Annotated in this window: 777 protein-coding genes, 2 tRNA genes, 8 pseudogenes and 2 riboswitches (2 of these 789 only partly in view); of the genes and pseudogenes, 335 read left to right on the top strand and 452 right to left on the bottom strand. The window is 72.8% G+C overall.

Annotated elements, in window-relative coordinates; translation table 11 throughout:
• The 13 genes from HZZ00_RS24405 to HZZ00_RS24465 all read right to left on the bottom strand — a co-directional run.
• Positions 1-675 carry the 5' portion of an MFS transporter gene (locus HZZ00_RS24405; RefSeq protein WP_180328470.1) on the bottom strand. Its footprint begins 636 nt before the window's first position, so 675 of the gene's 1,311 nt are visible here — the first part of the coding sequence; it begins with the start codon at positions 673-675; the stop codon falls past the left edge of the window.
• Positions 676-745: 70 nt separating this feature from the next.
• A complete protein-coding gene (locus HZZ00_RS24410) occupies positions 746-1,105 on the bottom strand; it encodes an MmcQ/YjbR family DNA-binding protein (protein ID WP_180328471.1) in 360 nt (119 codons plus the stop codon).
• Positions 1,106-1,165: 60 nt separating this feature from the next.
• Complete coding sequence (locus HZZ00_RS24415) at positions 1,166-2,071, bottom strand: LysR family transcriptional regulator (RefSeq protein WP_180328472.1); 906 nt, start codon at positions 2,069-2,071, stop codon at positions 1,166-1,168.
• A 30-nt stretch (positions 2,072-2,101) separates the two neighbouring features.
• Entirely contained in the window at positions 2,102-3,295 is a 1,194-nt protein-coding gene (locus HZZ00_RS24420; protein WP_180328473.1) for a glycine C-acetyltransferase, read from the bottom strand.
• Positions 3,296-3,324: 29 nt separating this feature from the next.
• Complete coding sequence (gene tdh / locus HZZ00_RS24425) at positions 3,325-4,353, bottom strand: L-threonine 3-dehydrogenase (protein WP_180328474.1); 1,029 nt, start codon at positions 4,351-4,353, stop codon at positions 3,325-3,327.
• 178 nt (positions 4,354-4,531) lie between these two features.
• On the bottom strand, positions 4,532-5,107 hold the full coding sequence (locus HZZ00_RS24430; RefSeq protein ID WP_180328475.1) for a GAF domain-containing protein: 576 nt from the start codon (positions 5,105-5,107) through the stop codon (positions 4,532-4,534).
• Positions 5,108-5,170: 63 nt separating this feature from the next.
• Positions 5,171-5,773 carry an ATP/GTP-binding protein gene (locus tag HZZ00_RS24435; RefSeq protein ID WP_180328476.1) on the bottom strand — a complete coding sequence of 201 codons (603 nt, stop codon included), beginning with the start codon at positions 5,771-5,773 and terminating at the stop codon, positions 5,171-5,173.
• Positions 5,751-6,122, bottom strand: a complete 372-nt coding sequence (locus tag HZZ00_RS24440; RefSeq protein ID WP_180328477.1) for a DUF742 domain-containing protein — start codon at positions 6,120-6,122, stop codon at positions 5,751-5,753. The genes HZZ00_RS24435 and HZZ00_RS24440 overlap by 23 nt, the downstream gene beginning before the upstream one ends.
• Positions 6,123-6,124: 2 nt before the next feature.
• A complete protein-coding gene (locus HZZ00_RS24445) occupies positions 6,125-6,559 on the bottom strand; it encodes a roadblock/LC7 domain-containing protein (RefSeq protein WP_074994520.1) in 435 nt (144 codons plus the stop codon).
• A gap of 63 nt (positions 6,560-6,622) precedes the next feature.
• Entirely contained in the window at positions 6,623-8,440 is a 1,818-nt protein-coding gene (locus HZZ00_RS24450; RefSeq protein ID WP_257585234.1) for a sensor histidine kinase KdpD, read from the bottom strand.
• 359 nt (positions 8,441-8,799) lie between these two features.
• Positions 8,800-9,966, bottom strand: coding sequence for an MBL fold metallo-hydrolase (locus HZZ00_RS24455; protein ID WP_180328478.1), 1,167 nt, complete (start codon positions 9,964-9,966; stop codon positions 8,800-8,802).
• Positions 9,967-10,271: 305 nt separating this feature from the next.
• Positions 10,272-11,057 carry an SGNH/GDSL hydrolase family protein gene (locus tag HZZ00_RS24460; RefSeq protein ID WP_180333684.1) on the bottom strand — a complete coding sequence of 262 codons (786 nt, stop codon included), beginning with the start codon at positions 11,055-11,057 and terminating at the stop codon, positions 10,272-10,274.
• A gap of 160 nt (positions 11,058-11,217) precedes the next feature.
• Positions 11,218-13,296, bottom strand: a complete 2,079-nt coding sequence (locus HZZ00_RS24465) for an alpha-galactosidase (RefSeq protein ID WP_180328479.1) — start codon at positions 13,294-13,296, stop codon at positions 11,218-11,220.
• A 171-nt stretch (positions 13,297-13,467) separates the two neighbouring features.
• On the opposite strand from HZZ00_RS24465, the gene HZZ00_RS24470 reads away from it, so the two are divergent.
• The gene (locus HZZ00_RS24470) at positions 13,468-14,265 is read left to right on the top strand and encodes a tyrosine-protein phosphatase (RefSeq protein ID WP_180328480.1); all 798 of its coding nucleotides are present in this window, start codon (positions 13,468-13,470) and stop codon (positions 14,263-14,265) included.
• A gap of 20 nt (positions 14,266-14,285) precedes the next feature.
• Here the strand turns inward: HZZ00_RS24470 and HZZ00_RS24475 are convergent, their stop codons facing one another.
• The 20 genes from HZZ00_RS24475 to HZZ00_RS24565 all read right to left on the bottom strand — a co-directional run bounded on the left by HZZ00_RS24475 (position 14,286) and on the right by HZZ00_RS24565 (position 35,382).
• Positions 14,286-14,408 carry a DUF6126 family protein gene (locus HZZ00_RS24475; protein ID WP_070029575.1) on the bottom strand — a complete coding sequence of 41 codons (123 nt, stop codon included), beginning with the start codon at positions 14,406-14,408 and terminating at the stop codon, positions 14,286-14,288.
• The gene (locus HZZ00_RS24480) at positions 14,405-15,031 is read right to left on the bottom strand and encodes a helix-turn-helix domain-containing protein (RefSeq protein WP_070029574.1); all 627 of its coding nucleotides are present in this window, start codon (positions 15,029-15,031) and stop codon (positions 14,405-14,407) included. Before HZZ00_RS24480 ends, HZZ00_RS24475 begins: the two co-directional genes overlap by 4 nt.
• 164 nt (positions 15,032-15,195) lie before the next feature.
• Complete coding sequence (locus tag HZZ00_RS24485) at positions 15,196-16,581, bottom strand: aspartate aminotransferase family protein (RefSeq protein ID WP_070029573.1); 1,386 nt, start codon at positions 16,579-16,581, stop codon at positions 15,196-15,198.
• Positions 16,578-18,476 carry a 1-deoxy-D-xylulose-5-phosphate synthase gene (gene dxs / locus HZZ00_RS24490; protein WP_180328481.1) on the bottom strand — a complete coding sequence of 633 codons (1,899 nt, stop codon included), beginning with the start codon at positions 18,474-18,476 and terminating at the stop codon, positions 16,578-16,580. Before dxs (HZZ00_RS24490) ends, HZZ00_RS24485 begins: the two co-directional genes overlap by 4 nt.
• 38 nt (positions 18,477-18,514) lie before the next feature.
• Positions 18,515-19,630 carry a flavodoxin-dependent (E)-4-hydroxy-3-methylbut-2-enyl-diphosphate synthase gene (gene ispG / locus HZZ00_RS24495; protein WP_180328482.1) on the bottom strand — a complete coding sequence of 372 codons (1,116 nt, stop codon included), beginning with the start codon at positions 19,628-19,630 and terminating at the stop codon, positions 18,515-18,517.
• Between the two features lie 4 nt (positions 19,631-19,634).
• A complete protein-coding gene (gene hpnH, locus HZZ00_RS24500) occupies positions 19,635-20,657 on the bottom strand; it encodes an adenosyl-hopene transferase HpnH (protein WP_180328483.1) in 1,023 nt (340 codons plus the stop codon).
• Positions 20,658-20,662: 5 nt separating this feature from the next.
• Positions 20,663-21,304 carry a 1-hydroxy-2-methyl-2-butenyl 4-diphosphate reductase gene (locus HZZ00_RS24505; RefSeq protein WP_180328484.1) on the bottom strand — a complete coding sequence of 214 codons (642 nt, stop codon included), beginning with the start codon at positions 21,302-21,304 and terminating at the stop codon, positions 20,663-20,665.
• 1 nt (position 21,305) lies between these two features.
• Positions 21,306-23,378 (bottom strand): squalene--hopene cyclase, encoded by a 2,073-nt coding sequence (shc, locus tag HZZ00_RS24510; RefSeq protein ID WP_257585244.1) that lies wholly within the window; start codon positions 23,376-23,378, stop codon positions 21,306-21,308.
• 117 nt (positions 23,379-23,495) lie between these two features.
• Positions 23,496-24,626: a polyprenyl synthetase family protein gene (locus HZZ00_RS24515; RefSeq protein WP_180328485.1), complete on the bottom strand. Its 1,131-nt coding sequence runs from the start codon at positions 24,624-24,626 to the stop codon at positions 23,496-23,498.
• Entirely contained in the window at positions 24,626-26,050 is a 1,425-nt protein-coding gene (hpnE, locus tag HZZ00_RS24520) for a hydroxysqualene dehydroxylase HpnE (protein ID WP_180328486.1), read from the bottom strand. The genes HZZ00_RS24515 and hpnE overlap by 1 nt, the downstream gene beginning before the upstream one ends.
• Complete coding sequence (locus HZZ00_RS39270; RefSeq protein WP_374028480.1) at positions 26,047-26,175, bottom strand: DUF6380 family protein; 129 nt, start codon at positions 26,173-26,175, stop codon at positions 26,047-26,049. Before HZZ00_RS39270 ends, hpnE begins: the two co-directional genes overlap by 4 nt.
• A complete protein-coding gene (hpnD, locus tag HZZ00_RS24525) occupies positions 26,175-27,137 on the bottom strand; it encodes a presqualene diphosphate synthase HpnD (RefSeq protein ID WP_180328487.1) in 963 nt (320 codons plus the stop codon). Before hpnD ends, HZZ00_RS39270 begins: the two co-directional genes overlap by 1 nt.
• On the bottom strand, positions 27,134-28,030 hold the full coding sequence (gene hpnC / locus HZZ00_RS24530; RefSeq protein ID WP_180328488.1) for a squalene synthase HpnC: 897 nt from the start codon (positions 28,028-28,030) through the stop codon (positions 27,134-27,136). The genes hpnD and hpnC overlap by 4 nt, the downstream gene beginning before the upstream one ends.
• Before the next feature lie 359 nt (positions 28,031-28,389).
• Entirely contained in the window at positions 28,390-29,172 is a 783-nt protein-coding gene (locus tag HZZ00_RS24535; protein WP_180328489.1) for an ABC transporter ATP-binding protein, read from the bottom strand.
• The gene (locus HZZ00_RS24540) at positions 29,165-30,094 is read right to left on the bottom strand and encodes an ABC transporter permease (RefSeq protein ID WP_180328490.1); all 930 of its coding nucleotides are present in this window, start codon (positions 30,092-30,094) and stop codon (positions 29,165-29,167) included. The genes HZZ00_RS24535 and HZZ00_RS24540 overlap by 8 nt, the downstream gene beginning before the upstream one ends.
• A gap of 55 nt (positions 30,095-30,149) precedes the next feature.
• On the bottom strand, positions 30,150-30,995 hold the full coding sequence (locus tag HZZ00_RS24545; protein WP_180333685.1) for a glycosyltransferase family 2 protein: 846 nt from the start codon (positions 30,993-30,995) through the stop codon (positions 30,150-30,152).
• A gap of 32 nt (positions 30,996-31,027) precedes the next feature.
• On the bottom strand, positions 31,028-31,807 hold the full coding sequence (locus HZZ00_RS24550) for a CDP-alcohol phosphatidyltransferase family protein (protein ID WP_074996282.1): 780 nt from the start codon (positions 31,805-31,807) through the stop codon (positions 31,028-31,030).
• Positions 31,785-32,846, bottom strand: coding sequence for an iron-containing alcohol dehydrogenase family protein (locus tag HZZ00_RS24555; protein WP_180328491.1), 1,062 nt, complete (start codon positions 32,844-32,846; stop codon positions 31,785-31,787). The genes HZZ00_RS24550 and HZZ00_RS24555 overlap by 23 nt, the downstream gene beginning before the upstream one ends.
• Complete coding sequence (locus tag HZZ00_RS24560; protein WP_070029559.1) at positions 32,834-33,586, bottom strand: sugar phosphate nucleotidyltransferase; 753 nt, start codon at positions 33,584-33,586, stop codon at positions 32,834-32,836. Before HZZ00_RS24560 ends, HZZ00_RS24555 begins: the two co-directional genes overlap by 13 nt.
• The gene (locus HZZ00_RS24565; RefSeq protein WP_180328492.1) at positions 33,583-35,382 is read right to left on the bottom strand and encodes a DUF5941 domain-containing protein; all 1,800 of its coding nucleotides are present in this window, start codon (positions 35,380-35,382) and stop codon (positions 33,583-33,585) included. The genes HZZ00_RS24560 and HZZ00_RS24565 overlap by 4 nt, the downstream gene beginning before the upstream one ends.
• Before the next feature lie 797 nt (positions 35,383-36,179).
• Between HZZ00_RS24565 and galE the strand changes: the two genes are divergently transcribed.
• From galE to idi, 3 genes are all read left to right on the top strand, one after another.
• Positions 36,180-37,151 (top strand): UDP-glucose 4-epimerase GalE, encoded by a 972-nt coding sequence (gene galE, locus HZZ00_RS24570; RefSeq protein ID WP_180328493.1) that lies wholly within the window; start codon positions 36,180-36,182, stop codon positions 37,149-37,151.
• Positions 37,152-37,284: 133 nt separating this feature from the next.
• On the top strand, positions 37,285-38,226 hold the full coding sequence (locus HZZ00_RS24575) for a cation diffusion facilitator family transporter (protein WP_180328494.1): 942 nt from the start codon (positions 37,285-37,287) through the stop codon (positions 38,224-38,226).
• Between the two features lie 215 nt (positions 38,227-38,441).
• The gene (idi, locus tag HZZ00_RS24580) at positions 38,442-39,035 is read left to right on the top strand and encodes an isopentenyl-diphosphate Delta-isomerase (protein WP_180328495.1); all 594 of its coding nucleotides are present in this window, start codon (positions 38,442-38,444) and stop codon (positions 39,033-39,035) included.
• Positions 39,036-39,079: 44 nt separating this feature from the next.
• Here idi and HZZ00_RS24585 read toward each other — a convergent pair whose 3' ends face one another.
• A complete protein-coding gene (locus HZZ00_RS24585; RefSeq protein ID WP_180333686.1) occupies positions 39,080-39,562 on the bottom strand; it encodes an ATP-binding protein in 483 nt (160 codons plus the stop codon).
• A 147-nt stretch (positions 39,563-39,709) separates the two neighbouring features.
• Positions 39,710-40,291, bottom strand: a complete 582-nt coding sequence (locus HZZ00_RS24590) for an HdeD family acid-resistance protein (RefSeq protein ID WP_180328496.1) — start codon at positions 40,289-40,291, stop codon at positions 39,710-39,712.
• A gap of 120 nt (positions 40,292-40,411) precedes the next feature.
• Between HZZ00_RS24590 and HZZ00_RS24595 the strand changes: the two genes are divergently transcribed.
• The 4 genes from HZZ00_RS24595 (at position 40,412) to HZZ00_RS24610 (ending at position 44,897) form a co-directional block, all read left to right on the top strand.
• Positions 40,412-41,161: an enoyl-CoA hydratase/isomerase family protein gene (locus HZZ00_RS24595; protein WP_180328497.1), complete on the top strand. Its 750-nt coding sequence runs from the start codon at positions 40,412-40,414 to the stop codon at positions 41,159-41,161.
• Positions 41,162-41,187: 26 nt separating this feature from the next.
• The gene (locus tag HZZ00_RS24600) at positions 41,188-41,730 is read left to right on the top strand and encodes a kinase (protein WP_180328498.1); all 543 of its coding nucleotides are present in this window, start codon (positions 41,188-41,190) and stop codon (positions 41,728-41,730) included.
• Positions 41,731-41,991: 261 nt separating this feature from the next.
• Complete coding sequence (locus HZZ00_RS24605) at positions 41,992-42,342, top strand: hypothetical protein (protein WP_180328499.1); 351 nt, start codon at positions 41,992-41,994, stop codon at positions 42,340-42,342.
• A 158-nt stretch (positions 42,343-42,500) separates the two neighbouring features.
• Positions 42,501-44,897, top strand: a complete 2,397-nt coding sequence (locus HZZ00_RS24610) for a Tex family protein (protein ID WP_180328500.1) — start codon at positions 42,501-42,503, stop codon at positions 44,895-44,897.
• A 140-nt stretch (positions 44,898-45,037) separates the two neighbouring features.
• Here the strand turns inward: HZZ00_RS24610 and HZZ00_RS24615 are convergent, their stop codons facing one another.
• Positions 45,038-46,678 (bottom strand): ABC-F family ATP-binding cassette domain-containing protein, encoded by a 1,641-nt coding sequence (locus HZZ00_RS24615; RefSeq protein ID WP_180328501.1) that lies wholly within the window; start codon positions 46,676-46,678, stop codon positions 45,038-45,040.
• A gap of 182 nt (positions 46,679-46,860) precedes the next feature.
• Here HZZ00_RS24615 and HZZ00_RS24620 point away from each other — a divergent pair, with 182 nt between their 5' ends.
• Positions 46,861-47,778: an FAD-dependent oxidoreductase gene (locus HZZ00_RS24620; RefSeq protein ID WP_257585997.1), complete on the top strand. Its 918-nt coding sequence runs from the start codon at positions 46,861-46,863 to the stop codon at positions 47,776-47,778.
• Positions 47,779-47,836: 58 nt separating this feature from the next.
• Here HZZ00_RS24620 and HZZ00_RS24625 read toward each other — a convergent pair whose 3' ends face one another.
• Entirely contained in the window at positions 47,837-49,807 is a 1,971-nt protein-coding gene (locus HZZ00_RS24625) for a Xaa-Pro dipeptidyl-peptidase (protein ID WP_180328503.1), read from the bottom strand.
• A 186-nt stretch (positions 49,808-49,993) separates the two neighbouring features.
• Between HZZ00_RS24625 and HZZ00_RS24630 the strand changes: the two genes are divergently transcribed.
• Complete coding sequence (locus tag HZZ00_RS24630) at positions 49,994-51,490, top strand: M1 family metallopeptidase (RefSeq protein ID WP_180328504.1); 1,497 nt, start codon at positions 49,994-49,996, stop codon at positions 51,488-51,490.
• 76 nt (positions 51,491-51,566) lie between these two features.
• Here HZZ00_RS24630 and HZZ00_RS24635 read toward each other — a convergent pair whose 3' ends face one another.
• Genes HZZ00_RS24635 through HZZ00_RS38790 form a run of 5 tightly spaced genes read right to left on the bottom strand, consistent with a single transcriptional unit; the run spans position 51,567 to position 59,364 of the window.
• Positions 51,567-53,111 carry an MFS transporter gene (locus HZZ00_RS24635; RefSeq protein ID WP_180328505.1) on the bottom strand — a complete coding sequence of 515 codons (1,545 nt, stop codon included), beginning with the start codon at positions 53,109-53,111 and terminating at the stop codon, positions 51,567-51,569.
• Between the two features lie 49 nt (positions 53,112-53,160).
• Entirely contained in the window at positions 53,161-53,523 is a 363-nt protein-coding gene (gene nirD / locus HZZ00_RS24640) for a nitrite reductase small subunit NirD (protein ID WP_180328506.1), read from the bottom strand.
• Entirely contained in the window at positions 53,523-56,051 is a 2,529-nt protein-coding gene (nirB, locus tag HZZ00_RS24645) for a nitrite reductase large subunit NirB (RefSeq protein ID WP_180328507.1), read from the bottom strand. Before nirB ends, nirD begins: the two co-directional genes overlap by 1 nt.
• On the bottom strand, positions 56,051-57,268 hold the full coding sequence (locus HZZ00_RS38785; RefSeq protein WP_180328508.1) for an NAD(P)/FAD-dependent oxidoreductase: 1,218 nt from the start codon (positions 57,266-57,268) through the stop codon (positions 56,051-56,053). Before HZZ00_RS38785 ends, nirB begins: the two co-directional genes overlap by 1 nt.
• Positions 57,265-59,364, bottom strand: coding sequence for a molybdopterin oxidoreductase family protein (locus HZZ00_RS38790; RefSeq protein ID WP_180328509.1), 2,100 nt, complete (start codon positions 59,362-59,364; stop codon positions 57,265-57,267). The genes HZZ00_RS38785 and HZZ00_RS38790 overlap by 4 nt, the downstream gene beginning before the upstream one ends.
• A 190-nt stretch (positions 59,365-59,554) precedes the next feature.
• Between HZZ00_RS38790 and HZZ00_RS24660 the strand changes: the two genes are divergently transcribed.
• Positions 59,555-60,703, top strand: a complete 1,149-nt coding sequence (locus tag HZZ00_RS24660) for a uroporphyrinogen-III synthase (protein WP_180328510.1) — start codon at positions 59,555-59,557, stop codon at positions 60,701-60,703.
• Positions 60,700-61,461: a sirohydrochlorin chelatase gene (locus tag HZZ00_RS24665; RefSeq protein WP_180328511.1), complete on the top strand. Its 762-nt coding sequence runs from the start codon at positions 60,700-60,702 to the stop codon at positions 61,459-61,461. Before HZZ00_RS24660 ends, HZZ00_RS24665 begins: the two co-directional genes overlap by 4 nt.
• A 30-nt stretch (positions 61,462-61,491) precedes the next feature.
• On the opposite strand, the gene HZZ00_RS24670 is transcribed toward HZZ00_RS24665, so the two are convergent.
• Both HZZ00_RS24670 and HZZ00_RS24675 read right to left on the bottom strand, forming a co-directional pair.
• Positions 61,492-62,013, bottom strand: coding sequence for a macro domain-containing protein (locus tag HZZ00_RS24670; protein ID WP_180328512.1), 522 nt, complete (start codon positions 62,011-62,013; stop codon positions 61,492-61,494).
• A gap of 42 nt (positions 62,014-62,055) precedes the next feature.
• Positions 62,056-63,522 carry an amino acid permease gene (locus HZZ00_RS24675; protein ID WP_180328513.1) on the bottom strand — a complete coding sequence of 489 codons (1,467 nt, stop codon included), beginning with the start codon at positions 63,520-63,522 and terminating at the stop codon, positions 62,056-62,058.
• Between the two features lie 313 nt (positions 63,523-63,835).
• Here HZZ00_RS24675 and HZZ00_RS24680 point away from each other — a divergent pair, with 313 nt between their 5' ends.
• A complete protein-coding gene (locus HZZ00_RS24680) occupies positions 63,836-64,546 on the top strand; it encodes a MerR family transcriptional regulator (RefSeq protein ID WP_180328514.1) in 711 nt (236 codons plus the stop codon).
• Between the two features lie 54 nt (positions 64,547-64,600).
• Here HZZ00_RS24680 and HZZ00_RS24685 read toward each other — a convergent pair whose 3' ends face one another.
• The 3 genes from HZZ00_RS24685 to HZZ00_RS24695 are packed head-to-tail and all read right to left on the bottom strand — an operon-like array spanning position 64,601 to position 69,251.
• Entirely contained in the window at positions 64,601-66,790 is a 2,190-nt protein-coding gene (locus HZZ00_RS24685) for a 3-hydroxyacyl-CoA dehydrogenase NAD-binding domain-containing protein (RefSeq protein ID WP_180328515.1), read from the bottom strand.
• A 41-nt stretch (positions 66,791-66,831) separates the two neighbouring features.
• Positions 66,832-68,046, bottom strand: coding sequence for an acetyl-CoA C-acetyltransferase (locus HZZ00_RS24690; protein ID WP_180328516.1), 1,215 nt, complete (start codon positions 68,044-68,046; stop codon positions 66,832-66,834).
• Positions 68,043-69,251, bottom strand: coding sequence for a CaiB/BaiF CoA-transferase family protein (locus tag HZZ00_RS24695; RefSeq protein ID WP_180328517.1), 1,209 nt, complete (start codon positions 69,249-69,251; stop codon positions 68,043-68,045). The genes HZZ00_RS24690 and HZZ00_RS24695 overlap by 4 nt, the downstream gene beginning before the upstream one ends.
• A 196-nt stretch (positions 69,252-69,447) precedes the next feature.
• On the opposite strand from HZZ00_RS24695, the pseudogene HZZ00_RS24700 reads away from it, so the two are divergent.
• Positions 69,448-70,626, top strand: a pseudogene (locus HZZ00_RS24700) (trans-acting enoyl reductase family protein).
• A gap of 151 nt (positions 70,627-70,777) precedes the next feature.
• Positions 70,778-70,966: a hypothetical protein gene (locus HZZ00_RS24705; RefSeq protein ID WP_180328518.1), complete on the top strand. Its 189-nt coding sequence runs from the start codon at positions 70,778-70,780 to the stop codon at positions 70,964-70,966.
• Here HZZ00_RS24705 and HZZ00_RS24710 read toward each other — a convergent pair.
• Positions 70,930-71,664 (bottom strand): endonuclease V, encoded by a 735-nt coding sequence (locus HZZ00_RS24710; protein ID WP_180328519.1) that lies wholly within the window; start codon positions 71,662-71,664, stop codon positions 70,930-70,932. The genes HZZ00_RS24705 and HZZ00_RS24710 overlap by 37 nt on opposite strands.
• A gap of 56 nt (positions 71,665-71,720) precedes the next feature.
• Here HZZ00_RS24710 and HZZ00_RS24715 point away from each other — a divergent pair, with 56 nt between their 5' ends.
• A complete protein-coding gene (locus HZZ00_RS24715; protein WP_070029532.1) occupies positions 71,721-72,017 on the top strand; it encodes a YciI family protein in 297 nt (98 codons plus the stop codon).
• A 23-nt stretch (positions 72,018-72,040) separates the two neighbouring features.
• On the opposite strand, the gene HZZ00_RS24720 is transcribed toward HZZ00_RS24715, so the two are convergent.
• Both HZZ00_RS24720 and HZZ00_RS24725 read right to left on the bottom strand, forming a co-directional pair.
• Positions 72,041-72,379, bottom strand: coding sequence for a plasmid stabilization protein (locus tag HZZ00_RS24720; RefSeq protein ID WP_146467289.1), 339 nt, complete (start codon positions 72,377-72,379; stop codon positions 72,041-72,043).
• Positions 72,380-72,436: 57 nt separating this feature from the next.
• Positions 72,437-73,543, bottom strand: coding sequence for an oxidoreductase (locus HZZ00_RS24725; protein ID WP_180328520.1), 1,107 nt, complete (start codon positions 73,541-73,543; stop codon positions 72,437-72,439).
• Between the two features lie 216 nt (positions 73,544-73,759).
• On the opposite strand from HZZ00_RS24725, the gene HZZ00_RS24730 reads away from it, so the two are divergent.
• The 4 genes from HZZ00_RS24730 to HZZ00_RS24745 all read left to right on the top strand — a co-directional run bounded on the left by HZZ00_RS24730 (position 73,760) and on the right by HZZ00_RS24745 (position 78,341).
• Positions 73,760-74,176 (top strand): SsgA family sporulation/cell division regulator, encoded by a 417-nt coding sequence (locus HZZ00_RS24730; RefSeq protein ID WP_180328521.1) that lies wholly within the window; start codon positions 73,760-73,762, stop codon positions 74,174-74,176.
• A 306-nt stretch (positions 74,177-74,482) separates the two neighbouring features.
• Entirely contained in the window at positions 74,483-76,099 is a 1,617-nt protein-coding gene (locus tag HZZ00_RS24735; protein WP_180328522.1) for an ABC-F family ATP-binding cassette domain-containing protein, read from the top strand.
• Positions 76,100-76,361: 262 nt separating this feature from the next.
• On the top strand, positions 76,362-77,138 hold the full coding sequence (gene ddaH, locus HZZ00_RS24740; protein WP_180328523.1) for a dimethylargininase: 777 nt from the start codon (positions 76,362-76,364) through the stop codon (positions 77,136-77,138).
• Positions 77,139-77,363: 225 nt separating this feature from the next.
• On the top strand, positions 77,364-78,341 hold the full coding sequence (locus HZZ00_RS24745; RefSeq protein WP_180328524.1) for an acyl-ACP desaturase: 978 nt from the start codon (positions 77,364-77,366) through the stop codon (positions 78,339-78,341).
• Between the two features lie 130 nt (positions 78,342-78,471).
• On the opposite strand, the gene HZZ00_RS24750 is transcribed toward HZZ00_RS24745, so the two are convergent.
• On the bottom strand, positions 78,472-78,717 hold the full coding sequence (locus HZZ00_RS24750; protein WP_070029525.1) for a WhiB family transcriptional regulator: 246 nt from the start codon (positions 78,715-78,717) through the stop codon (positions 78,472-78,474).
• A gap of 265 nt (positions 78,718-78,982) precedes the next feature.
• Here HZZ00_RS24750 and HZZ00_RS24755 point away from each other — a divergent pair, with 265 nt between their 5' ends.
• Positions 78,983-79,762, top strand: a complete 780-nt coding sequence (locus tag HZZ00_RS24755) for a VOC family protein (RefSeq protein WP_180328525.1) — start codon at positions 78,983-78,985, stop codon at positions 79,760-79,762.
• 7 nt (positions 79,763-79,769) lie between these two features.
• Here the strand turns inward: HZZ00_RS24755 and HZZ00_RS24760 are convergent, their stop codons facing one another.
• Both HZZ00_RS24760 and ligD read right to left on the bottom strand, forming a co-directional pair.
• On the bottom strand, positions 79,770-80,888 hold the full coding sequence (locus tag HZZ00_RS24760; RefSeq protein ID WP_374028481.1) for a LacI family DNA-binding transcriptional regulator: 1,119 nt from the start codon (positions 80,886-80,888) through the stop codon (positions 79,770-79,772).
• A 72-nt stretch (positions 80,889-80,960) separates the two neighbouring features.
• Positions 80,961-81,977 (bottom strand): non-homologous end-joining DNA ligase, encoded by a 1,017-nt coding sequence (gene ligD / locus HZZ00_RS24765; protein WP_180328527.1) that lies wholly within the window; start codon positions 81,975-81,977, stop codon positions 80,961-80,963.
• 74 nt (positions 81,978-82,051) lie between these two features.
• On the opposite strand from ligD, the gene HZZ00_RS24770 reads away from it, so the two are divergent.
• Positions 82,052-83,122 carry an ATP-dependent DNA ligase gene (locus HZZ00_RS24770; RefSeq protein WP_180328528.1) on the top strand — a complete coding sequence of 357 codons (1,071 nt, stop codon included), beginning with the start codon at positions 82,052-82,054 and terminating at the stop codon, positions 83,120-83,122.
• 1 nt (position 83,123) lies between these two features.
• On the opposite strand, the gene HZZ00_RS24775 is transcribed toward HZZ00_RS24770, so the two are convergent.
• The 3 genes from HZZ00_RS24775 to HZZ00_RS24785 all read right to left on the bottom strand — a co-directional run bounded on the left by HZZ00_RS24775 (position 83,124) and on the right by HZZ00_RS24785 (position 87,577).
• The gene (locus HZZ00_RS24775) at positions 83,124-84,314 is read right to left on the bottom strand and encodes a zinc-dependent alcohol dehydrogenase (protein ID WP_180328529.1); all 1,191 of its coding nucleotides are present in this window, start codon (positions 84,312-84,314) and stop codon (positions 83,124-83,126) included.
• 441 nt (positions 84,315-84,755) lie between these two features.
• Complete coding sequence (locus HZZ00_RS24780) at positions 84,756-84,908, bottom strand: hypothetical protein (RefSeq protein WP_180328530.1); 153 nt, start codon at positions 84,906-84,908, stop codon at positions 84,756-84,758.
• Positions 84,905-87,577: an AAA family ATPase gene (locus HZZ00_RS24785; RefSeq protein WP_180328531.1), complete on the bottom strand. Its 2,673-nt coding sequence runs from the start codon at positions 87,575-87,577 to the stop codon at positions 84,905-84,907. Before HZZ00_RS24785 ends, HZZ00_RS24780 begins: the two co-directional genes overlap by 4 nt.
• Before the next feature lie 688 nt (positions 87,578-88,265).
• Between HZZ00_RS24785 and HZZ00_RS24790 the strand changes: the two genes are divergently transcribed.
• Together HZZ00_RS24790 and HZZ00_RS24795 are read left to right on the top strand one after the other, a co-directional pair.
• Complete coding sequence (locus HZZ00_RS24790; RefSeq protein WP_180328532.1) at positions 88,266-89,294, top strand: hypothetical protein; 1,029 nt, start codon at positions 88,266-88,268, stop codon at positions 89,292-89,294.
• Between the two features lie 170 nt (positions 89,295-89,464).
• Complete coding sequence (locus HZZ00_RS24795) at positions 89,465-90,670, top strand: DUF2510 domain-containing protein (RefSeq protein WP_180328533.1); 1,206 nt, start codon at positions 89,465-89,467, stop codon at positions 90,668-90,670.
• Between the two features lie 142 nt (positions 90,671-90,812).
• On the opposite strand, the gene HZZ00_RS24800 is transcribed toward HZZ00_RS24795, so the two are convergent.
• The gene (locus HZZ00_RS24800) at positions 90,813-91,427 is read right to left on the bottom strand and encodes a TetR/AcrR family transcriptional regulator (protein ID WP_180328534.1); all 615 of its coding nucleotides are present in this window, start codon (positions 91,425-91,427) and stop codon (positions 90,813-90,815) included.
• 229 nt (positions 91,428-91,656) lie between these two features.
• Between HZZ00_RS24800 and HZZ00_RS24805 the strand changes: the two genes are divergently transcribed.
• A complete protein-coding gene (locus HZZ00_RS24805) occupies positions 91,657-92,457 on the top strand; it encodes a phosphatase PAP2 family protein (RefSeq protein ID WP_180328535.1) in 801 nt (266 codons plus the stop codon).
• Positions 92,454-93,443 carry a hypothetical protein gene (locus HZZ00_RS24810; RefSeq protein WP_180328536.1) on the top strand — a complete coding sequence of 330 codons (990 nt, stop codon included), beginning with the start codon at positions 92,454-92,456 and terminating at the stop codon, positions 93,441-93,443. The genes HZZ00_RS24805 and HZZ00_RS24810 overlap by 4 nt, the downstream gene beginning before the upstream one ends.
• 87 nt (positions 93,444-93,530) lie before the next feature.
• Here HZZ00_RS24810 and HZZ00_RS24815 read toward each other — a convergent pair whose 3' ends face one another.
• The 3 genes from HZZ00_RS24815 to HZZ00_RS24825 form a co-directional block, all read right to left on the bottom strand.
• A complete protein-coding gene (locus HZZ00_RS24815) occupies positions 93,531-94,379 on the bottom strand; it encodes a phospholipid scramblase-related protein (protein WP_180328537.1) in 849 nt (282 codons plus the stop codon).
• Between the two features lie 66 nt (positions 94,380-94,445).
• Complete coding sequence (locus HZZ00_RS24820; protein ID WP_180328538.1) at positions 94,446-96,494, bottom strand: phosphocholine-specific phospholipase C; 2,049 nt, start codon at positions 96,492-96,494, stop codon at positions 94,446-94,448.
• Positions 96,495-96,638: 144 nt separating this feature from the next.
• The gene (locus tag HZZ00_RS24825; protein WP_180328539.1) at positions 96,639-97,310 is read right to left on the bottom strand and encodes a hypothetical protein; all 672 of its coding nucleotides are present in this window, start codon (positions 97,308-97,310) and stop codon (positions 96,639-96,641) included.
• Positions 97,311-97,567: 257 nt separating this feature from the next.
• Here HZZ00_RS24825 and HZZ00_RS24830 point away from each other — a divergent pair, with 257 nt between their 5' ends.
• On the top strand, positions 97,568-98,224 hold the full coding sequence (locus tag HZZ00_RS24830; RefSeq protein ID WP_180328540.1) for a helix-turn-helix transcriptional regulator: 657 nt from the start codon (positions 97,568-97,570) through the stop codon (positions 98,222-98,224).
• Between the two features lie 150 nt (positions 98,225-98,374).
• Positions 98,375-98,605 (top strand): hypothetical protein, encoded by a 231-nt coding sequence (locus tag HZZ00_RS24835; RefSeq protein WP_180328541.1) that lies wholly within the window; start codon positions 98,375-98,377, stop codon positions 98,603-98,605.
• Positions 98,606-98,698: 93 nt separating this feature from the next.
• Here the strand turns inward: HZZ00_RS24835 and HZZ00_RS24840 are convergent, their stop codons facing one another.
• The 3 genes from HZZ00_RS24840 to HZZ00_RS24850 all read right to left on the bottom strand — a co-directional run bounded on the left by HZZ00_RS24840 (position 98,699) and on the right by HZZ00_RS24850 (position 101,649).
• Positions 98,699-99,379 (bottom strand): 4'-phosphopantetheinyl transferase, encoded by a 681-nt coding sequence (locus tag HZZ00_RS24840; RefSeq protein ID WP_180328542.1) that lies wholly within the window; start codon positions 99,377-99,379, stop codon positions 98,699-98,701.
• Positions 99,327-100,229, bottom strand: coding sequence for a metallophosphoesterase (locus HZZ00_RS24845; protein ID WP_180328543.1), 903 nt, complete (start codon positions 100,227-100,229; stop codon positions 99,327-99,329). Before HZZ00_RS24845 ends, HZZ00_RS24840 begins: the two co-directional genes overlap by 53 nt.
• An 82-nt stretch (positions 100,230-100,311) precedes the next feature.
• A complete protein-coding gene (locus HZZ00_RS24850; protein ID WP_180328544.1) occupies positions 100,312-101,649 on the bottom strand; it encodes a 6-phospho-beta-glucosidase in 1,338 nt (445 codons plus the stop codon).
• Positions 101,650-101,862: 213 nt separating this feature from the next.
• On the opposite strand from HZZ00_RS24850, the gene HZZ00_RS24855 reads away from it, so the two are divergent.
• Positions 101,863-102,705 carry a hypothetical protein gene (locus HZZ00_RS24855; protein WP_180328545.1) on the top strand — a complete coding sequence of 281 codons (843 nt, stop codon included), beginning with the start codon at positions 101,863-101,865 and terminating at the stop codon, positions 102,703-102,705.
• Positions 102,706-102,947: 242 nt separating this feature from the next.
• Positions 102,948-104,354, top strand: a complete 1,407-nt coding sequence (locus tag HZZ00_RS24860; protein WP_180328546.1) for a glycoside hydrolase family 16 protein — start codon at positions 102,948-102,950, stop codon at positions 104,352-104,354.
• A 154-nt stretch (positions 104,355-104,508) separates the two neighbouring features.
• On the opposite strand, the gene HZZ00_RS24865 is transcribed toward HZZ00_RS24860, so the two are convergent.
• Entirely contained in the window at positions 104,509-105,402 is an 894-nt protein-coding gene (locus HZZ00_RS24865; RefSeq protein ID WP_180328547.1) for an AraC family transcriptional regulator, read from the bottom strand.
• A 146-nt stretch (positions 105,403-105,548) separates the two neighbouring features.
• Between HZZ00_RS24865 and tkt the strand changes: the two genes are divergently transcribed.
• The 8 genes from tkt (at position 105,549) to HZZ00_RS24905 (ending at position 115,226) form a co-directional block, all read left to right on the top strand.
• Entirely contained in the window at positions 105,549-107,624 is a 2,076-nt protein-coding gene (gene tkt / locus HZZ00_RS24870) for a transketolase (RefSeq protein WP_070029499.1), read from the top strand.
• 19 nt (positions 107,625-107,643) lie between these two features.
• Positions 107,644-108,789 (top strand): transaldolase, encoded by a 1,146-nt coding sequence (gene tal, locus HZZ00_RS24875; RefSeq protein WP_180328548.1) that lies wholly within the window; start codon positions 107,644-107,646, stop codon positions 108,787-108,789.
• Positions 108,786-110,372 carry a glucose-6-phosphate dehydrogenase gene (zwf, locus tag HZZ00_RS24880; protein WP_180328549.1) on the top strand — a complete coding sequence of 529 codons (1,587 nt, stop codon included), beginning with the start codon at positions 108,786-108,788 and terminating at the stop codon, positions 110,370-110,372. Before tal ends, zwf begins: the two co-directional genes overlap by 4 nt.
• On the top strand, positions 110,369-111,295 hold the full coding sequence (opcA, locus tag HZZ00_RS24885; RefSeq protein ID WP_074994419.1) for a glucose-6-phosphate dehydrogenase assembly protein OpcA: 927 nt from the start codon (positions 110,369-110,371) through the stop codon (positions 111,293-111,295). Before zwf ends, opcA begins: the two co-directional genes overlap by 4 nt.
• A 1-nt stretch (position 111,296) precedes the next feature.
• The gene (gene pgi / locus HZZ00_RS24890; RefSeq protein WP_180328550.1) at positions 111,297-112,943 is read left to right on the top strand and encodes a glucose-6-phosphate isomerase; all 1,647 of its coding nucleotides are present in this window, start codon (positions 111,297-111,299) and stop codon (positions 112,941-112,943) included.
• A gap of 7 nt (positions 112,944-112,950) precedes the next feature.
• On the top strand, positions 112,951-113,829 hold the full coding sequence (gene gnd, locus HZZ00_RS24895; protein WP_180328551.1) for a phosphogluconate dehydrogenase (NAD(+)-dependent, decarboxylating): 879 nt from the start codon (positions 112,951-112,953) through the stop codon (positions 113,827-113,829).
• A 2-nt stretch (positions 113,830-113,831) separates the two neighbouring features.
• Positions 113,832-114,425 carry a histidine phosphatase family protein gene (locus HZZ00_RS24900; protein WP_180328552.1) on the top strand — a complete coding sequence of 198 codons (594 nt, stop codon included), beginning with the start codon at positions 113,832-113,834 and terminating at the stop codon, positions 114,423-114,425.
• Positions 114,426-114,560: 135 nt separating this feature from the next.
• Entirely contained in the window at positions 114,561-115,226 is a 666-nt protein-coding gene (locus HZZ00_RS24905; protein ID WP_180328553.1) for a TetR/AcrR family transcriptional regulator, read from the top strand.
• Between the two features lie 14 nt (positions 115,227-115,240).
• Here HZZ00_RS24905 and HZZ00_RS24910 read toward each other — a convergent pair whose 3' ends face one another.
• A complete protein-coding gene (locus tag HZZ00_RS24910) occupies positions 115,241-115,837 on the bottom strand; it encodes a TetR/AcrR family transcriptional regulator (RefSeq protein ID WP_180333687.1) in 597 nt (198 codons plus the stop codon).
• Between the two features lie 138 nt (positions 115,838-115,975).
• Here HZZ00_RS24910 and HZZ00_RS24915 point away from each other — a divergent pair, with 138 nt between their 5' ends.
• Positions 115,976-116,866, top strand: coding sequence for an NAD(P)-dependent oxidoreductase (locus HZZ00_RS24915; RefSeq protein ID WP_180328554.1), 891 nt, complete (start codon positions 115,976-115,978; stop codon positions 116,864-116,866).
• Between the two features lie 38 nt (positions 116,867-116,904).
• Here the strand turns inward: HZZ00_RS24915 and HZZ00_RS24920 are convergent, their stop codons facing one another.
• From HZZ00_RS24920 to HZZ00_RS24930, 3 genes are all read right to left on the bottom strand, one after another.
• Positions 116,905-117,342, bottom strand: a complete 438-nt coding sequence (locus HZZ00_RS24920; RefSeq protein WP_180328555.1) for a TIGR03618 family F420-dependent PPOX class oxidoreductase — start codon at positions 117,340-117,342, stop codon at positions 116,905-116,907.
• 131 nt (positions 117,343-117,473) lie between these two features.
• Positions 117,474-118,181, bottom strand: coding sequence for a YcnI family protein (locus HZZ00_RS24925; RefSeq protein ID WP_180328556.1), 708 nt, complete (start codon positions 118,179-118,181; stop codon positions 117,474-117,476).
• A 38-nt stretch (positions 118,182-118,219) separates the two neighbouring features.
• The gene (locus tag HZZ00_RS24930; protein WP_180328557.1) at positions 118,220-118,795 is read right to left on the bottom strand and encodes a hypothetical protein; all 576 of its coding nucleotides are present in this window, start codon (positions 118,793-118,795) and stop codon (positions 118,220-118,222) included.
• A 413-nt stretch (positions 118,796-119,208) separates the two neighbouring features.
• Here HZZ00_RS24930 and HZZ00_RS24935 point away from each other — a divergent pair, with 413 nt between their 5' ends.
• A complete protein-coding gene (locus tag HZZ00_RS24935; RefSeq protein WP_306856114.1) occupies positions 119,209-119,937 on the top strand; it encodes a serine hydrolase in 729 nt (242 codons plus the stop codon).
• 212 nt (positions 119,938-120,149) lie between these two features.
• Here the strand turns inward: HZZ00_RS24935 and HZZ00_RS24940 are convergent.
• Positions 120,150-120,677 (bottom strand): annotated as a pseudogene (locus HZZ00_RS24940) (family 1 glycosylhydrolase); the annotation flags it as partial.
• Positions 120,678-120,915: 238 nt separating this feature from the next.
• Here HZZ00_RS24940 and HZZ00_RS38795 point away from each other — a divergent pair.
• From HZZ00_RS38795 to metC, 8 genes are all read left to right on the top strand, one after another.
• Complete coding sequence (locus HZZ00_RS38795) at positions 120,916-121,359, top strand: ASCH domain-containing protein (protein WP_257585265.1); 444 nt, start codon at positions 120,916-120,918, stop codon at positions 121,357-121,359.
• 147 nt (positions 121,360-121,506) lie between these two features.
• The gene (locus tag HZZ00_RS38130) at positions 121,507-123,363 is read left to right on the top strand and encodes a DUF4157 domain-containing protein (RefSeq protein WP_219013927.1); all 1,857 of its coding nucleotides are present in this window, start codon (positions 121,507-121,509) and stop codon (positions 123,361-123,363) included.
• A 442-nt stretch (positions 123,364-123,805) separates the two neighbouring features.
• Positions 123,806-125,026 (top strand): ATP-grasp domain-containing protein, encoded by a 1,221-nt coding sequence (locus HZZ00_RS24955; RefSeq protein WP_257585267.1) that lies wholly within the window; start codon positions 123,806-123,808, stop codon positions 125,024-125,026.
• Positions 125,027-125,147: 121 nt separating this feature from the next.
• Positions 125,148-126,389, top strand: a complete 1,242-nt coding sequence (locus HZZ00_RS24960; RefSeq protein WP_180328560.1) for a radical SAM protein — start codon at positions 125,148-125,150, stop codon at positions 126,387-126,389.
• Positions 126,390-126,408: 19 nt separating this feature from the next.
• Complete coding sequence (locus HZZ00_RS24965; protein ID WP_180328561.1) at positions 126,409-127,629, top strand: acetyl-CoA carboxylase biotin carboxylase subunit family protein; 1,221 nt, start codon at positions 126,409-126,411, stop codon at positions 127,627-127,629.
• On the top strand, positions 127,626-128,498 hold the full coding sequence (locus HZZ00_RS24970) for a sulfurtransferase (protein WP_180328562.1): 873 nt from the start codon (positions 127,626-127,628) through the stop codon (positions 128,496-128,498). The genes HZZ00_RS24965 and HZZ00_RS24970 overlap by 4 nt, the downstream gene beginning before the upstream one ends.
• A complete protein-coding gene (locus HZZ00_RS24975) occupies positions 128,495-129,757 on the top strand; it encodes an MFS transporter (RefSeq protein ID WP_180328563.1) in 1,263 nt (420 codons plus the stop codon). The genes HZZ00_RS24970 and HZZ00_RS24975 overlap by 4 nt, the downstream gene beginning before the upstream one ends.
• Positions 129,754-130,998, top strand: coding sequence for a cystathionine beta-lyase (metC, locus tag HZZ00_RS24980; protein WP_180328564.1), 1,245 nt, complete (start codon positions 129,754-129,756; stop codon positions 130,996-130,998). The genes HZZ00_RS24975 and metC overlap by 4 nt, the downstream gene beginning before the upstream one ends.
• Here metC and HZZ00_RS24985 read toward each other — a convergent pair.
• Positions 130,955-132,373, bottom strand: coding sequence for a cytosine permease (locus HZZ00_RS24985; protein ID WP_180328565.1), 1,419 nt, complete (start codon positions 132,371-132,373; stop codon positions 130,955-130,957). The genes metC and HZZ00_RS24985 overlap by 44 nt on opposite strands.
• Before the next feature lie 134 nt (positions 132,374-132,507).
• Positions 132,508-133,509: a YafY family protein gene (locus HZZ00_RS24990; RefSeq protein WP_180328566.1), complete on the bottom strand. Its 1,002-nt coding sequence runs from the start codon at positions 133,507-133,509 to the stop codon at positions 132,508-132,510.
• Positions 133,510-133,598: 89 nt separating this feature from the next.
• Between HZZ00_RS24990 and HZZ00_RS24995 the strand changes: the two genes are divergently transcribed.
• The 7 genes from HZZ00_RS24995 (at position 133,599) to acs (ending at position 141,134) form a co-directional block, all read left to right on the top strand.
• Complete coding sequence (locus HZZ00_RS24995) at positions 133,599-133,997, top strand: VOC family protein (RefSeq protein WP_180328567.1); 399 nt, start codon at positions 133,599-133,601, stop codon at positions 133,995-133,997.
• A gap of 132 nt (positions 133,998-134,129) precedes the next feature.
• Entirely contained in the window at positions 134,130-135,353 is a 1,224-nt protein-coding gene (locus tag HZZ00_RS25000) for a sensor histidine kinase (protein WP_180328568.1), read from the top strand.
• 140 nt (positions 135,354-135,493) lie between these two features.
• Complete coding sequence (locus tag HZZ00_RS25005; RefSeq protein ID WP_180328569.1) at positions 135,494-136,306, top strand: LytTR family DNA-binding domain-containing protein; 813 nt, start codon at positions 135,494-135,496, stop codon at positions 136,304-136,306.
• A complete protein-coding gene (locus HZZ00_RS25010; protein WP_070021966.1) occupies positions 136,299-136,673 on the top strand; it encodes a hypothetical protein in 375 nt (124 codons plus the stop codon). Before HZZ00_RS25005 ends, HZZ00_RS25010 begins: the two co-directional genes overlap by 8 nt.
• Before the next feature lie 67 nt (positions 136,674-136,740).
• Positions 136,741-138,243: a cation acetate symporter gene (locus HZZ00_RS25015; protein ID WP_180333689.1), complete on the top strand. Its 1,503-nt coding sequence runs from the start codon at positions 136,741-136,743 to the stop codon at positions 138,241-138,243.
• Between the two features lie 259 nt (positions 138,244-138,502).
• The gene (locus HZZ00_RS25020; protein WP_180328570.1) at positions 138,503-139,135 is read left to right on the top strand and encodes an acetate uptake transporter; all 633 of its coding nucleotides are present in this window, start codon (positions 138,503-138,505) and stop codon (positions 139,133-139,135) included.
• A 43-nt stretch (positions 139,136-139,178) separates the two neighbouring features.
• Positions 139,179-141,134, top strand: coding sequence for an acetate--CoA ligase (gene acs / locus HZZ00_RS25025; protein WP_180328571.1), 1,956 nt, complete (start codon positions 139,179-139,181; stop codon positions 141,132-141,134).
• A 7-nt stretch (positions 141,135-141,141) separates the two neighbouring features.
• On the opposite strand, the gene HZZ00_RS25030 is transcribed toward acs, so the two are convergent.
• Positions 141,142-142,605 carry a M1 family metallopeptidase gene (locus HZZ00_RS25030; RefSeq protein WP_306856116.1) on the bottom strand — a complete coding sequence of 488 codons (1,464 nt, stop codon included), beginning with the start codon at positions 142,603-142,605 and terminating at the stop codon, positions 141,142-141,144.
• 122 nt (positions 142,606-142,727) lie between these two features.
• The gene (locus HZZ00_RS25035) at positions 142,728-143,453 is read right to left on the bottom strand and encodes a restriction endonuclease (RefSeq protein WP_257585275.1); all 726 of its coding nucleotides are present in this window, start codon (positions 143,451-143,453) and stop codon (positions 142,728-142,730) included.
• Between the two features lie 285 nt (positions 143,454-143,738).
• Positions 143,739-143,879, top strand: a riboswitch (SAM riboswitch).
• A 195-nt stretch (positions 143,880-144,074) separates the two neighbouring features.
• Here HZZ00_RS25035 and HZZ00_RS25040 point away from each other — a divergent pair.
• Both HZZ00_RS25040 and HZZ00_RS25045 read left to right on the top strand, forming a co-directional pair.
• Positions 144,075-144,788: pseudogene (locus HZZ00_RS25040) on the top strand (IclR family transcriptional regulator); the annotation flags it as partial.
• An 89-nt stretch (positions 144,789-144,877) separates the two neighbouring features.
• Positions 144,878-145,540 carry a 2'-5' RNA ligase family protein gene (locus HZZ00_RS25045; RefSeq protein WP_180328574.1) on the top strand — a complete coding sequence of 221 codons (663 nt, stop codon included), beginning with the start codon at positions 144,878-144,880 and terminating at the stop codon, positions 145,538-145,540.
• A gap of 243 nt (positions 145,541-145,783) precedes the next feature.
• Here the strand turns inward: HZZ00_RS25045 and HZZ00_RS25050 are convergent, their stop codons facing one another.
• The 3 genes from HZZ00_RS25050 to HZZ00_RS25060 are packed head-to-tail and all read right to left on the bottom strand — an operon-like array spanning position 145,784 to position 149,427.
• The gene (locus HZZ00_RS25050) at positions 145,784-146,653 is read right to left on the bottom strand and encodes a copper homeostasis protein CutC (protein ID WP_180328575.1); all 870 of its coding nucleotides are present in this window, start codon (positions 146,651-146,653) and stop codon (positions 145,784-145,786) included.
• The gene (locus tag HZZ00_RS25055; RefSeq protein WP_180328576.1) at positions 146,650-148,173 is read right to left on the bottom strand and encodes a M81 family metallopeptidase; all 1,524 of its coding nucleotides are present in this window, start codon (positions 148,171-148,173) and stop codon (positions 146,650-146,652) included. Before HZZ00_RS25055 ends, HZZ00_RS25050 begins: the two co-directional genes overlap by 4 nt.
• A 24-nt stretch (positions 148,174-148,197) precedes the next feature.
• Complete coding sequence (locus tag HZZ00_RS25060; RefSeq protein ID WP_070022361.1) at positions 148,198-149,427, bottom strand: ROK family protein; 1,230 nt, start codon at positions 149,425-149,427, stop codon at positions 148,198-148,200.
• Between the two features lie 311 nt (positions 149,428-149,738).
• On the opposite strand from HZZ00_RS25060, the gene HZZ00_RS25065 reads away from it, so the two are divergent.
• The 8 genes from HZZ00_RS25065 (at position 149,739) to HZZ00_RS25100 (ending at position 158,585) form a co-directional block, all read left to right on the top strand.
• On the top strand, positions 149,739-151,556 hold the full coding sequence (locus HZZ00_RS25065; protein ID WP_180328577.1) for a peptide ABC transporter substrate-binding protein: 1,818 nt from the start codon (positions 149,739-149,741) through the stop codon (positions 151,554-151,556).
• Positions 151,557-151,606: 50 nt separating this feature from the next.
• Positions 151,607-152,566: an ABC transporter permease gene (locus HZZ00_RS25070; protein ID WP_180328578.1), complete on the top strand. Its 960-nt coding sequence runs from the start codon at positions 151,607-151,609 to the stop codon at positions 152,564-152,566.
• Positions 152,563-153,462 carry an ABC transporter permease gene (locus HZZ00_RS25075; RefSeq protein ID WP_180328579.1) on the top strand — a complete coding sequence of 300 codons (900 nt, stop codon included), beginning with the start codon at positions 152,563-152,565 and terminating at the stop codon, positions 153,460-153,462. Before HZZ00_RS25070 ends, HZZ00_RS25075 begins: the two co-directional genes overlap by 4 nt.
• Complete coding sequence (locus HZZ00_RS25080; protein ID WP_180328580.1) at positions 153,459-155,186, top strand: ABC transporter ATP-binding protein; 1,728 nt, start codon at positions 153,459-153,461, stop codon at positions 155,184-155,186. The genes HZZ00_RS25075 and HZZ00_RS25080 overlap by 4 nt, the downstream gene beginning before the upstream one ends.
• The gene (locus HZZ00_RS25085; protein ID WP_180328581.1) at positions 155,183-156,151 is read left to right on the top strand and encodes an ROK family protein; all 969 of its coding nucleotides are present in this window, start codon (positions 155,183-155,185) and stop codon (positions 156,149-156,151) included. Before HZZ00_RS25080 ends, HZZ00_RS25085 begins: the two co-directional genes overlap by 4 nt.
• 61 nt (positions 156,152-156,212) lie before the next feature.
• Positions 156,213-156,935 carry a maleylpyruvate isomerase family mycothiol-dependent enzyme gene (locus tag HZZ00_RS25090; protein WP_180328582.1) on the top strand — a complete coding sequence of 241 codons (723 nt, stop codon included), beginning with the start codon at positions 156,213-156,215 and terminating at the stop codon, positions 156,933-156,935.
• A gap of 33 nt (positions 156,936-156,968) precedes the next feature.
• Positions 156,969-157,115, top strand: coding sequence for a hypothetical protein (locus HZZ00_RS25095; protein ID WP_180328583.1), 147 nt, complete (start codon positions 156,969-156,971; stop codon positions 157,113-157,115).
• 243 nt (positions 157,116-157,358) lie between these two features.
• Positions 157,359-158,585: a cytochrome P450 gene (locus tag HZZ00_RS25100; protein ID WP_180328584.1), complete on the top strand. Its 1,227-nt coding sequence runs from the start codon at positions 157,359-157,361 to the stop codon at positions 158,583-158,585.
• A 251-nt stretch (positions 158,586-158,836) separates the two neighbouring features.
• On the opposite strand, the gene HZZ00_RS25105 is transcribed toward HZZ00_RS25100, so the two are convergent.
• From HZZ00_RS25105 to HZZ00_RS25135, 7 genes are all read right to left on the bottom strand, one after another.
• Positions 158,837-160,093: a cytochrome P450 gene (locus HZZ00_RS25105; protein ID WP_180328585.1), complete on the bottom strand. Its 1,257-nt coding sequence runs from the start codon at positions 160,091-160,093 to the stop codon at positions 158,837-158,839.
• Positions 160,090-160,707, bottom strand: coding sequence for an ATP/GTP-binding protein (locus HZZ00_RS25110; RefSeq protein WP_180328586.1), 618 nt, complete (start codon positions 160,705-160,707; stop codon positions 160,090-160,092). The genes HZZ00_RS25105 and HZZ00_RS25110 overlap by 4 nt, the downstream gene beginning before the upstream one ends.
• Positions 160,688-161,044 (bottom strand): DUF742 domain-containing protein, encoded by a 357-nt coding sequence (locus HZZ00_RS25115; protein ID WP_070022374.1) that lies wholly within the window; start codon positions 161,042-161,044, stop codon positions 160,688-160,690. Before HZZ00_RS25115 ends, HZZ00_RS25110 begins: the two co-directional genes overlap by 20 nt.
• A complete protein-coding gene (locus HZZ00_RS25120; protein WP_070022375.1) occupies positions 161,041-161,499 on the bottom strand; it encodes a roadblock/LC7 domain-containing protein in 459 nt (152 codons plus the stop codon). Before HZZ00_RS25120 ends, HZZ00_RS25115 begins: the two co-directional genes overlap by 4 nt.
• Positions 161,500-161,581: 82 nt before the next feature.
• Positions 161,582-163,399 (bottom strand): ATP-binding protein, encoded by a 1,818-nt coding sequence (locus tag HZZ00_RS25125; protein ID WP_180328587.1) that lies wholly within the window; start codon positions 163,397-163,399, stop codon positions 161,582-161,584.
• A 684-nt stretch (positions 163,400-164,083) separates the two neighbouring features.
• Positions 164,084-164,171 (bottom strand) — tRNA-Leu (locus tag HZZ00_RS25130).
• A 156-nt stretch (positions 164,172-164,327) separates the two neighbouring features.
• Positions 164,328-165,275: a beta-ketoacyl-ACP synthase III gene (locus tag HZZ00_RS25135; RefSeq protein WP_180333691.1), complete on the bottom strand. Its 948-nt coding sequence runs from the start codon at positions 165,273-165,275 to the stop codon at positions 164,328-164,330.
• Between the two features lie 302 nt (positions 165,276-165,577).
• Here HZZ00_RS25135 and fdhD point away from each other — a divergent pair, with 302 nt between their 5' ends.
• Positions 165,578-166,426, top strand: a complete 849-nt coding sequence (fdhD, locus tag HZZ00_RS25140; protein ID WP_180328588.1) for a formate dehydrogenase accessory sulfurtransferase FdhD — start codon at positions 165,578-165,580, stop codon at positions 166,424-166,426.
• A 182-nt stretch (positions 166,427-166,608) separates the two neighbouring features.
• Here fdhD and HZZ00_RS25145 read toward each other — a convergent pair whose 3' ends face one another.
• Entirely contained in the window at positions 166,609-167,046 is a 438-nt protein-coding gene (locus HZZ00_RS25145; RefSeq protein WP_180328589.1) for a MarR family winged helix-turn-helix transcriptional regulator, read from the bottom strand.
• Positions 167,047-167,180: 134 nt separating this feature from the next.
• On the opposite strand from HZZ00_RS25145, the gene HZZ00_RS25150 reads away from it, so the two are divergent.
• The gene (locus HZZ00_RS25150) at positions 167,181-168,098 is read left to right on the top strand and encodes a zinc-binding dehydrogenase (RefSeq protein ID WP_180328590.1); all 918 of its coding nucleotides are present in this window, start codon (positions 167,181-167,183) and stop codon (positions 168,096-168,098) included.
• Between the two features lie 47 nt (positions 168,099-168,145).
• On the opposite strand, the gene HZZ00_RS25155 is transcribed toward HZZ00_RS25150, so the two are convergent.
• Positions 168,146-169,162 carry a bile acid:sodium symporter family protein gene (locus tag HZZ00_RS25155; protein ID WP_180333692.1) on the bottom strand — a complete coding sequence of 339 codons (1,017 nt, stop codon included), beginning with the start codon at positions 169,160-169,162 and terminating at the stop codon, positions 168,146-168,148.
• Between the two features lie 167 nt (positions 169,163-169,329).
• Here HZZ00_RS25155 and HZZ00_RS25160 point away from each other — a divergent pair, with 167 nt between their 5' ends.
• The 3 genes from HZZ00_RS25160 to HZZ00_RS25170 all read left to right on the top strand — a co-directional run bounded on the left by HZZ00_RS25160 (position 169,330) and on the right by HZZ00_RS25170 (position 173,323).
• Positions 169,330-170,199, top strand: coding sequence for a LysR substrate-binding domain-containing protein (locus HZZ00_RS25160; RefSeq protein WP_180328591.1), 870 nt, complete (start codon positions 169,330-169,332; stop codon positions 170,197-170,199).
• A 371-nt stretch (positions 170,200-170,570) separates the two neighbouring features.
• Complete coding sequence (locus tag HZZ00_RS25165) at positions 170,571-172,397, top strand: long-chain fatty acid--CoA ligase (RefSeq protein WP_180328592.1); 1,827 nt, start codon at positions 170,571-170,573, stop codon at positions 172,395-172,397.
• 89 nt (positions 172,398-172,486) lie between these two features.
• A complete protein-coding gene (locus tag HZZ00_RS25170) occupies positions 172,487-173,323 on the top strand; it encodes an aldo/keto reductase (protein ID WP_306856117.1) in 837 nt (278 codons plus the stop codon).
• Positions 173,324-173,396: 73 nt separating this feature from the next.
• Here HZZ00_RS25170 and HZZ00_RS25175 read toward each other — a convergent pair whose 3' ends face one another.
• The gene (locus HZZ00_RS25175; RefSeq protein ID WP_180328593.1) at positions 173,397-174,008 is read right to left on the bottom strand and encodes a hypothetical protein; all 612 of its coding nucleotides are present in this window, start codon (positions 174,006-174,008) and stop codon (positions 173,397-173,399) included.
• A 210-nt stretch (positions 174,009-174,218) separates the two neighbouring features.
• Between HZZ00_RS25175 and HZZ00_RS25180 the strand changes: the two genes are divergently transcribed.
• Positions 174,219-174,914, top strand: coding sequence for a glycoside hydrolase family 75 protein (locus HZZ00_RS25180; RefSeq protein ID WP_180328594.1), 696 nt, complete (start codon positions 174,219-174,221; stop codon positions 174,912-174,914).
• A gap of 13 nt (positions 174,915-174,927) precedes the next feature.
• Here the strand turns inward: HZZ00_RS25180 and HZZ00_RS25185 are convergent, their stop codons facing one another.
• Together HZZ00_RS25185 and HZZ00_RS25190 are read right to left on the bottom strand one after the other, a co-directional pair.
• Positions 174,928-175,629, bottom strand: coding sequence for an SDR family oxidoreductase (locus HZZ00_RS25185; RefSeq protein WP_180328595.1), 702 nt, complete (start codon positions 175,627-175,629; stop codon positions 174,928-174,930).
• Positions 175,630-175,737: 108 nt separating this feature from the next.
• Entirely contained in the window at positions 175,738-176,652 is a 915-nt protein-coding gene (locus tag HZZ00_RS25190) for a trans-aconitate 2-methyltransferase (protein ID WP_180328596.1), read from the bottom strand.
• A 150-nt stretch (positions 176,653-176,802) separates the two neighbouring features.
• Between HZZ00_RS25190 and HZZ00_RS25195 the strand changes: the two genes are divergently transcribed.
• Positions 176,803-177,567, top strand: coding sequence for a phytanoyl-CoA dioxygenase family protein (locus HZZ00_RS25195; RefSeq protein WP_180328597.1), 765 nt, complete (start codon positions 176,803-176,805; stop codon positions 177,565-177,567).
• A gap of 25 nt (positions 177,568-177,592) precedes the next feature.
• Here HZZ00_RS25195 and HZZ00_RS25200 read toward each other — a convergent pair whose 3' ends face one another.
• The 6 genes from HZZ00_RS25200 to HZZ00_RS25225 form a co-directional block, all read right to left on the bottom strand.
• Positions 177,593-178,225: a potassium-transporting ATPase subunit C gene (locus HZZ00_RS25200; protein ID WP_180328598.1), complete on the bottom strand. Its 633-nt coding sequence runs from the start codon at positions 178,223-178,225 to the stop codon at positions 177,593-177,595.
• Positions 178,226-178,230: 5 nt separating this feature from the next.
• A complete protein-coding gene (kdpB, locus tag HZZ00_RS25205) occupies positions 178,231-180,357 on the bottom strand; it encodes a potassium-transporting ATPase subunit KdpB (protein WP_374028482.1) in 2,127 nt (708 codons plus the stop codon).
• The gene (gene kdpA / locus HZZ00_RS25210) at positions 180,357-182,018 is read right to left on the bottom strand and encodes a potassium-transporting ATPase subunit KdpA (RefSeq protein ID WP_180328599.1); all 1,662 of its coding nucleotides are present in this window, start codon (positions 182,016-182,018) and stop codon (positions 180,357-180,359) included. The genes kdpB and kdpA overlap by 1 nt, the downstream gene beginning before the upstream one ends.
• Before the next feature lie 8 nt (positions 182,019-182,026).
• Complete coding sequence (kdpF, locus tag HZZ00_RS25215) at positions 182,027-182,116, bottom strand: K(+)-transporting ATPase subunit F (RefSeq protein WP_133888732.1); 90 nt, start codon at positions 182,114-182,116, stop codon at positions 182,027-182,029.
• 242 nt (positions 182,117-182,358) lie between these two features.
• Positions 182,359-183,108, bottom strand: coding sequence for a class I SAM-dependent methyltransferase (locus HZZ00_RS25220; RefSeq protein WP_180328600.1), 750 nt, complete (start codon positions 183,106-183,108; stop codon positions 182,359-182,361).
• 5 nt (positions 183,109-183,113) lie between these two features.
• Positions 183,114-183,419, bottom strand: a complete 306-nt coding sequence (locus tag HZZ00_RS25225) for a 4a-hydroxytetrahydrobiopterin dehydratase (RefSeq protein ID WP_180328601.1) — start codon at positions 183,417-183,419, stop codon at positions 183,114-183,116.
• Positions 183,420-183,547: 128 nt separating this feature from the next.
• Here HZZ00_RS25225 and HZZ00_RS25230 point away from each other — a divergent pair, with 128 nt between their 5' ends.
• Positions 183,548-184,375, top strand: a complete 828-nt coding sequence (locus tag HZZ00_RS25230; RefSeq protein ID WP_180328602.1) for a helix-turn-helix domain-containing protein — start codon at positions 183,548-183,550, stop codon at positions 184,373-184,375.
• A 99-nt stretch (positions 184,376-184,474) separates the two neighbouring features.
• Positions 184,475-185,338: a helix-turn-helix transcriptional regulator gene (locus HZZ00_RS25235; RefSeq protein ID WP_180328603.1), complete on the top strand. Its 864-nt coding sequence runs from the start codon at positions 184,475-184,477 to the stop codon at positions 185,336-185,338.
• Positions 185,339-185,413: 75 nt separating this feature from the next.
• On the opposite strand, the gene HZZ00_RS25240 is transcribed toward HZZ00_RS25235, so the two are convergent.
• From HZZ00_RS25240 to HZZ00_RS25250, 3 genes are all read right to left on the bottom strand, one after another.
• Positions 185,414-185,839: an OsmC family protein gene (locus tag HZZ00_RS25240; protein ID WP_180328604.1), complete on the bottom strand. Its 426-nt coding sequence runs from the start codon at positions 185,837-185,839 to the stop codon at positions 185,414-185,416.
• 111 nt (positions 185,840-185,950) lie between these two features.
• Positions 185,951-188,089 (bottom strand): alkaline phosphatase family protein, encoded by a 2,139-nt coding sequence (locus HZZ00_RS25245; RefSeq protein ID WP_257585298.1) that lies wholly within the window; start codon positions 188,087-188,089, stop codon positions 185,951-185,953.
• Between the two features lie 132 nt (positions 188,090-188,221).
• Positions 188,222-188,653, bottom strand: a complete 432-nt coding sequence (locus HZZ00_RS25250) for a hypothetical protein (protein ID WP_070023485.1) — start codon at positions 188,651-188,653, stop codon at positions 188,222-188,224.
• 85 nt (positions 188,654-188,738) lie between these two features.
• Here HZZ00_RS25250 and HZZ00_RS25255 point away from each other — a divergent pair, with 85 nt between their 5' ends.
• A complete protein-coding gene (locus HZZ00_RS25255) occupies positions 188,739-189,512 on the top strand; it encodes an MBL fold metallo-hydrolase (RefSeq protein ID WP_180328606.1) in 774 nt (257 codons plus the stop codon).
• Positions 189,509-190,141 carry a DedA family protein gene (locus HZZ00_RS25260; RefSeq protein WP_070023486.1) on the top strand — a complete coding sequence of 211 codons (633 nt, stop codon included), beginning with the start codon at positions 189,509-189,511 and terminating at the stop codon, positions 190,139-190,141. Before HZZ00_RS25255 ends, HZZ00_RS25260 begins: the two co-directional genes overlap by 4 nt.
• A 54-nt stretch (positions 190,142-190,195) precedes the next feature.
• On the opposite strand, the gene HZZ00_RS25265 is transcribed toward HZZ00_RS25260, so the two are convergent.
• The 3 genes from HZZ00_RS25265 to HZZ00_RS25275 form a co-directional block, all read right to left on the bottom strand.
• Positions 190,196-191,293, bottom strand: coding sequence for an MBL fold metallo-hydrolase (locus HZZ00_RS25265; protein WP_180328607.1), 1,098 nt, complete (start codon positions 191,291-191,293; stop codon positions 190,196-190,198).
• Entirely contained in the window at positions 191,290-192,546 is a 1,257-nt protein-coding gene (locus tag HZZ00_RS25270) for an aminotransferase class I/II-fold pyridoxal phosphate-dependent enzyme (RefSeq protein WP_180328608.1), read from the bottom strand. Before HZZ00_RS25270 ends, HZZ00_RS25265 begins: the two co-directional genes overlap by 4 nt.
• Before the next feature lie 191 nt (positions 192,547-192,737).
• Entirely contained in the window at positions 192,738-193,523 is a 786-nt protein-coding gene (locus tag HZZ00_RS25275) for a hypothetical protein (RefSeq protein ID WP_180328609.1), read from the bottom strand.
• A gap of 308 nt (positions 193,524-193,831) precedes the next feature.
• On the opposite strand from HZZ00_RS25275, the gene HZZ00_RS25280 reads away from it, so the two are divergent.
• From HZZ00_RS25280 to HZZ00_RS25295, 4 genes are all read left to right on the top strand, one after another.
• Positions 193,832-195,628, top strand: a complete 1,797-nt coding sequence (locus HZZ00_RS25280) for a thiamine pyrophosphate-requiring protein (RefSeq protein WP_180328610.1) — start codon at positions 193,832-193,834, stop codon at positions 195,626-195,628.
• 90 nt (positions 195,629-195,718) lie between these two features.
• Entirely contained in the window at positions 195,719-196,096 is a 378-nt protein-coding gene (locus HZZ00_RS25285) for a DUF2795 domain-containing protein (RefSeq protein ID WP_180328611.1), read from the top strand.
• Positions 196,093-196,803, top strand: coding sequence for a diguanylate cyclase (locus HZZ00_RS25290; RefSeq protein ID WP_257585301.1), 711 nt, complete (start codon positions 196,093-196,095; stop codon positions 196,801-196,803). The genes HZZ00_RS25285 and HZZ00_RS25290 overlap by 4 nt, the downstream gene beginning before the upstream one ends.
• Positions 196,752-197,294, top strand: a complete 543-nt coding sequence (locus HZZ00_RS25295; RefSeq protein WP_070023493.1) for a type 1 glutamine amidotransferase domain-containing protein — start codon at positions 196,752-196,754, stop codon at positions 197,292-197,294. Before HZZ00_RS25290 ends, HZZ00_RS25295 begins: the two co-directional genes overlap by 52 nt.
• A 106-nt stretch (positions 197,295-197,400) precedes the next feature.
• Here HZZ00_RS25295 and HZZ00_RS25300 read toward each other — a convergent pair whose 3' ends face one another.
• Positions 197,401-197,688 (bottom strand): DUF6158 family protein, encoded by a 288-nt coding sequence (locus HZZ00_RS25300; protein ID WP_070023494.1) that lies wholly within the window; start codon positions 197,686-197,688, stop codon positions 197,401-197,403.
• Between the two features lie 57 nt (positions 197,689-197,745).
• Between HZZ00_RS25300 and HZZ00_RS25305 the strand changes: the two genes are divergently transcribed.
• On the top strand, positions 197,746-198,861 hold the full coding sequence (locus tag HZZ00_RS25305) for a Vms1/Ankzf1 family peptidyl-tRNA hydrolase (RefSeq protein WP_180328612.1): 1,116 nt from the start codon (positions 197,746-197,748) through the stop codon (positions 198,859-198,861).
• Between the two features lie 99 nt (positions 198,862-198,960).
• Here HZZ00_RS25305 and HZZ00_RS25310 read toward each other — a convergent pair whose 3' ends face one another.
• Positions 198,961-200,580 (bottom strand): ABC-F family ATP-binding cassette domain-containing protein, encoded by a 1,620-nt coding sequence (locus HZZ00_RS25310; protein ID WP_074994298.1) that lies wholly within the window; start codon positions 200,578-200,580, stop codon positions 198,961-198,963.
• A gap of 60 nt (positions 200,581-200,640) precedes the next feature.
• Positions 200,641-201,297, bottom strand: coding sequence for a histidine phosphatase family protein (locus HZZ00_RS25315; RefSeq protein WP_180328613.1), 657 nt, complete (start codon positions 201,295-201,297; stop codon positions 200,641-200,643).
• A 146-nt stretch (positions 201,298-201,443) separates the two neighbouring features.
• Between HZZ00_RS25315 and HZZ00_RS25320 the strand changes: the two genes are divergently transcribed.
• Positions 201,444-202,922, top strand: a complete 1,479-nt coding sequence (locus HZZ00_RS25320) for a bifunctional phosphatase PAP2/diacylglycerol kinase family protein (protein WP_180333695.1) — start codon at positions 201,444-201,446, stop codon at positions 202,920-202,922.
• 90 nt (positions 202,923-203,012) lie between these two features.
• Positions 203,013-203,858, top strand: a complete 846-nt coding sequence (locus tag HZZ00_RS25325; RefSeq protein ID WP_180328614.1) for a class I SAM-dependent methyltransferase — start codon at positions 203,013-203,015, stop codon at positions 203,856-203,858.
• Between the two features lie 6 nt (positions 203,859-203,864).
• On the opposite strand, the gene HZZ00_RS25330 is transcribed toward HZZ00_RS25325, so the two are convergent.
• From HZZ00_RS25330 to HZZ00_RS25385, 12 genes are all read right to left on the bottom strand, one after another.
• The gene (locus tag HZZ00_RS25330; RefSeq protein WP_074994290.1) at positions 203,865-204,146 is read right to left on the bottom strand and encodes a gas vesicle protein K; all 282 of its coding nucleotides are present in this window, start codon (positions 204,144-204,146) and stop codon (positions 203,865-203,867) included.
• Entirely contained in the window at positions 204,143-204,343 is a 201-nt protein-coding gene (locus HZZ00_RS25335) for a gas vesicle protein (protein ID WP_180328615.1), read from the bottom strand. The genes HZZ00_RS25330 and HZZ00_RS25335 overlap by 4 nt, the downstream gene beginning before the upstream one ends.
• The gene (locus HZZ00_RS25340; protein WP_180328616.1) at positions 204,340-205,155 is read right to left on the bottom strand and encodes a GvpL/GvpF family gas vesicle protein; all 816 of its coding nucleotides are present in this window, start codon (positions 205,153-205,155) and stop codon (positions 204,340-204,342) included. Before HZZ00_RS25340 ends, HZZ00_RS25335 begins: the two co-directional genes overlap by 4 nt.
• Entirely contained in the window at positions 205,152-205,499 is a 348-nt protein-coding gene (locus tag HZZ00_RS25345; RefSeq protein ID WP_180328617.1) for a gas vesicle protein, read from the bottom strand. The genes HZZ00_RS25340 and HZZ00_RS25345 overlap by 4 nt, the downstream gene beginning before the upstream one ends.
• Entirely contained in the window at positions 205,496-206,716 is a 1,221-nt protein-coding gene (locus HZZ00_RS25350; RefSeq protein WP_180328618.1) for an SRPBCC family protein, read from the bottom strand. The genes HZZ00_RS25345 and HZZ00_RS25350 overlap by 4 nt, the downstream gene beginning before the upstream one ends.
• Complete coding sequence (locus tag HZZ00_RS25355; RefSeq protein WP_180328619.1) at positions 206,713-207,351, bottom strand: DNA primase; 639 nt, start codon at positions 207,349-207,351, stop codon at positions 206,713-206,715. The genes HZZ00_RS25350 and HZZ00_RS25355 overlap by 4 nt, the downstream gene beginning before the upstream one ends.
• Positions 207,348-207,611 carry a gas vesicle protein GvpG gene (locus HZZ00_RS25360; RefSeq protein WP_070023513.1) on the bottom strand — a complete coding sequence of 88 codons (264 nt, stop codon included), beginning with the start codon at positions 207,609-207,611 and terminating at the stop codon, positions 207,348-207,350. The genes HZZ00_RS25355 and HZZ00_RS25360 overlap by 4 nt, the downstream gene beginning before the upstream one ends.
• Positions 207,612-207,646: 35 nt before the next feature.
• Complete coding sequence (locus tag HZZ00_RS25365) at positions 207,647-208,405, bottom strand: GvpL/GvpF family gas vesicle protein (RefSeq protein ID WP_180328620.1); 759 nt, start codon at positions 208,403-208,405, stop codon at positions 207,647-207,649.
• On the bottom strand, positions 208,402-208,812 hold the full coding sequence (locus HZZ00_RS25370) for a gas vesicle structural protein GvpA (protein ID WP_180328621.1): 411 nt from the start codon (positions 208,810-208,812) through the stop codon (positions 208,402-208,404). Before HZZ00_RS25370 ends, HZZ00_RS25365 begins: the two co-directional genes overlap by 4 nt.
• Before the next feature lie 69 nt (positions 208,813-208,881).
• Entirely contained in the window at positions 208,882-209,346 is a 465-nt protein-coding gene (locus tag HZZ00_RS25375) for a gas vesicle protein (protein WP_180328622.1), read from the bottom strand.
• A 79-nt stretch (positions 209,347-209,425) separates the two neighbouring features.
• The gene (locus HZZ00_RS25380) at positions 209,426-211,273 is read right to left on the bottom strand and encodes a transketolase (protein ID WP_180328623.1); all 1,848 of its coding nucleotides are present in this window, start codon (positions 211,271-211,273) and stop codon (positions 209,426-209,428) included.
• A 50-nt stretch (positions 211,274-211,323) separates the two neighbouring features.
• Positions 211,324-211,920 carry a hypothetical protein gene (locus tag HZZ00_RS25385; protein WP_180328624.1) on the bottom strand — a complete coding sequence of 199 codons (597 nt, stop codon included), beginning with the start codon at positions 211,918-211,920 and terminating at the stop codon, positions 211,324-211,326.
• Between the two features lie 181 nt (positions 211,921-212,101).
• Between HZZ00_RS25385 and HZZ00_RS25390 the strand changes: the two genes are divergently transcribed.
• A complete protein-coding gene (locus tag HZZ00_RS25390; RefSeq protein WP_180328625.1) occupies positions 212,102-213,061 on the top strand; it encodes an LLM class F420-dependent oxidoreductase in 960 nt (319 codons plus the stop codon).
• 12 nt (positions 213,062-213,073) lie between these two features.
• Here the strand turns inward: HZZ00_RS25390 and HZZ00_RS25395 are convergent, their stop codons facing one another.
• A complete protein-coding gene (locus HZZ00_RS25395; protein WP_180328626.1) occupies positions 213,074-213,526 on the bottom strand; it encodes a phage holin family protein in 453 nt (150 codons plus the stop codon).
• A gap of 81 nt (positions 213,527-213,607) precedes the next feature.
• On the opposite strand from HZZ00_RS25395, the gene HZZ00_RS25400 reads away from it, so the two are divergent.
• On the top strand, positions 213,608-213,955 hold the full coding sequence (locus tag HZZ00_RS25400) for a VOC family protein (RefSeq protein WP_070023535.1): 348 nt from the start codon (positions 213,608-213,610) through the stop codon (positions 213,953-213,955).
• Positions 213,956-213,957: 2 nt separating this feature from the next.
• Here the strand turns inward: HZZ00_RS25400 and HZZ00_RS25405 are convergent, their stop codons facing one another.
• From HZZ00_RS25405 to HZZ00_RS25430, 6 genes are all read right to left on the bottom strand, one after another.
• Complete coding sequence (locus tag HZZ00_RS25405; protein WP_180328627.1) at positions 213,958-215,949, bottom strand: DUF5107 domain-containing protein; 1,992 nt, start codon at positions 215,947-215,949, stop codon at positions 213,958-213,960.
• Positions 215,950-215,989: 40 nt separating this feature from the next.
• Positions 215,990-216,574, bottom strand: a complete 585-nt coding sequence (locus HZZ00_RS25410; protein WP_180328628.1) for a GNAT family N-acetyltransferase — start codon at positions 216,572-216,574, stop codon at positions 215,990-215,992.
• 61 nt (positions 216,575-216,635) lie between these two features.
• Entirely contained in the window at positions 216,636-217,559 is a 924-nt protein-coding gene (locus HZZ00_RS25415) for an LD-carboxypeptidase (RefSeq protein ID WP_180328629.1), read from the bottom strand.
• On the bottom strand, positions 217,556-219,508 hold the full coding sequence (locus HZZ00_RS25420) for a prolyl oligopeptidase family serine peptidase (RefSeq protein WP_374028483.1): 1,953 nt from the start codon (positions 219,506-219,508) through the stop codon (positions 217,556-217,558). The genes HZZ00_RS25415 and HZZ00_RS25420 overlap by 4 nt, the downstream gene beginning before the upstream one ends.
• Positions 219,509-219,524: 16 nt before the next feature.
• Positions 219,525-220,829, bottom strand: coding sequence for a M20/M25/M40 family metallo-hydrolase (locus tag HZZ00_RS25425; RefSeq protein WP_180328631.1), 1,305 nt, complete (start codon positions 220,827-220,829; stop codon positions 219,525-219,527).
• A complete protein-coding gene (locus HZZ00_RS25430) occupies positions 220,822-221,655 on the bottom strand; it encodes a M55 family metallopeptidase (RefSeq protein ID WP_180328632.1) in 834 nt (277 codons plus the stop codon). Before HZZ00_RS25430 ends, HZZ00_RS25425 begins: the two co-directional genes overlap by 8 nt.
• A gap of 465 nt (positions 221,656-222,120) precedes the next feature.
• Between HZZ00_RS25430 and HZZ00_RS25435 the strand changes: the two genes are divergently transcribed.
• The gene (locus tag HZZ00_RS25435) at positions 222,121-223,179 is read left to right on the top strand and encodes a glycoside hydrolase family 11 protein (protein WP_180328633.1); all 1,059 of its coding nucleotides are present in this window, start codon (positions 222,121-222,123) and stop codon (positions 223,177-223,179) included.
• Positions 223,180-223,335: 156 nt separating this feature from the next.
• Here HZZ00_RS25435 and HZZ00_RS25440 read toward each other — a convergent pair whose 3' ends face one another.
• From HZZ00_RS25440 to HZZ00_RS25455, 4 genes are all read right to left on the bottom strand, one after another.
• The gene (locus HZZ00_RS25440; RefSeq protein ID WP_180328634.1) at positions 223,336-224,055 is read right to left on the bottom strand and encodes a methyltransferase domain-containing protein; all 720 of its coding nucleotides are present in this window, start codon (positions 224,053-224,055) and stop codon (positions 223,336-223,338) included.
• A gap of 95 nt (positions 224,056-224,150) precedes the next feature.
• Entirely contained in the window at positions 224,151-226,682 is a 2,532-nt protein-coding gene (locus HZZ00_RS25445) for a SpoIIE family protein phosphatase (protein ID WP_180328635.1), read from the bottom strand.
• 151 nt (positions 226,683-226,833) lie between these two features.
• On the bottom strand, positions 226,834-229,263 hold the full coding sequence (locus HZZ00_RS25450; RefSeq protein ID WP_374028484.1) for an MFS transporter: 2,430 nt from the start codon (positions 229,261-229,263) through the stop codon (positions 226,834-226,836).
• 184 nt (positions 229,264-229,447) lie between these two features.
• The gene (locus HZZ00_RS25455) at positions 229,448-229,891 is read right to left on the bottom strand and encodes an SRPBCC family protein (RefSeq protein WP_070022769.1); all 444 of its coding nucleotides are present in this window, start codon (positions 229,889-229,891) and stop codon (positions 229,448-229,450) included.
• A 160-nt stretch (positions 229,892-230,051) separates the two neighbouring features.
• On the opposite strand from HZZ00_RS25455, the pseudogene HZZ00_RS25460 reads away from it, so the two are divergent.
• Positions 230,052-230,174, top strand: a pseudogene (locus tag HZZ00_RS25460) (radical SAM protein); the annotation flags it as partial.
• A 578-nt stretch (positions 230,175-230,752) separates the two neighbouring features.
• Positions 230,753-231,628 (top strand): SDR family oxidoreductase, encoded by an 876-nt coding sequence (locus HZZ00_RS25465; protein ID WP_180328636.1) that lies wholly within the window; start codon positions 230,753-230,755, stop codon positions 231,626-231,628.
• A gap of 86 nt (positions 231,629-231,714) precedes the next feature.
• Here HZZ00_RS25465 and HZZ00_RS25470 read toward each other — a convergent pair whose 3' ends face one another.
• The 3 genes from HZZ00_RS25470 to HZZ00_RS25480 form a co-directional block, all read right to left on the bottom strand.
• A complete protein-coding gene (locus HZZ00_RS25470) occupies positions 231,715-232,680 on the bottom strand; it encodes an alpha/beta hydrolase (protein ID WP_180328637.1) in 966 nt (321 codons plus the stop codon).
• 120 nt (positions 232,681-232,800) lie between these two features.
• The gene (locus HZZ00_RS25475) at positions 232,801-233,643 is read right to left on the bottom strand and encodes an SDR family oxidoreductase (protein ID WP_180328638.1); all 843 of its coding nucleotides are present in this window, start codon (positions 233,641-233,643) and stop codon (positions 232,801-232,803) included.
• Positions 233,644-234,120: 477 nt separating this feature from the next.
• Entirely contained in the window at positions 234,121-234,756 is a 636-nt protein-coding gene (locus tag HZZ00_RS25480) for a TetR family transcriptional regulator (RefSeq protein WP_180328639.1), read from the bottom strand.
• 99 nt (positions 234,757-234,855) lie between these two features.
• Here HZZ00_RS25480 and HZZ00_RS25485 point away from each other — a divergent pair, with 99 nt between their 5' ends.
• Positions 234,856-235,647, top strand: coding sequence for an SDR family NAD(P)-dependent oxidoreductase (locus tag HZZ00_RS25485; RefSeq protein WP_180328640.1), 792 nt, complete (start codon positions 234,856-234,858; stop codon positions 235,645-235,647).
• Positions 235,648-235,704: 57 nt separating this feature from the next.
• Here HZZ00_RS25485 and HZZ00_RS25490 read toward each other — a convergent pair whose 3' ends face one another.
• Complete coding sequence (locus HZZ00_RS25490; RefSeq protein WP_180328641.1) at positions 235,705-236,889, bottom strand: aromatic acid exporter family protein; 1,185 nt, start codon at positions 236,887-236,889, stop codon at positions 235,705-235,707.
• Between the two features lie 129 nt (positions 236,890-237,018).
• Positions 237,019-237,639 (bottom strand): TetR-like C-terminal domain-containing protein, encoded by a 621-nt coding sequence (locus tag HZZ00_RS25495; protein WP_180328642.1) that lies wholly within the window; start codon positions 237,637-237,639, stop codon positions 237,019-237,021.
• A gap of 236 nt (positions 237,640-237,875) precedes the next feature.
• Between HZZ00_RS25495 and HZZ00_RS25500 the strand changes: the two genes are divergently transcribed.
• Positions 237,876-238,433 carry a TetR/AcrR family transcriptional regulator gene (locus HZZ00_RS25500; RefSeq protein ID WP_257586003.1) on the top strand — a complete coding sequence of 186 codons (558 nt, stop codon included), beginning with the start codon at positions 237,876-237,878 and terminating at the stop codon, positions 238,431-238,433.
• 159 nt (positions 238,434-238,592) lie between these two features.
• On the top strand, positions 238,593-240,788 hold the full coding sequence (locus HZZ00_RS25505) for an MMPL family transporter (RefSeq protein ID WP_180328644.1): 2,196 nt from the start codon (positions 238,593-238,595) through the stop codon (positions 240,786-240,788).
• A gap of 972 nt (positions 240,789-241,760) precedes the next feature.
• Here the strand turns inward: HZZ00_RS25505 and HZZ00_RS25510 are convergent.
• The 3 genes from HZZ00_RS25510 to HZZ00_RS25520 all read right to left on the bottom strand — a co-directional run bounded on the left by HZZ00_RS25510 (position 241,761) and on the right by HZZ00_RS25520 (position 244,893).
• Positions 241,761-242,813 carry a 2,3-butanediol dehydrogenase gene (locus tag HZZ00_RS25510; RefSeq protein WP_180328645.1) on the bottom strand — a complete coding sequence of 351 codons (1,053 nt, stop codon included), beginning with the start codon at positions 242,811-242,813 and terminating at the stop codon, positions 241,761-241,763.
• 329 nt (positions 242,814-243,142) lie between these two features.
• On the bottom strand, positions 243,143-243,904 hold the full coding sequence (locus HZZ00_RS25515) for a 3-hydroxyacyl-CoA dehydrogenase (RefSeq protein ID WP_180333697.1): 762 nt from the start codon (positions 243,902-243,904) through the stop codon (positions 243,143-243,145).
• Positions 243,905-243,921: 17 nt separating this feature from the next.
• Entirely contained in the window at positions 243,922-244,893 is a 972-nt protein-coding gene (locus HZZ00_RS25520) for a nitronate monooxygenase family protein (protein WP_180328646.1), read from the bottom strand.
• 183 nt (positions 244,894-245,076) lie between these two features.
• On the opposite strand from HZZ00_RS25520, the gene HZZ00_RS25525 reads away from it, so the two are divergent.
• The 3 genes from HZZ00_RS25525 (at position 245,077) to HZZ00_RS25535 (ending at position 248,402) form a co-directional block, all read left to right on the top strand.
• Entirely contained in the window at positions 245,077-246,255 is a 1,179-nt protein-coding gene (locus HZZ00_RS25525; RefSeq protein ID WP_180328647.1) for a thiolase family protein, read from the top strand.
• Positions 246,256-246,508: 253 nt separating this feature from the next.
• Complete coding sequence (locus HZZ00_RS25530; RefSeq protein WP_180328648.1) at positions 246,509-247,603, top strand: CaiB/BaiF CoA-transferase family protein; 1,095 nt, start codon at positions 246,509-246,511, stop codon at positions 247,601-247,603.
• Between the two features lie 13 nt (positions 247,604-247,616).
• Positions 247,617-248,402: an enoyl-CoA hydratase-related protein gene (locus tag HZZ00_RS25535; RefSeq protein WP_180328649.1), complete on the top strand. Its 786-nt coding sequence runs from the start codon at positions 247,617-247,619 to the stop codon at positions 248,400-248,402.
• Between the two features lie 65 nt (positions 248,403-248,467).
• Here the strand turns inward: HZZ00_RS25535 and HZZ00_RS25540 are convergent, their stop codons facing one another.
• The 3 genes from HZZ00_RS25540 to HZZ00_RS25550 all read right to left on the bottom strand — a co-directional run bounded on the left by HZZ00_RS25540 (position 248,468) and on the right by HZZ00_RS25550 (position 251,458).
• Entirely contained in the window at positions 248,468-248,836 is a 369-nt protein-coding gene (locus tag HZZ00_RS25540) for a putative quinol monooxygenase (protein WP_219013929.1), read from the bottom strand.
• Between the two features lie 227 nt (positions 248,837-249,063).
• Positions 249,064-250,257 carry an acyl-CoA dehydrogenase family protein gene (locus HZZ00_RS25545; RefSeq protein ID WP_180328650.1) on the bottom strand — a complete coding sequence of 398 codons (1,194 nt, stop codon included), beginning with the start codon at positions 250,255-250,257 and terminating at the stop codon, positions 249,064-249,066.
• The gene (locus tag HZZ00_RS25550) at positions 250,250-251,458 is read right to left on the bottom strand and encodes an acyl-CoA dehydrogenase family protein (protein ID WP_180328651.1); all 1,209 of its coding nucleotides are present in this window, start codon (positions 251,456-251,458) and stop codon (positions 250,250-250,252) included. The genes HZZ00_RS25545 and HZZ00_RS25550 overlap by 8 nt, the downstream gene beginning before the upstream one ends.
• A 268-nt stretch (positions 251,459-251,726) precedes the next feature.
• On the opposite strand from HZZ00_RS25550, the gene HZZ00_RS25555 reads away from it, so the two are divergent.
• On the top strand, positions 251,727-252,413 hold the full coding sequence (locus HZZ00_RS25555; protein WP_257585309.1) for a TetR/AcrR family transcriptional regulator: 687 nt from the start codon (positions 251,727-251,729) through the stop codon (positions 252,411-252,413).
• 110 nt (positions 252,414-252,523) lie between these two features.
• Here the strand turns inward: HZZ00_RS25555 and HZZ00_RS25560 are convergent, their stop codons facing one another.
• Both HZZ00_RS25560 and HZZ00_RS25565 read right to left on the bottom strand, forming a co-directional pair.
• Complete coding sequence (locus HZZ00_RS25560; protein WP_180328652.1) at positions 252,524-253,030, bottom strand: hypothetical protein; 507 nt, start codon at positions 253,028-253,030, stop codon at positions 252,524-252,526.
• A gap of 170 nt (positions 253,031-253,200) precedes the next feature.
• Positions 253,201-254,193 (bottom strand): oxidoreductase, encoded by a 993-nt coding sequence (locus HZZ00_RS25565; protein WP_180328653.1) that lies wholly within the window; start codon positions 254,191-254,193, stop codon positions 253,201-253,203.
• 458 nt (positions 254,194-254,651) lie between these two features.
• Here HZZ00_RS25565 and HZZ00_RS25570 point away from each other — a divergent pair, with 458 nt between their 5' ends.
• Complete coding sequence (locus HZZ00_RS25570) at positions 254,652-255,140, top strand: flavin reductase family protein (protein WP_257585312.1); 489 nt, start codon at positions 254,652-254,654, stop codon at positions 255,138-255,140.
• A gap of 293 nt (positions 255,141-255,433) precedes the next feature.
• On the opposite strand, the gene HZZ00_RS25575 is transcribed toward HZZ00_RS25570, so the two are convergent.
• From HZZ00_RS25575 to HZZ00_RS25585, 3 genes are all read right to left on the bottom strand, one after another.
• Positions 255,434-255,967 (bottom strand): hypothetical protein, encoded by a 534-nt coding sequence (locus tag HZZ00_RS25575; RefSeq protein WP_219013937.1) that lies wholly within the window; start codon positions 255,965-255,967, stop codon positions 255,434-255,436.
• Between the two features lie 782 nt (positions 255,968-256,749).
• Entirely contained in the window at positions 256,750-257,517 is a 768-nt protein-coding gene (locus HZZ00_RS25580; RefSeq protein ID WP_257585315.1) for an SDR family NAD(P)-dependent oxidoreductase, read from the bottom strand.
• Between the two features lie 126 nt (positions 257,518-257,643).
• Positions 257,644-257,982 (bottom strand): NIPSNAP family protein, encoded by a 339-nt coding sequence (locus HZZ00_RS25585; RefSeq protein ID WP_180328656.1) that lies wholly within the window; start codon positions 257,980-257,982, stop codon positions 257,644-257,646.
• 378 nt (positions 257,983-258,360) lie between these two features.
• Here HZZ00_RS25585 and HZZ00_RS25590 point away from each other — a divergent pair, with 378 nt between their 5' ends.
• The 9 genes from HZZ00_RS25590 to HZZ00_RS25630 all read left to right on the top strand — a co-directional run bounded on the left by HZZ00_RS25590 (position 258,361) and on the right by HZZ00_RS25630 (position 269,117).
• Positions 258,361-258,930, top strand: a complete 570-nt coding sequence (locus HZZ00_RS25590; protein WP_257586004.1) for a TetR/AcrR family transcriptional regulator — start codon at positions 258,361-258,363, stop codon at positions 258,928-258,930.
• 722 nt (positions 258,931-259,652) lie between these two features.
• The gene (locus HZZ00_RS25595) at positions 259,653-260,069 is read left to right on the top strand and encodes a VOC family protein (protein ID WP_180328658.1); all 417 of its coding nucleotides are present in this window, start codon (positions 259,653-259,655) and stop codon (positions 260,067-260,069) included.
• 179 nt (positions 260,070-260,248) lie between these two features.
• Positions 260,249-261,409 carry an amidohydrolase family protein gene (locus HZZ00_RS25600; RefSeq protein ID WP_219013939.1) on the top strand — a complete coding sequence of 387 codons (1,161 nt, stop codon included), beginning with the start codon at positions 260,249-260,251 and terminating at the stop codon, positions 261,407-261,409.
• Positions 261,394-262,350: an LLM class F420-dependent oxidoreductase gene (locus tag HZZ00_RS25605; protein WP_180328660.1), complete on the top strand. Its 957-nt coding sequence runs from the start codon at positions 261,394-261,396 to the stop codon at positions 262,348-262,350. Before HZZ00_RS25600 ends, HZZ00_RS25605 begins: the two co-directional genes overlap by 16 nt.
• 14 nt (positions 262,351-262,364) lie before the next feature.
• Positions 262,365-264,059 carry a thiamine pyrophosphate-requiring protein gene (locus HZZ00_RS25610; RefSeq protein ID WP_180328661.1) on the top strand — a complete coding sequence of 565 codons (1,695 nt, stop codon included), beginning with the start codon at positions 262,365-262,367 and terminating at the stop codon, positions 264,057-264,059.
• 87 nt (positions 264,060-264,146) lie between these two features.
• Entirely contained in the window at positions 264,147-265,817 is a 1,671-nt protein-coding gene (locus HZZ00_RS25615; protein ID WP_180328662.1) for an AMP-binding protein, read from the top strand.
• Positions 265,814-267,316, top strand: coding sequence for an aldehyde dehydrogenase family protein (locus HZZ00_RS25620; RefSeq protein ID WP_180328663.1), 1,503 nt, complete (start codon positions 265,814-265,816; stop codon positions 267,314-267,316). Before HZZ00_RS25615 ends, HZZ00_RS25620 begins: the two co-directional genes overlap by 4 nt.
• On the top strand, positions 267,313-268,173 hold the full coding sequence (locus HZZ00_RS25625; RefSeq protein WP_180328664.1) for an enoyl-CoA hydratase: 861 nt from the start codon (positions 267,313-267,315) through the stop codon (positions 268,171-268,173). The genes HZZ00_RS25620 and HZZ00_RS25625 overlap by 4 nt, the downstream gene beginning before the upstream one ends.
• Positions 268,170-269,117, top strand: coding sequence for an enoyl-CoA hydratase-related protein (locus tag HZZ00_RS25630; protein ID WP_257585320.1), 948 nt, complete (start codon positions 268,170-268,172; stop codon positions 269,115-269,117). The genes HZZ00_RS25625 and HZZ00_RS25630 overlap by 4 nt, the downstream gene beginning before the upstream one ends.
• A gap of 75 nt (positions 269,118-269,192) precedes the next feature.
• Here HZZ00_RS25630 and HZZ00_RS25635 read toward each other — a convergent pair whose 3' ends face one another.
• The 5 genes from HZZ00_RS25635 to HZZ00_RS25655 form a co-directional block, all read right to left on the bottom strand.
• Positions 269,193-269,447, bottom strand: a complete 255-nt coding sequence (locus HZZ00_RS25635) for a DUF6059 family protein (protein ID WP_180328665.1) — start codon at positions 269,445-269,447, stop codon at positions 269,193-269,195.
• Positions 269,448-269,553: 106 nt separating this feature from the next.
• Positions 269,554-270,726 (bottom strand): thiolase family protein, encoded by a 1,173-nt coding sequence (locus tag HZZ00_RS25640; protein WP_180328666.1) that lies wholly within the window; start codon positions 270,724-270,726, stop codon positions 269,554-269,556.
• Between the two features lie 41 nt (positions 270,727-270,767).
• Positions 270,768-271,925: an acyl-CoA dehydrogenase family protein gene (locus HZZ00_RS25645; protein ID WP_180328667.1), complete on the bottom strand. Its 1,158-nt coding sequence runs from the start codon at positions 271,923-271,925 to the stop codon at positions 270,768-270,770.
• Between the two features lie 105 nt (positions 271,926-272,030).
• Positions 272,031-272,798, bottom strand: coding sequence for a crotonase/enoyl-CoA hydratase family protein (locus HZZ00_RS25650; RefSeq protein WP_180328668.1), 768 nt, complete (start codon positions 272,796-272,798; stop codon positions 272,031-272,033).
• 356 nt (positions 272,799-273,154) lie between these two features.
• Positions 273,155-273,955 carry an SDR family NAD(P)-dependent oxidoreductase gene (locus tag HZZ00_RS25655; protein ID WP_180328669.1) on the bottom strand — a complete coding sequence of 267 codons (801 nt, stop codon included), beginning with the start codon at positions 273,953-273,955 and terminating at the stop codon, positions 273,155-273,157.
• An 89-nt stretch (positions 273,956-274,044) separates the two neighbouring features.
• Between HZZ00_RS25655 and HZZ00_RS25660 the strand changes: the two genes are divergently transcribed.
• A complete protein-coding gene (locus HZZ00_RS25660; protein WP_180328670.1) occupies positions 274,045-274,896 on the top strand; it encodes a helix-turn-helix transcriptional regulator in 852 nt (283 codons plus the stop codon).
• A gap of 217 nt (positions 274,897-275,113) precedes the next feature.
• Here HZZ00_RS25660 and HZZ00_RS25665 read toward each other — a convergent pair whose 3' ends face one another.
• Both HZZ00_RS25665 and HZZ00_RS25670 read right to left on the bottom strand, forming a co-directional pair.
• Positions 275,114-275,896: a hypothetical protein gene (locus HZZ00_RS25665; RefSeq protein ID WP_180328671.1), complete on the bottom strand. Its 783-nt coding sequence runs from the start codon at positions 275,894-275,896 to the stop codon at positions 275,114-275,116.
• A 308-nt stretch (positions 275,897-276,204) separates the two neighbouring features.
• A complete protein-coding gene (locus tag HZZ00_RS25670) occupies positions 276,205-276,762 on the bottom strand; it encodes a hypothetical protein (RefSeq protein ID WP_180328672.1) in 558 nt (185 codons plus the stop codon).
• Between the two features lie 378 nt (positions 276,763-277,140).
• On the opposite strand from HZZ00_RS25670, the gene HZZ00_RS25675 reads away from it, so the two are divergent.
• The 7 genes and pseudogenes from HZZ00_RS25675 to HZZ00_RS25700 all read left to right on the top strand — a co-directional run bounded on the left by HZZ00_RS25675 (position 277,141) and on the right by HZZ00_RS25700 (position 282,197).
• A complete protein-coding gene (locus HZZ00_RS25675; RefSeq protein ID WP_180328673.1) occupies positions 277,141-277,431 on the top strand; it encodes a hypothetical protein in 291 nt (96 codons plus the stop codon).
• Positions 277,432-277,617: 186 nt separating this feature from the next.
• Complete coding sequence (locus tag HZZ00_RS25680) at positions 277,618-278,016, top strand: SsgA family sporulation/cell division regulator (protein ID WP_180328674.1); 399 nt, start codon at positions 277,618-277,620, stop codon at positions 278,014-278,016.
• Positions 278,017-278,063: 47 nt separating this feature from the next.
• Positions 278,064-278,346 (top strand): annotated as a pseudogene (locus HZZ00_RS39275) (radical SAM protein); the annotation flags it as partial.
• Between the two features lie 147 nt (positions 278,347-278,493).
• Positions 278,494-280,047 (top strand): alpha/beta hydrolase, encoded by a 1,554-nt coding sequence (locus tag HZZ00_RS25685; RefSeq protein WP_180328675.1) that lies wholly within the window; start codon positions 278,494-278,496, stop codon positions 280,045-280,047.
• 67 nt (positions 280,048-280,114) lie between these two features.
• On the top strand, positions 280,115-280,519 hold the full coding sequence (locus HZZ00_RS25690; protein ID WP_180328676.1) for a RidA family protein: 405 nt from the start codon (positions 280,115-280,117) through the stop codon (positions 280,517-280,519).
• Between the two features lie 53 nt (positions 280,520-280,572).
• Positions 280,573-281,559, top strand: coding sequence for a YihY/virulence factor BrkB family protein (locus tag HZZ00_RS25695; protein WP_180328677.1), 987 nt, complete (start codon positions 280,573-280,575; stop codon positions 281,557-281,559).
• A gap of 161 nt (positions 281,560-281,720) precedes the next feature.
• Positions 281,721-282,197, top strand: a complete 477-nt coding sequence (locus HZZ00_RS25700; protein WP_180328678.1) for a hypothetical protein — start codon at positions 281,721-281,723, stop codon at positions 282,195-282,197.
• 9 nt (positions 282,198-282,206) lie between these two features.
• On the opposite strand, the gene HZZ00_RS25705 is transcribed toward HZZ00_RS25700, so the two are convergent.
• Positions 282,207-282,791 carry an adenylosuccinate lyase gene (locus HZZ00_RS25705; RefSeq protein ID WP_070022775.1) on the bottom strand — a complete coding sequence of 195 codons (585 nt, stop codon included), beginning with the start codon at positions 282,789-282,791 and terminating at the stop codon, positions 282,207-282,209.
• Positions 282,792-283,186: 395 nt separating this feature from the next.
• Between HZZ00_RS25705 and HZZ00_RS25710 the strand changes: the two genes are divergently transcribed.
• From HZZ00_RS25710 to HZZ00_RS25740, 7 genes are all read left to right on the top strand, one after another.
• Positions 283,187-284,992 (top strand): 3-hydroxyacyl-CoA dehydrogenase family protein, encoded by a 1,806-nt coding sequence (locus tag HZZ00_RS25710; RefSeq protein ID WP_180328679.1) that lies wholly within the window; start codon positions 283,187-283,189, stop codon positions 284,990-284,992.
• Positions 284,993-285,137: 145 nt separating this feature from the next.
• Entirely contained in the window at positions 285,138-285,956 is an 819-nt protein-coding gene (locus tag HZZ00_RS25715; protein ID WP_180328680.1) for a TetR family transcriptional regulator, read from the top strand.
• A 421-nt stretch (positions 285,957-286,377) separates the two neighbouring features.
• The gene (ccrA, locus tag HZZ00_RS25720) at positions 286,378-287,715 is read left to right on the top strand and encodes a crotonyl-CoA carboxylase/reductase (RefSeq protein WP_180333702.1); all 1,338 of its coding nucleotides are present in this window, start codon (positions 286,378-286,380) and stop codon (positions 287,713-287,715) included.
• A 9-nt stretch (positions 287,716-287,724) separates the two neighbouring features.
• The gene (locus HZZ00_RS25725) at positions 287,725-289,773 is read left to right on the top strand and encodes a protein meaA (protein ID WP_180328681.1); all 2,049 of its coding nucleotides are present in this window, start codon (positions 287,725-287,727) and stop codon (positions 289,771-289,773) included.
• Positions 289,770-290,735: a CoA ester lyase gene (locus HZZ00_RS25730; RefSeq protein ID WP_180328682.1), complete on the top strand. Its 966-nt coding sequence runs from the start codon at positions 289,770-289,772 to the stop codon at positions 290,733-290,735. Before HZZ00_RS25725 ends, HZZ00_RS25730 begins: the two co-directional genes overlap by 4 nt.
• A gap of 5 nt (positions 290,736-290,740) precedes the next feature.
• Positions 290,741-291,253: a MaoC family dehydratase gene (locus HZZ00_RS25735; protein ID WP_180328683.1), complete on the top strand. Its 513-nt coding sequence runs from the start codon at positions 290,741-290,743 to the stop codon at positions 291,251-291,253.
• A 3-nt stretch (positions 291,254-291,256) separates the two neighbouring features.
• Complete coding sequence (locus HZZ00_RS25740; RefSeq protein WP_180328684.1) at positions 291,257-292,462, top strand: acyl-CoA dehydrogenase family protein; 1,206 nt, start codon at positions 291,257-291,259, stop codon at positions 292,460-292,462.
• 36 nt (positions 292,463-292,498) lie between these two features.
• Here HZZ00_RS25740 and HZZ00_RS38800 read toward each other — a convergent pair whose 3' ends face one another.
• Complete coding sequence (locus tag HZZ00_RS38800; RefSeq protein WP_257585326.1) at positions 292,499-292,624, bottom strand: hypothetical protein; 126 nt, start codon at positions 292,622-292,624, stop codon at positions 292,499-292,501.
• An 18-nt stretch (positions 292,625-292,642) separates the two neighbouring features.
• Here HZZ00_RS38800 and HZZ00_RS25745 point away from each other — a divergent pair, with 18 nt between their 5' ends.
• Positions 292,643-293,299, top strand: a complete 657-nt coding sequence (locus HZZ00_RS25745) for a phosphatidylserine decarboxylase (protein WP_071828612.1) — start codon at positions 292,643-292,645, stop codon at positions 293,297-293,299.
• A gap of 22 nt (positions 293,300-293,321) precedes the next feature.
• Positions 293,322-294,140 carry a CDP-diacylglycerol--serine O-phosphatidyltransferase gene (pssA, locus tag HZZ00_RS25750; RefSeq protein WP_146466266.1) on the top strand — a complete coding sequence of 273 codons (819 nt, stop codon included), beginning with the start codon at positions 293,322-293,324 and terminating at the stop codon, positions 294,138-294,140.
• A gap of 92 nt (positions 294,141-294,232) precedes the next feature.
• Here the strand turns inward: pssA and HZZ00_RS25755 are convergent, their stop codons facing one another.
• Entirely contained in the window at positions 294,233-295,369 is a 1,137-nt protein-coding gene (locus HZZ00_RS25755; RefSeq protein ID WP_180333703.1) for a glycerate kinase, read from the bottom strand.
• 153 nt (positions 295,370-295,522) lie between these two features.
• On the opposite strand from HZZ00_RS25755, the gene HZZ00_RS25760 reads away from it, so the two are divergent.
• Genes HZZ00_RS25760 through HZZ00_RS25770 form a run of 3 tightly spaced genes read left to right on the top strand, consistent with a single transcriptional unit; the run spans position 295,523 to position 297,909 of the window.
• Positions 295,523-296,626: an ADP-ribosylglycohydrolase family protein gene (locus HZZ00_RS25760; protein WP_180328685.1), complete on the top strand. Its 1,104-nt coding sequence runs from the start codon at positions 295,523-295,525 to the stop codon at positions 296,624-296,626.
• The gene (locus tag HZZ00_RS25765; protein ID WP_180328686.1) at positions 296,623-297,120 is read left to right on the top strand and encodes an NUDIX hydrolase; all 498 of its coding nucleotides are present in this window, start codon (positions 296,623-296,625) and stop codon (positions 297,118-297,120) included. Before HZZ00_RS25760 ends, HZZ00_RS25765 begins: the two co-directional genes overlap by 4 nt.
• Before the next feature lie 57 nt (positions 297,121-297,177).
• The gene (locus HZZ00_RS25770; RefSeq protein WP_180328687.1) at positions 297,178-297,909 is read left to right on the top strand and encodes a Sir2 family NAD-dependent protein deacetylase; all 732 of its coding nucleotides are present in this window, start codon (positions 297,178-297,180) and stop codon (positions 297,907-297,909) included.
• A gap of 15 nt (positions 297,910-297,924) precedes the next feature.
• On the opposite strand, the gene HZZ00_RS25775 is transcribed toward HZZ00_RS25770, so the two are convergent.
• From HZZ00_RS25775 to HZZ00_RS25825, 11 genes are all read right to left on the bottom strand, one after another.
• A complete protein-coding gene (locus HZZ00_RS25775; RefSeq protein ID WP_180328688.1) occupies positions 297,925-298,419 on the bottom strand; it encodes a methylated-DNA--[protein]-cysteine S-methyltransferase in 495 nt (164 codons plus the stop codon).
• A gap of 12 nt (positions 298,420-298,431) precedes the next feature.
• The gene (locus HZZ00_RS25780; protein WP_180328689.1) at positions 298,432-299,919 is read right to left on the bottom strand and encodes an AlkA N-terminal domain-containing protein; all 1,488 of its coding nucleotides are present in this window, start codon (positions 299,917-299,919) and stop codon (positions 298,432-298,434) included.
• A 77-nt stretch (positions 299,920-299,996) separates the two neighbouring features.
• Positions 299,997-300,866, bottom strand: coding sequence for a methylenetetrahydrofolate reductase (locus HZZ00_RS25785; protein WP_180328690.1), 870 nt, complete (start codon positions 300,864-300,866; stop codon positions 299,997-299,999).
• A 182-nt stretch (positions 300,867-301,048) separates the two neighbouring features.
• A complete protein-coding gene (locus HZZ00_RS25790; RefSeq protein ID WP_257585329.1) occupies positions 301,049-301,885 on the bottom strand; it encodes an enoyl-CoA hydratase/isomerase family protein in 837 nt (278 codons plus the stop codon).
• Between the two features lie 5 nt (positions 301,886-301,890).
• Positions 301,891-303,162, bottom strand: coding sequence for a cytochrome P450 (locus HZZ00_RS25795; RefSeq protein WP_180328692.1), 1,272 nt, complete (start codon positions 303,160-303,162; stop codon positions 301,891-301,893).
• A gap of 70 nt (positions 303,163-303,232) precedes the next feature.
• The gene (locus HZZ00_RS25800; protein ID WP_180328693.1) at positions 303,233-304,588 is read right to left on the bottom strand and encodes a cytochrome P450; all 1,356 of its coding nucleotides are present in this window, start codon (positions 304,586-304,588) and stop codon (positions 303,233-303,235) included.
• A gap of 13 nt (positions 304,589-304,601) precedes the next feature.
• Positions 304,602-305,162: an ATP/GTP-binding protein gene (locus HZZ00_RS25805; protein WP_070022794.1), complete on the bottom strand. Its 561-nt coding sequence runs from the start codon at positions 305,160-305,162 to the stop codon at positions 304,602-304,604.
• A gap of 3 nt (positions 305,163-305,165) precedes the next feature.
• Positions 305,166-305,549: a DUF742 domain-containing protein gene (locus HZZ00_RS25810; RefSeq protein ID WP_070022795.1), complete on the bottom strand. Its 384-nt coding sequence runs from the start codon at positions 305,547-305,549 to the stop codon at positions 305,166-305,168.
• A complete protein-coding gene (locus tag HZZ00_RS25815) occupies positions 305,546-306,388 on the bottom strand; it encodes a roadblock/LC7 domain-containing protein (protein ID WP_257585331.1) in 843 nt (280 codons plus the stop codon). Before HZZ00_RS25815 ends, HZZ00_RS25810 begins: the two co-directional genes overlap by 4 nt.
• Positions 306,385-307,569 carry an ATP-binding protein gene (locus HZZ00_RS25820; protein ID WP_180328694.1) on the bottom strand — a complete coding sequence of 395 codons (1,185 nt, stop codon included), beginning with the start codon at positions 307,567-307,569 and terminating at the stop codon, positions 306,385-306,387. The genes HZZ00_RS25815 and HZZ00_RS25820 overlap by 4 nt, the downstream gene beginning before the upstream one ends.
• A gap of 407 nt (positions 307,570-307,976) precedes the next feature.
• Positions 307,977-308,429, bottom strand: coding sequence for a MarR family winged helix-turn-helix transcriptional regulator (locus HZZ00_RS25825; RefSeq protein ID WP_070022797.1), 453 nt, complete (start codon positions 308,427-308,429; stop codon positions 307,977-307,979).
• Positions 308,430-308,552: 123 nt separating this feature from the next.
• On the opposite strand from HZZ00_RS25825, the gene HZZ00_RS25830 reads away from it, so the two are divergent.
• Positions 308,553-310,010 (top strand): MFS transporter, encoded by a 1,458-nt coding sequence (locus tag HZZ00_RS25830; protein ID WP_180328695.1) that lies wholly within the window; start codon positions 308,553-308,555, stop codon positions 310,008-310,010.
• A gap of 24 nt (positions 310,011-310,034) precedes the next feature.
• Here HZZ00_RS25830 and HZZ00_RS25835 read toward each other — a convergent pair whose 3' ends face one another.
• The 5 genes from HZZ00_RS25835 to HZZ00_RS25855 all read right to left on the bottom strand — a co-directional run bounded on the left by HZZ00_RS25835 (position 310,035) and on the right by HZZ00_RS25855 (position 315,601).
• A complete protein-coding gene (locus tag HZZ00_RS25835) occupies positions 310,035-310,559 on the bottom strand; it encodes an O-acetyl-ADP-ribose deacetylase (protein ID WP_180328696.1) in 525 nt (174 codons plus the stop codon).
• Positions 310,556-311,974, bottom strand: a complete 1,419-nt coding sequence (locus tag HZZ00_RS25840; RefSeq protein WP_180328697.1) for an NAD(P)/FAD-dependent oxidoreductase — start codon at positions 311,972-311,974, stop codon at positions 310,556-310,558. Before HZZ00_RS25840 ends, HZZ00_RS25835 begins: the two co-directional genes overlap by 4 nt.
• A gap of 136 nt (positions 311,975-312,110) precedes the next feature.
• Positions 312,111-312,959 (bottom strand): inositol monophosphatase family protein, encoded by an 849-nt coding sequence (locus HZZ00_RS25845; RefSeq protein ID WP_180328698.1) that lies wholly within the window; start codon positions 312,957-312,959, stop codon positions 312,111-312,113.
• An 82-nt stretch (positions 312,960-313,041) separates the two neighbouring features.
• Positions 313,042-314,892, bottom strand: a complete 1,851-nt coding sequence (locus HZZ00_RS25850) for a gamma-glutamyltransferase family protein (protein WP_180328699.1) — start codon at positions 314,890-314,892, stop codon at positions 313,042-313,044.
• 235 nt (positions 314,893-315,127) lie between these two features.
• Positions 315,128-315,601 (bottom strand): MarR family winged helix-turn-helix transcriptional regulator, encoded by a 474-nt coding sequence (locus HZZ00_RS25855; protein WP_180328700.1) that lies wholly within the window; start codon positions 315,599-315,601, stop codon positions 315,128-315,130.
• A 57-nt stretch (positions 315,602-315,658) separates the two neighbouring features.
• Here HZZ00_RS25855 and HZZ00_RS25860 point away from each other — a divergent pair, with 57 nt between their 5' ends.
• From HZZ00_RS25860 to HZZ00_RS25890, 7 genes are all read left to right on the top strand, one after another.
• Positions 315,659-316,492 (top strand): alpha/beta fold hydrolase, encoded by an 834-nt coding sequence (locus HZZ00_RS25860; protein WP_180328701.1) that lies wholly within the window; start codon positions 315,659-315,661, stop codon positions 316,490-316,492.
• A 182-nt stretch (positions 316,493-316,674) separates the two neighbouring features.
• The gene (locus HZZ00_RS25865) at positions 316,675-317,739 is read left to right on the top strand and encodes a biotin/lipoate A/B protein ligase family protein (protein WP_180328702.1); all 1,065 of its coding nucleotides are present in this window, start codon (positions 316,675-316,677) and stop codon (positions 317,737-317,739) included.
• Positions 317,740-317,965: 226 nt separating this feature from the next.
• The gene (locus HZZ00_RS38805; RefSeq protein WP_257585335.1) at positions 317,966-318,442 is read left to right on the top strand and encodes an SAV_915 family protein; all 477 of its coding nucleotides are present in this window, start codon (positions 317,966-317,968) and stop codon (positions 318,440-318,442) included.
• Complete coding sequence (locus tag HZZ00_RS25875; RefSeq protein WP_180328703.1) at positions 318,439-318,741, top strand: DUF6317 family protein; 303 nt, start codon at positions 318,439-318,441, stop codon at positions 318,739-318,741. The genes HZZ00_RS38805 and HZZ00_RS25875 overlap by 4 nt, the downstream gene beginning before the upstream one ends.
• On the top strand, positions 318,741-320,039 hold the full coding sequence (locus tag HZZ00_RS25880) for a WXG100 family type VII secretion target (RefSeq protein ID WP_180328704.1): 1,299 nt from the start codon (positions 318,741-318,743) through the stop codon (positions 320,037-320,039). Before HZZ00_RS25875 ends, HZZ00_RS25880 begins: the two co-directional genes overlap by 1 nt.
• Entirely contained in the window at positions 320,017-320,556 is a 540-nt protein-coding gene (locus HZZ00_RS25885; RefSeq protein ID WP_180328705.1) for a hypothetical protein, read from the top strand. The genes HZZ00_RS25880 and HZZ00_RS25885 overlap by 23 nt, the downstream gene beginning before the upstream one ends.
• A gap of 155 nt (positions 320,557-320,711) precedes the next feature.
• A complete protein-coding gene (locus tag HZZ00_RS25890; RefSeq protein WP_180328706.1) occupies positions 320,712-321,380 on the top strand; it encodes a hypothetical protein in 669 nt (222 codons plus the stop codon).
• Between the two features lie 31 nt (positions 321,381-321,411).
• On the opposite strand, the gene HZZ00_RS25895 is transcribed toward HZZ00_RS25890, so the two are convergent.
• The 8 genes from HZZ00_RS25895 to HZZ00_RS25930 form a co-directional block, all read right to left on the bottom strand.
• Positions 321,412-322,941, bottom strand: a complete 1,530-nt coding sequence (locus tag HZZ00_RS25895) for an NCS1 family nucleobase:cation symporter-1 (RefSeq protein ID WP_180328707.1) — start codon at positions 322,939-322,941, stop codon at positions 321,412-321,414.
• A gap of 151 nt (positions 322,942-323,092) precedes the next feature.
• Positions 323,093-324,115 carry a TIGR03842 family LLM class F420-dependent oxidoreductase gene (locus HZZ00_RS25900; RefSeq protein ID WP_180328708.1) on the bottom strand — a complete coding sequence of 341 codons (1,023 nt, stop codon included), beginning with the start codon at positions 324,113-324,115 and terminating at the stop codon, positions 323,093-323,095.
• An 11-nt stretch (positions 324,116-324,126) separates the two neighbouring features.
• The gene (gene hydA, locus HZZ00_RS25905) at positions 324,127-325,530 is read right to left on the bottom strand and encodes a dihydropyrimidinase (RefSeq protein ID WP_180328709.1); all 1,404 of its coding nucleotides are present in this window, start codon (positions 325,528-325,530) and stop codon (positions 324,127-324,129) included.
• Between the two features lie 27 nt (positions 325,531-325,557).
• Complete coding sequence (locus HZZ00_RS25910; protein ID WP_180328710.1) at positions 325,558-326,400, bottom strand: nitrilase-related carbon-nitrogen hydrolase; 843 nt, start codon at positions 326,398-326,400, stop codon at positions 325,558-325,560.
• A 155-nt stretch (positions 326,401-326,555) separates the two neighbouring features.
• Positions 326,556-328,133, bottom strand: coding sequence for a PucR family transcriptional regulator (locus tag HZZ00_RS25915; protein ID WP_180328711.1), 1,578 nt, complete (start codon positions 328,131-328,133; stop codon positions 326,556-326,558).
• 47 nt (positions 328,134-328,180) lie between these two features.
• On the bottom strand, positions 328,181-329,431 hold the full coding sequence (locus tag HZZ00_RS25920) for an aspartate aminotransferase family protein (RefSeq protein ID WP_180333706.1): 1,251 nt from the start codon (positions 329,429-329,431) through the stop codon (positions 328,181-328,183).
• 29 nt (positions 329,432-329,460) lie between these two features.
• Positions 329,461-330,303, bottom strand: a complete 843-nt coding sequence (locus tag HZZ00_RS25925; RefSeq protein ID WP_070022821.1) for a nitrilase-related carbon-nitrogen hydrolase — start codon at positions 330,301-330,303, stop codon at positions 329,461-329,463.
• 159 nt (positions 330,304-330,462) lie between these two features.
• Positions 330,463-330,714, bottom strand: a complete 252-nt coding sequence (locus HZZ00_RS25930) for a helix-turn-helix domain-containing protein (RefSeq protein WP_180328712.1) — start codon at positions 330,712-330,714, stop codon at positions 330,463-330,465.
• A gap of 365 nt (positions 330,715-331,079) precedes the next feature.
• On the opposite strand from HZZ00_RS25930, the gene HZZ00_RS25935 reads away from it, so the two are divergent.
• Positions 331,080-333,653 (top strand): ATP-dependent Clp protease ATP-binding subunit, encoded by a 2,574-nt coding sequence (locus tag HZZ00_RS25935; RefSeq protein ID WP_180328713.1) that lies wholly within the window; start codon positions 331,080-331,082, stop codon positions 333,651-333,653.
• 49 nt (positions 333,654-333,702) lie between these two features.
• On the opposite strand, the gene ggt is transcribed toward HZZ00_RS25935, so the two are convergent.
• A complete protein-coding gene (gene ggt / locus HZZ00_RS25940; RefSeq protein ID WP_180328714.1) occupies positions 333,703-335,505 on the bottom strand; it encodes a gamma-glutamyltransferase in 1,803 nt (600 codons plus the stop codon).
• 142 nt (positions 335,506-335,647) lie between these two features.
• On the opposite strand from ggt, the gene HZZ00_RS25945 reads away from it, so the two are divergent.
• Positions 335,648-336,388, top strand: coding sequence for a hypothetical protein (locus HZZ00_RS25945; protein ID WP_180328715.1), 741 nt, complete (start codon positions 335,648-335,650; stop codon positions 336,386-336,388).
• Positions 336,389-337,002: 614 nt separating this feature from the next.
• Here HZZ00_RS25945 and HZZ00_RS25950 read toward each other — a convergent pair.
• The 5 genes from HZZ00_RS25950 to HZZ00_RS25970 form a co-directional block, all read right to left on the bottom strand.
• Positions 337,003-337,422, bottom strand: a complete 420-nt coding sequence (locus tag HZZ00_RS25950; protein ID WP_180328716.1) for a DUF6278 family protein — start codon at positions 337,420-337,422, stop codon at positions 337,003-337,005.
• 15 nt (positions 337,423-337,437) lie between these two features.
• Complete coding sequence (locus HZZ00_RS25955; RefSeq protein WP_180328717.1) at positions 337,438-338,217, bottom strand: exodeoxyribonuclease III; 780 nt, start codon at positions 338,215-338,217, stop codon at positions 337,438-337,440.
• 41 nt (positions 338,218-338,258) lie between these two features.
• Positions 338,259-338,894, bottom strand: coding sequence for an MBL fold metallo-hydrolase (locus tag HZZ00_RS25960; protein WP_180328718.1), 636 nt, complete (start codon positions 338,892-338,894; stop codon positions 338,259-338,261).
• A gap of 70 nt (positions 338,895-338,964) precedes the next feature.
• Entirely contained in the window at positions 338,965-340,260 is a 1,296-nt protein-coding gene (locus HZZ00_RS25965; RefSeq protein WP_180328719.1) for an alpha/beta fold hydrolase, read from the bottom strand.
• Between the two features lie 74 nt (positions 340,261-340,334).
• Positions 340,335-341,942, bottom strand: a complete 1,608-nt coding sequence (locus HZZ00_RS25970; RefSeq protein ID WP_180328720.1) for an SDR family oxidoreductase — start codon at positions 341,940-341,942, stop codon at positions 340,335-340,337.
• A gap of 615 nt (positions 341,943-342,557) precedes the next feature.
• Here HZZ00_RS25970 and HZZ00_RS25975 point away from each other — a divergent pair.
• Complete coding sequence (locus HZZ00_RS25975) at positions 342,558-343,781, top strand: MFS transporter (RefSeq protein ID WP_180328721.1); 1,224 nt, start codon at positions 342,558-342,560, stop codon at positions 343,779-343,781.
• A 52-nt stretch (positions 343,782-343,833) separates the two neighbouring features.
• Here HZZ00_RS25975 and glgX (HZZ00_RS25980) read toward each other — a convergent pair whose 3' ends face one another.
• Positions 343,834-345,948: a glycogen debranching protein GlgX gene (gene glgX / locus HZZ00_RS25980; protein WP_374028564.1), complete on the bottom strand. Its 2,115-nt coding sequence runs from the start codon at positions 345,946-345,948 to the stop codon at positions 343,834-343,836.
• A gap of 575 nt (positions 345,949-346,523) precedes the next feature.
• Between glgX (HZZ00_RS25980) and HZZ00_RS25985 the strand changes: the two genes are divergently transcribed.
• Positions 346,524-347,849 carry a polyprenyl synthetase family protein gene (locus HZZ00_RS25985; protein WP_180328723.1) on the top strand — a complete coding sequence of 442 codons (1,326 nt, stop codon included), beginning with the start codon at positions 346,524-346,526 and terminating at the stop codon, positions 347,847-347,849.
• A 265-nt stretch (positions 347,850-348,114) separates the two neighbouring features.
• Here the strand turns inward: HZZ00_RS25985 and HZZ00_RS25990 are convergent, their stop codons facing one another.
• Entirely contained in the window at positions 348,115-348,330 is a 216-nt protein-coding gene (locus HZZ00_RS25990; protein ID WP_180328724.1) for a hypothetical protein, read from the bottom strand.
• Positions 348,331-348,816: 486 nt separating this feature from the next.
• Between HZZ00_RS25990 and HZZ00_RS25995 the strand changes: the two genes are divergently transcribed.
• Positions 348,817-350,190 (top strand): deoxyribodipyrimidine photo-lyase, encoded by a 1,374-nt coding sequence (locus HZZ00_RS25995; RefSeq protein ID WP_180328725.1) that lies wholly within the window; start codon positions 348,817-348,819, stop codon positions 350,188-350,190.
• Between the two features lie 353 nt (positions 350,191-350,543).
• Here the strand turns inward: HZZ00_RS25995 and HZZ00_RS26000 are convergent, their stop codons facing one another.
• From HZZ00_RS26000 to HZZ00_RS26010, 3 genes are all read right to left on the bottom strand, one after another.
• Positions 350,544-354,404, bottom strand: coding sequence for a tetratricopeptide repeat protein (locus tag HZZ00_RS26000; protein WP_180328726.1), 3,861 nt, complete (start codon positions 354,402-354,404; stop codon positions 350,544-350,546).
• Positions 354,405-354,445: 41 nt separating this feature from the next.
• Positions 354,446-354,778, bottom strand: a complete 333-nt coding sequence (locus tag HZZ00_RS26005; RefSeq protein ID WP_180328727.1) for a trypco2 family protein — start codon at positions 354,776-354,778, stop codon at positions 354,446-354,448.
• A 558-nt stretch (positions 354,779-355,336) separates the two neighbouring features.
• On the bottom strand, positions 355,337-357,739 hold the full coding sequence (locus tag HZZ00_RS26010) for a M4 family metallopeptidase (RefSeq protein WP_180328728.1): 2,403 nt from the start codon (positions 357,737-357,739) through the stop codon (positions 355,337-355,339).
• Positions 357,740-357,895: 156 nt separating this feature from the next.
• Between HZZ00_RS26010 and HZZ00_RS26015 the strand changes: the two genes are divergently transcribed.
• Positions 357,896-358,855 (top strand): LysR family transcriptional regulator, encoded by a 960-nt coding sequence (locus HZZ00_RS26015; protein ID WP_180328729.1) that lies wholly within the window; start codon positions 357,896-357,898, stop codon positions 358,853-358,855.
• Between the two features lie 48 nt (positions 358,856-358,903).
• Here the strand turns inward: HZZ00_RS26015 and HZZ00_RS26020 are convergent, their stop codons facing one another.
• Complete coding sequence (locus HZZ00_RS26020) at positions 358,904-359,482, bottom strand: Dps family protein (RefSeq protein ID WP_180328730.1); 579 nt, start codon at positions 359,480-359,482, stop codon at positions 358,904-358,906.
• 215 nt (positions 359,483-359,697) lie between these two features.
• A complete protein-coding gene (locus HZZ00_RS26025) occupies positions 359,698-360,666 on the bottom strand; it encodes an alpha/beta hydrolase (protein ID WP_180328731.1) in 969 nt (322 codons plus the stop codon).
• A 342-nt stretch (positions 360,667-361,008) separates the two neighbouring features.
• On the opposite strand from HZZ00_RS26025, the gene HZZ00_RS26030 reads away from it, so the two are divergent.
• The 5 genes from HZZ00_RS26030 (at position 361,009) to HZZ00_RS26050 (ending at position 366,620) form a co-directional block, all read left to right on the top strand.
• Positions 361,009-362,898 (top strand): amidohydrolase, encoded by a 1,890-nt coding sequence (locus HZZ00_RS26030; protein ID WP_180328732.1) that lies wholly within the window; start codon positions 361,009-361,011, stop codon positions 362,896-362,898.
• 100 nt (positions 362,899-362,998) lie between these two features.
• Complete coding sequence (locus tag HZZ00_RS26035; protein WP_180328733.1) at positions 362,999-363,661, top strand: hydrolase; 663 nt, start codon at positions 362,999-363,001, stop codon at positions 363,659-363,661.
• A gap of 49 nt (positions 363,662-363,710) precedes the next feature.
• A complete protein-coding gene (locus tag HZZ00_RS26040; protein WP_180328734.1) occupies positions 363,711-364,217 on the top strand; it encodes a DoxX family protein in 507 nt (168 codons plus the stop codon).
• A 4-nt stretch (positions 364,218-364,221) separates the two neighbouring features.
• Positions 364,222-364,959 carry a YoaK family protein gene (locus HZZ00_RS26045; protein ID WP_180328735.1) on the top strand — a complete coding sequence of 246 codons (738 nt, stop codon included), beginning with the start codon at positions 364,222-364,224 and terminating at the stop codon, positions 364,957-364,959.
• On the top strand, positions 364,956-366,620 hold the full coding sequence (locus HZZ00_RS26050) for an MFS transporter (protein WP_257585341.1): 1,665 nt from the start codon (positions 364,956-364,958) through the stop codon (positions 366,618-366,620). Before HZZ00_RS26045 ends, HZZ00_RS26050 begins: the two co-directional genes overlap by 4 nt.
• A 105-nt stretch (positions 366,621-366,725) precedes the next feature.
• Here HZZ00_RS26050 and HZZ00_RS26055 read toward each other — a convergent pair whose 3' ends face one another.
• From HZZ00_RS26055 to HZZ00_RS26065, 3 genes are read right to left on the bottom strand one after another with little or no spacing between them, the layout of a single operon-like run.
• A complete protein-coding gene (locus HZZ00_RS26055; RefSeq protein ID WP_180328736.1) occupies positions 366,726-366,998 on the bottom strand; it encodes a WhiB family transcriptional regulator in 273 nt (90 codons plus the stop codon).
• A 27-nt stretch (positions 366,999-367,025) separates the two neighbouring features.
• Complete coding sequence (locus HZZ00_RS26060) at positions 367,026-367,679, bottom strand: FMN reductase (RefSeq protein WP_180328737.1); 654 nt, start codon at positions 367,677-367,679, stop codon at positions 367,026-367,028.
• A complete protein-coding gene (locus HZZ00_RS26065) occupies positions 367,676-368,809 on the bottom strand; it encodes an LLM class flavin-dependent oxidoreductase (protein WP_180328738.1) in 1,134 nt (377 codons plus the stop codon). The genes HZZ00_RS26060 and HZZ00_RS26065 overlap by 4 nt, the downstream gene beginning before the upstream one ends.
• Before the next feature lie 349 nt (positions 368,810-369,158).
• Here HZZ00_RS26065 and HZZ00_RS26070 point away from each other — a divergent pair, with 349 nt between their 5' ends.
• The 7 genes from HZZ00_RS26070 (at position 369,159) to HZZ00_RS26100 (ending at position 374,736) form a co-directional block, all read left to right on the top strand.
• On the top strand, positions 369,159-369,593 hold the full coding sequence (locus HZZ00_RS26070; RefSeq protein ID WP_180328739.1) for a universal stress protein: 435 nt from the start codon (positions 369,159-369,161) through the stop codon (positions 369,591-369,593).
• Positions 369,594-369,808: 215 nt separating this feature from the next.
• Entirely contained in the window at positions 369,809-371,551 is a 1,743-nt protein-coding gene (locus tag HZZ00_RS26075; RefSeq protein ID WP_180328740.1) for a pyruvate dehydrogenase, read from the top strand.
• 194 nt (positions 371,552-371,745) lie between these two features.
• The gene (locus HZZ00_RS26080) at positions 371,746-372,471 is read left to right on the top strand and encodes an alpha/beta fold hydrolase (protein ID WP_180328741.1); all 726 of its coding nucleotides are present in this window, start codon (positions 371,746-371,748) and stop codon (positions 372,469-372,471) included.
• A gap of 70 nt (positions 372,472-372,541) precedes the next feature.
• A complete protein-coding gene (locus HZZ00_RS26085; protein ID WP_180328742.1) occupies positions 372,542-373,396 on the top strand; it encodes an alpha/beta fold hydrolase in 855 nt (284 codons plus the stop codon).
• A gap of 26 nt (positions 373,397-373,422) precedes the next feature.
• Positions 373,423-373,575 (top strand): hypothetical protein, encoded by a 153-nt coding sequence (locus HZZ00_RS26090; protein ID WP_180328743.1) that lies wholly within the window; start codon positions 373,423-373,425, stop codon positions 373,573-373,575.
• On the top strand, positions 373,572-374,225 hold the full coding sequence (locus HZZ00_RS26095; RefSeq protein ID WP_180328744.1) for a DUF4232 domain-containing protein: 654 nt from the start codon (positions 373,572-373,574) through the stop codon (positions 374,223-374,225). The genes HZZ00_RS26090 and HZZ00_RS26095 overlap by 4 nt, the downstream gene beginning before the upstream one ends.
• Positions 374,226-374,280: 55 nt before the next feature.
• On the top strand, positions 374,281-374,736 hold the full coding sequence (locus HZZ00_RS26100; protein ID WP_180328745.1) for a DUF5709 domain-containing protein: 456 nt from the start codon (positions 374,281-374,283) through the stop codon (positions 374,734-374,736).
• Between the two features lie 39 nt (positions 374,737-374,775).
• Here HZZ00_RS26100 and HZZ00_RS26105 read toward each other — a convergent pair whose 3' ends face one another.
• The 3 genes from HZZ00_RS26105 to HZZ00_RS26115 form a co-directional block, all read right to left on the bottom strand.
• Complete coding sequence (locus HZZ00_RS26105; RefSeq protein WP_374028565.1) at positions 374,776-375,132, bottom strand: phosphotyrosine protein phosphatase; 357 nt, start codon at positions 375,130-375,132, stop codon at positions 374,776-374,778.
• A 52-nt stretch (positions 375,133-375,184) separates the two neighbouring features.
• Positions 375,185-376,213 (bottom strand): ACR3 family arsenite efflux transporter, encoded by a 1,029-nt coding sequence (arsB, locus tag HZZ00_RS26110; RefSeq protein ID WP_257586007.1) that lies wholly within the window; start codon positions 376,211-376,213, stop codon positions 375,185-375,187.
• 80 nt (positions 376,214-376,293) lie between these two features.
• Positions 376,294-376,692: a helix-turn-helix transcriptional regulator gene (locus tag HZZ00_RS26115; protein ID WP_180328748.1), complete on the bottom strand. Its 399-nt coding sequence runs from the start codon at positions 376,690-376,692 to the stop codon at positions 376,294-376,296.
• Positions 376,693-376,803: 111 nt separating this feature from the next.
• On the opposite strand from HZZ00_RS26115, the gene arsM reads away from it, so the two are divergent.
• The gene (arsM, locus tag HZZ00_RS26120) at positions 376,804-377,580 is read left to right on the top strand and encodes an arsenite methyltransferase (protein WP_180328749.1); all 777 of its coding nucleotides are present in this window, start codon (positions 376,804-376,806) and stop codon (positions 377,578-377,580) included.
• Between the two features lie 21 nt (positions 377,581-377,601).
• Here arsM and HZZ00_RS26125 read toward each other — a convergent pair whose 3' ends face one another.
• The 6 genes from HZZ00_RS26125 to HZZ00_RS26150 form a co-directional block, all read right to left on the bottom strand.
• Positions 377,602-379,917, bottom strand: coding sequence for a heavy metal translocating P-type ATPase (locus HZZ00_RS26125; protein ID WP_257585345.1), 2,316 nt, complete (start codon positions 379,915-379,917; stop codon positions 377,602-377,604).
• 106 nt (positions 379,918-380,023) lie between these two features.
• Positions 380,024-380,872, bottom strand: coding sequence for a polysaccharide deacetylase family protein (locus tag HZZ00_RS26130; protein WP_257585346.1), 849 nt, complete (start codon positions 380,870-380,872; stop codon positions 380,024-380,026).
• A 394-nt stretch (positions 380,873-381,266) separates the two neighbouring features.
• Complete coding sequence (locus HZZ00_RS26135; protein WP_180328751.1) at positions 381,267-381,554, bottom strand: metal-sensitive transcriptional regulator; 288 nt, start codon at positions 381,552-381,554, stop codon at positions 381,267-381,269.
• A 122-nt stretch (positions 381,555-381,676) separates the two neighbouring features.
• Positions 381,677-382,252, bottom strand: coding sequence for a rhodanese-like domain-containing protein (locus tag HZZ00_RS26140; RefSeq protein ID WP_180328752.1), 576 nt, complete (start codon positions 382,250-382,252; stop codon positions 381,677-381,679).
• 92 nt (positions 382,253-382,344) lie between these two features.
• The gene (locus tag HZZ00_RS26145) at positions 382,345-383,088 is read right to left on the bottom strand and encodes a sulfite exporter TauE/SafE family protein (RefSeq protein ID WP_180328753.1); all 744 of its coding nucleotides are present in this window, start codon (positions 383,086-383,088) and stop codon (positions 382,345-382,347) included.
• A complete protein-coding gene (locus HZZ00_RS26150; RefSeq protein WP_180328754.1) occupies positions 383,085-383,450 on the bottom strand; it encodes a rhodanese-like domain-containing protein in 366 nt (121 codons plus the stop codon). The genes HZZ00_RS26145 and HZZ00_RS26150 overlap by 4 nt, the downstream gene beginning before the upstream one ends.
• Before the next feature lie 523 nt (positions 383,451-383,973).
• On the opposite strand from HZZ00_RS26150, the gene HZZ00_RS26155 reads away from it, so the two are divergent.
• From HZZ00_RS26155 to HZZ00_RS26170, 4 genes are all read left to right on the top strand, one after another.
• The gene (locus tag HZZ00_RS26155; RefSeq protein WP_180328755.1) at positions 383,974-385,347 is read left to right on the top strand and encodes an MBL fold metallo-hydrolase; all 1,374 of its coding nucleotides are present in this window, start codon (positions 383,974-383,976) and stop codon (positions 385,345-385,347) included.
• 347 nt (positions 385,348-385,694) lie between these two features.
• The gene (locus HZZ00_RS26160; protein WP_180328756.1) at positions 385,695-387,011 is read left to right on the top strand and encodes an MFS transporter; all 1,317 of its coding nucleotides are present in this window, start codon (positions 385,695-385,697) and stop codon (positions 387,009-387,011) included.
• A gap of 277 nt (positions 387,012-387,288) precedes the next feature.
• Positions 387,289-387,684, top strand: coding sequence for a DUF6234 family protein (locus HZZ00_RS26165; protein ID WP_257585351.1), 396 nt, complete (start codon positions 387,289-387,291; stop codon positions 387,682-387,684).
• Positions 387,685-388,087: 403 nt separating this feature from the next.
• Positions 388,088-388,588 (top strand): transglycosylase SLT domain-containing protein, encoded by a 501-nt coding sequence (locus tag HZZ00_RS26170; RefSeq protein WP_180333709.1) that lies wholly within the window; start codon positions 388,088-388,090, stop codon positions 388,586-388,588.
• A gap of 92 nt (positions 388,589-388,680) precedes the next feature.
• Here the strand turns inward: HZZ00_RS26170 and HZZ00_RS26175 are convergent, their stop codons facing one another.
• The 8 genes from HZZ00_RS26175 to HZZ00_RS26210 form a co-directional block, all read right to left on the bottom strand.
• Complete coding sequence (locus HZZ00_RS26175) at positions 388,681-390,831, bottom strand: SWIM zinc finger family protein (RefSeq protein ID WP_180328758.1); 2,151 nt, start codon at positions 390,829-390,831, stop codon at positions 388,681-388,683.
• Positions 390,828-393,665 carry a DEAD/DEAH box helicase gene (locus HZZ00_RS26180; protein ID WP_180328759.1) on the bottom strand — a complete coding sequence of 946 codons (2,838 nt, stop codon included), beginning with the start codon at positions 393,663-393,665 and terminating at the stop codon, positions 390,828-390,830. The genes HZZ00_RS26175 and HZZ00_RS26180 overlap by 4 nt, the downstream gene beginning before the upstream one ends.
• 97 nt (positions 393,666-393,762) lie before the next feature.
• Positions 393,763-394,344, bottom strand: a complete 582-nt coding sequence (locus tag HZZ00_RS26185; protein ID WP_180328760.1) for a sugar kinase — start codon at positions 394,342-394,344, stop codon at positions 393,763-393,765.
• Complete coding sequence (locus HZZ00_RS26190; RefSeq protein ID WP_070025645.1) at positions 394,341-395,486, bottom strand: ROK family glucokinase; 1,146 nt, start codon at positions 395,484-395,486, stop codon at positions 394,341-394,343. Before HZZ00_RS26190 ends, HZZ00_RS26185 begins: the two co-directional genes overlap by 4 nt.
• 107 nt (positions 395,487-395,593) lie before the next feature.
• Positions 395,594-396,385, bottom strand: coding sequence for an ATP-binding cassette domain-containing protein (locus HZZ00_RS26195; RefSeq protein WP_180328761.1), 792 nt, complete (start codon positions 396,383-396,385; stop codon positions 395,594-395,596).
• Positions 396,382-397,437 (bottom strand): ABC transporter permease, encoded by a 1,056-nt coding sequence (locus HZZ00_RS26200; RefSeq protein WP_070025643.1) that lies wholly within the window; start codon positions 397,435-397,437, stop codon positions 396,382-396,384. Before HZZ00_RS26200 ends, HZZ00_RS26195 begins: the two co-directional genes overlap by 4 nt.
• Complete coding sequence (locus HZZ00_RS26205; protein WP_180328762.1) at positions 397,434-398,438, bottom strand: sugar ABC transporter substrate-binding protein; 1,005 nt, start codon at positions 398,436-398,438, stop codon at positions 397,434-397,436. The genes HZZ00_RS26200 and HZZ00_RS26205 overlap by 4 nt, the downstream gene beginning before the upstream one ends.
• A 213-nt stretch (positions 398,439-398,651) precedes the next feature.
• A complete protein-coding gene (locus HZZ00_RS26210; RefSeq protein WP_180333710.1) occupies positions 398,652-399,401 on the bottom strand; it encodes a GntR family transcriptional regulator in 750 nt (249 codons plus the stop codon).
• Positions 399,402-399,519: 118 nt separating this feature from the next.
• Between HZZ00_RS26210 and HZZ00_RS26215 the strand changes: the two genes are divergently transcribed.
• A complete protein-coding gene (locus HZZ00_RS26215) occupies positions 399,520-400,524 on the top strand; it encodes a Gfo/Idh/MocA family oxidoreductase (protein ID WP_180328763.1) in 1,005 nt (334 codons plus the stop codon).
• A gap of 58 nt (positions 400,525-400,582) precedes the next feature.
• On the opposite strand, the gene HZZ00_RS26220 is transcribed toward HZZ00_RS26215, so the two are convergent.
• The 3 genes from HZZ00_RS26220 to HZZ00_RS26230 all read right to left on the bottom strand — a co-directional run bounded on the left by HZZ00_RS26220 (position 400,583) and on the right by HZZ00_RS26230 (position 403,371).
• Positions 400,583-401,773, bottom strand: a complete 1,191-nt coding sequence (locus tag HZZ00_RS26220) for a cytochrome P450 (protein WP_180328764.1) — start codon at positions 401,771-401,773, stop codon at positions 400,583-400,585.
• A 173-nt stretch (positions 401,774-401,946) separates the two neighbouring features.
• Positions 401,947-402,381, bottom strand: a complete 435-nt coding sequence (locus tag HZZ00_RS26225; protein WP_180328765.1) for a ribonuclease domain-containing protein — start codon at positions 402,379-402,381, stop codon at positions 401,947-401,949.
• Positions 402,382-402,555: 174 nt separating this feature from the next.
• Positions 402,556-403,371: an AIM24 family protein gene (locus HZZ00_RS26230; protein ID WP_180328766.1), complete on the bottom strand. Its 816-nt coding sequence runs from the start codon at positions 403,369-403,371 to the stop codon at positions 402,556-402,558.
• 217 nt (positions 403,372-403,588) lie between these two features.
• Here HZZ00_RS26230 and HZZ00_RS26235 point away from each other — a divergent pair, with 217 nt between their 5' ends.
• On the top strand, positions 403,589-404,791 hold the full coding sequence (locus HZZ00_RS26235) for a hypothetical protein (protein ID WP_257585354.1): 1,203 nt from the start codon (positions 403,589-403,591) through the stop codon (positions 404,789-404,791).
• Positions 404,792-404,808: 17 nt separating this feature from the next.
• Here the strand turns inward: HZZ00_RS26235 and HZZ00_RS26240 are convergent, their stop codons facing one another.
• From HZZ00_RS26240 to allB, 3 genes are all read right to left on the bottom strand, one after another.
• Positions 404,809-406,137 (bottom strand): globin domain-containing protein, encoded by a 1,329-nt coding sequence (locus HZZ00_RS26240; RefSeq protein WP_257585356.1) that lies wholly within the window; start codon positions 406,135-406,137, stop codon positions 404,809-404,811.
• 406 nt (positions 406,138-406,543) lie between these two features.
• Positions 406,544-407,659, bottom strand: a complete 1,116-nt coding sequence (gene alc, locus HZZ00_RS26245; protein ID WP_180328767.1) for an allantoicase — start codon at positions 407,657-407,659, stop codon at positions 406,544-406,546.
• Between the two features lie 49 nt (positions 407,660-407,708).
• Positions 407,709-409,049: an allantoinase AllB gene (gene allB, locus HZZ00_RS26250; protein WP_180328768.1), complete on the bottom strand. Its 1,341-nt coding sequence runs from the start codon at positions 409,047-409,049 to the stop codon at positions 407,709-407,711.
• A gap of 271 nt (positions 409,050-409,320) precedes the next feature.
• On the opposite strand from allB, the gene HZZ00_RS26255 reads away from it, so the two are divergent.
• Complete coding sequence (locus HZZ00_RS26255) at positions 409,321-410,115, top strand: IclR family transcriptional regulator (protein WP_180328769.1); 795 nt, start codon at positions 409,321-409,323, stop codon at positions 410,113-410,115.
• Positions 410,116-410,240: 125 nt separating this feature from the next.
• Here HZZ00_RS26255 and HZZ00_RS26260 read toward each other — a convergent pair.
• Positions 410,241-410,528: pseudogene (locus HZZ00_RS26260) on the bottom strand (DUF5955 family protein); the annotation flags it as partial.
• Positions 410,529-410,674: 146 nt separating this feature from the next.
• Here HZZ00_RS26260 and HZZ00_RS26265 point away from each other — a divergent pair.
• Together HZZ00_RS26265 and aceB are read left to right on the top strand one after the other, a co-directional pair.
• Positions 410,675-411,292 (top strand): NTP transferase domain-containing protein, encoded by a 618-nt coding sequence (locus tag HZZ00_RS26265; RefSeq protein WP_180328770.1) that lies wholly within the window; start codon positions 410,675-410,677, stop codon positions 411,290-411,292.
• A gap of 184 nt (positions 411,293-411,476) precedes the next feature.
• Positions 411,477-413,102: a malate synthase A gene (aceB, locus tag HZZ00_RS26270; RefSeq protein ID WP_180328771.1), complete on the top strand. Its 1,626-nt coding sequence runs from the start codon at positions 411,477-411,479 to the stop codon at positions 413,100-413,102.
• Between the two features lie 120 nt (positions 413,103-413,222).
• Here the strand turns inward: aceB and HZZ00_RS26275 are convergent, their stop codons facing one another.
• The gene (locus HZZ00_RS26275) at positions 413,223-414,137 is read right to left on the bottom strand and encodes a HipA family kinase (RefSeq protein ID WP_180328772.1); all 915 of its coding nucleotides are present in this window, start codon (positions 414,135-414,137) and stop codon (positions 413,223-413,225) included.
• Between the two features lie 507 nt (positions 414,138-414,644).
• Between HZZ00_RS26275 and HZZ00_RS26280 the strand changes: the two genes are divergently transcribed.
• Complete coding sequence (locus tag HZZ00_RS26280; RefSeq protein WP_180328773.1) at positions 414,645-415,493, top strand: CAP domain-containing protein; 849 nt, start codon at positions 414,645-414,647, stop codon at positions 415,491-415,493.
• A 20-nt stretch (positions 415,494-415,513) separates the two neighbouring features.
• On the opposite strand, the gene HZZ00_RS26285 is transcribed toward HZZ00_RS26280, so the two are convergent.
• Positions 415,514-417,022, bottom strand: a complete 1,509-nt coding sequence (locus HZZ00_RS26285; protein ID WP_180328774.1) for an IucA/IucC family protein — start codon at positions 417,020-417,022, stop codon at positions 415,514-415,516.
• 143 nt (positions 417,023-417,165) lie between these two features.
• Here HZZ00_RS26285 and HZZ00_RS26290 point away from each other — a divergent pair, with 143 nt between their 5' ends.
• Genes HZZ00_RS26290 through HZZ00_RS26300 form a run of 3 tightly spaced genes read left to right on the top strand, consistent with a single transcriptional unit; the run spans position 417,166 to position 420,821 of the window.
• Entirely contained in the window at positions 417,166-418,758 is a 1,593-nt protein-coding gene (locus tag HZZ00_RS26290) for an IucA/IucC family protein (protein WP_374028566.1), read from the top strand.
• Between the two features lie 9 nt (positions 418,759-418,767).
• Positions 418,768-420,030, top strand: coding sequence for a VWA domain-containing protein (locus tag HZZ00_RS26295; protein ID WP_180328775.1), 1,263 nt, complete (start codon positions 418,768-418,770; stop codon positions 420,028-420,030).
• Complete coding sequence (locus HZZ00_RS26300) at positions 420,030-420,821, top strand: hypothetical protein (protein ID WP_180328776.1); 792 nt, start codon at positions 420,030-420,032, stop codon at positions 420,819-420,821. The genes HZZ00_RS26295 and HZZ00_RS26300 overlap by 1 nt, the downstream gene beginning before the upstream one ends.
• Before the next feature lie 48 nt (positions 420,822-420,869).
• Here HZZ00_RS26300 and HZZ00_RS26305 read toward each other — a convergent pair whose 3' ends face one another.
• Positions 420,870-421,505: a helix-turn-helix domain-containing protein gene (locus tag HZZ00_RS26305; RefSeq protein WP_180328777.1), complete on the bottom strand. Its 636-nt coding sequence runs from the start codon at positions 421,503-421,505 to the stop codon at positions 420,870-420,872.
• Positions 421,506-421,586: 81 nt separating this feature from the next.
• Here HZZ00_RS26305 and HZZ00_RS26310 point away from each other — a divergent pair, with 81 nt between their 5' ends.
• Positions 421,587-422,795 carry a pyridoxal phosphate-dependent aminotransferase gene (locus HZZ00_RS26310; protein ID WP_070025626.1) on the top strand — a complete coding sequence of 403 codons (1,209 nt, stop codon included), beginning with the start codon at positions 421,587-421,589 and terminating at the stop codon, positions 422,793-422,795.
• Here the strand turns inward: HZZ00_RS26310 and HZZ00_RS26315 are convergent.
• Entirely contained in the window at positions 422,783-423,277 is a 495-nt protein-coding gene (locus tag HZZ00_RS26315) for a GNAT family N-acetyltransferase (protein ID WP_180328778.1), read from the bottom strand. The two genes, HZZ00_RS26310 and HZZ00_RS26315, sit on opposite strands and share 13 nt — an antisense overlap.
• Before the next feature lie 206 nt (positions 423,278-423,483).
• Here HZZ00_RS26315 and HZZ00_RS26320 point away from each other — a divergent pair, with 206 nt between their 5' ends.
• From HZZ00_RS26320 to HZZ00_RS26330, 3 genes are all read left to right on the top strand, one after another.
• Positions 423,484-424,080: a histidine phosphatase family protein gene (locus HZZ00_RS26320; protein WP_180328779.1), complete on the top strand. Its 597-nt coding sequence runs from the start codon at positions 423,484-423,486 to the stop codon at positions 424,078-424,080.
• An 85-nt stretch (positions 424,081-424,165) separates the two neighbouring features.
• Entirely contained in the window at positions 424,166-424,795 is a 630-nt protein-coding gene (locus tag HZZ00_RS26325; RefSeq protein ID WP_180328780.1) for a hypothetical protein, read from the top strand.
• Between the two features lie 77 nt (positions 424,796-424,872).
• Positions 424,873-425,295, top strand: coding sequence for a thioesterase family protein (locus HZZ00_RS26330; protein WP_180328781.1), 423 nt, complete (start codon positions 424,873-424,875; stop codon positions 425,293-425,295).
• Positions 425,296-425,347: 52 nt separating this feature from the next.
• Here the strand turns inward: HZZ00_RS26330 and HZZ00_RS26335 are convergent, their stop codons facing one another.
• From HZZ00_RS26335 to HZZ00_RS26365, 7 genes are all read right to left on the bottom strand, one after another.
• The gene (locus tag HZZ00_RS26335; RefSeq protein WP_180333714.1) at positions 425,348-426,673 is read right to left on the bottom strand and encodes a nucleobase:cation symporter-2 family protein; all 1,326 of its coding nucleotides are present in this window, start codon (positions 426,671-426,673) and stop codon (positions 425,348-425,350) included.
• A gap of 285 nt (positions 426,674-426,958) precedes the next feature.
• Entirely contained in the window at positions 426,959-428,338 is a 1,380-nt protein-coding gene (locus HZZ00_RS26340) for an 8-oxoguanine deaminase (protein ID WP_180328782.1), read from the bottom strand.
• Between the two features lie 125 nt (positions 428,339-428,463).
• Positions 428,464-429,411: a factor-independent urate hydroxylase gene (pucL, locus tag HZZ00_RS26345; RefSeq protein WP_180328783.1), complete on the bottom strand. Its 948-nt coding sequence runs from the start codon at positions 429,409-429,411 to the stop codon at positions 428,464-428,466.
• A gap of 4 nt (positions 429,412-429,415) precedes the next feature.
• On the bottom strand, positions 429,416-429,823 hold the full coding sequence (gene uraH / locus HZZ00_RS26350) for a hydroxyisourate hydrolase (RefSeq protein WP_180328784.1): 408 nt from the start codon (positions 429,821-429,823) through the stop codon (positions 429,416-429,418).
• A gap of 3 nt (positions 429,824-429,826) precedes the next feature.
• Positions 429,827-430,339 (bottom strand): 2-oxo-4-hydroxy-4-carboxy-5-ureidoimidazoline decarboxylase, encoded by a 513-nt coding sequence (gene uraD, locus HZZ00_RS26355; RefSeq protein ID WP_180328785.1) that lies wholly within the window; start codon positions 430,337-430,339, stop codon positions 429,827-429,829.
• A gap of 127 nt (positions 430,340-430,466) precedes the next feature.
• Positions 430,467-430,829 (bottom strand): helix-turn-helix domain-containing protein, encoded by a 363-nt coding sequence (locus HZZ00_RS26360; protein WP_180328786.1) that lies wholly within the window; start codon positions 430,827-430,829, stop codon positions 430,467-430,469.
• Positions 430,826-431,089, bottom strand: coding sequence for a hypothetical protein (locus HZZ00_RS26365; protein ID WP_070025688.1), 264 nt, complete (start codon positions 431,087-431,089; stop codon positions 430,826-430,828). The genes HZZ00_RS26360 and HZZ00_RS26365 overlap by 4 nt, the downstream gene beginning before the upstream one ends.
• Before the next feature lie 158 nt (positions 431,090-431,247).
• Here HZZ00_RS26365 and HZZ00_RS26370 point away from each other — a divergent pair, with 158 nt between their 5' ends.
• The 3 genes from HZZ00_RS26370 to HZZ00_RS26380 all read left to right on the top strand — a co-directional run bounded on the left by HZZ00_RS26370 (position 431,248) and on the right by HZZ00_RS26380 (position 434,732).
• Complete coding sequence (locus HZZ00_RS26370) at positions 431,248-432,105, top strand: TIM barrel protein (protein WP_180328787.1); 858 nt, start codon at positions 431,248-431,250, stop codon at positions 432,103-432,105.
• Between the two features lie 42 nt (positions 432,106-432,147).
• Entirely contained in the window at positions 432,148-433,062 is a 915-nt protein-coding gene (locus tag HZZ00_RS26375; RefSeq protein WP_180328788.1) for a 2-hydroxy-3-oxopropionate reductase, read from the top strand.
• Between the two features lie 206 nt (positions 433,063-433,268).
• Positions 433,269-434,732 (top strand): catalase, encoded by a 1,464-nt coding sequence (locus HZZ00_RS26380; protein WP_180328789.1) that lies wholly within the window; start codon positions 433,269-433,271, stop codon positions 434,730-434,732.
• Between the two features lie 310 nt (positions 434,733-435,042).
• Here the strand turns inward: HZZ00_RS26380 and HZZ00_RS26385 are convergent, their stop codons facing one another.
• Positions 435,043-436,242: a Shedu anti-phage system protein SduA domain-containing protein gene (locus tag HZZ00_RS26385; protein ID WP_180333715.1), complete on the bottom strand. Its 1,200-nt coding sequence runs from the start codon at positions 436,240-436,242 to the stop codon at positions 435,043-435,045.
• A 96-nt stretch (positions 436,243-436,338) separates the two neighbouring features.
• Here HZZ00_RS26385 and HZZ00_RS26390 point away from each other — a divergent pair, with 96 nt between their 5' ends.
• Positions 436,339-436,572: a hypothetical protein gene (locus HZZ00_RS26390; RefSeq protein WP_180328790.1), complete on the top strand. Its 234-nt coding sequence runs from the start codon at positions 436,339-436,341 to the stop codon at positions 436,570-436,572.
• Between the two features lie 63 nt (positions 436,573-436,635).
• On the opposite strand, the gene gcl is transcribed toward HZZ00_RS26390, so the two are convergent.
• Positions 436,636-438,423, bottom strand: coding sequence for a glyoxylate carboligase (gene gcl / locus HZZ00_RS26395; RefSeq protein WP_180328791.1), 1,788 nt, complete (start codon positions 438,421-438,423; stop codon positions 436,636-436,638).
• Between the two features lie 264 nt (positions 438,424-438,687).
• Here gcl and HZZ00_RS26400 point away from each other — a divergent pair, with 264 nt between their 5' ends.
• Positions 438,688-439,413 (top strand): hypothetical protein, encoded by a 726-nt coding sequence (locus tag HZZ00_RS26400; protein ID WP_180328792.1) that lies wholly within the window; start codon positions 438,688-438,690, stop codon positions 439,411-439,413.
• Positions 439,414-439,446: 33 nt separating this feature from the next.
• Here HZZ00_RS26400 and HZZ00_RS26405 read toward each other — a convergent pair whose 3' ends face one another.
• Complete coding sequence (locus HZZ00_RS26405; protein ID WP_257585367.1) at positions 439,447-441,060, bottom strand: AMP-binding protein; 1,614 nt, start codon at positions 441,058-441,060, stop codon at positions 439,447-439,449.
• Positions 441,057-442,730, bottom strand: coding sequence for an AMP-binding protein (locus tag HZZ00_RS26410; protein ID WP_180328793.1), 1,674 nt, complete (start codon positions 442,728-442,730; stop codon positions 441,057-441,059). The genes HZZ00_RS26405 and HZZ00_RS26410 overlap by 4 nt, the downstream gene beginning before the upstream one ends.
• A 151-nt stretch (positions 442,731-442,881) precedes the next feature.
• Here HZZ00_RS26410 and HZZ00_RS26415 point away from each other — a divergent pair, with 151 nt between their 5' ends.
• The 3 genes from HZZ00_RS26415 (at position 442,882) to HZZ00_RS26425 (ending at position 447,698) form a co-directional block, all read left to right on the top strand.
• Positions 442,882-443,730, top strand: coding sequence for a response regulator transcription factor (locus tag HZZ00_RS26415; RefSeq protein WP_257585369.1), 849 nt, complete (start codon positions 442,882-442,884; stop codon positions 443,728-443,730).
• A 153-nt stretch (positions 443,731-443,883) separates the two neighbouring features.
• Positions 443,884-446,703, top strand: coding sequence for an AAA family ATPase (locus tag HZZ00_RS26420; RefSeq protein ID WP_180328794.1), 2,820 nt, complete (start codon positions 443,884-443,886; stop codon positions 446,701-446,703).
• A gap of 203 nt (positions 446,704-446,906) precedes the next feature.
• Positions 446,907-447,698, top strand: a complete 792-nt coding sequence (locus HZZ00_RS26425; protein ID WP_180328795.1) for a trypsin-like serine protease — start codon at positions 446,907-446,909, stop codon at positions 447,696-447,698.
• A gap of 110 nt (positions 447,699-447,808) precedes the next feature.
• On the opposite strand, the gene dmpI is transcribed toward HZZ00_RS26425, so the two are convergent.
• On the bottom strand, positions 447,809-447,991 hold the full coding sequence (gene dmpI, locus HZZ00_RS26430; protein WP_070025604.1) for a 4-oxalocrotonate tautomerase DmpI: 183 nt from the start codon (positions 447,989-447,991) through the stop codon (positions 447,809-447,811).
• Positions 447,992-448,099: 108 nt separating this feature from the next.
• The gene (locus HZZ00_RS26435; protein WP_180328796.1) at positions 448,100-448,966 is read right to left on the bottom strand and encodes a LysR substrate-binding domain-containing protein; all 867 of its coding nucleotides are present in this window, start codon (positions 448,964-448,966) and stop codon (positions 448,100-448,102) included.
• Positions 448,967-449,057: 91 nt separating this feature from the next.
• Between HZZ00_RS26435 and HZZ00_RS26440 the strand changes: the two genes are divergently transcribed.
• Entirely contained in the window at positions 449,058-449,888 is an 831-nt protein-coding gene (locus HZZ00_RS26440; RefSeq protein ID WP_180328797.1) for a patatin-like phospholipase family protein, read from the top strand.
• Positions 449,889-449,948: 60 nt separating this feature from the next.
• Here the strand turns inward: HZZ00_RS26440 and HZZ00_RS26445 are convergent, their stop codons facing one another.
• The 5 genes from HZZ00_RS26445 to HZZ00_RS26465 are packed head-to-tail and all read right to left on the bottom strand — an operon-like array spanning position 449,949 to position 458,472.
• Positions 449,949-451,241: an extracellular solute-binding protein gene (locus HZZ00_RS26445; protein ID WP_180328798.1), complete on the bottom strand. Its 1,293-nt coding sequence runs from the start codon at positions 451,239-451,241 to the stop codon at positions 449,949-449,951.
• Positions 451,238-452,455 carry a hypothetical protein gene (locus HZZ00_RS26450; RefSeq protein WP_306856119.1) on the bottom strand — a complete coding sequence of 406 codons (1,218 nt, stop codon included), beginning with the start codon at positions 452,453-452,455 and terminating at the stop codon, positions 451,238-451,240. The genes HZZ00_RS26445 and HZZ00_RS26450 overlap by 4 nt, the downstream gene beginning before the upstream one ends.
• Positions 452,452-453,945 carry a vWA domain-containing protein gene (locus HZZ00_RS26455; RefSeq protein WP_180328799.1) on the bottom strand — a complete coding sequence of 498 codons (1,494 nt, stop codon included), beginning with the start codon at positions 453,943-453,945 and terminating at the stop codon, positions 452,452-452,454. The genes HZZ00_RS26450 and HZZ00_RS26455 overlap by 4 nt, the downstream gene beginning before the upstream one ends.
• A gap of 31 nt (positions 453,946-453,976) precedes the next feature.
• Positions 453,977-456,232 (bottom strand): tetratricopeptide repeat protein, encoded by a 2,256-nt coding sequence (locus HZZ00_RS26460; protein ID WP_180328800.1) that lies wholly within the window; start codon positions 456,230-456,232, stop codon positions 453,977-453,979.
• A complete protein-coding gene (locus HZZ00_RS26465; RefSeq protein WP_257585378.1) occupies positions 456,229-458,472 on the bottom strand; it encodes a serine protease in 2,244 nt (747 codons plus the stop codon). Before HZZ00_RS26465 ends, HZZ00_RS26460 begins: the two co-directional genes overlap by 4 nt.
• A 167-nt stretch (positions 458,473-458,639) precedes the next feature.
• Here HZZ00_RS26465 and HZZ00_RS26470 point away from each other — a divergent pair, with 167 nt between their 5' ends.
• A complete protein-coding gene (locus HZZ00_RS26470; RefSeq protein WP_180333718.1) occupies positions 458,640-459,416 on the top strand; it encodes a polysaccharide deacetylase family protein in 777 nt (258 codons plus the stop codon).
• 87 nt (positions 459,417-459,503) lie between these two features.
• On the top strand, positions 459,504-459,944 hold the full coding sequence (locus HZZ00_RS26475; RefSeq protein WP_180328801.1) for an SRPBCC family protein: 441 nt from the start codon (positions 459,504-459,506) through the stop codon (positions 459,942-459,944).
• Positions 459,945-459,967: 23 nt separating this feature from the next.
• Here the strand turns inward: HZZ00_RS26475 and HZZ00_RS26480 are convergent, their stop codons facing one another.
• From HZZ00_RS26480 to HZZ00_RS26505, 6 genes are all read right to left on the bottom strand, one after another.
• A complete protein-coding gene (locus tag HZZ00_RS26480) occupies positions 459,968-460,612 on the bottom strand; it encodes a LysE family translocator (RefSeq protein WP_180328802.1) in 645 nt (214 codons plus the stop codon).
• Between the two features lie 56 nt (positions 460,613-460,668).
• Positions 460,669-461,811, bottom strand: a complete 1,143-nt coding sequence (locus HZZ00_RS26485; RefSeq protein WP_180328803.1) for an XdhC/CoxI family protein — start codon at positions 461,809-461,811, stop codon at positions 460,669-460,671.
• Positions 461,812-461,867: 56 nt separating this feature from the next.
• Positions 461,868-463,325, bottom strand: coding sequence for an NCS2 family permease (locus tag HZZ00_RS26490; RefSeq protein ID WP_180328804.1), 1,458 nt, complete (start codon positions 463,323-463,325; stop codon positions 461,868-461,870).
• A gap of 189 nt (positions 463,326-463,514) precedes the next feature.
• Positions 463,515-465,899, bottom strand: coding sequence for a xanthine dehydrogenase family protein molybdopterin-binding subunit (locus HZZ00_RS26495; RefSeq protein WP_180328805.1), 2,385 nt, complete (start codon positions 465,897-465,899; stop codon positions 463,515-463,517).
• A gap of 2 nt (positions 465,900-465,901) precedes the next feature.
• Positions 465,902-466,474 (bottom strand): (2Fe-2S)-binding protein, encoded by a 573-nt coding sequence (locus HZZ00_RS26500; protein ID WP_180328806.1) that lies wholly within the window; start codon positions 466,472-466,474, stop codon positions 465,902-465,904.
• Positions 466,474-467,367 carry a xanthine dehydrogenase family protein subunit M gene (locus tag HZZ00_RS26505; protein WP_180328807.1) on the bottom strand — a complete coding sequence of 298 codons (894 nt, stop codon included), beginning with the start codon at positions 467,365-467,367 and terminating at the stop codon, positions 466,474-466,476. The genes HZZ00_RS26500 and HZZ00_RS26505 overlap by 1 nt, the downstream gene beginning before the upstream one ends.
• Before the next feature lie 364 nt (positions 467,368-467,731).
• On the opposite strand from HZZ00_RS26505, the gene HZZ00_RS26510 reads away from it, so the two are divergent.
• The 3 genes from HZZ00_RS26510 (at position 467,732) to HZZ00_RS26520 (ending at position 470,952) form a co-directional block, all read left to right on the top strand.
• Positions 467,732-469,414, top strand: a complete 1,683-nt coding sequence (locus HZZ00_RS26510; RefSeq protein ID WP_180328808.1) for a PucR family transcriptional regulator ligand-binding domain-containing protein — start codon at positions 467,732-467,734, stop codon at positions 469,412-469,414.
• Between the two features lie 164 nt (positions 469,415-469,578).
• Positions 469,579-470,346 carry a hypothetical protein gene (locus tag HZZ00_RS26515; RefSeq protein WP_074994022.1) on the top strand — a complete coding sequence of 256 codons (768 nt, stop codon included), beginning with the start codon at positions 469,579-469,581 and terminating at the stop codon, positions 470,344-470,346.
• A gap of 96 nt (positions 470,347-470,442) precedes the next feature.
• A complete protein-coding gene (locus HZZ00_RS26520; RefSeq protein ID WP_180328809.1) occupies positions 470,443-470,952 on the top strand; it encodes a DUF2231 domain-containing protein in 510 nt (169 codons plus the stop codon).
• Positions 470,953-471,046: 94 nt separating this feature from the next.
• Here the strand turns inward: HZZ00_RS26520 and HZZ00_RS26525 are convergent, their stop codons facing one another.
• The gene (locus HZZ00_RS26525) at positions 471,047-471,856 is read right to left on the bottom strand and encodes a GntR family transcriptional regulator (RefSeq protein ID WP_180328810.1); all 810 of its coding nucleotides are present in this window, start codon (positions 471,854-471,856) and stop codon (positions 471,047-471,049) included.
• Positions 471,857-472,401: 545 nt separating this feature from the next.
• Between HZZ00_RS26525 and HZZ00_RS26530 the strand changes: the two genes are divergently transcribed.
• A complete protein-coding gene (locus HZZ00_RS26530) occupies positions 472,402-473,445 on the top strand; it encodes a DUF2637 domain-containing protein (RefSeq protein WP_070025587.1) in 1,044 nt (347 codons plus the stop codon).
• 76 nt (positions 473,446-473,521) lie between these two features.
• On the opposite strand, the gene HZZ00_RS26535 is transcribed toward HZZ00_RS26530, so the two are convergent.
• The 3 genes from HZZ00_RS26535 to HZZ00_RS26545 all read right to left on the bottom strand — a co-directional run bounded on the left by HZZ00_RS26535 (position 473,522) and on the right by HZZ00_RS26545 (position 477,948).
• Positions 473,522-473,896: an ATP-binding protein gene (locus HZZ00_RS26535; protein WP_180333719.1), complete on the bottom strand. Its 375-nt coding sequence runs from the start codon at positions 473,894-473,896 to the stop codon at positions 473,522-473,524.
• Between the two features lie 1,334 nt (positions 473,897-475,230).
• Positions 475,231-476,973: a pyruvate dehydrogenase gene (locus tag HZZ00_RS26540; protein ID WP_074994016.1), complete on the bottom strand. Its 1,743-nt coding sequence runs from the start codon at positions 476,971-476,973 to the stop codon at positions 475,231-475,233.
• Positions 476,974-477,045: 72 nt separating this feature from the next.
• Positions 477,046-477,948 carry a protein phosphatase 2C domain-containing protein gene (locus tag HZZ00_RS26545; RefSeq protein WP_374028485.1) on the bottom strand — a complete coding sequence of 301 codons (903 nt, stop codon included), beginning with the start codon at positions 477,946-477,948 and terminating at the stop codon, positions 477,046-477,048.
• A gap of 743 nt (positions 477,949-478,691) precedes the next feature.
• Here HZZ00_RS26545 and HZZ00_RS26550 point away from each other — a divergent pair.
• Entirely contained in the window at positions 478,692-479,678 is a 987-nt protein-coding gene (locus tag HZZ00_RS26550) for a LuxR family transcriptional regulator (protein ID WP_180328811.1), read from the top strand.
• Positions 479,679-479,739: 61 nt separating this feature from the next.
• Here HZZ00_RS26550 and HZZ00_RS26555 read toward each other — a convergent pair whose 3' ends face one another.
• Positions 479,740-480,957: an SGNH/GDSL hydrolase family protein gene (locus tag HZZ00_RS26555; RefSeq protein ID WP_180333721.1), complete on the bottom strand. Its 1,218-nt coding sequence runs from the start codon at positions 480,955-480,957 to the stop codon at positions 479,740-479,742.
• Positions 480,958-481,077: 120 nt separating this feature from the next.
• Positions 481,078-482,061, bottom strand: coding sequence for an alpha/beta fold hydrolase (locus HZZ00_RS26560; RefSeq protein ID WP_374028486.1), 984 nt, complete (start codon positions 482,059-482,061; stop codon positions 481,078-481,080).
• Between the two features lie 133 nt (positions 482,062-482,194).
• Here HZZ00_RS26560 and HZZ00_RS26565 point away from each other — a divergent pair, with 133 nt between their 5' ends.
• Entirely contained in the window at positions 482,195-482,800 is a 606-nt protein-coding gene (locus HZZ00_RS26565; RefSeq protein ID WP_180328813.1) for a TetR/AcrR family transcriptional regulator, read from the top strand.
• Between the two features lie 163 nt (positions 482,801-482,963).
• On the opposite strand, the gene HZZ00_RS26570 is transcribed toward HZZ00_RS26565, so the two are convergent.
• The 7 genes from HZZ00_RS26570 to HZZ00_RS26600 all read right to left on the bottom strand — a co-directional run bounded on the left by HZZ00_RS26570 (position 482,964) and on the right by HZZ00_RS26600 (position 493,374).
• Positions 482,964-483,455, bottom strand: coding sequence for a methylated-DNA--[protein]-cysteine S-methyltransferase (locus HZZ00_RS26570; RefSeq protein WP_180328814.1), 492 nt, complete (start codon positions 483,453-483,455; stop codon positions 482,964-482,966).
• A complete protein-coding gene (locus HZZ00_RS26575; protein ID WP_180328815.1) occupies positions 483,452-484,852 on the bottom strand; it encodes a DNA-3-methyladenine glycosylase 2 family protein in 1,401 nt (466 codons plus the stop codon). Before HZZ00_RS26575 ends, HZZ00_RS26570 begins: the two co-directional genes overlap by 4 nt.
• Before the next feature lie 79 nt (positions 484,853-484,931).
• On the bottom strand, positions 484,932-487,613 hold the full coding sequence (locus tag HZZ00_RS26580; RefSeq protein WP_257586009.1) for a SpoIIE family protein phosphatase/ATP-binding protein: 2,682 nt from the start codon (positions 487,611-487,613) through the stop codon (positions 484,932-484,934).
• Positions 487,614-487,804: 191 nt separating this feature from the next.
• Positions 487,805-488,899, bottom strand: a complete 1,095-nt coding sequence (gene rsgA, locus HZZ00_RS26585; RefSeq protein WP_180328817.1) for a ribosome small subunit-dependent GTPase A — start codon at positions 488,897-488,899, stop codon at positions 487,805-487,807.
• Positions 488,900-489,167: 268 nt separating this feature from the next.
• On the bottom strand, positions 489,168-490,727 hold the full coding sequence (locus HZZ00_RS26590) for a cellulose-binding domain-containing protein (RefSeq protein WP_180328818.1): 1,560 nt from the start codon (positions 490,725-490,727) through the stop codon (positions 489,168-489,170).
• Between the two features lie 160 nt (positions 490,728-490,887).
• Positions 490,888-492,207, bottom strand: coding sequence for a radical SAM protein (locus tag HZZ00_RS26595; protein ID WP_180328819.1), 1,320 nt, complete (start codon positions 492,205-492,207; stop codon positions 490,888-490,890).
• Positions 492,208-492,366: 159 nt separating this feature from the next.
• The gene (locus HZZ00_RS26600; protein WP_180328820.1) at positions 492,367-493,374 is read right to left on the bottom strand and encodes a hydroxyacid dehydrogenase; all 1,008 of its coding nucleotides are present in this window, start codon (positions 493,372-493,374) and stop codon (positions 492,367-492,369) included.
• Positions 493,375-493,481: 107 nt separating this feature from the next.
• Here HZZ00_RS26600 and HZZ00_RS26605 point away from each other — a divergent pair, with 107 nt between their 5' ends.
• The 3 genes from HZZ00_RS26605 to HZZ00_RS26615 all read left to right on the top strand — a co-directional run bounded on the left by HZZ00_RS26605 (position 493,482) and on the right by HZZ00_RS26615 (position 498,497).
• A complete protein-coding gene (locus tag HZZ00_RS26605) occupies positions 493,482-494,726 on the top strand; it encodes an FAD-binding protein (RefSeq protein ID WP_180328821.1) in 1,245 nt (414 codons plus the stop codon).
• A gap of 53 nt (positions 494,727-494,779) precedes the next feature.
• Positions 494,780-497,650 carry a glycoside hydrolase family 2 TIM barrel-domain containing protein gene (locus HZZ00_RS26610; protein WP_180328822.1) on the top strand — a complete coding sequence of 957 codons (2,871 nt, stop codon included), beginning with the start codon at positions 494,780-494,782 and terminating at the stop codon, positions 497,648-497,650.
• Between the two features lie 112 nt (positions 497,651-497,762).
• Positions 497,763-498,497 (top strand): alpha/beta fold hydrolase, encoded by a 735-nt coding sequence (locus HZZ00_RS26615; RefSeq protein ID WP_180328823.1) that lies wholly within the window; start codon positions 497,763-497,765, stop codon positions 498,495-498,497.
• 50 nt (positions 498,498-498,547) lie between these two features.
• Here the strand turns inward: HZZ00_RS26615 and HZZ00_RS26620 are convergent, their stop codons facing one another.
• Entirely contained in the window at positions 498,548-498,853 is a 306-nt protein-coding gene (locus tag HZZ00_RS26620) for a helix-turn-helix transcriptional regulator (protein WP_180328824.1), read from the bottom strand.
• A gap of 65 nt (positions 498,854-498,918) precedes the next feature.
• Between HZZ00_RS26620 and map the strand changes: the two genes are divergently transcribed.
• Complete coding sequence (map, locus tag HZZ00_RS26625; protein ID WP_180328825.1) at positions 498,919-499,701, top strand: type I methionyl aminopeptidase; 783 nt, start codon at positions 498,919-498,921, stop codon at positions 499,699-499,701.
• Positions 499,702-499,790: 89 nt separating this feature from the next.
• The gene (mmuM, locus tag HZZ00_RS26630) at positions 499,791-500,726 is read left to right on the top strand and encodes a homocysteine S-methyltransferase (RefSeq protein ID WP_180328826.1); all 936 of its coding nucleotides are present in this window, start codon (positions 499,791-499,793) and stop codon (positions 500,724-500,726) included.
• Positions 500,727-500,966: 240 nt separating this feature from the next.
• Here mmuM and HZZ00_RS26635 read toward each other — a convergent pair whose 3' ends face one another.
• The 4 genes from HZZ00_RS26635 to HZZ00_RS26650 form a co-directional block, all read right to left on the bottom strand.
• Positions 500,967-502,535 (bottom strand): carboxylesterase/lipase family protein, encoded by a 1,569-nt coding sequence (locus tag HZZ00_RS26635; protein WP_180328827.1) that lies wholly within the window; start codon positions 502,533-502,535, stop codon positions 500,967-500,969.
• A gap of 228 nt (positions 502,536-502,763) precedes the next feature.
• On the bottom strand, positions 502,764-503,027 hold the full coding sequence (locus tag HZZ00_RS26640; RefSeq protein WP_180328828.1) for a hypothetical protein: 264 nt from the start codon (positions 503,025-503,027) through the stop codon (positions 502,764-502,766).
• Entirely contained in the window at positions 503,024-503,887 is an 864-nt protein-coding gene (locus HZZ00_RS26645) for an oxaloacetate decarboxylase (RefSeq protein ID WP_180328829.1), read from the bottom strand. The genes HZZ00_RS26640 and HZZ00_RS26645 overlap by 4 nt, the downstream gene beginning before the upstream one ends.
• Before the next feature lie 195 nt (positions 503,888-504,082).
• Complete coding sequence (locus HZZ00_RS26650; RefSeq protein WP_180328830.1) at positions 504,083-504,736, bottom strand: ThuA domain-containing protein; 654 nt, start codon at positions 504,734-504,736, stop codon at positions 504,083-504,085.
• 107 nt (positions 504,737-504,843) lie between these two features.
• Here HZZ00_RS26650 and HZZ00_RS26655 point away from each other — a divergent pair, with 107 nt between their 5' ends.
• On the top strand, positions 504,844-505,473 hold the full coding sequence (locus HZZ00_RS26655; protein WP_180328831.1) for a VOC family protein: 630 nt from the start codon (positions 504,844-504,846) through the stop codon (positions 505,471-505,473).
• Between the two features lie 133 nt (positions 505,474-505,606).
• A complete protein-coding gene (locus tag HZZ00_RS26660) occupies positions 505,607-506,008 on the top strand; it encodes a VOC family protein (protein ID WP_180328832.1) in 402 nt (133 codons plus the stop codon).
• On the opposite strand, the gene HZZ00_RS26665 is transcribed toward HZZ00_RS26660, so the two are convergent.
• A complete protein-coding gene (locus tag HZZ00_RS26665; protein ID WP_180328833.1) occupies positions 505,991-506,674 on the bottom strand; it encodes a helix-turn-helix domain-containing protein in 684 nt (227 codons plus the stop codon). The genes HZZ00_RS26660 and HZZ00_RS26665 overlap by 18 nt on opposite strands.
• 39 nt (positions 506,675-506,713) lie before the next feature.
• On the bottom strand, positions 506,714-507,964 hold the full coding sequence (locus tag HZZ00_RS26670) for a YihY/virulence factor BrkB family protein (RefSeq protein ID WP_180328834.1): 1,251 nt from the start codon (positions 507,962-507,964) through the stop codon (positions 506,714-506,716).
• Positions 507,965-508,129: 165 nt separating this feature from the next.
• Here HZZ00_RS26670 and HZZ00_RS26675 point away from each other — a divergent pair, with 165 nt between their 5' ends.
• The 15 genes from HZZ00_RS26675 (at position 508,130) to HZZ00_RS26745 (ending at position 523,255) form a co-directional block, all read left to right on the top strand.
• The gene (locus HZZ00_RS26675; protein ID WP_180328835.1) at positions 508,130-509,767 is read left to right on the top strand and encodes an acyl-CoA dehydrogenase family protein; all 1,638 of its coding nucleotides are present in this window, start codon (positions 508,130-508,132) and stop codon (positions 509,765-509,767) included.
• A 343-nt stretch (positions 509,768-510,110) separates the two neighbouring features.
• Positions 510,111-511,406: a helix-turn-helix domain-containing protein gene (locus HZZ00_RS26680; RefSeq protein WP_180333722.1), complete on the top strand. Its 1,296-nt coding sequence runs from the start codon at positions 510,111-510,113 to the stop codon at positions 511,404-511,406.
• 209 nt (positions 511,407-511,615) lie between these two features.
• Complete coding sequence (locus HZZ00_RS26685; RefSeq protein ID WP_180328836.1) at positions 511,616-512,953, top strand: hypothetical protein; 1,338 nt, start codon at positions 511,616-511,618, stop codon at positions 512,951-512,953.
• A gap of 167 nt (positions 512,954-513,120) precedes the next feature.
• On the top strand, positions 513,121-513,693 hold the full coding sequence (locus tag HZZ00_RS26690; protein WP_180328837.1) for a GNAT family N-acetyltransferase: 573 nt from the start codon (positions 513,121-513,123) through the stop codon (positions 513,691-513,693).
• 127 nt (positions 513,694-513,820) lie between these two features.
• Positions 513,821-513,904 carry a putative leader peptide gene (locus HZZ00_RS39280; protein WP_310739661.1) on the top strand — a complete coding sequence of 28 codons (84 nt, stop codon included), beginning with the start codon at positions 513,821-513,823 and terminating at the stop codon, positions 513,902-513,904.
• 147 nt (positions 513,905-514,051) lie between these two features.
• Positions 514,052-515,749, top strand: coding sequence for a nitrite/sulfite reductase (locus tag HZZ00_RS26695; RefSeq protein ID WP_180328838.1), 1,698 nt, complete (start codon positions 514,052-514,054; stop codon positions 515,747-515,749).
• Complete coding sequence (locus tag HZZ00_RS26700; RefSeq protein WP_070025559.1) at positions 515,746-515,928, top strand: hypothetical protein; 183 nt, start codon at positions 515,746-515,748, stop codon at positions 515,926-515,928. The genes HZZ00_RS26695 and HZZ00_RS26700 overlap by 4 nt, the downstream gene beginning before the upstream one ends.
• A complete protein-coding gene (locus tag HZZ00_RS26705) occupies positions 515,925-516,635 on the top strand; it encodes a phosphoadenylyl-sulfate reductase (protein ID WP_180328839.1) in 711 nt (236 codons plus the stop codon). Before HZZ00_RS26700 ends, HZZ00_RS26705 begins: the two co-directional genes overlap by 4 nt.
• Before the next feature lie 38 nt (positions 516,636-516,673).
• On the top strand, positions 516,674-517,210 hold the full coding sequence (gene cysC / locus HZZ00_RS26710) for an adenylyl-sulfate kinase (protein ID WP_070025557.1): 537 nt from the start codon (positions 516,674-516,676) through the stop codon (positions 517,208-517,210).
• A complete protein-coding gene (cysD, locus tag HZZ00_RS26715; protein WP_180328840.1) occupies positions 517,207-518,142 on the top strand; it encodes a sulfate adenylyltransferase subunit CysD in 936 nt (311 codons plus the stop codon). Before cysC ends, cysD begins: the two co-directional genes overlap by 4 nt.
• Positions 518,143-518,144: 2 nt before the next feature.
• Positions 518,145-519,479: a sulfate adenylyltransferase subunit 1 gene (locus HZZ00_RS26720; RefSeq protein ID WP_180328841.1), complete on the top strand. Its 1,335-nt coding sequence runs from the start codon at positions 518,145-518,147 to the stop codon at positions 519,477-519,479.
• Positions 519,480-519,702: 223 nt separating this feature from the next.
• Complete coding sequence (locus HZZ00_RS26730) at positions 519,703-520,812, top strand: aliphatic sulfonate ABC transporter substrate-binding protein (RefSeq protein WP_180328842.1); 1,110 nt, start codon at positions 519,703-519,705, stop codon at positions 520,810-520,812.
• Between the two features lie 34 nt (positions 520,813-520,846).
• A complete protein-coding gene (locus HZZ00_RS26735; protein WP_180328843.1) occupies positions 520,847-521,626 on the top strand; it encodes an ABC transporter ATP-binding protein in 780 nt (259 codons plus the stop codon).
• Positions 521,613-522,512, top strand: coding sequence for an ABC transporter permease (locus tag HZZ00_RS26740; protein ID WP_180328844.1), 900 nt, complete (start codon positions 521,613-521,615; stop codon positions 522,510-522,512). Before HZZ00_RS26735 ends, HZZ00_RS26740 begins: the two co-directional genes overlap by 14 nt.
• 5 nt (positions 522,513-522,517) lie before the next feature.
• A complete protein-coding gene (locus HZZ00_RS26745; protein ID WP_180328845.1) occupies positions 522,518-523,255 on the top strand; it encodes a sirohydrochlorin chelatase in 738 nt (245 codons plus the stop codon).
• A gap of 37 nt (positions 523,256-523,292) precedes the next feature.
• Here the strand turns inward: HZZ00_RS26745 and HZZ00_RS26750 are convergent, their stop codons facing one another.
• The 3 genes from HZZ00_RS26750 to HZZ00_RS26760 form a co-directional block, all read right to left on the bottom strand.
• Positions 523,293-523,616 (bottom strand): hypothetical protein, encoded by a 324-nt coding sequence (locus HZZ00_RS26750; RefSeq protein ID WP_180328846.1) that lies wholly within the window; start codon positions 523,614-523,616, stop codon positions 523,293-523,295.
• A 469-nt stretch (positions 523,617-524,085) separates the two neighbouring features.
• Positions 524,086-525,102 (bottom strand): ketopantoate reductase family protein, encoded by a 1,017-nt coding sequence (locus tag HZZ00_RS26755; RefSeq protein WP_180328847.1) that lies wholly within the window; start codon positions 525,100-525,102, stop codon positions 524,086-524,088.
• Positions 525,103-525,123: 21 nt separating this feature from the next.
• On the bottom strand, positions 525,124-525,615 hold the full coding sequence (locus tag HZZ00_RS26760) for a DUF1697 domain-containing protein (RefSeq protein WP_257586010.1): 492 nt from the start codon (positions 525,613-525,615) through the stop codon (positions 525,124-525,126).
• A gap of 351 nt (positions 525,616-525,966) precedes the next feature.
• Here HZZ00_RS26760 and HZZ00_RS26765 point away from each other — a divergent pair, with 351 nt between their 5' ends.
• Entirely contained in the window at positions 525,967-526,830 is an 864-nt protein-coding gene (locus tag HZZ00_RS26765) for a phosphotransferase enzyme family protein (RefSeq protein ID WP_180328849.1), read from the top strand.
• A gap of 43 nt (positions 526,831-526,873) precedes the next feature.
• Here HZZ00_RS26765 and HZZ00_RS26770 read toward each other — a convergent pair whose 3' ends face one another.
• Together HZZ00_RS26770 and HZZ00_RS26775 are read right to left on the bottom strand one after the other, a co-directional pair.
• Positions 526,874-527,596: a 3'-5' exonuclease gene (locus HZZ00_RS26770; protein ID WP_180328850.1), complete on the bottom strand. Its 723-nt coding sequence runs from the start codon at positions 527,594-527,596 to the stop codon at positions 526,874-526,876.
• A 102-nt stretch (positions 527,597-527,698) separates the two neighbouring features.
• Complete coding sequence (locus HZZ00_RS26775) at positions 527,699-528,937, bottom strand: SAV2148 family HEPN domain-containing protein (protein WP_180333723.1); 1,239 nt, start codon at positions 528,935-528,937, stop codon at positions 527,699-527,701.
• Between the two features lie 400 nt (positions 528,938-529,337).
• On the opposite strand from HZZ00_RS26775, the gene glgX (HZZ00_RS26780) reads away from it, so the two are divergent.
• The 3 genes from glgX (HZZ00_RS26780) (at position 529,338) to HZZ00_RS26790 (ending at position 534,667) form a co-directional block, all read left to right on the top strand.
• Positions 529,338-531,446: a glycogen debranching protein GlgX gene (glgX, locus tag HZZ00_RS26780; RefSeq protein ID WP_180328851.1), complete on the top strand. Its 2,109-nt coding sequence runs from the start codon at positions 529,338-529,340 to the stop codon at positions 531,444-531,446.
• 75 nt (positions 531,447-531,521) lie between these two features.
• Complete coding sequence (treY, locus tag HZZ00_RS26785) at positions 531,522-533,891, top strand: malto-oligosyltrehalose synthase (protein WP_257585399.1); 2,370 nt, start codon at positions 531,522-531,524, stop codon at positions 533,889-533,891.
• Positions 533,892-533,983: 92 nt separating this feature from the next.
• The gene (locus tag HZZ00_RS26790) at positions 533,984-534,667 is read left to right on the top strand and encodes a maleylpyruvate isomerase family mycothiol-dependent enzyme (protein WP_180328852.1); all 684 of its coding nucleotides are present in this window, start codon (positions 533,984-533,986) and stop codon (positions 534,665-534,667) included.
• Positions 534,668-534,802: 135 nt separating this feature from the next.
• On the opposite strand, the gene HZZ00_RS26795 is transcribed toward HZZ00_RS26790, so the two are convergent.
• The gene (locus HZZ00_RS26795) at positions 534,803-535,717 is read right to left on the bottom strand and encodes a LysR family transcriptional regulator (protein ID WP_180328853.1); all 915 of its coding nucleotides are present in this window, start codon (positions 535,715-535,717) and stop codon (positions 534,803-534,805) included.
• Positions 535,718-535,811: 94 nt separating this feature from the next.
• On the opposite strand from HZZ00_RS26795, the gene lpdA reads away from it, so the two are divergent.
• On the top strand, positions 535,812-537,251 hold the full coding sequence (gene lpdA, locus HZZ00_RS26800; RefSeq protein WP_180333725.1) for a dihydrolipoyl dehydrogenase: 1,440 nt from the start codon (positions 535,812-535,814) through the stop codon (positions 537,249-537,251).
• A gap of 125 nt (positions 537,252-537,376) precedes the next feature.
• The gene (locus HZZ00_RS26805; RefSeq protein WP_180328854.1) at positions 537,377-538,630 is read left to right on the top strand and encodes a M14 family zinc carboxypeptidase; all 1,254 of its coding nucleotides are present in this window, start codon (positions 537,377-537,379) and stop codon (positions 538,628-538,630) included.
• Positions 538,631-538,638: 8 nt separating this feature from the next.
• On the opposite strand, the gene HZZ00_RS26810 is transcribed toward HZZ00_RS26805, so the two are convergent.
• Together HZZ00_RS26810 and HZZ00_RS26815 are read right to left on the bottom strand one after the other, a co-directional pair.
• On the bottom strand, positions 538,639-539,046 hold the full coding sequence (locus tag HZZ00_RS26810; protein ID WP_180328855.1) for an SSI family serine proteinase inhibitor: 408 nt from the start codon (positions 539,044-539,046) through the stop codon (positions 538,639-538,641).
• Between the two features lie 84 nt (positions 539,047-539,130).
• Positions 539,131-539,700, bottom strand: coding sequence for a DUF1707 and FHA domain-containing protein (locus HZZ00_RS26815; protein WP_180328856.1), 570 nt, complete (start codon positions 539,698-539,700; stop codon positions 539,131-539,133).
• Between the two features lie 201 nt (positions 539,701-539,901).
• Between HZZ00_RS26815 and treZ the strand changes: the two genes are divergently transcribed.
• Positions 539,902-541,647 carry a malto-oligosyltrehalose trehalohydrolase gene (treZ, locus tag HZZ00_RS26820; RefSeq protein WP_180328857.1) on the top strand — a complete coding sequence of 582 codons (1,746 nt, stop codon included), beginning with the start codon at positions 539,902-539,904 and terminating at the stop codon, positions 541,645-541,647.
• A 318-nt stretch (positions 541,648-541,965) separates the two neighbouring features.
• Here treZ and HZZ00_RS38815 read toward each other — a convergent pair whose 3' ends face one another.
• The 5 genes from HZZ00_RS38815 to cyc2 all read right to left on the bottom strand — a co-directional run bounded on the left by HZZ00_RS38815 (position 541,966) and on the right by cyc2 (position 549,962).
• Positions 541,966-543,204, bottom strand: coding sequence for a hypothetical protein (locus HZZ00_RS38815; protein WP_257585403.1), 1,239 nt, complete (start codon positions 543,202-543,204; stop codon positions 541,966-541,968).
• A gap of 222 nt (positions 543,205-543,426) precedes the next feature.
• Positions 543,427-544,371, bottom strand: a complete 945-nt coding sequence (locus HZZ00_RS26830; RefSeq protein WP_180328858.1) for a phosphotransferase family protein — start codon at positions 544,369-544,371, stop codon at positions 543,427-543,429.
• 65 nt (positions 544,372-544,436) lie between these two features.
• The gene (locus HZZ00_RS26835) at positions 544,437-545,564 is read right to left on the bottom strand and encodes an aminopeptidase P family protein (RefSeq protein ID WP_180328859.1); all 1,128 of its coding nucleotides are present in this window, start codon (positions 545,562-545,564) and stop codon (positions 544,437-544,439) included.
• 232 nt (positions 545,565-545,796) lie between these two features.
• Complete coding sequence (gene phsA / locus HZZ00_RS26840; RefSeq protein WP_180328860.1) at positions 545,797-547,680, bottom strand: O-aminophenol oxidase PhsA; 1,884 nt, start codon at positions 547,678-547,680, stop codon at positions 545,797-545,799.
• 119 nt (positions 547,681-547,799) lie between these two features.
• Positions 547,800-549,962 carry a germacradienol/geosmin synthase Cyc2 gene (gene cyc2, locus HZZ00_RS26845; protein WP_180328861.1) on the bottom strand — a complete coding sequence of 721 codons (2,163 nt, stop codon included), beginning with the start codon at positions 549,960-549,962 and terminating at the stop codon, positions 547,800-547,802.
• Positions 549,963-550,095: 133 nt separating this feature from the next.
• Between cyc2 and HZZ00_RS26850 the strand changes: the two genes are divergently transcribed.
• Together HZZ00_RS26850 and HZZ00_RS26855 are read left to right on the top strand one after the other, a co-directional pair.
• Complete coding sequence (locus HZZ00_RS26850) at positions 550,096-550,905, top strand: alpha/beta fold hydrolase (protein ID WP_180328862.1); 810 nt, start codon at positions 550,096-550,098, stop codon at positions 550,903-550,905.
• On the top strand, positions 550,902-552,182 hold the full coding sequence (locus HZZ00_RS26855; protein WP_180328863.1) for a cytochrome P450: 1,281 nt from the start codon (positions 550,902-550,904) through the stop codon (positions 552,180-552,182). The genes HZZ00_RS26850 and HZZ00_RS26855 overlap by 4 nt, the downstream gene beginning before the upstream one ends.
• Here the strand turns inward: HZZ00_RS26855 and HZZ00_RS26860 are convergent.
• From HZZ00_RS26860 to HZZ00_RS26870, 3 genes are all read right to left on the bottom strand, one after another.
• Positions 552,175-553,350, bottom strand: coding sequence for a damage-control phosphatase ARMT1 family protein (locus HZZ00_RS26860; protein ID WP_180328864.1), 1,176 nt, complete (start codon positions 553,348-553,350; stop codon positions 552,175-552,177). The two genes, HZZ00_RS26855 and HZZ00_RS26860, sit on opposite strands and share 8 nt — an antisense overlap.
• Positions 553,351-553,372: 22 nt before the next feature.
• Complete coding sequence (locus tag HZZ00_RS26865) at positions 553,373-554,017, bottom strand: ScbR family autoregulator-binding transcription factor (RefSeq protein ID WP_070025529.1); 645 nt, start codon at positions 554,015-554,017, stop codon at positions 553,373-553,375.
• A 317-nt stretch (positions 554,018-554,334) separates the two neighbouring features.
• On the bottom strand, positions 554,335-554,985 hold the full coding sequence (locus tag HZZ00_RS26870; RefSeq protein WP_180328865.1) for a Tat pathway signal sequence domain protein: 651 nt from the start codon (positions 554,983-554,985) through the stop codon (positions 554,335-554,337).
• 818 nt (positions 554,986-555,803) lie between these two features.
• On the opposite strand from HZZ00_RS26870, the gene HZZ00_RS26875 reads away from it, so the two are divergent.
• From HZZ00_RS26875 to HZZ00_RS26885, 3 genes are all read left to right on the top strand, one after another.
• A complete protein-coding gene (locus HZZ00_RS26875; RefSeq protein ID WP_180333726.1) occupies positions 555,804-556,499 on the top strand; it encodes a DUF6230 family protein in 696 nt (231 codons plus the stop codon).
• A 5-nt stretch (positions 556,500-556,504) separates the two neighbouring features.
• Positions 556,505-556,945, top strand: a complete 441-nt coding sequence (locus HZZ00_RS26880) for a DUF6114 domain-containing protein (RefSeq protein WP_180328866.1) — start codon at positions 556,505-556,507, stop codon at positions 556,943-556,945.
• A gap of 100 nt (positions 556,946-557,045) precedes the next feature.
• Positions 557,046-557,501 (top strand): tellurite resistance TerB family protein, encoded by a 456-nt coding sequence (locus HZZ00_RS26885; protein ID WP_070025525.1) that lies wholly within the window; start codon positions 557,046-557,048, stop codon positions 557,499-557,501.
• 65 nt (positions 557,502-557,566) lie between these two features.
• Here HZZ00_RS26885 and HZZ00_RS26890 read toward each other — a convergent pair whose 3' ends face one another.
• From HZZ00_RS26890 to HZZ00_RS26905, 4 genes are all read right to left on the bottom strand, one after another.
• On the bottom strand, positions 557,567-558,493 hold the full coding sequence (locus HZZ00_RS26890; RefSeq protein WP_180333727.1) for an ABC transporter substrate-binding protein: 927 nt from the start codon (positions 558,491-558,493) through the stop codon (positions 557,567-557,569).
• Between the two features lie 160 nt (positions 558,494-558,653).
• Positions 558,654-559,322, bottom strand: a complete 669-nt coding sequence (locus HZZ00_RS26895; protein WP_180328867.1) for an ABC transporter permease — start codon at positions 559,320-559,322, stop codon at positions 558,654-558,656.
• Positions 559,319-559,972, bottom strand: coding sequence for an ABC transporter permease (locus HZZ00_RS26900; protein WP_070025523.1), 654 nt, complete (start codon positions 559,970-559,972; stop codon positions 559,319-559,321). Before HZZ00_RS26900 ends, HZZ00_RS26895 begins: the two co-directional genes overlap by 4 nt.
• On the bottom strand, positions 559,969-561,087 hold the full coding sequence (locus HZZ00_RS26905) for an ABC transporter ATP-binding protein (protein ID WP_180328868.1): 1,119 nt from the start codon (positions 561,085-561,087) through the stop codon (positions 559,969-559,971). The genes HZZ00_RS26900 and HZZ00_RS26905 overlap by 4 nt, the downstream gene beginning before the upstream one ends.
• A 324-nt stretch (positions 561,088-561,411) precedes the next feature.
• Here HZZ00_RS26905 and HZZ00_RS38820 point away from each other — a divergent pair, with 324 nt between their 5' ends.
• Positions 561,412-561,540 (top strand): hypothetical protein, encoded by a 129-nt coding sequence (locus tag HZZ00_RS38820; RefSeq protein WP_257585407.1) that lies wholly within the window; start codon positions 561,412-561,414, stop codon positions 561,538-561,540.
• Positions 561,541-561,553: 13 nt separating this feature from the next.
• On the opposite strand, the gene msrB is transcribed toward HZZ00_RS38820, so the two are convergent.
• From msrB to HZZ00_RS26925, 4 genes are all read right to left on the bottom strand, one after another.
• A complete protein-coding gene (gene msrB / locus HZZ00_RS26910) occupies positions 561,554-561,961 on the bottom strand; it encodes a peptide-methionine (R)-S-oxide reductase MsrB (protein WP_180328869.1) in 408 nt (135 codons plus the stop codon).
• A 13-nt stretch (positions 561,962-561,974) separates the two neighbouring features.
• Positions 561,975-563,366, bottom strand: coding sequence for a UDP-N-acetylmuramate--L-alanine ligase (gene murC / locus HZZ00_RS26915; RefSeq protein WP_180328870.1), 1,392 nt, complete (start codon positions 563,364-563,366; stop codon positions 561,975-561,977).
• Positions 563,367-563,468: 102 nt separating this feature from the next.
• Positions 563,469-563,942, bottom strand: a complete 474-nt coding sequence (locus HZZ00_RS26920) for an indole-3-glycerol phosphate synthase (protein WP_180328871.1) — start codon at positions 563,940-563,942, stop codon at positions 563,469-563,471.
• 131 nt (positions 563,943-564,073) lie between these two features.
• On the bottom strand, positions 564,074-564,877 hold the full coding sequence (locus HZZ00_RS26925) for a pyrimidine reductase family protein (protein ID WP_180328872.1): 804 nt from the start codon (positions 564,875-564,877) through the stop codon (positions 564,074-564,076).
• A 37-nt stretch (positions 564,878-564,914) separates the two neighbouring features.
• Here HZZ00_RS26925 and zapE point away from each other — a divergent pair, with 37 nt between their 5' ends.
• From zapE to HZZ00_RS26945, 4 genes are all read left to right on the top strand, one after another.
• Positions 564,915-566,018, top strand: a complete 1,104-nt coding sequence (gene zapE, locus HZZ00_RS26930; protein ID WP_180328873.1) for a cell division protein ZapE — start codon at positions 564,915-564,917, stop codon at positions 566,016-566,018.
• A 138-nt stretch (positions 566,019-566,156) separates the two neighbouring features.
• Positions 566,157-566,735 carry a carbonic anhydrase gene (locus HZZ00_RS26935; RefSeq protein WP_180328874.1) on the top strand — a complete coding sequence of 193 codons (579 nt, stop codon included), beginning with the start codon at positions 566,157-566,159 and terminating at the stop codon, positions 566,733-566,735.
• Positions 566,736-566,800: 65 nt separating this feature from the next.
• Positions 566,801-567,865, top strand: a complete 1,065-nt coding sequence (locus HZZ00_RS26940; RefSeq protein ID WP_257585408.1) for an SPFH domain-containing protein — start codon at positions 566,801-566,803, stop codon at positions 567,863-567,865.
• A gap of 9 nt (positions 567,866-567,874) precedes the next feature.
• Positions 567,875-568,528, top strand: a complete 654-nt coding sequence (locus HZZ00_RS26945) for a maleylpyruvate isomerase N-terminal domain-containing protein (RefSeq protein ID WP_180328875.1) — start codon at positions 567,875-567,877, stop codon at positions 568,526-568,528.
• Between the two features lie 67 nt (positions 568,529-568,595).
• On the opposite strand, the gene HZZ00_RS26950 is transcribed toward HZZ00_RS26945, so the two are convergent.
• Positions 568,596-569,189, bottom strand: coding sequence for a TetR/AcrR family transcriptional regulator (locus HZZ00_RS26950; protein WP_180328876.1), 594 nt, complete (start codon positions 569,187-569,189; stop codon positions 568,596-568,598).
• 102 nt (positions 569,190-569,291) lie between these two features.
• On the opposite strand from HZZ00_RS26950, the gene HZZ00_RS26955 reads away from it, so the two are divergent.
• The 5 genes from HZZ00_RS26955 (at position 569,292) to HZZ00_RS26975 (ending at position 573,885) form a co-directional block, all read left to right on the top strand.
• Positions 569,292-569,981 carry a nitroreductase gene (locus HZZ00_RS26955; protein WP_180328877.1) on the top strand — a complete coding sequence of 230 codons (690 nt, stop codon included), beginning with the start codon at positions 569,292-569,294 and terminating at the stop codon, positions 569,979-569,981.
• 207 nt (positions 569,982-570,188) lie between these two features.
• A complete protein-coding gene (locus tag HZZ00_RS26960; protein ID WP_257586011.1) occupies positions 570,189-570,461 on the top strand; it encodes a YbhB/YbcL family Raf kinase inhibitor-like protein in 273 nt (90 codons plus the stop codon).
• A gap of 71 nt (positions 570,462-570,532) precedes the next feature.
• On the top strand, positions 570,533-571,384 hold the full coding sequence (locus HZZ00_RS26965) for a PPK2 family polyphosphate kinase (RefSeq protein ID WP_180328878.1): 852 nt from the start codon (positions 570,533-570,535) through the stop codon (positions 571,382-571,384).
• A gap of 30 nt (positions 571,385-571,414) precedes the next feature.
• Positions 571,415-572,944 (top strand): FAD-dependent oxidoreductase, encoded by a 1,530-nt coding sequence (locus tag HZZ00_RS26970; protein ID WP_180328879.1) that lies wholly within the window; start codon positions 571,415-571,417, stop codon positions 572,942-572,944.
• A 77-nt stretch (positions 572,945-573,021) separates the two neighbouring features.
• The gene (locus tag HZZ00_RS26975; protein WP_180328880.1) at positions 573,022-573,885 is read left to right on the top strand and encodes a polysaccharide deacetylase family protein; all 864 of its coding nucleotides are present in this window, start codon (positions 573,022-573,024) and stop codon (positions 573,883-573,885) included.
• Positions 573,886-573,891: 6 nt separating this feature from the next.
• Here the strand turns inward: HZZ00_RS26975 and HZZ00_RS26980 are convergent, their stop codons facing one another.
• Positions 573,892-574,563 (bottom strand): ABC transporter, encoded by a 672-nt coding sequence (locus HZZ00_RS26980; RefSeq protein WP_180328881.1) that lies wholly within the window; start codon positions 574,561-574,563, stop codon positions 573,892-573,894.
• Positions 574,560-575,429 (bottom strand): ATP-binding cassette domain-containing protein, encoded by an 870-nt coding sequence (locus HZZ00_RS26985; protein ID WP_180328882.1) that lies wholly within the window; start codon positions 575,427-575,429, stop codon positions 574,560-574,562. Before HZZ00_RS26985 ends, HZZ00_RS26980 begins: the two co-directional genes overlap by 4 nt.
• Positions 575,430-575,529: 100 nt before the next feature.
• On the opposite strand from HZZ00_RS26985, the gene HZZ00_RS26990 reads away from it, so the two are divergent.
• From HZZ00_RS26990 to HZZ00_RS27005, 4 genes are all read left to right on the top strand, one after another.
• The gene (locus HZZ00_RS26990; protein WP_180328883.1) at positions 575,530-576,213 is read left to right on the top strand and encodes a peptidyl-tRNA hydrolase; all 684 of its coding nucleotides are present in this window, start codon (positions 575,530-575,532) and stop codon (positions 576,211-576,213) included.
• Positions 576,214-576,343: 130 nt separating this feature from the next.
• Entirely contained in the window at positions 576,344-577,690 is a 1,347-nt protein-coding gene (locus HZZ00_RS26995) for a DUF692 domain-containing protein (protein ID WP_180328884.1), read from the top strand.
• Between the two features lie 44 nt (positions 577,691-577,734).
• A complete protein-coding gene (locus HZZ00_RS27000) occupies positions 577,735-578,514 on the top strand; it encodes a TIGR04222 domain-containing membrane protein (RefSeq protein WP_180328885.1) in 780 nt (259 codons plus the stop codon).
• A gap of 109 nt (positions 578,515-578,623) precedes the next feature.
• Positions 578,624-580,213 (top strand): alpha/beta hydrolase, encoded by a 1,590-nt coding sequence (locus HZZ00_RS27005; protein WP_180328886.1) that lies wholly within the window; start codon positions 578,624-578,626, stop codon positions 580,211-580,213.
• Positions 580,214-580,237: 24 nt separating this feature from the next.
• Here the strand turns inward: HZZ00_RS27005 and hemQ are convergent, their stop codons facing one another.
• Together hemQ and hemG are read right to left on the bottom strand one after the other, a co-directional pair.
• Positions 580,238-580,969 carry a hydrogen peroxide-dependent heme synthase gene (gene hemQ / locus HZZ00_RS27010; RefSeq protein WP_074993884.1) on the bottom strand — a complete coding sequence of 244 codons (732 nt, stop codon included), beginning with the start codon at positions 580,967-580,969 and terminating at the stop codon, positions 580,238-580,240.
• Positions 580,970-580,973: 4 nt separating this feature from the next.
• A complete protein-coding gene (gene hemG / locus HZZ00_RS27015) occupies positions 580,974-582,428 on the bottom strand; it encodes a protoporphyrinogen oxidase (protein WP_180328887.1) in 1,455 nt (484 codons plus the stop codon).
• Between the two features lie 92 nt (positions 582,429-582,520).
• Here hemG and HZZ00_RS27020 point away from each other — a divergent pair, with 92 nt between their 5' ends.
• The 4 genes from HZZ00_RS27020 (at position 582,521) to HZZ00_RS27035 (ending at position 587,380) form a co-directional block, all read left to right on the top strand.
• A complete protein-coding gene (locus tag HZZ00_RS27020) occupies positions 582,521-583,906 on the top strand; it encodes an FAD-dependent oxidoreductase (protein WP_180328888.1) in 1,386 nt (461 codons plus the stop codon).
• 52 nt (positions 583,907-583,958) lie between these two features.
• Positions 583,959-584,783: a rhomboid family intramembrane serine protease gene (locus tag HZZ00_RS27025; RefSeq protein WP_180328889.1), complete on the top strand. Its 825-nt coding sequence runs from the start codon at positions 583,959-583,961 to the stop codon at positions 584,781-584,783.
• Positions 584,784-585,161: 378 nt separating this feature from the next.
• The gene (locus HZZ00_RS27030) at positions 585,162-586,223 is read left to right on the top strand and encodes a helix-turn-helix domain-containing protein (protein ID WP_257586012.1); all 1,062 of its coding nucleotides are present in this window, start codon (positions 585,162-585,164) and stop codon (positions 586,221-586,223) included.
• Between the two features lie 155 nt (positions 586,224-586,378).
• On the top strand, positions 586,379-587,380 hold the full coding sequence (locus tag HZZ00_RS27035; protein ID WP_180328891.1) for an alpha/beta hydrolase: 1,002 nt from the start codon (positions 586,379-586,381) through the stop codon (positions 587,378-587,380).
• Between the two features lie 74 nt (positions 587,381-587,454).
• Here HZZ00_RS27035 and HZZ00_RS27040 read toward each other — a convergent pair whose 3' ends face one another.
• The 6 genes from HZZ00_RS27040 to hemE form a co-directional block, all read right to left on the bottom strand.
• Positions 587,455-587,895 carry an SsgA family sporulation/cell division regulator gene (locus HZZ00_RS27040; protein ID WP_180328892.1) on the bottom strand — a complete coding sequence of 147 codons (441 nt, stop codon included), beginning with the start codon at positions 587,893-587,895 and terminating at the stop codon, positions 587,455-587,457.
• A gap of 163 nt (positions 587,896-588,058) precedes the next feature.
• The gene (locus HZZ00_RS27045) at positions 588,059-590,326 is read right to left on the bottom strand and encodes a helix-turn-helix domain-containing protein (protein WP_257585409.1); all 2,268 of its coding nucleotides are present in this window, start codon (positions 590,324-590,326) and stop codon (positions 588,059-588,061) included.
• Positions 590,327-590,653: 327 nt separating this feature from the next.
• Positions 590,654-591,844 carry a low temperature requirement protein A gene (locus HZZ00_RS27050; protein WP_257585410.1) on the bottom strand — a complete coding sequence of 397 codons (1,191 nt, stop codon included), beginning with the start codon at positions 591,842-591,844 and terminating at the stop codon, positions 590,654-590,656.
• A complete protein-coding gene (locus HZZ00_RS27055) occupies positions 591,841-592,677 on the bottom strand; it encodes an alpha/beta fold hydrolase (protein WP_180328893.1) in 837 nt (278 codons plus the stop codon). The genes HZZ00_RS27050 and HZZ00_RS27055 overlap by 4 nt, the downstream gene beginning before the upstream one ends.
• 40 nt (positions 592,678-592,717) lie before the next feature.
• Complete coding sequence (locus HZZ00_RS27060; protein WP_180328894.1) at positions 592,718-593,053, bottom strand: GNAT family N-acetyltransferase; 336 nt, start codon at positions 593,051-593,053, stop codon at positions 592,718-592,720.
• A 256-nt stretch (positions 593,054-593,309) separates the two neighbouring features.
• Positions 593,310-594,377 (bottom strand): uroporphyrinogen decarboxylase, encoded by a 1,068-nt coding sequence (hemE, locus tag HZZ00_RS27065; RefSeq protein WP_180328895.1) that lies wholly within the window; start codon positions 594,375-594,377, stop codon positions 593,310-593,312.
• A 110-nt stretch (positions 594,378-594,487) separates the two neighbouring features.
• Between hemE and HZZ00_RS27070 the strand changes: the two genes are divergently transcribed.
• The 5 genes from HZZ00_RS27070 to HZZ00_RS27090 all read left to right on the top strand — a co-directional run bounded on the left by HZZ00_RS27070 (position 594,488) and on the right by HZZ00_RS27090 (position 601,106).
• The gene (locus tag HZZ00_RS27070) at positions 594,488-595,165 is read left to right on the top strand and encodes a DUF3000 domain-containing protein (protein ID WP_180328896.1); all 678 of its coding nucleotides are present in this window, start codon (positions 594,488-594,490) and stop codon (positions 595,163-595,165) included.
• A gap of 282 nt (positions 595,166-595,447) precedes the next feature.
• The gene (locus tag HZZ00_RS27075; RefSeq protein ID WP_030777669.1) at positions 595,448-596,107 is read left to right on the top strand and encodes a response regulator transcription factor; all 660 of its coding nucleotides are present in this window, start codon (positions 595,448-595,450) and stop codon (positions 596,105-596,107) included.
• Positions 596,108-596,261: 154 nt separating this feature from the next.
• Complete coding sequence (locus tag HZZ00_RS27080; RefSeq protein WP_180328897.1) at positions 596,262-597,548, top strand: ribonuclease D; 1,287 nt, start codon at positions 596,262-596,264, stop codon at positions 597,546-597,548.
• 214 nt (positions 597,549-597,762) lie between these two features.
• Positions 597,763-598,980, top strand: coding sequence for an acetyl-CoA C-acyltransferase (locus tag HZZ00_RS27085; RefSeq protein ID WP_074993867.1), 1,218 nt, complete (start codon positions 597,763-597,765; stop codon positions 598,978-598,980).
• Positions 598,977-601,106 carry a 3-hydroxyacyl-CoA dehydrogenase NAD-binding domain-containing protein gene (locus tag HZZ00_RS27090; protein WP_180328898.1) on the top strand — a complete coding sequence of 710 codons (2,130 nt, stop codon included), beginning with the start codon at positions 598,977-598,979 and terminating at the stop codon, positions 601,104-601,106. Before HZZ00_RS27085 ends, HZZ00_RS27090 begins: the two co-directional genes overlap by 4 nt.
• A gap of 91 nt (positions 601,107-601,197) precedes the next feature.
• Here the strand turns inward: HZZ00_RS27090 and HZZ00_RS27095 are convergent, their stop codons facing one another.
• Positions 601,198-602,214 (bottom strand): hypothetical protein, encoded by a 1,017-nt coding sequence (locus HZZ00_RS27095; protein ID WP_180328899.1) that lies wholly within the window; start codon positions 602,212-602,214, stop codon positions 601,198-601,200.
• Between the two features lie 56 nt (positions 602,215-602,270).
• Between HZZ00_RS27095 and HZZ00_RS27100 the strand changes: the two genes are divergently transcribed.
• Complete coding sequence (locus HZZ00_RS27100; RefSeq protein WP_180328900.1) at positions 602,271-602,678, top strand: NTP pyrophosphohydrolase; 408 nt, start codon at positions 602,271-602,273, stop codon at positions 602,676-602,678.
• Positions 602,679-602,697: 19 nt separating this feature from the next.
• Here the strand turns inward: HZZ00_RS27100 and HZZ00_RS27105 are convergent, their stop codons facing one another.
• The 9 genes from HZZ00_RS27105 to ngcE all read right to left on the bottom strand — a co-directional run bounded on the left by HZZ00_RS27105 (position 602,698) and on the right by ngcE (position 614,688).
• Positions 602,698-604,206 carry an amino acid permease gene (locus HZZ00_RS27105; protein WP_180328901.1) on the bottom strand — a complete coding sequence of 503 codons (1,509 nt, stop codon included), beginning with the start codon at positions 604,204-604,206 and terminating at the stop codon, positions 602,698-602,700.
• 152 nt (positions 604,207-604,358) lie between these two features.
• Complete coding sequence (gene dxs / locus HZZ00_RS27110; protein ID WP_180328902.1) at positions 604,359-606,287, bottom strand: 1-deoxy-D-xylulose-5-phosphate synthase; 1,929 nt, start codon at positions 606,285-606,287, stop codon at positions 604,359-604,361.
• Between the two features lie 133 nt (positions 606,288-606,420).
• Positions 606,421-607,728, bottom strand: coding sequence for a sugar ABC transporter permease (locus tag HZZ00_RS27115; protein WP_180328903.1), 1,308 nt, complete (start codon positions 607,726-607,728; stop codon positions 606,421-606,423).
• Complete coding sequence (locus HZZ00_RS27120; protein ID WP_180328904.1) at positions 607,725-608,516, bottom strand: ATP-binding cassette domain-containing protein; 792 nt, start codon at positions 608,514-608,516, stop codon at positions 607,725-607,727. The genes HZZ00_RS27115 and HZZ00_RS27120 overlap by 4 nt, the downstream gene beginning before the upstream one ends.
• Positions 608,517-608,714: 198 nt before the next feature.
• Complete coding sequence (locus tag HZZ00_RS27125) at positions 608,715-609,812, bottom strand: substrate-binding domain-containing protein (RefSeq protein ID WP_180333734.1); 1,098 nt, start codon at positions 609,810-609,812, stop codon at positions 608,715-608,717.
• 134 nt (positions 609,813-609,946) lie between these two features.
• The gene (locus tag HZZ00_RS27130; RefSeq protein WP_070025478.1) at positions 609,947-611,158 is read right to left on the bottom strand and encodes an ROK family transcriptional regulator; all 1,212 of its coding nucleotides are present in this window, start codon (positions 611,156-611,158) and stop codon (positions 609,947-609,949) included.
• Positions 611,159-611,358: 200 nt separating this feature from the next.
• The gene (locus HZZ00_RS27135) at positions 611,359-612,282 is read right to left on the bottom strand and encodes a carbohydrate ABC transporter permease (protein WP_180328905.1); all 924 of its coding nucleotides are present in this window, start codon (positions 612,280-612,282) and stop codon (positions 611,359-611,361) included.
• A gap of 4 nt (positions 612,283-612,286) precedes the next feature.
• Positions 612,287-613,213 carry a carbohydrate ABC transporter permease gene (locus HZZ00_RS27140; RefSeq protein WP_180328906.1) on the bottom strand — a complete coding sequence of 309 codons (927 nt, stop codon included), beginning with the start codon at positions 613,211-613,213 and terminating at the stop codon, positions 612,287-612,289.
• A 29-nt stretch (positions 613,214-613,242) separates the two neighbouring features.
• Positions 613,243-614,688 (bottom strand): N-acetylglucosamine/diacetylchitobiose ABC transporter substrate-binding protein, encoded by a 1,446-nt coding sequence (gene ngcE / locus HZZ00_RS27145; RefSeq protein ID WP_180328907.1) that lies wholly within the window; start codon positions 614,686-614,688, stop codon positions 613,243-613,245.
• Between the two features lie 380 nt (positions 614,689-615,068).
• Here ngcE and HZZ00_RS27150 point away from each other — a divergent pair, with 380 nt between their 5' ends.
• The gene (locus HZZ00_RS27150; RefSeq protein ID WP_180328908.1) at positions 615,069-618,872 is read left to right on the top strand and encodes a GH92 family glycosyl hydrolase; all 3,804 of its coding nucleotides are present in this window, start codon (positions 615,069-615,071) and stop codon (positions 618,870-618,872) included.
• 154 nt (positions 618,873-619,026) lie between these two features.
• Here the strand turns inward: HZZ00_RS27150 and HZZ00_RS27155 are convergent, their stop codons facing one another.
• The 3 genes from HZZ00_RS27155 to HZZ00_RS27165 are packed head-to-tail and all read right to left on the bottom strand — an operon-like array spanning position 619,027 to position 622,003.
• Complete coding sequence (locus HZZ00_RS27155; RefSeq protein WP_180328909.1) at positions 619,027-619,665, bottom strand: LUD domain-containing protein; 639 nt, start codon at positions 619,663-619,665, stop codon at positions 619,027-619,029.
• Complete coding sequence (locus HZZ00_RS27160; RefSeq protein ID WP_180328910.1) at positions 619,662-621,230, bottom strand: LutB/LldF family L-lactate oxidation iron-sulfur protein; 1,569 nt, start codon at positions 621,228-621,230, stop codon at positions 619,662-619,664. Before HZZ00_RS27160 ends, HZZ00_RS27155 begins: the two co-directional genes overlap by 4 nt.
• A complete protein-coding gene (locus tag HZZ00_RS27165) occupies positions 621,227-622,003 on the bottom strand; it encodes a (Fe-S)-binding protein (RefSeq protein WP_180328911.1) in 777 nt (258 codons plus the stop codon). The genes HZZ00_RS27160 and HZZ00_RS27165 overlap by 4 nt, the downstream gene beginning before the upstream one ends.
• Positions 622,004-622,284: 281 nt before the next feature.
• Here HZZ00_RS27165 and HZZ00_RS27170 point away from each other — a divergent pair, with 281 nt between their 5' ends.
• Positions 622,285-623,955: an L-lactate permease gene (locus tag HZZ00_RS27170; protein ID WP_180328912.1), complete on the top strand. Its 1,671-nt coding sequence runs from the start codon at positions 622,285-622,287 to the stop codon at positions 623,953-623,955.
• 52 nt (positions 623,956-624,007) lie between these two features.
• On the opposite strand, the gene HZZ00_RS27175 is transcribed toward HZZ00_RS27170, so the two are convergent.
• On the bottom strand, positions 624,008-624,733 hold the full coding sequence (locus HZZ00_RS27175) for a FadR/GntR family transcriptional regulator (RefSeq protein ID WP_180328913.1): 726 nt from the start codon (positions 624,731-624,733) through the stop codon (positions 624,008-624,010).
• 176 nt (positions 624,734-624,909) lie between these two features.
• On the opposite strand from HZZ00_RS27175, the gene HZZ00_RS27180 reads away from it, so the two are divergent.
• The gene (locus HZZ00_RS27180) at positions 624,910-627,645 is read left to right on the top strand and encodes a SpoIIE family protein phosphatase/ATP-binding protein (protein ID WP_180328914.1); all 2,736 of its coding nucleotides are present in this window, start codon (positions 624,910-624,912) and stop codon (positions 627,643-627,645) included.
• A gap of 66 nt (positions 627,646-627,711) precedes the next feature.
• Here the strand turns inward: HZZ00_RS27180 and acnA are convergent, their stop codons facing one another.
• Entirely contained in the window at positions 627,712-630,429 is a 2,718-nt protein-coding gene (acnA, locus tag HZZ00_RS27185) for an aconitate hydratase AcnA (protein ID WP_306856123.1), read from the bottom strand.
• 278 nt (positions 630,430-630,707) lie between these two features.
• Between acnA and HZZ00_RS27190 the strand changes: the two genes are divergently transcribed.
• A complete protein-coding gene (locus tag HZZ00_RS27190; RefSeq protein WP_180328916.1) occupies positions 630,708-631,637 on the top strand; it encodes a DUF4232 domain-containing protein in 930 nt (309 codons plus the stop codon).
• 22 nt (positions 631,638-631,659) lie between these two features.
• On the opposite strand, the gene HZZ00_RS27195 is transcribed toward HZZ00_RS27190, so the two are convergent.
• A complete protein-coding gene (locus HZZ00_RS27195; RefSeq protein WP_257585411.1) occupies positions 631,660-632,133 on the bottom strand; it encodes a rhodanese-like domain-containing protein in 474 nt (157 codons plus the stop codon).
• A gap of 143 nt (positions 632,134-632,276) precedes the next feature.
• On the opposite strand from HZZ00_RS27195, the gene HZZ00_RS27200 reads away from it, so the two are divergent.
• On the top strand, positions 632,277-632,723 hold the full coding sequence (locus HZZ00_RS27200; RefSeq protein WP_180328918.1) for an Lrp/AsnC family transcriptional regulator: 447 nt from the start codon (positions 632,277-632,279) through the stop codon (positions 632,721-632,723).
• Between the two features lie 136 nt (positions 632,724-632,859).
• Positions 632,860-634,389 carry a UDP-N-acetylglucosamine 1-carboxyvinyltransferase gene (locus HZZ00_RS27205; RefSeq protein ID WP_180328919.1) on the top strand — a complete coding sequence of 510 codons (1,530 nt, stop codon included), beginning with the start codon at positions 632,860-632,862 and terminating at the stop codon, positions 634,387-634,389.
• 174 nt (positions 634,390-634,563) lie between these two features.
• On the opposite strand, the gene HZZ00_RS27210 is transcribed toward HZZ00_RS27205, so the two are convergent.
• Together HZZ00_RS27210 and HZZ00_RS27215 are read right to left on the bottom strand one after the other, a co-directional pair.
• A complete protein-coding gene (locus tag HZZ00_RS27210; RefSeq protein ID WP_180328920.1) occupies positions 634,564-635,439 on the bottom strand; it encodes a hypothetical protein in 876 nt (291 codons plus the stop codon).
• A gap of 316 nt (positions 635,440-635,755) precedes the next feature.
• Positions 635,756-636,376 carry a TetR/AcrR family transcriptional regulator gene (locus HZZ00_RS27215; RefSeq protein ID WP_180328921.1) on the bottom strand — a complete coding sequence of 207 codons (621 nt, stop codon included), beginning with the start codon at positions 636,374-636,376 and terminating at the stop codon, positions 635,756-635,758.
• Positions 636,377-636,500: 124 nt separating this feature from the next.
• Between HZZ00_RS27215 and HZZ00_RS27220 the strand changes: the two genes are divergently transcribed.
• On the top strand, positions 636,501-637,991 hold the full coding sequence (locus HZZ00_RS27220) for an amidase (RefSeq protein WP_180328922.1): 1,491 nt from the start codon (positions 636,501-636,503) through the stop codon (positions 637,989-637,991).
• Here the strand turns inward: HZZ00_RS27220 and HZZ00_RS27225 are convergent.
• The 11 genes from HZZ00_RS27225 to HZZ00_RS27275 form a co-directional block, all read right to left on the bottom strand.
• Positions 637,946-638,491, bottom strand: a complete 546-nt coding sequence (locus HZZ00_RS27225) for a DUF4234 domain-containing protein (protein ID WP_180328923.1) — start codon at positions 638,489-638,491, stop codon at positions 637,946-637,948. The genes HZZ00_RS27220 and HZZ00_RS27225 overlap by 46 nt on opposite strands.
• A 37-nt stretch (positions 638,492-638,528) precedes the next feature.
• Positions 638,529-639,530, bottom strand: a complete 1,002-nt coding sequence (locus tag HZZ00_RS27230; RefSeq protein WP_257585412.1) for a phosphotransferase — start codon at positions 639,528-639,530, stop codon at positions 638,529-638,531.
• Positions 639,531-639,612: 82 nt separating this feature from the next.
• Positions 639,613-640,788, bottom strand: coding sequence for an MFS transporter (locus HZZ00_RS27235; RefSeq protein ID WP_180328924.1), 1,176 nt, complete (start codon positions 640,786-640,788; stop codon positions 639,613-639,615).
• A complete protein-coding gene (locus tag HZZ00_RS27240) occupies positions 640,788-641,321 on the bottom strand; it encodes a GNAT family N-acetyltransferase (RefSeq protein WP_180328925.1) in 534 nt (177 codons plus the stop codon). The genes HZZ00_RS27235 and HZZ00_RS27240 overlap by 1 nt, the downstream gene beginning before the upstream one ends.
• A 1-nt stretch (position 641,322) precedes the next feature.
• Positions 641,323-642,585 carry a type III PLP-dependent enzyme gene (locus tag HZZ00_RS27245; RefSeq protein ID WP_180328926.1) on the bottom strand — a complete coding sequence of 421 codons (1,263 nt, stop codon included), beginning with the start codon at positions 642,583-642,585 and terminating at the stop codon, positions 641,323-641,325.
• A complete protein-coding gene (locus HZZ00_RS27250) occupies positions 642,582-643,865 on the bottom strand; it encodes a DUF6271 family protein (RefSeq protein WP_180328927.1) in 1,284 nt (427 codons plus the stop codon). Before HZZ00_RS27250 ends, HZZ00_RS27245 begins: the two co-directional genes overlap by 4 nt.
• Positions 643,862-644,893, bottom strand: a complete 1,032-nt coding sequence (locus HZZ00_RS27255) for a phytanoyl-CoA dioxygenase family protein (protein ID WP_180328928.1) — start codon at positions 644,891-644,893, stop codon at positions 643,862-643,864. The genes HZZ00_RS27250 and HZZ00_RS27255 overlap by 4 nt, the downstream gene beginning before the upstream one ends.
• Before the next feature lie 271 nt (positions 644,894-645,164).
• Positions 645,165-646,676 (bottom strand): glycoside hydrolase family 3 protein, encoded by a 1,512-nt coding sequence (locus HZZ00_RS27260; RefSeq protein ID WP_180328929.1) that lies wholly within the window; start codon positions 646,674-646,676, stop codon positions 645,165-645,167.
• 7 nt (positions 646,677-646,683) lie between these two features.
• Positions 646,684-647,514 (bottom strand): carbohydrate ABC transporter permease, encoded by an 831-nt coding sequence (locus HZZ00_RS27265; protein WP_070025452.1) that lies wholly within the window; start codon positions 647,512-647,514, stop codon positions 646,684-646,686.
• Positions 647,511-648,509 (bottom strand): carbohydrate ABC transporter permease, encoded by a 999-nt coding sequence (locus HZZ00_RS27270; protein WP_180328930.1) that lies wholly within the window; start codon positions 648,507-648,509, stop codon positions 647,511-647,513. The genes HZZ00_RS27265 and HZZ00_RS27270 overlap by 4 nt, the downstream gene beginning before the upstream one ends.
• Positions 648,510-648,621: 112 nt before the next feature.
• Complete coding sequence (locus tag HZZ00_RS27275) at positions 648,622-649,899, bottom strand: extracellular solute-binding protein (RefSeq protein WP_070025450.1); 1,278 nt, start codon at positions 649,897-649,899, stop codon at positions 648,622-648,624.
• Positions 649,900-650,224: 325 nt separating this feature from the next.
• On the opposite strand from HZZ00_RS27275, the gene HZZ00_RS27280 reads away from it, so the two are divergent.
• Positions 650,225-651,010, top strand: coding sequence for a GntR family transcriptional regulator (locus HZZ00_RS27280; protein ID WP_180328931.1), 786 nt, complete (start codon positions 650,225-650,227; stop codon positions 651,008-651,010).
• Positions 651,011-651,158: 148 nt separating this feature from the next.
• On the opposite strand, the gene HZZ00_RS27285 is transcribed toward HZZ00_RS27280, so the two are convergent.
• The 13 genes from HZZ00_RS27285 to HZZ00_RS27345 all read right to left on the bottom strand — a co-directional run bounded on the left by HZZ00_RS27285 (position 651,159) and on the right by HZZ00_RS27345 (position 671,053).
• Complete coding sequence (locus HZZ00_RS27285; RefSeq protein ID WP_180328932.1) at positions 651,159-652,727, bottom strand: MmgE/PrpD family protein; 1,569 nt, start codon at positions 652,725-652,727, stop codon at positions 651,159-651,161.
• A gap of 85 nt (positions 652,728-652,812) precedes the next feature.
• Entirely contained in the window at positions 652,813-653,181 is a 369-nt protein-coding gene (locus tag HZZ00_RS27290) for a nuclear transport factor 2 family protein (protein WP_070025448.1), read from the bottom strand.
• Between the two features lie 51 nt (positions 653,182-653,232).
• Positions 653,233-654,183, bottom strand: a complete 951-nt coding sequence (locus tag HZZ00_RS27295; protein ID WP_180328933.1) for a diacylglycerol kinase family protein — start codon at positions 654,181-654,183, stop codon at positions 653,233-653,235.
• Positions 654,184-654,388: 205 nt separating this feature from the next.
• Positions 654,389-655,219, bottom strand: coding sequence for an alpha/beta fold hydrolase (locus tag HZZ00_RS27300; RefSeq protein WP_180328934.1), 831 nt, complete (start codon positions 655,217-655,219; stop codon positions 654,389-654,391).
• A gap of 69 nt (positions 655,220-655,288) precedes the next feature.
• Positions 655,289-656,755, bottom strand: coding sequence for an MFS transporter (locus tag HZZ00_RS27305; RefSeq protein ID WP_180328935.1), 1,467 nt, complete (start codon positions 656,753-656,755; stop codon positions 655,289-655,291).
• 50 nt (positions 656,756-656,805) lie between these two features.
• Complete coding sequence (locus HZZ00_RS27310; RefSeq protein ID WP_180328936.1) at positions 656,806-658,014, bottom strand: cytochrome P450; 1,209 nt, start codon at positions 658,012-658,014, stop codon at positions 656,806-656,808.
• A gap of 596 nt (positions 658,015-658,610) precedes the next feature.
• Complete coding sequence (locus HZZ00_RS27315) at positions 658,611-659,771, bottom strand: cytochrome P450 (protein ID WP_257585414.1); 1,161 nt, start codon at positions 659,769-659,771, stop codon at positions 658,611-658,613.
• A 191-nt stretch (positions 659,772-659,962) separates the two neighbouring features.
• Positions 659,963-661,441 (bottom strand): MFS transporter, encoded by a 1,479-nt coding sequence (locus HZZ00_RS27320; RefSeq protein WP_180328938.1) that lies wholly within the window; start codon positions 661,439-661,441, stop codon positions 659,963-659,965.
• Positions 661,442-661,596: 155 nt separating this feature from the next.
• A complete protein-coding gene (locus HZZ00_RS27325) occupies positions 661,597-662,364 on the bottom strand; it encodes a thioesterase II family protein (protein WP_180333738.1) in 768 nt (255 codons plus the stop codon).
• 29 nt (positions 662,365-662,393) lie between these two features.
• Entirely contained in the window at positions 662,394-663,392 is a 999-nt protein-coding gene (locus tag HZZ00_RS27330) for an LLM class flavin-dependent oxidoreductase (protein ID WP_070025441.1), read from the bottom strand.
• Between the two features lie 37 nt (positions 663,393-663,429).
• Positions 663,430-665,031, bottom strand: a complete 1,602-nt coding sequence (locus HZZ00_RS27335) for a long-chain-fatty-acid--CoA ligase (RefSeq protein ID WP_180328939.1) — start codon at positions 665,029-665,031, stop codon at positions 663,430-663,432.
• A 23-nt stretch (positions 665,032-665,054) separates the two neighbouring features.
• Positions 665,055-670,742, bottom strand: a complete 5,688-nt coding sequence (locus tag HZZ00_RS27340; protein ID WP_180328940.1) for a type I polyketide synthase — start codon at positions 670,740-670,742, stop codon at positions 665,055-665,057.
• 11 nt (positions 670,743-670,753) lie between these two features.
• Positions 670,754-671,053 (bottom strand): acyl carrier protein, encoded by a 300-nt coding sequence (locus HZZ00_RS27345; RefSeq protein ID WP_180328941.1) that lies wholly within the window; start codon positions 671,051-671,053, stop codon positions 670,754-670,756.
• Positions 671,054-671,205: 152 nt separating this feature from the next.
• On the opposite strand from HZZ00_RS27345, the gene HZZ00_RS27350 reads away from it, so the two are divergent.
• The 12 genes from HZZ00_RS27350 (at position 671,206) to serS (ending at position 683,247) form a co-directional block, all read left to right on the top strand.
• Positions 671,206-672,837, top strand: a complete 1,632-nt coding sequence (locus HZZ00_RS27350) for an aldehyde dehydrogenase (protein ID WP_180328942.1) — start codon at positions 671,206-671,208, stop codon at positions 672,835-672,837.
• Between the two features lie 27 nt (positions 672,838-672,864).
• On the top strand, positions 672,865-674,007 hold the full coding sequence (locus HZZ00_RS27355) for an acyl-CoA dehydrogenase family protein (protein ID WP_180328943.1): 1,143 nt from the start codon (positions 672,865-672,867) through the stop codon (positions 674,005-674,007).
• 45 nt (positions 674,008-674,052) lie between these two features.
• The gene (locus tag HZZ00_RS27360) at positions 674,053-675,348 is read left to right on the top strand and encodes an aspartate aminotransferase family protein (protein WP_070025435.1); all 1,296 of its coding nucleotides are present in this window, start codon (positions 674,053-674,055) and stop codon (positions 675,346-675,348) included.
• 2 nt (positions 675,349-675,350) lie between these two features.
• Positions 675,351-675,833, top strand: a complete 483-nt coding sequence (locus tag HZZ00_RS27365) for a type II toxin-antitoxin system RatA family toxin (protein WP_180328944.1) — start codon at positions 675,351-675,353, stop codon at positions 675,831-675,833.
• Between the two features lie 20 nt (positions 675,834-675,853).
• Positions 675,854-676,387 carry a hypothetical protein gene (locus HZZ00_RS27370; RefSeq protein ID WP_070025433.1) on the top strand — a complete coding sequence of 178 codons (534 nt, stop codon included), beginning with the start codon at positions 675,854-675,856 and terminating at the stop codon, positions 676,385-676,387.
• Complete coding sequence (locus HZZ00_RS27375; RefSeq protein ID WP_070025432.1) at positions 676,384-676,932, top strand: flavin reductase family protein; 549 nt, start codon at positions 676,384-676,386, stop codon at positions 676,930-676,932. Before HZZ00_RS27370 ends, HZZ00_RS27375 begins: the two co-directional genes overlap by 4 nt.
• On the top strand, positions 676,929-677,909 hold the full coding sequence (locus HZZ00_RS27380; RefSeq protein ID WP_180328945.1) for a VlmB-like protein: 981 nt from the start codon (positions 676,929-676,931) through the stop codon (positions 677,907-677,909). Before HZZ00_RS27375 ends, HZZ00_RS27380 begins: the two co-directional genes overlap by 4 nt.
• A complete protein-coding gene (locus tag HZZ00_RS27385; protein WP_180328946.1) occupies positions 677,906-678,913 on the top strand; it encodes a beta-ketoacyl-ACP synthase III in 1,008 nt (335 codons plus the stop codon). The genes HZZ00_RS27380 and HZZ00_RS27385 overlap by 4 nt, the downstream gene beginning before the upstream one ends.
• A gap of 35 nt (positions 678,914-678,948) precedes the next feature.
• Positions 678,949-679,179, top strand: coding sequence for a phosphopantetheine-binding protein (locus HZZ00_RS27390; RefSeq protein WP_031089523.1), 231 nt, complete (start codon positions 678,949-678,951; stop codon positions 679,177-679,179).
• Positions 679,179-680,399 carry a beta-ketoacyl synthase gene (locus tag HZZ00_RS27395; protein ID WP_180328947.1) on the top strand — a complete coding sequence of 407 codons (1,221 nt, stop codon included), beginning with the start codon at positions 679,179-679,181 and terminating at the stop codon, positions 680,397-680,399. Before HZZ00_RS27390 ends, HZZ00_RS27395 begins: the two co-directional genes overlap by 1 nt.
• 105 nt (positions 680,400-680,504) lie before the next feature.
• A complete protein-coding gene (locus HZZ00_RS27400; RefSeq protein ID WP_180328948.1) occupies positions 680,505-681,986 on the top strand; it encodes an APC family permease in 1,482 nt (493 codons plus the stop codon).
• On the top strand, positions 681,970-683,247 hold the full coding sequence (gene serS / locus HZZ00_RS27405; RefSeq protein ID WP_180328949.1) for a serine--tRNA ligase: 1,278 nt from the start codon (positions 681,970-681,972) through the stop codon (positions 683,245-683,247). The genes HZZ00_RS27400 and serS overlap by 17 nt, the downstream gene beginning before the upstream one ends.
• A gap of 56 nt (positions 683,248-683,303) precedes the next feature.
• Here serS and fabI read toward each other — a convergent pair whose 3' ends face one another.
• From fabI to HZZ00_RS27435, 6 genes are all read right to left on the bottom strand, one after another.
• Positions 683,304-684,071: an enoyl-ACP reductase FabI gene (gene fabI / locus HZZ00_RS27410; protein WP_070025426.1), complete on the bottom strand. Its 768-nt coding sequence runs from the start codon at positions 684,069-684,071 to the stop codon at positions 683,304-683,306.
• Positions 684,068-684,394 (bottom strand): ferredoxin, encoded by a 327-nt coding sequence (gene fdxA, locus HZZ00_RS27415; RefSeq protein ID WP_070025425.1) that lies wholly within the window; start codon positions 684,392-684,394, stop codon positions 684,068-684,070. The genes fabI and fdxA overlap by 4 nt, the downstream gene beginning before the upstream one ends.
• A 28-nt stretch (positions 684,395-684,422) precedes the next feature.
• Positions 684,423-685,790 (bottom strand): MFS transporter, encoded by a 1,368-nt coding sequence (locus HZZ00_RS27420; protein WP_180328950.1) that lies wholly within the window; start codon positions 685,788-685,790, stop codon positions 684,423-684,425.
• A 144-nt stretch (positions 685,791-685,934) separates the two neighbouring features.
• Complete coding sequence (locus HZZ00_RS27425; RefSeq protein ID WP_180328951.1) at positions 685,935-687,035, bottom strand: acyl-CoA desaturase; 1,101 nt, start codon at positions 687,033-687,035, stop codon at positions 685,935-685,937.
• Positions 687,036-687,320: 285 nt separating this feature from the next.
• Entirely contained in the window at positions 687,321-687,470 is a 150-nt protein-coding gene (locus HZZ00_RS27430; protein WP_167381442.1) for a hypothetical protein, read from the bottom strand.
• Between the two features lie 29 nt (positions 687,471-687,499).
• Entirely contained in the window at positions 687,500-688,507 is a 1,008-nt protein-coding gene (locus HZZ00_RS27435; RefSeq protein WP_180328952.1) for a DUF2156 domain-containing protein, read from the bottom strand.
• A gap of 176 nt (positions 688,508-688,683) precedes the next feature.
• Between HZZ00_RS27435 and HZZ00_RS27440 the strand changes: the two genes are divergently transcribed.
• The 5 genes from HZZ00_RS27440 to HZZ00_RS27460 all read left to right on the top strand — a co-directional run bounded on the left by HZZ00_RS27440 (position 688,684) and on the right by HZZ00_RS27460 (position 692,803).
• Positions 688,684-688,778, top strand: a tRNA-OTHER gene (locus tag HZZ00_RS27440).
• 279 nt (positions 688,779-689,057) lie between these two features.
• A complete protein-coding gene (locus HZZ00_RS27445; RefSeq protein WP_070025421.1) occupies positions 689,058-689,852 on the top strand; it encodes an AfsR/SARP family transcriptional regulator in 795 nt (264 codons plus the stop codon).
• 129 nt (positions 689,853-689,981) lie between these two features.
• Positions 689,982-691,526 (top strand): acyl-CoA carboxylase subunit beta, encoded by a 1,545-nt coding sequence (locus HZZ00_RS27450; protein WP_180328953.1) that lies wholly within the window; start codon positions 689,982-689,984, stop codon positions 691,524-691,526.
• Positions 691,527-691,538: 12 nt separating this feature from the next.
• Positions 691,539-691,730, top strand: a complete 192-nt coding sequence (locus HZZ00_RS27455) for an acyl-CoA carboxylase epsilon subunit (RefSeq protein ID WP_070021964.1) — start codon at positions 691,539-691,541, stop codon at positions 691,728-691,730.
• Positions 691,731-691,840: 110 nt separating this feature from the next.
• Positions 691,841-692,803, top strand: coding sequence for an IS481 family transposase (locus tag HZZ00_RS27460; RefSeq protein WP_180328954.1), 963 nt, complete (start codon positions 691,841-691,843; stop codon positions 692,801-692,803).
• Positions 692,804-693,124: 321 nt separating this feature from the next.
• Here HZZ00_RS27460 and HZZ00_RS27465 read toward each other — a convergent pair whose 3' ends face one another.
• From HZZ00_RS27465 to HZZ00_RS27475, 3 genes are all read right to left on the bottom strand, one after another.
• Positions 693,125-693,550, bottom strand: a complete 426-nt coding sequence (locus HZZ00_RS27465; protein WP_180328955.1) for a DUF6299 family protein — start codon at positions 693,548-693,550, stop codon at positions 693,125-693,127.
• A gap of 103 nt (positions 693,551-693,653) precedes the next feature.
• Positions 693,654-694,070, bottom strand: coding sequence for a RidA family protein (locus HZZ00_RS27470; RefSeq protein WP_180328956.1), 417 nt, complete (start codon positions 694,068-694,070; stop codon positions 693,654-693,656).
• Positions 694,067-695,200, bottom strand: a complete 1,134-nt coding sequence (locus HZZ00_RS27475) for an acyl-CoA dehydrogenase family protein (protein WP_180328957.1) — start codon at positions 695,198-695,200, stop codon at positions 694,067-694,069. The genes HZZ00_RS27470 and HZZ00_RS27475 overlap by 4 nt, the downstream gene beginning before the upstream one ends.
• Positions 695,201-695,355: 155 nt before the next feature.
• Between HZZ00_RS27475 and HZZ00_RS27480 the strand changes: the two genes are divergently transcribed.
• The 3 genes and pseudogenes from HZZ00_RS27480 to HZZ00_RS38830 all read left to right on the top strand — a co-directional run.
• Positions 695,356-696,948 (top strand): AMP-binding protein, encoded by a 1,593-nt coding sequence (locus HZZ00_RS27480; protein WP_180328958.1) that lies wholly within the window; start codon positions 695,356-695,358, stop codon positions 696,946-696,948.
• Between the two features lie 15 nt (positions 696,949-696,963).
• Positions 696,964-697,782 carry a PaaX family transcriptional regulator C-terminal domain-containing protein gene (locus tag HZZ00_RS27485; protein ID WP_180328959.1) on the top strand — a complete coding sequence of 273 codons (819 nt, stop codon included), beginning with the start codon at positions 696,964-696,966 and terminating at the stop codon, positions 697,780-697,782.
• Between the two features lie 196 nt (positions 697,783-697,978).
• Positions 697,979-698,143, top strand: a pseudogene (locus HZZ00_RS38830) (ferritin-like domain-containing protein); the annotation flags it as partial.
• A 25-nt stretch (positions 698,144-698,168) separates the two neighbouring features.
• On the opposite strand, the gene HZZ00_RS27490 reads toward HZZ00_RS38830, so the two are convergent.
• Positions 698,169-700,463, bottom strand: coding sequence for a bifunctional salicylyl-CoA 5-hydroxylase/oxidoreductase (locus HZZ00_RS27490; RefSeq protein ID WP_180328960.1), 2,295 nt, complete (start codon positions 700,461-700,463; stop codon positions 698,169-698,171).
• A 6-nt stretch (positions 700,464-700,469) separates the two neighbouring features.
• Complete coding sequence (locus HZZ00_RS27495; RefSeq protein WP_146463334.1) at positions 700,470-701,297, bottom strand: enoyl-CoA hydratase family protein; 828 nt, start codon at positions 701,295-701,297, stop codon at positions 700,470-700,472.
• Between the two features lie 293 nt (positions 701,298-701,590).
• Here HZZ00_RS27495 and HZZ00_RS27500 point away from each other — a divergent pair, with 293 nt between their 5' ends.
• The gene (locus HZZ00_RS27500; protein WP_180328961.1) at positions 701,591-702,043 is read left to right on the top strand and encodes an ATP-binding protein; all 453 of its coding nucleotides are present in this window, start codon (positions 701,591-701,593) and stop codon (positions 702,041-702,043) included.
• On the opposite strand, the gene HZZ00_RS27505 is transcribed toward HZZ00_RS27500, so the two are convergent.
• From HZZ00_RS27505 to HZZ00_RS27515, 3 genes are all read right to left on the bottom strand, one after another.
• Entirely contained in the window at positions 702,003-703,448 is a 1,446-nt protein-coding gene (locus HZZ00_RS27505) for an amino acid permease (RefSeq protein WP_180328962.1), read from the bottom strand. The genes HZZ00_RS27500 and HZZ00_RS27505 overlap by 41 nt on opposite strands.
• Before the next feature lie 121 nt (positions 703,449-703,569).
• Positions 703,570-704,580, bottom strand: a complete 1,011-nt coding sequence (gene argF / locus HZZ00_RS27510) for an ornithine carbamoyltransferase (RefSeq protein WP_180328963.1) — start codon at positions 704,578-704,580, stop codon at positions 703,570-703,572.
• Between the two features lie 131 nt (positions 704,581-704,711).
• Positions 704,712-705,935: an arginine deiminase gene (locus HZZ00_RS27515; RefSeq protein ID WP_180328964.1), complete on the bottom strand. Its 1,224-nt coding sequence runs from the start codon at positions 705,933-705,935 to the stop codon at positions 704,712-704,714.
• A 209-nt stretch (positions 705,936-706,144) separates the two neighbouring features.
• Here HZZ00_RS27515 and HZZ00_RS27520 point away from each other — a divergent pair, with 209 nt between their 5' ends.
• Positions 706,145-706,744: a DUF6058 family natural product biosynthesis protein gene (locus HZZ00_RS27520; RefSeq protein WP_180328965.1), complete on the top strand. Its 600-nt coding sequence runs from the start codon at positions 706,145-706,147 to the stop codon at positions 706,742-706,744.
• 43 nt (positions 706,745-706,787) lie between these two features.
• Here HZZ00_RS27520 and HZZ00_RS27525 read toward each other — a convergent pair whose 3' ends face one another.
• Positions 706,788-709,328, bottom strand: coding sequence for a polynucleotide kinase-phosphatase (locus HZZ00_RS27525; RefSeq protein ID WP_180328966.1), 2,541 nt, complete (start codon positions 709,326-709,328; stop codon positions 706,788-706,790).
• Positions 709,325-710,788, bottom strand: a complete 1,464-nt coding sequence (locus HZZ00_RS27530) for a 3' terminal RNA ribose 2'-O-methyltransferase Hen1 (protein ID WP_180328967.1) — start codon at positions 710,786-710,788, stop codon at positions 709,325-709,327. The genes HZZ00_RS27525 and HZZ00_RS27530 overlap by 4 nt, the downstream gene beginning before the upstream one ends.
• A gap of 104 nt (positions 710,789-710,892) precedes the next feature.
• On the opposite strand from HZZ00_RS27530, the gene HZZ00_RS27535 reads away from it, so the two are divergent.
• Positions 710,893-711,816: an LLM class F420-dependent oxidoreductase gene (locus HZZ00_RS27535; protein ID WP_180328968.1), complete on the top strand. Its 924-nt coding sequence runs from the start codon at positions 710,893-710,895 to the stop codon at positions 711,814-711,816.
• A 27-nt stretch (positions 711,817-711,843) separates the two neighbouring features.
• Here the strand turns inward: HZZ00_RS27535 and HZZ00_RS27540 are convergent, their stop codons facing one another.
• From HZZ00_RS27540 to HZZ00_RS27560, 5 genes are all read right to left on the bottom strand, one after another.
• Complete coding sequence (locus HZZ00_RS27540; RefSeq protein ID WP_180328969.1) at positions 711,844-712,491, bottom strand: nuclear transport factor 2 family protein; 648 nt, start codon at positions 712,489-712,491, stop codon at positions 711,844-711,846.
• A gap of 258 nt (positions 712,492-712,749) precedes the next feature.
• Positions 712,750-713,250 carry a DUF6099 family protein gene (locus HZZ00_RS27545; RefSeq protein ID WP_180328970.1) on the bottom strand — a complete coding sequence of 167 codons (501 nt, stop codon included), beginning with the start codon at positions 713,248-713,250 and terminating at the stop codon, positions 712,750-712,752.
• Positions 713,251-713,462: 212 nt separating this feature from the next.
• Entirely contained in the window at positions 713,463-713,816 is a 354-nt protein-coding gene (locus tag HZZ00_RS27550; RefSeq protein WP_180328971.1) for a nucleotide pyrophosphohydrolase, read from the bottom strand.
• A complete protein-coding gene (locus HZZ00_RS27555) occupies positions 713,813-715,015 on the bottom strand; it encodes an AAA family ATPase (protein WP_180328972.1) in 1,203 nt (400 codons plus the stop codon). Before HZZ00_RS27555 ends, HZZ00_RS27550 begins: the two co-directional genes overlap by 4 nt.
• A 183-nt stretch (positions 715,016-715,198) precedes the next feature.
• Positions 715,199-715,606: a cell division protein SepF gene (locus HZZ00_RS27560; protein ID WP_180328973.1), complete on the bottom strand. Its 408-nt coding sequence runs from the start codon at positions 715,604-715,606 to the stop codon at positions 715,199-715,201.
• A gap of 194 nt (positions 715,607-715,800) precedes the next feature.
• Between HZZ00_RS27560 and HZZ00_RS27565 the strand changes: the two genes are divergently transcribed.
• The 4 genes from HZZ00_RS27565 to meaB all read left to right on the top strand — a co-directional run bounded on the left by HZZ00_RS27565 (position 715,801) and on the right by meaB (position 722,841).
• Positions 715,801-717,564 carry a hypothetical protein gene (locus HZZ00_RS27565; protein WP_374028487.1) on the top strand — a complete coding sequence of 588 codons (1,764 nt, stop codon included), beginning with the start codon at positions 715,801-715,803 and terminating at the stop codon, positions 717,562-717,564.
• A gap of 297 nt (positions 717,565-717,861) precedes the next feature.
• Positions 717,862-719,661, top strand: a complete 1,800-nt coding sequence (locus tag HZZ00_RS27570; RefSeq protein ID WP_180328974.1) for a methylmalonyl-CoA mutase family protein — start codon at positions 717,862-717,864, stop codon at positions 719,659-719,661.
• Complete coding sequence (scpA, locus tag HZZ00_RS27575; RefSeq protein ID WP_180328975.1) at positions 719,661-721,835, top strand: methylmalonyl-CoA mutase; 2,175 nt, start codon at positions 719,661-719,663, stop codon at positions 721,833-721,835. Before HZZ00_RS27570 ends, scpA begins: the two co-directional genes overlap by 1 nt.
• 7 nt (positions 721,836-721,842) lie before the next feature.
• A complete protein-coding gene (gene meaB / locus HZZ00_RS27580) occupies positions 721,843-722,841 on the top strand; it encodes a methylmalonyl Co-A mutase-associated GTPase MeaB (protein WP_180328976.1) in 999 nt (332 codons plus the stop codon).
• Here the strand turns inward: meaB and HZZ00_RS27585 are convergent.
• On the bottom strand, positions 722,834-723,523 hold the full coding sequence (locus tag HZZ00_RS27585) for a GAF and ANTAR domain-containing protein (RefSeq protein ID WP_180328977.1): 690 nt from the start codon (positions 723,521-723,523) through the stop codon (positions 722,834-722,836). The two genes, meaB and HZZ00_RS27585, sit on opposite strands and share 8 nt — an antisense overlap.
• Positions 723,524-723,912: 389 nt before the next feature.
• On the opposite strand from HZZ00_RS27585, the gene HZZ00_RS27590 reads away from it, so the two are divergent.
• Both HZZ00_RS27590 and HZZ00_RS27595 read left to right on the top strand, forming a co-directional pair.
• Entirely contained in the window at positions 723,913-725,247 is a 1,335-nt protein-coding gene (locus HZZ00_RS27590; RefSeq protein WP_257585416.1) for a PP2C family protein-serine/threonine phosphatase, read from the top strand.
• 88 nt (positions 725,248-725,335) lie between these two features.
• On the top strand, positions 725,336-726,385 hold the full coding sequence (locus HZZ00_RS27595) for an MASE1 domain-containing protein (protein WP_180328978.1): 1,050 nt from the start codon (positions 725,336-725,338) through the stop codon (positions 726,383-726,385).
• 127 nt (positions 726,386-726,512) lie between these two features.
• Here HZZ00_RS27595 and HZZ00_RS27600 read toward each other — a convergent pair whose 3' ends face one another.
• On the bottom strand, positions 726,513-727,454 hold the full coding sequence (locus HZZ00_RS27600; protein WP_180328979.1) for an amidohydrolase family protein: 942 nt from the start codon (positions 727,452-727,454) through the stop codon (positions 726,513-726,515).
• 58 nt (positions 727,455-727,512) lie between these two features.
• Between HZZ00_RS27600 and HZZ00_RS27605 the strand changes: the two genes are divergently transcribed.
• The 4 genes from HZZ00_RS27605 to HZZ00_RS27620 all read left to right on the top strand — a co-directional run bounded on the left by HZZ00_RS27605 (position 727,513) and on the right by HZZ00_RS27620 (position 731,623).
• Entirely contained in the window at positions 727,513-728,004 is a 492-nt protein-coding gene (locus tag HZZ00_RS27605) for a MarR family winged helix-turn-helix transcriptional regulator (protein ID WP_180328980.1), read from the top strand.
• Between the two features lie 41 nt (positions 728,005-728,045).
• Positions 728,046-728,816: a maleylpyruvate isomerase N-terminal domain-containing protein gene (locus tag HZZ00_RS27610; protein WP_219013942.1), complete on the top strand. Its 771-nt coding sequence runs from the start codon at positions 728,046-728,048 to the stop codon at positions 728,814-728,816.
• Between the two features lie 50 nt (positions 728,817-728,866).
• Positions 728,867-729,532: a hypothetical protein gene (locus HZZ00_RS27615; protein WP_180328981.1), complete on the top strand. Its 666-nt coding sequence runs from the start codon at positions 728,867-728,869 to the stop codon at positions 729,530-729,532.
• Positions 729,533-729,622: 90 nt separating this feature from the next.
• Positions 729,623-731,623 (top strand): PE-PGRS family protein, encoded by a 2,001-nt coding sequence (locus tag HZZ00_RS27620; RefSeq protein ID WP_180328982.1) that lies wholly within the window; start codon positions 729,623-729,625, stop codon positions 731,621-731,623.
• A 118-nt stretch (positions 731,624-731,741) separates the two neighbouring features.
• Here HZZ00_RS27620 and HZZ00_RS27625 read toward each other — a convergent pair whose 3' ends face one another.
• The 3 genes from HZZ00_RS27625 to HZZ00_RS27635 all read right to left on the bottom strand — a co-directional run bounded on the left by HZZ00_RS27625 (position 731,742) and on the right by HZZ00_RS27635 (position 735,296).
• Positions 731,742-733,028 (bottom strand): cation:proton antiporter, encoded by a 1,287-nt coding sequence (locus HZZ00_RS27625; RefSeq protein ID WP_180328983.1) that lies wholly within the window; start codon positions 733,026-733,028, stop codon positions 731,742-731,744.
• Complete coding sequence (locus HZZ00_RS27630; RefSeq protein ID WP_180328984.1) at positions 733,015-733,608, bottom strand: flavin reductase family protein; 594 nt, start codon at positions 733,606-733,608, stop codon at positions 733,015-733,017. Before HZZ00_RS27630 ends, HZZ00_RS27625 begins: the two co-directional genes overlap by 14 nt.
• 83 nt (positions 733,609-733,691) lie before the next feature.
• Positions 733,692-735,296, bottom strand: a complete 1,605-nt coding sequence (locus HZZ00_RS27635) for a tryptophan halogenase family protein (RefSeq protein WP_180328985.1) — start codon at positions 735,294-735,296, stop codon at positions 733,692-733,694.
• Between the two features lie 291 nt (positions 735,297-735,587).
• Here HZZ00_RS27635 and sbnA point away from each other — a divergent pair, with 291 nt between their 5' ends.
• The 19 genes from sbnA to HZZ00_RS27730 all read left to right on the top strand — a co-directional run bounded on the left by sbnA (position 735,588) and on the right by HZZ00_RS27730 (position 781,731).
• On the top strand, positions 735,588-736,706 hold the full coding sequence (gene sbnA / locus HZZ00_RS27640) for a 2,3-diaminopropionate biosynthesis protein SbnA (protein ID WP_180328986.1): 1,119 nt from the start codon (positions 735,588-735,590) through the stop codon (positions 736,704-736,706).
• Positions 736,700-737,713: a 2,3-diaminopropionate biosynthesis protein SbnB gene (sbnB, locus tag HZZ00_RS27645; protein ID WP_180328987.1), complete on the top strand. Its 1,014-nt coding sequence runs from the start codon at positions 736,700-736,702 to the stop codon at positions 737,711-737,713. Before sbnA ends, sbnB begins: the two co-directional genes overlap by 7 nt.
• Positions 737,714-737,800: 87 nt before the next feature.
• Positions 737,801-738,508, top strand: a complete 708-nt coding sequence (locus tag HZZ00_RS27650; RefSeq protein ID WP_180328988.1) for a DUF4097 family beta strand repeat-containing protein — start codon at positions 737,801-737,803, stop codon at positions 738,506-738,508.
• A 40-nt stretch (positions 738,509-738,548) separates the two neighbouring features.
• A complete protein-coding gene (locus HZZ00_RS27655; RefSeq protein WP_180328989.1) occupies positions 738,549-741,059 on the top strand; it encodes an FtsX-like permease family protein in 2,511 nt (836 codons plus the stop codon).
• A gap of 246 nt (positions 741,060-741,305) precedes the next feature.
• Entirely contained in the window at positions 741,306-741,575 is a 270-nt protein-coding gene (locus tag HZZ00_RS27660; RefSeq protein WP_180328990.1) for an acyl carrier protein, read from the top strand.
• A gap of 44 nt (positions 741,576-741,619) precedes the next feature.
• Positions 741,620-742,834: a beta-ketoacyl synthase gene (locus HZZ00_RS27665; protein ID WP_180333742.1), complete on the top strand. Its 1,215-nt coding sequence runs from the start codon at positions 741,620-741,622 to the stop codon at positions 742,832-742,834.
• Positions 742,831-743,931, top strand: a complete 1,101-nt coding sequence (locus tag HZZ00_RS27670) for a beta-ketoacyl synthase N-terminal-like domain-containing protein (protein ID WP_180328991.1) — start codon at positions 742,831-742,833, stop codon at positions 743,929-743,931. Before HZZ00_RS27665 ends, HZZ00_RS27670 begins: the two co-directional genes overlap by 4 nt.
• A gap of 34 nt (positions 743,932-743,965) precedes the next feature.
• Positions 743,966-744,715, top strand: coding sequence for a 3-oxoacyl-[acyl-carrier-protein] reductase (fabG, locus tag HZZ00_RS27675; protein WP_180328992.1), 750 nt, complete (start codon positions 743,966-743,968; stop codon positions 744,713-744,715).
• The gene (locus tag HZZ00_RS27680; protein WP_180328993.1) at positions 744,712-746,079 is read left to right on the top strand and encodes a condensation domain-containing protein; all 1,368 of its coding nucleotides are present in this window, start codon (positions 744,712-744,714) and stop codon (positions 746,077-746,079) included. The genes fabG and HZZ00_RS27680 overlap by 4 nt, the downstream gene beginning before the upstream one ends.
• Before the next feature lie 125 nt (positions 746,080-746,204).
• On the top strand, positions 746,205-747,248 hold the full coding sequence (locus HZZ00_RS27685) for a MupA/Atu3671 family FMN-dependent luciferase-like monooxygenase (protein ID WP_180328994.1): 1,044 nt from the start codon (positions 746,205-746,207) through the stop codon (positions 747,246-747,248).
• A 119-nt stretch (positions 747,249-747,367) separates the two neighbouring features.
• Positions 747,368-747,604 (top strand): MbtH family NRPS accessory protein, encoded by a 237-nt coding sequence (locus HZZ00_RS27690; protein WP_070021915.1) that lies wholly within the window; start codon positions 747,368-747,370, stop codon positions 747,602-747,604.
• A 204-nt stretch (positions 747,605-747,808) separates the two neighbouring features.
• Entirely contained in the window at positions 747,809-752,821 is a 5,013-nt protein-coding gene (locus HZZ00_RS27695) for a non-ribosomal peptide synthetase (RefSeq protein WP_180328995.1), read from the top strand.
• Positions 752,818-776,313, top strand: coding sequence for a non-ribosomal peptide synthase/polyketide synthase (locus HZZ00_RS27700; RefSeq protein WP_180328996.1), 23,496 nt, complete (start codon positions 752,818-752,820; stop codon positions 776,311-776,313). The genes HZZ00_RS27695 and HZZ00_RS27700 overlap by 4 nt, the downstream gene beginning before the upstream one ends.
• A 77-nt stretch (positions 776,314-776,390) precedes the next feature.
• Positions 776,391-777,362 carry an ornithine carbamoyltransferase gene (locus HZZ00_RS27705; protein ID WP_180328997.1) on the top strand — a complete coding sequence of 324 codons (972 nt, stop codon included), beginning with the start codon at positions 776,391-776,393 and terminating at the stop codon, positions 777,360-777,362.
• On the top strand, positions 777,359-778,672 hold the full coding sequence (locus HZZ00_RS27710; RefSeq protein ID WP_180328998.1) for an MFS transporter: 1,314 nt from the start codon (positions 777,359-777,361) through the stop codon (positions 778,670-778,672). Before HZZ00_RS27705 ends, HZZ00_RS27710 begins: the two co-directional genes overlap by 4 nt.
• Before the next feature lie 40 nt (positions 778,673-778,712).
• Positions 778,713-779,654, top strand: a complete 942-nt coding sequence (locus tag HZZ00_RS27715; RefSeq protein WP_257585417.1) for a TauD/TfdA family dioxygenase — start codon at positions 778,713-778,715, stop codon at positions 779,652-779,654.
• A gap of 36 nt (positions 779,655-779,690) precedes the next feature.
• The gene (locus HZZ00_RS27720) at positions 779,691-780,476 is read left to right on the top strand and encodes a thioesterase II family protein (protein ID WP_180329000.1); all 786 of its coding nucleotides are present in this window, start codon (positions 779,691-779,693) and stop codon (positions 780,474-780,476) included.
• An 11-nt stretch (positions 780,477-780,487) separates the two neighbouring features.
• Entirely contained in the window at positions 780,488-781,252 is a 765-nt protein-coding gene (locus HZZ00_RS27725) for a 4'-phosphopantetheinyl transferase superfamily protein (RefSeq protein WP_180329001.1), read from the top strand.
• Positions 781,249-781,731: a hypothetical protein gene (locus tag HZZ00_RS27730; RefSeq protein WP_180329002.1), complete on the top strand. Its 483-nt coding sequence runs from the start codon at positions 781,249-781,251 to the stop codon at positions 781,729-781,731. Before HZZ00_RS27725 ends, HZZ00_RS27730 begins: the two co-directional genes overlap by 4 nt.
• A 10-nt stretch (positions 781,732-781,741) precedes the next feature.
• On the opposite strand, the gene HZZ00_RS27735 is transcribed toward HZZ00_RS27730, so the two are convergent.
• Entirely contained in the window at positions 781,742-783,586 is a 1,845-nt protein-coding gene (locus HZZ00_RS27735; protein WP_180329003.1) for a transcriptional regulator, read from the bottom strand.
• A 268-nt stretch (positions 783,587-783,854) separates the two neighbouring features.
• On the opposite strand from HZZ00_RS27735, the gene HZZ00_RS27740 reads away from it, so the two are divergent.
• Entirely contained in the window at positions 783,855-784,568 is a 714-nt protein-coding gene (locus HZZ00_RS27740) for an ABC transporter ATP-binding protein (RefSeq protein WP_107409350.1), read from the top strand.
• Positions 784,569-784,712: 144 nt separating this feature from the next.
• Positions 784,713-784,931, top strand: a complete 219-nt coding sequence (locus HZZ00_RS27745; RefSeq protein WP_180329004.1) for a hypothetical protein — start codon at positions 784,713-784,715, stop codon at positions 784,929-784,931.
• Positions 784,932-785,031: 100 nt separating this feature from the next.
• Here the strand turns inward: HZZ00_RS27745 and HZZ00_RS27750 are convergent, their stop codons facing one another.
• The 3 genes from HZZ00_RS27750 to HZZ00_RS27760 form a co-directional block, all read right to left on the bottom strand.
• The gene (locus HZZ00_RS27750) at positions 785,032-788,034 is read right to left on the bottom strand and encodes an AfsR/SARP family transcriptional regulator (protein ID WP_180329005.1); all 3,003 of its coding nucleotides are present in this window, start codon (positions 788,032-788,034) and stop codon (positions 785,032-785,034) included.
• Between the two features lie 392 nt (positions 788,035-788,426).
• Positions 788,427-789,071 (bottom strand): response regulator transcription factor, encoded by a 645-nt coding sequence (locus HZZ00_RS27755; protein WP_180329006.1) that lies wholly within the window; start codon positions 789,069-789,071, stop codon positions 788,427-788,429.
• A complete protein-coding gene (locus HZZ00_RS27760; RefSeq protein ID WP_180329007.1) occupies positions 789,059-790,267 on the bottom strand; it encodes a sensor histidine kinase in 1,209 nt (402 codons plus the stop codon). Before HZZ00_RS27760 ends, HZZ00_RS27755 begins: the two co-directional genes overlap by 13 nt.
• A 280-nt stretch (positions 790,268-790,547) precedes the next feature.
• Here HZZ00_RS27760 and HZZ00_RS27765 point away from each other — a divergent pair, with 280 nt between their 5' ends.
• Positions 790,548-790,940: a hypothetical protein gene (locus tag HZZ00_RS27765; protein WP_180329008.1), complete on the top strand. Its 393-nt coding sequence runs from the start codon at positions 790,548-790,550 to the stop codon at positions 790,938-790,940.
• 289 nt (positions 790,941-791,229) lie between these two features.
• Here the strand turns inward: HZZ00_RS27765 and HZZ00_RS27770 are convergent, their stop codons facing one another.
• The 4 genes from HZZ00_RS27770 to HZZ00_RS27785 are packed head-to-tail and all read right to left on the bottom strand — an operon-like array spanning position 791,230 to position 795,148.
• Positions 791,230-792,504: an FAD-dependent oxidoreductase gene (locus tag HZZ00_RS27770; RefSeq protein ID WP_306856127.1), complete on the bottom strand. Its 1,275-nt coding sequence runs from the start codon at positions 792,502-792,504 to the stop codon at positions 791,230-791,232.
• 12 nt (positions 792,505-792,516) lie between these two features.
• Positions 792,517-793,152, bottom strand: a complete 636-nt coding sequence (locus HZZ00_RS27775; RefSeq protein WP_180329009.1) for a maleylpyruvate isomerase family mycothiol-dependent enzyme — start codon at positions 793,150-793,152, stop codon at positions 792,517-792,519.
• The gene (locus HZZ00_RS27780) at positions 793,149-793,976 is read right to left on the bottom strand and encodes a fumarylacetoacetate hydrolase family protein (protein WP_180329010.1); all 828 of its coding nucleotides are present in this window, start codon (positions 793,974-793,976) and stop codon (positions 793,149-793,151) included. The genes HZZ00_RS27775 and HZZ00_RS27780 overlap by 4 nt, the downstream gene beginning before the upstream one ends.
• 2 nt (positions 793,977-793,978) lie before the next feature.
• Positions 793,979-795,148 (bottom strand): cupin domain-containing protein, encoded by a 1,170-nt coding sequence (locus tag HZZ00_RS27785; RefSeq protein ID WP_180329011.1) that lies wholly within the window; start codon positions 795,146-795,148, stop codon positions 793,979-793,981.
• 71 nt (positions 795,149-795,219) lie between these two features.
• On the opposite strand from HZZ00_RS27785, the gene HZZ00_RS27790 reads away from it, so the two are divergent.
• The gene (locus HZZ00_RS27790; protein ID WP_180329012.1) at positions 795,220-795,996 is read left to right on the top strand and encodes an IclR family transcriptional regulator; all 777 of its coding nucleotides are present in this window, start codon (positions 795,220-795,222) and stop codon (positions 795,994-795,996) included.
• 90 nt (positions 795,997-796,086) lie between these two features.
• On the opposite strand, the gene HZZ00_RS27795 is transcribed toward HZZ00_RS27790, so the two are convergent.
• Together HZZ00_RS27795 and HZZ00_RS27800 are read right to left on the bottom strand one after the other, a co-directional pair.
• Positions 796,087-797,307, bottom strand: a complete 1,221-nt coding sequence (locus HZZ00_RS27795) for an acetyl-CoA carboxylase biotin carboxylase subunit family protein (RefSeq protein ID WP_180329013.1) — start codon at positions 797,305-797,307, stop codon at positions 796,087-796,089.
• 65 nt (positions 797,308-797,372) lie between these two features.
• Positions 797,373-798,743 (bottom strand): MFS transporter, encoded by a 1,371-nt coding sequence (locus HZZ00_RS27800; protein WP_306856129.1) that lies wholly within the window; start codon positions 798,741-798,743, stop codon positions 797,373-797,375.
• Between the two features lie 58 nt (positions 798,744-798,801).
• Here HZZ00_RS27800 and HZZ00_RS27805 point away from each other — a divergent pair, with 58 nt between their 5' ends.
• Entirely contained in the window at positions 798,802-799,701 is a 900-nt protein-coding gene (locus HZZ00_RS27805; RefSeq protein WP_180329015.1) for a phytanoyl-CoA dioxygenase family protein, read from the top strand.
• Positions 799,702-799,772: 71 nt separating this feature from the next.
• Here HZZ00_RS27805 and HZZ00_RS27810 read toward each other — a convergent pair whose 3' ends face one another.
• The 7 genes from HZZ00_RS27810 to HZZ00_RS27840 are packed head-to-tail and all read right to left on the bottom strand — an operon-like array spanning position 799,773 to position 807,127.
• Positions 799,773-800,891 (bottom strand): hypothetical protein, encoded by a 1,119-nt coding sequence (locus HZZ00_RS27810; protein ID WP_180329016.1) that lies wholly within the window; start codon positions 800,889-800,891, stop codon positions 799,773-799,775.
• 49 nt (positions 800,892-800,940) lie between these two features.
• Entirely contained in the window at positions 800,941-802,116 is a 1,176-nt protein-coding gene (locus HZZ00_RS27815; RefSeq protein ID WP_180329017.1) for a GNAT family N-acetyltransferase, read from the bottom strand.
• Positions 802,117-802,166: 50 nt separating this feature from the next.
• A complete protein-coding gene (locus HZZ00_RS27820; protein WP_180329018.1) occupies positions 802,167-802,718 on the bottom strand; it encodes a hypothetical protein in 552 nt (183 codons plus the stop codon).
• Positions 802,715-803,527, bottom strand: a complete 813-nt coding sequence (locus HZZ00_RS27825) for an HAD family hydrolase (protein ID WP_180329019.1) — start codon at positions 803,525-803,527, stop codon at positions 802,715-802,717. Before HZZ00_RS27825 ends, HZZ00_RS27820 begins: the two co-directional genes overlap by 4 nt.
• On the bottom strand, positions 803,524-804,219 hold the full coding sequence (locus tag HZZ00_RS27830; protein ID WP_180329020.1) for a hypothetical protein: 696 nt from the start codon (positions 804,217-804,219) through the stop codon (positions 803,524-803,526). Before HZZ00_RS27830 ends, HZZ00_RS27825 begins: the two co-directional genes overlap by 4 nt.
• A gap of 23 nt (positions 804,220-804,242) precedes the next feature.
• A complete protein-coding gene (locus HZZ00_RS27835) occupies positions 804,243-806,108 on the bottom strand; it encodes a radical SAM protein (protein WP_180329021.1) in 1,866 nt (621 codons plus the stop codon).
• Positions 806,109-806,134: 26 nt separating this feature from the next.
• Positions 806,135-807,127, bottom strand: a complete 993-nt coding sequence (locus HZZ00_RS27840; protein WP_180329022.1) for a thymidylate synthase — start codon at positions 807,125-807,127, stop codon at positions 806,135-806,137.
• Between the two features lie 366 nt (positions 807,128-807,493).
• Between HZZ00_RS27840 and HZZ00_RS27845 the strand changes: the two genes are divergently transcribed.
• From HZZ00_RS27845 to HZZ00_RS27860, 4 genes are read left to right on the top strand one after another with little or no spacing between them, the layout of a single operon-like run.
• The gene (locus tag HZZ00_RS27845; RefSeq protein ID WP_180329023.1) at positions 807,494-808,234 is read left to right on the top strand and encodes a hypothetical protein; all 741 of its coding nucleotides are present in this window, start codon (positions 807,494-807,496) and stop codon (positions 808,232-808,234) included.
• Positions 808,231-809,016, top strand: coding sequence for an energy-coupling factor transporter transmembrane protein EcfT (locus tag HZZ00_RS27850; protein WP_180329024.1), 786 nt, complete (start codon positions 808,231-808,233; stop codon positions 809,014-809,016). Before HZZ00_RS27845 ends, HZZ00_RS27850 begins: the two co-directional genes overlap by 4 nt.
• A complete protein-coding gene (locus HZZ00_RS27855; RefSeq protein ID WP_180329025.1) occupies positions 809,013-809,882 on the top strand; it encodes an energy-coupling factor ABC transporter ATP-binding protein in 870 nt (289 codons plus the stop codon). The genes HZZ00_RS27850 and HZZ00_RS27855 overlap by 4 nt, the downstream gene beginning before the upstream one ends.
• Positions 809,879-810,712 (top strand): energy-coupling factor ABC transporter ATP-binding protein, encoded by an 834-nt coding sequence (locus HZZ00_RS27860; protein WP_180329026.1) that lies wholly within the window; start codon positions 809,879-809,881, stop codon positions 810,710-810,712. The genes HZZ00_RS27855 and HZZ00_RS27860 overlap by 4 nt, the downstream gene beginning before the upstream one ends.
• A 50-nt stretch (positions 810,713-810,762) precedes the next feature.
• On the opposite strand, the gene HZZ00_RS27865 is transcribed toward HZZ00_RS27860, so the two are convergent.
• From HZZ00_RS27865 to HZZ00_RS27890, 6 genes are all read right to left on the bottom strand, one after another.
• Complete coding sequence (locus HZZ00_RS27865) at positions 810,763-813,171, bottom strand: ricin-type beta-trefoil lectin domain protein (RefSeq protein ID WP_180329027.1); 2,409 nt, start codon at positions 813,169-813,171, stop codon at positions 810,763-810,765.
• 307 nt (positions 813,172-813,478) lie between these two features.
• Entirely contained in the window at positions 813,479-815,062 is a 1,584-nt protein-coding gene (locus tag HZZ00_RS27870) for a ricin-type beta-trefoil lectin domain protein (RefSeq protein WP_180329028.1), read from the bottom strand.
• A gap of 1,109 nt (positions 815,063-816,171) precedes the next feature.
• Complete coding sequence (locus tag HZZ00_RS27875; protein ID WP_180329029.1) at positions 816,172-818,913, bottom strand: pPIWI_RE module domain-containing protein; 2,742 nt, start codon at positions 818,911-818,913, stop codon at positions 816,172-816,174.
• 31 nt (positions 818,914-818,944) lie between these two features.
• The gene (locus HZZ00_RS27880) at positions 818,945-822,454 is read right to left on the bottom strand and encodes a hypothetical protein (RefSeq protein WP_180329030.1); all 3,510 of its coding nucleotides are present in this window, start codon (positions 822,452-822,454) and stop codon (positions 818,945-818,947) included.
• The gene (locus HZZ00_RS27885) at positions 822,447-823,592 is read right to left on the bottom strand and encodes a hypothetical protein (protein ID WP_180329031.1); all 1,146 of its coding nucleotides are present in this window, start codon (positions 823,590-823,592) and stop codon (positions 822,447-822,449) included. The genes HZZ00_RS27880 and HZZ00_RS27885 overlap by 8 nt, the downstream gene beginning before the upstream one ends.
• A complete protein-coding gene (locus tag HZZ00_RS27890; protein WP_257585418.1) occupies positions 823,589-824,860 on the bottom strand; it encodes a PD-(D/E)XK nuclease family protein in 1,272 nt (423 codons plus the stop codon). The genes HZZ00_RS27885 and HZZ00_RS27890 overlap by 4 nt, the downstream gene beginning before the upstream one ends.
• 330 nt (positions 824,861-825,190) lie before the next feature.
• Here HZZ00_RS27890 and HZZ00_RS27895 point away from each other — a divergent pair, with 330 nt between their 5' ends.
• Positions 825,191-826,093, top strand: a complete 903-nt coding sequence (locus HZZ00_RS27895) for a serine/threonine-protein kinase (protein WP_180329033.1) — start codon at positions 825,191-825,193, stop codon at positions 826,091-826,093.
• Between the two features lie 30 nt (positions 826,094-826,123).
• On the opposite strand, the gene HZZ00_RS27900 is transcribed toward HZZ00_RS27895, so the two are convergent.
• Complete coding sequence (locus tag HZZ00_RS27900; protein ID WP_219013945.1) at positions 826,124-828,871, bottom strand: tetratricopeptide repeat protein; 2,748 nt, start codon at positions 828,869-828,871, stop codon at positions 826,124-826,126.
• Positions 828,872-829,134: 263 nt separating this feature from the next.
• Here HZZ00_RS27900 and HZZ00_RS27905 point away from each other — a divergent pair, with 263 nt between their 5' ends.
• From HZZ00_RS27905 to HZZ00_RS27915, 3 genes are all read left to right on the top strand, one after another.
• Positions 829,135-829,293, top strand: coding sequence for a hypothetical protein (locus HZZ00_RS27905; RefSeq protein ID WP_180329035.1), 159 nt, complete (start codon positions 829,135-829,137; stop codon positions 829,291-829,293).
• Positions 829,294-829,672: 379 nt separating this feature from the next.
• Complete coding sequence (locus HZZ00_RS27910) at positions 829,673-830,362, top strand: hypothetical protein (RefSeq protein WP_180329036.1); 690 nt, start codon at positions 829,673-829,675, stop codon at positions 830,360-830,362.
• 35 nt (positions 830,363-830,397) lie between these two features.
• Positions 830,398-830,640 (top strand): helix-turn-helix domain-containing protein, encoded by a 243-nt coding sequence (locus HZZ00_RS27915; RefSeq protein ID WP_180333745.1) that lies wholly within the window; start codon positions 830,398-830,400, stop codon positions 830,638-830,640.
• 646 nt (positions 830,641-831,286) lie between these two features.
• Here HZZ00_RS27915 and HZZ00_RS27920 read toward each other — a convergent pair.
• The 4 genes from HZZ00_RS27920 to HZZ00_RS27935 form a co-directional block, all read right to left on the bottom strand.
• On the bottom strand, positions 831,287-831,679 hold the full coding sequence (locus HZZ00_RS27920; protein ID WP_180329037.1) for a type II toxin-antitoxin system death-on-curing family toxin: 393 nt from the start codon (positions 831,677-831,679) through the stop codon (positions 831,287-831,289).
• Positions 831,676-831,870, bottom strand: a complete 195-nt coding sequence (locus HZZ00_RS27925; RefSeq protein WP_180329038.1) for a ribbon-helix-helix protein, CopG family — start codon at positions 831,868-831,870, stop codon at positions 831,676-831,678. Before HZZ00_RS27925 ends, HZZ00_RS27920 begins: the two co-directional genes overlap by 4 nt.
• Before the next feature lie 240 nt (positions 831,871-832,110).
• Positions 832,111-833,439, bottom strand: a complete 1,329-nt coding sequence (locus HZZ00_RS27930) for a class I SAM-dependent RNA methyltransferase (RefSeq protein WP_180329039.1) — start codon at positions 833,437-833,439, stop codon at positions 832,111-832,113.
• 144 nt (positions 833,440-833,583) lie between these two features.
• Positions 833,584-835,632: an APC family permease gene (locus HZZ00_RS27935; RefSeq protein ID WP_180329040.1), complete on the bottom strand. Its 2,049-nt coding sequence runs from the start codon at positions 835,630-835,632 to the stop codon at positions 833,584-833,586.
• A gap of 424 nt (positions 835,633-836,056) precedes the next feature.
• Between HZZ00_RS27935 and HZZ00_RS27940 the strand changes: the two genes are divergently transcribed.
• The gene (locus HZZ00_RS27940; RefSeq protein ID WP_180329041.1) at positions 836,057-836,728 is read left to right on the top strand and encodes a TrkA family potassium uptake protein; all 672 of its coding nucleotides are present in this window, start codon (positions 836,057-836,059) and stop codon (positions 836,726-836,728) included.
• Positions 836,728-837,402 carry a TrkA family potassium uptake protein gene (locus HZZ00_RS27945; RefSeq protein ID WP_070022965.1) on the top strand — a complete coding sequence of 225 codons (675 nt, stop codon included), beginning with the start codon at positions 836,728-836,730 and terminating at the stop codon, positions 837,400-837,402. Before HZZ00_RS27940 ends, HZZ00_RS27945 begins: the two co-directional genes overlap by 1 nt.
• 170 nt (positions 837,403-837,572) lie before the next feature.
• Here the strand turns inward: HZZ00_RS27945 and HZZ00_RS27950 are convergent, their stop codons facing one another.
• The 8 genes from HZZ00_RS27950 to HZZ00_RS27985 form a co-directional block, all read right to left on the bottom strand.
• Positions 837,573-838,355, bottom strand: coding sequence for a DUF3159 domain-containing protein (locus HZZ00_RS27950; RefSeq protein WP_180329042.1), 783 nt, complete (start codon positions 838,353-838,355; stop codon positions 837,573-837,575).
• Between the two features lie 3 nt (positions 838,356-838,358).
• Complete coding sequence (locus HZZ00_RS27955) at positions 838,359-838,757, bottom strand: OB-fold nucleic acid binding domain-containing protein (RefSeq protein WP_071828767.1); 399 nt, start codon at positions 838,755-838,757, stop codon at positions 838,359-838,361.
• Positions 838,758-838,823: 66 nt separating this feature from the next.
• Positions 838,824-839,543, bottom strand: coding sequence for a response regulator (locus tag HZZ00_RS27960; RefSeq protein ID WP_180329043.1), 720 nt, complete (start codon positions 839,541-839,543; stop codon positions 838,824-838,826).
• The gene (locus HZZ00_RS27965) at positions 839,540-842,134 is read right to left on the bottom strand and encodes a sensor histidine kinase KdpD (protein WP_180329044.1); all 2,595 of its coding nucleotides are present in this window, start codon (positions 842,132-842,134) and stop codon (positions 839,540-839,542) included. The genes HZZ00_RS27960 and HZZ00_RS27965 overlap by 4 nt, the downstream gene beginning before the upstream one ends.
• A 126-nt stretch (positions 842,135-842,260) precedes the next feature.
• A complete protein-coding gene (locus tag HZZ00_RS27970) occupies positions 842,261-842,965 on the bottom strand; it encodes an ABC transporter ATP-binding protein (protein WP_180329045.1) in 705 nt (234 codons plus the stop codon).
• Positions 842,966-843,125: 160 nt separating this feature from the next.
• Positions 843,126-843,890: a DUF3710 domain-containing protein gene (locus HZZ00_RS27975; protein ID WP_070022971.1), complete on the bottom strand. Its 765-nt coding sequence runs from the start codon at positions 843,888-843,890 to the stop codon at positions 843,126-843,128.
• A gap of 1 nt (position 843,891) precedes the next feature.
• Positions 843,892-844,452, bottom strand: coding sequence for a dUTP diphosphatase (dut, locus tag HZZ00_RS27980; protein WP_070022972.1), 561 nt, complete (start codon positions 844,450-844,452; stop codon positions 843,892-843,894).
• Positions 844,449-845,033, bottom strand: a complete 585-nt coding sequence (locus HZZ00_RS27985; RefSeq protein WP_180329046.1) for a PaaI family thioesterase — start codon at positions 845,031-845,033, stop codon at positions 844,449-844,451. Before HZZ00_RS27985 ends, dut begins: the two co-directional genes overlap by 4 nt.
• A 113-nt stretch (positions 845,034-845,146) precedes the next feature.
• Here HZZ00_RS27985 and HZZ00_RS27990 point away from each other — a divergent pair, with 113 nt between their 5' ends.
• Positions 845,147-845,635: a DUF3093 domain-containing protein gene (locus HZZ00_RS27990; RefSeq protein ID WP_070022974.1), complete on the top strand. Its 489-nt coding sequence runs from the start codon at positions 845,147-845,149 to the stop codon at positions 845,633-845,635.
• A gap of 15 nt (positions 845,636-845,650) precedes the next feature.
• On the opposite strand, the gene HZZ00_RS27995 is transcribed toward HZZ00_RS27990, so the two are convergent.
• From HZZ00_RS27995 to HZZ00_RS28010, 4 genes are all read right to left on the bottom strand, one after another.
• Positions 845,651-846,565, bottom strand: coding sequence for a hypothetical protein (locus HZZ00_RS27995; RefSeq protein WP_180329047.1), 915 nt, complete (start codon positions 846,563-846,565; stop codon positions 845,651-845,653).
• Between the two features lie 13 nt (positions 846,566-846,578).
• The gene (locus HZZ00_RS28000) at positions 846,579-846,875 is read right to left on the bottom strand and encodes a DUF4193 domain-containing protein (protein WP_037654155.1); all 297 of its coding nucleotides are present in this window, start codon (positions 846,873-846,875) and stop codon (positions 846,579-846,581) included.
• Between the two features lie 402 nt (positions 846,876-847,277).
• Positions 847,278-848,525: a HAMP domain-containing sensor histidine kinase gene (locus tag HZZ00_RS28005; protein WP_070022976.1), complete on the bottom strand. Its 1,248-nt coding sequence runs from the start codon at positions 848,523-848,525 to the stop codon at positions 847,278-847,280.
• A gap of 6 nt (positions 848,526-848,531) precedes the next feature.
• Positions 848,532-849,185: a response regulator transcription factor gene (locus HZZ00_RS28010; RefSeq protein ID WP_130438183.1), complete on the bottom strand. Its 654-nt coding sequence runs from the start codon at positions 849,183-849,185 to the stop codon at positions 848,532-848,534.
• 413 nt (positions 849,186-849,598) lie between these two features.
• On the opposite strand from HZZ00_RS28010, the gene HZZ00_RS28015 reads away from it, so the two are divergent.
• On the top strand, positions 849,599-849,772 hold the full coding sequence (locus HZZ00_RS28015) for a hypothetical protein (protein ID WP_167381439.1): 174 nt from the start codon (positions 849,599-849,601) through the stop codon (positions 849,770-849,772).
• A gap of 88 nt (positions 849,773-849,860) precedes the next feature.
• Here HZZ00_RS28015 and HZZ00_RS28020 read toward each other — a convergent pair whose 3' ends face one another.
• Both HZZ00_RS28020 and HZZ00_RS28025 read right to left on the bottom strand, forming a co-directional pair.
• Positions 849,861-850,676, bottom strand: a complete 816-nt coding sequence (locus HZZ00_RS28020; protein ID WP_180329048.1) for an inositol monophosphatase family protein — start codon at positions 850,674-850,676, stop codon at positions 849,861-849,863.
• An 8-nt stretch (positions 850,677-850,684) separates the two neighbouring features.
• Positions 850,685-851,812 (bottom strand): ferrochelatase, encoded by a 1,128-nt coding sequence (locus tag HZZ00_RS28025; protein WP_180329049.1) that lies wholly within the window; start codon positions 851,810-851,812, stop codon positions 850,685-850,687.
• A 171-nt stretch (positions 851,813-851,983) separates the two neighbouring features.
• Here HZZ00_RS28025 and HZZ00_RS28030 point away from each other — a divergent pair, with 171 nt between their 5' ends.
• Positions 851,984-853,234 (top strand): MFS transporter, encoded by a 1,251-nt coding sequence (locus HZZ00_RS28030; protein WP_180329050.1) that lies wholly within the window; start codon positions 851,984-851,986, stop codon positions 853,232-853,234.
• Positions 853,182-854,513, top strand: coding sequence for a D-arabinono-1,4-lactone oxidase (locus tag HZZ00_RS28035; RefSeq protein ID WP_180329051.1), 1,332 nt, complete (start codon positions 853,182-853,184; stop codon positions 854,511-854,513). Before HZZ00_RS28030 ends, HZZ00_RS28035 begins: the two co-directional genes overlap by 53 nt.
• Here HZZ00_RS28035 and HZZ00_RS28040 read toward each other — a convergent pair.
• Complete coding sequence (locus HZZ00_RS28040; protein ID WP_180329052.1) at positions 854,437-855,186, bottom strand: hypothetical protein; 750 nt, start codon at positions 855,184-855,186, stop codon at positions 854,437-854,439. The genes HZZ00_RS28035 and HZZ00_RS28040 overlap by 77 nt on opposite strands.
• 480 nt (positions 855,187-855,666) lie before the next feature.
• Here HZZ00_RS28040 and sepH point away from each other — a divergent pair, with 480 nt between their 5' ends.
• The gene (sepH, locus tag HZZ00_RS28045) at positions 855,667-856,710 is read left to right on the top strand and encodes a septation protein SepH (protein WP_070022982.1); all 1,044 of its coding nucleotides are present in this window, start codon (positions 855,667-855,669) and stop codon (positions 856,708-856,710) included.
• A gap of 62 nt (positions 856,711-856,772) precedes the next feature.
• Here the strand turns inward: sepH and HZZ00_RS28050 are convergent, their stop codons facing one another.
• Entirely contained in the window at positions 856,773-857,624 is an 852-nt protein-coding gene (locus HZZ00_RS28050; protein ID WP_180329053.1) for a sulfurtransferase, read from the bottom strand.
• A 333-nt stretch (positions 857,625-857,957) separates the two neighbouring features.
• On the opposite strand from HZZ00_RS28050, the gene HZZ00_RS28055 reads away from it, so the two are divergent.
• Positions 857,958-858,749, top strand: a complete 792-nt coding sequence (locus HZZ00_RS28055; protein ID WP_180329054.1) for a VOC family protein — start codon at positions 857,958-857,960, stop codon at positions 858,747-858,749.
• Between the two features lie 78 nt (positions 858,750-858,827).
• Here the strand turns inward: HZZ00_RS28055 and HZZ00_RS28060 are convergent, their stop codons facing one another.
• The 4 genes from HZZ00_RS28060 to HZZ00_RS28075 all read right to left on the bottom strand — a co-directional run bounded on the left by HZZ00_RS28060 (position 858,828) and on the right by HZZ00_RS28075 (position 864,396).
• Positions 858,828-859,478, bottom strand: coding sequence for a thymidine kinase (locus tag HZZ00_RS28060; protein WP_070022985.1), 651 nt, complete (start codon positions 859,476-859,478; stop codon positions 858,828-858,830).
• Positions 859,479-859,524: 46 nt separating this feature from the next.
• The gene (locus HZZ00_RS28065) at positions 859,525-860,715 is read right to left on the bottom strand and encodes an alkaline phosphatase family protein (RefSeq protein WP_180329055.1); all 1,191 of its coding nucleotides are present in this window, start codon (positions 860,713-860,715) and stop codon (positions 859,525-859,527) included.
• Complete coding sequence (locus HZZ00_RS28070; RefSeq protein ID WP_180329056.1) at positions 860,715-861,311, bottom strand: DUF5998 family protein; 597 nt, start codon at positions 861,309-861,311, stop codon at positions 860,715-860,717. The genes HZZ00_RS28065 and HZZ00_RS28070 overlap by 1 nt, the downstream gene beginning before the upstream one ends.
• Positions 861,312-861,564: 253 nt before the next feature.
• Positions 861,565-864,396 carry a bifunctional GNAT family N-acetyltransferase/acetate--CoA ligase family protein gene (locus HZZ00_RS28075; RefSeq protein WP_180329057.1) on the bottom strand — a complete coding sequence of 944 codons (2,832 nt, stop codon included), beginning with the start codon at positions 864,394-864,396 and terminating at the stop codon, positions 861,565-861,567.
• Between the two features lie 178 nt (positions 864,397-864,574).
• On the opposite strand from HZZ00_RS28075, the gene HZZ00_RS28080 reads away from it, so the two are divergent.
• A complete protein-coding gene (locus tag HZZ00_RS28080) occupies positions 864,575-864,856 on the top strand; it encodes an HPr family phosphocarrier protein (protein ID WP_180329058.1) in 282 nt (93 codons plus the stop codon).
• A 344-nt stretch (positions 864,857-865,200) separates the two neighbouring features.
• Here HZZ00_RS28080 and HZZ00_RS28085 read toward each other — a convergent pair whose 3' ends face one another.
• The 4 genes from HZZ00_RS28085 to HZZ00_RS28100 all read right to left on the bottom strand — a co-directional run bounded on the left by HZZ00_RS28085 (position 865,201) and on the right by HZZ00_RS28100 (position 870,038).
• Entirely contained in the window at positions 865,201-865,887 is a 687-nt protein-coding gene (locus HZZ00_RS28085) for a GntR family transcriptional regulator (protein WP_180329059.1), read from the bottom strand.
• Between the two features lie 238 nt (positions 865,888-866,125).
• Positions 866,126-866,869 (bottom strand): M23 family metallopeptidase, encoded by a 744-nt coding sequence (locus tag HZZ00_RS28090; protein WP_180329060.1) that lies wholly within the window; start codon positions 866,867-866,869, stop codon positions 866,126-866,128.
• Between the two features lie 12 nt (positions 866,870-866,881).
• Positions 866,882-867,044: riboswitch (cyclic di-AMP (ydaO/yuaA leader) on the bottom strand.
• Positions 867,045-867,255: 211 nt separating this feature from the next.
• Entirely contained in the window at positions 867,256-868,626 is a 1,371-nt protein-coding gene (locus HZZ00_RS28095; protein ID WP_180333746.1) for a pitrilysin family protein, read from the bottom strand.
• A 17-nt stretch (positions 868,627-868,643) separates the two neighbouring features.
• Positions 868,644-870,038: a pitrilysin family protein gene (locus tag HZZ00_RS28100; protein ID WP_180329061.1), complete on the bottom strand. Its 1,395-nt coding sequence runs from the start codon at positions 870,036-870,038 to the stop codon at positions 868,644-868,646.
• Between the two features lie 443 nt (positions 870,039-870,481).
• Here HZZ00_RS28100 and HZZ00_RS28105 point away from each other — a divergent pair, with 443 nt between their 5' ends.
• Positions 870,482-872,941 carry a DNA topoisomerase (ATP-hydrolyzing) subunit A gene (locus HZZ00_RS28105; protein ID WP_180329062.1) on the top strand — a complete coding sequence of 820 codons (2,460 nt, stop codon included), beginning with the start codon at positions 870,482-870,484 and terminating at the stop codon, positions 872,939-872,941.
• A gap of 17 nt (positions 872,942-872,958) precedes the next feature.
• Here HZZ00_RS28105 and HZZ00_RS28110 read toward each other — a convergent pair whose 3' ends face one another.
• The gene (locus tag HZZ00_RS28110; protein ID WP_180329063.1) at positions 872,959-874,047 is read right to left on the bottom strand and encodes a GTP-binding protein; all 1,089 of its coding nucleotides are present in this window, start codon (positions 874,045-874,047) and stop codon (positions 872,959-872,961) included.
• Positions 874,048-874,112: 65 nt separating this feature from the next.
• The gene (locus HZZ00_RS28115; RefSeq protein WP_180329064.1) at positions 874,113-875,276 is read right to left on the bottom strand and encodes a citrate synthase/methylcitrate synthase; all 1,164 of its coding nucleotides are present in this window, start codon (positions 875,274-875,276) and stop codon (positions 874,113-874,115) included.
• A gap of 123 nt (positions 875,277-875,399) precedes the next feature.
• Between HZZ00_RS28115 and HZZ00_RS28120 the strand changes: the two genes are divergently transcribed.
• The 3 genes from HZZ00_RS28120 to HZZ00_RS28130 all read left to right on the top strand — a co-directional run bounded on the left by HZZ00_RS28120 (position 875,400) and on the right by HZZ00_RS28130 (position 879,381).
• The gene (locus tag HZZ00_RS28120) at positions 875,400-876,662 is read left to right on the top strand and encodes a citrate synthase (protein ID WP_180329065.1); all 1,263 of its coding nucleotides are present in this window, start codon (positions 875,400-875,402) and stop codon (positions 876,660-876,662) included.
• 96 nt (positions 876,663-876,758) lie between these two features.
• Positions 876,759-877,700 (top strand): sucrase ferredoxin, encoded by a 942-nt coding sequence (locus tag HZZ00_RS28125; protein ID WP_180329066.1) that lies wholly within the window; start codon positions 876,759-876,761, stop codon positions 877,698-877,700.
• Between the two features lie 34 nt (positions 877,701-877,734).
• Positions 877,735-879,381, top strand: coding sequence for a sensor histidine kinase (locus HZZ00_RS28130; protein ID WP_180329067.1), 1,647 nt, complete (start codon positions 877,735-877,737; stop codon positions 879,379-879,381).
• A gap of 46 nt (positions 879,382-879,427) precedes the next feature.
• On the opposite strand, the gene HZZ00_RS28135 is transcribed toward HZZ00_RS28130, so the two are convergent.
• The 3 genes from HZZ00_RS28135 to HZZ00_RS28145 form a co-directional block, all read right to left on the bottom strand.
• Positions 879,428-880,483: an ABC transporter substrate-binding protein gene (locus tag HZZ00_RS28135; RefSeq protein WP_180329068.1), complete on the bottom strand. Its 1,056-nt coding sequence runs from the start codon at positions 880,481-880,483 to the stop codon at positions 879,428-879,430.
• A gap of 70 nt (positions 880,484-880,553) precedes the next feature.
• On the bottom strand, positions 880,554-881,417 hold the full coding sequence (locus HZZ00_RS28140) for an ABC transporter permease (RefSeq protein WP_180329069.1): 864 nt from the start codon (positions 881,415-881,417) through the stop codon (positions 880,554-880,556).
• Positions 881,407-882,222, bottom strand: coding sequence for an ABC transporter ATP-binding protein (locus HZZ00_RS28145; protein ID WP_180329070.1), 816 nt, complete (start codon positions 882,220-882,222; stop codon positions 881,407-881,409). The genes HZZ00_RS28140 and HZZ00_RS28145 overlap by 11 nt, the downstream gene beginning before the upstream one ends.
• A 158-nt stretch (positions 882,223-882,380) precedes the next feature.
• On the opposite strand from HZZ00_RS28145, the gene HZZ00_RS28150 reads away from it, so the two are divergent.
• Positions 882,381-883,061, top strand: coding sequence for a response regulator (locus HZZ00_RS28150; RefSeq protein ID WP_180329071.1), 681 nt, complete (start codon positions 882,381-882,383; stop codon positions 883,059-883,061).
• 333 nt (positions 883,062-883,394) lie between these two features.
• Positions 883,395-884,357, top strand: coding sequence for an IS481 family transposase (locus tag HZZ00_RS28155; RefSeq protein WP_180328369.1), 963 nt, complete (start codon positions 883,395-883,397; stop codon positions 884,355-884,357).
• Here HZZ00_RS28155 and HZZ00_RS28160 read toward each other — a convergent pair.
• From HZZ00_RS28160 to HZZ00_RS28185, 6 genes and pseudogenes are all read right to left on the bottom strand, one after another.
• On the bottom strand, positions 884,354-885,946 hold the full coding sequence (locus tag HZZ00_RS28160) for a cation acetate symporter (RefSeq protein WP_180329072.1): 1,593 nt from the start codon (positions 885,944-885,946) through the stop codon (positions 884,354-884,356). The genes HZZ00_RS28155 and HZZ00_RS28160 overlap by 4 nt on opposite strands.
• On the bottom strand, positions 885,943-886,494 hold the full coding sequence (locus HZZ00_RS28165; protein WP_180329073.1) for a DUF485 domain-containing protein: 552 nt from the start codon (positions 886,492-886,494) through the stop codon (positions 885,943-885,945). The genes HZZ00_RS28160 and HZZ00_RS28165 overlap by 4 nt, the downstream gene beginning before the upstream one ends.
• 69 nt (positions 886,495-886,563) lie before the next feature.
• Entirely contained in the window at positions 886,564-887,256 is a 693-nt protein-coding gene (locus tag HZZ00_RS28170; protein ID WP_180329074.1) for a response regulator transcription factor, read from the bottom strand.
• The gene (locus tag HZZ00_RS28175) at positions 887,253-888,404 is read right to left on the bottom strand and encodes a sensor histidine kinase (protein WP_180329075.1); all 1,152 of its coding nucleotides are present in this window, start codon (positions 888,402-888,404) and stop codon (positions 887,253-887,255) included. The genes HZZ00_RS28170 and HZZ00_RS28175 overlap by 4 nt, the downstream gene beginning before the upstream one ends.
• The gene (locus tag HZZ00_RS28180) at positions 888,401-888,955 is read right to left on the bottom strand and encodes a CcdC protein domain-containing protein (protein WP_180329076.1); all 555 of its coding nucleotides are present in this window, start codon (positions 888,953-888,955) and stop codon (positions 888,401-888,403) included. The genes HZZ00_RS28175 and HZZ00_RS28180 overlap by 4 nt, the downstream gene beginning before the upstream one ends.
• A 415-nt stretch (positions 888,956-889,370) precedes the next feature.
• Positions 889,371-891,410: pseudogene (locus HZZ00_RS28185) on the bottom strand (type IIA DNA topoisomerase subunit B); the annotation flags it as partial.
• A gap of 441 nt (positions 891,411-891,851) precedes the next feature.
• Between HZZ00_RS28185 and HZZ00_RS28190 the strand changes: the two are divergent.
• The gene (locus HZZ00_RS28190) at positions 891,852-892,082 is read left to right on the top strand and encodes a hypothetical protein (protein WP_146463514.1); all 231 of its coding nucleotides are present in this window, start codon (positions 891,852-891,854) and stop codon (positions 892,080-892,082) included.
• Positions 892,083-892,181: 99 nt separating this feature from the next.
• Here HZZ00_RS28190 and HZZ00_RS28195 read toward each other — a convergent pair whose 3' ends face one another.
• The 8 genes from HZZ00_RS28195 to HZZ00_RS28235 all read right to left on the bottom strand — a co-directional run bounded on the left by HZZ00_RS28195 (position 892,182) and on the right by HZZ00_RS28235 (position 903,812).
• A complete protein-coding gene (locus tag HZZ00_RS28195) occupies positions 892,182-893,075 on the bottom strand; it encodes a serine protease (RefSeq protein WP_180329077.1) in 894 nt (297 codons plus the stop codon).
• Between the two features lie 119 nt (positions 893,076-893,194).
• On the bottom strand, positions 893,195-894,727 hold the full coding sequence (locus HZZ00_RS28200) for an RNA polymerase sigma factor (RefSeq protein WP_257585424.1): 1,533 nt from the start codon (positions 894,725-894,727) through the stop codon (positions 893,195-893,197).
• A gap of 436 nt (positions 894,728-895,163) precedes the next feature.
• Positions 895,164-896,051: a FadR/GntR family transcriptional regulator gene (locus tag HZZ00_RS28210; RefSeq protein ID WP_180329079.1), complete on the bottom strand. Its 888-nt coding sequence runs from the start codon at positions 896,049-896,051 to the stop codon at positions 895,164-895,166.
• Between the two features lie 166 nt (positions 896,052-896,217).
• Entirely contained in the window at positions 896,218-898,440 is a 2,223-nt protein-coding gene (locus HZZ00_RS28215) for an ATP-binding cassette domain-containing protein (RefSeq protein WP_180329080.1), read from the bottom strand.
• A gap of 141 nt (positions 898,441-898,581) precedes the next feature.
• Positions 898,582-899,340, bottom strand: coding sequence for an NUDIX domain-containing protein (locus HZZ00_RS28220; RefSeq protein WP_180329081.1), 759 nt, complete (start codon positions 899,338-899,340; stop codon positions 898,582-898,584).
• Positions 899,341-899,459: 119 nt separating this feature from the next.
• A complete protein-coding gene (locus HZZ00_RS28225; RefSeq protein ID WP_180329082.1) occupies positions 899,460-901,052 on the bottom strand; it encodes a DUF4192 domain-containing protein in 1,593 nt (530 codons plus the stop codon).
• A 121-nt stretch (positions 901,053-901,173) separates the two neighbouring features.
• The gene (locus HZZ00_RS38840) at positions 901,174-901,449 is read right to left on the bottom strand and encodes an antibiotic biosynthesis monooxygenase (RefSeq protein WP_257585425.1); all 276 of its coding nucleotides are present in this window, start codon (positions 901,447-901,449) and stop codon (positions 901,174-901,176) included.
• Positions 901,450-901,652: 203 nt separating this feature from the next.
• The gene (locus HZZ00_RS28235) at positions 901,653-903,812 is read right to left on the bottom strand and encodes a RecQ family ATP-dependent DNA helicase (RefSeq protein WP_180329083.1); all 2,160 of its coding nucleotides are present in this window, start codon (positions 903,810-903,812) and stop codon (positions 901,653-901,655) included.
• 395 nt (positions 903,813-904,207) lie between these two features.
• Here HZZ00_RS28235 and HZZ00_RS28240 point away from each other — a divergent pair, with 395 nt between their 5' ends.
• Positions 904,208-904,822: a hypothetical protein gene (locus tag HZZ00_RS28240; protein ID WP_180329084.1), complete on the top strand. Its 615-nt coding sequence runs from the start codon at positions 904,208-904,210 to the stop codon at positions 904,820-904,822.
• Between the two features lie 588 nt (positions 904,823-905,410).
• On the opposite strand, the gene HZZ00_RS28245 is transcribed toward HZZ00_RS28240, so the two are convergent.
• The 14 genes from HZZ00_RS28245 to HZZ00_RS28310 all read right to left on the bottom strand — a co-directional run bounded on the left by HZZ00_RS28245 (position 905,411) and on the right by HZZ00_RS28310 (position 921,221).
• On the bottom strand, positions 905,411-906,040 hold the full coding sequence (locus tag HZZ00_RS28245) for a hypothetical protein (RefSeq protein WP_180329085.1): 630 nt from the start codon (positions 906,038-906,040) through the stop codon (positions 905,411-905,413).
• A gap of 68 nt (positions 906,041-906,108) precedes the next feature.
• Positions 906,109-906,810 (bottom strand): ribonuclease HII, encoded by a 702-nt coding sequence (locus tag HZZ00_RS28250; protein WP_180329086.1) that lies wholly within the window; start codon positions 906,808-906,810, stop codon positions 906,109-906,111.
• 268 nt (positions 906,811-907,078) lie between these two features.
• Positions 907,079-907,696 carry a pyridoxamine 5'-phosphate oxidase family protein gene (locus HZZ00_RS28255; RefSeq protein WP_180329087.1) on the bottom strand — a complete coding sequence of 206 codons (618 nt, stop codon included), beginning with the start codon at positions 907,694-907,696 and terminating at the stop codon, positions 907,079-907,081.
• Positions 907,697-907,741: 45 nt separating this feature from the next.
• A complete protein-coding gene (locus HZZ00_RS28260) occupies positions 907,742-908,719 on the bottom strand; it encodes a quinone oxidoreductase (RefSeq protein ID WP_180329088.1) in 978 nt (325 codons plus the stop codon).
• 101 nt (positions 908,720-908,820) lie between these two features.
• Positions 908,821-910,251 carry an MFS transporter gene (locus tag HZZ00_RS28265; protein ID WP_180329089.1) on the bottom strand — a complete coding sequence of 477 codons (1,431 nt, stop codon included), beginning with the start codon at positions 910,249-910,251 and terminating at the stop codon, positions 908,821-908,823.
• A gap of 154 nt (positions 910,252-910,405) precedes the next feature.
• A complete protein-coding gene (locus tag HZZ00_RS28270) occupies positions 910,406-910,972 on the bottom strand; it encodes a TetR/AcrR family transcriptional regulator (RefSeq protein WP_257585426.1) in 567 nt (188 codons plus the stop codon).
• Positions 910,973-911,064: 92 nt separating this feature from the next.
• Positions 911,065-912,576 carry a class I adenylate-forming enzyme family protein gene (locus HZZ00_RS28275; RefSeq protein WP_180329091.1) on the bottom strand — a complete coding sequence of 504 codons (1,512 nt, stop codon included), beginning with the start codon at positions 912,574-912,576 and terminating at the stop codon, positions 911,065-911,067.
• Positions 912,577-912,595: 19 nt separating this feature from the next.
• On the bottom strand, positions 912,596-914,566 hold the full coding sequence (locus tag HZZ00_RS28280) for an FAD/NAD(P)-binding domain-containing protein (RefSeq protein ID WP_180329092.1): 1,971 nt from the start codon (positions 914,564-914,566) through the stop codon (positions 912,596-912,598).
• 31 nt (positions 914,567-914,597) lie between these two features.
• Positions 914,598-915,644, bottom strand: a complete 1,047-nt coding sequence (locus HZZ00_RS28285; RefSeq protein WP_180329093.1) for a 2-oxoacid:ferredoxin oxidoreductase subunit beta — start codon at positions 915,642-915,644, stop codon at positions 914,598-914,600.
• Positions 915,637-917,535: a 2-oxoacid:acceptor oxidoreductase subunit alpha gene (locus HZZ00_RS28290; protein ID WP_374028567.1), complete on the bottom strand. Its 1,899-nt coding sequence runs from the start codon at positions 917,533-917,535 to the stop codon at positions 915,637-915,639. The genes HZZ00_RS28285 and HZZ00_RS28290 overlap by 8 nt, the downstream gene beginning before the upstream one ends.
• A gap of 2 nt (positions 917,536-917,537) precedes the next feature.
• Positions 917,538-918,965 (bottom strand): methylaspartate mutase, encoded by a 1,428-nt coding sequence (locus HZZ00_RS28295; RefSeq protein WP_180329095.1) that lies wholly within the window; start codon positions 918,963-918,965, stop codon positions 917,538-917,540.
• Positions 918,962-919,396, bottom strand: a complete 435-nt coding sequence (locus HZZ00_RS28300) for a cobalamin-dependent protein (protein WP_070025973.1) — start codon at positions 919,394-919,396, stop codon at positions 918,962-918,964. Before HZZ00_RS28300 ends, HZZ00_RS28295 begins: the two co-directional genes overlap by 4 nt.
• Before the next feature lie 57 nt (positions 919,397-919,453).
• Entirely contained in the window at positions 919,454-920,674 is a 1,221-nt protein-coding gene (locus HZZ00_RS28305; RefSeq protein ID WP_257585428.1) for a stearoyl-CoA 9-desaturase, read from the bottom strand.
• 217 nt (positions 920,675-920,891) lie between these two features.
• Positions 920,892-921,221 carry a helix-turn-helix transcriptional regulator gene (locus HZZ00_RS28310; protein ID WP_180329096.1) on the bottom strand — a complete coding sequence of 110 codons (330 nt, stop codon included), beginning with the start codon at positions 921,219-921,221 and terminating at the stop codon, positions 920,892-920,894.
• A 375-nt stretch (positions 921,222-921,596) separates the two neighbouring features.
• Between HZZ00_RS28310 and HZZ00_RS28315 the strand changes: the two genes are divergently transcribed.
• Positions 921,597-922,746: the 5' portion of a type I polyketide synthase gene (locus HZZ00_RS28315; protein WP_180329097.1), read on the top strand. The gene runs 2,822 nt beyond the window's last position; only the first 1,150 of its 3,972 coding nucleotides appear in the window; it begins with the start codon at positions 921,597-921,599; its stop codon lies beyond the right edge, outside the window.

Raw genomic sequence — 922,746 nt, forward strand, 5'->3', positions numbered from 1 at the left:
GCGCATGCCGCGGCCGGTCGCGGCGAGCGCGTCCGGGGACAGCGGGGGCAGCCGGAGCAGCAGCAGGCACAGGGCGCTGATGGCGTACGTCCCGGCATGCGCGGCGAACACGCCGCCGGGCGAGGCGAAGCCGACGAGGAGTCCCGCGACGGCCGGGCCGGCGAGCTGGGCGACGGACTCGGCGATCCGGATCGCGCCGTTGGCGCCTTGGACGTCGGCGGACAGCCGGGGCACCGTGCTGGCCACGCCGGGCTGGAAGACGGCGCTGGCCACGCCGTTGACGAAGCCGATGGCGCAGAGCTGCCACAGCAGCACATGGCCGGTGAGGAACATGACCGCGGCGAGGGACTGGGTGACCACCCGCACCAGATCGGCGCCGATCATCAGCCGGCGGGTGCTGAACCGGTCGGCGATCACCCCGCCGAAGACGACGAGGCCGGCGAAGGACGCGGTCGACGCCGCCATGGCGAGCCCCACCGCTCCGGCGCCGTAGCCGTGTTCGAGCAGGCCGGCGGCGAGCGCCACGGGCAGCATCGTGTCCCCGAGGCGGGCGGCGGCCCGGGCGGCGAAGAAGAGGCCGAAGTCCCGCGACCAGACGGAGCCCGCGCCGGTGCGGAGGCCGGCTTCCGTCCCAGCCGACGTGCGTGCGCGCCGTCGTGAGCGCGTTCCCGTCATCCCGGCTCCCTCCCCGTGTCGGTCCGCGCGGGATCATGCCACGGCGCCGGCCGCCGCGCCCACCGGTATTTCAAGGGGTGGGCGGCAGGCCCAACTCCGGGTGGGCGTCCAGGAGTCGGGGCGGGGCGGCCTGGCGCCAGGAGTCGGTGAGAATGTCCCGCAGTTCGGCCTCGTCCTCCAGGGCCGCGAGCCGCGCCCTGATCCAGGCGAACTGCGCCTCGTGCCCGGCGATCCAGAACTTCTCCGGCTCCGCCAGCACCAGTTCGTCCCGCTCCTCCTTGGGGCAGCGCACGGCGACGGACGTCTCGTCCTCGGGCAGGGTCGCGAACATCTTCCCGCCGACCCGGAACGTGGGCATGTGCCACGCGGTCTTCTCCGAGGTGTCCGGCAGGGACAGGGCGATACGGCGTACATCAGCTGCGTCCGGCATGCTCCGCACCGTAGCTCCCGCCACTGACAGCCGGGCGGCTCGTCCGCCGGGTCCGGTGCGTCAGGAGCCGTCCGCCGCCCGGCCCAGCGCCTCCAGCACCGGCCGGATCAGCGGATGTCCCTCCGCGCCCCGGCGCACTGCGGCGAAGACCCGGCGGGTGGGGGCCACACCGTCGACCGGGCGGACGATCACGTCGGTGAGGTCCATGCCGCGCAGGGCGGAGCGGGGCACGAGGGCCACGCCCGCGTCGGCCGAGGCGAGGGCGACGACGGCGCGGAAGTCGTCGGAGGAGTGTTCGAGCCGGGGCTGGAAGCCGGCACTCTCGCAGGCCAGGACGACCACGTCGTGGCAGGGGTTGCCGGGGTAGGGCCCGATCCAAGGGTCCTTGGCCAGTTCGGCGAGGGGCACCTCGGCGGCGTCCGCGAGGCGGTGGCCGACGGGCACGACGGCGTCGAACGGCTCGGCGTACAGCGGGACATGGGTGAGACGGGGGTCGTCGGCGGGCGGTGCGCCCCGGTACTCGACGGCCACCGCCACGTCCACCTGCCGGTCCAGGACCATCGGCAGGCTGGCGTCCCCCTCGGCGTCCTGGACCCGGATGCGTATGCCCGGCGCGGTCCGGGCGAGCCGGGCCACGGCGGGCGCCACCACCTGGGCGATGCCGGTGGCGAAGGCGGCCACGGTGACCGTGCCGGCCGCGCCCGAGCCGTAGGCCGCCAGCTCGGCCTCGGCGCGCTCCAGCTGGGCGAGGACCGCGTTGGTGTGGCTGAGCAGGATCTCGCCGGCCGGGGTGAGCCGTACGCCCTTGGCGCTCCGCTCGACCAGCCGGTGGCCGGTCTCCTGCTCCAGGGCGGTGAGCTGCTGGGAGACGGCCGAGGGGGTGAGGTAGAGCGCGGCGGCCGCCGCGGTGACCGTGCGGTGGTCGGCCACCGCACGGAGGATGTGGAGCCGCCGTGCCTCGATCATGCCTCGATTATCGCAAGGCGTAGGCCCTGGTCAGGCCCCCAGCTCGGCGCGCGCCGCGATGAACGCGTCGACCGCGCGGTTGACGTCGTCCGTGGAGTGCGCGGCGGACAGCTGCACCCGGATGCGGGCCTGGCCCTGCGGGACGACCGGGTAGGAGAACCCGATCACGTACACGCCCCGCTCCAGCAGCAGCTCGGCCATGCGGCCCGCCTTCGCCGCGTCGCCGATCATCACCGGCGCGATGGCGTGGTCGCCGGGGAGGACGTCGAAGCCCTCCTCGGTCATCCGGGAGCGGAACAGCGCGGTGTTCTCGGCCAGCCGCACCCGCAGGTCGTCGGCCGACTCCAGCAGGTCCAGGACCTTCAGGGAGGCCGCCGCGATCACCGGGGCGAGGGTGTTGGAGAACAGGTAGGGGCGCGAGCGCTGGCGCAGCAGGGCGACGATCTCGGCGCGGGCGGCGACGTAGCCGCCGGAGGCGCCGCCGAGGGCCTTGCCGAGGGTGCCGGTGATGATGTCGACGCGGTCCATCACGCCGTGCAGCTCGGGGGTGCCGCGGCCGGTCGGGCCGACGAAGCCTACGGCGTGCGAGTCGTCGACCATGACCATCGCGTCGTAGCGGTCGGCGAGGTCGCAGATCTCGCGCAGCGGGGCGACGTAGCCGTCCATGGAGAACACGCCGTCGGTGACGATCAGCCGGCGGCGCGCGCCGGACGCCTCCTTGAGCTTCGCCTCCAGGTCGGCGAGGTCGCGGTTGGCGTAGCGGAAGCGGCGGGCCTTGGACAGGCGGATGCCGTCGATGATGGAGGCGTGGTTGAGGGCGTCGGAGATCACCGCGTCCTCCTCGCCGAGGAGGGTCTCGAAGACACCGCCGTTGGCGTCGAAGCAGGAGGAGTAGAGGATCGTGTCCTCCTGGCCGAGGAAGGCGGCGAGGCGCGCCTCCAGCTCCTTGTGCACCTCCTGGGTGCCGCAGATGAAGCGGACGGAGGCCATGCCGTAGCCCCAGCGGTCCAGGGCCTCGTGGGCGGCGGCGATCACCTCGGGGTGGTCGGCCAGGCCCAGGTAGTTGTTGGCGCAGAAGTTGAGGACCTCGCCGGGGCGGCCGCCGGCGGTGACCTCGACGGTCGCGGACTGCGGGGTGCCGATGACCCGTTCGGGCTTGTGCAGGCCGGCGGCGCGGATCTCGTCGAGGGTGGCGCGCAGGTCGTCGCGGACGGTGTCGAACATGACTGAAGCTCCTAGGAAAAGCAGGTGACTTACGCGGTCCAGTCCAGGATGACCTTGCCGCCCTTGCCGCTCGCGGCGTCCGCGAAGGCCGCCTCGAAGTCGCGGTGGCCGTAGCGCCCGGTGATCACGGGGGCGAGGTCGAGGCCGCCCTCCAGCAGCACCGACATCGCGTACCAGGTCTCGAACATCTCCCGGCCGTAGATGCCCTTGATGGTGATCATGGAGGTGACGATCCGGGCCCAGTCGACCGGGAACTCCTGCGCGGGCAGGCCGAGCATGGCGATCCGGCCGCCGTGCGTCATGTTGGCGATCATGTCGCGCATGGCCTCGGGACGGCCGGACATCTCCAGGCCGATGTCGAAGCCCTCGCGCAGCCCCAGCTCCCGCTGCCCGTCGGCGATCGTGGCCGTGGAGACGTTCAGGGCGAGGGACGCGCCGATCTTGCGGGCCAGTTCCAGGCGCTCCTCGCTGACGTCGGTGACGACGACGTTGCGGGCGCCCGCGTGCCGGGCGACGGCGGCGGCCATCAGGCCGATCGGCCCGGCGCCGGTGATCAGGACGTCCTCGCCGACCAGCGGGAAGGACAGCGCGGTGTGCACGGCGTTGCCGAACGGGTCGAAGATCGCGGCGACGTCCAGGTCGACCGGGACGCGGTGCACCCAGACGTTGGTCGCGGGCAGCGCGACGTACTCGGCGAACGCGCCGTCGCGGCCGACGCCGAGGCCGACGGTGGCCCGGCACAGATGACGGCGCCCGGCCAGGCAGTTGCGGCACTTGCCGCACACCAGATGGCCCTCGCCGCTGACCCGGTCGCCGACCTGGACCTCGGTGACGTCCCGGCCGGTCTCCACGACCTCGCCGACGAACTCGTGCCCGACCACCAGCGGGGTGCTGATCGCCTGCTGCGCCCAGCCGTCCCAGGCCCTGATGTGCAGGTCGGTGCCGCAGATGCCGGTCCGCAGGACCTTGATCAGCACATCCCCCGGCCCGATCTCGGGCTCCGGGACGTCCGTCAGCCAGAGCCCGGGCTCCGCCTTCTCCTTGACCAGCGCCTTCACGCGTGCGGCTCCTGTGGGTGAGGTCCCGGACGCGGGCATGCCGAAGGCGCCCGCACCGGGTCAGAGGGGTGGAATCACCCTGCAATCTGCCGTATGCGCGGGCCGGGGTCCATCGAGCTTTTCTTAACCGCCGCCTCAGCTTTCCTTCACGCCTCACCGGCCACGGCGACGGGGGGCGTCAGAGGGGCAGTCCGTCCCGCGCGCCGCGTTCGATGCGGGTGACGAGGTCGGCGGCCAGCGCCTTGATGGTCTCCAGGCCCTCCCGGCCCCAGGCGCGCGGCGCGACGTCGGCGGCGCACACGGTGCCGAGCGCCATGCCGGTGCCGTCGAGGAGCGGGGCGCCGAGGTAGGAGCGGATGCCGTACTCGTCCACGACCGGGTTGCCCGCGAACCGCGGGTAGCCGCGGACGTCCTCCAGGACCAGGGCCTTGCGGCGGACCACCACGTGGGGGCAGAAGCCGTGGTCGCGGGGGAGCGTGCGGTCGCACTCCGGTCCGCCGCCGGCCGCCCGCGGCACGGGGGCGGTGGCCGGGACGCTGAGGCCGGCGAAGAACTGCCGTCTTTCGCCGATGAAGTTGACCACGGCGTAGGGCGCGCCGGCGAGTCGGGCGAGGTGGTCCGCGAAGGCGTCCAGCGCGGCGTCGGGGCGCTGCCCGATGCCGAGCCGGCGCAGCCGCTGGACACGGGCGGGGGCCTCCCGGTCCTCGGGGGTGAGCAGCAGACCGCGGACCGGCCGGGGCGGCTCGTAGCTCATGGCCGGGCTCCGTGGCGGTGGTGGTGCCTCATCTGGGCGAACTCCGTGGGCGGTCGGGCCGGATCACCGGTGCCCGGCGCCGTGACGCGGCGCGGTCTCCGGGGCGTGGGCGAGCAGATGGCGTACGAGGGTGAGCAGGGTCTGCACCCCGGAGCTGGAGATCCGGGCGTCGCAGCGCACGACGGGGACCTCCGGGGGGAGGTCGATGGCGGCGCGCACCTCCTCGGCGTCGTAGCGGTGGGAGCCGTCGAACTCGTTGAGGGCGACGATGAAGCCGAGCCCGCGTTCCTCGAAGAAGTCAACGGCGGCGAAGCAGTCCTGGAGGCGGCGGGTGTCGGCGAGGACCACCGCGCCGAGCGCGCCCTCGGACAGTTCGTCCCACATGAACCAGAACCGCTCCTGCCCCGGGGTGCCGAACAGGTACAGCACATGGTCCGGATCGAGGCTGATCCGGCCGAAGTCCATGGCGACCGTGGTCTCCGTCTTGTTCTCGATGCCGTCGAGGCTGTCCGTGTCGGCGCCGACCGTGGTGAGCAGCTCCTCGGTGCTCAGCGGAGCGATGTCGCTGACCGCGCCCACGAAGGTGGTCTTGCCGACCCCGAACCCGCCCGCCACGAGGATCTTGAGCGCGGTGGGGAACGGGTCAGAGCTGTCGTCGTAGTCCATCGAGCACTGCCTCCAGCAGGGACCGGTCGGTGGGAGTGTGGTGGAACGCGGGCGGCTTGGTGGTCAGCACCCCGTGGTCGATCAGGTCGGCCAGCAGGACCTTGGTGACCACGGCGGGCAGTCTCAGGTGCGCGGCGGCCTCGGCGACGGAGACGGGCGCCCGGCACAGGTCGAGCGCCTGGGCGTACTCGGGGCCGAGGTAGCCGAGCGGGGTGACCCCGGTGGCCATCACCTGCGACATCAGGTCGAGTGCGACGCTGGGCTCGGTGCGGCCGTCGCTGACCGTGAAGGGGCGCACCAGCCGGCCGGCTTCGTCGTCCAGCCAGGGCCCGTCGCCGGCCGCGGCCACGCTCAATGCCTCGGCGCCGTGGGGTCGTCGGCGTGCTGCCGGGGGGCGGTGACCAGATAGGGGCGGACGCTCTTGACCAGCATCGCCATCTCGTAGCCGAGCACGGCGGCGTCGGCTTCGCGGCCCGCCAGCACGGCGAGGCAGGTGCCGGAGCCCGCGGTGGTGACGAACAGCAGGGTCGAGTCGAGTTCGACGACGACCTGCCGTACCTCGCCGCCGTCGCCGAACCGGACGCCCGCGCTGCGGCCGAGGGAGTACAGGCCGGAGGCGAGGGCGGCCATGTGGTCGGCGCTGTCGGGGTCGAGTCCGTGCACGGACTTCACCAGCCCGTCGCAGGACAGGAGCACGGCGCTGGTGGTGTGCGGTACGCGCTGCACGAGGCCGCTGAGCAGCCAGTCGAGGTCGGATGCGTGGGCGGTCGGCGCATCGCTGGCCATGGTGGATCGACTCCTTGGGGTGTGTAGGGCGGTCTGCGGGAGCGCTGCGTCGGGCCGGTGCGGTCAGCCCGCCGGCGCGTCTCCCTGGGCGGGGCCGGTGCCACGGTCGGATATCGGCCCTGTCCGGTACGCGTGCCGGGGTTCCGTGTGGCCGCCGGGGACGCGCACGGGTTCGGTGGGCTGGAGGGGGGTCGGCTGGGCGTGCCCCGGGTGCGGCCGCTCGGTGTCCGGGCGCCGCTGGGCGGCTTCGGCGAGTCCGATGCCGCGCTGGAAGGCGGCCATCAGGCCGGGGTCGTGGCCCACGTCCCCCGCGCCGTCCTGGCGGGGTGCGGGACCGCCGCGCAGCTGGGGTACGAGGTGTTCCTGGGCGCGGCGGCGCGGAAGCCGGGGCTTGGGCATGGTGCCGCGCACGGTGTCGCCGCGCGGGGTGGGCGGGACGCCCGCGTGTTCCTCGACCACCGCGCGGTGCCGGTCCGCGATCCCGGGCACGGCGTCGGCGGGGGTGGGCCGCTCCCGGTGGGTGCCGCGCACGGGCAGCGGGGGCGGGTCGCCGTGCTCGTGCGCTTCCGCCTCGACGGCCGGGGCCGGGGTGGTCCGCACGGGCGGCGGGGGGACGGCGGCGGCCGGTGACAAGGGCGGCGCGGGGACGGCGGCTGCCGCCGGGGTCTCGGCCGGCGGGGCGCCGAGCAGCGCCTCGGGTACGACGAGTACGGCCTGGACCCCGCCGTAGATGTTGCCCTGGAGCCGTACGCCGATGCCGTGCCGGCGGGCGAGCTGGGAGACGACGTAGAGGCCGATGCGGCCGTCGGCCAGCAGGCTGGCGACGTTGACCTGGTCGGGGTCGGCGAGCAGCGCGTTCATCCGGTTCTGTGCGCCGACGGGCATGCCGAGTCCGCGGTCCTCGACCTCGACGGCGAGCCCGGAGGTGACGCGGCCCGCGCGCAGCAGCACCTGGGTCTGGGGGGCGGAGAACACCGTGGCGTTCTCGATGAGTTCGGCGAGCAGGTGGATGACGTCGGCGACGGCGTGGCCGCGCAGTTCGCCGTCGATCGGGGGCACCAGCTTGACCCGGGAGTACTGCTCGACCTCGGCGATGGCGGAGCGCAGCACCTCGGTCATGTCCACCGGATTGCTCCACTGGCGCCGGGAGACGGCACCGCCGAGCACGGCGAGGTTCTCGGCGTGCCGCCGGATCCGGGTGGCCAGGTGGTCCACGTGGAAGAGGCCCTTGAGCAGCTCGGGGTCCTCGATCTCGTGTTCCAGCTCGTCCAGGATGGAGATCTCCCGGTGCACCAGGGACTGGAGGCGGCGCGCGAGATTGACGAAGACTTCCAGCTTCTGCTCGTTGCCCGTGTGGCTGGACAGCTGGGCGGCGCTCACCACGGCGGTGACGGCGGCGGCGTGCGCGCGGGCCAGGTCGGCGGCGAGCAGTTCGAAGCCGTCGGCGTCCGGGGGCGGTCCGCGGTGCGGTGCGGGCGGCGGCGGGGTCCGGCCCTGGCGCAGGGCGTCGACGAGTTCGCGCAGGTCGGCCTCGCCGCGGGCGGCGGTGCGGCGCAGTGCGTCCAGACGGCCGGCGACGGAGCGGGCGGCGCGGTCGGCGGCCACGGCGGCCACCAGGACGCCGGCGACGGCCACGGTGACCGCGCCGCCGAGCACGGCCCACAGGACGGGTCCGGTGCGTGCGCCGGCGGTGCGGACGGTGAACAGGACGGCGGCGGTGGCGCCGAGGGCGACCGCGAGCGGCGGCAGCACGGCGAGCCGCATGAGCTGCGGCCGTATGTGCGTCTCGGGCGGTGCGGGAGCGGGTCGGGCGACCGGTCGCCCGTGCCGGCCGCCCTCCCGGCGGTCGGCGCGGGCGGCCGGTGCGCGGAGGTGAGACATCTGCGTCCTCGTACGGGTCCGTCGGGCTTGGTTCGGACACTCACCGTAGTCGCCTGCGCATCATGTGCGGTGGGCAGTTGACAAAGTCACCCGCGGAGCGTCCCGCTCTGGTATGAGGGCCCGTACGAAAGACCGATGACCCGGCCGGACGCAGCTCGGCCGGGTCGAAAAAGATCGATAAAGCCCGATCAAAAGCGGTCGGAAGGAGCGGGCGCGGCCCGGAAGGTCCTCGTCCGGTCCAGACCGCCGCCACCACCCGCCTCGCGGTGGTCCCCCTCCGCACACCGGTCGGTCGGACGCATATCCCCTCCCCCGAATGTCACCGAGAGTATTCCCCTTGGCCTGCGGTCCGTTCGCCGTCAGCCGCGCTTCGGCGGCTCGGCGACGAGCGCGCCGACCGGCCCCCAGGTCCGGCGGAGCTCCCCGGACACGCCCCGCCACCAGGCCTCGGCCGGCAGCTTGCCGTCGGGCTCGAAGGGCTCGCCCGGCCGGGGCAGGGCCACCGCCTGGCCGACCTCCTCGGCCGCCTCCTTGGTCCACTCCCCCGGCTCCGCCCACGGGTGCGGGGCGAGGTTGAAGGTGCCCCAGTGGATCGGCAGGAGGACGCCGTGCGGGGCGCCGCCCTGCAGGTCCAGGTGGGCGCGCACGCCCTCGTCCGGGCGCATGTGGATGTCGGCCCAGAACTCGCTGTACGCGCCGATCTGGATCATCGTGGCGTCGAACGGGCCGTGGACGGCGCCGATGTCCTCGAACCCCCCGAAGTAGCCGGTGTCGCCGCTGTGGTAGACGCGGTGTTCCTCGCCCGCGACGACCCAGGACGCCCAGAGGGTGTGCTGGGTGTTGCGCAGGGCGCGGCCGCAGAAGTGGCGGGCCGGGGTGGCGGTGAGGGTGAGCCCGCCGACACGGGTGGACTCGTGCCAGTCCAGCTCGCGCAGCCGGTCCGGGGAGACGCCCCAGTGTTCGAGGTGGGCGCCGACGCCGAGCGGCACGGCGAAGAGGGTGTCGGTGCCGGCCAGCGCCTTGATGGTGGGCAGGTCGAGGTGGTCGTAGTGGTCGTGGGAGATCACCACCACGTCGACCTCGCCGAGGGCCGCCAACGGCAGCGGCACGGGGTGCAGCCGCTTGGGCCCGGCGAAGGGGAACGGTGAGCAGCGCTCGCCCCACACCGGGTCGAACAGCACCCGGTGCCCGTCGATCTCGGCCAGCACGCTGGAGTGGCCCATCCAGGTCAGGCGCAGCCCGCCGGCGGGCGGCCTGGCCAGGTCGGCGAAGGTCGTGGGGTACACCGGGACGGTGCCTCTGGGGGCGCGCAGCGGCCGGGTCTCCTTGTCGAAGAAGACCTTCGCGAAGTCCAGCGCGGAGCCGGAGGGCCGGGTGCGGGCGGTGCCGCCGGGGTTCTGGAAGACGCCGTCCTTGAAGTGCGGCGAGCGGCGGATGCGGGCCAGGCGCTCGCCGCCCGGGTCCGCGCCGAAGGCCGCCGGGCGCGGCACACGGAGCCCTGGGGCCGAGAAACGCTGACCGGTCACGTGACCTCCCGGTGGAGTGGTGGGTCCTTCATTATGGTCGGCCCCTCCGACAGCTCCCTGGCCCGGCGCTGCCGAACGGCGGCTCGGCGCGCCGCAGGGTGTCCATGCCACCGGACCCGGGCTCAACCCACGGATGAACAGCACGACTTCGGGCGCCGACGCCCATGTCCCGGCCGCCGGGCGCGGGCGCGGGAACGGGCCGACACCGCGCCGGTGCGCGGACCGGTCCCGAGCCGGCCGCACGCGCCCGAGCCGAAGCCCGCGCCCCGCCGCGAGGAGTGCGAGGCGGGGCGGTACCGGGGCGATCAGGCCACGGCGGCGATGCGCATCCTGATGTCGGCCGGGGACAGGGTGCCCTTCGCCGTCACATGGTCGCCGGAGGACTCGCCGCGCAGACGGCGGCCGATCCACGGGACGAGGTGCTCGCGGGCCCAGTGGACGTCGTCGCGGCGGACCTCCAGGGTGCCCCGGGGCGGCAGCGGCGGCCACGGCTGCTCCGGGTCGGCCGGGATCTCCAGGCCGAGCACCTGGCCGGCGCGCAGCGCGACCCGGGTGTGCCCCTCGGGCGAGAGGTGCAGCCGGTCGCTGTCCCACGCCCGGCGGTCCTGCACGGACCGCAGCGACCACAGGTCGAGCACGGGACAGCCGTACCGGTCGGCGATGGCCCGGACGTGCCCGTTGTACATGGCGATCTTGCCGCGCAGGTGCTTGAGCAGGGGGACGCCCCGGGTGTCGAAGCCGGTCGTCACCATGACCGTGCCCGCGGCGGCGGCCAGCTGGGCCACGGCCCGCTCGAAGCGCTCGGCGACCTCGTCCGGGTCGGTGCCGGGCCGGATGATGTCGTTGCCGCCCGCGCAGAAGGAGACCAGGTCCGGGGCGAGTTCGACGGCCTGCGGGACCTGGTCGGCGACAATCTGGTCCAGCAGCTTCCCGCGCACGGCGAGATTGGTGTACTTGAAGTCGCCCTCGGCGCGCCGGTCGGCGAGCAGGACCGCGAAGCGGTCGGCCCAGCCCACGAACGACCCGTCGGGGCCGGGGTCGCCGACGCCCTCGGTGAAGCTGTCCCCCACCGCCACGTACGACCCGATCACTGATCTGTTGTCATTCTTCGAATCGTCTGCCACGTCGGACCATGATTCACCTTGGGGTGTGACTTACGCGACCGTAGGAAGGGGTTGACGAGCGGTGACATGAGCCACTCTCAAAAATTCGCCGATCCAGGAATACGCCCGCTGCCAGGGCTGTTGCCGCTCAGATACGCCGCAGCCTGAGCACCGTCGCGTCCAGGTCGCCGGTCAGCCCGGTGCGCAGCCCGTGGTGCAGCAGGACCGCTCCCCGGTGCACCTCCCCCGTCTCCGGGCACGCGTACGACGCCGCCGGGTCGAGGCCGCGCAGCCGCAGTGCCGGCGCGGGTTCGCCGTAGCGCTGCGCCTGGAGCCAGGCGAGGACCACGGTCTCGTCCCCCAGCAGGTACTGCACCGCGCAGAGCCCGCCGGTCGGGGGCCGCAGCCGGTACAGGTCGCCGCGCTGGACCAGCGGGCGGATCTCCTTGTACAGGGCCACCCACCGCCGGGCCTCGGCGAGTTCCTCCTCGGTCCACCGGCCGAGGTCGCCGCCGATGCCGAGGACGCCCGCCATGGCGCTGACGAACCGGAACCGCAGGCTGCTGACGCGGCCGTTGAGCTGGGTGTTCGGGCTGTCGGTGACCCAGGCGGCCATGACCCGGGCGGGATGGAGCTGGCCGAAGCCGTACTGGATGGCGAGCCGGTCCAGCGGGTCGGTGTTGTCGGAGGTCCACACCTGGTCGGTGCGGCCCAGCACCCCGAGGTCGATCCGCCCGCCGCCGCCCGAGCAGGACTCGAAGGCGACGCCGCGGTGGGCGGCGCGCAGCCGGTCCAGCAGGCCGTAGAAAGCGTGCACGTGGTCCGTCCACAGCCGCTGCGGATACGGCTCCCCGGGCCAGCCGGCGTCGGTGAAGCAGCGGTTGAAGTCCCACTTCACGAAGTCGATCGGGGCGCTGGAGAGCAGCGCGTCGAGCCGCTGCTCCACGTACTCCCGGACGTCCTCGCGGGCGAGGTTGAGGACCAGCTGGTTGCGGAACTCCGTCCGGGTGCGGCCGGGTTGGTACTGGACCCAGTCGGGGTGCGCCCGGTACAGCTCGCTGTCCGGGTTGACCATCTCCGGTTCGACCCAGATGCCGAACCCCATGCCGAGGGCGTGCACCTGTTCGGCGAGGGGCCGCAGGCCGTGCGGGAAGCGGTCGGGGTTGGGGGTCCAGTCGCCGAGCCCGGCGCGGTCGCTGGTGCGGGCTCCGAACCAGCCGTCGTCCACCACGAAGAGTTCCACGCCGAGCGCGGCGGCCCGGCGGGCGAGGGCGGACTGCTGCCGCTCGGAGATGTCGAAGGCCGTCGCCTCCCAGGAGTTGAAGAGCACCGGCCGGTCCCGCTCGGCGTCCGGGACGACGTGCGCCCGCTGGTAGGCGTGCCAGGCGCGGCTCGCCCCGCCGAAGCCGCCGTCGCTGTAGAGCCCCGCGAAGACCGGGGTGGTGTACGACTCCCCGGGCGCGAGCCGCCTGAGCCCCGAGTCGTCGTGTCCGGCGCCGCCGGTGATCTGCACGCGGGCGTCGGGGAGTTGGGCGACGGCGATGCGCCAGGAGCCGGACCAGCCGAGCGCGCAGCCGTAGACCTCGCCGTGTTCCTCGGTGGCGTCGGTGTCGAGCGCGACCCACGGCAGGTGCTGGTGGCCGGTGTGGCCGCGGCGGCTGCCGATGACGTACTCGCCGTAGGTGAGGGGGGCGGTGGTGAGCCGGGACTCGGCGGCCCAGCGGCCGTGCAGCCGGGACAGCCGCCAGCCCTCGCGGTCGGGCAGGGTCCAGGTGGCCGCGTCGGCGCGCAGCAGTTCCACCGGTTGCGGCCCCTCGTTGTCCAGGGTGACCCGGCGTTCCAGCACGTCGCCGCGCATCCGGTAGTGCAGGGTGATCGCGAGCCCGTCGTCCGCGAAGCGCAGCCGCAGCCCGTCCCCCTCGCCCGAGGTGTCGTACGACACGAAGCGCCACTCGGTGCCGCGCCGCTCGGCGGTGCGCACGGACAGGGCCGGGCGCACGAAGCGCGGTCCGCCCTCGACCGGGTACTCCTCACGGCCGTCGAGCGGTGACTCGAAGGGCCGGTATCCGGGCAGCGGGCGCGCGGCGAGGGCCTCGGCGTCCGCGAGGGTGATCCGCGGCCCCCAGTGCAGGTGCACCAGTTCGTGCGCGGCGGTGAGGTGCAGTGCGTAGCCGCTGGTGGGGCCCGACAGCAGCCAGGTACGGCCGTCTTCCGAGATGTCCGTCATCAAGACCTCACCGCCGCCGACGGAACCGGACAAGTACGCGCATCATGGCCCCGTCCGTCCCTCCCGGCAATGCCCTGTGGACAACTCATTGCCCCGGGAAATCAATGCCGTATGGTCGTCGCAGCGCCCGCCGCGAGCCGTGACGGCGGGAACCGATCGGGAGGAGCCCCCGTGACGCAGCAGGTCCCGTCGACCGAGCCGGAGCTGGCCGGTGTGCGCAATTTCCGTGATGTCGGCGGGCTGCCGACCGTGGACGGACGCCGGGTGCGGCAGGGTGTGCTGTACCGCAGCGGGCACCTGGCGCACGCCACCGCCGAGGACGCGGCCTTCCTCGCCTCGCTGGGCCTGCACACGATCTTCGACTTCCGCAACGCGGCCGACCAGAAGCTGGAGGGCCCGGACGTCGCGCTGCCCGGCGTGCGCAATGTGAACCTGCCGCTGAGCGACCCGGCGGACGGCGCGGAGTTCTGGAAGATGGTCCGCGACGGCGATCTGGACCAGCTGCGCGCGATCCTGGACGACGGCAAGGGCGCGGCCAGGATGGTGGCCTCGTACCGGTCGATCGTCAAGGAGCGCACCGGCGAGCACTCCCGGGTGCTGCACGCGATCGCCGAGGACAGCGTGCCCGCGCTGCTGCACTGCGCGGCCGGCAAGGACCGCGCGGGTGTCTCCATAGCGGTGACGCTGCTCGCGGTGGGCGTGGAGCGCGACGCGATCGTGGCGGACTACCTGGAGTCCAACGCCAAGCACCGCCGTTACAAGGTGCGCCGCAGCGGCAGCGCCGAGACGGCGTACACGCCCGAGGTGATGGAGCTCCTCAGCCCGCTCTTCGACGCCCGCGCCGAGTACCTGTCGGCCGCCTTCGACAGCATCGAGGAGACCTGGGGCGGCGTGGACGCCTATCTGGAGCGGGGCCTGCGGCTCACCCCGGCGACGCGGGAGCGGCTGCGGGCGCGCTTGATCGACTGACACACCCGGACGAGAGGCCCTCAGCCCTTGCCCCCGACCGCGAACAGCAGGTAGAGGAACGCGGCCAGGACGTGTCCGAGGGCGATGTAGATGATCAGACGGATCCACAGGGACCGGGGGAACTTGGTCTCGAGGTCGCTCATGGCAGCTCTCCGTTCAAGTGCCCCAGGCACAAGGCGGTCGTGGGGCTCTGCAGCAGGGTGTGGACGAACAGCAGCTCCACGCCGTCCGGGTCCTCGGCGGCGAGGCGATGCGGGGTGAGCGAGTCGAAATGGGCGCTGTCGCCGGGGGCGAGCAGGTGCGTGGCGTCGCCGAGGCGCAGCCTCAGCCGTCCCTTGAGGACGTAGAGCCATTCCTCGCCGGGGTGGACGCGCACGATGTCGCCCTGTGTGCCGTACGGCGCGTGCACCCGCAGGGCCTGCATGCCGCGGCCGGGGGCGCCGGCCTGGAAATAGGTCCAGCCGGCGGCGCGTGTCGGGTCCATGTCGGCGGCCCGGACGATCGCGTTCTGGTCGGCCACCCGCTCGCCGAGGAGTTCGGAGACCGTCGTACCGTAGATGCGGGCGAGCGCGAGCAGCATCGGCAGCGAGGGCTGCCGCTGCCCGGTCTCCAGCCGGGACAGATGCGCCGGCGAGAGTCCGGCGTCCCGGGCTGCGGCCTCCAGGGTGAGACCGGCCCGACGGCGCAGTGCGCGCAGTTGCGGTGCGACGGCGGGCAGATCGTCGCCCTGGCCCGCCGCCGGCGACGCGGCATCTGAGGCGTTCATGCCTCCATTCAGCCCCACCCTTGCCTGTGGGGCAAATTTATTGCCTGTGAGGCAAAAGCAGGCCCGCCGACGGGTCGGCAGGATGTGGCCGGCCGCCACCGGACCCACTCTCGGCGCGGCCGGGTTCCTCTACCCCTTCCTCCTGCTGAGCCCGGGCTGAGCGGTCACCGGTTGGCGACGGCCTGCTTGATCAGGGTCTTGCCGAAGTCCCACATCAGGCCGCCGCCGCTGTGGGCGTCGTCCATGACCGCGGTGAAAGCGTCGACGAACCGGTCCACGTCGGCCTCGTTCAGGACCAGCGGCGGGATCAGCTTGATCACTTCGAGGTGATCACCGGAGACCTGGGTGAGGATCCGGTGCCGCTGGAGCAGCGGCACGACGACCATCTGTGCGAACAGGCCCTTGCGCGCGGCCTGGAGCATCGCCCAGCGGCTGCGCAGCTTCAGCGAGGACGGCTTGCCGAACTCGATGCCGATCATCAGGCCCCGGCCGCGGACGTCGGCGAGCAGCTCGTACTTGTCGATCAGCTCGGTGAGGCGGGACTTGAGCAGCTCGCCCGTGGTGCGCACGTTCGCGACGATCTGCTCCTGCTCCATCACCGACAGCACGGCGAGCCCGCACGCCATCGCCTGCGCGTTGGAACCGAAGCTTGCCGAGTGGACCAGGACGCGGTCCATGGAGGAGTAGACCTTCTTGAAGACCCAGTCCTTGCCGAGGGTCGCGCCGACCGGTACGTAGCCGCCGGACAGTGCCTTGGCGACGCACACCAGGTCGGGCTCCACGCCGTCCTCGTGCTGGTAGGCGTAGAAGTCGCCGGTGCGGCCGAGACCGGTCTGCACCTCGTCGGCGATCAGCAGCGCCTTGTGCTTGTGCAGCAACTCCTGCGCGGCGCGGAGATAACCGGGCGGGGCCTCGTGCACGCCCTTGCCCTGGATCGGCTCCACGATCAGCGCGGCCACGTCGCCCTTCTTCAACTCCCGTGCCAGGGCGTCGAGATCACCGAGGGGTACGGCGGTGTCGGGCAGCAGCGGGGCGAAGCCGTCGCGGAAGCCCGTCTCGCCGTTGACGGACAGCGAGCCGGTGGTCAGTCCGTGGAAGGCGTGGTCGCAGTACAGGACGCGCGGCCTGCCGGTGGCGTAGCGGGCGAACTTCAGGGCCGTCTCGACCGCCTCGGTGCCGCTGTTGCCGAAGAACACCCGGTCCAGGTGCGGGGTGTGGGCGAGCAGCCGCTCGGCGAGGAGCCCGGGCAGCGGCTGGCAGTCGAACCGGGTGAGGTCGGCGAGGTCCAGGTCGAGGACGTCGTGCAGGGCCTTGCGGACGACCGGGTGGTGCCGGCCGAGGCCCATCACCCCGAAGCCGGCGAGCATGTCCAGGTAGTCGTTGCCCTCGGCGTCGAAGAAGTGGGCGCCCTCGGCGCGCTCGTAGACCTTGTCGAAGCCGATGGTGTGCAGCATGCGCGGCAGCTGCGGGTTGAGGTACCGGCTGTGCAGCTCGTATCGCTCGGCTCCGCGCTCGGCGAGCAGGGCGCCGAGGTCGAACTCCGTGGTCATTCACTCTCCTTGACGGTGCCGTCGATGTCCTTGACGGCCAGGCTCGCTGAAATGCGTCCGGCGATCTCCACCGGGGTGAGGCCGATGTCGGCCAGTACCTCGCTGCGCTTGGCGTGCGCCAGGAACTGGTCCGGGATGCCGAACTGCCGTACCGGTACGTCCACTCCGGCATCCGCGAGGGCCTGTGCCACGGCCGAACCGACGCCGGAGGCGCGGCTGTTGTCCTCCACCACGGCCACCAGGCGGTGCTCGGCGGCGAGTCGGGGAAGTGCGGGGTCGACGGGTTTGACCCACCTCGGGTCCACCACCGTGCTCGATGTGCCGCCCGACGCGAGGAGTTCCGCGGCCCCGAGGCACACCTGCGCCATCACGCCGACGGCGACCAGGAGCACCTTCGGCCGCTCGCCGCGGTGCAGCACGTCCATGTCGCCGACCCGGTCGACCGCCGGGATGTCCGGGCCGACGGACTCCTTGGGGAAGCGCAGCACGGTGGGCGCGTCGTCCACCGCGACCGCCTCGCGCAGCTGGGCGCGCAGCTGCGCGGCGTCGCGCGGGGCGGCGATCCGCAGGCCGGGCACCACCTGGAGGATCGACATGTCCCACATGCCGTTGTGGGAGGCGCCGTCGGGGCCGGTGACGCCGGCCCGGTCGAGCACGAAGGTGACCCCGCAGCGGTGCAGGGCGACGTCCATCAGCACTTGGTCGAAGGCGCGGTTGAGAAAGGTGGCGTAGAGGGCCACGACGGGGTGCAGCCCGGCCGTGGCCAGCCCGGCGGCGGAGGCCACCGCGTGCTGTTCGGCGATGCCCACGTCCCACACCCGGTCCGGGAAGCGCTCGGCGAAGGCACCGAGGCCGACCGGGTGCAGCATGGCGGCGGTGAGCGCGACGAGGTCCTCCCGCTCCTCTCCGAGCCGGACGATCTCCTCGCCGAACACCGAGGTCCAGGACGGCCCGGCGGAGGTGCCGAGTGGCTCGCAGGTCAGCGGGTCCATCACGCCGATCGCGTGGAAGCGGTCCAACTCGTCGGCGAGCGCGGGCTCGTAGCCGCGGCCCTTCTCGGTCAGGCAGTGCACCAGCACGGGGCCGTGGAAGCGCTTGGCGCGGCGCAGCGCGGACTCGACGGCCCCGGTGTCGTGCCCGTCGACCGGCCCGACGTACTTCAGGCCCAGGTCCTCGAAGAGCCCCTGCGGGGCGAAGGCGTCCTTGAAGCCCTTCTTCGCGCCGTGCAGGGACTCGTAGAGGGTGCCGCCGACGACCGGGGTCCGCTGGAGCATCTCCTTGCCCCAGGCCAGCACCTTCTCGTAGCCGTCGGTGGTGCGCAGGGTGGCGAGGTGGTCGGCGAGCCCGCCGATGGTGGGCGCGTAGGAGCGCGCGTTGTCGTTGACGACAATGATCAGCGGGCGGTCCGGGGCGTCCGCGATGTTGTTCAGCGCCTCCCAGGCCATGCCTCCGGTCAGCGCGCCGTCCCCGACGACCGCGACCACATGGCCCCGCTCCCCCTTCACCTGGCGGGCCTTGGCGAGGCCGTCGGCCCAGCCGAGCGCGGCGGAGGCGTGGCTGCTCTCGATGACGTCGTGCTCGGACTCCTCGCGCGAGGGGTAACCGGACAGTCCGCCCTTGCCGCGCAGCTTGGAGAAGTCCTGACGTCCGGTCAGGAGTTTGTGGACATAGGTCTGGTGGCCGGTGTCCCACAGGATCCGGTCGACCGGCGACTCGAAGACCCGGTGCAGCGCGATGGTGAGTTCCACCACCCCCAGGTTGGGCCCGAGATGACCGCCGGTCCGTGCCACCGCGTGCACCAGGAACTCGCGTATCTCCTCGGCCAGTACCCCGAGTTGCTCCCCGGACAGCGCCCTCAGGTCCCGCGGTTGCCGGATCGTCTCCAGAATCGTCACGTTCGTGGCCCCCTCTTGCTCTGTGCTTGTGCGTGGCCTCACTTCGTCTGCTCGGCGAGCCGCTGTGCCTCCTCGATCAGGGTCTCGACGATCTTTGACTCGGGCACGGTCCTGACGACCTCGCCCTTGACGAAAATCTGCCCCTTTCCGTTGCCTGAGGCAACTCCTAGGTCTGCTTCACGGGCCTCGCCCGGCCCGTTGACCACACAGCCCATCACCGCGACGCGCAGCGGCACTTCGAGGCCGTCCAGGCCGGCCGTGACCTCGTCGGCGAGCCGGTAGACGTCCACCTGGGCACGGCCGCAGGACGGGCAGGAGACGATCTCCAGGCGGCGTTGGCGCAGATTCAGGGACTCCAGGATCTGGATGCCTACCTTGACCTCCTCGGCCGGGGGCGCGGACAGCGACACGCGGATGGTGTCGCCGATGCCCTCCGCGAGCAACGCCCCGAACGCCACGGCCGACTTGATGGTGCCCTGGAAGGCAGGGCCGGCCTCCGTGACACCCAGGTGCAGCGGATAGTCGCACCGCGCGGCGAGCTGCCGGTAGGCCTCGATCATCACGACCGGGTCGTTGTGCTTGACGGAGATCTTGATGTCGCGGAAGTCGTGCTCCTCGAAGAGGGACGCCTCCCACAGCGCGGACTCGACCAGCGCCTCCGGCGTGGCCTTGCCGTACTTCTGGAGCAGGCGCTTGTCCAGGGAGCCGGCGTTCACACCGATGCGGATCGGGGTGCCGTGGTCCTTGGCGGCCTGGGCGATCTCCTTGACCTGGTCGTCGAACTTCTTGATGTTGCCCGGGTTGACGCGGACCGCGGCGCAGCCGGCCTCGATGGCGGCGAAGACGTACTTGGGCTGGAAGTGGATGTCCGCGATCACCGGGATCTGCGACTTGCGCGCGATGACCGCCAGGGCGTCCGCGTCGTCCTGCGTGGGGCAGGCGACCCGGACGATCTGGCAGCCGGACGCGGTCAGTTCGGCGATCTGCTGGAGGGTGGCGCCGACGTCGGACGTACGGGTCGTCGTCATCGACTGCACCGACACGGGGGCTCCGCCCCCGACCGCCACCGGCCCGACCTGGATCCGCCGCGACTGCCGCCGCGGGGCCAGGGACCGGGCCGGTACCTCGGGGACTCCCAAGGGAACGGCGGTCATCGGGTCACTCCCGGTTTCCGGAGACCGTCTCGCGCAGGGCCCGCAGCGACTCCGTGAGGGAGCCCATGGTGGCGAGCACGGCCGTGGGCTCGTAGCCGCAGTGCGCCATGCAGTTGTCGCAGCGCGGGTCCTTGCCGCGGCCGTACTTGTCCCAGTCGGTGTCCTCCACCAGCTCGCGGTACGTCGGCACGTACCCGTCGCTCATCAGGTAGCAGGGGCGCTGCCAGCCGAAGAGCGAGTAGTTCGGGATCGCCCACGCGGTGCACGGGAAGTCGACCTTGCCCTCCAGGAAGTCCAGGAAGAGCGGCGAGTGGTTGAGCCGCCACTTCCTGCGGTTGCCGCCGGAGAACGCCTTCCGGAACAGCTCGCGGGTCTGCTCGACGCCCAGGAAGTGCTCCTGGTCCGGGGCCTTCTCGTAGGCATAGGCGGGCGAGATCATCATCTCGTCCACCTTCAGGTCGTCGTTGAGGTAATCGAGCACCTCGACGATGGTCTGCGGGGTGTCGGTGTTGAAGAAGGTGGAGTTGGTGGTCACCCGGAAGCCGCGCCGCTTGGCCTCCTTGATGGCGGCGACCGCCTCGTCGAACACACCCTCCTTCGCCACCGACTCGTCGTGCCGCTCGCGCAGCCCGTCGATGTGCACCGTGAAGGCGAAGTACGGCGAGGGCTTGAACTTGTCCATCTTCTTGCGCAGCAGCATCGCGTTGGTGCAGAGGAAGACGTACTTCCGCCTGGCCACCAACTGCCGCACGATCTCGTCGATCTGAGGGTGCATCAGGGGCTCGCCGCCCGCGATGGAGACCATCGGAGCACCCGATTCCAGCACCGCGCCCACCGCCTGGGCGACCGGCATGCGCTGCTTGAGCACACCGGCGGGGTGCTGGATCTTGCCGCAGCCCTCGCACTTCAGGTTGCAGGCGAAGAGCGGTTCCAGCTCGACAATGAGCGGAAACTTGTCCCGCTTGCGGAGCTTCTGTTCAGCCAGGTATGTAGCGACCTTGATGGACTGGCGCAACGGCATGGCCATCTGGCTCACCTCCGGGGGAGCAGCAAAGAACGGTGCCATTCGAAAAATGCGGGAAGTACGGAACGAAGAACGCGGAAGGCTGATATTCCACCGCGGACCGTACCGATCCGGACGAGTTCGTGTTCGGGAGCGTCCACGACCACCCGGACCGCCGCGACCGGGCGCTCGCCCGCGCGCACGGCGCTGAGCAGCGTGGCCGCGGATTCCATGTCGACCGCGATCGCGCCGGTCGCGCGCAGGGCGGACCGTTCGGGACCGCGGACGACATGGTCGGAGCCGGTGAGCGGGCCGGTGTGCACCGTGCGGCCGGGCAGCAACCGCGCGAGCTCCTTGACCAGCAGTTCGGTGCCGGCGCACGGGACGGTCCCGTGCGGGTCCCGGGTCTCCTCGGCGACCACCAGGTCGCCGGGGTGCATGCCGGGGGCCAGCCCGGCGCAGAAACCGGTGGCCACCACGGCGGCACCGGCGAGCGCGGGCTGGGACAGCTGCCGGGTGAGGGACCGCTGAGCCGCCCGCGGCCCCATCCCCGTGCGCACGAACGTGACCGGCCCGCCGGCCCCGCTGCGATCGCCCGAGCGCAGGGCGAGGTGCTCGATGCCGAGCGCGCAGGCGATCAGCAGCGGAACCGGTGCGGGCTGGACGTTCACATCAGCTCCCCTTGGCCTCGGAGAGCGACGACCCGGCCGGTTCGGCCTGCTCGGGCCGCCCGACCCTGGGCCGGGCGGCCTTGGCGAGCAGCTGCCGCTCGAAGGGGTCGCCGTGCAGATAGCGGCCGAGGGCGGTGAGCGGGAAGACCTGGCGGTACAGGTGGTAGTTGATGGAGAAGTCCCAGGGGAAGCCGGTACCGGTGAAGTACGGCTCGTCCCAGGTGCCGTCCTCGCGCTGGTTGTCCGCCAGCCACTTGACGCCCCGCTCCACGGCCTCGGAGCCCTTCTCCCCCGCCGCGAGCAGCGCCATCAGCGCCCACCCGGTCTGCGAGGGCGTGGAGGCGCCCCGGCCGCACCATTCCCGGGCGTGCTTGTAGGAACGCAGGTCCTCGCCCCAGCCGCCGTCGTCGTTCTGCACCGACTCCAGCCAGGCCACCGCCCGCCGGATCGCCGGGTGCGAGCCGGGCAGTCCGGCCGCGGTGAGCGCGGGGACCACCGAGCCGGTGCCGTAGATGTAGTTGACGCCCCAGCGGCCGAACCAGGCGCCGTTCTCCTCCTGTTCGGCGAGCAGCCAGGCGATGCCGCGCCGGGTGCGCGGGTCGTCGGCCAGGCCCTCGGCGGCCAGCATCTCCACCACGTGCGCGGTGACGTCCGCGGAGGGCGGGTCGATGACCTCGCCGAAGTCGCAGAACGGCAACCGGTTGGGGAACGGGCTGGTGTTGTCGACGTCGAAGGCGCCCCACGCGCCGTTGCGCGACTGCATGCCGAGGTTCCAGCGCACCGCGCGGCCGATGGACCGGTCCACCCGCTCGGGGTCGTGGTGGCGGACCCGGCGCAGCGCGAGGGAGACCTCGGCGGTGTCGTCGATGTCCGGGTAGTTGTCGTTGTGGAACTCGAACGCCCAGCCGCCCGGCGGAAGTTGGGGGCGGCGTACGGCCCAGTCGCCGGGCCGGACGATCTCCTCACCGAGCAGCCAGTCGGCCGCCTTCACCAGTTGCGGGTGGTCGGCGGGCAGTCCGGCGTCGACCAGCGCGATGGTGGCGAGGCAGGTGTCCCACACCGGGGACTGGCACGCCTCGATCATCCGCGCGCCGTCCTCGCGCCACACGGCGAACCGGTCCAGCGAGGCCAGTCCCTCGCGCAGCACCGGGTGTTCGAGGTCGTAGCCGAGCAGGTGCAGGGCGATGATCGAGTACACGGCCGGGGGCTGGATGCCGCCCCAGCAGCCGTCGTTCTCCTGCCGCTCGATGATCCAGCGGGCGGCGGCGTTCATCGCGGCCTTGCGCACCCGGCGCGGAACCACCTTGCGCAGCTGCTGGAGCTTCTTGTCCAGGCGCTGGAAGGCGCCGTCCCAACTGGCCAGCGGCGCGACGGGCTTGGCCGGGTTGGGGTCGGCCGGGTCGGTGTGCAGCTCGTCCAGGGCGAAGGGCGCCGGGCGCACCGGACGCTTGGCCGAGACGATGGTGAGCGGCACGATCGTCTGCCGGGCCCAGCAGCCGAAGTCGTAGATGTTCAGCGGCATCCACTTCGGGAACCAGATCAGCTCCGGCGGCATCTCCGGCAGGTCTTCCCACTTCCACCAGCCGAACAGGGCCAGCCAGGTCCGGGTGAAGACCCGGGAGGCGGCGATGCCGCCGCGCTCACGGATCCAGGCGGAGGCCTTGGCCATGTGCGGGGCCTCGGGCGTGTCGCCGGCCAGGCGCAGGGCGACGTACGCCTCGATCGTGGTGGACAGTTCGCCGGGGCCGCCGTAGAAGGTGGCCCAGGTGCCGTCCTCGCGCTGCTCGCCGCGGATGAACTTCGCGGCGGCCTGCGTGGTCTTCTCGTCCTGGATGCCCAGGAACTGGCGGAGCAGGAGGTCCTCGGCGTCCATGGTGACGTTGGTCTCCAGGTCGCCCTTCCACCAGCCTTCGGCGTCCTGCTTGGCGAGCAGGTGGTCGGTGGCGCGCCGGGCGGCGCGAGCGGCGGCTTCCGGTACCCCGGCCGCCTCGGGGGTCGTGAGGGTGGCGTGGCTGGCCGCGGCAGCGCGGGACGGCAAGGTGGCCCCGGTGCTTCCGTCGGTCGTCGCTGTCATGGCTTCCCCTTCGTGCAGTCGTGCGAGTCGTGCTGCTGTGGGTCCGCCGTCGGCCGGTGTGCGGGTGTTCCGCGACACCGGCCGGCGACTACGCGAGGCTTGTTCGGCCGATAGTGATCATCTCTTTCGTACGACGACGAAGTCGGCGAGGGCCGTGAAGGCGGCCCGTACCCGGTCCGGCATGCCGACCGCGTCGAGGGCGCTGATGGCGATGGTGTGCTGACGGCGCGCTTCCTCGGCCGTCCATTCGCGGCCGCCCGCCTCCTCGATGAGGGCGGCGCGGGCCGCGAACTCCTCCTCGGAGAAGTTCTCGAAATCGCTGCTCTTGGCGTCCGCGGCGAGGATCTCGCCGAGCCGCTCGGAGGCGGGGCCGCCGGCCGCGAGGGCGGCCACCACCGGCAGCGACTTCTTGCGCTGGCGCAGATCGCTCCAGGTCTGCTTGCCGGTGGCGTCCGGGTCGCCCCAGATGCCGAGCAGGTCGTCCACGGCCTGGAAGGCGAGGCCGAGGTGGTAGCCGTAGCGCTCCAGCGCGTCGGCCGTGGCGTCGTCGGCGCCGCCGAGCACGGCGCCGATGGAGGAGGCGCAGGCGAGCAGCGCGCCGGTCTTGTTGCCCTCCATCTCCAGGCACTCCTCGACGCTGACGCGGTCGCGGTGCTCGTAGGAGATGTCCTGCGCCTGACCGTCGATCAGGGCGCGGGTGGCGGAGGTGAGCCGGCGGGTGGCGCGGCCGGCCTCGACCGTGCCGAGCTCCAGCAGGACCTCATTGGCCAGGGCGAACAGCGCGTCGCCGACCAGGATGGCCTGGGCGGGGCCGTGCACCTTCCAGACGGTGTCGCGGTGCCGGCGCTGCTCGTCGCCGTCCATCAGGTCGTCGTGCAGCAGCGAGAAGTTGTGGACGAGTTCGACGGCCACGGCGCCGGGCACGCCGGCCTCGGGCGCGGCGCCGGTGACCTCGGCGGAGAGCACGGCGAGCGCGGGGCGCACGGCCTTGCCGCCGTCCCCGGCGGCCGGGTTGCCGGCGGCGTCGATCCAGCCGAAGTGGTAGGCGGCGACGGTGTCCATGGGAGGAGCCAGGCGGTCGACGGCCGCACGCAGGACCGGTGTGGCCAGGGTCCGGCCGCGCTCCAGCAGCGCGGTGACGTCCACCGCGGTCTCCGTCGAGGCCGGGGGCACAGTGGGCACAGTCTCTCCTCTTGTTGCGGTACCGAAGGTGCGGGGGCGGCCTGCCGCCGGCGGTTGATGGGCCATCAGGCCGCCTCCTCGAAGGCGAACAGGCGGCTCGGGCGGGGCCGTCCCAGGGCGCTCAGCGCGGCGTCGGCGGCGCTCACCCCACTGCGGACCGCACTCTCCATGGTCGCGGGCCACCCGGTGGCGGTCCACGCTCCGGCCAGGTACAGGCCGGGGGCCTTGGTGCGGGCGCCGGGCCGCAGCCTGCCGACGCCGGGGGCGGGCGCGAACGTGGCCGTGCGCTCCCGGGTCACGAAGAAGTCCTTCGGCACGGCGCCGCGCGTGCCCGGAATGAGCCTTTCCAACTCCGGGAGGTAGCGCCTGCGCAGCTCGGCGACCGGGAGATCGATGTCGTCCTGCGCGGCCGACTGGGACAGCGCGAGGTACTGGCCCGAGCGCAGCCCGGAGGCGTGGGTGCGGTCGAAGACCCACTGCACGCGGGTGCCGAGGGCGGCGAAGAAGGGCCGCGCGAGCACCTTGCGGTCGTAGACGACGTGCACGTTGAGGATCGGCGCGGTGCCGATGCCGAGTAGTCGCTCGGGGGCGTCGAGGGCGCCGGGCGGCAGCAGCGCGTGCGCCTCGCGCTGCGGCACGGCGAGGACGACCGCGTCGGATTCCAGGCGCTCACCGGGAACCTCCACGCGCCAGCCACCGTTCTCCATGGCAGAGACGGAGGTGACGCGTGAACGGACCTCGGTACGCACGCCCGCGGAGTCGAGCGCCTTGCGGGCCAGCCGGTCGTGCAGTTCGCCCAGCGGCACATGGGCCCAGCCGATGTCGGCCGCGCCCGGGTCGGACAGCAGACCGGTCTTGAACACCATCGCGGCGAGCCCCAGTGAGGCGTCGCCCGCGACCGCGTTGAGGGTGGCGACCCCGACCAGGTCCCACAGGGCCTCGATGGCACGCGCCGACTGGCCGTGGGCGGCCAGCCAGCTGCCGAAGTCCTGGGAGTCCAGGTCCGGATCGGCCGGGTCGAGTCCCTTCAGCGCGAGCGCGGCCCGCCCGACCGCGGCGCGCTCGGCGAGCGAGAGGTGCGGATAGGCGGCCAGGCTGCGCCCCAGGTGGAGGGGGACGGGCAGCGGGTCGCGCCGCAGCCGGCCGAGCCGTCTGCCCTCGGGTTTGGCGAGGTCCACGACGGGCACGTCCAGGCGGTCCTGCAGCGGTGCCAGCTCCGCTCCCCCGATCCGGTCGAGGAACCAGCGGTAGGCGGTGCAGCAGCGCAGGTACACGTGCTGGCCGTTGTCGACGGTCAGTTCGCCGCGCTGGAAGGAGAAGGCGAGGCCGCCCAGCCTGGGCCTGCCTTCGAGCAGGGTGACGCGGACGCCCGCGTCGGCCAGGGCGAGCGCCGCGGTGACACCGGCGAGGCCGCCGCCGACCACGACGGCGCTGCGGGCTGCCCGTCCGCCGTCGTCCGGGGTGGGCGCGGTGGGTGCGCCGTCGTTCATGGTGCGTCCTTCCGTGCGTGCCGAACGTGCTGGTTGAACGGTGCACGTGCGGTCGTCGCAGTCAGTGACGCCACGCCGTGGCGCGGGGTTGCCTGCGGGATGTCCCCTGGTTCGGTGAGGTCCATCAGGCGCGCCTCCTGACGGGCCGGCCGGAGCCGTGGCGGGTGACATGCCGTGTGTCGAGGCCGGACAGACCGCGCACGGCGACGTAGGCCTTCTCGTGCCCGGGCAGCGAGACCCGGCCGCGCAGCACGGCCTCCGGGTCGCGCGCGATGCGGTCGAGCAGCCGGCGGTAGATGCCGGCCATGGCGGCCACGCAGGCACCGCTGCGCCGGTCGAGCATGGGCAGCAGCTGGTAGCCCTCGGCGAACAGGGCGCGGGCCCGCCGCACCTCGAAGTGGACCAGGCCGGCGAAGTCCGAGCCCTCCGGGGGCGTCGGCCGGTCGAACCCGGCCGAGCAGCCGAACTTGGCCAGGTCGTCGGCGGGCAGATAGGTGCGGCCGCCCAGGGCGTCCTCGCGCACGTCGCGGAGGATGTTGGTGAGCTGGAGCGCGAGACCGAGCGTGTCGGCGTACTCGGGGGCGCGCTCGGCGCCGCGGGCACCCGGTTCGGTGCCGAACACGCCGAGCGAGAGGCGGCCGATGGCACCGGCGACACAGCGGCAGTAGACCTTGAGGTCGTCCCAGGTCTCGTAGGTCTCCCCGCGCACGTCCATCTGGACGCCGTCGATCAGTTCGTCCAGGCCGCCGAGCGGGATCGGGAAGGCGCTCGCGGCGTGGGCGAGGGCGACCGCCACCGGGTCGGTGTCGTCCTCCGCGACGTCGCCCTCGCGGACCCGGGCGAGCAGGGCGCGGGTCTCGCCGAGCCGCGCCAGCTTCACCTCGTCGGCAAGGTCGCCGTCGCCGATGTCGTCCACCCGCCGGGACAGCGCGTACAGCGCCGACATGGCGCGCCGCTTCGGTGTGGGCAGCAGCCGGATGCCGTACGCGAAGTTGCGGGCCTGCTGTCCGGTCACCGTCTCGCAGTAGCGGTAGGCGGCGAGTACTGGTGCGGACACGTGCGACGGAGACTCCACGGTCCGGATCACCCCTCTCCTCGCAGAATCAAGCCCGTCTCACGCAGCAACTGGACCTTGCCTGGCTTGGGCGGGCCGGGAAGTACGTCGTATTCGGCGGCGGTGATCGCGTGGATCGCCGCCTTCCCCCCCGCCACGAACCCTGCGAGCAGCAGCTTCAACCTGCCGTGGACGCTACCCACCAGGGGGGCGCCTTCATTCAGCAGATCGCGGGCGCGTTGCGCTTCGTATGCAACCAGGGCGCGCACCGATGCGCCCGCGGTTTTCGCGGACAGGTCCGTTTCGCTGACGTGGAAGCGCCTCATGTCCTCGGCCGGAAGGTAGATCCGGTCGCGGCCGAGGTCCTCGGCCACGTCCTGGAGGTGTTCCACGATCTGCAACGCGGTGCAGATCGCGTCGGACAGACGGATCCGCTCGGGGGTCGAGGTGCCGGTGACGGCGAGGACGAGGCGGCCGACGGGGTTGGCGGAGAGTTCGCAGTAGGCGAGGAGGTCGTCGTAGGTCTCGTAGCGGGTGACGAGCTGGTCCTGGCGGTTGGCGGCGATCAGCCCGAGGAACGGCTCGGGGGTGAGCGCGCGCCGGCGTACGACGGGCTGCAGCCGGCGCAGCAGGGGGTGGCGCGGAGTGGCGTCGAAGACGCGGCGCAGATCGGCCTCGAAGGCGTCGAGCAGCACCAGGCGGTCCTCGGCCTCCGTGGCCGACACGCCGAGCAGACGGGCGTCGGCGCCGCCGGGGGCGAGGTCACCGTCGCCGATGTCGTCCACCAGACGGGCGAAGCCGTAGACCGCCATGAGGTCGTCGCGCCAGTCGCGGGGGAGGAAGAAGGGGGCCACGGGGAAGTTCTCGCTCGCGGCCTTGTCGAGGGTGGCGCGCTCCGGGTCCGGCGCCGTCGTGGTGGCCGTCATCGGGCGCTGCCCGCGGCGGGGACGGCACATGCTGCGTTGAGCTGGGGAGTTTCCGTAGCCATTGCCGTCACATCTCCCGTTCTACACTGCCGACCCAATACACACTATTTCGGACACGCCGCCCGGCAATTCGCAGGGTTCACCGACGCGAGGCGTCGCGCGTTATCCCCCCACTTGCCGCTTTCCGGCGCCGGTACAGCTTACGTTGTACAACGCATCGAGCTTCGGGGGGGTGTCCCGCAGATCACAACAACACACCGATTGGCTTCAAGATTCCTGACGGGCACCGGAGTTGACACTTCCTTTGCAGACGCGGGGCCCCGCCGGGAGGTTGCCGACGGGGCCTTGGCCGAAACGGGTCACTTGCCGGTGAACTTCTCGTACTCCTTGAGAACCTCTTCGGTCGGCCCGTCCATGCGCAGCTCACCACGTTCCAGCCACAGGACGCGATTGCAGGTGTCACGGATGGACTTGTTGTTGTGGCTGACCAGAAACACCGTGCCGGCCTCCTTGCGCAGTTCACGGATGCGTTCTTCGGAACGCTTCTGGAACTTGCGGTCACCGGTGGCCAGCGCCTCGTCGATCATGAGGACGTCGTGGTCCTTGGCGGCGGCGATGGAAAAACGCAGCCGGGCGGCCATTCCGGAGGAGTAGGTACGCATCGGCAGGGTGATGAAGTCGCCCTTCTCGTTGATGCCCGAGAAGTCCACGATCTCCTGATAGCGCTCCTTGATCTGCTCCCGCGACATGCCCATGGCGAGGCCGCCCAGGATCACATTGCGCTCACCGGTCAGATCGTTCATCAGGGCCGCGTTCACGCCCAGCAGGGAGGGCTGGCCGTCGGTGTAGACCTTGCCCTTCTCGGCGGGCAGCAGGCCCGCGATGGCGCGCAGCAGGGTGGACTTGCCGGAGCCGTTGGAGCCGATCAGGCCGATGGCCTCGCCGCGGTAGGCGACGAAGGAGACCCCGCGCACGGCGTGCACCTTGCGCACGCCGCGCTCCTCGCCCCGCTTGAGGATGCGGCTCAGGGCCGCCGTCGCGCTGCCCTTGCCGGTCTTCGCGCCGTTGACCCGGTAGACGATGTGCAGGTCGTCGGCGATGACCGTCGGGCGCCGGTCCTCTGCGGTGTTCTGCTCAGCCACGGCCGTACCGCTCCTCCGCCTTCCAGAAGTACACGAAACCGCCCGCGAAGATCACCACAGCCCAGAACCCGGCGATGGCCCATACGTGCGGCGGCAGGTTCGAGGCGTCGTAGCCGTCGATCAGCGCGAAGCGCATCAGGTCCATGTAGACCGCGGCCGGGTTGACCTGGAGCAACCGGACCGCCAGCTCCGAGCGGCCCTCCATCATCTTGCTGATGGAGAACATCACGCCCGAGGCGTACATCCAGGTGCGCAGCACGAACGGCATCAGCTGGGCCATGTCCGGCGTCTTGGCGCCCAGCCGGGCCACGATCAGCGCGAGCCCGCTGTTGAACAGGAACTGCAGCAGCAGCACCGGCACGATCAGCAGCCAGGACGGGCCGGGGTAGCTGCCGAAGCCGATCGCCACGATGAACAGCACGATCATCGAGAAGAGCAGCTGCTGGAGCTGCTGGAGCGAGAAGGAGATCGGCAGCGAGGCGCGCGGGAAGTGCAGGGCGCGCACGAGCCCGAGGTTCCCGGAGATGGCCCGGACGCCCGACATCACCGAGCTCTGCGTGAAGGTGAACACGAACACGCCGGTGACCAGGAACGGGATGTACACGTCGGAGGACATGCCCCGGCTGGCGTGCAGGATGACGCCGAAGATGAAGTAGTACACGGCCGCGTTCAGCAGCGGGGTGGCGACCTGCCACAGCTGGCCCAGCTTCGCCTGGCTGTACTGCGCCGTCAGCTTCGCCTGGGAGAAGGCGAGGATGAAGTGGCGCCGGCTCCACAGCCGGCGGACGTACTCCGCCAGCGAGGGGCGGGCGCCGCTGACGGCGAGACCGTACTTGGCGGCCAGCTCGGCCGGCGTCAGCCCCGCGTCGGGCGACGGTATCGCGCTCACCGCGACACCGCCGTCATGCGTAGTGTGACTCACGAGTAAGAACCCGGACTCTCTCGGTAAGAAGCTTGCTGTTCAGGTAAGAAGCTTCTCAGATGACCGGGGGCCGGCCCAGCCGGGTGAGCCGCCAGACCGTGCGCCAGCGCATCGGGCGCCGCGGACCGCAGGACGCGGTCCAGCCCTCCTTGAAGCCGCCGAACCAGGCCCGCAGGGCCTCCCGGGAGGGACGGCGGGCCAGGGTGAGCAGCAGCCAGACGCCGAGGTAGACGGGGACGAGCAGGGCCGGGAGGTTGCGCCGGGCGAGCCAGACGCGGTTGCGGGCCACCATGCGGTGGTAGACGGCGTGCCGCGAGGGCGCGGTCGTCGGGTGGTACAGCACCATGTCGGAGCGGTAGTCGATCAGCCAGCCGGCGTCCAGCGCCCGCCAGGCGAGATCGGTCTCCTCGTGCGCGTAGAAGAACTCGGCCGGCAGCCCGCCGACCTCCTCGAAGACCTTGGTGCGCACCGCGTTGGCGCCACCCAGGAAGGTGGTGACGCGCGAGGAGCGCATCGGGTCGGAGGCGCGCAGCCGCGGCACGTGGCGGCGCTGCGTCGTCCCGGTCTCCGGGTCGGCGATGCGGAAGCTGATGATGCCCAGTCCGGGGTCGGCGGCGAAGGCCTCGCGGCACAGCTCGGCGGTGTCCTGCCGGGCGAGCAGTCCGTCGTCGTCCAGGAAGAGCAGGATGTCGACGTCGCGGCCGCCGGGCCCGAAGGCCTCTATGCCGACGTTGCGGCCGCCCGGGATGCCCAGGTTCTCCGGCAGCTCGACGGTGCGGACGCCCTCGGGGACGTCGGGCACCGGCGAGCCGTTGCCGACGACGACCACCTCGACCGGGTCGCCGTGCTGCCCCGCGACCGAGTCGAGCAGGGCGCGCAGCTCCGCGGGCCGGTTGCCCATGGTGATGATGACGGCGCCGACCTTCACGGCGCTCACTTCAGCCTGCTGGAGGCGAGGATGGACACCAGGTGCAGCAGGGTCTGGAGCATCGCGATGCCCGCGAGGACCGCGGTGCCGAGCCGGGTGAAGAACAGGTCGCCGTGGATCTGGTCGGCGATGGCGAGGACCACGATCAGCAGCGAGGCCTCGATGCCGAGGATCAGCCGGTGGAACTTCAGCGCGGAGGCGGCGCGGCGGGCCAGCGCCATCCCGGAGGAGCGCGGCTCGGCCGCGGACTCCTGCACCGGCGGCCTGCCGGTCTGGTGCCGGGCGACGCCGACCAGGTCGGTCTCCGCCTTGATGAGGATCGCGCCGAGCGCGGCCAGGGTGCCGAGGAAGGCCCACAGCCAGTCGATGCGGCCGCTGCCGAACAGGTCGGCGGCCCGCAGCCCGAGGCCGACCAGCACGGCCGCGTCGGTCAGATAGGCGCCGACGCGGTCCAGGTAGACCCCGCCGAGCGAGTACTGCTTCTTCCAGCGGGCGATCTCGCCGTCGACGCAGTCCAGCAGCAGGTACAGCTGGGTGGCGACCACGCCGAGCACGGCGCCCGGGATCCCCGGCACCAGCAGGGCCGGGGCCGCGAGCACACCGCAGACGGTCATCAGGTACGTGAGCTGGTTGGGCGTGACCTTGGTGTTCACCAGGTAGCGGTCGATGCGCAGGGACACCTCGCGCATGTAGAGGCGTCCCGCCCAATGCTCACCGCTGCGCCGGTCCTTCACCCCGGCGGGGTGGACGACCGGACGGAGTTCAGCTACCGATGGCCTTGACATAGTCGGCGTAGATGTCCTTGATCTGGTTCGGCTTGAGGTCGAGGTGTTCGAGGATGGTGTAGCGGCCCGGCCGGGTCTCGGGGGCGAACTCCACGGCGCGGACGAACTCGTCCACCGTGAATCCGATCTCCTCCGGCAGTACCGGGAGCCCGTGCCGGCGCAGCACCCCGGCCGTGTGCGCGGCCTCCTCGTGGGACCCGCGCAGATACATGGCGAAGGCCGCGCCGAGCCCGCACTGCTCGCCGTGGGCGGCGGCCCGCTTGGGGAACAGCAGGTCGAAGGCGTGGTTGATCTCGTGGCAGGAGCCGGAGGACGGGCGGGAGTCGCCGGAGATCGACATCGAGATGCCGCTGAGGACGAGCGCCTCGGCGAGCACCTGGAGGAAATCGTTGTCCCCGATGCCGCCGGGGTGGCGCAGCACCGCCTCGCCCGCCTGGCGGGCCATGGCCGCGGCGAGGCCGTCGATCTTCTCGCCGTTGACGCGGTGGGACAGCTCCCAGTCCGCGATCGCGTTGACGTTGGAGATGGCGTCGCCGATGCCGGCCCGGACGAAGCGGGCCGGGGCCTCGCGGATCACGTCCAGGTCGATGACGACCGCGATCGGGTTCGGCACACCGTAGGAGCCGCGTCCCGCGTCGTTGTCGAGGGTGGCGACCGGTGAGCACAGGCCGTCGTGCGCGAGGTTGGTCGGGACGGCGACCAGCGGCAGGCCGATACGGGCCGCGGCGAACTTGGCGCAGTCGATGATCTTTCCGCCGCCGAGCCCGACCACCGCGTCGTAGTGGCCGGACTTCATCTCGCCCGCGAGGCGCACCGCGTCGTCCAGGGTGCCGCCGCCGACCTCGTACCAGGTGGCACCCGGCAGCGAGGGGGCGATGCGCTCACGCAGCCGGGCGCCGGAGCCGCCGCTGACGGCGACGGCGAGCCGGCCCGACTGGGAGATGCGCTCGTCCGCGAGGACACCGCCCAGGTCGTCCAGCGCGCCCGGGCGGATGTCGACGACGACCGGGGAGGGAATCAGCCGGGTCAGTAGCGGCACGCGATCTCCCGTCCCCTGGCCAGGTCGTCGTGGTTGTCGATCTCGACCCAGTCGACCTCGCCGATCGGCGCGACGTCGATCCGGAAGCCGCGGTCGACCAGTTCCTGGTAGCCGTGCTCGTAGAACTGCTGCGGGTCGGTCTCCCAGACCGTCTTCAGCGCGTCGGCCAGTTCGGCGGCGGCGTCGCCCTCGATGAGGGTGACGCCGATGTACTCGCCGGTCGCCTCGGCCGGGTCCATCAGCTTGGTGATCTTCGTCATGCCCTTCGCGGGGTCGACGACGACCTTCATCTCCTCGTCCGCCAGGGACTTCACGGTGTCCAGCGCGAGGATGATCCGCTTGCCGTCGCCGCGTGCGGCGAGCAGGGTCTTCTCGACGGAGACCGGGTGCACGGTGTCGCCGTTGGCGAGGATCACGCCGTCCTTGAGGGCGTCACGGCCGCACCACAGGGAGTAGGCGTTGTTCCACTCCTCGGCCTTGTCGTTGTCGATGAGGGTGAGCTTGAGGCCGTACTTGGCCTCCAGGGCGGCCTTGCGCTCGTAGACGGCTTCCTTGCGGTAGCCGACGATGACCGCGACCTCGGTCAGGCCGATCTCGGCGAAGTTGCCGAGGGTGAGGTCGAGAACCGTGGGCTCGCCCTCTATGCCCGCGGGCCCCACCGGCACCAGCGCCTTGGGCAGGGTGTCCGTGTAGGGGCGCAGACGCCGTCCGGCGCCGGCCGCCAGCACGAGGCCGATCATGCGGGTTCTCCTTCGTCGTGTACGGCGGGCGCCCCTGCGGACACCCAGAAGCGGATGCTCTCCAGGAGCACCACCAGGGCGACGACCACGGCGAGGACCGTGAGCGCGACCTTGAACTGCGCGCCGGTGAGCACCGCGGCCAGGGCGGCGACGAGCAGGGTCCGCCCGTCGTGCCCCCCTATGGAGCGCACCAGCCAGGCCGGGGGCGCTCCCGCGTTGCCACGGATCCGGTACACCGTGTCGTAGTGATGGTAGGCGACCGCCGCCACCAGCCCGAAAGCCGCGGGAAGAGCCCCGTTCACCCCCGCTTTGCCCGCGAGGGCGAGGACGGTGCCGTACTCGGCGGCCCGGAAGAACGGGGGGACCAGCCAGTCGAGGGCGCCCTTGAGCGGGCGGGCGACGGCGAGGACCGAGGTGAGGACGTAGACCAGGGCGCCGACCACCGGCAGCGCCGAGCCGAAGCCGGAGAAGGCCGCGCAGGCGACGACCGCGGCGCCGCCGAGGAGGGCGACGGCGGGCACGGCGAGTCCGGGCAGGCCCCCGCGGACAACGCGCCCGACCGCCTCGGCGAGCGGGCCGGAGTCGGCCAGGTCCGCCAGCGCCAGGGCGGCGCGGTCGGTGCGGCGCGCCCTGCGGGTCAGGGAGCGCAGCACGCGGCCGGCGGTGGTGTACGCGGCGGCGAAGGCGCAGCCGACGAGCAGCACGTAGAAGGTGATCCGGGGCGTGGTGGCCGCCGTCAGGACCGCTATCATCGCCCACCGCTCGCCGATCGGGAGCACGATCATCCGGCGCACCCAGACCGTCCAGCCGACGCTGTCCAGCTTGTCGGAGAGGGCGGCGGTGGGGCTGGTGTTGGCGGTGGCGTCGTGGTTGGCCTCGTTGAACGAGAAGTCGACCACGTGCCGGCAGGTCTGCAGGACCATCGCGCCGAGGGCGAGGGCCCACACGTCGTCGCCGCCGCGGGCGGCGCCGAGCGCGAGGCCGGCGTAGTAGGCGTACTCCTTGGCCCGGTCGAAGGTGGCGTCGAGCCAGGCGCCGAGGGTGGAGTACTTCAGGGCGTAGCGGGCGAGCTGGCCGTCGGTGCAGTCCAGCACGAAGGAGGCGATCAGCAGCACGCCGGCGGCTATGAATCCGCCGCGGGTGCCGGTGGCCGCGCAGCCGGCCGCGATCAGCGCGGTGAGCAGCGAGGCGGTGGTGACCTGGTTCGGGGTCAGCCCGCGGCGGGCGCACCAGCGGGCGATGTAGCGCGAGTACGGGCTGATGAAGTGCGTGGTGAAGAAGCCGTCGCGGGACTTCACGGCCGACTTCAGGCGTACGGCCTCGTCGTCCACGGCGGCGACCGACTGCCGGGCCTCGTTGCGGGCCTGCGGGTCGGTGGGTACGACGGCGACGAGGCTGCCCAGCTCGGGGCGGTGGACCTCGCTGCCGTCGGCGTCCAGTTCGGCGACGACGCGGTCGGCGATGCTGTCGACGGCGACCGCGGTGCCGCCGCCGGAGGAGGTGTCACGGGCCACGGCCCGGGTCAGCGCCTGGCGGGCGGCCGGCTGCGCGGTGACGGCGCCGGGGACGGCGGCGAGCGGGAAGCGGGGGTCGGTGAGGCCGAGGCGCAGGGCGTGCAGATGGCCGACGAAGCGGGCGTCGACCAGGGCCACGCGGTCGCCCGCGGGAGCGGCGGCGAGGAGGGTCTCCGCCTCGGCGGTGCTCGCTGCCATCCGGACCTCGAAGCCGAGGGACCGCAGATCGCTCTCCAGCGGCGATCCGGGAACCGGCTGACCGGTGACGATGGCGGTCGGCAACCGAACTCACTCCCTGGGTGCCGGCGCGTCGGCGCCGGTCGTGTGCGTGGCGGGCCGCCCCCTGCCTGCGGCACCCGGGCGGCATGTCGGCAGAGGGTATCGGATGGTCCTGGGCCCGTGTTCACCGGCCGTTCACGACCCGTCCCGCGCCCGCTGCCCCGCCCTTTGCCGCGATCATCATGGGCGATCCGCCCCCCGCCCCACAAACCGCCGACGCAGACCCGGGCATCCGGGACAGCGGCGGCGACGAGCGGTGCCCTCCCGATCGCCGACCGCGACGACCGCCGCGGGCGGCGCCGGGGCGGGCGGGGTCCGGGCTCGGTGGGCGGGGCAGGGGCAGGGGGCTCGGCGCGGGCGCGTCGGGGCGGGTGGGGTCCGGGGGGGCGGGCCAGGGGCAGGGGGCTTGGCGCGGGCGCGTCGGGGCGGGGCGGAGGACGCGGGTCCGTCGTGGCGGCTCCGGAGACGAGCCGGCCGGCCGCTCCTGCGCAACGGGGCCCGGCACGCCGCCGAGCCCATCGCCCGGCGCCCCCCGAACCGAGCCACCCAGCCGACCCGGCCCGAGGACCGACCGCACACCACACCCGACCGGGCTCCGGGCGCACGCGCCCTCGACGGAAGCCCACCACGCTCCACCGGTCATCCCCGGCCCCGGCGCACGCGCCGCGCGCCGTCCTCCCAGCGGGCGCCGCGACCGCCCCCGGGGCCCGGCGCGGAAGCCCACCGGCCCGACGACCACCACGTGCGCAGGGGGCACCGCGCGAGGACCGGTCCGGCGCGCCCCCATAGGGTGGGGAGCCATGACGTGGCTGATCACCGGTGGGGCCGGATTTATCGGGGCGCATGTGGCGCGGAGCATGGCCGGGGCCGGGGAGGAGGTCGTCGTGCTCGACGACCTGTCGGCCGCCGTGCCCGAGCGGCTGCCCGCCGGCGTGCCGCTCGTCGAGGGGTCGACGCTGGACGGCGCGCGGCTGCGGGAGGTCTTCGCGCGGTACGGGGTGACCGGCGTCGTCCATCTCGCGGCGCGCAAGCAGGTCGCCGAGTCGGTGGCCGACCCGACCCGGTACTACCGGGAGAACGTGGGCGGCCTGGCGACGCTGCTCGACGTGATGGCCGAGGCGGGCGTCGAGCGGCTGGTGTTCTCCTCCTCCGCCGCCGTGTACGGCAACCCGGACGTGGACCTGATCACCGAGGACACCCCCTGCGCGCCGGTCAACCCGTACGGCGAGACCAAACTGGCCGGCGAGTGGCTGGTGCGCGCGGCGGGGCGAGCGCACGGGATCTCCACCGTTTGCCTGCGGTACTTCAACGTGGCGGGCGCCGCCGCGCCGGAACTCGCGGACACCGGTGTGTTCAACATCGTGCCGATGGTCTTCGACCGGCTCACCCGCGACGAGGCACCGCGGATCTTCGGCGACGACTACCCCACCCCGGACGGCACCTGCGTGCGGGACTACATCCACGTGGCCGACCTCGCCGAGGCGCACCTGGCGGCGGCGCGGCGGCTCGCCGAGGGCAGGCCGCACGGCGATCTGACGCTGAACATCGGCCGGGGCGAGGGCGTCTCGGTGCGGGAACTGATCACCGTCATCGGGGAGGTGACCGGCGACCGCCGCGCACCCGTCGTGGAGGCGCGCCGGCCGGGCGACGCGCCGCGTGCCGTCGGCTCGGTCGAGCGTGCCGCCCGGGAGCTGGGCTGGCGCGCCCGGCGCGATGTGCGCGAGATGGTGCGCTCGGCCTGGGAGGGCTGGCAGCTGCACCACCGCAGGTAGCCGCAACGCCCTGACCAGCGGATCGTTTCCGCAGGTCAGGGCACATGACAACGGTGTTCAGTACCGCGTTGCCCCATACCCCCCGCCCGTAGTTCACTGGGCCTTCGGACGGACGCGGAAGGACGGTTTTGTCATGGGGGCTGGGCACGATCACGGGCACGCGCACACGCATGCGCCGCCCACGGGTACGGCCGCGGCCGCCTACCGGGGCAGACTGCGGATCGCCCTGGGCATCACCCTGACGATCATGGTGGTGGAGATCGCCGGCGGGCTCCTCGCGGACTCCCTCGCGCTGATCGCGGACGCCGCCCACATGGCGACCGACGCGGTGGGCCTCGGGATGGCGCTGCTGGCGATCCACTTCGCCAACCGCCCGGCGAGCACCAACCGCACCTTCGGCTACGCCCGTGCCGAGATCCTCGCCGCCCTGGCGAACTGTCTGCTGCTGCTCGGCGTCGGCGGCTACGTCCTGTACGAGGCGGTCCAGCGGTTCGTCACGCCCGCGGACACCCGCGGCGGCCTGATGATCGTGTTCGGTCTGATCGGCCTGGTCGCCAACTCGGTCTCGCTCACCCTGCTGATGCGCGGCCAGCAGGAGAGCCTGAACGTGCGCGGCGCCTTCCTGGAGGTGGCCGCGGACGCGCTGGGCTCGGTGGCGGTGATGATCTCGGCCGCGGTGATCCTGCTCACAGGCTTCCAGGCCGCCGACCCGATCGCCTCCCTCGCCATCGGGCTGATGATCGTACCGAGGACGCTCAAGCTGCTGCGGGAGACGCTGGACGTGCTGCTGGAGGCCGCCCCGAAGAACGTCGACATGGCTCAGGTGCGGGCGCACATCCTGGCGCTGGACGGCGTGGAGGACGTCCACGACCTGCACGCCTGGACGATCACCTCGGGCATGCCGGTCCTGTCCGCGCACGTCGTGGTCAGCTCGGAGGCGCTCAACGCTATCGGGCACGAGAAGATGCTGCACGAACTCCAGGGCTGCGTCGGCACCCACTTCGACGTCGAGCACTGCACCTTCCAGCTGGAGCCGGGCGGGCACGCGGAGCACGAGGCCAGGCTCTGCCACTGAGCCGCCGGCGGGCCCGGCGGGCGCCCGTCACCAAGGCCGCTCATGCGTTCGAAGGCACCCCGACGGTTCCCCCGGACGGGCTCAGGGCACGATGATCTACCGGTCCCCGTTCCGGCGCCGTGCACCCGCGCTGACATGCGAGTGGGCGGGAAGTGCCGGGAGTGCCGGATTCGTACGGCAGACTTGGGGTGCGAAGACCGAGGCGAAGGATGGGTATGCCGATCACACCTGCCACCGCGACGCACAGCTCGTCGAACGGCACCGCACAGGCGATCTTGCTGGAACTCGTCGACGAGAAGGGCGTGACGATCGGTACGGAGGAGAAGCTCGCGGCCCATCAGCCACCGGGACTTCTGCACCGCGCGTTCTCGGTGTTCCTCTTCGACGAGCAGGGCAGGCTGCTGCTCCAGCAGCGGGCGCTCGGCAAGTACCACTCCCCCGGCGTGTGGTCCAACACCTGCTGCGGGCACCCCTACCCCGGCGAGTCGCCGTTCGCGGCGGCGGCCCGGCGCACGTACGAGGAGCTGGGCGTGTCCCCCTCGCTGCTGGCCGAGGCAGGCACCGTGCGCTACAACCACCCGGACCCGGCGTCGGGCCTGGTGGAGCAGGAGTACAACCACCTGTTCGTCGGCCTGGTGCAGACGCCGCCCGCGGCGGACCCGGAGGAGGTCGCCGCGACCGTCTTCGTGACGGCGGACGAGCTGGCGCAGCGGCACGCCCGGGACACGTTCTCGGCCTGGTTCATGACGGTGCTGGACGCGGCCCGTCCGGCGATCAGAGAGCTGACGGGCCCCGCGGCGGGCTGGTGAACCCATGAGACACGGGCCCGCGCCGCATGGTGCGGGCCCGGCCCTCAGCGCACGGGCTTGAGCGGCAGCGCGGCCCAGATCACCTTGCCGCCGCTCGCCGTGTGCTCCACCTCCACCACCCCGCCGGCCTCCCGTGCCACCTCGCGCACCAGGAGCAGCCCCCGGCCGCCGGTCCGCGCGTGGTCGGCCTCCAGGGCCGTCGGACGGTAGGGGTGGTTGTCCTCCACGGACACCCGCACCCACTCGGCGCCGACGGCGACCTCCACGGCCAGCGTCGGCGAGAGCAGCGCGGCGTGCTTCACCGCGTTCGTGACCAGCTCGGAGACGATCAGCAGCAGTCCGTGCGCCAGGTCGTCGGAGACCGGCACGCCCTGGCGCAGCAGCAAGTCCCGTACGGCGTGCCGGGCCTGCGGGACCGAGGCGTCCACCGTGGCCGCGGTGAACCGCCAGACGCCCTCGTAGGGCAGTGGGTGGGGCGCGGCGCCCCCCGTTGGGCCCGGGTCGTCCCCGCGCCCGTGGTTGTCCATCGTCCGGTCGCCACCCTCGCGCTCGATTGTCACCACACGTCGAGTGTTGGTAATGACCGGCCTCGCCCTGCGGACCTGACCGCAAGTCACCGGGTATCGAGCGCTTTCTGACCGAGTGCGTATGACAACGTCACGTGTCGGACCGGTTCAGACCCTCCGCTGCTCGCTGACCAGGCCGACGATACGACGGCCGCCGTAACCGGTGGCGATGAGCCCGAGGCCGTCGAAGAGCAGGGACAGGGAGAAGAAGGCGCCGATGACGTACTGGCTGCTGCTCGGCCAGTGGCCGAGGACGAGGACCCCGAGCAGCAGGTCGAAGGCGCCGAGCAGCAGGGTCCAGCCGAACTGGGGGCCGCGCACCACCATGCTGCCGACCATCCGGAAGAGGCCGGCGGAGAGGAACAGCAGGGCGGCGAACATGGTGAGCGCGTCGGCGGCCGCGTGGGGCACCCGGACGACGACGACGCCCGCCGCGATGTTCAGGGCGGCGACGATGACGCCGAGCCAGAAGAAGCTGGTGCCGCGGGCCTGGACCGCGTGCAACAGGCCGACGATCCCGCCGATCAGCAGCAGCCAGCCGAACAGCAGCATCGAGGTGAGCGTGGCGACGCCGGTGTAGACGAGCCCGACGAGTCCGCCGAGGACGAGGACCACGCCGAGCACCGCGAGCAGCCCGAACCCCTGGCGCATCGCCGCCACCCTGTCCTTGGGCTCGCGCGCCCTGGCCATCGCCGCCTCCTCGCCGGGCCCCGCCACGGGGACACTCTCCGCTTCCGCCGGCACCCTCCCCCTGTGTCCCCCTCCGAGGCGGTGTCGTAACCGGGTGAACGGGCGGATAGCATCCGGCGCATGGAGCCCCAGCTGTGCCACCAGGTCACCGACTCCGTCGCCACGGTCGTCATCAGCAACCCGGCCAAGCGCAACGCCATGACGGCCGGCATGTGGCGGTCCCTGCCACCGCTGCTGGAGGCATTCGCCCGCGATACCGGCGTCCGGGCCCTGGTGCTGACCGGTGAGGGCCGGACCTTCTGCGCGGGCGCGGACATCTCCACCCTGAAGGGCTCGTCCGATCCGGCGCAGGGGCTCGCGGCGGCGGCGGAGGAGGCGCTGGCCGCGTTCCCGAAGCCGACGGTCGCAGCGGTGCGCGGGCACTGCGTGGGCGGCGGCGTGCAGCTCGCCGCGGCCTGTGACCTCCGACTGGCCGAGGACGGCGCCCTGTTCGGAGTGCCCCCGGCGCGGCTCGGCATCGTCTACGCCTCGTCCGCGACCCGCCGGCTGGTGTCGCTGGTCGGCCCGGCCACCACCAAGTACCTGCTGTTCACCGCCGAGTTGATCGACAGCGAACGCGCGCTGCGCACCGGCCTGGTGGACGAGGTGCTGCCCGAGGGCGAACTCGACAAGCGGGTGGCCGAGCTGACCCGCACCCTCGTCTCGCGGTCCCAACTCACCCAGGCCGCCGCGAAGGAGTTCGCCGACGGCCGCACCGACCGGGACGCCCACTGGGCGGAGCAGGCGCGCCGCAGTGGCGATACCGCGGAGGGCGTGGCCGCCTTTCTGGAGCGCCGCACGCCCGCCTTCACCTGGACCCCGCCCGCCTGACGCGCCGCCGCCGATAACCTGGCGGCGTGCGGGTGGGGAGCGAACGGACGCGGCTGATCGTGCTGCGCGGCAACAGCGCCTCGGGCAAGTCGTCGGTCGCGGCCGGGCTGCGGGAGCGGTTCGGGCGGGGCCTCGCGCTGGTCGGGCAGGACAATCTGCGCCGTACCGTGCTGCGCGAGCGGGACCGGCCGGGTGCGGCGAACATCGGTCTGATCGAGCTGACCGCCCGCTACGCCCTGGACGCCGGGTACCACGTCGTCGTGGAGGGCATCCTGTACGCCGGGCACTACGGCCCGATGCTCGCCCGGCTGCGCGCCGACCACCGCGGGTCCACGTACGGCTACTACCTGGACGTGCCCCTCGCCGAGACGCTGGCCCGCCATGCGACCAAGCCGATCGCGGACGAAGTCGACGAGGCGCTCCTGCGGAAGTGGTACCGGTCGCTGGATCTGCTGCCCGGCGGCGGGGAGACGGTCATCGGGGCGGACAGCGGCCTGTCCGAGACCGTGGCGCGGATCCTGGCCGAGACCGGCCTCGCGGACCTTCCGCCGCCGCCGCTGGACATCTGACGGACCGTACCGGCACGCCCGTGCGGCGCAGCGGCCGTTACTCACTTTCGGGTGAGGGCGTGGGGGCGAAACCGCCTGATTCCGCAGCAAGACGGGTTTTCACGGCATAAATGGTTGCTACAGGCGACTGTCACAGATGTCTCTCGTATCCGTCATGGCGCCCGCGCGTCCCGCGTCGGCGCCGGGGCGCGGCCCGCAGGGTGTGGGTGTGCGGCCGACCGGTCGCCACGCGCACCACACATCCTTGTGAAGGGGTACCTCGTGTCCGTTCTTGTCTCCGTCCGCAGACTGACCGCAGCCGGTGTACTGACCGCCGCCCTGGTGGGCGCGGCGGCGCTGCCGGCCGTCGCCGCGGACCGGCCGTCGGCCCGTCCGCTCCAGGCGGTCTCCGCCGGCGACGCGCGGCACGGCTTCCCGGGGCCGGACGCCCGGTGGGGCCACCGCCATGACGACGACCGGTGGGGCCACCGCCGGTACGACGACCGCTGGGGCCACCGCCGGTACGACGACCGCTGGGGCCACCGCCGGTACGACGACCGGCGCCACGGCCACCACGACGGCTGGGACGGCCGTCGCGACGACCGCGACCACCGCCGGGGCCACTGGCACTGAGCCACGGCTCGCCGTCGGCGCCGGGGCCGGGCAGGAAGCTTCCTGCCCGGCCCCGCCATGTGCCACGGCGGCCCGCCACGCGCCGCCCTGATCCCCGGTCGCCGGTGTCACCTGCCACAATTGCCGCGCAACCTCAGTGGAGAAGGCGGTACGGGATCGTGACGACACCCGGGTCCATCGAAGCAGGATCCATCGAAGGCAGGATCGCCGAGGAACTCGGCGTACGGGAGCGGCAGGTGAAGGCCGCGGTGGAACTGCTCGACGGCGGTTCGACCGTGCCCTTCATCGCCCGCTACCGCAAGGAAGCGACCGAGATGCTCGACGACGCGCAGCTGCGCACGATCGAGGAGCGGCTGCGCTATCTGCGGGAGCTGGAGGACCGGCGGACCGCGATCCTGGAGTCGGTGCGCGAGCAGGGCAAGCTCACCGAGGAGCTGGAGGCCCGCATCCGCGGGGCCGAGACCAAGGCGCGCCTTGAGGACGTCTACCTCCCGTACAAGCCCAAGCGGCGCACCAAGGCGCAGATCGCGCGCGAGGCGGGCCTGGAGCCGCTGGCCGACGGCCTGCTGAGCGACCCGTCGGTGGAACCTACGGCGGCCGCCGCCGCGTTCGTGGACGCGGACAAGGGCGTCGCCGATCCGCAGGCGGCCCTGGAGGGCGCGCGGGCGATCCTCACCGAGCGGTTCTCGGAGGACGCCGACCTGATCGGCGAGCTGCGCGAGCGCATGTGGGTGCGCGGGCGCCTCGCCGCGAAGGTGCGCGAGGGCAAGGAGGAGGCGGGCGCCAAGTTCGCCGACTACTTCGACTTCGCCGAGCCGTTCACCGAGCTGCCCTCGCACCGCGTGCTGGCGATGCTGCGCGGTGAGAAGGAGGAGGTGCTGGACCTCGTCCTGGAACCGGAGGAGCCCACCGACGGCCCGTCGTCGTACGAGGGGATCGTCGCGCACCGGTTCGGGATCGCCGACCGGGGCCGCCCGGCCGACAAGTGGCTCAAGGACACCGTCCGCTGGGCCTGGCGCACCCGCATCCTGGTGCACCTCGGCATCGACCTGCGGCTGCGGCTGCGCACGGCCGCCGAGGACGAGGCGGTGAACGTGTTCGCGGCCAACCTGCGCGACCTGCTGCTCGCGGCCCCGGCCGGCACCCGCGCCACCCTCGGCCTGGACCCCGGTTTCCGCACGGGCGTGAAGGTCGCCGTGGTCGACGCGACCGGCAAGGTCGTCGCCACGGACGTGATCCACCCGCACGTGCCGGCCAACCGGTGGGACGAGGCGCTCGCCAAGCTGGCGCGGCTCGCCGAGCGGCACGCGGTCGAGCTGGTCGCGATCGGCAACGGCACGGCGTCCCGCGAGACCGACCGGCTCGCCGCCGAACTCATCGCCAAGCACCCGGAGTTGAAGCTCACCAAGGTGATGGTGTCGGAGGCCGGGGCGTCGGTGTACTCGGCGTCGGCGTACGCCTCCCAGGAGCTGCCGGACATGGACGTGTCGCTGCGCGGCGCGGTCTCCATCGCCCGGCGCCTCCAGGACCCGCTGGCCGAACTGGTGAAGATCGACCCGAAGTCCATCGGCGTCGGCCAGTACCAGCACGACCTGTCCGAGGTGAAGCTGTCCCGCTCGCTGGACGCGGTGGTCGAGGACTGTGTGAACGGCGTCGGCGTGGACGTCAACACCGCCTCCGTGCCGCTGCTGTCGCGGGTGTCGGGCATCTCGGCCGCTCTCGCGGAGAACATCGTCGCGCACCGCGACGCCAACGGTCCCTTCACCTCCCGCGGGGAGCTGAAGAAGGTGGCGCGGCTCGGTCCGAAGGCGTACGAGCAGTGCGCGGGCTTCCTGCGCATCCGCGGCGGCGTCGACCCGCTGGACGCCTCCAGCGTGCACCCGGAGGCGTACCCGGTGGTGCGGCGCATGGTGAAGACCACGGGCCAGGAGGTGGCCTCCCTCATCGGCAACACGGGCGTGCTGCGCTCGCTGCGGCCGGCCGACTTCGTGGACGACACCTTCGGTCTGCCGACCGTCACCGACATCCTCAAGGAGCTGGAGAAGCCGGGCCGCGACCCGCGGCCGGCCTTCAAGACGGCCACCTTCAAGGAGGGCGTGGAGAAGATCTCCGACCTGTCCTCCGGGATGGTGCTGGAGGGCGTGGTGACGAACGTGGCGGCCTTCGGCGCGTTCGTGGACGTCGGCGTCCACCAGGACGGTCTGGTGCATGTGTCGGCGATGTCCAAGACGTTCGTCAAGGACCCGCGGGACGTGGTGAAGCCGGGTGACATCGTCAAGGTGAAGGTCCTCGACGTGGACATCCCGCGCAAGCGGATCGGGCTCAGCCTGCGCCTGGACGACGAGGCGGCGCCGCAGCAGGGTCGCGGCGGCAGCGACCGGCGCCAGCGCGGCGGTGCCCGGCCGCCCCAGCAGCGGCAGGGCGGCCAGACCGACCAGGGCCGGCGGCAGGGCCGCGGCGGCGACCGCGGCGGCCGTCCCGCGCAGGCCCCCGCCAACAGCGCCATGGCCGACGCGCTGCGCCGCGCGGGCCTGCTGGACCCGAAGCAGCGCTGACCCGCCCAGCACGCGAGGGGCCGGAAGCCCGTACGGGCTTCCGGCCCCGCTTCGTGTCTTCGGCCCCACCGGGGAACGGCTGGGGCGGACTTTTCCACCGGCCACCTGATCCGGCGCGCCGGCACTCCCCGGGGCCGGCGTCAGCGCTCGGTCACCTTGCCCGCCGCGACCTCCCAGCGCCGGGTCACCCGGACCGCGTCCAGCATGCGGCGGTCGTGGGTGACCAGCAGGAGGGTGCCCGAGTAGGAGTCGAGGGCGGACTCCAGCTGTTCGATGGCGGGCAGGTCGAGGTGGTTGGTGGGCTCGTCCAGCACGAGGAGGTTGACGCCCCGGCCCTGGAGCAGGGCGAGGGCGGCGCGGGTGCGCTCGCCCGGGGAGAGGGTCGCGGCCGGGCGCAGCACGTGCTCCGACTTGAGGCCGAACTTGGCGAGCAGGGTGCGCACCTCCACCGGCTCGGTGTCCGGGACGGCCGCGCAGAACGCGTCGAGCAGGGCCTCGGGTCCGTGGAAGAGGCCCCGGGCCTGGTCGACCTCGCCGACGAGCACGCCCGAGCCGAGGGCCGCGTGCCCGCGGTCCAGCGGGACCCGCCCGAGCAGGGCGCCCAGCAGGGTCGACTTGCCGGCGCCGTTGGCCCCGGTGACCGCGATCCGGTCGGCCCAGTCGATCTGCAGGGAGACCGGCCCGAAGGTGAAGTCGCCGCGCCGGACCTCGGCGTCCCGCAGCGTCGCCACCACGGCGCCCGAACGCGAGGCGGCGGCGATCTCCATGCGCAGCTCCCACTCCTTGCGCGGCTCCTCGACCACCTCCAGGCGCTCGATCATCCGCTGGGTCTGCCGGGCCTTGGCGGCCTGCTTCTCGCTGGCCTCGCTGCGGAACTTGCGGCCGATCTTGTCGTTGTCGTTGCCGGCCTTGCGGCGGGCGTTCTTGACCCCCTTGTCCATCCAGGTCCGCTGCATCTGCGCCCGGTCCTGGAGGGCGGCCCTCTTGTCGGCGTACTCCTCGTACTCCTCACGGGCGTGCCGACGGCCCACCTCGCGCTCCTCCAGGTAGGCCTCGTAGCCGCCGCCGTAGAGGTTGATCTGCCGCTGGGCCAGGTCGAGTTCGAGGACCTTGGTGACCGTCCGGGTGAGGAACTCGCGGTCATGGCTGACCACGACGGTGCCCGCGCGCAGCCCGGCGACGAACCGCTCCAGACGTTCGAGACCGTCGAGGTCGAGGTCGTTGGTCGGCTCGTCCAGCAGGAAGACGTCGTAGCGGGAGAGCAGGAGGGAGGCGAGGCCGGCGCGGGCCGCCTGGCCGCCGGAGAGCGAGGTCATGGGCTGGTCGAGGTCGACGGCGAGGCCGAGGGAGTCGGCGACCTCCTCCGCCCGTTCCTCCAGGTCGGCGCCGCCGAGCCCGAGCCAGCGCTCCAGGCTCGCCGCGTAGGCGTCGTCCGCGCCGGGCGCGCCGTCCACCAGTGCCTGGGTGGCCTCGTCCATCACCCGCTGGGCCTCGGCGACGCCGGTGCGCCGGGCCAGGAACTCCCGCACGGTCTCCCCCGGCCTGCGCTCGGGCTCCTGCGGCAGGTGGCCGACGGTGGCGGCGGGCGGGGACAGCCGTAGTTCGCCCTGCTCGGGCGGGACGAGTCCGGCGAGCATCCGCAGCAGCGTGGACTTGCCCGCGCCGTTGGCACCGACCAGCCCGATCACGTCCCCGGGCGCCACGACGAGGTCGAGCCCGGAGAAGAGGGAGCGGTCGCCGTGCCCGGCGGCGAGATTCTTGGCGACGAGGGTGGCAGTCATCAGGAGGCAGATCCTAGTGCGCCGGGCGCCCACCGCTCAGCCCGGTTTCCCGCGCGTCCGCCGGTGCCGGGTGCCTGTGAGTATCCCCACGTCAGCGGATGTGCGCCGGGCTCTGCCGGGAACGCGCGGGCGGGGCCTATGGTCCAGGCGTGGACAGTGTGAACAGCAGGTCGGGTGACGAGGTGATCGTGGTCGGCGGCGGGGTCGTCGGACTGACCACGGCCGTGGTGCTGGCGGAGGCCGGGCGGCGGGTAAGGGTCTGGGCGCGCGAGGCGGCCGAGGAGACCACGTCGGCGGTCGCCGGCGGGCTGTGGTGGCCGTACCGCATCGAACCGGAACGGCTGGTCGGCGCCTGGGCACTGGAGACCCTCGCGGTGTACGAGGAGCTGGCGGCGCGGCCCGCGGAGACGGGCGTACGGCTGGTCGACGGCGTGCACCAGGGCGCGCGCCTGGACGAACTGGGCGACTGGGCGGGCCGGGTGCCGGGCCTGCGGGCGGTGCCGGAGGGACTGGCCGCGCGGCTGCCGGTGATCGACATGCCGACGCACCTGGCGTGGCTGCGGGACCGGCTCGTGCGGGCGGGCGGCACGGTGGAGGTCCGTGCGGCGACCCGGCTCGCCGAGGTGCCCGCCGACGTGGTGGTCAACTGTTCGGGCCTCGGAGCGCGCGCGCTGGTGCCCGATCCCGGAGTGCGGCCGGTGCGGGGACAGCTGGTGCTGGTGGAGAACCCCGGGATCACCACGTACTACACCTCGGTCGACCATTCCTCGCCGGTCGCCGCGTACTTCATCCCGCAGCCCTACGGGCTGATCCTCGGCGGTACGGCGCAGGAGGACGACTGGTCCACGGAGCCCGACCCGGCCACGGCGGCGGAGATCGTCGCCCGGTGCGCGCGGGTGCGGCCGGAGATCGCGGGGGCGCGGGTCCTGGCCCACCGGGTGGGGCTGCGGCCGTACCGGGACGCGGTGCGGCTGGAGCGGGAGGAGCTGCCCGGCGGGCGGACGGTGGTGCACTCGTACGGCCATGGCGGCGCGGGGGTGACGGTGGCCTGGGGCTGTGCCCGGGAGGCCGCCGGTCTGGTGCCGGCCGCGGCCGCCTGAACCGAGCGGGCGCGGGGCCGCATGGCCGATGCGGTCCCGCGCCCGTGGAGCGGTGCGGTCAGTCGGCCGGGAGGCGGTCGGCCGGGCCCGGTGCGCGCAGCCCCTTCAGCGGTGCCGGTGCGGGGGTCGCCGCCGCGCCGGACGTGGCCCGGGCGAAGGCCTGTGCCCCGCCCACCAGCGGCAGCCGGGCGGCGGTGCCGGACAGCCGGACCGTGATCGTCGGCCGGGTGGCCGGTGGGTCGATGAGGTCGCGGTCCGTGCCGGCGACGATCAGGGCGAGCCGGTGGCCCTTGGGGATCACGTGGTCGGTGGCGGCCAGCGAGAGGGTCATGGTGTAGGGCTTGCCCGGGGTGAGCGGGACGCCCTTGGCGAGCGAGGCGTGGTGGCCGAGGTCCGCCCAGCCGCGGCTGAACACCGTGTAGTCGACGTCGGCCGTCTTCGCCGCGGTCTCCAGGTAGCAGGCGCTGTCCCCGGCCGTGCTCTCCCCCCAGCAGGTGCGGTTCTTCAGCGTGGTGATGCCCTCGTCGGCGTCGGAGTAGTCACGGATGGTGTCGGGGCCGACGTCCACCAGGACCGCGGACAGATGGGCCGAGGCGGTGGACGCGGTGGCGGTGACCGTGACCTGGGAGGAGCCGGACAGACGCAGGTCGCGGGTGAGCGGCGCCGTGAGGAAGCCGGCCTTCTGCGGGGTGGTCTCGCCGATGTGCGCGGCCCAGTCGGTCTCGCTCAGCCGCGGGTCGTCGGTGAAGGTCTCGGTGCCGGTGGCCGGGCGCGTGCCGAGGGTGCCGACGCCGGGGAGGGGGCCGGGGGCCGGTCGCAGGGTGGTGGCGCGGGTGCCGGCGGGCGGCCAGGTCGCGGAGGTGACCCACTGGTCGGGGTGGCGTTCGATGTCGGCCATCGGCTCGCGGTCGATGCCGTTGCGGTAGCCGAGGAGTTCGTGGTCGAACCAGCGGTGCAGGGTGTCCACCCAGGCGCCGCGCCGGTAGTCGAACGGGTCGACGTGGCCGGTCTGGGAGAGCCACAGCTTGCGCTTGACGCCGTGGGCCGCCAGCGCGTCCCACCACTGGCCGAAGTGCTTGGTGCGCACGTTGAGGTCCTGCATGCCCTGGACCACGAACACGCTGGCGCGCACCTCGGCCGCGTCCTTGACGTAGTCCCGCTCGGTCCACAGCGGGGTCCAGTCGCCGCTGCGCGGGCTGTCGTCGGCGAGCCTCTCGTGCTCGGCCGCGCAGTGCGCCCGCGCCGCGTCGCTCTCGACGTAGCCGGCGAGGTCGTCGGGGCCGCCGTCGTAGAGCGGGGCGCCCTGGGCGAAGTAGTAGTCGTACCAGGAGGAGATGGCGCTGATCGGCACGATGGTCCGCAGCCCCTGGACGCCGGTGGCGGCGACGCCGTTGGCGACGGTGCCGTCCCAGCTCTTGCCGATCATGCCGGTCCTGCCGTTCGACCAGGTCGCCCTGACGGTCCGGGTGCCGGTGCGGCTGGTGTACGCCGTGGCGCGGCCGCCCAGCCAGTCGATCACGGCCTTCGCGGACCGGACGTCCGACCGGCCGCCGACGTCGACGCAGCCGTCGGACCGGTTGGTGCCGGCGAGGTCGACGCCGATCACGGCGTAGCCGCGGGGCACGAAGTAGTTGTCGTAGAACAGCGGCATCCCGACGATGTCGCCGTCGGCGTCGTACGTCTTGACCTGGCTCTCGTTGCCGCGCCCGCAGCAGGAGTAGTACGGGCTGGCGTCCATGATGACGGGCACCTTGCGGCCCGCGCGGGCGGGTTCGGCGGGGCGGACGATGTCGACGGCGACCCGGTCGGTGCGGCCGTCGCCGTCCCCGTCGAGGCCCGTGTCCACCCACACGGACTCGCGGACGGCGTGGGCGTAGGAGTAGACGGGCTCGCTCTCGCGGGACGGCGCGGCCTGGGCGGCGGCCGGGGTGAGGAACGCGGCCAGGAGGGCGGCGACGGCCGCCGCGACGCACGCTCGCCGGAGCGTGAGCCGTGGGCGGGGGCGCCCGCGGGCAGGTGTGTTCGGCATGCGCGGACGGTACTCCCGCCAACTCCCGCGCAGAAGGGGGAATTGCGGTATCCGGGTGGCGCGTTGCGGCCGAATGGCGATCGTGTGACAGCGGGGACCATGGACAGGCCGGGGAGCACCGGGCCTGAATAGGCTCCGGACAGTGTTCCCCGAACGGACTTGCAGTCCCGACGACTTGGAGCTGACGTGCACCGCAGAATCATCGCGCCGGGCGCACTGGCGGCGGCCTCCCTCCTGCTGGCGATCCCGGCATCGGCCGCGAGCTACTCCCCCGGCGCACCGGGCATCGGCGACCCCTACTACCCGTACTACGGCAACGGCGGCTACGACGTCTCGCACTACGACCTGAGGCTGCGCTACCAGCCGAAGACGGACGAGTTGCAGGGCACCGCGACGATCCTGGCGCGGACCACCCAGGATCTGTCCAGCTTCGACCTGGACTTCCTGCTGGACGTGAGCGAGGTGCGGGTCAACGGCGCCGAGGCGGCGTTCCGCCACGCCGAGCAGCACGAACTGGTGGTCACGCCGCGGACCCCGCTGGCGAAGGGCACGCCGGTCACGGTCGTGGTCCGCTACAGCGGGGTGCCGTCGACGAAGAGCGCCTACGGCTTCGACACCTGGCACCGCACGCCGGACGGAGCGGTCGCGGCGGACGAGCCCGAGGCCGCCTGGTGGTGGTTCCCGAGCAACGACCATCCGAGCGACAAGGCGACCTACGACGTCTCGGTGGCCGTGCCGGACGGCACCCAGGCCATCTCCAACGGCACGCTGCAGTCGACCCGTTCGGAGCGGGGCTGGACCCGCTACAGCTGGCGGCAGAACAAGCCGCAGGCGACCTATCTGGCCACCCTGGCGATCGGCAGGTTCGACATCACCACCGGCACCTCCGAGCGGGGGGTGCCGGTCCTCAACGCGTACAGCAGGGATCTCGGCGACAACGACGGGGCCGCGCGGGCGAGCGTGGAGCGCACCGGGGAGATCGTCGACTGGCTGAGCGACCACTTCGGGCCGTATCCGTTCGCCTCGGCGGGCGGCTACGTCCCGAACACCACCACCGGGTACGCGCTGGAGACCCAGACGCGGGTCTTCTACAGCCCCAAGCAGTTCGCGAAGGGCACCAACACCTCGGTGGTGGTGCACGAACTGGCCCACCAGTGGTACGGCGACGACGTGTCGGTCAAGGACTGGAAGGACATCTGGCTCAACGAGGGCTTCGCGACCTACGCGCAGTGGCTGTGGTCGGAGCACGAGGGCGAGGGCACGGCGCAGGAGCTCGCCGACTACGTGTACGCCTCGCACCCGGCCGACGACCCCTTCTGGACGGTGGCACCGGGTGATCCGGGCGCGGACGACCAGTTCGACGACGCGGTCTACGACCGGGGTGCGGCGGCCATCCAGGCACTGCGCGACGAGGTCGGCGACACCGCCTTCTTCCGCATCCTGAAGGGCTGGCCGCAGAGCCACGCCTACGGCAACGCCTCGGTGGCCGACTTCGAGAGGTACGCCGAACATGTCTCGGGCAAGCCGCTGGCGGGCCTCTTCGACACATGGCTGTACCAGCGGTCGAAGCCGGCGGCGGGCGCGGCCCGCTCCTTCGCGGCGGCCGGCACGGCGGGCGAGGCGGTGCCGCGGCCGAAGTCGTGGACGAAGATCGAGGCGGCGCACGGGGGGCACGGCCGCTGATCCCCGCGGTCGCGTCCCGGTCCCGCGGGCGGGCGGGTCCGGGACGGCCGTGCCGCCCCCGCCCGCCCGCGGGAGGTCACGGCCGCACCGCGCGGGTTCCGGCGCGCAGGCCGGCGGGCGACTCGCGCGGGGGCGGCGACGCGGCGGTGCCCGTCGCGCCCCGCGGCTCCGGCAGCCACACGGTCAGCAGGGCCATCGCCGCCGTGCACACCGCGACGGCGAGGAACAGGAGGCGCACGTCGCCCCCGGTGAAGACGAACACCGAGGTCAGCACGATGCCGCCGACGTTGCCGTACGCGCCCACCAGTCCGGCGATCTGGCCGCCGGAACGGCGGTTGACCAGCGGGACCATCGCGTAGACGGCGCCGTTGCCGCCCTGGATGAAGACCGACGCCAGCGCGACCAGCGCGACGCCCGTCCACAGCCCCCAGCCGCCGGTCATCCGGGAGAGTACGGCGAAGACGGCGACGGCGCCGGTGAGCAGGATCCGCAGGGCCGTCCGCCGCTGCGCGAGCGCGTCCGACAGCAGCCCGCCCGCGGGGCGTGTGACCAGGTTGGTGCAGGCGAAGGCGCTGCCCGCGGCGGCCGCGGCCGCGACGCCGAGGCCGAAGGTGTCGGCGAAGTAGGCGGGGAGCAGGGAGACCATCGCCAGCTCGGTGCCGAAGGTCACGAAGTACGCCAGCGCCAGCAGCGCGACCAGCCGGAAGGGGTAGCGCTCGGCGGGCGGATGGGCGTCGGCGAGCGCCGGTCGGTTCACCGACAGGGTGCGCGCCGCCTGCGCCGCGTAACCGGCCACCAGTACGGCGACGACGGCGACGAACCCGGACCGGGGCAGCACTCCGGCGTCGTACACGCGGTAGGCGACGAGCCCGAGCACGGCGAGCGGCGGCAGTTGCACCACCAGCAGCCCGAACACCGCCCGGCGGCTGGTCACCTCCAGGGCGCCCTGGCGGCGCGGCCGGTGGTACGCGGAGCCCTCGGGGGTGTCGCGTACGGCGAAGAGGTAGACGACGCCGTAGAGCGCGCTGAGCACGCCGACGGTCGCGATGCCCCAGCGCCAGCCGCCGGTGTGTCCGGCGAGGAGGACGGAGAGGCCGGGCAGGACGAGGGAGGCCGCGGCCGAGCCGAAGTTGCCCCAGCCGCCGTAGAAGCCCTCGGCGGTGCCGATCTCCTCGGCGGAGAACCACTCGGCGACCATGCGGATGCCGACCACGAACCCGGCGCCGACGACACCGAGCAGCAGCCGGCTGAGGACCAGCACGGGGAAGCTCGACGCGGTCGCGAAGACCGTGTTGGGGACGGCGGCGAAGATGAGGACGGCCGCGAACACCCGGCGGGGGCCGAAGCGGTCCAGGAGCATGCCCACGCCGATCCGGGCGGGCACGGTCAGCGCCAGGTTGCACAGCGAAAGCGTCAGCAACTGGCCTTTGTCCAGGTGTAGTTCGTCGCCGATCTGGCGGGCGAAGGGTGCCATGTCGAACCAGACGAGGAAGGTGAGGAAGAACGCCAGCGTGGTCAGGTGCAGGATCCGGTGGCGGCCGCGGAGGGACGCCAGCGCGCCGAGCCGGCGGAACGCCGCGGCGAACGAGGGCGGCGCGGTGGGTGGAGGGGACGAGGGCATGGTGGACTCCCGCGGGAACGGTGGAGGGCGGACGCCGGGCGGTGTGGGGTCAGCGGGCGGCGGGCGGGGCGACCCGCACCGGCCAGACCAGCAGCCGCGCCGGGGTGCCGTCGGGCGCGGTCTCCTCGTCCAGGCACGACCCGGTGCGCAGGTCGAAGGCCTGCTTGTACATGGGTGAGAAGACCACCGGCACCTCGCCGCGGCTGCCGGTGATGCCACGGGAAAGGACGTAGGCGTCGCTGAAGGGGTCGTAGTTCTGGACGGCGTAGAGCCCGCCCTCCCGGTCCCGGAAGAGCGCGATCTGCTCACCGTGCAGGAGGACGGCCACACCGCGGCCGGGGAGCAGGTCGCCGTACCGGCAGACGGTGTGCCAGGCGCCGTCGTGGGCGAGCTGGATCTCGGCGGTGTGCATCAGACGCGCACCTCCAGGCGCGGCCCGGCGACGGTGACCGGGCGGATCTGGCCGCGCTCGGCGGTGAAGCGCACGGCGGGGTCGGGGACGCCGGGGGCGTTGACGAAGGAGACGAAGCGGCGCAGCCGGTCGGGGTCGGCGAGGGTGGCGGCCCATTCGTCCTCGTACGCCGCCGTGTGGCGCCGCATCAGGTCGTCCAGGTCGTCGCAGATGCCGAGGGAGTCGTTCATGAGGACGTCCCGCAGGTGGTCCAGGCCGCCGTCGAGCCGCGCCACCCAGGGGGCGGTGCGCTCCAGCCGGTCGGCGGTGCGGATGTAGAACATCAGGAAGCGGTCGATGGTGCGGATCAGCGTGGGGCGGTCCAGGCCGGTGGCGAGCAGGTCGGCGTGGCGCGGGGTCATGCCGCCGTTGCCGCCGACGTAGAGGTTCCAGCCCTCGGCGGTGGCGATCACCCCGAAGTCCTTGCTCTGCGCCTCGGCGCACTCGCGGGCGCAGCCGGAGACGGCCGCCTTGATCTTGTGCGGGGAGCGCAGGCCGCGGTAGCGCAGCTCCAGTTCGATGGCGAGGCCGACGGAGTCCTGCACGCCGTAGCGGCACCAGGTCTCCCCCACGCACGACTTCACGGTGCGCAGCGCCTTGCCGTAGGCGTGGCCCGACTCGAAGCCCGCGTCGACCAGACGGCGCCAGATGCGCGGCAGGTCGTCGACGCGGGCGCCGAACATGTCGATGCGCTGACCACCGGTGATCTTGGTGTAGAGGCCGAAGTCGCGGGCGATCTCGCCGATGGTGATCAGCCCTTCGGGGGTGATCTCGCCGCCCGGGACGCGGGGCACCACCGAATACGAGCCGCCGCGCTGGAGGTTGGCGAGGAAGTGGTCGTTGGTGTCCTGGAGCGCGGCCTGTTCGCCGTCGAGGATGTGGCCGCCGGCCAGGCCGGCGAGGATCGAGGCGACCACCGGCTTGCAGATCTGGCAGCCCTCGCCGGTGCCGTGCTCGTCGATCAGCCGGGAGAATGTGGTGATCCCCTTGACCCGGATGATCTCGTACAGCTCGGCGCGGGTGTGGGTGAAGTGCTCGCACAGGCCGCGCGAGGTGGCGACGCCGCGGGCGGCCAGTTCGTCGCCGACGATGGTGCCGAGCAGCTTCTCGCAACTGCCGCAGCCGGTACCGGCCTTGGTGCACTTCTTCACCTCGGGCACCGAGGCGTGGCCGTCGGCGACGGCCCGGCGGATCGCGGCCTTGCTGACGTTGTGGCAGGAGCAGACGATCGCCTCGTCGGGCAGCGGGGCCGGGCCCGCGCCGGCCTGCGCGGGCAGCAGCAGCCGCTCGGGCGGCACGGCGAGCGGGGCGCCCGCCAGCAGCGGGCGCAGGGTGGCGTAGTCGTCGGTGTCGCCGACCAGGACGCCGCCGATGAGCCGCCCGTCGGCGCCGACGACCAGCTTCTTGTAGACGCCGGCCCGGCTGTTGGCGTACACCACGTCGAGGGCGCCGTCGGTGGTGCCGTGCGCGTCGCCGAAGCTGGCGACGTCCACGCCGAGCAGCTTCAGCTTGGTCGAGGTGTCACCACCGCCGAACTCGCCTTCCCCTTCGGTGATCTGGCGGGCGGCGGCCTCGGCCATGGCGTAGCCCGGGGCGACCAGCCCGTAGACCCGGCCGTCGGCGGCCTGGGCGCATTCCCCGATGGCCCAGATGTGCGGGTCCTCGGTGCGGCAGGCGGTGTCCACGACGATGCCGCCGCGGGCGCCGACCGGCAGACCGCACGCCCGCGCGAGCTGGTCACGGGGGCGCACTCCGGCGGAGAAGACGACCAGGTCGACGTCGAGTTCGGTGCCGTCGGACAGCACCATCGAGCGGACCCGGCCGTCGGGGCCCGCGGTGATCGCCTCGGTGCCGGCGCCGGTGTGGACGGTGACGCCCAGCTCCTCGATCTTGCGGCGCAGCAGCTGGCCGCCGGCCTCGTCGACCTGGAGCGCCATCAGCCGCGGGGCGAACTCCACGACGTGGGTGTCGAGCCCCGCCGCGCGCAGCGCCCCGGCCGCCTCCAGGCCGAGCAGCCCGCCGCCGACCACCGCGCCGGTCCGGGCCCGCGCCGCCTCCGCCTTGATCACGGCGAGGTCGTCGAGGGTGCGGTAGACGTGGCAGCCGCCCGCGTCGTGGCCGGGCACCGGCGGTACGAAGGGGTAGGAGCCGGTGGCGAGCACCAGGGCGTCGTAGCGGATGGTGCGCCCGGCCGCCGTGGTGAGCGTGCGGCGCTCCCGGTCGACGGCGGTGGCCGGTTCGCCGAGGCGCAGGTCGATCCCGTGCTCGGTGAGGAACTCCGGCGGGCACATGGACAGTTCGTCCTCGGTCGTGCCGGAGAACCAGGAGGTGAGGTGGACCCGGTCGTAGGCGGGACGTGTCTCCTCGGCGAGGACGGTCACCCGCCAGCCGGGGCGGGGCTGTTCGAAGAACGCCTCAAGGAAGCGCTGGCCGACCATGCCGTGGCCGACGAGGACCAGGTCGCGCAGGGGTGCGGTCGGGGAGTGCATCACGCGGCTCCTTCTTTGGTGAGCAGGTGGAGCGGGTCGTCGGGGAGCGCTTCGTCGCACTCGTAGGCACGGGTGAGGTCACCGACCGTCGCGAGGTCGCCGAGGAGGATGCCGCCGACGAGCCGGTCGCCGCGCAGCACGAGCTTCTTGTACGAGCCGTACGGTCCTCGGGTGGCGTCGGCGATGCGCAGCACGTCGGTGCCGGCCGCGTCGCCGGTCTCGCCGAACGCCGCGTACTCCAGCGGGCCCGCGGTCAGCCGGACCAGTGGCCGGGAGCCGCCGTAGCCGGTGTCCGGACCGGCACCGCTGAGCCGCGCGGCGAGGACGTCGGCCTGGTCCCAGGCGGGACCGGCGAGGCCGTGCGTGACCCCGGCGTGCTCGGCGCAGTCGCCGATCGCGAAGACGTGCGGGGCGGACGCGGCGAGCCGGTCGTCCACCACGACGCCGCCCCGGACCGTGATCCCGGCGGCGTGCGCGAGCCCGGTGCGGGGGCGCACCCCGCAGGCGAGGACCACCAGGTCGGCGTCGAGCAGGTAACCGGTGGCGAGGCGGACGCCGGTGACCCGGGTGTCGCCGTCGAGGGCGCGGGCCCGGTTGCCGGGGTAGGTGTGCACGCCCAGCTCTTCGAGGGCCCGGCGCAGCGCGTCGCCCGCTCCCTCGTCGAGGTGGCGCTCGATCAGGTGGGGGGCCTGGTGGACGATCTCGGTGGGCAGGCCGAGCGCGGCGAGCGCCCGTGCGGCGCTCACCCCGAGGACCCCGCCGCCGATCACCACCGCGCGGCGGGCGCGCGCCGCGTCCTCGGCGAGCCGTGCGCAGTCGGCGAGGCTCCGGAAGGCGTGGACCCCGGCCTTCAGTCCGCCGTCGGCGGTGCGCAGGCCCCGGATCGGCGGCAGCACCGGGTTGGCGCCGGTCGCGAAGACCAGCTCGTCCCAGCCGGCCTCCGCGCCGCCCGCCAGCGTCAGCGTCCGCGACCGCACGTCCACCGCGACGACCTCGCGCCCGGTGCGCACGGTGACCTGGGGCGCGCCGCACGGCAACCCGACGGCGGCGGCGTCGAGGCGGCCGGTGAGCACATCGGCGAGGAGGGTGCGGTTGTAAGGGCGGTGCGGTTCGGCGCCGTACAGCGTCACGCCGTCGCCGCGGCCCCGCTCGACGAGCTGCTGTGCCAGCCGGGCCGCCGCCATCCCGGCGCCCACGACGGCGATCCGCCCGCTCACCGGGCGGCCTCGGCGCGCTCCACCCGCACCGCGCACACCTTGAACTCCGGCATCCGCGACACCGGGTCGAGGGCGGGGTGCGTGAGGGAGTTGGCGCGTCCGGGCCCCGGCCAGTGGAAGGGCACGAAGACCGTGTCGGGGCGGATGTCCGGGGTGACGCGCGCCGGTGCGGTGGCCCGGCCGCGGCGGGTGGTCAGGACGAGCGGGTCGCCGTCGGTGACGCCGAGCCGCTCGGCGAGGCGGGGGTGCAGCTCCACGAACGGCCCGGGAGCGGCCCGCTCCAGCTCCGGCACCCGCCGGGTCTGCGCGCCGCTCTGGTACTGGGCGAGCACCCGGCCGGTGGTCAGCCGCAGCGGATAGTCCGCGTCCGGCTCCTCCGCGGCCGGCCGGTGCGAGACGGCCGCGAACCGGGCCCGTCCGTCGGGCGTGGCGAAGCGGTCGAGGAACGGCCGCGGCGTGCCGGGGTGGTCCTCGGCCGGGCACGGCCAGAAGACGCCGTCCTCCTCGCGGACCCGTTCGTAGGTGATGCCCGCGTAGTCGGCGGGGCCGCCCGCCGAGGCGGCGCGCAGTTCGTCGAAGACCTCCCGCGGATCGTCGGAGAAGCCGCGCCGCACCCCGAGCCGGGCGGCCAGCTCGCGCAGCACCTGCAGGTCGGTGCGGACACCCTCGGGCGGGGCCAGCGCCGCCTCGCGCAGCAGCACCCGGCCCTCCAGGTTGGTCACCGTGCCGGTCTCCTCCGCCCACTGGGCGACCGGCAGGACGACATCGGCCAGTTCGGCGGTCTCCGACAGCACCACGTCGCTCACCGCGAGGAAGTCCAGCTGCCCCAGCCGGGTGGTGACGTGCGCCGCGTTGGGTGCCGAGACCACCGGGTTGGAGCCCATCAGCAGCAGGGCGCGCACCCCGCCGGACTGCCCGAGGCCGTCGAGCAGCTCGTAGGCCGAGCGGCCGGGGCCGGGCAGGGTGTCCGGGTCGACGCCCCACACGGCGGCGACATGGGCGCGGGCGGCGGGGTCGGTGAGGGACCGGTAGCCGGGCAGCTGGTCGGACTTCTGGCCGTGCTCCCGGCCGCCCTGGCCGTTGCCCTGGCCGGTGAGGCAGCCGAACCCGGAGCCGGGGCGGCCCGCCTTGCCGGTGGCGAGGCACAGATTGATCCAGGCGGCCACGGTGTCGGTGCCCTTGCTGTGCTGCTCGGCCCCGCGCGCGGTGAGCACGACCCCGGTGGCCGCCCGCGCGAACTGGCCGGCCACCTCGCGCAGCACCGGCACCGGGACGCCGGTCAGCCGCTCGACCCGCTCCGGCCAGTGCGCCATGGCGGCCGCCCTCGCCTCCTCGAACCCGGTGGTGCGGTCGGCGATGAACGCCTCGTCGCACAGGCCGTCGGCGATCACCAGGTGCAGCAGGCCGAGCGCGAGCGCCAGATCGGTGCCGGGCACCGGCTGCACGTGCAGGTCGGCGAGTTCGGCGGTGCGGGTGCGGCGCGGGTCGACGACGATCAGCCGGCCGCCGTTCTCGCGCAGCTCGCGCAGCCGGCGGACGGCCGGCGGCATCGTCTCGGCCGGGTTGCCGCCGACCAGCAGCACGCATTCGGCGCGGGCGACGTCGGCGAGCGGGAAGGGCAGGCCGCGGTCGAGGCCGAAGGCGTGTCGGAGCGCGGCGGCCGCCGAGGACATGCAGAACCGGCCGTTGTAGTCGATGTTCGCGGTGCGCAGCACCACGCGGGCGAACTTGCCCAGCAGATACGCCTTCTCGTTGGTGAGCCCGCCCCCGCCGAACACTCCTGCGGCGTCCCGCCCGTAGCGCCGCCCGGCGTCCGCGAGCCCCGCGGCCACCCGGTCGAGCGCCTCCGCCCAGGACGCCTCGCGCAGCACGCCGCCGTCGCGCACCAGCGGTGCCGTCAGCCGTGCGCCGGGGGCGAGCAGCCGGGCCGCGGTGCGCCCCTTGCCGCACAGCGCGCCCTGGTTGACCGGGAAGTCCGGCCGCTCCAGCACCTCCACCGGGGTGCCGTCCGGCCCGTCGGTGCGCGCCAGCCGCATGCCGCACTGCAAGGCGCAGTACGGGCAGTGGGTGTCCACGGCCGTGGTGGTCGTCGTCATGCCGTGAGCGTCGCCGGGGGGCGTTTCGCGACCGGGTCGGCCGTGTTGCGCCCGGGGTACGGCTGTCTCACAGCGCCGGCGGTACGGGGTGACGTCCCCGACATCTTCCGTAACCTGCGCGGACGCCCGCTTACGCCGCCGTGACATGCGGGCAACCGGCTCGCAACGCGGCCGGTCGATGTTGAAGGGCATGGCAACGGGCACCGGCACAGACACCACGGCGGCACGGCGGGGCGGTCCGCTGACCGGCTTCACGGTCGGGGTGACCGCCACGCGCCGCCGCGAGGAGCTCACGGCACTGCTGGAGCGGCGCGGCGCCCGGGTGGTCGAGGCGCCCATGATGCGCCTGGTCCCGCTCGGCGACGACACCGCGCTGCGCGAGGCCACCGAACGCTGTCTCGCCGGGCCGCTCGACTACGTCGTCGCCACCACCGGGGTGGGCTGGCGCTGCTGGATGAGCGCCGCCGACGGCTGGGGCACCGGCGCGCGGCTCGCCGCCGCCTGCCGCGCGGCGGTGGTGCTCACCCGCGGTCCCAAGGCGACCGGTGCGGTGCGGGCGAGCGGGCTGGACGAGGCGTTCTCGCCGCGTTCGGAGGCCAACGACGAACTGCTCTCCTGGCTGCTCGCCCGCCCGCTGGCGGGCCGCCGGATCGCGGTGCAGGAGCACGGGGTGCCGCTGGACGGCTTCGCCGCCGCGCTGCGCGAACGCGGCGCCGAGGTGATCGCGGTGCCGGTCTACCGCTGGGGGCCGCCGGACGACCCGGAGGCGGTGCGCCGCCTGGTCGAGCTGACCGTCCGGCGCGAGCTGCACGCCCTGTCCTTCACCAGTGCCCAGGCGATCGAGGCGCTGCTGGTGGGCGCGGACGGCTTCGACCGGCGCGCCGAGGTGCTCGCCGCCCTGCGCGAGGACGTGCTGGCGGTGTGTGTGGGGCCGGTGTGCGCGCGGCCGCTGCTGGAACTGGGCATCGAGCCGGTCTGCCCGGAGCGCGGCCGGCTCGGCGCGCTGGTGCGCACCCTCGCCGAGGCGCTGCCGGCCAGGATGCGCAGGGAGCTGGTGTACGAGGGGCGGCGGGTGGTGCTCCAGGGCAGCGCGGTGCTCGCCGACGACATGCAGGTCACGCTGCCGCCGGTGCTCGCCGCGGTGCTGCGGGCCCTCGCCGACCGGCCGGGCCACGTGCTCAGCCGCGCCGAGCTGCTGCGCCGCGCCTGGCTGGCGGACCGCGCCGACGAACACGCCGTGGAGGCCGCGATCGCCCGGCTGCGCGCCGCCCTCGGCCCCCACTCCGCGCTGATACGCACGGTGCCCAAGCGCGGCTACCGACTGGCGGTGACGGCATGAACGGGACACCGGAGCGGGCGCGGAGGCACCTCGGGGAAGGCCCCGTCCTCGTCGCCGTGGGGCACGGCAGCAGGGGCCCGCAGCACGAACGGACGATCGGAGGGCTCGTCGACGCCGTGCGGCGCGCACGGCCCGGGCTGCGCGTCGAAACGGGCTGGCTCGACCTGGTGCGGCCGCCGCTCGCGGAGGTGCTGGCGGGGCTCGACGCCCCGGCGGTCCTGGTGCCGCTGCTGCTCGGCGGGGGTTACCACGTACGCGTCGACATCCCCGCGGTGCTCGCGGCCGCGCCGGGCGTGCGGGCCCGGGTGGCACGCCCCCTCGGGCCCCACCCGCTGCTCGCCGAGGCCCTGGGCGACCGGCTGGCGGAGGCGGGCTGGACTTCGGGCGGCGCCGTGGTGCTGGCCGCGGCCGGGTCGACCGACCCGGGCGCCAACGCGGACACCGCGCGGATGGCCCGGCTGCTGGCGCGGCGGCTCGGCTCCCCGGTGGTGCCGTCGTACCTGTGCGCCGGAGCGCCGACCCCCGCCGAGGCGGTGGCCGAACTGCGGCGGCGCGGCCACGACAGGGTGGCGGTGGCCCGCTATCTGCTGGCGCCCGGCTTCTTCGGCGGCCGGGCCGCCGCGGCGGGCGGCTGCATCACCTCACCGCCGCTCGGCGCGCACGAGTCGGTCGCGCGGCTGGTACTGCGCCGCTACGACGACGCGGTACGCGAGGTCGTGGCGCCCACGCCGGCGACCGGGCGGCCGGTTCCGCGCTGAGGCGGCCTCGGGCGGGGCACACCGCGGCCGTCACCCGCCGACGCGGGCGGGGCCGCCGGCCGCGTTCCCGGCGTGGTCCCCGAGGTCGTACACGGTGACCGCTATGCCCCGGGCCACCAGCCGCCTCGTGACCAGCGGTTCGACGCGGGACCAGGTGCCACCGGCCAGACCGCAGCCGATGCGGGGCATGTGCACGGACGCACCAAGTTCGAGGGCGCGGTCGGCGAGGCAGGTGAGGGCGGTGTCGATCGCCTCGTAGCGCACCGGAACGCCCTTGACGCTGGTCCTGGTGCCACGCTGGCCGACCATGTTGGCCACCCAGGTGCGCGGGCCGACGGGGACGAGCTGGACCGCGCCCAGCCCGAAGTCGTTGTGCGCGCGGTCGCGGTGCCAGGCGCGGTAGGCCTGCTCGGGCTCCGGCCAGCGGCGGGAGAGGGCGAGGACGAAGCCCTTGCCCCAGCCGCCGACGTCGTTGCAGACATGGGCGACGATCTTCGGGCCCCTGCCCCGCGGGGTGGTGGCGTCGCCCCGGACGAAAGTGATCTCCGGCATGACGCCACCGTAGGGGCGGCCACTGACAGTGGCGCCGGGCCGCTACCGCACCGGCGCGGAGGGTTCCTGGTCCGCACCGGCGGTCACCCGGCGGCGGACGCCGAACCAGCCGGCGACCAGCATGACGGCGATCACCGGGATGAGCAGCAGGGTCTTGCGGCCGACCTCGTGGTCGTCCCACATCATGCCGAGGCAGACCAGCAGGAAGGCGATGGTGGCGATCTCGGTGACCGGGGAGAACTTCAGCTGGAAGTGCGGCCGGGTCACCAGGCCCGCGCGGGCCCGGCGGACGAAGATCGCGTGGCAGATCATGATGATCACCCACGTGCTGATGATGCCGAGCGAGGCGACGTTCAGCACGATCTCGAAGGCCTGGCTGGGCACCAGGTAGTTCAGGCCGACGCCGAGCACGCAGATGCCGCAGGTCAGCAGGATGCCGCCGTAGGGCACCTGGCTGCGGCTCATCACACGGGTGAACTTGGGCGCGGAGCCCGCCATCGCCATGGAGCGCAGGATGCGGCCGGTGGAGTACAGGCCCGAGTTCAGCGAGGACATGGCGGCGGTGAGCACCACCAGGTTCATCACGTCGCCGGCCGCCGGGACGCCGATCTTGGACAGGACCGTCACGAAGGGGCTCTGGTCGGCGGAGTACACCGAGCCCGGCAGCAGCAGGGCGAGGAGGACGACCGAGCCGACGTAGAACAGGCCGACACGCCACATGATCGAGTTCACGGCGCGCGGGACGACCTTCTCCGGCTGCTCGGTCTCACCGGCGGCGACGCCGACCAGCTCCAGCGCGGCGTACGCGAAGATCACGCCCTGCATGACGAGGACCACCGGCATCATGCCGTGCGGGAAGATCCCGCCGTGGTCGCTGATCATGCTCAGGCCGGGGGTGTAGCCGTCGACGTGGTGCTGGGTGGCCAGCAGGAAGATGCCGATGAACATGAAGCCCACCAGGGTGGCGACCTTGATGATCGCGAACCAGAACTCCATCTCGCCGAAGATCTTCACCGAGATCAGGTTCACGGTGAGCACCACCGCGAGCGCGATCAGCGCCAGCACCCACTGCGGGATGGGCGTGAAGAAGCTCCAGTAGTGCGTGTACAGCGCGATGGCGGTGATGTCGGCGATGCCGGTGGTCGACCAGTTCAGGAAGTACATCCAGCCGGCGACGTAGGCGCCCTTCTCGCCGAGGAACTCGCGCGCGTAGCTCACGAAGGAGCCGGAGGAGGGCCGGTACAGGACCAGCTCGCCCAGGGCGCGCACGACGAAGAAGGCGAAGATGCCGCAGACCAGATAGGCCAGGGCGAGTGCCGGGCCCGCGTTGTGCAGACGGCCTCCGGCGCCGAGGAAGAGCCCCGTGCCGATGGCGCCGCCGATGGCGATCATGTTGACGTGGCGGGCCTTGAGGTCCTTGCTGTAACCGGCGTCGCCCGCGTCCGAGGGCGTCTGGGCCGCCCCGGTATGGGCGGCGGCCTGTGCCGAATCCACGGCGTCCTTGCTCACGGGTGGTACCACTTCCTGGTGCGCCCGGACCGCGAGGGTCCGGGGGTCGTGCAGGGCTTGGCCCGCACCACCCCGATGAGTCGCGGTACAGACCAAGCCAGCAGCTTCGCAGACGGTTCCCGCATTTGGCGGTGATCCAAGTCACAGAGCGTTACTTCTCACACGATCCGCCCAGCGTCCACATGATGTTCACCACACCGTACACACGGACAAGGTGACCGGGTTCCGGGGCGCGCGCCGGTCCGGCGCGGCCGGCCGCCGGTCGTCGGCCGACGGGTTTCACAGCACTGGTGTGACAGCGATACTGCTGCGCATGACGACCGATGCCGGGGAGATGAGCCTCACCGTCGACGAGCTGGCCGCACGGGCGGGGGTGACGGTGCGCACCGTGCGCTTCTACGGGAGCAAGGGACTGCTGCCGCCGCCGGAGATCGGACCGCGCCGGGTGGGGCGGTACGGGGCCGGGCACGTGGCGCGGCTGGCGCTCATCGAGGAGTTGCAGCGCCAGGGGATGACGCTGGCGGCGATCGATCGGTACCTGCGGCAGCTGCCGTCCGACCTGTCCCCGCACGACCTGGCGATTCACCGGGCGGTGGTCGCGTCCTGGGCACCGGACGCCGTGGAGACGCTCTCCCTCGCCGAGCTGGAGCGGCGGGCGGGGCGGGCGCTGTCCGAGCGGGACATGGAGCGCCTGGGGGCGCTGGGCGTCCTCGCGGCGGACGACGAGACGGAGGCCTTCCGCGTCGACTCCGGCCTGCTGCGGCTCGGGCTGGAACTGCTGGACGTGCCGCTGTCGCAGGAGGCGATCCTCGCGGCGCGCAGGGTGCTGACGGAGCACTCGCGCGCCGCGGCCCGTGAACTCGCCCGGCTCTTCCGCGGCGAGGTGGCCGAGCGGGACACCCGCGATGTGCGGGACCTGTCGGCTCACATGCACCCGCTGGTGGTGCAGGCGCTGCTGACGACCTTCCAGCGCACGCTGCGCGAGGAACTGAGCGAGTGGATCAAGGGCTCGGGAGCGGGCTGAGCCCGTGACGCGCTCGCCCCGCTCCCTGGTCCGGCCTGATCCGGACGGAAGACCCTAGTCCGCGAAGCGCTCGCCCCGCTCCGCCTTCTCGACCAGCAGCGCGGGCGGGGTGAAGCGGTCGCCGTAGCGCTCGGCGAGTTCGCGGGCGCGGGCCACGAAGGCGGGCAGGCCGACGTCTCCCCCGGCGCCGCCGTCGTAGCCGTTGATGTACTGGAGCACCCCGCCGGTCCAGCCGGGGAAGCCGATGCCGAGGATGGAGCCGATGTTGGCGTCGGCCACGGAGGTCAGCACCCCCTCCTCCAGCAGGCGCACGGAGTCCAGCGCCTCGGCGAAGAGCATGCGCTCCTGCATGTCCCGGAACGGGATCTCGTGCCCGGGCCGGGTGAAGTGCTCGCGCAGGCCCGGCCAGAGCCCGGCGCGCCTGCCGTCCTCGGTGTAGTCGTAGAACCCGGCGCCGCCGCTGCGGCCGGGGCGCCCGAACTCGTCGATCATGCGGTCGATGACGGCCTCGGCCGGGTGCGCGACCCAGGTGCCGCCGGCCTCCTCGACGGCCCGCTTGGTCTCGCTGCGGATCCTGCGCGGCAGGGTGAGGGTCAGCTCGTCCATCAGGGAGAGGACCTTGGCCGGGTAGCCGGCCTGGGCGGCGGCCTGTTCCACGGAGGCGGGCTCGATGCCCTCGCCGACCATGGCGACGCCCTCGTTGATGAAGTGGCCGATCACCCGGGAGGTGAAGAAGCCGCGCGAGTCGTTGACGACGATCGGGGTCTTGCTGATCTGCCGGACGAGGTCGAAGGCGCGGGCGAGGGCCTCGTCGCCGGTGCGCTCGCCCTTGATGATCTCGACGAGCGGCATCTTGTCGACCGGCGAGAAGAAGTGCAGCCCGATGAAGTCGGCCTGGCGCTGCACGCCCTCGGCGAGGGTGGTGATGGGCAGCGTGGAGGTGTTGGAGCACAGGAGCGCGTCGGGCGCCACGACCGACTCGATCTCCTGGAAGACCTTGTGCTTGAGCGCGGTGTCCTCGAAGACCGCCTCGATCACCGCGTCGCAGCCCGCGAGGTCGGCGGCGTCGCCGGTGGGGGTGATCCGGGCGAGCAGCGCGTCCGCCTTCTCCTGGCTGGTGCGGCCCTTGGCGACGGCCTTGGCGCACAGCTTCTCGGAGTAGCCCTTGCCCTTGAGCGCGGCCTCCAGGGAGACGTCCTTGAGGACGACCTCGATCCCCGCTCGGGCGCAGGAGTAGGCGATGCCGGCGCCCATCATGCCCGCGCCGAGCACCGCGACCTTGCGGACCTGGCGGGGCTCGACGCCCTTGGGCCGGTTGGCGCCGGAGTTGACCGCCTGGAGGTCGAAGAAGAACGCCTGGATCATGTTCTTGGCGGTCTGCCCGGTGACCAGCTCGGTGAAGTAGCGGGTCTCGATGGTGCTCGCGGTCTCGAAGTCGACCTGGGCGCCCTCGACGGCCGCGGCCATGATGCTGCGCGGCGCCGGGTAGGGGGCGCCGCCCGTCTGCTTGCGCAGGTTGGCCGGGAAGGCGGGCAGGTTGGCGGCGAACTTCGGGTTGGCCGGCGTGCCGCCCGGGATCCGGTGGCCGGGAACGTCCCAGGGCTGCCGGGACTCGGGGTGGGCGTCGATGAAGGCGCGGGCCTTGGCCAGCATCTCCTCACGGGTCTCGGCCACCTCGTGGACCAGGCCGTTCTCCAGGGCGCGCCGCGGGTTGTACTGGGTGCCCTGGAGCAGCACCTTCAGCAGCGCGTCGGTGATGCCCATCAGGCGCACGGTGCGGGTGACGCCGCCGCCCGCGGGCAGCAGGCCGAGGGTGACCTCGGGCAGGCCGATCCTGGAGCCGGGGGCGTCCAGCGCGATGCGGTGGTGGGAGGCGAGCGCGATCTCGTAACCGCCGCCCAGGGCCGCGCCGTTGATGGCGGCGACGACCGGCTTGCCGAGGGTCTCGATACGGCGCAGCGCGGTCTTGATCTCGGTCGCGGCGTCGAAGACGTCCTGGGCGTCCCGCGGACCGGCCTTGATCATGTCCTTGAGGTCGCCGCCGGCGAAGAAGGTCTTCTTGGCGGAGGTGTAGACGATGCCCCGGATGGAGTCCTTCTCGGCCTCCGCGCGTGCGGCGATTGCCGTGATGGAGGCCCGGAAGGCCTGGTTCATGGTGTTCGCGGACTGGTCGGGGTCGTCCAGGACCAGGGTCACGACACCGGTGTCGTCCTGCTCCCAGCGGATGGTGGTGCTCTCGGTCATGTGAGTCGTCTCCGTTGAAGTGGCTTGATTCCGCGGGGAGTTCAGATGCGCTCGATGATGGTGGCGATGCCCATGCCGCCGCCCACGCACAGGGTGGCGAGGCCGTAGCGCTTGTCCTGGCGCTCCAGTTCGTCCACGAGGGTGCCGAGGATCATGGCGCCGGTCGCGCCGAGCGGGTGGCCCAGCGCGATGGCGCCGCCGTTGACGTTGACCTTGTCCAGCGAGATGCCCATGTCCTTGACGAAGCGCAGCACGACGGCGGCGAACGCCTCGTTGATCTCGACCAGGTCGATGTCGTCGATGGTCAGGCCCGCCTTGGCGAGGGCCTTGCGGGTGGCGGGGGCCGGGCCGGTGAGCATGATGGTGGGCTCGGAGCCGGAGACGGCGGCGGAGACGATCCGGGCGCGCGGGGTGAGGCCGTAGCGCTCGCCGACCTGCTTGGAGCCGATCGCGACCAGCGAGGCGCCGTCCACGATGCCCGAGGAGTTGCCCGCGTGGTGGACGTGGTCGATCTTCTCCACCCAGTGGTACTTCTGGAGCGCCACGGCGTCGAAGCCGCCGAGTTCGCCGATGTCCGCGAAGGACGGCTTGAGCCCCGCGAGGGAGTCGGCGGTGGTGCCGGGGCGCGGGTGCTCGTCGTGGTCGAGGACGACCAGTCCGGCGCGGTCCTTGACGGGGACGACCGAGCGCGCGAAGCGGCCCTCCTTCCAGGCGGTGGCGGCACGCTCCTGGGACAGGGCCGCGTACTCGTCCACGTCCCGCCGGCTGAAGCCCTCGATGGTGGCGATCAGGTCGGCGCCGATGCCCTGGGGCACGAAGTTGACGGCCAGGTTGGTCATCGGGTCGTTGAACCAGGCGCCGCCGTCGGAGGCCATCGGCACCCGGGACATGGACTCCACGCCGCCCGCGAGGACCAGGTCCTCCCAGCCGGAGCGGACCTTGGCGGCGGCCAGGTTGACGGCTTCGAGACCCGAGGCGCAGAAGCGGTTCTCCTGGACGCCCGCCACGGTGTCCGGCAGCCCGGCGGCGATGGCGGCGATCCGGGCGATGTCGGAGCCCTGGTCGCCGACCGGGCCGACGACGCCGAGCACGATGTCGTCGACGGCGGCCGGGTCCAGGCCCGGGAAGCGGTCGCGGATCTCGTGGATGAGGCCGACGACCAGGTCGATGGGCTTGGTGCCGTGCAGGGCGCCGTTCGCCTTGCCGCGGCCGCGCGGGGTGCGGATCGCGTCGTACACGTACGCTTCGGTGCTCACTGGTGTGCCTTTCGGGAGGGTCGGCCGAGCGGGGTTCGGTGGTCGTCGGGTCGGTGGGCCCGGTCGGCGGCCGGGGCGGGCCCCTCGCCGTCGGCGAGTGCGGGTACGTCCCAGTCGCGGGCCACCGCCTCGGTGTCGGCGCCGGGCAGCGCCGGGCCGGTGCGGACGGCGGCGGGGGTGACCGAGAAGCGGGGGGCGGGGGCCGGCTGGGTGAGGCCCGCGTGCTCGGTGAAGGTGCCGCGGGCGGCGAGGTGCGGGTGGTGCGGGGCCTCGCGCAGCGAGAGTACGGGGGCCACGCAGGCGTCGGTGCCCTCGAAGACGGCGGTCCACTGCGCGCGGGTGCGGGTGCGGAAGCGGTCGGCGATCCGGGCGCGCAGTTCGTCCCAGCGGCTGAGGTCGCCGCGCGCGTCCAGCAGGTCCGCCAGGTCCAGCAGGCGCAGGAACTGCTCGGAGAACCGGTCCTCCAGGGCGCCGACGGCCATGTGTCCGCCATCGGCGGTCTCGTAGGTGCCGTAGTAGGGGCAGCCGCCGTCGAGGAGGTTGGCGCCGCGCCGGTCCTGCCAGGCGCCGGCGGAGAGCATGCCGTGGATCATCGCGGACAGGTGGGCGGTGCCGTCCACGATGGCGGCGTCCACGACCTGGCCGGTGCCGGTGGCGCGCGCGTGGTGCAGCGCGGCGAGGACGCCGACGACCAGGTAGAGCGAGCCGCCCGCGTAGTCGCCGAGGAGGTTGGCGGGCACGGCCGGGGGTTCGCCGGGGCGGCCGATCAGACCGAGGGCGCCGGTCACGGCGATGTACGACACGTCGTGGCCCGCGCGCTCGGCGAGGGGGCCGTCCTGGCCCCAGCCGGTCATCCGGCCGTACACCAGGCGGGGGTTGCGGGCGTGGCACTCGGCCGGGCCGACCCCGAGGCGTTCGGCGACGCCCGGGCGGTAGCCCTCGACCAGGACGTCGGCGCGCTCGGCGAGGTCCAGGACGCGGGCGGCACCGTCCGGGGACTTGAGGTCGACCACCACCGAGCGCTTGTTGCGGTTGGTGACGTCGTGGGCGGGGTCGATGCCGAGGCCGGGGCCGCCGGGGCGGTCCACGCGGACCACGTCGGCGCCGAGGTCGGCCAGCAGCATGGCGGCGAACGGGCCCGGCCCGATGCCGGCCAGTTCCACCACGCGCACGCCGTGGAGCGGGCCCCGCGCTGCGGTGCTCATGCCGTCCCCCAAGTGTGTGACACAACTGATGTAACACCGGTGATGCTAGGAACGCGTTCCATCCGGCACAAGACCTGAACGAGCAAGCGCTTAGCCAAGTGCCCGTCCGACCGGGTCACCCGGTCCGGGGAGCGCGCGGATCTCACGCTAGCCTCGGCCGCCGACGGCGGCGCGGGCTGCACGACCAAGGGGTGGCATGAACGGACTGCACGGCACGGAACGTACCTATGACCTGGTGCTCTACGGTGCCACCGGCTTCGTCGGCGCCCTGACCGCGCGGTACCTGGCCGCGCACGCGCCGAAGGAGCTGCGCTGGGCGGTGGCCGGCCGCGACGAGGCCAGGCTGCGGCGGCTGCGCGAGGAGCTGCCCGGCGGCGCGGACATCGGTGTGCTGCGCGCCGACGCGTCCGATCCGGCGGCCGTGCGCGAGCTGGCCGGGCGGGCGCGGGTGGTGGCCACGACCGTGGGCCCCTATCTGCGGTACGGCGAGGAACTGGTGGCCGCCTGCGCGGACGCCGGGACCGACTACCTGGACCTCACCGGCGAGCCGGAGTTCGTGGACCTGATGTACGTACGGCACGACGCCCGCGCGCGGGAGACCGGCGCGCGTCTGGTGCACGCCTGCGGCTTCGACTCCGTACCCCATGACCTCGGCGCGTACTTCACGGTGCGGCAACTGCCCGAGGGTGTGCCGCTGCGGGTGGACGGCTATGTGACGGCCGACGCGGCCTTCTCCGGCGGCACCCTGGCCTCGGCGCTCGACCAGCTCGCGCGGGGACGGCAGCTGCTCGCCGCCGCGCGCGAACGGGCCCGGCACGAGCCCCGGTTGCCCGGACGCCGGGTGAGCGCGCCGGTCGGAGCGCCGCGGTTCGCCCCGGAGGTCGGCGCGTGGGCGGTACCGCTGCCCACCGTCGACCCGCGGATCGTGGGCCGTTCGGCACGGGCCCTGGAGCGCTAGGGCCCCGACTTCCGCTACCGGCACTTCGCCGCCGTCCGGCATCTGCCGGTCGCCCTCGGCGGGGTCGCCGCCGTCGGCGCGCTCGCGGCGGCCTCCCAGCTTCCGCCCGCCCGCCGCTGGTTGTCGAACCGGCTCCGGCCGGGCGAGGGGCCGAGCGCGCGGAAGCGGGCGAAGAGCTGGTTCAGGGTGCGGTTCGTCGGCGAGGGCGGCGGGCGCCGCGTGCTCACCGAGGTGGCGGGCGGCGACCCCGGCTACGACGAGACCGCCAAGATGTTCGCCGAGGCGGCGCTGTGCCTCGCCCTCGACGACCTCCCGCCGACGTCCGGCCAGGTGACCACGGCGCAGGCGATGGGCGACGCGCTCACCGGGCGGCTGCGGGCCGCGGGGATCGGGTTCCGGGTGGTGGCGCGGCGGTAGCCGGCCGGCCCGCCCGGCACCTCTCCCCCGGTTTGAGACTTCCGACCCGTCCGCGGCCTGCACTCCGCGCCAGTCGCCGCCAAAGTCTCAACGGGCACGTCAGTGAGACGATTGAGTCCCAAGCCGGTGAACCCAAGGAGGCGTAAAAACGTTGAAGTTCGTGCTCGAAGTGACCGTGGACGAGGACGCCCCGGCGCCGGAGCGGGCCGCCGAGCTGGGGCGGATCCTGCGCTACTGGGGCGGCAATCTGCACCACTACGCGCTGGAGCCGGGCGACGGCTCGGCCGTGTACGACTCCGGGTATCAGGAGGTCGGCACCTGGCGGGTCACGGCCTCCTGAGCGGCCGGACGGGCCGTCGCCTCCCGCAGGGCCCGGCGGCACAGGGCGTCGGCGCGCCGGGTGGTCTCCGGGAGACGGAAGGCCGGGGTGAGGGCCAGGGTGTGCGCCACCGCGTTGTCCAGGCTCACCCGGTGGCCGACCGAGACGAAGACCGGCTTGACGCCGTCCCGGGTGCGCAGGGCCCGGCCGACCTCCTCGGCGCCGGCGAGCAGCGGCGCGGAGCTGCCCCGGGCGGCGGCGGGATCCTCGTAGGTGAAGGTGAACGGGTTCTTGGCGACGCCGATGGTGGGCAGACCGGTGAGCACGCCGAGGTGGCTCGCCAGGCCGAAGCGGCGTGGATGGGCCAGTCCGTAGCCGTCGCACACCACCAGTCCGGGCGGGCACGGCAGGGAGTCGAGGGCGGCCAGCACCGTGGGGATCTCCCGGAAGGCGAGCAGTCCGGGCACATAGGGGAAGGACACCGGGCCGACGGCGGTGGCCTCGGCCACCACCTCCAGACTGGCGGCGTCCAGGACGACGGCCGCCGCAGCGACCAGGTCGCGCTCGTCGTCGTAGGCCACGTCGACCCCGGTCACCCGGCCGGTGCCGGGCGGCGGCCCCGGCTCGTCGAGCACCACCCGGTCCCGCAGCTCGTCCTGGACCGCGCGGGCCTCCTCCTCGGTCGCCGGCCGGCCCGCCGGTATGCCTGGGGTCGTCATGACGGCCGACTCTAGCGCCTGTCAACGGGGGCGGCCGGCGGGGTAGGCTCGCGATCATGTTCGTACTGGAACTGACCTACACCAAGCCCCTCGACGCCGTGGACGCCCTGCTCGCCGAGCACGTGGCGTGGCTGGAGGAGCAGTACGAGAAGGGCGTCTTCCTGGCCTCGGGCCGCAAGGAGCCGCGCGACGGCGGGGTGATCCTGGCCGTGGCCGAGGACCGCGCCCGCGTCGAGGAGGTGGTGGCGAGCGACCCGTTCACCCTGGGCGGCGTGTGCACCTACCGGGTCACCGAGTTCATCGCCACCAAGACCGCTCCGGAACTGGCCCGGTACCGGCAGACCCTGGGCTGAGCCGCCCTTCCCGGCTCCCGGCGTCAGCCCTTCTTGGACTTCAGCGCGCGTTGCAGCTCGTCCTTGTTCATGTGCGAGCGGCCCTCGATGCCGCGCTGCCTGGCCTCGTTGTACAGCTGGTCGCGGGTCGGGCCGTGCGAGCCGACCCGGTTGCCCGACCGCTGGCCGCCGCGCCTGCTGGACGACATGTCCTGCGTCGACGTGCGGCTGGCGGTCTTCGACTCGCCGGCGCGGGCGCGTTCCTTGTTGACGGTCCGTGCGGCGATCTCCTTCGCGCGTCCCTCGCTCTCGCCCCGGTCCTGCGCGCTCTCCTTGATGTGCTCGTACTGGCGTTCGCGCTTGGGGCTGGAACCGGCTGGCATGATCGCTCCTTTCCGCTGTGACGCCGACACGAGTACCCGGCTCGCGGTGCGCCTACCTCACCGTTCCAGCCGGGCCACCCTGCCCTGCTCGCCGGCAGCCCAGCAGCCGAGGTCGGGGGTGCAGGAGACGGTGTCGTACGAGCCGGTGTCGATGGTGCGCCAGGTCCGGCCGCCGTCGGTGGTCAGATCGGTGCCGGTGGGGCCGACGGCGAGCGCGGCCGAGCGGCTGTGCGGGAGCCAGGCGACCGCGGAGCGGTAGCCGGGCGGGGGCGTGGCGGCGGGCTGCCAGCTGCGGCCGCCGTCGGCGGTGACGGCGGCGGCGCGGGGCGAGGGCTGGTCCGCGCGGTAGTCGCCGCCGACCGCGAGGCCGTGCGCGCGGTCGCGGAACGCGAGGGCGAAGACGCCGCGGGCCGGATCGCCGGCCGGCACCGGAGTGTCGGCGGCGGTCCAGGTCAGGCCCCGGTCGGCGGAGTGCAGGACGCGGGCGCGGGCGCCGCCGCCGGTGGCCGCCCAGGCGTCCCTGGTGCCGGAGGTGACCAGGCACTGCCCGCTCGCCGCGAAGCCCGCCTCGCCGTCCAGGGCGGGCGGCATGCCGGACGCGGGCAGCAGCCGCCAGGAGCGGCCGCCGTCGTCGGTGGCGAGGACGCGGAACCTGCCGTCCACCGGGTCGCCCAGCGCCAGGCCGTGGCGGCGGTCGAAGAAGGCGAGGCAGTCGTAGAACGCGCTCGGGTCGGTGTTGCGGAAGGACTCGGTCCAGGTCGCCCCGCCGTCGTCGGTGCGGTACACCCGGGACGCCTCGCCCTCACCGGCGGCCAGCACCACCGCGTGCCGGGCGTCGAACGCCTCGACGTCCCGGAACTCCAGGCCGGCCGCGCCGGGCGGGGAGACGTCACGCCAGGTCGCGCCGCCGTTCCGGGTGAGCAGGACGGTGCCCGCGGTGCCGGCCAGCCAGGCGGTGCGCCGGTCCACGGCCGCGAGGCCCCGGAAGCGCACCCGCGGGGTGCCGGGATCCTTCGCCGCCCAGTGCACGCCCTGCCGTCCCGGCTGTCCGAGCGCCTGCGCCGAGGGGACGGTCAGCGCGGCGAGCGCCGCCCCGCACGCGACCCCCGCCGCCACCAGCCTGCCCGTGCGTCGCGTCCGTCCCGTGCCCCGCGTGCTCCCCATGCGCCTCATGGCGGGCGAAGCTAGCCGACCGCCGGGGCGCCGTCCAGGGGCCAACTGCCGCGCGCCGTACGGCGGCAGTGTCCCGCCCGCCGCGTGCATGAACGCGGTGACCGAGGTCACTCGTAAGCCAGGTGCACGCCCCGGCCGATTCCGTCGTCTCATCCAGTGCCGGGTGTCACACCAGACGCAGTCCAGCCGTCACGAGGGAGCAAGGCGTTGTCCACCGTCATCGAGCAGCTCGTAGAGGCCCGTCTCGTCGCCGCCGCACCGCGCATGCCGAACATTCCCGCCACGCTGCGCTACGACCGCGGCGACCCGTTCGCCGTGCGGATGACCTTCCCGGCCCCGGCCACCCTGGAGGGGGTCGAAGTGTGCTGGACCTTCGCCCGCGAACTGCTCGCCGCCGGGCTGGAGGGCCCGGAGGGGCACGGGGACGTACGGGTGCGGCCGTACGGCTACGACCGCGTGGTCCTGGAGTTCCACGCCCCGGAGGGCACCGCGGTCATCCATGTCCGCGCGGCCGAGATACGCCGCTTCCTGGAGGCCGCCGACGCACTGGTACCGGCCGGCCTCGAACACCTCCAGCTCGACCTGGACGGCGCTCTGGCGGACCTGATGCGGGACAGCCGGTAGCGGGGAGCGGCCCGCCGTGGGGTGCGGTCGGCCGTGTCACCCGTAAATCCCGTTGACCGCCGTCCGGCCTGCTCCTACCGTTTACCTCGGTTCTGTTGCCGTCGATCGGAGAAGGACGTTGCTCGTCTGAGGTTCGGAGACACCGCGTCGCACCGGTGAGGTGTGCGTGGCGTACGACCCTCGGCGTTCGAGCCGTCCTCCGGCACAGGGCCTTTTCTTCTGCACGGCCTCCGGATGGTCCCTCGGTTCCGCCTCGCGGTGTCCCCACACGCGCCCACCGAACCGCGACCACCCCGCGAGGCATCCATGTCATCTTCCCTCACCTGCACGTCCCTCTCCTTCGCCTGGCCCGACGGCACCACCGTGTTCGACGGGCTCGACCTCGCCTTCGGCCCCGGCAGGACCGGGCTCGTCGGTGCCAACGGAACCGGCAAGTCGACCCTGCTGAAGCTGCTGACCGGTGAACTCGTCCCGGCCGACGGCACCGTCAAGGTCCAGGGCGAGATCGGCCACCTGCCGCAGAACGTCACCCTGGACACCGCCCTCCGTGTCGACCAGGTCCTCGGCATCGCCGAGCGCCGGGCCGCGCTGCACGCCATCGAGGCGGGCGACGTGACCGAGGAGCACTTCGAGACCGTCGGCGACGACTGGGACGTGGAGGAGCGCGCCCTGGTCACCCTCGGCGAACTCGGCCTCGGCCACATCGGGCTGGACCGCACCGTCGGCGAGGTGTCCGGCGGCGAGTCGGTGCTGCTGCGGCTGGCCGCGCTGCTGCTGCGCCGCCCGGACGTGCTGCTCCTGGACGAACCCACCAACAACCTCGACCTCTACGCGCGCCGCCGCCTCCACCAGGCCGTCACCGCCTGGCCCGGGGTACTGGTCGTGGTCAGCCACGACCGCGAACTCCTCGACCTGGTCGACCAGATCGCGGAGCTGCGCGCCGGAGAGGTCGCCTGGTACGGCGGCAACTTCTCGGCGTACGAGCAGGCGCTGGCCGTGGAACAGGATGCGGCCGAACGGATGATGCGGGTCGCCGAGGCCGACGTGCGCAGACAGAAACGCGAACTGGTCGACGCGCAGGTCAAGTTGGCCCGGCGCAAGCGGTACGGGCAGAAGATGTGGGAGTCGAAGCGCGAGCCGAAGATCGTGATGGGGGCCCGCAAGCGCGCGGCCCAGGAGTCGGCGGGCAAGCACCGCATCATGCACGAGGAACGGCTCGCCGAGGCCCGCGAGCGCCTGGACGAGGCGGCGGACGCGGTGCGGGACGACGACGAGATCCGCGTCGAGCTGCCGTACACCGCCGTACCGCCCGGCCGGCAGGTGCTCACCCTGGAGGGACTGGAGACGGCGTACGGCGCGCGGGTCGAGGGGGTCCTCGATCTGCGCGGCCCGGAGCGGATCGCGCTGGTCGGCCGCAACGGCTCCGGGAAGACCACACTGCTGCGGACGGTCGCCGGGGAGCTGGCACCGGTGGCCGGCACGGCGACGGCGCACGTACCGCTGCGGTTCCTGCCCCAGCGGCTGGACGTGCTGGACGACGAGCTGACGGTCGTCCAGAACGTGGCCCGGTTCGCGCCGGACGCCACCAACAACCGGATCCGCGCGCGGCTGGCCCGGTTCCTGTTCCGGGGCGCGCGCGCCGACCAGCGGGCGGGCACGCTGTCCGGCGGCGAGCGCTTCCGGGCCGCGTTGGCCGCGCTGATGCTCGCCGAACCGGCGCCCCAGCTGCTCCTGCTGGACGAACCGACCAACAACCTCGACCTGGCGAGCGCCCGGCAGCTGACCTCCGCCCTGGAGTCGTACGAGGGCGCGCTGCTGGTGGCCAGCCACGACCTGCCGTTCCTGGAGTCGATCGGCATCACCCGGTGGCTGCTGATGGAGGACGGACGGCTGAGGGAGGTGGAACCGGAAGAGGTCGGATAGAGCCGGACCGGGCGCTCGGCGGCCCGTGCCATCCCCCGGCGCCGGAGGCCGGCTGCCGAGCGTCACCGGCCCGCGGGGCGGCACGCCCCCCGGACCAGCGGTCCCGACGGCCGAAGCGGCGGCCGTCGGGGCCGCGGGCCACGGGCGGGGGACGCGCTGCCTCGGCAGCGGTTTTGTGCTGGGCCCGGCGGGCTGCATGATGGCGGATCGGCGCCGGACGAACCTGGCGCAGGCACCGTGTTCCCGACCGGAAAGGCCCGTCGTGCCCAGCAAGAAGGCCCTCGTTCGCCGTCCCGGCCCCCGTCTGGCCGACGGACTGGTCACGCACGTCGAGCGGGAGCCGGTCGACGTCGCGCGGGCCGTCGAGCAGTGGGAGGCGTACGTCGGAACGCTGCGGGCGCACGGCTGGGAGACCATCGAGGTCGAACCGGCCGACGACTGCCCGGACTCGGTGTTCGTGGAGGACACCGTCGTCGTCTTCCGCAACGTGGCGCTGATCACCCGGCCCGGCGCCGCCGCCCGGCGCCCGGAGACCGCCGGGGTGGAGGAGGCGGTGGCCCGCCTCGGCTGCTCGGTGAACTGGATATGGGAGCCGGCCACCCTGGACGGCGGCGATGTCCTGAAGGTCGGCGACACGCTCTACGTGGGCCGCAGCGGACGCACCGACGCGGCCGGGGTGCAGCAGCTGCGGGCCGTGTTCGAGCCGTTGGGCGCCCGGGTGGTGGCCGTGCCGGTGAGCAAGGTGCTGCATCTGAAGTCGGCCGTGACCGCGCTGCCGGACGGCACGGTGCTCGGACACATCCCGAGGGTGGACCGGCCCTCGCTCTTTCCCGGGTTCCTCTCGGTTCCCGAGGAGGCCGGCGCGCAGGTGGTGCTGCTCGGCGGGCACAAGCTGCTGATGGCGGCGAGCGCCCCGAGGACCGCCGAGCTGCTGACCGATCTCGGCCACGAGGTGGTGACGGTGGACATCGGTGAGTTCGAGAAGCTGGAGGGCTCGGTGACCTGCCTCTCCGTGCGCCTGCGCGAGCTGTACGCCTGACCGGGTGACACCTTCCCGCCGACGGCCCCGGGACCGGCGCGTCCCGGGGCCGTTCCGCATCCCTGACGGTGTGTCGTCCCCGCTGGTCCGGGCGCTTTTACGGCGGCTTAACCTACGGTTTCGTAACCTACGGTCTCGTAGCTTACGATCACGTAGGTTTTCCGGCACCGCTCGCCGGTACCCGTGTTCGCACTCTCCTTCGTTCGGCGTCCCCCTGGAGTTCCCGTGACCATTGCCTCTCCCCACCTCGGCAGCCCGACCGCCTGGACCGACGCCCGGCTGTTGTACGCGCTGGAGGAAGTGGTGGAAAGGGAGTTGAACCGGCATCTGCGGGCCGCGAAGGACTGGATGCCGCACGAGTACGTGCCCTGGGGCGACGGGCGCAACTTCCCGGCCTTCTTCGAGGACGGCGAGGCGTGGGCGAAGGACCAGTCCAAGGTGACGGACATCGGCCGCACCGCCCTGGTGGTCAACCTGCTGACCGAGGACAACCTGCCCAGCTACCACCACGAGATCGCCAGCCTCTTCGGCCGCGACGGCGCCTGGGGCACCTGGGTGCACCGGTGGACGGCGGAGGAGGGCCGGCACGGCATCGTGATGCGGGACTACCTGCTCGCCTCCCGCGCGGTGGACCCGGATCAGCTGGAGCGCTTCCGCATGGCGCACATGAGCGAGGGCTTCGAGTCCGACAACGGGCACTCGATGCTGCACTCGATCGCCTATGTCGCCTTCCAGGAGCTGGCCACCCGGATCTCGCACCGCAACGCCGGCCACCAGTCCGGTGACCCGGTGTGCGACCGCATGCTCTCCCGGATCGCAACCGACGAGAACCTGCACATGGTGTTCTACCGCAATCTGCTCCAGGCGGCGTTCGAGCTCGCGCCCGACCCGACCATGCAGGCGGTGCGGGACGTGGTCGTCGGCTTCCGGATGCCCGGACACGGCATCCCCGGCTTCGAGCGGGCCGCCGCGCAGATGGCGATCGGCGAGGTCTACAACCTGCGCATCCACCACGACGACGTACTCCAGCCGGTGCTGCGCTACCTGAAGGTGATGCAGCTCGACGGCCTCGGTCCGCAGGGGCGCCAGGCCCAGGAGGAACTCGGTCTGTTCATGGGCGGCCTGGACGAGGAGGCCGGCCGCTTCGACGAGAAGCTGGCGGCGCGCAAGGCACGGATGGCGGGGCGGGCCGGGGGGCGCTGACGGCACGGAGCGCGCGCGGCGCGGCGTTGACCTCGGGGCGCTGACCGCGCGGGGCATGCGGCGCGGACGGCACGGACCTGGTCGGCGGGGCGGGCCGCCGGGGGGTGAGGGCGGTCCGCTGCGGGGGGGGTCAGCCCGAGGTGCGGCGCAGGGCGAGGCGCTCCTTCTCGGACAGACCGCCCCAGACGCCGAAGCGTTCGTCGTTGGTCAGCGCGTAGTCCAGGCAGGCCGAGCGCAGGTCGCACATCCCGCAGATGCGCTTCGCCTCGCGCACCGAGCTGCCCGGCTCGGGAAAGAAGAAGTCCGGGCCGGTCTGCGCGCACAGGGCCTGCGCCTGCCAGGTCTCGTCGGCCGGAGTGATCGTGTCGAAGTGCATGGCCAGGATCGTGCCCCGCGGCGAAAAACGTTCGATCAACGCGCGCTCAACGCGGTCGTCGGGGCCTCCGGCCGACCCGATGATGCTCCCCGGTGCCCGGCGGGCGCACGGCGGCGCGCGGAAACATCGAAAACTCTGGGAACAGGCCCGGTCACCCGAGGTGAGGGCGGGCCGTGCGGCGGCCGGCGGTGTTCCGGCGGCGGTCGCCGGTGGGCGGTGCCAGACTCGGCAGTGCAGCGGACGGCACCCCTTCGAGGAGGGCTCCATGCTCACCACCGATTTCGTCGATGGCGCCCCGAACTGGCTCGACATCGGCGCGCCCGACATCGACGGCGCGTGCTCCTTCTACGGCGGTCTGTTCGGCTGGCGGTTCCGGTCGGCGGGGCCGGACGCCGGCGGTTACGGCTTCTTCCAGCTGGACGGGCGGACCGTCGCCGGCGGCATGCAGACCGAGCCCGGCCAGGGCCCGCCGTCCTGGACGCTGTACTTCCGCAGCGAGGACGCGCGGGCCACCGCGCAGGCTGCCCAACAGGCCCATGGCAGGGTGCTGTTCGGTCCGGTCGACGTGCTGGGCCAGGGACACATGGCGGTCCTCTCCGACCAGGCGGGCGCGACGTTCGGGATCTGGCAGCCCGGCGAGACCAGCGGGGTGGACGTGGCGAACGTGTTGGGCGCGCTGTGCTGGGCCGAGCTGCACACCCCGGACATCGCGGCGGCGGCCGCCTTCTACCGCCGCGTCCTCGGCCTGGAGACCTCCGGCGTGCCGTTCCCGGGCGGTACCTACACCTGCGTCAACCCGGACGGCGCCGGGGAGGACGCGATGTTCGGCGGGATGGTGCCGCTGGCCCGGCCGGAGGACGAGCCCTACTGGCTGCCGTACTTCGAGGTCGAGGACGCGGACGCCGTCGCGGCCGGGGCGCTGCGGCTCGGCGGGACGCTCGTGGTGCCGCCGGCCACGATCGAACGGGTGGGCCGCATGGCGACGCTCGCCGATCCGTACGGGGCGCGGTTCGCGGTGATCAAGAGCGCCGGAACGCGGGAGTGAACGCCGGTCAGGCGGACGCGCGTCGTATCAGCGTGGTCGGCAGGATCACGCCGGACGGCGGGGCGTCCGGCCGCCCGCCGTCGGTGCCGTCCGCGTCGGCTCGGGCGTCGGCGTCACCGCAGGCTCCCCCGGTGGCGGTCCGGGCGGCGGCGCCGTCCAGCAGCAGCCGGGCCATCAGCCGGCCCATCCGCTCGATGTCCTGACGGACGGTGGTCAGCGGCGGGTCGGACTCCTCGGCGAGCGGCAGCATGTCGTCGAAGCCGACCACGGCCACGTCCTGCGGTACCCGCAGGCCCCGCTCCCGCAGGACGCGCAGGGCGCCCAGCGCGGTCAGGTCGTTCGCGGCGAACACGGCGTCCACGTCGGGGCGGCGGGCGAGGAGTTCCCGCATGGCCCGTTCCCCGCCGGCCGGGGTGAAGTCGCTCTCCACGACCAGCGCGGGATCGGCCCCGCCCGCCGTCTCGGCCATGACGTCGCGGTAGCCGTCGAGCCGGTCCACCGCCGAGGTCTGGTCCAGGGCGCCGGTGAGGTGCGCGATCCGGGTGCGGCCGAGGGCGGCGAGATGGCGTACGGCGGACCGGGCGCCGCCCCGGTTGTCGCAGTCCACGTACACCGCCGTACCGGTGCCGTCCCGCCAGCCGGGCCGGCCGCCGAACACGGTCGGCACCCCGGCGTCGTGGATCAGCCGGGGCAGCGGGTCGTCCAGGTGCAGCGAGAAGACCAGCGCCCCGTCGACATGGCCCCCGGCGAGGTACCGGGCCACTCGCGTGTGGTCGTCGCGGCCCTCGGTGAGCAGCAGCACCAACTGGTTGTCGCACGCGGTCAGTTCCTTGCTGATGCCGCGCAGCTGGAGGGCGAAGAAGGGGTCGGTGAAGACGCGGGTCTCGGGTTCGGCGATGACGACCGCGACGGCGTCGTGCCGTTTGGTGACGAGGCTGCGCGCCGCCTGGTTGGGGACGTAGCCCAGCTCCTCGACGGCCCGCCGGACCCGCTCGGCGAGCGGTTCGCGGACGCCGGACCCGCCGTTGACCACCCGCGACACGGTGGCCCTGGACACCCCGGCCCGCGCGGCCACGGCCTCCAGCGTGGGACGCGACACTGCGTCGGACACAGGGGGACTCCTCATCGGCCGGCTGCCGACCAGGATAACGAGGGCCGCCGTGCCGGTGGTCGACGGGGCCGTACCGGTGCGGCACCGTCAGGACGGCTCCCGGCGGGCCCGGCTCGGCTGGACGCGTTTGGGCTCGCCGGGCATCTTCGGGTACTCCGGCGGATACGGCAGGTCGCCGAGACCGTGGTCGTGCTCGTCACGGCGGGCCAGCTCCAGTAACGCGTCCAGCGAATGGGCCCGTTCCTCCATGCCGGCGTGCACGTCCCCGAGTTCCCCGAACCGGGCCGGCATGGTGGCGAGATCGAAGTCGTCGGGGTGCACGGAGTCGATCTCGTCCCAGCGCAGCGGTGCGGAGACCGTGGCCTGCGGGCGGGGCCGTACCGAGTAGGCGGAGGCGATGGTGCGGTCGCGGGCGGTCTGGTTGTAGTCGAGGAAGATGCGCTTGCCACGCTCCTCCTTCCACCACTTGATGGTGACCTGCTCGGGCATCCGCCGTTCCATCTCCCGGCCGACGGCGATCGCGGCACGCCGCACCTGGGTGAAGGTCCAGCGCGGTTCGATGGGCACGAAGACGTGCAGGCCCCGGCCGCCGGAGGTCTTGGGCCAGCCGCGCAGCCCGCCGAACTCGTCGAGGACCGCGCGCAGTTCATGGGCGGCGCGGACGGCGTCGGCGAAGTCGGTGCCCGGCTGCGGGTCCAGGTCGATGCGCAGTTCGTCGGGGTGGTCGACGTCGCCGGCCCGCACCGGCCAGGGGTGGAAGGTGAGGGTGCCGTACTGGGCGGCCCACACCACCGCGGCCTGTTCGGTGGGGCACATCTCGTCGGCGCTGCGGCCGCTCGGGAAGGTGATGTGCGCAGTGGGGATCCAGTCGGGCATGCTCTTGGGCGCGCGCTTCTGGAAGAACCACTCGCCCCCGATGCCGTCCGGGTGGCGTTCCAGGGTGGTGGGGCGATCGCGCAGGGCGCGCAGGATGCCGGGGCCGACCGCGATGTAGTAGCGCGCCAGGTCCAGCTTGGTGAATCCCCGCTCCGGGAAGAACACCTTGTCCGGGCTGGACAGCCGTACGGTCCGCCCGGCCACCTCCAGTTCCACCGCATCAGCCATGCGGCCACCGTAGGCGCCCCCCGCGCGGCTCGCACACCGGGCGCACACGGGCGTGCGCGCGCAGAATCGGAGCCATGGAGCTGCCCGTCATGCCGCCCGTGAAGCCGATGCTCGCCAAGCCGGTGGCGAGGATCCCGCCGGGCATGCACTACGAGGCCAAGTGGGACGGGTTCCGCTCCATCGTCTTCCGCGACGGCGCCGAGGTCGAGCTGGGCAGCCGCACCGGCAAGACGCTGACCAGGTACTTCCCCGAGCTGGTCGAGGCGCTGCGGGAGCGGTTGCCACTCCGGTGCGTGCTCGACGGGGAGATCGTGATCGCGCGCGGGGGGCGGCTGGACTTCGACGCGCTGACCGAGCGGATCCACCCGGCCGCCTCCCGGGTGCGGATGCTCGCGGAGAAGACCCCGGCCTCGTTCGTCGCCTTCGATCTGCTGGCGCTGGGCGACCGGTCCCTGCTCGACGTGCCGCTCACCGACCGCCGGGCCCTGCTGGAGGAGGCTTTCGCCCAAGTCGCCGCGCCGGTGCACCTGGCGCCCGCGACCACGGACCTCGCGGTGGCCGGGCAGTGGTTCGAGCGGTTCGAGGGGGCCGGTCTCGACGGGATCGTGGCCAAGCCGCTCGACCTGCGCTACCGGCAGGACGAACGGGCCATGTTCAAGATCAAGCACGAGCGGACGGCGGACGTCGTGGTGGCCGGCTACCGCCTCCACAAGAGCGGCCCGGTGGTGGGCTCGCTGCTGCTGGGCCTGTACGACGACCGGGGCCGGCTCCAGCACGTGGGCGTGTCGGCGGCCTTCCCCATGAAGCGGCGCGCGGAACTGGTCGAGGAGCTGGCGCCGCTGCGGATGGACGACGTCGCCGGGCACCCGTGGGCGGCCTGGTCCGAGGAGGCCGCCCACGAGACCGCCCGGCTGCCCGGGGCGCCGAGCCGCTGGTCCGGGAAGAAGGACCTGTCCTGGGTGCCGCTGCGCCCGGAGCGGGTGGCCGAGGTCGCCTACGACCACATGGAGAACGGGCAGCGCTTCCGGCACACCGCCCGTTTCCGCCGCTGGCGACCCGACCGCGCCCCCGAGAGCTGTACCTACGCCCAGTTGGAGGAGCCGGTGCGGTACGACCTCGGGGAGATCCTCGGCTCGAAGGGATGAGCTACGGCTTCATGAGGACCTTGATCGCGCCGTCCTCCTTGCGCTGGAACATCTCGTAGGCGTGCGGCGCCTCGGACAGCGGCACCCGGTGCGTGGCGAAGTCCTCGACGCCGAGCGGGTCCTCGTCGGTGAGGTACGGCATGATCTGGTCGCTCCAGCGGCGCACGTTGGCCTGCCCCATGCGCAGCTGGATCTGCTTGTCGAACAGGGTGAGCAGCGGCATCGGGTCGGCCATGCCGCCGTAGACGCCGCTGAGCGAGATGGTGCCGCCGCGCCGTACCAGGTCGATGGCCATGTAGAGGGCGCCGAGCCGGTCGATGCTGAAGCGTTCGGCGAAGGGCGCGGAGATCTTGCGCGGCAGGAGGGCGGTGGCCTGCTGGGCGAGCTTCGCGGCGGCGCTGCCGTGCGCCTCGGTGCCGACGGCGTCGATCACCGCGTCCGGGCCCCGGCCGCCCGTCGCCTCCTGGATCGCGTGGATCAGCGTCTTCTCGTCGTCGAAGGCCCTGAGGTCGTACGTCTTCACGCCCCGCCGGTTCGCCCGCGCGAGCCGTTCGGGCACCAGGTCGATGCCGAAGACCTGTTCCGCGCCGCGCGCCAGGGCGATCCGGCAGCTCATGTCGCCGATCGGGCCGAGGCCGAGGACCGCGACGCTGCCGCCGGGCGGGACGGACGCGTACTCGACGGCCTGCCAGGCGGTGGGCAGCACGTCGGAGAGGTAGACGAAGCGGTCGTCCGGCGGGCCCTCGGGCACCTTCATCGGACCGAACTGCGCCTGCGGCACCCGCAGGTACTCGGCCTGGGCGCCCGGCACCGCGCCGTACAGGCGGGTGTAGCCGAACAGGGCGGCGCCCATGCCCTCGCCGGTGACCTGGGTGGTCTCGCACTGGGTCGGCAGCCCGGTGTCGCACATGAAGCAGTGCCCGCAGGCGATCTGGAACGGCACCACGACGCGGTCGCCGGGCCGCAGGTTCGTCACCTCCGAGCCCACCTCCTCCACGATGCCCATGGGCTCGTGGCCGAGGATGTCGCCCGGCGTCATGAACGGGGTGAGCACTTCGTACAGATGCAGGTCCGAGCCGCACAACCCGCTGGAGGTGACGCGGATGACGGCGTCCGTGGGTTCCTCGATCCTCGGGTCGGGCACGTCCTCCACCCGCACGTCCCGCTTGCCCTGCCAGGTGACTGCCTTCATGAGGTCGCGCTCCCTTGGGTCGCATCGGTACGCACCGATGTATCCGTTTTGCGGTGGCCCCCGGGTACCCGTGGGTCACCGCGCCGAACCTCCTGGTGGGCGCGGTGCGGGTGCGTGGCGGGGTGCGGCCGGGTGGGACCGGCGTGCGAGCCGCCGACCGCCACCACCCCGGGCGGCTCCCCGCTCGCGGTGAAGATCGACGATGTGCCGCCGGGGGCGCGCCCGCGGACCGGGCTGGAGGCGGCCACCGTGGTGCACGCGGAGCAGGTCGGGAGGCCCTGGGCGCGCCGGGCGAAGGAAGAGGTCGTACGGCGCCGCGCGGGTGCCGTCCCGGTACGTCACCGTCCGCGGCACCGCGTACCACGACGTCCTCGGCGACCCCACCCCCTGCCCACGGGCCGTCGGCACCGGGAAGCCGGAGGTGCCGCGCGGCGGACGCTCCTACGCCGCCACCTGGTCACGGCCGGCGGCGAGCGGCGGTACGACGTTCACCGGGGCGGACGGCGCACCGCCGGACGTCGCCGAGGGGCGGGTGCGGCTGGTGTCCGCGCGGGCGCGCTGCACGCCGTGGGGCCTGCGCCCGTCATCCGTCACCCGAGCCCTCCCGCCGCCAGCGCCTCGCTCGCCTGCGCCACCAGCCCGTCGGCCCCGCAGGAGCGGGCGAGGTCGAGGCCGCGGCGCAGATCGGCGGCGGAGCGGGCGAGGATGCCGTGTTCGATGCGGGCGGCCGCGTGTTCGTACTGAGAGGGCGAGGCCTCCAGGTAGGTGACGGCGCGAGCGGCCAGCTGGGCCGCCCGGCAGCCGGTTTCGAGGGCGGCCGCGCAGCGCAGGGCCTCGCCGATGGCGGTGTCGGTGCCGAACCGCTCGGCCTGCCGGCGGGCGTCGGCGGCGAGCCGGGCGGCGCGGCCCGGGTCCTGTCCGGCGAGGGCCTTGGCGAGGTCGATCGACCACGGTGCGAGCACGGGGTTGTGGCCGCCCCGGGAGACGGCGGTCTTCTCGGCTGCCTCCAGCTCGTTGATCCCCTCCTCGGTGCGGCCGACGGCGAGGAGCAGCCGGCCGCGCACACAGCGCACGTCCGGCAGGACGATGGTGGAGGGGTAGGGCGGGGCGAAGCCGTACTGCTCGGCGACCGACCAGGCCTCCGCCACCCGGCCGCGGGCGAGCAGGGTGTCGACCAGTCCGCAGGTGGCCGACCAGTGCAACGGCAGACGGCGGCCGACGCGTTCGGCGAGCACGAGGGCCTCGCGCAGATGCTCCTCGGCGTCCTTGAGGCGGCCCTGTCTGCGGTAGGCGAGCCCCAGATAGGCGTTGGCCAGGGAGAGGTGGCCGCCGTGCCAGCCGGCGCCGGTGTAGACGCGCAGCGCCTCGGCGAAGAGGCTTTCGGCGCGGTCGAGCCGGTCGGTGTAGACGTAGGCGCTGCCGAGCATCATCAGCAGCTCGATGCCCCATTCCCGGTCGGTCCAGCCGAGTCCGGGCGCGAGCCGGCCGTTGACGAGGGCCCGGTCGCACAGTTCGAGGATCTCGGCGGCGCTCTCGCCGTGGGTCATGGCGTCGAAGCCGCGCAGGATCAGCAGGGCGCGCTCGGTATTGTCGCGGCCGGTGCAGGTGCCGGCGAGTTCGGCGAGGCTGCGGGAGCGGGCCGGGGCGACGGTCTCGCCGTGGATGCCCTCCCACATGTACTGGAAGGCCTGCAACCGCATGCGGACCGGGCCCGCCTCGTGCCGGGCGGCCTCGGCCTCGATGGTGCGGACGGCCTCTTCGAGCTGGTCGTTGTGGAGCAGGGCCTGGGACAGCCGGACCACGGCGTCGACGCGGTCGCGGCCGTCGAGTCCGCGCATGCCGAGGGCGCTGCGCAGATGGCCGATGGTGACGGCGGGCGCGGTGAGCAGCGTGGCGCAGCCCAGTTCGTACAGGACGTGGGCGTGGATCTCGGGCCGGGGCGGTTCCTGAAGGGCGCGTTCGAGGCAACGGCGGGCCGCGTCGGGCGCGCCGACGGCGAGGTGTTCGCGGGCGGCCTCGCGGAGCTGTTCGACCAGTTCCTCGTCGTCGTCCGGGTGGACCTCCAGGAGGTGCCGGGCCGCCTCGGCGGCGCCGCGGCCCATCTCGGTGACGATGTCGGCGGCGGCGCCGTGCATGGCGGTGCACACGGCCGGCGGGATGGAGTCGTAGACGGCGGAGGCGATCAGCGGGTGCACGAACTCCAGGTCGCCGCCGCGGTGTTCGCCCGCCGGGTCGGGAACGGTGAGGATGCGGGCCGCGCACAGCAGGTCGGCGCAGTGCCGGGCGGTGTCCTCGCCCATGGTGGCGAGGCGGGCGACCGACTCCAGGGTGATGCCGGTGCCGAGGATCGCGGCGGCCCAGGCGAACTGGGTGGCTTCCAGGCCGAGTTCCTTGATCCGGTCGACCAGTCCGCCGCCGCGCCCGGCGTGGTTCAGGGCGCGCAGTTCGGCGGCGCGCGCCTCCACCGGCGGCAGTTCGCTGTCCTGGACCTTGGCGAGGAGTTCGACGGTGTCGTAGGGGTTGCCCGCGGTGACGGCCCAGACCTCTCGGCAGAACGCGTCGTCGGCGTGCCGGCCGAGGGTGGCGCGGGTGAGTCCGGCCGCGGCGTCCGGGGTGAGGGCGCGCAGGTTGGTGACGGAGCGGCCCGCGGCGGCGACCGTGTCGAGGTGGCGGGCGCTGTCCCCGCGGACCTCGCCGGGCCTGCGGGCGACCACCACGAGGACGGACAGGTCGTCGAGGCGTTCGGCGAACGCGGCGAGCCAGCGCAGGGTCTCCTGGTCGGCCCAGTGCGCGTCGTCGATGAGCAGCACGAGCGGGTATTCGCGGCGGGCGAGCCGGCGCACGGCGGCGACGAGGCCGTCGCACACGTACTGCGGATCGGCGCTCTCCTCCTGCGGTTCGGTTATGCCGAGGGCGGGCCCTGCGATGTCGTACCAGTCGCCGAGGTACTCGCGGGCCTCCTCGGGCAGCAGGGACAGCAGGGCGGGTTGCAGTAACTGCCGTACGACGTTGAAGGGTACGGATCTCAGGGTCTCGGCGCCGCGGGCGTACCACACGGTGCACTTGCGGCTCTCGGCGATGCGGCGGGTCTCGGCCAGCAGCGCGGTCTTGCCGAGCCCCGCCTCGCCGCGGAAGACCAGCAGGCTGCCCGCGGATTCCCGGTCGGCGCGCAGCTCGTCGATGGCCCGTGCGACGGTGGCGAGCTCCGCCTCCCGCTCCCACAGGGAAGCCGCGGCGGCCGCCGACGGCCGTCCCTCCGTCATCCCGTTACCTCCCCAGGTCGCCCGAATGACGTACAGACCCCGAGCGTAGCCGTCCGGTGGGACATGTGGTGGCGGCTCGGGGCAGCTGTTGCCCCGCCGGGTGAAAGTGCGGGCGCGCAGGCGACGCGGGTCCGCTCCGAACAGGGTCGTCGGCGGACGGGGCGTCAACAGTGACCGGGACCGGACGGATTCCGGACAATCGCGCGCCGGGTCGGGGGCCCGGGGTGCGGGCCGTGGCGGCGGGGCCGGTGGGCAGCTTTGTCGAGTGGTACGCGTTCGCCGTCCACGGCTTCCTTGGCGACCGCGCTCGCCGAGCGTTTCCCCACCGCGGCGGGCGGCGGCGCGGCCGAGGGACCGGTGCGCACGTACGGCCGAGCGTGCCGGGCTCGGCGAGACCGGGCCGGGGCGGCCCAGGCGTCGTCGGGCAAGGCGTAGTGGAACCGGACGGCGTGCTGACGCCCCGCGTGTTCCCTCAGTTCGGCCGGCATGACGCCATGCTGCCAGTCGGCGGGGTGCACTCCTGCTCCCGACCTGTCCACGAGGCGGTCCGAGGAGGACGGCGCCATCGGCGAGGGGGCAGCGATCGGGTTCAAACGGCTGATCACCGTCCGGGCTTGACTCTGACGCTGCTGGAGGCTTGACGATCGCGCCGTAGGCGACACGCGGATTCTCATCGGAGGCGCAGGACATGCGAGGCAAGGGCATCCACTACGACACCGGCACCTTCCCCAACGGCGATACCTCCCGTCCCCTCTTCGACCCTGACGTCGTCGCGCGGGACATGCGGATCATCGCCGAAGATCTGCACTGCACCGCGATCCGTGTCACGGGCGGCGACCCGGACCGGATCGAGACCACCGCGCGGCATGCGGCCGCCGCCGGGCTGGAGGTCTGGTTCTCGCCCTTCCCCTGCGAGATGACCGACGAACAGATGCTGCCGTACTTCGCCGACTGCGCCGAACGAGCCGAACGCCTGCGCCGTGACGGCGCCGACGTCGTCCTTGTCACCGGCTGCGAACTGAGCCTGTTCGCCCGCGGCTACCTGCCCGGCGACACCTTCGACGAGCGCATCCCGGTCCTGGCCGGCCCCGATCGCGAAGCCGCGCTGCGGCCCGTCCCCGACAAGGTCAACGCCTTCCTCGGCGACGTCGTCCGCACCGTGCGCCCTCTCTTCGCCGGCCCGGTCAGCTACGCCTCGTGCCCCCTGGACGGCGTGGACTGGAGCCCGTTCGACATCGTCGGCCTGGATGCCTTCCGGAGTCTGCGCAACGCCGCCACCTACCGCGACGACCTGCGCAAGGAGTTCACCCACGGCAAGCCGGTGGCCATCATGGAAGTCGGCTGCTGCACCTTCCGCGGGGCGGGCGACTACGGCGGCTCGGGCTGGTACGTGGCCATGGAACCGGACGGTGTCACCCCCAAGCCGCACCTGGTGCGTGACGAGAGCGAGCAGGTCCGCTATCTGGACGAGCTCATGCCCGTGTTCGAGGACGAAGGCGTCGACTCCGTCTTCTGGTTCAGCTTCGCCGGCTACGGCACTCCCCACCGTCTGTCCGGACCCGACCCCGACCTCGCCTCCTACGGCATCGTCAAGATCCTCGACGAGCACAGCGGCTACCCCGCGGACGCGCGTACGTACCCGGGCATGCCCTGGGAACCCAAGGAGGCGTTCCACGCCCTGGCGAACCACTACCAGGCCCGCGAGCAGCACGGCTGAAGGCCGGAAGAGACGCTCCGGCCGCATTGGCCGACAAGAAGCCGGGGCACCTCCTGTCATGGTGTGCGGCGCCGTCGGCCGAAGATTTCATGGGCGAAATATCCCGAGTCGATCGGATTGGCGGCAGATCCTCTCATCCCACTTTCACCGTTGCCTCATACGGTGGGCCCATGACGCAGGTGACTCCTCCCGGGTGGTACTCCGACCCCGGGCAGACGCAGGACGGTCCGCCCACCGAGCGCTGGTGGGACGGCGCGGCCTGGACGGACCGGATCCGCCCCGCCGGCACGGCCGCCACGTGGGGTCCCCCGGCCGCGACGCCGACGGCGGGCGGGCCCGGGGCGGTTTCGGACCAGGCGGCTCCCGCGGGTCCGGCGTCGCCGGCCGGTGAGGCCCCGGACGTCGACGCGGCTCCGGGGTCCACGCCGCAGGCGCCCGCCGGCCAGGCGCCTCAGGCGTTCCCCGGCGCGCCCGTGCCGCCCGCCGGCCCGGCCTACGGTTCCCCCTCCGTTCCGCAGCCTTCGCAGGGCGCCCCCGCCTACCAGGGCTATCCGCCCTACTCCGGTTACCCCGCCTACCCGGCCCCGCCGCCGCCTCCCGCCCGGCGGGGGCTGCGGACCGGGATAGCCGTCGCGGCGGCGGTCGTGGTGCTGGCCAGCATCGGGGTCGGCGTGTACGCGCTGACGAACGACGGCGGCGGTGACCGCGCGAGTTCCCAGCACCATCCGGTGGGCGGTCCGGAGGACGGACCGGGAGGCTCCGGCGGTTCGGGCGGCGGCCAGGACGGGCCCGGCGGACCCGGTGACGACCAGCCGTCGCCGGGACACTCCCCCGCGCCCAGGATCAAGGGCGGCGGTACGGTGCCGGACGCGATCGACGGCATCAGCCTGCCGGTGCCGAAGGGCTGGACCGGGGAGACGATCAGCGTCGGCGCGCAGGTGACCTCGGACGACTCCTACAAGTGCCCGGGCAACAGCTCCGACACCTGCACGGCGGGCGGTGCCTACACCGCGCCCGCCGTGGCGCTGGGCACCGAGGGGAACACCCCGGAGGAGGTCGCGAAGGCGGACATCGCGGCCAACGCGAAGGAGTCGTACGGCGGCGCCAGCTACGGCGGCATCACCTCGCACCGGGTGCTGGCCTCCCAGGCGGTCACGGTGGCCGGGCAGAAGGGCTATCTGGTGCGCTGGAAGGCCGTCACCAGCAAGGGCGCCGACGGCCTGGTCGAGTCGGTCGCCTTCCCCTCGCCGAACGACGCCCGGCAGATGGTGGTCGTGCGCTTCGGCATCGACGTCGGCCAGGACGATTCGGTCATCGACGAGATCCTCAAGGGGATCACGGTCTCCTCCGGCGGCGGGAGCGGCCAGAGCGTCTGACGCCCCGAAGCGGTCGGCCGGGCGGGCTCCCCCTCCGCTCAAGGGGAAACCCGCCCGGCCGGGGGGTGCGCGCCGCCCCCGTCCCCACGGTGCGGCGCGGACAGGCCGCCGTTCAGTCATCCCGTGAACGGCGGCCTGGGTCTCAGTTCAGTCCGAGTGCGGGCAGCACGGTGGCCTCCACGAACCGGACGAGGTACTCGGCGTCGGCGTACTGTCCGCTGAGCACCGGACGGATGCGCAGCACGCCGAACATCATGGCGGGGACGAACTCCAGCGCGGGATGGTCCGCGCGGATCTCACCGCGCGCCACGCCCCGGTCGATCATCTGCTGGATCGAGGCGATCTCCGGGTACACCAGCGCCTCGCGCAGCGCCTGCGCCAGTTCGTGGTCCTGGGAGACGGCGGGCCCGAGGGCCTGGAGCAGCTTGGTGTCCTTGCGGGACCAGTCACCTGCAGCCCGCGCGGTCTGGCGCAGGTCCTCGGCGAGCGATCCGGTGTCGATGCCGGCGAAGCGCACCCGCCGGTTGGCGCGCAGCGCGGCGGCCACGAACTGGGGCTTGTTGCGCCACTGCCGGTAGAGCGTGGACTTGCTGCACCGGGTGCTGGCGGCGACGCCCTCCATGGTGACGGACTCGTAGCCGCACTCGCGGATCTGTTCCAGCACGGCGTCGAAGAACTCCCGCTCACGCTCCGGCGTGATCTTGGAGCGGCGCGAGGCGACGACCGACTCCGGTCCCTCCGCGGCCTGCGACGTCATGCGCTGCTTCCCCTCACTCGTGTCGGGCGCTGCGATGCCCGGTTTCCAGTGTGTCGCACTTCAATCGATACGCAAGTGTACCGGTACTCCATCGTATCGGTACACTTCCGTATCGGTACATCAGCGTATCGGTACGGAGGCGTACCGGACGTTCGCGCACCGTACCGCGGGGAGTCGCCGCAGGCGGCTCGCCACGACAGACAACGACCGTCAGTGAAGGGGCCGGGGGATGACCGCGCTCACCGAGCCTGCCGAGGCAGAAACGGAGTCCGACGCAGCCGCGCGTCCGGGACTCATACGCGAGTTCCTGCTCGTCGCCGGGCTCTTCCTCGTCTACAAGCTCGGCCGGCAGCTGGCCACCGGCCACACCGCCGCCGCCTTCCACAACGCCCACCGCGTCTGGGGCGTCGAGCGGACCCTGCACCTGCCCCACGAGACCGCCGTGCAGTCGGTGCTGCTGGACCGGGGCACCCTGGTCCACCTGGCCAACACCTACTACGCGACCGTCCACTTCCCGGCCACGGTCGCCTTCCTGGTCTGGCTCTACGTCAAGCGGCCCGCGCACTACGTCTGGGCCCGCCGGGTCCTCGCCGTGGTCACCGCGGCCGCCCTGGTATTGCCCTTCACGTTTCCGCTGGCCCCGCCGCGCATGCTGACCGGCACCGGTCTGGTGGACACCGCCCGGATCTACGGTCCCTCCGTGTACGGCCCGCCGGCCGACGACCACCTGTCCAACCAATTCGCCGCGATGCCCTCGCTGCACTTCGGCTGGGCGCTGATGGTGGCGATCGGACTGATCGCGGCCACCCGCTCGCGCTGGCGCTGGCTGTGGCTGCTGCACCCGCTGCTGACCCTGCTGGTGATCGTGGGCACGGCCAACCACTACTGGCTGGACGCGCTCGCCGCGACCGCCATGCTGGGCGTCGCCCTCGCGCTGATCCACCCGCCGCGGCGGACCACCACCATGGCGGGCCGCGGCACCGGCCCGCTCGTCCCGCGCCAACGGGTCCTGGCGGGAGCGGGCCGATGAGCGCCGCCGCGACAGCCGCCGTGGCGCTGTCCCTGGTCTCGGCCGTGGCGTACGCGCTCGCCGCCGTCGCCCAGGAACGGCTCGCCGCCCGCAGCGCGGGCTCCGGACTGCTCCGGCTGCTGGGCACCGGCGCGTGGTGGTCCGCGGTGGGCCTGAACGCGGGTGCCGCCCTGCTGCACGTCGTCGCCCTCAAGTACGGTCCGCTGACCGTGGTGCAGCCGCTCGGCGCGCTCACCCTGGTCGCGGCCGTGCCGCTCGGCGCACGGGCGGCCGGGCGGCGGGTCAGCGCGGTGGAGTGGCGCGGTACGGCGCTGACGCTGGCCGGTCTCGGCGCGCTGCTGGTCACCGCCTCGGGTCCGGCGCCCTCCCGGGTGCTCAGCCTGCCGGCGGCACTCGCCGTCGCCGGTGCGACGGCCGCGCTGGTCGGCGCCCTGTCCTGGCCCGGCGCCCGGCCCGGGCTGCGGCACGCCACCGCGTCCGGCCTCGCCTCGGGCGTCGCCTCCGCACTGACCCAGACCGTGACCGTCGCGGCCACCGACCGCTCGGGACCGGTGCTGAGCACCGAGGTGATCGTGGTGGCGGTGCTCGTCGCGGCGTTCGCCGTCGGCGGGCTGCTGCTGTCGCAGACCGCCTACCGCGGCGGGCTCGGCGCCCCGCTGGCCGTGGTCACCCTGGCCAATCCGGTGGCCGCCGCGCTGATCGGGCTCACCCTGCTCGGACAGGGCCTCGCGGGCGGCGCCGCCGGCGTGCTGCTGGCGCTGGCCGGGGCGGGGCTGGCCGCCCGGGGCGTGGTGCTGCTCACCCGGGCCACCCCCGAGCGGACGGCGGACCCGGACCATCCGGTGGCCGCGGTACTCGCGCTGGAGCCGGACACGGCGGCGGCCGAACCGGCCCTGCGCAGACGGCCGCCCGCACAGCGGGAACGGCCGGGACGGCGGCGGCAGCCGGACCAACCGGAACAGCCGGGGCACCTCACCGCCCTGTGAACGACCGCGCACACGTCGGCGGCCGGTGCTCGCGCACCGGCCGCCGTGACCGTGTTCGGTGTCGCGCGCTCCCCGTACGGGTCGCGCTCAGTTCCAGCCCCGCGAGTCCTGCTTGAGCGCGGTGTCGACGGTCAGGGCCGTCGCCACCACCAGGCTCAGCAGCGGCTCGGGCAACTGGTAGTGGATCTGCAGGACGTAGTTGTCCGCGGTGGTGAACAGCGTCTTGGCGAGGCCTTCCCAGGTCTTGGTGATCCGGGCCACCTCGTTGTCCGCGTGGTCGACGATCGCGAAGTTCCACGCGCGCCAGTTCTCCGCCTTGATCGCGCCGACCTGCCGGCCGTCCGCGTTCATCGCGAAGTTGATCTTCCCGATCATGTTCTGCTGGACGATCTCACCGACCGGCGAGCCGTCCGGCCGGGTCACGATCACCCGGGACTTGAAGAACTTCGCGGGCCGGGTCAGCACCAGCTGGGGCTGGCCGTGGGCGTCGCGGATCTCCAGCTTGTGGGTCATGAACTGGTCGAGGCTGGAGACGAAGCGCAGGATCTTCTTCAGCACGCCCTGACCGATCTCGGTGACCGAGCCGATCTCCCGGCCGTGCTGGTCCATGACCTTGTACTCGTTGGTCACCTCGATCAGCTTGGCCTTCTGGTTCACCACCAGCACGGGCTCGGTGAACAGGGTGCCGCCGCCGGCGGCGTTCGACACGACCCCGGCCTGCTGCTGCACCTGGCGCTGCACCCGGGGGTCGGCGGCCTGCTGCTGCGGGAACTGGGCGGCGGCCTGCTGCGGTACGGCCTGCTGGCCCTGCGGCGCCTGCTGCGCCTGGTTGTTCGTGTGCTCGGTCCACTGCGTGCCGTCCCAGTAGCGGAGCGTCTGGGGCGCCCCGTGCGGGTCCGGGTACCAGCCGGCGGGAGTGTTCGATTGCGTGGTCACCGGGGCACACTACCCTGATGTGACCGGTACCTGACCAGCCCGCACGGAGCGGTGTTCATCGCCCGTTCACCGCGTCGCGATGGCCGGGTCGCTGACGCCGGGCCGCCCGTTCTCGACGTGACCGGCGAAGCCGCGCACGAACGCCGGGTCGTCCGCCGAGGTCACTGTCAGGTCGTACCAGCGGTGACCGCGGGCGAGGTCCACGGTGTGCCGCACGGTGGCGCCCGGCCGCACGGTCACCGCCGCCGGGGCGCCGCCGTAGCCGTCGGTGATCCGCAGCCGGGCCGCGCCGGAGCCCTGGTTGGTGAGGACCAGTTCGACGCGCTCGCCGGTGTACCGTGCGGTCGCCTCCGGGCCCGCGCTCCTGTTGCGGCCCTTGAAGACGCGCAGGAAGCCGTTGGGGCCGTGCACGGCGAGGTCGTAGACGCCGCCCGAGTAGGCCGAGTCCCAGGTGTCGGACAGGGTCTTGCCGGCCTCGGTGGTGTAGGTCCAGGGGCCGTCGCCGCGGTTGCCGGAGGTGACGAGGAAGACCGCGCCCGCGTGCGCGCCCGAGGCGAAGGTGAGGGTGAACGTGCCGGCCCCGGTGTCCGCCGAACCGTCCACCACGGGGGCGTACTTCAGCGGGCGGGTGGGCCTGCTGCCGCGCTCCTGGCGGGGCAGCGAGGGGTTCGCGGGCGGCTTGGGCACGTAGTCGGGGTGCCGGTCCGTGTCCGGCGGCCGGTAGCCGGCCGTGGACGGCAGCCGGACGGCCCCGGCGTCCTTGCGGGAGAAGTCGAAGGCGCTGGTGAGGTCGCCGCACACGGCGCGCCGCCAGGGCGAGATGTTGGGCTCGCGCACCCCGAAGCGGCGCTCGATGAAGCGGATGATCGAGGTGTGGTCGAACGTCTCGGAGCAGACGTAACCGCCCTTGCTCCAGGGCGATACGACGATCATCGGGACCCGCTGGCCGAGCCCGTAGGGGCCGGCCGCGTACCCGGCGCCGCCCTGGTACACGTCGAGCGAGGTGTCCACCGTGGACTTGCCCTGCGCCCCGGAGGCGGCCGGGAAGGGCGGCAGCACGTGGTCGAAGAAGCCGTCGTTCTCGTCGTAGGTGAGGAACAGCGCCGTCTTCCCCCACACCTCGGGGTTCGAGGTGAGCGCGTCCAGCACCTGGGAGACGTACCAGGCGCCGTAGTTGGCGGGCCAGTTGGGGTGCTCGGTGAAGGCCTCGGGCGCCACGATCCAGGAGACCTGCGGGAGCTTGCCGGCCCGCACGTCCGCCCTGAGCCGGTCGAAGAAGCCCTCGCCCTGCCGGGCGTCGGTCCCGGTGCGGGCCTTGTCGTACAGCGGATCGCCGGGCCGGGCGTCGCGGTACTGGTCGAAGTAGAGCAGGGAGTTGTCGCCGTAGTTGCCCCGGTAGGCGTCCTCGATCCAGCCCCAGCCGCCGTTCGCGTCCAGGCCGTCGCCGATGTCCTGGTAGATCTTCCAGGAGATCCCGGCCTTCTCCAGGCGCTCGGGGTACGTGGTCCAGCCGTAGCCCTTCTCGTCGTTGCCGAGCACCGGGCCGCCGCCTTGGCCGTCGTTGCCGACGTACCCGGTCCACATGTAGTAGCGGTTGGGGTCGGTGGAGCCCATGAACGAGCAGTGGTAGGCGTCGCAGACGGTGAAGGCGTCCGCGAGGGCGTAGTGGAACGGGATGTCCTCGCGGGTCAGGTGCGCCATGGTGGTGGTGCCCTTGGCCGGAACCCACTTGTCGTACTTACCGCCGTTGAAGGCGGCGTGGGTGTCGGGCCAGCCGTGCGGCAGGTCCTGGATGAAGGCGAGCCCCAGGTCGTCCGCGTCCGGGTGGAAGGGCAGGACGTCCTTGGTGCCGTCGGACTGCTGCCAGACCGAACGGCCCTGCTGGCTCACCGCCCGCGGGTCCCCGAAGCCCCGCACCCCCCTGAGCGAACCGAAGTAGTGATCGAAGGAACGGTTCTCCTGCATCAGGACGACGATGTGCTCGACATCCTCCAGGGACCCGGTGCGGTGGTGGGCGGGCAGGGCGGCCGCGCGCTGGATGCTGCTGGACAGCGCGGTGAACGCCGTGGTGGCGCCCGCTATCTGGAGGAAGCGCCGCCGGTTGACTTGGGGCATGGGTGTGGGGGTCCTCTCGTCCTGACGTCTGGCGTCGCGCAGAGCGAAGGTGCGCGGAGCGAGTGTTCCAAGAGCGGCGAACGTCAGGGAAGGGTGGGGTGACACCGAGGTGAAAGTCCCGCGGCCGTGTGCCGCCGGCGGCCGTCAGTTCCCGGGCGGCGGGACCACCGTCAGATGCGCGGGGGTGGCACGGGACCTGCGCGGGCGGCGCACCGGGGCGGGGGCCCGGCGACTGTCCCGCGGTACCAGCGTCAGCCTGCGGAAGCCCAGTTCGCTCAGGGTCTGCGGGGTCTCCTCCACGATGCGGCACTCGGTGGGGCCCCGGCGCGGATCGGGGTGGAAGAGGAGCCGTACGGCCCCGTCGAGCCGGGTCCCGCGCTCGCCGACCGCCCGGATCCAGTGCGGCAGCCCCTGCCGGTAGGCCGCCTCCATGAGCGGGTCCTGGGCGATGTCCCGCCGCACGGCCTGGAGTTCGGGATCGTGGCCGTACGCCTCCATGGCGCCCTTGAGCTGCGCGAGCATCGGCAGGCACCAGCCCGCCTCGTGGTCGCCGAGGACGCGCCCGGCGTCCGGGTGGAAGAGCACGAACCGCAGGAAGTTGTCCTCCGGCATGGCGGTGGGATGCGGGCGCATTCCGCCGAAGAGCACGCCGAAGGCGGCGTTGGCCAGCACGACGTCCCAGCGGTGGTCCACCACCAGGGACGGGAACGTGACGGTGTCCAGCAGTGCGCCGTAGTCCTGTAGGTAGGTCTGGGTCTCGGAGGTCTCGGGGACGGGCCGCGGCGCCGGCCGCTTCCCTCCTGCCTGATGTGCCATCGGGAGGTCACCCCTCTTGCCTCTGCGGCCTTCACGCGGCGATGCGATCCTGCTTCCCCACGAGAGGTGATGTCAACTATCGTGGCATTCCACGCCGGTTGACGGCTGAAATTCGCCACAGTTGTGGCGACACCTGGATGTGGGTTCGGGGCACCGGCTAATCTCCGGGAGGTTCACGGCGATCGCCGGACCCGGTACCGAGCATGCGGGATGCACGGACGCACCTGTTGCCCTTGAGAGACGTAGGAGTTCTGTCGGTGACGGATGGCTACGAGGATCCGGGCGCCGCGGCGACCGCCCAGCTGCCGGCCGTCGTCGCCCGCGTCACCGCGCTCGCCGAGCGGCTCGGGGTGGCCCAGGCCGAGGTCTTCGACGTCGCGCGGCTCTCGGTCGCCTGCGGGGTGCCGGAGCCGGTGGTCAAGGCCCTGCTCAGCGGCCGCCCGGCCGGCGAACCCGACGTCCAGGCGCGGTTCCTCCAGCGCCTGGGCCTGCTGCGGCGCACCCGGCTGAAGCCCAACGGCCGCAGATACACCCAGCAGGAGATCGCCGACGGCGCGGGCATGTCCCGGCAGCAGGCCGGCGCCCTGATCAACGGCGACCGGCGGCCCACCATGGAGCACTGCGACGCGTTGCAGCGGTTCTTCCGGGTGCACGCCGGTTTCCTGACCGCGGAGGACCCGGAGGCGCTGGCGGGCGCGTTGCAGCGCACCGAGCAGGAGCTGCTGCAGAAGCTGGCCGACCGGGAGCGGGCCGCGGCCGAGGCCGCCCAGGATCCGCTGGAGCGGCTGCTGCAGGACCACGGGGTGCGCGGAATCGCCTGGCGGGCCGCGCAGTTGCCCACCGACCAGCACCGGGACAAGGTCGCGGAATGGCTGGACATGCTGCTGGAGAGCGTGAAGCGGCCCGATTCCTGACGGGCACTCGGGCACTCGGGCGGGGCGCAGGGTGCGCTTTCGCCCCATTGTCAGTGGTGGACGGCAAGCTGGTCGAGTGCGCCGTACGACCCGCGGCGCGCGGCGCCGCAGGGCGCGTGACCGTGACGCCTATCCGGGGAGAGCCGACCGATGCCCACCGCCGTACTGACCGACCACGAGCGCACCGCCGTCCAGGCCTATCTGCGGCTGCTGCACACGGTGCGCGCCGCCTTCGACGGACCGCCCGAGGGGGCGCCGCCCGCCGTCGTGCCGCCCGGCGTGCTCGCCGAGGCGGAGACGGCCCTCGCGGGGGCCGGTCTCGCGGGCAACGAGGCGGAGTTCTTCCGGCTGCTCAGCGAGTGGTGTCCGCCGGCCTCCTGAGGACCGCCCGCCCGGCCGTCGTCGGCACCCGGCCACGGCGACGACGGCCGGGGCGCCTCAGGCGTGAGCACGGCGACGGCGGCCGGGCGGCCCTCAGGCGTGGGGCACGACGACCGTGGTGGCCACGAGGTGGTCGCGCACGGTCCAGCGGCCGTCGAACACCTGGAGCCGGCGGTCGCCCACCCGGGGCCCGGGGACGAGGAGTTCGGCGTACAGGGTGCCGTGCGATGCGCCGTCCGCGGCCGGGGTCAGGGTGATGTCCGCCTCGGAGAAGTCCAGCCATTCACGGGTGAGCGGGAACCATGCCTTGTACACCGACTCCTTGGCGCTGAACAGGATGCGGTCCCAGTGCACGGCCGGCCGTCGCCCGGCGAGCCGTTCCAGGCGGGCCGTCTCGGCGGGCAGGAAGACGGAGGGTCCCACGCCCTCCGGCAGCGGTCCGTGCGGTTCGGCGTCGATGCCGAGGGAGGCCAGGTCGGTGGCGCGGACCAGCGCGGCGGCGCAGTAGCCGTCGCAGTGCGTCATGCTGCCGACGATGCCGGCCGGCCACTGCGGGGCGCCGCGCTCGCCGCTGACCACGGGCCGCGCCGGGATGCCGAGCTTCTCCATGGCGCGCCGGGCGCAGCCGCGCACGGCGGCGAACTCGCGGCGCCGCTTGGCCACGGCGCGGGCGACGAGCACCGCCTCCTCCGGGTAGAGGGGGGCCTCCCACAGCGGGTCGTCACGGTGCGCCTCCACGGCCACGACCGACTCCGGGAGCAGCTCCTCGATCACCGGTCTCGTCCTCCATCGGCAGGATGCGGCGCGGTTTTCCCGGGGCCGTCGGGCGCTTGCGCCATTCACGGGGGTAGCCCACGGAGACCTCGGTGAAGCGGACTCCGTCGTGCCAGGTGGTGCGGGGGATGTGCAGATGGCCGTAGACCATGGTGGCGACGCGGAAGCGTCGGTGCCAGTCGGCGGTCAGGGTGGTGCCGCACCACATGGCGAACTCGGGGTGCCACAGCACCTCGGTGGGGTGCCGGTCCAGGGGGTAGTGGTTGGCCAGCACGGTCGGCAGGCCGGCCGGCAGCGCGGCGAGTCTCTCCTCGGTCCGCGCGACCCGGTCCCGGCACCACGCCTCCCGGGTCGGGTACGGGTCCGGGTGCAGCAGGTACTCGTCGTTGCAGACGATGCCGGTGGACTCCGCGTAGGCCAGGCCCTCGGCCTTGGTGGCGCAGCCGGCGGGCAGGAAGGAGTAGTCGTAGCCGAGGAACAACGGGGCGACCACGGCCGGGCCGCCGGCGCCGTGCCACACCGGGTAGGGGTCCTCGGGGGTGACGACGCCGAGTTCCCGGCAGACGTCGACCAGGTGCTCGTAGCGGGCGACACCGCGCAGGGTCACGGTGTCCTTCGGGTGGGTCCACAGGTCGTGGTTGCCGGGCGCCCACAGCACCTTGCGGAAGCGGCCGGCGAGAGTGGCGAGGGTCCAGCGGATGTCCTCGACGGTCTCGGCGATGTCGCCCGCGACGATCAGCCAGTCCTCCTCGCCGCCCCGCAACTCCTCGACCAAGCGGCGGTTCTCCGGGTAGGAGATGTGCAGATCACTGATGGCCAGCAACTGACCGGGACCGGCCGTCGGCTCCACCCCGTGTCCCCTTCCGATCAGCGAGTCGTCCGCTCCACAAGAACACAATTGCGGGCGGCGTTCAAGGGCCCCCCGCCCGCGCCTACCTGAGGTAGGCGAGTCCCGGATGGGCGGCGATGTAGCCGTCCGCGAGCCGGCGGGCCACGTTCACGGAGTCGACCAGGGGGTGCAGGGCGAAGGCCTTGACCGCCGTGGCCCGGGAGGCGGACTCGGCGGCGGCGAGGACCTCCCGTTCCACCGCCTTGACCGCGCAGACCAGGCCCGTCGCATGGGCGGGCAGCGGGGCGGCGGCCAGCGGGTGGGCGCCGCCCGAGTCCACCAGACAGGGCACCTCGACGACGGCGTCGGCGTCGAGGGCGGACAAGGTGCCGTCGTTGCGGACGTTGAGGATCAGGGTGGTGCGTTCGTCGCGGGCGATGGCCCGCATCAGGGCGAGGGCCACCTTCTCGTAGCCGCCGGAGAGGTCCTCCTCCTCGCGCTCGCCCGCGCCCGCGCTCTCGCGGTTCTCGGCCATGTACGTCGCCTCGCGCTCGGCGCGGGTGCGGTCCCACGCCGCCAGCGCGGAGACGTCCGGGCGCCCGGCGGCTTCGTAGAAGCGGGCCTGCTGGTCGCGCAGGAAGGCGCCCCGGGTCCGCTCGGTCTCCTGGTACGCGCCCACGGTCTCGCGGTTGAAGTAGTAGTAGTGCAGGTACTCGTTGGGGATCGCGCCCAGCGAGCGCAGCCAGTCGGGGCCGAAGAGCCTGCCCTCCTCGAAGGAGCCGAGCAGCGCGGGATCGGCCAGCAGCCGCGGGAGCTGGTCGCGCCCGCCGACGCGCAGCCCGCGCACCCAGCCGAGGTGGTTGAGGCCGACGTAGTCCACGAAGGCCTCGCGCGGATCGGCGCCGAGGACGCGGGCGATGCGGCGGCCGAGGCCGACCGGCGAGTCGCAGATGCCGATGACGCGCCCGCCCAGGTGCCGGGACATGGCCTCGGTGACCAGCCCCGCCGGATTGGTGAAGTTGATGACCCAGGCGTCGGGCGCGAGCCGGGCCACCCGGCGGGCGATGTCGTCGGCGACGGGCACCGTGCGCAGGCCGTAGGCGATGCCGCCCGCACCGACCGTCTCCTGGCCGAGGACGCCCTCGGCGAGCGCGATCCGCTCGTCGGCCGCCCGCCCCTCCAGGCCGCCGACCCGGATCGCGGAGAAGACGAAGTCGGCGCCGCGCAGCGCCTCGTCGAGGTCGGTGGTGACGGTCACCCGGGGCGCGTCGGGGATGCCGGCGGCCTGTTCCTGAAGTACCCGGGAGACCGCGTGCAGCCGACGGTCGTCCAGGTCGTGCAGGACGACCTCGGTGACCCGCCCCTCGCCACGGTCGGTCAGCAGCGCGCCGTGGACCAGCGGGACGCGGAACCCGCCACCGCCCAGAATCGTCAGCCTCACGTCCTACGCACCTCTTTCGAGTCCGCCACGCCTGTCTCGTGCTGTCCCATGATCCCCGCCCGTGGGCCGTCCGCGCACGCCCCGCCCGGCGGGGCCGGCCTCCGCACGGCGAGGACGGCCGGAACCGGAGCGTCGATCACGCCCCCGCAACCCGCCGGACACCGATCCGTGGTTGCATGCGAACCCCGACTCCACCGAGGTGACAGGAGCCCGATGAAGCGTCAGATCGCCGCGCTCACCGCACTGGTGGGCGCGCTCGTGTGTGCCGCCCCCAGCGCGTCGGCGTCCGAGCCGGCCCAGTGGGTCGCGGCCGGGACGTCGTACACCGACACCCTGGGCGGCGGCCAGGGACTCGCGAGCCGCGCCGACGGCTCGCTGCTGCACCGCGGGTTGCTGGACATCCCGCTGGACCTGCGGACCAAGGGCTGGAACCACGTGGGCGACCCGGACATCGCGCGCGGCTACGTCTTCGACGCCTACCAGGGTGCCGACACGGCCACCTCGAAGATGTACGCGGTGACCACCCCGGAGGGGAAGCGGTACGACTACGTCCATCCACTGGATCCGGGCGAGAAGGTGAACAACTCCTTCGCCGCGGTCTCGCCCGACGGGCAGTGGCTGGTGTCCGGCGAGTGGGGCGACCAGGACCGGCTCCAGGTGTTCCCGGCGCCGCTGCTCAACCCGGCGACCCCGCGCACCGGGGGCACGCTGGCGCAGGCCGGGCCGATCGGCCTGGACAAGCCGGTGCGGGACATCCAGGGCTGTGACTTCGTGAGCGCCACCCGCCTGGTGTGCGCGTCCGACGACGCCTCGGGGCAGTTGTTCCCGCAGAGCAGACCGCTGCTCCAGGTCGATCTGCCGCACCCCCTGGACGGCAAGCCGGTCACCGGCCGGGTGAGCAGCCTGTTCGCGCTGCCCCAGCGGAGCGTGTGCACGGGCACGTTCGAGGCGGAGGGCGTCGACTACGACCCGGCCGCCGGCACCCTGCGCGCCGAGGTGGTGCAGCCCGGCGTGTGCGCGGTGGCGACGACCGTGTACGCGTACCGGCTCGGGTAGGGGTCGCGGTCCCGGTGGCGGCGCCCGGCCCGGCGCCGCCATCCGCCACCGGTACACCGCACGGCGCCGGGTACGGGGTCCGCCAGGCAAGGGCTCACCCCCTTCATTACCTGAACTCGCCCGCGTGCATCGGACTTTCCGTGTTTCAAGCCTTGACGGCCGCGGGGCCGGGGAGCACATTTGGCGGCGTCGTGAGAGCGCTCTCAGCTCACCTCACCCCACGCTCCCCGAGAGGCCTCCCCATGAGTGAATCCTCCGGCACCCCCAGACCCCGCACCCGCTCCCTGCGCCGCGCCCTGGTCGCCGCGCTCGCCACGTTCGGGCTGGCCGCGGCGCTCGCCACCACCGCCGGCGCGCCCGCGGACGCCTCCGCCCCGGCGCCGCCCTCCGGCTGGTCGCAGGTCTTCCTCGACGACTTCGACGGCGCGGCGGGCTCCGGCGTGAACACGGCCAACTGGCAGTACGACACCGGGACCTCGTACCCGGGCGGAGCCGCCAACTGGGGCACCGGCGAGGTCGAGTCGATGACGTCCGGCACGAACAACGTCTCCCTGGACGGCAACGGCGACCTGCTCATCACGCCCCGCCGCGACGCCTCCGGCAACTGGACGTCCGGCCGGATCGAGACCACCCGCACCGACTTCCAGCCCCCGGCGGGCGGCAAGCTGCGCGTGTCGGCGCGGATCCAGATGCCGAACGTGACCGGTGACGCGGCGGCCGGGTACTGGCCCGCGTTCTGGATGCTGGGCGCGCCCTTCCGCGGCAACTACTGGAACTGGCCCGGCATCGGCGAGCTGGACATCATGGAGAACGTCCAGGGTCTGAACAAGACCTGGGCCACCATGCACTGCGGCACCGGTTCGGGCGGCCCCTGCAACGAGACCACCGGGCTCGGCAACTCGACCGCGTGCCCGAACAGCACCTGCCAGTCGGGCTTCCACACGTACACCATGGAGTGGGACCGCTCGGTGAGCCCGGAGGCGATCCGCTTCTCCGTGGACGGCACCGTCTACCAGACGGTCACGGCCGCCCAGATGGACGCGACGACCTGGGCCAACGCCACGAACCACGGCTTCTTCGTCATCCTGAACGTGGCGATGGGCGGCGGCTTCCCGGGTGCCTTCGGCGGCGGTCCCACCAGCGCCACGGAGCCCGGTCACCCGATGGTCGTCGACTATGTGCAGGTGCTCCAGTCGTCCGGCGGCGGTGGCACCACTCCCCCGCCGCCGTCCGGCAACCGGGACGCGTACAGCCCGGTCCAGGCGGAGTCGTACGACGGCCAGTCCGGCGTCTCGGCGGAGGCCACCACGGACACCGGCGGCGGCCAGGACATCGGCAGCCTCGCGAACGGCGACTGGGCGCTGTACAAGGGCGTGAACTTCGGCTCGACGGCGGCCACCCAGTTCTACGGCCGGGTGGCGAGCGGCGCGGGCGCCGGGGTGAGCGGTCTGGTGGAGGTACGGCTGGACAACCGCGCCAACGCGCCGATCGGGAGCTTCGCGGTGGGCGACACCGGCGGCTGGCAGTCCTGGCGGACGATCCCGGCCAACATCGGCCCGGTCACCGGCACGCACGACGTGTACCTCACGTTCACCAGCGGCCAGCCGGCCGACTTCGTGAACGTCAACTGGTTCGACTTCGGCCACTGAGCCGACCGCCGTACGGAAGCGGGGCGGGCGCCGGGAGGATCCGGTGCCCGCCCCGGTGCGTCCGGGCGGGGCACGCCGGACGCGCCGGGGGCGCCCCGGCGGCCGCGCGCGGTCCGCGGGCACACCGCCCGGGCGGTCCCCGGCCCTCGGCGCGCTACCGCAGTTCCGCCCGGAAGGCAGCCGGCGTGCGGCCGGTGTGCAGTTGGAAGAACTTGGAGAAGTTGGCCGCGTCGGGGAAGCCGACGGCCACGCCGACCCGTCCTATCGGCAACTCCGTGTGGGCGAGCAGGCGCTGGGCCTCCAGGACGACACGCCGGTCGATGAAGCCCTTGGGGGTCTGCCCGGTGGCGGCGCGGACGGCGCGCACCAGGGTGCGGCGCGAGTAACCGAGGGCGTCGGCGTAGGCGCTGACGCTGTGGTTGGTGGCGAAGCCCTGTTCGACCGCGTCCCGGAACCGGGTGAAGGTGCTGTCCGACTGCTGCCGGGAGCCGGACGCCGAGCTGGCGGCGAGATGGGCGAGGCGCAGCAGGAACGCGGTCAGGGAGTGCCGCAGGACGGCCGTGTGCAGGCTGAGCGGGAGCGTCGCGGTGTCCTCGTACTCGCGGCGCAGCTGGTCCAGGGCCGCGCGCAGCGCGCCGAGCTGCGCCGCGTCGGGGTGCAGCAGCGGCGGGAGGTCGTAGCGGTACAGGCCGGTGGCCTCCACGATGGCGCGCGGCAGGAAGCCGGGCTGCATGGTGAGCACGGTTCCGCGGTACACGCACTCCCGGGAGAAGCGGTGGACCTGTCCGGGGCGGATCCACAGCAGGTCGCCTGCGTTCGCCTCGTACTCGGTGAAGTCCACCATGTGGCGTACGGGGCCGTCGGTGAAGAGCAGGACCACATGGAAGTCGATGCGGTGGACGCGGTCGAGCGGGGCGTCGGCGTGCCAGGTGTGACCGGCGCCCATGGGACCGACCTGCATGCCGACACCCCCGACGGCCAGCTCGGTCGGGAAGGGGAAGGTCCGGATGCCGTCGGCGCCGCTCACTTCGGGCGTTGTGTCAGCCATGTCCTTTTCGCGCCGTCCCTGCTGTTCGATCACTGTCCCAGATTCACCACAGAGTGACACACCCCGCCCTTCCGTCGAAAAAGTCAGACTTTTAAGTTTGAACACATCCGGTCAGCCCTTCCGTACTGAATGAGGACTTCTTGAAGATGAGCACGCAGACTTCCGGCGGCTTCGAGTGGACCGACCTCGACCGGCGCGCCGTGGACACGGCCCGTCTGCTGGCGGCCGACGCGGTGCAGAAGGTCGGCAACGGTCACCCCGGCACCGCGATGAGCCTGGCGCCTGCCGCGTACACGATCTTTCAGAAGGTGATGCGACACGACCCCGCGGACCCGGAGTGGACCGGCCGTGACCGGTTCGTCCTCTCCCCCGGTCACACCTCGCTGACCCTCTACACCCAGCTCTTCCTGTCCGGTTACGAGCTGGAGCTGGACGACCTCAAGGCGTTCCGCACGAAGGGCTCCCGCACTCCGGGCCACCCCGAGTACGGGCACACGGCCGGTGTGGAGACCACCACCGGTCCGCTCGGCCAGGGTGTGGCCAACGCGGTGGGCATGGCGATGGCCGCCCGCTACGAGCGCGGCCTGTTCGACCCGGAGGCGCCCGCGGGCACCTCCCCCTTCGACCACACCATCTGGGCGATCGTCTCCGACGGCGACCTGGAGGAGGGCGTCTCCTCCGAGGCCTCCTCGCTCGCCGGCCACCAGAAGCTCGGCAACCTGGTCTTCCTCTACGACGACAACCACATCTCCATCGAGGGCGACACCGAGACCGCGTTCTCCGAGGACGTGCTGAAGCGGTACGAGGCCTACGGCTGGCACACCCAGCGCATCGAGCCCACCGCCGACGGCGACGTGGACGTGCCCGCCCTGTACGCGGCGCTGAAGGCCGCGCAGGAGGAGACCGAGCGGCCCTCGATCATCGCGATGCGCACGATCATCGCCTGGCCCGCCCCGAACGCGCGCAACACCGAGGCCTCCCACGGCTCGGCGCTCGGCGAGGAGGAGATCGCGGCCACCAAGCGCCTCCTCGGCTTCGACCCCGAGCAGACCTTCCAGGTCGACGACGAGGTCCTGAAGCACACCCGGCGGGCCCTGGACCGGGGCGCCGAGGCGCACGCCGCCTGGGACAAGCGGATCGCCGAGTGGCGCACCGCCCGGCCGGAGCAGGCCGAGCTGTTCGACCGGATCAGCCGGGGCGAGCTGCCCGAGGGCTGGGAGGACGCCCTGCCGGTCTTCGAGGAGGGCAAGTCGGTCGCCACCCGTGCCGCCTCCGGCAAGGTCCTCCAGGCGCTCGGCCCGGTGCTGCCGGAGCTGTGGGGCGGCTCCGCCGACCTCGCCGGCTCCAACAACACCACGATCGACAAGACCAGCTCCTTCCTGCCGGCGGGCAACCCGCTGCCGGGCGCCGACCCGTACGGCCGAACCGTGCACTTCGGCATCCGCGAGTTCTCCATGGCCGCGGAGATGAACGGCATCGCCCTGCACGGCAACACCCGGATCTACGGCGGCACCTTCCTGGTCTTCTCCGACTACATGCGCAACGCCGTGCGCATGTCGGCGCTGATGCAGCTGCCCGTGACGTACGTGTGGACGCACGACTCCATCGGCCTCGGCGAAGACGGCCCGACCCACCAGCCGGTCGAGCACCTGGCCTCGCTGCGCGCCATCCCCGGCCTGAACGTCGTCCGCCCGGCGGACGCCAACGAGACCGCGATCGCCTGGGCCGAGATCCTGAAGAGGCACGCCACCAGCCCCGCCCCGCACGGGCTCGCGCTCACCCGCCAGGGCGTGCCGGTGTACGCGCCGAACGAGGACGCGGCCAAGGGCGGCTATGTGCTGCGCGAGTCCTCGACGGAGGTCCCGGAGGTGATCATCATCGCGACGGGCTCCGAGGTGCAGCTCGCCGTGGCCGCGCGGGAGCGGCTGGAGGCCGAGGGGATCGGCACCCGGGTGGTCTCGATGCCGTCCGTGGAGTGGTTCGAGGAGCAGCCGCGCGCCTACCGCGAGCGGGTGCTGCCGCCGGCCGTGAAGGCCCGGGTCGCGGTCGAGGCCGGGATCGGACTGACCTGGTACCGGTACGTCGGCGACGCGGGGCGGATCGTCTCGCTGGAGCACTTCGGTGCCTCCGCCGACGCCAAGACGCTGTTCGCCGAGTTCGGCTTCACCCCTGAGAACGTCGCCGCGGCGGCCCGCGAGTCGCTCGCCGCCGCGCGCGCCTGACACCGACGCAGACAGAAAGATGAGAACCGTGACCGAAGCAATCGCGACCCCGGGAGCCCTCAAGCGCCTTGCCGACGAGGGTGTGTCCATCTGGCTGGACGACCTGTCCCGCAAGCGGATCACCTCGGGCAGCCTCGCCGCGCTGGTGGCGAGCGGCAGCGCCGTCGGTGTCACCACCAACCCGTCGATCTTCCAGGCGGCCATCGGCTCCGGCGAGGGCTACGAGGAGCAGCTCACCGACCTGGCGGTGCGCGGGGTGACCGTCGACGAGGCGGTGCGGATGATGACGACCGCCGACGTGCGGGACGCCGCCGACATACTGGACTCCGTGTACCGGGCGACGGACGGCCGCGACGGCCGGGTCTCCATCGAGGTCGACCCCCGTCTCGCCCACGACACCAAGGCGACCGTCGCCGAGGCCAAGCAGCTGGCCTGGCTGGTGAACCGCCCCAACGTGATGATCAAGATCCCGGCGACCAAGGCGGGCCTGCCCGCGATCACCGAGGTCGTCGGGCTCGGCATCAGCGTCAACGTCACGCTGATCTTCTCGCTGGAGCGCTACCGCGAGGTCATGGCCGCCTACCTGGCCGGCCTGGAGAAGGCCCGTGAGCGCGGCATCGACCTGTCGACGATCCACTCGGTGGCCTCGTTCTTCGTCTCCCGTGTGGACTCCGAGATCGACAAGCGGCTGACCGCACTCGGCACCGAGGAGGCCCTCGGCCTCAAGGGCCGCGCGGCCCTGGCCAACGCCCGGCTGGCCTACGAGGCCTACGAGGAGGTCTTCTCCTCGGACCGCTGGCTGGCGCTGTCCGGCGACAAGGCGAACAAGCAGCGCCCGCTGTGGGCGTCCACCGGTGTGAAGGATCCCGCGTACAAGGACACCCTGTACGTGGACGAACTCGTCGCGCCGGGCACGGTCAACACCATGCCGGAGGCCACCTTGAACGCCGTCGCCGACCACGGCGAGATCACCGGCGACACGGTGACCGGCGGCTACGCGCAGGCCCGCGCCGACCTTGACGCGGTCGAGCGGCTCGGCATCTCGTACGACGAGGTCGTCCAGCAGCTGGAGGACGAGGGCGTCGCCAAGTTCGAGTCGGCCTGGCAGGACCTGCTGGACGCGGTGGCGAAGTCCTTGCAGAACAAGGGAGTTGACGCGCGATGACCGACAAGCAGAGCGCCGCCGCGGCGCCCGAGGAGGTGCGGGTGCCCGTCGCCCCGGCCGCCGACTGGGTGAACCCGCTGCGGGACACCCGGGACCGCCGCCTCCCGCGCATCGCGGGCCCGTCGGGCCTGGTCATCTTCGGGGTGACCGGCGACCTGTCCCGCAAGAAGCTGATGCCGGCCGTGTACGACCTGGCCAACCGCGGCCTGCTGCCGCCGGGCTTCTCCCTGGTGGGCTTCGCCCGCCGGGACTGGGAGGACCAGGACTTCGCACAGGTCGTGCACGACGCGGTGCGCGAGCACTCGCGCACCCCGTTCCGCGAGGAGGTGTGGCAGCAGCTCGCCGAGGGCATGCGGTTCATCCCCGGCGACTTCGACGACGACACCGCCTTCAAGCAGCTCAAGGACGCCGTGGAGGAGCTGGACGCCTCCCGCGGCACCGGCGGCAACTTCGCGTTCTACCTCTCGGTGCCGCCGAAGTTCTTCCCGAAGGTCGTGCAGCAGCTGAAGAAGCACGGCCTGGCCAGCCCGCCCGAGGGATCCTGGCGGCGCGCGGTCATCGAGAAGCCGTTCGGCCACGACCTGGCCAGCGCCCGCGAGCTGAACGCGCTCGTGCACGACGTGTTCGAGCCGGACCAGGTGTTCCGGATCGACCACTACCTCGGCAAGGAGACCGTCCAGAACATCCTGGCGCTGCGCTTCGCCAACCAGATGTACGAGCCGATCTGGAACCGCAGTTACGTCGACCACGTGCAGATCACGATGGCCGAGGACATCGGCATCGGCGGCCGGGCCGGCTACTACGACGGCATCGGCGCCGCCCGTGACGTCATCCAGAACCACCTGCTCCAGCTGCTGGCGCTCACCGCCATGGAGGAGCCCATCGCGTTCGACGCGGAGGCGCTGCTCACCGAGAAGCTGAAGGTGCTCAAGTCGGTGCGGCTCCTGGAGGACCTGGGCAAGCACACCGTGCGGGCGCAGTACGCGAGCGGCTGGCAGGGCGGCGAGAAGGTCGTCGGCTACCTGGAGGAGGAGGGCATCGACCCCAAGTCGAAGACCGACACCTTCGCGGCGATCAAGCTCGGCATCGACAACCGCCGCTGGGCGGGCGTCCCCTTCTACCTGCGCACCGGCAAGCGCCTGGGCCGCCGGGTGACGGAGATCGCCGTCGTCTTCCAGCGGGCCCCGCACTCCCCCTTCGACACCACGGCCACGGAGGAGCTGGGCCAGAACGCGATCGTGATCCGCGTCCAGCCGGACGAGGGCATGACGGTCCGCTTCGGCTCCAAGGTGCCCGGCACCTCGATGGAGATCCGGGACGTGTCGATGGACTTCGCCTACGGCGAGTCGTTCACCGAGTCCAGCCCCGAGGCGTACGAGCGGCTCATCCTGGACGTGCTCCTGGGCGACGCCAACCTGTTCCCGCGCCACCAGGAAGTGGAAGAGTCCTGGAAGATCCTCGACCCGATCGAGGAGTACTGGGCGGCGCACGGCCGTCCGGCACAGTACGCGTCGGGCAGCTGGGGACCGAGGGAAGCCGACGAGATGCTCGCACGAGACGGACGGAGCTGGCGCAGGCCATGAAGATCGACCTGACCGACACCACGGCAAGCAAGATCAACAAGGCGCTGGTGCAGGGCCGCCGCGCCATCGGCACCCCGGCCGTGGGCATGGTCCTGACGATGGTCATCGTCACGGACGAGGAGAACGCCTACGACTCGATGCGGGCGGCCGAGGAGGCCTCGCACGAGCACCCCTCGCGCACCCTGGTCGTCATCAAGCGGCACGCCCGCACCCTGCGCGACCGCACCCACTCGCGGCTGGACGCCGAGGTCCGGGTCGGCTCGGAGGCCGGCACCGGCGAGACGGTGGTGCTGCGCACCTACGGCGACGTGTCCGACCACGCCGACTCGGTGGTGCTGCCGCTGCTGCTGCCGGACGCCCCGGTGGTCGTGTGGTGGCCGGTGGACGCCCCCGACACGCCGTCCAAGGACCCGCTCGGCGCGCTCGCCCAGCGCCGGATCACCGATCTGTACGCGGTGGACCGGCCGATGGAGGTCCTGGAGACCCGCGCCCGCAACTACGCGCCCGGCGACACCGACCTCGCCTGGACCCGCCTCACGCTGTGGCGGTCGATGCTGGCCGCCGCCCTGGACCAGGCTCGGGTGCAGGTGACGTCGGCGGCCGTGGAGGCCGAGGCGGACAACCCGAGCGCCGAGCTGCTGGCCCGCTGGCTGGAGGCGCGGCTGGGGGTGTCCGTGGACCGCGTGGTCACCGAGGGCCCCGTGGTCACCGCCGTACGGCTGGGCACCCGCGAGGGCGAGATCGTCCTGGACCGCCCCGAGGGCCCGCTGGCGACGCTCACCCTGCCGGGTCAGCCGCCGCGCACCCTCGCGCTGAAGGTCCGCTCCACCTCCGAACTCATCGCCGAGGAGCTGCGCCGCCTCGACGCCGACGAGATGTACGCCATCGCCCTCACGGGCGAGGCCGCCAAGGAGAACGCCTGAGATGGCCGACGTCCGTAATTCCGACCTCATCCACCGGCCCGAGTGGACGGCGCTCGCCGACCACCGCGCCAAGGGTCAGCCGCACCTGCGCGACCTGTTCGCGTCGGACCCCGGCCGCGCCGAGCGGTACGTGGTCCGGGTCGGCGACCTGCACATCGACTACAGCAAGCACCTGATCACGGACGAGACCCTGGCCCTGCTCCAGGACCTCGCCTCCGCCACCGGGGTGTTCGCGCTGCGCGACGCCATGTTCCGGGGCGAGAAGATCAACATCACCGAGGGCCGGGCGGTGCTGCACACCGCGCTGCGCGCCCCGCGGGACGCGGTGATCGAGGTCGACGGCGAGAACGTGGTGCCCAAGGTGCACGCGGTGCTCGACAAGATGGCCGACTTCGCCGAGCGGGTCCGCTCCGGCGCCTGGACCGGGCACACCGGCAGGCGCATCAGGAACGTGGTCAACATCGGCATCGGCGGCTCCGACCTCGGCCCCGCCATGGCCTACGAGGCGCTGCGCCCGTACACCGCGCGGGAGTTGACGTTCCGGTTCGTGTCCAACGTGGACGGCGCCGACCTGCACGAGGCGACCCGCGACCTGGACCCGGCGGAGACCCTGTTCATCGTCGCGTCCAAGACCTTCACCACGATCGAGACGATCACCAACGCCACCTCGGCCCGCTCCTGGCTGCTGAGGGCCTTCGACGGCGACCAGAAGGCGGTCGCGAAGCACTTCGTGGCGCTGTCCACCAACGCGGGCAAGGTCACCGAGTTCGGCATCGACCCGGACAACATGTTCGAGTTCTGGGACTGGGTCGGCGGCCGCTACTCGTACGACTCCGCGATCGGCCTCTCCCTGATGATCGCCATCGGACCGGACCGGTTCCGGGAGATGCTGGACGGCTTCCACCTGGTCGACGAGCACTTCCGCACCGCGCCCCCGGAGGCCAACGCCCCGCTGCTGCTCGGCCTGCTGGGCATCTGGTACGGCAACTTCCACGACGCCCAGTCGCACGCGGTACTGCCGTACAGCCACTACCTGTCCAAGTTCACCGCCTACCTCCAGCAGCTGGACATGGAGTCCAACGGCAAGTCGGTGCAGCGCGACGGCAACCCGGTGGAGTGGCAGACCGGGCCGGTGGTGTGGGGCACTCCCGGCACCAACGGGCAGCACGCGTACTACCAGTTGATCCACCAGGGCACCAAGCTGATCCCGGCCGACTTCATCGGCTTCGCCCGCCCCGTCGGCGACCTGAGCGGCGAACTGGAGGCGCAGCACGACCTGTTGATGGCCAACTTCTTCGCCCAGACGCAGGCGCTCGCCTTCGGCAAGAGCGCCGAGGAGGTCCGCGCGGAGGGCGTGCCCGAGGAGCAGGTGGCGCACCGCACCTTCCGCGGCGACCACCCGACGACCACGATCCTCGGCACGGAGCTGACGCCGTCCGTGCTCGGCCAGCTGATCGCCCTCTACGAGCACAAGGTGTTCGTGCAGGGCGCGGTGTGGGACATCGACTCCTTCGACCAGTGGGGCGTGGAGCTGGGCAAGGTCCTCGCCAAGCGCGTCGAACCCGCCCTCACCGAGGGCGCCGAGGTCCCCGGCCTCGACCCGTCCACCACGGCCCTGGTCGCGGCCTACCGTTCTCTCAGGAAGTGAACTGATCATGCAGCTCGGTCTCATCGGTCTCGGCAAGATGGGCGGCAACATGCGCGAGCGGATCCGCCGCGCCGGCCACACCGTCATCGGCTACGACCGCAATCCCGAAGTCTCCGACGTCAAGAGCCTCGAAGAACTGGTCGAGAAGCTGGAGGCGCCGCGCACGGTCTGGGTGATGGTCCCGGCCGGCACCGCCACCCAGGGCGTCATCGACGAGCTCAAGGACCTGCTGTCCGAGGGCGACACGGTGGTGGACGGCGGCAACTCCCGCTGGACGGACGACGAGAAGCACGCCGCCGAACTCGGTGTCAAGGGCATCGGCTTCGTGGACGCGGGCGTCTCCGGCGGTGTGTGGGGCCTGCAGAACGGCTACGCGCTCATGGTCGGCGGCGACAAGGAGCACGTCGACCGGCTGCGGCCGATCTTCGACGCGCTCAAGCCCGAGGGCCCGTACGGCTATGTGCACGCGGGCCGCGTCGGCGCCGGGCACTTCTCCAAGATGGTCCACAACGGCATCGAGTACGCCATGATGCAGGCGTACGCCGAGGGCTGGGAGCTGCTGGAGAAGGTCAAGTCGGTGGACAACGTCCGCGAGGTCTTCCGCTCCTGGCAGGAGGGCACCGTCATCCGCTCCTGGCTGCTCGACCTCGCGGTCAACGCGCTGGACGAGGACGAGCACCTGGACAAGCTGCGCGGTTACGCGGAGGACTCCGGCGAGGGCCGCTGGACCGTCGAGGCGGCCATCGACAACGCGGTGCCGCTCCCGGCGATCACCGCCTCGCTGTTCGCCCGGTTCGCCTCCCGGCAGGACGACTCGCCGCAGATGAAGATGATCGCCGCGCTGCGCAACCAGTTCGGCGGCCACGCGGTCGAGAAGAAGGGCTGACCGTGGCGGACCTCTTGCTGGTCCGCCACGGGGAGACGGAGTGGAGCAGGTCGGGACAGCACACCAGCTTCACCGACCTGCCCCTGACGGACCACGGCGAGGAACAGGCCAAGTCCCTCGCCCCGCTCCTGTCCGGCCGGACCTACGCCCTGGCCCTGGCCAGCCCGCTCGCCCGTGCGCTGCGCACCGCCGAACTCGCCGGTGTCACCGGGGTCGTGCCCGACCCCGACCTGCACGAGTGGGACTACGGCGGCTACGAGGGCATCACCACCCCCGACATCCACCGGACCCGCCCCGACTGGGACCTGTGGACCGACGGGGTGCCGCCCGGACCCGAGGGGCATCCGGGCGAGTCGCCGGCCGAGATCGGTGCCCGCGCCGACCGGGTGCTGGCCCGTGTCGACGCAGCGCTCGCCGAGGACGCCGGTGATGTGGTGCTGGTCGCCCACGCCCACTTCCTGCGGGTGCTGACGGCCCGTCGGCTGGGCCTGCCGCCCGCCGAGGGCCGGCTGTTCCAGCTGGCCACCGGCACGGTGAGCCGGCTGTCCACGGAACACGGGCGCCCGGTGATCGCCGAGTGGAACCGGCGGCCGTAACACCGGACGCGACGCGGCCCGGGTCACTGCGTGTGGCCCGGGCCGCGGCATACGCTCCGCCGTGGCGGCGTCCTAGAATCACCGGGCAGCAAGCGAGCGCACCACCACGGCGCGTCAAGGCCGAAGGAACACCCCATGACCAGCGTCGAAGAACCGTCACGAGCCGACGGGCGGGGGCGTGACGCCGCCCGCACCAGGGCCGAGATACTCGACGTGGCCACACAGGAGTTCGCCCGGGCCGGTTACGACGGCGCGCGCGTCGACGAGATCGCCGCCCGTACCCGCACCACCAAGCGGATGATCTACTACTACTTCGGCGGCAAGGAGCAGTTGTTCACGGCGGTGCTGGAACGGGCCTACGGCGCGCTCCGCGAGGCCGAGGGGCGACTGGACGTGAGCCACCTGGACCCGGTCGCGGGAATCCGCCGCCTGGCCGGACTGGTCTTCGATCACCATGAACAACACCCGGACTACCTGCGCCTGTTGAGCGGCGACAACGGCCAGGCAGCCGAACACATCGCCGCCGTCGGCGCGTTGGGCGCGATCGGCTCCCCGGCGCTCGGCGCGCTGCGCCGCGTCCTGGCCGCCGGGCAGGAGTCGGGGGTGTTCAGGACGGACGTGGACGCGGCGGACGTGCACGCGGTGATCAGCTCGTTCTGCTTCTTCCGGGGCGTGAACGGGCGTACGTTCGGTGCCCTGTTCGGCCGGGACCTCGTGGACCCGGCCCGGCGCGCGCACTACCGGACCATGCTCGGGGACATGGTGGTCGCCTACCTCACGGCCGGCCGGTCCGCCGCCTGAAGGTCCGGCGTGGCTCAGGCGGGCCGGGCCACGGCGGCGTCGAGCAGCGGGCCGAGTTCCCGCACCACCGTGGTCAGGGGCCGTACGTCCTGTTCGGCGCGGGCCAGCAGGATCGCGCCCTCCAGGGTGCTGATCATCAGTGTGGCCAGGGCCGCGGCGCGGTCGGCGGGCACGCCCATCCGGGCCAGGACCTCGGCGAGCGGGGTGCGCCAGGTGGTGAACGCGGCGGCCACCGCCTCGCGGGTGCTGTCGCCCAGGGAGGCACAGTCGACGGTGGCCGCGGCGACCGGGCAGCCCGCGGCGAACCCGTCGCGCTCGTACTCGTCGGTCCACTGCGCGACCATCGCCGCGAACAGGGCGCTCGGCAGCGGCTCGGCCAGCCCTTCGACGAAGCGGGCGATCCGCTTGCCCGCGTACCGCCCGGCCCAGCCGACGGCCTCGCCCACCAGCTGTTCCTTGCCGCCCGGGAAGTAGTGCTGGAGGGAGCCGCGCGGCGCCCCGGCGTGCGCCGCGACCTCGCGCATCCCGGTCGCCTTCACCCCGTCGCGCCGGATGAGCTGCGCCGCGCTGAACACCATCCGCTCGCGCGGGCCGCGCTGCCGCTCGCCCATCACCGGCCTCCGTTCCTCGCCTCGTCCCGCCGTGCCCGCGGTGACCGCCCGGCCCGGGGACAACTCTATGACCGGCGTCATAGCGGCCGCTACTATGACCACTGTCATACTCGGCTCGCGGTGCGAAGGGCGGCCCCCGTGCACGTCGGTTTCCTCGGTCTCGGAGTGATGGGCGGGCCCATGGCCCTGCGCCTGGCGGCGGCCGGCACGCCGCTGGTGGTGTGGAACCGCACCCCGCACCGCACGGAGCCGCTGCGCGCGGCCGGTGCCGAGGTCGCCCGCGACCCCGGTGAGGTGTTCGCGCGGACGCGGGTGGTGCTGCTGATGCTGGCCGACGAGGCGGCCGTCGACGCGGTCCTCGGCCGCGGCACCCCGGAGCTGGCCGCGCGGGTCGCCGGACGCACCGTCGTCCACATGGGCACGACCTCTGCCGAGTACTCCCGTGCCCTGGAGGCCGAGATCCGCGCGGCCGGCGGCCGCTACGTCGAGGCGCCCGTCTCGGGCTCCCGGGTCCCCGCGGAACAGGGGCGGCTGGTCGCCATGCTCGCCGGCGAGCCGGCCGCCGTGGAGACGGTGCGGCCGCTGCTCGCGCCGATGTGTCACGAGACGTTCGTGTGCGGCGCGGCACCGGGCGCGCTGCTGATGAAGCTGTCGGTCAATCTGTTCCTGATCACCCTGGTGACCGGGCTGACCGAGGCGTTCCACTTCGCCGAACGGCAGGGGCTGGACCCCCGCCTGTTCCTGGACGTGCTGGACGCCGGCCCCATGGCGAGCGCCGTCTCCCGGATGAAGGCGCCCAAGCTGCGCGAGCGGGACTTCGGCGTGCAGGCCGCCGCGCTCGACGTCCTGAAGAACAACCGGCTGGTCGCCGAGGCCGCCCGCGCGGCCGGGCTGGCCTCCCCGCTCCTCGACGTCTGCCACGCCCTCTTCCGGGAGACCGTGGCGCAGGGGCACGGCGGCGAGGACATGGTTGCCGTGCTGCGGGCGATCGAGGCGCGCACCGAACGGGCGTCCGGCCACGTCGCCTGAGCCGGGCGCCCGGTGGCGGGCCGGGCCATCGGCCGCGGTCAGCGCCTGGGAACGCCGTACGCCCGCTCGACGCGCAGCCGCACCACCAGGCGGCGGTCGCGGACCATCGATGCGCGGAAGTCGTCCCAGTCCGGGTGCTCGCCGAGCACCTCGCGGTAGACCCGGACCAGCTCCTCCACGGTGTCGTCGTGGAGGTCCCGGGCGACCGGGGACAGCTCGGCCGTGCCCTCGGCGACGGTGTACGCCCAGCGGTCGGCGCTGGTGACGTGGTACGAGGCGCGGGGGTCGCGGCGCAGATTTCGCGTCTTGGCGCGGTCGTCGGTGACGGAGATCCGGATGATCCGCTCGTCGGGGTCGTAGGCGTGGACGACATTGGACAGCTGGGGGCGGCCGTCGCGCCGGAGGGTGACCAGTACGCCGCCGTGCCCTTCGGTGAGGAGCGGGAGCAGCGCGTCCTGCGTGGGGTCCTGGGTCATGCGCGGGTCAACGACGGGCGGCGGCGGTCGCATTCCCGGTTCCGCTTCGACGGTGCCCGCCGCCCGCCGCGGTTCACCCTTCCGGGTCACCGTCGGCGAGCGGCGGGTTCGTCCCGCCGAGGGGCCCGCGGTCACGACCGCTCCGGCCTCCGTCCGCGGACCAGCGCGAACGCGGCGGCGGCCAGGCCCAGGACACCGGTGACCAGGCCCGCGACGCCGAGTCCGCGGGCGGTGGAGTCGCTCGCGCCGGCCGCCTCGGCGGTGGCGGCGGCCGGCGCCGCGGCGGGTGAGGCGTCGTCGGCGGTGAGCTTCAGGACCGGGGCGGGGTTGTCCGGCTCGTCGTCGCCCGAGGAGGGCTGCTCGATCCAGCGGACCACCTTGCCGTCCGAGTACGTCTGCAACGTCTTGAAGACCAACTGCCCTGCGTCCTCGGGCAGTTGACCGAAGGCGACGTTGAAGTCCGCGTACTGCCCGGCGGCGATCGTGCCGCCGCTGAAGGTGATCTCGGAGGCGGCCTCGGTGACCGTGCCGTCGTCGGTCTTGACCGGCGTCTTCAGCTTGGTGGTGGTCACCTTGGCGGTCCAGCCGTCCTGCGGGTGGACCAGGACGCCGAGGACGGGGTGGTCGGTGGGCAGGAAGATCTGGACCTTGGTGGTGGAGGCGTTGTCCTCCTCGTTGGGCACGCGGAAGGTGAGCACGCCGTCGGTGGCGCCCTTGGCGTAACTCTCCGGGTGGACGGTGACGTGGGCGGACGCGGCACCGGCGGCGAGCAGCACCGTGGCGGTGGCGAGCGCGGCGACGGTCGCGGCGCGGCGCGGGGTGATGCGTGGTGCGGACATGGTGAACCGATCTCCGTACGGGTGAGGAAGGTGAGGGGTCAGGGCGGGTACGGGATCGGGGCGGGCGGCCCGCGCCGGGTGACCGCGTGCCGCAGCGGGGCCCGGCGGCAGGGGCCCGCACCGGTGGTCACGCGCGGCACCGGTCCGGCGGGAGCGGGCAGCGGGGTGGGCCGCCACCAGGCGACCAGGACGGGAACGAGTTCGGCGGTACGGCGCAGCAGCGACCACAGCGCGGCCTCGCCCCGCCGCAGCCACCAGGAGGCGGCGAGCGCGGCGAGCAGATGGGCGACGGTGGCGTGGGCCAGCGGATGCGCGGGTTCCGCCATGCCGGGCATGGCGGGCATGGCGGGCATGGCGGAGCCGGTCCGGGCCGCGCCGAAGCCCGCGTGCAGTCCGGCCTGGGTGAGCAGCATGACCGCGCCGATGCCGGGCCCGGACCGCTCCCGCCCGCCCAGCGCCCAGCCGAGCGCGAACACCGCGAGGAATCCGGCAGCGTCGCAGCGCGGCGACGGCATTCCGCCCATGGCCAGCCCGTGCCCCGCGGCGGCGAGCAGCACGCACACCGCGGCGAATACCGCGGCCCGCAGTCCTCTCACCGCCGGGGATGCGCTCACACCGTGGGATCCTGCCACGCCACCGACCGGCCCGCGCCGGTTCCGTGGCGTTCAGGGGTCACCCGAACGCCCACCGGCAGGCGGCGTTCGGCCACCAGCAGTCGAATCGTCAGAGCGACAACAAACCGAACTCTTACGCGATTATTATCGCGCCCGTGCCCGCGAACCCACCTCGCCATCGCCGCCAGTCCCGCAGGGAGCAGCGGCGGCGCCGCAAGGCCCGGAGACGCCGCCTGATATGGGCGGTGACCACGGCCGTCGTCCTGTCCGGCGCCGTCACCGTGTACGCCGCCGCCCGCCCCCACTCCGGCACGCCCGGTGCACGGGCGGACCCCAAGGCCCCACGGGGCGCTTCCTCCTCTCCTTCCGCTGCCCCTTCCCCTTCCGCTTCCGCCTCGCCGGTTCCGGAGCCGATGAGCCTCGAAACCGCGCTCGCGCCGGTCACGGACCTCTTCGGCGACAACGAGATGTCCGTGGCCGTGCAGGACACCGCCAGCGGCAGGTGGGCCGCGTTCGGGGACGACTCCTTCGACACGGCCAGCATCGTCAAGGTGGACATCCTTGCCACGCTCCTCCTCCAAGCGCAGGACGCCGGCCGCACGTTGACCGCCCAGGAGCGCGTCTACGCGGCGAAGATGATCGAGAACAGCGACAACGACTCGACGAGCGCGCTGTGGACCGAGATCGGGAGCGCGGAGGGACTCGACGCGGCCAACGCACGTCTCGGCCTGACCGAGACGCAGGGCGGTGACGGGACCGTGTGGGGCGTCACACAGACCACCGCGCAGGACCAGGTCCGGCTGCTGCAGAACGTCTTCGGCGACACGTCGCCGCTCAGCTCCGCGTCGCGCGCGTACATCCGGGACCTGATGAGTCATGTCGCCGTCGACCAGGCATGGGGCGTGTCCGCGGCGGCGGACGGCGACAGCCCGACCGCCCTCAAGAACGGCTGGCTCCAGCGCAGCCAGACCCGCACATGGGACGTGAACAGCATCGGCCGGATAGAGAAGGACGGCCGTGTCTATCTGCTGGCCGTGCTGCTGAACGGTTGCAGCACCGAGGAGGTCGGCATCACGTTGGTGGAGCAGGCGGCGGTCCACGCGGTGACGGCCTTCGCCGACTCCCTGGCCGGCTCCGGTTGACCGGGCCGGGCGGCCGGCGCGGGGAGCGGGGCCCTCGGGCGCCCGCTCCCGGTGGCACCGGCGCCCGGCTCAGGCGGCGTCGCCGCGCGGTTCCCCGTGGGCGCGGACGATCTCCGTGTGGCGGTGACCGCTGTTCTTGATGGTGAGGCCCAGCCGGTCCAGGGGCGCCGCGATCGTCTCCAGAGCGCCGGGCTTCAGCGGGAGTTACGCCGGGCCACGTCCTCGGGGCGGTCGGTGGCCGGGCGCAGGGTGGGGAGGTTGTTGACGATGCCGACCCGGGCGCCGGGGGCGGCGGCGCGGACGGCCTCGGTGGCGAGGCCGTGGCCGAGGAGCAGATGGCAGGAGGCGCGGACGGCGGCGGTCAGATCGGTCCAGCCGGGCGCCATCGTGCCCTCGTAGTGGCCGATCCAGGCCGAGCAGGAGGGCTCGTTGAGCGTCGTCCACAGCGTGACCCGGTCGCCGAGGCGGGCGGCGACCGCGGACGCGTAGTCGGCGAAGGCCAGGGCGGTGTCCCGTTCCGGCCAGCCGCCGCGGTCCTGGAGCACCTGCGGCAGGTCCCAGTGCTAGAGGGTGACGGACGGGGTGATGCCCGCCGCGAGCAGGTCGTCCACCAACTCGTCGTAGGAGGCCGGCCCCTTGGGGTTGACCGGGCCGGTGCCGCCGGGCACGACGCGCGGCCAGGCGGCGGAGAGCCGGTAGGCGTTGACGCCGAGGCGGCGCATCAGGGCGATGGTCCCGCGACGGCTCGTATCTGTGCCAGACGGGCCAGGGTTACGACGGCCCGACCGGTCTCGGCACCCCGAACGGGACCGGGGCCTTCAGCAAGTAGCCGGTGCCGCCGCGCAGTTCTGCCGGGCCGCCGTCCGCGCCCCTGCCGGGGTCGGGCGGGCCGGCCGCGTCGGAACGCACCGACTCGGACAGGCCAACTCACCCGTAAAGGAAGTGAGTTCGCCGATCCGTGTCGGGTACGCTCGGCCCGTGATACCCGACCACCTCCCCACGCTGGCCCTCGCCTTCCCCGGCCCGGAGCGCGACCGCGGGGTCGAGGCCATCATCAGCGGCCGCAAGACCGCGATGACGGCGCTGGCCGAGATCCTGGAGCGCGCGGGCGAGCCCGTTCCCGAGACGGGCACCCGGTACGCGGTGCTCGACTCGGACGACCGGCCGGCCGTCGTGATCGAACTGACCGAGGTCCGGGTGATCCCCTTCGGCGAGGTGGACGACCGGTTCGCCCGGGACGAGGGCCGCGGATACGCGGACGCCGCGGAGTGGGCCGCCGCCCACCGGGACTTCTTCGCCGGCGAGACCATGACCGAACTGCTCGGCTACACCCCTTCGGTGGACGACGACGCGCTGGTCGTCGCCGAACGCTTCCGCGTCGTCGATCCGGAGACCGACGGCGCCGCCGCCGGGCCACACTGACCAGGCTCCGCCGAACTCCACCCGGTTTTCCGCCCGTTGCCCTCGCCAGGCACCTGTTCTGCCCCGCTTCCTGCCCGTTCTCCCCTACCCGGCGGGCGGCCGGCGCCGTACACCGGAACGGAGGATCTCGCCGTGGTGAGGAGCGACGTGCGCGGACACCGTAAGCGACACGAGGAAAGCGCGGGCGCCGAGCCCGCCACGGCGCGCACGGCGGACGCCCGGCGCCCCGGTCCGGGCGCCCCGTTGCGGCCCGACGCACTGCCCGCCCTGCAACGGCTGATCGGCAACGCCGCGGTCGGCGAGCTGCTGAGCCGGGCCGGGCCCGAGCATGCCGACCCGCAGGCACAGCGGTCCGCGTCGGTGCGCCGGGCGCTGCGCTCCCCCGGCCGCCCGCTGGACGACCCGGTCCGCACCGACATGGAGGCCAGGCTGGGCGCCGACTTCTCCGACGTCCGGGTGCACACCGACCGGGCGGCGCACGAGTCCGCCGCCGCGGTCGCCGCCGAGGCCTACACCTCCGGCTCCCACATCGTGTTCCGGCGCGGCCGCTACGACACCGCGTCCGACGCGGGGCGGGAGGTGCTCGTCCATGAGCTGACGCATGTCGTGCAGCAGCGGCGCGGTCCGGTCGCCGGGTCGGACACCGGCGCCGGACTGGCGCTCAGCGATCCGTCGGACCGGTTCGAGCGCGAGGCGGAACGGGTCGCGGCCGGCGCCCCGGCCGGCGCCCCGGCTCCGGCGCCGGCCGGGCGACCGGTTGCCGGACTGCCCGTCGCCCGCCTGATCTCGGTCGAGGAATTCCGGCGGCGCACCGCCGTGGGCCGCTTCGAGAAGCGCGGCTCTTCCATCGCGGCGGTCGAGCGGGAACTCGCGGCCTATCACCAACTGCCGCAGGACGGTTACGGCGCCCGGTCCAGGCAACTGGAGAAAATCAGGGCCGCCGCCGAGGAGTACGCCAGGAACTCGAAATCGAAAAGGCACCAGGCGGAGGTCGATTCCCTGGTCGCGGAAAGCCACGCGGAATCCAACGACATCCGGCTGGACGCGGTCATCGAGGAGATCATCGAGCAGGTACGCGCCCACCAGGAGATCTGCCGGCAACTGGAGGAGGCCAGGAACACGGCGGACAAACCGGCCCAGGCACGCCTGCTGCTGGCCGCGCAGGACACCGTCCTCGGGCGCATCCAGGAGACCGGCGCGGCCGTGGACAGCGATCTGTCCCTCACCAACGCCCGGCTCGCGGACTGGGTGAACGGCGTGGTCAGGGATCTGCCGGAGGACGAGAGGCGCAGGCTGGTCGAGGACGATCTGGACCGCCTGGACGCCATCCGGCAGGACCCCGGCGCCCCGCGGATCACCCGGGACCTGCTGGGCGATCTGCTGGCGCACCGCGGCATCGTCGGCTTCACGACCGGGATGCCGGGTACGTCCCTCTCCCCCGTGGGATCCGCCGAGAAGTACTCCATGAGGCACGCCGTGTACCAGGGACAGGGCACGACCGAACGGCTCGGTTCGCTCGCCCACGAACTCACCCATGTGGACGCGGGCGAAAGCTATGCGAATACCCCGATCCTGCTGCTCCTCCGGCGCGGGCTCGGCGACGACGAGATCCGCCGGCTGGCCGAGGAACGGAATGCGGAGATCGATTTCCTGAAAAACCTGCTGGAACAGGACGGGGGGACGCTGACCGCCGCCCAGAGCGAACTCTTCGGGGCGAAGCTCGACTACGCGAGCGACCAGCGGAAGGGGGTCGCCCGTTACGCCGCGAGCTTCAAGTCGCACGGGAAGATCGACGAACCCACCTATCAGTACCTGATGCACGTCGAGCAGCTCACCGGTAAGAGGAGTTCCGTGCTCGTGGAGTACGACACGGTGATCACCCAGCTGCTCGTCTACCTGCACCGCTGGGGAGTGGCCCACGACCACCCGCTGTACGCCGAGGTGGCCCGGCTGGCCGCGCGGCTGCGGTCCGACCGGGCGGACGCCGCGACCCCCGGGCGGTAGCGCCCCGCCACCCCGCGCCCGGGGTCCGGAAGGACCTCGCCGTCCGTGCCCGCACGGCCCCGGGACCGCTCAGGCCTCGCCGGAAACGGACCGCTCTCCCCGGATCGTCGTCACACGTCACCCGGGTCCGGCGTTTGTCCGAAATCCGCCGACGATCCGGACGTCGTGCTGGGGTTTTGTGAACGGAGTGTGTCGTAGTGGCCTGAAAGATGGCCGGAATGACATGCCGAGGGGCGCCCGCGCGCAGGCCGACGCCGGGCGTCGACCGGCCGTACAACTCGTGAAGCGTCCCTTGTGGAGACGGGCCGATGCCAGGTCAGGCCCTCGGTCGGGCGCGATTGTCACTGTGCGTGACCCTGTTGACATCCTCAGAGCACGCTTGCGATTGTCTTGCTCGCCGCGTCGGCCGAAGGAGCGATCGGCGCGGAACGGGGGAGGAAAAGTGGACGCAGTGAACGCGGACGGCCCGGACGAGGACTGTCCGGGGAACACGGACGACGTCTCCACTCTGGTGATCGTCGGCGCCAACCCGACCGTGGCGAGGGCGGCGGCGTCCCTGCCCGGCGAACTGGTCCACGTACAGCTGCCCGGCGCTCCCGCCCTCGACCCGGGCACCCGGGTGCTGACGGCCGACTTCCGGGACCTGCCCGCCTTCCTGACCTTCACCGACGAGGTGCTGCGCCCCCTGCGACCCACCGCCGTCGTCTCGCTCACCGAGTTCGGCCTGGAGCCGGCCGCGCTGGCCGCCCGCCTGCTCGGTGTCACCGGAGTCGATCCGGCCGTCGTGCACGCCACCCGCGACAAACTCGCCATGCGGCGCATCCTGGAGCGCGAGGCACCGCATCTGAACCCGGCCTTCGCCGCCGGCGACGACACGGCGGCGGTGGACCGGCTGTTCGCCGTCCACGGCCGGGCCGTGGCCAAGCCGGTCGACGGGGTGGGCAGCACCTCCATCGCCCTGGTGGAGAGCGCCGACGCGCTCCCGGCGGAGCGCCGCACGGCCGCCACCTTGTTCGAACAGTTCGCCGAGGGGCGGGAGTTCAGCGTCGAGGCCCTCTCCGAGAGCGGGCGGCACACCGTCATCGGCATCGCCGAGAAGGGCACCGCGGACGGTTTCGTCGAGGTCAGCCATATGATGCCGCCGCCCTCCCTGGACCCGCGCCGCCAGGAGCTGGTCGCCCGGGCGGTCGGCGAACTGCTCGACGCCCTCGGGCTCACCGACGGCCCCAGCCACACCGAGGTCATGGTCGACGGCGACAAGGTCGTCGTGATCGAGACCCACACCCGGCTCGGCGGCGACGGCATCGCGGACCTGGTCCAGCTCACCACCGGGGTCGAGTGGCGGCGCGCCGCCCTCGGCTGGGCGATCGGCGCCGGGGTCCGGCGGGGCCCCGCCACGGCCGCCGCGGCCGCCACCGTCTTCCTCACCGCCCCGCCCGGACGCGTGACGGCCGTCGCGCCGCCGCCCGCCCTCACGCGGGGGCGGGTGCACGCCTGGGACCTCACCGTCCGGCCCGGGGACGAGGTGCGCCCGCTGCGCTCTTCCGCCGACCGGCTGGGCATGGCCGTCCTGACCGCGGCCGGCACCGACGCCTGCGCGGCGGCCGTCGCGGAACTCACCGCCCGCCCGGTGGTCACCACCGCGCCCGCGCCTCGTCTCTGACGCGGAGCCGCACCGCGGCGCCCCGTCCCTCCCCGCAACTCCCCTTCCGCCCTTCCTTCCTGTCTCTTTGTCTCTGTCTCTTTGTCTCCTTCCAGACGACAAACACCGCATCGGGGGCCACATGTCCGTCCAGAACGCTCCGATTTCCTATGACTTCCACGGCGATGTCCCGTTCTCCACGCCCTTCAAGGACATAGAGCCCGACGACATCCACATCTACCTCGACCTCGACACCAAGGTCGGCAAGAACACCTGCGGCCAGAAGTGCGCGCACTGCTGGTTCGTCAACTACGAGAAGGTGTACGACAAGTCCTTCGCCATGGAGGAGGGCCCCCGCATCCTGGCGGGCCTGCGGTCGCACGGGTACCACGTCTACCCGCGCTACGTGGACAGCTTCGCCTACGACGGCGAGTTCATGAACCTCTACGGCCCGGCCAACAACCGCGAGTTCCGGCAGGAGCTGGACCACACGCCGACCGCGACCATGGAGAAGGGCGACGCCTGGACCAGCGGCCGTCCGCTGCTCGCCGACAACTGGCGGGAACTCCTCGACCGGGCGGTGGAGAACGGCTACGGCACCATCTCCATCACCTACCACGGCGTGATCGACGAGAACCTCCGGGTCACGGACCACAAGACGTACCCCATCAAGGGCGTCTTCTCGGGCGCGGACACCGAGGAGGTGCTGCGCCGGATCGCCGAGTACAACGAGGGCGTCGCCCCCGAGGACGCCTTCCGCGTCAACATCGGTGTCACCATCGGCCGGCACAACCACGGCCGCACCTCCCTGGAGCGCTACGCCCACTACTTCAACAAGCTGGGCGTGGCCACCGTCCGGTTCAACAACTTCACCGACCACGGCAACCGCCACCCCGAACTGCGCCTGAGCCGCGAGGAGGTCGAGCAGGCCTACCGGGACTTCAAGTGGCTGCACGAGACGATTCCGCTCGGCTTCCAGCTCGGCGTCAGCGAGGACTTCGGCACCTTCGGGATCAAGGCGATGGGCTTCCCCGGCCACGTCGGCTGGTGCCGGGCCGGCCGTCAGCTCTTCGCCGCCATTCCCGCGCAGGAGGAGGTGCTCTCGGAGGGACCCGAGGGCCGCCGCGAGAAGATCGGCGACATCGTCGGCTGCGTCAACACCTTCGAGCCGCACCTCGGCATCCTGACCCGCACCGTCACCAGCGACGCCACCACGTACGACGTGGAGTTCGACCACGAGGGGATCGAGGCGTTCACCGCCAAGCGGCTCGCCGGCACGTACAAGGACGGCTGCTTCGCCACCGAGCTGTCCGAGGAACTCGGCCTGATCTCCCGGGTCCCGGAGCGGCGCCGGCTGCCGCTGCTCACCGACTCCGCGTCCTGAACCGAGAGAAAGACCCGCCATGCGTCACATCCTCGTCTTCGCCAAGACGCCCTACGCCAAGACCCCGTACGACCAGTGGCTGGCCGGCTCGGGGATCGTCCCGGTCATCGTGACCGCCCGGGAGTACGCGCAGGGCTACTCCCACCTCCCGCACGTGCACGCCTTCGACGCGTACGACACCAACCAGCTGGTCGAGAAGACCGCGCTGCGGCTGGCCCGCGAGTTCGCGGTCGAGGCGGTCTTCGCCCGCGCCGAGGCCGACGTCGTGCGCGCGGCCCAGCTGCGGGAGCTGCTCGGACTGCCGGGCCAGCACACCGCGAGCGCGCTGGCCTTCCGCGACAAGGTGGTGATGAAGGACCACCTCGCGGGCGGCCCCGTCGACGTCCCGGCCTACCGCCGGCTCGACTCGGCCTACACCGCCCTCGACTTCGTCGCCGAGCACGGCTACCCGGTCGTGATCAAGCCGGTGTCCGAGTCGGGCTCGCTGGGCGCGGCGATCATCCGCGACGAGGCGGAACTGGACGCCTACCTGGCGAACCCCTGGCGGGGGACCAGCGAGATCGAGGTGTTCGTACCGGGGCAGATGTACCACGTGGACGGGCTGGTGGCCGGCGGGGAGGTCGTCTTCGTCCATCCCTTCCGCTACCTCAACGACTGCCTGTCCTTCCGGAACAACGACTGGGTGGCCAACCTGCCGCTCACCCGTGAGGACCCGCTGTACGACCGGCTGGTCAAGGCGGCACGGGCGGTGCTGGCCGAGCTGCCGACGCCGCCCCGGACCGCCTTCCACGCCGAGTTCTGGATCACGCCGGACGACCGGCTGGTCTTCTGTGAGATCGCCAGCCGTACCGGTGGCGGCATGATCAGCGCGATGGTCCGGCACGCCTTCGGGATCGACCTGGACAAGGAGTGGCTGTACGCCGAGTGCGGTCTGCCCTCGACGCTGGGCACCCCGGAGTACCGGCCCGCCGGGGCCCTGTGCATCCCGCCGCGGAACGGGGTGCTGGAGCAGTTGCCCACCGCGACGGCCGAGCAGCCCGGGTGCGTCCGCGAGGTGATGCTCACCGGGAGCGTCGGCCAGGAGTTCCACGGCGGGGTGAAGTCCGGCTTGTTCCTGGCCGGTTACGTGGTCGACGGGGACAGCGAGGAGGATGTGGCTGCCAATCTCGAACATGTGGCGGGCTGGTTCTCCGACAACTCCCGGTGGCGGCCCGCCGAGTCCTGCGGAGGTACCGCGTGAGCGCCACAACGCCCCCTGAGCACACCACCGTCGAGCCGGCCGGGCCGCTCGTGGACGCCGACTGGGTGGCCGGGCGGCTCGGGGAGGGCCTGGTCCTCTTCGACGCCTCGGTCGGCGCCCGCCGGGGCGCCGCCGCGCGCATCCCCGGGGCCCGCCCCTTCGACCTCGACGGGGACCTGTCCGACCACACCAGCGCGGTGCCGCACACCATGCCCGGCGCCGCCGAGTTCACCGAGGCGCTGCGCACGCTCGGGCTGCACGACACCGACACGGTCGTCGTCTACGACGCCCAGGGCATCTACTCCAGCGCCCGCGCCTGGTGGATGCTGCGCGCCATGGGCTTCGACCGGGTCGCCGTGCTGGACGGCGGTCTGCCCGCCTGGACCTCGGCCGGCCACCCGGTCGAGGCCGAGCCCGCCGCGTACGACGGCCCGCGCGGCACGTTCACCGCCCGGCCCCGGGCCGGCCTGATCGTGGACGCCGACACCGTCGCCGCCGCCCTCGCCGACCCGCGTGCCGCGGTGCTCGACGCGCGCACCCGGGAACGTTACGCGGGCACCGCCCCCGAGCCCCGCCCGGGCCTGCGCGGCGGCCACATGCCCGGCTCGGCCAGCCTGCCCTTCGGCGAACTCCAGCACGACGGCGGCGTGATGCGTCCGGCGCAGGAGCTGCGTACGGCGTTCAAGGCGGCGGCCGGGGACCGGGAGCGGCTGTACTTCAGCTGCGGCTCGGGGGTCACGGCCTGCGTCCTCGCGCTCGGCGCCACCCTGGCGGGCTACCGCGAACTCGCCGTGTACGACGGTTCGTGGAGCGAGTGGGGCCTGCCCTCGCAGCGCCCGGTGGCCACCGGCGGGAGCGATTCACCGTGAGCGGGGGGCGCGTCCGCGGCGGACTGGCCGCGAAGTACCGGACGTTCACCGCGCTGCCGGCCGCGCTCAAGGCCCTGATCGTGCTGTCGTTCGTCGTCGCGCTGGGCAGTTACATGGTCACCCCGTTCATCGGGGTGCTCATGGTCGAGGCCGTCCACCTGGACGTCCGGGTGGCCGGGGTGCTGGTGGCGGTGGCCACCTTCATCCAGTTCGGCGGCAGCATCCTGGGCGGCGCGGTCGTGGACCGGCTCGGGCTCAAGCGGACCATGGTGTTCGCGCTGACCCTGCGCACGGCCGGACTGGTGCTGCTCGGGGTGGCCGTCAAGGTGCCCTGGGTGGCGTACCCGGCCGTGGTCCTCGTGGCCGGCGGTCCGGCGCTGTACCTCCCGGCGAACAAGGCGTACATCGTCACCAGCGTCTCCGACGAACTTCGCCCGCTGTTCCTCGGGGTGAGCAGCGCCGCGCTCAACGCCGGCATGGGGCTCGGTCCGTTGCTGGCCGCGCTGCTGGTCGACGCCGACCCGATGGCGCTGCTCATCGGTCTGGCCGGGCTCTTCGCGCTGATCACCGTGGCCCACCAGGTCACCCTGAAGCCGGTCGAGCGCCGGCCCGCCGCGGCGCCGGGGACGTCCGGGGCGGAGGGGCCCGCCGGGAAGTGGGCGGCGCTGCGCGGGGCGTTGCGCCCGGTGCTGTTCACCGCGCTCGCCTACTACCTGTACTTCTTCTTCCAGAGCTTCATCGGCCTGTACGCGGCCGGGGTGTCCGACATCCAGGCGCTGGGCTGGGTGATGCTGCTCAACTGCGCCATGGTGGTGGTGCTCCAGCCGGTGCTGGCCGAGCGTATCGCGCGGGCCGACTACCGGCTGCTGATGGCCGGTTCGTTCGCGGTGATGGCGGCCGGCATGGCGGTCATGGCGCTCGGCGGCACCCCGGCCCTGCTGGCCGGCACCGCGCTGTTCACCATGGGCGAGATCTTCCTCTTCCTGCGCTGTGACCTGGAGCTGGTCGAACTCCTGCCCCGCAGCGCGGCGTTCGCCTTCGGCGTGCAGCGGCTCACGGGCGGCGTCGGCGGGCTCCTGGCCGGTGTCGTCGGCGGTTTCGTCTTCGCCCACTACAGGTCCGGCGGACACCTGGGCGGGTTCTGGCTGGTGGTGGCGGCGCAGTGCGCGGTCGCGGCGCTGCTCGCCCTGGCGCTGGGCCGCGACCGGCGGCCGGCGGCCGCCGAACCGCCGCTGCCCGAACCGGCGGTGGGCCGGTGAACGAGCCCGTCGACACGCCGCAGACCCGGTACGTGCACGCCGGTTCGGACCCGCGCCGGCAGGGCGGCTACGTCAACCCGCCCGTGCACCACGCCTCCACGGTCCTCTACCGGGACGTGGCCGAGATGGACGCCTCCCAGGCCGACCCGCTCAAACGGGGCGGCCCGGTCTACGGCCGGTTCGGCACGCCCACCAGCCGGGCCTTCGAGGAGGCGCTGACCGAGCTGGAGGGCGGCCACGCCACGGTGGTGACCTGCTCCGGCCTCTCCGCGATCACGACGACGATCCTCGCCTACGTCCAGGCCGGCGACCACATCCTGGTCAGCGACTCGGTGTACCTGCCGACCCGGAGGTTCTGCGACTCGCTCGCGGCGCTGGGTGTGGAGACCGAGTACTACGAACCGACCGCGGACGGCGCCGCCGTCGCCCGGCTGATCCGCCCGCGGACGAGGTTGCTGTACTTCGAGTCCCCGGGCTCCACCACCTTCGAGGTGCAGGACATCCCGGCGATCACCGCCGTCTGCCGGGCGCACGGGGTGACCACGATCGCCGACAACACCTGGGCCACACCGGCCTTCCACCGCCCGCTGGCCCTGGGCGCGGGCGTGGACGCGGTGGTGCACTCCGCGACCAAGTACCTGACGGGGCACGCGGACAGCATCCTCGGCGCCGTCGTCTGCACCGAGGAGAGTTACCCGCTCGTCCGGGGCGCGGCGATGCGGCTCGGCCAGTGCGCGGGGGCCGACGACGCCTATCTGGGCCTGCGCGGGCTGCGCACCCTCGACGTGCGCCTGGCCCGCCACCAGGAACAGGGCCTGGAACTGGCACGCTGGCTCGCCGGGCAGGAGGGCGTCGCGGCGGTCCTGCACCCGGGGCTGCCCGGGGACCCCGGCCACGAACTGTGGCGCCGGGACTTCACCGGTGCGGCCGGCCTGTTCGGGGTGGAGCTCGACCCGGGCTTCGGCAAACCGGACATCGACGCGATGCTGGACCGGCTCCGCCTGTTCGGCCTCGGCCACAGCTACGGCGGTTACGAGAGCCTGATCGTGCCCGCCGACCCCGTCTCCCACCGGCTGCCCGGCACATGGGCGGGTCGGGGGCCCCTGATCCGGGTGCACGTCGGCTTCGAGGCCCTGGCCGATCTGAAGCAGGACCTGAGGGCGGGCTTCGAGGTGTTGCTGCGGGGGCGGGCCGGGATCAGGAGACGGGGGTCTGCGCCTTCGTCCCCGGCTCGGCGGTGAGGATCATGCGGTCCGGGACGTGAGCGGTGTCCCGGTGGGCCGCGAGCCAGTAGAGGAGTGCCGGGACCGCCAGGCCGACGATCCACGAGATGTCCGTGCCGCCGAGGTGCTTCACCAGCGGGCCGGTGTAGAAGCTCGTGGCCAGGAAGGGGAGTTGGACCAGGAGGCCGACGCCGTAGACGACGAGGGCGCGGACGCGCCAGGCGCCGTAGCGGCCATGCGGATCGCTCAGCGCGGGCAGGTCGTAGCGCTCCTTGGCGATCAGGTAGTAGTCCACCAGGTTGATCGCCGACCAGGGGGTGAAGGCCGTGAGCAGGAAGAGCAGGAAGTCCTTGAAGGAGTTCAGGAAGCTGTCCTTGCCCAGGAGGGCGATCACGGTGCCCGCGATCATGATCCCGGCGATGTAGGCGGCGCGCACCCGCGGGGAGATCGTGCGCTGGGTGCGGAAGCCGCCGATCCCGGTCACCAACGACATGAAGCCGCCGTAGGTGTTGAGCACATTGACCGTCAGCTTGCCGAGGGCGATGACGAAGTACAGGAACGAGGCCATCAGGCCGGCGCCGCCCAGCCCGACGACGTAGCCGACCTGGTTGTCCACGAAGGCGCTGCCCGCGGTGGCCGCCGCGAGAGCGCCGAAGGTCATGGACCACTGGGAGCCGAGCGCGGTGCCGCCGAGGGTCCACCAGAAGGTGGCGCGGGCGGAGGTGGCGCGGGGCAGGTAGCGCGAGTAGTCGGCGACGTACGGCCCGAAGGCCAGTTGCCAGGAGGCGGAGAGCGAGACGGCGAGCAGGAACAGCGGCAGGTGGAAGGAGCGGTCGGCCAGCAGGCCGGTCAGGTCGGCGCGCCCCAGCAGGCGGATGCCGAGGTAGACGAAGGCGAGCGCGCACACGATGCTGGCGACCCGGCCCAGGGTGTGGATGAGCCGGTAGCCGACGATCGTGGTGACCGCGGTGACCAGGGCGAAGATCACGATGCCGGTGGTGTCGCCGAGGTGGGTGAGCCGGCCGACGGCCTCGCCGGCCAGCACGCTGCCGCTGGCGAAGAAGCCGACGTACATGACGATGACCAGCACCAGCGGGACGACGGCGCCCCGGACGCCGAACTGGGCCCGGCTGGAGATCATCTGCGGCAGGCCGAGGCGGGGTCCCTGCGCCGAGTGCAGGGCCATGACGGCGCCGCCGAGCAGGTTGCCGAGCAGCAGGCCGATGACCGACCAGAAGGCGCCGCCGCCGAAGACGACGGCGAGTGCCCCGGTCACGACCGCGGTGATCTGGAGATTGGCACCCAGCCAGAGGGTGAACTGGCTGAAGGCACTGCCGTGCCGTTCGGCGTCGGGAACCACATCGATCGAGCGTTGTTCGACCACGTTTGTCATACGTATGCCCTCTTCCGCAGTTCCCTCACCGGCCTGCATATGTCTATGCAGGATGAGAGTGAATGAATGAGAGGTCAATACTCTGGCGCGAAATAGTTGGTGCGGGCCCACGGCAGGTGGCCGCGGCCGGCCCCTCACGCTTCGTGCGGTCCGCGGCGGGCGCAGTCCGCGAGGCGCGCGGCGAAGTCGGCGACCAGGGCGCGGAGTTCGTCCGGGCGCTCGATGACGAACGGGCGATCGAGCGAGGCGAGCACGGCGGGCAGCCAGTCGAGGCGCTCCACCCGCATGTCGACGCGGGACCAGGGCCCGGGCTCCGTGACGTCGCCGCCCTCCGGCGGCAGTTCCGCCACGATCGCGACACCGGCGGGCAGCCGGGCCCGGACGTCCTCGGCGGCCCCCTGGACCCGCACCGTCACCTCGTGCCGGTACGGAGCCGTGGCGAGACCCCGCAGGACCCGCTGCGCGGGGTCGGGACCGGCCGGCGGCTCGAACGAGCCGGGCAGGGTGCGCACGCCCAGCATCCGGTCCAGCCGGAACATGCGGTCCTCCCCCGCCGTGCGGTCCTCGCCGGTCACGTACCACCTGCCCGCGTGGGCGACGAGCCCGTAGGGGTGCAGCGTGCGCTCGCTGTGCCGGCCGTCCGCGGCGACGTACCGGATGGAGACCGGCCGGCGATGGTGCACGGCGTCGGCGAGCGGGAGCAGGACGGCGCTCTCCGGGGCCGCCGGGGCGCCGGGCGCGTCGGTGAACGCGAGGGAGCCGAGTACGGCGTCGATCCGGTGGCGCAGCCGCTCGGGCAGCACCCGTCTGATCTTGGCCGTCGCGGTCTCGCTCGCGGCGGCGGTGGCGGGCGTCAGACCGGACCGCCGGCCGGCGACCAGGCCAAGCAGTACGGCGAGCGCCTCGTCGTCGCTCAGCATCAGCGGGGGCATGCGGTAGCCGGGGGCCAGCCGGTAGCCGCCGTACCGGCCGCGCACCGACTCGACGGGGATGTCCAGGTCGACGAGGTGATCGACGTACCGGCGCACCGTGCGCTCGTCGACGCCGAGCCGGCCGGCGAGTTCGGCGACGGTCCGCAGACCGCCGGACTGCAGCAGCTCCAGCAGGGTGAGGACGCGCGCGATGGGCCGGGACATACCGACAAGTCTGCCCCGGATACCGGGCGGGTTCCGCCCGGTATCCGCCCTAGCGTGGGGCCGCAAGCACCACCTTCCTGGGAGATTCCATGAACTTCACCTCGATCCGTGTCATCACCGGCGACGTCGCCCGCCTGGTCGGGTTCTACGAGCGCGCCACCGGAGCACGGGCGGACTGGTCCACGGACGACTTCGCCGAGATCAGGACCGCGTCGGCCACCCTCGCGGTCGCCGGCGCCCGGACCGTGCCCCTGTTCGCGCCCGGCGCCGCCCGTCCCGCGGACAACCACAGCGTGATCATCGAGTTCATGGTCGACGACGTGGACCGCGTGCACCGGGACCTGGCCGATCTCGTGCCGGACTTCGTCCAGGAGCCCACCACCATGCCCTGGGGCAACCGCTCCCTGCTGCTGCGGGACCCCGACGGCAACCTCGTCAACTTCTTCACCCCCGTCACGCCGGCCGCCATCGCCAGGTTCGCCCGCTGACACGAGCGGGAGCGCCACGCCTTCGGCCGCCGGGCGTGGCGGCCCCGGGCCCCGGCCGCCGCCGCACCCCCGCGAGCGTCCCCGGCACGGGGCGGCTGCCTCGCCCGGCACGAGAGGGCTACCTTGGCCGGCATGGCAGACATATTCCGGCGCCCCGGCCGGCTGCGTCGGCACGCCGGCTTCGACGGGCGCGCCGGGCAGGCGGCCTTCGAGGCGCTGCACCGCGCGTCCCTCGCGGCGCCGGCCCTGCGCGGTGGGCTGACCGAGACGTCGGCGGGTGCGGCCGCCCGGCATCTGCGCGAGTTGCTGGGCGTCCCGGGGCTCGCCCTCACCGACACCGAGCGGCTGCTGGCCTGGGACGGCGGCGGCAAGCACCATGGCGCGGGCGCGGCGGAGCTGGCGCGGGAGGTGCTGGCCGGCGGCGGCAGCGCGGTGCTGAAGGCGGACCGGGTGTGGTGCGGCGAGCTGCGCTGTGAGCTGCGCGAGGCCGTCGTCGCGCCGCTGGTGGTGGAGGACCGGGTCGAGGGCGCGCTGCTGGCCTACGCCCCGGGCGTGTCGGCCGGCCTGGTCCGCGCCGCCGGCGAGGTGGCGCGCTGGACCTCCGGTCAGCTGGAACTCGCGGAGATGCACCGTTCCCGCACCCGGCTGGTGGAGGCGGAACTGCGGGCGCTGCGCGCGCAGATCTCGCCGCACTTCTCGTGCAACGCGCTGACCGCGATCGCCTCGCTGGTGCGCACCGATCCGCAGCGGGCCCGTGAACTGCTGCTGGACTTCGCCGACTTCACCCGCTACTCGTTCCGGCGGCACGGTGAATTCACCACGCTGGCCGAGGAGTTCCGCTCGATCGGCCAGTACCTGGTGCTGGAGCAGGCGCGGTTCGGCGACCGGTTGCGCATCGACGTCCAAGCGGCCGTGGAGGTGCTGCCGGTGGCCGTGCCGTTCCTGTGCGTACAGCCGCTGGTCGAGAACGCGGTGCGGCACGGTTTCGAGGGCAGCACCGGGCCGGGGCGGATCACGGTCCTCGCGTGGGACGTCGGCGCCGAGGCGCACATCACGGTCGAGGACGACGGGGCCGGCATGGACCCCGAGAAGCTGCGCCGCATCCTGGTCTCGGGCGGCACGGCCGCGCCGGGCGGCGCCGGTCCGGGCGGGGGCGGCTCGGGCGGGGTGGGCCTGTGCAATGTCGACGCCAGGCTGCGGCGGGTGTACGGCGACGCCTACGGGCTGGTGGTCGAGACCGCGCCCGGCGCGGGCACCAAAGTGCGGTTGCGGGTGCCCAAGTACCGTGCGGGGGTGACGGCTCCGCCGGCCGCGGAGGGAGGGCAGCCGTCCTGGCCGCGCGAAGCGCACGGCTGAGCGGGACCACCCCGCCCGGCCGTCCTGCCGAGCGGCCCGCCGGTCGGCAGGACGCTGACCGGAATTCTCCTCCCGCGTGTGGCCAATCCCACACCCCTGAAGAGATTGACCAGCTATTTGAGCGCTGCTCATATGTGCGCATGCTGCGCATCCTGGTGGTCGACGACGAGCCACACGCCCGCGACGAGCTGGTCTACCTGCTCGGACTCCACCAGGGCGTCGGCCCCGTCGAGTGCACCGCGGACGGGCCTTCGGCCCTGCTCGCCCTGGACCGCGCACTGGCCCACCGGCACCCCGTGGACGCGGTCTTCCTCGACATCCGCATGCCCGGTCTGGACGGGCTGGAGGTGGCCCGGGTGCTGTCCCGCTTCGCCGAGCCGCCGCCGGTCGTGTTCGTCACCGCGTACGACGACTTCGCGGTGCCCGCCTTCGAGGTGCGCGCCCTCGACTACCTGCTCAAACCCGTCCGCGCCGAACGGCTCGCGGAGACCGTCCGGCGGATCGCCGAGCGGCGGGCACAGGCTCCCGCCGCCGCGGAACCGGCCCCCGCGCCCCCAGCCGCGCCCGGGCCGCCCGCGGAGCCGCCCGCCGACGACGAGACGATCCCCGTGGAGATCTCCGGGGTGACACGCTTCGTGCAGCGCTCGGAGGTACGGCACGTGGAAGCGTGCGGCGACTACGTGCGCCTGCACCTCGCCTCCGGCAGCTGCCTGCTGCGGGCGCCGCTGTCCAGCCTGGAGGAGCAGTGGCAGGACGCGGGGTTCGTGCGGGTGCACCGCCGCCACCTCGTCGCCACCGGCCACATCGAGGAACTGCTCGCCGACTCGGGACGGTTGTCGGTACGGGTGGCCGGGACCGTGCTCCCGGTCAGCCGCCGCAGCAGCCGTCGCCTGCGCGAACTGATGCTGCCCGCGGCCGGCCTCCCGCGCGGCGGACGGGCCGCCCATGGGTGACCCGTCCCGGCGCGTGAGCGTCACCCACCCCCGCACCCGTGCCGCCCGGCCCGGCCGACGGGACGCCGCGGTGCGCGACGTGCACGAACAGACCCCGCTCGGCGAGGTGTACATGAAGGCGCTGATGCGCACCCAGCTCCGGCTGGGCCTGCTGGTCTGCGCCGCGGTCTGCCTGCCGCTGGCCGCCCTGCCGCTGCTGCTCGGGCACGTCCCGGTGCCGCACTGGGCGCGGCCGTGGGGCGCCGGGCTGCCCTGGCTGGTCCTGGGACCGCCCGTCTACGCGCTGCTGGTGGCGGCCGGGATCTGCTACGTCCGCCGGGCCGAGCGCAACGAACACGACTTCGACGAACACGTCCGCCGCTCGTGAGCGCGCACCGGTGAACGCGCCGGCGAACCTGATCGCCGTCCTGCTCGTCGTCGCCGTGACGGTGGGCATGGGCGGCTACGGCCTGCGCTCCCGGTCCACCCCGGACTTCTACGTCGCCTCGCGCACCGTCTCGCCGCTGCGCAACGCCGCCGCCGTGAGCGGCGAGTACCTGTCGGCCGCCTCGTACCTGGGCATCGCCGGGCTGCTGGCGACGTACGGAAGCACGATGCTCTGGTACGGCATCGGATACACGGCCGGCTATCTGGTGCTGCTGGTGTTGGTGGCCGCGCCCCTGCGCCGCTCGGGGGCCTACACCGTCTCCGACTTCGCCGAGGCGCGCCTCGGCTCGATGGCGGTGCGCCGGACGGCCACCGTGTTCGTCGTCCTCATCGGGCTGCTCTACCAGGTGCCCCAGCTGGTGGGCGCGGGGCTCGCGCTGCACACGGCCCTCGGCGCGCCCGCCTGGTCGGGCACCGTGCTGGTGACCGCGGTGGTGCTGGTGAGCGTGATCACCGGGGGCATGCGCAGCGTCACCCTCGTCCAGTCCGTCCAGTACTGGCTGAAACTGACCGCGCTCGCCGTTCCGGCCCTGGTCCTGCTGCTCGTCTGGCGCGGAGCCTGGCATCCGGCCGGCAGCCCGGCGCCCCTGCCCGCGGCGCACCCGGCGACCGGGCACGGCGGCGGCCAGGGGCTCTACGGCGTCTACTCGCTGATGGTGGCCACCTTTCTCGGGACGATGGGGCTGCCGCACGTCACCGCCCGCTTCTACACCAACCCCGACGGCCGCGCGGCCCGCCGTACGACGGTGGGCGTCCTGTGCCTGCTGAGCGTCTTCTACCTGCTGCCCGAGGTGTACGGCGGGCTCGGCCGGCTCTACGCGCCGGACCTGGCCGCGGCGGGCCGGGCGGACACCGAGGTGCTGCGGCTGCCCGCCCTCCTGGTGCCGGGCACCACCGGCCGGCTGCTGGCGGCGCTGGTCGTCGCGGGCGCCTTCGCCGCGTTCCTGTCGACCTGTTCCGGGCTGGCCCTGTCCGTGACCGCGGTGCTGTCGCAGGACCTGTTCGGCGGGGACGTACGGGGATTCCGCCGGGCCGCCGCGCCGGCCGTCCTGGTGCCCTGTGCCATCGCGCTGCTGCTGTCGGGCAACGGCATGTCCGTCGCCCACGAAGTGGGCCTGATCTTCTCGGTGGCCGCCTCGACGTTCTGTCCGCTGCTGGTGCTGGGCATCTGGTGGCGGCGGCTGACCGCGGCCGGAGCCGTCGCCGGGATGCTGGTCGGCGGCGGGCTGTCCGCGGCGGCCCTCACCCTCACGCTGCTGGGGGCCGGCGGACCCGGCTGGGCGGGGGCCCTGCTCGCCGAGCCCGCCGCCTGGAGCGTTCCGGCGGCGTTCCTGACCATGGTCGGCGTCTCCCTGCTCACGCCCGGCAGGGTGCCCGCGGCGGCCTCCGTGATGCTGGCCCGGCTGCACCTGCCGGAGGTGCTGGCGGCGGGCCCGGCCGACCGCTCGGCCTCGGCCGGCGACCGTTCGTCTCCCGGCGCCGTCCGTTCGTCGCTCGACGGCCACCACTGATCGACAAGTCACGTACGAAGGCTCCCCGGCGGGGCGGGTGTGCCGCACAGTAACCGACCAGGGAAAGGCACCGGCAAGGGACGGCCGGCCGCGCTCCCCGACCGGGCACGGCAGCCGGGCCCGCCCCGTCCGTCCGCGCCCTCGCGCCGCGGACCGACCCCCGCGGCCCGGCCCGCACGCCCGCGTGCCGTCGAGTCCACGCCCGCACCGCCTCGCTCCGGACCCGCGTTTGAGCCTCCTTCGACCCAAGGACCGCACCATGACCGACACCCAGACGCCCGGCACCGACGAGCGGACCCCGGCGAGCCCCGCGGTTCCGCGGCCGCAGATCGCCGACCCCGGCCCCCTGGGCCTGGCGGCCTTCGCCCTCACCACCTTCGTGCTCTCCGTCTTCAACGCCGGCCTGATCGAGGACGGCGCCCTGGAGGCCGTGGTGCTGCCGCTCGCCCTCTGCTACGGCGGGATCGCGCAAGTGCTCGCCGGGATGTGGGAGTTCCGCAGGAACAACACCTTCGGTGCCGTGGCCTTCACCTCCTACGGCAGTTTCTGGCTCTCCTTCGCGGCCTACGTGCGGTTCGTCGTTCCGAAGCTGCCGGCGGCCCACGCCCACCAGGCCACCGGCCTGTTCCTGCTGGCCTGGGCCGTCTTCACCCTCTACATGACCGTCGTCGCGACCCGGATCAACGGTGTCCTGCTCGCCGTGTTCACGGTGCTGTCGCTGACCTTCGTCCTGCTCGCCGCCGGGGAGCTGGGGCAGAGCACGGGCGTCTCGCACGCGGGCGGCTGGGCGGGGCTGCTCACCGCGGTACTGGCCTGGTACGGCTCGTTCGCCGGCGTGGCCAACGCCACCTGGAAGGACAAGTCCCTGCCCACCTGGCCGCTCGCGGGCTGAGTCCGCCACCACCGCACGACCGACCGACGACGACGGAGTCCCCATGAGTGAGATGAGCCTGGCCAACCTGCTGAAGGAGGAGCGCAGGTTCGCGCCTCCCGCCGACCTGGCAGCCCATGCCAATGTCACGGCGGAGGCGTATGAGCAGGCCAGGGCTGACAGGCTCGGGTTCTGGGCCGCGCAGGCCGGCCGGCTGACCTGGGCCAAGGAGCCGACCGAGACGCTGGACTGGTCGAACCCCCCGTTCGCGAAGTGGTTCAAGGACGGCGCGCTGAACGTCGCCTACAACTGTGTGGACCGGCATGTGGAGGCCGGGCACGGTGACCGTGTCGCCATCCACTTCGAGGGCGAGCCCGGTGACAGCCGCGCCATCACCTATGCCGAGCTGAAGGACGAGGTGTCCCGCGCGGCCAACGCCCTGCTCGAACTCGGTGTCCGCGAGGGCGACCGGGTCGCCATCTACATGCCGATGATCCCCGAGACCGCGATCGCGATGCTGGCCTCGGCGCGTATCGGCGCCGCCCACTCGGTCGTCTTCGGCGGCTTCTCCGCCGACGCGCTCGCCACCCGCATCCAGGACGCGGACGCCAAGGTCGTCATCACCGCCGACGGCGGCTACCGGCGCGGCAAGCCCTCCGCGCTCAAGCCCGCGGTGGACGAGGCGGTCGCGAAGGCCGGCAACGTCGAGCATGTCCTGGTGGTGCGCCGTACCGGTCAGGACGTCGCCTGGGACGAGGCGCGGGACGTGTGGTGGCACGACCTGGTTGGCCGCCAGTCCGCGCAGCACACGCCGCAGGCGTTCGAGGCCGAGCATCCGCTGTTCATCCTGTACACCTCGGGTACGACGGGCAGGCCCAAGGGCATCCTGCACACCTCCGGTGGCTATCTCACCCAGGTCGCCTACACCCACTGGGCGGTGTTCGACCTCAAGGCGGAGACGGACGTCTACTGGTGCACCGCCGACGTCGGCTGGGTCACCGGCCACTCCTACATCGTCTACGGGCCCCTCGCCAACGGCGCCACCCAGGTCATGTACGAGGGCACCCCGGACACCCCGCACCAGGGCCGCTTCTGGGAGATCGTCCAGAAGTACAAGGTGTCCATCCTCTACACCGCGCCCACCGCGATCCGCACCTTCATGAAGTGGGGCGACGACATCCCCGCCCGGTTCGACCTCAGCAGCCTGCGCGTCCTGGGCTCGGTCGGCGAGCCGATCAACCCCGAGGCCTGGGTCTGGTACCGCAAGCACATCGGCCACGACCGCACCCCCGTCGTGGACACCTGGTGGCAGACCGAGACCGGCGCCATGATGATCTCCCCCCTGCCCGGAGTCACCGAGGCCAAGCCCGGCTCCGCCCAGCGCCCGCTGCCCGGCATCAGCGCCACCGTCGTCGACGACGAAGCCAACGAAGTCCCCGACGGCGGCGGCGGCTACCTCGTCCTCACCGAACCCTGGCCCTCCATGCTCCGCACCATCTGGGGCGACGACCAGCGGTTCAAGGACACCTACTGGTCCCGCTTCGAAGGCAAGTACTTCGCCGGCGACGGCGCGAAGAAGGACGAGGACGGCGACATCTGGCTCCTCGGCCGCGTCGACGACGTGATGCTCGTCTCCGGACACAACATCTCCACCACCGAAGTCGAATCCGCGCTGGTCTCCCACCCCGCCGTCGCCGAAGCCGCCGTCGTCGGCGCCGCCGACGAAACCACCGGCCAGGCCATCGTCGCCTTCGTCATCCTGCGCGGCACCGCCTCCGAAACCACCGAACTGACCGGCACCCTCCGCGACCACGTCGGCGCCACCCTCGGCCCCATCGCCAAACCCAAGCGCATCCTGCCCGTCGCTGAACTCCCCAAGACCCGCTCCGGCAAGATCATGCGCCGCCTCCTGCGCGACGTCGCCGAAAACCGCCAGCTCGGCGACGTCACCACCCTCACCGACTCCAGCGTCATGGACCTCATCCAGTCCAAACTCCCGGCCTCGTCCAGCGAGGACTGAGGACCGGTCAGCTCTCGTCCGGCCTGCCCTCTTCCCGGAGCCAGGTGGTGAAGAGGGCGGTCAGGTCCTTCCCGGAGATCTTCTCGCACAGGGCGATGAACTGGGCGGTGTCCGCGTTCCCGTGGCGGTGCCGCTCGGTCCAGGTCCGCAGGATGGAGAAGAACGCCGCGTCGCCCACCGCCTCGCGCACCTTGTGCAGCGTCATGGCGCCCCGGCCGTACACGGGCGGTGCGGACACCTCGCTCGCGCCGGGGGGACTCGCCGGCGGGAAGTCCCAGATGCCCTCGCTTTCGGGGTGCGTGCCGTCGTAGAAGGAGGCGAAGGTCTGCCCGGCCGTCCTGCCGCCCCGGTCCTCCTGCCAGAGCCATTCCGCGTAGGTGGCGAACCCCTCGTTGAGCCACATGTCCTTCCACTCGCGCGGGGTGACGGAGTCGCCGAACCACTGGTGGGCCAGCTCGTGCACCACCAGCGTCTCGTCGGGAGCGGAGTCGAAGTACGGCTTCGTCTGGGTCTCCAGGGCGTAGCCGAGGCCGGGGAGGTGGTCGACGACGGCGCCCGTGGAGGAGAACGGGTACGGCCCGAAGCGTTCGCTCGCCCAGTCGACGACCTCCGGCACCAACTCCTCGATCCGCTCTGCGGCTCGGGCTTCGTCGGGGTCCACGGCGAGGTAGACGGGCAGCCCGTCGGGCGTCCGGGTCCTGGTGATGTCGAAGGTGCCGACGGCGACGGTCGCGAGGTAGCTCGCCATGGGCTCCTCGGTACGCCAGTGGCGTACGACCCGGTCCCCCCGGTCCTCCTCGGCCACCAACTCCCCGTTGGCCACCACGTCGTACGGGTCGCCGTCGGCGTCCCGTGGCACGGCGACCGTGATATCGTAGGTGGCCTTGTCGGACGGGTGGTGGTTGCCCGGGAACCAGGTCGTGGACCCGGTCGGCTCGCCGAGGGCCGTTGCGCCGTCGTCGGTCTCCACCCAGCCCTCCACCGCCCCCTCGTCGTCCTCGACGGTGCGGGGCACGCCTTCGTACTCGATCGCGGTGCGGAAGGTCCGCCCCTTCTCGATCGGCTCGTCCGGCGTCAGCGTCAACTCGGCCCCGTCGCGCGCGACATGGGCCGACGCGCCGTCGACCGTGGCGCCGCGCACCTTCATCCCGTCGAAGTCGAGATCGAAGCGGGACAGGCCCTTGGTGGCGCGCGCGGTGATCACGGCCGAGCCCTTCAGGCGGTTGGTCTCGGGGACGTAGTCGAGGTCCAGGTCGTAGTGGGTGACGTCGTAACCGCCGTTGCCCAGTGCCGGGAAGAGCGCGTCGCCCACGCCGGCGGAGCCCGCCGTGCCCGCGGTCGCGTGCCCACCGCAAGCGGTGCCCGCCAGGACCAGAAGCGTCGCGAGGACCACATGGCGCGCGGCCCGCGACCGCGCGGCCCCTCGACCACCGAAGGGGGCGCGTGTCCTGCCCTTCACCGCGTCAACCAACAGACCCGCACCGTCTGTCGGTGTCTCTCCGCCCCGTGCGAGCCACCCCGGTCTCGACCACATGCCCTCCCCTTTTGCGTCACCTTACCTTCGCTTCGCGATCACGGCCGTGGGCGCTCCGCTCAGGAGCGGGCGGTCGGCCTGCGGGGCGGCGGGAGCGCCCGGAGGAGTTCCCACAAGGGGCGCGAGCCGGCGGCCCACGCCCCGAGGGTGTGGCGGTCGACCACGTGGAGGCGCTGCTGCCGGGCGAACGCGACGGCCGGTGCGGTGACCCGGCCGTTCGTCACGATCACGGCGACGTCGGCGCCGTGGACCGGGCGGGCGGTGCCATTGAGGACCTGAAGGTCCGGTGTGCCCACGGCGGACCCGGCCAGGCCGGCACGGCGGTGCTTGCACTGGATCACCCAGCGCCGCCCGTAGGGGTCGGTGGCCTTCACATCGGCACCGAGGTCCCCGCCACCGCCGACGCGGGCCGCGTCCGGACAGCCGTCGCGCCGCATCAGGTCGCGCACCGCTTCCTCGAACCGGGAGTGGTGCAGCGCGTCCAGCCGGGCCAGCCCGTAACGCAGGCCCCGGGCCCGGACCGCTTCCCACCGCGCGCTCCGCCGCTTCAGCTGGAGCCGGGCGCCGAGGCCCAGCACCGCGAGCAGGCCGACGAGGACCAGGACCCACCAGTGGGCCGACAGCCAGTGGACGACGGCCACCACCAGGGCGACGGTGAGCACCGCGGCGGCGAGGAGGCCGATCGGCCGGTCGTCCGCACGCTGCCGCCGCCTTCCGGACCGGCGGGCGCGCCGCCGCACCACCCGCCCGGCCGGCGCCCGCCCCTTGCGGGTGCGGGGGCTCACCGGCCCGTCCGCGCGACGCCGCCCTCGGACCGCCCCACCGCGAGCGGCACCAACACCTCGCCGGTCAGCACCAGTCCAGCCCTCCCCCACCACCGGCCCGCACGCCACGGGGCGGCAGCGGGCCGCCCCGGCCTCCTTGTGTACCCGGGCCCCGGTGGTCCGGCAGACGGGTTGCCGGTCGATTGGCACGAACCCGATCGGACCTGGCCGAATACCAGGCCCGGGGCGCGGGCGCCGAGGACTCCCCCGGACCGGCGAGCCGGGGCGTCTTGTAAAGTTGCTCGCGAATCATCCAGAGGGGTGGAGGGACCGGCCCTACGAAGCCCCGGCAACTTCCCGGTCGAGTCGGCGTGCGACACGCGCGCCACCGAGCGGGATCAGTGCCAACTCCGGCCTGTCGCCAACGCGGCGCGGGAAAGATGAGGAGACACGGTGCTCTCTGTGCTGTCCGACGCCCGGGCGCTTCCCGCCCCGGCCCCTCTGTGTACCCGTCTCGTGTCCGGCGCAGGCGATCGGCCGATCCTTCCGGCCTGCCCCCGCTGACCTCACCGCTCCTCACCCGGGAGCCCCCGTGAGCGCGACCCCGCCGCGCTCGCGGATCCGAGACTGGAGTACCCATTCATGGAGAAGACGAGCGGCGTAGGCGTGCTCGACAGAGTCGCCCTGATCCTCGGTGCCTTGGAGGCCGGACCCGCCACGCTGGCCGGACTGGTCACGACCACCGGACTGACGCGCCCCACCGTCCACCGGCTCGCGGTCGCGCTCGAACGCCTCCGCCTGGTCACCCGGGACGCGGCGGGCCGGTTCACCCTCGGCCCCCGGCTCTCGGAACTGTCGGCCGCCGCAGGCGAGGACCACCTGCTGACCGCCGCGGGCCCGGTCCTCGCCCGGCTGCGCGACGCCACCGGCGAGAGCGCCCAGCTCTACCGCAGGCAGGGTGACGAGCGCATCTGCGTGGCCGCCGTCGAGCGTCTCGCCGGCTTGCGCGACACCGTTCCCGTCGGGGTCGCCCTGCCCATGCGGACCGGCTCCGCCGCCCAGGTCCTGCTCGCCTGGGAGGAGCCCGAGCGCCTCTACCGCGGCCTCCGGGGGGCCCGCTTCACCGCCACCACCCTCAGCGGCGTACGGCGTCGCGGCTGGGCCCAGTCCGTCGGCGACCGCGAGCCCGACGTGGCCTCCGTCTCCGCACCCGTGCGCGGCCCGTCCGGCCAGGTGGTGGCCGCCGTCTCGGTCTCCGGCCCGGTCCGGCGCCTCACCCGCCACCCCGGCGCCCACCTCTCGCGGACCGTCGTCGAGGCGGCCGCCCGCCTCACCGAGGCCCTTCGCCGCCCCGGGTCCCCCGAGCGGCGCCCCGCGACGACCTGCGCCGGGAGCATGGCGGGCGGCACCCTGGAGCAGGGGGTGCTCGCGGGCGAGGAGGCGTGATGCGTACGGACGGCGAGGCGGGCGGGGGCCGGGCGCGGGCCGCGCCCGTCGGCGTCCTCGACGTGTCCCCGACGGCCCGCACGGCGGTGGCGTGGATCCCGCCCGCCCAGCTGTGGCCGCCGCTCCAGGACGTCCGCCGGGAACACGATCCGCAGATCCACCGCTGGCCGCCGCACGTCAACGTGCTCTTCGGCTTCGTCCCGGAGACCGGCTTCGAGCGGGCCGCCCCGCTGCTCGCCGCGGCGGCGGCCGAGGTGCCGGTCTTCACCGCGCGGCTGGCGGGGGTGCGCGCCTTCCGGCACCGGGCGTACTCCACAGTGTGGCTCGACCCGGCAGCGGCGGGCGCGGCACCGTGGGCGGACCTGCACCGCGCACTGCGGCAGCGGTTCCCGCGCTGCCGGGGTCCGGCCGCGGAGTTCACCCCGCACCTGTCCCTGGGCCGGACCCGGAACCCGCGGCGGGTCGCCACCGACTGCGCCGCCCGGCTCCCCGCCATGACGGCGACGGTCTGGGAACTGGTCCTGCTCGCGCGCGGCGGGCAGGGACCGATGCGGCCACGGGCCACGGTCGCCCTGGGCAGCGGCGAGATCCGGTGGCTGCCCGGCCGCGAGGAGGCGGGCCCGGAGGACACGGCATGGCTCGCCGAGATCACCGAACGGTGAGGGCGGAGCGACTCAGGGGAGGGACCACGGCGGAGGCCCTGATCGGGCCCCGTCACGACGAGACACGGCGGCTCCTCGCCACGGTGCCCGAACCGCGCCCCCACCGGGCAGCAACCGACCGGAACGGACGGCTGAGCCGCCGTCGGCCACGCCGAACGGACACCCAGCCGATGACAGCGGGGAACCCGTGACCGGGAGCGTCCGCTCGACACGCACGCCCCCCCACCGAGCAGTGAACTTCCGTCAGCGAAGCGCCGGTTGGCCGCTCCCGCCGGACGCCGCCGGGTGCCCGTCCGCGGTGTCCAGCGCCCGCCGGGCCTCGGCCACCACCTCCGCGTCGGTGACGAAGTGGGTGTCGTCGGCGGCGGAGGCGCCCGAGACCCCGAGGGGTGTCCAGGCGCCGCCGCGCCGGGGCCGGGCCCTGGTCTTGGCGGACAGGTGCACGGCGGCCACCCCCGCGGCCACCAGGGCGGGGATGTCGGCGGTGCGCACACCGCCGCCCGCCATCACCTGCACACCGGGAGCGGCGGCGACCATGTCGGCGAGGGTGGCCAGCCCCGCCGGCGCGGTGGCCGCGCCGCCGGAGCTGAGCACCCGGGTGATCCCGAGCGCGGGGAGCGCGGCCGCGACGGCGACCGGGTCCGCGGACTGGTCGATCGCACGGTGCAGGGTGATCTCCACCGAGCGTCCCCGGCTCCGTGCGGCGTCACGGGCGGCATCGGCCAGCCGGGTGACGGCCTCGGTGTCCAGGGCGCCCTCGGCGGTCAGCGCGCCGACGACCACGCCGGCGGCGCCGGACGCGACGACCGAGCGCACCTCGGCGACCATCAGGGCGATCTCCTCGGCGTCGTACGCGAAGTCGCCGGGCCGGCACCGCACCAGGGCGTGCGTCGGCACCCCGGCGGCCGCGACCGACTCCACCGCGGCCGCCGACGGGGTCAGGCCGCCCAGTTCCAGTCCGGTGCACAGTTCGACCCGGTCCGCTCCGTGGTCGCGGGCGGTGCGGGCGCCGGCCGGGGAGGTGACGGCGATCTCCAGGGCGACGCGCGGCGTACCGGTGCCGGGCGGCGGACCGGACCGGGCATGGTGGGGGGCGGCTGCGCGGCCCGTCACTCGTCGTCCCCGGTGAGCGGCCGGTCGGAGGCCGGAATGATCCGGGCCGTCAGGTCCGGGTCGGCCATGTCGCGGTCGAAGGGGAACATGGGCCGGCGGATGCGGTGGTGGCCGAGCCGTACCAGGTCCTGGTCGACGCCTCCCGGGGTGAGGGCCATCTTCCACGCCGCGGCCATGTCGAACAGCTCCGGCTCCAGGTAGCCGATCTTCACGATGACGACGTCGGCGGAGCGCGGGTCGAGGTCGAGGTCGGTGAAGTCGTGTTCGTGGTGGTACGGCTTGCGCAGCCGGGTGAGGATCGCGTACACGCTGCCGACGCGGATCACGACCTCGGTCTCGGCGTCGCGGTCGCCGTGCCGGATGGCGTGCACCACTCCGGTGAGGGTGACGGGACCGGCGTGCCGGTCGTCCACCTCGGCCCCGGCGGTGACGGTGACGGTGGCGCCCACGCCGGTGGCGACGGCGGTGTCGACGGCGGCGGGGCCGGGCACCGAGGCGTACAGGACGGTCGGTCCGTCGTCCTTCTGGAACTCCGGGCGCTCCAGCAGCCGGGTCAGGCCCCAGGTGACGTCACCGGCGCCGCCCGCGGTGGGGTTGTCGCCGGTGTCGCTGATGAAGTACGGCCGGTGGTCCGAGCGCAGGGCCTCGTCGAGGAGGCCGTCGAAGGTCCCGGTCGGGGCGACGAAGTCGAAGTCGTGGCGGGCCTCCCAGAAGCCCCGGGCGAGGCGTTCGGCACCGGCCGACACCGCCTCCCGGTCGGGGCCGGTCACCACGACGGCCGCGCGGTTGCGGGGAGCGTCGGCCCAGGCGTAGCCGACCCATATCGCCGCGTCGGTGACCCCGTCCATGGCCTCGACCTCGTCGACCGCCGCGTACACGCTCCTGGCGGGCTCGATGCGGGTGGAGGTCTGTTCTCCGGCCAGCAGCACCGGGACCGGCACCCACGCCTTCACCGGGCGGGGGCCGCCTGCGGCGAGCAGGTCGACCAGGTTGCGCACCGCGCGCTCCTTGGTCTCCAGGTGGTCCTCGTGCGGGGCCATCCGGTAGCAGGTGATGAGGTCGCTGCGGTGGGCGAGTTCACGGGAGACGTTGCCGTGCAGGTCCATCGAGGTGGAGACGATCACGTCGGGGCCGACGGTCGCGCGGATGCGTTCCAGCAGGACGGCCTCGGGATCCTCGACGCCCTCCACGCTCATCGCGCCGTGGATGTCGTACCAGAGGCCGTCGAGCCGGGGCAGGGCGGCGAGCCGGCCGACGAGTTCGTCGGTGAGCGCGGACCAGGCGGCGGCGGTGACCATGCCGCCCGGCAGCGACTTGCCCACCAGGGCACCGTGCCAGTCGGCGGCCTCGCGCAGCTCCTCGCCGGGGGCGAGGAAGGGGTAACGGCCGAGCACCTCGGCGCCCCGCGAGGGATGGAAGGCGGGGGCCTCGGTGCGGGCCGGGGAGAACGTGGACGACTCGATGCCGAGCCCGGCGATGGCGATGACCGGGCGGGCGGCGGCGGTTCGGGATTCCGACATGGCTCCTCGTAGGGGTGGGGTGCGTCAGCGGGTGCGGGGCGGGCGGCCTGGGCGTGCGGCACCGGACCCGGTGCCGCCGAAGTCGCGTACGGCGTGGGCCATGCCCTGTTGCAGGGCGAACTGTCCGGCGCCGACGACTCCGGCGTCCGCGCCCAGGCGGGCCCGCTCGATGGTGAGGTGCTCGGTGACCAGCGGGTGGCAGCTCTCGTACAGCTGGCTGCGGACCGCGGCGACGAACGGTTCGAGGGTGGAGAGGATGCCGCCGAGGTAGACGGCGTCCGGGTTGAAGAAGTTGACGTTGGCGGCGAGGACCTGCCCGAGGTGCTCCCCGGCCCGGCGGACCGCGCCGGTGGCCTCGGGGTCGGCGTCGACCGCGAGGCGTACGACGTCCTCGATGCTGCCGACGTCGGCGCCGCGTTCCCGCAGGATGCGCACCAGGGCGGCACCGGAGGCCACGGTCTCCAGGCAGCCGGTCTTGCCGCAGGAGCAGGGGATGTCGGCGGCGCCGTCGATCCGGATGTGGGTGATGTCGCCGGCGGCGCCGGTCGCGCCCCGGTAGAGGCGGCCGTCGACGATGACGCCGGCGCCGATCGCCGAGCCCATCTTCACCATGATCGACTGCCGGTGTTCGGCGGGCCGCACCGTGTGCTCGCCCATCGCCATGCAGTTGGCGTCGTTGTCGACCGCGCTCGGCACGCCGAAACGGTCCTCCAGCCAGGCGGCGACCGGGAAGCGGTTCCACCCGGGCATCCGCGACGGCAGTACGACGGCTCCCGACTCGATGTCGACGGGACCCGGCAGGGACAGGCCGACGGCACGCAGCCGGTGGCGTCCGCGCTCCTCGGCCAGCGCCTCCAGGGCTTCGGCGAGCCGGGGCAGCGCCTCCTCGGGGCCGTCGGCGATGACGAACGGAACGGTGGAGACCTCGCCCAGCCGACCGCCGGGCAGCACCACGCCGATCCGGGCGTGCCGGCCGCCGAGGTCGGCAGCGACGGCGAACTCGTCGGTGCCGCCGAGCCGCAGCACCTTGCGGGGGCGCCCGCCGGTGGACGACTGGGTGCCTTCCTCGGCGATCAGGCCGCGCTCGACCAGTTGCCCCACGGCGACGGAGATGGTCGAGGGGGCGGCGCCGAGCAGAGCGGCGAGTTCCGCGCGCGACGACGCCTGGCCCGAGGCCACGAGTTCCAGGACCCGGACGGCGAGGGGGGAAGCCCCTTTCGCGGACTGGCGGTTCCGGGCACTTATTTCAGTCATGTACGAAGTAACTTCCGCAACAGTTGGTGTGACGCAGACAGTACGCCCGCACAGGGCGGACGGGAACCTTTTCCCGGGTGTCATTGCCGCGACGAACAGCTCGGCAAATACGGTCAAAGGCTGTGCTTTCGGGGCCCTGAGAAGCCTTCGGGGAGTTATGTCGGGCCCGCAGAAACTTAGTTGTTACTAATTCGTGTTTGTTTGTTCGGCGCGTGGGTCGTTGACTGTCCACCACGCGGCGCCGCTCCCCCCGGCGCCCGCCCCGGCCTGCGCCGGGACACATCACGGGTTTTTTCAATCCGAGGAGAATCATGTTTCTTGCTCGTACGGCGACCGGCCGCCGCTGGGCCCTCGTCGCGGGCGCCGCCCTCACGTCCGGCGCCCTGCTCACCGGTTGTTCCGGGGGCGGAACCTCGTCGTCCGGCGGAAACTCCAGCGACACCATCAACTACGCGCTCCCGGCGAACTTCACGCCGAACTGGATCCTCCCGGTCGGCACGGCCGCGCACCTCAACACCAACAACTCCTCCATATCCCAGGTCCTCTGGGAGCCGCTGATCGCCTACGACGGCTCCACCGGCCAGGTCGGCTGGAACAAGGACAACTCCCTCGCCACCGCCGCGGACTTCGGCAAGGACAGCAAGAGCGTCACGATCACCCTCGGCAACCGGCACTGGAGCGACGGAAAGCCGATCACCTCGCGCGACGTCGAGTTCTGGTACAACCTGGTCAAGGCGAACAAGGCCGACTGGGCAAGCTACAGTCCGGGCAAGGCGCCGGACAACTGGACCTCGCTGAAGATCGTCGACGACACGCACCTCACGATCACGTTCGACCGGGCGTACAACCAACAGTGGATGCTCGCCAACGAGTTGAGCATGATCCGTGTGATGCCGCAGCACGTCTGGGACAAGGCCGGCGACTCCGGTGCCGTCTCCGACCTGGACCGCACCCCCGCCGGCGCCAAGCGGGTCTGGACGTACCTCAACAACGCCGCCAAGAACATCTCCGGTTACGCCACCGACCCGCTCTGGAAGACGGTCAGCGGTCCCTACACCCTCAAGTCCTTCTCCACCGCGGGCAGGGTCGAGCTGACCGCCAACGCCAAGTACGACGGCGGCGGCAAGGCCAACATCAAGAACGTCAACCTGCTGCCGTTCACCACGACCGACGCCGAGGAGAACGCGCTGCGGGCCGGCACGGTCGACTACGGCTACATCAACGCCACCGACCTCGGCCAGGAGGCCTCCTTCAAGTCGCGGGGCTACACGGTCAAGCCGTGGGCGGGCTGGGCGATCACCTACATGCCCTACAACTTCCACAACCCGGCCATGGGAGCCGTCTTCAAGCAGTTGTACGCCCGCCAGGCGATCCAGATGTCGGTCGACCAGACCAGCCTCTCCAAGGTGGTCTTCAACGGCACCGCGGTCCCCACCTACGGCCCGATCCCCCAGGGGCAGGCCTCGGACTTCGTCTCCCCGAAGCAGAAGGACAACCCGTACCCGTTCGACACCGCCAAGGCCAGGCAGCTGCTGACCTCGCACGGCTGGACCGAGCGGAACGGCACCATGGTGTGCGACGACGCCGGCGGTGGCAGCGACCAGTGCGGCCCGGGCGTCGCCAAGGGCACCAGGTTCGAGATGCAGGTGCTGTCCCAGTCCGGTTCGACCGTGACCGACAACATGATGAGCGCGCTGCAGTCCTCCTTCGCGAAGACCGGCATCAAGTTCACCATCAAGACCGCCCCGGTCAACTCCGTCCTCTCGCAGGCCGGCCAGTGCACCTCCGGCCAGTCGGGCTGCGCGTGGCAGCTGTCCTTCTTCGGCACCGCGGGCAGCTGGTACTTCCCGGCGTACCCGAGCGGTGACGCGCTCTTCCAGACCGGCGGCGGCTCCAACTTCGGCAGCTACTCCAACCCGGCGGTGGACAAGCTGATCACGGAGACCACCACCTCCGACTCCACCGCCGCGGTCCAGAAGTACAGCGCCGCGCTGGCCGAGGACCTGCCGGTGGTGTGGCTGCCGGAGCCCGACTACCAGGTCTCCGTGGTCAGGGACGGCCTGGGCGGGTTCGCCCAGGACTCGCTCGCCAACTTCCACCCCGCCATGTGGAAGTGGACGAACAAGTGAGCCCGTCCGGCGAGCCCGCGCACACCTGAGCCGAAGCGACCGGAAAACACATGAGTACTCCCTCGTACCTGATCAGACGCGTCCTCCAGGCCGTCGCGGTGATCCTCATCGTGACGATCGTGGTCTTCGGTCTGCTGCACGCCCTGCCCGGGGGGCCCGCCCGCGGCATCCTCGGCCCGCAGGCCACGGCCCAGCAGATCGCCCGGTTCAACCATGAACAGGGCCTCGACAAGCCCCTGCCCGTGCAGTACCTCTACTACCTGAACCAGCTCCTGCACGGCGACCTCGGCACCTCCTACACGCTGAACGCGCCGGTCGCCCGGCTCATCGGGGAGCGGCTGCCCAAGACCCTGGTCCTCACCGTGCTGTCGGCCGTCATCGGCCTGCTCCTGGCGATCCCGCTGGGCATGTGGCAGGCCGTGCGGCGCAACAAGCCGGTGGACTACGTCATCACCACGCTGAGCTTCGTCGCCTACTCCACGCCCGTGTACTTCCTCGGGCTGATCCTGGTGCTGCTGTTCAGCCAGGTGCTGCCGTGGTTCCCGTCCCAGGCGCCGCAGGGGGACACGCTCGCCCAGGTGTTCTCCGACCCGCAGGCCCTCGTGCTGCCGGTGGTCGCCGGCGCCGCCTCCATGGTCGCCGTGTTCAGCCGCTACATGCGCGCCGCCACCCTGGAGAACCTCTCCGAGGACTACGTCAGGACGGCGCGGGCCGGCGGCTCCCGCTCCCGCGCCATCCTGCGGCGGCACGTCTTCCGCAACTCCCTGACCCCGGTGGTCGCCATGCTCGGCTACTACGTGCCGGTGCTCTTCGGCGGTGCGCTGGTGGTGGAGCAGCTCTTCAACTACCCCGGCATGGGGCTGCTGTTCTGGACCGCCGCGCAGGCCTCGGACTACCCGGTGCTGCTGGGCTGCGTGCTGGTCATCGCCATCGCCACCGTGGTCGGCACACTGCTCGCCGACATCGTCCAGCGGATCATCGATCCCCGAGTGAAGGCAGGCCGGTCATGAGCGCCGTCGTCCAGCCGGCCGAGACGTCCGGCACGGCCGGCACCCCCCGTGACACCTCGGGCGCCCGGCTCGCCGTCCGGCGCTTCCTGCGCAACAGGCTCGCCGTCGCCGGACTCTGCGTCGTGGCCTTCTTCGTCCTGTTCTGCTTCGTGGGCCCGCTGGTGTACTCCACGGACCAGACCCACACCGCGCTCCAGCAGGTCAACCTCTCCCCGAGCGGCGCACACTGGCTCGGCACCGACGCCGTCGGCCACGACGAACTGGGCCGGCTCATGTACGGCGGCAAGGTGTCGCTGATCGTCGGTCTCGCCGCGGGTGTCCTGGCCACCGTCATCGGCACCCTGTGGGGTGCGGCCGCGGGGTACGCGGGCGGCTGGATCGACGCGGTGATGATGCGGGTCGTGGACGCGGGCATCGCCATCCCCGCCCTGTTCATCCTGCTGGTGGTCTCCGCCATCACCACGCCCGGCCTCGGCGGCCTGATCCTCATCCTGGGCCTGGTGTCGTGGCTGGTGCCGTCCCGGCTGATCCGGGCCGAGACGCTGACCCTGAAGAACCGCGACTACGTGCTGACCCTGCGGGCCATCGGGGGGACCCACGCCCGCGCGATCCTTCGGCACATCCTGCCCAACTCCGTGTCGACCATCATCGTCGCCGCGACCTTCCAGATCGCCGACGCCATCCTCCTCGTCGCCTACGTCTCCTACCTGGGCCTCGGCGTGCAGCCGCCGGCCACCGACTGGGGCGGCATGCTCTCGGCGGGACTCACCGCCGCCTACTCCGGCTACTGGTGGCTCATCGTGCCGCCCGGCCTCGCCATCATCCTGGTGGTGTGGGCGTTCAACGCGATCGGAGACGGGCTCCGTGACGCATTCGACGTGAGGGGACGCGGATGACCGCCACCCAGGCCCGTGCCGCCGCGACGGCCGAGCCGATTCTCGAACTCGACGACCTGGGTGTCGTCTTCACCACCGAGTCCGCCCAGGTGCCCGCCGTACGGGGCGTGTCCCTGCACGTCCGTCCCGGCGAGACCCTCGCTCTGGTCGGCGAGTCGGGCTCCGGCAAGTCCACCGTCGCGCTGGCCGCGATGGGGCTGCTGGCCGGCAACGCGCGGGTCACCGGCCGGGCCGTGATCGACGGCACCGACATCGTCGCCGCCGACGAGGCCGGGCTCGCCGCGCTGCGCGGCCGGACCGTCTCCATGGTGTTCCAGGAACCGGCCACCGCGCTCGACCCGCTCACCCGGATCGGCAAGCAGATCGCCGAGGTGATCCGCAACCACCGCGAGGTCTCCGCCAAGGACGCCGCCGCCGAGGCCGTCGACCTGCTGCGCAGGGTCGGCATCCCCGAGCCGGAGAAGCGTGCGGCCGCCTATCCCTTCCAGCTCTCCGGCGGGCAGCGGCAGCGGGTGGTCATCGCCATGGCGATCGCCAACGACCCCGCGCTGCTGATCGCGGACGAGCCGACCACCGCGCTCGACGTCACCGTGCAGGCCGAGATCCTCGACCTGCTGCGCAGGCTCGCCGCCGAGACCGGCACCGGCGTCCTGCTCGTCACCCACAACATGGGTGTGGTCGCGGACTTCGCGGACCGGGTCGCCGTGATGTACCACGGCGAGATCGTGGAGACCGGCCCGGTCGAGGACGTCCTGCTGCGCCCGGCGCACGACTACACCCGGCGGCTGCTGGCCGCCGTGCCCCGGCTGTCGGTCGCCGAGGCCGGCCGGCCCGCTCCGGCCCGCGAGCCCGCCCCGGACGGCGGCTCCGACAGCACGGCCGGTGCGCCCGTCGTCGAACTCCGCGGCATCTCCGTCGTGTTCGGCCGCGGCAAGCGCGCGGTGCGCGCTCTCGACGACGTCTCGCTCACCGTCCGCCCCGGCGAAACCCTGGGCCTGGTGGGCGAGTCGGGCTCCGGCAAGTCCACCGCGGCGCGCGTCGCGCTCGGCCTGATCCCGCCGACGTCCGGCACCGTCTCCCTGTTCGGCGCCGACCTCGCCCGTACCCGCGCCCGCGCCCGCCGGGCGCTGCGCGCCGGCATAGGCGTGGTCCTCCAGGACCCGGTCGCCTCGCTCGACGCCAGGATGACGGTCGGCGAGTGCGTCGCCGAGCCGCTGCGGGTGCACCGCCGCGAGCTGTCCGCGCAGGACCGGCGCGACCGTGTGCGGGCCGTGCTCGACCGGGTGCGGCTGCCCCGCGACGTCGTCCGCCGCGCCCCCGGCGAACTGTCCGGTGGCCAGCGCCAGCGGGTCAGCCTGGCCCGCGCCCTGGTGCTCGAACCCCGGCTGCTGGTCGCGGACGAGCCCACCAGCGCGCTCGACGTGAGCGTGCAGGAGTCCGTGCTGGAGGTCATCAGCGAACTCCAGGACGAACTCGGCTTCGCCTGCCTGTTCGTCTCCCACGACCTCGCCGTCGTCCAGCACTTCGCCCGCCGGGTCGCCGTCATGCGGGCCGGGCGGATCGAGGAACAGGGGCCCACCGGCGAGACGCTGCTGCACCCGGAGACCGACTACACCCGCCGGCTGCTGGCCGCCGTCCCGGTGCCCGACCCGGTGGTGCAACGCGGCCGCAGAGCCGAACGCCTGGCCACCCTGGCGGCCGGACGCACGGAGGGCGAGGCGTGAGCGCGCACGACCGGACGCTGTTCGCCGGCGTGGACATCGGCGGGACCACCACCCAGGTGGTGCTCTGCGACGACGGCCTCACCGTGCTGGACCGGGCCGAGACGACCACCCCGGCGGCCCGCGGCGGACAGGCCATGGTCGACGCCGCGCTCGGCGCGCTGGCGCCGCTGCTGCGCCGCGTCCCCGGCCGGCTGGCCGGCGCCGGCGTCGGCGCGGCCGGGGTGGTGGACTCCGCAGCGGGCCGCATCCTGGTGGCCAGCGACTCCTTCCGCGGCTGGGCGGGCTTCCCGGTCGGCGCGGCCGTCGCGGACGCCCTGGGCGTACCGGCGTACCTCGACAACGACGTCAACGCCTTCCTGCGCGGGGAGGTGTCCGCGGGCGCGGTCCGGGGCGAACGGGACGTGCTCGGCATCGCGCTGGGCACGGGCGTCGGCGGCGCCGTCTGGACGGGCGGCCGGCTGTTCGCCGGACCGCACGGCGCGGCCGGCGAGATCGGGCACATCCCCGGCTTCGGCGACCTGGCGTGCACCTGCGGAGGGCGCGGCCATCTGGAGACCCTGGCCTCCGGCCGCTCCATCGCCGCGCGGTACGCCGACCGCACCGGCCACCGCCTCACCGCGCGGGAGGTCGCCGACGCGGCCGCGCACGGCGACGAGGACGCCCTCGCGGTGTACCGCGCGGCGGGCGCCGGGCTCGCCCGCGCGGTCGTCATGACGGCGGGCCTCGTCGACATCACCACGGTGGTGATCGGCGGCGGCGTCAGCCGCGCCTGGCACCTCCTCGAACCGGCCGTCCTCGCCCGGCTCGCCGAGGAACCCCCGGTCAGCGGTCACCCCGTCCGCCTGGTCCGGGCGGGGCTCGGCACGGACGCCGTACCGGTGGGCGCCGCCGCCCTCGCCCGCATGGGCACGACCTCCGCCGAGGACGCGCGCCCCGCCGTCTCCGCAGCGGTGCGCGAGCCCTGACGTTCCGGGCGCCGCGGCCGGGGAACACGGGAGGTGACGCGTCGTCACCGATGGGAGAGCCGTGCCCGCCGACAGCCCCGCCTCGCTGCTGCCCCTGCTGCACACATCCGTCGACCGGTTGCTCGCGACCGCGGCCGTGCTGTCGGACGCGGAGGTGCGGGCGCCGTCGCTGCTGCCCGGCTGGACGCGTGGCCACGTCCTCACCCATCTGGCCCGCAGCGCCGACTCCCGCGGCCGGCTGCTCGCCTCCGCGCGCGGGGGCGCCGACCTGCCGCAGTACGCCGACGAAGCCCAGCGGGCGCGGGAGATCGAGGAGGGCGCCGGCCGGCCCGCCGCCGCCCTCCTCGACGACATGGACACCGCGCTGCACCGTTTCCTCGCCGCGGCCGGTGACCACCCGGAGGATGCCTGGGAGGTGCCGGTGCGCTGGCTCGGCGGCGGCCTCCGGCCGGTGCGCGGGGTCGTCGGGAGCATGCTGCGCGAGGTCGAGGTCCACCACACCGACCTGGCGACCGGTCACGGCCCGGACCGCTGGCCCGCCCTGCTGGTCGCCCGCGAGCTGGAGACGACCGTGCGGCGTCTGCGCGACGACCCCGGCGCCCCGCCCATGACACTGGTCGCCGACGAGGACCGGATCCCACGGGAGACCGGAGCCGGACCGGGGCCACGGGTGACGGGTCCGGCGGCGGATCTGCTCGGCTGGCTCACCGGGCGGGCCGACGGCCGGGCACTGACCGTCGAACCGCCCGGCCACCTGCCGGCTCCACCGGTCTGGCGCAGCTGACCGGGCCCGCCCGCCACCCGGGACGAGCGGTTCGTGGCGGACGTCCTCACCACCGAGCAGCGGACCGCCGTCGTGCACGAACGGTCCCCACTGGCCGACGCCCGGCCCTCCGGGGTGCGCGTCGCGGACCTCGCCGAGCTGCCGCCGGGACAGCAGCCACCTCGCGGTGCGTGCCGGTGACGACAACCCGGAGGTGCGATCTTCCGGGCACTCACGGCGGCTCTCGCGAAGGACCTGGGCCCCGCCGCCAACTCCCCGCCACACGGTTCCGGTTGACGAGCGGAGTCCCGGCACGACCGTCCGGCCGAGGACGGTTGCCGATTCCGCAATACCCTCAACGACCCTGGCGCACAGGGCTTCTTCGGTTGATCATGGTTCAACCACCGTGTGCCATAAGCCAGTCACTGATCTTGAGGGAGCCCCATGCCCACCGCGCAGGTGCCCGACATCCTCTCGCCCGAATTCGCCGCGGACCCCTACTCGGCGTACCGCCTGATGCGCGATGCCGCGCCCCTCATATGGCACGAACCGACGCGGAGTTACATCGTCTCGCGCTACGAGGACGTCGAGCACGTCTTCAAGGACAGGAACGGCGAGTTCACCACCGACAACTACGACTGGCAGATCGAGCCCGTGCACGGCAGGACGATCCTCCAGCTCAGCGGCCGTGAACACGCCGTACGCCGCGCCCTCGTCGCCCCCGCCTTCCGCGGCGCCGACCTCCAGGAGAAGTTCCTCCCCGTCATCGAGCGCAACTCGCGCGAACTGATCGACGCCTTCCGGGACTCCGGCTCCGCCGACCTGGTCAACGACTACGCCACCCGCTTCCCGGTCAACGTGATCGCCGACATGCTGGGCCTCGACAAGGCGGACCACGCACGCTTCCACCGCTGGTACACGTCCGTCATCGCCTTCCTCGGCAACCTCTCGGGCGACCCCGAGGTGGCCGCGGCGGGCGAGCGGACCCGCGTCGAGTTCGCCGAGTACATGCTGCCGATCATCCGGGAACGCCGCGACAGCCTGGGCGACGACCTGCTGTCGACGCTGTGCACCGCCGAGGTCGACGGTGTGCGGATGAGCGACGAGGACATCAAGGCGTTCTGCAGCCTGCTGCTCGCGGCCGGCGGCGAGACCACCGACAAGGCGATCGCCAGCATCTTCGCGAACCTGCTCCGCCACCCCGACCAGCTCGCGGCCGTCCGCGCGGACCGCGACCTGATCCCGCGGGCCTTCGCCGAGACCCTGCGGTACACCCCGCCCGTCCACATGATCATGCGGCAGTCCGCGACCGAGGTGAAGCTCAGCGGCGGCACCATACCCGCCGGCGTGACCGTCACCTGCCTGATAGGCGCCGCCAACCGGGACGAGAGCCGCTACCGCGAGCCCGACCGCTTCGACATCTTCCGCGACGACCTGACCGCCACCACCGCCTTCTCCGCCGCCGCCGACCACCTCGCCTTCGCGCTCGGCCGGCACTTCTGCGTCGGCGCGCTGCTCGCCAAGGCGGAGGTCGAGATCGGCGTCGGCCAACTGCTCGACGCCATGCCCGACATGCGCCTCGCGGACGGCTTCAACCCGGTCGAGGAAGGCGTCTTCACCCGTGGGCCGCAGCGCCTGCCCGTGCGGTTCACGCCCGTGACGGCCGCCTGACCGGCACCACCGCCGAGGTGAACGGGCCCCGCCCAGGGGCCCGTGCGCCCTCGCCGCCACGCCACCGGGAGCCGGGGCGCCCGCCCCACCGGCCACCGGGCATACGTCCTCCCGGCTCGTCGGGCTTCCACCCCCACCGGCCACCGGGCACGCGCCCTCCCGGTTGTCGGGATTCCACCCCCACCGGCCACCGAACGTCCGCCCTCCCGGCTCGTCGGGCATCGCCCCTACCGGGTCGCCGGGCACCGGCCCTACTGCACGACCGGCGTGAACCGCACCGGCAGCGCGGTCAGTCCCCGCATCCAGATAGACGGACGCCAGGTCAGCGTCTCCGGCTCGACCGCCAGCACCAGGTCCGGCAGCCGCTCCAGCAGCGTCTCCACGGCCGTCCGCGCCATCACGTCCGCCAGCAGCGGCGCCGGATAGGGGCAGCGGTGCTCGCCGTTGCTGAACGACAGGTGCGCGGCGTTCTCCGCGCCCACGTGCGCGTCGGGCCAGATCTGCGGATCGGTGTTGGCCGCGGCCAGCCCCAGTACCAGGCAGTCGCCCGCCCGGATCTGCCGCCCGCCCAGCTGGGTGTCCCGGACGGCCCAGCGCCCGATGAAGTTCTGCGTCGGCGTGTCCAGCCACAGCGCCTCGTTGAGCGCCTCGCCCACGCTGAGCCTGCCGCCCGACACGTTCACCGCGAACCGCTCGTCCGTCAGCAGCAGCCGCAGCGTGTTGCAGATCCAGTTGGCGGTCGGCTGCTGCGCCGCGGCGATCACCGAGATCAGGTCCTGGACGATCTCCTCGTCCGTCAGACCCGCCGGATGCAGCAGCATGCGCGAGGTGACGTCCGGGCCCGGGTTCTCCCGCTTGTCCTTCACCAGCTGCCGCAGCCGCTCGCCCACGCGCCCGTACGCCGCCACCGGGTCGTCGCCCTCCGCCGCGTCGAGCGAGATCCTCAGGTCCTCGACGAGCCGCTGGGTGTCCTCGCCGGAGGTCGGCATCCCGCACATCTGCACCACGGCCCGCATCGGCAGGGCGTGCGCGTATCCGGACATCAGCTCGGCCTGACCGCTGCCCGCGAAGGCGGCGATGAGCCGGTCGGCGATCAGCTGGCAGTTGCGCGCCAGTTCGAACTGGTCGACGCCCTCCAGTGCCTGGGTGATCACCCCGGCCCGCCGCCGGTGCTCGTCGCCCTCGGTGAACAGCACCGACGGCTGGTAGCCGACGTACGGCAGCAGCGGCCAGTCCGCCGGGATGTTCTCCCACTGGTTCCAGCGCCGGGAGTCCCGTGCGAACAGCTCGTCGTGGCTGGTCACGTACGTGACCTCGGAGTAGCCGAGCACCAGCCAGGCCGGGATGTCGCCGTCGAGCAGCACCGGCGCGACCGGGCCGTGCTCACGGCGCAGCGCCCGGTACATCTGCGCCGGCGTCTGCTGGTACTCAAGCCCGGCCAGGCGCACCGCGTCGGTGTGGACGGGGCAGCCCGGCGGAGCCTGGTGCGCGGAAGAGGGCTCGGTCACGGTGTCGCCTCCTGAGCCATCGCCAGTTCGTACAGGTGGTCCACGAGGGTGATCAGCACGTCCTTGCCGGACTGCCGGACCCGCGCGTCGCAGTCGACCATCGGCACCTTCTCGGACAGCGCGAGCGCCTGGCGGATCTCCTCCAGGGAGTACCGGTGGGTGTCGTCGTCGAACCGGTTGACGGCCACCACGAACGGCGTCTTGTGGTGCTCCAGCCGGTCTATCGCATACCAGGAGTCGTTCATCCGGCGCGTGTCCACGAGCACCACGGCGCCCAGCGTCCCGGAGAACAGCCTGTCCCACAGGAACCAGAAGCGCTCCTGGCCGGGCGCGCCGAACAGGTACAGCACCATGCGCTCGTTGAGGCTGATCCGGCCGAAGTCGAACGCCACGGTCGTGGTGGTCTTCGTCGCGACCGCGCTGGTCTCGTCGAGGCCGACGCCGGCCTGCGTCATCACCTCCTCGGTGTTCAGCGGCCGGATCTCGCTCACCGAGCGGACCAGGGTCGTCTTGCCGACACCGAAACCGCCCACGATGACGATCTTCAGTCCGGTCTCCGCCGCGTCGGCCAGTGGCGTGCGGCGGGAGGGCAGCTCAGAGGTTGCGGAGCCCATGGAGCACCTCCTTGAGAAGGGCGGAGTCGGGAAGCGAGGCGACGGACTGCGCCGCGCGCGGCCGGCGGGCGGTGATGCGGCCGGTGTCGAGCAGGTCCCCGAGCAGGATGCGCACCACCGTGATGGGCAGTTTCAGCTCCGCGGCGATCTCGACGACGGCCGTGGGGTGCTCGCACAGCTCCAGGATCCGGGCGTGCTCCGACTGCATGCCCGCCGTGGGCCGGCACTCGCTGACGATCAGGGTGACCAGGTCGAAGGAGTCGTCGGCGCGGCTCCGGCCGGCCGTGACCGTGTAGAGCCGGTCGGGGTCACCGGTGTCCACGGGCTTGCGCATCACGACGCGGCACTCCCGGGGAAGGGCTCCCTGGGCTCGGCGCGCAGGTGCTCGCCGATCTGCTCCACCAGCTCCGTCATCTGGTGGCCCACCACGCCCGGGTCGGCGTCCTCCTCGGCGAGGACCGCCAGGTGCGCTCCCTCGCCGGCCTCCACGATGAACAGCAGGCCGCCGTGGAACTCGGTCATGGACTGCCGGACGCCGCCGGTGCCGTCGCCGAACTCCACGGACGCACCGTGGGCCAGTGCCTGGATGCCGGAGCAGATCGCCGCCAGCTGGTCGGCCTGGTCGAGCGTCAGGTGTTCGGTCCAGCAGAGCTTCAGGCCGTCCCGGGACAGGGCCAGGGCGTGCCGGGTGCCGGGGGTGCGCTCCAGGAGATTCTGGAGGAGCCAGGTGAGGCTGTTGTCGGTGGTCTGCATGGTGGGTGGTGGGACGGTGGTACCCGGCTGACCGGTCACCGGCCCGTTCCTCCAATCTCATGAACTCGGGCGGGAAGCGGGCGCCGGCGCCCTCGGCGCCGTACGGGGAAGGGGGCGGCGGCTACGGGGCGGACGGCGGCTCGGACTCGGACCGGGCGTCCGGCCCGGCGGCGCCCGCGGACCGGCGCCCGCGGTGGAAGGCGCCGAACCGCGCGCCGGCGTCGCGCGCCGGGCGCCGCTCCGGGCGGTGCGCGTCCGCCGTCCCGGACCCGGGCCCGGACGCGGCCCCGGGCCCCGCGTCGGACGCCGACCTGCGCTGCTCGCGCTCCCGCTCCGCCTCGGCCATGGTGCGGCCGGGCGCGCGCACGGGCAGGCCGTTCGGCGTCGAGCCGGCGGCGTGCGCGGGCCGCCCCCGCTCGGGCGGCTCCGGCCGGACGGCGGGCCGCTCCTGGACGCCGGGACGCGCGAGGGGCTCGGGCGCCGGGGCCGGGGCGGGCTCGGGTGTCCGCGCCGGGGCGGGCGCGGGGACGGGGCCCGGCGTGGGCACGGTCCCGGCGGCGGCGCGGCCGACGGTCCCGCGCGACACCGCGTCGCGCTGCTGGGCGATCAGTTGCGGGGGCAGCAGGACGACGACGCCGGTGCCGCCGCGCGACGAGGGGCGGTAGTTGACGCTGATGCCGTACTTCACCGCGAGCCGTCCGACCACGGCGAGGCCGAGCCGGGTGCCCTGCAGCGAGGCGAGGTCGGTCATGCGGCCGGACACCGCCTCCTCGGCGCGGCGCATGGCCGCGTCGGCCATCTTCAGACCGCTGTCCTCGATGGTGACGACCAGTCCGGCGCTGCGGTCCTCGACATAGACGTGCACCTCGTCGATGGGCGGGGAGAAGTTCGCCGCGTTGTCCATCAGCTCGGCGAGGAGGTGCATGACACCCTCGGCGGCGAAGCCGGAGATCGCGGCGGTGGTGGAGCAGTGCAGGCGCACCCGCTGGTAGGCGGCGATCCGGCCGACGGCGCCGCGCAGGATGCTCTCCATCACGATCGGCTTGTTCCAGGCGCGGCTGGAACGGCCGCCCATGAGCAGCGCGAGCCGGTCGGTCATCAGGCCGAGCTGCGAGGTGCTGTGGTCCAGTTTCAGCAGGTCGCCGAAGACCTCCTCGCCGTGTCGTTCCTGCATCTCCCGCAGGTCGGCGAGCATGCTGACGGACTTGGCCTGGACGCGGCTGAGCGCCTTGGCGGAGGCGGCCTGCGCCGCGGCGGCGCGCCGCTCGCTGCGGGCGAGTTCGCGTACGAAGGACTCGGTCGGGGTGCGGACCATCGGCAGCCGCGGCAGGTCCAGTTCGGCGAGCACCGTGTCGGCGGACGCGCCCTCGCGCAGCCCCGCGACGGCGGCGGGCAGGGTCTCCCGCGTCACCCGCTCCAGCGCGGCGAACGCCTCGTTCAGCTCGTCCCTCGCCTGCCGGCGCTCGCCGTCCAGGGCGGCCGCGTGCCGCACGCGCTCCTCGACGGATTCGGCGAACACGTAGGCGATCCGGCCCAGTTGCGGATCGGACGGCTGGGCGACACCGCCCAGCGCGTCGGCCGCGCTCATGCCGTCGCGCAGACGGTCGGCCACGGCGGGCAGCGTCACGTTGGCCAGATGCGCGGTCTCCGCCGACAACTGCGCCGCCTGCGCCTTGAGACGGCCGGCCTCGGAGCCGTGCGCGGCGGCCGTGTGCCGGGCCCGCCGGACGAGCCGGTGGCCGACGAGGACGGCCACGGCCAGGCACACCCAGGCGACCGCCACCACGGTCAGCGCCCAGGGGCCGGCCCCGGACGGCGCGAGGGCGACGGCCACGCCACCGGCCGCGGCGCCGAGCACCAGCACGGCCAAGGGCACGGCCGCCGAGGTGCGCGGCGCCTTCGTCGGCCGTTGCTGACTGAGTGGTGCAGGCAGTGACATTCCGCGGTCCCTCGGTCCATGGGATCAGGAGAAACGGGCAGCCGACGCACGGCAGCCGCGGGCCGGAAAGGGGGGCGCCAAGAGGACGACGATCTTCCGACCGGGTACCTGCTCATGCTAGCCACACTGGCGCGCGAGAAAATCTGACTGGCAGCGTAGTCGGCCGTCAACCACAGTTCGTCGTGAACCGATCGACCGAACGCCCTTGTGTGATAGGGGACTTGTTTGATCCGTCAGCCTGCCGACTTACAGGGGTGAGGCCGGGCGTTGGCCTGACATGACGTCAAATCACCACCAAGCAGACCTCGCTCACGGAACCGACCCCGACGGTCGGCGTCACTTTCCAGCCAACTGCGCGCTCCCGGCTGTGATGCCGGGGCCACCTCCCAGGACATCCTTCCTCGGGGAAAGGGTGGACGCGTCCGGACCGGAGCCGAGGGCGGCGACCGACCGCCGGGGTTACGTCCACGACCCTCAGGGAGCCCGCGGCGGCCACGCCGGCGAGCACCGGTAGCCGGTGCTACGCGGCGCGGAGGACGTGTGCGGCGGATCCCATACCGTCCAGATTCCGCGACCGCGGTGTGCCGCGCGAGGGAGACCGCTCCCCGGCGGGCACGCTGGCCACCGGTCGGCCGGATCACAACCCTGGAAAGCAGAAGACCCCTGATCAACAGGGGTCTCAGCTGGTGTCCGAGGGGGGACTTGAACCCCCACGCCCGATAAAGGGCACTAGCACCTCAAGCTAGCGCGTCTGCCATTCCGCCACCCGGACTAGGTGTCTGCCGCCTTGCGAGGGGCTTCCCTCGCGGCGACACGGACAACAATACCAAGGTTTCGGAGTGGGTTTCACCTGCGTATTCGGCCCACGGCGGGCAGGTCGGCGGGTGGGTACGGAACGCGAGAGGGTGCGCACCGAGAGTCAGGCGCCTCACGGGCAGCGGACGACCTGGCCGGCGTACGACAGGTTGCCGCCGAAGCCGAAGAGCAGTACCGGGTCCCCGCTCACCAGCGCGCCCTGCTCGACGAGCTTGGAGAAGGCGAGGGGGATGCTGGCGGCGGAGGTGTTGCCGGACTCGGTGACGTCGCGGGCGATCACCGCGTTGACGGCGCCCAGTTTCTCGGCGAGCGGTTCGATGATGCGCAGGTTGGCCTGGTGGAGGACGACGCCGGCGAGGTCCTCGGGGGCGATCCCGGCCCGCTCGCAGGTGCGGCGGGCGATGGCGGGCAGCTGGGTGGTGGCCCAGCGGTAGACGCTCTGCCCCTCCTGCGCGAACCGCGGCGGCGTCCCCTCGATCCGCACCATGTGGCCCATCTCGGGCACCGATCCCCACAGCACCGGGGCGATCCCCGGCTCCTCGTCCGGCGCGCACGCCTCCACGACCGCGGCTCCGGCCCCGTCGCCGACGAGGACGCAGGTGCTGCGGTCGGTCCAGTCGGTGACGTCGGACATCTTCTCGGCGCCGATCACCAGGGCGCGGGTGGCGGCGCCGGCGCGGACGGCGTGGTCGGCGGTGGCCAGGGCGTGGGTGAACCCGGCGCACACCACGTTGACGTCCATGGCGGCGGGGCTCGGGATGCCGAGCCGGGCGGCGACCCGGGCCGCGGTGTTCGGGGACCGTTCGATCGCGGTGGAGGTGGCGACCAGCACCAGGTCGACGTCGGCGGGGGCGAGTCCGGCGGCGGCGAGGGCCTTGGCGGCGGCGTGCGTCGCGAGCTCGTCCACCGGCTCGTCGGGGCCGGCGATGTGGCGGGTGCGGATGCCCACCCGGGTGCGGATCCACGCGTCGTCGGTGTCGACCATGCCGGCCAGGTCGTCGTTGGTGAGCACCCTGGCGGGCTGGTAGTGGCCGATGGCGGCGATGCGCGAGCCGTGCATGACGGGGTCCCCCTCGTTGCCGTGGGTAGCGGGAGTCACAGTCTGTCCAGTGACTCGCGGGTACAACGGCATGTGAAGCCACAGGAATCGGGCAGGTGATTTGTCGGCTCCGCGCAGCTCCACGGGGTCCGGGCGGGGGTTGCGGTGCACGGATCGCGCGGTGGCCCCGGGCATGGTCCTCCATGTGCAGGACAATGAGATCGTGAAGGCCGCCTCGCCCCGCCGGCGTGGTGGCCACGGCTGTCACCGCAGGAAGGGCCGTTTCGGCCGTCGGCACACAGAGAACCGGGACTGATCAGGACATGGGACGAGTCACGGACCGACGCAAGGTACTCCGCATCCGGGACGGAGCGGTCTCCACGCGGCCGGACACGCTCGTCGCCGAGGAACCCCTGGAGATCCGGCTGAACGGCAAGCCGCTCGCGATCACCATGCGCACTCCCGGCGACGACTTCGCGCTGGCGGCGGGCTTCCTGGTGAGCGAGGGCGTCCTGGCTTCCGCGTCCGATCTGCTGAACATCGTCTACTGTGCGGGCGCGACCGCGGACGGTTCGAACACCTACAACGTGGTCGACGTGAAGACCGCGCCGGGCGTCGCCCTCCCCGACTTCGGTCTGGAGCGGAACGTCTACACCTCCTCCTCGTGCGGTCTGTGCGGCAAGGCCAGCCTGGACGCGGTCCGTACGACCACCCGCTGGCCGATCGCCGACAGCCCCCGCCTCCGTGTCACCACCGAGCTGCTGGCCGAGCTGCCCGAACGGCTGCGGGCGGCTCAGCGGGTGTTCGACCGGACCGGGGGGCTGCACGCCGCCGCCCTGTTCACCGAGGACGGCGAGCTCCTGGACGTCAAGGAGGACGTGGGCCGGCACAACGCGGTCGACAAGCTGGTGGGGCGGGCGCTGCAGAGCGGCGAGCTGCCGCTGTCCCGGACGGTGCTGCTGGTCTCCGGGCGGGCCTCGTTCGAGCTGGCGCAGAAGGCGGTGATGGCCGGGGTACCGGTGCTGGCCGCCGTGTCCGCGCCGTCCTCACTGGCGGTGGACCTGGCCGCGGAGACCGGGCTGACGCTCGTCGGTTTCCTGCGCGGCAGCTCGATGAACGTGTACGCGGGCGAGGACCGGATCGCCCTGCCGCAGGGTGCCGTGCACGGCTGATCGTCCGGCCCGCACCGATCAGCTCCCTCAGCCGCGCCCGTGCGCCCCGAGCGCGTTGTCGGCGACCAGCGGCGAGCGACGGTTCCGTGCCCACGCCGGCAGCACCGGCTCGCCGGTGCTCATGGACCGGGGCACGACGCTGGTCCGCGGGTCTGCCGATGTCGTCCGCCGGCCCCGCCCGGTCACTGGTCCGTGCCGGAGATCCGGGTCAGCAGGTCCATGAAGCGGTCGCGTTCGGCCGCGGTCAGCGGGGCGAGCAGTTCGTCGTTGGCTGCGCGGGCGGCGTGTTCGCAGCGCGCGAGGAGCCGGTCGCCCCGGTCGGTGAGGGAGACGGCGTTCTTGCGGCGGTCGCGGGCGTCGGGGGCGCGGACGACGAGACCGGAGTCCTGTAGGTCGTTGAGGATGCCGACGAGGTCCTTGGGGTCGAGGGCGATGCCCCGGGCGAGGTCGGCCTGGGCGACGGGCGCGAGGTCGCGGACGGCGGAGAGCACCACGTGATGCCACATCTTCAGGCCCTCCGCGGCGAGGGCGTCGGCGACCAGGGCGCGGCCCCGGGCGGCGGCGCGGCCGAGGAGCCAGCTGGGCAGGGAACGGATCGCGGTCAGGGGTGCTTCGGCCATGACGGGGAGCCTATCCGAGAAATCGTTGGACCTCCCCATGAATTCCTGTCTATCGTTGGGATCCCCAATGACTTCGTGGGTGTTTCCCACGACCGATCCCGCCGGGCCGTCCGGCTGTGGAGGTGGAGGTGGCGATGCGTCGCGTCCGGTACGAGGTGCGCGGTGGCCCGCTGTTCCTGGAGGAGACCCGCGTCCCCGAGCCCGGCCCCGGGCAGCTGCTGGTGCGCTGCGCGGCGATCGGGGTCACCCTGCCGGTCGTCCGCAAGGTCCGCGAGGCCGCCGAGCCGATCGCGCTGGGCGGCGAGGTGGCGGGCGAGGTGGTGGCGACCGGCCCGGGGGTGACCCGCTTCCGGAGCGGCGACCTGGTGACCGGACTGTGCTTCGGCCATGGGTACGCCGACTACGCGGTGCTCCAGGAGCCCATGGCCTCGCCGGTGCCGGAGGGCGCCGGCGCGGTGGACGCGGTGGCGCTGGTGCGCAGCGGTCTGGTGGCCCTCGGCGCCCTCGCGTCGGCGCGTCCGGCGCCGGGTGAGTCGGTGCTGGTGACGGCGGCGGCGAGCGGGGTGGGGCACCTCGCGGTGCAGTTGGCGCGGGCGCGGGGCGCGGGGCGGGTGGTGGGGGCCGTGTCGGATCGGGGGAAGGCGGAGTTCGTGCGCTCCCTGGGCGCGGACGACTGCATACGGTATTCCGACGACGGTTGGGGGGACCCCGTCGACTGTGTGGTGGATGCGGTCGGCGGTGATCTGCTCACCCCCGCCCTCGCCGCCCTCGCCCCGCACGGCCGGCTGGTCGCCTACAGCTCGGGCGGCGGCACGCTGCGGGCCTACGACCTGCTGGTGGGGGCCAAGTCGGTGATCGGTTTCCAGATGGCGCTGATCGCGCGCGGCCGGCCCGAGCTGTACGAGGAATGGCGCCGTGAGCTGTGGCGGCTGTTCCACGAGGGCGCCGTCCGGCCCGTCGTCCACGCCCGGTTCCCTCTGGAGGAGGCGGCGCGCGCGCACGCGGTGATCGAGTCGAGGGCCAACCTCGGCAAGGTCGTCCTGTGCCCGTGAGCACGGCTGGTGCGTCGCGCCTCAGGCTCCGGCAGCCGTCACCGCCGTCACCGAAGGACCCTGGCCTGTGACCGCCCCTCGGCCGTGTGCGCGGCCGACCCGTCGGCGCCGGCGTCCCCGTCCGGCAGGTCGTGGGCGCGGCGCTTGGCGATGACCGCGCACACCATCAGCTGCATCTGGTGGAAGAGCATCAGCGGGAGCACGGCCAGGGAGGCGTGGGCGCCGAAGAGAACGCTCGCCATGGGCAGGCCGGAGGCGAGGGACTTCTTGGACCCGGCGAACTGGATGGCGATCCGGTCTCCCCGGCCGAAGCCGAGCGCCCTGGCGCCGTACCAGGTCAGCACCAGCATGACGGCGAGCAGGGCGGCCTCCACGAGGAGGAGCGCGCCGAGCCGGGCCGGACTGACCTGGTGCCAGATGCCCTGGACCATGCCCTCGCTGAACGCGGCGTAGACGACCAGCAGGATGGAGCCGCGGTCGACCAGTCCGAGGACCTTCTTGTGCCGGGCGACGAAGGGGCCGATCCAGCGCCGCAGCACCTGCCCGGCGACGAACGGCACCAGCAGTTGCAGCACGATGTCGACCAGGGAGTGCGCGGAGAACCCGCCGCCGCTGTTGCCCAGCAGTCCGGCCGCCAGCAGGGGGGTGAGGACGATGCCGACCAGGGAGGAGAAGGATCCGGCGCAGATCGCGGCGGGCACGTTGCCGCGTGCGATGGAGGTGAAGGCGATGGACGACTGGATGGTGGACGGCACCAGGGTCAGGAACAGCAGCCCCTGGTAGAGCGGCTGGGTGAGCAGCACCGGCACGGCCGCGCGCGCGGCGAGGCCGAGCAGCGGGAAGACCACGAAGGTGCAGGCGAGCACGGTGACGTGGAGTCGCCAGTGGCGCAGTCCGTCGAGCGCCTCCCGGGTGGACAGGCGGGCCCCGTAGAGGAAGAACAGGAAGGCGATCGCGGCGGTCGACGCTCCCGAGGCCACGGTGGCGCCGGTGCCCCGTGCCGGGAACAGCGCGGCGAGACCCACCGTGCCGAGCAACAGCACGATGTACGGGTCGATCGGCATCCAGCTCGGCCAGCGCAGGCGTGTCACGGTGCTCCGATGGGTGTGCGACGGCGTTCCGGTCCGGGCCCGGGGGCCCCTCTCATGATCCCCTCCCCCAGCTCGATCGGGAATCCCGCATACCACTCTCACTGTCATCACGAAGCGCGATAACGGCATACCCTTGTGGTGTGTACGACCCGACACAGCTGCGGACCTTCCTCGCCGTCGCCCAGACGCTGAGCTTCACCCAGGCCGCCCGGCGGCTGGGGCTGCGCCAGTCCACGGTGAGCCAGCAGGTGCGCCGGCTGGAGGACGCGGCCGGGCGCCCGCTGTTCTCCCGGGACACCCATTCCGTGGAGCTGACCGAGGACGGCGAGGCGATGCTCGGTTTCGCACGCCGGATCCTGGAGGTGCACGAGCAGGCGACGGCGTTCTTCACCGGGACCCGGGTGCGCGGGCGGCTGCGGTTCGGCGCGTCGGAGGACTTCGTGCTGACCCGGCTGCCGGAGATCCTGGAGGGCTTCCGCTACGACCACCCGGAGGTCGACCTGGAGCTGACCGTGGAGCTGTCCGGGACCCTGCACGAGCAGCTGGCCGCCGGAAAGCTGGACCTGGTGCTGGCCAAACGGCGCCCGGAGGACCCGCGCGGAGCGCTGGTGTGGCGCGACGACCTGGTGTGGATCGGTGCCGAGCGGCTGCGCCTGGACGCCGACCGGCCGGTCCCGCTGATCGTGTATCCGCCGCCCGGCATCACCCGGGCCCGGGCCCTGGAGGCGCTCGACCGGCAGGGCCGCGGCTGGCGGATCGTCTGCACCAGCGGCAGCCTCAACGGGCTGATCGCCGCGGCCCGCGCGGGGCTCGGGGTGATGGCGCACTCGCGCCGGCTGATCCCGCCGGGGCTGTTCCGGCTGCCCGAGCGTTCGGGGCTGCCGGAGCTGGGCAAGGTCGACTTCGTCCTGGTCCACGGTCACCGCAGGACCGGCGCCCAGGAGGCGGCGGACGCCCTCGCGGCGGCCGTCCTGGCGGGCGGGGAGCGGCTGCGGCGCCCCGGGGGCTGACCCGACCCGCGCCCTGCGGCGCTTTCACCGGGACACGCCCCCGCGCCGCGGCCTCGGGGCCCGAGAGCGGCGGCCGGCCCCATGCCGTCCGCATCCCCCGCACGGCGGGTGCATGGCCGTAATCGCTCTGTACGGAGCCGTAACCGGCGCGTACAGATTCGGTGGAGATTACGCCCCCGAAACTTACTGACCCGTCAGTATCGTGTCCGGCCCTTCCCCATGTGCGCGCATTTCGGGGACACCGGTCGGGCGGAAGGTGCGCTTTGCTCGGTTTCCGCCCCCCTCCCCTGCGGTCGGGGTGTGAGGTAGCTTTCACGGCGCTGTGCCGAGCATCACGGCGCGACCAGGCAGCGAGGATCGGGGAGCGAGGATTGCGCGAGTTCACGAACCCGCCTCTCACGTCGGCACCGCCGGTGGGCGGTCTGGCCGATGTCGTCTTCGAACACGCCCTGACGGACCCGAGCCGGGTCGCCCTCGGCCGCAAGGACACCGCCGGGCAGTGGCGCGATGTGACCGCCGCCGAGTTCCGTGACGAGGTCCTCGCCCTGGCCAAGGGGCTGCTGGCGAGCGGGATCCGGTTCGGCGAGCGGGTCGCGATCATGTCCCGCACCCGCTACGAGTGGACCCTCTTCGACTTCGCCCTGTGGACGATCGGCGCCCAGGTGGTGCCCGTCTACCCCACCTCCTCGGCCGAGCAGTGCTTCTGGATGCTCTACGACGCCGAGGTGACGGCGGCGGTCGTGGAGCACGAGGACCACGCGATGACCATCGCCACGGTGATCGGCCGGCTGCCCCGGCTGCGGCAGCTGTGGCAACTGGACGCGGGCTGTGTGCAGGAGCTGTACGACGCCGGGGCGCACCTCGACGACGAGGTGGTGCACCGGCACCGGCAGGCGGTCACCCCGGAGTCGGTGGCCACCGTGATCTACACATCGGGCACGACGGGCCGCCCCAAGGGCTGCGTGCTCTCGCACGGGAACTTCATGTTCGAGGCGGACAACGTGGTGGGGCGCTGGGAGTCGGTGTTCCACTCCAAGCGCGGGGACGAGGCCTCCACGCTGCTGTTCCTGCCGCTCGCGCATGTCTTCGGGCGCATGGTGGAGGTCGCCACGATCCGCGGCCGGGTCCGCCTCGGCCACCAGCCGCAGCTGAACGCCGCCGCGCTGCTGCCCGATCTCCAGGCCTTCAGGCCGACGTTCATCCTGGCGGTGCCCTACATCTTCGAGAAGGTGTTCAACGCCTCCCGCCGCAAGGCGGAGAAGGAGGGCAAGGCGGGACCGTTCGAGAAGGCCGTCGATGTCGCGGTGCGGTACGCGGAGGCCGTCGAGGCGAAGGCGTGGGGCGTGGGGCCGGGCCCGACGGCGGGGCTGCGGATGCAGCACCAGCTGTTCGACAAGCTGGTGTACGCGAAGGTCCGGGCCGCGATGGGCGGCCGTATACGGAACGCGATGTCCGGTGGCTCCGGGATGGACCGCCGGCTGGGGCTGTTCTTCGCCGGTGCCGGCGTGCAGATCTACGAGGGGTACGGCCTGACGGAGTCGACCGCCGCGGCGACCGCGAACCCGCCCGAGCGCACCCGGTACGGCACCGTCGGCCAGGCGATCCCCGGCGTGACCGTGCACATCGCGGACGACGGGGAGGTGTGGCTGCACGGCGGCAACGTCTTCCAGGGCTACCTCAACAACCCGAAGGCCACCGACGAGTCGCTGCACGACGGCTGGCTGGCCACCGGCGACCTGGGCTCCCTGGACGACGACGGCTATCTGACGATCACCGGCCGCAAGAAGGAGATCCTGGTGACCTCCGGCGGCAAGAGCGTCTCGCCCGGGGTGCTGGAGGAGCGGGTCCGCGACCATCCGCTGATCAGCCAGTGCATCGTGGTCGGCAACGACCGCCCCTACATCGCCGCCCTGGTCACCCTCGACCACGAGGCCGTCGAACACTGGCTCCAGATGCGCAACAAGCCGCTGATGGCGCCCGCGCAGCTGGTGCGCGACCCTGACCTGGAGACCGAGGTGCGGCGCGCGGTGGTCGCCGCCAACACCCTGGTCTCGCAGGCCGAGTCGATCCGCACCTTCCGGATACTGGCGCAGCCGTTCACCGAGGAGCACGGCCTGCTGACGCCGTCGCTGAAACTGAAGCGCAAGGCGATCGAGAAGGCGTACGAACGCGAGGTCGAAGCGCTGTACAGAACGTGACGGCGGGGCGCGGGTCAGGAATGCCCGTCGGCGTGTGATCGTTGAGGACAGGAGTACCACTCGTCGACAAGCGAAGGATCAACGAGCTCGTGAGCAGCAAGGTCCCCCCGATCACCCTCAACAACGGCGTCGAGATGCCCCAGCTGGGGTTCGGCGTGTGGCAGGTGCAGGACGACGAGGCCGAGCGGGCCGTCGCCACCGCACTGGAGGCCGGGTACCGCAGCATCGACACCGCCGCGGCCTACGGCAACGAAGAAGGCACCGGCCGGGCCATCGCGGCCTCCGGTCTGCCCCGCGAGGACGTCTTCGTCACCACCAAGCTCTGGAACAGCGACCAGGGGTACGACGCCACGCTGCGCGCCTTCGACGCGTCGCTCACCAAGCTGGGACTCGACTACGTCGACCTGTACCTGATCCACTGGCCGCTGCCCGCCAGGGACATCTACGTCGACACCTACAAGGCGCTCGAAAAGCTGTACGCCGACGGCCGGGCCCGTGCCATCGGCGTGTCCAACTTCCTTCCCGAGCACCTGCGTCGGCTGACCGGCGAGACCTCCGTCATCCCGGCGGTCAACCAGATCGAGCTGCACCCCCATCTGCAGCAGCACGCGGCGCGGGAGTACCACGCCGAGCTGGGCATCGCGACCGAGGCGTGGTCGCCGCTCGGCCAGGGCAAGGGGCTGCTCGAGGTGCCGGCGATCGTGGCGATCGGGCAGAAGCACAACCGCACTCCGGCCCAGGTGGTACTGCGCTGGCACATCCAGCAGGGCACCATCGTGATCCCGAAGTCCGTGACGCCGTCGCGGATCAGGGAGAACATCGACGTGTTCGACTTCAGGCTGGACGACGAGGACCTGGCGGCGATCGGCGCGCTCAACGAGGACCGGCGGATCGGTCCCGACCCGGCCACGTTCGACATGGCGTGACGCCCGCCCGAGCCGGCCGCACACCGGGACGCCCGGTGCCGCGGCCGGCTCGCGCCGTGTCCGGACGGTGCGTTCAGACGGTGTGGGCGTCGGCGTGGACGACGTCGAACTCCTCCAGGGCGACCACCGAGACATGGGCCTTGGCGGCGCCCTCGTGGCGGACGGCTGCCTGGGCCGCGCGGGAGGCCGCCAGGGCGTGGCGGTCGGTGAAGAGGGTGCCCGCGAGGCCGCGGCCGCGCTCGCGGTCCAGGAGGAGGGCCGTGCGGGCCAGGCCGGGCACGTTCTCCAGATGGGGCAGCGCCGTCGTGTGGAAGGTGTCGGCGAGCAGGTCCGCGTCCCTGGGGTCGAATTCCAGCCGCGCGACGCGCAGTGCGCCGCCGACGACGGGCCGCGGCAGGGCGTGGTAGACGGCGGCCCAGTAGTGCTCGACCGCCACGGAGGCCGCGAACGGCTCCAGCAGCGCGGGACGGCGCTCGCGCATCACCTCGTCGCTGTTGGCCTGCGCCTCCTCGGACTCCCACCAGCTGAGCGTGAGCAGTTTGCCCAGCTCCCGGTCGACGAAGACGCCCGCGCCCCGGTAGCCGGGCCGTTCCTCCAGCAGATCGCGGCCCCGGCTGTTCAGGGCGCGCAGGGCCGAGTCCAGCCGGGCCGGGTCACCGGTCGCGTACACGGTGCGAACGAACATGACGCCTCGCCTCCCGGGTGCGGATACCGCCGACGCGCTGTCGGACGGCTGCCGATCCGTCCGGTTCCTCCAGTCTTGCCATCGGCGCAAACCGCCGCAATACGCACGGATTTCGGGAGTTCGCAACCCCAGGGTTGACGCGAGCATGGCAGCTACGCCACGGTGGTGCCGCCCGGTAAGGAAACTTTCCTAACAGAAGGGTCCCCCACAGTGCGTCTTCGAACACTGACCCTCGCCATGGCCTCCGGGGCCGCCCTGCTCGCCGCCGGCCTCATGCCCGCGGACGCGCTCGCCACTCCCGCCCCGAAGACCGCCCAGGAGGGCTCGGTCAGCGCGGCCGACCTGCTCGCCAAGGTGAAGTCCTGCTCGCAGATATCCAACGGCAAGTACAAGACCGACGACGAGACCTCGGCCACGGTCCCCGTGTGCGGCAAGAACGGCGCGGTGTTCTGGAAGGCCGACATGGACATCGACTGCGACGGCCAGCGCACCACCAACTGCAACGAGGACCGCGACCCCTGGTTCCAGGACGACACCGCCTTCCACCAGTCGGACGGCAAGCCGCTGAAGTCCGAGTCGCTGCCCTACGTGGTGGTGCCCAGCACCAGCAGCATCTGGAACTACTCCGACGCCGGGATCAAGGGCGGCGGCGTGGTCGCGGTGATCTACGGCAACAAGGTGGAGTACGCCGTCGTCGGCGACACCGGCCCCAAGAACATCATCGGCGAGGCGTCGTACGCCACCGCCAAGGCGCTGGGCATCGACCCCGACCCGGCGACCGGCGGCGCGGACTCGGGCGTGACCTACATCCTGTTCAAGAACTCCAAGGTCTCCCCCATCGAGAGCCACAGCGCCGCCGTCTCCCTCGGCGACCAGCTGGCCAAGCAGTTCCTCGCCGACAACTGACCTCGGTCGTCCGTCAGTTGGGCTGGCCCAGCGGGCGTACGACCACGGTGTTGACGTCGACCCCGGCCGGCTGCCGGATCGCCCAGACGACGGAGTCGGCGATCTGCTCGGCGGTCAGGAGGTGCCCCGGGGGCAGGCTGCCATAGCCGTCCCAGAAGGGGGTCTCCACCCGGCCGGGGGCGACCAGTGTCACCCCGATGCCGAACTCCGTCACCTGACGCCGGGTGTTCTCCGCGAGGCCGGTGACCGCCCACTTGGTCGCCCCGTACAGGTTGCCGGGCGTGTTCACGAACCCGGCGACGCTGCCGATGAGCACGATCCGGCCCCGGGTCTCCTTCAGCGCGTCGACCGAGGCGCGGATCAGCAGGGCCGGACCGAGGACGTTGGTGAGGACCATCTCGGCCCAGCCTGCCGGGTCGCCCTCGGCCACGGAGTCGTGGGTGGCGAAGCCGGCGTTGGCGACGACCGTGTCCAGCCGGCCGTATGCCTTGAGCGTACGGTCGACCGCGTTCTGTATGTCGTCGTACGACGACGCGTCGCCGACGATCGTCCGCAGTCCTTCCGGATTCCCCAGACCGTCCGCGAAGTCCCGCAGCCGCCGCTCCGTGCGGCCCGTGACCGTGACCCGGTGTCCCGCGTCCAGCAACTGCCGGGCCACGGCCGCGCCGATGCCGCTGCCTCCGCCGGTGATGAGCGCGACCGGAGAGTCGTTCATGGTTCCCCCTTGGTTTCGGCGCACCTGCGCCGGCACCCGTGTGCCTGGTGCGTGCCGGGGAGTCCATCACTTGGAGCACTCTCGAAGTCAAGCGCCGGCCACGCGGCTTCAGGCGGGTCGTACCGCCGTGTACACCGTGTGCGCCGACAGCACGAAGACGTCCGGCCGCTGGTGGACGCTCGCGGGGTCGGCGGGATCCAGCAGACGGTCCAGGGTGTCGCGGTCCTCGGTGGTCAGCGCGTCGGCGAAGCCCTCGCGCAGCCGGCCGAGGGAGGCGGCGACGTAGGCGCGGGCCTGGTCGGTGGCCGGGGCGGGCAGGTCCAGCAGGAAGCTGCGGGTCCCGGAGTGCCGCAGGCCCGCCGCGGTCAGCAGCGCGGGCCACTCCTCGATCTCGGCTACGGAGCCCGGCAGTTCGGCGCGCATCCGGGCGAACCACTCCTCCTCCAGCGCGTCGAGCCGCGCTCCGAGACCCGGGCGGCCGATGCCGATGTCCCGGGGCAGGAAGCGGGAGGGCAGGCCGCCTTCGAGGAGGGCCAGGGTGCCGCCGGGGGCGAGCCGGCGGGCGAACGCGGTCAGCGCGGCCCGCTGGTCGCCGAGGTGGTGCAGGCTGCGGCTCGCCCACAGCAGACCGGCCGGCCGCTCCAGCTTCTCCAGCACCTCGGGGAGTTCGCCGGCGAGGGTGTCGAAGCGGTCGCCGAAGCCCTGGCGGGCGGCGCGGGCGCGGGCGCGGTCCAGCAGCGGGGCGGTGCCGTCCACGGCGACGACCCTGGCGCCGGGGAAGGTCCGGGCGAACAGGCAGGACAGCACTCCGGGTCCGCTGCCCGCGTCCACGATCAGCCCCGGCTCGGGGACCTCGCCGGCGAGCCAGCCGAGGGCCTGCTCGTACAGCGGGCCGAACAGCTCCGCCTGGGCCTCCAGCAGGGGGGCCATCTCGTTCCAGTCGATGTCCGTGCCGTGGCCGTGGCTGTGCCCATGGCCGTGCCCGTGGCCGTGCTGGGTGCTGTGCTGGTGGTCGTGCGCCATGGTGGTCAGCCTCTCTTCCGGGTGCCGTAAGAGTGCGACGGCACACCGCGCGGGTGCCACTTCCGTTGCCGACACGGCAAAATCCGCGGCGCTCGATCCCCCGCCGGAAAACCGGATGCCCGACCGCCCGCCTTCGCCCAGGATGACCGCATGGACAACGACATGGTGGAGCGGTTCCTCGCCGACGGTTTCGTGAAGATCGAGGGCGCGGTGCCACCCCGGGTCGCCGAGGACTGCGCCCGGCTGCTGTGGCGGGAGACGGGGTACGACCCGCAGGACCCCGCCAGTTGGAAGGAGCCGGTGGTGCGGATCGGCGGCATGGCGCAGGGGCCGTTCGCGGCCGCCGCCAACTCCCCCGTCCTGCACGAGGCGTTCGACCTGCTGGTGGGAGAGCGGCGCTGGGTGCCCCGGTATTCGCTGGGCACGTTCCCGCTGCGCTTCCCGCACCCCGAGGACCCGGGCGACGCCGGCTGGCACATCGAGGGAAGCTATCTGCCCGAGGGCGCGACCTGGTATCACACCAATCTGCGCTCCAGGGACCGGGCGTTGCTGATGCTGTTCCTGTTCAGCGAGGTGACGAGCGAGGACGCCCCGACCCGTATCCGGGTCGGCTCGCATCTGGACGTACCGCCGCTGCTGGAGCCGTACGGCGAGGCCGGGGTGTCGGGGCTGGACATCGCGCCGGCGCTGGTCGAGGCGAGTGCGCACCGGCCGCTCGCCCTGGCCACCGGGCGGCCCGGCGACGTCTACCTGTGCCATCCCTTCCTGGTGCACGCGGCGCAGCCGCACCGCGGCACCCGGCCGCGTTTCATGGCGCAGCCGCCGCTGGATCCGGCGGTGCCGTACGAGCTGGACCGGCCGGACGGGGCGTACTCGCCGGTGGAGACGGCGATCCGCCGGGGGCTGGGCCGCTGACCCGTCCCCCGGCGGTGCCGTCGCCTCAGCCCTTGGCGACGAGGTTCCGCAGGGCGGTGTTGAGCTCCAGGACGTTCACCCGGGGTTCGCCGATGAAGCCGAGGGTGCGGCCGGTGGTGTGCTCCTCGACCAGCTTGCCGACCTCGGCCACCGGCAGCCCGTTGCGGGCGGCGACCCGGTGGACCTGGAGGGCGGCGTAGGCCGGGGAGATGTCGGGGTCGAGACCGGAGCCGGAGGAGGTGACGGCGTCGGCGGGGACCTGGGAGGGCCGCACGGTGTAGCCGGGCACGGAGTTGTCCTTGACGATCTTCGCCTTGGCGGCCTTGACCGCCCGGACGAGTTCGGGGTTGTCGGCGGCCAGGTTGGTCGCTCCCGAGACCTCCAGCCTGTACCGCGTGTTGAGGGAGTTGCTGCCGAGACCGCCGGCCGGGCGGGGCTGGAAGTACTCCGGGCCGTAGCCCTGCTGGCCGATGAGTGAGGAGCCGACGACCTTGCCGTGCGAGCGGATCTCGGAGCCGTTGGCCTGATGGGGGAAGAGCCCCTGGGCGACCCCGGTGACGGCCAGCGGGTAGACCACGCCGGTGAGCACGGTGAGGACGATCAGGGCGCGCAGGCCCGCGGTGAGCAGACGGGCGGTGTTCGCGGGGGAGTTGGTCATGTCCTTCACCCGATCCCGGGGATCAGCGAGATGAGCAGGTCGATGATTTTGATGCCGAGGAACGGGGCGACCAGGCCGCCGATGCCGTAGACGGCGAGGTTGCGGCGCAGCATCCGGTCCGCGCCCATCGGCCGGTACCGCACGCCCCGCAGGGACAGCGGCACCAGCGCGACGATGATCAGCGCGTTGAAGATGACGGCCGACAGGATCGCGGAGCTCGGCGAGGACAGCCGCATGATGTTGAGCCTGTCCAGGCCCGGGTAGACGGCGGCGAACAGCGCCGGAATGATCGCGAAGTACTTGGCGACGTCGTTGGCGATGGAGAACGTCGTCAACGCGCCCCGAGTGATGAGGAGTTGCTTGCCGATCTCGACGATCTCGATCAGTTTGGTCGGGTTGGAGTCGAGGTCGACCATGTTGCCGGCCTCCTTGGCGGCCGACGTGCCCGTGTTCATCGCCACGCCGACGTCCGCCTGCGCGAGGGCCGGGGCGTCGTTGGTGCCGTCGCCGGTCATCGCGACCAGCTTGCCGCCCGCCTGCTCCCGCTTGATGAGGGCCATCTTGTCCTCGGGGGTGGCCTCGGCGAGGAAGTCGTCCACGCCCGCCTCCCGCGCGATCGCCTTCGCGGTCAGCGGGTTGTCGCCGGTGATCATCACCGTCTTGATGCCCATGCGGCGCAGTTCCTCGAACCGCTCCCGCATGCCTTCCTTGACGACGTCCTTGAGGTGGATGACGCCGAGGACGCGGGCGCCGTGTTCGTCGTGGACGGCGACGAGCAGCGGGGTGCCGCCGGCCTCGGAGATCCGGTCGGCGATCCGGTCGGCGCCGGCGCCGGCGTCGCCGCCCCGCTCCTTCACCCAGGCGATGACCGAGGCGGCGGCGCCCTTGCGGACCCTGCGGCCGTCGACGTCCACACCGGACATCCGGGTCTGGGCGGTGAAAGCGATCCACTCGGCGTTCGCGAGTTCGCCCCGGTGGCGTTCGCGCAGCCCGTACCGCTCCTTCGCCAGCGCGACGACGGAGCGGCCCTCGGGCGTCTCGTCGGCGAGGGAGGACAGCTGGGCGGCGTCGGCGACCTCGGCCTCGGTGGCGCCCTCGACCGGCACGAACTCGGCGGCCCGGCGGTTGCCGAGGGTGATGGTGCCGGTCTTGTCGAGCAGCAGGGTGGAGACGTCGCCCGCCGCCTCGACCGCGCGGCCCGACATGGCGAGCACATTGCGCTGGACGAGCCGGTCCATGCCGGCGATGCCGATCGCGGAGAGCAGCGCGCCGATCGTGGTCGGGATCAGGCAGACCAGCAGGGCCACCAGGACCACCAGGGTCAGATGGGTGCCCGCGTGGTCGGCGAACGGCGGCAGGGTGGCGCAGGCCAGCAGGAAGACGACGGTCAGCGAGGCCAGCAGGATGTTGAGGGCGATCTCGTTGGGGGTCTTCTGCCGGGCCGCGCCCTCGACCAGGCGGATCATGCGGTCGATGAAGGTGTCGCCGGGCTTGGTGGTGATCCGTACGACGATCCGGTCGGACAGCACCTTGGTGCCGCCGGTGACGGCGCTGCGGTCGCCGCCGGACTCGCGGATGACCGGCGCGGACTCGCCGGTGATCGCCGACTCGTCCACCGAGGCGACACCCTCGACGACATCGCCGTCACCGGGGATGATGTCGCCGGCCTCGCAGACCACCAGGTCGCCGATGACCAGCGCGGTGCCCGGTATTCGTTCCTCGGCCCGGCCGGTGAGCCGGCGGGCGACGGTGTCGGTCTTCGCCTTGCGCAGCGTGTCGGCCTGGGCCTTGCCGCGGCCCTCGGCGACCGCCTCCGCGAGGTTGGCGAAGACGACCGTCAGCCACAGCCAGGCGCTGATGGTCCAGCCGAACCAGTCGCCCGGGTCGGTGCAGGAGAAGACGGTGGTCAGGACCGATCCGATCCAGACCACGAACATCACGGGGGACTTGACCATCACCCGGGGGTCGAGCTTGCGCAGCGCCTGGGGCAGGGACGTGACCAGCTGCCCGGGATCGAAGAGACCGGCCCCGACACGGCTCTTCTCGGGCCGGTGCCCGGTGGGCGCGTCCTGGTGGGGCGCGAGGGTGGAAGTGGACATCGCGTCCTCGTGGCTTTCCGTTCGGGTGGTCATCACGCAAGCCCTTCGGCGAGCGGTCCCAGCGCGAGGGCCGGGAAGTACGTGAGACCGGTGATGATCAGGATCGCGCCGACCAACAGACCGGTGAACAACGGCTTTTCGGTCCGCAGGGTGCCCGCCGTGACCGGTACCGGCCGCTGCCCGGCGAGCGAGCCGGCCAGCGCCAGCACGAACACCATCGGCACGAAGCGGCCCAGCAGCATCGCCAGTCCGGTCATGGTGTTGAACCAGTCGGTGTCGGCGTTCAGACCGGCGAAGGCCGAACCGTTGTTGTTCGCCGCGGAGGTGAAGGCGTACAGCACCTCGGAGAAGCCGTGCGCGCCGGGGTTGAGCGCGGAGTCCGGCGGGGTCGGCAGCGCCATCGACGCGGCGGTGAAGACCAGCACGAGCGCCGGGGTGACCAGGATGTAGCAGGCGGCGAGTTTCATCTCGCGGGCGCCGATCTTCTTGCCCAGGTACTCGGGGGTGCGGCCGACCATGAGACCGGCGATGAAGACCGCGATCACCGCCATGACGAGGATGCCGTACAGGCCGGAGCCGACTCCGCCGGGCGATATCTCGCCCAGCATCATGCCGAGCATGGTGATGCCCCCGCCGAGGCCGGTGAAGGAGGAGTGGAAGGAGTCCACCGCGCCGGTCGAGGTCAGCGTCGTGGCCACCGCGAAGATCGAGGAGCCGCCGATGCCGAAGCGGACCTCCTTGCCCTCCATGGCGCCGCCCGCCGCCTGGAGCGCCGGACCGTGGTGGGCGAACTCGGTCGCCATCATCAGCGCGGTGAACCCGAGCCAGATGGTGCCCATGGTGGCGAGGATGGCGTAGCCCTGGCGTGCCGAGCCGGTCAGCACACCGAAGGTGCGGGTCAGGCAGAACGGGATGACCAGGATCAGGAAGATCTCGAAGAGGTTGGTGAAGGGCGTGGGGTTCTCGAAGGGGTGGGCGGAGTTGGCGTTGAAGTAGCCGCCGCCGTTGGTGCCCAGTTCCTTGATGGCTTCCTGGGAGGCGACCGCGCCGCCGTTCCACTGCTGCGAGCCGCCCATGAACTGGCCGACCTCGTGGATGCCGGAGAAGTTCTGGATCGCGCCGCACGCGACCAGGACCACCGCGGCGGCGGCGGCGATCGGCAGGAGGACGCGCAGGGTGCCGCGCACCAGGTCGGACCAGAAGTTGCCGAGTTCACCGGTGCGGGAGCGGGTGAAGCCGCGTACGAGCGCCATCGCGACGGCCATGCCGACGGCGGCGGAGACGAAGTTCTGCACGGCCAGACCGGCGGTCTGCACGACGTGCCCCATCGTCTGCTCGCCTGAGTACGACTGCCAGTTGGTGTTGGTCACGAACGAGATTGCCGTGTTGAACGACTGCGCCGGGCTCACCGAGGCGAAGCCCGGCGAGCCGGGCAGGAAGCCTTGGAGGCGCTGGAGGAGGTAGAGGAACAGGACGCTCACGGCCGAGAAGGCGAGAAGCGCCCGCAGATACGCGGGCCAGGTCATCTCGGCGTCCGGGTCGGCTCCGATGCCTCTGTAGAGCCACCGCTCCACCCGCAGGTGCCGGCGGGAGGAGTAGACCCGGGCCATGTAGGTGCCCAGGGGGACGTAGACGAGTGCGAGAGCGCCCACGAGGGCGAGTGTCTGGAGCACGCCTGCCGGTACGGGACCCATATGCCGTCTCAGAACCTCTCCGGGTGGATCAGGGCGAGGACGAGATAGCCCAGGAGGGCGACGGCCACGACCAGGCCGACGATGTTCTCGGCGGTCACAGCTTCGTCACCCCCCTGGCGACGAGGACCACGAGCGCGAAGGCCGCGACCATGGTGACGACGAAGGCCAGATCGGCCATCGTGAACTCCTGGGATGAGTCTCGGAACTGCGGACGCTACGAGGAAACCTCTCCCCTGGCCGGATCCGGACCCCGTTGACGGCCCTCTTACGGCGGCGCGGCTCGCCTTGACGTGTCTCTTACGGCGGCCGGGCGACGCACCGGCCGAAAAAGGTGATCTGGTCAGTCCACGACCGGTTTGCGGAAGGCGCACAGGGTGAAGAGCGGGTCCGGGCGGGGCCGGTCCTGGTCCGGGAGCCCGGCGAGACGGGCGGCGTAGCACTCGGTGCGGGGGTCGTCGGGGGGCAGCCGGGTGAACCAGCCGCGGCGCAGGTCGGCGATGGCGCCGCGGGGACTGCGGCCCTGGCCGACGCCCCGGAAGACGGCCCGGCCCGCGGGGGTGAGCCCGTGCCGGGCGGCGTACGCGGTGACCTTGCCCGCGGCGTCCTCGGCGGGCCGTACCGGGCGGTCGGCGAGTACGGCGTCGATGTCGCTGCCCACGTCGTGGGCGGCGGCTTTGTCGACGGTGGTGACGTACATCCCGCCGGGCCGCAGGACGCGGGCGCACTCGGCGACGATGGCGCGCACGTCGCCGGGGTCGTCCGGCAGGTGCAGCAGCCAGATGCTGGTGACGGCGTCGAAGGTGGCGGCGGGGAACGGCAGCCGTCGGCTGTCGGCGCGGACGACCTTGCCGGGCAGGCGGGCGGTGGCCATCCGGGTCATGGCGGGGGCGAGGTCCGCGCCGGTCACCCGGAGCGCGGGGCGGCCCGCGGCGATCTCGCGGGTGACGATGCCGGTGCCGCAGGCGAGGTCGAGGAGGCGGCGGGGACCGTCGGGTATGAGACCGAGGACGGCGGCCGCGGCGGCTTGGGCACGGGCCTCGCCGCCGCGGGAGGCGTCGTAGGCGTCGGCTTCCTTGTCGTAATCGAGCACGGCCCTCAGTGTGCGCCGTGGCCCGGGGCGATGTCCTCCACCTTGCGGGCGAGCGTGAAGTCCTTCTCGGTGAGGGCTCCGCCGGCGCTGTGGGTGGTGACGGCGAGGGCGACGCTGTGGTAGCCGAGGGTGAGGTCGGAGTGGTGGTCCAGCTCGTCCTGGATGCGGGCGATGTGGACGACCAGGGCGGCCGCGGCGAAGTGCGAGGCGAGCCGGTAGGTGCGGGTGAGCCGGCCGCCGTCCGCGGACCAGCCGGGGAGTTCGGCGAGCCGCTCCTCGATCTCCTTCTGCGACAGCGGTTCGACGGCCATGGTGCGGTCTCCCTTCGGGAAGGCACGGGACGGAATCCAGCCTGCCACGCACGGCCCCGGGTCACCCGGGCGACGCGGCCGCGCACGGCCGGTCGTTGTGGTGACCGCTTCTCGTTTAGGGTCGGGGCATGACCATGGTCGCCGCCGAAGCCTCCGTGTCCACCGCCGTCGACGGCAAGGGGGTGGGACAGCTGCTGCGCGCCTGGCGGGAGCGGCGCCGTCTCTCCCAGCTGGAGCTGGCCCTGCGGGCGGACTCCTCCGCCCGGCACATCTCCTTCGTGGAGACCGGCCGGTCCCGGCCCAGCGAGGAGATGGTGCTGCGGCTCGCCGAGCACCTGGACGTGCCGGTGCGGGAGCGCAACGCGCTGCTGCTGGCCGCCGGTTACGCCCCGCGCTATCCGGAGACGCCGTTGGACGATCCCGCGCTGGACGCGCTGCGCGACGGGATGGAGCGGCTCATCCAGGGCTACGAGCCGTATCCGGCGCTGGTGGTGGACGCCGGGTACACCGTCGTCGCCGCCAACCGGGGCATCGCGATGCTGCTCGACGGGGTGCCCGAGAAGTTGCTGCGGCCGGCGCCGAACGCGATGCGGCTGACCCTGCACCCCGAGGGCCTCGCGCCGCGGATCAGGAACCTGCGGGAGTGGCGCGGGCATCTGCTGGCCCAGATGGAACGCCAGCTCGCCCTGCACCGGTCGGACCAACTCCGCGCGCTGTACGAGGAGGTGACGGCGTATCCGGTGCCCGAGGACGCGCCGGGCGAGGAACCGGACGAGCCGGTGCCGTACTTCGCGCTGCCGATGCGGATCGAGCACGAGGGCCGCGTCCTGTCCTTCGTGTCCTCCATCTCCACCTTCAACACCCCGATGGACATCACCGTCGCCGAACTGGCCATCGAGACGTTCCTGCCCGCGGACGCCGCCACCACCAAGTACCTGCACACGCTCGTGGGTTGACCATGCTGTGATCCTTTCGTGCGGTCGATCTGCTGTGCGATCCGGTCCCGCGTGACAGACTGCTGCGCGCGTAAGGCGGCGCACAGGGGAGGGCGTGGCGTGAGTGAGCGGCGGGCTGCGCCCACCGTGGGCCAGGTGGTGCTCGGCAAGCGGTTGCAGGTCCTGCGGGAGGCCGCGGGGCTCGGCCGCGAGGAGGCCGCCCGGGTGCTGCGGGTGGCGGCGGCGACGGTACGGCGCATGGAGACGGCCGAAGTCGCCCTGAAGATCCCGTACTTGCAGGTGCTGCTGGACACCTACGGGGTGCCGCGGGAGGAAGCGGCCGCGTTCGTGCGGCTGGCCGAGGAGGCCAACCAGCCGGGCTGGTGGCAGCGGTTCCACGATGTGCTGCCGGACTGGTTCAGCCTGTACGTCAGCCTGGAGGGCGCCGCCCGCATCATCCGCTCCTACGAGCCGCACTTCGTGCCCGGTCTGCTCCAGACGGAGGCGTACGCGCGGGCGGTGCTGGAGGCGGGGACGATCGGGCAGACCGAGCCGCACGCCATCGAGCGGCATGTGTCGCTGCGGATGGAGCGGCAGCGGCTGCTGGAGCGCGAGAATCCCCCGCATCTGTGGGTGGTCATGGACGAGACGGTGTTCAGGCGCCCGGTGAGCGTCTCCCCCGATGTGCTGCGCGACCAGCTGGACCGGCTGCTGGAGTACGCCGGACGGGACGGGATCACGCTCCAGATCGCCGAGTTCGCGGCGGGCCCGCATCCGGGGACGTACGCGCCGTTCACGCTGTTCCGGTTCGCCGAGCCGGAGTTGCCGGACATGGTGTTCACCGAGTACCTGACCGGCGCCCTGTACCTGGACTCGCGCCAGGAGGTCGCCGCGCACCTGGAGGTGCTGGACCACATGACGGCCCGGGCCGCCTCGGCGCGGCGCACACGGGAGATCCTGCGGGAGTACCGCGCCCGGCTGTGAGGGCCGGCGGCGTGCGGCCCGGGGGGCGCCGGTGCCGCGCCCCGGAGCGGGGCGCGGCACCGAGGTCCCGGCGGATCAGGCGAGTTCCGCGGTGAGGGTGATGGTCGTGCCGGCGAGGGCCTGGCTGACCGGGCAGTTCTTCTTGGCGTCCTCGGCGGCCGACTGGAAGCCCTGCGCGTCCAGGCCGGGCACCTCGCCGCGCACGGTGAGGTGGATGCCGGTGATGCCCTCGCCGGGCTGGAAGGTGACGTCGGCCTTGGTCTCCAGCCGGGTGGGCGGGGTGCCGGCGCCGGCCAGGCCGTGGGAGAGGGCCATGGAGAAGCAGCTGGAGTGGGCGGCGGCGATCAGTTCTTCGGGGCTGGTCTTGCCGTTGGCCTGCTCGGCGCGCGACGGCCAGGACACCGGCTGCTCGCCGATGCCCGAGGAGTCGAAGGTGACGACGCCCTTGCCCTCAAGAAGGTTGCCTTCCCAGACGGTGTGCGCGGTGCGCGTGGTAGCCACGATGGTTCCTTTCACGAGGGATCGCTCCCGTTGCCGGGTGTCCGTGGTCCCTATCCGATCACATCCGGGCGGCGGACGCGGGGGGTTGGGCGGTGGCACGGCCACGCGTCGTCAGGCCGCCCGTTCGTCCCGCGCGTCCTCGTCGGGTACGGCGGTGAGCGGGACCTCGGGGCCGGACAGCTCACCGAGCCAGCGGCGCAGCACGTGGTGCACCTGCTCGGCGCCGGTCAGCCGCTCCCCGTCCGGGGCCGGCGCGGACAGGTCCACCGGCGAGAGCAGGAACGGGCGGGACTGCGCTCCGCCGAGCCCGCCGTGGGAGCCGATCTGCTCCTCGAAGGCGAGGACCTCGCCGTCGGCGGGATCGTATGCCGAATTCACCATGATGTCGGCGGTGTGCGGGAACGCGTGGGTACGGCGTACCGCCTCGACGGCTCCGGGGCCGAACCGCTCCAGCGGCCCCGGGTCGCGGTCGAGACGGGCCAGCGGGATCTCGGTGCCGTGCGGGCCCAGCACCACGCCGCCGTGTTCCGCGCTGGCCACCAGCAGGAAGCCGATGCCGGGGTGGTTGGCGAGGGTGGTGAGCAGGGCGGGGTGACGGGCGTCGATCTCCTCCTTGGTCATGCGGTGGCGCACGTCGGGGAAGGAGATCAGCCCCAGGTTGCCGGAGGCCAGCACGACGGGCTCGCTGTGCCGGGCGGGCCGGTGCTGCTCTCCCCCCTCCTCCACGGGCCGGTGCAGGGCGGCCCGCACGGCGGCCCGGGCCTCGGCGCCGCTGTGGGTGCGCTCGGCCCGGCGCGGCACGTGCAGCCCGCAGCCGGCCCGTACGAGGTCGGCGAGGGTGAGTCCGTAGCGGGACCGGAAGGTCTCGCCGGGGCTCTGCCCGTGGTCGGACAGGACGACGATGCGGTACGGGCGCGGGGCGTGGTCGGCGACCCGTTCGAGCAGGGCGAGGCAGCGGTCGAGACGCCTGAGGACCTTCTCGGCGTCCCGGCTGTGCGGGCCGGAGTGGTGGGCCACCTCGTCGTAGGCGACGAGGTCGGCGTAGACGGCGGTGCGTCCCGCGAGCATGTCGCCCATCACCGCGGCGACCACGACGTCCCGCTCGACCACGGTCGCGAAGGCGCGGACCAGGGGGTAGAGGCCGCCGCGGGAGACCCTGGGGCGCTGCTTCCGCAGCCGGGCGCGGGTGGACTCGCCGATCTCGCGGACCACCTCGGCGATGAAGGAGAGGGCGGTGCGGACGGCGTTGGCCGGGTCGGAGAAGTAGGCGAAGTAGCCGGCGCGGGAGCGGTTCTCCCGGCCGCGGCGGCGGGCCGCGATGGACAGGACGAGGGCCTGTTCCCCGGCGCCGCCGCTGAAGAGGTTGCCGCGGCTGGCGCCGTCCTCGGTGAGCAGCCCGCCGTCGCCCGTGTGCGCCACGGCACGCCGCTGGAGCTCGGCGGCGCTGGTCGGCCGGTTGCACACCATCACCTCGCCGCGGTCCTTCTCGTACCAGCGGAAGGCGGGCACGTCGAAGGTGCTGCCGTGGAGGATGCCGAGTTGGCTGGCGCCGGTCTGGCTGGACCAGTCGGTGTGCCAGGGGGTAAGGCGGTGGGTGGGCCGTGGACCGTCGGCGGTCGGCAGGAGGTCGGCCGGGTCGGGGGGTGACCCGTCACCCCCCGCCAGCCACCGCCCCACCGTGGGCATCACCCCCCTGCCCACCGCCTCCCTGAGCACGTCGTGTCCCACCCCGTCGAGCTGGAGGAACACCAGCCCGGGCGTCACGGGGCACGGCGGATCGGTTCTGCGCCTGTGGCGGCGCGTGGCGAGGCGGTGCAGACGGCGCCGGTACGCCTCGTCGTCGCGCACGGCGAGGGCACCACCGGTGGCCGAGGCGACGGCGGACATCACGGCGGCCACGATCACCGCGGTCTCCGGCGCGGCCGCGCCCCGCGCGGAGGGGTTGAGGCGCAGGGCGACCAGCAGCAGGGAGCCGTTGAGGAAGAAGACCAGCAGGCCGAGGACGAGGGCCGGGACGAGCAGCAGCAGCCGGACCAGCAGGGGCCACACCACGGCGGACAGGATGCCGAACGCGCCGGCGCCGCACGCGGCGGTGAGGGCGATCCGGGTGGCGCTGTCGCCGTCGGCGGACTGGAGCCGGAAGTCGGGCAGCACCAGCGCCAGGAGGAGCATGGTGAGGGTGGAGACGGCCCACACGGCGACGCTGCGCCCGATCTGACTGGCGATCCGCCGCCACCGTACGCCCCGCACTGCCGCGCTTCCTCCGTTCCGGCCCTCCCCCACCCTGCGGCGCGGGATCCTGCGCCCGGTTCGCTGGGGCGACCGGGCCGGCATCCACCTTGTCATACCGGTCGGGAACGGCCCGGACGGGTCACCGCGTGGTCACCGTCCGTCGTAGCCGGCGGTCGGCATGGACAGCCGACGGTGCACACGGGCCTTCATCTGCGCGTCGTACGACGGCTCGGCCCGGCCCACGGTCACCACGCGCACACCGCGCCGCGCGCACTCGGCGGTGAACTCCTCCACGGAGGACAGGGCCCGGCGCAGCACCCGCAGGCTGGGGGCGACGAACACGTCCACGCCGGGGCGCACGCCGTCCCACAGGGCGCGGTGGTCGAAGCGGAGCCCGCCGACGAGGAGTTCCCGGGCGACGACGTAACCGTGTTCGGCGGCCCAGCGGGCGCACATGGCGTGCTGGGTGCGGGAGTCGACCAGGAAGGGGTCGTCGTCGAGCTCCTCCAGGGGGGTCAGGCTGGCGATGGCGATGACCCGTGACGGTGTGCGCGCGCCGAAGGCGCCCCGCGGCTGTCCCATGGCGTCCCCCCTCACCTCCGGTTTTCGCCGCCGACCCTACTCCTGCACGTAGGCTTCGGGGAGTCGCGCGAAGGAGGCGAAGAAGGTGCCGGTGGAGATCACCTGGTGGGGTCATGCCACCTGCACGGTGGAGGATTCGAACATACGGGTGCTCACCGATCCCCTGTTCGCCCGTCGTCTGGCGCACCTGCGGCGCAGGCGCGGCGCGCTGCCGTCCGAGGAGGCGCGGCGCGCGGATCTGGTACTCGTCTCCCACCTGCACGCCGACCATCTGCATCTGCCCTCGCTGGCCGCGCTCGCCCCGGGCACGCGCCTGCTCGTGCCCCGGGGCGCGCGTCGCGCGGTACCGGGCGTGCGCCGGTTGCGGCACCTGCGCATCACCGAGGTCGCTCCGGGCGACGGGATACGGGTCGGGGAACTGCTGGTGCGGGTGGTGCCGGCGCTGCACGACGGGCGGCGGCTGCCGGTGGGGCCGCACCGTTCGCCCGCGCTGGGCTACGTGCTGGAGGGCGAGGCGCGGACCTACTTCGCCGGGGACACCGGGCTGTTCGACGCGATGGCCGAGCGGGTGGGTCCGGTGGACGTGGCGCTGCTGCCGGTGGGCGGCTGGGGGCCGTACCTCGGCGAGGGGCACCTGGACGCGGGGCGGGCGGCCCAGGCGCTGGCCCGGCTGGCACCGCGGGCGGCGGTCCCGGTGCACTACGGGACGTACTGGCCGATCGGTCTGGACGCGGTGCGGCCGCACGAGTTCCACGCGCCGGGCGACGAGTTCGTCCGGCTGGCCGGCGGGGCCGCGCCGGACGTGGCGGTGCACAAGCTGGGGCACGGGGAGAGCGCCCGGCTGGAGGTCGCGCGGTGACGTGGCTTCCCCCGGCCGCGGCGCTGGCCGCGGCCGCGCCCTCGGTCGTGCCGCCGGAGTCCACGCAGCAGGCCATCGGGTATCCGTCGCTGTTCCTGCTGGTGCTGATCGGCGCGCTGGTGCCGGTCGTGCCGACGGGGGCGCTGGTGAGTTCGGCGGCGGTGGTGGCGTTCCACCAGACGGCGCCGTTCGCGCTGGCGCTGGTCTTCGGTACGGCGTCGCTGGCGGCGTTCCTCGGGGACGCTGCGCTGTACTGGCTGGGCAGGCGAGGGATGCGGTCGCGGGGCGGCTCGCGGTGGCTGGAGGCGATACGGTCGCGGGCGCCGGAGGAGCGGCTGGCGCAGGCGCGGGGGAAGCTGGCGGAGCACGGGGTGGCGGTGCTGGTGCTGTCCCGGCTGGTGCCCGCCGGGCGTATTCCGGTGATGCTGGCGTGTCTGATGGCGGACTGGCCGGTGCGCCGGTTCGTGCGGGGCAATGTGGCCGCGTGTCTGGCGTGGGCGGCGACGTACCAGGTGATCGGCATCCTGGGGGGTTCGCTGTTTCCGGAGCCCTGGGAGGGCGTGGTGGTGGCGGTGGCGCTGACCGTCGTGATCAGCGCGGTGCCGGGGGTCGTGCGCCGGTTCCGGTGAGGTCTTCGCGTACGGGACCGTGGTGACCGGTCGCGGACTCGCCGAGCAGGCGCGTCAGTCCAGCGTTCTGGAAGCGCCCACCGGCAGGTCCCACAGGTCCGCCCGGTCGAGTCCCGCCTTCTCCCAGGCCGTGCGCACCCGGGTGAGCGGCTCCAGCACCGGTTCCGCCGAGAGGACGAAGGTGGCCCAGTGCATGGGGGCCATGCGGCGGGCGCCGAGGTCGAGGGTGGCCTGGACGGCCTCCTCGGGGTCGCAGTGGACGTCGCTGAGCCACCAGCGGGGGTCGTAGGCGCCGATGGGCATGAGGGCGAGGTCGATGCCCGGGTAGCGGCGGCCGATGCGGGAGAACCAGTGGCCGTAGCCGGTGTCGCCCGCGAAGTAGACGCGCCGGCCGCCCGGCACGGTGAGGACCCAGCCGCCCCAGAGGCTGTGGCAGGTGTCGGTCAGGGTGCGCTTGGACCAGTGGTGGGCCGGCACGAAGTCGAAGCGGACCCCGGCGAGTTCGGCGCCCTCCCACCAGTCCAGCTCGGTGACGCAAGTGAACTCGCGGCGCCGGAACCAGCGGCCGAGCCCGGCGGGTACGAACACCGGTGTGTCGCGCGGGAGTCGGCGCAGGGTGGGAGCGTCCAGGTGGTCGTAGTGGTTGTGGCTGATGACGACGGCGTCGACCCGGGGCAGGTCGTCCCAGGGCACGCCGACGGGGGTGACGCGGGCCGGGGTGCCGAGGATGCGGCGGGACCAGACCGGGTCGGTGAGCACGGTCAGACCGCCCGCCTGGACGATCCAGCTGGCGTGGCCCGCCCAGGTGACGGCGAGGGTGCCGGCGTCCACGCGGGGCAGCGGCGCGGGCTCGTACGGGAGCCGGGGGATGTCGGCGAGTCCCTCCGGGCCGGGGCGCACGGCGCCCTCGCGGGCGAAGCGGGCGAGGGCCTTGAGCCCGGGCAGGGGCGCGGTGAGCCGGTCGTGGAACGTGCGCGGCCACACCCGGGGTTCGGCCAGCGGGCGGGGCTCGGCCAGCGGCGGGAAGGGGGGCGCGCCGAGGGTGGCCGGGGCGGGCGCCGGGGCCGGGCCGACCGCCGTGGGTGTCGTGGGAGCCGTCGCGGGGTCGGGGGCGGTCGGGGGCGTTCCGGGCTCGTGCGTCTGCTGCGTCATCGAGGAGGCTCCCATCGCTGAGCGTCGTCGCGGAGATCGTCGAAGACCGATTTCAGGGTGATCAACGAGCTGTGCGTCTGCGGCAGTTCTTCGGGTGCGGGAGCGGTGAGGCACTCCGTGCGCTCCTGCGCGGAGCCGCCCAGCAGGGGCGCGGTGGCCAGCCGTACGCGCAGGGCCGCGAGGTCGTCGCCGAAGCGGTGGCCGCCGGGCGCGGGCATGCCGAGCCGGGCGGTGAGCAGTTCCTCCAACTCCTGCGCGTCGCCGACGCCTTGGGCGGCGAGGGGTTCGCGCAGCGGGGCGAGGTCGGCGTAGAGGTGGCGGCCGGCCGCCGGGGGGCGGGCGAGCGCGCCGGCCGCGGTGACCGTGGCGTGCGCGGCGGCGGCCAGGCGGGCGTGCAGCCGTACGGTCGCCGCGCGGCGTTCGGTGACCGGCGGGGGTTCGTCCATGGCGTAGCAGGCGGCCGCGGCGACGGGGGCGGCGAGGCGGGCGCCGAGCGCGGTGAGGATGTCGAGGACGCGCGCGTGCAGGCGTCGTCCGTCGTCGGTGGCGGGGAAGCGGGCGACGGCGGCGGGCCAGCCGGGCGGCAGCAGGGCGCCGGCCAGGTCGGTGACGACGACGACCCGGTCCGGCCACATCTCGGCGGGGCTGAGCAGGACGGTGCCGTGCGTGTCGTGCACGGTGTCGCGCCAGGTCTCGTCGCTGACCAGGTACAGGCCCTCGGTGGTGGCGGCCTCGACGGTCTCGTGCAGCAGTTCGGGCGGGGCGACGGTGCCGGTGGGGTCGTCGGCGACGGACAGCACCAGCAGTCTGGGGTCGCCGCCCTCGGCGCGTACCCGGCGGACGGTCTCCAGCAGCGCGTACGGGTCGGGGACGCCGCCGCTCTCGGCGGGCGTCGGCACGTGGAAGACGGGCCGGCCGAGGACCCGGGCGTAGGGGGCCCACCAGGCGGCGCACGGACGCGGGACGAGGATGTCGGCGCCGTCCTTGGCGAGCGCGGCGGTGAGGGCGAGGAGCAGGGCGGGAGCGCCGGGTCCGGCGGCGATCCGGTCCGGGCCGCAGGGCAGGGCGCGGCGGGTCCAGTAGCCGCAGGCCGACTCCAGCAGGGCGGGGGCGCCGCCGACGGGCTGGGCGTCTGCGCGGCCCGCCGCGGCGGCGACCACGGCGGCCAGTTCGGGGAGTACGGGCAGTCCGTCGCCGGGCGGCGGCGGGCCGTAGCGGACCGGGCCGTGGCCCTCGGGGTCCGTCCGCCGCATGTCCGCCTCCGCGCAGTCCTGGTGCCGTCTGCCGTGCCGTCCCGGGGTGCCGCCCGGTGCGTGTCCCGGCCGTGCCGGACGATGCCCGAGGGGTGTCGATCGGTGGGTGGGTCTGTTGGGTCGGGTGGTGTCCTCCGGTTGGTGTGTACCCGCTGGACGGACGTCCATGGGCCGGACGGGAGTTGTGCGGATCACACGTCGGCGGGCCGGGCTCCCCGACCGGTGCGGACGCGTCCGTGGACGCGGTAGCCGGCGCCCGCGCAGCCGGCGGCGATCAGGACGCCGCCGGCGACCAGCGTGGGGACGGATGCGCCGAAGCTGCCGCCCGTGCCCGCGGCCACGCCGTGCCGCGTCCCGGCCGGGACGCAGTCGTCGCCGCCCTCGTCGCCTCCGCCTGCGCGGGGTTCGCGGCAGGAGTCCTCGTCGTCCGGGCAGCCGCCGCGGGCGCACTCGCGGTCGTCGTCACCGCAGGCGCCGTCGCCGGCCCCTGCCCTGCTCCCCTCCCCGCCCCCCGCGCACTGCCGTTCGTCGTCGGCGCACTGCTGTCCCGCCCGGCACCCGTCCTGCCCGTCGCAGTCCTCCCCCGCCCGGCACCGGCTGCCGGTCCCGGTGCACGACGTGCCCTGCGCGCAACCCTGTTGCGTGTCGCCGCAGGACTTCCCGTCGGCGCAGGCGCGCGTGTCGCCACAGGGCTTGGCCGGGGTGCCGCTCGGGCGGGAGGTGGGCCCGGGGACGCGGTCCGCGCCGTCGCCGGCGGCCGGGGCGGGGCCCGCCTGGGGTGGCCGGGTGGTGCCCGGCATCCGGGGGACCTGGCCGGTTATGGGGGCGCAGTCGGCCGGCCCGGTGCCGGCGGTGGGCGCGGCGGGGGCGGCGGACCCGGTGCCGGGGCTGGGGGCCGCGGCGCCGGCGGGCCCGGCCAGGGCGAGCGCGGCGCCGGCGAAGAGGGCGACGGACAGGGCGCGGGCGGTGCGGCGCATGACAAGGGCTCCTCGGCGGACGGGCGGGCTGACGGTCGTACGGGCGGGGCGCCGGTACGGCAGTCGGCTGGGGCGGTGCACGGCGGCGCCCGCGGCTGCGGGGCCGTGCCCCTCGCAGTCATCACAGCCCGCCCCGGCGCCCGGCGCGCGCGGCCGGGCCCCATTCGCGGGACACGGGCGGCCGGCCGGGTGACGGGAGCGGACCGGCGGGGGTCCCCGGGCCGAAGGAGGTTTTCCGGCCTCCGCACAGGTCACTCGACAGGAACTGACCGGATCGTCCGCTTCGTACCCCATCGGGGAGGTCCTTCATGAGCACGAAGGTGTCCGACCACGTCCTGGAACGTCTGCGCGCCTGGGGTGTGGACCAGGTCTTCGGCTACCCGGGCGACGGCATCAACGGACTGCTCGCCGCCTGGGGCCGCGCCGAGGACAAGCCGCGGTTCATCCAGTCCCGGCACGAGGAGATGTCCGCGTTCGAGGCGGTCGGGTACGCGAAGTTCAGCGGCCGCCTCGGGGTGTGCGCGGCGACCTCCGGACCGGGTGCGATCCACCTGCTGAACGGCCTGTACGACGCGAAGCTCGACCATGTGCCGGTGCTGGCGATCGTCGGGCAGACCGACCGGACCGCGATGGGCGGCTCCTATCAGCAGGAGGTCGACCTGCACACGCTGTACAAGGACGTCGCCTCGGAGTTCGTGGAGACGGTGACGGTCCCCGAGCAGCTGCCGAACGTGCTCGACCGGGCGATCCGAACGGCGTACGCCCGGCGCTGCCCGACCGCGCTGATCATCCCCGGTGACGTGCAGGAGCTGGACTACTCGCCACCGACGCACGCGTTCAAGATGGTGCCTTCCAGCCTCGGCGCGAGCGAGTGGACGGCGACCCCGTCGGACGACGCGGTGCGCCGGGCCGCGGACGTGCTGAACGCCGGCGACAAGGTGGCGATCCTGGTCGGCCAGGGCGCCGCCGGCGCGGTCGCCGAGGTGCGGGAGGTCGCCGAGCTGCTCGGTGCGGGCGTCGCCAAGGCGCTGCTCGGCAAGGACGTGCTCAGCGACGACCTGCCGTACGTCACCGGGCCGATCGGGCTGCTCGGCAGCAGGCCCTCGTACGAGCTGATGCGGGACTGCGACACGCTGCTGACCATCGGGTCGTCGTTCCCGTACACCCAGTTCATGCCGGAGTTCGGCAAGGCGCGCGCGGTGCAGATCGATCTCGATCCGCACATGATCGGTATGCGGTATCCCTACGAGGTGAACCTGGTCGGCGACGCCAAGGCGACGTTGCAGCGGCTGATCCCGCTGCTGAAGACCGACCGGGGCGGCCGGGAGTGGCAGGACACGATCCGCGCCAACGTGCGGCGCTGGCACGAGACGATGGAGCGGCGCGCCGGACTCGCGGCGGACCCGATCAACCCCGAGTACGTGGCCCGGGCCCTCGACCCGCTGCTGCCGGACAACACGATCCTCACCTCCGACTCGGGTTCGGTGGCCAACTGGTACGCCCGGCACATCACCATGCGGCCGGGCATGCGCGGCTCGCTGTCCGGGACGCTCGCGACGATGGGGCCGGGGGTGCCGTACGCGATCGGGGCGAAGTTCGCGCATCCGGACCGTCCGGTGGTCGCGCTGGTCGGGGACGGCGCGATGCAGATGAACGGGCTGGCGGAGATGATCACCGCGGCGAAGTACCGGGACCGCTGGTCGGACCCCCGGCTGGTGGTCGCGGTGTGGAACAACCAGGACCTGAACCAGGTGACGTGGGAGATGCGGGCCATGGAGGGCGCGCCGTCCTTCCTGCCGTCGCAGGAGATCCCGGACGTGCAGTACGCGGCGTTCGCGCGCACGCTGGGCCTGGAGGGCATCCGGGTGGAGAAGCCGGACGCCGTCGAGGCGGGCTGGCGGGCGGCCCTGGAGGCGGACCGGCCGTGCGTGATCGAGTTCCTGACCGATCCCGCCGTACCGCCGATCCCGCCGCACGCCAGCTGGGAGCAGATGCAGTCCACGGCGACGGCGATCCTCAAGGGCGACGCGGACCGGGGGTCGATGGTCAAGCAGGGGCTGAAGGCGAAGATGCAGGAGTTCCTGCCGGGCCGGAGCAAGCAGTAGACACCGGGCGCGGTCCACGCGGAGCGGGCCCGGTGTCGGTGGGGCCGCACCGGGTACGCGGGTGCGGACGATCTACCCCTGGAGGGAGACATGCAGCGAGGCAGTGACCGGCTGAACGTCCACCGGGACGACGAGATGAAGCACGAGCTGAAGGGGCTGCTGAGGTCAGGGCACCCGACGCGGGTCGAGGAGTGGAACGACCCGGAGCCGGCCGCCGACGACGACCCGGAGGTCACGGGCGGCCCGGTGGGCGGCCTGGGCTCCCCGGCCTCCCTGGAGCGGGTGCGGCTGGAGCTGGCCCGCAGCCTGGGCCGCTCGGCCTTCCCGGCGCGGGCGGGCGAGCTGGCCTCGGCACTGCGCCGGGACAACGCCCCGGACCCGCTGGTGGAAGCGGTGGCGGAGCTGCCGCGCGGCGAGCGGTTCCGCAATGTGCAGCAGCTGGCCGAGGCTCTGGCCGGCGGCGAATGAGGCGGGGCCAGGCGGCGGAGATCGCACGGGGCGCCACGGTGGACGTCGGTGACGTCACCACCCGGTTCCTGCTGTACGGGCTGCTGCCCGGCTGGTTCGCGCCGGGGCTCGCCGACTGGGCGATGCACCGGCGCACCCGTATCGAGGACACGGCGGGGACCAAGGAGTCCCTGATCCACTCGTTGATGATGGCGGAGGTCGGCGTGCCCATCGCGCTGACCCTGCGCTACGAGGTCAATCCGCTGCTGCTGACCGTGCAGCTGGGCGCGGCCGCGGTGCACGAGGCGACCGCCCTGTGGGACGTGCGCACGGCGGTCGACAGCGACCGCGAGGTCACACCGCTGGAGCAGCACATCCACAGCTTTCTGGAGTCGCTGCCCTTCGGCGCCCTGGTGTCGCTGATGTGTCTGCACTCCGATCAGGTGAAGTCGCTGCTGCGCGGCGGACGCGGCGATCCGGACGCCTGGCGTCCGCTGCCGCGCCGGCGCCCGCTGTCGGCGGGCTACCTGGCGGGCGTCGGCCTCGCGATCGGCGTCTGTGTACTGCTGCCGTACGGCGAGGAACTGCTGCGCTGCCGCCGTGCGGACAGGACGAGGAAGCGGCGCTCCCGGGCCGTCGAGGACGCCCGGGGTGCCGGGAAAGGAATACGAGGATCATGCGTATCGCGTTTCTGGTGGCGCCCGAGGGCGTCGAGCAGGTCGAGCTGACCGAGCCGTGGAAGGCCGCGAAGGACGCCGGGCACGAGCCGGTGCTGGTGTCGACCGAGGCAGGGAAGGTTCAGGGGTTCAACCATCTCGACAAGGCGGACACCTTCGACGTGGACGAGGTGGTCGGCGAGACCTCCGCAAACTCGTTCGGGGGGCTGGTGCTGCCGGGCGGGGTGGCCAACCCGGACTTCCTGCGGCTGGACGAGAAGGCCGTGGCGTTCGTGAAGGACTTCTTCGACCAGGGGCGCCCGGTCGCGGCGATCTGCCACGCGCCGTGGACGCTGGTGGAGGCGGACGTCGTACGGGGCCGGGTGCTGACCTCGTGGCCGAGTCTGAAGACGGACATCCGCAACGCGGGCGGCACCTGGGTGGACGAGCAGGTCAAGATCTGCGACCACGGATCCAACCAGCTGGTGACCAGCCGTAAGCCGGACGATCTGGAGGCGTTCTGCAACGCCTTCCTGCATGTGTTCGCCGGAGAGGCCGGCTGAGGCGTACGGAGCGGCCGCAGGCGGTCGCAGACCGAAAGGGCCGGCCCGGCGGGCCGGCCCTTTCCCGTGCGTTCCCGTTCCCGTGCGTCCCCGTGCGCGGACCGGCTCAGGTGCCGGGCGGTCCCGGGGTCACCGACTCGCCGCAGTGGCGGTCCCGGGCCCCCTCACGGGTGCGGCCCGCGCTCACCAGACGGCGCGGGTTGCGGCGCAGATACTCGCCCTCCAGCTGCGCCATGCGCTCGTTGTGGGCCCGCAGCGCGTCGTTGGAGCCGTACAGGAGGGCGTCGTGACGCGTGCGGTGGATCGTCTCCAGCTCCTTCATGAGCTGCTGGTCGTCCAGTCGGCTGGGGTCGACTCCGGTCATCGTGGTGCCCCGCTCGTCGTGTCCGTTCATGGGGTCCGGGTACCCGCCGGGCGTGAACTGCCCCCAAGCGGTTTCCGGGAGGAATCCATGGAGCTCGCGTTCCTGAGTCCACTGTACGAACATCCGGGGCACTGGGCCTCCGCGTACGTCGACCTGTCCCGGCAGGACGAGGACACGGACCGCCGGCGGCATCTGACGGGCCAGGCGGTGGCACGGCGGCTGCGCGAGCAGGGCGCCGACGAGGCCACCTGCCGGGCGGTGTACGAGGCCGTGGAGGACCTGCGCCGCTCGTCGGAGCCGTACGGGCGGGCGCTGTTCGCCCGGGACGGCGAGGTGGTCCTGCAGGTGCCGCTGACCGAGGGCCCGCCGGACGGCCTGGTGCACTGGGGCTCACTGCCGCGGGTGACCCCGCTGCTGGATCTCGCCGGGGAGGACCCGCTGTCGCTGGTGGCGTACGTCGACCGCACCGGCGCCGACTTCGAGCTGCGCAGCGCGCTGCGGCACGAGGAGGCCGGGGAGGTGGCGGGCCGGCAGTGGCCGGTGCACCGGTCGAAGGCGGCCGACTGGTCCGAGCGGCACTTCCAGCTGAAGGTGGAGAACACCTGGGAGCACAACGCGCGCGAGGTCGCCGGGGCGCTGGCCGACTGCCAGGCCGAGACGGGCGCCGATCTGCTGATCCTGTGCGGCGAGGAACGGGAGTGCCGCGCGGTGCGCGAGCAGTTGCCGCGGCGACTGGCGGACCGGGTGGTGCACGCCGCGCACGGGCGGGGCAGCCGGCTGCTGGACCGCGAGGTGGCGGAGATCCGCGCCGAGCACGTACGGGACCGGGTGCTGGCGGAGGTGGAGCGGTTCCGGGCGGCGCGCACGCCCGACGAGGAACGGCGGGCGGCGGCCGTCGAGGGCGTGCCGCGGCTGATCGAGGCGGCGCGCGAGCACCGGATGGCGGAGCTGCTGATCCGGCCGGAGGCCCCCGACACGCACCGCGAGGTGTGGATCGGCGAGGACCCCGACCAACTCGCCGCCCGCCGGACCGAGTTGCGCAACCTGGGCGAACAGGACTCCTGGCCGGCCCGTGCGGACGACGCGCTGGTGCGCGCGGCCGTGGTGACGGACGCGCCGGTGCTGTCGCTGGCCCCGGTGGCGGAGGAGACCGGCGACGAGATCGCGGCGGGCGGTCTGGGCGCGTTGCTGCGCTGGAAGTGAGCGCGGCGGCCGGCCCTGGGAGCGGGACGGGTACCTGATGGGCGGGACCGGCCGGTCCCGTCCCGTTCGAGCCCCGGCCGACCGACCCGGCGAGCCTGCCTACCGCGCCCGCTCCACCCTCCGTTCGTCCCACACCGGTTCCTGGGTCTCGCGCACGCGGCCGTCGCTGCCGAAGACGAGGAAGCGGTCGAAGGAGCGGGCGAACCAGCGGTCGTGGGTGACGGCGAGGACCGTGCCGTCGAAGGCCTCCAAGCCCTCCTGGAGGGCCTCGGCGGACTCCAGGTCCAGGTTGTCGGTGGGCTCGTCCAGCAACAGGGCGGTGACGCCCGCCAGTTCGAGCAGCAGGATCTGGAAGCGGGCCTGCTGGCCGCCGGAGAGGCGGTCGAAGGTCTGCTCGGCCTGCTGGGTCAGTTCGTAGCGGCGCAGCCGCGACATGGCCCGCCCCTGGTCCTGGGCGTGCTCCTGCCAGAGGATGTCCAGCAGGGTGCGGCCCTGGAGTTCCGGGTGGGCGTGGGTCTGCGCGAAGTGGCCGGGCACCACGCGGGCGCCGAGCTTCCACTCCCCCGTGTGCGCGACGTCCTGGCCGGCCAGCAGCCGCAGGAAGTGCGACTTGCCGGAGCCGTTGGAGCCGAGGACGGCGACCCGTTCGCCGTAGAAGACCTCCAGGTCGAAGGGGTTCATCAGCCCGGTCAGCTCAAGACCGGTGCAGGTGACGGCCCTTACTCCGGTGCGGCCGCCCTTCAGCCGCATGCTGATGTCCTGCTCGCGCGGCGGCTCCGGGGGCGGCCCGGCCTCCTCGAACTTGCGCAGCCGGGTCTGCGCGGCGGCGTAGCGAGACGCCATCTCGTGGCTGACGGAGGCCGCCTGACGGAGGTTCAGCACGAGCTTCTTCAGCTGTGCGTGCTTCTCGTCCCAGCGGCGGCGCAGCTCCTCGAACCGGGCGAAGCGTTCGCGGCGGGCCTCGTGGTAGGTGCCGAAACCGCCGCCGTGCACCCAGGCGTCGGCGCCGGCCGGTCCCGGCTCCACAGAGACGATCTTCTCGGCGGCGCGGGCGAGGAGTTCGCGGTCGTGGGAGACGAACAGCACCGTCTTGCGGGTCTCCTTGAGCTGCTGCTCCAGCCAGCGCTTGCCGGGCACGTCGAGGTAGTTGTCCGGCTCGTCCAGCAGCAGCACCTCGTCGGTGCCGCGCAGCAGCGCCTCCAGCACGAGACGTTTCTGCTCGCCGCCGGAGAGGGTGCGCACCTGCCGCCACTGGGCCCGCTCGTAGGGCACTCCGAGCGCGGCGGTGGTGCACATGTCCCACAGGGTCTCGGCCTCGTAGCCGCGCACCTCGGCCCAGTCGGCCAGCGCCTGCGCGTAGGCGAGCTGGGCTGCCTCGTCGTCCACGGTCATGACGGCGTGCTCGGCCTCGTCCACCGCCTTCGCCGCCTCGCGGATGCGGGGCGGCGCGACGGAGACCAGCAGGTCCCGCACGGTCGTCTCGTCACGCACGGAGCCGACGAACTGGCGCATCACGCCGAGCCCGCCGCTGACCGTGACGGTCCCGCCGTGCGGCTTCAGCTCGCCGGAGATCAGCCGCAGCAGCGTGGTCTTGCCGGCGCCGTTCGGGCCGACCAGCGCGACGGCCGCGCCCTCGCCGACCCGGAAGGAGACATCGCCGAGCAGCGTCCTCCCGTCGGGGAGGTGGTACTCGAGGTGCGCGACTTCCAGATGTCCCATGGGGCGGCATTCTCCGGGCCCGGGGCCGGTGGCGGCAAACCGTTATCGGACCGCCCGTCCTCACCCGGTGGGGTCGAGGGGTTCGCCGGTGGGTCCGGGGGCGCCCGGCGGCCGCAGGGTGGTGGACTCCCAGGCCAGGGCGTGCCAGCCGCCGGCCGGGCTGCCCTCCAGGGTGATCATGCCGGTGTTGGCCAGCGGGCGGGCGGCGGCGAAGTCGATGTCGACGTTGACGGCGCGGGCGGCGGTCCACACGCGGATGGCGGCGCCATGGCTGATCATCGCCACGGTGCCGGCGCCGCTGCGGTACGCCTCCTCGATCACGGCGTCGTACCGGGCCAGCGCCTCCACGCCGCTCTCCCCGCCGGGGACCCGCAGCGCGGTGTGCCCGGCCGACCAGGCGAACGCGGTGCGCATGTAGGGCGCGGCCGCCGGCGCGTCGCCGGGCAGCATCTCCAGGTCGCCGGCGGACAGCTCGCGGATGCCGTCGCGGACGGTCACCGGCAGTCCCCGGGCGACGGCCAGCGGGGCGGCGGTCAGCCGGGTGCGGATCAGCGGCGAGGCGTAGAGGGCGTCGATGTCCTCGGCGGCCAGCACCCGGGGCAGGGCGGCGGCCTGTGCGGCGCCGAGCGGGGTGAGCCCGGGCCCCGGTGCGGCGGTGTCCAGCAGGTGGCGCACGTTGGAGAGGGTCTGGCCGTGGCGGATCAGGAGCAGGCGCATCCGGGCGTTCTCCTTGCGGCGTCCCGGCGGTGTCCTCGCGGAACGGGGCGCGCCGTCGGCGAACGGTGGTACGGAAAGCACTGCGGTACAGAAAACCGGCACTTCAGGGTAACCGCAGCCGTATGAGCCCGGACATGGACCAGAAGATGACCCCGGATGTGGACCTGACGTCCGCGAAGAACGCCCTGCGCCCGCTGCTGACCGCCGACGCGCGGCTGTTCGAGCGGGCCGCCCGATGGCGCTGGCCGGGGGCCGAGCGGGTGCTCCCCAGGCTGAGCCGCAGCGCCAACCACGGGGTGCTGTGGGGCGCGGTGGCCGTCGCGCTGGCCGCGAGCCGCACGCCCCGGGCCCGGCGGGCCGCCGTGCGGGGCCTGGCCTCGCTGGCCGTGGCCTCCGCGACCGTGAACACCCTCGGCAAGCGCTCGGTGCGCCGGGCCCGGCCGGTGCTGGACCCGGTGCCGCTGGGGCGCAGGCTGAGGCGGCAGCCGGTCACCACCTCCTTTCCGTCGGGGCACGCGGCCTCGGCGGCCGCCTTCGCCACCGGGGTGGCCCTGGAGTCCCCCGCGTGGGGCGCGGCGGTGGCGCCGCTGGCGTTCTCGGTGGCCGCGTCCCGGGTGTACACCGGGGTGCACTTCCCGAGCGACGTGCTGGCCGGCGCGGCTCTCGGCGCGGGCGCCGCCTTCCTGGTCAGACGCCTCGTGCCGGCCCGCGCGGCGACGGTGCCCACCGCCCGGCCGCGCGCCGAGGTGCCGGCGCTGCCGGAGGGCGAGGGGCTGGTGATGGTCGTCAACCAGGGCTCGGGCACCGCGGAACGGGTGCGCGGGCTGCGGGGCGCGCTGCCGCGGGCGGAGATCGTCGAGTGCGCCCCCGCGGAGACCGCGGACGCGCTCGCCAAGGCGGCGGTGCGGGCGCGGGTGCTCGGGGTGTGCGGCGGCGACGGCACGGTGAACGCGGCCGCCGGGGTCGCCCTGCGCCACGGTCTGCCGCTGGCGGTGATGCCGGGCGGCACCCTGAACCACTTCGCCCACGACCTGGGCGTGGAGGACGAGCGCGCCCTGGCCCGCGCGGTGCGGCGGGGCGAGGCGGTCCGGGTGGACGCCGGCCGGTTCGTCACCGACGGCACCGAGGGTCTGTTCCTCAACACGCTGAGCCTCGGCGCCTACCCGGAGCTGGTGCGCGCCCGCGACGCCTGGTCGCACCGGATCGGTGCCTGGCCGGCCGGGCTGCTGGGCGCGCTGCGGGTGCTGCGCGCGGGCCGGCACCCGCTGGAGATGGAGGTCGGCGGTGCGCGGCGGCCGCTGTGGCTGCTGTTCGTCGGCAACGGCGTCTACCACCGCATGGGGCTCGCGCCGGGCCGCCGTACCGATCTGGCGGACGGGCTGCTGGACGTGCGGGTGGTGCACGGCAGCGGCCGGGCCGCGCTGCGCCTGCTCGCGGCGGCCGCCGCCGGCCCGCTCACCCGCTCGCCCGCCCATGCCGCCGTCCAGGTGAACCGGCTGCGGCTGACCGGGCTCGCGCCGGGCACGCCGCTGGCGTACGACGGGGAGGTCACGGAGGCCTCGGGAACGGTGACGGTGGAGAAGCTTCCGGAGGCGCTGACGGTCTACCGTCCGCTCGCTTTCTGACGCTCGGTCAGTCCATATGGCAAAACGGGGGTCTCAACATTCGGCATGCGCGCGTACCGTGATCCGCACAGCCGAAGAAGGAGAGCAGTCATGCCGAAGGCCCAGGAGACCGCCGTCTACACGCATGGGCACCACGAGTCGGTGCTGCGGTCGCACACCTGGCGGACCGCCGCCAACTCCGCGGGCTATCTGCTCGGCTCCCTCAAGCCGCACATGCGGATCCTGGACATCGGCTGCGGTCCCGGCACCATCACCGCGGACCTGGCCGAGCTGGTCCCCGACGGCCGGGTCACGGGTGTCGACCAGGCGCCGGGCGTGCTGGAGCAGGCCCGGCGGACGGCCGCCGCGCGCGGCCTGGACAACGTCGACTTCGCGGTCGCCGACGTGCACGCCCTGGACTACCCGGACGACACCTTCTGCGTGGTCCACGCCCACCAGGTGCTCCAGCACGTGGGCGACCCGGTACGGGCGCTGCGCGAGATGCGGCGGGTGACTCGGCCGGGCGGGTTCATCGCGGTGCGCGACGCGGACTACGCGGCGATGACCTGGTACCCGGCGGTGCCGGGTCTGGACGACTGGCTGGAACTGTACGAGCGGGTGGCCCGCGCCAACGGCGGCGAGCCGGACGCCGGGCGCCGGCTGGTCTCCTGGGCGCGGGCCGCGGGCCTGCGGGACATCACCGCGACCTCCGGCACCTGGACCTTCGCCACCGCGGAGGAGCGGGCCTGGTGGAGCGGGCTGTGGGCGGACCGCACGCTCGCCTCCGCCTACGCCGAACAGGCGGTCGGGGGCGGCCACGCCGCCCCCGACCGGCTGCGGGCGGTGTCCGAGGCCTGGCGGGAGTGGGGGCGGCAGGAGGACGGCTGGTTCGCGGTGCTGCACGGGGAGATCCTGTGCCGCAAGGAGCGCGCGGAGGACGGCGCCGACGGGAACTGAGACGGCTCAGTCGCGGGGCAGCAGGGGGCCGAGCGGTCCGAGGTCCAGGTTCAGGTCCTCGGGCCGCAGGCCGTAGCGGTCCCGCAGCTCGGCCATCCGGTCCTCCAGCAGCATCAGCGTCAGGCCGATCCGCTCCTCCTGCTCCTCGGTGAGATCACCGGTGTCGAAGCGCCGTACGGCCTGCCGTTCCATCAGCTGGCGCAGCAGCTCCACCACCGTGAGAACGAGTTTCACCAGGTCGCGCTCGACCGTGTCGGGTTCGAGGTCGAGCCGTTTGGGGGCGGTCACCGCGGCCTCCCGCCGGGCAGTTCGAAGGGTGAGGGCACGGTCTCGTTGACCGAGCTGATCAGCGCGTTCAGATCGATGCGGACCAGGTCCACGTCGGCGATGCGCAGCGTGACGTCACCGGCGATGACGACGCCGCCCGCCAGCAGCCGGTCCAGCAGATCGACCAGCGCGATCTCCCGGCGTTCCACGACGGTCACCGCGCCTCCCCCGCCGTCACGCCACCGCCGGCCTCGCGGGTGCTCTCCTCGCTGAACCCGCTGAACGAGTACGCGGCCCAGGGGCCGGTCAGCTCCACCCGCAGCCCGGCCGCCTCGTCCTTCGTGCGGTCCACCAGTTCCACGAACTCCTCGGAGCGGTCGCGGGGCACCAGATAGGCCGCGTTGAGCACATTGGTGCCCCGCGCGCCGGACAGCGCCGCGTTCTGCGGGGGGTGCAGCCGGCAGTCCTCGGCGTGCGCGCACAGCCGCTCGTGCAGGGACTGGGCGAACGCCTCGGCGGCCTGGAGTCCCTCCTCGTGGGCCCGGGTGTCCGCACGGCGGCGGCGCAGGTAGTCCCGGCCGCTCATGGGCTTGTCGGCCGAGGCGGCGGGCGCCGCGGCCTCGGCCGCAGGGGGCTCGGTGAACACCTTGACGCCCCACTCCACCCGGCCCTCCAGCCGGTCCAGGGCGCGCAGGAAGTCGGCCTCGCGCGCCTCGATCATCATGCGCACCGCGCTGTCGTCCCGGAAGACGGTGGCGAGGCGCAGCGGCAGCGGAGTGGTGACCGTGGTGAGCGCGTCGATCACGCCCTGGTGGGCGCGGGCGGTCGCGGCCAGCCAGTCCAGGTCCTCCAGGTGCGCCTTGAGCGCCTCCTCGGCGAAGTCGGCCTCGGGGACCGTACTGACGACCGCGGTCAGCCCGTGGTGCTGCAACAGGGCCGGCGGGGCCCCGCCGACGCCCGTCAGCTGGGCCTGCAGGGGCGCCCCGAGGGGGCGGCAGACGGCGTAGACGTAGCGCAGCCCGGTCGTCATGGCGCCTCCTTCCGCGTGCGGTCCGGCTCCAGTTCCTCCAGCCGGGCCAGCCGCTCTCTCAGCTCGGCGTTCTCCCGTGCCAGCTCGTCCCGGCGGGCCCGGGACGAGAGGGCCGGGTCGGTCTCCCACCAGTCGATCCCCATCTCCTTGGCCTTGTCCACCGAAGCGACGATGAGCCGCAGCTTCACCGTGAGCAGTTCGATGTCGAGCAGGTTGATCCGGATGTCCCCGGCGATGACCACGCCCTTGTCGAGGACGCGTTCGAGGATGTCGGCGAGGTTCGCCCCCGAGCTGTGCCCGTAGGGTTCGGCGAAGCCACCGGACCTCGGTGCGGGCGTCGTCATCGACGGCCCCCGCGCTCCGCGTACTCGGGTTCCTCTTCCTCGTAGTCGTCCTCGTACTCTTCGTCCTCGTCACCCTCGTCGGCTTCGGGTTCCTCCTCCTCGTCCTCGTACGGGCCCTCCTCCTCGTCCTCGTACTCCTCGGACTCGTCGGCGTCCTCGGGCTCCTCCGGCTCGTCGGACTCCTCGGGCTCGTCGGACTCCTCGGATTCCTCGGGCTCGTCGGACTCCTCGGGTTCCTCCTCCTGGTCCTCGGGCTCACCCGTGTCCTCCTCGGACCCGGACTCCTCCGGCTCCTCGGACTCGGGTTCCTCGGACTCCTGGGACTCCTCCTCCGCCACCGCGTCCTCGTGGCTGCGGACGACCTCGCCGTCGCGTATCTCCCCGCGCCAGCCGTCCTCCGCCTCCGCCTTGAGCGTGATGAAGCGGGCGAAGTGCTTCAGGTCGAGCCTGGCCCGGCGGCCCTGGGCGCGCCACAGGTTGCCCGTCTTCTCGAAGAAACCGCTGGGGTAGTACTCCATGACCAGCAGGATCCGGGTCAGGTTGTCGCCGAGGGCGTGGAAGGTGATCACACCCTTGGTGCTGCCCTTGGCGCCCTCGGAGGTCCACTGGATGCGCTGGTCGGGGACCTGCTCGGTGGTGGTGGCCTTCCAGCTGCGGCTGGACAGGAAGATCTTCGCCTGCCAGTCGGTCTTGGTGTCGTCGGCGCGGGAGACGCTCTTGACGCCCTTGGCCCAGTTGGAGAAGTCCTGGAACTGGGTCCACTGGTCGTAGGCGGTGCGCAGGGGCACGCCCACGTCGATGAACTCCATGATCACGGTGGGCTTGCTGCCACTGCCCCGCTTGCCGCCCTTCTTGCCGCCGCCGCCGAGGCTCTTGAACGCCTCGGTCACGCTGTCCTTGGCTCGGGAGGTGCCCAGTTCCAGCGCGGTGCGCAGCGGGCCCTTGCCCTCGGCGAGCTTGCGGCCGCCGTCCAGCGCGAGCTTGGCGAAGCCCGGGCTGTTGCCCTCGGCGATGTCGTTCAGCTTGCCCGTGGTCTCGCCCAGCTTGCGGCCGAGGCCGCTGAGCAGCCGCTCGGCCTGGGCGGCCAGGTACTCCTGCGCCTCCGACTTCAGCCGGTCGGCGGCCTCACTGTGGGCGAGGTCCGTCAGGGGGTTGCCGCCCGCGGCGTCCTTGGCCCGCCCCGCGGCCGAGCTCGCGGATCCCAGGGTCTCGGTCATCGTTCATCGCCGCCCTTCGCGGACCCGGCGCTGCGGGAGCCGGCCGGCTTCTTCGCGGTCGTCTCGCGGCGCGCGCCGGTCTTCTTGGCGGCCGTCTTCTTGGCCGCCGTCTTCTTCGCCGGGCCCGTGCGCTGCTCCGAGCCCGTCTTCCTGGCCGGTGCCTTCTTGGCGGCCGGCTTCTTGGCCTGGGACTTCCCGGCGCTCTGCTCCTCCTGCGGCTCGCGGTCCCCGTCGTCCTCGCGCTCCTCGCCGTCGCTCCGGTCCGCGCGGTCCTCGCCGTCCTCGCCGTTCTCCGGCTCCTCCTCCGAGCCGGTCTCCGACGAGTCCGGTCCGCCCCGCATCTGGGCGGTACGGTCGTGCAGGCGGTCGGCGAGGCTGCTCAGCTGGCGTTCGACCATCGCCCCGGAGGCCGCCTTGCCGACGCCGCGCAGTTCCTGGCGCAGCTGGTCGCCGATCTCCTTGAACTGCGGGTTGTCGCTCAGCTGCCGACGGGCCAGCTCGGCGAGCGCGCCCGGGCCGAGGTTGAGCTTCTTGCCCGCGACCAGCGAGCCGACCGCGAGCGCCATCTTCAGCTTCCTGGTGCGTCCCAGGAGGTATCCGGCCCCTACGGCGAGGCCCAGTGTCGTCCGGTTCATCGTCCCGTTCCGTTGCCTGTGGTGTCGCCGGGGCCCTGTGTGGCCTCCAGCCGGTCGAGCAGTTCGTCCTCGCGCCGGTCGAACTCCTCCTCGGTGATCTCGCCCGCCGTCAACTGCTCTTCCAGACGGGCGAGTTCGGCCCGTACGGTGGCGGGGTCGTAATAGATACGTTCCGCCTCGCGGAGCACCTGGTTGATCGCCCACCCGCTGCCGCGCACCGGCGCGAAGGGCAGCAGCAGCACTTCCTTGATCAGTCCCATGGACTCCTCCTTCCGGCCGGGCCGTCCGCCATGCGTCAGGGAGCCGCGGCGGTGACGTCCGCCGGCTCGGCGGGTCCCGGTTCGACGAAGCTGTACGGGGGCAACGGGCCGTTGAGCCGCAGTTCCAGGTGGGGGTGGTCGGCGCGGACGCGGTCCACGGTCTCCAGGAAGTCCCCGGCGCCGTCGCGGGCCACCAGGAACGAGAGGTTGAGCAGCCAGCCGGTGGACTGCGGTCCTGCGCTGACCGCGGCGGCGGCCGGCTCCAGCAGGCGCCGCACCTCGGCCGCGTCCTCCGCCTCGCGCGCCTTGACGGCGCTTGCGACCATCTCCCCGAGGCGGATCTTGTCGTCGTAGCTGCCGCCGCCCGCCTTGCGGTTGGCCTCGGCGAGGGCGCGCAGCTCGGACTGCTCGGCCATCACCAGGTGCAGCACGGCCTCCTCGACGTGATTGGCCTTGACGTTGTACTCGACCTTGCCGTCCAGGGCCGCGAGGCGTTCGCGGTAGTGGTCGGCGCGTTCGTCGAGAACCTGGATGACGGTGTCGTCGTCGGGGGCGACGTTGCCGAAGCGCATGGGCAGCACACAGCCGGCCGCGCCGGCCTCGGCGAGCACGGTCTGGTGTGCCAGCAGGTCCCTGCGCTTGGGGCGCAGCCCCTCGGGGGCGTCGCTGACCACGGCGGCCAGGTCACCCTGGGTGAGGATCCGCACGGGCCGGGCCGGCTCGCCCACGCCGGTCAACCCCTCGGGAAGCGCCGGGTGCGAACGGGCGGTGATCCCGTAGACGTACGTGCTCACTCCTGCTCCTCCTTGCGGCGGGCCGGGGCCTTGCGCCGGGGCCGGGCCTCGCCCTCGTCTCGGGCCTGCTTGAAGGCGTCGGATATGGTCTCCGCGGCACCGGAGAGCGCGCCCTTGGACTTGCCGCGCGCACCGGATTCGGTGACCTGACCGACCACGTCGGGCAGGCCGGGGCTCTTGTTCGGGCCGGATTCGAGATCGAGGCGGTTGCACGCCTCGGCGAAGCGCAGATACGTGTCCACGCTCGCCACGACGACCCTGACGTCGATCTTCAGGATCTCGATGCCGACCAGGGAGACACGCACGAAGGCGTCGATCACCAGGCCGCGGTCGAGAACCAGCTCAAGGACGTCGTAGAGTCCGCTGCTGCCTCCGCCGCCGGACTGCTGTGCCGGGACTACGGTCATGCCGGCCGTTCCTCCTCCTGAATAGCTGTGATTGGCTCGTGTGCGGGTCGGGTGCCGGGGCCGGTCGGCCTAGCGGCCGGCCCGCGGATCGGCTCTGCCGCGCTCGTAGCGGCGGACCCTGCGATAGCCGGTGAGCTGCCCTTCCGGGTCGAGTTCGACCTGGTAGCCGCCCATCAGGCTCATGGTGTCCGGCACGCGGGACAGCTCCAGCACCTCCACCTCCAGCGACCAGCCGTCCTCGGTCTGCTCGAAGGAGGAGACCGACTCCGGCACCAGCCCGGTCAGCTCGGCGAGCTGTGCGCGGGCCTGGCGCAGTACCTCCATGGGGGTGGGGCTCCGGTCGCCGCCCTTGCGGGATGTCCCGGAACCCTCCCGGGAATCCCCCTTCTTCCTGTGGCGCGTTTCCTGCTCGGTCTCCTCGGATTCCGGCTCGGTCTCCTCGGGTTCCTCTTCGATTTCCGCTTCTTCCTCTTCGGGCTCTTGCGGGATTTCCTGTGAATTCCGTGTTCGCGATGTGCGATGTGTGTTCGACATGGCCACCTCTTCCTGCGGGTGGCCGCTCAATCCCAGGCCAAACCTTCACGCCCGTGCGGGCACCGCGACCGCGTCCGGCTCACCGCACGACGGCCTCCTCCACCAGCAGCTTCGCCGCCGCGGCGATGCCCAGGGCGTCGATGCCGGCGGCGTGCAGCTGCTCGTCCGGGGCGGCCGAGCCCGGCATCGTGCGCACTCCGAGCCGGACCAGCCGGGGAACCGGCCGGCCGTCGCCGAACGCCTCCGCCACCGCGTCCCCGAGACCGCCCTCGGGGTGGTGGTCCTCGACGGTGAGCAGACAGCCGGTGTCCTCGGCGGCCCGGCGCAGCGTCTCGGCGTCGACCGGCTTGACCGAGTAGAGATCGATCACCCGGACCGCGATGCCGCCCTCGGCGAGCCGGTCGGCGGCCGCCAGCGCCTCGGGCACGGTGACCCCGGCGGCGACGATCGTCAGCCGGTCCTCCTCCGAGGAACGCAACGTCTTGCTGCCGCCCACCGGAAACTCCTCGTCGGGGCCGTAGAGCACCGGCGTCTTGCCGCGCGAGGTGCGCAGATAGCGGATGCCGTCGAGACCGGCCATGGCGGCGACCAGCCGGGCGGTCTGGTTGGCGTCGCACGGGTAGAGCACCGTGGAGCCGTAGACGGAGCGGAACATCGCGAGGTCCTCCAGGCCCATCTGGGAGGGCCCGTCCTGCCCGATGGCGACCCCGGCGTGCGAGCCGACCAGGTTGATCCCGGAGCCGCTGATGGACGCCATCCGCACGAAGTCGTGGGCGCGGGTGAGGAAGGCGGCGAAGGTCGCGGCGAACGGCACCCAGCCCCGCGCGGCCATCCCGACGGCCGAGGCGACCAGTTGCTGCTCGGCGATGTAGCACTCGAAGAAGCGCTCGGGGTGAGCCTTGGCGAACTCCTCGGTGCGGGTGGAGTCGCCGACCTCGCCGTCCAGGGCGACGACGTCGCCGCGGGCGGTGCCGAGCGCGGCGAGGGCGGCGCCGAAGGCGTCCCGTGTGGCCACCTCGTCCCCCTCGTCGTAGCGCGGGAGCCGGATCGCCTCGGTGGTGCGGTCGTGCAGCGCCGCGGCGGCCGGCGGCTCGTTGACGCGGATGTGCAGGTCCCGGCGGCCGCCGAGTTCGGCGATGGCCTCGTCGGCGTCGGGCAGCGGCTTGCCGTGCTGGCCCTCCCGGTCCTCCACGGCGGCCACCCCCTTGCCCTTGAGGGTGCGGGCGAGGATCACGGTGGGCTGTCCGTCGGTGGACAGCGCCTCCCCGTACGCCCGGTCGATCGCGTCGGGGTCATGGCCGTCGATCTCGATGGTGTGCCAGCCGAATGCCTGGAACCGGCGGGCGTAGGCGTCCAGGTCGTGGCCGTGCCGGGTGGGACCGCGCTGCCCGAGCCGGTTGACGTCCACGATCACCTTGAGGTTGTCCAGCTCCTCGAACCCGGCGTGCTCGGCGGCCTCCCACACCGAGCCCTCCGCCAGTTCGCTGTCCCCGCACAGCACCCACACCCGGTAACCGGTGCGGTCCAGGCGCTTGCCGGCGAGGGCGATGCCGACGCCGACCGGCAGGCCCTGGCCGAGGGAGCCGGTGGCGGTCTCCACCCAGGGCAGCCTGCGGGGCGTCGGATGGCCTTCGAGGCGGCTGCCGAGCTTGCGGAAGGTGACCAGCTCGCCGTTCTCGATGGCGCCGGCCGCCTTGTACGCGGCGTACAGCAGCGGCGAGGCGTGCCCCTTGGACAGCACGAAGCGGTCGTTGGCGGGGTGCTCGGGGCGCTCGAAGTCGTAGCGCAGATGGTGCGCGAGCAGGACGGCCACCAGGTCGGCGGCGGACATCGAGGACGTCGGATGCCCGGAACCGGCCGCGGCGGCGGCCCGTACGCTGTCGACGCGCAACTGCTGTCCGAGTTCTGCGAGTTCGGCGGTGTCCATGGTTCTCCTAGCACGAAGTGGTGGGTGAGTCCCGGCGGGCGGGCCCGGGTTCACCGGGCCGGGGCGCCGGGCGGCTCGCGCGGCGGTCGCGGCGAGGCCCGGTTCGGCGGGGCGGCCCGGGACCGGACGGGCCCGAACCGCCCGCCCTGGCGGGGCAGTACGGTGCCCGGCGGCCGGTCGGCGGCCACCGCAGGCGGTCGCCCGGCAAGGCGAGCAGGTGGCGGGCGCGGGCGCCCGCGCCGGCCACCGGTCCGGACAGCGGGACGCCCGACCGGGCAGGCGGCGGTCCGGGCGCCGCCGGGATCGACGGCGAAGCCCGGCTCCCGGTGGCGGTACGGGCGGCGGCGCCGACCGAGGCCGGGCGCGTCCCGTCCGGCGAGCCGGCCCCGCCGCCAGGCGTGCCGGGCGGTCGTTGCAATGAGCGCGCCGGGCTCCCCCACGCCGGGAACGGCGGCCGCGGCCCCGCTCACGACCACCTCGGGCCGACCGGGCAGCGGGACGGCGACCCTGCGGGCCTCCACGATCCCGGCGGCGACCTGGGGCGGCAGGGGCGGGTACGGGAAGTGGTCGGCGGGGTTCGGCGGGGTGATCCCGGCCCGGTACCCGCCGAGACCGGCCCCGACGATCACCACGCGCGGTCGACTCACGGTTGTGCCTCCGGCGGTGCGGCTCGTCCGAGGTGTTCCGCGTATCCGGGGGCATCGCAACGAAACGCTCGCGTGGCCCGCCCGTGCGCGGGGCCGGTCCCGGCGGGCGTTTCGCGGCGGTGCGTCCGGTTACCCGGGGGCGAGCCAGTCACACCCGGTTCCCGCACGCGGAGGTGCGTCCATGCCCGAATACGGTTATTTCCTGGCGAGCGAGGAGCACGGGCCGGCGGCTCTCGTCGAGCAGGCCCGGATGGCCGAGCAGGCCGGGTTCCGGGCACTGTGGATCTCCGACCACTACCACCCGTGGAACGACGCGCAGGGCCAGAGCCCCTTCGTCTGGTCGGTGATCGGGGCCCTGTCACAGGCGGTTTCGCTGCCGATCGAGACGGCGGTGACCTGCCCGACCGTGCGGATGCACCCGGCGGTGACCGCGCACGCCGCCGCGACCAGCGCGGTGATGACCGGCGGCCGCTTCCGGCTGGGCCTGGGCACCGGCGAGGCGCTCAACGAGCACATCCTCGGCGACCGCTGGCCCCCGGTGCACGTCCGCCTGGAGATGCTGGAGGAGGCGGTGCAGGTGATGCGCCGGCTGTTCACCGGCGAGGAGGTCAACCACCACGGCACGCACTACACCGTGGAGAACGCCCGCCTCTACACCGTCCCGGACGAGCCCGTGCCCATCGACATCTCCGGGTTCGGCCCCAAGGCGATCTCGCTCGCCTCCCGGGTGGGCGACGGCTACATCACGATGATGCCGAAGGACGAGATGGTCACCGCCTACCGCAAGGGCGGCGGCGGGGCCGGGCTCGTCAGCGGCGGCACGAAGGTCTGTTACGGCGCCGACCGCGACGAGTGCGTCCGCACCGTGCACCGGCTCTGGTACAACGAGCTGCTGCCCGGCGAGATGGGCCAGGTGCTGCCCTCCCCGCGCCACTTCGAGCAGCTGCACGAGCTGGTCACCGAGGACATGGTCCGGGAGAACGTCGTCTGCGGCGACGACCCCGACGACCACGTCACGGCGCTGCGGGCCTTCGCCGACGCCGGTTTCGACCGGGTGTACGTCAACCAGATCGGCCCGGACCAGCGCGGCTTCTTCGACTTCTACCGGACGAAGGTGCTGCCGAGGCTGGCCGAGGGCTGACGCCCCGCGCCGTCAGTGGCCGCGCGGGACGTCTTCCTCCGCGGCCATGTCGGCCGGGGTGCGGGGCGGATCGTGCGGCATCGGCGGATACGGGAGGCCGAGGCCGCCCGGCGGGCTGACCGGCGGGGTGCCGCCGACCACGCGGTGCGGCGCGTGCGGACCCCGGTGGGAACGGGCGGCGGCGCGCAGCGCGCAGGCTGCCGCGGCCAGCAGCGCCGCGGTGATCAGCGCGGCCGCCCAGCCGGGCAGGCCGATGGCCAGGGCCAGGCCGACGGCGAGGGCCACGGCGCCGCCCGCGTACAGCGCGGTGGCGCCCGAGGCGGCGTAGAGCGTCGCGGTGCGGCGCTGCTTGCGGGTCTGCTCGCGCAGTTCCTCGCGCACCGTCACGCGCGCCACCTGAGCCAGCTCCTCGACCAGCTCCCTGTCGAGATGTTCCAGATGATCCAAAGGCTGTGAACGGTTCATGCCACGCGAGTACCCTGAGCGCACGGCGGGTAACTCCAGGGGACCTGCGCGCCGGCGGCGGTCCCAACTAGGCTCGGCCGCATGGAGATTATGGGCGCCTCGCTGCGCATCTGCGTGGCCGACATCGAGACCGCGATCCCCTTCTACGAGCGTCTGGCCGGCGGCACGGCACAGCGTTTCGAACGCGGTGGGGTCCAGGTCGCCGCGATCGGCTCCTTCCTGTTGATGAGCGGTCCCGAGGCGGAGCTGGAGATCCTGCGCAAGGTGAAGGCGACCATCGCCGTCAAGGACGTGGGCGAGGCCCACCAGGTGCTCACCGGTCTCGGCGCCAGGATCCTGGTGGAGCCGGTGCCGACGCCGGCGGGCCGCAATCTGCTGGCGATGCACCCCGACGGCTCGATCTTCGAGTACGTGGACCAGCGCGGCTGACCTCAGGCCGGGTCCGGACCCATCCTGAAGTCGTAGTGGCCGGGCAGGGGTTCGTCGGTGAGCTCGGCCCACACCCGGCCGAGCACGTCCTCGCCCTCCCTGAGGTCCGCGATCTCGAAGTCCGCGTCGAAGACGGCCCGGGCCTCGGCCCCGCGCCCCTCGGCGAGCAGCAGTTCGGCCTCCAGCAGCCGGAAGCGTCCGCGCCGGCGGACGACGGGCGGCAGGCGCTCCCAGACGGCGCGGGCGTCCGCCGTCCGCCGGGCGGCGAGCAGCGCCTGGAGGCTCTCGCGGCCGAGCGCCGCCCGGGCGGCGGTCCAGGTCTCGCCGTCGGCGTCCGGGACGCCCGCGCCCGGGAGTTCGCGGCGCAGGTGGTCGCACAGGTCGTCGAAGGCGGCGGCGTACCGGTCGGCGGCCCGTTCGTGGTGGCCGTCCTCCTGGTCGGCGACGGCCAGGCAGCGCAGCAGCGGCCAGCGGGCGACGGCGCCGGGCAGGGCCCGTTCCCAGCTGCGGACGGCCTGGGCGCGGTCGCCCGCGTGCCACTGGGCGACGCCGAGGTGGTACTCGGTGTGCGGGGCGGCGGGCGCGGACTCCAGCAGGTCCCGCCAGTGCGGGGCGACGAGGGTCTCGCCGGGCGGCTCCGCCCGGCGCGGCGCGGGCAGCGCGCCGGTGCGCAGCAGGTCCCGCCAGGGCTCCTGGGCCTCGCCGAGGGTGGACTCGGGGAAGGGGGTGCCGGGCAACTTCCGGTTCCCGCACAGCACTTCGAGTGCGCCCCAGCCGGAGCCGGTGGCCAGGAGTTCGCCGGGTTCGGCGTCGGCGTGCGCCCGCCAGGCCGCGTACGCCGCCTCGACGCGGGCCCGGGGCAGGGCCGTCTCCAGCCGCTGCGCCGCACCCCGGACGGCCTCGTCCCACTCCCCCTCGGCCGGGGCGTCCAGCGGGCCGTACGCCTCCAGCCAGGACACCTCGCTCCCGGCGTCCAGCGGGACGTGTTCCAGCTGGGTGCGGGCGAGGCCGGCCTGGATCTCGCAGTAGCCGCCGGTGCCTGGTTCGGTAAGCCACCGCTGCCAGCGGCGCCCGCCGGGCCCGCTGCCCCAGACGAACAGCTTGCGGCCGCGCAGCGCGTCGGTGGAGGTCTGCACCAGCCCGTGCCCGTCCGCGCCGACGGCGGCGATCCAGCGGCGCCGGCCGTCGGGTACCTCGTAGAAGTAGTCGGCGGCGTGGCGCCCGGCGAGGGGGCGGCTGCGGTCGGCGCCCTCGTACGACGGCACGGGCACCCGGCGCAGTCGGCGCTCGTGACCGAAGTGCCATGCCTCGTCGGCCGGGACGAGGATCCGTACCTCCTCGGGCACGGCGGTGTTGGACCACCAGTAGGTGGGCACCGGGCGGTCGTGCGGGTTGCGGACCCGGACGCCGACGTACAGGAAGTCGGAGCCGTCCGGCAGCCACAGGTCGACCTGGAAGGGCAGGTCGCGCAGCCGCTCCCACTCCCACAGGCGCAGCATCCGCCCGCCGTCCGGGGCGGGCACGGGAGCGGCGTGCAGGGGGGCGCAGGACAGGGTGGTGTGGCCGGTGGCTCCGATGTTCCATTCGATGCCGCCGGAGAACCAGGCGCCGTTGAGGGCGAAGTTCGCGGGCTGGAACACCGGGTTGCGGTAGAGGAGTTCGCGTCCGGTGGGCAGGTGGAGCAGGGAGGCGACGCGGCCGCCGAGGCCGGGCAGGACGGTGGCGCGCAGCCGGTCGTTCTCGATCACCAGGGCGTCCAGGCGGCGGGGTTCGCGGGTTCTGCCGTAGCCGTCGCGCACGCGGACCGGGAGCAGGTCGCGCAGTGGGGCGTGGCCGAGCTGGTGCGCCATGTCCCGGGGCATCCCGCTCGGTTCGCGGCCGTCGACGCGGTGGACCTCGTCGAGGGGGCGCAACGGGGGCAGCGGGTTGTCGGGGCCCGGCTCGGCCGCGGGCAGGGTCAGTACCGCACGTCGGATCCTCGTCACGAGGGCCATGGAACCCGGCGTTCGGTGACTCGGCCAGGGGAGCTGACGGTCAGGATTGCGCAAAGGGCGTGGTCGGCGCGGGGCGGCCGGTGGTGGGCATCTCGGCGGTGAGCGCCCAGCGTTCGTGGTCCCGCCAGTCCCCGTCGATGTAGATCATCTTCGGGGAGAAGCCCTCCAGCCGGAACCCGGCGCCCCGGGCGAGGGCGAGGGAGGCGGTGTTGCCCGGCTGGGCGTTGATCTCCAGCCGGTGCAGCCCGAGCGGACCGAACGCGTGGCCGATCACCAGGGCCAGGCCCTCGCGCATCAGGCCGCGCCCGGCGGCGTGCGCGAACGCGCCGTAGCCGAGGGCGCCGCACTGGAAGCCGCCCCGCACGATGTTGTTGATGTTGATGAACCCGGCGATGTCCCCGCCGTCCTTCTCGCACACCAGGAACCCGGCCTTCGACGGGTCCTCGATCAGCCGGCCGGCGTACTGCGCGTACGCCTCCTCGCCGTCCGGCGGGAACAGCCACGGACGGTGCAGGTCCTTGCTCTCGCGGGCGCGGGCGGTGAACTCGGGGCCGTCCCCGAGGGTGAAGTGACGGATGCCCACGCGGGGGCCTTCGGCGAGATAGCGGGACGAGGTGTGCGGCATCCGGCCAGCCTACGACGCGTCCGCGCCTTCTCGCGCGCACGGCCCCGCGCGGGTGTCCGGGTCAGCTGAGCGCGGGTTCCTCCAGGGTCAAGGTCGCGGTGTCCGCGTCCAGTTCGGCCGGGACGCCGAGGGGCAGCGTGAGCGCGCCCTCGCAGTGCCCGAACCCCATCTCCTCGACGACCGGCACCCCGAGTCCGCCGAGCCGGTCGGCGAGGACCGCGCGTACCTCCTCGTACGGGCCGCAGCTCTCCCAGGACCCGAGCCCGATCCCGGCGACGCCGTCGAGCCAGCCGGAGCGCAGCAGCTGGGTGACCAACCGGTCGATGCGGTACGGCGCCTCGGTCACGTCCTCGATCATGAGCAGTCCGCCGCGCGCGCCGCCGTGGGCGAACGGGGTGCCGAGGTCGGCGGCGAGCCCGCCGAGATAGCCGCCGAGGGTCACCCCGCGGGCCCGGCCGGGCACCAGCGCCGCTCCGGCCGTGGCGATCGTCCGTACCGTCTCCGGCGCGAAGAGGGTGGCCTTCAGGTGTTCCTGCGTCCGGGCGTTCTTGACGAAGTCGATCCCGGCGGCGACCGGCCCGTACAGGGTGACCAGGCCGAGCCGGGTGGCGAACGCCTGGTGGAGATGGGTGACGTCGCTGAAGCCGACGAACACCTTCGGCCCGGCCGCCGCCATCGCGTCCCAGTCGACCAGGTCGGCCATGCGCTGGGCGCCGTAGCCGCCGCGGGCGCACAGCACCGCGGCGACGGACGGGTCGCACCAGGCGCGTTGCAGGTCCGCGGCCCGGTCGGCGTCGCTGCCCGCGAGGTAACCCAGCGTTGCGTGACGGTCCAGGACATGGGGCATGACGACCGGGTCGAGGTCCCAGCCGCGCAGCACGTCCAGCCCCGCCTGGAGGCGTTCCTCGGGCACCGGTCCGCTGGACGCGACGACGGCCACCCTGGCGCCGGGGGCGAGTCGCGGTGGTCGCACGAGCGCTCTCACGTGTGCAGCTCCAGTCGGGGTACGTCGGGTACGTCCAGCTTGAACACCTGGGCGTACAGGGACAGTTCGGCTTCCAGGGCGCGGATCATGGTGTCGGACCGGCGGAATCCGTGGCCCTCCCCCTCGAAGGTGAGGTAGGCGTGCGGGACGCCCTGGCCCTGGACGCGGGCGAGGAGTTCCTCGCACTGGGCGGGCGGGCAGATCACGTCGTCCAGCCCTTGGAGCAGCAGGAAGGGCGCGGTGAGCCGGTCGGCGTGGGTGACCGGGGAGCGCTCGGTGTAGCGGGTGGGCACCTCGGTGAACGAGCCGATCAGGTACTCCAGGTAGCGCGACTCGAAGTCGTGGGTGCCACCGGAGGCCCAGGCGGTCAGGTCCAGGACCGGGTAGATGACGGTGCCGCAGGCGTAGACGTCGGTGGTGGCCAGCGAGGCCGCGGTGGTCCAGCCGCCGGCGCTGCCGCCGCGGATCGCGAGCCGGGCGGGGTCGGCGGTGCCCTCCTCGGCGAGGGCGCGGGCGACGGCCGCGCAGTCCTCGACGTCGACCACGCCCCACTGCTCGCGCAGCCGCTCGCGGTAGGCGCGCCCGTACCCGGTGGAGCCGCCGTAGTTGACCTCGGCGACGCCGATGCCGCGGGAGGTGAAGTAGGCGATCTCCAGGTCGAGGACGAGCGGCACCCTGCTGGTGGGCCCGCCGTGCGCCCAGATCACGTAGGGCGGCAGCTCGCCGTCGGGCGCGGCGTGCCCGGGGTGGTGCGGCGGGTAGACGTGCGCGTGCACCTCGCGGCCGTCGGGGCCGGTGAAGACGCGGATCTGCGGCTCGGGGTAGTAGGCGGGGTCCACGGGGTCGCGGTGCCGCGCGCCGAGGGCGCGGGCCCGGCCGGTGGTGGTGTCCAGCTCGACCACCTCGTACGCGGTACGCGGGCTGGCGCCGACGGCGACGATCCGGCTGCCGTGCGCGGCGAGGGTGCCGGCGAACTCTGTCCAGGGCCCGGCGGCGTCGACGATCTCGCCGGATTCGGGATCCAGGATGCCGAGTACGGTCGACCCCTTGCCGTGGACGACCGCGATCAGCCCGTTGTCGAGCGGCGCGAACCAGCGCAGGCCCAGCTGCCACAGCGGGCCGCCGAACTCCTCCTCGCGGGGGCAGAGGGGGTTGCCGTCGCGGTAGAGGTTCCACCAGCCGCTGCGGTCGCTCGTGTACAGGATCCTGCCGTCCGTGGACCATTCCACCTGCGCGATGGCCTCGTCCGGGCCGCCCGCGACGGTACGCGCCTCGCGCAGGGTGCCGTCCTCGCCGACCTCCGCCACCCGCAGCTCGGTGCCCTCCCACGGCATCCGCGGGTGGTCCCAGGCGAGCCAGGCGGCGTGCCGGCCGTCCGGCGACAGCCGGGGCCCGGTGACGAACCGGTGGCCGTCGCCGGTGAGTTCGCGCACCGCGGCGCGGTCCTCGGCGGCCGAGCCGTCCAGCGGTACGGCGGCCAGGACACGTCGGACGTCGCCGGGCTCCTCGCCGGTGAACTCCTCCAGCACGCACCACACTTCGCCGCGCGCGAGGTCGATGTGCGGCTCGGCCCAGCGCAGTCCCCCGCCGACCGGCGAGAGGGGGGTGAGCGGGCGGGGGGTGCCGCCGGGCTCGTACCGGTAGAGTCGCTGGTCGGCGAAGTGGGTGAACACCACCAGGGGCGTGCCCTCCCCGGCGACGGCGGTCCAGGGCCGGCCGCCGTACTCGATGACGCGGGTGCGCACGTTCCACGGCGGCGGCAGCAGTGACTCCTCGCGGCCGTCCGCGCGGCGCCGTATCAGGGCGCGCCGGCCGCCCTCGCCGGGGCGGGGCTCGGTCCACCAGGTCTCCTCGCCGACGATTCCCACCCAGTCGGGCCGGCCGTCATGGGCGGCGGCGAGCGCGGCGTCGATGGGCGACGGCCAGGTGCCGTACGGCGTCTTCATCATGTCCTCCCCCATTTCGTCAGGCCGTGCGCAGGAAGCGGTCCAGGACACTGACGCCGAAGTGCAGCGCCTCGACGGGCACGCGTTCGTCCACGCCGTGGAACAGCGCCTGGTAGTCGAAGCCTTCGGGCAGTTTCAGCGGCGCGAAGCCGTAACCGGTGATGCCGAGCCGGGAGAACTGCTTGGCGTCGGTGCCGCCGGACATGCAGTACGGCACGACATGCCCCTCGGGCGCGAACTCCCGTACCGCGTCCCGCATCAGGCCGAACAGCCGCGCGTCCACCGGGGCTTCGAGGGCGACCTCGTGGTGGGCGAACTCCCAGGCGACGTCCGGGCCGGTGAGCCGGTCGAGGGTGGCGGTGAACTCCTCCTCGCCGCCCGGCAGATAGCGTCCGTCCACGTGGGCGACGGCCTCGCCGGGGATGACGTTCAGCTTGTAACCGGCGTCCAGCATCGTCGGGTTGGCACTGTTGCGGACGGTCGCCTCGACCAGCTTGGCCGCCGGGCCCAGCTTCTCCAGCAGCCGGTCGACGTCGCGGAAGTCGGGCTCGATGCCGTAGAGGGCGGCCAGTTCGGTGAGGGCCGCGCGCACCGTCGGGGTGAGCCGCAGCGGCCACTGGTGCTCGCCGATGCGGGTGACGGCGGCGGCCAGCCGGGTCACCGCGTTCTCCTTGTTGACCTTGGAGCCGTGTCCGGCGCGCCCGCGGGCGGTCAGCTTGAGCCAGCCGGTGCCGCGCTCCCCCGCCGCGATCGGGTAGATCTGCCGCCCGGCGCCGTCGTGGAAGGTGAAGGCCCCGGACTCGCTGATGCCCTCGGTACAGCCCTCGAACAGTTCCGGGTGGGCGTCGGCGAGGAACCCGGAGCCGTCCTCGGCACTGGCCTCCTCGTCGGCGGTGAACGCGATGACGAGGTCCCGGCGGGGCCGTACGCCCTGGCGGGCCCAGGAACGGACGACGGCGAGGATCATCGCGTCCATGTTCTTCATGTCGACGGCGCCCCGCCCCCACACGACCCCGTCCCGGACCTCTCCGGAGAACGGGTGCACGCTCCAGTCGGCGGCCTCGGCGGGGACCACGTCGAGGTGACCGTGGACCAGCAGGGCGTCGGCGGACGGGTCGGTGCCCGCGATCCGGGCGACCACGTTGGTGCGGCCCGGGGTGCGTTCCAGGAGTCGCGGTTCCAGGCCGGCGCCGGCCAGCCGCTCGGCCGCGTACTCGGCGGCGGGCCGCTCCCGGCAGTCCCCGCCGCCCCGGTTGGTGGTGTCGATCCGGATCAGCCCGGAGGTGAACTCCACGACCTCGTCGAGGGCCTGCGGGTCAGCCATACTGCTCCTCCACGGCGGCGGAGGCGATCGTGGTGACCGCCTTGAACGTGCGGATGCCCTCGTACATGGTGGCGCTGGTGTAGACCACCTTGCGTTCACCGGCGCGCGCGACGCCCGGCACGACGGTCGCGGCCATCGCCAGGTGCTCGGCGTCGAACTCCACGGCGATGGTGAACGGCCCGGCCTCGACAGGCTCGTGGCGCACGGCGAGCCGCGCGGCCTCCTTGGCGGCGGCGCGGATGTCGGCGGCGGTGCGGGCCGGGGTGCGGCAGACGGCCGCGTACCGTGACACATGGTCCTTGACCGCGACCTTCAGCGCCTCGGGCGCATAGCCGAGCGCGTCCTCGCAGGCCACGTCGTCGCCGGTGACGAGGACGACGGGGACGCCGTACTCGGCGACGACATGCGCGTTGAGCAGGCCCTCGCTGGCACGGACGTCGTTGACCCAGACGCCGGTGATCTGGTTGGCGAGGAAGGTGTGGGCGAGGACGCCCTCCATGCCGGCGCCGGCGTGGTAGCCGACGAAGGCGATGCCGTCGACATCGCCGTGCTGGACGCCCTCCACCATGGACAGCGCCTTGTGCCGTCCGGTGAGCATCTCGACCCGCTCGTCGAGCCGTTCGAGCAGCAGGTTGCGCATGGTCCAATGGGCCTCGTTGACGAGCACCTGGTCGGCGCCGCCGTCGAAGAAGCCCTCGACGGCGGCGTTCACGTCCGAGGTGAACATCGTCCGGCACCGCTCCCACTGCGGCGTCCCCGGCAGCACATCGGCCGGCCAGGTCACGCCCGTGGCCCCCTCCATGTCGGCACTGATGAGGATCTTCATGCTGCGCCACGTTACGCGCCGGAGGGGAAAGTTCCTACGAGCCGGAGGAAGGTCGGAGCCGATCGCCTCCCGCGCGGCGCGGACCGTGCCCCTTTTCGAAATTTTCGATGGCACATGTACTCAGCAGTCGTTCAAATGCCTAAAACTTCGACCGGTCTCGGGAGATCACGTGATCGCCACACCGAAACGGCACTCTGACCAGCAGGTTCGATTTTGCCGGTGAAATCACCGAACAGAAAGATTTCGAAACTTCTACCGAAACTGTTGACACCCACCGGCCGCCGTCCAGACTGTTCGGCATCGCCGGTGCCCGCCGTCGGCGGTCCGGGCCGCACGCCGGTCCGGTTCCCGGCACAGCGCCCGGCGGCCGTACGTGTCATGACCCTGTCACTGCTCAGGCGGTGACGGCCCGGGGACCTGACGCACAGCAGGCCCTCCACACCCGCACAGGGAGGAAACACCCCCATGAGTACGCTGATCCACGGGATGCGCCGCAGACGCGGCCTCGTGGCTGTCGTCCGAGGGCTCGTCGCCGCCGCGGCGGCGGCCGTGCTCGCCTTCGCGCTGCCCGGCGCCGCGCAGGCCGACACGACCATCACCTCGAACAGCACCGGTACCAACAACGGCTACTTCTACTCGTTCTGGGAGCAGTCCAGCGGGGCCACGATGACCCTGGGGTCGGGCAGCAACTACAGCCTGACCTGGAACTCGGCCGCGCAGAACGTCGTCGCCGGCACCGGCTGGAACCCGGGCAACAGCAACACCGTCTCGTACTCGGGCACGTGGAACTGCAACGGCAACTGCTACCTGTCGCTGTACGGCTGGACCACCAACCCGCTGATCGAGTGGTACATCGTCGACAACTACGGCAACTACAACCCCAGTTCGGGCGCCACCAAGCTGGGCTCGGTCAGCAGTGACGGCAGCACGTACGACCTGTACAAGACGACCCGCGTCAACGCGCCGTCCATCGAGGGCACCGCGACGTTCGACCAGTACTGGGCGGTCCGCCAGGCCAAGCGCACCGGCGGCACCATCACCGTCTCGAACATCTTCAACGCCTGGAAGAACCTCGGCCTCAACCTCGGCACCCCGAACTACGAGATCCTGGCCACCGAGGGCTACCAGAGCAGCGGCAGCTCCAACATCACCGTCACCAGCGGCGGCAGCAGCGGCGGTGGCGGCGGCACCACCCCGCCTCCCAGCGGCGGCGGCAGCGGCAGCGCCTGCTCCGCGACCTTCACCAACTCCTCCGACTGGGGCTCCGGCTTCACCGGCTCGGTGGCGGTCAAGAACACCGGCTCCTCCAGCATCAACGGCTGGACCGTCAAGCTGACGTTCCCCGGCAACCAGACGGTCACCAGCCTCTGGAACGGCAGCTACACCCAGTCCGGCAACACGGTCACCGTGACGAACGCGAGCAACAACGGCTCGCTGGCCGCCGGCGCCGGCACCTCCTTCGGGTTCAACGCCGGCTACTCGGGCGGCAACGGCGCTCCGACGGTGTCCTGCACCGCCGGCTGAACCGGCCCCGACCGACCGGCCACCGCCGCGACCTCGCCGCGGTGGCCGGCCTCGCCCGACAGGAGGGCGCGGGCGGGCGACGTACGCCTCGGCACCGTCGCCGGCCCCGCACCCCGCACCCCGCTCCCTGATCCGGCCTGATCCAAACGAAAGACCCTAGCTGCCCGCGAGCACGAACCAGCGGGCCGGCAGGTCGATCCGGGTGCCGTCGGTGAGGTGTTCGGTCTGCGGGAGGACGGTGTCGCCCTCCGCGAGGACGGTCATGCCCGCCTCGGCGAGCAGCCGCGGGATCTCGGCGTCGTCGGCGTCGGCCGGCTTGAGCCGGTGGTGGAAGACCCGCTGGAGCTTGGGCGGCGGGCCGGAGGGCTCGGCCGCGGCGCGGCCCAGGACCTCGCGCGAGGCCGAGGTCAGCTCGACGACGAAGGCGCGGCCCTCACTGCCGATGAGCGTGGCGACGGCGGCGGCGACCGCGGGACGCGCGGCGGGCTCGCTCTGGTGGATGACGGCCCGCATGTAGACGTTGGTGTCGCCGAGCCGGTCGTGCAGGGCCTTGACCGCGTCGCTGTCGGTCAGGTCGAGCTGCTCGAACTCCACGGGCGCGTCCCCCGCGGCGCGCCGGGCGTGTGCCACGGCGGCGTGCGACAGATCGACGCCCACGGCACGGGCGAACCGGGTGGCGAGATAACGGGTCTGCGTACCGTTGCCGCAGCCCAGGTCGACTATGGTGCGCGCCGGGTCCGCGTGCGGCAGGAGCAGCGCGCTGTGCGGCTCGGCGGTCAGCGAGGGGTCCGAGTCCCAGATCGCCTCTCCGGGAGCGTCGGAGGTCTCACTCCAGTAACTCTCCCAGTTGTCACGGTAGTTGTCCGAAACGTTCATGCGCTTCTCCCACGATCGGTTGCGTGATCGGGATATCGCGCGGAGCGGGCCACGGGCAAGGGCCCGGTGGCCGCCTTCACCGGACGTACCGGCGTTCAACGGCTCCCCGTGACCGCCTGTTCGAACCAGACCGTCTTGCGGTGCCCGGTGGCGCTGGCGCCCCACTCGCGGGCCAGCCTGCTGACCACGCGCAGTCCGCGGCCCGACTCGTCGAGGGGGCCCGCGGCGATCATGTCGGGCAGGTCGGGGGCGTCGTCGGTGACCTCGAACAGCAGCGCGTCGGTGCGCACCACCTTCAGCCCGACGCGACCGCCCTCCGCGTGCCGTACGGCATTGGTGACCACCTCGCTCACCAGCAGCTCGGCGGTCTCCACGGCCTCCGGCAGACCCCAGGCGCGCAGCTGCTCGCGGACCAGCCGGCGGGCCCGGCCGACCTCGCGGGGCTCCGCCTCCAGCCGCCACTCGGCGACATGGCCGGCGGGGATGCCGTTGAGGCGGGCCATGAGCAGGGCGACGTCGTCCTTGCGGCCGCCGCGGGTGTTGAGGGCGCGGATGATGGTGTCGCAGGCGTCGTCCATGGAGGCCGCGGGGTGCGCGGCGGACTCGCAGAGCGCGGCGAGGCCCTCGCCGATGTCCGAGCCGCGCACCTCGACCAGGCCGTCGGTGCACAGCACCAGCCGGTCCCCTGGCGACACCCGCACCCGGGCGGCCTCGAAGGGGACGCCGCCGACGCCGATGGGCGCGCCGGTGGGCAGGTCGAGGAGTTCGCTGCTGCCGTCCTCGGCCCGGACCAGCACCGGCGGGATGTGTCCCGCGTTGGCGAGGGTGACCTCGCCGCGGATCGGGTCGTAGACCGCGTACAGACAGGTGGCGAGGTAGTTGTCGCCGAGCCGGCGGGCCAGGTCGTCCAGGTTGCGCAGGAGCTGGGCGGGCGGGGTCTGCATCGCGGCCATGGTCTGCACGGCGGTGCGCAACTGGCCCATCATGGCAGCCGAGTTGAGGCCGTGCCCCATGACGTCGCCGACGACGAGGGCGGTGCGGGAACCGGGCAGTTTGACGGTGTCGAACCAGTCGCCGCCGATCCGGCCGAGCCGGGTGCCGGGCAGATAGCGGGTGGCGACGTCGCAGCCGGCCGTCCTCGGGGCGACCTGCGGGAGCATGCTGTCCTGGAGGGTGTCGGCGACGTTCTCCTGGTAGGTGTACATGCGCGCGTTGTCGAGGACGAGGCCGGCCCGGGCGGCCAGTTCGGCGCCGGTGGTGCGGTCCATGTCGTCGAAGGCGGGACGGTCGGGGCGGCGGATCAGCACCATGAAGCCGAGCACGACATTGCGCGCCTTGAGCGGCACGATCAGCAGGGAGCGGCCGTTGATCAGCGGGCGCAGATCGCGCTTCTCGAACTGGCCGGAGATGCGGTCGCCCATCTCGTCGGTGACCCGGGGGATGAGGACCGGTTCGCCGGTGACCATGCACTGGTAGAACGGGGTGTGTTCGGGGAAGGCGAAGGCCTCGCCGACCGGCACGGTGTCGTCCCAGCGGCCGGGTTCGTCGTTGTGCTCGACCCAGACGCGGAACATCACGGTGCTGGCGTCGGGCGGGCCGTCCGGGAAGCCCTCGCCCGCGAGGACGGCGGCGCGCAGATGGGTGCCGGCGAAGTCGGCGAACCGGGGCACGGCGGCACTGGTGACCTCGCGGATGGTCTCGCCGAGGTCGAGGGAGGAGCCGATGCGGGAGCTGACCTCGTTGAGGAATTCGAGGCGTTCGCGGACGGCGGCGTATTCGAGGTCCTGCTCGGCGCCGGGCGGTACGGCGGGCACGGGGGCGGTGCGCTGGCGCGGTACGAGGGTTTCGGCGGCGTCGGCGGGGACGCGGCCGGGGCGCCGGGGCACGCCCCAGTACGGGGTCACCGGGACCCGCTCGCACTGGCTGAACTCCAGCACGGGATAACCGAGTTCGAGCATCTGGGAGACGATGCGGCCGCTGGTCCCCGGGCCCATGTTGGGCAGGATCTCCGGCAGCCGCCGTTCGAGTTCGTCGAAGGCGGGCAGTTCGGTGTGGCGGGCGAAGCCGGGCGCGACGCGTTCGGCGGTCTCGTCGTCGTGGCCGCGCTCCTCGCGCAGCCGGGTGGCGTCGGCGGCGAGCACCAGCAGCCGGGCGGGGCCGGGGCCGATCAGCGGGTAGGCCCACCACAGCACGTCGAGCCGCTCGCCGTCCGCCCGGTCCTCGTCGTCCGGTGTCCGCCGGGGCGGGGCGAGGCGGGCGCGGCCGGCGGTGGCGTAGGAGGTCCCACCGCCGAGGGAGACCTCCAGGTCGGGACCGAGCTCGTCGTCGGGCGAAGGGCCGTACGCGGCGGCGCCGTTCGGCTCGCCGTCGGACGCCGCCGGGCAGGCGTCCGGCGTGGAGCCGCCCTGGAGGTGGTCGGGCAGGGCCCCGGTGACCGGCAGCAGATCAGCCGCGGGGCGGCCCACGGCGTCCTGCCGGCCCACGCCGAACAACCGCCGTGCCCCACTGCTCCAGTGGGACACCAGGCCGTCACGGTCGACGACGATCACCGCAAGCGGAATCCGGCCCGCAGCGGTGTCGCCGGCGCCGCGCCCGGGAGCTGTGTCCCGCTCGCTGCCACGGTCCATGGCCCAGGCCCCTTCTCCCCACGGCTTTCGCAAACGATCTGTGCCGCCGGCCACTACGGTACGGCGGCGGCCGGTGGCGATGTGTGGCAATCCGGGAATTGGTTTACCTGATCGCATCGGCCCCCGCCCCGGTGCCACCGCGGGCGCCGCCTCAGTCCTCGTGTCCCAGCTGGAGATCCCGTTCCGTGCGGCCACCACCCGCGACCTGCAAGACCGTGGCGACCGGCGGGTAACCCGCGGCGATCACCGTGTACTCGCCGGAGGACAGGTCCACGAACCGGAAGGCGCCGTCCGGTCCGGTGGTGAGGGTGTCCACCACATTGCCCGCGGCATCCAGAAGGGTGACCCGGGCGTCCTCCACGGGCCGTCCCCCGGTCGCCCGCACGACGCCGCGCAGCACGGCGCCGCCGGCGAGCTCGACGTCCTGCCGGGTCTCCCGGGCGGCCTGCACGCTGACCGGGAGCGCGGCCGGGCGGAAGGCGGGGGCGCTGGCGGCGAGGGTGTACTCCCCCGCGACCAACTCGGTGATGACATAGCCCCCTTCGCGGCCGCTGCGGGTGGTGGCGACCACCTCGCCGTGCACATTGGTGAGGGTGACGGTGGCGTCCCGCACCGGGCTGCCGTCGGCGGTGAGCACACTGCCGGCGAGGCGTCCGGCGCCGCCGAGGACGACGTCGAGTTCGACGGGGCGTTCGCCGACGGTGACCGAGACGGCCTGCGGCTGGTGCCCCCCGGCGGCGGCGATCAGGACGTACGACCCGGAGCCGGGCGTGCTCAGCGCGTACCGCCCGTCGTCGCCGCTCGCGCCCCGGCCGATCTGCTGTCCGGTGACGTCGATGAGGGTGAGCGCCGCGCGGGGCACCACGGTGCCGTCGGGGTGCTGCACGGTGCCGCACACCGGGATTCCGGCGGCGTACGGGGAACGCGCCTGCGGGATGTGGGGGTTGGGGCCCTGGGGGTCGGTTTCGGCGGTGTGGTGGGACACCAGTGGTTTCTCCTTGAGGAAGAAGGCGGCGAGGAGACCGAGGACGAGCACCGGGACGAGGTACAGGAAGACCCGGGGCATGGCGTCGGCGTAGGCGCGGACGTAGGCGTCGCGCAGCGCCGGGGGCAGGGCGTGCACGAGCTGCGGGGTGAGGGACTCGGGGTCGGGCAGCCGGGCGCCGGCGCCCGGGGGCAGCTCCCTGCGCAGCGCGTCGGCGAGCCGGTTGGCGAACAGGGTGCCGAAGACGGCGGCGCCGACGCTGCCGCCGATCTGCCGGAAGTAGTTGTTGGCGCTGGTCGCGGTGCCGAGGTCGGCGGGCCGCACCGAGTTCTGCACGGCGAGGACCAGAACGGGCATCACCAGGCCGATGCCGGCGCCGAGTACGGCCATCCAGAGGCTGTAGTGCAGCCGGGGCGTCCCGGCGTCGAGGCGGGACAGCAGCCACATCCCGGCCACGGAGACGGCGCCGCCGAGCACCGGGTAGATCCGGTAGCGGCCGGTGTGGCTGATGAGCTGACCGGAGAGCAGGGACGTCGCGACGATGCCCGCGGTCATGGGCAGCATCAGCAGTCCTGAGCCGGTGGCGCTGGCCCCGTCGACCATCTGGAGGAAGGTGGGCAGATAGCTGGCGGCGCCGAACAGCCCTACGCCGATGACGGCGCCGACCAGGCCGGTGACGTTGAAGACGGAGTCACGGAACAGCCGGAGCGGGATGAGGGGTTCGACGGCGAAGTGCTCGACGACGAGGAAGAGCACGACGGTGGCGAGCGCCCCCGCGCCGAGGACGAGGATCTGCCGCGAGCCCCACGCGTACTCGGTACCGCCCCAACTGGTCAGCAGCACCAGGCAGGTGGAGGCGGCGGCGAGCAGCAGGGCGCCCAACACGTCGAAGCGGCCGCGGACTTCGGGCTTGGGGAGTTTGAGCACGACGGCGACGACGGCGAGGGTGACCAGGCCGAAGGGCACGTTGACGTAGAAGCACCAGCGCCAGGAGAGGTGGTCGGTGAAGTAGCCGCCGAGCAGGGGTCCGGCGACCGAGGCGAGGCCGAAGGCGGCGCCGATCAGGCCCATGTAGCGGCCACGCTGCCGGGGCGGCACGATGTCGGCGATGATCGCCTGGACGCCGATCATCAGGCCGCCGGCGCCGACGCCCTGGAGGGCGCGGAAGGCGATCAGCTGGTCCATGCTCTGCGCGCGTCCGGCGAGCGCGGAGCCGACGACGAAGACGGCGATGGCGAACTGGAAGACGCCTTTGCGGCCGACGAGGTCGCCGAGCTTGCCGTACAGCGGCAGGCCGATGGTGGAGGTGAGCAGGTAGGCGGTGATCGCCCAGGACATCCGGTCCAGGCCGTGCAGTTCGCCGACCACCTTGGGCAGGGCGGTGGCCACGATCATCTGGTCGAGGGCGGCCAGCAGCATCGCCAGCATCAGCCCGAGGACGACCAGCCGCACCCGGCGCGGGCTGAGCGGGCCGGCCGGCGGCGGGGCCGCGGGGCCGGCCGCCGGGGGCTCCTCCCGCACCTCCTCGGCCGGTTCCTTCCGGGCATCCGGGAGCAGCACGAGCGTGTCGTGATCCACCAGAGTCGTCCCGCCCACGTTCCGCTCCCCTCGCGCCACCTTCGCGGCTGTCGTACCCGTGCAATTTCTCGCGCGAGGCGACAACTACGAACAACCGTGGTGGGTTACGGGGCGGTTCCCGGTGGGCGCCAGTTCCACTCGAACCGGTGAAGGGAAGCCCCGCGAAGGCGCACAACTCCCCTTCGCGGGGCGGGGTTTGGTGCTACTTCTCGACCTCGGTGGCGAGCCGGGCGAGCACGGCGTCGTAGATGCGGCCGAGCCCCTTGGGGGCGAAGGTGCGCTCGAAGAAGCCGCCGATGCCGCCGGCGCCCTGCCAGGTGGTGGTGACGACGACGCGGGCCCTGCCCTCGCCGGCGGGGGTGACGCGCCAGGTGGTGACCATGGACGAGTTGCGGTCCTTCTCGACCAGCTCGCCGTCGGTGGGCTCGGTGACCTCCAGCAGGCAGTCGCGTACCCGCTTGCTGGTGGCCTGGAGCTTCCAGTGGACGAGGGTGCCCTCACCGTCGCCGCCCTCGCGCACCTCGTACTCGCTGAACTGCTCGGGCAGCAGCTTGCGCCGCGTGCCGCGGTAGTCGGCGAGGGCGTCGAGCACCTTCTCCGCGTCCGCCGCGACGACCCGCTCCGTAGTGGCCTCGACCTGCGCCATTGCGTTCCTCCAGGACCTGATTGCTCGGGGTTGGGAAAAGCCAACCACTCCGGCGCCCGGCCCCCCAAATCGGGGGCCGCGATCGGGGGTCGCGGCCCGCCCGGCGCCTCGCTCCGCACGATCACGGGAACGTATGTTCTATTGTGTGGGCGAGTGCCACCGAGGAGGCGTCATGCGCGAGGTCCGGGCGCGCTCGGTGCTCAACCGGGTGCCGGGCGCCTCGCGGATGCCGTTCGAATGGACGGTGAACCCCTACCGGGGCTGCTCCCACGCGTGCGTGTACTTCACGGCATGACCCTAGTGAGCCCGGGAGGGCCGATGCTCAGCACTGCGAACGCGGACAAGGCCTGGAAAGGCATGACGAGGTCGTTCCCGACCCCGGAGGCGCCAGGCCGGCATGCCGCCCCGAGCAAGACGGAGAGGACGGCTTACGCCGTGCTGCTGCATGGACCGGCTACGCACCCAGGCGGCGCCGACGCGAGTCAATGGCTGCTGCTGCGCGACCGCACAGCGAAGCGCCTGTAACCGACGCCGGCAGCGGTCACACTTCCGGAACACGTCAGTCGCCCAGGACCAGTCGGCGCCCCGGGCAACCCGGCGCAGCGAGCGCGGCCTCCGCCGGAGGCGAACCGGACAAGCTCGGCAGCCACGCCGAAGCGACGTGCGGACCCGTCCGGAACGGGTGAATTGGAGAAGATGTCCGGCCCGGCGGACCGACGTCATACTCGGCAAAACGCGCGAACGGCGGGTGAGATGGCCGGTTTCAGCCGCGCTCGGCGGTTTCGCGTCCTCGGCTGCAGGAGCACGGTGGGGTCAGTGTGCCGGACGAGACAGGCGGCGTGGAACACCGGAGGAGACAGCATGAACTGGCCTGCAGGCGAAGCGGCGTTCGTCACCGGCGCGGCCTCAGGAATCGGCCTCGGTATCAGCCGGGCCCTCGTCGCCGCAGGCGCGAAGGTCGCCCTCGCCGACATCGACGGCGAGCGCCTGGCCGACGCGGCCAGGGAACTGACCGACGCCGGTGGCACGGTGACGACCGTAAAAATCGACGTCAGCGACGCCGACAGTTGGCAGACGGCGGCCGACAGCGCCGAGGCGGCCATCGGGCCCATCTCGATCCTGGTCAACAACGCCGGTGTCAACGGCGGCGGCACGGTCGAGCAGACGCCGCTCAAGGTATGGCGTTGGGTGCAGTCCATCAACACCGACGGCCCCTACCTCGGCACGTCCACCTTCCTGCCCCGCTTCAAGCAGCGCGGCGGACGCGCCCACATCCTGAACACGGCGTCCATGGCCGGCCTCGTCCCCATGGCGAACGTGGCCCCGTACGTCACCTCCAAGTTCGCCTGCGTCGGCTTCTCCCTGGCACTGCGCGAGGACCTCAAGGGCACGGACGTCTCCGTCTCCGTGCTCACGCCCGGCTCGGTCGCGACCCGGCTCGGCAGCACCGCCCCCGAGGCCGAGGCGAAGCTGCTTGGCCGCGAGGTGGCCAAGCACATCGTCGAGGCCAACAGCGCGATGCTGGCGCAGGGCGCCGACCCGGACCGCGTCGGCGAGCAGGTCGTCGACGCGCTGCGCGACCGCCAGTTCCTCATCGTCACCCACCGCGACTTCGAACCGCTCGTCACCCGTCTGCACCGTGAGATCGAGCGGACGTTCCACGACTTCGACGACCGCCACGGCCAGGACCCGGCCGCCCGCATGATGCTCGCGGGCGGAAACCCCGCCACGTCCTGACCCCGTCCCCGTGTGCCCCCGCCGTCCAGACCGGCGGGGGCACATGGCACCTCGTCAAGTCTCCGGCCGCCTGAGACAGGGGCGGCTCAGCTGTCCAGTATGCGTGCTACCCAAGCGTTGCGTGCGCTGACGGCGGCCTGCGCGATCGCGGTGTGCGGTGCGACCATGTCGAATCCGTGGAAGCCGCCGGGCCAGACGTGCAGTTCCGCCTGGCCGCCGTCCCGCCACAGGGCTGCCGCGAAGGCGACGTCCTCGTCCCTGAAGACCTCGGCGGAGCCGACTTCGATGTAGGCGGGCGGGAGCCCGGACAGGTCCTCGGCCCGCGCGGGCGCCGCGTAGATGGAGACGTCCTCGGTTCCGCGGCGGTCGCCGAGGAGGGCGGTCCAGCCCATGAGGTTGCTGCCGCGGTCCCACAGGCCGATGCCGTCGAACTGGGCCGAGGAGGCGGTCCGGTCCCGGTCGTCGAGCATCGGATACATGAGGACCTGGCCGGCCAGGGCCGGTCCCTTCCGGTCGCGGGCGAGCAGGGCGGTGCCCGCGGCGAGTCCGCCGCCCGCGCTGGGGCCGGCGATGATCAGCCGGTCCGGGTCGATGCCGAGCTCGTGTGCGTGCTCGGCCGTCCACTTCAGTCCGGCGTAGCAGTCCTCGACCGGGTAGGGGTCCGGGTGTTCGGGGGCGAGCCGGTACTCGACGGTGACCAGGACGGCGTCGTGCTCCAGCACCCAGGGGACGCACTGGGCGAGGGCCGCGAACCGGTTGCCCGTGACCATCCCGCCGCCGTGCGTGTTGTAGATCCCCGGTCCGGTCCCCTGGTGGTCGCGCCGGGCGATCACGGAGACCGTGATGTCATCTCCCCTGAACCCTGGGATGGTGACGTCGCGCCTGGTCAGCCCTTCGGCTGCGAGCTGTTCATCCGTTGTGTCCGCCAGGTCGGCCTCGCGTAGCCGCGGGATCATCTCGGCGGTCATGGTCGGAGGGAATTGGTCGGCCAGCGCGGCGAGCACGGCCTCCAGCTCCGGGTCGTACGGGGGTCGGGGAGGGCGCACCGGCATGGTGTCCCCTTTCTCTGGACTTTCTCTGGAGCCGCGTGCGTGCGGCTGGGAATCGTGGAATGGCTCGGGTCGTGACGGGGTCTGCGGGTCGGGCACCCGGACGGGGACCCGACCGCGGGATCAGCGGGCGGCTTCCGGTCGCAGCACCTTGTCCACCGGGTCGACGCCACCGAGGATCATCCGCACGGACGGATCGGGGCCGTGCCGGTCGTCCGTCTCCCGGAGGGCCTGCTCGATCTCGCGGTGCAACTCCGTGACGATCGGCGCGAAGTCGGGGTGGGTCGGAATGAAGAACCGCCCGGCCTCCATCGCCTCGACCACCTGCTCGCCGACACGGTCCGGGTCCGCGCCGGCCGGGTGCTCGCTCGTCGTCCCGGCCGCGGTCATTCCGGTGGCCACGGTGCCCGGGCACAGAACGGAGACACGGACGCCGGTGTCCCTCAGCTCCTCGCGCAGTGCCAGGGACAGGCCGACACTGGCGAACTTCGAAGCGGAGTACGCTCCCACCCCCGGCACCGGTATCAGACCGCCCATCGACGCGGTGTTGAGAATGTGCGCACGGCCGCCCCGCTCCAGGAACCGGGGCAGGAAGACCGACGTCCCGAGGAACTGGCCGTCGACGTTCACCCTGAAGTGGCGGCGCCAGTTCTCGAACGTCGTCTCGGTCAATGGCGCGGCGCTGATGACGCCGGCGTTGTTGACGAGGATCGAGACCGGCCCGAGGGCGGCCTCGGCGCGGTCGGCGGCGTCGGTCCAGCGGTCCTCGGCGCTGACGTCGAGCCCGATCGCGACCGCCGACCCACCCGCGGCACCGAGTTCCGCGGCGGCCGCCGCGAGCTTGTCCCCGTCCAGGTCGACGAGAGCGACCTTGGCACCGCGGGCGACGAGTGCCCGCGCGATGCCCAGGCCGATACCCGAGGCCGCTCCGGTCACGAAGGCGGATTCTCCACTGGGCCAAGTCATGGTGGCTCCCAACTGCGAGGGGGTAGTGCGCGTACCGGGCCACTGTCGCCGCCTGCGGTCGGCCGGCGACACCGCCGACCGCGGCGGATCTCGTGCGGTCCACCCGCCGAGCGCGCGCCTGCCGGGAACAGGACCGGTCGCAGGCGTAGGCAGAGGCGCCGCCCAGGCAGGACGACGGCGATCACGGTGACGAAACGGGGCGCCAGGTCGCGGGCACGTGAGCCACGGAGCGCCAGGCCACCCCCGATGGAGCGTGGCGCGCGTCGCCCGCCCGACGTCGGCCTCTACGTCTTGCGTGTGCGCCGGATGCCGGCGCCGAAGGCCGCGAAGGGGCACGCGGGCACCAACCGAAGAGGCGGACGGGCGGCAGGAAGCCGACGGCGAAGAAGACGGTGCCGCTGCCGCACACCTGGGCTCCTGCCCGGCCTGCGTCTGGGACAGCGAGTCTTCGAGCCGGCCTGGCTCGAAGGAGAGACCTCAGCCGCCCGACTGCCCGGTCCGAGGTTCCCGCGTCATCGCGCCGGAGGCCGCGGCGAGCGCGCGGGCGGCTTCGATCACTGTCTCGCGGCGGCGGGCCAGCGCGGCCCGGTCGGTCTCCTCGTCCAGGACGATGCGGCACATCCTGGGCACCGCGAAGTTCCAGGAGATCAATCCCATGATGGTGAACAGCAGGTCCTGCGCGGCGCGCAGGCGCGCGTTCTCTGGAAGACGGCGCATCATCCCACCGTCGACGAGCTCTTGGACCTTTTCCCGGAACTGGGCACGGCGTTCCGGCTCGCACTCGTCGAGCTGGTCACCGACGTCCAGGGCCTCCCACAGCAGCAGTCTGAGCATCTGCGGATGCTCCTGATACAGGTCGAAGAGCTCCCCGACCGACTCGGCCACCGCGTCCGGTTTGATCACGACGGAGGAGCAGGCCTCCTCGAGTTTCGCCTGCAGGACGCGGGCGAAGAGCTTCTCCTTGTTCCCGTAGTAGAGGTAGATGGCCTGCTTGTTGGCCTTCGCGGCCGTCGCGATCCGATCGATCCGGGCCCCCGCGAGGCCGTGCTCGGCGAACTCGGCAGTGGCGGCGGCGAAGATCCGCCGTCTGGTGTCGTCACTGTCGTATGCCATGGCACCAATTAAACCATCCGGTTGACTGCGGGTTCGTCGGCGTGACAGCCTCGCCCTTCGAAACCAACTGGTTTATTTACTTCATCGAAAGGCGACCCCATGAGCACCGCGGCCCCCATCCCCCTCAGCTCGCCGCTGCCGGATTCCCTCTCCGGCACGACCACCATCGTGGTCGGCGGAACCTCAGGCATCGGCCTGGCGGTGGGCGTAGCGCTTCGCTCGGTCGGCGGCCGCGTCGTGCTGGTCGGCCGTGACCCCGATCGCCTGCGGGACGCCGTCGCCCACGTGCGGAGCACGGCCCCGAGCGAAGACCCCGACGCCGTTCTGGGCGTGGCCGGCGACGGCGCGGACGAGCAGGTCCTCATCGAGGCTTTCGACAAGGCGAAGCACGTCGACCACGTGGTCGTCACCGCGGGCGGCACCAGCGGCATGGGCCTCCTGACCGACGTATCCACCGAGGAACTCCGTTCGGCCTTCGAGGCCCGCGTCCCCGCCGCCTTCACCGCCGCCCGTGTCGCATCGACCAGGCTTCCGGCCGGCGGCTCACTGACGTTCAGCTCGGGAACCGTCGTGGTCAAGCCCTTCCCCGGAGCCGCCGCCGGACTGGCGGCCGCCGGCGCGGTGGAGGCCCTCACCAAGGCTGTCGGCGTGGAACTCGCCCCCGCACGGATTCGCGTGAACTGCATCCGCTTCGGCCGGACCGACACCCCGCTCCTGCGCTCGACGCCGCAGCTGGATACCGACGAGGCGGTCGCCGCCGCCGGAGCCTCGTGGCCCCTGGGCCGCTTCGGCACCGCAGAGGAGGGCGCTGCCGGAGTGCTCTTCGCCATGGCCAACAACTACATGACCGGCCAGATCGTCACCATCGACGGCGGCGAAACCATGGCCTGAGGCCGGGCAGCGCCGTGAACGCCCGCACTCGTGCGAAGTGGCGCGGGCGCTGATGGACTACTTGATGTGCGTCCGGTGCCGGCAGGCCGTGCAGTGCAGCACCGCGCGGGGCGTGGCGTGGTGGATGCGTGCGCCGACGTAGTCCAGGTCGGCGAGCAGCCGCTCCACGTCCGTCATGAGCGAGCCGTAGACGTGCCACGCGCCTGGTTTGGTGAGAGTTCCCCGGGCGATCAGACCGGTCATGGTCTCGTGCCAGGCCTGGGCGCGGTCGATCGCCGCGCTCAGCCGCTCGCGAGGGTCTGTGCGGTCGCCCTCCGTGAGCAGGTCGTCGACCAGTTCCTGGACCGCCGCCCCCGCCAGTCGCAGGGTCTCGGCATAGCGGTCCAGGAACTGCTGCCCCAGACGGCGGTCGGGCTGGTGGTCGTAGGCGCTGTCGGCGAGGGTTCGCGCGATTCCGCGTGCCTGGAGCGACACCCCGCGCAGAGCCCTGAACAGTTCCCCGTAGGTCACGACACCGCGCTGCCCGTGCGTGACGCAGCGCGCGTTCCAGCGCAGGCTCTCGTCGGCCTGGCGTACCTGTTCCTGGGCGAACGTCAGATGCTTTTCGAGTTGGCGCCCCCGGTGCAGCCAGGCGTGGGCCCTGGAGTGCAGTTGCCCCTGCTCCAGGCCGGCACCCATGTCGTGCAGCAGTTCCCCGACGGCGTGGGCGAGGGCCTTCACGGCGGAGTCGGACTCGTCCACGTGCAGCGGGGGCAGCACCAGTGCGTTGACTGCGATGCCGGCGACCGCGCCGAGCAGTGTCTGGAGCGCGGGGGAGACCAGGCCGCCCATCGGACTGCCCGCCATCGCAGCCAGCGCGATCACCGCGGTGGAGGCCACCTGCAGTCGTCCGTCGGACGACGTGCGGCGGGGGGCCGCCATGACGGTGAGCAGAGCGATGACCGCGATGGCGCCTGCGGTCGCTCCCAGCAACCGGACGGTCGTCAGGGCGAGGAACAGGCCGATGACCTTCGACGCGACGCTCTGCAGGGCGGTGGTGACCGAGCGGTACACCGTAGACGCGTTGACCATGAGCAGGGCTGTGGCGACCGCCACGTAGGCGCGTCCGTCGGGAGCCGCCGGGCCCGCGACGGTCCAGGCGAGCAGCGCCGCGGTCAGCGCCTTGAACCCGTAGACCAACTGGCGGGGCCGCCGTCGACGGAACCTGCCGAGGAGGCGTTGTGCCCGCCTGACCGCGGGCACTGGCAGACGACCGGGCAAGGTAGTTGAAACTTGCACAAGAAGAGGATTGCACTCAATGTTCGGTTTTGCCGGGTGAGGGCCGGTGACATCCATCACCGCCGGGCCGCGGCACGACGCCCTGGGGGTCGCTCAGTCTGATCCCGCCCCGGTCTCCGTGCTCAGCCCATGGAGGAAGAGGTCCAGGAAACGGTCACGGACGGCGTGCGGGTTCACGCCACGGAGGCGGGCGATGTGCGTGCCGAACGCGGCGATCGACGCCGTGAAGGCCTCTGCGGCCACGGAGCAGTCAATGCCGGGGCGGACTTCGCCGCGACGTTGGGCGTCGCGGAGGACGTCCTCGATGACGGCCAGCGGCTGGTCGATGCAGTCACGCTGGAACGACGCGTAGAGCTCGGGGTGGTCGGGGAACTCGAAACTGCATCGAGCCGCGATCAGCCAGCGGGGACTGTCGAGATGCTCGGCCACGGCGTCGTAGAGGAGCCGCATGTCCTCTTCGAGGCTGCCCGTGCGCGGCGGATGGAGTCGCACGGAGAGAGTGGACAGGCCGGCCAGGATGAGGTCGTCACGCTCGGGCCAACGGGAGTACAGGGTCCGTTTGGCGACCTTGGCCCGGGCGGCGACGGAGTTGATGCGGAAGCCGGCGATGCCGGTTTCGGCGAGTTCGCCCACGACCGCGTGGAGGATGCGTTCGTCCGCGCCCGGGTCGCGGGGCCGCCCGGGTTTCGCCGTGGCCGGTGACGTGTCTGCCATGTGAGTCCTTCCAGCTCTGCTCGCGATCCAGTTTCTCAGGCGGCCGAAGTCGACCGCGGGCCCGCACCCGCCCGTGACCCGTTTCACTACCGAAACGGTTTCGTATTTATGATTCCCTGCGATAGCGTCCCGTACGAAACAGTTCCGTTCCGAAGGAGGCCCCCATGGCGACGGCCCCCGAGCACAGCCCGTCGGCGGCGCCGGCGCGTCCGGGTCGCGCGGGGCACCGCAGCCGCATGACGCCCGAGCGTGAGGCAGAGCTGTTCAGGACTGTGCTCGACCTACTGCGCGAGGCCGGCTACGAGGCCCTGACCATGGACGCCGTCGCCGCCCGGGCCCAGTGCAGCAAAGCCACCCTCTACCGCCAGTGGGCCGGCAAGCCGGAACTGGTCGCCGTCGCGCTGCGCCATCAGCAGCCCGCCACCGTCGCCGGCATCGACACCGGATCCCTGCGCGGGGACTTCCGGGCGATGGCGGCGCAGATGGACGACCGGCAGATGGTGCAGGACGCCGCCCTCATGCGCGGTCTCTTCCAGGCCGTACACACCCATCCCGACCTTCTGCAGGCACTACGCGGCCTTCTCGTCGACCCGGAGCTGACCGGGCTCGACGCGCTGCTCACGCGGGCGGTCGAACGAGGTGAGATCGCCGCAGACTCACCGGCCCTCACGTACGTTCCGCACATGCTTGTCGGCGCCCTGATCGCCCGCCAGCTGATCGAGGACAGACCTGCCGACCGAGCCTTCATGAGCCATTACATCGACGCCGTGATCCTCCCGGCCCTCGGCGCCTGACCGGCCGCACAGCGCCGCACGGCACAACACCGCACGGCACAGCGCCGTACGGCCCCACAGTCCCCTCTCTCTGCCTACCTGACGTGCGCCGCTCTCATCGTCGGGCCCGCTCCCCCACCCCTTTTGCACATCCTCGACCTGACTGGGAGTCAGTTCTCCGTGGCCACATTCCTGTACAAAGTAGGACGGTTCTCCTTCCGTCGCCGACGACTCGTCGCCTTCTTGTGGGTGGCGTTGCTCGCCGTCGTCGGTGTCGGCGCGGCCAGTGCCGACACGACCGGGAACAACAGTTTCTCCATCCCGGGTACCGAGGCGCAGAAGGCGTTCGACCTTCTGGGCAAGCGGTTCCCGGAGATGCACGCGGACGGCGCCCAGGCGAGCGTCGTCTTCCGTGCCCCGGCCGGTGAGAAGATCACCGCCGCGGACAACAAGAAGACCGTCGAGAGGGCCGTGAAGGAACTCGGCGACGGCAACAAGCAGGTCGTGCGGGTCGTCGATCCGTTCACCGCAGGCGCCGTCAGCAAAGACGGCACCACGGCTTACGTAGTGGCCTCCTACGGCGTGCAGTCCAACGAGATGTCCGCCCTGTCCAAGGACACGCTCCACAAGGTCCTCGACGAGGGCCGGCATGCCGGCCTGACGGTCGAGGCGGGCGGCACCGCCATGGCGGCGCTGCCGGAGGCGGGATCCGCTGAGATCATCGGCATCGTGCTGGCCGCGGTGGTTCTCGTGATCACCTTCGGCTCCCTGGTCGCCGCCGGGCTGCCCCTGCTCACGGCGGTCATCGGCGTCGGCATCGGGGTCGGCTCGATCATGGCGCTCACCGAGACCCTCGACTTGTCCAGCACCACTCCCACCCTCGCCTCGATGATCGGTCTCGCGGTCGGCATCGACTACGCGCTGTTCATCGTCTCCCGCTACCGGGGCGAACTGGCGGAGAAGCGCGAGCCCGAGGAGGCGGCGGGCCGCGCGGTCGGCACAGCGGGCTCCGCGGTGGTCTTCGCCGGCCTGACCGTGGTGATCGCGCTGGCGGGGCTGGCCGTCGTCGACATTCCCGCCCTCACCAAGATGGGTCTGGCCGCGGCCGGCACCGTCGCCGTCGCCGTGGTCATCGCACTCACCCTGGTCCCGGCTCTGCTCGGCTTCGCCGGCAAGCGCGCCCTCGGCCGCAAGGCCCGGACGAACAGCGCGCAGGCCGCCGCACCGTCGGGCAAGGCGAACATGGGCGCGCGCTGGGCACACTTCGTCCTCCGCAGGCCGGTCGCCTGCCTGCTCACCGGTGTGATCGCCCTCGGTGTGCTCGCCGTTCCCGCCGCGAGCCTGAAGATGGGCCTGCCCGGCGACGGCGACCAGCCGGCCGGCACCACCCAGCGCAAGGCCTACGACATGCTCGCCGAGAGCTTCGGCCCCGGCGTCAACGGGCCCCTGCTCGTGACGGTCGACGCGCAGGCCGGAGGTGGTGACATCAGGTCCGAGGCCGCCGCGGTGCGCAAGACCGTCGTCGGCCTGGACAACGTCGCGGCCGTCACCCCGGCCACCTACGACCGCGCGGGCAAGACCGCCATCCTGACGGTCGTTCCCACCACCGCGCCCGACAGCGGCAAGACCGAGGACCTCCTCACCGACATCCGTGCCCACACCGGCGGCAACGTCATGGTCACCGGCACGACGGCCATGAAGGTCGACGTGTCGCAGAAGCTGAACGACGCGCTCGCCCCGTACTTGGGACTCGTCGTCGGCCTCGCCTTCCTGCTGCTGATCCTGGTGTTCCGCTCGCTCCTGGTCCCCCTCAAGGCGGCCCTCGGCTTCCTGCTGTCGGTGCTGGCCGCCCTCGGCGCCGTCGTCGCGGTCTTCCAGTGGGGCTGGGCCGCCGACCTGCTCGGCGTCGAGCAGACGGGCCCGATCATGAGCATGATGCCGATCTTCATGGTCGGCGTCGTCTTCGGTCTTGCGATGGATTACGAGGTCTTCCTCGTCACCCGCATGCGTGAGGCCCACATCCACGGTGAGGACCCGCGGCAGGCGATCGTCACCGGCTTCCGGCACGGGGCCCGGGTCGTCACCGCCGCTGCGGTCATCATGGTCAGCGTCTTCGCCGGGTTCATCGGGTCCACGGACGCCATGGTCAAGATGGTTGGCTTCGGTCTCGCGTTCGCGGTCTTCGTCGATGCCTTCATCGTCCGCATGACCATCGTCCCCGCCGTGCTCGCCCTGCTCGGCAAGCATGCCTGGTGGCTACCGAAGGGGCTCGACAAGGTGGTGCCGAACGTGGACGTGGAAGGCGAAGGCCTGACCGAGTACCTCGACGCCGCGCCCCGGCGTGCGGACGCGGAACGCGCGCCGAGCCGCGTCTGACGCGCTCGCCCTCTGAAACTCCGGGGACGCCGGTGGCAGTGGAGCGATGCGCGTCCCCGGACATCGCACCGGACCGTGGGGACGGGAACGGTGCGGTGGCGCCGTGCCCGGCAGCGATCGACATGAGCGGCGATCGCCGGCCGGGCACGGTCTGCCATGCCGGTCCGGCGAGTTCACGGGTGTGCGGTGAGTGTCCTTGGCCCAGCCGGTGGCAGGGGCCGGTGTCCCACCGACCATGGGGCGGCTCAACCGGGCGACTCGTCGGCCGGCCACGGGGCGCCTTCCAGGGCTCGCCCCGCCGACGGGAGTTCGCCGGACCGGTGCTGCGGCTCGACGCCGTGTTCGGCCGGGCGAAGCGATCCGCTTGGAATCCGCCGCGCTGGACGCGGAGTTCGGCCTGGGCGCCGGCGTGCCAGAGGGCAGTCGCATATGCGCCGTCCTCGCCCCGGAAGACTTGGGCCGAGCCGCGGTCGATGAATGCGGACGGCGGACCGGTGGGGTCGGTCGCGCGGGCGCGGTGTAAAGGGCCGGCCCCCGGCGATCGCGTGCCAGGAGCGCCGTGCCGGCGGCAGGGCCGCGGCGGGTGATCACCGAGACGGTGTTCTGCCCGTCCCGGGGTTGGTGACGACATGCCGCGTCAGACCCGCGGCCACGAGCGCCTCCTCGGTGAACCTCCGCGGGTGCTGCGCATACCGGGGACCATTTCCACGGTCAGGGTCGGAGGGATCCGGTCCCCGGACACCACGAGCACAGCCTCGGGCTCCGGGTCGAACGGCGGTCGGGACTCCTTCACCCGCGCCGCGTGGTCGCGGCCTCGGTTCGATCACCCTGCGGCAGGGCCGTGAGAGGACCACTGGACGTCGCGGTATCCGCGGACGCCCCTCCCCCGTTCGCGCGCGAAGCCTGCCGACACGCCAAGGTCCGGCACCGACGGCCCCGCAGGGCCGCCCGTACCGGACCGTTGGAATGCGTTCAGCCGACCTTGATGAGGATCTTCCCGCCGACACCGCCACGCAGTGAATGGATGGCGTCCAAAATGCCCTCCAACGGCAGCTCCTGCACCCAGCCGGTGGTGTCGTAGAACCCGTCGGCCATGGCCGCGATGACCTCGTCGAACTCCGCGGGCCGGTATCCGACCGCGCCGACGATCTCCGTCTCGCGCATCATGAGCTGTGTGGGCTGGAGCTGCGTCGGGTGCTCGTGCAGCGCGGGCACCACCAGTCGGCCGCCGGGCGCGAGGCCCGCCAGAGCAGAGGTGAACGCCGGACCCGCACCCGCGGCGTCCACCGCGACGTCCACTCCGTCGCCGTCGGTGAGCGAGGCGACGGCGGCCGCGAGGTCCTCGTTCACCGGGTCGATGACATGTGCGCCGAGGCCGGACATGAGGGCACGGCGGTCCGCGCTCGGCTCGGACACCAGCACCTTCTCCACTCCCCGTGCCTTGAGCGCGAACCAGGAGCCGATGCCGATCGGGCCGGCGCCCGCGATGAGCGCCGTGCCACCCGGCTCGACCCCGCTGCGCGAGACGGCGTGCCAGGCCACCGCCATCGGCTCGACGAGCGCACCCATCCGCAGATCCACGCTCTCCGGCAGCACGTGCAGCTTGGACGCGTCGACGGTGACGTATTCCGCCAGGCCGCCGCCGGTGAGGTTTGCTCCAAGACTGGCCATCAGCGGACAGGAGAAGAACAGGCCCTTCCGGCATGCCGCACACTTGCCGCAGGAGACCGCGAGCGGGTAGACGGCGCCGCGATCGCCGACCTTCACGTCTTCCACGCCCTCACCGACCTCGACGACGGTGCCGGAGAACTCGTGGCCGAGGATCTGCGGCAAAGTGGCACCGGTGAGAGGATGCGGCTTGTCCAGGCCGAACGGCAGCGACTCGGGATAGAAGTAGAAGTGGAGATCCGACCCGCAGATGCCGGCGTAGGCGTTGCGCAGCTTCACCTCTCCGGGGCCCGGAGTGGGCTCCGGCACCTCCTCGATGCGGAGGTCCTCCTTGCCGTAAATGCGTGCTGCCTTCATTCTTCTACTCCTTTCCTAAGAGGACCGGGGTCACTGGTCACCGTTCCCGGGCCGGCCCGCACCCCTCGTCATGCGCCGAGAAGGCGTGCCGTCCAGGAATCGTGAGCGGTCCTCCCACACCCGCGTACAGCGCGGGTGAAGTTGCGGTGCGGACATGAGACGTCGGACTGCTGACCGTGTCCGCACCGTGGGGCGGTTGCGTTGTCCGTCTGTCATGGTCCCGTGCGCCGATGTCTGGGAACCACCGCCGGACGCGGCTGAATAGCGAGATCCCACCCGCCGTTCGCGCGGCCCGGCACGCATGTCGCCGACGTCCCGGGCCAACACGCCTAGCGCGGTGCCATGCGGATGGCGCCGTCCAGGCGGATGGTCTCGCCGTTGAGCATCGGGTTCTCCACGATGTGCCGAGCGAGGGCCGCGTACTCCTTCGGCTGGCCGAGCCGGGAGGGGTGGGGTACCTGCGCGCCGAGCGAGGCGATGGCGTCCTCGGGCAGCGTTCCGAACAGCGGGGTCTCGAACAGGCCGGGTGCGATGGTCAGCACCCGGATCTTCAGGCTCGCGAGGTCGCGGGCGATGGGCAGGGTCATGCCGACGATGCCGCCCTTGGACGCAGAGTAGGCCGCCTGCCCGACCTGGCCGTCGAACGCCGCTACGGAGGCGGTGTTGATGACGACGCCGCGCTCCTCTCCGACTGGCTCGTTCTTCGCCATGGACGCGGCGGCCAGGCGGATCACGTTGAACGTACCGATCAGGTTCACGCTGACGACCCTGGCGAACTGGTCGAGCGGGAAGGGGCCTCGCTTGCCGACGGTCTTGACCGCGTTGCCGATGCCCGCGCAGTTCACGACGATCCGCAGCGGGCCCAGCTTCTCCGCCGCCTCGACGGCCGCCGCCACGGCCGACTCGCTGGTGACGTCCGCCGGGACGAAGACCACGCCCTCGCGCAGTTCCTTGGCGACGGCCTCGCCGTCGGAGGTGGGCAGGTCGACGATGACGACCTTGGCGCCCTGGCCGTGCAGTTCCCGTACGGTCGCGAGGCCGAGGCCGGAGGCGCCGCCGGTGACCAGGGCGACCGCGTTGCTGATACCGATGTCCATATGTCCTTCTCCTAGGCGAGAACGCCGGCGAGCCGGCCGCTGATGAGGTCGTGTGCTTCGGTCACGATGCGGTCGATGAGTTCGCGGACCGTCGGGATGTCATGGACCAGTCCCTGGGCCATGCCGGCGGTCCAGGTCCCGAGGTCGAGGTCGCCGGTCTCGAAGACCCTGCGGCCGCGCACGCCCGCCACGAGTTCCCGGACGTCCGAGAAGTCGCCGCCGTCGCCCAGGATGCGCACGACCTGCTCGCTGACCGCGTTGCGCGCCACGCGGGAGGTGTTGCGCAGCTGACGGAAGATCAGTTCCGTGTCACGCTCGGTGGCTTCGACCAGGCGCCGCTTGACGTTGTCGTGCACAGGCGCCTCGGCGGTGGCGAGGAACCGGGTGCCCATGTTGATGCCGTCGGCACCGAGCGCGAGGGCCGCCACCAGACCGCGGGCGTCGGCGAACCCACCGGACGCGATCATCGGGATGGTGATCTTCTCGGCGGCCGCCGGGATCAGAACCAGGCCGGGTATGTCGTCCTCACCGGGGTGCCCCGCGCACTCGAAGCCGTCGATGGAGATCCCGTCCACGCCCAGCTCTTGCGCCTTGACCGCGTGCCGGACGCTGGTGCACTTGTGCAGCACCTTGACCCCGGCGGCGCGGAACGCGGGCAGATGCTCGGCGGGGTTGAACCCCGCGGTCTCCACCACCGGCACGCCCGACTCGATGATGGCGTCCCGGTACGCGGCGTACGGCGGCGGGTTGATCGACGGCAGGATCGTGAGGTTCACCCCGAAGGGGCTGTCGGTCAGCTCCCGGCAGCGGGCGATCTCCTTGACCAGATCCTCGGGGGTGGGCTGGGTGAGCGCGGTGAGGAAGCCGAGCCCGCCGGCGTCAGCCACGGCGGCCACCAACTCGGCGCGGCCGACCCACTGCATCCCGCCCTGGACGATCGGGTGTCTCACCCCGAACACGTCGCAGAAGCGCGTACGCACCATGGCAGAGGTCCCTTCCTAGGCGTGCATCGGCTTCCGACCGTAGCAGCATCTATCGATCGATATATAAAGTCCGTGAGAGACATCTCCCTACGCTTCTCGACCTTGACAGAGCGTCTAGATAGATCGATCGTTATGCGAATTGCGTCGGCGGCACCCGCCGCCCTGTTCCAGGGAGGACACGGCATGACCAGCGCCGTCATCGTGGACGCCATTCGCACTCCGTCCGGGAGGGGCAAGCCCGGCGGCCGGCTCTCCGGACTCCATCCGGCCGCCCTGCTCTCGCACACCCTCGCGGCGCTCGTCGAGCGCACGGGCATCGATCCCGCTCTCGTGGACGACGTCATCGGCGGCTGTGTCGGGCAGGTGGGCGAGCAGGCCGCGAACATCACGCGCAGCGCGGTGCTCGGCGCCGGTTTCCCCAAGCACGTCCCGGCCACGACCGTCGACCGGCAGTGCGGCTCCAGCCAGCAGGCGGCGCACTTCGCCGCGCAGGGCGTCCTGGCCGGCGCCTACGACATCGCCATCGCGTGCGGCGTCGAGTCGATGAGCCGGGTCCCCATGGGCAGCGCGGCGCTCGACCGGGACCCGTTCGGGCCCGCTGTCGCCGCCCGCTATCCGGAGGGACTGGTCGGTCAGGGCATCTCCGCGGAACTGATCGCCGCGCGCTGGAAGTTGGACCGCGAGACGCTGGATGCGTACTCCGTCCGCTCGCATGCCCGCGCCGCGGCCGCCGCCGCCTCGGGCGCGTTCGCCTCCGAGATCGTCCCTGTCGCAACGCAGGACGGGGTGTTCGCCGCGGACGAGACGGTGCGGCCGACGACCAGCGCCGAGACGCTGGCCACGCTGCGGCCCTCGTTCCGCGACGACGAACTGGCGGCCCGTTTCCCGGAGATCGACTGGCGGATCACACCAGGCAACTCCTCACCGCTGACGGACGGCGCGTCCGCCGTCCTCATCATGAGCGAGGAGAAGGCAAGCGCCCTCGGCCTCGAACCGATCGCCCGGTTCCACACCTTCGCCGTCACCGGCAGCGACCCGCTGCTGATGCTGACCGGCGTGGTCCGTGCAACCCGTCTCGCGCTCGGACGCTCGGGCCTGTCCCTCGACGCGATCGACGCGTACGAGGTGAACGAGGCCTTCGCGCCGGTCCCGCTGCTGTGGCAGCAGGAGTTCGACGCCGACCCCGAGCGGCTCAACCCGCGCGGCGGCGCCATCGCGCTCGGCCACCCACTGGGCGCATCCGGCACCCGGCTGCTGACGACGCTGGTGCACTACCTGCGGGCCACCGGCGGCCGCTACGGCCTGCAGACGATGTGCGAGGGCGGCGGCATGGCCAACGCCACCGTCGTCGAACGCCTCTAGGGTCTTTCGTTTGGATCAGGCCGGATCAGGGAGCGGGGTCTGGTGCGTGCAGATGCAAGGCGGAGGAGGGAGTCAACGCGATGGGGGTGCCCCCGCGCGAGCGAAGCCGAGCGTGGGGGAGTTGGCGACCGACGACAACGCCGCAGATGTGCGTGCCAGACCCCGCGAGCCCGGCATGATCCAGACGAGAGGCCCTAGCCCGCCGGGCCCGTACGAGAAGGCCCGCTCCCCTACGACACGAAGGGTCCCGGACATGACTGGGCCGCTGAACGGACTGCGCGTCGTGGAACTCGCCGGCATCGGCCCGGGTCCGCACGCCGCGATGATGCTCGCCGACCTCGGGGCCGACGTCGTACGCGTCGAACGGCCCCGGGGCACCCTCGATGTGACCGATGGCAGGCCGGACCACGTGCTGCGCGGGCGCCGGTCCGTCGCCGCCGACCTCAAAACGGACGAGGGCCGCGCTCTGGTGCTGCGCCTGGCGTCCGCGGCCGACGTACTGATCGAGGGGTTCCGGCCCGGCACCGTGGAACGCCTCGGGGTCGGCCCGGACGACTGCCACCGGGTCAACCCCCGGCTCGTGTACGGGCGGATGACCGGCTGGGGCCAGCACGGGCCGCTGGCCGAGCGCGCCGGGCACGACATCAACTACATCGGCCTGACCGGCGCCCTGCACGCCATCGGGCGCGCCGGGCAACGTCCGGTGCCCCCGCTGAACGTGCTCGGGGACTTCGGCGGCGGTTCGATGTTCCTGGTCACGGGCGTCCTCGCGGCACTGTGGGAGCGGGAGCGCTCGGGGCTCGGCCAGGTCGTCGACGCCGCGATGGTGGACGGCACCAGCTCGCTGCTGCAACTGATCTGGTCCATGCGCGGGCAGGGCACGTGGTCGGACGAGCGCGGTGCCAACCTGCTCGACGGCGGCGCCCCCTTCTACGACACCTATCTGTGCGAGGACGGCGGTTGTGTCGCCGTCGGCGCGATCGAGCCGCAGTTCTACCGCGCCCTGCTCGACGGCCTCGGGCTCGACGCGGCCGCGCTGCCCGTGCAGTGGGACCGTGCCGGATGGCCCCGGCTGCGAGCCCGCCTCACCGAGGCCTTCCTCACCCGACCGCGGGACGCGTGGGCCGAGGCGTTCGCCGGCACCGACGCATGCGTCACCCCGGTCCTGCGGTTCGGTGAAGCCCCGCACCACCCCCATCTGGCCGCCCGCGCGACCCTCGTCGAGGTCGACGGGGTGCGGCAGGCGGCACCGGCACCGCGGTTCTCGCGGACCGCCCCCGAACTGCCCTCGCCCCCGCCGGAGCCCGGCGCGGACACCCAGGCCGTACTCGCCGACTGGAACGTCTGAAAAGAGGACACGGATGACTGCCCCGATCCTGATCCGGCACACCGGGTCCACCCTGCGGATCACCCTCGACCGGCCAGAGCGGCTGAACGCCGTCACCACCGAACTGCTCACCCTCGCCACCGACGCCGTCGAGGCGGCCGGAAAGGACCCCGCCGTCCGCGTCATCGTCCTCACCGGCAGCGGCAGGGCGTTCTGCGCGGGCGCCGACCTCACCGATGGCGGGAGCGGCACCGACGACGTCGCGAAGCCGTCCACCGCCACCATCGACGCCGCCAACCGGCTCATCCGCGCCCTCCGTGCCGCCCCCAAGCCCGTCCTCGCGGCCGTCAACGGCCCGGCGGTCGGCGTGGGTTGTTCGCTCGCGCTCGCCGCCGACCTCGCCGTCGCCCGCGAGTCGGCGTACTTCCTGCTCGCCTTCGCCAACGTCGGTCTCATGCCCGACGGCGGCGCGACCGCGCTGGTCCCCGCGGCGATCGGCCGGGCCCGCGCAGCCCGGATGGCGCTGCTCGCCGAGCGGGTACCCGCTCCGCAGGCCGCCGAGTGGGGCCTGATCAGCCACTGCGTGCCGGACGCCGACTTCGACACCGAAGTGCAGCGGTTGACCGCGCGGCTGTCGCAGGGGCCCACGGTGGCCTACGCGCTGACCAAGCAGGCCTTCGACGCGACGACGCTCCCCCGCCTCGAAGAGGCGCTGGCCGCCGAACGCGCGGGCCAGACGCGTCTGTTCGACACCGCCGACTGCGCGGAGGGCATCGCCGCGTTCCGGGCCAAGCGCTCGCCGGTCTTCTCCGGGGAGTGACCGAGCGCGGTGAGCGCCGCCTTCTCGCGGGAGAAGGCGGCGCTCACGCATGTGGCAGGGGCTCGCTACTTGCCCGCCAGGAACGCGTACAGGGCGGCCCCGCCGGAGCCGACGGCCTCGCGCGCCTGCGGGGACAGGTCGCCGAAGACCTGTAGGTCGAGGCCGCCGCCGAGCGCGGCAAGCGGGCCGAGCAGCGGACCGACGTTCACCAGATGCGCGAGCAGCCCCTCGCAGTCGCCGTACCGCTCCTTGACGACGCACCGCGTGCGGTCCTCGCTCAGGTACCAGTCGTACTGGAGCGTCCCCGGCTCGCCGCGCACCACCGCGATGGCCTCGTCGGCGTGCTTCTTGAACGCCTCCAGATTCTCCTTGAGGATGTTCGGGAACGTGGCGCTGACGGTGATCTCGCCCATGGTGTCCTCACGCTCTCTCATCGTTGGCTCGGCTTCACGGACTCGGCCCGCCGGCGCCCTCCGCCCGGTGGCGTGCCCGGCAGGGATTGGGTGACGGGGCCTGCGGCCCTGGCGGCGCAGCCCGGTGATGGTCGGGTCGGCTTCGTCGTCGGTGAACGAGCGGTCCCCGCGTTCCCACTACGGGTCGCGGGGAAGGTCGTTCCGGGCTTCGGCTTCAGGCAGGTCACGGCGGTGGCCAGGAGGCGTCTTCACCCCGCGGCGACGGGGATCTCGTACGCGGGTGCCACGTAGTCGAGCACCGACTCGGCGACACGGGACAGGTGTTCCTCCGCGCCGCCCAGGAGTGCGGCGTCGGTGTAGGCGCGCTTGAAGTACAGGTGCGTGCGGTGCTCCCAGGTGAAGCCGATGCCGCCGTGCACCTGGACGGCGTCCGCCGCGATGCCGGTGTACGCCTCCGAGCAGGTCGCCTGTGCGATGGAGGCCGCGAGCGCCGGGTCGTCGGTGCCGTCCTGGAGGGCCCAGGCGCCGTGGTAGGCGGCGGAGCGGGCGTGTTCCAGTGTGACGAGCATGTCGGCGAGCCGGTGCTTGACCGCCTGGAACGAGCCGATGGGCCGGCCGAACTGGAGCCGTTCCCTGGCGTAGGCGACGCTGTGGTCGAGCAACCGCTGAGCGCCGCCCACCTGTTCGGCGGCGAGCAGCACCGAGCCGACCCGCAGCGCGTGCTCGCAGACGCGGGGCGCCTCCTGCGGGCCTGCGAGCAGGCGGGCCGGGGCGTCGGTGAATCGGAGCGTGGCCTGCGGCCGGGTGAGGTCCATCGTGGACAGCGGGACGCGCTGCACTGCGGGGTGCGTGGCCTCGACGACGTACAGGGACACCCCGTCCGGGCCTGTCGCGGCGACGAGCAGGTCGTCCGCCGCGCCGGCGTCGACGACGCGCTCGACGGCGCCCGTGACGGTCCAGCTGTCGCCCGAGCCGGCGGCGCGGACGGTGACGGCGTCGGCGGCGAAGCTCCCGGCGCGGCAGGGGACGGCGAAGGCGGCGGTCCTGGCCCCTTGGATCAGCGGGCCCAGCGTCTGCTGACGCAGCGGCGAGGGCGGCGCGGCGACAAGCGCGGGGATCGAGAGCGCGAGGGTGCCGAAGACGGGCCCGCAGAACAGGGCGGCGCCCAACTCCTCGACGGCGACGGCCGTGTCGACCGTGCCGCCGTCGGAGCCGCCGAGCTCCTGCGGCACCCCGAGCCCGAGCACGCCCAGTTCGGAGCCGAGCCTCGCCCACACCTTCGGGTCGTACGCGGGCGTGGACTCCATCAGTCGCCGGACGGTGGCCTCGTCGGAGTGCTCGGCACAGAACCGGCGCAGCGCCGTGCGCAGTTCACGCTGCTCGGGGGTGAACGAGAACTCGCCGCTGCGCGCGGTGTTCTCGTCGACGGTGTTGTCAGCCACGGGGCACCTCACGCCAGGGAAGTCGGGAGTCGGTTCGCGGTTCGCCGGGCAGGCCGAGGACGCGTTCGCCGAGGATGTTGCGCAGCACCTCGGAGGTGCCGCCCTCGATGGTGTTGGCCCGGGAGCGCAGGAAGCGCTGCTGGACGGGCCCGAGGTCGTCGTAGTCGTCGCGCATCGTGTAGTCGCCGTAGAGGGTGCCCTCGGGGCCGAGCAGGTCGATGCAGAACTCGTAGACCTGCTTGTTCAGTTCGGCTCCCACAAGCTTGCCGATCGAGCTCTCGGGGCCAGGGCCGCTGACGGTGGCGCCGACGGCGGCGCGTTCCGCGGTGAGCCGCTGCGCCTCGGCACGCAGCCAGAGCCGGGCGAGCCGGTCACGGCGGACGGGGGTGTGCAGGTCCGGGCGGCTCGCCCAAAGCGCGACGGCGTCGGCGATCGTGCCGAGGCCGCGGCGAGTGCCGCCGGAGCCGATGGAGCTGCGCTCGTTCATGAGCGTGGTCATGGCGACCCGCCAGCCGTCGCCGACCTCGCCGAGCCGGTGGGCGTCGGGGACGCGTACGTCGCTCAGGTAGACCTCGTTGAACTCGGCCTGGCCGGTCATCTGCCGCAGCGGGCGGACCTCGATGCCCTCGGCGCGCATGTCGACGACGAAGTAGCTGAGCCCCTTGTGCTTGGGCACGTCCGGGTCGGTACGGGCGATCAGGAGGGCCCAACGGGCGTGGTGGGCGAGGGTCGTCCACACCTTCTGCCCGTTCACGACCCACTCGTCACCGTCGCGAACCGCCGAGGTGGCGAGTCCGGCGAGGTCGGAGCCCGCGCCGGGCTCGGAGAACAGCTGGCACCAGATGTGCTCGTTGCTCGCGAGCGGGCGCAGCCACGCGCGGGCGAGTTCCGGGGTCTGCGCGTGTTCCCGTACGGTCGGCGCGGCCATGCCGAAGCCGACGGGGTTGAGGCTGAAGGGGGCGGGGGCGCCCGCTTCGTGGAGGATCCGGTCGGCCACGCCCTGCAGGCCGCGCGAGAGGCCGAGCCCGCCGAGCCCTTCGGGGAAGTGCACCCAGGTCAGGCCCGCGTCGTACCAGGCGCTGAGGAACTGCGTCAGGGGGACCGAGCGGGGGTCGTGTTCGCGCACGACCTCGCGTGCGGCGTCCGCCACCCGTGCCGCGTCGGTGTCCGTGCCGGTGGCGATTTGTTCGGTGCGAGGCATCCCAGTCCTTCGGCGTGCGCGACGCCGCCCGCCCTGGACCGTCGTGCGGTGCGGCCGGGGGCGCCGTGATGGGCAGGGGCTAAGGGGCCGCGGCAAAGGGCCCACGGCTGTATATCGATCGATCTATATCGGACGTTAGGGGGGCGTCACCTGCGGTGTCAACGGCCGCGCCGCCCCGCCCGGGGTCGTCCGGCGGGCCGGCGCCGGTTGTAGTCTTCCCGGGCGGTACTGAGCGCCGCGCACACCGGCAGGCTTCGAAGGAGAGCGAGTGGCACGTCAGACAGGCGGCGCCAAGCAGTCCGACAGGACGCCGCGTACGGACACGGGGCTCGGCTTCGAACAGGACCCGGACACGGCCTGGCACGAGTACGGGGAACTGAAGCTGTCACCGTTCCTCGAAGCGGCGCTGGAGGAATTCGGCGCCCACGGCTACCACGGCGGCTCGGTACGGGCCATCGCCAACCGCGTCGGCGTGACGCTGCCGACGCTCTACTACCACCACGCCAGCAAGCAGGACCTGCTCGTCACACTCCTGATGGGCTCCATGCACGACGTGCTGGGGCGCTGCCGACGCGCCGAGGAGGCAGCCGGCGACCGCCCCGAGGACCGCCTGGCGAACGTCGTGGAGTGCATCACCCTGTACATGGCGCACCGGCGGCGGCTCGCGTTCCTCGACGGGGAGATCCGCAGCCTGGAGCCCGACAACCGGGAGCGCTACCGCGCGCTGCGCGAGGAGTTGTCCGTGGCACTGCGCCGGATCGTCCAGGACGGCATCGACGACGGCGTGTTCACGACCCCCTACCCGAAGGAGAGCGCACGGGCCGTGCTGTCCATGTGCCAGGCCGTGGCCGTCTGGTACCGCTCGGACGGTCCGCTCACCGAGGCCGAGGTCGCCCGCCGCTACGTGACGCTGGCCCTGGACACCGTCGCGTTCCGCCGCCCTGGGGCGCCGTAGCCCGTGACGCGCGACGCCCGGCCGGCAGGTCCCGGCCGGGCGTCGCGCATGGGGGCGGTGCGTCTGCGGGTCCGCGCCGCGCCCACCGGCCCCGTCACCCTTACTCAGGGTCAGTGGTTCCGGTTGGCGGCGTGCTCCCGCGCCCGGTCGAGACGCGGCACGGGCGGCGGGGTCTTGTCCGCGAGCCTGGAGACCCCGGGGACGGCGGCGAAGTCGTCGCCGAGTACGCCCTCCATGGCCTTGGTGTAGGCGTCGTCCATGTACATCCGCTCGCCCAGGATGCGGTTCCCCTCGAAGACGATGACCGTCATGTACCGGCCGGTCCGCCGCCCCTCGGGAGTGTCGAAGTACACGTAGGCCTCGCGGCACAGGGTGGTCTCGTTCACCGCGTGCACCCGCTTGTCCGCCCAGAGGTTCATCTTCTCACCGGCCACCAACAGCCGCTCGTACGCGGCGCGTACCGCGGTCTGGCCCTCGATGTACCAGCCGAGGGTGGGGAGTTCGTAGACGGGGTTCTCGACCAGCGTCGCCATCGTGCGGTCGATGTCCATCTCGAACTCGGCCATCTCGTGCTCGGCGAGCAGCTCTTCCATCTGTCGCAGAGAGAACGTTTCCATCGGCTCATCCATTCTGCTGTGGTGTGCGGGGCTCTTGCGGTAGTGCCTTGCGGGCCTTGCGCTGATGGATCTCCGACTCCGGTACGCGCCGCCGCCGTCCCGAGCAGGGCAGGGGTGCCGGTGTTCGCCGGGGTCGCGGCCGAAGGTGCGACCCGGGCGCGAGATCCGTTCTAGAGCCGTACGATCGTGCGGCCCCTGACGGCGCCGGCGAGGAGGTCGGCGGCGACCGCCGGGACCCCGTCGAGACCGACCTCGCGCGAGATGCTCTCGGCCAGGTACTTCGGCTTGAGGTCGGTGCTCAGACGCTGCCAGATCGCGGCGCGTACGTCCGGCGGGCACATGACGGAGTCGATGCCCAGGAGGTTGACGCCGCGCAGGATGAAGGGGAGCACCGTGGTGGGGAGGGCCGCACCTCCGGTGAGGCCGCAGTTCGCGACCGAGCCGCGGTAGCGCGTGGTGCGCAGCAGGTAGGCGAGGGTGTCACCGCCGACCGGATCGACGGCCCCGGCCCACAACTCGCCCTCCAGCGGCGTCTCGCTCTGCGCGGAGACCTCGTCCCGGCCGAGGATCTCGGTGGCGCCCAGTTCCTTGAGGTAGCCGTGCTCGGACGTCTTGCCGGTCGAGGCGGTGACCTCGTAGCCGAGGCCGGCGAGCATGTTCACCGCCGTGCTGCCCACGCCGCCGGTGGCGCCCGTCACGAGTACGCGGCCGTCGCCCGGCTTCAGCCCGTTCTCCTCCAGCCGCTGAATCGCGAGCGCCGCCGTGAAGCCGGCCGTCCCGAGAGCCATCGCTTCCTTCAGCGTCAGGCCCGAGGGCAGCGGTTCCAGCCAGTCGCCGGGGAGGCGGGCGTACTCGGCGAAGCCGCCGAAGTGATCGGTGCCAAGGCCCCGGCCGATCGCCACGACCTCCTGGCCGGCCGTGAAGCGCGGGTCGCTCGACTCCGTCACCGTCCCGGCCAGGTCGATACCCGGCACCATCGGATACGCGGTCACCACCGGACTCTCCGGCAGGAGGGCGAGGCCGTCCTTGTAGTTGACGCTGGAATACCGCACCCGGACGGTGACCTCGCCCGCGGGCAGGTCGGCGAGCGTGAACTGCCGTACCCCGGCACTGAATCCGGCATCACTCTTGTCGACGACGAAGGCGTTGAAGGAATCGGACATGAACGCTCCTGGATCGGACCTCCGACAGGGGCGCCGGGGTCACCGAAAGCTCTAATAGATTGATCTATCATGAGAGAATAGGGACGCCCTTACACCCCGTCAACCGGCGGGGCCCTTCAGGCGTCCCGCACCCTCCGCGGATATCGCCGAGCCCGCCCAGCCGGGTCGACGAAGGAAAGGCCGCCGGCGGACAGTCGGTTGACGACCCGGCGGACACGCGCCTACGATCCGCTGAATCGATCGATCTATCCTTTGGTGGTTCGCCGCGCTCTCCCGGCCCCGCCCGCGGCCCCCGAAGCCGGGTCACACCCTGGACCGCACCGCCTCTCGCCTGCCCCGGTGCGCGCGACCCGGCCCGGCGGGCGACGCCCGGGCGGGGCATCCATGACGCCGGCATCCGACGACAGGTGAGTGCCGCACCCTCAATCTCACGAAAGGTCCACCGGATAATGATCGCGTTGGAACCGATAGTCGCCGATCCCGGCCTGCTGCGCCGGGCGTTCGGGTGCTTCCCGTCCGGGGTCGCCGCGGTGTGCTCGATGACCGACGACGAACCGGTCGGCATGGCCGTCAGCTCGTTCACCTCGGTGTCGATCGAGCCTCCGCTGGTCTCGGTGTGCTTCCAGGAGTCATCGGCCACGTGGCCGAAGCTGCGCGACCGGCTCAGGCTGGGGATCAGCGTGTTGGCGGAGGGCCACGACGAAATCTGCATGAACCTCTCCCGGAAGTCCGGCGACCGCTTCACCGACATCGCCTGGGATCGCACACCCACGGGCGCGGTGTTCCTGCACGGCGCCACGGCCTGGCTGGACTGCTCCCTGTACACCGAGGTCTCGGCGGGCGACCACACCGTCGCACTGCTGGAGATCCATGGCCTGCGGGCGGACCCCGAGGCCTCGCCGCTCGTCTTCCACGGCAGCCGGTTCCGCCGCCTGGCCGCACTCTGACCGCTCCGCGACGACGACCACCGCACCGACGAGCAGGCTTCGCCGGTGCGGTGGTTCGGCACGCGGTCCCGCCATCACGGCCTCGTCGCACGAACCCACGGCCTGCCTGTGGCAGGTCACGCGCAACGCCCGGCCGGGGCTTCCCGGCCGGGCGTTTTGCAGGGACAGAAAGGGCCAGGCGCTGGAACCGCGCCCAGTTGTCCTTGTCGGATCAGCGCTACGGTCTTGGCCACGGGAGGCCATCATCAAGCGTGCCCGCGGCGGTATCCGCCGACCCCTCGGGGATCACCTGCCTACTTGGGGGCGTTGATGGTGATTCCGCGAGAAGCGGCCACCCGGTACGCGTCGTGCTTCTCGATGAGTGGCGCCGAATCGCCGATCTTCGAAACTCCCGGCAAGTCCCCGAAGTCATCACCGAGATGTTCGGCCATCATCTCCGCGAACACGGGGTCCATGTACATCCGCTCGCCGGCGATCAGCTTCAGCTCGGGGTCGAATTCCATGACCACCATGTACAGGCCGGTAACCCGTTCGCCCTTGCGGTTGTCGAACGTCACGTGCGCCTCGCGGATCAGGTGGTTCTTGGCCACGGCGTGAACCCGCCTTTCGGCGGCGACATTTCGCGACGTGACGTACGACAGAATACGCTCGTACGTCGCGCGAACTGCGGCCGTCCCGTCGACCGCCCACCCGAGTCCGGCGAGTTCGTAATGCGGGTTCGGGGCCAGCGTGGCCATCGTGGCGTCAACATCCTGCTCCAGCTCAGCAACCTCGTGAGCAAGCAGGATCGCTTCCATCTCTTTCTTGGTCAGTTCCTTCGAGTCCACGGCTCTTCCATTCTGTTGCAGAGTTGGGGCGAGGCCATTTCTTGGATTCGGTCTTCGGGACAGGAACGCCGGCACTGGGACGCACGTGACATCGAGGCCGCCGTCCCGGCGTACGACCCCTGCATCACGTCTCGACCGCGCTACAGACGAGCGAGCGTCCTGCCCCTGACGGCGACCGAAAGGACGTCAGCGGTGACCGTCGGCATGTCGTCCAGCCTGACCTCGTGAGAGACGCAGCCAGTCGCCGGACAAGGGGGCGTACCCGGCGAAGCCGCCGGAGCGATCGGGGCCAAGGCCCCGGCTGAGCTGCCGCACGCCGGCGGTGAACCCGGCATCACTCTTGTTCACCAAGAAGGCGCTGGAGGAATCGGACATCCACGCTCCCGGATCAGACGCCTCAGCAGGTGAACGCCGCGGCCACCGAGTTAGTTGATAGATTGATCTAGTGGTGAGCGTAGAGGCGCCTCTCCCTACGCGTCAACAGGTGCGGGACCGTCAAAAAAGCGTGGAACCACCCTGCTCAACGCTGCCGTTGTGGCGCCCCGCAGTGACCAAGGGCGTGCGCCCGGCGGAGCGGTGCACTGCGGCACGAGGGCCTGGCCGCCCCCGTCGGAGCCTCCCGTACCGGAGCGGAAGGCACAATGGCGCGCGGACGGTGCGGGGTGACGCCCACACCGCCCGCGCACCGGCCCGGACCGGCCGCGGTGCACCATCGCGGCCCCCGTCCGGGCGCCCTGCCGAGGCGGGCCGCGCACCCGGCGCCCCGACGGGCAGTCTCATGGTCAGAAGATGGAGTACGCGCCGTCGACCACAATCTCGTCACCGGTGTGGAAGCCGCCGACACCACCGGCCAGATACACCGCGAGCCGTGCGAAGTCCTCGGGGGTGCCCCAACGGCGCAGCGGCATACGTTTCATGACGTTCCGTTCGAAGGCCGGGTTGCTGCGCTCCGAGGCGATCAGCGGTGTCTCGGTCCAGCCGGCGACGATCGAGTGCGCGGTGATGCCGTAACGGGCCAGCTCGACGGCGCACCCCTTGATCATGGCGGTCAGGCCGGACTTGCTCGCCGCGTACGCCTGATTGCGGGGTGCCGCGTGGATCGTCGAAACGCTGGAGGTGCCGACGAGGACTCCCCCGCCGCCGCGCTCCACCATGTGCCGGGACGCGGCGCGCAGGGTGAGGAACGCGCCTTCCAGGTTCACTCGGGTGATCTTCCGGAACGTTTCGATGCCGGTGTCGACGAAGGGCGTGCCCGAGCCGTTGACGCCGGCGTTCGCGAAGCAGGAGTCGACCCTGCCGAAGTGCTCGACCGTCCGCGCGAAGGCCGCCGTCACGGCGTCCTCGTCGCCGACGTCGCAGCGAATGGCCCGTACGCGGGTGCCGTGCTTGGACAGTTCCCGCGCAGCGGCCTCGTTGCGCTCGGCGTTGGTGCCCCAGATGCAGACGTCGGCGCCGCTCTGCGCGAGGCCGTGGGCCATGCCGAGTCCGATTCCGGAGTTGCCCCCGGTGACCAGCGCTACGTGTCCGGTGAGATCGAATAGCGAAGTCAAGGCTGTCCTCCGGAGCGCCCCGGCCGGGCCGGGAGAGTGTCGGGTGCGGCCGGGCGCCCGGCCGGGGTGTCGCATGGGCGGGCGCCCCGTGGAACACGGTTCGGGTGAGACGGATCCGGGTGGGGCTCAGCGCAGCCCGGAGAAGTCCGTCGGGTCGAGGAACATCGACGTGGCGCTGGCGGTGACCTGCTCGCCGTCGGCGCGGGCGGCGGCCCACTCCGGGTCAGCCCAGAAGCTCGCCCACGACTCGGCGGCGGCCTCCCTGCTGGTGTGCGCCACGATGTAGACGAGGGACTCGGTGGGCTTGCCGTCGTCGTCGGACGCCACCCAGAAGCCGATGTTCGTCATGCCGTGCTTCTCGAACAGCGGGGCGGCGTGCTCACGGAACCGGCTCAGCAGCGCGTCGAGCTTGCCCGGTACGGCGACGTAGGTGCGGAGCTCGAAGACACGGGCATCAGAAGTCATTAGATCAATCTATCCAATCAGGTCGATCGTCTCCACCGGGGAGTCGAGACGACGGCTTGCCGCCTGAGGCATTCCCGCCCACGCCGATGGCTCGGCGCCCTGGGCGTCCCGCGTGCGACGCCGCGGACGCGCGGGCGGGCGAGGAGAGGTCGAGGCGTGGCCAGGTCAGGCCGGGGACGGGTGTCCCGGGTCGGCCCGACCGTCCGTTCCCGCGCAAGGGGGCCGGCCGCGACCCGGTGAGAGCGATGTCCGATGCCGGGGGCGAGACCACCGTCCGAATGGACACCTCACCCCACGACAGAGCAATCTAGCGGGTACGCTAGGGGCATGTCTCCCACCACGTCAACCGTTGAACAACCCGGTACACGAGTCCGCTTGGTGGAGTCCGCGTCGATGCTGTTCAGCCGGCACGGCTATGCGGCGACCGGCGTCAAGGCGGTGCTCGCCGCGGCCCAGGCTCCTTACGGCTCGCTCTACCACTTCTTCCCCGGCGGCAAGCAGCAGCTGGGCGTCGCCGCGATCGAGCACGGCGGTGAGCGCTACCGGGCACTGTTCGAGTCGGCGTACCCGCCGGGCACCGACGTCGTCGAGGCCACCCTGACGTCGTTCGCCAACGCGGCCGAGCTGCTGGAGTCGACCGACTACGCCGACGCGTGCCCCATCGCGACCATCGCGCTGGAGGTCGCCAGCAGCGACGAGCCCATGCGGGAGGCCGCGGCGAGCGCGTTCGGGTCGTGGCTGGAGGTCTTCGAGCGGAGTTTCGTCGCGGCCGGAATGTCGCCGGAGCGCGCTTCCGAGGTTGCCGTCGAATCGTTCTGCCTGCTGGAAGGGGCGGTGCTGCTGTCTCGGACGCGGCGGTCGCCCGAGCCGCTTCGCATCGCCGGACGGGCCGCGGCGAACTCCGTGGCGGCGGCGCTGGCCGCTGAGCAGAACGACACGACCGACTGACCTCACCGTTTCTCACACCGGGGGCGCTGCGCCGGGCGGGGCCGGTTCGGGGGCGCGCACCTTTCCGCGCGGAGGCCCGTGACTCCGGGTGCCATACCCCGCGAGCGCCCCCGGACGCGACACCCCCTTCAGTCGGCCGAGCCGTCCGCGCCTCTCGTCGCGGCCGTGCGGTCCCCGCACCCCCGGGGTGGTTGTTCGGCTGACGGCCGGCGGGGCTTCTCGCGCGGTTTCCCGCGCCCCTGAGGGCCGCGGCTGCGCCGACCCTCCCTTCCAGGGCTGCGATTCACGCGCCCTCCCGTGAAGCGCGCGCTGCCCACGGTTCCCCCGGTGGAGGCGACGCGCACAGTGCGCCCCGACGGGCGCGGGGAACTACGCGGCCAGCCATGACATGCCCCGCAGGCGGGGAAGACGCCCGCCGGCACGCGGAGCCCTCCATGCCCCGCGCTCTGAAACCCCCACCGCTCCAACCGGCGGGAGACACCCGCCCTTTGACATCCCCCGTCACGCCAAGAGCGCCCCGCGTCGCACGCGGTGTTCCGCCACCAAGACGGCGGAAACTCGATAGAGCAATCTAGTCGCACGAGGGTTGACGCACCGGAAACACGCCCCTAACGTAACCGCTAGATCGATCAATCTAGCCACCGACGAGCGACACCGGTGGGCCCGTGCTCACGGAGGGGCGAATCATGCGTATCCAACGCGTTGGACACGTGGTTTTGAAGATGCGAGACCTGGAGGCGGCCAAGAAGTTCTACTGCGGCGTCCTCGGCATGAAGATCTCCTCGGAGTCCCCGCAGGCGATCTTCTTCCGGTTCGGCGACTACCACCACGACATCGGCGTGTTCAAGGTGACCGAGGAGGCGGAGCCGCCGAAGGAGGACCAGGTCGGCCTGCTGCACTTCGCGCTGGTGGTCGAGAGCCAGGACGCCCTGATCGAGATGTACAAGCACCTGAAGGGGCTGGACATCACCGTCGAGGCCGCGTTCGACCACGGCATGACCCGCAGCCTGTACATCTTCGACCCCGAGGGCAACGCCATCGAGATCTACTGCGAGGTCCCGGAGTACGACTGGCGGACGAACGACGACTTCGTCGGCTACCTGAAGCCCATCGACATCGAGTCGCTCGCCGCCTCCTAGCACCCTGCCGAGCGCACACCCCCCGGTGAGAGCGTCGCCGCGACACCCAGGGGTGGCCGCCGTGCCCGCGTACCGGAGCGTGCCGCGCTCCGCCCCAGCCCCCGATCCAGCCAGTCCTCGCAGCCAATACCCCGGAGGTAGCGATGAAGCTGCTTGCACATGACATCGATAGCCACGAGATGATCCCAGGTCATCTGCTGGAAGAGGCGTTCGGCGACGCCGGACGCATCATGGGCAAGCTCTTCGAGGCCGCGGACCGGCTGCGCCCCGACCCGTCCGCGACCAACATGCACCAGCCGGCCATCTCCGGGGACACCAAGGACGTCGACCCCGCGGACATCTGGAAGGTCAAGGGCCCCACGGCGCCCAGCGCCATCGACCTGAGCCGACGCGTCGAGGTCCTCGACGTGATGGGCATCGACCGCCAACTCGTCTTCCCCACCACGGCGATAGCCGCCCTGATGGTCGGCGGCATGACCGACCTCGGCTACGAACAGCGGTGGGGCGGCGACGTATCGATGCTGGAGGGCATGTCGCGGCCGGAGTTCTCGAAGAAGTTCCTCCAGGCGTACAACGACTGGGCGATCAAGAACGCGTCGCTCGCCGGCGGCCGTATCCGCTCCGTCGGCATGGTCCCGACGAGTCAGAACGCCGACGAGATGATCGCGACGGCGGAGCGCCTGGTCAACGCCGGTGTCCGCGCGGTCTACCTGCAGGCCGACGAGCCGCCGGGCGGTGCCTCGCCGGCGCACACCGGGCTCGACCCGATGTGGCGCCTGTTCGAGTCCAACGACGTCGCGGTGACGCTCCACATCGGCACCGAGTTCTTCTTCATCGACCCGCGCTGGTCCCTGGCCGACGCGTTCCAGGAGCTCTTCCAGTCACCCGAGATCCCGAACACGACGATCCAGATGTTCTCCACCGTCCACATGGCCGTCGACAACTACCTCTCGACGCTGGTCCTGGGCGGCGTGTTCGAGCGCTTCCCGCGGCTGCGGCTCGGCCTCCTGGAGGTCGGCGCCCACTGGATCGCGCCCGCCGCGCAGCGCATGGACATGTACGTCGACGTGTTCCCCGGCTCGTTCGCCGCGCGCCTGCCCATGAAGCCGTCGGAGTACATCGCGCGCAACGTGCGGATCTCGCCGTTCAACTTCGAGCCCATCGACCGCTACATCCAGAACGACCCGTCGCTCGTCGACATCTACTGTTACTCAACGGACTACCCGCACGTCGAGGGCACCAAGGACTCGATGGCGAACATGCTGGCCAAGGTCAAGCCCCTGGGCGAGGACGTCACGGAGAAGTTCTTCCGCACCAACGCCGAGTGGCTGCTGCCGTGACGGCTGCCGCCAAGGCCCCGCGCCTCGGCCCGCTCGGCATCTGGTCGTTCCAGCTCGATCCGCAGCCGATGGCCCGTGCCCGGGATGCCGCGGCCGAGCTGGACGACCTCGGGTTCGGCGCGCTGTGGGTGCCGGAGGCCGTCGCACGCGAGCCGTTCGCCAACGCCGCGCTCCTGTTGCAGGCCACCACCCGGATGACGGTGGCCACGGGCATCGCCAGCCTGCACGCCCGTACGGCGATGACGATGAACGCGGGCTGGCGCACCCTCAGCGAGGCATTCCCCGGGCGGTTCCTGCTCGGGGTGGGCGTCAGCCACCAGTCGATGGTCGAGGGCAACCACAACGCCACGTACGGGACCAAGCCGTACAGCACGATGATCGACTACCTCGACAGGATGGACGCCGGTACCTTCTTCGGGGCGCCGGCGCCCGTCGCCCCCCAGCGGGTGCTCGCGGCGCTCGGACCGCGGATGCTGCGGCTGGCCGCCGAGCGCGGCGCGGGCGCGCACACGTACTTCGTGCCCGTCGAGCACACCACCGTGGCGCGTGCGGCGCTCGGTGAGGGCGCGCTGCTCGCGCCCGAGCAGACCGTCGTCTTCGAGACCGACCCGGGCGTGGCACGCCGGGTGGCCCGCCGGTTCATGAAGAGGTACCTGGAACTGCCGAACTACACCGGCAATCTGCGCCGCCTCGGCTGGGGCGAGGAGGATCTGGGCGGCGGGGGCAGCGACCGGCTCGTCGACGCGCTCGTCGCCTGGGGCTCCCTCGACGAGATCGCGGCCCGGGTGCAGGCGCATCTCGACGCCGGTGCCGACCACGTGTGCGTACAGGTGCAGACCGAAGACCCGCGGGACTCGCCGATGGCGCAGTGGCGCGAACTCGCCTCGATCATCCCCTCGCTGCGCACCCGCCGAGCGGCGTCACCTCCGTCCACGCACTGAACAGAAGGACTTCCATGCCGCAGACCGCTGCCACCCGCTTTCTCGCCGCGCTCGCCGAGCTCGGTATCGAGTCGTTCTTCGTCAACGCCGGGACCGACTTCGCACCGATCGTCGAGGCCTATGCCGTCAACAAGGAGAACGGCGGCCCGAAGCTGCCGAGGCCGATCCTGTGCGCACACGAGAACCTCGCCGGCGGCATGGCCCACGGCGCCGCCCTCGTCTCGGGACGGCCTCAGGCGCTGATGCTCCATGTGAACGTCGGTACGGGCAACGCGGTGTGCTCCGTGGCGAACGCGGCCCGCGACCGGGTGCCGCTGCTGGTCACCGCAGGCCGCTCGCCGATCCTGGAGGCCGGCGCGACCGGCGCACGTGACCTGCCGATCCACTGGTCGCAGGAGATGTTCGACCAGGCCGGCATGGTCCGCGAGTTCGTCAAGTGGGACTACGAGCTGCGCGACCCGCGCCATGTCGACCTCGTCGTCGACCGCGCGGTCGGCGTCGCCACCTCCCACCCGCGCGGGCCCGTGTATCTGTCGCTGCCCCGTGAGGTGCTCGCCGAGGAGGCGCAGGCGCCCGAGCGGTCACAGCCGCGCACGCCGGTGCCGGCGTCGGTGCAGCCGGACCCGGACGCGGTGGCGACGCTCGCCGACCGGCTGGCCGCGGCCTCGTTCCCGGTGATCGTGACGACCGCATCCGGCGCCGAGCCGGAGTCGGTCGCGCTCCTCGGCGACTGCGCGAGCAGGTTCGCGCTCGGTGTCGCCGACCCGTGGGCCCGCTATCTGAACATCCCCGCGGACCACCCCAACCGCGTGGGCTCCGATGTGGCGGCCGTGTTCGCGAAGGCGGACGTGGTGGTGTTCGTGGAGTGCGACGTGCCCTGGATCCAGGCCCAGGTGACGCCGTCGGACGACTGCTTCATCGCGCAGGTCGGGGTCGATCCGCTGTTCTCGACGTACCCGCTGCGCACGCACCGCTCGGACCTCAACATCAGCGCGACGCCGACCGCTTTCTTCACCAGTCTGACCGAGGCTCTTCAGGCCCGCGAGGGCGGTATCGACGCGGGCCGGAGCGAACGCGTCCGGACGGTCGCCGCCGCGAGCCGGGACGCGATCCAGACGCTGCGCCGAGAGGAGACCGAGCGCGACGCCGACGCCCCGATCACCAAGAACGCCATCTCCGCGGCCCTCGGTGACCTGCTCCAGGACGACGACATCGTCTTCAACGAGTACGTGTCGACGCCGGATCTGCTGCACCGTACCGAGCCCGGCTCCTACTACTTCCTGCCCGCTTCCGGCGGTCTGGGGTGGGGGCTGCCCGCGGCGCTCGGCGCCAAGCACGCGGCGCCGGAGCGCACGGTGATCGCGACGCTCGGCGACGGCGCCTACATGTTCGCCAACCCGGCGGCCTGCCACCACGCTTCGGCCAAGCACGAGCTGCCGGTGCTGACGGTCGTCGCCAACAACACCAACTGGTGGGCGGTCGACGCGGCGACGTACCTCGTCTACCCCGAGGGCCGCGCGGTCGCCACCGCCGAGGACCGCTTCTCCGACCTGTCGCCCTCGCCCGACCTCGCGTCGTACTGCACGGCGTCGGGCGGACACGGCGTGACGGTGCGTCACCGCGACGAGCTGGCGGGCGCGTTGAAGGAGGCCCTGCGGGTCGTCCGCGAGGAAGGACGTCAGGCGCTCGTCGACGTCCGCTGCGTATGACCGTACGCCGCACGGCCGCCGTCCCGCTCCCCTGGGGCCAGGACGGCCGGCTCTCGATCCGTTCATCCGCGTCACGATGGAGATCTGATGCGATATAACCACGCCGAGCTGTTCGCGGGCGTCGCTGCGGCGGCTGCCGAGCGCGACTGCATCGTGTCGAAGGGGCAGCGGCTCACCTACGGCGACGTCGCGGCGCGCGTCAACCGCCTGGCGAACCTGCTGCTCTCGCACGGCATCACCGTCCACCGGCCCCGCACCGAGCTTCAGCCGTGGGAATCGGGCCAGGACCATGTCGCGCTCTACCTGTACAACGGCAACGAGTACCTGGAAGGCATGCTGGGCGCGGCGACCGCCCGCGCGGCCTCCCTGAACGTCAACTACCGTTACGTCGAGGCCGAACTGGCCTATCTCCTCGACGACGCGGCGCCCCGCGCGATCGTCTACCACGCCCGTTTCGCGCCGACGCTCGCCGCGGTCCTGCGCTCGTTGGAGCAGCCGCCGAGGCTGCTGCTCCAGGTGGCGGACGCCTCGGGCAACGCGCTGCTCCCCGGCGCCCTCGACTACGAGGAGGCCCTGGCCGGCTCCAGTCCCGTACCGCCGTCGACGACGCCGGACCCCGACGACCTGTACATCCTCTACACGGGCGGCACGACCGGGATGCCGAAGGCGACGCTGTGGTCGCAGGCGAGCCTGCTGGACAGTGCGGTGACCGCGTTCCTGCCCGAGGGCATGACGGAGGCGAAGTCCCTGGCCGAGGGCGTCGCCGTGGCCCTCGCGAGTGAGCCTCGGGTGGTACTGCCGCTGCCCCCGCTGATGCACGGCGCCGCCCAGTGGCTCGCGCTGTCCGGCATCCTGACCGGCGGCACGGTCGTCTTCCCCGACACGGTGGACCGTCTCGACGCGGCCACGGTGTGGGAGGTGATCGACCGGGAGGGCGTACGGGTCGTGAACCTCGTCGGCAACTCGTTCGCGACGCCGCTGTGCGACGAGTTCGAGCGCGGCGGCCATCACGGACGTTCCCTGCAACTGGTCGGCGTGGGCGGCGCGGTCACCAGCGCGCCCGTCAAGGACCGCATCCTGCGACTGCTGCCGCACGTCGCCATCGCGGACGTCGCGGGCTCCTCGGAGACCGGTTCCCAGCTGTCCAACATCAGCACCAGCGCCCAGCCCGCGACCTCCGGAATCTTCACGCCGGCCGCCGGCACCTGCGTGGTCGACGAGGACCGCACCCGCATCCTGAAACCCGGTGACCCCGAGACGGGGTGGCTCGCCCGGCACACCGCGATCCCGTTCGGCTACCTCGGTGACCGGGAGAAGACCGAGCGGGCCTTCCCGACGATCGAGGGGTATCGCGTGGCGCTGCCCGGCGACCGGGCGCGGCACCGGGCCGACGGCGACATCGAGCTCCTCGGCCGTGACTCGGTGACCATCAACTCCGGCGGCGAGAAGATCTTCGCCGAGGAGGTCGAGGACGCGCTGATCTCCCACCCGGCCGTCCGCGACGTCATCGTCGTGGGACGGCCGAGCGAACGATGGGGGCACGAGGTCGTCGCCGTCGTCGAGCTGCTGCCCGGCCACGAGCCGAGCGACGCGGAACTGCTCGCCGACGCCGGGCAGCGCCTGGCCCGGTACAAGCTCCCGAAGGCCATCGTCCGCGTGGACGCGGTGTTCCGGGGTCCCGCGGGCAAGGCCGACTACCGGTGGGCCCGCGAGGTCGCCGCCCAGCAACCGTCCGCACAGATGGAGCCGAGCATATGAGCCTGACCACCGAATCGACCGCCGACGTCACGCCGGCGCGGCTGCGCCGCCTGCTGGGCGCCCAGCGGGCGGCCCAGGCCGCGGATCCGGTGCCCGACGCCGCGACCCGGCGTGACCGCATCGATCGGTTCGTCGCCGCCGTACTGGAACACGGCTCCGAGCTCGTCGAGGCGCTCGACGCCGACTTCGGAGGCCGGCCGGCCACCATCTCCTGGGAGCTGGACATCCTGGGCGGCCTGGAGGCCATCACCCACACCCGGGAGCACATCGAGGAGTGGATGGCCCCGACCGAGGTGCCCGCGGCCCTCGGCGGTGTCATCCCGACCACCGTCGAACGCCGTCCCAAAGGCGTCGTCGGCGTGATCGGCCCGTGGAACTTCCCGGTGGTCCTGGTCTTCGTACCGACCGTCGAGGCGCTCGCCGCGGGCAACCGCGTGATGATCAAGTTCTCGGACATGACGCCGCGTACCGGGGAGGTGTTCGCCCGTGCGGTGGCCTCCCGGATGAGCCCCGAGGAGGTGGTCGTCGTGGGCGGCGGGCTGCCGACGGCCTCCGCCTTCTGCGAACTGCGCCTGGACCACATCTTCTTCACCGGCTCGCCCAGGGTCGGGCGGCTCGTCGCGGCGGCGGCGGGCAAGAACCTCGTGCCCGTCACGCTCGAACTCGGCGGCAAGAACCCGGTGATCGTGGGTCCGGACGCGGACATCGCCGACGCCGCGACCAGGATCGCCGCCGCCCGGCTCGTCAACAACGGCCAGGTGTGCCTGTGCCCCGACTACGTCTTCGTGCCCGCGTCGGCGCGGGACGCCTTCGTCGACGCCTACCGCCAGGCGGTCCTCGGCTACTTCCCGACGTTCGCCGACAACCCCGACGTGGTGGCGATCGTCAACGACGCCAACTACGCGCGGGTCACCGGCCTCATCGACGACGCACGCGTCAAGGGCGCGACGGACGTGGTGATCGTGCCGCGGGAGGAGCGTGACCGGCTGCCCGACCCGAAGACGCGCCGGATACCGCCGACGCTGCTGTTGGACGTCCCGGCCGGCGCCGCGATCCACGACGAGGAGATCTTCGGCCCGGTGCTGGTGGTGCACACCTACACCGACGTCGACGAGGCGATCTCCTACACGGCCGCGGGCGAACACCCGCTGGCCTCCTACTGGTACGGCGGCGACACCGAGGAGTTCCGGCGGTTCCTGCGCGCCACCACGTCCGGTTCCGTCTCGCGCAACGACTTCGCGCTGGCCTACATGAACCACGCTGCGCCGTTCGGCGGAGTGGGCATGAGCGGGTCCGGCGCCTATCACGGGCGTGCCGGGTTCGACACGTTCTCGCACCAACGTCCCATCGCGCAGAGCGACTTGGAGACGCCGATCGCACCCGGGTTTGTGCCACCGCTGCCACCCGAGCGGGTCGAGGGCGTCGTCGCGGCCGCTGCCGCCGCCACCGCCGCGGCCACCGCCCGCGTCGGCCGGGCGGAAGGGCAGGGCCGTTCGTGAGCGGGTTCGAGACGATCCTGTACGAGCGTCCGGCCGACAAGGTCGCCCGGATCGTGCTCGACCGGGCCGAGGCACGGAACGCGCAGAACACGCGCATGCTGTACGAGCTCAACGACGCGTTCGACCGCGCCGCGCAGGACGACTCGGTCAGCGTGATCGTCCTGGCGGCGAACGGACCGCACTTCTCCGCCGGGCACGACCTGCGCGACCAGGACGGGCCGGCCGTGCTGGCCGAGCACCGCAAGGTGGGCACCTGGTGCGGCTTCGGCTGCGCCGGGGCCGAGGCCCGGATGGCGATGGAGAAGGAGATGTACATCGGCCTGTCCGAGCGGTGGCGCAACCTGCCGAAGCCGACGATCGCGGCGGTACAGGGCAAGGTCATCGCGGGTGGGCTCATGCTCGTGTGGCCGTGCGATCTGATCGTGGCCGCCGAGGACGCGCTGTTCCAGGACAACACCGTCTCGATGGGCGTGGCGGGCGCCGAGTTCTTCAACCATCCCTTCGAGGTCGGTGTCCGCAAGGCGAAGGAGATGCTGTTCACCTCCGACTTCCTGACGGCACAGGAGACCCATCGCCTCGGCATGGTCAACCACGTCGTGCCGTCCGGCGAACTGGAGTCGTTCACACTGGAATTGGCGTCACGCATCGCGCGCAAGCCGCTGTTCGCGCTGAAGTTGGCGAAGGAGTCCGTCAACGCGGCCCAGGACAGCCAGGGCCGGGTGCAGGCGATGCAGACCTCGTTCGCGTACCACCAGCTGTGCCACAGTCACAACCAGCAGGTCCACGGATTGCCGATCGACCCGGGGTTCCTGGAGAAGACGTTCGGGACGACGGCGAAGACAGGGGCACAGGCGTGAGCGAGGAGACGGCCACCGCACTCCGGAAGAAGGGCCGGCAGGCGGACAAGGCCCGGACCGCGGTGCCCACCAGCGAGATCCGCTACGAGGTCGCCGACGGCGTCGCGACGATCACGTTGAACCGGCCCGACCGGCTCAACGCGTTCACGCCGACGATGGCCTGCGAGCTGATCGCCGCGTTCGACGAGGTGGACGCCGACGACGAGGTACGTGTCGTCGTCCTGACCGGCGAAGGCCGCGGCTTCTGCGCGGGCGCCGACCTCGCCGAGGGCGCGGACACCTTCAACGCGGGCACCGGCAGCCTCGTCGGGTACGAGGCTGCCGGCACGATCGACGGCGTGCCGCGTGACAGCGGCGGAACGGTGTCGCTGCGCATCGCCGCGTGCCTCAAGCCGGTGATCGTCGCCTACAACGGCCCCGCGGTCGGTGTCGGCGTGACGATGACGCTGCCCGCCGACATCAGGATCGCGGCGCGGTCGGCGAAGTTCGGGTTCGTCTTCGTGCGGCGCGGGCTGGTGCCTGAGGCGGCGTCGGCGTGGTTCCTGCCGCGTGTGGTGGGGATCGCGCAGGCCATGGAGTGGACCGCGACGGGGCGTGTGTTCGGCGCCGACGAAGCGCGGTCCGGTGGACTGGTCTCCCGGGTCGTGGCCGACGGGGAGGTCGTCGCCGCGGCCCGGGAGATCGCCCGGGAGATCGTGGAGAACACCTCCGGGGTGTCGGTGGCGGCCTCGCGGCACCTGATGTGGGGCATGCTCGGCTCGCTCACGCCGTGGGACGCGCACCGCCACGACTCGAAGGCGATCGTCGAACTCGGGCGCGGCCCGGACGCCGCCGAGGGGGTCTCCGCGTTCCTCGACAAGCGTCCGGCACGGTTTCCGGCACGGGTGAGCGAGGGGTTCCCGGTGTCGGTGCCGCGATGGCCGGTACGCCCGGACGCGTACTGAGTCACCGCGAGGGGAGCGCGAGCCGGCCGCACCGGGGCGCGCTCCCCGCTTTCCTGCCCCGGCCCGCTCGGCCGCTCACGCCAAGTTGCCCAGTTGTTCCCACAGTTGGCGCTCCTCGTCCGTCACCGGCAGCTCCGGCGCCAGCCGTTCGGGGTGCCCGGCCGGCGGCCCGCTCGGTTCCTGGGCAGGCGACGGCCCGGCCGCGGGCGGGACGGCCACCCCACCGATGTACGCGCCCCAGCACCAGGCGACGGCGCCCAACGAGACGGGCGACGGGAACAGCCACGCCCACCAGGATCTTCCTCCGCGCCCGCGTCCACGTCGTCGCATGACGGCTCCTCTCTCCACGACGACACGGCTTCGTTCCTCCGCCGACAAGGGCCCGCGCCGCCACGGCGCGGGCCCCAGGCCGTACGGCCGTCGGCGGGAGAGCGGCTTACAGGAGTTCCAGGATGGTGGCGTTGGCCATGCCGCCGCCCTCGCACATGGACTGCAGGCCGTAGCGGATGCCGTTGTCCTTCATGTGGTGCACGAGCGTCGTCATGAGACGCGCGCCCGACGCGCCCAGCGGATGGCCGAGGGCCATGGCGCCGCCGTTGGGGTTGAGCCGCCCGTAGTCGGCGCCGGTCCGCTGCAGCCAGGCCAGCGAGACGGAAGCGAACGCCTCGTTGATCTCATACGCGCCGATGTCGTCGATCGTGAGACCCGCGCGCCGGAGCACCTTCGCGGTCGCCGGGATCGGGGCCTTGAGCATGGTGATCGGGTCGGCGCCGGTGACGACACCCGTGTGGAAGCGCGCGATGGGCGTCCAGCCGTTGCGTGCGGCGATCTCGCTGGTGGTGAGCAGCAGCGCGGCAGAGCCGTCGGAGATCTGCGAGGCGTTGCCCGCCGAGATGACGCCGTCCGCCTTGAACGGTGTCTTCAGTCTGGCGAGGGCCTCCAGGGTCCCTCCGGTGCGGATGCCCTCGTCGGTGTCGAACACCCGGGAACCGCCGTCGGCGCCGGTGACCGTCACGGGGACGATCTGGCCCTTGAAGCGTCCCTCTTCGGCGGCGGCGGCCGCGCGGGCGTGCGAGTCGAGGGCGTGCTGGTCGAGTACGGCGCGGCCGAGGCCGAACTCCTCGGCGATCATCTCGGCGCCGATGCCCTGGTTGAACACATGGCCGTCGTAACGCTCGGCGACCCGCTCGCCATACGGCTGTCCGTACTGCCCGTCCAGGAAGCTCGCCCCCATGGGCACGCGGGACATCGACTCGACGCCCCCGGCGATGGCGATGTCGTACTGCCCGGCGATGATCCCGGCCGCGACCTGATGCACCGCCTGCTGGGACGAGCCGCACTGCCGGTCGATCGTGAGGCCCGGCACGTGCTCGGGCCAGCCGGCGGCGAGCACGGCGTAACGGCCGATGCCCGCGGCCTGCTCGCCGACGGCCGTGACACAGCCCCAGACGACGTCGTCGACGGTGGCGGGGTCGAGGTGGTTGCGCTCCTGGAGCGCCCTGAGCACGATGGCCGACAGATCGGCCGGGTGGATGCCGGACAGCGCGCCGCCCGGCTTGCCCTTGCCGACCGGGGTGCGGACCGCGTCGACGATGACTGCATCTCGCATCGGTGTTCTCCTGAGAGCGTGGGTGTCCTTGGGGGGTGCGGTCACAGGCCGATCGACTTGGCGATGATGGTCTTCATGACCTCGCTGGTGCCGCCGTAGATGCGGGTGACGCGGGTATCGGCGTAGAGGCGGGCGACGGGGTACTCGGTGATGTAGCCGTAACCGCCGTGCAGCTGGAGGCACTTGTCGATGACGCGGCCCGCGACCTCCGTGCAGAACAGCTTGGCCTTCGCCGCGTCGACGGCCGACAGGTCACCGGTCTCGTGCAGTTCGACGGCTCGGTCGACCATGATCTGCGCGGCCTCCACCTCGGTCGCGCACTCGGCCAGCACGAACTTCGTGTTCTGGAAGGCCGCCACCGGCTTCTCGAAGACGGTGCGCTCCTTGACGTACTCGGTGGCCAGTCGCACGGCCGCCTGGGCGCTGGCGACACAGGACACGGCGATGCTCAGTCGCTCCTGTGCGAGGTTGTGCGAGAGATAGCTGAAGGCTGCGCCCTCCTCGCCGAGCAGGTTCTCGACGGGGACCTTGACGTCGGTGAACGACAACTCGGCCGTGTCGGACGTCTGCAGGCCGATCTTGTCCAGCTTGCGCCCGACGGCGTACCCCTCGGACGCGGCGTCGACGCCGATGATCGACAGACCGGCGCGTCGATCGTCCGGCGTCGCCGGCGACGTGCGCGCGACCACGAGGACGAGGTCGGCGAGGACACCGCCGGTGATGAAGGTCTTGGCTCCGTTGAGGACGTAGTGCGTGCCGTCCTGCGACAGGGTGGCACGGGTCTGGATGTTGGCGAGGTCGGAGCCGGTGCCGGGCTCGGTCATGGCGATGGCGGTCATGATCTCGCCGGTCGCCATGCCGGGCAGCCAGCGCCGCTTCTGCTCCTCGTTGGCGTACTCCAGGATGTACGGCAGCACGACGTCGGTGTGCACGGTCGCGGCGCCGAAGGAGACGCCCGCGCCCTGCACCTCCTCCATCACGACGGCCGAGTACTTGTATCCGGTCCGGCCGGCGCCGCCGTACTCCTCGGGGACGTTGACGCCGAGGACGCCGATCTCGCCGAGGCTGCGGTAGAAGTCGCGCGGCGCGTGCCCGGCCGCGTTCCACTCGTCATGGACAGGCACGACCTCCTTCTCGATGAACTTCCGCAGCAACCGGCGGTACTCTTCGTGATCCTCGTGATAAATCGTGCGCTCCACCGCGGCCTCTTCTCTTCGTGGGGCGGTTCATGGGCATCGGACGGTCCTGACGGACATCGGTCGTCGCGGCTTTCCGGCGCAGGCGTCCCGCGACCGCCGGCCGGCTCAGCGGCCGGTCCAGCGCGGCGGGCGCTTTTCGGCGAACGCCAGCGGGCCTTCCTGCGCATCGGCGGAGGCGAAGACGGGCGCGGTCACCTCGTTCATCCGCTGCCACACGGTCTCCGGATCCCAGCCCGCGGCCTCCGCGACGACCTGCTTGCTCACCCGTACGGCGAGCGGCCCGTTCGCGGCGATCTCCCCGGCGAGCACGAGCGCCTGCTGGAGCGCCCGGCCGGGTTTGGCGAGCCGGTTGACCAGCCCGTACGCGTGGGCACGCCCGGCGTCCAGAAAGCCGCCGGTCAGGGCGAGTTCCATGGCGACGGCGTACGGGATGCGCTGCGGCAGCCGCAACAGCCCGCCCGCCGCCGCCACGAGGCCCCGCTTGACCTCGGGGATGCCGAACTCGGCATCCTCCGCCGCCACGACGAGGTCGCAGGCGAGCGCGATCTCACAACCGCCCGCGAGCGCGTACCCCTCGACGGCCGCGATCACCGGCTTGCGCGGCGGCGCCTGGGTGATTCCGGCCAGGCCGCGCCCCTCCAGCACGGGCGACTCCCCCCGCAGGAACGCCTTCAGATCCATCCCGGAGCAGAAGGTGCCGCCCGCGCCCGTGAGGATGCCGACCGCCTGATCACCGCGGCTGTCCAACTCGTCGAGCGCCTGAGCGACGCCCTCGGAGAGCGCGCGGTCGAGAGCGTTGCGAGCCGTCGGGCGGTTCATCGTGATGACCGTGACCCCGTCGTCCCGGAACTCCGCCAGCACTTCGCCTGCCATGATCACACCCCTGTCTAGAACGTTCTATACACCAGTTCTACTGGTTGGCGACCGCGCTGTCTACCCGGTCAGGGGGCACGCGACGGACACCACACGTCTCACGGCGTTACGCGAAGTCGGCGCGGGGTGGGGAGAGTTCGGGCGTCACGTGCGGCACAGGGCGGCGGGAATGCGGGGCAGCGAGTGCGGCTCGGGGTGGAAAGAGATCGGTACGGCGTGCGGGCGCCGGGCGCGGGCGTGAAAGCGGCCCAGGCCGACGACGACCGGCTTCGTCGAGTCGGCCCGGGCCGAGTGACAGGGGGCGCGGGGGCCTGCCGCGGTTCAGCTGCTCAGCACCCGGCGCACGGGCGCCGGGCTCACGCTCCCATACCGCCGTCGACCCGCAGGATCGTCCCGGTGACATAGGACGCGCGGTCGCTCAGCAACCAGGCGGCCGCCTCGGCGACTTCGTCGGGGACACCGGCCCGCCGCAGCGGGGTGCGCTCCTTCAGCTGGTCGAGCAGGCCGGGGTTGGCGGCCTCGTTCTGGCGGACCATCTCGGTCAGGGTGGTGCCAGGCGCGACGGCGTTGACGCGGATGCCCTCGGGGCCGTACGCGACCGCCGCCGACTCGGTGAGGCTGTTCACCGCCCGCTTCATGGCCGCGTAGGCAGGCAGTTCGGGCGTGGCCTGGAAGCTGGTGAGGCTGGAGTTGTTGACGATGGCGCCGCGCCCGGCCGAAGCCCGCATGGCTTCGACCTCGGCGGCCATAGCCACCCACTGCCCCTTGAGGTCGACGGCATAGACCTCGTCGAGATCGGCCTCGCTCATCGCCTCCAACGGGCCGGGCGCGCCGGTGATCGCGCCGTTGTTGAAGGCGACGTCGAGGCGGCCGTACAGCTCCACGGCGCATTCGACAGCGGCGCGGACAGAGGACGGGTCGGCGAGGTCGCACACGACGTGGTCCGCGGTGCCGCCCGCCGCCCGGATGTCCTCGGCGACGGTCTCCAACTCGGTGCGCGTGCGGGCCGCGAGCAGCACGCGGGCGCCCTCACGGGCGAACAGTCGTGCGGCGGCGGCGCCGATGCCCCGCCCGGCGCCGGTGACGAAGGCGACCTTGCCGGCGAGCAGCCCGGCGGTGGTCGGCGTGGATGTGTCGGTGATCTGTGCGTCATGCATGGCGGCGAGTCTGCGGGCGGCCGCCAACGCCAGCCAGGTACAAGCGGTACCTGGCTGGGCGTCGCGGCGGTCCGCGCACACTGAAGGGCATGGACAGACGAGAGTTGGCCGGCTTCCTGCGCAGCAGGCGCGAGCGGATCACCCCCGCCGACGTCGGCCTGCCTGCCGGGCGCCGCCGTCGCACTCCGGGGCTGCGTCGCGAGGAAGTGGCGCAGCTGGCGTACATCTCGACGGAGTACTACACGCGTCTTGAGCAGGCCCGTGCCCCCCATCCCTCGCGTGCCGTCCTCGCGGGTCTGGCGCGTGCGCTGCGCCTGTCGGACGTCGAGCGGGAACATCTGCATCACCTGGCGGGCACACCGCCGGGCCCCTCGCCGGGTCCGCCGCGCGAGGTGCGGCAGAGCATCCTCGACCTGCTGGGTCGGCTGCCGCTGGCGGCGGGGATCGTCCTGTCGGCGACGTGCGAGGTCATCGCCTGGAACGAGCTGGCCGCCGCTCTCATGGAGGACTTCTCGGCCCTGCCGCGCCGCGACCGCAATCTGATCCGCCGCGCGTTCCTGCCGACCGACCCGCGTCAGCGGCAGTGGTGCGGTCTGTCCGACTCGGACGCCATCGCGCGCAGCGCGGCCCAGCAACTGCGGGCCACCGCGGCCCGCTACCCCGACGATCCCGAGGTGTCCGCCCTGGTGGACGAACTCATGCACTCCAGCCCGGAGTTCGCGCGCGTATGGGCCACCCATGACGTGCGTCCACAGGCGGCGCCGCGCACGACGATCGAGCATCCCGTGGTCGGCCGGCTCACCGTGGACTGCGACATTCTCGACATCGCCGACCGGGACCAGCGGGTCGTGATCTACACCGCCGAGCCGGGCTCCCGGTCGCAGGAGGCGCTGCGGCTGCTGTCCGTGATCGGCACGCAGCGCATGGACGTACCCGGCTGACCGCCGCGACGGCCTGCACAGCGTCCGCGTGCCCCCGGCATCCCACATACGCTGGGGGCACGCGGACGCATGGGCGGGGTGCGCGTGAAGGACGTTCGCGCCGAGGCGGGTCTGACGGAGTGCTCTTTCTACGAGTGTTTCAGCGACCTGGACGCGACGCGGTGCTGACGGTCACGACTGTTTCTCCGACCGCTCTGCCGGTACGTCAGGCGGGCCTTCAGCGATCCCGTCCTTGTCCGTCGGCCACGTCGGCGACGGGGGCCACGACCTTCTGGTACTGCTTCACCTTCTCGCCCTCCCTCCCGATCGCCTTCATCAAGAGGTAGTCACATGCGAGGGACCAGGTCCCGACGGCGGCTGCCACCAGCCAGAACGTGATGAAGCCATCCCACGCGAACGGGCCCTTCTCCGCGAAGGGGAACGCCCCGACGACGTTGGGGAGGATGACGACGACAGTGCCGATGGTGAGCCAGCCGAACCAACGTGGAAAGACCATGGGAACACTCTTGTCGCGGAAGACGGCGATCGCGACGACAAGGAGCCAGAGAATGTAAGGCGGCCACGTGTAGTAGTACAAGAACCAGGAGATGTCGTTCAGGCTCAGGGTGATCTGGGGGTTGATTTCACCGGCACGGAACGCGGTCACCGCATACATCAGGCACATCATCTCGACGACCATCACGTTGATGGCGGCGAGGAGGATCGATGCGATGGTGAGGACGGGGTACCGGCGGGACTCCATTCGCCAGATCCACATGCTGATGACGGCCATCCACAAACCCCAGAGGGCGAAGGCGATCATCGCCACCACAAGGCCGGTCTGCACGAGGTTGGGATGCCGCTCGTATATGTGGACGATGTGATTCGCGCTCCATTTGGCGTTGTGCGCGGGGAAAATCACACGTGCGAGGGCCAGACCGACGAACATCAGCGGCGTGGAAACGAAACCGGCGCAGACAAACCAGCGTTGCGTCCTGGCGTTCAGTTCGTCAGGCTTCACAGATCCACTCATCCGACGGCACCCTCCGAGCAGACAATAGATAGATCGGTCTAGCGACCATCTCACCCTGTGCTGCTTCTTGTGAAGATGCCTGCAGCAGACTTCTCGGCAGGCTGGTCGGTCGGATTCGTGGGCACGGCTCCGTCGACATGCCCTGATCACCACCGGTCCCATCCAAATATCCGGTGGTGGTTCCCGCGCCGATTCCCCATTTCAGGCGCGGGAGTATCGATCCGCAGCGGGCGAGGCGGCGCCGTCGGCCGCCTCCGTCCACTGCCCGGACGCGTCAGGCGCACCCGGATGATGCGTCAGGAACGCCCAGAGCCGTGGCCGTTGTGGCCATGGGCGCGGCCATCGTTCCCGCGGCCGCCGGCTTCCTCCCCGAGGCGAAAGTGGGTCTCGTCGCGGTGGGTGCGGACGTGACGGACATGGGTGTCCGCCGTGTTCCACCGGCCTGCGCTACGGCCGTCCCAACGGTGATAGCGGCCCTCGTGCTCCCGGATCCGGTAGCGGTGCCCGTCATCGCCACGGACCCACAAGATCCGGTCGCCGCGCTCGTACCGGGACTCGCCGCCGTTGCGGCGATCGTCATCGCTGTAGCGACGCCCCAGGTGACGGAAGTCGCCGTCACGGCGATCCCGGGAGTCATGACCGCGGTCGCCGTAGCGACCCGAGTCCCCGCCCCGGTGTCCGCCTCCGCTTTCAAGGGTGTTGGCGTACCGCGCGGAGTGGGACACGAGGGCAGCCGGTTCGCTGCTCTTCATGGTCGCCGCCGAGGCAGAACCCCCTGCGGCGAGGAGTCCGGTCGCCGCAACCGCCACGGAGGCAGCCGCGACAACCGCGCGGCGCACAATCCTGTAACTCATGTTTTCTCTCCTCCTTGAGCACCCTGCGACCTGCTGGGACGAGTCGCAGTGGCCGCCTTGGATCAGGCACTGGTGACACTACGCCTTTTTGGTTGAACGATGAACTACATGGGGTGTGAGGTGTGCCATGCCAGTAAATGTCCGACATGAGGAACGCTTCAGCAGAGGGATGCGCGATCCCCGAACTACCGCCGGACTCGGCGAGACGCCGCGGATGATCCACCGCCGCTCGACCCGCCGACGATCACGTGGCGGACCTCACGGACAAAGTGATTCACCATTCAACAACCTGGGGCTACTGTCACAGGTGCCCTTGGGGGACATTGCATCCGTGAGGTCATTTATCGACGTCATGGACGTGAACAAGGAGAAGAAATCATGGGCAAGAGGATCGTGCGCCCGCTCGTCGGCGTAATCATCTCGGCCACCGCGGCGGCCGGCATTCTCACTGCAGGCGGTCCTGCCTCGGCGATGACGGATGCCTCCAGCGCGCGCCACTTCGCAGCCGCGTCTGCCGCCCGAACGGCCGACGACCCCGCCGACGTCCGTCGCCATTGGGTACGGGACCAGCTCCGCTGGGCCGGCCATCACGGATACACCGTCACCGCCCTTGAGCCCCACAGCCTTTCGGACCGTCGAGGAACCCGCCGCACACCCCTCGGCGGGTGACGCGGTCCGAGTCACTTCATCGTCCATGCGGACCGGAGTGCCCGCCCGGGGGACGGCCGCCCCACGCAGCAGGGGCGGTCAGAGAACTGGCGATCACCCCCGCACTATCCGAAACCGGGCCGCACAACCCCGCCCGCACGGCCCGCCCACTGCACAGACAGCGCCATGATCACTTGCGTAGACCACATGCTGGACATGGAACTCGTGTCGCCCCTGGGTACACGGCTTCCCGTATCGACTCACCTGCTCTACAGGGCACAAGATCCCCTCGTCGTGGAATTCCTTTTTCACGAACCTGCCCAAAGTCCGATCTCCTGGGTTATCTCACGTGAACTACTCGCCCGGGGCACGCTGGCACCCAGCGGGCAGGGCGACGTACGGGTGTGGCCGACCGGGACCGGAGCGCACGCGTCGCTGCACATCCTGCTGGCCCCGCCGGGTGGCTCCGCCCACTTCATTGCCTCACTTCCGGCTCTGAAAGACTGGCTGCTCCGCACCTACGAATTGCTGCCGGCGACCCGGGAGACCCAGGCACTGGACCTCGACGGCCGCCTCGACCGGTTCCTGAAGGGCCTCCTGCCCTGAAACCACGGGCCCCGAGTGCTTCCGCCCGTCCACCCCGCGGCACATCGCACACCAGGCCCGGCAACTCGCCGTGCCGCGTCTGCGGCCGGGGGCGCGAGTGGTTCACGGCCCGGCTGGGCGAGCACCACCCACGCCTGGTGCGCCGCTACGAGCGGAAGTATGTGGGCGGGTCCTGCGCGCCCACCTGGTACCAGCGCCGGATCACCCGTCAGGTGCACGAACCGGCGCGGGAGTACGGCGTCGGGCCCCACCCGCGCGGGCGCGGCCCGCCGGATCCGTCCGGCCGGACCCGCGCCGCGGCACGAGCCGGCCCAGCCGACCCTCATGTGAGCGCCCCGCGGGAGCGTTCGAGGGCTTCGCGCGGGCAATAGGGTCAACTATCGGCGCGGGACGTTCTCCAGGGTCCCCGCTCCGGGACGATGCGGCCAAAGCCGCGATCCTCGCGGTACGCCCGACCTCTCCGTCCCGGGAGGACCCATGAGAAGACGCGCAGCCGTGCTGTGCGCGGCCGCCGCCGTGCTGGCGGGCTCCGTCACCGGCGTGCCCGCGCGGGCCGCCGCGCCCGCGCAGCTCGCCTGGAAGAAGTGCGGCACCGGCGACTACCCGACGCTCCAGTGCGCCTCGCTCCAGGTGCCGCTGGACCACGCGGACCCGGACGGCCGGCGGATCACGCTCGCGCTGTCCCGCGTGCCGCACACCGCCAAGACCTCCGAGGGCCCCCTGCTGGTCAACCCCGGCGGCCCCGGCGGCAGCGGGCTCACGCTCGCCGGGTTCGTGGCCTCGGCGCTGCCCAGGGACGTGGCGGCGCGCTACGACGTCGTCGGCTTCGACCCGCGCGGGGTCGGCCACAGCAGCCCGGCCCTGGACTGCGCGCCCGGCCACTTCGATCCGGTGCGCCCCGACAGCGTGCCCGCCACGCCCGCGCTGGAGCAGGCGAACCTGGAGCGCGCCCGGTCCTTCGCCGCCGACTGCTCCCGGCGGTACGCCGATGTGCTGCCGTACATGGACACGGTCAGCGCCGCGCAGGACATGGACGCCATCCGCGCGGCCCTCGGCGCGTCCCGCCTGAGCTACTTCGGCTACTCGTACGGCACCTATCTGGGCGCGGTCTACGCCAAGCTGCACCCCGAGCGGATCCGCAGGCTGGTGCTGGACTCGATCGTGGACCCGACCGGTGTCTGGTACGACGACAACATCGGCCAGGAACACGCCTTCGACGACCGGCACCGGGCGCTGATGGCCTGGATCGCCAAGTACGACGCGACGTACCGGCTCGGCAAGGACCCCGCGAAGGTCGAGGCGCGGTGGTACGCGATGCGGGCCGCGCTGGCGAAGCGGCCGGCCGGCGGCCGGGTGGGCGCCGCCGAACTGGAGGACACGTTCATCCCGGGCGGCTACTACGACGGCTACTGGCCCCACCTCGCCGAGGCGTTCGCGGCCTATGTGCACGACAAGGACACCGGGCCGCTGGTGGAGGCGTACGACGACCTCGCCGGTGTGGACGGCTCCGGCGACAACGGTTACAGCGTCTACACGGCCGTGCAGTGCGGGGACACCGCCTGGCCGCACGACTGGGCACGCTGGCGCCGGGACGCCCGGGCGGTGTACGCGAAGTCGCCCTTCATGGCGTGGAACAACACCTGGTACAACGCGCCGTGCGCGTTCTGGCCGACCGTCCGCACGGGGCGCCCGGACGTCGCCAACACCCGGCTGCCGTCCTCGCTGCTGTTCCAGGCGACGGAGGACGCGGCCACCCCGTACGCCGGGGGTGTCGCGGCCCACCGGCTGCTGGCGGGTTCCAGCCTGGTGGTCGAGCAGGGCGGCGGCAACCACGGCATCACGCTGAGCGGCAACGCCTGCCTGGACCGCTATCTGTCGGCGTACCTGGCCGACGGCACGGTGCCGCGCGGCAGCGGCACGGCCGACGCGGTGTGCGCCAGGTCCCCGGAGCCTGAGCCGCCGGCGGCGAAGGCGGCCTCGACGTCCTCGCGCGGCTCGACCCTGCACGACCTGCTGGGCTTCCGCCGCTGACCGCCACCGACAGCGCCCCGGCCCCCGGGCCCGGGGCGCTGTCGGTGGCGTGGTCCATCATGGGCGCATGACCGAACGGATCACCGCCCCCGCCGGCGTCGCACCCGCCACGCAGTACAGCCATGTCGTCTCGGCGACCGGCCGGCTCGTCGCCGTCTCCGGCCAGTTGGCCCTGGACGAGGACGGCGCCCTGGTGGGCCCCGGCGACCCCGCGGCCCAGGCCCGCCAGGTGTTCGAGAACCTCCGGCGCTGCCTGGCCGCGGCGGGGGCCGGGTTCGAGCACGTGGTGAAGCTGACGTACTTCGTCACCGACATGGCCCACATGCCGCAGATCCGTGCGGCCCGCGCCGCGCACATACCCGACGACCGGCTGCCGGCCGCCTCGGCCGTGCGGGTGGCGGGGCTGGTGGCCCCGGAGTTCCTGATGGAGATCGAGGCCCTGGCGGTGGTGCCGGAACCCGCCGACGGATGATGCGGCCGCCGCCGGCCCGCTGTCGACCGGGTGCCGCGGGGTACCCGGCGGCCATGAACGAACCTCACCTTCCGGGGCAAACGGAACAGCAAGGCGGTGCGCCGCGGGCGCCGAAGCCCGCGTGGGGGGCGGTGTTCAAGGGCAGCCTGCGGGAGTTCCAGAAGGACCAGCTGACCGACCGGGCCGCGGCACTGACCTACTACGGCATGCTCGCCCTGTTCCCGGCGCTGCTGGTGCTGGTGTCCCTGCTGGGGATCACCGGCCGCTCGACCACCGACCGGCTGCTGGCCGACGTCGGACAGCTGGCGCCCGGCTCGGCGCGGGACGTGCTGACCCGGTCCGTGGAGCAGTTGCAGAACAGTGCCGGTACGGGCTCGGTCCTGGCCGTGGTGGGCATCGTCGTCGCGCTGTGGTCGGCGTCCGGGTACGTGGCGGCCTTCATCCGCGCCGCGAACGCCGTCTACGACATGCCGGAGGGGCGTCCGGTGTGGCGACTGCTGCCGGTGCGGGTCGGGGTCACGGCGGTGCTGCTGGTGCTGGCCGTGCTCAGCGCGGTCATCGTCGTCTTCAGCGGCCCGCTGGCCCGGCGCACCGGACAGGCGCTCGGCATCGGGGACACGGCGCTGACCGCGTGGTCGATCGCCAAGTGGCCGGTGCTGGTGATCCTGGTCGTCGTGATGATCGCGATCCTGTACTGGGCGTGCCCCAACGCCAAGGTCAGGGGCTTTCGGTGGATCACTCCGGGCAGCGTGCTGGCCCTGGTGATCTGGATGGCCGCCTCCGCGGGTTTCGCGGTCTACGTGGCGAACTTCGCGTCGTACAACAAGACATACGGCACCATGGCGGGCATCGTCGTCTTCCTGGTGTGGCTGTGGATCAGCAATCTGGCGCTCCTGCTGGGCCTGGAGTTCGACGCGGAGACCGTGCGGCAGCGGGCCGTCGCCGGCGGCGGTCACCCCGTCCGCGGCAGGCCCGTGGTCGAGCCGCGCTCCACCACCACGTGGGACGAGCAGGACGTACGCCGGACGAGGGACGTCTGACCGCTCCGGTGCGCCGGGCACGCGGGGCCCGCGCGCCCATGTGCTCCCACTGCCCCTTGCCCGCTCCCCCGGGTGCCTGTCAGCCTCGGCTCGGGCGACTGCGGCGACGGTGTGTCAGTGATCGGTGACACCCCGCAGTCGGCGGCAAGAGGGGCACAGGTATGACCAACAAGTACGGGAACCTCATGGCCGCGATGGCCGGCGTGGCGGTGCTGGCCACCGCGTCGGTGGCGACCGCGACGGCCGCCCAGGAGGCACGGCCGGCGCGGGCCGCGGCCTCGTGCGGGACCAGCATCGACCCCAACACCCGCATCCCGGCCGGACGCCGGCACACGGGGCCCACGGTGCGCATCGGCGGCGCCACGGTCCAGGTGCGCTACGGCAACGCGAAGACCGGAGCGCCGTACTACGTCTGGGCGGTGATCTCCGGGGCGCGCGGCGGGGACACGGTCTCGCTGGAGTGGGACGTCGACCACGGGTCCTGGGCGGACTTCGGCGTGTGCTCGGGGACCGTGCACACGGGCGGCAAGCAGAACACCCGCGCGGTCAAGTACGTGCACGGCAGGGGCTGGCATCTGGAGGCACAGGCCTGCGGCCGGCACGCGGGGCGCCGGCTGTGCACCGCGTACTGGCCCTGACCGCGCCGGTCAGCCGGCCGGCTCCTCCTGCGGGAGCCGGGCCAGTGCGTGTACCGCCGCCTCCGCGAGGGCGGGGTGGGCGAGGGCCTCGGTCAGGACGCGCCGGGCGCGTCCGTCACCGAGGGCTCCGAGGCCCTCCACACAGGCGAGGGCGACCCGCCGGTAGGGGTCGTGCGGGCGCAGCCGCCGCTCCAGGGTGGTGATCAGGGCGGGCACGGACTCGGGGGCGCGCAGGGCGACAAGGAGCCGTACCGGGTGCAGGGCGTAGGCGACGCGGAGTTCGTTGGTGGCGAGGGCGGCGGCCGCGCGGGCCGTGCGCGGGTCGCCGAGCCGGGCTAGGGCGTGTGCGGCGGCGGCGCAGCGCGGCGGGTCACGGTGGTTGAGCAGCAGCACCAGGGACTCGAAGGCGCGCCGGTCGCCGGCCCGGCCGAGCCGGAACGCGGCCAACTCGCGCGCCCACAGCGGCTGTCCGGGCGCGGTGAGCACCTCCGCCAGCTCGTCCGGGTCCCCGGTGGCGAGCAGCCGGTCGAAGGCGGCCGTGCCGCCCGACTCCTGCCGTAAGCGTTCCGTGAGCGATCGCGACTCTTCGTCCACGCCCTCAGCGTAGGCGTCTTGAGGGGGCCGCGGGAGGCACCCGGCACAAAGTCCCCCGCAGGGGGTGGCGCGCTCGTTACCCACCGGTTAAGCTCATTCGAGCGAGCAACCCTCTCGCACCCGCTGGCGACGGTCTGGTGACGCGGCCGTCGCGGCATCGGTCGGTTCGGTACCCGTGTGCGCTCTGTGCGCCAAGTACCGCAAGTACGACCCGGCTTCGGGACAGGGCCGGTCGGAAACACCGCCGCCGCCGGGCGCCTCGAACGCCCGCCGGTACAGCACCGGGCGTGTGCGCTCGATGGCCCGGCAACACCCGCACTCCTTTCCGCACCGTGGTGCGCCCCCGGCGCACCCGGCGCGTTCCTCGCCGTCACCCTCATTTCTGGAGTCCCGCGATGGCCACTCCCCTGTCCCACACCCCTCCGTCCGCGCTCACGAAGATCGCCGTCGTCGGCCTCGGCACCATGGGCACCGGCATCACCGAGGTCCTGGTGAAGGCCGGCCGCGAGGTGGTCGGCATCGACGTCGACGAGGCCCAGGCCGCTCGGGCGCTGGCCGCCCTGGAGGCCTCCACCGCCCGCGCGGTGGAGCGCGGCCGGCTCACCGGGGCCGAGCGCGCCGACGCGCTGGCCCGGGTGCGCGTCACCACCGACCTGACCGCCGCGGCCGACGCCGACCTGGTGATCGAGGTGGCCCCGGAGTCGTACGAGATCAAGCACCAGATCTTCCGCGAACTGGACGGCATCGTCCGCCCGGAGACCATCCTCGCCACCGGCACCAACGCGCTGTCCGTGACCCGGCTGGCCGCCGACTCGGCCCGTCCCGAGCGCGTGCTCGGGCTGCACTTCTTCAACCCGGCCCCCGCGATGAAGCTGGTGGAGATCGTCTCCTCGGTGCTGACCGCGCCGCAGGTCGTCGCCGCCGTCACGGACCTCGCCCTCGAACTGGGCAAGGAGCCGGTCGCGGTCGGCGACCGGCCCGGCTTCGTCGCGGACGGGCTGCTGTTCGGCTACCTCAACCAGGCGGCCGCGATGTACGAGGCCCGCTACGCCTCCCGGGAGGACATCGACGCGGCGATGCGGCTGGGCTGCGGCCTGCCGATGGGCCCGCTCGCGCTGCTCGACCTGATCGGCGTGGACACCGCGCGGACCGTCCTGGAGGCCATGTACGCCGAGTCCCACGACCGGCTGCACGCCCCGGCCCCGATCCTCAAGCAGCTCAGCGAGGCGGGCCTGACCGGCCGCAAGTCCGGGCGCGGCTTCTACACCTACGAGGCGCCGGGCAGCGCCACCGTGGTGCCGGACGCGCTGACCCCGGCGGCCGACGGCACCCGCGCCGAGGGCCGCGAGGTCCGCTCGGTCGGCGTCGCCGGTTCCGGCACCATGGCCTCCGGCATCGCCGAGGTGTTCGCCAAGGCGGGCTACGGCGTCGTCCTGGCCGCGCGCAGCGAGGAGAAGGCCCAGGCGGCCAAGGCCCGGATCGGCAAGTCGCTGGCCCGGTCGGTGGACAAGGGCCGGCTGACCGCCGAGGCCGCCGCCGAGACCCTGGACCTGATCACCCCGGCCGGCTCCTACGACGCCTTCGCGGACGTCGACCTGGCCGTCGAGGCCATCGCCGAGGACCTGGAGGTCAAGCGGCAGCTGTTCCAGACCCTGGACAAGGTCTGCAAGCCCGGAGCGGTGCTCGCCACCACGACCTCCTCGCTGCCCGTCGTCGCCTGCGCCCGCGCCACCTCGCGCCCGCAGGACGTGATCGGCATGCACTTCTTCAACCCGGCCCCGGCCATGAAGCTGGTCGAGGTGGTGCGGACGGTGCTGACCGCCGACGACGTGCACGCCACCGTCCGCGAGGTCTGCGCGAAGATCCGCAAGCACCCGGTGGACTGCGGCGACCGGGCCGGGTTCATCGTCAACGCGCTGCTGTTCCCGTATCTGAACAACGCGATCAAGATGGTGCAGGAGCACTACGCGTCGCTGGACGACATCGACGCGGCCATGCGGCTGGGCGGCGGCTACCCGATGGGTCCGTTCGAACTGCTCGACGTGGTCGGCCTGGACGTCTCGCTGGCCATCGAGAAGGTGCTGCACCGCGAGTTCCGGGACCCCGGGCTCGCCCCGGCCCCGCTCCTGGAGCACCTGGTGGCCGCCGGCTGCCTGGGCCGCAAGACGGGCCGCGGCTTCCGCGAGTATGCCCGCCGCTGACGGCGCCGGCGACGGCCCTCGTGCGCGGACGGACTGGGGCGGGCTGCTCGATCCCCGCACGGGGTGCCCGCCCGGTCCGCCGGGACCGCAGGTGGGATACGGGACCGCGGCGCACCGCACCGGGTCCATGCAGTACGTTCGGGTCATGTCCCAGCCCGCCAAGTCCTCACGTACACCAGCTACGCCCGATGCGCCGGAGAGTGCCGCAGGCAGCCGCGCCGCCGCCCAGCGGCTCAAGATGCGCCGGGAACTGGCGGCCGCAGCGATGGAGCTGTTCGCGACCAAGGGGTACGAGGCCACCACCGTCGACGAGATCGCGGCGGCGGCAGGCGTCGCCCGCCGCACCTTCTTCCGCCACTTCCGCTCCAAGGAAGAGGCGATCTTCCCGGACCACGACGACACCCTGGTCCGCGCCGAGGCGGTGCTCAACGCCGCCCCGGCGCACGAGCACCCGCTCGACACGGTGTGCCGTGGCATCAAGGAAGTCATGCGGATGTACGCGGCGCAGCCGGAGATCTCGGTGGCCCGCTACCGGCTGACCCGCGAGGTGCCCACCCTGCGCGAGGCCGAGATCGCCTCGGTGGCCCGCTACGAGCGCCTGTTCACCCGCTACCTGCTCGGCCACTTCGACGAGCGCGCGCACGCCGACGACGCCAACGACGACCCGCTGCTGGCCGAGGTCGCCGCCTCCGCGGTCGTCACCGCCCACAACCACGTGCTGCGGCGCTGGCTGCGGGCGGACGGCCGGGGCGATGTGGAGGCGCAGCTGGACCACGCCTTCGCGATCGTCCGCCGGACCTTCGGCACCGGCATCGGCGCGGGGCGCGGCACGACCGCCCGGCCGGCCGCGAGCGCCCCGGCGGCCGTCTCGGCGCACGGCGAGGTGCTGGTCACCGTCGCCCGCACCGACGCCCCGCTGGACGAGGTCATGCGCACCATCGAGGAGGCGCTGAAGGAGCGCTGAGCCCGCTCCCCCGCTGTGATGACGGCCACCCTTCGGGGTGGCCGTTTTGGCATGTCAGAGCACCTTTTCCGGCGGATTTCCGAGGCCGTTCGATCGATCATCGCTCATTTGTTACGTAAAGATTTCATCTGAGAGGAAGTTCTGGCACTCAGTGCCTTGTCACCTGTCACGCGGTGTCATACGTTGAAGGTGTCCGGGCGGCCGGCGAGCGAGGACCGATCGCTCTTCGGCTGTCCCAGCGGGCCCTCGGCCCGCGCGCCCGGACGCCTGCGTCACAGGCAACCTCCCGCGCCACAAAGCGCTGCCGAAGCACCATCCCGCCGAACCGACGGCACCCCGAAAACCCTCAGCAGCACAGCACCGACGATCCCTCAAGCGCCCCTCCCTCAGGGCGCTCACCGCCGGAGGCAACACCGTGACCGTGAAGGACATCCTGGACGCGATCCAGTCGAAGGACGCGACGTCCGCGGACTTCGCCGCCCTGCCGCTCCCCGAGTCGTACCGGGCGATCACCGTCCACAAGGACGAGACGGAGATGTTCGCGGGCCTTGAGACCCGCGACAAGGACCCGCGCAAGTCGATCCACCTGGACGACGTCCCCGTGCCCGAACTCGGGCCGGGCGAGGCCCTGGTGGCCGTCATGGCCTCCTCGGTCAACTACAACTCCGTGTGGACCTCGATCTTCGAGCCGCTGTCCACGTTCGGGTTCCTGGAGCGCTACGGCCGCACCAACGAGCTGGCCAAGCGCCACGACCTGCCGTACCACATCATCGGCTCCGACCTCGCGGGCGTCGTCCTGCGCACCGGCCCCGGCGTCAACGCCTGGAAGGCCGGCGACGAGGTCGTCGCCCACTGCCTCTCGGTGGAGCTGGAGTCCTCCGACGGGCACAACGACACGATGCTCGACCCCGAGCAGCGCATCTGGGGCTTCGAGACCAACTTCGGCGGCCTCGCCGAGATCGCGCTCGTCAAGTCCAACCAGCTGATGCCGAAGCCCGCGCACCTGTCGTGGGAGGAGGCGGCGGCCCCGGGCCTGGTGAACTCCACCGCCTACCGGCAGCTGGTCTCCCGCAACGGCGCCGGCATGAAGCAGGGCGACAACGTCCTGATCTGGGGCGCGAGCGGCGGACTCGGCTCCTACGCCACCCAGTTCGCCCTCGCCGGCGGCGCCAACCCGATCTGCGTCGTCTCCAGCGAGCAGAAGGCGGACATCTGCCGGTCGATGGGCGCCGAGTCGATCATCGACCGCAACGCCGAGGGCTACAAGTTCTGGAAGGACGAGCAGACCCAGGACCCCAAGGAGTGGAAGCGCTTCGGCAAGCGCATCCGCGAGCTCACCGGCGGCGAGGACATCGACATCGTCTTCGAGCACCCGGGCCGGGAGACCTTCGGCGCCTCGGTCTTCGTCACCCGCAAGGGCGGCACCATCACCACCTGCGCCTCGACGTCGGGCTACATGCACGAGTACGACAACCGCTACCTGTGGATGTCGCTGAAGCGGATCATCGGCTCCCACTTCGCCAACTACCGCGAGGCATGGGAGGCCAACCGGCTCATCGCGAAGGGCAGGATCCACCCGACCCTGTCGAAGGTGTACTCCCTGGAGGACACCGGCCAGGCCGCCTACGACGTCCACCGCAATCTGCACCAGGGCAAGGTCGGCGTGCTCTGCCTCGCCCCCGAGGAAGGCCTCGGCGTGCGCGACGAGGAGATGCGCGCCAAGCACATCGACGCCATCAACCGCTTCCGCAACGTCTGAGAGCCATAGATGACAGAGCGTCAGCCTTCGGACACCCGGAGGGAAAAGGACCGTCCGTGGCTCATGCGGACCTACGCCGGTCACTCCACGGCCGAGGCGTCCAACGAGCTGTACCGGCGCAACCTCGCCAAGGGCCAGACCGGCCTGTCGGTGGCGTTCGACCTGCCGACGCAGACCGGCTACGACCCCGACCACATCCTCGCCCGCGGCGAGGTGGGCCGGGTCGGCGTGCCGGTCTCGCACCTCGGTGACATGCGCCGGCTGTTCCAGGACATCCCCCTGGAGCAGATGAACACCTCGATGACGATCAACGCCACCGCCATGTGGCTGCTGGCGCTCTACCAGGTCGTCGCCGAGGAGCAGGGCGCGGACATCACCAAGCTCCAGGGCACGACCCAGAACGACATCGTCAAGGAGTACCTGTCCCGCGGCACCCATGTCTTCCCGCCGGGACCCTCGCTCCGTCTGACGACGGACATGATCGCGTACACGGTCTCCCACATCCCGAAGTGGAACCCGATCAACATCTGCAGCTACCACCTGCAGGAGGCCGGGGCCACGCCGGTGCAGGAGATCGCGTACGCGATGTCCACCGCGATCGCCGTGCTGGACGCCGTGCGCGACGGCGGCCAGGTGCCGCGGGAGCGCATGGGCGACGTGGTCGCCCGGATCTCCTTCTTCGTGAACGCGGGCGTGCGCTTCGTCGAGGAGATGTGCAAGATGCGGGCGTTCGGCCGCATCTGGGACAAGGTCACCCGCGAGCGCTACGGCATCGAGAACCCGAAGCAGCGCCGGTTCCGCTACGGCGTCCAGGTCAACTCCCTGGGGCTGACCGAGGCGCAGCCGGAGAACAACGTCCAGCGGATCGTCCTGGAGATGCTGGCGGTGACCCTGTCCAAGGACGCCCGCGCGCGGGCCGTCCAGCTCCCGGCCTGGAACGAGGCGCTGGGCCTGCCCCGCCCCTGGGACCAGCAGTGGTCGCTGCGCATCCAGCAGGTGCTCGCCTACGAGAGCGACCTGCTGGAGTACGAGGACATCTTCGAGGGCTCGAAGGTGATCGAGGCCAAGGTGGACCAGCTGGTCGCCGACGCCCTCGCGGAGATGGACCGGATCCAGGAGATGGGCGGCGCGATGGCCGCCGTCGAGTCCGGCTACCTGAAGTCGCAGCTGGTCGCCTCGCACGCCGAGCGGCGGGCCCGGATCGAGTCCGGCGAGGAGAAGATCGTCGGCGTCAACGCCTTCGAGGGCACCGAGCCCAACCCGCTCACGGCCGATCTGGACACCGCGATCCAGACGGTGGACCCGGCGGTCGAGGCCCGCGTCGTCGACTCGCTGCGGCACTGGCGGGACACCCGCTACCAGCCGCCCTTCAACCATCCGCGCCCCTGCAAGGCGCTGGAGCGGCTGAAGGAGGCGGCCCGCGGCACCGAGAACCTGATGGAGGCCACCCTGGAGTGCGCCCGCGCCGGGGTGACCACCGGCGAGTGGGCGGGGGCGCTGCGGGAGGTGTTCGGCGAGTACCGGGCTCCCACCGGGGTCTCCTCCGCGCCGGTGGCCGTCCCCGTGGAGGCCGGCTCGGCGCTCGCCGAGGTCCGCGCCAAGGTGGACGCCACCGCCCGCGACCTGGGCGTCGGCAAGCTGCGCTTCCTGGTCGGCAAGCCGGGCCTGGACGGGCACTCCAACGGCGCCGAGCAGATCGCCGTCCGCGCCCGCGACGCCGGCTTCGAGGTGGTGTACCAGGGCATCCGGCTCACCCCCGAACAGATCGTGGACGCGGCCCTCGCGGAGGACGTGCACGCGGTCGGCCTGTCGATCCTGTCCGGCTCGCACGCCCAGCTGGTCCCGGACGTGCTGCGGCGCCTGCGTGTGGCCGGTGCCACAGATATTCCGGTGATCGCAGGTGGCATCATCCCGAACGGTGACGCCGAGCAGCTGAAGGAAGCCGGAGTGGCCGCCGTCTTCACCCCGAAGGACTTCGACATCACCGGGATCATCGGCCGCATCGTCGACGAGATCCGCACCGCGAACAAGCTCGACCCCCTGGAGGTCCCCGCATGACCACCCCCGTGAACCGCCTTCGCCCGCGGCGTTCGTGCCTGGCCGTTCCCGGCTCGAACCCGCGCTTCCTGGAGAAGGCGCAGGGCCTCCCCGCGGACCAGGTCTTCCTGGACCTGGAGGACGCGTGCGCCCCGCTCGCCAAGCCCGAGGCGCGGCACACCATCGTCAAGTTCCTCAACGAGGGCGACTGGACGGGCAAGACGCGGGTGGTCCGCGTCAACGACTGGACGACCGAGTGGACGTACCGCGACGTCGTCACGGTGGTCGAGGGCGCCGGGCCGAACCTCGACTGCATCATGCTGCCGAAGGTGCAGAACGCCGAGCAGATCGTGGCGCTGGACCTGCTGCTGACCCAGATCGAGAAGACGATGGGCTTCGAGGTCGGCCGGATCGGCATCGAGGCGCAGATCGAGAACGCGCAGGGCCTGAACAACGTCAACGCGATCGCGCAGGCCTCCCCGCGCGTCGAGACCATCATCTTCGGCCCCGCCGACTTCATGGCCTCCATCAACATGAAGTCCCTCGTCGTGGGCGAGCAGCCGCCCGGCTACCCGGCCGACGCCTACCACTACATCCTGATGAAGATCCTGATGGCCGCCCGCGCCAACGACCTCCAGGCGATCGACGGCCCCTACCTCCAGATCCGCAACGTCGACGGCTTCCGCGAGGTCGCCGGCCGCGCCGCCGCCCTCGGCTTCGACGGCAAGTGGGTGCTGCACCCGGGCCAGGTCGACGCCGCCAACGAGGTGTTCTCGCCCTCCCAGGAGGACTACGACCACGCCGAGCTGATCCTGGACGCGTACGACTACTACACGTCCGAGGCGGGCGGCAAGAAGGGCTCCGCGATGCTCGGCGACGAGATGATCGACGAGGCCAGCCGCAAGATGGCCCTGGTCATCTCCGGCAAGGGACGCGCCGCCGGCATGCGGCGCACGTCCAAGTTCGAGATCCCGGAGGGCTGAGCGCCATGCAGTTCGGACGCACCTACGAGGAGTTCGAGGTCGGGGCGACGTACAAGCACTGGCCGGGAAAGACGGTCACGGAGTACGACGACCACCTGTTCTGCCTCCTCACCATGAACCACCACCCGCTCCACATGGACACGAACTACGCGGAGCGCACGACGGACTTCGGCAAGAACGTCGTCGTCGGGAACTACGTCTACTCGCTGCTGCTCGGCATGTCCGTGCCGGACGTCTCCGGCAAGGCGATCGCCAACCTGGAGATCGAGTCGCTCAGGCACGTGGCGCCGACCTTCCACGGCGACACGATCTACGGCGAGACGACCGTGCTGGACAAGTGGCCGTCGAAGTCGAAGGACGACCGCGGCATCGTCTACGTCGAGACCAAGGGCTACAAGCAGGACGGCACCCTGGTGTGCGTCTTCCGCCGCAAGGTCATGGTGCCCACCGAGACGTACATCAAGGAGCGCGGCGGCGAGCAGCCGGGCCGCCCTGAACTCGAGCAGCAGGAGAAGTAGGACATGGCCCGTCTCGCCCAGACCGCCGGTCTGACCGACGTCCAGCAGGAGATCGTCTCCACGGTCCGTGACTTTGTCGGCAAGGAGATCATCCCGGTCGCCACGGAGCTGGAGCACCGCGACGAGTACCCCCAGCAGATCGTGGACGGCCTCAAGGAACTGGGCCTGTTCGGTCTGATGATCCCCGAGGAGTACGGGGGCCTGGGCGAGTCGCTGCTCACCTACGCGCTGTGCGTGGAGGAGATCGCCCGCGGCTGGATGTCGGTGTCCGGCATCATCAACACCCACTTCATCGTCGCGTACATGCTCAAGCAGCACGGTACGCAGGAGCAGAAGGACCACTTCCTGCCGCGGATGGCGGCCGGTGACATCCGGGGCGCCTTCTCGATGTCGGAGCCGGCGCTGGGCTCCGACGTGTCGGCGATCAGCTCCAAGGCGGTCAGGGACGGCGACGAGTACGTCCTGACCGGCCAGAAGATGTGGCTCACCAACGGCGGCACCTCGTCCCTCGTGGCCGTACTGGTGCGCAGCGACGAGGGCCACCCGGAGGGCACGGCCCCGCACAAGTCCATGACGACCTTCCTGGTGGAGAAGGAGCCGGGCTTCGGCGAGGTGCGCCCGGGCCTGACCATCCCCGGCAAGATCGAGAAGATGGGCTACAAGGGCGTCGACACCACCGAGCTGATCATGGACGGGCTGCGGGTACCGGCCGATCGGGTGCTCGGCGGCGTCACCGGCCGGGGTTTTTACCAAATGATGGACGGCGTGGAGGTCGGCCGGGTCAATGTCGCGGCCCGCGGCTGCGGCGTCGCCCAGCGCGCCTTCGAGCTGGGCGTGAGCTACGCCCAGCAGCGGCACACCTTCGGCAAGCCGATCGCACAGCACCAGGCCATCCAGTTCAAGCTGGCCGAGATGGCGACCAAGGTGGAGGCCGCCCATGCGATGATGGTCAACGCGGCACGCAAAAAGGACTCCGGGCAGCGTAACGACCTGGAGGCCGGGATGGCGAAGTACCTCGCCTCCGAGTACTGCAAGGAGGTCGTCGAGGACGCCTTCCGGATCCACGGCGGCTACGGCTTCTCCAAGGAGTACGAGATCGAGCGCCTGTACCGAGAGGCGCCGATGCTGCTCATCGGTGAAGGAACCGCCGAGATCCAGAAAATGATCATCGGCCGCAGGTTGCTCGAAGAGTATCGATTCCAGGGCTGATTGTCCGGGTACGGGGTGTTTTCTTCGAGGGGAAGATCACACCCCGTAGACGTTGTTCCACCGCTCTTCGGCCGCCGACTCGGCTTCCTGGCTTGCCGAGTTGTGGCCCGCGACCGGTACGATCCCGGAAAAGCCGCCGTCCCCCGTCTTGCGCGGCATCATCCGCTACGAAGGTCATCCATGCCCCACAGCCAAACCTCTGCATCTCGCGACAGCCGGGCCGGCGTACGCCTCGCGCGCGGAGCATCGCCGTGGCTTCTTCCGACCGTCGCCACCGCAGCCCTCAGCCTGGCCCGCGCCCGCCGCTCCGGCGCCGCCCGGGCCGTCGCCGTACCCGCCACCGCGCTCGCGGCGGGCATGCTGTGGTTCTTCCGCGACCCCGAGCGCGAGATCGCCCAGGGCCGGGTCATCTCCCCCGCCGACGGCGTGGTGCAGAGCATCATGCCGTGGAAGGACGGCCGCACCCGCGTCGCCATCTTCATGAGCCCGCTCAATGTTCATGTCAATCGCGCGCCGCTCGCGGGCACGGTGACGTCGGTCGAGCACATCCCCGGCGGCTTCGTTCCGGCGTTCAACAAGGAGAGCGAGAACAACGAGCGCGTAGTCTGGCACTTCGACACCGAACTCGGCGACATCGAGATGATCCAGATCGCCGGCGCGGTGGCCCGCCGCATCGTGCCCTACATCCCCGAGGGCACGAAGGTCGAGCAGGGCGACCGAATCGGTCTGATCCGCTTCGGCTCGCGTGTCGACCTCTACCTGCCCGAGGGCGTGGAGGTCGCGGTCGAGGTCGGACAGAAGACCGTGGCTGGGGTGACTCGCATTGACCGTGATTGATCCGGAGACCCAGGCGAACTGGGTGCCCGAGGCCGACGAGGTGGACGAAGAGGAGGAGATGCCGCTCTCGCTCCGCCTGTCGATAGCGGACACCCTCACGCTCGGCAACGCCACGTGCGGGTTCATGGCGGTGTACTTCACCACCACCGGCATCCTCATCCCGCACCTCACCGGAGGCCAGGAGTCCGGCATGGCCCGCCACAGCGCGGCCACGGCGGTCATCCTGATGCTCTGCGCGGCGGTGTTCGACCTCTTCGACGGACTGGTGGCGCGCAAGCTGCGCTCCTCCCCCATGGGCGCGGAGCTGGACAACCTCTCCGACCTGATCAGCTTCGGGCTGGCGCCCGCGTACTTCGTGCTCGTCTACGGCATGGTCGCGGACGACGCGCACCAGCGGGTGGCGGCGCTCGGGGCGATCGTGGTGCTGCTGGCCGTGGTGCTGCGGCTCGCGCGCTTCTCGTGCGTGACATTGAAGGACGGCATGTTCCAGGGCATGCCCTCGCCGTTCGGCGCGCTGACGGTCGTCTCGATCGTCCTGCTGGAGCTGCCCTTCGTGGCGACGCTGCTGGCGATCGTGGGCACCGCGTGGCTGATGGTGAGCCGGGTGGAGTACCCGAAGCCGCGGGGCCGCCTCGCCGGGGCGATGCTGTCCTGGATCGTGCTGTCGATGGGGCTGCTGGCCGCCTGGGCCTTCGACGCCCCGTCCGGGCAGCTGCTGCTCCAGACGGGCTGCGCGCTCCAGCTGGTCATGGGCGCGGTGATCCCGCTGTTCGCCACGGCGCGCCGGGTGAACAACTTCCGCGACAACCGGCGGGAGGCGCGCGCCGCGCAGTTGCCGTGACGGCGTCGTGACCGAGGGCCCCGAACCCAGGGTTGGCTGGGTTCGGGGCCCTTTCCGCGTGCCGGGCGCCCGGCGGCGCAGCCCTCGGGCGGTCAGCGCAGGAAGTCCTCGGCGATGTCGGAGGCGACGCGTTCCAGGATCGGGCCCGCGTCCGCGACGCACCGGGCGACGTCCGGCTCGACGGACGTCAGGGGGTAGGCCCGGCCGATCCCGGCCCCCCGCAGCAGCGGCTCGGACAGGGCGAGCCGGCCGCACACCGCCACGACCTCCTTGCCGGCGGCCCGCGCTGCCGCCGCCACCCCGGCGGGGGCCTTGCCGTGCAGGGTCTGCTCGTCCAGCGACCCCTCGCCGGTGATCACCAGCGACGCCCGCTCCAGCGCCGGCGCGAAGCCGAGGACGTCCAGCATGACCTCGATCCCCGGCCGGAACCGCGCGCCGAGCAGCAGCGCGCCGTACCCGACACCACCCGCGGCCCCCGCGCCCGGCGCCGCCGCGTACTCTGCCGCCCGCGCCCCGACCTCGGCCTCCAGCACCTTGGCGTAGTGCCCGAGGGCCGCGTCCAGGGCCCGCACCTGTGCCGGGGTGGCCCCCTTCTGCGGGCCGTACACCGCGGGTGCGCCCTTCGGCCCGGTCAGCGGATTGTCGACGTCGCTGGCCAGCACCAGCTCCACCGCGGACAGCCGGGGGTCGAGCCCGGACAGGTCGGCGCGGGCGAGACCGGCGAGGCCGCCGCCCCCGGGCGGCACCGGCGCGCCGTTCCCGTCCAGGAACCGCGCTCCCAGTGCCGCGAGCATCCCGGCGCCGCCGTCGGTGGTGGCGCTGCCGCCGACGCCGAACACGATCGTCCGCGCGCCCGCGTCCAGCGCGGCCCGAAGCAGCTCACCGGAGCCGTACGTGGAGGCGGTCAGCGGCGCGAGGACACCGGCCGGCAGCCGTTGCAGGCCGCTCGCCTCGGCCATCTCCACCACCGCGGTGCCGTCGCGCAGCGCGAACGCGGCCGTCACCTCCGCGCCCAGCGGCCCGGCGACCCGCACCTCACGGCGTTCGAAACCGGCCGCGACCGCCGCGGCCACGGTGCCGTCGCCGCCGTCGGCCACCGGCAGCGCCTCCACCGGCAGATCCGGCACGACCCGGCGCAGCCCGGCCGTCACCCGCTCGGCGACCTGCACGGCCGTCAGCGAGCCCTTGAACTTGTCAGCGGCGACGAGGACCCGCCGGGTCCCGTCCACTGCAGCGTCCGCCACTTGCCATCCCCTTGCTCTCCGGGCCCCGCGCACGTCGGGGCCAGTCGCGCCGCTGCGACCTTAACCTCGCCGGGCCCCCGCCGTCATGCCCCTGCCCACGGGCCGAACAGGGCCGGGAAAAACGGGTAGACGCCAGCCATGAGCCGCGATCACCCCGCACCCGCCGGGCTCGCCGACCGGATCCACGGCGGCTGGCTCGGCCGGATCGCGGGCAACATGCTCGGCAAACCGGTCGAACAGGGCGAGGTGTGGACCCGCGAGCGCATCGACGGATATCTGCGCCGGGCCGGCGCGCTGCCGCTCACCGACTACCTGCCCGAGCCCGCCGACGAGGCCGACGCCGCCGCCCTGCGCCCGGAGTGGCGCGCCTGCGTGCGCGGCCGGATCCACGGCAGCTGCCGCGACGACGACGTGGACTACACCATCCTCGGACTGCACCTGCTGGAGACGCGCGGCTTCGGCTTCAGCACCGAGGACGTCGGCGAGCTGTGGCTGCTGCGGCTCCCCTACCTCCAGACCTTCACGGCGGAGCGGGCGGCGTACCGCAATCTCGCGACCGGGCTGCGGCCGCCGCTGACGGCGACCTACGACAACCCGTACCAGGAGTGGATCGGCGCCCTCATCCGCGCCGACGTCTTCGGCTGGACCTGCCCCGGCGATCCCGTCCGCGCCGCCGGTCTGGCCCGCCGTGACGCCGTGCTGTCCCACACCGGCAACGGGGTCTACGGCGCCATGTGGGCTGCGGCGCTGATCGCGGCCGCGTTCACCGCGCCGACCGTGCGGGCCGCACTGGACACCGCGCTCGGCGTGATCCCGGGGAGCAGCCGTCTCGCCCGTACGGTGCGGCGCGTCATGTCGCTGCACGAGACCGGTCTCGCGTGGGCGGACACCGTCGCCACCGCGACCGGGGAGAGCGCCGGGGGCTGGATCCACACCGTGCCGAACGCGGCCGTGCTCACCGCCGGGCTGCTGTACGGCGACGACGACTTCACCCGCACCCTCGCGCTCACCGTGCGCGGCGGTCTGGACACCGACTCCAACGGGGCGACGGCGGGCTCGGTGGCCGGGGTGCGCACCGGGGCCGCCGCCCTGCCGGGCCGGTGGAGGGACCCCCTCGAAGACACGGTCCGCAGCGCGGTCTTCGGTTTCGACGGGGCGCGGATCAGTGCGCTGGCCGAACGCACCGTGCGCCTGGCGACGGCCGGTTCACAGAGCCCGCCACTGGTTACCCTTCCCCCATGACGACCACGACTGCCGACTACGCCGCGTACATCGCCGGTCTGCCCCGGGTGCTCGCCGGGGCCGCCGCGCTCTTCCGGGACGCCGAGGGGCGGGTGCTGCTGGTCGAGCCCAACTACCGTGCGGGCTGGGGACTTCCGGGCGGCACGGTCGAGTCGGACGACGGGGAGACGCCCCGTCAGGGCGCGCGCCGGGAGACGCTGGAGGAGATCGGCCTGGACCGGCCGCTCGGGCGGCTGCTGGCCGTGGACTGGGTGCCCGGCGCGCAACGGCCGCCGCTGGTGGCGTACGTGTACGACGGCGGGGTCCTCACGGAGGACGAGCTGAAGTCGATCCGGTTGCAGGAGGAGGAGCTGCTGTCCTGGCGGCTGGTGCCGCGCGAGGAGCTGCCCGCCCATCTGCCCGGCGCGCTCGGCCGCCGCGTCCTGGCCGCCCTCGACGTCCTCGCCGACGGCTCGGGCCCGGCGGAGCTGGAGAACGGTTACCGCGCCGCCTAGGGCCGCCGCCCCGATATCCGTTCGCCCCGGCGTGCCCGGCGATCTACCCTCGGCCCCATGGGCAAGCCTCTCGTGGCCATTCTCAGTGGCGCAGGTATCTCCACCGACTCCGGCATCCCCGACTACCGGGGGCCGGCCGGGCTGTGGCGGCGGGATCCGGAGGCGGAGAAGCTGGTCACGTACGAGTACTACATGGGCGATCCGGAGATCCGGCGCCGGTCCTGGCAGATGCGGCGCGACAACCAGGCGCTGCGGGCCGAACCCAACGCCGCCCACCGGGCCGTCGTGGAGCTGGAGCGGTCCGGCGTGCCGGTGCGCGTGATCACCCAGAACGTGGACGGGCTGCACCAGGCGGCCGGGCTGCCCGCCCGCAAGGTGCTGGAACTGCACGGCACGGCGCGCGAGTTCGTCTGTACCCGATGCCATGCGCGGGGCCCGATGGCGGACGCCCTCGCCCGGGTGGAGGCCGGCGAGGACGATCCGCGGTGCCTGGAGTGCGGCGGCATCCTGAAGTCCGCCACCGTGATGTTCGGCGAGCGCCTCGACCCCATGGTGCTGGGCCAGGCGGTCGCCGTCACCAAGGCCTGTCAGCTGTTCATCGCGGTCGGCTCCAGCCTCCAGGTGCAGCCCGCCGCCGGACTCGCGGGGGTCGCCGCGGACCACGGCGCCCGGCTGATCGTCGTCAACGCGGAGCCGACGCCGTACGACGACCGGGCCGACGAGGTGGTCCGCGAACCCATCGGGACCGCGCTGCCGCGGCTGCTGGGCGACCTGGCCCGGCAGGAGTAGACCGGCGGGGGAAGGTCAGAACAGAGCGGAGCCGCGCTCGAAGTCCAGCAGCCGGCGCTTGCGTTCCAGGCCGCCGCCGTAGCCGGTGAGACTGCCGTCGGTGCCGACGACGCGGTGGCAGGGCACGATGATGCCGACGGGGTTGCGGCCGTTGGCGAGGCCGACCGCGCGGGAGGCGCCGGGCTTGCCGAGGGCGTCGGCGAGCTGGCCGTAACTGCGGGTCTGCCCGTAGGGGATGCGGGTCAGCTGCTCCCAGACGCTGCGCTGGAACGGGGTGCCGCGCAGTGCGAGCGGGACGGTGAACTCCCGCAGCTCGCCGGAGAAGTAGGCGGTCAGCTGCTCCCGCGTCGCGCCGAAGCAGGACGGGGAGTCGTCGCGCGGGCCGAAGCTCTCCTCGGCCGGGCGGTGCCGCTGCGCGGTCATGTACAGACCGCACAGGGCGTCGTCGTCCTCGTCGGCGACCAGGGTGAGCGGGCCGTACGGGCTGTCGATCACGGTGTGACACGTCACGGTGGAACCTTCTTACACGGGCAGGAAGTTGATGGGGTGGCTGTCGGTCGCCCACAGATACTGCACCGCGTACGCGCGCCACGGGCGCCAGGCCTCGGCGCGGGCGGTGAGCGCGGCGGGGGTGGACGGCAGGCCGAGCGCGCCGGCCGCGCGCCGGATGCCGAGGTCGGTGGGGAGGAAGGCGTCGGGGTCGCCGAGGGCGCGCATGGCGATGACGTCGACCGTCCAGGGCCCGAAGCCGGGCAGGGCGAGCAGCCGGGCGCGCGCCTCGGCCCAGTCGGATTCCACCCCCAAGTGGAGGCTTCTGTCAGCTAGTTGACGCACGAGGGTGGTGAAGGTGGTGCGCCGGGTGCGGGGCATCGCCAGGGTCTCGGGGTCGACGGCGGCCAGCGCCTCCGGGGACGGGAAGAGATGAGTGAGGCCGCCCTCGGCGTCGTCCAGGGGCTTGCCGTGGGAGGTGACCAGGCGGGCCGCGTGGGTGCGGGCGGCGGCCGTGGAGACCTGCTGTCCGAGCACGGCCCGGACGGCGAACTCGGCCTCGTCCACGGTGCGCGGCACCCGGCGGCCCGGTCCCTCGTCGACCAACGGGGCGAGCAGCGGGTCGGTGCGCAGCCGGTCGTCCACGGCGACCGGGTCGGCGTCCAGGTCGAGCAGCCGGCGGCAGCGGCTGATCGCCACGGGGAGGTCGCGCAGGTCGCTGAGGGTGAGGCGGCAGGCGATGTGGTCGGGGCGGGGGGTGAGGGCGACGATCCCGTGGCCGTACGGCAGCCGCAGGGTGCGGCGGTAGGCGCCGTCGCGCCATTCCTCGACGCCGGGTACGGCGGTGGCGGCGAGGTGGCCGAAGAGGTTGGCCGGGTTGAGCGGGGCGCGGAACGGCAGGCGCAAGGAGAGGGTGCCGGGGGTGCCGTCGCCGGGCGCCCGGCGAGCGGGGACCCGGTCCCGCAGCTCGCTCGGGGAGAGGGCGAAGACCTCGCGGACGGTGTCGTTGAAGGTGCGGATGGAGGAGAACCCGGCCGCGAAGGCGATCTCCGCCATGGGCAGCACGGTGGTCTCGATCAGCAGCCGCGCGGTCTGGGCGCGCTGGGCGCGGGCCAGTGCGAGGGGGCCCGCGCCCAGCTCGGCGAGGAGCTGTCGCTCCACCTGGCGGGTGCTGTATCCAAGCCTGGCGGCGAGGCCGGGCACGCCCTCGCGGTCCACGACGCCGTCCGCGATCAGCCGCATGGCGCGCGCCACCAGGTCGGCGCGCAGGTTCCACTCCGGGGAGCCGGGGCTGGTGTCCGGGCGGCACCGCTTGCAGGCCCGGAACCCGGCCTGCTGGCAGGCGGCCGCGCTCGGGTGGAACGTCATGTTCTCGGGCTTGGGCGGGACGACGGGGCAGCTGGGCCGGCAGTAGATGCCGGTGGTCAGCACGGCCGTGTAGAACCATCCGTCGAACCGGGCGTCCTTGGACTGCACGGCGCGCACGCAGTGCTCCCGGTCGAGGTGCGTGGCTGTCTGCATGTCTCCAGGATGGCGAGCGCGCGGGCCGGCCGCTGGCGGAATTCCGACATGAGCGTGGGCCGGCGCCCGCGCGGGTCCTAACGGGCCCGGCGCTGGAAGTCCGTGATCCATTCCGCCGTGGTCCGCAGGCCGCCGAAGGTGTAGAAGTGCACCTTGACCGTACCGTGGCGGGTCGGGTCGTAACCGTCGGACAGGGCCCGCAGGAAGCGGTCCGGGCCGGTGGTGCCCATCAGGTTGGTGAGCGAGAAGCCGTACTTGCGGGCCACGGAGGCGCTGGTGGAGATGCCGAAGCGGGTGGCGTAGCCGAGCAGCCGGCGCACGCCCGCCGGGCCGGGTACGCCGATGCGCACCGGCAGGTCGACGCCCCGGGCGCGCACGTCCGCCAGCCAGTCGAGCACGGGCTGTGCGTCGAAGCCGAACTGGGTGATCACCTCGCCGGTGAAGGGCCCCGCGCCGATGGCCGCCGCCTTGTCGGTGAGCGCCGACCACAGTGCGGGGCCGGTTATCGCGGGGTGGCCCTCCGGGTAGCCGCTGATGCCGATGTGCCGGACGCCGTAGCGCTCCAGCAGCCCGGTGCGGATGACGGCGAGGGCGTCCTCGTACGGCCCCTCGGGGCGGGCGGGGTCGCCGCCGACCACGAAGACGTTGTCGGCGGTGCCGTCGGCGGCCAGGCCCGCGAGGAACTCCTCCAGGGCGGCGCGGGAGGGCAGCCGGCGGGCCGAGACGTGGGGGACGGGCACGAAGCCGCAGCGCCGTACGGCGCGGGCCGCGGCGAGCCGGGCGGCGTGGTCCTCGCCGGCCAGGAAGGTGACGTTGATCCGGGTGCCTTGGGGGATGCTGTCGCGCGCCTCCTGGAGCGCGGGCACGTCCTTGCCCGTCATCTCCAGCGAGAAGTCGTCCAGGAGGGCGGTGCCCACCGCGGCGGGGGCGGTGACGGCGGGGTTCATCGTGCTCCTTGCGGCTCGGTGGCGCTGCGGCGTCTGCCGGCCGGGGTCCCGGCCCCGGCCGATGATGCCACGCGTCCCGGGCACGTCGCGCACGGCCCCGCGGGGGTGCTGCCGCGGCACGGACAAGCACGGATGATCAACGGCCCCGTCACGGTGGGGGAACGAGGACGGGGCCGGACCGGTCAGCGGTGGGAGGGAACCGGCACGGGGGGCTGGGCCGGCTGTCCGGCGCGGGCCAGGCCCAGATGGGCGCTGAGCAGATGGGCGTCGAGCAGGCCCACCTCGGAGGTGCGGGCGGCCCGCGCGTATCCGGTCAGCATGCGCTTGGTGAGGACGAGCGCCTCGGGCGAGCGCCGCAGCAGCGGCCTGATCCAGGCGTCGACCGCCGCGTCCAGGGAGTCCGGGGACGCGACTTTGTGCAGCAGGCCGATCCGCTGGGCGGCGGCCGCGTCGAAGTTCTCGCCGGTGAGCATGAGTTCGCGGATCCGGGCGGCACCGGCCTCGGCGATCAGCCGGCCCATGGCGCCGCCCCACGCGGGGGGCAGTCCGAGGGCGACCTCGGGCATCCGGAACCGGCAGTCGTCGGCGCCCGCGCGCAGGTCGCAGTACGCGGCGAGGGCGAGCCCCGCGCCGATCACCCTGCCGTGCAGCCGGGCGACGGTGACCGCGTGGGTGGACTCCAGGGCCTCGCAGACGCGGTGCGCCTTGTCGTTCATGCGGCGCAGGGCGGTGCCGGTGGGGTCGTGCGCCAGCGCCGACTGGAACTCGGTGCGCTCGGCGCCCAGGCTGAAGTCCGCGCCCGCCCCGGTCAGCAGCAGGACCCGGATGTCCGGCCGTTCGTGGAGGCCGTCGAGGACGGTGAGGAGGTCGTCGAGGGCGGCGACCGTGAGGGTGGTGTCGCTCGGTGTGGCGCCGAGCCGGACGCGCAGCACGGGGCCGTCGAGGTCCGCCTGGATCGCCGTGCAGGCGAACGGGCGGTGGGGGCCGGTCGGATGGACCGTCGCGGGTATGTCGGTCATGTCGGTCATGCGAGGGTGACGTCCAGGTTCAGCAGCCGCCTGAAGGCCACGCGCGGGGCCCAGGCCGGCCTGCGGACGAGGGTGAGCCGGGGGAAGCGCGTGACCAGCTGGTGGAGGAGGGTCGTGGCTTCGAGTCGGGCCAGGGGCGCGCCGAGGCAGTAGTGGATGCCGCCGCTGAAGGCGAGGTGGCCGGGCTTGCGGTGCAGGTTGAACAGCTCCGGGTCCTCGTGCTTGGCCGGGTCGCGGTGGGCCGCGCCGATCAGCAGGTGGACCATCTCGTCCTTGCGGATCTCCACCCCGCCCAGTTCGCAGTCGCGCGAGGAGACGCGGCTGATCACATGGGTGGGCGGGTCGTAGCGCAGCGTCTCCTCGACGGCGGCGGGCACCAGGTCGGGCTGGACGGTGAGCCGGTCCCACTGCCTGGCGTGCTCCAGGAGCAGCAGGGTGGTGGTGGACAGCAGGGTGGTGGTGGTCTCCAGGGCGGCCAGCAGGACGAACAGGGAGAGGAAGTAGACGGCCTCGTCTGCCTTGTCGCGGTCGCTCTCCATGCCGTCCCACACCGATATCCAGCGGGAGACGGGGTCGTCGCCGGGGCGGGCGCGGCGTTCGCGGACCAGATCGGTGAAGTAGGCGCGCAGTTCGGCGGTGGCCGCGTCCGACAGCGCCAGCTGGCTGGCGGAGGGCAGCAGTTCCTGGGTGAACACCTGGTCGTGGGTCAGCTCGCGCAGCCGGGGGTGGTCGGCGGTGGGCAGTCCGAGCCAGTGTCCGATGACGGCGACCGGCAGCTCCTCGGCGACCAGGGCGTTGAAATCGGCCTCGCCGTCGTGCAGCCGCTCGGCCAGGTTGTCGAGCAGCCTGGTGGTGAACCGCCCTGTCATCCCCCGCATCTCGTCGAGCGAGCCGCGGTCGAACATGCCGGCCGAGCGGCGCACCCAGGTGTGCTCCGGCGGGTTGAGCGCGGGCAGGGTCCGGCTCATCTCCCGGGAGGACGGCGCCGTCCAGCGGGTGCCGTGGCCCTGCTGCTCACGCCAGCGGGCGTCCGGCTCCAGCCAGTCCCGGCTGCGCACGACCTGGTCGCAGACGTCGAAGCCGGTCACGAGGTGACCACCCCAGGGTGCGGGCGCGACCGCACCCCGGGAGCGGAGTTCCGCGTAGACCGGAAACGGGTTGGACTGGCCCTTGGCCGTGCGCAGCCGGGAGAAGAGCGATACGGCGAAGCGTCTGTCGGCGGGCGGCGTGGTGAGTGTCTCCACAATGACCCTTTCTGATCTAGACATCAGCCCGCATGCATACCCTCCGCTTCCTACGCACATACAAGGTGACTATGCACGGAGCGAGTTGCCTTCGTCACTCGCCCCTGGTCCAGGCCAGGAAGCGGCTGAACAGGCCCGCTTTGGGCTTCGGCGCACCGTTCACCGGGGGCCGGGGCGTGGCCGCGACCGGGGAAGCGGAGGACGTCACCGGGGATTCCGCCTTCTGGGCCGCCGTCGGCACCACGATGCGCGGGGTGAAGCGCACCGGCAGTGCCACCAGGGAGCGGCTCCAGGGGGCCGGAATCCAGCTCAGGTCCTTGAAGGGCATCCGGGTCTCGATGTCCGGCAGCCGGTTCAGCAGGGACTCCACGGCGGTCACCGCGATCACGAACGCCGGGTCCTTGGCGGGACAGGCGTGCGGGCCCGCGCCGAAGGCCAAGTGGGCCTTGGCACTGAGCTGTTCGCGGTGCTCGGCCAGGCGCGGGTCGGTGTTGGCCGCCGCGAAGGAGATCAGCACCGGGTCGTTGGCCCTGATCACCCGGTTGCCCAACTCCACGTCGTGCGTGGGGTAGTGGGCCGCGTAGTTGGCGATCGGCGCGTAGTTCCAGAGCACCTGGGTGACGGCGTCCTCGACCGGCAGGCCCGACTGCCACTCCTCGCCGAGCATCAGCGCGCTGGCGGTGCCGATCACGGCGGACAGCGGCGTGGTGCCCCCGGAGAGCAGGGTGACGAGCTGGTGCAGCACCTCCTCGTCGGTCAGCTGCGCCGAGTGCTGCATCAGACGCGTCGTCAGGTCCTCGCCGGGGTTGCGGCGCTTCTGCGCGATCAGCTCGCTCAGCGCCTCGGCCAGCAGCTGGTCGGCGCCGTTGCTGCCGGAGAAGATGCCGGTGATGCCGGCGACGACCCGGTCACCGATCTCCGGCGGGCAGCCGAACAGCTCGCTGAAGACCAGCAGCGGCAGCGGCTGGGCGTACTCGGCCATCAGCTCCGCCTGGCCCATCCGTTCCGAGCTGAAGCGGCTGATCAGGTAGTCGGCCGAGGCCTGGGTCTGGCGCACCAGCTGGAGCTCGTTGACGCTGGCCAGGCTGTCGGTGACGGCCTGGCGCAGCCGGGCGTGCGCCGCGCCGTCGCTGAACAGCGCGTTGGGCCGGTACGCCAGCATCGGCAGCGCGGGGCTGTCCTCGGGCACGCGGCCCTCGTTCAGCGCGTTCCAGCGCCGCGAGTCGCGGACGAACGAGGCGGGGTTCTGGAGGATGTAGAGCGCGGCGTCGTAACTGGTGACCAGCTCCACCTCCACGCCCGGCGCGATGTCCACCGGCGCGCTCGGGCCGAGGGACCGCAGATGGGCGTAGTGGCCGTCGGGATCGGAGCCGAAGTGGGGGCCGTAGAGCGGGAGGTTTGCGTGTGCGGGGCAGCCGGGGGGCGGCTCTATGCCGGGTCGCTGCTGCATGAGCGGGGGGCTCCTAGTCGATGAGGGAGAGGAGGTGATGCACGAGGGTGATCAGCGCGTGCGCCGACGACTGCTGGTCGCGGACGTCGCAGGGGACGACGGGGGTGTCCGCGGACAGGTTCAGGGCCTCGCGCACCTCTTCGAGCGGATAACCGGGGGTGCCGTCGAAGTGGTTGACGCCGATGGCATACGTCAGGCCGAACCGCTCGACCAGGTCGAGGATGGGGAACGACTCGGACAGCCGCTCCGGGTCGACGAGGACGAGCGCGCCCAGGGCACCCCTGGACAGCTCCTCCCACATCTCCTTGAAGCGTTCCTGGCCGGGGGTGCCGAAGAGGTAGAGCACCACCTCGTCGTTGATGGTCAGACGGCCGAAGTCCATGGCGACCGTCGTGGTGGTCTTGTCGGGGGTGCCCGACAGGTCGTCGAAGCCCTCGCTGGCCTCGGTGATCTCTTCTTCGGTCCGCAGCGGCTCGATCTCGGAGATACTGGCGATGCATGTGGTCTTGCCGACCCCGAAGTGCCCCACCACGAGCACCTTCACCGCCGTACGGACACCTGAATCCAGGTACACGAATCACGCTCCGAATCGGGCTCTGAGGCCGTCGAGCACGGCGTTCAGTACTTCTCGGTCGACACGTTCCGCGCGGGGCACCGGCTTCCGCGCGATGATCAGGCCGCTCTCCTCCATCTCGACCAGCAGGATCCGGACGACCCCCAGCGGCAGATGGGTGTGGGCGGCCACCTCGGCCACGGACAGGAATCCGTCCATGACCAGGTCCAGGACCTGACGGGCCTCCGGGGTGAGCGTGCGCACCGTGGTGGCGGCGTGCTCGCTCGCGGACACCAGCGTGGTGTGCCCGTAGGCGTGTTCCGGGGGCAGTGACCGCCCGTTCGTGATCACGAAGAACGGGACTAACGCGGAGGTGAGTTCCAGATCCTCGTCCGGCTCGTCGCTCACGTGCGGCTCGCCTCCCCGCGCGGGGACAGGTATCCGCCGAGCCGGGGCACGACCTGGTGCAGCCGGGTCGTGAAGTCCTCGATGTCGGCGTCGTGCTCGGCCGCCGCGGCGAGGAAGGCGCCCCGGCCGGCCGCGATCAGGAAGATCCAGCCGTGCTGGAACTCGATGACCGTCTGCCGCCAGACCGCGTCCGGCTGGACGCCGGCGAACTGGGCGGTGGCCCGGCTGTAGGCGTGGATGCCGGTCATCGCCGCGGAGATGGTGTCCGCGAGGTCCTGGCTCATGCCGGTGGTGGCGCCGCGGGGCAGGCCGTCGGCGCCGAGCAGTACCGCGTGCCGGGCGCCGTCCACCTTGCCGATCACCTCGTCCAGATCTGCGATCCGGATCCCGGTGCCGACCTCCTGGCCGGTGTGGGCGCGCTGGGCGCGCGCCGTTCCGGCCTCGTCCGCGTGCACCCGGGGCGGCGAGGTGAGGTTGTTGCCGAGCCGGGCGACGAGCCGGTGCATGCGGAAGGAGATCTGCTGCATGTCGACGTCGGGCGCGGCGGCCGCGGCCAGATAGGCACCCTGCCCGGCCCCGATCAGGAAGATCCAGCCGTGCGAGAACTCGATGATCGTCTGGTTCCACTGCCGGTCCGGGCCGTCCCCGGCAAAGTGGGCCGTGGCCCGGCTCAGCGACTGCATGCCCGCCATGGCGGCGGAGATGGTCCGCACGTCCTTCTGCGCCATGCCGTCGGTCGCCCCGCGGGGCAGGCCGTCCGCGGACAGCAGGACTGCGTGGCGTGCCTTGGGCACGTTGGCCACGATGTCCTCAAGCATCCACGACAGGTCTGTGATCATGTGTCATCGGACCCTTCGGACGGTGCCGCGGAGAGGTTGCGGCCCGAGAGCGTGCCGCGCTGGAAGGCGCCCAGGCTGCGGCCGGCCGCCCGGCCGGCGTCCTCCGCGGCCGGGACGTGCGGCAGGCCGACGGTGTCGTGGTCGGGGACGCTGGCGATGGGCACCTGGCGGGCGCCACGCCGGGGCAGGCCGTTGGCGGTGCGCGCCACGGGCTCGGGCCGGGCGGCGCCGGGCTCGGTAACGGGGGGCTGGACATCTTCCACCGGTGCCGTCTCCTCCTCGGTCCACAGCTCCTCGGGCAGCAGCACGACCGCGCGCACGCCGCCGTAGCGGGAGACACCGGTCACGTCGACCCGGAAGCCGTACTGCTGGGAGAGCAGGCCGATCACCGGAAAGCCGAACTTGGGCTGGTTGCCCAGCTGGGACAGCCGGGGGCGGTACTGACCGGAGAGCAGGGCGGTGGCCTTCTGCCGCTCCTCGTCGTTCATGCCGACGCCCGCGTCGTCGATGACGATGCACAGGTTCTTCTGCACCCGCTGGAACGTGACCTCGATCGGCGAGCCCTGCTGGGAGAAGCTGGCAGCGTTGTCGAGCAGCTCCGCCACGGCGAGGGCGACGGGCGAGACCGCCGACGCCTTCAGCGCGAAGCCGGTCTGCTGCATGATCTCCACGCGCCGGAAGTTGCGGATCTGCCCCTGGGCGCTGCGCACCACGTCGTAGACGCTCGCGGCGCGGCTGCGGCGGCCCAGCGGCGCACCGCACATGACGGCGATGCCCTGCGCCTTGCGCGCCATCTGCGCGTTGGCGTGGCCGACTTCGAGCAGGTCGGCGAGGACCGAGTGACCGCCGTACTTGCGCTGGATGTCCTCCAGCAGGGCCAGCTGCTCGGCGGCGAGGCTCTGCAGGAAGCGCGCGGAGCCCTTGAGTACGGCCTTGGTGCTGTCCTCCGCCGCCTCCTCGGCTTCCTGGATGGTCTTGGCGTGGTCGGTCCGGTGCTGGTGGAGCTCTGCTCGTAAGGCGGCGAGCCGGCCGTCGGCCTCACTGAGCCGCTGGGTGAGGGCGGCCTCGGACCTGTCCTTGTTCGCCGCTATGGCCTTGGCGCGACGACTGAGGACCAGGGCCGCGGCGACGCCGAGCGCCGCCACGACGACCAGGCACCAGACAAGTGCGTCTCGAATCATGGAAACCTTTCCTGGCGTTTGGCCTGCGGCCGTTGGCGGAAGTGCACCGCGCGCACCGGTGGGACGACCGGTCGCGTACGGGCCGGGACAGGTCAGGGGGACGACCGGACCGAAACCGTTTTCTGCGGTGCCTGAGCCGAGGGGACCAAGGTCACAGACGCGGGGATGCTATCACCCGCTTAGCGGAACCTTTACCACCGCGAGGCGGCCCAACGACCCTGCTCACCGCGTGGGTTGCGCCGGTTACGCGCGGCTCGTCCAGCAATTCCGGATACCGGTCCGGGAGTTGCCGCGGGAGGCCGGAGGCACCGGCCTGGAAAGGGCGCGAAGGCAGTGGAACTGACGGCGGGACACGTACGTCTCGGTGCGCACGCCGGCGCGGGCGGGAAGGGCGGGCGGGGCGGCCCTCAGGAGCGGGGCCAGGGCTGGCCGGTGATGCGCTCCACGCTGGTGTTGAAGCGCTGGAGGTAGCGGGCGAAGGTCTCCACGTCCTCGGCCGACCAGTCCTCGAAGACCCGGTCCAGGTCCTTGACGTGGGTGTCGCGCTCCTCGCGCAGTCGCCGCTCGCCCTCCTCGGTCAGCCGGAACTTGCGGGCCATGCCGCCCTCGGGGTCGGGGATCCGCTCCAGGAGCCCGGCCCGCATCGCGTGCGCGGTCTGCCGGTTGACGGTGGAGACGTCGAGCTGGAAGGCGTCGCTGAGCTGCCCGATCGACATGGGCCCCTGCACCTCGATCCGGCTGAGCATGATGTAGGCGCTCCGCTCCAGCCGGCCCTCCTGGTGCCGGCGGGTGGTACTGCTCAGCTGATGCCGCCCGAGGACCATGTGCTCGAACTCGACCAGGTGCGACGGCTTGCCCATGTACGTGCCTCCTTCTGCATCGACCGTATCTCAGTGCCCCTCGGCGCAGCGTCCGCTGAGATGTGGTCGATACATAGAGTATGTACGATGCACATCCTTGCCAGCACAAGCCGAGGAGCACCCATGAACGCCCCGCAGCCGAGCAGCCGGACGGGCGGCATCGTCGCCGTCCTGGCGCTCGCCGGAACCGTCGCCGCGATCATGCAGACACTGGTCACCCCGCTGATCGCGGAACTTCCACAGATCCTGCACACCTCCTCGTCGAACGCCGCCTGGGTGATCACGGTCACCCTGCTCGTCGGCGGCGTCTGCGTACCGGTGTCCGGACGACTCGGCGACCTCGTGGGCAAGCGGCGCATGATGCTGATCTGCGTGGCGCCGCTGGTGGCCGGCTCGGTGGTGTGCGCCCTGTCCACCTCCGTCGTGCCGATGATCGTCGGACGCGGCCTTCAGGGCATGGGCATGGGCATGATCCCGCTGGGCATCGCACTGCTGCGGGACGTCGTCCCCGTCGAGAAGCTCAGCGGCTCCATCGCGCTGGTCAGCGCCTCCATGGGCATCGGCGGCGCGATCGGCCTGCCGCTCGCGGCCGCCGTCGCGCAGTACGCCGACTGGCAGGAGCTGTTCTGGGGAGCGGCCGTCCTCTCCCTGGTCATCGGAGTGCTGATCTTCGCCGTGGTGCCGGACGTCCCCGCCGCCGCCAAGGGCCAGCGCTTCGACGCGCCCGGTGCGGTCGGTCTGGCGATCGGCCTGGTCGCGCTGCTGCTGGCGATCTCCAAGGGCGCCGACTGGGGCTGGGCCTCGGGCACCACGCTCGGCCTGTTCGCCGTCGCCGTCATCGCGCTGCTGGTCTGGGGCTTCTGGGAACTGCGCACCCGCGACCCGCTGATCGACCTGCGCACCACGGCCCGCCCGCGGGTGCTCATCACCAACGCCGCGTCGATCCTCGTCGGCGTCGGCATGTACTCGTTCATGCTGATCGCGCCGCAGCTGCTGCAGTTCCCCAAGGCCACCGGCTTCGGCCTCGGCCAGTCGATGCTCGCGGCGGGCCTGTGGATCGCGCCCGGCGGCATCATGATGATGCTCATCTCCCCGCTCGGCGGAAAGCTGATCAACTCCCGCGGCCCGAAGCTCACGCTCCTGGCCGGCGCCCTGGTGATCGCCGTCGGCTACGCGGTCGCGCTGCCGCTCATGGGCACGGCCGCGGGCATCATGGTCGCCGGCATCGTGATCAACAGCGGTGTCGCGCTCGCCTACGGCGCCATGCCCGCGCTCATCATGAGCTCGGTGCCGCTGTCCGAGACCGCCGCCGCCAACGGCTTCAACAGCCTGATGCGCTCGCTCGGCACCACCATCGGCTCGGCCGTGATCGGCGTCGTCCTGGCCCACATGACCATCGACCTGGGCGGCTACACGATCGCCTCGAAGGACGGTTTCCGCACCGGCCTGCTGATCGGCTGCGGTGTCGCGCTGCTCTCCGCGGCCGTCGCCGCGTTCATTCCGGCACTGCGCCCGGCGGGCGGCGAGGACGCCGCGCAGCAGCCGGTGGCCGGTGCCGACCAGGCTCCGGCGCGCGGCTGACCGGGCACCCGGGGGCGGCCGGTCTCACCCCGCCCCCTGCGGCCCGAGGCACCGGACGAACGCCTCGTACGCCCGCTCGTCGAAGAGGGCGAACCGCACCTCTTCGACGACGGTCGGCGTGCCCCGCACCGTCTCCACCGCGATCCGCGCCGCGTCGTCCATCGGCCACCGGTACACGCCGGTGGAGATCGCCGGGAACACCACCGTCCGGGCGCCCAGCTCGTCGGCCACCCGCAGCGACTCCCGGTAGCAGGAGGCGAGCGGCGCGGGATCGCTGTCCGGGCCCCCGTACACCGGGCCGACGGTGTGGATCACCCACCGCGCGTCGAGTCGCCCCGCCGTGGTTGCCACGGCCTGGCCGGTGGGCAGTCCCCGGCCGTAGCGGGAGGCGCGCAGCGCCCGGCACTCCGCGAGGATCGCGGGGCCCCCGCGGCGGTGGATGGCGCCGTCCACCCCTCCCCCGCCGAGCAGCGAGGAGTTCGCCGCGTTGACGATCGCGTCGGCGCGCTGGAGGGTGATGTCGCCCCGCACCAGAAGGATGGCGGTCATGTCTGCCTCAGCCTGCGCCAGACGGCCCGGGCCGCGTTGTGCCCGGACATGCCGTGCACGCCGGGGCCCGGCGGGGTGGCGGACGAGCAGATGAAGACGGCCGGGTGGGGGGTCTGGTACGGGAACAGGGTCGGCCGGGGCCGCAGCAGCAGCTGGAGTCCGGAGGCCGCGCCGCAGGCGATGTCGCCGCCGATGTAGTTGGCGTTGTGGGCGGCCAGCTCGGCGGGCCCGGCGACGGCGCGGGCGAGCACGCGGTCCCGGAAGCCGGGGGCGAAGCGCTCCAGCTGGCGCTCCATGGCGTCGGTGAGATCCCCCGACCAGCCGCTCGGCACATGGCCGTACGCCCAGAAGACCTGCTTGCCCTCGGGGGCGCGGGTGGGGTCGACCACGCCCGGCTGCACGGTGATCATGAACGGCCGCTCGGGGGCGCGGCCCTCGCGGGAGGCGGCGCGCAGGGCGGTGCCGATCTCGGCCTGGCTCGCGCCGATCTGCACGGTGCCGGCGACGCGGGCCTCCGGTGCGGTCCAGGGCACCGGGCCGTCCAGCGCGTAGTCGATCTTGAAGACGCCGGGGCCGTAGCGGTAGCGGTCGTAGTAGCCGCCGAAGCCGGCGATGCGGGCGAGGGCGGCGGGCGAGGTGTCGAAGACGTAGGCACGGGCGGGCGGCAGGTCGTCCAGCCGCTTGACCTCGTAGTCCGTGTGCACCGCGCCGCCGAGGTCCACGAGGTGGGCGGTGAGGGCGTCGGAGATCGCCTGGGAACCGCCGCGGGCCACCGGCCAGCCGTGGGCGTGCGCGGCCAGCGCGAAGACCAGGCCGATGGCGCCGGTGGCGAACCCGTCCAGCGGGGCCATCACATGGGCGACCAGCCCGGCGAACAGGGCCTTGACCCGTTCGTCCTTGAACCGGCGCATCAGCCAGGTGGACGGCGGCAGCCCGGCGAGGCCGAAGCGGGCCAGGGTCAGGGGGTCGCGGGGCAGCGCGGTCGACGGCAGCGACATGAAGTCCCGCACGAGGGTGTCCCAGTGGGCGACCAACGGCTCGACCAGTCGGCGGTACGCCCCCGCGTCCCGCGGCCCGAAGGAGGCGGCCGTCTTGGCGACCGAGCGGGCCAGCACCGCGGCGGTGCCGTCCGGGAACGGGTGGGCCATGGGCAGCTCGGGATGCAGCCATTCGAGGCCGTAGCGGTCGAGGGGCAGGGCGCGGAAGGCGGGCGAGCTGATGCCGAGCGGATGGGCGGCCGAGCACGGGTCGTGCCGGAACCCGGGCAGGGTCAGCTCCGCGGTGCGGGCGCCGCCGCCCACGGTGGACCGCGCCTCGAACACGGCCACGGTGAAGCCCCGGCGGGCCAGCTCCACGGCAGCGGTCAGCCCGTTCGGCCCCGCCCCCACCACGACCGCATCGAGCATCGCCGGCACCTTCGGACCCCTTCGTCAGCCGATGGCCACTCGGGGCCAGGATATGCCGGACGGCGGGCGGTGGTGGGGCGAGTGCGTTTTGTGCGGGTGGGACGCGATCAAGGGCGGCGCGGGGCCGGACGCCGGATCGCGGGGTTCAGTCCGTCGCCGTGCGCAGCAGCTCCGTGAGGCGGTGGGCCGTGGCCGTGTCGCGGGCGGCGGTGAAGGGCAGGGCGTTCCGGCCGGCGATGCGGAATGGTTCGCCGGAGCGGGTGAGGTGGGTGCCGCCCGCCTCCTCGACCAGGAGCAGTCCGGCCGCGTGGTCCCAGGCCGCCTCCCAGGAGAACGCCACGGCGTCCAACTCGCCCCGGGCGACGGCCAGATACTCCAGGCCCGCGGAACCGCACGGGCGCGGGGCGACGCCGTCCGTCCACAACGGGCGGAGCGCGCGCTTCTGCGCGTCGGTGGTGTAGTCGGGGTGGGACGTGGCGACGACCAGGTCCCGGCCGGCCGCCGGTACGCCCGCGGACAGCCGCTCGCCGTCCAGGAACGCGCCCCGGCCGCGGACCGCGGTGGCGAGTCGGCCGCGCGCCGCGGCGTACGTCCAGGAGGCCAGCACGACGCCGCGGTGGGCGAGCGCGACCAGGGTGCAGAACCCGTCGTCGCCGTGCACGAACTGACGGGTGCCGTCGACCGGGTCGACGATCCAGACCGGGAGGTCGCCCTGTATCGCCCGGTATGTCGCAGGGTCCGCGTGCACCGCCTCCTCGCCGACCACGACCGAACCGGGCAGCAGCGCGCCGAGCGCCTCGGTGAGCCGCTTCTCGGCCAGCCGGTCGGCGTCGGTCACCAGGTCGTGCGGGCCGCTCTTCTGGTCCACGTCGGCCGCGGTGAGGCAGCGGAAGCGGGGCAGGATCTCGGCGGCGGCCGCCGCGCGGATCGCGTCTTCCACGTCGGCCGCGCGGCGGGTGAGAAACTCGTCGATGGTTTCCGTCTCTTCGTTCATGTCCCCTATGGGACCACGCCCCACTGACAATCCCCGCCCGCCCGGTGCACACCGGGTGGAATCGGGTTGAAGAACAGGGGTGTCACCGGCCCACCGCGTACCCCTGCATGCCCCGCGGGTTGGCGGCCGCTGACAGCACACCGGTCTCCGGGTCGCGGGCGACCGCGCACAGCCGGCCCTCGGACCAGGCGGGCCCGAGCGTGATGTCGTGGCCGCGGCGGCGCAGTTCGGCGACGACCCCGGCGGGCATCCGGGACTCCACGGTCACCGCGCCGGGTTGGTGGCCGCGCGGGTAGAAGGAACTGGGGAAGCCGTCGTTGTGCCAGTTCGGGGCGTCGATGGCGCCCTGGAGGTCGAGGCCGCCGCGGACGGGGGCGCGCAGCGCGACGGCGAGGAAGAAGTGCGGCTGCCACTGGTCCTGCTGGTCGCCGCCGGGCGTGCCGAACGCCATCACCGGCACTCCGTCGCGCAGCGCGAGGGACGGGGTGAGGGTCGTACGGGGGCGGCGGCCGGGGGTGAGGGTGTTCGGCAGGCCCTCCTCCAGCCAGGCCATCTGCAACCGGGTGCCGAGCGGGAAGCCCAGTTCCGGGACGACGGGGTTGGACTGGAGCCAGCCGCCGCTGGGGGTGGCCGCGATCATGTTGCCCCAGCGGTCGACGACGTCGAGGTGGCAGGTGTCGCCGCGGGTGGCGCCGTCGGGGCCGGTCGCGATGCCGTCGGGGGCGGCGCCGTCGCCGCTCGCCCGGGGTCCGGCGGAGACCTCCGAGACGGTCGGCTCCCCCGCCCCCATCGGGTCGACGCCCCGGGTGCCGTCCGGTACGGGCGCGTGCGCCCACGCGGGCAGCCGCGGGGTGCGCCCGCCGGGACTGCCGGGACGCAGTTCGTACGACGCCTCGGCTCCGATCAGGCCCCGCCGCCCGACGTTGTAGGCGTCCGACAGCAGCGCGGTGACGGGCACCTCGGCGGCGTCGCCGTACCAGGCCTCCCGGTCGGCCATGGCGAGTTTGCAGCCCTCGATGAGCAGGTGCACGTAGTCGGCGGAGCCGTAGGCGGGCAGTTCCCCCGGGAGCAGGGCGAGTTGCTGGAGGAAGGCGGGGCCCTGGCTCCAGGGGCCGGCCTTGCAGACGGTCCAGCCGTGCCAGTCGTACGTCACCGGGTCCTCGTACGACGCCGACCAGCCGGCCAGGTCGTCCCCGGTGAGCGTGCCGGTGTGCCGCTCGCCGCTGGTGTCGAGGGTGGGCCGCCGGGACTGCCGGACCAGGGCCTCGGCGATGAATCCCGAGCGCCACACCTCGCGCGCGGCGTCGATGCGGGCCTCCCGGTCGCCGGCCCGCGCGGTCTCGGCGAGCAGCCGGCGCCAGGTGGCGGCGAGGGCGGGGTTGCGCAGCCGTTCACCGGGGCGGGGCGCGCGCCCGCCGGGCAGGTACACGGCGGCGGACGAGGTCCACTCGGTCTCGAAGAGCGTCCGTACGGTGTCGACGGCCGCGCCGACGTTGTCGACCGGCGGGTGCCCGTGTTCGGCGTAGCCGATCGCGTACTTCAGCACGTCGTCGAGGGACTTGGTGCCGTGGTCGCGCAGGAGCAGCAGCCAGGCGTCGAAGGCTCCGGGCACGGCGGCCGCGAGGGGACCGGTGCCGGGGACGAGGTCCAGCCCGAGATCCCGGTAACGGGCGGCGGAGGCACCCGCCGGGGCCACTCCCTGGCCGCACAGCACCCGCACCCGTCCCCCGGCCGGCGCCAGCAGGATCGGCACCTCGCCCGCGGGCCCGTTCAGATGCGGCTCCACGACATGGAGCACGAACGCCCCGGCCACCGCCGCGTCGAACGCGTTCCCCCCGGCCTCCAGCACGGCCATCGCCGACTGGGAGGCCAGCCAGTGCGTGGAGGACACCATGCCGAAGGTGCCCTGGAGGGTGGGACGGGTGGTGAACATGCTTCCCCTCACTGTCCGGACCCGGCGGCGCGGCCGTATCGGCGCCCAAGATAGATCCTCGCGAGCGCGCCGGGGAGACCGCCCGCACCGCCCGCCGGGCCGCCACGCCTCGGTCCGACGCCCTGGCGGCCACCGGAGGTGACCGGCCGTCAGGCGCCGGCACCCCGGCCGAGCCCGGCGTCCCGGCCCGTCGCGCTCCTGCGCCCTGCCGGAGTACCAGGGCGAGCCGGCGACGCTAGGGCACGTCCGCTTCGTCGAAGAGCGCGAGCATCCGGGTCAGGACGCGTACGCACGCGTCCACGTCGGCGCCGGTGAGGTCGCCGCCCACCTGTCGCAGGGCCGCGTGTTCGCGGGTGTGCACCGCGGTGATGGCCGCCATGCCGTCGGCGGTCAGCCGGATCAGTGAGGACCGCTGATGCGCGGGGTTGGGGACGGCCTCGACCAGGTGCCGTGCGGCGGCGTCGTTGACCATGCGCTGCACGAACTGCCGGCTGAGCGTCTGGGCGCGCCCAAGCTGAGGAACGGTCATGGGGCCGTGCCGGCGCAGCAGGTCGAGGACTGCGCGCACGCCGACGGACAGCCCTTCGATCGGCTCGGCCTGCTCCACCTTGCGGTGCACCCGCCGGTACAGCGGCCCCACCAGCGCGAACACCTCCGTCAGTCGGTCGGCCAGCTCGTCGGGCGGCAGCGGGGTCTCGGTGCCTGTCATGCCCCAAGAATGACACTTCGGTTGCCAACTCTCGGCGGTGATGACACCTTGGTTGTCATGTCTGCTGTCGCCGGCCACTCCGAGACGCCTTCGTTCACGACCTCTGACGGCTCCCTCGCCTATCGCGACGCCGGCGAGGGGCAGCCGCTGGTGCTGCTCCACGCCGGGTTCTTCGATCACCGCATGTGGGACGACCAGATAAGGGCGTTCGCCCCGCGCTACCGGGTCATCGCGCCGGACGCCCGCGGACACGGCGCCTCCTCGAACGCGACCCGGCCGTTTCGTCCGGCCGACGATCTGGCGGCCCTGCTGCGTCATCTCGACGTCGGGCCGGCGGTGCTCGTCGGGGTCTCGATGGGCGGGGGTACCGCGGTCGACACCGCGCTGGAGTACCCCGGACTGGTCCGCGCCGTGGTCGTCAGCGGCGTGGGGACCAGCGAACCGTACTTCGAGGACCCCTGGAGCCTGGAGGTCCTCGGGGAGCAGAACAGCGCACTGGCGGCAGGCGACATCGAGGGCTGGCTCGACGGGCACGTGCGCTTCGCGGCAGGCCCGCACCGCTCGCCCGCGGATGTCGACGCGGACATCGCGAACCGCCTGCGCGCCATGGCGTCCCGGACGATCGCCAAACACACGGCGGGCGAGCCGGACCATCGACTGCCGGTTCCGGACACCTGGCGTCGCGCTGCGTCCATCGACGTCCCCGTCCTGGCGATCAACGGTGCCCTCGACGTGAGCGACCACGTGGCGATGGCCGAACGCCTGGTCCGAGCGGTACCCGACGGCCGCGCGGTGTCCGTCAAGGACACGGCGCACTTTCCCAACATGGAGCAGCCGGCCGCGTTCAACGCCCTCCTGACCGAGTTCCTCGAAGCCCTGCCGCCTGCGTGACCCCCCTGGTGGGGAGTGCGGGGCCGCCGCGCAGCGCCGTCCTCGCGCCCCCCCGCGCCTCTCGGGGCCGCTTGTCCGCTCGCCGGCGGCAAGCCTTAAGGTGAAATCCGAGAGATGTGCGCTTCCATCCGAATGTCGGAGCAACAGGCTCAGGACGCCGCGCGCTGGGAGGAATCGAAGCCGTGCATGGCGAGTACAAGGTGCCCGGTGGCAAGTTGGTCGTCGTGGATCTGGACGTCGAGGAAGGCGTCCTGCGCAACGTGCGAGTCGCCGGGGACTTCTTCCTGGAGCCGGACGAAGCGATCCTCTCGATCAACGCGGCTCTCGAGGGTTCGCCCTCGTCGACGGACGCGGCAGGGCTGGCCGGCCGGATCGAGGCGGCGCTGCCCGCGGGCACGGTGATGTTCGGGCTGACGGCGGAGGGCGTCGCCATCGCGGTGCGCCGCGCCCTGGCGCACGCCACGGACTGGACCGACTACGACTGGCAGCTGGTCCACGAGGGCCCCCAGTCCCCGGCCCTGCACATGGCGCTGGACGAGGTGCTGACCGCCGAGGTGGCCGCGGGCCGGCGCCCGCCGACCCTGCGGGTGTGGGAGTGGGGCGCGCCCGCGGTGATCATCGGCAGCTTCCAGTCGCTGCGCAACGAGGTGGACCCGGACGGCGCCGCCCGGCACGGCATCGAGGTGGTGCGGAGGATCTCCGGCGGCGGCGCGATGTTCGTGGAGCCCGGCAACACCATCACCTACTCGCTGTCGGTGCCCGAGTCCCTGGTGCACGGCCTGTCCTTCCAGGACAGCTACGCCTACCTGGACGACTGGGTGCTCGCCGCGCTCGGCGACATGGGCATCCGGGCCTGGTACCAGCCGCTGAACGACATCGCGACGGACCAGGGCAAGATCGCGGGCGCCGCGCAGAAGCGCGTCGTGGGCCCCGGCGGCGGCCCCGGCGCCGTGCTGCACCACGTGACCATGTCGTACGACATCGACGCGGACAAGATGACCGAGGTGCTGCGCATCGGCCGGGAGAAGCTCTCCGACAAGGGGACGAAGAGCGCGAAGAAGCGGGTCGATCCGCTGCGCCGGCAGACCGGACTGCCGCGTGAGACGGTCATCGACCGCATGATCGACTCCTTCCGCGCGCGCTATGGGCTCACCGCGGGCAAGATCACGGACGAGGAGCTGGTCCGCGCCCGGGACCTGGTGCGGACGAAGTTCGGCACCGAGGAGTGGACCGCCCGGGTGCCGTGAGCCGCGCCCTGCCGCGGATGTGGTTCAGGGACAGGTCAAGGCATGCCCATGCCCCGATCAAACGCGTGTATGGGTTCCGTGCACGTAGGGCTCACCGGCACTGACATAGCAGGATTTGCCCCACCGCCCGCTGGCTACCGTGGTCGGGCCTGAATCGGCCATGCACGACCACGGGGAAGAGGTGACGGCGGTGTCGGCGCGGATACGTTCACGCCTGCTCGATTTCGTGGGGACGGAACCGGAGCCGCCGGAAGCCGACCTGGCGCAGCAGGCTCCGCGACCGCGCCGCTCCCGGCTGCTGGACCTCGCCGAGTCCGCCCCTCCCCCGCCCCCGGCCGGCGACGACCGGCCCGGCCCCAAGCCGGGCGTGCCGCCGTACCAGACCCCGGTGTGCGTGCCGGCGCATCCGCGCTCCGTCCTCGGGACGGGCACCAAGGGCCGCCCCGCCCGGGTCCCGTTCATCATGATCGAGCTGTTCGCGCACCCGTCCCACGGCACGGTCGCCTTCGCCTTCACCACTCCGGCGAAGCTGGCGGCGGCACTCGGCGAGGCCCAGCCGTGGGTGGCCGGTTCGCTCGGCCCGCTGGCCGAGAGCATGGACGAGCAGGGCGTCACCGTCCTCCTCGACCCGCGGGTCGCACCCCAGGAGCCCAACTGGCGGCCCGCGGACCTGGCCGCCCTCGCGCGGGAGGTGCGCCGGTGACGGCCGACTTCAAGGTCATCTACGACGACCTCTCCACCCTGGCGAAGACCTTCCACGACCAGGCCGGGGACTACCGGAAGCTCGCCCCGGACGTGTCACCGCCCATCGTCAGCGGCGGCGATCCCGCGCTGGACGCCGCGATCAAGGAGGTCGCGAACCTCATCATCGCGCTGCACATCGGGCTCGCCGACCACCTGGACGACCGCGGCGACAAGGCCGCGTACGCGCGCGACTCCTTCCACCGGCACGACGTGGACATCCACGGTGTCTTCGAGGACCTGACGGAGGGCCTGGACTGATGGGTGACAGCTGGGTCGGCGGCGACATCGGTGGCCTGCACACGATGGCGACCACCTACAAGAACGCCAAGGACAAACTCGACGGCGTGGTGAAGGTGCTGAGCAAGGCCGTCGACAAACTGGCGGACGACGCCAGTTGGAAGGGCGAGGCGGCGAAGACGTTCCGCGGCGTGTGGTCCGAGGACGAGTTCACGGCCGGCGCCTTCGCCGAGCTGGTGTCCGAGGTGGGCGGCATCCTGGGCGACCTCGCCGACGCGTTGTCGACCTGCGAGACGTCGCTGCAGAACGCGGAGCACGTCGCCGCGGGCAAGGGCGTGTCGACGGACCCCAAGGGCGCGCCAGTGCCGATCATGACGGCGAACCCGCCGAGCGCGGACGACCAGAAGGCCATCTCGGCGATGAACGAGTACGCCAAGGTGCGCGACGGGATCCTGCACACCGCCCAGCACGCGCGTCTGGACGCGGCGCAGAAGCTGTCGGACCTGTACGACAAGGTGACGTCCAAGGACGGCTCGGTGTCCACCGGGGACAAGACCACCATCGCGGACTACCTGCGCGGCCTGTACGCGTACGACGCCGAGGACGCCCGGGCCGGCGGCGCGAAGGCCCGCGAGAAGCTCGACGACGCCAAGCAGGCGGCGCACGACGCCAAGAAGGAGCTGCGCGCGGAGCGCAAGGCGTACCAGAAGGCGGGCAAGGCGCTGCCCAAGGACCTGCCCGCCAAGAGCGCGTACAAGGACGCGCTGACCAAGGTCGACGACCTCGAGGACGCGATCGCGCGCGCCGAGAACGGCAGCACCAAGCTGCCCTACGACCGCGCGCTCAACGTGAAGGTGGCCGACGCGGCGGAGCTGCTGCGCGCGGGCAAGAGCCTGGAGACGGTGCCGGACTTCCTGAAGGAGATCCCGGTGCTGGACGTCGCCGCGGCCGGTGCGTGCGGTGTGCTGGAGGCGTCCGACGACCACGACAAGGGCTGGTCGTGGCAGAAGTCGATCGCCGTGGACGGCGGCGCCAACGTCGGCGGTCTGGTGGCGGGCACGGCCGTCACCGCGGGCCTGGTGGCCGCCGCGCCCGTCGAGGTGCCCACCGCGGTGGTGGCCGGGGTGGGCGGTGTCGTGGTCATCGGCGCGACCGGCATCATCGACCACTCCTTCCACGAGCACTGGAGCGAGGACATCCACGACCACGGTGTGGTCGGCGGTCTGCTGACAGGCTCGGGACACGTGCTGTCCAAGACCGGCGGCGACTTCGTACGACTGAAAGACGATGTGTGGCATGGCATCAAGAGCATCTTCTAAGGCCGCGGCGTCCTCGGCACCCGTCCGGATCCCCTCGCTGCCAGGACTCGGCACCACCTGGTACGCACGTGGGCCGCGCTACTGGCTGCGCCGTACGGTCAACGCCCTGTTGTGGGTCGTCGTCATGGCGTTCTTCTGCTTCGCCGCGCTCGCGCTGTACTCGGGTGCCCCGCGCACCTGGCTTCCGCCTCGTGCGCGCCATGTCTGGGACATCGTGCAGATCGCCGCTTCCTTCGTGACCGTCGTCTGGGGCTGGGTCAGCCAACGCCGCAGACTGCGCCGGATGTTCGAGGACCCGCCGTCACCCGACGAGATCCGCGTGACCCGGCGTGCGGAGTCCCGCCGTGCCGTCTACTGGTCGCGGGCCGGTCTCATTCCGCTCCTCGTCGCGGCGCCGGTGCTGCCTCCGATCGTCGCGTGGTGCGTCGGCGCGGTGGCCGCGCTCTTCGCCGTCCGTGAATCACCCCGTGAGGTGGGTGCCCGCCGCTGGCTGGAGACGCACCCCACGGGCCGCTGATCCAGGCGCTCACGACGCCCCGGACCGGGGGCCGCGGTACGTCGTGAGCGCGTCGGCGTGATCGCGTGGACACCCAGCGAGTTCGCGCTTCCACCACACGGGCAGCCGTGTGACACTGTCGTCCTCGTACCCCCCTTCTCAACGAGATGTGCGCCGTGCGTTCTCTGCCTCTGCCGCTCGCCCTCACCGCCCGGCTGACCCCGGTCGTGGTCCTCGCCTGTGCCGGGTGGGCGCTGTCCTCCGCTCCGGCCGCGCCGTCCGCCGCCGCGGGACACCCGGCGGATTCCAAGGCGTCCGGGGGGCCGTCCGCGCCCGCGCCCTCCGCCAGTGCGAGGGCGAAGGCGTACTCCACCTCGCCCGCCCCCTGCTCCGCCGTGCCCACGTCGACGGTCAAGTCCCTGGTGCCCGGGGCGAAGACGGGCGGCAAGGAGATTCCCTCGACCGATCCCACGCTGCGCCGCACCTGTTCCTGGAACGCCCTGCACGGCTACAGCTACCGCTGGCTCGACGTGTCGTACGAGATCGGCGAGTCGGTGCAGGAGGCCACCCGGCAGTACCAGCAGCAGGTGGGCAAGAAGAGCGGCGGCGGCTCAGTGCCGGGGCTCGGGGACAGCGCGTACTCGGTCGTGAACCTCAGCACCGAGGACAAGCAGCAGACCCGCGAGGGCGTGGTGATGGCCCGCGTCTCCAACGCCCTGGTGGTGGTGACGTACAGCGGCAGCGACTTCGACACCAAGAAGGCACCGGGGACGGACGAGATCAACACCGGTGCCATCAAGGCGGCGCGGGCCGCCGTGGCGGCGCTCGGGGGCGGGGCGTCCTAGCCCGCGCGGACCAGGACGCCCCCCGGCGGGATCAGACCGTGGTGCGCCGCCGGACGCCGGTCGTCAGGGACAGGGCCAGGTACAGCACCAGCGACGTGCCCAGGCCGACCGCCCAGCCGTAGTCGGCGAGCGGGGCGAGGGCGGGGATCGGACGGCCGTCGAACAGCGGCTCCAGACGGGCGCCGCCGATCGCGAGGACACCGCCGGCCAGGAAGGCGGCGACCGCCCGCCAGTTCCAGCCGCCCGCGTACCAGTAGCGGCCGCCGGCGCGGTACAGGTCGGCGAGGTCCAGCCGGGTGCGGCGCAGCAACCAGTAGTCGGCGACGAGGATGCCGGCGACGGTGCCGAGCAGCCCGCCGACCAGGCCGAGCCAGGTGAAGATGTAGCCCTGCGGGTCGGAGTAGAGCTTCCAGGGGCAGATCAGCACCGCGAGGACCGCGGTGATCAGCGCCCCGGCGCGGAAACTCACCTTCCGCGGCGCCACGTTGGAGAAGTCGAAGGCCGGCGAGACCAGGTTGGCCGCGATGTTCACCGAGAGGGTCGCCACCAGGACGGTGACCAGGGCGTAGAGCAGGCCGACCGGGTTGTCGGTCTTCGCGGCCAGCTGCACCGGGTCCCACACGGGCTTGCCGTAGACCGCCTGGGAGCCGGAGGTGACCAGGACGGAGAGGAAGGCGAAGAGGGTCATGGTGGTGGGCAGGCCGAGCGCCTGGCCCCAGGTCTGGGCGCGCTGGCTTCGGCCGTAGCGGGTGAAGTCCGGGATGTTCAGGGACAGGGTGGACCAGAACCCGATCATGCCCATCAGGGACGGCCAGAACAGCTTCCAGAACGATCCGCCCCAGCTCAGCGTGGAGGGCTGGTCGAACAGCGGGCCGACACCGCCCGCCCTGCTCGCCATCCACCACAGCATCACGAACGCGCCGACCAGCACGAACGGCGCGGCCCAGTTCTCGAAACGGCGGATGGTCTCCATCCCCCGGTGAATGATGGCCACTTGCAGCGCCCAGAAGACCGCGAACGACAGCCACATGGTCCAGGCGTGTCCGCCGATGTGCGCCGCGTTGGACCAGCCGCCGCCGATCAGTTTCCCGGCGAGGAAGTAGATGGCCTCCCCGCCGATCCACGTCTGGATGCCGAACCAGCCGCAGGCCACCAACGCCCGTACGACGGCGGGCAGGTTGGCGCCGCGCACCCCGAAGGAGGCGCGGGCGAAGACGGGGAAGGGGATGCCGTACTTGGGTCCCGCGTGCCCGGTCAGCAGCATCGGGACCAGCACGATCAGATTGGCGGCGGCGATGGTGAACACCGCCTGCTTCCAGTCCATGCCGACGGCGATCAGACCGGAGGCCAGCGTCCAGGAGGCCGTGTTGTGGGCCATGCCGACCCACAGCGCCGAGAAGTTGTACGTGGTCCACGTCCGCCGGCCCACCGGGACCGGCAGCAGGTCCTCGTTGGCGTAGCGGCCGCTGGGCTGCGGAGCGCCGGGGGCGATCTCCACCCGGCCGTCGGGAAGGGTGACTTGGGCCGACGGTGGTATGCCGGCGGGAGCGGTGTCGGTCATGGGCAGGCCCCAATCGGAAACGAGGTGGGTCGGTGGAGGCCGTGCGGGCACCAGCCCCTCCCCGCGGGGAGGCGGGGAGGGGTGACCAGGGGTGGGGGGTTGGGGCGGACCCCGAGGGGATCGGCGGGAGGGAGGAACGGGGGTCGGAGGCTCAGTAGTTGACGGCCGGGATCACCTTCGTGCCGTAGGCGTCGATGGTGGCCTCCTGCGCGTCGTGCATGTCGTACAGCGCGAACTGGTCGACACCGAGGGCGCGCAGGGCGTTCAGCTTCTCGATGTGCCGTTCGGCCGGGCCGATCAGACAGAACCGGTCCACGATCTCGTCGGGCACGAACTCGGTGTCCGGGTTGCCACTGCGCCCGTGGTGGGCGTAGTCGTAGCCCTGCCGGGCCTTGATGTAGTCGGTGAGTTCGCCAGGCACCTCGGCGGAGTGCTCGCCGTACTTGCCGACCAGGTCGGCCACGTGGTTGCCGACCATGCCGCCGAACCAGCGGCACTGCGCGCGGGCGTGGGCGAGGGCCTCCGGCGAGTCGTCGGCGGTGACGTACGCCGGGGCCGCAACGCAGATGCTGACCTCGGCGGGGTCGCGCCCGGCCGCCCGGGCCGCGTCCTTGACGGCCTTCACCATGTACTCGGTGAGGTAGAGGTCGGCCAGCTGGAGGATGAACCCGTCGGCCTCCTCACCGGTCATCTTCAGCGCCTTGGGGCCGTACGCGGCCATCCAGACGGGGAGCCGGGCGCCCGGCCGGACCCAGGGGAACTTCACGGTCGTGCCGCCGCCGAGGTCGGCAGCGTCGCCGCGGCCGAGGGCGCGGATCACCTTCATGGCCTCGCTGATCCGCGCGAGGGTGTTGGGCCGGCGGCCCGCCACCCGCATCGCGGAGTCGCCGCGGCCGATGCCGCAGACGGTGCGGTTGCCGAACATGTCGTTGAGGGTGGCGAAGGTGGAGGCGGTGACCTCCGGGGTGCGGGTGGACGGGTTGGTGACCATCGGCCCGACCGTCAGGTTCCGTGTCCGGGCGAGGATCTGGCTGTAGATCACGAACGGCTCCTGCCACAGCACGGCGGAGTCGAAGGTCCAGCCGTGGGTGAAGCCGTTCTGCTCGGCCCGTTGCATGAGGTCGATGACGCGGGAGGCCGGCGGGTCGGTCTGCAGGACGAGTCCGAAGTCCATGGGCGCCACTCCTAGTTGAGGTACTGACAGGTGGAGCGCGGGGTGTAGACGCCGTGTCCGGCGTGCCCGGTGTACTCCCGCTGGTCGATGACCGGTACGCCGCGCGAGAGGACGGTCTCCACCCGGCCGGTGGTCCGCTTGCCCTCGTACGCCGAGTAGTCGACGTTCATGTGGTGGGTCTCGGCGGACATGACCTGCTCGGCGTGCGGGTCGTAGATCACCACGTCGGCGTCGGCGCCCGGGGCGATGGTGCCCTTCTTCGGGTAGAGGCCGAACATCCGCGCCGGGGTGGCGCAGGCGATCTCGATCCAGCGGCGGCGGGAGATGCGCCCCTCGACGACGGCCTGGTGGAGCAGGTCCATGCGGTTCTCCACGCCGGGCATGCCGTTGGGGATCTTGGAGAAGTCGCCGCGGCCCAGCTCCTTCTGGCCGGTGAAGCAGAACGGGCAGTGGTCGGTGGAGACCACCTGGAGGTCGTTGGTGCGCAGGCCCCGCCACAGCGCCGCCTGGTGCTCCCTGGGCCGCAGCGGCGTCGAGCACACGTACTTGGCGCCCTCGAAGCCGGGCTCGGCGAGGTTGTCGGTGGACAGGAACAGGTACTGCGGGCAGGTCTCGCCGAACACGTTCAGACCGTCGTCCCGGGCCCGCGCCAGCTCGGCGAGCGCCTCCGCCGCCGAGACGTGGACGACGTACAGCGGCGCGCCGGCGACCTGGGCGAGCCGGATGGCGCGGTGGGTGGCCTCGGCCTCCAGCAGTGCCTTGCGGACCTCGCCGTGGTGGCGCGGGTCGGTCTCGCCGCGGGCGAGGGCCTGTTCCACGAGGACGTCGATGGCGATGCCGTTCTCGGCGTGCATCATGATCAGCCCGCCGTTGCCGGCGGCCCGCTGCATGGCGCGCAGGATCTGGCCGTCGTCGGAGTAGAAGACCCCCGGATAGGCCATGAACTGCTTGAAGGAGGTCACGCCCTCCTCGACCAGGAGGTCCATCTCCTTGAGCGTCTCCTCGCGCACATCGGAGACGATCATGTGGAAGGCGTAGTCGATCGCGCAGTTGCCCTCGGCCTTGGCGTGCCAGGCGTCCAGGCCCTCGCGCAGGGAGTGGCCGACGCTCTGGATGGCGAAGTCCACGATCGTGGTCGTGCCGCCCCAGGCGGCGGCGCGGGTGCCGGTCTCGAAGGTGTCGGAGGCGTAGGTGCCGCCGAACGGCATCTCCATGTGGGTGTGGCCGTCGACGCCGCCGGGGATGACGTACTTCCCGGTGGCGTCGATGGTGCGGTCGGCGGTGAACGCGGCGGCAGCGGGGGTGCCGGACGCCGCCAGGGCGGCGATCCGGCCGTCCTCGACGAGGACGTCGGCGTGGATCTCGTCCGACGCGGTGACGACGAGACCACCGCGGATGACGGTACGGCTGCTCATGCTGCTCCTTGGGTCACTCGGCTTCGGTCACGGCGCGGTCAACGGCGTGTACGCGCCCGGCGCCCGGTCCCGGTAGAACTGCCAGCGGTCGCGGACCTCGCGGAGTTTGGCGAGGTCCAGGTCGCGTACGACGAGTTCGTTCTCCTTGTCGCCCGCGACCTCGCCGACGTACTGGGCCTCGGGGTCCACGAAGTACGTGGTGCCGTAGAAGTCGTTGTCGCCGAGGTCCTCCACGCCGACCCGGTTGATGGCGCCGACGAAGTACTCGTTGGCGACGGCCGCCGCGGGCTGCTCCAGCTGCCACAGGTAGCGGGACAGGCCCCGGGAGGTGGCCGAGGGGTTGAAGACGATCTCGGCGCCGGCGAGGCCGAGGGCCCGCCAGCCCTCGGGGAAGTGGCGGTCGTAGCAGATGTAGACGCCGATCCGGCCGACGGCGGTGTCGAAGACGGGCCAGCCGCTGTTGCCCGGGCGGAAGTAGAACTTCTCCCAGAACCCCCGCACCTGGGGGATGTGCGTCTTGCGGTACTTGCCGAGGTACGTGCCGTCCGCGTCGATCACCGCCGCGGTGTTGTAGAGGACGCCCGGCTGTTCCTCCTCGTACATCGGCAGGATCAGCACGATGCCGAGGGCGCGGGCGAGGGACTGGAAGCGCCGCACGGTCGGGCCGTCGGGAATCCGTTCGGCGTAGTCGTAGAACGCCTTGTCCTGCACCTGGCAGAAGTAGGGGCCGTAGAACAGCTCCTGGAAGCAGAGGACTTGGGCGCCCTGGGCGGCCGCGTCGCGGACGGCCTGCTCGTGCACCTGGATCATGGACTCCTTGTCGCCGGTCCAGGCGGCCTGGAAGAGGGCGGCTCGGATCACTCGGCTCATCGAAGCCTCCGTTCGGTGGGTGTCCGGTGAGCCTAGGAAGCGGCCGGGCGCGGTTCGACGGGCAGCGTGTCACGTCCGCGGGCGGTCGGCGTGCCACCGTGTCATGTCTTCGTGGGCCCATGTTTCACCGCCGTTTTCCCAGGTGATCTCAGGTGTCAGCGTTGTTGCGCGTCATGCGCGAGAAGCGCGATGTGCACCGAGGCGGCCTGCTCGAAGTCGTCGAGGTCGACGCCGAGGCGGTCCTGTATGGCCTCCAGGCGGCGGTAGAGCGCGGGCCGGGAGACATGGTGGAGCCGGGCGGTGCGGGACTTGTTGCGGCCGGTGGCGAGATAGGTGCGCAGCACGCCGAGCAGTTCGGGCTCGGCCGTGCACAGCAGTCCGTCCAGCTCCCGTTCGGCGAAGGACTGCACATGCGGGTCGTCGCGCAACAGCCGGACCAGGCCCCGCAGATGGACGTCCTTGAGGCGGACCACGGCCGGCAGGCCGAGGGCGGCGGCGGAACCGGCGACGGCCTCGGCCACGTGCCGGGCCTCGCGCAGTCCGGCGGGCACCTCGTCCCAGAGGGTGCGCGGGTCCGCGGCGGCGACCACGGCGTCCGGTCGCCCGGTCCCCTCGCGCAGCCGGGCCGCGAAGAGCGTGAGCAGGGTCTCGGCGGGCCGGTCGCGGGGCAGGCTGAGCAGCACGGCGGTGACCCCGTCGGACAGCTCGCCGGCCAGCCCGGCCAGGCCCAGCACCCGCAGCATGCGGTCGAGCACGGCGGGTTCGGCGTCGGGGACGACGAGCGGCACGAAGGTGCGCAGATTGACCGGCAGCCCGGCCGCGCGGGCCCGTGGCAGCAGTTGCCGCGCCGGTACGACGCCGGAGACGAGGTCGGTGAGCAGGCTCTGCGCGGACTGCTCCTCCCAGCTGTGCGCGGAGCCGCCGCCGAGCATGCGGTGCAGGACCAGGGCCTCGGCGGCGCGGTCGGCGAGCAGCCGCCCGGTGGCCGCATCGCCCCGGTAGCCGCACAGCAGCAGCCGGCCCCAGCGCTCGCCGCGCCCGCCGAGTTCGGCGCGGATCCACTCGTCACCGGCGCCACCGGTCTGCCGGGCGATGCGCTCCCAGTCGCGCAGCACGTCGTCCACCGCGGACCGCTCCCCGGCCGTGGCGAGGACGCGGTGGGCGAGGTTGGTGACGACGACCGGGCAGCCGCCGTGCCGGGCGACCTCGTCCAGCAGCCGTTGCAGCGGGGCGCCGGCCGTGATCAGCGCGGTGAGGTCGGTGCGGACCGTCTCGGAGAGGCTGACGGCGGCGAACTTGCGCCGCAGCAGCCGGGACTGGACCTCCTCGGTCAGCTCGGCGAAGGGGAAGGGGCGGTGCAGGACGACCAGGGGCAGCCCGCAGCGTTCGGCGGCGCGGCGCATCACCTCGGGCGGCGTGGGGAAGGCCCGGCCGAGACCGAGGACCACGGCGGCCGCCTCGGCGCGGTGCAGGGAGCGGATGTACTCGGCCTGCTTGGCCTCGTCGCCGGCCAGCAGCACCCCGGTGGTGAGCACCATCTCGCCGCCGCTGAGCATCACGCCCACGTCGGCGGCCTCGGCCACGTGCACCCAGCGCACCGGCCGGTCCAGGCCGCCGGCACCCGCCACCACCTCGGGCCGGCCGGCCAGGACCCGCTCCAGGGTCAGCACCTGGCGGACGGACAGGGCGGGCTCCGGCGGGGCGGCGGGTCCGGGTCCCCAGGTCGTGGTCATGGCCGTCTCCCCTTGGTGCTCGGCGGTGCCGGGTGTTCCCCTCGGTGTCAGTACGCGCTCCGCAGCGCGCTTTCGAGGATGGCGGCGCCCTCCTCGGCCTCGGCGACGGTCAGCGACAGCGGCGGGGCGATACGCAGGGCGCTGGTGTCGTGGCCGCCGCCCTTGCCGATGAGCAGTCCCCCGGCGCGAGCCGCCTCCAGGACGGCGGCGGCCGCCTGCGGGTCGGCCTCGTCGGTGCCCGGCTTCACCAGCTCGACGCCGATCATCAGTCCGCGCCCGCGGACCTCGCGCACCCCGGGCAGCTGGGCGGCGACGGCCCGCAGCCGCTCGATGAGCAGGCCGCCGACCCGGCGGGCGTTGCCCTGGAGGTCGTGTTCGAGGAGGTAGGTGAGGTTGGCGAGGCCGGCGGCCATGGTGATCTGGGTGCCGCCGAAGGTGGAGATGCTGTTGGCGTCCAGGCAGTTCATGATCTCGGGGCGGGCGATGACACCGCCGATGGACATGCCGTTGCCGATGCCCTTGGCGAAGGTGACGATGTCGGGCGGGCCGCTGCGGCCGTGGGCCTGCCAGCCCCAGAAGTGGTCTCCGGTGCGGCCCCAGCCGGTCTGCACCTCGTCGGAGATCCACAGGATGCCGTGCGCGCGCAGCAGTTCACGGAATGCCGCGTACAGCCCGTCGGGCGGCGAGGTGAATCCGCCGACGCCCTGGACGGGTTCCGCGATCAGCGCGGCGGGCGGGCGGGTGTGCCCGAGGACGTCCTTCAGGTCGGCCACGCACGCGTCGATGAAGGCGCGGTCGTCCAGGTGGGCGAAGGGGCCCCGGGTGCGGACGCCGCCGTGCACGTACAGGGTCTGCAGCGGCGACAGGGAGGTCGGCGACCAGGTGCGGTTGCCGGTGATGCCGACGGTGGAGAAGGAACGGCCGTGGTAGCTGTTGCGCATGGCGAGGACGGTGTTGCTGCGCCGGTAGGTCGTGGCGAGCAGCAGGGCGGCGTCGTTGGCCTCGGTGCCGGAGGTGGTGAAGAAGACGCGGGCGTCCGGGATGCCGCTCACCTGGGCGACGCGCTCGGCGAGTTCGACCATCGGCCGGTTGAGGTAGAGCGTCGAGGAGTGCACGATGCGCCCGGCCTGCTCGCTGACCGCCTTGGTCACCTCGGGCAGCGCGTGCGCGGTCATGGTGGTGAGGATGCCGCCGAAGAAGTCCAGGTAGCGGCGGCCGTCGGAGTCCCAGACGTGACGGCCCTCGCCGTGCGTGATCTCGATGGGGTCGTCGTAGTAGAGGGCGAGCCAGTCGGGCATGACCCTGCGGTGACGGGAGTAGAGGTCGCTCACGGCTGCACCAGCCCTTCGTAGGCGTCGGGACGGCGGTCGCGGTAGAAGGCCCACTGCTGCCGCACGTCGTCGATCAGACCGAAGTCGAGGTCGCGGACGAGGAGTTCGTCGGCCTTGTCGCCCGCGGTGTCGCCGACGAACCGGCCGCGCGGGTCCACGAAGTAGGAGGTCCCGTAGAAGTCGTTGTCGCCGTACTCCTCGCGGCCGACCCGGTTGATGGCGGCGATGAAGTACTCGTTGGCGACGGCCGCGGCGGGCTGCTCCAGCTGCCACAGGTGGCTGGACAGGCTCCGGTGGGTGGCCGACGGGTTGTATACCAACTGGGCTCCGGCGAGGCCCAGTTGTCGCCAGCCCTCCGGGAAGTGGCGGTCGTAGCAGATGTACACGCCGACCTTGCCGACGGCGGTGTCGAAGACCGGCCAGCCCAGGTTGCCGGGTTTGAAGTAGTACTTCTCCCAGAAGCCCTTGAGCTGGGGGATGTGGTGCTTGCGGTACTTGCCGAGGTAGGTGCCGTCCGCGTCGATCACGGCGGCGGTGTTGTAGTAGAAGCCGGACTGCTCGACCTCGAACACCGGGGCGACGATCACCATGCCGGTCTCGCGCGCGAGCTGCGCCATCCGGGTGACGGTGGGGCCGTCCGGCACCGGCTCGGCCCAGCGGTAGTGCTCCGGCTCCTGGACCTGGCAGAAGTAGGGGGCGTTGAAGACCTCCTGGAACCCGATGATCCCCGCGCCCCGGCGGGCCGCCTCGCGGGCGTGCTCCTCGTGTTTCGCCACCATGGACTCGGTGTCGCCGGTCCAGGTGGCCTGGACCAGAGCGGCGCGGACGACGTTGGCCATGAGCTGCTCCTTCGACACGACGTCAGAGCCTCTACGCCCGTAGAGCAGGCCGTAGAGGCACGAACGTAAGCCTCTTGGCGCCCCTTGCCAAGACCATTGCCGTCAAGCCGCGGAGTCGATCCTGTTTCGCACTCCTGTGGGTGAGCGGGCGCGCGCCCCTCAGGCGGCGGCCAGGACGCAGTGTGCGGCCAGGTCGTCCATGGACAGGCCGAGCACCGCGGCCACGGCGGCCACGGTGAAGAACGCGGGGGTCGGCGCCCGCCCCGTCTCGATCTTCCGCAGCGTCTCGGCCGAGACGCCCGCCGCGGCGGCGACCTCGACCATGCTCCGGTCGCCACGGGCGGCACGCAGCAGCCGCCCGAGCCGCTCGCCGCGGTCGCGTTCTTCGGGGGTGAGAGGGGTGCGCACCATGCGTCCATTGTGCCCGCCGCCGTCTGTTCCCCGTATACCGCCTGTCCCCCTTGACATACCGGCGGGGCGGTTCGGTACCGCCGGCGAAGCCCACAGCCCACGGCCGCGACAGCGCGCCGGAGGTCCGGCCCGGCCACGGCGCACCCGCCCTTCGCGGCGGGCGGCAGGAGTGGTCACCACGCCGCGCGGCACGCGGGCCGGAGTGCGGGACCGCCGTACGAGCGCGGGGCCGCGGTGCCGCCCGGGGGCCGCTTCCGGGCGTCCGGGCGAACATGCCCGCCCCAGGACTTCATGCCATCGTGGGCATGAGCACCCCCCACCCCGGTTACCCGGCGGAGCCACCGTCAGCGAAGGAAAGCATCGCCATGACCAACGGCTACCCTCCTGACCCCTTCGGCGAATTCCTCGCCCGCTTCTTCAGCGGCGCCGCCGGCGGAGCCCCCGGCCCGCGCCACATCGACATCGGCCGGCTGCTCAGCCAGCCTGCGCGGGAGCTGGTCAGAGGAGCCGCCCAGTACGCCGCCGAGCACGGCAGCCGGGACCTTGACACCCAGCATCTGCTGCGCGCCGCCGTGGCCACCGAGCCCACCCGCAGCCTGCTGAGCCGGGCCGGTGCCGACCCCGACTCGCTCGCCACCGAGATCGACGACCGGGCGGGCCCGGTGCAGCACCCGCCGGGCGAGGTGCCGCCGCCGACCTCCCTGTCCCTGACCCCCGCGGTGAAGCGGGCCCTGCTGGACGCGCACGACATGGCGCGCTCCAGCGGTGCCGGGTACATCGGCCCCGAGCACGTGCTCAGCGCGCTGGCCTCGAACCCGGACTCGGCCGCCGGGCACATCCTGCACGCGGCCCGGTTCCCGGCGGGCGCGCTGCCCCCGGAGCCCCCGGAGAGCACCGGCCAGGTCCGGGTGGAGCGGCAGCGGCCCACCAACACGCCCACCCTGGACAAGTACGGCCGTGATCTGACCGACCTCGCCCGGCAGGGCCGGGTCGACCCGGTGATCGGCCGGGACACCGAGATCGAGCAGACCGTCGAGGTGCTGTCCCGGCGCGGCAAGAACAACCCGGTGCTGATCGGCGACGCGGGCGTCGGCAAGACGGCCATCGTGGAGGGCCTCGCGCAGCGGATCGCCGACGGCGACGTGCCGGACGTGCTCGCCGGTCGGCGGGTCGTCGCCCTGGACCTCACCGGGGTGGTGGCCGGCACCCGCTACCGGGGCGACTTCGAGGAGCGCCTGAACAACATCGTGGAGGAGATCCGCGCCAACTCCGACCGGCTGATCGTGTTCATCGACGAGCTGCACACCGTCGTCGGCGCGGGCTCCGGCGGCGAGGGCGGCGCGATGGACGCGGGCAACATCCTCAAGCCCGCGCTCGCCCGGGGCGAGCTGCACATCGTGGGCGCCACCACCCTGGAGGAGTTCCGCCGGATCGAGAAGGACGCGGCGCTGGCCCGCCGCTTCCAGCCGGTGCTGGTGCCCGAGCCGACCGTGCAGGACACCATCGAGATCCTGCGCGGGCTGCGCGACCGCTACGAGGCCCATCACCAGGTCCGCTACACCGACGAGGCGCTGCTCGCCGCCGTGGAGCTGTCCGACCGGTACCTCACCGACCGGCGGCTGCCGGACAAGGCGATCGACCTGATCGACCAGGCCGGCGCCCGGGTCCGGCTCGGCGCCCGCACCAAGGGCACCGATGTGCGGGCGATGGAGCGCGAGGTGGACCAGCTGGTCCGGGACAAGGACCAGGCGGTCGCCGACGAGGACTACGAGGAGGCCAAGCGGCTGCGCGACCGGATCGCGGAGCTGAAGCAGCGCATCACCGAGACCAGCGGCGACGGGCAGGCCGACGAGGGCCAGCTGGAGGTGACGGCCGAGTCCATCGCCGAGGTGGTGTCCCGGCAGACCGGCATCCCGGTCAGCCGCCTCACCCAGGAGGAGAAGGAACGGCTGCTCGGCCTGGAGGAGCACCTGCACCAGCGGGTGGTCGGCCAGGAGGAGGCCGTCGCCGTGGTCGCCGAGGCGGTGCTGCGCTCGCGCGCCGGGCTCGCCAGCCCCCGCCGGCCCATCGGCAGCTTCCTCTTCCTCGGCCCGACCGGCGTCGGCAAGACCGAGCTGGCCCGCGCGCTCGCCGAGGCCCTGTTCGGCAGCGAGGACCGCATGGTCCGCCTGGACATGAGCGAGTACCAGGAGCGGCACACCGTCTCCCGGCTGGTCGGCGCCCCGCCCGGGTACGTCGGGCACGAGGAGGCCGGTCAGCTCACCGAGGTGGTGCGCCGGCACCCGTACTCGCTGCTGCTGCTCGACGAGGTGGAGAAGGCGCACCCGGACGTCTTCAACATCCTGCTCCAGGTGCTGGACGACGGCCGGCTGACCGACTCCCAGGGCCGCACGGTGGACTTCACCAACACGGTCGTCGTGATGACCAGCAACCTGGGCTCCGAGGCGATCACCCGGCGCGGCGCGGGGATCGGGTTCGGTCCGGGCGGCGCCGAGGCCGACGAGGAGGCGCGGCGCGAGCAGATCCTGCGGCCGCTGCGCGAGCACTTCCGGCCGGAGTTCCTCAACCGGATCGACGAGATCGTGGTCTTCCGCCAGCTGACCGGCGAGCAGCTGCGGCGGATCACCGACCTGCTGCTGGAGAGCACCCGGCGGCTGCTGGACGGCCAGGGCGTCTCGGTGGAGTTCACGGACGCGGCCGTCGACTGGCTCGCCGAGCGGGGCTACCAGCCGGAGTACGGCGCCCGCCCGTTGCGCCGCACCATCCAGCGCGAGGTGGACAACCGGCTGTCCCGGCTGCTGCTGAACGGCACGATCTCCGAGGGCGGCCGGGTCACCGTGGACGTGGCGGACGGGCGGCTGGACTTCCGCACGTCCGAGCCGCCGGCGCCCGCCGCGCCCGAGGCCCGGCCCGCGCCACCCCGCGACCCGATGGGCTGAGTGGTCCCGGGTGCCGCGGGCGGCTCGCCCCCGGCACCCGGGACGCGCGTCACGGCGCCGGTCTCACCACCATCGCCGAGCCCCCGCCGCGTCGGACCTTCTCGGCGGCGGCCAGCCATCTGCCGTCCGGCAGCCGCTGGACGCCGGTCGCGGCGCCGATCTCCGGGTTGCGGCTGAATCGGTGCCCGATGGCCTCCAGCTGCCCCCGCAACGGGCTGTCGTACAGGGCGGGTTCGAGCTCCGTCCGGGCCGCGTTGCGCTGGCTGGCGCGGGGGGCGGCGATCGCGTCGACGAGCGGCAGCCGCCGGTCGAGGAACTCGGTCAGGGTCTGGAGGACGGTGGTGATGATGGTCGCGCCGCCCGGCGAACCGAGCGCCACCACGGGCCGGTTGTGCCCGTCCAGGACGATGGTCGGCGAGATGGACGAGCGCGGCCGCTTGCCCGGGCCCGGCAGGTTCGGGTCGGGCACGTTCGGGTCGGCCGGGGCGAAGGAGAAGTCCGTCAGCTCGTTGTTGAGCAGGAAGCCCCGGCCGGGCACGGTCATCGCGCTGCCGCCGGTCTGCTCGATGGTGAGGGTGTACGAGACGACGTTGCCCCACTTGTCGGCCACCGTCAGATGGGTCGTGTTCTGGCCCTCGTACGTCGTCGGGGCCGCCTTGCCGCCCTTGTCGCACGGCGCGGGGTGGTACGGGTCGCCGGGGGCGAGCGGGCTGGTCAGGACCGCGTCGTCCTTGATGAGGCAGGCCCGCGAGTCGGCGAACCGCTGCGACAGCAGCTGCCTGGTGGGGACCTTCTCGAAGGCGGGGTCGCCGACCCAGCGTCCGCGGTCGGCGAAGGCGATCCGGCTGGCCTCGATGAAGTGGTGCAGGTACTGCGCCTCGCTCATCCTGGACAGGTCGGAACCCTCCAGGATGTTGAGCGCCTCGCCGACCGTGGTGCCGCCCGAGGAGGACGGAGCGATGGAGTAGACGTTCAGGCCGCGGTACGACGTCCTGGTGGGCGCCTGCTCCTTGGCCCGGTAGACGGCGAGGTCCTTCTCGGCCAGCTTGCCGGGACGGGCCTTCCAGCCGGAGGCGGGGTCCACGCGCGGGTGTTCGACCGTCTTGACGATGTCGTCGCCTATGCCGCCGTGGTAGATCGCGCCCGTGCCCTTCGTCGCCAGCTCCTCGTAGGTGCGGGCCAGGTCCGGGTTCTTGAAGGTGGAACCGACGGCGGGCGGTTCGCCGCCCGGCAGGAACAGCTTGGCGGTGTCCGGGAAGTAGCGGAACCGGGTCGCGTTGGCGGCGGTCTGGGAGCGGAAGGTGTCGTCCACGGTGAACCCGTCGCGGGCGAGCCGCTCGGCGGGCCGGAGGACCGAGGCGAGCTTCCTGCTGCCCCACCGGTCCAGGGCCGTCTGCCAGGTGGCGGGCGTGCCCGGGGTGCCGACAGCGAGGCCGCTGCTGACGGCGTCGTCGAAGGAGAGGGGTTTGCCGTTCTCCAGGAACAGGTCGGAGCCGGCGGACAGCGGGGCGGTCTCCCGGCCGTCGATGGTGTGTACCGTGCGCGTTGTGGCGTCGTAGTAGACGAAGTAGCCGCCCCCGCCCACACCGGCCGAGTAGGGCTCGGTGACGCCGAGAGCGGCGGCGGTGGCGACGGCCGCGTCGACGGCGTTCCCGCCGTGCTCGAGTACCTCGATGCCGGCGGCCGTGGCGTCCTTGTCGACGCTGGCCACGGCACCGCCGTAGCCCACGGCCACGGGGGTCTTGCCGTCCGGTCCGCTCGTCTTCGGGCCGGGCGGCGCCGCGGCACCCACCGTCACCATGGCGGCCGAAACCGCCAGAACCGCCAGTCTCCGCGTGCCTGGACGACCCATCCGTACCTCCCGTCGGGACAGTTCGCGCAGCGTAACCAGATTGTCGCACCATCGACAGTACGCCTCGGTCACCCGCCACACGACCGTCACAGTTCGAACGCCGGTACGCCCCCGTTCCCCTGGACCGTTAGCATGCGCGGCCATGAACGACGACGTGCGCAACATCGTCCTCGGGCTGGTGGCGACCGGCATCTCGGCGTCGCTGGGCTGGCTCGCCCGTACCTGTCTGTGGCGCCGCAAACTCCGGCGCAAGCGGGCCTTCTTCGGGCTGCCGGAGAACGCGGAGGCGCTGCTCGTCGTGAACCGTGACCCGGCCGCCGCCGAACCCGCGGTCCACCGCTTCGACGTGTTCGCGCTGCTGGAGCTGTCCGCGCTCATCAAGGAGTGCGGGGCGCACGCCGACGTGGTCACCCAGGACGAGGTCCGCCAGGGCTTCGGCGAGCGCGCCGAATTCTGTGTCGGCGGCCCGGCGTCCAACCGCCGTACCGCCGCCCACCTGTCGGCGCTGCTGCCGGGGCTGCGGATCACCACCGAGCCCGAACCGGCTGCCGATCGGGGCACGTTCCACCTCGGCGGCGAGCACTACCGCAGGGAGCGGGGCGTCGCGGAGTACGTGCTGCTCGCCCGGGTCACCGCCGAGGACCAGGCCCGGCCGGTGTTCCTGTTCTGCGGCCAGAGCGCGATCACCAACCAGGCCGCGACGCGCTATCTCGCCCGCCACCACGAGCGGTTGGCCCGCCGGTACGGCGACGGCACCTTCGTACTGCTGCTCAAGGTGCTCAACTCGCAGGCGTACGGCCCGGACGTGGTGGAACGGGTGGCGGATGTGACCCGGGCGGCTCGGACGCCGGCGCCGGACCCGGAGCCGGCCGGGGCGGAGTGACGCCCCGTCGGGGTGACGGCGTGACCGTCTTTCCGGGAGCGGACCGTCCACGGGGAGGCGGGGGGCCGCCGGCCCTTCGTGGGCGAGCGCAACTCGTCCGGCGCAGCTGACCTTCTCCTCGCCCGCGCGAGCAGTGATCTCCGGCTGCCGCCGGACGAGCCTGGCCCGTGTGAACTGCCGCCCCTCTCACGGTGCGGGGACCATGGGGACCCCGCCCGGCGGCAGTGCCTTCCTCCCTGGTGCGGTGCGGCGGGATTGCCTCACCACGGGGCGGAACGCACCATCGTAGTCGAGGCCTCGGGGACCGGAAGTCCCGGCATGGGAGAACGGCCCTCGGGCCGTCCCCGGGGCCGCGTGGCGGATGGTCAGGGAATCCCCGGTAACGGGCGGGAACCCCCGGGGCACCGGGTGAACCGCCCGGTGCGCGTTGCCTCGTACGCCTTCTTCCAGTCGCCGTTCGTCGGTTCGATCAACGGATCGACGGCCATACGCAGCCCTACTCCACTCTCCGCCGTGTGGTGGTGGTCGCCGCAAACTATCCAGACGGCCGGGGCACCGAGGGACGACACGCACCATTCCGGCATTAGCCGTATTTAAGCCCCTGTTGGGGAGGTTCAGGGCTCGGCGATCTCGCCGTAGAGCTGGGAGAGTTCGGGCACTCCGGTCACGGCCCACTGCCGCCCGGCCTCCACCACCTCCACCTCGCGGCCGGAGGCGAGGCACAGGACGGGCTCGCCGTCGGCGCGGATCCGCCAGGCGGCGCCGGGCACGGTGCGGACCAGCACGGTGCCCAGGTACAGCCCCGCGTCATTGCCCAGCCAGGGCAGCGTCTCGGCGTCGTCGCGCCAGCGCGGGACCACCTGGTCCAGGGCCTCCAGGGAGGCCGGGGTGTCGTCCAGGCGCACCCCGGCCCGGGCCGCCTGGGCGCGCAGCAGCTCGCACTCGGACAGCAGCGCGGCGACCGACTCGGGGTCGGCGGGCAGCGCCGCGGTGACGTGCTTCTTGTGCCGGGGGCCCAGGAACGGAAGGTTCATGGACCCAGCGTGGCATCAGAGGTCGAGGTCGACCACCACGGGCGCGTGATCGGAGGCGCCCTTGCCCTTGCGTTCCTCGCGGTCCACGTAGGCGTCCTTGACGGCCTTGGCGAAGGGCGCGTTGCCGTACACCAGGTCGATGCGCATGCCGCGGTTCTTGGGGAAGCAGAGCTGGCGGTAGTCCCAGTAGGTGAAGGGCCGGTCGTACTTGAGGGGGCGCGGGACGACGTCGTTCAGGCCGGCCTCGCGCAGGGAGGCGAGGGCGGCGCGCTCGGCCGGGGTGACGTGGGTGGCGCCCTCGAAGGCGGCGGTGTCGTACACGTCGTCGTCGGTCGGCGCCACGTTGTAGTCGCCGAGGACCGCGAAGGGGCGGCCGCCCTGCGCGTCGCCGAGCACGGCCGCGCGCAGGGCCTCGAACCACTGGAGCTTGTAGGCGTAGTGCGGGTGGCCGACCTCGCGGCCGTTGGGCACGTACACCGACCAGACGCGGACCGGGCCGCAGGTGGCGGAGACGGCGCGGGGCTCGGTCGCGCCGTCGTAGCCGGGGTCGCCGGGCAGTCCCTTGACCACGTCCGCCAGGCCCACGCGGGAGAGCACCGCCACGCCGTTCCACCGGCCGGTGGCGTGCACCGCGCTCTCGTAGCCCAGCTCCCGCAGCTGATCGACGGGGAACTGCTCCTCGGCGACCTTGGCCTCCTGGAGGCAGAGCACGTCGGTGCCGCTGCTCTCCAGCCAGGCCAGCAGGCGCGGGAGGCGGGCGGTGATCGAGTTCACGTTCCAGGTGGCGATGCGCATGTCTCACAACCTACCTGGCGGCTACGACAACCCGGTCCCGCTCACAGTTCGGCCGACGCCCCGGGGCTGAGCCGCTGGTGGTCGGCGCCGCCCAGGGCGCCGATCTGGTGGTCGTAGATCGGCCGGGCCAGGTCGGTGAGGAGGGCGTCGTGGATGTCGTAGGCGCGCCGCGGGCGCACCTCGCGGACGTAGTCGATCACCTCGGCGATCTTGCTCCAGGGCGCCATCACGGGCAGCATCAGCGTCTCCACCGCCTGGTCGGGCACGGTGAGGGCGTCGCCGGGGTGGAAGACCTTGCCGCCGTCGATCAGATAGCCCACGTTGGTGATCCGCGGGATGTCCGGGTGGATCACGGCGTGCAGCTCTCCGTGCACCTGCACGTCGAAGCCCGCGGCGCTGAAGGCGTCACCGTGGCCGACGGTGTGCACGCGCCCCGGGAAGGCCGCCGCGATCCGCTCCGCCACCGACTTCAGCGTGTAGATCTCCGCCGCCGGGTTGTCCTCCATCGCGGCCCGCAGCCGGAACTCGTCGAAGTGGTCGGCGTGCTCGTGCGTGACGAGGATGACGTCCGCCCCGAGCGCCGCGTCCTGTTCGCTGAACCCGCCGGGGTCGATGACGAGCGTGCGCCCGCCCTTGTCGATCCGCACACAGGCATGGGACTTCTTGGTGAGCTTCATGTCACCCCATCCTGCCGGACGGGGTGCGCGCCCGCGTGGGGTGGAGGCGGTGCCCGGGGCGCCGGGCGTCTCACTCGGTGGGGGTCGTCTCCTCCTGGATGACCCGCTGGGCGACCCGGAACGCGCCGGCGGCGGCGGGCAGGCCGCAGTAGAGGGAGGTCTGGAGGAGGACCTCGCGGATCTCGTCGGGCGTGAGGCCGTTGCGGAGGGCGGCGCGGGTGTGGGCGGCCAGATCCTCCAGATGGCCGCCGGCGGCCAGCGCGGTGAGCGCGATGCAGCTGCGGGTACGGCGGTCCAGGCCCGGCCGGTCCCAGACCTCGCCCCAGGCGTAGCGGGTGACGAACTCCTGGAAGTCCCCGGAGAACCGGTCGGCCGCGGCCAGCTCCTGGTCCACGTGCGCGTCCCCCAGCACCTCCCGCCGGATCTTCAGCCCGGTCTCGTACCGGTCGGGGCGGTCCTCGGGCGGCGCCGTGGCGGCGGCCGGGGCGATCTCGGCGACCGGCGCGGGGGCCTGCGGCGGCACGGCCTGCACCGGCAGCGCGGCCGACGTCCCCGGCAGCGCGATCTGCCCCGTGTCGAAGGGCTGCTGCCAGGCCGTGGAGAAGTGGTGGACCAGCAGATCCGTGACGGCGGCCGGCTGCTCGACGGGGACCAGGTGGGAGGCGCCGGGCACGACCGCCAGCCGGGCGTCCGGGATGCCCGCGACCAGGGTGCGGGCCTCGGCCGGGCCGGTGACCTGGTCCTCCGAGCCGACCAGCACCAGGGTCGGCACGCCCACCCGCCCCAGCTCGGCCCGCACGTCGAACGCGGCGAGGATCTCGCAGGCGGCGATGTAGCAGCCGGGGTCCGTGGTGCGCACCATCTGCACGGCCCACTCGGTGATCGCGGGCTGCGCCGCGGCGAACCCGCCGGTGAACCAGCGTTCGGGCGAGGTCCGCGCGATCGGGTCCAGCCCGTTGGTGCGGACGATCACCCCGCGCTGGCGGAACTCGTCGGCCGTGCCGAACCGGGGCGAGGCCGCGACCAGCGCGAGCGACGCCAGCCGCTCCGGGTGGCGCAGGGCCAGCTCGATGCCGATGGCGCCGCCCAGCGCGCAGCCCGCGTATCCGAACCGCTGCACGCCGAGCCCGTCCAGGGTCGCCAGCAGCCGCGCGGCCAGCTCGCCCGCCGAACCGGCCGGATGGGCGGGCGCCCCGCCGTGCCCGGGCAGGTCGAACCGGAAGACCCGCCACTGCTTGGCCAGTTCCGGAACCTGGCGGTCCCACATGTGCCATGTGGTGCCCAGCGAGGGACCCAGGATCAGGACGGGAGCCTCTTCTGGCCCGTCAAAGCGGTATTGCAGGGTGTTCGACGGTGTCTCACTCACGCGTCAGACCCTCTCACGTCTCACGGACACACCCATAGCGCGGGGGTGCGGGAGACCCGTCCGAAGCGGCTGTCTCAGCTCCCCTCCGGCGGTCGGCGGCCACCGGTGCGAGCGGCCCCGTCCGCAGCCCGTGGCCCGGTCCCGGACGCATCGCCGTTCGGGGCGCGGCCGGCCAGCTGCCTGGTCCGGGCGGCGGCCCGGACGATGTTGCGGGCCATGCCGCCGAAGACGACCGCGTGGAACGGCGAGACGGCCCACCAGTACAGGTGTCCCAGGAGCCCGCGCGGGTGGAACAGGGCGCGCTGCCGGTAGCGGGCCGGCCCGCCGCTGTCGCCTTCCACCCGCATCTCGAGCCAGGCCAGGCCCGGCAGCCGCATCTCGGCGCGCAGTCGCAGCAGCCGTCCGCGCTCGATCTCCTCCACCCGCCAGAAGTCCAGCGAGTCCCCCACCCGCAGCCGCCGGGCATCGCGCCTGCCCCGGCGCAGGCCCACGCCGCCCACGAGACGGTCCAGCCAGCCGCGCACCGCCCAGGCCAGCGGGAAGGAGTACCAGCCGTTCTCCCCGCCGATGCCCTCGACGACCTGCCACAGCGCCTCGGCCGGTACCTGGGCCTCGCACTCGCGCACGTCCGTGTAGAGGCTGCCACCGGCCCAGTCCGGGTCGGTCGGCAGGGGGTCGCTGGGAGCGCCGGGCACGGACGCCGACGACCAGCGGGTGGCGACCTGGGCCTCGCGGACCCGTTGCAGCGCCAGGGAGACGGCCTGGTCGAATCCGAGAGGATGACCGGGTGGAGTGGGTACGTACCGTTCGATGTCGTTCTCGCGGCACACCACCTCGTGCCGCAGCGACTCGGTCAGCGGGCGCGCGATCGAGGCCGGGACCGGGGTGACCAGGCCCACCCAGTGGCTGGACAGGCCGGGCGTGAGCACCGGCACCGGTACCACCAGGCGGCGGCGCAGTCCGGCCACGGCGGCGTACCGCCGCATCATCGCCAGATAGGTGAGCACCTCGGGGCCGCCGATGTCGAAGCTCCGGCTGACATCGGCGGGCAGGCGGGCGCAGCCCACCAGGATGCGCAGGACGTCCCGCACGGCGATCGGCTGGATGCGGGTGTGGACCCAGCGCGGGGTGACCATCACCGGCAGCCGCTCGGTGAGATAGCGCAGCATCTCGAAACTCGCCGATCCGGAGCCGATGATGACCGCGGCACGCAGCACGGCCGTCGGTACGCCCGAGTCGAGCAGGATCCGGCCGACCTCGGCGCGGGAGCGCAAGTGCGGGGACAGGTCGTGCTCGGGAACGCCGGGCGGGGTCAGCCCGCCGAGGTAGACCAGGCGGCGCACACCGGCCGCGCGCGCCTGCTCGCCGAACACGCGGGCCGCCTGCCGGTCGGCGCGCTCGAAGTCGCGGCCCGTGCCGAGCGCGTGCACCAGGTAGTAGGCCACGTCCACGCCCGCCATGGCTCGCGCCACGGAGTCCGCGTCGGTGACGTCTCCCTGGACGATCTCCACCCTGTGCGCCCACGGGTGGTCGCGCAGCTTGCGGGGGGTCCGGACCAGGCAGCGCACCCGGTGGCCGGCGTCCAGCAGTTCGGGCACCAGCCGGCCGCCGATGTAGCCGCTGGCGCCGGTGACGAGACAGGTGGCCGCTTCGCCCCCGGCCCCGGTCGTTTCCTGTGTCAAGGGGAACCGCCTCTTTCCACTGCCGGGTTCACCGGATCACGTTCCTCGTCCTCTCCACCGTGCCGCCCGCACGGCCGGATGCACGGGGCGTGCGGGGCATTCGGGTGACTGCGGCGGGTTCTCGCCGGCGGGCGCGGCCGGCTCACGGTGGCCGACGCGGCGGCCGGCACCGGGCGGAGGCGCTGCGGGAGGCGCGGGCGGTCCCGCCCGGGACGCGGCGGGCGTCGGGCGGCCAGGCCGCGGGACGTGGTCGCCGCGGGCGCCGGACCGGCCGGGCCGGACTGCGCCCGGTGCCTGCTCGCCCCGTGTGCCGGCGCGATGCCCGCGCTGCCGGCCGTCCGCGCTGCCCCTCGGTGACCGCCCTGGAGTCACCGGCGGCGCTCACCGACGATCCCACGTCGCCGCCGTTCCCCGCCGAACGAGCCCACCCTCGTGACCGGCGTACAGCGACGCTTCGTCAAAGCTCCTGCCGGGCAGCCGCGTCGGAGAGCGCTTCAGCAGGTCTGCGACATCACCCTCGCGTCACAAGAGTGATGTCGCGGACCTGCCAGCCCTCACTGTGCGGGGCCTGTTGAACTGCTCAGGCAACGACAGGCCCTTCACGGGACGGAGCCCATGGCCTCGACAAACACCGCAACCCGCCCTTCCGACGAAGCCGGCTCACCGACTCGGTCTCCCCTGATCGGGTGGCTGGCCGTGAGTTCGGTCATGCTGGGGATCTTCTCGATCGTCACGACCGAGATCCTGCCGATCGGCCTGCTCACCACGATCGGCTCCGGCTTCGCCGTCTCCGACGGGATGGCCGGGCTGATGATGACCATGCCCGGGTTTCTTGCGGCCGTCTCCGCGCCCGTGGTCACCGTGGCGACCGCACGCATGGACCGCCGTCTGATGCTGTGCGTGTTCATGCTCATGCTGGCCATGGCGAACCTTCTGGCCGCCGCGGCGCCCGACTACTGGCTGGTCCTGGTCTCCCGTGTCGTCGTCGGCGTCGTCATCGGGGGCTTCTGGTCGATCGGTGCCGGATTGGCCGAGCGCCTGGTGCCCGCGGCGTCGGTCGGCCGCGCCACCTCGGTGATCTTCTCCGCGGTACCGCTGGGCTCCGTGCTCGGTGTACCGGCCGGCACGTTCATCGGGGACGCGGCCGGCTGGCGCACGGCATTCGTCGTCATGGGCGCCCTCACAGTCGGTGTACTGGCGATGCTGCTCCTGGTCATGCCGCCGCTGCCGCCCGACCGGACGACCCGTCCGAGTGTGCTGCGCGGAACGCTCAGGAGCGTCAACACGCGTTTCGCGCTGCTGCTGACCTTCTTGGCCGTGCTGGCGCACTTCGGGACCTACACCTACGTCACTCCGTTCCTGGAGCAGGTCACCCATGCCGGCTCGCAGCTGATCACTGTCTTCCTCCTGGTCTACGGTGCCGCAGGAATCGTCGGCAACTTCCTGGGGGGAGCGGTGGTCAGCCGCCACCCCCGGGCCACCTTCGGTCTCGCCGCCGGCATGATCGCGACCGTCACCTTGCTGCTACCGGTCCTGGGGCGCTGGCAGACCGGCGCCGTCGCCCTGCTGATCGTCTGGGGCGTTGCCTACGGTGCCGTCCCCGTCTCCTCCCGGACGTGGTTCGCCAAGGCGGCCCCCGACGCGCCGGAGGCGGCGTCGGTGCTGTTCACCGCTTCCTTCCAAGCGACGATCTCACTCGGCGCGGTGGCCGGTGGTGTCATCGTGGACCGGACTTCCCCGTCCACGGTCATGAGGCTCGGCGGCCTTGTCGCCGCGCTCATGGTCGTGGCCGCGTGGGCGCACTTCGCCCGCCGTCCGACATGGCCGGAGAACACCTGACGGCTCGCGAAGACGCCGAGCGTTCGTTCCGGCGGCCGGGGCCGACGGGGGGTCAGCCGTCCTGGTGGCCGCGCAGCACGAGCATGGCGCGGGCTTCGACCTCGACCTCGCTGCCGCCCTTGATCAGCGTCCGGTACTCGGTGTAGGGGATGGCCGTGTCGACCTCCACCGCCCACCACCGGCCCGTCTCCTCGGGGAGGGTGAAGGTGAGGGCCTGACTGTGCGCGTTGAAGAGCAGGAGGAAGGAGTCGTCCTCGACCGGCAGGCCGCGCAGGTCGGGTTCCGTGATCGCTTTCCCGTTCAGGTGGACCATCAGTGACCTGGCGAAGCCGGTGTCCCAGTCGGTGTCGGTCATCTCGCGTCCGGCGGGGGTGAACCAGGTGATGTCCTTGGCGTCGGCACCGGCTTCGTGCGCCACCCAGCCCTTGAAGAACCGTCGTCGGCGGAAGACGGGGTGGTCACGGCGCAGGGCGATGAGCCTGCGCGTGAAATCGAGCAGCTCACTGCCGTCGGCGACGTCCGGCCAGTCGATCCAGGTGAGTTCCCCGTCCTGGCAGTAGGCGTTGTTGTTGCCCTGCTGGGTGCGGCCGAGTTCGTCACCGTGCAGCAGCATGGGTACGCCCTGGGAGAGCAGCAGTGTGGCGAGGAGGTTGCGCTGTTGCCGGGCGCGCAGGGCGAGGACATCGCGGTCCCGGGTGGGCCCTTCGGCTCCGCAGTTCCAGGAGCGGTTGTGGTTCTCGCCGTCCCGGTTGTCCTCGCCGTTGGCCTCGTTGTGCTTGCCGTTGTACGAGACCAGGTCGCGCAGGGTGAACCCGTCGTGCGCGGTGACGAAGTTGACCGAAGCGTAGGGGCGGCGGCCGTCGCTCTGGTAGAGGTCGGAGGAGCCGGTCAGACGGGAGGCGAACTCTCCCAGGGTGCCGCCCTCACCCCGCCAGAAGTCGCGCACGGTGTCGCGGTACTTGCCGTTCCACTCGGTCCACAGCGGCGGGAAGTTGCCGACCTGGTAGCCGCCGTCGCCGAGGTCCCACGGTTCGGCGATGAGCTTGACCTGGGAGATGACGGGGTCCTGCTGGACGAGGTCGAAGAACGACGACAGCCGGTCGACCGCGTGGAACTGCCGGGCCAGGGTGGCGGCCAGGTCGAAGCGGAAGCCGTCGACGTGCATCTCGGTCACCCAGTAGCGCAGTGAGTCCATGATCAGCTGCAGGGTGAACGGGTGGTTCATGCGCAGGCTGTTGCCGGTGCCGGTGGTGTCCCAGTGGAAGCGCGGGTCCTCGTCGGACAGCCGGTAGTAGGCCGCGTTGTCCAGACCCCGGAACGACAGCACCGGGCCGAGGTGGTTCCCCTCCGCGGTGTGGTTGTAGACGACATCGAGGATCACCTCGATGCCCGCCTCGTGCAGGGTCTTGACCATCGACCGGAACTCCTGCACCTGCTCGCCCCGCTGCCCCGATGAGCAGTAGGCGTTGTGCGGCGCGAAGAAGCCGATGGTGTTGTACCCCCAGTAGTTGGACCGGCCCCTCTGCACCAGGGCGTGGTCATGCACGAACTGGTGGACGGGCATGAGCTCCACCGCGGTGACACCGAGTTTGACGAAGTAGTCGACCATGGCCGGGTGGGCGAGCGCTGCGTAGGTGCCGCGAATGGCCTCCGGGATCGCGGGATGGGTCCGCGTCATGCCCTTGACGTGGGCCTCGTAGATGACCGTCTCGTGGTATGGGGTCCGCAGCGGATGGTCGCTGCCCCAGTCGAAGTAGGGGTTCACCACGACCGACTTGGCGGTGTAGGGCGCGGAGTCCAGGTCGTTGCGCCGCTCGACGTCCCCGAAGCGGTAGGGGAACAGGGCCTCGTCCCAGTGGATTTCGCCCTCGATCGCCTTGGCGTAGGGGTCCAGCAGCAGCTTGTTCGGGTTGCAGCGCTCACCCCGCTCGGGACGGAACGGGCCGTGCACCCGGAAGCCGTAGCGTCGGCCCGGCCCGACATCCGGCAGGTAGACGTGGTGGACGAAGCCGTCCACCTCTCGCAGTGGGACGCGCTCCTCCGCGCCGTCCTGGTCGAAGAGGCACAGCTCCACCAGCTGCGCGACCTCGGAGAACACGGCGAAGTTGGTCCCCGCGCCGTCGAAGGTGGCGCCCAACGGCGACGTCCGGCCCGGACGCGGGCCCATCTCCGTGCTCTGCTGCCAGATACGCATGACCAGGTCCCTCCCCAGCAGGGATGGCGGGAAGCCCACGCCCGTTCGTTCCCTTCTGCCCGCGCCGCCCGGGGGCATTCCCCGGTGCGCGCTCCCCCGCCGCGGCCGGGCCGGCGGGGAACTCGGTCCCCGGGCGGTCGTACGGCGGCGGGCCGCCCGGTTTGCCGCGCGGGCCGGCGTCGTCGGGTCGGGCGGAGGGGGACGGGCCGCTTGGTGCGCCCCACCGTCGTGCGTGGCCGTGTGACGCCTCCACGGTGTGTCGTGTTGAGGAACAGGCAGCGGCCGGGACGGGCCGGTTGACCCGCCGGGCCGGGGACTCGCCGCACAAAGGCGAAGAGGGGGTGCGGTTGGTGACAAGGCCGTGTCCCCCGGTGGATGCAGGGCACCCACCGGCGGCGAGCGACCGAGCACGGGTCAGGGCACGGTGGTAGGGGCGGAGCCCGGTGTCGCCGCGACCACCCGGGGCGTCAGCGCATCCGCCCGAGTCGCCCGCGCCGAAGCGGACGGGTGACGCGATCGACGGACACCGACACGACGGAGGAACCGGGATGCGTCCCACCCACGCGAAGGACCGCCCCGCGACCGCGCCGCCCTGGCCGTCGGCCGCGACGGCCGGGACGTCGCTTCCGCGCAGGCCGCCGGTCGACGACCGGGAGGGGCACGACGAGGGCGCGGCGCGCCAGGGGGCGAGCACGCCGTTTCCCGCCCGCCCCGCCGAGGTGCGCGAGGCCGACGCCGACGTGCCCGGCGCGGTCGGCCGGGTGCTCGACGACGTGCTGGCCGAGCGCATGCGCCGGGCCCGGTCGGCCGATCCCCTCTTCGCCGAGGAACTGGCGGAACGGGTGGCGCGCTTCACCCTGTCGGGTGGCAAGCGCACGCGCGCGCAGCTGGTGTGGTGGGCCGCACGGGCGTACGCCGGCCGGGACCCGGGGACCGCGGCGGCCGCCCTGCGTCTCGGATGCGCCCTGGAGCTGCTGCAGACGTGCGCGCTCGTCCACGACGACGTGATGGACCGGGCGGCGTTGCGGCGTGGTCGGCCCGCGCTGCACGCGGACCTGGCCGAGAGATACGCCGGACGGGCGGGGGCCGAGCGGTTCGGGCAGTCGGCGGCGGTCCTCGCCGGCGATCTGGCACTGGCGTGGGCCGACGACCTGGTCGCGGAGACGCCGCTGCCGCCCCGTACGGGAGCAGTCGTGCGACGGCTGTGGAGCGACATGCGCACGGAGATGGTGGCGGGCCAGTACCTCGACGTGAAGGGCCAGATCGCGGCAGCGTGGTCACTGCCCCACGTCCGGCGCGCCGCCTGCCTCAAGAGCGCCCTTTACTCGGTGGAGCGGCCCCTCGCCCTGGGGGCAGCCGTCGCGGGCGCCGACGATCCGACCTTGCGCCGGCTGTCCGACGCCGGCCGCTGTGTCGGCATGGCGTTCCAGCTGCGGGACGACGTGGACGACGTCTTCGGCGATCCGCGGGAGACCGGCAAGGCGTGCGGCGGCGACATCCGGGAGGGCAAGCCCACCTATCTCTTCGCGATCGCCCGGTCGCGCGCCGAGGCCGCCCGTGACGGTGCCGCGCTCGCCGTCCTGGAGCGCCGGCTCGGCGACGCGGAACTGACCGGGCACGGCCTGGAGCAGGTGCGGGAGGTGCTGGTCCGCACGGGGGCGCGCGCCACCGTGGAGAGCACCATCGACCGGCTCGCCGCGCTGGGGCTGTGGCACTTCGACCGCGCGGTGCTCGACGCGGAGGGCGCCGGGCCGCTGCGTGACCTGCTGGTCGCGACGGCCGGGGCGCGGCCGGACGGGAACGCCGCACGTCGACGGCGCGCGCACAGCCCGTACGCGACCGCTGTCCGCGGTGAGGCGGTCAGCGGCCGGTGATCCGCCCCTGGCCGGTCCCGCGGGCACGTGCCGTGTCGGCGCCGGACCGGCCGGGCGCACCCCCCCTCAACTCCGTTTCGCACAAGTGGTTTTGCACTCGACCAGTTCAGCCCGCGGTCCAGCGCGAAGTCCGCGTCAGCCGTCGGCTGGGGAGAGGAGCCGCACGGCGGGCTGCACAGCACCGGACCGCCCCCCCCCGGAGGCCGCGGCCACCCGCACGCCGCGACGGCGGCCACGGGCGGCCGTGCCGGGCGGGCCTGCCGGGCTACTTCTCGTAGTTGTGCAGGGCCAGGCCAAGGGCGAAGAAGGTCGGCGCCCACTCTCCGACGAAGATCCCCCACCGGTCGGCGCGTTCCTCGCCCTTCTTCTCCACGCTCAGCGAGGCGCACCAGGAGATGACGGACAGGCCGATGGAGACGAAGGCGGCGGTGTAGGCGTGCTCGGCACGGATGCCGGACTCGTGGAGCTTCTTGACGATCACGGCGGGCTCTTTCCGTTCGGGAACAGTCAGGGGCGCTTCCATCTCAGCGGCAGCGGTCCTGATGTGCCACCGTGCGCGGGCAAAGGAGGGACGCCCTGCCGAGCGCCCTTCGCCGCCGCTGCCGGCTCGCCTGCCACGGCGGGTCCTTCGGCCTTCCGCGCCGCGCCGCCCGGCGGTCCGACCTCGGCGTTCCCCTTCTCGCCGGGACGGCCGCAGGCGGTCGCGGCCGCGTCGGCCGTCCCGTCGACGCAGGTGCAGCGGGCGGCTCACCCGGCGTCCCCTGGTACCGCGTGGCGGGCGCGCCGCGGAGGCAGGACGGAGGATGCCGGGAAACGATGTGAGCGGTTCTCCGTGACCCGGCGGCGAGGCCACAGGCGTACCCGGGTGCGCCCCGCCACGAGAACCGCCGGCGGTACGCCGCATCCGTCTCCGGCCGGACGGGCGAAACCGCGGAGAGTGACGTCACCGGAAACGGAAGCGAGCCCCATGCACACCTCGGTCGTCGTGTTCACCTGCGATCTGCGCCTGTCGGACCACCCGCCGCTGCGCGCAGCCCTGCACGGCGGAGGCCGGGCGGTACCGCTGTTCGTGCGCGACCCCGCCGTGGAAAGGGCGGGTTTCGCGGTGCCGAACCGGATCGCGTTCCTCGCCGACTGCCTGCACGACCTGGACGCCGGCCTGCGGGACCGGGGCGGCCGGCTGGTGCTGCGCGAGGGCGACACCGTGGCGGAGGTGTGCCGGGTGGCCGAGGAGGCGGATGCCGACGAGGTACACATGGCGGGCGACGTGAGCGCCTTCGCCCAGGCGCGCGAACGACGGCTGCGCCGGGCCCTGGAGGCCGCCGGTCGGCGCCTGTACGTGCACGAGACGGTGAGCACCGCGGTGGCTCCGGGCGCGGTCACGCCGGCCGCCTCCGATCACTTCGCGGTGTTCACGCCGTACTACCGGCGCTGGTCCGAGCAGCACTTGCGGGAGGTGATGGACGCGCCGCGCAGGGTGAGCGTGCCGGACGAGGTGGGTTCCGCCCCGCTGCCGGAGCGCGGCGACGTGAGCGGCGTGTCGCCGGGTCTGTGCGCGGGGGGCGAGGCGGAGGGGCGGCGCAGGTTCGCCGCGTGGTTGCGCTCGGGCGTGGGCGCCTACGAAGAGCGCCATGACGACCTCGCGGGCGACGCCACCTCCCGGCTCTCCCCCCATCTGCACTTCGGCACGCTGTCACCGGTCGAGGTGGTGCAGCGGGCCCGCCGAGTCGGGGGCGCGGGCGCGGAGGCGTTCGTACGCCAGATCGCCTGGCGGGACTTCAACCGTCAGCTGCTCGCCGCACGTCCCGACGCCGCCACGCGCGACTACCGCACCCGCCGCGACCGGTGGCGCGACGGCGGGGACGCGGAGGCGGACGCCGAGGCGTGGCGGCAGGGACGTACCGGCTACCCCCTGGTGGACGCGGCGATGCGGCAGCTTCGGCACGAGGGCTGGATGCACAACCGGGGGCGGCTGCTCGCGGCGAGTTTCCTGACCAAGACGCTGTACGTCGACTGGCGGGTGGGTGCCCGGCACTTCTTGGACCTGCTGGTCGACGGGGATGTGGCGAACAACCAGCTGAACTGGCAGTGGGTGGCCGGCACCGGCACCGACACCCGGCCCAACCGGGTGCTCAATCCCGTCGCCCAGGGCAAGCGGTTCGACCCGGCCGGGGCCTATGTGCGGCGCTGGGTGGAGGAACTGGCGGATGTGGAGCCCGGTGCCGTGCACGAGCCGTGGAAGCTCCCGGCGCGGGAACGCTCCCGGACCGGTTACCCCGAGCCGCTGGTGTCCCTGGCGGAGGGCCTGGAGCGCTTCAAGCGCGCCCGGCAGCAGGGCTGAGGACCGGTCCGGGCCGCCGTCCGCGGGGCATGGGCTTCTCCCCCGGGGTGCGACGGGAGCACTGCTTCCGAGGGGGACGTTCCGCGTCGGTTCACCCGGCGGTGTACAACGCGCGCGGCGCCTCCACCGCCTGCGCCAGTCCGCCCGGTCGGAGGCCGGTGGCAGGCTGGGCCGGGCTCCAGCCGGGCCCGCCCGGCAGCACCGTCCCCCAGCGCAGAGCTGCCACGTGCCGGCGCTGGGGCGTCCAGTTCGGTGACGCCGCGGGGCGGCGGCGCCCCGCGAGGGTCGCCCGGGGCCCTGCCGGTGACGGCATGCCGCCGGTTCACCGCGGCCACGGCGGCCACCGCACGCCTTCAGCCGGTCGCCCCGAGGTCATCGCTCAGGTCGTCCCGGAGGCGCAAGGCTTCGGGGAGGCCGCGCAGGCGCGCCGGGCTCGTCTCCGGGAGGCGGTGGAAGCACTCGACGGCGCTCCCCACCGCCGTCAGTGCCTGGCGGAGGTCTCCCAGCGAGGCGATCAGCATGGCGTATCCGAGCAGCGTGCCGGCGAGGATCGGCAGGTAGTCCGGATCGTCGCCGACCAGCCGGTCCAGGAGCTCCACAGCGCCTCGCATCACGAGCGCGGCGGCTTCTCCCCGCTCGGCCGCCGCCAACTCGGCGGCCAGGGCGCTCAATTGGGCTGCGAGCGATCCCTCCCTGGCGACGGCCAGCTCGACCGGGTACCAGGTGCGCCAGATGGCCGACGCGGTGAGCCCCACCTCGACAGCGAGGTCGGGACGGCCTGCCTCCCCCAGCCGGCGGCAGAGGGGCACCAGAGCTTCCCCGATCTCGTCGGCGTCGGTGGCCTCCGGGTCCGCGTTCAGGAGCCGGCCGAAGACCTCCACCGCGTTCAGTTCCGCCTCGGCCGCCCGTTCGTGGTGGCCGGCCGCCCACCGTTTCGCGGCCAGGGTCTGCAGCGCCCCCACCAGGCTCCGGCCTACCGCCACCAGGCTCCGACCTCCGGTGTCCAGGTCTGTCTCCGCGGTCTCGAAAAGCAGTTCGACGGCCTCTTCGAGTGGCTCGAAGAGCCGGTCCTCATATCCTGCTTCCGCGAGGAGGTCCGCGAGCTTCAACAGCTGGTGTGCGAGCCACACCCGCAGCTCCACGGTGCCGCCGGCAGCGAGCCTGCGGGATATCTCCAGGGCCCGCGCCTGGGCGGCGAGGGCATCGACGTGTTGGCCGGCCGCGGAGAGCAGGCCACCCAGTTCGGCAAGAGCGAGAGCGAGGTAGGGCTCGTACTCCTGGGGCTCCTCGGCCGCCAGCTCGTGGTAGGTGTCCACGGCCGCCCCGGTGTGGGCGAGTGCCTCGTCGGCCTGCTCCACCCGGCGCGCGACGACGCCCGCCCTGTACTGCGTGCGCGCGAGTTCCGGCCTGCCTGTCCCGGGGTCCGCGTCCGACAGCCGCCGACGGACCTCCACCATCTCCCGGAGCACCGGCAGCGCCTCCTCGGGGCGGTCCTCCTCCAGCGGCTTTGCGAGAAGGCCCAGCGCCCGCGCCAGCGCGGGGTCGTGGGCGGCCGGGTCCCGGGCAGCGAGGCGCCGCCTGATCTCCAGGGATCTGCGCACGACGGCGTGCGCCTCCCACTGCCGGCTCTCCGCGGTCAGGAACATCGCCAGGTTCTCCAGGCAGCCCGCCAGCCGATCCTCGTACGGCGCCGGGTACTTCGCCGCGAGCCGTTCCCAGATGCGGACGGCGGCCTCGATGTGGGGCAGCGCCTCCCCCGTGCGGCCCAGGGCATGCAGCCGCCCGCCGAGATCCGTCAGCGCGGACGCGAGGTGCGGCTGGTAGGCCCCGGGCTGCGGAACGTAGGCCCAGATGTCGCCGGTGATCCGGCGGAATTTCCTCACTGCTTCCTCAGTCGCTTCGCGCGCCTCGTCGTGGCGGTCGGCGTTGGCGAGGTGGTTGCCGAGATTGGCCAGCGATATGGCGAGCTGCGGTTCGTACCGCGAGGTGTCGCTCGCCGCGAGCCGCCGTCGGATCTTCACCGCCTGGCACTCGGCGTGCAGGGCTTCCTGCGGGCGTCCCGTCTCCGTGAGGCGTATGGCGAGGTGGGACAGCAGGTTCGCCAGCGCGGGTTCGGCGGATGCCGGATCGAGTGCCGCGCGCCGACGAGCTTCCTCGACCAGGCCCTCGACGAGCTGAAGGGCGACCGAGCTGAGCAGGGAGGGGGATCCGGACGGAACGGGAAGGGACTTCGACACCTCCTCGACCGCGTGGACGTCCAGTGCCGCGCCGGTCAGCGCCGACTCCATGACGGAGGTGACCTGTGCGCCGTCCCTCGTCCGACCGGCGTTGTAGTGAGCGGTCACGGCGCGGGACAGGACGGTGAGGATCCGGGCCTGCTGCGCGGAGCCGGCTGCCCGGAGCAGGTCCGGCAGCCGAACCCTGCCGCTGACGAGGACGGCCGCGCAGTGGAACTCGGCGACGCGGTCGGGCTGAAGCGACCCCCAGTAGCGGTCCGGTTCGGCCGGGTACAGCCCGGCCACCCACTGCGCGGTGCCCGGAATCCGGTCGGCGGGCAGATCCGGGATCGTGTGAAGCACCCGGGCGGCCTCGTCCGCGGAGCGCGCCCCGGTCAGGGCGGCGACGGCGACGACGGTCCCCAGCGTGCTGGTCGGCAGGCCCAGCCGGAACGCGGGGGCGTCGGCGGCGCTTTCCCAGAAGCGTCCCTCGTGCTCCAGCAGGATCCTCTCCGCCGGTGCGCCCGACGGTACGTGCGCGGGCCGGGGCCCTCGCTGCAGCAGTCCGCCCAAGGCGGTCATCTGCAGGGTCAGAACGCTGTCGTACCGGGCGTGGGCCAGGTCGTCCGGCGGGTGAAGGCCCGCGGCCGCTCCCGCCCAGTCGTGACCGGGCAGCGAGGAGACGCAGGGCAGCAGGAGCGCCAGGTCCCGGGCGGCCTCCTCGAAGGCGGTCCGCCGCTCCTGCGTGGTTCCCCACCCGCCGGGCACCAGCGGGCCCAGTTCGGTGACCGGCGCTCCGGCCAGCAGCCTCCGGACAGCGGGCAGGGCGGTCATCGGGTCGCTGCGCCACTCCCCGTCCGACCGGGCGAGAAGCAGCACCCGGACCCGGTGGCGGGAGCCATGAAGGTGGGTGACGATCCGCCGCACCAGGCGGGGCCGTGTCTCCGCGTAGTCGACGACGATCAGCAGCGGCAGGGCCGTGGTGAGCGGCGTGAGATCGGGGGCGGCGTCGTGGTCGGTGAGGTCGGAGCGCAGATGACCGGTGACCCAGCCGCGGAGGCGCAGGTCGTCGGCGAGACGGCGGGCCAGGCGGGACTTGCCCTGGCCGCCGGGCCCCGTGAGGACGCGGACCTGTGCCGCGGCGGGACCGTCGGTGCACCAGGACGTCAGGTCGGCGAGTTCGGCGTCCCGGCCGCGGAAGGTGACGGCTTCGGCGTCCGCGCGGAGCAGGGCGGTCGGTGAGTCCAGTACGCGTACCGGGGCGGCCGGCGCGAACAGGCCCACGGTCTCCGCGGGTTCGAGGACGGGTTCCCACCCGGTGCGGTCATGGACGGTGGCCAGGAATCCATCGTCCAACAGCAGGTTTGCGGCCGTCGTCGCGGTCAGTCTGGTCCCTCCGTCCGCTCTCCGGTCACGGCGGACGAGCCCGCACAGCAGGTCGTCGCCGGCCAGGGCGCCGTCGCTGAGGACGGCGGCCCCCGATATGCCGGACCAGCGGCCGCTGTCCTTGGTCCCGGGCCGCACGGGCACAGTGGGATCGGTGCTGGCGATCTCGTAGCGTCCGGCCAGGGTGCCGGTTCCCGGCGCGATGTGGCCGGTGAGCTGTTCGTCCCAGCGTTCGCCGCCCACGGGGTCCTTCTGCATCCGGGGAAATCCGGTGAGGGTGACCGGCCAGGGACGTGTGCCGATGAGGTGACCGAACCGCTGGCGCAGGAGGGGGTTCGTCAGGGACTCCGGTGTCTGCCAGTCACCGCTCTCGGCGATCTCGACCAGTGCCGCGTCGACCGTCTCGTCCTGGCGCCGCCAGAGGACGACCGCGGGGAACTCCCGGCTGCTCACGTCCGGACGGGCGACCGTCACCGCGCCGGACGGCGCGTCGGCCAGGACGTGGGCGGCGGTCAGTACGAGTCTCGGCGCGATCAGGTAGCCCGAACCGAAGACCCGGGTGTCCGTGCCCGGTCTTCGGGCCCGGACCTGTACTCGGCGGTCGAACTCCACGATCCCCCCCGTCGTGCCGGTCCGCTCGCTGCCGGACGTCCCTATTCGACGTCGCTGACGTCGATACCGACACCCTCGGGCGAGTGGGGCCGCAATGCCACCGTCACCGTGTGGGTGGCTGTCCGGGTGCTCTCCTTCTTGCCGTTCAGACCGATGACGCTCCATCGCAGGCCGCCGTCGACGCCTTTCGTCCCGGTCAGCTCCAGGCCGAGTTCGAGCGTGATCTCCTCCAGCGTGAACAGCACGCCCCGATGGCCGAGACCCGCCGGGTCGGCGATCCGCTCCTGTGCCTCTGCGATCTGGTCCCGCAGCAGGGTGATGGCATCGGCCAGGTCCATCATCTGCGGTTCGGACCCGCCGTTCGCACCGGTCATCTCGCCCCGTTTCCCCCACACCGGTCCGCTCCACCGCCGCCACGACGAGGACCGTCCGGATGCCCTTGTCCCCTGGCCCCCCAGAGAAGCCGGCCGCCACATCGACCACCGGCTCAGCCACTGTAGTGCGCGGCCGGGCGTACGGCTCCGGGTCTGGGCGAAGTCGTTGGACGGTTCTCCGTGCCTCGCCCGGGCGCTTGCGTCGGCGGCAGCCGGTTCTCGTTCCCGGCGGGATCACGGGGGCGGTGCGGGGGGACCACTCCGCCGCCTCACGTCGAAAGCGGCGGGGACACCTCGCCGTGACACGTCACAGGTTCTCGATCACGTGGTCGACGCACGCGGTCAGTGCCTCGACGTCCCGGGTCGATCGCCGGGAACATGGCGATGCGCAGCTGGCTGTGGCCGAGCTTGCGGTAGGGACGCCGTTGCCCGCCGCGCACAACGGGCAAAGGCGGGGGCCCCAACAGGCGCCCCCACGGCCCGCCGAGCCGACCTGCCATGGTCCCGCACCCCGGGAAACGGCGTGCGGGACCCTGTTCGGCTGGTTCGGATGCCTGCTCAGCTGGTCGTCAGAGCGGTGTCGTCCACGACGAAGTCGGTCGCGACATAGGCGTCCTCGACGCCGGTGAACTTCAGGGTGACCGTCTGGCCCGCCAGCGAGGACAGGTCGAAGGTCTTCAGGGCGTAGCCGGAGGCCGCGTTGGCGTTCGAGTACGTCGCCAGGGTCTTCGAACCGGCGGTCACCGTCAGCTTGTCGTAGGCGGTGCTGCCGACCTCCGCGGTGTCGATGTGCAGGTAGAAGGACAAGGTCGCCTTGCAGCCCGCGGGGATCGTCACCGACTGGGACAGCGTGTCGGTGTGCGCGGAGCCCCAGCCGTTGAGCCAGGCCGTCCAGGAGCCGCCGTGGGCCGGTTCACGGCTGTCGTTGTTGATGACGCCGCTGTCGGTCCAGCCGGTGTCGCCGGACTCGAAGCCCGGGTTGGCCAGCAGCTGGGTCGAGGTGCAGCCGCCACCGCCGCCACCGCTGGTGCTGACGGTCCAGGTGAAGGTCGCGGTGCCGGTGGCACCGGTGGAGTCCTTCACGGTGACGGTGGTGCTGTAGGTCCCGGCCGTGGTCGGCGTACCGGAGATCACACCGGTGGAGCTGTTGATGGACAGGCCGGTGGGCAGGCCGGAGGCGCTGTAGGTGAGCGCGCCGCTGCTGGTGCTGGACGCCTGGACCTGGAGGCTGACCGCGGTGCCCACGGTGGAGGACTGGCTGCCCGGGTTGGTGACGGTGACGCCGCTGCTGGGCGGGGTGATGTGGCTGCCGACGTTGATGCCCGCGAAGGCGTTGCCGACGGCCGCGTACTGCGCCGAGTTGGCGCCGTACAGCGCCGAGGCCGCGTTGAGGGCGGCGGTGCGGGCACCGGCGTAGTTGGTGCTGGACGTCATGTACGACGTCAGCGCCTTGTACCAGATCTGCAGGGCCGCGTCGCGGCCGATGCCGGTGACGGCCACGCCGTCGGAGGTCGGGCTGTTGTAGGTCACGCCGTTGATGGTCTTGGTGCCGCTGCCCTCGGACAGCAGGTAGAACATGTGGTTGGCCGGACCCGAGGAGTAGTGCACGTCGAGGTTGCCGAGGGAGGACGACCAGGAGTCCGCGGAATTGCCGTCCTTGCTGGGCTTGTCCATGTAGCGCAGCGGGGCGCCGGTGCCGTTGATGTCGACCTTCTCGCCGATGAGGTAGTCACCGGGGTCGGACGAGTTGTTGGCGTAGAACTCCACGCCCGTGCCGAAGATGTCGGAGGTCGCCTCGTTGAGACCGCCGGACTCGCCGCTGTAGTTGAGCCCCGCGGTGTTGGAGGTGACACCGTGGCTCATCTCGTGACCCGCGATGTCCAGCGAGGTCAGCGGGTCGTTGTTCCCGGTGCCGTCGCCGTACGTCATGCAGAAGCAGCTGTCGTCCCAGTAGGCGTTGGCGTACGAGTTGCCGTAGTGGACGCGGGAGTAGGCTGCCTGGCCGTCGTTCTTGATGCCGCTGCGCCCGAAGGTGTTCTTGTAGAAGTCCCACGTCTCCTGGGCGCCGTAGGCGGCGTCCGCGCCGGCCGTGGCGGCGTTGGAGTTGGTGCCGTCGCCCCAGGTGTCGCTGCTCTGCGAGAAGAGAGTGCCGGTGCCGGAGGTGCCGTGGTTGAGGTTGTACGTCTTGTGGCCGCCGCGGGTGGCGTCGGTCAGGGTGTACGACGAGCCGGACTGGGTCGTGGTCAGCGAGACCTGGCCGCTGTAGCGGGTGTTGCCGACGCCGGTCTCGATGCCCTGGTACCGGTACAGCTCCTTGCCGGTGGTGGCGTCGGTGATGACGTGCAGCTTGCTGGGCGTGCCGTCGTCCTGGAAGCCGCCGATCACGGTCTCCCAGGCGAGCTTGGGGGTGCCGTCGCCGGCCCAGATCACCTTGCGGGCGCTGTCGGCGGCGGGCTTGGCGGCGTCCAGGGCCTTGGCGGTCTTCAGCGCCTTGCTCTCGGCGGCCGACTTGGCGACGGTCGCGGTGGTGGAGGACACCGCGATCCTGTGCTTGTTGTTGTACGTGGCGCTCACGGTGCCGGCCGCGAGCGAGGCGGGCGGGGTGTGCACGACGAGGTCGCCGCCGAGGACGGGCAGACCGTCGTAGGTCCGCTCGTAGCGCGTGTGCAGCGTGCCGTCGGCGTCCTTGACGACGTCCTTGACGACCAGCTTCTCCTTGGCGCCGAGGCCGAGGGTGCGGGCGGTGTCGGCCGTCTTGTCCTGGGCGCTTCGGATCAGTGCCTTGTGCTGCGCCGGGCTGAGCTTGGCCTCCAGGGCACCGGTGCGCAGGGGGCTGAGGTGGCGCGCGGCGGGGGCGGAACCGCCCTCGGCGGCCGCAGCGGCGGTGCTCGCGAGAGTGCCCGCGAGGCCCGCCGTCAGTGTGAGCGCGGCGAGGGCCGCCGTGAGTCTGGTGGGGTGCACGTCTGCTCCAGTCCGTAACGGGGAGTCAGTGGGATGCGCCGAGTATGGGCGTGAGCATGGCAAGAAAGGGACATCCCACCGCTCATAAGACCGGAGTTATGACCGGCCCCTCCCGGACCCCTTCTGGGCGTGCGTAACCCTGTCTATGCTGGTGAAATGCAGTTGGAGTTGAGGCATCTTGAGGCTGTCCGCCGGATAGCGGAAGCGGGCAGTCTGGGGCGCGCGGCAGGTCAACTCGGGGTGTCCCAGCCGGCTCTGTCCGCGCAACTGCGGCGGATCGAACAGGTCACGGGCGGCGAGCTGTTCGTCCGTGGCAGGCTCGGCGTCGAGCCCACGCCGCTGGGCGAGTTCGTCCTCTCCGTGGCGCGCCGGGTGCTCGGCGAGATGGACGCCCTGACCGCCGGGACGCGAGCCGCCGCGCCCCATCCGACGTTGCGGCTCGGCTGCATCCAACTCGTCCTGGTCGACCGGCTGTTCCCGTTCATGGAGGAGGAGTTCCCGGGCCACGAGATCGACATCGCCATCGAGCACTCGGCGATCACGCTCACCCGCATGCTCGGTGCCGGACAGTACGACGCGATCTTCTACGGAGAACTGGCCGACCACGAGGTGAAACTTCCCGACGCCGTGTCGGCCCGCACCCTCATACCGAGAGAACCGTCGTGTGTGCGTCTGTCGGCCGCCCACCCGCTGGCCGGGCAGGAGCAGATCGAACTCGCCGATCTGGCGGACGACACCTGGACGACGCTCACCGACGACGGCGACGGCGGACCGGAGGCCATGGCCGACGCCTGCCGCCGGGCCGGCTTCACACCGAAACTGCGCTACCGGATCGCCGACCGCAAGATGCGTTGGGAACTGATCGCCGCCGGACGGGCCGTCTCGCTGTGCCAGCCCGCCTCGCCGTACGTCGAGGGCACGGTGCTGCGCCCACTGGCCGGCGACCCGCTCACCGGGCGCATCCGGCTCGCCTGGAACCGGGCCGCGGTCTCCGAGCGGCGCGCCGGCCTGCTCTACCGGGCGGCAGCACGCGCGTACCTCGACAGCATCCCCGACAACACCTTCTACCGCGCGTGGTGGGAAGCCCGCCCCGAGCTGCACCCGGTCCTCGACTGAGCACGCCCGCGGGCCGGGCGGGGACCGGGACGCGCCGCCGCGCCGGGTTCAGGAGCGCACGAGGGGCGTGTCCACCAGGTGTTCGGCCAGGAACCAGGACTGGAGCTCGCCGGTCCTGATCACCTGCGAGACAAGGAGGTCGTTGGTGCCGTCGTCGCCCAGCTCGGCCGTGCGCGCGGCGGCGTCGTGGGCCTCGACGAGGATGGCCTCGTGGGCCTCCAGCAGCCGCGACAGCATCGCCGGGACCTCCTCCACGCCGTCCGGAGGCCGCGGGATCGAGGTGATCTCCGCGACGTGCCGGGGGTCGCCGACGGCGACGCCGCCCAGCGACTGGACGCGCTCGGCGAGGGTGTCGATCAGCTCCAGCTGCTCACCCGCGTGCTTGTCCAGCACCAAGTGGAGCTGGTAGAAGGTCGCGCCCCGCATCAGCCAGTGGTGCTTCTTGTAGAGGCCGTACAGGATCTGCGTGTCCGCCAGGACCTTGTTCAGGCGCTGGCAGGAGTACATCCGGGCCTCGTAGGACAGGCCGAGCGGGAACTGCTTGACGGTCCCGAAGTCCTGGATCACCTCGCCCTTCTGGTGCAGCCACGGCTGGCTGCCGCTCACGTGATGGGAGCTGGTGGTCATGTCTTCCGCCTCCTGCGGTGCCGTGCTGTGCGTACCCCGGTGACGCTAGGCGGCCCCGCGGCCCCGGCTTGCCCGGCAGCGCACACGGCGGTGCCCGTCAGCGCACGGCGCGCCCGCGGTTCGCCGGCGGCACACGCGCGAAGGCCGCGCGGAGCCCCTGGGGGGTTCCGCGCGGCCTTCGAAGGGTGGCCGGGTGGGGCGCCGCGCGTCGCGGATCAGGCGTGCAGGGCGGAGTGGAGGACGAAAGCCGCCTGCTTGATGGCCGCGTCGGCGGCGTGGGTCTCGCGCAGGGCGTTGAGCATGACGAAGTCGTGGATCACACCGGAGTAGCGCACGGCGGTGACGGGCACGCCGGCCCGGCGGAGCTTGCCCGCGTAGGCCTCGCCCTCGTCGCGCAGCACGTCGGCCTCGGCGGTGATGACCAGGGCCGGGGGCAGCCCGGTGAGCTGCTCGGTGGTGGCGCGCAGCGGGGAGGCGGTGATCTGCGCCCGCTCCGCCTCGTCCGTCGTGTACTGGTCCCAGAACCACTGCATGCCGTCGCGGCGCAGGAAGTAGCCGGTCGCGAACTGGTGGTAGGAGCCGGTGTCGAAGCTCGCGTCGGTCACCGGGTAGAACAGCACCTGCTGCACCAGGGCGACGTCCCCGCGCTCCTTGGCCATGAGCGTCAGTGCCGCGCTCATGTTGCCGCCGACGGAGTCGCCTGCCACGGCCAGCCGGGAACCGTCCAGGCCCTTGGTCCCGCCCTGCCGGACGATCCACTGGGCGACCGCGTAGTTCTGCTCGATCGCGACGGGGTAGCGGGCCTCGGGAGACAGGTCGTACTCCGGGAAGACGACGGCCGCGTTCGCGCCCACGGCGAGTTCCCGCACCAGGCGGTCGTGGGTGTGGGCGTTGCCGAAGACCCAGCCGGCGCCGTGGATGTACAGCACCACCGGGAGGGTGCCCTCGGCGCCGGCCGGCTTGACGATGCGGGCGCGGACGCTGCCGGTCGGCCCGCCGGTGACGGTGATCCACTCCTCGTCCACCGCGGGCTTGGCGATGTCGCCGGACTGCACCTCGTCGACGGCCTTGCGGCCCTCGGCGGGGGCCAGGTCGAACAGGTAGGGCGGGTTGGCGGTCGCCTCGGCGAACGCGGCCGCGGCCGGCTCCAGGACCGGCTGGACCGGCTCGTAGACGTGGGACATGAGAACTCCTGATTCAGGTACGCGCCGGGTGTTTCCGGCGACGCGGGCCGCCCCGATGCGCAGATCCGCCGGGCCGTGCTCCCCCACGCTAGGAGCGCCGAGCGGGCGGCCGTTGCCCCTGCGCGCACCGGTCCTGGACCCAGCGCGCACGGTGCGATCCGCAGTGCGCTCAGGGGCAAACGCCGGTGCGCTGACCAGAAACCGGGCCGGTGCGGGCGGTCCTAGCGTGATCGGCGAAGCAGCCGCGGCACGGTCCTCGTGCACCTTGCCCCTTCCCGGGCGGACTCGGACGCGGCCCGGTCCCCATCCCACGCTGTGCGCCCCGCAGGAGGTTGTCGAAAGGTGTCCACGATGCCGGTCGGCGGGCTGATACCCCGCGCCACCGACGACGCGGCGGACCTGATCGTCCGCAACGCCAAGATCCATACCGGTGATCCCCGCCTCCCGCAGGCCGAGGCGATCGCCATCCGCGACGGTGTCGTCACCACCGTCGGCGGCGACAAGGACGTGGCCGGCCAGGTCGGTCCCGCCACGAGGGTGATCGACGCGCTCGGGCGCAGGGTGATCCCCGGTCTCAACGATGCCCACCTGCACGTGATCCGCGGCGGCCTCAACTACGTGCTGGAGCTGCGCTGGGACGGCGTCCGCTCCCTGCGCCAGGGCCTGGCCATGCTGCGCGAGCAGGCGGCCCGCACGCCCAAGGGCCAGTGGGTGCGCGTGGTCGGCGGCTGGTCGGCCGAGCAGTTCGCCGAACGGCGGCTGCCCACCGTCGCCGAGCTGAACGCCGCCGCCCCGGACACCCCGGTGTTCGTCCTGCACCTGTACCAGGCCGCGATCCTCAACCGCGCCGCCCTCCAGGCGGTGGGCTACGGCAAGGACACCCCCGACCCGCGCGGCGGGCAGATCGTGCGCGGCCGCACCGGCGAGCCCACGGGCATGCTGCTGGCGGCGCCCAGCGCCCTGATCCTCTACTCGACGCTGGCCAAGGCGCCGGTGCTGGACGAGGAGCACCGCAAGACGTCGACCCGTCACTTCCTGCGGGAGCTGAACCGGTTCGGGCTCACCTCGGCGATCGACGCGGCCGGCGGGTTCCAGAACTTCCCGGAGAACTACGAGACGGTCACCGAACTCGCCCGTGCGGGCGAGCTGTCGCTGCGCATCGCCTACCACCTGTTCCCGCAGACCGCGGGCCAGGAGATCGACGACCTCACCCGCTGGATCGGCATGGTCCGCCCCGAGGACGGCGACGAGTGGCTCCGGCTCAACGGCGCCGGCGAGAACCTCACCTGGGCGGCGGCGGACTTCGAGAACTTCGCCGAGCCGCGCCCCGAACACGCCCCGGACTACGAGGTGGAGTTCGAGAAGGCCGTGCGTCTCCTCATGGAGAACGACTGGGGCTTCCGCCTGCACGCCACCTACGACGAGACCATCCGCCGCGACCTCGCCGTGTTCGAGAAGCTCGCCGCGGAGGGGCTCTTCCCCGGCGGGAACCGCTGGCTGTTCGACCACGCGGAGACCGTGTCGGCCGACAGCCTCGACCGGATCGTCGCCCTCGGCGGCGCCATGTCGGTGCAGAACCGGCTGTCGTTCCAGGGCGAGGCGTTCGTCCGCCGGTACGGCATCGGGGCCGCCGCGGACGCCCCGCCGATCCGCGCGATGCTCGGCCGGGGCCTGACCGTGGCCGCCGGCACCGACGCCACCCGCGTCTCCTCGTACAACCCGTGGATCGCGCTGCACTGGCTGGTCACCGGCCGCACCGTCGGCGACCTGACCATCCATCCGCCGCACAACCGGGTCGACCGGGAGACCGCGCTGGAGATGTTCACCACGGCCGGTGCCGCGCTCACCGGCGAACAGGACCGCAAGGGCGTGCTGCGGCCCGGGTTCCTCGGTGACCTCGCCGTGCTGTCGGAGGACTACTTCGCGGTCGCCGACCCGGAGATCGCGCACATCGAAGCCCTGCTGACGGTCGTCGGCGGCCGCGTCGTCTACGGCGCCCGCGAGTACGAGGGCATGGACGAGCAGATGCCTCCGGTGACACCCGAGTGGAGCCCGGTGGCGCACTTCGGCGGCTACCAGGCCGCCCCGGCCGGTGGCAGGTCGGGAGTACGCCAGGCCGAACTGCTCGGCGAGGCCGCCGCCGAGTCGGAGCTGCACCGCCAGTGGCGCGCCCGCCGCGGACTCGCGCCCGAGCAGGACAGCCCGGTCTTCGACCCCTGCTTCTCCCTCTGAGCCGGTCGCGCCCACCGCGATCAGGCCCCAGGACTTTTCCTCCCCCCGGTCCCGTACGACCGTCCGCGACCGCTGCACCTCATCAATGAAAGGCATACTCATGACCGACATCGCCGCCGTCACCGCTGCCCCCAGCCCGGACCTGCTGACCCCCGACAACTGCGCGGTGCTCTTCGTGGACCACCAGCCGCAGATGTTCTTCGGCACCGGCAGCGGCGACCGCACCGCCATCATCAACGCGACCGTGGGCCTGGCCAAGGCCGCCAAGGTCTTCGACGTCCCGGTGGTCCTGAGCACCGTGGCCGCCGAGTCCTTCTCCGGTCCGCTCATGCCGCAGCTCGCGGACGTGTACCCCGACCAGAAGATCATCGACCGCACCACGATGAACGCCTGGGAGGACCCCGCCTTCGTGGAGGCCGTCAAGGCGACCGGCCGCAAGAAGCTGGTCATCGCGGGTCTGTGGACCGAGGTCTGCGTCGTGCTGCCCGCCCTGTCGGCGCTCGCCCAGGACTACGAGGTCTACGTCGTCACCGACGCCTCGGGCGGCGTCAGCCCGCAGGCCCACGAGCACGCCGTCCAGCGGATGGTGCAGGCCGGCGTGGTGCCGGTGACCTGGGTGCAGGTGCTGCTCGAACTCCAGCGTGACTGGGCGCGCGCGGAGACGTACCTGCCGGTCATGGACGTCGTGAAGGAGCACGGCGGCACGTACGGCCTGGGCGTCGTCTACGCGCAGGCCGTCATCGGCGAGCACGCCGCCGGCTGACACCCATCCCACGGTCGACGACGGACGTCAGGAGCAGGCAGAGAAGGCAATGGACAGCGGACTGTTGGTGCTCCGGCTGGTGGTGGGAATCCTCATCGCCGGACACGGGGTGCAAAAAGTCAGTTTCCGGCTGGGCGGCAACGGGCTGGCCGGGGGAACCGAGGAGTTCCGCCGCGACGGCTTCCGCGGCGGGCGGCTCACCGCCCTCGCGGCGGGCGGCAGCCAGATCGGTGCCGGCCTGTTCCTGGCGGCCGGACTCCTCACTCCCCTGGCGGCGATGGCCGCCATGGGTGTGATGACGGTGGCCGGCACCGTCAAGTGGCACAAGGGGCTGTGGGTGCAGAACGACGGTTACGAGTACCCGCTGGTCCTCGTCACCGTCGCCGCGGCCCTCGCGCTCACCGGGGCGGGCCGCTGGTCGCTCGACCACCTCGCCGGCGCGGCTTCCTGGCCGCTGTGGACCTCCCTCGCGGCGATCGTCGTCGGCCCGGCCAGCGGGCTGATCACCCGCGCCGTGCTGGGGCACGCGCCCGCCCCCGCCGCGGACGGGAGGTGACGGCATGCGCAGGCTGCTGACCGACGCCGCCCGCACCCTCGTCCCGCCGAAGGGCGACCGGCACGGGCCGCTGCCGCCGCTGATGCTGGGACTGACCGTGGTGACCGGTCTGATCGACGCCGTCACCTACCTGGCGCTCGGGCACGTCTTCGTCGCCAACATGACCGGCAACGTCGTCTTCCTGGGCTTCGCCCTGGCGGGCGCGCCGGGCCTGTCCGCGCCCGCGTCGCTGGTGTCGATGGCGTCGTTCCTCGCCGGAGCGCTGGCCGGAGGGCGCCTCGCCACCCGCTACGCCGCACACCGCGGGCGGATGCTGACCTCGGCCACCGCGGTCCAGACGGTTCTGGTCGCCGGCGCGGTGCTCGCCGTCGCGCTCGGGCACGACGAGGTCACCGACCCGGTGAAGTACGCCCTGGTCGTGCTGCTGGGCATCGCGATGGGGCTCCAGAACGCCGTCGCCCGGCGCCTGGGCGTCCCGGACCTGACCACGACCGTGCTGACACTGACCCTGACCGGGCTGGCCGCCGACTCCGCCCCGGCCGGCGGGGCGGCCCCCCGGCCCGGTCGGCGGGTCCTCTCCGTCCTGGCCATGTTCCTGGGGGCCCTGGCGGGCGCCCTGCTCCTGCGGCACGCCTCGCTCCTCCTCGTGGTGGCCCTGGCCCTGGTGCTGCTCGCGGCGGCACTGGTCGCGGTCCGCCGCCACTGGTCCTCCGACGCCGACTGGACGAGGCCGCAGTCGTGAAGCAGGCGCGGGACTCGGCCTGGGCGCCGCTCGCGGCGCGCGTCTTCCGCGCGCTGTGGATCGCGCAGCTGGTGTCCAACACCGGCAGCTGGATGCAGACAGTCGGCGCCCAGTGGCTGCTCCTTGGGCACGGTGCCGCCCTGGTGACGCTCGTGCAGACCGCGTCCAGCCTGCCGGTCGTCCTGCTCGCGCTGCCCTCCGGGGTGCTGGCCGACCGCCACGACCGCCGGAAGCTGCTGCTCGCGGCCCAGTTCGCGATGCTCGCCGTCTCCGCCGTGCTCACGGTGCTCGCCTTCCGGGGGGCGCTCGCGCCCGGCCCGCTGCTCGCCCTCACCTTCCTGCTGGGCTGCGGTACGGCACTGATGGGTCCGGCCTGGCAGGCGATCCAGCCGGAACTCGTGGCGCGCGAGCAGCTGGGGCAGGCGGCCGCGCTGGGCGCCGTGAACATGAACCTCGCCCGTGCCGTCGGCCCGGCCCTCGGCGGCGCGGTGGTCGCCGCCGCGGGCGCGGGCTGGGTCTTCGCCTTCAACACGCTGTCGTACCTGGGCATCGCGGGGGTGCTGCTGCTGTGGCGGCGGCCGGCGGCACCCGAGCCCACCGGGCACGGCGAAGGGCTCCTCGCAGCCGTGCAGGCCGGCCGTCGCTACGTCCGGCACGCTCCCGGTGTGCGCCGGGTCCTGCTGCGCACGGCTCTGTTCATTCCGGGCGGGGCCGCCCTGTGGTCGCTGCTGCCCCTCGTCGCGAGCCGTTCGCTGGGGCTCGGCTCCGGCGGGTACGGGCTGCTGCTCGGGGTCGTCGGGGCAGGCGCGGTCGGCGGTGCCTTCGCGCTGCCGGTGTTCCGGCGCCGGCTGGGTGCCAACGGCACGCTGGCCGCCGGGGCGGCGGTCTTCGCCGCGACGCTGGTGCTGCTGGCCACGACCCGTCTTCCCTGGCTCGCGGCGGCGGCCCTGCTGCCCGCCGGGACGGCCTGGATCGGCGTGCTGTCCACCCTCAACGCCGCCGTCCAGCAGCGGTTGCCGGGCTGGGTGAGGGGCCGGGGGCTCGCCATCTATCTCGTGGTGTTCCAGGGCGGGCAGGCGTTGACCGCGCCCGCCTGGGGCGCGCTGGCCGACGCGCTGGGACTGACCGTCGCCCTGCTGACCGGGGCCGGGCTGCTGGTGGCCGGTGCGCTGAGTGTGCGCCGCTGGCCGCTGCACGGCGTGGAGGGGCTCGATCCGAGCCCCTCCGACCACTGGCCCGTGCCGCCCCTGGTGTTCGAACCGGGACCGGCCGACGGCCCGGTGCTCGTGTCCGTCACGTACCGGGTCGCCCCCGAAAATCGGGCCGCCTTCAGCGACCGCATGCGGCACGTGGCGCGCTCCCGGCGCCGCACCGGCGCCCTGTCCTGGGGCCTGTACCAGGACGGCCGTGATCCGGACCGGTTCGTGGAGAACTACCTGGTGGCCTCCTGGTCCGAACACCTGGCCCAGCACCACAGCCGGCTCACGGCCAACGACCGCCGCTTCGAGGAGCGGGCCCGCGCCCTGCTCGTGGCGGGCACCGCGCCCGAGGTGACCCATGCCTTCGACGCCACGGCCGGTCCCGTGGTCGCCGCCGGCGAGCCGGACACGGGCGCGACAGAGGTCCCGGGGGCGGAGCGTCGCAGCGGTCCCCCGGCCTGAGCCCGGGGCATGCCCCCGGGAAAGCACGGAAGCCGGGCGGGTGGAGTCCGCCCGGCTTCGAAGGGGCGCGGCGCAACGGCTCGGCCGGGCGCCCGCCCCGTTCGGCTACTTCGGGTGCACGGGGACCGTGGCACGGCGCTCGGCCTCGGTGTACCCGCCCCACACGCCGTAGGTCTGCCGGGACGTCACGGCGAAGCGGCCGCAGGGGCCGCTCACCGGGCAGCCGCCGCAGATCTCTCGCGCCGCCTGCTCGCGGCGCCGGCGAGCCCGGCCGCGCTCACCGGCGGGCGAGAAGAAGACCGCGCTGTCCATCCCCCGGCAGGCTGCCTCGGCCTGCCATTCCCATACCCGTAGCAGCGGCTTCGTCCGCGTCCTCATCGTCGTCTCCTTCCGTGGCTTCAGGCGTCACAGCTCCGTGGCGGGATGCGACCGGGTACGGCCGGGGACCCGGCCCAGTGCGGCGAGCCGCTGCTCGAACGGCACCGGTTCCAGGCTCTGTCCGGCGGGCTTTTGGGCCGTGGCGAATCCGCCCGTCAGCGCGGCCAGTTCGCCCGCGGCCCGCGCGATCCGGCGGTCGAGGCCCTCGGCTCCCCAGTCCTCGGAGGCGGCGTAGACACCGGTGGGGACGACGACGGCCTTCAGGTAGGAGAAGAGCGGGCGCAGCGCGTGGTCCAGGACCAGGGAGTGCCGCGCGGTGCCCCCGGTCGCGGCGATCAGCACCGGTTTCCCGGCCAGGGCGCCCTCGTCGTGCGTGCTCAGCGCGTCGAAGAAGGACTTGAACAGCCCGCTGTACGACGCGGAGAAGACCGGTGTGACGACGATCAGCCCGTCGGCCTCGGTCACCGTGTCGAAGGCACCGGCCAGTCGCTTCCCGGGGAACCCGTTGGTGAGGTTGTGCGCGATCTCCACGGCGAGGTCGCGCAGCTCGATCACCCGGACACCGGCCGGCTGGGGTTCGGGCGCGGTTGCCGCCGGGGCGGCGACCGCGGCCAGCCGGTCGGCGAGCAGCCGGGTGGAGGACGGGACGCTCAGTCCCGCCGACACGACGACGAGCTTCATACGGTGCTCTCCTCCTTCGTGTCCCCGGCCGCCGTCTGCGCGGCGAGCAGCGACTGGTGGGTGGGGGCGTCCGGCACGTTCGCCGGGCGGTTCTTCGCGAACTCCGCGCGCAGCACCGGCACGACCTCCTCGCCGAGCATGTCCAGCTGCTCCAGGACGGTCTTCAGCGGCAGTCCCGCGTGGTCCATCAGGAACAGCTGGCGCTGGTAGTCGCCGGCGTACTCCCGGAAGGACAGGGTCCGCTCGATCACCTGCTGCGGGGAACCCACCGTCAGCGGGGTCTGCTCGGTGAACTCCTCCAGCGACGGACCGTGCCCGTACACCGGGGCGTTGTCGAAGTACGGCCGGAACTCGCGCACCGCGTCCTGCGAGTTCCTCCGCATGAACACCTGACCGCCCAGCCCGACGATCGCCTGCTCCGGCGTGCCGTGCCCGTAGTGCGCGTACCGGTTGCGGTACAGCTCGATCATCCGCCGGGTGTGACCGGCGGGCCAGAAGATGTTGTTGTGGAAGAAACCGTCGCCGTAATAGGCCGCCTGCTCGGCGATCTCCGGCGAGCGGATCGAGCCGTGCCACACGAACGGCGCGACACCGTCCAGCGGCCTGGGGGTCGAGGTGAAGCCCTGCAACGGCGTGCGGAACCTGCCCTCCCAGTCCACGACGTCCTCACGCCACAGCCGGCGCAGCAGCGCGTAGTTCTCCACCGCCAGGTTGATGCCCTCACGGATGTCCTTGCCGAACCACGGATACACCGGACCCGTGTTCCCGCGGCCCATCATCAGGTCCACCCGCCCGTCCGCCAGGTGCTGCAGCATCGCGAAGTCCTCCGCGATCTTCACCGGGTCGTTCGTGGTGATCAGCGTGGTCGAGGTGGACAGGATCAGCTTCTCCGTGCGCGCGGCTATGTAGCCGAGCATCGTGGTCGGCGACGACGGCACGAGCGGCGGGTTGTGGTGCTCACCCGTCGCGAACACGTCCAGGCCGACCTCCTCCGCCTTCAGCGCGATCGCGACCATCGCCTTGATCCGCTCACGCTCGGACGGCGTACGCCCCGTGGTCGGGTCCGGCGTGACGTCACCGACCGTGAAGACGCCGAATTGTGTGCTCGGCGTTGTGATTTCCGGGGGCATGGGGGATTCCTTTCACCATGGGAGAAAGCCGGGCGGCACAGAATTCGACGATCCGAGAACGAGACGCCGCCGGCCACGGGAATCGCGGCCCTCTCAGGGCGTTGACGCGATTACTCCCCGCGACCCTAAAAGGCGCTGACCGGGGGTCTTGTCGCACGACGCACGGAGTTTTGCCCGGGGAAGCACTTCCGCCCGGCGAGCGGCACGGAAGCGGCGTCGTCGAGGATTCACTGTTCCCTGAGAAACGCCGGACGGGGGGGCCGCGGAACACATCGGCACCCCTGGTTTGTTCAGCAGGATGCTCGATGCCTGCGGTACTTGATACATACTCAGAAAAAGGACATAAGCTATGTTCCAGCGCATTCTTGTCGCCGTCGATCCCAGCCCCGCCCGCCACTCCGTCATACGCCTCGCCGGCGACATGGCCCGGCTGACCGGAGCCAAGGTCAGCGTTGTGCACGTCTCCCCGTCCTCGGCCACGCTTGCCGCCGTGGTGCCCCTGGAGGACGACGCCGAGGCCAAGGCCATCCTCGACGAGGCACTCGCCGCGCTGCATGACACGGGCGTCGAGGCGGAGGGCACCGTCGCCTACGCGCTGACGACCCAGATCGCCACCACCATCTCCGCCGCCGCCGAGGAGTGGCAGGCCGACCTCCTGATCCTCAGCCCCCACCACCGCGGTTCGCTCGAAGCGCTCGTCAACCCCCGCGTCAGCGACAGCGTCGCCCACCACAGCCGTGTCGCCGTGCTCCTGGCGCCCGCGGACGACTCCGCCGAGGACTGATCCGCGGGTGGTCGCCTGAGCCACCGAGGCCCGCGATCCGTCGCGTACCGGGTGCTCCCCCGACAACGGGGCGCACCCGGTACGCGCCCGGTCGCGCGCGGGCGGCGGCCGAGTGGTGCGCTCCCGGTCGCTGAGCGGTGCACGGAGGAACAACCCGCCCCCTCGGCGCCTCCTTAGCCTGGCGCGGCCCCGTGAGCGACCACCCGAGGAGCACCATGGCCCGACAGTCCGTAGCCGAGCAGTACGTCGACCTCCTTGCCCGTGCCGGGGTGCGCCGGATGTACGGGGTGGTCGGGGACAGCCTGAACCCCGTCGTCGACGCGGTCAGGCGGCACGACCGCCTGGAGTGGATCCAGGTCCGGCACGAGGAGGTCGCGGCCTTCGCCGCCGGCGCCGAAGCCCAGTTGACCGGACGGCTCGCCGCGTGCGCGGGGTCGTGCGGGCCGGGCAACCTGCATCTGATCAACGGCCTGTTCGACGCCCACCGCTCGATGGCCCCCGTCCTCGCGCTGGCGGCGCAGATCCCGAGCGGCGAGATCGGCACCGGCTACTTCCAGGAGACCCATCCCGACCGGCTGTTCCAGGAGTGCAGCCACTACTCGGAACTGGTCTCCTCGCCCCGGCAGATGCCCCGGGTGGTGCAGACGGCGATCCAGCACGCGGTCGGCCGGCGCGGTGTGGCGGTCGTGTCGATGCCCGGAGACGTGGCCGCCGAGCACGCCCCGGCGGGCGGGGCGGAACTCCACCTGCCGCTGGACCGGCCGACGGTCCGGCCCGCGGACGGGGAACTGGCCCACCTGGCCGAACTGGTGGACTCCGCCGAGAAGGTGATGGTGTTCTGCGGCCGGGGCGTCGAGGGCGCCCACGCGGAGGTGATGGCGTTCGCCGGGAAGGTGAAGGCCCCCGTGGGCCACGCCCTGCGCGGCAAGGAGCACATCCAGTACGACAACCCGTACGACGTCGGCATGTCCGGTCTGCTGGGCTACGGCGCCGCCTACGAGGCGATGCACGGGTGCGACCTGCTGCTGCTCCTCGGCACGGACTTCCCGTACACGGACTTCCTGCCCCGCCACGTGCGGACCGTGCAGGTCGATATCCAGCCCGAACGGCTCGGGCGGCGTACGCAGTTGGACTTCGCCGTGTGGGGGGACGTGCGCGAGACGCTGCGCTGCCTGACGCCGGCCGTGCGGGAGAAGTCGTCCCGCCGGTTCCTCGACCGGATGCTGCACCGCCATGTCCGCGAACTCGAAGGCGCCGTCGGGGCGTACACCCACGACGTCGGCGGGCACACCCCGATCCACCCCGAGTACGTGGCGTCCGTGCTCGACGAGGAGGCCGCCGACGACGCGGTGTTCACCGTGGACACCGGCATGTGCTGTGTGTGGGCGGCCCGTTACCTGACGCCCAACGGCCGGCGCCGCGTGCTCGGCTCCTTCGTGCACGGCTCCATGGCCAACGCGCTGCCCCAGGCCATCGGCGCCCAGTTCCTCGACCGCTCGCGGCAGGTCGTCTCCCTCTCGGGCGACGGCGGATTCTCCATGCTGATGGGCGATTTCCTCACGCTCGTGCAGTACGGCCTGCCGGTGAAGGTGGTGGTCTTCAACAACTCCTCGTTGGGCATGGTCGATCTGGAGATGATGGTCGACGGTCTGCCGCCGCACGGCACCGGTTACCCGCACACCGACTTCGCGGCCATCGCCACCGCCGCGGGCGCGCGCGGTATCCGGGTCGAGAAACCCGCGCAGGTGCGCGAGGCCCTGCGGCAGGCGTTCGCCCACGACGGGCCGGCGCTGGTCGACGTGGTCACCGATCCGGGCGCCCTCGCGCTGCCGCCCAGGATCACCACCGAGCAGGTCACCGGCTTCGCGCTGTCCGCCGGCCGCACCGTCCTCACGGGCGGCGTCGGACGCATGATCGACCTGGCCCGAACGAACCTCCGCAACGTCCCGCGGCCGTGAGCGGGCGGCCGCCCGGCGGCGCACGCCGATGGTGAGCACGGACAGGCCAGCACCAGGGCGCTGAGGGACAAGAACCCCTCAGCGCCCGTCACTAGGTTTCCCCACGTACCAGCGGCATCCCGCTCGGCACTCTCGCGCCCCGGCCGGCAGGCCGTTGCGGGCACCGGCCAAGACCCCCGAAAGCGAGTCCTCCCATGTCTCCTTCGCCCAAGCCGACCGTCGTCCTCGTCCACGGCGCGTTCGCCGACGCCTCCAGCTACGCGCAGGTGATCCCCCGGCTGATCGCCCGCGGCCTGGACGTGGTCGCCCCGGCCGTCCCCAACCGCAGCCTGATCGGTGACGCCGCCTACATCGCCTCGGTCGTCCGCCAGATACCCGGCCCCGTCGTCCTGGTCGGCCACTCCTACGGCGGCGCCGTCATCACCGTCGCGGGCACCGAGGACAACGTCAACGCGCTCGTGTACCTGGCCGGTTACGCCCTGGAGAAGGGCGAGAGCCTCGGCGAGCTCCAGGGCCGGTTCCCGGACTCCGACCTCGCCGCCGCGCTCGTCTACACGCCGTTCCCCGTCGAGGGCTCGACCGAGACCGGCACCGACGTGTCGGTACGGCCCGACGCGTTCCCGGCCGTCTTCGCCGCCGACGTCGACCACCGCCTCGCCGAGGTCCTCGCCGTCTCCCAGCGTCCCCTCGCCGCCCAGGCGTTCGCCGACGCGGCCCCGGCCGCCGCCTGGAAGACCAAGCCCTCCTGGGGCCTGGTCGCCTCCCTGGACCACACCATCAACCCGGACGTGGAGCGCTACGGCTACCAGCGGGCCGGCATGACCACCGTCGAGGTCGACTCCTCCCACCTGGTGATGCTCTCCCACCCCGAGCGCGTCGTCGAGCTGATCGAGGAAGCCGTCCGGGCCACCTCCGCCTGAGGCGCCCGCCGCGCCCACTCCCGACCGCCGGCCGTGCCGAAACGGCCGTCCCCTCCGCAGAGAGCGAACCATGAACTCACCCGTCTCGCGTCGCGCCGTGACCGCGTCCCTCCTGGCCGGCGCCGCCGCGCTGGGCACCGCGGGCACCGCGTTCTCCGTGCCGGCGACGGCGGCCGACCGGCCGCGCCGACCGCACCCGCGCCCGGACACGCCCACCGTCGTGCTGATCCACGGCGCGTTCGCCGACGCCTCCAGCTGGAGCGGCGTCGTCGAGCGCCTGCTACGGCAGGGCCACCGCGTCCTGGCACCCGCCCTGCCGCTGCGCGGGCTGGCGAGCGACGCGGCCTACATCCGCAGCGTCCTGGACGCCGTCACCGGCCCGATCGTGCTGGTCGGGCACTCCTACGGCGGTGCGGTCATCAGCCAGGCCGCGGCCGGCGCCCGCCGGGTCGAGGCCCTGGTCTACATCGCCGCCTTCGTGCCCGAGGTCGGGGAGAGCGCGCTCCAGCTCACCGACAAGTTCCCCGGCAGCACCCTCGGCCAGGCCACCGTCACCCGGTACCACCCGCTGCCGGACGGCGGGCAGGGGGCCGAACTGGTCATCAGAAAGGACCTGTTCCGCGACCAGTTCGCGGCCGGTGTGCCCATCGGGACCGCGCAGGTCATGGCCGCGGGCCAGCGCCCGATCACCCTCGCCGCGCTCCAGGAGCCGGCCACCGCCGCCGCGTGGCGGGACATCCCCAGCTGGTACCTCGTCGCGAGCGAGGACCGCAACATCCCGCCGGCCGCCGAGCGGTGGATGGCCGAGCGCGCCCGCGCCCGCACCGTCGCCGTCCGCGCGCCGCACGCCGTGTCGGTGACCGACCCCGGCCCGGTCACCGACCTGATCCTGAGGGCCGTCCGTTCCGTTCGCCCCGGTCGCTGACCCGGCCCCCATGAAAGGACCGTTCGATGGCACAGCCCGACACGGGCCCGGCGCCGGTCGCGTTCGCAATCCGAGCACCCGGCCGCACCCTCACGGACGCGCACGCCGCGGCCCTGCGCGACCAGCGCGGCGAACCCGTGCCGTCGGACCGGCACCGGCGGCCCCGGGAAGCGGCATGACACTCCGGCTCCTCCTGCCCGGCCTCCTCATCGGGTGCGCCGTGCTGACCGGCTGCACGAGCCGGCACACCGACGACGCCACGGGCGACGGCCCGTCCTTGACCGGCTCCGCCTCGCCGACCGGCGGCCCCACCGCCACGCGGCCGGCCGGCGGGACCTCCGGCCCGTCCCCGGCGGCGTCGCCCGGCACCGGTACGGCGTCGCCGGACCCCGCGGCACCGGCGACGGCGCGCCGCTGCCACACCTCCGAGCTGAAGGCGTCCGTCGGGGCCGACCACCCCGGAGCCGGCCAGTCGAACTTCGCCCTCGTCCTGACCAACGCTTCCGACCGCACCTGCACGGTCCGCGGCTTCCCGGGAGTGGCGTTCGTCGACGGCGCGGGCGAGGCGGTCACCCCGGATCCGGAACGGGCCACCGACGAGGCGCGGCAGACCGTGACGCTGGCCCCGGGAGCCGCGGCCTGGTCGGCGATGACGTACACCAATCCGGCGCTCACCGGCGTCACCACCGTGACACCGGCGGCCCTGCGCATCACGCCGCCCGACGAGACGGCCTGGATCCCGGTCCGCTGGACCGGCGGCGAGGTCTCCGGCACGGGCAAGGCATCGGTGCCCCGGCTGAGCCCCCTCAGAGCGGGCGACGGCACCTGATCCCGCGATCGGTGCGGCAACGGAAGCGGACGAGGAAGGGAAGGCGGAGGCAAGGATGACTGCCGAGACGATGGGTGACGAGGTGTACCAGCCGGACGGGTCGGAGGTGCGCGACGACGCCGGTGTGCTGGACGCGTCGGACACCCTGGACTACCGGGGCGGCGACGAGGCCATGGACGAGGGCTACTCGCCCCCGGACAGGCCGTGGGGCGTCGAGCACACCGGTGTCACCGCGTCGGAGCGGTGGCGCGGGGAGAGCCTGGACGAGCGCCTCGCGGAGGAGGTCCCTGACATCGGGGTCCCGCGGGGCGACGGGATCGGCGACACCTGGGACACGGACGGCGAACCGATCGACGACGAGGTCGGTGCCGAGCGCGCGGGCCGCCTCCTCGCGCCGGACGAAGGCAGTCACGAGATCACCGAGTCCGCCCTGTTCGCGTCCGACGTGGGACTGGACGGTGCCGGATCGTCGGCGGAGGAGGCCGCGATGCATGTGATCCCCGACGCCTAGGGTCCTTCGTCCGGACCGGCTCGGCTCCGGGCCGTCCCGTCAGCGGACGGCGTCGATCCCGAGGTCGGTGAGCAGGCCGCGGACGCGCCGCTCGATCTCGTCGCGGATCGGGCGGACGGCCGCCACGCCCTGCCCGGCCGGGTCGTCCAGCCGCCAGTCGAGGTAGCGCTTGCCGGGGAGGACGGGGCAGGTGTCGCCGCACCCCATGGTGACGACCACGTCCGCGGCCCGCACCGCCGCCTGGTCGAGGACCTTGGGGATCTCGGCGGAGAGGTCGATCCCCGCCTCACGCATCGCCGCCACGACGGCCGGGTTGACGCTGTCGGCGGGGGCGGACCCGGCGGAGCGGACCTCGACCCGGCCGGCGGCGAGGCGGGAGAGGAAGGCGGCGGCCATCTGGGAGCGGCCGGCGTTGTGGACGCACACGAACAGGACGCAGGGGCGGGTCTCAGGCACGGGTGGCGTCTTCCTTCTGCTGGGCGGTCCCGGCGGCCGTCGCGGCGGGCCCGGGGAAGTGGCGGCGGACGGCGAGGGCGACGTGGACCAGGCCGATGAGGACGGGGACCTCGATGAGCGGGCCGACGACGCCGGCGAGGGCCTGGCCGGAGGTGGCTCCGAAGGTGGCGATGCAGACGGCGATGGCCAGCTCGAAGTTGTTGCCCGCGGCGGTGAAGGCGAGCGTCGTCGCGCGCGGGTGGTCGAGGCCCACGGCGCGGCCGAACGCCATGGACCCGGCCCACATCAGCGCGAAGTACACCAGCAGCGGCAGGGCGATCCGGGCCACGTCGAGGGGCCGCGAGGTGATGGCGTCGCCCTGGAGGGCGAAGAGGACGACGATCGTGAACAGCAGCCCGTACAGGGCGAAGGGACCGATGCGGGGGATCAGCTCCCCCTCGTACCAGGCGCGGCCCTTGGCCCTCTCGCCGATGCGGCGGGTGAGGTAGCCGGCGGCGAGCGGGATGCCGAGGAAGACGAGCACGCTGCGGGCGATCTCCCACACGGACACGTCCAGCGTGGTCTGCTCCAGGCCGAGCAGGCCGGGCAGCACCGACAGGTAGAACCAGCCCAGCAGGCCGAACGCGGCGACCTGGAAGACGGAGTTGAGGGCGACCAGCACGGCGGCCGCCTCACGGTCGCCGCAGGCCAGGTCGTTCCAGATGACGACCATGGCGATGCAGCGGGCCAGGCCGACGATGATCAGGCCGGTGCGGTAGGCGGGCAGGTCCGGCAGGAAGAGCCAGGCGAGGGCGAACATCACGGCCGGGCCGAGGACCCAGTTCAGCAGCAGCGAGGGGATCAGCAGGCGGCGGTCGCGGGTGACGGTGTCCAGGCGGTCGTAGCGGACCTTCGCGAGCACCGGGTACATCATCACCAGCAGCCCGAGCGCGATCGGCAGCGAGACCCCGCTGACGGTGACCTTCGCGAGCGCGTCCCCCAGGCCCGGGACCAGACGGCCGAGGCCGAGTCCGACGGCCATCGCGGCGAGGATCCACGCGGCCAGGTAGCGGTCCACGAACGACAGCCGGGCGGCGACCGGCGCGGTGCCGGGGACGGTACTCACGAGGCGGCGCCCGACGAGGCGGGCAGTGGCTCACCGGCGGGGCGGGCGAGGACGCCGGCGAGCCGGTCGGTCGTCTCCGGGAGCAGCCGGTAGTACACCCACGTCCCGCGGCGTTCGCCGTCGATCAGCCCGGCCTGGCGCAGCAGCTTGAGGTGATGGGAGATCGTCGGCTGGGACAGGTCGAAGGCCGGGGTGAGGTCGCACACGCAGATCTCGCCGCCCGCCCGGGAGGCGATCATCGACAGCAGCCGCAAGCGCACCGGGTCTCCCAGCGCCTTGAAGACCTTCGCCAGCTCCGCCGCCTGGTCCTCGTCGAGCGGAGCCGTCAGCAGTCCCGGGCAGCAACCGGTGTCGCCGTCGTCCTGGCCGATCACCGGAAGTTGTTGTTTCGACATGCGTCTATCTTGACGTTCTTCTATTCAACGCGCAAGGTTGCATCAACGAACGTCAATACAAACTGTTCCGGGGCATCGCCTGCCCGTCACCCCGTCACCCAGGAGTCAGCCATGAGCGAGCAGTCCAGCGACCTGCGCGAAACCGTCCGTCTGCGCTACGCGGCGGCGGCCGTACGGGTCGCCGAGGGCGGGGCCGCCTGCTGCGGCCCGCAGCCGGTCGAGGTCGGCGACGACTTCGGGGCCGCCCTGTACGCCGCGGACGACCGCGACACACTGCCCGCCGACGCGGTGGCCGCCTCCCTCGGCTGCGGCAACCCCACGGCGGTCGCCGAGCTGCGCGAGGGCGAGCGCGTCCTGGACCTCGGCTCCGGCGGCGGCATCGACGTCCTGCTCTCCGCCCGCCGCGTCGGCCCCACCGGCAAGGCGTACGGGCTGGACATGACCGAGGAGATGCTCGCGCTGGCCCTCGCCAACGCGGCCGAGGCCGGCGCCACCAACGTGGAGTTCCTCAAGGGCACCATCGAGGCGATCCCGCTGCCCGCGAACACCGTCGACGTCGTGATCTCCAACTGTGTGATCAACCTGTCCACCGACAAGGCCGCCGTGTTCGCCGAGACGTTCCGGGTGCTCAGGCCGGGCGGCCGCATCGGTGTCTCCGACGTGGTCGCCGACGACGCCCTCTCCCCCGCCCGACGCGCCGAGCGCGGCGACTACGTCGGCTGCATCGCCGGCGCCCTGTCCTTCACCGAGTACCGCACCGGTCTGGAGGCCGCCGGGTTCACCGGAATCCAGATCACCCCGACCCACCAGGTCGCCGACGGCATGCACTCCGCCATCGTCCGCGCCACCAAGCCCGCGACCGCCGTCGGGCCCGCTCGCCTGCGCTGACTCCGGCCGGCGCCTTCCGGGTCACGGGGCCAGGGAGAAGTAGTTCTCCTCCTCCTGGGAGAAGTGCAGCCGCAGGACGGTGTGCAGCCCGTAGAGGCACGAACGCAGATCGTCGAGCTGGTCCGGGTCCAGACCGCCGTGGGCGTGCGCCAGGTGCAGATGGGTGGCGATGCGCCTGGACAGGCGTTCGATCTCGGTGTGGGCGCGGCTCATCGTGGCGGTGGCCTCGGGGCCGCCGAGCGCGGGCGCGAGCTTCGGATAGAGCAGGTGCTCCTCGGCGCGCTCGTGCGGAAGCAGCCGCTCGGTCAGCAGCCGGTGCGTCTCCTCGACGGCCGCCAGGGCCTGGGGGCCGGAGCTGTCGGAGAGGCGGTCGGCGGCGGCCCGCACCGCCTCGACGACGTCCTGGAGGTCGTTGTGTTCGGCCGCGAAGCGGTGGATGAGTACCTCGGCGGCCGGGGTGACGGGCGGTCGGGCGCCCTGGCCGACGCGCAGGGCGCGCAGGGCGTTGAGGATGACCGCCACGTCGATGCCCTCCTGGAGCAGCGCACCGGCGGCGGGCGGGAGCAGACCGGCCGCCGCCGCGGCCATGGCGGCGAGCGACATCAGCATGCCGCCCAGCGCGCTCTGCACGGCGATGCGCCGCGCGCGCCCGGCGATGGCCACGGCGTCGGCGAGGCGGTCGACGCGGTCGGTGGTCAGGACGATGTCGGCGGCCTCGGAGGACGCGGTGGAACCGCGGGCGCCCATGGCCACCCCGATGTCCGCCGCGGCGAGCGCGGGCGCGTCGTTGACGCCGTCGCCGACCATGACGGTCACGGCCCGTGCGCGTTCCTCGCGGACCGCGGCGACCTTGTCCGCGGGGCTCAGTTCGGCCCGCACGCCGTCGAGCCCGAGGACGGCGGCGACCTCCTGCGCTGGCTCGGCACGGTCACCCGTGAGCATCATGATCCGCTCGATGCCCGCCGTCCGCAGGAGGCGCAGGGTGCGGGGGGCGTCGGGGCGCGGCGGATCGCGCAGCAGGACGGCGCCGACCACCTGCCCGCCGACGGTCAGCCAGGCGACGGCCGCCCCGTCGAGCAGCGCCCGGTTCTCCACCGCCCGGGCCCAGGACGGCACCTCGTCCGCGGCAGCCGTCCGGCCGATGGACGCCCGCTGCCCGTCCACGGTGCCGAAGGCGCCCCGGCCGGGGTCCTCGGTGACGTCCGACACGACGGGCAGCTCCAGGCCGCGTTCCCGGGCGGCGTCCACGATGGCGTGGGCCAGCACGTGCGGGGAGTACTGGTCGAGCGCGGCGGCCAGCCCCAGCACCCGGGCGGGCTTCCAGGCCGGCGCGGCGGCGATGTCCAGGACCCGGGGGCGGCCCCCGGTGAGGGTGCCGGTCTTGTCCAGCAGCAGGGTGCGGGCCCGGCCGAGGTTCTCCAGCGCGCCGCCGCCGCGGACCACCACCCCCAGCCGTGAGGCGCGGGACAGGCCGGAGACGATCGCGACCGGCGCGGCCAGCAGCAGCGGGCACGGGGTGGCGACCACCAGGACCGCGACCGCGCGCACGGCAGAACCGCTGAGCAGCCAGGCGAGGCCGGCCACCGCGAGAGACAGGGGCAGGAACCAGGCCGCGTACCGGTCGGCCAGGCGGACCACCGGAGCGGACTCCGCGCTCGCCTGCCGGGCCAGCCTGACGATCTCGGCGTAGGTGCTGTCCTGTTCGGTGGCGGTGGCCCTCAGCTCGAAGGCGCCGCCGGCGTTGATCACCCCGCTGCGTACGGCCTCGTCCTTCGCCCGCTCGACCTGGAGGGGCTCCCCGGTGAGCACCGACTCGTCGAACACGGCGAGGGCGCTCTCCACGCGGCCGTCGACCGGGACCACTTCCCCGGGCCCGACCACGAGCAGATCACCGGCGCGCACCTCGGTGAGCGGCACGGTGCTCACCCCGGCCGCGGTGCGGCGCCGGGCGGTGCGCGGGGTGCGTTCCACGAGGGCCCGCACATCGCGGGAGGCCCGCCGCTGGGCGGCGGCTTCGAGGGTGCGTCCGGTGGCCAGCATCAGGGCGATCAGCGCACCGGCCAGGTACTCGCGCACGGCCAGGGTGCCGACGAGGGCGAGGACCGCGATGAGGTCCACGCCCGCCTGGCCGCGCCGCAACGCGGCCACGACCCAGCCGGCCGCCGGCAGCAGGGCGGACGCGGCGCCCAGTCCCCACAGCAGATCGGCGAGGCCGCCCGCACCGGCGAGCCAGGCCGAGCCGCCCGCCGCCAGGGCCGCCGCGGTGACGGCGAGAAGAGCCGGCTCCAGTCGCGCGGAAAGGACGGTCGCCGCCCTCTTCGCGGAGAAACGCTTCACGGGCACACCCCCGCTGACCATCGTCGGCCCGGACCCGCTCCCCCGCACCTCGGCCCGCGCCGCCGACGGTGACCGGCCCCGGCCGAGGAGGAGCGCGCCTTCGGGCTCAGCGCACGGGGAACCCGAAGGCGTAGCCCTGGTCCTTGAGCCGGGGCAGCAGCGCGGCGAGCGCCGCCACGGTCTCGGAACGGTCACCGCCGCCGTCGTGGAAGAGGATGGTGGGGCCGCCCGGCAGTTCGCGCTCGACCGTGTTCAGGATCGCCTGGGTGCCGGGTCGCTTGTAGTCGTCCGAGTCGACGTTCCAGCCGAGCGGGCGCATCCCCGCCGCGGCGGCTATCTGCCGGCTGTAGGGGGTGAAGGCACCGCCCGGCGCCCGGTAGTACTGCGGCTTCACACCGCCGGAGGCCTGTTCGATCATCCGTGCCGCCTGGGTGACCTCGGCGTACTGGAAGGAGCGGGACTTGTGGTCCATCGTCGTGTCGTGGTGGACGCTGTGGTCGCACAGCCGGTGTCCGGCAGCGACGACCTGCCGCACCACGTCCGGGTGTTCGGCCGCCTTCGACCCGATCATGCAGAACACGGCCTTGACCCCGTTGTCGTTGAGCACCTTCAGGACGCGCGGGGTCCACACCGGATCAGGGCCGTCGTCGATGGTGATGTCGACGGCGTGCGGTCCCTTGTCCGAGGCGTGGGCGATGTCCATGTTGACCACCGGTGCGGGCAGCCCGGGGTCGGGCACGGAGGTCTGGCCCGGGGCCGGTGTCGGTGAGCCGGGGCGGGCCGGCGCCGTGGGCGGGGCGGTCACCGGCGTACGACCGCCGGGGCGGCTCGCGGTCGCGCCACCCGCGCTGGTACCGGCGAGGGGACCCAGCACGGAGGCCCCCACCACGGTGGCGACGGCCGCCGCGACCGCCGCCCAGCCCGCCCCACCCCGCCTCGTACCGCGCCCCATCATGCTCCGACCCTCTCGTTCTCGGTGTCCGCCCCCGCACAAGGCAAGACGCGCGAAACGGCGTGCCGGATGCATCTGCCGCGCAGTCAGAACGCTGTGACCTGCACCGCATGACGGCGCGTCGGGTGCGGGCACACGGTACCGGCCCGGGAAACGGGGTGCTCCTGCGGGCAGTTGCGCCCGGGCGTGCGGGACCGGTCCCACGGCGGCGTCACCGCCGGACGGTGGCTCCCCGCCAAGGAGGTGCGGCGCGGTGGCGCGCACGGCGGGAAGGACACGGCCGTTCAGGCGCGGGCCGGGGAAGTGGTGGGCAGGGCCGGTGCGCGGGGTGTGCCCCCGGCCTCCCGGCGACGCCCGGTGAGCCGCACCGCGCGGAGGCCGGGCCGGCCCGGCGCGCTCACGCCAGCGACAGGAAGAGCTTCTCCAGGCGTGCGCGCATCCGCTCGGCGTCCTCGCCGCCGCGCCGGCCGTCCTCGATCTCGACCACGCACTTCTGGAGGCCGGTGGCGATGATCGCGAACCCGGCGCGGTCCAGGGCCCGTGAGGCGGCGGAGAGCTGGGTGACGACGTCCTCGCAGTCCCGGCCCTCCTCGATCATCCGGATCACACCGGAGATCTGGCCCTGGGCCCGCCGCAGCCGGTTCAGCACCGCCTTCAGGGGCGCGCCGTCGAGTTCGAGTTCCATGTGTCACTCCTCGGAAAATACCCCGGGGGGTACGTTGCGTCGCCGTGCGCGGCAGTGGCTTCGGAGCGGCGGCGGGTGTTCCGTGCGCCGGGGCACACGGGACACCCGGGGCACCGTACGGGTCAGAGGCCGCGCAGGCGGGCCAGCGTGGCGTCCAGGTCGGCCTTGCCGGGCCGGTTGTAGGGCAGCTTGCCGAGCATGGCGGCCATGCCGCAGGTGTTGGTCACGGCGGAGAACACCAGGCCGCCCGCGACACCGGCGGACAGCAGCCGGAAGGCCGGGTGGACGAACTCGCCGAGCGCCAGGCCGAGCAGGACGATCGATCCGGCGGTGAGGCGGACCTGGCGGTCCATGCTCCAGGGGGTCTTGACGTCGCAGGCCAGGGGGCGGTCCAGCTCGTTGCCCTGGGCGGCCCAAGCGCCGGTGCCGCCCGCGAGGGTCGCCGCGCGGATGCCCTGCGCGGCGAGCTGCGCGCAGGCCTTCTCGGAGCGGGCGCCGGAGGCGCAGACCACGAGGACCTCGCCGCGCTCGGCGGCACCGCGGATGTCGGGCAGCGCGCGGTCGAGCTGGTCCAGAGGGATGTTCAGGGCGCCGGGGACGTGACCGCCGGCGTACTCGCCGGGGGTGCGCACGTCGATGACGGTGAGCTCGTGCAGACGGCTCTTGGCCTGGCGGGGCTCGATGGCGGTGATGGTCATGGCAGAGGTGATCCTTGCGTGTCGGTGTTGTCCGGAGCGGGGTGGGTGCCCCGCGCGCGGTGCCGGGAGGGGGCCGGACCGCGGCGGGGCGGTCAGAGGAGCGCGTCGACGAGCATGAACACGGCGACCGCGAGCAGGACGTATGCGAAGACGCGTTGCAGCGTTCCGCCCTTGAGCTTCTTCGACAGGCGTTTGCCGTCCCAGGCGCCGAGGACGGCCGCCGCGGTGAACGGCGCGATGACCGCCCAGTCCAGGTGCGTCCCGGTGCCGGCGCGGGCGCCGAGCGCGGCCAGCGAGTTGATCGTGATGACCAGCAGGCTGGTCCCGACCGCCCGGCGCATGGGCAGTTTCAGCACGCCCACCAGCGCGGGCACGGCGAGGAAGCCGCCGCCCACGCCCAGGAACCCGGTCACGGCGCCCAGACCGGCGCCCGCGGCCCCCGCCCTGCCCGGACTCACCGGGCCGGTGGACCCGGTGCGGGCCGGGCGCAGCATGCGCACGGCGGCGAGCGCGGCGATGACCGAGAAGGCGACGGTCAGCACCGCCTGGGGCAGATGCCCGGCGACGGCACCGGCGAGCATCGCGGGCACGATGCCGGCCGCGGCGAACAGCAGTCCGGTACGCCAGGCGACGTTTCCGTCCCGGGCGTGCCCGGTCAGCGCGGTGACCGAGGTGAGGGTGACGATGACCAGGCTGGCCGTCGTCGCCTCGGCCGGGGTGAAGCCGAGGAGGTAGATGAGGGCCGGTACGGCGAGGACGCTGCCGCCCCCGCCGAGGCCGCCCAGGGCCAGGCCGATGACGGCACCGGCGACGAGCGCGAGAACCAGGGTCGTCATGCTATCGAGCCGCTGTTCCCGTGCCCGTCCACGACCGGGTACCCGGCGGCGGCCCACGCCCGCATGCCGCCCATGACGTCCGCCACCCGCGCGCCCCGCGCGGCCAGCAGCTCGGCGGCCTGCTGCGAGCGCCGCCCGCTGCGGCAGATCACCACCAGCGGCCGGGCCTGTGCCGCCTCCGGCAGCGCCGCCCCGGCCACCAGGCCGGACAGCGGCGCGCACACGGCGCCCGGCGCGTGGCCGGCGTCCCACTCGCGCTGCTCACGCACGTCGAGCAGAACGGCCGGGGCGTCGGCGCCCCGGGTGTGCCGGGCGGCCTCGTCGACGGTGACCCGGCCCTCGCCGGCGGGGAAGAGGGACATCGCACAACCTCTCGGAACTAGGGAAGGGCGGACGGGAGGGGCGTTCGGCCGGTCACGACGGCCGCCCCTCGCGGCGGCGCTGCGGCAGCCGTCGTCCACGGCCGTCGCGCCCCACCCGAGGCGGGCGACTGCGAGACCGGTCCAGGGTTACCCCCGGGGGTATATGAGCACGATAACACGAGTACCCCTGGGGGTATTCTGCACCCGCCTCGATCCCGGGTGATCCGCGCCACCCCGCCCCCGCCCGAGCGGGCGCGGCACCCACGTACGCACGAGAAGGCCAGGTCAAATGGGTTGGCTGCGCGACAGCCGGACCGGCCGGAGATGGCGACACCCTCCCCGCCAGGCCCTCACCCCGAACCGTCCGGCCCGCACGGCCCGCCGCCCAAGGTCCGACTTGCCGCCGTATACCCCCGTGGGTATACAGTGCCTCTCACCAATACCCCCATGGGTATCATTTCGCATACCCCGCCGGGTATTCCAGGGCTCCAGCCCCCGCACTACCCGCGCCAGGAGGCACCTCATGTACTTCGCGCAGCACTACCTCGACTGTCTGTCCCAGGCGGCGTACGTCATCGGCGACCCGACCAGCGGCAAGGCGGTCGTCGTCGACCCCCGCCGGGACGTGGACGAGTACGTCGCGGACGCGGAGGCGCACGGGTTCACCGTCGAGGCGGTGATCAACACCCACTTCCACGCCGACTTCCTCGCCGGCCACCTGGAACTGGCCCAGCGCACCGGCGCGTGGATCGGCTACGGGCAGCGCGCCGTGACCGAGTACCCGATCCGCAAGCTCGCCGACGGGGAGCGGATCTCCCTGGGCGAGGTCACCCTCCGGATCCTGGAGACGCCGGGCCACACCCCCGAGTCGATCAGCATCCTCGTCTTCGAGAAGCCCGAGGACACCGTCCCCTACGGGGTGCTCACCGGCGACGCCCTGTTCGTCGGCGACGTCGGCCGCCCCGACCTGCTCGCCTCCGCCGGCGTCACCGCCGAGGAACTGGGCGCGATGCTCTACGACAGCGTCCACCACAAGCTGATGGCCCTGCCCGACGAGGTCCGCGTCTTCCCCGCCCACGGCGCCGGCTCCGCCTGCGGCAAGAACCTGTCCACCGAGCTCCAGTCGACCATCGGCACGCAGCGCCTGACCAACTACGCCTGCCGGCCGATGGACCAGGACACCTTCGTCCGCCTCGTCACCGCCGGCCAGTCCGCCGCACCCGGCTACTTCTCGTACGACGCCGACCTCAACCGCCGCAACCGCGACCTGTTCCAGACCGTCGAGGGCGCTCCCGCGCTGGAGGCGGCCGAGTTCGCCCGGCTGCGCGCCACCGGCGCTGTGGTCCTCGACACCCGCGACCAGTTCGCCTTCGCCGCCGGACACCTGGCCGGCTCGGTCAACGTCCCGCTCGACGGCCGCTTCGCCGAACAGGCGGGCAGCGTCCTCACCCCGCGAGACGAGATTCTCATCGTCGCCCCCGAGGACCGCGCCGAGGAGACCGTCACCCGCCTCGCGCGCATCGGCTTCGACCGCGTCCGCGGCTACGCCGCCGATCCCGTTCAGGTCTTCGCCGCCCTCTCCGACGAGAAGCGCCAGGCCGGCCGGCTGACCGCCGAGGCCCTGCGCGAGGAACTCGCCTCCCCCGAACCCCCGCTGGTGCTGGACGTGCGCAACTGCGGCGAACGCGACGGCGGCCGCTCCATCGAGGGCGCCCTGCACATCCCCCTCGCCGAACTGGCCAGGCGTCTCGACGAGGTCCCCGCCGAGGGCCGTCTGGTGGTCCACTGCGCCGGCGGCCACCGCTCCTCCATCGCCGCCAGCCTGATCCGGCACCGTGGCCGCACCGAGGTCTACGACCTGCTCGGCGGCTACGGCGCCTGGGAATCGGCCGCCTGAGCCGGGAGAGGAGCCGAATCCGCCATGTGCCGACGAGTCGCCTGTCCGACGTGCGGCAAGGCCACGTACGCGGGCTGCGGGAACCACGTGGACCAAGTCCTCGCCGAAGTGCCCGCGGCACGGCGGTGCGACTGCCCGCCCAAGCCCAAGCGTTCCTGGTGGCCCTTCGGCCGCCGCTGAGCCCGCCGCGCACCGCCCGCCCGAGGCCGGTGCCGTCCGCCACCGCGACGGCATCGGCCGGGGCGCCCCGGCCCGCGGCGCCCCGGCCCGCCGTGCGGCACCCGGCCCGGCACCCACGCGTGCCGGGCCCCTCCCCCCAGCCCCGCACCCGCTTCCGGAGGACCACCGTGGGCTCCACCGACGACCACCTCACGCCTCCCGGCACCGGCCGGGGCCCGCGCGCGCGGCGCGCCGCCGCCCCCGTGCGGCTCGGACTGCGGGAGAACTGGCCGCAGTTCACGCTGCTCGTCCTCGTCAACGTCTGCGTGGGCGGTCTGGTCGGCCTGGAACGCACCACCGTCCCACTCATCGGCACCCGGTCCTTCGGTCTCGTCGACGACCTGGCCGTCTTCTCCTTCATCATCGCCTTCGGCCTCACCAAGGCCCTCACCAACCTCGCCGCCGGCGCCCTCACGGCCCGGTTCCGCCGCAGACGACTCCTGCTGGCCGGCTGGCTCCTCGGCGTCCCCGTCCCCTTCGTCCTCGCATGGGCGCCGTCCTGGGGATGGATCGTCGCCGCCAACGTGCTGCTCGGGCTCAACCAGGGCCTGGCCTGGTCCATGACCGTCAACATGAAGATCGACCTGGTCGGCCCCGCCCACCGGGGCCTCGCCACCGGTCTGAACGAGGCGGCCGGCTACACCGCCGTCGGGGGCACCGCCCTGCTCACCGGCTACCTCGCCACCGGCCACGGGCTGCGCCCCGTCCCCGAACTGATCGGCGTCGTCTTCGTCGTCGCGGGCCTCGCCCTCGCCCTGGCCGTACGCGACACCGCCGCGCATGTCGCCCTCGAACTGGCCGGGCACCCGGTGCCGTTGCCCAGCGACGAGGACACCGGGGCGGCCGCGACGTTCGCCCGCACCTCCTGGCGGCACCGCTCCCTGCGCGGGGCGAGCCAGGCGGGGCTGGTCAACAACCTCAACGACGGCCTCACCTGGGGCGTCTTCCCGCTGCTCTTCACCGACCACGGCCTCGGCCTCGCCGCCGTCGGCCTCGTCAAGGGCCTCTACCCCGTCCTGTGGGGCCTCGGGCGGATACCCACCGGCCGGCTCGCCGACCGGATCGGCCGCAAACCCCTCGTCGTCACCGGCATGTTCGTCCAGGCCGCCGGTTTCGTCCTCGCCCTGGTCCTGCTGGACACCCCCCTGCTCGCGGGCGTCCTGTCCGCGGTGGCGCTCGGCATCGGCACCGCCATGGTCTACCCGGCCCTCATCGCCTCGGTCTCCGACCACGCCCACCCCGCCTGGCGGGCCAACGCGCTCGGCACCTACCGCTTCTGGCGCGACATCGGCTACGCCGCAGGCGCCCTGGCGGCCGGCGTTCTCGCCGACGCCTTCGGCCTGGACACCACCGTGGTGGCGGCCGCCGTGCTCACCGCGGGGTCCGGCCTGCTCGCCGCCCGCTGGATCGGCGAACACCCGGCCGTCCGGCCGGCCCGGCACTGACGCGCCGGGGCGCGCGGGCGCCGCACATCCGCGTCGGGCTTCACCGGGCTCACCGGACCGTGTGCACGGTACGAGCAGCGGCGCGCACAGAAAGTGACGGAGACCCTCTCCTCGACTCCGGGCGCTCCGGGCCTTCCGGGTGCGAGCGCCCCTCGTCCGGCACCGCCCGGCCCACATCCCCCACAAGGGGATGCGCACGGTCGCGCCCGAGCCCCCGGCCCCCTGTTGAGTACCGCTACTCATGTGCGGCGCCGTCGGGCCACGACACCCTGCACCCATGACCGACACCCTTCCGGCGCCGAGACGCCGGCGTCCCTGGTCGCGCCGGACCCGCCCGGGCGCGGATCTCGCCCTCGCGATCCCGCTGTTCCTGCTGGAGACCGCGTGGCTCGTACTGGACTGGATCTACGGCTACGGCCTGGACGTATGGGCGGCCCAGGGCGACCGGGCGGACATCGACGCGGCCGCCCTCGCGCACATCGGGCGGCTGCGGGAGCTGCTGATCGCCGCACTCGTCCTCGCGGTGCTCGCGGCCGTCTTCCGCGCCCGCTGGACCGTGGTCGCGCATCTGCTGGTGGCCCTCCTGGCGGGCGGCTCGCTCATGGCGGCGCAGCACGAGTGGGACCACAGCCACACCCCGCCGGGGTGCGTCCGCTACAGCGCGAACTGCTGAGTCGGCGAGGCGCGCACCGAGCCCCGGCAGCCGGTTCCCGCTCGCTCGGAACGGGCGGTTTTCGGCCCATTTCGGGGCCCTTTCCTGTGACGCCACCCATAGGAGCCAGATCACGTCCTAAGCAGGGCCGTAGTACGGGACCGGCCTGAGCTGCACAGGAGGCTGCATATGCGTCTATTTCGGACATTGATCCGAAGTCGGGTAGTACGTCACATCCTTGCCAGCCGTGCCGACCGCAGCTAACCATTGCTGTCGTTGCCGGGAAGCAACGGGCCGGACCGAGCGGAACTCCGCCGGAACCGCCCGGTCCACCCGGAGCGCGGGGCTCCCGCCCCACCGCCACCGCGACCATCGCGGCCGGCACGACCATGTCCCCCAGGGAAAGAGTTCCTTTCGTATGACCATGGCCATCCGCACCCGCATCGCCCGCCTGCGCACCATCGCCGTCACCGGTATCGCCACCACCGGCGCCGCAGCCGCGGCGCTGACCCTGATGCCGACGAACGCCCAGGCCGCCGAGATGCCTCAGGTGCACGCCGCCGCCGTGGCCAAGGCCTCGAACGGCAGCGCGGCCAAGTCCGGTTCCGGCAACCTCGACGGCTGGATCAAGCAGTCGCTGGCCATCATGAAGGCCAAGGGCATCCCCGGCAGCTACGAGGGCCTGAAGCGCAACATCATGCGCGAGTCCGGCGGCAACCCGAACGCCCAGAACAACTGGGACGTCAACGCCAAGAAGGGCACCCCGTCCAAGGGCCTGCTCCAGGTGATCGACCCGACGTTCAACGCCTACCACGTGGCCGGCACCGCCCACAGCGTCACCGACCCGGTGGCCAACATCACCGCGGCCGCCAACTACGCCGCCCACCGCTACGGTTCGATCGACAAGGTGAACTCCGCGTACTGATCCGCCGCGGCCCCCGCACCGAAGGCCGGTGCCGGCAGCTCCACGCTGCCGGCACCGGCCTTTTCAACGTCCTTGCGCGGATGCGACGTCGGTCACGCCTCGTCCGCCGTCCCGAGCCCGGTGAGCGCGCCGACCGGATCGAGGTCGGGGGTGCCCCGCGGCCACCAGTCGTCCTGGCCGGGCTCGGACTCGTAGCCGTACCACAGGCCGTCCCGGCCAAGACGAAGCTGGACATGACCGCGCGGGTGCGTGAGCCGGTTGTGCCAGGGCCGGAACGCGGGCAGGTCGGCGGCGAGCAGCAACGGGCGCGCCCGGTCGAACCGGCCGGCCGGCGGGTCCCACGGCTCCTCCAGCACGGCCAGCCCCTCCGCCCCGCCCTGCCGCCAGGCGGCGACGGCCCGCGCGAGATCGCCGGGGGTACGGCCGGTCGCCGCCGCCAGCGTCGCGTACAGCGCGCGCGTGGTGACGGTCAGGCCGGAGCCGGGGCGGGCCGCGGCGAGCCGGACCGCGTCCTGCCAGAGACTCAGCTCGCCGACCGGATCGCGCCCGGTGGCGAGCAGCGCGTGCGCGCGGGCGGCGGCGTCGGTCGCCAGCTGGTCCAGCGCGAACGGATCGGGGCCACCGGGCGCCGCGGGGTACGCCGGGGGCTGCTCGGGGTGCGCCGGCACCGGCAGGGGCGGCGGCAGCGGTGGAAGCGCCCGCGCGGCCAGGGCCTCGCTCGCCCGTATGCCGGGCAGCGAGGCGGGCTGCCGCTCCCGGGCGGCCCGGGCCGCGCGGGCCGCGTTGCGCCGGGACAGCGCGTCCAGCAGCTCCCGCTCACCCCGGCCGCGGAGCAGGAGCAGGACGAAGGGGTCGGCGTCGAGCAGCCGCGCCGTCTGGTAGCACAGGGCGGCCGCATGCTTGCAGGGGTGGCCCGAGTCGGGGCAGCTGCACCGCGGGACGAGGTCACCGGGGCCGGGCAGCAGCGGGACGCCGCAGTCCGCGAGGGACTGGGGCAGTTCCTTGTCCAGCAGGGCGGCGATATGGCCCGGCCGGTCGGCGGCCGCGTCCAGGAACCGCTCCCACTCCTCCTCCGCCAGCGGGCGTACCCGCACCTGGACCCGGTACGGGCGGGGCCTGCTGCCGCGCACATAGGCGAGGACCAGCCCCGGGGTCACGGTGATCGCGTCCACGTGCCCCTGGTCGGCGTATCCGCGTCCGCGCGCCACCCGCTTGGCGTCCAGCGCGCCCCGCTCCAACGCCGCCGTCCATGCGTTGCCCCACCAGGTCGCCGCGAACGCCGCGTCCTCTCCGCCGGCCGTCCGGGGCGCGAGGGCCGGGAAGGTGCGCCGCAGTTCACCGTCCCGGTGGGGGGTCCCCATGGTCGGTGGCACGTGCGGGACGGCACCCGCGGCCGGCGCGCCGGGCTCGGGCGGGGCGGGAACCGGCTCGCCGGGGGCGTCCTCCTCCGGTGCGGCATCGGCCTCCGGGGGCATCCGGAAGGCGTCCCGCAGGAAGTGCCGCATCTCGCCCGCGGCCTTGAGGCGGGCGGCCCGGGCGGTCTCGGCGGCGTCGGAAGGAGCCGGGGAGGGTGAGGCGGTACGGGCCGCGGCGGCACCCGGCGGACGCCGGGCGCCCCGCTGTCCCGTACGCCCGGCCCCGGCCTCCGTCTCCGCACGCGACGCCTCGCGCCGCGCGGCCCGCAGCGCCTCCCGGGCGACGTCGCCGGGGCGGGGACCGGCGGCGGGGCCCGGGGCGGGACGGGGGCCGGGTTCCGGCGCGCGGTCCTCGTCCCGCGGCTCCGGGCGCTCCATGCTGTTGTCGGTGGCCGCGCGCAGGGCCGCCCGTGCGGCATCGGCGGGCCTGCGCCCTGGAGGCGCACCGGAGCCCGCGCCGTCCGGAAGGGCGCCGTCCCCGGGGCGCACGGCCTCCTCGGTTCCGGGCGCCCCACCGGGACCGGCGTCGCCGAGGTCAGCGCACTCGTCGTCGTCCGGCTCACCGGCGCGGCCCGCCGCGTCGCACGGACCCGCACCGCCGTCGTGTGCCGGGTCACCTGCGGGGCTCGGCTCCGCGCCGGGGGCCTCACCACGGCTTTCCGGGTGTCGCTCGTCAGGTTCGTGCGGCTCGTACGGCTCCGCGCCGGACGCGGGGCGGTCCCCCGCGCCCCCGCCGGTCCGCTCGTCGGGGCCCGTCCGCGCCCGTCGCCGCGCCTCGCGGAGGGCCTGGCGGGCGAGGTCGGCCGGATGGGCGCCGGTGGGGGTCATGGAGTGCTCCGCAGGGAGACGAGGTCGGACAGCTCGCGGTCGGTCAGTTCGGTGAGGGCACTCTCGCCGGAGCCGAGGATGGCGTCGGCCAGCGCCCGCTTCGCGGCGAGCATCTCGGCGATGCGGTCCTCGACCGTGCCCTCGGTGACCAGGCGGTGGACCTGGACGGGCTGGGTCTGGCCGATCCGGTAGGCGCGGTCGGTGGCCTGTTCCTCGACGGCCGGGTTCCACCAGCGGTCGAAGTGCACGACATGACCGGCGCGGGTGAGGTTGAGGCCGGTGCCCGCGGCCTTCAGGGAAAGGACGAGGACCGGGGTCTCGCCGCTCTGGAAGCGGTCGACCATGCGCTCGCGCTCCGGCACCGGGGTGCCGCCGTGCAGCAGGTCGACGGGGATCGCGCGGGCGGACAGATGACGGGTGATGAGGCGGGCCATGCCCACGTACTGGGTGAAGACCAGCGCGGAGCCGTCCTCGGCGAGGACCGTGTCCAACAGCTCGTCCAGCAGGGCGAGTTTGCCCGAGCGGTGGAGCAGGCGGTCGGTGCCCGGCTCCTCCTTGAGGTAAAGCGCCGGATGGTCGCAGATCTGCTTCAGGGCGCCCAGCAGTTTGAGGACCAGTCCCCGGCGGGCGATCCCCTCGGCGGTCTCGATGGCCAGCATCGACTCGCGCACCACCGCCTCGTACAGCGCGGCCTGTTCGCGGGTGAGCGGGACCGGGTGATCGGTCTCGGTCTTGGGCGGCAGTTCGGGGACGATGCCGGGGTCGGACTTCTTGCGGCGCAGCAGGAAGGGGCGGACCAGGCGGGCGAGCCGGTCCACGGCCCCCGGGTCCTCACCGTTCTCCACCGCGCGGGCGTGCCGGGCGCGGAAGGACTTCAGGGGGCCGAGCAGTCCGGGGGTGGTCCAGTCGAGCAGGGCCCACAGCTCGGAGAGGTTGTTCTCGACCGGGGTCCCGGTGAGCGCCACGCGCGCGGGGGCCGGGATGGTGCGCAGCGCCTTGGCGGTGGCCGAGAAGGGGTTCTTGACGTGCTGGGCCTCGTCGGCGACGACCATTCCCCAGGTCTGGCCGGCGAGTTGGGCGGCGGCGGAGCGCATGGTGCCGTAGGTGGTGAGGACGAAGCCGCCGTCGAGTCCGTCCAGGGTGCGGTCCGCGCCGTGGAAGCGGCGGACGGGGACGCCGGGGGCGAAGCGGTTGATCTCCCGCTGCCAGTTGCCGAGCAGCGAGGCGGGGCAGACCACCAGGGTGGGTTCGGGACGGGCCCGTTTCAGGTGCAGCGCGATCAGGGTGACGGTCTTGCCGAGGCCCATGTCGTCGGCGAGGCAGCCGCCGAGGCCGAGGGAGGTCATCAGGTCGAGCCAGGCGAGGCCGCGCAGCTGGTAGTCGCGCAGGGTGGCGGCCAGCGCGGCGGGCGGCGCGGCCGGGGCGAGGCCCGCGGTGAGGCGGTCGCGCAGGGCCGCGAGGGCGCCGACGGGGACGGCCGGCACGGTCTCGCCGTCGACCTCGGCGGTGCCGGTGAGCGCCACGGACAGCGCGTCGACCGGGTCGAGCAGGCCGAGCTCGCGCTTGCGGGCCTTGCGGACGAGGGCCGGGTCGACCAGGACCCAGCGGTCCCGGAGCCGTACGACCGGGCGGTGCGCCTCGGCGAGGGCGTCCATCTCGGCCTCGTCCAGCGGGTCGCCGCCGAGCGCGAGCTGCCAGCTGAAGCGCAGCAGGTCCTCGCTCTCGAAGAAGCCGGTGCCGTCGGTCGCGGAGCCGGGGGCGGGCCGCACCACCGCGGTGGCGGTGAGGTCGCGGGCGAGGTCCCGGGGCCAGTGCACGGCGACCCCGGCGGCGCCGAGCCGGCCGGCCGCGACGCCGAGCAGATCGCCCAGCTCATCCTCGGAGAGGGCCAGTACGTCGGGCACGTCCTGCTCGGCCAGCCGGTCCAGGGGCGGCCACACCCGGGCGGCGCGGCGCACGGCGAGTGCCGCGTCCACCCGGGCCCGGGGTCCGAAGGCCGCGTCGGCCCCGCCCGCCCACAGGGCGGCGGCGTCGGCCACCAGGGTGGGGTCGGCGAGGCTGTGGACCTGGACGATCGCCGCTCCGGCGGCGCGGGCGCCCGCGCTCGCGCCGGTGTCGAAGGTGTCGTACGCGGACAGGTCGAGGCGCAGCGAGATCCGTACGCCCGCGTCCATGCCGGCGGCGACCTCGGCCGCCCACTCGTGCGCGTGCGGCAGTGCCTGGGGTTCGCGGGCGGCGAAGGGGCGGCCGGCGGCGTGCGGGGCCGCCGGGGTGCGGGGCAGGGTGTCGGCGACCGCGTCCAGGAAGGAGCGGACCAGGGCCTCCGGCTCGGGCAGCCGCAGCGGCCCGGAGCCGGGCAGGGGCACGGCGTGGCCCTCCGGGGGCAGGGCGGCGGCGATGGCGCGCAGATGGGCGATGTCGTCGGGTTCGAGCGGGCCGGCGCGCCAGGCGTCGTGGCCGCTCGGGGTGAGGCCGGGCAGCAGGCGGCCGCGGGCGACCAGCCGCAGTGCGTGCAGGGCGGCGGCGGCCCAGCAGGCGGTGGCCGGGTGGGCGGCGCGGTCGCGGCGGGCGTGGACCAGCAGGGGCAGGGCGCGGTCGAGCGGGAGGGTCAGCGCGGGTACCCGGCTGCGGCGCACCCCGGCTCCGTGGGGACGTACGACCGTCAGCTCGCCACGGTCGCCGGCCGCGGCGGGCAGGGGGTCGCCCGCGGGGTCCCAGAAGGCGAGGCGGCCCTCGCGCGGGAGGGGCGCGGGCAGGTAGACGCAGGCGAGGTGTGCCGGGACCGTGTCCCGGGAGCCCTCTGCGGGCCCGGCCACCGCAGCCGTGCCGCTCATACGTTCCGCCACCTCCCGTCCGTACGTCGGATCAGACGTATCCGACTCTACGGGCGGGGTCTGACAACCGGCCCCGGCCGCCCGGTCCGCGGCCCGGCTACGGGACCGTCCGGGAGACCACGTACACCATCGGATAGGTCGGGTCGGCCAGGTTCACGACCACGTCCTGGGTGGGGGCCGGGTTCTTCTGGGTGCGGGTGAGGCCCCACCAGGAGCCGGGGCCGGCGAAGTTCCAGCCGCTGACCTTGCGGTCGCGGGCGCCGACGGCGATGTCGCCCTTCTCCAGCTCGTCCCTGCGGGAGCCGATGGACTGCAGGAAGCTGTCGAGACCGGCCTGGTTGGTGCGGAACTGCACGTAGAGGCGGCTGGTCTTCCAGTTGTTCGTCTCGTAGGAGGCGACGCGGTCGGCGGGGTGCGGGACGTTCACCTGGTAGAGGCGGCGCTGCACCTTCGACGGCCAGCCCTCGGTGAGGCCGGTCGCGGAGTACTTGGCCTCCTTGTCCTTGCCGCTGTTGCGGCTCTGGTTGGCCGAGATCACCAGATAGCCGGCCGGCACCCCGATCAGCAGCACGATGATCAGCAGGGTGAGCGCCCGGCGTTTCGCCTTGTGGCGGGGGTTCTCCGGCGGCCGCCGGGCGGGGCCGGGCGGCGCGGCCTGGCGGGGCAGGGAGGTGGTCATGCGGTGTCCCGTTCTCGACGGGCCTGGGCGTAGCGCTCGTAGCGCTCGTACCGCTCCACCCGGCGCCGCTTGGCGCGGCGGAAGCGGCGGGCGACCAGGCGGGCCAGGTCGGCGGCGCCCACCATGCCGGCCTCGGGGCCGAGCTGGGCGCGGGTGATGCGGGCCTCGGGGCGGTAGCCGCGGCCGGTGAGCTGGCGCTTGAACGCCTCCCGGGCGGGGCCGATGAGCAGTTCGTCGGCGGCCGAGACGCCGCCGCCGATGACGAAGCAGGAGGGGTCGAGGGCGGCGGCCAGGTTGGCGATGCCGACGCCGAGCCACTGGCCGATGTCCTGGAGCAGTTCCACGCACATCGCGTCGCCCTCGCGGGCCAGCTCGGTGATCATCGGACCGGTGATGTCGCCGATGTTGCCCTTGACGTGCTCGATGATGCCGTAGGCGACCGGCGAGTCGGCGGCGGCCAGCTCGCGCGCCTCGCGGACCAGCGCGTTGCCGGAGCTGTACTGCTCCCAGCAGCCGCGGTTGCCGCACGGGCAGCGGTGGCCGCCGGGCACGACCTGCATATGGCCGAACTCGCCGGCCACGCCGAACTTGCCGCGCTTGACCTGGCCGTCCTCCAGGATGGCGCCGCCGATGCCGGTGCCGAGCGTGATCATCACCAGGTGGTCCTCGCCGCGCCCGGCGCCGAAGCGCCACTCGGCCCAGGCGGCCGTGTTGGCGTCGTTGTCCACGAGGACCGGGACGGACAGCCGGCCGCTGAGGCGGTCGCGCAGCGGTTCGTTGCGCCAGGACAGGTGGGGGGCGAACAGGACGCGGTTGCGGTCGGCGTCGACCCAGCCGGCGGCGCCGATGCCCACCGCGTGCACGTCGTGCCGGTCGGAGAGGTCGAGGACCAGCTCGACGATGGTGTCCTCGACGACCTTGGGGCTCTTGGACTTGTCCGGGGTCTCCGTGCGGAGCTTCTCCAGAATGTTGCCGTCGGCGTCCACGACGCCCGCCATGACCTTGGTGCCGCCGATGTCGATGCCGACGGTGGGCACCCGGGGTGCGGTCAGGTGGGATCGGCGTTCCCTGGTCCCGACCGTGCGGAGCACAGGGGCCCGGCGGGAGCCGATGGGGGCGGTGAGGTCGCGGTAGGTGCTCATCGTTGGTCGATTCTGCCTCACCCGCGGTAAGGGTGCGGTACAGGGCCGGGCCGAGGGGCGGGCGATCCCGGGGGTCTCCCGGTTGACCGCGGCGCCCCTCGGGGGCGTCAACCGCGTTGCAGTTCGTGGCGGAGGGCCTCCAGGTCGGAGCCGCCCGCCATCTGCCGCGTCAGTTCGTCGAGGGTGATCTCGTCGCGTGTGTGATTGCCCACCATGGTGCCCCGGCGCAGCAGCACGAACCGGTCCCCGACCAGGTACGCGTGGTGCGGGTTGTGGGTGATCAGGACCACGCCCAGGCCCTCGTCGCGGGCCGCGGCGACGTACTTGAGGACGACACCGGACTGCTTCACGCCCAGGGCCGCGGTCGGCTCGTCCAGGACGAGGACCTTGGCGCCGAAGTGGACGGCGCGGGCGATGGCGACGCACTGGCGTTCGCCGCCCGAGAGGGTGCCGATGGGCTGGTCGACGTCCCGCAGGTCGATGCCCATGCGCAGCAGCGCCTCGCGGGTGGTGCGGCGCATCAGGCCGGTGTCGAGGCGCTTGAAGGGGCCGCTGCCCTTGCGCGGCTCGGAGCCGAGGAAGAAGTTGCGCCAGACCGGCATCAGGGGCACCACGGCCAGGTCCTGGTAGACGGTGGCGATGCCCCGGTCCAGCGCGTCGCGCGGGGAGGCGAGGCGGGTCTCCTCGCCGTCGACGGTCAGCGTGCCGCCGTCGTGCTGGTGCAGTCCGGCGATCACCTTGATCAGGGTGGACTTGCCCGCGCCGTTGTCGCCGAGGACGCAGGTGATCTCGCCCGCGTGCACCTGGAGGGACACGCCCTCCAGGGCGCGGACGTTGCCGTAGTGCTTGCTGACGCCGGCCAGCTCGACCAGGGCCGCGGGTGTCTTGGTCTGCGTCATGCCGTCGCCTCCGCGCGCTTGCGGACCCAGGCGTTGAGCAGGGTCGCGAGGAGCAGCATCGCTCCCAGGAAGAACTTGAACCAGTCGGGGTTCCACTCGGCGAAGACGATGCCCTTGCTGGTCATGCCGAACAGCAGGGCGCCCACGGCGGAGCCGATCGCGCTGCCGTAGCCGCCGGTGATCAGGCAGCCGCCGATGACGGCCGCGATGATGTAGATCAGCTCGTTGCCGACGCCCTCGCCGGACTGGACGGCGTCGAAGGAGAAGAGCAGGTGCTGGCCGGAGATCCAGGCGCCGAACGCGACGCCCATGTAGAGGCCGATCTTGGTCTTGGCCACCGGGACGCCGACCGCGCGGGCCGCGTCCTCGTTGCCGCCGACCGCGAAGATCCAGTTGCCGACGCGCGTGCGCAGCAGGATCCAGGAGCCGAGGGCGACCAGGGCGAGCCACCACAGGATGGTGATCTTGAAGTCGACGCCGCCGACGGTGACCGTGGAGGCGAAGACGGCGCGGGCGCTGGAGAAGCCCTCCATGTCGGCGATGGTCTTGGTGGAGACCGTGCCGTCGATCAGCTTGGTGAAGCCCAGGTTCATGCCGCACAGCATCAGGAAGGTGCCCAGGGTGATGATGAAGCTGGGCAGCTTGGTGCGGGTGAGCATGAAGCCGTTGAAGGCGCCGACGGCCAGCGTGACGAGGAGCGACACGCCGACGCCGACCCAGGTGTTCGCCGTCATCTGGTAGCTGAACATCGAGGAGATCAGCGCCGCGGAGGTCACCATGACGCCCGCCGACAGGTCGAACTCGCCGCCGATCATCAGCAGGGCCACCGGTACGGCCATGATCCCGATGGTCGAGGAGGCGTACAGGACGGTGCTGAGGCTGGAGGCGCGCAGGAAGCCGTCGGCGACGAAGGCGAAGAACACGAAAACGGCGAGGGCGCCGACGACCGAGCCCAGTTCGGGGCGGGCGAGGAGCTTCTTCAGCGGAGAGGTCCGAAGAATCCTCTCGTCGGTCACCTGTTCATCGGTCTTGCGTTCGGCGGTCGCGCTCATCGGGTGCCCCGCTCGGTGTACGCCGCCAGCGTGGCCGCCTGGTCCTTGGTGATGATCTGCGGGCCGGTCAGCACCGGCTTGCCGCCGCCGAGGACGTCGCCGTTGTACTTGTAGGCCCACAGCAGGTCGACCGCCTCGTAGCCCTGGAGGTACGGCTGCTGGTCCACGGCGAAGCCCAGGGTGCCGTTCTTCAGGGAGGCCGCGACCTGGGCGTTGAGGTCGAAGGTGTCCACCTCGGCCTTGCTGCCCGCGTCGCCCTTGGCCTTCACCGCGGTGTCCGCGTACGGCGCGCCGAGGGTGACGACGGCGTCCACGGACTTGTCGGCCTGGAGCTTGGCCTCGATGGCGGACTGCACGTCCGGCATGTTGGTGCCGTTGACGTAGAGCTTCTGCGTGGTGCCGTGGAAGGTCTTGGCGACGCCGTCGCAGCGCTGCTCGTGGCCGACGTTGCCCTGCTCGTGCAGCACGCACAGGGCCTTCTTCTTGCCCCGCTTGTTCAGCTCGTCGCCCACCGCCTCGCCGGCGATGGTCTCGTCCTGGCCGATGTGGGTCAGGGCGCCGAAGGCCTTGGACTGCTCGGAGCCGGAGTTGACCGTGATCACCGGGATGCCGGCCTTCTCCGCGCGCGCGACCGCCGCCTTCATGGCGTCCGGCTTGGCGAGGGTGACGATGATCCCGTCGACCTTCTTGTCGACCGCCGCGTCCACCAGCTGGGCCTGCTGCTGCGCGTCGTCGTCGTGCGAGTAGAGGAAGTTGATGTTGTCCTTGACGGCGGCCTGCTTGGCACCGCTCTGCACGATGTCCCAGAAGGTGTCGCCGTCCCCCGAGTGCGTGATCATCGCGAAGGTCCAGCGGGGCGTGTTCACCGCCGCCCTGCCCTGGGCCACGGCGGCCTTGCGGGCGTCCTCGGCCCGCTTCCCGCCGGTGCTGCTGCAACCCGCCAGGGACACCGAGAGTGCCCCCGCGACTGCCATGACTGCCCAGGTACGAAACCGTGCCACGAGGCCGTGCCCTTCTCCCTGTCGCCGGCTGTGGGCCGGCTGTCCTTGCTCCGACGTGCGTAAGGGGCGGGCGACCTCACCGTCGGCGTGTCCCGGCGGCGACCTCACCAGCCCCAAACACTTCAGTATCGGTCATCGGCCGGGGCAGGAGTGCGGCCGGGGAGGAGATCCCGGTCACCTTGTCCGGACAATGAGACCAACCCTGCGCCGCCGTCAGGGGCGCACGAGCAGCTGGAACTCGAAGGAGTAGCGGGCCGGGCGGTAGGTGTGGTCGCCGAACTCGACCGCGCGCCCGGTGTCGTCGAAGGTGGTCCGCCGCATGGTGAGCAGCGGAGCACCCTCGGCCTCGCCGAGCCGGTCGGCCTCCATGGCGGTGGCGCCCCGGGCGCCGATCGACTGGCGGGCGCTGTGCAGGGTGATCCCGGCGGCATGCATCAGCCGGTACAGGCCGGTCGCCTCCAGCTGGGCCGTGTCCAGGTCGAACAGGCCGGGCGGCAGGTGGTTGACCAGATAGGCCATCGGCTCGTCGTGCGCGAGCCGGAGCCGTTCGACGCGGTGCACGTCGCCGCCCTCGGCGACACCGAGCGCCGCGGCGATCTCCGCGGAGGCCGGGACGACCGTGTTGACCAGGACCCTGGTCGCCGGACGCTGCCCGGCCGCCTCCAGGTCGTCGTAGAGACTGCTCAGTTCCAGCGGGCGCTTGACCTGGCTGTGCACGACCTGGGTGCCGACGCCCCGGCGGCGCACGAGGAGGCCCTTGTCCACGAGGGACTGGATGGCCTGACGGACGGTGGGCCGGGACAGCCCGAGCCGCGCGGCCAGCTCGATCTCGTTGCCCAGGAGGCTGCCGGGAGTCAGGCCCCCGCGCTCGATGGCGGCCTCCAGCTGCTGGGAGAGCTGGAAGTACAACGGCACCGGCGAGCTACGGTCCACACGGAGGTCGAGCGCGACGGTCGGGTCCACAACAGGTTTCGGCACGGGCCCGAGCGTAGCCGCGTGACGGGTTGACGGGAAGTCGTGAAGTCAGGTTGTCCTGACATGTGAATTGACAGGGCACCGGCTCCGCCCCCACTTTGTTCCCATGCGCATCGGCGTCATCGGTACGGGCCGCATCGGCACCCTCCACGCGAACACGCTCAGCCGTCATCGCGAGGTCGGATCGCTGATCCTCACGGACGCCGATCCGGCGCGGGCCCAGCGGCTGGCGCAGCGGCTGGGCGAGACGGCGGCGCCGGGGGTGGACGAGATCTTCCGGTGGGGTGTGGACGCGGTGGTGATCACGACGGCGACCGCGGCGCACGCCGAGCTGATCGGCCGGGCGGCCCGCTCGGGCCTGCCGGTCTTCTGCGAGAAACCGATCGCCCTGGACGTCCCGGGCACGCTCCAGGCGCTCGCCGAGGTGGCGGCGGCCGGGACGGTGCTCCAGATGGGCTTCCAGCGGCGGTTCGACGCGGGATACGCGGGCGCCCGCGAGGCGGTACGGTCCGGGCGGCTCGGCCGGCTGCACACCGTCCGCGCCCTGACCTGCGACCAGTCCCCTCCCCCGGCCGACTGGCTGCCGCTGTCCGGCGGCCTGTTCCGAGACACGCTCATCCATGACTTCGACATCCTGCGCTGGGTGACGGGCCGCGAGGTGACCGACGTCTACGCCACCGGTTCGGACGCCGGTCCCGCGATGTTCCGGGAGGCCGGCGACGTCGGCACGGGGGCGGCGCTGCTCACGCTGGACGACGGCACCCTGGCCACCGCGAGCGCGACCCGGGTGAACGGCGCCGGCTACGACGTCCGCATGGAGCTGGCCGGCGAGCACGACACGGCCGTGGTCGGCCTGGACGACCGAACGCCGCTCGCCTCCACCGAACCGAGCGGACCACCGCCCGCGGACAAGCCCTGGACCGGCTTCCTGGAGCGGTTCGGCCCCGCCTACGAGGCCGAGCTGTGCGCCTTCGTGGACGTGCTGCGCGGCGAGCGGCCCAATCCCTGTGACGGCCGGCAGGCCCTTCAGGCGCTGCGGATCGCCGAGGCCTGCGAGATCTCGCGCCGGGAGCGGCGGGCGGTGGCGCTCGGGGAGGTCCCGGGGGCGTAGGGCCGGAGTGCGGACCGCCGCACGGCGGCGGCTCCCGGTGGTGCCCCCGGGCGCCTCGCTACCAGCGCACCGGCAGGGTGCGCAGGCCGCGCATGAGCATGCCCGGCAGCCACTCGCCGTGGGGGCCGTCCAGGGCGAGTCCCGGGGCGCGTTCCAGCAGGGTGGCGATGGCGGTGCGGCCCTCCAGGCGGGCCAGGGGCGCGCCGAGGCAGTAGTGGATGCCGTGGCCGAAGGCGAGGTGGCCGCGGGTGTCACGGCGGATGTCGAAGCGGTCGGGGGCGGGGAACCGGGCGCCGTCTCGCTGGGCGGCGGTGAGCCCGATCATCACGTGGTCGCCCTGTTCGATCCGCACGCCCCCGATCTCCAGCGGCTCGGCCGCATACCGGAACGTGGCGTTCTCCACCGGGCCCTCCCAGCGCAGGGCCTCCTCCACCACGCCGTCGATCAGGCTCGTGTCGGAGCGCAGGGCGGCGAGTTGGCCGGGGTGGGTGAGCAGCGCGAGGACGCCGTTGCCGATGAGGTTGACCGTGGTCTCGTGTCCGGCGATGAGCAACAGGAAGGCCATGCCGCGCAGTTCCTCGGGCGAGAGCCGGTCGCCGTCCTCGGCGGTGGTGCGGACCAGGTCGCCGAGCAGGTCGCCGGTGGGTCCGGCACAGCGTTTGTCCTCGATCAGTTCGGTGAGGTACTCGCCGAGGCGGACGACCGCCTCGTGCTCCGCTTCGGGGTCGGTCGGGGCGACCACCTGCGAGGAGATCTCGCGGAACTCGGTGCGGTCCATCTCGGGGACGCCGAGCAGTTCGCAGATGACGGTGAGGGGCAGCGGGTAGGCGAGGGAGGCGATGAGGTCGGCCCTGTCGTGCGCCAGCATCTCGTCCAGCAGGTCGTCGGTGATCCGCTGGACGCGCGGGCGCAGTTGCTCGACCCGGCGCATGGTGAAGGCGCGGGTGACGAGGCCGCGCAGCCGGGTGTGCTGCGGCGGGTCGGCGCTCAGCAGGTGCCTGCCGATCAGGTGCTGGTCGACGAAGGTGACGCCGATCTTCGCGCCGTCCTTGGCGAGCCGGGGGTCGGCCAGGGCGGCGCGCGCCTCTTCGTACCCAACGACCAGCCAGGTCTCGTAGCTCGCGTCCGCGCCCGGCGGCCGGACGCGGTGCACGGGTCCGGCCTCGCGCAGCCGGGCGTACACCGGATGCGGGTTCCGGCGGAACGCCTCCCCGTACTCCCCCAGATCGACGGTCTGCCGCCTGTCCATGGCTCCCCTTCCGGACTCCCCACGAGGCCCGCCGGGCGCGTCCCGGTACAGAGGGAACGCGCGCGGGACCGGATCGGTGCCCGTTCTCCGGAGATTTCCGCGCCGGCCCGGACACGACTCGCCCCGCGGCCGATGGGTGGGGTGGGTGGCCGCGGGGCGAGGCTCCGTGTCGGTCAGCAGCCGAAGTCGATCAGGTCGAACGTGGCGTAGTGGTCGGAGGTGTAGTAGTCCTCCTGGTTCTGCTCGCCGGTGACGATGCGGCGGGCACCGCGGGTGGAGGAGCCGGGGGTCTCGACGGTGTACTCGTGGTAGTACCCGGACGGCTGGTCGGGCAGGACGCCCTCGCGGTTGGAGAAGACGGTGCCGTCCTGCGAATACGGGTAGGGACCGCCTTGGGCGATGAGGCCGAGGGTGTCGTCGGCCTCCGGCGGCAGGGCGCTGTGGCAGATGCTGCCGACGGAGGCGGCGGACGCGGGGACGGCATGGGCCGTCGCGGTGGGGAGGGGCACCGCGCCCGCCGTGCCGGCGGAGACGGTGCCGCCCACGAGAAGGGCGGACAGGACTGCGGCTGCGGCGCCGATCCGAGCGGCGCGTGGGGGGATTCGCATGCCGTCATGATGACGCGCGTAGACAAGGACATGTCAACGACACCGTCGAAGATTCCGCCGTCGGTCAACCCGGTTTTTCAGCGAGTTCACCTTCCTCCTCCGGACGGCCACACGAGGCGCACAGGGCGGCCACGGGAGGCACGTTCGAAGGACGCCGGGCGGGGGCGGCGCGGCTCAGCCGGCGTGGGTGGAGAACAGACCGCCGGTCGGGCCCTGCTTGTCGCCGCCCTGGGCCTTCTTCAGGGCGTTGGCCAGACTCTCGATGGTCAGGGACTGGAGGATCACCCGGCCGTTGCCCTCCAGGGTGGCCAGCGACAGGCCCTCGCCGCCGAAGACGGCGTTCATCAGCCCCTGCCGGTTGAGGCCGCCCACCCGCTGCACGCCGTACTGGATGCCCTCCTCGAAGGCGACCACACAGCCGGTGTCCACCTCGATGCGGCCGCCGAAGTCCGCCGGGTTGAGGTCGATGAAGTTGCCCGCGCCCGCGATGATCACCGTGCCGTGCCCGGTGAACTTCTCCAGGACGAAGCCCTCGCCGCCGCTCATGCCGGTACGGCCGCCCGCGAAGGCGATGCCGAACTCGACCGTGGACTCCGCGGCCACGAAGGCGTCCTTCTCGGCGAACCAGGCACGGTTGCCGTCGAGTTCGAGCGCGCGCATCTCCCCCGGGAGGACCCCGGCGAAGCCGACCGTGCCCTGACCGCCCTGGGCGGTGAAGTACTGGAACGCCAGCGATTCGCCGGCCAGCATCCGCTGCCCCACCTGCATCGCGGTGCCCATGGCCTGGCGCAGCAACCCGCCCATGCCGCCGCCCGAACCGCCCTGCTGCTGCCCGCCGCCCCCGGACGGCCCGGACAGCCGGGTCTCCATGGTCACGTTCGTGGTCTTGAACAGGAACTTCCCCGCCTCGCAGTACACGGTCTGCCCGGGGTGCAGGTTGACGACCGCCATCTGCATGGCGTTGCCGACGATCTCTTGCTGAAGGGTCACGCCCGGAAGAACGCGGGAGAGGGGGCGAAGAGTTCCGGCCGGGGCCGGCCGGGCCGCGCGTTCGCCGTCGGCGGACGGGGAGCGGACGGGACGCCAGGGGCGGGCCGCCACCGTCGCCGGGGCCGTTGTCAGTGCCCCGCGTCATGATGCGGGGCAGGTGACGGCCCGTCGTCCGGCAGGGGCTCCGGACGCCGTCGACGGGGTGAGGAGGGGTGCCGTGCGCAGGCCGGTCACAGGAGAGGTGTACGTCCACCACGGCCAGATGTACGTGGAGAGCGATCCGGACGCCCTGGACCCGGCCCCGCACGAGGCGTTCGCGGGCCAGTGCGGGGGGCTGTGCGGGGCCGCGGTCCCGGGTGCGCTCTGGCTGACCACGGGGCTGCACACGGGAGACGTCGGCCTCGACGTGGAGGTCCACGACGAGGCCCCGCCGGTGGACCCGTCCTGGGAGGACGTGGTGGAGGTGTCCTTCCGCCCGCTGTCGCGACGCACCAGGCTGGTGCTGTGGGCGGGCGGATCCGCGTGGGACCTGGGTCTCGCCCGGACCGACTACCGGGTGCGGTACTGCGCCCGGGGCATGGACAAGGGGAGGAGACTGGACACCAGGGGGGCCAAGGAGCCGCGCGCGGACAGCTATCTCCTCCAGTTCTGGCCCGGGCCGCCGGGCCCGGACCAGGTAATCCGCCAGACCTCCCGGGTCGCCGCGTACCGGCACCGCTTCGCGCGCGGACTCCCGCCGCCGCCCGCACCCGAGGAGCGCGCCGAGCGCGAACGCCTGGCCCGCGAGGCGGAGGGACGGGCCGCGGAGGAACGGCGACTGCACCACGAGCGGTGGGAGTGGGGCGGGCGGCTGCCGAGCGGGCGGCTGCGCGCCGTCGGCGGCAACGTCCTCGGTCTGCTCCAATTCGACAGCGACCTGGTGCACGCGCTGGACGCGGCGGGCCCCGGCGTCCAGCGCACGACGGCGGTGCTGGCCGCCCACCGCGCCTGCGAGACGGCGGGCCTGACCGGCGTGCCGTGGGTCGCCCGGGCGCTCACCGCGTTGTCACTGGGCCGGCCGCTGCCACCGCCCTTCGACGACCCCGCCCTGATGCGCGAAACCCTGCGCCATGACCCGCGGGTGCCGGAGCGTTCGGTGCTCGGGGCGGTACCGCCCGAGCGGCCGCCCTACCGCCCACCGGCCCGGGGCGAGTACGACACACCGGTCTTCGTGCACGGCACCACCGGGCCGAGCGGTCGGGGGCCGATCTCGCAGCCGCACTTCGCCCTCCCCGCCGTGCTCGCCGCCGCCGACCCGGCCCCGCTCAGGGCGGCACTGGACGCGGTGTGGCACGCGGTGCACACCTACGGCGAGCACTACCCGCGGCTGCTGGCGGAGGTCCGGTCGGGGATCGCCGGCCCGCTCCCGGGGGACGGCTGACCGCCGACCACCGCCCCTCACCCCTGCGTGATCGCCTCCGGGGCGCCCAGCCGGGGCGCGCGGGACGGCGGGGGCAGGGTGCCGTCGACCGGGTCGTGGTGGATCCGCTCCGGGGGGAGGTTCAGGGCGGCCAGGCTGTAGGCCGTGGCGGTGACCATCATGGGCGGGCCGCTCAGATAGGCGATGTGGCCGGACCAGTCGCCGTGCCGGACGACCGCGTCGGCCACCGAGGCGTCGGCGTCGGCGCCGGGGCCCTCGCCGATCACCGGGACGACGCGCAGCCAGGGGCAGTTCTTCTCCAGCCGGGACAGGGTGGCCGTGTCGTAGAGGTCGTCCAGGCTGCGGGCGCCGACGAACAGGTGGGCGCCGCGGCGCAGGGAGCGCCGGGACAACTCTTCGACCAAGGCGCGGGCGGTGGCCCAGCCGGTGCCGCCGGCCACGATCAGGACGTCGCGCGAGGGGTCGTTGTCCAGGGTCATGGTGCCCTGGGCGGGCCCGAGGCGGAGCGGGTCGCCGACGCGGGTGCGGCCCACCAGCGCGTCGCTGACCCCGCCGGGCCCGGTGCGGCGAATGTGGAACTCCAGTTCACCGTCCTGGCGGGGCGCACAGGCGATGGAGTACGGCCGCCAGGTGAGGGGCAGCAGCGGGCTCTGGATGCGGGTGTACTGCCCGGCCTGGTAGGGAAACGGTTCCGCGGTGTGGACGCGGAGCACCGCGAGGTCGGGGCCGCGCAGTTCGTGGGCGGTCACCGTGCCGTTCCAGTACGGCGGTTCGGCCAGCGCCCCGGCCGCGCCGTCGACCATGGCCGCGACCGCGAACCGGAGCATGCGCAGCCACGCCTGCTCCATCTCCTCCGTCCAGCGCTCGCCCGCGCTGCGGCGCAGGCCCTCGGCGAGCGCGTGCTCGAACACCTCGAAGTGCACCGGCTGGACGCCCAGTTTGCGGTGGTCGCGGCCCAGCCGGGCGCAGAACTCGGTCACTTCCGCCGGCCGGTCGAGGTGTTCGATCAGGTACCAGAAGGCCCGCTCCAGATGGACCCGCTGGAACTCCATGGAGTCCGGGAAGAGCGACCGCAGATACGGGTGCCGCTCGAACATGGCGTCGTAGAGGTGGCCGATGAGACCGGCGAACGGGGTCACCAGCGGCAGGTGGCGGGTGATGATCCGCTGGTCGGCCGCGCCGTCGTACGACCGCGCGAACTCCTGGTGCGCACCGGCCCGCGGGTGTCCCGGGCCCGGATCGGGCCGGCCGGTCGGGGACAGGAGCCGCTGGCGCAGGCGCATCGCGTCCCGCCGGGCGAGGAGCGCGTGGTACTCGTCGTGCGCGTCGCTTCTGGTGCTGTTCACGGGCTGGCTCTCTCCCTGCGGTACGTCGCGCGCCGCCGTCCCGTTCCCGGCCCCCGTCGCCCGGCGGTCGTCGGCGCGCTCTTTCGGCGCCGTCTTCGCGTGGACCGCCCGGGCGGCCGTGGTCACGGTCGCCCGTGCGACGTCGCGTCGGCGCGGGCGAGTCCGCCGCCGGCCGGAGCCGATGGCGGTGGACCGTGTCCCACGACGCCGGTGGTCCGGCCGGAAGACGCGCCAGTATTGCACCGCGGGCCGGGTGCCGTCCGGCCCTGGCCGACAGGGCCGTTCGGCCCTGTTCACCCCCGCCACCAGCTGGTTTTCTACGGGGTGCGGCACGCACCGTGGACAGCGCGAGGGGCGGGCCTCCGCCTCCCCGCGGTGCCCGCCCCTCGATCCGGGTGACGATCGCTCAGCCACCCAGTTCCTGGTGGCGCGCGGCCAGCCGGGCCGCGCCGGACTCCGTCGGCGAGCCGTACAGGCGCAGCCGGGAGATGCCGCCGTCGGGGTAGATGTCGATGCGGGCGTGGGTGCCCACCGCCGGGTCCGGCAGGACGAACCGGTGGTTGGTGTCGGGCTGGAGGCGGGTGCGGGGCAGGATCTCGCGCCACTCGCCGTCCTCGCCGTCGCGCACCGAGACCGACGCCCAGCCGGCGCTGTTGCCCTTGAGGTACGCGGTGTCGATCTCCAGGGCGCGGATCTGGGACTGGGTGACGAGCCGGTAGCGGATCCAGTCGTTGCCCCGGTCGCGGCGGCGGCGGGTCTCCCATCCGTCGTCCATCTTGCGGGAGCGGCCGGGCTGGATGGTGTTGGTGGCCGGGGAGTAGAAGAGGTCGGAGGCGTCCTCGACCCGGCCGCCGTTCTCCAGCGCGACGACGTCGAAGGTGCCGAGCGCCGCCAGCCATGCGGGGTCCGGGGCGACTTCGCCGTACACCCGCAGGCGGGCGATGCCGCCGTCGGGGTGCTGGTTGACGCGGACATGAGTGAAGCGCTGTTCCACGGACACGGCGAAGCCGTTCGCGGCGTGGCCGCCGACGGGCGTGCGCGGCACCAGGGTCGTCCACTTGACGTCGCCGGAGAGGAGTTCCTCGGGCGCGGGCGAGCCCGGGACCGAGGCGGCCTGGACGGAGACGGCCTGCGGGTAGTTGCCTCGGAAGTGGGCGGTGTCCACGACGACCCCGCGGATCACTCCGGGGGCGCCGAGGCGGACGAGGGCCCAGTCGTGGTCCTCGTCGGCGGGCCAGGGGTCCTGCGGGCCGGTGCCGCGCCGGCGGCGGGTCTCCCAGCCGTCCATGATCTTGCCCTTGTGGCCGAAGTGCTCGGGGTCGAACTCGGCGCGCTCGGGCACCAGCAGGTTCTCCCGCTGGGCGAAGAACTCGTCGTTGGCGGCGACGACACCGGCGCCGAGGCGCCGGTCGGCGAGGTTGGCGTGCCGGGTGAAGGGGAAGTCGGCGGTGCGGTAGTCCGCGTACGGGTCACCGCCTCCGTAGGGGTTCGCGTCGCCGGTGAAGCCTGAAGTCGCCGTCACGGTGATCAGTGGTTCCTTTCGGGAGTCGGCCGGGCGGATGCGGTGGTGCTCACCGGGGGCGGTCGAGCAGCGTGCCCCGCGGCGGGGTGAATTCGCCGTCGGCGTAGACGCGCCGTCCGCGCAGCCAGGTGGATTTGACGACGCCGTGCAGGGTCCTGCCGGCGTAGGCGGTGACCCGGTTGCGGTGCTGGAGGCCGGCCGGGTCGACGGTGAAGGTCTCGTCGGGCGCGAGGACCGCGAAGTCGGCGTCGCGGCCCGGGGCGATGGCGCCCTTGCGGCCGTCGAGGCCGGCGAGGGCGGCGGTGCGCGCGGACATCCAGGTGACCACGTCTTCGAGGGTGTGGCCGCGCCTGCGCGCCTCGGTCCAGACGGCGGAGAGGCTGAGCTGGAGCCCGGAGATGCCGCCCCACGCGGTGGCGAAGTCGGCGGTCTTCAGGTCGGCGGTGGAGGGCGAGTGGTCGGTGACGACGCAGTCGATGGTGCCGTCGGCCAGCGCCTCCCACAGCAGGTCCTGGTTGGCGGCCTCGCGGATGGGCGGGCAGCACTTGAACTCGCTTGCGCCGTCGGGGACTTCCTCGGCGGTGAGGGTGAGGTAGTGCGGGCAGGTCTCCACGGTCATCCGGACGCCCTCGGCGCGCGCGGCGCGGATCAGCGGCAGGGCGTCGCCGGAGGACAGGTGGAGCACGTGCACCCGGGCGCCGAGCCGGCGGGCCTGCGCGATCAGGGCGGCGATGGCGGTGTCCTCGGCGTCGCGCGGGCGGGAGGCGAGGAAGTCGGCGTAGCGCGGGCCGCCGTGCTGCGGGGCGGCGGCGAGGTGGTGCGGGTCCTCGGCGTGCACGATGAGCAGGCCGTCGAAGCCGGCGATCTCCGCGAGGGAGACGGCGAGTCGCTCCTGGTCGAGGTGCGGGAACTCGTCCACGCCGGACGGGGAGAGGAAGGCCTTGAAGCCGAACACACCGGCCTCGTGCAGGGGCCGCAGGTCCTTGACGTTGTCCGGCAGGGCGCCGCCCCAGAAGCCGACGTCGATGTGCGCCTTGTCCCGGGCCACGTCCCGCTTGATCCGCAGGTGTTCGACGGTGGTGGTCGGCGGGAGGGAGTTGAGCGGCATGTCGATGAGTGTGGTGATGCCGCCGGCCGCCGCGGCCCGGGTGGCGGTCCAGAACCCCTCCCACTCGGCGCGGCCCGGATCGTTGACGTGCACGTGGGTGTCGATCAGTCCGGGCAGCAGCACGTGGTCGCCGACGTCCTCGACGCGCGCGCCGGCCGGGACCTGGGCGTCGTACGGCAGTACGGCCGTGATCGTCCCCGCGGAGACGGCGACCGTGGCGGCCCGCGTCCCTTCGGGGGTGATGACGCGCGTCGAGCGCAGCACCAGTTCAGCGTCGGACACCCGAACCCCTCTCTGTATCGCCGTCTCACACCAGGGAAACAGGACGTACAGCCATGAAACGGATTTCAACGTTCTGTTGAAGGAGTCTTCACTTCCCCTCCCGCGCCGTCAAGAGGCGGGCGCGCCGCGGCGGACAGGGGCAGGTGGTACTGGACGTTTCCACAAAGCGGAATTACTATTCCAGTAAGCAGAATGTAGCTACGCACAAGCGGGGAGTCAACCGTCCGCCGGGTAGGCTGCTGCCCTCCGTCCGCCCCGAAAGGAACGCGCCGTGCCGACGTCCAGCGCCAGCACCCCCGACTCCGCCAAGTCCGCCGGCGGTGGCGGGGTCCAGTCCCTTGAGCGCGCCTTCGACCTGCTGGAACGGATGGCGGACGCGGGTGGCGAGGTCGGCCTCAGCGAACTGTCCGCGACCAGCGGGCTGCCGCTGCCCACCATCCACCGGCTGATGCGCACGCTGGTGGCCTGCGGCTATGTGCGCCAGCAGCCCAACCGGCGCTATGCGCTCGGCCCCCGGCTGATCCGACTGGGCGAGTCCGCCTCCCGGCTGCTCGGCACCTGGGCCCGGCCGTATCTGGCCCGCCTGGTGGAGGAGACCGGCGAGACGGCGAACATGGCGCTGCTGGACGGCGACGAGGTCGTGTACGTGGCCCAGGTGCCGTCCAAGCACTCGATGCGGATGTTCACCGAGGTGGGACGGCGGGTGCTGCCGCACTCGACGGGAGTGGGCAAGGCGCTGCTGTCCGCGGTGCCGGACGACGAGGTGCGGGCGCTGCTGACCCGGACGGGGATGCCCGCGGCGACGGACAAGACCATCACCACGCCGGAGGAGTACCTCACCGCGCTGGCCGAGGTGCGCCGGCAGGGGTACGCCGTGGACGACAACGAGCAGGAGATCGGCGTGCGGTGCCTCGCGGTCTGCGTGCCGGAGTCCCCGACGGCCGCGGCGATCTCCATCTCCGGGCCGGCCGGGCGGGTCACCGACGCGGCGACCGAGAAGATCGTGCCGGTGTTGCAGCAGGTGGCCGTGGAGCTGTCCCAGGCCCTGGCGAGTTCGGGCGCGTGACGCCCGCGGCTCCGGGGCCGCTACCGGGGGGCGTCGGTCGACCGGCCGGCGGCCGCGGGCCCGTGGCGGTCGCCCGCGCGGCTCGCCGCACCCCCGGGCCGGGACCCCTGCGCCCGGTGCGCCGTCTGCCCGAAAAGATCCACCGCGTCCCTGACCTCCCGTAAGGGGCGGGCCAGGGCGCTCATCGACCCGATGGCACCGGCGACGAGCAGCAGGCAGCCGCGCAGGCGGGGTATCTCCGGGGAGCCCTCGGCGGCCATCGCGGCGAGCGCGGCCAGTTCCTCCTCGGCTATCGCCCGGTCGGGAAAGTCCGCGCGCAGCGCGGCCAGTTCGCGGCGCAGGCGGGCCACCGCCCCCCGCAGTTCCGTCACCCTCGGGTCCTCGTCGCTGCCGGTCACCGGCCTCTGCCCCAAGCTCCGCAAAGCAGCCCTCCCCAGGCATGCCACGCCGTCGTGCGCGGGCCAGTAAACGCCACCGGACCTGGCGAGCGCCACAGGGCGTACCGAAATTCAGCCCAAGGACACCGGCCGGCCGGTCCGCCGTCGGGTATGCAGGACCCATGACGGACATCCAGGACCACAGGGAGCGGGGCGGGGAGGTCGCCGGACTGCTGCTGGCCGCGGGGGGCGGCCGGCGGCTCGGCGGGCGACCGAAGGCGCTGCTGGAGCACCGGGGGCGCCCCCTGGTCGAGCACGCGGCGGGGGTGCTTCGGACGGCCGGGCTGGGGCGGATCCACATCGTGCTGGGCGCACGGGCACCGGAGGTCCGCGAGCGGGCCGCGCTGGACGGCTGTGTACTGGTGGACAACCCGGAATGGGCCGAGGGCATGGGCTCCTCGCTGCGCGCGGGTCTGGCCTCGCTCGCCCGGACGGACGCACGGGCGGCGCTGGTCTGCCTGGTCGACCAGCCGGGCATCACCGCGGCGGCGGTGGCGCGGGTGCTGCGTGCGTACGAGGACGGGGACTCGCTGGTCTCGGCCGCGTACGACGGGGTGCGCGGGCATCCGGTGCTGTTCGGCGCGGCGCACTGGGCGGGCATCAGCGCGGCCGCCACCGGGGACCAGGGGGCCCGCGCCTACCTGAAGGCCCGCGCGGACGCCGTCCGGCTGGTGGAGTGCGCGGACGTGGCGGAGCCGTACGACATCGACACCGAGGCCGATCTGAGCCACCTTGAGTGAGCGGGGTGGCACCGAGCGCCACCTTGCCTCGACCCTGAGATTCTCGACATCAACAGACCATTGAAGTTCCACGATGAGGAAACTAGTATCCACTGATCAGAAGCACTCGGCCGCACAACGGGTGCGATTCGTCCTGTTCGTGCCCTTGGGCACGTGGTGCCACCGCTGAAGGAAGTGACAGCTCATGTCCGCACCAGCGCCGTCCCCGCTGGCCATCGTCGACGCCGAGCCCCTGCCCCGGCAGGAGGAGGTCCTCACGGACGCGGCGCTCGCCTTCGTGGCGGAGCTGCACCGGCGGTTCACCCCGCGCCGTGACGAACTCCTGGCCCGCCGGGCCGAGCGCCGCGCCGAGATCGCCCGCACCTCCACCCTCGACTTCCTCCCGGAGACCGCCGCGATCCGCGCGGACGACTCCTGGCGGGTCGCTCCGGCCCCGGCCGCGCTGAACGACCGGCGCGTCGAGATCACCGGCCCCACCGACCGCAAGATGACGATCAACGCGCTGAACTCGGGCGCGCGGGTCTGGCTCGCCGACTTCGAGGACGCCTCCGCGCCCACCTGGGAGAACGTCGTCCTCGGCCAGCTGAACCTGATCGACGCGTACACCCGCTCCATCGACTTCACCGACCCCCGGTCCGGGAAGTCGTACGCGCTGCGACCGGCCGAGGAGCTGGCGACCGTCGTCATGCGGCCCCGCGGCTGGCACCTGGACGAGCGGCACCTCGCCGACGCCGACGGCCGCAAGGTCCCCGGCGCCCTCGTGGACTTCGGCCTGTACTTCTTCCACAACGCGCAGCGGCTGCTGGACCTCGGCAAGGGCCCGTACTTCTACCTGCCGAAGACGGAGTCGCACCTCGAAGCGCGGCTGTGGAACGACGTGTTCGTGTTCGCGCAGGACTACGTGGGCGTTCCGCAGGGCACCATCCGCGCCACCGTGCTGATCGAGACCATCACGGCCGCGTACGAGATGGAGGAGATCCTCTACGAACTGCGCGACCACGCCTCCGGGTTGAACGCGGGGCGCTGGGACTACCTGTTCTCCATCGTGAAGAACTTCCGTGACGGCGGCGCCAGGTTCGTACTGCCGGACCGCAACGCCGTCACGATGACGGCCCCGTTCATGCGGGCCTACACCGAACTCCTCGTGCGCACCTGCCACAAGCGCGGCGCGCACGCGATCGGCGGCATGGCGGCCTTCATCCCCTCCCGCCGGGACGCGGAGGTCAACAAGGTGGCCTTCGAGAAGGTCCGCGCCGACAAGGACCGCGAGGCGAACGACGGTTTCGACGGCTCCTGGGTGGCCCACCCCGACCTGGTGCCGATCGCCATGGAGTCCTTCGACCGGGTCCTCGGTGACAAGCCCAACCAGAAGGACCGGCTGCGCGAGGACGTGCACGTCGAGGCCGCGGACCTGATCGCCATCGACTCGCTGGACGCGAAGCCGACGTACGCGGGGCTGGTCAACGCCGTGCAGGTCGGCATCCGTTACATCGAGGCGTGGCTGCGCGGGCTGGGCGCGGTCGCCATCTTCAACCTGATGGAGGACGCCGCCACCGCCGAGATCTCCCGCTCCCAGATCTGGCAGTGGATCAACGCGGGCGTCGAGTTCGAGAACGGCGACAAGGCGACGCCCGAGCTGGCCCGCAAGGTCGCCGCCGAGGAACTCGACCACATCCGCGAGGAGATCGGCGAGGAGGCCTTCCGCGCCGGGCACTGGCAGGAGGCGCACGACCTGCTGCTGAAGGTGTCCCTGGACGAGGACTACGCCGACTTCCTCACCCTGCCGGCGTACGAGCAGCTCAAGGGCTGACCCGCAGGGGTGCCCTCGGGGGCCGCCCCGGGGGCGCCCCTTCCGCCCACCCCCGGGATCTTTCCCGGGGGGCGCCCGTACGCCCCCGGACATCCGCCCGTCTCCCTCAGGGGCCTTCCCTCAGCGCAGGTGGACCGCGCCGTCGTGTTCCACGGCCGGTTTGCCGTGCAGATCGGGGACCTGCTTCAGCCAGTCCGGGCGGCCCGCCTGGGTCCGCGCCGCGCGGGCCGCCTCCTCGGCCGCCAGCTGCTCACGGCTCGGGAAGTCGGTGGGCAGCCACTCGGCCGACAGCCGGACGCGGGCCAGGAGGTAGTCGACGTAGGCGTCCCGGACGTCGTCGGGCCCGGCGAACCCGGCGTCCTCGGCCAGCCAGGCGTCCGGCACCTGCGCGACGATCGACCGCAGCAGTTCCCCGGTGACGCGCGGGGCGAGTTCGGCGTCGGCGGCGCGGACGTCGGGGCCGTAGTGGCCGAGGGCGTGGTGGCGGAAGTCGTACCGCTTGCCCGGGGCCGTGGTGTCCCAGCGGTGGTGGAAGACCAGGGCGGCTCCGTGGTCGATGAGCCACAGGCGCGGCGGTACGGTGCCGAGCGTGGGCCAGACCATCAGGTTGGAGCTGTGCACGGTGCGGTCGACGTTGACGGTCAGCGCGTCCAGCCACACGACGCGGCCGGCCTCCAGCGGGTCCACCGGGAAGGTGCGGGCGACCTCCGGGGTGAAGTCGCGGGCGCCGGGCAGGTAGTCCATGCCGAGGTTGACGCCCGCGCTCGCGCTGTGCAGATCGCGCACCTCCTGGTGCGGTTCGGAGTCGGCGACGGCCGGGTCGAAGTGCACGAGCACCAGCTCGGGGAAGCGCAGCCCGAGCGCCCGCGCGAGCTCCCCGACGATCACCTCCGCGACCAGCGCCTTGTGTCCCTGCGCGGACGCGGTGAACTTCACGACGTACGTCCCCAGATCGTCTCCCTCGACGATCCCGGGGACCGAACCACCGGAATGCAGGGGCTCGATATAGCGGGTCGCGGTGACCTCTCTCAGCATTTTCCGAGGCCCCACGGCTTGTTCGCTTTAAATTCCACGGCTCGCTCCCACGGGCTGCAATCCAGGGCAACCAAGTGAGCATAGTAACCAGGGCTGCTTCGCCGCACATTCGGGCAAAGTCGTCCGAGTGCGGGCCGAGCGGTCGCCGGAGCGCACGGAGGGTCTCGCAGTGACATCCGTCACTGCCCCCACGACCACTAAGCGGGTCGGTTAGTAGACGGCCCGCCGGTGACATACGGGATTTGTCCGTCTTGACCATGAGGCGGGGCGCCTCCCGGAGAGTGGATCTCCCCGGGCCCGGCGCCGACCTCTCCTCGCGTGCGGGGCCGCTGTCCTGACGGAGCGCCGGGTGCCATGTGAACGTCGCGTTCGCGAAGTCAGCACTTCCCGGCCCGCCTGACAAGAGCCCCACGCCGCTACGACCCGAGGTAGTAGCGACGCCCTTTGCGGTCCTTGTGGGGCCGTGCCGAGACTGGGCGCTCGGCGATCACCGAGCGAGGTTCTTCTATGGGCAAGCACCGTAAGACGCAGTACTTCCGGCGGATGGTCATCGGCGCCGTCGCGGTCGGCGCGGTGGGCGTGCCGTCCGTCGCCCTGGCCTGTTCCGACTGGCCGTCCGGCACGGCGGACCCGGCCACCACCGCCGCCACCGTCGGCGCCCCCGCGGCCCTGGCGAACACACCCGTGCAAACGAGCACCGCCACGTCGACGGCCACGCCCGCACCGGCGGGCATACCCCGGCAGCGGACCCACCACGCCCACCACCGCAGCGGCACCGCCGCGGCGCCCGCGTCGTCCCGCGCCCTCGTCCCGCACCCTGGGTCCGCGCCCGAGAGCGCGGCCGTCCATCCGGTGAAGACGGCCGTCGCCACCGCCGACGCGGTCGCCCCGACGCCCGCCGGCCCCGCCCCGGCCACCCCGGCGCCCGCCGCCCCCACCGCGTCCGCGGCCGCCCCTTCGAGTTCCGCCGGCACCGCGTCCGGCGTGGCCGCGCGCATCGTGCAGCTGGTCAACTCCGAACGCGCGCAGGCGGGTTGCCAGCCGCTGACGCTCAACCCGCAGCTGACCGAGGCCGCGCAGCAGCACAGCGCGGACATGGCCGCCCACCAGAACATGTCGCACACCGGCTCCGACGGCTCCGACCCGGGCACCCGCATCACGCGGGCCGGGTACACCTGGAGCGCGTACGGCGAGAACGTCGCCTACGGCTACGCCACCGCCGACGAGGTGATGGCGGGCTGGATGAACAGCCCCGGCCACCGGGCCAACATCCTCGACTGCGGCTTCCGGGAGATCGGCGTCGGGCTCGCGCAGCCCGGCAGTTACTGGACCCAGGACTTCGGCACCGGCCGCTGAGTGCCGGCGGCGGCCGCCACTCAGCGGCCGCCGGCCAGCGGGTTCGGCAGCGGCAGATACCGGGCGTCCGCGCCGTCCGCGCCGGTCCACCGCAGCAGCAGATTGGTCTTGCCGGGCAGGGTGGGTGAGGCGAGCAGGGCGGGGATCTCGGGCAGGTCGTGCCGGACCAGTTCGCGGCGGACGGCCGGCCAGGGGTCGTAGCCGGGCCGGTGCTCGGCCAGGGCGCCGGCGATCTCCATGAGGTGGTTGACGACCAGGCAGTAGACCAGCCGCCGCCAGCCGGCGGCACGCGTCACGTCCGGGAGCAGCTTGACCCCCTCCGCGTCGCGGAACAGCGCCTGCACGGGCGTACCGGAGGCGTCCACGGCGACGAGGGTGTTCTGCAGGTGCGCCTCCAGGACGACCCCGTGCTCGCCGAACGCGGTCAGGGCGGGCGGCACGACCTGCCGCAGATACGCCTCCCACCAGGCCGCCGGGTCGGCCGCGGCGGCGAGCGGGCTGCCGTCGAAGCCCTCGGCCAGCCCCGCGGCGAGCAGCGGCACCGCGCCCGGCAGCAGATGCCCGCGCAGCCCGTCGCGGACCACCACGGCCAGTTCCTCGTAGGCGAACGACGCCGTGCGGTGACCGCGGTCGGCGAGCCACGCGGCGGGCCCGCCCATCGCTGCGAAGGCGTGCCCGGCGGCGGTGTCGGTACGGCGCAGCCGGCTCAGGTCGTGGCGCCACAGGCGGCGGATGTCGTTGGTGATGCGGACGTCCAGGCTGAACTTCAGGAACAGGTCGCGGCGGGGTTCGTAGAGCGTGCGGACCGCCGCCGTCGGCCAGGCGGTGAAGGCGGTGGGACCGAGCCGGAGCAGCCGGCCGTCGGCGAAGGCGGGGGCGAGGGTGTCGGCGACCAGGTCGAGCTGCCAGGGGTGCGCGGGCAGCAGCCGGTAGCCGGGCGGGGCGGCGCCCAGGGCGTCCAGGGCGCGGGTGTCGCCCTCCTCGGCGACCTGGTCCTCGCGGACGGCCAGCAGCACCAGCGGGAACCGGGCGTGTGCCTCGGGCGCGTACGGCAGCCAGGACGTGACCGGGCCGCCGCCGCGCGCCTTGGGCGCCGGGTGGTAGGGGTGGCCGGTGACGAGGGACTGCTCGGAGCGCAGATAGGGGTCCGCCGGCGGGGTCGCGCCGGCGCGGGCGGCGAGCAGGGCCGCGACCGCCTCGCGGCTGTCGATCATCTCGGCGGGCAGGTCGCCGCCCGCGGACCCGGTGTGCCGGCGCAGTTCCTCGGCGACCAGCTTCACCAGTTCGGGATGGCCGACGGGGTGCCAGCCGCCGGCCGTACGCACCTCGGGGTCGGCGGGGCGCCGGCCGGGGCGCACGCGCAGCAGCCGCCCGGTGCCGGGCAGCCGGTACGTCGGCGGCTCGCCGGGGCGGCCGGGCAGCGGCTCGGCCACTTCGCGGATCAGGCAGTTGAGCAGGGGGGCGGCCGCATGCGCGTCGGCACGCCGGCCGACGGCGGCTGCGGGGGGATTGAGGTCCACGCGGTCCATTCGTTCTTCGGTGGGGGGTGGTCTCCGGCGTCCCGGGCGGGGGCCGGGGCGTTTGCGGTGGGCCGGGAGCGATCAGTATGGCTTCGTCCCCGACCATGGTGTCGTGGTCCGTCCTGACCATGGTGCCGTTGTCCGTACCGACCATGGTGCCCTGTGCCGCCGCGATCGAGGAGCCGACCGTGTCCCACTCCCCCACCGCCGAGGCCGAGGTCGCGGCGGAGCTGGCCGCCCTGCGGCCCGGGCTGCTGCCCCGGTACGAGGCGGAGCTGCCGGGTGCCCGTGCGGCCGTGCTGACCCGGCTGTGGCGGGGGTTCGCGCACGAACCGCTGCCGTGGATCACGGGCCGGACGCGCGGGAGGCACGGCCTGGCCCTGCGGCTGGCCGACGGCCGCAGACTGCACGGGCCGCACGCGGACCCGTACGCCACCGGCGCCCACGTCGCCGCCGTACGGCTGGGCACGCAGCGGTACGACGACCCGGCGCGCCTCATGTCCGCCCTCGCGGCCGGTGGCGGCTGGGGGCCCGGAGCCGCCGGTTTCGCGGTGGAGCTGGGGCACAGCGTGGCCTCGCTGGCGCTGTCCCGGGCCGGTGCGGATCACCCGGAGGAGTGGCCGGTGGGGGGCTTCCCGGCCGAGGGCCCCGAGCGGGAGTGGGAGTGGGAGCAACGGGTGGTCGACGGGCACCCGTTCCATCCCAGCTGCCGTTCCCGGCCCGGGTTCTCGGTGGCGGAGCAGCTGGCGTACGGCCCGGAGCACGGTCCGGTGGTGCGGCTCGGCACGGTGTCCGTGCCCGCCGACGAGACCTTGCTGACCGGTCGGTGGCCGGAGGAACTGCGTGACGGGGGGCGGCTGTTGGTGCCGGTGCACCCGTGGCAGGCGGCGCATGTGCTGGAGCGGCCGTACGAGGAGTGGCGGCCCGCGCATCCGCTGATGTCCCTGCGGACGCTGGCCCTCGCCGACGGCCCGCATGTGAAGACGGCGTTGAGCGCCCGGCTGACGTCCTCGGTGCGGGACATCTCGCCGTACTCGGTCGAGGCGGCGGCCACGCTGTCCGCGTTCGCGGAGGAACTGGCGGGCCGCACCGGCGGGTTGCTGCACATCACCCGCACCCTGGGTGCCGTCGCCGCCGGGTCCGCCGAACTGGCCGCGCTGCTGCGGGAGTCGCCCGAGCGGTACGCGCGGCCCGGGGAGCGGGTGCTGCCGGTGGCCGCGCTGGCCACCACCGCGCTGCCGCGGGACCCCGCCTGGCTGGCCGGGTTCGTCCGGCTGGCGCTCACCGTCGGACTGGGCCTGCTGGACCTCGGGGTGGCCCTGGAGGCGCACGGCCAGAACCTGCTGGTGGTGCTGGCGGCCGACGGCAGCCCGCGGCGGCTGGTCTACCGCGATCTGGCCGACATCCGGATCAGCCCCGTCCGGCTGGCCCGGCACGGCATCGCGCCGCCCGCCCTCTCCGGCCGGCTGATCGACGACGACGAAACCGCCCTGCGCCGCAAGCTGTTCGGCTCCCTGGTGGCGGGCTCCCTGGCGGCCGTGGCGGGTTCGGGCCCGGCGCTCGGGGCGGCGCTGGCGGCCGTCGTACCGGACCTTCCGGACACGCCCGACCTCGCGTTCCTGCGCCACGGACCGGTCCCGGCCAAGGCGCTGACGCTGATGCGGTTGTCCCCGCGGACACCCGGTGACCAGTGGACCTCCCTGCCCCACCCGCTCGTTTTGGAGCCCGGTACGGTTGATCAATAGGATCCGTCGATGATCAGAAGACAACGGCTGGCGGCGGGAGTGTGCGCTCTGCTCGCCGCCCTGACGGCCGGGCTCGCGTTCCCGACCGCGGCGGCCGCCGACGAGACGGAGCAGCCCGCTCCGAAGGTCGAACTGGTGCTGGATGTCAGCGGATCCATGCGGACCCGGGACATCGACGGCGGTACCCGGATGGCGGCGGCGAAGCAGGCGTTCGACGACGTCCTCGACGCGACCCCGCAGGACGTCGAGCTCGGCATCCGCACGCTCGGCGCCAACTACCACGGAAACGACCGCCAGGAGGGCTGCAAGGACACCGCGCAGCTGTACCCGGTCGGCCCGCTGAACCGGACCGACGCCAAGACGGCGGTGGCGACGCTGGTGCCGACCGGCTGGACGCCGATCGGGCCCGCGCTGCTGAAGGCGGCGGGCGACCTCGACGGGGGCGACGGCACCCGCCGTATCGTGCTGATCAGCGATGGCGAGGACACCTGCCAGCCGCTGGACCCGTGCGAGGTGGCCCGGGAGATAGCCGCCAAGGGCATCGGCCTGACCATCGACACCCTCGGCCTGGTGCCGGACGCCAAGACCCGGGACCAGCTCAGCTGCATCGCCGACGCGACCGGCGGCACGTACACCTCCGTGCAGCACAAGGAGGAACTGACCGACCGGGTCGGGCAGTTGGTGCACCGGGCGGCCGATCCGGTGGTGACGCCGGTGGCCGCCTCGGGCGCGGAGCGGTGCGAGAAGGCGCCGACGCTGAAGTCCGGTCTGTACACGGACCGCGTGGAGTTCGGGCAGCAGCGCTGGTACCGGGTCGACGTCGACCCGGGCAAGGAGCTGCGCGCCTCGGTGAGCGTGGCGGACGACCGGGCCGTGAACCCCTCCTACGGGGTGCTGCTGCGGGCGGTGACCCTGAAGGGCCGCGAGATCGTCCGCGGCGAGGCGGCCGGTACCGGGCGCACCGACGCGATCTCCACCGGTCTGCGCTACCCGAAGGCCGCGAGCGACGACGACAACGCGCCCGCGGAGACGGTGTGCCTGGAGGTCACCCACTCCTTCTCGGCGCCCGCGGGCGTGAAGAGCACGCCGGGTCTGCCGCTGGAGCTGACCGTGGACGTGGTGGACGGCCCGGCCAGGGCCCATGACGTGGCCGCGTTCGGTCTCGGGCGCGGCTGGTGGCTGCTGGGCACGCTCGTGGTGATCGGCTTCGTCGCGGGTCTGCTGTGGGGCTGGCTGTCGCGCTGGCGGGTCGCGATCTGGAGGACGAACTGATGCGATGCAGACATGTGCTGGGCGCCGCGCTGCTGGCGCTCGGGCTGGCCGCAGGGCCGGCCGCCGCGGACTCCTCGCCTTCCCCCGGCGCCTCCGACGGCTCCGGCGGCGCGCCCACGCAGGCGGGCACGTCGTTCCGTACGGCGACGGAGATCCAGCAGGGGCAGCAGGCCACCGCGTCCGGGTCCACCGGTGACTACATGTACTGGTCGTTCCCGGCCGACACCGGGCAGCGGCCGACGGTCAGGGCGAGCGTGAAGCTGCCGCAGTCGCACGGGTCCGAGACCTGGCAGCTCGATGTGTACGACGGGCTGCGGCGCCGGCAGTCCTGCCAGTACGGCGCGTCCTCCCGGACCGCCGGACAGGGCGTCTCGTCGGTCGAGCTGGCCTGTGTGATGCGTACCGTGCGCGGCTGGGCCGAGCCGTGGGCCAACGACCCGCTGCCGGGCACGTACTACGTCCGGCTGACGGTCGTGGACCTCGGGGCGGCGGATCTCGGGCAGCCGGTGAACGCCGAGGTGCGCGTCGACTCCAAGGACATCGGGGGCGCGGCGGCGGTCGACGGCTCCCTCGGCAAGCCGCTCGTGCCCGGCATCGCCGCCAAGTCCGATGCGCAGGACGACGGTTCGCGGCACCCGGTGCTGTCCAGCTTCGGTTCCAAGGACGGCTGGTCCTCGGGCTGGTGGTCCGACCGCTGGGTCTGGACGGCGATCGGCGGTGTGCTCGCCGCGCTGGCCGGCGTCGGCGGGTACGCGCTGACGCGGGGCTCAGGGCGACCGCGCGACCTGTGACACGCCGTTGAGAAGGCCCGCCACCTCGTCGTGGCGGGCCTTCTCGCTTCACGCCTCCCGCAGCGCCTTGGCGATGGCCCCCTCCCCCGTCACCGTGACCCGCCCCGTGCGCACCGCGTCCGCGAGCGACAGACGTCCCTGCGCGACGGCCTCGCAGGTCGCCGTGTCGAAGGTGAGGCGGGCGTCCGGATCGCGGGGGGCGGGGCCGTCGCCGTACACCGGGCCGTCCTCCCCGGCCTGCGTGCCCGCCCGCACATGGAAGTCGCCCGACTCCAGGTGGACTTCGACCAGTCCCTCGCCCTCCAGCGCGCGGAGCAGGGGCAGGGCGAACCAGTGGGCGCGGACCGCGTCGGTGGGGCGGCGGGCGTCGAGTTCGGGTTCGCCCCAGGCGCCGAGGGCCTGGAGGACGGGGAGCAACGCGCTTCCCCGCGCGGTGAGTTCGTAGACCGTGGCCGCGCCGGGCGGGGGCAGGCGGCGGCGCGTGGCGAGGCCGTCGCGCTCCATGTCCTTGAGGCGGGAGGCGAGGACGTCCGTGCTCACGCCGGGCAGGTCCGCGTGCAGATCCGTGTAGCGGCGGGGGCCGGCGAGCAACTCCCGGACGATCAGCAGGGTCCAGCGGTCGCCGACGAGGTCGAGCGCGCGGGCTGCGGAACAGTACTGGTCGTAGCTTCGGCGAGGTGGCATGCGACGCAGTCTAGACGCGTTGTTGGACTTTCCAAGCTCCTGCTTGGTAAAACCAAGTAACACGAGTTCCCGGAGGGACGCATGGAGTTCCGGCAGTCGAACAAGCTCAGCGAGGTCTGTTACGAGATCCGCGGCCCGGTGATCGAGCACGCCAACGCCCTGGAGGAGGCGGGGCACAGCGTGCTGCGCCTGAACACCGGCAACCCCGCGGCCTTCGGCTTCGAGGCGCCGGACGAGATCCTCCAGGACATGATCCGGATGCTGCCGCAGGCGCACGGCTACACGGACTCCCGCGGCATCCTCTCCGCCCGCCGCGCGGTCGCCCAGCGCTACCAGAACCTCGGTCTCGACGTCGACGTCGACGACGTCTACCTGGGCAACGGCGTCTCGGAGCTGGTCTCCATGGCGGTACAGGCCCTGGTCGAGGACGGCGACGAGATCCTCATCCCCGCACCGGACTTCCCGCTGTGGACCGCCGTCACCACCCTGGCCGGCGGCAAGGCGGTGCACTACCTCTGCGACGAGCAGGCGGAATGGAACCCCGATCTCGCCGACATGGCGTCGAAGATCACCGACCGCACCAAGGCCGTCGTCATCATCAACCCCAACAACCCGACGGGCGCGGTGTATCCGAAGGAGGTCGTGGAGGGCATCCTCGACCTCGCCCGCCGCCACGGCCTCATGGTGTTCGCCGACGAGATCTACGACCAGATCCTCTACGACGACGCCGTGCACCACTCGGCCGCCGCGCTCGCCCCCGACCTGGTCGTCCTCACCTTCTGCGGGCTGTCCAAGACCTACCGGGTCGCGGGCTTCCGCTCCGGCTGGCTGGTCGTCACCGGGCCCCGGCAGCACGCGAAGGACTACCTGGAGGGCCTGACCATGCTGGCCTCCATGCGGCTGTGCGCCAACGCGCCCGCGCAGTACGCCATCCAGGCCGCGCTCGGCGGCCGCCAGTCCATCCGCGAACTCGCCGCGCCCGGCGGGCGGTTGTACGAGCAGCGCACCGTCGCCTGGGAGAAGCTCAACGAGATCCCCGGGGTGTCCTGCGTCAAGCCCAAGGGCGCCCTGTACGCGTTCCCCCGCCTCGACCCCAAGGTGCACCGCATCCACGACGACGAGAAGTTCGTCCTGGACCTGCTGCTGCGCGAGAAGATCCAGGTCGTCCAGGGCACCGGCTTCAACTGGCCCTCGCCCGACCACTTCCGCATCCTCACCCTGCCCCAGGCCGACGACCTGGAGGCGGCGATCGGCCGGATCGGGCGCTTCCTCGGGAGCTACCGGCAGTAGCGGACCTCCCGCACGGCCACCCCGTCGTAGTCCTCGGTGCGCACCGCGCCGTCGGCGGTGTACCCGGCGCGCTCGTAGAAGCGCCGGGCCCGCGTGTTCCCGGCCAGGACCCACAGCGCGAGCGGGTCCAGGCCGTGGGCGTGCGCATGGGCGTGCGCCGCGTCGAGCAGGGCCCGGCCGACGCCGGTCCCGATGCGGGAGGGGCGCACGTAGAGGGCGTACACCTCGCCTCCCTCCCGGTGGGCAGGGCCCACGCAGGCCCAGCCCGCCACCGTGCCGCGGGCGTCGACGGCGACCAGGTCGGCCCCGCTTCCGCCGGGCCGCTCCAGGCGCCCCCGCAGCCGTCCGGCGTCCTCCTCGACCGACATCCGGTCCAGGAAGGACGCGGGCAGCAGCCCGGCGTAGGCGGCCCGCCAGCCGGCCACCCGTATCTCCGCCACGGCCGTGACATCGGCCGCCGTCATCGTTCGTACCGTCACCATCCGCGCCACCGTACGCACCCGGTCCCCGTCGCGCCCGCGATTTAACGGCCCGCCCCGGCCGGCAGCGCGGGGCGCGACGGGCCGCCCCCGGCACACCACCGCCCGCGCCTGCGCGCGGCTCCCCGCCGGGCGGGCGCGGGTACGGAGAACGGCCGACTGGCGCAGTCCGTCCTGCAGGCCGCCCTGCCCTGTGGCACCGTGCCCGCATGGGTGACCTCCTTCTCGTCCGGCACGGTGAGACCGAGTGGTCGCGGTCCGGCCGGCACACCGGCCGCACCGACGTGCCCCTCACCGAGCACGGCCGCGAGGAAGCGCGCCGGCTGGTGCCGCTGATCCGCTCGTACCGGATCGGCGCGGCGTTCGTCAGCCCCCTGCGGCGGGCCCGTGAGACCGCCGAGCTGATCGGCCTGCGCGGCGCCCGGGTGGACGCCGATCTGTGCGAGTGGGACTACGGCGGCTACGAGGGCGTCACCACCGCGGACATCCAGCGCACCCGGCCCGGCTGGTTCCTGTTCACCGACGGGGTCGCGCCCGGGCCGCCGGAGCATCCGGGCGAGAGCCCGCGGCAGGTCGGGGAGCGCGCCGACCGGATGCTGGCCAAGGTCGACGACGCCCTGGCCGGCGTCGAGGGCGCCGTCGTGCTGGTCGCCCACGGCCACTTCCTGCGGGTGCTGACCGCCCGCCGGCTGGGTCTGGCGGCCGAGCACGGCGCGCTCTTCCAGCTCGCCACCGGCACGCTGTGCCGCCTCGGCACCGAGCACGACCGGCCGGTGGTCGCGGGCTGGAACCTGCTGCCCGGCTGAGCGGCCCCGGCTCGTTGTCGGACCCCGGTCGTACGCTTCGAGGAAGCCGCCGTACGACCCCGGCGGTTCCGGGAAGGAGCGCATCGTGACCCGACCGCCGACCGCCGCCCAGCGCCGGCTGATCGACGCCGCCGACCCGGTCACCGGACGGCTGCGCGGCACGGAAGCCCAGCTCACCGCGCTGGTGCGGCAGGGGCTCGCCTTCCGCCACCCGCGCCCGCCGCACGACCACTTCCTCACCCCGGCCGGGCAGCGGATACGGGAGGCGGAGCCCGGGACACCCGCACGGCAGGACCCGGCCCCCGCGAACGAGGTGTTCGCCGCGCGCGCCGGCGGGGCGCACGAGCCGGTCCCGCCCTCCGCGGCCGCCCGGCTGCGCGAGGTGCGCGGAGCCTGGCAGGGGCTGCTGGAACTGCGCCGGATGACCAATCCGGACGGGGCGGTGGACCGGCCGTGCGGCTGGGAGCGCGGCCATCTGGTGCGGGCCGCGGCCCTCGCCCTGGAGGCGGCCGGGCACCGGCCGGCGACGGCGGAGACGGACGGGTACCGGGTCCGGGCCACCCCGCAGCCGGACGCGGTCGCCGTGTACGCGCCGGACTCGGCGGCCCTCGCGGCGTGCGCGGAAACGCTGGAGCGGGCGGGCTGGCAGCCGGGCGAGTACACCGAGCCGCGCACCCGCAGGCGTTATCTGCTGGCCTCGCCCCGCCGGGTGTGAGCCGCCACCGCGCGTGCGAAGATCACCGGTGCGCTGTCCCGGGGCAGTGCGCCGTGCCGGAGCAAGAGGGGAATGCCGTGAGCGAACCGTTTTCCGTCCGCGTCACCGTCCGCGGTTACGAGACCGATGTACAGGGCCACCTCAACCAGGCCGTGTACCTCAACTACGCGGAGCACGCCCGCTGGTCGCTGCTCCAGGCCGCCGGGGTGTCGCAGACCGGTCTGGTGGGCACCGGGGTGGGACCCGTGGTCCTGGAGACGACGATCCGCTATCTGCGCGAACTCCTCGCCGGCGACGAGGTCGAGGTGACCTGCGCTTTCCACTGGTCCACCGGCAAGACCTTCACCATCCGCCAGGAGATGCGCAAGCCGGACGGCACCCTCTGCGCCGAACTCACCGGTGTCGGCGGCCTGCTGGACCTCAAGGAGCGCAGACTGATCGCCGACCCCGCCAAGGTCTTCAAGGAACTGGCCACGGACGCTTCGCTGTTCGGCCTGTGAGCGGGCGGCACGGGGCACGGCGCCTGGCCGTACCCCGTGCCGGTGCCCCCCCTCAGTGCGCCGACGCCAGCTCCTCCCCCGCCTCCATCGGATGCGTGACGTCCTGCGCGTCCCGTCCCCGGCCCAGGTGGTTGAAGACCAGGTTGAGCACGACGGCCGCGACGCAGCCCGTGGAGATGCCCGAGTCGAGGACGATCCGCACGGTGTCCGGGAAGGCGTGGTAGAAACCGGGCGCCGTGATCGGGATGATGCCGACGGCGAGGGAGACGGCGACGATCAGCACGTTGTTGTCCTTGTCCAGTCCGGCCCGGACCAGGGTCTGGATGCCGCTCGCGGCGACCGAGCCGAAGAGGACGACGCCGGCGCCGCCGAGGACCGGGCGCGGCACGACGGCGATCAGCGAGGCGGCCGCCGGGCACAGGCCCATCAGGACCAGGAAGCCGCCGCCGGCCGCCACCACGAAGCGGCTGCGGATCCGGGTCATGGCCACCAGGCCGATGTTCTGCGCGAAGGCGCTGCACATGAAGCCGTTGAACACGGGGCTGAGGGCGGAGCCCAGGGTGTCGGCGCGCAGTCCGGCCGCGATGGTCCGCTCGTCGGAGGGCCGTTCGACGATCTCGCCGAGGGCCAGCATGTCGGCGGTGGACTCGGTCATCGAGACCACCATCACCACGCACATCGACAGGATCGCGGCGATGTGGAACTGGGGGGCGCCGAAGTGGAAGGGCGTCGGGAAGCCGACCACGGCGGCCTTGGCGACCGGGGAGAAGTCGGTGACACCGAACGGGATCGCGATCAGGGTGCCGGCGAGCAGCCCCAGCAGCACCGCGATCTGCTTGACGAAGCCGCGGGTGAAGCGGCGCAGCAGCAGGACGATCAGCAGGGTGAGGCCGGCCAGGGTGAGGTTGGTCGTCGAGCCGTAGTCGTGGGCCGACGCGTCGGGGCCCTGGGCCCAGCCGAAGGCGACCGGCAGCAGCGAGACACCGATGAGGGTGATGACCGAGCCGGTGACGACCGGTGGGAAGAAGCGGACGGCCTTGCAGAACACCGGGGCGGCGAGGAAGCCGAGGACACCGGCGACCATGACCGCCCCGAAGATCATCGGCAGGGCGTCGGACTTGTCCTTGGCGGAGGCGATGATCGCCGTCATGGGGGCGACGCCGGCGAAGGTGACGCCGTTGACGAAGGGCAGCCGGGCGCCGATCTTCCAGAAGCCGAGGGTCTGGAGGAAGGTGGCGAGGCCGGCCGTGAACAGACAGGCACCGGTGAGGAAGGTGAGGTCGGTGCCGGACAGGCCCGCGGCGGCGCCGACGATCAGGGGCGGGGCGACGACCCCCGCGTACATGGCGGCCACGTGCTGGAGGCCGCTGGTCGCCATCTTCAGGGCGGGGAGTTTCTCGTCCACCGGGTGGACTGCTGGCACGTCGACGGTTGGGGCGGACACGGCGGCTCCTCCGGTCGGTTAAGACACGTCGGCTGTGGACGTGGGTTTCAGGGAGGTGGTGCGCGGTCGTGCGGGACCGGTAGGACCCAGGCGGGTCGCGAACGGAGACCGTTCCGGGGCGCACGCGTCCACGCGCGCGCCCCGGAGCCGGCCGCCATGGACCCCGCTCGGGTCCACGGCTGCCGGCCGGGAGCCGTCCCTCCCGGCCGGAGTCGGGGGTCAGCGCTGGGCGGCGATCCGCGCCAGCCGGCGCGCCTGGTCACGGGTGGTGCGGGCGATGGCGTCCTCGTCGACCGTCAGCAGCCGTCCGTCCTCGACGATCTGCCGGCCGTTCACGAAGGAGGCGGTGACCGGGGCGGCCGCGCCGAAGACCAGCGCGGTCACCGGGTCGGCGATGGAGGAGTGGGCGAGGGTGTCCATCCGCCACAGCACCAGGTCGGCCAGCTTCCCGGCCTCCAGCGAGCCGGTCTCGGCGGCGCGGCCGAGCACCCGGGCGCCGCCGTGGGTGCCGAGCCGCAGGGCCTGCCGGGCGGTCAGCGCGGCTTCCTTGTGCGCGCCGAGCCGGTTGATGAGCAGGGCGTTGCGCAGCTCGGTGTGCAGCTCGCCGGACTCGTTGGAGGCGGTGCCGTCGACGCCGAGGCCGACCGGGACGCCGGCGGCGAGCATGTCGGGGACCCGCGCGATGCCCGCGGCCAGCCGGGCGTTGGACGAGGGGCAGTGGGCGACACCGGTCTTCGTGCGGGCGAACGCGGCGATGTCGGAGTCGTTCATGTGGACGCAGTGCGCCATCCACACGTCCTCGCCGAGCCAGCCGGTGGACTCGAAGTAGTCGGTGGGGCCCACGCCGAACAGCTCGTGGCAGAACTTCTCCTCCTCCACGGTCTCCGAGCCGTGGGTGTGCAGCCGTACGCCGAGCCGGCGCGCCGACCCGGCCGCCTCACGCATGAGTTCGGTGGAGACGGAGAAGGGGGAACAGGGTGCGACGGCGACCTGGGTCATGGCGTCGGGGGACGCGTCGTGGTGCTCGCGCACGGTGGCCTCGGTCGCGGCGAGCGCGTCCTCCAGGCTCTCGACGGCGAAGTCCGGGGGCAGGCCGCCGTCCTTCTCGCCGCGGTCCATGGAGCCGCGGGCGAGGGTGAAGCGGACGCCCGTCTCCCGGGCGGCGCGGATGATCGCGCCCGACAGGTCGCCGGCGCCCCGGGGGTAGACGTAGTGGTGGTCCATGGCGGTGGTGACGCCGCCGCGGGCCATCATCGCGAGCGAGCCCTGGGCCGCCGCGTAGGCCATCGGCTCGTCGATGCGCGCCCAGACGGGGTAGAGCGCGACGAGCCAGTCGAACAGGTTGTGGTCGGTGGCCAGGCCCCGGGTGATCCACTGGTAGAAGTGGTGGTGGGTGTTGACCAGGCCGGGGGTGGCGAGGTGCCCGGTGGCGTCGATCCGGCGGACGACGTTCTCCAGACCCTCGGGTGCCGTGCCCGCGCCGAGCGCCTCGATGCGGTTGCCGGCGAGGACCAGGTACCCGGAGGCGTACTCGGTGTCGTCGGCGTCGACGGTCGCGATCGAACAGTTCTCGATGACGGTGCGCTGGGCTGCTGCCATGTTTCGTCCTTTTCGCTCAGCGGACTTCTGTGGGGAGGGCACGGCAGGACCCTGGGAGATTTGAGTGCCGCGGCCGGAGCCCGGTGGGGTGGTACCCCGGCCGCGGGTGCCGAAAAGGAGGTGGATCAGAGGTTGGTGAGGTCCACCGGGATCCTCGGCTCGCAGCCGTCCCGGAGGATGGTCGCCTCGATCAGCCCGTAGGGCCGGTCGGCGGCGAAGTAGACCTCGTTGTCGTTCTTCAGGCCGAACGGCTCCAGGTCGACCAGGAAGTGGTGCTTGTTGGGCAGCGAGAAGCGGACCTCGTCGATCTCGCTGCGGTTGTTGATGATGCGCGAGCCCATCTGGAACATCGTCTGCTGGAGGGAGAGGGAGTAGGTCTCGGCGAAGGCGTGCAGCATGTGCTTCTTGACCTGCTCGTAGGACTTCTCCCAGTTGGGCATCTTCTGCTCGTCGTCGGTCCAGTTGAACCGCCAGCGACCGGCGACCGAGGTGGCCAGGATGCGGTCGTGGGCCTCCTGGAGGGTGGTGTACTTGTCCTTGACGTAGCCCCAGAACTCGGAGTTGGTGGAGTTCATGACGGTCAGGTCCTTGAGGCCGGAGATGACCTCCCAGGTCGAGCCGTCGTAGGTGATCTGCGTCAGCCGGGTCTCCTGGCCCTTGCGGACGAAGGAGTGCTTGACCTCGTCGGCGCCGATGAACCTGGAGTTGGCGTCGGAGGTCTCGATCCGCTCCCAGGCGTACTCCTCGATCCGGATCCGGGCGCGGTGGATCGGCTCCTGCGAGGTGACGAAGTGGCGGGCGAGGTGGATGCCGAACTGCTCGGCGGACTCGATGCCGTACTCCTTGGCGAACGCGAACACCGTGTTCTTGGTGGTGTCGGTCGGCAGCACATTGGCGTTGGAGCCGGAGTAGTGGACCTCTTCCATGTCGCCGCTCAGCGACACCGAGACGTTGAGGTCCTTGATGTGGTGGGTGGCGCCGTCCCGCGTGATCTTGACGACTCGGTTCTCGGCCTTGCCGTACTGGTTCTGTCCCAGCATCACAGGGCCGGCAGGGCGGGAATTGACGGTCATGTAGCTAGCTCCCTCGGTAAACGGAGTAGCCGAACGGGTTGAGCAGCAGCGGTACGTGGTAGTGCTCGCCCGGTACGACGGCGAAGGTGATCGCCACTTCCGGGAAGAACACGGCCGGTCCGCTGTCCCGAGTCGCGGGGGCGTCCTGCTGCGCATCGGCTTGCTGGTTCGCGGCTTGCTCTTCGAAGTACGGCTCGACGGCGAAGTCGAGCCGTACGTGAGTGGTCCCCTCCGGCAGGGCCGGCAGGTCCTTGCACCGGCCGTCGGCATCGGTCGCGGAGCCGCCGAGCGCCCGCCAGTCCGCCGCGCGCCCGGAGCGGGCGCTGAGATGGACGGCGACGCCGGCGGCGGGGCGGCCGACCGAGGTGTCCAGGATGTGCGTGGACACGGAGGCGGTGGTGCTGGTGCTCATGGGTCAGGCGTCCTCTTCGACGAGTCGGGCCAGTCGGATGCGGTTGATCTTCCCCAGCTCGGTGCGGACGATCTCCCGCTCCCGTTCGGGTGTGTTACCGATCCGCTCCTTGACCGCGTCCCGCATCTGCTCGCCGGTGCGGCCGGTGGCGCAGATGAGGAAGACATGGCCGAACTTCTCCTGGTAGGCCAGGTTGAGTTCGAGCATTTCGGCCTTGAGCCGGTCCGAGGCGCCGGCCATGCCGCGCTGTTCGCGTGCGGAGGCCGGATCGCCCGGCCGGGGCCGCCCGATCGGCGGGTGCCCGGCCATCGCCTCGTCGAGGTCGGCGGCGGTCAGCTCGGCCGTGGCGGCGTCGCTTTCGGCGTAGAGCTCGTCGGCGGTGGCGTAGGGGCGGGCGGCGGTCAGCCGCCGCACCCATGCGCTGGAGGCGCACGCCTCGTGGAGCACGGCGGAGGCCGCCCGCTCCTCCAGATCGTTGAACCGGGCCAGACCCGGGGGCGTGAAAGTCGACGTCACGGGAGCCTCCGTGGCCAGTTTCGGCCTTCGTGCTGAACGGGCTGCCGATAGCTAACGCTCCCGAAAACGCCGCGTCAACACTTTGTTGAAAAATCCGCGTAACAAGCCGGGCGGGCCCCCGGGGTCCTCAGGCGCCCTTCTCCCGGTTGAGGTAGTTGTAGACCGTGAAGCGGCTGACGCCCAGCGCGCCCGCCACGATCTCCACACCGTGGCGCACGGAGAAGGCGCCCCGCGCCTCCAGTATCCGCACGACCTCCTGTTTGGCCTTGCGGTCCAGTTCGGACAGCGGCCGGCCCTCCTTGCGCTCCATCGCGGCGAGGATGTGATCGAGGGAGTCGGCGAGCTGGGGCAGGCGTACGGCGACGGCGTCGACGCCCTCCCAGGCCAGCACGACGTCCTCCGGGCCGGCCTCGTCGGGCGGGATCATGACCCCGCCCATGGCGTCGACCAGCGGTTTCACGGCCGCGATGAACGACTCGTCCCCGGTCATCCATCACCCTCCCCGCCGTCGTCGGCCAGCACGTTGACCTGGAGCGAGATCCGGGTGGCTCCGGCCTCCAGGCTCTTGCGCAGCAGCGCGTCCACCGAGGCGAGCACCCGCTCGGCGGCACCTTCGGCGGTGTTGCCGAACGGGCCGACGTCCACCGCGTCCAGCCCTGCCGTCTCTATGACCTCCCGCGCCGCCAGGGCGTGGGCGGGGGCCTCCTCCAGGTCGAAGGGTTCGGTCGTGAACTCAACTTTCAATCGCACGCGCACAAGGTAGCGCGCGGCGCGGACACCGGGATCCTCCGTCGGCGACCGTCCCGCGGACCCCCTTGACAAGCAGCGACACCCGACGGCAGTCTTCCATTACGCAGAAACAAACTTCCGTAATACGGAATACGACCACGGAAGGGAGCGCGTCCCGAATGCCAGGTTTCGACTTGAGCACCGCCGCAGACCAGCGCTTCGACGTCAACCTGTCGATCCTCTTCACGGAACTCCCGCTCCTGGAGCGCCCCGCGGCCGCCGCCGCGGCCGGCTTCACCGCGGTCGAGCTGTGGTGGCCCTGGGTCGACACCCCCACCCCGGAACGCGCCGAACTGGACGCCCTGAAGCGGGCGATCGAGGACGCGGGCGTCCACCTGACCGGGCTGAACTTCTACGCGGGCCGGCTGCCGGGCCCGGACCGCGGCGCCCTGTCGGTCCCCGGCGAGGAGTCCGAGCGCTTCCGCGCCAACATCGAGGTGGCCGCCGGCTTCGCGCACTCCCTGGGCTGTACGGCGCTGAACGCGCTCTACGGCAACCGGATCGAGGGCGTGGACCCGGCCGAGCAGGACGCGCTGGCGCTGGAGAATCTGGTCCTCGCGGCCCGCGCCGCCGACCGGATCGGCGCCACCTTGCTGATCGAGGCGCTGAACGAGCCCGAGTCGCCGGCGTACCCGCTGGTGTCGGCGCCGGCCGCGGTGGAGGTCGTCGAGAAGGTCAACGCGGCGACCGGCCTCGGCAACGCGCGGTTCCTGATGGACCTGTACCACCTGGCCATGAACGGCGAGGACCTGCCGGCGGTGATCGACCGGTACGCGGCGCACACCGGCCATGTGCAGATCGCCGACAACCCCGGCCGCGGCGCCCCGGGCACCGGCTCGCTGCCGCTCGCGGAGCTGCTCGGCCGGCTGCGGAAGGCCGGTTACGACGGCTGGGTGGGCCTGGAGTACAAGCCGGGCGACCGGCCGAGCGCCGAGGCCTTCGACTGGCTCCCCCGCGAGGCGCGCGCGGCGCGCTGAACCCCCTGACTTGGCACGGCAGTTGAGAGAGGCCTTTTGAGCATGAGCACTGTTGCGGATTCCTCCCGCCCCGCCCGTCCGGCGATCGCCTGGATCGGCCTCGGCATCATGGGCTCCCCCATGTCCGAGAACCTGATCAAGGCGGGTTACGACGTCACCGGCTACACCCTGGAGCAGGCGAAGCTGGACCGGCTGGCCGCCGCCGGCGGCCGGGCCGCCGGATCGATCGCCGAGGCCGTGCGCGACGCCGATGTGGTGATCACGATGGTGCCCGCGTCCCCCCAGGTCGAGGCCGTCGCCTACGGCCCGGACGGCATCCTGGAGAACGCGCGGCCCGGTTCGCTGCTGATCGACATGTCCTCGATCACCCCCCAGACCTCCATCGACCTGGCCGCCGCCGCGAAGGACAAGGGCATCCGGGTGCTGGACGCCCCGGTGTCCGGCGGCGAGGCCGGGGCCGTCGAGGCCGTGCTGTCCATCATGGTCGGCGGCGAGCAGGCCGACTTCGAGCAGGCGCGGCCCGTCTTCGAGGCACTGGGCAAGACCATCGTGCTGTGCGGCCCGCACGGCTCGGGGCAGACCGTGAAGGCCGCCAACCAGCTGATCGTCGCCGTGAACATCCAGGCGTGCGCCGAGGCCGTGGTCTTCCTGGAGAAGTCCGGCGTGGACCTCAAGGCCGCGCTCGACGTGCTCAACGGCGGCCTCGCGGGTTCCACCGTGCTCACGCGCAAGAAGGCCAACTTCCTCGACCGCGACTTCACGCCGGGCTTCCGGATCGACCTGCACCACAAGGACATGGGCATCGTCACCGACGCGGCCCGCAACGTCGGCGCGGCCCTGCCGGTCGGCGCGGTGGTCGCCCAGCTGGTCGCCTCGCTGCGCGCCCAGGGCGACGGCGGCCTGGACCACTCGGCGCTGCTGCGGGCCGTGGAGCGGCTCTCCGGCGCTCAGGTCTGACGGCCCTTCGAGGGCCGGCCCTCCAGACGTCCGGGCCGCGGCGCCGTCGACACCTGTCCCGTCGCGCCCACGCGGTGCCGCGGCCCGGATCCAAACTCAACAAACTGTTGACGCCCTGTTCACCCCACTTCTAGGCTCCACGCAGACTTCTAGGCTCCACAACGCGGAATACCTTTTCCGCCGCCCACCCGCATGGAAGGTCCACGATGTCGCAGCGCGTGCTCACGACAGAGTCCGGCGCCCCGGTCGCCGACAACCAGAACTCCGCCACCGCCGGCGTCGGCGGCCCGCTCCTGCTCCAGGACCAGCACCTCCTGGAGAAGCTCGCGCGCTTCAACCGTGAGCGGATCCCGGAGCGAGTGGTGCACGCCCGTGGCTCCGGCGCCTACGGCCACTTCGAGGTGACCGACGACGTCACCGGCTACACCCACGCCGACTTCCTGGGTGAGGTCGGCAAGCGCACCGAGGTGTTCGTGCGGTTCTCCACGGTCGCCGACAACCTCGGCGGCGCGGACGCGGTGCGCGACCCGCGCGGGTTCGCGGTCAAGTTCTACACCGAGGAGGGCAACTACGACCTCGTCGGCAACAACACCCCGGTGTTCTTCATCAAGGACCCGCTGAAGTTTCCCGACTTCATCCACTCGCAGAAGCGGGACCCGTTCACCGGCAAGCAGGAGCCGGACAACGTCTGGGACTTCTGGGCGCACGCCCCGGAGGCCACGCACCAGGTGACCTGGCTGATGGGCGACCGCGGCATCCCGGCGTCGTACCGGCACATGAACGGCTACGGCTCGCACACCTACCAGTGGACGAACGCCGAGGGCGAGGCCTTCTTCGTCAAGTACCACTTCAAGACCAACCAGGGCATCCGGTCCCTGTCCACCGAGCAGGCGCAGGAGCTGGCGGGCAAGGACCCCAACTCGCACCAGACGGACCTGCTCCAGGCGATCGAGCGGGGCGTGCACCCGTCCTGGACCCTCTACGTCCAGATCATGCCGGCGGCCGAGGCGGCGGACTACCGCTTCAACCCGTTCGACCTGACCAAGGTGTGGCCGCACCGGGACTACCCGCTGCGGCGGGTGGGCCGGCTGGTCCTGGACCGCAACCCGGACAACGTGTTCGCCGAGGTCGAGCAGGCCGCGTTCTCGCCGAACAACTTCGTGCCGGGCATCGGGCCCTCGCCGGACAAGATGCTCCAGGGCCGGCTGTTCGCCTACGCGGACGCCCACCGCTACCGGCTCGGCGTCAACCACACGCTGCTGCCGGTCAACTCGCCCAAGGCGGTTCCGGGCGGCGCCCGCAACTACGGCCGCGACGGCTTCATGGCCGCCAACTCCCAGGGCCGCTACGCCAAGAACTACGAGCCGAACTCCTACGACGGCCCGGTGGAGACCGGCCGCCCGCTGTCGGCGCCGCTCGCGGTCTCCGGCCACACGGGCACCCACGAGGCGCCGCTGCACACCAAGGACGACGACTTCTTCCAGGCGGGCGAGCTGTACCGGCTGATGTCCGAGGAGGAGAGGTCCCGGCTGGTCGCGAACATCGCCGGCGGCCTCGCACAGGTCTCCCGCGACGACGTGATCGAGAAGAACCTGGCGCACTTCCACGCCGCCGATCCCGAGTACGGCAAGCGCGTGGAGGAGGCGGTCCACGCCCTGCGCGAGGACTGAGCGGCAGGCGATCCGCAAGCGGCGTACGGAGACCGACTGGCGTCGGTCCTCCGCACGCGGCCCGCGCGGCGCCGTGCGGCCCGGATGAGGGGTCGCCGTACGGCGCGGGCGCGGGCAGGGCGAGGACCGCGGTGGTGTGCGAGCCAGTGCGGTGGTCAAGGAGCGGGGCATCCGTCTCGACCTGAGGGAAGGGTCTCCCGCCTCCGTCGCACCCCCGCGGTCCCACTCGCCCGACCGACCCCGTCCGGCGGCGCGAAAGCCCTGTCGCGCCCGAGCTCGCGCCGTCGGACGGCACCAACGCCCCCGCTCCCTACGCCGGTTCCCCACCCGCGGCGAGGGAGCGTTCGGCGTTGTCGAGCAGTTCCTTGTAGGTGAGGACCTCGACGCGGGTGACATGGGCGTTGTACGTCCGCAGCGTCTCGCCGACCTCCTCCTCGGGCACGTCCGGATGCAGACCGGGGTGCCCGGCGAGCACGAGCGCGCCGGCCCTGCGGGTCTCGATGCCGAACTCCGCGCGGATGCGCGCGCGGTGCTCGTCCAGCCCGACCAGGTAGTTGACGGCCTGCCCCACGGCCTCGTGCACCGCGTCGGCGGGCACCCAGGCGTTGCGGTGCCGCCGGATCAGGGGCCTCTTGAGCCCCATGGCCCGCTTCAGCTCGACGATGTGCAGGGCACCGTCGGCGCGTATCAGCGGGAGGTCCACCTCGTCACCGGGCACCAGCCGGCGCCGGGCCGCCTCACCGACGTACCGGCCGCCGAAGATCCAGTGGTTCCCCCGCAGGGCACGCTGGAGGTCCGCTTCCGTGGCCGTCGTGTCCTCGACGACCGCCCGTAGCGCCCGGAGGCCGGCGGCACGGCGCTGGAGTTCGGCGGCCCGGAGGATCAGCCGCCCGTCGCGGTCGGCGGCGAGCAGCGCGAGGGCCCGCGGCGAGGTGGCGATGCGGCGGGCCTGTGCCGCGGGGTCCTCGACGTCGATCCGGTCGCTGCCGAGCAGGCGCTCCAGCCACAGGGAGGTCTCCGCCATGCCGCGCGGGACGACGTAGCGCCCCGGCCGGTCGTCCGGGGCCTGGAGGAAGGCGGTGTCGGCGCCTTGGGCCCTGAAGTGGCCGAGCACCTCTTCCGCGCTCGCGCCGGGGTGGTCCCTCAGATACGCCTCGCTCGCCGCGACCAGCCACTCGTGCATGGCGCGCAGGGAGGACGCCACGAAGTCGCGCTTGCGCTCGCTGCGCGCCCCGTCCTGGAAGAGCCGGTACCGCTCGGCGAAGTCCGGCTGGAGGATGCGGCCCTGCGCGTAGTCCAGCGAGTCCTGGAGCAGGCGGACGACCTGCCACTCCCCCGCGGCCGCCGCGGCCCCCCGGGCCGCCTCCAGGAGCCGTACCAGCTCCTTGCCCTCCCTGCGTCTGCCGGGGCTGCCGCTGTGCATGTAGGCGAGGACCGCCGCCAGTGCCGCGTGCACGGTGTCGTCGGCGGCCTCCTTGCCCACCTCGCGCAGCTGCCACTCCAGTGTCATGTCGCTTCGCACACCCATGGCGGAAGTGTGGCGGCCCCCACTGACAGCGGCGGGTTCCGATGTGCGTTCTTGGGCGGGGCGCCGCACGCTGAAGGCATGGGACATCCGGCGCGGCACCCGCACATCGTGGTCCACCCGCCCGCCCTGGACGGTTCGAGGCGGGTCACCGAGGGAGAGGTGACACTGGGGCTCGCGTCGCACCTGGACGACGTGGTGGAGATCCTGCGGCTGGCCGACCTGGACCGGATCGAGGTCGAGGAGGACGACCTGATCGAGTGGCAGGGCGGCGGGCCCGAGGACTGGCCGGGGCTGTCGGAGCACGAGGTGTAGCGGTGGACGGGAAGAAGGGGCGGCCCCCTGTGGCGGGGCCGCCCCTTTCCGGTGCCGGGAGCGTCAGACCTTCAGCGGGCTGATGGCCGTCGGGGCGTGGGAGCGCTCCGTGGCCAGGGGTTCGAACTCGGTGATGTCGCTGATGTCCATGGTGCGGCTCATCGAGATGTTGGTGACCCGCTCCAGGATCGCCTCCACCACCACCGGCACGCGGTACTCCGCGGCCAGCTTCTTCGCCTCTTCGAACGCCTCGCCCAGCCGGTCCGGCTCGGTGACCCGGATCGCCTTGCAGCCGAGGCCCTCGGCGACCTTGACGTGGTCCACGCCGTAGACGCCGATCTCGGGCGTGTTGATGTTCTCGAACTCCAGGTTGACCTGGAAGTCGATGTCCAGGCCGAGCTGCGCCTGGCGGATGAGGCCGAGGTAGGCGTTGTTCACCAGGACGTGCACATAGGGGATACGGTGCTGGGCGGCGGCCGCCAGTTCCTCGATCAGGAACTGGAAGTCGTAGTCGCCGGACAGGGCGACCACCGGCGCCTCCGGGTCCGCCTTGGCGACGCCGATCGCGGCCGGGATCGTCCAGCCGAGCGGTCCCGCCTGGCCGCAGTTGATCCAGTGCCGGGGCTTGTAGACGTGCAGCATCTGGGCGCCGGCGATCTGGGAGAGGCCGATCGTGGTGACGTACCGCGTCTCGGGGCCGAAGGCCCTGTTCATCTCCTCGTAGACGCGCTGCGGCTTCATCGGCACGTCGTCGAAGTGGGTGCGGCGCAGCAGCGTGGCCTTGCGCTCCCGGGTGGCGGCGACCCACTGCGTGCGGTCGGGGAGCCGGCCCGCCGCCTTCAGCTCCCGGGCCACCCGCACGAACAGCTCCAGCGCCGCCTTGGCGTCGGAGACGACCCCGTAGTCCGGCGGGAAGATCCTGCCGATCTGGGTGGGCTCGATGTCGACGTGCACGAAGGTGCGGCCCCGCCGGTAGACGTCCAGCTTGTAGCCGGTGTGCCGGTTGGCCCACCGGTTGCCGATGCCGAGGACGAAGTCCGACTCCAGGAAGGTGGCGTTGCCGTACCGGTGCGAGGTCTGCACACCGACCATGCCCGCGTTCAGCTCGTGGTCGTCGGGCAGCGCGCCCCAGCCCATCAGGGTCGGGATGACCGGGGTCCGGGTCAGCTCGGCGAACTCCGTGAGCAGGTCGCAGGCGTCGGCGCCGATGACGCCGCCGCCGGCCACGATCACCGGGCGCTCGGAGGCGAGCAGGTAGGAGATCGCCTTCTCGATCTGGGCGCGGGTCGCGGCGGGCTTGTACACCGGCAGCGGCTCGTACGTGTCCGGGTCGAACTCGATCTCGGTCTGCTGGACGTCGATCGGCAGGTCGATCAGGACGGGTCCCGGCCGGCCGGAGCGCATCAGGTGGAACGCCTGCTGGAAGACGCCGGGCACCTGCGCGGCCTCCAGCACGGTCACCGCCATCTTCGTCACCGGGCCCGCGATGGCGGCGATGTCGACGGCCTGGAAGTCCTCCTTGTGGATCACGTGCGTGGGCGCCTGGCCGGTGATGCACAGGATCGGGATCGAGTCGCCGGCGGCCGAGTACAGGCCGGTGATCATGTCGGTGCCGGCCGGTCCCGACGTGCCGATGCACACGCCGATGTTGCCCGGCCTGGCCCGGGTGTAGCCCTCGGCCATGTGCGAGGCGCCCTCCACGTGGCGGGCGAGGGTGTGGTGGATGCCGCCGCCCTCCTTGAGGGCCTTGTAGAACGGGTTGATCGCGGCGCCCGGCACACCGAAGGCGTCGGTGACGCCCTCGCGCTTGAGGATCTCAACTGCCGCGCGGGCAGCGGTCATACGAGCCATCGAGTACTCCTGCCTCGGTGTCGGATGCGTACTCCCGTCGCGCCCCGCGGTGAGCACGGTGTTCGGAAGGTCCGAGCTCCGCTCCACTTCCGTAGCGCGGATTTCGTATAGCGGAATTTCACTTCTACTATCTGGAAGCAATGTAGGGGTGAGTGTTGACCTCGTCAAGAGACGCCAAGACACCGGGCAAGCGCCGGACAAACGCCGTACGAGGGGGCACCATGGGGTCGCCGTCCCGAGGTTTCGTGCGAGAGTGAGTGGGCCATGCCCGAGAGCGTGCCGGTGCGTTGTCCGGCCTGTCGGCGTGCGCACGTCTACACCGCCCCGGCGTATCCCTGCGTCTGCGGGGCGCCGACGGCGCCGCGGCTGGATCCGCTCGCCGCGCCGGTGGTGGCCGAGCACCGGTCCTGGGACGACGAGTGGATCGCCGTGCCGTGCGCCGGCTGCGGGCACCTCGGCCACTGGCCGCGGCCGGAACTGGGCTGCCCGTGCGGCACGGTGCTGCGGATCCCGGTGGCGGGCGACACCGCGGACCCCGCCGGGGACCCGTCGCCGCCCGGCCCGGCCCCGACGCGCCGCGTCTTTGGGCCGCACGCCGTGCGCACCGCACGGGACGCGGTCACCGCGACGGCGCTGTATATGGGCCGGCTCGGCTACGCGGACATCCGCCGCGCCGACCAGCGGCCGGTGAACGGCATCGGGCTGGCCGCGCGCGGGCTGCTGGCGCAGGTGGACCCGACCGTGCGGCCGGCCGCGCCGCGGGACGTGGAGTGCCTGTGGCTGACGGCGATGACGGAGTCCGCCGACTGCGCCTACTTCTCCCTCGCCGGGTACACCGACGCCGCCCGCGGCTGCGCGGACGGCCTGGGGGTGCCGCTGTTCGTGCTGGACCTCGCGGGCGTCCCGCAGCCGGTGAACGACCGCGCCGACGCCCTGGACGCGGACGGCGCCCCGGAGCCGGGGCGCCGGGCCAGGGACCGACGGGAGTGAACCGGGGGCGGGACGAGCGCCCCGCCCCCCGGCTCAGTCCCGGTAGCGCTCGCGCAGTTCGATCTTCCGCACCTTCCCGGACACCGTCATCGGGAAGGAGTCGAGGATCGTCAGCCTGCTGGGGACCTTGTAGTGGGCGAGCCGGTCCCGGCAGAAGGCCCGCAGCTCCTCCAGGGTGAGCGGGTCCGCCGGGTCGCGCGGGATCACACAGGCCAGCACCTCCTCGCCGTACTTCTCGTGCGGCACTCCGACGACCTGGACGTCCCGGATCTTCGGGTGGGCGTAGAGGAACTCCTCGATCTCGCGCGGGTAGATGTTCTCGCCGCCCCGGATGATCATGTCCTTGATGCGGCCGACGATCTCCACATAGCCGTCCTCGCGCATCACCGCGAGGTCCCCGGTGTGCATCCAGCGGCCCGCGTCGACGACCTCGGCGGTGCGCTCGGGTTCGTCCCAGTAGCCGAGCATCACGCTGTAGCCCCGGGTGCACAGCTCCCCCGTCTCGCCCCGCTGCCGGGTGACACCCGTGGCGGGGTCGACGATCTTGACCTCCAGGTGCGGCAGCACCCGGCCCACGGTGGCGGTGCGGTGCTCCAGGTCGTCGTCGGTCCGGGTCTGGAGGGAGACCGGCGAGGTCTCGGTCATCCCGTAGCAGATGGCGACCTCGGCCATGTGCATCTCGGCGACCACCCGCTTCATCACCTCCACCGGGCAGGGCGAACCCGCCATGATGCCGGTGCGCAAGGTGGAGAGGTCGTAGGAGGCGAAGTCCGGGAGGTTCAACTCCGCGATGAACATGGTCGGTACGCCGTACAGGGACGTGCACCTCTCCCGCTGCACCGCCTCCAGGGTGGCCCTCGGCTCGAAGGACGGGGCCGGGATCACCAGGCAGGCGCCGTGCGAGGTGGCCGCCAGATTGGCCATCACCATGCCGAAGCAGTGGTAGAAGGGGACCGGGACGCAAATCCGGTCCCGCTCGGTGTACTTGACCAACTCCCCGACGAAATACCCGTTGTTGAGGATGTTGTGGTGGGAGAGGGTCGCGCCCTTCGGGAAGCCGGTGGTGCCCGAGGTGTACTGGATGTTGATCGGGTCGTCGCAGGACAACTCCGCCTCACGGGCCGTCAGTTCCGCCCGGTCGACGGTGGCGCCGCGCGCGGCGAACGCCTCCCAGGACGGGTCCCCGAGGTAGACGACCTCGCGCAGTTCACGGCACCGCCCGCGGACCTCCTCGACCATGGCGCGGTAGTCGCTGGACTTGTGGGCGACGGAGGCGAACAGCAGCCGGACACCGGACTGGCCGAGGACGAACTCCACCTCGTGGGTGCGGTAGGCCGGGTTGATGTTGACCATGACGGCGCCGACCCGGGCGGTGGCGTACTGCACGAGCACCCACTCGGCGCGGTTGACCGCCCAGATGCCCACCCGGTCGCCCTTGGCGATGCCGCTCGCCAGCAGGGCGCGGGCGAGCCGGTCCACGTCGGCGTCGAAGGCGGCGTAGGTCCAGCGCCGCCCGGCGGCCACGTCGACCAGGGCCTCGCGGTCCGGCCAGGTGGCCGCCGTACGAGCGAGGTTGGCGCCGATGGTGTCGCCGAGCAGCGGGGTGGTGCCCGTGCCGTGGGCGTACGACAACTGCCGTGCGGTCACCGGAAGTCCTCCTCGCGGTACTCGTCCGCCGAACCCTGGGCGGTGGCCTCGCGCAGTTCGATGCGGCGGATCTTGCCGGAAACGGTCTTGGGCAGTGCGCCGAACTCCAGGCGGCGGATGCGCTTGTAGGGGGCGAGCACCCGGCGGGAGTGCTCGAAGACGATCTTGGCGGTGTCGGGTCCGGGCTCGTAGCCCTCGGCGAGCACGACGTACGCCTTGGGCACGGCGAGCCGGAGTTCGTCCGGGGCGGGCACGACGGCCGCCTCGGCCACCGCTGGGTGCTCCAGCAGCGCGCTCTCCAGCTCGAACGGGCTGATCTTGTAGTCGGACGCCTTGAAGACGTCGTCGGCGCGGCCGATGTAGGTGAGGTAGCCGTCCTCGTCGCGGGCGGCGATGTCACCGGTGCGGTAGTAGCCGCCCGCCATGGCCTCGGCCGTGCGGTCCGGATCGCCGTGGTAGCCGGCCATCAGACCGACCGGGCGCGCGGCGAGGTCCAGCGCGATCTCACCCTCGGCGGCGCCGGGCGCGCCGGTGACCGGGTCGAGGAGTTCCACGCGGTAGCCGGGGCTGGGGCGGCCCATGGAGCCCGTCTTCAGCCGCTGGCCGGGGCTGTTGGAGACCTGGACGGCGGTCTCGGTCTGGCCGAAGCCGTCCCGGATGGTCCGCCCCCAGGCGCGCCGCACCTGTTCGATGACCTCGGGGTTGAGCGGCTCGCCCGCGGCCACCACCTCGCGCGGCGGGGTGCGCAGCTGCCCCAGGTCGGCCTGGATGAGCATGCGCCACACGGTCGGCGGGGCGCAGAAGGTGGTCACCCCGGCGCGGTCCATCTCGGCCATCAGCCGGGCCGCGTCGAACCGGCCGTAGTTGAAGATGAAGACGGTCGCCTCGGCGTTCCACGGGGCGAACAGGTTGGACCAGGCGTGCTTGGCCCAGCCGGGCGAGGAGATGTTCAGGTGGACGTCCCCGGGCTTGAGACCGATCCAGTACATGGTGGCCAAGTGGCCGATGGGGTACGAGACATGGGTGTGCTCGACCAGCTTGGGGCGGGCGGTGGTGCCGGAGGTGAAGTAGAGCATCAGGGGGTCGTCGGCGCGGGTCGGGCCGTCGGGCGTGAAGCCCGCGGGGGCGTCGTACGCCTCCTCGTACCGCGTCCAGCCCTCCCGCGGATCGCCGCCGACGCGGATGCGGGTGTAGGAGCCGGGCACCTCCTCGAACTTGTCGGCGTCCTCGGCCCGGACGATCACGTGCCTGATCCGGCCGCGCTCGACGCGGTCGCGCAGGTCGGCGGGGCCGAGCAGCGGGGTGGCCGGGATGACGACGGCGCGCAGCTTCATCGCGGCCAGCGCGGTCTCCCACAGCTCGGCCTGGTTGCCGAGCATGACCAGCACGCGGTCCTCGGCGGCGACGCCCCGCGCGCGCAGCCAGTTCGCGACCCGGTCCGAGCGCTCGGACAGTTCGGCGAAGGACAGTCTCGTCTCGTGGCCGTCCTCCTCCACGATGTGCAGCGCGGTGCGGTCGTTGCCGGCGGCGATCACGTCGAACCAGTCCAGCGCCCAGTTGAAGTGCTCAGGCCGGGGCCACTCGAACCCGTCGTGGGCGGTGGCATAGTCCTCGCGGTGTGCCAGCAGGAAGTCCCGTGCGTTCCTGAAGGCCTCGGTCGCCGTCGTCATCCGTCGTCCTCCTATGTTCCCGACCATTGCCGGGCGGCTCCCCCGCATCGTCTAATCCGTGATGCAGGTCTCACTACCCCCGAACGGGGGTGTGGTCCGCGCGTGCACGGGGGGTGTGGTCCGCGCATCAGCCGCACCGAGGGAGCGACGAGTGACAGCACAGGCCGTGACGGTGGTGGAGATCCGCGGGGCGCTGCTCAGCCTGCGGCGGGCGACCGGGCTGCCGGTCGCGTTCGGCGGGCTGGTCGAGTCCGGCCGGCCCCAGGTGCGCATCAGCGAGCTGAGCGGCACGGCCACGGCGGCGCTGCGCTGCCTCGCGGTGTCCTCCGGCAGCGGTCTGGGCGGCAAGGCGGTGGCGCTGGCCCGGCCGTGCGCGGTGACGGACTACTCCAGCTCCCGGCAGATCAGCCACGAGTACGACGTGCCGGTGGCCGCGGAGGGCATCCGCTCGGTGCTCGCGGTCCCGGTGGTGGTGCGGCGCCGGGTGCGCGGGGTGCTCTACGGCGCGCTGCGCTCGGCCCAGCCGCTCGGCGACCGGGCGCTGGGCGCGGCGGTGGCGGTGGCGCGGGACGTGGAGCAGTCGCTCGTGGCGCGGGACCAGGCGCGGGAGTTGCTGGCGGCGGTCCGGCCCGAGCCGGCCGGCGAGGTGCGGGTGGCGGCCGGGACGGGGCCGGCGGCCTGGGAGCAGGTGCGCGAGGCGCACGCGGCGCTGCGGGCGCTGGCGCCCCGGATCACCGATCCGGACCTGCGGGCCGAACTGCTCGCCGCCTGCGGTCTGCTGACCGCGCCGCGCCCGGCCGACGGGCCCGCTCTGGCGCCGCGCGAGCTGGACGTGCTGTCCTGGGTGGCAGCCGGTGCGACCAACGCCGCGGTGGCCGAGCGGCTGGGGTTGCGCCCGGAGACGGTCAAGGGTTATCTGCGCTCGGCCATGCGGAAGCTGGGCGCCCACACCCGGGGGGAGGCGGTGACCGCGGCACGCCGGGCGGGGCTGCTGCCGTAGCCCCAGGAGAGGAAGGAAACCTTCCCATTCATGCGCAGACGCTTTGAATTTCCTGATGCTTGACCGTTTGTTATTTCCCTCACCACGGCTTCCGTCCGAATTTCCAGGATCGTTGCCTAGAATTTGGCCCGGACACGACATACGAGGGGAGCGGTGACCGTGCGACGGGACTTCCAGGAGCCTGCGAGATGCCGCTCCGACCTGGTCATAGGCCGCGAGGAGCGGTGCGCCGCCGCTCGCGCCCAACTCGCCTCCGGCGGCAGCGTGCTGCTCCACGGATCGGCCGGAATTGGGAAATCGACCATCCTGCGGGCATTGGCAGAGGAATACGCGTCCCCCGCACACACCGTGCTGCGCTGCTCGGCGACCGAGTCGGAATCCCACCTTCCCTTCCTCGCCCTCGCCGACCTCCTCGGCCTGGTCCTCGACGACGTCTCCCCGCAGCTGCCCGCCGCCCAGCGCACCGCCCTGGAGTCGGCGCTCACCGGACGCGGCGAGTCCAGCCTCCAGCGCGACGGCCTCGCCCTGCGCCTCGCGGTGCTGTCCGCGCTGCGCGCGCTCGCCGCCCGCGGCCCGGTGCTGATCGTCGCCGACGATCTCCAGTGGCTGGATCCGGCCAGCGCCGAACTGCTCGGTTTCGCCGCCCGCCGCCTCGGCGGCACCCCGGTCCAACTGCTGTGCGCGGCACGGACCGAGGGACAGGAGAGCCAGGAGTACGACCGCCATCTGCGGTCCTGCCCACCGGACACGCTCGCCGTCCGGCTCGGCCCGCTCTCGCACCCCCAGGTCGCCGAACTGCTCGGCCACCGCGGCCACGGGGGCCTGCCCCGCTCCACGGTCCGCGACATCCACCGCACCAGCGACGGCAACCCGCTGTTCGCGCTCGAACTCGGCCGGGCCCTCACCGAAAGCCCCACCCCGCCCCGGCCCGGCGAGCCGCTGCCGGTGCCCACCTCGCTGCGCGCCCTGGTGCTCAGCCGTCTGGACATGCTGTCGGTCGAGGCCCGCCGCACCCTGCTGGTGGCCAGCGCCGGCGCCCGCCCCACCCTGGCCCTGCTGCACGCGGCGGGGCGGGAGAACGCCGAGGCCGAGTGCGCCCAGGCCGCCGAACTGGGGCTGCTCGCCACGGAGTCGGACACACCCGCCGTACGCTTCGCGCACCCCCTCATCTCCGCCGCGCTGTACGCGGAGGCGCCCGCGCAGGAGCGGCGCGCCGCGCACGCGGCCCTGTCCACGGCCGCCTCCGACCCCATCGAACGCGCCCGCCACCTCGCCCTCGCCACCACCGGGGCCGACCCGGAGGTCGCCGCCCGGCTCGCCGAGGCCGCCGCCCTCGCCCGGGACCGCGGCGCGCCCTCGGTCGCCGCCCAGCTGGGGCTGCTGGCCGCCCGGCACACCCCCGCCGACGGCTCCCCGAGTCCGCAGGAGCGGCGCCTGACGGCCGCCGAGGACGCCATCACCGCGGGCGAGGTGGACCTGGCCCGGGACATCGCCCGGGAGGTGCTGACCCGGGCGAGCGTGCCCGCCGAACGGGTGCGGGCCTGGATCATCGTCATCGACACCGCGGGCCACACCATGGCCGAGGTCGACGCCTTCTTCCCGCAGGCCCTCGCCGACGCCGGGGACGACCCGCGGCTGCTGGCCCTGGTCCACTACCAGCTGGGCTGGCGGGCGCTGATCGTGGAGGGCGACTTCACCGCGGCCCGCGACGCCGCCGCGCACGCCGCCGAGCTGGCCGCGCGCGGCAAGGACCGGCGCACCGAGCTGCTGGCCCTCGCCTTCCAGGCGCAGACCGAGACCCTGATGGGCCATCCGGAGGCGCCGCGGACCATCAAGCGGGCCCTGCGCGAGCCCCAGGACCCCCGGGTGGCCTGGCACCACAACGGGGCGGGCAGCGCCCGGTTCCGCTGGCTGGTCATGGGAGACCAGCTGGCCGAGGCGCGGGCCACGGTCACCGGGCTGCTGCGCGAGGTGCGCAGGCGCGGCTCGGTGGAGAGCGAGGTGCACTTCCTGCGCGGCCTGGCCGAGACCGAACTGCGCGCGGGGCACTGCGGGCGCGCCCTGGACCTGGCCCGCGAGAGTCTGCGGCTCGCCCGGGACTCCGGGATCGGCGAGACCGCCTCGGCGATGCTGACCTCGCTCGCGGAGGCCTCCGGCGGGGACGTGGACCGGGCGCTGACCCTCGCCCGGGAGGCGGTGGAGCACGCCGAGGGGGACGGCGACCAGATGTATCTGTCCCGGGCCCTGGGCGCCCTCGGGTACGCCCAGTTGGTGGCCGGGGACCCGGCGGGCACCGTGCGCTCGCTGCGCCGGGTGCGCACCCTGGAGCTGGGCCTCGGCATCACCGACCCGGCGCGCGGCCGCTGGCAGGGCGATCTCGCCGAGGCGCTGGTCCGTACCGGTGAGCCGGCCGAGGCGCAGGACGTCATCGACACCGCCCGGGAGCACGCCCTCCGGCTCGGCCGGGAGAGCGTGCTCGCCGTCCTGGACCGCTCCGAGGCACTGGTGCGCGCCGCCCAGGGCGCCACCGAGGCCGCGCTCGCCCAGCTGAGGTCCGCTCAGGACCGGCTCGGCAAGCTGGGTTACGGGCTGGAGGAGGCGCGGGCCGCGTTCGCGCTGGCCCGGCTGCGCGGCCGGCGCCCCGGGGCCGCGGCCTACGACGAGGCCACCCGGCTGTTCCGCCGCTGCCGGGCGCTGCCCTGGCTGCGCCAGGTGGAGGCGGCCCTCGCCACCCTCGACGCGGAACCGGCCCGGGCGGTGCGCGGCACCCTGGACGCGCTGGACGTGCTGGCCGCGATGGAGCGTCAGGTCGCCGCGCTGGTCATGGAGGGCGCCACCAACAGGGAGATCGCCGCCCGGCTGTTCATCAGCGTCAAGACGGTCGAGGCCACCCTGACACGGGTCTACCGGAAGCTGGGGATCCGTTCGCGGGTCGACATCGTCCGATTGGCGGCAGGTCGGCGCGCGCACTGAGCACGGCTCTTGTTAACTGAACCGGACCGAGGGTTTTCCCTCACCCAACCCCCTAGGGGGTTCCCTCATTGGGAGCCGAGGGTTCCGGGACCTAGCGTAATGGGCGTGCCGCTCGCCCGGGCACAGGGGGTCGGTCCCGCGACCTCCGTGCACAACCCCCGCCCGTGCGAACCCCCCACCGGTGCAACCCACTGAGGAGACTCATGTTCGGGCCCAGACGTGCCAGACAGACCGCCGCGACCGTGCTGGCCGGCGCCGCCGCGGCGGCGACCGCGCTGCTCGCCGCCCCCACGGCGAGCGCGGCTCCCCAGCCCATCGTCGGCGGTACGGCGACCACCACCGCCGCCTACCCGTTCGTCGTGCAGATCACGGACGCGGCCGGCAGCCAGTTCTGCGGCGGCACCCTGGTGGCCGCCAAGAAGGTGGTGACGGCCGCGCACTGCATGGCCGGCGAGACCACCGGCAGTGTCCGCGTCGTCGGCGGCCGCACCAAGCTCGACGGCACCGACGGCACGGTGAGCCGGGTCGGCAGGATCTGGGTGAACCCGGACTACCGGGACGCCACCCAGGGCGACGACGTGGCCGTGCTGACCCTCTCGACGGCGATGCCATACAAGCCGGTGTCGTACGTCTCCTCCACCCAGACGAACGTGTACGCGGCCGGCACCACGGCCCGGATCCTCGGCTGGGGCACGACCTCGGAGAACGGCAGCTCCGCCAACCAGCTGCGGACCGCGACCGTGCCGGTCGTGTCCGACTCCAGCTGCCGTTCCTCCTACGGTTCGGACTACGTGCAGTCCGACATGGTGTGCGCCGGATACAGCTCCGGCGGCGTAGACACCTGCCAGGGCGACAGCGGCGGTCCCCTGCTCATCGGGGGCGTCCTGGCAGGGATCACTTCTTGGGGCGAGGGGTGCGCGGAGGCGGGCTACCCGGGTGTCTACACCCGGCTGACCACCTTCTCGGACCAGGTGACCGCACAGGTCGACTCGTGACCCGGAAGGACCCCCGAGCACCCCTCGGGTAAGGCCAGGGGGGCGTTGCGAGCGACCACGAGCAGCCCGCAACGCCTCCCTCTCCACGTCCACCCCCGTGGGACGCGGGACTACTTGTCGGCGGTCAGCCGTCCCGCCGCGCCCCAGCTGTCCGCGGGCACCTCGTGGATCCACACCTGCACGCTCTCGGCGGGGATGCGGTACGCGTCCACGAAGGCGTCGGTGACGCGCTTGACCAGGTCACGCTTCAGCTCGGCGTCCCGCGGGCCCTGCTGGATGGTGACGATCGGCATGACTGGACTCCTCTGTCCCGGGCGGCCGTTGCCGCCCTTTCGTGTGTACGGGGTCCAGTCCACCGCGCGGGACGCCGCCGACCAAGGAGCAGTCCGCGACCGCGGCGATCAGCTTTCGTGATCGGTGCAGGCCAGCAGGAGACTCTCCAGGTACTCGGTGGGGTCCGCGGCCGGTACCGCGAGCCCCGTGGACAGGGCGAGGCCGGGGGCGCGGAAGGGGACGTAGGCCACCCGGGGGGTGTGCAGCACACGCGCGTGGGAGGCGAAGACGACGGTCCACAGGGGCCGGGCGCCGATGGTGGCGAGGGTGTCCTGGAGGGAGCCGTTCAGCGGCCCCGGTACCGGCTCGAACCCGGCCGCGTGGCAGGCGCCGACGACGAGGTCCACGAGGACGGGGTTGTTGCGGCGCGGGGTGAGCGCGAGGGGCAGCGCGGCCAGGTCGGCCAGGTCGATCTCCGGGGCGCGGGCGAGCGGGTGCGCGGCAGGTACGGCGGCCACCAGCGGGTCGGACCACAGGGGCAGCACCCGCACGCCGGACGGGGGTTCGGCGCCGCGCACGAAGGCCGCGTCGAGCCGGCCGGCGGCGACGCGGGCCAGCCGTTCCCCGACCGGCAGCGAGCACAGCTCCACCGGGACGCCGGGGGCCCGCTCGGCGAACGCGGCGAGCACCCGGTCCAGGTGGGTGCCGAGGCCGGTGCTGGTGCCGAGCCGCAGTCCCACGGGCGGTGCCACGGCGGCGCGGGCCTGTTCGGCCGCCGTGAGCACGGCGCGCGCCCGTGGCAGCAGCCGTTCCCCGGCCGGTGTCAGCCGCACCCGGCGCGGCGAGCGGTCGAACAGCTCGGCGCCCAGTTCCCGTTCCAGCCGCTGTATCTGCTGGCTCACCGCGGACTGCACGATGTGCAGCCGGTCCGCCGCCCGCCCGAAGTGCAGCTCCTCGGCGACGGCGACGAAATAACCGAGCTGCCGCAGTTCCATGGGCCGACTGTAGCCGGTGGCGCCGACGGGAATGACCGCGGCGCCGACGGCCGTTGGCGTGGGGGAGATCGATTCCGTCCAAGGAGCTGAGATGACCGAGGCGTTGGTGCTGGGTGGCGGCGGGGTGGGCGGCATCGCCTGGATGACCGGGCTGCTCGCGGGACTCGCGGACACGGGACAGGACGTCACGGGGGCCGGTCTGCTCGTGGGAACCTCGGCCGGGGCGGCCGTCGCGGCCCAACTGGGCAGCGGGCTCGGCCTGGAGGAGCTGTACGCGCGGCAGGTGGACCCCGCGCGGCAGGCCGCGGAGATCATGGCCGAGCTGGACCTGGAGAAGTTCACCGCACAGATCGGTGCCGCGCAGGAGACGGCCGCCTCTCCGGCCGAGCTGCGGCGCGCGGTCGGCCGGCTGGCGCTCGACGCGCGGACGGTCGGCGAGCCGGAGCGGCGGGCGGTGATCGAGTCCCGGCTGCCGGTCCACGCGTGGCCCGAGCGGGCGCTGAAGATCGTCGCGGTGGACGCGGAGAGCGGCGCGTCACGGATCCTCGACCGGGACTCGGGTGTCCTCCTGGTGGACGCGGTCGCGGCGAGCTGCGCGGTGCCCGGGGTGTGGCCGCCGGTGACGATCGGCGAGCGCCGCTACGTCGACGGCGGTGTCCGCTCCGTCGCCAACGTCGACCTGGCCGCCGGTGCGGACCGCGTCCTGGTCCTGCTGCCGCTGGGCGCCGTCGAGCCCTTCCCCAGCGACCACCCCCTGGACCGGACCGTCGCCGACCTGCGGGACCGGGGCGCCGAGGTCACCCTGGTCGCCCCGGACGAGGCGTCCGCCGCCGCGATCGGTCCGAACCCCCTGGACCCCGCGACCCGCCGCCCGGCGGCACAGGCGGGCCGGGCGCAGGGGCGGGCGCTGAGGATCGGCTGAGGGAGGCCGGGTGACCGGGCGGGCCCTTCGCCGCGGCCGCCCGGTGGCCCCCCCCGGCGGTCAGGGCACCTGGTCGCACACCGACGGCAGCCACGTCTGGTCCGGGGTTCGGGTGAGCGTGTCCAGGTTGGTGAGAAGGGCTTCGAGGTGGCCGGGGTGGGCCAGGTAGTCGATGGTGGCCTCGGCGAAGGCGTCGCGGACGGTGGGCGGCATGGCGTCCGAGGCGTCGAAGCAGTGGGCCGCCCCCCGGTCGAGGAGCGTCGCGGCGAGGCCCCGGTGCCAGGCGGGTCCCGCCGCGCCGGGGGCGGGCTGGGCCCCGGCGTGCACCGAGAAGCCCGACTCCGCGGTGGCCCAGGCCCGTTGGGCGTCCGCGGAGGCGAGGTAGCGGATCAGCCGCTCGGCCTGCGGGGTGGCGTGCAGCAGGGCGACCAGGTCGCCGGAGACCTCCCAGGCGTCGCGCGCGGTGGCACCGGGGATGAGCCGGGCCGAGGGTTCGTAGCGGCCGTCGACCCGGCCCCACGCGTCGGACTGGGTGCGGATGAAGGACGCCTGGTGTTCGAGCGTGCAGCCGCGCGGGTTCGCGGCGACCGGCGCCGACGCCTTCCCGTAGTCGGTCTGCAGGGTGCGGCGCAGCAGGGTGTCGGATGTGCCCGCGCCCATCAGCAGGCCCCAGGTCCTCCACGCCCGCCGCACCTCGGGGGAGCGCCAGGACAGCCGGCCGCCCGCCCACGCCTGGTAGGTGCGCGGTCCCTGCTGCTGGAGCAGGATGTCCTCGATCCAGTCGGTGCCGGGCCATCCGCTGGTCGCCCCGGAGCCCATGCCGACGCACCACTGCGCCGGCTGGTCCCTGGCCTGCCTGCGCTGCCGCTCGCCGGTGCCGGCCGGGTACCACACGATGCTCTTGAGGTCGGCCTTGAGCGGGAACCAGTAGACGTGTCCGTCCGCGAGCGGCGTGGCCCAGGACGCGCCGAAGTCCTCCCGGGAAATGAGGCCGTCGAGCGGCTGGAGCTGCTTCTGCCCGGCGTAGTCGGCGAGTTCGCCGGGCCCGGTCAGCACCACCACGTCCGGCGGCGTACCGGCCTCCACATCGGCGCCGAGCACCTGGCTCTCGGCCGAACTGCCCTGGTAGTCCACGCGTACGTGGTACTTCCGCTCGAACGGCTCGATCACCGTCCGCCGCAGGTTGTCCTCGTCGCGCCCGGTCCAGTTGGCCAGCAGGGTGACGGTCGGCTCCCGGCCGGCGGCGCGGACGCCGAGGACCACGGCCGCCGCCAGCAGGACGAGGCAGCTCGCCACCACGGTGACGGTACGGGTGCGGCGGCGCGCGGGTCCGCCGCCCGGGTGCGCGCTCACCGCGGCCTGAACCGGTACTCGTCGATGTGCCGCCGCAGGCCCGTCTCGGCCAGTGCCATGACCAGGATGCCCCCTATCGGGATTCCCCCGGCCGCCGAGGCGCGGAAGCCGGTGTGTGCCAGGTGCGCGGCGGTCTCCCGCCCCGCGTCGGTGATGGCCGGCCCGGTGAGCCGGCGGTCGAGCAACCGCCGGGTGTCCGTCATGCCCTGGTGCGTCCACACCGTGAACAGCAGGGTGACGGCGAGCCCGGCCGCGAGCAGGGTGCCGGCCGCGAGCAGCCCGCGGTTGTAGCGGCGCCGGAAGCGGCGGCGCAGGAACAGCTGGGTCTCCAGCAGGCAGCCGGCCAGCGTGAGCGCGATCACCAGGGTCGCGGCCCAGCCGAGCCACAGCAGCGGCCCGAAGGAGGTCTGCCGGTGCACGGCGGCGCGCTGCTGTGCCTGAAGGATCTTCAGCCTGGCCAGTATCCCGGAGCCCTTGTCGGTCAGGATGCTGGTGGCGTAGCTGAGGTACGCCTGGCGCAGGGCGCTGCCTGCGGGCTGGAGCTGGGCCTGCTGGACCTTGACCGCGTACACGGTGATCAGCGCGGCGACGGTCTGCAACGCCTGCCGGCCCGGCGGTCCGCCGACGTTGTCACCGGCGGCGGCCGCGAGGCTCTGCGCGGCGACCGAGATCTGCTTCTGGAAGTCGCTGGTCGGGGTCGCGGCCCCGGCGTCCCGCTCCGCCTCGCCGAGGGCGTACAGCGCGGTGTCGATGGACAGCACCGCCGGGGCGCTGGAGGTGCGCAGCGGGTCGGCGTCGCCGTGCACTCCCTCGTACGACATGAACAGTGACAGCGTGAGCAGCGCGGACAGGGCGAGCAGCAGCCGGTGGCGCACGGCGAGTTCGTGGGCGGTCGTGCTGGCGCCCGGGGCCGGCCGGGGGCGCCGGCGCCGGCCGAGCGGGTGCGCCGGTCCGCCGAGGCCGCCGTCGGCCGGGGCCCGGTGGTCGGCCCGGGGCGCGGGGCCGGACGCGCCCGCCGGCGCGCCGGAGCGGGCCGCCGCGGCGGTGTGCGGCTCCACCGGGTGAGCGCCGGAGCGGGCGCCGGGGCGGGCGTCCGGGGGCGCGCCGGTGGCCGGATCGGGGCGCGCGCCGGCTCCCGGCTCGGAGCCGCTCGCGCGGGCCTCGTACCCGCGCTCCCCCGCCCCGCGCCCCGCCGGATCCCTGTCGGTGCTCATGCGGACGGCCCCCTCAGCCGACGGCCGCAGTCGCCGCCGCAGTAGACCGAGTCGGCCGGGCCGAGCCAGCCGCAGTCCGGGCACTCGACGAGACCGTCGGCGGCGGGCGGCGCCTGCGGGGCGGGCGGTGACGGGTCGCCGGCCGGGTGGCGCGGTGGGCTGGTCATGGCGCTGGAGAGGATGAGGTGCTGCCAGTCGACGTCCTTCAGGCCGGTGCGGACACGGCCGCTGCCGGGGCCGTCCTCGATCCGGCGCAGCGCGTCGAGCAGGTGGGTGTCGCCGAGTTCGCCCGCCAGGTGCACGGCCCGCGCGAACTCCCGGTCGGCGGCCGGTCGGCCCTCGCTGCCGCGCAGCCAGGCCCGGTAGGCGAGGGCCACGGCGGCGCTGGCCTGCTGGTACAGCTCGTGTCTGCGCACTGCGGGGTGCCGCCGGGAGGCGTCGAGCGGGTTGTCGGTCCAGCGCACCAGGATGGGCCGGGGCCGGGGCAGCCGCACCGGGTGGCCGAAGTCGGGCACCGCGATCTCGACGGCGGCCAGTTGCAGGTACTCGCCCCGCTCGCGGCCGGTCGGGTCGGCGGCCAGCACCACTTGGAAGTGCCGTACCTCCTCGCCCCAGGCGCGGGTGACGTACTCGGTGGCGCGGCCGGTCGCGCCGGCGGGCAGCAGTTCCTGTTCGCCGGGGACCACCTGGGTGACCCGGCGGATGACGGTGCCGGGGGTGGGGGTGAGCCTGATGCGCAGCTCGGGCACCGCCGTGCCCAGCAGGCCGTTCACCAACTCCTCGTAGGCGGCCGGGAGTTCGTGGTCCTCGCGGACGGCCCTGGCGCGGCCGTGCAGCCGTCGGGTGATGCGCAGCAGCAGGTCGGCGTCCCAGTCGTCGCCGATGCCCCAGGCGTCGCAGACGAAGCGGCCCTCGCAGGCGTCGAGGGCGGTGTCCAGGGGCATGGTGGCCCGGTGGTCGTGCTCGTTGCGTCCGTCGGTGAGCAGCAGGACGTGCTTGACGGCCGCGGGGTGGTCCTTGAGCAGGCGGCGGGCGAGGTCGAGCCAGGTGCCGATGGCGGTGCCGCCGTCCGCGTCGAGGATGCGGACGGCCCGTTCGGCGGCGGCGCGTTCGGCGGGCCCGGCGACGGCGAGCGCCGCGCGGTCCGGGCCGGGGTGGACGACGCCCGCGTGGAAGCGGCCGGAGAGCACGGCGAAGGCGGTGCCCTCGGGCAGCAGCCGGACGGCGGCGACGGTGGCGTCCTTGGCCGCGTGGAGCTTGGTGGCGGGGTGGAGCATGGAGCGGGAGGTGTCCACGATCAGCACCTCGGCCAGCGCGGGCGCGCCGCCGGGTGTCCGTCCGCCGATCAGCCCGGCGCCGCCGCGGACGCCGATCTCCAGGATGGCGTGCATCTCCCGTTCGACGCCCCGCCCCCGGCCGGCCGGCTCGGCGGGCAGGTCCGTCTCCTGGCCGACCGTGAGCGTCACCTCGGTCTCCTCGGCCACGGTCATCGGTGTCTCTCTCCAGGGCTCATGGGTGTCCTCAGAAGGTCGTCAGGGGCCGCACCGCGTGGGCCAGGTCGAGCAGCCGGCCGTGTTCCCCGGCCGTGCGGGCCTGGGCGGCCAGCTGGCGGAAGGAGTGTTCGAGCAGGGTGCGCAGGCCGTGCTCGTCGCCGGGCCCGAGGAGGTCTCCGGCCGGCCGGCCGAGGACGCGTCCGTGCAGGGCGTTCTCGCGGACCTCGGCGACCAGCCGGGCCCGGGACTCGCCGTCCCGCGCGCCGCCGTCCAGGCGCAGTTCGGGCAGTCTGCGGGCCGCGTCGGCCAGGTCGGCGGGGGTGGGCGGGCGGCCGTGCAGGAGTCCCGCGCGGATGCGGACGGCGGCGACGCGGGCGGCGTCGTGGTGGCGGGAGGTGGCCGGTACGTCGTCCAGGACGCGGACGGCGGCGTCCCGGTCACCGCCGGCCAGGTGGCCGCGGGCCAGGCCGAAGGCGGCGGCGGTGTGCGCGAAGTCCCTTTTCCACACGGCCTCGTAGAAGCGCATGGCGCGGGCGGTGCGTCCGCCGTGCTCGGCGCAGTGGCCGAGGGCGAGCTTGGGCACGTACTCGCCGGGCAGCGCCCGGTACACGGCGTCGAACCGGGCACCGGCCGGCTCCACTTCGCCCCTGCTGAGGTGCAGCACGCCGCGGTGCCAGGCGATCCGCCAGTCGTGGGCGGCGGCACGCTCGCCGAGCTGGGTCTCGGCCTCCGCGAGCCAGCCGGCCGCCTCGTCCCGCTCGCCGCGCCTGAGGTAGGCGCGGCACAGCCACAGTGCGGTCTCCGGGGTGCCGTAGCGGGACTCCCGGGGCCACTGCCGGGCCACCCGGTCGGGGGTGTCGGGCGAGAAGGTGTCCAGCAGCAGGGCGGCGCCGTCGGCGGGGTCGGGGACCGGTTCGGGCAGGGCGCCGGCGACCTCGGCGGGCGAGGGCGGGGAGACGTCCAGCTCGGCCGGGTGCCCGGCGGGGCGGGCGGTCCAGTGGTCCAGGGCGGGGATCGCGCCGAGTCCGGCGTCCAGGCTGGCGCCGGTGGCGCGGAACCGGGTGGAACTCTCCGGCAGCTGCTCGCCGAACTGGAGCGACCTGAACTCCCGCAGCACCTCCCACAGCTGGCGGGACATCTCGGCGGCGGAGCGGAACCGGGCGCGGGGCTCGGGGTGGGTGGCGCGGGCGATGAGCCGGCGGAAGGAGTCGGGGGCGAGGCCCCGGGCCGGTTCGGTGGCACGGGCCAGGGCTTGCAGGGTCATGCCGACGGTGTAGAGGTCGCTGTCGATGTGCCAGCCGCGCCGGTCGATCTCCTCCTTCGGCGGCGCGAACGTCGCGGTGTACATGTAGGCGGAGGCGCGGTCGCCGATCGCGCGGACCGCGCCGAGGTCGATGACCTTCACGGCCCGGCCGAAGTGGATGACGTTGGCGGGCTTCATGTCGCAGTAGAGCAGGCCGCGTTCGTGCATGTACTCCAGGGCGCCGAGGATCTTGCAGCCGTAGGTGAGGACGTGGTCCAGGCGGGGGCGGCCGTGGAAGACGCGCTCGATGTCGTCGGCGTCGAAGAGCTGTTGCAGGGAGCGGCCGCCGATGTAGTCCATCACCAGGTACCCGGTGGGTGGTTCGGCGCCCGCGGCGCGGTGCTCGGCGTACGTGATGATCCGCACGATGTCCGGGTGGTGCAGGTCGGTGAGGGAGCGGCGCTCCTCGACGGCGGTACGGCGGGCGAGCGCCCCGCCCGCGTTGATCTGGCTCTTGAGGACGACGCGGTGGCCCTCGGCGCGGGTGTCCTCGGCGAGGTGGATCCAGCCGAGACCGCCGTGGGCGAGACAGCCGAGCACCCGGTAGTGGTCCGCGACCAGCTCGCCGCGGGACAGCTGGGGCAGGAAGGAGTACGGCGTGCCGCAGCGGGGGCAGCGTCCGGTGGCGCGGGCGGGCTGGCCGCCGTAGCCGACCCCGACGATCATGCTGCAGTCGCCGCCGTCGCAGCGGCGGCCACCGGTGGGCGGGCTGGGGTCCGCCACCAGGACGTCGTCGGGCTCGGGCACCTCGGGCAGCACGACCAGTCCGTGCTGGTCGAGTTCGCCGACCCCGGCGACGGCGTGCACGGTCGCCGGTCCCGGACTCTCCTCGGTCACGACCGGCGCGGTGGCGGCCTGCCCGGTGCGGGCCCCGGCGCGGGGCGGCGCGCTGTGCGGCTCGACGTGCCGGTGCCCGCAGGTGTCGCAGTACCCGGTGTCCATGATGCGCCCGGCGCATCCGGGCCGTACGCAGGAGGTCATGCGTCACGCTCCTTCCGGGCTCCGCGGCCGGCCCGCCACGGCAGGGGACGGCCGGCCGCGCCGTCGCTGCCGCCGGACCGGGGCGGAGCGGCACCGGGTGGCGGTGTGTGTCCGGCCACCCCCTCGTCGTGCGGCCAAAGACGTCCGCCCGCTCCTCCCGTGAACGGCGGCTCCCGCCAGGGCGGCGGGTCGGGGGGAGGGAGGTGGCCGGCGCCGGCGGCCCCGGGAGGCGACGGCCGGTCCGGCACCGCCCCGGCTCGTGACGCCCCGGTGCGAGCGCCCGGCTCCGGGTCCGGTGATCGGGCCCGGCCGTTCTCCGCCGTCCCGGAGAGCCGTGGACCGCCGTCCTCCTGCGCCCCAGAGGGGCGTGCGTGGTCCGTCGCGCCACCGCCGCCGGGCGACCGCGGACGATCGGACGGTTCCCCGCCACCGGACGCCCTGGGACGACCGCCCGTCCCCGGGTCACCGTCCGCCTCACCCGGTCCGCGCGTCTCCCGCCCCCGCCCCGGGCCCCCGGCGGCCCTGGAACGCCCTTCTCCGCCAGTGGAGTCGGCGTCGTCCGCGGGGTCGCCCCCCGCTCCCGAGCAGAACCCGATGAACCGCTCCACCGCGGTCTCCGCCGCCTCGATGTCGCACGGCGCCCGGCGCAGCAGCACCAGGGCGGACTCGTAGAGGCGGTAGGCGGCGATCACCCGGTCGCCGTCCTCCGAGGCGCGGGCGCGGCACAGGGGCCACTCGGCGGTGACCCGGCCGCGGAGTTCCTCCCAGCGGCGCAGGCGGGCGTCGAGGACGGCGAGGGCCTGGTCCAGGCGCTGGCGGCGGCGTTCGGCGGCGTCCTCGAAGGTGAACAGCAGGTCGGCGCGCCTGGGTTCGCGGTCCGCGGGGGAGCTGTGGGCGACCCATGCGCGCAGCATCCGGCTGCGGCCGACGGCGGCCTCGGCCGCGTCCAGCAGCGCCCCGGTGCCGGGCCCGGCGGTCACCCGGTCCCGGCGGGTGTCCAGGGCGGGGCCCAACTCGTCGACGACGCGGTCGAGTTCCGCGGCGAGCCGGGACCAGCGTGCGCGCAGCGGCCGGTGCACCAGGGACTCGGCGGCCTGTGCCGCGCGTCCGCCCTGGCGGCGGTGGACCAGCAGCAGCCGGGCCCCGTGCCGGGCGAGCCGGTCCAGCAGGGCGAGCAGGGCGTCCGGATCGGCGGACTCGTCGACGCCGACCAGGACCGCGGCGAGCGGGACCCGCAGGGTGGCGAGCCGTTCCGGACGGGGGTCGTCGCGGATGCCGAGGCGTTCGGCGATGCGGTCCATGACCTGGGTGGCCGTCAGCCCCTTGACGTCGAGCGCGAGGTCGTGCGCGCCGGCCGGGGGCACGGTCTCGGGCGGGTCGTCACTGAAGGCGCTGGTGTTGCGGTGAGTGCGCAGCTCCCGGTCGGCGAGGGTGACGGCCCGCTCCAGCGTGAAGGCGCGGTCACCCTGGTCCGGCACCACGGTGACCAGGACCGGCCAGCCCTCGCCCCGGAACCAGCCGGCGAGTTCGGTGGCGAAGGGCACGTCGAGCCGCCCGCCGCCGCCCGGCGCACGGCTGCGCAGCCGGGGGTCGACGGCCTCGGCGCCGTCGGTCCAGGCGGCGACCTGCGGCAGATGGCTGAGGATGGTCTCGGTGGGGCTCATCTGGCTGAAGGCGGAGACCTGCCCCTCGTCCACGCTGAGCACGATGCCGATGACCTGGTCGGTGGCGTGGTCGACCACTCCGCCGCCGCTGAAGCCGGGCGCGGCCAGCTCGTCCGGGGTGATCGGGCGCAGCTGCACCCGGCTGTCCCGGCCGCGCGCGGCGACCAGGGTGGCGCCGTGCCAGCGGCCGCCGTCGTCGCCGGCCGGGAAGCCGTACATGCTCACGGGTCCGTGCGGCGAGGCGAGCCGGTAGAGGCGGGTGGCGTGTTCGGCGGGCAGCGGTTCGGCGAGGCTCAGCAGGGCGAGGTCGCCACTGCGGTCGCCGAACGCGTCCTCTCGCTCCGGTACGTGCTCGTCCGGGCGGACGGTGGCGGCGACGGCGCCCTGTCCCGGCACGCCGACGAGTCGTACGACGTACGGCGCGCCCGGTGTGACGACATGGCCGGCGGTGAGCACCCGGTCCGCCGCGAGCAGCACCCCGGCGCCGAGCACCACACCGTCCGGGTCCTCGATGCGGGCGATCCAGGTCGGTGTGCGTAAGCGGGACTTGACGGCTCGTTCCCCCGTGCGCGTCATGCCGCCGAGGTTACTCCCCGTACCGGCCCGGAACCACCAGTGTGCACGAGGTGGCGGCATGTGAAGGTCCGAACATATCCGAACGTCCCTCTATACACTGTGTGTATAGTCCACGCATGGCCTTTTCGATCAACACGAACCCGACGCCCGCTTCCGCGACCGGGAAGATGCGCCAACGGCGCCGCGGGTTCCGCGCGGCCGCGCTCGTCTCGGCCGCGGTCGGCCTGGCGCTGGCCCTCACCGGCTGCGCCCAGGTCGACACCACCTCGCCGGGCACCGCGCGGAAGCAGGCGGCGCAGGGGGCGCAGGGATCGCCCGCGAAGTTCGGCGACGTCGACTGCCGCAAGGCGAAGTGCATCGCGCTCACCTTCGACGCGGGCCCCAGCGAGAACTCCCCCAGGCTGCTGGACATCCTGAAGGAGAAGAAGGTCCACGCGACGTTCTTCCTGCTGGGCAAGCGGCACATCGAGAAGTACCCGCAGCTCGTCAAGCGGATGTCGGCCGAGGGGCACGAGGTGGCGAGCCACACCTGGGACCACAAGATACTCACCGACATATCCGACGACCAGGTGCGCGACGAACTCGTGCGGCCCAACGAGGCGATCGAACGGCTCACCGGGCACAAGCCCACCCTGATGCGCCCGCCGCAGGGCCGCACCGACGCCAACATCCACAAGATCTGCAAGGAGTTGGGGCTCGCGGAGGTGCTGTGGAGCGTCACGGCCAAGGACTACGCGACCAACGACTCGGCGCTCATCGAGAAGCGCGTCCTCGAACAGGCCGACCGGGACGGGATCATCCTGCTGCACGACATCTACCCCGGCACCGTGCCCGCCGTCCCCGGCATCATCGACGCCCTGAAGGACCGCGGCTACCACTTCGTGACGGTCCCCCAGCTCCTCGCCCCCGGCAAGGCGGAGCCGGGCAAGGTCTACCGTCCCTGAGCCGCCCGGGGCACCACCGCTCGGCCGACCGGGTGAGCGGGCGGCGAACTCACGGCAGTGCGACGGGCACCGCCTACGATCGGTGCCGTGCCGACCTTCACCCTCACCCGTGCCGTCCCGCTCTCCCCGGACGAGGCATGGCGCCGCCTCACCGAGTGGCCCCGCCACGCCGGTGCGGTGCCGCTGACCCGGATCAGGGTGCTCACCCCCGGGCCGACCCGGGTCGGCACCCGCTTCACCGCCCGCTCGGGCGTCGCGCCGCTGACCCTGGACGACACCATGGAGGTGACCGTCTGGCGCCCGCCCCTGGGCGAGGAGGGCGGGCTGTGCCGGCTGGAGAAGCGGGGGCGGGTGATCCTCGGCTGGGCGGAGATCGAGGTGTGGCCGCGTCCCGGGGGCGGCAGCCGGGTGCGGTGGCGGGAGGACCTGCGGGTGCGTTCCCTGCCCCGCGCCCTCGACGGCATCGTCAGGGGTACGTCCCGCATGCTGTTCGCACGCGCGCTGGACCGGCTGCTCACGCGCCCCTGAACGGCCTTCCAGGCGACGGCACTTCAGTTTCTGCGACCCGTCGCCGCCACCGTCACGCCCAGCCCGATCAAGGTCAGGCCGCCGATGCCGCCGACCGCGGACAGCCGCCGGGGCGAACGGGCGAACCAGCCGCGGGCGGCGGAGGCGACCAGCCCCCAGGCACTGTCCGAGACCAGCGCGACGACGTTGAAGACCAGGCCGAGCAGCAGCATCTGGAGCGGCACCCGCCCCTGGGCGCGATCCACGAACTGGGGCAGTACGGCGGCGAAGAACACCATGGTCTTGGGGTTGGCCACGCCGACCGCGAAGCCCTCCCCGAGGGTGCGCAGGCCCCCGCCCCGCCCGGGACGCTCCGTCCACTCGAACGCCGCCCGCAGCGAGCCGCGCCGGCGCCAGGTCCGCACCCCGAGGTACACGAGGCAGGCGGCGCCCGCGAACTTGAGCGCGGTGAAGAGCGGCACGGAGCGCTCCACCACCGGACCGACGCCGAGGGCCACGGCGACGACGAGGACGTACGCCCCGAGGGTGTTGCCGGCCACGGAGGTCAGCGCGGTGCGGCGGCCGTGCGCCAGCGCCCGCCCGATGACGAAGAGCACGCTCGGGCCGGGTATCACGATCAGCAGGAGGGACAGCGCCGCGAAGGCGAAGAGCCGGTCGGTGGAGACCATGGTCCCCATGCAACCCGGGGGCCGGGGCGCGCGGCAATCGGTTTTCCCGCGCCCTCTCACGCCACCGAGCCGATCCGCGCCTCCCCCGCGTCATGGTGGATCGGGGTGTGCCCGCCGGTCAGCGCGCGGCCGCTGCCGCCGCGCCGTTCGGCGACGATCTGCGCGGCGATCGACAGGGCCGTCTCCTCCGGCGTGCGGGCACCGAGGTCGAGGCCGATCGGGGAGCGCAGCCGGGCCAGTTCCGGCTCGGTGACGCCCGCCTCGCGCAGCCGCCGCGCGCGGTCGAGATGGGTGCGCCGGGAGCCCATCGCGCCGATGTAGGCGACCGGCAGCCGCAGCGCCACCCGCAGCAGCGGGATGTCGAACTTGGCGTCGTGGGTGAGGACGCACAGCACGGTGCGGCCGTCGGTCCCGGTGCGCTCCAGATAGGTGTGGGGCCACTCGACCACGATCTCGTCGGCCTCCGGGAAGCGGGCGCGGGTGGCGAAGACCGGTCGGGCGTCGCACACCGTGACGTGGTAGCCGAGGAACTTCCCGGCGCGCACGAGGGCGGCGGCGAAGTCGATCGCGCCGAAGACGATCATCCGGGGCGGCGGCACGGAGGACTCGACCAGGACGGTGACCGGCGCGCCGCAGCGCGAGCCGCGGGCGCCGATCTCCAGGGTGCCGGTGCGCCCGGCGTCCAGGAGGGCGCGGGCCTCGGCGGCGACGGTGCGGTCCAGTTCGGGGTGGGCGCCGAAGCCGCCGTACGAGGAGCCGTCGGGGCGCACCAGCAGGGCCCGGCCCGGAAGCCCGGCCGGCCCCCGGGTGATCCGGGCGAGCGCCGCCGCCTCCCCGCGTGCGGCGGCGGCCAGCGCGGCCGCGGCCACCGGCCGGACGGAATCGTTCGCCCGGACCGGGGTGACCAGGATGTCGAGGACGCCGCCGCAGGTCAGGCCGACCGCGAAGGCGTCCTCGTCGCTGTAGCCGAAGCGTTCGAGGACGGTCTCGCCGTCCTGGAGGGCCTGCCGGCACAGCTCGTAGACCGCGCCCTCCACACAGCCGCCGGAGACCGAGCCGATGGCCGTGCCGTCGGCGTCCACCGCGAGGGCGGCGCCGGGCTGCCGGGGCGCGCTGCCGCCGACGGCCACCACGGTGGCGACGGCGAAGTCACGGCCCTGCGCGGCCCACCGGTTCAGCTCCTCGGCGATGTCCAGCATCTGTCGGTCTCCTCAACGAATGTGTGCGAAGGGCGGGTCGGGGGCGCGGCTGGCGGTCAGTGGACGCCGAGCCAGCCCTCGACGGGATGGAGCGCGAAGTAGACCAGGAAGACGGCCGTCAGGCCCCACATGAAGGCGCCGACCTCGCGGAAGCGGCCCTGGGCCGCCTTGATGGCCGTCCAGGAGACGACGCCCGCGGCGACACCGGTGGTGATGGTGTACGTGAACGGCATCAGGACGACGGTCAGGAAGACCGGGATGGCGGTGGCTCGGTCGCCCCAGTCCACGTGCCGGGCGTTCATCAGCATCATCGCGCCGATGACGACCAGGGCGGCGGAGGCGACCTCCTGCGGGACGATCGCGGTGACCGGGGTGAAGAAGAGGCACGCGGCGAAGAACAGGCCGGTGACCACGGAGGCCAGGCCGGTGCGCGCGCCCTCGCCGACGCCGGTCGCCGACTCGATGAAGACGGTCTGCCCGGAGCCGCCGGTCACCCCGCCGATCGCCCCGCCCGCGCCGTCGATGAACAGCGCCTTGGACAGGCCGGGCATCCGGCCCTGGGCGTCGGCGAGCCGGGCCTCCGTGCCGACCCCGATGATGGTGGCCATCGCGTCGAAGAAGCCGGCCAGGACCAGGGTGAAGACGATCACCGCGATGGTCATGGCGCCGACCTGTCCCCAGCCGCCGAAACCGACGTGGCCGAAGAGCGAGAAGTCCGGCATGGAGACCGCGCCGCCGTGCAGTTCGGGCGCGCCGCCCGCCCACTGGCGGGGGTCGATGACGCCGAGGCCGTTGAGGACGGCGGCGACGACGGTGCCGGAGACGATGCCGATGAGGATGGCCCCGGGGATGCCCCGGGCCTGGAGCATGAAGATCAGCAGCAGGGTGCCGGCGAAGAGCAGCACCGGCCAGCCGGTGAGCTGGCCCGCGGGTCCCAGGCCGAGCGGGGTGCCCTTGCCCTGGTGCACGAAGCCGGACTTGTAGAAGCCGATCAGGGCGATGAACAGGCCGATGCCCATGGTGATGCCGTGCTTGAGCGCGAGCGGGATCGCGTTCATGATCATCTCGCGCAGGCCGGTGACGACCAGCAGCATGATGACGGCGCCGTACAGCACGCACATGCCCATCGCCTGCGGCCAGGTCATGTGGGGGACCACCTGCGCGGACAGCACACCGGAGACCGACAGGCCGGCGGCGAGCGCGAGCGGCACCTTGCCGACGAAGCCCATCAGCAGGGTGGTGAGGGCCGCGGCGAAGGCGGTCGCGGTGATCAGGGCCTTCTGGCCGAGGGTGTCCCCGTGCACGTCCTTGCCGGACAGGATCAGGGGGTTGAGCAGGAGGATGTAGGCCATCGCCATGAAGGTGGTGATGCCGCCGCGCACCTCGCGCGCGACCGTGGATCCTCTGCGGGATATGTGGAAGTACCGGTCGAGCCAGGACCGGCCGGCCGGGACGCGGCTGCCGTCTCCGGCGTCCTCGGCGGTGGTCCTGGGCTCCACTGATGGGTGGGTCATGGTGCCGTCTCCCAAGGTTCACAGGGGCACCCACGACTCCGCTGGGGAGCGCGGGATTTGGGATGTGCACGTAAACCCGGGGGACGGCCCGGCGCTGCACGTGTGGGGTGGGCCGGGGACGAGCGGTCGCCCGGCGCCGGGGTGCCGCGGCGGGCACCCGCATGGGGGTGCCCGCGGCGGCGGGTGGGGCTACGCGGTGCCAGTGAGGTGTTCCGGGCGCACCGGCGTGCGGTTCAGTTCCAGGCCCGTGGCGTCGCGGATCGCGGCCAGCACGGCCGGGGTCGAGGACAGCGTCGGGGCCTCGCCGATGCCGCGCAGGCCGTACGGGGCGTGCTCGTCGGCGAGTTCGAGGACGTCGACCGGGATGGTCGGGGTGTCGAGGATGGTCGGGATCAGATAGTCCGTGAAGGAGGGGTTGCGCACCTTCGCGGTCTTCGGGTCCACGATGATCTCCTCCATCACCGCGACACCCAGGCCCTGCGTGGTGCCGCCCTGGATCTGGCCGGTGACGGACAGCGGGTTGAGCGCCTTGCCGACGTCCTGGGCGCAGGCCAGCTCGACGACCTTGACGAGGCCCAGCTCGGTGTCCACCTCGACCACGGCGCGGTGCGCGGCGAAGGAGTACTGGACGTGTCCGTTGCCCTGCCCGGTGCGCAGGTCGAACGCCTCGGTCGGCCGGTGCCGCCACTCCTCCTCGACCTCCACGGCCTCGCCCTCCAGGACGTCGACCAGGTCGGCAAGCGCCTCGCCGCCGTCGGTGACGACCTTGCCACCCTCCAGCAGCAACTCCGCGGTGGCCCAGGCCGGATGGTAGGAGCCGAACTTGCGCCGGCCGATCTCCAGGACGCGCTCGCGGACAAGTTCGCAGGCGTTCTTGACGGCGCCGCCGGTGACGTACGTCTGGCGGGAGGCGGAGGTGGAGCCCGCCGAGCCCACCTGGGTGTCGGCGGGGTGGATGGTCACCCGGGAGACGCCGAGTTCGCTGCGGGCGATCTGGGCGTGCACGGTGACCCCGCCCTGGCCGACCTCCGCCATCGCGGTGTGCACGGTGGCGACCGGTTCGCCCGCGATCACCTCCATGCGCACCTTCGCGGTGGAGTAGTCGTCGAACCCCTCGGAGAAACCGACGTTCTTGATGCCGACGGCGTAGCCGATGCCGCGGACGACGCCCTCGCCGTGCGTGGTGTTGGACAGGCCGCCGGGCAGCTGCCGTACGTCGGCGCCCTCGCTGGACTCCCACTGCCGCTCGGGCGGCAGCGGCATCGCCTTGACACGGCGCAGCAGTTCGGCGACCGGGGCCGGGGAGTCGACGGGCTGTCCGGTGGGCATGAGGGTGCCCTGCTCCATGGCGTTGCGCTGCCGGAACTCCACGGGGTCCAGGCCGAGTCGGTGCGCCAGCTTGTCCATCTGCGCCTCGTAGGCGAAGCACGCCTGGACCGCGCCGAAGCCGCGCATGGCGCCGCACGGCGGGTTGTTGGTATAGAGCGCGATGGCCTCGATGTCGACGTCGTCCACGGCGTACGGTCCGACGCCGAGCGAGGAGGCGTTGCCGACGACCGCCGGGGAGGCGGAGGCGTAGGCGCCGCCGTCCAGCACGATCCGGCACTTGACGTGGGTCAGCTTGCCGTCGCGGGTGGCCCCGTGCTCGTAGTACAGCTTGGCCGGGTGACGGTGGACGTGCCCGAAAAAGGACTCGAACCGGTTGTAGACGATCTTCACGGGCTTGCCGGTGCGCAGCGCGAGCAGACAGGCGTGGATCTGCATGGACAGGTCCTCGCGGCCGCCGAACGCGCCGCCGACGCCGGCCAGGGTCATCCGCACCTTCTTCTCGGGCAGGCCGAGCACGGGCGCGATCTGGCGCAGGTCGGAGTGGAGCCACTGGGTGGCGATGTAGAGGTGGACGCCGCCGTCCTCCTCGGGGACGGCGAGGCCGGACTCGGGGCCGAGGAAGGCCTGGTCCTGCATGCCGAAGGTGTACTCGCCCCGGACGATCACGTCGGCGCGGGCGGCGGCCGCGGCCGCGTCGCCCCGGACGATCGGCTGGCGGTGCACGATGTTCGGGTGCGGGACGTGCCCGATGTGGTGGTCGTCGCGGTGTTCGTGGACGAGCACCGCGTCCGGCGCGAGGGCCGTCTCCTCGTCGGTGATCACCGGGAGTTCGCGGTAGTCCACCTTGATCTTCGCGGCGGCGCGGCGGGCGGTCTCCGGGTGGTCGGCGGCGACGATGGCGACCGGCTCGCCGTGGTGGCGCACCTTGCCGTGGGCGAGCACCGGGGTGTCCTGGATCTCCAGGCCGTAGTGCTTCACCTCGGTGGGCAGGTCGTCGTACGTCATCACGGCGTACACGCCCGGCAGGGCCAGGGCCTCGGAGGTGTCGATGGAGACGATCTCGGCGTGCGCGACGGTGGATCGCAGGATCTGGCCCCAGAGCATGTCCTCGTGCCACATGTCGGACGAGTAGGCGAACTCGCCGGTGACCTTGAGGGTGCCGTCCGGCCGGAGGGTCGACTCGCCGATGCCGCCCTTGGTGCGGGAGCCCTGCGTGATCTTCGTGGGTGCGCCGTTGGCGGGCATGGTCAGACCCCCTCGGACTGGCGGGCGGCCGCGAGGCGGACCGCGTCCATGATCTTCTCGTAGCCCGTGCAGCGGCACAGGTTGCCCGACAGCGCCTCGCGGATGTCGGCGTCGGACGGGTTCGGGTTGCGCTCCAGCAGCTCGTCGGAGGCGACGAGCAGGCCCGGGGTGCAGAACCCGCACTGGACGGCCCCCGCGTCGATGAACGCCTGCTGGATCGGGGCGAGTCCGGCGCCCTCGCCGGTCTGCGAGTCGGTGCCGCCCGCGGCCTGCCAGCCCTTGGCCGCGTCCAGGGAGGTGCCCTCGCCCTCGCCCTGGGCGCGCTGCCTGGCGAAGTCGGCCAGCCCCTCGACGGTCACCACGTCCCGGCCCTCGGCCTGCCCGGCCGCGACCAGACAGGAACAGACCGGCACGCCGTCGAGCCGGACCGTGCAGGAGCCGCACTCGCCCTGCTCGCAGGCGTTCTTGGAACCGGGCAGGCCGAGCCGCTCGCGCAGCACGTAGAGCAGGGACTCGCCCTCCCAGACGTCGTCGGCCTGCTGGGGGCGTCCGTTGACGGTGAAGTTGACGCGCATCACGCAGCTCCCTCGGTGGTGCGGCGGGCGCCGCGGTACGACTCCCAGGTCCAGGTCAGCGTCCGGCGGGCCAGCACGCCGATCGCGTGGCGGCGGTAGCTCGCGGTGCCGCGGACGTCGTCGATCGGGTTGCAGGCGGCCGCGCACAGGTCGGCGAACCGCTTGACGGCCGACGGGGTGACGACCTTCCCGTTGTCCCAGAAGCCGCCTTCCTCCAGGGCCGCGTTGAGGAACTCCTCCGCGGCCGTGGCGCGCACCGGCGTGGGCGCCGCGGAGCCGATGCCGGTGCGCACGGTGCGGGTGGCCGGGTGCAGGGCGAGCCCGAAGGCGCACACGGCGATGACCATGGCGTTGCGGGTGCCGACCTTGGAGTACTGCTGCGGTCCGTCGGCCTTCGCGATGTGCACGGCGCGGATCAGCTCGTCGGGCTGGAGCGCGTTGCGCTTGACGCCGGTGTAGAAGGCGTCGATCGGGATCATGCGGGTGCCGCGCGCGGCCGACGCCACCTCGACCTCGGCGCCGGCCGCGAGGAGCGCGGGGTGGGCGTCGCCGGCGGGCGAGGCCGTGCCGAGGTTGCCGCCGACGCCGCCGCGGTTGCGGATCTGCGGGGAGGCGACCGTGTGCGCGGCGAGCGCGAGGCCCGGCAGCTCGGCACGGAGCCGCTCCATGATCGCGGTGTACGGCACGGAGGCGCCCAGCCGTACGGTGTCCTCGCCGGCCTCCCATTCGTAGAGTTCGCCGACTCGGTTGAGGTCGAGCAGGTACTCGGGCCTGCGGTGGTCGAAGTTGATCTCGACCATCACATCGGTGCCACCCGCAATCGGCACAGCGGTGGGATGCTCGGCCTTCGCGGCGAGCGCCTCCTCCCAGCTGGCGGGGCGAAGGAAGTCCATGACCGGCTCTCTTCTTCGTCTCGTGGGTTGTGCGAGGTGAGCCAATCCGTGTGCGGCGGGCGCGGCTCGTTCCTGTCCTGTTGACGCGGAGTGGAGCCAGTACACCGCCGCGTACTCCGGCGGGGTCAGTCACCGAAACCATGAAGGAGTTCGCTGGCCAGGCCGAGCATCTTGTAGATTCGTATGAACGGAGGACATCGGAATCCTCTCCGTTTCTCCCGGCACACGGGTAAGCGGCTTCCCGCCGGCGGCGGGAGCGGCGGCGGAGATACCGAGCGGGCCCCGGGGCGCCGCGCCGGTCGCTCCCCCTTCACCCTCCCAAGATCCATCGTAGATTTCGAGACACAGAAACGGCGGCGACGAGATGCGGCTGCGCGCACTGCTGGACACCGATGCGCTGGGCCTGCTGCTGCTCGGCGGCGAGGACGAGCTGGACCGCTCGGTGCGCGGTGTGATGACGACCGACCTGCGCGACCCCAGCCGCTACCTCTCCGGCGGTGAGCTGGTGCTGACCGGCCTGGCCTGGCGCCGGGACGCGGCGGATTCCGAGCCTTTCGTGCGCATCCTGGTGCAGGCCGGGGTGGCGGCCCTCGCATCCGGCACCGCCGAGCTGGGCGGAGTGCCGGAGGACCTGGTGGCGGCCTGTGCCAAGCACCGGCTGCCGCTGTTCGCGGTGGACGAGTCGGTCTCCTTCGCCACGGTCACCGAGCATGTCGTGCGCCAGGTCTCCGGCGAGCGCGCCGGGGACCTGGCCGCCGTCGTGGACCGGCACCGCCGGATGATGACCTCGGGCCCGGCGGGCGGCGGCCCGGACGTGGTGCTCGACCTGCTCGGCTCGGACCTGGACATGCGCGCCTGGGTGCTCTCCCCCACCGGCCGGCTGATCGCCGGTTCCAAGGTGGCGGGCCCGGCCCTGCCCGCCGAGACCTGCGCCCGGCTGGCCGCCGAGCACCTGGCCGCCACCCGCAGCGGCAGGCGCGGCCCGCACCGGGTGCCGCTGGGCGGCACGACGTACTCGCTCTTCCCGGTCCGCTCCTCGGGGCGCGCCCCGCAGGCCGTCCGCGACGTGCGCGAGACGGTGCTCTCGGACTGGCTGCTGGCCGTGGAGGCGGACGCGGGCGACTGGCCCGAGCAGCGCATGGACCTGCTCCAGGGCGTCACCCAGCTGATAGCCGTCGAGCGCGACCGCCGGGAGGCGGCCCGCACGGTGCGGCGCCGGCTCGCCCAGGAGGTCCTGGAACTGGTGCAGACGGGCGCCGCGCCCGCCGAGATCGCCGCCCGGCTGCGGGTCGCCGCGCCGGTGCTGCTGCCCGGACTCGGGGCGGCCCCGCACTGGCAGGTCGTGGTGGCCCGGGTGGAGTGGGAGGGCGAGGAGATCGAGGGCGGTCCGGTGGCCCAGTCCCTGCTGGAGGAGGTACTGGTCGATCCGCTGGCGACCGGCCCCGAGCCGTCCGACCGCATCGCCGTGGCGCACACCGGTGACGAGGCGGTCGCCCTGGTGCCGCTGCCCGCCGTGCCCGCCGTCGCGGCCGACCACGAGGGCGCGGAGACCGGTCTGCTCGCCGACGCCCTGCTGCGGGCGGTGCGCGAGCCGCTGGCGGCGGGCCTGGACGACGACGGGCGGCTCACCCTCGGCGTCAGCGCGGCCGTGCACTCGGCGGAGGGCCTGCGCGGCGCCCTGGAGGAGGCCCGGCACGCCCGCCGGGTGGCGGCGGCCCGCCCCGGCCGGGTCTGCGCGGCCGGCCACCAGGAGCTGGCCAGCCACGTCCTGCTGCTCCCCTTCGTCCCGGACGACGTGCGCCGCGCCTTCACGGCCCGGCTGCTGGACCCGCTGAAGGACTACGACCGCCGGCACCGGGCGGAGCTGATCCCGACCCTGGAGGCGTTCCTGGACTGCGACGGCTCCTGGACGCGCTGCGCCACCCGGCTCCACCTGCACGTCAACACGCTGCGCTACCGGGTCGGCCGGATCGAGCAGTTGACGGGGCGCGATCTGTCCCGCCTGGAGGACAAGCTCGACTTCTTCCTGGCACTGCGGATGAGCTGAACCGAACCGGGCGAAGCGGACGAAGCACGGCGTGCCGGCTCCCCGCCACTTTGTGAAAAGTTTCACCCACCCTCTTGGCCCCGCCACTCGATCGGTGCTGGAATGCGGCCACCACTCATGGGCTCGATGGCGTGCTAGGGGAGGTCAACGTGGCGCATACCGCCATGTCTGGGAACGGAACGACCGCCGGTGACGATCCTCTCCAGACCGCGGTATGGAGGCTGCGCTCGCGGGCCTGCTGGGCCGACGCCGCGGCCCTGCTGCCACCCGACAGCCCGGGCGCGGCGCTGCAACGGGCCATGCTGCTGGTCGAACGCTGCCTGTACACCGAGCGCGGCTGGGCGGACGCGGAGGACGCGCTGCGGACGGCGGAGGCGCTCGCGCACACCGACGAGGAGCGGGGCGCGGCCGCCTGCGAACGCGGCCAGCTCGCCTACGCCGCGACCCTGCACGGCGTGCGGGACCGGGTGGACGAGGCGCGGGCGGCGCTGGGGCGGGCGGCGGCGCTGATCCCGCCGGGGGCGGCGGGCCGGGCGCTGCTGGACTTCCGCCGGGGGCTGCTCGCGGAGAACCTGTCCCGTTCGCCGCAGGCGGCGCGGGCCGCCTACCGCCGGGCGCACGCGGGCGCCACCGCGCACGCGGACCCGCTGCTGCTGTCGTTCACCTGGCGCCATCTCGCCGGACTCGCCCTGCGCGACGGGGAGTTGGCGGAGGCCCGGCACGGTTTCGCCGAGTCCCTGCGGATCCGGGAGGAGCTGGGCTACCTGGTGGGCACGGCGCCGGCCCTGGTGTCGCTGGCCGACACCGAGGAGGAACCGGCCGCGTCCCGGCTGCGGGAGGAGGCCCGCCGCCTGTTCCGCCTCCTGGGCGGCGTACCGACCTGGCTGGCGGCCCAGCTGGCCCCGCCGGCGGCCGGGACCGCGACCGCGTGAGCGGAGGTGGCCGGGGGGACGGGGTGCTCAGAGGGAACTGAGAGACGGCTGTGCCAGTCTGACGCGCCCCGAGCCCCCACTCCAGGAGAACGTCGGATGACACTCGTCAACGGCCTGCCGGCCCACGTCCTGCTCGTGCACGTCGTCGTGGTCCTGATACCCCTGACGGCCCTCGCCCTGATGGCGGCGGCGCTGTGGCCGCGGGCCGCGCGGCGGCTGGGCGTGCTGCTGCCCGTGCTGGCCTTCGTCGGGCTCGTCAGCGTGCCGCTGACCACCAACGCGGGCGAGTGGCTGGAGCGGCACGTCGACTCCGACCCACTGGTGCGCAGGCACACCGAACTGGGCGACGGGCTGCTGCCGTGGGCCCTCGGCCTCTTCGTCCTCGCGGCGTTCGTGTGGTGGGCGGGACGCCGCACGGCGGGCGCCGAGCGCGGCGGGCGCTGGTCCGCGCTTCCGGTGCGGGTCGTGGTGGGCGTGCTGTCCGTGGTCGTCGCGGTGGGCGCGGTGGTGGACGTGTACCGGATCGGAGACTCCGGGGCGAAGGCGGCGTGGCACGACGGCTTCTCGAAGACGGCGCACGAGGAGCGCGGTTCCGACGGGTCCTGAGGCGGCGGCCCGCCGTCGCGGCGGGCCGCGTACCACCGGCCGGGTGCCTCCCCGAGGCGCCCGGCCGGTGTTTTCGTGCGGCCCGGGGCGCCGGTCAGCTCGCGCCCGCGAAGTGCTCGGTCACCAGTCCCGGCACCACGTCGAGGTCCCCGGCGACCAGCGCGTCCAGCAGGGTCACGTGTTCGGCCGCGTCCGCGGCCAGGTCCGCGCGCGCGTGGCGGACGGTGCCGCCGACGAGGGGCCACTGCGCCCGCCGGTGCAGGTCCTCCGCGATCCGGACCAGTTCCTCGTTGCCGGACAGCCCCAGCATCGCCCGGTGGAAGGCCCGGTCGGACTCGGCGTACGCGGCCGGGCAGCCCGAGGCCGCCGCCCGCACCGAATCCTCCGCCAGCGGCCGCAGCGCCGCCCACCGCTCCGCCGGCACCGTCCGGGCCAGCCGCAGCATCACGGGGACCTCGATCAGCTCCCGCACCTCCGCCAGCTCGGCCAGCTCGCGCGCCCCGCGTTCCACCACCCGGAACCCGCGGTTGGGCACCACCTCGACGGCGCCCTCCAGGGCGAGCTGCTGCATGGCCTCCCGCACGGGCGTGGCCGAGACCCCGAAGCGCTCCCCGAGCACCGGCGCCGAGTACACCTCGCCCGGCCTCAGCTCCCCGGTCACCAGCGCCGTGCGCAGCGCCTCCAGGATCTGTCCGCGCACCGAGGACCGGCGCACCGAAGGGCGCTCGGCCGCGGCCGACGGACCGGCGACCGGCCGGTCACCGTGCGTGAGACCGCCCGGTACGGCCCCCGGCGCACCGGCGTCCGGCTCGCGCGCCGGGCGCTCGGCGCGCGCCGGGCGCTGTTGCGCCGGCACCCGCGCGCCGTTCCGCGCCCCGGCGGAGCCCTGCACGCCCTGCTTCACCGGGTCCTCCTGGCGGCTTGTCGGTACTTGGGGTCATTAACAACGGCTTGTCGGTTGTTCGTCAAGCACCTTAGACATACCGAGCGGCAGGTCAAACTCGATCGAGGCAGGTAAGGGAAGGCTCACCTCACCAATTCGCCCGCTCGCCGGGGCGGGCTCCGCACCGAAGCACCACATCTTCCCCACCACCCGACCGCCGCACCACCGGAAGCACCAACAACCGGGCCCGGGAGGCCGCCTGACGGGCCCTCAACGACAGAAGAGCCCCGGCCGTCCATTAAGATCGACGCGAATCGGACCGCGCCGTACGGACAGGTGATTCACAACTTCCTCACCTCTCGCAGGAACTTTCCGAGGAACCATCCGTACGGGTAGTCTTATTCGAACTCAACTCCCGCCCCTCACGCGGTAGTTCGAGCAGAACGCCGTCCCTGGGCATCCCCTCGCACCTTCTTGGCGGCCTCTTGCCGCGAAACCCCCTGAGGGCCGCCGGGAGTGGGCCACTATGGCGGGCGTTACGCCCTATCCCAATGCAAGGGACCCCTATGAGACTGACCGACATATCGCTGAACTGGCTGCTTCCCGGCGCCGTACTGCTCCTGGGCATGCTGGCGGCGGTGGCGGTGCTCGTGCGCGGCAAGCGCTCCTCCGGGGAGAACGCGAACGCGGACGACTCCTGGGAGCGCAGCGAGGAGCGCCGCAGGCGCAAGGAGGCCATCTACGGCACCGCCTCCTACGTGCTGCTGTTCTGCTGTGCGGCGGTGGCGGCCGCCCTGTCCTTCCACGGCCTGGTCGGCTTCGGCGAGCAGAACCTCGGGCTGAGCGACGGCTGGCAGTACCTGGTGCCGTTCGGCCTGGACGGCGCGGCCATGTTCTGCTCCGTGCTCGCCGTGCGCGAGGCCAGCCACGGTGACGCGGCGCTCGGCTCGCGCATCCTCGTGTGGCTGTTCGCGGCGGCCGCGGCCTGGTTCAACTGGGTGCACGCGCCGCGCGGCGCCGGGCACGCGGGCGCCCCTCAGTTCTTCTCCGGTATGTCCCTGTCCGCGGCCGTCCTGTTCGACCGCGCGCTGAAGCAGACCCGCCGTGCGGCGCTGCGTGAGCAGGGTCTGGTGCCGCGTCCGCTGCCGCAGATCCGCATCGTGCGCTGGCTGCGGGCGCCCCGCGAGACCTACCGTGCCTGGTCGCTGATGCTGCTGGAGGGCGTGCGCAGCCTCGACGAGGCCGTCGAGGAGGTCCGCGAGGACAAGCGGCAGAAGGAGCAGGCGCGGCAGCGGCGGCGCGAGCAGGAGCGGATGGAGCGCGCCCAGCTCAAGGCGATCAGCCGGGGCCACGGGCGGCTGGTGGGCCGTCCCGGCGGCCGGCAGGTGGAGGTGCAGGCGGTGGAGCGCGGGCCCGCGCCCGCTCCCGCGGAGCCTGCCATATCGGGTACGGACCAGCTTCCGGTACCGTCCCGTCCCTCTCTTCAGCCGGTTCGCAAGGGGTCTGAGCCGGTGACCGTCGACCTCACCGCGGAGGACGACACAATGGCCCTGCCACGACTGGACTCCCTGGAGCGCAAGCTCAAGGACCTGGAGCAGCAGTTCGGCTAGTGCGGCCGGGAGCCACGGCTCCTCATGGGTCGGGGGCGTGACCGCCGGTCACGCCCCCGACCCATGTCCGCGTGCCTCAGGCCGCTTCGGCGCCCAGTTCGAACCACACCGACTTGCCGACCCCGTGCGGCCGGACGCCCCAGGCGTCGGCGAGGGACTCCACCAGGACCATGCCCCGGCCGTGGGTGTCGTCGTCCGGCTGGGGGCTGCGCACCTGGGGTCTTCGGGGCACGAAGTCCCGTACCTCCACACGGAGTCCGCCGGGCGCCACGACGGCGGTGAGCACGGCGTCGTCGTCGGTGTGGACGAGCGCGTTGGTGACCAGTTCGCTGGTGAGCAGCTCGGCGATCTCCGACTGTCCCGGCTTGCCCCAGTCCCGCAACAGCTCCCGCAGCTCCCGCCGCGCCTCCGGCACGGCCCGCAGGTCCGCCCGCCCGAGTCTGCGCCACAACCGCTGCGGGTACTGCGTCCCGGCTTCGGCACGAAGGCCGTGCCGGGCGCCCGCCCTCCCCCGCGCTGCGCCCTCACCGGCGCGACGGCCGTCCTCCCGTCCGGACCCCGCGCCGGCCCTGTGACCGGGCTCCCGTCCGGACCCCGCGCCGCCACCGTGCCCGCCGTCCCGGGCGTCCGCGGCCGCGGCGGCCCTCTCTCGCATGGTGTCCGCGGTCGCACCGCCGTTCTTCCGCGCGGTGTCCACCACGGGGCCCCGCCGCTGCCGCGCGGCACGGGGGCGGCGGCCCGCGGGGTCGGTGACGGGGACCGCCGTGTCGCTCACGGCAGCGGCCGGCACCCCGGCCATGCCTCCCGGGACGTCCGCGCCCCCGCCCGGACCGGCCTCCTCGACGAGCGGTTCCGCGCCCCGGCCGTACCCCTCGGCCACCGGGCCCCCGCCCGGCCCCGGTCCCTGGGCCAGGGCGCCCGTGACCCGGCCGGCCCTCTCACGCGCGTCGTCCGGGGGACTCCCCCCGTGTCCCCTCACGGCATCCGCGCCACCGCCGGTCTCCGGCCGCGCACCGCCGACGGCGCTCCCGGTCCCGATGGCAAGACCGTCCCGGGCGCCGCCCGTGTCGGCCGGCCGCCCGCGCCCGTCTCCCCATGCCTCCGCGAGCTGCCCCGAGCCGCCCTCCGCGGCTGCCGCGAAACGCGCCAGGCGCCCGCCCTCGGCCTCGGCCTCGGCCTCCGGCAGCAGCCCCACCGGCTGCCGCGCCGGCCGCGGCGATCGTCCCGGCGTCTCCCGTAAGGACCGCGCCCCGCGTCCCGCCGTCCCGTCCACGGCCGCCGGCAACCGCCCCGCCTGCTCCCCCGCCGGCTGTGCCCCTCGCCCAGCCTGCCCCTCCACCGCCTCCGGCATCCGCCCGGCCGGCTCCCCCACGGCGTCCCCAAGGCGTCCCGCCGCTTCCCCCACGGTTTCCCCCGTTCCGTCCTCCGGCTCCGGTGAAGAGGTGCCCGTGGTCGCGGGACCTCCTCGTGCCTGCCTGTTCATGGCCCCCGCCCGCACGCCGCTCGAACCCTGCCCCTTCTGGTCGAACACGTTCACGGGGGATGCTTGCCCAGCCCTCACCACGGCAGTCCTGGGGGCGGGGCGATGACCCGCGGTTCGGCCACCGACAGGGGCCCGCGGGCCGGGCGCGGGGTGCGCGCGGTGGCCGAAGGAGCACCCGTGCGGGGGCCGCCTGGCGCCGCTGACGCCCCGTGACGGCGGGGCAGCCGCGTCCGGCACGGGCGGTCGGCATGTCGTCACGGGCCGTGAAACTGGCCGAAATCCGCTCCCCGGTCCGGGTGGTGTCAGGGGCGCGGCACGTTGCGGAGGTTGGAGCGGGCCATCTGCACCATGCGGCCGACGCCGCCGTCCAGCACGATCTTGGACGCAGACAGCGCGAACCCGGTGACCATCTCGGCGCTGATCTTCGGCGGGATGGACAGCGCGTTGGGGTCGGTGACGATGTCCACCAGCGCCGGCCCCTTGTGCCGGAACGCGTCCTTGAGCGCGTCGGCCAGCTGCTTCGGCTTCTCCACCCGCACCCCGTACGCCCCGCACGCCCGGGCCACCGCGGCGAAGTCGGGGTTGGCGTTGGCCGTGCCGTACGAGGGCAGGCCGGAGACCATCATCTCCAACTCCACCATGCCGAGCGAGGAGTTGTTGAAGAGGACGACCTTGACCGGAAGGTCGTGCTGCACGAGGGTCAGGAAGTCGCCCATCAGCATGGCGAAGCCGCCGTCCCCGGACATGGACACCACCTGCCGGCGCCGGTCGGTGAACTGCGCCCCGATCGCCATGGGCAGCGCGTTCGCCATCGAGCCGTGCGAGAAGGACCCGATGATCCTGCGGCGGCCGTTGGGCGAGATGTAGCGGGCCGCCCACACGTTGCACATCCCGGTGTCCACGGTGAACACCGCGTCGTCCGCGGCGACTTCGTCGAGCACCGCGGCCACGTACTCGGGGTGGATCGGGACGTGCTTGTCGACCTTCCTGGTGTACGCCTTGACCACGCCCTCCAGCGCGTCGGCGTGCTTCTTCAGCATCCGGTCGAGGAAGCGCCGACTGGTCTTCTCCTGGACCCGGGGGGTCAGACAGCGCAGGGTCTCGCGCACATCGCCCCACACGGCGAGGTCGAGCCGGGACCGCCGGCCGAGCACCTCGGGCCGCACGTCGATCTGGGCGATCTGGACGTCGTCGGGCAGGAAGGCGTTGTACGGGAAGTCGGTGCCGAGCAGGATCAGCAGATCGCACTCGTGGGTGGCCTCGTAGGCGGCTCCGTAGCCGAGCAGCCCGCTCATGCCGACGTCGTACGGGTTGTCGTACTGGATGAACTCCTTGCCGCGCAGGGCGTGGCCCACCGGCGCCTTGAGCTTCCCGGCGAACTCCATGACCTCGGCGTGCGCCCCCGCCGTGCCGCTGCCGCAGAAGAGGGTGACCTTGCCGGCCTTGTCGATCATGTCCACCAGGGCGTCGATCTCGGCGTCGCCGGGACGGACGGTGGGCCGCGAGGTGACCAGCGCGCTCTGCGCGGACCGCTCCGGCGCGGGCTCGGCGGCGATGTCGCCGGGCAGGGCGACCACGCTGACCCCGCTCTGCCCGACCGCGTGCTGGATCGCGGTCTGCAGCAGCCGGGGCATCTGCCTGGGGCTGGAGATCAGCTCGCTGTAGTGGCTGCACTCCTGGAAGAGCCGGTCGGGGTGGGTCTCCTGGAAGTACCCGAGGCCGATCTCGCTGGAGGGGATGTGGGAGGCGAGGGCCAGCACGGGGGCCATCGAACGGTGGGCGTCGTACAGGCCGTTGACGAGGTGCAGGTTGCCGGGGCCGCAGGAGCCCGCGCAGGCGGCCAGCTTCCCGGTGATCTGGGCCTCGGCCCCGGCCGCGAAGGCGGCGGTCTCCTCGTGGCGGACGTGGACCCAGTCGATGGTGGAGTGGCGGCGCACCGCGTCCACGATCGGGTTGAGGCTGTCGCCGACCACGCCGTAGAGGCGGCGCACGCCGGCGCGGACGAGGATGTCGACGAACTGCTCGGCTACGTTCTGCTTGGCCATGTTCTCTCGTCTGCCCCTTCCGAGGTCCCGGGTGTCCGTGGTCCCGGTTCCATGGAGGCACACGAGCAGCCGTCACGCCTCCCACACGGCCGCCGCCGTACGGTCGTCGGCGTAGCCCTTGACCCGCACCCGGGTGTCCGCGAGGAACGCCGCGAGACCGGGCGCGCGGCGGCCGGACCAGCGTCGGGCCAGGTGAGCACCGAGCGCGGGCTCCTCGCGCAACGGCTCGGCCAGGCCCGTCGTACACATCACCAGGACATCACCCGGGCGGGCTAGCGAGGCATGGAAGCGGAACGGCGCCGGGTCCGGCGCGGGCCCGGCCGCAGGGACGCCGAGGCCGAGGGTGACCCGGTCGTCGTCGGACGGCTCCGCGCGTGCGGCGGGCGTGGCCCGCGGCTCGATGTCCCGGAAGGCGCCGTCCCGCAGCAGGAACAGGCCGCCGTCGCCGGTGCCGAAGAACAGCCGGGTACGGCAGTCCGGGTCGGCCGGCAGCAGCAGGCAGCGCAGGGCCGCCGTGTACTCCCGCGGGTCGTGGCCCCGTTCGACGGCGCTCGTCCGGAGCCGGCCGAGGCCCCGGTCGGTCAGCCGCTGCAGGCCGGCCCGCAGATCGGCGCGCCGGGCCGCCCGCAGGTCCTCGGCGAGGCGCCGGTGGCTGCGGCCCACCGCCCGGCCGATCCAGCGGCACGCCTCGGCCGCCGCCAGGTGCGCCTGTGGCGTGGTCCGGGCGCCGGTGGCCATCGCGACGAGCAGCAGCGCCTGCCCGCCCGTGCCGAACCGGGCGGTCAGCAGCGCGTCCCGGCGCGGCTCGCCCCGGTAGCGCGCCGAGTCCCCGCGCAGCGAGACGGAGCGCAGCGTCCACGTGCCGTACCGGGCCCCGTCCAGCACCGTGTCCGGCACCGACTCCTCCAGCGCCTCCGGTTCGGCGGCCGGCAGTGCGGTGGGCTCGGGGTCGTAGGTGGGCGGCCCGGAGCCCACGTAGTCGAGGGGGGAGGCGGGCTCGGGGGCGGGCGGGTCCGGCGCGGCCCGGGTCCCCGTGACCGTCCGCTTGACCGAGGTGAAGCGGTCGTCCAGGGAGTCGGGCGCGGCCGTGGGGCCCGTGTCCCCGGTGGCGTCGTCGTACAGGTCCCCCCACCAGTCGTCCTCGGGACGGACGGCGGGTCTTCCCCCCCTGCTGGCTCATGCCCTGATTGTCACCACGGGGGCGGTGGGAAAACGGGGCATCGGGAAAAACCGTCGCCCGGCAGGCGCCCGGGGCGGCGTGTCGGGGGACGGGTCGTACGGCCGTACGACGACGGGCCCGGACGCCGCGTGGTGGAAGGCCGCCGGGCGGCCCCACCCCCCACGGGGGGACCGCCCGGCGACGTGCGAAGTGACCCGGCCCCGTGTCCCCTCCACGTCCTCGGCACGTCCTCGGACGCTCGGACACGCACGGGCCCGGGTCACGGTCCTTCGGTACCTGGCCTTGTCGGCCACCGGTCCGACGGCCGGATCGCGGCGTGGTCGCCTCGGCCGCGGCGGCGCGACCGGACGCACGGGCGCCCCGGCCCGGCAGGTCTCCGGGCACGAATGCCGCGGTGAGGCCCACCTTGGCAGAGGCACCCGCGGTACCGCGATGATGGGCGGCGGCGGGTTTGCGTCGTGGCCGGTTTCCGCCAGCCGCGGGACCGCGGGACGGCTTGTTCTCAGACTGCTCGGACTCAGGGGAGGAACGCGGGGCGATGCTGGCGGCGATAGGGCTGGACGAGAGACACGAGGCGGCGTACCGGGCGCTGGTGGCGGTGGGCGCGGCCGAGGTGGCCGATCTGGCGCGGCGGTTGACGCTGGCGGAGCAGGACACCGAGCACGCGCTGCGCCGGCTGGAGCGGCAGGGGCTCGCGGCCCGTTCCTCGGCGCGCCCCGGCCGCTGGGTGGCGGCGCCGCCCGCGGTGGCCCTGGGCGCGCTGCTGACCCGGCAGCGGCACGAGCTGGAGCAGGCGGAGCTGGCGGCGGCGCTGCTCGCGCGGGAGTACCGGGCGGCGGCGGACGAGCCCGCGGTGCACGACCTGGTGGAGGTGGTGACCGGCGCCTCGGCGGTCGCCCAGCGTTTTCTCCAGCTCCAGCTGGGCGCCGCCGAGGAGGTGTGCGCGCTGGTGACCGGGAACCCCGTGGTGGTCTCCGCGGCGGAGAACGAGGCGGAGGAACAGGCGGCCGGGCGCGGGGTGCGCTACCGGGTGGTGGTGGAGCGGGCGGTGCTGGATGCGCCGCAGGGGCTCGGCGGGCTGGCCGCCGCGCTCGGCCGGGGCGAGCGGGTCCGGGTGGTGGACCGGGTGCCGACGAAGCTGGTCGTCGCCGACCGCTCGCTGGCGATGGTGCCGCTGACCTCGCGGAGCGCGGAGCCGGCCGCGCTGGTGGTGCACGCCAGCGGGCTGCTGGAGCTGCTGGCGGGGCTGTTCGAGTCGGTGTGGCGCGAGGCGCTGCCGCTGCGGCTGAACAGGCAGGGGGCGGCCGAGGAGGTGCCGGACGGGCCGGACGGCACCGATCTGGAGGTGCTGTCGCTGCTGCTGGCCGGGCTGACCGACGCGAGCGTGGCCAAGCAACTGGACCTGGGGCTGCGGACGGTGCAGCGCCGGGTGAAGCGGCTGATGGAGCTGGCCGGGGTGACCACCCGGCTGCAACTGGGCTGGCACGCCCACGAGCGGGGCTGGGTCGCGCGCGAGCCGGGCTGATGCGCCGCCGTCCGGTCGGCTACGGCTGCCCGTGCCGGGGGCGGTGGCGCCGAACCGCCGCTCACCCGTGGCCGGTCGGCACGGGCAGGCGGAGCGCGCGGCGGACCGTCTCGGCCACCGCGGCCATGCCCGCGTCGGTGAAGTGCAGGTGGTCGCCCGGGTCGTAGGCGGGGCGGATGCGGGTGGGGTCGGCTCGGTCGCGTACGGCGGCGTCGGCGTCGGCGACCGCGTCGAAGGCGCCGCCGGTGCGGATGAAGGCGTTGACCCGCTGCCGTACCTCCTCGCGGGCGACCGTGTAGGCGGCGTACCCGTTGAACGGGGTGAGGGTGACGCCGACGACCCGGATGCCGTGCGCGTGGGCGCGGTCGACGATGGTGCGGTAGGCGTCGGCGTAGGCGGCGGGGTCGTTGGCCGGGGGAAGGCCCTTGATGTCGTTGATGCCCTCGAAGACGACGAGGATCCGCGCGCCGGCCCGGTCCAGGGCGTCGGCGTCGAGGCGGCTGAGGGCGCTCGGCCCGGCGCCGTCGCGCAGCAGCCGGTTGCCGCCGATGCCGGCGTTGAGGACGCCCGTGCCGGAAAGGCGCGCGGCGAGCCGGTCGGGCCAGCGGCGGTTGGCGTCGGGGGTGGACCCGGTGCCGTCGGTGAGCGAGTCGCCGAAGGCCACGACGCTGCCGGTGGCGCGGCCCAGGACGTCGACCCCGGTGACGTAGTACCAGCATGTGAGGGTGGCCCGGTACGCGGAGCCGTCCGCGTCGGCGGCGTGGCCGGCGCCGTCGGCGGCCACGTAGCTGGTCTGGAGGGCGGTGGCGTGGTAGGTGGCGCGTCCGTCGTCCTCGGGGGTGTACACGGTGACGAGGAGGTCGGCGGCGGCCGGCACGGTCAGCCGCACCGGGTCGCTGACGGTCTCCCGGCCGGGCGGGACGGTGGCGGTGGCGGCGCCCCGGAACGTGGCGGCGCGCAGGGTACCGGGCGCGGCGTCCGGCCCGGCGGCCCGGCGCAGCGCGACGGTCACCGCGCCGAGCCGCAGGGGCGCGCTGCCGAACCGGTTGCTGAGCCGCACCCGCACGGCGGTGCCGCCGACGCTGAGGTGGACGACGTTGCGGACGGCCGCGCCGGGCAGCGCGGCGGCGGTGCCCGACGGCGCGGTCTCCCAACTCCCGGTCCAGCGGGACGCGTTGAGTACGGCGCCGCCCGCGGGGACGGCACCTGCGGTGGCCCGCGCGCCCGGCAGCCCCAGCGCCAGCAGCAGGACCGCGAGGACCCGTCCGACCTTGCCCATGTGCACGCCCGCCCTTCCCCGTGTTCCGCCGGAGGCGACCGTGCCACAGACCGGCGCCGCCGCGCCGCAACTCCGTCCCGTTTCCACCCGGTCGGCCCAACGGCCCGGTGGGCCGGGCGCTCAGCCGGAGACCCGGGGAGAGCGCCCCGAGACCACGCCGTCCTCGGTGGCGGCCATGAAGTCGAGCATCAGCCGGTTCGCCAGGTCCGCGTGGTCGATCTGCGGTCCGTGCCCGGTGTCCGCGACGATCTCGGCGCGGGCGCCGGGCACGAGCCGGGGCACCCGCTCGACCTGCCGGCGGGGGTGCACCAGGAGGCTGCGCTTGCCGAGCAGCAGGTACAACGGCGTGCGTATGGTGGCGAGTTCGGCGTCGGTCAGCGGCCGGGGCACCGGCCGGCGGATGCGGTAGGCGCGCACCCCGGTGTGGGTCATCGCGCGCAACTCGGGGACCACCAGCACGGGTTGCTCCAGCCAGGACGCGAGGCGGGGCCGCAGCGCCCTGGGGGCGAAGGTGGCCAGCAGGCTGGCGAAGATCCAGACGAAGAAGCGCAGCCCGACCTTCTCCAGGCCGCCGGGGTCGAGCAGGGTGACCGAGGCGAGCCGTTCGGGCCTGCGGTGGGCCTGGTTCAGGGCGAGCCAGCCGCCGTAGGAGGTGCCGACCAGGTGCACCTTGTCGAGGCCGAGCCCGGCGAGGGTCTCGTCCAGCCACCGGGCGGCGTGCTCCGGCTCGTGGATGGGGGCGCGTTGCACGCTGCGGCCGGGGTCGCCCGGGGTGTCGAGGGCGTACACGGTCCGCTCGGCGCTGAGGGCGCCGGTGTTCGGATACCACATCGCCGAGCAGCTGCCGGCGCCGTGCACCAGGACGACGGGCGTACGGTCGCGGGCCTCCCCCGCCGGGTCACCGCCCTCCCGCGCCGGTCCGGGCTCGGGGTCGTAACGGTAGACGTGGGTGGTGCCGAAGGACGTCTCCACGTCCCGTTCCCCGGACGCGGGCGCGCCCAGCGCGAACACCGCGTCGCAGGCGGCGAAGTAGCGGTCGCGCAGGGCGTCGCTGAGGAAGCGGCCGACGTCGGCCTGGGGACGGGCTGCTGCGGGCCGGGACACGGCCACCTCCGGGGCAGTCGGTTTTTCGTGATACGAACGTACCACGTCGCTGGTACAGCTGTACCATGAAGCCCGGATCAGCGAACGGCGGGCCGGACGGCACCCGTCCGCGGGACAGCGGAGAGGACGGCGGATGCCCAGGCGCGTGGACCACGCCGAGCGGCGGACCGAGATCGCGGAGGCCCTGGTGCGGGCGGCGGCCCGGCTCGGGCTGCACGCCGTGGGGATGCGCGACGTGGCCGCGGAGGCGGGCGTCTCACTCCGGCTGGTGCAGTACTACTTCGAGTCCAAGGAGAAGCTGCTGCTCTTCGGACTGCGCCACCTGGCGGAGCGGTTCGGGCAGCGGGTGGCCGCCCGGGTCGCCGCGGCCGGCCCGGAGCCGGGGCCGCGCGCGGTGATCGAGGCGCTGCTGACGGCCGCGCTGCCGGTCGACGCGGAGAGCCGTACGTTCCACCACCTCTACACCTCGTACGCCGTGCTGTCGGTGACCGACGAGGCACTGGCCGCCCAGCCGTTCATCAAGGACCCCGACGCGGCCGAGGCGACCGTGGCCGCGCTGCTCCGACAGGCGGCCGGTGCCGGGCGGTTGCGGCCCGGCACCGACCCGGGCGCGGCGGCGGCCGGCCTGCTGGCCATGTCCGCCGGACTGGGCACCGGCGTCCTGGTCGGCCAGCGCTCCGCCGAGTCCGCCGCCGAGGTGCTGGCCTACCACCTGGACCGGCTCTTCCGGCCGGAGTGAGCCGGCCTCTTCCCGGTCCTCGGGATCGCCCTCCTGTACACGTGTGTCTCCGTGGCCGGCACGATGGCGATGGCGACCTCCGAACGGGCCCGCGAGCTGGCCGTGCCGCGGATGGCCGGTGCCCGCGCGAGTAACCTCCGGCGGGCGCCGGTCCGCCGGCCCGTCAGTTGCCTCGCGGCGCCGCCAGGGCCCCCTCCAGGGTCAGCAGTCGCACCTTGCGGTCGAGGCCGCCCGCGTAGCCGGTCAGGGAGCCGTCGGCGCCGATCACCCGGTGGCAGGGGCGCAGGATCAGCAGGGGGTTGGCGCCGAGCGCTCCGCCGACGGCGCGAACGGCCGCCCGGGGCGCGCCGATCCGGGCGGCGAGCCGGCCATAGGTGACGGTGGTGCCGTACGGCACCTCGTCCATCGCGTCCCACACCCGCCGCCGGAACTCGGTGCCCTCCGCCCGCAAGGGCAGCCGGAATTCCCGGAGTTCACCGGCGAAGTAGGCGTCGAGCTGTTCGCGCACGGCGCAGAACGGCCCCGGGTCCTCCCGCAGTCCGTCCGGAACCTCCCCCGCGCAGCGCAGGGAGGTGAGCGCCCCGTCCGGGTCGGCGGTGAGCAGCAGCCGGCCGAGGGGCGAGTCGAGACGGGTGAAGCATCCGGCGGTGGTCATCGTGTCAACTCTCCTGCTGCGTAAAGGTGTTGGACGGCGTAGGTGCGCCAGGGACGCCAGGTGTCGGGCACCTGGATGCCGGGCGGGGCCACGTCGGGGTCGCCGAGGGCGCGGGCGCACAGGACGGCTGCCGTGTCCGGGTCCATCCCGGGCAGGGCGAGCAGCGCCCGCCGGGCGTCCTCCCGGTCGGCGCCCGGGTCCAGCCGGAGGGCGCCGTCGGCGAGGGCGGCGGCGAGCGCGGTCAGCGGGGCGCCGGCGCGGCAGTCCGCCTCGGCGAGCGCATCAGGTTCCGGGAAGAGGTGGGTGAGCGTGCCGCTCGGGGCGTCGAGGGTCTTGCCGTGGCGCTGGACCAGCCGCGCGGCGCCCGTGGGGCCGGCCAGGGCGCGTACGGCGGGTTCCAGGGGGTCCACGGCGCCGGGTGCGCGCAGGCCGGGGCGGGCGGCGACCAGGGGGGCGAGGCGGGGGTCGGCGGCGAGCCGTCCGTCCACCGCGTAGGGGTCGGCGTCCAGGTCGAACAGCCGCCGCAGCCGCTGCACGGCGGTGGTCAGGTCCCGCGGGTCGGTGAGGTGCAGACGGGCGTCCAGCCAGCCGCCGGGACGCGTGCCGGTGCCCGGGCGCGGTGCCCGGGTGCGTTCGGCGACGGCGGCGATCCCGGTGCCGTAGGGCAGCCGCAGGGTGCGCCGGTAGGTGCGGGCGCCGGGGCGGCCCGTGACCTCCTCGATGCCCGCCACCGCCTCCCGGGCGAGCTGGTCGAAGACGGCGGCGGCCTGGTACGGGCCCCGGTGGGCGAGGCGCAGCGGGATGCCGTTGCCCGCGGCGGCCCGGCGGGCCCCCTGGCCGCGCGGGGCGGCGGCCCGCACCTCGGTCGGCGTCGCCGCGTACACCTCGCGGACGGTGTCGTTGAACTGGCGCACGCTCGCGAACCCGGCCGCGAAAGCGATCTCGGTGACCGGGAGTTCCGTGGTCTGGAGCAGCACCCGCGCGGTGTGCGCCCGCTGCGCGCGGGCCAGCGCCACCGGCCCGGCGCCCAGCTCGGTGGTGAGCTGCCGCTGCACCTGCCGGGCGCTGTAGCCGAGGCGGGCCGCGAGCCCGGCGACGCCCTCGCGGTCCACCACTCCGTCGGCGATCAGCCGCATGGCCCGGCCGACGACGTCCGCGCGCACGTTCCACTCCGCCGAGCCCGGCACCGCGTCCGGCCGGCAGCGTCGGCAGGCCCGGAACCCGGCGCGCTGGGCGGCGGCGGCCGTCGGGAAGAACCGCACGTTGCGCCGCTTGGGCGTCACCGCGGGGCAGCTGGGCCGGCAGTAGATCCCGGTCGTCTCGACGGCGAAGAAGAACGCCCCGTCGAACCGGCCGTCCCGGCTGCGCACCGCCTCGTACCTGCTGTCCTCGTCCATCACAGGTTCCAGTGTGGGCCCCGCCCGGACGAACCGGCTGGCGGAAAACGGACACCCAGCTACGGGGTCCGGCCAGGGGTCAGATGCTCTCCCACTGGTCCAGGATGTCGTCGGCCGTCTCCGCGTCGGCGCCGGCGGCCGGGGCGGGGCCCTCCTCCTGCGGGGCCAGCTCGGCCCAGATCACCTTGCCGCGCGCCGTGTAGCGGGTGCCCCAGCGGGTGGCGAGCTGGGCGACGAGGAACAGCCCGCGCCCGCCCTCGTCGGTGGCGGCCGCCCGTCGCGGGTGCGGCGCGGTGCTGCTGCCGTCGGCGACCTCGCAGATCAGCCCGCGGTCGTGCAGCAGCCGGACCCGGATGGGCGGGGCGCCGTAGCGGACCGCGTTGGTGATCAGCTCGCTGAGGATCAGCTCGGCGGTGTATCCGACGTCCCCGAGGCCCCAGGCGTCCAGGGTGGCGGCGCACTCGGCGCGGACGGGGGCGACGGCCGCCGGATCGCGGGGCACGTCCCACTCGGCGACGTGCTCGGGGCCCAGCAGCCGGGTGCGGGCCACCAGCAGGGCGACGTCGTCGATGGTCCGGGCGGGCAGCACCGTTTCGAGGACGGCCGCGCAGACGGCCTCCGGAGCGCGGCCCGCCGAAGCGGCCAGCGTGCCCCGCAGCAGTTCGAGGCCGGTGTCGAGGTCCCGGCGGCGGTCCTCCAGCAGCCCGTCGGTGTACAGCACCAGCTGGGACCCCTCCGGCAGCTCCAGTTCCAGCGTCTCCACCGGCATGCCGTCGCCGAGGCCCAGCGGCGGGGAGACCGGTACGTCGGGAAAGGTGGCGGTGCCGTCGGGCAGCAGCAGGGCGGGCCCGGGATGACCGGCCCGGGCGATGGTGGCCCGCCCGGCGACCGGGTCGTACAGCGCGTACAGGCAGGTGGCGCCGGTGACGTCCGCGACCGCGTCCCGCCCGTCCCCCGCGCTGCAGTCCTCCCGTTCGTCGCTGTCGATGCGGCTGACCAGTTCGTCCAGGTGGACGAGGAGTTCGTCGGGGCTGAGGTCGAGGGCGGAGAAGTTGTGCACGGCGGTGCGCAGCCGGCCCATGGTGGCCGCCGCGTGCAGCCCGTGCCCGACGACGTCGCCGACGACCAGCGCCACCCGCGCGCCCGGCAGCTGGATGACGTCGAACCAGTCGCCGCCCACCCCGGCCTGCGCCGGCAGGTACCGGTAGGCCACCTCGAGCGCCGACTGGTCGGGGACGCCGCGCGGCAGCAGGCTGCGCTGGAGGGTGACGGCGGTGGTGTGCTCCCGGGTGTAGCGGCGGGCGTTGTCGATGGCGACCGCGGCCCGGGCGACCAGCTCCTCGGCGACCGCCATGTCCTCCTGCTCGAACGGCTCGGCGTCCGCGGAACGCCAGAAACTGGCCACGCCCATCAGGACGCCGCGCGCCCGCACCGGCACCACGAGCATCGAGTGGATGCCGTGGGCGAGGATCCGGGAGGCGTTGGCGGGGTCGTACCGCTGCCATCCGGTGCCGCGGCTCAGGTCCGGCTCCAGGACCGGCGCGCCGGTGCCCATGCCGATCGCCTGCGGGGTCTGGGAGGCGAAGTCGGTGAGCGAGCCGACCGGGTACAGCGGATGGTCGGAGTCGATGGCGGTGAGGGCCGTGCGGCGCATCGTGGTGCCCTCGGGCTCGCCGCCGCGCAGGATCGAGTCGAGCAGGTCCACGCAGGCGTAGTCGGCGAACCGGGGGACGGTGAACCGGGTCAGCTCCTCGGCCGTGCGCCGCACGTCGAGGGTGGTGCCGATCCTGCTCATGGCGTCGTACAGCAGCCGCAGCCGCCGCTGGGCCACGGCCGCGCGGCCGGCGACGGCCCGCAGCTCGGTGGTGTCGAGCAGGGTGACGACGCTGGAGGGCGCGCAGTCGTGCGACGTGGTGGGCCGGACGCTCACCGCGAGCAGCCGGTCGCCGGCCTCGCACACCTCGTCGGTGACCGGACGCCCCGCGGTCAGCAGCTCGGCGAGGGACGGCGCGAGCCCGAGGCCGGCCAGCTGCCTGCCCTCGGCGTCCGCGGGCAGGTTCAGCAGGCGCAGCGCCTCGTCGTTGGCGAGCAGCAGCGTGCCGTCGGCCGCGACGATGAGCACGCCCTCACGGGCGGCGTGCAGAACGGCGTCGTGGTGGTCGTACATCCGCCGCAGTTCGGCCGGTTCCAGGCCGCGGGTCTGCCGCCGCAGCCGGCGGTTCACGAGGACCACCCCGGCCGTCGCCAGCAGCAGCGCACCGCAGCCGGCCGCGAGCAGCAGGGGCAGCTGCCGGGTGACCTGCGCCTCGATGCTGCGCGTGGTGATGCCGACGGAGACGAGTCCGACGACCTTGTGGTGGGCGTCGACGACGGGGGCGGTGGAGTCCACGGCCACGCCCACGGGGGTGTCGGAGGTGACGGTCCGCGCGTGTCCGCGCAGCGGCTCCTCGTAGGAACCGATGACGTGCTTGCCGATCAGCTGCGGGACGGGGTGCGTCCAGCGGATGCCGGCCGGGTTGAACGCGACCACGTAGTCGACGTCGGCGGCCTTGCGGATCGCCTCGGCGCGCGGTTGCAGCACCGCCGAGGGGTCCGGGGAGCGCATCGCGTCGAGGGTGCCCGGGGAGTTGGCGAAGCTGACGGCGGTGGCGAGCGTGCGGTGCCGTGCCTCGTTCAGTCCGGCCTGCCGGGCCTGGAGCACCAGGGTGGTGCCGGCCACGGCGCCGAACAGCAGCAGGATGACCAGCTGGAGGAGGAACATCTGTCCGGCGACCGTGCGGAGACCGGGCGGCAGCCACCGGGACCGGCCGGGGTCGGCGCCGGCCAGGGACGCTCCGGCCGGGACGGAAGCGTCCCACCCCTGAAACAGGCCGAAACGCCTCTTCATGATGCATTTCTAACATTCACCAATGAAGGGGACATGGTTCGACCTGCCGGGGTGGGTGATATGGGTCAGCTCCAGCGGCCCCGTTTCGCCTCCATCGCGGCCTTGCCCTCCGCTCCCCTGCGCTTCCACTCCCGCCTCAGCTCGGCACGGACGCGGGCGTCGGTCTTGGCGACGATCCACTGGTTCTCACGGATGAGTTTGCGGTAGCTGTCCAGCCTGCGCACGGCGAGTTCACCGCTGTCCACGGCGGCGAGCACGGCGCAGCCCGGCTCGCTCTCGTGGGCGCAGTCGTGGAAGCGGCACCGCCCGGCCAGCTCCTCGATCTCGGCGAACACCTGACCGACCCCGCTCTCGGCGTCGTACAGGCCGACGCCGCGCAGCCCGGGCGTGTCGATGAGGACGCCCCCGCCGGGGAGCGCGAGCAGGTTGCGGGTGGTCGTGGTGTGCCGTCCCTTGCCGTCGACGTCCCGCGCGGCCCGGACGTCCATCACGTCCTCGCCGGCGAGCGCGTTGGCCAGGGTGGACTTGCCCGCGCCGGACTGGCCGAGCAGCACGCTCGTCCCGGAGCCGGTCAGCGCGCGCAGGACGTCGAGTCCGTCGCCGGTGTGGGCGCTGACGCCGAGCACCGGCACGCCGGGCGCGCTGTGCTCGACGTCCTGCACCAGGTGCGCGAGGGAGACCGGATCGGCCACCAGGTCGCTCTTGCTGAGGACGACCACGGGCTGGGCGCCGGACTCCCAGGCGAGGGCGAGGAACCGTTCGACCCGGCCGAGGTCGAGTTCGACGGCGAGGGACACCGCGACCACGGCGTGGTCGACGTTGGCCGCGAGGATCTGCCCCTCGGACCGCTTGGAGGAGGTGGACCGCACGAAGGCGGTGCGGCGCGGCAGGTACGTCCGGACGTACCGGGGGTTGCCGCCCGCTTCGACGGCGACCCAGTCGCCGGTGCACACGACCCGCAGGGGGTCGTGCGGGGTGACGAAGGCGGTGTCGGCGCGGACGACGCCGTCGGCGGTGACGACGTCGCACTGCCCGCGGTCGACCCGTACGACCCGGCCGGGCAGCAGCCCTTCGGCCGCGTGGGGGGCGAACGCGTCGGCCCAGTCGTCGTCCCAGCCGTAGGGAGACAGGGCGGAGTGCACAGCAGAGGTGGAAGACAAGGGAAACCCTTCGAAGGGCGGCCCCGGGCAGCGGCGGTCGACGCCGTCGACCCGCTCGGATCAGCCGGTGGCCACGGAGGTGGAGATGAGGTGTTCCTGGGTGTGGGCAGCGCCCGGCACGGTGACAGCCATCGTCGACACCTCCTCGTCCTCGCTCGTGGTCGCGCACGCCACCTCGGCGTGTGGGAGGACAGTAACCCGGGTGCGGGGGCCGCGTCAACGCGTTTTCCGCGCGGCGCCGTCCGGTGCCGTCCGGTGCGACCGCGCGTCAGCCGGCGGCGCAGGGCGCGCCGTTGAGGGTGAACCCGCCGGGGGCGCGGTTGGCGGCGGCCCAGGTGCCGGTGAAGCCGAAGGACACGGCGGTGCGGGCGGGGACGGCCCGGTCGTAGTCGGCGGCGGTGGCGGTGACGCGGGCGCCGGTCTGCCGGGCGGTGGCGTCCCACATCCCGGTGACCTGCTGGCCGTCGGGGAAGGACCAGTCGACCCGCCATCCGGCGAGGGCCCGCTCGGCGGTGACGGTGACCGTGGCCTGGAATCCGCCGGGCCACTGGCCGGCCAGGGCGTAGGCGACATGGCAGGAGGCCGGCGGGGTGGTCGTGGGGGCGGGGGCCACGGCGGCCGCCCCGGTGCCGCCGGGGCGGCGGGCCGGGGAGGGGGCGCCGGGGGGCGCGGTGTCGGGGGCGGGGCGGGGTGTCGTACGGCTGGAGTCGCGGGTGCCGGGGGTGGCGGGCGTGCGGGTCAGGGTCGCGGCCGGGGCGGGCGAGGGGCCGGCGGCGGCCGGGCGGCCGCCGGGGGTGGCCTGGACCCGGCCGTGGTCGCGGGACGACTTCTCGCCCGGCGCCCCGGTGTCGTCGGGCGCCGTGCCGTCGTCGCGGGTGGCGGCGGTGTCGTCGCGCGCGGCGAAGGAGTCCGCGCCGGAACCGCCGTACGGCATCAGCGAGGCGGCCAGCGCCAGCGCCGACAGCAGCACCGCGGTGGCGAACAGGCCGCCGCCCCGCAGCAGCCGGCCGAGCCCCGCGCGCTTGTCGCTCTGGTCGCCGTCCGCGGCCTCGGCGGGCCGCCCGGTGCCCTGCCGCACCTCGCTGGCCCGCCGGCGCCGTTCCAGGTAGGCGAGGGAGCCCCAGCCGATCACCGCGCCGGCGAGGACGGGGGCGAGGGCGGCGCCCTGGTGCCGGGCGGCGGGGCCGGCGCAGTGGGGGCAGGCGGGCGGGTGCCCGGGAGAACCGGCGCGGGCGGCGGCGCCCGGCGCGCGGGCGCAGACCCAGCACGTGCCGTCCTCCCCGCCCTCGCCGTGGACGTGGCGGCAGCGGTCCCGGAAGAGCGTGCGCACGCGTTCCAGTTCACCCGAAACGGTGGCCGGCTCCAGGCCGAGCCGGCGGGCGGCCGCGGACGGCGGCAGCGCCTCCACCTCCGCCAGCCACAGCAGCGCCGCGTCGGCCTCCGCCAGGTCGCGCAGGGCGCGCAGCGCCGCGGGGCGCTCGCGGGGCGGGCCCAGATGGCGGGCCGCCTCGGCGGAGTCCAGCCACTCGCTCAGGCCGGGGTCGAGCCGGTGCCCCTGCCCCTCGGCCTGCCAGCGGGCCGCGGTGGCGCGCACCGCGGTGAGCAGGGCCGGGATCGTCGGCAGCCGCGGGGTACGGCGGCCCGCGCCGCGCACATGGGTGCGCGCGGCGGCACGGACCTCGCGCATGCCGCGCGTGAACGCCTCGGTGGCCAGCCGGTGGGCCGTGGCCGACCCGGAGGTGCACAGGTCGGCGTACGAGAACACCGCGTCCCAGGCCTCCGAGAACAGCGCGGCCTCGGCTCCCTGGGGGGTCGGCAGGTCGGGCATGGAACTCCTGCATCCACGGGCGAGGTCAACTCACCACAGGAACGACGGAGTTGGCAGAAACCTCGCGGCACTCCCCCGAGCCTTTCACGCACCGGGCGTCGCTGACAAGCGGCCCGTACGCTTCCGGTCACGCACAGTGGCGGCCCTGGCCCCGGCCTGTTCAGGCCTCGGCCGGCTCCTGCGCGGGCAGGCTGTCCATAAAGGAGCTGACCGAGAAGACCGCGCGGCCGGGTCCGGGCGGGCCGTAGCCGGGCGGGGAGGACAGGCCGAAGTCGTCCATGGTCTGACGGTAGGCCTGGAGCAGCCGGATGTGGTACTCCAGCGGCGCGCCCTGCGGGTTGGCCTTGCCGAGCGGGGTGGTGGGCTCCGGGCACCAGGTGGTGAAGCGGGGCGTGATCCCGTGCGACATGAAGAAGCGCAGCCCCTCGGTGGTGGAGGCGATGGCCTCGTCCACGGTGGTGAAGCCGAACGGTTCGGCCATCTCCACGCCCGCCACGAAGTTGGGGATCACATTGCGCGGCCCGAACACCTCGGCGGAGTCCAGGATCCGCTTGTGCCACTCGTCGCGGCCGACGTAGCGCTCCTTGCCGGGGCAGTACAGCTCGAACAGCCGGCGGTCCCACACCTCGAAGTTGGGGTGGTAGATCTGCACGCCGTAGTCCTTGAACCGCTGCACGTCCGCCTTGGGCAGCGCCTGCGCCACCACCTTGCCGATCCAGCGGCCGGGGAAGCGCTCCTCGATGGCCTTGGCGTAGTGGCCGTAGAAGTCGGCCTCGTCGCGCCCGGCGACCGTCTTGGTGATCGCACCGCCGGTGAGGGTGTACGCGGTGGACGCCTTCTGGGTGTCGTAGCGGTCGATGATCTCCAGGGCCTCAAGGACCTCCTCGACGTCCTTCACGCCCGTGTACGGCCGCCCCGCCGCCTTGTGCTGGCGCCAGTTGTGGTTGATGTCGCAGTACTGGCACTCCTCCTTGGCGCCGAAGTACTGGCAGACCCGGAAGACGGTCAGGTAGATCAGGTAGCCCCACTGGATGGTGGGCGCGACCTCCATGACGGACTTCCCGTTGGAGAGGGTGTGCCGGTAGTACTCCGGCATCGGCGGCACGCCGACGTCGGCGATGCGCTTGCCGTCCAGGTAGAGGCCGAGCAGCCCCTCCTCGTCGGCGGCCACCCGGTAGGGGGAGGCGGGGTTCACCCGTACGGAGACGACCGTACGGCGCAGGTCGTACGGGCCGCCCGTGAGGATGATCTCCTCCGGGGGCCGGCGCAGCGCGGCCTCGCCCAGCTCGGGCAGGGTGCCGTGGTCGAAGGAGAAGATGAAGTACGACTTCGGCTTGACGTCACCGTCCTCGTTGTCGCTGAGGGCGGATTCGTCGAAGGCGACGCCGCCCCGGAGCAGGTCCTCCTTGAAGACGGCTTCCCGCGGCACGTGCGGGAACCGCTCCATCAGATCCTCGACCAGCGCGGTGCGACTGCCCATCCGTATGTCTCCTCCCGGCTCAGGCGTACTTCCCACACCGTATGCCCCCGGGTCCGGGGAATCCGTGGCGGGTCCGGGTGACGCGTCCGGGAGGGGTGTGCGCGGTGCAGCGGGAGCGGCACATACGGCGCACATCGGGCGATGTGCGGCATACGGGCGTCAGGCCAGCCGGTCGAGCGCCGTGGGGTCGACCGCGTACACAAGCCCCTCGCCGGCCGACAGCCGGCCGGCCTCCTCGACCACCGTCCGGCCGAGGCGGGACACCTCGTTCCCCTGGGAGCCCGCCAGGTGCGGGGTGATGAACGCGTTGGGCAGGTCGAACAGCGGCGAGTCGGCGGGCAGCGGTTCCGGGTCGGTGACGTCCAGGACTGCGGCGAGCCGGCCCGTGGCCAGCTCCTCGGCGAGCGCGTCGTGGTCGACCAGGGCGCCGCGCGCGGTGTTGACGAGCACCGCCCCGGTGGGCATCAGGGCGAGTTCACGGGCGCCGATCAGACGGCGCGTCCCGGGTGTCTCGGGGGCGTGCAGCGTGACGACGTCCGAGGTGCGCAGCAGCTCGTCCAGGGGCAGCAGCGGAACTCCGAGCCGGGCCGCCTCCGGGGCGTCGACATGCGGGTCGGTGAGCGTGACGGCGAGGTCGTACGGGCGCAGCAGTTCGATCAGCCGGCGTCCCACGCGGGAGGCGCCGACGACGCCCACGCGGCGGCCGTGGTTGCCGATGCCGGGGATGACGTCGCCGTACGGGAAGTCGCGCCGGGTGCGCAGCAGCCGGCGGAACGCGAAGACGTCCTTGCCGGTGAGCAGGATCATGGCGAGCGTGTACTCGGCCACGGGCAGGGCGTTCGCGGCGGCCGCCGAGGAGACGACGATGCCGCGCCGCCACACCTCGGCGGTGGTGAAGCCCTTGACCGAGCCGGCCGCGTGCAGCACCGCGCGCAGCTTCGGCGCGGCGTCCAGGGCGGCCGCGTCGAGGCGGGGGCAGCCCCAGCCGGTGATGAGGATCTCGGCGCGGGCCAGGGCCTCGCGCAGCCGCGGCTCGGTGAAGTCGTGCGCGACGAGCGCCGGGTCGATGTCCACCGAGGCGCGCAGCCGGGTGAGGAGCTCGGGCGGGAAGAGGTACGGGACGTTCTCGGCCGCCATGGCGAACACAGCCTGCGGGCGCTCGGTCAAGGGCGGACCTTCCGGTCGGTGAGGCGCGGACGGCAAGCGATCTCTACCGTAGGTCGCGGCGGACGAGAGGGTCAACGGACCCGCGCCCCTGTGGAAGGAACGGCGATATGAGCGAAATGGTGACCAACTGGGCACACACCATCACCTACGGCGCGAAGGAGTACCAGCGCCCCCGCACGCTCGACGCGTTGCGCGCCCTGGTGGCCGGCGCCGCGAAGGTGCGGGTGCTGGGCAGCGGGCACTCCTTCAACCGCATCGCCGATCCCGGCCCGGACGGCGTTCTGCTGTCGGCCGCCCAGTTGCCGCCGGTGATCGACGTGGACTCGGCCGCGCGGACGGTCCGGGTCTCGGGCGGGGTCCGCTACGCCGAGCTGGCCCGCGCGGTGCACGCCCGGGGTCTGGCCCTGCCCAACATGGCCTCGCTGCCGCACATCTCGGTGGCCGGTTCGGTGGCGACCGGCACGCACGGCTCGGGGGTGGCCAACCCTCCGCTGGCGTCGTCGGTGCGCGAGGTGGAGCTGGTCGTCGCGGACGGTACGACGGTGACGATCGGCCGGGGCGACGCCCGCTTCGACGGTGCCGTGACCTCGCTGGGCGCGCTGGGCGTCGTCACCGCGCTCACGCTCGACCTCGAACCGGCCTTCGAGGTGGAGCAGCGGGTGTTCACCGGACTGCCGTTGGAGGGACTGGACTTCGAGGCGGTGGCGGGGGCCGCGTACAGCGTGAGCCTGTTCACCGACTGGCGGGAGCCCGGCTTCGGGCAGGTGTGGCTCAAGGCGCGCACCGACCGGACGGCGGGCGCCTTCCCCGAGGCCGCTTCGGCGGTCGAGGCCATGCATCCGGTGCCGGGGATGCCGGCGGAGAACTGCACCGAGCAGTTGGGGGTGCCGGGGCCGTGGCACGAACGACTGCCGCACTTCCGGGCGGAGTTCACGCCGAGCAGCGGCGAGGAGATCCAGTCGGAGTACCTGCTGCCGCGCTCGGCGGCCGTCGACGCGCTGTCCGCGGTCGACCGGATACGGCACACCGTCGCCGGTGTCCTGCAGATCTGCGAAGTGCGTACGGTCGCCGCCGATCCGCAGTGGCTCAGCCCGGCCCATGCGCGCGACTCGGTCGCGCTCCACTTCACCTGGGTGCGGGACGAGGCGGCCGTGCTGCCCGTGGTGCGCCGGCTGGAGGAGGCGCTGGAGCCGTTCGATCCGCGCCCGCACTGGGGAAAGGTATTCGGTATACCGTCGGCCGTGCTGCGCGGACGGTACGCACGACTCGACGACTTCCGGGCCCTCGTCCGGACCCTCGACCCGACCGGCAAGTTCACCAACGCCTTCGTCGCCGACCTGCTCGACGCCTGACGACACCTCCCGCCTGACCCACCCGACCTCGTGCGGCACCAGATCGGAGACCGATGTCCGTCCCCCTCCGCACCGCCGTCGACTACGTCGAGGACGTCTCCCCCGGCTCCGGGACGCTGCCGCCCCGCGCCTGGTACGCGTCCTCGGACGCCAACTCCCTTTCCTTGAATGGGGAATGGCGGTTCCGGCTGTCGCCGGCGGCCGGTGCCGAGGACGACTCATTCGCGCGGGAGGGGTTCGACGCGGACGGGTGGGCACGGATCGCGGTGCCGGGCCACTGGGTCCTCCAGGGCCACGGTTCTCCCGTCTACACGAACCACCGCTACCCGTTCCCGGTGGATCCGCCGCGGGTGCCGACCGAGAATCCGACCGGCGACCATCTGCGGGTCTTCGATCTGCCGCCCGACTGGCCGGACCGCTGCGACGGCGAGGCGGTGCTGCGGTTCGAGGGGGTGGAGTCCTGCGCCCGGGTGTGGCTGAACGGGACGGAACTGGGCACGTTCAAGGGGTCGCGGCTGCCGCACGAGTTCGCGGTCGGCCGTCTGCTGAGGACCGCCGGCAACGTGCTGGCGGTGCGTGTCCACCAGTGGTCGGCGGGCTCCTATCTGGAGGACCAGGACCAGTGGTGGCTGCCGGGCATCTTCCGGGACGTCACCGTGTCGCACCGCCCGGTCGACGGTGTACGGGATTTCTTCGTGCACGCCGGCTACGACCACCGCGCGGGCACCGGCACCCTGCGCGTCGACTCGGAGGTGCCCGGCCGGATCACCGTCCCGGGGCTCGGCGTCGACGTCCCTACCGGGGAGTCCGTGACGGTGCCGGTGCAGCCGTGGTCGGCGGAGGTGCCGCGGCTCTACGACGGGGTGCTGGCCACCGGAGGCGAGCGGGTGCCGCTGCGGATCGGCTTCCGCACGGTGGAGGTGTCGGACGGCCTGCTCAGGGTCAACGGCAGGCCCGTCCTCTTCAAGGGGGTCAACCGGCACGAGTGGCACCCGCAGCGGGGCCGCGCGCTGGACCCCGCGACCATGCGCGAGGACGTGCTGCTGATGAAGCGGCACAACGTCAACGCCGTCCGCACCTCCCACTACCCGCCGCACCCCGCCTTCCTCGACCTGTGCGACGAGTACGGCCTGTGGGTGATCGACGAGTGTGATCTGGAGACCCACGGCTTCACCGAAGCGGGCTGGCGGGACAACCCGGTGGACGACGACCGCTGGACCCCGGCCCTGCTGGACCGGGCGGCCCGCATGGTCGAGCGGGACAAGAACCATCCGTCGATCGTCCTGTGGTCGCTCGGCAACGAGGCGGGCACGGGCCGTGGCCTGACCGCGATGGCCGAGTGGATCCACGGCCGCGACCCGTCCCGCCCGGTCCACTACGAGGGCGACCCCGACTGCCGTGACACGGACGTGTACGCGCGGATGTACGCCGGCCACGCCGAGGTGGAGCGCATCGGGCGCGGCCTGGACGGCGGACCGCTCGGCCGGCGCCGACTGCCGTTCCTGCTGTGCGAGTACGCCCACGCGATGGGCAACGGGCCCGGTGGACTCGCCGAGTACCAGCGGCTGTTCGAGTCGTACGAGCGGTTGCAGGGCGGGTTCGTCTGGGAGTGGATCGATCACGGCATCGCGCACCCGGAGCTGGGCCACGCCTACGGCGGTGACTTCGGGGAGGAACTGCACGACGGCAACTTCGTCTGCGACGGCCTGCTCTTCCCGGACCGGCGGCCCTCCCCGGGCCTGGTCGAGTACCGGAAGGTGATCGAGCCGGTGGGCATCGCGGGCGACGGCAGGGACGGCACGGTCCGGGTGACCAACAAGTACGACGTGGCCGATCTGTCGGCGCTCGCGTTCTCGTGGTCGTACCAGGCCGACGGGGAGACGGTGGCGTCCGGCCCCCTGCCGGTGCCCCCGCTCGCGCCCGGCGAGTCGGCGGACGTCGAACTGCCCGTGCCGCCGCGTGACGCGCCGGCCGGGGAGGCGCACTGGCTGGTCCGGGCGGCGCTCGCGGCGGACGCGCCGTGGGCGGACCGGGGCCATGTCGTCGCCTGGGGCCAGTTCCCGGCGTCGGAACGCACGGCACCCCACGTCCCGGCGACCGCTCGGCCGCGCACCGGGGACGGTGTGCTCACCCTCGGCCCCGGGACGTTCGACGCGCGGAGCGGCGCCCTGGTGGCGGTCGGCGATGTGGCCGTCGACGGTCTGCGGCTGGACGTGTGGCGGGCACCCACCGACAACGACGAGGGCGCCGCCTGGCAGAGCGACCCGCGCTGCGGCCCACTGTGGCGCGGTGTCGGGCTGCACCGGATGCGGCACCGGCTGGACGCGGTGGAGATCGGCGAGGGCGCGCTGACGGTCCGTACCAGGGTGGCGCCGGCCGGGCGGGAGCTGGGACTGTCGACGGTGTACCGCTGGACGTCCGACGGAGCCCGGCTGCGGCTGACCGTGGGCGTCGTACCAGAGGGCGACTGGACGGTGCCGCTCCCCCGGCTCGGCATCCGCTTCGGATTGCGCACGGTCGACCGTGTGCGGTGGTTCGGCGGCGGGCCGGGCGAGGCGTATCCGGACACCAGGACGGCGGCCGCCGTCGGCCGTTGGCAGTCGACTGTGGACGGCATGCAGACGCCCTACGTCCGTCCCCAGGAGAACGGCGCCCGCATCGACGTCCGCTGGGCCGAGCTGGGCGGTCTGCGCATCGAGGGCGACCCCCTCTTCTTCCTCACCGCCCGCCGCTGGACCACCGAGCAGCTGGACGCCGCCGCCCACCGTACCGACCTGGTGCCCGGTGACACCGTCTGGGTCAACCTGGACCACGCCCACCACGGCATCGGCTCCCAGTCCTGCGGCCCCGGCCCCCTGCCCCGCTACCACCTGCGCCCGGAACCGGCCGGGTTCTCCTTCGTCTTCTCCCCGCTGCCCTCCTGATCCCCGGCGCCTAATTCGGAGGCCGCGGCGCGCCGCGGGACGTACCGTCTCCCGGAGATGACGATCAACGCCCGGCAACCGGGCGGGTGTTGCCACCGGGAGAGGACGAGGGATGACCGAGACGGCGGGCCAGGACGGCCGCGACCACTACGACGTGACGGGCGGCGGGCCCGTGCTGCTGGTGCTGCCGGGCGGGGCCGGGCACCCGATGGGGCTCGGGCCGCTGGTCGAGCGGCTGGCGAGTCGGTTCACCGTGGTGACGTACGACCCGCTCGGGCTCGCGCACGGCCGGCTCGGTCTGCCGGTGGCCGAGCAGCGGGTGGCGGACTGGAGCGAGGGGGCGCACCGGGTGCTGGAGGCGGTGCTGCCCGAGGGCGAGCCGGCGTATGTGTTCGGCACCAGCTCGGGCGGAATCGCGGTGCTCGACCTGCTCGCGCGGCATCCGGGGCGGCTGGCGCACGTGGTGGCGCACGAGCCGCCCTGTGTCACCGTGCTGCCGGACGGTGCCGAGCGGCGCGCCGAGCTCATCGGCCAACTGGAGGGCTCCGGTCGGCCGGCGGCCGAGGGCGGGTCGGCGACGCCGATGGGGGTGTTCCTCGCCCGGGTCCTGCACCCGTTCACCCGGTACGCGCCCGCCGCGGTACCGGCGGGCGCTTCGCTCACGCTCGCCGCGGGCGCGGACTCCCGCGGCCAAGTGCTGTACCGCACGGCCGAGTTCCTGGCCGAGCGGCTCGGCGGGGCGTTCACGGAGTTTCCCGGCGGACACCTGGGCACGCTGGAACACCCGGTGGAGTTCGCCGACCGGCTGGCCGAGTCGCTGCTGTCCGGCGCGCGGAGTTCGTCCTAGGCCGGTGCCTGCCGTCCGGGGGGGGGGCGGCCGGCAGGGCGCGTGCGGCGTCACGAGGCCAGCGACGGGTGTCGTGCGACGGCCGGGACCGGCTGATCCCCTACGGTTCGCTCCGCCCCGCTGATCTCGGCCCAGACGGCGTCGAGGGACAGGCCGAGGGTGTCGGCGATCGCCGCGATGGTCGGGAAGGCGGGGGTGGCCACACGGCCGGACTCGATCTTGCGCAGGGTTTCGGGCGAGATGTGCGAGGCGAGCGCCACGTCCAGCATCGAGCGGCGGCCACGGGCCCGGCGGAGCAGGGCCCCGAGGCGCTGTCCGCGTTCGACCTCGGCGGGGGTGAGCGGCAACCTGACCATGGGGCAATTCTAATACCGGTACAGTTAGACCGGTATAGTTATTGGCCGCACATGAGAGGTGCCCCATGATCGAGATCCTGAACTCCGCGCGGCTCGACCGGGCGAGGGACACCGGCGCCCTGGTCGGAGACATCCTGCACACGCTGAGGCAGCGCAGCACGGTCGGGACGAACCTGCTGGACATCGACCGGTGGGCCAGGGAAATGATCGTCGAGGCGGGTGCGGAGTCCTGCTACGTCGACTACGCGCCCTCCTTCGGACGCGGCCCGTTCGGGCACTACATCTGCACGGCCGTCAACGACGGGGTGCTCCACGGGCTGCCCCACGACTACACGCTGGCGGACGGGGACCTGCTGACCCTCGACCTCGCCGTGGCCAGGGGCGGGGTGGCCGCGGACGCGGCGATCAGCTTCCTGGTGGGCGACGCCAGGCCCGCGGAGAGCGTCGCGCTGATCGAGACGACCGAACGCGCGCTCGCCGCCGGCATCGCCGCCGCCCGGCCCGGGGCGCGCATCGGCGACCTCTCCCACGCCATCGGCACGGTCCTCGGCAAGGCGGGCTACCCGGTCAACACCGAGTTCGGGGGCCACGGCATCGGCTCGACGATGCACCAGGACCCGCACGTCCCGAACACCGGGCGGCCCGGCCGCGGTTACATGCTGCGCCCCGGACTGCTGCTCGCCCTGGAGCCCTGGGTCATGGCCGACACCGCCACACTGGTCACCGACGCCGACGGCTGGACGCTGCGCAGCGCGACGGGCTGCCGCACCGCGCACAGCGAGCACACCATCGCGATCACCGAGGACGGAGCCGAGATCCTCACCCTGCCCGCGCACGCGCGAGCGTGAGCGCCCGCACCGGCGCCTCCGCGGCGGACCCGGCCCGCACGGGCGGCCGGGCCGCGCCGACGGTACGTCGCGTGGGCTAGCGTCGTGGCATGACCGGCAACGTCTGCTCCCCCAGCCTCGCCGCGGCCCTCGCCGCCGGCACGGTCGTACTCGACGGCGGACTGTCCAACCAGCTGGAGTCCGCCGGGCACGACCTGAGCGACGCGCTGTGGTCGGCGCGGCTGCTCGCCGAGCGGCCGGACGCGATCACCGAGGCCCACCTCGCCTACTTCCTCGCGGGCGCGAGCGTGGCCATCACCGCGAGTTACCAGGCCACCTTCGAGGGCTTCGCACGGCGCGGCATCGGGCGCGCGGAGGCGGCCCGGCTGCTCGCGCTGAGCGTGCGGCTGGCCCGGGAGGCGGCCGGGCGGGCCCAGCGGGCGGGCGTGCGGCGGCCGTTGTGGGTGGCGGCCTCGGCGGGGCCGTACGGGGCGATGCTCGCGGACGGCTCCGAGTACCGGGGCCGCTACGGGCTCGGCGTGGCCGAGCTGGAGCGGTTCCACCGGCCCCGGCTTGAGGTGCTGGCCGCCGCCGGGCCGGACGTGCTGGCGCTGGAGACGGTGCCGGACACCGACGAGGCCGTCGCGCTGCTGCGTGCGGTGCGCGGGCTCGGGGTGCCCGCCTGGCTTTCGTACACGGTCGACGGTCCGCGCACCCGCGCCGGGCAGCCCTTGGAGGAGGCCTTCGCCCTGGCGGCCGAAGCGGACGAGGTGATCGCGGTCGGTGTGAACTGCTGCGCGCCGCGGGACGTGGGACCCGCCGTGGAGGTCGCGGCGCGGGTCACCGGGAAGCCGGTGGTGGCCTACCCCAACAGCGGGGAGTCCTGGGACGCGGAGGCCCGGGCCTGGGACGGGCGCACCGCGTTCGGCGTCGAACAGGTCACGGCGTGGCGGGCCGAGGGGGCACGGCTGGTCGGCGGGTGCTGCCGGGTGGGCCCGAAGTCCATCGCCTCGATCGCGCGGGCGCTGGAGGCGGGGACGGCCTGACGCGCCGCAGGCCGCGTCGGGCGCGCCCACCGCGTGGGCGGGGGCCGGTGCCGGGCGCCGACGGCGGTGGTGAGCCGGGAAGGCCGGCCGGAGCCGGGGCGCGGCCGCCCGTACCGGGCCCGGCCGCACGCACGGCGCGGAACCCGCCCCGAGGCGGCATCCGCGGCGGCGCAGCGCCGGACCCCCGGCATCCGCCCGCCCCCGGTCGGGCACGCACACCCGACCGGGGCCTTGGCCGGATCAGCGGCGCAGGGCGCCGACCGAGCGGCGCAGGCGGCGCATGGCGGAGGCCAGTTCGGCGCCGGGGGCGCGGGGGACCGCGGCCGGGCGGGGCGGTGGGGTGACGGGGACGGCCGACCACAGGGCGACTTCCGCGTCCCGCGGACCGTACGCGGTGTGCGCGACGCCGTCGCCGAAGATCCGCACCGGATGCGAGGCGTCCCACGCCTCCCAGCCGGGGTCCCCGCTGGTCGCGAACCGCACCCACGCCGTGTGCATCTCGTCGCACAGCTCGTGCGGCGCGCCCTGCCCGGCGAGCTTCTGCGACTCGGGGATGTCGCCGGAGTCGAACACGAAGCCCAGCTCCAGGGCGTGGCAGGCCCGGAGTCCGGGGCGCAGGGAGGGCCAGGCGAACTCGTAGAGGTGGCTCCTGCCGGGGCGGGCGTCGGCGAGGCGGTGCAGCGGGACGCGCAGCAGGTGGTCGGTGACCATCTGGCCGACGATCTCGGCGGCGCCCGCGTCGGGGTGCAGGGCGCGGTAGCCGCGCGGGACCTCGTGGCCGGAGTGGCAGCGGGCCATGGCTCCGGCCAGGGCGACGGCGCCGAGCCGGTCGACGTGCTCCACCAGTCCGCCGGGCACCAGCCACAGCCGGTACTCGTCCCGGGTCCAGCCCGTCAGCAGGTCCACGTCCCGGGCGGCGTCGCCCTCGACCAGGGCCTTCAGCGGGTCGCGGGGCACGAGGTCGCCGTCCACGACGACGCCGAACGCCGGTCCGCCGAGCACCGGGCTGGAGAGCCGGCCGACCTCGGCCTGGGTGCGCAGCAGCAGTTCGCGATCGACGGCCGCGAAGGCCTCGGCGGTGGCGGGGATCTTCAGCCGGGCGGCCATCCGGCGCACCATCCGCCGTACCTTGTCGCGGTCGGAGACCTCGGGCGCGCCGCTCTGCAGCACCGCGCGCCGGATCAGGCCGTCCGTGTGCGGCGAGGCGAGCAGGACGCCGGCGCTGATGGCGCCCGCCGACTGGCCGCACAGGGTGATGCGGCCGGGGTCGCCGCCGAAGGCGCCGATCGCCTGGTGCACCCAGCGCAGCGCGGCGAGCTGGTCGCGCAGACCGGGGTTGGGCGGCGCGTCCGGGAACAGTCCGTAGCCCTCGACGCCCAACCGGTAGTTGACGGAGACGAAGACGACGCCGTCACGCGCGAACGTGCGGCCGTCGTAGACCGGCACGGCGGAGGAACCCCTGGTCAGGGCGCCGCCGTGCAGCCACACCAGGACGGGCAGCCGGGCGCCGGGGGCCGGATCGGGGGTCCATATGTTGAGGTTGAGGCAGTCGTCGCCGGGGATGACGGGGTCGGACAGGTACTGGGCGAACGCCTCGGAGTACGGCGGTTTCGGCGCGGTCGGGCCGAACGCGCCCGCGTCGCGCACCCCGTCCCAGGGCTCGGGCGGCTCGGGCGGCCGGAAGCGCCGCGGGCCGAAGGGCGGGGCGGCGTACGGGATGCCCCGGAACACCGCGACTCCCCCTTCGTACCGGCCGCGGACCGCCCCGTGGGGCGTTCTGGCCACCGGGCCCGCCGGGTCTGCCGTCATCGCCCACCAGCCCTTCGCCGACGAGTCTTGCCCTGTTCACATCAGAGCAACACGGCGACCGGATGTATTCCGGTGCACAGACCACGCGGTAGGCCGTCCGGGGTGCCCGGACGGCCGGACACGACGAGGCCGGGCCGCCTCCCCGGGAGGGGAGGTGCCCGGCCGCCGTCGCCCCCGAGCACGCGGCCGTACGACCGCGTGGGCGCGTGGGTCCTGTCCGGTCTCCGGTCAGTCCCCCTCGTCCGACGGGCGGGGGTTGCCGAAGAGTGCCTCGATGGCGTCCACGGCGCTGCCGTCGTGGTCGCTGCCGGCATCTCCCCGGCCGGTCTGCACGTTGGCCGTGCGGTCGACTTCCAGCCAGGAGTCGGCGTGCGAGTTGTCGACCACCGTGACCAGGCTGCCGTCCGCGAACGCCGGGACGGCGCCGCCGCCGAGGAAGGCGACGGCGAGTGCCACCGCCGCGCGGGCGCGGGCCACCCGGGCGCCGGTCACACGCCCACGCTCTGGGGAACCGGCCGGTCGCGGGCGATGTTGCGCTCCAGCAGGGTGGTGGACGCCTGCACCCCGATGCCGCTCGCGGGATCCACCTCGGGCAGCCGGCCGTCGGCGGCCTTCAGCCCGGTGAGCGCGGAGTCCATCGCCTCGTGCGCGGCGAACAGACACGGCGTGCTGTAGATGGCGACGTCCACGCCGAGGTCGGAGAGTTCCCCGAGGGAGAGGCGGGGGGACTTGCCGCCGGCGATCTGGTTGAACAGCAGCGGCTTGTCGCCGACGACCTTCCGGATCCGCTTGATCCACTCCACGCTGCGCACGCCGTCGACCAGGACCACGTCGGCGTCGGTCGCGGCGAGCCGCTCGGCGCGGTGCAGGATGTCGTGCTCGTCGGTGGCGTCGGTCCGGGCGACGACCACCAGGTCCTTGCGGGTCGCCAGGACCTGGTCGAGCTTCTCCAGGTACTCCTCCAGGGGCAGCACCTGCTTGCCGTCGGCGTGGCCGCAGCGGCGGGGCCGCTTCTGGTCCTCCAGGATGACGCCCGAGGCGCCGATGCGCTCCAGGCCCTCGACCACGTGGCAGGCGACCTCGGGGTCGACGTATCCGTCGTCGATGTCCACCAGGAGGTGGTGGTGCGGGAACGCGCCCCGCAGCCGCTGGACGAAGGCCACCATGTCGGGCCAGGCGATGAAACCGATGTCCGGCAGTCCGTAGTACGAGGCCGCGAAACCGAATCCGGAGACGAACATCCCGTCGTAGTGCTTGGCCGCGATCGATGCCGAGTACATGTCGTAGACGCCGATCAGCGGTGTGGTCCCGGGCCCGGCGATGCGATCGCGCAGCTTCTTCCCGTAAGTCAAGGTCCGGCTCCTCCTGTGGGTGGGTGGCACGACGGCGGGAGCCGTCGCACCCAAGCGCCCTTTGCCAAGTCAAGAGCATGACCAGATACACACATTGGTGAGTGATTACGCAAGCTTTACTCACTCGGGCGGAGCAAGCCGTTCACCGCAGAAACGTCACTTGCGGGCCGCGGGCTGTAAATCGGTCCGGCGGCTTCACACCAGCCCGGCCGCCCAGGCGAGTCCGCCGTCCAGATGCGCGAGGAAGTCCGGGTCGCGGTAGGCGGCCTCGGCGTGCCCGAGCGCGGTGTAGAAGACCCGCCCGCCGTGCGCGCCGCGCTCGCGGCACCAGGCCAGCGGGTGGTCCGCGCCCATCCCGCCGCCCTCGTACGAGGTCTCGTCGGCGCGCAGCAGCACCCGTGCCCCGCCGCGCACGGGGGCGTCGAAGTCGTACCACTCGTCGGTGACGTCCCAGGTGGCGGGCAGGTGCCGGGTCGCTGGGTGTCCGGGGTCCGCGACCAGGGCCCGGCCCGGCTGGTAGGCGGGGTGCCGGGTGAACCGGGCGCCGAGCAGGGTGCCGTAGTACGGCCATCCGTACTCCGTGCAGGCCGCCGCGTGCACCCCGGCGAAGCCGCCGCCCGCGTCCAGGTGGCGGGCGAGCCGGGCGCGGCCGGCCGGGGTCAGCACATCGCCGCTGGTGGACAGGAAGACGACGGCCGCGTAGCCGTCCAGCGGCTCCTCCAGGGCGGCGGGGTCCTCGGTGTGCTCGACGGCGAACCGGCCGAGGGCGCGGACGGCGGCGACGGCGGCCGGGATGGAGTCGTGCCGGTAGTCGGCGGTGCGGGTGTAGAGCAGCAGCGGCGGGGCCATGCCGTGACCCTATGCGCCGTCGGCGCGTCCGGCAGGCCCGGCCGCCGGAGGCCCGGCGCGCCCGACGGCCTTGAACGGCACGGCGGTTGACCGTAGCCTCCCACGGGGTGAACGCCATTCCCGCGTATCTGGACCACCTCGTCCTCGCCACCCCCGATCTGGCCGCGACCGTCGCCGAGTTCGCGCGGCGCACCGGGGTGACGCCCGCCCCCGGCGGCGCGCACCTCGGCCATGGCACCCGCAACCATCTGGTGGGGCTGGGCGGCCGGGCCTATCTGGAGATCGTCGGCCCGGACCCGGAGCAGCCGGAGCCCGCCGGGGCCCGGCCGTTCGAGGTCGACCGGCTGCCCGGGCCGCGCGTGCTGACCTGGGCGATCAGTCCGCCGGACCTGGACGAGGCGATCGCAGCGGCCCGCGCGCGGGGCTACGACCCCGGCCCCGCGCACCCGATGAGCCGCCGCACCCCGGACGGCACGGTGCTGCGCTGGCGGCTGACCGGCGGCGACGCGCACCCCTCCGGGCTGGTGCCGTTCCTGATCGACTGGGGCGACTCGCGCCACCCCACCGCCTCGGGCCTGCCGGTCACCCCCCTGCTGGAGGTGTCCGCGACGGCTCCGGGGCCGCGGGAGGTGGCCGGACCGCTGGCGGCCCTGGGCACCGGTCTCGCCCTGGCCGAGGGACCGGTCTCGCTGACCTTCACCGTGGACACGCCCAGAGGGCCGGTCACCTTCGCCTGAGCCCTCGGCCGGGGCCGTCCGGGTGCCCGGCCCGGGTCCGTCCGGGGGGCCGGTCCGGGGCGGCTCCAGGCGGCCGTGCCGGGTGTCCGATTCCTTCAAGACCCGGCGCGCTGCCGCCGCCTACGGTGGCCACATGACCGTACGTTTCGCGCTGATCGGCGTGGTGGCCTCCGACATGGCCGCCTCGCTCGCCTTCTACCGCCGCCTTGGACTGGTGTTCCCGGAGGGCGCCGAGACCCTGCCGCACGCCGAGGCGGAGCTGCCCGGCGGGCTGACCCTCGCCCTGGACACCGAGGAGACCGTCCGTTCCTTCCACCCCGCCTGGCGCCCGCCGGCCGCCGGTGGCCGCCTCTCGCTCGCCTTCCGGTGCGGCTCGCCGGGAGAGGTCGACGCGCTGTACGAGGACCTGGTGGGCGCCGGGTACCACGGGGAGCTGAAGCCGTGGGACGCCGTCTGGGGGCAGCGGTACGCCACCGTGCTCGACCCGGACGGCAACGGCGTCGACCTGTTCGCCCCGCTACCGGCCGCCGAGTAGCCGCCCGAGCGGCATGCCCGCCAGCTCCCGTACGTCCCGCGCGAGATGGGACTGGTCCGCGTATCCGGCGCGGGCCGCCGTCTCGGCGTACGGCACGCCCGCGCGGGCCAGTTCCAGCGCCCGTCGCAGGCGCAGGATGCGGGCCAGGGTCTTGGGGCCGTAGCCGAAGGCGGCGAGGCAGCGGCGGTGCAGGGTGCGGGCGCCGAGGCCGAGTTCGGCGGCGGTGGCGGCGACCGGGCGGCCCTCGTCGAGGCGCCGTACCAGCCGGTGCACCCACGGTTCGGGGGGCGGCGCCGCCGCGGCCCGGTCCAGGGCGATGTCCTCCAGGGCGGTCGCCGGGTCGGCCGCCGCCGCCATCCGGTCGTGCAGCCGCCGGACCCGGGCGGCCGGCCACAGATCGGCCAACTCCACTCGCCGGTCGAGGAGCTCGCGGGCCGGGACGCCCAGCAGGGCGGGCGCGGTGCCGGGGTGGAAACGGACGCCCGCCCAGCGGCGCGGGCCCTCGGCGCCGGTGATGAAGGGACGGGTGTCGGGGCCGGCGACCAGCAGCCGCTCCCCGTTCCAGAGCAGGTCCATACAGCCGTCGGGCAGCACGGGTGCGGCGGCGGCCGGTGTGTTCGTCCACACCACCGCGCCGGTCAGCCGGGACGCCCGCTCCGTGTACACGGCCGCCAGGGTACGACCCCGGGGGCCGGGGAGGTCACGTCACCACTGGCGGAAGGGCGCGCCCCCGTGTGCGCTCCCGTCGCCGTCCCCGGGCCCGTTTCCGTTGCCGTTGCCCAGGGCATGCGGCTGCTCCCCGCTCCCCTGGCCCTGGTCCTTCCTCTCCTTGCCCGGCCCCTGTGCGTGCTTCGGGTGCGCGCGCAGCCGGGCCGTGACGTCCTCGGGCGGCAGGAAACGGGACCAGCGTTCGGGGAACTCGGAGGGCATGTCGGGGTCGTCCGGGTCCGGATCGGCCTCGCGGGCCGCGGCGGCGCGGGCGACGTACTCGGCGATCTGCGCCGAGCGCACCCGGTCGTTGGCCTCGCGGGCGGCGGCCGTGGCGGCGGCCGGCCACACCCGGTCGATGGCCGCGTTGACGGCCGCGCCGACGAGCACGGCGAAGGCGGACACGCCGATCCACAGCATGACGGCGACGGACGCGGCGAGGGAGCCGTAGATCGTGGCGCCCTCGATGGTGTGCACGAGGTAGATGCGCAGCAGGAAACTTCCGAGGACCCACATGGCCAGGGCGACCAGGGCCCCGGGGACGTCCTCGATCCAGGGCGAGCGCACCGGCACGGACACGTGGTACAGGGTGGTCAGGAAGACGATGGACAGGACGATGACGACCGGCCAGTACAGGATCTGCACCACCGTCTCCGACCAGGGCACCACCCGGACCACCGCGTCCGGGCCCGCCACCATCAGCGGCAGCGCCACCGAGCCGATCAGCAGCGCCACGATGAACAGCACGAAGGACATGATCCGGGTGCGCACGATGCCCCGGACGCCGTCGAGGCCGTACATGACGGTGATGGTGTCGATGAAGACGTTCACCGCGCGGGATCCCGACCACAGGGCGAACAGGAAGCCCAGGGAGATGACGTCGGGCCGGCCGCCCTTTATCACGTCGTGCAGGATCGGTTCGGTGATCTCCTTGACGCCCTTGTCGGACAGGACGGTCCGGGAGGCGTCCAGGATGTTGGTCTCCAGGCTGCCGATGGTGTGGGCGCCGGTCCACGTGTCGACATAGGCGAGCAGTCCGATGAGGCACAGGAGCAGCGGCGGCACGGACAGCAGGGTGAAGAACGCGGCCTCGGCGGCCAGGCCGAGGATGCGGTACTCCATGCAGGAGTTGACGGTGTCCTTGAGCAGCAGCCAGGCGGTCCTGCGCTTGGAGACGTTCCGGTAGAGGGCGCGGGCCCGGTGGAGCCGTCCGACCGGCCGTTCGGGGGATTCACTTGCTGGCTGCACGACCCAAAGGTATCCGCAGCGGCGGGCCTGTCTCACCTCCCGGGGCGCGCTGCCGATCAGCTCGTCGCACCCTGTGCGCACCTGCCCGTTTTCGCCCGGTCGCGGCGGCCGCCCTGTGCCACCCTGGAGGCCATCACCACCGCCGTTCCGGGTAGGTTCGCAATCATGGCAGGCATCTCCCCCCACACCGTGACGAACCAGCCGCCCCCGCTGGCCGGCTATGACCTGTTCACCGCAGACCGGGCGCTGACGGAGGCCGTCGAGCGGCACACCCCGGAGGCGCTGCTGGACGAGGTGCGCGGCGAGCTGTCGGCGCTGGGCCGGGCCGGGGGCTCGGCGCAGCTCCAGGAGTGGGCGACGCAGGCGAACGAGCGGCCGCCCCGGCTGCGCAGCCACGACCGCTACGGCCACCGGATCGACGAGGTGGAGTTCCACCCGGCCTGGCACCGGCTGCTCGGCAAGGGCGTCTCGGCGGGGCTGACCGGCGCCTGGACGCGGCCCGCCGGGCATGTGCGCCGGGCGGCCGGGTTCCTGCTGTGGACCCAGGTCGAGGCGGGCACCTGCTGCCCGCTGTCCATGACGCACGCGGCGGTGCCCGCGCTGCGCACCGACCCCGCCCTCGCCGCGGTCTGGGAGCCCCGGCTGGCCTCCACCGTCTACGACCAGGAGCTGCGGCCGGCCGCGGACAAGCCCGGCGCCCTGTTCGGTATGGGCATGACCGAGAAGCAGGGCGGCAGCGACGTCCGGGCGAACACCACCCGGGCCCGCCCGCTCGCCGAGGAGGGCACCTACGCGCTCACCGGCCACAAGTGGTTCTGCTCGGCGCCGATGTCGGACGGGTTCCTGGTGCTGGCGCAGGCCCCCGGTGGCCTGACCTGCTTCCTGGTGCCGCGCGTCCTGGACGACGGGACCCGCAACGTCTTCCTGCTCCAGCGGCTCAAGGACAAGCTGGGCAACCGGTCAAACGCCTCCGCCGAGGTGGAGTTCGACGGCACCTGGGCGCGCCGGGTCGGCGAGGAGGGACGCGGGGTGCGGACCATCATGGGGATGGTCGCCGCGACCCGGCTGGACTGCGCGCTCGGCTCGGCGGGCCTGATGCGGCAGGCGGTGGCGCAGGCGGTGCACCACTGCGGCCACCGGGAGGCGTTCGGCGGCCTGCTGCTCGACAAGCCGCTGATGCGCAATGTGCTCGCCGACCTCGCGCTGGAGTCGGAGGCGGCGACCGCGCTGGCGATGCGGCTGGCGGCGGCGTACGACGACGGGGGCGAGCGGGAGCGAGCCTTCCTGCGGCTCGCGGTGCCGGCCGCCAAGTACTGGATCGCCAAGCGGTGCGCGCCGGTCGTGGTCGAGGCCGCCGAGTGCCTGGGCGGCAACGGGTACGTGGAGGAGTCGGGGCTGCCCCGGCTGGTGCGCGAGTCCCCGCTCAACTCCGTGTGGGAGGGCGCCGGGAACGTGCAGGCACTGGACGCGCTGCGGGCGTTGCAGCGGGAGCCGGCCGCGCTGGACGCCTGTCTGACCGAGATCGGGCAGGCGCACGGCGCCGATCACCGGCTGGACCGGGCGGTGAAGGACCTGTTCACCGAACTGGCCGATCTGGAGGGCGTAGAGGGACGGGCGCGACGGCTGGTGGAGCGGCTCGCGCTGGTGCTCCAGGGCTCCCTGCTGGTGCGGCACGCGCCGCCGGAGGTGGCCGACGCCTTCTGCGCCTCCCGGCTGGGCGGTGACCACGGCGGGACGTTCGGCACGCTGCCGGGCGGGCTGGACCTGGCCCCGGTGGTCGAGCGGGCACGGCCGGTCTCCTGAAGCACCGCACGTCCACGGGGGGTTGTTCGATGTCCTGGCCGGAATCGGCCGGTGCCCGGCCGGGGGTGGTGCTGCGCCGACACGGCACCACCCCCGCCACATGGGCCCGTTGCAGCCCGTGGACGCCACGGTGGGCGTCGTGGTCAAGTCTCGGCCGGGTCGGGACGGTTCACCAGGGTTGCAGGGGGTTGCAACTTCTCGGCGCACATGCGCGGAGTGTGTGCCTCCGGCCTGCCCGGCCCGGCAGTATGAGAGGAACAGCCGACCGGAATGCGCCGCCCGGGCGGCTTGAGGAGTTTGTTCGACGTCCTTCTCCGGGAGGGGACCCGTGGTGAACCCGCCGATGAACGTGGCGCGCCTGGCCGCCGTGGACGCGGTGCGGGCGGCCCGGGTGATGAGCGAGGTGCGTGAGGCGACGCTCGCCGGCCAGCGCGGGCCCGTCGCGCCCCGGCCGGTGATCGAGCAGTCCTGGGGGCGGATGCTGCGCAGCGGCGTCGACCCGGAGCGCGACTGCAGATCGGGGCTGTTGCCCCTGGAGGAGGTGCGGCGGCGGCGCGAGGAGTCGCCGCTGCGGCATGTGCTGCCGGTGCTGCGCGAGGGGCTGCTCTCGGTCGCCGACGTCGCCCAGCACATCATGGTCGTCGCGGACGCCGAGGGACGGGTGCTGTGGCGCGAGGGGTCGGGTCCGGTGCTGCGCAAGGCGGACGGACTCGGCTTCGAACTGGGCGCGGACTGGCGGGAGGACGTGGTCGGCACCAACGGGGTGGGTACCCCGGTGGTCGTGCGCCGGCCCGTGCAGGTGTTCGCCGCCGAGCACTTCGTGCGCTCGCACACCTCCTGGACGTGCACGGGGGCGCCGATCACCGATCCGCGCGACGGCCGGCTGCTCGGAGTGGTGGACGTGAGCGGCCCGCTGGAGACCATGCATCCGGCGACCCTCGCCTGGGTGGACTCGGTGGCCAAGCTCGCCGAGGCGCGGCTGCGGGAGCTGCACCTGACCTCGCTGGAGCGGCTGCGGACGGTGGCGGCGCCGGTGCTGGCGCGGCTTCCGGGGCGGGCCCTGGTGGTGGACCGGGACGGCTGGGCGGCGGCCGTGACGGGGATGCCGTACGTGCGGCGGGTGGGGCTGCCCAAGTCGCTGGTGCCGGGCCGCCGGTGGCTGCCGTCGCTCGGCTGGTGCGCGGTGGAGCCGCTGTGCGGTGGCTGGCTGCTGCGGGCGGACGACGAGCCCCACACCGCGTCGTCCTCCCGCGTGGTGCTGGACCTGACCCGGCCCGAGCGCGCGGCGGTGACGGTGTCGGCCGGGTCCTCGGCGGGCACGTGGTCGCGTGAACTGAGCCCGAGGCACGCTGAGTTGCTGTTCCTGCTGGCCGAACACCCCGGCGGGCGCGGGGCTGCGGAGCTGGCCGGGGATCTGTTCGGGGACCCGTCACGGACGGTGACGGTGCGAGCGGAGATGTCACGGATCCGCCGGTATCTCGGGGGACTTCTCCAGCATCGGCCGTATCGTTTCTCTGAAGCGGCGGACATCGAGTTGCTGCTGCCCGAGAACCCCCGTGACCTGCTGCCCCGTTCGACGGCCGGGGCGGTGGAGCGCCGTCGGGTGGCCCTGGCGGGGGACCGTCCGGCGCCCGCGTGACGGCGGGGGCGCGGCCCTTCCCATGTGTCTTCCGGGTATTTGCGGGGTCTTCGCCCTGCGCGGACCGTTACTGCCGTAGCATCCCTAGGGGCCCGGCAGCACGGGGTACGCGTCAACCGGCGTGTCGCCGGGCGCAGTTGGACCACTCCGGCCGCGGGGCCGGGGCGACGGCGTGCGCCGGAGCGAAGGGACCCTGAAGAGGGGACGACATGAACCATCGCGGCAGACACCGTCGGCGCAGGCGGGGTTCGGCCCTGCGCGCCGCGCTGACCGGGACCGCGCTGGCGCTGACCGCGGCCGCCACCCTGATCAGCACCTCGCAGGCGCAGGTCACCGAGCGCCCGGGCGCGCTCAAGGCGCTCACCGCCCCGGCGGACACCGCCCCGCTGCGGCTGCGCGAACAACTGGTGCCCGGCCGCACCCTGGACCGGCTGACCGCCGCCATGGGCCGTCCGGTCGGCGTGGACGCCGTGCTGGCCAGCGCCGACCGCACCCTCGCCGAGGGCGCCGGCTGCTCCGACACCGACCGCGCCTCCCTCCCCGTCACCCCCTCCCCCGCCCGCGCCTACTGCTGGGACCCCGCCGACACCGCCGCCGGCACGGACTGGCGGCCCACCTCGGTGACCACGTCCGGGGACGCCGACGAGGACGGGGTGTGGGGCAGCCACCGGGTCGTCCTGAGCGGCTGGACGCACAGCGCCGAGGACGGCCCGCGCGCCGAGCAGGGCCTCGCCCGGGTCGCCTTCGTGAACGCCGACGACCCGGACCGGCTCTCCTACCGCTGGGTGCTGCTGGTGGTGCCGGTGGACGGCGGCCGCGACTACCGGGGCCTCGGTTCCGGGATCTCCTCCATGGTCTGGTACCAGGACAAACTGCTGGTCGCCACCCGGCGGGCCGGCGCCACCGCGCTCTATGTGTACGACGTGGACCGCATCCAGCGCACCACGGTCGACGGGCCCGGGGTGGGCCGGGTGCGCGGCGGCTGGTCCGCCGACGGCTACCGGTACGTGATGCCCGCGGTCGGCACCTACCGCTTCACCGGGGGCCGCTGCTCGGCGTCCGGGCCGCCGTGCCCGAGCGCGCTGGCGCTCGACCGCAGCACGGCGCCGGACAGCCTGGTCGCCGCCGAGTGGACCGCCCCCGGCAGCGAGCGGACCGCCCGGCTGTGGCGGTACGCGTTCAGCACCGCGCCCGGGCACGAGGGGCTGCTCGCCACGAACGCCGCGGGGCAGGTGAACGCGGTGGAGGAGTACCGGACCCGGGTGACCGGCATCCGGGGTGTGCTGTCGTACCGGCGGGCCGGGGCCGTCCGCCCGTCCTGGTATGTGGGACGGCTGCCCGGCTCGCAAGACGGGCACGGCGGGCTGCTGCGTCAGGACACCCGGGGCGCCAGGGCCGCCGAGTGCGGCACGGACGGCACCCACCGCTGCTGGGCCGACTCCCCGGGCTCCCTGTCGTACTGGCAGGAGACCGGCGAGGTGTGGTCCCTGTCCGACCGGATGCTCTTCGCGCTGCCGCTGGCGGAGCTGGACCGGTCGCTGGACTGAGACCGGGCGGGACCGGCGCCGCACGGGGCGGGCGGGTGCGGCACCCCCACGGACCGGGCGGATGCGGTGCTCCCGGGGGGCCGGGCAGGGGCGGGCGTCTCACCGCGGACGGGGCGGCGCACGGCGGCCGTCGACAGACCCCGCGGCGGGATGATTCCCTGGCCCGCATGAGCAGCATCCCTGTCACCACCTGGTACCTGGAGCAGACGACCCCGGCCGATCTGCTGCCCGCCGCCGCACCCGAGGGCGATGTCCGGATCGTCCGCGCGGAGGTGCCCTCGCCCGAGTTCAACCGGTTCCTGTACACCGCGGTGGGCGGGGACATCCGCTGGACCGACCGGCTCGGCTGGCCGTACGCGCGCTGGCAGGAGCTGCTGGAGCAGCCGGGAACGGAGACATGGGTGGCCTACGACCGCGGCACCCCCGCGGGGTTCGTCGAGCTGCAGGCGCAGGACGAGGGTGCGGTGGAGATCGTCTACTTCGGGCTGCTGCCCGCCTTCCGGGGCCGGGGCATCGGCGGCCATCTGCTGGCCCAGGGCACCGCCCGCGCCTGGGACCTCGCCGAGCGCTGGCCGGGCCGGACACCGACGAAGCGGGTGTGGCTGCACACCTGCGACAAGGACGGCGAGTTCGCCATGGCCAACTACCAGCGGCGCGGGTTCAAGCTGTACGACACCCGGGTCGAGCTGGAGCCCGACGTGGCGACGCCGGGACCGTGGCCCGGCGCATACCCTGCCTGACCTGCCCGGACAAGCCTCCACCCGGCACATGTGAGCGACGACACCCTTGTCCCAAACTCTGGGACAAGGGTGTCCGCATGCCGGAAGAAGCTGGACTGTGTCCAGATCGCCGTGACACGCTGCCGTCATGCCTGGAACTGGAATTGCCTTGGTGAGTCGGCGGCACGTCGACCTCGGCCGCATGTCCAGCGCCATCTGTCCGGCGAGCTGACCCCTACAGCACCGCCGTTCCCGCACTTCTGATCCCCGCCTGACCCCTGCCCGCGCACGGCCGCGCATCCCTGCCCGTGCGCCCATGAACGTGCAGGTCAGAGCCGTCAGACCCGCCTTTCCTCCGGTCCCGAAGGACGTAGCAGCCATGGCCGCCACCCCACAGAACCCAGCCGCCTCCGCGCCCCGCCGCAAGGTGAGCCGTCACCGCGGCGAAGGCCAGTGGGCCCAGGGCCACTTCACACCGCTCAACGGCAACGAGCAGTTCAAGAAGGACGACGACGGTCTCAACGTACGGACACGTATTGAGACGATCTACGCCCGGCGCGGGTTCGACTCCATCGACCCGACCGATCTGCGCGGCCGGATGCGCTGGTGGGGCCTGTACACCCAGCGCAAGCCGGGGATCGACGGCGGCAAGACCGCGATCCTCGCGCCCGAGGAGCTGGACGACGAGTACTTCATGCTCCGGGTGCGGATCGACGGCGGCCGGCTGACCACCGCGCAGCTGCGGGTCATCGGCGAGGTCTCCCAGGAGTTCGCGCGCGGCACCGCCGACATCACCGACCGGCAGAACATCCAGCTGCACTGGGTCCGGATCGAGGACGTCCCGGAGATCTGGCGGCGCCTGGAGGCGGTGGGCCTGTCCACCACCGAGGCCTGCGGCGACACGCCCCGCGCGATCCTCGGTTCCCCGGTGGCCGGCATCGCCGAGGACGAGATCGTCGACGGCACCCCGGCCATCGAGGAGATCCACCGGCGCGTCATCGGCAACCCGGCGTACTCGAACCTGCCGCGCAAGTTCAAGACCGCGGTCTCCGGCTCGCCGCTGCTGGACGTGGCGCACGAGATCAACGACGTCGCGTTCGTCGGCGTCGAACACCCCGAGCACGGCCCCGGCTTCGACCTGTGGGTCGGCGGCGGGCTGTCCACCAACCCCAAGATCGGCGTGCGGCTGGGCGCCTGGGTGCCGCTGGCGGAGGTCGCCGACGTCCACGAGGGCGTCATCTCGATCTTCCGTGACTACGGCTACCGGCGGCTGCGCAACCGGGCCCGGCTGAAGTTCCTCGTCGCCGACTGGGGCGCGGAGCGGTTCCGGCAGGTGCTGGAGGACGAGTACCTCAAGCGGAAGCTGATCGACGGCCCGGCGCCGGCCCAGCCCGTGGAGCGCTGGCGCGACCACGTCGGCGTGCACCGGCAGAAGGACGGCCGCTTCTACGTCGGCTTCGCGCCCCGCGTCGGCCGGGTCGACGGCGCCACGCTGGCCAAGATCGCCGACGTCGCCGAGGCACACGGGTCCGGGCGGGTACGCACCACCACCGAGCAGAAGATGATCGTGCTGGACGTCGAGGAGGCCCAGGTCGACTCGTTGCGCACGGCGCTCGACGCGCTCGGCCTCAGCGTCTCCCCGTCCCCGTTCCGGCGCGGCACCATGGCCTGCACCGGCATCGAGTTCTGCAAGCTCGCCATCGTGGAGACCAAGGCGCGCGGCAGCGCCCTGATCGACGAACTGGAGCGCCGGCTCCCGGAGTTCGACGAGCCGCTGACCATCAACATCAACGGCTGCCCCAACGCCTGCGCCCGCATCCAGGTGGCGGACATCGGTCTCAAGGGCCAGCTGGTCCTGGACGAGGACGGCAACCAGGTCGAGGGCTACCAGGTCCACCTGGGCGGCGCCCTCGGGCTGGAGGCGGGCTTCGGCCGCAAGGTGCGCGGACTGAAGGTCACCTCGCAGGAACTGCCCGACTACATCGAGCGGGTGCTCAGGCGCTACCTGGCCGAGCGCGAGGACGGCGAGCGGTTCGCCGCCTGGGCCGGCCGCGCCCCCGAGGAGGCCCTGTCGTGAGCGAGCGTGCGGCACCCTTCCACTGCCCCTACTGCGGCGACGAGGACCTGCGGCCGAACGAACAGGGCCACGGCGCATGGGAGTGCGGCGCGTGCAACCGCGCCTTCCAGCTGAAATTCCTCGGGCTGCTCGCCCAGGGACTGCGGCGAGCCGACGACCACAAGGGCGGACGGATATGACGGAAGTTCAGCACGAGCGCACCACCGAGGAGTTGCGGGAGCTGGCCGAGCGCGCGGGCCGCGAGCTGGAGGACGCCTCCGCCCTGGACATCCTGCGCTGGGCGGTGGACACCTTCGGTGAGGAGTTCTGCGTGACCTCCTCCATGGAGGACGCCGTCGTCGCGCACCTCGCCTCCCGGGTGCGCGAGGGCGTGGACGTCGTCTTCCTCGACACCGGCTACCACTTCCCGGAGACCATCGGCACCCGGGACGCGGTCGCCGCCGTGATGGACGTCAACGTCATCACCCTCACCCCCCGGCAGACGGTCGCCGAACAGGACGCCGAGTACGGCCCGAAGCTGCACGACCGCGACCCCGATCTGTGCTGCGCCCTGCGCAAGGTGCGGCCGCTGGCGGAGGGCCTGGCGAACTACCGGGCGTGGGCCACCGGACTGCGCCGCGACGAGTCGCCGACCCGGGCGAACACCCCGGTCGTCGGCTGGGACGAGAAGCGGCAGAAGGTCAAGGTCTCCCCCATCGCCCGCTGGACCCAGGACGACGTGGACGCCTACGTCGCCGAACACGGCGTCCTCACCAACCCGTTGCTGATGGACGGCTACCCCTCCATCGGCTGCGCCCCGTGCACCCGCCGGGTGCTGGAGGGTGAGGACCCGCGGGCCGGACGCTGGGCGGGCCGCGCCAAGACCGAGTGCGGGCTGCACGGATGACGCCCCACCCGATACCCGATCCGACACAGGAGAACGACGTGACCACCGGAGCCACCGTCTGGCTCACCGGGCTGCCGAGCGCCGGCAAGACCACCATCGCCCATGAACTGGCCGCCCGGCTGCGGACCGACGGCCGCCGGGTGGAGGTGCTCGACGGAGACGAGATCCGCGAGTTCATCTCGGCGGGCCTCGGCTTCTCCCGCGAGGACCGGCACACCAACGTGCAGCGCATCGGCTTCGTCGCCGAACTGCTCGCCCGCAACGGGGTGCTGGCGCTGGTGCCGGTGATCGCGCCGTACGCGGACAGCCGGGAGGCGGTGCGCAAGCGGCACGAGGAGAACGCCACGCCGTATCTGGAGGTGCATGTGGCGACGCCGGTGGAGGTGTGCAGCGTCCGCGATGTGAAGGGCCTGTACGCCAAGCAGGCCGCGGGCGAGCTGACCGGGCTGACCGGTGTGGACGACCCGTACGAGGAGCCGGAGTCGCCCGAGCTGCGGATCGAGTCGCAGCACCAGACCGTGCAGGAGTCCGCGGCCGCCGTGTACGCCCTGCTGAGCGAGAGGGGACTGGCATGACCGCGGTCGCCGAGGCCCAGGGCGGTACGGACAGCCCGTACGCCCTGTCGCACCTGGACGCGCTGGAGTCCGAGGCGGTGCACATCTTCCGCGAGGTGGCGGGCGAGTTCGAGAACCCGGTGATCCTCTTCTCCGGGGGCAAGGACTCCATCGTGATGCTGCACCTGGCGCTGAAGGCGTTCGCGCCCGCGCCGGTGCCCTTCGCGCTGCTGCACGTGGACACCGGGCACAACTTCCCCGAGGTGCTGGACTACCGGGACCGCGCGGTCGAGCGGCACGGGCTGCGCCTGCACGTGGCCTCCGTGCAGGACTACATCGACCGGGGCGTCCTCAAGGAGCGCCCGGACGGCACCCGCAACCCGCTCCAGACGCTGCCGCTGACCGAGAAGATCCAGTCGGAGAGGTTCGACGCGGTCTTCGGCGGTGGCCGCCGCGACGAGGAGAAGGCCCGCGCGAAGGAGCGGGTGTTCTCGCTGCGCGACGAGTTCTCCCAGTGGGACCCGCGCCGCCAGCGCCCCGAGCTGTGGAACCTGTACAACGGCCGCCACGCCCCCGGCGAGCACGTCCGGGTGTTCCCGCTGTCCAACTGGACCGAGCTGGACGTGTGGCAGTACATCGCCCGCGAGGGCATCGAGCTGCCGCAGATCTACTTCGCCCACGAGCGCGAGGTGTTCCGGCGGGCCGGCATGTGGCTGACCGCCGGCGACTGGGGCGGCCCGCGCCCGGAGGAGACCGTGGAGAAGCGGCGCGTCCGCTACCGCACCGTCGGCGACATGTCCTGCACGGGCGCCGTCGACTCCGACGCCACGACCCTGGACGCCGTGATCGCCGAGATCGCCGCGTCCCGGCTCACCGAGCGGGGCGCCACCCGCGCGGACGACAAGCTCTCCGAGGCCGCGATGGAAGACCGCAAGCGCGAGGGGTACTTCTAGCCATGAGCACCACCACGACCGAGGCACTCTCGGCCACCACCCTGCTGCGGTTCGCCACCGCCGGCTCCGTGGACGACGGCAAGTCCACCCTCGTCGGCCGGCTGCTGCACGACTCCAAGTCGGTCCTCGCCGACCAGCTCGAAGCCGTGGAGCGGGCGTCGGCGAGCCGTGGCCAGGACGGTCCCGACCTCGCCCTGCTCACCGACGGTCTGCGCGCCGAGCGCGAACAGGGCATCACCATCGACGTGGCGTACCGCTACTTCGCCACGCCCCGGCGGCGGTTCATCCTCGCCGACACCCCGGGCCATGTGCAGTACACCCGCAACATGGTCACCGGCGCGTCCACGGCGGAGCTGACCGTCATCCTGGTCGACGCCCGCAACGGCGTGGTCGAGCAGACCCGCCGGCACGCCGCGATCGCCGCCCTGCTGCGGGTCCCGCACGTCGTCCTCGCGGTCAACAAGATGGACCTGGTCGACTACGCGGAGCCCGTGTTCGCCGCGATAGCCGAGGAGTTCACGGCGTACGCGACGGAGCTGGGCGTCCCGGAGGTGACCGCGATCCCGATCTCCGCGCTGGCCGGCGACAACGTGGTGGAGCCGTCCGCGCACATGGACTGGTACGGCGGTCCCACCGTCCTGGAGCACCTGGAGACCGTCCCGGTCAGCCACGACCTGGCACACTGCCACGCGCGGCTGCCCGTGCAGTACGTGATCCGCCCGCAGACCGCGGAGCACCGCGACTACCGGGGGTACGCGGGCCAGATCGCGGCGGGCAGCTTCCGGGTCGGCGAGGAGGTGACCGTCCTGCCGTCCGGGCGTACCTCGACGATCTCCGGCATCGACCTGCTGGGCGAGCCGGTGGACGTCGCGTGGACCACGCAATCCGTGACCCTCCTGCTGGCTGACGACATCGACGTCTCGCGCGGCGACCTGATCGTGCCGACGAAGGACGCGCCGCCCACCACGCAGGACGTGGAGGCGACCGTCTGCCATGTCGCGGACCAACCGCTGACGGTCGGCCACCGGGTGCTGCTCAAGCACGGCACGCGCACGGTCAAGGCGATCGTGAAGGACATCCCGTCCCGGCTCACCCTGGACGACCTGTCCCTGCACCCGCACCCCGGGCAGCTCGCCGCCAACGACATCGGCCGCGTCAAGATCCGCACGGCCGAACCCCTCCCGGTCGACTCCTACGCCGACTCCCGCCGCACCGGTTCGTTCATCCTGATCGACCCGGCCGACGGCACCACGCTCACCGCGGGCATGGTCGGCGAGTCGTTCGCGGCGCCCGACCCCGTCAAGAGCGCGGCCGACGACGACGGCTGGGACTTCTGACCATGAACCCTCCGGATTTCTTCTCGGCGTTCGCGAAGGAGGGCGGCCGTGTGGGCAGCGGCGCCCTCGGCAGCGGCCAGGGCGGGGTCGCGCGATGTGTGCGCTGACGTACGCGCACCGCTCGCGCGCCCTCACCCCCCACCGCCGTAAACGAAGACCTGCCGACCTCCCGGCCACGACCTGAGAGACCGTGACCGCCGGGCCAACGAGAGGAAACCCTCCCGTGCCTGCCATCAACTCCCGCGTGCTGCGCCGCTCGACGGCCGCGCTGGCCGCGCTCCCCCTGCTCATGCTCGCCGCGTGCGGCTACGGCTCCGAGGCGAAGACCGACGACACCGCGAAGGTCGCGGCCGGGGCGAAGAAGACCGACGGTCTCGACTCCGTGAAGATCGGCTACTTCCCGAACCTGACCCACGGCACCGCGCTGGTGGGCCGGGAGCGCGGCCTGTTCCAGAAGGAACTGGGCGCCACCAAGGCCGAGTACGCCACCTTCAACGCCGGGCCCTCCGAGATCGAGGCGCTGAACTCGGGCTCCATCGACATCGGCTGGATCGGCCCCTCCCCGGCGATCAACGGCTACACCAAGTCCGACGGCAAGTCCCTGAAGATCATCGGCGGTTCGGCCTCCGGCGGGGTCAAGCTGGTCGTCGACCCGAAGAAGATCACGTCGCTGAAGGACGTCAAGGGCAAGAAGATCGCCACCCCACAGCTGGGCAACACGCAGGACGTGGCGTTCCTCAACTGGGCCGCGGAGCAGGGCTGGAAGGTGGACCCGCAGAGCGGCAAGGGCGATGTCACGGTCGTGCGCAGCGACAACAAGGTGACCCCGGACGCCTTCAAGGCGGGCTCCGTCGACGGCGCCTGGGTGCCGGAGCCGACCGCGTCCAAGCTGGTCGCCGAGGGCGGCAAGGTGCTGCTGGACGAGTCCTCGCTGTGGCCGGGCAACAAGTTCGTGATCACCAACATCATCGTGCGCCAGGCGTTCCTCAAGGAGCACCCGAAGGCCGTCGAGGCGGTGCTGAGGGCGTCCGTCGAGGCCAACAAGTGGATCAACGCCAATCCGGAGCAGGCGAAGCAGGCCGCGAACAAGCAGCTCGCGGACGACTCCGGCAAGGCGCTGCCGGCCGATGTGCTCGACCCGGCGTGGAAGTCCGTCCGCTTCACCGACGATCCGCTGGCCGCCAGCCTCGACAGCGAGGCGGCGCACGCGGTCAAGGCCGGGCTGCTGGCCAAGCCGGATCTGAAGGGGATCTACGACCTGACGATCCTCAACAAGGTTCTCAAGGCCGAGGGCGGGCGTCCGGTCGACGCCGCCGGTCTCGGCACCAGCTGACACCCGCCCCACGACGTCCCAGGAGGTGACGACCATGGCCACGACCCTCGCCAAGGCCGCGCGGTCGGTGGAGTACGCCGCACGCCTTGAGCATGTCTCGAAGTCCTTCGCCACACCGGGCGGGCCCCAGCTCGTCCTGGACGACATCGGCATCGATGTCGCACCCGGCGAGTTCGTCACCCTCCTGGGTGCCTCGGGCTGCGGAAAGTCCACGCTGCTCAACCTGGTGGCGGGCCTGGACAAGCCCACCGCGGGCACCATCCACACCGACGGCCGCCCCGCGCTGATGTTCCAGGAACACGCCCTGTTCCCCTGGCTGACCGCCGGCAAGAACATCGAACTCGCCCTCCGGCTCAGGGGGGTCCCCCGCCCGGAGCGGCGCGGCAAGGCCGAGGAACTGCTCGAACTCGTCCGGCTGAAGGGCGCGTACGGCAAGCGCGTGCACGAGCTGTCCGGCGGCATGCGCCAGCGGGTCGCGATGGCCCGGGCGCTGGCGCAGGAGAGCCGGCTGCTGCTGATGGACGAGCCGTTCGCGGCCCTGGACGCCATCACGCGGGACGTGCTGCACGACGAGCTGACCCGGATCTGGTCGGAGACCGGAGTGTCGGTGCTGTTCGTGACGCACAACGTGCGCGAGGCGGTGCGGCTCGCCCAGCGGGTCGTCCTGCTCTCCTCCCGGCCCGGCCGCATCGCCCGGGAATGGGAGGTCGGCATCCCGCATCCGCGGCGCATCGAGGACGCGCCGGTGGCGGAGCTGTCCCTGGAGATCACCGAAGTCCTGCGTGGGGAGATCCGCCGTCATGGTCAGCAGTGAAACGACGACCGGTCCCGCGACGACCGGTCCCGCGACGGACAGCGTGGGGGCGGGCCTCGACGCGCTGGAGACGACCCAGTCGCGCCGTACGCCGTTCCGCAAGACCCTCGTCGACAAGATCGTCCCGCCTGTCGCCGCGGTCGTCGTGGTGCTGGTGGTGTGGCAGGGCCTGATCACCCTGAAGATCGTGGACGATCCGACCAAGCTGCCCACGCCGGGCGCGGTCTGGGGCGCCTTCCGCGACGACTGGCTCCAGGGCAAGCTGCTCGGCTACATCTGGACCTCCGTCTCCCGGGGCCTGCTCGGCTTCTGCCTCGCGCTCCTGATCGGCACCCCGCTGGGGCTGCTGGTGGCGCGGGTCAGGTTCGTGCGCGCGGCGATCGGGCCGGTGCTGTCCGGGCTCCAGTCGCTGCCGTCGGTGGCCTGGGTGCCGCCCGCGGTGATCTGGCTGGGCCTGAACAACTCCATGATGTACACGGTGATCCTGCTCGGCGCGGTGCCGTCGATCGCCAACGGGCTGGTCTCCGGCGTGGACCAGGTCTCCCCGCTGTTCCTGCGCGCGGGCCGCACGCTGGGCGCCACCGGTGTCAGGGGCACCTGGCATATCACCCTGCCGGCGGCCCTGCCCGGCTATGTGGCCGGCATGAAGCAGGGCTGGGCGTTCTCCTGGCGCTCCCTGATGGCCGCGGAGATCATCGCCAGTTTCCCCGATCTGGGCACCGGCCTCGGCCAGTTGCTGGAGAACGCGCGCACCGCCAGCGACATGGCGATGGTGTTCGAGGCCATCCTGCTGATCCTGTTCGTCGGCATCGCGATCGACCTGCTGATCTTCAGTCCGCTGGAGCGGTGGGTGCTGCGCAGCCGCGGGCTGCTGGTGAGGGGCTGACCGGCGTGAACGGGCCCGTGCTCCTCGTCATCGCCCACGGCAGCCGCGACCCGCGGCACGCCCGGACCGTGCACGCCCTGGTGGAGCGGGTGCGGTCGCAGCGGCCCGGGCTGCGCGTGGAGACCGGCTTCCTGGACTTCAACGTGCCCTCGGTGCAGGGCGTGCTGGGGTCCCTGGCGGCGGAGGGGGTCCGGGACGTGGTGGCCCTGCCGCTGCTGCTGACCCGTGCCTTCCACGCCAAGGCCGACATCCCGGCGGTGCTGCGGCAGGCGCCCGCGCGGTTGCGCGTCCGGCAGGCGGAGGTGCTCGGCCCGTCGCCGCTGCTGCTCGCGGCGCTGGAGCGGCGCCTGTACGAGGCCGGGCTGTCCCCGGCCGACAAGTCCTCGACCGGGGTCGTACTGGCCTCGGCGGGGTCCAGCGACCCGGAGGCGATCGCGGTGATCGCCGACATCGCGCGGGAGTGGTGGCACACCGGTTGGTGCGCCGTGCGGCCCGCGTTCGCCTCCGCCTCCCTGCCGCGCACCGAGGACGCCGTGCGCGAACTGCGCGTGCTCGGCTGCGCCCGCGTGGCCGTCGCGCCGTACGTGCTGGCCCCCGGCTTCCTGCCGGACCGCATCGCGCGCGGCGCCGCCGGTGCGGACGTGCTCGCCGAGGTGCTGGGTCCCGCACCGGAGGTGGCGCGGCTGCTGCTGCACCGGTACGACGCCGCCTGCCGGCCGGCGCTCCGGGTGCTGGGCGCCTGAGGGGCACCGCCGAGGCGCGCACCGCGCCGGCCGGCGGTCACAGCCCGAGGGCCTGCACCAGCTGCCGGGTGTAGGCGAGGCTGGCGGTGCCGGCCGATGCCCCGATGCAGATGTCGTCCAGCGCGGAACGGATGCGGCCGCGGTTGGGCGGCAGCCCGTCGTCGGCGGACTCCGCGAACGCCGCCTCGATGATCTGGCCCTGGCGGACGAGCCCCGGGCACTCCCTGCGCAGCGCCTCGGTGAGCCGGGCGGAGACGGCGATCAGGGCCTCCAGGGGCGGGGTGCCGTGCGTCAGGTCGAGGGCGACGAACTCGCCGTACTGTCCGGGACCGTTGACGTGTCCGTAGTCATAGGTGCTCATGTCCAGTCCTCGCTCGTGGATCGGAGGTGACGTTGCCGGCCGTCCGGGCGGGCGCCGCGGCCCGGTGGCGCGGCGCCCGCCCGCTGCGACGGCGAACGCGCCGAGTAGGCCGAAAATCGCCGCTCGTTCGGGCGACCGGTGTCGGTTGACCGGGCCGGGCGCGCAAGCGGAACCGCGCGCGCGTGCTCCGGCGCGGGCCCCGGGCCGCCCGGCGTGGCTCCAACCCTAGGCATGCGGGCTGGACTTGTCGCGAAGTTCGCGGAGCCCGGCCCCTTCCGGGCCAGGCCGTGGTAAAAGCCGCCACGGTCCGGCGTTCCCCTGCGACGTCGGACCGCGACGGCTCTTCGTTCTGCGTCCCGGACGGCCCCGATGTCACAGGGGAGGATCAAGGAGGCGCGCCGCGGGGGCGGTTATCGGCCATCCGTGCGCCGGCTCACCCGGGCTCCGGTTACGGCGAAGCGGAAACGGGTCAGCAGGCCCGCCGCTCGGCCTCGTCGGCCATGCGGACCAGATCGGCGATCGGCAGGGAGCCCGCGGGCCGGCGCTCGCGGGCGAAGGCGTCGGCGAGGCGCTGGAGGAGTTCGTTCAGCGGGGTGGGCACGCCGTGCAGCCGGCCGAGGAGGACGATCTCGCCGTTGAGGTAGTCCGCCTCGATACTGCCGGTGCCGCGGACGAGGGACTGCCAGGAGGAGCCGCCGCCGCGCGGGGCGCCCTCCAGCGGGACCAGGGTCACCTTGTCGCCACGGGCCGCGCGCTGCTCCTCGGCGCTCGCCCAGGCGATCCCGGCGGCCGCCAGCACGGCCTCCCCCTCGGCCCGTACCCGCGCGGACAGCGCCTTGGCGGCCTCGGACCTGCCGGGCCCGCTCACGGCCTCCTGGGCGTTGGCCAGATTGGCGAGCAGCTTGGCGTACTGCCAGCGGGCCACGTCCGGCACGACCGGCGCCTCGAAGCGGGCGTCCGCGAGGTCGGCGGCGACGCTCCGGGCGGTGTCGTCGGTGCCGTGCGGGGCGCGGCCCAGGTGCAGCACGCCGGTCAGCGGGGAGCCGGCGGCGGAGACGACACCGGGTTCCACGAAGGTGGCGGGCAGCCAGACGCAGACGCCGTAGACCCGCCGGAAGCGGCGCAGCGCGAGCCGGGGGCCCTCCACGCCGTTCTGGAGGCAGAACAGCGGCAGCCGCTCACCGGCGGTGCCGCCCCCGGCCACCGGGACGCCGGCCCAGGTGTCCAGGGCGGCCACGGTGTCCTGGGTCTTCACGGCGAGCAGCAGCACGTCGTCGGCCCGCAGCGCGCCGAGCGGCTCCGGGCCCGCGACGGCCGGCAATCGGTGCCTCAGCTCCCCCTCGGGGACGCGCAGGCGCAGCCCGTGCTCGCCGAGCGCCGTCAACTGGGTGCCGCGGGCGACGAGCACGACCTCGCGGCCGGCCTGGGCCAGCCGGCCGCCGACGGCGCCGCCGACCGCGCCCGCCCCGATCACGATGTAGCGCATCGGCCGACCCCTCGTCCGTGTTCAGGTCGCCGGCGTGGTCAGCTCGACCAGCTTGACCACGGTGTTCCAGTTCCGGCTGGTGGCGATCAGGCCCTTGGTGGCGCGCGGCCGGCTCAGCGCCTCGGCGAGCTTGGAGCGGCCGAGGCCGTCGGGGGCGTACAGGTACAGGCAGCGGTCGCCGAGGCGGAACTCCTCGGGGAGATGGGCTGCTTGGTCGATGTGCGCGTAGCGGTCGGGGGTGACGGGCGCGGAGAAGTAGGTGACGTGCAGTTGCCGGGCCGCCAGGCCGGCGGCCGGGAAGGGGCAGGCGCGGGCCACTTCGGCCAGGTAGGCGTGGTCGCGCACCAGGACGTCCACCGCGAACCCGAAGCGCTCCTCGATCGCGCCGGCCAGCTCCGCCGCGAGGGTGTCCTCGTCGCCGTGGTCGGCGGTGAACACCGCCTGGCCGCTCTGCAGATGGGTGCGGACGCCGGTGTGGCCGAGGCCGCCGAGCAGGGCGCGCAGGTCGGCCATGGGGAGCCTCCGGTTGCCGCCGACGTTGATCCCGCGCAACAGCGCCGCATAGGTGGTCACCCGGTCAGCTTAGAACGGCCGTCGTGCCCCGTGGGGGCGGGCACGACGGCCGGGGCCCGTGCTTCGCCCGGGCTGCGCGAAACTCTGCCGGTTCAACGGGGTCGGGATCAACCTCTGCACGCGGCTGTGACTTGTTCAACAAGCTTTCGTAATCACAAAGTGGATCTCTGGCGGCGGAACGGACATCCCCCGCCGCGCGTGCGGGCCCGGCCAGGGCGAATGGGAGACTGGCCGGGGGAAACGGCAGCCGCCGGGACCCCGTACGACGGCTCGGGAGACGGAGGCACGACGATGGACGAGGCACGGGCGCGGGAGGTGCTGGCCGCGGCCCGGGTGCCGACGGTCGCGGCCGGGGACGCGCGGCTGCTCGCGCTCGGCGAGAACGCGGTGTTCGCCGCCGGTGACCTGGTGGTCAAGGTGGGCCGGGACGCCGAGCTGCTGGAGCGGGCCCGGCGCGAGCTGGCCATCGCCGGGTGGCTGGCCGAGGCGGGCGTGCCCGCGGTACGGGCGGCCGAGCCGGAGCCGCGTCTGGTGGGCGGTCACCCGGTGACCGTGTGGCACCGGCTGCCCGATGCCGAGCGGCCCGCCGAGCCCAGGGACCTGGCCGAGCTGCTGCGGGTCGTGCACGCCCTGCCCGCCGCGCCGTTCGCGCTGCCGCGCCGGGAACTGCTCGGCGGGGTGGAGCGCTGGCTGCGGCTGGCGGGTACGGCGATCGACCCCGAGGACGCGGCGTATCTGCGCGAGCGCCGGGACGGCTTCGCGGCGGCCGCGGCCGCGCTGACGCCCCGTCTGACGCCGGGCCCGATCCACGGCGACGCGCTGCCCCGCAATGTGCACATCGGTCCGCACGGGCCGGTCCTGATGGACCTGGAGACCTTCTCGGCCGACCTGCGCGAGCACGACCTGGTGGTCATGGCGCTGTCCCGCGACCGGTACGGGCTGCCGGCCGAGGCGTACGACGCGTTCACCGGGACCTACGGCTGGGACGTGCGCGAGTGGGAGGGGTGCTCGGTGCTGCGCGGCGCCCGCGAGACGGCCAGCTGTGCCTGGGTGGCCCAGCACGCGCCGAGCAACCCCAAGGCGCTGGCGGAGTTCCGCCGCCGGGTGGCCTCGCTGCGGGACGGGGACGAGTCGGTGCGCTGGTACCCCTTCTGAGCACCGCGCCGAACCGCCCTGCCACACCCCCGCGGACGCCCCGTCACACCGCCTCGGGCGACAGCTCCCGCAGCGGCCACGCGCCGTCCACCACCGCCGCCGCGTCCCCCTTGCGGCGCAGGAAGGCCTGGAAGTCCGCCGCCCACTGCGCGTACCACTCGATCTGCCTGCGGTGCAGTTCCGCGGGGCCGAGGGCGGCGATCTTCGGGTGGCGGTCGGCTATCGCGGTGGCCAGGCGGGCCGCGGCGAGGGCGTCGGCCGAGGCGTTGTGCGCCGCGTCCAGGACGACGCCGTACTCGGCGCACACCGCCTCCAGGTTCCGCTTGCGGCGGCGGTAGCGGTCGGCCCAGCGGTCGATCGTGTACGGGTCCACGACGGGGGCCGGGGCGATGCCGCCGAGGCGGTCGGAGAGCGACGGCAGTCCGTGGCGGCGCAGTTCGGCGGAGAGCAGGGTCAGGTCGAAGGCCGCGTTGTAGGCGACGACGGGGACGCCCGCCGTCCAGTAGGACACCAGGGCGCGGGCGATGGCGTCGGCCACCCGGTCGGCCGGTTCGCCCTCGGCCGCCGCGCGTTCGTTGCTGATGCCGTGCACGGCGACCGCGTCGGCCGGGATCTCCACGCCCGGGTCGGCCAGCCACTCCCGGTGTCCCAGCCGTTCGCCGGCCCTGACCTCGATCACCGCGCCGCTGACGATGCGCGCCTCGCGCGGATCCGTGCCGGTCGTCTCCAGGTCGAAACCGATCAGCAGCTCCCGGTGCCAGCCCATGGGTGGCCCCCCTTCTTGACGGTGCGTTCCCCCAGTGGTCTCCACCTTCGCACGCGCCACTGACAACCAGAGGACCGCGTTCCGCTTCTCGCCGGGGACGGTTCAGGACACCGGGCGCGAATCGGCCCAGGCCAGCTCGAATTCCTCACGGTATGTCGGGAACAGCCCGGCTTCGCCCTCGTCGTCCGACTTGACCAGGCGGCTGCCGTTGCGCAGCACCAGCACGGGGGACTCCATGCCGCGCGCCCCGCGCAGATAGGACTGCACCACGGCGACGCCGTCGGCACCGTCGCCGTCCACCAGGTAGGCGGTGAAGCGGGGCGTCTCGTCGTAGACCTGGATCTCGAAGGCGCCCGGGTCGCGCAGCCGGGAGCGCACCCGGCGCATGTGCAGGATGTTCATCTCGACCGAGCGGCTGAGTTCGCCGCGCTTCATGCCGAGTTCGCGCTCGCGGCGTTTGACCGAGCTGGAGGCGGGGTTGAGGAAGAGCAGCCGCACCCGGCAGCCGGACTCGGCGAGCCGGACCAGGCGCCGCCCGGAGAAGTTCTGCACCAGCAGGTTGAGGCCGATGCCGATGGCGTCGAGGCGCCGGGCGCCGCCGAAGATGTCCTCGGCCGGGAACTGGCGCATCAGCCGCACCCGGTCGGAGTGCACGGCGACCACGTCCGCGTACCGGTCGCCGACCAGGTCCTCCACCGCGTCGACCGGCAGCCGGCGCGCGGAGGGCACGTCGCCGCCCGCGCCGAGCATCTCCAGGAGCCGGGCCGAGGCGCGCTCCGCCTGGCCGAGCACCGCCTCGGACAGGGCCCGGTTGCGGGAGACGACGTTGCGGGTCACCTCCAGCTCGTCCAGGGCGAGTTCGAGGTCGCGGCGCTCGTCGAAGTACGGCTCGAAGCAGGGCCAGTGCTGCACCATCAGTTCGCGCAGCTGCGGCAGCGTCAGGAAACTGAGCACGTTGTCGTCGGCCGGGTCGAGCAGGTAGCCCTTGCGGCGGCTGACCTCGCGGACGGCGACCGCGCGCTGCACCCACTCCTGCCCGGCCGGTCCGGCGGCGGCGACCACCCACTCATCGCCGTGCACGGGCTCGTAGACCGGCCGCAGGACGGCCGCGACGACCGACCGCAGCCGCTGCTCCACCAGGTTCAGCCAGATGTAGGCCCGGCCGGCCCGCTGGGCGCGGGTGCGCACCTCGTGCCAGGCGTCGGCGTCCCAGTCCAGCTCCGGTCCGATGGAACCCGCGTCCATCGGCCGTGCCAGCGACACCGCGCCGGGCGGGACGTCCGCGGAGTTCCCCTCGTGACCCTCGTCACCAGGGGGCAGCTCCAGCCCTCCCGAGCCCACCCGTGCACCGCCTTCCACTTCCGGGCCTCTCCCGTCTCAACGATCAAGGAAGGGTACTCCGGTAGCACCGCGCGCTGCAGCCGGATGGACAGGTCGGTCCCCCGGCTGCTTCGCTCAACTGCTTGGGGTTTCCGGGCCGTTCCGCCCCGGCGGGGCACCGGGAGTGAGCGGTTTCATAGCGGGGGCTCCCGGGGCGCACCCGGCCGGGCCACCGGCGCCCCCGGCCGCCGATGTGCCGTGCCCGCCCACGGCCCCCGCTCCCGGCGCGCCCCGCCCTGCCCCACCCGGTCCGGCCGCGCCCCTCACACCCGTTCCCGTTTTCGGGGAGACTTCCTGCCGTCAGGGGGACTCGTGGCGCAACGCGGCCCGGACGGGCCGCACAGCTGGGAGAGTCGTGTCCATGCAGGTCTGGCCTGGAGAGGCATATCCGCTCGGCGCCACCTATGACGGCGCCGGTACCAACTTCGCGGTCTTCACGGAGGCCGCGGATCGAGTAGAGCTGTGTCTGCTGCACGACGACGGCTCGGAGACGGCGGTGGAACTGCGCGAGAGCGACGCGTTCGTGCGGCACGCGTACGTGCCGGGGGTGATGCCCGGGCAGCGGTACGGCTTCCGGGTGCACGGCCCGTACGACCCCGGGCGCGGGCTGCGCTGCAACTCGGCGAAGCTGCTGCTCGACCCGTACGCGAAGGCGATCGGCGGCCGCATCCGCTGGGGCGAGGAGGTGTACGGCCACCACTTCGACGCGCCCGAGCGGCGCAACGACCTGGACTCGGCGCCGCACACCATGTCCTCGGTGGTGATCAACCCGTACTTCGACTGGGGCGACGACCGGCCGCCGCGCACCGAGTACCACCACACGGTGATCTACGAGGCGCACGTCAAGGGCCTGACCATGCGTCACCCGGACATCCCGGAGGAGCTGCGCGGCACGTACGCGGGGCTCGCCCACCCGGCACTGATCGAACACCTGACCAAGCTGGGCGTGACGGCCCTCGAACTGATGCCCGTGCACCAGTTCGTGAACGACCACCGGCTGGTGGACCTGGGCCTGAGCAACTACTGGGGCTACAACACCATCGGCTTCTTCGCCCCGCACAACGCGTACGCCTCCTGGGGCGACCGCGGCCAGCAGGTGCTGGAGTTCAAGTCGGCGGTCCGCGCCCTGCACGAGGCCGGGATCGAGGTCATCCTGGACGTCGTCTACAACCACACCGCCGAGGGCAACCACCTGGGCCCCACCCTGTCGTTCAAGGGCATCGACAACCCGTCGTACTACCGGCTGGCGGACGACCCCCGCTACTACACGGACACCACGGGCACCGGGAACTCGCTGCTGATGCGGTCCCCGCACGTGCTCCAGATGATCATGGACTCGCTGCGCTACTGGGTCACCGAGATGCACGTCGACGGCTTCCGCTTCGACCTCGCCGCCACCCTGGCCCGGCAGTTCCACGAGGTGGACCGGCTGTCCTCGTTCTTCGACCTGGTGCAGCAGGACCCGGTGGTCTCCCAGGTGAAGCTGATCGCCGAGCCCTGGGACGTGGGCGAGGGCGGCTACCAGGTGGGCAACTTCCCGCCGCTGTGGACGGAGTGGAACGGCAAGTACCGGGACACGGTGCGGGACCTGTGGCGGGGCGAGCCGCGCACGCTCGGGGAGTTCGCCTCCCGGCTGACCGGCTCCTCCGACCTCTACCAGGACGACGGCCGCCGCCCGCTCGCCTCCATCAACTTCGTCACCTGCCACGACGGCTTCACCCTGCACGACCTGGTGTCGTACGACGACAAGCACAACGAGGCCAACGGCGAGGACAACCGGGACGGCGAGAGCCACAACCGGTCCTGGAACTGCGGGACGGAGGGCGACACCGACGATCCCGCCGTCCTGGCGCTGCGCGCCCGGCAGATGCGGAACTTCGCGGCCACGCTGATGCTGTCCCAGGGCGTGCCGATGATCAGCCACGGCGACGAGTTCGCCCGCACCCAGCGCGGCAACAACAACGCCTACTGCCAGGACAACGAGCTGAGCTGGCTCGACTGGCCGGAAGACGGCGGCGAGCTGCTGGAGTTCTGGCGCACGATGGTGTGGCTGCGGCGCGACCACCCGGTGCTGCGCCGGCGCCGCTTCTTCCACGGCCGTCCGGTCGAGGGCACCCACGACGAGCTGTCCGACATCGCCTGGTTCACCCCCGAGGGCGAGGAGATGACCCAGCGGGACTGGCAGTCGGCGCGGGCCTTGGCGCTCACGGTGTTCCTCAACGGCAACGCGATCTCCGAGCCGGGGCCGCGCGGCGAGCGGATCACCGACGACTCCTTCCTGCTGATGTTCAACGCCTCCCCGCAGCCGCTGGACTTCCTGGTGCCGGTGAACCACGGCCGGCAGTGGCAGGTGGTGGTGGACACGGCCCGGCCGCAGGGGGTGCCGCCAGGCTCGGGGGCGAAGGCGGGGGCGGGCGACCGGCTGCGGCTGACGGACCGCAGCCTCACGGTGCTGCGGCGCCCGGGGTAGCCCGAGCGGGCGACCCGATCCGCCGGTCGGCCCGGCGGCGGTGACAGGGAAGGCGGGATGGGTACCTAGGTACCCATGACCTCAGCGCGACCCGGACCGGAGGTGCCCACGGCCACCTACCGGCTCCAGCTCCAGCCCGCCTTCCCGTTCTCCGCCGCCGCGGCGGCCGTCCCGTACCTCGCCTCGCTCGGCGTGTCGCACCTGCACCTGTCACCGGTCCTGGAGGCCGTACCGGGCTCCACGCACGGCTACGACGTCGTGGACCACTCCCGGGTGCGCGCGGAACTCGGCGGGGAGGAGGGGCTGCGGGCGCTGTCCGGTACCGCCCGGGAGCACGGTCTGGGCCTGGTGCTGGACATCGTGCCCAACCACATGGCGCTGGCGCCCCGGCACAACCAGGCCCTGTGGGAGGTGCTGCGCGAGGGGCCGCGGTCGCCGTACGCGCGCTGGTTCGACATCGACTGGGCGGCCGGGGACGGGCGGGTGCTGCTGCCGGTGCTGGGCGGACCGCTCGGCACGCAGCTGGAGCACCTGACCGTCGACGGCGACGTCCTGCGCTGCCACGACCACGTGCTGCCGCTGCGCGCCGGCACCGCGCGGCTGCCGCTGCCCGAGCTGCTGGACGCCCAGTGGTACCGCCCGGTGTGGTGGCGGCTGGCCCGCACGGAGCTGAACTACCGGCGGTTCTTCAGCATCTCGGAGCTGATCGGGGTGCGGGTGGAGGACCCCGAGGTGTTCGAGGCCACCCACGGCAAGGTCCTCCAGCTGCTGACGGAGGGCGTGGTGGACGGGCTGCGCGTGGACCACCCGGACGGCCTCGCCGACCCCGACGGCTATCTCGCGCGGCTGCACGAGGCGACCGGCGGGCGCTGGACGGTGGTGGAGAAGATCCTCGCCGACGGCGAACACCTGCCCCCCTCCTGGCCGGTCGCGGGCACCACCGGCTACGACGCCCTGCGCCAGGTCGACGGCCTGTTCACGGACCCGGACGGCGCGGTGGAACTCCTCGCCGAGTACCGGGACTTCGCGGCTCCGCAGCCGGACCGCGGCGGGGTGTGGGACGCCACGGTACGGCGGGCCGCCTACAAGGTGCTCACACACGAACTCGCCACCGAGACCGACCGGCTCACCCGGGTCGCCGCCCGGCTGTGCGCCACCTCGCCGGACCTGGCGCTGCGCGACCGGGCGCCCTGGGCGCTGCGCACGGCCCTGGAGGAGCTGCTGGTCCGCATGCGGGTCTACCGGCCCTACGCGTCCGGCGACGCGGCCCTCGCGATCACCGAGGAGGCCGCCGAGGAGGCCCGGCTCGCCTTCGTGGTGCCGGAGGAGGCGGCGGCCGTCGACATCGTGCGCCGGCTGCTGGTCGAGCCGCCCGGCGACCCGGCCGCGCCGGACCACGCCGACCGGGTGGAGCTGCGCACCCGGTTCGCGCAGACCGCCTCCGCGCTGCGCGCCAAGTCGGTGGAGGACACGGCCTTCTACCGCTACGTGCCGCTGCTGTCGGCGACCGAGGTGGGCGGTGACCCGGGCCGGCCGGGGGTGTCCCCGCGCGAGTTCCACGCCTACTGCGCACGGGTGCAGCGCGACTGGCCGCTCACCGGTACGGCGGTCACCACGCACGACACCAAGCGCAGTGCCGACGTCCGCGCGGCCCTCGCGGTGCTCACCGAATGCCCGTCCCGCTGGGCGGAGCTGGTGGCCGAGGTGACCCGGGGGCAGGAGGGCGTGCCCGACGGGCAGCTGGTCTGGGCGGCCTGGCAGACGGTGTTCGGGCTGGGGCCCGCCGAGGAGGAGCGGGTGCGCGAGGCCCTGCTGAAGCATGTGCGCGAGGCGGGCATGTACACCAGCTGGACCGAGCGGGAGGCGCCGTACGAGGAGGCGGTGGCCGCCTTCGTCGCGGCCGGTCCGTGCGGGCCGCCCGGCGACCGCGTGGCCGCCTTCCGCAAGGCCCTGGAGCCGCACATCCGCGCCAACGTCCTCGGCACCGCCCTGGTCCATCTGACGATGCCGGGGGTCCCGGACGTCTACCAGGGCGCCGAGGGCGAGTTCCGGGCCCTGGTGGACCCGGACAACCGGCGCCCGGCCGCCTTCCCGCCCGTGTCACCCGGCGAGAAGAACGCGCTGACCGCCGCCGCGCTGCGGCTGCGCGCCCGCCGCCCCGACGCCTTCGGCCCCGCCGCCTCCCACACCCCGCTGCCCGCCGAGGGCCCCGCGGCGGAGCACTGCACGGCGTTCACCCGCTCCGGCGAGGTGATCACGGCCGTCACCCGCCTCTCGCTGCGGCTCGCCGAGTCGGGCGGCTGGCGGGACACCCTGCTGCCCCTGCCCCCCGGCCGCTGGACCGACGTCCTGCACCCCGAGCGCGAGTTCACCGGCCGTGTCCGGGCGGCCGACCTGTTCGCGCCCCTGCCGGTCGCGCTGCTGGAACGGAGCACGGCGGACTGACCCGCCGACGCGGCGCGGCGCACGCGTCCGCGCCGTCCGGTCCTCGATCACCACCGGGTGCCCGACCGCACCCGGTCGGTAGGGTCACCGGCATGGATCACGAACCTGTGCTCGAAGCGTTCCGCCGGGAATCGACGGCGCTGGGCGACGCGGTGTCAGGACTGTCCGAGGCGGAGTGGGGCCTGTCCACACGCTGCGTCCCCTGGACCGTGCGCGACCTGCTGGGGCACATCTGCGTCGTGATCGACTGGCTGCCGGGCATGCTCGACGCGCCCGCCCCGGACGCGGCCCGGATCTCCGCGGCGGAGTACTACCGCCCGGACGACCGCTTCTCGGCCCGGGCCAACGGCGCGCGGATCGCCCTGGCCCGGGACCGGGCGGCGCAGCCGGCCGACGGCGGTGACATCGCCGCGGACTTCACCGCGACCTGGCGACGTGTCGACCGGCTGTGCCGGGACCAGCCGCCCGGCCGCACCGTGCGGACGCGTCACGGTGACGCCATGCTCCTGTCGGAGTTCCTGCTCACCCGGGTCGTCGAGGTCGCCGTCCACGGCCTCGACCTGGCCGACGCACTCGGCCGTGCGCCCTGGCTCACCCCGTCGGCCGGCGACGCCGTGCTGGAACTGCTCCTCGGCCCGGAGCAGGCGGCCGCCACCGGGACACTGGGCTGGAGCCGGGCGCGTTTCCTGCGCAAGGCCACCGGCCGCGAGCCGCTGGACGAGACGGAGAGCGCCCGGGTCGGACAACTCGGCATCCGGTGGCTCGCCCTGGGCTGACCGCCGCTCGCCGGGCGACCGGCACACCGCGCGCGGACGGCCGGAGCCACGCGTGCGCCCACGGACGCCCGGACCGGCGCCCCGGCCGTCACCGCCGGGCTCGCTGTGCCCGGACGGTCGCGCCGCCGGCCTGGATCACGCGGGGCCGGACCGCTGCGGAAGCCCGCTCACGCTGGGCCAGACGGCCCGCAGCAACGCGACGAAGGCCTCGGCGGCCCCGGTGGGCGGCACCCGCGCGTAGACGGCGAGCGGGCGCCGCCAGACCGGGTCGGGCGTGAGCACGACGCAGTCCTCGCCGACCGCGCCGCGCACGATGTGGGAGGCCGCGGCGCACACCCCGACCCCGGCGGCCGCCATCCGTACCGCCGTGGACGCCTGCTCGGTCCACACCGCCGTCCGGGGCGTGAACCCGGCCTGCCCGCAGGCCCAGTCGAGGAAGCGCGCGCCGTGCACCACGGGTTCCATCGCGCAGCGGACCCAGGAACGGTCCGCGAGTTCGGGCAGCGTCACCGTCGTGCGCCCCGCCAGCCGGTCGTCGAACGGCACCACCAGGACGATCTCCTCCGCCCCGATCGGCACCACGGTCCCGGGCGGCTCGACGGGCTCGGGGCCCACGGCGAGGTCGGCGGTACCGCGCCGCACGGCCTCCTCCAGCGCCTCCGACGTGGCGTACTCGTGCAGCCGCAGCAGGACCCTCGGATGGGCGGTGCGCCAGCGGGCGAACACGTCGGGCAGGGCGCCGACGGCGATGGAGTGCAGGGCGGCGACGTGCAGTTCGCCGCCCTCGGCCCCGGCGGCGGCGCGGGCCGCGCGACGGGCCTGCGCGGCGCTGCGGACGGCGAGTTCGGCGTGCGGAAGGAAGGCGCGGCCCATCGGGGTGAGCCGCACGCCCCGGGGCAGCCGCTCCAGCAGCGCCCCGCCGACCGCCTTCTCCAGCGCCTTGATCTGGTGCGAGAGGGCGGGCTGGGTGACGTGCAGGGCGTCCGCCGCGCGCGTGAAGGACGCCTCCTGGACGACCGTCACGAAGTACTCCATCTGCCGCAGGCTCAACTCCCCGCCCTCCCATGAGCGTTCTGCATGGATTCCACAAGAACATTGCCTTGGACGCATGGCAAGGGACGGCCGCAGGGTGGTGACCATGAGCATGGACACAGCGGATGTGATCGTCGTCGGCGGTGGCACGGGCGGCTACGGCACCGCCCTGCGCGCCGCCGCCCTCGGCCTGGACGTCGTCCTCGTGGAGCGCGACAAGCTGGGCGGCACCTGTCTGCACCGCGGCTGCATCCCGAGCAAGGCGATGCTGCACGCCGCCGAACTGGTCGACGGCATCGCCGAGGCCCGGGAGCGGTGGGGGGTGAAGGCCACGCTGGACGACGTGGACTGGACGGCACTGGTGGCCACCCGCGACGACATCGTGCAGCGCAACCACAAGGGGGTGGCGGCGCACCTGGAGCACGCGGGCGTGCGGGTGGTGCGGGGCAGCGCCCGGCTGACGGGCCCGCGCACGGTGGAGGTGGAGGGCGCGGGACGGCCGGAGGCTCCGGCTGCCGCGCCCGGCGCGTACCGGCTCACCGCACGCCGGGGCATCGTCCTCGCCACCGGTTCGCGCCCGCGCACGCTCCCCGGGCTCGTGCCGGACGGGAGCCGGGTGGTGACCAGTGACGACGCACTGTTCGCGCCGGGGCTGCCGGGCTCCGTCCTGGTGCTCGGCGGGGGCGCGATCGGGGTGGAGTACGCCTCCTTCCACCGGTCGATGGGCGCGGAGGTCGCCCTGGTCGAGGCGGCCGAGCGGATCGTGCCGCTGGAGGACGCGGACGTGAGCCGGCATCTGACGCGCGGGCTGCGCAGGCGCGGCATCGACGTGCAGGCGGGGGCCCGGCTGCTGGACGCGGAGGTGCTGGACGGCGGGGTCCGGGCCCGGGTGCGCACCGCGCGCGGCGAGACCCGGACGCTGACCGCCGAGCGGCTGCTGGTGGCGGTCGGCCGGGTGCCGGTCACCGAGGGCCTGGACCTGGCCGCCGCGGGCCTCGCGGCGGACACGCGCGGATTCGTCGTACCGGCCGACTGGGACCGGCTGGAGACGGCCGTGCCGGGCATCCATGTCGTCGGCGATCTGCTGCCGCCGCCCTCGCTCGGCCTCGCGCACGCCTCGTTCGCGGAGGCGCTGGTGGTGGCCGAGAGCCTCGCCGGGCTGCGGCCGGCGCCGGTCGACTACGCGGCCGTGCCCCGGGTGACGTACTCCTCGCCGCAGACCGCCTCCGTGGGCCTGGGCGAGGAGGAGGCGCGGGCGCGGGGGCACGAGGTGGAGGTCAACACCATGCCGCTGACCGCCGTGGCCAAGGGGATGGTGCACGGCCGGGGCGGGATGGTGAAGGTGGTGGCGGAGGCCGGCGGCGGGCGGGTGCTCGGAGTGCACCTGGTCGGCCCCCACGTGTCGGAGATGGTCGCGGAGGGACAGCTGATCGTCGGCTGGGACGCCGAACCCGCCGACGTGGCCCGGCACGTCCACCCGCACCCGACGCTCTCCGAGGCGGTGGGCGAGGTGTTCCTGACGCTCGCGGGGCGTGGGCTGCACCAGCGGTGAGCACGGCGGATCCGGTGGCCCGTGCTCCGGTTGCCGCTTGCCCGCGGGGCATCCCGCCGGACGCTTGACAGCCACCCCGTGCCGTGCGGGACTGGGAGGGCGAAGCCGGGTGGGGCCAAACGGGGGTGAGTCTTCTGCCGGAGCTGCGCTACCCAAGCGTTCCCGAACTGGTCGCCGACGCACAGGCGTTGGCCGCCCGGGAACCCGGGCTGTGCGCGCTGCGGCAGGTGGGCCTCTCCCGGGCGGGGCGACCGCTGCACCTGCTGTCGATCGGCCACGCGCCGCGGGCGGTGCTGGTGGTGGCGGGCGCCCACGCCAACGAACCGGCCGGCGGCTCCACCCTGCGGGCGCTGGCCCGGCGGGTGCTCGCCGAGCGGGAATTGCGTGCCGGAACCTCCTGGCACTTCCTGCTCTGCGCGGACCCGGACGGCGCCGCCCTGCACGTCACCCCGGCCCCACGCAGCCTGCTCGACTACCACCTCGGCTTCTACCGGCCCACCGGCGCGGAGCAGCCGGAATGGTCGCCGTCCGTGCTGCCCCCGGACCGGCTGCCGCCCGAGACCCGCGCCCTGACCGGAGTGATAGACGAGCTGCGCCCCTACCTCCAGGTGACCTTGCACGGCACCGATCTGGGCGGCAGCTGGGTGCAGTTGACCAAGGACGTGCCCGGCCTCGCCGAACCGTTCGCCAAATCGGCGGCGCAGCTGCACATCCCGGTGGAGACGGGCGCCTCGGACGCGGCGGGCTGGCCGGCCTCGGGGCCGGGGGTGCATGTGATGCCGGGGCCGGAGACGGGCGCCGCCTACCCGAGCATGCCGGACGACGCCCGCCACAGCACCTGGTACCACGCCCATCGCTACGGCGGGCTGACCGCCGTGGTGGAGGTGCCGATGTGGGCCAGCGATCTGGTGGACGACCCCGCGCCGCACCCGGCGCCCGCGGCGGCGATGCGGCGGCTGGCCCAGCGGCTGCTGCGGGACGCGCGGGAGGTGGAGCGGGTGCTCGCCGAGGCGCTGCCCCGCCTGGACGGCGCGGACGGGCCGCTGCTGCGGGCCGCCCGGTGGGCGCTGGAGCTGATCCCGGGCCTGGCCGAGGACTGGATCCACACCCCGCCGGCCGGCACGACGATGGCGTACGTGGGCAGCGTGGACGCCTTCGGGCGGCGGCTGCCGCTGCGGGCGGCCGCGATGCTGCTGCGGGTGCTGCGGGAGAGCGACGACCGGGCGGCGCCGCGCCTGGAACGGCTCGTCGCCGCCTGGTCGGAGTCCTTCGGAGAGCGCTTCCGGGCCCGCTGGGTGCCGCTGGACCACCAGGTGGAGCACCAGTCCCGCACGGTGCTGCTGGCGGCCCAGCAGGCCCGGGAGCAGGCGGAGCGGTAGGCCGCCGGTCAGTCCCCCAGGGCGAAGACGGCACCCGTGCGCGCCCGCAGTTCGCAGGAGTTGGTGTACGTCCTGCGGAAGTCGACGGTCCGTCCGTTCCAGCGGCCGCGCGCCGTGGCGGTGACCGGGGAGTAGATCCGCGGGCAGAAGACCTTGCGGACCGGGAGGCGGTCGATGTCGCCGCGGGCCGCCGTCAGTTCGGCGCAGGCCTCGGCCGCGTACGGGTGGCCCTGGGGCGGGGCGCAGCGCAGCAGCACGTCGTGCGCGCCGCCGGCCCGGGCGCCGTCCCGGGTGACCGTGAGGTGCAACCGGTTGCCGTAGGGGTGGGACACCGCCCGGGCTGGGCCCGCGGCGAGGAGGCCGGCGACCGCCAGGACGGCGCCGGCGGTCGCTGTCGCTCTGGTGAGATACGTCATGCCCGTTGCATCGGCAGGACGCCCCGCGTGCCGCAGGGCGAGTCACCCGTTCGCACCACCGCGGCCGGACGCCGGCACGGGTGCTCAGCTCACCGCCAGCCGGTACGCCACCCGTCCGAAGGCGACCTGGTCGCCCTCGCGGACCACGATGGCGCCGATGACCCGGCGGCCGTTGACGGTGGTGCCGTTGGTGGAGCCGAGATCCCTGAGGACCCACAGACCGCCCTGGTGGCTGAGTTCGGCGTGCACCCGGGAGACGGTCTCGTGGGTCAGCCGCAGCCCGTTGCCCGGGTCGCGGCCGATGCGCAGCGGACGCAGGTGCTCCGGCCCGGGCAGCAGCAGCTTGGGCAGCCGCTCGGCCTGCCAGGCGCGGCGCAGTCGTACCGTGAAGCCGGAGACCGCCTCGACGCTGCCGAACAGCGCGCGGGAGAAACGGTTCTCGCGGGGCAGGTCGGCGACGAGGACGGCGATCTCGTCGGCATGGCGCGCGCCGAGCACCAGTTCCATGCGGCGCACGAACGTGTCGTGCGACAGCCGGCCCTTGGCGACCCCGTCCCGCAGCACCTCCAGCGCCCTCTCCCGCTCCGCGTCGGACAGCCGCGCGGACGCCGGTACGGGCGCGGAGGAGGTGGAGAACTCGAAGGACGACGTCACGCCTGTGATTGTCGGTCAGCGGACGTCGGGTGTCCAGAAAGCGGGCAACCGGCGCCCGCGCGCGGCCACTTCCGCACGGCCCGCCGGGAAACGTTCCACGACACCTGGAGGGAAAGGCCCCGATTCGAAAGCGGATTGATCGTCCGGACGGCACGATGGGGACGCGGGACATCACGGTGAGCAGACGAAGGGGAACCGTCCGTGCAGTTCGAGGTGTGGGCACCGCAGGCAGACCGAGTGACGCTCCAGTGCGAGGGCGTGGCGCACCCGTTGGAGCGCGATCCCGAGCGGGCGGGCTGGTGGAGGGGGGAGGCGGAGGCGGGCGACGGCGCGCGCTACGGGTTCGCGCTGGACGACGGTCCGGTGCTGCCCGACCCGCGCTCGCGCCGCCAGCCGGACGGCCCGGACGGGCTCAGCGCGGTCGTGGAGCACGAGCGGTACGCCTGGCGTGCCGACTGGCCGGGGCGGGCGCTGCCGGGCGCGGTGCTCTACGAGCTGCACGTGGGCACGTACACCCCCGAGGGCACCCTGGACGCGGCCGCCGCCCGTCTGGACCACCTGGCCGAACTGGACGTCACGCACGTCGAGTTGATGCCTCTGTGCCCGTTCCCGGGGCGGCACGGCTGGGGGTACGAGGGGGTGTCGCCGTGGGCGGTGCACGAGCCGTACGGCGGCCCCGAGGCGCTGAAGCGGTTCGTGGACCGGGCGCACGAGCTGGGCCTGGGCGTGATCCTGGACGTCGTGCACAACCACCTGGGGCCCTCCGGGAACCATCTCCCGCGTTTCGGGCCGTACTTCACGGACGCGTACACCACCCCGTGGGGCGCGGCGGTGAACCTGGACGCGCCCGGCTCGGACGAGGTGCGCGCGTTCCTGATCGGCAGCGCGCTGGCGTGGCTGCGGGACTACCGGCTGGACGGGCTGCGCCTGGACGCGGTGCACGCGCTGTACGACACCCGCGCCCGCCACTTCCTGGAGGAGCTGTCCGCCGCGGTGGACGGCCTCGCGGCCGAGCTGGGCCGGCCGCTGTCGCTGATCGCCGAGTCCGACCTCAACAACCCCCGGTTCATCACCCCGCGCGCGGAGCACGGGCTCGGGCTGCACGCGCAGTGGAACGACGACTTCCACCACGCCCTGCACACCGCGCTGACCGGCGAGTCCCAGGGCTACTACGCGGACTTCGCGCGGGCCCCCTTCGCCGCGCTGGCCAAGACGCTCGCCGGGGGCTACTTCCACGACGGCACCTACTCCAGCTTCCGGGGCCGGCACCACGGGCGTCCGCTGGACCGGGCGCGGGTGGCCGGGCACCGGCTGCTCGGCTACAGCCAGACCCACGACCAGGTCGGCAACCGCGCCCAGGGCGACCGGCTCTCCGCCCACCTCTCCCCCGGCCTGCTGGCGTGCGCCGCGACGCTCGTGCTGACCGCGCCGTTCACCCCGATGCTGTTCATGGGCGAGGAGTGGGCGGCCGGCACGCCCTGGCAGTTCTTCACCGACCACACCGATCCCGACCTGGCCGAGGCGGTACGGCGGGGCAGGCGGCGGGAGTTCGCGGCGCACGGGTGGGCCGAGGAGGACGTACCGGACCCGCAGGACCCGGCGACCCGGGAGCGGTCCTGCCTGGACTGGTCGGAGCCCCGGCGCCCGCCGCACGCCCGGGTGCTGGACTGGTACCGGCGGCTGATCGCACTGCGCCGCGAGCAGCCGGACCTCACCGATCCCGACCTCGCCGACACCAAGGTGGCCTACGACGAGGAGGCCCGCTGGCTGGCCTTCCGGCGCGGGGACGTCCGGGTCGCCGTCAACCTGGGCAAGGACCCGGCCGCCATCCCGCTGGGCGCCCGCCCCGCCCTGGTCCTCGCCGCGTGGGAACCGGTGGCGGCCCCGGGGCCGGACGGACTGCTCCACCTCCCCGGTGAGTCCTGCGTGGTGCTCGCCCAGCCCTAGGGTCTCTCGTTCGGCTCATGCCGGGCTCCCGGGGCCCGGCGGGCGGACCAGCCGGGTGGCGAGGCGGTAGCGGACGCGGACGCCGCGGTACTCCCGGCCGGCGGCGACCCTGTCCGGGAGATTGGTCCGCTCGCTGCGGGACGACGACTCCCGTTCGCCGGTGCCGGGGAAGCCGACGGCCGTCCGGGGCTCGTCCTCGAAGCGGAGCCGGTCACCGCGGACGGTCGCCTCGAACGAGATGTCCGGGCGCGGCGGCCGGGCGGCGCCGCGCGCGGGCGGGGAGCGGTCCGCCGCCCCGGTGACGGGGATCCCGGCCGTTCACGGCGGCTCCTCCCGCCGTCGCGCGGTGCGCCGCCTGCGGGGCGGGGCCGGGTCCTCGTCCGCGCCGTCCTCGTCGCGGGTCCGCCGGGCCCGGGCGGTACGGCCGGGTTCGGTGCGGCCGGCCTCGGTGCGGTCGCCCCGCCGGGCGGCCCGGCGCGCCGCCGACGTGGCCGTCCGGCGGGCCGCGCCGCGCTCCGCCGCGGTGGCGCTCCGTGCGGCCGCCGGCGCAGCCTCGACGGCGTCCTCGGCGGTGCCCGCGGCCCGCCGCACGGTGGTCCCCGCCTCGCCCACGGCCTCCCCGGCCCCCCTCGCGACCCGGCCGGTCTCCCGCACCGCGCCGGCCGCGCCCTCTCCGGCGCCGCTCACGACCCGGCCCGCCCCCTCGCCGACGTCCTCCACCACCCGTCCGGCCCCCTCACCGACGTCCTCGACCACCCGCCCCGCCCCGCCGCCGACGTCCTCCACCGCACGCCCCGCCCCGCCGCCGACGTCCTCGACGGCCGCGCCCGCGCCCTCCCCCACGTCCCGTACGGCGTGCCCGGCGCCGCGGCCGACCTCGTCCACCGCGGAGCCCGCGCCCCGGCCCACGTACTCGACCGCGTCCCCGGCCCCGCGTCCGATGTCCCGCACGGCGTACCCGGCGCCGTGGCCGACCTCCTCGACGGCCCGGCCCGCCCCGCTGCCGAGTTCGCCGACGGCCTGCCGGGCGCCGCCGCCGACGTCCCGTACCGCCGACCCGAGCCCGCCCGCCAGTTCCTCCAGGATCTGCGGGTTGCGGTCGAGGGTGGTGAGCACCCGGTTGATGATCAGCGCGACGTTGTCGAGCCGTACCCGGAGCTGGGCCTGTGCCTCCACGCCCGAGATGCCCAGGTGCACCCGCCCGAGGGAGACGTCGGCCCCCACGTTCAGCCTCAGCAGGTCCAGCACCTCGGCCTGGAGCGAGACGTGGGCGCGCAGGTCCTCCACGTCCAGGTCGATCTCGTCGACCCTCAGCTGCGGGACGTCCAGGAAGACATCGGGCTCCGCGTCGGCCCGGGTGCGCGGCGGCGCCGCCGCGACGTACGCGCCGGCTTCCCCGGCGTCCTCGTCGTACCACTCGGGTCCGGCGTCCCCGTCGGGTTCCCCGGTCGCGTCCTCGTCGTCCGCCTCGGGCTCCTCGACGGCTTCCTCGTCGTACTCCTCGGGCTCCTCGGGCTCCTCGACGGCTTCCTCGTCGTTCTCGGCGTCGTCGCGCATCCTCGCACCTCCGCGAGCCGGGCGGGCGATCTGTCCGTTCCCTCCCAGTATGGTGAGCGGCGGGGCGGGGGCCACAGGCGGCGGAGCGCCGCGGGCCGGCCCGTACCGCGCCCGGGCGCTGAGCGGCGGGGCCTCGCGGCACGCGGGCGGTGGCGGACCGGTGGGCCGGACGGGTGACGGCGGGCGGGACGTACGGGGCCGCGGCGGTTCGGGAGGGCCCGGTCAGGGCTCCTCGCCGGCCGTCTTGAAGTCCGTCACCCGCTCCAGCAGGATCGGCTCCCAGGCCCGGCGCAGCTGGGTGCGCAGCAGGGACAGGGAGCCGGTGGCGCGGCCGTCGAGGTGTTCGGTGAGCCGCAGGACGGTGTCGCAGCGGGCGAGCCACAGGCCGCGCAGACAGGGGCGGGCGCCGTAGCCGGCGAGGGTGGCGGCGCGGACGGCGGCCGGGGCGCCGACGGCGACGGCGAGTCCGGCGATGTCCTCGGCGGGGTCGCCGAGCGCCGCCTGCGTCCAGTCCAGGATGCCGCGCACCCGCCCGTCCGCGCTGACCACCACGTGCTCGCCGGACAGGCCGTGGTGGGTGAGCACGGCGGCACCGGGCTTGGTGGCCAGCTGGCCGGCGCCGGCCGGGGTGAGCTGGTGCATCCGCTCGGCGTCGAACTCGTCGGCGGCGGCGAGCCGTTCGGCCGCGTGCACGGCCATCCGGCGCAGCGCCTCCAGGGAGCGGGGCGCGGACCGCGGCACGCCGAGCGACTCGGCCTGGCGTGCCGGCACCGCGCGCAGCCCGTTGAGCAGTCCGGCGAGGTCCGCCTCCCCGGCCGCCGAGACGTCGTGGTCCTCGGCGGTGCCGCCGGGCACCACGGTGTCGAGGGTGCAGGCGAGACCGGGCGCCCAGTCGGCGTGCGCCACGCTGGTGGGCACGGCCACCGGCACGTGCGGGCGGACCAGTGCGCGTAGCCGCAGTTCCCGGCGGCGGCGGGCGGAGGCCTCCCGGTCGGGGGCGAGGCGCAGCACCCGGCGGGCGCCGACCCACCAGGTGTACGGATGGCCCTCCCGGACGGGCCGGACGTCCGGTGCGTCCGCGCCCCCGGTGTCCTCCGCGCGGTCCTTGAGCAGCGAACGGACCAGTGCGCGGACGCTGTCCGGGGTGGGGATCGGTGCCTGGGTCATGGGTCCTGCGTTGCCGTTCCGGTGTCGTCGGGGTGGCCTTGGCCTACCGGCCCTTCTGGGGCCCGTCAGTCCACTATGACCATCTCACGGGTGGTGTTGTTGAGGCGGCGGCCGCCGTCCTCGGTCACCGTGACGATGTCCTCGATGCGCACCCCGAAGCGGCCGGGCAGATAGATGCCGGGCTCCACGGAGAAGCACATCCCGGGCACCAGCGGCAGTTCCTCGCCCTCGATCATGTACGGCGGCTCGTGCGTGGTGACGCCGATGCCGTGTCCGGTGCGGTGGATGAAGTACTCGCCGTAGCCGGCGTCGGTGATCACCGCGCGGGCGGCGCGGTCGACGTCCTGGCAGGCCGCACCCGGCCGCACCGCCTGGCAGCCGGCCTCCTGGGCGGCGCGCACCACGTCGTGGACCCGGCGCTCCTCCTCGGTGGGCTCGCCGACGTGCACCGTGCGCGTGGTGTCGGAGCCGTAGCCGTCCTTCAGGCCGCCGAAGTCGAGGACGACCATGTCGCCGCGCCGGATGACGCGGTCGCCGACCTCGTGGTGCGGGTTGGCGCCGTTGGGTCCGGAGCCGACGATGGTGAAGTCGACCTGGGAGTGGCCGAAGCGGCGCAGCAGCGCGGCGAGATCGTGGCCGACGTCGGACTCGCGGCGCCCGGCGAAGGGCATCTTGCGGATCTCCTCGAACGCCGCGTCGGCCGCGGCCCCGGCGGCCGCGAGCAGCTCCACCTCGGCGGCGTCCTTGACGGCGCGCAGCATCGGCAGGGCCTCGGTGAGGGCGGCGTAGGAGCTGTCCGGCAGGGTGCGCTGGAGGCCCAGCACGTGCATCGCCCAGGTGTTGTCGCTGATGCCGTACCGGCCGCGGCCGTCGAGGAGGTCGGCGGTGACGGCGTAGGGGTCCTTGCCGTCGGTCCAGTCGCGCAGCGTCAGCACCTCGCCGGCGGCGGAGTGCTCGGCGTCCGGGGCCTCCAGGGTGGGGACGACGAGCACCGGATCCTGGCCGGGGGCGAGGACCAGCAGGGTGAGCCGCTCGGTGATCGCGGTGGGGGTGTAACCGGTCAGCCACACCAGGTCCGGGCCGGGTGCCACGAGCAGCCCGGCGAGGCCGGCGTCGGCCGCGGCGCGGGTGGCGCGCTCCATGCGGGCCCTGTGGTCGGCGGCGCTGAAGGGCGTGGTCGTGGTACCGGTCATCCGGGCCTCCGGGCGGATCGCGCTGGTCGGGCGGGTGGTGGGACGGCTTGGTGGCGTCCCGGGCAGCATCCTGCCCGCCCGGACCGGCCGACGCGAGCCCATTCGGTGATCCCGCGCCCGCGACGGACGCCGGCGGGACGCGGCCACCGGACCGGACCGGTGGCCGAGGCCGGTACCGGGGCCGAACCGGCCCGGCCGGGCTCGGCCCCGGTCCGTCCACGGGTCGGTCGGCTCAGCCCGTGTGCCCTCCGTGCCCGCCGTCGTGCGACGCCCCGTGGTCGAACACCATGGCCTCGGGCGGCATGACGACGAACGGGCGCATCATCCCCATGTCCTCGTGCTCCAGCAGATGGCAGTGGTACATGAACCTGCCGTACGCCCCGTCGAAGCGGCCCATGACCCGCAGCATCTGGCTGCCGGGGACCCGGAAGACGTCCTTGTTGCCCTGCTCGTTGGGCGCGAGCGGGATCGCGGTGCTCGCGTCGTACCGGATCGGGGTGCGGGTGCCGCCCACGGCGGGGTCGAAGCCGGATACGTCGTAGGCGTCCCGGCCGAGGAGCTGGAAGTCGGCCAGGTGGATGTGCATGGGGTGCACGATGGGCGCGAGGTTGAGGAAGCTCCACTGCTCGTGGCTGCCCTCGCCGATGATGAACCCCAGCCCGTCGTTGAACGTCCGCGCGGTGCGCCGGTACGTCTTCGTGGTGCCGTCGGGACCGGTGATCTGCACGATGCCGTCGGCCGGGAGCGCCAACCCGCCGGTGTCCGCGACCTCGGTCATCTCCCAGATCTCCGGGTGGCCGCCGGCGCCCTTGGCCGCGGGCGGGGTGAGCAGGATCAGCCGGTGGCCGTGCGGGATGTCGTGGGTGAGGCGGCGGAAGGAGCCGGACAGGACCTGGGGCAGTTCGAAGGCGTCCGGTTCCGCGGCCTTGCGGACGCGGAACTCCAGGACGGCCGGGTAGCGCACGTCACCGGCCGGGTCGGGCACGCCCGCCGGCCGGTTGGGGCCCTTGTTGACCAGCCGCAGGGTGCGCCCGGCCAGCCGCCGGAAGTCCACCAGCAGGTCGAAGCGCTCGGCGGGCGCCGCGGTCAGCGTCGGCAGGGCCGGACCGAAGTCCACCGGCACCGGGCGCGGCAGCAGTCCGCCGTCGCTGCCGATCTGGTGGACGACGCCGGGCACCGGGTCGCCGTCCTCGTCGATCAGCACGAGGTCGAAGATGCGCGCGTTGGACGCGTTGACCAGCCGGAAGCGGTACCAGGCCGAGTCCACCTCGGCGTACGGCCAGATGCGTCCGTTGACGGTGGTGTACGGGCCGGTGAACGGGATGGACACCGGCTTGCCGGTCTCCGCGTTGTGCTCGTCGACGACGACCGTCTTGTGCAGCAGCCGCCCGTTGAGCCGGCCGTCCTCGTCGGTGTCGAGGTTGCGGTCGGCGAGCAGCAGCGGTATCTCCCGCTCCCCGGACGGGAGCCGGAGCGCGTCCTCCTCGTCGTCCCGGACGAGGTAGGTGCCGTAGAGGCCGCTCATCACGTTCCAGCGGGTGATGTTCATGGCGTGGTCGTGGTACCACCACTGGGTCGCCTGGTGGTCGTTCGGGTACTCCGACAGCTGGGCGTCGCCGAAGCCGACCGCGTTGTCCGCCCAGCCGTCGTTGCCCGCGCCGGTCTGCGCGCCGTGCAGATGGGTCACCGACCAGGCGGGCAGGGCCGCGACGTCCTTGTCGGGTTCGACGCCGCCGCGGCCGGGTTCGGTGGTGGCGGGCGCGGTGCCGGGCGCGCGGACGGGCACCGCGACCGAGGTCACCGGGTACTCGGACTCCTTGGGTATGCGGTTGGTCCAGGCGATGCGGACGCGTTCGCCGCGCCGCACCTCGATGGTCGGGCCGGGGACATGGCCGTCGTAACCCCACATCAGGGTGGGCGGCAGCTGCGGGTGCAGCCGCACCCAGGTGGGCCGCAGGGCGATCTCGGTCTCCCGCCGGACGTCGCCCGCCGCGGGCCGCAGCACGGGCGGCACCGTCAGCGGTGCGACGTAGGGACGCAGTTCCCCCGGTGCCTGCTTCTTCTCCCCAGCGGCCCCGGTGATCCTCTCGCCGGCCTGCTCGATGATCTCGGTCAAGCTCGAACACCCCCCGTGTTCTCGCGTTGTGTCGTTCCCCTTGGCTATGAGGACTCGCAAAAGCTCGCCGAAGTTCCCTGAATGCCCCGTTCCGTACGAGAAGATGCGGAATCTGCCGGTCAGCCCAGTGCGAGCACCGGCCGTGCGGGCATGCGGTCGGGCAGGAAGCGGTGGGCGCGCCGGCTCAGCCACGCGTCCTTGTAGCGGTCCACGTTCCGGTGCCAGTTGAGGATGCCGGCCAGCCAGTTCTGCAGATCGAGGACGTACCCGTCCATCGCCCTGCGGGCCTCCCGCGACAGCTCGAAGTCGTCGTAGAGAACGGGCAGTTCGTGGGCGACCACGTGCTCGAACTGCTGCATGCGCTGGGTGGTGAGGTCGTGCACGACGCCGAGCGCGGTCGGGTAGTCGATGCCGAAGAAGTTCTGCACGACCAGGATCGCGTTGTGGATCTCGCCCTCGTACTCGATCTCCTTCTGGTACGAGAAGATGTCGTTGAGCAGGCAGGCGTAGTCGATGGCGGCGTTCTCCAGGGAGCGCACCGGGCCGCTGCGGTACACCTCGGGCGGGATCGCGGGGCCGTGGCCCATCCGGCACAGGCTCAGGGTGAGGTCGGAGCCGAAGGTGGAGCGGCGCATCTCCAGGTAGTCGACCGGGTCGGGGACGCGGTTCTGCACCTGGTTGGACAGCTCCCACACCCAGCTCTCGGTCATGGTGTCCACGGCGGCCTTGAGGGTGCGCCGCTGGTCGGCGGTCATCTCGGCGGTGGTGCGCGCCCACAGGTCGATCAGGGAGCGTTCCATGGCGTTGCCCGGCACGAGCGCGGGCTCGCCCTCGACGGGCGTGCAGGCCGACAGCCGGGCGGTGGTCAGGCGGGCGGCGGCCAGGTCCCTGCGGTGGCCGTAGACGAGTGGGTAGTAGTCGTCGCCGTAGGTGCCGAAGGCGAGCCACTGGGCGCTGAGGTCGAGTGCCTCGGGGGTGGCGTCGGGGTCGAGTCCGGCGGAGCACAGGGCGAGGTCGTAGGCGCGCAGCTTGTCCTCGTCCCAGACGCCCTCCTGGAGGATGCCGACCCGGTGGCACCAGGTGCGCAGATTGCGGCGGGCGGCGTCGAGGTGGGGGCTCAGCTCCAACGGGAACGGCATGTGGAACTCGGGCAGGATCGACGGGCCGACCTTCTGGTAGGGCACGTGGGAGTAGGCGCGCAGGCGCTCCTGGGCGGCGGAGGCGAGCAGGGTGCCGATGTGGGCGGCGGAGGTGCCGGGGCCGCTGGGCAGCTGCCAGGGCGAACCGCTGCGCGCGCCCTGGTTCATGTAGCGGCTGGAGCGCAGGTGCCATTCGTGGCCGCCGGACTGCCAGTCCTGGAGTCCCTTGGTGTACGCGGCGATCGCGGCCGTCTCGGCCGGGGTGAGGCCGTTCTCCAGGGCGACGGCGGGGACTTCGGTGAGCGCGGTGTGCTCGAACTGGTGCAGGCGCGAGGTGAGGATGTCGTTGACGGTGTCGGCGGCCTGCTGGGTGGTGCAGCCGAAGAAGGTCTCCAGGACGAGCACGCCGTTGCTGTTCTCGCCCTCGTCCTCGACCTCGCGCTGGTAGGAGAACAGGTCGTTGCGCAGGTGCACGGCGTCGGCGAAGGTCTCCATGAGCACCCGCAGCGGCCGGCTCCCGGCGACGGCCGCGGGCACCTCGGCGGTGGCGTACTCCACCAGTCCGGCGGACCAGGGGGCGCCGCCGACCTTGCGGCGCATCTCGATGTACTCGACGGGGTTGGCGATGCGCCCCTCGTTGATGTTCGACAGCTCCCACATCGACTCGTTGAGCAGGTGCTCGGTGGCGACGGAGAAGCGGCGGCGCCAGTCCACGGACATCGACGGCACCGTGCGCGCCCACAGGTCCTTCAGGCCCGCCTCGACCGGGTTCTGCGGCTCCGGTACGGGGGTCGCCGGGTCGAGCGGCATGAACAGCGGCAGCCGGTCGAGGTGGGCCTTGCCGGCGGCGCGGTCCTGGGTGCGCTTGTACATGTCCAGGAAGTGGTCGTCGAAGAAGAAGACCCACACGTACCAGTCGGTGATCAGCGAGAGGGCGGCCCCGTCGCAGTCGGGGTGGGTGTAGGCGCACAGCAGTCCGTAGTCGTGCGCCTCCAGATCGGCCTGGTCCCAGATTCCGGAGCCCTCCAGCATGCCCATCTCCCGGGCCCACGCGGTGGAGTGGGCGCGGGCCTCGTCCAGGTGCGGATTGAGCCGTGCGGGATACGGCATGTAGAAGTGCGGGAGTTCGAACGGCTGCGTCATGGCCGGGCCCTACCCGTGCCCCTCAACACCCATCCGTCACGCGGGACATGATCACACCATCGCGTGAAACATCGCCGCGGTGTGCCCCGTCCGCGCTCTTGCCGTGCTCCGGCGCGAGGGACACGGTAGGCGCATGAACTCCTTCGTGCTGCCCCATGAGGTGCACGGCGACGGCGCCCACCACGTGTTCGCCGTGCACGGCTGGTTCGCCGACCGGTCCGCCTACGCGGCCGTGCTGCCGGACCTGGACCGCACCGCCTTCACCTATGTGCCGGTCGATCTGCGCGGCTACGGCGAGGCCCGGGACGTCACCGGGTCCTTCACGACGGCCGAGGCGGCCGCCGATCTCCTCGCGCTGGCCGACCGGCTCGGCTGGGCGCGGTTCTCGGTGGTCGGCCACTCCATGGGCGGCGCGGTGGCCCAGCGGCTCCTCGCGCTCGCCCCGGACCGGCTGCGCCGGATCGTCGGCGTCTCCCCGGTGCCCGCCTCGGGCATGCCGCTTCCGGGCGAGCAGGGAGCGCTGTTCACGGAGGCGGCGCACAAGGCGGCGAACCGGCGCGCGATCCTCGACTTCACCACCGGGGGCCGCCGCCCCGCCGCCTGGCTGGACCGGATGGTGGCGCGCTCCCTGGAGCGCAGCGACGCCGGGGCGTTCCGGGCCTGGCTGGACTCGTGGGCCGGCGAGGACTTCCATGCCGAGGTGGCGGGCGCCACGGTGCCCGCGCTGGCCGTGGCGGGCGAGCTGGACCCGGCGCTGTCCCCCGCGCTGATGCGCCGGACATGGCTGTCCTGGTACCCGCACGGCCATCTCGTCACCCTGCCCGGCGCCGGCCACTACGCGATGGACGAGACACCGTTGGACCTGATCCGGGTCGTGGAGGACTTCCTGCGCGCGGACGGGGAGGGCGGGGCGGGCGGCGCGGACGGGGGCGGTCCGGCGTGAGCGGTGTCGAGGCGGGGCGGGCGCCCGATCCCGGCGGGGTGCCCGACATCTTCGACCCGCGCCAGTACGCCGCCGCCGTGCCCTACGACGACTACCGTGTGCTGCGCGAGCGGCGGCCGGTGGTCTGGCAGGAGGAGCCCGAGGTGCTGGGCTGGCCGGCCGGGCCCGGGTTCTGGGCGGTGACGCGGCACGCGGACGTCGTACGGGTCCTGAAGGACTCGGCCGCCTACTCGTCGTACCTCGGCGCGACCCAGATCCGCGACCCCGACCCGGAGGACCTGCCGTTCATCCGCCGCATGATGCTCAACCAGGACCCGCCGCAGCACGGCAGGCTGCGGCGGCTGGTGAGCCGGGCGTTCACCCCGGGCCGGATCGAGCGGTTCGCACAGGTCGCCCGGGAGCGGGCACGGACGCTGCTCGCGGGGGCGCTGGAGCGGGCCGCCGAGGGGGACGGCACGGTCGACCTGGTGGCGGCCGTCACCGACGAGTACGCCCTGCTGAACCTGACCGACCTGCTGGGCGTCCCGGAACACGACCGGCGGCTGCTGCTGCGGTGGACCCACCGGGTGATCGGCTACCAGGACCCGGACGAGGCCGGCCCCTCGGTGCGGGACCAGGCGGGCCGGCCGGTGAACCCACGCTCTCCGGCGATGCTGCGGGACATGTTCGGCTACGCGCAACAGCTGGCTGCGTACAAACGGCGGTATCCCGCCGACGACGTCCTCACGACCCTCAGCCACGACGCGGAACTCACCGGTCCCGAGCTGGAGATGTTCTTCTTCCTGCTCACCATCGCCGGCAACGACACCGTCCGCAGCGCGGCCCCGGGCGGGCTGCTGGCACTGGCCGAGCACCCGCGGGCGTACGACCTGCTGCGCACCGGCAAGGCACAACTCAACTCAGCCGTCGAAGAGTTGCTGCGGTGGCACCCGCCCGTGCTGACCTTCCGGCGCACCGCGGCCCAGGACACCGAGCTGGCGGGCCGGCGCATCAGGGCGGGCGACAAGGTCGTGGTCTTCCACGCCTCCGCCAACCGCGACGAGCGGGTCTTCACCGACCCGGACCGGCTCGACCTCGGCCGCTCCCCCAACCCGCACGTCTCCTTCGGCGACGGTCCGCACGTCTGCATGGGCGCGCACTTCGCCCGGCTGCAACTGCGTGTCCTCTACGAGGAGGTGCTGCGCGCCCTGCCCGTCCTGCGCCCCGCCGGACCGCCCGAGCGGCTGGTGTCCAACTTCATCAACGGCATCAAGGCGCTGCCGCTGCGCGTCACTTGACCTGGATCAGCGCATGCGTGCCGCCGGTGCGCCAGCGCTGCTCCTCCGCCGCCACCAGCTCCGCCTCGGCCTCGGCGGACAGGCCGGTGATCACCTCGGACTTCAGGGTGCGCAGCGCGGCGACGGGGCCCGGGAAGTACGCGGTCGCCGCCGCGAAGGACGTGGTCGGCGGCCACCTCCGGTCGCCGACCAGCCGACGGTAGTTGAGGTCGCCCTTGAGCACGGTGAGGGTCGCGGCGGCGAACTCGGCGCGCAGGTCGTCCGGCATCCGCTCGTACGGCAGCGGTGCGCAGGAGAAGGGGTGGGCGCGCACGGCGAGCCGGCCGTCGGACAGCGCCGACCACAGCAGCCGCCCGTACTCGGCGGCCTCGCCCGGCGCGGCGCGGAGCCGGTCCAGGGCGTCGAGCACATCGGCGGTGGTGGCGTCCGAGACGTAGTACGGGTACGGCTTGACGTGCAGCACCGCCCGCGCGGCCCGGCCCCCGGCGAGGAGGTGGGCGATCAGCAGCAGGTCGGGGACGAGTTCGCGGCCCGCGTTGTCCGCGACCAGGACGAGGGTCGCGTCCCCGCCGGGCGGCAGCAGCGACCACAGCCGTGCGCTGTCGTCGGCGACCAGCGCGGGCGCGGGCGCGCGCTCCTCGGCGCCCTCGGCGGAGAGCCGGAACCCCAGGTCGGCGCGGTTGCCCCAGAGGGAGCCGTGCAGCAGGGCCCGCCCGCGCTCCGGTTCCGGCAGCTCCCGCAGTGCGTCGAGGGCGGCGAGTTCCCGGTCGGTCTCCGGGGCGTCCAGCTCGGCGCGCTTGACGGGGCGGAAGGGGTCGATGCCCTGCCAGGCGCCGGGGCCGAAGTAGCCGACGGCCGCGAGCAGTTGGCGGTAGAAGTAGCTCTCGGACCACAGCCACGGCACGTCGTACCAGCGCTGTCCGGTGTACGCGTCCGCTCCCCACGCCCGCCAGCGCTCGCGGTCCGGGGCGTCCGCGGGCAGCGGCTCGATGGTGCCCTCGGTGCAGCTCGCCAGCAGTGCGTCCAGCGCCCGCCGCTGCGCGGGGGCGTACGGGAGGGCGCCTCGCACCTGCCGGATGATCGCCGGGTGCCGCTCGGCCAGTACGCCGTGCGGGAAGGAACCGGGTACGTTGCCGAGGATCACGGGTGCGAACGGGGTGTCGGGCATGTCCGTCACCGTACCGCGCGGTTCAGGCGGTTCTGATCTCCCGCTCCAGCTGCGTGGCGAGGGTGACGTAGCGGGGGCGGCGGTGCACCGGGACCAGGCCGCGGATCATCAGGTGCCACATCTCGGCGACCCGGCGCGGCAGCCGCCCCACCGGTTCGAACCGGCCGGTGACCCGGGTGCCGAAGAAGAAGCAGACGAGCGAGTGGGCGGCGGCGGCGACGTCGAGGTCGCTGTGCACATCGGCCTCCCGCACGGCCCCGCTGAACTTGCGGGCGGCGAACTCCAGCCACTCGGTGTAGGGGTGGCGCAGCGGCGGCCGTACGGTGACGTCGGCGGTGGCGAGGCGGAGTCCGGCGCGCGGCACCGGGTCGTCCACGGCGAGCCGGGCGACTCCGAAGGTGGTGCGCATCAGGCCCTCCAGAGAGGAGTAGCCGCGGCCCTCGACGTCGGCCACGAGCTGCCGGGCCGCCCGGGCCTCCAGCTCCAGGATGGCGTGCGCCAGGTCTTCCTTGGCGGCGAAGTGGAAGTAGAGGGCCCCCTTGGTGACCTTCGCGTGTGCGACGATGTCGCTGAGGCTGGTGGACTCGTAGCCGTGCTGGTCGAACAGATCCGCGGCGGCGGAAATGATCGTCGACCGGGTCTGTTCGGCGCGTAACTGCCTCGCCATCGTGGGACCCCTCCTCGCGAGACGAACGAACGGGACATGCGGTTTGTTTTAACCCCTTGCATACGATAACTCACCGAATGCCAACGGGAGTCCGAAGTGCGAGGGCCCGGCACCGGCCTCGAACGGCCGCTCGACGGCCGCCTGGCGCACCCATGATCGCCACGATACGAGGCGGGCGGCCGGCTCCTCAACGGGGCCTCGGGGGGCGGCCGGGGCGCGCGCAGCACGGCGGCGCCGTCCCGGTGGGGGTGCCCACCGGGACGGCGCCGCCTCGCGCCTTGTTCAGGGAGTGCTGGTCAAACCGCTTGTCGTGCGCGTCAGTTGACGAACACCTTGGCTCCGCCGTCGGTCACCGGCGCGTACTTGGCCGAGAAGTAGGCCGTGTTGAAGCACAGCGACGAGCCGGAGATCTTGGTGAACTGCTGGTTGGTGAAGGTGATGCTGTTGTCGCTGTTGTCCGCCTTGCCGGTGAGGCTCGGGCCCTGGTAGATGCAGGTGACGCTGCCCAGCAGGGTGTTGAGCTTGACCGTGGACTGGATCACGGAGCCGCTGCGGGGCGTGACGGTGAGGGTGCCGTCGGAGGTGACCGTCGCCGAGTAGGGCAGGTTGTCGATGGTGATGCCGCCGACGCTGAGCACACCGGTGACGTTGCTCGTGCAGTTGGTCGCGGTGTGCGCGGTGACGGACTCGGTGGCGGTGCCGGGGGCGGTCGGGTTTCCGGTGACCGAGGCGGTGAACTGGGAGCTGCTGCACTTCACGCCGCTGGTGCCGGTGGCGCTGGAGTAGAAGGTGGCGTTGGTGCCGCTCGCCAGGGGCGCGGTGAGGGTGTCGCCGACCGCGACGGCGGTGCCGCCGGCGCTGCCCGTGGTCAGGACCGCGCCGGCCGCCGAGGCGGGACCGGCGGAGACCAGGGCGAGAGCGGTGGCGGTGGCGGTACCGGCGAGGGCGACGAGGATTCGCGTACGCATGCGGGTGCCTCTCTGCTAAGTGGGGTGAGGGTTGGGGACGTGGGGGGGTGGCGGGCGGTGCAGAGGTGGTGCGCCCTGGCACGGGGGTGGTACGCGTCGTACCCGGGTGGTACGCGTCGTACCAGGGGTATTTCGTCGTACTCGGGTGGCGCTCGGCATGCCGGGGCGGCATGCCTCGTGCCGGGGCGGTGCGAGCGGTGCCGGTTGGTGCGCGTGTTGCCGCCGGCGCGGGGCCGTCACGCCTTCTCCTTACGCGACGGACCAGCGACGGCGGCGAGCCGGACACCGGCCGGTACCCGGAGGAATCGGCCGGGCCGGACGCTCTGAGGGATGCCGGTACGGACCCGTGGGGGAGCTGTCCGTGCCGTGCTCGCGCGGAGTGCGAAGGGGTGCTCGTGCGAAACGGATCACCGTGAGGTCGAGCGTGCCACGAGAGGGCCGGGAACGCGGCCGGTGCCCGTGCGGGACACGGCCGCTGCCGCTCGGCGGATCCGGCGCCACGGATCCGGGGAATCTGGGGAAGTTGTAGCCCCGTCAACCATCGGCGTCAAGACACGCGACACGGCAACATCGCGCTGAACAAGGCGAGTTGAACGGGCGGATCGGCTCGCACGCACCGTCAACACCCTTTTTTCACATCTCCCTTGACCCCAAAAAGTAACCGGCGGTAACTTCCTCGAAAGGCTACCGCCGCGTAACGAGAAAGCCCTCGCACCCGCCGGGAGTGCGAGGAGGCGTCCGCGGCGGCCGCTGTCCGCGCCAGGACATCGTGCCACTGAAGCCCAACCCGCATCGGATCCATGCCCATGGGAGCAGACATGGCCTCGTCCCCGGACATCTCGTCCACCGGCAACACCCCTGAGAACCCGGGAAGCGGTTCACTCTCCGAAACACCGAGCGGCACCGCCGCCCCCACCGGGGTGAGACGGGGCCGCGTCCGGGCCCGCCGCGCCGCGGTGATGGCGGTGCCCGCCACGATCGTCGCCGCCGGCCTCGCGGTGCTCACCGCGCAGGGCGCGCTGGGTGTGCAGTTCGCCATCTCCGGCATGCCGTTCACGGTCACCGCGGAGCAGCTGGACGGATCCGGTTTCGAGCAGTTCGGCGGCCTGGACAACATGGCCGACGACAGCCCGAACGCGGGTGACACCGGCGGCCAGGTGCTGGTCGTCACCTCCGCCATCAAGAAGGCCACGCTGTCCAAGCTGTGCCAGAGCGTCGACCTCGGCGGCACCAACCTGCGGATCACCGCGGGCAGCGGCGCCAACAAGGTCACCGCCTCCGATCTGACCACCGACTCCACCGAGATGTCGGGCGACGCGGCGTTCAACAACATCGAGATCGGCAACGACGCCAGCACGCTGACCGAGGCCAACGCGAAGGGCCCGAAGGGCGTCTTCAGCCAGCAGGCCGACAAGGTGCACATCGACAACCTGAGGCAGACCAACTACGCGACCACGGCTGGGGTGTTCAAGCTGCCCGGCCTCAAGCTCAGCTTCAGCGACAAGGCCTGCTGAGCGCCATGGCCGACCGTACGAGCCGGGGCCCGCGGGGCACCTTCCGGGCATGGCGGGCCCGGCGGCCGTTCTGGGGCGGGCTGCTGCTCGCCCTGGGCGGTGGCGAGATCCTGCTGACCGAGAAGGCGTCGCTGAAGGTCGTGATGCACATCGGTATGCAGGGGCTCGCCGGCTATCTGCTGCCGGGTCTGATGGTCCTGCTGGGCCTGCTGCTCCTCTTCAACCCCGCCCAGCGGCTCTTCTACTCCATCACCGGAGTGCTGCTCTCGCTGGGCACCTGGCTCACCTCCAACCTGGGCGGCTTCTTCATCGGACTGCTGCTCGGCGTCGTCGGCAGCTGCCTCGCCTTCGGCTGGCTCCCCGACCAGGAGCCGCGCACGAGCCGCCGCAAGCGCCGCCGGGCGCGGGCCCTCGCCGCACAGGAGGCCGAGGGAACCGCGGCATGACGTCCCGGAACTTTCCGGCCCCACCGTCAGTTTCTACGGTGTTGTAGAAGTTGCCGGTGGGGTGTCGTGGGGCGCCCCGCCGCGGATACGAGGAGCAAGCATGGCCCTGTGGGACCGCATCAAGGAGTCGGCGTCGCAGATGCAGACCCAGTTGGTGGCGAAGAAGAACGACCTGAAGAGCGGTGCGTTCCGGGACGCGAGCATGGCGATGTGCGCGCTGGTCGCCGCCGCCGACGGCACCGTCGACCCCTCGGAGCGTCAGCGCGTCGCCCAGCTGATCGCCACCAACGAGGTGTTGCAGAACTTCCCCGCGGACGATCTGCGGCGCCGCTTCGACGACAACCTGAACAAGCTGACGGCCGACTTCGCCTTCGGCAAGGTGAGCGTGCTCCAGGAGATCGCCAAGGCGAAGAAGAAGCCCGCCGAGGCGCGGGCCGTCATCCAGATCGGCATCGTCATCGGCGGCGCCGACGGCGACTTCGACAAGACCGAGCAGGCCGTGGTCCGCGAGGCCTGCTACACCCTGGACCTGCCGCCGCACGAGTTCGACCTCTGAGCGAGACGGAACAGGGGGGCGCGGCCGAGATCCTCGGCCGCGCCCCCCCGTGCGTCGGGCGGGCGTCAGCCGAGGCCGGCCGACTTCAGCCAGGTCTTCGCGACGTCCAGCGGGTCCTTGCGCTGGTTCTGCACCTGCGCGTCCAGGTCCAGCAGGGTCGCGGTGTCGAGCTTGGCGGAGACGGCGTTCAGTGCGTCCACGCCCTTCTGGGACACGGCGCTCTTGACGACGAGCGGCTGCACGTTCTGGAAGCCGAAGAGGTTCTCCGGGTCCTTCAGGGCGACGAACTTCTCCTTGGCGATGGTCGGGTCGGTGCTGAAGATGTCGGCGACCTGGACGTCGTCCTTCTTCAGGGCGGTCTGGGTGAGCGTGCCGCCCGCGTCCAGCGCCTTGAAGGACTTGAAGTCGAGGCCGTAGACCGACTTCAGGCCCACCAGGCCCTGCTGTCGGGTCTGGAACTCCGGCGAGCCGCCGATCACCAGGTCCTTCGCGATGCCCTTCAGGTCCGCGATGGTGGACTTCTCGGTGAGGTGGTACTTGCGCGCGGTGGCGGCGTTGACCGCCAGCGAGTCCTTGTCCTCGGCCGCCGACGGCTCCAGCAGGGTCAGCTTGGCGTCCAGTTTCGTCTTGATGGCGGCCGTGGTCTCGTCGGCGCTCTTCGGCGTCGCCTTGGGGTCGAGGTAGGCCAGGAGCGCGCCGTTGTACTCGGGCAGCACCGAGAGGGAACCGTTCTTCAGCAGGCCGTAGGTGGTCTCCCGGCTGCCGATGTTCGGCTTGTACGTGACCTTGATCCCCTTGGCCTTGAGTGCTTCGCCGTAGATGTCGGCGAGCAGTGTGCTCTCGGGGAAGTTGTTGGAGCCGACGACCACTTCGCCGCCGCTCGCCTTGCCGCCCGACAGGGGGTCGGACTTTCCGGAGTGGGAGGAGCAGCCTGCCAGCAGGGCCGTCGCCGCCGCGAGGGCGACCACCGCCGCGCCCCGGTTCCTCCGCATGGACCTGCTGATGTCGGTTGTGGAAGTCACCACCTGATCCAATCCAGCCGCTTGACGCCGAGTCAACCGCGCACCGCCGTCTCGTAATCCATTCTTGATGAAGACCGCACCGCCGATCACACGCGCGGATTCCCCGCCGGTGACCGCGGTCACGGTCGGTTCAGGCGCTTCCGCGCACCCCCCGGGACACCGTGAGCCGGGACACCGCCCAGAAGAGCGCGAGGGTGGCCAGGGCCAGGGCGGCGACGAGGGTGGCACCGCCCACGACCTTCTCGTAGTCGCGCTGGTACAGGCCGTCGATGATGTACCGGCCGAGGCCGCCGAGGCTGACGTACGCGGCGATGGTGGCGGTGGAGATGATCTGGATGGCCGCCGTGCGCAGCCCGGAGAGGATCAGCGGCAACGCGACGGGCACCTCCACCTGGAACAGCACGCGGGCCTCCGACATCCCCATGCCCCGGGCGGCGTCCACCGGGGACGGGTCGACGGAGCGCATCGCCTCGTAGGTGGTGACCAGGATCGGCGGCACGGCGAGCACCACCAGCGGGATCATCACCGGCACCAGCCCGAAGCCGAGCCAGATGAACATCAGCACCAGCAGCCCGAAGCTGGGCAGCGCGCGGCCCGCGGTGGCGATCAGCGCGAGCGCGTTGCCGCCCCGGCCGTAGTGGCCGGTGACCAGGCCGACCGGCAGCGCGACCACGGCGGCGACGAGCAGGGCCTCCAGCGAGTAGGTGAGGTGCTCGACGAGCCGGGTGGGGATGCCGTCGTAGCCGTGCCAGTGGGCGGGGTCGCCGAAGAACGAGTGCGCGAAGTCGAGTACGTTCACCGGGTGGCGCCCTTCCTCGGCATCCAGGGGGTCAGCAGCCGGCGCAGGAGGACCAGCAGGGCGTCGGCGAGGATGCCGAGCACCGCCGTGGTCAGCACCGAGTTAACGGCCAGGGCGGGCCGGTGGTAGGTGTTGGCGTCGTAGAGCATGTTGCCGAGGGCGCCCTGGTTGCCGATCAGCATGCCGACGCTGACCAGGGACAGGCTGGAGACGACCGCCACCCGCAGCCCGGCGATGATCGCCGGTGCGGCGATGGGGAGTTGGACCTGGAGGTAGCGGCGCAGCGGGCCGAAGCCCATCGCCTCGGCGGCGGCCAGGGTCTCCCTCGGCACCGAGCGGACGCCGTCCACGATCCCGGGCACCAGCACCACCAGGCTGTAGACGGCGAGCGGGATCATCACCGTGGTCTCGCTCTGCCCGAAGTAGTCGATGAGGACGACGAAGAAGGCCAGCGAGGGGATCGAGTAGAGCACGGTGGTGAGGCCGAGCACGGGCGGGTAGATCCAGCGGAACCGCGCGCACAGCTGGGCGACGGGCAGCGCGATCAGCAGCCCGGCCAGCACCGGCAGCAGCGCCTCGCGCAGATGCAGGCCGACGAGCCCGAGGTAGCTGTGCTGGAGGTCGCTCGGCAGGTCGAAGAAGCCGTTCATCGCGCGGCCTTCACCCCGGCGCCCGCCCGGCCGTGCGCCGCGCGGATCGCCTCCCCGATGACCTGCTGCGAGACGACACCCACGGCGCGCCCGTCCCCGTCCACCGCGACGGCCCAGCCGGTCGGCGACAGCACCGCACCGTCGAGCGCGGTGCGCAGCGAGTCGGCGCCGGGCCTGAACGGCCGCCCGTGGTCGAGCAGCCGTTCCGGGTCCAAGGGCCCGTCGGGCTCGGCCCAGCCGAGCGGTCTGCCGTCGGCGTCGGTGACCAGGAGGTAGGGGGCCTCGGAACGGGCGCCGCGCTGCGCCGCGTCCGCGTCCGCGTCCAGCGGGACCAGCGGGCCGGTCTGCAGGGGCAGTTCGTCGGACGGGAAGAAGGACAGCCGCCGGATGCCCCGGTCGGCGCCGAGGAAGTCCTCCACGAAGGTGTCGGCGGGCGCGCTGAGCAGCTCGGCGGGCGGCGCGAACTGGGCGAGCCGGCCCCCGGTGCGCAGCACGGCCACCATGGTGCCCAGCTTGATCGCCTCGTCGATGTCGTGCGTGACGAAGACGATCGTCTTGCCCAGCTCGTCCTGGATGCGCAGCAGTTCGTCCTGGAGCCCCTTGCGGACCACCGGGTCGACGGCGGAGAACGGCTCGTCCATCAGCAGCACCGGCGGATCGGCGGCGAGCGCCCGCGCCACCCCGACGCGCTGCTGCTGGCCGCCGGAGAGCTGGTACGGGTAGCGCTTGGCGAGCGAGGTGTCCAGACCGACCCGCTCCATCAGCTCCGCGGCCCGGCCCCGTGCCTTCGGCTTGCTCCAGCCGAGCAGCCGGGGCACGGTGGCGATGTTGTCGAGGATGGTGCGGTGCTGGAAGAGACCGGCGTTCTGGATGACGTAACCCATGGAGCGGCGCAGGGAGTTGACCGGCTGCTGCCGGATGTCCGCGCCGTCCAGCAGGATGCTGCCCTCGGTGGGCTCCACCATCCGGTTGATCATGCGCAGCGTCGTCGTCTTGCCGCAGCCGGAGGGCCCGACGAGGACGGTGATCGCGCGGTCCGGTATGTCCAACGACAGCCGGTCGACCGCGACCGTGCCGTCCGGGTACCTCTTCGTGACTGCATCTATCCGTATCAAAACGCCGAACACCCTTCGGGTCTGGCAGCTTTCCGCCCGTTCGCGGCCACGGGCCGGGCAGGCGCGGGCCGTTGCCGGGAGAGTCTAGACGGCCGCCTTCCCCGCCCCGCGGCGATCACGCCGCGCGTTCACCTCCCGGTCACGAGCCGCGACGACGGCCGTGCGCACCGGCCCGGCACCGCTGCCACCCGGGTCCGACAGCTTGGGAAACGCGGCGCCTGGGCGGGGTCCCCGGGGGAGCTGGAGTACGGGTTCGAGCCGGGCGCCTCCGAGCACCGCGCGGCGACGGCGCACGCCGCCACCACGCGCTACCGCGTCCTGCTCGTGACATTCGCCCTGGACCTCGCGTCCCGTCGGCTGTTCGAGCTGCCCGATCCGCTCGCGCCCCGGGGCAGGGACTGCTTCCGCATCGCCGGCCACGGACTGCGCCCGCGCTGCGCCCCCGGCCGGTGATCCGGCCCCGGCCTCACTCGCCGGCGGGTTCGAGCCGCAGGGAGATCGAGTTGATGCAGTACCGCTGGTCGGTCGGGGTCGGGTAGCCCTCCCCCTCGAAGACGTGCCCGAGGTGCGAGCCGCAGCGGGCGCAGCGGACCTCGGTGCGCACCATGCCGAGGGAGCGGTCCTCGACCAGCTCCACGGCGTCGGTGTCCTTCGGGTCGTAGAAGGACGGCCAGCCGCAGTGGGAGGCGAACTTGGTCTCCGAGGTGAACAGTTCGGCGCCGCAGGCGCGGCAGGAGTAGACGCCCTTGGTGGTGGTGTCCGTGTACTCACCGGTGAACGCGGGTTCGGTGGCGGCCCGGCGCAGTACCGCGTACTCTTCCGGGCTCAGCTCCGCGCGCCACTGCTCGTCCGGCTTCTCGACGTCGTACGACATGAGACTCAGCCCCTTAACTCTGCGACAGGCGGTCCAGGATCAGCGGGCCCAGGTCGGTCACGTCGCCCGCGCCCATGGTGAGAACGAGATCACCGGGCTTCGCCATTCCCGCGATCACGGCCGGGATCTCCGCCTTGTCGTGCACCGCGGTGACGTCGGCGCCCGCGGCCCGCGCGGCCTCGATGATCAGCTCGCTGGTGACGCCCGGGATCGGGTCCTCGCGGGCCGGGTAGATGTCCAGGACCACCGAGGCGTCGGCGAGCGCCAGGGCCTGCCCCATCTCCTTGCCCAGCTCCTGGGTACGGGAGAACAGGTGCGGCTGGAAGACGACGAGGATGCGGGCGTCGCCGGCGGCGGCCCGCATGGCCTCCAGGTCCGCGGTCATCTCGGTGGGGTGGTGGGCGTAGGAGTCGATCACCTGGACCCCGGCGGCCTCGCCCTGGAGCTGGAGGCGCCGCTTGACGCCGGTGTAGGCGGCGAGCGCGGGCGCCAGCTCGGCGGCCGGGATGCCGAGCGCGGCACCGGCGGCGAGCGCGGCGACGGCGTTGAGGGCGTAGTGCCGACCGGGCACGGAGACCGCGAAGGTCAGCTCCTCGCCGTCCAGCACCACGGTGACCTGGCTCTTCAGCCCCTGCGGCACGATGGCGGTGACCCGGACACCGGCGTCCTCGGCCTCGCCGTACGTCACCGTCCTGACGGTTCCGGCGAGCCGGCGGGTCAGCTCGCGGGCGCCCTCGTGGTCGGCGGAGATCACCAGGGTGCCGCCGGGCACGATCTTCCCGGCGAAGGTCTCGAAGGACTCGTAGATCTCGTCCATCGAGGCGTAGTTGGCGTGGTGGTCCAGCTCGACGTTGAGGACGATGGCGACCTCGGGCGCGTACTTGTGGAAGCTGCGGTCCGATTCGTCCGCCTCGGCGACGAAGATGTCGCCGTCGCCGTGCAGCGCGTTGGAGCCGGGCGCGTCCAGGTCGCCGCCGATGGCGTACGACGGCTTCAGGCCCAGCTCGCCGAGGGAGACCGCCAGCATCGAGGTGGTGGTGGTCTTGCCGTGGGTGCCGGCGACGGCGATCGGGCGCAGCCCGGTCATCAGCGCGGCCAGCGCGTCCGACCGGTGCACGACCGGGATGCCCAGCTCGGCGGCGCGGGCCAGCTCCGGGTTGTCCTGGCGGATGGCCGACGAGACGACGACACAGCTGGCGTCGTCGGCGAGGTGCTCGGCGGCGTGCCCGATGTGCACGGTGACCCCGAGCGCCCGCAGCGCCTCGGCGGTCGCCGAGTCCTTGGCGTCGCTGCCGGCCACCTCCGCCCCGCGCTGCGCGAGGATCTTGGCGATCCCCGACATCCCGGCGCCGCCGATGCCGATGAAGTGCGGTCGGTCCATGGCGGTAGGAAGGCCGGGTGCCATGCGTTTCTCCCCAGAGACGGTGCGAGCTTGAGCGGCCCTAGCCTATGCGCTGGAGCACCGGGCTCCGCGCAAGGAGGGCCGGCCGGTCCGGCCCCGGGGGGACTACGCCTTGCTGTGCGAGAACAGCTTGAGCACGGGCACGCCGACCCGGTGCCGGGCCCGCGAGGCCCAGTCCCGGTGGAAGAACTCCTCCACGTAGTGCGGATCGGTGAGCACGATCACCTCGTCCGCCCCCACCTCGGCGACCATCGACTTCAGCGCGTCCAGCGGGTGGTCCTCGATCAGCCGGCCGTCCGCCGTGCTGCCCGACGCCCGCAGGGCGGCCACGGACACGTCGAGGGCCCGCTGCCCGACGCTCCGCGCGTCCTCGCCCTCCGGCGTCTCGTGTTCGCGCACCGCCTCGTCCAGCTCTCCGAGCGCGATGTCGTCGATGGCGCGCAGCAGGCGGTCCGCCTGGTCGCCGCGCGGCTGGAGGAGCACATGGAAGGTGACGGGCTCGTCGCCGTGCAACGTGGTGACGAACTCGACGTCGGCCGACGTCATGGCCTTCTCGATCATCAGAATGCTTGTGAACACCAGACGCCTCTTCTCCTCCGTGGGCCCGGGCGAGCCCCCCTGCAAAAACCATCCTTCCCCGTGCTCGCACGGGTACTGCCGGTCTAAGTGTGCCCGCCGGAGGCCAAACGGAACGGCATGTTCCGCCAATGTCAGGCCCGGCGGTAACGACCGAACAGGAATCCGTCCTCCTCCAGGAGCGACACGAGGCCGAACCGGCGCGGCACGGCGACCGAGGGTCCCCCGGCGATCCGCTGGGCGTCCCCGGCGGTGAGCGTCGGCGAGAGGGTCAGGCACAGCTCGTCCAGCACCTCGGCGGCGATCAGCTGGCCGAGCAGCCGGGGACCGCCCTCGGTGAGGAGCCGCGTGTGCCCGAGGGCCGCGAGGGCGCTCACCGCGCGGGCCGGATCGACACCCATGCCCTCGCCCGCGACGACCACCCGGGCGCCCGCCCGCTCCGCGGCGGCGACGCGCTCGGGCGCGGCCGCGGCCCCGGTCAGGACCAGGGTGGGCACGAGCGGCGAGGTGAACAGCGGCAGCGAGTAGTCCAGCTCCAGGCTCGCGGTGACGACCGCGATCGCCGGGGCGGGGGCCTGTCCGGCCGCCTCGCGGGCCGCGGCGAAGTCCGCCCGTGCGCGGGCCGGCCGGTACCCCTCCTGCCGTACCGTTTCCGCACCGACGACGATCACATCCGCGAGCGCCCGCAGGGTGCCGAAGATCCGCATGTCGGCGGCGCTGGAGATGGGCTGGGAGTGCCCATCGTGCTGGGCGGCGCCGTCGAGCGAGGAGACCATGTTGCCGCGCAGCCAGGGCCGGGGCGCGTCCGGGGCGTGGTCCCGGGGCTCCGGGTAGGCGTAGGCGGCGGCCAGCTCCGCGAAGCTCCACTCTCGGTCGGCGGCCGGCGCGCCGGCGGCCTGGGCTGGTGTTTCGTCGGTCACAGGGAACAGGCGTCGCATGTCGTGCAGTGTGACACGGCGCTTAGCATGGGTAACCGTGTCGTCCTCCACCAGCGCCCCCGGATCCAGCGCCCTGACCGAAGCGGGCCCCCTCTCCCTGTGCGAGCGCGAGCCGCACGTCCCCGCGGACCGGCTGGTCGCCGAGATGGTGCCGCCGCCGCGCTTCGACTCGGTCCGCTTCTCGACCTACATCCCGGACCCGAACCAGCCCAGCCAGAGCGAGGCGGTCACGGTCCTGGAGGGCTTCGCGGCCGGGCTCGGCGGGGCGCACGCCTCCGGCTCGGGCCGGCGCGGCTTCCTCGGCTTCGGCCGGGCCAAGGCGCCCAAGACCCCGGCGGGCCCCCGTGGGGTGTACCTCGACGGCGGTTACGGCGTCGGCAAGACCCACCTGCTCGCCTCCCTGTGGCACGCCACCCCCGCCGAGCCCTCCCGCAAGGCGTTCGGCACCTTCGTGGAGCTGACCAACCTGGTGGGCGCCCTCGGCTTCCAGCAGACCGTGCGCACGCTCAGCGACCACCGGCTGCTGTGCATCGACGAGTTCGAGCTGGACGACCCGGGCGACACGGTGCTCGTCTCCACGCTGCTCGGCAAGCTGGTCGAGGCGGGCGTGGCGCTGGCCGCCACCTCCAACACGCTGCCCGGCAAGCTGGGCGAGGGCCGGTTCGCGGCCGCCGACTTCCTGCGCGAGATCCAGGGGCTGTCCGCCCACTTCCGCACCCTGCGCATCGACGGCGAGGACTACCGCCACCGCGGCCTGCCCGAGGCGCCGGCGCCGTTCACCGACGAGCAGGTGACCCGGGCGGCGTACGCCACCGAGGGCGCCTCCCTGGACGACTTCCCGCGGCTGCTGGAGCACCTGGCGAAGGTGCACCCGAGCCGGTACGGCGCGCTGACCGACGGGCTGAAGGCGGTCTGCCTCACCGATGTGCGGCCGGTGCCGGACCAGTCGACGGCGCTGCGCCTGGTGGTGCTCGCGGACCGGCTCTACGACCGCGAGGTCCCGGTGCTGGCGTCCGGGCTGCCGTTCGACCGGCTGTTCAGCGAGGAGATGCTGAACGGCGGCTACCGCAAGAAGTACTTCCGCGCGATATCCCGGCTCACCGCCCTCGCGCGGGACGCGAAGGGGCTCGTCGGCATCTGAGCGGAGAAACACAGGTCGGCATCGTCTCCCGTCCCCCCATGGGGTGAATTGCCACCCATGGGGGGCTTTGCCGCGCTAAGGTCGTTCTTGACCTTTCATTGACCAGTGCTTGGCCTGTACGAGAGGCGTGGTCCGCTGATGCAGCCCCTCATCGACAACGCCCGGGACTTCGGACGGCGCCCCGAGGAGTTCGCCCGGCTCGCCGCGGGCCAGTCCCCCGAGGTCCTGTTCATCACCTGCTCCGACTCCCGGGTCGTCCCGGCCCTGATCACCGGCGCCCGTCCCGGCCAGCTGTTCGAGCTGCGCACCGCGGGCAACATCGTCCCGCCGCACACCTCGGCCCACCCCACCAGCGAGGCGGCCACCATCGAGTACGCCGTGCAGGTGCTCGGCGTCCGCGACATCGTGGTCTGCGGCCACTCGCACTGCGGCGCCGTCGGCGCGCTGGTGCGCGGTGACGACCTGACCGCCGTCCCCGCCGTGCGCGACTGGCTGGCGCACGCGGCGCACCGCCCGTCCGGCGCGGCCGAGGACCCGGAGGTCGCCGAGGCCGTGCAGTGCCATGTGCTGACCCAGCTGCTGCGACTGCGCTCCTACCCGTGCGTGGAGCGCGCCCTGGCCCGGGACCGGCTCACGCTGCACGGCTGGTACTACGAGGTGCACACCGGCGCGGTGCGGGCGTACCGGGCGGAATCCGACTCCTTCGACTCACTCTGAGGGTTACAAAAGTGGCATATCGTTGCATGGACAGATGAAACGGACCTCTGTGCGAGGGGGTCATCATGGCCCAGGAGCTGGTGGGGGCGATCGTCGCGCTGTTCTGCGTCGCCCTCGTGTACATGGGGATGGCGGCCCGGGTCGTCAAGCAGTACGAGCGAGGGGTGCTCTTCCGGCTCGGCCGGGTCGCCGGGGACGTACGGCCACCGGGCCTGACGCTGATCCTGCCCTTCGTGGACCGGCTGCAGAAGGTCAACATGCAGATCGTCACGCTGCCGATCCCCGCCCAGGAGGGCATCACCCGCGACAACGTCACCGTCCGCGTGGACGCGGTCGTCTACTTCCGGGTGGTCGACGCGACGAGCGCGCTGGTGAAGGTCGAGGACTACAAGTTCGCCGTCTCCCAGATGGCCCAGACCTCGCTGCGGTCGATCATCGGCAAGAGCGATCTGGACGACCTGCTGTCCAACCGCGAGAAACTCAACCAGGGCCTGGAGCTGATGATCGACAGCCCGGCCGTGGGCTGGGGCGTCCAGGTGGACCGGGTCGAGATCAAGGACGTCTCGCTGCCCGACACCATGAAGCGGTCCATGGCCCGCCAGGCCGAGGCGGACCGGGAGCGCCGGGCCCGGATCATCAACGCCGACGCCGAACTCCAGGCGTCCAAGAAGCTCGCCGAGGCAGCCGAACAGATGTCGGGCACCCCGGCCGCGCTGCAACTGCGGCTGCTTCAGACGGTGATGGCGGTGTCGGCCGAGAAGAACTCCACCCTCGTCCTGCCGATCCCGGTGGAACTGCTGCACTTCCTGGAGCGGGGCAACCGGGAGCCCGCGCCGAGCGGGGAGCCCGGGTCCCGGCCGGCCCCGGGCCCGCTCCCGCAGCCCGACGCCGAGCGGGACCCTCGGGGCAAGGCGCCCGACGGCGAGGCGGTGCCGGGTCCCGGCCTGCGACTGGACCCGCCGACCGGCGGACCGGACCTGGAGCCGGGCCCCCCGGTCACCCCGCCCGACGGAGAACCGGCGGCACACCCCGACCTGCGACTCGACCCGCCGACCGGCGCCCCCGACCTGGAGCCGGGCCTCCGGGACGGCACGCCGGACGCCGAACCGGGCAGGCACCCCGACCGGTAACCTGCCTGGATGCCACGATCCATACCTTCGGACGCGCCGGTGAGCGGGGCGCAGGTGCGCGAGGCCGTCGCCCACTGCGTCCAGACGCTTTCCGGGGTGCCGTCCGACCAGTGGGGTGTTCCGGCCGGCGACCTGGAGTGGACCTGCTGGGAGACCCTGGAACACCTCGCGGACGACCTGCTCACCTACGCGTTGCGCTTCGGGCTCGCGCGTCCCATGGGCGTCCCTCGGGTGCCGCTGCGCCTGTCCCGTGACCGCCCCGGCGGTCCGGCGAACGTCGTCTTCGGCGACACGGCGGCGGGGCCCGAAGGACTCCTCACGGTGGTCGAGGCGTGCGGCGGCCTGCTCGCGGCGGCCGTGGACAGCGCCGACCCCGCCGTGCTGGCCCCGCATGTCTTCGGCGCTTCCGACCCGGAGGGGTTCGCCGCCATGGGCGTCGTCGAGACCCTCGTCCACACGTACGACATCGCCCGGGGAGTCCGGCGCGACGGGACCCCGCCGGAGGACCTGAGCCGCCGGGCCCTCGTCCGGCTCTTCCCGGACGTGACCGTCACCGACAGCGCCTCGGCCACCCTGCTGTGGGCCACCGGCCGCACCGGCACCCCCGAACAGCCCCGCCGAACCGACTGGCGCTGGTACGGCGCTCCCCGAGGGGCCCGGTGACCGCCTGAAGGACCGCGGGGACCGTCCGGCCGGCCGCCCCCGGTACCGCCGGGGGCCACACGTCTCGTCAGCCCGTTCCCGGCAGGGCGTTCTCCAGGAGCACTTCCGCCGCCGCCCGTGCGTGGCGGCCGTAGTCGGGGTCGCCCAGCACCATGGCCCGACTGGCCGCGCCGTCCGCGAGCGTGACGAGCTGCTCGGCGAGTGCGGCGGGCTCGCGGCAGCCCAGCTCCGTCACCAGCGCGGTCACCAGCCGCACCATCAGCAGTTTCCGTTCGCGGGCGTAGGAGTGGACCGCGCTGTCCGGGTCGGGGAACTCCGCGGCGGCGTCGATGAAGGGGCAGCCGCGCACCGGAGCCGCGTCGGCCGCGGGCAGGGCGAACAGCGCGAGGATCCGCTCCCTCGCCGGGACGTCCTCGCGCAGCAGCACGCTCTCCAGGGTTTGGCCCGTCGTGGCGAGGTCCTCTAGATGGGCGACGACCAGGTCGCTCTTGGTCCGGAAGTGCGCGTAAAGCGTGCGCTTGGACACCGGCGCCTGTTCCGCGACCTGTTCCATGCCGGTCGCGTTGATCCCCTGGCTCGCGAACAGCCGGGCGGCCGCGGCCAGGATGCGCTCGCGCCCGCCGCGCCCCTGCCGCCGGGGCGCGGTCGTCACCGTACTCATGAACGAAGTATACGTTCCCGTTTACTCCAGGGGGTGCACGGGGGTTACAGTGGCGTCGCAAGTAAACGACAGCGTTTACCTAAAGCGTCCTTGAGGAGTCTCATGAGCGGGCCGAATCCCACCGAGCTGAGCCACTACGCGGAGAAGCTGATACGCGGCCGGCACGCGACACGCGCGTTCCGTCCCGAAGCGGTGCCCGCGGACACGATGCGCGCCGTCTTCTCCCTGGCCGGCGCCGCGCCGTCCAACTCCAACGCGCAGCCGTGGCGGGTCGAGGTGGTCAGCGGCGCGCGACGCGAGCGCCTGGCGGACGCCTTGCTGGCAGCCCACGCCGAACAGCGCACCTCGGCCGACTTCCCGTACTCCGAGGGCATGTACGCCCCCGTCCACCAGGAGCGGCGGGCGGCGTTCGGCGCCGGTCTGTACGGAGCGCTGGGCATCGGCCCCGAGGACCACGCGGCACGCGCGGCCTACGACGCGGAGAGCCTGCGCTTCTACGGGGCACCCCATGCCGCGTTCCTGTTCGTCACCGGCGACGGCGGCGCACGGCTGGCCGCCGACGTCGGCGCCTACATGCAGACGCTGCTGCTGGCCATGGCCGCCTACGGGGTGGACAGCTGCCCGCAGGGCCTGCTCAGCTTCTACGCCGACACCATTCGGCGCGAACTGGGCGTCGTCGAAGGGAAGTTGCTCGTGGGTGTCTCGTTCGGCTACGCCGACGAGAGCGCGCCGGTGAACCGGGTCACGACCGAGCGCGCCGCCCTTGAGGCGACCACCGCGTTCCACGGCTGACGAACCTCCCGCGGCTCGCCGGTCCCGCCGCCCGCCCACCCGGCCGGTGGTGCACCAGCGTGCCGGCATGCGCAAGGAAGTGGCGATCGTGGCGGCCGTACTGGCGGGCCGCCGTCGCGGGCCCTGCGGAGGCGGTGCCGGCGAGGGCACCGGCGCGGGCTCCCCCACCACCGCGGGATCTCGACACCCCGCACGGCGCCTTCGCCACTGGCTGGTGCGGGACATCGGCGCGGGCACCCGCCGGCCCCCGCCGGACAGCGTCCGCCTGGGGCCGAGGAGGGCCGCAACGGCTTCGGCACGGACGGGTACCGGGGCCCGTGCCCGCCCCGCGGTGACCGCCCGCACCGCTACCTCCTCACGGTCTACGCCACCGACCGCCGCCCGCCCGTCTCCGCCGGCGCCTCCCTGGACACCCTCCGGCGCGCCCTGTCCGGCCACACCCTCGCCACCGCGACCCTGACCGGCCGCTACGGTCACTGAGCGGGGACCGGCGGGCGGTTCGCGCGCCGCCCGACGCACCATCGAAGGACGCGTACACGGAAGGAGGGACCGTGACCGGGAAGAGCGAACTGCGCGAGCTGCTCCGCCTTCCGCCGGGCGAGCCCGTCGAGCTGGCCGCGCACGACACGGCGGCCACCCCGGGCGCCCCCGGCGACAAACGGGCCTCGCTCGCCGACGCCGCCCGCACCGGCAAGAAGCTGGCCCGCCTCCAGGAGCGGCTGTGGGCGGCGGGCACCGCGGGCGACCGGCGCCGGGTGCTGCTGGTGCTCCAGGGGATGGACACCAGCGGCAAGGGCGGCACGGTCAAGCACGTGATCGGCCACCTCGACCCGTCGGGCTGCCGTGTTCGCGCCTTCAAGGCGCCCACCGAGGAGGAACTGCGGCACGACTTCCTGTGGCGGGTGCGGCGGGAGCTGCCCGAGCCCGGGGAGATCGGCGTCTTCGACCGCTCGCACTACGAGGACGTCCTGGTCGCCCGCGTCCGCCACCTGGTCCCGCCCGCCGTGATCGGCAGCCGCTACGGCCTGATCGGCGACTTCGAACGCGCCCTCGCCGGGGACGGCGTGACGGTGATCAAATGCTTCCTCCACCTGTCCGCCGAGGAGCAGCGGCGCCGGCTGCTGCGCCGCCTGGACCGTCCGGACAAACGCTGGAAGTTCGCCCCTTCCGACATCGACGAACGTGCCCTGTGGCCCGCCTACCAGGAGGCGTACCAGCTGGCCCTGGAGCACTGTTCGGCCCCGTACGCGCCCTGGTACCTGGTTCCCGCCGACCACAAGTGGTACCGCAACTGGGCGGTGGGCCGGCTGCTCCTGGAACACCTCCGTGAGCTGGACCCCCGCTATCCGGAGGCCGGCGTCGACGTGGCGGGGTGCCGGGAGCGGCTGCTGAAGGAGACGTGAGCCGGGCCGGGGCGGGGGTACCCGGCGGGTATGCGCAAGGTCACCGAGTCGTACTGGCTGGGCACCGCCCCAGGACCCCGGCACCCCGCCCTGACCGAGGACGTCGAGGCCGACGCGGCCGTGGTGGGCGCCGGGATGGCCGGACTCAGCACCGCGTACGAACTGGCGCGGGCCGGGCTGCGGGTGGTGGTGCTGGAGGCCGGCGAGGTCGCGGGCGGGGTCACCGGCTACACCACCGCCAAGCTGTCGGCCCAGCACACCCTCGTCTACGACCGGCTGCGGCGCACCCGGGGCCCCGAGGGGGCGCGGCTGTACGCCCGCTCGCAGTCGGAGGCGATCGGGCACGCGGCAGCCCTCGTGGCCGAGCTGGGCATCGCCTGCGAGTGGGAGACCCGCGACGCGTACACGTACGTGCGCGACCCGGAGCGGGCGGACGAGGTGCGGGCGGAGGCGCGGGCGGCGCGCGCCGCGGGCCTGGACGCCTCCTTCACGACGGAGACCGGGCTGCCGTTCCCGGTGGCGGGCGCGGTGCGGGTGGCCGGGCAGGCGCAGTTCCACCCGGTGAAGTACCTGCGGGCGCTCACCGAGGACCTGATCGCGCGCGGCGGCCGGGTGTACGAGGGGACGCGCGTCGTCGGCCTGGACGAGGGCGGCGGTTCGGGTCCCTGCCGGCTGACGACGGAGTCGGGCCGTACCGTGACCGCCCGGGACGTCGTCGTCGCCACCCACTACCCGGTGTTCGACCGGGCCCTGCTGTTCGCCCGGCTGCACCCGCGCCGCGAACTGGTCGTCGCCGGGCCGCTGGGCGACGGCCCGGACCCGGAGGGCATGTACATCACGCCGGAGGAGAACACCCGCTCGGTGCGCACCGCGCCGTACGGCGGGGGCGGGCGGCTCCTCGTGGTCACCGGGGAGCACTTCACGCCGGGCACCGGCGACCCGGGGGCCGGATTCGACGGGCTCGCATCCTGGGCGGAGAAGCACTTCCCCGGGGTGGCACTGGAATATGCCTGGGCCACGCAGGACAACGACTCCACCGACACCGTGCCGCTGGTCGGCCCGCTGCACCCGGGCGCCCGGCACACGTATGTGGCGACCGGTTTCGGCGGCTGGGGCCTGAGCGGCGGCATCATGGCCGGGCTGCTGCTGACCGCGCTGATCACCGGCCGGGACAGCCCGTGGCGGGAGCTGTACGACCCGCGGCGCCTGAAGTCCGTGGTGCGTGAGGCGCCCTCGCTGCTGAAGACGCAGGCCGAGGTGGCCCGGCACTTCGTCGGCGACCGGCTGAAGCCGCCGACCGCCCTGGACGACCTGGCCCCGGGCGACGGCGCGCTGGTGCGCGCCGGCGACCAGCGGATCGCGGTGCACCGCGACGACGAGGGCGCGCTGCACGCCGTCTCGGCCCGCTGCACCCACCTGGGCTGCCTGGTCTCCTTCAACCGTGCCGAACGCGCCTGGGAGTGCCCCTGCCACGGGTCGCGCTTCGACGTCGACGGCCGGGTGCTGCAAGGGCCCGCGGTGCGGCCCCTGGAGCGGCGGGACATCGGGTCCTCCGAGTGAGGCCGCGCGGGTGACCGTACCGCCGCGCCACGGGTCATATCGGCATACAAACGGGCAATCAGTCCTACGTTCGTAGGGTGATCCCACCAGCACGCCGTATTGCCGCCGTCACCGCCGTCTGCGCCCTGGGCGCGGCCCTCGCCGCCTGCGGGACCGAGCGCCCCGCGGGCACCACCCGGCCGGCCCCGGCCAGGTCCTCCGTCTCCGCCTCCCCGTCCACCTCCCGTCCGCCCGTGCTCACCCCGGGCCCGAACGGACTGACCCCGGTCTTCGAACACGGCCCGCGCACGCTGGGGAAGACCGTGGCGTTCACCTTCGACGCCGACATGACCGCCGACGAGGGGCCCCGCGCGGCCGCCGGCGAGCACTTCGACAACCCCGGCCTGATCGGCGCCCTGCGCGCCCTCAAGGTGCCCGCGACCGTGTTCATGACCGGCCGGTGGGCCGAGCAGTACCCGGACGAGGCCCGCAGCCTCGGCGCCGACCCGCGTTTCGAGGTCGCCAACCACTCCTACAGCCACTACGCGTTCACCCCGAGCTGCTACGGCCTGCCCACCATCGACGCCTCGAAGATGCGGGCGGACGTGGAGCGCGCGAACACCGCCTTCCGCAAGGCGGGCCTGCGCGACACGCTGCCGTACTTCCGTTTCCCGGGCGGCTGCTACAACGACCAGGTGCTGCGCACGCTCGGCGGGCTCGGCATGACCGCGGTCCAGTGGGACGTGGTGAGCGGGGACGCGTTCGCCACGGACGCCGACGCGGTCGCCAAGCAGGTGCTGGACGGGGTGAAGCCGGGCTCGGTGGTCATCATGCACTGCACCCGCAGCGCCGCCCCGACCACCGAGACCGTCGTCCGCACCGTCGTACCGGAGCTGCGCAAGCGCGGCTACCGGTTCGTCAAGGTCTCCGAGCTGATCGGCGAGAGCCCCGGCCACCGCTGAGTCCGCTCAGGGTGTTCGGCGGGCGGTGAGCGCGCAGGCCAGGGCGAAGGCCGCGGCCGTGAGCAGGACCGCCCCGGCCAGCGGCAGCAGCGGCACCGGCACCCGGCCGGACTGCGAACCGGTGACCAGCCCGCCGACCGCGGCCCGCGCCGGGGAGCCCGCCGCCACCGTCGCCAGCAGCGCGCCCAGCAGCATCGCGGGCACCGCGCGCCCGGCGCCGCGCAGCAGCGGCCAGTGGGTGAGCGCGCCGACGGCCGCACCGAGCAGCGCGCACACGAGCACGGCCGACAGCCCCGCGGCCCCGGCCGCCGGGCGGGACACCGGGACCCGGTCGCCGTTGCTCGCCGGATCGCTGATCAGGGTGAGGACGACCGTCGCCGCCGTACCGAGCAGCGCCGCCGCGAGCAGCGCCGTCAGCAGGCAGGCGAGGTGCGCCCGCGCGGGCCCGCGCGGGGCGGCGGCGCAGGCGCGGGCGGCCGGCGGCTCGCCGGTGACACAGATCCGCACCAGCCAGGCGGCCACCGGCAGCAGCCCGGCGGCCGTGTAGCCGAGCGAGTCCAGCACCGGCTGGCCGCCCTGCACACCGACCGCGAGGAACGCGGCGTACAGGATCGCCGGGGGCAGCCAGCGCTGGGAGCGCAGCAGCAGCTCGGCGTGGTAGCGCAGGAGTGCGGTCATGGCCGGGTCTCCGGGTTCGGGGACGGTGCGGGTACGACGCTCACCACGTGCCAGGGCGGACGGGCGGTGAGCAGGGCGCGCAGCAGGACGTCGGAGCGCGCGGCGGGGACGACGAGCCGGTGACTGCCGTGCCCCGCCGCCTCGGCGGAGACGACGAGCCGCGCCGCGTCGGCCGGCAGCGGCGCCCCGGCGGGACCTTCCGCGACCACGACCGCGCACGCCCCGGCCGCCTCGGGGGTCGCGGCCGTACGGCGCTCCAGCCCGCCGTCGACCACGGTGTACGTGGCGTCCGGCGCCCCGGCCAGCCGGCGCGGGTCGTGGTCCACGAAGACGACGGCGCCGCCCGCGGCGGTCCGCTCGGCCACCGCCCGATCCAGCTCGACCCGCGCCGCCGCGTCCAGCCCGGTCCAGGCCTCGTCGAGGACCAGCAGCTCGGGGTCGGCGAGCAGCGCCTGCGCGACGGCGACCTTCTGGCTGCCGCCCTTGGACAGCCGTGCCATCGGCGTGCCCGCGTACCCGGCCGCGCCGAACCGCTCCAGCCAGATCCCGGCGGCGCGGGCGGCGGAGGCGCGGGACAGACCGTGCACGGTGCCGAGGCGGGTGAGGTAGCCGGCGGCGGTGAAGGGCAGCGCGGACGGGAACCGCTCCGGCACGTACGCCGTGCGGGGACGGCCGGTGATCCGGCCCTCGGTGGGCGCGTCGAGCCGGGCGAGCAGACGCAGCAGGGTCGACTTGCCGGTGCCGTTCGCCCCCTCCACGCGGACGAGGGTGCCGGGGGCGATGCCGAGGTCGACGCCGCGTAACACCCAGGGGCCGCGGACCCCGTAGCGGCGCCCCACGGCGGTCAGGCGCAGATGACGGTGCATGGGGGTCATTCTTCTGCAGCGCGTCCCGGCGCGGGGCCGTGGCCGGGAGGCGGGACCGCGCGTTGATCGGCGCGCGGGCGGCTTCGTAGGCTGGACCCTCGTGAGCGAAGTTCCCGAGTACGTGCTGCCCCTCGTCGTCCGCATCGAACGCGCCGCGCCGCCCGCGCGCACCGATGCCCTGGAGACCTCCGCGCGGGCGGTGCTGACGCTGCTCGGCGACGAGCGGGCGCGCGGCGACGGCGAGTGGGCCGAGGTGGTGCGCGGCTGGGAGGACGCCCGGATCCGCAAGGTGGTCCGGCGGGCCCGGGGCGCCGAGTGGCGGCGCGCGGAGGCGCTGCCCGGCATCACGGTGACCGGCAAGACCGCGGAGGTACGGGTCTTCCCGCCGGTCCCGCTGGACGGCTGGCCCAAGGACCTGGCGAAGCTCCAGGTCTCCGGCACGGAACTCGACGACCCGGAGCCGCCCCGGCCCGCGGACCCCGGCACGCCGGTCCTCTGGCTCAACCCGGAACTGACGATGTCCGCCGGCAAGACCATGGCCCAGACCGGCCACGGCGCCCAACTGGCCTGGTGGGCCCTGCCCGAAGAGGCCCGCACCACCTGGCGCGCCGCCGGCTACCCCCTCTCCGTCCGCACGGCGGCCCCGACCGACTGGCCCCGCCTCACGGCAAGCGGTCTGCCGGTGGTGCACGATGCGGGGTTCACGGAGATCGCCCCCGGACCAACCGTCGCAGTGGAGGGTGGCGAGCACTTCGCACCACTAGGACGCCTGCGACGGGCCTGACCGGTGGCAGCGGCCCTGGACGAGCAGTACGCGCCCGCCGAACCTCAAATGTTGCTCTGAAGCCGACGCGGGCGGGGTTCGGGGCCGGGCGGGGTGGGCCATAACCCCCCTCGTGGAGAGGGGGGCGGGGATGGATCGGCTGGGGACGGGGATCGGCTGGCGGCCCGAGATCGCCGAGGCCGTGGAGCGCATGCCCGGCGTCGACTGGGTGGAGGTGGTGGCGGAGAACGTCTGCCCGGGCCATCTCCCGGCGTCGCTGCGGCGGTTGCGGGAGCGCGGGGTGGCCGTGGTTCCGCACGGTGTCTCGCTCGGTCTCGGGGGTGCGGAGCCGCCCGACGAGGGGCGGCTGACGGCCCTCGCGGAGCGCGCGGCGGCGCTCGGGGCACCGCTGGTCAGCGAGCACATCGCGTTCGTCCGGGCGGGCGGCCCGCTCACCGCCTCGCCGCGCCTGGAAGCGGGCCATCTGCTGCCCGTGCCGCGCACCCAGGACGCGCTCGACGTGCTCTGCGCGAACGTGCGGATCGCACAGGAGGCGCTGCCGGTGCCGCTGGCCGTGGAGAACATCGCCGCGCTGTTCTCCTGGCCCGGTGAGGAGCTGACCGAGGGGCAGTTCCTGTACGAGCTGGTCGAGCGGACCGGCGTACGGCTCCTCGTCGACGTGGCCAATCTGCACACCAACCACGTCAACCGCGGCGAGGACCCCGCCGAGGCGCTGGCCGAGCTGCCCCTGGAGGCCATCGCGTACGTGCATGTCGCGGGCGGCTTCGAGCGCGACGGTGTCTGGCACGACAGCCACGCGCACCCCGTGCCCGACGCCGTGCTCGGCATCCTCGCCGACCTCGCCTCCCGGGTCGCCCCGCCCGGGGTGCTGCTGGAACGCGACGAGAACTTCCCCGAACCGGCCGAGCTGGAGCGGGAGTTGGGCGCTATCAGGGAGATCGCGGGGGCCTGCGGGGCCGCCGCCGGGGAGGCTCTCGGGGGACGTGGCGAGACGGCGGACCCCGGGGAGGCCCGGCAGCGGCTCGGGGTCGCGCAGGCCGCCGTGCTGTCCTCGCTGGTCGCCGGGACCCCGGTGCCGGAGGGGTTCGACCGGGGGCGGATGGGGGTGCAGGCGCGGGCGCTGGCGGGCAAGCGGGCGGACGTGGTGGCGAAGGTGGCGCCGGAGTTGCCGGCGCTGCTGGGTACGGGGTACCGGGGGGCGTTCCTGGAGTACGCGCGGGAGTCGCCGATGCGCGGCGGGTACCGGCGGGACGCGCTCGACTTCGCCGCCTTCCTGCTGGAGCACCGGCGGGCGGGGGTCCCGCGGCGGGAGTTGCGGGACTGGTGGCTGGACCGGGCGGGACCGGCGCCGCGGGGGCGGCTCGCACGGGCCGCGGGGCGGGTGCTGGCGCACAGGCGGCACCCGTGGTCCGGGGCCGGCGTCCCACCGCTCACAAACGGAACGTCACATACCGGCAACACTGTGTCCACATGGTGAAAAGACCATGGCATCCGCCCGCACCCCTGGCATACAAAAACCTCATGTTCTGGCTCCTCCTCCTGCTCCTGGCCTGGGCGTTCGCCGGTACGGCCTGTACGCGTCTGTGTCTGACGGCGGTCCGCGCCGCGGACTCGGACCCCGGTGCCGAAGACGAGGGCGGGGGGCCGGAACTGACCCTGTACGAGGCGGCGTTCCTGTCCGGGGGACCCGAGCGGGTCGCGGATGTCACCCTCGTCTCCATGGCGCGCCAGCGACGGCTGCTCCTCGCGCACACCGGCTGGGCCACGGTGGTGGACCCGTGCGGGCGGGACGAGATCGAACGGTCCGTCATCGGTGCCATAGGTCCGGCGGGACAGTCCCGGATAGCCCCGGTACGGGCCCGCGCGGCCGGCACGGACGAGGTGCGGCGGCTCGCCGACCGTCTCGTGCGCACCGGCCTCGCCGTGCCCGAGGGCGCTTGGGCCGTCGGCACCGCCGTGCGCCACGTGCGGGCCGCCGCACCGGCTGTGGCCGTCCTCGGCGCGGCCGCGCTGCTGCTGCCCCCGCAGACCGGCACCTCGCGGCTGATGGTCGGCCTGTGGTTCGCCCTGCCGCTCGTCCTGACGCTGAGCTGCCTCGCCATAGCCCGCTTCGAGGTGCACCCGTACTCGCCGTGGGCCTCCGCGGCCGGTCAGCGGCGGCTGGGCACGCTGCTGCGCCGGCGGCGGGCCGGTGACGAGCCGTCCCTCCTCACCGCGGTCGCCCTGCGCGGCATCCGCGCGATCGGCGAGCCGGAGCTGCGCGCGGCGTTCGCCCACCGCGACGCGCCGCCGCGGGCGTAGGGGGCGCATCGGGGCACCGGGGCCGACACCGGCCGGGTGGTGCTTGCCTTCCCCGGCGGCGGGCCGAAACATCCCTTGTGCCGTCGCCGGACGCACCGAAGGGATGCCCGTGAAGACCGTCGCCCTGTACTCGGCCGCCGGGGCCTTGCTGCTGACCACACTGGGCGCCGCCCCGGCGGGGGGCGCGACGGCCGTCCCCGGCGCCGCCGAGCTGCGGGGCACCATCGTGGCCGCCGTCCGCGCCCGTGCCGCGGGGATCCGCTTCGGCCCCTGCGACCCCGCCGACGTGCCACGGATCCCGCACTCCCCCGCCGGACTGCGCTGCGGCACCGTCGCCGTCCCGCTGGACTACGCGGACCCGGACGGCGCACAGATCCGGCTCACCGTCAGCCGCACCCCGGCCACCGGGAAGGACGGCGGGCGGACGGTGCCCCGGCGCGGCGCCCTCGTCTACAACCCGGGCGGTCCCGGCGCCTCCGGGATGTACTTCGCGCTGGCCGGCACGCTTCCCGCCTGGCGGCGGATCGCGGCGGCCTACGACCTCGTCGGCTACGCCCCGCGCGGCGTCGGCCGGTCGGCACCGCTGTCCTGCGAGGACCCGAAGCTGTACGGCAAGGCGCCCACCCAGGCGCCGACGCACCCCTCGGAGGCGTACAAGCGGCAGCGCGTCGCCGAGGCGAAGGCGTACGCGCGCGGCTGCGCCCGGCGCTCGGGCCCCGGCCTGCGCTTCTTCAACTCCCTCAACAACGCGCGGGACCTGGACGTCCTGCGGGCCGCGCTGGGCGAGCACCGGCTGACGTTCATGGGCGCGTCGTACGGCACCTACTTCGGCGCGCTGTACGCGGCGATGTTCCCCGCCCATGTGCGGCGGATGGTGCTGGACTCGGCGGTGAACCCGGCCCCGGAGAAGGTCTGGTACCGCGGCAACCTCGACCAGTCGGCCGCGTTCGAGGAGCGCTGGGCGGACTTCCGGGACTGGATCGCCCGGCACGACGACGTGTACCGGCTCGGCGACACCCCGCGGAAGGTGCAGGCCGGTTACGACAGGGCCGCCGCGCGGCTGGCCCGGGAGCCGGCGGGCGGGAAGGTCGGCCCCGGGCAGTTGCAGAACGCGTTCCTGACGGCCGGGTACTACGACACCTACTGGCCGAGCCGGGCCGCCGCCCTCTCCGCGTATCTGCGCGGCGACCCGAAGCCGCTGATCGCGGTGGCCGCGCCGGGTCCCGGCTCGGCCGCGGCGGAGAACGGCGGCGCCGTCTACACGGCCGTCGAGTGCAACGACGCGCCGTGGCCCACCAGCTGGGCGGTGTGGGACCGGGACAACACCCGGCTGGCGCGGGTGGCGCCGTTCGAGACGTGGGACAACGCGTGGACGAACCTGCCCTGCGCCTACTGGCCCGCGCCCCGGCAGCGGCCGCTGGACGTGCGCACCGGCCCCGGCGAGCTGCCGCCGGTGCTGATCCTGGCGGCCGAGCGGGACGCGGCGGCGCCGTACGCGGGGGCGCTGGAGATGAACCGGCGGCTGGCCGGCTCCCGGCTGGTGACCGAGCGGGACGCGGGCACGCACGGCATCGGAGGCGGCCCCAACGCGTGCGTCGGCGCATACCTGGACGGCTACCTGCTGGCGGACCGCCTCCCCGAACGGCACGCCTCCTGCGCGCCCCACGCGGAGCCCGAACCGGATGCCCGCCGGAGCTGACCGGCGGGACCGGCGGGCAGGCCCTTACGCCAGGTCGGCCACCAGCTGGGCGACGTCCTTGCGGCGGCCCGTGAAGAACGGGATCTCCTCGCGGACGTGCATCCGGGCCTCGGAGCCGCGCAGGTGGCGCATCAGGTCGACGATGCGGGCCAGCTCGTTGGCCTCGAAGGCGAGGATCCACTCGTAGTCGCCGAGCGAGAACGAGGCGACGGTGTTGGCGCGCACGTCCGGGAAGCCGCGGGCCATCTTGCCGTGGTCGGCGAGCATGCGGCGGCGGTCCTCGTCGGGCAGCAGGTACCAGTCGTAGGAGCGCACGAAGGGGTAGACGCTCACGTAGTCGCGGGGCGTCTCGTCGGCGAGGAACGCCGGGATGTGCGAGCGGTTGAACTCGGCCGGGCGGTGCAGCGCCATGTTGGACCACACCGGCTCCAGCGCGCGGCCCAGCTTGGTGCGGCGGAAGAGGTTGTAGGCCTCCTGGAGCTGGTCGCTGGTCTCGGCGTGCCACCAGATCATCAGGTCCGCGTCGGCCCGCATGCCGGACAGGTCGTACGTGCCGCGGATGGTCACGTCCTTGGCGGCGAGCTGGTCGAACAGCTCCTGGACCTCGTCGGCGTAACCCGCGCGGTCGGCCGGCAGCACGTCCTTCAGCTTGAAGACGGACCACAGGGTGTAGCGGATGACATCGTTGAGGTCCTTGGCCAGCTTGCCCTTGTTGGGGATCCTGCCGGACTCGATGATGGGGGCGTCGTCACTCATGTTCCTATTCTCCCGCTCCGCCATGAAGGCTCTGCACCGGGTGGGCCGTCAGTTCCTCGACCCCGCTGGAATCCCCGGACAGCTGGTCCACGGCCGCGTGGGCACTGGCGATGCACGCCGGGACGCCCACGCCGTCGTACTGCGCGCCGCACACCGCGAGGCCCGGCAGCTTCGCGAGGTGCTCACGGATCCGGGCCACGCGCGCGTGGTGCCCGACCGGGTACTGGGGCAGCCCCTCGGTCCAGCGGGTGACGCGGGTCTCGACGGGTTCGGCCTCAATGCCGACGGCCTCGCGCAGGTCGTGCCGGGAGACCTCGACGAGGTCGGCGTCGTCCCGGCCGAGCACCGCGGTCTCGCCGTACCGTCCGACGGAGGTGCGCAGCACGACCGTCTGCGGGTCCTCCTCGGCGATCCACCCCCACTTCTGGGAGGCGAAGGTGGCGGCCTTGATGGTGCGTCCGTCGACGGGCGGGACCAGGAAGCCGCTGCCCTCGGGCAGGGACAGGTCGGCGCGCCGGTAGGCGAGGGTGATCAGGGCCATCGAGGCGTACTCGACGGCGGACAGTTCGGCGGCGGCCGCGGGGCACTCCGCGCGCAGCAGCCGCGCGGCGGCCGGGGCGGGTACGGCGACGACCACGGCGTCGGCGCGCAGCTCGCGCTCCCCGGCGGTGACGCGCCAGCCGCCCGCGGGCTCGCGGCGCAGTGCGGTGACGGGGGTGCCGGTGAGGATCTCGCCGCCGTGCGCCCGCACCGATTCGGCGACCGCGAGCGGCAGGGTGCCCACCCCGCCCTCGATGCCCATGAAGACGGGCCCGGTCTGCCGGTTCGCCGCCGCCTTGGCCTGGATCTCGCGGACGCCCTCGGTGAGTGAGGTGTGCGCGCGGGCGGCCTGGAAGAGCTGGGGGACGGCCGAGCGCATCGAGATGCGGTACGCGTCGCCCGCGTACACCCCGCCGAGCAGGGGCTCGACCAGGCGGTCCACGACCTCGCGGCCGAGCCGGGCCGCCACGTACTCCCCCACCGCCACGTCGTCGCCGACCTCGGTGCGGGGCAGTTCGGCGTCCCGCTCGATGCGGGCCAGGCCGTCCTCGGACAGGACGCCGGAGAGGGCGGCGGCGGTGCCGGGCACGCCCATCACATGGCCCTTGGGCATGGGGCGCAGCGCGCCCCGGGTCCAGATGGCGGCGCTCGCGACGGCGGGCGGCTGGAGCCGGTCGGCGAGGCCCACCTCGCGGGCGAGGGCCACCGCCTCGGGCCGGCGGGCCAGCATCGACTCGGCGCCCAGGTCGACCCGGACGCCCGCGATCTCACCGGGCAGCAGCTTGCCGCCGACCCGGTCGGCGGCCTCCAGCACCGTCACCCGCGCGCCGCGCGTCAGCAGCCGGTGCGCGGCGGCCAGCCCGGCGATGCCGGCTCCGATGACGACGACCTGCCCCGGACTCGTACCCGTTGTGCTCATGCCCCCCACTCTCTCAGACGGCACCGACGGTCCTGGTAGGGCCACAGGTCCCCCGGTGCCGCGCGCCACGGTGAGCGTCTAGCGTTGCCCCCATGAGCGTGCATCAGGGGCGGGAGCGGCTGGTCGTCGTCGGCGGGGACGCGGCCGGCATGTCGGCGGCGTCGCAGGCGCGGCGGATGAAGGGGCCCGAGGAGCTGGAGATCGTGGCGTTCGAGCGCGGTCACTTCACCTCCTACTCGGCGTGCGGCATCCCGTACTGGGTGGGCGGCGCGGTCGCCGAGCGGGACGCGCTGATCGCCCGCACCCCCGAGGAGCACCGCGCCCGGGGCATCGACCTGCGGCTGCGCACCGAGGTCACGGAGCTGGACGTGTCCGGCGGGCGGGTGCGGGCGCGGGACGTCGACTCCGGCGCCGAGTCGTGGACGTCGTACGACCGTCTGGTGATCGCCACCGGGGCCCGTCCGGTGCGCCCGGAGCTGCCGGGCGCGGACGCCTCCGGGGTGCACGGGGTGCAGACCCTGGACGACGGGCAGGCGCTGCTGGACACCCTGGCCGAGGCCCGTGGGCGGCGCGCGGTGGTCGTGGGCGCCGGGTACATCGGCGTGGAGATGGCCGAGGCCCTGATCGACCGGGGCTTCGAGGTGACGGTCGTCAACCGCGGCGAGGAGCCGATGTCGACCCTGGACCCGGACATGGGCCGCCTGGTGCACCGCGCCATGGAAGGCCTGGGCATCACCATGGTGAACGACGCCGAGGTCACCAAGATCCTCACCGGTCCGGAAGGGCGGGTCCGCGCGGTGGCCACCCAGCACGCCGAGTACCCCGCCGACGTGGTGGTCCTCGGCATCGGCGTGCGCCCGCAGACCGCGCTCGCCCGCGCCGCCGGGCTGCCGCTCGGCGCCCACGGCGGGCTGCTCACCGACCTGGCCATGCGGGTGCGCGGCCACGAGAACATCTGGGCGGGCGGCGACTGCGTGGAGGTGCTGAACCTGGTCTCCGGGCAGGAGCAGTACGTCCCGCTGGGCACCCACGCCAACAAGCACGGCCAGGTCATCGGCACCAACGCGGGCGGCGGCTACGCCACCTTCCCCGGGGTGGTCGGCACGGCGGTCAGCAAGGTCTGCGACCTGGAGATCGCCCGCACCGGGCTGCGCGAGAAGGACGCCCGCCGGGTGGGCCTGCGGTACGAGACGGTCACCATCGAGTCGACCAGCCGGGCCGGCTACTACCCGGGGGCCGCCCCGATGACGGTCAAGATGCTCGCCGAGCGCCGCACCGGACGGCTGCTGGGCGTGCAGATCGTGGGCCGGGAGGGGGCGGCGAAACGGGTGGACATCGCCGCGGTGGCGCTGACCGCGGGGCTGACCGTGGAGCAGATGACCGCCCTCGACCTCGGCTACGCGCCGCCGTTCTCGCCGGTGTGGGACCCGGTGCTGGTGGCGGCGCGCAAGGCGGCCGCGAAGGTGCGGGAAAGCTGACCGTCGCGGGGTCCACTCGATTGGCCCAGGGTTCGGCGGGCACTACTGGTGTGTGGTCATCCCCGTCCATGACGTCAATCCGGTGCGCCGCACCCCCTGGGTGACGTACGCCCTGATCCTCGCGAACGTCCTCGTGTTCCTGTCCACGCCCGGCATGCCCGGCTCGGTGACCGGCGCGGAGAACCTCGCGCAGCTGTGCCACCTGGAAGCCTTCATGAACCGCTTCGCGGCGGTCCCGAGGGAGCTGGTCCACGGCCAGTTGCCGCATCTGGTGCCGACCGGCCAGGTGGGGCTCGGCCCGCACGGCCCGGGCTGTGTGGTGGCGCCGCCCGACTACCGGAAGTCGCCGCCGCTGTCGGTGTTCACGGCGATGTTCGTGCACGGCAGCTGGCTGCATCTGCTGGGGAACATGCTGTTCCTGCTGATCTTCGGCAACAACGTCGAGGACCGGATGGGTCACATCCGCTTCCTCGTCTTCTACGTCGTCTGCGGCTACGCGGCCGGATACGGCTTCGCGCTGCTCAACGCGGGCTCGGCCGACCCGCTGATCGGTGCGTCCGGCGCGATCGCCGGGGTGCTCGGCGCCTACATCGTGCTGTGGCCGAGGGCGCGGGTCTGGGTGCTGGTGCCGTTCCTGATCTTCCTCCCGCTGCGGCTGCCCGCCTGGCTGGTGCTGGGCTTCTGGTTCGTGCTCCAGGCCGTGTACTCGTCCGGGCAGGCGGTCTCGGACGCCGGGACGGTGGCGTACGCGGCCCATGTGATCGGCTTCCTGGCGGGCCTGCTGATCGCCCTGCCGCTCAAACCCGGCACCCCGCCCCCGCCGCAGCCGCCCGGCATCCTCTTCGGCGGCAGGGCGCGGCCACGGCAGGTCTGGTAGGCGCACCGGAGGGCCCGGCCGCCGGAGCCGGTGCCCCCGCCGACCGTCCAGGCCGGCGGGCCGGCCGTTTCCCGCCTCACGGCGCACTGCTCTGTTCCGGCGGCGCACGGGACGCACATCCGCCCGCGCGATTTCTGCCTGCGGTTCTGCCTGGAGACGCGCGTGATCCGCTGCTTGGCTGTTCGGTGCGGGCGGGAACCCGGGCCTCGTCGATGCGGCCCGGTTGCGCTCCAGCGAGGTCGCTGCCCGTACGACGAGCCGTCCGGCCCAGCCGGGCACCGGCCGCGGCCCTCCCGGGCGCCACGCGGCCGGCCGTCCCGTTCCCGTCCGCCACAGCCCCGAAGCAACGCCCCCTGAGGGGAGAACAACTTGAGTACGGTGTTGACGACGGCCTCCGTGCCGGACCGGGACAAGGTCGTGTACTGGAACAACGCGGTGAGCAGGACGCTGGTGCCGATGACGGTCGCGCCGCGCGGCGACGGCCCGTTCGACGGCCGTCTCGCCACCAACCGTCTCGGGTACCTCCAGGTCTCCACCATGGAGGCGGACGCCAACCGGGTCAGCCGCACCCCGGCGCTGATCGCCCGCTCGCCGCAGGAACTGGTGGCGGTGGGCGTCCAGGTGTCCGGCACCGCGACCTTCATCCAGGACGGCCGCAGGGCCGAAGTGGGCGAGGGCGACCTCGTCGTGTACGACACCACCCGGCCGTACTCCTTCGACTACCCGCAGCGGTTCACCACGCACATCTTCCAACTGCCGCGGCGTGTGCTGGGCCTGACGGACACCGACATCCGGCAGGTCACGGGCAACGCCATCGGCACCGGTGACGGCTTCGGCGCGATGCTGCTGCCGTTCCTGGCCACCCTGGCCTCCTCGGCGGACGGCTATCCGCCGGCCGTCGCGGACCGGCTGGCCGGCAACGTCGTCGACCTGTTCGCCACCCTGATAGCCGAGCGGGCCCATCCGGGCGGCCCGGACGCGGACACCGCCCGCGGCCACCTGCTGGCGCGCATCCGCGAGCACATCAACCGGAACCTGGGCGACCCGGACCTGTCACCGGAGAGCATCGCCCGCACCCACCGCATCTCCGTCCGGTACCTGCACCGGCTGTTCCAGGGCGAGGGCACCACCGTGGGCCGGCTCATCCAGCAGCGGCGCCTGGAGGAGTGCGGCCGGGAGCTGGCCCGCCGCGGCAGGACGACCCCCACCGTGTCCGCGGTGGCCCAGCGCTGGGGCTTCGTCAACCCCGCCCACTTCAGCCGGGCCTTCCGCGCGGCCTACGGGGTCTCCCCCCGTGACTGGCGCAACCAGCGCGCCGCCCAGGAGGACGGCGGGCGGTCCGCGGCGGGCACCCCCGCGCCCGGGACCTTCCCGAACCCGCGAGCGGCGTCCACGGCACCGGCCCACCTGGCGGCCGTCCCGGTACCGGCCAACGGGTAAGGTCCCCGATCGAAACCTCGCGGACCGCCCCGTGCCCGCGGCGGCGCCCCGGCCCGGCACCCGGCGGCCAGGCCCCGGACACCGTCCCCGGACCTCCCCACCCCGAACAGCCCTTTCCGTCCTTCCGCCCCTCGGCCCCGCCGGCAGGAGATCGTGTGTCCGACTTCGCTCCCTCGTCCGTCCGGCACCCTGTCCTGGACCGCCCCACCCGAGCCCTGGTGGCCCGGCACGCCGGACTGCCGTCGGCGGACGACCGGAACCCGGAACAGGCCCGGCTGGGCCTGGCCCGCCTCCAGGAGGAGGTCCAGGAGGAGGGCGGCCCGCACGACGAGGCGGCGACCTCCGCGGAGTGGCTCGCGCTCCCGGGCGGGCCGACCGGGCACGTACGGGTGAAGGTGGTCAGGCCCGCCGACAGCGTCGGCGAGATCCCCGTCGTGCTGTTCCTGCACGGCCTCGGCTGGGTGCTGGGCGACGCCGGCACCCATGAGCGCCTGGTGCGCGAACTGGCGCTCGGCGCGGACGCGGCCGTGGTCTTCGTGGAGTACGAGCGCGCCCCCGAGGCGCGGTACCCGGTCGCCGTCGAGCAGTGCTACGCGGTCGCGCGGTGGATCCACGAGCGGGGCGCCGAGATCGGCCTGGACGGGAGCCGGATGGCCGCGGTGGGCGACTCCGCGGGTGCCAATCTGGTGGCGGCGCTGACCCTGCTCGCCAAGGAGCGCGGCGGGGTGCGGCTGCTCCAGCAGGTGCTGCTCTGCCCGGTCACCGACGCCGACTTCGAGACCCCGTCGTACCGGGAGTTCGCCAAGGGCTACTTCCTCGGCCGGGAGACCATGCGCTGGTTCTGGGACCAGTACCTGCCCGACGTACGGCAGCGCAGCGAGGTCACCGCGTCGCCGTTGCAGGCCTCCCTGGAGCAGCTCACCGGACTGCCCCCGACGCTGGTGGTCACCAGCGAGGCCGACGTGGTGCGCGACGAGGGCGAGGCCTACGCGGACAAGCTCCGCGCGGCCGGCGTGGCGGTGGTCTCGATGCGCTACCACGGGACGATCCACGGCTTCATGGTGCTCGCCCCGCTGCACGACACGGACGCCGCCCGGGCGGCCCGCATCCAGATCCTGGACACCGTGCACGTCGCCCTGCACCGGTACGGCGGCTGACCCGGGCGCCCGCACGACGACGGTGGGAGCGTTCCCCGGTCGCCGCCCGCACGCCGGCCGGCCGGAGCGGCCCGTCACCCGCCGTCCGCCAGCAGTTCGGCGACCACGCGGTCCAGGTCGACGAACAGCCCCTCCGCCCCCGGCGGCACGACCGCGCGGGTCCGTTCCAGAAACGCGGTCACCGCCGGGACCGCGATGTACAGCACGGCCGCTCCGCCGCGGGACCTGACGACGATCCGCAGCGCGTTCCGGGGCCCGCAGTGCCAGGGCGTGACCAGGATGTCGCCGATGCCCGCCGGCCGGCGCAGCCCCTGTGTCAGGAGGCTGCGCGCGAACACCCAGTCGACCGTGCCGGTCGAGGTCATCCCGATGGAGAGGCACACGGCGTGGGGGTCCGACCGGTCGTAGCGGAGCTCGGCGGGCAGGGACACCGGCGGTTCGTCGGCGACGACGACGTGCACCACCACCTCGTCGGTGACCGAGGTTTCGGCGGCGCTGAAAAACGGCTGAGTCATGTCTTCCGTCCAGCAGGTTCTGAGGGGGTGGCGGTCTGCGCGACCGACCTTAGAACCGCCGGCGTACGCGGATTGCCGGGGAACGTACGGGGCGTTGCCCGTCAGGGCACCGGGCAGGGAAGCGGCCCGCCGTACCGGTTTCGGCCACCGCGGGGGGTGCGGCTCACTCGGCGGGGAGCGAGTCCAGAAGTTCGCGCGCGGTCGTCAGTGCCTCGGGGTCGACCGCGTCCTCGCCGAGGTCCAGGACCTGGCGGAGGCGGGCGCGGGCCTCCTCGGTCTCTCCCAGTTCGATCAAGGCCGGCCCCAGGTACACCAGCGCCTGGCCGGTCCGGTAGGTCAGGCCGATGCGCTCGGACCGGACCAGGGCGTCGCGGTAGTGGCCGACGGCCTCCCGCCACCGCCCGAGGGCCGCGTGGTCACGGCCGAGTGCGTGGGTCGCATGGGCCCGGACGACATCGGCGACGTGCCCGCGCACCGGACAGTCGGGCGCGTCGAGGAAGGCGATGATGCGCGCGTCCGTGGTCAGCGCCTCCTCGGCGCGGCCGAGCAGGCGCAGGGCGGCCGCGTGGCTCATCATGGCGTTCAGCCAGACCTCGTACGCGCCGGCGGCTTGCGCCACTTCGATGGAGGCGAGGGACTTCTCGGCGGAGGCACGGGCCTCGCCGAGGTACCGGTGGGCGCTCGCCGCGTGCATCAGCGCCGCGGCTTCCTGGGAGACGTCGTTCGCGCGGCGGGCGCATTCCAGCGCCTCACCGGCCAGTTCGACGGCCTCACGGTGGCGGCGTTCGCAGACGTTCAGGGCCCAGGCGTACATGTTGAGGTGGAGGGCCCGCGGTCTCGGGTCGTCCAGCGCGGCGGCGGCCTCGCTGGACAGCCGGTAGACCTCCGGCCAGTGCCCCCAGAAGATCCACAGGTCGCAGAACCACTCCATGGCGTCGGCGGTCCGCACGACCCGGGTGTGCTCGCCGCGCCGCGCGGCGTCGCGCAGCTCGGCGAGCCAGGCGGGAGCCTCGTCACGGAGCCAGGCCCCGGCCTCCTGGGCGCTGCGCAGCGGGTCCGGGCCCCGCCAGGACGGCGGCGGCTCCCCGTACCCGGGCTTGAACCAGCGGCCGGCGACCGTCGCGGTGTCCAGCAGCCACCCGCGCAGCCGGCCCTCGGCCGCCTCCCGCTCCGCGGGCGTCTCCTCGCGCAACAGCCGGGCGCGGCCGAACAGCCGGACCAGGTCGTGCAGTTTGCAACGGCCGTGGAAGGCGACCTGCAGCAGCCCGGCCTCGATCAGCTCCTCCATCACGTCCTCGGCCTCGAACACTCCGGTCTCGCCCAGGGCCGCGCCGTAGGAGGCGGTCATGTCGGGCGCCGGGACCAGGCTCAGCAGGCGCAGCAGCCGGGCGGCCTGGGGAGTCAGCTGCCGGTAGGACAGTTCGAAGGCGGCCTCCACCCGCACGTCCCCGACGGCGAGCGCGCCCAGCCTGCGCTCCTCGTCGGCCAGGCGCCGGGCCAGCCGGCCCACGCTCCACCCCGAGCGCGCCGTCAGCCAGTTCCCCGCCACCCGCAGGGCCAGCGGCAGTCGCCCGCACAACTCGGCGACCCGGGCCACCGATCCGGCCTCCGCGTCCGCGCGCTCGGCACCGAGGATCCGGCGCAGCAGCTCCACGGCCTCGGAGTGCGCCATCTCGGACAACGCCAGCCGGTCGACGTCCTCCAGCCCCGACAGGGGCCGTCGGCTCGTGACCAGGACCAGGCTCTCCCCGCCTGCGGGCAGCAAGGGACGCACCTGCCCCTCGTCGCGTGCGTTGTCCAGCACCACCAGGCACCGGCGCTCGGCCAGCAGCGACCGCAGCAGCCCCGCATGGCCCGCGGCGTCCTCCCGCCCCAGCCGCCTGTCCGACACCCCCAGCACCCCCAGCAGCTTCAGCAATGCCTCGCCGGGGTCCACCGGGCCCGCCACGCCGTGCAGGTCCACCACGAAGCAGCCGTCGGGGAACTCGCCCGCCAGGTCCGCCGCGGCCTTCAGCGCCAGCGTCGTCTTCCCGCATCCCGGAGGACCCGAGACCACCGCCACCGACGCCCCCGCGCCGGTGCGGGCCCGTTCGGCCGCCTGCCGCAGGAACGCCAGTTCGGGACCCCGCCCGGTGAAATCCCGCACGGACCGCTGCGGCACGGTCGAGCCGGACGCCACCGCACGCGCCGCGCGCGTCGTACGCGCCGCACGCGCCGCCGCGATCAGCGCCTCCCGCTCCGCGTCCGCGAGGCCCAGCCCGTCGGCCAGCGCCACCACCGTGCGCCGCTGCGGGACCCGGCTGCGGCCCCGCTCCATGTCGCCGATCGCCCGGACACTGACCCCCGACGCCTCGGCCAGCTCCTCCATCGTCAGCCGGCCCCGCCGGCGCAGTCCGCGCAGCATCGCCCCGAACGGACTCTCGTCCGACACGCCTTCTCCGTCTCCTCGCCCGACGGAAGGATAACGGCGTCCAGCGGCCTGCGGCCGGGATGCCGGCCGCAGGCCGGGGGGGCGAGGAGTGCGCCGAGCGCGCACGGGTCGTGTGCCGAGGGCGCACCGGCCTCGGCACCTCTCGCGAGGAGGCGGCGGAAGCCGGAGCGGGCCTCGCCGAGGCCGCGGTGGGCTCCGCCGCGCACGCCGGTGCCCAGGACCGCCGGGAGGCGTCCTGGGCTCCGGGCGCGCTCAAGCGCCTCATCGGGCCTTCGGCCGGCCCACGTGGGGGCCGGCCGGGCCGCCCCCCTTGGTCCCGGGCGGCCCTCAACTCCCCGTCTTCCACGCCCCCTTCATGGTGACCGCGGCGGCGAGCAGCGCCGACAGGGCTCCGGTGGCCAGGGCGGGCGCCGGGGAGAAGGACGACAGCAGGACCAGGACGGCCGTGCCGAGGAAGGGTGCTCCCTGTGCGACGCTCCTGTGGTGGGGCCGCAGGTGCAGCGCCCACACGGTGGTCAGGAAGACGGCCGCCGGTACGGCGACCATGGCGCCCGCGGCCTGCGGGGCGATACCGGTGCGGTGGGTGACCTGGTCGGCCTCGACGGCCAGGCCCGCCCCGACGGCGGCGGACGCGAAGATCAGGTAGTGGCCGTAGGCCCACCGGAACCTTCTGCCGGGCCCCCGGTGGGTGGTGGCGAGCAGGGTGTGGGCGGGCCGGGCGAAGTACAGCCACCACATGGCGAAGACCGTCAGCAGACCGCCCGCCGCCACCGCGCACAGCTGCCAGGTGCCGCGGTGCTCGTCGAAGGCGGTGCGCACGGCGGCCGTGGCGGAGGCGACGGACTCGCCGAGCACGATCAGGGTGAACGACGCGTACCGCTCGGCGATGTGGTGCGGGTGCCAGGGGGTCGTTCCGGCGGCCTGCGCCCACACCGGGACGCACACCTCACCCGCCACCAGCAGCGCGACACCGGCCGGCCGGACCGCCGCGGGCAGGAGCAGCAGCCCCACCCAGCCGAGCTGGCACACCACCACCCCGATGGCGAAGCGCAGCGCGGTCCGGCGGCGCCGGGGGTCCGCCCGCGCGGCGCGCAGCCAGAGCCCGGCCAGCGCGCATCGCATCACCACGTACCCCAGGGTGATGACGCTCAGGTCGTCCCCGTCGAACGCCCGCGGCACCCCGGCCGCGAGGATCAGCGACCCGGTGATCTGGGCGAACACCGTCAACCGGTACGGGACGTCGTCCGGGTCGTAGGCGGAGGCGAACCAGGTGAGGTTCATCCAGGCCCACCACACGCTGAAGAAGACGATCCCGAAGTGCAGCACACCCGCGGGGCCGTGCCCCGCGCCCACCGCGGCGCGCAGCCCGGTGGACGCCTGGCTCACGGCGACCGCGAAGCACAGGTCGAAGAGGAGTTCCAGGGAGGTGGCGACCCGGTGCTCCTCCCCGGGGTCCCGGGCCCGCATGGGGCCCGGGACGCGCCGCCGCTGCGACGGCGCGCGCCGGAGCGGGCTCACTTCTCCAGGAAGGCGAGGAGGGCCGCGTTGACCTCGTCGGCGTGGGTCCACAGCAGGCCGTGCGGGGCGCCCTCGATCTCCAGGTAGTCGGCGGACGGCAGCGCCCGGTGGAACGGCCGCGCGGTGCCCTCGGCGGGCAGGATGCGGTCGGCCGTGCCGTGCACGATCAGGGCCGGCACGTCGATGGCCGGGATGTCGGCCCGGAAGTCGGTGTACCAGGTCGACGGCGCGGCGGCCGCGGCGAAGAAGCCGCCGCCCGCCGCGACGTTCCAGCTGTTGCGGACGGCTTCCTCGCTGATCCGCGTGCCGAGGTTGTCGTCGAGGTTGTAGAAGTCCCGGAAGAAGTCGGTGTAGTACGCGTAGCGGTCCGCCTTCACGGCCGCGACGACGCCGTCGAAGAACTCCTGGGGCGCGACCCCGTCCGGGTTGTCGTCGGTCTGGAGCAGGCAGGGCTCCAGCGAGGCCAGGAAGGCGACCTTGGCCACGCGGTCGGAGCCGTACGCGGACACGTACCGGGCGACCTCGCCGGTGCCCATGGAGAAGCCGACCAGGACGGCGTCCCGCAGGTCGAGGGTCTCCAGCACGGTCTTCAGGTCGGCCGCGAAGGTGTCGTAGTCGTAACCGGTCGTCGGCCGGCCGGACTGCCCGAAGCCGCGGCGGTCGTAGGTGATCACGCGGTAGCCCGCGTCGAGCAGCGCCGCGCTCTGCCGCTCCCAGGAGTGGCCGTCGAGCGGGAAGCCGTGGATGAGGACGACCGGCTGCCCGGTTCCGTGGTCCTCGTAGTAGAGGTCGATCGGGGCGGAGTTCTCCTGGCCCACGGTGATGTACGGCATGGCTGTGTGTTCTCTCTTCCGAAGTGTCTGGCGGGGGCGGTCAGCTCAGGGCCTGGCGGAGCCAGTGCCTGACGTCCGGGGTGACCGGGTCGGCGATGCCGGCGAACTCCTCGTGCTTGCGGAGGAACGACGCCACGTAGGGGCAGACCGGCACGACGCGCTTGCCCGCCCGCCGTACGTCGGTGAGGGCCTGCTCGACCAGGCGGGAGGCGAGGCCCTGTCCGGCGAAGGCGTCGGCGACCTCGGTGTGGTAGAAGACGCGCTGCTCGTCACGGTCCAGGTACTCGGTGAAACCCGCGAGTTCGCCGTCGACCAGGATCTCGTAGCGGTGTCTGTCCTCGACTCGTTCGACGACGGGGGCGGCGGGCGTGGCCATGTCAGGGTGCCTTTCCGGGGATCGGGACGCGTGACGGCCGGATGCCGGGCGGCCGCCGAGGCGGACCGGACCGCGGGCCCACTCGGCCGCCGACGAGAACGCTAGGGTTCCCCGCCCTCCCGGTGTTGCCCCTGCGTGCACCGCGACCGGCTCGGCAGCGCACCGCCGTGGGCGGACGCGCGTCCCTCTGCGGCCGCCCGGAAACGCGTCCGGCCCCCGGCGGTGCCGGGGGCCGGAGGGTGTTCGCCCTGTTGGGTCAGCGGGCGCTCGCGCCGTGCACGTACTCCACGAGGCGGGTCAGTGCGTCCGGGTCGGTGGTGGGGAGCACTCCGTGGCCGAGGTTGAAGACGTGCCCCTCCAGACCGGCGGCGGCGTCCAGCACCTCCTGGGCCTTGGTCTCGACGGCGTCCTTGCCGGCGAACAGCACGGTCGGGTCGAGGTTGCCCTGGAGCGCCTTGCCGGGGCCGACGCGGCGCACGGCCTCGTCCAGCGGGACGCGCCAGTCGACGCCGACGACGTCCGCGCCGGCCTCGCCCATCAGCCCCAGCAGCTCGCCGGTGCCGACGCCGAAGTGGATGCGCGGCACCCCGTACTCCGCGACCGCGTCGAAGACCTTCGCCGAGGCGGGCAGCACCGAGCGCCGGTAGTCGGCGGGGGCGAGCGCGCCGGCCCAGGAGTCGAAGAGCTGCACCGCGGAGGCGCCGGCCTCGATCTGCACCTTTAGGAAGGCGGTCGTGATGTCGGCGAGGCGGTCCAGCAGGTCGGCCCAGAGCTCGGGGTCGCCGTACATCATCGCCTTGGCGTTCTCGTACGTGCGCGAGGTGCCGCCCTCGACCAGGTAGCTGGCGAGGGTGAAGGGGGCGCCCGCGAAGCCGATCAGCGGGGTGGACCCCAGCTCGCGGGTGAGCATCCCGATGGCCTCGGTGACGTACGGGACGTCCTCGGGGGTGAGGTCGCGCAGCCGGGCCAGGTCGGCGCGGGTGCGGATGGGCTGCTCGACGACCGGGCCGACGCCGGGCTTGATGTCCAGGTCGAGGCCGATGGCCTTGAGCGGGACGACGATGTCGCTGTAGTAGATCGCCGCGTCCACGTGGTGCCGCCGCACCGGCTGGAGGGTGATCTCGGTGACCAGCTCGGGCCGCGTGCAGGACTCCAGCATGGGGACTCCCTCGCGCACCTTGCGGTACTCGGGCAGGGAGCGGCCGGCCTGGCGCATGAACCAGACGGGGGTGTGCGGCACGGGTTCGCGCCTGCACGCCTTGAGGAAGGCGCTGTCGTACGTCTCGGTCGGCTGCTTGCCCGCAAGGGCCTCGTTGGCGGTCACGGGAAAAGTCTCGCATGCCGCCGCGGGCGGCCGTGCGCAGGCGGCGAGGAAGCGCACGTCGCGGGGTGTCTTGCCTGCGCAGGGGCCCGATTCCCCTTACTCTTCCCCGCATGGCTGCGGCTCACGGACGAATGTCGGAAGGCGCTGACGGATTGGGCGACGTGAAGGACACCGAGGAGGCGGACCGGCACTCGGGTGCCGCGGGTCCGCCGGCGTTCCGGGCCGCGGTCGACGCCCTGCGCGCCTGCCGGCTGCGGCCGCAGGTCGAGGTGGAGCCGACCCCCGCGCCGCAGCGGCTCGCGCCGTACGCGTACGCGCTGGAGGCGGTGGTGGTCGACGGCGACCAGGAGCTGGCGGACGGGCGCCTGGTGCTGCTGCACGACCCGGCCGGGCATGACGCGTGGCGGGGCACGTTCCGGCTGGTGACGCTGGTGCGGGCGGAGCTGGAGCCGGAGATGGCGGCCGATCCGCTGCTGCCGGAGGTGTGCTGGTCGTGGCTGACCGGGGCGCTCCAGGCGCGCGGCCTCGGCTACGGCGAGCCCAGCGGCACGGTCACGCGCGCCGGCTCCCACTACTTCGGCGGCCTCGCCGACCGCCCGCCGGCCTCGCAGATCGAGATCCGGGCCTCCTGGACGCCCCGCGAGGGGCTGGGCGGGGTGCCGGACGCGGCGGCCCACCTGGTGTCCTGGTGCGACCTGCTGGCGCAGGTCGGGGGGCTGCCGCCGGCCGGTCCCGGCGACGCCTCCGTGGTGACGCTGCCGCAGCGCAGGGGTCCGCAGTCCCGGTGAGGTGACGGCCGGTTTCGGCCGTCGTCATCCTCTTGGGCGCCTTATTGACCATCTCTTTGTCGATACGGCCACATTGCGCACTCGAAGCGCACCCGCTCGAACCGATTCGATCTTCGGGTGATCGATCGCGTGTCCGAATTGCGCAGATTGTTACTCACTAGATCGTGATCACTCCCTAAAGGCGGACACGTTTGCTGCCGAAGACGACTGTGACCTTGAAAGCACGGTTCGTCCCGGCTTCTTCCCCACAAGCCGGCCCCGTCCCCCCACCCAGGAGGCCTGGTGTCCGTTCTCCTTGAGCAACCCGCAAGCCTGGTCGCCTACCGCCCGAACAAGCCGACCGCCATGGTGGTCGTGGCCGACCCGCGCGTGCGCTCCACCGTCACCCGCCATCTGTGGGCGCTCGGTGTGCGCGACGTCATCGAGGCCTCGTCCATCGCGGAGGCTCGTCCCCGCATCGGCAACCCCCGCGACATCTGCGTCGCCGACGTCCACCTGCCCGACGGCTCCGGCCTGACCCTGCTGTCCGAGACCCGCGCGGCGGGCTGGCCCAACGGGCTCGCCCTCTCCGCCGCCGACGACATCGGCGCGGTCCGCAACGCCCTGGCCGGCGGGGTCAAGGGCTATGTCGTCACCGGCACCCGCACCAATATCGGACTCCCCACCCGGCCCGGCGCCGCTCCCCTCGGCGCCGCCGCCCGTATGCACCGCCGCCCCCCGGGTGCCCCGAGCCACCCGGGCGGCTACCGCGAACTGTCCGGACGCGAGGTCGAGGTGCTGCGGCTGGTCGCGGAGGGCCAGTCGAACAAGGCCATCGGCGTCTCCATGGGCCTGTCCGCCCTCACCGTGAAGAGCCACCTCGCCCGTATCGCCCGCAAGCTGGGCACCGGTGACCGGGCCGGCATGGTCGCCGTGGCCCTGCGCACCGGGATCATCCACTGACCGCTGACGATGCCCCTTGACCACTTCCGGGGAGCGGCCGGTTCACCCGCGTGAACCGGCGGTTTCACCGCCCTGACTGGTTTACGACCCCTCGGCGCCCGTCGACGGAACGTTCCGGCGACGGGCGCTGTCCACGCATGGATACCCTTGACAGGTGACCGACGCCCAAGACACCGCAGCAGACAGCACCCGGCGCAGCAACGGAGAAACGCCTCCCGACGAGCCCGGATCTTCTGTGACGGAGGCGCCGACACCCCTTCTCGAACCCCGCGAGGGCATTCCGCCCGTGATCGCCGACGAGGCCGCGCTCGCCGAGGCGGTCGCCGCCTTCGCCGCCGGCTCGGGCCCCGTGGCCGTGGACGCCGAGCGCGCCTCCGGCTACCGCTACGGACAGCGCGCCTATCTGGTGCAGCTGCGCCGCGAGGGCGCCGGCACCGCGCTGATCGACCCCGTCGCCTGCCCCGACCTCTCCGCCCTCGGCGAGGCGCTGTCCGGCGTCGAGTGGGTGCTGCACGCCGCCACCCAGGACCTGCCCTGCCTGCGCGAGATAGGCATGGTGCCGACCCGGTTGTTCGACACCGAGCTGGCCGGCCGGCTGGCCGGGTTCCCCCGGGTGGGCCTCGGCGCCATGGTGGAGAACGTCCTCGGCTTCGTCCTGGAGAAGGGCCACTCCGCCGTCGACTGGTCCACCCGCCCGCTGCCCGAGCCCTGGCTGCGCTACGCCGCGCTGGACGTGGAGCTCCTGGTGGACCTGCGCGACGCCCTGGAGAAGGAGCTGGACCGGCAGGGCAAGCTGGAGTGGGCCCTCCAGGAGTTCGACGCGATCGCGAGCGCCCCGCCCGCCGAGCCCCGCAAGGAGCCCTGGCGCCGCACGTCCGGGATGCACAAGGTACGGCGCCGGCGGCAGCTGGCCGTCGTGCGGGAGCTGTGGGAGACGCGGGACCGCATCGCCCAGCGGCGTGACGTGTCGCCGGGCAAGGTGCTGCCGGACGCCGCGATCGTGGAGGCGGCGCTGGCCCTGCCGGGCAATGTGCACGCCCTCGCCGCGCTGAACGGGTTCGGGCACCGCACCGGGCGCCGGCAGCTGGAGCAGTGGCAGGCCGCCGTGGACCGGGCCAAGGCGCTGCCGGAGGCCGAGCTGCCGCAGCCGGGCCAGCCGGTGACGGGTCCGCCGCCGCCCAGGGCGTGGGCCGACAAGGACCCCTCGGCCGCGGCCCGCCTGTCCGCCGCGCGGGCCGCCGTGACCTCGCTGGCCGAGCGGCTCTCCATGCCCCAGGAGAACCTGGTCTCCCCGGACACGGTCCGCCGCCTGTGCTGGCAGCCGCCGGGTGTGATCGACGCCGGGACCGTCTCGGCCGCGCTGGCCGGCTACGGCGCGCGTCCCTGGCAGGTGGAACTGGTGACGCCCGTGCTGGTCGCGGCGCTGGCCGAGGGCGCCTGATCGCCGCAGGGCGGCAGGACACGGGACGACGGCCCGGGCACGCTCCGACGGGGGCGCGCCCGGGCCGTCGAGATCACGCCAACATGCCGACCGCCGTACTTACCGTGGTGTGACCTTCACCGCTGGCCCCGCTGGGACTGTGCAGCTACATTACTCGCAAGTAGCATGGGCTTAAGCAAGCGCTCAGCGTCCCGCACCATGGAGGAGAGCCATCGTGCCTCGTACCGTCAGGGACGTCGTCTTCGTCGACGGCGTCCGCACCCCGTTCGGCAAGGCGGGCCCGAAGGGCATCTACCACGAGACTCGCGCCGACGACCTCGTCGTGAAGGCGATCCGGGAGCTGCTGCGCCGCAACCCCGGCCTGGACCCCAAGCGGATCGACGAGGTCGCCATCGCCGCGACCACCCAGATCGGCGACCAGGGCCTCACCCTCGGCCGCACCGCCGGGATCCTCGCCGGTCTGCCGCAGTCCGTGCCCGGCTACTCCATCGACCGGATGTGCGCCGGCGCGCTGACCGCCGTGACGACCACCGCCGGTTCGATCGCGTTCGGCGCCTACGACGCCGTCATCGCCGGTGGCGTCGAGCACATGGGCCGCCACCCGATGGGCGAGGGCGTGGACCCGAACCCGCGGTTCGTGAGCGAGAAGCTGGTGGACGAGTCGGCCCTGTTCATGGGCATGACCGCCGAGAACCTGCACGACCGCTACCCGAGCATCACCAAGCAGCGCGCCGACGAGTACGCGGTGCGCTCGCAGGAGAAGGCCGCCAAGGCGTACGCCAACGGCAAGATCCAGCAGGACCTGGTGCCGATCTCGGTGCGCCGCACCAGCCCCGAGGGCGGGGAGACCGGCTGGGGTCTGGTGACCGCCGACGAGCCGATGCGCCCGGGCACCACCCTGGAGAACCTGGCGGGTCTGAAGACGCCGTTCCGCGTGCACGGCCGGGTCACCGCGGGCAACGCGGCCGGTCTGAACGACGGCGCCACCGCGTCGATCATCGCGTCCGAGGACTTCGCCCGCGAGAACGGCCTGCCGGTCAAGATGCGCCTCGTCTCCTACGCCTTCGCGGGCGTGGAGCCGGAGGTCATGGGCTACGGCCCGATCCCGGCCACCGAGAAGGCCCTCGCCAAGGCGGGCCTGTCCATCTCGGACATCGGCCTGTTCGAGATCAACGAGGCCTTCGCCGTCCAGGTCCTGGCCTTCCTGGAGCACTACGGCATCGCCGACGACGACGCGCGCGTCAACCAGTACGGCGGCGCCATCGCGTTCGGCCACCCGCTGGCCTCCTCCGGCGTCCGTCTGATGACGCAGCTGGCCCGCCAGTTCGAGGAGCAGCCGAACGTCCGCTACGGCCTGACCACCATGTGCGTCGGCTTCGGCATGGGCGCGACGGTCATCTGGGAGAACCCGCACTTCGAGGGGGACAAGTGAGCACCACCGCCGAGCTTCTGAAGCAGGCCTCGGACCTGTTCCCCGACGAGGTTGTCACCAGCGCGCACGTACGCCACTTCGAGCTGCCCTTCGGCGCCGGCCGGTTCGCGCTGATCACGCTCGACAACGGCCTGGACCACACCAAGCCCACCACCTTCGGCCCGGCCTCGCTCGCGAACCTCGACACCGCGATCGACCAGGTCGAGAAGGAGGCGGCCGACGGTGAGATCGTCGGCATCGGCATCACCGGCAAGCCGTTCATCTTCGCGGTCGGCGCCGACCTCAAGGGCGTCGAGCTGCTGAAGGAGCACGAGCACGCGCTCGCCATCGGCAAGGGCGGCCACGAGGTCTTCAAGCGCCTGTCCAAGCTCGCCGTGCCGACCTTCGCCTACTACAACGGCGCGGCCATGGGCGGCGGCGTCGAGGTCGGCCTGCACTGCACCTACCGGACCGTCTCCAAGGCGATCCCCGCGTTCTCGCTGCCCGAGGTCTTCCTCGGCCTGGTCCCCGGCTGGGGCGGCTGCACCCTGCTGCCGAACCTGATCGGCGCCGACAAGGCCGTCTCGGTCATCATCGAGAACTCGCTGAACCAGAACAAGCAGCTCAAGGGCAAGCAGGTCTTCGAACTCGGCATCGCCGACGCGCTGTTCGAGGGTGCCGACTTCCTGGAGCAGTCGCTGATCTGGACCGCCAGGGTCCTCAAGGGCGACGTCGAGGTCGAGCGCCCGGAGATCGACCGCGGCGAGGCCTGGGACCAGGCCGTGGCCAAGGGCCGCTTCATCGCCGACTCCAAGGTGCACGGCGCGGCCCCCGCCGCCTACCGCGCCCTGGACATCATCGAGGCCGCCAAGAACGGCGACTTCCAGCAGGGCTTCGACGCCGAGGACCAGGCGCTCGCCGACCTGATCATGGGCGGCGAACTGCGCGCCGGCATCTACGCGTTCAACCTGGTGCAGAAGCGCGGCAAGCGGCCGGCGGGCGCCCCGGACAAGAACCTGGCCCGCCCGGTCACCAAGGTGGGCGTCGTCGGTGCCGGCCTGATGGCCAGCCAGCTCGCGCTGCTCTTCCTGCGCCGCCTGGAGGTGCCGGTCGTGCTGACCGACATCGACCAGGAGCGCGTCGACAAGGGTGTGGGCTACGTCCACGCCGAGATCGACAAGCTGCTCGGCAAGGGCCGGATCAACCAGGACAAGGCCAACCGCCTCAAGGCGCTGGTCACCGGTGTCCTGGACAAGGCCGAGGGCTTCGCGGACGCGGACTTCGTCATCGAGGCCGTGTTCGAGGAGATGAGCGTCAAGCAGAAGGTGTTCGCGGAGGTCGAGGCGGTCGCCCCGGCGCACGCGATCCTCGCGACCAACACCTCCTCGCTGTCGGTGTCGGAGATGGCGTCGAAGCTCCGGCACCCCGAGCGGGTCGTGGGCTTCCACTTCTTCAACCCGGTCGCGATCCTGCCGCTGCTGGAGATCGTCCGCGGCGAGCAGACCGACGACGCCTCCCTGGCCACCGCCTTCGCGGTCGCCAAGAAGCTGAAGAAGACCGCGGTGCTGGTCAAGGACGCCCCGGCGTTCGTCGTCAACCGCATCCTGACCCGCTTCATGGGCGAGATCCAGAACGTCATCGACGAGGGCACCCCGGTCGCCGTCGCCGAGAAGGCGGTCGAGCCGCTGGGCCTGCCGATGTCCCCGCTGGTCCTGCTGGAGCTGGTCGGCCCGGCGATCGGCCTGCACGTCTCGGAGACCCTCAACCGGGCCTTCCCGGACCGCTTCACGGTGTCCCCGAACCTCAAGGCCGTGGTCGACGCGGGCAAGCGCGGCTTCTACGTCTACGACAGCGGCAAGCCGGAGCTGGACCCGGAGGTCGCCGCGCTGCTGAAGCAGGGCGATGCGGTGCTGACCGAGGAGCAGGTGCGCACGCGCGTCCTGGACGCGGTGGCGCAGGAGATCGGGCTCATGCTCGACGAGGGCGTCGTCGCCGAGGCCCAGGACATCGACCTGTGCCTGATCACGGGCGCCGGCTGGCCCTTCCACCTGGGCGGCATCACGCCGTACCTGGACCGTGAGGGCGTCTCGGAGCGCGTGAACGGCAAGAAGTTCCTGGCCCCCGGCGTGGCCAGCGTCCCGGCGTAGCACCGGAACACGGCAGGAAGGGCCCCCGCGGCGGCGGGGGCCCTTTCGCATGCCCGGAGGGGGTCCGGGTCGTCCCGGCCGCGGCGCGGCCTCAGACGGCCCGCCAGGCCTCCAGCGCCAGCCCGGGTTCGTCCTTGCGCCGGGTCAGCAGGAGCCGGCCGGTCGACGGGGACAGCGTGGCGGCCACCACCCGGCCGTCCGCGTCCGTGCCGAGGCTCACCCGGGCGTCCACGGTGAGCTGCGGGCCGGACTCGGTCCACCAGGCGCCCGCGGACTCCAGTTCGGTCGGATAGGCCGCGAAGGCGACCCGGCCGCTCGCCGAACGCTGGGCGAGCAGCGTGCAGTCGTGGCCGTCGAGCTCGCAGCGGACGGCGGCGACCGGGCCGTGCCCGGCGGAGGGCAGCAGGGCGACCGGCTTGCCGCCCGGGCGCCAGGCCCACAGCTCGCCCCCGGTGCCGGTGTAGTAGAGCGTGGTGCTCGCGGGCGAGGTGGCGAGGGCGTACAGCGTCCCCGGGCGGACCGGCGCCTCGACGGACTCCGCGAGGACCGGGCGCGCGCCGGGCTCTTCCTGACGCCAGTACAGCAGGCCCTCGGGGACGGCCGCGTACAGTTCGACCCTGCCGGACTCCCCCGTCACCGCGGCGAGCCCGTCCTGGACGGCCTTGCCCTTGATGTCCTGCCAGGCCTCCCAGCCGCCCTTCTCCTTCTGCGCGAGCATGCTCACGCCGCCGCCCTTGTTGCGCACGAAGACATGGGCGCGGCCCTCGGCGTCCACGGCGACGGCGGGCGTCCCGGTGCGGTCGCCCTTCTTGTTCGGGTGCCCGACCGGGTTCCAGTCCAGGGCCGCGAGGCGGGCGCGGAAGTGCGTGGAGTGCACCAGCCCGGCCTCGCCCTGGACGGTGGGCCGCCAGGCCACCAGGTGGGCGTACCGGTCGGCGCCCTGGCCGACGGCCAGGACGGGAAGCAGCTTCTGCTCTCCCCCGACCTTGCGCGGTTCGTCCCAGGGCCCGCCGGGCGCGCGCTCCGCGCGGCACAGGACGGCATCGCCGGACGACTGGTAAACACTGAGCCGGCCGTCTCGGCCACGAAGAAGCCAGTCACCGTTCACCCGGTCACTTTAAGCCGCGGCGGACCGGCACCGGGCGAGGGGGCACCATGGCGGGTATGACGAACTCCTCGGACACCCCGGACGCCTCGGTCCCGGCCCCGCCCCTGCTGATCGTCGACGGCGCGAACGTCGTCGGGTCCGTGCCCGACGGATGGTGGCGGGACCGGCGCGGGGCGGCGGAGCGGCTGCGGGACCGGCTGGTGGCGTACGCGCGGACCGGTACGGCGGAGCTGGCGGGGCCCGTCGAGGTGGTGCTGGTGGTGGAGGGGGCCGCCCGCTCGGTGGCCTCGGTGCCCGGGGTGCGGGTGGTGGCCGCGCCCGGCAGCGGGGACGACCGGATCGTGGAGCTGGCGGCCGAGGGCGCGGGCCGTACCTGTCTGGTCGTCACGGCCGATCGGGAGCTGCGGCGGCGGGTGGGCGCGCTGGGCGCGCGGGTGGCCGGCCCGCGTACGGTGCGCGGCTGAACCGGCCCGTGCGGGCCGCTCACGGCGCCGGCGGCGCGGGCTCCGGTTGCTGCCGGCCGCGCTCGGCGAGGCGGCTGTGGGTACGGCCGTAGAGGAAGTAGACGACGAAGCCGATGACCATCCAGATGGCGAACCGCAGCCAGGTCTCGGCGGGCAGGTTGAGCATCAGCCAGAGCGTCGCCAGCACGGACACGACGGGCACGAACGGGACCCACGGGGTACGGAAGGCGCGGGGCAGATCGGGGCGCGTCCTGCGCAGGATGATCACACTGATCGCGACGACCACGAAGGCGAACAGCGTGCCGATGTTGACCAGTTCGGCCAGTTCGCTGAGGCTGGTGAAGCCGGCGACGATCGCGATGACCACGCCGAGCAGGATGGTCGGCCGGTGCGGGGTCCGGAACCGGGGGTGGACCCGGGAGAAGAAGCGCGGCAGCAGCCCGTCCCGGCTCATCGCGAAGAACACCCGGGTCTGCCCGAGCAGCAGGATCAGGCACACCGTGGTCAGGCCGATGGCGGCGCCGAAGCTGATCACGCCCGCGTACCAGGGGTGGCCGATGGCCTTGAAGGCGTCGGCGAGCGGGGCGTCCACGGACAGCCGGGCGTAGTTCTGCATGCCGGTGACGACGACGGAGACGGCCACGTAGAGCACGGTGCAGATGAACAGCGAGCCGAGGATGCCGCGCGGCACGTCCCGTTGGGGGTTTCGGGTCTCCTCGGCGGCGGTGGCCACGATGTCGAAGCCGATGAAGGCGAAGAACACCACGGAGGCCGCGGTGAAGATGCCCATCACGCCGAAGTTGGCGGGCGCCCAGCCGAACATCAGCTGCACCAGCGGGGCCTTGAGGCTGCCGCCGGCCGGCACCGGCTGGGCCGGCGGGATGAACGGGTGGTAGTTGTCGGTGTTGACGAAGAAGGCGCCGGCGATGATCACGACGAGCACCACGGCCACTTTGATCGCGACGACCAGCGAGGTGATCCGGGCCGAGAGCTTCATGCCGAGGACGAGGATGGCGGTGAGCACCAGCACCAGGACCGCGGCGAGGATGTCGAAGCCGAAGCCGTGGGCGCCGTCCCGGCCGGAGAGGTACGCGGGCAGGTGCCAGCCCGCGTTGTCGAGCAGTGAGCGGATGTAGCCGGACCAGCCGACGGCGACCACCGCGGTGCCGAGCGCGAACTCCAGGACCAGGTCCCAGCCGATGATCCAGGCGGGCAGCTCGCCCAGGGAGGCGTAGCTGAAGGTGTAGGCCGAGCCCGCCACCGGGACCGTGGAGGCGAACTCCGCGTAGCACAGGGCGGCGAGGGCGCAGACCACGCCGGCCGCGACGAAGGCGAGGGCGACGGCGGGGCCGGCGTTGTTCTTGGCGACCTGTCCGGTCAGCACGAAGATACCGGTACCGATGATGACACCGACGCCGAAAACGGTCAGATCGAGCGCGGAGAGCGATTTCTTGAGCGCGTGCTCCGGTTCTTCCGTGTCCCGGATCGACTGCTCGACGTTCTTCGTCCGGAAGAGCGAGCTGCTCACGTTGCTGCCTCCCACGCTTGTCGTCCTCGACCTGGCTCGACACGATCGAGAGGACCGGGGCGCGAGTGCCCCGTGACAGGCAGGCTTACGCACCCGGGCCGGTTCCGCCACCGCAAGGAGGGGCGGAACCGGCCCGGCCGGAAGCGCTCGTCCTAGTCGCGCGCGGGTTCCACGGAGTCCACCGTCTGCGCCGTACGGTCGAACCGGCCGTCGAGCTTGGCGACCAGACCGGTGACCTGGCGGGCGATGTCGGGCGCGGTCAGCCCGATCTCGGTGAGCACCTCGGCGCGCGAGGCGTGGTCGAGGAAGCGCGGCGGGATGCCGAAGTCGCGCAGCGGCACGTCCACGCCCGCGTCGCGCAGTGCCTGGGCGATGGTCGAGCCGACGCCGCCGACACGGCTGTTGTCCTCGACGGTGACGACGACCCGGTGCCGCTCGGCCAGCGGGGCCATCGCCTCGTCCACCGGCTTGACCCAGCGCGGGTCGACGACCGTGGTGGAGATGCCCTGCTGGTCGAGCAGGCCGGCGATCTCCAGGCACATCGGGGCGAGGGCGCCCACCGAGACCAGCAGCACGTCCGGGTGGTCGGTGCCCGCCTCGCGCAGCACGTCCATGCCGCCGACCTTGCCCACGGCGGGTACGGCGGGACCGACCGCGCCCTTGGAGAAGCGGACCACGGTCGGCGCGTCCTCGACGGCGACCGCCTCGCGCAGCTGGGCCCGCACCTGGTCGGCGTCGCGCGGCGCGGCCATCCGCAGGCCGGGCACGACCTGGAGGATCGACATGTCCCACATGCCGTTGTGCGAGGCGCCGTCGGTGCCGGTGACCCCGGCCCGGTCCAGGACGAAGGTGACGCCGCACTTGTGCAGGGCCACGTCCATCAGGACCTGGTCGAAGGCGCGGTTGAGGAAGGTGGCGTAGACGGCGAAGACGGGATGCACCCCGGCGTGGGCGAGGCCCGCGGCGGAGACGGCGCCGTGCTGTTCCGCGATGCCGACGTCGTACACACGGTCGGGGAAGCGCTTGGCGAACTTGTCGAGGCCGACCGGCTGGAGCATGGCAGCGGTGATGGCGACCAGGTCCTCGCGCTCCTCGCCGAGCTTCACCATCTCCTCGCCGAACACGGAGGTCCAGTCGGCGCCGGAGGCGGCGATCGGCAGGCCGGTGTCCGGGTGGATCTTGCCGACGGCGTGGAAGCGGTCGGCCTCGTCCTGGAGGGCGGGCTGGTAGCCGCGGCCCTTCTCGGTGAGGCAGTGCACGATGACCGGTCCGCCGAACCGCTTGGCGCGGGCCAGCGCGGACTCCAGCGCCTCGATGTCGTGGCCGTCGATCGGGCCCACGTACTTCAGGCCCAGGTCCTCGAACATGCCCTGCGGGGCGATGAAGTCCTTCAGGCCCTTCTTGGCGCCGTGCAGCGTCTCGTACAGCTGCCTGCCGACGACGGGGGTCTTCTCCAGCACCTCGCGGGTGCGGGCGAGGAAGCGCTCGTAGCCGTCGGTGGTGCGCAGGGTGGCCAGGTGGTTGGCGAGGCCGCCGATGGTGGGCGCGTACGACCGCTCGTTGTCGTTGACGACGATGACGAGGGGGCGGTCCTTGGCGGCGGCGATGTTGTTCAGCGCCTCCCAGGCCATGCCGCCGGTGAGCGCGCCGTCACCGATGACGGCGGCGACGTGGCTGTCCCGCTTCATCAGCTGGTTGGCCTTGGCGATGCCGTCGGCCCAGCCGAGCACCGTGGAGGCGTGGCTGTTCTCGATGACGTCGTGCTCGGACTCGGCCTGCGCGGGGTAGCCGGACAGGCCGCCCTTCATCTTCAGCCGGGAGAAGTCCTGCCGGCCGGTGAGCAGCTTGTGCACGTAGGACTGGTGACCGGTGTCCCACAGCACCTTGTCCTTCGGGGATTCGAAGACCCGGTGCAGGGCGATGGTGAGTTCGACCACGCCCAGGTTGGGGCCGAGGTGTCCGCCGGTCTTGGACACGGCGTCGACGAGGAAGGTGCGGATCTCCCCTGCCAGCTGGTCCAGCTCCTCCAGGCTGAGCCGGTCCAGATCGCGCGGTCCCCTGATGCGGGTCAGCAGCGGCACCCGTGCCTCCTTGCAATAGAGCTGATCGAGCTTCCCGGGCTCGCCAGAGTCTAACTTTCCGGTAGCGCCCGGCATGAACGTGCCCGGCACCTTCGCGGGTGCCGGGCACGTTGGTCCGCCGGAACGGGGTGTGTTACGCCCGCCCTGCGGTCTTCTGCGTCTTACGAGTGATCGCGTCGATCACGACGGTCGCGAGCAGCACACCACCGGTGATCATGTACTGCACCGGCGACGCGATGCCTTCGAGCGCGAGGCCGTACTGGATCGAGACGATCACCAGCACACCGAGCAGCGCGTTCCACGTGCGGCCGCGGCCGCCGAAGAGCGAGGTGCCGCCGATGACCGCCGCGGCGATCGCGTTCATCAGCAGGTCACCGCTGCCCGCGCCCTGGTTGGCCGCGGCGATCTTGGAGGCCAGCATCAGACCGCCGATGGCCGCGAAGGTGCCGGAGATCGCGAAGACCGAGATGCGCACCATGTTGACGTTGATGCCGGCGCGCCGGGACGCCTCGACGCTGCCGCCGAGCGCGAACACCTTGCGGCCGTAGGCGGTGCGGCGCAGCACGAAGTCCGTGATCACGAGCATCGCGAGGAAGATCACGACGGCCAGCGGCAGGCCCTTGTACTGGTTGTAGACGGCCGCGGCGGCGAAGGACACGATCGCGAGCAGCACCGTGCGCAGGATCGTCTCGCTCAGCGGCCGCGAGGGCACCCCGGCCGCCTCCCGGCGCCGGTTGCCCAGGAAGGAGGTGAGGAAGAACAGCACGGTGGCGACGAGGGCGAGCCCGTAGGCGGCGGCGACGTCGGAGAAGTAGTAGCTGGTCAGCTTGGCGACCAGGCCCTCGCTGTCCAGGTTGATGGTGCCGCTGTCGCCCAGGATCTGGAGCATGAAGCCGTTCCAGAAGAGCAGACCGGCCAGGGTGACGGCGAACGCCGGGACACCGATCTTCGCGAAGAAGAAGCCGTGCAGCGCGCCCGCGACGGTGCCGACCAGGATGGACAGCACCAGGGCGAGCCAGGCGGACATGCCGTGGGTGACCGTCAGCACCGCGTAGGAGGCGCCCGCGACACCGGAGACCGAGCCGACCGAGAGGTCGATCTCGCCGAGCAGCAGCACGAAGACGATGCCGACGGCGATCATGCCCGTGCCGACCATGTCGACGGAGATGTCGGAGAGGTTGCCCGCGGTGAGGAAGTTGGAGTTCAGGCTCTGGAAGATGATCCAGATGACCGCGAGGCCGATGATGACCGGGACCGAGCCGAGGTCACCGGCCTTCATCTTCCGCTTGAACTCGGTGACGTAGCCCGCGAAGCCCTGCTCGCGCACGAGCAGGCGGGGGTCCACGGCGGTGACGGTGCCGGCCGCCGCCTCGGGGTTCTCCACGACGGCGTCCTGGGGAGCGTGGTCCTCGGGAGGCGTGGAGGTCTTGTCCAGGCTCACTTCTGGACCTCCTTGGTGCTACGCGCCGCACGCCGGGTGACGGCGTTGTCGGTGGCGCCGGTGATGGCGGAGATGATCTCTTCCTGAGAGGTCGAGGCGACCTCGAACACGCCGTTGTTGCGGCCGAGCCGCAGCACCGCCACCTTGTCGGCGACGGCCTTGACGTCGGCCATGTTGTGGCTGATGAGGATGACGGCGTGGCCGCGTTCGCGCAGCCGCTCCACCAGGTCGAGCACCTGTGCGGTCTGCTCGACGCCGAGGGCGGCGGTCGGCTCGTCCAGGATGACCAGCTTGGGCTCGCCGAGCATGGAGCGGGCGATCGCCACCACCTGGCGCTGACCGCCGGAGAGGGAGGCGATCGGGATGCGGACGCTGGGGATGCGGATCGACAGCTGGTCGAGCAGCGCACGGGAGCGGCGCTCCATCTCGACCTCGTCCAGGACGCCGTACTTGCGCAGCTCCCGGCCGAGGTAGAGGTTGCCGACGACATCGATGTTGTCGCACAGCGCGAGGTCCTGGTAGACCGTCGCGATGCCCAGCGACTGGGCGTCGTTGGGCCGGTTGACCTGGACGGCCCGGCCTTCCCATTCGATGACGCCCTCGTCGATGGGATGCACGCCGGCGATCGTCTTGACCAGCGTGGACTTTCCGGCGCCGTTGTCGCCCACCAGGGCGACCACCTCACCGGCGTGGACCTCAAGCTCTACGTCGGTGAGCGCCTGGACGGCACCGAACCGCTTGGAGACCCCGCGCAACGCCAGCACGGGCGTAGCGGACACGTGAACCATCTCCTTCGCCGCCTGACCCGGCGGGAGGTTGTGCAGAAAAAGTTGGGGGGGTGCGTCCGGCGCCCCGCGCCGAGCTTGCGGGGCTGTATGTGTCGCGGAGCGCCGGAGGACAGTGGGACGCCCTGTCCCCTCGTGAAGGGGGCACCCCGGGGTGTCACGGGGGTGAACTCCCCTGGGATGCGGGCGTGTTGCGGCGGCTTACTTGAGGCCGAGCTTGTCGCAGGCGGCCTTGTACTGCGCGGTGCAGATGTCGGCGACCGTGTAGACGCCGTCCTTGACGACGGTGTCCTTGATGTTGTCCTTGGTCAGCGAGGTGACCGGGAGGATGACGGTCGGCACCTGCTTGGTGGTCGGGCTGTCGACCTTGTCCTTGGCGATGGAGTCGAGCGACTTGCCCTGGGCGAGGGCCACGGCCATCTCGGCGGCCGCGTCGGCCTCCGGGGCGTAGGGCTTGTAGACGCTCATGTACTGGTCGCCGGAGACGATGCGCTGGACACCCGCCAGCTCCGCGTCCTGGCCGGTGACCGGGACGGAGATGCCGGCCGCCTTGAGGGCGGTGATGATGCCGCCGGCCATGCCGTCGTTGGCGGAGTACACGCCGACGATGTTCTTCTTGCCGAGCGCGGAGATCGCGGCCTGCATGTTGGAGTTGGCGTTCTCCGGCTTCCAGTCCTTGGTGTCGTACTCCTTGCCGACGTTCACCTTGCCGTCGAGCACCTCGTGGGCGCCCTTCTTGAACTGCGCGGCGTTCGGGTCGGTGATGGAGCCGTTCATCATGACGATCTTGCCGGACTTCGCCTTGGAGCCCAGGGCCTTCAGCAGGGCCTCGCCCTGGGTCTTGCCGACGGTCTCGTTGTCGAACGAGGTGTAGGCGCTGATCGGGCCCTGCGCGAGACGGTCGTAGGCGACGACGGGGATGCCCGCGTCCTTGGCCTTCTGCACCGAGCTCTTGATGGCGGCCGTGTCCACGGCGTCCACGATGAGCACGTCCACCTTGTTGGTGATCATCGTGTCGACCTGCTGGTTCTGCGTGCTCGCGTCCTGCTTGGCGTTGGCGTAGACCACCTGGGCCTTGCCGTTCGTCAGCTCCTTGACCTTCTTCTCGATCAAGGGGCGGTCGAACTTCTCGTAACGGGCGGTCTGGTTCTCCGGCAGGAGCAGCCCGACCTTGATGGCGTCGCCCTTCTTGGCGCTGTCCGTGGTCTTGGACCCGCCCCCGGACTCCTTGGCGCTGCCACAGGCGGCGAGCGAGACGGCCATGGCACCAGCGGCAACGGCGAAGGCCGCACGACGCATACGCGTGTTCACTTCTCAAAACCTCCCTGACGAGGCCGCGTCGTTGCGGCCGAGGTGGCTGGAAGTCAACTCGGCCACACGTACGACGTCAAGAAGTAAATCCTTAACGAGATGGCAACGGTGCCATCCGTTCTCTAAGTGAAGGCAGGGGTGGCGGCGGTCGGGGCCCCGGTGACGGAACCGTCCAGAAGGGCCGAATCGCCCATCTCGCTCAGGGCCAGGGCGAGCGCGCCGAGCACCTCGGCGCGTCCGCCAAGTGCCCCGGGAAGTACGGAGAGTTGGCGGGCCGCGCTGGGGATGGCGTACCGGCTGACGGACTCCCGGATGGGCCCGAGGACCAGCTCGCCGGCCTCGGCGAGATCACCGCCGAGGACCACCCGGCTGGGGTTGAGGAGATTGCAGAGGTTGGCCACACCGCTGCCGATGTGCCGGCCGACGTCGGCGACCACCCGGCGGCATCCGGGGTCACCCTCCCTGGCGAGCCGTACGACGCCCTCCATGGTCAGGTCCGGTCCGTGGCTCGGCTGGAGCAGCGGGAGCACGTAGCGGGCGGCGGCGAAGGTCTCCAGGCAGCCGCGGTTGCCGCAGCGGCAGACCGGGCCGGACTCGTCGAGGGTGATGTGCCCGATCTCGCCGGCGGTGCCGCCGGGACCGCGGTAGATCTTGCCGTCGATCACCAGGCCCGCGCCGACACCGCTGGCGACCTTGATGTAGGCGAGGTCGCGCACGCCCTTGCCGCTGCCCCAGACCAGCTCGCCGAGGGCACCGAGGTTGGCGTCGTTGTCCACGTGCACCGGCACGCCCAGGCGTTCGCGCAGCTCCTCGGCGGGCTTGGTGCCGCCCCAGCCGGGCAGGATCGCGGTCGAGCCGAGGGTGCCGGACTCCAGGTCGATCGGGCCGGGCACGCCGAGGCCCACCCCGGCGACCTTGGACCGGTCGACGCCGGTGGCCGCGATCAGCCGGCTGACCAGCTCCTCGGCCCGGTCGAAGCCCTGCGCGGCGGAGGCGTCCACGTCCAGCGGCTCGGCCTCCTCGGCCAGCACCTGGTGGGCGAGGTTGCCGACGGCGACCCTCAGGTGCATATGGCCGAAGTCGACCCCGATCACGATGCCCGCGTCCCCGCTGAGGCTGACGCTGCGGGCCCGGCGCCCGCCGGCCGAGGTGGGCGTGACCTCGACCGTCCCGCCGTCCTTCAGCTCCCGCACGATGTTGGAGACCGTGGCGGCGGACAGGCCCGTCGTCCGTGCGATCTCCGCCTGCGTGAGCGACCCGGCCAGCCGGACGGCCCGTACCACCCGCTCCAGGTTGGCTCGGTGCAGTGACGACTGCGACCCTGGAGTCTCCACGACGACCTCCTGAGCGCGGGGCCGCTTCGGCGGGGCCCCGTGTATGTCCAACTAGTGAACTCTAAGCTGAGCCGTTCGGGGCGACTCGCGTCAAGAGGTTGAGCCGGATCCGGGTCCCGGACACGGCGGCGCACGCCGCCCGGATTCCGGAACGGCGTGCGCACGGCCGATCACGCTTGGTCATCCCACCCGGTGGGGTGCTACTTGAGCGCCCCCGCGGTGAGCCCCTGGACCACCTGCCGCTGGAAGACGATGTACGCCCCCAGCACCGGCAGCATGGCCATCACCAGGCCCGCGAACAGGCCCGACCAGTCACCCTTGTAGCCCTGGCTGACCGCCAGTTGGACGAGGCCCTGGGTGAGCACCTTCTTGTCCGGGTCGGTGTTGAGGACCGTGGGCAGCATGTACTGGTTCCACTGGCCCAGGAAGTTGAAGATGCCCACGCTGATCAGACCGGGCTTGGCCATGGGCAGCATGATCTGGAAGAACGTACGCGTGTGCGAAGCCCCGTCCACGAACGCCGCCTCCGCCACCGAGGTGGGCAGGGTGCGGAAGAACGCCGTGAGGAAGAAGACCGTGAACGGCAGCGAATACGCGATGTAGACCAGGATCAGCCCGTGGATGGTGTTCAGCAGGCCCATGTTGTTCACGACGTAGAACAGCGGGACCAGCGCCAGCATGATCGGGAAGCTCATGCCGCCGATGAACAGGTAGTAGATGAAGCGGTTGCCCGGGAAGTCGAAGCGGGCGAGGACGTAGGCCGCCATGGAGCCCAGCACCAGGGTGCCGACGAGCGAACCGCCGACCACCAGGACGGTGTTGAGGAAGTAGCCGCTCATGTTGGCGTCGGTCCAGGCCCGCGCCCAGTTCTCGAAGTGCAGCCGGTCCGGCAGCGCCCAGGGCGAGCCGAAGATGGAGCTGTCGTTCTTGAAGGACGTCATCACCGCCCACAGCAGCGGCAGGACCACCATGATCGCCCAGATGATCAGCATGCCGTGCGAGAAGACGTTGAGGACGCCGCCCTCGCGCTTGTGCGGGGCGGGTCCCGGGGCCGTGGCCCGGGTCTCGGAGACGCTCGCGCCGGGCTCGGCCGGCAGCGGGGCGGGGGTCTCGGTCGTCTTCATCGCTTCAGAACTCCAGCCGCTCGCGACGGCCCAGCCGCATCACGATCGCCGCGAACGCGAGCGTGACGACCAGCAGGGCGACGCCGATGGTGGTGGCGTAGGCGGCCTGACCGTCCCGGAACGCCTTCTGGTACACGTACAGGACCAGCACCGTGGTCGAGTAGTCGGGCCCGCCCGGCCCGGTCGTCATGATCTGTACGACCGCGAACGACTCGGCGCCCAGCGCGAGGATGCCCATGTAGACCCAGCCGGACTGCACGGTGTCCCACAGCAGCGGCAGGGTGATGCGGAAGAAGGTGGTGAAGCGGCTGGCGCCGTCGATCAGCGCCGCCTCGTACAGCTCGGCCGGGATCGAGGCCATGCCCGCGGAGAACAGCACCACGAAGAAGCCGACCGTGGACCAGACGAGCACCGCCATCACACACCACAGCGCGAGGTTCGGATCGCCCAGCCACAGCGGCTGGACGTGGTCGAGTCCGATGCCCCGCAGGATCGAGTTGACCGCCCCGCTGTCCGGGTTGTACGCGAACTGGAACAGCAGCGCCACGATCGCGATGGACAGCACCTGCGGGAAGAAATAGACGATCTTGTAGAAGGAGGAGCCCCGGACCCCCCTGATCGCGGGGCCGCCCCTTCTGCGCCGCCCGCCCACATTGATCATGAAGGCGAAGAACAGCGCCAGGCTGATCGTGACGACCGGCAGCACCAGGGCGAACAGCAGGCTGTGCTGCAACGACTTCCAGAAGATGTCGTCGTGCAGCATCCGCTGGTAATTGTCGAGGCCGACCATCTTGAATTCGGGGCTCAGGCCGGTCCAGTCCGTGAACGAGTAATAGATGGACTGGATGAACGGCCACACCACGAAGAGCGCGTACAGTCCCAGGGGCACTGCCAGAAACCCCACGATGAACCGGTACTTGCCGTGCTGCATCGCCACTCCGGTGCGTTCGGGGGTGCTGGTTACTGGTGCTTGTAGTGCTTGATGGAGGTGTCCTTGGCCGCCTCGTCGGCGAAGCCCTGGATTTTCTTTATCGCCTCCGCCGGGGTGAGCCGGCCCGCCATCATCTCGCCGAGACCGGACACACCGATCTTTTCCTTCTGGAGCTGCACGTACCAGTCCTGCAGCCGCGGGTTCACCACGTTCGTACCGGCCAGCTGGAGCGCCGCCACGCCCGACTTCAGGCCCGGGGTGAGGTCGATGCCGCTGGTGCCGCCGTTGTAGGCGGTCAGCGACTTCACCTTGGCGGTGAAGTTCTTCGAGGACGCCTCCGACAGCATGATGCGCAGCTGCTCCATGCCGCCCTCGGGGTTCGCCGCCTTGGAGGGCACGATGAACGGCTCGCCGCCGGAGGCCCAGATGGTGCCGAAGGGCATCTTGTCGCTGCCGTCGATGCCGGAGGGCGCCGAGACCGCGAGGTCGAAGTCCTTCGGGATGACGTTGGCCGACTCGTTCTCCACCCAGGAGCCGTTGGGGATGAACAGGGCCTCGCCCTTGGCCCAGGCGGTCTGCGACTGGATGTGGTCCAGACCGGGGGTGCCCCGGAGGATGTAGCCCTTCTTGAACAGCTCGTAGTACGCCTCGAAGCACGTCTTGACCGCCGGGTGCTTCCAGGCGTTCGGCTCCAGGTTGTCGATGGCGTCCAGCACCTCGCGGCCGCCGACCTTGCCGATCATCGGGTACAGCGAGAAGGGGATGTAGTACGGGTACTTGCCCGCGTACGTCCAGCCCGCCATGCCCTTCTTCTTGGCCTTCTCGCACACCTGGAGCATCTCGTCCCAGGTCTTCGGGTACTCGGCGTCGAGCGAGTCAAGGGCCTTCTGCGAGTACCAGACGCCGTACACCGTGTACGCGTAATAGAAGATCCACACCGGCTTGCCGTCGAACTGACCCATCTCCACGATGCCGGGGCGCAGCGTGTCGCGGACCTTCTTGTTCGGGTCGTCGTACGACGGCGCGTCCAGCAGCGGGGTGAGGTCGGCCAGCTGGTTCTTGCCGACCAGGACACCCATGTCCATCTGCTCGGCGCCGGAGTTGTCGATGAGGTCCGGCGGGTTGCCCTGGTTGAAGCGGGGCTGGAGGGTGGACTGGATCTTCTGGGTGGCGGAGAACTTCACCGTGGCCTTCGGGAAGTCCTTCTCGTAGATCTTGACCGCGTCCTGGGCGTACTCCTTGCCGAAGCCGCCGTCGAACAGCACGAACTCCATCTTGGCGGTGTCGTTCACGCCGAGCGGGTTCTTCGCGGTCTTCTTGCCCTCCTTGGCCTTGCTCTGGCCGCCGCCCCCGCTGCTCGCGCAGGCGGACATCAGGCCCATCCCCGGGACGGCCACCAGGCCGAGCGCCGCGGAGCGCTTGATCAGATCGCGGCGGCCGACACCCTCACGGTCGTGGTGCGCAGTGGATCCCATGCTCAAGTCCTCGCCTTCTCCAGGACTCAGGCGGTGAACCGGATCCTGCCCGGCACCGCGGTCGGGTCAAGCTGGGTGGTGCAGGAAGTTCTTCGTGCATGTACTGCCGGGAGTGCTCTTGTACCGGGCGCCGACAGGTATAGTCCAGTTCCCGCCAGCTGAGCAAGATCGAAAGCAGAGTTCCCGGCGGGTCTTTTCCGAGTTGAGACCTCCCGGACATATGGGCGGGCCGTGAGCGGTCCGTGAAAAAAGAACACGGCCCCGACCTCGGGAATGACACGCCCAACACCCTTGACATCAACGGCCACTTGACCACCTACTTGGTTCCTGCGCCCCGAACTGACAACGTTGTCCGATCGGCGCAGGGAGGGAATCCGTAGATGCAGCGGAGAACTCGGCACAGATGGGGCCGGGCGGTCGTACTCACGGCCGCCTTCGCCATGGCCGCCGGCGCACAGGGCGCCGCGGTCGCGGTGCCCGCCAAGGCCCCGGCGGCCGACCGGGAATTCGCGTCCTCGTTCGAGGCGGGCGATCCCGCACCGGACTGGCTGAGCACCGTCGACACCGGCCCGGACGGCACCCCGCGGGCCTCGGGCGTGGACGGCGGCTACAGCACCGGGATACCGGGCAATGTGAACGACCACGTCACCGACGTCCGCGCGAGCGGCGAGAACACGGGCGCGGGCGAGGTGAAGGAGAACCTGGTCGACGGCGAGCCGGGCACCAAGTGGCTGACCTTCCAGCCCACCGGCTGGGTGGAGTTCGACCTGGACAAGCCGGTCAAGGTGGCGGACTACGCGCTGACCTCGGCCAATGACGCCGCCGAACGCGACCCGCGGGACTGGACGCTGCTCGGCTCCACCGACGGCAAGGACTGGAAGAGCCTGGACACCCGCTCGGGGCAGACCTTCTCCGAACGCTTCCAGACCAGGACGTACGACCTCGGCGAACCCGCCGAGTACCAGCACTTCCGGCTGGAGGTGAGCCGTAACAACGGCGCGCCCGACATCCTCCAGCTCGCCGATGTGCAGTTGTCCACCGGCGACGGCGGCGGCCCGGTGCCGCAGGACATGCTGACGCTGACCGACAAGGGCCCGACCGCCTCGCCGACGGCCAAGGCGCGCGTCGGGTTCACCGGCACGCGGGCGCTGCGCTACGCCGGCCGGCACACGGCGAAAGGCCGGGCGTACTCGTACAACAAGGTGTTCGACGTCCATGTGAAGGTCGGCCGCGACACCCGGCTGTCGTACCGCATCTTCCCGTCGATGGCCGACGGCGACCGGGACTACGACGCCACCAACGTCTCCCTGGACCTCGCCTTCACCGACGGCACCTACCTCAGCGACCTGGGCGCGCTGGACCAGCACGGCTTCCCGCTGTCGCCGCGCGGTCAGGGCGCCGCCAAGTCGCTCTACGTCAACCAGTGGAACAACGTCGTCTCGCGGATCGGTTCGGTGGCGGCCGGGAAGACGGTCGACCGGATCCTGGTGGGGTACGACTCCCCCGGCGGGCCGGCGAAGTTCCGCGGCTGGATCGACGACGTGTCGCTGAAGCCGGCGGCGCCCGAGAAGCCGAAGGCGCACCTGTCCGACTACGCGCTGACCACGCGCGGCACCAACTCCAGTGGCAGTTTCTCGCGCGGCAACAACTTCCCGGCGACGGCGCTGCCGCACGGCTTCAACTTCTGGACGCCGGTCACCAACGCCTCGTCGCTGAGCTGGCTGTACGAGTACGCGCACGCGAACAACGACGCCAATCTGCCGACCATCCAGGCGTTCAGCGCGAGTCATGAGCCGAGCCCCTGGATGGGTGACCGGCAGACCTTCCAGGTGATGCCGTCGGCCGCGGCCGGCACCCCGGACACCGGCCGCGAGGCGCGCGAGCTGGCGTTCCGGCACGAGAACGAGACGGCGCGGCCGTACTACTACGGGGTGCGGTTCGAGAACGGGCTCAAGGCGGAGATGACGCCGACCGACCACGCGGCGGTGCTGCGCTTCACTTACCCCGGCTCCGACGCGAGCGTGCTGTTCGACAACGTCACCGAGCAGGCGGGGCTGACGTTGGACAAGGAGCACGGCACCGTCACCGGCTACTCGGACGTCAAGTCGGGTCTGTCGACCGGCGCGACACGGCTGTTCGTCTACGGCGAGTTCGACCGGCGGGTCACGGACGGGGCGTCGAGCGGGGTGAAGGGCTATCTGCGCTTCGCCGCGGGCGCCGGCCACACCGTGACGCTGCGCCTGGCGACCTCGCTGATCAGCGTCGACCAGGCGAAGGCCAATCTGCGCCAGGAGATCCCGCCGGGCACCTCCTTCGACACGGTGAAGGCGCGGGCGCAGCGGGTCTGGGACCGGCTGCTCGGCAAGGTGGAGGTGGGGGGCGCCACCCCGGACCAGCTGACCACGCTGTACTCCAGCATGTACCGGCTGTACCTGTACCCCAACTCGGGCTACGAGAAGGTGGACGGCGAGAACCGGTACGCCTCGCCCTTCTCGCCCATGCAGAGCCAGGACACCCCGACGCACACCGGCGCGAAGATCGTGGACGGCACGGTATACGTCAACAACGGTTTCTGGGACACCTACCGGACCACGTGGCCGGCGTACTCGCTGCTGACACCCTCCCAGGCGGGCGCGATGGTGGACGGCTTCGTGCAGCAGTACAAGGACGGCGGCTGGACCTCGCGCTGGTCCTCCCCCGGTTACGCGGACCTGATGACCGGCACCTCCTCGGACGTGGCGTTCGCCGACGCCTATGTGAAGGGCGTGCGGTTCGACGCGAAGGCGGCGTACGAGGCGGCCCTGAAGAACGCGACGGTGGTCCCCCCGGCGTCCGGCGTGGGCCGCAAGGGCATGAGCACCTCGCCCTTCCTCGGCTACACCGACACCGGCACCGCCGAGGGCCTGTCCTGGGCGATGGAGGGCTACGTCAACGACTACGGCATCGCCGAGATGGGCAAGGCCCTGTACGAGAAGACCGGCGAGAAGCACTACAAGGAGGAGTCCGACTACTTCCTCAACCGGGCCCGTGACTACGTGAACCTCTTCGACCCGGCGGCGGGTTTCTTCCAGGGCAAGGACGCGCAGGGCAACTGGCGTGTGAAGTCCGGGAGTTACGACCCGCGGGTGTGGGGTTACGACTACACGGAGACCAACGGCTGGGGCTACGCCTTCACCGCCCCGCAGGACACCCGGGGCCTGGCGAACCTCTACGGCGGCCGGCAGGGGCTCGCCGACAAGCTGGACGAGTTCTTCGCCACGCCGGAGACGGCCTCCCCGCAGTTCGTCGGCTCCTACGGCGGGGTCATCCACGAGATGACCGAGGCGCGGGACGTGCGCATGGGCATGCTCGGCCAGTCCAACCAGGTCGCCCATCACGTGTCGTACATGTACGACGCGGCCGGGCAGCCGTGGAAGACGCAGGCGACGGTCCGGGAGATCCTGTCCCGGCTCTACCTCGGCAGCGAGATCGGGCAGGGTTACCACGGGGACGAGGACAACGGCGAGCAGTCGGGCTGGTTCCTGTTCTCCGCGCTCGGCTTCTACCCGCTCGTCATGGGCAGCGGCGAGTACGCGATCGGCTCCCCGCTGTTCAAGAAGGCCACCGTGCACCTGGAGAACGGCCACGACCTGGTGGTGAACGCGCCGAAGAACAGCGCGCGGAACGTGTACGTGCAGAGCGTGACCTTCGACGGCCGTCCCTGGAGGTCCACCTCGCTCCCGCACTCGCTGCTGTCCAAGGGCGGCGAGCTGACCTTCGCCATGGGGCCCCGGCCTTCGGCGTGGGGCAGCGGCAAGGACGCGGGACCGGTCTCGATCACCCGGGACGACAAGGCGCCGACGCCCCGCTCGGACATCCTCACGGGTGACGGCCCGCTGTTCGACAACACCTCGGCGACGGAGGCGACGGTCACCTCGGTGGCCCTGCCGGCGGGCCGGTCCGCGAAGCCGCTCCAGTACACGCTGACGTCCCCGGCGGACCACACCAGGGCCCCGGCCGGGTGGACCCTCCAGGGCTCGGACGACGGCACGACGTGGCGGACGCTGGACCGGCGCTCCGGGGAGTCCTTCACCTGGGACCGCCAGACCCGGGCGTTCACCATCGCGGCGCCGGGTTCGTACCGGGCCTACCGGCTGGTGCTGGACCGTCCTTCGACGCTGGCGGAGGTGGAACTGCTGGGCTGACGGGCACCGGGGGCCGGGTTCCGGGCGCGCACCGCGCCCGGAACCCGGCCTTCGCGTGTCCGGGGTGTTCTCTCCGGGCAGCGGCGCCCCCGGCCCGCCGTGGTCCGGTCGAGCCCGGCCGCGCGTGACGTCGTGCCGGCCGGTCGCCGTCCGTTCAGACGTCGGTGCAGATCACCACGTCCAGGGTGCGCGGGCCGTGCACGCCCTCGACGCGCTCCAGCTCGATGTCGGAGGTCGCCGACGGCCCGCTGATCAGCGTCGTGGGCCGCTCCGGGACCAGCCGGGCCACCGCCTCCGGCACGCCGACCACCACCGAGGAGAGGTCGACGACGCAGAGGTGCAGGTCCGGCACCAGCGACAGCGCGCGCCGGCCCTGGTCCGGGGAGCCGTCCAGGAAGATGGTGCCGGTCTCCGCGCAGGTCACCGCGGACGCGGTGACCACTCCGTCGAGCGCGGCCAGCCGGGGTGCGGGTACGTCGGCGCGGTCGCGCTCGACCTCGCCGTCGTAGCGGGCGAGCCAGGCGTCGTCGAGGCCGGCGGGCACGCCGATCCGGCGGGCGCCGCGCTCGCGGAGCGCCTCGGCGATCACCTCGGCGGTGCGGTCGGCGGTGCAGGTGCGCACCGTCGCCTTGTAGTCGACCAGGCGGTCCACCAGGAGGTCGAGCCGTTCGGGGCCGGGCAGGGTCCGGCCGGTGCGGTAAGCGCGCGGCACCGCCGGGGCCGGCCCCGGCCCGGACAGGGTCAGGGCGTCCCGGATGCGGCCGAGCACCGTCTCGCGTGCGGTCGTGGTCATCGGTTCCCCTCCTCGTGGGAGTCGTGCCGGGCGGTGTCGTTCCCGGGCCGGGCGCCCTCCTCGGCCGCCGCGCGCAGGGCGGCCGCGCCCTCGGCGGAGGCCAGCCAGGAGCGGAAGGTCCGGCGGGGCGGGGCCGGGAGGTCCCGGGTGTCGGTCCAGCCGTCGAAGGGGGCCGGGAGGCGCGAGATCTTCCGGTCGCGTCCGGCCACCACCCGGCCGCCCGCCCCGGCCGCCTTCTGCGCCGCGGTGTACAGCCCGGGTCGGCTCATCACCGTCGCGGCCGTCCTCATCACCAGCTTCTCGGCGGTGGCGCCGGCCTGCTCGGTGTGCTGGTGCCGCAGCTCGACCAGGAGCGACGGGATGTCGATCTTCACCGGGCAGGCGTCGAAGCAGGCGCCGCACAGGCTGGAGGCGTACGGCAGCGAGCCGTTGGGATCGTTCTTCGCGGCGTCCATGCCGGCCAGCTGCGGGGTGAGCACGGCACCGATGGGGCCGGGGTACGTGGAGCCGTAGGCGTGGCCGCCGGCCCGTTCGTACACCGGGCAGACGTTGAGGCAGGCCGAGCAGCGGATGCAGTGCAGGGCCTCGCGGCCGATCCGGTCGGCGAGCGCGGCGGTGCGCCCGTTGTCGAGGAGCACCAGGTGGAACTCCTGCGGCCCGTCGCCGGGGGTGACGCCGGTCCACATCGAGGTGTAGGGGTTCATCCGCTCACCGGTGGAGGACCGCGGCAGCAGCTGGAGGAAGACCTCCAGGTCCTGGTAGCGGGGCAGGACCTTCTCGATGCCCATGACGGTGATCAGCGTCTTCGGCATGGTCAGGCACATCCGGCCGTTGCCCTCGGACTCGACGACCGACAGGGTTCCGGTCTCGGCGATGCCGAAGTTGGCGCCGGAGACCGCCACCGGGACGGTCATGAACTTCTCCCGCAGGTACGCCCGCGCCGCGGCGGCGAGGTGGGCGGGCACGGAGTCCAGTTCCGGATCGACGCCGGGGATGGCGGAGCGGAAGATGTCGCGGATCTCGTCGCGGTTGCGGTGGATCGCCGGTACGAGGATGTGCGACGGCTTGTCGTGCGCGAGCTGGACGATCAGTTCGGCCAGGTCGGTCTCGTACGCGGTGACGCCCTGGCCCGCCAGGTGCTCGTTGAGGCCGGTCTCCTGGGTGGCCATCGACTTGACCTTGATGACCTCGTCACTGCCGGTCTCCTTGACCAGGCGGGTGACGATCTCGTTGGCCTCGACGCCGTCCCGCGCCCAGTGCACGGTGCCGCCGTGCTCGGTGACCTCGCGTTCCAGTTGCTCCAGGAGTTCGGGCAGCCGGTTCATGGTGTCGGCCTTGATCGCCGAACCGGCGTCGCGCAGCCGCTCCCAGTCGGGCAGTTCGGAGGTGACGGCGAGCCGCTTGGCGCGGATGGAGTGGGTCGCCTTGTGGAGGTTGCGGCGCAGCTGCCCGTTGCGCAGCTCGTCGTGGGCGGCCTTGGGGAACGTGCGCTCGCCGCGCAGGTTGCCGGTCCCGTACGGGGAGCGCGGCGGTGTGGCGGGCATGCCGAGGAATGTGCTGCTCATCGGGCGGCGGCCTCCGTCTTCGGGAACGCGTGCGGCGAGGTGCGGGTGGAGGCGAGGATCTGCGCCAGGTGCAGGGTGCGGGTGCCGGCCTGGATGCGGGAGAGGCCGCCGCCGATGTGCATCAGGCAGGACGAGTCGCCGGCCGTGCAGGCGTCCGCCCCGGTGGCCAGGACGTTGCGCACCTTGTCCTGGAGCATGGCGCCGGACGTGTCGGCGTTCTTGACCGCGAAGGTGCCGCCGAAACCGCAGCAGGCGTCCGCCTCGGGCAGTTCCACCAGGTCGATGGAGTCCACCGCGCGCAGCAGCCGCAGCGGCTTGTCCCCCACGCGCAGCATGCGCAGCGAGTGGCAGGTCGGGTGGTAGGTGACCCGGTGGGGGAAGTAGGCGCCGACGTCGGTCACGCCGAGCACGTCGACGAGCAGCTCGGACAGCTCGTAGGTCTTGGCCCGGACGGTCGCGACGCCGTCCCGCAGCGCCGCGTCCCCGTAGCGCTCGGCCACGAGCGGGTGCTGATGGCGGACCGAGCCCGCGCACGAACCGGACGGCAGCACCACCGCGTCGATCGACGGATCGCCGAACTGCTCGGCGAACCGCCGCACCAGCGGGACGGGTTCGCGCTGGTAGCCGGTGTTGACGTGCATCTGGCCGCAACAGGTCTGCCCGGCCGGGAACACCACCTCGTGGCCGAGCCGGGCGATCAGGATCGCGGTGGCCCTGACCGCGTCGGGGAAGAGCGTGTCCCCGAGGCAGGTGGCGAAGAGTCCGATGCGCATGGCACCTCCTTGAGACAACGCTGGGACGCGAGAAAGCCGAGTACGGTCTGACCATACTAGGTCCGACCGTAAAGCTCACGGTCCAGAAATCATTCAGGACACGGTTCGGTCAGACCTTATTGACATGCGACGTCATCGATGCCCTACTGAGTGCCGTTCAGCGACGTGCGCCGTGTCACGCGCCGGCCGGCGGGGCCCGGACCGGCGTGTCCCGGCGGTGCCCGCGGCACCCCGCACCGGCGCGCAGCAGTCGCAGGAGTCGCTCATGGAGGAGCACCTACGTGACCACCGCGCCACCGGCCGTCCTCGCGGCCTACACCCCCGACACCCATGCCGTCGGGGGCAGCCTCACCGGTACGGCCCTGCTCGGGCTGGTCCCGCTGGCCGTCTTCTTCCTGCTCCTCATGGTGGCCAGGCGCTCCGCCCTGCACTCGGCGCTCGGCTCGCTGGTCGCCGCACTGCTCGTGGCGGTGCTCGGTTATGGGATGCCGGTGGGCCTGAGCGTCCTGTCCGCCACGCAGGGCCTGGTGAACGGCCTCTTCCCGATCATGCTGATCGTGGTGGCCGCCATCTGGTTCTACGAACTCACCGTCGTCAGCGGGCGGTTCGAGGATCTGCGCCGCTCCTTCAGCGCCGTGGGCCGCGGCGACCTGCGGATCCAGGCGATGCTGATCGCCTTCTGCTTCGGCGGACTGCTCGAAGCCCTCGCCGGCTTCGGCGCGCCCGTCGCCATCACGGCCGCCATGCTGATGTCCATAGGCCTGCCCAGACTCAAGGCCGCCGTGACCGTACTGGTCGCCGACACCGCTCCGGTCGCCTTCGGCGCCATGGCCATCCCCATCACCACCGGCGGCAGCCTCACCGGCATCCGGCCCGAGGACATCGCCGCGGTGGTCGGCCGCCAGACCCCGGTGCTCGCCCTCTTCGTGCCGATGCTGCTGCTCTTCCTGGTCGACGGCGTGCGCGGCTTCCGCCAGCTGTGGCCCCTCGCCCTGGTCACCGGGGGCGTCTTCGCCGTCGTCCAGTTCTGGTGCTCCCAGCACTTCGCGTACGAGCTCACCGATGTGGTCGCCTCGCTGATCGGTTTCGCCGCCGCCGTGGTGATGCTGCGCTTCTGGACCCCGCGGACCCCCGACGACCAGCGCTCGCGGGTGGAGGCCGAGCCGCTGACCGGGCGCCGCGTCACCCTGGCCGTACTGCCGTACGCCCTGGTGATCCTGATCTTCGCCGTGGCCAAGCTGACGGTGGGCGTCGACATGCCCGCCCTGCTCGGCAACGCCGCCGTCAGCTTCCACTGGCCCGGCCTGTACGGCCATCTGCTGACCGCCGCCGGCACCCCCTCGACCAGCGCCGTCTACAGCCTGGACGTGCTGGGCAACCCCGGCACCCTGCTGATCGTCGCCGGGCTGCTGGTGATGCTCGTCTACGGCCTGGCCGGCGACCGGGACCGCTTCCCGATGTCGGGCCGCATGGGCCTGGCCGCCGCGGGCAGCACCCTGCGGACCATGCGGGGCGCCATCGCCACGGTCGCCACCGTGATGTCGCTCGCCTACGTCATGAACCAGTCCGGGCAGACCGTCGCCATCGGCACCTGGCTCGCCGCGGTCGGCTCGGTCTTCGCCCTGCTGTCCCCCGCCCTGGGCTGGCTGGGCACCGCCGTGACCGGGTCCGACACCTCGGCGAACGCCCTGTTCGCCACCCTCCAGCAGAGCGCGGGCAAGGCCGCGGGCATCGACCCGACCCTGCTGGTGGCCGCGAACTCCTCGGGCGGCGTGGTCGGCAAGCTGGTCAGCCCGCAGAACCTGACGATCGCCGCGACCGCCGTGGAACAGCCCGGCTCCGAACGGGTCCTGCTGGGCAAGGTGTTCGGCTACAGCGTGGCGATGCTGGCCCTGCTCGGCGTGCTGGTCTACCTCCAGTCGACGCCGGTGCTCTCCTGGATGCTGCCCTGACGGACGCGGTGTGACGGTCCGCGGCCGGCGGCGCCCGCCTTCCCGGACCGGGTCAGTGCCCGGTGCCGACCAGTCCGCCGTGGAAGCCGCGGATGTGCTGCTCGGCCACGTCGGCGGCCTGGGCGCCCTCGCCGGCGCGCACCAGGCGCAGCATCCGCGCGTGCTCGTCGTTCAGGGCCTCGGCCGTGGCCGGCCAGTCCTCGGCCCCCTCCAGCGCCTGGAGGATCATGGGGCGCACCGACTCGCGCACGGCGGCGGTGAGGGTGGAGATGAGGTGGTTGCCGGAGGCGCGGGCGATCAGGACGTGGAAGCGCGTGTCCAGGTCGCTGAACTCCGCCGCGGTCACACCCGGCGCCCGCATCCGGTACAGGATGCGCTCCGCCTCGTCGAGGTCCTCGGCCGAGGCGTGCTCCGCGGCGGCCTCGAAGCTGTGGCGTTCCAGCGTGACCCGCGACTCCAGGACGTCCTGGAGGCTGTAGCTGCCCAGCGCCACATGGAGGCGGAGCAGCCGCCCGAGGGCGTCGTCCGGGTTCCGTACGATGCGCGCTCCGGCGTCCGGACCGCGGCCGGACTGGGCGACCAGCACGCCGATCGTCTCCAGCACCCGCAGCGCCTCGCGCAGGGCGGACCGGCTGACCCCGAGGACCGGAGCCAGCTCACGCTCCGGTGGCAGCCGGTCCCCGGCCTTGAGTTCGCCGGCCACCACCCGCTGCTCGATGCTCTCGAGCACGAGTTCGTGCGTGCGAGCCTGCCGAACGGGCTCCCACTCGACGGACATGACTACTCCCCACCTGCTCGAAGCTCCTGGAGCGACTATGTCATACCTCAAACGCGGTCGGACCGAAGCGCGCGTCCCCCGCCCGGCCCCAGGACGCCCGCCCGGCTCCCAGGACGCCTGTCCAGGTGCTGGACGGCGCATGGCCACACCATGAACTCCAGTGCTACAAATGCGGCATGTCGGACACCTCCGTTCGATCCGAGCGCCCCGGCCGGCGCTCCCTGATCGGCAAGGGCCCCCGCAGCGTCGCCGGACAGGTCTTCCTGCTCCAGGTGGCCCTCGTGGTGCTGCTGGTGGTCAGCAGCGTGATCGCGCTGTTCCTCCAGTCCGAGCGGGACACCCTCGCGGAGGCCCGGAGCCGTTCCGTCGCCGTCGCCCAGACCTTCGCGCACTCCCCCGGCGTCCTCCGGGCGCTGCGGACCCCGGACCCGTCCAAGGTGCTCCAGCCGGTCACCGAGGCCGGGCGCAAGGCGGCGGGGGTCGACTTCATCGTGGTCATGGACACACACGGGATCCGGTACACCCACCCGATGCCGAGCAAGATCGGGCAGCGGTTCGTCGGGAACATCGGGCCTTCGCTGGCGGGCCGGACGTACACCGAGAGCGTCAACGGGCCGCTCGGCCACGAGATGCAGGCCACCGTGCCCGTCGAGGACGCCCGCGGCCGGGTGACCGCCCTCGTCTCCGCCGGGCTCAAGGTCAAGAACGTCAACAGCCAGGTGGACCGGCAGATACCGATCATCCTGGGCGCCGGGGCCGGGGCGCTCGTGCTGTCGACCGGCGGGACCGCGCTGGTGGGACGGCGGCTGCGGCGCCAGACCCACAGCCTGGCCCCGGACGAGATGACGCGGATGTACGAGCATCACGACGCGGTGCTGCACTCGGTGCGCGAGGGCGTGCTGATCCTCGACGCCGGCGGCCGGCTGGTGCTCGTCAACGACGAGGGCCGGCGCCTGCTGCGGCTGCCGGCCGACGCCGAGGGGCGGCACCTGTCCGAGCTGCCCGGACTCGACCCGGAGACGGTGGAGCTGCTGGCCTCCGGGCGCGAGGCCACCGACGAGGTGCTGTTCGCCGGGGAACGGCTGCTGGCGGTCAACCAGCGGCTCACCGACCACGCGGGCGGCCCCCGCGGCACCGTGGTCACCCTGCGCGACACCACCGAGCTGCAGGCGCTGTCCGGCCGCGCGGAGGTCGCCCGGGAACGGCTGAAACTGCTCTACGACGCCGGTCTGGGCGTCGGCACCAGCCTGGACGTGCGCCGCACCGCGGAGGAGCTGGCGCGGATCGCCGTACCGCGGTTCGCCGACTTCGTCACCGTGGACCTGGACGACGGCGTGCTGCACGGGGAGGAACCGGCGCCCACCGCCGGCACCCTGCGCCGGCTGGCCGTGCACGGCGTCCGCGGGGACCACCCCCTGTACGAGAAGGACCGGCTGATCCACTTCAAGCCGTCCACGCCCCAGGCCCGCGGCTACCACACCGGCCGCTCCGAGCTGGTCCCCGACCTGTCCGCCGCCGTTGGCTGGCGGGCCCAGGACCCGGCGCGCACCCAGGCCGTCCTCGACTACGGCATCCAGTCCCTGGTCTCCGCCCCGATCCGGGCCCGCGGGGTGGTGCTGGGCATCGCCAACTTCTACCGGGCCAAGCGGGACCCCTTCGACGAGGAGGACCTGTCGCTGGCGGAGGAGCTGGTGGCCCGGGCGGCGGTGAGCGTCGACAACGCCCGCCGCTACGCCCGTGAGCACACGCTGGCGGTCACCCTCCAGCGCAGTCTGCTGCCGCGCGCGCTGCCCGAGCAGAGCGCGCTGGACGTCGCCTACCGCTATCTGCCCGCGCAGTCCGGGGTGAGCGGGGACTGGTTCGACGTCATCCCGCTGCCCGGCGGCCGGGTGGCGCTGGCCGTGGGCGACGTGGTCGGCCACGGACTGCACGCCGCCGCCACGATGGGCCGGCTGCGGACCGCGGTGCACAACTTCTCCACCCTCGACCTGCCGCCCGACGAGCTGCTGAGCCATCTGGACGACCTGGTGGGCCGCATCGACCAGGACGAGTCCGGCAGCGGGAGCGCGGCCGAGATCGTGGGCGCCACCTGCCTGTACGCGATCTACGATCCGGTGACCCGTCGGTGCGCCATGGCCCGCGCGGGGCACCTGGCGCCCGCCCTGGTGCGTCCCGACGGCACCGTCACCTACCCGGAGCTGCCGGCCGGGCCGCCGCTCGGCCTCGGGGGCCTGCCGTTCCGGACGGCCGAGCTGGAGCTGGCCGAGGGCAGCCAGCTGGTGCTGTACACCGACGGCCTGATCGAGGACCGGGCCCGCGACCTGGACGAGGGCATGGAGCTGCTGCGCCGGGCACTGGCCGGCCATCCCGACCGGTCCCCGGAGGCGGGCTGCCGGGCGGTGCTGGAGGAGCTGCTGCCCGAGGGACCCAGGGACGACGTGGCCCTGCTGATCGCGCGCACCCGGGCGTTCACCCCGGACCAGGTGGCCGAGTGGGACGTGCCCGCCGATCCGGCCGCCGTGTCGGGGCTGCGGCGCGCCGTGTCCGACCGGCTCGCCCGGTGGGGCCTGGAGGAGGCGGCCTTCGGCATGGAACTGGTGCTCAGCGAGCTGGTCACCAACGCGATCCGGTACGGCTCCGAGCCGGTACGGCTGCGGCTCATCCGGGACCGGGCGCTGATCATCGAGGTGGCCGACGGGAGCAGTACCTCACCGCACCTGCGGTACGCCGCGACGACGGACGAGGGCGGCCGAGGGCTGTTCCTGGTGCAGCAGATGACCGAGCGGTGGGGGACGCGCTACTCGCCGCAGGGGAAGGTGATCTGGGCGGAGATGGCGGTGCGCCAGGGGCTGCCGGGTTTCCCGGAGGTCTCGCTGGACTCGCTCGATTCGCTGGACTCGTTCGATCTGTGAGCGCGGACGACGGAGGGCCGCACCCCCTGCCCGGGGGTGCGGCCCTCGACCGCGTCGCCCTGCCGCTTACTTGCGGATCAGGTTGCGCAGCACGTACTGCATGATGCCGCCGTTGCGGTAGTAGTCGGCCTCACCGGGGGTGTCGATGCGGACGACCGCGTCGAACTCGACACCGGTGTCGGTGGTGACCTTGACCGTGCGCGGCGTGGTGCCCTCGTTCAGCTCGGTGACGCCGGAGATGGAGAAGGTCTCCTCGCCGGTCAGGCCGAGGGACTGGGCGGAGGCACCCTCCGGGAACTGCAGCGGCAGGACGCCCATGCCGATGAGGTTCGAGCGGTGGATGCGCTCGTACGACTCGGCGATGACGGCCTTGACGCCGAGGAGCGCGGTGCCCTTGGCGGCCCAGTCGCGCGACGAGCCGGAGCCGTACTCCTTGCCGGCCAGGACGACCAGCGGGATGCCGGCGGCCTGGTAGTTCTGCGAGGCGTCGTAGATGAAGGAGACCGGGCCGCCGTCCTGCGTGAAGTCACGCGTGTAGCCGCCCTCGGTGCCCGGCGCGATCTGGTTGCGCAGGCGGATGTTGGCGAACGTACCGCGGATCATGACCTCGTGGTTGCCGCGGCGGGAGCCGTAGCTGTTGAAGTCGCGGCGCTCCACACCGTGCTCGGTGAGGTACTTGCCGGCCGGGGTGTCGGCCTTGATGGCGCCGGCCGGGGAGATGTGGTCGGTGGTGACCGAGTCGCCCAGCTTGGCCAGGACGCGGGCGCCGGCGATGTCCTCGACCGGGGCCGGGTCCATGCCCATGCCCTCGAAGTACGGGGGCTTGCGGACGTAGGTGGACTCGGTGTCCCACTCGAAGGTGTCGCCGGTCGGGACCGGGAGGGCCTGCCACTGGGCGTCGCCCGCGAAGACGTCCGAGTACGACTTCTCGAACATGTCCTCGCCGATGGCGGCCGCGACGACCTCGTTGACCTCGGCCTCGGTCGGCCAGATGTCCTTCAGGTAGACCGGGTTGCCGTCCTGGTCGGTGCCCAGGGCGTCACGGGTGATGTCCACCTTCATGGAGCCCGCGATGGAGTAGGCGACGACCAGCGGCGGGGACGCCAGGTAGTTCATCTTGACGTCGGGGTTGATGCGGCCCTCGAAGTTCCGGTTGCCGGAGAGGACCGAGGTGACCGCGAGGTCGTGGTCGTTGACGGCCTTGGAGACCTCCTCCGGCAGCGGGCCGGAGTTGCCGATGCAGGTGGTGCAGCCGTAGCCGACCAGGTTGAAGCCCAGCTTGTCCAGGTACGGCGTGAGGCCGGCCTTCTCGAAGTAGTCGGTGACGACCTTCGAGCCCGGGGCGAGGGTGGACTTGACCCACGGCTTGCGGGTCAGGCCCTTCTCGACCGCCTTCTTGGCGACCAGGGCGGCGCCGATCATGACGTACGGGTTGGACGTGTTGGTGCAGGAGGTGATGGCCGCGACGGTGACCGCACCGTGGTCCAGCTCGTAGGTGGTGCCGTCGGGGGCGGTGACGGTGACCGGCTTGGAGGGGGTGCCGTTCGGGATGGTCGACGGGGCGTCGGAGCCGGGGAAGGACTCCTTGCTGGCCTCGTACTCGTCGTTGACGTACGCGCGGACGTCCTGCTTGAACTGCTCGGCGGCGTTGGCGAGGACGATGCGGTCCTGCGGGCGCTTCGGGCCGGCGATGGAGGGGACGACCGTGGACAGGTCGAGCTCCAGCTTCTCGGAGAAGTCCGGCTCGGCCTTCGGGTCCAGCCAGAGGCCCTGCTCCTTGGCGTAGGCCTCGACGAGCGCGACCTGCTGCTCGCTGCGGCCGGTCAGGCGCAGGTAGTTGAGGGTCTCGTCGTCGATCGGGAAGATCGCGGCGGTGGAGCCGAACTCCGGCGACATGTTGCCGATGGTGGCGCGGTTGGCCAGGGAGGTGGCGGCCACGCCCTCGCCGTAGAACTCCACGAACTTGCCGACGACGCCGTGCTTGCGCAGCATCTCGGTGATGGTGAGCACGAGGTCGGTGGCGGTGGTGCCGGGCTGGAGCTCACCGGTGAGCTTGAAGCCGACGACGCGCGGGATCAGCATGGAGACCGGCTGGCCGAGCATGGCGGCCTCGGCCTCGATGCCGCCGACGCCCCAGCCGAGGACGCCGAGGCCGTTGACCATGGTGGTGTGCGAGTCGGTGCCGACCAGGGTGTCGGGGTAGGCCTTGCCGTCACGGACCATGACGACACGGGCCAGGTGCTCGATGTTCACCTGGTGCACGATGCCGGTGCCCGGCGGGACGACCTTGAACTCGTCGAAGGCGGTCTGGCCCCAGCGCAGGAACTGGTAGCGCTCCTTGTTGCGGCCGTACTCCAGCTCGACGTTCTGCTTGAACGCGTCGTTGGTGCCGAACTTGTCGGCGATGACGGAGTGGTCGATGACCAGCTCGGCCGGGGCCAGCGGGTTGATCTTGGCCGGGTCGCCGCCCAGCTCCTTGACGGCCTCGCGCATGGTGGCGAGGTCCACGACACAGGGCACGCCGGTGAAGTCCTGCATGATCACGCGGGCCGGCGTGAACTGGATCTCCTGGCTGGGCTGGGCCTGGGAGTCCCAGCCGCCGAGGGCGCGGATGTGGTCGGCGGTGATGTTCGCGCCGTCCTCGGTGCGGAGCAGGTTCTCCAGCAGGACCTTGAGGCTGTACGGCAGCCGGGCCGAGCCCTCCACCTTGTCCAGCCGGAAGATCTCGTACGACTCGTCGCCCACCTGCAGCGTGCTGCGGGCGTCGAAGCTGTTCGCCGACACGACAGTCTCCTTCATTGATGTGCGCGTACCACCGTCAATCGTGCCGCCACGCCGGCTTGGCCGGTCCAGTGAGGTCAGGCTAAGTTAGGCATGCCTTACCGGAGTGGCGACCGCGGTGCGCCTCGGCAGATATCTCGATGTCGAGATAACTCTAGTACATCGGTGGCGGATGGTCATGCCGGGCCGGGGCGCGGGCTGCCGTCCGCCCCGTCGCGCCCGCGGCCGGAACTGTGGCTTCCGCCATGGCCCGGTACCCGCGGCCCTGATGGGATGAGCCGATGCGCAGAGCCACGCCACTCCTCCCGGCCCTCGCCGTGCTGCTGCTGCTCACGGCGTGCGGATCCGAACACGCGGGCACCCCCGGCGCCGCCGCGCCCGCGTCCGGGGTCCCGGTCACCGACCCGCCGGTGGAGGGCGTCCGGATCACCTCGATCACCCTCCCCTCCGCCACGCCCGCCCCCACCCCCTCCGACCTGTTCCGGGTGCACCCCGACCCGCTCCCCGCCACCGGCGACTCCGGGATCTCGGCCGCCTACGAGGTCACCAACAGCGGCACCGAGGCACTGACGTACACGATCCTGTTCGACTTCACCACGGACGCCGGCGAGGTCATGGGCAACCGCCGCGAGACGGTGCGCTCCCTCGCCCCCGGCGCCACCCGGCGCGGCACGGTCCGGCTGGGCGCGCCCGCCCCCGGTTCCTCCCGGGTGAGCCGCGTCAAGGTCGCCCAGGTGACCCGGGTGCCCGCCGCCGAGGCGCCACCCGCCCCCGGCCAGTGCCCGCCCTCCGGCATCCGGCTCACGGCCGACGCCGGCGACGCCGCGATGGGACTGCGCGTGGTGGGCCTGCGCCTGGAGAACTGCGGGAAGCGGGACTACGCGCTCGACGGCTATCCGCTGCTCGAACCGCTGGACGAGGACCTGGCGCCCGTCCGGGGCGTGCGGATCGTGCACGGCGGCGGGGGCGTCGGCACCGACGCCCGGTTCGACGAGCCGGCCCGCCCGCTGGTCCTGAAGCCCGGCGAGAGCGCCGTCTCGGGCCTCATGTGGCGCGACACCACCGGGTTCGGCACCCCTGTGGACGTCCCGTACGTCAGGGTGCGGGCGAAGCGGGGCGCCGCGCCGGTGACCGTGACGCCCCACCTCGACCTCGGCACCACCGGCAAGCTGGCCGTCCGCGCCTGGGCCCGGCCGCCGGCGCGGGACTGAGGCCGGCGGCGGTCGGGCGGCGTCAGCAGCCGCAGGCGGCCGCGGCCGGGGCGGTGAGGGGGTCGGCGGCGGGGTGCTGCGGACCGTGGGCGGTGTCGTAGGCGAACCCCTCGCGCACCCAGTACTCGAATCCGCCGAGCATCTCCTTGACCTGGTAGCCGAGTTCGGCGAGGGCGAGGGCGGCGCGGGTGGCGCCGTTGCAGCCGGGGCCCCAGCAGTAGGTGACGACGGGGACGGACCGGTCGAGCAGGCCGGCGGCCCGTTCGGGGATGAGCGCGGTGGGGAGGTGGACGGCGCCGGGGATGTGCCCCTGCTCCCAGGACGGCGTGGAGCGGGAGTCGAGGAGGACGAATCCGGGGTCGCCCCCGGCGCCGAGGGCGGCGGCGACATCGGCGACGTCGGCGTGGAAACGGAGCAGGGCGCGGAAGTGGGCGGCGGCTTCGGCGGGGGCGGCGGGGGCGGTGCGCAGAACGGGGTTGGTGACGGTCGCGGGCACGGCTCGGGTCCTCTCCTGGTGCGGGGGCGAACGGCTCGATCGCCGTCCGGGCACCGAATCTATGGGCCTCGCCCGGCACTCTGAAGGCACGATCCACGGCATCCGGCGCAGGTCGGCCGGGGAATCCGTGCTATTTCTCGTCCATGACCGCGATATCCCTGGACGCCATCGACTGGCGCATTCTCGACGCCCTCCAGCGGGACGGCCGGATCAGCTTCGCCGACCTCGCGCGCACCGTCTCCATGTCGGCCAGCGCGGTCACCGAGCGCGTGCGGCGGCTGGAGGAGGCGGGGGTGATCAGCGGCTACGCGGCAGTCGTGGACCCGGCCAAGGTGGGGCTGACGATCATGGCGTTCGTGCGGCTGCGCTACCCGAACGGCCATTACAAGCCGTTCCACGACCTGGTCGCGGCGATGCCGGAGATCCTGGAGGCGCACCACGTGACGGGCGACGACTGCTTCGTCATCAAGGTGGCGGCGCGCTCGATGCGCCATCTGGAGGAGATTTCGGGCCGGATCGGCGGTCTGGGCTCCGTGACGACCAGCGTCGTCTACTCCTCCCCGCTTCCCCGGCGCCCCGTAAGCGAGTAAATCCGCCGCGAACGGCAATACGTAACGAATCGCCCACCGCCGTCGTATCCGCCCGAACCCGCAGGCCGTTGACACGCCATCACCCGAATGGACCCCCCAACGGGCACCATCTCATATCTGAGATAACCTCAACCTCATGGCAGACGACTACCTCGTACGCATCGGCAAGCTCATCCGTGACGCCCGGCAACACCGGGGCTGGACACAGACGCAGCTCGCGGAGGCGCTCGGCACCAGCCAGAGCGCGGTGAACCGCATCGAGCGCGGCAACCAGAACATCAGCCTTGAGATGATCGCGCGCATCGGTGAGGCGCTCGACAGCGAGATCGTGTCACTGGGCTATGCCGGTCCGATGCACCTGCGGGTCGTCGGCGGACGCCGGCTGTCCGGCGCCATCGACGTCAAGACGAGCAAGAACGCCTGTGTCGCCCTGCTGTGCGCCTCCCTGCTGAACAAGGGCCGCACCGTGCTGCGCCGGGTCGCGCGCATCGAGGAGGTGTACCGCCTGCTGGAGGTGCTCAACTCCATCGGCGTGCGCACCCGTTGGATCAACGACGGGGTCGACCTGGAACTGGTGCCGCCGGCCGAGCTGGAGATGACGGCGATCGACGCCGAGGCGGCCGTCCGTACCCGCTCCATCATCATGTTCCTTGGCCCGCTGCTGCACCGGATGGACCAGTTCAAGCTGCCGTACGCCGGCGGCTGCGACCTCGGCACCCGCACCATCGAGCCGCACATGATCGCACTGCGCCGGTTCGGCCTCCAGATCGCGGCGACCGAGAACCAGTACCACGCGCAGGTGGACCGCACGGTCCGCCCCGACCGCCCGATCGTGCTGACCGAGCGCGGGGACACCGTGACGGAGAACGCGCTGCTGGCCGCCGCGCGGCACGACGGCGTGACCGTCATCCGCAACGCCTCCTCCAACTACATGGTCCAGGACCTGTGTTTCTTCCTTGAGGCGCTGGGCGTGAAGGTGGAGGGCATCGGCACCACCACGCTGACCGTGCACGGCGTGCCGAACATCGACGTCGACGTCGACTACTCCCCCTCCGAGGACCCGGTCGAGGCGATGAGCCTGGTGGCCGCCGCGGTGGTCACCGAGTCCGAACTGACCGTGCGCCGCGTGCCCATCGAGTTCCTGGAGATCGAGCTGGCGGTCCTGGAGGAGATGGGCCTGGACCACGACCGCTCCCCGGAGTACTTCGCGGACAACGGCCGCACCCGCCTGGTCGACCTCACGGTCCGCCCCTCCAAGCTGGAGGCGCCGATCGACAAGATCCACCCCATGCCCTTCCCGGGCCTGAACATCGACAACGTCCCCTTCTTCGCCGCCATCGCCGCGGTCGCCTCCGGCCAGACCCTCATCCACGACTGGGTCTACGACAACCGCGCGATCTACCTCACCGACCTCAACCGCCTCGGCGGACGCCTCCAATTGCTGGACCCCCACCGCGTCCTGGTCGAGGGCCCCACCCGCTGGCGCGCCGCCGAAATGATGTGCCCCCCGGCCCTGCGCCCCGCCGTGGTCGTCCTGCTGGCGATGATGGCGGCGGAGGGTACGTCGGTGCTGCGCAACGTGTACGTCATCAACCGCGGTTACGAGGACCTCGCGGAGCGGCTGAACTCGATCGGGGCGCAGATCGAGATCTTCCGGGACATCTGAAGGTTTCGAGAGGAATAGTCACGAGAGCCCTCCTGCCCGTCCAAAAACGAGGCAGGAGGGCACAGGTAAGGCGCCTCTTGGGCTTTCCTGGGGGTTTCGGTCGGACGGCCGGGCAGCCGGGCGCGGCGGCGTTGGGGCTGTCTGTCCGGCTCGCGCTCACGACCCTCTCGGGCGTCAGGACGCGGGTTCCTCCAGCTCGACGGCAGCGGAGTCCGTGCCGTGCCGTCCAGCGTGTGCCGTGACGAAGGATTCGTGCTCGTCCACGACTTCGCCGTCCACGACGGTCCCATCCGTCCCCCGCTGCGACGGGTCAGCCAGCGGCAGGCCCGCGAGGTGCTTCTTGAGCCTCTTGGCCATCGGAAGGTAGGTCGCAAGGGTGAACCCGCCGGAGACGGCAGCCCCTACGAGAGGGATGGCCTTCGAGACGGCCTTCGCGAACGACTCCTTCGTCATCTTGACGCCGATGTAGGCCGCGACCTTCTTCACGATCGGATAGACGACGCCCTTGGTGAGCGCCTTTTGGGGCAGCTTCTTGGCGACCTGCTCCGACATCATCCCCGCGACCTTCCCCACAGCGGCGTTCGCCGACTGGGTCCCGAACATCACGCCGAAGAACAGCGTGAGCACCCCCATGGTGGCGTCGTCGACATCATCGCCCTCGTCGGAGAACAGTTCGGGCCAGCTGTAGAGATAGGCGAGCTTCTGCGCGATACGCAGCATGTGGCCGACGTACTGTGCCACGTCGGCGGGCACCGTGGCGGGAAGGGCGAGGATGCCGGGTATGCCGGCCGCGGCGGAGAGGGCACTGACCTTGGCGGTCTCGTAGCGGATCGAGTCGTTGGCCGCCCTCTCCAGAACGTCGACGGAGATACCCGCCGCCGCGGGAGTCTCTTCGATCGCTGTGCGGATCTCATCCTCGGTGCAGTGGCGCCGCAGCGCCGTCCGGAGGTAGGCCTCCCGGTGGATACGCACACCGGGGAGCTTGGCCGCCGCCAGCAGCACCGCGAAGAAGCGCGACTCGGGATTCTCGACCTCTTTACCCTGTTTCATGGCAAGAACTTACAGTCGCCGCGCGCCCCAAGGGCCTTTATGAGCAGGTTCGTTGAGACCTCGTTATGCGAGTGGCCGCGTGGCGCGGGTCGGGTCCACCGTCACCCCGATCGCCCTGCCGAGAAGGCGACCACCGTCGTGAACCGAGTGCCCTGGGGCGGACGGTGACGGCCGGGCCGGCGTATGCCGACGCCGGCATCCGGCGAGGGGAAAGCAACTTCTCGATGAAGGCCAGCGACTCGCGCGTAGTGAGTGCCTGGGCCCGAAGGAGTCTGCCGTGTCTGGGCGGTCTGTGTGAGGAGGCGGTTCGGGGCGGTCAGCCGGCGGTCGGGCCGGAGGCGTTGGTGCCGGGCCGGTCGAGTATCGCCTCGACGATCCTCATCAGCCGCTCCCCCGCCCGGTCGATGCTTCCGTTCTGCGCGCTGACCTGTGCGCCTTCGAGGACGAAAGTGAGCTCGGCCGCGGCCTGCTCGGGGTCGGGCAGCCCGGCCTGCGCGCACATGCCGACCAGCCGGCGGGTCTGACGGGCCTTGTGCCGCTCGACGACCTGCCGTGCGGGGTGGTCGCGGTCGGGCAGTTCGGCGATGGAGTTGATGAACGGGCAGCCCCGGTGGGAGATCGCGGGCAGTCCGTCGGCGATGAAGCGGGCCAGGGCCAGGATCTGCTCCCGGGGCTGCCCGGGGTGCTCGGCCTCGGCCCGGTCGAAGGCCGCCTGGTAGTCGGCGGCGACGATCCGCAGCCACTCCGCGACCAGCGCGTCCTTGGTCTCGAAGTGCCGGTAGATCGCCATCTTGGTGGTCTCGGCCTTCTCGGCGATCGCCTGGACGCCGACCCGCCGGATCCCCTCGCTCTGGAAGAGCTCTTCCGCCGCGTCGAGGATGCGTTCACGGGGCGGCAGCTTCGCCACCCTGCCCGGCCTGCTGCTGGTCGAAGCCATGACTACTCCGTGACGTCCGAGCGGTTCGCGTGTTCCTCAGCCCTGCTACGGTACCAGTCCGTCCCGCTCGATACCGATCGGTATCGCACGAGACTCACGAGTATCGCTTTGTCCGGGAGGGACAGTGAGAGTGACCGAGTACGCGAGCTACGACGCGGTCGGGCTCGCGGAGCTGGTGGCCGGGCGCGAGGTGACCCCCGCGGAACTGGAGGCGGCCGCACACGAGGCCGCGGCGGCGGTCGGTCCGCGGATCAACGCCGTCGTGGAGACGTGGCCGGCCGACGACGAGCCACGGCCCGGCAGCGCACCGCTGGCCGGGGTGCCGTTCCTGATCAAGGACATCGGGGTCGCCATGGCCGGCCGGCGGACGGAGCTGGGCAGCCGGCTGGCGGCCGGCCATGTCGCCCGGGCCGACTCCTTCCTGATGGCGCGCCTGCGCCGGGCCGGCCTCGTGACCATCGGGCGCACCGCGACGCCGGAGCTGGCGTACGACATCACGACGGAACCGGTGCTGTACGGCGCGACCCGCAACCCGTGGGATCCGACGCGCAGCGCGGGCGGTTCCAGCGGGGGCGCGGGCGCGGCCGTCGCCGCCGGGGTGGTCCCGATCGCGCACGCCACCGACGCCGCCGGCTCCCTCCGCATCCCCGCCGCCTGCAACGGGCTCTTCGGGCTGAAGCCCACCCGCGGCCGGGTCTCCATGGGGCCCGACGCCGACGAGGTCTTCAGCGGCCTGGCCGTGCAGGGCGCCGTCAGCCGCACCGTGCGCGACAGCGCGGCCCTGCTCGACGCGATCAGCGGCCCGGAGCCCGGCGATCCCTACGTCGTCCGGCAGCCGTCACGCCCGTACGCGCAGGAGGTCACCCGCCACCCGGGCCGGCTGCGCATCGGCGTGCTCGCCCAGGCCTGGGGCGGCCGCCGCACCACGCCGCCCGTGGCCGACGCTCTGTCCCGCACCGTCCGGCTGCTCGAATCCCTCGGCCACCACGTGGAGCAGGTCACGGTCGAACTCGGCGCGGACTGGGAGGAGTTCGTGCTGGCCAACGCCCGGCTGATGACGGTGAACCTGGCGGCCATGGTGGACGGGCTGGCCGCCGCCCTCGGCCGGCCCGTCGACTCCTCGACCCTGGAACCGGTGAGCCTGGCCGGCTACCGCTACGGGCAGCGGGTCGGCGGCCCCCTGTTCGCCGCCGCCCTCGCGATCCGCAACCGGGTCGCGCGGAGCCTGGCGCGTACCTTCGAGGGCCACGACATCCTGCTCACCCCGACCCTGCCGGAGCTTCCGGCGCCGCTGGGCGCCCAGGCCGAGGGCGCGCAGGCGCTGGACGGCCTCGGGTGGATCGCCCGTGTCCTCGACCGCGCGCCGTTCACCATGGCGTTCAACGTGGCGGGCACGCCCGCGATGTCCGTGCCGGTGACGGCCGATCCCGGTACGGGGCTTCCGATCGGCATGCAGTTCGCGGCCGGTCACGGCCTCGAAGGCCGGCTCTTCCGCCTCGCCGGACAGCTCGAACGGGCCGCGCCGTGGTCGGGCCGGACCCCGGCGGTGTGGGCGGGACGGCACCGGGGTCAGGCCGCGAGCGGCACCTCGGTGCCCGGGGCGACGCCCGGGTAGGCGTCGACGACCAGGTTGAGCTGGCGCTGCATGTACCAGATGTTCAGGCCGAAGACGAAGGAGAGCCAGGTGCTCACGGAGGGGCTGCACGTCACCGGCAGACCGGCCGCGCGCTGCGCGTTCGCGATGGCCTTGCCGGTGTTGTGGTAGGAGACCAGCGGAGCGATCAGGGTCCAGCTCAGGAAGAGCAGGACCAGCATGCTGCCCGCCGGGCTGAGGGTCCGGCGCCGGTCGAACTCCTGCAACTCCTTGTGGATCTTGTAGTACCACACCAGGTGGTAGATCCCGAGCGTGACGATCGGCAGGCCCAGCCACACGGCGACGGGTCCGCGGCGCTTCATCGCGAGGCCCGGCAGGCGGTGCGCGACAGGGGCGCCGGCACCCGGCGCGACCGCGCCGCCGGCCGCGAAGGGCGCGCTGTGACTGTGCTCGGCGGTGGGCTTGGTCTCGTCCCTCTCGCGTTCTCCAACGGCTTGTCGTGATGTGAGACCGAGGAGCATGACAGGAAGTGAAGGGTATGTGAAGGTAGTTGGCGATTCAATGAAGAGTCGTCATGCGTTCGTGATCCAGGGCCTTCCTCAGGTTGTGCTCCGCGATCGCCCGCATCACCGCGCGGTGGGGGAAGTCGCCGTCCAGCAGGCGCAGCGGGCCCGCGGTGAGGGAGAGGTGGTGGGCCAGGGTGTAGAAGGCGAGCCTGGGGGCGTCCAGACCGGGGGCGGACAGGGGGCCGTAGGAGTCGCCCAGCCGGATGCGGAGGTAGGCGTGTTCCCATTCGCGGTCGAAGTACATGGTGCCCTCGATGTCGATCAGGGCGGGGGTTCCCGTCGCGTCCACCAGGACGTGGTCCGGGCCCAGTTCGCCGTGGACCACCGTGTGACGGGTACGGGGGCGCACCTCGGCGGCCAGGGCGAGCAGGTGGTCCGTCAGGCGGGTCCTGGCCGCCGCGAGACGGGGCTCGCGCACGGCGGCCTCGGCCAGGTCCTGAAGGGCCCGGGCCAGAACGACCTGCTCGCAGCTCGTGCCGTGCGCGCGGCCCCCGCCGTCGACCAGGGCCACCTTGCCGTAGGCGGGGGCCCGGTGGGCGTCCATCGCCGACAGGGCGTCGCGCAGTCCGGCCATGGCCCGGGCGGCCGCCTGGGGGGCGTCGGCGAGCAGCGCCTCCAGGGTCCGGCCGCCGAGGTCCTCGACGATCGCCAGGCCCGGGCCGGTGCGGTCGAGGAGGCGGAGCGCCGGGACCCGGACGCCCAGGGCGGTCAGCCGGGTGTGGGCGGCCGCGAAGAGGTCCGGGCCGGTGCCCGGTGCGAAGGGGTCCGCCAGGTCGTCGTCGCCGGCCGTCGCGGGCCAGTAGTTCTCGCTGTCGTCCCAGACGTAGGCGATCGCCGTCGTCGCGTCGTCCATCCGCAGGCGGTAGACGCCCTTCTTGCTGCCGCCCGCCAGCCGCCGCGCCGCCTCCAGCCGGCGGCCGCCGCCGAGCGCGGAGCGCGCCGCGGCGGTCAGCCGGTGCCAGGGCAGCGGTCTGGGGGGCTCGTCCTCCGTCACCACGACGATCCTTCGGTAGAGGCGAGTTCACGATCCTTTCGGCCGACGACGCTATGCCAGGACGCGGTGCGCGCGCGAACACTTATGCGGCGGCCACCGGTCGCCCGGCCCGCCGGACGGCGCGCTCGCGCCAGGGGATCCACGCCGCGGTCAGGGTGACCGCCAGGGCCGAGGCCGCGACCACCGCCATGCCCAGGGTGAGACCGCCCGCGCCCGCCACGAAGCCGATCAGGGCGGGGCCCGCCAGCAGGCCCGTGGTGCCCATGGCGGCGACCAACGACAGCGCGTCGGAGCCGTGTTCGGCGGCGGCGACGTAGACGCACGGGGTGATGGCGGCCGCGCCCAGACCCACGCAGGCGAAGCCCAGGAGGGTCGGGACCACCCCGCCGGCCAGCAGGGCCAGGGCCAGACCGACGGCGGCCAGCGCGCTGCCGGCCCGCACCACCGGGCCGTCGCCCCAGCGGTCGCGCCAGCGGTCCGCGCGCGCCCGGGCCAGGAGCATCGTCGCGGAGACGACCGCGATGCCGAGCGGGGCCACCGTGGACGACGCCTTGACCGAGTCCTTGAGGTAGAGGGTCGACCAGTCGTTCATCGCCCCCTCCGTGATGGTGCCGAACGTCATGGCGCAGCCCATCAGGAGGGTGGTCCAGGAGGGCAGCCTGCGGCGTCTCGGCTGTTTCCCGGCGGTGGCGGGCGGCGGGGAGGTGTCGGGCAGCAGGGCCCGGCGGGCGGTCGCCGGCAGGAGGAGCAGGAGCGCTCCGGCCGCCGCGAAGTGGGCCGGCACCGACTGCGTCAGGGTGGTGACCCCCGAGGTGAGGAGGGACGCCGCGAGCAGACCCGCGCTGAACGTGGCGTGCAGCTGGGACATCGCCGTCCGGCCGTACGCCGTCTCCAGGGCCGCGCCCTGGGCGTTCATGGCGACGTTGAGACAGCCGACGGCCACGCCGTCCGCGCAGACCGCGAGGAGCGCGAGGGGGTAGTCGGGGACCACCGACAGGGCCGCCAGTACGGCGATCAGGGCCACCGCCGACCACAGGGCCAGGCGGCGCGAACCCAGGCGCCGCATCAGGACCGCGACCAGGGGGAACGCGGCCGCCGCGCCCGCTCCGCAGGCCATCAGGAGGAGACCCACTTCCCCGGCTCCCAGGTCCAGGCGGGTCTTCAGCGCGGGGAGGCGGGAGACCCAGGTGCCGTACTGGAAGCCGAGGAAGCAGAACAGTGCCGCGATCGACCACTTGGCCCGCGCGAAGGAGGGCATCAGCGGGTCCTCACCGTCTCGCGGGGCAGGAGTGCGGTGGTGGTCGCGGACATGTAGAGCGCGTCCCTGCCGTAGGCCGCCGGGACGCGGGCCTCGTGGTGGGGTTCGTAGCCGTTGCCGCGCCAGAACGTCTCCTTGCCGTCGACCGCGACCAGCGAGACGGTCTCGAAGCCCAGGGCGGCGGCCACGTCGGTCACATGGCGGGCCAGGCGGGTGCCGAGGCCCCTGCGGCGCAGGGGCGCGCTGATCACGAGGTCGTGCAGGTGGAGGTTGGTGGCGGCGCGGTGGACCGCGTGTTCCGGGCGGGTGGGGTCCGGGCAGTCGAGGTGGGGGTAGGGCAGGGCCAGGGCGTAGCCCGCGACGCGGCCGTCCGCGTCGAGGGCGAAGCAGGTGGCGGGTGAGGAGGCGGCCCGGGAGCGCAGCAGTTCCTCGCCCTCGGCGAGGGAGAGGTGCGCGTAGGCCTCGTGTTCCAGGGCCGCGAGGCGGGGCCAGTCGCGGGCCGAGATCTCCCGGATGTGTATGCGGTGTTCCATCTCAAGGCCGTTCGTCGTCTGGACGGTGGTGCGTGCGGACGCAGGAGCAGGGCAGTGGGCCGAAGCCGTTGAAGCCCCGGGTGGTGTAGCTGGTGGCGTAGGCGCCGGCGGAGAGGATCCACACCGGGTCGCCTGAGGTGACCGTCACGGGGACGCGCACCGGGTGACGGCCCTCCCCGTACGCGTCGTCGCTGTCGCACGTCGGACCGGCGACGATCGCGGGCACCGTGTCCGCCGTCCCGGGCTGGCCGGGGAAGACCATCTCGTGGGTCAGCTGGTCCATCTCGTAGAGGCCGTTGAACTTGCCGCAGCTGAGGTACAGCCAGTGCGCGTCCTCGCCGTCCGGTTGCCGGCGGCGGGTGAGGCGGGCGACATGGGCGCGGACGGCGCCGTGGTCGGCGACCAGGTGGCGGCCGGGTTCCATGACGAAGTCGACGGGGGCGAGGGCGCGCAGGCGCTCCATGCCCTCGCGGAGCACGGTGAGGATCTTGTCGAGGGGCGGGTCCAGGGGGTTGCCGTGGCGGTCCCGGTAGCCGAGTGCGGGCAGGCCGCCGCCGAGGTTGACGTGGTCGGGTGCGATCCCCCGCCCGGCCAGCGCGGTCAGGGTGTCGGCGAGCAGGTCGAAGGCCGCCTGCCAGCCCTCGGCGGTCATCTGCTGGGAGCCGACGTGGACGGAGAGACCGGCCGGGGTCAGGCCCGCCGCACGGGCGGTCTCCAGCACCCGTACGGCGTCCTCGGGGGCGCAGCCGAACTTGCGGTTCAGGCCCCACAGCGCGCCCTGCCCGCTGGTGGCGAGGCGGCAGAACACCCGGGCGCCGGGGGCGTGCCGGGCGATGGCCGTGACGTCCTCGACGCTGTCGGTGGCGAAGGTGCGCACGCCCAGCCGGTGGGCCTCGCGGATGTCCTGGTCGGACTTGACCGTGTTGCCGTAGTGGACGCGGCCGGGGCCGACGCCGGTGCGCAGGGCCTGGGCGATCTCGGCGGGGCTCGCGGCGTCGAATCCCGCGCCGCGGTCGGCGAGGCAGGTGAGGACCTCGTCCACCGGGCAGGCCTTGAGGGCGAAGCGGATCAGGGTGCCGGGCAGCTCGGCCAGCAGTGAGTCGTACTGGCCCTCGATGCCGGTGAGGTCGTAGACGATGCGGTCGGTGTCGGCGGCGGACAGGGCCGCGGTGAGCGCGCCCGCCCGGGTGCGCGGCGGGCGCTCGCGGTCCCGGGCCGGCGGCCGCGCGCCGGGCCCGGTCCCGTGCCCCTGCGGTGCGCTCATGTGCGGGCCGCCTCGATCAGTGCGGGCCAGGACTCGATCAGCCGGGCGTAGTCCTCGATGTCCGACCGTGCCTCGTCCAGCAGTGTCTCGCGCTCCTCCGCCACCAGGTCGGCGAACTCGGCGTACTTGCCGCCCAGTTTGCGGTAGGCCGTGTCCAGCCGGTCCAGGCGCCAGATGTTCTCGGTGCGGTCCAGGGCGGTGCTCTCGCGGAGGAAGGCCGTGACCGTCTCGGGCCGCAGGTGTCCGAGGTCGTCCAGGAGGGCGGTGCCCGCCCCGGTCATGCGGTCGTAGACGTGGTGGAAGTAGCGCATCGACAGCAGGAACTTCACGAAGCGGCGCTGGTAGGCGAGGAAGCCGGCGGGGGTGCGGCGTTCGGGGGTGTGGAAGTTCTCGATGTGGCGGTTGTGCAGGATGCCGGGCAGGGTCGCGTCGTGGACGAGGTGGATGAGGAAGTAGTCGCTGCCGATGGTGTCGGTGGCCGGTGGCAGCGGGACCCGTTCGTAGACCGCCCGGTCGAAGGCGATGTTGCACATGTCCACCCGCATCGGGTCGACCAGGGTGAGGATCGAACGATCGCCGGTGAAGGGGGCGGTGCCCGCGCCCGTGAAGGACTCGGCCACCAGGTCCCGGGTCCGCTCCTCCGGCCAGTCGCCGGGGGCCCAGAGGCTGACCACGTCGTGGTAGACGGCCGGGTCCAGGCTCCGTATCTCGCCGATGTCGACGGAGAGTTCGCCGATGAAGGAGGCGCCCACCATGGACACCGGGTGGTGGGCGTGGGCCGGGTCGAGGTCGGTGCGCAGACCGGCGGCCGTGGCCTCGGCGGCGGGGCGGCCCAGCCAGGGCAGCTCGTGGTGGACGGGGAACACCGGTTGTCCGGCGTGGAGTTGGTAGGTGCTGTCGGAGTCCCTGCGGTGCACGGAGTCGCAGCCGAGGGCGGCCGCGAACAGGAAGGCGCGGTTGGTGCAGGCGCCGTAGGAGACGGTGGGCGGGAGCATCAGGGGCAGCAGGCGGGAGGGCAGGCCCGCCTTGTCGATCAGCTCGCCGAGCCGGGCGCGCTGCTCGGTCTCGTCCAGGTGGTGGACCGTGACGCGCGGCCGCTCGGGCAGTGCGGCGATCGCGCTCAGGTGGTCGGCCCGGGTGCGCTCGTCGGCGGAGTCGAGGATCAGCAGTTGGACGTCGGCGCCGAAATGCCGTGCGGCGTGGTCGGCTTCGGCGTGCAGGGCGGTGATCGTCGTCGGGCAGGCCCGGTTGGTGGGCAGGCAGAGGCAGATCCGGTTCACTGTGCGTCGTCCCCGTTGGTCCAGGAGTCGAGGCCGAGCAGCTTGCGCCCGAGCCCGGTCAGTTCGGCGGGCCCGTAGCGCAGGGCCTCCGGCCGGCGGGCGTCACCGAGCAGGGTGGCGTTCCAGTCGGGGGTGGCGAGGGTGCGCCAGGAGTGCACGCGGGAGTCGCGCAGGGCGGTGTGCTCCTCCAGGGCGGGCATCATCGACAGGTACTGCACGGCCCGGACACCGTTGTCAGAGCGGTTCGGGGCGACGCCGTGCGCGAGCAGGCCGTTGAAGATCAGCAGGTCGCCGGCCTGGAGGTCGGGGCGGACCACGGGGAACTCGGCGCGGTCGGCGTTCGGGCGGATGGGGTCGCGGCCCGGTGGCTGGGCGACGCGCCATTCCTCGAAGCGCCGGAAGAGTTCCGGGGCGCACTGGAAGCCGCCGAGTTCGGGGCGGGTGTCGTTGAGGGCGATGATGCCCTGTACGCGCTGGGGCAGCACGGCGAGGGTGCTGTCGACGTCCCAGTGCAGTTCGATGTCGAAGCCCTCGTCGGTGGGGTCGATCAGGGCGCGCGAACGGGTGTGCCTGTTGGGCGGGTTGAGGTTGAGGCGGTCGAGGGTGACCCACAGCTCCTCGCAGTCCCAGACGTCCACGAAGGCGTCGTGGACCCGCTGGGTCTGGCGGCTGTTCCAGATGAGCTGGTGGTGGTACGCCTCGACGAAGCCGTAGATGAACAGGTGCTGGTCGAGTTCGGAGCGGAACTCCGGCTCCTCGTACCAGGTGTCCGGCCGGTCGGGGTCGAGGCCCTGGAACTGCCAGGCGAAGTCGAGGAGTTGTTTGGCCTCGCCGGGGGTGATGGCCTCGCGGACGACGACGTAGCCGTACGTCTGCCAGAAGGCGAAGTCCTCTTCGGAGAGCACCCTGAGCGGGAGGGACTTCTGGATGTCGCGCAGAGGGGTCGGGGCGAGGTAGGTCTCCCCGTCGGCGCTGAAGTAGGGGCGGTGGGACGCCGCGCGGTGGAGATAGGGGGCGGGTGTCTGCATGCGGGCACTCCGGGATGACGGATGCGGATGGCGGTGAGACATGTGCCGGTGGCATGCGCCGGGGCGCGAGAGGGCCACCAGGTTCCCTGAAAGGCGTGGAGGGCGGCCGCCGCCCGCCGGTCGGGCGTGTGGGGGACGGGCGGCGGCCGTGCGGGGCGGGGACACGGTCCCCGCCGGGTGGGGGCGAGGAAGCGATCCTCACCGGACTCGGGGCGGAGAGGCGGTCCCCGCCGGACCATGGCGGGCGGAGCCCGCAGGGGTGGGGCGGGGTTCAGCCCGCGACGACGGCCTCGGCGGCCGCGACGCCGCAGACGCGGGCGGCGCCGTAGGTGGCGATGTGCAGGGCACCGCGCGGGGCGGCGCCGGGCAGGCCCATCTCCACGACGACGGTGTCGGGGCGGGCGGCGAGCAGGGTGTCGAGGGCGGTGCGCATCCAGTCGTGGCGGTGTTCGTCGCGGACCACGGCGACGATCCGGCGGCCGTCGGCGGCGGCGAGGGCGAGGGCGCCCGCGTCCGCGCCGGTGAAGGAGCCGTCACGGCTGCCGGGCAGCAGCCGCCGCAGCTCGTCGGCGACGCCCCAGGGGGTCTGGTCGCCGACGGCGATGTTGGGTGCGGGGTTGAACTGGGCCACGTACACGGGCGCGTCGACGGGCGCGGCCGGACCGGACCGGGTCACGCGCACCGCGCGGCGGGCCGCGGTCAGGCCGATCTCCGGCGCGGGTTCCGCCTTCGCCGCGTCGCCGCGCGCGGCGGCGGTCCAGCTCGCCAGCTCGCGCACCCGGGCGGCCGCGTCGGCGAGCCGCTCCTCGGGCAGTTCGCCGGAGCGTACGGCGGACACCAGCGCGTCCCGCAGCCCGAGCACGGTGCCCTCGTCGGACGGTCCGCCGCCCACGCAGATGGCGTCGGCGCCGGCCGCGATGGCGAGGACGACGCCGTGCGCCATGCCGTAGGTGCCGGAGATCGCGTGCATGTCGATGCCGTCGGTGACGATCAGCCCCTGATAGCCGAGTTCGCCGCGGAGCAGCTCGGTCAGGACGCGCGGGGAGAGGGTGCCGGGGCGGTCCGGGTCGAGGGCCGGGACGAGGATGTGCGCGCTCATGATCGCCCGGGTGCCAGCGGCGATCGCGGCCCGGAACGGGGGGAGTTCGCGGGCGAAGAGGGTCTCCGCGTCGACGTCGATGCGGGGGACGACGTGGTGCGAGTCGACGTTGGTGTCGCCGTGGCCCGGGAAGTGCTTGGTGCAGGCGGCGACGCCGGTGGACTGGAGTCCCTCGACCCAGGCGGCGGTGTGCCGGGCGACCAGGTCGGTGTCGGCGCCGAAGGAGCGGACGCCGATGACGGGGTTGTCCGGGTTGGCGTTGACGTCGGCGGAGGGCGCCCAGTCGAAGTTGACGCCACAGGCGGCGAGGCGGCGGCCCAGCTCGCGGGAGACGGCACGGGTCAGGTCCGGGTCGTCGACGGCGCCGAGGGCGTGGTTGCCGGGGAGGGCGGAGCCGGTGCGCACGTCGAGGCGCGTGACGTCGCCGCTCTCCTCGTCGATGGCGATCAGCAGGTCGTCCCGCTCCGCGCGCAGCTGCGCGGTCAGCGCGGTGACCTGGGCCTCGTCGACGACGTTGCGGCCGAACAGGGCGACGGAGGCGAGGCCCTCCCCCAGGCGGCGGCGCACCCAGTCGGGGACGGTGGTGCCGGCGAACCCCGGTTGCAGCACCGCGAGGGCGTCCCGGGTGAGGGTGTCGCCCGCGGCGGAGCCGCTGCCGGACCCGGTGGTGGCGAGTGTGGTCATGGGGGCGTCATCCCTTCACGGCGCCGTCGGTGAGACCGCTGACAGCCTTGCGTTGCAGGAAGATGAAGAGGATCAGGATGGGCAGCGCGAACAGGGACGACGCGGCCATGGTGGCGCCCCAGTCGTCGCCGAAGGCGGTCTGGAACTGGGACAGCCACAGCGGCAGGGTCTGCTTCTCGATGTCCTTGTTGAGGATCAGGACCAGCGGGAACTCGTTCCAGGCGGTGATGAACCCGAACAGCGAGGTGGCCATCAGTCCGGGCGCGAGCAGCGGGAAGATCACCTTGCGGAAGGCCTGGACGCGGGTGCAGCCGTCGACCATCGCCGACTCCTCCAGCTCCTTCGGCACGGCGGCGATGTAGCCGCGCAGCGTGAGGACGGTGAGGGGCAGCACCATCATCGCGTAGAAGACGGTGAGCGGCACCAGGCTGTTCAGCATGTCGCCGTCGCGCACGATCATGTAGATGGCGATGATCATGACCTCCCAGGGGGCCATCTGCGCCAGCATGAACGTGATGATGAAACCGCGCCGGCCCTTGAATCGCATCCGGGCGAGCGCGAACGAGGCGAACAGGGCGATGACGAGCGACAGCACCACCGAACAGAGCGTCACGGTGACGGAGTTGACGACCAGCGTCCAGAAGTGGTCCGCGTGGACCGCCTTGTCGAAGTGGCCGAAGGTGACGTGGGTGGGGAACCACACCGGGTTCTCGGTGATGATGTCGCCGGTCGGCTTGAAGGCCGTGGCGAACATCCAGTAGACGGGGAACACGAAGCCGACGAAGAGGACCACGGCGGTCGCGTTGGGCCAGATACGGCCGAAGAGCGAGCGCTTCACAGCTCGTCCTCCTCTTGCTTGAGCACCATGCGCAGGTAGTACGAGGTGATGACGAGCAGCACCAGGATGGTCAGGAAGGAGATCGCCGCGCCGACCCCGAAGTGCTGGTTGCCGACGCCCTCGACGTAGGCGTAGATCGGCAGGGTCTCGGTGAGCCGGTCGGGGCCGCCCTCGTTCATGGCGAAGACCTGCGGGAACGCCTTGAAGACCCAGATGACCTCAAGGAAGGTCGTGGAGTAGAGGAAGGGCCGCAGGAAGGGCAGGGTCACGGAGGTGAAGCTCTGCCAGGCGCCGGCGCCGTCCAGGGACGCCGCCTCGTACAGTTCCTTGGGGATGGTGGTGGTGGCGGCGTACAGGTTGATCGCGACGAACGGGATCGACTGCCACACGATGAGCACGACGATCACCGAGAACGTGGAGAACTGGCTGCCCATCCAGTTGTAGTCGGCCATCGAGTGCCAGCCCAGCTTGTCCAGGACCCAGTTGACGACGCCGAAGCGCTGGGCGAACAGCCACTGGTAGACGGTGGTGGCGGCGATGACGGGCATGGCCCAGGCGAGCACGAGGCCCACCAGGAGGGTGAGGCGCATCTTCTTGCCGAGGCGGGCCAGCAGCAGTCCGGTCAGGGTGCCGATCACCATGATCAGGACGACGTTGGCGGCGGTGAAGAAGACCGAGCGCTCGACGACCTTCCAGAAGTCCGAACCGGTCAGGACCTGCTGGTAGTTGTGGAAGCCGTTCCACTCGGTGAGGTGCTGGATGAGCTGCCGCGGGTTGAGGTTCTGGAACGACAGCATGCCGTTCTTGACCAGCGGCCAGCCCAGCAGGACCAGCGTGGCCGCCAGCGCGGGCAGCAGGAGGAGATAGGGGGCGGCGGCGGCACGGCCGGCCGCGGACCGGGAGGCGCCGGCCTCACCGCGCGGGGGCGCCGGCATCCGGGCCTTGCGGACAGCGGGCTCCCCGGCCGTGTCCGTGCCTTCGGTCTGCACTGACATGAGTCGTCATCTCTTCCGTGGCCGTACGGCATTCGTGTGCCCTGCGGGCGCCAGGGGAACGCGCACGGCGCAGGTGAGCCGGGGGCGTCGCGGTGACGCCCCCGGCGTGGGACTAGTTCTGCTGGGCCAGACGCTCGTTGATCTGACCCTCGACGTCCTTGGCGGCGGCGGCCGGGGACTTACCGTTCAGCACGGCGGTCATGTACGACTTGATGGGGTTCGGGGTGTTCTCCACCGCGGCCCACTCGGGGATCAGCGGGGTGGTGCCGCCGACCGCGGCGCCCGGGGCCGCGGCCTCGGCGGCGCCGTTGCCCTTGAGGTTGCTCTCCAGGGACTCCTTGTTCGGGATGACGCCGCTGAGCTTGGCCAGCTCGCCCTCGTACTGGTCGGACAGGGCGACCTTCAGGAACTCCTTGGCCAGGGACTGCTTCTTGCTGTTCTGGGCGACGGCCAGGTTGGAGCCGCCGAGGAAGACGCCCTCGGGCTTGTCCGCGGTGGCGCCCGGGATGGTGAAGTAGCCGAGGTCCTTCTCGATGGCCTTGTTGGCCTGGATGGCGGTGGCGGCCTCCCAGCCCATGCCGATGAAGGCACCGGTCTTGCCCTTGGCGAAGACCGTCGCCTGCTGCGGGGTGGCCTCGTCCTTGTCCTTGGGGGCCTTGGAGTAGGAGGCGTACTTCTTGTAGATCTCCATGGCCGCGCTCACCTTGGGGTCGGCGAGGTTGGAGACGTACTTGTCGCCCTGCTTCTTCACCAGGTCGCCGCCCTGGCCGACGATCAGGCCGTCCAGGAAGTACCAGTTCTGGCCCGGCAGGTAGATCGGCTCGGCGTCCGTCTTCTTGCCGATGGTGTCCAGGTCCTTGAAGAACTCGTCACGGGTCTTCGGCGTGGACGTGATGCCGGCCTGGGACCAGATCTTCTTGTTGTAGATGACGACGCGGTTGGCGAAGTACCAGGGGGCGGCGTACTGCTTGCCGTCGAAGACGGAGGACTGGGAGACGGAGGCGGTCCAGTCGGCGCCGACGGCCTTCTTGACGTCGCTGAGGTCGGCGAGGCCACCGGTGGAGGCGTAGGCGGGGGTCTGGGTGTTGCCGACCTCCAGGACGTCCGGCGGGTTGTCCTCCGAGAGGGCGGTGGTGATCTTCTGCTGGATCCCGTCCCACTTCTGGATCTCGAACTTCACCTTGGCGCCGGTCTTCTTCTCGAAGGCGGCCTGGACGTCCTTGGTCCACTGCTCCGGCGCGGAGCCGTCCATCGTCCAGACGGTCAGCGTCTGGCCCTTCCAGCTGTCCGGACCCGCGTCCTTGCTGTCGTCGCTCTTGCTCCCGCCGCACGCCGCAACGGAGACCATCATGCCCGCGATCACTATCGCGGCTGCGAGCTTGCGCTTCACGCCACCCTCCTCAGGGATGCCACTAACCCCCCACGCCCTCGGCGGTGACCTGCGTACGACGCTGTTGCACGTAGGGCTCGGGACCTGGCCACTAATGGTGTAGACCAGTACGGTGGAGCTTGGCCTAGACCTTTCGGGGTGTCAAGGGCGGTCCCGGAGGCGGATGGAGGCCGTTACGAGAAAGTCACCGGAGTGCTTTCGTCCGCTTCGGTGACCGGGCCCGCGTCCGCATCCGTCCCTTTCGCCCGGCCCGTTCTTTTGGACTAGACCATAGGGCACTTGGTCGCTATAACGGGAGCCCATCGACACAGCCGGGAAGGCAGGCATGACCACCGACGTCAGCAGCGGCCAGCCGCGCGGGGGGCCGGCCGGCCGCAGCGCGCGCGTGCCGAAGTACTACCGGATCAAGCAGCAGTTGCTCGCCATGACCGAGGCGCTGCAGCCCGGTTGCGCGGTGCCGGCGGAACGGCTGCTCGCCGTGCGGTTCGACACGTCCCGGACCACCGTGCGCCAGGCGCTCCAGGAACTGGTCGGCGAGGGACGGCTGGACCGCATCCAGGGCAAGGGCACGTTCGTGGCGCAGCCGAAGCTGTACCGCACGCTCCAGCTGACCTCGCACACCGAGGACATGCGGGCGCAGGGGCTGGCACCGGCCTCGCAGGTCCTCGACGTCGGGGAGGTGCCGGCCGAAGCGCGGCTGGCGGAACTGCTGGGCATCGCGGTCGGGGAGCCCGTGCTGCGGATCGAGCGGCTGCGGCTGGCCAGCGGGGAGCCGATGGCGATCGAGACGACGCATCTGTCGGCCCGGCGCTTCCCCGGGCTGCGCGGCGTGCTGGACTCCTGCCCCTCCCTCTACACCGCGCTCGCGGAGGTCTACGGGGTGCGGCTGACGTCGGCCGACGAGACGATCGAGACGTCCCTGTCGACGCCCCGCGAGGCGGAGTTGCTGGCGACCGACGTGGGCCTGCCGATGCTGCTGCTGTCGCGGCACTCGCGGGACGCGGAGGGGTCTCCGGTGGAGTGGGTGCGGGCGGTCTACCGGGGGTCGCGGTACAAGTTCGTGGCCACGCTGCGCCGGCCCCCGCTGGCGACGCCCGCGCGCCGGGACTGAGCGGCCGGCCCCCGGTCGCGAGGGCCGCCGGGGCGCTCGGGCCCCCTTGACCGGCGGCCTGCCGGTCCTGGCGGGCGGTGACCGCGCGTCGCCGCGACCGGCCCCGGTGGCGCGAGGTGACCGGTCGCGGTTCCCGCCGTGCCGCCGGTCAGTCCAGGAACGCCGTCTCGATCCACCGGCGTACCGCCCGTGGGCGCATCCGGTGGAGGCGGTCCACCGTGTCGGCGACCTCCTGGGGGCCGCCCACCGCGAGGAACTTCTCGCGGACCAGGTCGGTGTGGTGGGCGCGGGTCTCCGGGCCCGCGGCGCCGACCGGGATCAGCCGGGTGCGGGAGACGACACGGCCGTCGGTGAGGCGGACGGTGACCCGGGCGCCGGTGGCCTTGGTGGAGCGGGAGAAGTCGCGGTCGTCGGCCCGTGCCGCTCCCACCAGGTCCACGAGTTCGTCGCCGCCGAAGCCGCGCAGCCACGGCACCGCCAGGTCGCCCGCCTCCCGCACCGCCTCGCCGAACGGGGCGTCGGACAGGAACAGTTCGCGGGTCATCTCGGTGTCGTGCTCCAGCCGGATCCGCTTGGCCAGGGCCCAGCGGTCGAGGTCGTCCACGTGCGGGGAGGAGAAGTCGTCCACCGAGAACTCGCCGGTGAGCAGGGTGGTGGCCACGGGATAGGGGACGTCGAGGACCAGCGCGCCGAGCGGGGAGCCGGGACCGGTGACGTAAGCGGCGGCCCGCTCCCCCGCGAACAGGGTGTAGAGGGACGCCTCCACCACGACCTCGGCGACGTCCCGCGGTCGCAGCGGGCCCAGTTCGCGGTGGATCTCGGCAGCGCAGTCCACGGCCGCGTCGATACCGGGCCCGCCGGGGTGCATCTTGAAGGAGAGGGTGTCGGTGTGCCAGCGGCGGCCGAGGCCCTTGGCGACCGCCTGCGGCAGCGGCACGGTGGCGAAGCGGGCGAGGAAGCCGTCGCTGTGCTCCATGATGTCGGGCGCCCCGTGCAGGCCCGCGTAGGCCGCGTCGCAGGCGTCCATCGCCGTGCGCACCGGGGTGAAGGTGTTGAACAGCCGGGCGTCGCTGGCCAGGAAGGCGCGCATCAGCGGCCAGTTGGGCATGGCGAAGGCCAGCCCGAAGGCGTTCTCGTACAGGCTCGCCGGGGCCCGGTCGCAGTGCAGCCGGCCGGCGACCGCGCCGGCCAGGTGGGTGTGCACGGCGCTCTGGCCGCGCAGCGGGCCGAGGGTCGCGGAGGCGGTGATGCGGGCCGCGCACTCGTTGGCCACGACGACCGCGGTCAGCAGGGACAGGCCGTCCAGGCGGCGGGCGTAGGCGAAGGCGAGCGGGACGGCGACGGTGGAGTTGGACAGGTGTCCGGCGTACGCGGTGTCGTCGAGGTTGAGCCAGGAGCCGAGCGCGGCGAAGACGCCGGCGGCCTGCCGGGGGTCGCGTTGCATGGGGTGCCCGAAGGCGGCCACCAGCTTGCGGCCGAGCGGGTGCTGGAGTCCGGCGCGGATGGAGGCGATCTGCGACAGCACCTGGCTCGCGGCGAGCTTGAGCACCCGGCACGGGATGGCCTGCGGTCGCAAGGTGGCGGCCCAGTGGGAGAGTTCGCGCAGCGGGGTGTCCGCGCCGGCGGGACCGTGGGCGGTCCGGGACGAGGCCTGGGCCTGTTCGGCCCAGTCGGCGCACAGCGCCCGGGCGACGCTCTCCGCGAGGACGGCGGTCATGGCGGGTACCTTCCGTGCGTGCGTCGAGGGGAACACGACGGCGGGAGCACCGGTGGGCCCGGTGCTCCCGCGGGGTGGTGCGGTGTTACGCGGCCGGGACCTTGTCCAGGAAGCCGTAGACGGCCTTGATCTTGCCGGCCTCGTCGGTGACGAGGACGTCGAAGCCGATGGCGACCGGCTCGGCGCCCGGCTCGGTCACCAGGCCCCACTGGAAGCGGGCCTGGTTGTGGTGGGCGTCGACGGTGCCGTGCAGCTCGAAGGAGAGGCCCTTGAACTGGTCACGGGCGCCGGCCACCACGGCCGCGAAACCCTCGTGACCCTCGACCGCGGCCAGCGGGTCGATGTACGGGGCGTCGGCGGTGAACAGCTCGGCGATGGCCGCGGCGCGCTTCTCGGCGTCCGCCTCGTTCCAGATGTCGAGGTAGCGGGTGACGGTGGTGGTCAGGTCGCTCATGCGGGCGATCTCCTTTTTGGTGGTGCTTCTTCGGTTCTTCGGACAGGTGGTTCAGGGGGCGGCAGGCGCCCACACGGGGAGGGCTCCGGGGAGCACCTCGAAGGTGGCCGCGGCGCCGATGCCGTGTTGGTACTCACCGTCGTGCTCCAGCGGGAGGCGGCGGCCGTCGGTGCGTTCCACGGTGATCCGGCGGCCCCGTGCGTACACGGTCGCCGGATGGGTCATGTGGGCGGCGTTCAGGGTCAGTTCGGGTACCTCGGCGGCCGGCACGTCGCCGCCGATGACGCAGACGTCGAGCAGTCCGTCGTCGAGGAGCGAGTCGGGCAGCACCTGGAACCGGCCGCCGCGGTACGGCCCGCCGCCGACGTTGGCGAGGACCGTGGGGCCCTCGTGCACCACCCGGCCGTCGACCGTGACCCGGCCGGGGTAGGGCGCGTAGCCGTCGGCGGTGTCGGCGAAGGCGCGGGCGTAGCGCTCGCGGCCGGTCAGCGGCAGCCCCTTCGCGGTGAGCAGCGCGTCCGCGATGACGCCCGAACAGGCGCCCAGGTACACGTAGTTGCGGGTCTCGGCGAGGCGTGCCAGGTCGAGCCGGCGCAGCCGGGCGCTGCCGCCGACGCCGGAGTCGGTCAGCACGGCCTTCAGCGACTCGCTCCAGGGCCGTTCGCCCCACAGCATCTTGTAGCCGGAGTTGCCGGTGCCGCCGGGCACCACCGCGAGGGTGGCGCCGCCGTCGGCGGGGACCAGCCCCTGCACGACCTCGCGGACCGTGCCGTCGCCGCCGATGGCCACGATCAGGTCGGGCGCGTCGTCGGTGCGTTCCAGGGCCCGGCGTACGGCGACCGTCGCGTCGCCCGGTCCGGTGGTCAGGTGAATCTCGGCCCGCTCCAGGCAGGAAGCGCACAACTGGCGCACTTCCTCGACCAGTTCGGGCGAGTGGCTGCCGGAAGCGGGGTTGCCCAGGACGAGTGCCCGGGTGGGGCCCGGGGCTGCGGTGTCTGCCATGAGGCGTACTCCTTCGTCGGTCGGCACCGGAGGACCGGGCTGGTGTGCCCCGGCGTCGCGGCGATGTCCACTGTGCCGGGGTGCCCTGTCATGGGGCTGACGTGCCGCTGACGCGGTGCCGGGGGGGGTGGGCGGGGGCCGGGAAACGCGCACGTCCGGCCCCCTTTTCGGGGGCCGGACGCGGGTGGTGCGGGACGGGCGGGTCTCACTCCTTGACGAAGGCCAGCAGATCGGCGTTCAGGCGGTCCGCGTGGGTGGCGAACAGGCCGTGCGCGGCGCCCTCGTAGGTGATGAGCCTGCTGTCCGGGATCAGTTCGACGGTGCGCGGGGCGCACAGCGGATAGGGGGCGCCCAGGTCGGCGGTCCCGTGGATCACCAGGGTGGGCACCCGCACCGCGGCCGTCTGCGCGCGCTGGTCGGTGGTCATCAGCGTGCGGTAGATCTCGATGCCGGCTCTCGGCGAGGTGTTCAGGCACATCTCGACCAGCCAGCTCGCCAGCTGCGGGGAGATCGGCGGGTTCTCCGGGTCCGGTTCGGGTCCCGCGAAGAACGGCCAGGTCAGCTCGGAGAGCCAGGCGGCCCGGTCGGTCTTGATGGCCTGTTCGACCTGTTCGAAGAGGGCGAGGTCGAGCCCGTCGGGGTTGTCCGGGGCGCGCAGCAGGTACGGCGTGGTCGAGGCGACCAGAGCGAGGCCCGAGACGCGTGCGTCGCCGTACCGGGAGAGGTACTGCACGCACTCCCCGCCGCCCACCGCGTAGCCGACCAGCACGGCGTCCCTCAGGTCGAGGTGGTCGAGCAGGTCGGCGAGGTCGCCGGCCAGGGTGTCGTAGTCGTATCCGGTCCACGGCATGTCCGAACGGCCGCTGCCGCGCCGGTCGTAGGTGACGCAGCGCAGTCCGTTCCCGGCGAGGAACGGGGCCTGGAACTCCCACATGCGCGCGTCCGCCATGGCGGCGCCGAGCAGGACGACGGGGCGTCCGTCACCCCAGTCGTTGTAGTGCAGCCGGGTCCCGTCCCGGGTGGTGAGGTACGGCATTCCTGTGTGCCTCCTTTCCAGTGGTGGGGCGTGCGGGGCGGTACGGGTGCTCGTGCCGGGGCGGCCCGGTCAGCGCCGGGCCGCGCGGCCGGGGGCCGCCAGCACCAGCAGGGAGGCGAGGACGCCCAGGCAGACGAGCGGGATCAGGGTGACGGTGAAGGCGTGCGGGTAGGCGTCCGCCTTGCCGCCGGCGTGGGCCAGGGCCGGGAAGAAGACCGTGCCGGCGATGGCCACGCCGATCGCGGCGCCGCCCTCCTGCGCGGTGTTCAGCAGACCGGAGGCCGCCGCTGCGTGCTCGGGGACCGCGCCGCCCAGCACCAGGTTGGTCAGCGGGCCGGTGGTCAGGCCCATGCCGAGCCCGGCGACCAGCAGCATCGGCAGCAGCCAGAGCACGGAGCCGTCCAGGCGCAGGTCCTTGGCGGTCAGCGCGATCGCGGTGTAGCCGATGGCGAGGACCAGCGGACCGGCGGCGACCCGGCGGGCGTTGACCGTGGCGGCGAACCGCGCCGAGACGATGGAGGCGCCGAAGTATCCGGCGCCCAGCGCCAGGAACATCAGGCCGGACTCCAACGGGCTGAGCCCGCGGCCGAGTTGCAGGTAGAGGGCGAGGGTGAAGAAGAAGGAGCCCATGGCGAGGAAGTAGACGACCGTGGCGACGAGGCCCACCGAGAACAGCCGGGAGCGGAACATGCCCGGCTCGATGAGCGGCCCGCGGCCGGCGGCGGAGCGGCGGCGCAGGTGCCAGACCGTCACGGCGAGCAGGACGGCCGCGGCGGCCAGCGACTCCCACACCCACACCGGCCAGTGCCGCTCCTGGCCCTCCAGCAGCGCGAACACCACGAGCCCGAGGGACACGGTGATCAGCAGGGCGCCGACCAGGTCGAGCCGGGTGCCGCCCTGGCCCTTGGACTCCGGGATCGTGCGGCGGGTCAGGGCGAGGGAGATCAGGCACAGCGGGACGTTGATCAGGAAGATCGTGCGCCAGCTGAGTCCGGCGATGTCGACGGAGATCAGCGCGCCGCCGATGAACTGTCCGAAGACCCCGGCGAGTCCGATGACCAGGCCGTAGACGTTGAAGGCGCGGTCGCGGGCCGCCCCGGTGTAGACGGTGCCGATGATGCCGAGGACCTGGGGCACCATCAGCGCGGCGGAGCCGCCCTGGAGGATCCGGGCGACCACGAGCACCGTCACGTTCGGCGCGAAGCTGCACGCGGCCGACGCGATCATGAACAGCGTCATGCCGAGCGCGAACAGCCGCCGCCGGCCGTAGAGGTCGCCGAGCCGGCCGCCGGTGATCAGGCCCGAGGTGAAGGCGACGCCGTATCCGACGACGATCATCTGGGCCTGGGCGGCGGTGGCGTGCAGGTCGGCCTTGATGGCCGGGACGGCCACGTTGGCGATGAAGAAGTCGAGCACCGTGATGAACGTGCCGACGAGGACCACCACCAGGGCGCCCGACGAGGGGGCCGCGGCGCTGTCGGAGGCCGTCCGCTCGCGCCCCTCCGCCGCGATGTCCGGGGTTAACTCCTGAGTCATGACGACTCCGTTTCTCGATCTTTCGGTCGGTTGCTGCGGTGACCGTCAGGTCACCAGGTCACGGGGAGATGGGTCACCCCGTGGAAAACGGTGCCCCGGCGGAACAGCGTGCGCGGGTCGGCGGCGAGGCGCAGGTCCGGGAAGCGGCGCAGCAGCGAGCGCAGCGCCAGCTCCATTTCGAGGCGGGCCAGCGGGGCGCCCTGGCAGTAGTGGGGGCCGAAGCCCCACTGGAGGTGACCGCTGGTGTCGCGTTCGGGGTCGATGCGGTGCGGGCAGGCGAAGACGGTCTCGTCGTGGTTGCCGGCGGGCACCGAGATCACCACGGCGTCGCCCTTCTCGACGCGCACGCCGCCCAGGTCCATGTCCTCGACGGCGAGGCGGACCATGGCGTCCTGGGAGATGGACCAGTAGCGCATCGACTCCTCGATGAAGTTGGGGATCAGTGCCCCGTCGTCGGCGGCGACCTTCGCCCGCAGCTCGTCGTCGCGCAGCAGGGCCAGCACGTTCAGGGCGAGCTGGTTGGTGGTGGTCTCGTGGCCGGCGACCAGCACGAGCCGGGCGATGCCCACGAGTTCGTCCAGGGTGATGGCGCCGGTGTCGTAGTGGCGGACGGCGAGCCGGCTCATCAGGTCGTCACCGGGTTCGGTGAGCTTGCGCAGCGCCAGCTTGGCGAGGTACTCGGACATCTCGGCGAAGGCGGCCTGGGAGACGGCCGGGTCCTCCTGGGAGATGGTGACGCGGGTCTTCTCGATGAAGAACGGCGAGTCCTCCTCGGGTACGCCCAGCAGCCGGGCGATGACGAGGGTGGGCAGCGCCCGGGAGAAGACGGCGTGCAGGTCGGCGGGCTGGGGCCGGGCGGCCAGGTCGTCCAGCAGTTCGTCCACCAGGCGCTGGACGGGCTCGCGCAGCCGCTTGACCCGGCGCGCGGTGAACTCGGTCTGGATCATGCCGCGCAGCCGGGCGTGCTCGGGGTCGTCGAGCCGCAGGAACGAGCTGGGGTTGCCGCCGGGCGGCACCTGGATGCGCACGGGGGCGCCGGGCAGGGTCTCGTCGGCGCTGAGCCGGGGGTCGGCGAGCGCCTGGCGGACGTCGGCGTACCGGGTCACGAGCCAGGCCAGCCGGGACTCCGCGGCGCCCGCCGGGATGCGGACGACGCAAGGGGGCGCCTTGCGCAGTTCGGCCAGGACGGGCGGCGGGTTGCCGTCCTCGGTACGGGCGAAGGGCCAGTCGAGGATGTCGGTGTGGTCGGCGAGCGACATGCTTGTCCTCCAGGTCCGGGGGGCAAAGGCGATCCTCGGCACCGACTCGCTTCCTGTGCTCGACACGATGGGGGGCCATCCGCGCGGGCGGCAAGGGGAATTCGTCCCTCCGAGCCGTGCGCGGACGTCGTGACGCAACCATCGCGCACCGCCCTGACACCGCGCTGACGTAGCACTGACACGGGTCCCGGCGGGGCCCGTGCGCTGATCGGTGTGGGATCTGGGATCTTTCAGGAGCGAAGTGGTAATGACATTCCCAAGCGCAACTGACCCGGGGCTGATCCGGTCCTGACGACGGTGGCCGTTCTCGTCACCAAGTGCACTGTCCCAGAAGGGCTTTCAGGTCACCAGGTGGCGGGACGGAGAGGTACCGCGGACCGCGGACGAAGGGTTTGCCGCCCAATTGCGAAACGGATCGGCCAGTCGTGGCCGCCGGCGGCGTTGGCGGGATCGGCACCGTCACCCTTGCGCAGGCGCGCGCCGCCGGATTCCATGGGATCCACGGCGTGCGTCCGACGCCCGCGCCTTCGCGGCCGGCGTGCGGGCGGGGCCGTGGTGGGGCACGGCCCTCCTGTGAACCCGGATGGGGCGGGCCGCTACCAGGTCACGTGCAGCGCGGTCAGGCCGTAGTTGATGGTGTTCTGGCGGAACACCACCGGCTCGGGCACGTCCGCGAGGCGCAGTCCGGGGAAGCGGTCGAACAGGGCCCGCAGGCAGACCTCCAGCTCCATCCGGCCGAGCGGGGCGCCCGGGCACAGGTGGCGGCCGTAGCCGAAGGCGATGTGCCGGGAGACGTCCGCGCGGTGGATGTCGAAGCGGGCGCCGTCCGCGAAGACGCTCTCGTCGTGGTTGGCGCTCGGGTAGGCGAGGATGACGCCGTCGCCGGGGGCGATGCGCGCGCCGCCCACCTCGGCCTCGGCGACCGCGACCCGGACCTGGTTGTCCTGGGTGATGGACCAGTAGCGCAGCAGTTCCTCGACGGCCTGTCCGTACAGCGACGGGTCGCGCCGCAGGTCGGCCAGTTGGTCGGGGTGGCGCAGCAGGCTCGCCACGCCGAGGCTGAGCTGGTGGGCGGTGGTCTCGTGGCCGGCGACCAGCAGCAGCCGGGCCATGGCCACGCAGTCCTCGCGGCTGAGCTCGCCGGTCGCCATGTACCGGGTGGCCAGCCTGCTCAGCAGGTCGTCGGCGGGCTCGGCCTGCTTGGCGGCGATCAGCCGGTCGAGGTACTCCGTCATCCGCACGAACGCGGCGTAGATCTCCTCCGGCGAGGCGTCCTGGGAGAGGACCTCCTGGCTCAGCTCGGCGAAGTCCAGCTCGTCGGCCTCGGGGACGCCGAGCATCCGGGCGATCACCAGGGAGGGCAGCCGCAGCGAGAGCCGGGTGACCAGGTCGGCGGGGCGGGGCCCGGCGGCCAGTTCGTCGAGCAGCCGGTCCACCAGCGACTCGACCTCGGGTCTGAGTCTTCGGGTGGCGCGGGCGGTGAACTCCGGCATGATCATGCGGCGCAGCCGGTTGTGCTCCGCGCCGTCCATGCGGGTGAAGGACATCACGCGCGGGGCGGGCGGGAGCTGGATGCGGACGGGGAAGCCGGGCAGGGTGTCGTCCGAGCTGAAGCGCTCGTCCATCAGCACCTGGCGCAGGTCCTCGTAGCGGGTGACGAGCCATGCCTCGCCCGTGCGGATGCGCACCTTCACGGGCGGTCCCTGGCGCAGCTCGGCGTAGGCGTCGGGCGGCGAGTAGGGGCAGGAACGAGCCATGGGCCATTCCGCCAGCCGCTCCCTAGAGGAGGGCGATATTCCAGTCATTGTTGCCTCCGGTTGGCCGAGTTCTTTCGGTTGCAGCCATCGTGGAGGTCGGCGTTGACGGGTTTCTGATACGACACTGACGGGCGCCCGCGTGGATCGCGGACGCCCGTCGGGGAGTCGGTGGCCGGATATGGCCGGTTCGGTCAGGCGGCGGTGCTCCTGGACCGGTTGGGCAGCAGTTGCAGCAGGACCGCGGCGCCCACGCAGATGCCGGCCTGGACCAGCAGGCTGGTGCTGAACGCCTGCGCCATGCCGTGCGCGCCGGGCCGGTCTTCGGCCACGTCGAAGAAGACGACGCCGATGATGGCGACACCGAGGGCGTTGCCGACCTCCTGTGCGGTGGAGAACACCCCGGACGCGGCCGCCGCGTACTGCGGCGCCACCCGTTCCAGCACGAGCGAGGTCAGCGGCGCCACCACCAGGCCCATGCCGTATCCGCACACCACCATGGCGGGGATGCACCAGGCGACGGCGCCGGTGGTGTCCAGCCGGTCCGCGGTGAAGGCGAGCGCGACGTCGCCGACGGCCACGGTCAGCGCGCCCAGCGCGAGCACCTGCTTGCCCAGCCGGCCGGCGAACTTCGGCGCCTGCACGGAGGACAGGAAGAAGCCGAGGCCCAGCGGGATGAACAGGAGCCCGGACTTCAGGGCGCTGGTGCCGCGCGCCTCCTGGAGGTAGAGCGCGAGGACCAGGAAGAAGGAGGCCATCACCGAGAAGTACACGAGGATGGAGACCACGCCGACGCTGAACGAGCGGTCGTGGAAGAGCGAGGGGCTCATCAGCGGGGAGCGGTCACGGGCCGCGAGCCGGCGCTGGGTGATCCAGAACAGGCCGAGCAGCGGCACGGAGGCCACGAGCAGCTCCCAGGTCCAGGCCGGCCAGCCCTGCTCCCGGCCCTCCACCAGCGGCAGCACGACCGCGACGAGCCCTGCCGTCACCAGCACCACACCCAGCAGGTCCAGCCCGGTCCGGCCGTCGCCGGCCTTCGACTCGGGCACCACCTTCGGGGTGACGAGCAGCACCAGCGCGCCGATGGGCACGTTGATCAGGAAGATGGTCCGCCAGTCCCAGCCGAACAGGTCCGCCTTGATCAGCAGGCCGCCGATGAGCTGGCCGAAGACCGCCGCCGCGCCCAGCGCCAGACCGTAGGCGTTGAACGCGGCGACCCGGGCCTTGCCGGTGTACGCGGTGTTGAGGATGCCGAGCACCTGCGGGATGACGAGGGCCGCGGCGGCGCCCTGGACGGCGCGGGCGACGATCAGTTCGGTCATGTTGGGCGCGACGCCGCAGGCCAGCGAGGCCAGCGTGAACAGCGCCACGCCCACGGAGTACACCCGTCTGCGACCGTACAGGTCGCCGAGTCTGCCGCCGGTGATCAGCAGCGCGGCCAGACCGATGGTGAAGGTCACGGCGACGAGCTGGATCTGCGCCGGTGTGGCGTGCATGTCCCGCTGGAGCGAGGGGATCGCCACGTTGACGATGAAGAAGTCGAGGTTGGTGATGAACAGGCCGGCCAGCACGACCAGGAGGGCCCCCCAGGCGGGTGCCCCGGCGGCCTCCTCGATGTCCTGGGGCGGTGCGGCCGGGGCCGCGCTGCCGGTCAGTTCCGCTTCGGTGGTCATGACGACCCTCCTAGGTCGTGTCGTGCTGGTGGGATGCGGGCCGAACAGGGCCCGCTACGCGCAGCGGGGCACGGGACGGCAGCCGGGACGACGGTCCCGGTGCACTGTCCCGCGCCCCGCTGACGTGGCGCTGACGGCCTTACCGCTCGGCGCGCTCAGCGCGCGAGGGTGGCCACGGTGCGCTGGAGCCGGTGCGCGAAGTGCGCGGTGACGGCCTGGGCGTGCGTGTCGATGTAGAAGTGGCCGCCCTCGTACTCGTTGTGGCCCAGGTAGGTCGGGGTGCGTCCGGCCCAGTGGGTCATGGCGTCGGGGGCCTCCTGGAGCGGGTCGCTGCGGCCGCCGTAGGAGGCGAGCGGGCAGCTGACGCCGGCGCCGTCGTCGTCGTAGTCCCCGGCGACCCGCAGGTCGGCCCGGAGCGCGGGCACGACCAGGGCGAGCATCTCGGGGTTGTCGTAGACCTCGGCCGGGAAGGAACCCAACTTCTTGATCCACTCGACGAGTTCGTCCTCCGGCATCCGGCTCTGCTCCTCGGTCGGCTTGAAGAAGCCGATGGGCGACCAGCCGGACATGCCGACCATCACCGGGGCCGGGCCGCCCTCCTCCTCCATCCGGATGGCCAGGCGGAACGCCAGCTGCGCGCCGAGGCAGTGGCCGAAGAAAGCGAAGGGACGGTCGTCCAGGTCGTTGAGGACGGCCTCGTGCAGGGCGTCGAGGAGCGGCCAGAAGTTCTCGTAGGTCGGCTCCTCGCGGCGGTTGTGCCGGCCGGGCAGGGTGACGGCCTGCGGAGCGATGTCCGGCGGCAGCAGACGCTCCCAGTCGCGGTAGATGATGGCGCCGCTGCCCGCGTGGGGCAGCAGGAACAGCCTGATCGAGGCGTCGGGCGAGGGCTCCACGGGGTGGAACCAGTTGCCCTCGCTGGACATCTGGCTGCCGATGGTGCCGATGGCGGTGGTCACGACTGCGTACTCCCAACGGTGGTGGCGGGGCCGAGGGCGCGTACCGCGGGCAGCAGCACCTCGGCGATCTCCTTCAACTGGGGCTCCGGGTCGAGCGATCCGATGCGGATCACCAGGTGCCGGGCGCCGGCGCGGACGTAGCCGGCGAGCCACTCGGCGCACTTCTCGGCGCTGCCCCAGGCGTAGGCCTGGATGGTGCGCATCTGCTCCAGGGAGCGGCCGTAGTAGTGGCTGATGTAGTGCTCCAGCTCGGCCTCGGCCGCGGCCTCGTCGCGGTTGACGGTGACCGTGGCGTACAGCGCGGGGGTCACCGTCCGGCCCGCCTCGGCGGCGAGTTCGCCGAGGCGGCGGCGGGCGCGGTCGTAGGCGTCGACGTCGGGCAGGAAGGGCAGCCAGCCGTCGTAGCGGGTGGCCGCGCGGGCGAGCACCTTGGGGGTGTCGCTGCCGGCCAGCCACAGCGGCGGGCCGCCGGGGACGGCCGGCGAGGGCAGCCGGTCCAGGTGCTCGGCCTGCCAGAACTTCCCGTCGAACTCGGTGGGTTCGCCGTCCTCGCCGGAGCGCCAGGCGGTGCGCCACAGCGCGGTGATCTCGTCCAGGCGGCCGACGCGGCCCTGGAAGGAGGCGCCGACGGAGTTGAACTCCTCCTCGGTCTCGGCCATCGGGAAGCCCGAACCGAGGCCCAGCACCAGCCGGCCGGCCGCGACGTGGCTGAGGCTCGCGATCATGTTGGCGCCGATGAGCGGATGGCGCAGGGCGGGGGTGAGGGCCGCGGTGCCGACGGTGATCCGCCGGGTCGCCGCGGCGGCGGCCGACAGCACGACCAGGGGGTCGAGGCGAGGGCGGGCGGTGAGGGAGTCGCCGGCCCACAGGGAGTCGAAGCCGAGGGTCTCCGCCTGCCGGGCGAAGTCCAGCAGCGGGGCGGCGGCGTAGGTGCCGTTGATGGCTTGCTCACGGGTGGGCAGCAGGATGCCGATCCGCAGGGGCTCGGTGCTCATGGGCGGGTCACTCTCCACGGGGGCGTGAGGAACGTGGTCATACGGCACTCCCCAGCGGGTCCCTCGCCGGCGCCGCCAGCCCCTCGCGGACCGCGCGGCGCAGGATCTTGCCGGAGGGGTTGCGCGGCAGGGAGTCGGCGAAGTGGTAGGTGCCGGGGATCTTGTAGTCGGCGATGCGGCCGCGCAGCGACAGCAGGAGTTCGCGGGGGGTGGCCTTGGCGCCCGGCCGCAGCACCACCACGGCGTGCACGCTCTCGCCCCAGCGCTCGTCGGGCAGCCCGACCACGGCCGCGTCGGCGACCGCGGGGTGCGCGGCGAGGGCCTTCTCGACCTCGGCCGGGTAGATGTTCTGCCCGGCGACGATGATCGTGTCGTTGATGCGGTCGCACAGGTGCAGGTAGCCGTCCTCGTCGAGGTAGCCGGCGTCGCCCATGTGCAGCCACTCCCCCACCAGGGTGCGGGCGGTGGCCTCGGGCAGGTTCCAGTAGCCGAGCATCCGGGACGGGGCGCGCACGCACACCTGGCCGATGGCGCCGGGCGGCAGGCTCTCGCCGTCGGGGCCGACCACCTTGATCTCGTTGCCGGGGCAGGGCAGCCCCACCGAGGTGAGCTTGGTGCTGCCGGGGTGGTGCGCCTCGGGCGGCAGACAGACCGCGACGCTGCCGGTCTCGGTGCTCGCGTAGATCTGCGCGAACTCGCAGCGGTAGGTCTCCAGGCACTGCTTGAGCAGGGTCTCGGACATGGGCGCCGCGCCGTAGGCGATCTTGCGCAGGGAGGTGAACGCCTCGGGTCCGGCCTCGCGTTCGGCCGCCATCGCCTGGAGCATCGCGGGCGCGGCGAAGGTGGTGGTGACGCCGTGCTCGCGGATGAGGCGGACGGCCTCCTGCGGGTCGAACTGCGGCATGATCACGCTGGTGCCGCCGGCGTTGAAGGTGTGCAGGAACCAGCCGATGCCGGCGACGCCGAAGCCCGGCAGGGAGATCAGGGCGACATCCTCGGGCAGCCAGTCGATCCAGTCCACGCCCCGCTCGCGGCTGGCGTGCGGCAGGGTGAAGAAGCTGCGGTGGGCGAGGATCGCGCCCTTGGGCAGGCCCGTGGTGCCGCTGGTGTAGATCTGGATGACGGCGTCGTCGGGGCCGGTGCAGGGCGAGAGGTCGGTCTCGGGCTGGTCGGCGGCCCAGGCCAGCAGCCCGGCGCCGCGCGCGGGTTCGCCGTCGGCGTCGGTGCCGTCGACGCGGATCACCCGGCGCAGTCCGCGCAGCTGGTGGCGGACGGTGGCGACGGTGTCCCAGAACTCGTCGTCCACGAAGATCAGCGTCGCGCCGGAGTCGCGCAGGATGTGGTCGACCTCGCCCGGGGTGAGCCGCCAGTTGACCGGCACCAGCACGGCGCCCGCCTTGGCGCAGGCGATCATCACGAGGTAGTAGTTCGCCGACTCGCGGCCCAGGTAGGCGACCCGGTCGCCGCGCCGGACCCCGCTGGTGTGCAGGGCGTGCGCGGCGCGGTTGCTGTCGCGGTGCAGCTTGTCGTAGGTGGTGATGCGGCCCTCGCAGACGATCGCCGGGTGCTCGGGGCGGGTGCCGGCGTGGGCGCGGGCGGAGTGGTGGAGCGTCCAGCGCTCCCTCGGTATGTCGGTCATGGTGTGCCGTCCCTGTCTGACTGTCATGCCGCCGGCGCGGGGGCGAGCTGCCCGTCGACGAAGTGCGCGAGCGCGCGCACCGTGGGGTGGTCGTGGGTGAGGGAGGCCGGCAGGGGCAGCCGGAACGCCTGCTCCAGCGCGGCCTTGACCTGCTGGGCCATCAGGGAGTCCAGGCCCAGCGAGACGAACTCGCTGTTCACGTCCAGTTCGTCGCCGTCCTCCAGGTGCAGGACGGCGCCGACCTTCTCGCTCACCACGGCCGTGACCTTGGCGAGCCGTTCGGCCTCGGGCAGCGCGGTGAGGGCGGCGAGGTCCAGTCCGCTGCCGTCGTCGCCCGCGCCGTGGCGGGCGAGCCGGTCGAAGAACAGGTCGCCGGTGACGCTGCCCGAGACGTAGCGGTCCCAGTCGAACTCGCCCACGATCCGCTGGGTGCGGGGCCGGTCCCAGAGCCGGGCGAGGGTGTCCAGGGCGCGGGTCGGGGAGAAGAAGCGGACGCCGCTGCGTTCGATCTCCTGGCTGAGGTGGTCCTCCAGCCGGGCGGACATGCCGACCCGGGCCCAGGCGCCCCAGTTGACCGAGAGGCCCGGCACCCCGCGCCGGCCCCGCCACTCGGCGAGCGCGTCGAGACCGGCGCTGGCCGCGGCGTAGTGGCCCTGGGTGGCGCCGCCGAGGACGGAGGCGATGGAGGAGTAGGTGACGAAGAACTCCAGCTCGGGGAAGGAGGTCTCGGCCGCCTCGTGCAGCAGCCAGCCGCCGTACGCCTTCGCCGCGAGCTGGGCGTCGATCGACTCCCAGGTCAGCTCGGAGATCAGCTTCTTGTCGTAGGAACCGGCGGCGTGCACGATCCCGCCGAGCGGGTACGGTCCCGCCGCCAGGTGCCGGACGAGGCGCCGCACGTCCTCCGGCCGGGAGACGTCGGCGCGTACGACGTCGATCTCGGCGTCGGCCGCCAGGTCGCCGAGCAGCGAGGCGGCCTCCTCGGTGGCCTTGCCGCTGCGGCTGACCAGGGTGAGGTGGCGGGCGCCGAGCGCGGCCAGCTTGCGGGCGGTGACCAGACCGAGGCCGCCGAGACCGCCGGTGACCAGGTAGGTGCGGTCGGCGCGCAGTGCGCCGGGGCCCTCGTCAGCCGGTTCGGGCCGCTCCCGGAGGTCCTCGGGCAGGGTCACCCAGGCAGGACCGGTCGGGTCGGACAGGGCGGTGCGCAGGGCCTCGCCGGTCTCGTCCAGCCGGAAGCGGACCGCGGTGTCGTCGTCACCGGGGGCGGGGACCACGGCGACCGCGGGCACGGTGAGCGTGGCGCGGAAGGTGCCGTCGTGCCGGACCAGGACCTCGTCGCCGGGCGCGAAGCCGGTGCCGTCGGCGGCGGCGAGCACCGTACCGCGGGCCAACTGGCCGAGCAGCGGCGGCGGTTCCTCCTCCCCGCTCTCCTCGGCGCGTTCGGCGCGCCCGGTGTCCAGGGCGGTGCGGGCGTCCTCGGCGGTCAGGCCGACGGCGCTCACCCGGACCTGGACCTCGTCGGCGCCCGGGGCCCGCTCGGCGACCGGGGCGAGCACCAGGTCGGACAGGTCACCGGAGTCGGGGGCGCGCAGTTCGAAGCCCCCGGTCCAGGTGAGGCTGGCGTCACCGGCGAGCAGCCGGCGCACGTAGCGGCGGCCGGGCCGGTACGCGACCTGGTACTCGCCGGCCGGTTCGGCGCGCCATTCCTCGGCCAGCGGGGCGAGGCCGCTGCCCGGGGCGAGGTCCACCAGGGTGGCCCGGTACTGCGGGTACTCGGTGAGCAGCACCCGGCCGAAGCCCCACAGGGTGGCGGCGCCGAGGTGGCCGCCGTCGCCGGCCGGGTCGCCGGGCAGCCACTGGGCGCCCTCGGTGACCAGCCACAACCGGGGCGGCCGGTTCGCGGTCTCCAGCGCGCCGACCAGCGCGAGGAGTTCGCGGTAGTTGTCCTCGCACTCGGCGCGCAGCCGGTCCGCGGACATCGGCTCGGGGCGGCCGTGCCACACCCGGCAGACGTCGGTGACGGTGGGGTCCTCCAGGGCCGCCTTGAGGTCGGTGAGATCGGGCAGCCAGGTGACCTTGAGCCCGGGTTCGGCGGCCAGTTCGGCGGCGCGCGCGGCCGACGGGTCGAGGAGGACCACGTGCCGGGCGGCGGCGCCGCCGCGGGCCGGCAGGGCGCGGCGCACCCATTCGGGGCGGTGCAGGAACTGCCGGCGCCCCTCGCGGCCCTCGGGGCGGGCCATGCGCACCCCGAGGAGTTCGGCGACCGGGTCGCCGTTCTCCAGCAGCAGCACGTCGGCCAGCCGCCGGTCCTGGTCGCCGCGGACCCGGGCGAGCACCCGCAGCTGCTCGCCGCGCGGCTTGCGGAAGTGCCGTACGGAGGCGATCTCGCGGGGCACGAACACCGGGCCCTCGGGGTCGAGGACGACCAGCGCGTGGCCGGCGGCCTCCAGCAGTTCGGCCGGGACGTGCTCGACGGCGGTGGCGTCGCGGCCGGACAGCTCGCCGGTGACCAGTCCGTCGCCGTGCCGGGCGGCGCGCAGCAGCAGCCGCATGCGGGGGCCCTGGGGCCGGCCGACGGAGGCGAGGTCGGTGTAGATGTCCTCGTCGTCGATGTGCTGGGCGGCCGGGGCGAGGGTCGCGTCCAGCTCGGCCAGCTCGGAGACCGGCACGAGGGGTTCGGGCTCGGCGGCGACCGTGGCGGTGGCGTGCAGGTTCTCCTCGCCGCCGACCACCGTGTAGACCTCCACCTCGGCGCCGCCGCCGGGGCGGGGCCGCCAGCGGGTGGTGAGGGCGGTGACCGTCTCGGCGGGCAGCTCCAGCGGGGCCAGCAGCCGCAGATCGCGCACCGCGTTGCGGGCGTGGCCCTGGACCGCGTCCTGCACGGCGAGCAGCAGGTCGACGTAGGCGCCGGCGGGCAGCACGGTGCGGTCGTCGGCGGCGAGGTCGGCGAGCGCGCCCAGCTCCTCGGCGGTGAACTCGGCGGTGAACTCCCGCACCCCGCTGGCGAACCGCTCCTCGGTGCCCAGCAGCGGGTGGCGGGCGGTGCCGCTCGCGGCGGTGCGGCGCGGGGTGACGGAGGGCAGCCAGTAGCGCTTGCGCTGGAAGGCGTAGGTGGGCAGGTCCACGCGGGCGGGCGCCGGGTGCCCGGCGTGGTAGCCGTCCCAGGCGACGGTGAGCCCGGCCGCGTAGTACTCGGCGAGGGCGGTGAGCGTCGTCGCGGTGGTGGTGTCGCGGCGGCGCAGGCTGGCCAGCCAGACGTGGTCCTCGACGGTGACCGAGCGCCGGGCGAGCGCGGTGAGCCCGGCCTGCGGGCCGACCTCGATCAGGGCGTGCCGGCCGCGCTTGGCGACGGCCCGGATGCCGTCGAGGAAGCGCACGGGCTCGCCGATGTGCCGCACCCAGTAGTCGGCGTTGCCGATCTCGCGGAAGCGGGCCAGCCGGCCGGTGACGTTGGAGATCAGGCTGATCTTCGGCTCGTGGAAGGCGATGCCGTCGAGGGCGGCGCGGAAGTCGTCGTAGACCTCGGCCATCAGCGGGGAGTGGAAGGCGTGGGAGACCTTGAGGCGTTCGACGCGCACGCCCCGCTCGGCGAGGACGGCGGTGACCTCGTCCAGGGCCGCGCTGCCGCCGGAGACGACCGTCTGGTCGGGGGCGTTGACGCCGGCCACGGCCAGGTCGTCGTGGCCCTCCAGGAGCGGGGCGACGTCCTCCAGCGGCGCGCTGACGGCGGCCATGCCGCCCTCGGCGGTGACGGCCTGCATCAGCCGGGCGCGGGCGGCGACCAGCCGGACCGCGTCGGGGAGGCTGAACAGCCCGGCCACCGCGGCGGCGGCCACCTCGCCGATGCTGTGCCCGATGAGCACGTTGGGCCGGGCGCCCCACGCCATCCACTGCTGGGCGAGGGCGTACTCCAGGGTGAACAGGGCGGGCTGGGTGTACTCGGTGCGGTCGATGGCCTCGGGGTCGGCGGCGGTGCCGAGCAGCAGCTCGCGCACGGAGCGGCCGAGGTGCTCGGCGAACAGCTCGTCACAGGCGTCGACCTGGGCGCGGAAGACGGGGAAGGCCGCGTAGAGGGCGGCGCCCATGCCGGCGTACTGGGAGCCCTGGCCGGTGAACATGAAGGCGGTCTTGCGGATGCCGGTCGGGCCCTCGTGCTCCTGCTCGGCGGCCTTGTCGAGCAGTTTGGCGAGCGCGGCGCGGTCGGCGACGGGAGCGGCGATCCGGTAGGGGTGGTGGGCGCGGGTGGTGTTGGCGCTGTGGCAGAGCGCGGCGACCGGCACCTCGGGCCGTTCGTCCAGCAACGCGCGGTACTGCGCGGCGAGTTCGCGCAGCGCGCCGGCGTTCTTCGCGGAGAGGGTGAACACGGGTGCGGCGCCCTCTTCGGGGGTGTCCCGCGGCGCGCGTTCGGGGGCCTGTTCCAGCACCACCGCGCCGATGGTCCCGGCGAACCCGAAGCTGTTGACGACGCCGCGCCGGACCTCGGCCTCCCAGGGCTCGCACTCGGTGGGCACCCGCAGCGGGTACAGGTCCCAGGGGATGCGCCCGGAGGGGGTGTTGAGGTTGATGTGCGGGTAGATGGTGCCCGAACGCAGCTGGAGCACCGTCTTGATGACGCCGACGATGCCGGAGGCGGGCTCCATGTGGCCGAGGTTGGTCTTCACCGAACCGACCACCACCGGGCGGTCCTTGGTGTGCGAGTCCACGAAGACGTCGCCGATGGCGCCGAACTCGATGGGGTCGCCGAGCGGGGTGCCGGTGCCGTGCGCCTCGACGTACTGGATGTCCTCGGGCGCGAGGTGGGCGGCGGCCAGCGCGCTGCGGATGACCTTCTCCTGGGCGGGCCCGTTGGGCACGGTGAGGCCGGCGCTGTCGCCGTCCTGGCCGACGGCGGTGCCGCGCACCAGGGCGAGGACGCGGTCGCCGTCGCGCTCGGCGTCGGAGAGCCGCTTGAGGACGACGATGCCGCAGCCCTCGGCGCGGGCGTACCCGTCGGCGGCCTCGTCGAAGGTCTTGCACTGGCCGTCCGGGGACAGCATCTGGGCGTTGGAGAACATCACCGGGATGCGCGGGTGGTGCAGGGCGTTGACGCCGCCGCACAGCGCGATGTCGGTCTCGCCGCCGCGCAGCGCCTGCACGGCCAGGTGCAGGGCGACCAGCGAGGAGGAGCAGGCCGTGTCGACGCTCATGCTCGGGCCGCGCCAGCCCAGGAAGTAGGAGAGCCGGCCGGACAGCGGGAACATGGTGATGCCGGAGGCCAGGTGGCCGTCCAGTTCCTCGTAGGGCAGCGAGTCCAGCTCCAGCGCGTAGTCGATGGAGCTGGCGCCGATGTACACCCCGCCGTTGCCGCGGCGCAGCGGCGCGGGGTCGATGCCCGCGTGCTCCAGGGCCTGCCAGGCGGTCTCCAGGAGGAGCCGCTGCTGCGGGTCCATGTAACGGGCTTCCTTGGGCGAGATGTTGAAGAAGCCCGCGTCGAACAGGTCGATGCGGTCGAGGAATCCGCCGGCCGAGGCGCGGATCTTGCCCTTGTCGTCGGGTCCCTCGGGGGTGAAGGCCTCGACGTCCCAGCGGTCGGTCGGGATCGGTCGGATCCCGCTGCGGCCCTCGCGCAAGAACGCGTCGAACTCGTCGGGCGAGCCGCTGCCGCCGGGGAACCGCAGACCGATTCCGACGATCGCGACCGGCTCGGGCGCCTGCTCTGATTCCGTACGCGGCATGGAGCGACTCCTCAAGCTTCCTGGATGGCCTGGGTCAGGTGGTCCACGAGATGGGCGATGGTCGGCTCGTTGAAGAGCACGCTGACGTTGATCGACAGGTCCAGGAGCTGTTCCAGGCTCTGGCGGATCTCGGTCAGGCGCAGCGAGGTGAGCCCGAGATCGAAGTAGCTGACGTCGAGGGGGAGGTCCTCGGACTCGTCCATGAGGAGGACGGCCCTGAATTTCTCCAGGACGATTGTCTCGATTTCCTCGCTCAGTTCACTGCGCGGCAGCTCGCGCAGCCGCTGGTTGATGCTGTCGACGGGTGACATGCGCCTCATGCAATCAGCGCCGGCTGACGCCCCACTGACAGCTCCCGCGGGGCCGGTTGGCTGGATCAGTCGGGTGTCAGCGCCGGGTCAGATTCCGCTGTCAGGCTCGCATTGCTTCAAGAAATCCACACGCCATATCCGAAAGGCTGAAGATGCTTCGCGAAGCCGCGCAGGAGGAGAGTGCTGAGGCACCTTCCGGATTGAAGAGTTACGACCTCTACATCGCGGGCAAGGACGTCGCCGGGGACGGCTGGGTGTACACCGTCAGCGGGCGTTCGCTGCTGGAAGACGTGTTCACCAGCGTGAGCCTGAAGCGCTCCCTCGAACAGGACCCGGAGTCCGAGGCGGCCCAGCACCCCTACGTCGTCGGACGCTGTGCGATCGCGGACGACGCCGCCATCGACCTGGCCACCCAGGCCGCCGCCGCGGCCGCCCCCGACTGGGCGGCGGTGCCGATGGAGCGGCGGATGCGGCTCGGCACCCGGTTCCGCGAGGAACTGATCAAGCACGAGGACGAGTTCCTGCGGATGCTCGTCGCCGAGTCCCACCCGGTCAAGCTCGCCCGCTGGGAGCTGAGCTGCCTGCTCCAGATCTACGCGCCGGGCTCCCTGCGCTGGTACGCCAAGCAGATGCGGGTGGAGAAGGAGTACAACGGCCGCCGGCTGATCCTGCACCGCCAGCCGGACGGCGTGGTCGCCTTCAACCCGCCGCAGAACGCCCCGCTGCCGAGCGCCGCGCTGTGCGTGCTGGCGCTGATGGCCGGCAACTCGGTGGTCGTGCGCGCCCCGCGCAGCATCGCGCTGTCCACCATGTGGCTGCTGCGGGACATCGTCGCCCCGCTGCTGGAGGAGATCGACGCCCCGGCGGGCGTCCTCAACGCGGTCTGCTCCAACCCGAAGCAGACCATGGACCGCTGGATCGCGGACCCGCTGATCAACGACATCTTCTACATCGGCGGCAGCCAGGAGGGCCTGCGCTTCGAGCAGAGCTGCGTGGCCCACGGCAAGAAGCCGATCCTCGAACTGGCCGGCAACGACGGCATCGTTGTCTGGAAGGACGCCGACGTGAAGTGGGCGGCCGAGGCCATCACGGAGGCGTTCTACGGCTCCGGGCAGATCTGCATGGTGCCCAACTACGTGCTGGTGCACCCCGACGTCGCCGAGCAGCTGATCGCCGAGGTGAAGGAGCAGGTCAAGGGCATCAAGCCGGGCCTGCCCGAGGAGGAGGACGTGCTGCTGTCGCCGGTGCGGCGCAGCGAGCGCTTCTTCCGGCTGCTGCGCCAGGCGCTGGACAACGGTGCCGAGCTGGTCACCGGCGGCAATCGCACGGAGGTGGACGGCACGGTCTCGGAGACCGGGGTGTTCCTCCAGCCGACGGTGGTACGGGTGGACGGCCTGGACCGGGCGCGGACGTACGACGTGGTCCGCGAGGAGACCTTCTTCCCGCTGATCCCGATCGTGGTCGCCGAGCGGGACAACGACGACGCCCTGCTCGAATCGTTCCTCCAGTTCGTCAACAGCAACGACTACGGGCTGCGCAACTCCCTGTGGTCGCGCTCCGACCACGTGATCGAGACCTTCGTGCGCCGCACGGTCAACGGCGGTCTGCTGAAGGTCAACGACTCGCACATCGGCTTCCTGCCCTATCTGCCGAGCCACGGCGGCACCGGCCGCACCGGCGGCGCGTTCGGCGAGGCCAACTACCCCATGCTCAAGACCTCCCACGTCCAGGGCGTGAGCATCGCCCGCGACGTGAGCCCGTACGACGCGGTCTTCGGCGCCTGATCCCACCCAGTCCTCGGAGGTTTTCCCGTGCGTTCCCTCGATGTCGCCCGGACCGTGTGCGAGCGGTTCCACCCCGGACTGCTCAAGGAACTGGAGCAAATCCCCTACGACGAGCGCGAGAAGGCCGGCAGTCCGGTGATCGACCTGTTCCGCATCCACGGCGGAGTGGGTCTGCTGATACCCGAGGCCTACGGCGGCCACGGCGCGGCCCCGCTGGAGGCGCTGCGCGTGCAGCTGGCCCTCGGCGCCCTGTCGCCCTCGCTGGTCGCGGCCGTCTCCATGCACCACTTCACCGCCGCCATGCTGTACTCGCTCGCGGTCAAGTCGGGCCGGCTCACGCCCGCGCAGACCAAGCTGCTGCACCAGATCGTGCCCGACCAGCAGGTGCTGGCCTCCGGCTGGTCCGAGGGCCGTACCGCGCAGAACATCCTCAAGCCGGCCGTCACCGCGCGCCCGGTCGAGGGCGGGTTCCTGCTGTCCGGTTCCAAGAAGCCGTGCAGCCTGTCCCGTTCGATGAGCCTGCTGACCGCGTCCACCGCGATCCACGGCGAGGACGGCGGCGAGCCCGAGCTGGCGCTGGCGCTGGTCCCGGCGAACGCGCCGGGCCTGAGCGTGCACGAGTTCTGGGGCAACGACCTGCTGGCCGGCGCCGAGAGCGACGAGGTCCGCCTGGAGGACGTGTTCGTGCCCGCCGAGATGGTGGTGCGGGCCGGCGCGGACGACCCCACCCGCCTGGACGACCTCCAGTCCGCCGGGTTCGTCTGGTTCGAGATGCTGATCTCCGCCGGGTACGCGGGCGCCGCCGCCGCGCTGGTGGAGCAGGTGCTGGAGCGCAAGCGCGGCGGGGCGGCGGAGCGGGCCGCGCTCGCCGTCGACATGGAGGCGGCCCTCGCCCTCCTGGAGGGCGTGGCCCGCGGCACCGGTCCCGAGCCGGGTGACGAGGAGTCGGTGGCGCGGGTGCTGGTCGCCCGGTACGCCGTGCAGAACGCGCTGCCGGACATCGTGGGCCGGGCGCTGGAGCTGCTGGGCGGGCTGGAGTTCATCACGAACTCCGCACCCGGGCAGGCCGCCGCGGCGACGCGTGCGCTGGCCTTCCACCCGCCGTCCCGGATCGCCGCGTCCGAGCCGCTGCTGACGTACTTCGACGGGGGTCCGCTGGTCCTCGCCTGAGCAGCGTCCGGTCCCGGCCTTGAACACCGATCTTTGGAGAGACACGTGACCGTCATCCAGGACTCCCCGGCGGCGAACGCCGTCGACGACGAGGCGGAGATCCTCAACCTGTACCGGGCCCACCTCAGCAAGGGGCGGGCCACCCTCGCCGAGCTGTTCGGCAGTCACATGGAGGTGGCGTCCGAGGGCGCCTGGCTCACCACCAGTGACGGCGAGCGGTTCCTGAACGCGGGCGGCTACGGCGTGTTCATCATGGGCGCGCGCCACCCGATCGTCATGGAGGAGGTGGAGCGCCAGCTGCGCACCCACCCCACCGCGACCCGCATCCTGCTGGAGCCGACCGTGGCCCGCGCCGCCGAGGCGCTGGTCTCCGTGCTGCCGGCCGGTCTCGACCGGGTGCACTTCGCGCTGTCCGGCGCCGAGGCGGTGGAGACCGGCCTGAAGCTGGCCCGCGCGGGCGGCTTCAAGCGCACCATCTCGATGCGCGGCGGCTACCACGGCAAGACGCTGGGCGCCCTTTCGGCCACCGCAAAGGACGTCTACCAGGCGCCGTTCCGCCCGCTCGTGCCCGACTTCCAGCACCTGCCGTTCGGCGACGCCGACGCGCTGGAGGCCGAGCTGAAGGCCCACCCCGGCGAGGTCTGCGTGATCCTGGAGCCGGTCCAGGGCGAGGGCGGGGTCATCATCCCGCCCAAGGGCTACCTCAAGCGGGTCGAGGAACTGGTCCGCGAGTACGAGGGCTTCCTCATCCTGGACGAGGTGCAGTCCGGGTTCGGGCGGCTCGGCGAGTGGTGGGGCGCCGACGTCGAGGGCGTCGTGCCGGACGTGCTGCTGGCCGGCAAGGCGCTCGGCGGCGGTGTGATGCCGGTGTCCGCGGCCGTCGCCACCCGCAAGGCGTTCCGCCCCTTCGACAAGGACCCCTACGTCCACACCGCCACCTTCTCCGGACAGCCGGTGCTGATGGCCGCGGTGCAGGGCGCGGTGCGGGCCGTCAAGGAGGAGCGCCTGGTCACCCGGGCCATGGACCTCGGCGCCCGGCTGCTGCCGCGGATCGCCGAGGTGGCCCACCGCAACATCCCCGAGCTGGTGGTGGACGTCCGCGGGCAGGGGCTGCTCATCGGCGTGGAGCTGGTCGAGGCGGGCCTCGCCGGCGAGCTGCTGATCGAGCTGTTCAACCACGGCGTGGTCGCCAACCACTCCATGAACGGCAGCTCGGTGGTGCGGTTCACCCCGCCCGCCGTGCTGAGCGACACCGACGTCGACTTCCTCGTCAACTCCTTCGACCTGGCCACCCGTGACCTCATCAAGGGCGCGGCCACAATGCCGGAAGGCGGTAACTGATCGTGCGGCACGTCGAACTCGAAGCCCATATACCCGCGGAGCAGGCCGAGGAGGTCCTGCACGCCGTACGGCGCTGGGAGAAGTACCCGGACCTGGCGCCGCACGTGAACGCCACCACCGTGCACGCCTCCTACCCCGACCCCAAGGCCTCCTCCAGCTGGGAGCTGCACTTCCGCAGCGGACTGCTGCGCTGGACCGAGGACGACACGGTGCTGCCCGAGGCGGGCGAGATCCGCTTCGAGCAGTCCGACGGCGACTTCGACTCCTTCACCGGTGTCTGGTCGGTCCGGCAGGACGGACCGGACGTCACCGTCCGTTTCGACGCCGACTTCGACTTCGGCATCCCGAGCCTGGAGGGCATCCTCGACCCGATCGCCGAGCGGGTCATCAAGGAGACGGTCGCCTGGGCGCTGACCGGCCTGTACCCGTCGGTGCGCGTCCAGGGCGGCATCGAACTGAACACGCCGGCCACGGTCGGCGCGTAACACGGCCGAAGGAGCTGACCATGGACCAGGCGAACCCCTTCGAGACCCCACGCACCTACTCGCTGCACCGCGCCGAGTACCTGGTGGGCCTCGCCGTCACCACGGGCATGATCGTCTACCACTTCGGCGACATCCGCTGGCTGCCGGCGCTCGGACTGTTCCTCTACATCGACCTGATCGGCTACATCCCCGGCGCCATCGCCTTCCGCAAGAGCGGCGGACGGCCGATCCACAAGGCGTACTACGTCCTGTACAACGTCATGCACAGCCTCATCACGCAGGGCGTCGTCGCCGCGCTGTGGTGCTGGCTGGTCAAGCCGGAGTGGGCGCTGCTGGTGCTGCCGTTCCACCTCTTCGGTGACCGCGGCCTGTTCGGCAACTTCATGAAGTCCTTCGCGCTGCCCTTCGAGCCGGTGCGCCAGGCGGGCTACCTGAACCTCCTGGACGACCTGGGCCTGCCCCACCCCAAGCCGGTCGGGCACGAGATGGACCCGGCGCCGGTCGGCCACGTCCCCGCGCGTCCCGTCGTACGCGAGACGGAGGCCGTGCGATGACCACCGCCGCGACCCCGGTGCGCCGGGCGGTGCGTCAGGACCCGGCCGAACGCCGGCGGGCCCTGTACCACCTGGCCTCCCCGGTGTCCGTGCTGACCACGGGCCCCGAGGAACGGATGCACGGCACCACCGCGAGCACCGTCACCCTGGTGTCGCGCTCGCCCCTGCTGGTCGGGGTGGTGCTGCGGGCGGGCTCGTCCTTCGCCCGGCTCGCCGCCCGCGAGGGCCGGTTCGCGATCAATGTGCTCGGCGGCGAACAGGCCGACGTGGCACGGCGGTTCGCGGACAGCTCGCGGCCCGACGGCAGCGCGGCCTTCGCCGGCCTCGCCTGGACCACCGACCGGTACGCCCAGGCCCCGCTGATCGCGGGCGCGCTCGCCCACTACGTCTGCCGGTTCCACTCCGCGCACGCCGCGGGCGACAGCGAGCTGCTGCTCGGCCATGTCGTCCGGGCCACCGCGGACGAGGGCCTGCCGCTGTTCAGCTACACCGGCGGGCTGTACGCCGGTTCCCTGCGTCCGGCGAAGGAGACCGCCGCATCATGACCGCACCCGTTGCCCCCGAGGCGGACTGGGAGAAGGCACCCGGTCTGCTGGACGGCGCGAAGGAGCTCACCCTCGGCCCCGAGGAGTGCGACCTCGCGTACTGGATCACCTCCGTCGCCCAGGGCACCCTGCGCGACCGGGGCGCCACCGGCCACCACGAGAGCGCCGTCACCCCCGCCTTCCTGAAGGCGCCGGGCCCGCTGCGCGAGGCCCTGGTGCTGGAGTTCGGCTTCCGGGCGCTCGCGGAGGAGCTGGCCACCCGGCTGCTCGGCCACTACGTGACCATCGCACCCGGCATCCCGGAGATGGAGTTCTACGCCACCCAGCTGCTGGACGAGGCCCGGCACGCCCGCGTCTTCCGCCAGCACCTGGTGGACCTGGGCATCCCGCAGACCACCCTGCTGAAGGACATCGAGGAGATGGCCCGGGACTACCGCAAGCGGGTCCTGGACCCGGTGGTGGACTTCACCCTGGACATCGTGCGCGACAAGGCCGACTTCCCCGGCGGCGTCGCGGTGTTCGCCATCATCATCGAGGGCGTCCTCGCCCCGGCCGCCGAACTCAGCGAGCGCAAGTGGACCCCGCTGTCCCCGGCGACCGGCGAGATCTCCCGGGGCACCGCCATCGACGAGATCCGCCACCTCACCGTTGCCAGCACCATCCTGCGCGACCACGTGATCAACCACCCGGAGTACACCCCGCGGCTGCTGGAGATCCTGCGCTCGGGCGTGAAGCTGTGGGACGAGATCCCGGACCGGGAGTTCGTCATCCACCGCGAGGAGCTGTTCCAGGAAGGCATGTTCGCGCACGCCGACCTGATCGGCGACTACGAGGTGTGGCCCGGTGTCCGGCTCCTCGACACCACCGCCGAGCAGCGCTACGACATGGCCGAGCGGTGGACCGACGAGATGGCCGAGGTCCGCATGAAGTACATGGGCCTGCCCGTCGAGGTCCTCTCCTCGGAGGCGGGCGCATGAGCACCGGGCGGGCCGCCGTCGTCACCGGGATCGGATCGTACGTCCCGCCCAACCTCGTCACCAACGACGACCTGTCGCAGCGCCTGGACACCTCCGACGCCTGGATCCGCAGCCGCACCGGCATCGCCGGACGGTACGTGATCACACCCGGCACCTCCACCGGCGACCTCGCGGTGGAGGCGGGCCTGAGGGCGCTGAAGTCGGCGGGCGACGAGCAGGTGGGGGCGGTGGTGCTGGCCACCACCACCCCGGACCAGCCGTGCCCGGCGACCGCTCCGCAGGTGGCCGCGCGGCTGGGGCTCGGACAGGTGCCCGCCTTCGACGTGGCGGCCGTCTGCTCCGGGTTCCTGTACGGCCTCGCGTCCGCCGCCGGGCTGATCGCGGCCCAGGTCGCCGACAGCGTGCTGCTGATCGCCGCCGACGCCTTCACCACGATCATCAACCCGGAGGACCGCACCACCGCGGTGATCTTCGCGGACGGCGCGGGCGCGGTGGTGCTGCGGGCCGGCTCGCCGGACGAGCCCGGCGCGATCGGGCCGCTGGTGCTCGGCAGCGACGGCGAGCTGAGCCATCTGATCGAGGTCCCGGCGGGCGGCTCCCGGCAGCGCTCGTCGGGCCGCCCGGCCGCCCCGGAGGACCACTACTTCCAGATGCTCGGCCGGGACACCTACCGGCACGCGGTGGAGCACATGACCAGCACGTCCACCGAGGCCGCCGAACGGGCCGGCTGGCGTCTGGACGACGTCGACCGGTTCGTGGCCCACCAGGCCAACGCCCGGATCCTGGAGGCCGTCTCGGACCGGCTGGGCATTCCGGCGGAGCGGCGCCTCAGCAACATCGAGCGGGTCGGCAACACCGGGGCCGCGTCGATTCCGCTGCTGCTCGCCGAGGCCACCGCCGAGGGCCGGCTCGCCGCCGGACACCGGGTGCTGCTCACCGCCTTCGGCGGCGGGCTGTCCTGGGGCGCGGCCACCGTCGTCTGGCCGGAGCTGCAAACAATCTGACCGATCGTCAGCAAAGCCCTTCGAAAGGAACCGACATGCTGGAGCAGCTCAAGGAAATCCTGTCCAACAAGCTCAAGGTGTCGCCCGAGGCCATCACCCCCGACGCCACCCGGGAGGACATCGAGCTGGATTCGCTGGCCGTGGTGGAGCTGTCGCTGCTGCTGAAGTCCGAGCTGGACCTGGACGTCAGCGACGACGACCTCCTGGAGGCCGAGACCGTGGCCGACATGGTCCGGCTCATGGAGGAGCGGAGCGCGAAGGTCTGATGGCCGGGATGGACATCGCCGTCACCGGGCTCGGTCTGGTCACCCCCGGCGGGATCGGGGTCGGGCCGAGCTGGGCGGCGGTCTGCGACGGCAGGCCGGCCGCGGCCCTCGATCCGGTGCTGGCCGACAACCCCGTACGGATCTCCTGCCGGGTGCCCGGCTTCGACCCCGAGGCCCTGCTCAGCGCGCGGCGGGCCCACCGCCTCGACAGGTTCGTGCAGTTCGCGCTGGTCGCCGCGCACGAGGCGGTGGCCGACGCGGGCCTCGACCCGCAGACCTGGGACGGCGCGCGGGTGGGCGTGGTCCTCGGTTGCGCCGACGGCGGTCCGGGCACGGTCGAGGAACAGCACCACGTGCTGCGCGAGCAGGGCGCCGACCGAGTGTCGCCGCTGCTGCTGCCGATGCAGCTGCCGAACATGCTGGCCGGTCAGACGGCCATCGAGTTCGGGGCGACCGGACCCAATCTGGTGGTGGCCACCGCGTGCGCGTCCGGCGCGACGGCCATCGGCACCGCCCGGGACCTGCTGGCCCTCGGCCGCTGCGACATCGTGCTCGCGGGTGGCAGCGAGGCCATGATCACCCCCCTGGTCATGGCCGGGTTCGCCCAGATGGGCGCGCTGTCGAAGCGGCACGACGAACCGGACCGCGCGTCCCGCCCGTTCGATGTCGACCGGGACGGGTTCGTGGCCGGCGAGGGCGCCGGAATCCTGGTGATGGAGCGTGTCGCGGACGCGCGTGCCCGTGGTGCGCACGTCCACGGGCGGATCATCGGGTACGGCGCGACGGCCGACGCCCACCACATGACGTCGCCGCATCCCGACGGCGCCGGCATCGAGGCGGCGGTCCGCGCGGCGCTCGCCGACGCGGGGGCCGATCCGGACGACGTGCAGCACGTGAACGCGCACGGCACGTCGACCCCGCTCAACGATCTGTCCGAGGCCCGGATGATCCAGCGGACCCTGCGCGGGGACCCGGTGGTGACGTCCACGAAGGGGGTCACCGGGCACCTGCTCGGCGCGGCGGGAGCGGTGGAGGCCGCGTTCGCCGTGCTCAGCGTGGAGCACGAAGTCATCCCGCCCACGGCCAACCTGGTGATGCCGGACCCCCGGATGGAGATCAAGTTGGCCCAGTCCCTCATCGAGATGCCGGTCGACCTGGCGCTGAGCAATTCGCTGGGTTTCGGCGGGCAGAACACCGCGTTGGCCATCGCACCGGCGTAACGCGCCGCGCCCCCGCCAGGGGCGCACCAACAGCCGTCCGCTGAGCTGCTCCGCGGGCGGCTGTTGTCCGTACGTCCCCTTTTCTCCCCATGTCCTGGAGTCCCCATGTCCACCAGTGGCTCGCCGCCCGCCCCGGGGCGGCTCGGTACCGCGCACATCCTCTTTCTGATCGTCGCCGCGGCGGCGCCGTTGTCCGCCATGGTCGGCACGGTCCCGCTCGCGTTCGCCTTCGGCGACGGGGCCGGGGTGCCGGCCGCGTTCCTGTTCGCCGGGGTGACGCTGCTGTGCTTCTCGGCCGGGTACGCGGTCAGCGCGCGCCGCACAGGAGGGTCCGGCGGTTTCTACGCGTCCGTGGCCGACGGGCTCGGGCGGCCGCCCGCGGTCGCGGCCGGGTATCTGGCCCTGCTGTCCTACAACTGCGCGACCATCGGACTGGCCGGCGCGCTCGGCTACTTCACCCGGCTGGTGCTGGCCGCCCACGGCCTGTCCGTACCGTGGGAGTGGTGCGCGGCGGTCGGACTGCTGCTGACCGCGGTGCTCGGCTACCGCGAGATCGCGCTCAGCGCCCGGGTGCTGGCCCTGCTGATGCTGGGCGAGATCGGGGTGCTGGCGGCGCTGGACGTGGCGATCCTCGTCCGGCACGGGGCGCACGCGCTGCCCGCCGCCTCGTTCTCCCCGCACACGGCCATGGGCCCGGGCGTCGGCGTCTCGCTGATGTTCGCGTTCGTGTCCTTCATCGGCTTCGAGTCGGCGGCGCTGTACGGCAAGGAGGCCCGCGACCCGAACCGCAGCGTGCCCCGGGCCACGTACGCGGCCGCCGCGCTGATCGCCGGTTTCTACGCGTTGACCAGCTGGCTGGCGGTGGGCGCGATCGGCCAGGACCGGGTGCGGGAGGTCGCGGGCAAGCAGATGGGCGACCTGTTCTTCGGGCTCGGCGACGACTTCCTGGGCACCGCGGGCAGCACCATGCTCCAGGTCCTGCTGTGCACCAGCCTGTTCGCGGCGACGCTGGCCCTGCACAGCGCCGCCAACCGCTACGCCCAGGTGCTCGCGGCGGACGGGCTGCTGCCGCACCCGCTGGCCGCCGAGCACACCCGGCACCGCTCCCCGCACCGGGCGAGCGTCGCGCAGAGCGTGGTGACCGCGCTGGTGCTGGCCGGGTTCGCGCTCGCGGGCCTGGACCCGTACGCCGACCTGACCACCAGCATGCTGGGCCTCGGCACCCTGGGCATCGTCTCGTTGCAGGCGCTGGCCGCGCTGTCGGTGCTCGGGCTGCGGCTGCGCGCCGGGCGGGGGCACTGGTGGCGGGAGACCCTCGCCCCGCTGCTGGGCTTCGCCGGGCTCGCCGCCTCCGTCTGGCTGGTGGTCGGCAACTTCGACATGCTCACCGGCTCCCCCTCCGAGGTGATCGCCGCACTGCCCTGGCTGCTGCCGCTGGTGGCGCTCGGCGGCCTGGCGTACGCGCTGCGGCTGCGCACCGCGCACCCGCTGCGCTACCGGCTGCTCGGCACCCGGCACACCGCCGCCGGAACGCTCACCACCCCCTCCCCCGCCCCGTCAGGAGACCGCCATGCACGATCCCAATGAGCTGATCGACGCCGGCCAGGAGGCCGTCCGGCGCCTGGCCCGCCGCCGTTACGACCTCGACCTGGCGGCCGTCTCCGGCGCGGTCGGCGCCCGTTCGGCCGCCAACGCGGAGGTGACCCGGCTGCGCACGGAGCTGAACCGGACGGCGAAGGCCCGCCGTTCGGGCCCGCCCAGCGAGGCCGAGAAGGAGGCGGCCCGAACGCTGCGGGCCGAGGTGCAGCGGGCGGAGGCCGTCGCCCGGACGGCCGCGGGCGAGCTGACCGAGCTGCTGCTCGGAATACCCAACCTGCCGCTGGACGGCGTCCCGGACGGCGACTCGGAGAAGGAGGCCGTGGAGGTGCGGCGGGGCGGCCCCGCGCCGCGTCCGGCCGCCGGGGCCCGGCACCACGCGGAGATCGGCGAGGCCCTCGGCATCCTGGACGCGCCCGCCGCGGCGAAGCTGTCCGGCGCCCGGTTCAGCGTGGCGCACGGCGCCGGGGCCCGCCTGGAGCGCGCCCTCGCCGACTTCTTCCTCGATCTGCACACCCGGGAGCACGGCTACACCGAGCAGTCGGTGCCGTTCCTGGTCGGCCGGGACACCATGACCGGCACCGGCCAGCTGCCCAAGTTCGAGGAGGACCTGTTCCGCACCCAGGTGGGCGAGCGGGAGCTGTTCCTGATCCCGACCGCCGAGGTGCCGCTGACCAATCTGGTGGCCGGCGAGCTGCTGGACGCGCGGGCCCTGCCGTACGCGTTCACCGCCCGCACCCCCTGCTTCCGCGCGGAGGCGGGGGCGTACGGCCGCGACACCCGGGGGGTGCTGCGGCTGCACCAGTTCGAGAAGGTGGAGCTGGTGCGCGTCTGCGCCCCGGAACAGGCTCAGGAGCAGCTGGAGTTGATGGTCGGGCACGCGGAGGAGTGCCTGCGCAGGCTCGAACTGTCGTACCGCACGGTGCTGCTGCCCGCGGGCGACATGGGCTTCTCGGCGCGGATGACGTACGACATCGAGGTGTGGCTGCCGGGTGGTGACGCCTTCCGGGAGATCTCCTCGGTCTCCGACTGCGGCACCTTCCAGGCGCGCCGCGCGGACATCCGGGTCAAGCGGGCCGACGGCCGCAAGACGCCGGCCGCGACGCTCAACGGTTCGGCGCTGCCGATCGGGCGGACCGTGGCCGCGCTGCTGGAGCAGGGCGTGCAGGACGACGGTTCGGTGCTGCTGCCGCAGGCGCTGGTGCCGTACACCGGGTTCCGGCGGATCCTGCCGGGTGGCACGACCGAGTGAGGCATACGGGAAGGGGGCGAAAGCCGGTCCGGCTTCCGCCCCCTTCCCGTGTGCGCTCAGGCGCCGGTCATGTGCACTCCGCCGTCCACGTGGACGATCTCGCCCGTGGTGCGCGGGAAGAAGTCCGACAGCAGGGCGACGACCCCGCGGGCGGCCGGGTCGGGGTCGGTGAGGTCCCAGCCGGCCGGGGCCCGGTCGGTGGTCCAGACGTCGGCCAGCTCGCCGAAGCCGGGGATGGACTTGGCGGCCATCGAACGCAGCGGCCCGGCCGCGACGAGGTTGCAGCGGATGCCGAACCCGCCGAGGTCGCGGGCGAGATAGCGGCTGGTGGACTCCAGGGCGGCCTTGGCGACGCCCATCCAGTCGTAGTGCGGCCAGGCCACGGCCGCGTCGAAGGTGAGGCCGACGACCGAACCGCCGCGCTTCTTCAGCAGCGGCAGGCAGGCCGTGGTCAGGGACTTGAGGGAGTACGCCGAGACGTGCACGGCCGTCGACACGTCGTCCCAGGTGCCGTCGAGGAAGGAGAAGGCACCCTGGGGGCCGTAGGCGATGGAGTGCACCACGCCGTCGAGGGCGTCGGCGTGGACGCCGACCCGCTCGGCGAGGGTGTCCAGGTGGTCCTGGTCGGTGACGTCCAGTTCGAGCACGGGGGCGGGCTTGGGCAGCTTCTGCGCGAACCGCTCGATGAGCGAGAGCCGCCCGAAGCCGGTGAGGATCACCTCGGCGCCCTCCTCCTGCGCGATCCGCGCCGCGTGGAAGGCGATGGAGGAGTCCGTGACGACGCCGGTCACCAGGATCCGCTTGCCGGCGAGGATGCCGCTCATGCCGACACTCCCTTCGGCAGGCCGCTGACCAGTGGGGAGTCGTGGTCCTGGGGCCCGATGGCGCTGCCGCCGCCGGGCGAGCCGAGGGCGGCGAAGAAGTCGGCGTTGGAGGCGGCGTGGTCGTCGCCCCACTCCTCGGGCAGGTCGTCCTGGAAGTAGATGGCGTCGACCGGGCAGACCGGTTCGCAGGCGCCGCAGTCCACGCATTCCTCCGGGTGGATGTACAGGGCGCGGCGGCCCTCGTAGATGCAGTCCACGGGGCATTCGTCGACGCAGGAGCGGTCCTTGATGTCGACGCAGGGCAGTCCTATGACGTAGGCCATGCTCAACTCCTGTTTTCCAAAGGATTGTTCACTTCAGGGACACACCGGTGGTGCGCTCGCCGAGGGCCAGCACGGTGACGGCGAGGACGGCCATGGCGGCGGCGATGACGGCGAACAGGGCGCCCGGTCCGTGGGTGTCGAGGACCGGCAGCAGCACGAACGGCAGCGCTCCGGCGCTGAGTTTGGACAGCGAGTAGGCGGCGCCCGCGGCCGTGGCCCGGATACGGGTCGGGTACTGCTCGGCGAGGTAGACGTGGGAGACGCTGGAGAACACGTTGCTGAACAGCGTGTACGCGAACCCGCTGAGCACGATGAGTTCCGCGGAGCCCGCGTAGGCGAAGCCGAGGCCCGCGGCCACCATCGCGGCGGCGGACAAGGCCACCAGGGTGCGGCGCTCCATGCGGTCCACGACCGGCAGGGCGAGGGCGGAGCCGACCGGGTAGCCGAGGAAGGACAGCGCGGTGAAGCCGAGGCCCGCGACGACGCCGTAGCCCTTGGCGGCGACGATCTGCGGGGCGAGGGTGCCGAAGCCGTAGTAGCCGACCACGGACAGGATGCAGAACACCCACAGCACGAGGGTGCGGCGCAGCAGCCCGGGTTTGAAGACGTCGCGCAGCCGGGTGTGCGCGACGGGGGTCTCGGCCTGTGGGGCGGGTGGCGCCAGGGGCAGCCCGCGCCCGGCCGCCTCGGCCTCCAGGCGGGCCACCAGACGGTCGGCCTCCTCGGTGCGGCCGGCGGCGGCGAGCCAGCGCGGGGACTCGATCAGCTGGCGGCGCAGCACCCAGACGGCGGCCGAGCCGAGCGCGCCGAGCACGAACAGCCAGCGCCAGCCGGCCACCCCGAGCGGGGACAGCGGCACCAGCCACAGCGCGGCGAAGCCGACCGCGGGCACCCCGCAGAAGGCGAGGGTGTAGGCCCAGGCGATGAACCGGCCGCGCTTGTTCGCGGGCAGCACGTCGGCCAGGTAGCAGTCGGACAGGGCCTGCTCGGCGCCGATGCCGAGTCCGGCGAGGAACCGGGTGACGATCAGCCAGGCGGCGTTCGGGGAGAAGGCGCCGAGCAGTGAACAGGCCGAGTAGATGGCCAGGTTGACCAGGAAGGCCCGGCGCCGGCCGAATCGGTCGGCGATCCGGCCGAGCGTCAGGGAACCGATGAACTGGCCCACGAACGCGGAGGCCAGGACGAGTTTGAGCGAGGTCGTGCCGAAGCCGAAGTCGGTCTGGAGCACCTTGCCGATGGTGCCGGACAGGTTGTTCTCGAAGGTGTCGAAGAACAGGCCGACGCCGATGACCGCGGTGAGTCTGCGGTGCAGGGGAGTGATCGGCATGCGGTCCAGGCGGGCGCCGATCGGGGCGGGAGCGGTGAGACCGCCGGCCGCGGCGGTGGTCTGGGACATGGGGCGGGCTCCTAGGAAGCTGTTGTCGCAAGCTGTCGCTGTGCTTCTGGGGAGGGAACCGCCCGGGCCAACGGCGGGCCCGGGCGTGCGGCCCGGGGGCCGGGTGTGGGGGTGGGTGGGAGACGGACAACGGGGGAAGGGCGGTCAGGCCGCTTCCATGGCCTGGCGCCGGATCTGCTCCTCGACGTCACCGCGCCGCACCGGGACGCTGACCTCGTGGAGGTAGGAGGCGACCTCGCGGTACGAGGCCCAGAACCCGACCTCGTGGTACGGCACACCGCGTTCCGCGCAGTACTGCATGGTCAGTTCGCGGGCGCGGGGCAGGCTCTTCTGCGGCATGGCCGGGAACAGGTGGTGCTCCACCTGGTAGTTGAGCCCGCCGTAGAGGAAGTCGATCAGCAGGCTGGGCCGGATGTTGCGGGAGGTGAGGACCTGACGCTCCAGCCAGTCCAGGGTCTCCTCCTCGCCGTCGCGGATCTGCATGCCCTTGTGGTTCGGAGCGAAGATCATGCCGAAGTACACGCCCAGGGTGGCGTGCTGGACGATGATGAAGGCGACCGCGAGGGCCGGGGACAGGACGGTGAAGACGCAGGTGAGGTAGACGGCGGCGCGCAGCAGGATGAGGAAGGTCTCCAGCACGGGCCGCTTGGTCTTGCCGCCGGCGATGGACTTGACCGCGGTCTTCAGCATCTTGAAGCCCTCGAGCACCAGCAGCACGAAGAACAGCACGCTCTGGTAGCGCACGACGAGCTTCTGGGTGCCCTTGCGGGTCGGGTACTGCTTGATGTCGAAGATGACGGTGCGCCGGCCGATGTCCGGGTCCATGTCCAGGTGGTTGGGGTTGCTGTGGTGCCGGTTGTGGTGGTTGACCCACCAGCCGTAGCTGACCCCGTTGACCAGGTTGGCGTGGATGTAACCGACCGCGGAGGCGGCCTTCTTGCTGCGGAACATGGCCTTGTGGCCGGCGTCGTGCCACATGAACGCCGACTGGCCGCCGCACAGCCCCATCCACAGGGCGGTGAGCAGCTGCCACCAGGAGTTGCCCAGCTCGAAGAAGGCGATGAAGCCGACCAGCAGCAGGGCGGTGTTGAGGGCGAGCTTGCCCACGTAGTAGCGCGGGTCGAGGTCGAGGAGGCCCTCGGCCTTGACCCGTTTCAGCAGTTCGGCGAACGTGGCCGAGGCACCGGTGCGTTCGCCGCCCGGTGCGGCCGCGGCCACGGCTTCTTGTACGTGCGGACGCTGCATGCGTTGCTCTCCTTGGGAGAAAGTGCCCGATACGGGCGGCGGCGCCGCTGCCCCGCGGACCTGCGGACCTGCGGGCGCCGCGAGTCGGACTTCAGCTCCCGCGTGGGGTCACCGCCGCGGGCTGTGGCCCGCCCGGCGGACCCGGGCGACGGGAGCACAGTGCGGTGCTCCCGGGCCCGGACCGCCGGGCGAACGTGCGTCCAGCGTTCCGTGCGGCACTGATGTGGCACTGATACCGGTCTGATCGGGCCACCTCGGCCCGGTCGCCGGCACCCCGGCGGCCACTCAGGCGGCCGCCTCGGCGCGCAGCCGCTCGTCGAGTGCGCGCACGGACGCGTCGGCGGCCTCGGCGACCTGCTCGTCGTCGGGCGCGCCGATGACGGCCATCAGCTGTCCGACCACGGCGTGCGAGAGTTCCTCGGTGGACTGGCTCATCGCTTCGTCTCCTGTCTGTGAGGGTGGGTTCAGAAGGCCTTGCAGGCGCGGAAGATGTGCGCGAAACCGGGCAGCGAGGCCTGGGGGCCGTCGAAGGCGACGTACTCGGGGATGAGCAGGTCGGGGGCCCACTTCTGCTTGTACGACAGCTGCGTCTGCGCGGGGTACAGCGCGGCGCCCTCGGCCCACAGCGCGTGCATCAGCCACTCGAAGGCCGGGCTGTGGCCGTCGAGTTCATGGGCGGCGTCGAGCCCGGTGAACGGGGTGAAGCCGAAGTGCAGCCACTCGACGCCCTCGGCCCGGAAGACCTCGATGGCGTGCGCGTTGATGGCCTCCATCAGGCCCGGGGAGCCCTCCGGGATGCGCCGGCTGAGGTCGTGCATCCAGCCGGCCCGGCTGCCGTAGACCGGCGAGTAGGAGATGTAGGCCACCGGCTCGCCGTCGATGGTGCCGGCGAACAGCCGGCGGTGCGCCTGGGCCGGCCCGCCGATCTGGCCGACCAGGAACTCCAGTTGCTGGGCGCCGCCCTTGGAGCCGAGCCACGCCTTGTCGATGACGGCGATGGCGTCGGCGACGTCGGCCGCGTCGACCTCCTGGATCTGCAGGCCGTTGCGCAGCGCGCGGGAGATCTTGTTGCGCAGCTGCATGAACTTGGTGCCGCGCAGGGTGAATTCCTCCAGGCTGACCGCCCAGGAGGCGCCGACCTGGTTGACGACGCAGCCGCGTTCGGCGTACCGCTCGGCGTCGGTGCGCTGGAGCTGCACGCCGACCAGGCTCAGGCCCTCGTCCCGGACGTGACTCCGGAAGGCGTCCAGCAGGGTGTCGTAGTCCCCCTCCGCGGCGAACGGACCGCCGAACTGGACCGCCCAGCGGCCGGTGCGGCGGTAGACGACGACACCGTCCGCACCCGGCACGGTGAAGACGCTGTTTCCGCTGTTGAGCGCCAGGAAGGAACTCGGGTTCTCGCTCGTGGTGTGGGTTCGTATCGCGTCGAGAATCCGGCTGTCGGTGCCGGTCTCGGTGGTGGTCGCGGTCATTCCCGTACCCCTTTCGGGAGCGTTTTCCGTCGAAGGGAGTACAGCACCGTAACGTTGCCCTGGAAAAGAGCAGTTGGGCATTCATTTACCTGTGTCAGAAGCGTGTCAGCTTTAGGTCAGCCGTCACTGCCAATGTGGTTGACGTGAACGGCGCCGGAATCCGGGGCCGGACACGGGGAGAGGTGCCCGGAGTGGCTTATCGGGGACCGAGTGCACAGCTCTGGTCGGGCCTGACCGGCCCACGCAGGTTCAAATCCTGCCCTCTCCGCCACGGCCGGAACCTCGGCCGGACGCCATCCCGTGCCGACCGGACGGGATTTCGAGGCTCCGGCCCGCGGGTTCGGCAATTCCCGGCCGGTGCTTTTCCGAACGAGCACCGGCAGCACCCAGGAACCGCCGGCCGCCCCCCGTCCCGGCGGAGCAGATGCCCCGGCGGGCCGCGCGAGCAGTCGAGGTCCGCCGGGGCACGGCGCGTTCGGTCGCTCTTTCTTTCACGGCAGCACCAATCCGGAATCACCGTCGGCGAGGAATTGTCATCTAGGGGGAAAGAATGCTGAGGTTCTCCATACTCGGAGCACTGGAGATACGCACCGACGCCGGTGAGGCGGACGTCTGCGGTGATCTCCAGCGCACGCTGGTGCAGACCCTGCTGGTCAGCGAGGGCCGGCCGGTGTCCGGGGAGAGCCTCGCCGAGGAGATGTGGGGCGAGGCGTTGCCGGACCGCCAGGCCAACGCCCTCCAGGCGCACATCAGCCGGCTGCGGCGCAGGCTGCGGGCGCTGGAGCCGGACCGGCCGGCCTCCCGGGTGACCATCCATCCGGCGGGCTACCGGCTCAGCGTCGGCGAGGGCGAACTGGACGCGGCCGAGTTCGTGCGGACCGTGCGGCAGGCGGAGTCGGCGGCGGCGCACGATCCCGGGCGCACCGCCCGGATGCTGGGCGAGGCCCTCGCGCTGTGGCGGGGGCCGGTCTTCGGCGGCTCCCCCGGCGGCACCCTGTGCCAGCTGGCCGGGGCCCGCTACGAGGAGCACCGGATGCGGGCGATGGAGCTGCTCTTCGACGCCGAACTGCGGCTCGGGCGGCACGCCTCCGTGCTCGCGGAACTGGCCGAGGCCCACACCAACCACCCACTGCGGGAACGGTTCTGCGAGCAGCTGATGATCGCCCTGTACTGCTCGGGGCGGCAGGCCGACGCCCTGGACGTCTTCCGCCGGATGCGCGGCCGGCTGGACGAGGAACTGGGCATCCAGCCCTCCCCCGCGCTGCGCAGGATCGAGATGGCCATCCTCTCCCACGACCCGGTCCTCACCGGCGACCCGCGCATCCCGGCGCTCCAGCCGGTGTGACCACGTGGGCCGGGGGACCGCAAGCGGTCCGTCAGCGCCCGGTCAGCCCGGGTTGTCACGCTCGGATCGACCGGCGGCCCGCGCGGGCAGCGTCCGAAGTCATGTCACCGCACGCAGAGGCAGGCAGAGATGAACTCCCATGTCGCGGAACTGGCCGACATACGCGCACGCGTGCTCGCCGGCCCCAGTGAGAAGGCGACCGCTGCCCAGCACGCCAAGGGCAAGCTGACGGCACGGGAGCGGATCGAGCTGCTCCTGGACCCGGGTTCCTTCCAGGAGGTCGAGCAGCTGCGCCGGCACCGGGCGACCGGTTTCGGCCTGGAGGCGAAGAAGCCGTACACCGACGGTGTCATCACCGGGTGGGGCACGGTCGAGGGCCGTACGGTCTTCGTCTACGCGCACGACTTCAGGATCTTCGGCGGCGCGCTGGGCGAGGCCCACGCCACCAAGATCCACAAAATCATGGACATGGCCATCGCGGCCGGCGCGCCGCTGGTCTCCCTCAACGACGGCGCCGGCGCCCGCATCCAGGAGGGCGTGACCGCGCTGGCGGGCTACGGCGGCATCTTCCGCCGCAACACGGCCGCGTCCGGGGTGATCCCGCAGATCAGCGTGATGCTCGGCCCGTGCGCGGGCGGCGCGGCGTACAGCCCCGCCCTGACGGACTTCGTCTTCATGGTCCGCGAGACGTCCCAGATGTTCATCACCGGTCCGGACGTGGTCAAGGCCGTGACCGGCGAGGAGATCACCCAGAACGGCCTCGGCGGCGCGGACGTCCACGCGGAGACCAGCGGCGTCTGCCACTTCGCGTACGACGACGAGGAGACCTGCCTGGAGGAGGTGCGCTACCTGCTCTCCCTCCTCCCGGGGAACAACCGCGAGACCCCGCCGCGGGTGGAGTGCACCGACCCGGCGGACCGGCGCTGCGCGTCGCTGGCCGACCTGGTGCCGGTGGACGGCAACCAGCCGTACGACATGGCCAAGGTGATCGAGGAGATCGTCGACGACGGCGAGTACCTGGAGGTGCACCAGCGCTGGGCCCGCAACATCATCTGCGCGCTGGCCCGCCTCGACGGCCAGGTGGTCGGCATCATCGCCAACCAGCCGCAGGCCCTGGCCGGGGTCCTGGACATCGAGGCCTCGGAGAAGGCCGCGCGGTTCGTGCAGATGTGCGACGCCTTCAGCATCCCGCTGGTCACCCTGCTGGACGTGCCCGGGTTCCTGCCCGGCGTCGACCAGGAGCACGGCGGAATCATCCGGCACGGCGCGAAGCTGCTCTACGCCTACTGCAACGCCACCGTGCCGCGCATCTCCCTGATCCTGCGCAAGGCGTACGGAGGCGCCTACATCGTCATGGACTCCCAGTCGATCGGCGCCGACCTCACCTACGCCTGGCCCACGAACGAGATCGCGGTGATGGGCGCGGAGGGCGCGGCCAACGTCATCTTCCGCCGCCAGATCGCCGAGGCGCAGGACCCCGAGGCCACGCGCGCCCGCCTGGTCAAGGAGTACAAGTCCGAGCTGATGCACCCGTACTACGCCGCCGAGCGCGGCCTGGTCGACGACGTCATCGACCCCGCCGAGACCCGCGAGGTCCTGGTGAAGTCGCTGGCGATGCTCCGCACGAAACACGCGGAGCGCCCCGCCCGCAAACACGGCAACCCCCCTCAGTGACGGAGGTCCCCGATGCCCGCATCCCCCACTCCCCCGATCCGCGTCGAACGGGGTCAGGCCACGGACGAGGAACTGGCCGCCCTCACCGTCCTCCTCCTCACCCGCGCCGCCCACCCGGCCCCGGGCACGGAGTCGACCTCCCCCGGCACCACCTCCTGGCGCCCGCACCCCTTCCACGCACCGCACAGCTGGCAGCGCGCCTAGGTGTGTTGTCCCGGGACGTTGGTGACACGCGGGCGGGGTGCTTGAACAGGTGAGGGCCTTCTGGGTTCGGTGTGGATTGCGAAGTCTGCACCGACGTCCAGGAGGCCCTCGTGTCCCACCGTAATGCCCCGCTGACCCCGACCGGCAGGCTGCGGCTGGCCCGGTGTGTCGTGGACGACGGCTGGCCGCTGCGCAGGGCCGCGGAACGCTTCCAGGTCAGCCACACCACCGCCGCCCGCTGGGCAGGCCGCTACCGGCAGCTGGGCGCCGAAGGCATGCACGACCGCTCCAGCCGCCCGCACCGTCAACCCCACCGGACCCCGGCCGCCATCGAGGCACAGGTCGTGCGGCTGCGGCGCGAACACCGCATCGGCCCGCTGCGACTCGCGGCCCGAACCGGTATCGCCACCTCTACCGCCCACCGCATCCTGGTCCGGCACGGCCTGCCGGCTCTGGCCTCCTGCGACCGGTCCACCGGCGAGCCCGTGCGCCGCTACGAACGGGCCCGGCCCGGCGAACTGGTCCACATCGACGTCAAGAAACTCGGCCGCATCCCCGACGGCGGCGGCCACAAATTCCTCGGCCGCGCGGCCGGCCGGGCCAACCAGGACCGCCGCAGCGGCACCGGATACGCCTACCTGCACACCGCCCTGGACGACCACACCCGCCTGGCCTACACCGAAGACCTGCCCGACGAAAAGGCCGCGACCTGCGCCGCCTTCCTCACCCGGGCAACGGCCTGGTTCGCCCAGCGGGGCGTCACCGTCGAACGCGTCCTGACGGACAACGCCTGGGCCTACACGAAGAACACCTGGCGCGACACCTGCCGCGAGCTGGGCATCAGGCCCCGCTGGACCAGGCCCTGGCGACCGCAGACCAACGGCAAGGTCGAACGCTTCCATCGCACCCTGCTCGACGAGTGGGCCTACATCCGGCCCTACACCTCAGACGCCGAACGGCAGGCCGCGTTTCCCGACTGGCTGGACTGGTACAACTACCACCGACCCCACACCGGCATCAGCGGTTACCCACCAGCCAGCCGCGTCACCAACCTGTCCGAACAGCACAGCTAGGGCCTCTCGTCTGGATCATGCCGGGCTCGCGGGGTCTGGCACGCACATCTGCGGCGTTGTCGTCGGTCGCCAACGCTCCGCGTTGACTCCCTCCTCCGCCTTGCATCTGCACGCACCAGACCCCGCTCCCTGATCCGGCCTGATCAAAACGAAAGACCCTAGCCGCCCCGCGCACCGATACGCCGGAGCCGCCCGCTCCGGCCGTGTCCGCGCCGGCCGCCACGCCCCGGGGCACGCACCCCGGCGGCGCCGGCCGGCGCGGACACCGCGCGCCACGGGCGGCGGGCCCCGCCGCCGGCGGCGCGTCCGGTCAGGGCGCCGTCACCCCTGGAGCAGGGTGACGTCCCGTTCGGCGGTCGCGTGGAAGACCGGCAGGGGGATCAGGCCGTGGGCGCGCAGTTCCATCAGCGTGGCCCTGACGTGGGCCCGGCCGGGCACGAGGTTCTCGCTCGTGACCCTGCCGGAGTTGGTCCAGCTGTGGGTGAGGCCGTCGCAGCGGGCGAGGCCGCCGCCGATGCCGTGGCTGACCCGGGGGTCGCGCTGGCTGACCGAGGACGTGGTGAAGACCGGGCCGGTGGCGCCGGTGCAGCGGTAGGTGCCGGTCAGCGTGAGGGTCCCGTCCGCGGCGAGCCGGCCCGTGGAGTCGACGGTGACGAACTCGCCGGGGGCGGCGCCGGCCGGGCCGACCGCGGTGACCAGCAGGGCGGCGGCGCCCAGAACCGCGGCGAGGGCGGAGCGTACACGCATGGATACCTCCAGGTTTGTACCGTTTTGGAGGACTCCACTGGTACCGGGCGCCCACGCCGCGGAGCGTGACCGTCACCCCAACGGTGGCGCGTCACGGCCCCGGCTACGGAAGGACCGCGAACCCGTCCAGCTCCACCAGCGCCTGCTCGTCCCACAGCCGTACGACCCCCACCACGGCCATCGCCGGATAGTCCCGGCCCGCCACCGCCCGCCAGACGCGCCCCAGTTCCCGCGCCTGTGCGCGGTACGCGGCGACGTCCGTGGTGTAGACGGTGACCCGCGCGAGGTCGGCGGGGGTGCCCCCGGCCGCGCGCAGGGCCGTGAGCAGATTGCCGAGGGCCCGCTCGAACTGCTCGACCGGCGTGCCACCGGTGATCTTCCCGTCGGCATCGAGCGCGGTCTGCCCCGCGAGGAACACCACCCGGGATCCGGTCGCGACGACGGCGTGCGAGAACCCCGTCGGCGGGGACAGCTCCGCCGGGTTGACGCGTTCCACCGAACCGGCCCGCTCGTCCGTCACCGTGCCTCCCGATCGCTTGCGGCGTACAACTCCTTGGCGATGATGCTCCGTTGCACCTCGCTCGCCCCCTCGTAGATGCGCGGCGCCCGCACCTCGCGGTAGAGGTGTTCGAGCAGATGGCCGCAACGCAGCGCGCGGGCGCCGTGCAACTGGACCGCGGTGTCGACGACGTACTGCGCCGTCTCGGTGGCGAGCAGCTTGGCCATCGCGGACCGCCGGGGCACATCGGCGGCGCCCTCGTCGTAGGCGGTGGCCGCCGCGTACACCATCAGCCGGGCCGCCTCGGTGCGCAGCGCCATCTCCGCCACCTGGTGGGACACCGCCTGGAGGTCCATCAACCTGCCCTGGAAGGCCTCGCGTCGCCGCGTGTGCTCGACGGTCGCGTCCAGCGCCGCCTGTGCCATCCCGACCGCGAACGCCCCGACGCTGGGCCGGAAGAGATTGAGGGTGCCCATGGCGACGGCGAACCCCCGGCCGACCTCGCCGAGCACATCGTCGGGGCCGACCGGCACGCCGTCGAAACGGAGCGCGCCGATGGGGTGCGGGGAGATCATCTCCAGCGCCCGACCGGTGAGGCCGGGCCGGTCCGCCGGGACGAGGAACGCCGTCACCCCCCGGGCGCCGGCCCGGGGGCCGGTGCGGGCGAAGACGGTGTAGAAGTCGGCCTCGGGCGCGTTGGAGATCCAGCACTTCTCCCCCGTGAGCCGCCACCCGCCCGCGCCGCCCGGCTCGGCCGCGAGGGCGAGGGCGGCCGCGTCCGAACCGGCCCCCGGCTCGCTCAGCGCGAACGCCGCGACCGCGCTGCCGTCGGCGACGCCCGGCAGCCACCGCTCACGCTGGGCGGCGCTGCCGTACGCGTGCACCGGATGGGCGCCGAGGCCCTGGAGGGCGAGCGCGGTCTCGGCCTCGGTGCAGCCCTGCGCCAGGGACTCCCGCATCAGGCACAGATCGAGCGCACCGGACGTGAACAACCGCCCCAGCAGCCCGAGTTCGCCCAGCTCGGCGAGGAGCGGCCGGTTGACGCTCCCCGGGGGCCCCTTGTCGGCGAGCGGGCGCAGCCGTTCGGCGGCCAGTGCGCGCAGTTCGGCGCACCAGGCGAGCTGCCGCGGGTCGAGTGAGAATGCGGACACCGCCGGTCCTCCCTCCGGGACGGACCAGGCGACCGTCCCCACCCCTCGACGTTATCGCGCACAGTTGACTGCCGTCACCAACACGATACGCTCAAACGGCGAGCCCGCCAGGAATGCCCGTCCGGACGTCCGTCACGGCAAGGGGGCGAACCGCCATGCATCTCTCGGCCCACGTGGACACCTTCGCGCGCGACCATCTGCCGCCCCCGCAGGAGTGGCCCGAGCTGCGCTTCGACCTCCCGGAACTGCGCTATCCCGCCCGGCTGAACTGCGCGGCCGAGCTGCTGGACGGCACGGACGGGTCCCGCCCGGCCTTCCGCACCCCGGACGGGCCGCCCTGGACGTACGACGAACTGCGCGCCCGCGTCGACCGGATCGCGCACGTCCTCACCGGCGAGCTGGGTGTGGTCCCGGGCAACCGGGTCCTGCTGCGCGGCCCCACCACGCCCTGGCTCGCGGCCTGCTGGCTGGCGGTGCTCAAGGCGGGCGCCGTCGCGGTCACCGTGCTGGCCCAGCAGCGCCCGCACGAACTGGCGGCCATCTGCGAGATCGCCCGCGTGGGCCACGCCCTGTGCGACGCCCGCTCGGTGGCCGACCTGACGAAGGCGGGCATCCCCGGGCTGCGCGTCACCACGTACGGCGCCGGCACCCCCGACGACCTCCTGCGCCGCCCCGCGCCCGGCACGCCCTACCCGGCCGTCGACACCGCCTGCGACGACGTCGCCCTGATCGCCTTCACCTCGGGCACCACCGGCCGCCCGAAAGGGTGCATGCACTTCCACCGGGACGTGCTCGCCATCGCCGACACCTTCTCCCGGCACGTCCTGCGCCCCCGCACGGACGACGTGTTCGCCGGCAGCCCCCCGCTCGGCTTCACCTTCGGCCTCGGCGGTCTGGTCGTCTTCCCGCTGCGGGCCGGCGCGAGCGCGCTCCTGATGGAACGGTCCGGGCCCCGCCTCCTCCTCCCGGCGATAGCCGAGCACCGCGTCTCGGTCCTGTTCACCGCCCCGACCGCCTACCGCGCCATGCTGGACGAGCTGGACGGGTACGACGTCTCGTCGCTGCGGCGCTGTGTGTCGGCCGGCGAGAACCTGCCCGCGGCCACCTGGCGGGCCTGGCACGCGCGCACGGGGGTGCGCGTCATCAACGGGATCGGCGCGACCGAACTGCTGCACATCTTCCTCTCCGCCGCGGACGAGGCGATCAGACCGGGCACCACGGGGGTTCCGGTGCCGGGCTGGCAGGCCCGGGTGCAGGGCACGGACGGCACCCCGCTGCCCGACGGCGAACCCGGGCTGCTGGCGGTGCGCGGCCCGGTCGGCTGCCGCTACCTCGCCGACCCGCGCCAGCGCGACTACGTACGCGACGGCTGGAACATCACCGGTGACACGTACGTGCGGGAGCCCGACGGCTACTTCCGCTACGTGGCCCGCGCCGACGACATGATCATCTCGGCCGGGTACAACATCGCCGGACCGGAGGTGGAGGACGCCCTGCTGCGTCACCCGGACGTGCTGGAGACCGCGGTGGTCGGCCGTCCCGACGAGGCCCGCGGCCAGGTGGTGGTCGCCTACACGGTGCTGCGCGACGGCGCCCGCCGCGACCCGGAGCCGCTGCGGGCGTTCCTCACCGCCGAGCTGGCGCCGTACAAATGCCCCCGCGAGTTCGTCTTCCTGGACGCCCTGCCGCGCACGGCCACCGGCAAGTTGCAGCGGTTCCGTCTGCGCAACCCCGGTGACCAGCAGTGATACCGACGACCTAAAATGATCAACGTGTCCGACCAGCGCGCTCCCAGGTCCCTCATCGTCACGCTCTACGGCGCGTACGGCCGGTTCATGCCCGGCCCGGTGCCCGTCGCCGAGCTGATCCGGCTGCTGGCCGCGGTCGGCGTGGACGCGCCCTCGGTCCGCTCCTCGGTGTCCCGGCTCAAACGGCGCGGCCTGCTGCTGCCCGCCCGCACCCCCTCCGGTGCGGCCGGTTACGAACTCTCGGCCGAGGCACGGCAGTTGCTGGAGGACGGCGACCGCCGCATCTACGCCGCCGCGCCTCCCGAGGACGCGGGCTGGGTGCTCGCGGTGTTCTCGGTGCCCGAGACGGAACGGCAGAAGCGGCACGTCCTGCGCTCCCGCCTGTCCGCGCTCGGCTTCGGCACGGCGGCGCCGGGCGTGTGGATCGCCCCCGCGCGCCTGCACGAGGAGACCGAACACACCCTGCGCCGCCTCCACTTGGACCCCTACGTCGACTTCTTCCGCGGTGAGCACCTGGGGTTCGCGCCCACGGCCGAGGCGGTGGCGCGCTGGTGGGACCTGCCCGCGATCGCCCGGGAGCACGAGCGCTTCCTGGACGCCCACGCGCCGGTGCTGCGCGCCTGGCAGGACCGCCCGGACACCCCGCCCGAGGACGCCTACCGCGACTACCTGCTCGCCCTCGACTCCTGGCGCCACCTCCCCTACACCGACCCCGGACTGCCCGCTCACCTCCTGCCCCCGGCCTGGCCGGGTCTGCGTTCGGCCGAGGTCTTCCAGGCCCTGCACGACCGCCTCCGGGACCCGGGCGCGCGGTTCGCCCTGCCGGCCCGGTGAGGAAGTCCGCTCACTCGGGCGGACGGCACTCGGCCCCGCGGCCGGCCGGCGGCGTCACCGGCGCGGGGAACGGTCCGCCGTCGAACCGCGTCGTTCCGGTCCAGGCCGGTGACGGCGACTACGCGCGGGCGGTCCGGCTGTTCGTCGCCGAGGAGCGGCTCCGCGAGGCAGAAGTGCAGTCGCTCGCAGTGGAAGGCTCCTCCTCGCCGCGTCCCTGGTCGTCGCCACCGGCCACGGCCCGGCGCTGCGCCGGCTCGGCGTCGGCCGGCGGCGCTTCGCGGCCGACGTCGTGTCCTCGTCCGGCCCGGTCGTCCGCGCGGTGCTGTCGCCGCGTCCGGACGCCCGGACCAACACGATCTGACGGCGACCGCGCGGAGGCATCGGGGTCAACCGCCCAGCGACAGCCTGGGTTTCGGGGTGTCGGTGCGGCCCGTCCGGGGGCGGCGGCTGCCGGCCCGGTAGGGGGGCGGCCAGGGAGCTGCGGGGCCGGTGTAGGACTGTTCGGCGGCCGCGTGGAGGGTCCAGTGGGGGTCGTAGAGGTGGGGGCGGGCCAGGGCGCACAGGTCGGCGCGGCCCGCCAGGATCAGGGAGTTGACGTCGTCCCAGGAGGAGATGGCGCCGACGGCGATCACCGGGACCCCCACCTCGTGGCGGATCCGGTCGGCGAACGGGGTCTGGTAGGAGCGGCCGAAGTCGGGGCGTTCGTCGGAGACGACCTGGCCCGTGGAGACGTCGATCGCGTCCGCGCCGTGGCCGGCGAAGGCGCGGGCGATCTCCACCGCGTCCTCGGCCGTCGTGCCCCCTTCCGCCCAGTCGGTGGCGGAGATGCGGACCGTCATCGGGCGATCGGCCGGCCACACCGCGCGGACGGCGTCGAAGACCTCCAGCGGGAAGCGCAGCCGTTTCTCCAGTGAGCCGCCGTAGGCGTCCGTGCGGTGGTTGGTGAGCGGGGACAGAAAGCCGGAGAGCAGATAGCCGTGGGCGCAGTGCAGTTCGAGGAGGTCGAAGCCGGCCCGTGCGGCGCGCCAGGCCGACGCGGCGAACTGCTCGCGGATGTCCGTGAGTTGGGCACGGGTGACTTCGCGGGGGACCTGGCTGACGGGTTTGTACGGCAGCGGGGAGGGCGCGACGAGCGGCCAGTTGCCCGTGGGCAGCGGGTCGTCCATGCCCTCCCACATCAGTCTGGTGGAGCCCTTGCGGCCCGAGTGGCCGAGCTGGACGCCGATCGCGGTGCCCGGCGCCTGCCGGTGCACGAAGTCGGTGATCCGGCGCCACGCCTCCGTCTGCCGGCCGGTGTAGAGGCCGGCGCAGCCGGGGGTGATGCGGCCCCGCTCGCTCACGCACACCATCTCGGTCATGACCAGCGCCGCCCCGCCGAGCGCGCGGGCGCCCAGGTGGACGAGGTGGAAGTCGCCGGGCACGCCGTCGGTGGCGGAGTACATGTCCATCGCGGACACCACCACCCGGTTGCGCAGGGTCAGCCCGCGCAGCCGGAACGGCGTGAACATCGGGGGCGTACCGGGCGGGCAGCCGAACTCGCGCTCCACGGCCTCGGTGAAGCGGGCGTCGCGCAGCCGGAGGTTGTCATGGGTGACCCGGCGGCTGCGGGTGAGCAGGTTGAACGCGAACTGGCGGGGCGGCTGGTCCCGGTAGAGGGGCAGGTTCTCGAACCACTCCAGGCTCGCCTTCGCGGCCCGCTGGGTGGAGGCGACGACCGGTTTGCGCTCGGTCTCGTACGCCGTCAAGGCGGCGGGCACGTCGGGCTGTTCGGACAGGCACGCCGCCAGCGCCAGCGCGTCCTCCACGGCCAGCTTGGTGCCCGAGCCGATGGAGAAGTGGGCGGTGTGGGCCGCGTCGCCGAGCAGCACGATGTTGCCGTGCGACCAGCGGTCGTTGACCACCGTGCGGAAGGTCGTCCACGCCGAGTTGTTGGAGCGCAGCGGCCGGCCGCGCAGCGCCTCGGCGAAGACCTTGGCGCAGCGGTCGGTCGATTCGCGCGGGTCCGTCTCGTCGAATCCCGCCGCCCGCCAGACCTCCTCGCGCATCTCGACGATGACCGTCGAGGCGTCGGGTGCGAACGGGTAGCCGTGCAGCTGCATCACGCCGTGCTCGGTCTCGGCGATCTCGAAGCGGAAGGCGTCGAAGGCGAAGTCGGCGGCGAGCCAGATGTAGCGGCAGCGGTGGCCGGTGATCGTGGGGCGGAAGACGTCGGCGTAGGTCTCGCGGGTGGCGCTGTGCACCCCGTCGGCGGCGACGACCAGGTCGTGCTCGGCGGCGAGCCGGCCGGGGGGCGGGGCGGGGGTGCGGAACTCGATGCGTACGCCGAGCTCCCGGCAGCGGTCGTGCAGGATCCTCAGGAGGCGGTGTCTGCCGAGGGCCGCGAAGCCGTGTCCCCCGGAGGTGTGGCGCACTCCCCGGTGGACGATGTCGATGTCGTCCCAGCGGACGAAGTGCCGTTGCAGGGCCTCGTGGACCACCGGGTCGGCGTGTTCGATGCCGCCCAGGGTCTCGTCGGACAGGACGACTCCGAAGCCGAAGGTCTCGTCGGGGGCGTTGCGCTCCCAGACCGTCACCTCACGGGCGGGGTCCAGGCGCTTGAGCAGGGCGGCGGCGTAGAGGCCGCCGGGTCCCCCGCCGACGACGGCGACGCGGGAGGCGGCGGACGCGGCTGACGTCGGCACGGCCGGTCACCGCCCCTGCCACTTCGGCGGGCGCTTCTGGGTGAACGACGCGTGGAACTCCCGGTAGTCCTCGCCGTTCATCAGCAGCGCCTGGGTCGCCGCGTCCAGCTCCACGGCGGCCGCCAGCGGCATGTCCAGCTCCGCCGTCAGCAGGGCCTTCGTCTGGGCGTGGGCCAGGGCGGGGCCGGCCGCCAGCCGGCGGGCCAGGGCCTGGGCGGCCTCGTCGGCGTGGCCCTCCTCGGTGAGTTCGCTGATCAGGCCGATGCGCTCGGCCTCGGGGGCGCGGACCGGCTCGCCCAGCATCAGCAGCCGGGTGGCGTGGCCGAGGCCGACGACCCGGGGCAGCAGATAGGCCGCGCCCATGTCGCCGCCGGACAGGCCGACCCGGGTGAAGAGGAAGGCGAAGCGGGCGCTCGGGTCCGCGACCCGGAAGTCGGCCGCGAGGGCGAGCACGGCCCCGGCGCCCGCCGCGACCCCGTGCACGGCGGCGATCACCGGGAACGGGCATTCCCGCAGGGCGCGCACCACCTGGCCGGTCATCCGGTTGAAGTCGAGCAGCTGGGCGGTGTCCAGGGCGAGGGTGGCGCCGATGATCTCGTCCACGTCGCCGCCGGAGCAGAAACCGCGCCCCTCCCCGGCCAGCACCAGGGCGCGCACCGAGCGCTCCCTGGACAGCTCGGCCAGCAGATCGCGCAGGTCGGCGTAGGCACCGAAGGTGAGGGCGTTGAGCTTGTCGGGACGGGCGAGGGTGACCGTGGCGACCCCGTCGGCGAGCCGGAGGCGCAGGTGCTCCCAGTCGGCGGTGCGGGCGGCGGAGCCGGTGAAGGGACTCATGACGTGCGGCCTCCTTGGGCGGCGGTGCCGTACGTTGCGCTGTGCCTCGAAGTTATCACTTGTTTGTGACTGTCGTCACGGGCGCGCGACAGACCGGACCGCGGGAGGTGCCTCGCGCCGGGTGTCACCGCTTCGCTGCGGGCTCGTAACAGTGCGCTCGGGCGGGCGAGGCGGGGGGCCGGGCCGGGTAGGGCGTCCGGTACCGGGGCGAGGGTCCCGGGCGAAGCCCGCCGACCGTCTCGGGCGGCCGGGCCCGTACCATTCCTACAGTCGAAAGCAGGACAGCCTGCTCCATGAACGGACTCGCCTTGCACGAACGCCCCACCGAATCGGCCTCCTGGCGCCTGGCGCTGCCGCACACCGCCGCGGCGGTGCCGGTGGCCCGCGCGCTGGTGCGCACGGCCCTTTCCGAGGTGGAGCAGGCGCCCGACTGCGACACGGCGGAGCTGCTCACGGCCGAGCTGGTGGCCAACGCGGTGGAGCACACCGCGGGCCGCGGCCCGATCGAGCTGGTGGTGGAGGTGGCGCCGACCGGCTGCCAGGTCGAGGTGCACGACCCGGACCCCGCGCCGCCCGGTCAGCTGACCCGGCCGGTCCTGGAGGAGCCCGACGTGTGGCAGGAGGGCGGGCGCGGGCTGCTGCTGATCCGCGCGCTGAGCGCCTCGTGCGGACACCGCCCCACCCCGAAGGGCAAGGCGGTGTGGTTCACACTGCCTGCGGTTCCCGCTCAGCGGCGTCCGCGGTGACGCCCGCGGCGTCGCCGGCCAGCGTGGAGTGCCGGCGCCCGTAGGCGGCGTAGACGGCGAGGCCCACTGCGAGGAAGACCGCGAACTGCACCCAGGTGTGCCAGCCGGTCTCGTACATCAGGTAGAGGCAGAAGGCGATGCCGAGCAGCGGGCCCACCGGATAGAGCGGCACCCGGAAGCTGCGGCTCAGGCCCGGCTCGCGGCGGCGCAGGGCCATCACCGCGATGTTCACGACGGCCATGATCGCCAGCGTGCCGATGGTGCACAGGTTCATCACGGAGTCCAGGGAGGCGAAGGCCGCCGGGAGCGCGAAGACGACCGCGACGATCAGGGTGCCCGCGACCGGCGTGGAGGTCTTCGGGGAGACCTTCTCGAAGACCCGCGGGATCAGTCCGTCCCGGGACATCGACATCAGGATGCGGGTCTGGCCGTACATCACGGCGAGCACCACGGAGGCGATGGCGACGACCGCGCCGAAGGCGATCACACCGCCGCCGATGGTCGAGCCGGTGACCTCGTTGACGACGTAGGACAGGGCGGCGGGGCGGCCGGCGACCTGCTTGCCGCCGATGGCGCCGATCGCGGCGACCGCGACCGCGCAGTACAGCAGCGTCACGATGCCCATGCAGACCATGATCGCCACGGGGATGTCACGGCGGGGGTTCTTGGCCTCCTCGCCGGCCGTGGTGATCGCGTCGAAGCCGATGTACGAGAAGAACGCGGCGGTGGTGCCCGCGCCGATGCCACCGAGGCCGGCCGGGGAGAACGGGGTGAGGTTGCCGTGCTTGAAGGCGCTGTAGCCGATGGCGCAGAAGGCGAGCAGGATCGCCAGTTTGACGGCGGCCATGGCGGCGGTCGCCCGGGCGCTCTCGCGCACGCCGCGCACCAGCAGCACCGAGGCCATGGCGATCACCAGCACCGCGGGCAGGTTGACGATCCCGCCGTCGCCGGGTCCGGCGGACAGCAGGGCGGGCAGCTGCCAGCCGGTGAGGCTGTGCAGCAGCTCGTTGACGTACTGGCTCCAGCCGACGGCGACGGCCGAGATGGAGATGCCGTACTCCAGCAGCAGGCACCAGCCGACCAGGAAGGCGGTGGACTCGCCGAGGCCGGCGTAGGCGAAGGAGTACGAGGAGCCGGAGACCGGGATCGCGCCGCCCAGCTCCGCGAAGGAGAAGGCGGTGAAGACGCAGGTGATGGCGGCGAGGACGAAGGAGACGACGACGGCGGGGCCGGCCTGGGCGACGGAGTCGGAGAGCCCGACGAAGATGCCGGTGCCGACGATGGCGCCGACGCCGAAGCAGATGAGCTGGAAGAGCCCCATCGTGCGCTTCAGGCCGTGCCCCTCGCGGTCCGCGCCGGATTCGGCGACGAGCAGGTGGGGGGACTTGATGCGGGGAGCGGGCATTGCGGGTGGTGCTCGTTTCTGGTGGTGCGGGCGACGGGATGACGGTCGCGGCGGCGGTACCGGAATGGGTGGCTCCGGCCCGCCGATCAGGATAAGCGCTGGTCGCGGACGCGGACCAGGACTACCGGCCGAGTGTGGCGACCAGCACGGCCTTGATGGTGTGCAGCCGGTTCTCGGCCTCGTCGAAGACGATGGAGTGCGCCGACTCGAAGACCTCGTCGGTGACCTCCAGGGAGGTCAGGCCGTAGGTCTCGTGGATCTCCCGGCCGACCTTGGTGCCGAGGTCGTGGAAGGCCGGCAGGCAGTGCAGGAACTTGACGTCCGGGTTGCCGGTGGCGCGCAGCACGTCCATGGTCACCGCGTACGGCGCGAGGGCCTTGATCCGCTCGGCCCAGACCTCCTTGGGCTCGCCCATGGAGACCCACACGTCGGTGGCGACGAAGTCGGTCCCGCGCACCCCCTCGGCCACGTCCTCGGTCAGGGTGATCAGGGCGCCGCTGCGCTCGGCCAGTTCGCGGGCGCGGGCCACGATCGCGGCGTTCGGCCAGTACTGCTCGGGGGCGACGATGCGGACGTCCATGCCGAGCAGGGCGCCGGTGACCAGGTAGGAGTTGCCCATGTTGAAACGGGCGTCGCCGAGGTAGGCGAAGGCCGTCTCGGTGAGCGGCTTGGCGCTGTGCTCGGTCATGGTGAGCACGTCGGCGAGCATCTGGGTGGGGTGCCAGTCGTCGGTGAGGCCGTTGTAGACGGGCACGCCGGCCTCGGCGGCCAGCTCCTCGACCTTGGCCTGGCTGTCGCCCCGGTACTCGATGCCGTCGTACATCCGGCCGAGGACGCGGGCGGTGTCCTTGACGGACTCCTTGTGCCCGATCTGTGAGCCGGCCGGGTCGAGGTACGTGGTGTGGGCGCCCTGGTCGGCGGCGGCGACCTCGAACGCGCAGCGGGTGCGCGTCGAGGTCTTCTCGAAGATCAGCGCGATGTTGCGGCCCCGCAGGTACGGGGTCTCGGTCCCGGCCCGCTTGGCGGCCTTCAGCTCCGCGGCCAGCTCGACCAGACCGCGGAACTCCGCCTCGGTGAAGTCCAGCTCCTTGAGGAAGTGGCGGCCGGCGAGGGCGGTCGGGACTGTCGCCATGGGGGCGCTCCAGGGGTACGACGATAAGGACGATGGAATTCTATACGACCTTCGGCAAATTTATGCAGCCCCAGGGGGTGAGGTGGACATCGTCACACCGGCGCCCGGCCGGCCCGGCACCGCCCCCGCGCTCACACCGCGTCCCGCTCCACCGGGCAGCTCATGCACCGGGGGCCGCCCCGGCCCCGCCCCAGCTCGCTGCCGGGGATCTCGATGACCTCGATGCCCTGCTTGCGCAGATGGGTGTTGGTGGTGGAGTTCCGCTCGTAGGCGACGACGACCCCGGGCTCGACGGCGAGCACGTTGCAGCCGTCGTCCCACTGCTCGCGCTCGGCCGCGTGCACGTCCTGGGTGGCGGTGAGCACCCGGATCTCGCCGAGTCCGAGGGCGGCGGCGATGGCCCGGTGCATGTGCTCCGGCGGGTGGTCGGTGACCTTCAGCTCCTTCTCGCCCACGCCCGGTTCGATGGTGTACGAGCGCAGCATGCCGAGCCCCGCGTACTGGGTGAAGGTGTCGCCGTCGACCATCGTCATCACCGTGTCCAGGTGCATGAAGGCGCGCCGCTTGGGCATGTCGAGCGCCACGATGGTGCGCGCGGAGCCGGCCGCGAACAGTTTGTGCGCGAGCATCTCCACGGCCTGCGGGGTGGTGCGCTCGCTCATTCCGACGAGGACCGCGCCGTTGCCGATCACCAGCACGTCGCCGCCCTCGATGGTGGAGGGGTGGTCGGCCTGCCCCTGGGACCAGACGTGGAACCGCTCGCCGTCGAAGAGCGGGTGGTGCCGGTAGATCGCCTCGAAGTGCACGGTCTCGCGCTGCCGGGCCGGCAAACGCATGGCGTTGATGGCGACCCCGTCGTAGATCCAGGCGGAGGTGTCTCGGGTGAAGAGGTGGTTGGGGAGCGGGCCGAGCAGGAAGTCGTCCAGTTCCATCACGTGGAAGCGCACGGAGGTCGGCTCCGCGTGCGCCTCCAGGAACTCCCGCTTGGTCATGCCGCCGACCAGCGCCTCGGCCAGCTCCCGCGCGGGCAGGTTCTCGAAGGCGGAGCGCAGATGGGCGGTGGCGAGGGGGCCGTACTCGCGCTCGTCGAAGACGCGGTCCAGGACCAGGGCGCGGGCCTCGGGGACCTCCAGGGTCTCGACCAGAAGGTCGCCGAAGAGGTGGACGGCGACGCCGCGGTCGCGCAGCACGTCGGCGAACCCGTCGTGCTCGGCGCGCGCCCGGCGCACCCAGAGCACGTCGTCGAAGAGGAGGGCGTCCTTGTTGCTGGGGGTGAGCCTTTTGAGCTCAAGATCCGGCCGGTGCAGGATGACGCGGCGCAGCCGCCCGGCCTCGGAGTCGACATGGAATCCCATGCCCCCATCCTGACCACCGGGGACCGGATTCACCCGCCCCTCGACCATTTTGCGGCGCTCTCGTTGCGACTTCCGCTCCCACCGGTTCTCGTCACACTGACGGCAATCGGTGCGGTGACACGGTTCGGCGGGCGCCGAAGCGTCCGCTGGATAGCGTCCGCAGTCCGGGGCGGGCAGCCCGTCCCGCCGACGTTCCCGAAGGACCGCCCATGCCGCAGACCTCCCTGAGCCGACGACTCGCCGAGCGCTTCCGCGAGATCAACGGCGACCACCCGATGACCGAGGCCGACGACGCCTACGTCAGCGAGCAGTTCGTCACCCTGGAGCGGCTGTGCGCGGACCACGGCCGCGACGGCGACGAGGTCCGCCGCCTGATGCTGGACGGCCGGCTGCCCCTGCCGGGCTATCTGCGCTCGGACGGCGCGGAGATGGTCCCGGCCGACCTTTTCGCCCTCGCGGAGCGGGCGGGCGGCGTGGACGCGCTCGCCTCCTGGTTCACGTCCCACTGGTCCGACCCGGCGACCGCCCGCGCCGAATGGCGGGCCTACCTCGACGGCCGGTACGTCTGCCTCCGCTCGGTCTCCCCGGAGACCATCCGGCGCAAGGACGAGCTGACGACGGCGATCGGCTCGGCACCGGACGCGCCCGACGCCGGCACCCCGGCCTGGACGCGCCGTCTGCACCGGCTGATCGACGAACTGGACGCGCTGGAGCCGCAGTTCACCGGCTACGACCGCCTGCGCTTCGGCGGGCCCACGTCCCGGGACGTCTGCATCACCGCGATGAGGGCCCGCTTCCCGCGGCCGTGAGGCACCGCGGTGGCGGAGACCGGGCGCCCCCGCCGCCGGCGGCCTACAGCCGCGGGTCCACCGGCTCCGACTCCAGCGCCAGCACCGCGAACACCGCCTCGTGCACCCGCCACAGCGGCTCGCCTGCGGACAGGCGGTCGAGGGCCTCCAGGCCGAGGGCGTACTCGCGCAGGGCGAGGGAGCGCTTGTGGTTGAGGAACCGGCGGCGCAGCAGGGCGAGGTTGTCGGGGCGGGTGTACTCGGGGCCGTAGATGATGCGCAGGTACTCGCGGCCCCGGCACTTGACGCCGGGCTGGACCAGACGGCCGTCCGGGCGGCGGACCAGGGCGCCGAGCGGCTTGACGACCATGCCCTCACCGCCCCGGCCGGTCATCTCCAGCCACCAGTCGACACCGGCCCGCACCGACTCGGGGTCGCCCGTGTCCACGTACAGCCGGCGGGTGGTCCCGAGGAGGCCGGAGGAGTCGTGTTCCACCAGACGGTCGAGCAGCGCCAGTTGTTCGTCGTGCGGGAGCGCGGCGAGGCTGCGGCCCTCGGTAGCGAGGATCTGGAAGGGCGCCAGGCGGACGCCGTCCAGGCCCTCGGTGGTCCAGCAGTAGCGCCGGTACGCGGCCGTGAACGCGGCCGCGTCGGCGGCGCGTCCACGCTGCCGGTCGAGCAGGGCGCCCACGTCGGTGCCCCGTGCCGCGGCCGCCTCCAGCGCGGCCAGCGCGCCCGGGAACACCGCGCCGGACGCCGCGCCGACCGCCGCGTACTGGCTGCGCAGCAGGCCCTGGGCCTTCAGCGACCAGGGCATCAGCTCGGCGTCCAGCAGCAGCCAGTCCGTGTCCAGTCCGGACCACAGACCGGCCTCGGTGATCGCCGCGCGCAGCCGGTCCAGGACCGACTCGGTCATCTCCTCGTCGTCGAAGAACGGCCGCCCGGTACGGGTGTACAGCGCGCCCGTGGGGCCCTCCACGCCGAACCGCCGCGTGGCCGCCGCCGCGTCCCGGCACACCAGGACCACGGCCCGCGAGCCCATGTGCTTCTCCTCGCACACCACGCGCGCCACCCCGTCGGCCGCATAACCCGCGAACGCCTCCCGCGGGTGCTCCAGGTAGCCGTCCACCTCGGAGGTGGCCGTCGGCGCCATGGTCGGCGGCAGATACGGCACCAGGCGCGGGTCGAGCGCGAAGCGGCTCATGACCTCGAGGGCCGCCGCCGCGTTCTCCTCGCGCACCGCCACCCGCCCGGCGTGCCGGGTCTCCACCGCCCGGCGTCCGAAGACGTCGGCCAGGTCCAGCGGCCGGCCGTCGCGCCCGCCGGGCGCCTCGGTGCGCAGCGGCCGGACCGGCTCGTACCAGACGCGCTCGGCCGGCACGTCGACCAGCTCGCGCTCCGGCCAGCGCAGCGCGGTCAGCCGGCCGCCGAAGACGGCACCGGTGTCCAGGCAGATGGTGTTGTTGAGCCAGGTGGCCTCCGGCACCGGCGTGTGGCCGTAGACGACCGCCGCCCGGCCCCGGTAGTCCTCGGCCCACGGGTAGCGCACCGGCAGGCCGAACTCGTCGGTCTCCCCGGTGGTGTCGCCGTACAGGGCGTGCGAACGGACGCGTCCGGAGGTGCGGCCGTGGTACTTCTCGGGCAGGCCGGCGTGGCAGACGACCAGCTTGCCGCCGTCGAGGACGTAGTGGCTGACGAGACCGTCGATGAACGTGCGCACCCGCGCCCGGAACTCCTCGCTCTCGCCGTCCATCTGGGCGATGGTCTCGGCGAGGCCGTGGATGTGCTGGACGTTGCGGCCCTTGAGGTGACGGCCGTACTTGTTCTCGTGGTTGCCCGGCACGCACAGCGCGTGGCCCGCCTCCACCATGTCCATCACCCGGCGCAGCACACCGGGGCTGTCCGGGCCGCGGTCGACCAGGTCGCCGACGAACACGGCGGTGCGGCCCTCGGGGTGCACGCCGTCGTCGTACCCCAGCTTGGACAGCAGCGACTCCAGTTCGGCCGAGCAGCCGTGCACGTCGCCGATGATGTCGAAGGGGCCGGTGAGGTGGGTCAGGTCGTTGAATCGCCGCTCGGTGACGACGGTGGCGGCCTCGGCCTCCTCGACGCCGCGCAGGACGTGCACCTTGCGGAAGCCCTCGCGCTCCAGGTGCCGCAGTGAGCGCCGCAGTTCGCGGATGTGCCGCTGGATGACCCGGCGCGGCATGTCGGCGCGGTCGGTGCGGGCCGCGTTGCGCTCGGCGCACACCTCCTCGGGCATGTCGAGCACGATGGCGATGGGCAGCACGTCGTGCTTGCGCGCCAGTTCGATCAGCTGGCGCCTGCTGTCCTGCTGCACGCTGGTGGCGTCCACGACGGTGCGGCGGCCCGCGGCCAGCCGCTTGCCGGCTATGTAGTGCAGGACGTCGAAGGCGTCGCGGCTGGCGCTCTGGTCGTTCTCGTCGTCGGCGACCAGGCCGCGGCAGAAGTCGGAGGAGATCACCTCGGTGGGCTTGAAGTGCCTGCGGGCGAAGGTGGACTTGCCGGAGCCGGAGGCGCCGACGAGGACCACGAGGGAGAGGTCGGTGACGGGGAGGACCCGTCCGGTCCGTGTCTCGGTCATGCCGCCTTCGCCTCCTTCTCGGTCGTGAGGGTGAACAGGGCCAGCTGGGTGGGCGGTCCCACCTCGGGGTCGTCGGGGCCGACGGGCCGGAACCCGACCTCGTACCCGTGCCGTTCGGCGACTTCGGCGGCCCAGGAGCGGAATTCGGCGCGGGTCCACTCGAAGCGGTGGTCGCCGTGCCGGACGTGTCCGGCGGGCAGGGTCTCCCAGCGGACGTTGTACTCGACGTTCGGGGTGGTGACGACGACGGTGCGCGGGCGGGCGTGCCCGAACACGGCGTACTCCAGGGCGGGCAGCCTGGGCAGGTCGAGGTGCTCGATCACCTCGCTGAGCACGGCCGCGTCATAGCCCTTGAGCCGCTTGTCGGTGTAGGCGAGCGAGCCCTGCACCAGCCGGACGCGGGACGCCTGCCGCTCGCCCATGCGGTCGAGCTTCAGCCGCCGGGAGGCGATGGCGAGCGCCCGTACGGACACGTCGACGCCGACGATCTCGGTGAACCGGACGTCCTTCAGCAGCTCCTGCACCAACTGGCCCTGCCCGCAGCCGAGGTCGAGCACCCGGGCGGCGCCGCTGGCGCGCAGCGCGGTGACGATCGCCTCGCGGCGCTGGACCGCGAGCGGGGTCGGCTTCTCCTCCGCCTCGGTCTCCTGGCCGACCGCGTTGTCGATCTCCTCGACCTCGCTGTCGTCGGCCTCGGCGAGCCGCACCAGCTCCAGCGCCTCACGCGCCTGCCGGGTCAGCGACCACCGGCGGGAGAGATAGCGGCTGGTGATCAGCTGCTGCTCCGGGTGGCCGGGCAGCCAGCCCTCGCCGGCCCGCAGCAGCTTGTCCACCTCGTCGGCGGAGACCCAGTAGTGCTTGGCGTCGTCGAGGACCGGCAGCAGCACGTACAGGTGGCGCAGCGCCTCGGCGAGGGTGAGCGCGTCCGACTCCAGGACCAGGCGGACGTAGCGCGAGTCGCCCCACTGCGGGAACTCCGTGTCCAGCGGGACCGGTTCGGCGCCCACCGTCCAGCCGAGCGGCTCGAAGAGCCTTCGCACGAGAGGGGCGCCGCCGCGGGCGGGCACGGCCGGGACCTCGATGCGCAGCGGCAGCGGGGCGGCGGCCCGCTCGGGGCGGGCGGCGCACACCCCCCGCATGGCGCTGGAGAAGACGCCGCTCAGGGCGACGGCGAGGAGGGAGGAGGCGGCGTAGGGGCGGTCGTTCACGTACTGCGCGAGCGCCGCGTCGGGGGCGCCGCCGCGGCCCTTGCCCTTGCCGCGCCGCACCAGCGCCACCGGATCGGTCTCCAGCAGCAGGGCGGCCGTGCAGCGCGCGTCGTCCGCCTCGGGGTAGAAGACGTGCGCGGTGCCGTAGGACGTGGAGAACCTCTGCGCCTTGCCGGGGTGCTTGTGCAGCAGGTACCCGAGGTCGGTGGCCGGGTGGGCGGCGTCGCCGCTGGTGGAGATCGTCAGGAACACGCGTCCGAGTCTCCCCGCCCGGGCACCCCCGTGACCACCTGTTTTCCGCCCCGCTGCCCGCTGCCCCGCGCGGGTGGCCGCACGGCGGCATGCATGATGGATGCATGGATCTTCGAGTCTTCACAGAACCCCAGCAGGGCGCGACCTACGACACGCTGCTGCGCGTCGCCAAGACCGCGGAGGAGCTGGGCTACGACGCTTTCTTCCGCTCGGACCACTACCTCCACATGGGCGACGTGGACGGTCTGCCCGGTCCCACCGACGCCTGGATCACCCTGGCCGGCATCGCCCGGGAGACCAGCCGCATCCGGCTCGGCACGCTGATGACGGCGGGCACCTTCCGGCTGCCGGGCGTCCTGGCCATCCAGGTGGCGCAGGTCGACCAGATGTCCGGCGGGCGGGTGGAGCTGGGGCTGGGCTCGGGCTGGTACGAGGAGGAGCACAAGGCGTACGGCATCCCCTTCCCGAAGGAGAAGTTCGGGCGCCTGGAGGAGCAACTGGCCATCGTCACGGGGCTGTGGCGGACGCCGGTCGGCGAGCGGTTCGACTACGACGGCACGTTCTACCGGTTGCAGGACTCCCCGGCGCTGCCGAAGCCCGCGCAGGCCAAGGTGCCGGTCCTCATCGGCGGGCACGGCGCCAAGCGGACGCCGGCGCTCGCGGCGCGGTACGCCGACGAGTTCAACATCCCGTTCGCCTCCGTCGAGGACAGTGAGCGCCAGTTCGGCCGGGTCCGGGCCGCGGCCGAGGAGCACGGGCGCAGGGGCGACGACCTCGTCTACTCCAACGCGCTGGTCGCCTGCGTCGGCAGGAACGACGCCGAGGTCAAGCGGCGCGCGGACGCCATCGGCCGCGAGGTGGACGAGCTGAAGGCCAACGGTCTCGCGGGCTCCCCCGCCGAGGTCGTGGAGAAGCTGGGCCGCTACGCCGCGGTCGGCTCGACCCGCGTCTACTTCCAGATGCTGGACCTGGACGACCTGGACCACCTGGAGCTGATCGCCGCCGAGGTCATGCCGCAGGTCGCCTGACCGCCGCCCCCGGCCGGGCCGGCTCGGTCACCGGCCCGGCCGCCCGGTCGTTCGACGGTGCCGGTGACAGGCCTTGTCGGCGATGCGCCGGCCGCCGTCGGCGCGCACGAGCAGGAAGACGTCGGTGAACGTGTCCGCGCCGTGCGTGAGTGTCATGGTCGCGGTCGCGACGGTGCCGTGGACGCCGACGGTGTCGAGGCGGCGGGAGCGGTCCGGCTCGTCCGGGGCCGGCTCGCCCGGGAAGAGCGCGCAGTACTCCTCCAGGCACCACGAGCCGAACGCGCCGTCCCGGATTCCTCCGATGCGGGCGGTGGGCAGGAACGCGTCGCGGAAGCGGGCGGGGTCGCCGGTGGCGTGTCCGCGGACGCAGGCGCCGAGCGGGTCGGGCACCGCGTCCTCCACCGCGGGTGCGGTGGCCGCGACGGCGATGTCGGTGTCCGGCGTGGTCGAGGCTCCGGTCGGACCGGCCCCGCCGCGCGAGGGGGTGTCCGGGGCAGCGGCCGGCAGGGCCATGTCCGTGGCCGGCGCGCCGATGGTGAACTCGGTGGCGGCCGGGTTCGGTTCGCCGAGGAGGAAGGTCCGCTCGCGGGCCACGAGCCCGCCGAGCTGCCCGTGTTCCAGGACGTCCAGTACCTGGCCGCGCGTCGACCTCGCCGCGGCGGATCTGCCGGGCAAGCCGGCCCTGGTCGCGACCGGTCACGCCATCGCGCCGATACCCGGGGTGCTGACGCACGCGCTGCGCGCCGACGTCACACGGCCGGTCTCGGGGACCCCTCGACCCGCGGCATCTGCACGGTCGCCCCGCGCCGTGACCCCCGCCCCTTGGCGGGCCTTCTGTTCGACCAGCTCGCGGCGGCCTTCGGCGCGGCACGTCCGGGCCACGCCGCCCCGGCCTGAGGACGTGTGCCGCCCCACCGCAGGTTCCGGCGCGGGCTACGCGCACGGTGCGCCGCCGAAGGGGCTGCCCTGGTTGTCGTTCGCCGATAACACCTCCTCGCGCGCCGCCAGTTTGCGCAGCATCTCGCGGACGCGGTCGCGGGACTCGTCGGCCGCGTCGATCGCCTCCATGCACTGCCAGTACGTCGTCTCGTCCGCCGCGGTGCTGGCCACGCCGACCAGCGCCATGCCGACCTCGCCGAGCAGGCCGCCGAGGCAGAGCAGGGTCTCGCGGGCGTCGTCCAGCCGGGTGAGCTGGGCCGCGCGCAGATCGCCGGGGTCCAGTTCGGGCGGATCGAGGACGCCGCAGCCCCGGCCCGCCAGCTCGGTCAGACCGAGCGCTTCGCCGCGCAGCTCCGGTGGCCCGGAGACCGCGAGCCTGCTGCCGATCGCCTGCGCGAGTGCCTGCGCCTGCCACACCTCCGCCAGCAGCCCGGGCGTGTCCGTCCCGCTCGCCAGGGCCCGCCTGCCGGTGAGGATGAGCCGTACCGCGTCCATCCGCCGCCCCCGTCCCTTCACTCACTCGCTCGCATGTTCACTGACTCTCTTGTCCACTACCCAGAGTGAAGGTCGCTGGGACGAAAAGCTAGAGGAAGCCCGAAATCTGGGGACAACAATTCAGATTCGATCGGCAATTCGACTGCGGAGAGTGACAACGGAAGCGGGGTGTCCGGCTGTTGAAGGGAGTGTGGCGTCCGTTCGTACGGCAGTCAGCCGGGTTCGTCCCCCGCCTCTGTCCCCGGCAGCGGGAAGCGCCGTTCGTTGCGGTCGATCTTCTCCGCCAGTGCGGTCAGCGGGTCGATGCCCAGGACCTCGCAGAACTGGAGGAGGTAGGCGAGCACGTCGGCGACCTCGTCGCGGACACGGTGCGCGGTGCCGGGGTCGGCCATCACCCGGGCGGACTCCTCCGGGGTCAACCACTGGAAGATCTCGACCAGTTCGGAGGCCTCCACGCTGAGCGCGGCGACGAGGTTCTTGGGCGTGTGGTACGGCCCCCAGTCGCGGGCGGCGGCGAACTCGGCCAGCCGGCGCTGGAGTCGGGGCAGGTCGGGGTGTTCCGTCACGGGTTCAGGTGTACCACCGTGACGCCCTCCGTCCCGGCGGCCCAGGACGCGTCGTTGACCGCCGCCACACAGCGGATGTGCCCGCGCTCGCCCATCCGCACCGCCAGCCGCAGCAGGGCGCGGCGCTGGGCCGGGTCGAGACAGCGGTCGAAGCCGTCGGCGAGGACGGTGAGGGAGCGCAGCGCGTCGGGCACCTCGCCCGGCGGGTCGATGTCCAGCACCCCGGGCCCGGTCAGCAGTACCAACGCCATTGCCAGATAGCGCAGTTCGCCCTCGCCGAGCCGGGCCAGGTCGGTGCGGTGCCCGTCGCCGCGGTCGAGCAGGGCCCGTACCGTGCCGTCGAAGAGCGGTTCGGCGATCAGGTCGGCCACCGGCCCGGCACAGCCCGCCTCCAGCGCCTCGACCAGCCGGGCGTGCCGGCGGGCGCACTCGGCGCGGGTGCGCCACAGCACCTCGGCGAGGTTGTCGCAGCCGCGCATCAGCCGGCCGTGGCCGATGGGCACGGGGGTGCGCATGCAGTCGGGGCGCGGGTCGCAGGCGAAGACCGAGCGCAGGGCGACGACCATCTGCTCGGCCGCGGCCAGCACCCGGCGCTGCCCGTCCGTCTTGCCGGCCACCCGCAGCGGCAGCAGGGCGGTGCCCAGGCGGTCGTCGGGGAGCGGCGCGCGGGTCACCGGCGCGGCGCCCGCGGTGTGCCAGGCGGCCTGCACGGTGCGCCGCCCGGGGTCGCGCAGCGCGGTCTCCAGGAGCACGACGCCTGCCGCGGTGAGCCGTTCGCCCACGATCCGCGGGTGCGGCTCGGCCTGGACGGCGATGTCGAGCCGGACCGGACCCTCGGCGCCGTCGGCCGTACAGCCGATCCTGAAGCCCCTGCGGCCCTCGGCGTCGGGCCGGGCCCGGTCGGGCACACAGGCGGCCGGGTCCGGGAACGCCTCCACGAGCGAGGCGCCCCCGCCGAGCCGGGCCAGCCCCTCGTACGCCGCGAGCGCGGTCGTCTTGCCCGCGCCGCTGGGCCCCGCGAACACGGTGACCGGCCCCAGCGGGTACCCGACCCGCCGGTGTCCCGCGAAGGCCGACAGCCGCAACTCGGTGATCCGCGGCCGCGCGTCGGGCGGACCGACGGCCCCGGCGAACGCGTCGCCCACCGCCGTACCGACGACGGGCACGGAGGAGACGGAGGACACGGAGGGCACGGACATGCCCGAACGGTAGGACCCCGCCCGGGGGACCGAACCGTTTCCCCCGGCGGCGTTCCCACGATCGGGGGGGGCGCGCGGTTGCGGCGATGACCCGCGCGTCACCGGACCGGGTGACGGAAGCCGGTGTCGCACGTCCGGCCCCGGGCGCCGCGCCCCACTCGCCGCGGGACCCGGCGTCCGCCGTCAGCCCGCGCCCTCCATCAGCCCGCTGACCTCCGTGCCGGGCGGAGTGAGGAGGAACACGTTGCGGTCGACCCGGTGCATTCCGCTGCCCAGACCGAAGACGACACCCGTGCTGAAGTCGAGCACGCGTTTGGCGACGTCGCCCTCCGCGCCGGAGAGGTCCAGGAGGACCGGCGTGCCGGCCATCACGGTCTCGGCCACCTCGCGGGCGTCCGCGAAGACATTCACCCGCAGGACCACGAAGCGGCGCCGGGTCTCGGTCTCGTCGTCGGGCAGCGAGCGGTGGTTCACCGCGGACGGCCAGGCGTCCCGGCCCCGCAACGGCACGACCTGGGCGAGCCCTTCCCACTGTTCATCGGTGACGTCGTAACGGCTCACCGGCTCCCCCCGACCTGACTCGCACTCCATGCCTGCACCAGCCAATTCTTACGCCAAGTCACCCGTTCGGCCCAACAACGACACGGGTGGCATCGCCCCGATGACGCCGAACCCGCCCCAGGCTGGGGCACATGTACGAATACGCCCGCTTCTTACCGCCCTCATACCGGACTCTTCACCTGTCGCCGCGAGCCGCTCACACGTCGCCGATAGCGTCCGATCCCGTGCACTTGGCAGAAACACAGCAGGTGACGCCCGGCCGGCGGACGCAGTCGGCGGTGTCCGCCGTACCGGGACCGCGCGCGGAGGTCCCCGGGGCCCCCGCGCAGTGGCACCGGGTGCTCACCCTCCTCGCCGACGTGAGCCTCTTCATCGGCACCCGCTCGGTCTGGACCCAGGCGGCCACGCACCGTCTCGTCCTCGCCGGGGTCATCTCCGTCTGCTACGCCGCGATCCTGGTGACCGGCGTGCTGACGCTGACGGTCCGCCGGGCGCGCTCGCTGGCCCGTCTGGACCTCGTGGTGCTGGTGACGGCGATCGTCCTCACGCTGTGCGCGTGGGCGCTGAACCACGCGGGCGGCGACGAGGCGGTCCTCACCACCCAGGCCGCCAAGGAACTCGCCGGCGGGCACACGCTGTACGACCACCCCTGGCCGTGGCTGTTCCACATCAAGGGCGTGGCGCTGACGGCGACGACGAGCGGCGGGTACGACTACACGTACGGCTATCCCCCGCTGGCGCCGCTGCTCACCATGCCGTTCCTGTGGCTGGGGCACAACGGCGCCCCGGCGACCGCGGCGGCCACGGCGGCGCTGGTCGTGGGCTCGGTGCTGCTGTGGCGGATGCTGCCGGCGCCGTGGCGCTCGGCGGCCACCATGGTGTGCCTGGGCTTCGGTTTCCTGCCGATGTACGCCCGTCAGGGCTATCCCGCGATCGTCGCGCTCGCCCTGCTCGTGCCGGTGGTGGTCCGCTGGCCCCGGCTGGGCGCGGGCGGCCGGCTCGGCGCGGCCGGCATCGCGCGGGCCGCGTGCCTCGGCGCGGCGTGCGCGGCCCAGCAACTGCCCTGGTTCGTGACACCGTTCCTGCTCGCCGGGATCTACGCGGTGCGCCGCGGCGAGCTGGGCGGGCGGGCGGCCGCGCGGGTGGTGCTGCGGATCGCCGGGGTCGCGGTGACGGCCTTCCTGCTGATCAACGCGTATCTGATCGTGACCGAGCCCGGCCCGTGGCTGCGGGGCATCGCGCTGCCGCTGACCCAGGGCGCGGTGCTGCACGGCCAGGGCCTGGTGGACGTCTCGCTGTACTTCACCCACGGCAGCGACCGGCTCGACTGGTACAGCCACGCCAGCATGCTGCTCGCCGCCGCCCTGCTGGCCCTGTTCGTGCTGTTCGTACGGCGGCTCGGCCCCGCCGCGACCGTGCTGCCGTGGTGCGCGTTCTATCTGGCGACGCGCTCGCAGGACGGTTACTACCTGATGATGACCCCGCTGTGGCTGGCGGCGGCGGTCACGGTGCCGCTGTCCGAGTTCGGCAACGCCTGGCAGCCGCGGCCGGGTCCGCTGACCGGCCCGCGCCGCAGGCCCGCGCTGGCCGCGGCCGTCGTGGTGCTGCTGGCGCCCGCGCTGGTGAGCGCGGTCCTCGCGGCCACGGGGCGCGCGCCGCTGCGGATGGACATCGCCTCGGTCCGGCACCGCCCGGGGCGCACGGTGACCGGGCTGACCCTGAAGGTCGCCAACACCGGCGACACCCCGCTCACCCCGTACTACATGCTCACCACGGGCCAGGGCATGAACCGCTACTGGTCGCGCACGCACGGCCCGGCCACGATCCCCGCGCACACCACGACGACCGTCGAACTGCGCGCTCCGTCCGGCCACTTCACCGTCCCGGCGAAGACGGGCACCCATCTGCGCCTGCGCGCCTTCACGGGCACCCCGCAGACACTGTCCACCCGCGACGTGCGCCGCTCCGACCTCGGCATCGGGGACTGACCCGGCCGGGGCCCGACCGCGCAGCCGCGCGACACGACGCCGCCCCGTCACGCCGCCCCGTCACGGCCGCGCCGCCGGGGCTGCCCCACGCGGGCGCCGTCGTCGCGGCCGGCCCTCGTCGCCGTCTCCGCCGAGGGCGACGTCCCGCACCGGAGTCCGCCCTCGCGGCGCGCCGCGGCGCGCTGTCGTAGCAGCCGGATCGCCGTCGGGAGCGGTGCAGGTCACAGCCGCAAGGGGAGAAAACTCACAAGCGTTTGCTCTGCACTCTTCTGAGCGCACTGGCCTAGCATCCGAGCCATGACGGTCCTGCCTGACGACGGGCTCTCACTGGCCGCCGAGTTCCCTGACGCGACACACGAGCAGTGGCAACGCCTGGTGGAGGGTGTGCTGCGCAAGTCGGGCAAGGAAGTCTCGGGCACGGCAGCTGAGGACGCTCTGTCCACGACGCTGGAGGACGGGCTGCGCACCCGTCCCCTGTACACCGCGCGCGACGCCGCGCCCGACCCCGGACTGCCGGGCTTCGCCCCGTATCTGCGGGGCTCGCGCCCCGAGGGCGGGGTCGTCGGCGGCTGGGACGTACGGCAGCGGCACACGGCGCTCGCCGACGGCGCGGTCCTCACCGACCTGGAGAACGGCGGCACCTCCCTGTGGCTGGTGCTCGGCGAGGGCGGCATTCCCGTCGCCGAGCTGGGCCGGGCCCTGGAGGGCGTCTACCTCGACCTGGCGCCGGTCGTCCTGGACGCCGGGCGGGACACCGAGGAGGCCGCCGAGGCGCTGCTGCGGCTGTACGCGGACCGCGGCGTCGACCCGAAGGCCGCCCGCGGCAACCTGGGCGGCGACCCGCTCGGGTACGAGGCCCGCACCGGCACCGCGCTGGACTTCGCGCCGTACTCCGCCCTGGCCGCGCGCTGCGCCGAAACCCGCCCCGGCCTGCGCGCGCTGACGGTGGACGCGCTGCCGTACCACGAGGCGGGCGGCTCGGCCGCGCAGGAGCTGGGCGCCTCGCTCGCCACCGGCGTGGCCTATCTGCGCGCGCTGACCGAGGCGGGGCTGACCGTCGAACAGGCCGCCGGACAGCTGGAGTTCCGCTACGCGGCCACCGCCGACCAGTTCCTGACCGTCGCCAAGCTGCGCGCGGCGCGCCGACTGTGGTCCCGGGTCGCCGAGGTCTGCGGGGCGCCCGGGGCGCAGACGCAGCACGTGGTGACCTCGCCGGTGATGATGTCCCGCCGCGACCCGTGGGTGAACATGCTGCGCACCACGGTCGCGACGCTCGCCGCCGGGGTCGGCGGCGCCGATTCCGTGACCGTGCTGCCGTTCGACCACGCGCTCGGCCTGCCGGACGCGTTCGCCCGCCGGATCGCCCGCAACACCTCCACCATCCTGATCGAGGAGTCGCACCTGTCCCGGGTCATCGACCCGGCGGGCGGTTCCTGGTACGTGGAGCGGCTGACCGACGAACTCGCGCAGGCCGCCTGGGAGTTCTTCCGCACCATCGAGCGCGACGGCGGCCAGGCGGCCGTGCTGCGCTCCGGCCGGCTGCGCACCGACCTCGCGACGACCTGGGCGGAGCGCTCCAAGCGGCTCGCCAAGCGCCGCGAACCCATCACCGGCGTCAGCGAGTTCCCGCTGCTCGCCGAGAAGCCGGTGGTGCGCGAGCCCGCGCCCGAGCCGCCGTCCGGCGGGCTGCCGCGGGTACGCCGCGACGAGGCGTTCGAGGAGCTGCGCGCCCGCTCCGACGCGCACCTGGCCGCCACCGGCGCCCGCCCGCGGATCTTCCTGGCCACGCTCGGGCCGGCCGCCGCCCACACGGCCCGCGCGACCTTCGCGGCCAATCTGTTCCAGGCGGGCGGCATCGAGCCGGTCACCGAGGGCGGCTTCGCGGACAGCGGGGCCACCGAGGCCGTGCTGTGCTCCAGCGACGCGCTCTACGCCGAACAGGCCGAACAGGCCGCCGAGTCGCTGCGCGCGGCCGGCGCCCGGCATGTGTTCCTGGCGGGCCGGGGCGAGTACGCCGGCGTCGACTCGTACGTCTTCGCGGGCTGCGACGCCGTCGATGTGCTGTCCGCGACCCTCGACCGCATGGGAGTGTCCTGATGGGAATCCCCGACTTCTCCGGCATCGAGCTGGGGACCCCGGTGGCCGGCGGCAGCGCCGAGGAGTGGCAGTCGGCCGTCAAGCGGGCCACCGGCGGCGTCGACCCGCTGTGGGAGACCCCGGAGGGCATCGGGGTCAAGCCGCTGTACACCGGGCGCGACCTGGAGGGCCTGGACTTCCTGGGCACCTACCCGGGCATCGCGCCGTATCTGCGCGGCCCGTACCCGACGATGTACGTCAACCAGCCCTGGACCATCCGCCAGTACGCGGGCTTCTCCACCGCCGAGGAGTCCAACGCCTTCTACCGGCGCAACCTGGCGGCGGGCCAGAAGGGCCTGTCGGTCGCCTTCGACCTGCCCACCCACCGCGGCTACGACAGCGACCACCCCCGGGTGACCGGCGACGTCGGCATGGCGGGCGTGGCCATCGACTCGATCTACGACATGCGGCAGCTGTTCGACGGCATCCCGCTGGACAAGATGTCGGTGTCGATGACGATGAACGGCGCCGTGCTGCCGGTGCTGGCGCTGTACATTGTGGCCGCCGAGGAGCAGGGCGTACCGCCCGAGAAGCTGGCCGGGACCATCCAGAACGACATCCTCAAGGAGTTCATGGTCCGCAACACCTACATCTATCCGCCGAAGCCGTCGATGCGGATCATCTCCGACATCTTCGCGTACACCTCGCAGCGGATGCCGCGCTACAACTCCATCTCCATCTCCGGCTACCACATCCAGGAGGCGGGTGCGACGGCCGACCTGGAGCTGGCGTACACCCTCGCGGACGGTGTGGAGTACATCCGCGCGGGTCGCGCGGCCGGCCTGGACGTGGACGCGTTCGCGCCCCGGCTGTCGTTCTTCTGGGCGATCGGCATGAACTTCTTCATGGAGATCGCCAAGTTGCGCGCGGCCCGGCTGCTGTGGGCCAAGCTGGTCTCGCAGTTCGAGCCGGAGAACGCCAAGTCCCTTTCGCTGCGCACGCATTCGCAGACCTCGGGCTGGTCGCTGACCGCGCAGGACGTGTTCAACAACGTCACCCGCACCTGTGTGGAGGCGATGGCGGCGACCCAGGGCCACACCCAGTCGCTGCACACCAACGCCCTGGACGAGGCGCTCGCCCTGCCCACCGACTTCTCGGCGCGCATCGCCCGCAACACCCAGCTGCTCATCCAGCAGGAGTCGGGCACCACCCGGGTCATCGACCCGTGGGGCGGCAGCGCCTATGTGGAGCGTCTGACGTACGACCTCGCGCGCAAGGCCTGGGCGCACATCCAGGAGGTGGAGCGGGCGGGCGGCATGGCGCAGGCCATCGACGCCGGCATCCCCAAGCTGCGCGTGGAGGAGGCGGCGGCCCGCACCCAGGCCCGCATCGACTCCGGGCGCCAGCCGGTGATCGGCGTCAACAAGTACCGGGTCGACAGCGACGAGCAGATCGAGGTGCTCAAGGTCGACAACTCCTCGGTGCGCGCCCAGCAGATCGAGAAGCTGCGCAGGCTGCGGGCGGAGCGCGACGAGCAGGCGTGCCGGGACGCGCTGGACGCGCTGACCCGGGGCGCCGAGGGCGGCGAGAACCTGCTGGAGCTGGCGGTGCGGGCGGCCCGCGCCAAGGCGACGGTCGGGGAGATCTCCGACGCCCTGGAGAAGGTGTACGGCCGGCACGCGAGCCAGATCCGTACGATCTCCGGTGTGTACCGCAACGAAGCAGGCGAGTCCCCGTCGGTGGACCGCACCCGGGCCCTGGTGGACGCCTTCGAGGAGGCCGAGGGGCGCCGGCCGCGCATCCTGGTCGCCAAGATGGGCCAGGACGGCCACGACCGCGGCCAGAAGGTGATCGCCACCGCCTTCGCCGACCTGGGCTTCGACGTCGACGTCGGCCCGCTGTTCCAGACCCCGGACGAGGTCGCCCGGCAGGCGGTCGAGGCGGATGTGCACGTGGTCGGCGTGTCCTCGCTGGCCGCCGGTCACCTCACCCTCGTACCGGCGCTGCGCGAGAAGCTGGCGGAGGAGGGCCGCGAGGACATCATGATCGTGGTGGGCGGGGTGATCCCGCCGCAGGACGTGCCGACGCTGCTGGAGATGGGCGCCACGGCCGTGTTCCCGCCCGGGACGGTGATCCCGGACGCGGCCCACGACCTGGTGCGGCGCCTCGCGGCCGACCTCGGCCACGAGCTGTAGGGCCGCGATGGCCGCGATCGACCTCGACACGTATGTGAAGGGTGTGCTCGACGGGAGGCGGGCCCTGGTGGCCCGCGCCATCACGCTCGTCGAGTCCACCCGGCCCCAGCACCGGGCGCTGGCGCAGGAGTTGCTGACCCGGCTGCTGCCGCACAGCGGCCGGGCGCGGCGGATCGGCGTCAGCGGGGTGCCGGGGGTCGGCAAGTCCACCTTCATCGACGCGTTCGGCACCATGCTGACCTCGATCGGCCACCGGGTCGCGGTGCTCGCCGTGGACCCGTCCTCCACCCGCACCGGCGGCTCCATCCTGGGCGACAAGACCCGGATGGAACGGCTGTCGGTCGACCCGGCGGCCTTCGTGCGGCCCTCCCCCAGCGCGGGCACGCTGGGCGGGGTCGCGAAGGCCACCCGGGAGTCGATGGTGGTGATGGAGGCGGCCGGTTACGACGTGATCCTGGTGGAGACCGTCGGCGTCGGGCAGTCGGAGACGGCGGTCGCCGACATGGTCGACTCCTTCCTGCTGCTCACCCTGGCCCGCACCGGCGACCAGTTGCAGGGCATCAAGAAGGGCGTCCTGGAACTCGCCGACGTGATCGCCGTCAACAAGGCGGACGGCCCGCACGAGCGCGACGCGCGGGCCGCGGCCCGGGAGTTGGCGGGCGCGCTGCGGCTGATGCACGGCAAGGACGCCTTCTGGACGCCGCCGGTGCTGCACTGCAGCGCCCGCGAGTCGACCGGTCTGGACACGGTGTGGGAGCGGCTGGAGCAGCACCGGCGGCTGCTGGACTCCACCGGCCGTCTCACCGCCAAGCGGCGCGACCAGCAGGTCGACTGGACCTGGGCGATGGTCCGCGACGAACTCCTCGGCCGGCTGCACGCCAGCCCGGCGGTGCGGGAGGCGGCGCCGGATCTCGAACGGCGGGTCAGGGAGGGCACGTTGACGGCGACGCTGGCGGCGGAGCGGATCCTTGCGGCCTTCGAGGGGCGGACCCCGCCGGTCAGTTGAGCCCGCCGTGCTCGCAGATGCGCCGCGCCACCTCCCGGAGTTTGACGTTGTGGTCCTGGGAGTAGCGGCGCAGCACGTCGAAGGCCTGGTCCTCGGTGAGGTCGTGGCGGCCCATGAGGATGCCCATGGCCTCGCCGATGACGTGCCGGGTGGAGACGGCCTGCTCCAGCTGGGCGTGGGTGCGGGCGCTGGAGAAGGCGACGGCGGCGTGCGAGGCGAGCAGCCAGCCGGCCGTCTCCCCGGCCTCGGTGAACGCGCCGGGGTGGCGGGAGTACAGATTGAGCGCGCCGAGGTCCTCGTCCTCCGTGTAGAGCAGGAAGCCCATCATGCTGCCGAGGCCCAGCTCGCGGGCGGCGGCCACATAGGCGGGCCAGCCGGGATGGTCCGCGCGGAAGTCGGCGATCCGGAACACCCGCTCCCCGGTGTCGCGCCGGGCGATGTCGTAGCAGGGGCCCTCCTGGAGGCGTTCCTGGAGGGCGTCGCTGTCGATCACCACCTGCTCGGTCGGGGCGAGCGTGCGTACGCCCTTGGACTGCAGGATGAGGATGCCGGCCGCGTCACAGCCGGGGACGAGCTCGGTGGCGGAGCGGGTGATCCGTTCCAAAGTGTCGGTCACCGTCTCCTGCGCCAGCAGATCCCGCGCCATGCTCGCGAGCCGCTCGGCGAACATACGCCAGTCCATCGCTCTCCTCCCTGCCGGACCCTCCCGATCACCTGCCCTGTTTCCACCATCGCACCCCTGCCCCCACGCGGCGCACGGGACGCGGCGGCCCGCCCGGCGGGCCACGCCCGACGGCCGCCGCCAACTGCACCGGCGCATCCGGGGGGTTGTCGTCGCCGGGCGGTTCCGCGGCGACGGGCGGGGCCGACCGCCGGGGCGGGGACCCGGGTCCCTCCGCGTGTCGCGGCCCGGGGCGAGCGGCGGCACGGCGCGGACTGCCCTATTTTTTGATTGATGACCGAAAAATCCGTGTCGCCGTGCCACACCGTGGCCCCAGCCGCTCCGGGGGCACGCGAGGAGGGCGTGATGTACCGCTCCGAGACCGGTCGGCCGGCCGCCGGGTGCCCGTGATGGCCGGGCCCGGGGACGCGGCGTCGCCGGGGCCCCCGAACGACTCCGACCTCCATGTGCGGCTGCGGGCCGAGCTGGGCCGGATGGACGAGCAGATGCGCAGTCTGCTGGATGCCATGGACCGGCTCCAGGGCCTGCTGGACGCCGTGGTCGCCATCACCCGGGAGAACGAGCTGCCGTCGGTGCTGTACCGCATCGTGACCACCGCCATGGACCTGGTCGGCGCCCGCTACGGGGCGCTCGGCGTGCTCGCCCCGTCCGGGGACGAGCTGGAGCAGTTCATCACCGCCGGCCTCACCGAGCAGGAACGCGCCGCCCTGGCCGGCATCGGTTTCCCCCGCGGCCGGGGAGTCCTCGGGCATCTGATCCATCACCCCGAGCCGCTGCGGGTGGAGAGCATCGCGGGGCACCCGTCGTCCGTGGGGTTCCCGCCCGGCCATCCGCACATGGCCACCCTGCTGGGCGTCGCCGTCAGCGTCCGCGGCGAGATCTACGGCGATCTCTACCTCTCCGAGCGGCGGGACGGGCAGCCCTTCGACGCGGACGACGAGAGTGTGGTCATCGCCCTCGCGGGCGCCGCGGGCATCGCCATCGAGAATGTCCGTCTGTTCGAACGGGTCCGCGAAGGCGCCGAGCAGTTCCAGCGTCTGCTGCTGCCCACCCTGCCCGATCTGCGTCCGTTCACCGCGGCCGCGGTCTACCGGCCCGCCGCCGAGCCCAGCAAGCTCGGCGGCGACTGGTACGACGCCATTCCGCTGCCCGGCGACGTCGTGGCGATCGTCATCGGGGACGTGGTCGGCCACGATCTGCGGGCCGCGGCCGCGATGGCGTCCACCCGCAACATGCTGCGCGCCCTGCTGTTCGACCGGGGCAACGCGCCCGGCGCCATCCTCACCCGGCTCGACCGCACCTTGCAGGCCATCACCGACAACCCCATCACCACCACGACGCTCGCGCGGATCGAGCCGGACGGGCCGGGCTGGCGGCTGTCCTGGAGCACCGCGGGCCATGTCCCCCACCTCCTGATCGCCCCGGGCCGACGGGCGGAGTACCTGTTCGCCGAGCCCGGCCTGCCGCTCGGCGTCGACACCGCGGAGCCGCGCCCCGACCACTCCTGCCCGGTCCCGCCGGGCTCCACCGTGGTCTTCTTCACCGACGGCCTGGTCGAGCACCCGGACCGGCCGATCGACCGGAGCCTGGCCGAACTGGCCGACCTCGCCACCGAGTACGCCGCCCTGCCCCTGGAGGACTTCGTGGAGGCGCTCGCCGAGCACCACCCCAGCGACGGCCACGACGACATGGCGGTCCTCGCCCTGCGCACCCCGCCCGCCTGACCCGCGCGCGGGGTGCCCGTGCCGTGGAGGATCCGCGGGAACCGGCGGATGATGGAGGCCGGGGCGATGGTGATGCGGAGGTCGCCCGATGGCTGTCGCGCGGCAGGGAGCACTCCGGCGCGGTTGTACGACCGCTCTGGAGATCCTCGTCGTCGCGGGCCTGTACTACGGCTCCGCCAGGCTGGGACTGCTCCAGGAGCTGGTGCGCCGCCAGGTCACGCCTCTGTGGCCGCCGACCGGGATCGCCGTGGCGAGCCTGCTGCTGCGCGGGCCCCGGCTGTGGCCCGGCATCGCCCTCGGCGCGCTGCTGGCCAATCTCGACCTCGGGCCGTCGTTCGCCGCCCTGTTCCTGATCGTCGTGGGCAACACGCTCGCTCCGCTGTGCTCGTATGCGCTCCTCCGGCTCGCCGGCTTCCGCCACGGACTGGACCGGCTGTACGACGCGCTCGCCCTGATCTTCCTGGGCGCGTTCGCCGGGATGCTGATCAGCGCGACGGCGGGCAGCGGCACGCTGGCCCTCTCCGGCGCCCTGACCACCGACCGGTTCTGGCCGACCTGGTGGGTCTGGTGGACCGGCGACGCCATGGGCGTCCTGGTGGTGACGCCGGTGCTGCTGGTGCTCTCCTCGGCGCGCCTGCCGCGGAACGTCCCGGTGTCCCGCCGGCTGGAGGCGCTGCTGCTGGTCGTGGCCGTCGCCTGCGTCGGGTTCGTCGAGACCGGCACCACTCCCCTGCTCTTCCTCGGCTTCCCGCTGCTGATCTGGGCCGCCTTCCGCTTCCGGCTGGCCGGGGCCGCGCCCTGTGCCCTGGCCGTGTCGACCTTCGCCATCTACGACGCCGCGCGAGGGGCGGAGCCGTTCGGCACCCGCGGTCTGCTCACGGACATGATCACTTTGCAGGCCTACAACGCCTCCTCCGCGCTGACCGCCCTCCTCGTCGCGGCGGCCGTCAGCGAGCGTGAGCGGTCCCAGCGGGAGATCGCCCGCGCCTGCGGCCACCTCGCGGAACTGGTGTCGAGGCTCTCCGACACCGGGACCCAGCCGGCGCTGCCCGCCGTCGACGCGTACGGGGCGCGGCTCCGTCCGCCCGGCGCGTCCAGGTCCGCTCCGGCGCCACGCGGCCCGAGCGAGCTGGAGTGACCGGCCGAGCCGGCACGAGACCGAACGGCGGTGACCGGACCGGGCAGGACCGATCGCACCGGGCCGGGCCGACCGGAGCGGGCCGGGCCGACCGGAGCGGGGGTGAGCCGCCGGACCGGACCGGCGGTCAGGCCTGGCCGAGTCTCGGGAAGAGGGCCTCCCCGTTGCCGCGGTTGATCGCGTCGAGTTGGCCCGGTTCGTAGCCGTCGTAGTCGTCGAGCATCGAGTCGAAGAGTCTGCCCTGCTCCTCGGCGGCGAAGGGGAAGTCGCTGCCGTAGAGGACGTGCCCCGGGGCCGCGAAGGCCAGCAGGGAGGGCAGGGCGAAGGGGCCGGCGGACAGCGCGGTGTCGAAGTGGAAGCGCCGCAGGTCGGCCAGGACGCCCTCGGGGGTGGTGCCCGGGTTGAACTGGGAGCCGAGGGTGAACCGCCAGGCGGCGTAGGGCAGGAAACCGCCCGCGTGGGAGAGGATCACCTTCATCCGGGTGTGCCGGCCCATCACGCCGTTGAGCGTCATGTGCAGGGCGGTGCGGGTGGTGTCGTGGGGGAAGTCCACCACGGGTCCGGGCATGCCGTCGAGCATGGGCAGCGCCGAGCCGGTGGGGTGGATGAAGACCACGGCGCCGCGGGCGTCCAGCTCGGCCCACAGGGGTGCGAACGCCTTGTCGCCGAGGTAGCGGCCCTGGACGTTGGACATCAGCACCACGCCGTCGGCACGCAGTTCGTCCAGTGCGTAGGCGGCTTCGGCAAGGGCGCCGTCGAGGTCCGGCAGCGGCAGGCTCGCGAAGAGGCCGAAGCGGTCGGGGCGGTCCTTGACCAGCTCGGCGCCGTATTCGTTGACCTCGCGGGCCACCGCGCGGGCCTGCGCGTCGTCCCCGAAGTGGGTGCCGGGTGAGCTGACCGAGAGAACGCCGGTGGCGATGGAGCGGCGGTCCATCATCGCGATCGCGCTCCGGGCGTCCCAGCCGGGCGTGGGCCAGCCGGCCGCCGTCGCCCCGTGCCGCTCCATGACCTCCCGGTAGGCCGGCGGGACGAGATGTTGATGCACGTCGATGCGTCCGGAAGCGCACATCTCCTCTTACCCTCCTAACATTTAGCCTGCTAACGATTGCTTTGCTAAGCTACCACCCATGACCGACAGACGCAACGGCCCCGGCGACAGCGACCGGTCGACGGCGAACGGCGACGTCGACGCGGAGCAGATCTCCCAGGCGGCGGACGCCCTCTTCGTCGCCATGCGCCGGGCCCGTACCGCGAGCGCCGAGCACCACGGCGGCCTCTCCCTGGCCCAGGTCGCCCTGCTGGAACCGCTGGCCACGGAGCGGGACATGCCGGTGGGCCGGCTGGCCGGCAGCGCGGACGTCAGCGTCCCCACCGCGACCCGGATGCTGCAGCAGCTGGAGGCCAAGGGGATAGTGGTGCGCCGCCGCTCCCCCGAGGACGAACGGCGCGTCCTGGTCAGCCTCACCGACGACGGCGCGGCACGGCTCGCCGCGCTCCGGGACCGGCTGCGCGACCGCCAGGCCCGCGCCTACGAGGCCTTCACCCCGGCCGAGCGGGCCCTGCTGGTCACCCTGCTGCACCGCCTCACCGACCTGGTCGCCGACCCGGACTCCCCCTGACGCCGGTTTACCGAGGGCCCCGCCCCGGTTACCCATGCCGCATGATCCCCACTCGGGTCGAGGAGACCCTGCCGGAACTGGTCCCCTTCCTCCAGGCGGTGCAGGCACGACGGCCGGACGACGGCACGTGGTGCGAGGCCTGGACGGTGCGGGACGTCCTGATCCACCAGGCGGCCAACGCCGAGGAGCTGGGCCGGGTCCTCAAGGCGTTCCTCGCGGGCGCTCCGGTGGAGACCCGGGGCTTCGACCGCGAGGCCCCCTACCACCGGCTGTCGGCCACCGACCTGTGGTCGGCGTTCCTGCGCAACTGCGCGGAGCTGACGGACATCGCCGCGGCCGCCGCGCGGGACCTCCCGCCGGACACGCAGGTGCGGTGGACCGGCCGTACCGTGACGGTCCCCTTCTTCGCGGAGCACATGCGCGAGGAGCTGATCCTGCACCGCTGGGACCTGACCGGCGACGACGGCACGGCCGTGCGCGCCCTCGACGAACCCTGGATGACCGAGCACAGCGTGGTCTCCGTGGGCCGCCCCCTGCTGGCCCGCGGCCGGGCCGCCCTCTCCCTCGCCCCGGCCGACCGCGTCGAGGCCCGCCTGCGCACCCCGGGCACGGCCGACGTCGTCCTGACCGCCGACGCCGACACCGCCGACATCCGCCTGGCCGCCCCGGAGGGCCCCGCCACCATCGAAAGCGACGCCGCCACCCGCGTGCTCCTCCTGTGGGGCCGCCGCCCGTCCGACCCGTCCCGCTGGCACAGCTCGGCGGGGGCGGAGGAACTGCGCAGGGTGCGGGGGCTTTTGGGGGGCTACTGAGCCCCGGCCCGCGGAACTCCGTCGTCACAGGCATGCGCTTGAATGCACCCGTGACCGTTCATGACATCGCCCGGCGGCTGCCCGAGCCGGCCGCCCTGCACGCCCACTGCCGCGCCCTGGCCATGCTGGAGGCGGTCCTGGAAGGCGAGCGGACGTACCGCTGCCACCTCTTCGACGCACGGTGGTCACAGGCGCAGGCCATGGCCTCGATGTCCAACGGATCGGGCGACGAGTACGCGATCGTGTTCTCGTCCGCCGGCGTCTACCTGCGCGGGTTCGCGCACGAATCGCCCATGAGCCCCTACGCCGTGGACGGGCCGTGGCCCGGCGTGCTCGACGACGTGCCCGCCGTCTTCCGGCCGTACGTCGAGGAGCCGGCCTTCTCGGACGAGGACGGAATGCCCGTCGTCACGGCCTGTATATGGCGGGAGGCGGGAGACGACCGCTGGCAGGCCGGAACGATCGACTTTCCGGAGGAGGCCACGGGGGACCCGGACGGCGCCGCATTCCTGTTCGGTCTGCTGGCGGACCGCTCCCCGGAGGCGTTCCAGCGGTGGGCCGAGGACTACCACGAGGTTCCGGTCGACCTGGAGGCGGTCCGGCACGTCCTCTCCTCCCGGCCGCTGACCGAAGCAGTGGTCCGCGCACTGCACCCGGAGGCCTCCCTGGCCGACCTGGCGCAGGACATCTGGGAGATCGGCTATCCGGTGGCGTGAGACGGCCGCGGGCCCGGTGCCCGCTCCCAGGCACCTCACCCGCCGCGGTGGGGCCGTCGGGGCGGGACTTCCTCGGGCAGGATGACCCCCATGACGGGTGGGGTGGACAAGCTCATGGCTCTGCTGCGGCGCGCGGGGCTGGACGTGCTGGGGGACCGGCGGATCGAGGAGGTGCCGCCGCCCTGGGCCGCCTGGCGACCGGTTGTCCCGGGCGGCGCCGAGCCGACCGAGACCGTGCGGGGGGACGTCCCCGACCTGGTTTCCGAGCTGAACGAACGCTGGTACCGGCTCGCGGTGGACAACGGGATCATCGGCGAGGACGGCGTGTTCCTCCTCGATGTCGCCGACGACCGGACGGACTGTGCCTCACGGCGGTGGACACGGGTGCGGCTCAGCGGTCCGTGGGACCTCGCCGGAGTCCTCGCTGAACGGCCCGGCCGGCCGCAGTTCATCACCCTCGCGGCCGACGGCAGCGCCCTGCTCGGGGTGACGACCGAGGAGGACGAGGTCCGTTTCACCCTGCTGGACCGCCTCACGGAACGCCGAGAGGCAGCCGCACGGGCGGCGGCCCGGGAAACCCCTGGGGAGCGAGAGGCCGCCTGGGCGGCCCTGTTTCAGGGACCGGAGCCTTCCGCGCGGCTGCGCGAGCTGTGGGCGCACGGCCTGGCCCTGAGCCCGGCCACCCCCGACGACCTCCGCGCCCGCCTCCTGGGCCGGTCGCACTTCCTCCTGTGGCGCCCACTGCCGACGGCGGTCGTCGAGGCGGCCATGGCCCACCCGGCCTGGGAGTTGCGGCAACTGCTGGCCGAGGCCCAGCCGAACATCACCACCGAGCAGTGGTCCCGTCTGATCCTGGGCGAACGGGAACCCAGGCGCCGGTGGATCCTCACCCTGCTCGCGGCGGACCGGCGTGCCGAACTGACCGACGCCGCCTACGAGCAGCTCGCCGCCGACCCGTCCGCACGGGTCCGCGAAGAGGCCGCTCGCCTTCCCGGACTGCCCGCGCGCATCCTCACCGCCATGGTCGCCGACGCCGCTCCGCCCGTACGGGTCTCGGCCTGCCGCAGGGCCTGGCCCCACCTGGACGCTCCGGCCCGGCGCGCGCTCCTGGCCGACCCCTCCCGCGCGGTCCGCGTCGTCCTGCTCCGCCACCACCGAGACCACCCGATGCCCCGAGCGGTCTTCGAGACCGCGGACCTCGCGGACCGCGCCGCGGGCACCTGCCGGCTGGCACCCGGCCTGGCCGAACACCTGGCCCGCCACGGCGATCCGGCACGGCGCTGCGCCCTCGCGGGCAATCCGTACCTGGACGCGGACCTGGTCGCCCTCCTCGCCCGGGACCCCGACGACAACGTCCGTTCCGTCGTGGCCGTACGCTCCGACCTCACCGAGGAACAACGAGCGGAGATCCGCGTCGTCTTCGACCCGCGGGGCCACCACTCTCCGCTCGGCTGGGTCACCGCGCTCCACGAGGATCCCGACGCCATGCGCCGCCTGGCCGCATCCGCCCACCCCCTCGTGCGCAGAAGCGTCGCACGGGCCCCGCACCTCCCGCCCGACGTCGTCGAACGCCTCGCCGACGACGAGGACCGTGTCGTCCAGCTCTTCCTCGCGGAATCCTGCGACGACGCACCCGCGGACATGCTGCTGAGGGTGTGGCAATGGTGGACCGGCAGTCTCAGCGTCCCCGACCGCCCCCGTGGTCATCCGAACTTCCCCCGCCGCGACATGCTCCGCCACGCCGACGACCCGAACCCCCGGATGCGCCAACTCGCTCTGGACGACCCCGAGTCGACGGCCGACCTGGTCGAGCGGTTCAGCCGGGACGGCAACGAGGAGGTGCGGCACCGGGCCGCGACCGACCCCCGGCTGACACCCGCGTCGGCCGTGCGACTGCTCGACGACCCGCACGACCGCGTGCGCCACGCGGCCGTCCAGCACCCCCGACTGCCCGCGCGAGTACTGGTCCGACTGCTGCGGGACCCCGAGACCGCCCAGGTGGCGGCCCGAAACCCGGAGTTGCCGGTTGCCGTCATGGAACGGATGCTCCAGCCGGTCCAGCCCCCGACCGGCGCGGCGCAGGCGCCGTGAACCGGCGGGCCGACGGCCCTGGGGCGGGGCTGGCGGGGACGACGGCACCGCAACGCCGTGCCTGCCCCCCTGAAGGGCCGGGTCATCCCCTCGCACCCCCAGGGGACGCCCAACCCCCTCACGTCAAAGCGCCGTCCCTGGGTTCCGATGGTTCCGGCCGGGTGGGGGCCGGGGTGGTGGCGGGGTGGAGGCGGGTCAGGACCGGGCCGGTCAGGGCGGTGGTGAGCAGGGCCATGAGGACGAGCATCGTGAACACCTCGGCGCTGATGACGTGCATGTCGTAGCCGATGTTCAGGACGATCAGCTCGGTGAGTCCGCGGCAGTTCATCAGGACGCCGATGGCGGCGGCCGAGCGCGTGTCCTGGCCGACCGCGCGGGCGGCCAGGGTGGCGCCGCCCCATTTGCCCGCGACCGCCAGCAGCAGGATGGCGGCGGCCCACAACCACTCGGTCGCGTCGTGCAGCCCGCCCAGGTCCGTGCGCAGGCCGGTCTGCACGAAGAACAGCGGGAGCAGCAGCGGCACGGCCACCGAGCGCAGCTGGCCGGCCGCCCGCTCGACGGCGGGGGTGCCGCGCGGCATCACGGTGCCCAGCAGGAACGCCCCGAAGATGGTGTGCACGCCGATCCGGTCGGTGGCCAGGCCGGCCAGGCACACCGCGCTGAACAGCACGGCGATCACGACGGCCTCGTGCCGCAGACCGGTGCTCCGCCGCTCGTCGCGGACCCAGCGGGCGAGCAGCGGCCGTAGTCCGAACACCAGCACGGCGGCGAACCCGGCGGTGAGCGCGACGGTGTTGACGGCGTCCAGCGTGGAGGTGCCGGCGGCGAGCGAGACCACCAGGGCCAGCAGGCACCAGGCGGTCACATCGCCGATGGCGGCGCAGGCCATGGCCAGGGTGCCCACCCGGGTGCCGTACAGTCCCCGCTCGGCGAGGATCCGGGCCAGCACGGGGAAGGCCGTGATGCTCATCGACACGGCGATGAACAGGACGAACGGCAGCCGGGCGACGTGTTCGGGGGCCTGGGAGCCGTACATGGCGAGGCCCAGCCCCGCGCCGAGGAGGAGCGGCAGGGCGATGGACGCCTGCCCGATGGCCATGGCGGTGCCGCGGTGGCCGCGCAGCACACCGAGGTCGAGCTCCAGTCCGATCAGGAACATGAAGACGAGCAGGCCGAGTTGGCCGAGCACATCGGTGAACGGCAGCACGGACGGGGGCAGCAGCCAGTGCTCCGCGGCCGGCCAGAGCCTGCCGAGGAGGGTGGGGCCGAGCATGATGCCGACGCACATCTCGCCCACCACGGCCGGCTGGCCGAGCCGTTGGAGCAGCGCGCCGCCCGCCCGGCAGGCCAGGATCACCGCCGGTACGGCGACCAGCACCGCCGACAGCGGTTCAGCGGCCGACACGGCCGGCTCCTTCCTCCCGGTCCGTGGGCGCGTCCCCGGGTACCGCGGCCGTGACCGCGGACCAGGCCGCGTACTGACGCAGCCCGTACAGCAGCGGCTCGGGCGCCTCGTCGACGACGGTGATGCCCACGACCTCGCCGAGGACCGCGGTGTGGTCGCCGACCTCGATGGTGCGGCTGACCCGGCAGTCGGCGATGGTGTGGGCGGCGTCCGTCAGATGCGGCCCGCACGCGTCCAGCGGCAGCCGCCACTCGGCGCGGCCGAACCGGTCGGGGGCGCCGGAGGCGAACAGTTCGGAGGTGGCACGGCCGCGTTCGTGCAGCAGGTTGAGGGCGAACCGGCCGGATTCCCGGACGGCCCGGGTGGTGTGGCTGGCGGTGCGCAGGCAGGCGACGATGGTGGGCGGCGACAGGGCGACGCTCGCGATCGAGGAGCAGGTCATGCCGTGCGGGTTGCCCTCCGCGTCGAGGGCCGCGACGATGCTGACCCCGCTCGGGAAGGACGACATCAGCGGACGTATGTCGGGTTCGTCGGCGGTGTCGGCGCTCGTTCGCGCCGGGGCGGACAGCGGATTCTGCATGGGTCACTCCGTTGGGATGACGCCGGAAGGGGACGCGGCCCGTCGCCGGCGAGGCGAACGGGCCGCGGGTGGGGGTGCGGGGCTCAGGAGGTGCCGTGGAGCTGACGCAGGTAGTCGTAGGTGGTGGGCAGCGTGTCCAGCAGGTCCTGCTGCTGGCGCTTGACCCGCTCGAACAGCGGCTGCGCGCCGATGACGGACTCCGGCTTGTACGACAGCGCGGGCAGCGGCGCGTCGGGGACCAGGCCGAGGCCCGCGAAGATGCAGTAGTAGCTGCCGTTGGTCCAGAAGTTGCGGAACTCGGCCTCGAAGTTGCCGTAGTAGGTGGACTCGTCGGTGACCGGCGAGTTGACGGGCAGACCGGCCCGGTAGGCGTCGATCTTCTCCCGGATGTTCTCGGGCAGCGTCAGTTCCTTGTTGGCGCGCCAGAACGGGCTGTCGTTGCGCGGCGCGAAGTAGAAGTGCGCCTGGATGAAGTCGCGGGTGTCGTCGAACATCGCCTCGACCTCGTGGTTGAAGCGGTTGATGAGCGTCTCGTTGAAGCTGCGGTCGGGGAAGTGCTTGGCGAGCTGGTAGATCGCCGCGGTGATGAAGTAGATGCCGGTCGACTCCAGCGGTTCCACGAAGCAGGAGGACAGGCCGATGCCGACCACGTTCTTCACCCAGGCGCGGCGGTTGCGGCCGACGCGGAAGCGGACGTGGTTGAACTCGTGGTTCTCCGGGTCCAGGCCCCACATCTCGCTGAACTCGCGGGTGGCCTCGTCCTTGCCGGTGAACTTGCTGGAGTAGACGTAGCCGGTGCCGAAGCGGCCCAGCATCGGGATCTTCCAGGACCAGCCGGAGGACATGGCGATCGCCGAGGTGTACGGCTCGACGCCGTTGGCCTCGTCGTCGTGCGGGACGGCGGTGGCGACCGCGGAGTCGCACAGCAGGTGGTCGCTCATGTCGATGAACGGCTCGGCCATGGCCTTGTTGATCAGCAGGCCGCGGAAGCCGGAGCAGTCGACGAACAGGTCGGCGTCCAGGACCTTGCCGGACGCGGTGTGCAGGGCGGTGACGAAGCCCCGCTCGTCCTGCTCCACCCGGGTCATCTCGTCCTGGACGTGCCGCACGCCCTGCTTCTCGGTGGCGAACCGGCACAGGAACTTGGCGACGAGGGCGGCGTCGAAGTGCCAGGCGTACCGGGTGGCGTGCCGGCCGTCGAGCCAGCGCGGGGACAGCTTGGCGTCCATCACCGGGGGCTCGCGGAAGCAGGCGTAGTCGAACGGCTCGTCCGTCAGGCCCTCGTACTTGTTCTTGTACCAGTAGTGCGAAAGCGGCGTCTGGTCGTAGTCGGGGAGCAGGCCGAACGGGTGGTAGAAGTGGTCCGGGCCGCCCTGCGGCAGCTCCCGGGCGGTGGCCTGGCCCGCGCCCTCGGTGCGCCAGTTCACGAAGCGCACGGCTGTCTTGAAGCTGGCGTTGCACTCGCGCATCCACTCGTCCTCGTTGATGCCGAGGAAGTCGAAGAGAACACGCTGGAGGTTGGGTACGGTGGCCTCGCCGACGCCGATGCGCGGGATGGTGGGGGCCTCCAGCACCGTGATCTCGACGGTGTTCTGCAGGGCCTTGCCGAGGTAGGCGGCGGTCATCCAACCGGCCGTACCTCCGCCGAGGATGACGACCTTCTTGATACGCCTGTCTTCGCCGGTCATGAGCGGCTCTCTCCTCCGGAGGTAAGCGATGGCGGACGGATCGGCCGCTACGTCCGGTGGCCGGTTTCAGGCCAGCGGGGCAACCGATGCCAGACAGAGTCGCCAGCGCTGCTATGCCGCTTCTATGTGCCGTCCAACGCGGGACGTATGGAGCGGATATAGCGTCCCCGGTCAGCCTGTGGGTGCCGAAGGCCTGCTCGACGGTGGTCGGGCCGGCACCGCCGTCGCGCGTCCTTGCGGTGACCAGCCGACGGACCGCCGACACCCGCAACCGAGGATGGCTTGCACACGATGCCGTACGACGAAGGGAAAGCGGCCGTAGGGCGCCCGTCCCCCGCACCGGGGCTGAAGGGCATCCTCTCGACGGTGGGCGGTACTCCGCTCATCGAACTGGAGCGTCTGGTACCCGGCTTCACCTCCCGGGTCTACGCGAAGGCCGAACGGTTCAATCCCGGCGGCAGCGTCAAGGACCGGTCGGCGCTCAGCATGGTCCTCGGCCGGATCAGGTCGGGTGAGCTGGTGCCGGGCAGGTCGACCGTGGTGGAGTCGAGTTCGGGCAACCTGGCGATCGGACTCGCCCAGATCTGCGGGTACTTCGGGCTGCGCCTCATCTGTGTCGTGGACGCCCGGACGACCGAGCAGAACATCCGGATCCTGCGCGCGTACGGCGCGGAGGTGGAGGTCGTCACCCAGCCGGACCCCGAGACCGGGGAGCTGCTGCCGCAGCGGCTGCGCCGGGTCGCGGAGTTGCTCGCGCGCATCCCGCACGCCTACTGCCCCGACCAGTACGCCAATCCGCTCAACTCCCTCGCCCACCAGTCGACGATGCGGGAGATCGCCGAGGAGCTGGGGGGTGAGATCGACCATCTGGTGCTCGCGGTCGGCACCACCGGCACGCTGAGCGGCTGCGCCGAGTACATCCGCACCGCCGGGCTGCGCACCACCGTGCACGCGGTGGACGCGGTGGGCAGCCGGCTGTTCGACTCTCCGGTGTCCTGTGCCCGGCTGGTCCCGGGGCACGGCGCCTCGGTGGTGCCGCCGCTGCTCGATCCGTCGGACGCCGACGACGTCGTGCACGTCACGGACCTGGAGTGCGTGGTGGGCTGCCGGCGGCTGGTGCGGCGCGAGGCCATCCTCGCCGGCGGCTCCTCGGGCGCCGTGGTCTCCGCGCTGGAACGGCTGGCCCCCACCGTGCGGCCCGGCTCGAACGTCGTCCTCATCCTGCCGGACGGCGGCGACCGCTATCTCGACACCATCTACGACGACGCCTGGGTGCGCGAGCGGTTCGGCGAGGTCTTCCACCTCTGGAAGGAGCCGGATCGCGGCCCGGGCGGTGGTGCCCTCACGGGCCCGCGCGGCACCTCGCGCACCACCGGCCCCGCGACACGGAAGGAGACCGTGCTGTGCTGATCATCGGCCACCGCGAGGTGCGCGACATTCTCAAGGGGAAGGAGCCGGAGGTCCTCTCGCTGGTCGCGGACGCCTACCGGCTGCACGACGAGGGCCGCTCCGCGCTGCCGCACTCGGTCTTCCTCCGCTTCCCCGGCGACGACCGCAACCGCATCATCGGGCTGCCCGCCCACCTCGGCGGCGAGCGGTCGGTGGCCGGCATGAAGTGGATCGCCAGCTTCCCGGGCAACGTGGCGCGGGGGCGGGAGCGGGCCAGCGCCAGCATCGTGCTGAACTCCATGCACGACGGGACGCCGCAGGCGTTCCTGGAGGCGTCGCTGATCTCCGCCAAGCGCACCGCGGCCTCCGCGGCCCTGGCGGCCGGGCTGCTCGGCACCGAGGCGGAGCCGGGCGGCATGTCGCTGATCGGGGCCGGGCCGATCAACCTGGAGGTGCTGCGGTTCACCAAGGCGCGGCTGCCCTCGCTGATCGAGGTGACGCTGTTCGACCTGGACGCGGAGCGGGCCCGGGCGTTCGCCGCGAAGGCCCGCCGGGTCGTGCCGGGTCTCGGGATCAGGTTCGCGGCCACCTGCGAGGAGGCCGTCGCGGCCCATCGCCTGGTCTCCTTCGCGACCACCGCGGGCACGCCCCACGCGGACCTCTCGGCCGCGGCCCCCGGTACGACGGTGCTGCACGTGTCGCTGCGCGACCTGACCGCGGCGGCGGTGCTCGGCGCGCAGAACGTCGTCGACGACACGGACCACGTGTGCCGTGAGCGGACCTCGCTGCACCTGGCCGAACAGGAGTCCGGCGGGCGGGAGTTCGTCGACGCGGAGATCGGCGCGCTGCTGCGGGACCCGGCTGCCTTCCGGCGTGATCCGCGGCGGGTCACGGTGTTCTCGCCGTTCGGTCTCGGCATCCTGGACATGGCGCTCGCCCAGTGGGTGACGCGGCAGGCCGAGGAGTTCGGAATCGGGACACGCGTGGACGGCTTTCTGCCAATGAGCGCGGCCCAAGCACCCGCCTGAACAAGTGCGGCGTTCTTATCTGTTGGGCGTCGCCGACCTGCCGGCGGGCGCCGTGACCACCCCTCCCCCCACTGGAGAGCCTCCTCGATGAAGATCCGTTTCCGTGCGTTCCTGGTGTCGGGCGCCCTGCTGCTGGCCGTGGCCCCCGTGCTGAGCGCATGCGACCAGTACGACGACTCCGACTCCCGCTCCTTCGACGTCAAGGACAAGGTGACGGGTGTGACCGTCGACTCGGCGGGCGGTGACATCGACGTGGTCGCCGGCGACGGCGACGGCGTCCAGGTGACCGAGAACCTCAAGTACAAGAGCGGCAAGCGGCCCAGCACCGAGCACTTCGTGCGCGACGGCAATCTGCACCTCAAGGTCGCCACCAGCTGCGGCAGCAGCCTGGGCTCGGCCAACTGCACGGTGAACTACCGGGTGGAGGTGCCCCGCGGGGTGGCCGTCTCGCTGCACAGCGGCGGCGGCACGGTGAACCTCGACGGCGTCTCCGGAGGCGTCGACGCCTCCAGCGGAGGCGGGGAGGTCAAGGCGGAGAACCTCGCGGCCGGGCACCTGACGGCGAGTTCGGGCGGCGGGGCCATCAACGCGTCCTGGTCGAAGGCGCCCGACGACGTCGACGTCAACGCCAAGGGCGGCAACGTCACCCTCCATGTGCCGGACAGCGGCTACCAGGTGTCCGCCTCGACCACGCTGGGGTCGAAAAAGGTGGAGGTGAAAACGGATTCGAGCAGCGAGCGGCACATCAAGGCGCGTACGTTCGCCGGAGACGTGAAGGTACTCGTCGCCGGCTGACCGCCGCCGCGCGCTCGCACCAACTGGAGAGCCCACTTTCATGCTGAACATTGCCTGGTACACGCTGCGGAGCCGGCTGTCCGCCTTCACCGGGACCTTCATCGCGCTGATGCTCGGCGCCGCCCTGCTGTCCACGATGGGGCTCGTCCTCGCGGCGAGCGTCACCTCGCACGAGCACGGCCCGGGCCGGTTCGCGAACGCCCCGGTGATCGTCCGCGGTGAACCGGACCTGAGCATGTCGGATCCCTGGGGCGGTATCGAGAGCGAGCCGCTGAAGGAGCCGAAGGGCCTCGCGCCGGCGCTGGTCCGCGATGTCACCGCGGTCGGCAAGGCCGTCGCCGACCGCACCTTCTACGCCCAGCTCGGCGGCTCGGGCACGCCCCGCTCCGGGCCGTCCGACCAGGTCGGGCACCCCTGGTCGTCCGCCGCGTTCGGCGGGTACCGGCTGGTGCGGGGCCAGGCGCCGGCGGGGGCCGGCGAGGTGGCCGTGCCCGCGAGGTCGGGGGCCTCGCCCGGCGAGCGGGTGACCGTGCTGACGGCGTCCGGGCCGCGTCCCTTCACCGTCTCCGGCGTCACGGACGACGTCTCCTTCGAGTCGGCCCTGTTCTTCTCCGACGCCGAGGCCGCCGCCCTGTCCCCGCGCGTGGACGCGCTGGTCTCCTTCGGGGACGTGGACAAGGTGCGCACCGCGGTGGAGGACCGGGCCCAGGTGCTGGCCGGCGCGGACCGCGTCCAGGCCGACCCGCGGGCGCACGCCGACGAGGTGGCCCTCGTCGGCGTCTCCACCATGCTCGGCATGGCGACCGGGGTGGCCGCGTTCGTCGCCGCGTTCGTCGTCGGCACCACGTTCGCCTTCTCGGTGGCCCAGCGCCGCCGGGAGCTCGCGGTGCTGCGGGCCACCGGGGCGACCCCCGTGCAGGTCGGCCGGCTGGTGCTGGCCGAGGCGGCGCTGGTGGGCGCGGTGGCCTCGGCCGCGGGCTGTCTGCTGGGGCTGGCCGGCGGGCCGGCGCTGGCGGGCCGGATGAGCGCGTGGGGGCTGGCGCCGGAGTGGTTCCGGGTGCGCCTGGGCTGGAGCACGTTGCTGGTGCTGGTCCTGGCCTTCCTGATCGGCGTGCTGCTCGCGGTACTGGGCTCCGGGGTCGCGGTGGTGCGGGCGGGCCGCATCCGCCCGCTGGAGGCGCTGCGGGAGTCCGCGGTCGAACGGCGTGCGATGAACGCCCTGCGCTGGCTGGCGGGGATCGCCGCGCTGGCGGTCGGCGGGGTGCTGCTGCTGGCCACGCCGCTGCTGCCGCCCGCCTACTGGGGCGACATCACCCCGATGGCGGCCCCGGCCCTGATCGTGGCGGGCGCGCTGCTGTGCCCGGTGGTCATCCCGTTCGTGGTGCGGGTGGTGACGGCGCCGTTCACGGCGCTGCGGGGCGCGGGCCCGATGCTGGTGCAGGCCAACACGGTGACGGCGCTGCGCCGTACCGCGGCCACGGTGGCGCCGGTGCTGATCACGGTGGGGCTGTTCTCGGCGCTGTGGAGCACCTCGGGCACGCTGTCCGGGGTGGCCCGCAGCGAGGCGTACGAGCGGGTGCGCGCCAACGACTTCGTGGTGGCCCCGGATCACACGCCGGGCCTGAGCCGGGCCGTGGTGGACAAGGTGCGCGCGGTGCCGGGCATCGAGTCGGCCACCACCGTGCCGACCGGGGTGTACACGATCCCCGGCCCGAATCTGCTGGTGTTCCCGGCCGGTGCTCCGCTGCTGCCGTACGACGCGCTCACCGTCGATCCGAAGGCGCTCGGCCGTCTGCTGACGCTGCCGGTGGTGCACGGTGACGCGCGCGGGCTGGACGACCGGTCGATCATCGTGGACGAGACCTGGAACCGGCACGTCGGCGACACGGTGACGGTGTGGCTCGCGGACGGCACCAAGAAGCGGCTGAAGGTGGTCGCCGTCACCAAGGCGAGCGCCGGCGGCAGCGCCGCGGTGCTGACCCCGAGGTACGCGGGCCGGGCGCTGCCGGACGCGATGTACGTCAAGCTGGCGAAGGGCGCCGATCGGGCCGCCGTGCAGCGGGAGTTGGGCACGGCGGTGCGGGGCATGTCGGCGCGGGCGGTGCCGATCGCCGGGTACCGGGCCGCGGTGGACGACACCGTCAACCAGCAGACGCGGATGGCCCTGTTGATCGTCGGCGGCATCGCCATGCTGTACACCGGGGTGGCGGTGGCCAACACCCTGACGATGTCGACCGGGCAGCGGGCCCGTGAACTGGCGGTGCTGCGCCTGGGCGGTGCGACGCCCGGGCAGCTGCTGCGCATGGTCGCGGGCGAGAGTGTGCTGGTGGCCGGCACCGGTGTGGTGATGGCCGCCGTGGTGGTCGCGCTCAACGCGGCGGGACTGTGGGCGGGGCTCCAGCAGCTCGTGGTGAGCACGCGGGTGACGCTGCCGGGGCTGCCGTTCGCGGTGACCGCGGGTGCCTGCGTGGTGGTGGCGCTGCTGGCGACGGTGCTGCCGGCCTGGGTGGCGCTGCGCACCCCCGCGGTCCGGCTGACCACGACGGAGTGAGCGGGCCGCCCGGCGACCCCGGGCGCCCGTCACGTAGACGGCGGTTCCGCGACCGGGCCGGGACCGCCGTCGTGCCATGAGTGGGTGCGTGTAGCAGGCACCTGACGCACCGGACAGTCACTTGTCGGCCAACCCGCTGTAGCCAAAGGGTGATTGAGGGCCATTTATAGGGCGCGAATAGCTCGTCGTCGCAGGATCTCCATGAGCTCGCCGAGAGCTCTCCACCGAGAAGACCGGGAGATCGACATGAGCGCTACCAGAGCGGGCAAGGAACTCAGCGCGGAGACCAGAGCGGCGATCAAGAAGATCGTCTGCGACGTCCTCGAAGTGGACCCCGCCGACGTCACCGACACCACCCGCTTCGTCGAGGACCTCGACGCGGACTCGCTCCGCACGATCGAGATCCTGGCCGAGATGGAGCGGACCCTCGGCTTCGACCTGTCGGCGGCACCCATCGAAGGCATGACCAACCTGGACGGCGTGTACGCCGTCGTCGCGGAGTCCGAAGCGAAGTGACCGCCGGCCGTAGGGCGGGTGACCGGCGGGTCGTGGTCACCGGAATGGGCGTCGTCTCCGGTCTTGGCACCGGGACCGCCGAATTCGCCCGGTCGCTGCGCGCGGGGCGCAGCGGGATCGGCCCTCTCGAGGAGTTCGGACGCGCCGGCTTCGCGCACTGGAACGTGGGCGAGGTCGGCCGCTTCGAGGCCGCGGACTGGTTCCGCGCCGAAGACCCCCGGGAGTACGGACGGGCCGCCCAGTTCGCGGTGGCGGCCACCAGGCTGGCTGTTCAGGAAGCCGGCCTCGACGAGGAGGAACTGCGGCACCGGCGGGTGCTCGTCTCGGTCGGTACGACCGACGGCGGCACCAAGGAGGTGGACCAGCTCGCCGAGCGGCGGCACCGCGGGGGCGAGGTGCGCCCGGACCCGGACATCGCGCGGCGCACGCCGGCCGAGCGGCTCTCCGACGCCGTCGTCAACGAACTGCGACTGGAGGACGTGGAGTCGGTCACCGTGCCCACCGCCTGCGCGGCGGGCAACTACGCGGTGGGCCAGGGGCTGGACGCGCTGCGCGACGGCGAGGCGGACGTGGCGCTGTGCGGGGGCACGGACGCGCTGTCCCGCAAGACGTTCGCGGGCTTCTACCGGCTCGGCGCGATGTCCCCGGACCTGTGCCGGCCTTTCGACGCCGACCGCAAGGGGATGATCGTCGCGGAGGGCGCCGGGATGCTCGTGCTGGAGCCGCTGGGGGCGGCGCTGGCGCGCGGCGCCCGGATCCTGGCCGAGGTGCTGGGTTACGGACTGAGCTGCGACGCCCACCACCCGACCGCTCCGGACCGCGACGGGGTGGTCCGCGCGGTCCGTGCCGCGCACCGGGACGCGGGGGTGAGCGGCGCCGACGTCGACTACGTCTCCGCGCACGGCACCGGGACCAAGGCCAACGACATCGTCGAGACGGCCGCCCTGCGCGAGGTGTTCGGCGCGGACCTGCCCCCGGTGAGCGCCCTGAAGTCGATGCTCGGGCACACCCTGGGCGCGGCCAGCGCCCTCGGCACCATCGCCTGCGTGCTGGCGATGACGGAGGGCTTCCTGCCGCCGACGATCAACCACCGGACCCAGGACCCGGAGTGCGACGTGGACTGCGTGCCCAACGTGGCCGTGGCCGCACGGCCGCGCGTCACCCAGAACAACGGGATGGCCTTCGGCGGCAACAACGCCGTCGTGGTCCTCGGGCGTTACGACGGTCCCGGGGCGGCCGGAGCGGGGGAAGCCTCATGACGACCACCACGGCCGGACGGCCGGTGATCACCGCCTGGTCGGCGCTGTCCCCCTGGGGGGAGGGCGCCGACGCCTTCCGGGCCGGGCTGGCCGCCGGGACGGAGGCCATCGCCACGGTGGACAGCGAGTTCGTGCCCGGCACGCCCGTGCGGGCGGGCATCGTGCCCGGGTTCTCGATGGAGTACCCGGGCACCCGGGGCCTGCGCTCGCTGGACCGGCTCACCCGGCTCACCCTGCGGCTGAGCGAACTGCTGCTCACCGAGCAGGGGGGCGGTCTCGGCAGCGCCCCGGAGGACACCGGCATGGTGTTCGCCACCTCCGGCAGCCACCGGACCGGCCTGGAGTTCACCGGCCGGTCCTACCGGGAGCGGCTGCCCTTCCACGTGGACGTGGCCCGCTTTCCCTCGACCGCCGTCAACTGCGCGGCCAGCCGCAGCGCCATCGTGCACGGTCTCAAGGGGCCCAACACCACGCTGACCGCGGGTCCCGCCGGGGGGCTGCTCGTCCTCGGGCAGGCGGCCAGGCTGCTGCGCCAGGGCCGCGCGGAGGTGCTGCTGGCCGGGGCGGCCGAGGAGTACACCGAGGACCGGGTGCTGCTGGAGGACGCCCTGCACCGGGGCGAGGGCGCGGCCCCGCCGGTCGCCGAGGGCGGCGCGCTGTTCGTCGTCGAGACGGCCGACGGCGCCGCGGCGCGGGGCCGCACCCCGCTCGCCACGCTGCTCGGCACCCGGTTCCGGGCGTATCACCCCCGCTCGGGCGGGGAGGCCGGCAAGGCGCTCCACCGCTGTGTGACCGATCTGCTGGACGACGCCCGCACCGGCGCCGACGAGATCACCCTCGTCGTCCGCTCGGACCCGGACGGGCCGCTCGGCGAACAGGAGGACAGCGCGCTCGACGGGCTGTTCGGCGGGCCGGACGCCGTACGGCAGCTGGCCCCCGGGCACCGGCTGGGTCACGCGGGCTCCGCCGCGCCCGCGTTCCAGGTCGCGGCGGCGCTCGCCGCGAACGGCCCGCGTCCCCTGCGGGCACCGGCACTGATCACCTTCGTGGCCGACGGCCGGGTCGGCGCCGCGCTGCTGGGCGCGCCGCCCGGCTGAGCCCCACGACACACGGGAACGAGGAAGAGACGACATGAGCGAGACCGGTAACCGGCCGGTGGCGCTGATCAGCGGCGGTTCGCGCGGCATCGGCCGCGCGGTGGTCGCGCGGCTCGCCCGCGACGGCCACGACATCGCCTTCTGCTACGCGTCCGACCACGAGGCCGCCGAGGCCACGGCCAAGGAGGCCCGGGAGCACGGGGCGCGGGTGCTGTCCCGCCGCGTCGACGTCACCGACCGGGCGGGGGTCGCCGGGTTCGTCCAGGACGTCGAGGGGACCCTCGGTCCCGTCGGCGTCCTGGTGACGGCCGCCGGCATCATCCGCGACGCGCCGCTGGCGCGGATGCCCGACGCGTCCTGGGACGAGGTGCTGCGCACCAACCTGGACGGCACCTTCAATCTGTGCCGGGCCGTCACCTACTCCATGATGCGCCGCCGCACGGGCGCCGTGGTCACGCTGTCCTCGGTGGCCGGCGTCCACGGCAACGCCTCCCAGACGAACTACTCCGCCTCCAAGGCGGGCATCATCGGCTTCACCAAGGCGCTCGCCAAGGAGACGGGACGCAGCGGGCTGCGCGCCAACGTGGTGGCGCCGGGACTGATCGAGACGGACATGACCGCCGGGCTGCCGGAGAAGGTCGCCAAGGACCTGCTCGGCTCGATCCCGATGCGCCGTTTCGGGCGGCCCGAGGAGGTGGCCGAGCTGGTCGCGTTCCTGGTCTCGGAGCGGGCCGGCTACATCACCGGCCAGGTCTTCCAGGTGGACGGGGGCCTGTCGTGGTGAGTGAGCCCAGGCCGCTCAGCGCGGCCCAGCAGTCGCTGTGGACGGCGTACCGCATGGCCCCGGCCGGGCACGCCTACACCATGCTGCTGTCCCTGCGGATTCGCGGCCCGCTGGACACCGCCGCCCTGGCGGGCGCCCTCGACCTGGTCTGCCGCCGGCACGAGATGCTGCGGTCGTGCTTCGCCGAGGTGGCCGGAGAACCCGTACGGCTGCCCCGCGCGGAGCCGCCCGCCGCGCTGGAGATCATCGACGTGCCGGGCACGAGCGACGAGGCGCTCCTCGGTCTGCTGCGCGAGGCGGCCCGGCTGCCGTTCGCCCTGGAGCGCACCGGGCCGCTGCGGGCACTGCTGTACCGGCGCGCGGCGGACGACTTCGCGCTGTCGCTGGCCGTGCACCACATCGCCGGGGACTTCTCCTCGTACTCGCTGCTGCTGGACGAGGTCTTCACCGTCTACCGCTGCCTGGTGGCCGGCGAGGAACCGGAGCTGGCGGACATCGCCCGCGGTTACGACGAGTACGTCGCGGAGGAGGCCGCCCACCCCGGCACCCCGGCCGGGCGGCGCGACCACGCCTACTGGTCGCAGCTGCTGGCCGGGGCCGTCACCACGGAGCTGCCCACCGACCGGCCCCGGCCGCCGGTGCCCAGCCACACGGGCGGCACCGTACGGCTGGACCTCGCGGTGCTGTCGGACGATCTCCAGCGGGCCGCCAAGTCGGTGGGCGCCCGGCCCTATCCGCTGCTGCTGGCCGCCTACCTGGCGCTGCTCGCCCGCTGGACGGGTGAGCAGGACATCATGGTGGGGACCCCGGCGAGCACCCGTGCCCGCCCCGACCGCGCGGTCTTCGGCTGCTATCTGAACAGCATCCCGGTCCGGGTCCGGGTCGACGCCGACACCACCTTCGCGGCGCTGGCCGGGGAGAGCGGCAGGCAGCTGCTGGAGGGCATGCGGCACGTCCGGCTGCCGGCCGGCGCGGTGCTGCCGGGCCGGCGCGGGCCGCTGGTGCGGCTGGGCGCGCTGCTGCTGCAGATGAGCGACCTCGACGCGCGGTTCCCGCCGCCTGCGCCGGGCGAACCGGAGGGCGTCGCGGCCGAGATCGCGGGCCTGCAGGTCAGCCGTATCGACGAACCCAGCCAGGAGGGGCAGCTGGACCTGATGCTCACCCTGCACCAGGGCGTGCACGGTCTGGTCGGGGTGCTCACCTACGACTCCGACCTGTTCGACCACGAGAGCGTCGAGCGCTTCGCCCGGTGCTACGAGCGTTTCCTGCGGGCGGCGGCGGACGATCCCGGACGGCGGGTCGCCGACGTTCCGCTGACCGACGAGGACGACCTGGCGGCGCTGCTCGCACTCGGCGGCGCCTGACCGGACCCGCGGCCCTCGCCGGGCCGCCGATAGAAGGGTGAAACCGCACCGATATCCCCGGCTTCTACGGTCTTCGTCGGGTGCGGAGAACGCCCTGCGCACCCGATTCGGACCGAGGAGCCGAGGTGGATTTCAGCCTTTTCTATTTCGCCAACGACAGTGACGACACGAGCGGCGCGGATCGCTACGAACTTTTCCTGGAAGGCGCCCGGTTCGCGGACCGCAATGGTTTCACCGCCGTCTGGACTCCCGAGCGGCACTTCCACCGTTTCGGCGGCCTCTACCCCAACCCGGCGGTCACCGGCGCGGCGCTCGCCGTGGCCACGGAGCGGGTCCGGATCCGGGCCGGCAGCGTGGTGGCGCCCCTGCACCACCCGCTGCGGATCGCCGAGGACTGGTCGGTCGTCGACAACCTCTCCGGTGGCCGGGTCGGCATCTCCTTCGCCTCCGGCTGGCACCCGGCCGACTTCGTGATGCGGCCCGACGCGCACAGCACGCGCCGCGAGGTGATGGACGAGACGATCGAGACGGTGCGCCGGCTGTGGCGCGGGGAGTCGGTGACGCTGCCCGACGGCAAGAACGAACCCGCCGAGGTGCGCGTCTTCCCGCCGGCGGTCCAGCCCGAGCTGCCCTTCTGGATCACCAGCGCCGGCAGCGCCGACACCTTCCGCAAGGCCGGCGCGCAGGGCGGCGGCGTCCTCACGCATCTGCTCAGCCAGGACATCGACGAGCTGCGCACGAAGATCGCCGCCTACCGGGAGTCGTACCGCGCGCACCACGCGGAGGGCTCGGGGCATGTGGTGCTGATGCTGCACACGTTCCTCGGTTCCTCCACCGAGGAGGTCCGCGAGCTGGTCCGGGGCCCGCTGTCGGGCTATCTCAAGACCTCGTTCGGGCTGATCTCCGGCTCCATCGGCAACCGCCCGGGCACCTTCGACTCCGCCGACATCAAGGAGTCCGACGTCGCCTATCTCGTGGAGCGCGGGTTCACCCGGTTCTTCGAGCGGCAGGGCATGTTCGGCACCGTCGAACAGGGCGAGCGGGTGGTGGATCTCCTCCAGGAGGTCGGCGTCGACGAGATCGGCTGCCTGGTCGACTTCGGTGTCGGCACCGAGCAGACCCTGAAAAGCCTGGAATTCCTCGCCGAGTTGAAAAACCGCCGCGGCTGAGGCGCATCGATCCGGCGTATGGGCCGTATGGGCGCGATATAGCCGCCACCCGAACAGTTGTACCGGGCGTGGGCCGCGCGGCGGCCGGCGCATCATCATCCGACAGGGAGTCAGCCACCATGAGTGAGAGCCACAACGACGAGCGCGCCTACCGCGTGGTCCGCAACGACGAGGAGCAGTACTCGATCTGGTGGGCCGACCGTGACCTTCCCGCCGGCTGGCACGCGGAGGGCACCGAGGGCCCCAAGGAGGCGTGCCTCCAGCGGATCGAGGAGGTCTGGACCGACATGCGTCCGCTCAGCCTCCGCCTGCGCATGGAGCAGAGCCAGGACGAGGGCGCCCCGCTCGCGTCCTGACCCCGAGCGCGCCGGCCCGGTTCCCCCGACGGGCCGGCGCTCCCTTTTGTCCTCCGGGCCCCCTCGTTCCGGCCCCGCCGTCCGCTTCCGCGTCTTCGCCGCATGTCAGACGTACGCCGCTCGGGGACGCACGCCCGCCTCCGTGCTCCCGAACCCGCCGTGCCCCACCGTCCGGCCGCAGCTGTCCAGCAGAGGAATCCCAAGATGACCACGCAGATCCGTCAGGACGACGCAACCGACACCGCCCATCTCGCCACGCTCGCCGAAGTCGTCGCGCGGCAGACTGCCTGGACTCCGGACGCCGTCGCGGTCGTCACCGCGCAGGGGGACTCCCACAGCTACGCCGAGCTGGACGCCCGCGCGCGCCGGCTCGCGGTGCTGCTGCGCCGCTCGGGTGTCACGCGTGAGTCCCTGGTCGGTGTGCATCTGCACCGCGGTCTCGACCTCGTCGTCAGCCTCCTGGCGGTGTGGAAGGCCGGCGCCGCCTACGTACCGCTCGACCCGGCGCACCCGGCCGAACGGCTGGAGTGGATGGCCGCGGACGCCGGGCTCGCCCTGGTGATCACCGAGTCCGCGCCCACCGGGACGCTGTTCGGCACTCCGGCGCTCGGGCTGGCGGAGCGGCGTGACACCCTCGCCGCCTTGCCCGCCGACGCGCCGGACACCCCGGCCGACCCCGACGGCGCCGCCTACGCGGTGTACACCTCCGGCTCCACGGGCCGGCCCAAGGGCGTGGTGGTCACCCACGAGGGCATCGCCAACCGGGTGCGCTGGAGCGTGCGCGAGCACGGCATCGGCCCCGGCGACCGGGTGCTCCAGAAGACGACGATGGGCTTCGACGCCGCCACCTGGGAGGTGTTCGCGCCGCTGGTCGGCGGGGCGACCCTGGTCCTCGCGCCGGTGGGGGCCGAGCGGGACCCGGCGGCCCTGGTGCGCTGCGCCGCGGACCGGGGGATCACCGTGCTCCAGGTGGTGCCGTCGGTGCTGCGGCTGCTGGTCGACGAGCCCGCCTGGGCCGAACTGTCCGCGCTGCGGCTGCTGTTCTCGGCCGGGGAACCGCTGCACGCGGAGCTGTGCCGGCGCGCGCTGGACCGCGGCGGCAGCGCGGCCCTGCGGATCTGGAACACGTACGGCCCGACCGAGTGCTCCATCGACATCACGGCCCAGGCGTACGACGCCGGGCAGGACGGCGGTCCCGTCCCGATCGGCCGCCCGCTCGACGGCATGCGGGTACTGGTCCTCGATCCGGGTGGCCGGCCGGTGCCGGTCGGGGTCATCGGCGAGCTGTACGCGGCCGGTGCCGGGGTCGCCCGCGGCTACCTGGGCCGCCCGGGGCTGACCGCCGAGCGGTTCGTGCCGGACCCCTACGGGCCGCCCGGCTCCCGGCTGTACCGCACCGGCGACCTGGTGCGCTGGCGTTCGGACCGGACCCTGGAGTACCGGGGCCGCGCCGACGAGCAGGTCAAGGTCAACGGGGTGCGGGTGGAGCCGGGCGAGGTCTCCGCGGCCCTGCTGGCGCACCCGGAGGTCGAGGCGGCCGTGGTCGTCGCCGCGCCCGCCCACGACGGCGGCATGCGCCTGGTCGCCTACGGCGTCACCGGTGACGGGCGCCCGCCGCGCGACTGGCGGCCGTTCCTGGCGGGCCGGCTGCCCGCGGCGCTGGTCCCCACCCAGCTGGTCCCGCTCACCGAACTGCCGCTGACCGCGAACGGCAAGGTCGACCGCGCCGCGCTGCCCGCCCCGGCGCCCGAACTGTCGGCCGCGCAGGAGCACATCGCGCCGCGCACCGACGAGGAGCGCACCGTCGCCGAGGTGTGGACCGAGGTGCTGGGCGTGGCCGACCCCGGTGCGGGCGACGACTTCTTCCAGCTCGGCGGCACCTCGCTCAGCCTGACCCGGCTCGCCGCGCGCCTGCGCGACCGGTCCGGCGCGGCGATCGAACTCGCCGCCCTGTTCACCTCCTCCACGCTGGAGGCGCAGGCGCGGCTGATCGAGGAGGCGTCGGCCGACGAGCCGTTCGTCACCGTTCCCCGCGAGGGCCGCCTGCCGTTCTCCTTCGGCCAGCAGCGGCTCGCCTTCCTCGACCGGCTGGAGCCGGGCGGCGCCGAGTGGGTCTCCCCGCTGCTGATCGACCTGCCCGAGGGTGCCCGCACCGACGACGTGCAGCGGGCCCTGGACCTGCTGGAGCTGCGGCACGAGGCGCTGCGCACCCGCTTCCCGGCCGATCTCGTGGAGCAGGGACCGCGCCTCGCGGCGCCCGGCCGGGTCGAGCTGACCGAGACCACCGTCGAACGGGCCGCGCTCGGCGAGCTGCTGGCCGATCGGTTCGCGCGCGGCTTCGACCTGGAGCGGGGCCCGCTGTGGCGGGCGGTGCTGGTCCGCTTCCCGCAGGGCGCCCCGCTGCTGGTGATCACCGTCCACCACATCGCCTGCGACGGCTGGTCGTCGGTGATCCTGGAGCGCGAGTTCACCGAGGCGCACGCGGCGTTCGCCGCCGGCCGCTCCCCCGGCCTGCCCGAACTCCCCTTCGGATACGTGGACTACGCGGCCTGGCAGCGCTCCCGGCTCACCGAGGACCGGCTGGCGGCGGACGCGGCGCACTGGCGCGAGACGCTCGCCGGGCACACCCCGCTGCCGCTGCCCACCGACCACCGGCGCCCCGCGCGCCGCGACCACCGCGGCGCCGTCGTCCCGCTGACCATCCCCGCGGACGTGGTGCGCCCGCTGACCGAGCTGGGCCGCGAGCACGGCGCCACCCTGTTCATGACGCTGCTCACCGCGTTCGGCACGCTGCTCGCCCGGCACAGCGGGGAGAACGACATCGTCGTGGGCACCCCGGTCGTCGGCCGCACCCGGCCGGAGACGGAGCACCTCGTCGGGTTCTTCCTCAACTCCCTGCCGCTGCGCGTCGACATGGACGGTGGGCTCGGCTTCGACGAGGCGCTGCGCCGGGTGCGCGCGGTCACCCTGGACGCGTTCGCCCACCAGGAGCTGCCTTTCGACCGGCTCGTCGAGGAGGTGCAGGACGGCCGCGATCCGTCCCGTACCCCCGTCTACCAGGCCGCCTTCGACCTGCTCGACGCCGAACTGACCACCGCGGGCGTCGACTTCGGCGAGCTGGCCGAACTGGGCGACTCCTGGCGGATCGCCAAGACCGACCTCAGCCTGTTCCTGCGGCCGCGTGCGGACGGCACGATCGTCGGCGTCCTGGAGTACGCGACGGCGCTGTTCGAGCACGCCACCGTGGAGCGGTTCGGCGCCCAGCTGGTGCGGCTCCTCACGCACGCGGCGGCCGCGCCGGGCACCAGGCTCGCCGAGCTGGAGATGCTCGACGACGCCGAACGCCACCGCCAGCTCGTGGAGTTCAACGCGGGCGCCGGTGAGACGCTCGCCGACCCCGAGGACCGCACCGTACTGGAGATGATCGAGGCCCGGGCGGCCGAGCAGCCGAACGCCCCGGCGCTGCGGGGCGAACGTACCGTCACCTTCGGCGAGCTGGACACCGCCGCCAACCGGATCGCGCACCGGCTGCGCGATTCCGGGGTCGGCGGCGAGTCCGTGGTCGGCGTCCTGCTCGACCGGGGCCCCGACCTGATCGGCGCGTTCCTCGGCAGCTGGAAGGCCGGCGCCGGGTACCTGCCGCTCGACCCGGAGCACCCCGCCGAGCGCGTCGCCGCCATGCTCGCCGACGCGGGCGCCGGCGTGCTGATCACCTCCGCGGCGCACGGCGCCCGGGTGGCGCACCTGTTCCCCGGCGAACTCGTGGTCCTGGACCGCGACCGGGAGCTGCTGGGGCGGCTGCCGGCCGCGCCGCCCGCGCGCCGGAGCGATCCGCGGGCCACCGCCTACGTGATCTTCACCTCGGGGTCCACCGGCCGGCCCAAGGGGGTCCGGGTCGAGCACCGCGGCCTGGCCAACCACGTGGCCTGGGCGGTCCGCGACCTGGCCGGCCGCGGCGGCACCGGCGCGGCCCTGTTCTCCTCCACCGCCTACGACCTGGTCGTACCCAACCTGTACGCGGCGCTGGCCGCCGGGCAGCCGCTGCACCTGCTGCCCGCCGGGCTCGACCTCGCCGACCTCGGGGCCACGCTCGCCGCGCACGCCCCCTACAGCTTCCTGAAGCTGACCCCCGGCCACCTGGAGATCCTCTCCCACCAGCTCACCGACGAGCAGGCGGCCGGCCTGGCCGAGGTGGTCGTGGTGGCGGGCGAGGCCTTCCCCGGCGAGGCCGCCTCCCGCTGGCTGGGGCTGCTCGGGCCGGGCCGGCTCGTCAACGAGTACGGGCCCACCGAGTGCTCCGTCGGCACCTGTGTGCACCCGGTGGACGAGCCGGTCGAGGGCACCGTGCCCATCGGCCGTCCGCTGCCCGGCATGTCGATGTACGTCCTCGACGACGGGCTGCGCCCGGTGCCGCCCGGCGGTGTCGGCGAGCTGTACGTGGGCGGCACCGGAGTCGCCCGCGGCTACACCGGCCGGCCCGGCCAGACCGCCGAGCGCTTCCTGCCCGACCCCTACGGACGGCCCGGCGACCGCCTCTACCGCACCGGCGACCTGGCCCGCCGGCTCCCGGACGGCACCGTGGAGTTCCGCGGCCGCGTCGACCACCAGATCAAGGTGCGCGGCCACCGCGTCGAACCCGGCGAGATCGAGTCGGTCCTGGTCGCCCACCCCGGCGTCCGCGAGGCCGTCGTCCTCGCCGGGCAGGGCCTGACGGCGTACACCGTGCCCGCCGGACCCCAGCCGCCGTCGGCCGGTGAACTGACCGAGCACTGCGCCCGGTCGCTGCCCGCCTACATGGTCCCCACCGACTTCGTCGCGATCGACGCCGTACCGCTGACGCCCAACGGCAAGCTCGACCGGGCCGCGCTGCCCGACCCCGCCGCCGCGGACGCCGCGGCCGGGCACACCGGTCCGCGCGACATCGTCGAGGAGCGGATCGCCGCCGTGTGGGCCGGCCTGCTCGGCCAGGAGCCCGGCATGGACGACGACTTCTTCCACAGCGGCGGCAACTCCATCCTCGGCATCCGGCTGATCTCCGCGATCCAGAACGAGTTCCAGGTCGCCCTGCCGCTGCGCGCCCTCTTCGAAGATCCCACGCCGGCCCGGCTCGCCCGCGCCGTCGAGGCACTCGTCCAGGCCGAACTCGACGGCGCCGACACCGACGGGTCCTCCCCGAACCTTCCGCTCTCCTCGCAGACCAAGGAGCACTCCGCATGACCACCGGCGCAGAGCACTCTTCCACCGGCGACCGCCTGCGCGCTGAACTGCTGCGCCGGCTGGCGGGCCGCACCACCGAGCAGCGCCGGCCCGAGATCCCGCGCGCCGACCGGGAGCAGCCGCTGCGGCTGTCCCCGGGCCAGCAGCAGATGTGGTTCCTGCAGCGGCTCGAACCGGACAGCCACGAGTACATCGTCCCGCTGACGCTGCGGCTGACCGGCCCGCTGGACGAGGCCGCGCTGCGCCGGGCCGTGGACGCGGTCGTCGCCCGGCACGAGATCCTGCGCACCCGCTACGACTTCGTGGCCGGCCGGCCCGTGCAGCTGGTCGATCCCGCGGGTCCCGTGCCGTTCACCACCACCGACCTCGGTGCCCTGCCCGCCGCCGAGCGGGAGGCCGAGGCCCGCGCCCGGGCCGCCGCCCGCGCCCGTGAGCCCTTCGACCTGGGCGCCGAATGGCCGCTGCGGGTGCACTTGTTCCGGCTGGACGACGAGGACTGGGTGCTCGCCCTGCTCTTCCACCACATCGCCTGCGACGCCTGGTCCACCCAGATCTTCGCCCGCGACCTCAGCGCCTGCTACCGGGGCGAGCGGCCCGGTCCCGCGCTGGAGGTGCAGTACGCCGACTACGCCGAGTGGCAGGCGGGGCGCACGGAGGGCGCCGCGCTCGCCCCGCATCTCGACTACTGGCGGCGGCAGCTCGCCGGGGTGGCCCCGCTCGGACTGCCCACCGACCGGCCGCGTCCCCCGGTGCGGGACACGGCGGGCGCCACCGAGACGTTCACCCTGCCGGACGCGTTGTCCGCACGGCTGCGGGAGCTGGCCGCCGCCCACCGCACCACGCTGTTCACGGTGCTGCTGACCGCCTACCAGACCCTGCTGTCCAAGTACACGTCGAGCACCGACATCGCGGTCGGCACCGTCGTCTCCGGGCGAGCGCGCCCCGAGTTGCAGCAGCTCATCGGCTACGGCATCAACAGCCTGGTGATGCGGGCCGTGTGGGACGGCGATCCCCGTTTCAGCGCTCTGCTGGAGCGGGGCCGCTCCGTCGTCCTGGACGCCTTCGACCACCAGGAGACGCCGTTCGCCCGGCTGGTGGACGAGCTCCAGCCCGAGCGGGACCTGTCGCGCACCCCGCTGTTCCAGGCCGCTTTCACCCTGCACGAGTCCCGTACCGCCGCCTACGACCTGCCGGGCGTGCGCGTGGAGCCCTTCGCCGTGCCCGCCTCGGTGGCCCGGTTCGACCTCCAGTTGCAGATCGAGGAGTCCCCCGACGGCTCGCTCCAGGGCCAGTTCGAGTACGCCACCGCGCTGTTCGACCGGTCGACCGCCGCCCGGTTCGCCCGCCACCTGGTGCGCCTGCTGCACGGCGTGGCGGACACACCTGACGCCCGGCTGTCCGAGCTGACGGTCGTGGACGAGGCCGAACTCGCCGTCCTCATCGACCCGCTCACCGAAGAGGCGGCCGACCCCCGGCTCGTCCACGAGGTCTTCGAGGCGCGGGCCGCGGCCACCCCGGACGCGATCGCGGTCGTCGCCGACGGCCAGGCCCTCACCTATGCCGAGCTGAACGCCCGCGCCAACCGCGTCGCCCACCGGCTGATCGCCCTCGGCGCGGGCCCCGACCTGGTCGTGGGCATCTGCGTGGAGCGCGGCCCCGAGCTGATCCCCGCGATCCTCGGCGTCCTGAAGTCCGGCGCCGGATACCTGCCGCTGGACCCGGCCAACCCGGCCGAGCGCCTCGGCTATGTCGTCGGCGACGCGGGGCCCCTCGCCGTCCTGACCGAGTCCGCGCACGTGGCCCTGGTGCGGGGCATCCACGACGGCCCGCTGGTCGTGCTCGACCAGGAGCGCGGCAGCGCGGCATGGGCGGCGCTGCCGGAGTCGGATCCGGCCGCGGCCGGCCACCCCGACCAGCTGATCTACGTCATCTACACCTCCGGCTCCACGGGCCGCCCCAAGGGCGTCTGCCTCACCCACCGCAATGTGCTGCGGCTGCTGACCACCGCCGACCGCCACTACGGCTTCTCCCCCGAGGACGTCTGGCCGCTCTTCCACAGCTACGCCTTCGACGTCTCCGTCTGGGAGATGTGGGGCGCGCTGCTGCACGGCGGGCGGCTCGTGGTCGTGCCCGCCGCGGTGACCCGCTCCCCTGACGAATTCCTCGACCTGCTGGTGGAACAGCGGGTCACCGTGCTCAACCAGACGCCGTCCGCGTTCCGCGCGCTGGTGTCCGCGGCCGCCGAGGGCGACGAACGCGTCGGCCGGCTGCGACTGCGCGCCGTCGTCTTCGCCGGCGAGAAGCTCCACGTCCCGGACCTCCAGCCGTGGGTGGACCGGCTCGGCCTGGACCGTCCGGTGCTGCTCAACATGTACGGGATCACCGAGACCACGGTGCACACCACCTACTACCGGGTGGGCCCCACCGACCTGCGCCCCGACGCGGGCAACCCCATCGGGGTCCCGCTCGGCGACCTGAGGGTGCACCTCCTGGACGCCTGGGGCGAGCCCGTCCCCGTCGGCGTCTTCGGCGAGATCCACGTCGCGGGCCCCGGCGTGGCCCGCGGCTACCTGGGCCGCCCGGCGCTGACGGCGGAGCGCTTCGTGCCCGACCCGTTCGGGCCGCCCGGCTCCCGTCTCTACCGCAGCGGCGACATCGCCCGCCGTCTGCCCGACGGCTCCCTGGAGTTCCTCGGCCGCGCCGACGGACAGATCAAGATCCGCGGCTACCGTGTGGAACTCGGCGAGATCCAGGCCGCGTTGACGGACCTTGACGGCATCCGTGACGCCGTGGTCATGCTCCGCGAGGACGTCCCGGGCCAGAAGGAGCTGGTCGCGTACACGGTGCTCGCCCCGGAGACCTCCTACGAGCCGGCCGAGCTGCGTGAACTCCTCGGCGCCCGGCTGCCGTCGTACATGGTCCCGGCCGCCTTCGTCACCCTGGACCGGCTGCCGCTGACCACCAACGGCAAGCTGGACCGCCGCGCGCTGCCCGCCCCGAGCGGCGACGCCCGCCGGGCCGGCGGCGCCTACACCGCCCCGCGCACCCCCACCGAGGAGCGGCTGGCCGAGGTGTGGGCCCAGGTGCTCGGCCTGGACAGGGTGGGCGTCGACGACGGCTTCTTCGACGTCGGCGGCGACTCCATCCGGGCCGTCGCCCTGGTCGGCGCGATCCGCTCGGCCGGCCACGACATCACCGTCCGCGACGTCTTCGAGTACCGCACGGTCGCCCGCCTCGCCGAACTGCTCACCGGCCGTCCCGCTCCCGCCGTGGTGCCCGAACCGGTACGGCCCTTCGCGCTCATCGACGCGGCGGACCGGGCCCGGCTGCCGGAGGGGGTGGCCGACGCCTACCCGCTGTCGCAGGTGCAGGCGGGCATGGTGCTGGAGATGTCCGTCGACAACGGGCAGAACAACTACCACAACGTCACGAGCTTCCGGATCCGCGACGAGCGTCCCTACGACCACCCGTCGCTGGTCGAGGCCGCGCGGATCGTCGTGGCACGCCACGAGGCGCTGCGCACGTCACTGGATTTGACCGGCTACTCCGTCCCGATGCAGCTGGTCCACGAGATCGCGGACATGCCCGTGGGCACCCAGTCGCTGCACGGCCTGACCGAGGACGAGATCAGGGACGCCGTTCGCGTGTACACGGCCCGCGAACGCGCCCGCGTCTTCGACCTGTCCGTGCCCACCCTCATGCGGCTGTTCGCCCATGACACCGGCAACGGCAGCTGGTGGCTGTCGATCACCGAGTGCCACCCCGTCCTGGAGGGGTGGAGCCACCACTCCATGCTGATGGAGATCCTCGATGTGTACGGCGCCCTCCGCGACGGCCGACCCGTCGAGGAGCCGGAGCGGCCCGGCACCCGGTTCGCCGACTTCATCGCCGCCGAGCTCCAGGCCCTGCAGGACGACGGCGACCGGGAGTACTGGAGCCGGGTCGTCACCGACCACGCGCCGCTGGAGGTCCCGGCCGGCTGGGGCGACGGCGCCGACGCGCCCCGCGCCACCTACCAGGCCTCCGTCCCGGTCGCCGACCTGGAGGACCGGCTGCGGGCGTTCGCCGGGCGGGCCCGGGTGTCGATGAAGAGCGTGCTGCTGGCGGCGCACCTGAAGGTGATGAGCCAGCTGACGAGCGAGACCGCCTTCCACACCGGTCTGGTCTGCGACGCCCGTCCCGAACTGCCCGGTGCCGACCGCGTCTACGGCATGTACCTCAACACGCTGCCGTTCGCGTTCGAGGCGGGCCGCGCCGCCACCTGGCGGGAGCTGGTCACCCAGGTCTTCGCCGCCGAGATCGAGCTGTGGCCGCACCGCCGCTACCCCATGCCCGCCGTGCAGCGGCTGGCCGGCAGCGGTCAGTTGCTGCACGTCTACTTCAACTACCAGGACTTCCACCAGGTCGACACCGAGCGGGTCGACCACGAGGCCGCGATCGACGACAGCCCCACCGAGTTCCCGCTGACCGTCTCCAGCCGGGGCGGCCATGTCATCGTCACGGCGAACGGCCGGGTGGTGTCGCAGGAGAACGCGGAGCGGATCGCCGCGATGTACCGGCTGGTGCTGGAGGCTATGGCCGCCGACTTCGACGGTGACGCGCAGGCGGTTTACCTGCCGCTCGGTGAGCGGGAGGTGGTCCTGCGGCGGTGGAACACCGCCGACACCGACGAACCGGCCCGTTGTGTACCGGAGTTGTTCGCCGGGCAGGCCGTCGCGGTGCCGGACGCGGTGGCGGTCACGTCCGGGGGCGTGTCGCTCACGTACGCCGAACTGGACCACCGTTCCGCCCGGTTGGCTGGACACCTCGCGTCGCTGGGTGTGGGCGCGGGTGACGTCGTCGCCGTCCTGCTGGAGCGCGGTGTCGATCTCCTCGTCGCCCTGCTCGCCGTTCAGCGCAACGGCGCCGCGTACCTCCCCCTGGACGCCACGCACCCCGCAGGACGCCTGACCGGGATCATCGAGGACGCCGCACCCGCCGTCCTGCTCACGCAGGAGGCACTGCGCGAGACGGCGGACGGGATTCACCAGGGCACGCGTGTGCTGGTCGAGGAGGGGGCTTCGGCCGAACCGCTGGCGCCCCGCCCCGTCGACCCGGCGGCCGTGGCATACGTCCTCTACACCTCAGGATCGACCGGCCGCCCCAAGGGCGTCCAGATCAGCCACGCGGCCCTGGGCAACCTCCTCACCGGCATCCGGCGCGTGCTCGGACCGTCGCAGACGACGGAGTCATGGCTGGCGTCGACCTCCGTGTCCTTCGACATCTCCGGCCTTGAGCTGTACCTGCCGCTGGTCGGAGGCCACCGCGTCGTCATCGCCGAGTCGGGGCAGGACCTGGTCGATCTCGTCGAGACCGAGCACGTCACCCACGTCCAGGCCACCCCCTCCGGATGGAAGCTCCTGCTCGAATCCGGATTCCGCACCACCTCCGTCACAGCCCTCGTCGGCGGCGAAGCGCTTCCCCTGGAACTCGCCCGTGAGCTGCGGTCCCGTGTGGCGCGTCTCGTGAACGTGTACGGCCCGACCGAGACCACCATCTGGTCCACCACCTGGGACGTCCCCGCCGATCCGACACACATCTCCATCGGCGCACCCATCGACAACACCCAGCTGTACATCCTCGACACCCACATGGAACCCGTCCCCGTCGGCGTCGTCGGCGAACTGTGCATCGCCGGAGACGGCGTCGCCCAGGGCTACCTCGGCCGCCCCGCCCTCACCGCGGAACGCTTCGCCCCCGACCCCTTCGGCCCCGCCGGCACCCGCCTCTACAAGACCGGCGACCTCGCCCGCCGCATGCCCGACGGAACCCTCGAATTCCTCGGCCGCACCGACCACCAAGTCAAGATCCGCGGCTACCGCATCGAACTCGGCGAGATCGAGTCCCGGCTCCTCACCCACCCCACCGTCAAGGACGCCGCCGTCATCGCCCGCACCGAAGACACGGGCGACACCTGGCTCGTCGGATACCTGATCCCCAACAATGCCGTGGACCAGGGTGAGTTGCGGACTTACCTGCGGGAGGAACTCCCCGACTACATGGTCCCCGGCGCCTTCATCGAACTCGACACCTGGCCCCTGAACACCGCCGGCAAACTCGACCGCAAGGCCCTGCCCGCCCCCGAAGTCGTACCCCAGGCCGAGTACGTCGCACCCCGCACCGAAGCCGAGAAGAAGATCGCCGACGCCTGGGCAGCCGCGCTCGGACTGGAGCAGGTCAGTGTCGAGGACAGCTTCTTCGACCTCGGCGGCGACTCCATCCGGGCCATCGTCCTCGTCGGCGCCATCCGCTCCGCCGGCTTCCAGGTCGCCGTCCAGGACATCTTCGAACACCGCACCATCGCCGAACTCGCCCACCACCTCGACACACACGACAACCCCGCCGAAACCGACCACTACGTCCAGCCCTTCGAGCTGATCGACGACCAGGACCGGAACCAGCTCCCCGCAGACGTCACCGACGCCTACCCCGTCTCCCAGGTCCAGCTCGGCATGCTCGTCGAAATGTCCCTCGGCACCGAACGCGCCGCCTACCACAACGTCGACGCCTTCCGCATCCGCGACAACCAACCCCTCGACCCCACCGCACTCCAACACGCCACCGACGAACTCATCACCCGCCACGAAATCCTCCGCACCGGCTTCGACCTCACCGGCTACTCGGAACCGCTGCAACTCGTGCACGAGACCGCGGACTCGCGGGTCGTCGTCGGCGCTCCGGACAACGGTGAGTGCGAGAACGAGCAGCGCGCCACTCCGTTCGACCCCGCGGTCCCGCCGCTGATCCGGGTCAACGCTCTGGCGAGTGCCGACGAGAACGAGTGGCAGCTCGTCTTCACCCACGCGCATCCGATCCTGGAGGGCTGGAGCTACCACGCTCTGCTCACCGAGTTGCTGGACCTGTACCGCGCCTTCCGGGACGGCCGGGACCTCACGCCGGCGGCGAGCGGTGGCAGCCGCTTCGCCGACTTCATCGCGGCCGAACAGGCATCCGTCGCCGGGGGGTCGGACGAGTCTTACTGGCGGCGCGTCGTCGGCGATCACACCACGCTGACCGTGCCGGCCGGCTGGGGTGACGACTCGGTCGCCGCCGGTACCGCCCACCGCTTCCCGATCGAGCTGCGGGATCTGGACGAGCGGCTGCGGGCGCTCGCCGGGCGGGCCCGGGTGTCGATGAAGAGCGTGCTCCTGGCGGCGCACCTGAAGGTGATGAGCCAGCTGACGAGCGAGACCGCCTTCCACACCGGTCTGGTCTGCGACACACGTCCGGAGCTGCGGGGCGCCGACCGCGTCTACGGTCTGCACCTCAACACGATCCCGTTCCCCTTCGAGTCGGGGCGGGCCGCCACCTGGCGGGAGCTGGTCACCCAGGTCTTCGAGCAGGAGACCGAGCTGTGGCCGCACCGCCGCTACCCGTTGCCCGCCATCCAGCGCGACTCGGGTGGCAGCCGGCTGCTGGACGTCTACTTCAACTACCAGGACTTCAGCAAGGTCGACGGCGAAGAGGTCGACGAACTCGGCGACATCGACGAGGTGCCGACCGAGTTCCCGCTGATGGTCGCCACCCGGGGCGGCTACATCGTCCTGACCGCCGACGGCCGTCTGGTGTCGCGGGCGAACGCGGAGCGGATCGCCGCGATGTACCGGCTGGTGCTGGAGGCTATGGCCGCCGACTTCGACGGTGACGCGCAGGCGGTCCACCTGCCGCTCGGTGAGCGGGAGGTGGTCCTGCGACGGTGGAACACCACCGACACCGACGAACCGGCCCGTTGTGTACCGGAGTTGTTCGCCGAGCAGGCCATCGCGGTGCCGGACGCGCCGGCGGTCACGTCCGGGGGCGTGTCGCTCACGTACGCCGAACTCGACGACAGAAGCGCCCGGTTGGCGGGACACCTCGCGTCGCTGGGTGTGGGCGCGGGTGACGTCGTCGCCGTCCTGCTGGAGCGCGGTGTCGATCTCCTCGTCGCCCTGCTCGCCGTTCAGCGCACCGGCGCCGCGTACCTCCCCCTGGACGCCACACACCCCGCAGGACGCCTGACCGGGATCATCGAGGACGCCGCGCCCGCCGTCCTGCTCACGCAGGAGGCACTGCGCGAGAGGGCGGACGGGATTCACCAGGGCACGCGTGTGCTGGTCGAGGAGGGGGCTTCGGCCGAACCGCTGGCGCCCCGCCCTGTCGACCCGGCGGCCGTGGCATATGTCCTCTACACCTCCGGATCGACCGGCCGCCCCAAGGGCGTCCAGATCAGCCACAGGGCCCTGGGCAACCTCCTCACCGGCATCCGGCGCGTGCTCGGCGCACCCACCGGTTCCGAAACCTGGCTCGCCTCGACCTCGGTGTCCTTCGACATCTCCGGCCTTGAGCTGTACCTGCCGCTAATCGGAGGCCACCGCGTCGTCATCGCCGAGTCCGGCCAGGACCTGACCGACCTCATCGAGACCGAGCACATCACCCACGTCCAGGCCACCCCCTCCGGATGGAAGCTCCTGCTCGAATCCGGATTCCGCACCACCTCCGTCACAGCCCTCGTCGGCGGCGAAGCACTTCCGGTCGAGCTGGCCCAGACGCTGCGCTCACACGTGGCGCGCCTGGTGAACGTCTACGGCCCGACCGAGACCACCATCTGGTCCACCACCTGGGACGTCCCCGCCGACCCGACACACATCTCCATCGGCGCCCCCATCGACAACACCCAGCTGTACATCCTCGACACCCACATGGAACCCGTCCCCGTCGGCGTCGTCGGCGAACTGTGCATCGCCGGAGACGGCGTCGCCCAGGGCTACCTCGGCCGCCCCGCCCTCACCGCGGAACGCTTCGCCCCCGACCCCTTCGGCCCCGCCGGCACCCGCCTCTACAAGACCGGCGACCTCGCCCGCCGCATGCCCGACGGAACCCTCGAATTCCTCGGCCGCACCGACCACCAAGTCAAAATCCGCGGCTACCGCATCGAACTCGGCGAAATCGAATCCCGGCTCCTCACCCACCCCAGCATCAAAGACGCCGCCGTCATCGCCCGCACCGAAGAAACAGGCGACACCTGGCTCGTCGGATACCTCATCCCCAACGGCACGGCCGATCACCACGAACTCCGCGCCCACCTGCGCGAAACCCTCCCCGACTACATGGTCCCCGGCGCCTTCGCCGAACTCGACGCCTGGCCCCTGAACACCGCCGGCAAACTCGACCGCAAAGCCCTGCCCGCCCCCGAGCGGGGCGAGGAGAGGCCATATATAGCCCCGCGCACAAATGACGAGGCGAGGATCGCCGGTGCCTGGGAGACGGCTCTCGGGCTGGAGCGAGTCGGTGTCGAGGACAGCTTCTTCGACCTCGGCGGCGACTCGATCCGCGCGGTGTCGCTCGTCGGTGCGCTCAAGGCGATCGGCTACAGCCTGACCGTTCGGACGATCTTCACGTACCAGACCGTCGCGGAGTTGGCCCGCCATCTCGCGGCTCAAGCACCTCAGGAGGAGAGCGTGTCACCGACGGAGAAGGACTCCCGTACGGCAACCGCCGACGCGGCGGAGGCGCTCACCGGGGCGCTCCGTGCGGCTGGTATCGACCTCGCGTCGGGTGGCCTTTCCGAGAACACGTCGGTGGCCGACCTGCTCGCGCTGCTCCAGCAGAAGCAGGCCGAGCCCGAAGCCGCCACCGAGGCCGCCGGTTCGAAGGAGGCGGGGACCGCCCCTTTCGCCCTGGTCCCCGCTGAGGACCGCGATCGAATACCCGAGGGACTGGCGGACGCCTATCCGCTCTCGCAGGTCCAGACGGGCATGGCGGTCGAGGTGCTCCTCGAGAACGCGGGTGACGACTACCACCGCGTCACGTCGTTCCGCGTCCGGGACGGGCACGCGTTCTCCCGCGAGGCGCTGGAAGCGGCGGCCCGCACGGTCGTCGCCCGGCACGAGATCCTGCGGACGTCCCTCGCCCTGACCGGCTTCTCCGTGCCCATGCAGCTGGTGCACGGAGACGCCGAAGTGCCGGTCGCCTTCGAGGACTTCACCGCCCTGGACGAGACGGCCACGCGGGACGCCGTGCGCGCGTTCGTCAGGCGCGAGGAGGACACTGCGTTCGACCTGGGCGCGGCACCGCTGCTGCGGGTCGCGGGTCTGGTCGAGAGTGCCGACTGCTGGTCGCTCGCGCTGACCCACAGCCACATCATCCTGGAGGGGTGGAGCCACCACTCGCTGCTGATGGAGCTCCTGGACGTCTACCGCTCGGTGCGCGACGGCCAGGACCCGGACGCCGGCCGGGAGGCCACCGGGGTCCGGTTCGCCGACTTCATCGCGGGCGAGGTGGAGTCCCTGGAGGACGACGGCGACCGTGCGTACTGGCAGCGGATCGTCGCCGAGCACCCCGCCGTCGCCCTTCCGGCGGGCTGGGGCGAGGAGACCATGGCGGACTCCTTCCGGCTGCCGGTCGCGTACGGCGACCTGGACGACGGTCTTCGGGCGCTCGCCGAGCGGGCCCGCGTGTCCATGAAGAGCGTGCTCCTGGCCGCCCACCTGAAGGTGATGAGTCAGCTCACCGAGGAGGAGTCCTTCTCGGCCGGCCTGGTCTTCGACGCCCGTCCCGAACTCCTGGGCGCGGAGAAGGTGCTGGGCATGCACCTCAACACGGTGCCGTTCGCACACCGGCGCGGCGCGCCCACCTGGACGCGGCTGGTGCGCCAGGTCTTCGAGCAGGAGATGGACCTGTGGGAACACCGCCGCTACCCGCTGCCGTCCATCCAACGACTGACCGAGGCCGGTCGGCCAGCGGTCGAGGTGCTGTTCACCTACCAGAACTACCACCAGGTCGACACCGGCCTGATCGAGGTCGGCGCGGAACAGGGCGACACCACGTCCCAGTTCCCGCTCGCCGTCACCACACTGGCCGGTCACCTGATGCTGACCGCCGACGGCAACGCCCTCTCGCGGGTGAACGCGGAGCGGATCGCCGCGATGTACCGGCTGGTGCTGGAGGCGATGGCCGCCGACCCGGACGGCGACGCGCTGGCGACCCGTCTCCCCGACGAGGAGCATGTGCACGTCGTCGCCCGCTGGAACGACACCGCGACGGATGAACCAGCCCGTTGTGTACTGGAGTTGTTCGCCGAGCAGGCCGTCGCGGTGCCGGACGCGGTGGCGGTCACGTCCGGTGGCGTGTCGCTCACGTACGCCGAACTGGACGACCGTTCCGCCCGGTTGGCCGGGTCGCTGGCCGCAGCGGGTGTGTGCGCGGGTGACGTCGTCGCCGTCCTGCTGGAGCGGAGCGTCGATCTCCTCGTCGCCCTGCTCGCCGTTCAGCGCACCGGCGCCGCGTACCTCCCCCTGGACGCCGCACACCCCGCAGGACGCCTGACCGGGATCATCAAGGACGCCGCACCCGCCGTCCTGCTCACCCAGAAAAACCTGCACGAGACGGCTGCACAGATCCACCAGGGCACTCATGTCCTGATGGAAGAGGGCACCACGGCCGAACCGCTGGCGCCCCGCCCCGTCGACCCGGCGGCCGTGGCATACGTCCTCTACACCTCAGGATCGACCGGCCGCCCCAAGGGCGTCCAGATCAGCCACGCGGCCCTGGGCAACCTCCTCACCGGCATCCGGCGCGTGCTCGGACCGTCGCAGACAACGGAGTCATGGCTCGCGTCCACCTCCGTGTCCTTCGACATCTCCGGCCTTGAGCTGTACCTGCCGCTAATCGGAGGCCACCGCGTCGTCATCGCCGAGTCCGGCCAGAGCCTGACCGACCTCATCGAGACCGAGCACGTCACCCACGTCCAGGCCACCCCCTCCGGATGGAAGCTCCTGCTCGAATCCGGATTCCGCACCACCTCCGTCACAGCACTCGTGGGTGGCGAAGCGCTTCCCCTGGAACTCGCCCGTGAGCTGCGGTCCCGTGTGGCGCGTCTCGTGAACGTGTACGGCCCGACCGAGACCACCATCTGGTCCACCACCTGGGACGTCCCCGCCGATCCGACACACATCTCCATCGGCGCCCCCATCGACAACACCCAGCTGTACATCCTCGACACCCACATGGAGCCGGTACCGGTCGGCGTCGTCGGCGAACTGTGCATCGCCGGAGACGGCGTCGCCCAGGGCTACCTCGGCCGCCCCGGGTTGACCGCGGAACGCTTCGCCCCCGACCCCTTCGGCCCCGCCGGCACCCGCCTCTACAAGACCGGCGACCTCGCCCGCCGCATGCCCGACGGAACCCTCGAATTCCTCGGCCGCACCGACCACCAAGTCAAGATCCGCGGCTACCGCATCGAACTCGGCGAGATCGAATCCCGGCTCCTCACCCACCCCAGCGTCAAGGACGCCGCCGTCATCGCCCGCACCGAAGACACGGGCGACACCTGGCTCGTCGGATACCTCATCCCCAACGGCACGGCCGATCACCACGAACTCCGCGCCCACCTGCGCGAAACCCTCCCCGACTACATGGTCCCCGGCGCCTTCGTCGAACTCGACGCCTGGCCCCTGAACACCGCCGGCAAACTCGACCGCAAGGCCCTGCCCGCCCCCGAGGTCGTGCCCCAGGCCGAGTACGTCGCACCCCGCACCGAAGCCGAGAAGAAGATCGCCGACGCCTGGGCAGCCGCGCTCGGACTGGAGCAGGTCAGCGTCCAGGACAGCTTCTTCGACCTCGGCGGCGACTCCATCCGGGCCATCGTCCTCGTCGGCGCCATCCGCTCCGCCGGCTTCCAGGTCGCCGTCCAGGACATCTTCGAGCACCGCACCATCGCCGAACTCGCCCACCACCTCGACACACACGACAACCCCGCCGAAACCGACCACTACGTCCAGCCCTTCGAGCTGATCGACGACCAGGACCGGAACCAGCTCCCCGCAGACGTCACCGACGCCTACCCCGTCTCCCAGGTCCAGCTCGGCATGCTCGTCGAAATGTCCCTCGGCACCGAACGCGCCGCCTACCACAACGTCGACGCCTTCCGCATCCGCGACAACCACCCCCTCGACCCCACCGCACTCCAACACGCCACCGACGAACTCATCACCCGCCACGAAATCCTCCGCACCGGCTTCGACCTGACGGGGTACTCCCGGCCGCTCCAGCTGGTGCACGGCGCCGTGACGCATCCGGTGACGGTCACGGATCTCAGTGCGCTGGACGGGGACGCGTTCGCGGCCGCGCTGCGTACGGTGAACGAGGAGGAGAGCGCGACACCGTTCGACCTGGCCCGGCCGCCGCTGCTCAGGGCGCGTGCGGTGCTCCAGGACGACGAGTCGTGGTGGCTGGTGCTCACCCACGCGCATCCGATCCTGGAGGGCTGGAGCTACCACTCGGTGATGGCCGAACTGGTCGAGCTGTACCACCGGTTCGCGCGGCACGGAGAGTTCGAGCCCGCGCGGCCCACGCCGAGCCGGTACGCGGACTTCGTCGCCGCGGAGCTGGCCTCCCTGGACGACGCGCAGGACCAGGCGTACTGGCAGGCGATGGTCACCGACCACGCCGGCTTCGAACTGCCGTCGCCGTGGGGCGATCCGCGGGGTGCCGACGCGGAGTCGTACGAGACGTACCAGGTGCACGTGCCGATGCACGACCTGGAGCCGCGGCTGCGGGAGTTGGCGACCGCGGCCGGTGCCTCGCCGAAGAGCGTCGTCCTCGCCGCGCACCTGAAGGTGCTCGCGCAGCTCACGGAGGAGGAGTCGTTCTTCGCCGGGCTCGCCTTCGACGCGCGGCCCGAACTCCCGGGCGCCGACCGGGTCGTGGGCATGCATCTGAACACCGTGCCGTTCCCGTACGACCGTACGGCCGGGACCTGGCGGGAGCTGGTGAGCCAGGTCTTCCGGCAGGAGGCGGAGCTGTGGGCGCACCGCCGGTACCCGCTGCCCGCCATCCAGCGGACGGCGGGCGGCAACCGGCTGCTGTCCACGGTCTTCAACTACCTCGACTTCCACCAGGTGGACACCGCGGTGGTGGACGAGGAGGCGAGCGTCGGCATCGGCTCGACGGAGTTCCCGCTGGCCGTGGTGGCCCGCGGTGGCCATCTCGGGCTGCGCACGGACACCCGTCACCTCCGCCGGGAGCAGGCGGCCCGGCTCGCCGAGATGTACCGGCTGGTGCTGGAGGCCATGGCGGCCGATCCGGACGGCGACGCCCGGGGCACCTTCCTGCCGGCGTCGGACCGGGCGGTGGCGTCCGTCGAGGCGGTCGCGTCCGGGCCGGTCACGGACACCCTGCACGGGCTGTTCGCGCGGCAGGCCGCGCTCCGGCCCGAGGCGGGCGCGGTGACCGCGGGCGGCGAGACGCTGAGCTACGCGCAGCTGGAGGCCCGTGCCAACCGCATCGCGCACCGGCTGCGTGAACTCGGCGTCGGCGCCGAGTCGGTGGTGGGGCTGTGCCTGGGCCGCGGCGCGGGGCTCGTGCCGTCGCTGCTGGGCGTGCTGAAGGCCGGTGCGGCCTATCTGCCGCTCGACCCGGCGCAGCCGGCCGCCCGGCTGGCCACCATGGTGGAGGACCTCGGGCCGAAGGTGGTCATCACGGAGGCCGAGCACCTCGCGGTCGCCGAGTCCGCGCACGGCGGTGCGCTGATCGTCCTGGACGGCGCGGACGAGCGGTTGCTCGACGCCCTCCCCGGCACGGCCGTGGAGCAGGTCACGGACCCGGGGCAGCTGGCGTACGTGATCTACACGTCGGGGTCCACGGGTGTCCCGAAGGGCATCGGGGTGAGCCACGCCAATGTGCTGCGGCTGATACGGGCCACCGCGGAGCGGTTCCCGCTGGACGAGCGGCATGTGTGGCCGCTGGTGCACAGCTTCGCCTTCGACGTCTCGGTGTTCGAGCTGTGGGCGGCGCTGCTGCACGGCAGCCGGCTGGTGGTGGTCGACGCGGACACCGCCCGGGACCCGGACGCCCTGCTGGACCTGGCGGTCGCGGAGCGGTTCACGGTATTGCTGAACAGCCCGTCGGCGTTCCGCGGCGTCTGTGCCGCCGCCGAAGGGGGCGACGAACGGCTCGGGCGGGTGCCGCTGCGGGCGATGTTCTTCGGTGGCGAGAAGCACACGGGTGCCGCGCTCGCCCCCTGGATCGATCGGTTCGGGCTCGATGAGCCGCAGCTCGTGGAGTTGTACGGGCCGACCGAGGCGACCGTGCAGGTGACCCACCACCGCATCACCGAGGCCGATCTGAGCGCTCCGGCGATCCCGCTCGGGCTGCCGTTGCCGGGTACCCGGGTGCACGTCCTGGACCGGGAGGGGCACCTGGTGCCGGCCGGTGTGCCGGGCGAGCTGTACATCGGCGGGCCGCAGGTCAGCCGGGGCTATCTCAACCGGCCCGCGCTGACCGCCGAGCGGTTCCTGCCGGACCCGTTCGGCGCGCCCGGCGGCCGCCTGTACCGGACCGGTGACATGGGCCGGATGCTGGCCGACGGGGGCATCGAGTTCCTGGGCCGGGTCGACGACCAGGTGAAGATCCGCGGTTACCGGGTCGAGCTGGGCGAGATCCAGGCCGTGCTGAACGCACACCCGGCGATCCTCCAGGCGGCGGTGGTGACCGACTCCACCGCTCCGGGCGACCCGCGGATCGCCGCGTACGCCGTGCCCGCGGAGGACGCCCTGCCGGCGCCGGCCGAGCTGGCCGCGTACTGCCGTGCCCGGCTGCCGGAGTACATGGTCCCGGCGGCGTTCACGCAGCTGGCGCGGATTCCGCTGATCTCGAACACCAAGGTGGACCGCAAGGCGCTGCCCGCACCGGACTGGTCCGCGCTCGCGGGACGGCAGGAGCACGTCGCGCCGCGGACGGACCGGGAGCGGCGTGTCGCCGAGGTGTGGGCCGAGGTGCTGGGACTGGACGCGCCCGGCGTCGAGGACAGCTTCTTCGACGTGGGCGGCGACTCGATCCGTGCGGTCGCCCTGGTGGGCGCGCTGCGCACGGCCGGGTTCGCCGTGACCGTGCGGGACGTCTTCGACGCCCGGACGATCGCCGGGCTGGCCGCGCTGGACACCTCGGGCCGGGACGGCGGCACCGCCTTCGTGGGCGTGCGGCCGTTCGCGCTGGTCGGCGAGGCGGACCGGGCGGCCCTGCCCACCGGTCTGGCCGACGCCTACCCGGTCTCCCAGGCTCAGCTCGGCATCCTGGTGGAGCAGCTGGCCGACGCCGAGGCGCTGAAGTACGTCAACGTCAGCGCGTTCCGGGTGCTCGACGAGCGACCGCCGGTCCTCGACGCGCTGCGGGCCGCGGTGACCGAACTGGCCGCGCGGCACGAGGTGCTGCGCACCTCCTTCGCGCTCACCGGTTTCTCGCAGCCGCTTCAGTTGGTGCACCGCGAGGCCGGGCTGACGGTCGCCGAGCGCGATCTGCGCGGTCTCGACGAGTCCGCGCGCGCGGCGGCCGTGGCGGACTTCGTCGCCGCCGAGCGGTCCACCCCGTTCCCCGCCGACGCCCGCTCGCTGCTGCGGGTCACGGTGCTGCTGGAGGACGAGCGGGCGTGGTGGCTCGGGCTCACCCAGAGCCATGCGATCACGGAGGGCTGGAGCCACCACTCGATGGTGGCCGAGCTGCTCGACCTGTACCGCTCGTTCCGGGACACCGGCGGGCCCGGCGAGTGGAGCGCGCCCGGAGTGCGCTACGCCGACTTCGTGGCCGGTGAGCTCCAGTCGCTGGTCGGCGGGGAGGACCGTGCGCACTGGCTGGCGGTCACCGCCGACTACGAGCCGTTCGAGCTGCCCGCGGACCTCGGCGACGACACCGCCGAGCCCGAGACGTTCACCGTGCGGGTGCCGTTCGCGGACGTCGAGGCCGGGCTGCGGGACCTGGCGGGCCGGGCACGGGCGTCGATGAAGGCCGTACTGCACGCCGCCCATCTGGCGGTGCTCGCCCGGCTCACCGGGCAGGAGCGGTTCAGCGCCGGTCTGGCCACCGATGCCCGGCCCGAGGCCGTGGGCGCCGAGCGGGTGCTCGGCATGCACCTCAACACCGTGCCGTTCGCCTTCGACCGCGGCGCCCGCAGCTGGCGGGAGCTGGTGGCACAGGTGTACCGGCGCGAGGCGGCCGACTGGCCGCACCGCCGCTATCCGCTGCCCGCGATGCAGCGGGACGCGGACGGGCGCCGCCTGGTGGACGTCACGTTCAACTACCAGGACTACCGGCACCTGGACAGCGGGGAGATCGACGCGGGGGCGAGCGACGGCGCGGCCGCCACCGAGTTCGCACTGATCGTCACCACCACCGGCGGCCGGCTGAGCCTGACCACGCACACCGGGGTGCTCGGCCGCGCCGAGGCGGAGCGGATCGCCTCGATGTACCGGGCGACGGTCCTGGCGATGGCCGCCGACGCCGACGGCGAGGCCGTCGCGCCGCTGCCGTCGGGCGAGGCGGAGCTGCTGCTCGCATGGGGCACCGGGTCCGCGGGCCGGGACACCGGCACCGTGGTCGGTCTCTTCGCCGAGCAGGCGGCGAACCGGCCCGGACACCCGGCCGTCTCGTACGGGGACACGGTGCTGACCTACGCCGAACTGGACGCCCGCACCGACCGGTTGGCGGCGCGGCTGCGGCAGGCCGGGGCGGTGCCCGGGGCGGTCGTCGCGGTCGGTATGGACCGCTCCGCGGTGCTGCCGGTGGCGCTGCTCGCGGTGCTGAAGACGGGCGCCGCCTATCTGCCGGTGGACCCGGCCTATCCGGACGAGCGCAAGGAGTTCATGCTGCGCGACTCGGGCGCCGGCCTGCTGGTCACCGACGGGCGCGCGGACGTGGCACCGGAGGGCTGGGGCGGGACGGTCGTCCCGGCCACCGGCGCGGACACCGAGGTGCCTCCGCACGGCTTCGCCCCGGTCCACCCGGACCAGCTGGCCTACGTGATGTACACCTCCGGCTCCACGGGCACCCCCAAGGGCACGATGATCACCCACCGGGGTGTGGTGCGGACCGTCACCGAGGACGCGAGCCTCCAGGTGGGGCCGGACGACGTGGTCGCCCACGCCTCCAGCGTGTCCTTCGACGCGGCCACGGCGGAGATCTGGAGCGCCCTGCTCAACGGGGCGCGGCTGGAGATCCTGGACCGGGACACCGTCCTGGAGACCGAGGCGCTGGCGGCGGCCGTCGAGGAGCGCGGCATCACCACGCTGTTCCTGACCACCTCGCTCTTCAACCACGTGGCCCGGACGGTGCCCGGGACGCTGGGCCGGCTGCGCACGGTCGGCTTCGGCGGCGAGGCCGGAGATGTCACCACTGTCCGCGAGCTGCTGCGGGCCGGGGCGCCCGAGCGGCTGGTGAACATGTACGGCCCGACGGAGAACACCACCTTCTCGGCGGTCCAGGTGATCTCCGCGCTCGGCGAGCGGGCGGGTTCGGTGCCGATCGGCCGTCCGGTGCACGCTTCGACCGCGTACGTCGTCGACGCCGAGCTGCGGCTGGTGCCGCGGGGCGTGCCGGGTGAACTGTGCGTCGGCGGCGCGGGGACGGCCCGCGGCTACCACGGCCGGGGCGGGCTCACCGCCGAGCGGTTCGTGCCGAACCCGTTCGGGGCGCCCGGGGAGCGGATGTACCGCACGGGCGACCTGGTGCGCTGGCTGCCGGACGGCACCCTGGAGTTCCTCGGTCGCGCCGACCACCAGGTGAAGCTGCGCGGGCACCGGATCGAGCTGGGAGAGATCGAGACGGCCCTGCACGCTCATCCCGCGCTGGACGCCGCCGCCGTGAGCCTGCGTGAGGACGCTCCGGGTGACAAGCGGCTGGTCGCGTACACGGTCGCCGCCCCCGGTGCGGCGCCCTCGCCCGCGGAGCTGCGCGAGCACCTGGTGAACCTGCTGCCGGAGTACATGGTCCCGGCCGCCTTCGTGGCCCTTCAGCGGCTGCCGCTGACCGCGCACGGCAAGCTCGACGTCCGGGCGCTGCCGGTGCCCGACGACGCCGCGTTCGCCGCCGTGCGGGAGTTCACGGCGCCGCGCACGGACGACGAACGGCGCATGGCGGGGGTGTGGCAGGAGGTCCTCGGACTCGACCGGGTCGGCGTGGAGGAGAGCTTCTTCAACCTCGGCGGCGACTCGATCCGGGCGGTCACCCTGGTCGGTGCGCTGCGCACCGCCGGCTTCCAGGTGACGGTGGGCGACGTGTTCGAGCAGCGGACGATCGCCCGGCTGGCCGCGGCCGGCGCCGGGCGGGCGGCGGACGAGCTGCGTTACGTCGAGCCGTTCGCGCTGATCGGGGCCGAGGACCGGGCGTTGCTGCCGGACACGGTCACCGACGCCTATCCGCTGTCGCAGCTGCAGACCGGCATGCTGGTGGAGCAGCTGAGCGCCACGGGCACCGGCACCTACCACCACACCACGTCGTTCGACATCAAGGACGGGCACCCGTTCGACGCCGACGCGCTGTACGAGGCGGCGCAGATCGTCACCGCCCGGCACGAGGCGCTGCGCACCGGTCTCGACCTGGACACGTACTCCGTGCCCATGCAGCTGGTGTACGCGCGGGCCGAGATGCCGGTGGCCGTGCACGACCTGAGCGGGCTCGGTCCGGACGAGGTGGCCGCGCGGGTCGCGGAGATCAGCACGGCCGAGCAGGAGAACCCGTTCGACGTGACCCGGCCGACGCTGCTGCGGCTCGCCGCCGCCTTCAGCGATCACGGCTGGCGGCTGTTCATCAGCCTCAACCACACGATCATCGAGGGCTGGAGCCACTACAACATCTGGATGGAGGTGCTCACCGCCTATGGTGAGCTGCGCGCGGGCCGTCGGCCCGTGGACCCGGAGCGGCCCGAGGTCCGCTTCGCGGACTTCATCGCGGGGGAACTTGAGTCGCTGGCCTCGGCGGAGGAGCGCGGCTACTGGAAGGACGTCGTCGGCCGGCACACCAGGTTCGCGCTGCCGGCGGCCTGGGGCGAGGAGCCGGAACCGGGCACCGAGCCGCGGACCTTCTCGGTCGAGGTGTCGCTGCACGACATCCAGGACCGGATCCGCGACGCGGCGCGGGCGGCCGACGTGCCGGTCAAGAGCGTGCTGCTGGCCGCGCACCTGAAGGTGCTGAGCCAGCTCACCGAGGAGGACGCCTTCCACAGCGGTCTGGTGTGCGACGCCCGTCCCGAGGCGCCCGGCGCCGAGCAGGTCATCGGTATGTACCTGACCACGCTGCCGATCGGCTTCCGGCGCGGTGCGCGCACCTGGCGGGAACTGATCCGGCAGGTGTTCGCGACCGAGACGGCGCTGTGGCCCAACCGCCGCTTCCCGATGCCGGAGGTCCAGCGGGAGGCCGGCAACGGCCGTCTCATCGACGTCTTCTTCAACTACCTGGACTTCCGGCAGGTCGACACCGACCTCATGGACATGAGCAGCAGCGTCCGCGAGGGCGGCACCGAGTTCGACCTGGCCGTCACCACGCTGGCCGGTGAGCTGGGGCTGCTGACCAACACCCGGGTCATGACCCGCGCCGAGGCCGAACGCCTCGGCGCCATGTACCGGGCGGTCCTGGACGCCGTCGTCGACGACCTCGACGGTGACGCGCGGGCGGTGTACCTGCCGGAGGGCGAGCGGGAACGGCTGCTGGGGGCGTGGTCCGGCGACGCTGGCACCGTCTTCGACGGCCGTCCCGTCCACCACCGGATCGCCGAGCGGGCGGCGGCGGCTCCCGACGCGGTCGCGGTGGTCGTCGGCGAACGCACGACGACGTACGGCGAACTGGACGCGGCGGCCAACCGGATGGCCCACCACCTGCTCGAACTCGGCGTGCGCCGAGGGGACTTCGTGGGCGTGCTCGCGGAACGGGGCGTCGACCAGCTGGTCGCGGTGCTGGGCGCGCTCAAGGCCGGTGCGGCCTATCTGCCGCTCGACCCGGAGGCGCCCGCCGAACGGCTCGCCCACCAGCTCACCGACAGCGCGGCTCCGGTACTCGTCACCCAGGAGCGGTGGCTGGACGGTCTGCCCGCGACCGGGGCCCGCGTGGTGTGCGCCGACCGCGACGCGGCGGCGATCGCGCGGCGGCCCGGCCACGCCCCGCACGCGCCGGTGGCCGGGGACGACCTGGCGTACACCATCTACACCTCGGGCTCGACGGGCCGGCCCAAGGGCGTCCTGGTCACCCACCACGGGCTGGCCAACTACCTGGACTGGGCGCTCGGTCACTACGGCATGGACGGCGGGCACGGCGCCCCGATGTTCGGCTCGATCGCGTTCGACCTGGCCGTGCCCAGCTTCCTGCTGCCGCTGATCGCGGGCCGGGACGTGGTGGTCGTACCGGGCGACCGGGGCCAGGAGGCGCTGCCCGAACTGCTGCGGGCAGAGGGCGATTTCAGCATCGTGAAGATCACCCCGGCCCATCTCGACCTGGTCACCACCGAGGTCGGCGAGGCGGGCGGCATCGACTCGGTGCGCACCTTCGTGGTGGGCGGCGAGGAGATGAAGGCCGAGAGCGTCGCCGCCTGGCGGCGGGTCGCGCCGAACGCCCGGATCATCAACGAGTACGGGCCCACGGAGACCGTCGTCGGCTGTGTCGTGCACGACGCGACCGCCGCCGACGACCCCGCCCGCCCGGTGCCGATCGGCCGGCCCGTCGCCAACACCCAGGTGTACGTGCTGGACGCCGCGATGGAGCCGGTTCCGGTCGGTACGGTCGGCGAGCTGTACCTCGGCGGTGCGGGCGTGGCCCGCGGCTACCTGGGGCGTCCCGCGCTGACCGCGGAGAAGTTCGTGCCGCACCCCTTCTCGGGAACGCCGGGCAGCCGGCTGTACCGGACCGGGGACCTGGCCAGGTTCCGTCCCGACGGCAGCCTGGAGTTCCTGGGGCGCGGCGACGGCCAGGTCAAGATCCGCGGCTACCGCGTGGAGCTGGGCGAGATCGAGGCGGCCCTGCTGCGCGCACCCGGGGTCCAGGAGACGGTGGTCCTCGCCCGCGAGGACGCGCCCGGTGACCGCCGGCTGGTCGCCTACGTGGTGCCCGCGCCGGGCGCCGCGCCCGCCCAGGCCGAACTGGTGGAGCACCTGCGCACCCTGCTGCCCGCCTACATGGTCCCGCAGCTCTTCCTCACCCTGGAGGCGCTGCCGCTGGCCGTGTCCGGCAAGGTCGACCGGGCGGCGCTGCCCGCCCCGGACCGGGCGGGCCCGGCCTCCGGGGTCCCCTACCGGGCGCCCCGCACCGACACCGAGCGTCTCCTCGCGGACGTCTGGTGCCAGGTGCTCGGCGCCCCGCGGGTCGGCCTGGACGACAGCTTCTTCGGGCTCGGCGGCGACTCCATCCGGGTGCTCCCGGTGATCTCCGCGGCGCGCAAGGCGGGCCTGGTGCTGTCGCTGAGCACGCTGTACGAGAACGAGACGCTGGCCGAACTCGCCGCGGCGGTCGAACCGGCGCCCGCGCGGACCGAGCCGCCGGCCGATCCGGACGCGCTCGCCGAGGCGCTGCGTATGGTGATGGCCCATCAGGACGCGCTGGGGCTGCGGGTGGTGTCGGAGAAGCCCGCCGAACTGCCCTCTCCGGAGGCGGTGATGGCGGAGCACGCGGTGCCCGGCGTCGGGGTCGCGGTCATCCGGGACGGCGAGGTCGCCGAGATCCGGTCCTACGGTGTCACGCGGGCCGGCGGCGACGAGCCGGTCACTCCGGACACGCTCTTCCCGGCCGGGTCGATCAGCAAGCACGTCACCGCGCTCGGGGTGCTGCGGCTCGCCAAGGACGGGGTGATCGACCTCGACGAGGACGTCAACCGCTATCTGACGTCATGGCAGGTGCCCGGCACCGACCCGGCCAACCCGGTCACCGCCGAGCGGCTGCTGCGCTTCACCGGCGCGGTGCACAACGCCACCGACAACCCGGACGACCACTACTACGCGCCGGGCGACGCGCTGCCGGCCCCGCTGGACGTGCTGCTCGGACGGGCCCCGGCCAAGACCCCGGCCGGCCGCCTGGACGGCGTGCCCGGCGAGGTGTTCCTGAAGAACAACATCAGCTACACCGCCTTGCAGCAGCTCATGGAGGACGTCACGGGCACGCCCTTCGGAAAGCTGATGCGCGAACTGGTCCTCGACCCGCTGGGGATGACGCACAGCCACTACGTGCGCAGCGACCCGCGCGAGCTGGGGCACCCGGTGGCGTACGGGCACGACGCGCCGGGCGTCCCGCACCCCGGGGGCTGGCAGGCGCACCCGGAGACCGCCGCGGCCGGGCTGTGGACCACGGCGGCCGACCTGGCCCGGGTCACCGTCGAGATCCGGCGGGCCCACCGCGGACTGCCCTCTTCGGTGCTCACCCGTGAGCTGACCGAGCGGATGCTGACGATCGTCGAGCCGTGCCACTTCTACGGCATGGGCGTGTTCGTCGACGCCTCCGGCGGCGGGCTCGACTACGGCCACACCGGGCAGACCGCCGGCTACCGCGCCATGGCGCTGAGCCAGCTGGAGTCCGGCACCGGACTGGTGATGCTGGCGAACGCCGAGCACGCGCGGCCGGTACTGAAGTGGCTGATGGCGGCCGTGCGCGAACAGGACCGCTGGTCCGCCAAGGGCGAGCTGGCCCGTCTCTGGGAGGTCGGCCGGGTCAACCCCGACGCCCAGGACTGACCGCCTCGGGGCCCGGCCCGTCCGGGCCGGCCCCGCCTCCCACGCCTCATCCCCACGACCCGCCAAGGACGTGACCCATGACCACCGCCGCCACCGCGCGCATGCTGCTGTCCATCGACGACCTCACCGACGAGGACCTGCGGTCCATCGTCACCCGCGGCGCCCACTTCGCCTCCGGCGCGGGCCGCGGCGAACAGCCGCTGGCCGGCTGGGTCGCCGGCATCTACTTCAAGAAGACCTCCACCCGCACCCGTACCGCGTTCTCCGCCGGGGCGCTGCGGCTCGGCGCGCAGATCCTCACGTACGGGCCGGACGACCTCCAGACCAACACCGGGGAGACCGTGGAGGACACCGGGCAGGTCATGGCCCGGATGCTGGACGTGCTGGTCGCCCGCACCGCCGGGTCCGACGAGGAGCTGTTCGGCCTGTCCGGCGGCGGCCGGCTGCCCGTGGTCAACGCCATGAGCGCGGCCGAGCACCCCACCCAGGGGCTGACCGATCTGACCACGCTCCAGCTGGCGTTCGGCCGGATCGAGGGGCTGAGCCTGCTGTACGTCGGCGAGGGCAACAACACCGCCGCCGCCCTGGCCCTGGCCCTCACCCGCTTCCCCGGCACCAGCCTGGAGCTGCGCACCCCGCCCGGCTACGGCGTGGCGCGGCCGTTGCTCGACCGGGCCCGGGCGCAGGCGCGGCGGTACGGTTCCCGGATCGCCGAGGCACACCACATGGACGGCCTGCCCACCGGTGTCGACGCCGTCTACACCACCCGCTGGCAGACCACCGGCACCAGCAAGCCCGACCCCGACTGGCGCACCGTCTTCGCGCCGTTCCAGGTCACCCGGGCGCTGTGGGAGCACTCGCCGAAGGCGCTGTTCCTGCACGACCTGCCGGCCCACCGGGGCGAGGAGGTCACCGCCGAGGTGCTGGACGGCCCGGCCGCCATCGCCTTCGACCAGGCGGAGAACAAGATGCACAGCGCGATGGCCGTCCTGGAGTGGATCCGGCACGGCGCCGTCGCCGACGCGACCGGCGGGACGGCGAGACTGTGACGACGGCACCCTCCGCGCAGCGGGCGACCGGACCGGAGTCCGAGCCCCTGGCCCCGCTGCGGCACAACCGCGACTTCGTCCTGCTGTGGGTGGGCGCCGCCGCCACCGCGCTCGGCACCCGGGTCAGCGGCATCGCGTATCCGCTGCTGGTCATCTGGACCACGGGGTCGGCGAGTTCGGCCGGCATGGTGGGGTTCGCCGCGCTGCTGCCCAATCTGCTGGTGCAGATGCACGCCGGGGCGCTGGTCGACCGGTTCGACCGGCGCCGCATGATGATCCTGTGCGACCTGGGCTCGCTGCTCGCCACGGGTGCCGTGGCCGCGGCCGTGGTCGCCGGTCATGTGTGGATCTGGCTGCTGATGGCGGCCACGTTCGTCCAGGGCAGTCTCGCGATCTTCTACCGGCTCGCCGAGCGGGCGGGCGTGCGGCACCTGGTGCCGGCCGCTCAGTTGCCGAAGGCGCTGTCCGCCAACGAGGCGCGCACCCAGGCCGCGGGCCTGTTCGGCCAGCCCGGGGGCAGCGTCCTGTACGCGGTCGGCCGCTCCGCGCCGTTCCTGCTGGCGACCGCCGCGCACGCCGTCTCGCTGTGCTCCCTGCTGATGATCCGGGGGAAGTTCCAGGACGAGCGCCGGCAGCCGCCCGGGAACCTCACCGAGGAGCTGCGCGAGGGGCTCGCCTGGACGTGGGGGCAGCGCTTCCTGCGCTGCGGCATGCTGCTGATCAGCGGTTCCAATCTGCTCTTCCAGGTCCTTTCGCTGGCCCTGATCCTCATCATCAAGAACCACGGCAGCTCCGCGGCCCTCGTCGGTGTCATCACGGCGGTCAGCGGACTGGGCGGCATGTTCGGGGCGCTGACCGGGTCCTGGTGGATCCGCCGGGCGGGTCTGCGGACGCTGCTGATCGGGGGGTCGGTCGGCTGGGCGCTGCTGATGCCGCTGGTCGGCCTGACCGGCAACCCGCTGCTGCTCGGGGCGATCTTCCTCGGCGCCGCGCTGATCGGCAGCGTCACCAACGTGGCGGGCGGCATCTACCAGGTGGCCGTCACCCCGGACCGGCTCCAGGGCCGGGTCGGTGCGGCGATGGGGCTGATCGCCACGGGCGCCTCCTCGCTCGGCACGTTCGCCGGCGGCTTCGCCCTCCAGCACTTCGGCACCACGACCACCGTGTTCGGTGTCGCGTCGCTGATGGGGCTGATCGCGCTGGCCTCCTTCCTGCTGCCCGCCGCCCCGCTGCCGGAGCGGCCGGGCCCCGCCGAGGAGGGCGACACCGCCCCCGCCGGCGCCGCCGATGCGGCGCCGCACGACGACTGACGTACCTACCGCCGCCACACCACACGGAGAAGGGAACGACGTGACCACCACCACCGGCGCGCCCCTGCTGGAGCTGACCGCCGCCGACACCGGGACGCCGGCCACCCCGGAGGGGCTGCTGTCCTTCCTCGCCGACGGCGCGCGCTTCGGCGACCTGCTGACCGAGCACAAGGCCGTCGTCTTCCGGCGGTTCGGGCTGACCGCGGACTTTGTCGACGCGGCCCTCGACCTGGTCCTGCCCAACCGGCTCGCCTACGTGCACGGCAACTCGCCGCGCACCAAGGTCGGGGACAACCTGTACACCTCGACCGAGTACCCGCAGCAGTTCACCATCTCCATGCACAACGAGCTGTCGTACGCGGAGCACTGGCCGCGCCGGCTCGCCTTCTTCTGCGAGCGGGCGGCCGAGACCGGTGGCGCCACCCCGGTGGTCGACGGCGCGGCCTGGCTGGCCGCCCTGGACCCGGAGGTCCGCGAGGCGTTCGCCGGCGGTGTCCGCTACACCCAGAACCTGCACGACGGTCTGGGCCTCGGCAAGAGCTGGCAGGACACCTTCGAGACCACCGACCGGCAGGCCGTCGAGGAGTACCTGGCGGGGACGAGCGCCGAGTGGGCGTGGCGGTCCGACGGCGGACTGCGGGTCAGTCTGGTGCGTCCGGCCACCGTCCGCCACCCGGTCACCGGCGCCGAGGTCTGGTTCAACCAGGCCGACCAGTGGCATCCGGCGGGCCTGGGCGACGAGGCCGCGGGCGCGCTCGCCCAGCTGCTGCCGCCGGAGGAGCTGCCGCAGTACGTCACCTTCGCCGACGGCAGCCCGATCCCCGACTCCCACGTCCTCCAGATCCGCGACCGCGGCCTGGAGACCGCCGTGGACGTCGACTGGAACACCGGCGACCTGCTGGTCATCGACAACGTGCTGGTCGGGCACGGCCGTCGGCCCTTCACCGGGAGCCGCCGGGTGCTCGTCGCCATGACCGACTGAGCGGCGCACCGCCCCCGCCTTCGTACGGAGAACCCCATGACCCTGCCCACCGAATCCCCCGCCGCCGCCTCCGCGGTGGACCCGGCGCGCTGGTTCAGGCGCCCGCCGCGCGGCTCGCACCCCCGGGTGCGGCTGGTGTGCTTCCCGCACGCCGGGGGCGCGGCCAGCCTGTTCCGCGACTGGTCGGAGGAACTGCCCGGCGGCATCGAGGTGCTGGCGGTCCGGCTGCCCGCCCGTCAGGACCGGTTCCGGGAGCCGCCCGTGGAGCGGATGGACGAGCTGGCCGACCTGATCACCGAGGCGCTGCGCCCGTACCTGGACCTGCCGTACGCGTTCTTCGGCCACAGCCTGGGCTCCGACGTCGCCTACGAGGTGGCCCGGCGGCTGGAGCGGCGGCACGGGCACGGCCCGCAGCGGCTCTTCGTCTCCGGCGCCGCGGCCCCGCACGTCGGCGAGCCGGTGGACATCGGCGACTACGACGACCCGGCCCTGATCGCCGAGATCCAGCGCCTCGGCGCGCCGGGCACCGAACTCCTGGACGAACCCGAGCTGGCGGCGCTGCTGCTGCCGTCCCTGCGGGCCGACTACCGGCTCAGCGCCGCCTACCGGCCCGCGCTCGCCGATCTGGACGTGCTGCGCGCGCCGATCACCGCGCTGATCGGGAACCACGACCCGCTGGTCCCCGTGGCGGAGGCGCTGACCTGGGCGCAGCTCACCAGCGGCGGGTTCAACCACCGGGTCTACCCCGGCGGTCACTTCTACCTGGAGCGGCATCGGCGCACCCTGCTGCGGCTGATCCAGGCCGTCCTCCTGCCGGCCTGAGGGAGCACCCCATGCCCGTACCCGCCGATGCGGCGCCCCGGCCGGTGGACCCGGCTCGGACCCAGGTGTGGTGGTGGGGGCTGCCCGAACGGGTGGACCCGGCGGACACGGCCCTGCTGGGGCCGGCCGAGGTGGCGCGGCTGCGGCGGTTCGGCAGCGAGCGGGCCGCGGCCTCCTTCGCCCGTTCCAGGGCGGCCGCCCGGCGCGCGCTGGGCGCGCTGCTCGGGGTGCCGGCGGCCGAGGTGGTGCTGGGCCGGGCGCAGTGCCCCGGCTGCGGCGATCCCGGCCACGGCCCGCCGCGGCTCGTCCACCCGGCGGTGCCGCTGGCCATCAGCTTGTCCCGCACGGCCGGCCGGGGGCTGCTCGCGGTGCGTGCCGGGGCGCGGGTGGGCGTGGACGTGGAGGCGGTGCGTGCCGTGCGCGGCGAGGCGCTGGCCCGGACGGCGTTGACGCCGGATGAGCGAGCGGCCGTGCTGCGGGTGCCGCCGGGGCCGGGGCGGGACCGGATGCTGCTGCGCGCCTGGACCCGCAAGGAGGCCGTGGTCAAGGCCGTCGGCACCGGCCTCACGGGCACGCCGAACCGTCTGGAGACCCAGGTGGCGCGCCCCGGACCGGTGGTGGTCGCGCACCGGCACGGGGCGGCGGACACCGTATGGTCGGTGGCCGACCTGGACCTGGGCGAGGGCTACGTGGCAGCAGTGGCGACCGAGGGGGCGGCCGGTGGCCCGGCCGTCGACATCCATCCCCGCACACACCGAGACGAGGACCCGTCATGACCGTGCAGACCACCACCGCCGTACCGGCCCGCGACGCGGATTGGGAGGAGTTCCTCGACGGGCTGTCCGCCGCCGTCGCGGCGGCCGACCCGGGCACCGCCTACGACTGGGAGGCCCGGGAGCGGATGCGGTTCTCGGCCTGGGTGCGCCATGTCTACGACGATCCGCGCGCCGTAACCCTGTTCGCCCGCCCGGAGCCTCCCGCCGCCGCCGAGGCCCGCCGCCGGGAGGCGGCGGCCCTGGCCGGACGACTCGACGCGGGCCGGGCGGTGGCCCGCCCCGTGCGGCCCGGCTGCGAGGTGTGGGCCGCCGCGGCCACGGCGGCGATGTGGGAGATCACCGGGGCGGCCCTGCGGGCCGAGCGGCGGCCCCCGCGCGAGCACGTGGTCGCCGATGTGTGGACGGTCGTCCGCACCCTGCTGCTGCCGGCCGTGGACCGCTTCACCCCGGTGTTCCGCCGCGCCCGCGGCTCGTGGTGAGGGCCGGCCCTCAGTGCCGCAGGATGCCGGTGTCCTGGCGGCGCTGGGCCGGCAGCAGGCTGGGGCGGCTCAGCTCGTACGCGAACAGCCGCACCAGCGTGTGGCAGCCGTAGATGGGACGGCCCTGCTGGTCCAGCCCGTTGATGGTCAGCAGGGAGCCGTCGACCAGTTCCTCCAGGCCGCGCTCGGCCTCCGACTCGCCGGTCTCCAGGGCGAACGCCATCTGCTGGGCGGTGCAGGACCCGTCGGGGAAGCCGGCCAGGCCGCGCAGGGCCGCGCGGCCGGCGCGGGACAGCGAGGGCAGGGAGCGCCCGAGCGCCTGGCGCACGCTCAGGTCGCCGAAGCGCAGTTCGTCGAGCCGGGTCCGCGGGTCGGCGAGCCGGGGCGCCAGCCGGGCCGGTGACCAGTGCGGGCGGGCCGCGAGCCGGGTGCCGGTGATGCGCAGCGCGAGCGGCAGCCCGGCGCAGTGCGCGAGCAGGGCGGCGGAGGCGTCCGGTTCGGCCGACAGGCGTTCGCGGCCCGCCGCGGAGGCGAGCAGGACGCGCGACTCCTCGGCGTCCAGCGGACCGAGCCGGACGGTCTGGGCGCCGGGCACCTGGGTGAGGTGGGTACGGCAGGTGATGAGCACCGAGGCCGTCGACGTGCTCGGCAGCAGCGGCCGTACCTGGAGGTCGCCGACCGCGTCGTCCAGGACGACGAGCAGCCGCCGGCCGGCCGTGCGGGACCGGTAGAGCCGGGTCAGCTCCTCCAGGTCGTCGTGGACGCCGGGGGCGTCGATGCGGGGTTCGCCGAGCGCCCGCAGCAGCCGGACCAGCGCGGCGCACGGGTCGCGGGGGGTGCCGTCCGGCTCCCGCAGCTCCACGTACAGCTGTCCGTCGGGGTGGTGTCCGGCGCTCAGGTGGGCGGCGTGCACCACGAGGGCCGTCTTGCCGACACCCGCCATCCCGGTCACCAGGCAGCGGCGGGGCTGCCAGCCGGGGGTGTCGTGGGGTTCCAGGACGGCGCGCAGCACGGGCAGTTCGGCGGACCGCCCGGTGAAGTCCTCCACGTCGGGCGGCAGCATGGCGGGCGCGGAGGGGGCCTGGAACCGGTCCCGCAGGGCGATCAGGGGCGGGGACTCCAGCCCGATGCTGCCGTTCAGGACCGCCTGGTAGGTGGCGTCGAGGGCGGCGCCGGGGTCCACGCCGAGCTGGTCGGCGAGCACCTTGCGCGCGTCGTGGTAGACGTGCAGGGCGTCGGCCTGCCGGCCGCACCGGTAGAGCGCGGTCATCAGCTGGGCCCGCAGCTGCTCGCGGACCGGGAACCCGGCGACCAGACCGGTGAGTTCGGCGAGCACCTCCTCGTGCCGGCCGAGCGCCAGGTCCGCCTCGATCCGGCCCTCCAGGGCGAGGGTGCGCGCCTCCTCCAGCTGCGGCAGCTCCGTCTCGCGCAGATGGTGCGTGGCGTTGCTGAGCGCGGGCCCCTGCCACAGGGCGAGGGCCCGGTCGAGCAGGGCGGCCGCCTCCCGGTACCGGCCCTCACCGAGCGCGGCACGTCCCTCCTGCTCCAGCCGTTCGAACTCCAGCAGGTCGATCCAGCTGTCGCGGGTGGCCAGCACATAGCCGGGCGGGCGCCGGACGATCTCGATCTCGTCGCCGAGCCGTTTGCGCAGCCGGGACATGTAGGTGTAGATCTGCGCACCGGCCGTGGCGGGCGGGTCCCACCCCCACAGCAGCGAGGTGAGCCGCTGGTCGGAGACGACCCGGCCGCGGGCGAGGAGCAGCGCGGCGAGCACGGTGTACACCTTCGACCCGGAGAGCGGGACCCGGGTGTCGCCGGCTCTCGCCTCGATCGGTCCGAGAACTCGGAACTCCATGTCTGTCCCCCGTTCGTTGGTCAGTGCGCGGTGGCACTGGCTGCGGCCGACGGTAGGAGGGGACGCTTTCGGCCGATTATCGCTTCGATTTCACACCTATCCCGGCCATTCGTCCGGAACCCGCCGTCCCGCATAGAAGCATCAGAGATCGGCCAGGCAGTCTGGCGGCGGTAGCCCTGTACACGCGAGAGGACCAGCCCCCATGCGGATCGACACCAGCGGTGCCTTGCCGCGCGACGGCGAGCGAAGCCGGACGCCCGCCCTGACCATGACCGGCGTCACCAAGGTGTACGGGAAGGACGGCACCCAGGTCCGCGCGCTCGACGGTGTCTCGGTCGAGATCCCACGGGGCTCCTTCACCGCGGTGATGGGCCCCTCCGGCTCGGGCAAGTCCACGTTCCTGCACTGCGCCGCGGGGCTGGACCGCCCGACGTCCGGCTCCGCCAGCGTGGGCGGGGTCGAGCTGACCCGGCTGGGCGAGACGGCCCTGACCAAGCTGCGCCGCAGGAGGGTCGGCTTCGTGTTCCAGTCCTTCAACCTGGTGCCGTCACTGACCGTGCGCCAGAACATCGAGCTGCCGCTACGGCTCGCCGGTGAACGCCTCGACGACGCCTGGCTGCGGGAGATCCTGGAGCGGGTCGGCCTCGCCGACCGGACCGGGCACCGGCCGGGCGAGCTGTCCGGCGGCCAGCAGCAGCGGGTCGCCATCGCCCGCGCGCTCGTCACCCGCCCGGACGTCATCTTCGGCGACGAACCGACCGGCGCGCTGGACACCGTCACCGCCCGGGAGATCCTCGCCCTGCTGCGGGCGTGCGTGGACGAGGCGGGGCAGACCGTGGTGATGGTGACCCACGACCCGGGCGCCGCCTCCTACGCGGACCGCGTCCTCTTCCTCGCGGACGGGGCGCTCGCCGGCCGGCTGGACGCGCCCACGGCGGAGAGCGTCGCCGAACGCATGACCCGTCTCGGTGCGTGGTCCTGACCTGGGACCGCTCCCACGGGTGGCGGGCGCGTCAGGCGAAATCGGAGTGATAGCGCGGCAATAGAAAGGCTTCGTAGCCTTCGGGTTGTTCCGGAAAGACGGCTCGTGCCGCGGAACTCACAACCAACAAGGGGGAAGACCAGAATGCTTGACACCCGCAGAGTTGCAGCCACGTTCACGGCCGCGTTCGCCCTCGGCATCGTCCTCGCGGGCAGTGCCTCGGCCGCGCCGGCCCTGAACGGGCAGCGGGGGGCGGCGACGGGTGAGGTCCCGTGGACCCTGACGACGACGGTCTCGGCCGCCGCGGGCACCGGGGCGGGAAGCGAGGAGCCGACGACGAACAGCGAGGTTCCCTGGACCTGATCCCGGGCCGGCCCGGCCGGCGACACTCGGGTGTCCGAGGGCCGGCCCCATCGCGCTGCGCATGGGGCCGGCCCTCCTACCCGGCGGGCGCGCGGCCCGCTCAGCCGTCCGCGGCGGCCGCCAGTTCGGCCGGGGTCGGCGGGGCGGCGTCCGGTACGGTCGCCAGCCGCCGCGCCAGCCCGAGCAGCCGGTCGGCTCGCTCCTCCCATCTGCGGGCGCCGAGTTCGGCGAACGCCTCGCGCGCCGCGGCCAGCAGTTCCTCCGCGTCCTCGCCCAACAGCAGCCGGGCGCAGGCGAGGTCGGTCTTGGCACGGGCCCACAGATAGCGGTCGTCGACGGCCTCGGCCGCCTCCAGGGCCTCGTGCAGCACGAGCAGCGACTCGTAGGGGGCGCCGCGGCGCCAACGGGCCTCGCCGATGCCGCGCAGCACATGGCCCGCGCCGAGCCGGTCGTTGCCCGGGTCGATGAGCGCCAGCGCCTCGAAGCAGATCCGTTCGGCGGCGAGGTGGTCGCCCTGGAGCATCAGCGCCTCGGCGAGACGGTACGAGTTCTGCGCCTCGCCCCGGTGGGAGCCCGCCTCCCGGCTCTTGGCGATGGCCTCGGTGGACAGTGCCGCCCCCTCGGCCACGTTCCCGCTCTCCAGTTCGATCTGGGCGAGCAGTCCCAGGGCGTGGGATTCACCGGCGAGGTCACCGGCCGCGCGGAACCCCTCCAGGGAGCGCCGGGTCAGCCGCCCCGCCTCGGCGAGGTCGCCGGAGAACCGCCGGCACAGCGCCAGGTTGCGCAGCGCCAGGGCCAGCCCGAGGGGCGCGTCCATGGACTCGAACAGCGGGAGCGAACGGTCCAGCCAGGACGCGGCCTCCTTGTACTCCCGCTGGTAGATCGCGAGCATGCCCATCGACCGCAGCATGGTCGCCTGCCCGAGCCGGTCCCCGGCGCGTTCCGCCGCGGCGAGGGCGGAGAGGGCGCAGGAGCGCCAGTCGTCCAGGTAGTTGCGCTCCTCGAAGAGGGTGGTGGCGTTCACGGTCAGCCCCCAGGCGGCGGCCGCCTCGTCGTCGGCCGCCGCCTGCGCGACGACGCCGGCCAGCGCGGTGCGCTCCGACTCGAACCAGGCCAGCGGGTCCTTGACCAGGTGTTCCACCAGCTCGTTCGACAGCGGCCGGGGCAGCGGGGCCTCGTACTCGAAGGGGCGGTTGCCGCCGTACTCGCGCTGGTGAGCCGCGTCCGCGAGGTGCAGGTAGGCCGCGTAGACCCGTTGCAGTGCCGACGCCCGCGCCTCCTCGCTCTCCTCGGCGCAGGCCCGCTCCCAGGCGAACACCCGCAGCAGGTCGGGGCACCGGTAGCGCACGCCCAGCGAGGCGTCGATGGAGGTGACCTCCAGCAGCTGGGCGTCGAGCAGTTCCTCCATGAGGATCTCGGCGCGGTCGCCGTCGGAGCCCAGCAGCGAGGCGGCGACCCAGCCGGCGAAGGTGGGCATCGCCAGCAGGCCGACGAACCGGTAGAGCCTGCGGGCGCCCGGGGACAGTTCGCGGTAGCTGAGCCGGAAGCCCGCCCGTACGCCGTGGTCGCCGAGGCTGAGTTCGTCGAGCCGACGCCGCTGGTCGCGCAGCCGCCGCACCAGGTCGGGCACGGACCAGTACCCCTTGGCGGCGAGCCGCGCCCCGGCGATGCGCAGCGCCAGCGGCAGCCGGTCGCACAGGGCCGCGAGGTCGGCGGTCTCGTCCGGGTGGGCCGCGATCCGTTCCGGGCCCGCGATCTCCGCGAGCAGGGACACCGCCTCCTCCAGCGGCATCACCTGGAGCGGCACCTGGATCACGGCGTAGTCGCCGAGCAGGTCGGTCATCGGGTGCCGGCTGGTGATCAGCACGCAGCAGCGGCCGTTGCCGGGCAGCAGCGGACGGACCTGCTCGGCGTCCCGGGCGTTGTCCAGGATGATCAGCACCCGGCGACCGCCCAGCAGGCTGCGGTAGAGCGCCGCCCGTTCGCCCGTGTCGGCCGGTATCTGCGCGGTCTGCACGCCGAGCCCGCGCAGGAACTGGTCCAGGACGGCGCTGGCGGAGACCGGCGCCTCCTCGTGGTAGCCGCGCAGATCGACGTAGAACTGCCCGTCGGGGAAGTGTCCGACGACCTGGTTGGCCCAGTGCACGGCGAGCGCGGTCTTGCCCACGCCGCTCACCCCGCTGATCACCCCCACGGTGAGCGGGCTGTGCCCGAGCCGCTCGTCCAGCATCCCGTCGAGCCGGCGCAGTACATCGGTGCGGCCGGTGAACGAGGCGGGCTGGACCGGTAGTTGGCTGGGCTTCCCGGTCTGCGGGGCGGGTGCCGGGTTGGTCGCCGGGAGGGTCAGCGTCGGGGAGTCCTGGAGGACGAGGTTGTGCAGGGCCTGTAGCGCGGGGCCCGGTTCGATGCCCAGCTCCCGCACCATCAGGTCGCGGCCCTCGCGGAAGACGGCCAGCGCGTCGGCCCGGCGGCCGGCCCGGTAGTGGGCCAGCACCAGATGGGCCCGCGCCTGCTCGCGCAGCGGGTGCTCACGGACGTGCGCGGTCAGCTCCGGTATGAGCGTGCGGTGCCGCCCCAGCTTCAACTGGAGTTCGGCGTAGTCCTCGTAGGCGCCGATGCGTACCGAGGCGAGCCGTTCCGTCTCCTCCGCCAGCCGTTCCCCGTCCAGTCCGTCGAAGGCGGGACCGCGCCAGAGCGCGAGGGCGTCGTTGATCAGGTCGCAGGCCGCCCCGATCTGTCCGGCGCGGGCCTGGTCCCGGGCCTGCCGCACACGCTCCTCGAAGTCGGGGGCGTCGATGTAGTGACCGTGGCTGTTGAGGAGGTAACCCGGGTGCGCGGTGGAGATCAGATCGGTGCAGCCGGCCTGTTCGCTGAAGAGCTTGCGCAGTCCCGCGACGCAGATGGCGATCTGGTTGCGGGCCGTGGCGGGGGCGCCCCTCGGCCAGACCGCGTCGATGAGGGAGTCCACCGAGACGACGCGGTTCCTGGCCACCAGCAGCGCGGCCAGGACGGTTCTCTGTCTGCGGCCGCCGACATGGACGGCGACGCCCCCGTCCGTGTGCACCGCCAACGGGCCCAGGACCCGGAACGTCAATGACTGCATTCGACCGCTCCCCCGTGCTACCGAACCAAACTTGCTCGAAACATCATTGTGATCATTACCCATCGGTAACCCAATGGCGGGAGGTCCGGCCCCCACCCTGGCCTTACCTCTGGTCCGGACGCCACAGGGTCCCGCGGTTCACGAGCGGCGGCCTGCATACGAGGTGACCCGGTGCGGGCGGTCGGTCCGCCCTTCCACCCTTGCGTACACCAGCATGCGCCTTTGCCCCGGCACGGCACAGGAGTTGACCGCGAGTCGGAACGGAGTGCCCGGCACCGCCGGCGAGGTATACGGCACGGCCGCCGGTTCGGAGGGCGGGCCGGCCGGGAGCGAGGGCCGTGGCGCGCACGGGTGCGCCGCCGGCGCCGGGCCGCGTGCGGCGCGGGAGGCCGTCAGCTCACGCCGAGGAAGCGGAGCACCGCGAGCACCCGCCGGTGGTCGGCGTCGGCCCTGGGCAGGTCGAGCTTGGCCAGGATGCTGTTGATGTGCTTGCCCACCGCGCTCTCGCTCACCACGAGCCGCTCCGCGATACCGGCGTTGGAGCGGCCCTGCGCCATGAGTTCGAGCACTTCCCGCTCACGGGCGGTGAGGCGGTCCAGCGGATCGCTGTGCCGCCTCACCAGCAGCTGGGAGACCACCTGGGGGTCGAGCGCCGTACCGCCGGCCGCGACCCGGCGCAGCGCCTCGACGAACTCGTCGACGTCCGCGACGCGTTGCTTGAGCAGATAGCCGACGCCGGAGATGTTCCCGGACAGCAGGTCGGCGGCGTACCGCTCCTCGACGTACTGGGACAGGAGCAGGATCGCCATGTCGGGCCGGCGCTGACGGATCAGCAGGGAGGCGCGGACGCCCTCGTCGGTGAAGCCCGGCGGCATGCGCACGTCGGAGAGGACGAGGTCGGGTTCGTGCTGTTCGACCGCGGTCAGCAGGCCCTCGGCGTCCGCGGCTTCGGCGACGACCTCGAAGCCCGCGATCTCCAGGACCTTGACCAGTCCGATCCGCAACAGAACGGAATCCTCGGCAATCACCGCGCGCAAGGAAGCTCCACACTCACCAACGTCGGCCCTCCGACAGGGCTGTTCACGGAGAGGGTACCGTCGATCGACGCGACGCGTTTGGCGAGTCCCGCGAGTCCCGAGCCGGCCGTGATGTCGGCGCCGCCCACGCCGTCGTCGGAGACACAGATCAGGATCGTGTCGCCGATGCGCTCCACCGAGACCTCCGCCTGCGCGGCGTGGGCGTGCTTGACCACGTTGGCCAGTGCCTCGGACACCACGAAGTACGCGACCGCCTCGACCGCCGGGGACTGCCGCTGCGGCAGATCGACCTTGACCCGCACGGGCAGCGGCGCCCGTTCCGCGATGCCCGACAGCGCCGCGTCCAGGCCCCGGTCGTCGAGTACGGCCGGATGCAGGCCGCGCACCAGGTTGTTGAGCTCCTCGATCGCCTCCTTGGCCTCGCGGTGTGCCTCGTCGATCACCTTCCGGGCGTGCTCCGGCAGATCCGGCAGGGTCGCCTTGGCGAGTCCGAGGTTGACCGCCATGGAGACCAGCCGCTGCTGGGCGCCGTCGTGCAGGTCCCGCTCGATGCGCCGGCGCTCGGCGTCGGCCGCGTCCACCACACCGGCCCGGCTCTCGCTGACCTCCGCGACCCGGCGGGCCAGCCGGTCGGCGCGGCTGGGGCCGAGACAGGCGCTCGCCGCCCGCGTGTCCAGCCGTACCAGGGCCTTGGACAGGGGTGCGGCCAGGTAGAGGCCCACCACGCCGAGGACGGTGAGGAGCACCTGCTGCCCGATCCCGCCGGTCAGCGGGAACCAGCTCTGCGGGCCGGCGCCCAGCCGCCACAGCAGGACGGTCACGGCGGCCGCGGATGCGGCCCACAGCGCGAGGGTGAGCAGGCCGGCCACGGCGATCAGCGGGGCGGCGATCAGGTGGTATCCGACCTGGCGCCAGGAGGACCAGGCCTGCAGCCAGCGCAGCACCCGTTCCTTGTAGGTGTCGCCGCCGGTCTTCGGGGGCGGCGGGATCTCCAGGTCCAGACAGGCGTGCAACCGGGCCCGCTGGACCGGGGTGAGCACGGGAGTGGCGGCCACCACCCCGACGGGGCCGCCCGCGAAGACGAGCAGCAGCAGCGTGGCCACCTGCACGACGGCGCCGAGCGCCAGGCAAGCGGTGGCCGGGCCGGCCCCCTTGAGGGGACGCAGCCAGGAGGGAGAGGCGGTGGAGACACGCATGCGGACACGGTAGGACCCCGGCCGATACCGGAGCCATGCCACAGGGTTCCGGGTTGGGGTGTAGCTGGCCTCACCCCCAAGACGGTGCGCCCTTGTACTGATCCGGACCCGGTCCCGCTGCCATGCTCGACCTTGTCAGACCGACCCGATGGCCGCACAAGGAGTGCCGACGATGACTGTCCTCGATCCCCGCTCCGGCGTGGGGGTACCGGGATGTGCCCCGCGCATCCGGTACTCGGCGGACGGCGGCGCTCCCCGGACCCCTTCGAGGAGCGCACCGGTGGAAGCCCCCGTATTCCACCAGCCCTTCGCCAGGCATCGCGCGCTGGGCTACGGCCTGGTCGCCTGCGGAGCGGCGCTCCTTCCGTGGCTGTGCCTGCTGGCGTCGGGCCTGCTGCCGACGAAGTTGTCCGCGGTCTGGGTCGGTCTGGACCTGTTGGAGGCCGGTGCGCTCATCGGCACCGGCCTGTTGACGGCACGCCGGGACCCCCGGGGCGTGCTGGCCGCCGCGGCCACCGCGCCGCTGCTGCTGACCGACGCCTGGTTCGACGTCATGACGGCACGTCACGGCGGCGAACTCGCACTGGCGCTGGGCACGGCCGTGACCGCGGAGCTGCCGCTGGCGCTCTGCTGCGCGCTCATGGCGGTCCGTGGCTTCCGGAAGCGGAGGTGATGCCCTTAGCCACCAGACCGGTTCTTTCTCGGAGCGCCCACCCCGGCCAACTGACCTGGATCCCCCGTCAGACATTGCACCGGCCGGGGTGGGCGCGTTGGAACGCCCACCCGCACAGCCCCCGCGGCGGCCCTCGCCGCCATGACGCCGACGGCCCACCGGCCGAGCGGCGTTCTCGCGTCGGAGCACCCGCTGCGCGCGGAGCGCCACCGTGCCGCGTCCCCCGGCGACGGCGTCGTACCGCCCCCGAAGACCGGCACGGCACCGGAGGCGAGGAGGCGGGCGCCGCTCACGCCGCGCCGTCCGCCACGGCCGCGAGCCGGTCCCCGGTGTCTGCCGTGGACAGCGGGATGGGGGTGAACATGGGCGGCTCCTCGTCGGGTGTGAGCGCCGTCGGGCCGTACAGCCAGTCCACGAACGAGTAGTCGTAGGTGTCGCGGGCGCGCAGCAGCACGTTGCGCTGTTCGCGGGCGACGCCGTCGAGGTGCCACAGCTCCCCCCAGGCGCGGGAGGTGGTCACCACCCGGCGGCAGTGTTCCGGGCGGACGGCCTCGTAGGCGGCGAGGGCCGCGTCCCAGTCGGGCTTGCCGTCCTCGGCGCGGTGGCGGGCGACGTGCTCGCCCAGCACCCAGCCGTCCTCGATGGCCATGATGGCGCCCTGCGCGATGTACTGGAGCGGCGGGTGCGCGGAGTCGCCGAGCAGCGCGATCCGCCCGTGCACCCAGTTCATGACCGGGTCGCGGTCGAACATCCGCCACCACTTGTCGCGCCACATGAACGGCAGGCCCTCCCGCACGAAGTCGCAGGTCCCGGCGAAGGCGGCGTCGAGTTCGTCGGGGGTGCCCCAGTCCTCCTGGCCGGCCAGCGCCTTGGGCGACTCGAAGACGGCGACCTGGTTGAGCAGTTCACCACCGCGCAGACCGTAGTGGACGAAGTGGCAGGAGGGGCCGATGTGCACCACGACCTCGCCGAGGTCGACGGACCGCACCCGCTCCAGCCCGGCGGGGACGGTGCCGCGGTAGGCGACGTACGCGGACGAGACGGGCTGGTCGTCGACGAGCAGCCCGCGGGCGACGGAGTGCAGGCCGTCGGCCGCGATCACGACGTCGGCCTCGTGGGTCCCGCCGGAGGCGACGGTCACGCGGGCGCCGCCTTCGGTGTTCTCGTACGAGGTCACCGTGGCGTCGGTGACCAGCTCCACGCCGGCGCGTTCGCAGGCCCGCAGCAGCAGGCCGTGCAGGTCGCTGCGGTGGATGACGAGGTACGGGTAGCCGTAGCGCTTCTCCAGGTCGCGCAGGTCGAGCCGGGTCAGCTCAATGCCGTCGACGGCGTCGCGCATCACCATGGAGTCCGGGACGACGCCGAGGCTCTTGGCCTCGTCCAGAAGGCCGTAGTCGTCGAGGATGCGGGTGCAGTTGGGGGCGAGCTGGATGCCGGCGCCGACCTCCCCGAACGCGGGGGCACGCTCCAGCAGGCGGACGCCGAGGCCCTGGCGGGTGAGGGAGTACGCGGCGCCGAGGCCGCCGATGCCGCCGCCGACGACGATCACTTCGGGATGGGACATGACGTGACTCCTCTACAGCCACGGGCCGAGCGGGGGCGCGTCGGCGAGCGAGTGGGGGCGGCCGGCCAGCCAGGCGGCGACCTCGGGCAGGGGGCCGTCGGGCAGCACGGTCAGGTCGCGTCTGGCACGGATCTCCGCGACCAGGGCGGTCAGGAACCCCTCGGGGAGGTCGGCGAAGGTGACGGTGCCGGTGCCGAGGTCGACGGCGTGGACGCACACCTCGCGGGCGCGCATCCAGGGCAGTTCGGTGGCCGGGACGGTACGGCCCTGGGCGGTGACGACCTCGTGCCGCCACTGCTCCTCGGTGAGCCGGTCCAGTCCGTCGGCGAGCTTCTGCGCGGAGCCGGTCAGCCAGGAGCGCAGTTCACCGGCCGGCATGGCCGTGCCCCTGGCGATGCCGGCGGCGCGCTCCTCGGGGGAGGCGTACATCGGGGTCCGCTCGCCGGTGGCGGCCCAGTGCACCAGGTTGCACAGCGCGTCCGCGTTGGCGGCCACGTGCGCCACGAGCTGCCCCCGGGTCCAGTCCGGCAGCAGGCTGGGGGCCGGGAACGCGGCCTCGTCGAGGCCGGCGACGGCGTCGAGCAGCAGCCGGGTGCCGGTGCGGGCCCAGGCGCGCGCGTCGGCGGGGGTGCGTGCGGTGTCCGTCACGGCGCGACCACGTTGTTGGTGCAGGCGCCCAGGCCGGCGATCTCGGTGACCACGGTCTGGCCGGGCAGCAGGAAGACCTTCGGATCGCGGGCGTTGCCGACGCCGGCCGGGGTGCCGGTGGCGATGATGTCGCCGGGGCGCAAGGTGATGACGGTGGAGATGTACCGCACCAGGAAGACCGGGTCGAACAGCAGCGTGCCGGTGTCGTCCTGCTGCCTGACCTGGCCGTCGACGACCGTGCTGACCTGGAGGGCGGGGCGGACGCCGCCGACCTCGTCGGGAGTGACGACGTAGGGGCCGACCGGGGTGGACGCCTCCCAGATCTTGCCCTGGGTCCACTCGATGGTGCGGAACTGCCAGTCGCGCATCGAGATGTCGTTCATGACGGTGAAGCCGGCGATGGCGTCGGCGGCCTGCCGCTCGTCGGCGCGGCGCACCCGCGTGCCGATGACGACGGCGAGTTCGACTTCCCAGTCGAGCGCGTCGGTCTCGGCGGGCTTGACGATGTCGTCGTTCGCGCCGAGCAGGGTGTCGGCGAACTTCGGGAAGAGGGTCGGGTGATTCGGCAGGTCCCGGCCCATCTCCTTGATGTGGTTGGTGTAGTTGTGGCCGACGCAGACGACCTTGGACGGGTTCGGGACCACCGGCGCGAAATCGGCGCCCCGGACCGGATAGGCGGTGCCGGAGGCGGCGGCGGCCTTCGCCCGCCAGTCGGTCTCGGCGAACAGCTCGCCCAGGTCGGTGTACCCGAGGTCGACGAGGACCTCTCCGTCGAGGCGGACCGCCCGGGTGCCGTCGGCGGTGCGGAGCGTGGCGAGCTTCATGGTCAGGCGTCCTTCGTGGTGCGGTCGGTGCGGTTGAGGCGGAGCGCCTCGAAGACGGGCGCGTCGGAGAAGCGGAACAGGTCGAGGGCGCCCTCGTCGGAGTCGGTCGCGCCGGCCTCGGAGCGGGCGGAGAACGGCTCCCAGGACGGGACGACGAACAGATCGCCGCGGCTGACGGTCCAGGACCGGTCGCCGACGGTCACCACGCCGCTGCCGTCGAAGACCTGGTAGACGGAGGATCCGGTCTCGCGCACAGGCGCGGTCTCGGCGCCGCGGGCGATGCGGTGGAACTCGGCCCGGAGGGTCGGCAGGACGTCGGAACCGTCGTGCGGGTTGGTGTAGCGCACCGCGGCGTGGCCGGGCTCGACGGTGCCGCCGAAGCCCTCCTTCTCCAGCAGGAGCTGGTCGCGCAGGGCGGCGTCGGTGTACTCCCACTTGTACGACAGCAGCGGGCTGCCCGGCGTGGCGGGGGCGGCCGCGAGCGGGCGCAGGCCCGGGTGGCCCCACAGGCGCTCGGAGCGCGACCGCTCGGGCGTGGTCCGCTCGGCCTCGGTGATCTCGTCGCGGCCGAACTCGAAGAACTGGGCCTCCGTGACGTACTGGAACGGGATGTCCAGGCCGTCGATCCAGGCCATCGGCTCGCTGGTGGCGTTGTGGTGGGCGTGCCAGTTCCAGCCGGCCTGCGGCAGGAAGTCGCCCCGGTTCATGGGCACGGGGTCGCCGCCGACGACGGTCCACACGCCGGACCCCTCGACGACGAACCGGAAGGCGTGCTGGGTGTGCCGGTGCTCGGGGGCGTCCTCGCCGGGCATGAGGTACTGGATGGCCGCCCACAGCGTCGGCGTGGCGAAGGGCCGCCCGCCGAGGGAGGGGTTGGCCAGCGCGATGGCCCGGCGCTCACCGCCGCGGCCGACGGGGACCAGGTCGCCGGCCTTCGCCGCCAGCTCCCGCAGCCGCTCCCAGCGCCACAGGTGCGGTACGGCACGCGAGCGCGGACGGGCCGGCATGAGGTCGCCGATCTCGGTCCACAGCGGGACGAGGAGTTCCTGCTCGAAGCCCCGGTACAGCTCTTCGAGCGCCGGGGTGACCTGGGGCTGCCCCTCCGCGGTGACGGCCTGGAGCCGGACCGGGGAGCCCGCGGCGATGTCTTGGGTGATGGAGGACTCAGTCACAGACCTCAGGGTGCGCCGCGTCCAGCACAAGGACATGTAGATTCTGGAGAGCAGAATCAGAGGTGAACATCATGGACAAGCCGCTGAAGAATCCGCCGCCCTATCCCATCGCCAGCGTGGACCACGCGCTGCGGGCGGCGACCATCCTCCAGATGGAGGGCGGCGCCACCGTGGCGCAGCTCGCCGAGCGCCTGGGCGTCGCCCGGTCGACGGCCCACCGCGTCCTGGCGATGCTGGTGTACCGGGATTTCGCCGTACAGGGCGAGGACCGCGTCTACCACGCGGGCCCGGTGCTGGAACTGGCCGCCCACTCCCAGTCCCTCGTGTCCCGGCTGCGCGCGGCGGCCCTGCCCCATCTGCACCGGGTCGTCGATCTCCTCGACGAGACGGCGAACCTGATCGTGCGCACCGGGGACACGGTCCGGTTCATCGCCAGCGTCGAGTGCCGGCAGGCCCTGCGGGTCGGCTCCCGGGAGGGCATGGTGTTCCCGGCGCACCGCACCACGGCGGGCCTGCTCCTGCTCGCCGACCTGACCGACGAGGAACTGGAGGAGGTCTACGCCCCCGAGCGCTACCGCGACCGGCCGGCCGAGCGCCCCGACCTCGCGCGGCTGCGGACGGAGCTGCGTCGCATGCGCCGCAACGGCTTCGCCGTCAACAGGGAGCGGTCCGAACGCGGTCTCGTCGCCGTCGGCGTCCCGGTACGCGACCGGGAGGACACCGCCCGCGCCGGCCTCTCCGTCTCGATGCCCAGCGTGCGCTACGACCCGCACCACCTCCAGCACCTGGTCAACGCGCTGGAGGCCGCGGCCCACGCGCTGGAGCAGGACCTGGCGGAGCAGGACTGAACGGCCCCGGGGCGACGCCCGGGGCCGGGTACGGGGAGTGCGCGCGCTCGCCCCGCACCGCGTGGAGGAGGCCGGGCCGGACGGCCGCCGTCACTCGAAGGTGAAGCTGAAGACCGAGCGGACCCGGTCGGCGATCTCGTGGAGGCCGGCGACGCTGTCGGCGGTGATCATGGCCTCTGCGAAGAAGTTCTCCCGGTCCATGGTCACCACGCGGAAGTTCTCGAACAGGTAGCCGTCCACCACCCCGGGGATGCGTTTCAGCTCCTCGACGGAGGTGGCCCGCGCCAGGGTGCCGACGCGGTCGGCCTCGAAGGGGAGCATGGCCAGCAGTTCGGTACCGCCCCGGGTCGCCCCGGCCAGGGCGCCGTCCAGGCGCTCGCCGAGCGCCATGCGCACCGACATGTCGATGGGGTCGACACCGCAGACCCGCTGCGTGGCCGCCCGGTACATACGGCCGCCGGGACGCGGGTTGATCTCGACCAGTTCACAGCTGCCGTCCGCGCGCGCCCGCCCCTCGACATGGAGCCAGCCGTTGCCCACGCCGAGGGAGGCGTACAGCGCGCCGACCCTCTCCGACAGCTCGCCCACGGCCCGGCGCACATGCGCGGAGGGCGGGGGTGAGACGAGCAGTCCCGCGTCGTGGTGCCGGAGGTTGTCGTGCTCCGTCTTCTCGACCTCGAAGAGCGGGTGGAACCGGCCGTCCAGCACCGGCCCGTCGACCGAGAACTCGACGCCGTCGATGTACTCCTCCACGATGACGTCCGTGTCCGCGCCCACGGAGTCGGTCAACTCCTTCAGGCGGGCGCGGAGTTCCTCGGCGTTCCCGGCGCGGCGGACGAGCCGCGAACCCCCCGAGTCCTGATCCGGCTTGACGATGACGGGGTACGAGGCGACCGCGTCGACGTCGAGGCCGGCCGCGGTTCCGGCGACGAACGGCAGCGCGGACAGGCCCCGTTGCGCCATGGCCGCCCGCACCCGGGCCTTGCTCAGCAGAACCTCCCGGCCGTCCTCCCCGCCCACCAGCCCGTAGTGCCGCGCCGTGCGCACCTGCCAGGAGATCAGCGACTCGACGAAGTTGACGACGGCGGTCGGCACCACGCCCGCCGCCTCCACCGCCGCCACCAGCTCCTCCAGGCTCGCCTTCTCCCAGTCGACGACGACATGGGCCGCGCAGTGGTCGCGGTTGACGTCCTCGGGCTCGTCGGAGACCAGGACCGGGCGGCGCCCCATGTCCGAGAGCATGCGCGAGACGAGGCGCACCCCGCCCTCGAAACGCTTGGAGTAGATCAGGACGTCTCGCTCAGCAGCCACGTCGTTCTCGCTTCCGTGTCCAGGGCGGTGGGATGAGGGGTGGTGCGGACCGGGCGCGCGGCCGGTCAGGAGGCGGAGGTCTGTTCGCCGACTTCGTCCGCCGCCCCCGGTGGCACGCCGAGCTCACGGGCCTGTTCGAGCGTGGTGGCGGAGCGCAGCGGCGAGAACGTCAGCCAGAAGGAGACGCACAGGTAGGAGATGCCGACGAGCCAGATGGCCCGGCCGGGCCCCAGGGCGTCCGCGAGGGCTCCGCCGGCGAAGGCACCGAGCGGCAGCGTCCCGAGGGCCACCAGCCGGTAGCTGGCCGTGACCGCGCCCAACTGGTTCTCGGGCGGGATGGTCTGTCGCAGGCTCACCGCGAAGACGTTGAAGAGCGCCACCCCGAAGCCGTTCACCACGAAGGCGAGGGCGAGGAGGGTCACCAGGGCGAGGGCGCCGAGGTCGAAGACGGACACGAAGGGGACGAGGAGCAGACCCACGGCGGCCAGGACCACTCCCCCGGTGAGCGCCCGGCCCACGGTGATCCGGGCGCCGATGCGCGCGGCCACCAGCGAGCCGACCAGCGCGCCGACGCTGCCGATGCCGATGGCCACGCCGACGGCGGTGCCGCTGAGGCCCAGCTCGCGGACGGCGAAGACCAGGAAGACGGTGAGGAAGCACTGCTCGTGCAGGTTGGACAGGCCCGCCTGCGTGCACAGGTCGCGCAGGGTGCGCAGGGACCAGGTGTAGCGCAGCCCCGAACCGATGGTGCGCAGCGCCGACTGCTGCGGCACGCCGGGGGCCTTGACGCCGCGGAGCAGCGATCCGCTGAGCGCGGCACCCACGAAGAGGGCGGCGGTGACGGCGAAGGTGGGCGAGAGCCCCGCCCTGCCCACCAGGAAGCCCGCGGCCGAGGGGCCGGCGAGCTGGCTGACGGAGTAGGTGGCCTGGTGCAGTCCGTTGGCCGAGGAGATGGAGTCCAGGGGGACGATCTTGGGGAGGGTGGACTGGTAGGCGACCTCGTAGAAGACGGTGGCCGTGCCGATGACCGCGGCGGCCACGACGACATGGGTGGCCGTCAGACCCTCGGTGGCCTGCGCGAGACCGAGGAAGCCGAGCGCGGCGCCCCGGACCACGCTGGTGATCACCAGCGTGCGGCGGGGCGGGTGGCGGTCGACGACCATCCCGGCGACCAGCGACAGCAGGACGACGGGGACGAACTGCACGGCGGAGATGAGGCCCACCTCGGTGCCGCTGGAATGCAGGGCGGTCACCGCGACCAGCGGTAACAGGAAGTTCGTCAGCTGGGCCCCGAAATGGGCGGCCGACTCCCCTGTCCATACGTTTCGGAAATCCCTGTTCTTCTTGAGGAGAACCCGGATTTCCTCGTCTAGGATCGCCATCTCATCCCTCGATCGCACCAATTGGGGAATGAACCTAGCACACGCCTCATCCATACGCTAGGGTGCGTCGCGGACCGATGGTTCGCCGGGTACCCAGAGAGACGAGGACACGGTGTCGGAATATTCGGTGTTGACAGAACAGGAATTAAGGCTGCTGCCGTCGGACGAGGATGTCCGGCGCTACGAGGAAACCGGCTGGTATCTTTCGCAGAAGCTGCTCAGCGATGCGGAGACCGAGACGCTGACCCAGGCCAGCGAACGCTTCTACGCTGGTCACGAGGACCGCAAGCTGCCGAGTCGACCGGACCGGCTGGCCGACTGGTCTCCCGCCGATGGCGAGATCCAGCGCAACAGCGACTACATTCATTACCGGGACGAAGCCATTGCCGAAATTCTCCGTAAACCCGTGATAGCCGCCGTGGCGGCGCGATTGGCGAGAACATCGGAGATACGCACGTTCCAGGCGACGCTCATTTACAAGCCGGCGGTCCCCGAAGAAACGTCGAACATCGTCTCGTGGCATTTCGACAAATACTTCTGGCCCACCTGCTCGTCCGACAACATGCTGACCGCGTTCATCCCTTTCCATGACTGCACGGAGGAGGCGGGCACCATCACGATGGTGCCGGGTAGCCACCGGTGGAAGCGGCGGCACGGAGCCGAGCGCCCGGTCGGCGATCCTGCCGACGTGGCCCGCGACTACCTGCTGGAAGGAGACGCGGAACGCAACGGCGCCGCCATCGAGCGGGTCCCCGTCCACATCCCGCGGGGCCACATGACCTTCCACCACTGCCTCCTGTACCACGGCAGCGGCCCCAACCGCAGTCCTCACCCCCGTCGCGCGATCTCGTTCCACCTCCAGGACGGTGCCAACACCTACCGCCACTACCGGAACTCCGACGGCCGCCAGCAGCCCTACAAGCACGACACGCTGGTGCGCCGGACCCCGTCGGGGGAGCCGGACTACGCCGACCCGGAGTTCTGCCCCACCCTCTGGCCCGCCCAGGGCTGAGGGTTCCCGCTCCGGGGCCCGGGGGGGTGCCGCGCCGGCCGGCCGGCACCCCTCGGCGAGTGCCGTACGGGTCAGAGCGGGGTGACCCGGCTCAGCTCCCACTCCTCCTCGTCCATCCCGCCGCCCGCCTCGGCCCGCACCGAGTCGGCCAGTGCCTGGTCGGCGACGGCGTCACGGGTCAGGCCGGCGCCCCTCACCAGCGGCAGCGGCAGCACCGCCGCCCAGACCGGGTGGAGCCGCGCCCCGCGCCTGACCTTGGCCTGCACGGCGGACAGGCCCAGATGGAGGGCGCTCAGCCCGTGCCGCTCCATATGGCGCAGCGGGCCGTAGTACACGGCGTTGAAGTACTCGTACGCGTCCCGGGTGCGGGTGTAGTCGAATCCGGCCACCCGGGCGTAGAGCATCTCCCGCCAGGTGAAGGCGACATGCCCCCCGACCAGGCCGCCTTCCTCGTCGACGACGCGGAAGACCGTGCTGAGACCGTCGAGGTGCTCGGCCTGGACCTTGAGGAACGTCAGGATCTCCGTCAGGTCCAGGGAGGCGTCGTACCGGTCCATGGTCTGGCCGATCAGCGGGGCCAGTTCGTCCACGCACTCCGACAGCGGCGCCGTCTCCAGTCGCAGCCCGGCCTGTTCGAACCTGCGCACCTCGTAGTCGCGTTTGCGGACGTTGCGCCCGAGCAGCCGCCGGTACGACTCGAAGGTGCCTCCCTCGTTGTGCACCACGGCCTCGGCGCTGCGCAGCTGGGCCCGGACCGGGAACAGACCGGCGAGCAGCCGCAGGCTGTCGGTGGTGAGGAAGTCGAAGAGGAGGGCGTCGCGGCCGAGGCGGGCGGCGTGCTCCGCCAGCCCCTCCACCAACTCGGCCAGCGCCTCCCGCCGTTCCGCGGCCGTCCCGGCGAGCAGGAACTCGTTGTGGTACCCGGTGCGCGTGCCGACGCGCAGGACCTCGCGGCCGGCGGCTACCGGCGGGAGCGGCGGGGCGTTCTCGGCGGGGAAGTCGTAGGACGGGGTGGCGGCGCGCAGTGCGCCGCCCGACGACACCACGGTGTAGGTGGCCGCGGCGAAGTCGGGGCGCTCCTGCCCGGCGAGCCAGCCGTGGCTCTGGTAGAAGCAGGAGGCGGGCACCAGGGAGTCCCAGGTGCCGCGCTCGATGTCGCCGATCGACGGCAGGTGCCTTGTCTCGGTCATGGCCGGGGCCTCCTTACGCACCGTCCGGTCCCCGGGGTGGTGCACGTGTTCACAGCTGCCAGTCCTCCGTGTCGAGCCCGCCGACCACGTGCCGCGCGTACGCGGCCCCGAACGCCTCGGTCTCCTCGCGGTTGCGCTCCCGCACGGCGTCGGGGTCGGCCCCGAGGGGCTGGTCCACGCCCACGAGCACCGTGTACAGCGGGACCGGCTGGGCCCCCCGGCTCAGCTTGGCCTCGAAGGTGCCGAGGCCCAGGTGGATGGCGCGGGTGGTGCGCCCCGTCCCCTGGGCGATCGGGTGGTAGAAGACCAGGTTGAAGTAGTCCGCCTTGTTGGCGTAGCCGTAGTCGAAGCCGGCCACGCGGGCGTAGAGCATGTCCTGGTGGCGGTAGCGCAGGGCGAAGCCGACGGGGCTGTCGCCCTCCTCGGCCAGCAGCAGCGTGCTGCGGTCGCCCAGGTACCGGCCCTGCCGGCCGTAGACCTCCGCGGCCCGGGCGACCCCGTAGTCGTGGCCGTGCTTGCGCATCAGCGCGCTGTTGAGCGGGGCGATGCGGTCGACCACCTCGGGCAGCGCGACCTCGCGCACGGTGCGCCCGCTCTCGCGGAAGGTCCGGACCTCGCGCCGGGCGCGCGGGCGCCGTTTCGCGGGGAGCCAGGCGTAGTAGTCGTCCAGGTCGTCCCAGAGTCCGATCGGGAGCACCGTCTCCACGTCGTGGAAGAGCAGGACGGCGCCCGCGTGCTCATGGGCGCGGGCGATGTCGAGCGCGTCCTCGCGCGGCAGGTAGTAGTAGGCGAGTACGGACGCCTCGGCCTGCTTGGCGAAGTTCAGGGCCTCGGTGGTCAGGGCCTCGACGGCCGCCGTCCGCTGCTCGGGCCCGGCGTCCGGGCGGTGGACGACCTGGCCACGGAACTCGGACCAGCCCGCCCCGATCGCCAGCGGCCGCGACGCGACGGCCGCGTGGCGCTCCTCGTCGACGAGCCCGGCCAGCAGGTCGGCGGGCGTGTACAGCGCGTGCGGGGGCCGGGTGAACGTGTACGCCTCAAGACCGGCCGCGACGGTGCCGTCGGCGTCGTGGGCCATGATGTGACGGGCCTGCGCCCCCTGCGGGAGTTCTTCCTCCCGTACGCCCTGGAAGCCCGCGGTCGAGTAGATGGTGGACCCGGACGCGAGAGAGTCCCAGTCGGCGCCGGGCAGCGCCCCGACTGTGTTGTAGGTGCGGACATCCATGGGTAACTCCCGACGTTGACAAGCGGATTGTTCCATCGGCCCGGACTGGATCACCGGGCGGTCCGGCCGACGAGGTCCCGCACGTCGCCGCCGCGGAACCGGATGAGACGCACGTCGGACCCCGACAGGCGTACGAACAGGGCGTGGTTGGCGCGCCGTTGTTCCGCGCGCACCTTGAGGGCGTACCAGAGGATCGAGCGGGGGCCGACCACGGTCCAGAAGGTCTCCCGGGTGCCGCCGTACAGCTTCTCCCGGCGTATCCAGCGGCGCAGGGTGCGGCGCAGCAGCCGGGGCCAGGCGATGTACAGCGGCGGGTCGAGCCAGATCACGCAGTCGGCGGTGTGGGCGTAGGCCGCGACGGCGGCGGGGAACTGGCCGTCGACCACCCAGCGCTCGGCCTCCAGCGCCTTTCCCACCTCCGCGAGGAACGTGTCCTCCGGCACCGGTGTCCAACCCGGGCCCCAGAAAAGGGTGTCCAGGCAGACCGGGGGCGCGTCGGGCTCCGTCAGCAGTCCGGCGAGGGTCGACTTCCCGCAGCCCGGCCCGCCGACTATCCATACCTTCCCCGCCGGCGGGCTGCCCGGAGGGTTCACTTCACTCACAGCAGGTTCCTCTCCACCCACTTGGCCACCCCGTCCTCGTCGTGGCCGGCCGTCAGTTCCGTCGCCGAAGACCGTACGACAGAAACGGCGTTGGCCACCGCCACCGCGGTGGCGGCCGAGCGCAGAAGGCTCAGGTCGTTGGGTGCGTCGCCGAAGGCGACGACGGTGCTCCAGTCGAGACCGCGGCGGTCGAGGAGCCACGAGACGGCGGACCGCTTGTCCGCGCCGGGCGCCGACACCTCGACGAGTCCGGCGTCCGACGAGGTCCAGCACAGACCGGCGGGGTCGAGGAGGGAGGGCGGGGGCGGGTCCGGGCAAAGGGCCATGAGACAGAGGACGTCCTCGTCGTCCGGCACCTCCTCGACACGGGGCGCACCGGCGCCGCCGCTGCTGAGGACGTCCGGCCAGTCGGGGCCGAGCAGCCGCCCGGAGGGGCGGTCCACCGCCCAGGGCGCCGGGCCGAGGAGCGCGAGCGCCTCGCGCACCCGGGCCGGTGCCATGGCGCGGACCCGCCGCGGCCGGGGGTCGTCCAGTTCGCCGGTGACGGCGCCGTTCGAGGAGACGAGCGACGCGCCCAGGCCGCGCAGCGGCAGCAGCACCTGCCGGGCGGACCAGGCGGGCCGGGCGGTGGCGAGGACCAGGTGCACGCCGGCCGCCACGGCGGCGCCGAGCGCCCTGCGGGTGCGTTCGCCGATCTTGCCGTCCGCGTTCAGCAGCGTGCCGTCCAGGTCCGAGACGACGACCGCCGGGCGGGCGCCCCCGCAAAGGTGGGGGCGCCCGCCGGTCCGTGCGGTGTCCGTGGAGGTCACGGGGTCGATTCGGGGACGGTGGGCAGCGGCATGCGGTGCACGATGGCGGCGGCGTACCGGTGGTAGTGCCACTCCTCGTAGCCGAGGTGGCTCTCGCCGCGGATGCCGAGGTCGGCGTTCTCGAAGAGCTGCCAGCCGGGGCGGTCGACGATGCGGTCCATCTCCTCCCGGGGCGGGTAGTAACCGCACGTGCGCTCCTCGTCGTTGAGCCCGATCAGGTACTCGCCGAAGAAGATGCCGCGCGGTGCGACCATGTCCATCGCGTGATGGATGAGCGCTTCCAGGGTGTGGGCCCGGTTGGGGGGCATCGACCACAGGCCGCTGCCCAGCACCAGCTGGAACTCGCCCGAGGCCGGGAGGGTCATGTAGTCCTGCTCCACGATGGTGCAGTTCTCGGCGAGGCCCTCGGACGCCAGCCGCTCCCGGAGGCCGACGACCTCGTGGTGGCCGTCGACGAGGTCGAACTCGCCCCCGTCCAGGAAGAGCGCGTCGGTCTCCACGGCGACGACCTTCCAGCCGGCGCGGAGCAGGGGAAGGGCGAACTTTCCGTCCGAGGCGCCGAGCACGCAGGCGGTCGGGCGCACCCGGCGGACGTACTCGCCCATCGGGATGTAGCGGGCGAGGGCGGGGAAGTACGAGTAGTACGGACCCCAGTAGCTCTTCTCGTCGACGTCCAGCACGTGGTCGTTCACGGCATTCCTTCCGCTGGTGGGCGTCATGCGCCTATGGGGGCCGCCGACTCGGCGGCGCTGTTGCGGGTGCTGCCCCATCGCTTGGCCGAGGCCTCGTGGATGAACCAGATGTCGTCCTCGTCCAGGAGCCGGGAGACCACCTCGGGGTACGCCTCCTCGAAGTACGTGTAGGGCGGCCGGTTGTCCTTGCGCGAGTGGTAGTCGAGCCGGTCCTGCCCGTGTGCCGCGGTGATCGCGGTACCGGGGTGGTAGGTGAGGATGTTCGGGCTGGCCATGACGAGCAGTCCGTCGTCGATGAGGCGGCCGATCTCCTCGATCGTCTCCTCGATGGTCTGCCGGTTCTCGCCGTCGAGTCCGAACAGGACGGAGCTGCCCACACGGATCCCGTGGTCCCTGATGGTGGTCAGGGCTTCCCGCACCTTGCTCACCCAGGCTTCGGGGTTGCGGCGCAGCAGGTTCTTGCCGACGTTGCGCATGACCTGCTGGGCCATGCTCTCGATGCCGATGTAGACGTAGGTGCAGCCGTTCTCCCTCATGAGGTCGAGGGCCTCGTGCACCTCCTTCGCCTTGGCTCGGTTGAGGACGACGTCCACGGTGAGCTGCGCGCCCCACTCGAACGACCGGACCTCCGGCCGGCGGGCCCGCAGGCGCGCCAGTTCGTGGCAGAAGTCGGTGATCGCCTTCCAGTTGCCGCCCCAGAAGACGGGGTCGTCGAAGAAGGCCGCCTCCGTTCCCCAGTCGACCAGTTGCTCGATCCGCCGGGCGACGTGCTCGGTCTCGGACACCGCGAACCGCGTGGGCCGCTGCGACACCTGGATGCTCTCGGAGCAGAAGGTGCACTTGAAGGGGCAGGCGTCCAGCGTCATCACGTGGGCGGTGCGGCTGCCCAGAGGGGAGCTGCCGGCGCGGGTGAAGATCCCGAACCGGGCCCGCACGGAGAACGCCTCGTAGGGCGAGGGGAGTTGGGCCGCGCCGAGACGCTCCCCCTGCACGGGGACGAGCACGGCTTCCTCCGCGGTGAGGCCGACGATGCTGCCGAGCCCCTTGGTCCCCCCGTCATGGGTGGCGACGAGGTCGAGCGCGTCGAGGACCTCCTCGACGGCGGTGGGGCCGAACCCGGGGGTGGCCACCAGCCCGACCGCACGTAATAACAGGTCGAGGAGGGGAGATCCGTCCCCCGCCACCACGAAGTCGACCACGGGCCGGGCGCGGCCGTCGCGGATGACCTCGACCGTGCTGCTCCAGGACAGGTCGGCCGTGCGGTCGGCATGCCGGTAGCGGACGGTCTCGTCGGCGTGTCTGCCGCCGAGGATCACCAGGCAGCCCGGTGCGTGCTCCTTGGCCAGTTCGGCCATCTCCAGCGCGTAGCGGTGGCCGGCCGAGACGGAGCTGAGCAGCAGCACCTTGGGCCGCAGGGCCCGCAGTTCGGTGATGAACGCCTCGCGGGCCACATCGTCCCAGATGCGCGGGTCGAAGACATGGCCGTCGGTGGTGCGGCTGTCCGCCACGAGCACGGAACGCGGTCCGTCCTCGGCGCGGCGGTAGGCGTCGTCCGGGTAGCGGCCCCAGTCGGCGGCGACGTCGTCCAGCGACGGCTGCGCGGCGAGACCTCGCACCAGGCGGGCGACGGACCGTTCGATGGTGAGGGAGAGGGCCGAGTAGAGGCACATGGGGTCGCCGGGGTAGGCGACCTCCCCGCCACGGCTGGTGGCGACGGGGGCCAGGGCGGCCATGATCGGAAACAGGTAGGGGTCCCGGCCCGGGCGGGCGGCGGTGGCTCCGGCCCGCTCGAAGAGGTCGCGCCGGCGGGAGAGGCGGTCGGCCAGCTCCTGCCGGGCGGCGGGGTCGGGACATCGCGGTTCCAGGGGTGGACGAACCGTCAGTATCACGTGAGGTCCCTGCGCTTCGGAGGGGATCAGATGGCCGAGATCAGCTCGGCGACGGCGGGCTCGGCGGCCCGGCTGGTCACCAGGGAGGTGGTGTCGCCGAGCTTGCGGTAGGCGTGGGTGGCCAGACAGGCGCGGGCCACGTCCGCGAAGTCGGTGACGGCCGGGGTCGCGGCGATCTTGTCGACCGTGGCGGTGTCCTGCGCCTGGGCGGCCTCGCGGAGCCGGGATTCGAGGTCGACGAGTTCCCGCGCCGCCTCGCGGGCGCCCTCCGGGGTGGTGGGGAAGGCCGGCAGGGCGGCCGGGAGCGCCGGGTCGTCCACGATCTTCTGGGCGAGCGCGGTCTCGTTCTCGTAGAAGTGGAACGTTCCTGCCTGGTGGATGTACCGGCCGGCGGGCACGCCGAGCAGTCCGGCGGCGTACTGCTGCATGCCCATGAAGAGGAAGGCGTCGTAGGGCAGGACGGTCAGCGCCTGCTGGGCGCGCATCACGGTGAGCCAGACGAGGGCCCCGTCCCGCAGGAAGAGGTGCACGCCGACGGCGCAGGGGTACTCCCGCGACTGGCGGAAGTTGTCCTGCGGCTCCAGGACCAGGGCGAAGGCCCGGCGGTGGGCCGGGTCGCGCTCGATGCGGCCGACGACCTCCTCCAGCTGGTTCCCGTTGGCCGTGATCAGCCGGTGGCCGAAGGCGCCGCTGAGGGTGTGCTGGTCGTCCGAGTACTCGTGGGCGCCCCGGCGGTAGTACGCGGGGGTCTCCACGTCGTTGCGGCCGTCGAGTGACCAGGCGAGGAGGCCGAAACAGTACGAGAGGTTCACCGGCAGGTGCGGGGTGACCGCGAGACAGGACGTGGGGTTCTCGATCGTGCTGCGGTGGGCGATGAGTTCGCGGTAGGGGCGGTCGTTGCGGCCGAAGTCGGATGCCTTGGAGAGCGGGTCGCGGACCGAGGGGATGTCGCTTCCCTCGTCGAGGACCATCTGGAGACCGGACGTATAGGCATCAGCAAAAGAACGGAAAACATCCATGCCGCGTTCCCCTTAATTTTGAGAGTTGCCCGAGGGATGGGATGGGCGAAAAGTTCACTTCGCGTCAACTCGGACAAACCATCGTGGCTTGTTGGCCAGCTGCCCAAGTGATCCCACACCAGCCACCCAGCCATTGTCAACCAGCGTTTGAAATACGCGAGTTACAGTCGCAGCCACCCGAGAGGCCCATGAATCAGGAAAACCACTGCGCCGTTGACACCCATTGGAGAGGCCCTGCTAGTGTGCGCGCTTGAATTTCCAGTAATCACCTCGCTTCCGTTGGAATGAGGTCAAAGAATGGCTGGTTTCAATCGCTCCGCTCCCCCATGGTTGAACGAGCGGTGGCGTATAGGGTGGGGCACCGGCGTGGTGCTCGTGACCTACGCGGGGCTCATCGCCGTCCACCCCACCTCGACGCATGGCGTGGGTGGCCCGATCGCGCTGCTGGCCCTGGTGGGATACACGCTCGGCGCCCTCCTGATCGTCTCCGGCGCCGTGGCCCGGCTGCCTCCCACCACCGTGGCCCTGTTACCCGTGGCCATCACGGTGAACATCGTGATGGGCAAGATCGTCTACTTCAGCGGCCTGCCCCTCCAGCTCGACTCCATCGGAACCGTGCTGGTGGGAGTCGTCGCGGGGCCGGCCGCCGGGGCCGCGACCGGGGCGCTCGCCAGTGTCATCGTGGGCATGACGATCACACCCGGCGCCCTGCCCTACGCCGTGACGGCGGCCATGATCGGCTTCACCGCGGGCGTGCTGGCACGCGCGGGTCTGTTCCGGCGGCTCCCCACCGCGGTGCTGGCCGGTGGCCTGATCGGTGTGGTCGCGGGCGTCATCTCCGCCCCCATCACCGCCTTCGTCTTCGGCAACGCCAGCGGATCGGTGGGCCAGTCCGCGCTGATCGCGACCTTCCAGGCGTTCGGCAACGGCATGCTCAAGGCCGCCACCCTGCAAGGACTGGTGGCGGATCCGCTCGACAAGGCGCTGACGGTGGTGCTCGCGATGGCCATTCTCAAGGGCCTGCCACCGGGATTCCTCCACCGCTTCCCGTTCGTCCGGGACCGGCACATCCTGGCGCCCCGGCCCGACCTGGTGAGGGCCGGGTGAACACCGTGCGGGACACCACACCCGCGACCGGCGCCTCCGGCATTCACCGGCTCAATCCCCTGACGAAACTCGCCTTCGCCGTCACCGTGACCGTCTGTGCTTTCGCCGTGGTGGATTACTGGTGGCCTCTGCTGCTCTTCGGCGCGCTGCTCCTTCCGGCCGCGATCGGCGCGGGAGTGTTACGGCGTTTCCTGCTCCTGCTCGCCACGTTCTGGGTTCCGGTTGCCGTGGTCCTGTTCCTGGTCCAGGGATTCTTCCTGCCCGATGCCCATGACGTGATTGCCCAACTCGGCCCGCTGAAACTGAAGAGCGAGGGCGTCTCCTTCGCGTTTCTGACGGCACTCCACATCCTGGTGCTGATGAGCGGGTTCTTCCTGCTGCTCCTCACCACCCACGCCGGGGCCTTCATGAGCGCCCTGAGCGAACGCGATGTGTCGCCGAGCCTCATCTACATCGCGTCGGCGGCGCTGCAGATCGTGCCGGCGCTCAGTCGTCGCGCCACGCAGATCCTCCATGCCCAGCAGGCACGCGGCCAGGTGATCCACGGTCTGCGCGGCCGGGCGCGGGCGCTGATACCGCTGATGGGACCGCTGATCCTCGGCGCCTTCACCGACGTGGGCGAACGCGCCGCCGCCATGGAGACCCGGGGATTCGGCGCCACCCGCCACCCCACGAGCCTCACCACGGTCCCGGACAGCGGGGCACAACGATGCCTGCGCGCCGCCTTGATGCTGTGCGCCGCGGCCGCGGTCACTGTGAACGTGTGGGGAGTCATGCGTTGATCGAAGTCAAGGGTTTCTCCTTCACCTACCCCACCGGTTCCCGGCCGGCGCTCCGCGACATCGAGTTCGAGGTCGGGCCCCGCGAACTGTGCGCGGTGGTGGGCGGCAGCGGCGCGGGCAAGAGCACCCTGGCCGGCGTGGTGAGCGGCACCGTTCCCCATCTCACCGGAGGCACGGCGGAGGGGGCGGTCCAGGTCAACGGCAGGGACCTGGCCGACACTCCGCTGTCCGGGCTCGTGGGCGAGGTCGGGCTCGTCATGCAGAATCCGTTCAACCAGATCTCCGGCGCCCGCTTCTCCGTACGCGAGGAGATCGCCTTCGGCCTGGAGAACCTCGGCGTCCCACGGGACGAGATGACCGCCCGGATCGACCCCGTCCTGCACGACCTCGGGCTCGCCGAGGTGGCCGACCGGTCGCCGTACGAGCTGTCGGGCGGGCAGCAGCAACTGCTGGCCATCGGCTCGATCCTGGTCATGCGGCCCACTGTCATGGTGCTCGACGAGCCGACCTCGCAACTGGACGCGGCCGGAAACGCGCTGGTCTTCGAGGCGCTCGACACCCTCAAGGAGAAGGGCGTCACCGTCCTGCTGATCGAACACCGGATGGAACGACTCGCCCGCGCGGCCGACCGCGTCCTCGTGCTCGACCGCGGGGCGGTCGTGGCGAACGGCACGCCCGAGGAGGTACTGGCGGACGAGCGGCTGGAGGAGTGGGGAGTCGCGCCGCTGCGCTACACGGTGGCCGCGCGCCGCGCGGCGGACCGGGGACTCTGGCCGGGCCGAAGGCCGCTGCCGGTGACGCTCGACGCCGCCGCCGCGGGATTCGGCGAGACGGTGGGCCGCCCCGACCGAGGAGACTGGCGATGATCATACGGATCGATTCCCTGACGTTCCGCTACCCCAACGGCACCACGGCCCTGGACGGGGTGAGCTTCTCCGTCGAGGCCGGTGAACGGGTGGCCATCGTCGGCGCCAACGGCGCGGGCAAGAGCACCCTCGCCCGTCACCTCGTCGGCATCGAACGTCCGGCCTCCGGAACCATCGAGATCGACGGACGGCGGGCCGACGGCCTCGGCATCGCCGAACTCGCCCGCACCGTCGGGTTCGTCTTCCAGAACCCGGACGACCAGCTCCACGCGGCGAGCGTCGACAAGGAGGTGGGGTTCGGCCCGCGCAACCTCGGCTTCCCGCCCGCCCGCCGCGCGGAGCTGGTCGAGTCCGCCCTGCGCAGAACGGGTCTGACGCAGTGGCGCGACACCCACCCCCACCACCTGTCGCTGGGCGAGCGCAAACGGGTCGCCCTCGCCTCGGTCCTGGCCATGGACACCCCGGTCGTCGTCCTCGACGAGCCGACGACCGGCCAGGACCACGCCTCCGTCGTCCTGCTGGGCAATCTGGTCGACGACCTGGCCGCCGACGGCCGGACCGTCCTCGCCATCACCCACGACATGGACTTCTGCGTGGAGCACTTCGACCGCGTCCTCGTCCTGGGCAACGGCCGCATCGCCTGGGACGGCCCGGTCACCGGCTGGCTCGCCCACGTCGCCGCCACGGACGGCCAGGCCCTCGAACTCCCCCAACTGGCCCGCCTCGGCCGACGGCTGGGCTGGGAGGGCCCGGTGACCACCGTGCCGGACTTCCTGCGACGCCTGGCCGCGGAGACCGGGCCCGCGCCGGTGACGTCCACCATCCCGTGACCGCGCCGGCGGTCAGGGGCCGTGTGCCGGGCGCGACGAGTGGGCAGCGATCAGTAGCGGGTCCACTTCTGGTTGCTGCCGCCGTTGCAGGTCCACAGCTCCAGCAGGGTGCCGTTGGCGGTTCCGTTGCCGGTGGCGTCCAGGCACAGGCCGGACTGGTTGCCGGTGATCGTGCCGTCGGCGTTGAGTTTCCACTTCTGGTTGCCGCCGCCGTTGCAGGTGTAGATGTCCACCTTGGTGCCGGGACTGGTGGCCTGCCCGGCCGCGTCCAGACAGTCGCCGCCGTAGACCCGCAGCTCACCGGCCGACGTGCTGGTCCACTGCTGGTTGCCGCCGCCGTTGCAGTCCCACAGCTCCACCTGGGTCCCGTTCGACTGGGACTGGTTGGGCACGTCCACGCAGCGGCCGGAGCCCACGCCGGTGATGGGGCCGGTGGTGGCGCCGCCCGGTCCGCCCGGGCCGGGGGTGATGGACAGGTTGTCGAACTGCGCCGTCTCGCCCTGGCCTGTGGCGTAGCCGACCTGTCCGCCCGCGTAGCCGTAGTCGTCGGCCGACCCCACCGTGGCACCGTCGATCGAGGCGGTGATGGTGCTGCCGGAGAAGGCGAGTGACAGCGTGTGCCACCGGTTGGTGCCGATCGCCGCGGTCGTTCCGTGTGCCAGCGTGGTCACGCTGCCGCCTGTGTCGGTGCGCAGAACCGACCAGGCTCCGGTGTCGCTCACGCGCAGGTGGTAGGCGTTCAGGCCCGCGGCCCCGCTGTAGCTCTGGGTGTTGGCCCGGCCGAGCAGCTCGGCGTATCCGGACTTCTCTAGCAGTACGTCGGAGGAGACGGTGTAGTCGCTCCAGCCGAGGTCGCCGAGCAGGGCGTGCGGATCGGTGAGCGGGTCCCAGGTGATCGGTGCCTGCGCGCTCATCTGCCGCACGCACCTGCCGCCGCGTCCGCCGCCGCAGGAGGCGACTTCGAAGGCGCCCTGCCAGTCCATGAGGTACTTCGCCTCGGCGCCGGTGGTGTAACCGTCGAAGGTGTCGCTGTAGGGCAGGCTCATCGCGCTCCGGGCCGGTCCTGCGGCGCTCCCCTTGCCCTGGCCCGTGGTGGTGGTGATCGTGTAGACACGGCCGGGCTGCACGGTCAGGCTGAAGCCGCCGTTCGACGGGGTGATGTCGGCGGAGTGCACGAAGTAGTCGGCCTGGTTCGAGGAGTTGACGTCGGTCGACCAGATGTGGACCGTTCCGGTGGACAGCCCCCCGGTGACGTTGAAGTCCAGCGTCTGGGCGCTGCTCGCGTCCATGGTCTCGATGACCGTGGAGTAGTCGGACCTGTTCGTGGACTTCAGGGAGACGTAGCTGCCGTTGCCGCGGTTGCCGCCGATATAGCCGCTGGAGGAGTCGAGATACTGCCAGCCCGGGGCGGTGAACTGGCTGGTCTGGGCCGTCACCCAGGTGTTCCTGCCGATCGCGTAGTAGCCGGACCACGGCTGCGGGGTGAGCGCGAGACCCATCGTGGGATACGGCAGGTTCGGCGTGATCGCGGCGACGACGGGCCAGTTGAGGTACGCGGTCATCTTGCCGTCGATGTAGCCGCGGTTGATGCCGCGGGCCATCGCGTTGGCGCCGGAGTTGTAGTCGTCGGAGCCGTTCTCGCTGGCCCACAGTTGCTTGCCGGACGAGGTGGCGGACGACGGGACACCGCAGTCGGTCTGCGCGGAGCGGTAACCGCAGGGATAGTGGGTGCCGATGATGTCGACCGAGGAGGCGAAGGCCGAGTCGGAGTTCACGTCGTTCGCGATGGACCAGTCGGAGTCGGCTCCGACGATCTTGATGCTGCCGTAGCCGTTGCCGTCGAGCGCCGCGCGCAGTCGCTCGTACCAGGAGACGTTGTAGCCGCGCTCGTTCCATCCGCCCAGGTAGTCGATGGTCAGCCCGTGCTGCTTGGCACAGCCAAGCCAGGAGACCAGGTAGTCGATCATGTCGGCGGACCAGAAGTCGCCGTTGCCTATCCAGCCGGGCGCGCCCCAGGCGAGGCCGTACAGCTTGATGTCCGGGTTGCGCGCCTTGGCCTGCTCCATCAGCCACCACTCGTAGCCCCGGCCGCAGTTCAGGTCCCCCCGCGTGTGCTCGTGGCTCGGTTCGGCCCCCGACGTGGAGTTCGTGTCACCTCCGATCTCGGTCTTGAGGATCTGCAGGGAGGCGCCGTAGCCGGGCCGGAAGAGGTAGTCCAGGATCTGGCCTCGCTCGGGCTCGGGATAGTCGACCAGGAGCCTGCTGTTGCCGCCGCCTCCGCTGATCGCGCCCACTCCGTCGAACGTGCGGCCCCCGGAGGAGCCGTTGATCGTGATCGAGTCGGCCGCGTGGGCCGGCTCGGCGAGGCCGGTGACCAAGCCGCCGGCGGCCAGGACGAGGCCGATGAGCACGGCCGTCGACGTGCGTAACTGCCGGAGCAACCGGCTGAAAGCTGCCACGGTGGTTTCCTTTCCGGAGCGAAGGTGCCTTGCCTGCAGGAGCCGCCGGTGCCGGTTCACGGCTCGACGAGGGCGCCGTCGGTCGCCGAGGCGCCTGGGGGACGCAGAGGGACATCACTCGGGTATCCAGCGACGACTGCCCCTTCGTGGAAGGTGCCGGCGGTGTTCTCCGGCGGTCGGCGGCAGCGCCTTGTGAGGACGAGAGCGTCTCGGAGCGTGCACACGGGAAACGGTGTGCCGAGGCCGTCCGGGCCCCGGGGCTCGGAGCCCGGACGGCGATTCCTACGACAGTCCCGGCAGGCTCAGCTCAACTCAGCTTCCACTGCTGGTTGGACTGGCCGTTGCAGGTCCACAGTTCGATCAGGGCACCGTTGGCGGTGGAGCCGCCGGTGACGTCCAGGCAGAGTCCGGACTGGACTCCGGTGATGGTGCCGTCGGTATTGATCCTCCACTGTTGGTTGCTCTGGCCGTTGCACTGCCAGATCTCCACCTTGGTGCCGGGCGTGGTCTGGTTGTCGAACGCGTCCAGGCACATCTGCGAACCGCCCGAGTAGACCGTCAGCTGCTGAGAGGAGTTGTGCGTCCAGCGCTGGTTCGCTCCGCCGCCGCAGGTCCAGATCTGGACCTGGGTGCCGGCGGTGGTGGTCGAGCCGGGTACGTCGAGGCACTTGCCGGCGCCCACCGCCTGGATCTCGCCCGTGGTATCCCCGCCTCCGGTGCTGCTGCCACCGGCGACCCGGTACATGACGGTTCCGTGCGCTGGTACCGATGCGCTGATCGCGCCCGACGTGGTGGACGTCGCCCCGGACCACAGGTCGGTCAGGGTGTAGCTGGAGGCGCCGGTCTTGCCGACCGCTGTCGCGGTGGTGCTGATGGTCGCCGTCGATCCGGTCTCGTTGAACAGCGCGACGGACACGTCGCCGCCCGCGAGCGGCTTGGCCAGGACGTCCAGGCCGTTCGACGAGGACACCATGGTTCCCTGCCTGCCCAACGAGTCCTGGTCCACCGCGATCACGCGGGAGTTGGTGTAGATGGACAACGTGGTGGAACTGGCGGAGGTCAGGTTCGTGCCGGCGATGAGCGGAGCGGCCATCTGGGCCCACAGGCTGAACTCCGTGCGGGCCTCGGTGTCCGTCAGGCCGCTGTTGCCGACCTCCAGCATGTCCGGGTCGTTCCAGTGGCCGGGACCGGCGTAGGAGGCCAGGCCCACGTTGGCGTGGAAGATGGAGAGCATGCTGGAGTAGCCGGCGGTGATGTCTCCGGTGGTGCGCCAGCTGTTGCCGACGCCCGCGCCCCAGGTCCACACGTTGTCCTGACCCCAGTTGCACAGGCTGTACAGGATGGGCCGGCCGGTCGCGGCGAGAGCGTCGCGCATGGCGGTGTAGCGGGTCTGCGCGGACACCCCGTTGTTGTTACAGTTGTCGTACTTCAGGTAGTCGACGCCCCAGGAGGCGAAGGACTGTGCGTCGGTGGTCTCGTGACCGAGACTGCCGGGGTAGCCGGCGCAGGTGGCGGTGCCGGCGTCCTCGTAGATGCCCAGCTTGAGACCGAGCGAATGGACGTAGTCGGCGGTCCCCTTGATGCCGTCCGGGAACTTCGCCGGATCGGGGACCAGCCGGCCCGACGAGTCCCGGGAGTGCGTCATCCAGCAGTCGTCGATGTTGACGTACGTGTAGCCCGCTGCCTGCATGCCGTTGGTGTGCATCGCCTGCGCGGTGGACTTGATGAGCGCCTCGGAGACGTCGCAGCCGTAGGCGTTCCAGTCGTTGAATCCCATCTGCGGCGTCAACGCGAGGCCGTTGCCCAGTGCGGCCGCGGGCTGGGCCGTTCCGACAACGAGCAGGGGGAGCGCGAACGCGAGAAGGGCGCCGATCGATGTGAGCGCTAACATCCTCGACCGGCGCAGCAGATGGCGCAGCGTTCGTCGTGCGGGGGGAATGTGTGCGGACATTGCCGTGGACCTCCGGAACGGGTTCCTCGCGCGGAGTTGGCGAGGGCACGTGTGGGGGGGTGCACCCGGGACGGCGGCGCATGCGCGGGAGCCGGGCTCGTTCACACCGGGGAGGCACGGCGCCGCCGGTCGGCTCCCGGACCACTTCGGCCTGTCCGTTGTGCCCGCGCCAGGCGGCCCCCTTGGGAGCGCCCCCAAGGGTTCCGGCCTCCACGATCGACGCTCACGATCCATGGGTTCGTGACACGCTTGTCGTTGTCCGACGATGTTCGGTTCCGAACGAAATGTGTGCGCTGTTGTTGAAAAGAGGCTGGCACACAACGCGAGCGGGCTCAAGAGCTTGGACGGCATTGCCGTGAAGGGCAGGGTCGGTCCGCGCCCGGTGCCGGAGTGGCCAGGCCGACGACTCCCCCGGAACGGGACGAACGCACCGACACCTGCGGCCGCGTCGAAGCCGGTCGGGGCACCACGGCAGGGGCCCCGACCGCCACCGCTGCCGCACCCCCACCGAGTTCCCGGGCGCCGGCGCGCAGCACCAGGGCCACGGCGGCCTCGGACGAAGCGGGCGACCGGTGCGCGCATGACCGGCCGACGGCGCGACCCTGGCTCCACTCACCTTGCCTCGGTGGCGGCCTGCGACGGCCGAGGCACAGCCGCCGTCCCCGTCATGCTCGCAGAACAGCGGGTTAGTGACTTCGGACGCATCAGACGTGGTCCACGTCAGGCATGCCGGGAAACAGACGGAGCGCAGCGGACGGAGCGGGCAGGCCCCGCCTGAGGAAACGACAAGGGTCCGAAGGTCAGAGGCCCTACGCAAACGGCTCCAGAATCGCCACGCACTGGGGCCACCAGGTGCGAAGAGCGTCAAACGAGCGTCACGGCGGACGCCCAGTGATCCCAGCAAGGAGTGCACCAGACGCCGTCCCCGTGGTCAGGTTCAGGCTTCGGCGCTCACACGAGGGAAGCATTGATCCATATCAGCGTCGATCGTTTGGGACGCCCCATTCAGGCGGCACCTCGCTCAGGAAGCGGATGACCTACTCCCCCGCTTACTTCGTTCCGGCCACCGGAAGCACGTACTCAGCGGCGAGACGCGCCAAGTGCAGCGGGAGAGGCCGGGCGAGCGGCGGGTAGTCGTCGTGGTAACGCAGCTGGTGTGCGAGCGTCGCCCACTCCGCCGGCCGGTCGGGCGGGCCACCCGCACGCCCCGAGTCCGTCAGCACCTTCTCCGACAGACAGCCGAGCACGGTGATCTCCAGTTGTCCGGGGTTCCACGCGGTCTTCCCGGGCGCTGTCCGGCCCTGTGCCGTGGGCACCAGCTTCATGAGCCCCTTCGGTAGTTTCGCCACCGTGTGCGGCTTCGAGGCCGTACTCGCGAAGACACGGCCCTCCGTATCCGCCGTCCCCCACACACCCTCGGCGAAGCCGACCCCGTCCTCGGTGTCGTGGGCGTACCACTCCGCCACTTCACCCCGGGCGTTGGCGTCCCGTACGAGCAGCACCCGCAGGTCGTGGCCGTAGAGCGTGTGCCGCTGGGCGGGTTCGGCCCCGAAGCCGAGCATGTCGCGGACCAGTGCACCGTTGCGCAGGCCAGGCCAGCACTGGCGCAGATTGCCGGCGTCCGCCAGCAGCAGCGTCGGGCGGTCGCGGAGCTGGAAGAGCAGTGCCCGGATCTGCCGCTCGGTCTCCCGCTGCCTGTCCTGCTCCACGCCCGGGCGGGCAGCGGGCCGGGATCCTCCCGGGGCTGCCGAGTCATCGACGAGCTTCCCCGTGCCGGTCTCCTTCCCGCCGCTCGCCGCCGGTTCCCGTGCCTGGGAGAGCAGCAGCAACAGCTTCGGATACGGCACCCATTCGGCTCGTTCCGCGTCCCACCCCTCGATGACGCCGGGTCCGTCCCCGGGGCGCACCCGCACCGCCACCAGCCGGTGAACGGGGCATCGCGTGGGCCCCTTCATGGTGTGGCGTACGAGCCAGAGCGCCGCGTACTGAAGGTCGCCCGGAATGCCGGCTCCCACCCGATGGGCGGGCGGGCTGATCGCGCCCAGCTGCCGGAAGGCGTCCAGCCAGGTCCACCTGGCCCGGTGTTCCAGAGCGCTGTCGGTGTCGTCGGGCGAGTTCACGAACTGGGTCAGCCGTCCCTGCCGTGCCCAGGCGATGCGCAGCGCGTGCTTGGGGTCGGAGTCCGGGACGGCGGCGAAGCGCTCCTTGCCGGCGATCTCCGTGATCACGACTCCGGCCCCGCCGAGGAGCGGGTCCGCCCGGTCCGCCACGAGCCCGCAGCGCCCTTCGATGGCCTCGGCCAGCCGGACGGCCCTGAGGCGCCCGCGGGCTCGGGTGGTCGGCAGGGCGTCGGCCAAGGGCCCCGCGGGCCGGGCCCGGACGCGGATGTCGACCCCCTCGCACTGCCACTGCCAGGTCTCCCCGTCGGCCGACGGCACTTGCTGCCCGGCAGGAAGACCAATGAGCTTGGGCAGCTCGGCGAGCAGCGCCGCACGGGTTTCCGGGGACTGCCAGAAGACATCGATCTCCAGGGGGCGGCCGTTCAGTGCGCGTGTCAGCGCCGCCCGCCGTTGCAGAGCCAGCTGGGCGTCGCGGACGCCCGGGACGCGTCCGGCGCCGGAACGGGGCAGCAGGGAGGGTGTGTTGCTCCGGGAGACGCGCGTGAGGTCGGAAACCCGGGTCAGCAGGGGGCGCAGCCCTTCCTCGACCCAGGCGTCCAGGTCCGCCCGCTCCCGTGGCATCAGCCCGGGTCCGACCTCGTGCGGGCCGATCGACGGGTGGTAGACGATGCCGGCGGCCACGTCCCCGGAACCGTTGATCCAGCGTTCGGGGTCGGAGAAGAGCGAGTCGGGCCGGGGATAGTTGCGCACGATGTCCAGCTCGGGCACGAGCGGTGCGGGGCTGTGCCGGCGCCAGGCCAGTTCCTTCGACCGCCGGTCGTAGCCCAGCGTGTTCACCATCAGCCGGTGGCCCCGGTCCGGCCCTTCCGGCCATGGCAGTGGAGCGTCGAGCAGGACGGTGGTACCGCCGAGCTGGTGGGGGCGTACGTCCAGTCGGGTGGCCCACCGGCGTACCTGGGTGGACACATGGACGCGGAACCGCGGGGCGAACGGCACGGTGTGGACGGTGATGGTGAGACAGGCCGAGTAATACCAGGTCTGCCGACGGCGCTCGTATCGCTGAGGCGGCCAGGAGACGAGTCGCGCGCCGTCACCCGAGCTCTCGACGCGGAAGTGGAGCGGGGTGCCGCCCGTGCGGAACGTCCGGGCGGCCAGCCGGAAGGCGATCCACTCGGGCAGCAGGCTGTAGAGCCGCGCGGCGGGTTCGGCGGTTCCGCCCGCCGAGAGCACACTCTCGGCGAGGTCGACCGGTTCCGTCTCCCAGTGGGGCAGACGTACCGTCTCGGCCGGGTCACCGGAGCGGAGCCTCTCTTCGAGATCGGCGCCCTCCGAGTCGTCGTCCTCCCGGTACATGTCCGCCGCCCAAGCTCCAACCACCGGGGCCAGCACGTCCGGCGGGACGGCTTCCCGCGCATAGAGCCACGGCAGACGGCCGTCCGTCCCGGCGTTGCGGCCGGTCGCGATGACTCCTGGCGCCATCGCCTGGAGCAGGGAGTTGAGCCTGCGCACGGGGAGCCGGTGGGGGTGGACGGAGTTCTTGCCCGCCTCGGCATGCATCCCGGTGAGCTCGGCGTGCAGGTCCTCGCCGAGCCGCAGCACTTTCATCTCCTCCCGCCAGGGTCCGTGGAGCGGGTCGGGTTCGTAGGCCGCGACGCGAATGTGGTGGTACACGGAGCTACCTCCTGGGACAGGGCTTCGGTGCTTACGGGTGGGCGGGTACGGCGGCGAGCAGGCGGGTGAGCATGCTGCGCAGGGGCGCGTACAGGGCGCGGACGATGAACTGCTCCTCCGCGGTCGTCGTGCCGCCGTCGAAATACGGGTCCAGGACGGCGAGGACGCTGTGCAGCAGACTGGATTCGGGGGTGTCGGGCCGCGCCGGTACGGCGCCGCGGTTGGGGGCGAAGGCGGCGTCGACGAAGACCACCCGGGCCGGTACGCCACCGCGTACGAGTCGCCCGATCACCTGCCACAACAGGACCAGCATGTCCCAGGTGACCTGCTCCCGTACGTCGTCGTCGAGACGGCTCCACGCCATAGAACGGGCGAGTACCTGGTACCAGTACGAACGGGCGAGGCGGCGGAACTCCTCCGCTCCTTCCTCGACGGTGGGTTTTCCCTGCACCAGGGTGGCGAAGTCACCACCGGTGACGGCGCGGACGACCCAGTCGTTGACGGCGTTGACGGCCAGGTGGAGGTCCTCTGGGTGCGGATGGGGCCGTGCCAGGAAGTAGACCGTGCCGATGGCCGCCTCGTCGCCCTCGTTGAGGATGTTGTGGCCGCGTTCCAGCGCGAGTAGGGGCGCCACCAGGATGTCCGCCTTGAGGTCCTTCAGGTGCTCGACGTCGCCCCGGCGCAGTGATCGGGCGTGGTAGGCGGATGGCGCCTCGTCCTCCGCGGTGATCTCCTCGTCGTCCGACACCAGGCACAGCACCTTGTTGCGCCAGCGGACGTTGAGGTTGTGCAGTGTGTCGGCCACCACACGTGCCTCGGCATAGCTGCCGACCAGCAGAAGGATCTGGTCGCGCCCTGGAGGAAGAGAGAGCAACTCCTGCTGGAGCGGACCACCGCCAGTGACCTCGTACTCGTCTCCGCTCTCACCTAGATGGCACGCGATGCGGCGCAGCTTCTCCGGGCGGTCGTCCGGGTGGGTTCCCGACATGCGCAGTTTCTCGTCGCCGTCGTCGATGAACTCGAAGCGCATAGAGCTCTCGTTGGCGATGCGTTCGGTCACCTCGGCCGGCGGTTCGATGACCACACCGACCGGGACGCAGACGTGGTAGCGGCTGGCCGCGCCCGCCCAGCTGCTGCCCGACATGAGCAGCAAGTGGGCACCGGGCCTGCCGTCTACGGAGGTGAGATCGGGGATGGCGCGCAGCAGTTCACGTCCGACGCCGCTGCACCGGAAGAAGGTCAGTTCGCCGCTGCGGACTCCGCCCTTGTCCTCACCCGGGACCCGAAACTGGAACCCGAGCACATTGCCCATCGGGGCCTCGGGCACCATCGGGCCGTAGTCGAGCGGTCGGCGGTACATCGTGTTGAAGCCCAGGCTGAGGGCGGCCTCGACACGGGGCCACATGGCGTTGATCATGGCGAGCCGTGGTTCCAGGGCGCTGAGCAACAGTGTGAACTCGAAGCGCTCCGCGAGTTGCTTCCGCCATTCCTCGGGAGTCTGGGGCGGAGGCTTGGGCTTCCTGCGGTGCCCGCGCTTCTTCTTCTGTTCCTCCTCCTCGCGCTGCCACTTGTCGTACGCCTCTTGGTACTTCCGCTGCCGGGCAGCCATGTACTTCGGGTCGATGGCGAAGACCTCGTCCATGACCTCGGTGAGGCGGCGCCGGGTGTTCTCCGGGTTTCCGGTGTGGAGCAGTTCGTTGAGGAGGGCGGTCAGCCGGCTGAAGTCCTCCTTCGTCCTGCGGTGACGGTCGCCGAAGGGGTTGTCCCGGAACGCGTCGAGCAGTTTCCCGAGAGCCTCGCGGGGGGCGTGATGAGGGTGATCCGGACCGCTGTCGTCGGGGAGTTCGTAGCGTTCGTCGAGGAGCCCCAGCTGGAGCGTCCAGGCGCTGAAGTAGCCCGTTCGCACCCACTTGCGCAGCTCGTACCCGGCGACGAGCATCGCGTACAGCCGGTCGGTGGCCGCGCCTGCGGTGTTGAGGGCGGCGGCGAAGGTTTCGACGTCCCGTTCGGAGAGCTGGGTGCGTCCGCCGGCCGCGAGTTCCCGGATCTTGTGCCGGCTCAGCTGGTCGATGAGGCCCTTGTCCTCGTCGCTGGCGAGGACCACGGCGGGTGCGAAAGTCCGGTCGAGCTGCATCTGGACACGGTCGGCCTCGTCGATGATCACGAGGTCACTACGGCGGCAGGCGAGTTCGAGGAAGCGGATGCGCTCGCCGTTCTGAGGGCGGGGCGGTGAGGCGTCGATCAGCCCGGCCGGTGTGGCCACCCAGATCAGGGCGCCGACCAGGGTCCGAGCTCCGTGGTGACGGGGACAGGCGGACCAGTACGGGCAGCTCGTCACCCTCTTCTGCCACGCGGAGTGCAGTCCGTCGCTCGGGTCACGCCGCGGGGCCGAGGGGGGTCGGAGCCGGGAGCAGGGTGCCTCACCGTAGGCGAGTGGTTCGGTCGTCGGCGTGGCGCCCTGCCGTCTGGCGTTGAGCAGGCAGGACGTGCCGAGGTAGGCGAAGGCGGGGTCGTCGTGGGCGAGCAGTCGGTGCTCGCCCCGGCCCGCCAGCCGACGGTGCAACCGCTGGGCGTGCCGCTCACGGCCCGAGGAGCCGAGCACGGGTGCGGCGGCGCCGTCGGTGTAGAGGTCGTAGAGCCGGACGAGCTTCAGCACCTCCGCGACATCGGTGACGACGATGGTGGTGCGCTTGCCCAGCTTGGCGAGATGGACGGCGATGATGTCGCGCAGTGTGCTCTTGCCGGCGCCGACGATGCCGAGCAGGTGCTGGATGCCATCGACCGTGAAGGCGAAGTCCTCGCCCTTCCTCGCCTTGTGGAAGGTTCCGTTCTCCTTGGTGGACAGGTCGAACGACCGTAGCCGCTCCAGCCACCGTGGTGCCCGGCCCTTGCCGGAGCGAGCGTGTTGGGCGTCCATCTCCGCCGCCGTGCGCTCCAGGTCCTCCCTGGTGAAGATCAAGGGCTCGCCGCCGCCGGCCGGTTCCAGGTCCATGTCGTGGGCGACGAGGGGGACGCGGGGGACCGGCGGCAGGTCGACGACGGCCATGGTGCGACTGACGGGGAAGGCGTGCGGGCCCTGACCCGCGACCGGCAGGCGCCTGCCCGCCAGCGGCGGTGCGGCACGCAGCAGTTGCTCGTAGACGGAGAAGCGGTCGCCGGCGACGGAGAGGTCGCGGCGGGCAGCGGGTGTCTCGGCGTCCAGTACGTCGTAGGCGCGCACCCTGGGGTCGAGCCTCTGGTAGGTGTACAGCGCCTCGAGCCAGGTACGGCTCCGGCGCAGCGTCCACAGCGAGTACCTGGCGATACGCAGGGTCTTCGCCGCATCGGATGGCAGCGGTGCCCGGTGCGCCTCGGCGAACCCGTATCCGCTGAACAGCACCCAGGCGCTGCCCGCGGGGCTGCCCGGCATCATCTTCTGCTGGAGGTACAGGCCGAGTTCGACCTGGCAGAGGGCTTCCAGCGCGGGCTGGGGCACGGAGTACCCCAGAAATGCCTTGAGCGCTTTGAACACGTCGGTCAGGGGCGGGGTGATACTACGCATCGTCCTTCTCCTCTCGCCGGGCCTGTCCCACGTCGGGCACCAGGTCCATGGGGGTGGTGAGCACCAGCCGGTCCCGCAGGAGCGCGGGAAGCGCATCGGTGAAGGCCTGCCGGTAGCCGTCCCGTCCGGCGAGCGCGTCGGGGACCACGACGAGGGTGCGATCCGCGAGAGGTGTGTTGTCGGTGAGATGGGCTGCGAGGAGCGCCGGCTGCAGGCGGTCGTACACCTGGATGTCCACAATGTGGGGGCCGGTGTCCCTGAGCCGGTAGGCGGGCAGAAGACCGGGCAGGGGCTCGTGTGCGACTTCGGCGCACTCCAGTGCCTCCCGAGCGGCTTCGTCGGTGCGGTGCGGCAGTACGAGGTACCACCGCAGCGAGCGGTGCAGGATCGACGCCTGGTCCGGCTCACGGATGAGCCGCAGAGGGGCATCGCACGGGCAGTCCTCCCCCTCGCACCAGACTTCCGCGCCGGTGCCGGACGGTCTGGGCACGGGCACGGTACTGTCCCGGGGCAGCGCAGGGAGCCTGCACGAGGGGCAGTACAGGAAGTCCCCGTCGACGAGCAGGAACTCGGGCAACGGACCGTAGAGGCTCTTGACCCGGCTCCAGACGGCCCTGCTCCAACCCGGCGCGAAGCGGTCCTGCTGGTGGACGACCGGGTGACGCGCCAGGAACGCCCGGCACTGCCGGTAGCGCTCCTCCGTTCCACTCCGCGTGCGCAGGTCCCCGAGGAGCGCGCGGGCGTGGCCCGCCACGCCTCCGTCCGGTCCGTGCGAGGCCACCTCGAGACACGACCGGGTCGGCATCCGGCCGACCCGGTGCACCAGCGTGGTGCCCGGTGAGACCAGGGAGGAGGGGACCGCGAAGAGTGGGTCGTCGGACGGCCTGGTCCGGCACCACTCCCACAGCTCCGGAAGGCTCCTCGGCGGCGCCTCTCCCGCATCGAGGCAGCGCATCACCGTGTGATCCAGCGCCCGCTGGGCGAGGGCGGGATAGGGCAGGGTGAAGGAGCGGAGCCCTTGGACCTCGGAGAGAGCCGCCACCATGCGGGCGAGTTCGCCGAAGAGGCCGCTGCCCACGTCCTCGGGGGCCTGGCCGGCGTCCGGCCGATCGGCCCGGCCGGACGACCCCGCCCTCATGCCGCGGCCTCGCTGACGGACGACGCCGTGCACCAGCGGGCCACTTCGCACCGCTCGCAGCAGCGTCCGGGCCGGGCCGCGTACTGGTCGTCCCCGTGCCAGTCGGCCACCATCGCCCGCAGTACCTTCTCGGCGGTGATCCGATTGGCCGGGGCGAAGGGGTCGATGATCTCCAGGTCGGCGCCGCCGGGGCGCAGCACCTCCAGCTCGACCCGCGCGCGGAACGGGTCACCGCCCAGGTCACCGCGGGCGATCAGCACGACGGCCAGGGCCAACTGCGGATAGCGCTCCAGTAAGGGGCGGTCGGGCCGCCGATCGGTGACGGAGGTCTTGGTCTCGCGCCACACCCATGACCCAGCATCCCGGTAGAGCAGGTCGGGCGCGGCCAGGACCACCACGTCGGCGGCTGTGTCGTGCCGCACCACCCGGGGCTCGGTCCGCACATCCGTACCGTCCCCGACGTACCGCAGCGGACAGACCGCGGCGTGCCGCCGCAACAGCAGGGCGCCGAGTGCGCGTTCGTGTGCGGGCAGGTCGAATCCCTTCGGTACCCACTCCTCGGGAACCTCGACCGTGCAGGGCCGAGGCGATCCGTGGGCGTGCCGTTCGGCGAGGTAGGCGTGCAGCGCCCGGCCGCGCTCGGCCGTCACCTCGTGTTCGACGGAATCCGCCGTGGGCAGGTGCAGCCGGCGCATATGATCGCGCGCCGGGCAGGCTCGGTAGGCCCGCCCGTTGGTGACCGACCAGGTGCGGCGGGGCCGGTCGTGCGCCTCGATGCCAAGCAGTCCGGGCGCTGTGCGTAGGGCCGGGCACACCGACAGGTAGGGGCACCCGCCACAGGCGGATCCCGGGCGGTATTCCCGTCCGTCCAGTACGCCGGCCAGGGCAGCGGGGCCGTGTTCGCGGTACCGGGCGCGCGCCTCTTCCCGGCTCCCCGCGAAGAGTTCCCGCGTACGGCCATCGAAGAGCGCGAACTCCACGACCCGTACGTGCTCCGGCGGTGGTCCGGGGGCACCCTCGGCCAGCACCAGGGCGACGGCCGCGGTGAACCCGTCGGGCGGCAGGTCCCGCAGGCGGTGCACGGGCAGACGAAGCTCGCGGTAGGCACCGTCGGGGGAGGCCAGGCAGCGGCCCCACACGGTGAGGCGGTACTCCTGGGCGTCGCGCGGGTCGGGACCGGACGGCCGGTAGCGGTACGTCCACGGCTCGGGCACCTCGTGCAGGGGACGTTCCGGGTCGAGGGGGAAGGCCGCCTCGTACAACGTCACGCCGTGCTCCGACCAGGTCCGCAGACCGTCGTGCAAGGGCCCGGTACGTGTCCGGGGCGGGTGGCCGGCAGGCCTCGAACGGATGTCGCAGGCAGCCATGAAGGGGCCCAGAGCAAAGTGCTCCAACCGCTCGCGGCGCCGCGGTACGGGGTCGGTGGTGTGGTAGCCGCGGGTCTTGAGAGCGTCAGCGGCGGGGCATCGGAACTCTCCCCCCTTGAACATTCCGGCGGATACCGTGATGACGTCGGACGTGCGGGTCACCCCGCCGGGGGGCAGCCATGGCTGTGACATTTCATGCTCCATTTCCGTATGGAGGAAAGGCGGATGGCCGTGAGGGAGATCGAGGAGGTCGGCGATGTGGAGAGGCGCTACGAAGTGCTGGACATGGTCGGGGACGGCGGCCAAGGCGACCTTTTCCTCGGGCGTGACCGCAACAGCGGGCAGAAGGTGGCGTTGAAGCTTCAGAAGGCCCGGGACCTCGGACCCGAGAGCGATTTCCGCTGGGCCGGCGATGAACTCCTCAAAGAGGGATCACGCATGATGATGCTGACGGGAATCCAGGCGATTCCCGAAGTCATCGCCACGGGGACACACCGGCGACGCCGGTGCCTGGTCATGGAATTTGTCGAAGGGCACCAACTGCAGAAGGTCCTGTCGGCGGCCCTGCCCGTTAAGGACCCTGGGACTGTTGCGGCCGTCATCGGCCAACTGTGCGAAATTCTGGCAGAAGTCCACGACCGGAATCTGGTGCACTGCGATCTCAAGCCCGAGAACGTCATCGTGCAGCCGGACGGCCGTCTCCGGCTCATTGACATGGGCCACGCGGTCGTGGCGGATCAGAAGACGGAATACGCACGCGGCACGCGCGGCTGGGCCTCCCCCGAGCAGTCCGACGAGTGCCCGTCAGGTCTGACGCGGCAAGCGGACATCTTCGCACTCGGCTGCATCCTGCTGGAGATGACCGTGATGCGCCTGCCCTACGGCGGACAGGACGAGCGGGCGGAAGAGGGCACCCCGGTGCTGCCGGCCGACCGGCTCGCCAAACTACCCCCGGAGTTCGCCTCCCTGGCGCTGTGGATGGTCCGGTGGAAGGCGACGGAGCGCCCCGCGGATGTCCGTGAAGTGTTCGATCGGCTCCGCTGCTACCTACCCCAGCTCGGCTCGCAACGGCCATCGAAGCCCCTGCGCCCGGACCCGACCGAGTACTACCGCACGCATCCGCCCCGGCTTTGACGGTGAGCCGACGGCTGCCGACCGGGCGGGTCACCTCAACCCTTCCAGCCGCTCTCGGACCTCCCGCACCCCCTCACCGCCCATCAGCTCACGCAGCACGATGACTCTCTCCAGCTCCCGCACCGCCGCGTCGGTGTCGCCGGCGGACACCAGGACATCAGCGAAGAGCATCCGTACCTTGTCCTCGTTGGGCCAGTTCTCCTGCTCGCGGTAGATGTCGGAGGCCTGCCGGTACAGAGTGATGGCCTCGTCCCGTTCGGAACGGGCCAGATGCACCTTGGCCAGGGTGAACAGCACATCGGCCAGGCCGCTGCGCACCGTCGTGCGCTCCACCACGCCCAGGGCGTCGGCGCACCGGCGGAGCGCCTGCTCGTGCTCGCCCCGGTCGAGGTCGATCGCGCCGAGGACGTTCAGAACAGCCGCCTCCCCGACCCGGTCGGACACCTCCCGGCACAACTCCAGTGCGCGGCCGAGCGCTTCCTCCGCTCCCGTCCGGTCGCCCTGCTTGCGCAGGGTGAGTCCGAGCCGGTGCAGCGTACGGGCCAGACTCAGCCGGCCTTCCGTGCTGCGGTCCACCTCGCTGAGCCGGACGGCCCTGCGCAGGTTGCCCACAGCCAAGTCGTACTCACCGAGCCGCCAGTGGGTCCCTGCCAGCGACCGGTAGACCATGGCGCGATCGACCGGGCTGGCGACGGTTTCCGCCGCCTCGGCGGCGTACCGGAGGTTCTGCCGCGCATGATCGAGCAGGCGACGGCGCCACTGGTAGATGACCAGGGCCATCGGAAGCAGCCACACGTACCGGTCCATACGCCGATTGATCGCTAAGCGAATGCCTCGCTGGACGGCGGGGTACTCCTCGTCCAGGAACGCCATCGCCTCCGCGAGGTCCGCGGGGTCGGTGACCCTGACCGCTCCGGGCTCGCCGGTGGGCAGGGTGCGTTCGCGGTCGAGCACCCGGTCGCAGGCTTGGACGTTGTGCAACTGGTGTTCCAGCACCTGCCGTACGGTCGCCCGCTCGATCTCCGCGTTCTCTCCGTCCGACACCGGCCGCACGTGCCGAAGGGCGAAGGCCCGCACGAGGTCGTGCAGCCCGTAGCGGTCGCCGTGATGTTCCACGAGGTTCGCCGCCACGAGGTCCACCAGGGCCCGGTCGGTACGCGTCCCTTCGTCCACTGCCCGTCCCAGATCCATCACCGCCTCCCAGGAAGCGCTGGGCCCGGGGTGGACGGCGAGCTGCCACAGCAGCAGCCGGGCTTCCTCATTCAGCACGCGCACGGAGCAGTTGAGTGCTGCGCGGACCGACAGTTCGTGCTCGGGCAGGTCCAGGGTGTCCAACATCGCCAGCTTCCGCTCCTCCTTCATCTCTTGCACCAGGAGAGGGAGGGTGTGCAGCGGACGCGCACCACCTTCCAGGAGCCTGGCCACCACCACAAGGGCCAGCGGCAGTCGGCCACAGAGGTCGACAAGTTCGCTGAAGGCCATGGCGTGCTTGGCCCGGTCCTCGGCCGACACTTTCTCCTGGAGCACCTCCAGCGCGTCCGCCTCGTGCAGCGGCTCCATCTTGCGGAACAGCACCTTTCTCTCGGACTGAAGCCGCAAGAGGTCGTTACGACTGGTGACGATCACGGCGCAGGTACCGTCTCCGGGAAGCAGCGGCAGCACCTGCTGGGCGCTGAGCGCGTCGTCGAGGACGATGAGCACCGACCGGTGGGCCAGCGCCGACCGCAGCGCATTGCTCTTGCTCTCCGTTCCGGTCACCGTGGCGTAGGGCGGCAGCGCGGCCAGAAAGCCGTCCAGGATCTCGTCCGGTTCGGCGGGCCGCACGTCTCCGTCGGCGAATCCGTTCAGTTCGCCGCGCAGCACCCCGTCGGGAAACCGCTCCCGCAGCCGACCGGCGAGGTTCTCGGCCACCGTGGTCTTCCCGACACCCGCCATACCGCTGATCAGGACCAGCGCCAGATTGCCGGCATCCTGTTCCTCGCACACGGCCTCGAAGAGGTCACCGATCAGCTCGTCCTGCCCGATCGGCTTGCGCCTGCCGCCGGGTAACTGGTCGGGAACGGGGGGCAGGAGCGCTCCGCCCGGTCGGCGGCCCTCTCCCCGAACCTGGTCGATGGCGCTCTGCACATCGACGTCCGCTTTTCCGTTGCGCTCCTCCCAATTCGTGATGAGCCGCTCACGCCGGGGCTCCGGCAGGTCTGCGTGGGCGAGCAGGTAGTACCGGAAGATCTTGGGCAATTCCGGCGCGCGCTCGAACCATTTCTCCGTCTCCTCGCGCAGCCATTTGACCTCCCTGGACTTGTAGGCTGCGTCCAGCCGCGCGTACACGGCGGCCATCAACTCGGCCCGTAGCTCCTCCCGACGCAAGTGGAAGCCGGTCTCGGACAGTCCGTGCAGCGGTTCGTCCTCGCCGTTCCACTCGTCCAAGGCCGCGCCGAGCAGCTCGAACTGCGCTTTGCAGGTCAGCCCCTCAGCCTGCTTCACCTTTTCGCGAAAACGGAGCAGGTCAACGTCTTTCACCGGCACGCGGAGCGTGCAGTAACCCGACTTGCCGCTATGGGGCACGGACTCCTGGCCCAGCCGCTTCCGCAGGTCGGCGACGACACGGTCAACTCGGACGCCGACTTCCTCGTCGCCCTCCCAGAGGACCTCGGCTATCTCCTTCCTGGTACATCGGCAGCCTGGTGAGGTCACCAGGAGCGCGAACAGGGCCGCCACCTTCGACCCTTCGACCACCCTCCTGCCGCCGCCCCCTTCGGCTCGCACCGGGCCCAGCACGTACCCCTCCATCGCCCTCCCGCTCACCCTCACCGCGCCGCAGTCAGCGATCCGGCCCCTCGCCGGCGCTCCTTCATCTGTGCGCCGCGCTGCGCCGCTTCACACGCGCTTGCTTCTTCACGCCCCCCGAGGACTCAGTTATCCCTCAGTTTTGGCTCTGCGGCTCCGCTTCACCCCCGGGCACGATGGCACCAGCCGCTCGCAGAAGCACGAAACGGCGGCTCAGTCATCCATCGACTCATCAGAGAGGAACCGCGAACCCGATGAACAGCCGTCAGCGCAACCGCCGGGCAGCCCGTCTGCGCCAGTCCCCCGACTGGCCGCCGAGCCGCCGCCGGCGGGCGGTCGTCCGGACCGAGGACACCACCCCGGCGACCCCGCCCAATGAGACCCCGGACACCTCGTCGTCCGAGACCGCCTGAGCGCAACAGTTCGTGGGTGCCCGTTCTGAACGGGCGCCCACCCGCCTCGAATTCCGTCACCGGCGAGCTCGTGGCCTGGCTGCCGCGCTTGTTACACGCTCGTGGTCAAAGGCGGCGTTACCTGGTCGAGAAGACCACTACCGCATGCTCACGCATCAAAGTGAGGCTGGTGGGACTCGTCTCCGCTTGACGCGGATATGAGGTGGTACGTCCCACCACAGGACCCACCTCGTCCAACATCTCGGTATCTCCAGCACCTCCGGACTCAGGTTCCCGCAGTCCGAAGAGAGGACATTTCATGATCTATCCACCACACAGTAGTGCGTTCGCCTCGGTGAGGCGGCACTTCGACGATCCCCGGGCCAGTGACGCGGTCTTCGTGCTCGTTACCACGGACGCCGATGAGGCTGATCCGGTCCGGCTGACCGCCGCCGAGACGCACGAGGCCTTGTACGGCTCCGACTCCGACCCGCAGTTCGCCACCGCGGTCTGGAAGGAGGTCATCCGCACGGCGCAGAGCGACCTGACTCCAGACAGCACGGGGAAACTCCTGGCGATCTGGCTGGCCCTGCCCCGGTTGACCGGGACGGTCCACCGGGTCTGCACGCGCCTGCGGGCCGACCGATCGGACGTGGAGGCCGAGATGGTCCTGGCTCTCCTGGAGAAGCTGGCGGACCGGGACGGCGCGAGCTGTCTCACCGACTCCTCCCTGCTGCACGCGGCGCGCGCCAGGGCGTGGCATCTCGCCCGGGAAGGGCTACGGGAGCTTCCCTCCACCCAGATCGAACGCATCACCGAGGAGCACGCTCTCACTGCGTCCGGCGAGGAGGCGGACGCGCCGGCGGCGGAGAGCCTGGACGTACGGGTCGACCGTCCGGACGGCCCGGACGGGCTGTGCGCACCGCTGCGTTTCCGGGTGCGCCCGGAGCATCTGCGCCGACAGGGAATCTTCATCGACACCGACGACGGGTCGCAGGACCGTTCGGCGGGTCACAGCCCCGGGAAGAGGCGACGGCCCGGGCGCCGCGCGGGCACCCGGCCGGTCCGCCCTGCGGGGAGGCGAGGGTGAAAGACCCGGCAGAGGGCCGCCTCAGTTTCACGGAGATGTTCGACCTGCCCGTCGCAGTGGACCTGCGAACGGCGGCCCGAGCACTCGGAATCGGCTCGACGACCGCGTACCGGCTGATCCGCGAGCACGAGTTCCCCTGCCCCGTCCTCCGCATCGGACGTAGGTACAGGATCCCGACCAACGAGCTGATGCGCGCCCTGGGGATCGAGGACCGCCCGCTGTACAGCGTGGACCCGGAAGAGGACACGGACGATCCGAGCGTCGGCTTCCGACGGTAACCACCGTATGGCTCCGTGGCATCGGCCACGGAGCCGCACGGCCCTGCCTCCTACGACGGGCCGTTCGCCGCCGACGTGTGCCGCACGGTTCTCCACGGCTGCTCGGCAATCGGAGGGCGAAGGGATGCCCTTCTTCTTCGCCGAGCGGTTCGGCGGCCGACAGCCCGCGCGCGTCGGCCAGTTCGGGAACCCATCGGCGATCACCGACCCGAGCTACGGCGAGCACGCCCGTCAACCCCGAACCTGCCGGTGAGCCGTCGCCGCACGCTTCGGCACCCGCGTCATGATCGCAGCGCCCGGCCGGGGCGCGGATCTAAACGGACCGGCGGCCCAGCCCTACGCACCGCTCGCCACGACCGCCTTCGAGGGGATGACCCCGAAGGTCCTCGTCGTCGTGGGCACGAAGGAAACTGGCACCCACCCACTCTTCTCCGACCGGCATGACTCGGGAAGCGACGACTACACGGCATCTCCCACACCGAAGACCAGGTGGGACGCCATTCTCGCGCCGAGCGGACCCGCTGCCCCGTCTCGCGAAAGCATACGAATCCACCCGCTGAACGAACGGGTCAGTCCCCCGGCGGACTGCCAGGAGCCAGCACCGTCCCCAGAACCTCATTCCGTCCCGTACCCACGACGTCGAACGTCAGGAAACGGGGAACCAGGCCGACAGGCGCTTGGCAATAGCCGGTACATCGATGTTGTCCTGCGCGACTTCCTCGACGAACGGGCCGGCCACGGAGACGGGTGGCGGGGCGGTACTGGCGCTGACGCCGTTGAACCGCAGGAAGACACGCATGGCAAGCCAGGCGGTGCGCTTGTTGCCGTCGATCAGCGCGTGATTGCGAGCGACGGAGTGCAGCAGTGCCGCCGCCTTCTCGTGCAGCGTGGGATACAACTCGGCCCCGAACACGTCCGTTCGGGGCCGTTCGATCGCTGACACCAAAAGTCCCATGTCACGCACGCTGTGCTCGGTATCGTTGACCGTGCGAGCGATGGCCAGGATCTCGTCGATATGGATGTAGCGCACTTGGGTCACTTCAGGTAGTCCAGGATCTCCGCATCGCTGTCCATCAGCTCGGCCAGGACGTCATCGACCTTCAGCTCGGCCCGGTTCTGGGCGTCACGGATGGCCTCGATGGCAAGTTCCTGCTTGCTGCGACCCTCCCGACGAGCCCGCTCGGTGAGCTTCGCGTCAAGGTCTTCGGGGAGCCGGAGTGTCATCGCCATACAGGAATGATACCGGACTGGTATCTGAGTGGCGAGGTGATACCAGCCACCCAAGACCTCGGACGACGACGCCGTCCTTGGTGGCCCGGCCGGGCCGCGGTCTCGGTTCGGAGCTGCGTGCGACGAGGTAGCAGCACGCGCCGCCGCTGGCGAGGTGCAGTCCCCCCGAACCGGAGCCCTTGTCCCACGCCGACGGCCCCGGTCTGCGGACCAGGGCCGGAGAGGTCCGAGGTTGGCAGGTCAGAGGCCCTTCGCGACCGGCTCCAAAATCGCCACGCACTCCACATGATGCGTCATCGGAAACAGATCGAACGCCCGCAGCGTCCGCACCCGATACCCGCCGTCACGGAAGTAGCCCAGGTCCCGGGCCAGCGCCGCGGGGTCGCACGCCACGTAGGCGATGCGGCGGGCGTGCAGGGAGGTGAGGTGGGCGACCGTCGCGCGGCCGGCGCCCGCGCGGGGCGGGTCGAGGACGATGAGGTCGACCTCGGTGATACCGGTGCGCGGCAGGACGGATTCGACCTTGCCCTGTTCGATCCGGACCCGGGGGAAGTCGGCCAGGTTGTGCCGCGCGTCCTCCACCGCTCGCTTGCCGGACTCGATGCCGAGGACCGCGCCCTTGTCGCCGAGGCGGTCGGCGAGGGCGCCGGCGAACAGGCCGACGCCGCAGTAGAGGTCGAGGGCCATCTCGCCCTTGCGCGGGAGCAGGCCCTGCATCACCGCGGTGACCAGGGTGTCCGCCGCCTTCGGGTGGACCTGCCAGAAGCCGCCGGCGCCGACGCGGTGGGTTCGGCCGTCGGCCCGCTCGCGGACGAAGGGGCGGCCGTGCACGCGGTGCACGCCGCCGGACTTCTCGTCGACCCGCAGGACCGAGACCGGCTTGTCCAGCTCGACCAGCGGGAGGCGGGCGCCCGGCCGCGGGGTGAGGATGACCTGGCGGTCCTGGGAGCCCGTCGCCGCGATCGCCTCGACCGACTCCATGCCGGTCCAGTCGTGCTTCTCGATGCCCAGCTCGGAGACGCCGGCCGCCGCGATCATGCAGTGGTCGATGCGCTCGACCTCGTGCGAGCGGTGGCGGCGCAGACCCGCGTGGCCCTCGGCGTCGACGGCGTACTGCACCCGGGTGCGCCACTGCGGCACCTCGCCGGCCGGCAGCTTGTCGCCCTCGGCCGGGACGACCGTGCCGTCCCAGCCCGCCTCCTCCGGGGTGAGGCCCGCGAGCCGCCGGAGCTGCTCGGCGATCACGTCCGCCTTGAGGCGGCGCTGGGCGCCCGGCTTGGCGTGCTGCCAGTCGCAGCCGCCGCAGCGGCCGGGGCCCGCGTAGGGGCACGGCGCCTCGATGCGGTCCTTGGACGCCTGCAGGACGCGTACGGCGTCCGCGCGCAGGAAGCGGGCACCTTCCTCGCCCTCGGTCACCCGCGCCACCACCCGCTCACCGGGCAGCGCGTGCCGCACGAAGAGGACCTGGCCCTGCGCGGTGCGGGCGATGCAGTGGCCGCCGTGGGCGACGGGGCCGATCTCGACCTCGTACTCCTCGCCCACCAGAGACGTGGTCGGTTCTGCCTGCATGGTGGGTGACTCCAGATCGACTTGTCGACAGGGGGAAAGGGAAGGCCGGGAGACGGGTCCGGGCGGTCGAGCGCGTCCCGGTGAACCGACAACAGCCCACCAGTCTACGGCCTCGCCGCCCGGGACCCGACCCCCGGCCCTTCGTCAGCCCTTCGTCGACGGCTCCTTCGGCCGCTCCCCCGCCGGGCCGCGGCGGACGGCGCCCGGGGCGCTCCACTCCTGGCGCCTGCGGGCCCGCATCTTGGCCGCCTCGGAGGAGGCCAGCTGGTAGGGGACGGAGGTGACCATCACGCCGGGCGTGAACAGGAGGCGGCCCTTGAGCCGCAGGGCGCTCTGGTTGTGCAGCAGGTGCTCGTACCAGTGGCCGACCACGTACTCGGGGATGATCACGGAGACCGCGTCGCGCGGGGACTCCTTGCGCAGGCCCTTGACGTACTCGATCACCGGGCGGGTGATCTCGCGGTACGGCGAGTCCAGGACCTTCAGCGGTACGTCGATGCCGCGCCGCTCCCACTCCTCGCGCAGCGCCTTGGTCTCGGCCGGGTCGACGTTGACCGTGAGCGCCTCCAGGGTGTCGGAGCGCATCAGCCGCGCGTAGGCCAGGGCCCGCAGGGTCGGCCGGTGGATCTTGGAGATCAGCACCACCGAGTGCACCCGGGACGGGCGGACCAGGTCGTCGTCGGGCTCCTCGGGGGCGGCGATCTCCTCGGCGACCCGGTCGTAGTGCTTGCGGATCGCGGTCATGGTCGCGAAGAAGATGCACATGCCCAGCAGGGCCACCCAGGCGCCGTGCGTGAACTTGGTGACCAGGACGACGACCAGCACCAGGCCGGTCAGGAAGGCGCCGAAGGTGTTGATCGCGCGCGAGCGCACCATGTGGCGGCGCTTGGCCGGGTCCTTCTCGACGGCCAGGTGGCGGTTCCAGTGCCGGACCATGCCGGTCTGGCTGAGCGTGAAGGACACGAACACGCCGACGATGTACAGCTGGATCAGGCGCGTGGAGTCGGCGCCGTAGATCACGGTCAGCAGCGCGGCGGCGCCGGCCAGCAGCACGATGCCGTTGGAGAAGGCGAGCCGGTCGCCGCGGGTGTGCAGCTGGCGGGGCAGGTAGCGGTCCTGCGCGAGGATCGAGCCGAGCAGCGGGAAGCCGTTGTACGCGGTGTTCGCCGCGAGGAACAGCACCAGCGCGGTCGCGGCCGCCAGGACCACGAACAGGAAGCTGCCCTTGCCGAAGACCGCCTCGGCGACCTGGGAGATCACCGGGTTCTGCACGTAGGAGGAGCCGAGGGGGTGGCCCTTGTCGAGCAGGTCGGTGGCCGGGTTGGCGGCCATGCGCACCTTGGTCGTCATGGCCAGGACGATGATGCCGCAGAACATGGTGACGGCCAGCAGGCCCATCATCGCGAGGGTGGTCGCCGCGTTCTTGGACTTCGGCTTGCGGAAGGCCGGGACGCCGTTGGAGATCGCCTCGACGCCGGTGAGCGCGGCACAGCCGGAGGAGAAGGCGCGCAGCATCAGGAAGACCAGCGCGAAGCCGGCCAGGCCCTGGTGCTCGGCCTTGATGTGGAAGCCGGCGGTCGGCGCCCGCATGGTGTCGCCGAGCACCAGGCCGCGGAACGCGCCCCACAGGATCATGACGAAGACGCCGCCGACGAACACGTACGTCGGGATCGCGAAGAGCTTGCCGGACTCCTTGACGCCGCGCAGGTTCATGAGCGTCAGCAGGACGATCACGGCGGTCGCACAGAGGACCTTGTGCTCCACGACGAACGGGACGGCCGAACCCAAGTTCTCGATGCCGGAGGCGATGGAGACGGCGACGGTCAGCACGTAGTCGACGAGCAGCGCGCTGGCGACGGTGAGGCCGGCCTTGGGGCCGAGGTTGGTGGTCGCCACCTCGTAGTCGCCGCCACCGCTCGGGTAGGCGTGGACGTTCTGGCGGTAGGACGCGACCACGGTGAACATCAGCACCACGACCGCGACCGCGATCCAGGGGCTGAAGTGGTACGCCGACACGCCCGCGATGGACAGGACCAGCAGAACCTCCCCCGGCGCGTAGGCGACGGAGGACAGCGGGTCGGAGGCGAAGACGGGGAGTGCGATGCGCTTGGGCAGGAGCGTTTCGCCCAGCCTGTCACTGCGCAGTGCGCGCCCGATCAGAATCCGTTTGGGCACGTCGGTCAGTTTGGACACGAGAGAGGATCGTAAGCCTTCGCACTGGGCGCCGCCCACCCCGTCCGCAATATCTTCCCCATGGGTGAACTCGACGGCGAAGTGATGTACGGATTCCGTGGCCCGGGCGTCGGCCGTGTCTAGATGGCAAACCCCGCCTGCCGCCCATGCCTGGAGGCCCTCATGCCCCCGACCGCTGAGCTGATCGGGGCCGTGCTCGCGCTGGCCGGCCTCGGAATCCTGACCCTGTGCAGCGTGCGCAGCATCACTCGAAGACGGGCCGGATGAGCGCGTGGGGCGACCGGATGAGCGGGCGCGCGAGGCGGGCGAGCGGCGCGACCGGGGCACGGGGGTGCCCGACCGGGACGATGCGTGTGTAGCTTGGGCGGCGGTCTGAGAACCTGTTCAGACCAAGCCAACGACTCTTGACATCGGAAGGACGGTCGTGCACATCGTCATCATGGGCTGCGGGCGAGTAGGTTCCGCTCTCGCCCAGACCCTGGAGCAACAGGGGCACACGGTCGCCGTGATCGACCAGGACCCGACCGCCTTCCGTCGGCTGGGACCGGGATTCGGGGGCCGCCGGGTCACCGGAGTCGGCTTCGACCAGGACACCCTGCGCGAGGCGGGGATCGAGGAGGCCGGCGCGTTCGCGGCCGTCTCCAGCGGCGACAACTCCAACATCATCTCGGCTCGCGTGGCCCGCGAGATGTTCGGTGTGGAGAACGTCGCCGCCCGCATCTACGACCCCCGCCGCGCGGAGGTCTACCAGCGCCTCGGCATCCCCACCGTGGCCACGGTCCGCTGGACCGCCGACCAGATGCTGCGCCGGCTGCTGCCCTCCGGGGCGGAGCCGCTGTGGCGGGACCCCACGGGCGGGGTGCAGCTCGCCGAGGTGCACGCCTCCCCGCAGTGGGTCGGGCACAAGATCAGCAAGTTGCAGGAGGACACGGGCGTCCGGGTGGCGTTCCTGACCCGGCTGGGCGAGGCGATCCTGCCCACTTCCCAGACGGTGTTGCAGGAGGGCGACCTCGTGCACGTGATGATGCGGACGGACGACGTGGAGAAGGTCGAGGCGGCGTTCGCCGGGGGCCCGGAAGAGGAGGGCGGTCACTGATGAGGGTCGCCATTGCCGGAGCCGGCGCCGTCGGCCGCTCGATCGCCACCGAGCTGCTGGAGAACGGCCACGAGGTCCTGCTCGTCGACAAGGCCCCGACCGCCATCTCGGTGGAGCGGGTGCCGCAGGCGGAGTGGCTGCTGGCCGACGCCTGCGAGATCACGTCCCTGGACGAGGCGGCGCTCCAGCGCTGCAACGTGGTGATCGCCGCGACCGGTGACGACAAGGTCAACCTGGTGGTGTCGCTGCTCGCCAAGACGGAGTACGGCGTCCCGCGGGTCGTCGCCCGGGTCAACAACCCGAAGAACGAGTGGCTGTTCAACGAGGCGTGGGGCGTGGACGTGGCCGTCTCCACCCCGCGGCTGATGTCCGCCCTGGTGGAGGAGGCGGTGAGCGTCGGCGACCTGGTACGGCTGCTGCGCTTCAGCCACGGCGACGCCAACCTGGTGGAGCTGACCCTGCCCGAGGAGTCGGCCCTGGCCGGCACCCAGGTGGGGGACGTGCGCTGGCCGGAGGACACCTCGCTGGTCACCATCATCCGGGGCACCCGGGTGCTGACCCCGTCGCGGGACGACTCCCTGGAGCCGGGCGACGAACTGCTCTTCGTGGCCGCCCAGGCCCGCGAGCAGCAACTGGAGGAGCTGCTGTCGGTGCGCAGGCCGGAAGAGTCCTGACCGCCGGTCCGGCGCGGACCTGACCGCCCGAGCACACGCGAAGGGCGCCCTTGGTGACAAGGGCGCCCTTCTCGTCGTCGTGTGCGGCGGCCGGTGACGGCTCACGGCCGGCAGCGGCTCGGTAGTGCCGGGCGGGCGACGGGCGGCCGTCGTGCCGCCTCGCGGCCGTGTCACACCTTGCGGTGCCGCCCCGGCTCCGGTTCCCCGCCCTCCGCGGCCAGCGCCGCCCTGCGCTCCTTCTCGGCCTTCTCGGCCTCCTCCTGCGCCTCCATCTCCGCGAAGACGTCGATCGGCGCGGGCGCCTTGGCGAGGAAGACCCAGGTGAGCCAGACCGCCAGCAGGAAGGGCGGGATCTTCAGGGCCACCAGCACCCAGCCGAGCCGGGTGGTGTCCGACCACCAGTACAGCGGGAAGAGGATCGCGCACTTGGCGAGCAGGATCAGGCCCCAGGCCCAACTGGACTTCGCGTAGGCCTTCTTGCGGCCGGGGTTGCGGGTGCGCCAGGAGAGGTTCTCCCGGAAGACCGGGCCGAGGATCAGGCCGATCAGCGGGACCCCGGCGAGGGTCGTGACGATGTACGCCAGCGCCAGCCCCAGCGTGTAGAGCATGCCGGGGAGGTAGAAGTCCTTGGCGTTGCCGGTGAACATCGCGAACACCACGCCGAAGGCCACGCCGAACACGCCGCTGAAGGCGTGCTTGACGGTGTCCTTCCTGACGAGCCGGACCACGACCAGGACCAGGGAGACGGCCAGCGCGGCGATCGCCGAGAGATGCAGGTCCTTGTTGATCGTGAAGATCGCGACGAAGAGCAGGCCGGGCACGACCGTCTCGACCATGCCGCGGACCCCGCCGAAGGCCTCGAACAGCGCCGCCTCGGTCACCGCGCGGGCGTCGCCGGGCCGGCCGGGCGGGGTCTGGTCGGTGTCTTCGGTCGGCTTGTCGAGGGACGTCACCGGCTACTCCCGTCCGAGGGGTCGCAGTTCGTACTTCGGGTTGAACAGCACCCGGCGGCCCCGGCTCAGCGAGATCCGGCCCGATGCGATCAGCTTGCGCCCCGGTTCTATACCCACGATGGAACGCCTGCCGAGCCACACCACGTCCAGCGCGGCGGAGCCGTCGAACAGTTCGGCCTCCAGGGCCGGGACTCCGGCACGCGGGCGCAGGGTGACCGTGCGCAAGGTACCAGTTACCGTGACGATCTGCCGGTCCTGGCAGTCGCCGATCTTCGTACAACCCGCCGTCTCGGCGTCCTCGCGCAGCTCCTCGGACTCCAGGTCCTCCTGCGACGAGGACAGCCGGTCGAACATGCGCCGGAGCCGGCCGGCCGGCTTTTCGGAACGAGGAACAGCACTCATACATGAAGCGTACCGGGGCCCGCCGACAGCGCCGTATCCCCGCTCACACCCGGGACGCGCACCTCCTCACTTCTCGAACCGGTACCCCATTCCGGGCTCGGTGATGAAGTGTCTGGGGTGCGAGGGGTCCGCCTCCAGCTTGCGGCGCAGCTGTGCCATGTAGACCCGCAGGTAGTTGGTCTCCGTCCCGTACGACGGCCCCCACACCTCCTGGAGGAGCTGCCTCTGGCTGACCAGGCGGCCGGTGTTGCGCACCAGCACCTCCAGCAGATGCCACTCGGTGGGGGTGAGCCGGACGTCCCGGCCGTCGCGGTTGACCTTCTTCGCGGCCAGGTCGACGGTGAACCCCTCGGCGTCCACGGCGGTCAGGCCGTCCTCGCCGGCGCCGACCGGCTCGGCGCGGCGCACGGCGGCCCGCAGCCGGGCCAGCAGCTCGTCCATGCCGAAGGGCTTGGTGACGTAGTCGTCGGCGCCCGCGTCCAGGGCCTCGACCTTCTCGTCGGAGGAGTGGCGGGCGGACAGCACAAGGATCGGCACCCGGGTCCAGCCGCGCAGGCCCCTGATCACCTCGACGCCGTCCATGTCGGGCAGGCCCAGGTCGAGGACGACCACGTCGGGGTGGCGGGAGGCGGCGAGGTCGAGGGCGGTCCTGCCGTCGGCGGCCGCGTCCACCTCGTACTTGCGTGCCTTGAGGTTGATCACGAGGGCGCGCACGATCTGCGGCTCGTCGTCGACCACGAGGACCCTCGTGGGGGTCTGGGGCGTCCCCCCATCCGGGCTCATCATAGGGTCTGCCTTTCTGGTTCCGCGTTGTCCGCCCCGGCGGCCTCGGGGGCGGGGGTGGCCGTCGTGCCGGGGCCGGGCTGTGCCGGGGGTTCCGTTCCGTTCGGGCTGCGCAGGCTGAGGACCATGGTGAGTCCGCCGCCCGGCGTGTCCTCCGCGTTCAGGGTGCCGCCCATGGCCTCGGCGAAGCCGCGGGCGACGGCGAGTCCGAGCCCGACGCCGGCGCCGCGCGGGGCGTCGCCGTAGCGCTGGAAGGGCTCGAATATGCGGTCCTTGGCCGCGTCCGGGACGCCGGGTCCGCGGTCCACCACCCGTACCTCCACCCGGTCGGCGAGGGCGCTGGCGGAGACCAGGACGCGCCGTCCGGGCGGGCTGTACTTGACGGCGTTCTCCACCAGGTTGGCCACCGAGCGCTCCAGCAGTCCGGGGTCGGCCTGGATCATCGGCAGCGTCTCGGGCACGTCCAAGTCGACGCTGTCCTCCGGCACGCCACCCAAGGCCATCGGCACGACCTCGTCCACGTCGATCTCGCGGATCAGCGGGGTGACGGTGCCGGTCTGCAGGCGGGACATGTCGAGCAGGTTGCCGACGAGGTGGTCGAGCCGGTCGGCGCCCTCCTCGATGCCCTCCAGGAGTTCGGCCCGGTCCGCCTCGGACCAGTCGACGTCGTCGGAGCGCAGCGAGGAGACGGCGGCCTTGATACCGGCCAGCGGGGTGCGCAGGTCGTGGCTGACGGCGGCGAGCAGGGCGGTGCGGATGCGGTTGCCCTCGGCGAGGGCGCGAGCCCGGTCGGCCTCCTCCTGGAGGCGGCGGCGGTCGAGGACGACGGCGGCCTGGGCGCCGAACGCGGCGAGCACCCGGCGGTCCTCGGCGGGCAGCGGCCGGCCGGTCAGGGCGAGCGCCATGTGGTCGCCGACGGGCATGTCCACATCGGCGTCCTCGGGCCGTTGGAGGGCGGGCCCGAAGCCGGCCCGGCCCACGCAGTTCCACGGCTCGACGTCGCTCTGCCGCTCCAGCAGGGCCGCCGACTCCATGGCGAAGGTCTCGCGGACCCGTTCCAGCAGTTCCTCCAGGCTGGTCTCACCGCGCAGCACGTTGCCGGCGAGGAAGGAGAGGATCTCGGACTCGGCGCGCAGCCGGGCCGCCTGGTGGGTGCGGCGGGCGGCGAGGTCCACCACGGAGGCCACCGACACCGCGACCCAGAAGAAGATGACTATGGCGACGATGTTCTTCGGGTCCGCGATGGTCCAGCGGTGCAGGGGCGGGGTGTAGAAGTAGTTCAGCAGCAGCGAGCCGAAGGCCACCGAGGCGAGCGCGGGCAGCAGGCCGCCGAGCAGGGCCGCCGCGACCGTGACGGCCAGGAACAGCAGCATGTCGTTGGCGAGGCCGATGTCGACGGTGATCAGCAGCAGCGCCAGGATCGCCGGTCCGGCGATCCCGGTGGCCCAGCCCCACAGGATCCGGGTGCGGCCGAGCCGGGCGCCGCGGGCCACGGGCAGTCCGCGTCCCTTGGCGACCTCCTCGTGGGTGACGATGTGGACGTCGATGTCGGGCCCCGAGTCGCGGGCGACGGTGGCGCCGACGCCGGGCCCGAAGACGTACTGCCAGGTCTTGCGCCGCGAGGAGCCGAGCACGATCTGGGTGGCGTTGACACCGCGCGCGAAGTCCAGCAGCGCGTCCGGTATGTCGTCGCCGACCACCTGGTGGAAGGTGCCGCCCAGGTCCTCCACGAGGGTGCGCTGGACGGCCAGTTCCTTCGGGGAGGCCGAGGTCAGCCCGTCGCTGCGGGCGATGTAGACGGCGAGGACCTCGCCGCCGGCGCCCTTCTCCGCGAGCCGCGCGGCACGCCGGATCAGGGTGCGGCCCTCGGGCCCGCCGGTCAGGCCGACCACGATCCGCTCGCGCGAGCCCCAGATCCTGGAGACCCGGTGCTCGCTGCGGTACTGGTTCAGGTATTCGTCCACCCGGTCGGCGACCCACAGCAGCGCGAGTTCGCGCAGGGCGGTGAGGTTGCCGGGGCGGAAGTAGTTGGACAGCGCCGCGTCGACCTTGTCCGGCTGGTAGATGTTGCCGTGCGCCATCCGGCGGCGCAGCGCCTCCGGGGACATGTCGACCAGCTCGACCTGGTCGGCCCGGCGCACCACCTCGTCGGGCACGGTCTCGCGCTGGCGCACCCCGGTGATCGACTCGACGACGTCGCCGAGTGACTCCAGGTGCTGGATGTTGACGGTCGACACCACGTCGATCCCGGCGGCGAGCAGTTCCTCCACGTCCTGCCAGCGCTTGGCGTTGCGCGAGCCGGGAATGTTGGTGTGCGCGAGTTCGTCCACCAGGGCGACGGCGGGCGCGCGCCGGAGTACGGCGTCGACGTCCATCTCGCCGAAGACGCCCCCGCGGTACTCCAGGTCCTTGCGGGGCACCTGCTCCAGGCCGTGCAGCATCACCTCGGTGCGGGGGCGGTCGTGATGCTCGACGAAGGCCACGACGCAGTCGGTGCCCCGCTCGGTACGGCGATGGGCCTCGGCCAGCATCGCGTACGTCTTGCCCACACCCGGTGCCGCGCCGAGATAGATCCGAAGCTTCCCGCGTGCCATGGCTCCATTGTCTTCCGGTGACCCGTGTGTACGCAGCGTCGACCTTACGGCCAACGATGCGAACAAAACGGACGAGACGGGGAAGGCGGGGTGTCTTTGACGGAACCCTGATGGTGGTCCGGGCCGTCAGTGGCTCACGAGCTCGCCGTCGTGGAGTTCCAGCACCCGGTCGGCCAGGCCGAGGAGGGCGGCGTCGTGGGTGGCGACCAGGATGGCGGGGGGCGTTCCGGGGGCGCCGTCCCCCTCGGGGGCCTCGCCGTGCACGACGGCGCGCAGGAGTTCCATGACGGCGTGGCCGGTCTCGGCGTCCAGCTGGCCGGTCGGCTCGTCGGCGATCAGCAGGGCCGGGCGGTTGGCGAGGGCGCGGGCGATGGCGACGCGCTGCTGCTGGCCGCCGGACAGCTCACCGGGCCGCTGCCCGGCCTGCTCCGCCAGTCCCACCTGGGACAGCAGCGACTCCACGCGCTCCTCGCGCTCGCGGACCCCGGTCCGCCGCAGCCGCAGCGGCACGCCCACGTTCTCGGCCGCCGTGAGGATCGGGATCAGCCCGAAGGACTGGAAGACGAAACCGATCCGGTCCCGGCGCAGCCGCAGCAGCTCGTCCTCCCCCAGCTCGCCCAGCGGCCGCCCGTCCACCTCGACGCGCCCCCGGTCGGGGGTGTCGAGCCCGCCGACGATGTTGAGCAGCGTGGTCTTGCCGGACCCCGAGCGCCCCTTGAGCGCCACGAGTTCACCCGGGCGCACTTCGAAGGAGACCCCGCGCAGGGCGTGCACGGCGGCCGTGCCCCGCCCGTACGACTTGTGGACGCCCTCCACCCGCACCATGACCATGTCGCCTCCCCCATGGGCAGGGCGCCAGTATCACCGAGCGGGACGGGCCCCGGAAGGGGCGCGGGCGCCGTCTCGGCCCGCGGCCCGCGCGGCGACCGCGAAAAACGGGCCGCGCCCGGAACGGCACGGCCCGTACATCCCCCGCGGGGCAGGCGGATCGCTAGCGGACTTCCGTGATCTCCGGTCCGCGCTGCAGCTGCCCCATCCCGCCGGAGAACCGCGAGGACTCCTCCTGCTGCACGCCCTCGGGGACCATCTGCGCGTCGTTCGGCAGCTTGAGCACGATCGGGTCGCGGGGCGCCATCGGGCCCTCGCCGCGGACGACGACCGTGTCCCGGAAGATCTGCTCCAGGAGCCCGGCGGCCTGCGGCTGCACCGCGCCCTGGCCGGAGATCACGCCGCGCAGGAACCAGCGGGGGCCGTCCACGCCGACGAACCGCACCACCTGGAAGCCACCGGTGCCGTCCGGCAGCTGGACCGGCACCTGGGCGCGCAGCTCCCAGCCGAGCGGGCCCTCGACCTCGTCGACGATGCCACCCTGCTGGGTGATGCCGGACGCGATCTCCTCGCGGACCTCGCCCCAGATCCCCTCGCGCTTCGGCGCGGCGAAGGCCTGGAGCTGGACGGCGCTGTCGTTCAGGACGACGGTGGCGGCCACGATCGCGTCACCGGCGACCTCGACCCGCAGCTCCATGCCGTCCACGCCCGGCACGAACAGCCCCCCGAGGTCCACCCGGCCCTCGGCCGGGTCGCGCACCTCGGTGCTGTCCCACGGCCCGTCGGGCCGCGGTCCGGGCTCCAGCCGGACGCGCTCGCGCTCGGCCTCCGCTTCCTCGTCCGCCTCGGTGTCGACGCTGTCGACGACCTGCTCGGCCTCGCCGGCCGCGTCCTCGGCGGCACCCTTCTTGTTGCGACGTCCGAACACGTCACTGTCCTTCCCGGTCGGATACGACCGAAGCGTATCGATTCCCACCCGCCGGACCGCTGTTGGCGGACCGGCCGTTTGTGCCGCTCTCGTCGCCCACCGCGGCATGGCCACCGGTGGACCCGAAGCCCCCTTCGGCCCGCGCAGAGCCGGGAAGCTCCGCCACCTCCTGGAAGCGGACCCGCTCGACCTGCTGGACGACCAGTTGGGCGATCCGGTCGAAGCGCTCGAACCGCACACTCTCGCGCGGGTCGAGATTCACCACGATCACCTTGATCTCCCCACGGTACCCGGCATCAACCGTCCCCGGGGCATTCACGAGGGCGACACCGCAGCGGGCGGCGAGACCGGAACGCGGGTGCACGAAGGCCGCGTACCCCTCCGGGAGGGCGATCGACACCCCCGTGGGCAGAACGGCCCGCTCTCCGGGGCCCAGTTCGCACGCCTCGGTGGTGCGCAGATCGGCGCCGGCGTCCCCGGGGTGCTCGTACGCCGGAAGCGGTACGTCCGGGTCCACGCGCCTGAGCAGCACGTCGAGCGGCTCGCGGCCGGCGGGGCTCACGGGTTCACCTCGAAGGCGCGGGCCCGGCGGACCTGGTCGGGATCGCTCATCGCGGCCTGGATCTCCTCGGGGCGGCCGTGGTCGACGAAGTGGTCCATTTTCACCTCGACGAAGAGGGCGTCGGCGCGGATGGCGACCGGTCCCTCGGGGCCGTCGAGGCGGCCGACGGCGGTGGAGTAGATCTTCCGTCCGGCGACGGCGGTGACCTCGGCCTCCAGGTGGAGCGTGGTGCCGACGGGCACGGGCCGTACGTATTCGGTCTCCAGGCGGCCGGTGACGGCGATGGTCCGCAGCAGCCAGTTCAGCGAGCCCAGGGTCTCGTCCAGGGCCGTGGCCAGCACTCCGCCGTGCGCGAGGCCGGGGGCGCCCTGGTGGGCGGGCTGGACGGTGAACTCTGCGGTCAGCGAGACACCCTCGCCCGCCCGTGCCTCCAGGTGCAGCCCGTGCGGCTGTCCGGGGCCGCATCCGAAACAGTGTTCGTAGTGGGCGCCGAGAAGCTCCCCGGGCGCGGGCGCGTCGGGGTGCCGTACCGGTTTCACCGCGTCGGCGGGGGGCTGAAGGCTTGCGGAACTACCACTCACAGCCGCAGACCTTACCCGCCCGTCCGCCGCCCACCACCGCCCCGTCCGGCGGTGCCCCGCACCGGCTCCCCCTGGTTCCGGGCCAGTGGGCTCCCCGTGCCAAGCTTGGCTTCATGCAGCACTCCGCCACCCCGTACGAAGAACGCCTCACCGCCCCCCGCTCGTGGTGGCTGATCAGCCTTCTCGTCGGTGTCTCGTTCGCCCTGATCCTGTTCCCGTTCGGCACCCTGCCGATCCTCGGCGGCCTGGTCGGCGGCACGGCCGCGGCCGCGGTGGTCGCCAGCGCGTACGGCTCCCCGCGCATCCGCGTGGTGGGCGACTCGCTGATCGCGGGCGAGGCGAAGATCCCGGTGTCGGCGCTGGGCGAGTCGGAGGTGCTGGACCCGGAGGAGGCCCGCGCCTGGCGCACGCACAAGGCGGACGTCCGCGCGTTCCTGCTGCTGCGCGCGTACATCCCCCGGGCGCTGCGGGTGATCGTCACGGACCCCGACGACCCGACGCCGTACCTGTACCTGTCGACGCGGGAGCCCGAGCGGCTGGCGGCGGCGATCGAGGCGGCGCGCGAGGCGAACGCCCCGAGCGCGCCGGAAGGCCGCGCCTGAGAAGTCCGTGAGGATTCAGAGTTCCCCGGGCAGATCGCGCATCTTCAGCGGCTCGGCCGGCTGATCCAGGGGCGGCTGCTGCTCCAGCTCTTCCCAGGGAACCTGGACCTTGCGCAGGTCGGCGCGGATGCGGGCCGCGAGTCTTCTGGTGTCCCGGCGGTTCAGGACCGCCCCGACCGCGGCGCCCACCATGAACGGCATGAGGGTCGGCATGTCGCGCACCATGCGCTTCATGATCTGCTGGCGCAGTTCGCGTTTCATGCGGCCGCCGAGGGCCGCGTCGTACGTCGACGGCTTCGTCACGTCGACGCCGCGCTCCCCCGACCAGGAGGACAGGTACGCGGTGCTGCGGGTCTTGAGGCCGCCCGGCGGGCGTACGCCGTAGACCTCGTGGAGTTCCGCGATGAGTTTCAGCTCGACCGCGGCGACCCCGGTGATCTCCGTGGCCAGTTCGGTCGGCAGGGCGGGCGGCACGGGCAGCATCGCCATCGCGCCGATCCCGGCCCCGATGGTCGAGGTGCCGGCCGCCGCTCCCGCGACCAGCTTGTCGGCCAGTTCCTCGGGGCCGAGGCCCGGGAACTGTCCGCGCAGCGTCGCGAGGTCGCGTACGGGCACACGCGGGGCGATGTCGATGACCCGGTCCGCGAGATGGGCCAGCCCCGCGCGGGCGCGGGAGCCGCTCCTGCGGGCGCCTTCCCGGGCGTAGTGCCGGGCCTTGCCGCTGATGACCCGGACCCGTCGCCTGGCGACGGGCGCGGGCCCCTGCTCCGGCGCCGGGTGGTCGGCCCGGTCCGCCGTCGGTTCGAGCGAGGCCCCCGCGTCCGGGGAGCCACGCTCGTCGTCACGCGCGCCGAATGAGCCGCCGAGCGGCCCTTGGTCCGCCTTCCGCAGGGAAAGGCGGCGCTTCCGGGGAGGGGTCGAGCCAGTCATGGCCGACCCCTCCTCAGTCGCAGTCGCGGCAGATCGGCTGACCGTTCTTCTCGCGGGCCAGCTGGCTGCGGTGGTGGACCAGGAAGCAGCTCATGCAGGTGAACTCGTCCTGCTGCTTGGGCAGGACCCGGACGGCCAGTTCCTCGTTCGAGAGGTCGGCGCCGGGCAGTTCGAGTCCTTCGGCGGCCTCGAACTCGTCGACGTCCACCGCGGAGGTGGTCTTGTCGTTCCGCCGGGCCTTCAGCTCTTCCAGGCTGTCCGAGTCGACGTCATCGTCGGTCTTGCGTGGAGTGTCGTAGTCGGTTGCCATATCGCTCTCCCCCTCTGGGTGTCTGCGGTGTCTCCAGCGCACGTAACGCGTGAGAGGCCGGACTTGTGCCCGACCTGAGGCGGAGATTTTGCCTCACATCAAGGGCTGTTACTCAATCGACACCCAACCCGATCTCCCGAGAGTGATCGGCTTGGATGGCGGTGAGGACCGTACACGCTTCGAATACCGCACCTCAAAGGCGCCTCATCGTGTACTTCCCGTGATCAAGAGGCCTGAAAACCAGGACTTTCCGGGCTTTCTGCCATCTGTCATGATCACTGACAGTACATGGCCGGAAATCCGCCCATGTGATCGATCACACAGAGAGAAGCCCATTCAGCCCCTGGAAAATTCCGCGTCGAGCGAACATCCCTCGCGTGTGTCGATGTTTTCCGCCATGGATCACAGCGGAAGTGTCACATGCATCACCAGGCCACCGCCCTCGCGGGGCCGGGCCGCGATGTGCCCGCCGTGCGCGCGGGCCACGGACCGCACGATGGACAGGCCGAGACCCACGCCCTTGTCGCTGCCCGTGCGCTCCGTGCGCAGCCGTCTGAAGGGCTCGAAAAGGTTGTCGATCTCATAGGCGGGCACCACCGGACCGGTGTTCGAGACGGTGAGCACCGCCTGTCCGTGCCGGACCTCGGTGTCCACCTCGACCCAGCCGTCCTCGGCCACGTTGTACCGCACCGCGTTCTGTACGAGGTTCAGCGCGATCCGCTCCAGCAGCACGCCGTTGCCCTGCACCACGGCCGGTTTGCGCTCGCCGCGGATCTCCACGCCCTTGGCGTCGGCCTCGGACCGCACCTGGTCGATGGCCTGGGTGGCCACCTCGGCCAGGTCGACCGGTTTGCGCTCCACGATCTGGTTGTCGCTGCGGGCGAGCAGCAACAGGCCCTCGACCAGTTGTTCGCTGCGCTCGTTGGTGGCCAGCAGCGTCTTGCCGAGCTGCTGGAGCTCCACCGGCGCGTTCGGGTCGGAGAGGTGGACCTCCAGGAGCGTGCGGTTGATCGCGAGCGGGGTGCGCAGCTCGTGGGAGGCGTTGCCGACGAAGCGCTGCTGGGCGGTGAAGGCCCGCTGGAGGCGCTCCAGCATCTCGTCGAAGGTGTCCGCCAGCTCCTTGAGCTCGTCGTCCGGACCGTCCAGCTCGATCCGGCGGGACAGGTCGGAACCGGCCACCGCGCGGGCAGTGCGGGTGATCCGGCCGAGCGGGGACAGCACCCGGCCGGCCATCGCGTACCCGAACGCGAAGGCGATCACGGCGAGGCCCAGCAGGGCCAGCAGCGAGCGGCTGAGCAGGTTGTCCAGGGCGACCTGGCGCTGGTGGTCCACGCACTGGCTGATCGCGTCGTTGAAGTCCGCCAGCGGCAGGCTGGTGGTGTTGATCGCGGGGCAGTTGTCGCTGGAGACCTTCAGCTCCTGGAAGCTGACGATCTTGAACAGCGGCTGGTTGCCGGTGCTGATGGCCTGCGCGGCCAGCAGGTAGATGATCGACAGCAGCAGGATGCCGGCGATCAGGAACATCCCGCCGTACAGCAGGGTGAGGCGTATGCGGATGGTCGGCCGCAGCCACGGGAAGGGGGCCTGCGGCCGCCGGGGGTCCCAGGTGGGCTTCGGGGGCGCCTGCGGGGGTGCGGGTGTCGCGGCCATGGCGGATCAGATCCGGTAGCCGGAGCCGGGCACGGTGACGATCACGGGGGGCTCGCCGAGTTTGCGGCGCAGGGTCATCACGGTCACCCGGACCACGTTGGTGAACGGGTCGGTGTTCTCGTCCCAGGCCTTCTCCAGCAGTTGCTCCGCCGAGACGACGGCGCCCTCGCTGCGCATGAGCACCTCCAGGACGGCGAACTCCTTGGGCGCGAGCTGGACCTCCTTGCCGTCGCGGAAGACCTCGCGGCGGTTGGGGTCCAGCTTGATGCCGGCGCGCTCCAGGACGGGCGGCAGGGGCACGCTGGTGCGGCGGCCGAGGGCGCGTACGCGCGCGATCAGCTCGCTGAACGCGAACGGCTTGGGCAGGTAGTCGTCCGCACCGATCTCCAGGCCCTCGACGCGGTCGCTGACGTCGCCGGACGCGGTGAGCATGAGCACGCGGGTGGCCATGCCCAGCTCGACGATCTTGCGGCAGACGTCGTCGCCGTGCACCAGGGGGAGGTCGCGGTCGAGGACGACCACGTCGTAGTCGTTGACGCCGATGCGCTCCAGGGCGGCCGCACCGTCGTACACGACGTCGACTGCCATGGCCTCCCGGCGCAGTCCGGTGGCCACCGCATCGGCGAGCAGTTGCTCGTCCTCGACGACGAGTACGCGCACGTCGCTAGTCCTTCCTGTGTCCACCCGCGTGGCGCACCGGGCGCCCCGCGCGGGCAGGGGTGTTCGTGGAGTGTGACTCCATCCTGCCCTTTTCGGTCATAAGTCGGCTGTAAGCGGCGTCCCCGGCCGTGGGAACGGGCGTCCGGGGACGGGAACGCGAGATTTTCTCCGGCGGCGAGGTTTCCCGGGAATGCAGCGGGGGGAGGACGGGTTTACACCCCGCGATCACGCTCTGCATGTGCCGCAGCACCATGCGGTACCTCGCGATCCGCTTGTGCAGAGCGGGCGCGGGTGTCCGGCACCGTAGCCGCCCGGCCAGGGCGCGCCGGGCACCTGCGGGAGACGTGATCGTCCCTTCCCGACGGCACACCCCCGTGCCACCGACCCACCGACCCTGGACGAGGGGGCGCAGCATGGACGCTTTCACCGCAGGACTTCTCCAGCGCATAAAGGCGACCGAGTCCGACCTGTCTCGGGCTCGTGACGAGGGCGACGACTTCCTCGTCGAGGTGGAGCAGGCAGAGCTCGACGACCTGCGCCGCCTCGCCGCCGAACACGGTGTGGAGGTCGGCGCGTCACGCGTCTGATCGGCCCGAGCGTGCTGGAGTGACAGCAGACGGCGAAGGGACCCCGGCGAATCCAGCGCCGGGGTCCCTTCGCGTGCGCCCGGGGGCGTCAGTCGTGCCAGGCCCCGAAGTCCTCCAGCAGCCGCTGGAGGGGCTCGAAGACGCCCGGGGTGCCCGCGACCGCCAGCTCGCGTCCGGGGCGTTCTCCGGGCCGTCCACCGGTCAGCGCGCCCGCCTCCCGGGCGATGAGGTCCCCCGCGGCGTGGTCCCACGGGTGCAGTCCGCGCTCGTAGTACCCGTCGAGCCGGCCGCAGGCCAGGTCGCACAGGTCGATGGCGGCCGAACCGCCGCGCCGGATGTCCCTGAGCAGCGGGATCAGCCGGGCGGCCACCTCGGCCTGGTGGGTCCGGACCTCGGCGACGTAGTTGAAGCCGGTGGAGACCAGTGCCTGGTCCAGCGGGGGCGCGGGGCGGCAGGCGAGCGCCCGCTCGCCCTCCCACGCGCCGGTGGCCCAGGCGCCGCCACCGCGCACCGCCTGGTACGTCTCGCCGCGCATCGGGGCCGCGACGACCCCGGCCACGGTCTCGCCGTCCTGTTCGGCCGCGATGGACACCGCCCAGGTCGGCAGCCCGTAGAGGTAGTTCACGGTGCCGTCGAGCGGGTCGATCACCCAGCGGACGCCGCTGGTGCCGGCGACGGAGGCGCCCTCCTCGCCGAGGAAGCCGTCGTCCGGGCGCCGCTCGGAGATCAGATCGGTGATCAGTTTCTCCGCCGCGATGTCCATCTCGGTGACGACGTCGATCGGGCTGGACTTGGTCCGTGCCACGGCGAGGTCGGCCGGGCGGCCGTCCCGCAGCAGCTCGCCGGCGCGGCGGGCGGCCTCCTGGGCCAGTTCCAGCAGTTCCCTGTGCAGGGCGTCGGTCACGGGTCTCCTCACGCGTAGGGGCTGTCGGCGCCCGCGGCGGCCGGGCGGGGCGCCCGGGACGGGCAGCAGCCGACCGGGCAGACGTCGTGGCTCGCGCCCAGGGAGCCCAGGGCGCAGGGTTTGACCGCCTGGCCGCGCTCGGTGGCGGCGCGCTCCAGGACCAGCTCGCGCACGGCGGCCGCGAACCGGGGGTCGGCGCCCACGGTGGCCGAGCGCCGCACCGGCAGGCCCAGTTCCTCGGCCTTCGCCCTGGCCTCCGTGTCGAGGTCGTACAGGACCTCCATGTGGTCGGAGACGAAGCCGATGGGGGCCATGACGACCGCCGGGACGCCCGCCGCGTGCCGCTCCTCCAGGTGGTCGCAGATGTCGGGCTCCAGCCACGGGATGTGCGGGGCGCCGGAGCGGGACTGGTAGACGAGCCGCCAGGGGTGGTCCACACCGGTGCGCTCGCGGACCGCGTCGGCGATCAGCCGGGCCACGTCCAGGTGCTGCGCCACGTAGGCGCCGCCCTCGCCGTGGTCCTCGACGGGGCCGGAGGTGTCGGCGGCGGCCGTGGGGATGGAGTGGGTGGTGAAGGCGATGTGGGCGCCGTCGCGGACGTCCTCGGGGAGGTCGGCGAGGGAGCGCAGCACGCCGTCGATCATGGGTTCGACGAAGCCGGGGTGGTTGAAGTAGTGGCGCAGCTTGTCGACCCTCGGGAGGTCGAGGCCCTCGGCCTCCAGGGTGGCCAGCGCGTCGGCGAGGTTCTCGCGGTACTGGCGGCAGCCCGAGTAGGAGGCGTAGGCGCTGGTGGCGAGCACCAGGATGCGGCGGCGGCCGTCGGCGGCCATCTGGCGCAGGGTGTCGGTCAGGTACGGCGCCCAGTTGCGGTTGCCCCAGTAGACGGGCAGGTCCAGGCCGTGTCCGGCGAAGTCCTCGCGCAGGGCCTCGATCAGGGCGCGGTTCTGGCCGTTGATGGGGCTGACCCCGTCGAACAGGAAGTAGTGCTGCCCGACTTCCTTCAGTCGTTCCTTGGGGATGCCGCGCCCGCGTGTGACGTTCTCCAGGAACGGGACCACGTCGTCGGGTCCTTCGGGGCCGCCGAAGGACAGCAGGAGCAGGGCGTCGTACGGGGTGGCATCGAGCGCGTCTGGCATGACTCGATCCTGCCACCCGGTACCGACAGCCCGGCAACCGCGGACTGAAGAGTCGGGTTCCAAATGGTTTATGACGATATTTCCCACCGCTCGACCGGATGCGCTTAGGGTCGCCTAACTCGTAAGCTGTATCCGCCGCATTCGCGCCTTACGGACCGCCCCGGAGACCACGTGCCCAGCCCCTACAGAGCCTTGTTCGACGTGCCCGGCACCAAGGCCTTCTCGGCCGCCGGGCTGCTCGGCCGGATGCCGCTGTCCATGATGGGCATCGGCGTGGTCACGATGGTCTCGCAGCTCACCGGGCGCTACGGGCTCGCGGGCGCGCTGTCGGCCACCATCGCGCTGTCCGCGGCGGTCCTCGGACCGCAGGTCTCCCGTCTGGTGGACCGGCACGGCCAGAGCCGGGTGCTGCGGCCCGCGACCCTCGTGGCCCTCGCGGCGACGGCCGGGCTGCTGCTCGTCGCGCACTTCGGGTGGCCGGACTGGGCGCTGTTCGTCTGCGCCGCCGGCATCGGCGCGGTGCCGAGCCTGGGCGCGATGATCCGGGCCCGCTGGGCCGCCATCTACCGGGGCACGCCCAAGCTGCACACCGCCTACTCGTTCGAGTCGGTCATGGACGAGGTCTGCTTCGTCTTCGGGCCGATCATCTCCATCGGCCTGTGCACGGCCTGGTTCCCCGAGGCCGGTCCCCTGCTGGCCGCCTGCTTCCTGGCGGCCGGCGTCTGCTGGCTGACCGCACAGCGGGCCACCGAGCCGCGGCCGCACCCGCGCGAACGGCACGGCGGCGGCAGCGCCCTGCGCTCGCGGGCGCTTCAGGTGCTGGTGGCGACCTTCGTGGCGACCGGCGCGATCTTCGGGTCGGTGGACGTGGTCACGGTCGCCTTCGCCGACGAACGCGGCCACAAGGGCGCGGCGAGCGTGGTCCTCGCCGTGTACGCGGCCGGCTCCTGTGCGGCCGGGGCGGTCTTCGGACTGCTGCGCCTGGCAGGGGCACCGGAACGCCGCTGGCTGCTGGGCGTCGCCGCGATGGCCGTGAGTATGATCCCCCTCCTACTGGTCGGAAACCTGCCGCTTCTGGCCGTGGCGCTGTTCGTTGCGGGGCTGTCCATCGCACCGACGATGATCACCACGATGTCCCTCATCGAAGAGCACGTACCTCGCGCGCAGCTGACCGAGGGCATGACCTGGGTGAGCACCGGCCTGGCGGTCGGCGTGGCGCTCGGCTCCTCGCTGGGCGGCACGGTGATCGACGCCGCCGGCGCGCGGGCCGGGTACGGGGTTCCGGCGCTGTCCGGGGCCGTCGCGGTCGTGGTCGGTTTCCTCGGGTACCGCCGGCTGCGCAGGCCGGCCGCGGGTCGGGGAGGCACCGTTGAGCAGCACAGCGAGCGGGAAGACGAGCGGCACGAACGGCACATGGCGTAACTGGGGCGGGAACGTCGCGGCCCGGCCCGCCCGGCAGGTCGAGCCGGCCTCGGTCGAGGAGCTGGCCGCGGCGGTGCGCCGGGCGCGCGAGGACGGCCTGAAGGTGAAGGCGGTCGGCACCGGGCACTCCTTCACGTCGATCGCCGCCACCGACGGCGTCTTGATACGCCCTCAACTGCTGACGGGCATACGCGGGATCGACCGGGCGGCCATGACCGTCACGGTCGAGTCCGGCACCCCCCTCAAGAGGCTCAACGCGGCCCTGGCGCGCGAGGGCCTGTCGCTCACCAACATGGGCGACATCATGGAGCAGACGGTCTCCGGCGCCACCAGCACCGGCACCCATGGCACGGGCCGCGACTCGGCCTCCATCGCCGCCCAGATCAAGGGCCTCGAACTCGTCACGGCGGACGGCTCGGTGCTCGGCTGCTCCGAGAAGGAGAACCCCGAGATCTTCGCGGCCGCCCGGACGGGGCTCGGCGCGCTCGGCATCGTCACCGCGATCACCTTCGCCGTGGAGCCGCTGTTCCTGCTCACCGCCCGCGAGGAGCCGATGCCCCTCGACCGGGTCCTCGCCGAGTTCGACCAACTGTGGGCGGAGAACGAGCACTTCGAGTTCTACTGGTTCCCGCACACCGGGAACACCACCACCAAGCGCAACAACCGCAGCGCCGGGCCCGAGCGACCCGTGGGGCGGTTGGCCGGGTGGTTCGAGGACGAGTTCCTGTCCAACGGCGTCTTCCAGGTGGCCCAGTGGGCCGGCCGGGCGGCTCCCGCCGCGATCCCGGCCATCGCGCGGATCTCCAGCCAGGCCCTGTCCGCGCGCTCGTACACCGACATCCCGTACAAGGTCTTCACCTCACCGCGCCGGGTGCGCTTCGTGGAGATGGAGTACGCCGTTCCGCGCGCGGCCCTGGTGGAGACGGTGCGCGAGCTGAGGTCCATGGTGGAGCGCTCGGGCCTGCGCGTCAGCTTCCCCGTGGAGGTGCGCACCGCCCCGGCCGACGACATCACCCTGTCCACCGCCTCCGGCCGGGACAGCGCCTATGTCGCCGTGCACATGTACCGGGGCACGCCGTACCAGGCGTACTTCACCGCCGCCGAGCGGATCTTCACCGCGCACGAAGGCCGGCCGCACTGGGGCAAGGTGCACACCCGGGACGCGGAGTACCTCGCCCGGGTGTACCCGAGGTTCGCCGAGTTCACGGCGTTGCGGGACCGCCTCGACCCGGATCGGCTGTTCCAGAACGACTATCTGCGGAGGGTCCTGGGGGCGTAGTCGCCGGGGCGGAGCCGCTGGGCGCGGGGGACGGGCCGGTCCCGCCGTCCTGCGCCCGCCCGTCCGGCGAGGCGCTCGGGGTCGGCGTCGCCGGGTCCGCCGTACCGCCGCCGGTGCCGGTGCCCGAGCCGGAGCCCTGGGAGGGGACGCCGCCGGTCGGGGTGGTGAGCGAGGGGGTACCGGAGGGTTGCTGGCCGGGCCTCGGGTCGTTCGTCCGGTGCGCCGAGGAGTGCCGCCCGCCGACGGCGTCGCCGACCGTCGTGCCGGTGCCGCCGCTGAAACTGCTGCCGGACACCAGTTCGTACACCGTGATGCCGCCCATGGTCACCCCGAACACGAGAGCGGCGGCGACCAGCGGCCGGCGCCAGCTCTTGATCCGCGCCCGGTAGACGGTGCCCTCGGTGAACTCGCCCGGGGCCGGCGGCGCCTGCACCTGAGGCCGGGCCCCGGTCTTGACCACCCGCAGCTGTTCCCCGGTCCGCTTGAAGAAGTGCTGGAAGACGGTGCCGCCACAGGTGGCGATCACACTGACGACGCCCGCGCCGAGGATCGTGCCGTACACGCCGAAGGAGGAAGCCAGCTTGGCCGCCACGACCGCCGCCAGGGCGCTTCCCGCCACCTGGGGGACGTTGAGGTCGATCCGCTTCCGCCCCGCATCGGGTGTTTCGCGCATGCCCGGAACTTGCCTGCCTTTCCCGTACTTGATCGACATTGAGTGGCCGACTGCACGAGATAGGGACGTACGCACGAAACCATTAGTTCCGTTTCTGGAGATTACGTGAAGTTCGCCACGTTCATGATCGACAAATCCCGTTGCGGCGGGCCGGGTCGCGTCCGTTGCCGGAAGTTGGGCGGCGCGCCAATCCACGCTCGTGGCCCGAATGGAGTACTGTTGCGAGCCCTGGGTCCGGTCTCCCACCAGGGTGTCCGCGGCCGCCAAGGACCGCCGGGAGGGGGCTAGTTGCACAGGGTGACGGACTTGGTCACTTAGCGTGGCGAACAGGTAACCGTGCCATAACGGCGATCCAGGGCCCGTGCCCGACACGCCGGGCAACTCGGCAAGGTTGTGGCAGGCTGCACCCGGGCAGGCCACACTCGACTAGCGGAAGCAGCGACGCACGTGACGTCGGCAGGCACCACCCGGGAGGTCCCCATGCCCGAACTGCGTGTCGTGGCCGTCTCGAATGACGGCACACGGCTGGTGCTGAAGGCTGCCGACTCAACGGAGTACACGCTTCCGATCGACGAACGGCTGCGCGCCGCCGTACGCGGCGACCGGCCGCGCCTCGGCCAGATCGAGATCGAGGTCGAGAGCCATCTGCGCCCCCGCGACATCCAGGCGCGGATACGAGCCGGTGCCACCGCGGAAGAGGTCGCCCAGCTCGCGGGCATCCCCGTCGACCGGGTACGGCGCTTCGAGGGTCCGGTACTGGCCGAGCGCGCCTTCATGGCCGAGCGTGCCCGCAAGACCCCGGTCCGCCGCCCCGGCGAGAACTCCGGTCCCCTGCTCGGCGAGGCCGTCCAGGAACGGCTGCTGCTGCGCGGCGCCGAGAAGGACACCGTGCAGTGGGACTCCTGGCGCCGCGACGACGGCACCTGGGAGGTCCTGCTCGTCTACCGGGTCGCGGGCGAACCGCACTCCGCGAGCTGGACGTACGACCCGCCCCGGCGGCTGGTCCAGGCCGTGGACGACGAGGCCCGCTCGCTGATCGGCGAGTCCGACGACCTCGCCGCACCCGAGCCGAGCTTCCCGTTCGTCCCGCGCATCGCCCGGCTGCCGCGCGAGCGCTCCATGGACCGCGCCCTCGACCGGCAGACCGACCGCGAGCGGCCCACCCTGCCCGCGCAGTCGGCCGAACCCGCCGAGGAGAGCACCGGTGAACGGGACTCGCTGACCAGCCTCTTGGAGGCCGTGCCGTCCTTCCGCGGCGACATGGTCGTCCCGGAGCGCGCCCCGGACCCCTCGGACGAGCCCGACGAGGAGGCCGTCGCGGAGGAACCGCCGGCGCCCGCCGCCTCGGCCGGTTCGGCCTACGCGGACGTCCTCATGCCCCGGTCGGTCGGCAGCCACCGGGACCGGCTGATCGGCGCGACCGACCGTCAGGCGGAGGCCGACGGCGTCCGCCCCGGCCGCCGCGCGGCCGTCCCGAGCTGGGACGAGATCGTGTTCGGCACCCGCCGCAAGAAGCAGGAGTAACCGGCCGTACGACAACGCTCAGGGGCGGGTCACCGGAGTGACCCGCCCCTGCCGTCGGCTCGCTACTGCGGGTCCGCGCCCGTCGCGACCGGCCGGGACGGGTCCGCGGACCACTCCGACCACGAACCGACGTACAGCGCCGCCGGGATGCCGGCCACCGCGAGGGCCAGCACCTCGTGCGCGGCCGACACGCCCGAGCCGCAGTAGACGCCCACCTCCGTGTCGGCCTGGACGCCGAGCGCTTTGAAGCGGTCCTTCAGCTCGGCCGCGGGCAGGAAGCGGCCGTCGGGGCCGACGTTCTCCGCCGTCGGCGCCGAGACCGCGCCCGGGATGTGCCCGCCGACCCGGTCCACGGGCTCCACCTCGCCCCGGTACCGCTCCCCCGCGCGGGCGTCCAGCAGCAGACCCGTGCGGGCCAGCGCGGCGGCGCCGTCCGCGTCCAGCAGGCCCGCCGCGCCCGGCGCCGGCCTGAAGTCGCCCTCGGCCGGGGTGGACGTCCCGGTCGCCAACTCGCCCTCCCAGGACGGCAACCCGCCGTCCAGAACCCGCACGTCCGGGTGACCCGTCCAGCGCAGCAGCCACCACGCGCGCGCGGCGGCCCAGCCCTGTCCGCCGTCGTAGACGACGACCGGGCGGCCCGCCGACACGCCCGCGCGGCGCATCGCGGCGCCGAACTCCGTGATGTCCGGCAGCGGATGGCGGCCCCGCGCGCCCGGGGCCGCGGCCAGCTCCCGGTCCAGGTCGACGAAGGCCGCACCGGGGATGTGCCCGGCCGCGTACTCGGCCCGGCCGTCGAAGGCCGGGGCACCCGCCGCCTTCGCCAGGCTCAGCTGCCAGCGGACGTCCAGCAGGACCGGCGGCGCCTGTCCGGCGAGCTCCCGGGCGAGTTCGGATGCGGTGATGATGACTGTCATGGCGCCATGCATACGCCAGGGGTGGCCGCGGCGTCCAGGTACGGCTACTCTGCTCGGCCGGGCGGGCTCGGTCACGAACAGTAGGGGACCGGGCACGAACCGTACGCCCGGCGGACGCCCGTCGGACATCGTCAGGTGACGGCGAAAGACGCCGGCCCTGGAAAACTTCCGAAGACACCGCCAAGAGGCGGCGCGGCGGCGGGACATGGTCGCGAGAGCGTGGAAGATGCGGACACCGGTACGGGCGTACGCGCCGACGGCGTGTGCGCACCCCTGCCGGGGGGAGCGGAAGCGACACGGCCGCCACACGGGCGGCCGGGGAGAGAGTGATCGATGACCGAGGCACGGGAGTCGGCCGGTCCGCACGCGCTGCGCGCGCCCGGCACGCCCTGCTGGGTGAGCCTGATGGCGCACGAGCTCACCGCCACCGAGGAGTTCTACGGGGCGCTGTTCGGCTGGGAGTTCCGGCCGGGCCCGCGGCAGCTCGGCCCGTACGTGCGGGCGCTGCTCGACGGGCGCGAGGTGGCCGGCATGGGGCAGCTGCCGCCGGACCACCGGCTGCCGATCGCCTGGACGCCCTACCTCGCCTCGGACGACGTGGACCGCACCGCCGAGGCGGTACGGCTGTGCGGCGGCACGGTGGCGGTCGGCCCGCTGGACGCGGACGAGGCCGGGCGGCTGGCCATCGCCGCCGACCCCTGTGGGGCGGTGTTCGGCATCTGGCAGGGCCCCGCGCGCCTGGGCACCCCGGTCACCGGGGTGCCGGGCACGCCCGCCTGGAACGAACTGCTCACGTTCGAGACGGAAAGCGTCACCAAGTTCTACGCGAGCGTGTTCGGCTACGAGACGGAGGCGGCGGCCGGCTCGGGTGCGGACCAGGTGACCCTGCGCGTCGACGGGCACCCGGTGGCCGCCGTGCACGGCCTGGGCCGGGCGCTGCCCCGGGACCGGGGGCCGTACTGGGCGACCTGCTTCCGGGTGGCCGACACGGACGGGGCGCTGCGCCGGGTGACCGCGCTCGGCGGCCGGGTGGTCCGCCCGGCCGAGGACGGCCCGCACGGGCGGGTGGCGACGGTGGCGGACCCGGAGGGCGCGGTGTTCTCGGTGGTCCAGGAGCCGCGCTGAAAGGGTTCGGGCGGGCTCCCCTCCGGATGCGTCCGGCCCGTCCGGGAGAACCGGCTCAGGAGACCGCGGCGGGCGGGCTCAGGAGGACGAGACCGGCAGCACGTCCGGGGAGATGGCCGCCGCGCGGGCCGTCGCCGCGGTCATCCGGCGCCGGTGGTGGCGGCGGCACAGCACCTCGTAACCGACCTCGCCGGCCTCCTGGTTGACGTCCCCGACGACCACCTGGGCGCCCTCGACCACCATCTCCCCGCCGACCGTGCGCGCGTTGTGCGTGGCGCGGGCGCCGCACCAGCACAGCGCCTCCACCTGGAGCACCTCGATGCGGTCGGCCAGCTCCACCAGCCGCTGGGAACCGGGGAACAGCTTGGAGCGGAAGTCGGTGGTGATGCCGAAGGCGAAGACGTCCACGCCGAGGTCGTCCACCACGCGGGCCAGCTGGTCGATCTGGCCGGGTGCGAGGAACTGCGCCTCGTCCGCGATCACGTAGTCGATCCGGCCGCCCTGCGAGAGGTGGTCCACGACGTAGACGTACAGGTCCTGGTCGTCGGCGACCTCGACGGCGTCGGTGACCAGGCCGAGGCGGGAGGACAGCTTGCCCGCGCCCGCGCGGTCGTTGCGGGTGAATATCATGCCGGCCAGGCCGCGAGCGGAGCGGTTGTGCTCGATCTGGAGAGCCAGCGTCGACTTCCCGCAGTCCATCGTTCCGGAGAAGAACACCAGCTCGGGCATGAGGAGTTGAGCACCTTTCGGCGAGGGGGAGGAAGGCGGTAGGGGGTCAGGAGCGTACTTCGAGCAGCGGGACCAGCTGCTCGGCGGGGGTCATCGAACCGTGGTTGCCCACCAGCGCGGACTCCTTCGGTTCCCGCTCGGAGGCGATGATCAGGACGTCGTCGTACGCGGCCGCGATCACGTCCCCGAGCCGGGCGTACACCCGCTCGTCCACGTGCGGCCCGAACCAGCCGGCCTGGATCGCCTCGTCCCGCGAGGCCACCCAGAACTGCTCCCCCAGCACCTCGCGCCAGCAGGTCAGCACGTCGTTGTGGGCGCCCGGCACCGCGTACACGTGCCGGGCCCGCCCCTCGCCGCCCAGCAGGGCGACGCCGGCGCGCAGTTCCCAGTCCGTGTCGAAGTCGATGCGGTGCTCGTCGTCGAACGGCACGTCGATCATGCCGTGGTCGGCGGTGACGTAGAGCGCGCTGCGCGGGGGCAGTTGCTCGGCGAGGCGCTGGGCCAGCCGGTCGACGTACATCAGCTGGCCGCGCCAGGTGTCGGAGGCGACGCCGTAGCGGTGGCCGGAGCCGTCGAGTTCGGCGTAGTACGTGTACACCAGCGAGCGGTCCCCGGCGGCCAGTTGCTCGGCGGCCAGGTCGATCCGCTCCTCGCCGGACAGCCTGCCGTGGAAGGTGCCGCCGCTCAGCGCGACCTTGGTGAGCGGGGTGTGCTCGAAGGCGGGCGAGGACACCTGGGCGGCGTGCACCCCGGCGTCGTGGGCCAGCTGGAAGACGGTGGGGTACGGCTGCCAGGGGCGCGGGTCGGTGTACGGCTGCCAGCGCAGCTGGTTCATCAGCGCGCCGGTGGCCGGGTCGCGGACCGTGTAGCCGGGCAGGCCGTGCGCGCCGGGCGGCAGGCCGGTGCCGACGGAGGCCAGGGAGGTCGCGGTGGTCGCCGGGTAGCCCGCGGTGAGCGGGCAGCCGGTGCCGCCGCGGGAGCTGCCGAGCAGCGAGGTGAGGAAGGGGGCCTCGTCGGGGTGGGCGCGCAGCTGCTCCCAGCCGAGACCGTCGACCAGGAAGACACAGGCCCGGTCGACCGGGGTCAGTTCGGTGATCCTCGCGGACATGCCGGGGACGCCCATGCCGGCGGCGAGGGTCGGCAGCAGGTCGGCGAGGGAGCCGGTGCCGTACTGGGGCAGCGGCGCGGTGTCCAGGGCGAGGGGTTCCGGGTGGTCCCAGGCGGAGAGCTGGGACATCAGCGGGCGATGTCCGCGGTCGCCTCCGAGATGGCCTGCGCGAAGGCGAGCGCCTCGCGCACCGTCTCCGGGCCGTCCCCGGCCTCGCTGACGCGCAGGCTGAGGTCGTCCGCCGTGGAGTTGCCGGTGTAGCCGTGGTCGGCGTCGCAGTTGGGGTCGCCGCAGGCGGCGGGCTCCAGGTCGATCCGGCTCACCGCGCCCCAGCCGATGGTCAGCACGACCTCGCGGGGCAGGGTGCCCGGGGTGTACTGCTCGGGGTTGGCCACCACCCGGCTGACCACGACGGAGGAGATCCGGCCGAGCTTGACCGACTCGGTGGAGGTGGTGGCGTACGGCGTCGGGGAGGTGCTGTCGGCGGCCTGCTCGTCGGTGTGGCTGACGATGAAGCGGTTGGCGGTGAGGACCAGGACGGTCACATGGCGGCGTACCTCGTTCTGGTCGAACGTGGTCTCCTGGTGGACCAGGTACGACCGGATGGGCTCGCCGCCCACCGCGGCCTCCACCGCCTCGGCCACGAGGGCCGGGTAGTAGCCGCTGCGCTCGATCGCCGCGCGCAGCCCCTGGGTCGTCGTACTGGTCTTGGCCATGGCGTCCATCCTAGTCCGTGGCCAAGGGGGGTCAGGGCCGCCCGGGACCACGGGACGCGCCGCGGCCACGGGACCGGGGGCCTCCCGGGGACACGCGGATGAACACCGGGACACCGGTCCGTGGCGGACCGCCCGCGGGGGCCGCGGGGCGGCGGATTTCCGCCAAGGGCGGGCGGGGAAGGAGTCCGGGCGGGGCCTCGGGGGGCGGGAGTGGGGGGCGGGGGCCGGGGAGCCGTAGGCCGAGTGGCGGGTCCGCTCCCGTTCAGTACGTCGGCATCGTGCGGGGTCCGTGGTCGTCCCGGGCCGGGGGTGGGGCGAGGCGGACGGTCGCGCCGAGGACGTTGGCGCCGCGGGGGGCCACGACGACCGGTTCCAGGGTGACGGCGACCACCTCGGGGTGGTCGTCGACCAGCCGGGACACCCGTAGCAGCAGTTCCTCCAGGGCGGGGGTGTCGACGGGGGTGGAGCCGCGCCAGCCGAAGAGCAGGGGGGCGGTGCGGATCGTGCGCACCAGCGAGGTCGCGTCCCGGTCGGTGACCGGGATCAGCCGGTGCGCCGTGTCGTCCAGCAGCTGGGAGGCCGCGCCGGCCAGACCGAAGGACAGCACGGCCCCGGCCGCCGGGTCGATCACGGCCCGTACGACGGTGTCGACCCCCCTGGGCGCCATTCCCTGCACCACCGGCCGCAGTTCCTCCGGCTTGCCGAACAGCTCGGACAACTCGGCGTAGGCCCGCCGCAGTTGGTCCTCGTCGGCCAGGTCCAGGCGGACCCCGCCCAGGTCGGCGCGGTGCCTGAGGTGGGGGGCGGTCGCCTTCAGGGCCACCGGGTAGCCGAGGGCGCGGGCGGCCTCGGCGGCGGCGTCGGGGGTGGGCGCGGGCAGGGCGCGCCGCACCCTGATGCCGTACTTGCCGAGCAGCTCGCAGGTCTCCGCCTCGGAGATCGTGAGCCCTTCGCCGCGTGCCAGCAGCTCCGCGATCAGCCGCGCGGCCCCCTTCTCGTCGATGTCCTCGTACTCCGGCACCCTTCCGGGGTCCGTCGCCTCCCTGCGCCACTGCCCGTAGCGGACGGCCTCTGCGAGGGCCCGGACGGCGCGTTCGGCGGCGGGGTAGGCGGGGATGAGCCGGGCCCCTTCGGGCGGGGAGACCGAGGTGGGCGGTCGTTCCGCCGGGCGGGGCGGCCGGGCGCCGCCCTGTTCGCCGGGGGCCTTGTCCGCGGCGGCCGGCGCGGTGCTCGCCGCCGCCGACAGCGCCTGCGCCAGTCCGCCCAGCTCCACGTGCACCACCAGCACCGGCTTCCCCGGCACCGCCGCCGCGGCGGACCGCAGCGCCTCCGCCAGCTCCGCGTCCCCCGGCGACGCCTCGCCGATCGCCGGGATCGCCGTCACCACGACGGAGTCGTTCGTGTCGTCGGCCAGCGCCTCGCTCAGCGCCCGGTGGAAGTCCTCCGCGCTCGCCCCGGTCGTCAGGTCCAGGGGCCGCGCCGGCCGGAGCCCCTCCGCCAGGCAGCGGTCGTACGTCAGGACGCCCAGCGACTCGGAGTTGCCGAGGATCGCCACGCGCGGCCCGGCGGGCAGCGGCTGGCGGGCGAGCAGCAGTCCCGCGTCGACCAGTTCGGTGATGGTGTCGACCCGGGTCACCCCGGCCTGGCGGAGCAGCGCGGACACCGTCGCGTGCGGCAGCCGGGTGGCGCGGACCGCGTGGCCCTGGGGCGCGGTGCCGGTTCCCTGCACCACGACGAGGGGCTTCGCCGCCGCCGTCCGCCGGGCGAGCCGGGTGAACTTGCGGGGGTTGCCGATGGTCTCCAGGTACATCAGGACGACGTCGGTGTCCGGGTCCTCGTACCAGTACTGGAGGACGTCGTTGCCGGAGACGTCGGCGCGGTTGCCCGCGGAGACGAAGGTGGAGACGCCGCTGACCCCCGTGACCCCGCCGCCGCGCCGGTGCAGCCGGGACAGCAGCGCGATGCCGATGGCGCCGGACTGGGCGAACATGCCGATGCGGCCGGGGCGCGGCATCTCGGGCGCGAGGGAGGCGTTCAGCCGTACACCGGGGGCGGTGTTGATGACGCCGAACGCGTTGGGCCCGATGATCCGCATGCCGTACGCCCGTGCCTGCCGCACGAGCGCCCGCTGCCGCTCCTTGCCGTCGGGCCCGCTCTCGGCGTACCCGGCGCTGAGCACGACGAGCCCCTGGACGCCGTGTTCCCCGCACTCGGCGACCACGGCGGGCACGTACTCGGCCGGTACGGCGACGACGGCGAGGTCCACCGGGCCCTCGATGTCCCGCACGCAGTGGTACGCGCTCACCCCGTCGACCTCCGCCAGGTCCTCGGGGAAGGCCTTGTTCACCGCGTACAGGCGGCCCGCGTACCCGCCGTCCTTGATGTTGGCCAGGACGCTGCGGCCCACCCCGCCGGGGGCGCGGCCGACGCCGATGACCGCGACGGAGCCGGGGGCGAGGAGCCGTTGCACCGAGCGGGCCTCGGCGCGCTGCTCGCGGGCGCGCTGCACGGCGAGCGAGCGGTCGGTGGGCTCGATGTCGAACTCCAGGCGGACGACGCCGTCCTCGAAGCTGCGCTTCTGGGTGTAGCCGGCGTCCGTGAAGACCTTGATCATCTTGGTGTTGGCGGGCAGCACCTCGGCGGTGAAGCGGCGGATGCCCCGCTCGCGGGCGACGGCCGCGATGTGCTCCAGGAGCGCGGAGGCCACTCCCCTGCCCTGGTGGGCGTCCTGCACCAGGAAGGCGACCTCCGCCTCGTCGGCGGGCGCGGACGCGGGGGTGCCGCCGGCACCGATGCGGTCGTAGCGGACCGTGGCGATGAACTCGCCGCCCACGGTGGCCGCGAGCCCCACCCGGTCGACGAAGTCGTGGTGGGTGAAGCGGTGCACGTCCTTGGCGGACAGCCGGGGGTAGGGCGCGAAGAAGCGGTAGTACTTGGACTCGTCCGACACCTGCTCGTAGAAGTGGACCAGGCGGTCGGCGTCGTCGACGGTGATGGGCCGGATGCGGGCGGTGCCCCCGTCCCGCAGCACCACGTCCGCCTCCCAGTGCGCGGGGTACTCGTACCGGCCCTGCGGTTCCGCCGAGGTTCGCATGCGCCCCAGAGTACGGCTAGCGTCCGGCAACGGCGCGGGGCAGTCTGTGGGGACGGACGCCGGGCCGAGGGTGCGGTCACGACGGCACGGTGGAGGGGGTGCGCAGCCCCTCTCCAGGCACGGTTCACCATATGGAAGACTGGTCTAGACAACCCTGAAGAGTGAAGGGCAGCAACACATGGCTGAGCGCCGCGTCAACGTCGGCTGGGCCGAGGGTCTCCACGCCCGCCCCGCCTCCATCTTCGTCCGGGCCGCGTCGGCCTCGGGCATCCCGGTGACGATCTCCAAGGCCGGTGGCACCCCGGTCAACGCGGCCAGCATGCTCGGCGTCCTGGGGCTGGGCGCCCAGGGCGGCGAGGAGATCGTGCTCGCCTCCGACGCCGAGGGCGCCGAGGCCGCCCTGGACCGGCTGGCCAAGCTGGTCGCCGAGGGACTGGACGAGCTGCCCGAGACCGTCTGAGCGGCATCGGGCCTTCGAGGGGCCGGGCTTCCGCGCAGTGGCGCGACGCCCGGTTCCGCACTCCCATGACGCCCGGTTCGGGCCGGTCCGCCGGCTCGGCGCGGGCGGGGTGACGGTGCGGGCCGTCCCGCCACCGCCCGCACCGCACGACGGCGACCGGCGGACCGGCGAAGACCCGCGAGTCCCCCTTGCGGCCATCGCGAGCGAGTCTGAATTCGCGATTTCCGGCGCTTTCACAGTGGAACGCCCACCCCATTCACCCGGGGTCCGCAATTCACGGCACCGGAGAAATAGGGGAAATACCGGCCCGTAGAATACCCACCCCTTTGTATACGGCACCCGTGTTAATTCTGTGCGCCCGACATGTTTACGGCATGTTGCGAAGTCCTCACGCGCTCGGCGCCACCGGGCACGCGCAGCCGGTGCTCGGCCGCCGCCCGCTCGGCGTGCAGCGCGGTCACCGTGCGGGCGCGCGCCCCGTCTCCGCGCGCCACCGCGTCCACGATCGCGCCGTGCTCCGTCCAGGTGCCGACCGGGTCCGGCGGCGCGTCGAGCACGTACATCCAGGCGATCTTGTGGCGCAGCTGGAGGAGGGTGGAGGTCAGCGAGGGGCTGCCGCAGGCCTGGGCCAGCGTCTCGTGGAACCAGCCGTCCAGTGCGCGCAGTTCTTCGCCGTCGCCCCGCCGGGCGCGCTCCTGCCCCAGCCTGACCAGTCCGCGCAGCACCTTCAGATGCGCCTCGGTGCGCCGCCGGGCGGCCCGGGCGGCGCCGAGCGGTTCCAGGAGCAGACGCATCTCCAGCAGGTCGGCGGCCTCTTGCTCGCTCGGCTCGGCCACACAGGCGCCCGCGTGCCGGCGCGTCACCACGAAGCCCTCCGCCTCCAGGGTACGCAGGGCCTCGCGCACGGGGACGCGCGAGACCCCGTAACGGCGGGCCAGCACCTCCTCGGTGAGACGGCCGCCGCGTTCGAGGACGCCCGCGACGATGTCGTCCCGGATCGCCGTGCACACCGACTGCGCCGGAATACGCATGACCGACCTCCGTCTTGATCCCGCGACACGACGCCGACGACGGACGCGTTTTCCCATGACTCTATTCCGGTGACTCTATTCCACCGCACCGCCTTTTCCGACGGCGGACCGGAATCCGGGGATATTTTTTGGACAGGGGCCGCCGGAACACGGGACCACCGGAGCACCGCGGGAAAAGGCGAAAGCCCCGGCTCGGTGGCCGGGGCTTCGGGTGCCGTGCGGGGTCGCGCTGGCTCGGTCAGACGTTCACGCCGTGGTTGCGCAGGTAGGCGACGGGGTCGACGTCGGAGCCGTAGTCGGGGCTGGTGCGCGCCTCGAAGTGCAGGTGCGGGCCGGTGACGTTGCCGGTGGCGCCGGACAGGCCGATCTGCTGGCCGGCGGTGACCTGCTGGCCCACCGTGACGCCGATGGACGACAGATGGCCGTACTGGGTGTACATGCCGTCGGCCATGCGGATCACGATCTGGTTGCCGTACGCCCCGCCCCAGCCGGTGGAGACGACGGTGCCGACGCCGACCGCGTGCACCGGGGTGCCGCCGGCGGCATGGAAGTCGATGCCGGTGTGGGACCCGGAGGACCACAGCGAGCTGCTGGCCTCGTAACCGGTGGACACGTAGGAGTGCGCGATCGGGGCGACGAAGGCGTTCAGCCGCTTGCGCTCGGCCTCGCGGGCGGCACGGGCCTCCGCCTCGCGCGCCTCCTTCACCCGCTTGGCAGCGGCCTCCTGGGCCGCCTTGCGCTCGGCGGCCCGCTGCTGGGCGGCGGCCTGCGCGTCGATGTGCGCGGCGACGTCGTCGCTCGCGGCGAGTACGGGGGTGAGGCCGGTCTGTTCCGCGGGGCGCTCGGCGGCGAGCGCCGGGGAGGCCGCGAGGGTGCCGATGACGCCGGTGGTCGTCAGGGCCGCGACACCGGCCGCCTGGGCGGTGGTTCGCTTGACCCGGCCGGGCTTGCGGTGCTTCCCGGTGGCGCACATGAACGCCATGGAGTGGCTGGTCCTTTCCTTCCCTCTCGCCTACCGGGTTAGCTGACGGGTTCGGAGCAGGAAGGTCTCCTACGGACTCCCTCGCGTCACGCGCGGGTGCCCGATTCACCCCAGGGACGTGTGGGTCCCCGGCTCCCCTGGCTCGCGCCGTACGGGGACTCGGCGATGACTGTCCGGTGCCGCGGGTGCGGCGCACTGCCCGACGAACAGCCCGGATGACGCTAAGCGGACCGGCTCTCGATCCCCAAACAGATCAGGGTTTTTGTAGCGCATCCCACAGGGCAGACGGGCAACCTCCGCCCCAATTCGGACATCTGAGGAAGAGAGTGGAACAACAGGGGCCCTGACGACCCGTAGGTCGCCAGGGCCCCGTCCCCTGTGTGCCGTTACTCGGCCGCCACCACGGTGACGTCGCCGATCCCCAGCGCCTCGACCGGCGCCTTGATCTGCGCCGCGTCACCGACCAGGACGGTCACCAGGCGGTCCACCGGGAAGGCGTTGACGACGGCCGCGGTCGCCTCCACCGTGCCCGTGGCGGCCAGTTGCCGGTACAGCGTCGCCTGGAAGTCGTCGGGCAGGTGCTGCTCGACCTGGTCGGCGAGGGTGCTCGCGACGGCCGCCGCGGTCTCGTACTTCAGCGGCGCGACCCCGACGAGGTTCTGCACGGCGACGTCCCGCTCGGCGTCGGTCAGGCCCTCCGCCGCGAGGGTGCGCAGCACCTTCCACAGGTCGTCGAGGGCGGGGCCGGTGTTGGGCGTGTCCACCGAGCCGCTGATGGCGAGCATCGACGCGCCGGTGCCGTCCGGGGCCGAGCGCAGGACCTGGCCGAAGGAGCGCACCCCGTAGGTGTAGCCCTTCTCCTCGCGCAGCACGCGGTCCAGGCGGGAGGTGAGGGTGCCGCCGAGGCAGTAGGTGCCGAGCACCTGGGCGGGCCACACCCGGTCGTGCCGGTCGGGGCCGATCCGGCCGATGAGCAGCTGCGTCTGGACGGCGCCGGGCCGGTCCACGATGACGACGCGTCCGGTGTCGTCGGCCGTCACCGCCGGCACGGGCCGGGGCTCTCCGGGCGTGCCGGTCCAGGCGCCCAGGGTGTCGGCGAGCAGCGCGTCCAGGTCGATGCCGGTGAGGTCGCCGACCACCACGGCGGTGGCCGTGCCGGGGCGCACATGGCGCTCGTAGAAGGCGCGTACGGCGGGGGCGTCGATCTTCTCGACGGTCTCCTCGGTGCCCTGGCGCGGCCGGGACATGCGCGAGGCCGCCGGGAACAGCTCCCTGGACAGCTCCTTGGCGGCACGGCGGGCGGGGTTGGCCAGCTCGTGCGGGATCTCGTCCAGGCGGTTGCGGACCAGGCGCTCGATCTCGCTCTCGGCGAAGGCGGGGGCGCGCAGCGCGTCGGCTACCAGGCCGAGGCCCTTGGCCAGGCGGGAGGCGGGGACCTCCAGGCTGAGCCGGACGCCGGGGTGGTCGGCGTGCGCGTCGAGGGTGGCGCCCGCGCGCTCCAGCTCGGCGGCGAACTCCTCGGCGGAGTGCCGGTCGGTGCCCTCGGAGAAGGCCCGCGCCATGATGGTGGCCACGCCGTCCAGGCCGGCCGGCTCGGCGTCCAGCGGCGCGTCGAGCAGCACCTCCACGGCGACGACCTGCTGGCCGGGTCGGTGGCAGCGCAGCACGGTCAGGCCGTTGTCGAGCGCGGCGCGCTCGGGGGCCGGGAAGGCCCAGGGCCTGGCCTCACCGGGCTGTGGCCGGGGGTGGAAGTCCATGGTGGCGAGCTGCTCGGTCACTTGGCCGTCTCCTCGTTCTCGTTGCCGGCCTCTACGGTGGCTTCCGACTCGGGGTCCTCGGGCAGGTCGGCGTCCTCGACGTTCTCCGGGGACTTGGGCTCGTAGACCAGGACCGCGCGGTTGTCGGGGCGCAGACGGGCCTTGGCGACCTCCCGGACCTCCTCCGGGGTGACCTCGAGGATGCGCGGCACGGCGTTCAGGGCGAGCTGCGGGTCACCGAACAGGACGGCGTAGCGACACAGTTCGTCGGCGCGGCCCGCGACCGTGCCGAGCCGGTCCAGCCACTCGCGCTCCAACTGGGCCTGGGCGCGCTCCATCTCCTCGGCGGTGGGGCCTTCCTCGGCGAACCGGGCCAGCTCCTCGTCGATGGCGGCCTCGATGACCGGCACCTCCACGTCGCCGGAGGTCTTCACGTCCAGCCAGCCCATGGAGGGCGCGCCGGCCAGACGCAGCAGGCCGAAGCCGGCCGCCACGGCCGTACGGTCGCGGCGCACCAGCCGGTTGTAGAGCCGGGAGGACTCGCCGCCGCCGAGGACGGTCAGGGCGAGGTCGGCCGCGTCGCAGGCGCGGGTGCCGTCGTGGGGCAGCCGGTAGGCGGCCATCAGGGCGCGCGCCGGGACCTCCTCGACGACGACCTCGCGCAGCTGCTCGCCGATGACGTCCGGCAGGGAACCGTCCCGGGGCGCGGGCTTGCCGTCGTGCGACGGGATGGACCCGAAGTACTTCTCCACCCAGGCGAGGGTCTGCTCGGGGTCGATGTCGCCGACCACGGAGAGCACCGCGTTGTTCGGCGCGTAGTAGGTGCGGAAGAACTGGCGGGCGTCCTCCAGGGTGGCCGCGTCCAGGTCCGCCATTGAGCCGATCGGCGTGTGGTGGTACGGGTGGCCCTCGGGATACGACAGGGCGGTCAGCCGCTCGAAGGCCGTCCCGTAGGGAACGTTGTCGTAACGCTGGCGGCGCTCGTTCTTCACGACGTCCCGCTGGTTCTCCATGGACTCGTCGTCCAGGGCGGTCAGCAGGGAGCCCATGCGGTCGGCCTCCAGCCAGAGCGCCAGCTCCAGCTGGTGGGCGGGCATGGTCTCGAAGTAGTTGGTGCGCTCGAAGCTGGTGGTGCCGTTGAGCGAGCCGCCGGCGCCCTGCACCAGTTCGAAGTGGCCGTTGCCCTTGACCTGCCCCGAGCCCTGGAACATCAGGTGCTCGAAAAGGTGGGCCAGGCCGGTGCGCCCCTTGACCTCGTGGCGGGAGCCGACGTCGTACCAGAGGCAGACGGCCGCCACGGGGGTCAGGTGGTCCTCGGAGAGCACCACGCGCAGACCGTTGGCCAGGCGGTGCTCGGTCGCTGTCAGGCCCCCGGAGCCTGCCTCGGCTGTGGTCGTGTGACCCATGGGCATGTACGTCCCTTCGCGAGCGGAGGCGGTTGTGGAAACCGCGTTTTTCCTGCCGTTCCTGCCACTGTATGCAAAGCGTGCGAGGCCCCGGCGAAGTTCCCGCGGCACGTACGCCCACAGCGGATCGCGTAGCCTGCGTCGGACCCGGATCCGTGATCGCCCGGGGCGCCGGGCGAGCCGCGCGGGCCGGGGTGCGGACAGGGGTGCGGGCGGGGGCCGGGCGGAGCGACGCCCGGGCCCGGAACCGGGCGCGGCATGGTCCGGGGCCGTTCGCGGGCGGGTCGTGGAGCCCGCCGGCGAACGGCTCGTGGACCGGGTCGCGGCCCGGCTTGTCAGTGCCCCGGTCCACAATGGTCCGCGACAGATCCGTCAACCGCTTCAGCAAGAGCGAGCCGAAGGGTGCGCGCCCCGAAGGCGAGCGACCAGATCAGGAGGAGCCGGCAGCGATGGCCCGCCGCAGCACGAAGACCCCGCCGCCCGACGATTCGTACGAGGAGAAGATCCTCGACATCGACGTCGTGGACGAGATGCGTGGCTCCTACCTCGAGTACGCGTACTCGGTCATCTACTCGCGCGCCCTGCCGGACGCCCGTGACGGCCTCAAGCCGGTGCACCGCCGGATCGTCTACCAGATGAACGAGATGGGCCTGCGCCCCGAGCGCGGCTATGTGAAGTGCGCCCGTGTCGTCGGCGAGGTCATGGGCAAGCTGCACCCGCACGGCGACGCGTCGATCTACGACGCCCTGGTGCGCATGGCCCAGCCCTTCTCCATGCGCCTGCCGCTGGTCGACGGCCACGGCAACTTCGGTTCGCTGGGCAACGACGACCCGCCGGCCGCCATGCGGTACACCGAGTGCCGGATGGCCGAGGCGACGAGCCTGATGACCGAGTCGATCGACGAGGACACGGTCGACTTCGCGCCGAACTACGACGGCCAGGAGCAGGAACCGGTGGCGCTGCCCGCCGCCTTCCCGAACCTGCTGGTCAACGGCTCCTCGGGCATCGCGGTCGGCATGGCCACGAACATGCCGCCGCACAATCTGCGCGAGGTCGTCGCCGCCGCCCGCCATCTGATCAGGCACCCGAACGCGGACCTGGACGCGCTGATGAAGCACGTCCCGGGCCCCGATCTGCCCACCGGCGGCCGGATCGTGGGGCTGGACGGCATCCGGGACGCGTACGCGACCGGCCGCGGCACCTTCAAGATGCGCGCGACGGTCTCGGTCGAGCCCGTGACCGCCCGCCGCAAGGGCCTGGTGATCACCGAGCTGCCGTTCGCGGTCGGCCCGGAGAAGGTCATCGCGAAGATCAAGGACCTGGTCAACGCCAAGAAGGTCCAGGGCATCGCGGACGTCAAGGACCTCACCGACCGCGAGCACGGGCTGCGCCTGGTCATCGAGATCAAGAACGGCTTCGTGCCCGAGGCCATCCTGGAGCAGCTCTACAAGCTGACGCCGATGGAGGAGTCCTTCGGCATCAACAACGTGGCCCTGGTGGACGGCCAGCCGCTCACCCTCGGCCTGAAGGAGCTGCTGGAGGTCTACCTCGACCACCGCTTCGACGTGGTGCGCCGCCGCAGCGAGTTCCGGCGCGGCAAGAAGAGCGACCGGCTGCACCTGGTGGAGGGTCTGCTCACGGCCCTGGTCGACATCGACGAGGTCATCCGGCTGATCCGGTCCAGCGACAACTCCGCGCAGGCCAAGGAGCGCCTGATGGGGCGCTTCTCGCTGAGCGAGGTGCAGACGCAGTACATCCTCGACACGCCGCTGCGCCGGCTCACCAAGTACGACCGCATCGAGCTGGAGGCGGAGAAGGACAGGCTCACCGAGGAGATCGCGGAGCTGACCCGGATCCTGGAGTCCGACGCGGAGCTGCGCAAGCTGGTCTCGGCCGAACTGGCCGCCGTGGCCAAGAAGTTCGGCACCGACCGGCGTACCGTCCTGCTGGAGTCGGCGGGCGCCTCCGCGGTGGCCGTGCCGCTCCAGGTGGCCGACGACCCGTGCCGGGTGCTGCTGTCCTCCACGGGCCTGCTGGCGCGCACGGCGACGGCCGAGCCGTTCCCGGACCAGGCGGGCGCCAAGCGGGTCAAGCACGATGTGATCGTCTCGGCGGTACCGGCGACCGCGCGCGGGGAGATCGGCGCGGTGACGTCGGCGGGCCGGCTGCTGCGGATCAACGTGGTCGACCTGCCGCAGCTGCCGGACACCGCGGCCGCGCCGAACCTGTCCGGGGGCGCGCCGCTGGCGGAGTTCGTCTCCCTGGAGGACGACGAGACGGTGGTGTGCCTGACCACGCTGGACGAGTCGTCCCCGGGCCTCGCGCTCGGCACCGAGCAGGGTGTGGTCAAGCGTGTGGTGCCCGACTACCCGTCCAACAAGGAGGAGTTGGAGGTCATCACGCTGAAGGAGGGCGACCGGATCGTCGGCGCGGTGGAGCTGCGCACCGGCGAGGAGGACCTGGTCTTCATCACGGACGACGCGCAGTTGCTGCGCTTCCAGGCCTCCATCGTGCGTCCGCAGGGCCGCCCGGCGGGCGGCATGGCGGGCATCAAGCTCGCCGAGGGGGTGCGGGTCATCTCGTTCACGGCCGTCGACCCGGCCGTCGACGCGGTGGTGTTCACCGTGGCGGGCTCGCGCGGCACGCTGGACGACTCGGTGCAGACGACGGCCAAGCTGACCCCGTTCGACCAGTACCCGCGCAAGGGCCGGGCGACCGGCGGAGTGCGCTGCCAGCGGTTCCTGAAGGGTGAGGACTGCCTCGCGCTGGCCTGGGCGGGCCCGACGCCCGCCCGCGCGGCGCAGAAGAACGGCAGCCCCGCGGAGCTGCCGGAGCCGGACCCGCGCCGGGACGGCTCGGGCACCTCGCTGCCGAAGACGGTCTCGGTGGTCGCCGGTCCGGTGTTCTGACCGCGGCGGGCGGTGCCCTAACCGTCGTCGTTCTCGGTGTCCGGCTCTTCCTCGGTGCCCTGGACGTAGCGCAGGACGCCCCACATGCCGTGCTCGTCGGCGTGCGGGGCGTCGCTCTCGCAGCCCCGCAGTTCCTTGCCGAGCGTCTCGGTGTCGATGCCGGAGCCGATCAGCACCAGTCGGGTGCGGCGGTCCTCGGCGGGCGGCCAGGGCTCGGGGTAGAAGCGCAGGAACCGGCCGACGGCGTGCACGGCGTAGCGGTTGCGGGGGTCGCACGGACCGAAGTCGACATGGCCCTTGATCCGGTACAGCCCCTCGGGCCTGCTGTCCAGGAAACGCATCAGGCGGCGCGGGTCCATGGGGCTGCCGGAGGTGAAGGACAGGCTGTCGTAGCCGGTGTGCAGGTGCCCGGTGTGCTCGTGCGCTCCGCGGTCGTGCAGATCGTCGAAGGACAGCTGGCCGATGCGCTCCTCGCTCGGCCGGCAGTCGAAGAGGAACTCGGGGTCGACCCGGCCGTAGGTGGCCGGGGCGACGGCCGCCCGGTCGGTCAGGGAGCGCACCAGGGCGAGCACCCGTTCGGGGTCGGCGGCCCGGTCGAGCTTGTTGACGACCACCAGGTCGGCGAGGGCGAGGTGCCGGTCGATCTCGGGATGCTTGTCGCGTGTGTCGTCGAACTCGGCCGCGTCCACCACCTCGACCAGGCCGCCGTAGACGATGCCGGGGTGCTCGCTGGCGAGCACCATGCGCACCAGTTCCCGGGGCTCGGCGAGTCCGCTGGCCTCGATGACGATCACGTCGATGCCGGCGCCGGGCGCGGCGAGCCGGTCCAGGTAGACGTCGAGTTCACTGGCGTCCACGGCACAGCACAGACAGCCGTTGCCGAGGGAGACGGTGGAGTCGCCCAGGGCGCCGGCGACGGCCAGGGCGTCGATCTCGATGGCGCCGAAGTCGTTGACGATCGCCCCGATCCTGCTGCCCGCGCTGTGGTGCAGCAGGTGGTTGAGGAGCGTGGTCTTCCCCGAGCCGAGGAAGCCGGCCAGTACGACGACCGGGATCTGCCGAGGACGGCCGCTGCCGTCCGCACTGTGCGCCAAGCTGTTCCCCAAGGGGCGACCTCTCTCCTGTGAACCGGCTGCGGACCAGGATAAAAGGGTTCCCGGGGGCGGCTCGTCTAGACGACGGGAACCGCGACGGGCGCATCGGGGCCGACGTAGCGGGCCGCGGGGCGGATGATCTTCGGGTCGGCCGCCTGTTCGAGGACGTTGGCGCTCCAGCCGACGACCCGCGCGGCCGCGAAGGTGGGGGTGAACATCTCGCGGGGCAGGCCGCACAGTTCCATGACCACCCCGGCGTAGAACTCGACGTTGGTGTGGAGTTCGCGGCCCGGCTTCAGCTCGGCGAGGATGGCCTCGACCCGGCGTTCGACCTCGACCGCGAAGTCCACCCGGGGGCCGCCGAAGCCGAGGGCGATCTCCCGGAGCATGCGCGAGCGGGGGTCCTCGGTGCGGTAGACCGCGTGTCCGAAGCCCATGATCCGGTCGCCGGCCAGCACCCGTTCCCGGATCCACGGGTCGATGCGCTCCGGGGTGCCGATCGCGTCCAGGGTGTCCAGGGCCCGGCTGGGCGCGCCGCCGTGCAGCGGGCCGGACAGCGCGCCCACGGCCCCGGTGAGACAGGCCGCGACGTCGGCGCCGGTGGAGGCGATGACCCGGGCGGTGAACGTTGACGCATTGAAACCGTGGTCAATGGTGGAGATCAAGTATTGCTCGACGGCACGAGCCTGGCGCGCGTCGGGTTCCGAACCGCTCAGCATGTAGAGGTAGTTGGCCGCGTACGGCAGGTCGTCGCGCGGCTCCACCGGGTCGAGCCCCCGCCCCAGGCGGTAGAGGGCCGTGAGCAGGGTGGGCACGGCCGCGCAGGCGGCCAGCGTGTCTGCGCGGCGCCGCTCGGCGTCCAGGTCGTACAGCGGCCGGAAGCCGCGTGCGGCGCCCAGCAGCGACAGTGCCGTGCGCAGGCCGGCCAGCGGGCCGGAGCGGCGGCTCGCTGCGGCGATCGCGGGCAGGGCGGACCGTATCTCCTCGGGCAGCCGGCGCAGCGCCGCGGTCTCGGCGGCGAAGGCGGCAGCGCGTTCTGCACCGGGCAGCGCCCCGTGCACGAGGAGGTGCCAGACGTCCTCGAACCGCCGGGTGCGCGCGAGGTCGACGGCCGAGTACTGCCGGTAGTGGTAGAAGCCCTCCCGCCCCCGGACGTCACCGATCTCCGTCTCGGTGACGACGACGCCGGCGAGGCCTCGCGGCACGTCCACGAGCGGGGTCGCGGTCCTGTTGATGGCCATGTCTCTCCTCCTCTGAACTTGATCCGACTGTCCATGCTTGATGGATCTCCTGTCAATATTGATTGGATCAATGCTCAGCGGGATGCCCATCAAGGTGTGCAGGGGCCCGCTACCGTGGCCCCCATGCGCGATCACGAACCCGTTCCCAACCGCCCCGGGCGAAGGCTGACCACCAAGGAGACCGCCGAACTGCTCGGCGTGAAGCCCGAGACGGTCTACGCGTATGTGAGCCGCGGCCTGCTGAGCAGCAGGCGCGAGCCCGGCGGCCGCGCCAGCACCTTCGAGGCGCGCGAGGTGGAGGAACTGGCCCGGCGCAACCGCCGCGAGAGCGCCGGGGTCCCCGGCTCGGGCGGTGATCTCTCGGTGCGCACCCGGATCACGCTGATCGAGGCGGACCGGTACTACTACCGGGGCGTGGACGCCACCGAGCTGGCCGCCCGCCACTCCTACGAGGAGGTCGCGGAGTGGCTGTGGACCGGCCGGCTCGCCCCCGGTACGGCCTTCACCGCGCCGGAGGAGACCCTGCGCGTCGCCCGCCGGGCCGTCGAGGCACTGCCCGAGCACACCTCCCCCACCGACCGGCTGCGGGTCGCGGCGATCGCCGCGTCGGCCGAGGACCCGCTGCGCTTCGACCTGTCCGGGGACGCCGTGCTGAACACGGCGCGCGTGCTCATCCCCACCATGGTGGCCGCGCTGCCGCCGGCCCTGCGCGATCCCGGGGACGACGTACCGCTCGCGCACCGACTGTGGGCACGGTTGACCGGTCTGCCGGCCGACGAGGACGCCCTGCGCGTGCTGGACGCCGCGCTCGCCCTGCTCGCCGACCACGACCTGGCCGCCTCCACGCTGGCCGTCCGGGTGGCCGCCTCGGCCCGGGCGCACGCGTACGCGGCCGTCTCCGCCGGGCTCGGCGTCCTGGAGGGCCCGCTGCACGGCGCCAGCAGCGGCCTCGCCCACCGGATGCTGCTGGACGTGCTCGAACTGGGCACCGCCGCCCCGGTGATCGCCGACGAACTGCGCGCCGGCCGCCGCATCCCCGGCCTCGGCCACCGTCTGTACACCGGCGAGGACCCCCGCGCCCGGGTCCTGTTCGGCCTGCTGGAGCGGCTCCCCCGCGCGGAGTCGGCGCTGCTCGCGGCCCGCGACATCGTCGCCACGACCGCCCGGCACACCCCGTTGCACGCCAATGTGGACCTGGCGCTCGCGGTGTTCACCGCCTCCTTCGGGATGCCGGCCACCGCCGGCGAGACGATCTTCGCCGTGGCCCGCACGGCCGGCTGGATCGCGCACGCCCTGGAGGAGTACGACGAGCGCCCGCTGCGCATGCGCCCCGTGGGCCACTACGTCGGCCCGCGCCCGCCCCAGCCCTTGCCGGAACCGCGGTAGCCGGGGCCTGGCCCGGGACCGGCACACACCCGTCGCCAGGCACGACACGGCCCGGCCGGAAGTCGCCGCGCCGCAAGTCAGGTTAGGCTCACCTCTGTGAGTTGGTGCGCGACCGTCTCCCGAAGCCTCGACGAGCCCCTTTCGGCAACGGCGGCCACGGCGACGACATGGCTGCTGCTGGAACAGCCCGGCCCGTGGGGCGCCAAGGCGCTCACTTCCAGCCATCTGGACCCTGCGGTGGGCCGGGCCCTGGAGGCGGCGGCCGGGGGCACCGGCGTGCGCGTCGCCCTCATCCGGCGCCCCGGCCGCCACGCCGACCCCGGCACCCGCGAGATCCGGCGGGTGTACGCCGCCCACACCGTTCCGGGACGGGTGTGGCTGCACGGCGCCGTCACCCGCGATCCGCGCCGGCTGCTCGACCTGGACCTGCCCGCCCTCGGAGCGGGCGACCACCGCTCCTTCGCCACGGTGCTCGGCGGGCGTCCGCACACCGGCGACCCGCTCGCCCTCGTGTGCACCAACGGCAAGCGCGACCGCTGCTGCGCCCTCCAGGGCCGTCCGCTCGCCGCCGAACTGGCCGCCGCCGGGGAAAGCGGGGTCTGGGAGGTCACCCATCTGGGTGGACATCGCTTCGCGCCGACGGTGCTCGTGCTGCCGTACGGCTACGTCTACGGGCGCGCCGGGACCGCCACCGTCAAGGCGGCCCTGGACGGGGTCCGGGAGGGCCGGGTGTCGGTCGAGGGCTGCCGCGGCTGCTCCGCCTTCGAACGGCCGGGGCAGGCCGCCGAACTGGCGGTGCGTTCGGTGGCGGACGAGCACCGGGCGGGCGTGCTGGGCGTCGTACGCACGGATGGCGCGGCGCCGCGCTGGGAGGTCACCGTCGTCCACGCCGACGGGCGCCGCTGGCGGGTCACCGTGGCGCGCGGGGCGTCGTTGCCGCCGCGGCCGGAGAGCTGCGGCGCCGCGGTGCTCGGCACTCCGGCCCGGATGAACGTGGTGGCGGTGCGCGAACTGCGGCCGACGGCGCTGGCGAGCTGAACCGCGCGCCGGGCGGAGCCCGTACTGTCCTCCCATGAGCCACACTCCCCCCGCACGCCGTCTGCGTCTCGGTATGCCACGGCGGGTGTTCTCGCAGGTGCTGCTGATGCAGGTCACGCTCGCCGCGGGAGTCGCGGTGCTGGCGACCGGCCTGTTCCTCGCGCCGCTGAGCAAACAGCTGGACCACGAGGCGATGCGGCGCGCGCTGGCCATCGCCGAGACCACGGCCCAGGACCCGCAGATCGCCCAGGGACTGCTGAGCACCCCGCCGACCGAGGACGGGCCGGTGCAGCAGGAGGCCGAGCGGATCCGGCGGGCCACCCACGCCGAGTACATCGTGGTGCTGGACCGGCACTGGGTGCGCTGGTCGCACCCGACGACCTCGCAGATCGGCCACAAGGTCTCCACGAGCCCCTCGGGCGCCCTGGCGGGCAAGGAGGTCATGGAGATCGACCGGGGCACCCTGGGGCGCTCCGCACGGGGCAAGGTGCCGCTGTACGACGCCGATCACCACGTCATCGGGGCGGTCTCGGTCGGCATCGCCTACGACAGCGTGCGCGCCCGGCTGATCAGTGCCATCCCCGGACTGCTCGCCTACGCCGGGGGTGCGCTCGCGGTGGGCGCGCTGGCCGCCTGGCTGATCTCCCGCAGGGTGCAGCGGCAGACCCGTGACCTGGCCTTCTCCGACATCTCGGCGCTGCTCGCCGAGCGCGAGGCGATGCTGCACGGCATCCGGGAGGGCGTGGTCGCGCTGGATCGCAGCGGCCGGATCCGCCTGCTCAACGACGAGGCGCGGCGGCTGCTGGGCATCGGTGACGAGGCGGTGGGCCGCACTCCCGACGAGGCGCTCGGCGCGGGCCGCACGACCGATGTGCTCGCCGGGCGGGTGACCGGGACCGATCTGCTGACGGTGCGCGGCCCGCGGGTGCTGGTCGCCAACCGGATGCCCACCGACGACGGCGGTGCGGTCGCCACTCTGCGCGACCGTACCGAGTTGGAGCAGCTGGGGCGCGAACTGGACTCCACGCGCGGGCTGATCGACGCGCTGCGCGCCCAGGACCACGAGCACGCCAACCGCATGCACACCCTGCTCGGGCTGCTGGAGCTGGAGATGTACGACGACGCGGTGGAGTTCGTCGGCGAGGTGGTCGGGGACCACCGGGTCACGTCCGAACAGATCACCGAGAAGATCCACGACCCGCTGCTGGCCGCGCTGCTGGTCGGAAAGGCGACCGTGGCGGCCGAGCGCGGGGTGGCCCTGTGGGTGTCGGAGCGCAGCCGGCTGCCGGACCGGCTGGTCGATCCGCGGGGGCTGGTCACCGTGGTCGGCAACCTCGTGGACAACGCCCTGGACGCGGTCGCGGGTACCCCGCACGCGCGCGTGGAGGTCGAGTTGCGCACCGAGGGCCGCACGGTGGTGCTACGGGTGCGCGACACGGGCCCCGGGATCCCGCCGGACCAGCGGGAGTTGGTGTTCACCGAGGGATGGTCGACCAAGCGGCCGCCCGCGCACGGCAAGCGGGGCATCGGGCTGTCGCTGGTGCGCCGGCTCGCCGAGCGCCAGGGCGGCAGCGCCACCGTGGGCACCGCCGGCGGGGGCGGCGCGGAGTTCACGGTGGTGCTGCCGGAGGCGCTGGGCGAACCGGAGCTGGAGCCCCAGCGCACGGCGAGCAACAGCTGACCGCGGGGCCGCCCGACGGGCCGGGCGGGTTGACGGCCCGTCGGGCTTACTTGACCGCCTTGACGAACTCCGTGGTGTACGTCTTGCTCAGGTCGACGTCGGCGTTCTTGATGTTGGGGTTGAACGCCTTGAGCACCTTCTCCACGGTCTCCGGCCCGTTCTGCGGCATCACCCCGTCGTCGGTGAACATCGGCAGGGTGCTCTTGATGGACTGGGTGTAGAGCGCCTTGTCGCCCTGGGAGTAGTCGGCGGGCATCTTGGCGGCGATCTCGTCGGCGCTGTGGGTGGACATCCACTTGAGCGTCTTGACGAATGCGTTGACCAACTTCTGGACGGTGTCCTTGTGTCCGTTCACCCAGTCCGTCTGCATGTACAGACTCGACGACGGGTACGGCCCGCCGAGCGCCTGCTGCGACCCCTCGGGGGTGCGCATGTCGAGCAGGATCTTGCCCGCCTTCTTGTCCAGGATCGTCGCCACCGTCGGGTCGGTGGTCATGCCGCCGTCGATCGAGCCCTTCTGCAAGGCGGCTATGAACGTCGGGCCCGCGCCCACGGCGACCGGGGTGAACTCGCTGACCTGCACGCCGTTCTTGACCGCCAGGTACTTGGTGAGGAAGTCGGTCGAGGAACCGAGCCCGGTCACGCCCAGCTTGCGGCCCTTGAAGTCCTTGGGCGAGGTGAGGTCACCCGCGGCCTTGTCGGAGACGACCTCCACCTCGCCCGGCGCGCGCGAGAACTGCACGACGGACTCCACCGTCTTGCCCTTCGTCTGGAGGTCGAGGGTGTGGTCGTAGAAGCCGACCGCGCCCTGCACCTGCCCGGCGACGAGCGCGGTCTCGGCCTGGACACCGGCGGGTTCGGTCATGAGCTGGACGTTCAGACCCTCGTCCTGGAAGTAGCCGAGGCGCTGGGTGAGCATCGCGGGCATGTAGATGACCTTGTCCAGGCCACCGACCATGATCTTGACGGTCTCGCCCTTGCCGCCGCCTGCGCTGCCGGCGTCGGCCGAGGAGCCGGCCGCGTCGTTGGCGCAGGCGGTGAGCGAGGTGAGGGCGAGCAGTCCGGCGGCGGCCAGGCAGGCGTGTCGGGCGGTCTTGCGCATGGCGGTTCACGTCCTTGTGAGTGGGCGGTGCGGGGAGGGCGTGGGGGGGGTGGTGCGGGGCGCCGGCGGGTCAGCTGTCGGAACCTGCGGGCTTCCAGCGGAAGATCCGGCGCTCGGCGAAGGTCAGCAGGCCCTCGGCAGCGAGTGCGACCACGGCGAGGATGACCATCGCGGCGTACACACCGGCCGCGTTGAAGGTGTTCTGCGACTGCGCGACGAGCAGGCCGATGCCCTTGGTCGCACCGATGTACTCGCCGACGATGGCGCCGATCAGCGCGAAACCGAAGCTGACGTGGAGGCTGGTGAAGATCCAGGAGGTGGCCGAGGGGATGACCACCTGGAGGGTCACCCTGCGGTCGGTCGCACCCAGGATGCGCGCGTTGGACACCAGGTTGCGGTCCACCTCGCGGGCTCCCTGGAAGGCGTTGAAGAACACCGGGAAGAACACCAGCACCACGGCCGAGGCGACCTTGGAGGAGGGGCCGAGCCCGAACCAGATCAGGAAGATGGGCGCGAGCACGATCCGCGGTATCGAATTGAGTACCTTGATGTATGGACCAAGGACCTCGGCCAGCAAGCCGATCCGCCCGAGCGCGATGCCGAGCAGCACACCGGCGACCACACCGATCACCCAGCCGAGCAGGGCCTCGTAGAGCGTGTACCAAATCTGCTCGCCCAGGGAGCCGAGCGCGGTGCCGTGCATGACCCAGGTGGAGATCTGGTCCCAGATCTTGGAGGGCATCGAGAAGTTGAACGGATCGATGACCTTCGCCCGGGACAGCGCCTCCCACAGCCCGAGGACCGCGACCAGGAGGACGCCCCGCGCGGTGTTGACGAGGAGCCTGCGGCGGCGGGCGGCCTGGGCCCGGCTGCGGGCGCGGTCGGAGATCTTGGCGCCCTCGGCGACCGGAGTGGTGAGAACCTCAGGCGACATGCGCGGCACCCCTCTCGCGGGTGATGCGGACCTCTTCGCCGAGGGACTCCCATATCTCCCGGTAGATCTCGATGAAGCGCGGCTCCAGACGGACCGACTCGACCTTGCGCGGCCGGGGCAGGTCGATCTCGAAGACCTGCTTCACCGTCGCGGGCCCCGCGGTCATCACGACGACCTTGTCGGCCAGCGCGATGGACTCCTCCAGGTCGTGGGTGACGAAGACGACGGAGGCGCCCGTGCCCTCCCACAGCTCCAGCAGCTCGTCCGACATCAGCGCCCGGGTCTGCACGTCGAGCGCCGAGAAGGGCTCGTCCATCAGCAGGATCTCGGGGTCGTTGACGAAGGTGGCGGCGAGGGCGACACGCTTGCGCTGACCGCCGGAGAGCTGGTGCGGATAACGGTCCTCGAAGGCCGCGAGCCCGACCCGGCCGAGCCATTCGCGGGCCTTCTCCCGGGCCTCCGCCTTGGGAACGCCCCGGAAGCGCGGGCCGGCCATCACGTTGGACAGGACCGTGCGCCAGGGGAAGGTGGCGTCCTGCTGGAAGACGAAGCCGACCTTGCCGCCGACGCCGTCGACCGGCTCCCCGGCCACCAGCACCTCGCCCTCGGTGGGCTCCTCAAGCCCGCTGACCAGGGTCAGCGTGGTGGACTTGCCGCAGCCCGTCGGCCCCACGACGGCCACGAACTCGCCGCGCTCCACGGTGAGATCCAGGCCGCGCACGGCCGTGTGCAGTCCCCCGGACGGGGTCCTGAAGGTCTTGCTCGCGCCCCGCAGCTCGATGGCGGGGCTGGTGTGTGCGCTCATGGCCCGGGACGGTAGGTGCGGGCCGCCACGCGCAGCAGTCTTGTGTGCGCAAGCCGTTCTTTTGCTCGCAAGCACCTGTTGTGCTCTTTTTGCTCGCGCTACAACTGCGGAGCCGAAAACACGGGCTTGGTGCTCGCCGGCCTTGGAGGAGAGGCCTGATGATTGACGTCCTGGTGGTCGACGACGACTTCCGCGTCGCTGAGATAAACGCGAAGTACGTGGGAAAGGTTCCCGGGTTCCGGGTGGCCGCCCGCGCGCACAGCGCCGCCCAGGCGCTGGCCGCCGTCGAACGCGGTGCCATCGACCTGGTGCTGCTCGACCACTATCTGCCGGACCGTACCGGCCTGGAACTCGTCCACCGCATGCGGGAACAGGGCCAGGGCACGGACGTCATCATGATCACGGCGGCCGGGGACGTCGCCACCGTGCAGCAGGCGATGCGCCTTGGCGCCCTGCACTATCTGGTCAAACCGTTCACCTTCGCCGCACTGCGCGCCCGGCTGGACTCGTACGCCGCGCTGCGCCGCACGGTCGACCGGGTGGGCGGCCGGGGTGTGACCGGCCAGGAACAGGTGGACCGGATCTTCGGCGCGCTGCGCACGGCTCCCGTCCCCTCCGTACCCGGCCACACCGCTCCCACCGCGGACCTGATATGCGAGGTCCTGTACGGCGCCGACCACCCGCTGTCGGCCCACGAGGTCGCCGCCCGCACCGGTCTGAGCCGCTCCACCGCCCAGCGCTACCTCCGCCACCTGGAACAGGCCGGCCGGCTGCGCCTCTCCCTGAAGTACGGCGACACCGGCCGCCCGGAGCACCGGTACGCGTGGGTGGCGCCGTGACCGCTCATCCATGCCGTGACCGGAAAGGTTCACCGGGTCGCGACGCCCCACACGGCACTAGGGTCTTTCGTTTGGATCAGGCCGGATCAGGGAGCGGGGTCTGGTGCGTGCAGATGCAAGGCGGAGGAGGGAGTCAACGCGGAGCGTTGGCGACCGACGACAACGCCGCAGATGTGCGTGCCAGACCCCGCGAGCCCGGCATGATCCAGACGAGAGGCCCTAGATGTGTTGTCCCGGGACGTTGGTGACACGCGGGCGGGGTGCTTGAACAGGTGAGGGCCTTCTGGGTTCGGTGTGGATTGCGAAGTCTGCACCGACGTCCAGGAGGCCCTCGTGTCCCACCGTAATGCCCCGCTGACCCCGACCGGCAGGCTGCGGCTGGCCCGGTGTGTCGTGGACGACGGCTGGCCGCTGCGCAGGGCCGCGGAACGCTTCCAGGTCAGCCACACCACCGCCGCCCGCTGGGCAGGCCGCTACCGGCAGCTGGGCGCCGAAGGCATGCACGACCGCTCCAGCCGCCCGCACCGTCAACCCCACCGGACCCCGGCCGCCATCGAGGCACAGGTCGTGCGGCTGCGGCGCGAACACCGCATCGGCCCGCTGCGACTCGCGGCCCGAACCGGTATCGCCACCTCTACCGCCCACCGCATCCTGGTCCGGCACGGCCTGCCGGCTCTGGCCGCCTGCGACCGGTCCACCGGCGAGCCCGTGCGCCGCTACGAACGGGCCCGGCCCGGCGAACTGGTCCACATCGACGTCAAGAAACTCGGCCGCATCCCCGACGGCGGCGGCCACAAATTCCTCGGCCGCGCGGCCGGCCGGGCCAACCAGGACCGCCGCAGCGGCACCGGATACGCCTACCTGCACACCGCCCTGGACGACCACACCCGCCTGGCCTACACCGAAGACCTGCCCGACGAAAAGGCCGCGACCTGCGCCGCCTTCCTCACCCGGGCAACGGCCTGGTTCGCCCAGCGGGGCGTCACCGTCGAACGCGTCCTGACGGACAACGCCTGGGCCTACACGAAGAACACCTGGCGCGACACCTGCCGCGAGCTGGGCATCAGGCCCCGCTGGACCAGGCCCTGGCGACCGCAGACCAACGGCAAGGTCGAACGCTTCCATCGCACCCTGCTCGACGAGTGGGCCTACATCCGGCCCTACACCTCAGACGCCGAACGGCAGGCCGCGTTTCCCGACTGGCTGGACTGGTACAACTACCACCGACCCCACACCGGCATCAGCGGTTACCCACCAGCCAGCCGCGTCACCAACCTGTCCGAACAGCACACCTAGACGGCCCCCGCGCCGGTGAGGGAACGCACTTCCGTCTCGGCGTACTTGGCCTCGTCCGGGGTCTCGTCCGAGGTGACGGTGCCCAGCCAGCCGGCGAGGAAGCCGAGCGGGATGGAGACGATGCCCGGGTTCTGCAACGGGAAGTACTGGAAGTCCACACCCGGGAACAGCGAACCGGGGCAGCCGGACACCAGCGGGGACAGCAGCACCAGTCCGAGCGCCGGTACCAGTCCGCCGTACACGGCCCACACCGCGCCTCGGGTGGTGAAGCCGCGCCAGAACAGCGAGTACAGCAGCACCGGCAGATTCGCCGACGCGGCGACCGCGAAGGCGAGTCCGACGAGGTAGGCGACGTTGAGGTCCCGGGCGAGCAGGCCGAGCGCGATCGCCACCGCGCCGATGCCCACGGCGGCGAACCTCGCCACCGCCACCTCACCGCGGGCCCCGCCGCGCGGGCGCCGCAGCGACGCGTACAGGTCGTGGGCCACGGAGGCGGACGAGGCGAGCGTGAGACCCGCGACCACCGCGAGGATGGTGGCGAAGGCGACGGCGGCGACCACCGCGAACAGAACCGTTCCGCCCGTCGAACCCGCGCCGCCGCCCAGATCGAGGGCGAGCAGGGGCACCGCGGTGTTCCCGGACGCGTTGGAACGGCGCAGCGCCCCCGGTCCCACGACCGCCGCGGCCCCGAACCCGAGGAGGACGGTCATCAGATAGAAGCCGCCGATCAGACCGATGGACCACACCGCGGACCGGCGGGCGGCGCGCGCGGTCGGCACCGTGTAGAAGCGGGAGAGGATGTGCGGCAGCCCTGCCGTGCCCAGCACCAGCGCGAGGCCCAGGCTGATGAAGTCGAGGCGGGCGGTCCAGTCGCCGCCGTACTTCAGGCCGGGCGCCAGGAAGGCGTCCCCGTGCCCGCTGCGCTGCGCGGCCGTGAGCAGCAGCCGGTCGGCGTCGCCGTGGAAACGCAGCAGCAGGAGCACGGTCAGCGCCACGGTCCCGCCGAGCAGCAGTACGGCCTTCACGATCTGGATCCAGGTGGTGGCCCGCATTCCGCCCAGCGACACGTAGACGACCATCAGCGCGCCGACCCCGACGACCGTCCACGCCTGCGCCGCCCCGCTCGTCCGCCCCAGCAGCAGCGACACCAGGCTGCCCGCGCCGACCATCTGGGCCACCAGGTACAGCACGGACACCGTGACCGAGGAGGTGCCGGCCGCGATCCGCACCGGACGCTCGCTCATCCGCGCGGCCACCACGTCGGCCAGGGTGAACCGACCGCAGTTGCGCACCAGTTCGGCCACCAGGAACAGCACGACCAGCCACGCCACGAGAAAGCCCACCACATACAGCAGCCCGTCGTAGCCGTACAGCGCGATGAGCCCGGTGACGCCGAGGAAGGAGGCAGCCGAGAGGTAGTCGCCCGCGATGGCAAAACCATTCTCCATCGGGGAGAACAGCCGCCCTCCCACGTAGAACTCCTCCGCCGAACCGTGCCGTCGGCGGCTCACCCATGTCGTGATCCCGAGGGTGACCGCCACGAAACCGCTGAACAGCAGCAGTGCCAGGGTCTGGTGGTCGCCGGTCACAGGGCGCCTCCCCGCGCCTCCCGGGCCAGTTCCTGGGTGTCCCAGCGCAGCTCCAGCGCGGCCCGGTCCCGCCGCAGCCGGGCGTGCCGGGAGTAGGCCCAGGCGAACAGGAACGTGGTGAGGAACTGTCCGAGCCCGGCCAGCATCCCCACGTTCACCACGCCCGCCACGGGCCGTGCCATCAGCCCCGGCGCGGTGGTCGCCGCGACCACGTAGGCCACGTACCAGCCGAGGAAGACCGCGACGCCCGGCACCACGAACCGCCGGTACCTGCCGCGCACCTCCTGGAAGGCCGCGCTGCGCTGCACCTCGGCGTACACCTCGCGGGCGTCCCTCGCCGCCGCGGCCCGCTCCTGCCCGCGCGGGGGCGGTACGGCGGACACGGGCGCCTCGGTGCCGTCCGGCTCTCCCCAGCCCGGCTCCGGCGCGGGTGACCAGGGGTCCTCGTGCCGCGCGGCGCGGGCGGGGGTTCCGTGGTCGTTCGCGTGCTCGGCCGAACTCCCGGAACCGCCCCCCGCTCCATGAGCACGATCGTCGCTTGACTGCATGTCCCAGGATGGACAGACCGGGAAGTTCCGTGACTCTTCTTCTCCGGGCTCTTCACCCCATCAGGTGACTCATCCCGTGGGCGGCCGCACCAGGCCCTTGCCGTAGGCGTAACGCACCGCCTGCGCCCGGTCCTTGAGGCCCGTCTTCGCGAACAGGTTGTTGATGTGGGTCTTCACGGTCGCGGTCGAGACATGCAGCCGACGAGCGATCTCCTGGTTGCTGAGCCCCTCGGCGATCAGCACCAGGACCTCGGTCTCGCGCGTGGTCAGCCCGTCCGGCGGAGCGGGTGCGACCGCGACCGGCGCGTGGCGCTCGGGCTGCGACAGCCGCTCCAGCAGCCGGCGCTGGACGCTCGGCGACAACCCCGCGTCCCCCGACAGCACGCTCTCCACGGCCCGTACGATCTCCTCGCCGCCCGCGTCCTTAGTCAGATACCCCCGGGCCCCGGCGCGCAGCGCGGGGAACAGTGACTCGTCGTCCGCGTACGTGGTGAGCACCACCACTTGGGTCCCGGGGTACCGCTCCCGGATCCGCCGGGTGGCTTCCACGCCGTCGCAGCGAGGCATCCTGAGGTCCATCAGGACCACGTCCGGAGCCAGCTCCCCGACCAGGCGCACCGCCTCCTCGCCGTCCCCCGCGGCGCCGATGACCTCGATGCCGGGCAGCAGCCCGAGCAGCATGACGATGCCCTCCCGGACCACGGTCTGGTCGTCGGCGACCACCACGCGTGCCGGCTTCCTCTCCCCCTCCGTCCCGGTCATACGGGCACCTTCAGCGTCACCACGAACCCCTCCTCGTCCGGCCCCGCGTCCAGCGAACCGCCCAGCAGTTCGGCGCGCTCACGCATACCGAGCAGACCGTACCCGCCTCCGGAGCCGGTGAGATCGCCCGGCCGTCCGCCCGAGTCCCGCACGTCCAGCGTCACTTGGTGTTCGCCGTAGTCGAGCCTCAGGTCCACCGTGGCGCCCTGCGCGTGCTTGCGGACGTTCGTCAGCGCCTCCTGGGCGACCCTGCGCACGGCTTGGGATGCCTCGGCGGGCAGGGGTCTGGGCTCACCCGTGACGGTGACCACCGCGCCCTCGGCTCCGCTGACGAGCTCGCCGAGGTAGTCCTCCAGCGGGGTCAGTTCGCCCCGCAGCGCGGACAGGGCCTGTCGGGTCTCCGCGAGGCCGTCGCGGGCCATGCCCCGGGCGGCCACCACCCGCTCCAGGATCCGTTCGCGGTCGGCGCCCGTCTCGATCAGCAGCCGCGCCGCTTCCAGGTGCACGAGCTGCGCGGAGAGGCTGTGGGCCAGCACGTCGTGGATCTCGCGGGCGATCCTGGCCCGCTCGCCGAGTGCCGCCGAGCGGGCCTCCGCGACCCGGGCGGCCCGCTCCTGGTCGAGCAGCCGCTGCGCGTTGCCGCGGGCCTCCGCGTCCAGACGCATGACGTAGCCGGCGAGGGCCATGCCCGCCACGGAGGCGGCCGTGGTCAGCCAGACGTCGTGGTTGAAGGCGGAGTACGCGGCGAGCCCCGCCGAGGTCACCGGGGCCGCGGCGGCGAGCGGCAGCCGCTCCAGGGCGGTGATGCCACAGCCGCACCAGAGCACGAGGGCCAGCGCGGTGAATCCCGAGGCCTCGGCGGCGACGGCGATGCCCATGAGGGCGGCCAACAGCACGAGGGAGGGCACCATGCGGTGCTGGTAGGTGGTGCGGAAGAAGGCCCAGGCGAGGAAGCCGGCGGCGACGACCCCCGCCGCCGCGGCGAGCCCGGTCCAGACACCGGCGTGCTTCTGGTTGTAGGCGCCCCACAGCAGCAGACCGATCACCAGGGCCCGGACGGCCCAGGCGAGCAGACGGCGGGGCCGGGTGGTGCCGGCGCGGCCGAGCGCCTCTCTCGACGGCCACCGCGTCCAGGCGTTGTCACTCACGCGCGCTCCTTCTCCGCGGGCCTGCTGCCGTCACCGTACGCCGCGGCGAAGCGGGGCGAGGCGCCGAGCGGCGGGGTGGACAGGGCGGCCGGGGCGAAGAGGACACGCGCTCGCCAGGTCAGGATTCCGCCGCGGACCAGCAGGGAGCCGGCGAAGCCGAGCATCAGGGCGGAGCTGTGCTGGTGCAGGCCGAGCGCGGCGCCGAGGCCGTAGACGCCGATGCGCAGGGCGATGCCCGCAATCCAGACGGCCGCGCTCGCCTTGGTGCTCTTGGTCCACACGACGCCGTCCGGCTCCGTCCAGACGCGGGTGGTCCAGGCCCAGCCCGCGCCCATCGCCAGGCCGATGAGGAGTTCCACGGCGAGCAGCACAGCCGATTCCGCCCGGTGGTGCACGTCCAGGATGCCGGGCTCGCGCAGCGCTATGACACCCAGGATCACCGGCAGCAACCACCAGCGCCGGTCCGTGTTGATCGGGCGGGCACGGAACTGCCGTACCAGCACGAGCGCGACGACGGCCACGACCACCACTGCGTTGGTGAGCCCCACCATCGGATCCTCCGTGGGCTTGAAGACGGTGCCGGCGGCGAGCGCTGCCGACGCTTCGAAGCTACGGAAATCCGCAGGTCGGGAGATCGGAGCCCGGGTGGATCACAGGTGGAGATCTTCGGCGGCTGCTCTCCACCCCCGGGTGGAGAAGGGGTGCCGTGGGCTCCGGGCCCCCCGGGTGGAGAAGGGGTGCCGTGGGCTCCGGGCCCCCCGGCTCGTGCCGGGGCGGGGCGGGCTCGGTGAGCGGGCTCGTGCGGGTGGGCCGCCCCACGCGCCGGCCGACGCGGTACGGCGGGCGGCCCGGGCCCGCCGCCGCGCCGGCCGGCGCGGCGCGTCACGCGTCGATGCGGGAGCGGTCCAGGGTCGCGGCGGAGCTGGAGATGAACTCCTTGCGGGGGGCCACGTCATTGCCCATCAGGAGGTCGAAGACCTTTTCCGCGGCGTCCAGGTCGGACAGGTTGATGCGTCGCAGGGTGCGGTGGCGGGGGTCCATCGTGGTCTCGGCCAGCTGGTCGGCGTCCATCTCGCCGAGGCCCTTGTAGCGCTGGATGGAGTCCTTGTAGCGGATGCCCTTGCTCTGGAACTCCATGAGCTTGTCGCGCAGCTCCCGGTCCGAGTACGTGTAGACGTACTTGTCCTGCCCCTTCTTCGGCTGGATGATCTCGATGCGGTGCAGCGGGGGCACCGCGGCGAAGACCCGGCCCGCCTCGACCATGGGCCGCATGTAGCGCTGGAACAGCGTGAGCAGCAGGCAGCGGATGTGGGAGCCGTCCACATCGGCGTCGGTCATCATGATGATCTTGCCGTAGCGGGCCTGGTCGATGTCGAAGGTGCGGCCCGAGCCCGCTCCTATCACCTGGATGATCGCGCCGCACTCGGCGTTCTTGAGCATGTCGGTCACGGACGACCGCTGCACGTTGAGGATCTTCCCTCGGATGGGCAGCAGGGCCTGGAACTCGGAGTTCCGCGCCAGCTTGGCCGTACCGAGCGCGGAGTCGCCCTCGACGATGAACAGCTCGCTGCGGTCGACGTCGTCGCTGCGGCAGTCGGCGAGCTTGGCCGGCAGGGACGAGGACTCCAGGGCGGTCTTGCGCCGCTGGGCGTCCTTGTGCTGGCGGGCCGCGACACGGGTCCGGGCGGCGGCGACCACCTTCTCCATGACCACGCGGGCCTGGGCTGCGGCGTCCCGCTTGGTGGCGGTCAGGAACGCCTTCAGCTCCTTGGAGACCACGTTGTTCACGATGCGGCGGGCCGCCGAGGTGCCGAGGACCTCCTTGGTCTGGCCCTCGAACTGGGGCTCGGCCAGGCGCACGGTGACGACCGCGGTGAGGCCCTCCAGGGCGTCGTCCTTGACGACGTTGTCCTCGGCGACGCGCAGCAGCTTCTTGGCGCGCAGCACGTCGTTCATCGTCTGGGTGAGGGCCTGCTCGAAGCCGGAGACGTGGGTACCGCCCTTGGGGGTGGCGATGATGTTGACGAAGGAGCGCACGGTGGTGTCGTAACCGGTGCCCCAGCGCAGCGCCACGTCCACACCGAGTTCGCGGGCGACCTCGGTGGGGGTCATCTGGCCGTGTTCGTCCAGGACCGGCACGGTCTCCTTGAAGGTGCCCTTGCCGGAGAAGCGGAGCACGTCGCAGACCGGCTTGTCGTTCGCCAGGTACTCGCAGAACTCGCTGATGCCGCCGTCGAAGCGGAAGGACTCCTCGCCCTTGCTGCCGCCCTCGCCGAGGCCGTACTCGTCGCGGACGACGATGGTCAGGCCGGGCACCAGGAAGGCGGTCTGCCGGGCGCGCTGGTGCAGCGTGTCCAGGGACAGCTTGGCGTCCTTGAGGAAGATCTGCCGGTCGGCCCAGTAGCGCACGCGGGTGCCGGTGCGGGTCTTGGGGATCTTCTTGGCCTTGCGCAGGCCGCTCTTGGCCTCGAACCTCGCGTCCGCGCCGGCGCCCGAGAAGGCGCCCGGCACACCGCGCCGGAAGCTGATCGCGTGCGTGCTGCCGCTCCGGTCCACCTCGACGTCCAGGCGGGCGGAGAGGGCGTTGACCACGGAGGCGCCGACGCCGTGCAGACCGCCGGAGGCCGCGTAGGAGCCGCCACCGAACTTGCCGCCCGCGTGGAGCTTGGTCATGACGACTTCCACGCCGGACAGGCCGGTCTTGGGCTCCACGTCCACGGGGATGCCACGGCCGTTGTCGCGCACCTCCACCGAGCCGTCGTCGTGGAGGATCACCTCGATGTGGTCGCAGTAGCCGCCGAGGGCCTCGTCCACCGAGTTGTCGATGATCTCCCACAGGCAGTGCATGAGACCGCGGCTGTCCGTCGAGCCGATGTACATGCCGGGGCGCTTGCGCACGGCTTCGAGGCCCTCAAGGACGAGCAGGTGCCGCGCGGTGTAGTTGGAACCGTCCCGGTCTGCTCCTGCCAGCAGCGCTGTGGACGGCACGGACGTATCGGCGGTCACGCGGTTCGCTCCTCGCTGAATTTCAGATTGCCCCCTTCTGGGTAAGGGGGAGGCTTCGGTCGCCGCACAGAGGGTACCGAGGCCTGGTAGAGCCGGTGTAACGCCACCCTCGTCGGCTCCTCAGACTAGTCCAGACTCGCATGTGCGTTCGATCCCTCGTTGGGGTGAAGTACATATCACGTTCCCTTGGAGGCATGAACCATTTAGGCTCCGGGCACGTCCTCATGAACAACCGGCAAGCCAGCCGGGAGGACCGAGATACTAGACAGCGCGAAACCGTAAGCACCCAAGAGACGCACTACGGCACATTCGCCGCCAACCGGCAGCAGACAGCCGCCCCGGAAAAATTTTTTCGAAAGAAAAGCCACGAGCGGGAACGTTTTCGGGCTGGTTGGATGTTGACCCTGGTACGACAGCTCGTCGAGCTAGAGAAGAGGCGACGTGACTACTGTTCTGACCCCCGCGAGCCCGCTGACGGCCGCTGACCGCTGCGACCGCTGCGGCGCCCAGGCATACCTGCGCGTCGTCCTGCTCAGCGGCGGAGAGCTGCTCTTCTGCGCCCACCACGGTCGCAAGTTCGAGCCAGAACTCAAGAAGATCGCCGCTGAGATACAGGACGAGACGGAGCGGCTCACCTCCGCTCCGAACACCGCTTCCGAAGAAGAGCGCTGAATCTCGCGCGTACGACGAGCCAGCCCCGGCCCAGGCCGGTGAACGGGCGGCCGCTCCCCCTCGGAGCAGCCGCCCGTGCTCGTACGTCGCGCAAGGCCGTCAGGAGATCCTCCGGGACCTCCCCGCGGCCTTGGCGGACGTCTTCCCGCCCCGGCCGTCCTGCGGCGCCAGGGCGCGTACGACCTCGGAGACCCGTGTGTAGACGCCGGGGCTCCCCGGCCGCCCGCAGCCGCTGCCCCAGGACACGAGTCCGATCAGCCGGCCTTCGGCCACCAGCGGCCCTCCGCTGTCCCCCTGACACGCGTCCGGACCCCCGGCGGCCTCTCCGGCGCACAGCATGCTGCCGGCCCGGTAGACGCCCTCTGGGCCGCCCGGATAGGCCCGGCTGCAACGGTCGTCGGCGAGCACGTGCACGTTCGCGGCATGCAGCCGGTGCGCGTAGGCGCCGCCGCCCGTCAGGTCGCCCCAGCCGGTGACCAGGGCCTTGGTGCCCGGCGCGTAGGCCGCGTCCCCCGGGCCCGCCATCCCGATGACCGCGCTCCGCGGCAGCGGCTCGGCGAGGGTGACGACGGCGAAGTCGCCCGAGTTCGTCGCACTGTCAAAGCCCGGGTTGACCCGGACCTCCCGTACGGCGATCTCCTGGCCCTCGTCCGACAGCAGGTCCGTGCGGCCCGCGATGACCTTCAGGTCGCGCACGTGGTCCGGCGGCCCGCCGAGGACGTCCTCGCCCATGCAGTGGGCGGCCGTCAGCACGGTGGTGCGGGCGATCGCCACTCCGCCGCAGAACTGGCCCGCCCGGGTGCCTCCGAACCGGTCACGGCTCGACAGCGCCACCGTCCACGGGGCCTGCGAGATATCGATCGGGAATCCCCCGACGACCACGCTTCCGGGCGCCGCGGGGGACGCCGGTGACGCGCCGACCAGGGGTATGGCGGCGACGGCGGCCGCCAGGACGAGCGGCCGGATCAGTGCGCGGACAAGGGAAAGGCGCATCTGCACTCCTCACTCAGGGTCGATACCGGAGAACCCAGAGTGATCCACGAGAGCGCCGCTCGCAGCACGAAGGCCCGGATCCCACGGGGAATCCGGGCCTTCTTCGTCGTACGAGCGGACTAGTCGAGGTAGTCGCGCAGCACCTGGGAGCGCGACGGGTGGCGCAGCTTCGACATGGTCTTGGACTCGATCTGACGGATGCGCTCACGCGTCACGCCGTAGACCTTGCCGATCTCGTCGAGGGTCTTCGGCTGACCGTCGGTGAGACCGAAGCGCATGGAGACGACGCCGGCCTCGCGCTCGGAGAGGGTGTCCAGGACGGAGTGCAGCTGCTCCTGGAGGAGCGTGAAGCTGACGGCGTCGGCGGGGACGACAGCCTCGGAGTCCTCGATGAGGTCACCGAACTCGCTGTCGCCGTCCTCGCCCAGCGGGGTGTGCAGCGAGATGGGCTCACGGCCGTACTTCTGGACCTCGATGACCTTCTCCGGGGTCATGTCGAGCTCCTTGGCCAGCTCCTCCGGGGTGGGCTCGCGGCCCAGGTCCTGGAGCATCTGGCGCTGCACGCGCGCGAGCTTGTTGATGACCTCGACCATGTGCACCGGGATGCGGATGGTGCGGGCCTGGTCGGCCATGGCGCGGGTGATCGCCTGACGGATCCACCAGGTGGCGTACGTGGAGAACTTGTAGCCCTTGGTGTAGTCGAACTTCTCGACCGCGCGGATCAGACCGAGGTTGCCCTCCTGGATGAGGTCCAGGAAGAGCATGCCGCGGCCGGTGTAGCGCTTGGCCAGGGAGACCACCAGACGGAGGTTGGCCTCCAGCAGGTGGTTCTTGGCGCGGCGGCCGTCCTCGGCGATGATCTCCAGCTCGCGCTTGAGCTTCGGGGCGAGCTTGTCCGAGTTGGCCAGCTTGTCCTCGGCGAACAGACCCGCCTCGATGCGCTTGGCGAGCTCGACCTCCTGCTCGGCGTTGAGCAGGGGGACCTTGCCGATCTGCTTCAGGTAGTCCTTGACCGGGTCGGCGGTGGCACCGGCCGCGGCGACCTGCTGGGCGGGCGCGTCGTCCTCGTCCTCGTCGGAGAGGACGAAGCCGGCGCTCTCGGCGCCCTCGGGCTCGTCGCCGACCTTGGTGTCCTCGAGGACCTCGTCCTCGAGAAGCTCGACGTCGTCCTTCTTGGCCGTGGTCTTCTTGGCGGCCGTCTTCTTCGCCGTGGTCTTCTTGGCGGCCGTCTTCTTGGCGGTGGTCTTCTTGGCGGCGGCCTTCTTGGCCGCGCCCTCCTCGGTGGGATCGGCCGACGCGGCCGACACTGCGGGGGCGGCCGTGGTGGCGGTGGCCTTCCTGGTGGTCACCGTCTTCGCCGCGACCGTCTTGGTGGCGGTGCGCTTGGCCGGGCTCTTCGCTGCGACGCTCTTTCGGGTGCGCTTGGGCTCTGCTGCACTGACCATCAGCGTCACACCCTCTTCCTCAAGAATCTGGTTGAGGCTGCGCAGTACGTTCTTCCACTGAGTGGCCGGGATCTGGTCAGCTTCGAAGGCCCGACGCACATCGTCGCCGGCGATCTGCCCCTCAGCCTTTCCCCGCTCAATGAGCGCCATGACAGAGACGGACTCGGCGATCTCCGGCGGGAGCGTACGGGATGTGCTGGCCGACACGAACAACCTCTCGGAACGTTGGAAAACGGCTTCCGGCACCGTCCACTGCGGACGGGAGCCGACCACCGGCCTGGGGATGGGCCGACGGCGCGGGCGCGGGCCGGGAGGATTCACAGCGCCTTGTCCGGCGTCCGTATTCCCTCCGCGGCTGTCACCTCTTAGGTCATCGCGCTGTCCCCATGAGTGTTACGCCCAATCTGCGTGGCCCGAGTCACACCCCGTAAGCGAACAAAACCAGTCGGACAGGGGCAAAGGAGAACGCCTGACGTGTCGGCCGGGTCAGGGAGTCGCGCGTGGGGCCGGGCCCGTGCGCGGCAGCGCCGGGTCCCGCCGGACTGCTGAGGATCCGGCGGAAACCGGCGACGGCCGCGGCACCCGGGCCCGGCACGTCATGGGAACCGACGCGCACACCGGCGATCGCACCCCGCGGCGCGGGTCAGTGCTCGCGCGGGGCGGGTACCACCCGCTCCACCTCGGGGTGGACCGTCAGCAGTTGGCGCATGGCGGTCTCCGCCGCGCCGCCGTCGCCGGTCCCGAGGGCGTCGACGATCCGCGCGTGCTGTGCGAGGGACGCCTCGTTCGGCCGGTCACACGCCGTGACCGGACCGCCGGAGACCTGGAGGGCGGCGGCGACGATGCCGGAGAGGTGCTCCAGCATGCGGTTGCCGGCGATCTGGATGAGCAGCGTGTGGAACTCGTTGTCGGCGCGCGAGTAGGTGAGCGCGTCGCCCTGCGCCATGGCGTGGCTCATGATCTCGACCATGTCGCACAGGCGCTGCTGCACTTCCTCGCGGCCGTGTCCGGCGGCGAGGCGGGCGGCGAGCGGCTCGATGGTCCAGCGCAGCTCGCTGAGCTCGCGCCGCTGGTCGTCGCGCTGGGGGCCGAAGGCCCGCCACTCGATGATGTCCGGGTCGAGGAGGTTCCAGTCGCTGACCGGACGGACGCGTGTGCCGACGTTCGGACGGGCGCTGACCAGGCCCTTGGCCTCCAGGACACGGAGGGACTCGCGGACGACGGTGCGGGAGACCTCGAAGCGCTGGCCGATCTCCTCGGGCACCAGCGGACGGTCCGCGCCCAGATCGCCGGAGACGATCATCTGACCCAGCTGCTGGACGAGTTGGCCGTGCAGCCCCCGGCCGCGGTTGCCCGTGGCCCGCCGGCCGACCCGGCCCAGCTCGGATTCTCCTCCGTCCCAGGCGGGCGCTCCGACGCGTTCGCCCACCGGGGCGTCGCCGTAGGAGTAGCGGTCGAGTTCGCCCGGGCCGGCCAGACCGGAGTCTGACGAGCGGGCGGCGGTCATCATGGTGTGCGCAAGGGTACTCACGTGTCCTTTGTCGGCGCCGTCTCCAACTCCCTTGAGGTCTTTGGTGAAAAGCACACGAAAGGGTGATCGCTCACACCGTCGCAATTGACGCCTTATCGGAAGGAAACGAGCCGTCCGCGGGGAGTTGTGGGCACAAGCCGGATCAGAAGCGTAAGGGCAACGGTCATCACGTCCTGGTTCGCAGCGTCGTGAACAGATACGCGCACACCAGTGCCGTCAGGGACAACACCAGTGCGCCGCCCACGGGTTGGACGATCAGCCGCGCCACCGCCAGCAGGTAGCGGTCCCCTCCGAACGGCCACTGGAGCAGGAACACCTCCCGCGAGCGCGCCGGGAGATCGGCCGCCATCCCCACGGCCGCGCCCCGAAGTCCCCGGTGGACAAGGGGTACGACGACCACGGGCACGGCGAGGACGGCGGCGAGGCCGCCCGAGGTGGACCGGAAGACACCGGCCGCGAGCACCCCGGCCCACGCGCACCCGGTCATGAGGGCGAACCAACTCGCGGTCAGCGCGAGCCAGTCCTCCGGGACCTGTGTCGCCTCCCGTCCGTGGACGAGGTGGAGCGCCTCGGCGTCGCAGCCCACGGTGAGGAAGGCGAGCAGGGCGGCGGTGGCTCCGGAGACGAGGAGTTTCGCGGCCAGCAGCCCGAGCCTGCGGGGCACGGTGCCGCGGTCGGCCGCCAGTGCGGGGTGGCGGAACTCGTCCCCGAAAGACAGCGCGCCGAGCAGTCCGGCCGCGAGCGCGGCGGGCGGCAGCGGCAGTTCGCGCGGCCACGCCGCGAACAGCCGGGCCTGCGGGGTGTGGCCGATCCCGGCCAGCACCACGGCGGTGAGCATGGAGATCACAAGCGCGGCGCCGCAGACGAAGAATACCGTGCCGACGCCCGCGGCCCGCCGGAGTTCGTAGCGCAGCGGGCACAGCGGGGTGGGGGCGGGACGAACCGAGATGAGCGGCGGGAGGGCGCGGGCGCCGTCGTTCCGGGCGTCCGCGGTCCGCGGTGACCGGGAGCCGGGCCTTCCGGACCCGGGCAGGTGGGCGCGCAGGGCGGAGAGGCCCGCCGCGGCGATGCGGCCGCCGGTGGTCTCCGGCCCTCGGGCGCGGGGTTTCCCGAAGGCGCGGGTGGTCCCGGCATCCGCCGTCACCGGATGCCGTCGCGATGCGGGGCGCTCGGACGCGGAGCGGTGGGCGGGGGCCTCTTCGGGCGCCGCCCGGTCGTCGAGGACGGCCCGCACCCGCGGCACCGCTTCCGGTCGGCGGGAGGTGTGCCGTCCGTCCTCGGCGGGGCCGGCCGGCTCGGCGGGCCCGACCGACGCGACCAGGTCGGCCCGCCGGTCCTGCGGCGACGGGTCCTGCGCGGAGAAACCGAACACGATCTTTCCGCTCTTCGCCGTGGTCCGCCGTTCCACCGGCCCGGGGCCGGACGCGGTCCCGGGCGTGCCCGTTGGTGGGCCGGGGGCGGCCGGTCCACGGTCGGTCGCGGTGCCGTCCGCACCGGCCCCGCTGTCGGCGCCCGGCCCCATGTCGCCCACTTCGTCGGCGAGTTGATGGACAAGGATGCCGTGCCGGAAGGCCGTCTCACCGATGTCGGCGGTCGTCGTGCCGTACACGGAAAGGCGGTTGCCGCCCTCGTGCACGACCTCGACGGAACGCCGGCCGGTGCGCGCCTCCTTGGCGAGTACGGCCGCGAGGCGCCGGGCGTGCGGGGTGCGTACGGCCACGCGCGGCCGCAGCCGGGTACGGGCGAACTCCTCGGCCTCCTGGTCGGCGACGAGTCGGCCGGCGTCGAGGGTGACGACCCAGTCGGCGGTGCGCGCGGCCTCCCTCGGGTCGCTCGTGGCCATCAGCACCGTGCCGCCCTGGTCGGCGTGGGAGCGCAGCATGTCGTGCAGCCACTGCGCCTCCCGGGCGCAGAGGCCGCGGGTCGGGTCGTCCAGGACGAGCGCGTGCGGGCCGGGCAGCAGGGCACAGGCCAGGCCGAGCCTGCGGTCCATGCCGCGCGACAGTGTGCCGAGGCGTTCCTCGCGGAAGCTGACGAGGCCGACGGCTTCGAGAAGTTCGTCGGCACGGCGTGCCGGGACGCCCGACGCCGCGCAGAGCATGCGCAGATGACCGCGGACCGTACGGGCCGGGTGCCCCGGTACGTCGCCGAGGAGTACGCCGACCTCCCGCGCCGGGTGGGCGATCCGGTGCAGGGGCCACCCCCTGAAGTAGGTGATGCCACGCCCCTGCTCCAGGGCGAGCATCAGCCGCAACGTCGCGGTCTTGCCCGCCCCGGGAGCACCCAGGAGCACGGTGATCTGCCCGGCGCGCGCCTCGAAGGAGACGTCGTCGACGGCGGGCGGCTGCGCCTTGCGGGAGGTGCTGGTCAGTCCGAAGGCCTGGATCACCTGCAGCAAGATAGCGTGCGTTGTCCGGTTTTTTCGTGTATGGGAGGGTTGAGCGGCGGGTGCCCCTCCCCCGGGCCCGTCTCTGTCCTCCGTTCGATGCAACAGGGGCCCGCTCCCCGGGACCGGCCGGGTCCGCGCCGGTCAGACCTCGGGGCGCAGCATCGGGGGGTTGAGCAGGGTGGCGCCACCGGCCCGGAAGAGCTGGGCGGGGCGGCCGCCCTGGCGAGTGGTCGTGCCTCCCGTCGGCACGAGGAACCCGGGGGTCCCGGTGACCTTGCGGTGGAAGTTGCGCGGATCGAGGGCCACCCCCCACACGGCCTCGTACACCCGGCGCAGCTCTCCGACGGTGAACTCGGGCGGGCAGAAGGCGGTGGCCAGCGACGAGTACTCGATCTTCGACCGGGCCCGCTCGACGCCGTCGGCGAGGATCCGGGCGTGGTCGAAGGCCAGCGGGGCGAGGGGCTCGCCGTCCCTGCCGTGACCGCCCTCCTGGAGCAGTTCCTCGACCGGCGCCCAGCGCGCGTTGCTGGCGTCGCCGCCCGCGCGCGGCGCGGGCAGGTCTGGGGCGAGCGCCAGATGCGCGACGCTGACCACGCGCATCCGGGGGTCGCGGTCGGGGTCTCCGTAGGTGGCCAGCTGCTCCAGGTGCGCCCCGTTGTCCTGCGCGGGGGACGAGGGGTCGTGCGCCCGCAGCCCGGTCTCCTCGGCCAGCTCGCGCGCCGCCGCCTGGGACAGGTCCTCGTCGGCCCGCACGAATCCACCGGGCAGCGCCCATCGTCCCTGGAAGGGGGACTCGCCCCGGCGCACCGCCATCGCGCACAGCGAATGACGGCGAACGGTCAGCACGACCAGGTCCACGGTGACAGCGAAGGGCGGAAAGGCTGACGGGTCGTAGGGCATGCCGCGATCATAGTCGTCTGCCTGACGATAAACACGTCGTTCGCCGGGCCCGCACGCGCTGCTTCCGCTTCGTCGGATTATGGGTGGCGCCCTCCGCTCCCGTCCAGGTCAGGCGGTGATCATCCGGCGTCCTCCACCTCCGGTTCCCGGGCGAAGCCCCCCGCCGGGGCGCCGGTGACGGCGGTCTCGCCGGGGCGCTTGGTGCGGCCGCGCGTGCCGCCGGGGTGCCGGGCGGCACGGCTCGGAGGCTGGTCGGCGGCCGGACGGGAAGCGGCGGGCCCGCGCCGTCCTCCGGCGGCTCGGGTCGCGGCCGTCCGGGTCGTGGGCGGGCCGTCTCCGCCGGTGGTCGCGGAACGCGTCCGGCGCCGGCGGCGGCCGCTCCCGCCGGCGTCCGGCTCCGGCTCCGGCTCCGGCTCCCCGGAGGGTCCCGAAGCGTTCCGCGCCGGGGACTCCGTGGGCTTGCCGGTTTCCATGGGCTCCATGCCCTTCGTCTTCGTCTTCTCCGCGGCTCCCGGTTCCGCGTCGGGCGCGTCCACGGGCCGCTCGCCCCGCAGGCACCGGCGGATGGACTCCGGGTCGAGTCCTTCGTTGCAGGCCTGGTGCAGGAGGCGGGCGAACAGGTAGTCCGGGTCGGCGCCGAGGGCCATGGCCAGTGCCTCGCGGGCCTCGAGTTCGTCGCCCGTGGACCAGGCGACCCAGCCGGCCAGGGTCAGCGGGGCGGCGGCGTGCTCGCCGTAGGGGCCGACGCAGCGGCGAGCGAGCGAACGCCAAAGGCGCAGCGCCGGTTGGGCCGCGTCGCCCTCCATCCACGCGGCGGCCCGGTCGCGGGTCTCGCGGTCCTGGAGGCCGAGGATCAGCAGGGCCGCCTCGTCGTGCCCGATCAGGCCGTCGTCGCGCAGGTCGGCCGGGAGCGCCCCGGCGACCGGGGTCGCCGCCGAGAGGCGGTGCAGGAGGCGCTCGGCGAGGGCGAGGGTCTCCTCGGCCACCTGCGCGCGCCCCGACTCGTCGAGGATGCGGGGCACGAGGTCCATGCCGGCCGTGTCCAGGGCCATCTCCTGCTCCAGTGCCGCGGTGGTCTCCCAGGGCTGGAGCCGGGCGCGCAACTCCTTGAGGGAGCCCCGGACTTGGAAGCCGGCGTAGGTGGCCGCGGCGGCGAGCACGGAGGTGCCCGGCAGACCCATCGGCGTGCCGTCCGGCGGGCAGCAGTCCGCGACGGGGCAGCAGTACGACCAGAAGCGGCCGTCCGAGATGCACAGGGCCTCGATGACCGGCACGTCGAGGTCGCCGCACTGGACGCGCATCAGATGGGCGAGGCGGGCGAGCCGGCGCTTGACGTCGCCGCCGGTCTCCCCCGGGGCCGGCTCCTGGCAGACGTAGGCCACCATCTGCTCGGGCCTGGCGCCGCGCCGTTCGCTGCCGGTGACCAGGCCGCGGGCCAGTTGGCGCGCGGCTTCCTCCCAGTCCTCCTCGTGCGCGGGGATGCCGAGCCGGGCCCTGCCACCGAACCTGCCCTTGCCGCCGCGGTCGTGCAGCGCGACCAGGATCATGCTGTCCTCCGGGCGGTAGCCCAGCAGATAGGGCAGGGCGTCGGCCAGCTCGGCCGGCGTGCGCAGGGTCACCTGCTCGGTGTGCGCGGACGGATCGGCCGGGGACTCATCGCCCGGGATTCCACTGTTTTCGAAGGATCCGGTGGTTTCGCTGTGATTCGTCATGCGCCGACGATCTCGCGAATCCCGGCTTTCCGCTGGAGCCTGTGGACAACTCGAATCAGGGACACGACAACCCTCGACGGTTGTCCACAGATCCGTGACCCGCCGGCCCGCGGCCGCCGTGTCATACGTCGATCGGCTCGAAGATGTGCGGGTACGACACGATGTCGTCGGGGAAATCGGCCGCCATGCGCTGGACCTCGGGGCTGCCGAGCGCGGTGGCGAGCGCCTCGGTCGACTCCCAGACCGCGATGTTCATGAGGAGCCGGCTGCCCGCCGTTCCCCGGTGCATCCGCAGGGTGATGAATCCCGGCTGGGGGCCGCCGTCGCGATCGACCCCGCACTGCTCGACCTGCCCGTCGAACCGCGCGAAGCGATCGGCCGCACGCTGGTGAGCCACTTCCTCCGTTCGGCGGCGGCCGGGTCGGTGGCACCGACCCGCATCAGTGCGGTGAGTCCCTTGTTCTCCTCCCACACGGTCGTCGCGGCGGGGGCCTCGACGGTGAGCCGCGCGGCGGCCCGGTCGGCTGCCGCCCTCTGACGCGGCCCGCTCGCCGCCGCCCGGCTCCCGTCCGCCACGACGGACGGACTTCTCAGGGGCCTTCAGCCGGCCGAGGCGAGCACCAGCGGCAGAACCTGGTCGGCCCCCTTCTGCCTCAGCAGGCGCGCGGCGACCGCGAGGGTCCAGCCGGAGTCGGTGTAGTCGTCCACGAGCAGGACAGGCCCTGGGGTGCGGGCAAGGGCGCCGGCCAGGTCCTCGGGGAGGGTGAAGGCGCCGGCCAGCGCGCACAGCCGTTGGGCGGAGTTGCTGCGCCGTGCCGCGTGCGCGCCGCTCGGGCCGGTGTACGCCAGGCTGCCCAGGTAGGGAAGCCGCCCGATGTCCGCGACTCCCCGAGCGAGTGACGCGACCAGCCGAGGGCGGGTCAGGGACGGCACCGATACGACCCCTGCCGGCCTGGCGGAGGCGTCCGGGCCGTCCGACATCCAGCCGCCCGGGGAGCGCGCCCAGTCCGCGAGGACCGTCACCACGGCCTTCAGTACGTCCTCGGGGACCGGCTCGTCGGGCGCCTGCTCGGACAGCAGCGGCCGCAGCCGGTTGCCCCAGCCGATGTCGGAGAGCCGTCCCAGCGCCCGGCCGGTGGAACACTGCTGCTGGGCCGGGATGCGCCCCTTGAGGTCGACGCCGAGTGCCGGCATGCCCGTCGGCCACATCCGGCGCGGCTCGATCTCCACCCCCGGGCGGCCCAGTTCCTTCGTCGCCCCCGCGAGAGTCTCCGCCGAGACGGCGGGGTCGGCCCAAGCGCCCGCGCAGTTGTCGCAGCGACCGCACGGCGCGGCCTCCTCGTCGTCCAGCAGGCGACGCAGGAACTCCATGCGGCACTCGGTGGTGGTGACGTACGAGCGCATCGCCTGCTGCTCGGCCGCACGCTGCTGGGCCACCCGTGCGTACCGCTCGGCGTCGTACACCCAGCCGGCGCCCGTGGCCGTCCAGCCGCCCTTCACCCGCCGCACGGCGCCGTCCACGTCCAGCACTTTCAACATCGTCTCCAGCCGGCTGCGCCGCAGATCCACCGAGCCTTCCAAGGCCGGCACGGACAGTGGCCGTCCCGCCTCGGCGAGGGCCGCGAGGGCCTGGCGCACCTGTTCCTCCGGAGGGAAGGCGGTCTCGGCGAAGTAGCGCCAGATCGCCTCGTCCTCCTTGCCCGGCAGCAGCAGCACCTCGGCGTGCTTCACACCGCGGCCCGCGCGACCCACCTGCTGGTAGTAGGCGATCGGCGAGGACGGCGATCCGAGGTGGACCACGAAGCCGAGGTCCGGCTTGTCGAAACCCATCCCCAGCGCGGAGGTGGCCACCAGCGCCTTGACCCGGTTGTGCAGCAGGTCGTCCTCGGCCTGCTGCCGGTCCGCGTTCTCCGTCCTGCCCGTGTACGAGGCCACCTGGAGACCGCGCTGCCGCAGGAACGCGGTGGCCTCCTCGGCGGCGGCCACGGTGAGCGTGTAGATGATCCCGGAACCCGGCAGCCCGTCCAGATGCTCGGCCAGCCACGCCATCCGGTGCGCCGCGTCCGGCAGCCGCACCACGCCCAGCCGCAGACTCTCCCTGTCCAGGGGGCCGCGCAGCACCAGTGCCTCGCCGGCGCCGGTACCCAGCTGCTCGGCCACATCCGCCGTGACCCGGGCGTTGGCGGTCGCCGTGGTGGCCAGCACCGGCACCCCCGGGGCCAGCTCGGCCAGCATCGCCCGCAGCCTGCGGTAGTCGGGGCGGAAGTCGTGGCCCCAGTCGGAGATGCAGTGCGCCTCGTCCACCACCAGCAGGCCCGTCGTCGCCGCGAGCTTGGGCAGCATGTGCTCACGGAAGTCCACCGAATTGAGCCGCTCAGGGCTTACCAGGAGAACGTCGACGTCGCCGCGGCCGACCTCCTCGTGGATCGTCTCCCACTCCTCCGGATTGGCCGAGTTGATGGTCCGCGCGTGGATACCGGCCCGCGCCGCCGCCTCGACCTGGTTGCGCATCAACGCCAGCAGCGGGGAGACGATCACCGTGGGTCCGGAGCCGCGTCGGCGCAGCAGCGCCGTGGCCACGAAGTACACCGCCGACTTGCCCCACCCCGTGCGCTGCACCACCAGGGCGCGACGGCGCTCCACCACCAGCGCCGCCACCGCCTGCCACTGGTCCTCCCGCAGCCGCGCCGCCCCTGTCGGATCACCGACCAGCTCGGCGAGGATGGCGTCGGCTTCGGCACGCAGCTCCAGATCGTTCATGCCTCCATGCAACCCGACGGCAAGGACAATCGGCCACTTCACCCCACGTGACGGACGGCGTGCCCGCTCCACGAGCCCTCCGGGGCACGGACCAGCCGGACCGCGCCCCTGCCCCGCCCGATCTGCCGGTGGCATCGGCCCGGGCCGCAGTCCACGGCCGACGCCCGGTCCGGACCCATGCGTCAGCGGCCTGACCTGTGGGTAGGGATATAAGCCACGCACCATCCGATAACCGGCGGCGTCCTCAATTGCTCGTTGCCGCATCCCAGTTCGACAGGAAGAATTGAGATCCGCTCCCCGCACGGTCCGCCCGTGATCCGGCCGGGCTCCACTGCGGTGCGCGCTCCCGAATCCGACCTCGCCCGCTGTGTGGGCGCGTAGCCGAAGGGAGGAACGTGACCTTCGGATTCGCCTCGTCCTCGGCGGCCTCGTTGTCGACCTCCACCACGTCCGCCGGCCGCCTGCTGGAGCCGGCGGAGTGGGCCGCCGCCGGAATCCCCTTGCTGCGCAACCCGCGCGAGGTCGTCAGCGGGCTCCACGCACGTCATCATCCGAGGCCGTCCACGGCGATCGTGGCCGTCCTCGATCCGGACGAGCGGCTGTGCGCCAGCGCCTCGTTCACCCCCCGCGCCGCCCCGGCGGACGGCTGGATGCTGCGCAACGCGCTGCTGTCCCAGCTGCGCCGGGTCATCCCCCACGATCTGCGCCGCCGCACCCCGGTACGCACCGCCGTCCTGCTCTACTGCCGCGAGGGCGACGCGCGTTGGACGGAGGAGGACGGCGCCTGGATGTGGGGACTGCGCGACGCCTGCACACTGCACGGGCTGCGCTGCGGGGCGTACATCACGCTGACCCGCGACGGCTGGCAGGTGCTGGGCGAGGACCGCGGCGGTCGTCGCCCCAACGCCCGTTCGGCGCCGGAGCCCTTCGCCACGGCGGACGCCCCGCCGCCCGCGCCGCGAACCGGCGGACCGGTCTCCGAGGTGCTGCGCCGGGCCGCTGCCCGCTGAGGGGCGGCCGACCCGGGCCGGTCGGCGTAGGCGCGGCACCGCCTCGGGGCCGATCCGCGTACGCCCGGCGCCCGGTCGGGACGAGCCCGTGGACGCAGGGCGCCCACTTCGGCCACCGGCCGTTTCATGGACGTACGACACCCACCGCGGACGGTCCGCGGAGGCACGGCGCCCGCGCTGAGCCGCGACCGCCGTGCCCGAACGACGCGGACGGTCCGCGGACGCACGACGCCCGCTCGGGCGACCGACCGGCCCGCGGCCGTACGGCACCGGCTCCCCCGCCGGCCGGACCGGACGCCACCGACGGAAGGTCCCCCCTTCCGTTCCGGACGTCCCGGGTGCCAACCGGGTTGTACCGCGGGGCAGTCGGAGCGCGCCGGGCACGGCCGGCCCGGTGGACGCGGCCCGAGGGCCGTACGGCCTTCCGGCGATCACCTCTGCCCTGGGCGGCCCGGCACGGCGCTCCCGTCACCCGGGCACGGCGAAGGCCGCTCCGTGCGGTGACCACGTGGACGACTCGTCGCCCGGACTCGCCGAGCCCCGGCTCCGAGGTCCCGGGTTCTCCGGGTGCCTGGCAGCCGCGCCGGCTCAGACGCCGGCGCCCAGCACCCCGTTGATCTGCTGCGGGTCGCCGCAGACGATCAGCAGGGCACCGGCCCGGGAGTGGGCCAGCGGGAGGGCGGTGCCGGCGGCGGAGGCCGGGCCCCCGTTGACGGCCACGACGACCACCGGACGGGACGCGGCACGGGAGGCGATGGCGGCGTCCGTGTAGAAGACGTCGTCACCGGCGTCGTGCTGCGCCCAGTAGGACGCTTCGCCGAAGGACAGCTCGTGCTCGGCCCACGGGTGCTGGGCACCGGTGGTGATCACGAGTACGTCGCCGGGGGCGCGGCCCGAGTCCAGCAACAGGTCGACGGCCTCTTCGGCGGCGTCGATCGCACCCTCGGCCGAGGCCGGGATCAGCTGGATCTGGGGGCCGGCCACGGCGGCGGGAGCGGCCGGGCCGGACGGGCCCGGCTTGGCCGGAGCCACGTCACGCGGCGTGCGCTGCACCGGCGGCGTGGGCCGCTGAGGGCCGGGACGACCGGGGCGGGACGGCGCCGCGGGGCGGGGGCCGGGTACGGGGCGAGGGGTCGGCGCGGTGCGGCCGCTGGCCGGCGTGGCGCGGGGACCCTGGGCACTCTCGTGAATCTGAGGCTCCTCGGGAATGAGAGGCATGAGCTGATTTTTATCAAACGTTGAAGCGGCACTGACGACGGGGTGGCACATCAGTGCGAGCGGACCGATCAGAAATCGAAGCCGAGCTGACCCTCGATCTCCGGAACGTTTCCGTCCGCCCAAGTGCGGGCCTTCTTGAGATGCCGCCACTGGGGCAGCGCATCAAGATACGCCCACGACAAACGGTGGTGCGGGGTGGGGCCCCGCTCTTCCAGTGCGGCTTTGTGCACGGGCGACGGATACCCGGCATTGTCCGCAAACCCGAAGTCTGCATGGTCGACACCCAGTTCGGCCATCATTTTGTCGCGCTGAACCTTGGCGATCACGGAGGCCGCCGCGACGGCGACGCACGACCGATCGCCCTTGATCACCGTGCGCACCCGCCACGGGGCACCGAGGTAGTCGTGTTTCCCGTCGAGGATGACGGCGTCGGGACGGACCGGCAAGGCCTCAAGGGCGCGGACGGCGGCGAGCCGCAGCGCGGCCGTCATCCCCATGCCGTCGATCTCCTCCGGGGAAGCATGCCCCAGCGCGTACGCGGTCACCCATGTCCGCAGGACTTCGTCCAGTTCGGTGCGCCGCTTGAGGGTCAGCAGCTTGGAGTCGGTCAGGCCCGCGGGCGGTCGGCGCAGTCCGGTGACCGCCGCGCAGACGGTGACGGGGCCGGCCCAGGCGCCGCGCCCCACCTCGTCGACACCGGCGATGACCTTCGCTCCGGTCGTGGCGCGCAGGGAGCGCTCGACGGTGTGTGTAGGCGGTTCGTACGGCATGGCGCCCTTAGGTTACGCCGCCGGGATCGCCCTGCGACACCCCGGTCTCCCCCGCGGGGGCGGGAGCGCCGCGAGGGAGACCGTCTTTCCGGAACCCGGGCCATCATTTTTGCAATTGCACACAAAATCGAAGGATCGCAGTGCCCCGGAGAACAGGGCGCCGGACGCATCGGATCGATGCCAAGCAGCGCCCGGCGAAGGGCGATTCCCTTCGCCAGGCATCCCGCTCCGCAAGCAGGTTCCCCGTCCTGAGGGTCGCGCTCGTGAATCACTCCCTCTTCTCGGCGGTGAGGTCCCGGTTCGCCTCCCTCAGCCTGGTGATCTCGTCTCTGATCGGTTGCAGCACCTCGTCCAGTTCGGCCGGGGTGAAGCGGGGGGTGATGTGTTTGGGGCAGTTCCAGCTGAGGCCCTCGACGGTGATGGTGACGAGCCGTTCGAGGCGGCCGTCGGCGCGCGGCCGGGCGAGCCGGTCGGCCAGGGCGGGGGCCTCGTCGGCGTCCTGCCAGCGGGCGCGGCCGAACAGCTTCAGCCGGGTGCGGTAGGCGTAGTCCATCAGGAAGAGGGCGACCCGGTCGTTGTGCCGCAGGTTTCCGGTGGTGATGAACTGCCGGTTGCCGCCCACGTCGGCGAAGGCGACGGTGTGCTCGTCCAGCACGTGCAGGAAGCCGGGCGGGCCCCCGCGGTGCTGGATGTAGGGCCAGCCGGTCTCGCTGACGGTGGCCATGTAGAAGCTGTCGCGTTCGGCGATGAACTGCTGCTCCACCGGTCCGAGCGGGTCGGGTTCGTCGGGTCCGTCCAGTTGCCGCAGCATGGCCTGGCCGCTGCCGTTGCGTTCCTGGACGCCGCGGACCGAGTCGGTGTACGCGATGCGGGCGAAACGGGTCATGGGGCGTCTCCGTTCCTTCGGCTGTCCCTCCGGTCTGCGGGCCGCTCAGTGCCCCGGCTGGAGGAGGAGTTTGCCGGTGGTGGTGCCGGACTGGAGGTCGGCGTGGGCGCGGGCGGCCCGGTCGAAGCCGTACCGGCCGCCGATCGTGGTCTTCAGCACGCCCTCGCGGAGCCAGCCGAAGACGTCGGCGGCGCGGGCGGCCAGTTCGGCGGGGTCGGTGGCGTGGTCGACCAGGGTGGGGCGGGTGAGGAACAGCGAGCCGCGGGGCGCTAGCGACTGAGGGTCGAGCGGTGGGACGGGCCCGGAGGCGGCGCCGACCAGCACGAACATCCCGCGGGGCCGCAGCGCGGCGAGGCCCGCCTCGAAGGTGTCCTTGCCGATGCCGTCGTAGACGACGTCCACTCCCCTGCCGTCGGTCCGGTCGAGGACCTGCCGGGTCAGGTCGTCGGCGGCGCCGCGGACGATGACGTGGTGGGCGCCGGCCGCCTCGGCCGCGGCGGTCTTGCCGGGCGTGGAGACGGTGCCGATGACCCGGGCGCCCCGGCGGACGAGCAGGCGCACCAGGTGCTGTCCGAGGCCGCCGGCCGCGGAGTGCACGAGCGCGGTCTCGCCCTCGGCGGCCCGGTAGGTGGAGGTCGTCAGGTAGTGGGCGGTCAGTCCCTGGAGCATGGCCGCCGCGGCGTCGCTGTCGGAGATGTCGTCCGCGACGGGCACCGCGGCGCGGGCGGGCACCGCGACGAGTTCGGCGTAGGAGGCGGGGGCCGCGCACCAGGCGACGCGGTCGCCGGGCCCGAACCCGGTGACGTCCGCGCCGGTGGCCACGACCGTGCCCGCGCCCTCGCTGCCGGGGACGAAGGGGGCGCGCAGCGCGGCACGGCCCTCTCGTTCGTAGACGTCCTTGTAGTTGATCCCGGCGGCGGCCAGGCGGACCAGCAGTTCGCCGGGGCCCGGCCGGGGGTCGGGGCGTTCGGTCTCGGTGAGTACTTCGGGTCCGCCGTGCCGCTCGGCCACTACTGCGCGCATGGGGGGCGCTCCTTGCCGTTCTCGTCGCTGGTTCCAGGGATGGGCGGCGGGGCCGTGCCGTCGGTGGTCCGTCCGGCACGACCCCGCCCGGTGCGGGTTGGTCAGGCGGTCTCCTTGCGCGGCACGTACGCGACGCTCAGGCCGATGATGGCGAAGAAGCAGAGCGCCACCAGGACGACACTCACGCGCAGGCCGAGCATGGTGTCGTGCATGCCGATCAGGGAGCCGAGCAGGGCCACGCCCATCGCCATGCCGACCTGGCGGGCGGTGTTGAGGACCCCGGAGCCGAGGCCGGCGTAGGCCGGGTCGATGGCCAGCAGGGCGGCGGCGTTGAGGCTCGGCGAGAACACTCCGCAGCCGAGGCCGGTCAGGGCGGTGCCGATGGCGAACAGCGGCCAGGTGCTCTGGTCGGTGACGCCGAGCAGCAGGGCGCTGCCGATGAAGGAGGACAGCGCGCCGGTCCACAGCAGGAACCGCGGACCGCGGTGCACGAGACGGCGGTTGAGGACGATGGTGCCGAACACCCAGGCGATGCCGAAGGGCAGGAAGTACACGCCGGTCTTCTCGGCGCTCAGGCCCCACTGCTGCTGGAGGTAGATGGCGAGCATGAACTGGAGGCCGTAGCCGCCGAACTGGAAGGCGAAGCCGTTGGTGATGGAGGCGGAGAACGCGGCGCGGCGGAAGACGGCCAGCGGCAGCATCGGGTGCTGGGAGCGGGACTCGACGGCGACGAAGGTGATCGCGGTGACGACGGCGACGGCGAGCAGGACGAGCGGGACGGGGGCGAGCCAGCCCAGCGAGCCGCCCTCGATCAGGTAGGCGACGATCGCGGAGAGGGCGATGATGCCGGTCAGCTGGCCGGGCAGGTCGGCGGCGCGGGCCTCGCGCCGGGGGGTCTCGCTGGCGTAGCGCTGGGCGAGGTACAGGGTGACCAGGCCGACGGGCACGTTGATGAGGAAGATCGAGCGCCAGCCGAGGAGCTCGGTCAGCGCGCCGCCGCCGATCGGGCCGGCGACCAGGGCGAGTCCGCCGGTGGCGCCCCAGACGGTGATGGCCTTGGCGCGCTCGATCGGGTCGGGGTAGGTGCGGGCGATGATCGCCAGGGTGGTGGGCAGCAGGCCGCCGGCCGCGATGCCCTGGAGGAAGCGGGCCACCACGAGGACGGTCAGGTTCGGGCTGACCGCGCACAGCAGGGACGCGGCGGTGAACGCGGCGAGCGAGGAGACGAACAGCCGGCGGGCGCCCCAGCGGTCGCTGATGCTGCCGGCGGTGAGCAGGATGCTGGCCAGCGGGATGGTGTAGATGGTGACGACCCACTGGAGGGCGGCCATCGAGCCGTGCACGTCCCGCTCGATGGCGGGCAGGGCGATGTTCAGGGCGCTGCCGTCCAGCAGGATCATGAAGAAGCCGAGGCAGACGGCGGCGAGGGCGAGGGCGGTGTGGCGCGCGCTGCGCACCGGCGTGGCGGGAGCGGCGGGCGTGCCTATCGGCTGGCGCGCCGTGCTCGTCGGCGAGTCGGGGACGGTGGTCATGGGGTGAACCTTCTTTCGGACGCGGTGCCGGGGCGGGGTCCGGCGAGCGGGGTGGTGCGAGGGTTCGGCGGGGTGGTGCGACGGTTCGGAAGGGCGGTGGCCCGGTGCGCGAGGGGTGCCGCGCCCCGGTCAGCGGGGGCGGCGGACGGCCGGGTCACGCCCTGAGGTGGGCCAGGGCGCTCTTCGCGGCCTGGGTGGCGCGGCGGAACGCCGCCTGGTCCTGCTGGGCGCGGGCGAGCACATAGCCGCCCTGGACGGTGGCGATGACGAGCGAGGCCATGGCCGCGACGTCGGTGTCCGGGCGCAGTTCGCCGCTGCGCACGCCCTCGGCGAGCACGTCGGCGATGCGCTGCTGAAGCCAGCCGAAGAACTCCTCCACGGGGGCGCGCAGCCGGTCGTCGGCGACGACGTCGGGGTCCTGGACGAGCCGGCCGACACGGCAGCCGGCGAGCGGGTTGCGTTCCATGTCGAGGTAGGCGCCGACCCGTTCCAGGGCCGTCGTGCCGCTGTCCAGCGCCGTCTCCGTGGCGAGCCGCAGCTGGCCCGCGGAGTGCCGCATGGCGGTGACGGCCAGGTCGGCCTTGCCGGAGAAGTGGTGGTACATGCTCCCCTGTCCGGCACGGGAGCGTTTCTGGATCATCGCCGGGCTGGTCGCCGCGTAGCCGCGCTCCCAGAGCAACTCGGCCGCGGCCTCGACGAGGTGTTCCTTCGTCGCCTTCATGACTCGACTGTACATACTAGTAGGTACAGCGCGCAAGACAGAGCCCCCGCCGACTTGCGGCAGGGGCTCTGACGTGCTCTTTCCTCGGAAAATCAGGCGGCGCTCAGCCGCACGGCCAGCTCCTCCCGCAGCACCAGCAGCGCCACCTTGCCCGCGCTGTTGTACGGGATGCGCTCGGCCTCGGTGACCCTGGCCGGGCCGGCGAACCGCCCGAGGACCTCACCGGCCCGCGCCAGGGCCCGGTCCCGCAGCTCGGGTGCCAGACCGGGCCGCAGCACCACCACCGCGACCGCGCCCGTGTCCGCGCCGTCGAGCCCCGAGGTGACGCACACGTCGCGCACCGCCGGGTCCTCCTTGATGGCCCCCTCCACGCGCACGACGTCGAGGCGGGGCTCGGAGCGTGCCGTGATGTAGAGCCGCCCGTCGTCGCCGAGGTAGCCGTAGTCGCTGGTCAGGATGTGCCGCCGGCCGTCCAGTTCGACAGTGTCCAGCGGCCGGTGCACGTACTCGTCCATGGCGTACGCGCTGTCGATCGCCAGCAGTCCCACCCGGCCGGGCGGCAGTTCGCCGAGGGTGTCCGGGTCGAGGGCGCGGACCGTCACGCCCGGCATGAAGCGGCCCGCCGCGTACGGGGCGGCGGCCAGGTCGGCCGGATCCGCCATGGTGTTGATGCCGGTCTCGGTGGTCGCGTAGTACACGTACAGCAGGTCGCCGAGGCGGGACCGGGTCTGGTCGATGGTGCGCGGACTGATGTGCCGGCCGCCGGTGAGCAGGAAGCGCAGGGCCGTCAGATCGGCGCCCCGGTGGGTGGTGGTGGCCGCCTCCAGCACCCGGTCGAGGAACGGCGGCACGAAGAACGCTCCGGTCAGCCGCTCCGTGGCCAGCACCTCCACGGCCGCCTCGGCGTCCGGCGGGCCGAGCCGCACCGCGGCGCCGAGCGCGAGGGCGGCGCCCGCCCACACGTGCCCGGAGGCGAAGGCGAGGGGCGAGGTGATCAGGAAGGAGTCGCCGGGGCCGAACGCGAAGCGGTCCCGCAGAAAGGCGACCCGCTGGTTCTCGGTGCGCTTGCGGCGCACGAACAGCTTCGGGGTGCCGGTGGTGCCGCTGGTGAACCCCAGTGCGCTGAACGGGGGTTGGACCCAGGGCGCGGGCTGGTGCTCCCCCTCGGCGACGGCCAGGTAGTGCGTGACCCGGGTGTCGAACGCGGGGAACGCCACCAGGTCGAGCAGTACGGCGGTGTCGCCCCAGCGCGGCCAGAAGTCCTCCGGCAGGTTCGGCAGCGAGCTGTCCACCACGATGAACGTGGGCTCCACGGCGGCCAGTTGCTCGCCGATCGTGGCGCCGTCCCGCTCCGGGTCGACCCCCACCCAGGGGATGCCCAGCGAGGTCAGCGCGGCGGTCGCCACCACGACGCGCACGGTGTTGCCCGCGATCACCATCGCCCGGTTGGACTCGTCGGCGTCCAGCGAGCGGGTCAGCCAGGCCCGCACCGCCGCCACCCGGTCCGCCAGCTCCGCCCAGGTCAGCGTCTCCTGCCCGTCGCTGACCGCCACGCGGTCCGGTGCCGTCGCGGCGTGCTCTCGTACAGCCTCAAGCGTGATCATTGCCGTCTCCTCGGGGGTGTCAGCCGGCCAGCGGGACAGTGGTCGCCGTCTCGCGGCGGGCCGCGTCGTCGGCGTCGAGCCGGGCGAGCCGCGCCATGCCCTGGCGCAGGCACGAACGGGCGATGGAGTCGCCCTGGAGCAGCGTGCGGGAGTTGACGTGCGGACGGGCGCCGATGGCCGTGACCCACTGCACGGACTCGACCGGCGGGCCGTAGCTGAAGCGGGCCGGGTGCGGGGTGCCGTCGCCGCGCACCACCTGGAACGTCGACTCGGTCACGTCCAGACCGCCGGTCTCGTACCCTCCGCCGTCGGCGTCCGGGATGAAGTGCGCCCGGCACTCCCCCGCCGCGCGCAGCGAGGCGAGCAGCGGATCGGTGGCCCGGCGGACGTCGGTGAGCGGCAGATGCGCCTCCACCAGCGCGGTGGCCCGCACCTCGGTGCCGGGCACGTCCGGGGAGGAGGCCAGGAAGACGCCGTCGTCCTCCTCGGCGCTCACCTTCATCCGGGGGCCGAGCGGTTCGACGATCCCCGCCCGCACCAGCGCCAGCAGCTGGGCCACCCGGGTGGCCGGCGGGCCGCTGGCCGCGTAGTTGTTCAGGCCGCTGAACCAGCGGTCGATGTGGTCGCGGTACGAGGCGCCGCTGATGCCCTGGTGGGAGATGACCGCCCGCACCTCCTCGCGCAGGTCGCGCATCACCGCGGCGGCCGCCTTCACCGCGCTGCGCTCCGGGCCGAGCCTGGAGTGCCGCAGGTCCTCGGCCAGTTGGGCGGTGATCCACTCCCGGAAGGCGGCCTGTCCCGCGAAGCCGATCCCGTCCGCCGGGCGGTCCAGGCGCTTCCAGTCGAACCTCAGCTCCGGGTCGGGCACCAGTTCCTCGATGAGCCGCTCCATCCGGGGGCTGCCCCAGCTCAGACCGGGGAACTCGGCCACCAGCCGGGCGTGTCCCTCGGGTGCGGTGTCCTTCAGCAGCGCCCGGTAGTACACCCACGCGACCTCCTTGGCCACCAGCGGGAACAGGTCCCGCAGGAAGTCGGTGCGCCCGGTGCCGGCGCCGAGCCGCAGCTCGGCTATCTCGGTGGCCGTGATGAAGTCGGGCTTGTAGCGGGGTACGACCTCCTGTTTGATCTCCGCGCGGGCCCGGTAGGGCATGCCGCGCCCGGAGCCCGCGTACATCACCGGCTCCTCACCGCTGGGCAGGTAGCGCAGGCCGTCGCCCTCGGTGACGAAGTGGCCGCCGCGGCCCTCGCTGAGCAGGATCATGTAGTCGTAGAAGTTGAGGCCGAGCCCGCGCACGATGACCGGCTCACCGGCCGTGACCCACGAGAGGTCCGCCTCGGCGGGGCTGTTGGGGGCCACGTAGTGCAGTCCGTGCCGGGCCGCGAAGTCGATGAGGTGCTGCTCGCGGGTGGTGGGCGCCACGTCGTAGTGGCCCTGGGCGAGCACCACGGCGTCCACTCGCAGCGGCAGGTCCTCGCCCTCCAGCCGCACCTCCTGCATCCCGTCCGGGGACTCCGTGACGGAGACCGCCCGGGTCTGGTGCACGCTGACGGACACCCCGGCCGGGGCGCGCTCCACGATGTGCCGGAACGACCAGCCCAGGTACTCGCCCTGGAAGGCGCGGGAGGCGTACGACCAGGCCTCCATCTGCGCGGCCTCGGCCTTCGCCTCGTCGCTGACGTCGGTCACCAGGCCGTCCGCGACCATCCGGGCCCACTGGTACTGGGTGGGGCCGGGGGTCAGCGGCCCCTCGCAGGTGACGGTCTGGTCGGTGAAGACGGTGACGTCGCCGGCGACGGTGTTCATCAGCAGCTCGCGCGGCTGGTCGAACTTCCAGACCCGGCCGCCGCCGACCGGGTAGGGATCGACGACGTGGACGTGGACGTCCTGGCCGGGGCTGAGCAGCGGTGCGTTGGCGCAGACGCGTTCCAGCGCGACGGTGCCCCGGGGGCCGGCGCCGACGATGCAGATGTCGATGGTGCGAGTGGACATTGCGGTCTCCCTGCGAAGTGGGTGGGCGGGGTCAGGCGAGGACGGTCCAGGTGTCGGTGCCGGTGAGGAGGTCGGTCAGGTCGCCCTTGCCGTGCCGGTCGACCGCGGCGTCCAGCTGGGCGTTGAGGGCGGTGTCGTAGACGGTCCGTTCGGTGTCGCGGAAGACGCCGACGGGCGTGGGATCGGTCAGCCGGGAGAGCGCGAAGGCGGTGGTGGGGTCGTGCGCCCCGCTGTCGTGGACGACGAGGTCCGCCTCGTTCTCCGCGGTCACGGTGACCACCTCCAGGCTCCCGGTCCGCGGGTCGCGGACGACGCCGCGCGTGCCGTCGGCGCCGAAGCGGATGGGCCGGCCGTGTTCCAGCCGGACCAGGGCCTCCTCGGCCCGCTGCCGGTCCTTGAGGGCGTCGAACGCGCCGTCGTTGAAGATGCTGCAGTTCTGGTAGATCTCGACCAGGGCGGTGCCCGGGTGCTCGGCGGCGGCGCGCAGCACCTGGGTGAGGTGCTTGCGGTCGGAGTCGATGGTCCGGGCGACGAAGGTGGCCTCGGCGCCGAGGGCCAGCGAGACGGGGTTGAAGGGGGCGTCGACCGAGCCCATCGGCGTGGACTTGGTGATCTTCCCGGTCTCGGAGGTGGGCGAGTACTGGCCCTTGGTGAGGCCGTAGATCCGGTTGTTGAAGAGCAGGATCTTGAGGTTGACGTTGCGGCGCAGGGCGTGGATCAGGTGGTTGCCGCCGATGGACAGCGCGTCGCCGTCGCCCGTGACCACCCAGACGGACAGGTCGGGGCGGGAGCCGGCGAGTCCGGTGGCGATGGCGGGGGCGCGGCCGTGGATGGAGTGCATCCCGTAGGTGTTCATGTAGTACGGGAAGCGGGAGGAGCAGCCGATGCCGGAGACGAAGACGATGTTCTCCCGGGCCAGGCCGAGTTCGGGCATGAAGCCCTGTACGGCGGCGAGGATCGCGTAGTCACCGCAGCCCGGGCACCAGCGCACCTCCTGGTCCGACTTGAAGTCCTTGGCCGTCTGCCTGGCCTCGGCCTTGGGGACCAGTTGCAGCAGTCCGCCCGCGGTGTCAGTCATCGATGGCCTCCTTCAGCGCCGTGGCGAGCTGCTCCGCCTTGAACGGCATGCCGTTGACCTGGGTGAGCGCCCGGGCGTCCACCAGCCAGCGGGCGCGCAGCAGTTGGGTGAGCTGGCCGAGGTTCATCTCGGGCACGAGCACGGTGCGGTAGCCGGACAGCACGGTGCCGAGGTTGGCGGGGAAGGGGTTCAGGTGCCGCAGGTGGGCCTGGGCGATCCGGCCGCCCTCGGCGCGCACCCGCCGTACCGCCGCGGTGATCGGCCCGTAGGTGGAGCCCCAGCCGAGGACCAGGGTGTCCGCCGCGCCGCCGGGGTCATCGACGGTGACATCGGGCACGGCGATGCCGTCGATCTTGGCCTGTCGGGTGCGGACCATGAAGTCGTGGTTGGCCGGGTCGTAGGAGATGTTGCCCGTGCCGTCCTGCTTCTCGATGCCGCCGATGCGGTGCTCCAGGCCCGGGGTGCCCGGCACCGCCCAGGGGCGGGCCAGCGTCACCGGGTCGCGCAGGTACGGCCAGAACTCGCCGTCGTGGTTGGGTTCGGTGGCGAACGGCACCCGCAGGTCCGGGAGTTCGCCGGGCTCCGGGATCCGCCAGGGCTCCGAGCCGTTGGCGAGGTATCCGTCGGACAGCAGGAACACCGGGGTGCGGTACGTGAGGGCGATCCGGGCGGCGTCCAGGGCGGCGGTGAAGCACTCGCCCGGGGTGGCCGGCGCCACCACCGGGACCGGCGCCTCGCCGTTGCGGCCGTACATCGCCTGCAGCAGGTCGGCCTGCTCCGTCTTGGTCGGCAGACCGGTCGAGGGGCCGCCGCGCTGGATGTCCACGATGAGCAGCGGCAGTTCCAGGGACACGGCCAGCCCGATCGTCTCCGACTTCAGGGCGACGCCCGGACCCGAGGTGGTCGTCACCGCCAGCGAGCCCCCGAAGGAGGCGCCCAGCGCGGCACCGATCGCGGCGATCTCGTCCTCCGCCTGGAAGGTCCGCACGCCGAAGTTCTTGTGCTTGCTCAGCTCGTGCAGGATGTCGGAGGCCGGGGTGATCGGGTACGAGCCGAGGAACAGCGGGAGTTCCGCCTGGTGGGAGGCGCTGATCAGGCCGTAGGACAGGGCGAGGTTGCCGGAGATGTTGCGGTAGGTGCCGGGGGTGAACGCCCGGCTCGCCGGGGCGACTTCGTAGGAGACCGCGAAGTCCTCCGTGGTCTCGCCGAAGTTCCAGCCCGCGCGGAAGGCGGCGATGTTCGCCTCCGCGATCTCGGGGCGCCGTGCGAACTTGGTCCGCAGGAAGCGTTCGGTGCCGTCGGTCGGCCGGTGGTACAGCCACGACAGCAGGCCGAGCGCGAACATGTTCTTCGCCCGCTCCGCCTCCTTGCGGGTCAGCGGGAAGCCGGTCAGCGCGCCCACCGTCAGCGTGGTCAGCGGCACCGGGTGCACCGTGAACGCGGCGAGCGAGTCGTCGTCCAGCGGCGAGCCGTCGTACCCGGCCTTGGCCAGGTTGCGGGGCGTGAACTCGTCGGTGTCGACGATGATCTCGGCGCCGCGCGGCAGGTCGCCCGTGTTCGCCTTCAGGGCGGCCGGGTTCATCGCCACCAGCACGTCCGGCGCGTCACCCGGGGTGAGGATGTCGTGGTCGGCGAAGTGCACCTGGAACGAGGAGACGCCGGGCAGGGTGCCCGCGGGGGCACGGATCTCCGCCGGGAAGTTCGGCAGTGTCGACAGGTCGTTGCCGAACGACGCGGTCTCGGAGGTGAACCGGTCCCCGGTGAGCTGCATCCCGTCACCGGAGTCGCCCGCGAAGCGGATGACCACCCGGTCGAGGGTCCGGGTCGTCTTGTGGTCCCCGGTGTCTTCGGCGTGCTGTTCCCGCGGCGGCGCGGCGGGTTCCGCGGCGATGGTCACGACGTCCCCTCACGGTCGCTCTCCCCGAACAGGGTGAGGAAGTAGTTGATGTCTCCGGTCAGATCCGCCAGCAGGGAGCCGAGTCCCGGGTCCGCGCCGTCGGCCTCGGCGCGGCGCAGCAGTTCGTCGTTGCGGCGCAGCGCGCGCCGGGACAGGGGCAGCGAACCGGCGGACAGATAGCGGATGGCGCCCTCCGCGTCCCGCTTCGGGATGATCTCCGACTTCGCGTACCGGCTCGCGCTGAACGGGATGTCCAGCGTGCCGTGCTCCAGCGCCTGCCCCACCGCGGCCTTGAGGTCCGGCTGTTCCAGCAGGGGTTCGACGATGTCGGCGACCTCGGCGAGGATCCACTCCTGTTCCTCGGCGACCCGGTCCGCGTCCACCGCGACGAAGTCCAGCAGCGGGGAGTTGGCGCGGGCGGCCAGCCGCAGCCCCTCGACGTTGGCGCGGGTGTCGGGGATGCCGTACGCCTCCTGGTAGGTCTTGGTGATCAGCTTGGAGGCGCCGCCGAGCCGGGCGACGAGCGCGCCGTAGAAGATGAGGTCCTCGGCGTGGCCGCGGCCCCTGGGGAAGACGCCCATGAACTCGTGGAACACGGCGTGCACCTGGACGCCCTCGGGCAGGTAGCGGCGGGCCAGCAGCGGGATGGTGCGCAGCGCGGCCACGTCCTGCACCAGGTGGCCGCTCTGCGGATAGGCCACCGAGATGCAGCGCACCCCGGCCCGGGCGGCCAGCACGGCCTCCACCACGCTGATCGCGAGGCTGATCGACGGCGGGACCAGGACGGCGGTCAGCGTGCCGAACAGCTCCCGGTCGATGATCAGCCCGAGTTCGGCGAGCCGGCCGCACACCCGGTCCACGTCCTCCCAGGCGGCGAGCGACTCCGCGACCGGCACGGCCTTGGAGTAGGGCAGGTTGTAGGAGATGCCGCCGCCCTCGAAGGAGGTGATGCCGGAGGCCACCGAGACGTCGAAGAGGGCGCGGGCGTCGGGCGAGCCGTGGCGGATCTCCAGCGGCGCCGCGACGGCTTCGTTGAGGTCCCGGCCGCGCTGCCAGCCGTGGGTGACCAGCGGGTAGCCGTTGAGGTCCCGGGGGTCGCGGTTGAGGGTGCGCAGCGCCTGCTCGAACCGCTTGAGGCGGGTGTGCGCGTCGATGGTCAGGGTCAGGATGTCGGGCGCCGCCTGGGCCTCCAGGTCCCGCAGCAGGGCCTTCATCTCCTCGTGGCCGCCGACGCCGCAGCGCGGCTGGATCGCCACGCGGCCGGACTCGCGGGCGTCCTGGAGCACCTGGGCGGCCGTGGGCTTGCCGAGGGACGCGACGTAGGCGACGGATTCCTCGAGCGGCGGGAGGGACTCGGCGCCGGGGACGCCGCGGGGGGCCTCCCCGGCGCGGTCCGCGCCGAGGAGGACGATCTTGCTGCTCATGACACGGCCAGCAGCGGCTCGGCCACCGGGCGGGTGGCGCGCAGTTCGTCGAGCACGGCGGGCAGGGCGGCCGGGTCGTTCACGATGCGGTCGACGCCGAGCCGGTAGAGCCGCTCCAGGGCGGCGGGGTCCTTCTTGCTGCCCACCGAGAGGTTGCCGCCGACGATGACGGGGCACCGGATCGCGCCCTCGGCCTTGGTGGCGGCAAGGTCCCGGAGGTCCTCGTGGATATGGCCGTTGAGACTCCCGATGACCACCGCCTCGGCATCGGGATGCTCCCGGCAGGCTTCCGCGAACTCCTCGACCGGGGTGCAGGTGCCGAGATTGACGACGGTGTAGCCGATGCCGCGAAGGGCGTGGGCGATCAGGTGGTTGGCCACGGCGTGTGCGTCGCTCGCGGCCACGCCCAGAATGATCTTCCGCTGCTGCATGAGGGCTCCTGTGGGTGGAGGTGGCGGGTGGTGCGGGTCTCGGGTCGGTACGGGGCCTCAGTCGTCGAAGGCGGCGAAGAGCTCGCGCTTGCTCACGTGCGGGAGCCGGGCGATGTCGTACTCGGCCGGGTCCGCGACGGCCAGGGAGTCGAAGACGTAGTTGATGGCGGGGACCAGTCCCCACACCTCGTGGTACTCGGGCCAGCCCTTGTGGCCGGCCTCGATGTCGCGCTTGCGGGCGAAGAGGTAGTCGGCCCACTCCCGGCTGGAGGGGTAGCGGTGGTGGTAGTCGTGGACCACGGTGTCGCCGGTGAGCACGAGGTAGCGGGTCGGGGCGTGCACGAACAGCATGCGCAGCGCCCAGCGGACCCAGGCGAGGGCGCGGCGGCCGGCCGGCAGCGTGGCCGAGGGGGCGGGTTCACCGATGAAGATGGCGTTGGTGAGACCGGCGAAGTAGTCGCGGCCGCGCCGGACTTCGGTGCCGGCCACGGGGAAGGTGTGCTTGACGCACAGCCGCAGGGTGTTGCTGACCTGGAACAGCGGCAGCAGCGGCACGAACCACGCGAGCAGCAGGGCCGGCCAGGTGCCGGTGGCGATGGTGGCGGTGGCCAGAGAGGTGTAGAGCACGACCGCGGCGACCCGCTCGCTGCGGGCGGCGGTGCTCCAGAAGGAGCGCACGCGGGAGACGGAGAAGGCCAGGTGGAAGCGCGGGGAGAGGAGCTTGCCGACGACCCGGCGCCACATCTGACGGCGCGTCATCCCGGGGCTCAGTTCGAGGCTGACGAGGAATGCCTGCACGGTGGGGTCCCGCAGCGTCATGTGGTGGGCGGCGTGGTGGTCGCTGACGTGCTCGCGGCTGTAGCGCTCGAAGTTCTGGATGACGAGCAGGCTGGAGATGGCCCGGCCGATGACGGTGTCCAGGCGGCGGCGCCGGTACATGTTCCGGTGCGAGCACTGGTGGTAGACCATCATGCGCAGGTTGCGCAGGCCGTGCAGGGTGAGCGCCCAGCCGGGCAGCAGGGCGAGGAGCCACCAGCCGCCGAGCGCCCAGGCGGCCGAGCCGACGGCGGTGCCGGCGAGCATCGCGAACACCGCCGCGGCCAGGTGGAAGGTCGGGGTCCACGGCAGCCCGGTCTGCTCCGACAGCGGCTTGCCGGTGAAGACGGTGAGCGGGTACTGCAGGAAACCGGGCAGGGCCCGCATGGTTTCCCGTGGATCGGCGGGGTCGGGTGCGCCCTCGGCACGGGCGCTCCTTGTCTCGACATCGGTGAGGGACACGCGTCATCTCCTTGTTCGGGGAGTGGGCGTTCAGGCAGCGCAGGACGAAATGGCTGCGGAATTCCGCGCGGGAATGGGAAAGTGAACTTCGCCGACGGCGTGCTGCACACGGTGCCGCGGCAAAGCGGAGGCCAGCAGGGCATGGTGAACCCCCTGGCCGCCACGGGGACGGCTCAGCCTCTCCGGCGCGATCCGGAGCGGTGCGCCGGGAACTTTTCTATCCCGCGCGGCCCTGGCTGTGAATTGGACTTTCGTTCATGACGCGGTAGGCGTGGGCGACGAGGCCCGCCTGCAGCCTGGATTCCACCCGGAGTTTGCTCAGCACTTGGGCGACATGCGCCTTGACGGTGCGTTCGGTCACCCGGAGCCGGGCGGCGATGCTGCGGTTGGAATGGCCGGCGCCGAGCATCAGGAACACCTGGCGCTCGCGCACGGACAGGTGGACGACCCCGGCCAGCGCCTCGGACCAGTCCGGCAGTACGTCGATGGGATCGGTGCCGTCGTCGGCGTACGCGACGGCTCTGGACCTTAACGGTGCGTCGGACATCACTGCTCCCCCGTCGTGCCCTGGTGATCATTTATGAACGACAACACAAGAGTAGACTGACATGCATAAGAAGACGCAAGTACAAGTATTCGGTGACCTGGATCACAGTCAAGAAGGAAGAAATCCGGACAGACACCTACCAACCAGCCCACGTCGTCTCGCGTTTCGGGACAGATTCTGAGACGCAGTTATGAGCCTCTGGGTCAATCTTGGTTGGGGGTGTAAGTTTGCATCGCACTTGCACCGCGCACCTCAACCCGCCTTGTCCGCTTCCGGGCGAGGCGGTCGTGTTTGTTCCCAATCGGCTCTGATCGAAGGTGAACGTACGTGGAGCGCTTCTCATGCGCAGGTGGCACTCCCATTGCCGTCATCGGTATGGGATGCCGTTTCCCCCGGGCCAACAGCACCGGCGAATTCTGGGATCTCCTCATGGCCAACTCCGAGGCCGTGACCCGGATTCCCGAGGACCGTTTCAACATCGACGACCATTACTCCGGCCGGACGCCCAGCCCCGGCAAGACCGTCTCCCGCGACGGCGGTTTCCTCGACGACGCGTTCTCCTTCGACGCGGGATTCTTCGGGATATCCCCGGTCGAGGCCAAAAGCATGGACCCCCAGCAGCGCATCCTGCTGCACGTCGTATGGGAGGCCCTCGAATCGGCGGGAATCGCGCCGTCCAGTCTGGCCGGTTCCCGTACCGGTGTCTTCGTGGGCCAGGCCACCGCCGAATACGGTGAATCCGGGCAGCCGGCCGAAGGGCCCGGCGTCCGCGACACCGTGGGCGGACGGCTGCGCGCGGTCACCGCCGGCCGGGTCTCCTACGCGCTCGACCTGCGCGGACCGAGCCTGGTGCTGGACACCGCGTGCTCCTCCTCGCTGGTGGCCGTGCACACCGCCCGGCAGAGCCTGCTGACCGGCGAGAGCGGCCTCGCGATCGCGGCCGGCGTCAACATCATCGTGTCCCCGCAGGACTCCATCGCCTACTCGCAGGGCGGCATGCTGTCGCCGGACGGGCGGTGCCGGTTCGGGGACGCCTCGGCCGACGGGTTCGTGCGCAGCGAGGGCGTCGGCGCGGTCGTCCTCAAGCCGCTGCCCGACGCGCTGCGCGACGGCGATCCGGTGCTCGCCCTGCTGCTCGGCAGCGCGGTCACCAACGACGGCCAGGGCAGCGGACTGCTGCTGAAGCCCTCGGTGTCCGGGCAGGCCCAGATGCTGCGCGACGCCTGCCACAGCGCGGGGATCGAGCCCGCCCAGCTGGACTACGTCGAGGCGCACGGCACCGGGACGCCGACCGGCGACACCGTGGAACTGCGCGCGCTGGCGGAGGCGACGGGCGGCGAACGGCCCCTGCGCTGCGGCTCGGTGAAGACGAACATCGGGCACGCCGAGGCCGCCGCCGGCATCGCCGGGCTGATCAAGGCGGTGCTGATCGCCCGCCACGGCGTCATCCCCGCCTCGCTGCACCTGACCGACCCGCACCCGCTGCTCACCGGCGAGCGGCCGGCCGTCTCCGTCGTCACCGAGA

The organism is Streptomyces sp. NEAU-sy36 (genome assembly GCF_013423905.1).
In the GTDB taxonomy this organism is placed as follows: domain Bacteria; phylum Actinomycetota; class Actinomycetes; order Streptomycetales; family Streptomycetaceae; genus Streptomyces; species Streptomyces misionensis.

Bases quoted from the DNA above. Each gene is read 5' to 3' on its own strand.
- HZZ00_RS28275 (WP_180329091.1), bottom strand. From the start codon at position 912,576: ATGATCACGCTTGAGGCTGTACGAGAGCACGCCGCGACGGCACCGGAC.
- HZZ00_RS25410 (WP_180328628.1), bottom strand. From the start codon at position 216,574: ATGCCGCACACCTCGTCCCGCTATCTCGCCGAAGGCCCCCGCGTGGGC.
- hpnE (WP_180328486.1), bottom strand. From the start codon at position 26,050: ATGAACGACGGCGCACCCACCGCGCCCACCCCGGACGACGGCGGACGG.
- HZZ00_RS26750 (WP_180328846.1), bottom strand. From the start codon at position 523,616: ATGAGCACCTATGACTACGGACACGTCAACGGTCCCGGACAGTACGGC.
- HZZ00_RS26485 (WP_180328803.1), bottom strand. From the start codon at position 461,811: ATGCTGGACATCGCCGAGGAGCTGAACCGGTGGGCCGCGCAGGGCCGT.
- HZZ00_RS26035 (WP_180328733.1), top strand. From the start codon at position 362,999: ATGACCGACATCGCCGCCGTCACCGCTGCCCCCAGCCCGGACCTGCTG.
- HZZ00_RS27420 (WP_180328950.1), bottom strand. From the start codon at position 685,790: ATGTCCCAGACCACCGCCGCGGCCGGCGGTCTCACCGCTCCCGCCCCG.
- HZZ00_RS27270 (WP_180328930.1), bottom strand. From the start codon at position 648,509: ATGTCAGTGCAGACCGAAGGCACGGACACGGCCGGGGAGCCCGCTGTC.
- HZZ00_RS26945 (WP_180328875.1), top strand. From the start codon at position 567,875: ATGCCACGATCCATACCTTCGGACGCGCCGGTGAGCGGGGCGCAGGTG.
- HZZ00_RS24925 (WP_180328556.1), bottom strand. From the start codon at position 118,181: ATGTCCGCACCACGCATCACCCCGCGCCGCGCCGCGACCGTCGCCGCG.
- HZZ00_RS27165 (WP_180328911.1), bottom strand. From the start codon at position 622,003: ATGCGCATCGGACTCTTCGCCACCTGCCTCGGGGACACGCTCTTCCCC.
- HZZ00_RS27535 (WP_180328968.1), top strand. From the start codon at position 710,893: ATGGATCTTCGAGTCTTCACAGAACCCCAGCAGGGCGCGACCTACGAC.
- HZZ00_RS27100 (WP_180328900.1), top strand. From the start codon at position 602,271: ATGACGAACTCCTCGGACACCCCGGACGCCTCGGTCCCGGCCCCGCCC.
- HZZ00_RS26300 (WP_180328776.1), top strand. From the start codon at position 420,030: ATGCGATGCAGACATGTGCTGGGCGCCGCGCTGCTGGCGCTCGGGCTG.
- HZZ00_RS26220 (WP_180328764.1), bottom strand. From the start codon at position 401,773: ATGGACAGGCGGCAGACCGTCGATCTGGGGGAGTACGGGGAGGCGTTC.
- HZZ00_RS25820 (WP_180328694.1), bottom strand. From the start codon at position 307,569: ATGATTCGAGACGCACTTGTCTGGTGCCTGGTCGTCGTGGCGGCGCTC.
- HZZ00_RS25510 (WP_180328645.1), bottom strand. From the start codon at position 242,813: ATGAAGGCAGCACGCATTTACGGCAAGGAGGACCTCCGCATCGAGGAG.
- HZZ00_RS26025 (WP_180328731.1), bottom strand. From the start codon at position 360,666: ATGTCCCACGTCTACGAGCCGGTCCAGCCGGTCCTGGAGCCGGCCGCG.
- HZZ00_RS28255 (WP_180329087.1), bottom strand. From the start codon at position 907,696: ATGACCCGTTTCGCCCGCATCGCGTACACCGACTCGGTCCGCGGCGTC.
- HZZ00_RS25290 (WP_257585301.1), top strand. From the start codon at position 196,093: ATGAGGCGGGGCCAGGCGGCGGAGATCGCACGGGGCGCCACGGTGGAC.
- HZZ00_RS27190 (WP_180328916.1), top strand. From the start codon at position 630,708: ATGCGCAGAGCCACGCCACTCCTCCCGGCCCTCGCCGTGCTGCTGCTG.
- HZZ00_RS28140 (WP_180329069.1), bottom strand. From the start codon at position 881,417: ATGTCGCCTGAGGTTCTCACCACTCCGGTCGCCGAGGGCGCCAAGATC.
- HZZ00_RS24790 (WP_180328532.1), top strand. From the start codon at position 88,266: ATGCGAGGCAAGGGCATCCACTACGACACCGGCACCTTCCCCAACGGC.
- HZZ00_RS27240 (WP_180328925.1), bottom strand. From the start codon at position 641,321: ATGGAACACCGCATACACATCCGGGAGATCTCGGCCCGCGACTGGCCC.
- HZZ00_RS26880 (WP_180328866.1), top strand. From the start codon at position 556,505: ATGGCCGACCGTACGAGCCGGGGCCCGCGGGGCACCTTCCGGGCATGG.
- HZZ00_RS24865 (WP_180328547.1), bottom strand. From the start codon at position 105,402: ATGGCTGACACAACGCCCGAAGTGAGCGGCGCCGACGGCATCCGGACC.
- HZZ00_RS26165 (WP_257585351.1), top strand. From the start codon at position 387,289: ATGACCGACACCCTTCCGGCGCCGAGACGCCGGCGTCCCTGGTCGCGC.
- HZZ00_RS27560 (WP_180328973.1), bottom strand. From the start codon at position 715,606: ATGGAGTGCGAGTCAGGTCGGGGGGAGCCGGTGAGCCGTTACGACGTC.
- HZZ00_RS24825 (WP_180328539.1), bottom strand. From the start codon at position 97,310: ATGGCACATCAGGCAGGAGGGAAGCGGCCGGCGCCGCGGCCCGTCCCC.
- HZZ00_RS24995 (WP_180328567.1), top strand. From the start codon at position 133,599: ATGAACTTCACCTCGATCCGTGTCATCACCGGCGACGTCGCCCGCCTG.
- HZZ00_RS26590 (WP_180328818.1), bottom strand. From the start codon at position 490,727: ATGCCCGACCTGCCGACCCCCCAGGGAGCCGAGGCCGCGCTGTTCTCG.
- HZZ00_RS25885 (WP_180328705.1), top strand. From the start codon at position 320,017: ATGGCATCAAGAGCATCTTCTAAGGCCGCGGCGTCCTCGGCACCCGTC.
- HZZ00_RS28065 (WP_180329055.1), bottom strand. From the start codon at position 860,715: ATGTCCCAGCTCTCCGCCTGGGACCACCCGGAACCCCTCGCCCTGGAC.
- HZZ00_RS24615 (WP_180328501.1), bottom strand. From the start codon at position 46,678: ATGACTGCCACCCTCGTCGCCAAGAATCTCGCCGCCGGGCACGGCGAC.
- HZZ00_RS25250 (WP_070023485.1), bottom strand. From the start codon at position 188,653: ATGGGACAGCCGCGGGGCGCCTTCGGCGCGCGCACACCGTCACGGGTC.
- HZZ00_RS24415 (WP_180328472.1), bottom strand. From the start codon at position 2,071: ATGATCGAGGCACGGCGGCTCCACATCCTCCGTGCGGTGGCCGACCAC.
- HZZ00_RS24545 (WP_180333685.1), bottom strand. From the start codon at position 30,995: ATGGGCAACCGGCCCGCGGAGCTGCGCGCCCTGCTCGACTCGGTCGCG.
- HZZ00_RS25920 (WP_180333706.1), bottom strand. From the start codon at position 329,431: ATGCCCGACTGGCTCGCCCTCTACTACGACGACCCCATCGAGATCACG.
- HZZ00_RS26865 (WP_070025529.1), bottom strand. From the start codon at position 554,017: ATGGCGAGGCAGTTACGCGCCGAACAGACCCGGTCGACGATCATTTCC.
- HZZ00_RS38790 (WP_180328509.1), bottom strand. From the start codon at position 59,364: ATGACGACGACCACCACGGCCGTGGACACCCACTGCCCGTACTGCGCC.
- HZZ00_RS26770 (WP_180328850.1), bottom strand. From the start codon at position 527,596: ATGGGCTGGCACCGGGAGCTGCTGATCGGTTTCGACCTGGAGACGACC.
- gcl (WP_180328791.1), bottom strand. From the start codon at position 438,423: ATGGCTCGTATGACCGCTGCCCGCGCGGCAGTTGAGATCCTCAAGCGC.
- HZZ00_RS26735 (WP_180328843.1), top strand. From the start codon at position 520,847: ATGGCCACGACCCTCGCCAAGGCCGCGCGGTCGGTGGAGTACGCCGCA.
- HZZ00_RS25740 (WP_180328684.1), top strand. From the start codon at position 291,257: ATGGCCCGTCTCGCCCAGACCGCCGGTCTGACCGACGTCCAGCAGGAG.
- HZZ00_RS25635 (WP_180328665.1), bottom strand. From the start codon at position 269,447: ATGCGACGACGTGGACGCGGGCGCGGAGGAAGATCCTGGTGGGCGTGG.
- kdpA (WP_180328599.1), bottom strand. From the start codon at position 182,018: ATGGGTCCCGTACCGGCAGGCGTGCTCCAGACACTCGCCCTCGTGGGC.
- HZZ00_RS25595 (WP_180328658.1), top strand. From the start codon at position 259,653: ATGCGAGACCTGGAGGCGGCCAAGAAGTTCTACTGCGGCGTCCTCGGC.
- HZZ00_RS26810 (WP_180328855.1), bottom strand. From the start codon at position 539,046: ATGACGTATCTCACCAGAGCGACAGCGACCGCCGGCGCCGTCCTGGCG.
- msrB (WP_180328869.1), bottom strand. From the start codon at position 561,961: ATGTCGTACGACGTCGAGAAGCCGGACGAGCAGTGGCGCGCGGAGCTG.
- HZZ00_RS27860 (WP_180329026.1), top strand. From the start codon at position 809,879: ATGATCATACGGATCGATTCCCTGACGTTCCGCTACCCCAACGGCACC.
- gnd (WP_180328551.1), top strand. From the start codon at position 112,951: ATGCAGCTCGGTCTCATCGGTCTCGGCAAGATGGGCGGCAACATGCGC.
- HZZ00_RS27905 (WP_180329035.1), top strand. From the start codon at position 829,135: ATGAACAGCCGTCAGCGCAACCGCCGGGCAGCCCGTCTGCGCCAGTCC.
- HZZ00_RS25985 (WP_180328723.1), top strand. From the start codon at position 346,524: ATGCGTCCCACCCACGCGAAGGACCGCCCCGCGACCGCGCCGCCCTGG.
- HZZ00_RS26870 (WP_180328865.1), bottom strand. From the start codon at position 554,985: ATGCGTACGCGAATCCTCGTCGCCCTCGCCGGTACCGCCACCGCCACC.
- HZZ00_RS28180 (WP_180329076.1), bottom strand. From the start codon at position 888,955: ATGGTGGGGCTCACCAACGCAGTGGTGGTCGTGGCCGTCGTCGCGCTC.
- HZZ00_RS24785 (WP_180328531.1), bottom strand. From the start codon at position 87,577: ATGACGGAGGGACGGCCGTCGGCGGCCGCCGCGGCTTCCCTGTGGGAG.
- HZZ00_RS27430 (WP_167381442.1), bottom strand. From the start codon at position 687,470: ATGAGCCAGTCCACCGAGGAACTCTCGCACGCCGTGGTCGGACAGCTG.
- HZZ00_RS26105 (WP_374028565.1), bottom strand. From the start codon at position 375,132: ATGGCCGCCGCCTTCCTCTCCCGCCTCGCCGCCGGCCGGGTCGAGGTC.
- HZZ00_RS27525 (WP_180328966.1), bottom strand. From the start codon at position 709,328: ATGACCGAGACACGGACCGGACGGGTCCTCCCCGTCACCGACCTCTCC.
- HZZ00_RS27125 (WP_180333734.1), bottom strand. From the start codon at position 609,812: ATGCGTCGTGCGGCCTTCGCCGTTGCCGCTGGTGCCATGGCCGTCTCG.
- HZZ00_RS24660 (WP_180328510.1), top strand. From the start codon at position 59,555: ATGGCAACGGGCACCGGCACAGACACCACGGCGGCACGGCGGGGCGGT.
- HZZ00_RS27055 (WP_180328893.1), bottom strand. From the start codon at position 592,677: ATGCCGTACATCACCGTGGGCCAGGAGAACTCCGCCCCGATCGACCTC.
- treY (WP_257585399.1), top strand. From the start codon at position 531,522: ATGACCTCAGCGCGACCCGGACCGGAGGTGCCCACGGCCACCTACCGG.
- HZZ00_RS27730 (WP_180329002.1), top strand. From the start codon at position 781,249: ATGACCGTGCAGACCACCACCGCCGTACCGGCCCGCGACGCGGATTGG.
- HZZ00_RS24485 (WP_070029573.1), bottom strand. From the start codon at position 16,581: ATGACCACGGAGTTCGACCTCGGCGCCCTGCTCGCCGAGCGCGGAGCC.
- HZZ00_RS24985 (WP_180328565.1), bottom strand. From the start codon at position 132,373: ATGACAAACGTGGTCGAACAACGCTCGATCGATGTGGTTCCCGACGCC.
- hydA (WP_180328709.1), bottom strand. From the start codon at position 325,530: ATGAGCAGCCGTACCGTCATCCGCGGTGGTCTCGTCGTCACCGCGTCG.
- HZZ00_RS27215 (WP_180328921.1), bottom strand. From the start codon at position 636,376: ATGGCTTCGACCAGCAGCAGGCCGGGCAGGGTGGCGAAGCTGCCGCCC.
- HZZ00_RS27870 (WP_180329028.1), bottom strand. From the start codon at position 815,062: ATGTTAGCGCTCACATCGATCGGCGCCCTTCTCGCGTTCGCGCTCCCC.
- HZZ00_RS27315 (WP_257585414.1), bottom strand. From the start codon at position 659,771: ATGGCTCGTTCCTGCCCCTACTCGCCGCCCGACGCCTACGCCGAGCTG.
- pucL (WP_180328783.1), bottom strand. From the start codon at position 429,411: ATGACCGTCAATTCCCGCCCTGCCGGCCCTGTGATGCTGGGACAGAAC.
- HZZ00_RS27635 (WP_180328985.1), bottom strand. From the start codon at position 735,296: ATGACCGGCGAAGACAGGCGTATCAAGAAGGTCGTCATCCTCGGCGGA.
- HZZ00_RS27885 (WP_180329031.1), bottom strand. From the start codon at position 823,592: ATGAGGGCGGGGTCGTCCGGCCGGGCCGATCGGCCGGACGCCGGCCAG.
- serS (WP_180328949.1), top strand. From the start codon at position 681,970: ATGCACGATCCCAATGAGCTGATCGACGCCGGCCAGGAGGCCGTCCGG.
- HZZ00_RS25195 (WP_180328597.1), top strand. From the start codon at position 176,803: ATGGACAACGACATGGTGGAGCGGTTCCTCGCCGACGGTTTCGTGAAG.
- HZZ00_RS25925 (WP_070022821.1), bottom strand. From the start codon at position 330,303: ATGGCCAACGTCGTCCGCGCCGCTCTGGTCCAGGCCACCTGGACCGGC.
- HZZ00_RS24795 (WP_180328533.1), top strand. From the start codon at position 89,465: ATGACGCAGGTGACTCCTCCCGGGTGGTACTCCGACCCCGGGCAGACG.
- HZZ00_RS25680 (WP_180328674.1), top strand. From the start codon at position 277,618: ATGCTGGACATGGAACTCGTGTCGCCCCTGGGTACACGGCTTCCCGTA.
- HZZ00_RS26265 (WP_180328770.1), top strand. From the start codon at position 410,675: ATGACGGACATCCAGGACCACAGGGAGCGGGGCGGGGAGGTCGCCGGA.
- sbnA (WP_180328986.1), top strand. From the start codon at position 735,588: ATGCCGTACGACGAAGGGAAAGCGGCCGTAGGGCGCCCGTCCCCCGCA.
- HZZ00_RS25615 (WP_180328662.1), top strand. From the start codon at position 264,147: ATGCGATATAACCACGCCGAGCTGTTCGCGGGCGTCGCTGCGGCGGCT.
- HZZ00_RS25790 (WP_257585329.1), bottom strand. From the start codon at position 301,885: ATGACCGACATACCCGCGACGGTCCATCCGACCGGCCCCCACCGCCCG.
- HZZ00_RS28295 (WP_180329095.1), bottom strand. From the start codon at position 918,965: ATGAGCAGCAAGATCGTCCTCCTCGGCGCGGACCGCGCCGGGGAGGCC.
- HZZ00_RS24735 (WP_180328522.1), top strand. From the start codon at position 74,483: ATGTCATCTTCCCTCACCTGCACGTCCCTCTCCTTCGCCTGGCCCGAC.
- HZZ00_RS25225 (WP_180328601.1), bottom strand. From the start codon at position 183,419: ATGGCCGTCGAACCGCTGTCGCAGAAGGAGATCGAGGAGCGGCTCGCC.
- HZZ00_RS25670 (WP_180328672.1), bottom strand. From the start codon at position 276,762: ATGAGTTACAGGATTGTGCGCCGCGCGGTTGTCGCGGCTGCCTCCGTG.
- HZZ00_RS27150 (WP_180328908.1), top strand. From the start codon at position 615,069: ATGCAGCGGAGAACTCGGCACAGATGGGGCCGGGCGGTCGTACTCACG.
- HZZ00_RS27070 (WP_180328896.1), top strand. From the start codon at position 594,488: ATGGCTGCGGCTCACGGACGAATGTCGGAAGGCGCTGACGGATTGGGC.
- HZZ00_RS24435 (WP_180328476.1), bottom strand. From the start codon at position 5,773: ATGGACTACGACGACAGCTCTGACCCGTTCCCCACCGCGCTCAAGATC.
- HZZ00_RS28055 (WP_180329054.1), top strand. From the start codon at position 857,958: ATGACCGAGGCACGGGAGTCGGCCGGTCCGCACGCGCTGCGCGCGCCC.
- HZZ00_RS26065 (WP_180328738.1), bottom strand. From the start codon at position 368,809: ATGCCCCCGGAAATCACAACGCCGAGCACACAATTCGGCGTCTTCACG.
- HZZ00_RS27395 (WP_180328947.1), top strand. From the start codon at position 679,179: ATGGCCGGGATGGACATCGCCGTCACCGGGCTCGGTCTGGTCACCCCC.
- ispG (WP_180328482.1), bottom strand. From the start codon at position 19,630: ATGACCGCCGTTCCCTTGGGAGTCCCCGAGGTACCGGCCCGGTCCCTG.
- HZZ00_RS25070 (WP_180328578.1), top strand. From the start codon at position 151,607: ATGAGTACTCCCTCGTACCTGATCAGACGCGTCCTCCAGGCCGTCGCG.
- HZZ00_RS26005 (WP_180328727.1), bottom strand. From the start codon at position 354,778: ATGACCGGTGCGAACGGCGGGTCCGAACCGCAGATGATGGACCTGGCC.
- HZZ00_RS25770 (WP_180328687.1), top strand. From the start codon at position 297,178: ATGGGCAAGCCTCTCGTGGCCATTCTCAGTGGCGCAGGTATCTCCACC.
- HZZ00_RS27140 (WP_180328906.1), bottom strand. From the start codon at position 613,213: ATGCAGCACGGCAAGTACCGGTTCATCGTGGGGTTTCTGGCAGTGCCC.
- cyc2 (WP_180328861.1), bottom strand. From the start codon at position 549,962: ATGACGCAGCCGTTCGAACTCCCGCACTTCTACATGCCGTATCCCGCA.
- HZZ00_RS26595 (WP_180328819.1), bottom strand. From the start codon at position 492,207: ATGGGCAGTCGCACCGCGCTGGTCGAGGATCTGATGGAGCGGTTCCCG.
- opcA (WP_074994419.1), top strand. From the start codon at position 110,369: ATGAAGATCGACCTGACCGACACCACGGCAAGCAAGATCAACAAGGCG.
- HZZ00_RS25285 (WP_180328611.1), top strand. From the start codon at position 195,719: ATGCAGCGAGGCAGTGACCGGCTGAACGTCCACCGGGACGACGAGATG.
- HZZ00_RS26455 (WP_180328799.1), bottom strand. From the start codon at position 453,945: ATGACCGTGGCCGAGGAGACCGAGGTGACGCTCACGGTCGGCCAGGAG.
- HZZ00_RS25045 (WP_180328574.1), top strand. From the start codon at position 144,878: ATGCGTACGGACGGCGAGGCGGGCGGGGGCCGGGCGCGGGCCGCGCCC.
- HZZ00_RS28310 (WP_180329096.1), bottom strand. From the start codon at position 921,221: ATGTCCGACGCACCGTTAAGGTCCAGAGCCGTCGCGTACGCCGACGAC.
- HZZ00_RS26200 (WP_070025643.1), bottom strand. From the start codon at position 397,437: ATGAGCGCGACCGCCGAACGCAAGACCGATGAACAGGTGACCGACGAG.
- HZZ00_RS26690 (WP_180328837.1), top strand. From the start codon at position 513,121: ATGAGCAGCATCCCTGTCACCACCTGGTACCTGGAGCAGACGACCCCG.
- HZZ00_RS28090 (WP_180329060.1), bottom strand. From the start codon at position 866,869: ATGGCGTTCATGTGCGCCACCGGGAAGCACCGCAAGCCCGGCCGGGTC.
- HZZ00_RS26685 (WP_180328836.1), top strand. From the start codon at position 511,616: ATGAACCATCGCGGCAGACACCGTCGGCGCAGGCGGGGTTCGGCCCTG.
- HZZ00_RS28165 (WP_180329073.1), bottom strand. From the start codon at position 886,494: ATGCAGTCAAGCGACGATCGTGCTCATGGAGCGGGGGGCGGTTCCGGG.
- HZZ00_RS25735 (WP_180328683.1), top strand. From the start codon at position 290,741: ATGCAGTTCGGACGCACCTACGAGGAGTTCGAGGTCGGGGCGACGTAC.
- HZZ00_RS25560 (WP_180328652.1), bottom strand. From the start codon at position 253,030: ATGGAAACGTTCTCTCTGCGACAGATGGAAGAGCTGCTCGCCGAGCAC.
- HZZ00_RS27380 (WP_180328945.1), top strand. From the start codon at position 676,929: ATGACCGCACCCGTTGCCCCCGAGGCGGACTGGGAGAAGGCACCCGGT.
- HZZ00_RS24855 (WP_180328545.1), top strand. From the start codon at position 101,863: ATGAAGCGTCAGATCGCCGCGCTCACCGCACTGGTGGGCGCGCTCGTG.
- HZZ00_RS25320 (WP_180333695.1), top strand. From the start codon at position 201,444: ATGACCCCGGATGTGGACCTGACGTCCGCGAAGAACGCCCTGCGCCCG.
- HZZ00_RS25530 (WP_180328648.1), top strand. From the start codon at position 246,509: ATGACTGGGCCGCTGAACGGACTGCGCGTCGTGGAACTCGCCGGCATC.
- HZZ00_RS24410 (WP_180328471.1), bottom strand. From the start codon at position 1,105: ATGCCGGACGCAGCTGATGTACGCCGTATCGCCCTGTCCCTGCCGGAC.
- HZZ00_RS26440 (WP_180328797.1), top strand. From the start codon at position 449,058: ATGACCGAGGCGTTGGTGCTGGGTGGCGGCGGGGTGGGCGGCATCGCC.
- HZZ00_RS26835 (WP_180328859.1), bottom strand. From the start codon at position 545,564: ATGACCGGTACCACGACCACGCCCTTCAGCGCCGCCGACCACAGGGCC.
- HZZ00_RS28015 (WP_167381439.1), top strand. From the start codon at position 849,599: ATGGACGCTTTCACCGCAGGACTTCTCCAGCGCATAAAGGCGACCGAG.
- HZZ00_RS27930 (WP_180329039.1), bottom strand. From the start codon at position 833,439: ATGCAGGCAGAACCGACCACGTCTCTGGTGGGCGAGGAGTACGAGGTC.
- HZZ00_RS24920 (WP_180328555.1), bottom strand. From the start codon at position 117,342: ATGACCCAGGACCCCACGCAGGACGCGCTGCTCCCGCTCCTCACCGAA.
- HZZ00_RS25400 (WP_070023535.1), top strand. From the start codon at position 213,608: ATGGAGATTATGGGCGCCTCGCTGCGCATCTGCGTGGCCGACATCGAG.
- HZZ00_RS26290 (WP_374028566.1), top strand. From the start codon at position 417,166: ATGGTGCCCTGTGCCGCCGCGATCGAGGAGCCGACCGTGTCCCACTCC.
- HZZ00_RS26985 (WP_180328882.1), bottom strand. From the start codon at position 575,429: ATGCACCGTCATCTGCGCCTGACCGCCGTGGGGCGCCGCTACGGGGTC.
- HZZ00_RS26850 (WP_180328862.1), top strand. From the start codon at position 550,096: ATGAACTCCTTCGTGCTGCCCCATGAGGTGCACGGCGACGGCGCCCAC.
- hpnC (WP_180328488.1), bottom strand. From the start codon at position 28,030: ATGACGGCCACCACGACGGCGCCGGACCCGGAGCGCGCCACCCTCGAC.
- HZZ00_RS26555 (WP_180333721.1), bottom strand. From the start codon at position 480,957: ATGGGCAAGGTCGGACGGGTCCTCGCGGTCCTGCTGCTGGCGCTGGGG.
- HZZ00_RS27505 (WP_180328962.1), bottom strand. From the start codon at position 703,448: ATGCCCGCTCCCCGCATCAAGTCCCCCCACCTGCTCGTCGCCGAATCC.
- HZZ00_RS27740 (WP_107409350.1), top strand. From the start codon at position 783,855: ATGACCGGCGTCACCAAGGTGTACGGGAAGGACGGCACCCAGGTCCGC.
- HZZ00_RS25880 (WP_180328704.1), top strand. From the start codon at position 318,741: ATGGGTGACAGCTGGGTCGGCGGCGACATCGGTGGCCTGCACACGATG.
- HZZ00_RS27345 (WP_180328941.1), bottom strand. From the start codon at position 671,053: ATGTCACCCGTCGACAGCATCAACCAGCGGCTGCGCGAGCTGCCGCGC.
- HZZ00_RS24585 (WP_180333686.1), bottom strand. From the start codon at position 39,562: ATGGACAACCACGGGCGCGGGGACGACCCGGGCCCAACGGGGGGCGCC.
- HZZ00_RS25080 (WP_180328580.1), top strand. From the start codon at position 153,459: ATGACCGCCACCCAGGCCCGTGCCGCCGCGACGGCCGAGCCGATTCTC.
- hpnH (WP_180328483.1), bottom strand. From the start codon at position 20,657: ATGGCCATGCCGTTGCGCCAGTCCATCAAGGTCGCTACATACCTGGCT.
- aceB (WP_180328771.1), top strand. From the start codon at position 411,477: ATGTCCGCACCAGCGCCGTCCCCGCTGGCCATCGTCGACGCCGAGCCC.
- HZZ00_RS28120 (WP_180329065.1), top strand. From the start codon at position 875,400: ATGCGCGATCACGAACCCGTTCCCAACCGCCCCGGGCGAAGGCTGACC.
- HZZ00_RS26435 (WP_180328796.1), bottom strand. From the start codon at position 448,966: ATGGAACTGCGGCAGCTCGGTTATTTCGTCGCCGTCGCCGAGGAGCTG.
- fdxA (WP_070025425.1), bottom strand. From the start codon at position 684,394: ATGGCCTACGTCATAGGACTGCCCTGCGTCGACATCAAGGACCGCTCC.
- HZZ00_RS28300 (WP_070025973.1), bottom strand. From the start codon at position 919,396: ATGCAGCAGCGGAAGATCATTCTGGGCGTGGCCGCGAGCGACGCACAC.
- HZZ00_RS28075 (WP_180329057.1), bottom strand. From the start codon at position 864,396: ATGCGAACCTCGGCGGAACCGCAGGGCCGGTACGAGTACCCCGCGCAC.
- HZZ00_RS26705 (WP_180328839.1), top strand. From the start codon at position 515,925: ATGACGGAAGTTCAGCACGAGCGCACCACCGAGGAGTTGCGGGAGCTG.
- HZZ00_RS25465 (WP_180328636.1), top strand. From the start codon at position 230,753: ATGAACTGGCCTGCAGGCGAAGCGGCGTTCGTCACCGGCGCGGCCTCA.
- HZZ00_RS25795 (WP_180328692.1), bottom strand. From the start codon at position 303,162: ATGTCTAGATCAGAAAGGGTCATTGTGGAGACACTCACCACGCCGCCC.
- HZZ00_RS27695 (WP_180328995.1), top strand. From the start codon at position 747,809: ATGACCACGCAGATCCGTCAGGACGACGCAACCGACACCGCCCATCTC.
- nirD (WP_180328506.1), bottom strand. From the start codon at position 53,523: ATGCACACCGCCGAGATCCAGCTCGCCCACGACGGCGCCTGGCACACC.
- HZZ00_RS28005 (WP_070022976.1), bottom strand. From the start codon at position 848,525: ATGGCCGCGACACCCGCACCCCCGCAGGCGCCCCCGAAGCCCACCTGG.
- HZZ00_RS25445 (WP_180328635.1), bottom strand. From the start codon at position 226,682: ATGGACCGTGGCAGCGAGCGGGACACAGCTCCCGGGCGCGGCGCCGGC.
- HZZ00_RS27120 (WP_180328904.1), bottom strand. From the start codon at position 608,516: ATGGTTCACGTGTCCGCTACGCCCGTGCTGGCGTTGCGCGGGGTCTCC.
- hemQ (WP_074993884.1), bottom strand. From the start codon at position 580,969: ATGAGTGACGACGCCCCCATCATCGAGTCCGGCAGGATCCCCAACAAG.
- HZZ00_RS25265 (WP_180328607.1), bottom strand. From the start codon at position 191,293: ATGACGCAGCAGACGCACGAGCCCGGAACGCCCCCGACCGCCCCCGAC.
- HZZ00_RS24635 (WP_180328505.1), bottom strand. From the start codon at position 53,111: ATGCCCTCGTCCCCTCCACCCACCGCGCCGCCCTCGTTCGCCGCGGCG.
- HZZ00_RS25145 (WP_180328589.1), bottom strand. From the start codon at position 167,046: ATGGCCGAAGCACCCCTGACCGCGATCCGTTCCCTGCCCAGCTGGCTC.
- HZZ00_RS28025 (WP_180329049.1), bottom strand. From the start codon at position 851,812: ATGCCAGACGCGCTCGATGCCACCCCGTACGACGCCCTGCTCCTGCTG.
- HZZ00_RS27760 (WP_180329007.1), bottom strand. From the start codon at position 790,267: ATGCGTGTCTCCACCGCCTCTCCCTCCTGGCTGCGTCCCCTCAAGGGG.
- HZZ00_RS27180 (WP_180328914.1), top strand. From the start codon at position 624,910: ATGTCGGACACCTCCGTTCGATCCGAGCGCCCCGGCCGGCGCTCCCTG.
- HZZ00_RS26400 (WP_180328792.1), top strand. From the start codon at position 438,688: ATGCCCGAGAGCGTGCCGGTGCGTTGTCCGGCCTGTCGGCGTGCGCAC.
- HZZ00_RS27455 (WP_070021964.1), top strand. From the start codon at position 691,539: ATGCCCGCATCCCCCACTCCCCCGATCCGCGTCGAACGGGGTCAGGCC.
- HZZ00_RS25835 (WP_180328696.1), bottom strand. From the start codon at position 310,559: ATGACCGCCATCCTTCTGGTGCGGGGCGACATCACCCTCCAGCGCGCC.
- HZZ00_RS28085 (WP_180329059.1), bottom strand. From the start codon at position 865,887: ATGCGTATTCCGGCGCAGTCGGTGTGCACGGCGATCCGGGACGACATC.
- HZZ00_RS24475 (WP_070029575.1), bottom strand. From the start codon at position 14,408: ATGAGCGACCTCGAGACCAAGTTCCCCCGGTCCCTGTGGATCCGTCTG.
- HZZ00_RS28170 (WP_180329074.1), bottom strand. From the start codon at position 887,256: ATGACCGGGACGGAGGGGGAGAGGAAGCCGGCACGCGTGGTGGTCGCC.
- HZZ00_RS26060 (WP_180328737.1), bottom strand. From the start codon at position 367,679: ATGAAGCTCGTCGTCGTGTCGGCGGGACTGAGCGTCCCGTCCTCCACC.
- HZZ00_RS27485 (WP_180328959.1), top strand. From the start codon at position 696,964: ATGATCAACGTGTCCGACCAGCGCGCTCCCAGGTCCCTCATCGTCACG.
- HZZ00_RS25345 (WP_180328617.1), bottom strand. From the start codon at position 205,499: ATGACGACGCCCGCACCGAGGTCCGGTGGCTTCGCCGAACCCTACGGG.
- HZZ00_RS27175 (WP_180328913.1), bottom strand. From the start codon at position 624,733: ATGTCCGTCGAGTGGGAGCCCGTTCGGCAGGCTCGCACGCACGAACTC.
- HZZ00_RS26605 (WP_180328821.1), top strand. From the start codon at position 493,482: ATGAGCGAAATGGTGACCAACTGGGCACACACCATCACCTACGGCGCG.
- HZZ00_RS25420 (WP_374028483.1), bottom strand. From the start codon at position 219,508: ATGATGAAGACGCCGTACGGCACCTGGCCGTCGCCCATCGACGCCGCG.
- HZZ00_RS26510 (WP_180328808.1), top strand. From the start codon at position 467,732: ATGCGGCTGCGCGCACTGCTGGACACCGATGCGCTGGGCCTGCTGCTG.
- HZZ00_RS26155 (WP_180328755.1), top strand. From the start codon at position 383,974: ATGTACTTCGCGCAGCACTACCTCGACTGTCTGTCCCAGGCGGCGTAC.
- HZZ00_RS27915 (WP_180333745.1), top strand. From the start codon at position 830,398: ATGTTCGACCTGCCCGTCGCAGTGGACCTGCGAACGGCGGCCCGAGCA.
- HZZ00_RS26015 (WP_180328729.1), top strand. From the start codon at position 357,896: ATGCAGTTGGAGTTGAGGCATCTTGAGGCTGTCCGCCGGATAGCGGAA.
- HZZ00_RS25280 (WP_180328610.1), top strand. From the start codon at position 193,832: ATGAGCACGAAGGTGTCCGACCACGTCCTGGAACGTCTGCGCGCCTGG.
- HZZ00_RS26170 (WP_180333709.1), top strand. From the start codon at position 388,088: ATGGCCATCCGCACCCGCATCGCCCGCCTGCGCACCATCGCCGTCACC.
- HZZ00_RS28150 (WP_180329071.1), top strand. From the start codon at position 882,381: ATGATTGACGTCCTGGTGGTCGACGACGACTTCCGCGTCGCTGAGATA.
- HZZ00_RS24480 (WP_070029574.1), bottom strand. From the start codon at position 15,031: ATGAACGCCTCAGATGCCGCGTCGCCGGCGGCGGGCCAGGGCGACGAT.
- HZZ00_RS28000 (WP_037654155.1), bottom strand. From the start codon at position 846,875: ATGGCAACCGACTACGACACTCCACGCAAGACCGACGATGACGTCGAC.
- HZZ00_RS26100 (WP_180328745.1), top strand. From the start codon at position 374,281: ATGACTGCCGAGACGATGGGTGACGAGGTGTACCAGCCGGACGGGTCG.
- HZZ00_RS27970 (WP_180329045.1), bottom strand. From the start codon at position 842,965: ATGGTCATGGTGCGGGTGGAGGGCGTCCACAAGTCGTACGGGCGGGGC.
- HZZ00_RS25175 (WP_180328593.1), bottom strand. From the start codon at position 174,008: ATGTTCGTTCGCACCGTGTACGCGACCGGTGACCCGGCCCGGCTGGAC.
- HZZ00_RS27965 (WP_180329044.1), bottom strand. From the start codon at position 842,134: ATGGCACGCGGGAAGCTTCGGATCTATCTCGGCGCGGCACCGGGTGTG.
- HZZ00_RS24805 (WP_180328535.1), top strand. From the start codon at position 91,657: ATGACCGCGCTCACCGAGCCTGCCGAGGCAGAAACGGAGTCCGACGCA.
- HZZ00_RS26450 (WP_306856119.1), bottom strand. From the start codon at position 452,455: ATGAGCACCGACAGGGATCCGGCGGGGCGCGGGGCGGGGGAGCGCGGG.
- HZZ00_RS27605 (WP_180328980.1), top strand. From the start codon at position 727,513: ATGACCGACAGACGCAACGGCCCCGGCGACAGCGACCGGTCGACGGCG.
- HZZ00_RS27945 (WP_070022965.1), top strand. From the start codon at position 836,728: ATGAGGGTCGCCATTGCCGGAGCCGGCGCCGTCGGCCGCTCGATCGCC.
- HZZ00_RS27815 (WP_180329017.1), bottom strand. From the start codon at position 802,116: ATGGATGTCCGCACCTACAACACAGTCGGGGCGCTGCCCGGCGCCGAC.
- HZZ00_RS27500 (WP_180328961.1), top strand. From the start codon at position 701,591: ATGAACGGACTCGCCTTGCACGAACGCCCCACCGAATCGGCCTCCTGG.
- HZZ00_RS25785 (WP_180328690.1), bottom strand. From the start codon at position 300,866: ATGAACCCCGCCGTCACCGCCCCCGCCGCGGTGGGCACCGCCCTCCTG.
- HZZ00_RS27700 (WP_180328996.1), top strand. From the start codon at position 752,818: ATGACCACCGGCGCAGAGCACTCTTCCACCGGCGACCGCCTGCGCGCT.
- HZZ00_RS26720 (WP_180328841.1), top strand. From the start codon at position 518,145: ATGAGCACCACCACGACCGAGGCACTCTCGGCCACCACCCTGCTGCGG.
- HZZ00_RS24715 (WP_070029532.1), top strand. From the start codon at position 71,721: ATGTTCGTACTGGAACTGACCTACACCAAGCCCCTCGACGCCGTGGAC.
- HZZ00_RS26360 (WP_180328786.1), bottom strand. From the start codon at position 430,829: ATGACCGGGGACGAGTCGTTCATCGCGGCCGTGAAACCGCTGGTCGAC.
- HZZ00_RS25685 (WP_180328675.1), top strand. From the start codon at position 278,494: ATGAGAAGACGCGCAGCCGTGCTGTGCGCGGCCGCCGCCGTGCTGGCG.
- HZZ00_RS24560 (WP_070029559.1), bottom strand. From the start codon at position 33,586: ATGATCGGCCTCGTGCTGGCGGCCGGCGCCGGACGGCGTCTGCGCCCC.
- HZZ00_RS26340 (WP_180328782.1), bottom strand. From the start codon at position 428,338: ATGGCAGCAGCCCAGCGCACCGTCATCGAGAACTGTTCGATCGCGACC.
- HZZ00_RS24465 (WP_180328479.1), bottom strand. From the start codon at position 13,296: ATGACGGACATCTCGGAAGACGGCCGTACCTGGCTGCTGTCGGGCCCC.
- HZZ00_RS27305 (WP_180328935.1), bottom strand. From the start codon at position 656,755: ATGACTCAGGAGTTAACCCCGGACATCGCGGCGGAGGGGCGCGAGCGG.
- HZZ00_RS25110 (WP_180328586.1), bottom strand. From the start codon at position 160,707: ATGGGCTCCGCAACCTCTGAGCTGCCCTCCCGCCGCACGCCACTGGCC.
- shc (WP_257585244.1), bottom strand. From the start codon at position 23,378: ATGACAGCGACGACCGACGGAAGCACCGGGGCCACCTTGCCGTCCCGC.
- HZZ00_RS26390 (WP_180328790.1), top strand. From the start codon at position 436,339: ATGGGACATCCGGCGCGGCACCCGCACATCGTGGTCCACCCGCCCGCC.
- HZZ00_RS25060 (WP_070022361.1), bottom strand. From the start codon at position 149,427: ATGACTGAAATAAGTGCCCGGAACCGCCAGTCCGCGAAAGGGGCTTCC.
- HZZ00_RS25355 (WP_180328619.1), bottom strand. From the start codon at position 207,351: ATGAACCGGACGACACTGGGCCTCGCCGTAGGGGCCGGATACCTCCTG.
- HZZ00_RS24835 (WP_180328541.1), top strand. From the start codon at position 98,375: ATGCCCACCGCCGTACTGACCGACCACGAGCGCACCGCCGTCCAGGCC.
- HZZ00_RS26285 (WP_180328774.1), bottom strand. From the start codon at position 417,022: ATGGACCGCGTGGACCTCAATCCCCCCGCAGCCGCCGTCGGCCGGCGT.
- HZZ00_RS26565 (WP_180328813.1), top strand. From the start codon at position 482,195: ATGCCCAGGCGCGTGGACCACGCCGAGCGGCGGACCGAGATCGCGGAG.
- HZZ00_RS25390 (WP_180328625.1), top strand. From the start codon at position 212,102: ATGCCCGAATACGGTTATTTCCTGGCGAGCGAGGAGCACGGGCCGGCG.
- HZZ00_RS26305 (WP_180328777.1), bottom strand. From the start codon at position 421,505: ATGCCACCTCGCCGAAGCTACGACCAGTACTGTTCCGCAGCCCGCGCG.
- HZZ00_RS26180 (WP_180328759.1), bottom strand. From the start codon at position 393,665: ATGAGCGGCACGGCTGCGGTGGCCGGGCCCGCAGAGGGCTCCCGGGAC.
- HZZ00_RS25640 (WP_180328666.1), bottom strand. From the start codon at position 270,726: ATGCGAGATGCAGTCATCGTCGACGCGGTCCGCACCCCGGTCGGCAAG.
- HZZ00_RS25730 (WP_180328682.1), top strand. From the start codon at position 289,770: ATGACCACCCCCGTGAACCGCCTTCGCCCGCGGCGTTCGTGCCTGGCC.
- HZZ00_RS25005 (WP_180328569.1), top strand. From the start codon at position 135,494: ATGCTGCGCATCCTGGTGGTCGACGACGAGCCACACGCCCGCGACGAG.
- HZZ00_RS24720 (WP_146467289.1), bottom strand. From the start codon at position 72,379: ATGCCAGCCGGTTCCAGCCCCAAGCGCGAACGCCAGTACGAGCACATC.
- HZZ00_RS25540 (WP_219013929.1), bottom strand. From the start codon at position 248,836: ATGAGAGAGCGTGAGGACACCATGGGCGAGATCACCGTCAGCGCCACG.
- HZZ00_RS28280 (WP_180329092.1), bottom strand. From the start codon at position 914,566: ATGTCCACTCGCACCATCGACATCTGCATCGTCGGCGCCGGCCCCCGG.
- HZZ00_RS24685 (WP_180328515.1), bottom strand. From the start codon at position 66,790: ATGACCGAGAGCACCACCATCCGCTGGGAGCAGGACGACACCGGTGTC.
- HZZ00_RS25065 (WP_180328577.1), top strand. From the start codon at position 149,739: ATGTTTCTTGCTCGTACGGCGACCGGCCGCCGCTGGGCCCTCGTCGCG.
- HZZ00_RS28220 (WP_180329081.1), bottom strand. From the start codon at position 899,340: ATGCCCTACGACCCGTCAGCCTTTCCGCCCTTCGCTGTCACCGTGGAC.
- HZZ00_RS26520 (WP_180328809.1), top strand. From the start codon at position 470,443: ATGACACTCGTCAACGGCCTGCCGGCCCACGTCCTGCTCGTGCACGTC.
- HZZ00_RS25535 (WP_180328649.1), top strand. From the start codon at position 247,617: ATGACTGCCCCGATCCTGATCCGGCACACCGGGTCCACCCTGCGGATC.
- HZZ00_RS28260 (WP_180329088.1), bottom strand. From the start codon at position 908,719: ATGCGCGCAGTAGTGGCCGAGCGGCACGGCGGACCCGAAGTACTCACC.
- HZZ00_RS25975 (WP_180328721.1), top strand. From the start codon at position 342,558: ATGGCCTCGACAAACACCGCAACCCGCCCTTCCGACGAAGCCGGCTCA.
- HZZ00_RS27450 (WP_180328953.1), top strand. From the start codon at position 689,982: ATGAACTCCCATGTCGCGGAACTGGCCGACATACGCGCACGCGTGCTC.
- HZZ00_RS28235 (WP_180329083.1), bottom strand. From the start codon at position 903,812: ATGAACGATCTGGAGCTGCGTGCCGAAGCCGACGCCATCCTCGCCGAG.
- HZZ00_RS27810 (WP_180329016.1), bottom strand. From the start codon at position 800,891: ATGACCGAGACAAGGCACCTGCCGTCGATCGGCGACATCGAGCGCGGC.
- HZZ00_RS28250 (WP_180329086.1), bottom strand. From the start codon at position 906,810: ATGCCGTACGAACCGCCTACACACACCGTCGAGCGCTCCCTGCGCGCC.
- HZZ00_RS25855 (WP_180328700.1), bottom strand. From the start codon at position 315,601: ATGACAGGCACCGAGACCCCGCTGCCGCCCGACGAGCTGGCCGACCGA.
- HZZ00_RS25350 (WP_180328618.1), bottom strand. From the start codon at position 206,716: ATGACCGAGACCCTGGGATCCGCGAGCTCGGCCGCGGGGCGGGCCAAG.
- HZZ00_RS27620 (WP_180328982.1), top strand. From the start codon at position 729,623: ATGACGGGTGGGGTGGACAAGCTCATGGCTCTGCTGCGGCGCGCGGGG.
- HZZ00_RS26425 (WP_180328795.1), top strand. From the start codon at position 446,907: ATGTTCGGGCCCAGACGTGCCAGACAGACCGCCGCGACCGTGCTGGCC.
- hemG (WP_180328887.1), bottom strand. From the start codon at position 582,428: ATGAGCACAACGGGTACGAGTCCGGGGCAGGTCGTCGTCATCGGAGCC.
- HZZ00_RS25135 (WP_180333691.1), bottom strand. From the start codon at position 165,275: ATGCACGGCTCGCGCATCGCCGCCATCGGCCACTACCAGCCCGCCAGG.
- HZZ00_RS27465 (WP_180328955.1), bottom strand. From the start codon at position 693,550: ATGCGTGTACGCTCCGCCCTCGCCGCGGTTCTGGGCGCCGCCGCCCTG.
- HZZ00_RS25655 (WP_180328669.1), bottom strand. From the start codon at position 273,955: ATGCATGACGCACAGATCACCGACACATCCACGCCGACCACCGCCGGG.
- HZZ00_RS28145 (WP_180329070.1), bottom strand. From the start codon at position 882,222: ATGAGCGCACACACCAGCCCCGCCATCGAGCTGCGGGGCGCGAGCAAG.
- HZZ00_RS27725 (WP_180329001.1), top strand. From the start codon at position 780,488: ATGCCCGTACCCGCCGATGCGGCGCCCCGGCCGGTGGACCCGGCTCGG.
- HZZ00_RS25800 (WP_180328693.1), bottom strand. From the start codon at position 304,588: ATGCAGCAGCGACCCGGCATAGAGCCGCCCCCCGGCTGCCCCGCACAC.
- HZZ00_RS27200 (WP_180328918.1), top strand. From the start codon at position 632,277: ATGACCGCGATATCCCTGGACGCCATCGACTGGCGCATTCTCGACGCC.
- HZZ00_RS24670 (WP_180328512.1), bottom strand. From the start codon at position 62,013: ATGCCGGAGATCACTTTCGTCCGGGGCGACGCCACCACCCCGCGGGGC.
- HZZ00_RS26680 (WP_180333722.1), top strand. From the start codon at position 510,111: ATGAACGTGGCGCGCCTGGCCGCCGTGGACGCGGTGCGGGCGGCCCGG.
- HZZ00_RS27155 (WP_180328909.1), bottom strand. From the start codon at position 619,665: ATGACCACGACCGCACGCGAGACGGTGCTCGGCCGCATCCGGGACGCC.
- HZZ00_RS27020 (WP_180328888.1), top strand. From the start codon at position 582,521: ATGAGCGTGCATCAGGGGCGGGAGCGGCTGGTCGTCGTCGGCGGGGAC.
- HZZ00_RS26095 (WP_180328744.1), top strand. From the start codon at position 373,572: ATGACACTCCGGCTCCTCCTGCCCGGCCTCCTCATCGGGTGCGCCGTG.
- HZZ00_RS25125 (WP_180328587.1), bottom strand. From the start codon at position 163,399: ATGTCACTGCCTGCACCACTCAGTCAGCAACGGCCGACGAAGGCGCCG.
- HZZ00_RS25455 (WP_070022769.1), bottom strand. From the start codon at position 229,891: ATGGCGCAGGTCGAGGCCACTACGGAGCGGGTCGTCGCGGCGGACGCG.
- HZZ00_RS28070 (WP_180329056.1), bottom strand. From the start codon at position 861,311: ATGGACGCCATGGCCAAGACCAGTACGACGACCCAGGGGCTGCGCGCG.
- HZZ00_RS24775 (WP_180328529.1), bottom strand. From the start codon at position 84,314: ATGAAGGCAGTCACCTGGCAGGGCAAGCGGGACGTGCGGGTGGAGGAC.
- HZZ00_RS25660 (WP_180328670.1), top strand. From the start codon at position 274,045: ATGGACAGACGAGAGTTGGCCGGCTTCCTGCGCAGCAGGCGCGAGCGG.
- HZZ00_RS27545 (WP_180328970.1), bottom strand. From the start codon at position 713,250: ATGGACGCGGTACGGCTCATCCTCACCGGCAGGCGGGCCCTGGCGAGC.
- HZZ00_RS25495 (WP_180328642.1), bottom strand. From the start codon at position 237,639: ATGGCAGACACGTCACCGGCCACGGCGAAACCCGGGCGGCCCCGCGAC.
- scpA (WP_180328975.1), top strand. From the start codon at position 719,661: ATGGGAATCCCCGACTTCTCCGGCATCGAGCTGGGGACCCCGGTGGCC.
- HZZ00_RS38800 (WP_257585326.1), bottom strand. From the start codon at position 292,624: ATGATGCCGCGCAAGACGGGGGACGGCGGCTTTTCCGGGATCGTACCG.
- HZZ00_RS27330 (WP_070025441.1), bottom strand. From the start codon at position 663,392: ATGAGCACCGAGCCCCTGCGGATCGGCATCCTGCTGCCCACCCGTGAG.
- HZZ00_RS25380 (WP_180328623.1), bottom strand. From the start codon at position 211,273: ATGGACACCGCCGAACTCGCAGAACTCGGACAGCAGTTGCGCGTCGAC.
- HZZ00_RS27995 (WP_180329047.1), bottom strand. From the start codon at position 846,565: ATGACTGGCTCGACCCCTCCCCGGAAGCGCCGCCTTTCCCTGCGGAAG.
- arsB (WP_257586007.1), bottom strand. From the start codon at position 376,213: ATGGCCGTCGGACTCGGCCTCGGCCGTCTGGTCCCGGGCCTGGGGGAC.
- HZZ00_RS25945 (WP_180328715.1), top strand. From the start codon at position 335,648: ATGAACGACGACGTGCGCAACATCGTCCTCGGGCTGGTGGCGACCGGC.
- HZZ00_RS25055 (WP_180328576.1), bottom strand. From the start codon at position 148,173: ATGTCGGAATCCCGAACCGCCGCCGCCCGCCCGGTCATCGCCATCGCC.
- HZZ00_RS25360 (WP_070023513.1), bottom strand. From the start codon at position 207,611: ATGGGACTGATCAAGGAAGTGCTGCTGCTGCCCTTCGCGCCGGTGCGC.
- HZZ00_RS26540 (WP_074994016.1), bottom strand. From the start codon at position 476,973: ATGGCCAAGCAGAACGTAGCCGAGCAGTTCGTCGACATCCTCGTCCGC.
- HZZ00_RS26635 (WP_180328827.1), bottom strand. From the start codon at position 502,535: ATGACGGCAGACCCGGCGGGCCCGGTGGCCAGAACGCCCCACGGGGCG.
- HZZ00_RS27425 (WP_180328951.1), bottom strand. From the start codon at position 687,035: ATGCAGCGTCCGCACGTACAAGAAGCCGTGGCCGCGGCCGCACCGGGC.
- HZZ00_RS27350 (WP_180328942.1), top strand. From the start codon at position 671,206: ATGCTTCGCGAAGCCGCGCAGGAGGAGAGTGCTGAGGCACCTTCCGGA.
- HZZ00_RS26190 (WP_070025645.1), bottom strand. From the start codon at position 395,486: ATGAGCACCTACCGCGACCTCACCGCCCCCATCGGCTCCCGCCGGGCC.
- HZZ00_RS25435 (WP_180328633.1), top strand. From the start codon at position 222,121: ATGAGTACGCTGATCCACGGGATGCGCCGCAGACGCGGCCTCGTGGCT.
- glgX (WP_180328851.1), top strand. From the start codon at position 529,338: ATGCAGGTCTGGCCTGGAGAGGCATATCCGCTCGGCGCCACCTATGAC.
- HZZ00_RS25915 (WP_180328711.1), bottom strand. From the start codon at position 328,133: ATGACCACGACCTGGGGACCCGGACCCGCCGCCCCGCCGGAGCCCGCC.
- HZZ00_RS25710 (WP_180328679.1), top strand. From the start codon at position 283,187: ATGGCCACTCCCCTGTCCCACACCCCTCCGTCCGCGCTCACGAAGATC.
- HZZ00_RS24575 (WP_180328494.1), top strand. From the start codon at position 37,285: ATGGGGGCTGGGCACGATCACGGGCACGCGCACACGCATGCGCCGCCC.
- HZZ00_RS25325 (WP_180328614.1), top strand. From the start codon at position 203,013: ATGCCGAAGGCCCAGGAGACCGCCGTCTACACGCATGGGCACCACGAG.
- HZZ00_RS24595 (WP_180328497.1), top strand. From the start codon at position 40,412: ATGGAGCCCCAGCTGTGCCACCAGGTCACCGACTCCGTCGCCACGGTC.
- HZZ00_RS25565 (WP_180328653.1), bottom strand. From the start codon at position 254,193: ATGTCCGATTCCTTCAACGCCTTCGTCGTCGACAAGAGTGATGCCGGA.
- HZZ00_RS26085 (WP_180328742.1), top strand. From the start codon at position 372,542: ATGAACTCACCCGTCTCGCGTCGCGCCGTGACCGCGTCCCTCCTGGCC.
- HZZ00_RS27235 (WP_180328924.1), bottom strand. From the start codon at position 640,788: ATGCCCTCCTTCGCGCGGGCCAAGTGGTCGATCGCGGCACTGTTCTGC.
- HZZ00_RS27040 (WP_180328892.1), bottom strand. From the start codon at position 587,895: ATGACTCAGCCGTTTTTCAGCGCCGCCGAAACCTCGGTCACCGACGAG.
- uraH (WP_180328784.1), bottom strand. From the start codon at position 429,823: ATGAGCACCAGCACCACCGCCTCCGTGTCCACGCACATCCTGGACACC.
- HZZ00_RS27990 (WP_070022974.1), top strand. From the start codon at position 845,147: ATGCAGCACTCCGCCACCCCGTACGAAGAACGCCTCACCGCCCCCCGC.
- HZZ00_RS27955 (WP_071828767.1), bottom strand. From the start codon at position 838,757: ATGAGTGCTGTTCCTCGTTCCGAAAAGCCGGCCGGCCGGCTCCGGCGC.
- HZZ00_RS27340 (WP_180328940.1), bottom strand. From the start codon at position 670,742: ATGCCGCGTACGGAATCAGAGCAGGCGCCCGAGCCGGTCGCGATCGTC.
- HZZ00_RS25780 (WP_180328689.1), bottom strand. From the start codon at position 299,919: ATGCAGACAGCCACGCACCTCGACCGGGAGCACTGCGTGCGCGCCGTG.
- HZZ00_RS26185 (WP_180328760.1), bottom strand. From the start codon at position 394,344: ATGACCACCTCCCTGCCCCGCCAGGCCGCGCCGCCCGGCCCCGCCCGG.
- HZZ00_RS26530 (WP_070025587.1), top strand. From the start codon at position 472,402: ATGAGACTGACCGACATATCGCTGAACTGGCTGCTTCCCGGCGCCGTA.
- fabG (WP_180328992.1), top strand. From the start codon at position 743,966: ATGAGCGAGACCGGTAACCGGCCGGTGGCGCTGATCAGCGGCGGTTCG.
- map (WP_180328825.1), top strand. From the start codon at position 498,919: ATGATCGAGATCCTGAACTCCGCGCGGCTCGACCGGGCGAGGGACACC.
- HZZ00_RS25860 (WP_180328701.1), top strand. From the start codon at position 315,659: ATGTCTGCTGTCGCCGGCCACTCCGAGACGCCTTCGTTCACGACCTCT.
- HZZ00_RS26090 (WP_180328743.1), top strand. From the start codon at position 373,423: ATGGCACAGCCCGACACGGGCCCGGCGCCGGTCGCGTTCGCAATCCGA.
- HZZ00_RS27260 (WP_180328929.1), bottom strand. From the start codon at position 646,676: ATGACCACACTCGCCACCACCGGGTCCGGCAGCGGCTCCGCCGCGGGC.
- HZZ00_RS25270 (WP_180328608.1), bottom strand. From the start codon at position 192,546: ATGCGGCGGACGGACCCCGAGGGCCACGGCCCGGTCCGCTACGGCCCG.
- HZZ00_RS24430 (WP_180328475.1), bottom strand. From the start codon at position 5,107: ATGAGCTACGAGCCGCCCCGGCCGGTCCGCGGTCTGCTGCTCACCCCC.
- HZZ00_RS26470 (WP_180333718.1), top strand. From the start codon at position 458,640: ATGCGCCAACGGCGCCGCGGGTTCCGCGCGGCCGCGCTCGTCTCGGCC.
- HZZ00_RS25620 (WP_180328663.1), top strand. From the start codon at position 265,814: ATGAGCCTGACCACCGAATCGACCGCCGACGTCACGCCGGCGCGGCTG.
- HZZ00_RS27435 (WP_180328952.1), bottom strand. From the start codon at position 688,507: ATGACCGCGACCACCACCGAGACCGGCACCGACAGCCGGATTCTCGAC.
- HZZ00_RS27690 (WP_070021915.1), top strand. From the start codon at position 747,368: ATGAGTGAGAGCCACAACGACGAGCGCGCCTACCGCGTGGTCCGCAAC.
- HZZ00_RS27610 (WP_219013942.1), top strand. From the start codon at position 728,046: ATGATCCCCACTCGGGTCGAGGAGACCCTGCCGGAACTGGTCCCCTTC.
- HZZ00_RS27595 (WP_180328978.1), top strand. From the start codon at position 725,336: ATGGCTGTCGCGCGGCAGGGAGCACTCCGGCGCGGTTGTACGACCGCT.
- HZZ00_RS24810 (WP_180328536.1), top strand. From the start codon at position 92,454: ATGAGCGCCGCCGCGACAGCCGCCGTGGCGCTGTCCCTGGTCTCGGCC.
- HZZ00_RS28115 (WP_180329064.1), bottom strand. From the start codon at position 875,276: ATGGCCATCAACAGGACCGCGACCCCGCTCGTGGACGTGCCGCGAGGC.
- kdpB (WP_374028482.1), bottom strand. From the start codon at position 180,357: ATGACCACCCGAACGGAAAGCCACGAGGACGCGATGTCCACTTCCACC.
- HZZ00_RS25405 (WP_180328627.1), bottom strand. From the start codon at position 215,949: ATGGCCCTCGTGACGAGGATCCGACGTGCGGTACTGACCCTGCCCGCG.
- HZZ00_RS27310 (WP_180328936.1), bottom strand. From the start codon at position 658,014: ATGTCGCTCGCCGACCACACCGACATCCTCGACTGGCCCTTCGCCCGT.
- HZZ00_RS27245 (WP_180328926.1), bottom strand. From the start codon at position 642,585: ATGAGCGCACCGCAGGGGCACGGGACCGGGCCCGGCGCGCGGCCGCCG.
- HZZ00_RS24695 (WP_180328517.1), bottom strand. From the start codon at position 69,251: ATGAGCACCGCAGCGCGGGGCCCGCTCCACGGCGTGCGCGTGGTGGAA.
- HZZ00_RS26380 (WP_180328789.1), top strand. From the start codon at position 433,269: ATGTCGCAGCGCGTGCTCACGACAGAGTCCGGCGCCCCGGTCGCCGAC.
- HZZ00_RS27630 (WP_180328984.1), bottom strand. From the start codon at position 733,608: ATGCAGAATCCGCTGTCCGCCCCGGCGCGAACGAGCGCCGACACCGCC.
- HZZ00_RS27515 (WP_180328964.1), bottom strand. From the start codon at position 705,935: ATGGGATTCCATGTCGACTCCGAGGCCGGGCGGCTGCGCCGCGTCATC.
- HZZ00_RS26970 (WP_180328879.1), top strand. From the start codon at position 571,415: ATGCGCAAGGTCACCGAGTCGTACTGGCTGGGCACCGCCCCAGGACCC.
- HZZ00_RS26045 (WP_180328735.1), top strand. From the start codon at position 364,222: ATGCGCAGGCTGCTGACCGACGCCGCCCGCACCCTCGTCCCGCCGAAG.
- HZZ00_RS27160 (WP_180328910.1), bottom strand. From the start codon at position 621,230: ATGAGCAGCACATTCCTCGGCATGCCCGCCACACCGCCGCGCTCCCCG.
- HZZ00_RS25715 (WP_180328680.1), top strand. From the start codon at position 285,138: ATGTCCCAGCCCGCCAAGTCCTCACGTACACCAGCTACGCCCGATGCG.
- HZZ00_RS25150 (WP_180328590.1), top strand. From the start codon at position 167,181: ATGCGTCGCGTCCGGTACGAGGTGCGCGGTGGCCCGCTGTTCCTGGAG.
- HZZ00_RS26225 (WP_180328765.1), bottom strand. From the start codon at position 402,381: ATGCGAATCCCCCCACGCGCCGCTCGGATCGGCGCCGCAGCCGCAGTC.
- HZZ00_RS26515 (WP_074994022.1), top strand. From the start codon at position 469,579: ATGTCTGGGAACGGAACGACCGCCGGTGACGATCCTCTCCAGACCGCG.
- HZZ00_RS26055 (WP_180328736.1), bottom strand. From the start codon at position 366,998: ATGAGGACGCGGACGAAGCCGCTGCTACGGGTATGGGAATGGCAGGCC.
- HZZ00_RS26495 (WP_180328805.1), bottom strand. From the start codon at position 465,899: ATGCCCGCCAACGGCGCACCCACGAAGATCACGCAGGGCTCCCGCACC.
- HZZ00_RS28225 (WP_180329082.1), bottom strand. From the start codon at position 901,052: ATGACGAATCACAGCGAAACCACCGGATCCTTCGAAAACAGTGGAATC.
- HZZ00_RS25020 (WP_180328570.1), top strand. From the start codon at position 138,503: ATGACCGACACCCAGACGCCCGGCACCGACGAGCGGACCCCGGCGAGC.
- arsM (WP_180328749.1), top strand. From the start codon at position 376,804: ATGAGCGAGCAGTCCAGCGACCTGCGCGAAACCGTCCGTCTGCGCTAC.
- HZZ00_RS26070 (WP_180328739.1), top strand. From the start codon at position 369,159: ATGTTCCAGCGCATTCTTGTCGCCGTCGATCCCAGCCCCGCCCGCCAC.
- HZZ00_RS25910 (WP_180328710.1), bottom strand. From the start codon at position 326,400: ATGAGCCGAGTGATCCGAGCCGCCCTCTTCCAGGCCGCCTGGACCGGC.
- HZZ00_RS26790 (WP_180328852.1), top strand. From the start codon at position 533,984: ATGGATCACGAACCTGTGCTCGAAGCGTTCCGCCGGGAATCGACGGCG.
- HZZ00_RS39280 (WP_310739661.1), top strand. From the start codon at position 513,821: ATGCCTGGAACTGGAATTGCCTTGGTGAGTCGGCGGCACGTCGACCTC.
- HZZ00_RS27400 (WP_180328948.1), top strand. From the start codon at position 680,505: ATGTCCACCAGTGGCTCGCCGCCCGCCCCGGGGCGGCTCGGTACCGCG.
- HZZ00_RS27205 (WP_180328919.1), top strand. From the start codon at position 632,860: ATGGCAGACGACTACCTCGTACGCATCGGCAAGCTCATCCGTGACGCC.
- HZZ00_RS24750 (WP_070029525.1), bottom strand. From the start codon at position 78,717: ATGCACTTCGACACGATCACTCCGGCCGACGAGACCTGGCAGGCGCAG.
- HZZ00_RS27800 (WP_306856129.1), bottom strand. From the start codon at position 798,743: ATGGATGAGGCGTGTGCTAGGTTCATTCCCCAATTGGTGCGATCGAGG.
- HZZ00_RS25315 (WP_180328613.1), bottom strand. From the start codon at position 201,297: ATGCGCCTGCTCCTGATCCGCCACGGCCAGACCCTCTCCAACGTGCGC.
- fabI (WP_070025426.1), bottom strand. From the start codon at position 684,071: ATGAGCGGCATCCTCGCCGGCAAGCGGATCCTGGTGACCGGCGTCGTC.
- HZZ00_RS26465 (WP_257585378.1), bottom strand. From the start codon at position 458,472: ATGACGCGCACGGGGGAACGAGCCGTCAAGTCCCGCTTACGCACACCG.
- HZZ00_RS26575 (WP_180328815.1), bottom strand. From the start codon at position 484,852: ATGGACGAGGACAGCAGGTACGAGGCGGTGCGCAGCCGGGACGGCCGG.
- HZZ00_RS26950 (WP_180328876.1), bottom strand. From the start codon at position 569,189: ATGAGTACGGTGACGACCGCGCCCCGGCGGCAGGGGCGCGGCGGGCGC.
- HZZ00_RS26460 (WP_180328800.1), bottom strand. From the start codon at position 456,232: ATGACCTCCTGCGTACGGCCCGGATGCGCCGGGCGCATCATGGACACC.
- HZZ00_RS24680 (WP_180328514.1), top strand. From the start codon at position 63,836: ATGACGACCGATGCCGGGGAGATGAGCCTCACCGTCGACGAGCTGGCC.
- HZZ00_RS25930 (WP_180328712.1), bottom strand. From the start codon at position 330,714: ATGGTGCGCACCCCTCTCACCCCCGAAGAACGCGACCGCGGCGAGCGG.
- HZZ00_RS27335 (WP_180328939.1), bottom strand. From the start codon at position 665,031: ATGACCGACATACCGAGGGAGCGCTGGACGCTCCACCACTCCGCCCGC.
- HZZ00_RS26550 (WP_180328811.1), top strand. From the start codon at position 478,692: ATGCTGGCGGCGATAGGGCTGGACGAGAGACACGAGGCGGCGTACCGG.
- HZZ00_RS24800 (WP_180328534.1), bottom strand. From the start codon at position 91,427: ATGACGTCGCAGGCCGCGGAGGGACCGGAGTCGGTCGTCGCCTCGCGC.
- HZZ00_RS27570 (WP_180328974.1), top strand. From the start codon at position 717,862: ATGACGGTCCTGCCTGACGACGGGCTCTCACTGGCCGCCGAGTTCCCT.
- HZZ00_RS28040 (WP_180329052.1), bottom strand. From the start codon at position 855,186: ATGCGCGAAACACCCGATGCGGGGCGGAAGCGGATCGACCTCAACGTC.
- HZZ00_RS25395 (WP_180328626.1), bottom strand. From the start codon at position 213,526: ATGAACCGTTCACAGCCTTTGGATCATCTGGAACATCTCGACAGGGAG.
- HZZ00_RS26995 (WP_180328884.1), top strand. From the start codon at position 576,344: ATGGATCGGCTGGGGACGGGGATCGGCTGGCGGCCCGAGATCGCCGAG.
- pgi (WP_180328550.1), top strand. From the start codon at position 111,297: ATGGCCGACGTCCGTAATTCCGACCTCATCCACCGGCCCGAGTGGACG.
- HZZ00_RS25185 (WP_180328595.1), bottom strand. From the start codon at position 175,629: ATGAACGACTCTCCGGTCGCGCTCATCACCGGCGGAGGCAGCGGCATC.
- HZZ00_RS25695 (WP_180328677.1), top strand. From the start codon at position 280,573: ATGAACGAACCTCACCTTCCGGGGCAAACGGAACAGCAAGGCGGTGCG.
- murC (WP_180328870.1), bottom strand. From the start codon at position 563,366: ATGGCACCCGGCCTTCCTACCGCCATGGACCGACCGCACTTCATCGGC.
- zwf (WP_180328549.1), top strand. From the start codon at position 108,786: ATGACCGACAAGCAGAGCGCCGCCGCGGCGCCCGAGGAGGTGCGGGTG.
- HZZ00_RS27520 (WP_180328965.1), top strand. From the start codon at position 706,145: ATGCCGCAGACCTCCCTGAGCCGACGACTCGCCGAGCGCTTCCGCGAG.
- HZZ00_RS24420 (WP_180328473.1), bottom strand. From the start codon at position 3,295: ATGTTCGACACCGTCCGCGACGACCTGCGCGCCACCCTCGACGAGATC.
- acs (WP_180328571.1), top strand. From the start codon at position 139,179: ATGAGTGAGATGAGCCTGGCCAACCTGCTGAAGGAGGAGCGCAGGTTC.
- HZZ00_RS25475 (WP_180328638.1), bottom strand. From the start codon at position 233,643: ATGACTTGGCCCAGTGGAGAATCCGCCTTCGTGACCGGAGCGGCCTCG.
- HZZ00_RS25525 (WP_180328647.1), top strand. From the start codon at position 245,077: ATGACCAGCGCCGTCATCGTGGACGCCATTCGCACTCCGTCCGGGAGG.
- HZZ00_RS24860 (WP_180328546.1), top strand. From the start codon at position 102,948: ATGAGTGAATCCTCCGGCACCCCCAGACCCCGCACCCGCTCCCTGCGC.
- glgX (WP_374028564.1), bottom strand. From the start codon at position 345,948: ATGGGCCCGCGTCCGGGCCGGACGTCGCCGTTGGGCGCCACCTTCGAC.
- HZZ00_RS28195 (WP_180329077.1), bottom strand. From the start codon at position 893,075: ATGCGCCTTTCCCTTGTCCGCGCACTGATCCGGCCGCTCGTCCTGGCG.
- HZZ00_RS27660 (WP_180328990.1), top strand. From the start codon at position 741,306: ATGAGCGCTACCAGAGCGGGCAAGGAACTCAGCGCGGAGACCAGAGCG.
- HZZ00_RS25190 (WP_180328596.1), bottom strand. From the start codon at position 176,652: ATGGCGCACGACCACCAGCACAGCACCCAGCACGGCCACGGGCACGGC.
- HZZ00_RS25700 (WP_180328678.1), top strand. From the start codon at position 281,721: ATGACCAACAAGTACGGGAACCTCATGGCCGCGATGGCCGGCGTGGCG.
- HZZ00_RS25480 (WP_180328639.1), bottom strand. From the start codon at position 234,756: ATGGCATACGACAGTGACGACACCAGACGGCGGATCTTCGCCGCCGCC.
- HZZ00_RS27060 (WP_180328894.1), bottom strand. From the start codon at position 593,053: ATGGCCACGCCCGCCGCCCCCGTCGTCGAACGAGTCGAGGACAGACAC.
- HZZ00_RS27555 (WP_180328972.1), bottom strand. From the start codon at position 715,015: ATGTCCGTGCCCTCCGTGTCCTCCGTCTCCTCCGTGCCCGTCGTCGGT.
- HZZ00_RS27300 (WP_180328934.1), bottom strand. From the start codon at position 655,219: ATGCCGTACCTCACCACCCGGGACGGGACCCGGCTGCACTACAACGAC.
- meaB (WP_180328976.1), top strand. From the start codon at position 721,843: ATGGCCGCGATCGACCTCGACACGTATGTGAAGGGTGTGCTCGACGGG.
- HZZ00_RS26150 (WP_180328754.1), bottom strand. From the start codon at position 383,450: ATGTCCCTCTTCCCCGCCGGCGAGGGCCGGGTCACCGTCGACGAGGCC.
- HZZ00_RS27445 (WP_070025421.1), top strand. From the start codon at position 689,058: ATGCTGAGGTTCTCCATACTCGGAGCACTGGAGATACGCACCGACGCC.
- HZZ00_RS25100 (WP_180328584.1), top strand. From the start codon at position 157,359: ATGCCCACCGCGCAGGTGCCCGACATCCTCTCGCCCGAATTCGCCGCG.
- HZZ00_RS25610 (WP_180328661.1), top strand. From the start codon at position 262,365: ATGCCGCAGACCGCTGCCACCCGCTTTCTCGCCGCGCTCGCCGAGCTC.
- HZZ00_RS27750 (WP_180329005.1), bottom strand. From the start codon at position 788,034: ATGCAGTCATTGACGTTCCGGGTCCTGGGCCCGTTGGCGGTGCACACG.
- HZZ00_RS27590 (WP_257585416.1), top strand. From the start codon at position 723,913: ATGGCCGGGCCCGGGGACGCGGCGTCGCCGGGGCCCCCGAACGACTCC.
- HZZ00_RS26195 (WP_180328761.1), bottom strand. From the start codon at position 396,385: ATGACGCAGACCAAGACACCCGCGGCCCTGGTCGAGCTGGCCGGCGTC.
- HZZ00_RS26900 (WP_070025523.1), bottom strand. From the start codon at position 559,972: ATGAACGGCTTCTTCGACCTGCCGAGCGACCTCCAGCACAGCTACCTC.
- HZZ00_RS26675 (WP_180328835.1), top strand. From the start codon at position 508,130: ATGGCAGGCATCTCCCCCCACACCGTGACGAACCAGCCGCCCCCGCTG.
- HZZ00_RS25900 (WP_180328708.1), bottom strand. From the start codon at position 324,115: ATGGACTTCGGACTCGTCCTGCAGACCGACCCGCCGGCCTCCCGCGTC.
- HZZ00_RS25585 (WP_180328656.1), bottom strand. From the start codon at position 257,982: ATGACTTCTGATGCCCGTGTCTTCGAGCTCCGCACCTACGTCGCCGTA.
- HZZ00_RS24770 (WP_180328528.1), top strand. From the start codon at position 82,052: ATGGAGCTGCCCGTCATGCCGCCCGTGAAGCCGATGCTCGCCAAGCCG.
- HZZ00_RS25895 (WP_180328707.1), bottom strand. From the start codon at position 322,941: ATGACCGACACCGCTCCCGCCGGCATACCACCGTCGGCCCAAGTCACC.
- HZZ00_RS26375 (WP_180328788.1), top strand. From the start codon at position 432,148: ATGAGCACTGTTGCGGATTCCTCCCGCCCCGCCCGTCCGGCGATCGCC.
- HZZ00_RS25425 (WP_180328631.1), bottom strand. From the start codon at position 220,829: ATGGCTGACCCGCAGGCCCTCGACGAGGTCGTGGAGTTCACCTCCGGG.
- HZZ00_RS25690 (WP_180328676.1), top strand. From the start codon at position 280,115: ATGACCGAACGGATCACCGCCCCCGCCGGCGTCGCACCCGCCACGCAG.
- HZZ00_RS27745 (WP_180329004.1), top strand. From the start codon at position 784,713: ATGCTTGACACCCGCAGAGTTGCAGCCACGTTCACGGCCGCGTTCGCC.
- HZZ00_RS26410 (WP_180328793.1), bottom strand. From the start codon at position 442,730: ATGACGACGGCGACCGAGGCCTTCAGGAACGCACGGGACTTCCTGCTG.
- HZZ00_RS28080 (WP_180329058.1), top strand. From the start codon at position 864,575: ATGGCTGAGCGCCGCGTCAACGTCGGCTGGGCCGAGGGTCTCCACGCC.
- HZZ00_RS25500 (WP_257586003.1), top strand. From the start codon at position 237,876: ATGACGCCCGAGCGTGAGGCAGAGCTGTTCAGGACTGTGCTCGACCTA.
- HZZ00_RS25230 (WP_180328602.1), top strand. From the start codon at position 183,548: ATGACCATGGTCGCCGCCGAAGCCTCCGTGTCCACCGCCGTCGACGGC.
- sepH (WP_070022982.1), top strand. From the start codon at position 855,667: ATGCCCGAACTGCGTGTCGTGGCCGTCTCGAATGACGGCACACGGCTG.
- HZZ00_RS27585 (WP_180328977.1), bottom strand. From the start codon at position 723,523: ATGGACTGGCGTATGTTCGCCGAGCGGCTCGCGAGCATGGCGCGGGAT.
- HZZ00_RS24820 (WP_180328538.1), bottom strand. From the start codon at position 96,494: ATGCCCCAAGTCAACCGGCGGCGCTTCCTCCAGATAGCGGGCGCCACC.
- HZZ00_RS27770 (WP_306856127.1), bottom strand. From the start codon at position 792,504: ATGTCCCATCCCGAAGTGATCGTCGTCGGCGGCGGCATCGGCGGCCTC.
- HZZ00_RS27670 (WP_180328991.1), top strand. From the start codon at position 742,831: ATGACGACCACCACGGCCGGACGGCCGGTGATCACCGCCTGGTCGGCG.
- HZZ00_RS26215 (WP_180328763.1), top strand. From the start codon at position 399,520: ATGCGCATCGGCGTCATCGGTACGGGCCGCATCGGCACCCTCCACGCG.
- HZZ00_RS26505 (WP_180328807.1), bottom strand. From the start codon at position 467,367: ATGGACTTCCTTCGCCCCGCCAGCTGGGAGGAGGCGCTCGCCGCGAAG.
- HZZ00_RS27280 (WP_180328931.1), top strand. From the start codon at position 650,225: ATGACCACCGACGTCAGCAGCGGCCAGCCGCGCGGGGGGCCGGCCGGC.
- HZZ00_RS25000 (WP_180328568.1), top strand. From the start codon at position 134,130: ATGGCAGACATATTCCGGCGCCCCGGCCGGCTGCGTCGGCACGCCGGC.
- HZZ00_RS27255 (WP_180328928.1), bottom strand. From the start codon at position 644,893: ATGCAGACACCCGCCCCCTATCTCCACCGCGCGGCGTCCCACCGCCCC.
- HZZ00_RS26295 (WP_180328775.1), top strand. From the start codon at position 418,768: ATGATCAGAAGACAACGGCTGGCGGCGGGAGTGTGCGCTCTGCTCGCC.
- HZZ00_RS27375 (WP_070025432.1), top strand. From the start codon at position 676,384: ATGACCACCGCCGCGACCCCGGTGCGCCGGGCGGTGCGTCAGGACCCG.
- ngcE (WP_180328907.1), bottom strand. From the start codon at position 614,688: ATGGGATCCACTGCGCACCACGACCGTGAGGGTGTCGGCCGCCGCGAT.
- HZZ00_RS27880 (WP_180329030.1), bottom strand. From the start codon at position 822,454: ATGCGTAGTATCACCCCGCCCCTGACCGACGTGTTCAAAGCGCTCAAG.
- HZZ00_RS27925 (WP_180329038.1), bottom strand. From the start codon at position 831,870: ATGGCGATGACACTCCGGCTCCCCGAAGACCTTGACGCGAAGCTCACC.
- HZZ00_RS26310 (WP_070025626.1), top strand. From the start codon at position 421,587: ATGGAGTTCCGGCAGTCGAACAAGCTCAGCGAGGTCTGTTACGAGATC.
- HZZ00_RS25825 (WP_070022797.1), bottom strand. From the start codon at position 308,429: ATGGGCAAGCCGTCGCACCTGGTCGAGTTCGAGCACATGGTCCTCGGG.
- HZZ00_RS25955 (WP_180328717.1), bottom strand. From the start codon at position 338,217: ATGCGCATCGCCACCTGGAACGTGAACTCGATCACCGCCCGCCTCCCG.
- HZZ00_RS26040 (WP_180328734.1), top strand. From the start codon at position 363,711: ATGGACAGCGGACTGTTGGTGCTCCGGCTGGTGGTGGGAATCCTCATC.
- HZZ00_RS25725 (WP_180328681.1), top strand. From the start codon at position 287,725: ATGACAGAGCGTCAGCCTTCGGACACCCGGAGGGAAAAGGACCGTCCG.
- HZZ00_RS39270 (WP_374028480.1), bottom strand. From the start codon at position 26,175: ATGGACCTCACCGAACCAGGGGACATCCCGCAGGCAACCCCGCGCCAC.
- HZZ00_RS27960 (WP_180329043.1), bottom strand. From the start codon at position 839,543: ATGATGAGCCCGGATGGGGGGACGCCCCAGACCCCCACGAGGGTCCTC.
- HZZ00_RS26020 (WP_180328730.1), bottom strand. From the start codon at position 359,482: ATGACCACCAGCTCCCATCACGTGAGCGGCAGCCAGCCGTGGCTGCAC.
- HZZ00_RS25745 (WP_071828612.1), top strand. From the start codon at position 292,643: ATGCCCCACAGCCAAACCTCTGCATCTCGCGACAGCCGGGCCGGCGTA.
- HZZ00_RS25950 (WP_180328716.1), bottom strand. From the start codon at position 337,422: ATGAACCTTCCGTTCCTGGGCCCCCGGCACAAGAAGCACGTCACCGCG.
- HZZ00_RS25830 (WP_180328695.1), top strand. From the start codon at position 308,553: ATGAACGCCCCGCAGCCGAGCAGCCGGACGGGCGGCATCGTCGCCGTC.
- HZZ00_RS26890 (WP_180333727.1), bottom strand. From the start codon at position 558,493: ATGCGGAGGAACCGGGGCGCGGCGGTGGTCGCCCTCGCGGCGGCGACG.
- HZZ00_RS27135 (WP_180328905.1), bottom strand. From the start codon at position 612,282: ATGAAGACGACCGAGACCCCCGCCCCGCTGCCGGCCGAGCCCGGCGCG.
- mmuM (WP_180328826.1), top strand. From the start codon at position 499,791: ATGACCGGCAACGTCTGCTCCCCCAGCCTCGCCGCGGCCCTCGCCGCC.
- HZZ00_RS25310 (WP_074994298.1), bottom strand. From the start codon at position 200,580: ATGGGACATCTGGAAGTCGCGCACCTCGAGTACCACCTCCCCGACGGG.
- HZZ00_RS26280 (WP_180328773.1), top strand. From the start codon at position 414,645: ATGGGCAAGCACCGTAAGACGCAGTACTTCCGGCGGATGGTCATCGGC.
- HZZ00_RS24905 (WP_180328553.1), top strand. From the start codon at position 114,561: ATGACCAGCGTCGAAGAACCGTCACGAGCCGACGGGCGGGGGCGTGAC.
- tal (WP_180328548.1), top strand. From the start codon at position 107,644: ATGAGAACCGTGACCGAAGCAATCGCGACCCCGGGAGCCCTCAAGCGC.
- HZZ00_RS28050 (WP_180329053.1), bottom strand. From the start codon at position 857,624: ATGACAGTCATCATCACCGCATCCGAACTCGCCCGGGAGCTCGCCGGA.
- HZZ00_RS26885 (WP_070025525.1), top strand. From the start codon at position 557,046: ATGGCCCTGTGGGACCGCATCAAGGAGTCGGCGTCGCAGATGCAGACC.
- HZZ00_RS26760 (WP_257586010.1), bottom strand. From the start codon at position 525,615: ATGGCCGACCTGCGCGCCCTGCTCGGCGGCCTCGGCCACACCGGCGTC.
- HZZ00_RS25850 (WP_180328699.1), bottom strand. From the start codon at position 314,892: ATGTTCACCACCCGTCCCACCCTCCAGGGCACCTTCGGCATGGTGTCC.
- HZZ00_RS26275 (WP_180328772.1), bottom strand. From the start codon at position 414,137: ATGCTGAGAGAGGTCACCGCGACCCGCTATATCGAGCCCCTGCATTCC.
- HZZ00_RS25675 (WP_180328673.1), top strand. From the start codon at position 277,141: ATGGGCAAGAGGATCGTGCGCCCGCTCGTCGGCGTAATCATCTCGGCC.
- HZZ00_RS25015 (WP_180333689.1), top strand. From the start codon at position 136,741: ATGGGCGGCTACGGCCTGCGCTCCCGGTCCACCCCGGACTTCTACGTC.
- HZZ00_RS28130 (WP_180329067.1), top strand. From the start codon at position 877,735: ATGAGCCACACTCCCCCCGCACGCCGTCTGCGTCTCGGTATGCCACGG.
- HZZ00_RS27720 (WP_180329000.1), top strand. From the start codon at position 779,691: ATGACCCTGCCCACCGAATCCCCCGCCGCCGCCTCCGCGGTGGACCCG.
- HZZ00_RS24550 (WP_074996282.1), bottom strand. From the start codon at position 31,807: ATGTCAAGGCCATCGGTAGCTGAACTCCGTCCGGTCGTCCACCCCGCC.
- HZZ00_RS25075 (WP_180328579.1), top strand. From the start codon at position 152,563: ATGAGCGCCGTCGTCCAGCCGGCCGAGACGTCCGGCACGGCCGGCACC.
- HZZ00_RS26490 (WP_180328804.1), bottom strand. From the start codon at position 463,325: ATGACCCACCCATCAGTGGAGCCCAGGACCACCGCCGAGGACGCCGGA.
- HZZ00_RS26080 (WP_180328741.1), top strand. From the start codon at position 371,746: ATGTCTCCTTCGCCCAAGCCGACCGTCGTCCTCGTCCACGGCGCGTTC.
- HZZ00_RS24625 (WP_180328503.1), bottom strand. From the start codon at position 49,807: ATGCCGAACACACCTGCCCGCGGGCGCCCCCGCCCACGGCTCACGCTC.
- HZZ00_RS27290 (WP_070025448.1), bottom strand. From the start codon at position 653,181: ATGAGCGACCTGACCACCACCGTCACCCGCTACCTCGACATCTGGAAC.
- HZZ00_RS26610 (WP_180328822.1), top strand. From the start codon at position 494,780: ATGTCCGTCCCCCTCCGCACCGCCGTCGACTACGTCGAGGACGTCTCC.
- HZZ00_RS25275 (WP_180328609.1), bottom strand. From the start codon at position 193,523: ATGCGCCGCACCGCCCGCGCCCTGTCCGTCGCCCTCTTCGCCGGCGCC.
- HZZ00_RS24960 (WP_180328560.1), top strand. From the start codon at position 125,148: ATGTCCGTCCAGAACGCTCCGATTTCCTATGACTTCCACGGCGATGTC.
- HZZ00_RS27495 (WP_146463334.1), bottom strand. From the start codon at position 701,297: ATGAGTCCCTTCACCGGCTCCGCCGCCCGCACCGCCGACTGGGAGCAC.
- HZZ00_RS26370 (WP_180328787.1), top strand. From the start codon at position 431,248: ATGCCAGGTTTCGACTTGAGCACCGCCGCAGACCAGCGCTTCGACGTC.
- HZZ00_RS26135 (WP_180328751.1), bottom strand. From the start codon at position 381,554: ATGGAACTCGAACTCGACGGCGCGCCCCTGAAGGCGGTGCTGAACCGG.
- HZZ00_RS25815 (WP_257585331.1), bottom strand. From the start codon at position 306,388: ATGATCACAGACCTGTCGTGGATGCTTGAGGACATCGTGGCCAACGTG.
- HZZ00_RS28285 (WP_180329093.1), bottom strand. From the start codon at position 915,644: ATGACTGACACCGCGGGCGGACTGCTGCAACTGGTCCCCAAGGCCGAG.
- HZZ00_RS26650 (WP_180328830.1), bottom strand. From the start codon at position 504,736: ATGGCCCCGCCGCTGCTGCTCTACACCCGCACCGCCGACTACCGGCAC.
- HZZ00_RS28095 (WP_180333746.1), bottom strand. From the start codon at position 868,626: ATGGACTTCCACCCCCGGCCACAGCCCGGTGAGGCCAGGCCCTGGGCC.
- HZZ00_RS26620 (WP_180328824.1), bottom strand. From the start codon at position 498,853: ATGGTCAGGTTGCCGCTCACCCCCGCCGAGGTCGAACGCGGACAGCGC.
- HZZ00_RS28135 (WP_180329068.1), bottom strand. From the start codon at position 880,483: ATGCGCAAGACCGCCCGACACGCCTGCCTGGCCGCCGCCGGACTGCTC.
- HZZ00_RS24665 (WP_180328511.1), top strand. From the start codon at position 60,700: ATGAACGGGACACCGGAGCGGGCGCGGAGGCACCTCGGGGAAGGCCCC.
- HZZ00_RS27210 (WP_180328920.1), bottom strand. From the start codon at position 635,439: ATGAAACAGGGTAAAGAGGTCGAGAATCCCGAGTCGCGCTTCTTCGCG.
- HZZ00_RS38815 (WP_257585403.1), bottom strand. From the start codon at position 543,204: ATGCGCGACGACGCCGAGAACGACGAGGAAGCCGTCGAGGAGCCCGAG.
- HZZ00_RS25600 (WP_219013939.1), top strand. From the start codon at position 260,249: ATGATCCCAGGTCATCTGCTGGAAGAGGCGTTCGGCGACGCCGGACGC.
- HZZ00_RS25295 (WP_070023493.1), top strand. From the start codon at position 196,752: ATGCGTATCGCGTTTCTGGTGGCGCCCGAGGGCGTCGAGCAGGTCGAG.
- HZZ00_RS25845 (WP_180328698.1), bottom strand. From the start codon at position 312,959: ATGAACGAAGAGACGGAAACCATCGACGAGTTTCTCACCCGCCGCGCG.
- HZZ00_RS26140 (WP_180328752.1), bottom strand. From the start codon at position 382,252: ATGACCATCACCGCCATCGAGCCCCGCCAGGCCAAGAGCCGTCTGCAC.
- HZZ00_RS26130 (WP_257585346.1), bottom strand. From the start codon at position 380,872: ATGATGGGGCGCGGTACGAGGCGGGGTGGGGCGGGCTGGGCGGCGGTC.
- HZZ00_RS28245 (WP_180329085.1), bottom strand. From the start codon at position 906,040: ATGCCTCTCATTCCCGAGGAGCCTCAGATTCACGAGAGTGCCCAGGGT.
- HZZ00_RS26660 (WP_180328832.1), top strand. From the start codon at position 505,607: ATGACCGTACGTTTCGCGCTGATCGGCGTGGTGGCCTCCGACATGGCC.
- HZZ00_RS26955 (WP_180328877.1), top strand. From the start codon at position 569,292: ATGAGCGGGCCGAATCCCACCGAGCTGAGCCACTACGCGGAGAAGCTG.
- idi (WP_180328495.1), top strand. From the start codon at position 38,442: ATGCCGATCACACCTGCCACCGCGACGCACAGCTCGTCGAACGGCACC.
- HZZ00_RS24515 (WP_180328485.1), bottom strand. From the start codon at position 24,626: ATGGCCCATCAACCGCCGGCGGCAGGCCGCCCCCGCACCTTCGGTACC.
- HZZ00_RS25375 (WP_180328622.1), bottom strand. From the start codon at position 209,346: ATGTCGAACACACATCGCACATCGCGAACACGGAATTCACAGGAAATC.
- HZZ00_RS27000 (WP_180328885.1), top strand. From the start codon at position 577,735: ATGTTCTGGCTCCTCCTCCTGCTCCTGGCCTGGGCGTTCGCCGGTACG.
- fdhD (WP_180328588.1), top strand. From the start codon at position 165,578: ATGGGACGAGTCACGGACCGACGCAAGGTACTCCGCATCCGGGACGGA.
- HZZ00_RS26580 (WP_257586009.1), bottom strand. From the start codon at position 487,613: ATGTTCCTCCTCCAGCTGGTCATCCTGCTGCTGTTCGGCGCCGTGGCC.
- cysD (WP_180328840.1), top strand. From the start codon at position 517,207: ATGACCGCGGTCGCCGAGGCCCAGGGCGGTACGGACAGCCCGTACGCC.
- HZZ00_RS27735 (WP_180329003.1), bottom strand. From the start codon at position 783,586: ATGGAGTTCCGAGTTCTCGGACCGATCGAGGCGAGAGCCGGCGACACC.
- HZZ00_RS27790 (WP_180329012.1), top strand. From the start codon at position 795,220: ATGGACAAGCCGCTGAAGAATCCGCCGCCCTATCCCATCGCCAGCGTG.
- HZZ00_RS28270 (WP_257585426.1), bottom strand. From the start codon at position 910,972: ATGAAGGCGACGAAGGAACACCTCGTCGAGGCCGCGGCCGAGTTGCTC.
- HZZ00_RS26500 (WP_180328806.1), bottom strand. From the start codon at position 466,474: ATGCGCGTCAACTTCACCGTCAACGGACGCCCCCAGCAGGCCGACGAC.
- HZZ00_RS26175 (WP_180328758.1), bottom strand. From the start codon at position 390,831: ATGACCCCCACCGGCGCCCATCCGGCCGACCTCGCCCGCCAGGCCCTC.
- HZZ00_RS26875 (WP_180333726.1), top strand. From the start codon at position 555,804: ATGGCCTCGTCCCCGGACATCTCGTCCACCGGCAACACCCCTGAGAAC.
- HZZ00_RS25440 (WP_180328634.1), bottom strand. From the start codon at position 224,055: ATGAACGTTTCGGACAACTACCGTGACAACTGGGAGAGTTACTGGAGT.
- HZZ00_RS27705 (WP_180328997.1), top strand. From the start codon at position 776,391: ATGACCACCGCCGCCACCGCGCGCATGCTGCTGTCCATCGACGACCTC.
- HZZ00_RS25370 (WP_180328621.1), bottom strand. From the start codon at position 208,812: ATGACCGTAGTCCCGGCACAGCAGTCCGGCGGCGGAGGCAGCAGCGGA.
- HZZ00_RS25650 (WP_180328668.1), bottom strand. From the start codon at position 272,798: ATGGCAGGCGAAGTGCTGGCGGAGTTCCGGGACGACGGGGTCACGGTC.
- ggt (WP_180328714.1), bottom strand. From the start codon at position 335,505: ATGGGTCGTCCAGGCACGCGGAGACTGGCGGTTCTGGCGGTTTCGGCC.
- HZZ00_RS27225 (WP_180328923.1), bottom strand. From the start codon at position 638,491: ATGCTCCTCGGTCTCACATCACGACAAGCCGTTGGAGAACGCGAGAGG.
- HZZ00_RS26320 (WP_180328779.1), top strand. From the start codon at position 423,484: ATGGGTGACCTCCTTCTCGTCCGGCACGGTGAGACCGAGTGGTCGCGG.
- HZZ00_RS24935 (WP_306856114.1), top strand. From the start codon at position 119,209: ATGAGCCTCGAAACCGCGCTCGCGCCGGTCACGGACCTCTTCGGCGAC.
- HZZ00_RS27325 (WP_180333738.1), bottom strand. From the start codon at position 662,364: ATGTCCAGCGAGGGCAACTGGTTCCACCCCGTGGAGCCCTCGCCCGAC.
- HZZ00_RS26925 (WP_180328872.1), bottom strand. From the start codon at position 564,877: ATGCGACGCCTGTTCCCTGTGACCGACGAAACACCAGCCCAGGCCGCC.
- HZZ00_RS24590 (WP_180328496.1), bottom strand. From the start codon at position 40,291: ATGGCCAGGGCGCGCGAGCCCAAGGACAGGGTGGCGGCGATGCGCCAG.
- HZZ00_RS24965 (WP_180328561.1), top strand. From the start codon at position 126,409: ATGCGTCACATCCTCGTCTTCGCCAAGACGCCCTACGCCAAGACCCCG.
- HZZ00_RS25305 (WP_180328612.1), top strand. From the start codon at position 197,746: ATGGAGCTCGCGTTCCTGAGTCCACTGTACGAACATCCGGGGCACTGG.
- HZZ00_RS25935 (WP_180328713.1), top strand. From the start codon at position 331,080: ATGACCAACGGCTACCCTCCTGACCCCTTCGGCGAATTCCTCGCCCGC.
- tkt (WP_070029499.1), top strand. From the start codon at position 105,549: ATGAGCACGCAGACTTCCGGCGGCTTCGAGTGGACCGACCTCGACCGG.
- HZZ00_RS24725 (WP_180328520.1), bottom strand. From the start codon at position 73,543: ATGGGGAGCACGCGGGGCACGGGACGGACGCGACGCACGGGCAGGCTG.
- HZZ00_RS25010 (WP_070021966.1), top strand. From the start codon at position 136,299: ATGGGTGACCCGTCCCGGCGCGTGAGCGTCACCCACCCCCGCACCCGT.
- HZZ00_RS26755 (WP_180328847.1), bottom strand. From the start codon at position 525,102: ATGCGCTACATCGTGATCGGGGCGGGCGCGGTCGGCGGCGCCGTCGGC.
- HZZ00_RS25995 (WP_180328725.1), top strand. From the start codon at position 348,817: ATGCACACCTCGGTCGTCGTGTTCACCTGCGATCTGCGCCTGTCGGAC.
- HZZ00_RS25430 (WP_180328632.1), bottom strand. From the start codon at position 221,655: ATGAAGATCCTCATCAGTGCCGACATGGAGGGGGCCACGGGCGTGACC.
- HZZ00_RS28105 (WP_180329062.1), top strand. From the start codon at position 870,482: ATGGCCCGCCGCAGCACGAAGACCCCGCCGCCCGACGATTCGTACGAG.
- HZZ00_RS27480 (WP_180328958.1), top strand. From the start codon at position 695,356: ATGCATCTCTCGGCCCACGTGGACACCTTCGCGCGCGACCATCTGCCG.
- HZZ00_RS26145 (WP_180328753.1), bottom strand. From the start codon at position 383,088: ATGACGACCCTGGTTCTCGCGCTCGTCGCCGGTGCCGTCATCGGCCTG.
- HZZ00_RS25300 (WP_070023494.1), bottom strand. From the start codon at position 197,688: ATGAACGGACACGACGAGCGGGGCACCACGATGACCGGAGTCGACCCC.
- HZZ00_RS26940 (WP_257585408.1), top strand. From the start codon at position 566,801: ATGGCCCAGGAGCTGGTGGGGGCGATCGTCGCGCTGTTCTGCGTCGCC.
- HZZ00_RS26115 (WP_180328748.1), bottom strand. From the start codon at position 376,692: ATGTCGAAACAACAACTTCCGGTGATCGGCCAGGACGACGGCGACACC.
- HZZ00_RS27780 (WP_180329010.1), bottom strand. From the start codon at position 793,976: ATGAAGCTCGCCACGCTCCGCACCGCCGACGGCACCCGGGCGGTCCGC.
- HZZ00_RS27320 (WP_180328938.1), bottom strand. From the start codon at position 661,441: ATGACCACCGAAGCGGAACTGACCGGCAGCGCGGCCCCGGCCGCACCG.
- dmpI (WP_070025604.1), bottom strand. From the start codon at position 447,991: ATGCCGATCGTCACCATCCAGCAGGGCCCGCGGGACGCCGAGCTGAAG.
- HZZ00_RS24450 (WP_257585234.1), bottom strand. From the start codon at position 8,440: ATGTCTCACCTCCGCGCACCGGCCGCCCGCGCCGACCGCCGGGAGGGC.
- HZZ00_RS27655 (WP_180328989.1), top strand. From the start codon at position 738,549: ATGCTGAACATTGCCTGGTACACGCTGCGGAGCCGGCTGTCCGCCTTC.
- HZZ00_RS27650 (WP_180328988.1), top strand. From the start codon at position 737,801: ATGAAGATCCGTTTCCGTGCGTTCCTGGTGTCGGGCGCCCTGCTGCTG.
- HZZ00_RS27285 (WP_180328932.1), bottom strand. From the start codon at position 652,727: ATGACCGCCGTCCTCGCGGAGAGCGTCGCCCGGGCGCTGTGCGCCGAC.
- HZZ00_RS24760 (WP_374028481.1), bottom strand. From the start codon at position 80,888: ATGAGGAGTCCCCCTGTGTCCGACGCAGTGTCGCGTCCCACGCTGGAG.
- HZZ00_RS26385 (WP_180333715.1), bottom strand. From the start codon at position 436,242: ATGACACTGGAGTGGCAGCTGCGCGAGGTGGGCAAGGAGGCCGCCGAC.
- HZZ00_RS26740 (WP_180328844.1), top strand. From the start codon at position 521,613: ATGGTCAGCAGTGAAACGACGACCGGTCCCGCGACGACCGGTCCCGCG.
- HZZ00_RS26615 (WP_180328823.1), top strand. From the start codon at position 497,763: ATGACCGAGACGGCGGGCCAGGACGGCCGCGACCACTACGACGTGACG.
- HZZ00_RS26695 (WP_180328838.1), top strand. From the start codon at position 514,052: ATGGCCGCCACCCCACAGAACCCAGCCGCCTCCGCGCCCCGCCGCAAG.
- nirB (WP_180328507.1), bottom strand. From the start codon at position 56,051: ATGCACTCCCCGACCGCACCCCTGCGCGACCTGGTCCTCGTCGGCCAC.
- HZZ00_RS26980 (WP_180328881.1), bottom strand. From the start codon at position 574,563: ATGACCGCACTCCTGCGCTACCACGCCGAGCTGCTGCTGCGCTCCCAG.
- HZZ00_RS25155 (WP_180333692.1), bottom strand. From the start codon at position 169,162: ATGCCGATCGACCCGTACATCGTGCTGTTGCTCGGCACGGTGGGTCTC.
- HZZ00_RS26765 (WP_180328849.1), top strand. From the start codon at position 525,967: ATGGACGAGGCACGGGCGCGGGAGGTGCTGGCCGCGGCCCGGGTGCCG.
- HZZ00_RS26570 (WP_180328814.1), bottom strand. From the start codon at position 483,455: ATGACCACCGCCGGATGCTTCACCCGTCTCGACTCGCCCCTCGGCCGG.
- HZZ00_RS25960 (WP_180328718.1), bottom strand. From the start codon at position 338,894: ATGAAGCTCACCAAGAAGTCCCATGCCTGTGTGCGGATCGACAAGGGC.
- HZZ00_RS27295 (WP_180328933.1), bottom strand. From the start codon at position 654,183: ATGGCAGACACCGCAGCCCCGGGCCCCACCCGGGCACTCGTCCTGGGC.
- HZZ00_RS24710 (WP_180328519.1), bottom strand. From the start codon at position 71,664: ATGACGACCCCAGGCATACCGGCGGGCCGGCCGGCGACCGAGGAGGAG.
- HZZ00_RS27840 (WP_180329022.1), bottom strand. From the start codon at position 807,127: ATGGATGTTTTCCGTTCTTTTGCTGATGCCTATACGTCCGGTCTCCAG.
- HZZ00_RS27385 (WP_180328946.1), top strand. From the start codon at position 677,906: ATGAGCACCGGGCGGGCCGCCGTCGTCACCGGGATCGGATCGTACGTC.
- HZZ00_RS25760 (WP_180328685.1), top strand. From the start codon at position 295,523: ATGAGCCGCGATCACCCCGCACCCGCCGGGCTCGCCGACCGGATCCAC.
- HZZ00_RS28265 (WP_180329089.1), bottom strand. From the start codon at position 910,251: ATGACCACCGTCCCCGACTCGCCGACGAGCACGGCGCGCCAGCCGATA.
- HZZ00_RS26830 (WP_180328858.1), bottom strand. From the start codon at position 544,371: ATGACCCAGGCACCGATCCCCACCCCGGACAGCGTCCGCGCACTGGTC.
- HZZ00_RS24445 (WP_074994520.1), bottom strand. From the start codon at position 6,559: ATGGCCAGCGATGCGCCGACCGCCCACGCATCCGACCTCGACTGGCTG.
- HZZ00_RS25340 (WP_180328616.1), bottom strand. From the start codon at position 205,155: ATGACGACCGGGCTGCGCTACGTCTACGCCGTCTGCCGCCCCCTCGGG.
- HZZ00_RS25470 (WP_180328637.1), bottom strand. From the start codon at position 232,680: ATGCCGGTGCGCCCTCCCCGACCCCCGTACGACCCGGAGCTGGAGGCC.
- HZZ00_RS25765 (WP_180328686.1), top strand. From the start codon at position 296,623: ATGACGACCACGACTGCCGACTACGCCGCGTACATCGCCGGTCTGCCC.
- HZZ00_RS25200 (WP_180328598.1), bottom strand. From the start codon at position 178,225: ATGACCAACTCCCCCGCGAACACCGCCCGTCTGCTCACCGCGGGCCTG.
- HZZ00_RS27665 (WP_180333742.1), top strand. From the start codon at position 741,620: ATGGGCGTCGTCTCCGGTCTTGGCACCGGGACCGCCGAATTCGCCCGG.
- HZZ00_RS25520 (WP_180328646.1), bottom strand. From the start codon at position 244,893: ATGGTGCGTACGCGCTTCTGCGACGTGTTCGGGGTGAGACACCCGATC.
- HZZ00_RS26860 (WP_180328864.1), bottom strand. From the start codon at position 553,350: ATGCCCGACACCCCGTTCGCACCCGTGATCCTCGGCAACGTACCCGGT.
- HZZ00_RS26075 (WP_180328740.1), top strand. From the start codon at position 369,809: ATGGCCCGACAGTCCGTAGCCGAGCAGTACGTCGACCTCCTTGCCCGT.
- lpdA (WP_180333725.1), top strand. From the start codon at position 535,812: ATGGACACAGCGGATGTGATCGTCGTCGGCGGTGGCACGGGCGGCTAC.
- HZZ00_RS26315 (WP_180328778.1), bottom strand. From the start codon at position 423,277: ATGGTGACGGTACGAACGATGACGGCGGCCGATGTCACGGCCGTGGCG.
- HZZ00_RS26935 (WP_180328874.1), top strand. From the start codon at position 566,157: ATGCAGCCCCTCATCGACAACGCCCGGGACTTCGGACGGCGCCCCGAG.
- galE (WP_180328493.1), top strand. From the start codon at position 36,180: ATGACGTGGCTGATCACCGGTGGGGCCGGATTTATCGGGGCGCATGTG.
- ligD (WP_180328527.1), bottom strand. From the start codon at position 81,977: ATGGCTGATGCGGTGGAACTGGAGGTGGCCGGGCGGACCGTACGGCTG.
- argF (WP_180328963.1), bottom strand. From the start codon at position 704,580: ATGGCGACAGTCCCGACCGCCCTCGCCGGCCGCCACTTCCTCAAGGAG.
- HZZ00_RS27390 (WP_031089523.1), top strand. From the start codon at position 678,949: ATGCTGGAGCAGCTCAAGGAAATCCTGTCCAACAAGCTCAAGGTGTCG.
- HZZ00_RS26480 (WP_180328802.1), bottom strand. From the start codon at position 460,612: ATGGTCTCCACCGACCGGCTCTTCGCCTTCGCGGCGCTGTCCCTCCTG.
- HZZ00_RS27370 (WP_070025433.1), top strand. From the start codon at position 675,854: ATGGACCAGGCGAACCCCTTCGAGACCCCACGCACCTACTCGCTGCAC.
- HZZ00_RS25550 (WP_180328651.1), bottom strand. From the start codon at position 251,458: ATGCCTCGCACCGAACAAATCGCCACCGGCACGGACACCGACGCGGCA.
- HZZ00_RS25485 (WP_180328640.1), top strand. From the start codon at position 234,856: ATGAGCACCGCGGCCCCCATCCCCCTCAGCTCGCCGCTGCCGGATTCC.
- HZZ00_RS28100 (WP_180329061.1), bottom strand. From the start codon at position 870,038: ATGCCCATGGGTCACACGACCACAGCCGAGGCAGGCTCCGGGGGCCTG.
- HZZ00_RS24990 (WP_180328566.1), bottom strand. From the start codon at position 133,509: ATGTCCCGGCCCATCGCGCGCGTCCTCACCCTGCTGGAGCTGCTGCAG.
- HZZ00_RS27600 (WP_180328979.1), bottom strand. From the start codon at position 727,454: ATGTGCGCTTCCGGACGCATCGACGTGCATCAACATCTCGTCCCGCCG.
- HZZ00_RS28060 (WP_070022985.1), bottom strand. From the start codon at position 859,478: ATGCCCGAGCTGGTGTTCTTCTCCGGAACGATGGACTGCGGGAAGTCG.
- HZZ00_RS26335 (WP_180333714.1), bottom strand. From the start codon at position 426,673: ATGGCGACCAGCGGCCTCCAGCACGTGGCCGCCATGTACGCGGGGGTC.
- HZZ00_RS24910 (WP_180333687.1), bottom strand. From the start codon at position 115,837: ATGGGCGAGCGGCAGCGCGGCCCGCGCGAGCGGATGGTGTTCAGCGCG.
- HZZ00_RS24755 (WP_180328525.1), top strand. From the start codon at position 78,983: ATGCTCACCACCGATTTCGTCGATGGCGCCCCGAACTGGCTCGACATC.